Annotated in this window: 655 protein-coding genes, 6 tRNA genes, 1 other RNA gene, 3 pseudogenes and 5 riboswitches; of the genes and pseudogenes, 346 read left to right on the forward strand and 319 right to left on the reverse strand. The window is 74.1% G+C overall.

All coding sequences use genetic code 11. The annotated features are described in order from the left end of the window. Positions 1–368: 368 nt before the first annotated feature. Positions 369–794: a VOC family protein gene (locus LGQ04_RS03870; protein ID WP_229242401.1), complete on the reverse strand. Its 426-nt coding sequence runs from the start codon at positions 792–794 to the stop codon at positions 369–371. Positions 795–1,042: 248 nt separating this feature from the next. On the opposite strand from LGQ04_RS03870, the gene LGQ04_RS03875 reads away from it, so the two are divergent. Further along, a complete protein-coding gene (locus LGQ04_RS03875; protein ID WP_229242402.1) occupies positions 1,043–3,154 on the forward strand; it encodes a glycosyl hydrolase family 28-related protein in 2,112 nt (703 codons plus the stop codon). A 153-nt stretch (positions 3,155–3,307) separates the two neighbouring features. Further along, the gene (locus LGQ04_RS03880) at positions 3,308–3,895 is read left to right on the forward strand and encodes a P-loop NTPase family protein (RefSeq protein ID WP_229242403.1); all 588 of its coding nucleotides are present in this window, start codon (positions 3,308–3,310) and stop codon (positions 3,893–3,895) included. Here the strand turns inward: LGQ04_RS03880 and LGQ04_RS03885 are convergent. From LGQ04_RS03885 to LGQ04_RS03915, 7 genes are all read right to left on the reverse strand, one after another. Next, positions 3,864–4,292 carry a (deoxy)nucleoside triphosphate pyrophosphohydrolase gene (locus tag LGQ04_RS03885; RefSeq protein ID WP_229242404.1) on the reverse strand — a complete coding sequence of 143 codons (429 nt, stop codon included), beginning with the start codon at positions 4,290–4,292 and terminating at the stop codon, positions 3,864–3,866. The two genes, LGQ04_RS03880 and LGQ04_RS03885, sit on opposite strands and share 32 nt — an antisense overlap. A 45-nt stretch (positions 4,293–4,337) precedes the next feature. Then, a complete protein-coding gene (locus tag LGQ04_RS03890; RefSeq protein ID WP_372469990.1) occupies positions 4,338–4,592 on the reverse strand; it encodes a LuxR C-terminal-related transcriptional regulator in 255 nt (84 codons plus the stop codon). A 386-nt stretch (positions 4,593–4,978) separates the two neighbouring features. Then, positions 4,979–9,067: a phosphodiester glycosidase family protein gene (locus tag LGQ04_RS03895; protein WP_229242405.1), complete on the reverse strand. Its 4,089-nt coding sequence runs from the start codon at positions 9,065–9,067 to the stop codon at positions 4,979–4,981. Between the two features lie 217 nt (positions 9,068–9,284). Then, complete coding sequence (gene gcvH / locus LGQ04_RS03900) at positions 9,285–9,662, reverse strand: glycine cleavage system protein GcvH (protein ID WP_229242406.1); 378 nt, start codon at positions 9,660–9,662, stop codon at positions 9,285–9,287. 22 nt (positions 9,663–9,684) lie between these two features. Further along, positions 9,685–10,914: a glycine cleavage system aminomethyltransferase GcvT gene (gene gcvT, locus LGQ04_RS03905; RefSeq protein WP_229242407.1), complete on the reverse strand. Its 1,230-nt coding sequence runs from the start codon at positions 10,912–10,914 to the stop codon at positions 9,685–9,687. A 26-nt stretch (positions 10,915–10,940) separates the two neighbouring features. Then, entirely contained in the window at positions 10,941–13,829 is a 2,889-nt protein-coding gene (gcvP, locus tag LGQ04_RS03910) for an aminomethyl-transferring glycine dehydrogenase (RefSeq protein ID WP_372469991.1), read from the reverse strand. A gap of 272 nt (positions 13,830–14,101) precedes the next feature. Beyond that, a riboswitch (glycine riboswitch) is annotated at positions 14,102–14,209 on the reverse strand. A gap of 29 nt (positions 14,210–14,238) precedes the next feature. Continuing rightward, on the reverse strand, positions 14,239–15,195 hold the full coding sequence (locus LGQ04_RS03915) for an LLM class flavin-dependent oxidoreductase (RefSeq protein ID WP_229242409.1): 957 nt from the start codon (positions 15,193–15,195) through the stop codon (positions 14,239–14,241). Between the two features lie 61 nt (positions 15,196–15,256). Between LGQ04_RS03915 and LGQ04_RS03920 the strand changes: the two genes are divergently transcribed. Continuing rightward, positions 15,257–16,519, forward strand: a complete 1,263-nt coding sequence (locus tag LGQ04_RS03920; RefSeq protein WP_229242410.1) for an oxamate carbamoyltransferase subunit AllG family protein — start codon at positions 15,257–15,259, stop codon at positions 16,517–16,519. A gap of 47 nt (positions 16,520–16,566) precedes the next feature. Here the strand turns inward: LGQ04_RS03920 and LGQ04_RS03925 are convergent, their stop codons facing one another. The 12 genes from LGQ04_RS03925 to LGQ04_RS03980 all read right to left on the reverse strand — a co-directional run bounded on the left by LGQ04_RS03925 (position 16,567) and on the right by LGQ04_RS03980 (position 28,952). Beyond that, entirely contained in the window at positions 16,567–17,991 is a 1,425-nt protein-coding gene (locus LGQ04_RS03925) for a condensation domain-containing protein (protein ID WP_229242411.1), read from the reverse strand. 7 nt (positions 17,992–17,998) lie between these two features. Beyond that, a complete protein-coding gene (locus LGQ04_RS03930) occupies positions 17,999–19,162 on the reverse strand; it encodes a class-II aminoacyl-tRNA synthetase family protein (RefSeq protein WP_229242412.1) in 1,164 nt (387 codons plus the stop codon). Then, the gene (locus tag LGQ04_RS03935) at positions 19,159–20,388 is read right to left on the reverse strand and encodes a cytochrome P450 (RefSeq protein WP_229242413.1); all 1,230 of its coding nucleotides are present in this window, start codon (positions 20,386–20,388) and stop codon (positions 19,159–19,161) included. Before LGQ04_RS03935 ends, LGQ04_RS03930 begins: the two co-directional genes overlap by 4 nt. Further along, positions 20,378–20,986 (reverse strand): RraA family protein, encoded by a 609-nt coding sequence (locus tag LGQ04_RS03940; protein WP_267494406.1) that lies wholly within the window; start codon positions 20,984–20,986, stop codon positions 20,378–20,380. The genes LGQ04_RS03935 and LGQ04_RS03940 overlap by 11 nt, the downstream gene beginning before the upstream one ends. A 68-nt stretch (positions 20,987–21,054) precedes the next feature. Continuing rightward, positions 21,055–21,321 (reverse strand): acyl carrier protein, encoded by a 267-nt coding sequence (locus LGQ04_RS03945; protein WP_229242415.1) that lies wholly within the window; start codon positions 21,319–21,321, stop codon positions 21,055–21,057. Between the two features lie 24 nt (positions 21,322–21,345). Further along, positions 21,346–22,539: an aminotransferase class III-fold pyridoxal phosphate-dependent enzyme gene (locus LGQ04_RS03950; RefSeq protein WP_229242416.1), complete on the reverse strand. Its 1,194-nt coding sequence runs from the start codon at positions 22,537–22,539 to the stop codon at positions 21,346–21,348. After that, entirely contained in the window at positions 22,530–23,582 is a 1,053-nt protein-coding gene (locus LGQ04_RS03955) for a pyridoxal phosphate-dependent aminotransferase (RefSeq protein ID WP_229242417.1), read from the reverse strand. The genes LGQ04_RS03950 and LGQ04_RS03955 overlap by 10 nt, the downstream gene beginning before the upstream one ends. Before the next feature lie 134 nt (positions 23,583–23,716). Then, entirely contained in the window at positions 23,717–24,655 is a 939-nt protein-coding gene (locus LGQ04_RS03960; protein ID WP_229242418.1) for a transketolase C-terminal domain-containing protein, read from the reverse strand. Next, the gene (locus LGQ04_RS03965; protein WP_229242419.1) at positions 24,652–25,665 is read right to left on the reverse strand and encodes a thiamine pyrophosphate-dependent dehydrogenase E1 component subunit alpha; all 1,014 of its coding nucleotides are present in this window, start codon (positions 25,663–25,665) and stop codon (positions 24,652–24,654) included. The genes LGQ04_RS03960 and LGQ04_RS03965 overlap by 4 nt, the downstream gene beginning before the upstream one ends. Beyond that, a complete protein-coding gene (locus LGQ04_RS03970) occupies positions 25,665–26,258 on the reverse strand; it encodes an O-methyltransferase (protein ID WP_229242420.1) in 594 nt (197 codons plus the stop codon). Before LGQ04_RS03970 ends, LGQ04_RS03965 begins: the two co-directional genes overlap by 1 nt. Before the next feature lie 350 nt (positions 26,259–26,608). After that, positions 26,609–28,003 (reverse strand): lactate/malate family dehydrogenase, encoded by a 1,395-nt coding sequence (locus LGQ04_RS03975; RefSeq protein ID WP_229242421.1) that lies wholly within the window; start codon positions 28,001–28,003, stop codon positions 26,609–26,611. Positions 28,004–28,034: 31 nt separating this feature from the next. Next, positions 28,035–28,952 carry a LysR family transcriptional regulator gene (locus LGQ04_RS03980; protein WP_229242422.1) on the reverse strand — a complete coding sequence of 306 codons (918 nt, stop codon included), beginning with the start codon at positions 28,950–28,952 and terminating at the stop codon, positions 28,035–28,037. A gap of 239 nt (positions 28,953–29,191) precedes the next feature. On the opposite strand from LGQ04_RS03980, the gene LGQ04_RS03985 reads away from it, so the two are divergent. Continuing rightward, complete coding sequence (locus LGQ04_RS03985) at positions 29,192–29,572, forward strand: CBU_0592 family membrane protein (RefSeq protein WP_229242423.1); 381 nt, start codon at positions 29,192–29,194, stop codon at positions 29,570–29,572. A 3-nt stretch (positions 29,573–29,575) separates the two neighbouring features. On the opposite strand, the gene LGQ04_RS03990 is transcribed toward LGQ04_RS03985, so the two are convergent. Then, positions 29,576–30,004 (reverse strand): DUF1761 domain-containing protein, encoded by a 429-nt coding sequence (locus LGQ04_RS03990; RefSeq protein WP_229242424.1) that lies wholly within the window; start codon positions 30,002–30,004, stop codon positions 29,576–29,578. 223 nt (positions 30,005–30,227) lie between these two features. Between LGQ04_RS03990 and LGQ04_RS03995 the strand changes: the two genes are divergently transcribed. After that, positions 30,228–30,710 carry a hypothetical protein gene (locus LGQ04_RS03995; RefSeq protein WP_229242425.1) on the forward strand — a complete coding sequence of 161 codons (483 nt, stop codon included), beginning with the start codon at positions 30,228–30,230 and terminating at the stop codon, positions 30,708–30,710. A 36-nt stretch (positions 30,711–30,746) separates the two neighbouring features. On the opposite strand, the gene LGQ04_RS04000 is transcribed toward LGQ04_RS03995, so the two are convergent. The 4 genes from LGQ04_RS04000 to LGQ04_RS04015 form a co-directional block, all read right to left on the reverse strand. Next, positions 30,747–31,412: a DUF308 domain-containing protein gene (locus LGQ04_RS04000; protein ID WP_229242426.1), complete on the reverse strand. Its 666-nt coding sequence runs from the start codon at positions 31,410–31,412 to the stop codon at positions 30,747–30,749. A gap of 66 nt (positions 31,413–31,478) precedes the next feature. Continuing rightward, entirely contained in the window at positions 31,479–39,998 is an 8,520-nt protein-coding gene (locus LGQ04_RS04005; RefSeq protein WP_229242427.1) for a DUF7927 domain-containing protein, read from the reverse strand. Between the two features lie 270 nt (positions 39,999–40,268). Beyond that, the gene (locus LGQ04_RS04010; protein WP_229242428.1) at positions 40,269–41,156 is read right to left on the reverse strand and encodes an endonuclease/exonuclease/phosphatase family protein; all 888 of its coding nucleotides are present in this window, start codon (positions 41,154–41,156) and stop codon (positions 40,269–40,271) included. Continuing rightward, entirely contained in the window at positions 41,153–42,349 is a 1,197-nt protein-coding gene (locus LGQ04_RS04015) for a pyridoxal phosphate-dependent aminotransferase (protein WP_229242996.1), read from the reverse strand. The genes LGQ04_RS04010 and LGQ04_RS04015 overlap by 4 nt, the downstream gene beginning before the upstream one ends. Positions 42,350–42,521: 172 nt before the next feature. On the opposite strand from LGQ04_RS04015, the gene LGQ04_RS04020 reads away from it, so the two are divergent. Further along, positions 42,522–43,100: a DnaJ family domain-containing protein gene (locus tag LGQ04_RS04020; RefSeq protein ID WP_229242429.1), complete on the forward strand. Its 579-nt coding sequence runs from the start codon at positions 42,522–42,524 to the stop codon at positions 43,098–43,100. Between the two features lie 74 nt (positions 43,101–43,174). On the opposite strand, the gene LGQ04_RS04025 is transcribed toward LGQ04_RS04020, so the two are convergent. Next, positions 43,175–44,500, reverse strand: coding sequence for a glycosyl hydrolase family 18 protein (locus tag LGQ04_RS04025; RefSeq protein WP_229242430.1), 1,326 nt, complete (start codon positions 44,498–44,500; stop codon positions 43,175–43,177). A 196-nt stretch (positions 44,501–44,696) separates the two neighbouring features. Here LGQ04_RS04025 and LGQ04_RS04030 point away from each other — a divergent pair, with 196 nt between their 5' ends. Beyond that, entirely contained in the window at positions 44,697–45,857 is a 1,161-nt protein-coding gene (locus LGQ04_RS04030; RefSeq protein ID WP_229242431.1) for an alpha/beta hydrolase, read from the forward strand. A gap of 47 nt (positions 45,858–45,904) precedes the next feature. Here LGQ04_RS04030 and LGQ04_RS04035 read toward each other — a convergent pair whose 3' ends face one another. Beyond that, positions 45,905–46,441: a low molecular weight protein-tyrosine-phosphatase gene (locus LGQ04_RS04035; protein ID WP_229242432.1), complete on the reverse strand. Its 537-nt coding sequence runs from the start codon at positions 46,439–46,441 to the stop codon at positions 45,905–45,907. A 73-nt stretch (positions 46,442–46,514) separates the two neighbouring features. Between LGQ04_RS04035 and LGQ04_RS04040 the strand changes: the two genes are divergently transcribed. Further along, entirely contained in the window at positions 46,515–47,420 is a 906-nt protein-coding gene (locus tag LGQ04_RS04040) for an NmrA family NAD(P)-binding protein (RefSeq protein WP_229242433.1), read from the forward strand. Between the two features lie 316 nt (positions 47,421–47,736). Here the strand turns inward: LGQ04_RS04040 and LGQ04_RS04045 are convergent, their stop codons facing one another. Next, positions 47,737–48,570, reverse strand: coding sequence for a class I SAM-dependent methyltransferase (locus tag LGQ04_RS04045; RefSeq protein ID WP_229242434.1), 834 nt, complete (start codon positions 48,568–48,570; stop codon positions 47,737–47,739). Between the two features lie 168 nt (positions 48,571–48,738). Between LGQ04_RS04045 and LGQ04_RS04050 the strand changes: the two genes are divergently transcribed. Genes LGQ04_RS04050 through LGQ04_RS04060 form a run of 3 tightly spaced genes read left to right on the forward strand, consistent with a single transcriptional unit; the run spans position 48,739 to position 51,289 of the window. Further along, positions 48,739–49,746: a WXG100 family type VII secretion target gene (locus LGQ04_RS04050; RefSeq protein ID WP_229242435.1), complete on the forward strand. Its 1,008-nt coding sequence runs from the start codon at positions 48,739–48,741 to the stop codon at positions 49,744–49,746. After that, the gene (locus LGQ04_RS04055; protein WP_229242436.1) at positions 49,743–50,555 is read left to right on the forward strand and encodes a hypothetical protein; all 813 of its coding nucleotides are present in this window, start codon (positions 49,743–49,745) and stop codon (positions 50,553–50,555) included. The genes LGQ04_RS04050 and LGQ04_RS04055 overlap by 4 nt, the downstream gene beginning before the upstream one ends. Then, a complete protein-coding gene (locus LGQ04_RS04060; RefSeq protein ID WP_229242437.1) occupies positions 50,552–51,289 on the forward strand; it encodes a hypothetical protein in 738 nt (245 codons plus the stop codon). Before LGQ04_RS04055 ends, LGQ04_RS04060 begins: the two co-directional genes overlap by 4 nt. Before the next feature lie 6 nt (positions 51,290–51,295). On the opposite strand, the gene idi is transcribed toward LGQ04_RS04060, so the two are convergent. From idi to LGQ04_RS04080, 4 genes are all read right to left on the reverse strand, one after another. After that, the gene (idi, locus tag LGQ04_RS04065; RefSeq protein ID WP_229242438.1) at positions 51,296–51,892 is read right to left on the reverse strand and encodes an isopentenyl-diphosphate Delta-isomerase; all 597 of its coding nucleotides are present in this window, start codon (positions 51,890–51,892) and stop codon (positions 51,296–51,298) included. Positions 51,893–52,113: 221 nt separating this feature from the next. Continuing rightward, a complete protein-coding gene (locus tag LGQ04_RS04070) occupies positions 52,114–56,625 on the reverse strand; it encodes a TIM barrel protein (protein ID WP_229242439.1) in 4,512 nt (1,503 codons plus the stop codon). 344 nt (positions 56,626–56,969) lie between these two features. Beyond that, complete coding sequence (locus LGQ04_RS04075) at positions 56,970–58,346, reverse strand: permease prefix domain 1-containing protein (RefSeq protein ID WP_229242440.1); 1,377 nt, start codon at positions 58,344–58,346, stop codon at positions 56,970–56,972. Beyond that, the gene (locus tag LGQ04_RS04080; protein WP_229242441.1) at positions 58,343–58,717 is read right to left on the reverse strand and encodes a PadR family transcriptional regulator; all 375 of its coding nucleotides are present in this window, start codon (positions 58,715–58,717) and stop codon (positions 58,343–58,345) included. Before LGQ04_RS04080 ends, LGQ04_RS04075 begins: the two co-directional genes overlap by 4 nt. Positions 58,718–58,928: 211 nt before the next feature. On the opposite strand from LGQ04_RS04080, the gene LGQ04_RS04085 reads away from it, so the two are divergent. Beyond that, the gene (locus LGQ04_RS04085; RefSeq protein ID WP_229242442.1) at positions 58,929–59,516 is read left to right on the forward strand and encodes a hypothetical protein; all 588 of its coding nucleotides are present in this window, start codon (positions 58,929–58,931) and stop codon (positions 59,514–59,516) included. Positions 59,517–59,520: 4 nt separating this feature from the next. On the opposite strand, the gene LGQ04_RS04090 is transcribed toward LGQ04_RS04085, so the two are convergent. The 3 genes from LGQ04_RS04090 to LGQ04_RS04100 all read right to left on the reverse strand — a co-directional run bounded on the left by LGQ04_RS04090 (position 59,521) and on the right by LGQ04_RS04100 (position 61,552). Beyond that, positions 59,521–60,276 carry an SDR family oxidoreductase gene (locus LGQ04_RS04090; RefSeq protein WP_229242443.1) on the reverse strand — a complete coding sequence of 252 codons (756 nt, stop codon included), beginning with the start codon at positions 60,274–60,276 and terminating at the stop codon, positions 59,521–59,523. Between the two features lie 90 nt (positions 60,277–60,366). Further along, positions 60,367–61,314, reverse strand: a complete 948-nt coding sequence (locus LGQ04_RS04095) for an NAD(P)-dependent alcohol dehydrogenase (protein WP_229242444.1) — start codon at positions 61,312–61,314, stop codon at positions 60,367–60,369. Positions 61,315–61,468: 154 nt separating this feature from the next. Further along, positions 61,469–61,552 (reverse strand) — tRNA-Leu (locus LGQ04_RS04100). 319 nt (positions 61,553–61,871) lie between these two features. Here LGQ04_RS04100 and LGQ04_RS04105 point away from each other — a divergent pair. The 7 genes from LGQ04_RS04105 to pknB all read left to right on the forward strand — a co-directional run bounded on the left by LGQ04_RS04105 (position 61,872) and on the right by pknB (position 71,268). Further along, the gene (locus LGQ04_RS04105; RefSeq protein ID WP_229242445.1) at positions 61,872–62,579 is read left to right on the forward strand and encodes an FHA domain-containing protein; all 708 of its coding nucleotides are present in this window, start codon (positions 61,872–61,874) and stop codon (positions 62,577–62,579) included. Positions 62,580–62,589: 10 nt separating this feature from the next. After that, positions 62,590–63,099 carry an FHA domain-containing protein FhaB/FipA gene (locus tag LGQ04_RS04110; RefSeq protein ID WP_229242446.1) on the forward strand — a complete coding sequence of 170 codons (510 nt, stop codon included), beginning with the start codon at positions 62,590–62,592 and terminating at the stop codon, positions 63,097–63,099. 7 nt (positions 63,100–63,106) lie between these two features. Continuing rightward, the gene (locus LGQ04_RS04115; protein WP_229242447.1) at positions 63,107–64,492 is read left to right on the forward strand and encodes a Stp1/IreP family PP2C-type Ser/Thr phosphatase; all 1,386 of its coding nucleotides are present in this window, start codon (positions 63,107–63,109) and stop codon (positions 64,490–64,492) included. Next, positions 64,492–66,039, forward strand: a complete 1,548-nt coding sequence (locus tag LGQ04_RS04120) for an FtsW/RodA/SpoVE family cell cycle protein (protein WP_229242448.1) — start codon at positions 64,492–64,494, stop codon at positions 66,037–66,039. Before LGQ04_RS04115 ends, LGQ04_RS04120 begins: the two co-directional genes overlap by 1 nt. After that, a complete protein-coding gene (locus LGQ04_RS04125; RefSeq protein ID WP_229242449.1) occupies positions 66,036–67,499 on the forward strand; it encodes a peptidoglycan D,D-transpeptidase FtsI family protein in 1,464 nt (487 codons plus the stop codon). Before LGQ04_RS04120 ends, LGQ04_RS04125 begins: the two co-directional genes overlap by 4 nt. Beyond that, the gene (locus LGQ04_RS04130; protein WP_229242450.1) at positions 67,496–69,091 is read left to right on the forward strand and encodes a serine/threonine-protein kinase; all 1,596 of its coding nucleotides are present in this window, start codon (positions 67,496–67,498) and stop codon (positions 69,089–69,091) included. Before LGQ04_RS04125 ends, LGQ04_RS04130 begins: the two co-directional genes overlap by 4 nt. 110 nt (positions 69,092–69,201) lie before the next feature. Then, positions 69,202–71,268: a Stk1 family PASTA domain-containing Ser/Thr kinase gene (pknB, locus tag LGQ04_RS04135; RefSeq protein WP_229242451.1), complete on the forward strand. Its 2,067-nt coding sequence runs from the start codon at positions 69,202–69,204 to the stop codon at positions 71,266–71,268. 88 nt (positions 71,269–71,356) lie between these two features. Here the strand turns inward: pknB and LGQ04_RS04140 are convergent, their stop codons facing one another. From LGQ04_RS04140 to LGQ04_RS04155, 4 genes are read right to left on the reverse strand one after another with little or no spacing between them, the layout of a single operon-like run. After that, positions 71,357–72,007 carry an aminodeoxychorismate/anthranilate synthase component II gene (locus LGQ04_RS04140; protein ID WP_229242452.1) on the reverse strand — a complete coding sequence of 217 codons (651 nt, stop codon included), beginning with the start codon at positions 72,005–72,007 and terminating at the stop codon, positions 71,357–71,359. Positions 72,008–72,020: 13 nt separating this feature from the next. Beyond that, positions 72,021–72,230, reverse strand: a complete 210-nt coding sequence (locus LGQ04_RS04145; RefSeq protein ID WP_229242997.1) for a hypothetical protein — start codon at positions 72,228–72,230, stop codon at positions 72,021–72,023. Beyond that, positions 72,230–73,048 (reverse strand): class E sortase, encoded by an 819-nt coding sequence (locus tag LGQ04_RS04150; protein ID WP_229242453.1) that lies wholly within the window; start codon positions 73,046–73,048, stop codon positions 72,230–72,232. Before LGQ04_RS04150 ends, LGQ04_RS04145 begins: the two co-directional genes overlap by 1 nt. After that, positions 73,048–73,794 carry a DUF881 domain-containing protein gene (locus LGQ04_RS04155; RefSeq protein ID WP_229242454.1) on the reverse strand — a complete coding sequence of 249 codons (747 nt, stop codon included), beginning with the start codon at positions 73,792–73,794 and terminating at the stop codon, positions 73,048–73,050. Before LGQ04_RS04155 ends, LGQ04_RS04150 begins: the two co-directional genes overlap by 1 nt. A 256-nt stretch (positions 73,795–74,050) precedes the next feature. On the opposite strand from LGQ04_RS04155, the gene LGQ04_RS04160 reads away from it, so the two are divergent. After that, positions 74,051–74,302 (forward strand): cell division protein CrgA, encoded by a 252-nt coding sequence (locus tag LGQ04_RS04160; protein WP_229242455.1) that lies wholly within the window; start codon positions 74,051–74,053, stop codon positions 74,300–74,302. Between the two features lie 91 nt (positions 74,303–74,393). Here LGQ04_RS04160 and LGQ04_RS04165 read toward each other — a convergent pair whose 3' ends face one another. Together LGQ04_RS04165 and LGQ04_RS04170 are read right to left on the reverse strand one after the other, a co-directional pair. Continuing rightward, positions 74,394–75,206: a rhomboid family intramembrane serine protease gene (locus tag LGQ04_RS04165; RefSeq protein WP_308016338.1), complete on the reverse strand. Its 813-nt coding sequence runs from the start codon at positions 75,204–75,206 to the stop codon at positions 74,394–74,396. A gap of 96 nt (positions 75,207–75,302) precedes the next feature. Then, positions 75,303–75,842 carry a peptidylprolyl isomerase gene (locus LGQ04_RS04170; protein WP_229242457.1) on the reverse strand — a complete coding sequence of 180 codons (540 nt, stop codon included), beginning with the start codon at positions 75,840–75,842 and terminating at the stop codon, positions 75,303–75,305. Between the two features lie 147 nt (positions 75,843–75,989). Between LGQ04_RS04170 and LGQ04_RS04175 the strand changes: the two genes are divergently transcribed. Next, on the forward strand, positions 75,990–77,156 hold the full coding sequence (locus LGQ04_RS04175) for a hypothetical protein (RefSeq protein ID WP_229242458.1): 1,167 nt from the start codon (positions 75,990–75,992) through the stop codon (positions 77,154–77,156). Between the two features lie 59 nt (positions 77,157–77,215). On the opposite strand, the gene LGQ04_RS04180 is transcribed toward LGQ04_RS04175, so the two are convergent. The 6 genes from LGQ04_RS04180 to gyrB form a co-directional block, all read right to left on the reverse strand. Continuing rightward, positions 77,216–77,288, reverse strand: a tRNA-Ala gene (locus tag LGQ04_RS04180). Positions 77,289–77,328: 40 nt separating this feature from the next. Beyond that, positions 77,329–77,448 carry a DLW-39 family protein gene (locus LGQ04_RS04185; RefSeq protein ID WP_229242459.1) on the reverse strand — a complete coding sequence of 40 codons (120 nt, stop codon included), beginning with the start codon at positions 77,446–77,448 and terminating at the stop codon, positions 77,329–77,331. A gap of 28 nt (positions 77,449–77,476) precedes the next feature. Next, a tRNA-Ile gene (locus tag LGQ04_RS04190) sits at positions 77,477–77,550 on the reverse strand. A 148-nt stretch (positions 77,551–77,698) separates the two neighbouring features. Next, positions 77,699–78,697: a DUF3566 domain-containing protein gene (locus LGQ04_RS04195; protein ID WP_229242460.1), complete on the reverse strand. Its 999-nt coding sequence runs from the start codon at positions 78,695–78,697 to the stop codon at positions 77,699–77,701. Beyond that, positions 78,694–81,306 (reverse strand): DNA gyrase subunit A, encoded by a 2,613-nt coding sequence (gene gyrA, locus LGQ04_RS04200; RefSeq protein ID WP_372469992.1) that lies wholly within the window; start codon positions 81,304–81,306, stop codon positions 78,694–78,696. The genes LGQ04_RS04195 and gyrA overlap by 4 nt, the downstream gene beginning before the upstream one ends. A 612-nt stretch (positions 81,307–81,918) precedes the next feature. Beyond that, a complete protein-coding gene (gyrB, locus tag LGQ04_RS04205) occupies positions 81,919–83,991 on the reverse strand; it encodes a DNA topoisomerase (ATP-hydrolyzing) subunit B (protein WP_229242999.1) in 2,073 nt (690 codons plus the stop codon). Between the two features lie 565 nt (positions 83,992–84,556). On the opposite strand from gyrB, the gene LGQ04_RS04210 reads away from it, so the two are divergent. Continuing rightward, positions 84,557–86,065 carry a hypothetical protein gene (locus LGQ04_RS04210; protein WP_229242461.1) on the forward strand — a complete coding sequence of 503 codons (1,509 nt, stop codon included), beginning with the start codon at positions 84,557–84,559 and terminating at the stop codon, positions 86,063–86,065. Positions 86,066–86,127: 62 nt separating this feature from the next. On the opposite strand, the gene LGQ04_RS04215 is transcribed toward LGQ04_RS04210, so the two are convergent. The 5 genes from LGQ04_RS04215 to dnaA all read right to left on the reverse strand — a co-directional run bounded on the left by LGQ04_RS04215 (position 86,128) and on the right by dnaA (position 92,440). Further along, the gene (locus LGQ04_RS04215; RefSeq protein ID WP_229243000.1) at positions 86,128–86,628 is read right to left on the reverse strand and encodes a DciA family protein; all 501 of its coding nucleotides are present in this window, start codon (positions 86,626–86,628) and stop codon (positions 86,128–86,130) included. A 106-nt stretch (positions 86,629–86,734) separates the two neighbouring features. Then, positions 86,735–87,997 carry a DNA replication/repair protein RecF gene (gene recF, locus LGQ04_RS04220; RefSeq protein ID WP_229242462.1) on the reverse strand — a complete coding sequence of 421 codons (1,263 nt, stop codon included), beginning with the start codon at positions 87,995–87,997 and terminating at the stop codon, positions 86,735–86,737. 81 nt (positions 87,998–88,078) lie between these two features. Further along, positions 88,079–89,014 (reverse strand): phosphogluconate dehydrogenase (NAD(+)-dependent, decarboxylating), encoded by a 936-nt coding sequence (gnd, locus tag LGQ04_RS04225; RefSeq protein WP_229242463.1) that lies wholly within the window; start codon positions 89,012–89,014, stop codon positions 88,079–88,081. A gap of 55 nt (positions 89,015–89,069) precedes the next feature. Next, positions 89,070–90,200: a DNA polymerase III subunit beta gene (gene dnaN, locus LGQ04_RS04230; protein ID WP_229242464.1), complete on the reverse strand. Its 1,131-nt coding sequence runs from the start codon at positions 90,198–90,200 to the stop codon at positions 89,070–89,072. Between the two features lie 815 nt (positions 90,201–91,015). Further along, a complete protein-coding gene (gene dnaA / locus LGQ04_RS04235; RefSeq protein WP_229242465.1) occupies positions 91,016–92,440 on the reverse strand; it encodes a chromosomal replication initiator protein DnaA in 1,425 nt (474 codons plus the stop codon). 577 nt (positions 92,441–93,017) lie between these two features. Here dnaA and rpmH point away from each other — a divergent pair. The 8 genes from rpmH (at position 93,018) to LGQ04_RS04275 (ending at position 99,391) form a co-directional block, all read left to right on the forward strand. After that, entirely contained in the window at positions 93,018–93,155 is a 138-nt protein-coding gene (gene rpmH, locus LGQ04_RS04240) for a 50S ribosomal protein L34 (protein WP_229242466.1), read from the forward strand. 6 nt (positions 93,156–93,161) lie between these two features. Then, the gene (rnpA, locus tag LGQ04_RS04245) at positions 93,162–93,530 is read left to right on the forward strand and encodes a ribonuclease P protein component (RefSeq protein ID WP_229242467.1); all 369 of its coding nucleotides are present in this window, start codon (positions 93,162–93,164) and stop codon (positions 93,528–93,530) included. Beyond that, positions 93,527–93,883, forward strand: coding sequence for a membrane protein insertion efficiency factor YidD (gene yidD / locus LGQ04_RS17630; RefSeq protein ID WP_308016340.1), 357 nt, complete (start codon positions 93,527–93,529; stop codon positions 93,881–93,883). Before rnpA ends, yidD begins: the two co-directional genes overlap by 4 nt. A 51-nt stretch (positions 93,884–93,934) precedes the next feature. Then, positions 93,935–94,999, forward strand: coding sequence for a membrane protein insertase YidC (yidC, locus tag LGQ04_RS04255; protein ID WP_229242468.1), 1,065 nt, complete (start codon positions 93,935–93,937; stop codon positions 94,997–94,999). Between the two features lie 43 nt (positions 95,000–95,042). Beyond that, positions 95,043–95,573 (forward strand): Jag family protein, encoded by a 531-nt coding sequence (locus LGQ04_RS04260; protein WP_229242469.1) that lies wholly within the window; start codon positions 95,043–95,045, stop codon positions 95,571–95,573. A gap of 146 nt (positions 95,574–95,719) precedes the next feature. Next, the gene (gene rsmG, locus LGQ04_RS04265; RefSeq protein WP_308016341.1) at positions 95,720–96,415 is read left to right on the forward strand and encodes a 16S rRNA (guanine(527)-N(7))-methyltransferase RsmG; all 696 of its coding nucleotides are present in this window, start codon (positions 95,720–95,722) and stop codon (positions 96,413–96,415) included. 103 nt (positions 96,416–96,518) lie between these two features. Next, positions 96,519–97,970, forward strand: a complete 1,452-nt coding sequence (locus LGQ04_RS17635) for a ParA family protein (RefSeq protein ID WP_308016342.1) — start codon at positions 96,519–96,521, stop codon at positions 97,968–97,970. Then, the gene (locus tag LGQ04_RS04275; RefSeq protein WP_229242470.1) at positions 97,967–99,391 is read left to right on the forward strand and encodes a ParB/RepB/Spo0J family partition protein; all 1,425 of its coding nucleotides are present in this window, start codon (positions 97,967–97,969) and stop codon (positions 99,389–99,391) included. The genes LGQ04_RS17635 and LGQ04_RS04275 overlap by 4 nt, the downstream gene beginning before the upstream one ends. Positions 99,392–99,831: 440 nt before the next feature. Here the strand turns inward: LGQ04_RS04275 and LGQ04_RS04280 are convergent, their stop codons facing one another. From LGQ04_RS04280 to LGQ04_RS17890, 8 genes are all read right to left on the reverse strand, one after another. Then, positions 99,832–100,803 (reverse strand): D-alanine--D-alanine ligase family protein, encoded by a 972-nt coding sequence (locus LGQ04_RS04280; RefSeq protein WP_229243003.1) that lies wholly within the window; start codon positions 100,801–100,803, stop codon positions 99,832–99,834. A gap of 175 nt (positions 100,804–100,978) precedes the next feature. Further along, complete coding sequence (locus LGQ04_RS04285) at positions 100,979–102,304, reverse strand: aminotransferase-like domain-containing protein (RefSeq protein ID WP_229242471.1); 1,326 nt, start codon at positions 102,302–102,304, stop codon at positions 100,979–100,981. A gap of 132 nt (positions 102,305–102,436) precedes the next feature. Then, positions 102,437–102,769 carry a thioredoxin gene (gene trxA / locus LGQ04_RS04290; RefSeq protein ID WP_229243004.1) on the reverse strand — a complete coding sequence of 111 codons (333 nt, stop codon included), beginning with the start codon at positions 102,767–102,769 and terminating at the stop codon, positions 102,437–102,439. A gap of 42 nt (positions 102,770–102,811) precedes the next feature. Further along, on the reverse strand, positions 102,812–103,840 hold the full coding sequence (gene trxB, locus LGQ04_RS04295) for a thioredoxin-disulfide reductase (RefSeq protein ID WP_229242472.1): 1,029 nt from the start codon (positions 103,838–103,840) through the stop codon (positions 102,812–102,814). A 114-nt stretch (positions 103,841–103,954) separates the two neighbouring features. Further along, complete coding sequence (locus tag LGQ04_RS04300; protein WP_229242473.1) at positions 103,955–105,799, reverse strand: protein kinase family protein; 1,845 nt, start codon at positions 105,797–105,799, stop codon at positions 103,955–103,957. Between the two features lie 130 nt (positions 105,800–105,929). After that, a complete protein-coding gene (murJ, locus tag LGQ04_RS04305; RefSeq protein ID WP_308016343.1) occupies positions 105,930–107,852 on the reverse strand; it encodes a murein biosynthesis integral membrane protein MurJ in 1,923 nt (640 codons plus the stop codon). Next, positions 107,849–109,942, reverse strand: coding sequence for a DUF6049 family protein (locus LGQ04_RS04310; RefSeq protein ID WP_229242474.1), 2,094 nt, complete (start codon positions 109,940–109,942; stop codon positions 107,849–107,851). Before LGQ04_RS04310 ends, murJ begins: the two co-directional genes overlap by 4 nt. Continuing rightward, positions 109,939–110,676 (reverse strand): NUDIX hydrolase, encoded by a 738-nt coding sequence (locus LGQ04_RS17890; protein ID WP_372469941.1) that lies wholly within the window; start codon positions 110,674–110,676, stop codon positions 109,939–109,941. Before LGQ04_RS17890 ends, LGQ04_RS04310 begins: the two co-directional genes overlap by 4 nt. Before the next feature lie 64 nt (positions 110,677–110,740). Here LGQ04_RS17890 and LGQ04_RS04320 point away from each other — a divergent pair, with 64 nt between their 5' ends. Next, the gene (locus tag LGQ04_RS04320) at positions 110,741–112,237 is read left to right on the forward strand and encodes a CCA tRNA nucleotidyltransferase (RefSeq protein WP_308016344.1); all 1,497 of its coding nucleotides are present in this window, start codon (positions 110,741–110,743) and stop codon (positions 112,235–112,237) included. Between the two features lie 354 nt (positions 112,238–112,591). Here the strand turns inward: LGQ04_RS04320 and LGQ04_RS04325 are convergent, their stop codons facing one another. Continuing rightward, positions 112,592–114,175: an MDR family MFS transporter gene (locus tag LGQ04_RS04325; RefSeq protein WP_229242475.1), complete on the reverse strand. Its 1,584-nt coding sequence runs from the start codon at positions 114,173–114,175 to the stop codon at positions 112,592–112,594. Positions 114,176–114,522: 347 nt separating this feature from the next. On the opposite strand from LGQ04_RS04325, the gene LGQ04_RS04330 reads away from it, so the two are divergent. Then, complete coding sequence (locus LGQ04_RS04330; protein ID WP_229242476.1) at positions 114,523–115,047, forward strand: hypothetical protein; 525 nt, start codon at positions 114,523–114,525, stop codon at positions 115,045–115,047. A gap of 42 nt (positions 115,048–115,089) precedes the next feature. Here LGQ04_RS04330 and LGQ04_RS04335 read toward each other — a convergent pair whose 3' ends face one another. Then, on the reverse strand, positions 115,090–116,448 hold the full coding sequence (locus LGQ04_RS04335) for an MFS transporter (protein ID WP_229242477.1): 1,359 nt from the start codon (positions 116,446–116,448) through the stop codon (positions 115,090–115,092). A gap of 144 nt (positions 116,449–116,592) precedes the next feature. On the opposite strand from LGQ04_RS04335, the gene LGQ04_RS04340 reads away from it, so the two are divergent. Then, positions 116,593–118,332, forward strand: a complete 1,740-nt coding sequence (locus tag LGQ04_RS04340; RefSeq protein ID WP_229242478.1) for a glycosyl hydrolase family 18 protein — start codon at positions 116,593–116,595, stop codon at positions 118,330–118,332. A gap of 188 nt (positions 118,333–118,520) precedes the next feature. On the opposite strand, the gene LGQ04_RS04345 is transcribed toward LGQ04_RS04340, so the two are convergent. Together LGQ04_RS04345 and LGQ04_RS04350 are read right to left on the reverse strand one after the other, a co-directional pair. Then, the gene (locus LGQ04_RS04345; protein WP_229242479.1) at positions 118,521–119,612 is read right to left on the reverse strand and encodes an inositol-3-phosphate synthase; all 1,092 of its coding nucleotides are present in this window, start codon (positions 119,610–119,612) and stop codon (positions 118,521–118,523) included. Further along, positions 119,609–120,301 carry a PadR family transcriptional regulator gene (locus tag LGQ04_RS04350; protein WP_229242480.1) on the reverse strand — a complete coding sequence of 231 codons (693 nt, stop codon included), beginning with the start codon at positions 120,299–120,301 and terminating at the stop codon, positions 119,609–119,611. The genes LGQ04_RS04345 and LGQ04_RS04350 overlap by 4 nt, the downstream gene beginning before the upstream one ends. A gap of 387 nt (positions 120,302–120,688) precedes the next feature. Between LGQ04_RS04350 and LGQ04_RS04355 the strand changes: the two genes are divergently transcribed. From LGQ04_RS04355 to rplI, 5 genes are all read left to right on the forward strand, one after another. Next, the gene (locus LGQ04_RS04355; RefSeq protein ID WP_229242481.1) at positions 120,689–123,154 is read left to right on the forward strand and encodes a transglycosylase domain-containing protein; all 2,466 of its coding nucleotides are present in this window, start codon (positions 120,689–120,691) and stop codon (positions 123,152–123,154) included. Positions 123,155–123,346: 192 nt separating this feature from the next. Further along, positions 123,347–123,637: a 30S ribosomal protein S6 gene (rpsF, locus tag LGQ04_RS04360; protein WP_229242482.1), complete on the forward strand. Its 291-nt coding sequence runs from the start codon at positions 123,347–123,349 to the stop codon at positions 123,635–123,637. 151 nt (positions 123,638–123,788) lie between these two features. Further along, on the forward strand, positions 123,789–124,328 hold the full coding sequence (locus LGQ04_RS04365; RefSeq protein WP_229242483.1) for a single-stranded DNA-binding protein: 540 nt from the start codon (positions 123,789–123,791) through the stop codon (positions 124,326–124,328). Between the two features lie 91 nt (positions 124,329–124,419). Next, complete coding sequence (gene rpsR, locus LGQ04_RS04370; protein WP_229242484.1) at positions 124,420–124,656, forward strand: 30S ribosomal protein S18; 237 nt, start codon at positions 124,420–124,422, stop codon at positions 124,654–124,656. Between the two features lie 17 nt (positions 124,657–124,673). Then, positions 124,674–125,123: a 50S ribosomal protein L9 gene (gene rplI, locus LGQ04_RS04375; protein ID WP_229242485.1), complete on the forward strand. Its 450-nt coding sequence runs from the start codon at positions 124,674–124,676 to the stop codon at positions 125,121–125,123. Between the two features lie 90 nt (positions 125,124–125,213). Here rplI and LGQ04_RS04380 read toward each other — a convergent pair whose 3' ends face one another. Continuing rightward, positions 125,214–126,569, reverse strand: a complete 1,356-nt coding sequence (locus tag LGQ04_RS04380) for an MATE family efflux transporter (RefSeq protein WP_229242486.1) — start codon at positions 126,567–126,569, stop codon at positions 125,214–125,216. A 334-nt stretch (positions 126,570–126,903) separates the two neighbouring features. On the opposite strand from LGQ04_RS04380, the gene dnaB reads away from it, so the two are divergent. The 12 genes and pseudogenes from dnaB to LGQ04_RS04440 all read left to right on the forward strand — a co-directional run bounded on the left by dnaB (position 126,904) and on the right by LGQ04_RS04440 (position 138,198). After that, positions 126,904–129,225, forward strand: coding sequence for a replicative DNA helicase (gene dnaB, locus LGQ04_RS04385; RefSeq protein WP_229242487.1), 2,322 nt, complete (start codon positions 126,904–126,906; stop codon positions 129,223–129,225). 270 nt (positions 129,226–129,495) lie between these two features. Beyond that, entirely contained in the window at positions 129,496–129,813 is a 318-nt protein-coding gene (locus LGQ04_RS04390) for a transposase (protein WP_229242488.1), read from the forward strand. A gap of 195 nt (positions 129,814–130,008) precedes the next feature. Further along, positions 130,009–130,548, forward strand: a complete 540-nt coding sequence (locus LGQ04_RS04395; protein ID WP_229242489.1) for a hypothetical protein — start codon at positions 130,009–130,011, stop codon at positions 130,546–130,548. After that, positions 130,485–130,745, forward strand: a complete 261-nt coding sequence (locus tag LGQ04_RS04400; protein WP_229242490.1) for an integrase core domain-containing protein — start codon at positions 130,485–130,487, stop codon at positions 130,743–130,745. The genes LGQ04_RS04395 and LGQ04_RS04400 overlap by 64 nt, the downstream gene beginning before the upstream one ends. A gap of 529 nt (positions 130,746–131,274) precedes the next feature. Continuing rightward, positions 131,275–133,167 carry a KAP family P-loop NTPase fold protein gene (locus LGQ04_RS04410; protein WP_229242491.1) on the forward strand — a complete coding sequence of 631 codons (1,893 nt, stop codon included), beginning with the start codon at positions 131,275–131,277 and terminating at the stop codon, positions 133,165–133,167. Positions 133,168–133,246: 79 nt separating this feature from the next. After that, positions 133,247–133,954 (forward strand): Qat anti-phage system associated protein QatB, encoded by a 708-nt coding sequence (gene qatB / locus LGQ04_RS04415; RefSeq protein WP_229242492.1) that lies wholly within the window; start codon positions 133,247–133,249, stop codon positions 133,952–133,954. Continuing rightward, positions 133,951–135,219: a Qat anti-phage system QueC-like protein QatC gene (gene qatC / locus LGQ04_RS04420; protein WP_229242493.1), complete on the forward strand. Its 1,269-nt coding sequence runs from the start codon at positions 133,951–133,953 to the stop codon at positions 135,217–135,219. The genes qatB and qatC overlap by 4 nt, the downstream gene beginning before the upstream one ends. Continuing rightward, positions 135,216–135,944: a Qat anti-phage system TatD family nuclease QatD gene (gene qatD / locus LGQ04_RS04425; protein ID WP_229242494.1), complete on the forward strand. Its 729-nt coding sequence runs from the start codon at positions 135,216–135,218 to the stop codon at positions 135,942–135,944. The genes qatC and qatD overlap by 4 nt, the downstream gene beginning before the upstream one ends. A 1,046-nt stretch (positions 135,945–136,990) precedes the next feature. Continuing rightward, positions 136,991–137,323: pseudogene (locus tag LGQ04_RS17895) on the forward strand (VOC family protein); the annotation flags it as partial. Positions 137,324–137,427: 104 nt separating this feature from the next. After that, entirely contained in the window at positions 137,428–137,568 is a 141-nt protein-coding gene (locus tag LGQ04_RS04430) for a hypothetical protein (RefSeq protein WP_229242495.1), read from the forward strand. A gap of 223 nt (positions 137,569–137,791) precedes the next feature. Beyond that, entirely contained in the window at positions 137,792–138,019 is a 228-nt protein-coding gene (locus tag LGQ04_RS04435) for a hypothetical protein (protein WP_229242496.1), read from the forward strand. Continuing rightward, positions 138,016–138,198 carry a RidA family protein gene (locus tag LGQ04_RS04440; protein ID WP_229242497.1) on the forward strand — a complete coding sequence of 61 codons (183 nt, stop codon included), beginning with the start codon at positions 138,016–138,018 and terminating at the stop codon, positions 138,196–138,198. The genes LGQ04_RS04435 and LGQ04_RS04440 overlap by 4 nt, the downstream gene beginning before the upstream one ends. Positions 138,199–138,204: 6 nt before the next feature. Here LGQ04_RS04440 and LGQ04_RS04445 read toward each other — a convergent pair whose 3' ends face one another. Both LGQ04_RS04445 and LGQ04_RS04450 read right to left on the reverse strand, forming a co-directional pair. Next, positions 138,205–138,843 (reverse strand): polyadenylate binding domain-containing protein, encoded by a 639-nt coding sequence (locus LGQ04_RS04445; protein WP_229242498.1) that lies wholly within the window; start codon positions 138,841–138,843, stop codon positions 138,205–138,207. A gap of 98 nt (positions 138,844–138,941) precedes the next feature. Next, positions 138,942–139,640 carry a DNA alkylation repair protein gene (locus LGQ04_RS04450; protein WP_308016345.1) on the reverse strand — a complete coding sequence of 233 codons (699 nt, stop codon included), beginning with the start codon at positions 139,638–139,640 and terminating at the stop codon, positions 138,942–138,944. Between the two features lie 100 nt (positions 139,641–139,740). Here LGQ04_RS04450 and LGQ04_RS04455 point away from each other — a divergent pair, with 100 nt between their 5' ends. Beyond that, a complete protein-coding gene (locus tag LGQ04_RS04455; protein ID WP_229242499.1) occupies positions 139,741–141,027 on the forward strand; it encodes a glycosyltransferase in 1,287 nt (428 codons plus the stop codon). A 9-nt stretch (positions 141,028–141,036) separates the two neighbouring features. On the opposite strand, the gene LGQ04_RS04460 is transcribed toward LGQ04_RS04455, so the two are convergent. Beyond that, positions 141,037–141,663, reverse strand: coding sequence for a TetR/AcrR family transcriptional regulator (locus tag LGQ04_RS04460; protein WP_229242500.1), 627 nt, complete (start codon positions 141,661–141,663; stop codon positions 141,037–141,039). A 132-nt stretch (positions 141,664–141,795) separates the two neighbouring features. On the opposite strand from LGQ04_RS04460, the gene LGQ04_RS04465 reads away from it, so the two are divergent. Further along, the gene (locus LGQ04_RS04465) at positions 141,796–142,614 is read left to right on the forward strand and encodes an SDR family NAD(P)-dependent oxidoreductase (RefSeq protein ID WP_229242501.1); all 819 of its coding nucleotides are present in this window, start codon (positions 141,796–141,798) and stop codon (positions 142,612–142,614) included. Between the two features lie 10 nt (positions 142,615–142,624). Here the strand turns inward: LGQ04_RS04465 and LGQ04_RS04470 are convergent, their stop codons facing one another. Next, a complete protein-coding gene (locus tag LGQ04_RS04470) occupies positions 142,625–148,699 on the reverse strand; it encodes a PKD domain-containing protein (protein WP_229242502.1) in 6,075 nt (2,024 codons plus the stop codon). Positions 148,700–148,816: 117 nt separating this feature from the next. Here LGQ04_RS04470 and LGQ04_RS04475 point away from each other — a divergent pair, with 117 nt between their 5' ends. Next, complete coding sequence (locus LGQ04_RS04475; protein ID WP_229242503.1) at positions 148,817–149,836, forward strand: hypothetical protein; 1,020 nt, start codon at positions 148,817–148,819, stop codon at positions 149,834–149,836. 36 nt (positions 149,837–149,872) lie between these two features. On the opposite strand, the gene LGQ04_RS04480 is transcribed toward LGQ04_RS04475, so the two are convergent. After that, a complete protein-coding gene (locus LGQ04_RS04480; protein ID WP_229242504.1) occupies positions 149,873–150,523 on the reverse strand; it encodes a fasciclin domain-containing protein in 651 nt (216 codons plus the stop codon). Positions 150,524–150,756: 233 nt separating this feature from the next. On the opposite strand from LGQ04_RS04480, the gene LGQ04_RS04485 reads away from it, so the two are divergent. Further along, the gene (locus tag LGQ04_RS04485) at positions 150,757–151,218 is read left to right on the forward strand and encodes a hypothetical protein (RefSeq protein ID WP_229242505.1); all 462 of its coding nucleotides are present in this window, start codon (positions 150,757–150,759) and stop codon (positions 151,216–151,218) included. Here the strand turns inward: LGQ04_RS04485 and LGQ04_RS04490 are convergent. Continuing rightward, positions 151,178–151,978: a cation efflux transmembrane domain-containing protein gene (locus LGQ04_RS04490; RefSeq protein WP_229242506.1), complete on the reverse strand. Its 801-nt coding sequence runs from the start codon at positions 151,976–151,978 to the stop codon at positions 151,178–151,180. The genes LGQ04_RS04485 and LGQ04_RS04490 overlap by 41 nt on opposite strands. Continuing rightward, complete coding sequence (locus LGQ04_RS04495) at positions 151,975–152,310, reverse strand: ArsR/SmtB family transcription factor (protein WP_229242507.1); 336 nt, start codon at positions 152,308–152,310, stop codon at positions 151,975–151,977. The genes LGQ04_RS04490 and LGQ04_RS04495 overlap by 4 nt, the downstream gene beginning before the upstream one ends. 155 nt (positions 152,311–152,465) lie before the next feature. On the opposite strand from LGQ04_RS04495, the gene LGQ04_RS04500 reads away from it, so the two are divergent. Beyond that, positions 152,466–152,954, forward strand: coding sequence for an SRPBCC domain-containing protein (locus tag LGQ04_RS04500; RefSeq protein WP_229242508.1), 489 nt, complete (start codon positions 152,466–152,468; stop codon positions 152,952–152,954). Then, entirely contained in the window at positions 152,951–153,277 is a 327-nt protein-coding gene (locus LGQ04_RS04505; protein WP_229242509.1) for an ArsR/SmtB family transcription factor, read from the forward strand. The genes LGQ04_RS04500 and LGQ04_RS04505 overlap by 4 nt, the downstream gene beginning before the upstream one ends. Before the next feature lie 97 nt (positions 153,278–153,374). Here LGQ04_RS04505 and LGQ04_RS04510 read toward each other — a convergent pair whose 3' ends face one another. From LGQ04_RS04510 to LGQ04_RS04530, 5 genes are all read right to left on the reverse strand, one after another. After that, the gene (locus LGQ04_RS04510; RefSeq protein WP_229242510.1) at positions 153,375–154,577 is read right to left on the reverse strand and encodes an epoxide hydrolase family protein; all 1,203 of its coding nucleotides are present in this window, start codon (positions 154,575–154,577) and stop codon (positions 153,375–153,377) included. Between the two features lie 56 nt (positions 154,578–154,633). Beyond that, positions 154,634–155,455: an anti-sigma factor gene (locus LGQ04_RS04515; protein WP_229242511.1), complete on the reverse strand. Its 822-nt coding sequence runs from the start codon at positions 155,453–155,455 to the stop codon at positions 154,634–154,636. After that, on the reverse strand, positions 155,439–156,017 hold the full coding sequence (locus LGQ04_RS04520; protein WP_229243008.1) for an RNA polymerase sigma factor: 579 nt from the start codon (positions 156,015–156,017) through the stop codon (positions 155,439–155,441). The genes LGQ04_RS04515 and LGQ04_RS04520 overlap by 17 nt, the downstream gene beginning before the upstream one ends. Before the next feature lie 67 nt (positions 156,018–156,084). Continuing rightward, positions 156,085–156,771 carry a class F sortase gene (locus LGQ04_RS04525; protein ID WP_229242512.1) on the reverse strand — a complete coding sequence of 229 codons (687 nt, stop codon included), beginning with the start codon at positions 156,769–156,771 and terminating at the stop codon, positions 156,085–156,087. Continuing rightward, positions 156,768–157,658, reverse strand: a complete 891-nt coding sequence (locus LGQ04_RS04530; RefSeq protein ID WP_229242513.1) for a DUF4397 domain-containing protein — start codon at positions 157,656–157,658, stop codon at positions 156,768–156,770. The genes LGQ04_RS04525 and LGQ04_RS04530 overlap by 4 nt, the downstream gene beginning before the upstream one ends. 121 nt (positions 157,659–157,779) lie before the next feature. Between LGQ04_RS04530 and LGQ04_RS04535 the strand changes: the two genes are divergently transcribed. The 11 genes from LGQ04_RS04535 to lhgD all read left to right on the forward strand — a co-directional run bounded on the left by LGQ04_RS04535 (position 157,780) and on the right by lhgD (position 165,135). Next, the gene (locus tag LGQ04_RS04535) at positions 157,780–158,331 is read left to right on the forward strand and encodes a universal stress protein (RefSeq protein WP_229242514.1); all 552 of its coding nucleotides are present in this window, start codon (positions 157,780–157,782) and stop codon (positions 158,329–158,331) included. Further along, complete coding sequence (locus LGQ04_RS04540; RefSeq protein ID WP_229242515.1) at positions 158,319–158,777, forward strand: FluC/FEX family fluoride channel; 459 nt, start codon at positions 158,319–158,321, stop codon at positions 158,775–158,777. Before LGQ04_RS04535 ends, LGQ04_RS04540 begins: the two co-directional genes overlap by 13 nt. After that, positions 158,774–159,151: a fluoride efflux transporter FluC gene (locus tag LGQ04_RS04545; protein ID WP_229242516.1), complete on the forward strand. Its 378-nt coding sequence runs from the start codon at positions 158,774–158,776 to the stop codon at positions 159,149–159,151. Before LGQ04_RS04540 ends, LGQ04_RS04545 begins: the two co-directional genes overlap by 4 nt. A 147-nt stretch (positions 159,152–159,298) precedes the next feature. Further along, on the forward strand, positions 159,299–159,577 hold the full coding sequence (locus LGQ04_RS04550; RefSeq protein WP_372469947.1) for a hypothetical protein: 279 nt from the start codon (positions 159,299–159,301) through the stop codon (positions 159,575–159,577). A 350-nt stretch (positions 159,578–159,927) separates the two neighbouring features. Next, positions 159,928–160,485 (forward strand): SigE family RNA polymerase sigma factor, encoded by a 558-nt coding sequence (locus tag LGQ04_RS04555; protein ID WP_229242517.1) that lies wholly within the window; start codon positions 159,928–159,930, stop codon positions 160,483–160,485. Next, a complete protein-coding gene (locus LGQ04_RS04560; protein ID WP_229242518.1) occupies positions 160,482–161,165 on the forward strand; it encodes a hypothetical protein in 684 nt (227 codons plus the stop codon). The genes LGQ04_RS04555 and LGQ04_RS04560 overlap by 4 nt, the downstream gene beginning before the upstream one ends. Before the next feature lie 21 nt (positions 161,166–161,186). After that, positions 161,187–161,486 (forward strand): hypothetical protein, encoded by a 300-nt coding sequence (locus LGQ04_RS04565; protein ID WP_229242519.1) that lies wholly within the window; start codon positions 161,187–161,189, stop codon positions 161,484–161,486. Positions 161,487–161,619: 133 nt separating this feature from the next. Continuing rightward, positions 161,620–162,765, forward strand: coding sequence for a winged helix DNA-binding domain-containing protein (locus LGQ04_RS04570; RefSeq protein WP_229242520.1), 1,146 nt, complete (start codon positions 161,620–161,622; stop codon positions 162,763–162,765). Between the two features lie 27 nt (positions 162,766–162,792). Further along, entirely contained in the window at positions 162,793–163,224 is a 432-nt protein-coding gene (locus tag LGQ04_RS04575; RefSeq protein WP_229242521.1) for a VOC family protein, read from the forward strand. A 34-nt stretch (positions 163,225–163,258) separates the two neighbouring features. Next, the gene (locus LGQ04_RS04580; RefSeq protein WP_229242522.1) at positions 163,259–163,933 is read left to right on the forward strand and encodes a pentapeptide repeat-containing protein; all 675 of its coding nucleotides are present in this window, start codon (positions 163,259–163,261) and stop codon (positions 163,931–163,933) included. Further along, positions 163,930–165,135 (forward strand): L-2-hydroxyglutarate dehydrogenase, encoded by a 1,206-nt coding sequence (gene lhgD / locus LGQ04_RS04585; protein WP_229242523.1) that lies wholly within the window; start codon positions 163,930–163,932, stop codon positions 165,133–165,135. Before LGQ04_RS04580 ends, lhgD begins: the two co-directional genes overlap by 4 nt. Positions 165,136–165,273: 138 nt before the next feature. On the opposite strand, the gene LGQ04_RS04590 is transcribed toward lhgD, so the two are convergent. Both LGQ04_RS04590 and LGQ04_RS04595 read right to left on the reverse strand, forming a co-directional pair. After that, positions 165,274–165,417: a hypothetical protein gene (locus LGQ04_RS04590; RefSeq protein ID WP_229242524.1), complete on the reverse strand. Its 144-nt coding sequence runs from the start codon at positions 165,415–165,417 to the stop codon at positions 165,274–165,276. A 64-nt stretch (positions 165,418–165,481) separates the two neighbouring features. After that, entirely contained in the window at positions 165,482–165,655 is a 174-nt protein-coding gene (locus tag LGQ04_RS04595) for a hypothetical protein (RefSeq protein WP_229242525.1), read from the reverse strand. A gap of 154 nt (positions 165,656–165,809) precedes the next feature. On the opposite strand from LGQ04_RS04595, the gene LGQ04_RS17960 reads away from it, so the two are divergent. Further along, the gene (locus tag LGQ04_RS17960; RefSeq protein WP_504748049.1) at positions 165,810–166,115 is read left to right on the forward strand and encodes a MafI2 family immunity protein; all 306 of its coding nucleotides are present in this window, start codon (positions 165,810–165,812) and stop codon (positions 166,113–166,115) included. On the opposite strand, the pseudogene LGQ04_RS04600 reads toward LGQ04_RS17960, so the two are convergent. The 4 genes and pseudogenes from LGQ04_RS04600 to LGQ04_RS04615 all read right to left on the reverse strand — a co-directional run. Further along, positions 166,043–166,381, reverse strand: a pseudogene (locus LGQ04_RS04600) (ATP dependent DNA ligase); the annotation flags it as partial. The gene LGQ04_RS17960 and the pseudogene LGQ04_RS04600 overlap by 73 nt on opposite strands. 268 nt (positions 166,382–166,649) lie before the next feature. After that, positions 166,650–168,317, reverse strand: coding sequence for an ATP-dependent DNA ligase (locus LGQ04_RS04605; RefSeq protein WP_229242526.1), 1,668 nt, complete (start codon positions 168,315–168,317; stop codon positions 166,650–166,652). A gap of 51 nt (positions 168,318–168,368) precedes the next feature. Beyond that, positions 168,369–169,013, reverse strand: a complete 645-nt coding sequence (locus tag LGQ04_RS04610) for a PAS and ANTAR domain-containing protein (protein WP_229242527.1) — start codon at positions 169,011–169,013, stop codon at positions 168,369–168,371. Between the two features lie 104 nt (positions 169,014–169,117). Further along, positions 169,118–169,843: a GAF and ANTAR domain-containing protein gene (locus LGQ04_RS04615; protein ID WP_229242528.1), complete on the reverse strand. Its 726-nt coding sequence runs from the start codon at positions 169,841–169,843 to the stop codon at positions 169,118–169,120. A gap of 159 nt (positions 169,844–170,002) precedes the next feature. Between LGQ04_RS04615 and LGQ04_RS04620 the strand changes: the two genes are divergently transcribed. Genes LGQ04_RS04620 through LGQ04_RS04635 form a run of 4 tightly spaced genes read left to right on the forward strand, consistent with a single transcriptional unit; the run spans position 170,003 to position 172,528 of the window. Beyond that, the gene (locus tag LGQ04_RS04620; RefSeq protein ID WP_229242529.1) at positions 170,003–170,509 is read left to right on the forward strand and encodes a hypothetical protein; all 507 of its coding nucleotides are present in this window, start codon (positions 170,003–170,005) and stop codon (positions 170,507–170,509) included. Then, positions 170,506–171,735 carry an NRAMP family divalent metal transporter gene (locus LGQ04_RS04625; protein ID WP_229242530.1) on the forward strand — a complete coding sequence of 410 codons (1,230 nt, stop codon included), beginning with the start codon at positions 170,506–170,508 and terminating at the stop codon, positions 171,733–171,735. Before LGQ04_RS04620 ends, LGQ04_RS04625 begins: the two co-directional genes overlap by 4 nt. Further along, a complete protein-coding gene (locus tag LGQ04_RS04630; RefSeq protein WP_229242531.1) occupies positions 171,732–172,109 on the forward strand; it encodes a hypothetical protein in 378 nt (125 codons plus the stop codon). Before LGQ04_RS04625 ends, LGQ04_RS04630 begins: the two co-directional genes overlap by 4 nt. Continuing rightward, the gene (locus LGQ04_RS04635) at positions 172,106–172,528 is read left to right on the forward strand and encodes a PRC-barrel domain containing protein (protein ID WP_229242532.1); all 423 of its coding nucleotides are present in this window, start codon (positions 172,106–172,108) and stop codon (positions 172,526–172,528) included. Before LGQ04_RS04630 ends, LGQ04_RS04635 begins: the two co-directional genes overlap by 4 nt. Before the next feature lie 19 nt (positions 172,529–172,547). Here the strand turns inward: LGQ04_RS04635 and LGQ04_RS04640 are convergent, their stop codons facing one another. Then, on the reverse strand, positions 172,548–173,063 hold the full coding sequence (locus LGQ04_RS04640) for a DUF421 domain-containing protein (protein ID WP_229242533.1): 516 nt from the start codon (positions 173,061–173,063) through the stop codon (positions 172,548–172,550). Between the two features lie 158 nt (positions 173,064–173,221). Here LGQ04_RS04640 and LGQ04_RS04645 point away from each other — a divergent pair, with 158 nt between their 5' ends. Further along, positions 173,222–173,806: a DUF305 domain-containing protein gene (locus LGQ04_RS04645; RefSeq protein WP_229242534.1), complete on the forward strand. Its 585-nt coding sequence runs from the start codon at positions 173,222–173,224 to the stop codon at positions 173,804–173,806. A 67-nt stretch (positions 173,807–173,873) separates the two neighbouring features. Here the strand turns inward: LGQ04_RS04645 and LGQ04_RS17640 are convergent, their stop codons facing one another. From LGQ04_RS17640 to LGQ04_RS04660, 3 genes are all read right to left on the reverse strand, one after another. After that, on the reverse strand, positions 173,874–175,592 hold the full coding sequence (locus LGQ04_RS17640; protein WP_229242535.1) for a PP2C family protein-serine/threonine phosphatase: 1,719 nt from the start codon (positions 175,590–175,592) through the stop codon (positions 173,874–173,876). Between the two features lie 65 nt (positions 175,593–175,657). Continuing rightward, entirely contained in the window at positions 175,658–176,173 is a 516-nt protein-coding gene (locus LGQ04_RS04655; RefSeq protein ID WP_229242536.1) for a hypothetical protein, read from the reverse strand. Then, on the reverse strand, positions 176,170–177,375 hold the full coding sequence (locus tag LGQ04_RS04660) for a zinc-dependent alcohol dehydrogenase (protein WP_229242537.1): 1,206 nt from the start codon (positions 177,373–177,375) through the stop codon (positions 176,170–176,172). The genes LGQ04_RS04655 and LGQ04_RS04660 overlap by 4 nt, the downstream gene beginning before the upstream one ends. 184 nt (positions 177,376–177,559) lie before the next feature. On the opposite strand from LGQ04_RS04660, the gene LGQ04_RS04665 reads away from it, so the two are divergent. Further along, the gene (locus LGQ04_RS04665) at positions 177,560–178,162 is read left to right on the forward strand and encodes a flavodoxin family protein (RefSeq protein ID WP_229242538.1); all 603 of its coding nucleotides are present in this window, start codon (positions 177,560–177,562) and stop codon (positions 178,160–178,162) included. Between the two features lie 178 nt (positions 178,163–178,340). After that, positions 178,341–179,144 carry a hypothetical protein gene (locus tag LGQ04_RS04670; RefSeq protein WP_229242539.1) on the forward strand — a complete coding sequence of 268 codons (804 nt, stop codon included), beginning with the start codon at positions 178,341–178,343 and terminating at the stop codon, positions 179,142–179,144. Positions 179,145–179,151: 7 nt separating this feature from the next. Here LGQ04_RS04670 and LGQ04_RS04675 read toward each other — a convergent pair whose 3' ends face one another. Next, positions 179,152–179,634 (reverse strand): glutathione peroxidase, encoded by a 483-nt coding sequence (locus LGQ04_RS04675; RefSeq protein ID WP_229242540.1) that lies wholly within the window; start codon positions 179,632–179,634, stop codon positions 179,152–179,154. A gap of 91 nt (positions 179,635–179,725) precedes the next feature. Here LGQ04_RS04675 and LGQ04_RS04680 point away from each other — a divergent pair, with 91 nt between their 5' ends. From LGQ04_RS04680 to LGQ04_RS04715, 8 genes are all read left to right on the forward strand, one after another. Next, positions 179,726–180,523 (forward strand): SDR family NAD(P)-dependent oxidoreductase, encoded by a 798-nt coding sequence (locus tag LGQ04_RS04680; protein ID WP_229242541.1) that lies wholly within the window; start codon positions 179,726–179,728, stop codon positions 180,521–180,523. A gap of 1 nt (position 180,524) precedes the next feature. After that, a complete protein-coding gene (locus tag LGQ04_RS04685; protein WP_229242542.1) occupies positions 180,525–181,253 on the forward strand; it encodes a DNA alkylation repair protein in 729 nt (242 codons plus the stop codon). A 39-nt stretch (positions 181,254–181,292) separates the two neighbouring features. Continuing rightward, positions 181,293–181,916, forward strand: a complete 624-nt coding sequence (locus LGQ04_RS04690; RefSeq protein ID WP_229242543.1) for a nucleoside/nucleotide kinase family protein — start codon at positions 181,293–181,295, stop codon at positions 181,914–181,916. A 55-nt stretch (positions 181,917–181,971) separates the two neighbouring features. Further along, entirely contained in the window at positions 181,972–182,922 is a 951-nt protein-coding gene (locus tag LGQ04_RS04695; protein WP_229242544.1) for a DUF1214 domain-containing protein, read from the forward strand. A 129-nt stretch (positions 182,923–183,051) separates the two neighbouring features. After that, positions 183,052–183,522: an ATP-binding protein gene (locus LGQ04_RS04700; RefSeq protein WP_229242545.1), complete on the forward strand. Its 471-nt coding sequence runs from the start codon at positions 183,052–183,054 to the stop codon at positions 183,520–183,522. Between the two features lie 95 nt (positions 183,523–183,617). Beyond that, on the forward strand, positions 183,618–184,646 hold the full coding sequence (locus tag LGQ04_RS04705; protein WP_229242546.1) for an N-acetylglucosamine kinase: 1,029 nt from the start codon (positions 183,618–183,620) through the stop codon (positions 184,644–184,646). Further along, complete coding sequence (locus tag LGQ04_RS04710) at positions 184,636–185,535, forward strand: MurR/RpiR family transcriptional regulator (protein ID WP_229242547.1); 900 nt, start codon at positions 184,636–184,638, stop codon at positions 185,533–185,535. Before LGQ04_RS04705 ends, LGQ04_RS04710 begins: the two co-directional genes overlap by 11 nt. Then, positions 185,532–188,408: an FAD-binding and (Fe-S)-binding domain-containing protein gene (locus tag LGQ04_RS04715; RefSeq protein WP_229242548.1), complete on the forward strand. Its 2,877-nt coding sequence runs from the start codon at positions 185,532–185,534 to the stop codon at positions 188,406–188,408. Before LGQ04_RS04710 ends, LGQ04_RS04715 begins: the two co-directional genes overlap by 4 nt. A 135-nt stretch (positions 188,409–188,543) precedes the next feature. Here the strand turns inward: LGQ04_RS04715 and LGQ04_RS04720 are convergent, their stop codons facing one another. Continuing rightward, entirely contained in the window at positions 188,544–188,930 is a 387-nt protein-coding gene (locus LGQ04_RS04720) for a hypothetical protein (RefSeq protein WP_229242549.1), read from the reverse strand. Positions 188,931–189,076: 146 nt separating this feature from the next. Here LGQ04_RS04720 and LGQ04_RS04725 point away from each other — a divergent pair, with 146 nt between their 5' ends. After that, complete coding sequence (locus LGQ04_RS04725) at positions 189,077–189,553, forward strand: sugar phosphate isomerase/epimerase family protein (protein ID WP_229242550.1); 477 nt, start codon at positions 189,077–189,079, stop codon at positions 189,551–189,553. Between the two features lie 405 nt (positions 189,554–189,958). Beyond that, a complete protein-coding gene (locus LGQ04_RS04730; protein ID WP_229242551.1) occupies positions 189,959–190,438 on the forward strand; it encodes a hypothetical protein in 480 nt (159 codons plus the stop codon). Here the strand turns inward: LGQ04_RS04730 and LGQ04_RS04735 are convergent. Further along, positions 190,428–191,768 (reverse strand): MFS transporter, encoded by a 1,341-nt coding sequence (locus tag LGQ04_RS04735; protein ID WP_229242552.1) that lies wholly within the window; start codon positions 191,766–191,768, stop codon positions 190,428–190,430. The two genes, LGQ04_RS04730 and LGQ04_RS04735, sit on opposite strands and share 11 nt — an antisense overlap. 108 nt (positions 191,769–191,876) lie before the next feature. On the opposite strand from LGQ04_RS04735, the gene glsA reads away from it, so the two are divergent. Continuing rightward, entirely contained in the window at positions 191,877–192,908 is a 1,032-nt protein-coding gene (gene glsA, locus LGQ04_RS04740; RefSeq protein WP_229242553.1) for a glutaminase A, read from the forward strand. Beyond that, a complete protein-coding gene (locus tag LGQ04_RS04745) occupies positions 192,905–194,548 on the forward strand; it encodes an MFS transporter (protein ID WP_229242554.1) in 1,644 nt (547 codons plus the stop codon). Before glsA ends, LGQ04_RS04745 begins: the two co-directional genes overlap by 4 nt. A 51-nt stretch (positions 194,549–194,599) precedes the next feature. On the opposite strand, the gene LGQ04_RS04750 is transcribed toward LGQ04_RS04745, so the two are convergent. Continuing rightward, the gene (locus LGQ04_RS04750) at positions 194,600–195,514 is read right to left on the reverse strand and encodes a PhzF family phenazine biosynthesis protein (protein WP_229242555.1); all 915 of its coding nucleotides are present in this window, start codon (positions 195,512–195,514) and stop codon (positions 194,600–194,602) included. A gap of 218 nt (positions 195,515–195,732) precedes the next feature. Here LGQ04_RS04750 and LGQ04_RS04755 point away from each other — a divergent pair, with 218 nt between their 5' ends. After that, entirely contained in the window at positions 195,733–199,065 is a 3,333-nt protein-coding gene (locus LGQ04_RS04755) for a 3-keto-alpha-glucoside-1,2-lyase-like domain-containing protein (protein ID WP_229242556.1), read from the forward strand. Between the two features lie 167 nt (positions 199,066–199,232). Beyond that, positions 199,233–201,626 carry an MMPL family transporter gene (locus LGQ04_RS04760; protein WP_229242557.1) on the forward strand — a complete coding sequence of 798 codons (2,394 nt, stop codon included), beginning with the start codon at positions 199,233–199,235 and terminating at the stop codon, positions 201,624–201,626. A 143-nt stretch (positions 201,627–201,769) separates the two neighbouring features. Here the strand turns inward: LGQ04_RS04760 and LGQ04_RS04765 are convergent, their stop codons facing one another. Continuing rightward, the gene (locus tag LGQ04_RS04765; RefSeq protein ID WP_229242558.1) at positions 201,770–202,276 is read right to left on the reverse strand and encodes an FBP domain-containing protein; all 507 of its coding nucleotides are present in this window, start codon (positions 202,274–202,276) and stop codon (positions 201,770–201,772) included. Between the two features lie 397 nt (positions 202,277–202,673). Beyond that, positions 202,674–203,066 (reverse strand): VOC family protein, encoded by a 393-nt coding sequence (locus LGQ04_RS04770; protein WP_229242559.1) that lies wholly within the window; start codon positions 203,064–203,066, stop codon positions 202,674–202,676. 95 nt (positions 203,067–203,161) lie between these two features. Here LGQ04_RS04770 and LGQ04_RS04775 point away from each other — a divergent pair, with 95 nt between their 5' ends. Beyond that, positions 203,162–203,416 carry a hypothetical protein gene (locus LGQ04_RS04775; protein WP_229242560.1) on the forward strand — a complete coding sequence of 85 codons (255 nt, stop codon included), beginning with the start codon at positions 203,162–203,164 and terminating at the stop codon, positions 203,414–203,416. A gap of 98 nt (positions 203,417–203,514) precedes the next feature. Here LGQ04_RS04775 and metE read toward each other — a convergent pair whose 3' ends face one another. From metE to LGQ04_RS04830, 11 genes are all read right to left on the reverse strand, one after another. After that, positions 203,515–205,959, reverse strand: a complete 2,445-nt coding sequence (gene metE / locus LGQ04_RS04780; protein WP_229242561.1) for a 5-methyltetrahydropteroyltriglutamate--homocysteine S-methyltransferase — start codon at positions 205,957–205,959, stop codon at positions 203,515–203,517. Between the two features lie 33 nt (positions 205,960–205,992). Next, a complete protein-coding gene (locus LGQ04_RS04785; RefSeq protein WP_308016346.1) occupies positions 205,993–207,060 on the reverse strand; it encodes a methylenetetrahydrofolate reductase in 1,068 nt (355 codons plus the stop codon). Between the two features lie 68 nt (positions 207,061–207,128). Then, a riboswitch (SAM riboswitch) is annotated at positions 207,129–207,231 on the reverse strand. A 60-nt stretch (positions 207,232–207,291) separates the two neighbouring features. Beyond that, positions 207,292–208,563, reverse strand: coding sequence for an ATP-binding protein (locus LGQ04_RS04790; protein WP_229242562.1), 1,272 nt, complete (start codon positions 208,561–208,563; stop codon positions 207,292–207,294). 209 nt (positions 208,564–208,772) lie between these two features. Next, positions 208,773–210,278, reverse strand: coding sequence for a sodium/solute symporter (locus tag LGQ04_RS04795; protein WP_229242563.1), 1,506 nt, complete (start codon positions 210,276–210,278; stop codon positions 208,773–208,775). Next, positions 210,275–210,805 carry a heavy metal transporter gene (locus tag LGQ04_RS04800; RefSeq protein ID WP_229242564.1) on the reverse strand — a complete coding sequence of 177 codons (531 nt, stop codon included), beginning with the start codon at positions 210,803–210,805 and terminating at the stop codon, positions 210,275–210,277. Before LGQ04_RS04800 ends, LGQ04_RS04795 begins: the two co-directional genes overlap by 4 nt. Beyond that, positions 210,802–211,641, reverse strand: coding sequence for a LytR/AlgR family response regulator transcription factor (locus LGQ04_RS04805; RefSeq protein WP_229242565.1), 840 nt, complete (start codon positions 211,639–211,641; stop codon positions 210,802–210,804). Before LGQ04_RS04805 ends, LGQ04_RS04800 begins: the two co-directional genes overlap by 4 nt. Beyond that, the gene (locus LGQ04_RS04810; RefSeq protein ID WP_229242566.1) at positions 211,638–212,807 is read right to left on the reverse strand and encodes a sensor histidine kinase; all 1,170 of its coding nucleotides are present in this window, start codon (positions 212,805–212,807) and stop codon (positions 211,638–211,640) included. The genes LGQ04_RS04805 and LGQ04_RS04810 overlap by 4 nt, the downstream gene beginning before the upstream one ends. A 37-nt stretch (positions 212,808–212,844) precedes the next feature. Further along, complete coding sequence (locus LGQ04_RS04815) at positions 212,845–213,396, reverse strand: hypothetical protein (protein WP_229242567.1); 552 nt, start codon at positions 213,394–213,396, stop codon at positions 212,845–212,847. Further along, the gene (locus tag LGQ04_RS04820) at positions 213,393–213,851 is read right to left on the reverse strand and encodes a hypothetical protein (protein ID WP_229242568.1); all 459 of its coding nucleotides are present in this window, start codon (positions 213,849–213,851) and stop codon (positions 213,393–213,395) included. The genes LGQ04_RS04815 and LGQ04_RS04820 overlap by 4 nt, the downstream gene beginning before the upstream one ends. A gap of 17 nt (positions 213,852–213,868) precedes the next feature. Then, on the reverse strand, positions 213,869–214,156 hold the full coding sequence (locus LGQ04_RS04825) for a YbdD/YjiX family protein (protein ID WP_308016347.1): 288 nt from the start codon (positions 214,154–214,156) through the stop codon (positions 213,869–213,871). Then, positions 214,153–216,432, reverse strand: a complete 2,280-nt coding sequence (locus LGQ04_RS04830) for a carbon starvation CstA family protein (protein WP_229242569.1) — start codon at positions 216,430–216,432, stop codon at positions 214,153–214,155. The genes LGQ04_RS04825 and LGQ04_RS04830 overlap by 4 nt, the downstream gene beginning before the upstream one ends. Before the next feature lie 214 nt (positions 216,433–216,646). Between LGQ04_RS04830 and LGQ04_RS04835 the strand changes: the two genes are divergently transcribed. From LGQ04_RS04835 to LGQ04_RS04845, 3 genes are read left to right on the forward strand one after another with little or no spacing between them, the layout of a single operon-like run. Then, on the forward strand, positions 216,647–219,406 hold the full coding sequence (locus tag LGQ04_RS04835; RefSeq protein ID WP_229242570.1) for an LAVTG motif-containing sortase-dependent surface protein: 2,760 nt from the start codon (positions 216,647–216,649) through the stop codon (positions 219,404–219,406). Positions 219,407–219,451: 45 nt separating this feature from the next. Beyond that, complete coding sequence (locus LGQ04_RS04840) at positions 219,452–220,090, forward strand: hypothetical protein (RefSeq protein WP_229242571.1); 639 nt, start codon at positions 219,452–219,454, stop codon at positions 220,088–220,090. 33 nt (positions 220,091–220,123) lie between these two features. After that, entirely contained in the window at positions 220,124–221,461 is a 1,338-nt protein-coding gene (locus LGQ04_RS04845) for a hypothetical protein (protein WP_229242572.1), read from the forward strand. A 58-nt stretch (positions 221,462–221,519) separates the two neighbouring features. On the opposite strand, the gene LGQ04_RS04850 is transcribed toward LGQ04_RS04845, so the two are convergent. The 3 genes from LGQ04_RS04850 to LGQ04_RS04860 are packed head-to-tail and all read right to left on the reverse strand — an operon-like array spanning position 221,520 to position 224,046. Continuing rightward, positions 221,520–222,143, reverse strand: coding sequence for a TetR/AcrR family transcriptional regulator (locus tag LGQ04_RS04850; RefSeq protein WP_308016348.1), 624 nt, complete (start codon positions 222,141–222,143; stop codon positions 221,520–221,522). Between the two features lie 2 nt (positions 222,144–222,145). Beyond that, positions 222,146–222,733, reverse strand: a complete 588-nt coding sequence (locus tag LGQ04_RS04855; protein WP_229242573.1) for a sugar O-acetyltransferase — start codon at positions 222,731–222,733, stop codon at positions 222,146–222,148. Next, complete coding sequence (locus LGQ04_RS04860; RefSeq protein WP_229242574.1) at positions 222,730–224,046, reverse strand: MFS transporter; 1,317 nt, start codon at positions 224,044–224,046, stop codon at positions 222,730–222,732. Before LGQ04_RS04860 ends, LGQ04_RS04855 begins: the two co-directional genes overlap by 4 nt. Before the next feature lie 83 nt (positions 224,047–224,129). Here LGQ04_RS04860 and LGQ04_RS17645 point away from each other — a divergent pair, with 83 nt between their 5' ends. Beyond that, a complete protein-coding gene (locus tag LGQ04_RS17645; protein WP_229242575.1) occupies positions 224,130–225,329 on the forward strand; it encodes a molybdopterin-dependent oxidoreductase in 1,200 nt (399 codons plus the stop codon). Further along, entirely contained in the window at positions 225,326–225,772 is a 447-nt protein-coding gene (locus tag LGQ04_RS04870; protein ID WP_229242576.1) for a hypothetical protein, read from the forward strand. The genes LGQ04_RS17645 and LGQ04_RS04870 overlap by 4 nt, the downstream gene beginning before the upstream one ends. A 61-nt stretch (positions 225,773–225,833) precedes the next feature. On the opposite strand, the gene LGQ04_RS04875 is transcribed toward LGQ04_RS04870, so the two are convergent. Genes LGQ04_RS04875 through LGQ04_RS04885 form a run of 3 tightly spaced genes read right to left on the reverse strand, consistent with a single transcriptional unit; the run spans position 225,834 to position 227,817 of the window. Beyond that, entirely contained in the window at positions 225,834–226,484 is a 651-nt protein-coding gene (locus tag LGQ04_RS04875; RefSeq protein WP_229242577.1) for a class I SAM-dependent methyltransferase, read from the reverse strand. Next, entirely contained in the window at positions 226,481–227,137 is a 657-nt protein-coding gene (locus LGQ04_RS04880; protein ID WP_229242578.1) for a TIGR04282 family arsenosugar biosynthesis glycosyltransferase, read from the reverse strand. Before LGQ04_RS04880 ends, LGQ04_RS04875 begins: the two co-directional genes overlap by 4 nt. Next, positions 227,134–227,817 (reverse strand): glycosyltransferase family 2 protein, encoded by a 684-nt coding sequence (locus tag LGQ04_RS04885; RefSeq protein ID WP_229242579.1) that lies wholly within the window; start codon positions 227,815–227,817, stop codon positions 227,134–227,136. The genes LGQ04_RS04880 and LGQ04_RS04885 overlap by 4 nt, the downstream gene beginning before the upstream one ends. Before the next feature lie 134 nt (positions 227,818–227,951). Here LGQ04_RS04885 and LGQ04_RS04890 point away from each other — a divergent pair, with 134 nt between their 5' ends. Then, the gene (locus LGQ04_RS04890; protein WP_229242580.1) at positions 227,952–228,692 is read left to right on the forward strand and encodes a response regulator transcription factor; all 741 of its coding nucleotides are present in this window, start codon (positions 227,952–227,954) and stop codon (positions 228,690–228,692) included. After that, a complete protein-coding gene (locus LGQ04_RS04895; protein WP_229242581.1) occupies positions 228,689–229,858 on the forward strand; it encodes a sensor histidine kinase in 1,170 nt (389 codons plus the stop codon). The genes LGQ04_RS04890 and LGQ04_RS04895 overlap by 4 nt, the downstream gene beginning before the upstream one ends. A gap of 5 nt (positions 229,859–229,863) precedes the next feature. Here LGQ04_RS04895 and LGQ04_RS04900 read toward each other — a convergent pair whose 3' ends face one another. Next, positions 229,864–230,928 (reverse strand): NAD-dependent epimerase/dehydratase family protein, encoded by a 1,065-nt coding sequence (locus LGQ04_RS04900; protein ID WP_229242582.1) that lies wholly within the window; start codon positions 230,926–230,928, stop codon positions 229,864–229,866. 134 nt (positions 230,929–231,062) lie between these two features. On the opposite strand from LGQ04_RS04900, the gene LGQ04_RS04905 reads away from it, so the two are divergent. Further along, the gene (locus LGQ04_RS04905) at positions 231,063–231,875 is read left to right on the forward strand and encodes an S-methyl-5'-thioadenosine phosphorylase (RefSeq protein ID WP_229242583.1); all 813 of its coding nucleotides are present in this window, start codon (positions 231,063–231,065) and stop codon (positions 231,873–231,875) included. A 35-nt stretch (positions 231,876–231,910) separates the two neighbouring features. Here LGQ04_RS04905 and LGQ04_RS04910 read toward each other — a convergent pair whose 3' ends face one another. Then, the gene (locus tag LGQ04_RS04910) at positions 231,911–232,756 is read right to left on the reverse strand and encodes an alpha/beta fold hydrolase (RefSeq protein WP_229242584.1); all 846 of its coding nucleotides are present in this window, start codon (positions 232,754–232,756) and stop codon (positions 231,911–231,913) included. Between the two features lie 161 nt (positions 232,757–232,917). Between LGQ04_RS04910 and LGQ04_RS04915 the strand changes: the two genes are divergently transcribed. Next, entirely contained in the window at positions 232,918–234,021 is a 1,104-nt protein-coding gene (locus LGQ04_RS04915) for an AI-2E family transporter (RefSeq protein WP_229242585.1), read from the forward strand. Positions 234,022–234,030: 9 nt separating this feature from the next. Further along, complete coding sequence (locus LGQ04_RS04920) at positions 234,031–235,308, forward strand: PIN domain-containing protein (protein WP_229242586.1); 1,278 nt, start codon at positions 234,031–234,033, stop codon at positions 235,306–235,308. Here LGQ04_RS04920 and LGQ04_RS04925 read toward each other — a convergent pair. Continuing rightward, positions 235,287–236,198 (reverse strand): AraC family transcriptional regulator, encoded by a 912-nt coding sequence (locus LGQ04_RS04925; RefSeq protein WP_229242587.1) that lies wholly within the window; start codon positions 236,196–236,198, stop codon positions 235,287–235,289. The two genes, LGQ04_RS04920 and LGQ04_RS04925, sit on opposite strands and share 22 nt — an antisense overlap. A gap of 139 nt (positions 236,199–236,337) precedes the next feature. On the opposite strand from LGQ04_RS04925, the gene LGQ04_RS04930 reads away from it, so the two are divergent. Then, complete coding sequence (locus LGQ04_RS04930; protein ID WP_229242588.1) at positions 236,338–236,883, forward strand: carboxymuconolactone decarboxylase family protein; 546 nt, start codon at positions 236,338–236,340, stop codon at positions 236,881–236,883. Positions 236,884–236,904: 21 nt separating this feature from the next. Further along, the gene (locus LGQ04_RS04935) at positions 236,905–237,597 is read left to right on the forward strand and encodes an MOSC domain-containing protein (protein ID WP_229242589.1); all 693 of its coding nucleotides are present in this window, start codon (positions 236,905–236,907) and stop codon (positions 237,595–237,597) included. Here LGQ04_RS04935 and LGQ04_RS04940 read toward each other — a convergent pair. After that, positions 237,594–238,802 carry a cation:proton antiporter gene (locus tag LGQ04_RS04940; RefSeq protein ID WP_229242590.1) on the reverse strand — a complete coding sequence of 403 codons (1,209 nt, stop codon included), beginning with the start codon at positions 238,800–238,802 and terminating at the stop codon, positions 237,594–237,596. The two genes, LGQ04_RS04935 and LGQ04_RS04940, sit on opposite strands and share 4 nt — an antisense overlap. A gap of 251 nt (positions 238,803–239,053) precedes the next feature. Here LGQ04_RS04940 and LGQ04_RS04945 point away from each other — a divergent pair, with 251 nt between their 5' ends. From LGQ04_RS04945 to LGQ04_RS04955, 3 genes are all read left to right on the forward strand, one after another. Beyond that, positions 239,054–240,430 (forward strand): 8-oxoguanine deaminase, encoded by a 1,377-nt coding sequence (locus LGQ04_RS04945; protein ID WP_229242591.1) that lies wholly within the window; start codon positions 239,054–239,056, stop codon positions 240,428–240,430. A 331-nt stretch (positions 240,431–240,761) separates the two neighbouring features. Then, positions 240,762–242,303 (forward strand): nucleobase:cation symporter-2 family protein, encoded by a 1,542-nt coding sequence (locus LGQ04_RS04950; RefSeq protein ID WP_229242592.1) that lies wholly within the window; start codon positions 240,762–240,764, stop codon positions 242,301–242,303. 161 nt (positions 242,304–242,464) lie between these two features. Next, positions 242,465–243,109, forward strand: coding sequence for a lysophospholipid acyltransferase family protein (locus LGQ04_RS04955; RefSeq protein WP_229242593.1), 645 nt, complete (start codon positions 242,465–242,467; stop codon positions 243,107–243,109). A 76-nt stretch (positions 243,110–243,185) separates the two neighbouring features. Here LGQ04_RS04955 and LGQ04_RS04960 read toward each other — a convergent pair whose 3' ends face one another. Further along, positions 243,186–243,932, reverse strand: coding sequence for a ZIP family metal transporter (locus LGQ04_RS04960; protein WP_229242594.1), 747 nt, complete (start codon positions 243,930–243,932; stop codon positions 243,186–243,188). A gap of 95 nt (positions 243,933–244,027) precedes the next feature. Between LGQ04_RS04960 and LGQ04_RS04965 the strand changes: the two genes are divergently transcribed. Then, positions 244,028–244,471, forward strand: a complete 444-nt coding sequence (locus LGQ04_RS04965; RefSeq protein ID WP_229242595.1) for a DoxX family protein — start codon at positions 244,028–244,030, stop codon at positions 244,469–244,471. Positions 244,472–244,488: 17 nt separating this feature from the next. Here LGQ04_RS04965 and LGQ04_RS04970 read toward each other — a convergent pair whose 3' ends face one another. Together LGQ04_RS04970 and LGQ04_RS04975 are read right to left on the reverse strand one after the other, a co-directional pair. Then, positions 244,489–245,130 carry an NAD(P)-dependent oxidoreductase gene (locus LGQ04_RS04970; RefSeq protein WP_229242596.1) on the reverse strand — a complete coding sequence of 214 codons (642 nt, stop codon included), beginning with the start codon at positions 245,128–245,130 and terminating at the stop codon, positions 244,489–244,491. Then, entirely contained in the window at positions 245,127–246,017 is an 891-nt protein-coding gene (locus LGQ04_RS04975; RefSeq protein ID WP_229242597.1) for an NmrA family NAD(P)-binding protein, read from the reverse strand. Before LGQ04_RS04975 ends, LGQ04_RS04970 begins: the two co-directional genes overlap by 4 nt. Positions 246,018–246,034: 17 nt before the next feature. On the opposite strand from LGQ04_RS04975, the gene LGQ04_RS04980 reads away from it, so the two are divergent. Beyond that, positions 246,035–246,472, forward strand: a complete 438-nt coding sequence (locus LGQ04_RS04980; protein WP_229242598.1) for a MarR family winged helix-turn-helix transcriptional regulator — start codon at positions 246,035–246,037, stop codon at positions 246,470–246,472. A gap of 11 nt (positions 246,473–246,483) precedes the next feature. Here the strand turns inward: LGQ04_RS04980 and LGQ04_RS04985 are convergent, their stop codons facing one another. The 3 genes from LGQ04_RS04985 to LGQ04_RS04995 all read right to left on the reverse strand — a co-directional run bounded on the left by LGQ04_RS04985 (position 246,484) and on the right by LGQ04_RS04995 (position 248,669). Continuing rightward, positions 246,484–246,837, reverse strand: a complete 354-nt coding sequence (locus tag LGQ04_RS04985) for a hypothetical protein (protein ID WP_229242599.1) — start codon at positions 246,835–246,837, stop codon at positions 246,484–246,486. Positions 246,838–246,892: 55 nt separating this feature from the next. Continuing rightward, positions 246,893–247,528: a hypothetical protein gene (locus tag LGQ04_RS04990; protein WP_229242600.1), complete on the reverse strand. Its 636-nt coding sequence runs from the start codon at positions 247,526–247,528 to the stop codon at positions 246,893–246,895. Between the two features lie 64 nt (positions 247,529–247,592). Continuing rightward, entirely contained in the window at positions 247,593–248,669 is a 1,077-nt protein-coding gene (locus LGQ04_RS04995; RefSeq protein WP_229242601.1) for an App1 family protein phosphatidate phosphatase, read from the reverse strand. Between the two features lie 123 nt (positions 248,670–248,792). On the opposite strand from LGQ04_RS04995, the gene LGQ04_RS05000 reads away from it, so the two are divergent. Continuing rightward, positions 248,793–249,257, forward strand: coding sequence for a hypothetical protein (locus tag LGQ04_RS05000; protein ID WP_229242602.1), 465 nt, complete (start codon positions 248,793–248,795; stop codon positions 249,255–249,257). Between the two features lie 124 nt (positions 249,258–249,381). Then, positions 249,382–249,939 (forward strand): pyridoxamine 5'-phosphate oxidase family protein, encoded by a 558-nt coding sequence (locus LGQ04_RS05005; RefSeq protein ID WP_229242603.1) that lies wholly within the window; start codon positions 249,382–249,384, stop codon positions 249,937–249,939. A gap of 22 nt (positions 249,940–249,961) precedes the next feature. Here the strand turns inward: LGQ04_RS05005 and LGQ04_RS05010 are convergent, their stop codons facing one another. Beyond that, positions 249,962–250,609: a nucleoside/nucleotide kinase family protein gene (locus LGQ04_RS05010; RefSeq protein ID WP_229242604.1), complete on the reverse strand. Its 648-nt coding sequence runs from the start codon at positions 250,607–250,609 to the stop codon at positions 249,962–249,964. Positions 250,610–250,673: 64 nt separating this feature from the next. On the opposite strand from LGQ04_RS05010, the gene LGQ04_RS05015 reads away from it, so the two are divergent. Continuing rightward, the gene (locus LGQ04_RS05015; RefSeq protein ID WP_229242605.1) at positions 250,674–250,862 is read left to right on the forward strand and encodes a hypothetical protein; all 189 of its coding nucleotides are present in this window, start codon (positions 250,674–250,676) and stop codon (positions 250,860–250,862) included. 15 nt (positions 250,863–250,877) lie between these two features. On the opposite strand, the gene LGQ04_RS05020 is transcribed toward LGQ04_RS05015, so the two are convergent. The 3 genes from LGQ04_RS05020 to LGQ04_RS05030 are packed head-to-tail and all read right to left on the reverse strand — an operon-like array spanning position 250,878 to position 252,977. After that, positions 250,878–251,696: a ferredoxin reductase gene (locus LGQ04_RS05020; RefSeq protein ID WP_229242606.1), complete on the reverse strand. Its 819-nt coding sequence runs from the start codon at positions 251,694–251,696 to the stop codon at positions 250,878–250,880. Beyond that, positions 251,689–252,288: a sulfite oxidase-like oxidoreductase gene (locus LGQ04_RS05025; protein WP_229242607.1), complete on the reverse strand. Its 600-nt coding sequence runs from the start codon at positions 252,286–252,288 to the stop codon at positions 251,689–251,691. The genes LGQ04_RS05020 and LGQ04_RS05025 overlap by 8 nt, the downstream gene beginning before the upstream one ends. Positions 252,289–252,326: 38 nt before the next feature. After that, a complete protein-coding gene (locus LGQ04_RS05030) occupies positions 252,327–252,977 on the reverse strand; it encodes a TetR/AcrR family transcriptional regulator (protein ID WP_229242608.1) in 651 nt (216 codons plus the stop codon). A gap of 140 nt (positions 252,978–253,117) precedes the next feature. Here LGQ04_RS05030 and LGQ04_RS05035 point away from each other — a divergent pair, with 140 nt between their 5' ends. The 6 genes from LGQ04_RS05035 to LGQ04_RS05060 all read left to right on the forward strand — a co-directional run bounded on the left by LGQ04_RS05035 (position 253,118) and on the right by LGQ04_RS05060 (position 259,524). After that, on the forward strand, positions 253,118–254,431 hold the full coding sequence (locus LGQ04_RS05035) for a glycosyltransferase (protein WP_229242609.1): 1,314 nt from the start codon (positions 253,118–253,120) through the stop codon (positions 254,429–254,431). 153 nt (positions 254,432–254,584) lie between these two features. Then, positions 254,585–255,673 carry an alpha/beta hydrolase gene (locus LGQ04_RS05040; protein ID WP_229242610.1) on the forward strand — a complete coding sequence of 363 codons (1,089 nt, stop codon included), beginning with the start codon at positions 254,585–254,587 and terminating at the stop codon, positions 255,671–255,673. A gap of 168 nt (positions 255,674–255,841) precedes the next feature. Next, positions 255,842–257,200: a glycerophosphodiester phosphodiesterase family protein gene (locus tag LGQ04_RS05045; protein WP_308016349.1), complete on the forward strand. Its 1,359-nt coding sequence runs from the start codon at positions 255,842–255,844 to the stop codon at positions 257,198–257,200. Positions 257,201–257,293: 93 nt separating this feature from the next. Next, a complete protein-coding gene (locus tag LGQ04_RS05050; protein WP_229242611.1) occupies positions 257,294–257,953 on the forward strand; it encodes a carboxymuconolactone decarboxylase family protein in 660 nt (219 codons plus the stop codon). Then, positions 257,950–258,822: an RNA polymerase sigma-70 factor gene (locus tag LGQ04_RS05055; RefSeq protein WP_229242612.1), complete on the forward strand. Its 873-nt coding sequence runs from the start codon at positions 257,950–257,952 to the stop codon at positions 258,820–258,822. Before LGQ04_RS05050 ends, LGQ04_RS05055 begins: the two co-directional genes overlap by 4 nt. Positions 258,823–258,948: 126 nt before the next feature. Beyond that, a complete protein-coding gene (locus tag LGQ04_RS05060; RefSeq protein ID WP_229242613.1) occupies positions 258,949–259,524 on the forward strand; it encodes a dihydrofolate reductase family protein in 576 nt (191 codons plus the stop codon). Between the two features lie 189 nt (positions 259,525–259,713). Here the strand turns inward: LGQ04_RS05060 and LGQ04_RS05065 are convergent, their stop codons facing one another. The 4 genes from LGQ04_RS05065 to LGQ04_RS05080 form a co-directional block, all read right to left on the reverse strand. Continuing rightward, positions 259,714–261,156 carry an L-serine ammonia-lyase gene (locus tag LGQ04_RS05065; protein WP_229242614.1) on the reverse strand — a complete coding sequence of 481 codons (1,443 nt, stop codon included), beginning with the start codon at positions 261,154–261,156 and terminating at the stop codon, positions 259,714–259,716. 22 nt (positions 261,157–261,178) lie between these two features. After that, a complete protein-coding gene (locus tag LGQ04_RS05070) occupies positions 261,179–261,808 on the reverse strand; it encodes a DNA-3-methyladenine glycosylase I (RefSeq protein ID WP_229242615.1) in 630 nt (209 codons plus the stop codon). A 98-nt stretch (positions 261,809–261,906) separates the two neighbouring features. Then, on the reverse strand, positions 261,907–262,236 hold the full coding sequence (locus tag LGQ04_RS05075) for a winged helix-turn-helix domain-containing protein (protein WP_229242616.1): 330 nt from the start codon (positions 262,234–262,236) through the stop codon (positions 261,907–261,909). After that, on the reverse strand, positions 262,233–262,697 hold the full coding sequence (locus LGQ04_RS05080) for a hypothetical protein (protein WP_229242617.1): 465 nt from the start codon (positions 262,695–262,697) through the stop codon (positions 262,233–262,235). Before LGQ04_RS05080 ends, LGQ04_RS05075 begins: the two co-directional genes overlap by 4 nt. Before the next feature lie 135 nt (positions 262,698–262,832). Between LGQ04_RS05080 and LGQ04_RS05085 the strand changes: the two genes are divergently transcribed. After that, the gene (locus LGQ04_RS05085; RefSeq protein WP_229242618.1) at positions 262,833–264,170 is read left to right on the forward strand and encodes an ATP-binding protein; all 1,338 of its coding nucleotides are present in this window, start codon (positions 262,833–262,835) and stop codon (positions 264,168–264,170) included. A gap of 10 nt (positions 264,171–264,180) precedes the next feature. Continuing rightward, complete coding sequence (locus LGQ04_RS05090; protein WP_229242619.1) at positions 264,181–265,896, forward strand: CHAT domain-containing protein; 1,716 nt, start codon at positions 264,181–264,183, stop codon at positions 265,894–265,896. 43 nt (positions 265,897–265,939) lie between these two features. Here the strand turns inward: LGQ04_RS05090 and LGQ04_RS05095 are convergent, their stop codons facing one another. Beyond that, positions 265,940–266,827 carry a TetR/AcrR family transcriptional regulator gene (locus LGQ04_RS05095; RefSeq protein ID WP_229242620.1) on the reverse strand — a complete coding sequence of 296 codons (888 nt, stop codon included), beginning with the start codon at positions 266,825–266,827 and terminating at the stop codon, positions 265,940–265,942. A 105-nt stretch (positions 266,828–266,932) separates the two neighbouring features. Here LGQ04_RS05095 and LGQ04_RS17650 point away from each other — a divergent pair, with 105 nt between their 5' ends. From LGQ04_RS17650 to LGQ04_RS05110, 3 genes are read left to right on the forward strand one after another with little or no spacing between them, the layout of a single operon-like run. Continuing rightward, positions 266,933–268,252 (forward strand): ABC transporter ATP-binding protein, encoded by a 1,320-nt coding sequence (locus tag LGQ04_RS17650; RefSeq protein ID WP_308016350.1) that lies wholly within the window; start codon positions 266,933–266,935, stop codon positions 268,250–268,252. Beyond that, positions 268,249–269,097 carry an ABC transporter permease gene (locus LGQ04_RS05105; protein ID WP_229242621.1) on the forward strand — a complete coding sequence of 283 codons (849 nt, stop codon included), beginning with the start codon at positions 268,249–268,251 and terminating at the stop codon, positions 269,095–269,097. Before LGQ04_RS17650 ends, LGQ04_RS05105 begins: the two co-directional genes overlap by 4 nt. Continuing rightward, positions 269,094–269,699, forward strand: coding sequence for a GNAT family N-acetyltransferase (locus LGQ04_RS05110; protein ID WP_229242622.1), 606 nt, complete (start codon positions 269,094–269,096; stop codon positions 269,697–269,699). The genes LGQ04_RS05105 and LGQ04_RS05110 overlap by 4 nt, the downstream gene beginning before the upstream one ends. Positions 269,700–269,824: 125 nt before the next feature. Here LGQ04_RS05110 and LGQ04_RS05115 read toward each other — a convergent pair whose 3' ends face one another. Further along, positions 269,825–271,645 carry a YhgE/Pip domain-containing protein gene (locus LGQ04_RS05115; protein ID WP_229242623.1) on the reverse strand — a complete coding sequence of 607 codons (1,821 nt, stop codon included), beginning with the start codon at positions 271,643–271,645 and terminating at the stop codon, positions 269,825–269,827. Between the two features lie 422 nt (positions 271,646–272,067). On the opposite strand from LGQ04_RS05115, the gene LGQ04_RS05120 reads away from it, so the two are divergent. After that, positions 272,068–275,082, forward strand: a complete 3,015-nt coding sequence (locus LGQ04_RS05120; RefSeq protein WP_229242624.1) for an esterase-like activity of phytase family protein — start codon at positions 272,068–272,070, stop codon at positions 275,080–275,082. 283 nt (positions 275,083–275,365) lie between these two features. Here the strand turns inward: LGQ04_RS05120 and LGQ04_RS05125 are convergent, their stop codons facing one another. Beyond that, on the reverse strand, positions 275,366–275,575 hold the full coding sequence (locus LGQ04_RS05125) for a PspC domain-containing protein (protein WP_229242625.1): 210 nt from the start codon (positions 275,573–275,575) through the stop codon (positions 275,366–275,368). A gap of 80 nt (positions 275,576–275,655) precedes the next feature. Then, a complete protein-coding gene (locus LGQ04_RS05130) occupies positions 275,656–276,168 on the reverse strand; it encodes an O-acetyl-ADP-ribose deacetylase (RefSeq protein ID WP_229242626.1) in 513 nt (170 codons plus the stop codon). Positions 276,169–276,241: 73 nt separating this feature from the next. On the opposite strand from LGQ04_RS05130, the gene LGQ04_RS05135 reads away from it, so the two are divergent. Further along, on the forward strand, positions 276,242–277,594 hold the full coding sequence (locus LGQ04_RS05135) for an APC family permease (RefSeq protein ID WP_229242627.1): 1,353 nt from the start codon (positions 276,242–276,244) through the stop codon (positions 277,592–277,594). A gap of 9 nt (positions 277,595–277,603) precedes the next feature. On the opposite strand, the gene LGQ04_RS05140 is transcribed toward LGQ04_RS05135, so the two are convergent. The 10 genes from LGQ04_RS05140 to LGQ04_RS05185 all read right to left on the reverse strand — a co-directional run bounded on the left by LGQ04_RS05140 (position 277,604) and on the right by LGQ04_RS05185 (position 293,098). Next, complete coding sequence (locus LGQ04_RS05140; protein WP_229242628.1) at positions 277,604–278,812, reverse strand: beta-ketoacyl-[acyl-carrier-protein] synthase family protein; 1,209 nt, start codon at positions 278,810–278,812, stop codon at positions 277,604–277,606. A gap of 147 nt (positions 278,813–278,959) precedes the next feature. Then, the gene (locus tag LGQ04_RS05145) at positions 278,960–280,294 is read right to left on the reverse strand and encodes an anaerobic C4-dicarboxylate transporter family protein (protein WP_229242629.1); all 1,335 of its coding nucleotides are present in this window, start codon (positions 280,292–280,294) and stop codon (positions 278,960–278,962) included. A 31-nt stretch (positions 280,295–280,325) separates the two neighbouring features. Next, positions 280,326–281,717 (reverse strand): M20/M25/M40 family metallo-hydrolase, encoded by a 1,392-nt coding sequence (locus LGQ04_RS05150; protein WP_229242630.1) that lies wholly within the window; start codon positions 281,715–281,717, stop codon positions 280,326–280,328. A 44-nt stretch (positions 281,718–281,761) separates the two neighbouring features. After that, positions 281,762–284,065, reverse strand: coding sequence for an ABC transporter permease family protein (locus LGQ04_RS05155; protein ID WP_229242631.1), 2,304 nt, complete (start codon positions 284,063–284,065; stop codon positions 281,762–281,764). Beyond that, complete coding sequence (locus tag LGQ04_RS05160; RefSeq protein ID WP_229242632.1) at positions 284,062–284,754, reverse strand: ABC transporter ATP-binding protein; 693 nt, start codon at positions 284,752–284,754, stop codon at positions 284,062–284,064. The genes LGQ04_RS05155 and LGQ04_RS05160 overlap by 4 nt, the downstream gene beginning before the upstream one ends. After that, positions 284,751–285,326 (reverse strand): hypothetical protein, encoded by a 576-nt coding sequence (locus LGQ04_RS05165; RefSeq protein WP_229242633.1) that lies wholly within the window; start codon positions 285,324–285,326, stop codon positions 284,751–284,753. Before LGQ04_RS05165 ends, LGQ04_RS05160 begins: the two co-directional genes overlap by 4 nt. A gap of 66 nt (positions 285,327–285,392) precedes the next feature. Further along, positions 285,393–286,688 carry a hypothetical protein gene (locus tag LGQ04_RS05170; protein ID WP_229242634.1) on the reverse strand — a complete coding sequence of 432 codons (1,296 nt, stop codon included), beginning with the start codon at positions 286,686–286,688 and terminating at the stop codon, positions 285,393–285,395. 16 nt (positions 286,689–286,704) lie between these two features. Continuing rightward, positions 286,705–287,445 (reverse strand): ATP-binding cassette domain-containing protein, encoded by a 741-nt coding sequence (locus LGQ04_RS05175; RefSeq protein ID WP_229242635.1) that lies wholly within the window; start codon positions 287,443–287,445, stop codon positions 286,705–286,707. A gap of 267 nt (positions 287,446–287,712) precedes the next feature. Then, positions 287,713–292,359: an ATP-dependent RNA helicase HrpA gene (gene hrpA / locus LGQ04_RS05180; RefSeq protein ID WP_229242636.1), complete on the reverse strand. Its 4,647-nt coding sequence runs from the start codon at positions 292,357–292,359 to the stop codon at positions 287,713–287,715. Positions 292,360–292,615: 256 nt separating this feature from the next. Beyond that, the gene (locus LGQ04_RS05185; RefSeq protein WP_229242637.1) at positions 292,616–293,098 is read right to left on the reverse strand and encodes a hypothetical protein; all 483 of its coding nucleotides are present in this window, start codon (positions 293,096–293,098) and stop codon (positions 292,616–292,618) included. Positions 293,099–293,196: 98 nt separating this feature from the next. Between LGQ04_RS05185 and LGQ04_RS05190 the strand changes: the two genes are divergently transcribed. Next, the gene (locus LGQ04_RS05190) at positions 293,197–293,658 is read left to right on the forward strand and encodes a VOC family protein (RefSeq protein WP_229242638.1); all 462 of its coding nucleotides are present in this window, start codon (positions 293,197–293,199) and stop codon (positions 293,656–293,658) included. A gap of 59 nt (positions 293,659–293,717) precedes the next feature. Here LGQ04_RS05190 and LGQ04_RS05195 read toward each other — a convergent pair whose 3' ends face one another. Beyond that, a complete protein-coding gene (locus LGQ04_RS05195; RefSeq protein ID WP_229242639.1) occupies positions 293,718–298,289 on the reverse strand; it encodes a metallophosphoesterase in 4,572 nt (1,523 codons plus the stop codon). 182 nt (positions 298,290–298,471) lie between these two features. Between LGQ04_RS05195 and LGQ04_RS05200 the strand changes: the two genes are divergently transcribed. Next, positions 298,472–299,410, forward strand: coding sequence for an ion channel (locus LGQ04_RS05200; protein ID WP_229242640.1), 939 nt, complete (start codon positions 298,472–298,474; stop codon positions 299,408–299,410). 38 nt (positions 299,411–299,448) lie between these two features. On the opposite strand, the gene LGQ04_RS05205 is transcribed toward LGQ04_RS05200, so the two are convergent. Further along, positions 299,449–300,012, reverse strand: coding sequence for a GNAT family N-acetyltransferase (locus LGQ04_RS05205; RefSeq protein ID WP_229242641.1), 564 nt, complete (start codon positions 300,010–300,012; stop codon positions 299,449–299,451). Between the two features lie 132 nt (positions 300,013–300,144). Between LGQ04_RS05205 and LGQ04_RS17655 the strand changes: the two genes are divergently transcribed. From LGQ04_RS17655 to LGQ04_RS05240, 7 genes are all read left to right on the forward strand, one after another. After that, positions 300,145–300,999 (forward strand): siderophore-interacting protein, encoded by an 855-nt coding sequence (locus LGQ04_RS17655; protein ID WP_229242642.1) that lies wholly within the window; start codon positions 300,145–300,147, stop codon positions 300,997–300,999. Between the two features lie 76 nt (positions 301,000–301,075). Next, positions 301,076–301,567: a DUF6220 domain-containing protein gene (locus LGQ04_RS05215; RefSeq protein ID WP_229242643.1), complete on the forward strand. Its 492-nt coding sequence runs from the start codon at positions 301,076–301,078 to the stop codon at positions 301,565–301,567. Positions 301,568–301,585: 18 nt separating this feature from the next. Continuing rightward, on the forward strand, positions 301,586–303,631 hold the full coding sequence (locus LGQ04_RS17660; protein ID WP_229242644.1) for a multicopper oxidase family protein: 2,046 nt from the start codon (positions 301,586–301,588) through the stop codon (positions 303,629–303,631). Positions 303,632–303,695: 64 nt separating this feature from the next. After that, positions 303,696–304,775, forward strand: a complete 1,080-nt coding sequence (locus tag LGQ04_RS05225) for a nitroreductase/quinone reductase family protein (RefSeq protein WP_229242645.1) — start codon at positions 303,696–303,698, stop codon at positions 304,773–304,775. Between the two features lie 89 nt (positions 304,776–304,864). After that, the gene (locus tag LGQ04_RS05230; protein WP_229242646.1) at positions 304,865–307,132 is read left to right on the forward strand and encodes a GAF domain-containing sensor histidine kinase; all 2,268 of its coding nucleotides are present in this window, start codon (positions 304,865–304,867) and stop codon (positions 307,130–307,132) included. Next, entirely contained in the window at positions 307,129–307,776 is a 648-nt protein-coding gene (locus tag LGQ04_RS17665; RefSeq protein ID WP_229242647.1) for a response regulator, read from the forward strand. The genes LGQ04_RS05230 and LGQ04_RS17665 overlap by 4 nt, the downstream gene beginning before the upstream one ends. Before the next feature lie 145 nt (positions 307,777–307,921). Next, the gene (locus LGQ04_RS05240; RefSeq protein WP_229242648.1) at positions 307,922–309,184 is read left to right on the forward strand and encodes an NAD-dependent epimerase/dehydratase family protein; all 1,263 of its coding nucleotides are present in this window, start codon (positions 307,922–307,924) and stop codon (positions 309,182–309,184) included. Here LGQ04_RS05240 and LGQ04_RS05245 read toward each other — a convergent pair. From LGQ04_RS05245 to LGQ04_RS05270, 6 genes are all read right to left on the reverse strand, one after another. Then, the gene (locus LGQ04_RS05245) at positions 309,133–310,197 is read right to left on the reverse strand and encodes an LLM class flavin-dependent oxidoreductase (protein WP_229242649.1); all 1,065 of its coding nucleotides are present in this window, start codon (positions 310,195–310,197) and stop codon (positions 309,133–309,135) included. The genes LGQ04_RS05240 and LGQ04_RS05245 overlap by 52 nt on opposite strands. 2 nt (positions 310,198–310,199) lie before the next feature. Further along, entirely contained in the window at positions 310,200–310,700 is a 501-nt protein-coding gene (locus LGQ04_RS05250) for a hypothetical protein (RefSeq protein WP_229242650.1), read from the reverse strand. 104 nt (positions 310,701–310,804) lie between these two features. Beyond that, the gene (locus LGQ04_RS05255) at positions 310,805–311,674 is read right to left on the reverse strand and encodes a metal ABC transporter permease (protein WP_229242651.1); all 870 of its coding nucleotides are present in this window, start codon (positions 311,672–311,674) and stop codon (positions 310,805–310,807) included. Then, entirely contained in the window at positions 311,671–312,435 is a 765-nt protein-coding gene (locus tag LGQ04_RS05260) for a metal ABC transporter ATP-binding protein (protein ID WP_229242652.1), read from the reverse strand. Before LGQ04_RS05260 ends, LGQ04_RS05255 begins: the two co-directional genes overlap by 4 nt. Next, positions 312,432–313,394: a metal ABC transporter substrate-binding protein gene (locus tag LGQ04_RS05265; RefSeq protein WP_229242653.1), complete on the reverse strand. Its 963-nt coding sequence runs from the start codon at positions 313,392–313,394 to the stop codon at positions 312,432–312,434. Before LGQ04_RS05265 ends, LGQ04_RS05260 begins: the two co-directional genes overlap by 4 nt. A gap of 106 nt (positions 313,395–313,500) precedes the next feature. Continuing rightward, entirely contained in the window at positions 313,501–314,406 is a 906-nt protein-coding gene (locus LGQ04_RS05270) for a universal stress protein (protein ID WP_229242654.1), read from the reverse strand. Positions 314,407–314,603: 197 nt separating this feature from the next. Between LGQ04_RS05270 and LGQ04_RS05275 the strand changes: the two genes are divergently transcribed. Together LGQ04_RS05275 and LGQ04_RS05280 are read left to right on the forward strand one after the other, a co-directional pair. Further along, positions 314,604–315,308: a response regulator gene (locus tag LGQ04_RS05275; protein ID WP_229242655.1), complete on the forward strand. Its 705-nt coding sequence runs from the start codon at positions 314,604–314,606 to the stop codon at positions 315,306–315,308. Positions 315,309–315,399: 91 nt separating this feature from the next. Continuing rightward, positions 315,400–315,828, forward strand: a complete 429-nt coding sequence (locus LGQ04_RS05280; RefSeq protein WP_229242656.1) for a pyridoxamine 5'-phosphate oxidase family protein — start codon at positions 315,400–315,402, stop codon at positions 315,826–315,828. Positions 315,829–315,833: 5 nt separating this feature from the next. Here LGQ04_RS05280 and LGQ04_RS05285 read toward each other — a convergent pair whose 3' ends face one another. The 3 genes from LGQ04_RS05285 to LGQ04_RS05295 form a co-directional block, all read right to left on the reverse strand. Beyond that, positions 315,834–316,997, reverse strand: coding sequence for a GAF domain-containing sensor histidine kinase (locus LGQ04_RS05285; RefSeq protein WP_229242657.1), 1,164 nt, complete (start codon positions 316,995–316,997; stop codon positions 315,834–315,836). A 181-nt stretch (positions 316,998–317,178) separates the two neighbouring features. Next, positions 317,179–317,634: a hypothetical protein gene (locus LGQ04_RS05290; RefSeq protein WP_229242658.1), complete on the reverse strand. Its 456-nt coding sequence runs from the start codon at positions 317,632–317,634 to the stop codon at positions 317,179–317,181. A gap of 229 nt (positions 317,635–317,863) precedes the next feature. Beyond that, on the reverse strand, positions 317,864–318,376 hold the full coding sequence (locus LGQ04_RS05295) for a hypothetical protein (protein WP_229242659.1): 513 nt from the start codon (positions 318,374–318,376) through the stop codon (positions 317,864–317,866). A 189-nt stretch (positions 318,377–318,565) separates the two neighbouring features. On the opposite strand from LGQ04_RS05295, the gene LGQ04_RS17670 reads away from it, so the two are divergent. The 6 genes from LGQ04_RS17670 to LGQ04_RS05325 all read left to right on the forward strand — a co-directional run bounded on the left by LGQ04_RS17670 (position 318,566) and on the right by LGQ04_RS05325 (position 322,821). Continuing rightward, positions 318,566–320,521: a M15 family metallopeptidase gene (locus LGQ04_RS17670; protein WP_229242660.1), complete on the forward strand. Its 1,956-nt coding sequence runs from the start codon at positions 318,566–318,568 to the stop codon at positions 320,519–320,521. A 90-nt stretch (positions 320,522–320,611) separates the two neighbouring features. Further along, on the forward strand, positions 320,612–320,929 hold the full coding sequence (locus LGQ04_RS05305) for a DUF2087 domain-containing protein (protein WP_229242661.1): 318 nt from the start codon (positions 320,612–320,614) through the stop codon (positions 320,927–320,929). A 58-nt stretch (positions 320,930–320,987) separates the two neighbouring features. Continuing rightward, on the forward strand, positions 320,988–321,467 hold the full coding sequence (locus tag LGQ04_RS05310; RefSeq protein ID WP_229242662.1) for an aminoacyl-tRNA deacylase: 480 nt from the start codon (positions 320,988–320,990) through the stop codon (positions 321,465–321,467). A gap of 250 nt (positions 321,468–321,717) precedes the next feature. Continuing rightward, on the forward strand, positions 321,718–322,092 hold the full coding sequence (locus LGQ04_RS05315) for an STAS domain-containing protein (RefSeq protein ID WP_229242663.1): 375 nt from the start codon (positions 321,718–321,720) through the stop codon (positions 322,090–322,092). Between the two features lie 25 nt (positions 322,093–322,117). After that, positions 322,118–322,546, forward strand: a complete 429-nt coding sequence (locus LGQ04_RS05320; RefSeq protein ID WP_229242664.1) for a VOC family protein — start codon at positions 322,118–322,120, stop codon at positions 322,544–322,546. Positions 322,547–322,656: 110 nt separating this feature from the next. After that, the gene (locus tag LGQ04_RS05325; protein WP_229242665.1) at positions 322,657–322,821 is read left to right on the forward strand and encodes a hypothetical protein; all 165 of its coding nucleotides are present in this window, start codon (positions 322,657–322,659) and stop codon (positions 322,819–322,821) included. A 68-nt stretch (positions 322,822–322,889) separates the two neighbouring features. Here LGQ04_RS05325 and LGQ04_RS05330 read toward each other — a convergent pair whose 3' ends face one another. Then, complete coding sequence (locus tag LGQ04_RS05330) at positions 322,890–323,687, reverse strand: uracil-DNA glycosylase (protein ID WP_372469993.1); 798 nt, start codon at positions 323,685–323,687, stop codon at positions 322,890–322,892. Between the two features lie 80 nt (positions 323,688–323,767). Further along, positions 323,768–324,553, reverse strand: a complete 786-nt coding sequence (locus LGQ04_RS05335) for an LLM class F420-dependent oxidoreductase (protein WP_229242666.1) — start codon at positions 324,551–324,553, stop codon at positions 323,768–323,770. Positions 324,554–324,598: 45 nt separating this feature from the next. Between LGQ04_RS05335 and LGQ04_RS05340 the strand changes: the two genes are divergently transcribed. The 9 genes from LGQ04_RS05340 (at position 324,599) to LGQ04_RS05380 (ending at position 332,053) form a co-directional block, all read left to right on the forward strand. Further along, entirely contained in the window at positions 324,599–325,288 is a 690-nt protein-coding gene (locus tag LGQ04_RS05340) for an LmeA family phospholipid-binding protein (RefSeq protein WP_229242667.1), read from the forward strand. Continuing rightward, on the forward strand, positions 325,285–325,455 hold the full coding sequence (locus LGQ04_RS05345) for a hypothetical protein (protein ID WP_229242668.1): 171 nt from the start codon (positions 325,285–325,287) through the stop codon (positions 325,453–325,455). The genes LGQ04_RS05340 and LGQ04_RS05345 overlap by 4 nt, the downstream gene beginning before the upstream one ends. Positions 325,456–325,700: 245 nt before the next feature. Then, on the forward strand, positions 325,701–326,279 hold the full coding sequence (locus LGQ04_RS05350) for a hypothetical protein (RefSeq protein WP_229242669.1): 579 nt from the start codon (positions 325,701–325,703) through the stop codon (positions 326,277–326,279). A 13-nt stretch (positions 326,280–326,292) separates the two neighbouring features. Next, positions 326,293–326,925: a hypothetical protein gene (locus tag LGQ04_RS05355; RefSeq protein ID WP_229242670.1), complete on the forward strand. Its 633-nt coding sequence runs from the start codon at positions 326,293–326,295 to the stop codon at positions 326,923–326,925. A 222-nt stretch (positions 326,926–327,147) separates the two neighbouring features. After that, positions 327,148–328,761 (forward strand): sodium-dependent transporter, encoded by a 1,614-nt coding sequence (locus LGQ04_RS05360; RefSeq protein ID WP_229242671.1) that lies wholly within the window; start codon positions 327,148–327,150, stop codon positions 328,759–328,761. Beyond that, positions 328,758–328,925 (forward strand): methionine/alanine import family NSS transporter small subunit, encoded by a 168-nt coding sequence (locus tag LGQ04_RS05365; protein WP_229242672.1) that lies wholly within the window; start codon positions 328,758–328,760, stop codon positions 328,923–328,925. Before LGQ04_RS05360 ends, LGQ04_RS05365 begins: the two co-directional genes overlap by 4 nt. A 191-nt stretch (positions 328,926–329,116) precedes the next feature. After that, a complete protein-coding gene (locus tag LGQ04_RS05370) occupies positions 329,117–330,064 on the forward strand; it encodes an ABC transporter substrate-binding protein (protein ID WP_229242673.1) in 948 nt (315 codons plus the stop codon). Between the two features lie 130 nt (positions 330,065–330,194). Continuing rightward, positions 330,195–331,226, forward strand: coding sequence for an amino acid ABC transporter permease (locus tag LGQ04_RS05375; RefSeq protein WP_229242674.1), 1,032 nt, complete (start codon positions 330,195–330,197; stop codon positions 331,224–331,226). Positions 331,227–331,288: 62 nt separating this feature from the next. Continuing rightward, the gene (locus LGQ04_RS05380) at positions 331,289–332,053 is read left to right on the forward strand and encodes an amino acid ABC transporter ATP-binding protein (RefSeq protein WP_229243014.1); all 765 of its coding nucleotides are present in this window, start codon (positions 331,289–331,291) and stop codon (positions 332,051–332,053) included. Between the two features lie 54 nt (positions 332,054–332,107). Here the strand turns inward: LGQ04_RS05380 and LGQ04_RS05385 are convergent, their stop codons facing one another. Beyond that, the gene (locus LGQ04_RS05385; protein ID WP_229242675.1) at positions 332,108–332,311 is read right to left on the reverse strand and encodes a hypothetical protein; all 204 of its coding nucleotides are present in this window, start codon (positions 332,309–332,311) and stop codon (positions 332,108–332,110) included. An 87-nt stretch (positions 332,312–332,398) separates the two neighbouring features. Continuing rightward, positions 332,399–333,394 (reverse strand): hypothetical protein, encoded by a 996-nt coding sequence (locus LGQ04_RS05390; protein WP_229242676.1) that lies wholly within the window; start codon positions 333,392–333,394, stop codon positions 332,399–332,401. Positions 333,395–333,553: 159 nt separating this feature from the next. Here LGQ04_RS05390 and LGQ04_RS05395 point away from each other — a divergent pair, with 159 nt between their 5' ends. Beyond that, entirely contained in the window at positions 333,554–335,233 is a 1,680-nt protein-coding gene (locus tag LGQ04_RS05395; protein ID WP_229242677.1) for a PP2C family protein-serine/threonine phosphatase, read from the forward strand. 64 nt (positions 335,234–335,297) lie between these two features. Continuing rightward, positions 335,298–338,972: a TM0106 family RecB-like putative nuclease gene (locus LGQ04_RS05400; protein ID WP_308016353.1), complete on the forward strand. Its 3,675-nt coding sequence runs from the start codon at positions 335,298–335,300 to the stop codon at positions 338,970–338,972. 15 nt (positions 338,973–338,987) lie between these two features. Here the strand turns inward: LGQ04_RS05400 and LGQ04_RS05405 are convergent, their stop codons facing one another. Both LGQ04_RS05405 and cspE read right to left on the reverse strand, forming a co-directional pair. Next, on the reverse strand, positions 338,988–339,749 hold the full coding sequence (locus tag LGQ04_RS05405; protein ID WP_229242678.1) for a hypothetical protein: 762 nt from the start codon (positions 339,747–339,749) through the stop codon (positions 338,988–338,990). A 213-nt stretch (positions 339,750–339,962) separates the two neighbouring features. Then, positions 339,963–340,166 (reverse strand): transcription antiterminator/RNA stability regulator CspE, encoded by a 204-nt coding sequence (cspE, locus tag LGQ04_RS05410; protein ID WP_024841308.1) that lies wholly within the window; start codon positions 340,164–340,166, stop codon positions 339,963–339,965. Positions 340,167–340,880: 714 nt separating this feature from the next. On the opposite strand from cspE, the gene LGQ04_RS05415 reads away from it, so the two are divergent. From LGQ04_RS05415 to LGQ04_RS05470, 12 genes are all read left to right on the forward strand, one after another. Then, a complete protein-coding gene (locus LGQ04_RS05415; RefSeq protein ID WP_229242679.1) occupies positions 340,881–342,134 on the forward strand; it encodes a branched-chain amino acid ABC transporter substrate-binding protein in 1,254 nt (417 codons plus the stop codon). A 117-nt stretch (positions 342,135–342,251) separates the two neighbouring features. Then, the gene (locus LGQ04_RS05420; RefSeq protein WP_229242680.1) at positions 342,252–343,310 is read left to right on the forward strand and encodes a branched-chain amino acid ABC transporter permease; all 1,059 of its coding nucleotides are present in this window, start codon (positions 342,252–342,254) and stop codon (positions 343,308–343,310) included. Further along, entirely contained in the window at positions 343,307–344,620 is a 1,314-nt protein-coding gene (locus LGQ04_RS05425; protein WP_229242681.1) for a branched-chain amino acid ABC transporter permease, read from the forward strand. Before LGQ04_RS05420 ends, LGQ04_RS05425 begins: the two co-directional genes overlap by 4 nt. After that, positions 344,617–345,678 (forward strand): ABC transporter ATP-binding protein, encoded by a 1,062-nt coding sequence (locus tag LGQ04_RS05430; protein ID WP_372469965.1) that lies wholly within the window; start codon positions 344,617–344,619, stop codon positions 345,676–345,678. Before LGQ04_RS05425 ends, LGQ04_RS05430 begins: the two co-directional genes overlap by 4 nt. Beyond that, positions 345,665–346,384 (forward strand): ABC transporter ATP-binding protein, encoded by a 720-nt coding sequence (locus LGQ04_RS05435; protein WP_229242682.1) that lies wholly within the window; start codon positions 345,665–345,667, stop codon positions 346,382–346,384. Before LGQ04_RS05430 ends, LGQ04_RS05435 begins: the two co-directional genes overlap by 14 nt. A gap of 18 nt (positions 346,385–346,402) precedes the next feature. After that, on the forward strand, positions 346,403–348,064 hold the full coding sequence (locus tag LGQ04_RS05440) for an outer membrane protein assembly factor BamB family protein (protein WP_229242683.1): 1,662 nt from the start codon (positions 346,403–346,405) through the stop codon (positions 348,062–348,064). 86 nt (positions 348,065–348,150) lie between these two features. Beyond that, complete coding sequence (locus tag LGQ04_RS05445; RefSeq protein ID WP_372469967.1) at positions 348,151–350,508, forward strand: S9 family peptidase; 2,358 nt, start codon at positions 348,151–348,153, stop codon at positions 350,506–350,508. Then, complete coding sequence (locus LGQ04_RS05450) at positions 350,505–351,425, forward strand: hypothetical protein (RefSeq protein ID WP_229242684.1); 921 nt, start codon at positions 350,505–350,507, stop codon at positions 351,423–351,425. The genes LGQ04_RS05445 and LGQ04_RS05450 overlap by 4 nt, the downstream gene beginning before the upstream one ends. Continuing rightward, positions 351,422–352,222, forward strand: coding sequence for a hypothetical protein (locus LGQ04_RS05455; protein ID WP_229242685.1), 801 nt, complete (start codon positions 351,422–351,424; stop codon positions 352,220–352,222). The genes LGQ04_RS05450 and LGQ04_RS05455 overlap by 4 nt, the downstream gene beginning before the upstream one ends. A 73-nt stretch (positions 352,223–352,295) precedes the next feature. Then, complete coding sequence (locus LGQ04_RS05460; protein ID WP_229242686.1) at positions 352,296–353,930, forward strand: hypothetical protein; 1,635 nt, start codon at positions 352,296–352,298, stop codon at positions 353,928–353,930. A 144-nt stretch (positions 353,931–354,074) separates the two neighbouring features. Continuing rightward, on the forward strand, positions 354,075–355,340 hold the full coding sequence (locus LGQ04_RS05465; protein WP_229242687.1) for an inorganic phosphate transporter: 1,266 nt from the start codon (positions 354,075–354,077) through the stop codon (positions 355,338–355,340). Between the two features lie 11 nt (positions 355,341–355,351). Beyond that, entirely contained in the window at positions 355,352–355,636 is a 285-nt protein-coding gene (locus tag LGQ04_RS05470) for a hypothetical protein (protein WP_229242688.1), read from the forward strand. Positions 355,637–355,643: 7 nt separating this feature from the next. Here LGQ04_RS05470 and LGQ04_RS05475 read toward each other — a convergent pair whose 3' ends face one another. Next, complete coding sequence (locus LGQ04_RS05475) at positions 355,644–356,864, reverse strand: glycoside hydrolase family 3 N-terminal domain-containing protein (RefSeq protein ID WP_229242689.1); 1,221 nt, start codon at positions 356,862–356,864, stop codon at positions 355,644–355,646. Between the two features lie 224 nt (positions 356,865–357,088). Here LGQ04_RS05475 and LGQ04_RS05480 point away from each other — a divergent pair, with 224 nt between their 5' ends. Then, positions 357,089–362,350 (forward strand): DUF5979 domain-containing protein, encoded by a 5,262-nt coding sequence (locus LGQ04_RS05480; RefSeq protein WP_229242690.1) that lies wholly within the window; start codon positions 357,089–357,091, stop codon positions 362,348–362,350. Between the two features lie 97 nt (positions 362,351–362,447). Here LGQ04_RS05480 and LGQ04_RS05485 read toward each other — a convergent pair whose 3' ends face one another. Then, the gene (locus tag LGQ04_RS05485) at positions 362,448–362,861 is read right to left on the reverse strand and encodes an SRPBCC family protein (RefSeq protein WP_229242691.1); all 414 of its coding nucleotides are present in this window, start codon (positions 362,859–362,861) and stop codon (positions 362,448–362,450) included. Between the two features lie 108 nt (positions 362,862–362,969). Here LGQ04_RS05485 and LGQ04_RS05490 point away from each other — a divergent pair, with 108 nt between their 5' ends. Continuing rightward, positions 362,970–363,938: a hypothetical protein gene (locus tag LGQ04_RS05490; RefSeq protein ID WP_229242692.1), complete on the forward strand. Its 969-nt coding sequence runs from the start codon at positions 362,970–362,972 to the stop codon at positions 363,936–363,938. 202 nt (positions 363,939–364,140) lie between these two features. Here LGQ04_RS05490 and LGQ04_RS05495 read toward each other — a convergent pair whose 3' ends face one another. Then, a complete protein-coding gene (locus LGQ04_RS05495; protein ID WP_229242693.1) occupies positions 364,141–365,235 on the reverse strand; it encodes a threonine aldolase family protein in 1,095 nt (364 codons plus the stop codon). Between the two features lie 95 nt (positions 365,236–365,330). On the opposite strand from LGQ04_RS05495, the gene LGQ04_RS05500 reads away from it, so the two are divergent. Further along, positions 365,331–365,687 (forward strand): hypothetical protein, encoded by a 357-nt coding sequence (locus tag LGQ04_RS05500; RefSeq protein WP_229242694.1) that lies wholly within the window; start codon positions 365,331–365,333, stop codon positions 365,685–365,687. Positions 365,688–365,696: 9 nt separating this feature from the next. On the opposite strand, the gene LGQ04_RS05505 is transcribed toward LGQ04_RS05500, so the two are convergent. Continuing rightward, positions 365,697–367,400 (reverse strand): alpha-amylase family protein, encoded by a 1,704-nt coding sequence (locus tag LGQ04_RS05505; protein WP_229242695.1) that lies wholly within the window; start codon positions 367,398–367,400, stop codon positions 365,697–365,699. Continuing rightward, positions 367,397–368,389, reverse strand: coding sequence for a TIGR03885 family FMN-dependent LLM class oxidoreductase (locus LGQ04_RS05510; RefSeq protein WP_229242696.1), 993 nt, complete (start codon positions 368,387–368,389; stop codon positions 367,397–367,399). Before LGQ04_RS05510 ends, LGQ04_RS05505 begins: the two co-directional genes overlap by 4 nt. Positions 368,390–368,459: 70 nt before the next feature. On the opposite strand from LGQ04_RS05510, the gene LGQ04_RS05515 reads away from it, so the two are divergent. Continuing rightward, the gene (locus LGQ04_RS05515) at positions 368,460–368,915 is read left to right on the forward strand and encodes a VanZ family protein (protein WP_229242697.1); all 456 of its coding nucleotides are present in this window, start codon (positions 368,460–368,462) and stop codon (positions 368,913–368,915) included. Here LGQ04_RS05515 and LGQ04_RS05520 read toward each other — a convergent pair. The 4 genes from LGQ04_RS05520 to LGQ04_RS05535 form a co-directional block, all read right to left on the reverse strand. After that, entirely contained in the window at positions 368,912–369,277 is a 366-nt protein-coding gene (locus LGQ04_RS05520) for a nuclear transport factor 2 family protein (protein WP_229242698.1), read from the reverse strand. The two genes, LGQ04_RS05515 and LGQ04_RS05520, sit on opposite strands and share 4 nt — an antisense overlap. 34 nt (positions 369,278–369,311) lie before the next feature. Continuing rightward, positions 369,312–370,163, reverse strand: a complete 852-nt coding sequence (locus LGQ04_RS05525) for a formate/nitrite transporter family protein (protein WP_229242699.1) — start codon at positions 370,161–370,163, stop codon at positions 369,312–369,314. Between the two features lie 45 nt (positions 370,164–370,208). Beyond that, the gene (locus tag LGQ04_RS05530) at positions 370,209–370,655 is read right to left on the reverse strand and encodes a YchJ family protein (RefSeq protein ID WP_229242700.1); all 447 of its coding nucleotides are present in this window, start codon (positions 370,653–370,655) and stop codon (positions 370,209–370,211) included. Positions 370,656–370,759: 104 nt separating this feature from the next. Then, a complete protein-coding gene (locus tag LGQ04_RS05535) occupies positions 370,760–372,568 on the reverse strand; it encodes a carbohydrate-binding protein (RefSeq protein WP_229242701.1) in 1,809 nt (602 codons plus the stop codon). A 134-nt stretch (positions 372,569–372,702) separates the two neighbouring features. On the opposite strand from LGQ04_RS05535, the gene LGQ04_RS05540 reads away from it, so the two are divergent. Then, entirely contained in the window at positions 372,703–373,395 is a 693-nt protein-coding gene (locus tag LGQ04_RS05540; protein WP_229242702.1) for a DUF305 domain-containing protein, read from the forward strand. 50 nt (positions 373,396–373,445) lie between these two features. Here the strand turns inward: LGQ04_RS05540 and LGQ04_RS05545 are convergent, their stop codons facing one another. The 3 genes from LGQ04_RS05545 to LGQ04_RS05555 all read right to left on the reverse strand — a co-directional run bounded on the left by LGQ04_RS05545 (position 373,446) and on the right by LGQ04_RS05555 (position 377,778). After that, positions 373,446–375,653, reverse strand: a complete 2,208-nt coding sequence (locus LGQ04_RS05545; RefSeq protein ID WP_229242703.1) for a hypothetical protein — start codon at positions 375,651–375,653, stop codon at positions 373,446–373,448. Positions 375,654–375,656: 3 nt separating this feature from the next. Beyond that, a complete protein-coding gene (locus tag LGQ04_RS05550) occupies positions 375,657–375,989 on the reverse strand; it encodes a hypothetical protein (RefSeq protein ID WP_229242704.1) in 333 nt (110 codons plus the stop codon). 187 nt (positions 375,990–376,176) lie between these two features. Further along, positions 376,177–377,778: an asparaginase gene (locus LGQ04_RS05555; RefSeq protein ID WP_229242705.1), complete on the reverse strand. Its 1,602-nt coding sequence runs from the start codon at positions 377,776–377,778 to the stop codon at positions 376,177–376,179. A gap of 195 nt (positions 377,779–377,973) precedes the next feature. Between LGQ04_RS05555 and LGQ04_RS05560 the strand changes: the two genes are divergently transcribed. Next, positions 377,974–379,401, forward strand: coding sequence for a pyridoxal phosphate-dependent decarboxylase family protein (locus tag LGQ04_RS05560; protein WP_229242706.1), 1,428 nt, complete (start codon positions 377,974–377,976; stop codon positions 379,399–379,401). A 114-nt stretch (positions 379,402–379,515) separates the two neighbouring features. Here LGQ04_RS05560 and LGQ04_RS05565 read toward each other — a convergent pair whose 3' ends face one another. Both LGQ04_RS05565 and LGQ04_RS05570 read right to left on the reverse strand, forming a co-directional pair. After that, positions 379,516–380,649: a ScyD/ScyE family protein gene (locus tag LGQ04_RS05565; RefSeq protein WP_229242707.1), complete on the reverse strand. Its 1,134-nt coding sequence runs from the start codon at positions 380,647–380,649 to the stop codon at positions 379,516–379,518. 274 nt (positions 380,650–380,923) lie between these two features. Further along, positions 380,924–382,303 carry an endonuclease/exonuclease/phosphatase family protein gene (locus LGQ04_RS05570; RefSeq protein WP_372469971.1) on the reverse strand — a complete coding sequence of 460 codons (1,380 nt, stop codon included), beginning with the start codon at positions 382,301–382,303 and terminating at the stop codon, positions 380,924–380,926. A 258-nt stretch (positions 382,304–382,561) separates the two neighbouring features. Here LGQ04_RS05570 and LGQ04_RS05575 point away from each other — a divergent pair, with 258 nt between their 5' ends. Both LGQ04_RS05575 and LGQ04_RS05580 read left to right on the forward strand, forming a co-directional pair. Then, positions 382,562–383,395 (forward strand): VOC family protein, encoded by an 834-nt coding sequence (locus tag LGQ04_RS05575; RefSeq protein WP_229242708.1) that lies wholly within the window; start codon positions 382,562–382,564, stop codon positions 383,393–383,395. A 73-nt stretch (positions 383,396–383,468) separates the two neighbouring features. Beyond that, positions 383,469–384,863 carry a hypothetical protein gene (locus LGQ04_RS05580; protein ID WP_229242709.1) on the forward strand — a complete coding sequence of 465 codons (1,395 nt, stop codon included), beginning with the start codon at positions 383,469–383,471 and terminating at the stop codon, positions 384,861–384,863. A gap of 121 nt (positions 384,864–384,984) precedes the next feature. On the opposite strand, the gene LGQ04_RS05585 is transcribed toward LGQ04_RS05580, so the two are convergent. Together LGQ04_RS05585 and LGQ04_RS05590 are read right to left on the reverse strand one after the other, a co-directional pair. After that, positions 384,985–385,947, reverse strand: a complete 963-nt coding sequence (locus LGQ04_RS05585; protein ID WP_229242710.1) for a glycoside hydrolase family 19 protein — start codon at positions 385,945–385,947, stop codon at positions 384,985–384,987. A 587-nt stretch (positions 385,948–386,534) separates the two neighbouring features. Beyond that, positions 386,535–387,170, reverse strand: coding sequence for a chitinase (locus LGQ04_RS05590; RefSeq protein WP_229242711.1), 636 nt, complete (start codon positions 387,168–387,170; stop codon positions 386,535–386,537). 190 nt (positions 387,171–387,360) lie between these two features. Between LGQ04_RS05590 and LGQ04_RS05595 the strand changes: the two genes are divergently transcribed. After that, a complete protein-coding gene (locus tag LGQ04_RS05595; protein WP_229242712.1) occupies positions 387,361–389,361 on the forward strand; it encodes an MDR family MFS transporter in 2,001 nt (666 codons plus the stop codon). Between the two features lie 29 nt (positions 389,362–389,390). On the opposite strand, the gene LGQ04_RS05600 is transcribed toward LGQ04_RS05595, so the two are convergent. Beyond that, a complete protein-coding gene (locus LGQ04_RS05600; RefSeq protein WP_229242713.1) occupies positions 389,391–390,077 on the reverse strand; it encodes a histidine phosphatase family protein in 687 nt (228 codons plus the stop codon). Positions 390,078–390,127: 50 nt separating this feature from the next. Next, complete coding sequence (locus tag LGQ04_RS05605; RefSeq protein ID WP_229242714.1) at positions 390,128–391,291, reverse strand: hypothetical protein; 1,164 nt, start codon at positions 391,289–391,291, stop codon at positions 390,128–390,130. Between the two features lie 85 nt (positions 391,292–391,376). Further along, positions 391,377–391,493, forward strand: a riboswitch (SAM riboswitch). Positions 391,494–391,571: 78 nt separating this feature from the next. Here LGQ04_RS05605 and LGQ04_RS05610 point away from each other — a divergent pair. Together LGQ04_RS05610 and LGQ04_RS05615 are read left to right on the forward strand one after the other, a co-directional pair. Further along, positions 391,572–392,138 (forward strand): hypothetical protein, encoded by a 567-nt coding sequence (locus LGQ04_RS05610; protein ID WP_229242715.1) that lies wholly within the window; start codon positions 391,572–391,574, stop codon positions 392,136–392,138. Positions 392,139–392,222: 84 nt separating this feature from the next. Next, positions 392,223–393,089 carry an alpha/beta hydrolase gene (locus LGQ04_RS05615; RefSeq protein WP_229242716.1) on the forward strand — a complete coding sequence of 289 codons (867 nt, stop codon included), beginning with the start codon at positions 392,223–392,225 and terminating at the stop codon, positions 393,087–393,089. A gap of 99 nt (positions 393,090–393,188) precedes the next feature. On the opposite strand, the gene LGQ04_RS05620 is transcribed toward LGQ04_RS05615, so the two are convergent. Beyond that, entirely contained in the window at positions 393,189–393,824 is a 636-nt protein-coding gene (locus LGQ04_RS05620; RefSeq protein ID WP_229242717.1) for a hypothetical protein, read from the reverse strand. Between the two features lie 504 nt (positions 393,825–394,328). Here LGQ04_RS05620 and LGQ04_RS05625 point away from each other — a divergent pair. The 5 genes from LGQ04_RS05625 (at position 394,329) to LGQ04_RS05645 (ending at position 402,996) form a co-directional block, all read left to right on the forward strand. After that, positions 394,329–395,384, forward strand: a complete 1,056-nt coding sequence (locus tag LGQ04_RS05625; protein WP_229242718.1) for a multicopper oxidase domain-containing protein — start codon at positions 394,329–394,331, stop codon at positions 395,382–395,384. Between the two features lie 136 nt (positions 395,385–395,520). Further along, positions 395,521–399,441, forward strand: a complete 3,921-nt coding sequence (locus LGQ04_RS05630; RefSeq protein WP_372469972.1) for a ThuA domain-containing protein — start codon at positions 395,521–395,523, stop codon at positions 399,439–399,441. Between the two features lie 144 nt (positions 399,442–399,585). Next, positions 399,586–402,054 (forward strand): OmpL47-type beta-barrel domain-containing protein, encoded by a 2,469-nt coding sequence (locus LGQ04_RS05635; RefSeq protein WP_229242720.1) that lies wholly within the window; start codon positions 399,586–399,588, stop codon positions 402,052–402,054. A 133-nt stretch (positions 402,055–402,187) separates the two neighbouring features. Continuing rightward, entirely contained in the window at positions 402,188–402,727 is a 540-nt protein-coding gene (locus LGQ04_RS17675) for a nucleotidyltransferase family protein (protein WP_229242721.1), read from the forward strand. Beyond that, a complete protein-coding gene (locus tag LGQ04_RS05645) occupies positions 402,724–402,996 on the forward strand; it encodes a helix-hairpin-helix domain-containing protein (protein ID WP_229242722.1) in 273 nt (90 codons plus the stop codon). Before LGQ04_RS17675 ends, LGQ04_RS05645 begins: the two co-directional genes overlap by 4 nt. 98 nt (positions 402,997–403,094) lie before the next feature. On the opposite strand, the gene LGQ04_RS05650 is transcribed toward LGQ04_RS05645, so the two are convergent. After that, positions 403,095–404,276: a saccharopine dehydrogenase family protein gene (locus LGQ04_RS05650; protein ID WP_229242723.1), complete on the reverse strand. Its 1,182-nt coding sequence runs from the start codon at positions 404,274–404,276 to the stop codon at positions 403,095–403,097. Between the two features lie 25 nt (positions 404,277–404,301). Then, entirely contained in the window at positions 404,302–404,841 is a 540-nt protein-coding gene (locus tag LGQ04_RS05655; protein ID WP_229242724.1) for a hypothetical protein, read from the reverse strand. Positions 404,842–405,047: 206 nt separating this feature from the next. Between LGQ04_RS05655 and LGQ04_RS05660 the strand changes: the two genes are divergently transcribed. Both LGQ04_RS05660 and LGQ04_RS05665 read left to right on the forward strand, forming a co-directional pair. After that, entirely contained in the window at positions 405,048–405,437 is a 390-nt protein-coding gene (locus tag LGQ04_RS05660) for a hypothetical protein (RefSeq protein WP_229242725.1), read from the forward strand. Between the two features lie 51 nt (positions 405,438–405,488). After that, on the forward strand, positions 405,489–406,526 hold the full coding sequence (locus LGQ04_RS05665) for a vWA domain-containing protein (protein ID WP_229242726.1): 1,038 nt from the start codon (positions 405,489–405,491) through the stop codon (positions 406,524–406,526). A 70-nt stretch (positions 406,527–406,596) separates the two neighbouring features. Here the strand turns inward: LGQ04_RS05665 and LGQ04_RS05670 are convergent, their stop codons facing one another. Next, positions 406,597–407,526, reverse strand: a complete 930-nt coding sequence (locus LGQ04_RS05670) for an HNH endonuclease (protein WP_229242727.1) — start codon at positions 407,524–407,526, stop codon at positions 406,597–406,599. 129 nt (positions 407,527–407,655) lie between these two features. On the opposite strand from LGQ04_RS05670, the gene LGQ04_RS05675 reads away from it, so the two are divergent. Next, positions 407,656–408,018: a DUF6841 family protein gene (locus LGQ04_RS05675; protein WP_229242728.1), complete on the forward strand. Its 363-nt coding sequence runs from the start codon at positions 407,656–407,658 to the stop codon at positions 408,016–408,018. Positions 408,019–408,027: 9 nt separating this feature from the next. Here the strand turns inward: LGQ04_RS05675 and LGQ04_RS05680 are convergent, their stop codons facing one another. Further along, positions 408,028–409,287 carry an FAD-dependent monooxygenase gene (locus tag LGQ04_RS05680; protein WP_229242729.1) on the reverse strand — a complete coding sequence of 420 codons (1,260 nt, stop codon included), beginning with the start codon at positions 409,285–409,287 and terminating at the stop codon, positions 408,028–408,030. Between the two features lie 340 nt (positions 409,288–409,627). On the opposite strand from LGQ04_RS05680, the gene LGQ04_RS05685 reads away from it, so the two are divergent. The 4 genes from LGQ04_RS05685 to LGQ04_RS05700 all read left to right on the forward strand — a co-directional run bounded on the left by LGQ04_RS05685 (position 409,628) and on the right by LGQ04_RS05700 (position 412,641). Continuing rightward, entirely contained in the window at positions 409,628–410,182 is a 555-nt protein-coding gene (locus LGQ04_RS05685) for a DUF6318 family protein (RefSeq protein WP_229242730.1), read from the forward strand. Positions 410,183–410,241: 59 nt separating this feature from the next. Then, positions 410,242–411,084, forward strand: a complete 843-nt coding sequence (locus tag LGQ04_RS05690) for a hypothetical protein (RefSeq protein ID WP_229242731.1) — start codon at positions 410,242–410,244, stop codon at positions 411,082–411,084. A gap of 240 nt (positions 411,085–411,324) precedes the next feature. After that, positions 411,325–411,924, forward strand: coding sequence for a hypothetical protein (locus LGQ04_RS05695; RefSeq protein WP_229242732.1), 600 nt, complete (start codon positions 411,325–411,327; stop codon positions 411,922–411,924). Between the two features lie 33 nt (positions 411,925–411,957). Further along, positions 411,958–412,641: a histidine phosphatase family protein gene (locus LGQ04_RS05700; RefSeq protein ID WP_229242733.1), complete on the forward strand. Its 684-nt coding sequence runs from the start codon at positions 411,958–411,960 to the stop codon at positions 412,639–412,641. A gap of 144 nt (positions 412,642–412,785) precedes the next feature. On the opposite strand, the gene LGQ04_RS05705 is transcribed toward LGQ04_RS05700, so the two are convergent. Beyond that, a complete protein-coding gene (locus LGQ04_RS05705; protein ID WP_229242734.1) occupies positions 412,786–413,427 on the reverse strand; it encodes a hypothetical protein in 642 nt (213 codons plus the stop codon). Positions 413,428–413,551: 124 nt separating this feature from the next. Here LGQ04_RS05705 and LGQ04_RS05710 point away from each other — a divergent pair, with 124 nt between their 5' ends. Then, positions 413,552–413,977, forward strand: coding sequence for a ChaB family protein (locus LGQ04_RS05710; RefSeq protein WP_229242735.1), 426 nt, complete (start codon positions 413,552–413,554; stop codon positions 413,975–413,977). A gap of 185 nt (positions 413,978–414,162) precedes the next feature. Then, complete coding sequence (locus LGQ04_RS05715) at positions 414,163–416,352, forward strand: purple acid phosphatase family protein (protein ID WP_229242736.1); 2,190 nt, start codon at positions 414,163–414,165, stop codon at positions 416,350–416,352. A 96-nt stretch (positions 416,353–416,448) separates the two neighbouring features. On the opposite strand, the gene LGQ04_RS05720 is transcribed toward LGQ04_RS05715, so the two are convergent. Genes LGQ04_RS05720 through LGQ04_RS05730 form a run of 3 tightly spaced genes read right to left on the reverse strand, consistent with a single transcriptional unit; the run spans position 416,449 to position 418,370 of the window. Beyond that, positions 416,449–416,739 (reverse strand): hypothetical protein, encoded by a 291-nt coding sequence (locus LGQ04_RS05720; RefSeq protein ID WP_229242737.1) that lies wholly within the window; start codon positions 416,737–416,739, stop codon positions 416,449–416,451. Beyond that, the gene (locus LGQ04_RS05725; protein WP_229242738.1) at positions 416,736–417,362 is read right to left on the reverse strand and encodes a hypothetical protein; all 627 of its coding nucleotides are present in this window, start codon (positions 417,360–417,362) and stop codon (positions 416,736–416,738) included. The genes LGQ04_RS05720 and LGQ04_RS05725 overlap by 4 nt, the downstream gene beginning before the upstream one ends. A gap of 42 nt (positions 417,363–417,404) precedes the next feature. Continuing rightward, on the reverse strand, positions 417,405–418,370 hold the full coding sequence (locus tag LGQ04_RS05730; protein ID WP_229242739.1) for a WXG100 family type VII secretion target: 966 nt from the start codon (positions 418,368–418,370) through the stop codon (positions 417,405–417,407). A gap of 146 nt (positions 418,371–418,516) precedes the next feature. Here LGQ04_RS05730 and LGQ04_RS05735 point away from each other — a divergent pair, with 146 nt between their 5' ends. Further along, a complete protein-coding gene (locus tag LGQ04_RS05735; protein ID WP_229242740.1) occupies positions 418,517–419,017 on the forward strand; it encodes a heme-degrading domain-containing protein in 501 nt (166 codons plus the stop codon). A 12-nt stretch (positions 419,018–419,029) separates the two neighbouring features. Here LGQ04_RS05735 and LGQ04_RS05740 read toward each other — a convergent pair whose 3' ends face one another. Further along, the gene (locus LGQ04_RS05740) at positions 419,030–420,001 is read right to left on the reverse strand and encodes a hypothetical protein (RefSeq protein ID WP_229242741.1); all 972 of its coding nucleotides are present in this window, start codon (positions 419,999–420,001) and stop codon (positions 419,030–419,032) included. Positions 420,002–420,045: 44 nt separating this feature from the next. Continuing rightward, complete coding sequence (locus tag LGQ04_RS05745) at positions 420,046–421,326, reverse strand: exonuclease domain-containing protein (protein WP_229242742.1); 1,281 nt, start codon at positions 421,324–421,326, stop codon at positions 420,046–420,048. Positions 421,327–421,554: 228 nt separating this feature from the next. Here LGQ04_RS05745 and LGQ04_RS05750 point away from each other — a divergent pair, with 228 nt between their 5' ends. The 5 genes from LGQ04_RS05750 (at position 421,555) to LGQ04_RS05770 (ending at position 426,380) form a co-directional block, all read left to right on the forward strand. Further along, positions 421,555–422,532, forward strand: coding sequence for a carbohydrate ABC transporter permease (locus LGQ04_RS05750; protein ID WP_372469973.1), 978 nt, complete (start codon positions 421,555–421,557; stop codon positions 422,530–422,532). Continuing rightward, complete coding sequence (locus LGQ04_RS05755; RefSeq protein ID WP_229242743.1) at positions 422,529–423,371, forward strand: carbohydrate ABC transporter permease; 843 nt, start codon at positions 422,529–422,531, stop codon at positions 423,369–423,371. The genes LGQ04_RS05750 and LGQ04_RS05755 overlap by 4 nt, the downstream gene beginning before the upstream one ends. Positions 423,372–423,472: 101 nt before the next feature. Continuing rightward, positions 423,473–424,834: an ABC transporter substrate-binding protein gene (locus LGQ04_RS05760; protein ID WP_229242744.1), complete on the forward strand. Its 1,362-nt coding sequence runs from the start codon at positions 423,473–423,475 to the stop codon at positions 424,832–424,834. Further along, the gene (locus tag LGQ04_RS05765) at positions 424,831–425,589 is read left to right on the forward strand and encodes a glycerophosphodiester phosphodiesterase (protein WP_229242745.1); all 759 of its coding nucleotides are present in this window, start codon (positions 424,831–424,833) and stop codon (positions 425,587–425,589) included. Before LGQ04_RS05760 ends, LGQ04_RS05765 begins: the two co-directional genes overlap by 4 nt. A 128-nt stretch (positions 425,590–425,717) precedes the next feature. Beyond that, the gene (locus LGQ04_RS05770) at positions 425,718–426,380 is read left to right on the forward strand and encodes an NAD(P)H-binding protein (protein ID WP_229242746.1); all 663 of its coding nucleotides are present in this window, start codon (positions 425,718–425,720) and stop codon (positions 426,378–426,380) included. A gap of 77 nt (positions 426,381–426,457) precedes the next feature. On the opposite strand, the gene LGQ04_RS05775 is transcribed toward LGQ04_RS05770, so the two are convergent. The 6 genes from LGQ04_RS05775 to LGQ04_RS05800 form a co-directional block, all read right to left on the reverse strand. Continuing rightward, the gene (locus LGQ04_RS05775; RefSeq protein WP_229242747.1) at positions 426,458–428,227 is read right to left on the reverse strand and encodes a M28 family peptidase; all 1,770 of its coding nucleotides are present in this window, start codon (positions 428,225–428,227) and stop codon (positions 426,458–426,460) included. 133 nt (positions 428,228–428,360) lie between these two features. Continuing rightward, positions 428,361–428,783: a PASTA domain-containing protein gene (locus tag LGQ04_RS05780; protein ID WP_229242748.1), complete on the reverse strand. Its 423-nt coding sequence runs from the start codon at positions 428,781–428,783 to the stop codon at positions 428,361–428,363. 129 nt (positions 428,784–428,912) lie between these two features. Next, positions 428,913–430,229 (reverse strand): NAD(P)/FAD-dependent oxidoreductase, encoded by a 1,317-nt coding sequence (locus tag LGQ04_RS05785; protein ID WP_229242749.1) that lies wholly within the window; start codon positions 430,227–430,229, stop codon positions 428,913–428,915. A 247-nt stretch (positions 430,230–430,476) separates the two neighbouring features. Further along, the gene (locus tag LGQ04_RS05790; protein WP_267494537.1) at positions 430,477–432,285 is read right to left on the reverse strand and encodes an AMP-binding protein; all 1,809 of its coding nucleotides are present in this window, start codon (positions 432,283–432,285) and stop codon (positions 430,477–430,479) included. A gap of 35 nt (positions 432,286–432,320) precedes the next feature. Further along, positions 432,321–432,635 (reverse strand): hypothetical protein, encoded by a 315-nt coding sequence (locus tag LGQ04_RS05795; RefSeq protein ID WP_229242751.1) that lies wholly within the window; start codon positions 432,633–432,635, stop codon positions 432,321–432,323. Between the two features lie 7 nt (positions 432,636–432,642). Further along, complete coding sequence (locus tag LGQ04_RS05800; protein WP_229242752.1) at positions 432,643–433,176, reverse strand: hypothetical protein; 534 nt, start codon at positions 433,174–433,176, stop codon at positions 432,643–432,645. Positions 433,177–433,340: 164 nt separating this feature from the next. Between LGQ04_RS05800 and LGQ04_RS05805 the strand changes: the two genes are divergently transcribed. The 3 genes from LGQ04_RS05805 (at position 433,341) to LGQ04_RS05815 (ending at position 435,488) form a co-directional block, all read left to right on the forward strand. After that, positions 433,341–434,429, forward strand: coding sequence for a C2 family cysteine protease (locus LGQ04_RS05805; RefSeq protein WP_229242753.1), 1,089 nt, complete (start codon positions 433,341–433,343; stop codon positions 434,427–434,429). A 5-nt stretch (positions 434,430–434,434) separates the two neighbouring features. Next, on the forward strand, positions 434,435–434,698 hold the full coding sequence (locus LGQ04_RS05810) for a hypothetical protein (protein ID WP_229242754.1): 264 nt from the start codon (positions 434,435–434,437) through the stop codon (positions 434,696–434,698). Positions 434,699–434,768: 70 nt separating this feature from the next. Beyond that, entirely contained in the window at positions 434,769–435,488 is a 720-nt protein-coding gene (locus LGQ04_RS05815) for an MOSC domain-containing protein (RefSeq protein ID WP_229242755.1), read from the forward strand. A 34-nt stretch (positions 435,489–435,522) separates the two neighbouring features. On the opposite strand, the gene LGQ04_RS05820 is transcribed toward LGQ04_RS05815, so the two are convergent. Both LGQ04_RS05820 and LGQ04_RS05825 read right to left on the reverse strand, forming a co-directional pair. Beyond that, on the reverse strand, positions 435,523–436,080 hold the full coding sequence (locus tag LGQ04_RS05820; RefSeq protein ID WP_229242756.1) for a PH domain-containing protein: 558 nt from the start codon (positions 436,078–436,080) through the stop codon (positions 435,523–435,525). Between the two features lie 18 nt (positions 436,081–436,098). Next, entirely contained in the window at positions 436,099–436,746 is a 648-nt protein-coding gene (locus LGQ04_RS05825; RefSeq protein WP_229242757.1) for a histidine phosphatase family protein, read from the reverse strand. A 275-nt stretch (positions 436,747–437,021) separates the two neighbouring features. Between LGQ04_RS05825 and LGQ04_RS05830 the strand changes: the two genes are divergently transcribed. The 3 genes from LGQ04_RS05830 (at position 437,022) to LGQ04_RS05840 (ending at position 438,693) form a co-directional block, all read left to right on the forward strand. Further along, positions 437,022–437,642, forward strand: coding sequence for a DinB family protein (locus LGQ04_RS05830; RefSeq protein ID WP_229242758.1), 621 nt, complete (start codon positions 437,022–437,024; stop codon positions 437,640–437,642). 39 nt (positions 437,643–437,681) lie between these two features. After that, positions 437,682–438,362 carry a DsbA family oxidoreductase gene (locus LGQ04_RS05835; protein WP_229242759.1) on the forward strand — a complete coding sequence of 227 codons (681 nt, stop codon included), beginning with the start codon at positions 437,682–437,684 and terminating at the stop codon, positions 438,360–438,362. 157 nt (positions 438,363–438,519) lie between these two features. Next, entirely contained in the window at positions 438,520–438,693 is a 174-nt protein-coding gene (locus tag LGQ04_RS05840; RefSeq protein WP_229242760.1) for a hypothetical protein, read from the forward strand. Positions 438,694–438,705: 12 nt separating this feature from the next. On the opposite strand, the gene LGQ04_RS05845 is transcribed toward LGQ04_RS05840, so the two are convergent. Both LGQ04_RS05845 and LGQ04_RS05850 read right to left on the reverse strand, forming a co-directional pair. After that, positions 438,706–439,653 (reverse strand): DNA-3-methyladenine glycosylase family protein, encoded by a 948-nt coding sequence (locus LGQ04_RS05845; RefSeq protein ID WP_229242761.1) that lies wholly within the window; start codon positions 439,651–439,653, stop codon positions 438,706–438,708. Positions 439,654–439,682: 29 nt separating this feature from the next. Continuing rightward, the gene (locus tag LGQ04_RS05850; RefSeq protein ID WP_229242762.1) at positions 439,683–440,258 is read right to left on the reverse strand and encodes a ribonuclease H family protein; all 576 of its coding nucleotides are present in this window, start codon (positions 440,256–440,258) and stop codon (positions 439,683–439,685) included. Between the two features lie 244 nt (positions 440,259–440,502). Here LGQ04_RS05850 and LGQ04_RS05855 point away from each other — a divergent pair, with 244 nt between their 5' ends. Continuing rightward, positions 440,503–441,249: a DedA family protein gene (locus LGQ04_RS05855; RefSeq protein ID WP_229242763.1), complete on the forward strand. Its 747-nt coding sequence runs from the start codon at positions 440,503–440,505 to the stop codon at positions 441,247–441,249. On the opposite strand, the gene LGQ04_RS05860 is transcribed toward LGQ04_RS05855, so the two are convergent. After that, positions 441,192–441,563 (reverse strand): FKBP-type peptidyl-prolyl cis-trans isomerase, encoded by a 372-nt coding sequence (locus tag LGQ04_RS05860; protein ID WP_229242764.1) that lies wholly within the window; start codon positions 441,561–441,563, stop codon positions 441,192–441,194. The two genes, LGQ04_RS05855 and LGQ04_RS05860, sit on opposite strands and share 58 nt — an antisense overlap. 182 nt (positions 441,564–441,745) lie before the next feature. Between LGQ04_RS05860 and LGQ04_RS05865 the strand changes: the two genes are divergently transcribed. The 3 genes from LGQ04_RS05865 (at position 441,746) to LGQ04_RS05875 (ending at position 445,756) form a co-directional block, all read left to right on the forward strand. After that, the gene (locus LGQ04_RS05865) at positions 441,746–442,855 is read left to right on the forward strand and encodes a VIT1/CCC1 transporter family protein (RefSeq protein ID WP_372469975.1); all 1,110 of its coding nucleotides are present in this window, start codon (positions 441,746–441,748) and stop codon (positions 442,853–442,855) included. 102 nt (positions 442,856–442,957) lie between these two features. Further along, positions 442,958–444,187: a hypothetical protein gene (locus LGQ04_RS05870; RefSeq protein ID WP_229242765.1), complete on the forward strand. Its 1,230-nt coding sequence runs from the start codon at positions 442,958–442,960 to the stop codon at positions 444,185–444,187. A gap of 78 nt (positions 444,188–444,265) precedes the next feature. After that, complete coding sequence (locus LGQ04_RS05875) at positions 444,266–445,756, forward strand: hypothetical protein (RefSeq protein WP_229243043.1); 1,491 nt, start codon at positions 444,266–444,268, stop codon at positions 445,754–445,756. Positions 445,757–445,828: 72 nt separating this feature from the next. Here the strand turns inward: LGQ04_RS05875 and LGQ04_RS05880 are convergent, their stop codons facing one another. Continuing rightward, positions 445,829–447,211, reverse strand: coding sequence for a GntP family permease (locus LGQ04_RS05880; protein ID WP_229242766.1), 1,383 nt, complete (start codon positions 447,209–447,211; stop codon positions 445,829–445,831). Between the two features lie 40 nt (positions 447,212–447,251). Further along, positions 447,252–447,749, reverse strand: coding sequence for a gluconokinase (locus tag LGQ04_RS05885; protein ID WP_229243021.1), 498 nt, complete (start codon positions 447,747–447,749; stop codon positions 447,252–447,254). A 241-nt stretch (positions 447,750–447,990) separates the two neighbouring features. Between LGQ04_RS05885 and LGQ04_RS05890 the strand changes: the two genes are divergently transcribed. After that, positions 447,991–448,677, forward strand: coding sequence for a FadR/GntR family transcriptional regulator (locus LGQ04_RS05890; protein WP_229242767.1), 687 nt, complete (start codon positions 447,991–447,993; stop codon positions 448,675–448,677). Between the two features lie 72 nt (positions 448,678–448,749). Here LGQ04_RS05890 and LGQ04_RS17680 read toward each other — a convergent pair whose 3' ends face one another. The 3 genes from LGQ04_RS17680 to LGQ04_RS05910 all read right to left on the reverse strand — a co-directional run bounded on the left by LGQ04_RS17680 (position 448,750) and on the right by LGQ04_RS05910 (position 452,307). Next, entirely contained in the window at positions 448,750–450,936 is a 2,187-nt protein-coding gene (locus tag LGQ04_RS17680; RefSeq protein WP_308016356.1) for an ABC transporter permease, read from the reverse strand. 166 nt (positions 450,937–451,102) lie between these two features. Beyond that, positions 451,103–451,906 carry a molybdate ABC transporter substrate-binding protein gene (gene modA / locus LGQ04_RS05905; protein ID WP_229242768.1) on the reverse strand — a complete coding sequence of 268 codons (804 nt, stop codon included), beginning with the start codon at positions 451,904–451,906 and terminating at the stop codon, positions 451,103–451,105. After that, complete coding sequence (locus LGQ04_RS05910) at positions 451,903–452,307, reverse strand: TOBE domain-containing protein (protein ID WP_229242769.1); 405 nt, start codon at positions 452,305–452,307, stop codon at positions 451,903–451,905. Before LGQ04_RS05910 ends, modA begins: the two co-directional genes overlap by 4 nt. Before the next feature lie 99 nt (positions 452,308–452,406). Between LGQ04_RS05910 and LGQ04_RS05915 the strand changes: the two genes are divergently transcribed. Then, entirely contained in the window at positions 452,407–452,964 is a 558-nt protein-coding gene (locus LGQ04_RS05915; protein WP_229243023.1) for a GNAT family N-acetyltransferase, read from the forward strand. Here LGQ04_RS05915 and LGQ04_RS05920 read toward each other — a convergent pair. The 3 genes from LGQ04_RS05920 to LGQ04_RS05930 form a co-directional block, all read right to left on the reverse strand. After that, positions 452,933–453,370: a VOC family protein gene (locus LGQ04_RS05920; RefSeq protein WP_229242770.1), complete on the reverse strand. Its 438-nt coding sequence runs from the start codon at positions 453,368–453,370 to the stop codon at positions 452,933–452,935. The two genes, LGQ04_RS05915 and LGQ04_RS05920, sit on opposite strands and share 32 nt — an antisense overlap. Positions 453,371–453,485: 115 nt before the next feature. Beyond that, positions 453,486–454,019 (reverse strand): DoxX family protein, encoded by a 534-nt coding sequence (locus LGQ04_RS05925; RefSeq protein ID WP_229242771.1) that lies wholly within the window; start codon positions 454,017–454,019, stop codon positions 453,486–453,488. A 128-nt stretch (positions 454,020–454,147) separates the two neighbouring features. Next, on the reverse strand, positions 454,148–455,281 hold the full coding sequence (locus LGQ04_RS05930) for a 3-keto-disaccharide hydrolase (protein WP_229242772.1): 1,134 nt from the start codon (positions 455,279–455,281) through the stop codon (positions 454,148–454,150). Between the two features lie 94 nt (positions 455,282–455,375). Here LGQ04_RS05930 and LGQ04_RS05935 point away from each other — a divergent pair, with 94 nt between their 5' ends. Next, on the forward strand, positions 455,376–455,885 hold the full coding sequence (locus tag LGQ04_RS05935; protein WP_229242773.1) for a MogA/MoaB family molybdenum cofactor biosynthesis protein: 510 nt from the start codon (positions 455,376–455,378) through the stop codon (positions 455,883–455,885). Between the two features lie 26 nt (positions 455,886–455,911). Here the strand turns inward: LGQ04_RS05935 and LGQ04_RS05940 are convergent, their stop codons facing one another. The 5 genes from LGQ04_RS05940 to LGQ04_RS05960 all read right to left on the reverse strand — a co-directional run bounded on the left by LGQ04_RS05940 (position 455,912) and on the right by LGQ04_RS05960 (position 459,027). Next, complete coding sequence (locus tag LGQ04_RS05940) at positions 455,912–456,148, reverse strand: MoaD/ThiS family protein (protein ID WP_229242774.1); 237 nt, start codon at positions 456,146–456,148, stop codon at positions 455,912–455,914. A gap of 1 nt (position 456,149) precedes the next feature. Further along, positions 456,150–456,434 carry a DUF6457 domain-containing protein gene (locus tag LGQ04_RS05945; RefSeq protein WP_229242775.1) on the reverse strand — a complete coding sequence of 95 codons (285 nt, stop codon included), beginning with the start codon at positions 456,432–456,434 and terminating at the stop codon, positions 456,150–456,152. Next, on the reverse strand, positions 456,431–457,081 hold the full coding sequence (mobA, locus tag LGQ04_RS05950) for a molybdenum cofactor guanylyltransferase (protein ID WP_229242776.1): 651 nt from the start codon (positions 457,079–457,081) through the stop codon (positions 456,431–456,433). The genes LGQ04_RS05945 and mobA overlap by 4 nt, the downstream gene beginning before the upstream one ends. Next, positions 457,078–457,548, reverse strand: coding sequence for a cyclic pyranopterin monophosphate synthase MoaC (gene moaC / locus LGQ04_RS05955; RefSeq protein ID WP_229242777.1), 471 nt, complete (start codon positions 457,546–457,548; stop codon positions 457,078–457,080). The genes mobA and moaC overlap by 4 nt, the downstream gene beginning before the upstream one ends. Before the next feature lie 156 nt (positions 457,549–457,704). Next, on the reverse strand, positions 457,705–459,027 hold the full coding sequence (locus LGQ04_RS05960) for a molybdopterin molybdotransferase MoeA (RefSeq protein ID WP_229242778.1): 1,323 nt from the start codon (positions 459,025–459,027) through the stop codon (positions 457,705–457,707). 113 nt (positions 459,028–459,140) lie between these two features. Here LGQ04_RS05960 and LGQ04_RS05965 point away from each other — a divergent pair, with 113 nt between their 5' ends. The 3 genes from LGQ04_RS05965 (at position 459,141) to LGQ04_RS05975 (ending at position 461,896) form a co-directional block, all read left to right on the forward strand. Then, on the forward strand, positions 459,141–459,890 hold the full coding sequence (locus LGQ04_RS05965; RefSeq protein ID WP_229242779.1) for a PAS domain-containing protein: 750 nt from the start codon (positions 459,141–459,143) through the stop codon (positions 459,888–459,890). 40 nt (positions 459,891–459,930) lie between these two features. Then, positions 459,931–460,791 (forward strand): SDR family oxidoreductase, encoded by an 861-nt coding sequence (locus LGQ04_RS05970; RefSeq protein WP_229242780.1) that lies wholly within the window; start codon positions 459,931–459,933, stop codon positions 460,789–460,791. A gap of 277 nt (positions 460,792–461,068) precedes the next feature. Next, positions 461,069–461,896: a GAF and ANTAR domain-containing protein gene (locus LGQ04_RS05975; RefSeq protein ID WP_229242781.1), complete on the forward strand. Its 828-nt coding sequence runs from the start codon at positions 461,069–461,071 to the stop codon at positions 461,894–461,896. Here LGQ04_RS05975 and LGQ04_RS05980 read toward each other — a convergent pair. After that, the gene (locus LGQ04_RS05980) at positions 461,878–462,621 is read right to left on the reverse strand and encodes a PAS and ANTAR domain-containing protein (protein WP_229242782.1); all 744 of its coding nucleotides are present in this window, start codon (positions 462,619–462,621) and stop codon (positions 461,878–461,880) included. The two genes, LGQ04_RS05975 and LGQ04_RS05980, sit on opposite strands and share 19 nt — an antisense overlap. Before the next feature lie 132 nt (positions 462,622–462,753). On the opposite strand from LGQ04_RS05980, the gene LGQ04_RS05985 reads away from it, so the two are divergent. The 4 genes from LGQ04_RS05985 to LGQ04_RS06000 all read left to right on the forward strand — a co-directional run bounded on the left by LGQ04_RS05985 (position 462,754) and on the right by LGQ04_RS06000 (position 464,803). Further along, positions 462,754–463,269, forward strand: a complete 516-nt coding sequence (locus tag LGQ04_RS05985) for a DUF6328 family protein (protein ID WP_229242783.1) — start codon at positions 462,754–462,756, stop codon at positions 463,267–463,269. Between the two features lie 60 nt (positions 463,270–463,329). Continuing rightward, positions 463,330–464,037: a DUF1361 domain-containing protein gene (locus LGQ04_RS05990; RefSeq protein WP_229242784.1), complete on the forward strand. Its 708-nt coding sequence runs from the start codon at positions 463,330–463,332 to the stop codon at positions 464,035–464,037. Between the two features lie 77 nt (positions 464,038–464,114). Further along, positions 464,115–464,396: a type II toxin-antitoxin system Phd/YefM family antitoxin gene (locus LGQ04_RS05995; RefSeq protein ID WP_229242785.1), complete on the forward strand. Its 282-nt coding sequence runs from the start codon at positions 464,115–464,117 to the stop codon at positions 464,394–464,396. Beyond that, complete coding sequence (locus tag LGQ04_RS06000) at positions 464,393–464,803, forward strand: type II toxin-antitoxin system VapC family toxin (RefSeq protein WP_229242786.1); 411 nt, start codon at positions 464,393–464,395, stop codon at positions 464,801–464,803. Before LGQ04_RS05995 ends, LGQ04_RS06000 begins: the two co-directional genes overlap by 4 nt. Before the next feature lie 31 nt (positions 464,804–464,834). On the opposite strand, the gene LGQ04_RS06005 is transcribed toward LGQ04_RS06000, so the two are convergent. Beyond that, positions 464,835–465,104 (reverse strand): DUF4235 domain-containing protein, encoded by a 270-nt coding sequence (locus tag LGQ04_RS06005; RefSeq protein ID WP_229242787.1) that lies wholly within the window; start codon positions 465,102–465,104, stop codon positions 464,835–464,837. A 92-nt stretch (positions 465,105–465,196) separates the two neighbouring features. Continuing rightward, positions 465,197–465,301: riboswitch (TPP riboswitch) on the forward strand. A 70-nt stretch (positions 465,302–465,371) separates the two neighbouring features. On the opposite strand from LGQ04_RS06005, the gene LGQ04_RS06010 reads away from it, so the two are divergent. The 4 genes from LGQ04_RS06010 to LGQ04_RS06025 all read left to right on the forward strand — a co-directional run bounded on the left by LGQ04_RS06010 (position 465,372) and on the right by LGQ04_RS06025 (position 469,999). Beyond that, a complete protein-coding gene (locus tag LGQ04_RS06010; RefSeq protein ID WP_229242788.1) occupies positions 465,372–466,442 on the forward strand; it encodes a thiamine ABC transporter substrate-binding protein in 1,071 nt (356 codons plus the stop codon). Positions 466,443–466,776: 334 nt separating this feature from the next. After that, entirely contained in the window at positions 466,777–468,513 is a 1,737-nt protein-coding gene (locus tag LGQ04_RS06015; protein ID WP_372469995.1) for an ABC transporter permease, read from the forward strand. Further along, positions 468,513–469,622, forward strand: a complete 1,110-nt coding sequence (locus LGQ04_RS06020) for an ABC transporter ATP-binding protein (RefSeq protein WP_229242790.1) — start codon at positions 468,513–468,515, stop codon at positions 469,620–469,622. Before LGQ04_RS06015 ends, LGQ04_RS06020 begins: the two co-directional genes overlap by 1 nt. 56 nt (positions 469,623–469,678) lie before the next feature. Beyond that, positions 469,679–469,999, forward strand: a complete 321-nt coding sequence (locus LGQ04_RS06025) for a DUF4235 domain-containing protein (protein WP_229242791.1) — start codon at positions 469,679–469,681, stop codon at positions 469,997–469,999. A 9-nt stretch (positions 470,000–470,008) separates the two neighbouring features. Here LGQ04_RS06025 and LGQ04_RS06030 read toward each other — a convergent pair whose 3' ends face one another. Continuing rightward, entirely contained in the window at positions 470,009–470,689 is a 681-nt protein-coding gene (locus LGQ04_RS06030) for a response regulator (RefSeq protein ID WP_229242792.1), read from the reverse strand. Then, positions 470,686–471,939, reverse strand: a complete 1,254-nt coding sequence (locus tag LGQ04_RS06035; protein ID WP_229242793.1) for a sensor histidine kinase — start codon at positions 471,937–471,939, stop codon at positions 470,686–470,688. Before LGQ04_RS06035 ends, LGQ04_RS06030 begins: the two co-directional genes overlap by 4 nt. Positions 471,940–472,140: 201 nt before the next feature. On the opposite strand from LGQ04_RS06035, the gene LGQ04_RS06040 reads away from it, so the two are divergent. Next, positions 472,141–472,611 (forward strand): DUF6069 family protein, encoded by a 471-nt coding sequence (locus LGQ04_RS06040; RefSeq protein WP_229242794.1) that lies wholly within the window; start codon positions 472,141–472,143, stop codon positions 472,609–472,611. Positions 472,612–472,717: 106 nt separating this feature from the next. On the opposite strand, the gene LGQ04_RS06045 is transcribed toward LGQ04_RS06040, so the two are convergent. The 8 genes from LGQ04_RS06045 to LGQ04_RS06080 form a co-directional block, all read right to left on the reverse strand. Further along, positions 472,718–474,304, reverse strand: coding sequence for a fused response regulator/phosphatase (locus LGQ04_RS06045; RefSeq protein WP_229242795.1), 1,587 nt, complete (start codon positions 474,302–474,304; stop codon positions 472,718–472,720). Then, positions 474,301–476,040, reverse strand: a complete 1,740-nt coding sequence (locus LGQ04_RS06050) for an ATP-binding protein (RefSeq protein WP_229242796.1) — start codon at positions 476,038–476,040, stop codon at positions 474,301–474,303. Before LGQ04_RS06050 ends, LGQ04_RS06045 begins: the two co-directional genes overlap by 4 nt. After that, positions 476,040–477,104 (reverse strand): ATP-binding SpoIIE family protein phosphatase, encoded by a 1,065-nt coding sequence (locus LGQ04_RS06055; RefSeq protein ID WP_229242797.1) that lies wholly within the window; start codon positions 477,102–477,104, stop codon positions 476,040–476,042. The genes LGQ04_RS06050 and LGQ04_RS06055 overlap by 1 nt, the downstream gene beginning before the upstream one ends. After that, the gene (locus LGQ04_RS06060; RefSeq protein ID WP_229242798.1) at positions 477,101–477,517 is read right to left on the reverse strand and encodes an anti-sigma regulatory factor; all 417 of its coding nucleotides are present in this window, start codon (positions 477,515–477,517) and stop codon (positions 477,101–477,103) included. The genes LGQ04_RS06055 and LGQ04_RS06060 overlap by 4 nt, the downstream gene beginning before the upstream one ends. Further along, complete coding sequence (locus LGQ04_RS06065; protein ID WP_229242799.1) at positions 477,514–477,918, reverse strand: STAS domain-containing protein; 405 nt, start codon at positions 477,916–477,918, stop codon at positions 477,514–477,516. Before LGQ04_RS06065 ends, LGQ04_RS06060 begins: the two co-directional genes overlap by 4 nt. Beyond that, entirely contained in the window at positions 477,915–478,757 is an 843-nt protein-coding gene (locus tag LGQ04_RS06070; RefSeq protein WP_229242800.1) for an STAS domain-containing protein, read from the reverse strand. Before LGQ04_RS06070 ends, LGQ04_RS06065 begins: the two co-directional genes overlap by 4 nt. 206 nt (positions 478,758–478,963) lie before the next feature. After that, positions 478,964–480,691 (reverse strand): glucose-6-phosphate isomerase, encoded by a 1,728-nt coding sequence (pgi, locus tag LGQ04_RS06075; protein ID WP_229242801.1) that lies wholly within the window; start codon positions 480,689–480,691, stop codon positions 478,964–478,966. A 95-nt stretch (positions 480,692–480,786) separates the two neighbouring features. After that, positions 480,787–481,953, reverse strand: coding sequence for an N-acetyltransferase (locus tag LGQ04_RS06080; protein ID WP_229242802.1), 1,167 nt, complete (start codon positions 481,951–481,953; stop codon positions 480,787–480,789). 140 nt (positions 481,954–482,093) lie between these two features. On the opposite strand from LGQ04_RS06080, the gene LGQ04_RS06085 reads away from it, so the two are divergent. Continuing rightward, the gene (locus tag LGQ04_RS06085) at positions 482,094–482,669 is read left to right on the forward strand and encodes a dienelactone hydrolase family protein (RefSeq protein WP_229242803.1); all 576 of its coding nucleotides are present in this window, start codon (positions 482,094–482,096) and stop codon (positions 482,667–482,669) included. Between the two features lie 22 nt (positions 482,670–482,691). On the opposite strand, the gene LGQ04_RS06090 is transcribed toward LGQ04_RS06085, so the two are convergent. Together LGQ04_RS06090 and LGQ04_RS06095 are read right to left on the reverse strand one after the other, a co-directional pair. After that, entirely contained in the window at positions 482,692–483,876 is a 1,185-nt protein-coding gene (locus LGQ04_RS06090; RefSeq protein WP_229242804.1) for an N-acetyltransferase, read from the reverse strand. A 150-nt stretch (positions 483,877–484,026) separates the two neighbouring features. Next, positions 484,027–484,293: a GlsB/YeaQ/YmgE family stress response membrane protein gene (locus tag LGQ04_RS06095; RefSeq protein ID WP_229242805.1), complete on the reverse strand. Its 267-nt coding sequence runs from the start codon at positions 484,291–484,293 to the stop codon at positions 484,027–484,029. 289 nt (positions 484,294–484,582) lie between these two features. On the opposite strand from LGQ04_RS06095, the gene LGQ04_RS06100 reads away from it, so the two are divergent. Further along, positions 484,583–484,960 (forward strand): RNA-binding S4 domain-containing protein, encoded by a 378-nt coding sequence (locus tag LGQ04_RS06100; RefSeq protein WP_229242806.1) that lies wholly within the window; start codon positions 484,583–484,585, stop codon positions 484,958–484,960. Between the two features lie 72 nt (positions 484,961–485,032). On the opposite strand, the gene LGQ04_RS06105 is transcribed toward LGQ04_RS06100, so the two are convergent. The 4 genes from LGQ04_RS06105 to LGQ04_RS06125 all read right to left on the reverse strand — a co-directional run bounded on the left by LGQ04_RS06105 (position 485,033) and on the right by LGQ04_RS06125 (position 488,764). Continuing rightward, complete coding sequence (locus LGQ04_RS06105) at positions 485,033–485,998, reverse strand: type IV toxin-antitoxin system AbiEi family antitoxin (RefSeq protein WP_229242807.1); 966 nt, start codon at positions 485,996–485,998, stop codon at positions 485,033–485,035. 173 nt (positions 485,999–486,171) lie between these two features. Then, complete coding sequence (locus LGQ04_RS06115) at positions 486,172–486,903, reverse strand: lytic polysaccharide monooxygenase (protein ID WP_308016357.1); 732 nt, start codon at positions 486,901–486,903, stop codon at positions 486,172–486,174. A gap of 267 nt (positions 486,904–487,170) precedes the next feature. After that, positions 487,171–487,917, reverse strand: coding sequence for a lytic polysaccharide monooxygenase (locus tag LGQ04_RS06120; protein ID WP_229242808.1), 747 nt, complete (start codon positions 487,915–487,917; stop codon positions 487,171–487,173). Between the two features lie 268 nt (positions 487,918–488,185). Beyond that, on the reverse strand, positions 488,186–488,764 hold the full coding sequence (locus tag LGQ04_RS06125; RefSeq protein ID WP_229242809.1) for a 1-acyl-sn-glycerol-3-phosphate acyltransferase: 579 nt from the start codon (positions 488,762–488,764) through the stop codon (positions 488,186–488,188). Positions 488,765–488,928: 164 nt separating this feature from the next. On the opposite strand from LGQ04_RS06125, the gene LGQ04_RS06130 reads away from it, so the two are divergent. Genes LGQ04_RS06130 through LGQ04_RS06140 form a run of 3 tightly spaced genes read left to right on the forward strand, consistent with a single transcriptional unit; the run spans position 488,929 to position 492,508 of the window. Continuing rightward, the gene (locus LGQ04_RS06130; RefSeq protein ID WP_229242810.1) at positions 488,929–490,140 is read left to right on the forward strand and encodes an ROK family transcriptional regulator; all 1,212 of its coding nucleotides are present in this window, start codon (positions 488,929–488,931) and stop codon (positions 490,138–490,140) included. Continuing rightward, on the forward strand, positions 490,137–491,084 hold the full coding sequence (locus LGQ04_RS06135; RefSeq protein WP_229242811.1) for a polysaccharide deacetylase family protein: 948 nt from the start codon (positions 490,137–490,139) through the stop codon (positions 491,082–491,084). The genes LGQ04_RS06130 and LGQ04_RS06135 overlap by 4 nt, the downstream gene beginning before the upstream one ends. Then, entirely contained in the window at positions 491,081–492,508 is a 1,428-nt protein-coding gene (locus tag LGQ04_RS06140) for an MFS transporter (RefSeq protein WP_229242812.1), read from the forward strand. The genes LGQ04_RS06135 and LGQ04_RS06140 overlap by 4 nt, the downstream gene beginning before the upstream one ends. Positions 492,509–492,559: 51 nt before the next feature. Here LGQ04_RS06140 and LGQ04_RS06145 read toward each other — a convergent pair whose 3' ends face one another. Next, on the reverse strand, positions 492,560–493,060 hold the full coding sequence (locus tag LGQ04_RS06145; RefSeq protein ID WP_229242813.1) for a MarR family winged helix-turn-helix transcriptional regulator: 501 nt from the start codon (positions 493,058–493,060) through the stop codon (positions 492,560–492,562). Positions 493,061–493,179: 119 nt separating this feature from the next. On the opposite strand from LGQ04_RS06145, the gene LGQ04_RS06150 reads away from it, so the two are divergent. Beyond that, a complete protein-coding gene (locus LGQ04_RS06150; protein WP_229242814.1) occupies positions 493,180–494,100 on the forward strand; it encodes an LLM class flavin-dependent oxidoreductase in 921 nt (306 codons plus the stop codon). Next, positions 494,097–496,463 (forward strand): LLM class flavin-dependent oxidoreductase, encoded by a 2,367-nt coding sequence (locus LGQ04_RS06155; RefSeq protein ID WP_229242815.1) that lies wholly within the window; start codon positions 494,097–494,099, stop codon positions 496,461–496,463. The genes LGQ04_RS06150 and LGQ04_RS06155 overlap by 4 nt, the downstream gene beginning before the upstream one ends. 20 nt (positions 496,464–496,483) lie before the next feature. On the opposite strand, the gene LGQ04_RS06160 is transcribed toward LGQ04_RS06155, so the two are convergent. After that, positions 496,484–497,728 carry a benzoate/H(+) symporter BenE family transporter gene (locus tag LGQ04_RS06160; protein ID WP_229242816.1) on the reverse strand — a complete coding sequence of 415 codons (1,245 nt, stop codon included), beginning with the start codon at positions 497,726–497,728 and terminating at the stop codon, positions 496,484–496,486. A gap of 74 nt (positions 497,729–497,802) precedes the next feature. Here LGQ04_RS06160 and LGQ04_RS06165 point away from each other — a divergent pair, with 74 nt between their 5' ends. Beyond that, a complete protein-coding gene (locus LGQ04_RS06165) occupies positions 497,803–498,348 on the forward strand; it encodes a helix-turn-helix domain-containing protein (protein WP_229242817.1) in 546 nt (181 codons plus the stop codon). Here LGQ04_RS06165 and LGQ04_RS06170 read toward each other — a convergent pair. The 3 genes from LGQ04_RS06170 to LGQ04_RS06180 all read right to left on the reverse strand — a co-directional run bounded on the left by LGQ04_RS06170 (position 498,276) and on the right by LGQ04_RS06180 (position 501,223). Further along, on the reverse strand, positions 498,276–499,547 hold the full coding sequence (locus LGQ04_RS06170; protein WP_229242818.1) for a PrsW family intramembrane metalloprotease: 1,272 nt from the start codon (positions 499,545–499,547) through the stop codon (positions 498,276–498,278). The genes LGQ04_RS06165 and LGQ04_RS06170 overlap by 73 nt on opposite strands. Before the next feature lie 121 nt (positions 499,548–499,668). Further along, entirely contained in the window at positions 499,669–500,124 is a 456-nt protein-coding gene (locus tag LGQ04_RS06175) for an LbetaH domain-containing protein (RefSeq protein ID WP_229242819.1), read from the reverse strand. Positions 500,125–500,221: 97 nt separating this feature from the next. Next, complete coding sequence (locus LGQ04_RS06180) at positions 500,222–501,223, reverse strand: LacI family DNA-binding transcriptional regulator (RefSeq protein WP_229242820.1); 1,002 nt, start codon at positions 501,221–501,223, stop codon at positions 500,222–500,224. A 153-nt stretch (positions 501,224–501,376) separates the two neighbouring features. On the opposite strand from LGQ04_RS06180, the gene LGQ04_RS06185 reads away from it, so the two are divergent. Genes LGQ04_RS06185 through aspA form a run of 6 tightly spaced genes read left to right on the forward strand, consistent with a single transcriptional unit; the run spans position 501,377 to position 510,276 of the window. Next, positions 501,377–502,672 carry an ABC transporter substrate-binding protein gene (locus LGQ04_RS06185; RefSeq protein WP_229242821.1) on the forward strand — a complete coding sequence of 432 codons (1,296 nt, stop codon included), beginning with the start codon at positions 501,377–501,379 and terminating at the stop codon, positions 502,670–502,672. 5 nt (positions 502,673–502,677) lie between these two features. Further along, a complete protein-coding gene (locus tag LGQ04_RS06190; protein ID WP_229243024.1) occupies positions 502,678–503,700 on the forward strand; it encodes a carbohydrate ABC transporter permease in 1,023 nt (340 codons plus the stop codon). Beyond that, complete coding sequence (locus tag LGQ04_RS06195; RefSeq protein ID WP_229242822.1) at positions 503,697–504,596, forward strand: carbohydrate ABC transporter permease; 900 nt, start codon at positions 503,697–503,699, stop codon at positions 504,594–504,596. Before LGQ04_RS06190 ends, LGQ04_RS06195 begins: the two co-directional genes overlap by 4 nt. A 37-nt stretch (positions 504,597–504,633) precedes the next feature. Further along, positions 504,634–507,144, forward strand: coding sequence for a beta-xylosidase/alpha-l-arabinosidase (locus LGQ04_RS06200; protein WP_229242823.1), 2,511 nt, complete (start codon positions 504,634–504,636; stop codon positions 507,142–507,144). Beyond that, complete coding sequence (locus tag LGQ04_RS06205) at positions 507,141–508,718, forward strand: glycoside hydrolase family 43 protein (protein WP_229242824.1); 1,578 nt, start codon at positions 507,141–507,143, stop codon at positions 508,716–508,718. The genes LGQ04_RS06200 and LGQ04_RS06205 overlap by 4 nt, the downstream gene beginning before the upstream one ends. 25 nt (positions 508,719–508,743) lie before the next feature. Continuing rightward, entirely contained in the window at positions 508,744–510,276 is a 1,533-nt protein-coding gene (gene aspA, locus LGQ04_RS06210; RefSeq protein WP_229242825.1) for an aspartate ammonia-lyase, read from the forward strand. Here aspA and LGQ04_RS06215 read toward each other — a convergent pair. From LGQ04_RS06215 to LGQ04_RS06225, 3 genes are all read right to left on the reverse strand, one after another. Next, a complete protein-coding gene (locus LGQ04_RS06215; RefSeq protein WP_308016358.1) occupies positions 510,159–510,605 on the reverse strand; it encodes a winged helix DNA-binding protein in 447 nt (148 codons plus the stop codon). The genes aspA and LGQ04_RS06215 overlap by 118 nt on opposite strands. Next, the gene (locus tag LGQ04_RS06220; protein WP_229242826.1) at positions 510,602–511,681 is read right to left on the reverse strand and encodes a TerC family protein; all 1,080 of its coding nucleotides are present in this window, start codon (positions 511,679–511,681) and stop codon (positions 510,602–510,604) included. The genes LGQ04_RS06215 and LGQ04_RS06220 overlap by 4 nt, the downstream gene beginning before the upstream one ends. A 214-nt stretch (positions 511,682–511,895) precedes the next feature. Next, positions 511,896–512,288 carry a MerR family transcriptional regulator gene (locus LGQ04_RS06225; protein ID WP_229242827.1) on the reverse strand — a complete coding sequence of 131 codons (393 nt, stop codon included), beginning with the start codon at positions 512,286–512,288 and terminating at the stop codon, positions 511,896–511,898. 64 nt (positions 512,289–512,352) lie between these two features. On the opposite strand from LGQ04_RS06225, the gene LGQ04_RS06230 reads away from it, so the two are divergent. Then, positions 512,353–513,912: a SulP family inorganic anion transporter gene (locus LGQ04_RS06230; RefSeq protein WP_372469978.1), complete on the forward strand. Its 1,560-nt coding sequence runs from the start codon at positions 512,353–512,355 to the stop codon at positions 513,910–513,912. A 10-nt stretch (positions 513,913–513,922) separates the two neighbouring features. Here the strand turns inward: LGQ04_RS06230 and LGQ04_RS06235 are convergent, their stop codons facing one another. Together LGQ04_RS06235 and LGQ04_RS06240 are read right to left on the reverse strand one after the other, a co-directional pair. Continuing rightward, a complete protein-coding gene (locus LGQ04_RS06235) occupies positions 513,923–514,765 on the reverse strand; it encodes a formate/nitrite transporter family protein (protein ID WP_229242828.1) in 843 nt (280 codons plus the stop codon). A gap of 222 nt (positions 514,766–514,987) precedes the next feature. After that, entirely contained in the window at positions 514,988–516,226 is a 1,239-nt protein-coding gene (locus LGQ04_RS06240; RefSeq protein ID WP_229242829.1) for a Fic family protein, read from the reverse strand. Between the two features lie 128 nt (positions 516,227–516,354). Between LGQ04_RS06240 and LGQ04_RS17685 the strand changes: the two genes are divergently transcribed. Continuing rightward, complete coding sequence (locus LGQ04_RS17685; RefSeq protein ID WP_308016359.1) at positions 516,355–517,278, forward strand: cold-shock protein; 924 nt, start codon at positions 516,355–516,357, stop codon at positions 517,276–517,278. A gap of 213 nt (positions 517,279–517,491) precedes the next feature. Here the strand turns inward: LGQ04_RS17685 and LGQ04_RS06265 are convergent, their stop codons facing one another. Both LGQ04_RS06265 and LGQ04_RS06270 read right to left on the reverse strand, forming a co-directional pair. Beyond that, on the reverse strand, positions 517,492–518,037 hold the full coding sequence (locus LGQ04_RS06265) for a DUF4685 domain-containing protein (RefSeq protein WP_229242830.1): 546 nt from the start codon (positions 518,035–518,037) through the stop codon (positions 517,492–517,494). Between the two features lies 1 nt (position 518,038). Continuing rightward, positions 518,039–519,304, reverse strand: a complete 1,266-nt coding sequence (locus tag LGQ04_RS06270) for an APC family permease (RefSeq protein WP_229242831.1) — start codon at positions 519,302–519,304, stop codon at positions 518,039–518,041. Positions 519,305–519,427: 123 nt separating this feature from the next. On the opposite strand from LGQ04_RS06270, the gene LGQ04_RS06275 reads away from it, so the two are divergent. Both LGQ04_RS06275 and LGQ04_RS06280 read left to right on the forward strand, forming a co-directional pair. After that, positions 519,428–519,712: a hypothetical protein gene (locus tag LGQ04_RS06275; protein WP_229242832.1), complete on the forward strand. Its 285-nt coding sequence runs from the start codon at positions 519,428–519,430 to the stop codon at positions 519,710–519,712. After that, the gene (locus LGQ04_RS06280) at positions 519,712–520,851 is read left to right on the forward strand and encodes a YihY/virulence factor BrkB family protein (RefSeq protein WP_229242833.1); all 1,140 of its coding nucleotides are present in this window, start codon (positions 519,712–519,714) and stop codon (positions 520,849–520,851) included. Before LGQ04_RS06275 ends, LGQ04_RS06280 begins: the two co-directional genes overlap by 1 nt. 84 nt (positions 520,852–520,935) lie before the next feature. On the opposite strand, the gene LGQ04_RS06285 is transcribed toward LGQ04_RS06280, so the two are convergent. Beyond that, positions 520,936–522,825 (reverse strand): alkyl/aryl-sulfatase, encoded by a 1,890-nt coding sequence (locus LGQ04_RS06285; protein WP_229242834.1) that lies wholly within the window; start codon positions 522,823–522,825, stop codon positions 520,936–520,938. 343 nt (positions 522,826–523,168) lie between these two features. On the opposite strand from LGQ04_RS06285, the gene arsB reads away from it, so the two are divergent. The 3 genes from arsB to LGQ04_RS06300 are packed head-to-tail and all read left to right on the forward strand — an operon-like array spanning position 523,169 to position 525,818. Continuing rightward, positions 523,169–524,302: an ACR3 family arsenite efflux transporter gene (gene arsB / locus LGQ04_RS06290; protein ID WP_229242835.1), complete on the forward strand. Its 1,134-nt coding sequence runs from the start codon at positions 523,169–523,171 to the stop codon at positions 524,300–524,302. Further along, positions 524,299–525,315, forward strand: a complete 1,017-nt coding sequence (locus LGQ04_RS06295) for a metalloregulator ArsR/SmtB family transcription factor (RefSeq protein WP_229242836.1) — start codon at positions 524,299–524,301, stop codon at positions 525,313–525,315. Before arsB ends, LGQ04_RS06295 begins: the two co-directional genes overlap by 4 nt. 59 nt (positions 525,316–525,374) lie before the next feature. Continuing rightward, complete coding sequence (locus LGQ04_RS06300) at positions 525,375–525,818, forward strand: arsenate reductase ArsC (RefSeq protein WP_229242837.1); 444 nt, start codon at positions 525,375–525,377, stop codon at positions 525,816–525,818. Here the strand turns inward: LGQ04_RS06300 and LGQ04_RS06305 are convergent. Further along, positions 525,784–527,151 (reverse strand): FAD-dependent oxidoreductase, encoded by a 1,368-nt coding sequence (locus LGQ04_RS06305; RefSeq protein ID WP_229242838.1) that lies wholly within the window; start codon positions 527,149–527,151, stop codon positions 525,784–525,786. The genes LGQ04_RS06300 and LGQ04_RS06305 overlap by 35 nt on opposite strands. A gap of 85 nt (positions 527,152–527,236) precedes the next feature. On the opposite strand from LGQ04_RS06305, the gene LGQ04_RS06310 reads away from it, so the two are divergent. Then, positions 527,237–527,593: an ArsR/SmtB family transcription factor gene (locus LGQ04_RS06310; RefSeq protein ID WP_229242839.1), complete on the forward strand. Its 357-nt coding sequence runs from the start codon at positions 527,237–527,239 to the stop codon at positions 527,591–527,593. Positions 527,594–527,621: 28 nt separating this feature from the next. Here the strand turns inward: LGQ04_RS06310 and LGQ04_RS06315 are convergent, their stop codons facing one another. The 3 genes from LGQ04_RS06315 to LGQ04_RS06325 form a co-directional block, all read right to left on the reverse strand. Beyond that, positions 527,622–528,509 carry a formylglycine-generating enzyme family protein gene (locus tag LGQ04_RS06315; RefSeq protein WP_229243027.1) on the reverse strand — a complete coding sequence of 296 codons (888 nt, stop codon included), beginning with the start codon at positions 528,507–528,509 and terminating at the stop codon, positions 527,622–527,624. A 177-nt stretch (positions 528,510–528,686) separates the two neighbouring features. Beyond that, entirely contained in the window at positions 528,687–528,956 is a 270-nt protein-coding gene (locus LGQ04_RS06320) for a hypothetical protein (RefSeq protein WP_229242840.1), read from the reverse strand. 435 nt (positions 528,957–529,391) lie between these two features. After that, positions 529,392–530,477 (reverse strand): ABC transporter permease, encoded by a 1,086-nt coding sequence (locus LGQ04_RS06325; RefSeq protein WP_229242841.1) that lies wholly within the window; start codon positions 530,475–530,477, stop codon positions 529,392–529,394. 172 nt (positions 530,478–530,649) lie between these two features. Between LGQ04_RS06325 and LGQ04_RS06330 the strand changes: the two genes are divergently transcribed. The 7 genes from LGQ04_RS06330 (at position 530,650) to LGQ04_RS06360 (ending at position 536,717) form a co-directional block, all read left to right on the forward strand. Beyond that, positions 530,650–531,297 carry an NAD(P)-dependent oxidoreductase gene (locus tag LGQ04_RS06330; RefSeq protein ID WP_229242842.1) on the forward strand — a complete coding sequence of 216 codons (648 nt, stop codon included), beginning with the start codon at positions 530,650–530,652 and terminating at the stop codon, positions 531,295–531,297. 12 nt (positions 531,298–531,309) lie between these two features. Beyond that, positions 531,310–531,912 (forward strand): TetR/AcrR family transcriptional regulator, encoded by a 603-nt coding sequence (locus LGQ04_RS06335; protein WP_229242843.1) that lies wholly within the window; start codon positions 531,310–531,312, stop codon positions 531,910–531,912. 161 nt (positions 531,913–532,073) lie between these two features. Continuing rightward, positions 532,074–533,948, forward strand: a complete 1,875-nt coding sequence (gene dnaK / locus LGQ04_RS06340; RefSeq protein ID WP_229242844.1) for a molecular chaperone DnaK — start codon at positions 532,074–532,076, stop codon at positions 533,946–533,948. Next, the gene (gene grpE, locus LGQ04_RS06345) at positions 533,945–534,607 is read left to right on the forward strand and encodes a nucleotide exchange factor GrpE (RefSeq protein WP_229242845.1); all 663 of its coding nucleotides are present in this window, start codon (positions 533,945–533,947) and stop codon (positions 534,605–534,607) included. The genes dnaK and grpE overlap by 4 nt, the downstream gene beginning before the upstream one ends. Positions 534,608–534,767: 160 nt before the next feature. Then, complete coding sequence (locus LGQ04_RS06350) at positions 534,768–535,754, forward strand: DnaJ C-terminal domain-containing protein (protein ID WP_229242846.1); 987 nt, start codon at positions 534,768–534,770, stop codon at positions 535,752–535,754. Between the two features lie 112 nt (positions 535,755–535,866). Further along, positions 535,867–536,259, forward strand: a complete 393-nt coding sequence (locus LGQ04_RS06355; RefSeq protein ID WP_229243028.1) for a heat shock protein transcriptional repressor HspR — start codon at positions 535,867–535,869, stop codon at positions 536,257–536,259. A gap of 149 nt (positions 536,260–536,408) precedes the next feature. After that, positions 536,409–536,717, forward strand: a complete 309-nt coding sequence (locus LGQ04_RS06360) for a DUF1540 domain-containing protein (protein ID WP_229242847.1) — start codon at positions 536,409–536,411, stop codon at positions 536,715–536,717. A gap of 192 nt (positions 536,718–536,909) precedes the next feature. Here LGQ04_RS06360 and LGQ04_RS06365 read toward each other — a convergent pair whose 3' ends face one another. Beyond that, positions 536,910–537,683, reverse strand: a complete 774-nt coding sequence (locus LGQ04_RS06365) for a hypothetical protein (protein WP_229242848.1) — start codon at positions 537,681–537,683, stop codon at positions 536,910–536,912. Between the two features lie 187 nt (positions 537,684–537,870). Between LGQ04_RS06365 and LGQ04_RS06370 the strand changes: the two genes are divergently transcribed. Then, positions 537,871–543,231 carry a sigma-70 family RNA polymerase sigma factor gene (locus tag LGQ04_RS06370; RefSeq protein WP_229242849.1) on the forward strand — a complete coding sequence of 1,787 codons (5,361 nt, stop codon included), beginning with the start codon at positions 537,871–537,873 and terminating at the stop codon, positions 543,229–543,231. A gap of 6 nt (positions 543,232–543,237) precedes the next feature. Here LGQ04_RS06370 and LGQ04_RS06375 read toward each other — a convergent pair whose 3' ends face one another. From LGQ04_RS06375 to upp, 3 genes are all read right to left on the reverse strand, one after another. Then, a complete protein-coding gene (locus LGQ04_RS06375; protein ID WP_229242850.1) occupies positions 543,238–543,951 on the reverse strand; it encodes an SDR family oxidoreductase in 714 nt (237 codons plus the stop codon). Positions 543,952–544,077: 126 nt separating this feature from the next. After that, on the reverse strand, positions 544,078–544,668 hold the full coding sequence (locus LGQ04_RS06380; protein WP_229242851.1) for a winged helix-turn-helix domain-containing protein: 591 nt from the start codon (positions 544,666–544,668) through the stop codon (positions 544,078–544,080). A 266-nt stretch (positions 544,669–544,934) separates the two neighbouring features. Beyond that, positions 544,935–545,570: a uracil phosphoribosyltransferase gene (upp, locus tag LGQ04_RS06385; protein ID WP_229242852.1), complete on the reverse strand. Its 636-nt coding sequence runs from the start codon at positions 545,568–545,570 to the stop codon at positions 544,935–544,937. 313 nt (positions 545,571–545,883) lie between these two features. Between upp and LGQ04_RS06390 the strand changes: the two genes are divergently transcribed. After that, a complete protein-coding gene (locus LGQ04_RS06390; RefSeq protein ID WP_229243029.1) occupies positions 545,884–546,315 on the forward strand; it encodes a nucleoside deaminase in 432 nt (143 codons plus the stop codon). Between the two features lie 77 nt (positions 546,316–546,392). On the opposite strand, the gene LGQ04_RS06395 is transcribed toward LGQ04_RS06390, so the two are convergent. The 4 genes from LGQ04_RS06395 to LGQ04_RS06410 form a co-directional block, all read right to left on the reverse strand. Beyond that, on the reverse strand, positions 546,393–547,208 hold the full coding sequence (locus LGQ04_RS06395; RefSeq protein ID WP_229243030.1) for an NAD-dependent protein deacetylase: 816 nt from the start codon (positions 547,206–547,208) through the stop codon (positions 546,393–546,395). Positions 547,209–547,715: 507 nt separating this feature from the next. Further along, complete coding sequence (locus LGQ04_RS06400) at positions 547,716–549,752, reverse strand: carbohydrate-binding domain-containing protein (protein ID WP_229242853.1); 2,037 nt, start codon at positions 549,750–549,752, stop codon at positions 547,716–547,718. After that, positions 549,752–550,624 (reverse strand): polyphosphate polymerase domain-containing protein, encoded by an 873-nt coding sequence (locus LGQ04_RS06405; protein ID WP_229242854.1) that lies wholly within the window; start codon positions 550,622–550,624, stop codon positions 549,752–549,754. Before LGQ04_RS06405 ends, LGQ04_RS06400 begins: the two co-directional genes overlap by 1 nt. Then, entirely contained in the window at positions 550,621–551,322 is a 702-nt protein-coding gene (locus tag LGQ04_RS06410; protein ID WP_229242855.1) for a DUF4956 domain-containing protein, read from the reverse strand. Before LGQ04_RS06410 ends, LGQ04_RS06405 begins: the two co-directional genes overlap by 4 nt. A 214-nt stretch (positions 551,323–551,536) precedes the next feature. Between LGQ04_RS06410 and LGQ04_RS06415 the strand changes: the two genes are divergently transcribed. Together LGQ04_RS06415 and LGQ04_RS06420 are read left to right on the forward strand one after the other, a co-directional pair. After that, complete coding sequence (locus LGQ04_RS06415) at positions 551,537–552,373, forward strand: siderophore-interacting protein (RefSeq protein WP_229242856.1); 837 nt, start codon at positions 551,537–551,539, stop codon at positions 552,371–552,373. Positions 552,374–552,448: 75 nt separating this feature from the next. Next, a tRNA-Ser gene (locus tag LGQ04_RS06420) sits at positions 552,449–552,538 on the forward strand. Positions 552,539–552,604: 66 nt separating this feature from the next. Here the strand turns inward: LGQ04_RS06420 and LGQ04_RS06425 are convergent. Genes LGQ04_RS06425 through LGQ04_RS06445 form a run of 5 tightly spaced genes read right to left on the reverse strand, consistent with a single transcriptional unit; the run spans position 552,605 to position 557,553 of the window. Further along, positions 552,605–553,819 (reverse strand): tyrosine-type recombinase/integrase, encoded by a 1,215-nt coding sequence (locus LGQ04_RS06425; protein ID WP_229242857.1) that lies wholly within the window; start codon positions 553,817–553,819, stop codon positions 552,605–552,607. A gap of 3 nt (positions 553,820–553,822) precedes the next feature. Further along, on the reverse strand, positions 553,823–554,056 hold the full coding sequence (locus tag LGQ04_RS06430; protein ID WP_229242858.1) for a helix-turn-helix transcriptional regulator: 234 nt from the start codon (positions 554,054–554,056) through the stop codon (positions 553,823–553,825). Next, the gene (locus LGQ04_RS06435) at positions 554,053–555,621 is read right to left on the reverse strand and encodes a replication initiator (RefSeq protein ID WP_229242859.1); all 1,569 of its coding nucleotides are present in this window, start codon (positions 555,619–555,621) and stop codon (positions 554,053–554,055) included. The genes LGQ04_RS06430 and LGQ04_RS06435 overlap by 4 nt, the downstream gene beginning before the upstream one ends. After that, positions 555,614–557,125 (reverse strand): FtsK/SpoIIIE domain-containing protein, encoded by a 1,512-nt coding sequence (locus LGQ04_RS06440; RefSeq protein ID WP_229242860.1) that lies wholly within the window; start codon positions 557,123–557,125, stop codon positions 555,614–555,616. Before LGQ04_RS06440 ends, LGQ04_RS06435 begins: the two co-directional genes overlap by 8 nt. Further along, the gene (locus LGQ04_RS06445) at positions 557,122–557,553 is read right to left on the reverse strand and encodes a hypothetical protein (protein ID WP_053370649.1); all 432 of its coding nucleotides are present in this window, start codon (positions 557,551–557,553) and stop codon (positions 557,122–557,124) included. Before LGQ04_RS06445 ends, LGQ04_RS06440 begins: the two co-directional genes overlap by 4 nt. 137 nt (positions 557,554–557,690) lie before the next feature. Here LGQ04_RS06445 and LGQ04_RS17690 point away from each other — a divergent pair, with 137 nt between their 5' ends. The 3 genes from LGQ04_RS17690 (at position 557,691) to LGQ04_RS06460 (ending at position 560,730) form a co-directional block, all read left to right on the forward strand. Then, positions 557,691–558,593, forward strand: a complete 903-nt coding sequence (locus LGQ04_RS17690; protein WP_229242861.1) for a DUF5919 domain-containing protein — start codon at positions 557,691–557,693, stop codon at positions 558,591–558,593. Further along, positions 558,577–559,365 (forward strand): inositol monophosphatase family protein, encoded by a 789-nt coding sequence (locus LGQ04_RS06455; RefSeq protein WP_229242862.1) that lies wholly within the window; start codon positions 558,577–558,579, stop codon positions 559,363–559,365. The genes LGQ04_RS17690 and LGQ04_RS06455 overlap by 17 nt, the downstream gene beginning before the upstream one ends. A gap of 66 nt (positions 559,366–559,431) precedes the next feature. Next, positions 559,432–560,730, forward strand: a complete 1,299-nt coding sequence (locus LGQ04_RS06460; RefSeq protein ID WP_229242863.1) for a DNA adenine methylase — start codon at positions 559,432–559,434, stop codon at positions 560,728–560,730. Here the strand turns inward: LGQ04_RS06460 and LGQ04_RS06465 are convergent. From LGQ04_RS06465 to LGQ04_RS17695, 4 genes are all read right to left on the reverse strand, one after another. Then, positions 560,727–561,788, reverse strand: a complete 1,062-nt coding sequence (locus LGQ04_RS06465; protein WP_229242864.1) for a phospholipase D family protein — start codon at positions 561,786–561,788, stop codon at positions 560,727–560,729. The two genes, LGQ04_RS06460 and LGQ04_RS06465, sit on opposite strands and share 4 nt — an antisense overlap. 62 nt (positions 561,789–561,850) lie before the next feature. Further along, entirely contained in the window at positions 561,851–562,855 is a 1,005-nt protein-coding gene (locus LGQ04_RS06470) for a site-specific DNA-methyltransferase (RefSeq protein WP_229242865.1), read from the reverse strand. A 1,399-nt stretch (positions 562,856–564,254) separates the two neighbouring features. After that, positions 564,255–564,983: a phosphatase PAP2 family protein gene (locus LGQ04_RS06475; protein ID WP_229242866.1), complete on the reverse strand. Its 729-nt coding sequence runs from the start codon at positions 564,981–564,983 to the stop codon at positions 564,255–564,257. Next, a complete protein-coding gene (locus LGQ04_RS17695; protein ID WP_229242867.1) occupies positions 564,980–565,603 on the reverse strand; it encodes a phosphatase PAP2 family protein in 624 nt (207 codons plus the stop codon). Before LGQ04_RS17695 ends, LGQ04_RS06475 begins: the two co-directional genes overlap by 4 nt. Positions 565,604–565,853: 250 nt before the next feature. Here LGQ04_RS17695 and LGQ04_RS06485 point away from each other — a divergent pair, with 250 nt between their 5' ends. Both LGQ04_RS06485 and LGQ04_RS06490 read left to right on the forward strand, forming a co-directional pair. Then, positions 565,854–567,536: a glycosyl hydrolase family 18 protein gene (locus LGQ04_RS06485; protein ID WP_229242868.1), complete on the forward strand. Its 1,683-nt coding sequence runs from the start codon at positions 565,854–565,856 to the stop codon at positions 567,534–567,536. 150 nt (positions 567,537–567,686) lie between these two features. Continuing rightward, positions 567,687–568,196, forward strand: a complete 510-nt coding sequence (locus LGQ04_RS06490) for an NUDIX hydrolase (RefSeq protein ID WP_229242869.1) — start codon at positions 567,687–567,689, stop codon at positions 568,194–568,196. Here the strand turns inward: LGQ04_RS06490 and LGQ04_RS06495 are convergent. From LGQ04_RS06495 to LGQ04_RS06515, 5 genes are all read right to left on the reverse strand, one after another. Next, positions 568,181–568,330, reverse strand: coding sequence for a hypothetical protein (locus tag LGQ04_RS06495; RefSeq protein WP_229243044.1), 150 nt, complete (start codon positions 568,328–568,330; stop codon positions 568,181–568,183). The two genes, LGQ04_RS06490 and LGQ04_RS06495, sit on opposite strands and share 16 nt — an antisense overlap. A 263-nt stretch (positions 568,331–568,593) precedes the next feature. After that, the gene (locus LGQ04_RS06500) at positions 568,594–569,829 is read right to left on the reverse strand and encodes an acetyl-CoA C-acyltransferase (RefSeq protein WP_229242870.1); all 1,236 of its coding nucleotides are present in this window, start codon (positions 569,827–569,829) and stop codon (positions 568,594–568,596) included. Positions 569,830–570,009: 180 nt separating this feature from the next. Next, entirely contained in the window at positions 570,010–571,251 is a 1,242-nt protein-coding gene (locus LGQ04_RS06505) for an acyl-CoA dehydrogenase family protein (protein ID WP_229242871.1), read from the reverse strand. A gap of 115 nt (positions 571,252–571,366) precedes the next feature. Then, positions 571,367–572,119 (reverse strand): nicotinamide riboside transporter PnuC, encoded by a 753-nt coding sequence (gene pnuC, locus LGQ04_RS06510; RefSeq protein ID WP_229242872.1) that lies wholly within the window; start codon positions 572,117–572,119, stop codon positions 571,367–571,369. A gap of 174 nt (positions 572,120–572,293) precedes the next feature. Further along, positions 572,294–572,417, reverse strand: a riboswitch (FMN riboswitch). A gap of 150 nt (positions 572,418–572,567) precedes the next feature. Beyond that, positions 572,568–573,353, reverse strand: a complete 786-nt coding sequence (locus tag LGQ04_RS06515; RefSeq protein WP_229242873.1) for a TetR/AcrR family transcriptional regulator — start codon at positions 573,351–573,353, stop codon at positions 572,568–572,570. Positions 573,354–573,463: 110 nt separating this feature from the next. On the opposite strand from LGQ04_RS06515, the gene LGQ04_RS06520 reads away from it, so the two are divergent. Then, positions 573,464–573,973, forward strand: a complete 510-nt coding sequence (locus LGQ04_RS06520) for an MOSC domain-containing protein (RefSeq protein WP_229242874.1) — start codon at positions 573,464–573,466, stop codon at positions 573,971–573,973. Here LGQ04_RS06520 and LGQ04_RS06525 read toward each other — a convergent pair. Then, on the reverse strand, positions 573,955–575,064 hold the full coding sequence (locus LGQ04_RS06525; RefSeq protein ID WP_229242875.1) for a class I SAM-dependent methyltransferase: 1,110 nt from the start codon (positions 575,062–575,064) through the stop codon (positions 573,955–573,957). The two genes, LGQ04_RS06520 and LGQ04_RS06525, sit on opposite strands and share 19 nt — an antisense overlap. Before the next feature lie 155 nt (positions 575,065–575,219). Here LGQ04_RS06525 and LGQ04_RS06530 point away from each other — a divergent pair, with 155 nt between their 5' ends. The 5 genes from LGQ04_RS06530 (at position 575,220) to LGQ04_RS06550 (ending at position 582,893) form a co-directional block, all read left to right on the forward strand. After that, a complete protein-coding gene (locus tag LGQ04_RS06530) occupies positions 575,220–576,749 on the forward strand; it encodes a 3' terminal RNA ribose 2'-O-methyltransferase Hen1 (RefSeq protein WP_229242876.1) in 1,530 nt (509 codons plus the stop codon). Beyond that, on the forward strand, positions 576,746–579,406 hold the full coding sequence (locus LGQ04_RS06535; protein ID WP_229242877.1) for a polynucleotide kinase-phosphatase: 2,661 nt from the start codon (positions 576,746–576,748) through the stop codon (positions 579,404–579,406). The genes LGQ04_RS06530 and LGQ04_RS06535 overlap by 4 nt, the downstream gene beginning before the upstream one ends. Before the next feature lie 80 nt (positions 579,407–579,486). Then, positions 579,487–581,358, forward strand: a complete 1,872-nt coding sequence (locus LGQ04_RS06540; RefSeq protein WP_229242878.1) for an ABC transporter ATP-binding protein — start codon at positions 579,487–579,489, stop codon at positions 581,356–581,358. Further along, a complete protein-coding gene (locus tag LGQ04_RS06545) occupies positions 581,355–582,182 on the forward strand; it encodes an energy-coupling factor transporter transmembrane component T (protein ID WP_229242879.1) in 828 nt (275 codons plus the stop codon). Before LGQ04_RS06540 ends, LGQ04_RS06545 begins: the two co-directional genes overlap by 4 nt. A gap of 48 nt (positions 582,183–582,230) precedes the next feature. After that, entirely contained in the window at positions 582,231–582,893 is a 663-nt protein-coding gene (locus LGQ04_RS06550) for an ECF transporter S component (RefSeq protein WP_229242880.1), read from the forward strand. A gap of 9 nt (positions 582,894–582,902) precedes the next feature. Here LGQ04_RS06550 and LGQ04_RS06555 read toward each other — a convergent pair whose 3' ends face one another. From LGQ04_RS06555 to LGQ04_RS06565, 3 genes are all read right to left on the reverse strand, one after another. Continuing rightward, positions 582,903–583,118, reverse strand: coding sequence for a hypothetical protein (locus LGQ04_RS06555; protein ID WP_229242881.1), 216 nt, complete (start codon positions 583,116–583,118; stop codon positions 582,903–582,905). A gap of 237 nt (positions 583,119–583,355) precedes the next feature. Beyond that, positions 583,356–583,655: a hypothetical protein gene (locus LGQ04_RS06560; protein WP_229242882.1), complete on the reverse strand. Its 300-nt coding sequence runs from the start codon at positions 583,653–583,655 to the stop codon at positions 583,356–583,358. Beyond that, a complete protein-coding gene (locus LGQ04_RS06565; RefSeq protein ID WP_229242883.1) occupies positions 583,652–584,287 on the reverse strand; it encodes a TetR/AcrR family transcriptional regulator in 636 nt (211 codons plus the stop codon). Before LGQ04_RS06565 ends, LGQ04_RS06560 begins: the two co-directional genes overlap by 4 nt. A gap of 149 nt (positions 584,288–584,436) precedes the next feature. Here LGQ04_RS06565 and LGQ04_RS06570 point away from each other — a divergent pair, with 149 nt between their 5' ends. Further along, positions 584,437–586,329 (forward strand): ABC transporter ATP-binding protein, encoded by a 1,893-nt coding sequence (locus LGQ04_RS06570; protein WP_229242884.1) that lies wholly within the window; start codon positions 584,437–584,439, stop codon positions 586,327–586,329. Positions 586,330–586,420: 91 nt separating this feature from the next. Here LGQ04_RS06570 and LGQ04_RS06575 read toward each other — a convergent pair whose 3' ends face one another. Beyond that, positions 586,421–587,314: an LLM class flavin-dependent oxidoreductase gene (locus tag LGQ04_RS06575; protein ID WP_229242885.1), complete on the reverse strand. Its 894-nt coding sequence runs from the start codon at positions 587,312–587,314 to the stop codon at positions 586,421–586,423. Between the two features lie 79 nt (positions 587,315–587,393). Here LGQ04_RS06575 and LGQ04_RS06580 point away from each other — a divergent pair, with 79 nt between their 5' ends. The 6 genes from LGQ04_RS06580 to LGQ04_RS06605 all read left to right on the forward strand — a co-directional run bounded on the left by LGQ04_RS06580 (position 587,394) and on the right by LGQ04_RS06605 (position 595,442). After that, positions 587,394–587,693 (forward strand): Dabb family protein, encoded by a 300-nt coding sequence (locus LGQ04_RS06580; protein ID WP_229242886.1) that lies wholly within the window; start codon positions 587,394–587,396, stop codon positions 587,691–587,693. 75 nt (positions 587,694–587,768) lie between these two features. Then, the gene (locus LGQ04_RS06585) at positions 587,769–588,692 is read left to right on the forward strand and encodes an LLM class F420-dependent oxidoreductase (protein WP_229243031.1); all 924 of its coding nucleotides are present in this window, start codon (positions 587,769–587,771) and stop codon (positions 588,690–588,692) included. A gap of 524 nt (positions 588,693–589,216) precedes the next feature. After that, entirely contained in the window at positions 589,217–591,154 is a 1,938-nt protein-coding gene (locus LGQ04_RS06590) for a glycosyltransferase family 2 protein (protein ID WP_229242887.1), read from the forward strand. Then, positions 591,151–591,882: an efflux RND transporter periplasmic adaptor subunit gene (locus LGQ04_RS06595; RefSeq protein WP_229242888.1), complete on the forward strand. Its 732-nt coding sequence runs from the start codon at positions 591,151–591,153 to the stop codon at positions 591,880–591,882. The genes LGQ04_RS06590 and LGQ04_RS06595 overlap by 4 nt, the downstream gene beginning before the upstream one ends. Before the next feature lie 59 nt (positions 591,883–591,941). Next, positions 591,942–594,014: a glycosyl hydrolase gene (locus LGQ04_RS06600; RefSeq protein WP_229242889.1), complete on the forward strand. Its 2,073-nt coding sequence runs from the start codon at positions 591,942–591,944 to the stop codon at positions 594,012–594,014. A gap of 87 nt (positions 594,015–594,101) precedes the next feature. After that, positions 594,102–595,442: a uracil-xanthine permease family protein gene (locus LGQ04_RS06605; RefSeq protein ID WP_229242890.1), complete on the forward strand. Its 1,341-nt coding sequence runs from the start codon at positions 594,102–594,104 to the stop codon at positions 595,440–595,442. A gap of 120 nt (positions 595,443–595,562) precedes the next feature. On the opposite strand, the gene LGQ04_RS06610 is transcribed toward LGQ04_RS06605, so the two are convergent. The 3 genes from LGQ04_RS06610 to LGQ04_RS06620 are packed head-to-tail and all read right to left on the reverse strand — an operon-like array spanning position 595,563 to position 597,200. Then, a complete protein-coding gene (locus LGQ04_RS06610; protein WP_229242891.1) occupies positions 595,563–596,174 on the reverse strand; it encodes a GNAT family N-acetyltransferase in 612 nt (203 codons plus the stop codon). A 35-nt stretch (positions 596,175–596,209) separates the two neighbouring features. Next, a complete protein-coding gene (locus tag LGQ04_RS06615) occupies positions 596,210–596,878 on the reverse strand; it encodes a LytR C-terminal domain-containing protein (RefSeq protein ID WP_229242892.1) in 669 nt (222 codons plus the stop codon). Positions 596,879–596,903: 25 nt separating this feature from the next. Further along, complete coding sequence (locus LGQ04_RS06620) at positions 596,904–597,200, reverse strand: type II toxin-antitoxin system VapB family antitoxin (protein WP_229242893.1); 297 nt, start codon at positions 597,198–597,200, stop codon at positions 596,904–596,906. A 421-nt stretch (positions 597,201–597,621) separates the two neighbouring features. On the opposite strand from LGQ04_RS06620, the gene LGQ04_RS06625 reads away from it, so the two are divergent. The 6 genes from LGQ04_RS06625 to LGQ04_RS06650 all read left to right on the forward strand — a co-directional run bounded on the left by LGQ04_RS06625 (position 597,622) and on the right by LGQ04_RS06650 (position 605,914). After that, positions 597,622–597,711, forward strand: a complete 90-nt coding sequence (locus tag LGQ04_RS06625; protein ID WP_229242894.1) for a potassium-transporting ATPase subunit F — start codon at positions 597,622–597,624, stop codon at positions 597,709–597,711. A 7-nt stretch (positions 597,712–597,718) separates the two neighbouring features. Continuing rightward, positions 597,719–599,398 (forward strand): potassium-transporting ATPase subunit KdpA, encoded by a 1,680-nt coding sequence (gene kdpA / locus LGQ04_RS06630; protein WP_372469982.1) that lies wholly within the window; start codon positions 597,719–597,721, stop codon positions 599,396–599,398. A 278-nt stretch (positions 599,399–599,676) separates the two neighbouring features. Next, on the forward strand, positions 599,677–601,851 hold the full coding sequence (kdpB, locus tag LGQ04_RS06635; RefSeq protein ID WP_443654131.1) for a potassium-transporting ATPase subunit KdpB: 2,175 nt from the start codon (positions 599,677–599,679) through the stop codon (positions 601,849–601,851). A 23-nt stretch (positions 601,852–601,874) separates the two neighbouring features. Further along, the gene (gene kdpC, locus LGQ04_RS06640) at positions 601,875–602,555 is read left to right on the forward strand and encodes a potassium-transporting ATPase subunit KdpC (protein WP_372469984.1); all 681 of its coding nucleotides are present in this window, start codon (positions 601,875–601,877) and stop codon (positions 602,553–602,555) included. Between the two features lie 12 nt (positions 602,556–602,567). Continuing rightward, a complete protein-coding gene (locus tag LGQ04_RS06645) occupies positions 602,568–605,213 on the forward strand; it encodes a DUF4118 domain-containing protein (protein WP_229242895.1) in 2,646 nt (881 codons plus the stop codon). Then, complete coding sequence (locus LGQ04_RS06650; protein ID WP_229242896.1) at positions 605,210–605,914, forward strand: response regulator; 705 nt, start codon at positions 605,210–605,212, stop codon at positions 605,912–605,914. Before LGQ04_RS06645 ends, LGQ04_RS06650 begins: the two co-directional genes overlap by 4 nt. 12 nt (positions 605,915–605,926) lie before the next feature. On the opposite strand, the gene LGQ04_RS06655 is transcribed toward LGQ04_RS06650, so the two are convergent. From LGQ04_RS06655 to LGQ04_RS06685, 7 genes are all read right to left on the reverse strand, one after another. Then, a complete protein-coding gene (locus tag LGQ04_RS06655) occupies positions 605,927–607,309 on the reverse strand; it encodes a TrkH family potassium uptake protein (protein WP_308016362.1) in 1,383 nt (460 codons plus the stop codon). 83 nt (positions 607,310–607,392) lie between these two features. Continuing rightward, positions 607,393–608,154 (reverse strand): ABC transporter permease, encoded by a 762-nt coding sequence (locus tag LGQ04_RS06660; RefSeq protein WP_229242897.1) that lies wholly within the window; start codon positions 608,152–608,154, stop codon positions 607,393–607,395. 31 nt (positions 608,155–608,185) lie between these two features. Continuing rightward, positions 608,186–608,926 (reverse strand): ABC transporter ATP-binding protein, encoded by a 741-nt coding sequence (locus LGQ04_RS06665; protein ID WP_267494373.1) that lies wholly within the window; start codon positions 608,924–608,926, stop codon positions 608,186–608,188. Beyond that, entirely contained in the window at positions 608,919–609,515 is a 597-nt protein-coding gene (locus LGQ04_RS06670; RefSeq protein WP_229242899.1) for a TetR/AcrR family transcriptional regulator, read from the reverse strand. Before LGQ04_RS06670 ends, LGQ04_RS06665 begins: the two co-directional genes overlap by 8 nt. Before the next feature lie 128 nt (positions 609,516–609,643). Then, positions 609,644–611,317, reverse strand: a complete 1,674-nt coding sequence (locus tag LGQ04_RS06675) for an ABC transporter permease (RefSeq protein WP_229242900.1) — start codon at positions 611,315–611,317, stop codon at positions 609,644–609,646. Beyond that, positions 611,314–612,300, reverse strand: a complete 987-nt coding sequence (locus LGQ04_RS06680; protein ID WP_229242901.1) for an ABC transporter ATP-binding protein — start codon at positions 612,298–612,300, stop codon at positions 611,314–611,316. The genes LGQ04_RS06675 and LGQ04_RS06680 overlap by 4 nt, the downstream gene beginning before the upstream one ends. Positions 612,301–612,350: 50 nt before the next feature. After that, on the reverse strand, positions 612,351–613,019 hold the full coding sequence (locus LGQ04_RS06685) for a TetR/AcrR family transcriptional regulator (protein ID WP_229242902.1): 669 nt from the start codon (positions 613,017–613,019) through the stop codon (positions 612,351–612,353). A gap of 188 nt (positions 613,020–613,207) precedes the next feature. Here LGQ04_RS06685 and LGQ04_RS06690 point away from each other — a divergent pair, with 188 nt between their 5' ends. Then, complete coding sequence (locus LGQ04_RS06690) at positions 613,208–621,166, forward strand: DUF5979 domain-containing protein (protein WP_229242903.1); 7,959 nt, start codon at positions 613,208–613,210, stop codon at positions 621,164–621,166. 229 nt (positions 621,167–621,395) lie between these two features. Here LGQ04_RS06690 and LGQ04_RS06695 read toward each other — a convergent pair. After that, a tRNA-Ser gene (locus LGQ04_RS06695) sits at positions 621,396–621,481 on the reverse strand. A gap of 138 nt (positions 621,482–621,619) precedes the next feature. On the opposite strand from LGQ04_RS06695, the gene ffs reads away from it, so the two are divergent. From ffs to LGQ04_RS06730, 7 genes are all read left to right on the forward strand, one after another. Beyond that, positions 621,620–621,716: signal recognition particle sRNA small type (gene ffs / locus LGQ04_RS06700), an RNA gene on the forward strand. Between the two features lie 407 nt (positions 621,717–622,123). Continuing rightward, positions 622,124–623,020: a MetQ/NlpA family ABC transporter substrate-binding protein gene (locus LGQ04_RS06705; protein ID WP_229242904.1), complete on the forward strand. Its 897-nt coding sequence runs from the start codon at positions 622,124–622,126 to the stop codon at positions 623,018–623,020. Positions 623,021–623,099: 79 nt separating this feature from the next. Then, positions 623,100–624,281, forward strand: coding sequence for a methionine ABC transporter ATP-binding protein (locus tag LGQ04_RS06710; RefSeq protein ID WP_372469985.1), 1,182 nt, complete (start codon positions 623,100–623,102; stop codon positions 624,279–624,281). Further along, on the forward strand, positions 624,281–624,943 hold the full coding sequence (locus tag LGQ04_RS06715) for a methionine ABC transporter permease (RefSeq protein WP_229242905.1): 663 nt from the start codon (positions 624,281–624,283) through the stop codon (positions 624,941–624,943). Before LGQ04_RS06710 ends, LGQ04_RS06715 begins: the two co-directional genes overlap by 1 nt. Before the next feature lie 82 nt (positions 624,944–625,025). After that, positions 625,026–627,965 (forward strand): DNA polymerase III subunit gamma and tau, encoded by a 2,940-nt coding sequence (locus LGQ04_RS06720; protein ID WP_229242906.1) that lies wholly within the window; start codon positions 625,026–625,028, stop codon positions 627,963–627,965. 35 nt (positions 627,966–628,000) lie between these two features. Then, a complete protein-coding gene (gene recR / locus LGQ04_RS06725) occupies positions 628,001–628,600 on the forward strand; it encodes a recombination mediator RecR (protein ID WP_229242907.1) in 600 nt (199 codons plus the stop codon). A gap of 15 nt (positions 628,601–628,615) precedes the next feature. Then, a complete protein-coding gene (locus tag LGQ04_RS06730) occupies positions 628,616–629,185 on the forward strand; it encodes a DUF5063 domain-containing protein (protein ID WP_229242908.1) in 570 nt (189 codons plus the stop codon). Positions 629,186–629,198: 13 nt separating this feature from the next. On the opposite strand, the gene LGQ04_RS06735 is transcribed toward LGQ04_RS06730, so the two are convergent. Continuing rightward, entirely contained in the window at positions 629,199–629,753 is a 555-nt protein-coding gene (locus LGQ04_RS06735; RefSeq protein WP_229242909.1) for an SRPBCC family protein, read from the reverse strand. Next, positions 629,750–630,124: a metalloregulator ArsR/SmtB family transcription factor gene (locus LGQ04_RS06740; RefSeq protein ID WP_229242910.1), complete on the reverse strand. Its 375-nt coding sequence runs from the start codon at positions 630,122–630,124 to the stop codon at positions 629,750–629,752. Before LGQ04_RS06740 ends, LGQ04_RS06735 begins: the two co-directional genes overlap by 4 nt. Positions 630,125–630,239: 115 nt before the next feature. Here LGQ04_RS06740 and LGQ04_RS06745 point away from each other — a divergent pair, with 115 nt between their 5' ends. The 3 genes from LGQ04_RS06745 (at position 630,240) to LGQ04_RS06755 (ending at position 633,721) form a co-directional block, all read left to right on the forward strand. Then, positions 630,240–631,052, forward strand: coding sequence for a TSUP family transporter (locus LGQ04_RS06745; RefSeq protein ID WP_229242911.1), 813 nt, complete (start codon positions 630,240–630,242; stop codon positions 631,050–631,052). A 153-nt stretch (positions 631,053–631,205) separates the two neighbouring features. Beyond that, complete coding sequence (locus tag LGQ04_RS06750) at positions 631,206–632,567, forward strand: aspartate kinase (protein ID WP_229242912.1); 1,362 nt, start codon at positions 631,206–631,208, stop codon at positions 632,565–632,567. A gap of 23 nt (positions 632,568–632,590) precedes the next feature. Beyond that, positions 632,591–633,721: an aspartate-semialdehyde dehydrogenase gene (locus LGQ04_RS06755; protein WP_229242913.1), complete on the forward strand. Its 1,131-nt coding sequence runs from the start codon at positions 632,591–632,593 to the stop codon at positions 633,719–633,721. A gap of 246 nt (positions 633,722–633,967) precedes the next feature. On the opposite strand, the gene LGQ04_RS06760 is transcribed toward LGQ04_RS06755, so the two are convergent. Next, complete coding sequence (locus LGQ04_RS06760; RefSeq protein ID WP_229242914.1) at positions 633,968–634,624, reverse strand: ceramidase domain-containing protein; 657 nt, start codon at positions 634,622–634,624, stop codon at positions 633,968–633,970. A 198-nt stretch (positions 634,625–634,822) separates the two neighbouring features. On the opposite strand from LGQ04_RS06760, the gene LGQ04_RS06765 reads away from it, so the two are divergent. The 6 genes from LGQ04_RS06765 (at position 634,823) to LGQ04_RS06790 (ending at position 639,826) form a co-directional block, all read left to right on the forward strand. Beyond that, positions 634,823–635,215, forward strand: a complete 393-nt coding sequence (locus LGQ04_RS06765; RefSeq protein WP_229242915.1) for a GntR family transcriptional regulator — start codon at positions 634,823–634,825, stop codon at positions 635,213–635,215. Positions 635,216–635,259: 44 nt separating this feature from the next. Continuing rightward, positions 635,260–636,246, forward strand: a complete 987-nt coding sequence (locus LGQ04_RS06770) for an ATP-binding cassette domain-containing protein (RefSeq protein ID WP_229242916.1) — start codon at positions 635,260–635,262, stop codon at positions 636,244–636,246. Further along, the gene (locus LGQ04_RS06775) at positions 636,243–637,025 is read left to right on the forward strand and encodes a hypothetical protein (RefSeq protein WP_229242917.1); all 783 of its coding nucleotides are present in this window, start codon (positions 636,243–636,245) and stop codon (positions 637,023–637,025) included. Before LGQ04_RS06770 ends, LGQ04_RS06775 begins: the two co-directional genes overlap by 4 nt. Positions 637,026–637,108: 83 nt before the next feature. After that, positions 637,109–638,233: an ABC transporter ATP-binding protein gene (locus LGQ04_RS06780; protein ID WP_229242918.1), complete on the forward strand. Its 1,125-nt coding sequence runs from the start codon at positions 637,109–637,111 to the stop codon at positions 638,231–638,233. Further along, complete coding sequence (locus LGQ04_RS06785; RefSeq protein WP_229242919.1) at positions 638,230–639,048, forward strand: ABC transporter permease; 819 nt, start codon at positions 638,230–638,232, stop codon at positions 639,046–639,048. The genes LGQ04_RS06780 and LGQ04_RS06785 overlap by 4 nt, the downstream gene beginning before the upstream one ends. A gap of 43 nt (positions 639,049–639,091) precedes the next feature. Further along, entirely contained in the window at positions 639,092–639,826 is a 735-nt protein-coding gene (locus LGQ04_RS06790; RefSeq protein ID WP_229242920.1) for a glutamine amidotransferase, read from the forward strand. Between the two features lie 92 nt (positions 639,827–639,918). Here the strand turns inward: LGQ04_RS06790 and LGQ04_RS06795 are convergent, their stop codons facing one another. The 3 genes from LGQ04_RS06795 to LGQ04_RS06805 all read right to left on the reverse strand — a co-directional run bounded on the left by LGQ04_RS06795 (position 639,919) and on the right by LGQ04_RS06805 (position 641,969). Further along, the gene (locus LGQ04_RS06795) at positions 639,919–640,866 is read right to left on the reverse strand and encodes a sulfite exporter TauE/SafE family protein (protein WP_229242921.1); all 948 of its coding nucleotides are present in this window, start codon (positions 640,864–640,866) and stop codon (positions 639,919–639,921) included. Between the two features lie 124 nt (positions 640,867–640,990). Then, on the reverse strand, positions 640,991–641,449 hold the full coding sequence (locus tag LGQ04_RS06800) for an RrF2 family transcriptional regulator (protein ID WP_229242922.1): 459 nt from the start codon (positions 641,447–641,449) through the stop codon (positions 640,991–640,993). Positions 641,450–641,471: 22 nt separating this feature from the next. Then, positions 641,472–641,969 (reverse strand): NUDIX hydrolase, encoded by a 498-nt coding sequence (locus LGQ04_RS06805; RefSeq protein ID WP_229242923.1) that lies wholly within the window; start codon positions 641,967–641,969, stop codon positions 641,472–641,474. 306 nt (positions 641,970–642,275) lie between these two features. Here LGQ04_RS06805 and LGQ04_RS06810 point away from each other — a divergent pair, with 306 nt between their 5' ends. The 5 genes from LGQ04_RS06810 (at position 642,276) to LGQ04_RS06830 (ending at position 647,660) form a co-directional block, all read left to right on the forward strand. After that, positions 642,276–643,436: a 3-deoxy-7-phosphoheptulonate synthase gene (locus tag LGQ04_RS06810; protein WP_372469986.1), complete on the forward strand. Its 1,161-nt coding sequence runs from the start codon at positions 642,276–642,278 to the stop codon at positions 643,434–643,436. 100 nt (positions 643,437–643,536) lie between these two features. Next, a complete protein-coding gene (gene sigK / locus LGQ04_RS06815) occupies positions 643,537–644,115 on the forward strand; it encodes an ECF RNA polymerase sigma factor SigK (protein ID WP_229242924.1) in 579 nt (192 codons plus the stop codon). Next, entirely contained in the window at positions 644,108–644,884 is a 777-nt protein-coding gene (locus LGQ04_RS06820) for an anti-sigma factor (protein ID WP_229242925.1), read from the forward strand. The genes sigK and LGQ04_RS06820 overlap by 8 nt, the downstream gene beginning before the upstream one ends. Positions 644,885–645,022: 138 nt before the next feature. Further along, positions 645,023–645,730 carry a fasciclin domain-containing protein gene (locus tag LGQ04_RS06825; RefSeq protein ID WP_229242926.1) on the forward strand — a complete coding sequence of 236 codons (708 nt, stop codon included), beginning with the start codon at positions 645,023–645,025 and terminating at the stop codon, positions 645,728–645,730. Positions 645,731–645,818: 88 nt separating this feature from the next. After that, positions 645,819–647,660, forward strand: coding sequence for a cytochrome c biogenesis protein DipZ (locus LGQ04_RS06830; protein ID WP_229242927.1), 1,842 nt, complete (start codon positions 645,819–645,821; stop codon positions 647,658–647,660). An 83-nt stretch (positions 647,661–647,743) separates the two neighbouring features. On the opposite strand, the gene LGQ04_RS06835 is transcribed toward LGQ04_RS06830, so the two are convergent. Then, positions 647,744–649,192, reverse strand: a complete 1,449-nt coding sequence (locus LGQ04_RS06835) for a DUF4232 domain-containing protein (RefSeq protein WP_229242928.1) — start codon at positions 649,190–649,192, stop codon at positions 647,744–647,746. A 191-nt stretch (positions 649,193–649,383) separates the two neighbouring features. Between LGQ04_RS06835 and LGQ04_RS06840 the strand changes: the two genes are divergently transcribed. The 6 genes from LGQ04_RS06840 to LGQ04_RS06865 all read left to right on the forward strand — a co-directional run bounded on the left by LGQ04_RS06840 (position 649,384) and on the right by LGQ04_RS06865 (position 655,360). Continuing rightward, positions 649,384–650,097, forward strand: a complete 714-nt coding sequence (locus LGQ04_RS06840; protein ID WP_229242929.1) for a DUF2625 family protein — start codon at positions 649,384–649,386, stop codon at positions 650,095–650,097. A gap of 104 nt (positions 650,098–650,201) precedes the next feature. Beyond that, positions 650,202–650,918, forward strand: a complete 717-nt coding sequence (locus LGQ04_RS06845) for a GntR family transcriptional regulator (RefSeq protein ID WP_229242930.1) — start codon at positions 650,202–650,204, stop codon at positions 650,916–650,918. Positions 650,919–650,991: 73 nt separating this feature from the next. After that, positions 650,992–652,524, forward strand: coding sequence for an MmgE/PrpD family protein (locus tag LGQ04_RS06850; protein WP_229242931.1), 1,533 nt, complete (start codon positions 650,992–650,994; stop codon positions 652,522–652,524). Next, positions 652,524–653,441 carry a methylisocitrate lyase gene (gene prpB / locus LGQ04_RS06855; RefSeq protein ID WP_229242932.1) on the forward strand — a complete coding sequence of 306 codons (918 nt, stop codon included), beginning with the start codon at positions 652,524–652,526 and terminating at the stop codon, positions 653,439–653,441. The genes LGQ04_RS06850 and prpB overlap by 1 nt, the downstream gene beginning before the upstream one ends. A gap of 38 nt (positions 653,442–653,479) precedes the next feature. After that, positions 653,480–654,625: a bifunctional 2-methylcitrate synthase/citrate synthase gene (locus tag LGQ04_RS06860; RefSeq protein WP_229242933.1), complete on the forward strand. Its 1,146-nt coding sequence runs from the start codon at positions 653,480–653,482 to the stop codon at positions 654,623–654,625. 120 nt (positions 654,626–654,745) lie between these two features. Beyond that, complete coding sequence (locus LGQ04_RS06865) at positions 654,746–655,360, forward strand: hypothetical protein (protein WP_229242934.1); 615 nt, start codon at positions 654,746–654,748, stop codon at positions 655,358–655,360. Between the two features lie 132 nt (positions 655,361–655,492). Here LGQ04_RS06865 and LGQ04_RS06870 read toward each other — a convergent pair whose 3' ends face one another. The 5 genes from LGQ04_RS06870 to LGQ04_RS06890 form a co-directional block, all read right to left on the reverse strand. Further along, positions 655,493–656,728 (reverse strand): NAD(P)/FAD-dependent oxidoreductase, encoded by a 1,236-nt coding sequence (locus LGQ04_RS06870; RefSeq protein WP_229242935.1) that lies wholly within the window; start codon positions 656,726–656,728, stop codon positions 655,493–655,495. A gap of 109 nt (positions 656,729–656,837) precedes the next feature. Further along, positions 656,838–657,827 (reverse strand): Gfo/Idh/MocA family protein, encoded by a 990-nt coding sequence (locus LGQ04_RS06875; RefSeq protein ID WP_229242936.1) that lies wholly within the window; start codon positions 657,825–657,827, stop codon positions 656,838–656,840. Positions 657,828–657,927: 100 nt separating this feature from the next. After that, a tRNA-Pro gene (locus LGQ04_RS06880) sits at positions 657,928–658,004 on the reverse strand. Between the two features lie 129 nt (positions 658,005–658,133). Beyond that, a complete protein-coding gene (locus LGQ04_RS06885) occupies positions 658,134–659,045 on the reverse strand; it encodes a metallophosphoesterase (protein WP_229242937.1) in 912 nt (303 codons plus the stop codon). Between the two features lie 14 nt (positions 659,046–659,059). Next, complete coding sequence (locus LGQ04_RS06890; RefSeq protein WP_229242938.1) at positions 659,060–661,420, reverse strand: transglycosylase domain-containing protein; 2,361 nt, start codon at positions 661,418–661,420, stop codon at positions 659,060–659,062. A 111-nt stretch (positions 661,421–661,531) separates the two neighbouring features. Between LGQ04_RS06890 and sp36 the strand changes: the two genes are divergently transcribed. Then, a complete protein-coding gene (gene sp36, locus LGQ04_RS06895) occupies positions 661,532–661,696 on the forward strand; it encodes a Sp36 family protein (protein WP_229242939.1) in 165 nt (54 codons plus the stop codon). Next, entirely contained in the window at positions 661,696–662,193 is a 498-nt protein-coding gene (locus LGQ04_RS06900; protein ID WP_229242940.1) for a RidA family protein, read from the forward strand. The genes sp36 and LGQ04_RS06900 overlap by 1 nt, the downstream gene beginning before the upstream one ends. Positions 662,194–662,776: 583 nt before the next feature. Here LGQ04_RS06900 and LGQ04_RS06905 read toward each other — a convergent pair. Then, the gene (locus tag LGQ04_RS06905) at positions 662,777–663,454 is read right to left on the reverse strand and encodes a Crp/Fnr family transcriptional regulator (protein ID WP_308016363.1); all 678 of its coding nucleotides are present in this window, start codon (positions 663,452–663,454) and stop codon (positions 662,777–662,779) included. Positions 663,455–663,634: 180 nt separating this feature from the next. On the opposite strand from LGQ04_RS06905, the gene nth reads away from it, so the two are divergent. After that, positions 663,635–664,303, forward strand: coding sequence for an endonuclease III (gene nth / locus LGQ04_RS06910; protein WP_229243039.1), 669 nt, complete (start codon positions 663,635–663,637; stop codon positions 664,301–664,303). On the opposite strand, the gene LGQ04_RS06915 is transcribed toward nth, so the two are convergent. Beyond that, on the reverse strand, positions 664,290–665,228 hold the full coding sequence (locus tag LGQ04_RS06915) for an alpha/beta fold hydrolase (protein WP_229242941.1): 939 nt from the start codon (positions 665,226–665,228) through the stop codon (positions 664,290–664,292). The two genes, nth and LGQ04_RS06915, sit on opposite strands and share 14 nt — an antisense overlap. Further along, entirely contained in the window at positions 665,225–665,989 is a 765-nt protein-coding gene (locus LGQ04_RS06920) for a winged helix-turn-helix transcriptional regulator (RefSeq protein WP_229242942.1), read from the reverse strand. The genes LGQ04_RS06915 and LGQ04_RS06920 overlap by 4 nt, the downstream gene beginning before the upstream one ends. A 278-nt stretch (positions 665,990–666,267) precedes the next feature. Here LGQ04_RS06920 and LGQ04_RS06925 point away from each other — a divergent pair, with 278 nt between their 5' ends. The 3 genes from LGQ04_RS06925 to LGQ04_RS06935 are packed head-to-tail and all read left to right on the forward strand — an operon-like array spanning position 666,268 to position 667,957. Continuing rightward, positions 666,268–667,002, forward strand: coding sequence for a hypothetical protein (locus LGQ04_RS06925; protein WP_229242943.1), 735 nt, complete (start codon positions 666,268–666,270; stop codon positions 667,000–667,002). Continuing rightward, complete coding sequence (locus tag LGQ04_RS06930; protein WP_229242944.1) at positions 666,999–667,490, forward strand: thioredoxin domain-containing protein; 492 nt, start codon at positions 666,999–667,001, stop codon at positions 667,488–667,490. The genes LGQ04_RS06925 and LGQ04_RS06930 overlap by 4 nt, the downstream gene beginning before the upstream one ends. Further along, positions 667,487–667,957, forward strand: a complete 471-nt coding sequence (locus LGQ04_RS06935) for a DUF4395 domain-containing protein (protein WP_229242945.1) — start codon at positions 667,487–667,489, stop codon at positions 667,955–667,957. The genes LGQ04_RS06930 and LGQ04_RS06935 overlap by 4 nt, the downstream gene beginning before the upstream one ends. On the opposite strand, the gene LGQ04_RS06940 is transcribed toward LGQ04_RS06935, so the two are convergent. Further along, complete coding sequence (locus LGQ04_RS06940; RefSeq protein ID WP_229242946.1) at positions 667,951–668,328, reverse strand: DsrE family protein; 378 nt, start codon at positions 668,326–668,328, stop codon at positions 667,951–667,953. The genes LGQ04_RS06935 and LGQ04_RS06940 overlap by 7 nt on opposite strands. 160 nt (positions 668,329–668,488) lie before the next feature. On the opposite strand from LGQ04_RS06940, the gene LGQ04_RS06945 reads away from it, so the two are divergent. The 14 genes and pseudogenes from LGQ04_RS06945 to LGQ04_RS07010 all read left to right on the forward strand — a co-directional run bounded on the left by LGQ04_RS06945 (position 668,489) and on the right by LGQ04_RS07010 (position 683,151). Next, on the forward strand, positions 668,489–669,085 hold the full coding sequence (locus tag LGQ04_RS06945; RefSeq protein WP_229242947.1) for a heme-binding beta-barrel domain-containing protein: 597 nt from the start codon (positions 668,489–668,491) through the stop codon (positions 669,083–669,085). A gap of 43 nt (positions 669,086–669,128) precedes the next feature. Further along, positions 669,129–670,271, forward strand: coding sequence for a CAF17-like 4Fe-4S cluster assembly/insertion protein YgfZ (ygfZ, locus tag LGQ04_RS06950; RefSeq protein WP_229242948.1), 1,143 nt, complete (start codon positions 669,129–669,131; stop codon positions 670,269–670,271). Further along, positions 670,268–671,401, forward strand: a complete 1,134-nt coding sequence (locus LGQ04_RS06955; RefSeq protein ID WP_229242949.1) for an FUSC family protein — start codon at positions 670,268–670,270, stop codon at positions 671,399–671,401. The genes ygfZ and LGQ04_RS06955 overlap by 4 nt, the downstream gene beginning before the upstream one ends. An 82-nt stretch (positions 671,402–671,483) precedes the next feature. Next, a complete protein-coding gene (locus LGQ04_RS06960; protein ID WP_229242950.1) occupies positions 671,484–671,786 on the forward strand; it encodes a type II toxin-antitoxin system Phd/YefM family antitoxin in 303 nt (100 codons plus the stop codon). Between the two features lie 7 nt (positions 671,787–671,793). Continuing rightward, complete coding sequence (locus LGQ04_RS06965; protein ID WP_229242951.1) at positions 671,794–672,240, forward strand: type II toxin-antitoxin system VapC family toxin; 447 nt, start codon at positions 671,794–671,796, stop codon at positions 672,238–672,240. Between the two features lie 82 nt (positions 672,241–672,322). Beyond that, on the forward strand, positions 672,323–672,664 hold the full coding sequence (locus LGQ04_RS06970) for a DUF2516 family protein (protein ID WP_308016364.1): 342 nt from the start codon (positions 672,323–672,325) through the stop codon (positions 672,662–672,664). Beyond that, the gene (locus LGQ04_RS06975; RefSeq protein ID WP_229242952.1) at positions 672,661–673,689 is read left to right on the forward strand and encodes an asparaginase; all 1,029 of its coding nucleotides are present in this window, start codon (positions 672,661–672,663) and stop codon (positions 673,687–673,689) included. Before LGQ04_RS06970 ends, LGQ04_RS06975 begins: the two co-directional genes overlap by 4 nt. Continuing rightward, complete coding sequence (gene dtd / locus LGQ04_RS06980) at positions 673,686–674,126, forward strand: D-aminoacyl-tRNA deacylase (protein WP_229242953.1); 441 nt, start codon at positions 673,686–673,688, stop codon at positions 674,124–674,126. Before LGQ04_RS06975 ends, dtd begins: the two co-directional genes overlap by 4 nt. Before the next feature lie 243 nt (positions 674,127–674,369). Then, the gene (locus tag LGQ04_RS06985; RefSeq protein ID WP_229242954.1) at positions 674,370–677,399 is read left to right on the forward strand and encodes a helix-turn-helix transcriptional regulator; all 3,030 of its coding nucleotides are present in this window, start codon (positions 674,370–674,372) and stop codon (positions 677,397–677,399) included. A 174-nt stretch (positions 677,400–677,573) separates the two neighbouring features. After that, complete coding sequence (locus LGQ04_RS06990) at positions 677,574–679,487, forward strand: glycosyl hydrolase family 18 protein (protein ID WP_308016365.1); 1,914 nt, start codon at positions 677,574–677,576, stop codon at positions 679,485–679,487. A gap of 197 nt (positions 679,488–679,684) precedes the next feature. Next, positions 679,685–679,900, forward strand: a pseudogene (locus LGQ04_RS06995) (hypothetical protein); the annotation flags it as partial. A gap of 50 nt (positions 679,901–679,950) precedes the next feature. After that, the gene (locus tag LGQ04_RS07000) at positions 679,951–680,121 is read left to right on the forward strand and encodes a hypothetical protein (protein WP_229243045.1); all 171 of its coding nucleotides are present in this window, start codon (positions 679,951–679,953) and stop codon (positions 680,119–680,121) included. 4 nt (positions 680,122–680,125) lie between these two features. Beyond that, positions 680,126–682,294, forward strand: coding sequence for a glycosyl hydrolase family 18 protein (locus LGQ04_RS07005; RefSeq protein ID WP_229243042.1), 2,169 nt, complete (start codon positions 680,126–680,128; stop codon positions 682,292–682,294). A 272-nt stretch (positions 682,295–682,566) separates the two neighbouring features. Next, on the forward strand, positions 682,567–683,151 hold the full coding sequence (locus tag LGQ04_RS07010; protein WP_229242955.1) for a hypothetical protein: 585 nt from the start codon (positions 682,567–682,569) through the stop codon (positions 683,149–683,151). Between the two features lie 122 nt (positions 683,152–683,273). Here the strand turns inward: LGQ04_RS07010 and LGQ04_RS07015 are convergent, their stop codons facing one another. After that, positions 683,274–684,290, reverse strand: coding sequence for a hypothetical protein (locus LGQ04_RS07015; protein ID WP_229242956.1), 1,017 nt, complete (start codon positions 684,288–684,290; stop codon positions 683,274–683,276). Positions 684,291–684,508: 218 nt separating this feature from the next. Next, positions 684,509–686,347 (reverse strand): DUF4012 domain-containing protein, encoded by a 1,839-nt coding sequence (locus tag LGQ04_RS07020; RefSeq protein ID WP_229242957.1) that lies wholly within the window; start codon positions 686,345–686,347, stop codon positions 684,509–684,511. Between the two features lie 157 nt (positions 686,348–686,504). Between LGQ04_RS07020 and LGQ04_RS07025 the strand changes: the two genes are divergently transcribed. From LGQ04_RS07025 to LGQ04_RS07065, 9 genes are all read left to right on the forward strand, one after another. Continuing rightward, positions 686,505–687,062 (forward strand): RNA polymerase sigma factor, encoded by a 558-nt coding sequence (locus tag LGQ04_RS07025; RefSeq protein ID WP_229242958.1) that lies wholly within the window; start codon positions 686,505–686,507, stop codon positions 687,060–687,062. 56 nt (positions 687,063–687,118) lie between these two features. After that, a complete protein-coding gene (locus LGQ04_RS07030) occupies positions 687,119–688,573 on the forward strand; it encodes a hypothetical protein (RefSeq protein WP_229242959.1) in 1,455 nt (484 codons plus the stop codon). Between the two features lie 331 nt (positions 688,574–688,904). Continuing rightward, positions 688,905–690,134 (forward strand): inositol-3-phosphate synthase, encoded by a 1,230-nt coding sequence (locus LGQ04_RS07035; RefSeq protein WP_229242960.1) that lies wholly within the window; start codon positions 688,905–688,907, stop codon positions 690,132–690,134. Beyond that, positions 690,131–691,069 carry an SCO3242 family prenyltransferase gene (locus LGQ04_RS07040; protein WP_229242961.1) on the forward strand — a complete coding sequence of 313 codons (939 nt, stop codon included), beginning with the start codon at positions 690,131–690,133 and terminating at the stop codon, positions 691,067–691,069. The genes LGQ04_RS07035 and LGQ04_RS07040 overlap by 4 nt, the downstream gene beginning before the upstream one ends. After that, positions 691,066–691,983, forward strand: coding sequence for a sugar phosphate isomerase/epimerase family protein (locus LGQ04_RS07045; RefSeq protein ID WP_229242962.1), 918 nt, complete (start codon positions 691,066–691,068; stop codon positions 691,981–691,983). The genes LGQ04_RS07040 and LGQ04_RS07045 overlap by 4 nt, the downstream gene beginning before the upstream one ends. Beyond that, positions 691,980–692,690 carry an EboA domain-containing protein gene (locus LGQ04_RS07050; RefSeq protein WP_229242963.1) on the forward strand — a complete coding sequence of 237 codons (711 nt, stop codon included), beginning with the start codon at positions 691,980–691,982 and terminating at the stop codon, positions 692,688–692,690. The genes LGQ04_RS07045 and LGQ04_RS07050 overlap by 4 nt, the downstream gene beginning before the upstream one ends. Beyond that, entirely contained in the window at positions 692,690–693,568 is an 879-nt protein-coding gene (locus tag LGQ04_RS07055; RefSeq protein WP_229242964.1) for a TatD family hydrolase, read from the forward strand. The genes LGQ04_RS07050 and LGQ04_RS07055 overlap by 1 nt, the downstream gene beginning before the upstream one ends. Position 693,569: 1 nt before the next feature. After that, the gene (gene eboE / locus LGQ04_RS07060) at positions 693,570–694,889 is read left to right on the forward strand and encodes a metabolite traffic protein EboE (RefSeq protein ID WP_229242965.1); all 1,320 of its coding nucleotides are present in this window, start codon (positions 693,570–693,572) and stop codon (positions 694,887–694,889) included. Next, positions 694,886–696,304 (forward strand): alkaline phosphatase family protein, encoded by a 1,419-nt coding sequence (locus tag LGQ04_RS07065; RefSeq protein WP_267494393.1) that lies wholly within the window; start codon positions 694,886–694,888, stop codon positions 696,302–696,304. The genes eboE and LGQ04_RS07065 overlap by 4 nt, the downstream gene beginning before the upstream one ends. Positions 696,305–696,809: 505 nt before the next feature. Here the strand turns inward: LGQ04_RS07065 and LGQ04_RS07070 are convergent. Further along, on the reverse strand, positions 696,810–700,433 hold the full coding sequence (locus LGQ04_RS07070) for a S8 family peptidase (protein WP_229242966.1): 3,624 nt from the start codon (positions 700,431–700,433) through the stop codon (positions 696,810–696,812). Positions 700,434–700,768: 335 nt separating this feature from the next. Here LGQ04_RS07070 and LGQ04_RS07075 point away from each other — a divergent pair, with 335 nt between their 5' ends. Then, positions 700,769–701,464, forward strand: coding sequence for a hypothetical protein (locus tag LGQ04_RS07075; protein WP_229242967.1), 696 nt, complete (start codon positions 700,769–700,771; stop codon positions 701,462–701,464). Positions 701,465–701,474: 10 nt separating this feature from the next. Here the strand turns inward: LGQ04_RS07075 and LGQ04_RS07080 are convergent, their stop codons facing one another. From LGQ04_RS07080 to pnuC (LGQ04_RS07110), 7 genes are all read right to left on the reverse strand, one after another. Then, positions 701,475–702,959, reverse strand: a complete 1,485-nt coding sequence (locus LGQ04_RS07080) for a phenylacetate--CoA ligase family protein (protein ID WP_229242968.1) — start codon at positions 702,957–702,959, stop codon at positions 701,475–701,477. A 26-nt stretch (positions 702,960–702,985) separates the two neighbouring features. Then, complete coding sequence (locus LGQ04_RS07085) at positions 702,986–703,579, reverse strand: hypothetical protein (protein ID WP_229242969.1); 594 nt, start codon at positions 703,577–703,579, stop codon at positions 702,986–702,988. Then, positions 703,569–705,482, reverse strand: coding sequence for a hypothetical protein (locus LGQ04_RS07090; RefSeq protein WP_229242970.1), 1,914 nt, complete (start codon positions 705,480–705,482; stop codon positions 703,569–703,571). The genes LGQ04_RS07085 and LGQ04_RS07090 overlap by 11 nt, the downstream gene beginning before the upstream one ends. Then, positions 705,479–706,591 (reverse strand): hypothetical protein, encoded by a 1,113-nt coding sequence (locus LGQ04_RS07095; RefSeq protein ID WP_229242971.1) that lies wholly within the window; start codon positions 706,589–706,591, stop codon positions 705,479–705,481. The genes LGQ04_RS07090 and LGQ04_RS07095 overlap by 4 nt, the downstream gene beginning before the upstream one ends. After that, on the reverse strand, positions 706,588–708,192 hold the full coding sequence (locus LGQ04_RS07100) for a MoxR family ATPase (RefSeq protein ID WP_229242972.1): 1,605 nt from the start codon (positions 708,190–708,192) through the stop codon (positions 706,588–706,590). The genes LGQ04_RS07095 and LGQ04_RS07100 overlap by 4 nt, the downstream gene beginning before the upstream one ends. 240 nt (positions 708,193–708,432) lie before the next feature. Next, positions 708,433–709,560, reverse strand: a complete 1,128-nt coding sequence (locus LGQ04_RS07105) for an AAA family ATPase (protein ID WP_229242973.1) — start codon at positions 709,558–709,560, stop codon at positions 708,433–708,435. Further along, positions 709,557–710,156 (reverse strand): nicotinamide riboside transporter PnuC, encoded by a 600-nt coding sequence (gene pnuC, locus LGQ04_RS07110; protein ID WP_229242974.1) that lies wholly within the window; start codon positions 710,154–710,156, stop codon positions 709,557–709,559. Before pnuC (LGQ04_RS07110) ends, LGQ04_RS07105 begins: the two co-directional genes overlap by 4 nt. 170 nt (positions 710,157–710,326) lie before the next feature. On the opposite strand from pnuC (LGQ04_RS07110), the gene LGQ04_RS07115 reads away from it, so the two are divergent. Further along, positions 710,327–710,770 (forward strand): OsmC family peroxiredoxin, encoded by a 444-nt coding sequence (locus LGQ04_RS07115; RefSeq protein ID WP_229242975.1) that lies wholly within the window; start codon positions 710,327–710,329, stop codon positions 710,768–710,770. Between the two features lie 154 nt (positions 710,771–710,924). On the opposite strand, the gene LGQ04_RS07120 is transcribed toward LGQ04_RS07115, so the two are convergent. Beyond that, positions 710,925–711,968 (reverse strand): NAD-dependent epimerase/dehydratase family protein, encoded by a 1,044-nt coding sequence (locus tag LGQ04_RS07120; RefSeq protein ID WP_229242976.1) that lies wholly within the window; start codon positions 711,966–711,968, stop codon positions 710,925–710,927. A 76-nt stretch (positions 711,969–712,044) separates the two neighbouring features. Further along, a complete protein-coding gene (locus LGQ04_RS07125) occupies positions 712,045–712,713 on the reverse strand; it encodes a TetR/AcrR family transcriptional regulator (RefSeq protein WP_229242977.1) in 669 nt (222 codons plus the stop codon). Between the two features lie 102 nt (positions 712,714–712,815). Here LGQ04_RS07125 and LGQ04_RS07130 point away from each other — a divergent pair, with 102 nt between their 5' ends. Both LGQ04_RS07130 and LGQ04_RS07135 read left to right on the forward strand, forming a co-directional pair. Further along, positions 712,816–713,508: a P-loop NTPase family protein gene (locus tag LGQ04_RS07130; RefSeq protein WP_229242978.1), complete on the forward strand. Its 693-nt coding sequence runs from the start codon at positions 712,816–712,818 to the stop codon at positions 713,506–713,508. Continuing rightward, on the forward strand, positions 713,505–715,631 hold the full coding sequence (locus tag LGQ04_RS07135; RefSeq protein ID WP_229242979.1) for a YhgE/Pip domain-containing protein: 2,127 nt from the start codon (positions 713,505–713,507) through the stop codon (positions 715,629–715,631). The genes LGQ04_RS07130 and LGQ04_RS07135 overlap by 4 nt, the downstream gene beginning before the upstream one ends. A 44-nt stretch (positions 715,632–715,675) precedes the next feature. On the opposite strand, the gene LGQ04_RS07140 is transcribed toward LGQ04_RS07135, so the two are convergent. Beyond that, positions 715,676–716,071 (reverse strand): RidA family protein, encoded by a 396-nt coding sequence (locus tag LGQ04_RS07140; RefSeq protein ID WP_229242980.1) that lies wholly within the window; start codon positions 716,069–716,071, stop codon positions 715,676–715,678. Between the two features lie 120 nt (positions 716,072–716,191). Between LGQ04_RS07140 and LGQ04_RS07145 the strand changes: the two genes are divergently transcribed. The 3 genes from LGQ04_RS07145 (at position 716,192) to LGQ04_RS07155 (ending at position 720,780) form a co-directional block, all read left to right on the forward strand. Further along, a complete protein-coding gene (locus LGQ04_RS07145) occupies positions 716,192–717,202 on the forward strand; it encodes a helix-turn-helix transcriptional regulator (RefSeq protein ID WP_229242981.1) in 1,011 nt (336 codons plus the stop codon). Positions 717,203–717,247: 45 nt separating this feature from the next. Further along, complete coding sequence (locus tag LGQ04_RS07150) at positions 717,248–720,340, forward strand: FAD-binding and (Fe-S)-binding domain-containing protein (protein ID WP_229242982.1); 3,093 nt, start codon at positions 717,248–717,250, stop codon at positions 720,338–720,340. A gap of 74 nt (positions 720,341–720,414) precedes the next feature. Continuing rightward, entirely contained in the window at positions 720,415–720,780 is a 366-nt protein-coding gene (locus LGQ04_RS07155) for a DUF4288 domain-containing protein (RefSeq protein ID WP_229242983.1), read from the forward strand. Here LGQ04_RS07155 and LGQ04_RS07160 read toward each other — a convergent pair. Further along, positions 720,777–722,441, reverse strand: a complete 1,665-nt coding sequence (locus tag LGQ04_RS07160) for an aminotransferase-like domain-containing protein (protein ID WP_229242984.1) — start codon at positions 722,439–722,441, stop codon at positions 720,777–720,779. The genes LGQ04_RS07155 and LGQ04_RS07160 overlap by 4 nt on opposite strands. A 77-nt stretch (positions 722,442–722,518) precedes the next feature. Between LGQ04_RS07160 and LGQ04_RS07165 the strand changes: the two genes are divergently transcribed. The 3 genes from LGQ04_RS07165 to LGQ04_RS07175 all read left to right on the forward strand — a co-directional run bounded on the left by LGQ04_RS07165 (position 722,519) and on the right by LGQ04_RS07175 (position 724,887). Then, positions 722,519–723,502 (forward strand): aldo/keto reductase, encoded by a 984-nt coding sequence (locus tag LGQ04_RS07165; RefSeq protein ID WP_229242985.1) that lies wholly within the window; start codon positions 722,519–722,521, stop codon positions 723,500–723,502. A gap of 162 nt (positions 723,503–723,664) precedes the next feature. Then, positions 723,665–724,255, forward strand: a complete 591-nt coding sequence (locus tag LGQ04_RS07170; RefSeq protein WP_229242986.1) for a hypothetical protein — start codon at positions 723,665–723,667, stop codon at positions 724,253–724,255. 20 nt (positions 724,256–724,275) lie between these two features. Continuing rightward, positions 724,276–724,887 (forward strand): nitroreductase family protein, encoded by a 612-nt coding sequence (locus LGQ04_RS07175; RefSeq protein WP_229242987.1) that lies wholly within the window; start codon positions 724,276–724,278, stop codon positions 724,885–724,887. On the opposite strand, the gene LGQ04_RS07180 is transcribed toward LGQ04_RS07175, so the two are convergent. Continuing rightward, on the reverse strand, positions 724,884–725,729 hold the full coding sequence (locus LGQ04_RS07180; RefSeq protein WP_229242988.1) for a CofC family guanylyltransferase: 846 nt from the start codon (positions 725,727–725,729) through the stop codon (positions 724,884–724,886). The two genes, LGQ04_RS07175 and LGQ04_RS07180, sit on opposite strands and share 4 nt — an antisense overlap. Further along, the gene (cofD, locus tag LGQ04_RS07185) at positions 725,722–726,702 is read right to left on the reverse strand and encodes a 2-phospho-L-lactate transferase (protein WP_229242989.1); all 981 of its coding nucleotides are present in this window, start codon (positions 726,700–726,702) and stop codon (positions 725,722–725,724) included. The genes LGQ04_RS07180 and cofD overlap by 8 nt, the downstream gene beginning before the upstream one ends. Before the next feature lie 37 nt (positions 726,703–726,739). Between cofD and LGQ04_RS07190 the strand changes: the two genes are divergently transcribed. Continuing rightward, complete coding sequence (locus LGQ04_RS07190; protein WP_229242990.1) at positions 726,740–727,060, forward strand: MTH1187 family thiamine-binding protein; 321 nt, start codon at positions 726,740–726,742, stop codon at positions 727,058–727,060. A gap of 136 nt (positions 727,061–727,196) precedes the next feature. Next, entirely contained in the window at positions 727,197–728,636 is a 1,440-nt protein-coding gene (locus LGQ04_RS07195) for a restriction system modified-DNA reader domain-containing protein (RefSeq protein WP_229242991.1), read from the forward strand. Between the two features lie 24 nt (positions 728,637–728,660). Here LGQ04_RS07195 and LGQ04_RS07200 read toward each other — a convergent pair whose 3' ends face one another. Both LGQ04_RS07200 and LGQ04_RS07205 read right to left on the reverse strand, forming a co-directional pair. Further along, entirely contained in the window at positions 728,661–729,491 is an 831-nt protein-coding gene (locus LGQ04_RS07200; protein WP_229242992.1) for an ABC transporter permease, read from the reverse strand. Beyond that, the gene (locus LGQ04_RS07205) at positions 729,488–730,549 is read right to left on the reverse strand and encodes an ATP-binding cassette domain-containing protein (RefSeq protein WP_229242993.1); all 1,062 of its coding nucleotides are present in this window, start codon (positions 730,547–730,549) and stop codon (positions 729,488–729,490) included. Before LGQ04_RS07205 ends, LGQ04_RS07200 begins: the two co-directional genes overlap by 4 nt. Positions 730,550–730,666: 117 nt before the next feature. On the opposite strand from LGQ04_RS07205, the gene LGQ04_RS07210 reads away from it, so the two are divergent. Continuing rightward, entirely contained in the window at positions 730,667–731,653 is a 987-nt protein-coding gene (locus tag LGQ04_RS07210) for a helix-turn-helix transcriptional regulator (protein ID WP_229242994.1), read from the forward strand. Positions 731,654–732,084: the final 431 nt, after the last annotated feature.

Consider the following 732,084-nt stretch of genomic DNA (forward strand, 5'->3'; position numbering starts at 1 on the left):
GAGGTGGTGCTGGACAACGTGAACCCGACGATCGTGCCGCGGGCTGCGTCCCGGTCGCGGGCCCCGCGCGAGAAGTCCGCCTGACCCCCGGCCCCGCGGGGTGGTACCCCGGTCTGCCGGGGTCGTCCGCCAGTCCGCGAGGGAGAACCGTGGTCGGGTCCGCGGTGGGGTGGCCCCGGGCGCTCGGGGCTGCCGCGCACTCACCCGGGTCGTTCGGGTGCGGTTCCCGCGCGCGGCTCGACGCCCTCTCGCACCCGGGGCCACCCCACCGCTCGCGCACCGCCACACCCGACCGATCGTTCCTCGCCGAACCCCTGCCGCTCGCGCGTCGTCGCACCCGTGCCGCGTCTCACCGGGTCCCGAGGCGGTCAGCCGACGAAGAGGCAGAAGGGGTGGCCGGACGGGTCGGCGTAGACGCGGAGCGGTTCGTCCGGGTCGTCGGAGCGGTCGAGCAGCAGGGTCGCACCGAGCGCGAGGGCCCGGTCGTGGTGGTGGTCGAGCTCGGCGAGGTCGGTCACCGTGCAGTCGAGGTGGACCTGCTGCGGCACGGTCGCCGACGGCCACGTGGACGGGGGCAGGTCCTGGACCTGCTGGAACGCGAGCTGGACGCCGCCGGATGGTGCGGCGCGCAGGACGAGCCAGTCGGCGCCGGCAGGGTCGGGCTCGCCGTGCGGTGGCGGCTCGTCGCCCCGGCGGTAGTCGAGGCCGAACAGCTCGCGGTAGAACTCGGCGAGCGCGCGGGCGTCGGTCGTGTCGAGGACGACCTGGGCGATGGTGGGCGCGGTGGGTGCCATGTCCTCAGCGTGATCCCGCGACCGCGTGGCCGCATCCCGGGCCATGAACCACTTTCCGCACGGCACAACGCAAGAAACTGACAGTAGTCGAGCAAGGAATAGGCAGCGCCCCTTGCGGAAGAGGTCGGGCGGGCCTAGGGTCGCCGTGACGACGGCACGCGGGGGTGCGACCACGGGCCGGCCCGGCGGTCAGCACGCCGACCGGGGAGCACGGAGGCACCGCGCCTCCCGAGAGAGACGGATCGACGATGATTCGCAGGACAGCACCCCGGCCCCACCGTGGCCGACGGCGCCCGGCACGACCCGGTCCGCTCGCCGCGGCCACCGCGACCCTCGCCCTTGCCCTCGTGGCCGGGACCGCGCCGTCGGTCCTCGCCCACGGGCGCCCCCCGGCCGCCGAGCCCACCGCGGTGACGCGCGCCGCCATCGACCCCGCGCTCGTCGAGGGTCGGGGCGCGGACGTCCCGTTCGTCGAGCAGGAGGCGGAGAACGCGGTGACGACGGGAACCGTCATCCGGCCGGGGCGCGACGCCTACACGATCGAGGCGGAGGCGTCCGGGCGGTCCGCCGTCCGACTCACCGCGGGGCAGCACGTCGAGTTCACGCTCCCGGCCGCGGCCAACGCGATCACCGTGCGGTACGCCCTGCCGGACGCGCCCGAGGGCGGCGGCATCCGGGCACCGCTCGACGTGTCCGTCCTGCGCGACGGCAGGAAGGTCGGCGTCGACCGTCGCATGACCCTCACGTCGGAGTACTCCTACCTGTACAACCAGTACCCGTTCACGAACGACCGGACGGCCGGGCTGCTCCAGCCCGGATGGTGGGTCACCGAGTGCTCGTGCGTCCCCGCGGAGACGACGCCGGCCCCCGAGTTCGCCACCCCGTTCCGGCCCATGAAGTTCTACGACGAGCAGCGCCTCCTCCTCGGGACGACGTACCGCGCGGGCGACGTCGTGCGCCTGACGATGCCGGCCCGCAGCACCGCGGACTGGACCGTGATCGACCTGCTCGACTCGGAGAAGGTCGGCCCGCCGACGGTCCGCCTGCGCGCGGCCAACGCGCTGCTCTTCGGGGCCGACCCCACCGGGCGGCGCGACTCCGCCGACGCGCTCGACCGCGCGATCGCGTTCGCCCAGCGCCACGACCTGCCCGTCTACGTCCCGCCGGGCGTCTACCAGGTGAACCGGCACGTGATCGTCGACGACGTGACGATCCAGGGCGCCGGGAGCTGGTACACGATCTTCCGGGGCGAGGAGGTCGCGCTCGACGAGCCCGCGCCCGACGGTTCCGTGCACACGGGCGTCGGGTTCTACGGCAAGGACGCCGCCGACGGCGGCAGCCACAACGTGCACCTGCGCGACTTCGCGATCCTCGGCGACGTGCGCGAACGCATCGACACGGACCAGGTCAACGGCATCGGCGGGGCCCTGAGCGACTCGACGATCTCCGGCCTGCACATCCGGCACACGAAGGTCGGCATGTGGTTCGACGGCCCCATGTCGAACCTCGTCGTCGAGGACACCATGATCGTCGACCAGGTCGCGGACGCCCTGAACTTCCACGGCGGCGTCACCGACTCCGTCGTGCGCGACGTGTTCGTCCGCAACACCGGCGACGACGGCCTCGCGCTGTGGTCCGAGAAGGTGCCGAACGCCCGGAACGTGGTCGAGCACAACACCGTCCAGTCCCCCACCCTCGCCAACGGAATCGCCGTCTACGGCGGCACCGACAACACCGTGCGAGGCAACCTCGTCGCCGACCCGGTGCGCGAGGGCAGCGGGCTGCACGTCGGCGCACGGTTCGGCGCGGAGCCCTTCGCAGGCCGTCTCGACCTCACGGACAACACGACGGTGCGCGCCGGCACGTACGAGCTCAACTGGAACATCGGCCTCGGCGCGATCTGGTTCTACGCCCTCGACCGCGACATCGACGCCGACGTCCGCGTCACGGGCGACCACTACCTCGACAGCACGTACAACGCGATCATGCTCGTCTCCGACTGGGGCGTGAAGGATCAGGTCGCGATCGAGGGCGTCGCGTTCTCCGGCGTGCGTGTCGACGGGACGGGCACGTCCGTCGTCTCGGCCCGCGTGCGCGGCGGCGCGTCGTTCGAGGACGTCGACGTGCGCAACGTCGGCTGGGCGGGCGTGAACAACTGCGGCTCCTTCGGCTTCCCCGACGGCGGCACCGAGTTCACGCTCACCGACCTCGGCGGCAACGACGGCACGTCCCTCAGCCCGTGGGAGCCGGGCACCGTGAACTGGCTCGGCCGCTTCGTGCCCAGCGCGCCGTCGTGCACGGACCGACCGCCCGTCGTCGCACCCCCGGCGCCGTCGCCGTGGGTCCAGCCGGTCGGCTGACCGTGCTCTGCGGTCGATGACAGGACGGGGCAGCCGTGCCGGGTCTACCATCCGCGCCGCTCGTACCTCGCGACGCTCCCGCCAGACCCGCCACGACCCAGCACGGCTGCCCCGTCCTGCCCCCGGCCACAGAGCGGCCGGTAGGGTGCGGCGGTGGAGATCCTCGGGCCGGACGACGACGTCGTCGAGCACCTCGGCGACGTCCCGCGCCGCATCACGGTGGTGGGGGTGTCCGGGGCGGGGAAGTCGACGCTCGCCGCGCGGCTCGCGGTCCGGCTGGGCCTGCCGTACACGGACGTCGACGGCCTGCACCACGGTCCGGGGTGGGTGCCGCGGCCCGAGTTCCTCGACGACGTGCGGGCGCTCCTCGCACAGGAGTCGTTCGTCGTCGAGTGGCAGTTCGCGGCGGCGCGGCCGCTGATCCTGGAGCGGGCCCAGCTCGTGGTGTGGCTCGACCTGCCGTCGCGGGTGACGATGCGGCAGGTCGTGGGGCGGACGTGGCGGCGCTCGGTGCGGCGCGAGGTGCTGTGGAACGGGAACGTCGAGCCGCCGATCTGGCGGTCGATCTTCCGGCCGGCGGAGGAGAACATCGTCCGCTGGGCGTGGGGGACCCGGCACAAGTACCGGGACCTGCCCGCGTCGCTCGCGGAGCAGGCGCCGCACGTGGTGCTGGTGCGCCTGCGGTCGCGGCGCGAGGTGGACCGCTGGGTCAGACGACTTCCTGCGCCACCTGGCGGGTGAGCTCCTCGACGATCGGGACGTCGGCGTCGAGCCACGGCACGGTGAACCACTCGCCGGGGCCGAGCCACGCGAGCTCGTCGTGCTCGACGAGGGGTGCGGGTTCGCCGTCGACGACGCGCGCGAACCACAGGCGCATGACGTGGCGGTCGGTGATGACCCAGGTCCCGTGCTCGGGGCCGGGGACCTCGTCGCCGAGCTCGACGCGGACGCCGAGCTCTTCGCGCAGCTCGCGGTGGAGCGCTTCCTCCGCGGTCTCCCCGGGGTCGACCTTGCCCCCTGGGAACTCCCAGCGCCCTGCGAGGTGCAGGGGGCGGGTGCGTCGTGCGGAGAGCAGGTGTCGTGGTTCGGCGAGGTCGTCGACGATCGCCGCCGCCACGACGAGTCTGCGCAGGGTCATAGGCGGAGTGTCGCACGCCGGTGTGTCGGCGTGGTGTCGCTCGGGTCAGCGCAGCCCGGCGGCGCGTGCCCAGGCGACCGCCTCGGCGCGGGTCGAGACGCCGAGCTTGCGGTAGAGGCTGCGCACCTGCGACTTGACGGTGTTGCGGGTGACGAAGAGCTTGGTGGCGATCTGCTCGAGGGTCACGTCCTCGGACAGGTTCGACAGGACGACGCGCTCGCGGCGGGTCAGGGGTGCTGCCGGCTCCGGCGCCGACGTCAGGGGGCCCATGACGGGCCGAACCAGCTCGATGGTGCTCATGTTCTCCTCCTGGTGCTGTCCGGTCACGTCATCCCCTCGTGGCGGATCCGGTGTGGTGCTACTGGAAGGGACGGACCAACGTCCTGTTCATGACGCGACTTTTCACCCGGAGTTCGGAGAGAGGTCCTCCCCGGATGGCGTGCGGGGCGTAGCGGTGTGATCATGCAGGTCAGAGCGTCGTCGGTGGCTTGCTCTCGTCGTGCTGCGGGGAGCGCGAGCGTGCCGAGAGCGTCCGTATGACGCGCGATTCGACTGTGACCTGCGTCACGTTGAGCCGGGCCGCGGGGCCTCGGCCCCTCGCCCGGACACGGCACGACGCCGCCGCGAACCACCTCTCGGCGGCTCACGACGGCGTCGTGGAGGGTGGGCGGCGGGCGCCGCCGACGTCAGTCCCGCACGGTGACGACGAGTTCCGCGCTGCGCGTCTCGCCCACGGCGTTCGTCAGCACGGCGACGTACCGGTAGCGGCCCGGTTCACGTCCCGCGAGCGCCGTCGACGCGGCCTGCGCCGCACCGCCCTCGCCGGGCTCGAGCTCCTGACGGTCCACCTCGACCCCGTCCTCGTAGAGGACGTACCCGGTCGCCTGCGTGCCCCACCACTTGTTGGCCGTGACGGTGAAGTCACCGTCCCGGTCGTGGTTGTCGTGCGACAGCACCGGCGTGCCGGGGTTCGCGTCGGTCACGCGCACCACGTGCTCGCCGCGGCACGGCGTGACGCCCGCCGCGTTCTCCAGCTCGCACGTGTACGTGTAGGTGCCGTTCGCCCGGCCGGTCACGGGCACCGCGACGCGCTGCGCCTCGTTCCCGCGGTGGTCGAGCGCCCGGGTGCCGACGAGCTCGCCGTCCTCGAAGAGCCGCAGGGTGGTGGCGTTCTCGCCCCACCACAGGTCGACCATGACGGCGTAGTCGCCGTCGCGCAGACCCGTGTCCCAGCCGTTGTCGTCGCTGATCCGCGCCTCGCCGGGCTTCCCGGCGGGCACGAGCACGTCGAGCTCGCCGACGACGTCGTTCACCTCGACCGTGACCGTCGCCCGGCCCGGCGCGACGGCCGTGACGTCGTGCGTCACCGGGTCGAGCGCGAGGACGGTGCCGCGCGGCGCGTCCTGCGCCGCGCCGACGAAGACGCGGTCCCCGCCGCCCCACGCGGCGGACACGGGCCACGCGACCGGGACCACGCGGTCGTCGTCCTGCAGGACGGTGGCGCTCACCGCGCCCGACGCCCCGACGGCCAGCTCGGCGGGCCCGGACACCTCGACCGCGTCGGCCCGGGCGTTGACCTCGACGGCCAGCCACGCGCCGTCGTCCCCGGGGTCCGCGGCGGCGTCCGCCCATCGACCCTCGGCGGGGTCGATGCCGAGCATCGACCAGCCGGTGAAGCCGCCGTCGTCGGGGGTGCTCGCGGGGCCCTTGCCGGAGTTGCCGTTGACGACGTACGGCACGCCGTCCTCCGTCTTCGCGTGGAAGACGCCCACGTGCGAGCCGATGCTCGCGACCGACTTCCCGGAGGTCTCGCGGAAGTCCTCCAGCCAGCCCCGCACCGTGTCGGCCTCGAGGCGGTCGACGAGCTGGCTCGCCTTCGTCGGCAGCGGGTCGTCCACCGGGTGGTGGGCGAGCACGACGACGCCCGTCACCGCGTCGTCCGACGCCGCCGCGTCGAGCTGGTCGCGCAGCATGCGGAGCTGCGCGTGGTCGGCGTTGAGCGTGCCCGCCGCCGTGTTCAGCATGACGAGTCGCGTACCGTCCACGTCGAGGTGGCGTGTCGTCTCGCCGAACTCGTCGACGAAGTTCTCGATCGACCCGCCCATGACCTCGTGGTTGCCCGGCACGTAGTACCAGGGCAGGTCCGTGCCGCCGAGCTCCTCGTCGAGGATGCGTCGCGCGAGGTCGAAGTCGGCCGGGGAGGCCTCGTCGACGAGGTCGCCGTTGATGACGAGCAGGTCGGGCTCCGCGGCGACGACCTCCTGCAGCGTGCGGCGCGCCCCCTCGACCGCGCCCGACTCCGGCGAGCGGGCCACGAACTGGGCGTCCGACATCACGGCGACGCGCAGCGGCGAGGTGTCCGTGGTGTTCTCCGCGACGACGACGTCGTCCTCCACCCGCGCGCTCTCGGGCGCGTCGACCGAGGGCGGCACGTGCGCACGCAGGTCGGAGATCGTCATCTCGCCCGCGTACTGCGCGGACGCGCGCGTCTCCAGCACGCGCACGCGCTGCAGCCGCAGCGGGAACTCGACCCCGGCGGGCACGGTGAACGTCACCTGCTGCCAGCCCTCCCACGACACGGTCGGGCCGTCGAGCTGGGTGGTGACGCCGTTGCCCTGCTGGACCTGCAGGCGCAGCCACGCCCCGCTCTCGTCGCCGTCGACCCACATCGTCAGACGCTGCGGCTGCCCGGGGATCTCGCGCGCGCCCTCCGGGACGACCGCGTACTGGCCGCGCGTCGCCGTGGACTGCGTGAAGTCGTACATCAGGCGCAGGCCGTGCGCGCCGTCGTGCCCGGCAGCCGGCGCCACTCCGCCGCCCGGCGCGCGGTCGTTCGCGGACCGCCACGACGTGGCGTCGGCGAGGTCGGCGACGCTCACCTGCTCCAGCGACACGGCGACGGCCACGCGGGTGCGCAGGTCGCCCACCGCGAGGTCGAGGGTCGCGGAGCCCGACGGCGCGAGCGCGCGCACCGTGAACGTGCCCGCCTCCCCCGGGGCTGCAGGGTCCAGCGCGACGACGCCCTCTCCCCCGGTCACGACGACGTCCTGCGCCTCGATCGGCGCGGCGTACCCGTCCGCGTCGTGGCCGGTGAGGGTCAGCGTCGCCGTGTCATCGGCGTCGCCGAGCGTGACGACGGGCGTGTCGACCGTGATCCGCCGGGGCTCGCCGAGGACCCGCAGGTCGTGCGTGCCCGTCGCGGCGTCGCCCGGCCCTCCGGTCGCGGCCACCGTGACCGTGCCGGGTGCGACGCCGGTGACGACGGCCCCCGCCGGGTCGGCGGCCACGGCGGCGACGGCGGCGTCAGTGCTCGACCACGTGGACGGTGCGTCGGCGACCGGGGCGCCGACCTCGTCGAACCCCTTCGCGGTGAGGGTGCGGTGCAGCCCCGGGAAGACCCGCTCGGCGTCGGGCGCCGCGAGCGCCGTCGTGACCGCGTAGGCGTGCGCGGTACCGGAGCCGTCCGCGACGAACAGTCCGAGTCCGTTCGCGTCCCGGCGCTCCGAGCCGTCCGCGGGCGAGTTGAGGATCGTCGTCGACGCGTCACCGGGCAGGCGCGCGTTCATCTGGCTCGACCCGCCGCCGTCGAGGTTGATCGCGTCGTCGGCGCCGAGCTGGCCCAGGAGCTCGCCGAGCTCCGGCAGGGTCATGCCGATGCTGTGCGACTGCCGGCCGTCGACCACCACGAGGTAGGCCGTCGCGCCGTCCTCGCTGAACCCGATCGCCGTCCGCGGGTGGCGCACGAGCGAGTGGCCGCCCTCCCACGACGTCGGGTCGCCGTCCTCCAGGAGCCAGTCGCCCTGGTCGCCGCCGACCGCGACCGCGACGTCCCCCGCGTCGTCGCGCAGCCCGTACGCGAGCGCGACGGGTGCGCCGGGCTCGACGGCGGCGAGCGCGTCCGCCGCGGCACCCGGGCGCGCGACGACGGCGCGCACGCCCTCGTCGAGCTGCCCCGCACCGACCTCGCCCACGGCGAGGGCGGTGCCGTCGGGCCCGACGAGCACCTCGACGCCCCGCTCCCCCGCCGCGAGGACGCGCGTGCGGGTGTGGGTGCCCCACGCGGCGTCGAACACGGCGACGCCACCCGAGGGAACACCGGTGACGTTCAGCCCGGCGACGGGGATCTCGGTCGTGCCGGTTCCTGTGCCGAGGGTGACGCTGCCCTCGAGGAACAGCTCGGCGAGCCGGCCCAGGCCGTCCGAGCCCACGACGGCGGAACGCTCGCGCCCGGCGGCGGCGGACTTGAGGAGCGTGCCGTCGTCGACCGCCGTCCCCAGCGCGGCACCGGAGTTGTTGATGTCGAAGAAGTCACCGTTGACCGCGGCGACGGCGCCCCGCGACTCCGCCATCTCCGTGACGGTCGCGTTCGCCGCGACCTTCTCGGGACCGACGTACCCGAGGCGCACCGCGTCCGAGCCCAGCTCGGCCACGAGCACCTCGCCGCTCAGCCAGCCGTCCTCCCCGAGGCGCGTGAAGCTCGTCTGCTCCAGGCCGGGCGCGACCGTGCGGGACTCGACGTCCGTGACGATCGCGTCGCCCGCGTCGTCGAGGGCGAGCTCGCGCGGGGCGGGCCACGCGGTGGTCGCGGAGGGTGCGGCGTTCGCGCTCGGGTGGGTGGTGGCCGCGGGGGGTGCGGCGGCAGCGGTCGCGGTGGGTGCGACGACGCCCGCGGCGGCGAGGCCCGCGGTGACGAACGCCGCGGTGGCGCGTGACCTGCGCCGTCGTCGGGTGGTCGAGGGGTCGGGTGCCGCCTCCGGCACCGTGTCGAGCGTCATCGCTGTGTCCTCCGGTCGGGTCGTCCGTCGTCGGCGTGGCAGAGACTTTCACAGATGGGACTGTTTGTGAAGGTTTGAGCCACCCGTCCGCGCGTCGTGTCGCGCGGCGCGGCGCCAGGCTCCGGCACCGACCTTGCGCGCAGGACACGCCCCGGTGAACGACGAAGGCACCGCAGGCGAACGTGCCTGCGGTGCCTCCGGTCCGGCAGCGACGCGGTCAGCCCGCGACGAGCACCGCGTAGTCGTCCGCCGAGAGCAGGTCGCCCGTCGACGTCACGTCGACCTTGAACAGCCACCCCTCGGTGTACGGGTCGGAGTTCACGACGGCGGGGTCGTCCACCGCCGCCTGGTTCACCTCGACGACCGTCCCCGTCACCGGCGAGAAGAGCTCCGACACCGACTTCGTCGACTCCACCTCGCCGATCACGCTCCCGGCCGTCACCTCCGTGCCGACCTCGGGCAGCTCGAGGTACACGATGTCGCCGAGCGCCTCGGCGGCGGTGGCGGTGATGCCGACGACCGCCGGGTCCGACCCGTCGATCCACTCGTGCTCGGCCGTGTACTGCAGGTGCGACGGGAACTGGGCGTCGGTCATGGTGTGCTCCTTCGGAAGACGGTCAGGACTGCTGGGGACGACGGTAGAACGGCAGCGGCACGACCACCACGGGTTCGGCGCGGCCGCGCACGTCGACGGCGAGCTCGGTGCCCTCGGCGGCGAACTCCGGGCTGACGTACGCCATCGCCACCGGGTGTCCGAGCGTCGGCGACGGCGCCCCCGACGTCACGGTGCCGATGCGACGCACCTCTCCCCCGGCCTCCGGCAGCACGACGCCGTAGCCCGCCCGGGCGGGACGGCGCCCGAGGCCGCGGAGCCCGACGAGCACGCGTGCGGGAGGCGACGCCTTGCGCGCGGCGAGCGCGTCACGCCCGACGAACGGGAGCGGCGAGCCGTCCGGTGCGGTCTTGTCGAGCCTGACGACGCGCCCCAGCCCGGCCTCGTACGGCGTGGTCGTGGTGTCGAGCTCGTGGCCGTAGAGCGGCATCCCGGCCTCGAGCCGCAGCGAGTCGCGCGCCGAGAGGCCCGCCGGGACGAGGCCGACCGGGGTGCCCGCCGCGAGCACCGCCCGCCACAGCGCCGGGGCGCGGTCCGCGGGGACGAACAGCTCGAACCCGTCCTCGCCGGTGTACCCGGTCCGGGCGACGAGCGCGTCGACGGGACCGTCCTCGGCGCCGAGGACGACGGGGGCCGCGGCGTAGTACTTCATCGACCGGACGACCTGTACAGGGTCGTCGTCCGCGCCGGTGGCGCCCGGGACGCCGACGACGACGAGGCCCGCGACGATCTCCTTCGCGCGCGGGCCCTGCACGGCGACGAGCGCGGTCCCGCTCCCCTGGTCCGTCACCGTCGCGTCGAAGCCGGCTGCCCGCGCGACCAGCTCGCGCGCGACGAGCCCGGCGTTGCCCGCGTTCGCCACGACGAGGAAGCGCTCGTCGTCGAGCCGGTAGACGACGAGGTCGTCGAGGACCGACCCGTCCTCCGCGCAGATCATCGTGTACCGCGCACGGCCGGGCGCGACAGCGGTGAGGTTCCCGACGAGCGCGTGGTCCAGCGCCGCCGCGGCCTGCGGACCCGCCACCTCGATCTCGCCCATGTGCGACAGGTCGAACAGGCCCGCCGCCTCGCGCACCGCGCGGTGCTCCGCGAGGTCCGACGTGTACCGCAGCGGCATCTGCCAGCCGCCGAAGCTCGTGAGGCTCGCGCCGAGCGCGACGTGCTCGTCGTGCAGCGGGCTGAGCCGCTCCCCCGCGTTCTCCTGCCCGGCCGGGCCGGTCTGGTCCTGCGTCATCGTGGTCCTCCGAGGGTCGTCGGGCGTCAGTGGGCGTAGGCGTCGATCGGCGGGCACGAGCACACGAGGTTGCGGTCGCCGCGCGCCCCGTCGATCCGGCGGACGGGCGGCCAGTACTTCGCCGCGCGCAGGCTCGCGACCGGGTAGGCGGCGAGCTCGCGCGAGTACGGGCGGTCCCACGTGTCCGCCGTGAGCGCGGCCGCCGTGTGCGGCGCGCCGCGCAGCGGCGACTCCTCCACCGACCAACGCCCCGACGCCACCGCGTCGATCTCCCCCCGGATCGCGACGAGAGCGTCGACGAACCGGTCGAGCTCCGCCAGGTCCTCGCTCTCCGTCGGCTCGACCATGAGCGTCCCCGCCACCGGGAACGACAGCGTCGGAGCGTGGAACCCGTAGTCCATGAGGCGCTTCGCGACGTCCTCCGCCGTCACGCCCGTCTCGGCCGTGATCGCCCGGAGGTCAAGGATGCACTCGTGCGCGACCAACCCGTTCGGCCCCGTGTACAGCACGGGGAAGTGGTCGGTGAGCCGCGAGGCCACGTAGTTCGCGGTGAGCACCGCCGTCTTCGTCGCCTCGGTCAGCCCGTCCGGCCCCATGAGCGCGACGTACGCGTACGAGATCGGCAGGATGCCCGCCGACCCGTAGCGGGTCGCCGAGACCGGCGTGCCCGACGGCGCGTCCCCCGCCCCGCGGTCCCCCGCCGGGGCGAGGGGGTCACCGGGGAGGAACGGCACGAGGTGCTCGGCGACTGCGACGGGCCCGACGCCCGGGCCTCCCCCGCCGTGCGGGATGCAGAAGGTCTTGTGCAGGTTGAGGTGCGAGACGTCGCCCCCGAACTCGCCGGGACGAGCGAGGCCGACGAGCGCGTTGAGGTTCGCCCCGTCGATGTACACCTGGCCGCCCGCGTCATGTACGGCGTCGCAGACCTCGCGCACGTGCTCCTCGTACACCCCGTGCGTCGACGGGTACGTGATCATGATCGCCGCGACGCGCGGCCCGTGGTCGGCGAGCTTCGCCCGCAGGTCGTCGAGCAGGATCTCGCCGTTCGGGGCCGTCCCCACGACCTCGACCTTCATGCCCGCCAGGGCCGCCGACGCCGCGTTCGTCCCGTGCGCCGACGCCGGGATCAGGCACACGTCACGCTCCGCGTCGCCGCGCGACACGTGGTACTCCCGGATCGCCAGCAGCCCCGCGAACTCGCCCTGCGAACCCGCGTTCGGCTGCACCGACACCCCCGCGTAGCCCGTGATCTCCGCGAGCGCGCCCTCCAGGCCCGTGATGAGCTCCGCGTACCCCTGCGCCTGGTCCACAGGGACGAACGGGTGCAGGTCCGCGAACCCCGGCCAGGAGATCGCCTCCATCTCCGCCGTCGCGTTGAGCTTCATCGTGCACGAGCCCAGCGGGATCATCGTCCGGTCGAGCGCCAGGTCCTTGTCGGACAGCCGGCGCAGGTACCGCAGCATCGACGTCTCGGAGCGGTGCACGTGGAAGATGGGGTGCTGGAGGTAGGGCGTCGTGCGGGTCGCCCAGGTCGGGAGCGTCGGGTCGCCTTCGGCGGGGGAGGCGCCGTCCCCCACCTTCGCAGTCGTCTCACCGTTGGCCGGCGTCGTGGCGGTGGTCGTGACGCCGAACGCTCCCAGCACGGCGGCGACGGTGGCCGGGGTGGTGGTCTCGTCGCAGGCGATCTGTACATGGTCGTCGTCCGGCATGTACAGGTTGATCCCGGCGTCCGCGGCGGCCCGCACGACGGCGGCCGCGCGGCCGGGGACGACGGCCCGGACGGTGTCGAAGAAGACGTCGTGCTCGACCGGGACGCCACCGGCACGGAGCCCGTCCGCGAGGGCGACCGCGTGCCCGTGGGCGCGCTCGGCGATCGCGCGCAGGCCGTCGGGGCCGTGGTACACGGCGTACATCGACGCGACGATCGCGAGGAGCGCCTGCGCGGTGCAGATGTTGCTCGTCGCCTTCTCGCGGCGGATGTGCTGCTCGCGCGTCTGGAGCGCGAGGCGGAACGCGGTGTCGCCGTCCGCGTCGACCGAGACGCCGACGAGACGGCCGGGGAGGGAACGCTCCAGACCCTTGCGGACGGCCATGAACGCGGCGTGCGGGCCGCCGTAGAAGAGCGGGACGCCGAACCGCTGGGCGGAGCCGACGGACACGTCGGCGCCGAGCTCGGCGGGGGAGACGAGCAGCGTCAGGGCGAGCAGGTCCGCCGCGACCGTGACCAGGGCGCCGGCCTCCTTCGCCTCCGAGACGACCGGCGCCCAGTCCACGACGCGGCCCGACGCCCCGCACTGCTGCACGACGACGCCCACGAGAGCCGCGTCGTCGGCCACCCCGGCGAACGACCCTGTGGCGCGGGCCGCGTCCAGCCCGGCCGCGAGACCGGCCGAGAGGTCCGCGACGACGACGGGCAGGCCGATCGCCCGTGCGCGACCCAGGGTGACGGCGAGCGTCTGGGGGAACAGGTCGGCGTCGACCACGACGTACCCGCTCTTCGCGCGCGACGCGCGCCACATGAGGGCGACGGCCTCCGCGACGGCGGTGGCCTCGTCGAGCAGGGACGCGTTCGCGACGTCGAGGCCCGTGAGGTCCTCGACGACCTGCTGGAAGTTGAGCAGCGCCTCGAGGCGTCCCTGCGAGATCTCCGGCTGGTACGGCGTGTACGCGGTGTACCAGGCGGGCGACTCGAGCACGTTGCGGCGGATCACCGGGGGAGTGGTGGTCCCGTAGTAGCCGAGGCCGATCATCTGCGTCTTCACGACGTTCTTCGCCGCGAGGGCCCGCAGGTGGTCGAGCACCTCGGTCTCGGTGCGCGCGACGGGGAGGTCGAGCGGGCGGTCCGTGCGGATGGAGGCGGGGACGGCGGCGTCGACCAGGGCGTCAAGCGAGGGGTGGCCGAGCTGGTCGAGCATGGCCTGCACCTCGCGGCCGCGCGGGCCCACGTGGCGGGGCGCGAACGCGCCGGTCGCGGCGTTGTGGTGGGCGGCGGGGTCGAACGACTGGGTCACCAGGACCTCCGGGGAGCGGGGACGACGGCGGGTCCCTCCCCGCTCTGTCATCGGACGCACGCGTCGACCTGAGAGTTTTGCCGGTCCGCCATGCCCTCACGGGCCGGGGCGCGCCGGCTTGCACCGTCGGTGGGCCGTGCGACGCCGGGCGTCGTGCGGCCGCTTTCCAGAGTTGCCTCGCCGTGACGGTACGTGGGCCTGAGAGATTCCCGGGGAGGGTTTGCTCCTTCGGCGCCGACGCCCGGCCCGGGGGCCGTGGCGCGGGGCTCTCCCGTCGCGGTTCGAGCGGCTGTACTGCAGTTGTACGCCCATTCTAGCCGTCGCCGTGCTCGCCCTCGCTCGGGCCGAGCGCGGGCCGCGCCCGGACAGCACCTCGACGGAGGTGGTCGCCGACCGGCCTGCCAGGTGCGTGGACGGCGGCGGGTGCGGTGTCGTCGAGCACGCGGCACACGGCCTCGACCAGACGTTCCATCTCTCGCCCCGTCGCAGCACGGTCCAGCTCGAGCACCAGGTGCTCCGCGCCGGACCGTACCGCACGCCCGCACCATGCAGCCGTCACGTCCGGGGCGTCCACCGCCGCATGCACCTGGGCCGAGACGGTGATCTCGGCGGCGGAACGGCCGAGGGCCTCGCAGCGCGCCAGGAGGTCCTCCCGTGTCGCCCGCAGCCGCGGCAGGTGAGCTCCGGCCACGTTCCACACGTCGGCGTGCCGGGCGATGACCCCGAGCATCCGCGGGCCGGCCCCGCCAAGCACGAGCCGCGGGGCGGGAGCCACGTCACCACGTACCTGCGCGCCGTCGAGTCGCACGTGCCGCCCTTCGAAGGTGACCGGGCCTCCCGCGAAGAGAAGTCGGAGGGCTGCGCACGTCTCGTCGAGCATCACGAGTCGGTCGCCGGCGGCCGGGAAGTCGATGCCCCACGCCTCGTGCTCCGGTACGGACCAGCCGACGCCCAGACCGAGGTCGAGCCTGCCACCGGCGATCTCGTTGACCGTCGCCGACATCGCGGCGAGTACGGCCGTGGACCTGTACGTCACGCTGGACACAAGGATCCCGAGGGTCGCACGCCTCGTCGCCGCTGCGAGCGCTGCGAGACTCGCCCATGCGTCGAGGCACGGGACCGCACCGTGCTCGCTCCCGCCCTGGGCGACGAAGTGGTCGTAGAGCCAGAGGTGCTCCACGCGGGGGATCTGCTCGGCCGCGATCCACATGTCGCGGAGCTCTGAGAAGCGCAGGTTCTCCTGTGGCGTCTTGACTCCGATGGTCACCATGCACCATGTATAGCGTCTTACGGTACTTTGTGTGTATTAGTCCCTTTATGGAGGGAGCTCCATGCACGGCGAACCGACCACCTCCGACTGGAGAGGATGGGACCGCCACCAGGTGTGGCTGCGACGCGCCGGCCGCGCGGGCGACCACGACGACCAGGTCGGTCGGCTGAGATACCTTGCTGCCGGACCACCGGTGCGCGCCTCGCAGGCTTCCGAACCGGTCAAGGCCGCGCTCACGGCGGCCCTGCTGCTCGAGGGCGAGGCGTCCTCGAGGCATGCTGCCGAGCAGCTGATCCGGTCCGACACCGTCGAGCTCGTCCCCGGGTACGCGTCGCGGACCGTGGTCCCGCTGAGCTCCGTCGTGTCCCCGTCCATGCCCGTGCTGATCCTCGAGGACACCGACGGGAGAGTCGCGCTCGGCCCGGTCGACCGTCCGGGCGATCGCGTGCTCCGTCACGGGTGCGACGACCCGGCGGTCGTCGCCGGGCTCCGTCACACGGCGGAGGTGATCGTGCCCCTCCTCGACCGCGCGCTGCAGGTGTCGCCGTTCAACGTCACGCGTGCTCTCACGGAGTCCCTCCGGCGAGGCGACGACGGCCACGCACGGACGGTCGCCGGGAGCAGCCTCCTCACGTCGCACGTCCTGGCCGCGCTCCTGGCCGACGGTCGGACCGGACCGGACGCCGTCCGGGTCACGCGCTGGCTGCAGCTGCAGCCGCACCTCTTCGGCGGTGCGACGGGACCGGCCGCGCGGCTCCTCGTCGAGTCGAGCGTCTCCCCGGAGTTCCCGACCATGCTCACCGCGATCGGCGCGAACGGTCGCGAGATCGGCATCCGCACCGTCGGCGGTGGCGACAGGTGGTTCGTCGCGCCGGCACCGGTCGGACGTGTCGTCCTGGGCCCACGGGTCAACCCTGCCGAGGCTCATCCGGTGCTGGGCGACTCGTTCGTGGTCGAAGCAGCGGGACTCGGCGCCCAGGCGCTGCACGCCAGTCCGTGCACGACGGACGCCCTGGGTCTGACCCCCAGCGACGTCGAGACCTTCACCCGCGGTCCCCGTGTCTCCGCGAGACGCACGAGCACGCGCTTCCGCGTGCCGGGCCGAGGCGGTCTCCCGACGGGGATCGACGTCGCGCAGCTCGCGCAGGCCGGCGAGAGGATCGCGATCCTCACCGGAGTGGTGTCGCGCACGAGGGGGATCGGGCTGGTGGGCGCAGGGATCGCCGTCGTCCCGTCGGAGGTCCTGCGTGAGGCCGCGGCAGGCTCCGGCACGCCTCTCGCACCCGGGGTGCGCGCCGTGGACCATGCCGTCGGCAGAGTCTGACGGCGGGCCCGGTCCCCGGTCACGCGGCGCGCAGGTCGGTCCGTCACTCACGGCCGGGAGCCGGGGGAGCGGCACGACCGCGCGACGCGCTCCAGCAGGTCGGAGACGTCGTCGAGCATCCCTGCCGCCGTGTCCGGGTCGATCCGGGCGGTGTCGACCTGGAGCAGGACGCGGAGGTCCTCGGGGTGCGGGCTCACCGTGAAGAACGCCGTGAGGTCGAGCCGCGCCCAGGCGCCCACGACCTGCTGCCGGGCCAGGGCACCGCTGTCGAGCTCGGCGCGCAGCTCGGCGTCCGAACGATCCCGCAGGTGCGGCCAGGAGCCGGCCGCACGCGAATCGTTGAAGTAGTAGCCGAGGCTGTCCAGAACAGGGTCCGCGACGTCGGCCTCGAGCCGGTCGACGTCGTACGACGCGCCGAGCTGGGAACGGAGGACCGCACCTCCCACGCTCCTGACGTAGTCGGTGAACGCCCTCGTGCCCTCCTCGCCGGCGGCGAGGGAGGCCCCCGGGGTCACGACGGCCAGACCGTTCTGGGCCATCGGGACGACCGCACCCTGCACCTGCGGGTCGGCACGGTTGCCGACGATGTTGAGGAGGGGGACCTCGGCGAGGCCGAGACGCCGCGCCAGGGTCCACCCGATCGCGGCGAACAGGACCACCGAAGTGGTGCGGGAGACGGCCCGCGCGACGAGCACCGCCGCCCGACTGGCTCGGGGGGCATCGAGCAGGATCCCGGTGAAGCGCTCGGCGGACGCTCCTGGCGCGACCCGTGCCGCCGACGTCAGGGCGTGACGCGACACGTCGGTCAGGCGCCCGAGCTCGGACCGCCAGCGTTCGATCGAGGCGAGGTGCCGTGCGTCACCCTGGGGCCCGGCTTCGAGGTCGGCGATCTCCAGCGGGGACGGGCCCGCGTCGCCGAGCGACGCACCGGTGCCGCCCTGGGCGATCATCGCCTCGAGGTCGTGGCGCACCACCTCCCACGCCGTCCCGTCGACGACGAGGTGCGACGCGACGAGCACGACCCGCACCACGTCGCCGTCGACCTCGACGACGCCCGCGCGCACGGGAAGGTCCGTCTCGTGGTCGAACCTCGGCCCTCGCAGGAGCTCCGCGAGGCGTTGGGTCCGGTCCACGAACGTACCCGGCTCCGCGCGCACCCGGACGAGAGGTACCCGGCCCGAGCCGACGAGCACCTGCCGCTCGCCCCGGGGCCAGCCGGGAAACAGCGTTCTCAGGCCCTCGTGGCGCGCCACGAGGCGCTCCAGGACGGCGGCGACGTCGTGGCCTCCGAGGCCTGGCGGGACGGGGACCGTCATGCCCATGTTGAAGTAGTGGTCACCCTCGCCCATCCACACGATGGAACGACGGATCGCGCGCTGGCCCCAGGTCAGAGGACCGGAGGCACCCGCGACCCGAGGGAGCTCGACGAACAGCTCTCCGGGCGGACCGTGGTCGAGAGGTGGTGCCGTCACCGCGTCCTCACCCACGGGCACGCGGCGCTCCGACCCCCGGACCCGTTCGGCGCGAGATCGCCGCGGGCCACTGCTCGGGGTCGTCGTCGACGTAGTGCGAGAGCCATCGCGCCCACCGGTCCAGCCCGAACCCGACGCAGGCCGAGTGTGCAGGGCTCCCGTCGGCCAGCGTGATGCCGAAGGCACGACCGAAGTGCTCCTCGTGGAGGTTGACCGAGGCGATCGCGAGAGGCTCGTCGGTCTGCGGCAGGCGCCCGGACAGCTCCAGCTTGAGCGACCTGGCGTCCTGATACCCGGCGAGGTCGGGCCGGTAGCGGGTGAAGAACGGGTCGCTCGCGGACGCCACCCGTGCCGGCAGCCCGAGGTCCGTCGCGAGCTGCACCAGTGCGCCGGCCACGACGTCCCTGAACTCTCGCGCACCGGCACGGTCGCCGACGAAGACGATCTCGCGCATGGCGAAGGACCAGAGTCGCGTCGAGCTGACCGTCGCCTCGTGGCGTGTGCACATCCCGCGCGCGGTCACGACCTGCGGCCCGTCGAGGACGGCGTCCGCCAGGTCCGCGAAGAGCGGCATGCACACGGTGGGTGTGGCGCACACCGGCGCCGGAACCATGTCCCGCTCCACGTCGGCGCGTCCGTCCGCGAACCTGTCGAGCACGTCGACGTCGGGCCGCACCACGTGGCACGACGTCAGGTGCTGCGGGAAGGTCCGGTCGTAGCCCGCGCGACGGATCGTGTCCCAGGGCACCAGGTGGGGGACCAGGGCCTCGTGGGCGCCGAGCTCGTCCGCCAGGTTCAGCGCGACGGTGTCGACGGCGGCGGCGAGGCGGGCGAGGAGGTGACCACCTACCCGGAGGCCGGGGCCGATCTCGGCGTCCTTGACGTCCGCGCCGGACCTGGGCGCCCGGACGTCCCACAGGTCGAGGAGCCCCGAGCTCGGCCCCCCTCGCCGCGACACCGAACGCCCGAAGGCGCGGCCCAGCTTCTCCGGCAGCCCGGCCGTCGCACCCTCGACGTACCCGACGGAGGGGACGTCCACGTCGTCGAGCACCCAGTCGTCCGACTCCTCGAAGCAGTAGGGGAGCAGGGAACGGAAGACCGCCAGCTCGTCGGGTTCCAGACGCCCTGGCGCCGTCCACCACGCATCGACCCGCAAGGGCTCGGCCGTCACGACGCCGCCTCCCCGTAGTCGAGACGGAGTCCCGAGGCGTGCCGGAACGTCCGGCCCTGCACGGCGGGGACGGCCCCGACCACGCTCGGCACCTCGATCCGGTCCAGCACCGCACCGAGGACGATCTCGAGCTCGGCCGCGGCCAGCCCCATCCCCAGGCAGACGTGCCGACCGGCCCCGAACGTCATCGGCATCCGAGAGCTCCTGTGCGGCAGGAACGCGTCCGGGTCCGTGAAGACCTCGGGATCGCGGTTGGCGCTCGCCATGCACACCTGCACGGGCGCGCCCTCCTCGAGCGCGACGCCTCCCAGCTCCGTCGGCTGGGCCGCGAAACGCAGGGTGAGGTGCAGGGGCGGCTCGTGCCTGAGGTGCTCCTCGACGTACGGCGCGAGGGCGTTCCGATCGGCGCGCAGCGACGCCCATGCGTCCGGCTCCAGGACCGCACGACGCAGCAGGGTGGTGATCGCCGCGCTCGTCGTCTCGGTCCCTGCCGCCAGGAGGAGGATCGCGTTGTTCACGACGTCGGCACCCGCCAGGCGGTCGTCCTCCGCGAGGACGGCGAGAAGGTGGCCGTTGCCCCGCCCTGCGGAGATCTGTGCGTCGAAGTACTCCCGGAGCTCCTCGCGCCGCGACACCACCGTCGCGAGCGGCACCGGCTCGTGGTCGACATAGGCGACGAGCGCACGCATGGCGTCCCACAGCCAGTCACCGTCCTCCACCGGGAGACCGAGGAGCCGACAGGTGACGGCCATGGGGACACGCTCGGCCAGCCGGTCGGCGAGCCGTGGGTCGCCCTCGGCAAGGGCGTCGTCGAGCACCGACGTCACCAGCGGCGGGACGATCCGCTGCGCCAGGTCCCGGACCGCGCGCGGCCGGAGGACCTTGCTCACCTCTGATCGCGGGACCGTGTGACGGGTGCCCTCCTGGTCGAGCATCGACGGCCCGAACGCCCGTCTGCTCGCCCGGAAAGGATGGACGACGGTGAACTTCGGCGACGTGAGGACCGTACGCACGTGCTCGTAGCCGAAGGCGACGTGCGAGCTCAGCGGCTCCGACCACGCGACGGGATCGTTCTCCCGGTACCAGGCGTAGGCGGGCCACGGGTCGCGGCGGAACCGCTCGTCGTCGAGGTCGACGACGTACGGCGGGCCGTCCGGGTCCGGTACCGACGTCGCCGTTCCCGGCCCGCGGTCGCGCAGCGTGGTCGCGCCACCGTCAGGGGACATAACCGAGCGCCCCCGTCCCCTCGAGGAACCCGTCGAGAGAGGTGAGCTCGGCGAGGGACTGCCCGCGAGACCTGATCGCGTCCCGGAGCCCGTCCTCGCGCTGCCGCAGCACACCGGCTGCGACGAGCACAGCCCGGACGGTCGACCCGTGGACCACGGCGACCCCGTCCGGGTCGGCGAAGATCCAGTCCTCGCTCGTCACGAGCGTCCCGCCCAGCTCCGTGGCGCACGGGACCTCGTCGGCCTTCCGGTCGGTCGTCCGCGCGGACGCGAACGTCACCTCCGTGGAGAGGACCGGCACGTCGATCGTGCGCAGCTCCTCGACGTCACGCACGGCACCGTCCACCACGACTCCCGCCAGGCCCTGGATCTCGGCCGACGTGAGGAAGATGTCACCCACGAGAGCTTCCGACGGCCGCACGCGGTTGACGATCACGAGCACTGCGCCGGGGGGGCACGCCGCGAGACCCTGGAGACACGGGAGCATGTCGTCGTCGGTCACCACCGGGAAGGCAGGACCGCAGAGACGCTCTCGCCCGTTCCTGGCCACGAGCGGCAGGTCGACCCGTCTCACCAGGTCCGGCGCGGCGTCCGCCATCTGCGCGACGGCGGTCCGTGCGAAGGCGTCCCTCACCTCGACGGCGGTCGCCGGAACGAGCGCCCCGCTCACGGTGCGACCCGCTCCTCGACCGCGATGCGGTAGAGCCCGCGCAACGTGTAGAACACCTCGAGCTCGTGCTCTCCCAGGTCGATCGGGGTTCCCGTGATCTGCTCCACGAAGACGATCATGCGGATCATCGTGAACGAGGTCACCAGCCCGAGGTCGAAGAGGTTGTCGTCCTCGTCGATGCGCTCCGGGACGGCACCGCCTCCCTCGGTCTGCACCTCACGGAGGAAAGCACGCATCTGCTCGTAGAATTCGTTCTTCGTCACGGTTCGCAGCCTCTTTCTCGTTGTTCAGCGGATGGCATGGCGGAGCGTGTCCAGTCCTGCACGGAGCTGGTCGTCCGGGATGGTGAGGGGCGGTGCCACGCGGACGCGTTCGCCGCGCGCCCCACCGGGAAACACCAGCACCCCGAGCTCGAGGGCACGACGAGCGACCTCCTGACCCGTTCGTCCGACGGGCCGGAAGGAGAGCGACGGCCCTGGAACGTGGATCTCGGCCGCCCTGCCCTCGTCCTCGAGGACGCGCGCGACCAGTCGCAGCGACGTCGCGACCCGTCGGCACATCGCCTCGACGTCGTGACTGTCGACGAAGCGGGCCACCTGGAGGGCCGCAGCCGGTCCGAGCGTCCCCGTCTGGAACGTGTGCGCCAGACGTGGTCCGGCGTGTCGTTCCTCGATCGACGCGTCGTAGACGACCGCCGAGAGGGGATACATCCCGTTGGTCAGCGACTTGGCGAAGAGGACCACGTCCGGGTCCAGGCCCCAGGCCGCGGAGAGGCTGAGGTGCCCGTGGCGGAAGTACCCGCTCTGGATCTCGTCCGCGATGAGCACCACGCCCGCGGTCCGGGCGGCGGTGCTCACGGCCCGGAGCCACTCCCGGTCCAGCGGTACGTACCCGCTCGCTCCCTGGACCGGTTCGTACAGGAAGCACGAGACGTCGCTCCAGTCGGTCGGGACGACGCCCGGGTCGAGCCGGACCACCTCGTGGGCGACCAACGACTGGAATCCCGTGTCCTGGAGCGCGTACTCGCGCTGGACGGACGAGAAGGCCCCGGTGTCCACTCCGAGTCCGTGGAAGGCACCCGTGACCACGACGACCTTGCCGGGTCGATGGCGACGGGCGAGAGACACGGCCGTGGCCACGGCGAAGCTCCCTCCGATCTGGAAGAGCACCCGCCGGTCGCGCGACTCGTCGAGCCGCGCGCAGAGCCAGTGCGCGACGTCCTCGGCCGCACTCGTCCGGAAGGGTGCCACGAGGTCCGACGACGTCGTCGAGGCGGTCGCGATCTCGGGGTTGCCGTGGCCGAAGTTCGTGCTGGCGTAGGACGACATCAGGTCGGTGACGACGAGCTCGTCCTGGTCCGGGGTACGCAGCACGACGCTCGCGTTGTCCGCCGATACGAGGGTGAGCCCGTCGCCGAACGACGGGCTCTCGTCGAGAACGCTGAGCCGTGACGGGCGACGTGCGTCGATCGCTAGGGACATCCCATCTCCAGGTAGGTCGTGAATCGTCTGAGGCCTTCGTCGAGCTCCGGGAGGGGTGCTGACGTGGCGATCCTGACGTGGCCGGTCCCGCGCGGTCCGAACGTGGATCCCGGCACGACGGCGACACCCGCCCTGTCGAGCAGGCGGTCGGCGAGCTCGACGTCCCCGAGGCCCGTGCCGGTGATGTCCGGGAAGAGGTAGAGGCCGCCGTCGGGGCGGACCACGCGGGCCCCGGTGACGCCGGCGAGTGCACCTGCCGCACGGTCGAGACGGTCCGACTGGTCGGCCACGTGCGTCCGGACCCATGCCCTGACCTCGGCGGACACCATGGCCCGGGCGACGACCCGTTGCAGCATCGTCGGCATGCAGCAGTGGGTGTTCACGGCGATGCGTGCGACGTCGTCGACCAGCGAGCGCGGCAGGATCCCGATGCCGAGGCGCCAACCGCACAGCGCGTGGCTCTTGGACAGCGTCTCCATGAGGATCGTGCGGTCCTCGGCGACCTCGTCGAGGATGCGTCCGGAGCGGAGGCTCGCCCGCCCCCCGAAGACGCGGTAGGCCTCGTCGCGCAGGACGTAGGCGCCGAGGCGCTCGGAGGCGTCGACGATCGACCTCGCGGTGTCCGGGGCGAGGGCGCCGCCGGTCGGGTTGCCCGGCTGGTTCACGACGATCATGCGCGTCCGGCTGCTCACCTGGTGGAGTGCGCGGCACGGGTCGTAGCCCACGACGACACCCCCGACGAGTCGGACGAGCTCCGCGTAGACGGGGAACCCGGGGTCCGGAACGAGCACCTCGTCGCCCGGGCCGACGAGGGCGAGCAGGGTCAGGTGCAGCACGAGGTTGCTCCCCGGGACGAGGAGCACCTGCGTCGGGTCGGCTGCCCGTCCCGGCGCGGCGGCGAGCGCACCCGCGACCGTCTCGCGGACCGCGAGGTCGCCCGGGGCGTCCGTGTACCCGTGCGGGCCGGCGAGCGCGGCGTCCCGAAGCGCCTCGATCAGGGCGGGGGCGGGCTCCCGTGCGGGCTCGCCTCGTTCAAGGCGCACGACGTCCCGTCCGCGACCGACCAGGGCCGCCGCACGCACGGAGACGCTGAACGCCGAGCCGCCGCTCAGTCGTCCGGCCGCCGTTCCGTGTGCCTGTGCCTGCGCTCCGTGCGGGAGAGTCAGCCCGCCCCCGGTCACGACAGTTCCCGGACGGCGTCGACGACCGCGTCCGACGTCGGCCACACGTGACGTTCGAGCGCGGGCGACGACGGCACGGGCACGTCGGGGCACGAGACGACCCGGATCCGTCCGCACAGCCGCTCCCCGACACTGGGCTGCTCGAGAAGTCTGCCGAGGATCTGCGCCGGGGCGCCAGAGCGGGGGCCGTCGTCGACGACGACGAGACGACCCGTGCGCAGGACCGACTCACGGACGGTCTCGACGTCGAAGGGGACGAGGGTGCGCGGGTCGACGACGTCGCACCGCACGCCCACCGACGCCAGCTCCGCTGCCGCCTCGGCCGCCACGGCCACCGCACCGCCGATGGCGAGGATCGTCGCGTCGTCGCCTTCCGTGACCCGGCGTGCCTGCCCGAACGGGACGGGACGCGCCGCGATCGCGCTGCCCCACCCCGACGAGCGGGCCAGGGAGGGAGCCGCGAAGTAGGCGACCGGCCCGGGCCAGGACAGTGCGCTGCGCAGCAGCCCGCAGGCGTCCTCCTGCGAGCCCGGGGTCACGACCGCGACACCCGGGACCTGCATGAGCAGCCCGTACGGGCACTGCTCGTTCTGGGGGCCGAGCTGCTGCGGGCCGCGGGACGTCATCGTCAGGACCATCGGGACGGAGTACGCGCCGTCGGTCAGGTACGACAACCGTCCAGCGTGATTCACCAGCTGGTCCATCACGAGCATGAGGAACGAGGCACGGTTGAGGTCGACCAGCGGCCGCAGGCCGCTCATGGCCGCACCCACGGCCATGCCGACCATCGCCGGTTCGGAGATGGCGCAGACGCGCACACGGTCACCGAAGCGTGCACGCAGGCGTGCAGGAGCGCTCGTGGCGATGAAGACCATGTCGTCCGACGCCGCCATCTCCTCTTCGACGACGACGTCGAGCAGGGCGAGCTCGTTCACCGGGTACCTCCGAACACGTGCGTCGTGACCTGGTCGGCATCGGGCCAGGGCGCGTCCCGAGCGTGGCGGACCGCGTCCTCGACACGCCGCCCGGCGTCGTCCCAGGCGGTCCGGAGCGGCGCGTCGTCCACTCCGGCGGCACGGAGCCGGGACTCCAGCGTCGCGATCGGGTCGTTCGCGTCCCAGGCGGCCTTCTCCGCGGCGGGACGCTCCTCTCGCGGCGGCGCGTCGAACTGCAGGTGGAACCGCGCCAGGTAGGTCCATGCCTGGACGAAGGACGGGCCACCGCCGTCCCGTGCGCGGTGGACGGCGTGGCGCAGGGCGTCCGTGACGGCCAGCACGTCGCACCCGTCGACCTCGGAGGAGTCGATCCCGTGCGCTCGGGGGATCGCGAGGAGCGACCGGGACGGGAACACCTCCTCCGTGCGGATGCCCCCCTGGTACCCGTTGTGCTCGCAGACGACCACCAGGGGCAGGCGCTGCACCGAGGCGAGGTTGAGCGCCTCGTGGACCTGTCCGGCCCCGAGCGAGCCGTCCCCGATGAAGGCCACCGCGACGGACGAATCACCTCTGACCTGGCTCGCGAGCGCGGCCCCGGCAGCGACCGGGACCCCGGCTCCGATGATCCCGCTGGACAGCAGGAGGTTGTGCGCACGTGAGGAGACGAGCGCCGCGGCCTTGCCGCCGCACAGTCCCGACGCCTTCCCGAAGAGCTCTGCGAGAAGGGGCTCGAGGCCGACTCCTCGTGCGATGGCGTGACCGTGGCCGCGATAGTTGGAGACGATCGAGTCGCGCTCCTCGAGAACGCTGCACGTCCCCACGGCGACGGCTTCCTCGCCGACATAGGGGTGGACCGGGCCCACGATCTCGCCGTCGGAGCGGAGCTCGAGGAGCCGTTCCTCGAAGACCCGGATCAGGGTCATGGTCCGGTGGTGGTCGAGCGCGCGGGAGACGTCCAGCGACGCGGGGACGGCTTCCGGGCCGGCGCCGGGCAGAGGCGGGAGGTACATCAGGCCGCCCCAGGGGAGTCGTACCGGCGCACGGCGACGAGAAGCCCGGTCTCCACGGGGATCGTCGTCTCGACGAACCTGGCGTCGTGTCGGATCTCGTCGACGATCGCGACGACCGTGCGCCGGTGGTCGTCCTCCGTGTAGCGCAGCTCGTCGAGGTCGTCGAGGACGAGGACTCCCCCGGGTCGGACGAGGTCGCGAGTACGACGGAACTGGGTCCACTTGCCGCCTTCCGCGTCCGCGAACACCAGGTCGAACGTCCCGATGGTCTCCCAGCAGTCCTCCACCGCCTCGGGGAGCACGTCGACCACGTCGGCGACGTGCGCGGCGGTCTCCTGGGCGAGGTCCGTGTCGGCCTCTAGGGTGACGACACGGACGTCCGTCCGGCCTGTCAGTCCGGCGGTCAGCCATGCCGTACCGGCGCCGCACCCGGTTCCGATCTCGAGGATCCGACCACCCGGCGGGACTGCGGCGGCGAGGGTGGCGAGGATCGCCCCCAGGACGTCACCGCTCGACGCCTCGAAGCCGCGGGCAGCCGCCCGCTCTCGTGCGGCGCGCACCTCCGCGGGGACCGGTACTGACGACAGTCGCATCTTGACCCTTCCTGGGCGCGTCGACCGCGAGGTCGTTCGGTGTCCTCGCTCGTGGGCGGGCGATCTCGGCCTCGAGATCGCCGCAGTGCACGTGCCTGCGTCAGCGAGGTGCACATGGCACGTCGTGACGAGCTGGAGAACGGTCGACGGGTGTTCGACCACCAGCGGTCCGGTGCGAGCCTCGGGACGCGCGATCGGCGCGGAGCCCCCGTGGACCGGACGACATGACGGGGGGAGCAGCAAGGTTGATTTGACCCCCGTGCTCGCAAACTAGCTCAAGATGAGACGTTTGTCAGCAATGCATCCATTATGCGGTCATCACACCTTTTGCCCCGGGCACGTGAGCGAGGTCAGGCGCGGCGCACGACGACGGAGCGCACCGTCGCGAGCCGGCCGACGGCCCGCTCCAGCGACCGGGTGCGCCGCTCGGTCGCGCTGAAGGCGACGTCGATCCGCCCGACCCGCCCGCCGTCGTCGGCCGGGGTGGTGCGCAGGGCGTCGAAGCTCACGCCGCGCGTGGAGAACACGCTCGTCAGCGCGGTGAGGGTGCCCGGCCGGTCGAGGCCGTGCACGCTCGCCACCCAGGAGAGCTCGCCCTCCCCGTCGCCCGTGGCCGCCGCCGCGCCCCCGGCCGTCGGCGCAGCACCCGCGGGGTCCGGTGGGGTGGCGGTGGTCGCGGTGAGCAGCTGCCCGACGCCGTCCGCCGCCTCCGCGAGGCGGCGCGCCTCGTCGTCGGGCAGGGGGTCGAGGAGGACGCGCGTCCAGCCCTCGGGTCCGAGCACGAGCGGCACGCCGAGGACGCCCCGGTGGGGGGCGGGTCGGCCGTCGGCGTCGGGCAGGGCGACCTCGCCGTCGAGCGCGACCTGTCCGGCGACGACGATCTCGCGGCCGTCGAGGATGGTGTCGACGAGGTCGACGGTCGCGCTCGCCGTGCCCGCCGGTGTCTTGGCGCCGGACTGGTGCGTCATCCACGGGCGCGCGACGGTGCGCAGGTCGGCGGGCCAGGAGTCGATGAGGTCGAAGGCGGCGCCGACGTCCCGTGCCGCCGTCGCGGCGAGCTCGCGCTTCGCGGCCGCGATCTCCGCGGGCAGGGCGTCGAGGGTCCGGCCGCGGCGCAGGGCCTCGACGGCGCGGCGGCGCTCGGCGGCGTCGAGCCCGCTCACGCGGACCGTCGACCACAGGGGGACAGCGTCCTCGCCGTGCTGCCCGGCGACGAAGCCGCCGACGCGGTGCCGTCGCACGCCCAGCTCCACGGCGACCTCGCGGCGGAAGCGCAGCGTGTCGAGCCACGCCCCCATCCCCACGACGCGGTGCCGGCCGAGGCGTTCCGCCATGACGGCCACGCCGAGCTCGACGGGGTTGGTCACGACGATGACGACCTCGTGGCCCGAACCGTGGCGGGCGATCGCGTCGGCGTGCTCGGCGAGCACGGCGTGGTTCGTCGCGGCGAGCGCCCGGCGGTCCGGGTCGGCTCCCGTGCGGGCGGGTGCGGTGAGCCCCGCCGCGACGACGATGACGTCGGCGGCGACGTCGGCGGGGGAGTGCGCCACGTCGAGCAACGGGGCGTGCTCGTCGTAGGCGTCCACGAGGTCGGCGCGCAGCCCGTGCACGGCGCGGGCGGACGCTCCGCCCGCGCGCCCGACGAGCTGGAGCCGCGACGTCGGCGGCAGCACCTGCCGTTCGACGAGCTGGGTGCACACCTGGCGGCCGACGTCCCCCGTCGCGCCGATCACGGCCACGTCCATCGGGGCAGCGTACGTCGCGGTGGCGTCGCCGTCAGGCGAACGCGATCTCGGCGGCGGCGTCGACCATCTCGTCGAGCACCGCGCTGACGGCGGGGCGGGGTTCGTGCCGGGTGGCGCGGTGGCGTGCGACGAGCCGCCGGGAGCCGAGGCCGGGCAGGCCGACGACGGTGACGCCGTCGGGCACCTCGTCGGAGGCGCCGCCCTCGACGGCGAGCGCGGGCAGCATGGCAACGCCGAGCCCGGCGGCGACGAGGGACAGGGCGACGTCGAAGTCGTAGTAGAGGTGGCGGGTGCTCAGCCCGCCGAGGCCCTGGGAGAGACGGCGCAGCGCGCGGGCGGCGGCGGTGTCGGGCTGGGGTCCGAGCCAGACGGCGTCGCGCACGTCGTCGAGACGTGCGGGGGTGGGCATGGAGGCGGGGACGACGAGGCGCCAAGGCTCTTCGAGGAGCACGACCTCGTGGGTCCCGCGGGGCGCGGGGTTCTCGGCGGCCTCGAAGTCGCGCTCGAGGAGGACGACGTCGAGGTCGCCGCCGCGCAGGAGGCGCAGTGCCTCGGCGGGTTCGCGTTCCTGGACGTCGAGGTCGATGCCGGGGGCGGTCTCGGCGAGGCGTTGCGCGACGGGGGCGACGACGGAGCGGATGGCGGACTGGAACGCGCCGACGGCGACGCGGCCGGTGACCTCGTCGCCGAGTGCGGCGAGCTCCTTGCGTGCTTCGACGAGCTCGGTCTCGATGCGTTCGGCGACGTCGGCGAGCACGCGGCCGGCGGGGGTGAGCGTCACGCCGCGGGGGCCGCGGTCGAGGACGGTGACGCCCTCCTCGGCCTCGAGTCGCTGGATCTGCTGGGACACGGCGGACGGGGTCACTCGTAGGAGATCCGCGGCCGCGAGCACACCTCCGCCCCGGTGGACGGCAAGGAGGAAGGCAAGCCTGCGTGGGTCCGTGGCCATGTAGACATACTAAACGCCCACTCAAGGAAGATTCGATTGTGCTGAACGTCAGAGAGCCCCACACTGGTCGTGGCGCCGATCGGTTTCCTCCTCCTACGGGTCGGCGCCAGAGCTTGCACCACCCCGCGCCACCAGCCACGAGCCCGGAGCGCACAGCCTCCGCAGCGCCGCGGAAAACCCCTCCACCCCTTCGTCGCTTCCCGGAGCCCGCTGTGCCTGTCACCCTCGACACCTTCGTCATGATCCTCGGTTGGGTCGGCGCCGCCGCCGGCGTCGTCGCGTACGCGCAGGTCACCCGCGGCCGCTGGTCCGCGTCGTCCGCGCCCTTCCAGCTCACCAACCTCACCGCGGCCGGACTCATGGGTCTCGTCGCCGCGGCGAACGGCGTGTGGCCGTCCGTGTTCGCCAACCTCGTGTGGATCGTCATCGGCGTGCAGGCGGTCGTGCTCATCGTGCGGGCACGTCGCGCGCGCCGTCGTACCGTCGAGCCCGTCGCGGCGCCGGAGCCCCTGCTGATCGCGGGGAACCTCACGGGTGCGGTCGTCGTCGGGTCGGTCGTCGGGTCCGTCGCCGTGACCGACGACGAGCCCGCACCCCAGGAGGTCGGGCTCGCCGCCTGACCGTCACACCCCGGCGGGCGTGATGAGCCCGACGAGCAGCCCCATGACGAGCAGCGTGACGAGCTCGTGCGCGACGTTCAACACGGTCAGGCCCGCCGGGCGGCCCTCGAACGCGTCGTGCGTGACGAACCGCGCGGCCGTGAAGCCCGCCCACAGCACCACGGCGGTGAGCAGGGCGTTGACCAGGTAGCCGCCGCCGTAGAACGACCAGGCGAGGTACGTCGCCCCCGCGAGCACCCACGCCGTCACGAAGCTCACCACGACCGTGACCACGATCGGCCCGACGGCGTCCCGCCCCTCCCCGGACGGGTCCACCTTCGCGACGCGCATCCAGTACGTGCCGAACACCTTCGGCGTGTACCAGACCGACCCGACGAGCATGCTCGACGCCGTGGCGGCGAGCACCGCCCAGTAGTTGATCTCCGGAACCATCGCACCGCCCCTTCGCGCCGACGACCCTCCTCGGAGCGTACCGACGCCGCCCCGCGCCGTCGCCGCGACGCCACGCATGACATCCGTCATGCCTCACCCGTGACGGACCCCCGGAAGCCGGTGACACCGGGCACGGCCTGCGGCGACTCCCGGGCGGAAGGATCGTCCTGTCGGCACGGGCCGGCAGCACGACGACCGCACCGCGAGCGCCCAGGAGGGCCCCATGATCGAGAGCCTGCAGGACTTCACCGAGAGCCTCCCTCCGTTCCTGCAGTGGGTGGGCGTCATGCTGGCCGGCGCGATCCCGTTCGTCGAGTCGTACTTCGGGTCGGTGATCGGCGTGCTCGCGGGTCTCCCCACGCCGGTCGCGATCGGGGCCGCCGTGCTGGGCAACATCCTGTGCATGGTCGTCCTCGTCTACGGGGCGAGCGCGGTCCGCGGTCGCGTCGCCCGGGCGCCGCGCGAGGAGTCGCCGCGCCGCACAAAGCTGCGCCGCGCGTTCGAGCGGTACGGCGTCCCGGGCGTGAGCCTGCTCGGCCAGACGATCCTGCCCAGCCAGATCACGTCGGCGGCGATGGTGTCGTTCGGGGCGCCGCGCAACCGCGTCGTGCTCTGGCAGATCATCTCGATCACGCTGTGGGGCACCGCGTTCGGCGTGCTGGCCACGCTCGGGTTCGACGCGGCGGGCCTGGCGAGCGCCGCCTGACCGCGCACCGCCCGGTCGGTGTCCGGTCGGCGCCCGTCAGGTCGCCGGGACGTCCGGCTCCGGCGGGGCGGTCTCGGTCTCCGCCCGACGGCGGTCGCTCACCGCCGTGCTGGTGGCGAACGCCCCGACGAGGAGCACGACCCCGGCGACCACGAGGTACAGCGCGACGAGGAGCGCCGCGGTCGTCCAGGAGTCGGTGGGCCGGGCGAGCAGGACGACGCCGAGCACGAGCCACAGCACGGCGTTCGCGAGCTGCCAGTCCCACCCGGGGGTGCGCGAGCGGCGTGCGCGCAACGCCCCGAGGACGCCGATCACACCGGCGACGCACGCCCAGATCCCCACGACACGGAACAGCAGCGGCCCGCTCATCGAGGGCCACACGGCGATGAGCACCGCCGCGACGACGCTCACGATCCCCGCGACGAGCCGCCAGCCCACGCCGTCGTCGTCCGCGGACCGGGACCCGGACCCACCCGACCGCCGTCCGCGGCCGGGGCTGCCCTCGAGGGCGAGGATGACGCCCTGCACGAAGATCACGAGCGCGAGCAGCCACCGCAGCCAGCGCAGCCCGTCGTCGGGGCGGACGAACAGCACCACCCCCACGACGAGGTACGCCGCTGCCCGCAGGTAGACCAGGCCCCACAGCCTCCGGGCGGTGCCGACCGCGCGGTCGGACAGCATCGTCGCTCCGTCGTCGCTCATGCGGTGTCCTCCTCGGCCCGGCCGGTCGCCCCGGCAGGGGTCGTCGTCGCCCGCAGCGCGGGCCTGTCAGGTGTCCCGTCGCGCGGACCGCAGGCGCGTGCCGGCCAGCAGCCCGCCGAGCAGGATCAGGACGAGCGCGGTCGCCACGAGGCCGTTCCACTGCCCGCCGGTCTGCGGCAGCGAACCCTGCGGCGTGGTTCCCGGCCCCGGTTCGACGGGCAGAGCCGGTTCGACGGGCGGGGCCGCGGGCGGCACGACGACCGGGACGGTGGTCGAGCAGTCCGGGTTCACGGAGGCCAGCAGGGTCGGCAGCGGGACGGCAGCAGCTGCGGACATCCCCACGGGGCTCATCGACGGGTCGACGGCGCACGTGGACTCCGGCGGTCCGGTCACCACGTTGTCGAGCTGCCCGTCGCCGGTGGCGGGGGCGTTCACCGTGACCGAGTAGGTCAGGGTGACGTCGGCGCCCGGGTCCAGCGGTCCCGACCACGTGAGCTCCGGCTCCGCGAACGCGACCGCACCGACGTCCGGGGCGGCCGCCGCGTCGTCGTTCCACGCTGCGTCGTCGAGGACGGCCGACAGGTCGTCGGTGACCTCCGCCGGGTCGTCGTCCGTGTAGACGAACGTCCCGGTGTTCGTGACGACCACCGTGTAGGCGACCACGTCACCCGGCTGCACCTCGTCGCCCGCGTCGGAGGTCTTGACGATCTCCAGCGCCCGGACCGGCGTGGTGGTGGTGCAGCCCTCGTCGCTGCCGTCGGCGCACGTGGACTCCGGCGGCCCGGTGACGACGTTGACGAGGTCGCCGTCGCCGGAGACCGTGTCCGTGACGGTGACCGTGTAGGTGATCGTCACCGACGCGCCGACGGCGAGCGGACCGGTCCAGGTGAGCGTCGTACCGTCCACGGCGACGGCGCCCTGGTCGGGCGCGACCCCGACCGACGCCGCGTCGAGCGTCGCGTCGTCGAGCACGTCGGACAGGTCGTCGCTCACGACGGCCGGGGCCGATGCCGCGTAGTCCGCCGCGCCCGTGTTCGTCACGGTGACCGTGTAGGTGACGTCCTGTGTCGGGCCCGCCCAGTCCTCGCCGCCCTGCGTCGTCACGGACTTCTCGATCGTGAGCGCGCCCACCGGCGTCCGTGTGCCGGCGCACGGCCTGCCGGTGTCCGGGTCCACGCCGTCGACGCACGGCGGGGTGGGCGGGAGGGTCGGCCCGCAGGTGCCGTCCGCGCAGGTCGGCGGTGCCGGCGGCTCGAACACGACGTTGTCGAGCACGCCGTCCCCGGTGACCGGGTCGTCCACCGTCACCGAGTAGGTGATCTCCACCGACTCGCCGCCTGCGAGCGGCCCCACCCACACCAGCCGCGGCGCGGCCCACACCAGCGTGCCGCCGTCGGGCTCGACGCGGGCGTCACCGCCGTACGCGGCGTCGTCGAGGACGCCCGTGAGGTCGTCGATCACCGCGGCGGGAAACTCCTGCGTGTAGGGCGCCTGCGACAGGTTCGTCACCGTGACGGTGTACGTCACCGTTCCGCCCGGGACCACGGGCCCGTCGGGCTCGGCCGTCTTCGTGACCTCGAGCTGCCGCGAGGGCACCACGACGGTGCAGCCGGGTGCGGACGGGTCGGCGCAGGTGGACTCGGGCGGCCCGGTCACGACGTTGCCCAGCACGCCGTCGCCGCTCAGCGGGTCGTTCACCTGCACCGTGTAGGTGACCGTCACCGACTCGCCCACCGCGAGCGGGCCGGACCAGCGCAGCGTGCTGCCGTCGTCCGTCACCGCCCCCTGGTCGGGGGTGGCGGTCGCGTCGCCGGCGTACGTGGCGTCGTCGAGCACGCCGGAGAGGTCGTCGTCCCAGGTCGCCGGGTCGTCCTCGGTGTAGTCGAAGCCTCCGGTGTTGGTGACCGTCACGGCGTACGTGAGCACCTCGCCGGGCGTGATGTCGTCCTCGTCCGGGGACACCTTCTCCTTGACGAGGTCGAGCTGGCGCACCGGGTCGGTCACGGTGCAGCCCTCCTCCGTGCCGGCGACGCACGAGGACTCCGGCGGGCCGGTCACGGTGTTGGTGAGGACGCCGTCGCCGCCCTCCGGCAGGGGGGCGCCGACGGTCACGGAGTAGGTGACCGTCACGGTGTCGCCGACGGCGAGCGGGCCGGACCAGGAGAGCGCGTCGCCGTCGCGAGCGGCCGTGCCCTGGTCCGGTGCCACGACGACCGAGCCGTCCTCGAACGCGGCGTCGTCGAGCACGTCCGCCAGGTCGTCGGTGAACGACGCCGGGGCGTCGGCCGTGTAGTCGACCTCGCCGGTGTTCTCGACCGTGACGGTGTACGTCACGGTGTCGCCCGGGAGGACGGTGTCGCCGGCGTCCGACGTCTTGGTGAGGCCCAGCCCCGGTTCGAGTACGGGGACCTCGGTCGTGCAGCCCGGGTCGACCGGGTCGGCGTCCTCGGGGCAGGTGGACTCGGGCGGGCCGACGACCGCGTTCGTCAGGGTGCCGTCTCCCGAGAGGGGGTCGGTCACGGTGAGCGTGTAGGTGAGCGTCACGGTCTCGTCGACGGCGAGCGGGCCGGTCCAGGTGAGGTCGGGCGCCGTGAACGACGCCTCGCCCTGGTCCGGCTCGACCGTCACGTCCCCGTCCCACGTCGCGTCGTCGAGCACGGCGGACAGGTCGTCGGTCACCGTGAGGAGCGAGTCCGGGTCGGTGTAGGCGGCCTGTCCCGTGTTCGTGATCTCCACGGTGTAGGTCACCTCGTCGCCGAGCGGCACCCCGTCCGCGGGCTCGACGGACTTGACGACCTCCACCGCGCGCACCGGGAGAGTGACCGTGCAGCCCGGGTCGGCCGGGAGCTGCGCGGGGTCGCACGGGGACTCCGGCGGGCCGACGACCGTGTTGTCGAGCAGGCCGTCGCCGGAGAGCGGCGCGTCGACGGTCACCGTGTACGTGATCGTCACCGTCGCCCCGGCCGCGAGGGCCCCGGACCAGGTGATCGCCTCCGTGTCGGCGTCGAACTCCGCGTCCGGCGGGGACGGGTCGGTCGTGACGGTCCCGAACGTCGCGTCGTCGAGCACGTCGCCCAGGTCGTCGGACACGACGGCGGGGTCGAGGAACGTGTAGTCGGTCCCGCCCGTGTTGGTGACCTCGATCGTGTAGGTGACCTCGTCGCCCGGGAGCACGGCGCCGGTCGCCCTGGAGGTCTTGACGATCCCGAGGGAGCGCACCGGCGTGGTGGTCGAGCAGTCCGGGTCCGCCGGGTCGGCGTCCTCGTCGCAGTTCGACTCCGGGGGACCCGTGACGGCGTTGGTGAGGACGCCGTCGCCGTCGTCGGGCAGCGGGTCGTCGACCGTCACCGCGTACGTGATCGTCACGGTCTCCCCGATCGCGAGCGGACCGGTCCACGTGAGGGTCGGGTCCGTGAACGTCGCCTCTCCCTGGTCCGGCTCCACGACGATCGAGCCCGGGGCGACGGTCGCGTCGTCCAGCACCTCGGTCAGGTCGTCGGACACGGTGAGGAGGCTGCCCGGGTCCGTGTAGTCGACGCCCCCGGTGTTCGTCACGTCCAGCGTGTACGTCACGGTGCTCCCCGGCACCACGTCGCCCAGGGAGCCCGCGGTCTTGACGATCTGTACCGCCCGGACCGGGGTGGTGGTCGAGCACACGGGGTCGGCGGGGTCGTCGCCGTCGGGGCACGTCGACTCCGGCGGGCCGGTGACCGCGTTGGTGAGCACGGCGTCCCCGTCCTCGGGCAGCGGGTCGCCCACCGTCACCGCGTAGGTGAGCGTGACGGTCTCCCCGGCGGCCACGGGGCCGGACCAGGTCAGCGTGGTCGGTGCCCAGGTCGGGAGCGGGGGCGTCCCGCCGGAGTCCGACGACGCGGTGAACGAGTTCTCGTCGAGCGTGCCGTCGTCGACGACGCCCGCGAGGTCGTCGGTGACCGTCACGGGGTCGTCCGCGGGGTACGCGACGGTGCTCGGGTTGGTCACCTCGACGGTGTACGTGATCGTGTCGCCCGGCAGGAGCGCCGCGGGCGCGTCGGACGTCTTCGCGATCTCCAGCCACCGGACCGGTGTCGTCGTCGCGCAGCCCGGGTCCGTCGACCCGGGGGCACAGTTCGACTCGGGCGGCCCGAGGACCGCGTTCGTGAGCACGCCGTCACCGCCCGGCGGGTCGTCCACCGTCACCGAGTAGGTGAGCGTCACCGTCTCCCCGGCCCCGAGGGGGCCGAACCAGCGCAGCTCGGTCCCCGTCACGTCCAGGGTGCCCTGGTCGGGGTCGACGGTCGCGCCACCGTCGTAGCCCGCGTCGTCGAGCACGCCCGCCAGGTCGTCCGTGACCTCCGCGGGCGCGTCGTCGGTGTAGTCCGTCGCGCCGGTGTTCGTCACCTCGACCGTGTACGACACCGTGCCGCCCGGCAGGAGCGGGTCGGACGACGGCTCGGCCGTCTTGACGATCCCGAGGCCCGGCGCGGGGAGCACGACGACGCAGTCCGGGTCGACCGGGTCGTCGCCCGGGGCGCAGGTCGACTCGGGCGGCCCCTCGACGACGTTGCGCAGCACGCTGTCCCCCGTGACCGGGTCGTCGACCGTCACCGAGTACGTGACCGTCACCGACTCGCCTGCCGCGAGGGGACCGGACCAGGTGAGCGTCCCGTCCGCGTACGACACCGTGCCCTGCGCGGGGACGACCGTCGCGTCGCCCCCGTACTGCGCGTCGTCGAGCACGGCCGCGAGGTCGTCGTCCACGACGGCCGGGTCGGCGAGGGTGTAGTCGTACCCGCCCGTGTTCTCCACGGTGAAGGAGTACTGGATGACCTGCCCGGGGACGAGCGTCGTCACCGGCTCGGACGTCTTCTCGATCGCGAGCGACCGCACCGGTGTCGTCACCGTGCACGCGGGGTCTGCGGGCTCGACGTCGGGGTCGCACGTGGACCCCGGCGCCACGACCGTGTTGCTCAGGACGCCGTCCCCGCCGGGCGGGTCGTCGACCGTCACCGTGTACGTGATCGTCACCGACTCGCCCACGGCGAGCGGCCCCTCCCACGTCAGGGTCGTCCCGACGACGTCGACGGCACCACGGTCCGGGTCGACGGTCGCGTCGTCGCCGTACGTCGCGTCGTCGAGCACATCCGCCAGGTCGTCCGTGACCGACGCCGGGTCGCTCGCCGTGTAGTCGACGCCCCCGGTGTTCTCGACGGTGATCGCGTACTCCACCACGTTGCCCGGCTGTGCCGTCGGGCCCGCGTCGGACGTCTTCGCCACGGTGAGCTCGCGCTCCACGACGGTGACGACGTGGTCCTCGACCTCGCCGCCCGTCCACGCGCCCGTCGGCTGCGGGTCGGCGTTCGCGCCGGCGAACAGCCGCACGCGCAGGTAGGAGTCGCCCAGCACGCCGGGTGCGGGCACCGTCACCGGGTACGTCGCCGATCCGCTGGCCGCCGGTACCGTGACCGCGGCGCTCGCCTCGTCCGCGCCGAACGCGCCGTCCAGGTCGGCGTCGAGCCACGCCACGAGAGTCGCGTCGGTGGTCGAGTCGTTCGTCGCGACGACGTCGACCACGAGGTCTTCGCCGATCTCGGCCGTCACGGGCCCGGCGACCGCACCCTCGTCGTCCACCCCGGCCAGGTCGTCCCCGTCCGCGCCCGCGGAGGGCGCGCCGTCGGACTCCGTGTCCACCGTGTTCGCGTCCCCGAGCATGAGCGGTGCCGTGCTCGACGCCGCGTCGTGGTCGACGACGGCGTGCCGCGCGCCGTCCGACGCGAGGAGCGTCCCGTACGAGTCCGGTGCGTCGCCGAGGTCGAGCGGCAGGTCGACGACCTCGACGGCGTGGTCCTCGACCTCGCCGCCGTCCCACGCGCCGACGGGCTGCGGACCCGGGTTCGCCCCGGCGAAGAGCCGCAGCCGGACGAACGTGTCGCCCTCGGCGTCGGGGGCGGGCAGGGTCACGGGGTACACGTCCGTGCCGCTGCCTGCGGGGACGGTCACCGCGGCGCTCGCCTCGTCCGGGTCGAACGTCCCGTCGAGGTCGGCGTCGAACCACGCGACGAGCGTCGCGTCGGTGGCCGTGTCGTTCGTCGCCGTGACGTCACGGACCAGTGGCTCGCCCACCAGCGCGGTGGACGGGCCGGCGAGCCCGTCCTCGTCGTCCACGCCCGCGCCGTCGTCCCCGTCCGCGCCGGGGGAGGGCGCGCCGTCGTCCTCCGCGTCGACCCGCGTCCCCAGCATGAGCGGGGCGGTCTGCGTCGCGCTCACGTACCCCGCGACCCCGTGCCGTGCACCGTCCGCGCCGAAGGTCGTGCCGTACGACGCCGGGGCGTCACCGAGGTCGACCGGCACCGGTCCCGGGCACCGCGACCCGTCGTTCCCCGTCGAGGCCGGGCCGTACGCGAAGAATGTGGGCGGCCGCGCGGGAGCGTCCAGGTCGAAGCGCCAGATCTGCCCAGTGCCGTTGTTCGACGCGTAGAGGTACCCCGCGTCGTCGAGGTACGTCGCCCCCCAGGCCGCGCCCGCGCCGGGCTGGTTCGACGGGTTGACCCCGTTCGGCGCGGCGATCGCGCCGTACCCCGCGAGCGCCTGCATGTTCGCCGTCCCGGTGCTCGGGTCGAGCGAGAAGAGCACGGTGGCGCGCGGGTTCTGGTTCGCGTTGTAGCCGACCGAGTAGAGCCGGCCGTCGTAGTAGGACCAGTCCGCACCGGAGACGAGGTTCGCCGCGGGGGTCGAGTACGACGTGTCTCCGGCGAGGACCTGCATGAACGTCGGCGACACGGGGTCCACGTCCACCGCGATCCACGACGCCGGCCCGCCCTGGCTCGTCGATCCGTACCACACGCCGTCCGGTGAGACGTCGCCGATGTTGAACTCCGTCGAGACGAGGTTCCCCGGCCCGAAGCCGACGCCGGAGAAGCCCGGCTGCCCGAGGTTCGTCTGCGCCTGCAGGTCGGGCGACGTCCGGATCAGCTCGGGCGGGTTCGACGACTGTCCGGCGACGAGCGCGCCGTACGCGAACCCGTCCACCGGGTTGTACCCGACGGCGTTGACCCCGTACTGCGGGACCTTCCCCCGGTCGACGTACCCGCCGGTGACGAGGTCGACGTCGTAGACCGTCGTAGGCGGGGAGCCGACGAACTGCCAAAGCTGCGCCGCGGCTGGGCACTGCGGCGGGTCGAGCGGCTCGAAGGTCACGTCGGTGGTCCCCGGGGGGTCGAGTCCCACCAGCTCGGTGAGGTCGTCCGGACCGTTGGTGTACGTCCCCGGGACGTCGGACGTCACGCCGACCGTCACCGTGCAGCTCGCGAGGTTCGGCGCGACGAGATCGCCGCCGGTGAGCGCGACGGTGCCCGTCCCGGCGTCCGCGGTCACGACCCCGTCCCCGCACGTCGTGGAGGCGTCCCCCGTGAGGACCAGGTCGTCGTCGGCGAACACGTCGGTGAAGGAGAAGTCTTCCTTGGGACCGGACGGCGTGCCCTGGCCCGCGATGAGGTCGTACGTGTTGGTGACCGTGAACGTCAGGGTCGCGACCGACCCGACGACGTGCAGCCCGGAGGAGAACTCCTTGTCGAGCTTCGGGGTCGTGTCGAGGACCAGGAGGTTGTCGAACGCGGTGTCGTTGCCCGTGCCGGACCCCTGCTCGTTGACGATCCGCACGCCGATCGAGTCACCCGTGGACCGCACGGCGATGTCGCCGATCCAGGTTCCGACGCGCGTCTGGCGCGTCTGGTTCGTCGCCGACGCCGCCGGGACCACCAGGCCGTAGGGCGCGTCGCGCGGGACCACGCACGTGTCGACCGGGGCGCTGAACGCGGACGTCGTGGATCCGTCGGCCTGCGTGATGAGGAACTGCGGCTCGGCGCCCACCGCCCCGGCCACGTTGCAGCTCTGCGAGGCCACGTCGATCGAGAACTGGAAGTAGCGCCCCGGGTCCACGGCCAGCGGCTGAGCGAGCTCGAGCATCGAGCCGGGCTCGATCGTCTGCCCCGTCCCCACGTTGGTGTACGACGAGACGAGGTGGTTCGTCGCGGGCGTGTCTGCCGGGACGCTCCCGAGGTACGGGTACCGGGGGGTGGCGTGCCACTCGCCCATCGCGCGCGCCATCGACCGCAGCCGGTTCCACCACGCGTTGTCGGGCTGGGTGCCCGTCGGGATGCATCCGTCCGACGGGTTGAGGAGCGGGTCGGGCCAGAACTGCGGCCGGGGGGAGTCGAAGGTGTTCGCCTGGTAGGAGACGGTGCCGTGCGCGGACACGATGATCCCGTTGCAGTAGTTGCCCGCCGCCCAGTCGGAGTCGGCCGTGTACGTCGTGACGCCGTCGGCGTTGACGTAGCCGGGCTGGTAGTTCGCCTCCGAGCCGTTCGCGCCGACGGGGAACGGGGTGAGCGTCTGGACGTAGTCCCCGGCGTCCCAGTCGTTCCCGTTCGACCCCGGGCCCGCTTCGTCGGGCTCCTGCCACGTGACGTTCTCGAACGTCTCGACGAAGAAGACCCGCGGTGCCTCCATGACGCCCGGGCTGCCCGGAACCGCCGCCGACTCGGGCACCCACGGCGCGGCGACCGGGACGGCCGTCAGCCCCGCCGCGAGCACCAGCGTCCCTGCCACCGCACCGGCGACGGACCGGCTCCGCGGGCGCGCGACCGGCCGCCCGGAACCCCCACGGCCCCGGAGTGCGTGCGTCGACCACTGCGCCATGCGAGCTCCCCCGGAAGCAGGACACCGACCGCTGACCCCCCGCGTCGTCGCGAGAGTGCCACCGTCCTTTTTGTCGCACGCCGCGAGCGCTCCGGCAAGACGGACGCCCGCTTCGGCCCCCGGTTCACCCTCCGCGGTCCCGCTTTGGGCGGGTTTGCCGGGCCGACGCACCGCGGGGCGTCACGTCGCGACGGCCACGTCCACGACGACGGCGCGATGGTCCGAGATCCCGGTGTCGACGGCGATCGCCTGCCCGACCGGACGCACGACCGGCTCGTGGGTCGCAGGAGACCGGTCGGGGTCCCTCGGGGCGTCGACGAGGACGTGGTCGATCTGGCGCACGGGGTCGTCGGACGGGTGGGTGAGCACGTCGGCGAGCGAGGTCCACCCCGTGAGGACCGCGGGCTCGGGGGCCCGCAGGTTGAGGTCGCCGAGCAGCACGAGCGGCCGGGGAAGCTCGTCGCACGCCCGTGCGAGCGCACGGAACTGGTCGGCCGTGAACTCGGGGCGCGGCGTCGTGTGCGTGGACACGACCGTCAGAGGTCCCCACGGCGTGCGCACCGCCGCGGCGAGCGCCGCCCGCGGCTCGTCCGGGACGACCCGCAGCGGGACGACCCGGCCGACGCCCGTGGCGTCGGGGCGCCGTCGGACCCGGGCCCGCCACGGCATCCGGGCGAGCTCGGTCCGCGCCCACCGGTCCACGGGGAACCGGCTCACGAGGCCGATCCCGTACGTCGGCACGCCCCGTCTCCGCGGCGCGCCCCGGCCGGGCCGGGCGGCGCGCCGGTACGCGCCCAGACGGCCGCGCAGCGTCGGCGCGAGGTGCCACTCGTCGGCCCCGAGCGCCTGCGCCGCCAGCGCCACGAGGTCCACGCGCCCCGAGCGCGGGCTGTCGCGCTCCACCTCCTGCAGGGCGAGCACGTCGGCGTCCAGGTGCGCGACGGCGCGGGCGAACCGCTCGGGGTCCACCGTCCCGTCGGGCGCGGCGCCGTGCAGCACGTTGAACGTGGCGAGGCGCAGCGTCCCGGGTGGGCGCGGGGGGAGGGCCTCGCCCGGTGGGGTGCTCATCGGCGCAGCGTGGCACGCCAGGCGACGATGCGCTCGACGGCGTCGGCGACCGTCGTGGGCGCGGCCGCGAAGGACAGCCGGACCCAGTCGCGGCCCGCGACGCCGTCGAAGTCGGTCCCGGGCGTCAGCGCGACGCCGGCCTCCGCGAGCAGCCGCTCGCACCACGTGACCGAGTCCATGCCGTCGCCGGACACGTCGGCGTAGACGTAGAACGCGCCGTCGGCCGGGGCCACCCGGGACCAGCCGAGGTCGTCGAGCCGGGACAGCACGAGCGCGCGCGACGCCGCGTAGCGCGCCACGTTCTCCTCCGCGGCGGCATACCCCTCCGGGGTGAACGCCGCGACGCCCGCGTGCTGGGCGAGGGCCGGCGGGGAGAGCGCGACGTTCCCCGCGAGCGCGTCCACCGGCCCGACGAGCTCGTCGGGCAGCACGAGCCAGCCCAGCCGCCACCCCGTCATCGCCCAGAACTTCGAGAACGAGCTGACGACGACCGCGCCGTCCGCGGTGTACCGGGCCGCGGTCGGGGAGCCCGCACCGGCTGTACGAGAGGAGGTGCCGTCGTCGTACACGATGCCGTGGTAGATCTCGTCGCTGATCAGGCGCACGTCGTGGTCGGCGCACCACCCCGCGACGGCGGCGAGCTCGTCCGGCCGGATCGACGTCCCCGTGGGGTTCGCGGGGCTCGCGAGCACCAGCCCGTCCAGGCCGCCCTCGTAGTAGGCGCCCATCAGCTGCGGCACCGTCGGCTGGTACCGGGTCGACGGACCGCAGTCCAGCTCGACGACCTCGCACCCCAGCGCGCTGAGGATGTTCTTGTACGCCGGGTACCCGGGCCGGGCGAGCGCGACCCGGTCGCCCACGTCGAACGCCGCGAGGAACGCGAGGAGGAACCCGCCGCTCGACCCCGTCGTGACGGCGATCCGCGCCGGGTCCACCTCGACGTCGTACCAGCGGCCGTAGTGCGCCGCGATCTCGCGCCGCAGCGCCGGGACGCCGAGCGCCTCCGTGTACCCGAGGTCGCCGCTCTCGAGCAGCTCGATCGCCCGGCGCCGCACGACGTCCGACGCGCCCGTCGCAGGCTCGCCCGCGCACAGGTTGAGCACCGACGCGCCCGCGTCGCGCAGCCGGTTCGCCTCCGCGAGCACCTCCATGACGGCGAACGGGGGCACGTGGGAACGGCGCGAGACCTTCATCGACCCGGACATGTGCCCATCATGCCGGTGCCGAACCCGGGCTTGTTCGGCATGGTCGACGCCGCGTGCCCCACAACCCGGGGTTCGGCACCGTCGTCCGCCCGGGACGGACGTGGACGCGCGCCTAGGGTGGGAGGAGAGCCGCGACGAGCGACCGCCCGAGGAGGACACCGTGTTCCGACGACGCCGCGACCCCGACGAGCCCACGACCGACGACCCGGTGCGCCGCGCGGCGCAGTACCGCGTCGACCGGGAGGTCGAGCGCGAGGAGGCGGAGGGGGCCGCCCCTGACGACCGTCCCAGCGGCCGTTCGGGGGACCGTCCGGGGGACGACGACGAGACGGTCCGCACGCCGCGGCGGGTCCGCCCGGAGGACCGTGCCCGCTACGTCGACACGGTGATCGACCAGGCGATCCGGCGCGGCGAGTTCGACGACCTGCCGCTCGCGGGCAAGCCGATCCCGGGGCTGACGGGGCGGCACGACCCGGACTGGTGGTTGAAGGGTGTGATCGAGCGCGAGCAGCTTACGGGCCTCGGTCCGCCGGCGATGCTGCTCAAGTCCGAGGACCGCGGTCTCGACGACCGCCTCGACCAGGAGGTGGACGAGGCGGCCGTGCGGGAGATCCTCGCGGACTTCAACGCGCGCGTGGTCGACGCGCGACGTCAGCTCCTCGGCGGACCGCCCGTCGTGACGCCGACGCGCGACGTCGACGCCGAGGTCGCCCGCTGGCGCGAGCGCCGCACCCGCTGAGTGCGGGGGATATGTCGTCCAGAGCCGGTCCGGACGACGAATCTCCCGCACTCAACGGGTCGGGTGGGCTCCGGTCAGCGGCCCTGCAGCGCGCTGACGGTGTCGCCGAACGTCCAGCCGCGCGAGCCGTCCCAGTTGATCGACCACGTCATGAGGCCCTTGAGCCGCGACGCGTACGGCTGGTACGCCTGCGTCACGAGCGACGGTGTCATGTACCCGCCGCCGGCGCCCTGCTGGGCGGGGAGCCCCGGCACCTGCTTGTCGTACGGGACCTTGATGGTGACGCCCTGGATGACGAGGCCGGCGTTCAGGCAGTCGGTCTGCTTCTGGAAGCCCAGCACCGTGCCCGCGACGTAGGAGTCGCCGCTGCACCCGTACATCGAGCCGTTGTAGTACTGCATGTTCAGCCACCACAGGCGCCCGTTGTCGGCGTACTTCTTGATGATCGGCAGGTAGGAGCCCCAGATGGAGCCGTAGACGACGCTCCCGCCCGTGACGTAGGCCGTCTCGGGCGCCATGGTGAGCCCGAAGCCGCTCGGCATCTCCGCGAGGACCCCGTCGATGATGCGGACGAGGTTCGCCTGGGACGTCGAGAGCTGGTTGATGTTCCCGCTGCCCGTCAGACCGGTCTCGATGTCGATGTCGATGCCGTCGAAGTGGTTGTCGCGCAGGATCGGCACGACCGTCTCGACGAACCGGTCCGCGACGGCCTGGCTCGACAGGTCGATCCCGGCGGTGGCGCCGCCGATCGACAGGAGCAGGCGCGTGCCGTCGGCCTTCGCGGCGCACATCTCGGCGGGCGTCGGCACGTCGACGGTGCTGTCCATGCCGTCCTCCCACAGGACGGTGCCGTCGGACAGGATGACGGGGAAGGCGAGGTTGATGACGTTGTACCCGTGCTGCGAGATCCGCGGGTCGTCGATCGGGATGTGCCCGAGACCCGGGTGCACGCCGTTGGACGCGCCGTCCCAGTTCTCCCAGTACCCGTGCAGCACCTTGCCCGCGGGTCGTCCCTGCACCCCGCACCCCGTGGGCGGGTCGGTCGGCGGGTCCGTCGGCGGGTCGGTGGGCGGGTCCGTGGGCGGGTCGGTCGGCGGGTCGGTGGGCGGGGTCGTCGGCTCGCACGCCCCGCCGTCGGTCCACAGCGTCGGTGTGGCGGCCGGGTTCCAGCCCGTGCCCGTCCAGGCCGTGTGCGTGACGCGCGCCGTGTAGAGCCGCGCGGAGTACCGGACCGCCGCGCCCGCGGCGTAGGTCGACCCCTCGGTCCACTGCGTGCTCGGGCACGCGACGGCGGCCGCCGGAGACGCGCCCCCGGGCAGGGCGGCGGAGCCGGCGACGAGCGTCGCGGCCAGGGCGACGGCTGCGGCTCCGGCGAGCAGCGGCTTCGGGCGAGCTCTCACGACGCACCTCGGTTTCCTCGCGCGGCGGCCGGGGCGGGCGCCGTCGGCCGTTCTCCGGCCAGTCTGCAAGCGGGGGACCGGGCCGCACATGAGGGATCCCCACACGCGACCACGCGCGGGGGTACGGGTGCTCCCGGACCGGTGGGGCGCCGTCGCGCACCGGGCGGACGACGGCCCACCGATCTAGGGTCGCCGCATGGCCGAGTGGCAGCCCGACGTCCTGGGGGACGACTACGAGCGGCTCACGCTCCCGCTCCCGCCCGACACCGAGGGCGAGGTGGTGGCGACGCTCGTGCGGCGCCGTCGGGCGGAACCGACGGCGCACGACGCGGAGCCGTACCTCGACGTGCTGTACGTGCACGGCTGGTCGGACTACTTCTTCCAGACGGAGCTCGCGGAGTTCTGGGAGGCGCACGGCGCGCGCTTCCACGCGCTGGACCTGCGCAAGTACGGCCGGAGCCTGCGCCCGCACCAGACCCCGGGGTTCGTCTCCGACCTGGGCACGTACGACGAGGACCTCGACGCGGCGCTCGCCGCGATCGGGCACGGCGCGCACCGCACGACGCGGCGCCGGCTGGTGCTCATGGGTCACTCGACGGGCGGGCTGACGCTGAGCCTGTGGGCGGGCCGGAACCCGGGGCGGGCGTCGGCACTCGTGCTCAACAGCCCGTGGCTGGAGTTCCAGACGCGCGAGGTGGGGCGGATGCTCCTGGAGCCGGTCATCGGCGCGCGGGCGCGCCTCACGCCGAACCGTCCGCTGCCGAACGTGGACCTGGGCTTCTACACGCGGTCGGTGAGCCGGGACTTCGACGGCGAGTGGGACTACGACCTGGCGTGGCGTCCGCAGCACGGGTTCCGCACGACGCCCGCGTGGCTGTCGGCGATCTTCCACGGGCAGCAGACGGTCGCGCGGGGCCTGGGCATCGGCGTCCCGGTGCTCGTGCTGCTGTCGGCGCGGAGCACGCTCGCGCCGCGGTGGGTCCCCGAGATGGCGCACACGGACACGGCGATCGACGTGGACGGGGTGGCGCGGCGCTGCGTCCAGCTGGGTGACCTCGTCACGGTGGCGCGGATCGACGGCGCCCTGCACGACGTCGTGCTGTCGGCCCGGCCGGTCCGCGCCCTCGCGTACGGGCGGCTCGCGCAGTGGCTGGCGGCGTACCTGCCCGCTCCGGCGCGTCCGGAGCCGGACGAGACGCCCGCACGGCCCGTCCGGGACGACGCCGCGGCGTCGGGCGGGCGCGAGCGGCGCCTCGGCCAAGTGCTCGGCGGGTGGGCGCGGCGGGTCGCGCGCGCGGCGGGCTCGGCCGTCGGGCACGTGCGGGGGCGCGTGCGGCGCCGCCGCCCGGTCCGCTGACGCCCGGTCTGCCCCGACGACGGCAGGCCCGACGACGGCAGACCCGCTCAGTCCTGCGACGCCGCCCGGGCGTCGAGCGCGCGACGCACGTGGTCGACGACCGCGTCCGCCGCGGCCTCGACCTCGTCGAGGCACGTCTCGAAGTCGCGCGGACCGCCGTACCAGGGGTCGGCGACGTCGAGCGCGCTCTCCCCGGCGCCGGGGGCCGCGGTGGGGGCGGCGGGGTCGAACGAGCGGTACATCCGCACGCGCCCGGCCGTGGCGTCGTCGGCCGCGAGCCGCCGCAGGGCGCGCGCGTGCTGCGCGGTCATGGCGAGGACGAGGTCGCGGGTCGCGACGTCGTCGCGCGTGACGCGGCGCGCCCGGTGCTGGTCGTCCACCGGGTAGCCGCGCGCGACGAGCGCCGCGCGGGCCCGCGGGTCGACGGGGTGGCCCCGCTCCTCGTCGCTCACCCCCGTCGAGTCCACGACGACGCGCCCGCCGAGGCCCGCGGCCTCGAACCGGTCGCGCAGCACCACCTCGGCCATCGGGGAGCGGCAGATGTTGCCGGTGCACACGGTCATGACGCGGTAGGGCTCGGGCATGCCCCCATTGTGGCCCGCCCACGACGCCGCAGGTCAGCGGGCGGGCCCGCGCGCCCGCGTCTACCGTGAGGTCATGACGATCAGGACGGGCGGGGGCCGTGTCGCGGTCACCGGGGCGAGCGGGCTGCTGGGCTCGCGGCTCGCGTTCCGGCTCGCGGCCGAGGGCGCGCCCCAGCGTCTCGTGGTGCGCGACGCCGCCCGCGCGCCCCGGCTGGAGGACGACCCGCTCCCGGAGTCCGAGGTGGCGGTCGTCGGCGGGTACACGGACACGCGCGCGATGCTCGCGGCGTTCACGGGGTGCGACACGGTGTTCCTCGTGTCCGCCCGTGAGGACGCCGAGCGGGTCGCGGCGCACCGCGCGGCGGTGGACGCCGCCGTCGCCGCGGGCGTCGAGCGGATCGTGTACACGTCGTTCGTCGGCGCGGCGCCCGAGGCCGTGTTCACGTTCGCGCGGGACCACTGGCGCACGGAGGAGTACGTGCGCGCCACGGGGCTGCGGTTCACGTTCCTGCGCGACAACCTCTACCACCACGCGCTCGCGCACATGGCGGGCGAGGACGGGGTGCTGCGCGGCCCGGGCGGCGACGGGCTCGTCGCGTCGGTGTCGCACGACGACGTGGCCGACGTCGCGACGGCCGTCCTCCTCGACGAGGACCCGCGTCGGCACGACGGCGCCACGTACGACGTCACGGGCCCGCAGGCCCTGTCCCTGGAGGACGTCGCTCGCGCCCTGTCCGCGGCGAGCGGCCGGGAGGTGCGCTACGAGGCGGAGACGGTGGAGCAGGCGTACGCGTCGCGCGAGCGCTACGGCGCGCCGCGGTTCGAGGTGGACGGGTGGGTGTCGTCGTACACGGCGATCGCCGCGGGCGACCTGGCGGACGTGAGCGACGTCGTGCCGCGGTTCACCGAGCGTCCGGCGCAGTCGTTCGCGACGTGGCTGGAGGACAACCCGCAGGAGTGGGCGCACCTCGTCCCCTGACGCTCGTCCTCCCTGCGCGAAAACCCCTGGCGCGGTCCGTGCGGGCGGGCGTACCGTCGTCGGACACGCGAAAGGAGGTGATCCGAGCAGTGAAGACTCTTCGGACTCGTGAGGTGGCCGCGCGCTAGTCGTCGCGCGACCGATTCGACTGACGGACCGGATGCGGTGAGCCCGTGAACCGGGCGGGGCCTCCCGAGGGGAGGCTCCCGACGGCGAGCGAGTACCACGCGACCACCGGGGCCCGCGGGCGTCGTGCCCTCGTCCAGCACGACAGGAGGCGTCAGCCTCCGGCCCGCGGGCTTCTCCGTGCCCGGGTTCAGAACGGCCGGCGCGCCACGACGAGGAACCGGGGCGCCTCGTCGACGAACTCGTGGCCCGCGGCGAAGTAGAGGTGCAGCGCCCGCAACGGCGCCTCGAAGCGGGCGACGGCCTCCGGGGCCAGGCTCGCCAGACCGGGCACGAGCGCCGGCGTCGCCCGCACGAACGCGAGCAGCGACCCGAGGTCACGGAACCGGCGTCGCCCGTCGTGCTCGCGCGCCACGTCCACGACGAACCCGGCGTCGCGCAGCACGTCCTCCGCGGCCTCGAGCGTCACCGAGTCCGGGTCCCACGGCAGCTCGACGCCGAGGGCCGCGCACACGCGGATGCCGTCGCGCGAGTCCACCTGCTGCGTGAGGAACACGCCGCCCGGTGAGAGGACGCGGCCCACCTCGTCGGGGTCGAACTCCGCGTGCCGGTCCGTCACCACCGCGAACTGGGCGTCGAAGAACGGCAGGAGGACCTCCTCCGCCGTGACGGTCCGCACGTCGACGCCGAGCGGTTCGAGACGACGGCGCGCGACCGGCAGCTCCTGGGAGTGCGCCACCGTCCCCGCGGACCCGGCGGGCAGGGGCGCGCACGACGCGAGCAGCTCCCCGTCGCCGGTCCCGAGGTCGAGCACCGGGCCGCGGTCCCCGCCCACGAGGTCGCGGGCGAGCGCCGCGTAGTCCCACGGCGGCGGGTCCTCCGCCGCGCCGCCCGTCGCACCCGGCAGCGCGACGTCGCGCGCCCACGCGACGTGCTCCTCGAACGACGCCGCGGGGTCCGGCGGGGAAGGCGGGACGGGTCGGCTGCCGGCAGGGACGGGCTGGGACGGGACTCCGGCGGGCATGCCCCGATTGTGCCCCGCCCACCTGGGAGCGGGCGCCAGGCACAGCGGTGGGCAGCGCTCCCCATCGCTCGGTCGTCACGGCGCGCGGTAGCCTCCCCGGGCGCGCACCGTCGCGACGTCGCCGCCGGGTCCACCGGCACGACGGGGGAGCGGACCGAGGGAGACGACGTGAGCAGCGGTCTGTGGGGAGCGGACGTCACCGAGCTCCGCGCCCTGGCGGAGTCACTGCGGTCCGCGTCCGACCACCTCGTGGCGACGACGGCGCAGGTCACCTCCCTCGTCGAGTCGTCCACCCGGTGGCAGGGCGACGACGCCGGGCACTTCCGCAGCGAGTGGAGCGGCACCTCCGTGCCCCTGCTGCGCGGCGTGAGCCAGACCCTCGCCGACGCGTCGCAGGCGCTCCTGCGCAACGCCGACGAGCAGCACGGCACGAGCACCGAGGGTGGTGCGCTCCCGTCACCGGGCGTCCCTGCCCCGGGCATGCCGGGCACCCCCGCCGGGCCCCTGGGGGGCCCGGGCACGAACGGCAGCATCTGGAACCTGCTGGGTGTCGGCACGGCGGGCGTCGGCCTCCTCCTCGACGGGCTCAAGGGCTGGAAGGTCGGGACGGCACTCACCGGGTTCCTCCAGGCGAGCCGGCTCGCGGACGTGTCCGACGCCGCGGCGAGCGCCTCGGTCTTCGCACGCAACATGGTCTTCGCGGACGCCGAGGGGATCCTCGCCCGCCTGGGGACGTTCGGGCGCGCGGCGGGCGTCGTCGGCGGGGCGTTCAGCATCTACGGCGGCATGCAGCAGATGTTCAACACCCAGTACGACGGGGCCCGCGGCGGGGTGGACCGCGTCATGGGCGGCCTGTCCGTGGTGAGCGGCGCCGGGACGATCGGGCTCATGCTCGGCGCGGCGCCGCTCCTCGGGCCCGTCGGCGTGGGAGTCGTGGTCGGCGCGGGCATCGTGGCGGGCGCGTGGGCGCTCGGGAACGTCGTCGTGGACAACTGGGACGCCATCTCCGGGTTCGCTGCGAACCCCGGCCAGTACCTCGCCGACGGCTGGGACGACGTCACGGAGCTCGCCGGGAACGCCGCGGATACGATCGGGGACGTCGCGTCCGACGTCGGGGACGCGATCGGTGACGGGCTCTCCGCCGCCGGGGACTTCGTCGGAGGGCTCTTCTCGTGAGGGAGCAGACCACCATGCGCTGGTCGGCGGACGACATCGCCGCCGCCGAGGCCACGCTCGCCCGCGTCGTCCCCGGCGAGGCGACCTCGGTGGGTGTCCTCACGGACGAGGAGGTCGTCGTGCTCGACGGCCTCCAGCACGAGCAGCTCGTGCCCACCCCGTGGCTCGACGCCCAGGAGGGCGCCGACCGCACGCTCGTCGGCCGCGTCGCGCTGCGCTCCCTGCTGGCCCGCGGGCTCGTCGTGCCCGGCGGGGGCGACGGCACGGACGCGGGCGGTGGCGAGGACGTGTCGATCGAGGCCGTCCCGGAGATCACCGGGCCCCTGGTGCTGCGCCGCACGGCCGGGGCCATCCTCTCGGCCGAGCGTGTCACCTCCGGGGGTCGCCACTGGGTGTTCGCCTACGTCCACGAGGACGGGTGCGTGCTCGAGGAGGAGGTGTCCCGCAGCGGGCACCACTCGTTCGTCGTGTACCCGCTCGACCACCTCGGGGAACGCCTCGTCCCGTTCCTCGACCCGCAGCGCTCCGCCGTCCTCGACGGCCGGGAGCGCCGCCTCGACGCCGCCGAGCTGCGCGCGGGGGCGCCCACGACGCCGGGCCTGGCGACGGCGGTCGCTGCGACGACCCTGAGCGCGGTACGGGCCGGGTCCGACGAGCTCGTCAACGTCACCGTCTACGCGGGACCGGACGGCGTGTTCGCGCTGCGCGGCGCGGAGCGCGACGCCTCCGGTGCACCCGCGGCCTACACCCTGGCCGAGCTCGGTCCGGCGACGCTCGCCGCGCTGCCCGGCTCCCTGGTGGGCGCATGAGCGCGCGCACGGTCGTCACGGGAGACCGGGCCACGCGCAAGGTCCGGGCGACCGTGGCCCGCTACCCCGAGCTGGGTGCCCTGCGGCACGTGGAGGCGAACACACCGCCCGTGCGCGCGTACGTCGTGACGGTGCTCGTCGTCGTGGCGTTCTGCGCCGGGGTGGTGCTCGGCAACGGGGACGTCGTGGACGCGCTCGTCGTGGCTCCGGCCTGGGTGGCGATCGCCGCCACCATCCTGTGGTTCATCGGCTCGGAGAAGGTTCTCGTGCTGGAGAACGGCCTCGTGGTGGGGTCGTTCGCCCCGTTCCTGCGGCCCTACGTCGTGCCGTTCGGGGAGGTCGACGCGTGGTCCGTGCAGGCGGTGGACCGGTTCGCGCGGCTCGGGCGCATGGCGGCGGGCCAGGGGCTCTCGTCGACGGGTCGTGGCGCGCTGTGGTCGCGGTCGGCCGTGGTCTTCGTCGGGCCGTCCGCGGTGGTCGCGCGACGGCACCGCGCCCGCGTGGCAGGGACGCTGGACGTGCCGGAGCCCTCGGTCCGCGGCGGAACCCTGTGGTGGTTCGCGACGCGCGGCCGCCCCGACCGGCTCGTCCACGCGCTGGCCGCGGCGATGGTCGCGGCAGGCGTTCCCGGTGGGGACGGGGTCGCGGCGCGAGCGCTTCCCCCGACCGTGCTCACCGGCCGCCCGGAGGACGCGGCGGTCCAGCTCCCGGGCCTCGCGCCGCGGGGGCGCTAGCGACCCTCAGGCGGGGGCGGGGCCGAACGCGGCGGCGAGCTGCGCCGTCGGGCCGTCCGCGGGACCGGTCGCGGTCCGCAGGGCGGCGACCTGCAGCACCATCCACGGGCTGAACGCCCACGGCGTCGCGTCGACGGCCCGGGCGACCTGCGCGGCGTCGGCCCACGCGTGCTCCATGACCTCGTCGGGGTGGGGCACGACGTCGCCCACGGCCCGCGCGGTGTACACGGGGCAGATCTCGTTCTCCACGACGCCCGACGCGTCGACCGCCCGGTAGCGGAACCCGGGGACGGCGACCTCCAGGTCGGCGACCCGCATCCCCAGCTCGTGCTCGGCGTGGCGGGTGATCGACTCCTCGGTGGACTCCGTCCAGCGCGGGTGGCCGCAGAAGGAGTTCGTCCACACGCCCGGCCACGTGCGCTTCGCGAGCGCACGACGGGTGACGAGGAGGCGACCCGCGTCGTCGACGACGTAGCAGGAGAACGCGAGGTGCAGCGGGGTCTGCTCGGTGTGGACGGCGGAACGTTCGAACGTGCCGGTGCGCCGTCCGTCGTCGTCGACGGTGACGACGTGGTCGGCCACGACGGGGACGTGGGGGGTCATGTCGTCACTCTCGCACACCAGGAGTCGCCTCGGGAAAGGGCCGTGAAGGGGACCGGGACCGCGAAGTAGTACCGGAGTCCCGCGAGGGAGTACCGCAGCCCGCGAGGGAGTACCGGCGTCCATGACCTCGGTACTCCCTCGCGGGCTTGCGGTACTCCCTCGTGCCCCGAGGGCGGGTGAGGCGGAGTCGGACCCCGTCTCACCCGCCCGTCAGGGATGGATCAGCCGCAGCTGGACGCTGCGTACTCGGACTCGACCGTCGCCGTCCCCCCCTCGGCGTCGGTCGCGGTCACGCTGGCCGAACCGGCCTCGAACGACGTACCGCGGGTGTTGAACGCCTGGTAGGCGTTCGCACCCGGTGCGACGTCCTCGAACGTCCGGCTGCCGTAGGGCGTCTGGATCGTGATGTCGAGCGGGACGTCCTCGTCGTTGAGCGCACGGACCGCGAGGTAGGCCTTGCCGGCGAGGCACCGCGCCTGCGAGGTCACCGTGACGGTGCGCTCGTTCTCGCCGGCCTCCAGGCCGGTGAGGTACTCGAACCCGGTGGTGGCGAAGCTCTCGCCGTCAGCAGCACGGTCGTACTCCATGACGTAGTACGCCACGATGCCCTGCTCCTGCGCCTCGGCGAGGATGTCCTGCAGCGGCACCTCACCGTCACCGAGGTTGGTGAAGGTCGGACGACCCTCACCGCCCACGTTCGTCGCGTCCTTGACGTGCAGGAGCTCGATGCGGTCGCCGTACTCCTGCATCAGCTCGACCACGTCGACTCCGGCGTGAGCAGCCCACGCCACGTCCAGCTGGAACGTCACGTACTCCGGGTTCGTCTCGCGGACCAGGATCTCCCAGGCCGAGAGGGTCTCGCCCTCGTGCTCGTACGTCGTGCGGAACTCGTTGTCGTGGTTGTGGCCGAAGAACTTCCCGACCCCGGCCTCGACCGAGCGCTGACCCAGACGGTTCATCGTCTCGGCCGTCGCCAGCGTGTTCTCGTAGGTGCTGATGCCCGGCGAGGCGAAGCCGCCCGAGCCGACGTACTCCTGGCCCAGCGTCTTCACGAAGTCCAGCGTCGCGTCGAACGTCGCCTCGTTGGTGTTGTAGTGCGACGACTTCACGCTCAGGCCGTACGAGTCGGCCAGCGCCTTGAACTCCTCGGCCGTGTAGCCGGCGAAGTTCCCGCCGAACGGCTCGATCCGGGTGAACCCGATCTCGCTCAGTCGCTCCAGGACGGCCGGGAGGCCGATCTGGTTGACCCACGGGGTCAGCGAGAACATCTGGATGGACACCTGGTCGACCGGGACCGTGATCGGCTCCGTGGGCCCGCCGGCGTCCAGGCCGGTGAGGTACTCGAACCCGGTGACCGCGAAGTCCTCGCCCTGGGGCGCGACGTCGTACTCGAGCACGTAGTACGCGACGATGTCGAGCTCCTTGGCCTTGGCGAGGATGTCCTGCAGCGGCACCTCACCGTCACCGAGGTTGGTGAAGGTCGGACGACCCTCGCCACCGATGTTCGTCCCGTCCTTGATGTGCAGGAGCTCGATGCGGTCGCCGTACTCCTCCAGGAGCTCGACCACGTCGACTCCGGCGTGAGCAGCCCACGCCACGTCCACCTGGAACGTCACGAGCTCGGGGTCGGTCTCGCGGACCAGGATCTCCCAGGCCGAGAGGGTCTCGCCCTCGTGCTCGTACGTCGTGCGGAACTCGTTGTCGTGGTTGTGGCCGAAGAACTTCCCGACCCCGGCGTCCACCGAGCGCTGACCCAGACGGTTCATCGTCTCGGCCGTCGCCAGCGTGTTCTCGTAGGTGCTGATGCCCGGCGAGGCGAAGCCGCCCGAGCCGACGTACTCCTGGCCCAGCGTCTCCACGAACTCCAGCGTCGTGTCGAACGTCGCCTCGTTCGTGTTGTAGTGCGACGACGGGATCGACAGACCGTACGAGTCGGCCAGCGCCTTGAACTCCTCGGCCGTGTAGCCCGAGAAGGTGCCGCCGAACGGCTCGATGTTCACGAACCCGATCTCCGCCAGGCGCTCGAGCACGGCCGGGAGGCCCGCCTCGTTGACCCACGGGATGAGCGAGAACATGCCGATCGACACCTGCTCGACCGGAACCGTCACCGGCTCCACGGGCGCCTCACCGACGGTGAAGAACAGCTGGTCGACGTCGACGCCGCCCGTGCTCGTCACGACGATCGAGCCGGAGCCCTCCGGCACCTCGCTCAGCCACTGCGTGACGTCGGCCCAGCCGGTACCGGTGAACTCGAAGTCGGCGAGAGGCTCGGTGGCCTCCGCGCCCTCGCCGGTCCAGCCGAGGGACACGGTGCCCTCGCCGCTGCCGCGGACGGTGATCTCGTTGATCGCCTCCCCGGTCGGGGCGTGGTGCAGCGCGATCGGCGCGTAGGAGAACGAGTCGCCCTCGTCGAGCGAGGTGACGTACGCGCCGGCGTTCGCCGCCGCGTCGTCCACGACCTCGACGCCCTCGGCCGCGTCGAACCACTCGGCCTGCTGCGTCTCGGGCTTGAGGATGTGCGTCGCCTCGCCCGTGATGGACGGGACCTCGCCCTGCGCCCGGTCGGCGTAGGTCACGACGAGGGTGCCGTAGATCTTCTCGCCCTCACCGTGCTCGACCGCGTCCGCGCTCGTCTGGATGGTGAACCCGCAGCCGCCGTCGACGTCAGCGGCACGGCCGCTCACCTCGGGGTGCGCGTGCGTGTTGTGACCCAGGCCGAACGTGTACTGGATGTTGCGGCACGCCGACGGCGTGCTGCCGTCCTCGGCGTCCTCCACCGACACGACGTACTCGACGGCGTCACCCCAGTTGAAGATCCCGCCGTCCGGCTGGTCCAGCGTGATCTCCGGAGCGGTGTTGCCGACCGTGATCGCCTGGATCGCGAGACCGAAGTTGCCCTCGGGGTCCGTCACGCGCAGCTGCACGTTGTAGCGGCCCAGCTCGGTGAACGTGTTCGTCACCGTCTCGCCCTGCGCGTCGTACTCACCGTCGGCGTCGAAGTCCCAGTCGAAGACGAGCTCCGAGTTGGGCGTCTCCGCGTCGGTCGTCGCCGAGGCGTCGAACGTCACCTCGAGCGGCGCGGTGCTGCCCGAGATCGGGTCGGCCGAGATGAACGCCCGCGGCGTCGTGTTCTCGGACCCGTAGGTGACCTTGTACAGGCCCGCGTCCGGGTTCTGCCGGAAGAAGCCGTCGCCGTACTCGAGGACGTAGAGCGCGCCGTCGGGCCCGAACTCCATGTCCATGACGTTGTCCCAGATCGGCTGGTTCACCGTCTGGAGGTGACCGTTCGGCAGGAAGTCCTCCACCGCCGTGACCTCACCGTCGGACGAGAGCTCGTCCATGGTGAACGCCACCACGTAGTCCTGCGAGAACTCGGCCATGAACGGCTTGCCGTCCCAGTGCTCGGGGAACTTGACGTCCGAGTCGAGGTTCTCGTCGAAGCGGTAAATCGGGCCGCCCATCGGGGCCTGGCCGCCGCCACCGAGCTCGACCAGCGGGTCGAGGACCTCGGGCTGGTCGCCCGGGTTGTCGCCGTAGTAGACCTGCGGCGCCGTGGCCGGCGGGAGGACGTCCAGACCGGTGTTCCACGTCGAGTTGTTCTCGGCCCCGGCCTCGCAGTCGAACCACTCGCCGGGCGTCGCCGTCGCGAAGTCCCACTCGTTGTAGTTCGCGTTGGGGCCGTGGCAGTAGGGCCACCCGGAGTTCATCGGCTCCGTCGTGAGCTGCCACTCGACGTAGCCCATCGGGCCGCGGTCGGGGTTGGACGCGCCCGCGTCGGGACCGTAGTCGCCCCACACCAGCGCGCCCGACTCGAGGTCGTAGTCGATCCGGAACGGGTTGCGCACGCCGGTCACGTAGATCTCTTCGCGCACCAGGTCGGCCTGCTCGGCGTCGTCGAAGAGGTTCCCCGCGGGGATCGTGTACGTGCTGCCGGGGCCGACCTCGGTGTCGGCGGCGAGGTCCTCGATCGGGTTGATCCGCAGGATCTTGCCGCGCAGGTCGTTCGTGTTGCCGGCACCGCGACGGGCGTCGAAGCCGGGGTTCATGCCGGGGGCGTTGTTGTTCGGCGCGTAGCCGTTCGCACCGGGGGTGCTGGCCGGCGTGTTGTCACCGGTGGAGAGGAAGAGGTTGCCCTCCGCGTCCCACGCCATGTCGGCGCCGACGTGGCAGCACTGCCCGCGCTGCGCGTCGACCTTGATGATCTCGCGCTCGGTGGACAGGTCGATGGCGCTGGTCGACGGGTCCCACGTGAAGCGGGAGAGCACGTTGTAGCCGAGCCACCGGTCCCAGTAGCTCGCGTCCTCGCCGGCGGGCAGGGAGTTCGGCGCGCTGCCGGTCGGGGTGGTCTCGGGGTACTCGACCCCGGACGGCGACGTGCCGTCCATGACGCGGGGCGCGTACACCATGTAGAGGTAGTTGTTCTCCTCGAAGTTCGGGTCGAGGGAGATGCCCTGGAGCCCGTCCTCCGAGTTGGAGTAGACGTCCAGGTCGGCGATCTGGGTGGTCCGCCCGGTCGCCGTGTCCGTGAGGCGGACGACGCCGTCGCGGGCGGTGTGCAGGACTCGCGAATCCGGCAGCACGGCGAGGTCGATCGGCTCGCCCGTGTTCTTGCTCAGCAGGACCTTCTCGTAGTCGTTCCAGTCGACGACCTCGTGGAGGCCCGCCTCGTCGGCGACGGCTTCGGCCTCCTCCGCCGGTGCCGCGTTCGACGCGCTGATCGTCAGTGGTACCACCACCGCGGCGGACAACCCCGCGGCGAGTGTTCGGGACAGCCATCGGCGGCCCGTGGTTGGTCGGTGCACAACGTCCTCCTTGACGTGGATCGAGGAGCCCGAGGGGTTGCGTCGTCAACGAGGCGCCGTGATCGTCGTGCCGCCCCGCACGGATCGAAAACCATCGGTCAACCGGGAGTGCTCGACACCGAGACTCCCGTGTGGCGACAGGACGGTTCCCGCGCCACGCGACCGACCCTACCCACGACTTCTGCCGATGCCAATACCAAAGTTGGTAGGTATCTCTCCGGTTGCGTAGCCCGGACGCCTGAAGTAGAAGCCGTCGGGGCTGGTCGACCACCCGGTCAGACGAACCCGAAGACCGGCGGGACGACCACCACGACGACCGCCGCCCACACCGCGTACACGGGCAGGAACGACGTCTGCCACCGGGCGAGCGCGTCGAACGGCCGCCGACGCCGCAGGAACCCGAGCGACAGCAGCGCGGACCCGGCGAGGTGCACGAGGAGGAGGACGTTGAGGACGAGCGCGACGGCCTTGTTGGGGCTGACGCCGAACTCCGCGATCCGGCTCAGCATCGCCGTCAGGGCGACGGCGTCCACCGCGAGCGCGAGCCCCACGAGACCGAGCTGCAGCCCGTCGAAGAACGACGGCGGCGCCAGGGGGTCCCGGGCCGAGACGGAGTAGAGGAGCAGCGCGAGGACCAGCACGAGGATCGCGTCCATGAGGATGAGGAGCTCGCGGTCGACGTCGGCGAGGTCGCCCGCCGTCGCGAGGACGACGAACACGGCCACGAGCATGACGACCGTCAGCGGGGTGAACACCCGGGTGAGCACCGGGGCGATGTTCTCGACGACGTCCTGCTTGGCCTCGACGAGCCACGCAGCGACGACGAGCGCCCCCGGCACACAGAACGGCAGGATCCAGGACTCCAGGGAGGGCTCGAGGTCGACGCCCGCGAGGGAGAAGACGGCGGCCGTGAGCCCGAGCAGTACGCCGCCGCCGAGGGCGAGCAGCGCGAGGTAGATCGCGAGCTCACCGGTGAACCGCGCGAAGTCCATGCGGCGCGGGCCGGACCGCCAGCGCCCACCGACGTAGGCGACGCCGACGAGCGCCCACAGGAGGACGGGGGCGTGGAGGGCGGCGAGGACCTCGGTGGAGCTGGGGGAGGCGAACGGGTAGACGTTGAGCACGACGCCCGTCGCCGCGGCGACGGCGAGCAGGCCGAGGCCCACCGCCCACGTCAGGCGTCGCTTCCACGCGAGGTAGGCGCCGAGGAACGGCAGCACCAGGAGGCTCGCGTTGCGCAGGAGCACGGTCTCGTCGGGCGCGACGACCGTCGCGACCTTGACGGCGACGCCGGCGCCGACGGCGAGCGCGAGCACGACGGCGAGCTCGCGCCACGAACGCGTGCCGTCACCCGGGGTGTCGCGGACGAGGACGAGCTGCTTCCACAGGCGGTCGGAGTGCTCGCGCGCGAACTCGCGGGAGACGGAGTCGAGGTCGCCCATGCGCTTGACCGCGACGAGGAACGCCTCGTCGTCGTCGAGGCCCGTGGCGCGCAGGTCCTCGACCCGCTCGCGGAGGTGGTCCTCCATCTCGTCGACGTCGGCCGTGGAGATCGCCTCGCGGCGCCGCACGTAGCCGCGCCACTGGTCGATCTGGACCTCCAGGGCGGCGTGGGGGCCGGGGTTCGCGCCCCCGGCGCCCGCGGCCGTCACGCCCACCCCTCGGCGAGGCGGGCCGGGGGGACCGGGCCGGGCTGCGCCGTCCGCCACACCTGGGCGAGGGCGTCGGCGACGACGTCCCACTGGTGGCGGCGCTCCGCGAGAGCCTCGCGCCCGGCGGCGGTGAGGGCGTAGTGCTTGCGCCGCCGCCCGACGTCGGACACGCCCCACGACGCCTCGACGTGCCCGAGGCGTTCGAGACGGTGCAGGAGGGGGTAGAGCATGCCGTCGGTCCACTGCATGCGCCCGCCGGAGAGCTCGTCGACGCGCTTGAGGATCGCGTACCCGTAGGACTCGCCCTCCGCGAGGATGCCGAGCACGAGGGGCGTGGCGGACGCCGCGACCAGGTCCTTGTCGATGCGCACGGGGCGCCTCCTTCATACCTAGGACTGCAAGGGGTTAAACCCTAGCACCGCTAGGCATCGGCCGGCGTCGGCCGTCGACACCGTCCGGCGGGCGGACCGACCCGGCTCGCGGACACCCACTCGACCCGACCGAGGCGCTTATAGCGCGAGCCCCGCGATCTCGCACGGGGAAAGGTCCACAAACCTCGCGAAGCGTCGTAAGGTCTGGGCCGTGAACATCTACCTCGTGCTGTCGAAGAGCCGCACGGTGCTGTCGCGGACCATCGCGCTGGCCACGCGTGACGACTTCACGCACGCGTCGATCGCGCTCGACCCGGGCCTCGACCTGATGTTCAGCTTCGGCCGCCGACGTGCGGCCAACCCGTTCGTCGGCTGCTTCCGGCGCGAGCGCTTCGACGAGGGCCTGTACCGCGGCATGGACACCGTGCCGGGCGCGGTGATCGAGATCCCCGTGACCGCGCAGCAGCACGAGGCCGTGTGCGCGCGGATCAGCGAGTTCCTGCTCGACTCCCACGCCTACTCGTACAACGCCACGGGCCTCGTCAGCGTCCTCATCGGCCGTGGCTCCGAGGACGACACCCGGTTCTTCTGCTCCGAGTTCGTGTACCACGTGCTGCACGGGGCGGGCGTGTGTGACCTCGGCGTCGCGCGCTGGCAGGTCCGCCCGCAGATGCTGCTCGACGTGCCCGGCGACGTCGTCTTCCGGGGCGACCTCAAGGAGTACGCCGCCCGGCACCGGGTCGACGCCGTCCGGGCGGCCCTCGCGGTCGACGGCGCCGGGCTGCGCCTCCTCGCCTGAGAGGTCACCCCGTCGGCGCGCTCTCCAGCCAGCGGTCGAACGTGGTCGACGCCAGGGTGGCGCCCGGGTCGCCAGCGGCCGTCAGCGACCCGTCGCGCAGGCCGCGCCCCGCCACACCCGGCAGAGGCACCGGGACGACACGACGGCCGAGGCCACGTGCCCGCGAGAGGCGGCGCGCGGCGTCGTGCATCCGCAGGACCTCCGGACCGGCGAGGTCCGCGACCCGGCCCGACGGCCCCCGTTCCGCGAGCGCCACCAGTGCCTCGGCGACCTCGCGCGCGGCGACGGGCTGCGAGTGCATGAGCGGCACGAGGGAGAACGGGCCGATCGTCATGAAGCCGAGGGCCTGCTGCGCGAACTCGTGGAACTGCGCGGCGCGCAGCACGCTCCAAGGCCGGTCGCTCTCGGCGAGCAGGCGCTCCTGGAGGCGCTTGCCGTCGTAGTAGCCGGAGGGGACGTCGTCGATCCCGATGATCGACAGCGCCACGTGGTGCCCCACCCCGGCGTCCCGCTCCGCGGCGAGCAGCGACCGCGTGACCGCCCCGAAGAACGCCTCCGACTCCGCGCGCTTCTGCGTCGTGACGTTCGCGACGTCGATCACCGCGTCGACGCCGTCGAGCCGCTCGGGGAGACCCGCGCCCGTCGTGAGGTCGACCCCGGTGGACCGCGTCAGCGGCACCACCTCGTGGCCGCGCTCGCGCGCCACGTCCACCACGTGGGTCCCCACCGTCCCCGTCGCCCCTGCCACCGCGATCCGCATGCCACCGTCTCCTTCTGCTCGCGCCCCGGCCGGTGCCGACGCTCGTGCCCTCTCGACCGGGCAGGGGCGCGGGACGTGACACCGGCCGCGTCACGGGACGGTGACGACGACCTTGCCCTGCGTCGCTCCCGCCGCGAGGCGCGCCAGCGCGGCCGGCGCCTCGTCGAGAGGGACGACGGCGTCGACCGCCGTGGGCACGGCGCCTCGCGTGACGAGCTCGAGCACCTCGGCGAGGTCCGTCGCCGACTGCGGCACCACCAGCACGCCCACGTGCCGTCCGGTCGCCCGGCCCAGCAGCGCACCCACCGTCGGGATCCCGAGCAGCAGGTCCGTCCGCCCGCCGACCATCCGGTACGCCCCGCCCGACCGCACCGCACGGTGCACACGCCACGGGGCCCGGCGCGCCACGAGGTCGACGACGAGGTCGTACCGGTCCCGGTGCGTCGCCCAGTCCTCGTCCTCGTACGCGACGACATGCTCCGCGCCCAGCCGCCGCAGGTGCTCGGCCTTTCCCCGGCGGTCGACGGCGGTCACCTCCGCCCCCAGGTGACGGGCCAGCGCCACCACGAACGCCCCGCCCGCACCGTTCACGAGCACCCGGTCGCCGGGCCGCACGCCGCGCGTCGCCCGCAGCGCGATGCAGCCCGCCTGGGGGACCGTCGACGCCTCGACGAACGACAGGCCGGCCGGCTTCGCGACCAGCGTGCCCGGACGCGTCGCGACGAGCCCGGCCAGACCGCCCCGGTAGCCCGGCAGCTCGCCCACCACCTCGTCGCCCACCGCGAACCGCGACACCGCGCCGCCCACCGCCACGACGACACCCGCGACGTCGGACCCCGGGACCGGGACCCGCGGACGCCGCAGCCCACCGAGCCGCGAGTACAGCGGCCGCCCGACCAGGTTCTCGCGGTCCGACCCGTTGAGCGACACCGCCCGGACCTCGACCAGCACCTCGTCCGCAGCGGGCGTCGGGTCGGGCAGGTCCGCGACCCGCAGCACGTCCGGCGGCCCGTAGCCGTCCTGCACGACCGCGCGCATCACGCCCCCTCGCGTCCGCCGCCCGTCCGGTCGACGGGCGTCCAGCACGAGGCTAGCGCTGGCGGCACCTCTGGACGCAGAAAGTCCCGGCCAGGATCACCTGACCGGGACTTTCCGAGAGCCGTCCGGCTGACTCGCCGGACTCTCTCTCACGTGCGCGAGGGGGGAGTTGAACCCCCACGCCCTTTCGGGCACACGGACCTGAACCGTGCGCGTCTGCCTATTCCGCCACTCGCGCGTGCCGCAGAAGACTAGCACGGTCCCGCTCGCCCTCGAGCATGACGTCACTGCCGCTATCCGCCCGAGAACGACAGCAACGTCGTGCTCGGCGGCACCCCGGCGCCCGACGTTCACACCCTCCACCAGGAAGCCCCACATCCGTCCCGGAATCTCGCGACGAATCGGGCCGACGGCGCAGACGCGGTCGATACGATCTAGGTAGTCTGCCTGGACGCGGGTCTCCGGCCTGCGCGGCAGTCGCGCCGCACGCCGTGCGGGCGGGGGCACGAGTCGAGCACGAGCAGCACGCGGCGAGCACCGCAGCGGGAGGAGGTGGCATGGGAGTCTTGGACCGCTTCGAGAAGGGCGTCGAGCGCGTCGTCAACAACGCGTTCGCGAAGGTCGGGCGCAGCGAGGTCAAGCCCGTCGAGCTCGCGAGCGCCCTGCGTCGCGAGGTGGACGACCGCGCCGCCGTCGTGGACCGCACCCGGACCGTGGTGCCGAACGAGTTCACCATCGAGCTGTCGCCGGAGGACTTCGCGCAGGTCGAGGGCTGGGGTGCGGAGACCTTGGCGGACGAGCTGGCGTCGAACGTCACGCAGTACGCCGCGTCGCAGCACTACGCGTTCGTCGGGCCGGTGAGCGTGAGCTTCGAGCAGGGCGACGGTCTCGACACGGGCCGGTTCCAGCTCCGCTCCGCGAGCGTGCGGGGCAACGTGGCGCCCGCGACGTCGGCGTCCCCGAGCGCCCGCCACCCCCTGGTCGACATCGACGGGCAGCGCTACCTCCTTACCGGGCCGGTCACGGTGATCGGCCGCGGGTCGGAGGCGGACATCGTCGTCGACGACCCGGGCGTGTCCCGGCGGCACCTGGAGATCCGGGTGACCCCGGACGGGGTGATCGCGTCGGACCTGGGGTCGACGAACGGGCTGTTCGTGGAGGGCCACCAGGTCCCGGCGGCGACGCTGCTGGACGGGAACTCCCTGACGATCGGCCGCACCCGCATCATGTTCTGGACCGGCGCGTCCGACAACGAGGAGTGGTGATCCCGCCCCGATGACCGATCTCACGTTCACCCTGCTGCGGCTGGGCTACCTCGTGCTGCTCTGGGTGTTCGTGCTCTCCGCCATCGGTGTGCTGCGGCGTGACCTCTACGGCACCAAGGTGACGCCCCGCAAGGGCAAGCGGTCCGACGCCGGGGCGCGCGCGGGTGCGGCGGCGTCCGGTGCGGGGGCTGCCGCGGCCGCGGAGCCGGCCCGCCCGGCGGCACCGTCGGGCCCGACGCGCCTCGTCGTCACGGCGGGGCCGCTGCGCGGCACGACCGTCCCCCTGACGACGTCGTCGATCCTCATCGGCCGGGCGCCGAGCTGCACGCTCGTCCTCGACGACGACTACTCGTCGTCGCGCCACGCGCGGATCTTCCCCCAGCAGGGAGGCTGGTTCGTCGAGGACCTCGGCTCGACGAACGGCACGTACGTGAACGACCAGCGCATCGGCCAGGTCGTGCCCCTCGGGCCGGGCACGCAGGTCCGCATCGGCCAGTCCGTCGTCGAGCTGCAGAGGTAGCCCCCTGGTGAACATCGCCCTGCGCTACGCCGCGCGCTCCGACGTCGGCCTGGTGCGCTCGAACAACCAGGACTCGGGCTACGCCGGCCCTCACCTGCTCGTCGTCGCGGACGGCATGGGCGGGCACGCGGGAGGCGACGTCGCGTCGTCGATCGCGATCGCCGCGCTCGCCCACCTCGACGGGGAGTCCCACGGGTCCGACGACGCCCTGACCGAGCTGGAGCAGTCGATCGACCACGCCCGCCAGGACCTGGTGGAGCGCAGCGTGTCCGACCCGGAGCTCGTCGGGATGGGCACGACCGTCACCGCGATCCTGCGCGCGGGCAACAAGCTCGCCATGGCGCACCTCGGCGACTCGCGCGCGTACCTGCTGCGCGACGGCGAGCTCGCGCAGGTCACGACGGACCACACGTTCGTGCAGCACCTCGTCGACACGGGCCGCATCTCGGCGGACGAGGCGGAGACGCACCCGCAGCGCAACGTCGTCATGCGGGTGCTCGGGGACTTCGACATCGACCTCACGCCCGACATGTCGGTGCGGGAGGCGAAGCCGGGCGACCGCTGGCTGCTGTGCTCGGACGGGCTGTCGGGGTTCGTCAGCGCGGAGACGCTCGCGCAGACGATGACGGACGTGCCCGACGTCGACGAGTGCGCCGACCGGCTGCTGCAGCTCGCGCTGCGGGCCGGGTCGACGGACAACGTCACGGTGGTCGTCGCGGACGTCGTCGACGTGGACGTGCTGCCCGACGGCGCGGCCCCGCCCACGGGCGCGCAGGTGGTGGGCTCGGCGGCGGTCGACCGCGACCTGCCCACGGCCGCCGCGGACGGCCCCGCCGCCCGGGCGGCCTCGCTCGTCGCGAGCGCGTCCTCGCCCCCGGAGACCGACGACGCCGAGGAGCCGGGCCAGGAGTCGGGAGAGCCGGAGACCGACGACGTCCGGCCCGGTCGTGCACCGCGCCGCTGGGTGACGGTGCTCGCGATCCTGCTCGTCGTCGCCGGGCTGGGCGTGGCGGGCTGGGCCGGGTACCGGTGGACCCAGACCCAGTACTACGTCGGCGTGGCGGACGGTCAGGTCGCGGTCTTCCGGGGCGTCCCGGAGAGCGCGGGCCCCCTCACCCTGTCCACACCCGTCGAGCTCACGGGGACCCGCGTGGAGGACCTGCCCGGCTACGTCGTCGACCGTCTGGAGACGACCATCCCCGCGCAGTCCCTCCAGGACGCGCGGGCCCGCGCCGAGCGTCTCGTCGCGGACGCCGCCGAGGAGGACCCGGCCGGCGATGGCGACGACGCGCCGTCGGGCACGACGGACGAGCCGACCACGTCCCCGAGCACCACGCCGAGCGAGCCGGAGAGCACGCCCACCGTCACGACGTCGTCCGACGCGGGGGCCTGATGGCCACGGTGGAGACCACCGAGGTGCGCCCCGGCCGGGGTGCGGAGCTCGGTCTGCTCGTCCTGGCGCTCGCGCTGGGCATCGGCGCGTACGCGATCGTCGGGCTCCAGCTCACGGGCGAGCTGCCCGGCCGGTTCTGGCTGTTCAGCGCCGGGATGACCGTCCTCGCGGGCGCGGCGCACGTGCTCCTGCGGTTCCGGGCGCCCTACGCGGACCCGGTGATCCTGCCCATCGCGATCGCCCTGAACGGCATCGGGCTCGCGATGATCTTCCGGCTCGACCTGGGCTCGCAGGTGACCGGGGGGGACCAGGACCTCGCACCGCGCCAGCTCCAGTGGACCGCGCTCGGCATTTTGCTCGCGTTCGTCGTCATCTGGTTCCTGCGCGACCACCGGACACTGCGCCGGTACACGTACACGGCGATGATCGCGGGCATCGTGCTCGTCGCGCTGCCGCTCGTCCCCGGTCTCGGCACGCGCATCAACGGCGCGCAGATCTGGATCAGCATCGGCAGCTTCTCCCTCCAGCCCGCCGAGTTCGCCAAGATCGCCTTCGCGATCTTCTTCGCCGGCTACCTCGTGACGAACCGTGACACGCTCGCGCTCGCCGGGCCCCGGCTCCTCGGGCTGCAGCTCCCGCGCCTGCGCGACCTCGGCCCGATCATCATCGTGTGGCTCGTCTCGCTCGCGATCCTCGTGTTCGAGCGCGACCTGGGCACGTCCCTGCTGTTCTTCGGCCTGTTCGTCGCGATGCTGTACATCGCGACGGAGCGCGTGAGCTGGGTCGTCATCGGCCTCCTGCTGTTCGCCGCGGGAGCCGTGCTCGCCACGGCGACGTTCGGGCACGTGCAGGCGCGCGTCGACGTCTGGCTCCACCCGCTCGACCCCGAGATCTTCAACCGGGACCCGGGCGGCTCGGGGCAGCTCGTCGGCGGCCTGTTCGGCATGGCGAACGGCGGCCTGTTCGGCACCGGCTGGGGCGAGGGGTACCCGCGCCTGGTCCCGTACGCGTTCTCCGACTTCATCTACGCGTCGCTGGGCGAGGAGCTCGGCCTCACCGGCCTCCTCGGCATCCTCCTGTGCTACGTCGTGCTCGTCGAGCGCGGCCTGCGCACCGCGATCGGCGTGCGCGACGGTTTCGGCAAGCTGCTCGCGGGCGGCCTCGCGTTCGTCATGGCCTGGCAGGTCTTCGTCGTCATCGGCGGGATCACGCGCATCATCCCGCTCACCGGGCTCACCATGCCGTTCGTCGCGCAGGGCGGGTCCTCCCTGCTCGCCAACTGGATCGTCGTCGCCCTGCTGCTGCGCATCTCCGACGACGCGCGCCGCCCCTCGTCGCTGCCCGTGCGCGGCCAGGTCGCACCGGGCGGGGTCCGCGCGCGCGACGACTCCGACCCGGTCCCCGTGGTCGGGGGGACGGGCGCGATCCCCGTCGGCGCCGCGCCCGACGACGCCCCCACGACCGTCGGCGCCGCGTACTCCGACGACCGGCAGACCGAGGTGGTCCGCCGACCCGACGACGACGACCTGCGGGGAGGAGCCCGGTGAACGTCCCCCTGCGTCGCGTGGCGAGCGTGGTGCTCGTCATGTTCCTCGCGCTCATGGTCTCGACGACGTACATCCAGTTCTTCCAGGCGGACGAGCTCAACGGCGACCCGCGCAACGTCCGCACGATCTACAGCGAGTACGGGAACTACCGCGGGCCGATCGTCGTCGCGGGCGAGGCGATCGCGTCGTCGACACCCGTGGACGACCCCTTCGGCTTCCAGCGCGCCTACGCGAACGGGCCCCTCTACGCGCCCGTGTCGGGCTACTTCTCGGTCGTCAACGGCACGTCGGAGATCGAGCGGTCGGAGAACGAGTTCCTCAACGGCGAGGCGAGCTCGTTGTGGCTCGACCGTCTCACCGCGCTGTTCACGGGCGAGCAGCCCCAGGGCGCGTCGGTGGAGCTGACGATCGACCCGGCGGCGCAGCAGGCCGCCTGGGACGCCCTGGGCGACCAGCGCGGCGCGGTGGCGGCGATCGAGCCGTCGACGGGCCGGGTGCTCGCGCTGGTGTCGAAGCCGAGCTACGACCCGAACGCGCTCGCGACGCACGACACGGGGGCGGCGAACGCCGCGTTCCAGGAGCTGGCGAACGCCGACGGCGACCCGATGAGCAACCGCGCGATCCGCGGCAACACGTACCCGCCGGGGTCGACGTTCAAGCTCGTCACCTCCGCGGCGGCGATCGAGAGCGGCGAGTACACCGCGGAGTCGGTGATCCCCGCGCCGGACGTGTACCAGTACCCGCAGTCGACGTCGACGATGAGCAACTTCGGCGGCATCCGCTGCTCGCCGACGGGCGAGATGACGCTCGCCGACGCGCTGCGCATCTCCTGCAACACGGCGTTCGCCGACCTGGGCGTCACGCTCGGGGACGACGAGCTGCGCGACCAGGCGGAGGACTTCGGGTTCGACGACGACGGCCTGACCATCCCCATGGACGTCACGGCGAGCCGCTTCCCGACGGACGAACAGGCGGACCCCGCGGCGACGGCCCGTGCCGCGATCGGTCAGGGAGACGTGCGGGCGACGCCCCTGCAGATGGCGATGGTGGCGTCAGCGATCGCGAACGACGGCGTGCTCATGACGCCGTACACGGTGGAGACGGTGCGCGACCCGGACCTCGAGGTCGTCCAGCAGTCGGAGCCGCGGCGCCTGCGCACCTCCGTCTCGCCGAGCACGGCCGCCCAGCTCACGGAGATGATGATCGGGGTGGTGAACAACGGCTCCGGCACGGCGGCGCAGATCCCGGGCGTGCAGGTCGCCGGGAAGACGGGCACGGCGGAGAACGACCCGGAGAAGGCGCCGCACGCGTGGTTCACGTCGTTCGCCCCGGCCGACGACCCGCAGGTGGCGGTCGCGGTGATCGTCGAGAACGGCGGGTCGAGCGGCAGCGAGGCCACGGGCGGCGCGGTCGCGGCGCCGATCGCGCGCGCGGTCATCGAGGCGGTGCTGGCGGGATGAAGCCTTCCCGGGGTCTGCATCTGGGCGACCGCTACCGGCTGGTGCGCCGCATCGCCGTCGGCGGCATGGGCGAGGTCTGGGTCGCCGCGGACGACGCGCTCGGCCGCGAGGTCGCGGTGAAGGTGCTGCGCAGCGAGTACGCGGGCAACGAGGACTTCCTCAACCGCCTGCGGACGGAGGCGCGGAACAGCGCGGCGCTGTCGCACCCGAACATCGCGCAGATGTACGACTACGGCGAGCAGGACCGGTCGGGCTACCTCGTCATGGAGCTCGTGGTGGGCGAGCCGATGGCCGACCTCCTGGAGCGCGAGCCCGTGCTCCCGCCGTCCCGGCTCCTGCCGATCCTGTCGCAGACGGCGCGGGGGCTGCACGCCGCGCACGTCGCGGGCGTCGTGCACCGTGACGTGAAGCCGGGCAACATCCTCATCGACCGGTCCGGGACGGTGAAGATCACGGACTTCGGGGTGTCGCTCGCGGCGAACCAGGTCCCCATGACGGCGACGGGCATGGTCATGGGCACCGCGCAGTACCTCTCCCCGGAGCAGGCCGTCGGCCAGGCCGCGACGGGCGCGTCGGACGTGTACGCGCTGGGGATCGTGGCGTACGAGTCGGTGGTCGGGAACCGGCCCTTCACGGGCTCGACGCCGGTCGACATCGCCGTGGCGCACGTGAACGAGCCCGTGCCGCCGCTGCCGTCGTCGGTGGACCCGGAGCTCGCGCAGCTCATCATGACGATGCTGGAGAAGGACCCGACGCTGCGCCCGCCGTCGGCGGTGGCGCTGGCGCAGGTCCTCGACCGCATCGCGGAGCGTCTCGCCTCCGACCCGTGGGCGGCGGGGCGGGCCGCCTCCCCGGCGCGGCGGGCGCGCCGAGCCCGCGCCGACTCGGTGCCCGACTCGATGCCCGACGACGCGCCCGAGGGGTCCCGCGCGGGGGCGCACACCGCCCCGCGCGAGGGCCTCGCGCCCGTCATCACGCCCATCGTCATCCCGGCGACCGTGCGCGACACGGAGGAGGCCGACCCCGGTGCGGCGCGGGCCGGCGTCGGGCACGCGGCCCCGACCAACGACGCGGCCACGGCCGCGGATCGCCCTGCGGCCGCGCTGCCCTGGGAGCGCCCGACGCCGCCCACCCCCGCCACGCCGTCGGTCGCACCGTCCGCGTCCGGTGCGGACGGCGCCGGGGCGCCCCGCTCCTACCCGCCGCGCCGGGAGATGCACGGCGCCGCGCGCACCCGGCGCCCGGCCGCCCGCGCCGCGACGCGCCCGGGTCGGTCCACCGACCACGCCGACGCCGCGACCCCGGCCGCGCCGGCGACCCGGGCGGAGATGCGACGCCAGGCCCAGGACGCCTCGGCCCGGACCGCGGCACGACGGACCTCGACCACGACGGGGCAGCGGATCGGGGGCCTGACCCGCGGGATGACGTGGCCGCTCGTGGCCCTGCTGGGCCTGCTGCTCGTGGTCCTCGTCGCCACCGTCGTCACCGGCGGCGACGGCGGTGACGGCGACGCCGCGGGCCTCGGCCCGGCGGTCGTCGCGCTCGCCGCGCCAGCCTCGCCCGTCGCCTCCGGCGCGGGGGTCACATCGTGACGACATCGTTGCCTCGCCTGCCCGCCCGCACCCTCGCGGGTGGGATGATTGCGCCAGATGTGCCGCGTGCGGACGCGCCCGCGGCTCCGACGACACCGAAGGACGAATGAGTGGTGGACAACGCTCCCCGAGTGCTTGCCGGGCGGTACGAGGTCGGTGACCTCATCGGCCGCGGCGGCATGGCCGAGGTGCACATCGGGCACGACACGCGTCTCGGTCGCACCGTCGCGATCAAGATCCTGCGGTCCGACCTCGCCCGCGACCCGTCGTTCCTGGCCCGCTTCCGCCGCGAGGCGCAGGCGGCCGCGGCCCTCAACCACCCGGCCATCGTCGCGGTGTACGACACGGGCGAGGACGTGCACACCGACACGCAGGGCGCGTCGGTCCACGTCCCGTTCATCGTCATGGAGTACGTCGAGGGGCACACGGTCCGCGACATCCTCCGGGACGGCCAGGCCGTCCCCATCGACGAGGCCGTGGAGATCTCCGCGGGCGTGCTCGCGGCGCTCGAGTACTCGCACCACGCGGGGATCGTGCACCGCGACATCAAGCCGGCCAACGTCATGATCACGCCCACGGGCGCGGTCAAGGTGATGGACTTCGGCATCGCGCGGGCGGTCGCGGACTCCGCCGCCACGATGACGCAGACGCAGGCCGTGATCGGCACGGCGCAGTACCTGTCTCCCGAGCAGGCTCGCGGCGAGACGGTCGACGCCCGGAGCGACCTGTACTCCACGGGGTGCCTGCTGTTCGAGCTGCTCACCGGGCGGCCGCCGTTCATCGGGGACTCGCCCGTCGCCGTCGCGTACCAGCACGTCCGCGAGGCGCCGGCGAAGCCGAGCGCGATCGCGCCCGACGTGCCCGAGGTGCTCGACCGCATCACGCTCAAGGCTCTCGCGAAGGACCGCAACGCCCGCTACTCCAGCGCGGCGGAGTTCCGCGCCGACCTGGAGAACGCGGTGCGCGGCGGCACGATCACCGCGCCCGCGCTCGGGGTCGCGGCCGCGGCCGCCGGCCTCGGTGCGGCCGCCGCGGCGGACCTGCAGCCCACCATGGTGGAGTCCGCGACGCAGGTCATGAGCCCGACGGCGCCCCCGTCGCCCTGGGCCACCGCCGCCGCGCCCGCCGTGCCGCCGGGCGAGGAGCCCCCGGGCGAGGACGAGGAGGAGGGCAAGAGCCGCAAGGGCCTCATGTGGGCGCTCATCGCGGTCGGTGTCCTCGCGATCGCGGCGATCGTCACGATGCTGCTGCTCAACCGCGAGCCCCCGGCGCCCGACACCGTCGAGGTCCCGACCGTGCAGGAGGGCATGACGCAGTCGGAGGCCGCGGCGCTGTTCGAGGGCCTCGACCTCGAGTTCACGCCCCTCCTGGAGGAGAACGCCGACATCCCGGAGGACGAGTTCGTCCGCCAGGAGCCCGCGGGCGGGGAGGACGTCGCCCCCGGCACCGAGGTGAGCGTCTGGTTCTCCACCGGCCCGGACAGCGTCCAGGTTCCCGACGTCTCCGGCCTCACGCAGGACGAGGCGCGCGCCGAGCTCGAGGAGGCAGGGCTCACGGTCGGCAACGTGTCCACCGAGGAGTCGGCCTCGGTGCCGGAGGGTGCGGTCACCCGGACGGAGCCCGCGGCGAACGAGACCGCGGCGTCCGGCCAGGCCGTCACGCTGTTCACGTCGAACGGCCTCGTCTCCCTCGGGGAGCTCGTCGGCATGACCCGTGACGAGGCCGAGGCCGCCCTCGACGACCTCGGTCTCGACGCCTCGGTGAACGAGGTCGAGTCCGACGAGGAGGCGGGCCGGGTCATCGCGCAGCGCCCGAACCCCGGCAAGGTGGCGCAGGGCTCCACGGTCGAGATCGACGTCGCGATCGAGCCCGCCGCCGAGATGACGTCCGTGCCGGGCAACCTCGCGGGCATGACCGAGCAGCAGGCGATCGAGACGCTGAACGCGAACGCGCTCAACCCGGGTGAGCGCATCACGCAGGAGTCGCAGCAGTGGGCCGCGGGCATCGTCATCGGGTCCGACCCGGGCGCCGGCACGCAGCTCGAGGAGGGCTCGACCGTCCGTCTCATCGTCTCGACCGGTCCCGGACCGGGCGGTGGCGGGGAGAACGGCGGCGGCGAGAACGGCGGGGGCGAGAACGGCGGCGGCGAGAACGGCGGCGGCGGGGGCGACGGCTGACCGCCACGGGTCACCCCGACCCCGCACGCATGACGACGGCGGCCCCCCCGGGGGGGGGTGGGCCGCCGTCGTCGTCCCGTCGGTGCCGCTACTGCCGCACGAGGGGTGCCATGCCCGCCGAACGCTCCACCGCGCCGTCGAGCCCGCACGCCTCCAGCCAGTTGGCGAGCAGCCGGTGCCCTCCCTCGGTGAGCACCGACTCCGGGTGGAACTGCACGCCGTGCAGCGGCAGGTCGCGGTGCTGCAGACCCATGACCACCCCGCCCGCGGTCTCCGCGGTCACCACGAGCTCGGCGGGCACCGTGTCCCGCACGACGGCGAGCGAGTGGTAGCGCGTCGCGGTGAACGGGTCGGGGAGCCCGCCGAGCACGCCCGCGCCGTCGTGCTCCACGAGGCTCGTCTTGCCGTGCATGAGCTCGGGAGCGTGCGTCACCGTCGCGCCGTACACCTCGGCGAGCGCCTGGTGGCCCAGGCACACACCGAGCATGGGCGTGCTCGACGTCGCGCACGCGCGGATGACGTGCTCGCTCTGCCCGGCCTCCTTCGGCGTACCGGGCCCGGGGGAGACGAGGACGCCGTCGAACGGCGTCCCGTCGGCGTCGCGGAACACACCGTCGGCGTCGGGCTCGGGCACGGCGTCGTTGCGCATGACGACCGTCTGCGCCCCGAGCTGGTCGAGGTAGCCGACGATCGTGTAGACGAAGGAGTCGTAATTGTCGACGACGAGGATGCGGGTCATCAGCAGGCCTCTCTCAGGACGTCGGGGCGCCGGGGGCGCCGACCGGGGGGAGGGCACCCGACGTGCCCGTCTGGACGTTGGGGTCGTTGAACGGCAAGTACTCCGCGACGAGCGGGAACAGCCACTCGAAGCACGCGAGCACGACGGCGCCCGCGAGCACGAGCAGGGTGAGCACCCGGACCCAGGCCGGTCCCGGCAGTGCGCGCCACAGCGCTCCGTACATCACGCGCTCCCGTCGGTCGGGCCGGGCGAGGGCGCGGCGCTCGTGGCCTCGCCCTCCGCCGGCGGCGGGGTCTGCCCGACGAGGTCCGGCGGCGTGCCGTCCTCGACCGGCAGCCAGTAGTCCAGCACCGCGTTGACGATGAAGCGCTCCTGCAGCGAGTTGAGCCCGATGGGGTGGCACGTGGTGAGCGTGAGGTAGCGCTCCGTCGGCTCGACCCCGGGCTCCCACGGCACGGGCGCGACGGCCTCCACCTGGTCCGGCTGCACCACCTGCAGGTGGTCCACGCGGTACACGTACCAGATGTCTCCCGCCTCGACGACGATCGGGTCGCCCTCCTGGAGCTCCTCGACCCGGTGGAACACGGCACCGTACGTCATGCGGTGGCCCGCGAGGGCGAAGTTGCCCACGTCGCCCGGCATGACCGTCTCCGGGTAGTGCCCGGCCATGGCCTTGTCGAGGATGGACCGCTTGTCGGTGCCCTCGGCCATGGGCATCACCGCGTCGTCCCAGCGGGGCACGTGCAGCGTCCCGAACACCTCGCCGGCGGCGGGAGGCTCCATGACGGGCGGTGCGTCGCGTCGCACCTCGACCGCGACGTCGGCGGCGTCGGGCTGGGGGGCGCCCAGGTCCTCGAGGATCTGGGCCTGCTCGCGGTCGGCCTGCACGTCGGTCCACCACAGCTGCCACACCACGTAGAGCCCGAGCAGGACGCCGAGCGTGATGAGCAGCTCGCCGAGGACGCCGACGACGGCCGAGACGGGACCGCCGCGCCGGGCGGGTCGGCCGGACCGGTGGCGCACGGGCGCCGTGGTGGCCATCAGGCCGCCTCGGACGCCGTGCGGGCGTACTCGAGCTCCAGCGCGCCCTCGTACCGGGGCATCTCGATGCGCTGGTGGTCCTCGACCGCCCAGCCGAGGTTCACCGCCTCCACGTACTGCTGGTAGATGTCGATCTTCTCCGAGCGGTCGAGCGCGGCCTGCAGCTCCTCCGGGTCGCCGATCGCCTCGACGACGTACGGCGGGGAGTACACGCGGCCGTGGAGCAGGAGGATGTTCCCCGCGCACCGGAACGCCGACGTCGCGGTCACGCGCTGTCCCTGGAGCGTCATCGCCTCCGCGCCGCCGGCCCACAGGGCGTTGACGACCGCCTGGATGTCCTGCTGGTGCACGACCCGCGTGTCCGGCGGGAACGCCTCGGAGTAGGTCGCGTCCGACGGCGCGTCGTCGAGCATGACCGACACGCCCGGTCCGGTGACCGCGACGGTCCCCGCGGCGACGGCGGACCGCGCGGCGAGGTCCTCGTCGACGCCCGGGCTCGTCGGGTCGGGGGCGGAGAGTCCCGCGATCTCGTCGTCGAGGGCGTCCACCTGGGCGGAGAGCGCGGCGTTGCGCTGCGACTCGCTCTCGACGAGCTGTGCGAGGTTCTCCGGGTGCCGGTCCTCCTCGCCGCGCGCGAGCCGGGCGTTGGCCGTGAAGAGCAGGCCCGCGAGGGCGAGCACGAGCGCCACGGTGATCGTCGACCGCACACGGCCGTGGGCGCGGGGCGCCGGTGCGGCGTCGCTCATGCGGTCCTCCTCGGGCGCGTCGGGCCACTCGGCACGGGCGCGTGGCGTGGTCTATTGTGTGCGCCCACTACGCTAGACGACGAATGCCGTCCACGGACGTGCCGTCACCGTGCCGGGACCACCCCGCCACGGACCCCGGCCCGTTCGTCGACGACGTCCACCCGAGCCATGCACGGTTCCTGCACGACGGCGGCAGCACCCCTCCCAGGGAGGTCGCCGGCGCGCGGCGAGCCCCACAGGACAGGAGCCCACCCTCGTGCCCGAGTCGAAGTCCCGCAAGAAGCCGGCGAAGGTCCGCGAGCCGCGCCCGCCCAAGCCCGACACGGGCAACCCCCGCTGGCTCGTGCCGACCATGCTCGGCCTGATGCTGCTCGGGCTGGCCTGGATCGTGACGTTCTACCTCAGCGGTTCCGCACAGCTCCCCGTGCCGCCGCTCGGGGCGTGGAACCTCGCCGTCGGCTTCGCGTTCATCATCGCCGGCTTCGCGCTCACCACGCGCTGGAAGTAGCGCTCGACGGCGCTCGTCGTGCCCGGGTGCGCGAAGTACACAGGTGTAGTTCCACACCTGTGAGCAAACCTGGGGATAACTCAGCGGGCGGTCAGCCGAAGAAGCCCGACGGGAGCACCGCCGAGCGGTAGGTGAGCCACGCCGTCACGACGAGCGCCACCGCGACGACGGTGGTCGCGCCGACCGAGACGAGGGTGCGCTGCGCGCGCGGCGCATACGCGTACGCCGCCCCGAGCACGGCACCCACGACGAGCCCGCCGAGGTGGGCCTCCCAGGCGATCCCGGGGAAGAACAGCCCGATCGCGAAGTTGATGCCGATGAGCACCACGATCTGCATCGCGTTGCGTCCCGTCCGTCGCAGGACGAGCAGGATCGCCCCGAAGAGGCCGAAGACCGCGCCCGACGCACCCACGACCGGCTGGTACCACGCCTCCTGCAACGGCCCTCCGGCGAGCACGAGGTACCCGACCGACCCGCCGAGCGCCGACAGCACGTAGAGCGCGCCGAACCGCCACCGCCCGAGCATCTGCTCGAGGAACGGCCCCGTGATCCACAGGGCGTACATGTTGAAGAGGATGTGGACAGGGCTCGTCGAGTGCAGGAACGCCGACGTGAGGAACCGGTACGGCTCCTCCTGGCCGATCACCGGGGCGAACCACCAGCGTGCGGTCCAGTCGCCGCCGGTCACGAGCTGCAGCACCCAGCTCACCACGCACAGGCCGATGATCGTCAGGGTGACGACGGGAGGACCGTCGTGCACGCGGCCCCCGAGGACGCTGCGGACCGTCGGGGCCGAGCGGGCGGACTCCCGCACGCAGTCGACGCACTGCACGCCGACGGCGGCCGGTCGCTGGCACTCGGGGCACGCCGGGCGCCCGCAGCGCTGGCAGCGCACGTACGACACGCGGTCCGGGTGACGCGGGCACACCGGCGGGACGGCGGGACCGTCGTGAGGTCCCGCCGTCCCGTACGCCGGCGGCCCGGGCGGCTGCGCGATGGGTCAGTCCTCGATCGTCACCGAGCTGATGACCACGTCCTCCTGGGGACGGTCGCCCGGACGGGTCGGGGTCTCGTTGATCGCGTCGACGACGGCACGGGACTCGGCGTCCGCGACCCGGCCGAAGATCGTGTGCTTGCCGTCGAGCCACGGGGTCGGCACGGTCGAGATGAAGAACTGGGAGCCGTTCGTGCCCTCGGCCTCGCCCGTGACGGGGTTGCGGCGCAGACCCGCGTTCGCCATCGCGAGCAGGTACGGCTGGTCGAAGCGGAGCTCCGGGTGGATCTCGTCGTTGAACGTGTAGCCGGGGCCGCCCGTGCCCGTCCCGAGCGGGCAGCCACCCTGGATCATGAAGTCCTTGATGACACGGTGGAAGATCAGGCCGTCGTAGAACGGCTCCGTGCGCTGCGCACCGGTCCGCGGGTCGGCCCAGGCCTTCGTGCCCTGGGCGAGCCCCGCGAAGTTCGCCACCGTCTTCGGGGCGTGGTTCGGCAGGAGCTCGACGCGGATGTCACCTGCGGTCGTGTGGAAGGTTGCGAACATGCCCACCATCCTCCCACGACACCCGCCCCGGACCGCCGCGGCCACACACCCGGGAGATCTCGCGACGCCGCGACGCTGGTGGCAGAGTGGGCAGGACGTGACCTTCCACCCCCGTCCCGAGCGGACGACGACACCCGAGGAGCACGCATGACACGATCCGGCTCCGGGTCCGGCGCGATCAAGGAGACGATCGACTCGCTGGACACCGAGAAGATCAAGGACCAGGCCGCCCAGGCCGCCGCGACCGCGCAGACGGCCGCGACCCAGCTCGCGGACCAGGCGAAGGACGCCGCGGTGCACGCGAAGGAGTGGAGCGTGCCGAAGGTCGAGGCGTTCCTCGAGTGGCTCCAGCCGCGTGTCGAGAAGGCCTGGCAGGACAGCATCCAGGCCGCGGCGCCGCGCGTGGAGAAGGCCGCCGACAAGGCGGGCCCCGTGATCGACACGGCGCACGACAAGCTGGTCGACGACGTCCTGCCCAAGATCGTCGCGAGCTTCAACGCGGCGGCGCAGTCGGCGTCCGACGCCGCGCAGCGTGCGGCCGACAACGCCGCCGAGGCGACGGCCGCCGCCACCGCGGCAGCGGCGGCGGCCAGCGGCACGAAGAGCCGCAAGCTCGCCAAGCAGGCCAAGAAGGCGGCGCAGGAGACGGCGAAGCAGGCGAAGAAGTCCTCGGGCAAGGCCGGCAAGAAGGCGGCGAAGGCCGCGGACAAGGCCGCCGCGAGGGCGAGCAAGAAGCTCTCCGGCGTCGCGGACACCGCGGCCAAGAAGGCGTCGCAGGCCGACTCCTCGGGCAGCAAGGGCAAGACGCTGTGGTGGATCGCCGGGGGCGTCACCGCCGCCGGTGTGGGGTACGTGCTCTACCGCCGTGCGCAGCCCACCACCGACCCCTGGGCCGAGCCGTGGGAGCAGGACGCGCAGCAGGTCCACTTCGACGACGTCGTCGGCGACGCCCGGCACGCCGTGGGCGACGCCGCCGAGTCGCTCGGCGAGGCCGCGGGGGCCGCGGTCGCCCGGGGCCGCGACGCCACCGACAAGCTGGCGGAGCGGGCCGCCGAGGTCCGCGAGGACGTCGGCGACCGGGTGAGCGGCGCCGTCACCGAGGCGAAGGAGGCCGCGAAGAAGGCCACCACCCGCTCGCGGGGCACCGCGAAGAACGCCGCCGGTACCGCCTCCGCCGTCGCGAAGGACGCCACCGAGTCCACGGCCGACGCCGCGGCCGACGCGTCCGAGGACGTCGAGGACGCCGCGAAGAAGGCCCGTGAGGCCGCGGAGACCAAGGCCGAGGACGCCGCGGAGAAGTCCGGCGACGCCTGAGTCCTGGTAGCACGCGAAAGCCCCGCACCGGAAGGTGCGGGGCTTTCGTCGTTCTCGGGTGGAGCCAGGGGGACTCGAACCCCCAACCCCCTGCTTGCAAAGCAGGTGCGCTACCAATTGCGCCATGGCCCCGGGACGTCCGGCCGGGAACCGGAGGGACGAGCCGTGCGACCTACTCGAAGGTGTCGGTGACCTCGGCCCAGAGGTCGCGCTCGGCCTCGTCCTCCGTGTACTTGCGCCACAGGAGATAGCCGGCGCCGGCGGCCAGGAGCAGGACCAGAACCTTCTTCATCACGTTCCCCCTCGAGTGGGTGCGGCAGTGGGCCTAAGAGGACTTGAACCTCTGACCTCTTCGTTATCAGCGAAGCGCTCTAACCGTCTGAGCTATAGGCCCGTTCGCCGTGCTGCGACGCGCTCACCGGTCCTCGACCGGTGACCACCCCGCACGCAGGCAGCGCTTGAGGTTACCCCACCGCGGGCCGCTCGCCCAAACCGGCGAGCGCCCGCCCGGCCCGTCGGGCCGGTCGTGGGACGCCTCGGTGTCAGTCGTCCGTGAGCGTGAGGTGCACCCCGCCCACGAGAGCAGCGACGATGTTGTACAGGAACGCCATGATCGTCGACAGCGCCGTGATGATCACCACGTTCACCACGCTCAGCAGCGTCGCGAGCGAGATCACACGGCCGAACTCGACGAACTGCGTGATGTCGACGTTGCTCTCCTCGCCGGCGATCTGCTCGACGAAGTCCTGGACCGTCTGGAAGACGAGCATGCTGTCGAGCACGTACCAGAAGACGGCCACGGCGACGACGGTCATGATGCCGATCGCCACCGCGAGGAGGAAGCCGAGCTTCATCGCGGACCACGGGTCGATCCGCGACACGGAGAGCCGCACCCGGCGCGGACCGTCCGCGCGGACCGCCTGGGTCGCGCCGGTCGCCGTCGAGACCGACGGCGTGGCCCCGGTCAGCGGTCGCGCCGTCCCGGTCACGCCGGCGGCCGAGTAGTGCATGCTCGACGCCGCCGTGCCGTTCTGCGTCGCGGTGCCCGTGCTCGCCTCAGCGGTGGGGGCCATCCGCTTCACCGTCCGATCGTCGACCTCGTCGTGGTCCGTCTCCGGCGGTGCCGCCGGGACGGTGGCGGAGACCTTCTTCGCGGCGGACTTCGCCGCCGCGATCGCCGCGGCGGCGGCCTTCACCGCACCCGCGCGCGCCACGGCGACGCGGCTCTCGCCCGACGCCGTCTCCATGCCCTCGGTCGCCGACGTCCCGCCGGTCGCCGACGACGCGGCACCGCCGTCGCCGCCCGTGGACCCGCCCGACGACGGGGGCGGGGGAGGAGGCGGGGGCGGGGTGCTCGTGGCGGAGGCGCCGTGCCGGGCGCTCGGCGCGTGCCCGTTGCTCGCGGTGCTGCCGTTGCCGGAGGCGCGACCGTTGCCCTGCACGCCGTCGCCCTCGGGGCGCCCCGAACCGGGCCCCGTGTCGGGGCGCGGCACCGTCAGTCGCGGCGTGATCGCCGGAGGTGCGTCGTTCTCGCTGCTCATCTGGTTTCCTCGGTGGTTCCGGGCGCCGTGTCGGTCCCACCGGCCTGCTCGGCCGTGGCGCTCTGGTCGGTCTCCGCGGACTCGTGCGGCGTGCTCTCCTCGCCCACGGTATCCCGATCCTCCCCGAGACGACGCTCGACGTTCCGGGCGACGGCGATGATGCGGTCCCCCTTGTCCGGCTTCGCGAACGTCACCCCCTGGGTGGTGCGTCCGGTGAGGTTGACCTCGTCGACGGCGGACCGGACGATCTTGCCCCGTTCCATGATGACGAGGACCTCGTCGTCGGCCTCCGTCACCAGAGCCCCCACAAGATCTCCACGCGCCTCCACCAGGTTGGCCACCTTGATGCCCAGACCGCCGCGTCCCTGGACCCGGTACTCGCCGAGCCGGGTGCGCTTCGCGAAGCCCCCCTCGGTGACGACGAACAGGTCCGCGCCCTCCTCGACGACGTCCGCCGACAGCAGCTCGTCGTCCTCGCGGAACTTCATGCCGGTGACGCCCGACGTCGCCCGGCCCAGCGGGCGCATCGTCTCGTCCGACGCGGGGAACCGGATCGACTGCCCCTTGCGCGACACGAGGATGAGGTCGTCGTCCGCGTCCACGAGGAGCGCCGCGACGAGCTCGTCCGGCGTCCCCGCGTCGTCCTCGCGCAGGTTGATCGCGATGAGACCGCCCGAGCGCGGCGAGTCGTACTCCGTCAGGCGGGTCTTCTTCACCAGGCCGCGGCGCGTCGCGAGCACGAGGTAGTCCGCGGCGTCGTAGTCCCGCAGGTCCAGGACCTGCGCGATCTTCTCGCCCGGCTGGAAGGCAAGCAGGTTCGCGACGTGCTGACCCTTCGCGTCCCGGCCGCCCTCGGGCAGCTCGTACGCCTTCGCCCGGTACACGCGGCCCAGGTTCGTGAAGAACAGCAGCCAGTGGTGCGTCGTCGTGACGAAGAAGTGGTCGACGATGTCGTCCTCGCGCAGCTGCGCCCCGCGCACGCCCTTGCCGCCACGCTTCTGCGCCCGGTAGTTGTCGCTGCGCGTGCGCTTCGCGTACCCGCCGCGCGTGATCGTGACGACCATCTCCTCCTCGGCGATGAGGTCCTCGATCGAGACCTCGCCGTCGAACGGGAGGATCGTCGTGCGACGCTCGTCGCCGTAGCGCGCCACGATCTCCGCGAGCTCGTCGCCCACGATCGTGCGCTGCCGCTCCGGCTTCGCCAGGATGTCCTGGTAGTCGAGGATCTTGCGCTCGAGGTCGTCGTGGTCGTCGATGATCCGCTGCCGCTCCATCGCCGCCAGACGACGCAGCTGCAGGTTGAGGATCGCCGTCGCCTGCACCTCGTCGACGCCGAGCAGCTCCATGAGCCCCGTGCGCGCCTCGTCGACGTCCGGCGACCGCCGGATCAGCGCGATGACCTCGTCCAGGGCGTCGAGCGCCTTGAGGTACCCGCGCAGGATGTGGATGCTGCGCTCCGCCTCCGCCAGCATGTACCGGGTGCGGCGCTGGATCACGTCGAGCTGGTGCGCCGTCCAGTGCCGCACGAACGCGTCGAGGCTCAGCGTGCGCGGCACCCCGTCGACGAGCGCGAGCATGTTCGCGCCGAACGTGTCCTGCAGCTGCGTGTGCTTGTACAGGTTGTTGAGGACGACCTTCGCCACCGCGTCGCGCTTCAGCACGATCACGAGGCGCTGGCCCGTGCGGCCCGAGGTCTCGTCCCGGATGTCCGCGATGCCCTGCACGCGGCCCTCCTTGACGAGGTCCGCGATCTTCGCCGCCAGCCGGTCCGGGTTCACCTGGTACGGCAGCTCCGTGACGACGAGGCAGATCCGACCCTGGATCTCCTCCACGTTCACGACCGCGCGCATCGTGATCGACCCGCGCCCCGTGCGGTACGCCTCCTCGATGCCCTTGTGACCGAGGATCGTCGCACCTGTCGGGAAGTCCGGACCCTTCACGCGCTGCAGCAGCGCCGCGAGGAGCTCCTCCTTCGAAGCCTCCGGGTGGTCCAGGTGCCACTGGACGCCCTCGGCCACCTCGCGCAGGTTGTGCGGCGGGATGTTCGTCGCCATCCCCACCGCGATGCCTGCCGACCCGTTGACCAGCAGGTTCGGGAAGCGCGCCGGCAGCACCGACGGCTCCTGCGTCCGGCCGTCGTAGTTGTCCTGGAAGTCGACCGTGTCCTTGTCGATGTCCCGCACCATCTCCATGGCGAGCGGGGCCATCCGGCACTCCGTGTACCGCGGGGCAGCAGCCGGGTCGTCGCCCGGCGAGCCGAAGTTCCCCTGACCCGCGACCAGCGGGTACCGCATCGACCAGTCCTGCACCAGGCGGACCAGCGCGTCGTAGATCGCCGAGTCGCCGTGCGGGTGGAACTTGCCCATGACGTCGCCGACGACGCGCGAGCACTTCGAGAACGCGCGGTCCGGCCGGTAGCCGCCGTCGTACATCGCGTACAGCACACGTCGGTGCACCGGCTTGAGGCCGTCGCGCACGTCCGGAAGGGCACGGCCCACGATGACGGACATCGCGTAGTCGAGGTACGAGCGCTGCATCTCGAGCTGCAGGTCCACCTGCTCGATCCGCCCGTGGTGCACGGCGACCGCCGTCCCGTCCGCGTGCACGATCTCGTCGGCCCCGTCGCCCGCGGGCGTGGGCTCGATCTCGGGGTTCTGCTCGTCGGTCACGGTCTACCTCGTTCGTTCGTCTTCTCGTGCGTCGTCGTGTGCTCTTGCGGATCCTGGCCGGGTCCGCAGGCGGAGCGCCGTCGGTGCTCGGGCTGCCGCGCCGTCGCCGTGGTCTCTCGGCCGACGGTCAACGCGCGCGGCTCGACGCCCTTCGCACCCGACGTCGCACCGCCCGCTCGTCCGTCAGGTCGCCATCGCGCCGTCATGCCCGACGTCGCGCCGTGACTTCGCCCGGCACGTCGCCGAGGCGAGCCGGCAGCAGAGGGCGAGCCTGCGCCGTCGGCCCCGAGTGCCGCGCGCGAGGCGACGGCCCGGACGCAGCCGAGCCGGGACGGGGCCGGAGGGGCGGCCGTGCCGGGTCCGTGGCGCGTCTGGTTCGAGGGAGCCTCCGGAGTGAGCTTGCGAACGCAGGAGGGTACCGACCATGGAGACAGGAGCGACGCGAGGAACGAGCGGCGCGGATGGTAGACCTGGCACGGCCGCCCCTCCGGCCCCGTCCCGGCGCCACCGTGCCCCCGAGGCTCGTGACCCGGCGCACCCGACGCGCGCGGCTCAGATGTCAAGGAACCGCACGTCCTTGGCGTTGCGCTGGATGAAGTTGCGGCGTGACTCGACGTCCTCGCCCATGAGGACGGAGAAGATCTCGTCCGCGGCGGCGGCGTCGTCGAGCGTGACCTGGTTGAGCGTGCGGTGCTCGGGGTCCATCGTCGTGTCCCAGAGCTCGGAGTAGTCCATCTCGCCGAGGCCCTTGTAGCGCTGGATCCCGTTCTCCTTGGGGATCCGCTTGCCCGCGGCCTGGCCCTGGGCGAGGAAGGCGTCGCGCTCCCGGTCGGAGTACACGTAGTCGTGGGGGGCGTTGGACCACTTGAGCCGGTACAGCGGCGGCTGCGCGAGGTACACGTGCCCGTTCTCGATGAGGGGTCGCATGTACCGGAAGAGGAGGGTGAGGAGCAGGGTGGCGATGTGCTGGCCGTCGACGTCGGCGTCGGCCATGAGCACGATCTTGTGGTAGCGGAGCTTCGCGATGTCGAAGTCCTCGCCGATCCCGGTGCCGAACGCGGTGATGATCGACTGGACCTCCTGGTTGGACAGGGCCCGGTCGAGGCGTGCGCGCTCGACGTTGAGGATCTTCCCGCGGATCGGCAGGATCGCCTGGGTGTGGGGGTTGCGCCCGCGGACGGCGGAGCCGCCTGCGGAGTCGCCCTCGACGATGAAGACCTCGCACTCGTCGGGGCGGTTGGACTGGCAGTCCTTGAGCTTGCCGGGCATCCCGCCGGACTCCAGGAGGCCCTTGCGCCGGGTGGCCTCGCGGGCCTTGCGGGCGGCGATGCGCGCCTGGCTGGCCTGGATGGCCTTGCGGATGACGTCGCGACCCTCGTTGGGGTGGGAGTCGAACCAGTCGGTGAGGCGTTCGTTGACGACGCGCTGGACGAACGTCTTGGCCTCGGTGTTGCCGAGCTTCGTCTTCGTCTGGCCCTCGAACTGGGGTTCGCCGAGCTTGACGGACACGACGGCGGTGAGGCCTTCGCGGATGTCGTCGCCGGTGAGGTTGTCGTCCTTGTCCTTGAGGATGCCCTTGTCGCGCGCGTAGCGGTTGACCAGGGAGGTCATCGCGGCGCGGAAGCCTTCCTCGTGGGTGCCGCCCTCGGTGGTGGAGATGGTGTTGGCGTAGGTGTGGACGGACTCGGAGTAGGCGCTGGTCCACTGGAGGGCGAGCTCGACGGAGATCTTGCGCTCGGTGTCCTCGGACTCGAAGTCGATGACGTCGGGGTGGACGAGCTCGACCTTCTTCGCGGCGTTGAGGTGCTTGACGTAGTCGACGAGCCCGCCGTCGTACTTGTACGTGACGGTGCGGGCCTTCGGTGCAGGACGCTCGGAGGAGCCGGCGTCGTCCGAGACCTCGGCGACCTCCCCGCTGTCCGTGCCGTCGGCGCCGGTGACCTCGTCGCCGGTGTCGAGGTGGGCGGGGCGCTCGTCGGTGAGCGTGATCCGCAGGCCCTTGTTGAGGAAGGCCATCTGCTGGAACCGTGCGCGCAGCGTCTCGAAGTCGAAGTCGGTGGTCTCGAAGATGCCGGGGTCGGCCCAGAACGTCTGGGAGGTGCCGGTCTCGGTGGTCGCCTCGCCCTGCTCGAGGGTGGTCACGGGCTTGCCGCCGTCGGCGAACTCCTGCCGCCACGCGTGCCCGTCGCGTCGGACCTCGGTGACGACGCGGGTGGAGAGCGCGTTGACGACGGAGATGCCGACGCCGTGCAGGCCGCCCGAGACGGCGTACCCGCCGCCGCCGAACTTGCCGCCGGCGTGGAGGATGGTCATGACGACCTCGACGGTGGGCTTGCCCTCGGTGGGGTGGATCGCGACGGGGATGCCGCGGCCGTTGTCGACGACTCGTACACCTCCGTCGGCGAGAAGTGTCACGTCGATGGTGTCGGCGTGACCTGCGAGAGCTTCGTCCACAGAGTTGTCCACAACCTCGTACACAAGGTGGTGGAGCCCGCGCTCGCCGGTGGAGCCGATGTACATGCCGGGTCGCTTGCGGACAGCCTCGAGCCCTTCGAGGACGGTGATGTTGCCTGCGTCGTACCCTCCGCTCCCGGCAGGCGACCCGGCGGGGGTCGGCGCAGGCACGGGCTGGGCGGTGTCGGTGTGATCTGCCACGGGCAGGACTGCTCCTCGTCGTCGCGCACGACGACGGCTGCCGGCACGGGGCACGGCCCGGATCCGGCCAGGATCCGGCCGAATCCCGCGGCACGGGCGGTCGTCGACGGCTCATAGGTTCCGAGTTCCGACGTCCTGTCCCGCCCCGGTCGCGCACCGGTCGGGTCCGAGTCGGCGACGGCCGACGGGGAACCCGGCGAGAACGCGGAGGACAGGCCGTGACACGACCCGGAATGACCCTCCCAGTCTACCCGGATCGAGCCGAATTCCGCGGATCTTCGCGCTCCGGGGCGGGGTTCGGGGGCCCGTCGTGCACGTCGCCCGCGCTGTCTCTCCACAACGTTGTCCACAGGGTTGTCCACCGGGTCGCGCTCCGCGGGCCGACAGCGCCCGTTCCACGGGATTTCGCCTGATGCGTGCGCTGTCGCACGAAATCGGTATTTCGAGCAGAAGGTGGTTGGATACCACACACCATCCTGTGTCGCCCGTCGACCGCGGAGAGGCGGTCGGCCTCATCCGAAGGGACACCCCCCCTGTGAAGAGACTTCTCGCGAGCGCGCTGACCACCGCGCTCGCTCTCGGCGGCGTCGCCGTCGCCACGGCCGCGCCCGCGTCCGCGCACACTCCTGTCGTCGAGGCGGACTGCTCCTCGCTCGACGTGAACCTGTGGGCCTACGCGAAGCGCGGCAACGAGGTCACCGTCGTCGTCGACGGGCAGACCGTCGCGCAGGAGCGGTTCGGCAGCTCCTACGCCCGGTCGTTCGAGCTCGACCCCACGGTCGCGCACACGTGGAGCGTCACCGTGGACGCCTCCGACCGCTCCCGCTACGACTGGTCCGATGACGGCGAGACGACGCCGTGCGTGCAGGACGAGGGCACCGCGGTCCAGGTCGGGATCTACCTGTACCCGAAGCTCGACGCGTCCCGTCCCGCGGCGTGGGAGAACTCGGGGCGGCAGGAGCTCCTCGGCACGACGACCCTGACGCTGCGCGAGGACCAGCTGCGTGACGACACGCACTGGTTCACCGAGCTCCCGGAGACCGACCTCCTCGACGACGTGGACCTGTGCCTCGGGTGGGGCATCCAGCAGGACCTCCTGCGCGGCGGGCCCGACGAGTACACGATGCCGTCCACGATCACGTACCCGGACGGGACGTCGATGGACGGTCGTCTCGTGGACTGGCAGCACCAGGAGCTCGACGACTTCGGCATCGCGCTCCCGTCGGCCGCCGAGTGCGCGACGACGCCGGAGCAGCCGACCGTGGACGAGCCGGAGACGGTCGTGCCCACGGCTCCCGCCGCCGTGGACGTCTGCGGCGCGGACGTCGACGACCTCACGGTCCCGGAGAGCACCGACGAGGTCACGTACCTCGCCACCGTGGACGGGGTCCTCGCGACGCCGACCGCCGGACACACGTTCGGTACCGAGCTCGCGGGGTACACGCTGCGCGAGGACGGGAGCGCGCTGCTCCCGGTCGAGCTCCTCGTCCCGGCCGAGGAGGAGTGCGCCCTGCTTCCCGGCGCGATCTCCGCGACGTGCGAGGGCGACACCCCCTACCTCGGCTACGAGGTCGCGCTGCCCGAGGGCGTCGAGGTCGACGAGGACGCGCCGCTGACGATCACGTTCCTGCACCCGCGGGGCGGGGAGGACCACGTCGTGACCGGCCAGCCGCTCGCCGGTCGCGTGCTGTGGCCCGGGGCGTCGGCGACGGAGCCGAAGCAGTGGCCGGGCTACGTCCGCAACGAGGACGGGTCCTACACCCAGACCGACGGCAACTTCGCGTGGACCCGCGAGGGCGTCCAGGTGCTCTTCGAGGTGAACCCGTCGTACTCGACGGTCGTCGACTACCCGCCGGCCTCGTCGGAGTGCGCGAACCCCCCGGTCGCCCCCGTGGCGGCCGAGGACGTCGAGCTGGTCGCCGACGAGCAGGGCCCGGCCCTGGCGTCGACCGGCGCGACCGTGGCCGGGGCAGCGGCGTTCGCCCTCCTGCTCGTCGCGGGCGGCGGCGTCGTCCTCTGGCTGCGCCGGCGCGTCCAGGCCTGACGCACCCCGGAGCCTGACGCTGCCAGGCCGGGCCGCACGTGCGTGCGGCCCGGCCTCGCGGCTCACCCCCAGGTGTCGCGCGGGCCCGGCCCGCGCACGGACTTCTTCCCCCGACGGAAGCTCGGTCCGGCCGGGCCGAGAACGGTGACGCTCTCGACGACCCCCTCGCCGACCTCCTGTGCCAGGCGCTCCAGGAGGCGCGGCACGAGGAGACGGACCTGCGTGGCCCAGGCCGTGGAGTCGGCCCGCACGACGAGCACCTTGTCCTCGAACGTCTCCGGTTCGCAGTGGTCGGCGACCTGGTCGCCCACCACCTCGCGCCAGCGCCCGATCACCCCGCCGACGGACACGTCGGAGACCCACCCTCGGTCGCGCAGCAGGTGCGACAGCACGTCCGCGACCCGCTGCGGGTCGCGGCCCCCGGGGCGAGCCCCGGACGTGGGCGGGTCCGCGAGGATGCGGCGACGCGGCTCCTGCCCCGGGCGCAGACCCTTGGCGCGGGCCGCGGCACGGGCCCGGTTCAGCGCCTGCCGTGCGACCTCCGCGGGCGGCGTGAGGTCCACGACGTGACCCACCGGGATCCCGGTCGCGCGGGGTGCGGTCTCCTGGTCGGGCGTGGACGACGGCGACGCCTCGCCCGCGTCCCGGTCGTCCGCCTCCCGGCCCTCGTCACCCACGGGTGACCGTCCCGCCCTGCACGGCGAAGCGCGCGCCGTCGAGCACCGCGGGGACGTCCTCCGCCACCGCCGCCGTGATGACCACCTGACCCGCGCCGGCGACGAGCTCCGCCAGCCGGTCGCGGCGCCGGGCATCCAGCTCCGCGAAGACGTCGTCGAGCACGAGGATCGGCTCGCCGTCCGGGCCCCACTGGTCCGCCCACAGCAGGGACTCCATCCCCGGCGGGGCCCCGTCCTTGAGCAGGCGATAGGAGGCGAGCCGCAGCGCGAGCGCGAACGACCACGACTCCCCGTGGCTCGCGTACCCCTTCGCGGGCAGACCGCCCAGCGTCAGCACGAGGTCGTCGCGGTGCGGACCGACGAGGTTCACCCCGCGCTCCACCTCCTTGCCCCGCACCGCGCGCATCGCGTCCAGGATGCGCTGCTCCAGGGCGGGCACGTCCCCGGGGGCCGACGGCGCGTCGTCGGCCCCCTCGGCCAGCGCCTCCTCGACCGACGACCGGTACTCGACCCGCGCCTCGCCCTGCCCTGCGCTGACCTGCTCGTACGCCTCCGCGACGTACGGGGTGAGCGCGGCCACGAGCTGCAGGCGCAGGGCGGTGATCTCGGCCCCCAGGTTCGCGAGCCGCGCGTCCCACACCTCGAGCGTGGCGAGCGCGGCCGACGGACCGTCGGTCGTCTCCTCGCCGTCGTCCACAGGCGGCGGTGGAGAACCTCGACGCCGCCCACGGCCGGACCCGCGCAACGCCGACGCCGACTTGAGCAGCGCGCCCCGTTGGCGCAGCACCCGGTCGTAGTCCGCGAGGAGCGCCGCCACCCGGGGGACCAGCAGCACCGCGAGCTGGTCCAGGAACCGGCGGCGCCCGTCCGGGTCGCCCTTGACCAGCGCGAGGTCCTCCGGGGCGAACAGCACCGTCCGCACGATCCCCAGCACGTCGCGCGGCCGACCCGCCGGGGAACGGTTGATCCGCGCGCGGTTCGCCTTGCCCGGGTTGAGCTCGAGCTCGACCGTGCTCGCCCGGTCACCTCGCACGACGCGCACCCGGACCACCGCACGCGGCGCCCCTGCCCGGACCAGCGGGACGTCGCCCGCCACCCGGTGGCTCGCGAGCGTCGCGACGTACCCGATCGCCTCGACGAGGTTCGTCTTGCCCTGCCCGTTCGGCCCCACCAGCGCGTTGACGCCCGGCTCCAGCTCGACGTCGACGCTCTCGTAGGAGCGGAAGTCGATCAGGGAGAGGTGGGAGACGTACATGACCTTCTCGGGCGGTGCGGAGCGGGCGTCGTGCTGTGCGGCTGCGGGTGGACGCGGGGAAGAGGGGGAGCGCGACGAACGTCAGGCGGGCGGCTCGAGCGGACCGGCGCCGGGCGACGTCGGGCCGGCCGCCTTCACCGCGTGACCGCCGAACTGCTGGCGCAGCGCCGCGACCGCCTTGAGCGCGGGGGACTGCGTCTGGCGCGACGCGAAGCGCGCGAACAGCGCCGAGGAGATCACCGGAAGGGGCACGGCGTTGTCGATCGCCTCGTCGACCGTCCACCGGCCCTCGCCCGAGTCGTCGACCCAGTCGTCGATCGCCGCGAGCTTCGGGTCCTCCTCCAGCGCCTTGACGAACAGGTCGAGGAGCCACGAGCGCACCACGGTGCCGCGCGTCCACGCCTTCATCGTGCCGTGCACGTCCGTGACCAGGTCCTTCGCGGCCAGGAGCTCGTACCCCTCGGCGTACGCCTGCATGAGCCCGTACTCGATGCCGTTGTGGACCATCTTCGCGAAGTGGCCGGCACCCACCCCGCCCGAGTGCACGAAGCCCTCCTCGCGCGGGCCCTCGGGGCGCAGGGCGTCGAACACCGGCATCGCCGTCTCGACGAGGTGCGTCTCACCGCCGACCATGAGGCCGTACCCGTTCTCCAGGCCCCAGACGCCGCCCGACACCCCGACGTCCAGGTAGCCGACACCCTTCTCGGCGAGCTCCGCAGCCCGCGCCTGGTCCTCCTGGTAGTACGAGTTGCCGCCCTCGACCACGATGTCGCCCTCGCCCAGCAGGGTGCCGAGCTCCGTGACGACGGCGCGCGTCGGGTCGCCCGCCGGGACCATGACCCACACGATCCGCGGCTCGTCCGCCGGGAGCGCGGCCACCAGGTCCGCCAGGGACGCGACGTCCGACACCTCGGGGCGCGGGTCGTACCCCGTGACCTCGATGCCCGCCGCACGCACGCGCTCGCGCATGTTGGCGCCCATCTTGCCGAGACCGACCAGTCCGATGCGGGTGACCATGCGAGACCTCCGGGACGCTGTGGGTGCGGGCGGTGTCGGTGGGGCGGCGGTGTCCTCAGCCGGCGAAACGGATGGGGACGAGGAGGTAGCGGTAGGCCGACGAGTCCTCGCCGTCCAGGGACTCCTGGCCCGTGAACTCCACCGGCTTGTTCGGGTGCGTGAAGCTCAGGCGCACGAAGTCCGTACCGAGCGCGCCCAGTCCGTCGAGCAGGAACTGCGGGTTGAACGCGACCGAGATCTCCTCGCCGACGAGCACCGCCTCCAGCGCCTCCGACGCCTGCGCGTCGTCGCCCTGGCCCGCGTCGAGCACCACCTGGCCGTCCGAGAAGGACAGGCGGATCGGCGTGTTGCGCTCGGCGACGAGGGACACGCGCTTCGCCGCGTCGATCAGCGGGGCGGTCGCGACCACCGCGTGGATCGGTGTCTCGTCCGGGAACAGACGGCGCACGGCCGGGTAGTCGCCGTCGACGAGCTGGGACGTCGTGTGGCGGCCGCCCGCCTCGAAGCCGACCAGGTCGACGCCGGCGCCCGTGCTCAGGCCCACGTTGACCAGGCCCGACCCGCCGAGGGACTTCGCGACGTCGTTCAGGGTGCGCGCGCGCACCAGGGCGACCGCCGAGTAGCTCGGGGTGACCGGGGTCCACGTGAGCTCGCGCAGCGCGAGCCGGTACCGGTCCGTGGCCAGGAGCGTGATCCGCTCGCCCTCGATCTCGACACGCACGCCCGTGAGGAGGGGCAGGGTGTCGTCGCGGCTCGCCGCCACCGTGACCTGCGCGACGGCGTGCGTCAGCTCGTCGCCCGAGACAGTCCCGGTGAGCTCCGGCATCGCGGGGAGCGCCGGGTACTCCTCCACGGGCATCGTCAGCAGGGTGAACCGGCTGGCCCCGCACGTGACCGTGACCTTCGTGCCCTCGAGGACGACGTCCACCGGCTTCGCGGGCAGGGCACGAGAGATCTCGGCCAGCAGACGACCGGAGACGAGCACGGTGCCCGGCTCGCTCACCTCGGCGGGGATCTCCGACCGGGCGGAGACCTCGTAGTCGAAGCTCGACAGGCCGATGACCCCGGAGGCGTCCGCCTCCAGCCGTACCCCGGCCAGCACGGGCGCCGGGGGTCGTGTCGGCAGGGTCCGTGCCGTCCAGGTCACCGCGTCGGCCAGGACATCACGCTCAACCCGGAACTTCATCCCCACACCCTTCGTCCCACCGTCCAGGATCGGACTCGATCTTCACATGTCCGCCCTGTCCCCGCTGCCTGGTGCCTCGTCGCACGCGCCGCAGGGCACGTCGGTCGGGTCAGGGGCGCGGAGAACGGCGTCGAGGTGGTCGGACCCGGGCTTCTCCTGCACGTGCTTGTCGTGCATGAACCCTACGCGAGGACGAGGTCAGGAGGAACCGGGAACGCACAGGCCGCGAGGCTGGTGGTGGAGGACGGCGAGCGACGGAGGACGTCGTCCCGGCCGAGTCGTGCAGGTCGCGTCGCAGAGCCTGATGAAGGCGTGTGGACATCTCCCCGTGAAGATCAGGTTCGTCATCGTCATCGGTGTTGTGGATTCCGTGGACAACGGGTCTCGATGCAGGTCAGGGCCGATTTTTGCGTGTGGACGGGCTGGGGGACGAGATGTGGGAAAGTCGCACGTCCTGTGGAACGGGACTTTTCCCCCACACGCTGTCCACCGACGGAGGGGTCTCCGTCCACACGAGAGGGCCGTTCGTCCACAGTTATCCACAGCAGAGTGCACAACTGTGTACCCGGGCGGGGACGAGATCGGGGAGGAGGGCACCCGTGGTCCACAGGTTCCTGGGGGAAAAGCGCAGAACGCCGCGCTGTACACAGCATCGGGATAGGGGTGTGGAAGACCGCCGAGCGCAGGAACGCGCGGATCACGGTTCCCACAGGTCGCTGTGGATGAGTGTGGATAAGTCTGCCCACACGGTGTGGACCACGTCGAGCGGGGAGGCCCGGTCGAGGGGCGAGACCCATGAGAGGCGACGGGGGCGGTCAGCCTCGGTGCTGCTGCTTGATGCGGCTCGTGAGCTCGGTGACCTGGTTGTAGGTCGACCGGCGCTCCGCCATCTGCTCCGTGATCTTGCGGTTCGCGTGCATGACCGTGGTGTGGTCCCGCCCACCGAACTGCTGCCCGATCTTCGGCAGTGACAGGTCGGTCAGCTCACGGCACAGGTACATCGCGATCTGCCGGGCCGTGACGAGGACGCGCGAGCGCGAGCTCCCGCACAGGTCGTCGATCGTCAGTCCGAAGTAGGCGGCCGTCTGGGCGATGATCGCCGCGGGTGTGATCTCCGCCGAGTCCTCGTCCGTGATGAGGTCCTTGAGGACGATCTCCGCGAGGGGCAGGTCGACCTGCTGCCGGTTGAGGTTCGCGAAGGCGGTGACGCGGATCAGGGCGCCCTCGAGCTCCCGGATGTTCGTCGAGATGCGCGAGCCGATGTACGACAGGACGTCGTCGGGGGCGTTGAGCCGTTCGCTGCTCGCCTTCTTGCGGAGGATGGCGATGCGGGTCTCGAGGTCCGGCGGCTGGACGTCGGTGATGAGGCCCCACTCGAAGCGGGAACGCAGGCGGTCCTCGAACCCGTTGAGCTGCTTGGGCGGCAGGTCGGACGTGATGACGACCTGCTTGTTCGCGTTGTGGAGCGCGTTGAAGGTGTGGAAGAACTCCTCCATCGTCTGCTCCTTGCCCTGCAGGAACTGGATGTCGTCGATGAGGAGGACGTCCACGTCCCGGTAGCGCCGCTGGAACGACCCGGCCCTGCCCTCGCCGATCGAGTTGATGAAGTCGTTCGTGAACTCCTCCGAGTTCACGTACCGCACGCGCACGTTCGGGTACAGGTTGTGGGCGTAGTGCCCGATCGCGTGCAGGAGGTGCGTCTTGCCCAGCCCGGAGTCGCCGTAGATGAACAACGGGTTGTACGCCTTCGCCGGCGCCTCCGCGACCGCCACGGCCGCCGCGTGCGCGAAGCGGTTCGACGAGCCGATGACGAACGTCTCGAACACGTACTTGGGGTTGAGCCGGCTCGGTTCCGCCTGAGGACGGGGCGGCGCGGGCGCGGGCAGGTCAGGGAGATCGGGCAGGTCGTCGGGGTCGACGAACGGGCGTTCGACGGCGGGACGGGACGCGGGCGCCAGGACCGGCTCGGAGCTCAGCTCGGGGTCCACGGTGATGCCGAAACGGACGTCACGACCGAGGCACGAGGACATCGCGGTGACGAGCTCGTCGCGGACGCGCGTCTCCAGGTAGTTCCGGGTCTGCTCGTGAGGAACTGCGATGAACACCGTGTCGTCGAGGATCGCGAGCGGCTTGGCGAGACGGATGAAGGCGATCTGCCGCGGGGTGATGTCCGGGCTCGCCTCGAGGATGCTCAGGGTCTGGGCCCAGACGTCGGCGATGTTCTCGTCCGGGTTCGCCACGGGGCTGTCCTCACGGGTCGCGGGTGCGTCGATCCGGACGGCCTGAGGATCGACGCGCTGGGCGTCGGTGCGATCGGCGAGCGGGACGACGAGGAGGTCACGGTGATGCTGGGAAGATGGTGCCACGGGATCCGGTCGTCCACATAGTTGTCCACAGGCTGTGGGTGGACTACCGCCCAGAAGGGCTCCGGTCAAGCGGAGGCCCGAGAACCTCTCCCGACGGGGCCGCGTCGGAGACCATCGTGCCAGGTCGCAGGAGGTCGGGGGGACCGCGACGTCACGGCGATCCACGCACGGCCCACGAGGCCCGAGGCGAGTTTGACCCGACAGGCCCGGACAGCGTAACGTCAGACAGCCGTTCCAGGTGTTCTTGGCGCGCCCGCGTGAGGATGTCGGTATCGACCGCCTCACGCGAGGAACCGCTCGGCAGCACGGATCCCGTGCCCGCCGCGCCCGGACGGTCGCCGGGCGACGCCCGTCCAGCAGTACCTGATCCACCGACAGGGTCCACCGGAGCCTGTCACTGCATCGTCGAGGACATAGACGGTGTACCTCCCCGACGTTCTTGGAGTACCTCGTGAGCAAGCGGACCTTCCAGCCGAACACCCGGCGCCGGGCCAAGACCCACGGCTTCCGGCTGCGCATGCGGACCCGCGCCGGCCGCGCCATCCTGGCTGCCCGCCGCCGCAAGGGCCGCAGCGAGCTCTCTGCCTGATCTCGCGTGCTCCCCGCGGCGCACCGAATGCGCCGTTCCGTGGATTTCGAACGGGCGGTGCGCCGCGGCGTGCGTGCTGGCAGGTCGACCGTGGTGGTCCATCTCTCTGACGACCCTCAGGGGGACGAGCCACCGCAGGTCGGCTTTGTCGTCTCCAAAGCCGTAGGGAACGCCGTGCACCGCAACCTCGTGAAGCGCCGACTGCGCGCCGCGACCGCGACGCGCCTCAGTGCGCTGCCCCCACGGTCGCGCGCCGTCGTGCGTGCGCTGCCTGCTGCGGCCACGGCAACCTACGAGCAGCTTGCGCGCGACGTCTCGCACGGGCTTGCGCGGGCGGGGGAGCGCCTCGCGGCGCGGCCCGAGGCGCGGTCATGACCGCCCAGAGCCTCGAGCGCCGACCGGTGGACCGGGACACCCCTGGTGCATCCCCCGCCGACACCCCCGCTCCTGCTGGAGTCCGACGCCTGCTCGACCTCCTGCGTCGTGTGCCCGCCCTCACCCTCATCGGCATGATCCGTGCGTACCAGTCCGTGATCTCCCCGATGACCGGGCCCACCTGCAAGTACTACCCGTCCTGCTCCCAGTACGCCCTGACCGCCGTGCGGCGGCACGGTGCGCTGCGCGGCACGGGCCTCGCCCTCTGGCGGTTGCTGCGCTGCAACCCCTGGAGCCTCGGCGGGGTCGACGACGTGCCGCCGACGCGACACGCGCACACGCACCAGTCCTGAGCCCGCACGGGCGACCCACAGTCTTGTCAGTACCTTAGGGAGCAGTCACCGATGGACTTCTTCGCGTTCCTCGCCCCGATCGAATGGGTCGTGGCGTGGATCATGTACCTCTGCCACCAGGGGCTTCTGTTCCTCGGCTTCTCCGACGGCCCCGGCCCCGCCTGGGTGCTGTCGATCGTCGGCCTCGTCATCATCATCCGCATCCTGCTGATCCCGCTGTTCTTCAAGCAGATCAAGGCGTCCCGCGGGATGCAGCTGCTCCAGCCCGAGATGCAGGCGATCCAGAAGAAGTACAAGGGCAAGTCGGACCCGGCGTCCCGCGAGGCGATGAGCCGCGAGACCATGGAGCTCTACCGCAAGCACGGGACGAACCCCTTCGCGTCGTGCATGCCGATCCTGCTCCAGTCGCCGATCTTCTTCGCGCTGTTCCGCGTGCTCAACGGCCTGGTCCCGATCTCCACCGGTGACAACGACCCGATCGGCCCCATCGACGCGTCGGTGGCCAGCGACATCGAGCAGTCGTCCGTCTTCGGCGCCAAGCTGTCGGACATCTTCCTCCAGACCGACGACCTGCAGACGCGCATCGTCATCGCGATCCTCATCCTCGCGATGTGCGCCACGACGTTCTTCACCCAGCGTCAGCTCACGATGAAGAACATGCCGAAGGCGGCGCTTGAGGGCCCGATGGCCTCGACGCAGAAGATGATGCTGTACCTGTTCCCGTTCATCTTCGCGGTGTCGGGCGTGAACTTCCCCGTCGGTGTCCTCGTCTACTGGACGACGACCAACCTCTGGTCGATGGGGCAGCAGTTCTACACGATCCGACGCATGCCGGCTCCCGGTTCCGAGGCCGAGCGACTGCTCAAGGAGCGCCAGGCGCGCAAGAAGGCGGCGAAGGGGATCGTCGAGGAGACCGCACCGGTCATCGAGCAGCCGCGCGGTCAGCGCCAGCAGCCGAAGCGCAAGAACCGGCAGAAGCCGGGCACCGCGGGCGTGAACGGTACCTCGACGTCACCCGCCGCGACCGGCTCGACCGAGGACGTTCCGGTCGAGGACGCGGCCCCTGAGGTTCCGCCGGCGTCCGGACCGACCAAGAAGCCCAAGAAGAAGTCGTAGTCCTCGCGCCGCGCGCGACCCTTCCGCCCTGAGGAGCACTGCCATGTCGTCCACCGAGAGTCCCCTGCACGACGAGCCCCAGACCGCGCAGGTCGGGCCCGGCGTGACCACACGCCTCGAGGAGGAGGGCGAGATCGCCGCGGACTACCTCGAGGAGCTGCTCGACATCGCCGACCTCGACGGTGACATCGACATCGACGTCGAGAACGATCGTGCCGCGGTCGAGATCGTCGCGGACGACGAGGGGGCGCTTGAGGCGTTGGTCGGCGAGGAGGGTGTCGTGCTCGAAGCCCTGCAGGAGCTCACGCGGCTCGCCGTGCAGGCGCGCACGGGGGAGCGCAGCCGTCTGATGCTCGACGTCGCTGGCTACCGGACGGCACGTCGGCAGCAGCTGACCGCACTCGCGGACGAGGCGATCGAGAAGGTCCGGTCTTCGGGAGAGTCTGTCTCGCTGGACCCGCTCAACGCGTTCGAGCGCAAGGTCGTCCACGACGCGGTGGCGGCCGCTGGCCTGCGGAGCGACTCCGAGGGCGCTGAGCCACAGCGGTACGTGGTCATCCACCCTGCTGCGTGACTCCGCCGCTGACGCCCTCCGTTTCACGTGAAACGGAGGGCGTTCTGCTGTGCGCATCGGTCGGGCGGCACGACGTCCTCGGTCCGACGCCCGCGGCGGGTCGACGTGATGGGCGCGGTGGGGTCGTCGATGTTCCACGTGGAACGATGGACCAGACCTGGACGAAGGGGAAGGACGACATGAGTGACGAGGCCGAGCGCGAGGACTCGCCGGTGACTGACGAGGCAGCCGTGAGGACCTACCTCGGGGACTCCTACGCAAAGGTCGCCCGGTTTGCGAAGATGTTGAGGGACGAGGGCGAGCTTCGTGGCCTCATCGGACCCCGTGAGGTGCCCCGCATCTGGGAGCGGCACGTGCTGAACTCGGCGGCCGTCGTCCCGTTCCTCCCGACGGACGGCCTCATCGCTGATATCGGATCGGGTGCCGGTCTTCCCGGCATCGTCATCGCGGCGATGCGGCCCGACGCCCAGATCTACCTCGTGGAGCCGATGGAGCGGCGGTGCGCCTGGCTCTCGGAGGTCGCGGACACGATCGGTCTCGCGAACATCGCGGTGAAGCGCGGGAGGGCCGAGGAGTACCACGGCGCCTTCGAGTGCGACGCGGTCACGTCTCGCGCCGTCGCGGCACTGGACAAGCTCGTGCGCATCTCGCTGCCGCTGCTGCGCTCCGGGGGAGAGATGATCGTCCTCAAGGGGCGCAATGTGGCGCAGGAGATCCCGCCCGCGCGGAAGGCGATCCGTAGGCTCAAGGGCTCGGAGCCGGAAGTTCTCGAGGCATCCTCGGTTCCTGGCGTGGAGAGCACCACGGTCGTTCGGATCGTGCGGCAGACTGGGGCACGGTGACACGCACCGTGCGCCGGCGTCCGACGCGACCTCGTCGAGCAGGCGCCCCGGGCACGGTCGCCGTGCGGCACGCGAGACCTGAGGATTCGGAGAGGATGCGCGGGTGACGGAGAGCAAGGACGGCACGAAGGGATCCCCCGAGGGGTCCGCGCCGACGGAGGAGCAGCGGCGAGCCGCCCTGATGGCGAGCCTTCCGGACATCGACGACTCGACCCCGCTCGCAGCACAGCTCGCGATGGACGCGCGTCGGCGCATCGATCTGCACGGGCGCCGCTTTCCCCGCCCGAGGTCGACACGCATCATCACCGTGGCGAACCAGAAGGGTGGGGTCGGGAAGACGACCACGACGGTCAATCTCGCGGCGGGGCTCGCCCAGGCGGGACTGAACGTCCTCGTGATCGACAACGACCCGCAGGGGAACGCGTCGACCGCGATCGGTGTCGAGCACCGTGCGGGCACGCCGTCGGTCTACGAGGTCCTGGTCGACGGGGACCCGCTGGAGTCGGCCGTGCAGCAGTGCCCCGACATCCCGACCCTCTGGTGCGTTCCGGCCACCATCGACCTGTCCGGCGCCGAGATCGAGCTCGTCTCGATGGTTTCACGTGAAACACGTCTGCGGAGGGCGCTGGACGAGTACCTGGAGCGTCGAGCCGCCGCAGGTCTGGAACCCCTCGACTACGTTCTGGTGGACTGTCCTCCGAGCCTGGGGCTCCTCACGATCAACGCGTTCGTCGTCGGTCGCGAGGTCCTCATCCCCATCCAGTGCGAGTACTACGCGCTCGAGGGGTTGAGCCAGCTGCTCAAGACGATCGAGCTGATCAAGGCGCACCTCAACCCGGGCCTCCACGTCTCGACGATTCTGCTCACCATGTACGACGGTCGGACCAACCTTGCCCAGCAGGTCGCCGCCGAGGTGAGGGGGCACTTTCCGGACCAGACGCTCCGCACGACGGTCCCGCGTTCCGTGCGGATCTCCGAGGCGCCCAGCCATGGCCAGACCGTGATGACCTACGACCCGACGTCCAGCGGTGCACTTGCGTATCTCGAGGCGGCCCGCGAGCTGACCATCCGGCACGCCGACTCGGTGCCCGCCACAGACGGCTCCGATGCCCCCGACGGAGCGGTCGCCCACCCGGACGACCAGACGCCTACGTCGGTACCCACCCCGGCGCTCGAGTCCGAGCCCCGCGGTGGTGAAGAGTCGCCTGCAGTCGCCTCGGTAGGTCACGGCATGACGGACACCCATCCTGTGCGCGGCGACGTGGCCAGCAGCGACAACGGCTTCGTGGATCAGGCGGATACGGCGGGTGATCCGGGCTCAGCAGACCCGCCTGCGCGTCGAGCCCGGGTGGCGACCTGGTCCGAGATCGTCGCCGCACCCGCTTCTGAGGCCGTGGTGACGATCGCCACGACCGCCACGCTCGACGGTCCGTCCGACGGTCGGGCCGAGGCTGCGGTCGACATGCACGGTCCGGCGGAACAGCCGATGCGTGCAGGACATGAGTTCTCCCGGTCCATCGGTGGGCCGGCCCTTCATCTCGAGGAGCAGCGATGAGCGAGAAGCGGCGTGGGTTGGGACGTGGGCTTGGAGCGCTGATTCCGACGAGCTCAGAGGGAAAGCGCCCTGTCGACGTCTTCTTCCCCAGCGCCCCGGAGCAGTCACCGTCATCTGGGCCCTCGCAGGACGAGAGCGGATCTGCCGTAGAGTCCGGGGGCACCGTCGTCGCGACGTTGGAGGCCCCGGCAGGGGAGGTCCCGGCGGGGGAGGACACAATCAGCCCGTCCGACGTGTCGGTGGGAGAGTTCCTCTCGACCTCGGCGCTCGAAGACGGCGAGGGCGTCGACGAGGCTCCGGTCGAGGGGCACCGAGACGCTGCGGTGACCGACGATGTGTCCCCGTCCGCCACCGGGGGGCTCGCGCGCACCGACGACGGTGCGGTATCGGGCGCGAGCAATGGCGACACGCCGTCGTCCGTCGTCGACGCAGCGCCTTCCTCCGACGACCCCGTTTCACGTGAAACGTCAGCGACGACCGGAACGGCCTCCGCGGATGCCGGGTCGTCGCCCGACCCGTCCTCGGGTGCGGTCGCACCGGACGACGCCGGAACCGACGGATGGATCGAGCGTGGCGGGGACGACCTCGTCCCTGTTCCGGGGGCACGATTCGCGGAGGTCCCGGTCGAGGCGATCGTCCCGAATCCGCGGCAGCCGCGCACGGTCTTCGACGAAGGGGAGCTCGACGAGCTGGTCGGGTCCATCAAGGAGATCGGTGTCCTCCAGCCGGTCGTGGTTCGGCCGCTCTCGACAGGATCCGAGGGATTCGAGCTCATCATGGGGGAGCGGCGCTGGCGCGCGACCCAGGCTGCCGGACTCGCGACGATCCCCGCGATCATTCGTGAGACGGACGACGGTGACCTGCTCCGCGACGCGCTGCTGGAGAACCTGCACCGCAGCGCGCTCAACCCTCTGGAAGAGGCGGCCGCCTACCGACAGCTCCTCGACGACTTCGGTTGCACGCACGAGGAGCTCGCGGAGCGCATCTCTCGGAGTCGCCCGCAGATCTCGAACACGCTGCGACTGCTCCGTCTGCCGCCTCTGGTCCAGCGCCGTGTCGCTGCGGGCGTTCTCTCCGCGGGCCACGCTCGCGCCCTCCTCGGACTGACCGACGGTGCCGAGATCGAGCGCCTCGCTCAGCGGATCGTCGCCGAGGGCCTTTCCGTGCGCGCGACCGAGGAGATCGTCTCGATGGGGGGCCTCGATCGTCCTGGGCGGGCGCCCCGAACGCCGCGTGCGGGTCAGCGGTCCGCAGCGGTGGACGAGCTCGCGACGCGACTCTCCGACCGGTTCGAGACGCGCGTGAAGGTGGACCTCGGGAAGAGCAAGGGACGCCTCACGGTGGAGTTTGCCTCCGTGGAGGATCTCAACCGCATCCTCGATCTCATGGCTCCCGAGGACCCGGGACTCCTGCGCAACTGACTCGACGGGCGGTCGGTGCACCGGTAGGGCAATCGGCCTGGCGTTCCGGAAATCCGTCGGTCCTGCTCGCACGCGTCGGAAACGCCCGCACGAACGGGAAGGTCACGTCCGAGAGATCGCGTCCGAGAGCGGGCAGGCAACGGACGTCGGCCAGGGGTGTGTCCACCGGTCTCTTCCGCTGCGACCGTCTCGTTCCACGTGAAACCAGGTGGCCCAGCTCGCCGGGAGCGCTCATCTACCGCACGCCGAGGTCGCCCCTCCCCGGCGTAGATGTCTCGTTCCCGTTGGAACGTCCGTGCCCAGTTGCTGAGGCCGGCGCAGTCGCGGTGTTCCACGTGAAACGTCCGTTTGCCGCGTGCCTGCGAACGGCACCGGGCTTCACGTGGAACGACGCGTGCCGCCCTGTTCCACGTGAAACAAGCCGAGATGGGTCTGTTCTGTCAACGCCGGGCGTCGACGAGGCGGCGATAGAGCGTGGGGAGGTCGAGCCCCGCAGCACGGACGGCCTGGGGAAGGAGCGACGTCTCGGTCATCCCGGGCGCAACGTTCACCTCGAGGAACTGGACGACGCCATCGGCGTCCAGGATGACGTCGGTCCGGGAGAGGTCGCGCAGGCCGAGCGCGCGGTGGGCCGTCACGGCGGTCTCCTGGACGGCCGCGAGCGTGGAGCCGTCGAGGCGCGCGGGGGAGAAATACTCGGTCCGTCCGGGGTTGTAGCGGGCGTCGTAGTCGTAGGGGCCGTCGGTGACGACCTCGACGGGCGGGAGAGCGGAGGGACCGTCGCCGAGGTCGACGACGCTCACGGCCAGCTCGACACCACGCATCGCACGCTCCACCAGCGCGACCTCCCCGTAGGCGAAGCAGTCCACCATCGCCCGGGGAAGCTGGTCGGCCCGTTCGACCAGGGTGACGCCGAGCGCCGAACCACCCTGCGTCGGCTTGACCACGAGGGGGAGCCCGAGCCGACCGACGAGCGCGTCCAGGACGGGACGTGCGCCGAGCTCGCGGAAGAGACTCTGGGGGAGGGTGACGGAGTCCGGCGTGGCGAGACCCGCTCCTGCCACCACGCTCTTCGCGACCGGCTTGTTCCAGGCCACACGAGACTGGCGCGGCCCCGTCCCGACGTAGGGGACGCCGACGAGGTCGAGCACGTCGCGCACGGACCCGTCCTCGCCGGTCGCTCCGTGCAGGAGCGGCCACACGACGTCGGGCCGATGACGGTCGAGGAACGGCAGGAGATCGGCGTCGAGGTCGTGCACGGAGACCTCCACCCCGGCGGCGCGCAGGCTCTCCGCGACGCGTCGGCCGGAGCGGAGCGAGACGTCGCGCTCGTGGGAGAGTCCGCCGGCGAGGATCACGACGTGTCCTGCTCGACCGTCGGTCTCCGACGCGTCCGCCGAGTGAACCTGCAGGTCAGGCGCGGAGCTGAGGCCCGGCTGCTCCTCGGTCACGAGGTCCGACGAGGTCGTGGGAACGACGGGCGTGCTGCTCGCGGGGGTGGTGGGCACGGGGGTCTCCTGCTCGGGGCGCGCGGCCCATGGTGCGCCGCGCGCCCGGGTGATGGCGGTTCGGGGACGACGGGTCGGGTCAGGCGAGGTCGGGCGAGGGGTTCTCGACGTCCGTGAGGTCGGGATCGAGCGCTGCGCCGGTGCCGAAGATCTCGACGAGGTCGGTCTCGGCGTTGACGACCCCGGCGAGGCGCCGCACGCCTTCGCGGATGCGCTCGGGGGTGGGGAAGCAGAAGGAGAGGCGCATGTGCTCGGCGCCGGTCCCGTCGGCGTAGAAGGCAGTGCCCGGGACGTAGGCGACCCGCGCGGTCACGGCCCGGGGGAGCATCGAGCGGGCGTCGAGCCCGTCGGGCAGGCGGACCCAGGTGTAGAAGCCGCCGTCGGGGACGGTCCAGCTGGCGGCGGGCATGTGCTCGGCCAGCGCCCCGACCATCGCGTCCCGACGGTCGCGGTAGAGCTCGCGGAACTGCTTGATCTGGCCCTTCCAGTCGCACGTGGCGAGGTAGGCGGAGATCGCCATCTGCGAGGCGTTCGACGGGCAGAGGATGGCCGACTCGCTGGCGAGGACGAGCTTCTCGCGGACCGCGTGGGGTGCGACGACCCACCCGACCCGGTATCCCGGGGCGAAGGTCTTGGAGAAGGACCCGAGGTAGAGCACGCCGTCCTCGTCGAGCGAGCGGAGCGCGGGCAGGGGGTCGCCGTCGAAACCGAGCAGGCCGTACGGGTTGTCCTCGATGACGAGCACCCCGTGGCGTCGCGCGATCTCGAGGACGCGTGGGCGACGCTCCGCGGTGAGGGTGACTCCTGCGGGGTTGTGGAAGTTGGGCACGGTGTAGAGCAGCTTGACGCGGCGCCCCTCCGCCGCGAGCCGCGTGAGCGCCTCGTCGAGTGCCTCGGGGACGAGCCCGTGCTCGTCGAGCGGCACGTGCACGACGTCCGCCTGGTAGGAGCGGAACACGCCGAGTGCCCCGACGTAGCTGGGCGCTTCCGTGACGACGACGTCGCCGGGGTCGACGAAGATACGGGTCACGAGGTCGAGCGCCTGCTGGGAGCCGGTGGTAACGACGACGTCGTCGGGGTGGCAGTCGATGCCTTCGAGCCGGACCACGTCGAGGATCTGCTCGCGCAGCGACTCGTCCCCCTGACCGGACCCGTACTGCAGGACGCTGGCGCCGCGCGTCGCGACGAGGCGCTGCATCGTCTCGGCGATGGTGTCCAGCGGGAGCCCGTCGAGGTAGGGCATGCCGCCGGCGAGGGAGACGACCTCGGGTCGGTTGGCGACGGCGAAGAGCGCCCGGATCTCCGACGCTCGCATCCCGTGCGCTCGCTCCGCGTAGGAGGAGAGCCACGGGTCGAGGCGGGTGCCGCCGGAGGCGGCGTGCGGAGAGGGAGTCGGCGCGGTCACGTCGTCCAGTCTCGCACGCGGGTTCGGGGGATCCCGTGAAGACGTCGAGGGGCGGACCACCGGGTGGTGGCCCGCCCCTCGTCAGTGCGCGAGCAGCGGTCGTCTCGGACCGCTCGTCGTAGACCGCCTGCCTCAGACGGCGGCGGCGAGGACCGTGTCGATCTCCTCGACGAGTGCCCGCTTGGGGCGGGCGCCGATGATCGACTTCTGGAGCTCCCCGCCGACGTACACGTTGAGCGTGGGGATGGAGACGATGCCGTAGGCGGCGGTGGTCTCGGGGTTCGCGTCGGTGTCGAGCTTCGCGATCCGGATCCGGCCCTCGTACTCGGCGGAGAGCTCTTCGAGGATCGGGGCGACCTGGCGGCACGGGCCGCACCAGGTGGCCCAGAAGTCGACGAGCACGGGGACGTCGGACTCGAGGACCTCGGCGCGGAAGGTGGCGTCGGTGACGGGGACGGTGGCTATGGTGACCTCCTGGGTCGTCGGGAGTGGGGAGCGGTCTGGTGGTCAGGACCCGAGCTCGGCGAGGGCCTCGGGCAGTTCCTCGGGGTTCGGTGCCGCGGGGGTCCCGGCGAGGTCGGCGTGGCCGGCGGCGTCGGCGAGCTCGGTGAGGTAGCGCTGCGCGTCGAGGGCGGCGGAGCAGCCGGACCCTGCGGCGGTGATGGCCTGACGGTACGTGTGGTCGACGAGGTCGCCGCACGCGAACACCCCGGCGAGGCGGGTCGCGGTGGTGCGGCCGACCACCTGGACGTACCCCTCGTCGTCGACGTCGACCTGGTCGGCGACGAGCTCGCTGCGGGGCTCGTGCCCGATCGCGACGAAGAGGCCGGTGGCGTCGAGGGTGCGCTCCTCGCCGGTGACGGTGTCGCGCAGGCGGACTCCCTCGACCTTGTTCTCGCCGTCGATGCCGACGACCTCGCTGTTCCAGGCGAACTCGATCTTCTCGTCGGCGAGGGCGCGGTCCGCCATGATCTTCGACGCGCGCAGCTCGTCGCGGCGGTGCACGACGGTGACCTTCGACGCGAACCGGGTGAGGAACGTGGCCTCCTCCATCGCGGAGTCGCCGCCGCCCACCACGAGGACGTGCTGGTCGCGGAAGAAGAACCCGTCGCACGTGGCGCACCAGGACACGCCGCGGCCGGACAGGCGCTTCTCGTCCGGCAGGCCGAGCTCGCGGTAGGCGGACCCTGTCGCGAGGATCACGGCGCGGGCGCGGTAGGTGTCGCCGTTGCCGGTGACCACGGTCTTCACGGGGCCGTCGAGCTCGAGCGAGGTGACGTCGTCCCACTCGATGCGGGCGCCGAACCGCTCCGCCTGCTTGCGCAGGTTCTCCATGAGGTCGGGACCCATCACGCCGTCGGGGAACCCGGGGAAGTTCTCCACGTCGGTGGTGTTCATCAGGGCGCCGCCGGCCGTGACGGACCCTGCCAGCACGACCGGAGACAGGCCCGCGCGCGCCGCGTAGATCGCCGCGGTGTACCCCGCGGGACCTGACCCGACGACGACAAGGTTCTCGACGGTTGGCTGCTCGGTCACGTGATGCTCCTCGGTGTGGTGGCGTGGCAGGCTCCCACGCGTTCGTCTGAACGCGGCGGGGGGCGTCGTTGTTCCACGGTACGGCGCCGGGGGCCGCGACGCGGGGCGGGTGGGTCAGGACAGCAGGATCTCGTTGATCTCCGCGCGGGCCTCACCCTGGGCGTTCGTCGGCAGCTCGGTGATCCACAGGACGAGGGTCTCGGTCTCGACGGGCTCGTCGAACGTGAACTCGACACCCGGGGAGAACGGGCCCGAGGCGAGGACGGTGCCCTGGTCGGGTGCGTCGAGGGACGTGGACCGGATCTCGACGTTGCCGCCCTCCACGCCCGTGTCGATGATGACCGTCGAGACGGGCGCCTCCTGCTCGAGCGTGATGCCGAATCCGATGCCCGTGCGCAGGCCCGCGAAGTTCGAGTCGTTGTAGCGGCGCGTGTACCAGAAGGTCTCGGGCTGGCCGTCGAACGCCAGGGCCACGGCTTCGGGGTGCTCGCCGTCGTTGTTGCCGAGCGCGTCGCCCTGCGGGTCGAGCGCCTCGCCCGACGCGATGAGCGGCCGGACCTCGGGCTCGGGCTCGGGTTCCTCGGCCTCGCCGTCGGTCTCACCGCCCGTGGGGGTCGTGTCGCTCGGTTCGTCGCTCGTCCGTTCCCCCGACGAGACGGCGGGGGTGAAGTCCTCGAAGGCCGTGTTCACGGCCCAGACGACGCCCGCGCCGACGAGCAGGAGCACGAGGACCAGGACGAACGGGGTCGCGTTGAAGCGCCGGGGACCGCGGCGCGGCGCGGGCTCGCTCCAGGAGTCGTCGGGCGGCGGCGTGCTCGGGGGAACGGCCGGACCTGCCGGCGCGGTGTCGTGGGCGGGGGGCGGGACGGGTGCGGTGGACGGGCCGTCGTTCGCCTCGGCCGCGTACGTGGTGCCGGCGTAGGCGCCGCCCGCGGCGGCGGCCAGGTAGGGGGCGGTGTCCGCGGCGCCCGCGGACCCGGGGACCTCGCCGACGCGGTGGATGCGTCCGGTGGCGGGGCGTCGCACGGGGGGAGCGGGCGGCGGCGTCCCGGGGGGTGCGGCCGCGCCGCTGTCGAACGCCGACCGCACGGACTGCCGGTTGACGCCGGCGGCTGCGGGCTGGACGAAGCCGGGGAGCGTGGCGACGACGGACACCTCGCCCCACGGTTCGAGAGCGGCGACGACGTCGGCGGGGCTGGCGGGCGTCCCGGGCGCCGGTGCGGCCCACGCCGCGGGGTCCGGCGTGGGCGTGGCGAACGAGGCGGCGCAGAGCGTGTCCAGCTCGGCGGGGACGTCGCCGCGCACGGCGGACGGGGGCAGCACGCCGTCGCCGGACGGCTGCGCGGGCAGGGGGTGGATCGCCGCGTCGGAGATCCACGGCACGTCGAGGGTCGGACCGGCCCAGCGTGCGGTGAGCGCGTAGTAGAGCAGTGCGACGAGCCCGACGGCGTCGGCGCGCGACGTGCGGTCGGGGTCCTGCTGGTCGAGGCCGGCGACCCCGGCGTCGAGCCCCAGCCCGGTCACGACGACACGGCCGTCGTCGACGCGCAGCGCGTCGGGGCGGACCGTGAGGTGGTGGACGCCGCGGCGTCGGGCGGCCTCGAGCGCGGCGGCGGCCTCGCCGACGACGGCGCGGGCCTGCTGGGGGTCGAGGACGCCACCGGCGACGACCTCGGTGAGCGTCGTCCCGACGTACGGCTCCGTCACGACGTACGCGACGCCCTGCTCGGACCCGACGTCGAGCACCCGGGTCAGCCGCGGGTCGGCGACCAGCGCGGCACGGCGCGCGGAGTCGAGCGCGTCGGCGACGTGGGGGCCGCTGACGAGGGACACGCGGACGGGACGGTCGAGGATCTGGTCGTGCGCGGACCACGCGGTGACGTCCGCGAGGTCGGAGGGCAGCGGTTCGTCCAACCGGTACCGGGCGACGAGCAGTGTTCCTGGGGCGACGCCGTTCACCGGACCTCCTCAGCTGGGCTCGTGAGCGACACCACCACATGGTACGCGGGCCCGGATTGCCCGGGTTCCGCCCGGTACGGCCGGGGCGGACCCGGGCATGTCGTCCTCACGTCGGCCGCTCCCACGCCGCTCACCGTCGCACCAGGCGCCGGACCTTGCCGACCACGGGGCCGAGCAGCTCGTCGAGCTCGCGGACGCGCAGGACCTTGAGCCCGCCGAGGTACACGGCCGTCATGACGGCGCCGACCACGGTGACGAGGACGAGCGCGTGCCACCAGGTCAGGCCGTAGATCTCGCCGAGCACCCGGTCGTGGAGCTGGAGCAGGCCCCACCCGACGCCCGCGCTCACGGCCGCGGCGAGCGTCGTCCGGGCGTGCATCCGGACGATCCGGCGACCGTCGAGCCCGTCGAGCGTGCGGCGCAGCCCGACGGTCCGCAGGGCGACCGCGACGACGTTCGACAGGCTCATCGCCGCGCCGACCCCGACGACCCACCAGTGCGGGTCGAGGACGAGGGTCGCGAGCCACGACACGCCGACGAGCACGATCGTGCCGGGGACCTGGATCCAGAAGACGGTGCGCCCGTCCTCGAAGGCGTAGTAGACCCACTTCATGAGCACCATGCCGCCGAGCGGCACGAGCCCGAACGCCATGGCGACGAGCACCTGCGCCACGGCCGCGCCGGCGGCCGCGCCGACGGACGGGACGAGCAGCTTGGTGATCGGCAGGGCGAGGACCACGAAGACGGCGGTGGCGAACACCGTGAAGACGCCGACGGTGCGCACGCCGCGCGACAGGTCGCGCCGCACCCGCGCGACGTCCCCGGCGTGCGCTGCCGCGCTCATCCCGGTGAACAGGGCCGTCGCGATGGAGACGGTGACGAGGGAGTGGGGGAGCAGGTAGATCATGAGCGCCTGCGTGTAGGCGGCGTTCCCGGCGACGGTGAGCGCGTCGGCGTACGCCTCGGGCGCGCCGACCGTCAGGCTCGTCACGACGCCCTGCGCCCCGGGGTCCCCGGCGTAGCCCTGGCCGAACGCGTCCGCGAGGGCGGCCCGCGGGGCCTGGCTGGCGAACCGGGTCGTGAACAGCACCCCGACCTGCTCGAGCACGACCGCGGCGAACGTCCACAGGGCGACCTGGCCGGCGGAGCGCAGCCCGATCCCGCGGAGCCCGAACCGGGCGTGCCACCGGAAGCCCGCACGCCACAGGGGCACCACGAGGATGAGCGCCTGCGCGGCGACGCCGAGGGTCGCGGTGCCCGCGAGCAGGGCGATCTTGGGGCCGTCCCACTGGGTGAGGTCGTCCACGTTGCCCGTCGCGGCGGGCCCGTACACGGCGATGAACGCCGCGAACCCGACGATCGACACGACGTTGTTCAGCACGGGCGCCCACATGAACGGGCCGAACTGCCCCCGGGCGTTGAGCACCTGCCCGAGCAGCGTGTAGAGGCCGTAGAAGAAGAGCTGCGGGGTGCACCAGAACGCGAAGGCGACGGCGAGCGCCGTCTGCGGCTCGGTCCACCCGGGCCCGGTGTACAGCGCGACGAGGATGCTCGACCCGGCCGTGAGGAGCGCGGAGAGCGAGACGAGCACGACGCCGGACAGCGTGAGCAGCTTGTCGAGCCGCTCCTGGGTGTTGTGTGCCCGGTACGCGCGGACGATCTGCGGCACCAGGACGGCGTTGAGGACGCCGCCCGCGAGGATCGCGAAGAGGACGTTGGGGATCTTGTTCGCGACGTCGAACGCGTCGGCGACGAGTCCCGTGGTGCCGATCGCGGCGACGAGCAGCACGTTGCGCACGAGGCCGAGCGCCCGCGACACGAACGTCCCGGACGCCATGAGCGCGGACGACCTGCCGAGCCCCGTCGTCCTCGTGGGCGCCTGCGTCACCCCGGCCTCCGCGGTCTCGTCCGGTGTGCCCGACGCCGCGGGGTCGCCCGGCAGCGACGCCGTCGCCGTACCCTCGCCCGCCGCGCCCTCGCCCGTCGCGCCACCCGTCGTGCCGGGGCGGTCACCGTGCCCTGCGCCCCGCGGGCGCACGTGCCGCGGGCTCACGGCGCACCGTCCTCGGGCGGGCGAGGCTGGTCGACCGTCGCACCCGGCAGACGGCGCGGCGAGCGTCCGCGGCGCACGGTGCGCCAGATCCCCGCGACCATCGCGACCGCGAGGAGGCCGGCGAGCACCGCCGTCCCCACCGACTCCCAGTCGGCGCGCACCCGCACGACGAACACGTCGGGGCCGGCGACCCGCACGTCGGGCCGGGCTGCGCTCACCACCTCGACGTCCACGGCGACGTTGACGCTGCCCAGCGCCTCGACCGCCACCGGCACGGTGACCTCGGACCCCGCGGGCACCGTCACGGTGGGGCGCTCGGGGGCCTTCATCGTCGGCTCGTCCGGGCGGAGGACCACCTGCACCTCGACGTCCTGCGCGAGGTCGTTGCGGACCCGTACGGGCAGGCTCTGCTGCTCGGCGAGCAGGAGGATCGGGGAGCCGCGCTGGATCGAGATGCCGTCCGTGACGGACGCCGCGGACGCCTCCGCGTCCTGCACGGCGGCCGTCCGGGCGTCGGGGGCGGCCCGGTACGCGACCGACGTGGGGACCACGTACCCGGCCTCCAGCGGCCGGGTGAGCGCCGCGGGGTCCGGGACGACCGTCGCGAACGCGGCGAGCGCGGCGCGCGACCGGTCCAGCGCGTGCAGCTCGCCCGCGGGGATCTCGTCGCCCGACGGCGTGCTCTCCGGGAGCGCCGTGCGCTCGACCCCGGGCACCGCGGCGTCGAGGAGCGTGTCGACGGGCGCGATCTCCACCCATGTCGCGTCGCCGAGGGCGTCAAGGCGGGCGCCGAACGCCGCCACGTCCGGGTCCCAGCCCCGCGGCAGCGCGACGAGGACGTGCCGTGCGTCCGCGGGGCGCTCGCGCGCGACCACCGCGGTCTCCGCGAGCAGGCGCTGCGTGGTCACCGGGTCCGACCCGGTGCCCGCCGTGAGCAGGTCCGTCAGCGTCGCGTCGGGGACCAGCGCGGTGAGGTCGCCCGAGGCCGTCGACACCCGCGCGACACCCGTGGGCGTGTACGTGAGCGAACCGTCGGGCACGAGGGCGTCCGGGCCCACCACGAGCGTCGTCGCGCCCGACGCCGCGGCGAGCGACGCCGTCGTGACGTCCGGGACCGTGTCGGCCGGCCAGGCGAGGTCGGTGCGCCACACCTCCGTCGCCGAGGGCTCCTCCGGCACGGCCGGTTCCGGGTCCGACCCGGGCACCGGGGTGCCCTCCGGCAGGGACAGCCCCGCGTGCGCGAAGGCCGCGACGTCCGGGTCGTACGCGCGCAGCGCAAACGTCGCCCGCCCCTCGGAAGACTCCACCAGCCGTTCCGACCACGCCACCACGTCCGGGTAGCCCGAGGCGCTCGCGGCGGCGACGAGCGCCGGGTCGACGACCCAGCCCACCTCCGGCCGCCCCGCCGTCGCCTCCAGCACGCGCCCCAGCCGGCCGTCCTGCGCCGTGGCGGCGGCCAGCGCGCCGTCGTACGCCTCGGCGTCGGGGTCGACCGCCGGCCCGGTCACGGCGGTGACCACGCTCAGCCGCAGGGTCGGCGCCTCGCCCGTCGGCGCCCACACGACGAAGGAGCGCTGCACGTCGAGCCGCTCCCCGCCGTCGGACAGCCGGACCGCGATCCCGCGGGGCCCCCAGTCGCTCGCCGCGCCGAGACCCAGCTCGCCCGCCTCGGCGGTGAACGACACCTGCGTGCTGGCTCCCGGTGCGAGCGGGTCGAGCTGCTGGGCGTCGACCTGGGCCCCGATGCCCGTCGTCGGGCCGGCCTCCGCCCACAGGTCGAGCGAGGAACGCGTCGCGCTCGTCGACAGCGCGACGCCGAGCTCCGCGAGCGGCTGCGCGAGCGTCTCGTCGGTGCCGTTGGTGACGGTCGCGGTGACCGACAACGTCCCGCCTGCGGCGAGCACCGCGGGTGACTGGGCGTCGATGCGGACGGTCGCCTCGCCGTCGGCCTCCTGCTCGTCGCCGTGCGCGGGGACCGCGAGGGCGGGGACGAGCGCGGGGACGAGGACGAGGAGGAGGGCGAGGAGCGCGAGGACGAGGACCGGCGCCGCGCGGTGTGCGCGCACGCCGCGCGGGATGCTGGGCGTCATGAGTGGTCGGTCGGGCTCCGAGGGGCGGGCGGCACCGGTCGGCCGGGCGCCTCACGGCCCGCCGGTCGGACGATCGTCCGGGTCACCCTACTGGTGATCGTCGTGCGCAGGTGCGTCGCACGACCCTCCAGCACGCCGGTCGCGACGACCGCGATCCGGCGCTCGTTCGGGTACGCGAGCCGGGCGGGCAGGTCGGCGAGCGGGATCCAGGCGACGTCCTCCGCCTCGCCGTCCGGGTCGCCCTCCACGGTGAGGTAGCCCCCCGTCGCCCGCAGCAGGAAGTGGTGCACCACCTTGTGGACCCGGCGGTCGTCCCCGGTGAACCAGTAGTCGATGACGCCCAGCGGCTGCTGGACCGCGCCGCGGATCCCCGTCTCCTCCGCGATCTCCCGCACCGCGGCCTCGGCCGGCGTCTCGTCGCCCTCCAGGTGGCCCTTCGGCAGGCACCACTCCAGGCGACCGCCGCGGTTGCGGCGCGCGATCACCGCGGCCCGCGGCGGGCCGGGCGCCTGCTCGACGACGAGTCCCCCCGCCGACACCTCGTCCACCACGGGCAGCGGGACCGGGGCCGGCGTGTGCCGGGTACGCGGGTCGATGTGCAGCGGGTGCCCGCCCGGCGGCGACGGGACGGCGACAGGACGCTCCCGCACGTGCTCGTCCCCGGCGCCGGACCCGCGCGAACCCCCCGCACCCGGCGCCCGCCGGGGCTCGTCGGCATGCGCGGGGGAGGACATCCCCCAACTTTACCGACTGGGCGCCGTCGGGCCGGGACCTGGGGATCTGGCAGGCTTGGATGTCGTGCCGACCCCACCGCCCTCCCAGCCGACCCCCGCAGCGCTCGAGCTGCAGCGCCGGGCCCTCGCCGTGCTCACCGAGATGGCACCCGCCGCGATCGAGCTGGGCGAGACGTTCCGGGCCGCCGGGCACGAGCTCGCGCTCGTCGGCGGACCCGTCCGCGACGCGTTCCTCGGGCGCGCGAGCAACGACCTCGACCTTGCCACCTCCGCGACCCCCGACGAGACGCAGGCGCTCCTCGCCCGCTGGGGCGACGCACACTGGGACATCGGCAAGGAGTTCGGCACGATCGGCGCGAAGCGGTTCGCGCGCGGCGGCACGGCCGAGATCGTCGTCGAGGTCACGACGTACCGCACCGACGCGTACGACCCCGCGTCCCGCAAGCCCGTCGTCGCGTTCGGCGACACCCTCGACGGCGACCTCTCCCGGCGCGACTTCACCGTCAACGCCATGGCCGTCCGCGTCCCCGACATGACCTTCGTCGACCCGTTCGACGGGCTCGGCGACCTCGCCCGCCGCGTCCTGCGTACGCCGATCGCCCCCGAACGGTCCTTCGACGACGACCCGCTGCGCATGCTCCGCGCCGCCCGGTTCGCCGCCCAGCTCGGGTTCACCGTCGACGGCGGCACCCTCGCCGCCCTCGTCCTCATGACGGACCGCCTCGAGATCGTCTCCGCCGAGCGCGTCCGCGACGAGCTCTCCAAGCTCCTCTGCGCCGCCGAGCCCCGCCGCGGCCTCGAGGTGCTCGTCGACACCGGCCTCGCCGACCACGTCCTGCCCGAGCTGCCCGCCCTGAGGCTCGAGATCGACGAGCACCACCGCCACAAGGACGTCTACGAGCACTCCCTCACCGTGCTCGACCAGGCCATCGCCCAGGAGACCGGCCCCGACGGCCCCGTGCCCGCCCCCGACCTCGTCCTGCGCCTCGCCGCCCTCCTGCACGACGTCGGCAAGCCCCGCACCCGCCGGTTCGAGTCCGGCGGCGGCGTGAGCTTCCACCACCACGAGGTCGTCGGCGCGAAGATGGTCGCCAAGCGCCTCAAGGACCTGCGGTACGACAAGCAGGTCGTCAAGGACGTCGCCCGCCTCGTCGAGCTGCACCTGCGCTTCCACGGCTACGGCGAGGGCGCCTGGACCGACTCCGCCGTCCGCCGCTATGTCACCGACGCCGGCCCCCAGCTCGAACGCCTCCACCGGCTCACCCGCGCCGACTGCACCACGCGCAACCGCCGCAAGGCCCAGCGCCTGCGCGAGTCCTACGACGACCTCGAGCGGCGCATCGCCGAGCTCAAGGCCCAGGAAGAGCTCGACGCCGTCCGCCCCGACCTCGACGGGCAGCAGATCATGGCCGTCCTCGGCATCGCCCCCGGCCCGGTCGTCGGGCGCGCGTACAAGCACCTGCTCGACCGTCGGCTCGACCGCGGCCCCGTCGACGAGGAGACCGCGCGCGCGGAGCTCCTCGCGTGGTGGGAGCAGCAGCCGGAGTCGTCCGCGGGCTGATCCGTCTCGGTGGGTCTCGCCGGCGCTCGTCGGGTTCGCGGGCGCTGGTCGGGTTCGCGGCGGGTGCGACGTCGGAGCTCGGGCTGCCGCGCCGTCGCCTCCTGCGGTCGGCCGACGGTCGGGCCGCGCGGCTCCACGCCCTTCGCCTCCGACGTCGCACCCGCCGCTCGGCCGTCACGTCGCCCGCTCGGCCTTCACGTCGCGAGATCGGCGGAGCTTGTCGACGTCGGCGGATCGGGTGTGCCGATCTCGGCGGGGTGTGCCGATCTCGGAGCGGGCCGCCCGGTGCGCAGATGCACGACGGCGCCGCGACCCGGGTGGGTCGCGGCGCCGTCGGGCCGTGGTGTCCTGAGGTCAGGCGTCGTCGGAGGCGAGGGCCGCCTCGACCGAGACGCGGTCCTTCGGGCTCCCTGCCGCGTCCTCGGGTGCGGCGTCCTCGGTCGCGGGGCCGGGATGGCCGTGGCCCGCCGGGGCGGGGTTGCGGCGCAGCAGGAACGACAGGCCGACGGCGACGAGCATGACGGCCGTGCCCCACACGAACGCGTCGCCGACGCCCTCGGCGAGGGCCACCGGCTCGGACGCACCGTCCGCCGCGTAGGCGAGGGAGCGCGACGTCATGACCGCGACGAACATCGCGGTCCCTGCCGCACCGGCGAGCTGCTGCACGGTCCCGATCGAGGCGGAGCCGTGGGAGTACTGGTGCGGCGCGAGCGAGGACAGCGCGGACGTGAACAGCGGCGTGAACATGAACGCGAGGCCGAGGCTGAGCGTCACGTGCAGGCCGAGGACGAACCACGGCGACGAGTCGGCGTGGATCGTCGTGAACGCCGCGAGGGCGACGGCGACGACGCTCACGCCGGGGATGACGAGCGGGCGGGGGCCCACGCGGTCGTAGAGGCGCCCGACGGTCGGGCCGAGGAGACCCATGAGGAGGCCGCCCGGGAGCACGATCAGACCGGTCGCGAGCGGTGCGAGGCCCATCGCGTCCTGGAGGAACAGCGGCAGGAGGATGAGCGAGCCGAACATCGCCGTCATGCCGACCGCCATGATCCCGAGCGGGACGCTGAACCCGCGCACCGTGAAGACGCGCAGGTCGAGCAGCGCACGGTCCTCGCGCTGGAGCACGAGCTGGCGCCAGACGAACGCGCCGAGCGCGAGCGCGCCGAACGCGATCGGGACCAGGGGCGGGACGACCGGCGTGTGCCGCGCGGCCTCGCCGATGCTGGACAGCCCGTAGACGAGGCCACCGAACGCCAGCGCGGCCAGGAGCAGCGACGACGGGTCGAGGCGGGAACGTGTACGGTCCGCGACGTCCCGGATGTACAGGAAGCCGAGGACGAGCGCGACGACGCCGATCGGGAGCACGATCCCGAACACCCAGCGCCAGCTGAGGCTGTTGAGGATGAGGCCGGAGAGCGACGGGCCGAGGGCCGGGGCCGCGGCCATGACGATCGCGATGTTCCCCATGACCTTGCCGCGGATCGCCGGGGGCACGAGCGTCATGATCGTCGTCATGAGCAGCGGCATCATGATCGCGGTGCCCGACGCCTGCACGACGCGGCCCACGAGCAGCCACGCGAAGCCGGGGGAGAGCGCGGCGAGCAGCGTCCCCGCGCTGAACAGCGACATGGCGAGGAGGAACGCGCCGCGGGTGCCGAGGCGCTGGAGCAGGAAGCCGCTCGCGGGGATGACGACGGCCATCGTCAGCATGAACGCCGTCGTGAGCCACTGGCCCGTGCTCGCGGTGATGCCGAGGTCCTCCATGAGCGGCGCGAGCGCGACGCTCATCGTCGTCTCGTTGAGGATGACGACGAACGCCGAGACGAGGAGCAGCGCGATGACGAGGAAGTCCTCGCGCGGCAGGCGGTCGACCGTCGTGCCGGGCGGTGTCCCGTACGCCTCCGGTCCGGAGCGGGCTCGGGTGTCGGGTGCTGTCACGGGTGGTCTCCGCTCGCGTCGGTGGGCATGCCGGTCACGGTCAGGGCCGGCGGTGGGCGTGGCGGCGTGGTGGCGCCGTGCCGTCCCGCGGGATGCGCGGTCGGGCGTGGGGGAGGTCCCCGGAGGGGAGGGTGCACGGGTCGGCCGCCGCCTCGGCGGAGTGATCCGTACCCTGTACGACCACGAACCATCGTCCGTTATTCCCGCACGCCCTGACGACCGAATTTCGGCGACGTTCTCCTCGGTGCCGGTCGCCTCCGGTCGACCCCGGCCGTCGCCCCCGGGCGTACGCGGTGCCGCCCCGCGACGGACGCGCCGGCAGCCCGCGCGTCCTTAGCGTGGCCGGCATGAACACCACCGGTCCCCGTCCCCCGGCCCCGTCGCGACCTGTCCCGCCGAGCAGTCCGTCGAGCGGTTTCGCCACGACCACCCGCCCGCTCGGCCTGCCGTTCCTCGGGGTCGCGGCGCTCTCCCTGCTCGCGGCCCCGCGCGTCGTGCTGCACGACCTCGGCGTCGTCCAGGAGGGCAGCGCGGTCAACCTCCTCCTGGTGGTCGTCCCGCTCGTCGCGTGGGTGGGCGTCGCGCTGTGGGCGCGGGTGCCGAACCCGTTCCTCACGCTCCTCGTGACCGGCGCCTGCTACGGCGTGGTGCTCGCGCTCGTGCACCAGCTCCTGTGGGACCGCGCGTTCGGGGAGGACCCGCCGTCGCTCGGGGGGAACCTCGCCCTCGTGGACGGGGGCACGCAGGAGGTCGTGCTGCGCGTCGCGTCCGTGGGCTCCAGCCTCGTGACGGGGGTGGTCGTCGGCGCGGTCTGCGGCCTGGTCGCGTGGGGTCTCACCCGTCTGGTCCGACGGCGCCCCGCCCGCCCCTGAGCTCGTCCCCGGGGCGTGGCTCGCCGTCGCCCCGGCCCGCGGTCAGGCGGGTCGGGCACCCTCCGCGGCGGGGCCGGGCGGGAGCGAGGCGTCGTCCGCCGCGGGCTCGACGGCGGCCGCCGCCTTCCCGGACGGGGTCCGGGCGCCGCGCGTCCACAGCACGAGCGCGGCGGCCGCGTACGCCGCGGCGAGGACGGCGAACACCGGCCGCGACCACCCCGTGTCGGGCAGGGTGAACGCGGCGAGGGCCGCGGCGCCGACGAACGCCGCGTTGTACAGCACGTCGTAGAACGCGAACGCCCGTCCGCGGTACCCGTCCTCGGTGTCGCGCTGGACGATGGTGTCCACGGCGATCTTCGTGCCCTGCGCGGCCAGCCCCAGGAGCGCGGCGCCCGTGTAGACCACGGCACGGGTCGGCGTCGTGAGGAGCAGGAGCTGGCTCGCTGCGGCGAGCAGCAGCATGAGGGCGATCCAGACCTGCGGCCCGGTGTAGCGGGAGAGGGTCGGCGTGAGGACGACGGCGCCCGCGCCCCCGACGCCGGTGAGCCCGACGACCGTCGCGAACGTCGCGAGCCCGGCGTCCTGGTTCCCGGGGTCGAGGAGGTTGCGCGCGATGAGGATCGACGCGATGAAGACCACGCCGTAGAGGAACCGGTGCGTCGCCATGGCGAGGAGCGCCTGGCCGGGGGTGCGTCGTGCGACGAGGTAGCGCGCGCCGTCGGCCAGCCCGCGGGCGACGCGCGCGATCTCCGACGTGAGGGCGGCGTCCGCGGGCCGCTCCGGCCCGAGCTGGGTGCGGCCCAGCCGCAGCGCGAGGAGCGACGCGACCCCGAACACGACCGCCGCGCACACGAGCGCCGACGAGTCCCTCACGCGGCCCTCGTCGAGACCCAGGCCGAGCACGACGCCGATTCCGCCGCCCACGAACGCCGCGCCCGCCCCGAGGGTCGGGGTGAGCGAGTTCGCCGTGAGCAGGAGCGGGCCGTCGACGACGCGCGGCAGGCCCGCGGACAGGCCCGCCAGGAGGAAGCGGTTCACGGACAGCGCGGCCAGCCCGAGCGCGTAGATCCCGGCCCCCACGCCACCCGTGAGCATGAGCACCGCCATCGCGACCGTGAGGACCACGCGCACGGCGTTGCCCCACACGAGGACCTGCCGGCGCTGCCACCGGTCGAGCAGCACGCCCGCGAACGGGCCGACGATCGTGAAGGGCGCGAGCATCACCGCGAACGCGCCGGCGATCGCCGCCGCCGTGCCCTGCGACTCCGGGGAGAAGAACAGGAGGGACGCCAGGCCCACCTGGAACATGCCGTCCCCCGCCTGCGAGACGAGACGGACGGCGAACAGCCTGCGGAAGCCGCGCAGGCGCAGCAGCTCCCGCAGCTCGGCGATCACACTCACCTCGCCACCCTACGGGCCGACGCCCGTCCCGGTGACCACGGTGTGAGAAGGCCCTGGTCAGAAATGCTTAGGAAGGTTACCTTTGAGTTTCGGTCATGACCCGTCCACGAAGGCCGGGCCCGGAGAAGCAGTGAGGCATTCTCGATGACACGATCCCCGGGGAAGAGCCCCAGGAACCCCAGGACGACGGCCGCGGCCGTCGCCCTCGCCACCACCACGGCCCTCGTCGCCGGCGCCGCCGGGACGGCGAACGCCGCGACCGCACCGGCCGCCGACGACGGTACGAACGGGTACAAGACCGTCGGCTACTACCCCGCGTGGGAGGCCGGCAACGCGGACGGCTACCAGGTGGCCGACCTCCACACCACCGGCGCCGCCGACGACCTGACGCACCTCAACTACGCGTTCGGCAACGTCACCACCGACCTCGTCTGCGACATCACCGACCGCGTCGACCCTGCCGAGAACGCCCCCGAGGGCGACCCCCTCAACGACTACGTGCAGCTCCTCGACGCCGACAAGACCGTGGACGGCGTCGCCGACCAGCCCTCGCAGGCGCTCGCCGGCAACTTCAACCAGCTGAAGAAGCTCAAGGAGGAGCACCCCGGCCTCAAGGTCCTCGTCTCGCTCGGAGGCTGGACCTGGTCGGACAACTTCTCCGACGCCGTCTCGACCCCCGAGAACCGCGCACGCCTCGTCGAGTCGTGCCTCGACGTGTACTTCCACGGCAACCTGCCCGTGGTCGAGGACGCGGAGAACGGCACCAAGGGCGGCGACGGCGTCGCCGCCGGGATCTTCGACGGCATCGACCTCGACTGGGAGTGGCCCGGCGCCACCGGCGAGCACCCCACGCCGCGCCCCGCCGAGGACGCCGAGAACTTCGTCCAGTTCGCGCAGCTCCTGCGCGCCGAGCTCACCGAGCTCGGGGCCGAGACCGGCGAGGACTACCTCATCACCGGCTTCGCCCCCGCGAGCTGGGCCGCCCGCACCAACGGCGGCTGGCTCGACCCGCGCTTCGTCGACGCCCTCGACTTCATCAACGTCCAGGGCTACGACTACCACGGCGACTGGAACACCACCCGCACGGGCCACCAGGGCAACCTGCACGTCTACACCGACCCGACCACCGGGCAGCCCGCCAACTGGGGCCTCGCCGCCGACGGCGTCCTCGGCGCGTACCACAACGCCGGCTGGCCCAAGGACAAGCTCGTCCTCGGCATGGCCGCCTACGGGTACGGCTGGCGCGGCGTGACCGACCCGACGCCCGGTGCCGCCGCGAACGGCTCCCTGCCGTTCACCTACTACACCGACATCAAGGCCAAGGGCCTCACCGAGTACTACGACGAGGTGGCCGGCCAGGGCTACTTCTACGGCGACGGCGAGTGGTGGACGGCGGACACCCCGCGCTCCGTCACCACCAAGGCCGAGTACCTCGCGACCCAGGGCTACGGCGGCGGGTACTTCTGGGACCTCGCCGGCGACGACGACAACGAGCTCCTCGGCACCCTCGCCGGCACGTTCGAGGCCGCCACCCCCGGCCCCCTCGTGCCCGACGACGCCGCCGCACCCTGGTACGCGACCGGCATCTACTCGACGGGCGACGTCGTCTACCACGACGGCACCGAGTACCGGGCCACCTGGTGGACCCGCGACCAGCAGCCCGGCGACGCCGACGGGCCCTGGAAGGCCATCGGCCCGGCCGGCACCGCACCTGCCGGCGACAGGCCCGCCTGCGCCGCGCCGTGGGACGCCGCACGCGCCTACCGCACCGGCGAAGTCGTCTCCCGTGCGGGCGTGAACCACACCGCCCAGTGGTGGACCCGTGGCACCACCCCCGGTACGGACGCCACCGCCGCCTGGGACGCAGGACTGCCCTGCGCCTGACGGCACAGCACGACGCGAGAGGCCCCCTGCCGACGCGGCAGGGGGCCTCTCCCCGGTTCACCGCTCGCGCTGCGAACGGTGCTCAGCGCTCAGTGCTCAGCGCTCGACCTTCTTGGTCGCGCCGATCCTGCGCCGACCTCCCGGCGAGTGCCTCGTACCTCGGCCCTCACCCTCCGGTCAGCTCCGGATCAGCGCTCCACCGAACCGGCGATGAAGGCCTCGAGCTGCGCACGACCCTTCGTGTCCTCCATCTGGACCGGCGGGGACTTCATGAAGTACGTCGACGCCGAGAGGATCGGGCCGCCGACGCCGCGGTCCTTCGCGATCTTCGCGGCACGGACGGCGTCGATGATGATGCCGGCCGAGTTGGGGGAGTCCCACACCTCGAGCTTGTACTCCAGGTTCAGCGGGACCTCGCCGAACGCGCGGCCCTCGAGGCGCACGTACGCCCACTTGCGGTCGTCGAGCCACGCGACGTAGTCCGACGGGCCGATGTGGACGTTGCGGTCCTCCGTCTTGCCGCCGAGCGGGCCCTCGAGGTTCGAGGTCACGGCCTGCGTCTTGGAGATCTTCTTGGACTCCAGGCGCTCGCGCTCGAGCATGTTCTTGAAGTCCATGTTGCCGCCGACGTTGAGCTGGTACGTGCGGTCCAGCACGACGCCGCGGTCCTCGAACAGCTTCGCGAGGACGCGGTGCGTGATCGTCGCGCCGACCTGCGACTTGATGTCGTCGCCGACGATCGGCACACCGGCCTGCTCGAACTTCGCGGCCCACTCCGGGTCGGACGCGATGAACACGGGCAGCGCGTTGACGAACGCCACGCCGGCGTCGATCGCGGCCTGCGCGTAGAACTTCGCGGCGGCCTCGGAGCCGACGGGCAGGTAGCAGACGAGGACGTCGACCTGCGCCTCCCGCAGCGCGGCGGCGACGTCGACGGGCTCCGCGTCGGACTCCTCGATCGTCTGCGCGTAGTACTTGCCGACGCCGTCGAGCGTCGGGCCGCGCTGGACGGTCACGCCGGTCGGCGGGACGTCCGCGATCTTGATCGTGTTGTTCTCCGAGGCGTTGATGGCCTCGGCGAGGTCGAAGCCGACCTTCTTCGCGTCGACGTCGAACGCCGCGACGAACTCCAGGCTCGACACGTGGTAGTCGCCGAACTGCACGTGCATGAGACCGGGGACGGTCCCGGCGGGGTCGGCGTCACGGTAGTAGTGCACGCCCTGGACCAGAGACGATGCGCAGTTGCCTACGCCGACGATGGCGACGCGGATGGAGGTCATCCTCGCTCCTTGGTGATCGAAGTTCCAGGGTCCTCGGGACGCCGGGCGCCGTCGGGCTCCTGCTCGGGTGGTTCCGCAGGATGCGGGGTGCTGCTGGTTCGTGCGCGACCGCCTCGGGGTGTCCCGAAGGTGCGGTCGCGCTCGGTGGTGATGAGACCGTCGAGCCAGCGCACCTCGCGCTCGACCTGCTCGAGTCCGTGGCGCTGCAGCTCGAGCGTGTACTCGTCGAGCCGCTCGCGGGTGCGGGCCGCGGACTCCCTGACCGCCTCCAGCCTCTCCGTGAGCCGCGTCCTGCGGCCCTCGAGGATGCGGATGCGGGTCTCGGCGTCGGTCTGCGCGAAGAACGCGAACCGGACGTCGAAGCTCTCGTCCTCCCACGCGGCGGGCCCTGAGGAGGCCAGCACGTCCTGGAGGTGTTCCTTGCCCTCGGCCGTCAGCTCGTAGACGATGCGCGCCCGCTTGCCCGACAGGGCGGGGGCGGGCGTCGTCCGGACCGCGGTCTGCTCGGTGCCCGTGATGAGGCCCCGGGCGACGAGCGACTTCAGCGCCGGGTACAGCGAGCCGTACGACAGCGCGCGGAACGAGCCGAGCATGAGGTTGAGCCGCTTGCGCAGCTCGTAGCCGTGCAGCGGGGACTCGTTGAGCAGCCCGAGGATCGCGGTCTCGAGCACGGGTGTCCTGCTCCGCACCGCGCACCTCCTCGCCGTTCTGGGTCCCCGCACCGACTCGATGTATCGAGTCGATACATCGAGAGGTTAGGTCGTGTCGATGCGTCGCGCAACGTGCGGCGCCCGGCGTGGTGCGGCTCACGGCACTTGTGAAGGACCGGGGGAGGCGGCGGGACGTCGCGGCGAATCAATGGCGCAGCATGCCCGGATCCGGCCCGCAGGCCCTTGTGGAGACGGGGCGACGCCCTATTGTTCAGGGTGGTCCGCCGTGCGCAGGCCCGTGCCCGACGACGTCCCTCGCCCGAGGCGGGGCCGTGCGGCGGTCCCGGGGCCGGGTCGCAGGACGGGCCGAGAGCGTGCCCCGCGACGTCGGGCCGCTCGGCCGTACCCCCCGAGGAAAGGGAGATCGTGGCGCGATCCACGAGGACGAAGGGACGGGCGCCCGCGAGCACGCGGGGCCGTCGTCGCTTCTTCGACTACCCGCGCTCGCGCGTCACGGGTTTTCGTCGCTGGCTGCCGTCGTGGCGGGTCGTCGTCGGCACGATGCTGGCCGGCGTCGCGCTCGTGACGGGCGTCCTCGTCGCGGCGTGGTTCACGACCGATGTCCCGGACGAGCTGCCGAGCGTGGACTCGCAGACGTCGACCGTGTACTGGCAGGACGGCGAGACGACGATGGGCACGTACGCCGTCGAGAACCGCGAGATCATCGACTTCGGCACGCTGCCCGACTACGTGGGCAACGCGGTCGTCGCCTCGGAGGACCGCTCCTTCTGGACCAACTCGGGCATCGACGTCAAGGGCATCGCCCGGGCGTTCTACAACAACCTGCGCGGCGGGGACCTCCAGGGCGCCTCGACCATCACGCAGCAGTACGTCGAGCGGTACTACACGAACACGGTCACCGACTACGCGGGCAAGGCCCGCGAGGCGATCCTCGCGCTGAAGATCACGCAGCAGCAGGAGAAGCCGGAGATCCTCGGCAACTACCTCAACACGATCTACTTCGGCCGCGGGGCGTACGGCATCGAGGCCGCCGCCGACAAGTACTACGGCAAGCCCGCCGCGGAGCTCACGCTCTCGGAGTCCGCGATGATCGCCGGCATCATCCCGAACCCCACGAACTGGGACCCCGCGAACAACCCCGAGCAGGCCGAGATCCGCTGGGACCGCACGCTCGACCTCCTGCTCGAGGACGGCCACATCTCCGCGGCCGACCACCAGGCCGCCCTCGACGCCGGGTTCCCCGAGACCGTCGAGTACGTGCGGTCCGACAAGTACGGCGGCCCGACGGGCTACCTGCTGACGATGGTCGAGCAGGAGCTCGAGGAGAACGGCATCACCTTCGACGCCCTGCAGAGCAAGGGCTACCAGGTCACGACGACCGTCGACCCCGCGATGCAGGAGGCCGCCGTCGCAGCGGCGAACAGCATCCCGCGCACCGAGGAGGACGACCCGAACCCGGCGTCGGAGAACCTGCGTGCCGCGATCGTGTCGATGGACCCGGCCGACGGGTCGATCCGCGCGCTGTACGGCGGCACGGACGCCGTCTCGCAGTCGTACAACAACGCCACGATGGGCGCGGCGCAGGGCGGGTCGACGTTCAAGCCGTTCACCCTCGTCGCCGCCCTGGAGGAGGGCCGCACCCTCGAGGAGCGGTTCGACGGCAACTCGCCCAAGACGTTCCCCGAGGCGAACGACGGCCAGGACTGGCCCGTGCAGAACTTCGGCGCCGGCAGCGGCGTGAGCTGGGGCAACATCGACCTCACCACCGCGACGGCGAACTCCGTGAACACGGTGTACGCGGAGCTGAACATCGAGACCGGGCCGGAGAAGACCGCCGAGGTGGCGCACCGTGCCGGGATCGACGAGGACACCGTCGTCGACGACAACGCGGCCAACGTGCTCGGCACCGCGACCGTGACGCCGCTCGAGCTCACGAACGCGTACGCGACGTTCGCGGCCCAGGGCATGCGCTCCACGCCGCACATCGTCGCGTCGGTCACCGACGCGCGCGGCAACCTCGTCTACGAGGGCCCCGGCGCGGGGAAGCGGACCAAGCAGTTCGAGCCGGACGTCATGGCGGCCGCCACGTACGCGATGACGCAGGTCGTCGAGGAGGGCTCGGGCGAGCCGGCCCAGGCGCTGGAGCGTCCCGTCGCAGGCAAGACGGGCACGTCGAACGCGAACCGGTCCGCCTGGTTCGCGGGCTACGCGCCGCAGCTCGCCACCGTGGTCGGCCTGTACCAGTCCGGGCCCGACGGCGAGCAGGAGCAGATCACGCCCTTCGGCCAGTGGGCGGGCAGCAGCATCACGGGCGGTACCTGGCCGGTCGAGGCATGGACCTCGTACATGCAGGCCGCGCTCGCCGACACGCCCGTCGAGGAGTTCCCCGAGTACACGCCACCCAAGCCGGTGGTTCCCACCGAGACGCCGACCGAGGCCCCCACCGAGGAGCCCGCGGAGGAGGAGCCGACCGAGGAGCCCGAGCCGGAGCAGCCGGAGAACGTCACCGTCCCGGCCGACCTCGTGGGCCGCACGGTGGACGACGCGCGCGCCGCCCTGCAGACGCTGGGCCTGCGCGCGCAGGTCACGGAGGAGTGGTCGAACGAGCCGCGTGGCATCGTCATCAGCGCCGGGTCGGGCGGGGCGGCCGTGCCGCCGGGCTCCACGATCTCCCTCGTCGTGTCGAAGGGGCCCGACCCCGCGACGCAACCGACCGAGGAACCCACCGAGGAACCGACCGGCGAGCCCACGGGCGAGCCCACCGAGGACCCGGGCGACGGTGACGACGGCGGGTCCGGCGGGTCTGGTGGCGGCAACGGCGGCGGGAACGGCGGCGGCGGAGGCGGCTCGGGCGGAGGCGGGGGCGGCTGATCCGTCGCACCGAGGATTTCCCGGGGCCCGCGGCGTGCGGGTACCCTGGGGAGCTGCTGTCCACCGTCGCGCGCCCGCCCGGGCGGGTGGCGCCGTCGGGCAGCACGTGCGCGTGAGCGCACACGCAGTGCATGAACCCTCCTGTCACGGAGAGACCGTGACCGCGAAGACCAGAGGAGGTGGGTTACCCGCATGCGCCAGTACGAACTGATGATCATCCTCGACCCCGAGATCGAGGAGCGCACCGTCGCCCCGTCGCTCGACAAGTACCTGTCGGTCATCAAGACCGACGGCGGCACCGTCGACAAGGTGGACATCTGGGGTCGTCGCCGCCTGGCGTACGACATCGAGAAGAAGTCCGAGGGCATCTACGCGGTCGTCGACTTCACGTCGACCTCCGACACCGCCAAGGAGCTGGACCGTCAGCTCGGCCTGAACGAGGCCGTGCTGCGCACCAAGATCCTGCGCACGGACGCTCGCTGACCCTCCCCGCAGCTCCCTCTCGGCCCCTGTCCACGGGCCGTCCGCACGCCGTAGCGCGTGTGGGCGCCACGTGATGGGATGGGCCGACGCGAGAGCGGCGAGGCCGTACGAGCAGACGCGACGATGCTGACGACACACGAAGGAGAAGGCCATGGCTGGTGACACCGTCATCACGGTGATCGGGAACCTCACGGGCGACCCGGAGCTGCGTTTCACCCCTGCGGGTGCGGCGGTGGCCAACTTCACGGTGGCGTCGACGCCGCGGACCTTCGACCGCCAGGCGAACGAGTGGAAGGACGGGGACACCCTGTTCATGCGCTGCTCGATCTGGCGCGAGGCCGCGGAGAACGTCGCGGAGTCGCTGACGAAGGGCATGCGCGTCATCGTGCAGGGCCGCCTCGTCCAGCGCTCGTACGAGACCCGCGAGGGGGAGAAGCGCACCGTCGTCGAGCTGCAGGTGGACGAGATCGGTCCCTCCCTGCGCTACGCCACCGCGAAGGTCACCCGGGCCCAGCGCTCGGGCGGCGGAGGCGGCGGCAACTTCGGCGGCGGTGGCGGCTTCGGTGGCTCCGGTGGAGCCTCCGGCGGCGGCGGATTCGGCGCCTCGGGCGGCGGTCAGCAGAACGACCCGTGGGCCACGGCAGGCCCCGCGTCGTCCGGTGGTTCGTTCTCGGATGAGCCCCCGTTCTGATCGCCCGCCTCACCCAGAACACCCGACATCCCGTGCCCGACGCCGCGTGAGCGGCCAGGGCGGGGATCGCACCTTGTAGAGGAGCAACACCATGGCGAAGCCTGTGGTGCGCAAGCCCAAGAAGAAGTCCAACCCGCTGAAGACGGCCAAGATCGAGTCGGTCGACTACAAGGACACGGCGCTGCTGCGCAAGTTCATCTCCGACCGCGGGAAGATCCGTGCACGTCGCGTGACCGGCGTCTCCGTCCAGGAGCAGCGTCAGATCGCCCGTGCCGTCAAGAACGCGCGTGAGATGGCCCTGCTGCCGTACACGTCGACGGCTCGCTGAGCGGGGAGGGGAAGAACATGGCCAAGCTGATCCTGACCCACGAGGTCACCGGTCTCGGTGAGCCGGGCGACGTCGTCGAGGTGAAGGACGGGTACGCCCGTAACTACCTCGTCCCGCGCAAGCTCGCCACGCCGTGGTCCAAGGGCGCCGAGTCGCAGGTCTCCGCGATCCGCAAGGCGCGCAAGGCCCGCGAGATCGCGTCGCTCGACGACGCGAAGGCGATCCGGGACTCGCTGCAGTCCAAGCCCGTCGTCGTCGAGGCGAAGGCCGGCGCCGCCGGTCGTCTCTTCGGTGCCGTGACGACGGCGGACATCGCGTCCGCGGTCGCCGCCGCCGAGGGCCCCGCGGTCGACAAGCGCAAGATCGAGATCGGTCAGCCGATCAAGTCGACGGGTGACTACACGGTCTCCGTCCGCCTGCACCCCGAGGTCTCCGCGACCGTCGCGGTGAAGGTCGTCGCTGCCTGATCCAGCAGGACCCCTGAGCCCTCGGGCTCGGACGTCGAGGGCCCGGTGCCGTCGCTCCTCGCGAGCGCGGCACCGGGCCTTCGTGCGCCGTCAGGCGGTGCCGGTCACCATCCAGCGGGTGCCCCGTGCGCGGAGACCGGTGGTGACGGCGCGCGCCGCCATGAAGACCCCCGCGAAGGCGAGCCAGAGCCACGCGAGGCCGGCCGCGCCGTCGGGCGCCCAGTGGCGGACGGCGAGGGCGAACGGCGCGTACATGACGAGCGTGAGCATGCCGGCCCAGGCGAGGAAGCGACCGTCGCCCGCACCGATGAGGACGCCGTCGAGGACGAACACCCAGCCGGCCATCGGCATGAGCGCCCCGCACACGGCCATGCCCACGGCGACGGCGGTGCGCACCTCGGGGTCGGTGGTGAACAGGAGCGCGAACCACCACCCGCCCGCGGCCATCACGACGCCGATGACCGCGCCTGCGGCGACCCCCCAGCGCAGGGTGCGGCGCAGCACGGCGCGCACGCGCGGGACGTCGCCGGCGCCGAGGCCGTGACCCACGAGGGCCTGGGCCGCGATGGCGAGAGCGTCGAGGGCGAACGCGGCGAGACCCCAGACCGAGGTGACCACCTGGTACCCGGCGAGCGTGACCTCGCCGAGCCCGGTCGCGACGAACACGGTGAGGAGGATGGCGAGGCGCAGGGAGAGGGTCCGGACGAGCAGCGGGGCGCCGGCGCGGGCGTTCGCCCAGATCCCCCCGGCGGCGGGGCGCAGGGACGCGCCGCGGCGTCGGGCACCCCGGACCACGACGGCGACGAGGACGGCGCCCATCGCGAGCTGGGCGACCGCGGTGCCGATGCCGGACCCCGCGATGCCCAGACCGACCCCGTAGACGAGGACGACGTTGAGCACCGCGTTGAAGGTCGCGCCACCGGCGGCGACCCACAGGGGCGTGCGGGTGTCCTGGAGGCCGCGCAGGACGCCCGTGGAGGCCAGGACGAGGAGCATCCCCGGCAGGCCGAGGGACGACCAGCGCAGGTACACCACGGCGTGCTCGGCGACGTCCCCCGTGCCGCCCATCGCGGCGACGGCCCACGGTGCCGTCGTCCACAGGGCCGCGGCCAGGGCGACGCCGAGACCGAGGGCGAGCCACAGGCCGTCCACCCCCGACTGGAGGGCCTCGCGCTCCTCGCCCGCCCCCAGGCGTCGGGCGACGGCGGCCGTCGTCGCGTAGGCGAGGAACACGCACAGGCCCACGAGGGTGACGAGGAGCGTGGACGCGAGGGACAGGCCCGCGAGCTGCGCCGTGCCGAGGTGCCCCACCACGGCGGAGTCGACGAGGACGAACAACGGCTCCGCGACGAGGGCGCCGAGCGCCGGCACGGCCAGCGCGAGGATCTCCCGGTCGAGGGTCGGGCGGGGACGCCCCGGCGTGTCGTCGAACTTTCTTCCGTCCACACCCTGAGGGTAGAGAACGTGCTGGTCACACGGCGGTCCGGGCGGTGTACACAGGCAGATCCGTGAGTTGTCCACACCGTTGTCCACCGGGTGTGCACAGCATCGGGCGCTGTGTCCACAGGATGCGGGAGTCTGTCCACCGGTGTGTGCACAACGTCGTTTGCAGGGCCCCGGAGGGAGATCTAGTGTCGCTGGGTCGTGACCGCCCGCACCGGCGGACGCGACCACCGGGACCGTCGCGTGGGTGGCCCGCGGTAGAACAGCTGGACGACGCGCGCGGGACCTGACGCGTCGTCCCGGAAGGTCGCGACGAGCGCGGGGGAGCGAGGGGCGCATGTCGATCGACGAGCTCGAAGAGAGCTACGGCGGGTCCGGCCCCGCCGGGTTCGACCGCACCCCGCCGCAGGACGTCGCGGCGGAGATGAGCGTCCTCGGCGGCATGCTCCTGTCGAAGGACGCCATCGCGGACGTCATCGAGCAGATTCGCGGCTCCGACTTCTACCGCCCCGCGCACGAGCTCGTGTACGAGGCCATCATCGACCTCTACGGCCGCGGCGAACCGGCCGACGCCATCACCGTCGTCGCCGAGCTCACCAAGCGTGGTGAGCTCCAGCGCATCGGCGGCGCCCCGTACATCCACGACCTCATGGCCGGCGTCCCCACCGCCGCCAACGCCGGCTACTACGCGCGCATCGTGCGCGAGCGCGCCGTGCTCCGCAAGCTCGTCGAGGCCGGGACGCGCATCGTCCAGCTCGGGTACGCGACCGACGGCGGCGACGTCGACGACATCGTCAACAACGCCCAGGCCGAGGTCTACGCCGTCACCGAGCGGCGCACCACCGAGGACTACATGCCGCTCTCGGACATCCTCGGTCCGACGTTCGACGAGATCGAGGCCGCCCAGGGCCGCGGCGAGGGCATGACCGGCGTGCCCACCGGCTACTCCGACTTCGACCGGCTGACGAACGGCCTGCACCCCGGCCAGATGGTCGTCGTCGCCGCCCGTCCGGCCATCGGGAAGGCGCTCTCGCTCGACACGCCCTTGGCGACGCCGACGGGCTGGACCACGATGGGCGACGTCGCCGTCGGCGACCTCCTCGTCTCCGCCGACGGCACACCCACCCGCGTCGTCGCCGCCACGGAGGTGCTCGTCGACCGGCCCTGCTACGAGGTCGAGCTCGACGACGGCACCGTCGTCGTCGCGGACGCCGCCCACCAGTGGGTCACATCCACCCGCGCACAACGGAGACGAGCACGTCGGGGCGAGACGCCCGAGACGTCCGTCCGCACCACCGAGGAGATCGCGGCCACGCTCCGGTGCGCGACCTCCGACCGGCGCGCCAACCACTCGATCGCCACCGCAGCCCCCCTCGACCTCCCCGACGCCGACCTGCCCGTCCACCCCTACGCCCTCGGCGTCTGGCTCGGCGACGGCAGCTCCCGACGCGCGGAGTTCACCTCCGCGGACCCCGAGATCGCCATGCGGCTGGAAGGACTCGACGAGCAGGCGTCCGGGTCGGACGACGGTCTGCGTGCGCTCGGCCTGAAGGCGGTCGACCACATCCCGACGCAGTACCTCCGGTCGAGCGTGTCGCAGCGGCGCGAGCTGCTCGCCGGGGTGCTGGACGTGTGCGGGTCCGTCACGCCCGAGGGCGCCGTGACCGTGCCGCTCCCGAGCGACCGGATCGCCGCTGACGTCCAAGAGCTGCTGCACTCCCTCGGGTACCGCACGGGCAGGTCCGAGCCGCAGGTGGGCACGGCGTGCACGATCACCTTCACGACCGAGGACGACGTCTTCGCGCTGGAGCGCAAGCGCCTCGTCCACAAGGAACGTCGCCGCCCGGGCACGGCGCGTCTGACGTCCCGCTTCGTGGTCGACGTCCGACGCGTCGCGTCCGTCCCGGTGCGCTGCGTCGAGGTCGACCACCCGTCGCACCTCTACCTCGCCGGTACGGCCATGGTGCCCACCCACAACTCGGTGCTCGGCATCAACGTCGCCACGCACGCCGCCGTGCACCACCAGATGGCCTCCGTCATCTTCTCCCTGGAGATGAGCCGCAACGAGATCACCATGCGACTCCTCGCTGCCGAGGCGAGGGTGCCGCTCACGCGCATGCGCTCCGGGAAGATGGACGACGGGGACTGGCAGAAGCTCGCCGGAACCATGGGCAAGATCGCCGAAGCGCCGCTGTTCATCGACGACTCCCCGAACATGTCGCTCATGGAGATCCGCGCCAAGTGCCGGCGGCTCAAGCAGCGTCACGATCTCAAGCTCGTCGTCATCGACTACCTCCAGCTCATGTCCTCCGGGAAGCGCGTCGAGTCCCGACAGCAGGAGGTCTCCGAGTTCTCGCGCGCGCTCAAGCTGCTCGCGAAGGAGCTCGAAGTCCCGGTCATCGCGATCTCTCAGCTGAACCGTGGTCCGGAACAGCGCGGGGACAAAAAACCCCAGATGAGTGACCTTCGTGAATCGGGCTCTATCGAGCAGGATGCTGACGTTGTCATCCTCCTGCATCGCGAAGATGCCTACGAGAAAGAATCGCCTCGAGCGGGCGAGGCAGATCTCATTGTTGCCAAGCACAGAAATGGTCCGACGGATACCATCACCGTCGCCTTCCAGGGGCACTACCAGCGCTTCGCCGACATGCAGATGTAGCCTAGGGAGGTGTCGATATGCAGCCTACTTTTCTCATTCCTACCGCCATGTAACGTGGCTGTTTCTTTGCCTGTGGTCCATGTTTGGGCGGTCTGTTGTCGAAGTGATGGGCGTCTGGTGGGGTTCAGTCGATGACGAGTTCGTGCGGGGTAACGGTTCTACCGTCGGAGTGCTTGCTTAAGGGTTCGGTGTCTGTGTGTGTCGCGCGAGTCAGACTTAGTGGCAGGACCCGTTGCTTGCGGGTCTGACCTGTGAGGAGTCTGATCGTTCATGGCAAGACCACCTGCCGTTCCGGCTGAGGAGAAGACCAGGATCGTGTTGTCGGTCCTGGTCGGCGAGGTCACCGTCGCCGAGGCCGCTCGCCGGGCGAAGGTGTCCGAGCAGTCGGTGGGGAACTGGAAGCGAGCGTTCCTCGAGCCCGGCAAGACCGGCCTGGCTGCCGAGAAGTCCGGGCCCTCGACGCGTGAGCGGCAGCTGAAGGCCGAGGTCGCCGAGCTGACCCAGGCTCTGGGCGAGGCGCACCTGGAGGCCCGGGTGTGGAAGACGTCCGCGGAGGGCCGGTTGGGCCCTTCGAGGACCTCGAGGTGATCCGCGTCGAGGCGGGCATGCCGACCACGACGTTCTGCTCCTTGGTCGGCATGCCCGAGCGGTCGTGGCGGCGTTGGCCCGCGCAGGAGCGGCGACGAAGGGCCCGTGGCCGCGCCCGGCGCGCGAGAACGTGCGTGTGGCGGCGCGCCGCCACGCGCACGCGCACTCCGCGTGGGGCACCGCAAGGTCTGGGCCATGTGCCGCTACGACGGGCACCAGGTCTCCCAGGCCACCGTGCGGCGGCTGCTGCGCGACGAGAGACTGATCCTCACCTCCGCCTACCAGCGTGAACGCCGCCAGCTCGCCCAGCGACGCAAGGCCGCGTTCGCGACCGAGCCCACGGGTGCGAACCAGGTGTGGCAGCTGGACTTCTCCGAGTTCGAGACCACCACCGGCGGCACCTGGCGCATCGCCGGGTGCCGGGACTGCTGGAGCAAGTACGAGCACCCGTGGCACACCTCGCCGACCGCGAACCAGCACGACGCGATCGCCGCGATCGAGCTCGCGCTGGCGGACTGCGAGGCCATGTTCGGCCGACCCCTGATCGACGCCTGCAAGGTCGATGACGACGGGAACATCGTCCCCGCGGTGACGATAGTGACGGACAATGGTGGCCCGTTCCGCTCGTTCCGGTTCGAAGCGTTCATCACCGCCCACCCGAGCTACGGCACGTGCGCACCCGAGTACGCACACCGGGTCAGAACGGGTCACGCGAACGCGGCTTCCAGTCCTTGAAGTACGAGCGACTGTTCCTCGAAGAGATCGACGACGTCCTGGCCCTGGTCGAGCACGCCGACGACTACCGCACCGAGTACAACACCGTGCGCCCCCACGAGGCCATCGCCTTCAACCGGCCCCTGGAGGTCCACCTCGGCTACGCCGACCCCCTCATCCCTAACTTTCCCGAGACCGAAACTCTGCCAACGGCTTGACGCGGGACACTGGCACCCACGCCGGCTACCAGCAGGCGCTCACGCCGACGACCTCGCCCGCGACAAGATCCTCGTTTCCCTACGCGCCACCGCAGAACGCGGCAACGCGCTGCTGAAGAACACCTGGCGCGCCCTACGCCTGGTCACCCTCGACCCGTCCCGGCTCACCGAAGATCACCGCCGCAGCACTCGACCTACTCCACCTTCAACGCGGAACCACCAGATTAACCTGGTGAGAACACCTCTCGGGCACTGTATTGAGTGGCCAGTGACAGCCCCGCCGTATTGGCGGCCCTCGGGTTGAGTTGGCTGGGCGCGTCTTCCTGGGCGAATTCGACCGTGACGACGCACCCCTCGCCTGCGCATCCTCCCGATGTTGACCTCCCCGGGGGGATAAGTGGGCCACCTGCTTGCGGGGCTTGACCGCGGGCTCGGGGTCGTCGGCTGGTTGCTGTGTGGGAACTTCACCCGGGCGTAGGCATCCACTGTCCGGCCTGTGCCCTCTAGTCTGCAGGCAGTCTGCTGATCCGTGAACGAGGAGGTGCTTCTCTCGGTGTGGTCTGACAATGAGACGGCTCGCGACCTGCTGAACTTCGAGGGTGTGGCGGACACCGTCGCGGAGTTCATCCTACAGGCGGGGGGTCGTCCGATCTCGATCGGTGTGTCGGGGGCCTGGGGCGTTGGCAAGTCGTCGATGATCCAGCTCACGCGTGCCGCTCTGGACGCCAAACACCCTCCCGGCGAGTCGAACGCCTTCGTTTTCGTGGAGTTCAACGCTTGGCTCTACCAGGGTTATGACGACGCGCGCGCGGCCCTGCTGGACGTCGTGGCGACGACACTTGCGGAGGCCGCGGAAAAGCGTCAATCCGGTGTCGAGAAGGCTCGAGAGTTTCTGGGGCGAGTCCGGTGGATGCGTCTGGCGAAGTTCCTCGCGGCGCCGGCGATGGCCTTTGGGCTGGGGATCCCACCTGTTGGGCTGGCTGGTGAGATCACGGACTTGGTCAAGGACGTGCGCGAGGGTGACCTCGACCCGCAGCAGTTGGTCGGCGTTGGTGAGAAGTTCGCCGCGTTCAGTAAGGCTCTCCTCAAGCCTGAGGAAGGGGCGTCGCCGCCAAAGGAGATTGAGGCGCTGCGCAAGAGCTTCGAGCAGACCCTTGAGGCTATCGGAGTCACGCTGGTGGTCCTGATCGATGACCTCGACCGCTGTCTGCCGAGCACGGCGATCTCTACGCTCGAGGCGATCCGCCTGCTGCTGTTCTTGGAGCACACGGCTTTCGTCATCGCTGCCGACGACGAGATGATCAAGCGTTCGGTGCGCCAGCACTTCGGCGGGCTCGACAAGGACGAGCTCGTGACGAACTACTTCGACAAGCTCATCCAGGTGCCGATCAAGGTTCCTGCGCTCGGTATCCAAGAGGTCCGCGCGTACATGATGATGCTGTTCATCGATGACAGTTCGGAACTCGATACGGCGCGCAAGGACCACCTCCGCAGCGCGATCGGCCAACAACTTCGAGAGTCCTGGCGGGGCGCGCGGGTCGACTGCGCATTCGTCAACGACGTGGACCAGAACCTTCCCGAGGCGCTGCAGTCGCGCCTGGAGACCGCGCAACGACTCGCCCCGTTGATGACTGGCGCTCGGCACATCTCCGGAAACCCTCGACTCATCAAGCGGTTCCTCAACGCGCTGTCGATACGGATGGCGATCTCCCGTGCGCAGGGTGTCGACGTCGACGAGGCTGTCCTGGCCAAGATTCTGCTGTTCGAGCGGGTGGTGGAACCAGCCGTCTTCATCGACCTCGCCACGAGGGTCAACGAAGACGCTGATGGCAGACCGACCTTCCTGGGGCCGTGGGAGGCTGCCGTCGCGTCGGGAACAGCCCCTGCCTTGGATGCACTCTGGAACGAGGACTTCGTTCGTGAGTGGCTCGGGCTCGAGCCCGAGCTTGCGAACATCGACTTGCGCGGCGCGCTGTATGTGGGCCGCGAACAAGCGCCGCTTGTCACTGACGCGGACAAGCTGTCCGCGGTCGCGACCCAGGTCTTGACGGCCATGCTTGCGCAACCGCGGGAGGCGCGGGCACTGAAGAAGGAGCTGAGCGAGCTTCCCAATGCTGACCAGTCGATCATCGTCGACCGCCTCCTCAGCGCTGCCCGGCAGATCCAGGTCTGGGGCGTGCCTGAGATCCTCGATGCGTGCATGACGATGGCAGAGATCGACGCAGCTTGGGGGCACAAGCTCGCCCGGTTCCTCGCCGAGAGACCGCACACGCAGATCACTACTGCCATCGTCCCCAAGATCAGGGATCAGGAGTGGGCCAAGCCCGTTCTCGACGCCTGGTCTGGTTCCGAAGAGGTCAGCAAGGCCGTCAAGAATGCCATCCACGCAGGGAGAAACGGTGGGAACGTCGCAAAGCAGTAGCGGCCCGGGCGCCTCGGTGGCGCTGATTCCCCCATGGGTGGAGGACACGCCTGCCTCCGCGCCCTTAGACCAAGGTGTGTTGCCGCTCGAGGACGACGAAGCGCCGACGCTACCGCAGGCACCGACCGGGAGGTTCCAGCCTGCGCGCTTGAATCTGGGGCGATTCGCGAAGTCGGGCGACCGGGAGTACATGCGCCGAGCCGTCGCGTACTACGTGCACAGCGGCTACGGTGGCGGCCGCACGATGACGCGGCGGATGGGTGGGACTTCTCGAACCGCCTCGCGCCTTGGGACTGTGCTGCAGTCCTCGGGTCAGCAACCCGATCTGACCGCGGCGCACGACGCTGCCCTCGCTCACGGCACGAACGCGCAGGAGGTGCTGGACGCGATCGTGGAGGTGGTTCGTCCGACTGACGGCACCCAGGATGCTGAGGCGTCACGCCGGGCGATCCGCGACGCGCTCTCGGACGTCCTCGTCCGGTACCCGGAAGCTGACCTCCTCGACCTGGACAGGTCTCAGAGGGAGTACGTCCAGGAGCGCTACGTCGCACTCGACGTGTTCAACAGGTTCGAGCTCGACGTCGGCGCTCATCTCCAGCAGAACGCGCCTTCGACGAGTGCGGCGCTCGCGCGCCTTGCCGAGATCCGGGCCTATGTCTGGGAGACCGTTGCAGCGTCGTTCAGGAAGGTTCGCGATGCCGGCACCGCTCGAGGTGCTGACTTTGCGGCAATCACGCAACAGGCGCTGGCGGAGACGTTCTACGTATTCGAGGGGTACTTGCCATGATCTTCGCTTGTGGCCCTGCCACCGCACTGCCCGCGCCAGCTCCCGGGCTCACGCCCGTAGCGCTCTTCACCAAGTCGACACCGCGGGGCGGGATATCCGCCGGAGGGGCAGCAGCCGATGCGATCCGGAGGAAGGGGTTCTCGCCCACTGCAGCGGCCTGGGACCTGTTGTCTCTTGCTCTAGCCGCGATCGCGGCCGATCACACTGCACTGCGCCGAAACAGTGCCGACGGATGGACGCGGCAGATCGAGCTCAACGTCGTGGTCAGCGACAAAGCCGTCTGGGCGAGCCTGGCTCCGAGGATCGCTTCCACCTTAGCGTTCCTCACGACCGATATCTGGCGCATCACCTTCACCGACGGCGCGCAGCACCCTCCTGCGCCAAAGCAGACTCGTGTCTCAGCTGCCGAGGCATCGGTGCTGCTCTCTGGGGGCTTGGACAGCCTCATCGGTGTCACGGATCTGCATCAGGCTGGTGTTCCGCTGCTCGCGGTCAGCCACACCGTGCGCGGCGACCGTGCGAACCAGGTGCTCTTCGCCTCGAAGGCTGGTGTTGTCGATCATCTGGAGGTCAACCACAACGTCAGCACTCGGTGGGCGCAGAGCGAGACCTCCCAGCGTGCACGGTCGCTGCTGTTCTTGGCCTTCGCCGTCCTGGGGGCGACCGTCACCGAGGAGTACGCCGCCGGTGGCACGGTACCGGTGTATATCTGCGAGAACGGGTTCATCGCAATCAACCCGCCCTTGACCGCAGGCCGCGTAGGGAGCCTCAGTACGCGCACCGCGCATCCCCACTTCCTCGGAGAGCTACAGGAGATCCTCACGGCTGTGGGTCTGCGGGTACGACTGGCGAACCCGTACGCCGAGATGACGAAGGGGGAGATGCTCACCAAGAGCGCGGACCCGGACCTGCTTGGCACCCTGGCGAGCTCCTCGACGAGCTGTGGCCGCTACCAGAGGCACAAACTGCAACACTGCGGCCGATGTGTCCCATGCAGCGTGCGTCGCGCGTCCTTTCTTTCCGCGGGATGGGCAGACGACACGGCATACCTCTACGACGACCTGAGCCGCTACGACGGGAGTGAACTGGAAGACCTGCGCGCCCTGCGCGCAGCATGTCTGCAGGCCCGTTCGAGTGGATTGGACCGGTGGATCGGCTCAGCGCTGAGCTCGCCCCACATCGACAACAGAGCAGCGCTGCGGTCCATGCTTGAACGAGGACTCGCCGAGCTCGAAGCCCACCTCGACCGGTACGGGGTGTCGTGATCGACTTCCACTGCCATCTCGACCTCTACCCGGATCCGTCGGCGATAGCCGCCGAGGCACAGCAACGCGGTGTCGGAGTCCTGTCCGTGACGACGACACCGGCAGCCTGGATCGGCACGAAGCGGCTGGCGACGGACCGGCCAACGATCCGGACCGCACTGGGCTTCCATCCCCAGCTCGCCGGGACGCGAGAACACGAGCTTGCGCTCTTCGACCGTCACCTGCCCGAGACGAGGTATGTCGGCGAGGTCGGGCTGGACGGATCGCCAGAATATCTGGACAGCCGGCAGGCGCAAGTACGTGTATTTGACCACGTGCTCAGAAGCTGCAGCAATGTCGGCGGGAAGGTTCTGTCGGTTCACAGCCGTCGCGCCGCGGCCCAGGTTCTCGACTGCCTCGAGCAGTACCCCACGGCGGGTTCTGTCATCTTGCACTGGTTCTCAGGAAGTAAGCGCGAACTGTCCCGCGCCGTCGACCAAGGGTGCTGGTTCAGCGTTGGCCCAGCGATGCTGACCGGTGCCAAGGGCCGGGCACTTGTCGCCGCGATCCCTCGCAGCAAGATCCTGGTCGAGACCGATGGGCCGTTCGCTCAGCGTGATCGCAGTCCGTTGCGCCCTTGGGACGCAGCACTGGCCGTCGATGCACTGGCGAGGCTGTGGGAGTCGAGCGCTGCCGATGCTGCTCGAAGGCTCCGCGACAACGAGATGTCACTCTTGCGGGGATAGCATCCACGCGGACTTCGCGACCTCGGGACGCTCGTCGAGTCTTGTCTGGCACCGATTGATGTACGGGGAAGGGCCCGAGAAGGAACTGTGGACGCGCCTCTGCACCGCTGTTGGATCTATCCGTTGGGCTGCGGTGTGGCTAGGCACGGGCTTCGCCTGAGAGCCACACGGTCGGCAGGGGGCGGGGCGAGGGGAATCACCAGGGCAACGTCTTAGCCTTGATCGTGATCCAGTGCCTTGGCGACGGCGGCGATTTCCAGGTGGTCGCCCTCAGGTGATATCCGGCGATACGTAGTTTCGAGGTTGTCAGGAGCGCGAGGGTGTCGCCAGGGGGAAAGTTGAGTCCCGCAGATTGGTGTAGCGCGGTCGCCGGGCTCGTCTTCGACAATGTGTGGTGCGGTCATCGTGATGCTCCGTTCGAGAGGACCGTGAAGGGTTGTTCTCGAAGGATCACGCGGTGGCCACTCCACCTCTCGACGAAGACGTCAACGACGACCCGGGCGACCGCGCTACACCACTATCAGGGACTCAACTCGGGTCGCCGTGCCGAACCGGATGCCCAGCTCGCCCGGGATCTTGTGACCACGGAGGTCCACGACGTGCCGATCGTGATGTCTGCGTGCGATAAACGGGCTGCTCTCGCTCGTGGTGCTCAGCGCCTTCGCTTGCTTGTCAGCCCGGCTGGGACTGCGCTGTGCATCTCGACAGACTTGAGGCGCAGCATCCCTGTCTACGACGATCCGCAGGCAGGGCGACCGGCCGCAGACCTCCCGTGTGGGAGGGTCTGACCCCGCGATGTCCGCATCGTTGCTGTCGCTCTCAGCATCACAAGCGTGTGTCTCATGCTGAGGAGCGAAGGGAGGTACTGGATGATCGAGCGCTCGTCACAGCTTCGGGCTCGTCGCAGACGTCATCACGTCTCAACCGCACCAGGGCGTGTTGCTCAAGGCGGCGATCTGGCTGTTTCGTAGCATGAGCTTATGGACAGGGTGGTGTGGTGGGAAGTTGAGACGGTCGACCCGGAACTCTTTTAGCAGTTCCATGCCGCGTTGTCAGGGTGGTCGTTCGAGCCCGCCTTCGCTGGCACTGAGTTGGGTGCGGACTACTGGATCGTTCAGGCAGGAGGTCGCGGCATCGGTGGGCTTCAGCGGGCCGACCGACTGTCGTCGCCTCCGTCTGCGGGGCCACGACTGTATGTGGCGGTCGAGGATCTTGAGGCAGCACTCGACCGCGTTGTCGCGCTCGGTGGCGTGGTTGAGCGCACCCGTGTTTCCTTGGGTGGCGACGACCGATGGTTCGGCATATTTCGAGACCCAACTGGAGTCTCTTTCGGCATGTGGACCGAGCACGCAAGGAACCGTGAAACAAGGGTCGTGTGATCCTCATCCCGGATGAGGCGCGAGCTGTGATCGGTCCGCATTCCCGGCTGCGAGATTGACGAGCGACCGCCGCTGGATCGGCGCACCGTGGTCGAGGTGACGGCGTGGCGGTTCCGGACCGGCACGCCGTGGCGGGACGTGCCCGAGCGGTCGGGAACTGGGGAACGATCTTCAAGAACATCAACCGGTGGTCCGAGCAGGGCGTGTGGGCGCGGGTGCTGGAGAAGACGCAGGCGCCTGCCTAGCAGTCCGGGGATCTGGACTGGGTTTCGTCGATCGACTCCACGATCGTGCGTGTGCGCCAGCATGGCGCGACCCTTCCCCGCACCACCGGGGGCGCTGTCTACGAGCGGACCCTCGAACTGCTCGCTGCTCCTGGGCCTGTGCTCGCTGCGCTGCGCACGTACCGTGGTCGTGCGGGACAGACGGACGGGACGGCCGACGTCGTCGGACGAAGGAGAGATCCAGATGGTCGTGCACCTCAGCCACCCTGACGGGCTGCTGCAGCAGTCCGACTACCCCCCGGTCGCGGTCGCCACGGGGTCACGTCTTGTGCTGCTCGCGGGGCAGACGGCGGTGACCGCGTCGGGCGAGCTGCCCGCGACGGACCTCGCCGGCCAGGTCCATGCCGCCTTGCGGAACGTCGCGTCGGGGGTCCGCGGTGCCGGGGGGACGTCGGCGACGTCGCCCGGATGACCTTCTACGTCGTCGGGTGGACTCCGGAGATGGGGGACGCCCTGTACGAGGGGACGGCACGCGCCCAGGAGTCGGACGGGTTCGGCGTCCCGTTGCCGCCGATCACGGTGATCGGCGTCCAGGCCCTGTGGTTCCCGGGACTGCTCGTGGAGGTCGAGGCGACGGCCGTCCTGGAGTGAGCCGCCCTACAGGTTGACGATCGCCCCGAGGATGAACCCGAGCGCGGTGCAGCCGATTGCGACGCCGAGGGCGATGCGCGACGTCTTCTCGTTGCGGCGCACCGCGATGGAGGAGAACACGATCGCGAGGACGCCGAAGACGATGGGGAAGAAGAGGATGGCGATGGGGCTGAAGACGTACGCGAGGATGGTGCGCCACGTCATGGCCTGGGCGCCGAGCGGGGTGGTGTAGGCGGCGTAGGGCGGCTGGCCGTACTGCGCGGCGGGGTCGCCGTAACCGCCCGGCGCCTGCTGCCCGTACGCGGTCGGCTGCTGGCCGTAGGCCCCGGGCGCCTGCTGCCCGTACGCCCCCTGGGCGGGGGCGCCGTAGGCACCCTGCGCGGGCTGCTGCCCGTAGGGCGCGGGTGCGCCGTACGGGCCGGGCGCCTGCTGCTGCCCGTACGCGTCGGGCGCCTGCTGGCCGTAGCCACCCTGCGCCGGGGCGCCGTAGCCACCCTGGGCCGGTGCGCCGTAGGCGCTTTGCGGGGGTGCGCCGTACGGGGCGGTGGGCGGCTGCTGCGCGGGGTCGCCGGCGGTGGGGCCGTAGGGCGAGGACCCCTGGGGAGGCTGCGGGACGTGTCCGTCGTGGTGCGGCGGGTAGGTCATGGCGGCGCTCCTTCGGGGCGGTGCGGGCTCTCGGCGTGCGGCGGTCGGGCGTGCGGGGCCGGTGCGGTCGACGATGACCGCGCGGATCCAGGCACACCCTATCGGCGTGCCGGGGCTGCTCCGTCACGGCGTCCGACGATCTCGGTGATCCACGTGGGCGCGTAGGGAGAGGTGCAGTTCGGCGGGGTGGGGTAGTCCTTGAGCACGCCGAGCCGTTCGCCGATGTCGAGGGCGCGCTCGCGGTGCTGGGGGTGCTCGATGCCGATCTGGGCGAGGCAGTGGTTCATGGCCCACTGGAGCCGGTCGGGGGCGTCCTTCATCTCCGCCTCGACCGTGTCGAGCAGCGCGGTGAGGTCGAGGCCGTCGGGGCTCTTCGCGACCCGGTCGACGGTGAGGGCCCACCCGGCGCTCGCGACGACCGGGTCGGGGTCGGCGAGCCAGGCGACACGCAGGTCCTCGACGTGGGGGTTCTTCTTCACGACGTACGCGACGAGCCAGTCGTGCACCTTCGGGGTGCGGGCGTCGCGCAGCATGGCGTCGAGCTCGTCGCGGCCGTAGGCCTTGGGTCGGCAGACGAGGAGCGCGAGCAGCCGGGCGTCGGTGTCCTGCGTGGCCCAGAGCTCGCCGGCGAGCTCGTGCTGGGTGCGGAGCCGCTTCGCGACGCCGCGCAGCGCGGTGAGGTTGACGCCGTGGTCGTCGCCGTGGCGGGCGTTGACCTCGCGCATGCGGGGGTCGTCGAGGGTGGCGAGCTCGGCGAGGACGTCGTCCAGGGGCGGGGCGGGCGTCGTCTGCGGCACGGGTCCTCCTGGCGGGTGGGTGCGGTCGTGCTGCGTCGCAGCCGACGGTCGCAGCCTACGTGGGGGTGACGTCCGGCCGGGGTCGCGGCAGGATCGGCGCATGGCCTCGATCATGCTCACGGCGATGCCGTTCGCGGGGCACGCCCGCCCGGTCCGTGCGGTGGCGGCGGAGCTGGTGCGGCGCGGGCACGACGTCCGCGTGTACACGGGGCGGTCGTACGTGCCGCTGTTCGACGCGGTGGGCGCGCGCGGCGTGCCGTGGGTCCAGGCGCCGGAGTTCGACGAGCGCGACCTCGCGGCGACCTTCCCCCGCCTGCGCGAGCGCAAGGGGTTCCGTCAGGTGCTGGTCAACCTGCAGGACCTGTTCCTCGGCACCGCGCCCGCGCAGTGCGAGGACCTGCTGGCCCTGCACGACGCCGAGCCGTGGGACCTGCTCGCGGGTGACCCGATGGCGCTGGGTACCCGGTTCGCGGCCGAGCGGCTGCACCAGGAGTGGGCGTCCGTGTCGCCGGTCGCGGTGTGGCTGCCCGGCAAGGGCATCCCGCCGACGGGCCTGGGCCTGGCGCCGGCCCGCGGCCCCGCGGGGCGGGTGCGGGACGCGGTGCTCAACGCGACGACGGGGGCGTCGTCGTCGGTCCTCACCCGCCTGTACCAGCGGACGCGGCGGGACGTGGGCCTCCCGCCCGACGGCGAGTCGTTCGCCACGATGTGGTACTCGCCGTGGCTCGTGGTCGGGGCGGGATCGCCCGGGCTGGACTACCCGCGCGACGACCTGGGTGAGCACGTCCGCTTCGTGGGCGACCTCACCGACGACGGCGTCACCGCCCCGCCCCCCGACCTGCCGCCCGACCTGCCACCCTGGTGGGACGACGTCGTGCACGCCGAGGTCCCGGTGGTGCACGTGACGCAGGGGACGGCCAACGTGGACCCGCACGACCTGGTCCTGCCGGCGCTGGAGGCGCTCGCGGGCGAGGACGTGCTGGTCGTGGTGGGGACGGGCCACCGGACGGACCCGCTGCCGGGGCCGCTGCCCGTGAACGCGCGGGTCGCGTCGATGGTGCCGTACCCGGCGCTGCTGCCTCGGACGGCGGTGATGGTGACGAACGGTGGGTTCGGCGGGGTGCTGCAGGCGTTACGGCACGACGTCCCGCTGGTCGTCGCGGGCGGCGACCTGGACAAGCCGGAGATCGCGGCGCGCGTGGCGTGGCACGGCGCCGGGGTGAACCTGCGCACGGGGACGCCGCGCCCGGCCGCGGTGGCGGCGGCGTGCCGGGAGGTCCTCGCGGTGCCGTCGTACCGGGCGAGCGCGGCGCGGCTGGGCGCGGAGCTGCGGTCCCTCGGCGGGACGCGCGCGGCGGCCGACCTGCTGGAGGCGCGGCTGCCGTAGCGGCGTGGGTCAGAGGGGCAGGGCGTGGACGTCGACGGGCCCGCCGGGCAGGGGGTGCGCGGCGGGGGCGCGGAGGCCGTCGAGCACGAGCGCGTGGGCGCGGTCGTAGGCGTTGCGGGCGTCGTCGGTGCCGCGCGGCAGGGACCGGCTGACGGCCGCCATGAGGAGCACGACGTCGCCGGCGGACACGTCCGGGCGCAGCGTCCCCTCGGCCTGGGCGGCGCGCACGAGGCCGTCGACGAGGGCGAGGAGGGAGTCACGCACGCCCTGCGTGCCGGCGTCGTCCTGGAGGGCGTGCACGTCCGCGGGGGGCGCGATGGCGACGAGCCGCAGGGCGACGCGCAGCTCGGGCGACCACGCGAGCGCCCGGGCGAGGGCGTCCCAGGCGGTGGGGGCGTCGTCGGTGGCGGTGCGGATGTCGGCGAGGACGGCGGCGACGGCGTCCTGCACGACGGCGCGCAGCAGGGCTCGGCGGTCGGGGAACCGTCGGTAGAGGGTGCCGATGCCGACGCCGGCGGCCCGTGCGACGGCGTCGAGGGCGACGTCGGCCCCGGCCTCGACGAAGAGGGTGGTGGCCGCGCTGACGATCTTCTCGCGGTTGCGCCGCGCGTCGGCGCGCAGTGCTGTCTCGGTCATCGTCCCCTGCCGTCGCTCGTGCGGTCCGCGGCAGCGTACCGCGGGGATCGAGCGGTAGAGTATGAAGTGGAGGATAACCCTCCGTTTAGTCGTCGGTGGTCGGCGACACGCAACGGGAAGAGGTCGGTAGCCGTGGTTCAGGTCGCAGGATCGGTCGTCGTCGTCACGGGCGGCGGGAACGGGATCGGGCGCGAGGTCGTGCTCCAGCTCCTGGGCAAGGGCGCGCACGTCGTGGCCCTCGACCTCAGCGAGGTCGGGCTCAAGGAGACGCGCGTGCTCGCCGGCACGCACGACGACCGCCTGAGCACGCGCGTCGTCGACGTCACCGACCACGACGCCGTGGACGCGCTCGCCGCCGACGTCGTCGCCTCCCACGGGCACGTCGACGGCGTCGTCAACGTCGCGGGCATCATCCAGCGGTTCGTCCCCGTGGCGCAGCTCGAGCGGCGCGAGATCGAGAAGGTCGTCGCCGTGAACTTCTGGGGCGTCGTCAACGTCACGACCGCGTTCCTCCCGCACCTGCAGGCGCGACCCGCGGCGTCGCTCGTCAACGTCGCGAGCATGGGCGCGCTCGTGCCGTTCCCCGGCCAGTCCGCCTACGGCGCGAGCAAGGCCGCCGTGAAGCTGTTCACCGAGGGCCTGCAGGCGGAGCACGAGGGCACCGACCTCGCCGTGAGCATCGTGTTCCCCGGCGCGATCGGCACCGAGATCACGAAGAACTCCGGCGTCGAGACCCCCGGCGGCAAGCCCGCGGCCGAGGCCGCCGCCGAGTCCGCCCACCGCACGACGTCGCCCGTCGACGCCGCGCGGCAGATCGTCGCCGCCGTCGAGAAGGGCACCCCGCGCGTGCGGATCGGCAAGGACGCGGTGATGCTCGACCGCCTCGCGCGCCTCATGCCGAGCCGGTCCGTGCAGATCATCGCGCGGAAGATGCGCTCCCTCGTGAGCTGAGCCGGTCCCCTCAGGAGCCGCAGAGCGTCGCCACCACCTGACCCGTCCCCGGGTGCCCCGGGTTGCCCTGGTACCCGGGGTCGGTCCGCACGACGACGACCTTCTCGACCGTGCCCGTCGTCACCGACCCCTTCTTCACCGGGTCGGCGGTCACGACGACGGCCATGTACGGCGGCACGGTCGCCGGCGGGTGCCCGCTGTTGCCCGGCCGGGAGGTCCACGTCGCGCCGCAGGTCGGCGTCGCGCCGTCCTCGCCGACGAACCCCTTGAAGGCGTTCGGCCCGCCGCCGTTGCGCGAGGCCCACTGCGACCCCCAGAAGTACACGTCGTCGCCGTCACCCGGGGCGGTGTCCGCGCCGACCGCGTAGAAGCCGCCGACCGGCCACGACCAGTCCTCGCACGCGTCGCCGGTGCCGTCGCCGTCGGTGTCGGTCTGCGCCGGGTCGGGGTACGCGGGGCACACGTCCACCCCGTCGTCCACGCCGTCCCCGTCCGTGTCCGGGTCGAGGTACGTCGCCGTCACGGTGCACCGGGCGTCCTGCCCGACGACGAGCGTGACCGTGCCGTCCGCGGCGCAGTCGCCGCCCACGACGACCGTGTAGCCGTCGGGAGCGGTCGCCGCGACGGCCCGGGTGCCTGCCGTGGTCGCGACGGGCACCCCGTTCGTGACCGGGGCGCCGTCGAGGGTGAGCGCGACCTCCGACACCTCGGCCGTGCCGCCGTCCACCACGACGTCCGTCGTGACGACCGGGGCGACGTCGTCCACCGTGACGACGCACGTCAGGTCGTCGCCGTGCTCGAGCGTCACGGGCGCCGCGCACGCGTCGGACAGCGTGGCCGTGTAGCCCGGCGGCACCGTGCCAGGCGCGACGGAGTACGTCCCCGGCGCGAGCTCGTGGACCACGCCCTGAGCGTTCCCGGTCGCCACGGCGACCACGGCTCCGTCGCGGCTGACCTCGACGGCGACGTCGGCCGGTGCCGCCGTCCCGCCGGCGTCGTTCACGACGCGGGTCACCACCGTCAGGCGGGGCCGCTCGACGACGGTGTCCGTGTCCGTCGCGGTGTTGTTGTCCGGGGTGAGGTCGGCGCCGTTCGCGCCGTCGTCCACGGCGTGCGCCGTCACCGCGAGGGTCTCGCCGTGCCCGGGCAGCACCCGGACGGTGAGGGTGCGCGTGAGGGTGGCGCCGGCCGCCAGGTCGACGGACGGCCAGGTGACGACCTGGCCCGCGGAGGTGCCGTCGTCGGACGCGGCGACGAACGACACCCCGGCCGGCAGCGTGACCGTCAGCGCGGCGCCCGCGGCGTCCGCCTCACCCGTGTTGGCGACGCTCACCGTGTACTCGACCTCGTCGCCCACGCCCACGACGGTCCGCCCGTCGTCGACGGTCGTGACGAGGTCGGGGCGCTGCGTGATCTGCGTGACGCACCCGGAGAGCAGCGCCTCGAGCACCGGGGTGGGGTTCGCCCCGAACGTCCCGATGTCGAACACGGCGCCGCCGCTGCCCAGCGCGAGGTCCTGGTAGCCCTGCGACCCCGTGCCCGGCGTGACGATCGAGTAGAGCACCGCCCCGCGAGCGGCGAGCGCGGCGCGCGCGTCCGCGACGGTCACGCCGAGGGCCTGCTGGACCGGCTCGTCCGCGACGAGGACGAGGCACACCCCGGCACCCGGTCGCAGTCCCGCAGCCGGGCCGAGGGCGTCGACGATCGCGTTCACGCCCGGCTCCGTCCCCCCGCTCGTGGTGAGCGCGGCCGCGGCGGCGGTCACCTCGTCGAGGTTGTCGGTCGGCGGGACGTGCAGGTGGGGGAGGTACCCGGCGCGCCCCGGCAGGTCGTGGTCGGACCCGGCGCCGAAGCCCCACAGCCCGATCTGGTGGTCGATGCTCGCGGCGAGCTGGTTGGAGATCGACACGACGTTGTTGCGCACCGCGGCCTGGTAGGAGCCCATGGACCCCGACTCGTCGACGAGGAACACCACGTCGCCCGGCGGCCGCAGCGCGGTGCTCACGGCGTCCGTGTCGGTCGCGGCCCGGCGCACCCGGTCGCCCGCGTACGTCCCGGTGACCGTCCCGCTCGGCCCCGCGAACGGCAGCGTGCCGCGGACCGCGCCGTCCGTGTCCGTGACGAGGGTGGTGGTCGCGCCGCCGAGGTCGAGCGTCACGTCCGCCCCGGGGAGCGGGGTCCACGTCTCGCGGTCCCACAGCACCGCCCGCACGTCCACGTCGCCGCCGGCGGCCGTCCCGGGGACGGGGTGCACCGACAGGTACGTGCGGCGCGTGCTCACGGTCACCGTCGACGTGTCGGTCCGGGAGCCGCCGTCCTTGTCCGTCACGGTGAGCGTCGCGGTGTACGTGCCGGCCTCGGTGTAGGTGTGGGGCACGCGGACCGTGCTCGTGGAGCACGGCTGCACGTCCGCCGTCGTGCCGTCGCCGAACTCCCAGCGGCACGCGAGCGTCGCGCGGTCACCCGTCCCGGGGTCGCTCGCGCTCGCGGCGGGCGTCCAGGCGGCGTCGACGAAGACCGACGTGTTCGCGCCCGCGTCCGCGGTCGGCGGCGCGTTCGTCACGGTCACGGTCCGGGTCGTGCTGCCCTGCCCCCCGCGCGAGTCGGTGACGTCGAGGCGCACGTCGTACGCGCCGTCGTCCCCGAAGGCCTTGGCCGGGGCGAGCGTGCCCGTGGTGGTGGACCCGTCGCCCCACGTCCACGTGCGGGCCGTGACGGCACGGTCGGGCGTCGGCGTGGTGTCGCGGAACGTCGCGCTCGTGCCCTCGGCGACGGTCGCCGGGCCGCTCGACGCGACGGCGGGCGGCGTGACCACGGTCTGGGGGAGCGTCGTGCTCGCCGTGCGACCCGCGGCGTCCGTCACGGTGAGCGTGACGTCGTACGTGCCGGGCGCCGCGAACGTGTGCGTGGGGCTCGGCTCCGCGGACGTCGTGCCGTCGCCGAAGTCCCACGCCCACGCGACGACGTCGTCGTCCGGGTCGCGCGTGGTGTCGCGGAACGTCACCGTCGCGTCGCCCACCTGCCCCGTGAGCAGGCGCAGCTCGTCGACCGCGACGTAGCCCGTCGTGCCCCAGCGGTCCCGGGCGTCCAGCCGGGCGAAGCGCGCCTCCACCGGGCGGTCGAGGGGGAAGGTCTGGAGGGAGGCGTCGTTCGCCAGCCGCGCGGTGAGCGCGGCGGCGAGGTCGTCCGGCGCGGAGCCCGTCGTGGACACCGACACCTGGAAGTCGCGCAGCCGCGACCCGGACGACGCGGAACGGACCTCGACGGCGTCGACGAGGTACCGCGCGCCGAGGTCGAGCGTCACCCACTGGTCCGTGACCTGCCCGCTCGCGCTGCGCCACGGGCGCGACCCGTCCGGGTAGTCGACGTCCACCATCTCCTGGGCCGCGTACGTGGTGGACGCCTGGCTGGAGTACCCGGTGACGCTCGCCCCGTGGTGCACCAGCGCGACGTCCGTCCGGCCAGCGTCCGGCAGCGGGGAGAACGACGGCACGGGCGGGCCGGACACGTCGACGGCCCGGGTCACCACCTCGGACACCGCGCCGAGGGTGTCCGTCACGCGCAGCGCGACGGTCGCGTCCGCGGCGAAGACGTGCTCGGGCGACTGCTCCGTGCTGTCCACGTCGAAGGTCGTGCCGTCGTGGTCGAGGTCCCACTCCCAGCGGGCGATGCCGTCGGCATCCGTGGACGCGTCCACGAGACGGACCGGCGCGCCGATCTCCGGCTCCGCGGGCTCGACGGTGAACGCGGCCACGGGCCGGTCCGTGACGACGACGTCCTGCGTGACGTCCGACGACTCGCCGTCGTCGTCCGTGACCGTCAGCGTCACGGGGTGGCGGCCGGCGGCCGGCCACACGTGCTCGACCGAGGCGGTGGTCGCGTCGGTCGTGCCGTCGGCGTCGAGGTCCCACGCCCGCGAGCGCACCTCGCCGTCGGGGTCGGTGGAGGTGTCGGTCAGCGTGACGGTCTCCCCGACGACGCCCGGCTGGGGCGCGACGTCGAAGCCCGCCTCGGGCGGACCGGAGTCGCGCGTGCCCGGGTCGCAGTCGTCGTCCACCCCGTTGCCCGGTACCTCGGCCGCGCCGGGGTGGGCCGTCGCGTCGTCGTCCGCGCAGTCCACGTTCGCGCGCCAGCCGTCGCCGTCGGCGTCGGGGTGCACCACGAGGACCGACCAGCGGGCGGTGCGTCGTGCAGTGCCGTCGGACACGACGGCGCGCACGTCGTGCGCCGCGGGGTCCGCGGTGGCCGCCGTGACGGTGAACGTGCCGCCGGTTCCTGCGGGCTCGCCGTCGAGCTCCCACGTGGGGACGAGGGCGCCGCCGTCGCGACCCGTCCCCGTCGCGGACAGGTCGACCGACGACCCGATCTCCACCTCGACGACGCCGGCGTCGGGTGCCGGGCTGAGCCCGCCGATCGTCACGCCCGTCGCGCCCGCCGTCGTCGACACGGTCGCGACGTCCACGCCCAGGCGCCCGTCCGCGTCCGTGACCTGCACCGCGACGAGGTGGTCGCCCGTCGTCGTGGGCGTGACGCTCGCCGTGGCACCGGTCGCGTCGTCGAACGCGCCGTCGCCGTCGAGGTCCCACGCCACGGTCGCGCAGGTGGTGCACGTCGCCGTGACGGTCACCGACCCGCCCAGCTCCACCGTGTAGGGCCCGCCGGCGTCCACGACGGGGCGCTCCGGGACGCCGCGTGCGGCGACGGCCGTCTCGAGCTCGGCGACCACGGGACCCATGTCGTCCGCGATGCCGACGAACGCCGACGACATGGAGGCGTTGGCCGTCGCCTGGGCGTCCACGAGGTCCTCGACGGAGGTGAACGCGTGGTCGAGCTCGACGTCCTCGACGAGCACGCGGTTGAGCTCGTCGATCTCCGTGGGCGTGAACCCGGCGTTGCGCAGGGACCGCTCCTCGGCGTCCGCGAGCCCGTCCGCCGCCACGCGGTCCTGCAGGTCGCGCAGGTCCTGCGTCGCCACGTCGAGGTCGACCCCCTGCGCGTCGAGCGTCGCGAGGAACGCCGCCGCCGCGGTGTCCTGCTGCTCCAGGACGAGCGCGAGGTCCGCGGCCCTCGCCTGGACGTCGCGCCCGTGCATGAGGGCGGCCGCGACGTCGTCCTTCTCCGCGGCGCCCTGGTACTTCTCCATCGACGCGAGGTAGGAGCGCGTGAGGGTCTCCCCCTGCGCGGCCGTGTCCGCCCAGTCCGCCAGGGCCGCACCCACGGGGTCGCCCGACGGCCAGTCGAACCGCGCCACGGTGCCCGGGAGGACCGGGTCGGCGAAGTCCGGGTCCGGCGGGTCCGCCGCGATCCCCTCGTAGTGCCGGGAGTGGTTGACGACGGTCCGCACGACCTCCATCTGCAGCCGCAGCGTGTCCTGGATGCTCACCGTCGGGCACCAGGGGCTCACGGGTGCGCCGCCGGGCGCCGCCGGCACGAGGGGCGTGCTGCACACGTACGTCAGGTAGAACTGCATGAAGCCCGCCATGTCCCGCACCATCGCGGCCGAGACGAGCTCGTACGTGCTGTACACGGTGAACAGCACCGTGTACGCGAGGGCGGCCTCCCGCCAGTGGTCCGCCTCCGCCGCCGCGGCGCTCTTCATGGCGGCGATCGCGCCCGACGGGAGGTCCGGCACGCTGCTCGGGATCGCGACGGAAAACGCCTCGCGCTGGATCGAGTCCGACCCGTCGAAGACGCCGTTCTGGCACGTGTCCTCGACCACGTCGTACGTGCCCGTCCCGAGGGTGCCGCCGGGCGCCGTGATGGCGACCTGCTCGTCGATCACGGCGCTGCCGAGGAGGAAGCTCTGGATCGTGTTCGGCGTGCCGCTGACGTCGGACAACGTGCCCCCCGCGCTCACGGAACCCGTCGGCACGACGTACACGTCCGACGTCGTCTCGATGAAGTCGCAGTCGCGCGTCAGCCCGCCCGTCTCGATGAGGACCACCTCGTTGGGCCCGTAGACGGACTTCCCGAACTGGAACGTGGCGGCGTTCGCCGCGGCCGGGGCGGCGACCACCACCGAGCCGCCGGCGGCGAGCGCCGTGGCGAGCACGGCGGCGGTGAGGGCGCGGGCAGGGGTGCGCATGCGGGTCTCCCGTCGGGTCGGGCCGGCGGAACGCCGTGCGGGGACATCCTCGCGGCGCCCGGTCCGGGTGTCGAGGATGAAGTTCGCCCGTCGGTGCAGGTCAGCGAGGGTGACACGGTGCGTGAGGCACACTGGTCCCGCCCGGACGGCCCGGGGAACACGCGACCGCAGGGGGTGGGGACGATCCCCGGACCGCAGCGCCCTGGACAGCAGCACCCCGGACCGCAATACCCCGGACCGCAGGACCCGGGATCGGAGCACGGCCCCGACCCGACCGGCGTCGACCTCTCGGCCCTGCGCCGTCGGGCCACCGGGGGCGAGGCGCGCACGGTCCGTGCGCTCGCGCTCGCGGGCGAGCTCGGCGAGCCGAGCGCGGAGGCCGCCCGGGGGGCGGCACGTGCGGCGCCGATCGTCGCGGGCGTCGTCGGCGGGCTGCTGCTGCTCGTCCTCGTCGCCTCCTACGTCGTCATGCTGGCGCAGAGCGGCCTCGACGCCGGCGACCTGCTCGTGTTCCTCGTCCTCCTCCTGCTGGCCGCCGTGGTGACCGGCGGGGTCGTCCTGCTGGTGCGGTCCGCGCAGTCGCGGTCGTGGCGTCGCCGGGCCCTGCTCCTCGCGCTCGCCCGCGCTAACGGCGCCCGCTTCGAGGTCGCAGCACCGCCCGACGGGCTGCCCGACCGCCTGTTCCGCCACGGCCCCGGGCGGCAGGTCAAGGACGTCGTCGCCTGGCCCGACGACGCGGGCGGCGTCGTGTGCGGCACGGCGACCGCGGCCAGTGGCCAGTACGCCGTCGTGCACCGGTTCGTCGTCGTCCCGCTGGACCTGTCCCCGTCGGAGGCGGACGGCCGCGTCGTCGTCGCGCTCGGCCACCGGGACGGCATCGTCCAGGGCTTCCCGCCGCTGCTCTCGCGCGACTCGACCCGCACCGTGTACGCGACGGCTGACGACCGCCGGCTCGCCGAGCGTGTCGTCACCGACGACCTCGCCGCGCTCCTCGCCGAGCCCCGCTACGGCCTCGACGCCGAGGTCGCCGACGGGCGGTTCGTCGCCTGGACGCCCCTCGCGCCCGACCCGACGGACGAGCGCGCCTGGCGCCACCTGCTCGTCGTCGCCGCCACGGTGCGCGCGACCACCCGCTGAGCGGACGGCGCGCGCACCCTGGCGGCGCGCCGGGCGTCAGAGGTCGAGCGGGCGCAGCACGGCGGTGATGCCGTGGGCGATCTGCGCGTTGCCCGTGTTGAGGTCGAGCTTGCTCTTCACGAGGAACGGGTTGACGTCGTTGCGGTCCTGGTCGACGAGGCGGACGAGCGTCCACTTCGTGCTGAGCACGTCGACGCGGAAGGTGCCGCCCTGGGCGGTGGTGAGCGCCGCGTCGTCGGACGCGAGCGCGGTGCGGGAGTCGATCGTCGCGCCCGGCACCACGTGGTAGAGCAGCACCTGCTCGACAGCGTCGATGCCCACCGCGCCTGCGATCCGGTTCAGGACGCCGGCCTCGGTCCGCTCCCAGCGGTGGGTGAGGTCGAACGCGAGGAGCTGGAAGGCACGGTCGTTCGGCAGGAACGCCGTCAGCGGGACGGTGCCGTCGGCGAGGACGGCGACGGGGCTGTCCGGCTTCGCCGCGAGGACGGCGGCGACCGCCTGGTCGACGATGTCGTAGTCGTACCAGTTGCGGTCGAACGTGTCGCCGTCGGAGGCGAGGACGGCCGCGAGGCTGTTCGTCCCGGGCGCGGCCGTCGCGCTCGTCGCGGCGGCCACGACCGCCGTCGAGGCGAGGACCGCCGCGGTGGCGGCGGCGGTGGTGCGGCGGAGCGTGCGTCGGAGGTTCATCGTCGAGTCCCTTCGTCGGAGCACGGGCGACCCGCGGGTCGCCGGACGTCGTGTCGACGTCCACCCCTTCTTCCGTCGCGGGGGCCCGGTCGGATGCACCCGTCCTGAGGTGACTCAGGCGACGTGCGCACCGTGCCTGAGGGGTGCCGCCCTGCACGACGGCGCGCCCGACCGATCCGGGACCGCCCACCTCAGGACGAGCGTGGGTCGCAGACCGACGAAGGGACGCGACGATGATCTGGAGAACGACCCGGTGGACCGCCACGCGTGCAGCGGTGCTGGTGACGGCGGCGTGCGGCGTGCTGGTCGGCTGCGTGGGCGGGGTGCCCGAACACGACCTGACGATCGCCCAGGTGACCTACCGGGGCATGCCCGCGGAGGGCGGGGAGATCCTGCCCGCGCTCGACCCGGACGAGCCCGGGATCGGGTTCACGCGAGGCGCCGACCCGCAGACCGTGAACGTCGTGACGGTCGGGTCGAGCTCGTGCCCGCTCACCCCGGTCGACGTCGAGTGGGACCCGCGGGAGCGCACGCTCGCGTTCACGTTCGGCCGGCGCGCGGACCGCGAGCACCGCCCGTGCACGCTCGACGTCACGCCGACGACGAGCGTCGTGCACGTCCCCGACCTGCCTGCCGACGAGCCGGTGAGCGTCGTCACGAACGCGGGGACGATCGTCCTTCCGGCGGCGCGCTGACCCGCAGCGGGACGGCGACACCGTGCCGAGCACGGGACGGGGTGCAGCAGCCGTCCGCGCACGCTGCGGCGTCGTCCTCGGGGGCCGGGGCCCGGGTCGCGGCGTCGTGCGCGACGAGCACGGAGGCGGGGGCGCAGCACGCGTCGCCGCGCCACGCCTCGACGCCCTCGCGGACGGCGAGCGCCGCGATGACGAGCGCCGCGACCGGGTCGGCCCACGACCAGCCGAGGGTGCTGTGGAGGACGAGACCGACGAGCAGCACGGCGGACAGGTAGGTGCAGATCAGGGTCTGCTTCGAGTCCGCGACGGCGGACGCCGACCCGAGCTCGCGGCCGGTGCGACGCTCGAACCAGGACAGGAACGGCATGACGGCGAGGCTCACCGCGGCGAGGACGATACCGACGGTCGAGTGGTCCGGCTCGGCGGCCCCGAGGAGCGAGCGGGCGGCGTCGACCGAGACGAAGACGGCGAGCCCGAAGAACGACACGGCGATGAGTCGCATCGCGAGGCGTTCGCGCCGGTGCGGGTCGGGGGCGGCGAACTGCCACGCGACCGCCGCGGCGGACAGCACCTCGACGACGGAGTCGAGCCCGAAGCCGACGAGCGCGGCCGACGACGCGATCCGGCCGGCGGTGATCGCGACGACCGCCTCGACGACGTTGTAGGCGATGGTCGCGCCGACGACCCAGCGGATACGTCGTTCGAGGACGGCGCGACGGTCGGCGGACAGGGGGCGGTCGGTGGCTGCGCGGAGGGTCATGAGCAGGTGCATCCCTCGGGTCCGCAGCACGTCGGGTCGACGGCGACGACGAGGCGGAGGAGGTCGTCCAGCGCGGGGGCGAGGTGGGCGTCGGCGAGCCGGTACCAGGTGCGACGCCCGTCGGGGATCGACTCGACGAGCCCGCAGCCCCGCAGGCACGCGAGCTGGTTCGACATGACCTGCCGGGACACCCCGAGGGCGTCGGCGAGGTCGGACGGGTAGGCGGGCGCCTCGCGCAGCGCGAGGAGGATGCGCGCGCGCGTCTCGTCCGACAGGGCGTACCCGAGCCGCGCCAGGGCGGCGGTGTGCGTGAGGGTCACGGTCTCGGCCATGGAATGACAGTACACGCGATGCTGAATTCAGAACAGGGTGTATCGCAGCGATCGAGAGCGCACAGAAAGTGCAACCCAGGGGTTGCGCCGGGCTGGCGACCCGTGCAACTCTGGAGTTGCACATCCACACATCGGTACGACCTTGGGAGACGATCATGACCACCACGAATGAGCCCGCCGTCGTCGACGAGGCCACCTTCACCGTGCGCCGCACCGTGCGGATCGAGGCCGGTGTCGAGCGCGTCTGGGCCGCGCTCACGCAGGAGGACCTCATCAGCCAGTGGTTCAGCCAGCGCACGACGCTCCCCGAGCGTCGCGTGGGCGCCGAGGGCGTCCTGAGCTGGGACGACTACCCCGACCAGCCCGTGCGGATCGAGGAGTACGACGAGCCGTCCGTCTTCGCGTTCCGGTGGGCCGGACCGGCGGGGGAGCCGCTGCGCGAGGACAACTCGACCGTCGCGCGGTTCACGCTCGTGCCCGACGGCGACGCGACCGTCCTCACCGTCGTCGAGACCGGCTTCGAGCACCTCGCCGACGCCCGCGCCGCGATGGAGGACCACCGGGGCGGCTGGACGAGCGAGCTCGACGAGCTCGTCGACCTGCTCGAGGGCGCCGCCGTCCCTACCCGGGGACCGGCGGCGTGAGCGGCGCCGCCACCGGTTCGCTCACCCCGGTCTTCGCGGCGCTCGCGGACGACACCCGATGGCGCATCCTCACGGAGGTGGGGCGCGCGGACCTGTCGGCGTCGGCCCTCGCGGAGGTCCTGCCGGTGAGCCGCCAGGCGATCGCGAAGCACCTCGCGGTGCTCGCGGAGGCCGGGCTCGTCGAGCCGGTCCCCGTGGGCCGGGAGGTCCGCTACCGCGCGCTCGGTGCACGCCTCGCCGAGACGGCGCGCGCGCTCGACACGATCGGCGCGGCGTGGGACCGCCGGCTCGCGGCGATCAAGCGGATCGCGGAGTCGCCCTGACCCGGCGTCTCGTCGAACGCGGCACCAGAGGCCGAGCGCTGCACCCGCGGCCGAGAGATGCGCTCCGGAGCGCATCTCTCGGCCACGAGTGCGTCATTCATGCGTGCAGCCGCAGCTCGCGGACGAACGCGCGCAGGTCCGCGACGAGCAGACCCGGCTCCTCGAGAGCCGCGAAGTGCCCGCCACGGTCGGCGTCCGTCCACCGCACGACCGTGTTCTCCTGCTCCACGAACCGGCGGATCGCGATGTCGTGCGCGAGGTTGAGCACCGCGAGCGGCGTCTCGGACCGCTCCTTCGGCGTGCCCCAGCCGCCCGACTGCGCGTAGACCGTCATCGCCGCCGACCCCGCCGTCGCCGTGAACCAGTACAGCGACACGTTCGCGAGCAGGACGTCGCGGTCGAGCACGTCGAAGACGGGCGCGTCGACCGGCCAGGTCCACGCCTGGAACTTGTCCATGATCCACGCCAGCTGCGCGACCGGGCTGTCGGCGAGCATCGAACCGACGAGCCCGGGGCGCGTGGCCTGGATCGAGATGTACCCCATCTGCGACCAGGAGAACGCCTCGATGTCCGCGACGGCGCGGCGCTCGCGGTCGGTGAGCGCGGCCTCGACGTCGGGGGCGAGCGGCAGCTCGGGCATCGGCCCGGTGGTGCCGTTCACGTGCACGCCGATCACCCGGTCGGGGGCGACCCGTGCGATCTCGGGCGAGATCCCCGCGCCGGCGTCGCCGCCCTGCGCGACGAACCGGTCGTAGCCGAGCCGCGTCATGACCTCCGCGAACGCGCGCGCGACCCGCGTGTCGTCCCATCCCGCGTCCGCGAGCGGGCTGGAGAACCCGAAGCCTGGGATGGACGGCACGACGATGTGGAACGCGTCGGCGGGGTCGCCGCCGTGGTCCTGGGGTTCCGTGAGCGGGCCGACGAGGTCGAGGAACTCCACGAACGAGCCGGGCCAGCCGTGGGTGAGGACCAGGGGCGTCGCGTCCTCGTGGCTCGACCGGGCGTGCAGGACGTGGATGCGCTGACCGTCGACCTCGGTGAGGAACTGAGGCACGGCGTTGACGCGGTCCTCGAACGCCCGCCAGTCGAACGCGTCACGCCAGTACGCGACGGTCTCGCGCAGCCAGGCGTCGGGCACGCCGTGGGACCAGTCGGCCGCGCCCTCCGCCTCGGGCGCGCCCCACGGCGCGGCGGGAAGCTGGTCGGCGAACCGGGCGCGCGCGAGCCGGGCGCGCAGGTCGTCGATCGCCGTCTGCGGGACCTCGATACGGAACGGGGTGAGGAGCGGGTTCGTCGTCATGGGACGAGCGTCGCAGGAGAAGCGGTCAGGTTCCGGCCTCTTCTCGGCGGCGCCCGTCAGACGTCGAGCGGTCCCCGCACGACGGAGTCCCCGGAGTGGGCGGGGTCGCCGTCGAAGTGCTCCTCGGACACGTCGACCACGGGGAACGCCGCGAGGTCGAGCCCGTCCGGGACGTCGAACCGGCCCTCCGCGCCCTCCAGGACGCCGAGGCTCACGAGACCGCTCACGTCCTCGGCGAGCAGCCACACCTCGCGGTACGTGCCGTCGGGTGCGGGCGCGTCGACGCTGACGACGACCTGGCGCCGGCCGTCCGCCGTCTCCTCGACCCGTGCCTCGCCGCTCGACCCCTGCCAGTCGGGCAGGGCCGCGAGGTCCGCCGTCGCGACCGTCGTCTCCGGGGGCGCGAGCTCGCGGCGCTCCCACCACGCCCCGCCGGCGACCCCGACGACGAGCGCCAGGCACGCCGCCGCGGCGACGGGGAGCCACGCCCGACGGCGGCGCGGCGCGAGCGGCACGACGTCCGCCCCGGTGCTCGCCGCCTCGCCGGACGCACCGGCAGCGTCGGGCTCCGCCGACCCTGCGGGCAACGCCGACCCACCGGGCAACGCCGACCCACCGGGCACCGCCGACCCACCGGGCACCGCCGACGTGCTCGCGTCGTCGAGGCCGAGCTCGTCGCGCACGGCGACCCACACGTGGTCCGGGGGAGCGACGGGCGCGTCGTCGCGGGCCGACCGCGCGACGTCGACCACGTGGCCGAACGCGGCCGCCGCGTCGGCGCACGACGCGCAGGTGGCGAGGTGCGCGCGCGCGTCGTCGTCGAGCACGTCCTCGCCGAGCGCGAGGAGCGCGAGGGTCTCGTCATCGATGTGCTGCACCGTCCACCTCCAATCGGTCGCGCAGCCTGATCAGGCTCCGTCTCACGTGACTCTTGACCGTACCCAGCGGCAGCCCGAGCTCGTCCGCGATCTGCACGTGCGTGAGGTCGCGGAAGAACGCGAGCTCGAGGATCGTGCGCCCCGGGTCGCCGAGCCGCCGCAGCTCGTCCGCGACGAGCACGCGGTCCGCGACGTGCCGCACGTCGTCCTCCGTCACCGGGGGGTTCGGAGCCGACGTCGCGGCGGCGTGCTCGGTGCGCAGCACCCGGGTGCGGGCCTCGTGCGCGTCGGCGACGCGGTGGCGCGTGATGCCGACGATCCACGCGGGGAGCCGGGCCCGGTCGGGGTCGAACCGGTGGCGTCCCCGCCACGCGGACACGAACACCTGCTGGGTGACGTCCTCGGCGTCGGCCCGGTTCCCGAGGGACCGCAGCGCGATCGTGTGGACGACCGACGACCAGCGCCGGTACGCCTCGGCGAGCGCCTCCTCGTCGCCGTCGGCGAAGCGACGGCCGAGGTGCGCGACGTCGGCGTCGTCGACCGCGGTGTCGGGGGAGCTCAGGTCGTGTCCTCGGGTCTCGGGGCCGGCGCGGGGGCCGGACGGCGGGGCGTGGGCCGATCGTAACCGGTCACGCGCCCGTCGTCCGCTCCGCCGTGACGACGACGTTCTCCGTGTACGAGCGAGTCTGCGGGTCCCACTCCCCGCCGCACGTGAGGAGCACGAGGCGGGGGGCGCCGTCCCGGTCGAAGACGCTGTCGAGCGGCAGGGCGGCCTTCGCGACGTCCTCCACGCGGGTCACTGTGTAGTTGTGCTCGACGCCGGCGGTGTCGACGACGTCGACGCTCGCCCCGGGGGCGAGCTCGCGGAGCCGGGCGAAGGGGCCCGGCCCGTCGAGGTCGTCGACGTGCGCGGCGACCACGGTGGCTCCGGCGGGGCTCGCCGGGGCGGGGCCGAACCGGTACCAGGCGGCCGCGCGGGCGTCGTCGGGCAGGGCCATGCGGCCTTCGCCGTCGACGCCCTCGGGCACCACGACCATGTCGAGGTCGACGGCGGGGACGACGAGCCGGGCGGGCCCGGCGGGGGTCGGGGCGGGGGAGTCCGTGGCGGGACGGACGGGGACCGCGGGCGGCGACGCGCCCGGGGCCGGTCCGTCCGCCCCGCCGGTGCCCCCGCCCCCGGTGGGGGCGGGGGCGGTGTCCACCGCCGGGACGTGACCTCCGACGGCGGACCCGTCGGCGGGTGAAGGGGAGCACCCGCCGACGAGGAGGGCGGCGCCCACGGCGAGGGCTGCGAGCGTCGCGGGACGGGACGTCATGCCGAGCGGTGACCGGTCGTCGTCGGGCCACCGGCGGCACGGGCGTGCTGCTCGCGCATGGCGCGGACGAGCATGACGCCCGCGGCGACGAGGAGCAGGCCCACGGTGGACGCGGCGAACGCGATCGCGACGCTCGTCGCGACACCGCTCACCGACGACTCGGCGGCGAGGCCGGACATCCCGGCGGGCACGCCGGACGGCGACGAGTGCAGGCCCTCGACGGTCTGCGTGGCGAGGGCGAGGTTGTCCGCCTCCAGGCTGCCCCACGCGTACGCGATGGTGTTGACGCCCTCGGCGACGGTCACGTCGGCCGGGCCGAGCACCGGGTCCGTGGTGCCGGCGGCGGCGACCGCGGCGGGCACGGTCCCGGCGGGCAGGTCGAGGACCTCCTCGTCGGGGTTCTCCAGCCCGGTGATCACGGCCTCGTCCCCGGCGAGCACGTCGACGGCGGGCGCCGCGGCCACGTGCCGCACGGTGAGGCGGCCCTCGCCCGCGGCGGTCGGCGACGTGTCGTTGGTGAACAGGGTGGCGGTCGGCTCCCCGGCGGCGTCCAGGTGTGCCACCGCGGTGTAGCTCCCGCCCGCCTCCAGCGGCAGGTCGACCGGACCGATGACCGGCTCGCTCGCGTCCGCCGCGTCGGGCGCCGTGATCGCGACGCTGTACGACCCCGCGGGCAGGTCGAGCGGACCGGCGAGGTCGCCGGGCTGGAAGTCGTCCAGGGTGAGCTCGTCGTTCACCCACACGTCCACGGGCGTGTCCGGGACGCCGTGCAGGACGGAGAGCGAGGCGTTCTCCGCGGTGTCGGCCGACGCGGGGGCGAACGCCCCGAGGGCGACGAGTCCGACGGCGCCCGCGAGCGCGGCGCTGCGTCGTGCGGTGCGGTGCATGGTGTCCTCCAGGTGCTGGGCCCGGCGGGCCGGGCGAGATCTGCTGACACCTGTACTTCCGGCGGGGGGCACGATCCGGATGCACCGAGTTTTCCGCCGGGTGGCGCGCCATGATGGGGGGATGAGCCGCCGACCCGTGCCGCAGCCCGCCCTGGACCGCATGGTGCCGTTCGCGGGGCACGCGCTCGTCGTGGGCGTGGTGCCGGACCAGGACCCCCTCGTGGTGCGGACCGCGGTGTCGCTCGCGCGGGCGTTGGGCGGCGCGCGCCTCGTGTGCGGGTACGCGGACACGTCGCGGTACGTCGTCGCGGAGGCGCCCGACGGGTCGGTGACGCACGCGCCGCTGGACCCGGACGTCGTCGACGACACGGGGGAGGAGGCGGTCGCGGCGCTGCGCGCCCACCTCGACGACCTGCTGCACGACACGGGCCTGCCGTGGGAGCTGCACGACCTCGCGGGCCGCCCGGACCGTGCGCTGACGCACCTCGCGCGCGCGGTCGACGCCGCGGCGATCGTCGTGGGGACGCGCGCCCCGGGAACGGGGGCGCGGCTGCGGGAGGCCGTCGAGGGGTCGGTCGCGGCGCACCTCGCGCACCACCAGCACCGGCCGGTCCTGACGGTCCCGCTGTCGGTCGTGGACTGGAAGGAGCTGCGCACCCCGTGGGAGCGCTGAGACGTCGCACCCCGCTGCTGGCGCTCGCGGGCGTCGTCGCGGCCGGCGGGGCCGTGGGCACCACGGTCCGTGCGGCCCTGGAGTCGGCCTGGCCCGCGGCGGACGGCACCTGGCCCTGGACGACGTTCGCGATCAACGTCGTGGGGTCGTTCGTCCTGGGCGCGCTCCTGGAGACGCTGGTGCGCTCCGGCCCGGACGAGGGCCGACGCCGCGCCGTCCGGCTCGGGTGCGGCACCGGCGTGCTGGGCGGGTTCACCACGTACAGCACGTTCGTCGTGGAGGTGGAACGCCTCGCCGCCGGGGGCGACGTCGCGCTGGGCGTCGCGTACGCGGCGACGAGCGTCGTGCTCGGCGTGGTCGCGGCCGTCGCGGGCATCGTGTCGGCCGGGGCGGTCGCGCGACGCCGGGAGGCCGGGCCTCGTCGCACGGGACGGGGCCGCCCGTGAGCGCGCTCGCCTGGGTCGCGGTCGCCCTCGGCGGGGGCCTCGGCGCGGCGGCCCGCTTCCTCCTCGACACGGGGGTGCAGCGCCGCAACCGCTGGTCGACGCCGCTCGGCACCCTCGTCGTCAACGTCACCGCGTGCTTCGCCCTCGGCCTCCTTACCGGGTGGGGCCTGTCTCACCCCGCCCCGCCGGGCGGCGTCGTCGTCCCCGCCCTCGGCGTCGGCTTCCTCGGCGGGTTCTCCACGTTCAGCACCGCGAGCGTCGAAGCCGCCCGCCTGCTGCTCGCCGGACGACCCCTCGCCGCCGTGCTCCACCCGCTCGGCATGCTGCTCGCCGGACTCACCGCCGCCGTCGTCGGCATCGCGCTCACCGCCTGAGCGCAGATCTCTCCGGTTGGCGGGTAGTCCCCGAGCCGGGGCCGCGCAGCGCGTGCGGCGAACACCGAGGGGCCGCGGCTGTACTGGTCGGTCGGGCGCGACCTCCTCGAACGGCAACGTACGGCGGGTCGGGGCGGCAAGGCCGTCATGTCGCTGGTCGCGGACCTGCAGCGCAAGACTCCCGACCAGCGCGGCTGGGCACGTCGAACCTGCACGGCCCGCGAGGAGCGCGACTGGTACGCCGCGAGTGCCGCCGAGTACGTGTGGTCGCGTGCGGTGCTCGCGGAGGCCGGGATCGTCGAGCCGGTCCCCGTGAGCTACCGCGCGCTCGGTGCACGTCTCGCCGAGACGGCGCGCGCGCTGGACACGAGCGACGCGGCGTGGGACCGCCGGCTCGTGGCGATCAAGCGGATCGCGGAGTCCTGACCCGGCGTTTCGTCGAACGCTGCACAGACGGCCGAGAGATGCACCGCGGAGTGCATCTCTCGGCCGTTTGTGCGTCACTCGCGGGCCGCGCGTCAGGCGGTCATCGAGGACGAGCTCGACCAGCGGATCTGATTCACAGCTGCTCTGACCAGTGCAGACAGGCTCGTCCTCGTCGCCCTGCCCGTGTGTCTCGCGTTCATCCTCGGTCTCGATACCAGCCACGAGATGTGAGAGACGCGTTCGGCGACCTGTGCCGCACGCCCCCTAACCCCACGGCTCGATGCCGGGACGTAGCGTCTCAACCTCTCGGACGGGTCGTGCGTTGTCCTGGATGATCGGGAGGGTCAATGGTGGAGGTGCGGGTGGAGCAGGGGGCCGGGTCGGGCATCGTCGAGGTCGAGGCGTTGCTTCCGCTCGCGGTGACCGACCGGTCTCCGGCGGTCGAGTTCGAGGCGTTCGTGCGCGACTCGGGAAGAGCGCTGGCCACGACGGCGTACCTGCTGGTCGGTGACCGGCATCGGGCCGAGGAACTGACGCAGCAGGCCTCCGAGCGCGTGTGGCGGGCCTGGGAACGGGCACGGCAGGACCCGCTTCCGTACGCGCGGCGGGTGTTGGTGAACCTGCGGGTCGATCACTGGCGCCGACGGCGGCGCGAACGTCTCGTCGACGTCGTGCCCGAGCGCGCGCACGCGGCGGGAGACGACGCCGTGGTCCTGCGCGACGAGCTCGTGCGTGCGCTGATGACCCTGCCTCCGCGCCAACGCCGGATCGTCGTGCTGCGTCACCTGCTGGACCTGTCGGTCGAGCAGGTCAGTGTCGAGCTGGGCGTCACGCCTGGCACCGTCAAGGCTTCCGCGTCCCGCGGCCTTGCCGCGTTGCGCGTCGTGCTAGGAGAGGAGCACACGTGAACGACGACGACCTCGCCGCTGCGCTGCGCGGCCGACTGCACGCGGCGCCTTTCGATCCCGAGCTCGACCCTGCTGAGGTCCTCACCCGCGCCCGGCGTGCCCGCACGCGCCGCCGAGTCGGCCTGGTGACGGGGTCCGCTGTGGCGTTGGCCGCTGTGGCTGCCCTCGTCCTGCCAATAGCGCTCGGGTCGTCGAGAACGGACCCGAGTGACCGCCCGGACCTTGTTGTGCCCGCGAGCCCGCGCGACCTTCCGAGCACCGACCCCAGGTCGGGCGCCTCAGAACAGTCCACCCCCGAGCGCGACACGAACGGCATCCGGGTCTGTGAGAGCTACGGAACGCAGAGAGGGAGCACCGCGACCCGGCACGAGCCCGACGGCACGACCCTAGAGATCGGAGGGCTCGAAGGCTGGTGGAACTCAATCCCCGCTGACGGGGCTGGCGGCTACCTGCCTGTCGAGGAATGGCCCCAGCAGGTCCTCGACCACCCTGCGACGGTCACCGTGGAGACTGTTGGTGGCACCGTCCTCGAGTCCGCTGATCGGCGCACGTGCGGGCCTGTCGAAGGCTACGTGCCACCGCCAACCGAGACACTGCCCGCCGACGCGATCGTCATCCTGGATGCCGAGACGGGAGAGGTTCTCGCCGAGCAGCCGCTCAACACCCCGACCCAGCCGTAGCAGCCACATCGAGAGGACGCCGTGGACCCGATCCGCAGACAACGTCGCCTGACCGCTGGCAGGTGGCTTCTGGCTCTCGGTATCGCGCTACCACTGCTCGGCCTACACGTCAGCACCTGGGAAAGGAACTACCACGGCGGTTCGGTCTGGCACTTCGAGAACCAACGGGACCTCAGCACGGAATCGTGGAGCGAGGGCGCGATCCGCGCGAACGTGGAGTATCTGACCGTCGCCGGATCGCTTGCGCTCGTCGGACTCACACTCCTCGTCCTCGGACTGGTCGTCATAGTTCGCACGCAGCGTGACCGTAGACGTGGCTGAAGCGCCGACCGAGGCATCCGGTACGTCGGCACCCTCTCCTGCCGGACTTCTGCAATGAGCGGCGAGCGCGATGGACGTCGAAGTCCCGCCAGCCGGTGTGCACGACCCGCCCGTCCACGGCAGAGTCGACCGCGTGGGTGCACCGAGCCACCGCGCGCTCAACCGTGCGACGCTCGCCCGCCAGCAGCTGCTCGCGCGGGCCGACTCGCCCGTGCCCGACGTGGTGCGGCGCGTCGTCGCGCTCCAGGCCCAGCACCCCGCTTCCCCGTACGTGGCGCTGTGGAACCGTGTCGCCGGGTTCGACCCGGCGGACCTCGACGCGGCGATCGCTGACCGTGGCGTCGTCAAGGGCTCGCTCCTGCGGGTGGCGCTGCACCTCGTCCACGGCGACGACTACGCGACCGTGCACACCGCGATGCAGCCCACGTTGCGCGGGTCGCGCCTGCACGACCCCCGGTTCGCGGTGAGCGGCATCTCGATCGACGAGGCGCACGCGCTCGTCCCGGACCTGCTGGCGTTCGCCGCCACGCCGCGCAGCGCCGCGGAGCTGGAGGCGTGGGTGGACGAGCGCGTCCCGGACGTGCCGCGCGGGGCGTGGTGGGCCCTGCGCACGTTCGCGCCGCTGCACCACGTGCCCACGGGTGGCCCCTGGGGGTTCGGGACCCGGACGACGTTCGTCGCCGCGGGCACCCCCGCGCTCCCGCGGGACACGACCGCGCCCGACGCCGCCCTCGCCGACCTGGTCCTGCGGTACCTGTCGGCGTTCGGACCGGCGACCGTGCCCGACGTCGCGCAGTTCGCCCTCGTGCCCCGCGCCCGGGTGCGTGCCGCGGTCGCGACGCTCGGCGACGCCGTCGACCGGTTTCCCGGTCCGGACGGCGGGGAACTCCTCGACGTGCCGGGCGCACCCCTGCCCGACGAGGACGTCCCCGCACCGCCGCGACTCCTGGGGATGTGGGACGAGACGCTGCTCGCGTACGCCGACCGGTCGCGCGTCCTGCCCCCGGACCTGCGCCCCCTCGTCACGCGGTCCAACGGCGACGTCCTCGCGACCGCGCTCGTCGACGGGTACGTCGCCGGGGTCTGGCGGACCGTCGACCAGGCCGTGGAGGTCACCACCTACCGGCCCGTGCCCGACGCCGCGTGGCCCGCCCTGGAGGATGAGGCCCGGTCTCTCGTCGCGTTCCTCGCCGACCGGGACCCGCACGTGTTCTCCCGGTACGGGCACTGGTGGGACAAGCTCCCACCCGGCGAGGTCCGCACGATCGGGAGCGGCTGACCGCCTGGAGGTCGCTACGGTGGGGCGATGCCGACCGTGAAGCAGGTCCAGGTCACCTTCGACTGCGCGGAGCCGGTGCGTGTCGCCCGGTTCTGGTGCGACGTGCTGGGGTATGAGGTCCCGGTGCCGGAGGGATTCGGGTCGTGGGACGCGTTCGACGCCGCGCAGCCCGCCGGGGAGCAAGGGTCGTGGTGCGTCGCGCAGGATCCCACGGGCGCCGGGCCTCGGTTCTTCTTCCAGCGCGTCCCGGAGGGCAAGGTCGCGAAGAACCGGGTGCACGTGGACGTGCGCGCGGGCGCGGGCCTCGTCGGTGACGAGCGGCTGGCGACGCTGCGCGCGGAGAGCGCGCGCCTCGTGGCGCCCGGGGCGACGGAGCTGCGGGTGATGGAGGCCGACGGCGAGGAGGAGTCCTGCATCGTCATGCAGGACGTCGAGGGGAACGAGTTCTGCCTCGACTGAGACGTCGGGCCGTGTCGTGCAGCATCATCGGACCATGCCGACGAAGCCCACGACCGAGCCGCCCGTGCTCGACCCGGTCGTCCTCGCGTCCGGTCTCACCGTGGGGGACCGGTACGACCTGGAGGACGACGCCGACCTGGAGGGGTTCGCGTTCGCCGACCTCGACCTCGACGTGCTCGCCCTGCGCGACGCGAGCGTGCTCGGGTCGCGGTTCGACGCGGTCCGTGCCGACGAGGCGGAGCTGCGCGGCGTCACCCTCACCGAGGTGGTCCTGGACCGTCTCGACGTCCCGGTGCTGCGGGGGGTGCGGGGCCGGTGGCGCGACGTCGAGGTGCGCGGTGCGCGGCTGGGCTCGGCGGAGGTCTACGAGTCGACGTGGGACGGCGTGCACCTCGTGGGGTGCAAGCTCGGGTACGTGAACCTGCGCGGCGCGTCGCTCCAGGACGTCGCGTTCACCGACTGCACCATCGACGAGCTCGACCTCGTGCAGGCGCGGGCGACGCGTGTCGCGTTCGCGGGGACGCGGGTGCGGCGCCTCGACGTGCAGGCGTCGACCCTCGCGCACGTGGACCTGCGCGGCGCGGACCTCGACGACCTCGCCGGCGTCGGCTCCCTGCGCGGCGCGACGATCGGCCCGGAGCAGCTCGCCCGCCTCGCCGGTCTGCTCGCGGACGACCTCGGCATCGTCGTCGCGGAGGGCACGGCATGAGCGGCCTCGGGACGGTCGGGGTGGTCGGGGGCGGCATCGTCGGTCTCGCCGTGGCGCGGGAGGTGGTCCGACGGCGCCCGGGGACGCGCGTCGTCGTCGTCGAGAAGGAGGACCGCCTCGGCGCCCATCAGACGGGGCACAACTCCGGGGTCGTGCACGCCGGGATCTACTACCGGCCCGGCAGCCTCAAGGCGACGCTGTGCACGCGCGGCCGTGCCCTGCTGCGCGACTACGCGGCCGAGCACGGCGTCCCGTACGACGAGTGCGGCAAGCTCGTCGTCGCGGTCGACCCGGACGAGACCGACCGCTTCGACGCCCTGGAGCGCACGGCCCGCGAGAACGGCGTGCCCGGCCTGCGGCGGCTCGACGGCGACGCGATCCGAGAGGTGGAGCCGCACGCCGTCGGCATCGCGGCCCTGCACTCGCCGCGCACCGCCATCACCGACTACGTCGCCGTGTGCCGCGCCCTCGGTGCGGAGGTCGAGGCGGCCGGCGGCGAGGTGCTGCTCTCCACCCCCGTCACCGCCGTCGGGCGCGTCGGCGGGAGGGTGGAGGTGCGCAGCGGCGACCGGACCGTCGCCCGGGTGGACGAGCTCGTGCTGTGCGGCGGCCTCCAGTCCGACCGGCTCGGCGCGCTCGTCGGTGGTGCGCCGTCGCCGCGCATCGTGCCGTTCCGCGGCGAGTACATGACCGTGCGCCCCGACAAGCGCGAGCTCGTGCGCGGCATGGTGTACCCCGTCCCGGACCCGCGCTACCCGTTCCTCGGCGTCCACTTCACCCGGCGCGTCGGCGGCGGGCTGGAGGTCGGACCCAACGCCGTGCTCTCCCTCGACCGTGAGGGGTACGGCCGCTTCGCGGTCTCGCCGCGCGACGTCGCCCGCACCGCCGCCTGGCCCGGCGCGTGGCACATGGCCCGCGCCCACTGGCGCACGGGGGCGCGCGAGCTCCTCGGCTCCCTGTCCGTCCGGGCCTACATGCGCGCCGCCCAGCGGTACGTCCCGGAGATCGGGCCCGCCGACGTCCGACGCGCGGGCGTCGGCATCCGCGCGCAGGCCGTCGAGCGCGACGGGACCCTCGTCGACGACTTCCGCATCGACCGCGCGCACGGCGTGACGAGCGTGCGCAACGCGCCCTCGCCCGCCGCGACGTCGAGCCTCGCCATCGCCGAGCACGTCGTGGACCGCATCCTCGACGACCTCTGACGGCGACGTCGCCGCAGGAGCGCGTCAGGCGGTGACGACGGCGATCACGAGCAGCGTCGCGACGATCACGCCCGCGCACACGGTCAGACCCAGGATGAGCTGACGGTTCCTCCCCATGCGCCCAGCCTCTCGCGTGCCTCAGCCCGCCGCGAGCGCACGGACCGTCGCGATCGTGTCGGCCTCTGCGGCGGACTTGTCGTCCCGGTAGCGGACGACGCGGGCGAAGCGCAGCGCCAGCCCGCCGGGGTAGCGGAAGATCGCGACAGACTCGTTGGCTGACATGTCGTCGCAATGGCCGACGACTCTGGCGAACCGTGATGTGCCTTCCTTCCGGTACCGGGGGCGATCACGAGTTTCCAATCAAGCGCGAGCGCAGCGTGACGATGGTGTCGGCCTCGTCGGCGCGCATGTCGCCTCGGTAGCGCACCATGCGAGGTAAGCGGAGCGAGATGCCTCTCGGGAATCTGCTCGACCGCAGCGAGCCGTCGAAGGCGATCTCGACCACCTGCTCGGGCCGCACCTGCACGACGTACGACGACCCGTCCGCGCGGGGGGGGGCGACGCCAGCTCGGTGAACCGCTCGGACTGCCACGCCAGCATGGGGTCGGTCATGCCCTAGACATCTTGCAGGCAACCGATGACATACGACCGCAATCGGTGGATAGGGTCTCGCTGTGACGCACGCCGACGCGCACTTCTCGATCACGAGGTCGCTGTGGGATCGGCTGTTTCCTGACATCCGTGGAGTCGCGTACCTGCTCGGCGAGTCGACGCTGACGACCCGGTTCATGCTCGCGAACGAACCGGATGAGATGAGCCTGGACCTGATCTCCTGTGCCGAAGCCGAGTGCATCGCAGACTTCTGGCAAACGCATCAGGTGTCGTACGTCGTGGAACACCTGCCGTCTCACCTTCCGCGGGTACTTCGTCCAGGCGAGCGGTGGGTGATCATGCGCCGTGAGCCACCACTCTCTGTGTAGGCGGACCCTGGAGCGCTGAACGAGCGGTCCGTCGCGATCGTGTCGGCCTCGGCGGCGGACTTGTCGTCCCGATAGTGGACGACGCGGGCGAAGCGCAGTGCCAGCCCGCCGGGGTAGCGGGTGGAGCGCTGCAGCCCGTCGAACGCGATCTCCACGACCTGCTCGGGGCGCACGTGCACCACGTGCCCCTCGCGGTGCGTCTCGAGCTGCTGGAAGCGCTCCGTCTGCCAGGCGAGCATCTCGTCGGTTATTCCCTTGAACGTCTTCCGGGGAACGAAATCACGAAGGCGGCCTGGTTGCTTCTACGAGTTCGTCCCAGAGTCCAGTGCCGCCGTTGGCTTGACTGTAGGAACCGAAGTCGACGAACGCCGCGGAACCAATGACTGCCCCGTCGGACCACAAAGCCTCGCACTCGTCACACACCTGCACAAGTTCGTTCGTGGAGCGGAGGCGATACGTCGATACGTCGCCCTGACCACACCGAGGGCAGGTGCGGACGAACTCTTCAGCGGACCTGGGCATGGGCGGATCGTTTCACGATCCGGAACCACCGAGATGCGACCTGACCGTATCGATCGTGTCGGCCTCGGCGGCGGGCTTGTCGTCGCGGTAGCGCAGCACCCGGGCGAAGCGCAGCGCCAGCCCGCCGGGGTAGCGGGTGGAGCGCTGCAGCCCGTCGAACGCGATCTCCACGACCTGCTCGGGGCGCACGTGCACCACGTGCCCCTCGCGGTGCGTCTCGAGCTGCTGGAAGCGCTCCGTCTGCCAGGCGAGCATCTCGTCGGTCATGCCCTTGAACGTCTTGCCGAGCATGACGAACCCGCCGTCGGGGTCGCGTGCGCCGAGCCAGATGTTCGACAGCCACCCGCTGCGCCGCCCGGACCCCTGCTCGACGGCGAGGACGACGAGGTCGAGGGTGTGGCGGGGCTTGACCTTGACCCAGCCGGCGCCGCGGCGGCCCGCGGCGTAGGGGGCGTCGAGGGCTTTCACGACGACGCCCTCCTGCCCGTCGGCGACGGCGCGCTCGAAGAACGCCGACGCCTCCGCGGGGTCGGCGGTGGCGAGGCGCCGCACGAGGTGGGGCCCGGCGACGGCGTCGAGCACGGCGAGGCGTTCGCGCAGCGGCTCGTCGAGGAGGTCCCGGCCGTCGGCGTGGAGCACGTCGAAGAAGAACGGGGTGAGGCGCAGCGCGGCGGCGAGCTCGGCCTCCGCCGCCGGGGAGCGCTCCCCGGAGTCGCGGGTGGCTGAACGGGCGGCGGTCTCCTGGAAGGGCCGGGGCACGCCGTCGTCGTCGACGACGAGCGCCTCGCCGTCGAGCACGAGCCGCTGCGCCGGCAGCGCCCGCACGGCCTCGACGATCTCGGGGACGCGACCGGTGATGTCGTCGAGGGAGCGCGTGTAGACCCGCACGTCGTCGCCGTCGCGGTGGACCTGCACGCGGATGCCGTCGAGCTTGGCGTCGACGGTCACGGGCAGCACGTCGTCGTACCCCGGGACGGCGTCGTCCGCGGAATCGTCCACCGGTGCACCCGCGACCCGGAGCTTGGCGAACGCCTCGGCGACGTCGGGCGCGGACTGCGCGAGCATGGGGCGCACAGGGCGCCCGACCTCCAGGCGGAACGCGGCGAGGGCGGACCGGGCGGCGTCGGGCCCGGGTGCCGCCAGGGCGGCGCGCGCGACGGGCCCGGTCGCGCCGCGGAGCATGACCGCCCGGCGCACGGTCTCCGCGTCGACGCCGGCCGCCTCGGCGGTGGCGTCGAGCACGACGGCGTCGAGCGCGCCCTGCCGCAGCTCCCCGGACACCAGCCCGGCCAGCAGCGCCTGCTCCCGGGCCGTGGCGGCACCGAAGAGGGCCGCCGCCTCGGCCTGACGTGCCGTCGCCGACCCCGGCCCGGACAGGCCCGCCATGCGTTCGAACGCGTCGTCGACCGCCGCGAGGGTCAGGGACGGCGTCCCGGCCGGTGCGGGCAGGTCGCGCAGCGACCGCCACCCGAGGCCCGTGCGACGCTGCCGGAGCTCGCCCGCGAGGTAGGAGACGGTGACCTCGATCTCGTCGAGCGCGGGGCCGAGGGCGTGCGTCGGCCCGTGCAGCGCCTCCGTCGCGGCACGGCGCAGCAGGTCGGCGATCGCGGCGCGCTTGGCGAGCCGGGAACGGGTGGCGGCGACGGCGTCGGACGTGGCGGCGACCTCGGCGAGCAGCATGCTCCATCCTCACGCCGACCCCCGGTGCGCCGCGCGCCCAGCGGGCGGACGTCAGCGGCGGCGCGCCCCCAGCAGGGGGTCGAGGGCCGCGCGGGCCCGCGGCCCGCCGCTCCCGGCCGCCTCGACGACACGGTCCGCGAGGTCGCGCAGCCGCAGGTTGCGGTTGTTCGACACGGCGCGCAGCAGCCGGAACGCGTCGTCCGTGCTCATCCCGTACACGGCGGCCAGCACGCCCTTCGCCTGCTCGATGACGCCGCGGCTCGCGGCCGCCGCCGCGATCTGCTCCGACGCGCGCTCGTCGCTGCGCTCCACGACCGCCGCGGTGATGTCGACGAAGTACCCCTCGACGGCGGCGAGCTCGCCCGTCGCCTCGTCCGGGACGCCCTGGCCGATGATCGTCAGCGTGCGCTCGCGCCCGCGCGCGTCCGTGATGCGGTGGACGCTCGTGAACGGCGCACCCGTCCGCAGGCCGGAGTCGAGGATGCGGCGCACGCGCTCACGGTCGTCGGGGTGCTTGTGCGCGAGGACCAGCTCGGTCGTCGGGACGACCTCGCCCGGCGCGAAGCCGTGGATGAGGTAGGCCTCGTCCGACCACCACCACGCGCCCGTGCGCAGGTCGACGCGGTACTGCCCGGTGAGCTGGTGCGTGCCGAGCGCGAGGGCGCGCTCGACTGCGGTGTGGTCGACAGCAGGCATGGGTCGTTGCCTCCGTGCTTCGGGCGGGGGAGTGAGCCGTGGCCTGACTCGACCCGCTCACCGTAACCCCGCCACGCCCGGACGGCGCGCCGAGCGGGCGGACGTCAGTGATGGTCGCGGCGCACGCGGCCCAGCGGCGGGGAGTCGTCGGCGCGGGAGAAGTCGTACCGGCGCTCCACGACCGACGTCGCGAGCTCGGCGAGGGTCGTCGAGTCGGCGAAGGCGTGCGCGCGCAGGAGCGCGAGCGCGTCGTCGGGGGACACGCCGAGCTGGGCGACGACCATCCCCGTCGCCTGGTGCACCGTCGCGCGCGGACGCCACGAGCTCGCCGCCCCGGCGACGGTCACCGTGTCGTGCAGGAGCGCGGCACCCACGGCGTCCGCGAGGATCCGACGCTCGTCGTCGGCCAGGGCGAGGGGGACGTCGTCCGCCTGGTGCACGGTGAGGACGCCCACGGACCCCGGCGAGGGCAGCAGCGGCCACGAGTACAACGTCGTCGGCCCCGCCACGCCCCGGGCCTGGTGGACGAACTCCGCGAGACCGCCGTCCGCGTCGTCGGAGAGGCGGAGCACGACGCCCGCTCCCGTCCGCGCGGCCTCCTGCCCGGGGCCCTCGCCGAGGACGTCCTCCAGGTCCTCCAGCGTCCCGGCGAGCTCGTCCGACGCGCAGACGGTCCAGCGTGCCGACTCGTCCGGCGCGAGCGTGATCGCACCGCCGCGCGCTCCGAGGATCTCCACGCACGCCCGGCACAGCCGCAGCGCGGGAGGCTCCGCGGACTCCGCGCCCGCCATGCTCGCCGCCAGTCGTGACAGGACCCCAGCCCGGTCCATCGTGCGCCACCCCCTCCTTCGCTCCGTGGCTGCCCGATCACCCTCGCAGCGCGACGCGACGCTCGCACCGTGGCGCGCGGGTGAAGTACGTCCCGTGTCCGACGGCGCGGCGCCGGTCGCGACGTGCGGGGACCGCGGGCCCGCGCGATGATCGCGACCGTGGCAGCAGCAGCACGTCACGAGGGCGTCGTCGCCGCGTGGGCGACGCTCCTGCTCGTCGGCGCGTCCCTCACCGGGTGCACGGTGGCGAGCCGTCAGGAGCCCGGGCAGGCGACCGCGGCGGTCCGCGACGCCCTCGCGGAGGCGGGCTCGGCGGCCGCGACCACCACCCTGACGGTCGAGCTCCTCGACGCGGGACGCCTCACCGCACCCGTGGCCGACGCCGCGATCCGCGACCAGGTCGGCGTCCTGGAGGAGGCCTCCACCGCCCTGACCACCCTCGTCCCGCCCGACGACGTGTCCTCCGCCCAACGGGGCGCCGGCCTCGACGCGGTCGCGGGCGTCACGGCCGAGGTCGTCGCGGCCCGCGCCTGGGTCGCGCGCACCGCGGGCGGCGACCTCGGCGACGCGGGCGACGTCGCGGCGTCGGGCGACGAGGTCGTGGCCGACCTCGCGGCGGCCGCGGACGAGCTCGACCGCGTGCTGTCCCTGGCGGGTGGCGCGTGAAGCGGCTCCTCGGCGCGGCGCTCGGCATCCTCACCGCCATCGGCGGGTTCGTCGACATCGGCGACCTCGTGACGAACGCCGTCGTCGGGTCGCGGTTCGGGCTCTCGCTCGTGTGGGTCGTCGTCGTGGGCGTGGTCGGCATCTGCCTCTTCGCGAGCATGTCCGGTCGCGTCGCCGCGGTGAGCGGCCGTGCGACGTTCGAGATCGTCCGCGAGCGCCTCGGGCCCCGCGCGGCCGGGGCGAACCTCGCGGCGTCGTTCGCGATCAACCTCCTGACGCTCACCGCGGAGATCGGGGGCATCGCGCTCGCGCTGCATCTCGCGAGCAGCGTCGAGCCGCGCCTGTGGATGCCGGTCGCGGCGCTCGCGGTGTGGCTCGTGCTGTGGCGCGTGAAGTTCGACGTCATGGAGAACGTCGCCGGTCTCCTCGGGCTGCTGCTGGTCGGGTTCGCCGTGGCCCTGTTCCTGCTGGGGCCGGACTGGGGCGAGCTCGTGCGGCAGGCGGTGCCGCCGTCGCCTCCCGCGACGGAGCACGCGCCGACGTACTGGTACTACGCGGTCGCGCTGTTCGGTGCCGCGATGACGCCCTACGAGGTGTTCTTCTTCTCCTCGGGCGCGGTCGAGGAGGGGTGGACGGCGAAGGACCTGGCGCAGAACCGGGTCAACGTGCTCGTCGGGTTCCCGCTCGGAGGGTTGCTCTCGGTCGCGATCGCGGCGTGCGCGGCCGTCGTGCTGCTGCCGGCGGGCATCGAGGTGTCGTCGCTCTCGCAGATCGTGCTGCCCGTGGCGCAGGCGGGGGGCACGCTGCTGCTGGCGGTGGTGATCGTCGGGATCGTGGCCGCGACGTTCGGCGCAGCCCTGGAGACGGCGCTGTCCAGCGGGTACACGCTCGCGCAGTACCTCGGCTGGTCGTGGGGGAAGTTCCGGCGTCCCGCCCGGGCGGCCCGCTTCCACCTGACGATGATGATCGCCCTGCTCCTCGCCGTCGGGGTGCTCATGACGAGCGTCGACCCGATCCGGGTCACCGAGATGTCCGTCGTGTTCTCCGCGGTCGCGCTGCCCCTGACGTACGTCCCGATCCTCCTCGTCGCCAACGACCCGGAGTACATGGGCGAGCACGTCAACGGGCGCGTGGTCAACGCGCTCGGCACGGTGTACCTCGTGGTGGTGGTCGTCGCGGCGCTCGCGGCGATCCCTCTGATGATCGCGACGGGAGCGGGCTCGTGAGCAGGACCAGGATCGTCGACGCCCGGCTGCACCTGCTCAGCCGGCAGGTGCTCGACGTCGACGGCGAACCGGTCACCACCCTCGACGACCTCGAGCTCGTCGGGGCCGACGGCGGGGCCGTGGTGCCCGGTCAGGAGGCGAGGGTCCGCGCGATCGTGGCGTGGCCCGTCCTCGTGACGAGGGTCCTCGGTGGGCACCCGCCGGCGTCACGCCGTGCCGAGATCGCGTGGTCCGACGTCGGTCACGTCGGCACGGCGGTCGAGCTCACCGTCCGCGCGGACGATCTCGACGTCTCCTGGGCGGAACGCTGGGTCCGCGACCACGTGGTCCGGCGCATCCCGGGCGGCACGCACGACCCGGAGGGGGACGCGTGATCCTCTCCGACCTGCTCGACTCGCCCGTCCGAGGGCCCGACGGCGCCCCGCTGGGCTTCGTCGTGGACGTGCGCCTCGCGCTCGAGCTGCTCGACGAGGAGCCCGACGGGGAAGGCGGCGGCGACGGGGGGAATCGGGACGCCGGGCCCGCGGAGCCGCCGCTGCGCGAGAGCGTCGGCCGGCGCGACGCCGTCGGCGACGCGCACGTCGTCGGGATCCTCGTGAGCCCCCGCACCGGGACGTCGTTCCTCGGGTACGAGCGCACCGGTGTCCGTGCGCCGTGGCCGGTCCCGCAGCTGGTGCGCCGCCTGCACCGGGGCACGTTCCTGGTCCGGTGGGAGGACGTGGCCGCGGTGGGGCCCGACGGCGTGCGCCTGGCGGACGGCTACGCGGAGCACGACCCCGCGCTCCACCGCTGAGGACGCGAGGTCCCGGAGCTCAGTCGTCGCCCTCCACGGCGTCACGCAGCGCGGAGCCGTCGCCGACCTGGTCCCGCGGCACGACCGACAGGGTGCCGTCGCTCTCCAGGACGACGGCCGCCACGAGGTCGAGGCCTCCGACGCCGCTGCTGCGCGCCGCCTGCCGCACCTCGGAGGCGGTCACCCGGTTGCGCCGCAGGGCGTCGTCGAGGAGGCGCCCGTCGCGCAGCAGCACCGAGGGCCGTGCCGTGACGACCGACCGTCCGCGCGCGAACCGCGTCGACGTCCACGACACCGCGACCTGCAGCAGCACGAGCGTGAGGACGGCGGTGGCGCCCTCCGTCCACGACACGTCCGAGGTGAGCAGGATGGTGGCCAGCACCGAGCCGAGCGCCACGGTGACGACGAGGTCGAACGCGTTGAGCTTGGCGAGCGTGCGCTTGCCCGTCAGGCGCAGCACGAGGACGAGCCACACGTAGCCCGCCGTCCCCACCAGGACCACCCTCGCGACCTGCGACCACGCGTCGAACCACACGATGGGCCTCCCTCTCTCTCGGCGTTCTCGGGCCGCGCGGCGGCCGTCGTCCGGACGAGCCCACGGTGCGTCACCGCGGCACCGCACGCCATGCGGGGCGACGGCACCGGTGCCTACGGTCGCGACGACGACGGAGCAGGTCGACGAAGGGGAGGACCATGACGACGCAGCAGGGCACGAGCCACGGCTCCGGTGCGGGCGACCACGGCGGTGAGAGCCCGTGGCGTACCTACGGGCGGTTCGCGGCGATGATCGCGACCTCCACGGTCGTGATGTTCGGCCTCACGTACACGAACGTGTTCGCGCTCGACCACGTCCGCTTCAGCGAGGAGCGCGTCTACATGGCGGTGCTCATGGGAGCGGCGATGACGATCGTCATGCTGGGGTTCATGTGGGGGCGCATGTACCGCGACGTGCGGGTCAACGTCGCGATCGTCCTCGTCGCGCTCCTGGTCGGCGCCGGCGCTCTCGCGTTGTCGCGCTCGCAGGCGCTCGTCGACGACCGCGCCTACATGAAAGGGATGATCCCGCACCACTCCATCGCGATCCTCACGAGCGAGCGCGCCGACATCGACGACGTGCGCGTCCGTCGGCTCGCCGACGAGATCATCGAGGCGCAGCGGCGTGAGATCGCGGAGATGGAGTGGCTGATCTCCGACATCGCGGAGAACGGTGAGGTGACCTCGCCGTCCGAGGCGGCGCAGCGACCGGTTCCGGACGTCGGGCCCGGGGGCGCGCCCTGAGCCTCCGGTGCGCGTCGTCGACCACGGCTGCTGGCCGACGACGCCCTCGACGTCGAAAGGTCACGGTCTACAACCCGCCATGTGGCACGCCCGGTGGCGGGCCGGCTGACACGCGGAGGGCGACGACCGCGACGTCGTCCTCGCGCCCGGCGGGCTGCAGCGTGTCGAGGAGCGCCCTGGCGAAGTGGTCGAGGTCGTCCGGGGGCGCGCCGGTGACGGTGCGGACCAGCTCGTCCAGGCGCTCGCGCAGCCCGACGTCGCGGCGTTCCACGAGGCCGTCGGTGTACAGGAGCACGGTGTCGCCGTAGTGGAGCGTCAGCGCGTGCTCGGTGCGCGGCAGGTCGGGCACCAGTCCCAGCGGGAGGTCGGAGCGTCGCCACACGAGCTCCGCGGTGCCGTCCGCGCGCAGCAGGAGCGGCGGCAGGTGGCCGGCGCTCGACCACCGCAGGGTGCGCGCGCCGCCCGGGTCCTGCGCGGGGTCCACGCGGGCGGCGACGACGGTCGCCGTGGCGGACTCGCCCAGCGCCAGGCCGCGCACCGCGTCGTCGGTCCGTGCGAGGACGTCGGCGGGGGCCCCGCCCGTGTCGTAGCCGATCGCCCGCACGAGGCCGCGCACCTGCATCATCGCGGCCGCCGCGGGGAGGTCGTGCCCGACGACGTCGCCGACCACGAGCATCGTCGCCCCGTCCCGGGTGAGGAACGCGTCGTACCAGTCGCCGCCGATGGCCCGCTCGTCCGAGGCGGGCCGGTAGAGCACCGCGATCTCCAGGCCCTCCGGCTGCGGGGGCGCGGCGAGGGCGGCGTTCTGCAGCGCGAGCGACGTCTCCCGGGCCCGTACCGTCTCCTCCTCGGAGCGTTCGGCGCGCCGCCGCAGGCTGTCGAGCGCGCGCCGCTGCGTGAGGGCGCCCCGCAGGCCGGAGCTGATCGTGGAGCACACGACCGACAGGAACTGGACGTACTCCCGGTCCATGGGCTGGCTCGGGTTCGCCTCCAGCACGAGCACCCCGGCGGCCCCGTCGCCCTCCGCGCCGCGCAGGGGCGCCACCGCCGTGGTCCCGTCGACGACGAACTGCCGGTGCCGCAGGGCGTCGTCGAGCAGGGCGCGTTCCGCGACCGACGACCGCGGGGGTGCGCTCTCGGCGACGAGCTCCACGTTGCCGTGCTCGGCGCCGTAGAAGGCGGCCCGCGAGATGTCGCTGCTGGCCGCGAGCGCGCTCATCACGGAGCCGGCGAAGGCGCCGATGTCGTCGTAGGTCGTGGGGACCGCGACGTGCAGGCCGTCGAGCGCGGCGAGACGACGTCGCGTCCGCACCTGCACCGTCGTCTCCGTCGCGATGTCGAGCACGCCGGCGACGGTGCCGTCGTCGTCGAGGAGCGGGCTGTAGGAGAACGTGAACATCGTCTCCTCGACGAACCCGGACCGGTTCATGTGCAGGACCATGTCCTCGGTCCAGGTGGGCAGCCCGGTCCGCAGCACGCTGTCGAAGAGCGGGCCGACGTCGTCCCAGATCTCCCCCCACACCACGCGGGCGGGCGCTCCCAGGGCGGCGGGGTGCTTGAGGGTGCCGAGCATGTCGCGGTACCCGTCGTTGTAGATCAGGGTGAGGTCGGGGCCCCACACGAGCATCACCGGGAACCGCGTGGAGAAGCAGAGTCGCACGACGTGGCGCAGCGCCGTCGACCAGCCGCTCGGCGGGCCGAGCGGCGTCGACTCCCAGTCGACGTCCCGGGCCTCTCGCCCGACGGCGCTGGGCTCGGTCGCGTCCGTGAACCACGTGCTCTCCACAGAGTCACGGTACGGCGGGTCCTCGCCGCGGGCAGCGGCGTACGCCTGCGGACCTCCGGCCATCCTCAGCGCTCGGGGCGCGTCAGCGCCGCGACGCGCAGCCGTTCGAGGAGCGCGGTCAGGGCCTCGACCTGCTCCTGGGCCTGCCCCTCCAGGGTGGCGACGTGGTCGCGGTCGACGCGCACGTCGTCGGGCAGCTGCAAGAGGGTGCGCCACCCGCTGAGCTTGCCCATGACGGCGCCGCGCAGGATCTCGACCTCGAGCAGAGCGGACAGGGGCGACGCGTGCACGACCCGCCCGTTGGGCTTGAGGCGCCCGACGCGCTCCGCGACCGTGGCGAGGACCACCTTGTACCGGCTCACGTGGAAGCCGAGGTCGCGGGTCGTGTCGAGGAGGAACTCGCGCTCCTCGCGCAGCTGGTCCTCCATCGGCCCGACGACGTCGCCCACGAACGTGCCCCGGTACGCCCGCGCCATGCGCTCGACACGGCTCAGGCCCACCGTGGCACCCGCGACGTGGTCGTCGAGGTACGTCTCCAGCAGGTCGCGGTCGGTGGTCCGGCCCGTCGCGCTGCCGGTCACGGGCGTTCCCTCGCCCACGGGTCGAGCACGACCTTGATGCACCCGTCCTCCTTGCGCTGGAACGTGCGGTAGGCCTCGGGCGCCTGCTCGAGCGGGACGCGGTGGGTGCGCAGGTCGAGCACGCCGAGCGGGTCGGCGTCGTCCTGCACGAGGGGCAGGATGTCGTCCGTCCAGCGGCGCACGTTGGCCTGGCCCATCCGGAGCGTCACCTGCTTGTCGAAGAGCTGCATCATCGGCAGCGGGTCCTTCGCGCCGCCGTACACCCCGCTGATCGACACGGTGCCGCCCCGCCGGACGACGTCGAACGCGGTGTACAGGGCGGCGAGCCGGTCGGTGCCGACCTTCTCGGTGAGGGGTGCGGCGAGGGCGTCGGGCATCGTCCCGACGACCTTCTGCGTCGCCTCGGCCACGGGCGAGCCGTGCGCCTCCATGCCAACGGCGTCGATCACCGCGTCCGGCCCGCGCCCGCCCGTCACGTCGCGCAGCGCGGTGACGAGGTCGTCGACGGCCCCCGGGTCGACGGTGCGCACCCCGTGGCGGTCCGCCATCGCCCGGCGCTCGGGGACGGCGTCGACCCCGACGACCAGTCCTGCGCCGCGGTGGCGCGCGATCCGTGCGGCCATCTGGCCGATCGGCCCGAGCCCGAGGACGACGACGCTGCCGCCCTCGGGCACGGCCGCGTACTCGACGGCCTGCCACGCGGTGGGCAGGACGTCCGAGAGGTAGAGGTACCGCTCGTCGGGCGTGCCGTCGTCGGGCACGACGACGGGCCCGTAGTGGGCCTGCGGCACGCGCAGGTACTGCGCCTGCCCGCCGGGCACCTGCCCGTACAGGCGCGTGTACCCGAAGAGGGCGGCGCCCTTGTCCTGGGGCCGCACCTGCGTCGTCTCGCACTGCGTCTGCAGCCCGCGCACGCACATCCAGCAGCGACCGCAGGAGATGGTGAAGGGGACGACGACGCGGTCCCCGACGCGCAGGTCGCCCGCCGCCGACCCGACCTCCTCGACGACGCCCATCGCCTCGTGGCCCAGCACGTCCCCGGCGTCGAGGAACATGCCGAGCACGCCATACAGGTGCAGGTCCGACCCGCAGATCGCGGTCGACGTCACCCGGACGACCGCGTCCGTGGGCTCCTCGACGCGTGGGTCGGGCACGTCCTCGACGCTCACGTTCTCGCGTCCCTGCCAGGTGAGTGCTCGCATGGCGTTCCCTCCGTCTCGTCCCTGCCGGCCCCGGGTCGCGGGGCGGGACCGGCGTCCGTCAGTCGAGCACCGGGCCGACGCGCTCGCACCCCAGGGCCGGGGCAGCGCGCCGACCGACGACGGGACCCGGCCCCGAGTGGTGAGTGCGCGGGGTCCGCCTAGCGTCGTGGTGAGGAGGTGCGCGATGAGAGCCCTGTTCGTGAGCTGCACGCTGAAGAGGTCGCCCGAGCCGTCCAACACGGAGACGTTGGGGCGGGTCGTCGCCGAGGCGCTGCAGGACCGCGGCGTCACGGTGGAGCACGTCCGCCTGGTCGACCTCGACGTCCCGCCCGGGGTCGTGACGGACTTCGGCGACGGCGACGAGTGGCCGAGCGTCCACGCCCGGCTCCTCGAGTCGGAGATCCTCGTGGTCCTCACCCCGACGTGGGTGGGGCGGCCGTCGTCCGTCGCGCAGCGCATGCTCGAGCGGATGGACGCGATGCTGTCGGAGCAGGACGACGAGGGCCGGCCGGTCGCGTACGGCCGGGTCGCGGGCGTCGTGGTGACGGGCAACGAGGACGGTGCCCACCACGTGATCTCCGAGATCTCCGGGGCGCTCGGCGACATCGGCTACACGGTCCCGGGGCAGGCGTGGACGTACTGGAACCAGGGTCCGGGCCCCGGGCCGGACTACGTCCAGACCGGTCACGGGCACGAGTGGGCGCAGAGCACCGGGCGCCTCATGGCCCACAACCTGCACGCCGTGGCGACGGCGCTCGCCGAGCACCCGATCCCGCCGCAGGACTGAGGTACAGATCACCCGACGCAGAACTGGACGGCCGTCCAGTTCGCGTTCTACCGTGGGACCACGACGACCAGGGCCCCGCAGCCCGGTCGTTCACGGTGCCCTCGTCGATACCCCCTGCCGACGAGGGCACCGGCATGTCCGGGCACGGGCGACGAGGACGCACCGCTACCCTGCGCCTGTGGCAGACGACCCGACGAACCTCCCCGGGCCGGACCGGTGGCTCGACCGGGGACGCGCCGTGCGAGCGAGGGTGGAGACGTCGGCGCGCGACGTCGCGCGGAGACTTCTTGCCCCCGGAGGGCCGCTCGGTCCGCAGGCTCCCCCGAGCGGCGTCCCGGCCCGCGTGTCCGACCGCCCCTCCCTGCGGAAGGACGAGGTGCTGAGCGCGCTCCCCGTCGGCGTCGAGCTCGGCCTCACCCCCGCCCGCGGGGACGTCGACGCGCTCGGGTGGGCCGGAGAGGTGTTCACGGCGGACGGGCCGCACCGACCGCTCCTCCACCGGCTTCCCGAACGGCCCGCGACGAGATCCGAGAAGGCCTGGGGTCTCGTCGACCTCGTGCTGTCGGACGTCCACGGCGGCCACGTCGAGCCGCGTGGCGTCGAGCTGGTCGCCCCGGACGGTCGGATGCTCCTGCGGATCACGGACGAACCGGCCGGGGTTCGCCCGACGGGGCCGCAACGGCGCGTCGAGCTGCCCGACGGCGTACCCGTCGCGACGTTCGGCTTCCGGCGGGTCGCAGGCCGCAGGGTCGTGGAGGTCCTCCCGGTGGGTGCACACCACGACGCCCCGCTGACGTGTCACAAGGTCACCGACCACGCCTCGGGCTGGACCGTCATCCGGCAGGTGCGCCGCGGGGACACGGTCCTCGCCGAGCTCCTCCGCGACGCGACCACCCGCCGTCTCCGGGTCGACCGTGTCGACCGGGACGACCTCCCGCTCGTGTGGGCCGGCCTGCTGTGGTGGTGGGGCGCCGAGATCTGAGGCGTCGTCAGCGCGGCAGGTTCGCCTCGACGAGCGTGACGACCGCCGGGTCGTCCGGCTCGGTACGCGGCCGGAAGCGGTGCACCTCGCCGCCGGGCAGCACGACGAACTTCTCGAAGTTCCACGTCACGCGCCCCGCCTTGCCGTCCGCGTCCGGCGTCTTCTTCAGCTCTGTGTAGAGCGGGTGCTCGTGACGGCCGTTGACGCGCACGCGGTCGACCACGGGGAACGTGACGCCGTACGTCAGGGAGCAGAACTCCTGGATCGCCTCGTTGCTGCCGAGCTCCTGGAGGAACTGGTTGCTCGGGAACCCGATCACCTGGAAGCCACGCTCGCCGTACTCCTTCTGCATCCGCTCGAGCGTCGCGTACTGCGGGGCGAGCCCGCACCGCGACGCCACGTTGACCACCATGACGACGTCGTCGCGGTGCTCGCCGAGGGTGCGGGTGGAGCCGTCCATGGCCTGGAACGGGATGTCGTAGAGGGTCATGCCTCCCATCCTGCCGTGCCCGCACGCCCCCGCACCGCGTACGGTCGGAGCAGCGGGCGACGGTGCCCGGCAGGTCGGCGAAGGGGTCGGGATGCGGATCGACGGCACGGTGGCGCTCGTCACGGGAGGGGCCTCGGGCCTGGGCCGGGCCACGGCCGAGGACCTGGTCGCGGCAGGGGCGCGGGTCGTCGTCGCGGACCTGGGGTCGTCCGACGGCGCGGAGGTCGCCCGGGCGCTCGGCGACGCCGCCCGCTTCGTCCCCACGGACGTCACCGACGAGGACGACGTCGCACGCGCCCTCGACGTCGCGGACGACCTCGGCGGTGCGCGGATCGTCGTCACGTGCGCGGGGGTCGTGCACGCGCAGCGCGTGCTCGGCAGGAACGGCGTGCACGACCTCGCCGCGTTCCGGCGCGTGCTCGACGTCAACGTCGCCGGGACGTTCAACGTGGTCCGCCTCGCCGCCGAGCGCATGCTCGCGCTCGACCTCCTGCCCGACCCGGCCGCGGGCGAGGGCGACGACGTGCCGGGGGAGGAGCGCGGCGTCGTCGTGCAGACCGCGTCCGTCGCGGCGTACGACGGCCAGGTGGGCCAGGCCGCCTACGCCGCGTCCAAGGCCGCCGTCGCGGGCCTCACGCTGCCGCTCGCGCGCGACCTCGCCCACCACCGCGTCCGCGTCATGACGATCGCGCCCGGGACGTTCCGCACGCCCATGATGGCGTCGCTGCCCGACGACGCGCAGGCGTCCCTCGCCGCGCAGGTGCCCCACCCGAGCCGCCTCGGACGGCCGGACGAGTTCGCGCGGCTCGTGCGGGCGGTCGTCGAGAACCCCATGCTCAACGGCGAGGTGATCCGCCTCGACGGCGCCATCCGGATGGCCCCGCGCTGACATGGCCGCCGCGAACGGACCCCAGCCGGCCGACGCCCCGCCGCCCACCGCGGCCGCGTTCCGCACCGACCTGCTCGCGCTCGCGACGCGCGAGCAGAGGACGCGGTACACGCGCTTCTTCCCCGGCGACGACTCGTTCGTCGGTGTGCGCATGGGCGACGTCTTCGCGCTCGCGAAACGGTCCCTCGCGATGCCGGTCGGCGAGATCGAGCTGCTCCTGGAGGACCGCGTGCACGAGGTGCGCGCCGGCGCGTGCTCGATCATGGGCAAGGCCGCGACCGCGCGCCGCGTCGAGACCGCCCGGCACGCCGAGCTCGTCGACCTGCTGCTGCGCCGCCACGACCGCGTCGACGCGTGGGACCTCGTCGACCTCACCGCGCACCAGGTGCTCGGCACGTGGCTGCTCGACCGCCCGCGCGACGTCCTCGACGAGCTCGCGCGCGCCCCGGACTGGCCACGGCGCCGCGCCGCGGTCGTCGCCACCGCGGCGTTCCTGCGCAAGGGACAGGTGGACGACACGCTGCGCCTCGCCGAGGTCCTGCGCGACGACCCGGAGCCGTTCGTCCAGAAGGGCGTCGGCTGGATGCTGCGGGTCGTCGGCGACGTCGAGCCCGAGCGGTTCACGGCGTTCCTCGACGAGCACGCCGCCGCGATGCCGCGCGCGACCCTGCGCGCGGCGGTGGAGAAGCTGCCCGCGGCCGAGCGCAGGGCCTGGGCGGAGCGGACGTGACGACCGTGGTGCGATGCTGGCGGCGTGCAGGTGGAGCCGGTGAGCGACGACGTCCTCGTGGAGCGCGTGGTGGCGCGGACGCTCGCGGTCCCGGCGACCGGGGGAGCGGTCCGCGTCCTCGTCGACGGGCACCCGTCGGCACGGCCCGAGGCGCTCGCAGACGTGCTCGTCGACCCGCTGCGCGCGGCCGGCCGGCCCGTCGCCCGGGTGCGGGTGCGGGACTTCTGGCGGCCCGCGTCGCTGCGCCTGGAACGCGGCCGCGAGGACGCGGACGCGCTGCTCGACGACACGGTCGACGTGGCGGGCCTCAACCGCGAGGTGCTGGACGCCGTCGGGCCGGGCGGGCGCGGCCGGTACGTGACGAGCCTGCGCGACCCCGTGACGGACCGGCCCACGCGAGCGCCGTTCGTCGACGTGGAGCCCGGTCTCGTCGTCGTGCTCGACGGGTCGCTCGCGCTCGGTCGGGGGCTCGCGACGGACCTCACCGTGCACCTCGCGCTGCGACCGGCGACCCTCGCGCGCCGCACCGACCCCGCGGACGCGTGGACGCTCGCCGCCTACGCGCGGTACACCGAGGAAGTACGCCCCGAGGTGTCCGCGGACGTCGTCGTGCGGGTCGACGACGCCCGCCACCCCGCATGGGTCGGCCCGGCGCTCCCGTAGCCCGTCCCGGCGGACGCGGCTAGGTTGGCCACGACACCGACGACGGGGAGCGACGATGACCACGACCGTGACGCCCGAGACGTACATCCGTGCGGAGGTGGACGGGCGGTTCGCCGTCTTCCAGCAGCGCGCCGGAGGACGGATCAACGCGTTCTACCTCATCGAGCGGCCCGTCCCGACGGACGAGCAGCCGGTCGTGCGGATGAACCGTGACACGCTCTACGGCGGCGGCGTGATCGACACCGCCGAGGGGGCGCGCGTGTACGTCCCGGAGGTCGCCGACGGCCGGTACGTCTCGCTCATGGTGATCGACAACGACCACTACACGGTCGACGTGCTCCACGAGCCGGGGTGGCACGAGATCACCTCCCCCACGCGGTACTGCGTCGCCGTGCCCCGCGTCGAGCTGCACGACATGCGCGACGAGGAGGAGATCGCCCACGTCGTCGAGGTGCTGCACCGCTTCCGGATCGAGGCGGGCAGCGCGGAGACGTTCGTCCCGGCGGACTGGGACTACGACTCGATGTTCGCGCTGCGCGCCGAGTACGAGAAGGAGTTCCGCACCTACGGCCAGTACCCGTCCGGGTGGATGGGGCGCCGCGGCGAGGTCGACGAGGCGACCCGCCACCTCGCCGTCGCGGGCGCGTGGGGCCTCTTCCCCGAGCAGGAGGCTGTGTACATCAACTACACGGGCCCCGCCGACGCGTCGAAGGGGTACGTCGCGACGTACTCCGTGCCCCCGTGCGACGCGTTCTGGTCGATCGCCGTGTACGGCGACGACGCGTTCTTCCACTCCGACGTCGCCACCCTCAGCCCCGCTACCACCCAGTACAACGACGACGGCACCTTCACGGTGTACTTCGGGTCCGCGGACGTGGTGGGCGACAAGCCGAACCGCCTGGACATCACCGACGGCTGGAACTTCCTGTTCCGCGTCTACCGTCCCCACGCGAGCGTGCTCGCGCGCGAGTACACCCTGCCGGACGTCGTCGAGGTGACCGGCTGAGCCCGAGGAGCGCCACGGTACGGGTGCGAAGAGGGCGCGCCCGTGCCACGCTCGACGACGGCGCCCGTGGCCGTCCGGGGACGGCGTACGCGGGCGTCGTCCGTTGGTAGCGACCCAGGAGGCATGCCGTTGAGCCCAGCCGAGGAGACGACGATCGCCGTTCCCGCCGAGGACGGCGGTCTGCCGCTGTCCCGCCCGCCGGAGCACTTCGAGCCGGTGCGCGAGTGGACGCTGGACTCGGTGGCGGAGCTGAGCACGCTGCGCGGCGAGCTCGGCGACCTGCTGCGCGACGGGGAGGCGGCGCCGGACGTCGGGCTCGCGTCGACGCCGGAGCGGGTGGTGCTCGTGGCCTCGGAGCTGGCGACGAACGCGCTGGAGCACGGCCGGCCGCCGACGATCGTGCGGCTGCGGCGCTCGGGAGAGTCGTGGCTCCTCGAGGTGGCGGACCACGAGGTGACGACGCCGCCGGTGTATGCGGGGGAGCGGGTGCCGGGGGCCGGAGGGTTGGGTCTGCACCTCGCGCGGACGCTCGCGCTCGACGTCGGGTGGTTCACCGAGGGGACGACGAAGTGCCTGTGGGTGACCTTCCCGGTGGACTGATCGCTCGCTACGCTCGGACCAGGAGTTCCCCCATCGTGTGGTGACAATCTTCAAACTCGCTGGCTTGCGTGAAACTTTGTGCCATACTGGCACGCGTGAGCAGCAGCGCGACCGACGACGGGTGGCTCGTCGCGCTCGACGTCGGCGGGTCGGGGAGCCGGCTCGTCGCGCGCCCTGTCGCGCCGGACGGCTCCGACCCCCTCGTGCTCGCCGGCCGACCTGTCGCGATCCGTCCCGAGGGCAGCGACGCCGTCGACGTCGTGACGAGCCTGCTCGACGACCTCCACCGCACCGCCCCGCACGTGCGACACGTGCGGGCGGCCGCGGTCGGCGCCACCGGGCTCGCGACCCTCGTCCGCGACCCCGCCGAGCTGCACCGCGCCCTGCACGACCGCCTCGGGCCCCACGGCACCGGCCTGCGCACGGCCGTCGCCGCCGACGCGCTCACCGCGCACCTCGGCGCGCTCGGCGGCCGGGGCGGCGCCGTCGTCGCCGTCGGCACCGGCGCGATCGCTCTCGGTACCGACCTGCGCGCCACGTGGCACCGCGTCGACGGGTGGGGCCACCTGCTCGGCGACCTCGGCGCCGGGTCGTGGATCGGCGCGCAGGGCCTCCAGGCCGCCGTCGCCGCGCACGACGGCCGGGCAGCAGGCGGGTCCCGGGCCCTGCTCGACGCCGCCACCGCACGGTTCGGCCCCGTCCCCACGTGGCCCGCCCAGCTCTACACGCGCGCCGACCGCGCCCAGGTCCTCGCGTCCTTCACGCCCGACGTCGCGGCGTGCGCGGGCGACGGCGACCCGGTCGCACGTCAGGTCGTCGCCGCCGCCGGCACCCACCTCGCGACGACCCTCGCCGCCGCGCTCGTCGACGGCGTGCCCCCGCTCGCCGCCGCCACCGGCGGCGTCCTCGGGATCGGACCGCTGCTCACCGACGCGTTCCGGGCCCGCTTCGCCGTGCTGCGCCCCGACGCCGAGCTCGTCCCCGCCGCGGGCAGCCCGCTCGACGGTGCGCTGCACCTCGCGGCACGCCTCGCGCACGAGCCGCGGGACGTCGTCGGGCACCCCACCTGGCTCACGCTCGACCCGACACCCGCCCTCACCGAGGAGGACCCCCATGGCCGCTGACGGTCTCGTCCGGATCCGCCAGGCCCTGCCCACGCTCCGGCCCGCGGAGGTGCGGATCGCCGAGGCGGTCCTCGCCGACCCGGCGTCCGTCGTCGGCAAGACCATCACCGAGCTCGCGGCCCTCGTCGGGACGTCGCAGGCGACCGTCGTGCGGTTCTGCCGCGCCGTCGGCTACGCCGGGTACCCCGAGTTCCGCATCGACCTCGCCCAGGCGACGAGCCGGCGCGAGGTCGAGGCGGAGCGGTCCAACGTCGCGCACGGCGAGATCGACCCCGACGACACCGTGCAGGACGTCGTGGAGAAGATCGCGTTCCACGAGGCCCGCACGATCGAGGAGACGGCGCGCGCCCTCGACCTCGACGCGCTCGACCGGGTTGCCGCCGCCGTCGCCGAGGCACCGCGCATCGACCTGTTCGGCGTGGGGTCGAGCGGGCTCACCGCCCAGGACCTCGCCCAGAAGCTTCAGCGGATCGGGCTCGTGTGCTTCGCGTCGCCCGACCCGCACGTCCAGCTCCAGTCCGCCGCGCTGCTCGGGCCCGGCGCCGTCGCGGTCGGCGTCTCGCACAGCGGCCTCACCGTCGAGACGAACCACGCGCTGCGCATCGCGCACGAGCGCGGCGCCACCACCGTCGCCGTGACGAACTTCCCCGAGTCGCCGCTCGTCGCGCACGCCGACCTCGTCCTCACCACCACGGCGCGCGAGACGCAGTTCCGGTCCGGCGCGCTGTCGAGCCGCATCGCCCAGCTCGCGCTCGTCGACTTCCTCTTCGTCCGCGTCGCGCAGCGCCTGTTCGAGCGCACGACGGAGAACCTGCGGGCCACCTACCAGGCGGTGCAGCCGCACCGGCTCGGGTACGACCGCCGGGCGGAGCGGAAGGAGCGGGCGTGACCGACGCCGCGGACGGCTTCGAGCTGCGGACCGACCTGCTCACGCGGGTGGCGCACGCGCACGACGCGTCGCACTACCTCCTGCGTCCCGACGTGGTGGTGCGCGCCCACGACCGTGACGGCGTCGTCGCGGCGCTGGGCGAGGCGCACCGCCGTGGGCTGCCCGTGACGTTCCGCTCGGGGGGCACGAGCCTGTCCGGGCAGGCGTCGGGCGGCGGCGTGCTCGTGGACACGCGCACCCGGTTCACGCGCGTCGAGGTGCTCGACGGCGGCGAGCGCGTGCGGTGCGAGCCCGGCGCCACCCTGCGGCTCGTCAACGCGCACCTGCTGCGGCACGGTCGCCGCCTCGGGCCCGACCCGGCGAGCGAGATCGCCTGCACCGTCGGCGGCGTCGTCGCGAACAACTCGTCCGGCATGTCGTCCGGCACCACCCGCACCGCGTACCGGACCGTCGAGGCGATGACCGTCGTCCTCGCCGACGGCACGGTCCTCGACACCGGCGCACCCGACGCCGACGACCGCCTGCGCGCCCTGCGCCCCGAGGTCCACGCCGGTCTCGCCGCGCTGCGCGACCGGGTGCGGTCGAGCGCGACCGCGCGCGCGGAGATCGAGCGGCAGTTCGCGATGAAGAACACCATGGGCTACTCGGTCAACGCGCTGCTCGACCACGACACGCCCGCGAAGATCCTCGAGCACCTGCTCGTCGGCTCCGAGGGCACCCTCGGGTGGGTCGCCGACGTCACCTTCCGCACCGTGCCGCTGCTCACGCACGCCGCGACGACGCTCCTCGTGCTCGACTCGATCGAGCGCGCGACCGACGCCCTCGTCCCGCTCGCCGCGTCCGGGGCGGAGGCGATCGAGCTGCTCGACGCCGCGTCCCTGCGGGTGGCCGCGGCGGACCCCGCCGCCGACCCGAGCATGCGCGCGCTCGCCGCGGGCGCGGGCATCACCGACCAGACCGCCCTGCTCGTCGAGTACCGCGCCGCCACCCCGGACGCGCTCGCGCCGCTGCAGGACGCCGCGCGCGACGTCGTCGGCGGGCTGCGCCTCGAGGTCCCCGCCGACCTCACGACCGACCCCGCGACGCGCGAGCGCCTGTGGCGCGTGCGCAAGGGCCTGTACACCGCCGTCGCGGGCGCGCGCCCCGCGGGCAGCACCGCCCTGCTGGAGGACGTCGCCGTCCCCGTCGGCGACCTCACCACGACCGTGCGGGACCTCGCCGGTGTGTTCGCCCGGCACGGCTACGACGACGCCGTGACGTTCGGGCACGCCAAGGACGGCAACCTGCACTTCATGATCACGCCGCGCCTCGGCGAGGCCGCCGAGCTCGACCGCTACGCGGCGTTCAGCGACGACCTCGTCGACCTCGTCCTCGCGCACGGCGGCACCCTCAAGGCCGAGCACGGCACCGGCCGCATCATGGCGCCGTTCGTGCGCCGCCAGTACGGCGACGAGCTCTACGACGTCATGCGCGAGGTCAAGCGCCTGCTCGACCCGCAGGGCCTGCTCAACCCGGGCGTCGTGCTCAGCGACGACCCTGACGAGCACCTGAAGAACCTCAAGGTCGAGGCGTCCGCGGGAGGCGAGGACGCGCCGCTCGTCGACCGCTGCGTGGAGTGCGGCTACTGCGAGCCGGGCTGCCCGTCGCGCACCGTCACCACCACCCCCCGCCAGCGCATCGCGCTGCTCAAGGAGATGGCGTCCGCGAGCCCGGCCGAGCGCGCCGAGCTCGAGCGCGCCTACGACTACGCGGGCGTGCAGACGTGCGCCGTCGACTCCCTGTGCGTCGAGGCGTGCCCCGTCGGCATCGACACCGGCGCCGTCATGAAGGGCCACCGCGCCCGCGGGCACGGGTCCCTCGTGCAGCGCGGGGGCGTGCTCGCCGCCGAGCACTGGGGCGGCGTCCTCACGGGCGTGCGCGGCGCGCTCGCCGTCGCGGACGCCCTGCCGACGCCGCTCGTGCGCGGCGCGTCCCAGGTGGGTCGGGCGGTGCTCGGGACGGACGTCGTGCCCCTCGCGGGCGCCGACCTCCCCGGTCCCGGCCCGCGTCGTGACGCCACGCCCGTCGGCGCCACGCACGGTGACGCGGCGCCCGGGACCGCGCCCCGCGCGGTGCTCCTCGCGTCGTGCACCGGCGAGATGTTCGAGCCCGGCGGCGACGGCGCGGGGGCCGCGTCCGCGCTGCGCACCCTGTGCGAGCGCGCCGGCATCGCGCTCGCCGTGCCCGACGCCGTCGGCAGCCTGTGCTGCGGCACGCCCTGGTCCTCCAAGGGCCTGACCGACGGCGCCGCCGCCATGGCCCGCCGCGTCACCGACGCCCTGTGGACGGCGACGCGCGGTGGCGAGCTCCCCGTCGTGTGCGACGCGTCGAGCTGCACGCACGGGCTCGTCGAGTCCGGGCACCGGCTCGCCGACCCGGTCGAGCGCGAGCGCTTCGCGCGCCTGCGGTTCGTCGACGCGGTGACGTTCGTGCGCACGGACGTGCTGCCGGCGCTCGCGGAGCGGGGCGTCGAGGTGGAGAAGGCGGGGGACGTCGTCGTGCACCCCACGTGCGCGACGGTGCACCTGGGCGCGGTGGACGACCTGCGCGCGGTGGCCGAGGCCGTCGCGGAGCGCGCGGAGGTGCCGGCCGCGTGGGGCTGCTGCGGTTTTGCGGGGGACCGCGGGATGCTGCACCCGGAGCTGACGGCGGCGGCGACCGCGGCGGAGAGCGCGGAGGTCGCGCGACGCGCGGCGGGGCTCCCCGCGGGCCGGTACGACGCCTACGTGTCGAACAACCGGACGTGCGAGTCGGGCATGTCCCGCGCCACGGGGCACGACTACGAGCACGTGCTCGAGCTGCTCGAGCGTCGGACGCGACCCGTCGGGGCCTGAGCAGGCCGGTGAGCCTGTCGACGCCGATCAACCAGCTGCGCACTTTTGATTGACAGTCGTCGAAAGGGTCGTACGATGACGACCGAGTGGTAGGTGTATTTCGCAGGTCAGCCCTCACGCCCTCGCACGCCCCCTTCATCCCTCAAAGGAGAGACGATGAGCACGTCCCAGATGACGCGTCGCAGCCTGATCAAGGCGCTCGCGACCTCGACCGTCGCGGTCGGCCTCGGAACCGCCGCCGCCCAGTCGGCGACGGCAGCGCCCGCCGCCCCCGCCGCCGCGGGTGTCCGCGCAGCCGGCAACGGCCGACTGATCCCGCCGAACAACATCGGCATCCAGCTCTACTCGATCCGCGACAAGGTCTCGAGCCTCGGCTTCCGCGCGGTGTTCGAGGAGCTCGCCGACATCGGGTACTCCGAGATCGAGTTCGCCGGGTACACCCAGCGCGACGTCGGACCCATCACGCCCGAGGAGATCCGCCAGCTCCTCGACGACAACGGCCTGAGCGCCGTCGGCTCCCACGTGAGCCTCAACGCCCTGCGCAACGACCTGCCCCGCCAGCTGGAGATCGCCAACATCCTGGGCATGCCGCACGTCGGGACGGCGAACGCCCCGACCAACGTCAACACCGTGGACGGGTACCTCGCCGCGGCCGAGGAGTTCAACACGTGGGGCGCCCAGGCGCGCGCGCCGCCGGCCTCAAGCTCTACCAGCACAACCACGCCGGGGAGTTCGCGTTCGCCACGGACCAGCCCGACGTGCGCCTCTACGACGTCTTCTTCGACAACACCGACCCCGACACGGTCTTCCTCGAGATGGACGTGTACTGGGCCTTCGTCGGGCAGTACCGCTACCCCGGCTTCGAGCCCATCGACTACGTCCGCGCCAACCCGCACCGCTTCCCGCTCCTGCACCTCAAGGACGGCGCGCGCAACGAGGCCAACCCGAACGGCTTCGACATCATCGAGTTCGACGCGGGTGACCTGCCCTACCGCGAGTTCCTGCGTGCGACCAAGGCGCGCGGTGCCCGCTACGGGATCTGGGAGCAGGACAACGCCCCGACGACCGCCGTCCCGCCGAACCCCGTGGACTCGTTCGGCAACGCTCGGCGCAGCTACACGTCCCTGTTCGGTCTGCGGGGCTGACGACACCCCGCCACCGCGCCCTCCGGCCCACCGAGCCCGCACCGCCGCAACCGTGACGGGCGCGGTGGGCCGTCCCGCGTCCCTGGTCCTCCGCCCGACCCTGCCCGAAGGGGCGGGGCATCGTGCCCGCGAACCGGCCCGAGCGCCCGGGCGCTCTCCGGGGGCGTGTCCGTACGGTCGAGCAGACCGACACCGGGGAGGGACGTGCGACACCGCGACGACCACGAGGTACGGGAGCGGTCGCGATCCGTGCCGACGTCCCGGGACGGGGGCGGGGCGCGGCGCGGAGCGTCCGCGGCACGTCCGGGGTCCGGTGGTGCGCCGCACCTGACCGCGCTCCAGCGGGCCGCCGGCAACCGGGCGGTGCTCGCGGGGGCCGAGCGAGGGGACCTCGCGGTCCAGCGCATGACCGAGGCACAGGTCGAGCCACGGGCGCTCCCCGCCTCGGCGCAGAAGCTGCCCGCCGGGGTCTCCGTCAAGGGCGCCGAGGTGAAGCGGGACGGGGTCGTCACCGAGGTGCTCGTGAAGAAGCAGGTGAGCCTCACGGAGGAGGCCCGCCTGGTCAACCCGCACCTCAAGCACTGGTGGTTCCTCTTCCGGGTGGGCCACGACGAGCCGCCCTACTGGCTGCAGGTGGACCTCATCCTGGCCAGCGGCTACCGGGTCATCTGGAACGCGGGCAAGACCGAGGCGGAAGGGGTCGCCTACGAGGAGAAGGCGGCACCGTCGGGCCTGCACACGGCGGCGATCGAGCAGGCCGTGGAGGCGATCGCCACCGAGAGGACGATGTACTACAACCCGACGCCGCCGAACCCCGAGGTCGCGCGCTACAGCTGCCAGGACTTCGTCGTGCTCCTCGCCGGACGGCTCGGCATCACCCTCTGACGGCCGCCCGGGGCCGCTCGTGCTCCGGTCGCACCGCCCCGGCGACGGCGAGGCTCAGCACCGTCGCGGCGCAGATGACGAGCAGGGCGTGGCGCGCCCCGACGCCGTCGACGAGCAGCCCGAGGAGCGGGGGAGCGGAGAGCATCGCGATCGTCGAGAACGACGTCGCGACGGCGACGCGCGGCGCGGCGTGGGCGGGGTCGTCGGACGCCGCGGCGATCGCGACGGGGTTGGCGAGCGCCGCCCCGCAGCCCCACAGCACGATCCCGACCCACGCGAGAGGAAGCGTCGGCGCGAGGCCGAACGCGAGGAGGCCGAGCAGCGCCGACACCCCGGACGCGCGCAGCACCGCGACCCGCCCGAACCGGTCGATGAGGCCCGTCCCGGCGAACCGGAACACCGTCATCGCCCCGACGAACGTGCCGTACGCGACGGCGCCGAGCGCCTCGCGCACGTCGAAGCCGTCGACCACGGCGATGGACAGCCAGGTGCTCGCCGACCCCTCCGACAGCGACGACGCGAGCAGCACGAGCCCGATGAGCAGCGTGCGCGGCTCGCGCCACGCGGCCAGGGCCGCGCGGACTCCCGCGCCGCGGCGAGGTGCGGGGACGGGGGTGGCGGCGGCGTCGTCGGGCAGGTCGGCCGTGCCCGACGTCGCGGCGGCCGTCCCCGGGACGGTCACCGCGGGCGCGGCGCCCGTGCGCGCCTGAGCGACCCGTTCGGGGGCGAGCGCGGTCGCGGGAGCGACGAGCACGGCCCGGAGCCCCGCGACGACCAGCGTGACGACGACGAGCTGCACGGTGATGCCGACGTGCGCCCAGGAGAAGGCCGCGGCGACGAGGGCGCCGCCCGCCGCGCCGATGGAGAACGCCGCGTGGAAGTGCGGCAGGATCGCCCGCCCGACCGCCTTCTCGACGCCCGCGGCGCAGATGTTGATGGGCACGTTCACCAGCGCGCCGCTCATGCCGTTGAGGAACGCGCCCGCGGCGAAGAACCCCACGCTGCCCGTCCCCGTGCCGAGCGCGACGAGCCCGAGACCCACGACGTTCCCGACCGTCCCGGCGACGAGCGTCGCGCGGTTGCCGAACCGGGCGACCACCGCACCCGTCGCGACGACCGCGACGAGCGACCCGACGCCCCCGACCACGAGCAGCGCGCCGAGCTGGCCCGAGCTCAGCCCCAGCGCGTCGCGCACCGACGGCAGCCGGCTCATCCACGACGTGCCGATCACCCCGAAGAGCACGAACTGCGCCATGAGCGCCCAGCGGGCGCGCTGCACGAGAGACCTCAGGGCATGGTCCGACCCGGCAATCGTTGGGATTGTTGACACTTGCGCCAGTCTACGGACCTGCTCGGGATGCACCGAGTGCTTTCGGGTGGGAGGGTCGCCCTGCGGTCGTGCGCCCGCCCGGCCGCCCCTGCGAGCAGGAGGACGGGCGTGGAGACCGACTCGGCCGGCGTCGAGCAGCAGGTGTCGACCGGGTCCCTGCCCGGCTGGGAGCGCGTCGAGGCCCGCGTCCGGGAGGCGTACGAGCGCTACCGCGGGAACGACGAGGGTGCGGTGGCGGACTACATTCCCGTGCTCGCCGAGGCCGACCCGGCATCGTTCGGAGTGTGCGTCGCGGAGAGCGGCGGTACTGTCCATGCCGTCGGCGACTCGGACGTCGAGTTCTCCGTCCAGTCGATCTCGAAGGCGTTCGTGTACGCGCTGGTGTGCGAGGCGTCCGGGCACGAGGGCGTGCTGGAGCGCGTCGGGGTGAACAACACCGGCCTGCCCTTCAACTCGGTGATCGCCGTCGAGCTGAACGCCGGGCACCCGATGAACCCCATGGTGAACGCGGGCGCGATCGCCACCACGGCACTCATGCCCGGCGCGACACCGGCGGAGCAGTGGGAGAACGTCCGGACGGGGCTCTCCCGGTTCGCAGGGCGCCCGCTCGAGATGGACGGAGTCGTCTACCGCTCCGAGGTCGCGACGAACCAGCGCAACAAGGCGATCGCCCGCCTTCTGGAGAGCTACGGGCGCCTCGCGGCCGACCCGCTGGAGGTCGTGGACGTCTACACCCGGCAGTGCGCCCTGCGGGTCACCGCGCGCGACCTCGCGGTCATGGGCGCGACGCTCGCCGACGGCGGTGTGAACCCCGTGACGGGCGAGCGCGTCGTGTCGGCGCAGGTGTGCCGGGACACGCTCGCCGTGCTCGCGTCCACGGGTATGTACGAACGGTCGGGGGAGTGGCTGTTCGAGGTCGGCCTGCCGGCCAAGTCGGGCGTCGCCGGCGGCCTCGTCGCCGTCGCGCCCGGAAAGGGCGCCGTGGGCGCTTTCTCCCCGCGCCTCGACCCGGCGGGCAACAGCGTGCGCGGCCAGCGCGCCGTCGCGCACCTGTCCCGCAGCCTCGGCCTCAACGTCTTCGCGTCGTCCGTCCAGGTGCCCGAGCGCACCCCGTCCGAGGACCAGGAGCCCGCCGCATGAGCCAGGACGTCACCGAGGTGCCCGACCAGCAGGAGCGCGCCTCGTGGGTCCCCATGGTGGGCCTGTTCCTCGCCCAGGTGCTGATGTCGTTCAACGTCGCCGCGCTGCCCGTGTCCATCGGGGGGATGGTCGAGGAGTTCGGGGTCCCGCCGACCGTCGTGAGCTCGACGATCGTGGTCTACGGGCTCGCCGTGGCCGCTCTCGTCATGACGGGGGCGAAGCTCGGGCAGCGGGTCGGCTGGGTGCTGATGTTCCGCGTCGTGGTCGCGACGTTCGCGGGCTCGGCCGTGCTCATGATCGCGTCGCCCACGGTCGGGTGGGCGATCGCGGGGCAGGCCGTGGCCGGCGCGTCGGCCGCCATCATCGTGCCCGCGCTGGTCGCCCTCGTCGCGGAGAACTACCACGGGCCGCAGCAGGCGACGGCGATCGGCTCGCTCGGGTCCGCGCGCGCGATCTCCGGGGTGAGCGCGTTCTTCATCGGCGGCGCGCTGGGCACCCTCGTCGGGTGGCGGCCGGTGTTCGGGGTCGTCCTCGTCCTCGCCGTGGCCGTGTTCGTCCTCAGCTTCCGCCTCCGGTCGGACGGCGGCGACCCCGGCATCCGGATCGACCTCGTCGCGGCGGCCCTCGTCGGTGCGGCGATCGTCCTGCTCACGCTCGGCTTCAACAACCTCAACGGCTGGGGGATCCTCACGGCGAGGCCCGGCGCGCCCTTCTCGGTCGTCGGGATCTCGCCCGCACCGCTCTTCGTAGTCCTCGGCGTCGTCCTCGGGCAGACCTTCTTCTGGTGGACGCGCCGGCGCACCGCGGCCGGCAAGGTACCGCTCGTCGACCTGAGCGTGCTCGGCCGGCCCAGCGAGCGCGCCGCCGTCTACGCGATGTTCGTCGTGGTCGGGCTGGAGGCCGCGCTGAACTTCACGGTGCCGCTGTACATCCAGATCGTGCAGGGCCGGACACCGTTCGACACGTCGCTCGCGATGATGCCGTTCAACCTCACCGTCTTCGTCACCGCCACGCTGGTCGTGCGCTTCTACCACCGCTATCCGCCGCGCACGATCGGCGTGTTCGGGTTCTGCCTCACCACGGTCGCCCTGGTGTGGCTCGCGTTCGTCGTGACGAACAACTGGGAGACCCTGCCGACGATCCTGGGGCTCGTCGTGTTCGGCGTGGGCCAGGGGGCGCTCGTGACGCTCGTCTTCAACGTCCTCGTCACGGCGGCCCCCAAGCGTCTCGCCGGCGACGTGGGGTCGATCCGCGGCACGACGCAGAACCTCGCGTCGGCCGTCGGCACGGCGCTCGCCGGGGCCCTGCTCGTCACCCTGCTCGGCATCGGCGTCGGCAGGGCCGTCGTCGAGCACCCGGAGCTGCCGCCGAGCCTCGTCGCGCAGGTCGACCTCGACAACGTCAACTTCGTCAGCAACGACGACCTCCGCGTGGTGCTCGGGGAGACCGACGCCACCCCGGCGCAGGTCGACGCCGCGGTGGTGCTCAACGAGGAGGTCCGGCTCGACACGCTGCGTCGAGGGCTCCTCCTGCTCGCCGGGCTCAGCGCCACCGCGATCCTGCCCGCGTCCCGGCTCCCGCGCTACCGCCCCGACGAGATCCCCGACCCGAGCCCGGCGCGCCTGGACCCGGCGGCATAGCGGACCGTCGCAGCAACCGGCTTTCGCGACGCGGACCGACGACGGCGAGACCTACAGGCGGACCGTGCCCGCGACGACGGTGACGGTCGCGCCGCCCACGCGGACGGCGCCGGTGGCGTCGCGCGCGACGTCGACGCGTCCGGCGCGGCCGAGCGCGGCGCCCTGCGCGGCGACGTAGCGGCCGGGGAGGCGCCCGTCGCGCGTGAGCCACTGCCCGATCACGGCGTTGAGCGACCCGGTGACGGGGTCCTCCGCGACGCCGATGTCGTCGGCGAAGGCGCGGACCTCCGCCGCGACGCCGTCCGGGCCGTCGTCGTCGGCGTAGAGGGCGACGACGCCGATCTTCAGGTCGGGGTGCGTGACGCGCGACCGGGAGAAGTCGGGGACGAGCCCGGCGACGCGGGCGGGCGTGTCCAGGAGCAGGACGCGCCAGCCGGGGCCGTTGTCGAGCGAGCGGTGGTCGAGGACGGCGTCCTCGGGGATCCCGAGCGCCGTGACGGCAGCGGCGAGCTCGTCGTCGTCGAGGGGCTCGTCCGTGAGCAGGTCGGGCGCCGTGAAGGCGAGGCGCGGTGCGCCGTCGGGCCCCTCCTCCCGCCGGACGGTCACGAGCCCGACGCCGCACTCCTGCACGACGTCGTCCGCGGCGGGCGTGCCGCCGGACTCGAGCCAGGCGTGGCACGTGCCGAGCGTGGGGTGGCCGGCGAACGGGAGCTCGCCGGCGGGGGTGAAAATTCGCACGCGGTAGTCGGCGCCGCGGGCCGCACCGTCCTCGGTCGGGGGGAGGACGAACGTCGTCTCGGAGAGGTTCGTCCAGCGCGCGAAGCGGGCCATGTCGTCGTCGGTGAGCCCGGACGCGTCGAGGACGACGGCGACGGGATTGCCCAGGCCGGGGCGGTCCGCGAAGACGTCGACCTGCGCGAAGGGGCGCGTGGACTGGGGGGTGCCGTGCCGGGGCGCGTCGCTCATGGCGGGGAGCCTAGGGCGGGGGAACGCCGGGCGCGAGAGGACACCGCCCGCGACGACGACCCGGACACTTCTGGCGATTGGTGTTCAAAAGACGCCTACCCAGCGCCCGAAACGCCTGTTACCCTTGCCAGCGTTGTCAGTCGACGGGGAGGGCAACGGGTCCGTTCCCCTGCGCCCTTCGTCGGCTCGTCCGAACAACCAGCGCATGAGGAGCGACGATGCTCGTACGCACCACCCCACCACCGGCGGACCCGCGCCGCAGAGCCCGACGCGGCACCGCGATCCTGACCGGTGGCGCCCTGCTCGCCGTCGGCCTGGTCGCCCCCGCCGTCGCCGACGACCTCCCCGAGCAGGAGCCCGGCGTGACGCTGCGGACCTTCCAGCTCGCGTCGAGCCCGGACTCGATCTGCACGCTCAAGTCCGGCCAGACCCCGAACGTCGACAAGCTCATGCCGACGATCGACTGGTCCACCGCCGAGCAGTTCGGCGCCGAGGACAACTTCATGTCCCAGGTCACGGCCAACCTCACCGTCGAGACCGAGGGCGAGTACACGTTCCGGATCACGAGCGACGACGGCTCGAAGCTCTACCTCGACGACGAGCTCGTGATCGACCACGACGGCCTGCACGGCGCCGAGCCGATGGACGGCACCACGACGCTCACCGCGGGCACCCATGCGCTGTTCATCGAGTACTTCGAGGCGGGCGGCGGCCAGGAGCTCACCCTCGAGTGGAAGGCACCGGGAAGCACCACGTTCGCGCTGGTTCCCGAGTCCGCGCTGAGCACCGAGGCCGGCGTCGTGCGCGTCACGGCTCCGGGCTACAAGTACTGCGAGGGCGACACGGACACCGCGGGCGACGGCCTGCGCCTCGACACGGTCAACCCGAACTACGACCTCGTCGACCTGCGCCCCGAGGGCTTCGAGCCCAAGGTCTCCGGCCTGGCGTTCACCGAGGACGAGCAGCTCGCCGTCGTCACGACGGGCGAGGTGAGCTCCGGTGGCTGGCGTCCCGACCCGACGTCGGGCGAGGTCTGGTTCCTCGACGGCGTGGTCGACGCGACGGGCCCCGAGGACGTCACGGCGACCAAGGTCGCGGACGAGCTCCTCAACCCCATGGGCATCCAGGTGCTGGAGGACTCCCTCTTCGTCTCGGAGCGGAACCAGCTCACGCAGCTCACCGACCCGGACGGCGACGGCTTCTACGACGTCCACACCACGCTCGCCGAGTGGCCCGACGGCGGCAACTTCCACGAGTTCGCGTTCGGCCTCGTCCACGACGAGAACTCCTTCTACGTGAATCTCTCCGTCGCCATCAACAACGGCGGCGCGACGACGAACCCGCAGCCGGCCGAGAACCGCGGCACGACGATCAAGATCGACCGCGAGACGGGCGAGGTGTCGTACGTCGCGGGCGGTCTGCGCACGCCGAACGGTATCGGCTTCGGCCCCGAGGGCGACCTGTTCGCCATGGACAACCAGGGCGCGTGGCTGCCGAGCTCGAAGCTCGTGCACGTCGAGCAGGACCGCTTCTTCAACCACTTCACGAACCCGGCCGGCCCGTTCGACGACCAGCCCGTGACGCAGCCCGCGGTGTGGATCCCGCAGAACGAGATCGGCAACTCCCCGAGCGCGCCGATCCTCGTCGAGGACGGCGAGTTCGCCGGCCAGATGCTGTTCGGCGACGTCACCTACGGCGGCATCCAGCGCACCTTCCTCGAGAAGGTCGACGACGAGTACCAGGGTGCGGTCTTCCGCCACACCGCGGGCCTCGAGGCGGGCGTCAACCGCGTCATCTACGGCCCGGACGGCTCGCTGTACGTGGGCGGCACCGGTGAGGGCGGCAACTGGGGCGAGTCCGGCAAGCTCCGGTTCGGTCTCCAGAAGCTCGAGGTCGCGAACGAGGACTCCTTCGACATGAAGGAGATGCGTGTCGTCGAGGGCGGCTTCGAGATCGAGTACACCGACCCGGTGTCCGACGAGGTCGTGGAGAACCTGGCCGACGCCTACCAGCTCAAGCAGTGGCGCTACGTGCCGACGCAGCAGTACGGCGGCCCGAAGGTCGACGAGCAGCCGCTGTTCGTCACCGAGGCCGACGTCTCGGAGGACCGCACCACGGTGACGATCCAGGTGGACGGCCTCAAGCCGGGCCACGTGGTCTACCTGCGCTCGCCGCGGCCGTTCGCCTCCGCCGAGGGCGCCGAGCTCCTCAGCACCGAGGCGTGGTACACCCTCAACTCGCTCCCGGGCTACGTCGCACCGGCCGACCGCGGCTGGTACGAGGCGGAGCTGGCGCAGCCTCTCGGCGGGTCGAGCATCGCGGCCGACCACAGCAACTACTCCGGGTCGGGCTTCGCCGCCGGGATGCAGAACGCCGGCGCCGGCCGCACCTTCTCGGTGACGGTCGAGGAGGCGGGCACCTACCCCGTCAACGTCCGCTACGCCAACGGCATCCACCCGTACACCGAGCTGCGCGCGAAGAACGTCTCGCTGCACGTCAACGGCGAGGACCTCGGCCAGTGGAACTTCCCGACGACCGGTGACTGGAAGAACTGGGGCACGCAGACGCGCGAGCTCGAGCTCGAGGCCGGTGTCAACTCCATCACGCTGCGGATGGAGGCCGGCGACGAGGGCAACATCAACCTCGACGTGCTGTCGATCGGTGAGAACCCCGACATCTGCACGCCGGGCGAGGTCGAGGAGGGCTACACGGCCCTGTACGACGGCACGCTCGCGAGCCTCGACGCCGGCTGGCGCATGGCCGGTCCGGGTGGCTTCGGCCGCCAGGAGGACTGCTCGATCCAGGGCGAGGGCGGCATGGGCCTGCTCTGGTACACCGCCGAGGAGCTGCAGAACCCGTACTCGCTGAAGCTCGACTGGAAGCTCTCGAAGGACGACAACGGCGGCGTGTTCATCGGGTTCCCGAACCCGGGCAACGACCCGTGGGTCGCCGTCAACCAGGGCTACGAGATCCAGATCGACGCGACGGACGCCGCGGACCGCACCACCGGTGCGATCTACACGTTCCAGGGCGCCGACGCGGAGGCCGTCGAGGCCGCGCTCAACCCCGTGGGCCAGTGGAACGCGTACGACATCCGCGTCGAGGGCGACCGCATCCGGATCTACCTCAACGACGTGCTCGTCAACGACTTCACGAGCACGGACCCGGCGCGCGACCTGTCGACCGGGTTCATCGGGATCCAGAACCACGGTGGCGGCGAGCGGGTCAACTACCGCAACATCCGGGTCAAGGACCTCACCGACGAGCCGGTCGAGCTGGCCGTCTCGGCGGACGTCCAGACCCGCTGCCTCGCGGGCAAGGTCTACGTCGCCGTCCGTGCCACGAACGACGACACGGTCCCGGCCGACATCACCCTGAGCACGCCGTTCGGCGAGCGCACGGTCACCGGTGTCCAGCCCGGCAAGTCCGCGTACCAGTCGTTCGCGACCCGTGCCACGTCGGTCGAGGCCGGCACCGCGCAGGTCTCGGCGACCGGGGACGGGCGCACCGCTGAGCACGACGTCGCGTACGACGCCGTGAGCTGCGGCTGATCCACACCTCCAGGGGGCCTCGTCCTCGGCAGCGACCGCTGCCGGGGGCGAGGCCCTCGTCACGGCGGGAGCGCGGTCCGACGGCGCTCCCGCCGTGACGTACGCTGTCATCCCGAACGGCGGGCCCGGTGCCGGGCCACTGCACGACCCTCGACGAGGAGGACACCATGCTGGAACGGCTCGGGAGCGCCGTCGCCCGACGTCGCGGTCTCGTCCTCGCCGTCTGGGCCCTCCTCGTCGTCGCGGGCGCCGTCCTCGGCGGCGCCGTCTTCGACCGGACGCAGGACGTCGCGGACGCCCCCGCAGGCAGCGAGGCCGCGCTCGCCGACGCCCGTCTCTCCGAGCTCGACCCGAGCGGCGAGACCGTCACCGCCGTCCTCACCGGCACCGACTTCTACGACCCCGCCCTCGTGCAGCAGGCCACCGACGTCATGTGGCAGGTCCGCCAGATCCCCGGCGTCGTCGAGGTCACCGACGCCTACACCGGCGGCGGGCTCGTCGGCGACGACGGCACGTCGTCCCTTGTCGTCGTCGAGCTCGACCCCGCCCTCGGCACCGACGCCGCCCTCGCCACCGCCGACGACGTCGCCCAGACCCTGCGCACCCTCACCGGCGTCGACGTGCTCGTCGGCGGCGAGCTCCTCGCCGAGCGGGCGTTCGTCGACCGCTCCCTCACCGCCGCGGCGATCGGCGAGTCCGTCGCGATCGTCGTGCTCCTCGCCGTCCTCGTCGTCGTCCTCGGCGGCCTGCGCGCCGGCGCCCTGCCCGTCCTCGCCGCCCTCGGCACCATCGCCGCCGCCCTCCTCGCCCTCACCGGCGTCATCGGGCTCGTGCCCGTCAACGAGTTCGCCGTCAACGTCGTCACCCTCCTCGGGCTCGGGCTCACCGTCGACTACGCCCTGCTCGTGCTCTGGCGCTTCCGCGAGGAACGCGAACGCGCCCCCGGGACCGACGTCGCCCAGCTCGTCGGCCGCGCCGTCGCCACCGCCGGCCGCGCCGTCCTCGTCTCCGGCACCGCCGTCGCCATCGCGCTCGGCGGCCTCCTCCTGCTCGGTGACCCCCTCCTGTCCGGCATGGCGATCGGCGGCGCCGTCGTCGTCCTCGTCGCCACCCTCGCCGGCCTCACCCTCGTCCCCGCGCTCGTCGCCACGTGGCACCGCCACCTGCCCGCCCGCGGCGTCCGCACCTGGTCACGGCCCTGGGGCCAGCGCGTCGCCGACCCGACGCAGGCGCCGGGCACTGCGCCGGGCGTCGTGCCCGGCGGTCGCGTGCCCGACGGCGCAGCACCCCTCGGCCTGCTCGCCCGCCTCGCGCGCGTCGCCCAGCGGCGCGCACCGCTCGTCACCGTCCTCGCCACCGTCGGCATGCTCGTCCTCGCCGCACCCCTCGGCAGCCTCACCCTCGGCAGCTCCGGCGTCGCCTCCCTCCCCGCCGACGCCGAGGGACGCCGCACCCACGACGCCATGACCACCGGGTTCAGCGACCTCGGCGTCGCCCCCGTCACCGTCATCGTCGACGGCCCCTGGGACGACCCCGACGTCGGCGCCTTCCTCGACCAGGCCACCGTCGTGCCCGGCGTCACCGACGCCGACCTCGACGCCGACATCACCGACCCCACCGTCACCGTCGTCGAGCTCACCCCCGACGGCGACGCCACCGGCGCCACCGCGCAACAGGTCGTCCGCGACGTCCGAGCCCTGCGCGACACCAGCGACCTGCCGTTCACCGTCGCCGTCGCCGGACCCGCCGCCGACGTCGTCGACACCCAGGCCCACCTCGCCCAGCGCCTGCCCGTCGCGCTCGGCGTCGTCGTCACCGCGACCTTCCTCCTCCTGCTCGCGCTCACCCGGTCCGTCGTCGTCCCGATCAAGGCGCTCCTCCTCAACGCCCTCACCATCGCCGCGACCCTCGGCGCCCTCACCGCCCTGTTCGGCTGGGGCTGGGGCGAGAACCTCCTCGGGTTCGACTCCTGGGGCGCGCTCGACGTCACCACCCCGCTCCTGCTCTGCCTCCTCGTGTTCGGGCTCTCCATGGACTACGAGGTGTTCCTCCTCGCCCGCATCACCGAGGAATGGCGCCACCGCGACCCCGCCGACGACCCCCGCGTCGCCAACGACCGCGCCGTCCTGCGTGGCATCACCACCACCGGCCCCGTCGTCACCACCGCCGCCGTCGCCATCACCATCGTGTTCCTCGGCTTCGCCGTCGGCGACGTCGTCGCCCTCAAGGAGGTCGGCGTCGGCATGGCCCTCGCCGTCGTCCTCGACGTCACCGTCGTCCGCGGCCTGCTGCTCCCCGCCACCATGACCCTGCTGGGTCGCTGGAACTGGTGGCCGGGTTCGGGTTCTGGGGCCGTGTCGGGCTCGGGGTCTGCGGGTTCGGGTTCGGGCGTGGGGTCTGCGGTGGCGGGTTCGGGTGCGGGGTCTGCGGGGGCGGGGCGGGTCTACCATCCGCCGACGACCGGCGCGCTCCCGGCTGTGCCGTCATCTCCCGCCACGACCCGCCCCACCCCCGCAGACCCCGCACCCTCCGCGTCGGCGTCACCCTCCGGCGCGAAGTAGTACCGCGGTTCGCCGAGGTAGTACTCCAGTTGCCGAGGTAGTACCCAGGTTCGGTGGGGTAGGACGCCGGTTTGCCTAGGTAGTACCCCGGTCCGCCGAGGTAGTACCCAGGTCTGCCGAGGGAGAGCTGTGGTCGGGCAGTGTCAGACGTCGCGCAGCACCTCGGTGACGAAGCGCGCCGAGCGGTCGCGCAGGCCGGTGATGCGGAGCTCGACGAAGAGGTCGCGCATCGACTCGTCGTCGCCCATCTCGGTGCGCGTGGGTGCACGACGCACGTTGGCGGAGCAGAGGAACTCCGTGCAGATCAGGGTGCCGACGGTGTTGCCCCGGCGCCCTGCGGCGCCGGCGCGGCGGGCCACGTAGAGGCTGACGTCCTCCGTCACGACGACGTCCTCGCACCAGGCGCAGACGGCGCGCTTGCGAGGCCCGCCGGTCTTCGCGTCGGACGAGCGGAGCAGGACGCCGGTCGGTTCGCCGTCGAGCGGGACCACGGCGTAGGAGGCGAGGGGTGCCTTGCGGTCGCGCCAGCCGAGGTAGTCGAGGCGGTCCCAGTCGAGGGTGTCGAGGTCGGGGAGGGTGGCCTGCGCGGCCTCGCGCTTCGAGGCGTTGACGAACGACGCGCGGATCTGCTTCTCGGTGAGGGGGTGCATGGGGTCACGGCTTCCGGTGAGGTGAGGTCCCGCCGTCGGGCACGCGTGCGGCGTGGCAGCCGGGGCGGTGAGGGCGGCGTGTGCCGCACCGGCGCGCCCAAGAACCGCTGAGTGCGGGGGATGTGTCGTCGACGAGCGGTGCGGACGACGAATCTCCCGCACTCACGAGAGGGTGGGTCTCAGCGCGGGGCGGTGCGGAGGGGGCGCGGGCCCGAGCAGGCCGTGCGGGCCACCTCGCAGCCTGCGGTGATGCCGCGCATCCGCTGTCTCCTCGTCCGACGTCGACCCTGTCCGTGCGGGCCGTTCCGACCCGCCAGGCCGGCCACAGTGGTTGACCGGCTCAACCATGGTGCCTCACGCGGGGAGCGCCGGTCCACCGAGTTCCCGCCCGCAGGGCTCAGTCCGCGATGCCGCCGAGGCGCACGAGGACGATGCGGTGGCCGTCGGGATCCTCGACGTGCGCGAACCGGTCGCCCGACTCCGGGTCGGTCGCCGCGGGCACGGACGGCTCCACGCCGAGCGCGGCGAGCCGGTCGAGCGTCGCGTCGACGTCGTCCACGTACAGCACGAGCGTGGGCAGGCCCGACCGCACGAGGGGCGACGCGCCGTCGGGCAGGGGGACGAGCCACAGGCCCGGCTCGTCGACACGGCCCGGCCCGACGTGCAGCAGCGGGAAACCGTCCGACTCGCCCCGGAACAGCGTGCCGAAGCCGAAGCCGTCCGCCCAGAACGCGGCGCTCGCGTCGAGGTCGCGGCACAGCAGGACGGTGCGGCCGATCGTCGTCGTCATGGCGGTGAGCCTAGCGAGAGGGTGGGCCTGGGCGCGGGACCCCGGGACGGCCGGGTACCGTAAAGGATCACCGGCCCGGCCAGAAGGAGAACCACATGACCACGAGCAGCGAGCAGGCGGCGAAGAGCCCGCTCCCCACCGGGACCGAGGGGCGCGACATCCCCGGCCACGCGGGGGCGGTCGCCCGCTTCGTCGTGACGTTCGCGATGTTCGTCGGCGGCATCGTGCTCATGGGCGCGGGCATGTCCGTCGAGGCGTCCTACGGCGCGTGGCTGTTCGTGGGCGGGATCGCCGCCTGCACCCTCGCCTTCCTGTTCCCCATGGCGGGCACCGGCACGACCGAGCGCTGACCCGCCGTCCGCAGCGCACCACGTCGCGCGAGGGGGTACCGGGGTCGTGACCCCGGTACCCCCTCGCGGACCCTGGTACTACCTCGCGGACCCTGGTACTACTTCGCGAGGGTCGCGCGGACCGCCTTCGCCGCGGCGACGAGGTGCTCCAGCGACGGCACGGTCTCCTCGTAGCGGCGCGTCTTGAGACCGCAGTCGGGGTTGACCCACACGACCTCCGGGTCGATCGACTTCACGGCGAGCTCCAGCAGCTCGGTGACCTCCTCCGTGGCGGGGACGCGCGGGCTGTGGATGTCGTAGACGCCCGGGCCGATGCCGCGCGAGTACCCGGCGTCGCGCAGCTCGGGCACGATCTCCATGCGCGAGCGTGCCGCCTCGACGGACGTCACGTCGGCGTCCAGGCCGTCGATCGCGCCGATCACCTCGCCGAACTCCGAGTAGCACAGGTGCGTGTGGATCTGCGTCGCCGCCTCCACGCCCGACGTCGCGAGCCGGAACGACCCCACGGACCAGTCGAGGTACGCGGGCTGGTCGGCCTTGCGGAGCGGCAGGAGCTCGCGCAGCGCCGGCTCGTCGACCTGCACGACGCCGATGCCCGCCGCCTCGAGGTCGGCGATCTCGTCGCGCAGCGCGAGCCCGACCTGGTTCGCGGTGTCGCCGAGCGGCTGGTCGTCGCGGACGAACGACCACGCGAGGATCGTCACCGGGCCGGTGAGCATGCCCTTGACCGGCTTCTCGGTGAGCGACGCCGTGTACGACGACCACTCGACGGTGATGGGCGCGGGGCGCGTGACGTCGCCCCACAGGATCGGCGGGCGCACGCAGCGCGACCCGTACGACTGCACCCAGCCGTTCGCGGTGACGGCGAACCCGTCGAGGTGCTCCGCGAAGTACTGGACCATGTCGTTGCGCTCGGGCTCGCCGTGCACGAGGACGTCGAGGCCGAGCTCCTCCTGGAGCGCGACGACGCGCCGGATCTCCGCGCGCATCTCGGCCGTGTAGTCGGCGTCGGACAGCTCGCCCTTCGTCCACAGGGCGCGGGCGCGGCGGATCTCCGGCGTCTGCGGGAACGACCCGATCGTCGTCGTGGGCAGCGGCGGCAGGTTCAGGCGCTCGGCCTGCGCGGCGGCACGCTCGGCGTAGTCGCCGCGCGCGAAGTCGGCGGGGGTCAGGGCGGCGGCGCGCTCGCGCACCGACGGCACGACGACGCCCTCGGCGGTCGCGCGCGACGCCACCGCCGCGCGGGACGCCTCGATCTCGGCCGCGACGGAGTCGCGCCCCTGCGTGAGCGCGTGGGCGAGGACGGCGACCTCGCCGACCTTCTGGTCGGCGAACGCGAGCCAGTCGCGCAGGCGCGGGTCGAGGGTCGTGCCGGTCGCCGTGCCGGGCTCGGCGAAGGTCTCGTCCTCGACGTCGTGCGGCACGTGCAGGAGCGACGTCGACGTCCCGACGGCGAGCGCCCCCGCCCCGAGCCCGCGCACCGCGTCCACGACGTCGAGCGTCGCGGCGAGGTCCGCGCGCCAGACGTTGTGCCCGTCGATGACGCCGGCGACCAGCGTCTTCGACGCGAGGCCCGGGATCTCGCCCTTGGCAGCCGGGACCGCGCCCTTGACGAGGTCGACGGCGATCGCGTCGACGTCGGTGCCCGCGAGCAGCGCGAGGCCGTCGCGCGCGGCGCCGTCGGCCAGCGGCTCGCCCTGGAGCCCGCCGAACGGCGCGGCGACGAGGATCGCCGGGCGTGCCTGCGCGGCGTCGGACGCCCCGACGGACAGCTCGGTCGCGAGCGCGCGGTACGCCGACTGCACCGCCGCGGCGAGCTCGGGGTAGGACGCGTCCACGGAGTCCGTGACGAGGACCGGCTCGTCGAGCTGCACCCACGGCGCCCCCGCGGCGGCGAGCGCGCGCAGCAGGTCGGCGTACGCGGCGACGACGTCGTCGAGGCGGTCGAGCGGTGAGTACCCCGCGGGTGCGGCGTCGGCGGCCTTGGACAGCGCGAGGAACGTCACGGGCCCGACGACGACCGGCCGGGTCACGACCCCGGCCTCCTTCGCCTCGACGAACTGGCGCACGACGGCGTCGTCGGCGAAGCGGATCGGGGTGTCGGGGCCGATCTCCGGCACGAGGTAGTGGTAGTTCGTGTCGAACCACTTGGTCATCTCGAGCGGGGCGTCCTCGCCCGCACCGCGCGCCACGGTGAAGTACCCGGCGAGGTCGAGGCGGCCCTCGACGTCGACGAGCGACGCGAACCGCGACGGCACCGCGCCGAGGAGGGCCGCGGCGTCGAGCACCTGGTCGTAGTAGGAGAACGAGCCGGGGACCGACGCGTCGTCGGTCCCGAGGCCGAGCTCGACGAGGCGGCGGAGGGTCGCGAGGCGCAGCTCGCGGGCCGTGGCCTCCAGCTCGTCGGCGGACGTCCTGCCCGCCCAGAAGGCCTCCACGGCCTTCTTGAGCTCGCGGCGGCGCCCGATGCGCGGGTAGCCGAGGACGGTCCCGGACGGGAACGCGACCGGGTTCAGGGTAGGGGAGGGTACGGAAGCGGTCATGATCGATACCTCTTGCTGGTCCTCGCGGACCGGTCAGACCGTGCCGCGCGCGGCGACGCCGGTCGTGGGCAGGGAGGTGCCGGTGACCCACGGCCCGCTGGCCAGGTCCGGGCCGTGCGAGGCGCCGTCGACGGCGTGCGTGCCGTCGTCGTCCGTCCCGCGCGTCCCGCCGCCGAGGTGGACACCCTCGAGCAGGTCAAGTGCGGCGTGGTGCTTGTTGAAGGTGTACACGTGCAGTCCGGGCGCGCCCGCGTCGAGGACGCGCTGCGCGAGGTCGACCGTGTACGCGATGCCGTAGGCGTGCTGCGCCTGCGGGTCGGGCAGGGCGTCGAGCGCGTCCAGCAGGTGCTGGGGCGCGCGCACGCCCATGAGCTCCTCGACGCGGCGGAGCCGACGCGGCTCCGTCGTGGGCAGCAGCCCGGCGAGGATGGGGATCGTCACGCCGGCCGCGCGGGCCTCGGCGACGAAGTCGGTGTACGACGACGCGTCGTAGAACAGCTGCGTGATGGCGAAGCTGGCGCCCGCCTGCTGCTTCTCCAGGAGGCGGTGGACCTCCTGCGTGCGGGTGGTGCCCGCGTCGCGGTTCCCGTCGGGGAACGTCGCGACGGCGATCGTCAGCGGCCGGGCGGCCCCGCGCAGGGCGAGGGACGGGTTCGCGGCGCAGCGTGCCGCCTCGACCTCGCGCAGCAGGGCGACGAGCTCGATGCTCGACCCGACCCCGTCGGGCGCGGGCCGCCAGTCCGGCTGGTCCTTCGGCGGGTCGCCCCGCAGGGCGAGGAAGCTGCGCACGCCCGCGTCGAGGAAGTCGGAGATGACCTCCTGCACGTCCTCGCGGGACGCGCCGACGCACGTCAGGTGGGCGATGGCGTGCACGGGGGTGCCGTGCAGGAGCCTGCCCATGACATCGAGCGACGTCCCGCGGTCGTTGCCCGCCGCGCCGTACGTCACCGAGAGGAAGTCGGGCTGGGTCGCGACGAGCCGCCGCGCGGTCTCCCAGAACTTCGGCGCGGCGTCGGGCCTCCGCGGCGGCATGAGCTCGAACGACACCGTGGGGCGGGCCGCCCGGGCGTGGGCGCGCCCGACGGCGTCCGCGACGCTCACGGCGCGACCTCGCTCGTGCGGGTCGCACCCGGGCGGTGCGTGCAGGTTGCCTCGTGGACCATAGAGTCACTCCATCGACCCTGGCGTTAGCACCTTTGTCCTCGGGAGGCTTCCGTCGGCGGGTTGCTGCGGTGTCGTCGAGCCAGGACTCTCGACCGCTCTGGATGGTTGACACGATCCTAGGCGCCATCCGCGATGCGGTCGAGGGTGACCGTCAGGTGAGACGTCGTGTCATGGGCCGAGCAGCGCCGCCGGCACGACGGCGATCCCGTCGCGTCGGCGATAGGCGTGCGGTCCCGGTGTGACGACGACCGCGTCGAGGAGGTCGTCGCCGATCCGGTCACGGAGCCACGCCAGGTGCCGGACGTCGTGGTCCGTGACCGTGGTCGCCAGCTTGACCTCGATCGCGAGGACCCGTCCGTCCGGCCGCTCGACGACGATGTCGACCTCGTGCGCGCCGTCGGCGGTCCGGAGATGGCGGACGCGTGCATCGGAGCGTGTGGCGTAGACCCGGACGTCGAGCGTGACGAGGTGCTCGAACAGCGACCCGAGCAGGGTCCCGTCCCTGAGGTTCGGGACAGGTCCCTGCTCGCCCCCGAGGAGGGCAGCCGGGTCGGCGCCGAGCAGGTGCGCTGCCAGTGCGGGGTCCGCGAGCTGGTGCTTGGGTGAGCGCGCGAGCCGGGCGAGATGGTTCCTGCCCGGGAGCCACGCCTCGACGGGGTCGAGCATCCAGAGCTGTTCGAGCACGTCCCGGTACGCGGTCACGGTGCTCCGGGCCGGCTTCTCGGCGAGGCCTGGCGTGGCCGCGTCGAGGATGCGCTGGTAGCTCGACGTGGTGGACGTCGCGGCTGCGTACGCGGTGAGCCAGGCGCGCAGGACGCCCGGCCGGCGCACGACCAGCCCTTGCTCGGGGAACGCTCTCGAGACGATCAGGTCGACGTACCCCTCGAGCCGGTGCCGACGGGCGCGCGGGGTGAGGCCGTGGATGTCGGGGAATCCGGACCGCACGATCTCGTCGACGTAGTCGCGCGTGGTGCGGTCCGACGACCCGGCGATCTCGGCCCGCGGGCCGCGCAGCAGATCGGAGAGGCTCACGGTCGGTTCGGCGAATCCCCGCTCCAGGAGGCTCATCGGTCGCATCCTGAACGTGACGAACCGACCCGCACCCGAATGGACGGGCGCGTCGGTGGGGACCGAGCTGCCGGTGAGCAGGTAGGACCCCACCCCGTCGTCGACCGCGCGACGCACGACGTCCCAGGACTCGGGTACGCGCTGCCACTCGTCGAGCAGCAGCGGGTGCTCCGCGGTGCGGAGCCGGGCGGGGTCGCTCTCGAACACCTCGCGCTCACGGGGGTCGTCGAGGCGGATCGCCGTCCGGGCACGCTCCTGTGCCGTGGCAGTCTTGCCGACGCCCTTCGGACCGTGGAGCTCGATCGCAGGAAGGACGTCGACGAGCTCGTCGAGCACGTCGTCGATGACCCGTCTGCGGTACCCGGCGACCATGTGCGCTGCTCCTTCACGACGTCGCGTGTGATCGGAGGACGGGTCGACGCATCCGACCGCCCGCGTCTACGCTACAGATCTCAGGTTGTCTACGCTACACATTTCAGAACGTCTACGCTACGGATATCAGGAGCTCTACGCTCCAGATCTCCCCGGTGCCGGGCGACGGATGTCAGAGCACCTGCGTGGCGGACCGTGTGCCGCCGGCCCTACCGTCGCCGGACCTCCGGCACGTGCAGCCGGCGCAGGAACCGGTCGGTGCGCGGCGGGGGGCCGCGCCGGTCCAGCAGGGACACGACGACGACGGTCGCCGTCGCGAGCGGAACCGTCCATGCGGCGGGCTGGGCGAGGAGCGCGGCGGCGAGGCCCCCGTCGTCGTCCGGCGTCACCCCGGACCCGGTGGCGAGGAGGGAGGAGGCGAGCAGCGCCGTCGCGCACAGGACGGCCCCGACGACCATGCCCGCCACGGCGCCGCGGGCGGTCAGGCCGCGCCACCACACGGCGAGCAGGATCACCGGGGACAGCGCGGACGCGGCGAACACGAAGACGGTGCCGACGCTCGTCACGAGACCCTGCGGGATCGTCAGGAGCGCGACGGCGAGCGGCACGACCGTGCACGCGACGGCCGACCACCGGAACGAGCGCACCGTCCCGCCGAACAGGTCCTGGCTCACCACCCCGGCGAGCGCCACCACGAGGCCCGAGGACGTGCCGAGGAACGCGGCGAACGCGCCGGCCACGACGAGCGCCGCGAGCAGCTCCCCGCCGAGGCCGGGCACGAGGCGGGTCGGCAGCAGGAGGACGACGGTGTCGGCGCGGCCGGGCTCCGCGAGGTCGGGGGCGAGGACGCGGGCGAGCAGGCCGAGCGTGCTCGACACGACGTAGAACACGCTGATCATGACGATGACGACGACGGTGGTGCGGCGCGCGGACCCGCCGTCGGGCGAGGTGTAGAACCGCACGAGGACGTGCGGCAGGCCGATGGTGCCGAGGAGCAGCGCGACGAGGAGCGACGTCGTGGCGTACGCGTCGGTCCCCGCGGGGCCGCTGGCGGGCGGGAAGACGGCGGCGGGGTCGTGCGCGGCGTCGGCGAGCGGGCCGCCGTCGCCGCCGAGGACGACGAGCAGCACGACGACGGGCACCGTGAGCGCGGTGAGCTTCACCCAGTACTGGAACGCCTGGACGAACGTGATGGACCGCATCCCGCCGGCCGCGACCACGGTCGCGACGACGGCGGCGACGCCGACGGAGCCGACCCACGGCGGCACGGGCGCGACGGCCGCGATGACGAGCGCGGCGCCGTGGAGCTGCGGCACGACGTAGAGCCAGCCGATGACCAGCACGAGGACGCTGGTGACGCGGCGTGCCGTGAGCGAGTCGAGACGCGCCTGGACGAGGTCCGGGATGGTGTACGCGCCGCTGCGGCGCAGGGGGCCGGCGACGAACAGCAGCACGAGGAGGTAGCCCGCGGCGTACCCCACGGGGAACCAGAACGCCTCGGCGCCCGCGAGCAGCGCCAGCCCCGACAGGCCGAGGAACGTGCCCGCCGACAGGTACTCGCCGCTGATCGCCGACGCGTTCCACACCGGGCGCACGGTGCGCGACGCGACGAAGAAGTCGCTGGTCGTGCGGGAGATGCGCAGCCCGTACACGCCGATGAGGACGGTCGCGAGCAGCAGCAGGCCGACGCCGGCGAGAGGCAGGGCGGTGCTCACGCGTCCTCCTCGGCGGGGTCGGGCTCGGTGAGCGCGCGGAAGCGTCGTTCGTTGCGGCTCGCGGCCACGGCGAACACGACCGCGAACGCCACGATGACGGGGTAGTAGGCGTAGGCGTGCAGCAGCCACGGCAGGGGGACGCCGACGAGCACCACGTCGTCGAGCGCGTCCGTCGTCGTGAGGAGCAGGGTGAGCAGCAGCACCACGACGAGGAATGCGCCGGTGCACACGAGCGCGAGGCGCAGCTGGGTGCGGGCGAGGCTCCCCGCGTAGGCGGCGGCGTCGTCACCGCCCGCGGGTGCGGGAGGTCCGGTGGTGCCCGACGCCGCGGCGTCGGCTCGCGGGGTCCGGTCGCCGGGGCGGGCGGGTGGCGCGGGGTCGGTCGAGCGGACACGGACGCGCGGCGGCGGTGCGGTGGACCCGGGTGATGCACCTGCGTCCGAGGGGTGCACGTCGGAGCGCATCTCTCGGCCCGACGTGCGTCGTTCGGGGTCGGTGGGGTCGGTGGGGTCGGTGGGTTCGGTCACGAGGGCCGCCGGTGGGGGCGCAGGATCGCGTCGCGCACGACCGGCAGCATGCGACGGCTCACCGGGATCTCCTGCCCCGCGACGACGAGCACCGGCCGGGACCCGGAGAACCGTGCCGCCGTGACGGCGTCGCGCTGGACGAGGTAGGACCGGTGCACGCGGAGGAACCCGGCCGCGGACCACCGTTCCTCGAGGTCCGTGAGGGGCTCGCGGACCAGGGAGGAGTCGGTGTCGGTGACGAGCCGCGAGTAGTCGCCCTGCGCCTGCACCCAGCGGACCGCGCTGCGCCGCACCACGCGGGTCGTCTGGCCCACGGTGACGACGAGCGTCTCGTCGTCGGGCGGCGCCTCGCGGCGGGGCGGCGCCGGGTCGGTGTGCGGCGGTCCGGTCGTGGCCGCCCGCTCGACGCCGCGTCCGACACCCCGCTCGGCACCCCGCTCGACGACCCGCTCGACGGCGCGGGCGAGGCGGGCGCTGCGCACGGGCTTGAGGACGTAGTCGACGACCTCCAGGTCGAACGCCTCCAGGGCGCGGGCCTCGTCGGCGGTCACGAGGACGACGGCGGGGCGCGGGGAGAACCGGGACAGCGCCCGGGCGAGGTCCAGGCCGCTGAGGCCGGGCATGTGGATGTCGAGGAACGCGGCGTCGAGCGGGTCGGCGGCGAGCACCCGCAGCGCCTCGGACCCGGACGACGCCGTCCGCACCGACCGCACGTGCGGGTCGGCGCGCAGGAGGCGGACGAGGTCGTCGAGGACGGGCTGCTCGTCGTCGGCGACGAGCACGTCGAGGACGGCCCGCGCGTCGTCGGGCGCAGGGCCGGGGTCCGGTGCCGTCACGGTCGGGCCTCCGTCTCGTGCAGCGGCTGCGACAGGGGGACGCGGAGCCGGACCAGGGTGCCCGAGCCGGGCGCCGTCTCCACCTCCAGGGCGTGGTCGTCGCCGTAGAGCTGGCGCACGCGCGTGTCGACGTTGCGCAGCCCGACGTGGCCCGCGCGCTCCCCGCGCAGCACGGCGTGCAGGGTCGCGGGGTCGGTGCCGACGCCGTCGTCCTCGACCGTGATCTCCGCCTGCGTGCCCTCGGCGCGCGCCGTGATGACGATGGTGCCGCCCTCCTCGCGGGGTTCGAGGCCGTGCCGCACCGCGTTCTCGACGAGCGGCTGCACGGACAGGAACGGGATGGTCGTGGCGAGCGCCTCGGGCGCGATGCGCAGGGTCACGGTGAGGCGCTCCCCGAAGCGGGCGCGCTCCAGCTCGACGTACGAGCGGATCGAGTGGAGCTCGTCCGCGAGCGTGGTGAAGTCGCCGCGGTCGCGGAACGAGTAGCGCGTGAAGTCGGCGAAGTCGAGCACGAGGTCGCGGGCGCGGTCGGGGTCCGTGCTGATGAACGCGGCGATCGCGCCGAGCGCGTTGTAGACGAAGTGCGGGCTGATCTGGGCGCGCAGCGCCCGCAGCTCCGCCTCGACGAGCGCCGCGCGCGACGCCTCCAGCTCGGCGAGCTCGAGCTGCGCCGCGCACCACTGCGCGACCTCCTCGGTGGCGCGCACGAGCGGCGGGTGGACACGCTCGGCGAACGCGACGACGACCCCGGGCACGCGCTCACCGGTGACGATGGGTGCCCCGACGGCCTGGAGGCCGGCGTCCCGGGCCGTGCGCCGCGTGCCCTCGGCGAGCACCTGCTGCGCGACACGACGGGCGTCCGGCGCGAGGTGGGCCGGGCCGTCGAGGGCGAGGGCGCCGTCGGGCGTGACGACGGCGAGGGCGTCGCACCCGAGGAGGGTGCGCAGCGAGCGTGCGGCGCGGCGGACGTCGTCGCCGTCGAGACCGTCGCGCAGGTGCGTCGCGGCCCGGGACGCGAGGTGCAGGGTCCGGAACGTGGCCTGCTCGGAGTCGCTGCCGAGCTCGCGCGTGCCGCGGGCGTACCGCAGGGCGAGCACGAGCCCCGCGGTGAGCAGGACGCCCACGACGAGGCCGGCGGCGGCACCGGCGAGCACGGGCCCGGACATGGGCCGATCGTATCGAGGGCCGACCGCCCTCACGGTGTCACGGCCCGCGGAAGAGGCGGCGACGGGCCCGCGGGTCGCCGGGGGAGCCGGGCGGCAGGTCGTGAGCGGCCGTCCAGGTCGGGACGGCGTGGGGGTGCACGGCGCCCTCGCGGACGGCGCGGTCGTGCACGGCCCGGGCGACGTGCGCCAACGACTCACGGCACTCGAGCAGCCCGTGGACGAGGGAGAGCGTGAGCGTCGTGCCCGCCGTCCCGGACGTTCCCGGGGACCCGGCGGCGACGTGGGACACCGCCTGCCCGTGGACGAGCCACGCGGCGGCGCGCGGGGCGACGGCGCGGACCACGACGTCGAACTGGTCGGCGAGGAAGAACGAGCGGACGGGACCGCCGATCTCCCACAGCTCCGCTCCCTCGTGCCGGGCGGCGGCCGTGGTGCGGGTCTTCCAGCGGTGCTCGTCGAACGCGGCCGCGACCCACGCGCTCACGGTCCGGGGGTCGGCGGCGACGGTGAGCACGCACGCGGGGAACGCCCCGCGCGGCGGGTCGAGCGAGATCGGGAGCGGGGCGCGGTCGCGAGGCACGGGGCTCACCGACGACCGTGCGGTCGTCCGACGGCGCCGAGGAGGCTGCGGCTCAGGACGTCGTGCCCGTCCCGCACGCTGCGCGGGAGCCACGAGGCGTACAGGACGCCGAGGACGAGCGGGACGAGGGCGACGAGCAGCGCGACCGGTTCCTCGGCCGTGACCCCGAGGGTCGCGAGGGCAGCCGCGGCGACGAACCAGATCACCACGAGGCCGAGGTCGAGCCCGCTCGGCCCGACCGTCCCGCGCACGCGCACGCCGTCGGGCTCCTCCCCGAGGCGTGCCCGGAGCACGCTGTGCCCGGTCGCGTACGTCCCGTGCACCCACCGGCGCGCGACCAGCAGGTCGTCGCGGACGCGCACCCGGACCCCGTCGGGGAGCGTCCCCGGCGGGGCGTCGGCGAGTGCGCGGACCTGCGACGCCGTGGCGCCGGGAAGCACGAGGTCCAGGTCGGTGCGGAGCACGCGGCGAGTGTACGGCGTCAGCAGCAGCGCGAACCGGGGTTGGCGTCCTGCTCGGCGTGACGGGCGCGCCAGAACTCACGCTCGGTCATGACGGTCCCGCCGGGGTGGGTGGCCTGCCGGTGGGCGACGTACGTGGCGTACGCGTCGTCGCCCATGACCTGGCGCACGTACCAGCGGACGGCGCGGGCGGCGTCGAGCACGCGGGTCCCGACGGCGGCCAGCACCGCCCGGACGGTGCGGTGCCCCGCCCCGACGGCGGGGGGGGCCGTGGGGGCGGGGCCGTGCGTGCCCTGCGGCACCGTCACCGGTGCCCCGTCGTCACGGGACGCTTCTCGGCGGGCAGATCGGCCCACTCCTTCTCGATCCGCTGCTCCGCCGCGGAGGCGACGAGCCCCGCGGGGGCGAAGCGGCGCGACGCGACGGGCGCGTCCTCGTGGTTCTCGCCGCCGCCGGCGCGCAGCGCCTTGACGGTGGTGACGATCGAGGCGGCCATGACGACGATCGCGAGGACGACGAACACGATCGACAGGGTGCCCTGGACGAACGTGTTGCGGACGACCGCCTCCATGGCCTCCACGGAGCCCGCCGTGCCGAACGACGTCTCGCCCGCGGCGAGCGCGTCCTTGAACGCGTCGTGCTGGGCCCAGTACCCGACCGAGGGGACGTCCGAGAAGATCTTCTCGAACGACGCCGTGATGGTGACGACGGCCGTGAAGGCGAGCGGCACGGCGATGATCCACAGCCAGCGGAAGTAGCTGCGGCCGCGCTTGGTGACGATCGCGAGCACGACGGCGAGCGCGATCGCCGCGAGGAGCTGGTTGGCGATGCCGAACAGCGGGAAGAACGTGTTGATGCCGCCGAGCGGGTCGGTCACGCCGAGGTAGAGGATGGACCCCCACCCGGCGACCATGATCGCGGTGCACAACCAGACGCCCGGCCGCCAGGTGACGTCGCGGAACTTCGGCGCGACGTTGCCGAGGGTGTCCTGGAGCATGAACCGGGCGACGCGCGTGCCGGCGTCGACGGCGGTGAGGATGAACAGGGCCTCGAACATGATCGCGAAGTGGTACCAGAAGCCCATCATGGCGGTGCCGCCGACGACCTGCTGCATGATGTGCGCGAGGCCGAGGGCGAGCGTGGGCGCACCACCGGTGCGCGACACGATCGACGGCTCGCCGACCGCCGCGGCGGTGGAGGTGAGCATGTCGGGCGTGAGGTTGACGCCCATGAGGCCGAGGCCGTTGACGAACGCGACGGCGCCCTCGACGGTGCCGCCGGTCGCGGCCGCGGAGGAGTTCATCGCGAAGTAGATGCCGCGGTCGATGGAGATGGCGGCGACGAGCGCCATGATCGCGACGAACGACTCCATGAGCATGCCGCCGTAGCCGATGAAGCGCGTCTGGCGCTCCTTCTCGACGAGCTTCGGCGTGGTGCCGGACGCGATGAGGGCGTGGAACCCGGACAGCGCGCCGCACGCGATGGTGACGAACAGGAACGGGAACAGCGACCCGGACACGACCGGCCCGGTCTCGCCGGACGCGAACTCGCTGATCGCGGGGACGGTGATCTCGGGGCGCACGACCACGACGGCGAGCGCGAGGACGGCGATGACGCCGACCTTCATGAACGTCGACAGGTAGTCGCGCGGTGCGAGGAGGAGCCACACGGGCAGGACGGCGGCGACGAAGCCGTAGACGATGACGCCGATCGCGATGGTGGTGCGATCGAGGTGGAACATCTCGGCGCCCCACGCGGTGTCGGCGACCCAGCCGCCGCCGACGATCGCGGCCATGAGGAGCACGAACCCGATGACGGACACCTCGGTGATCTTCCCGGGGCGCAGGTAGCGCAGGTAGACGCCCATGAACAGCGCGATGGGGATGGTCATCGACACGGAGAACACGCCCCACGGGCTCTCGCCGAGCGCGTTGACGACGACCAGCGCGAGGATCGCGACGATGATGATCATGATGAGCAGCGACGCGACGATCGCGGCGGTCCCGCCGACCCGGCCGAGCTCCTGGCGGGCCATCTGCCCGATGGTCCGCCCGCCGCGGCGCATGGAGAAGAACAGGACGAGGTAGTCCTGCACGGCGCCCGCGAGCACGACGCCGACGATGATCCAGATGGTCCCCGGGAGGTAGCCCATCTGCGCGGCGAGCACGGGGCCGACGAGCGGCCCGGCGCCGGCGATGGCGGCGAAGTGGTGCCCGTAGAGGACGCGACGGTCCGTGGGGACGAAGTCCTTGCCGTCCTCCTTGACCTCGGCGGGGGTGGCGCGGCGGTCGTCGGGCCGGGTGATGTACCGCTCGATGACCTTCGAGTAGAAGCGGTACGCGATGAAGTAGGTGCACACCGCGGCGAACACGAACCAGATCGCGTTGACGGTCTCGCCGCGCACGACGGCGAGCATCACCCACGCGACACCGCCCAGCAGGGCGATCCCGGCCCACAGCGCGATCTTCGCGGGGGTCCAGCGGGGGGTGGTCTCGTCCTCGGGGACGGCGGTCGGGGGGAGCGAGGGGTCGGGGACGACCGGCTCGTCCGCGGGACGTTCCGCGGTGCGGATGGGGGTTGACACAGGAGCCTCCAAGGGCGGTCGCGTCGTTGCGTTCGGCCGGACCAGGCTAGAGACGCAGGTCACACCGTGACCGGGTGCGCAGGACGGGCGGTCGGCCCGTGCGACGAACGGTGGTGGTGACGCGACGAACGGTCGGTGCGCGAGCGCGCTCTTCGGGCATCGGGGAGGCCGGTCAGGATAGGTTCGGGAGACCTGGACGACGGAGGCCCGACCTGTGCTCACGCCCCACCCCGTCGCGCGCCGCGCGGCACGCCGTACCGCCTCCGAGCGCCCGCTCGTCGCGGCAGCGGCCGCGTTGCTCGCGCTCGTCCTGCTGATCGTGGTCGTCGCGCCCGCGGCGCGGACGGCGTCGGCCCAGACGTCCACGGGGACCCTGTCGCTCTTCAAGCGGATCGAGAACCTCGACTCGGGCTCCTCGGAGGGGCGGCGCGAGCTGTGGACGATGCACGCGCGCAACGTCGACACCGGCGAGGTGATCGAGGGGGACGGGCTCAACGGCGTGCAGTCCCGGACGGTCCCCGCGGGGACGTACCGCATCTGGGAGACGGGCGGCGTCGCGGGCTACCGGTTCCAGGACTGGACCTGCGGCGACCAGCACCTCACCGACCCGACGCCCGAGGTCGTGGTGCCGCCGGGCGGGTCGCTCACGTGCACGGTGGACAACGAGGCGATCGAGCCGCGGCTGACGCTCGTCAAGGAGGTCGTGGGCGGCACGGCGCAGCCGGAGGACTGGACGCTGCGCGCCCAGGGTCCGTCGTCGATCGGCGGGCCGTCCGGGTCCGACGACGTGACGGACCGGACCGTGCGGATCGGGCAGTACACGCTCTCGGAGGAGGGCGGCCCACCGGGGTACCAGGAGCAGGGCTGGTCCTGCGACGGCGCGGACCTCGTGGGCGACGTGGTGACGATCGACCTCGCGCAGTCGGTGACGTGCACCGCGACGAACGTGGGTCCCGTCCCGCGCGAGGTCCCGACGCTCACCCTCGTCAAGAAGGTCGCCGGGGGGCCGGCGGCCGCGGGCGACTGGACGCTCACCGCCTCGGGACCGACGCCGGTCTCGGGGACGACCGGGTCACAGCCGGTCACGGGGGTGGAGGTCGACGCGGGGGAGTACACGCTCGCGGAGGACGGCCCGCCCGGGTACGACGCCGCGTGGTCCTGCACCGGGGCGTCGGCCGGTGACGGGGCGGGCGGCTCGGTGGTCGTGGCCGAGGGCGAGGACGTCGTCTGCACGGCGACGAACACGTGGGCCGGGGGCACGCTCACGCTCACGAAGATCGTCGAGGGCGGGCTGTTCGTGGTGCCGTCCCACTGGACGCTCACCGCGACCGGGGCCGAGGCGACGGTGAGCGGACGCTCCGGGTCGGCGGACGTGACGGACGCGTTCGTGCCCGCGGGCGGCTACGTGCTCTCCGAGGACGGCTGGAGCGGGTTCGAGGCGGGACCGTGGTCGTGCACGGGCGGTGCGGTGACGGGCGACGTCGTGGTCGTCGGCACGGGTGCCGACGTCGAGTGCACCGTGACGAACACCGCGCTGCCGTCCCTGCTCACCCTCGTCAAGGTGGTCGACGGCGGCCCCGCCGCCCCCGAGGACTGGACGCTGTCCGCGACGGGTCCGCAGGCGGACGGGACGACCGGCACGATCTCCGGGCCGTCGGGTGGTGTGGAGGTGAGCCACGTCGACGTCGGGGAAGGCGTCCACGTGCTCGCCGAGTCGGACGGCCCGGCGGGCTACGAGCCTCAGGGCTGGGAGTGCGTCGGGGGCCTGCTGCAGGCGGGGTCGAGCGTGCTGGTCGGCGAGGACGAGAACGTCGTGTGCACGGTGACGAACACGTACGTGGAGGCGACGCTGACGCTGCGCAAGGACGTGGCGGGCGGGTCGGCCGACCCGGCGGCATGGGACCTCACGGCGACGGACGCGGGCGGGACGGCGGTGCTGGACGGGACCACCGGCGGCGACGGGGTCACCGCCGTCCCGGTGCCCACGGGCACGTACGACCTGGCGGAGTCGGGCGGGTACGGCGGGTACGCCTCCGAGGGGTGGTCGTGCGACGGCGGCACGCTCGACGGCGCGACGCTCACGCTCGGCCCCGGTGACGACGTGACGTGCACGGTGACCAACCGGGCCGAGCTCCCGCACCTCACGCTCGTCAAGGAGCTCGACGCCCGCGGGTACACGGGCGACGCGGAGCCCACGGACTGGAGCCTCACCGCCGCGGGCGCGGGGCAGACGCTCTCCGGGATCACGGGGAGCCCCGCCGTCTCGCACGTCACCGTCACGCCCGGCCGGTACGTCCTGGGGGAGACGGGCGGCGAGCCGGGCTGGACGGCCTCGCGGTGGGTCTGCGACGGCGGGCGTGTCGTGGAGAACCCCGTCACGTCGGTGTCGACCGTCGTCGTCCTCCCTGGCACCGACGTGACCTGCACGGTGACGAACCACTGGCTCGCGGGGACGTTGACGCTGCACAAGGAGGTCGTGGACGACCTCGCGCCGGTCGACGACTGGGAGCTCACCGCCGCGGGACGGACACCGATCTCCGGCCACGACGGCAGCCCGGGGGTCACCCTCGTCCCGGTGGCCGCGGGTCGGTACGACCTCCTGGAGTCCGGGGGCTCGGGGGAGTGGGAGCAGGAAGGCTGGTCGTGCGACGGCGGCGAGCTCGTCGACGCGGGCACCGTCCAGGTGGACGACGGCGCGGACGTCGTCTGCACGGTCGTCAACACCGTCGACCTCCCGCCGACACCGACGCCGACACCGACACCGACACCGACGGACCCCACCACCGACCCGACCGACCCGACCACGACCCCGACGGACCCGGCGACCGGGGAGTCCCCGGGCGCGGACGGCGGGTCCCCGGACGGTCCACCGCTCGCGTCCACCGGTGCGAGCGTCGCGGCGCTGGTCGCGGCAGCCCTCGCGGCGCTCGTCGTCGGGGGAGTGCTCCTGGCCGTGCGCCGACGTCGCGGCTGACGCTCTCGCCGCGCGCCCCCTGACGCCGGGGGCTACTGTCCTGCCGTGGCCGACGAGGATGCGGGCAAGAGCGACCGGACCCTGCGCGAGACCGTGACGGTGGTGCTGCTCTCCGTCACCGCGGTGCTCACCGCGTGGAGCGGGTTCGAAGCGAGCAAGTGGGGCGGCGAGATGTCGATCGCCTTCTCGCGCGCGTCGACCCAGCGCATCGAGGCGTCCACGCAGGCGACCCACGCCGACGCCGCGCGCGCCGTCGACCTCCAGGTCTTCAGCCTCTGGCTCGAGGCCTACGCCACCGAGGACGCGGTGCTCGAGGAGTTCGCGCGCACGCGGTTCACCGATCACTTCGAGCCCGCCTTCGACGAGTGGCTCACGTCGCGACCGTTGCAGAACCCCGACGCCGCACCCAGCCCGTTCGCGCTCGAGAGCTACGTCCCGCCCGGTACCGTCGAGGCGGCCGAGGCCGACGCGCGCGCCGACGAGCTCTTCGAGCAGGCGCTCGTCAACAACCAGCGCGGCGACAACTACACGCTCATGACCGTGCTCTTCGCCCTCGTCCTGTTCTTCGGGGCGTTCTCCGGACGGTTCCGGTCCGGTCCGGCCTCATGGGGGATGCTCGGTACGGGATCGGTGCTGCTCGTCGTCGGCATCGGCTTCCTCCTGGCGTTCCCCAAGATCATCTGACGACGCCCGACGCCCGATCCACGAGGAGGTGCCGTGCCTCGATCAGCGCGGTCCAGGTCGTGGCAGGTCTGGGCGGTCCCCGTGGGCGCGGTCGCGGCGCTCTGCCTCGGGCTCGTCGGTCTCGTGTCCTGGGCGCAACGGATCCGCGGGACCGACGGCGTGGTCCTGCTGACCGGCGCCGAGCCGTTCGTCGGCCACTGGGACGTGCGGGTCGGTGCCGGCACGGTCGTGGCGGCCGTCGTCGCCGCCGCGGTCGTCGCCGTCGGCCCACGCCTCGCGACGACCCTGCGCTGGCCGGTCCTGCTCGCCGTGGGCGGCACGACGGCGCTCGCCTACACCGTGGCCCTCGGCGCGCTGACGTCCTGGCAGCAGCTCGCCGCACCGATGCGCAGCCGTCACGAGTACCTCCCCGTCGTGCCCGACGCCGCGGCCGACCCCGCCGCGTTCGTCGCCACGTTCACCGAGCGGATCGGCGACTACCCGATCCACGTGCGCGGCCACCCGCCGGGCTTCGTGCTGGTCCTCGCGGCGCTCGACCGGGTCGGGCTCGGCGGGCCGGGGTGGGCGACCGCGCTCGTCGTGGTCACCGGGGCGAGCGCCGTCGTCGCCGTCGCCGTCACGCTCGCCCGGCTCGGGGGCTCCGCGGGCGAGCGCACCGCCCGGCACGCGCTGCCCGCCGTCGTCCTCGCCCCGGCCGCCCTGTGGGTCGCGACCTCCGCCGACGCGTTCTTCGCCGCCGTCCTCGCCTGGGGGGTCGCGGCGCTCGCGGTCGCGTCGACGACGCCGCGCGCCGGGGTGCGCTGGACGGCCGCCGTCGTGGCGGGCCTCCTCCTCGGCGCGTGCCCGTTCCTGTCCTACGGCCTCCTCCACATGGGCGTCGTCGCGCTCGTCGTGCCCTGGGCCACCCGCCGCTGGGGGCCGACGGCGCTCGCGGCCGGGGTCGTCGTCGCCACGGTCGTCGCGTGGGCGGCGGCGGGCTTCTGGCTGCTCGACGGGATCGCGGCGACGCGCGAGCAGTGGGCGGCGGGGTCGGGGACCGGGCGCCCGTACCTCTACTTCCTCCTGGCCGACGTCGTCCTGCTGGGTGTGCTCGTCGGCCCCGCCGGGACGGGCGGGCTGGCGCGCGTCGGCCGGCTCGACCGGGCGGGTCGGGCGCTCGTGCTCGTCGCGGCGGCGTCGGCGCTGCTCGGGGCGCTCAGCGGGTTCGAGCGCGGGGAGGTCGAACGGATCTGGCTGCCGCTCGCGTGCTGGGTCGCGCCGGCCGCCGCCGCGCTCGTCGACCCGCGCCGACCCGCCGCGTGGCGGTGGTGGCTCGTCGCGCAGGCCGCCGCGACCCTGGTCCTCGCGACGGTCCTGCGCTCGCCCTGGTGACCGCTGAGTGCATGACATAGTCGCGCGAACCGGGGTGGAGCGCGACTATTTCATGCACTCAGCGGGTGCCGGTGAGGCGGCGCACGGCGCCGAGGACGTCGACGTCGTCGTGCGGCTCGGTGTCGAGCGCGCGGTGGATCGTCATGCCCTCGATGAACGCGTCGAGGACGCGGCACGTCGCCGCGTCGAAGTGGCGGCCGAGCGCGACGCGGCTGCGCCGCATCCAGTCGTTCGTCAGCGTGCGGTACGCGGGCTCGCGCGCCGCGAGCGTGTAGAGCTCGTGGGACAGCACGAGGTCGCGCTGCGTGGCGAACACGTCGTGCGTGATGAGCTGCGCGACGGCCTGCACGGCCTCCTCCGGGTCGCGGGCCGCGGCCATGCGGCGCTCGAACTGCGCGGCCGCGTCGCGCGCGAACCGGCCGAACGCCTCGCGCAGCAGCTCGTCCATCCCGGAGAAGTGGTAGGTCATCGAGCCGAGGGGCACGTCGGCCGCGGCGGCGACGCGCCGGTGCGAGGTCCCGGCGACGCCGTGCTCCGCGACGACGTCGAGGCAGGCCGCGACGATCCGGTCCCGCCGTGCGGGGTCGTGACGCCGCGCACGCGGCCGGGTGGCCCCCGGCGCCGCGCGCGGCGAGCCTGCGGGGGCGCTCGGGTCGCTGGACGCGGTCGGGTCGGCGGGCACGGTCAGATGTTCTCGCGGATCACCCGGGCGGGGTTGCCGACGGCCACGACGTTCGCCGGGAGGTCGCGGGTCACGACGGAGCCGGCCCCGACCACGGTGTTGTCGCCGATGGTCACGCCGGGGCAGACGATCACGCCGCCGCCGAGCCACACGTTGTCGCCGAGGGTGATGGGCTCGGCCGCCTCCAGCTTGTCGCGCCGGGGCTGCGGGTCGACGGGGTGGGTGGGCGTGAGGAGCTGGACGTTCGGGCCGAGGAGGCAGTCGTCGCCGATCGTGATGGCGGCGACGTCGAGCGCGGTGAGCCCGGAGTTGACGAACGTCCGCGCACCGAGGTGGACGTTGTGGCCGAAGTCCACGAAGAGGGGCGGCTTGACCGACGCCTCCTCGCCGAGCGAGCCGAGGAGGTCGGTGAGGATCGCGCGCGAGGCGTCCTCGTCGCCGTCGAGCACGGCCCGGTGGTAGGCGTCGACGAGGCGCATGCCGCGCTGGACGCCGCGCGTGATCTCCGGGTCGTCGGCGACGTACAGGTCGCCGGCGGCCATGCGCTCGTAGCTGGTCCGGTCGTCCCCGGCGAAGTAGTCGGTGGTCACGGGCGGGTCTCCTCGGGCTCGGGGGTTCGGGTGCGCGCGGGCGCGCCCGCGGCGTCGGTGGGCGGGGCGGTCGGGGCGGGCGGGCGGCGTCGGGCGAGGACCCCGGAGAGCAGCACGACGACGACCCCGGCGGCGGGCAGCACGAGGAGCCCGGCGCGCAGGCTCGACGCGTCGGCGACGAGGCCGACGAGGGGCGGGGACGCGAGGAAGCCGAGCCGCATGAGCCAGGACACGAGCGTGAGGCCGGTGCCGGGGCGCAGCCCGGGGAGCTCGTCGGCCTGCTGCATGGCGGCGGGGACGAGCGTCGCGGTGCCGAACCCGGCGGCGGCGAACCCGGCGATCGTGCCCGGCACGCTGGGGAACGCGAGCGCGAGCCCCGTGCCCACGGCGATGAGCAGGCCCCCGGCGCGCGCGACGGCGCGCTGCCCGAACCGGTCGACCATGCGGTCCCCGACGAGCCGCCCGACGAACTGCGCGCCCACGAGCGCGACGAACCCGAACGCCGCGAGCTCGGCCGCGGCGCCGAGCGCGGGGCCCGCGAGGTAGACCGCGGCCCACGTGCTGCCCGCGTCCTCGACGAGCGCGCCGGAGACGGCGACGAGGACGAGCGCGCCGAGCATCAGGCCGGTCCGGGCCGTGAACCGGGGACGGGCGGAGGGCGCGGGGGCCGCAGGGGCGGGGGACGCGCCGTCGGGCACCGCGCCGTCGGGGAGGTGCTCGGGCGTGTCCGTGTCCGGGCCGGGCAGGCACCAGCGCAGCGCGAGGAGCGCGACGGCGGAGAACAGCACCCCGGTGGTCGCGAGGTGCACGCCGAGGGGGATGCGGAGCGCGATGGCCGCGGCGGCCATGAGCCCGCCCGTGACCGCCCCGACGGACCACACGGCGTGGAAGCCGTTGATGATCGAGCGGCCGTAGCGGCGCTGGACGCGCAGCCCGTGCGCGTTCTGCCCGACGTCGGTGAACGCGTCCATCGCGCCGCCGAGGAACAGGGCTGCGACGAGGAGCCCGAACGCGGGGGCGAGGCCGGCGAGGAGCACGCCGCCCGCGGTGAGGACCGTGCCGGCGACGGCGACGCGCGCGGACCCGAACCGGCGCAGGAGCGGCGCCGCCGCGAGCCCGGCCGCGATCGCGCCCGCGGGGAACGCCGCGACGGCGACGCCGTACCCCGCGTTGCCGAGGTCGAGCGCGGCCTTGATCTCGGGGTAGCGGGGCACCAGGTTCGCGAACAGCGCGCCGTTGGTGAAGAACAGCAGCGCGACGGCGGTGCGGGCGCGGCGGTCGGCGGTCGTCACGGCGCCCGGCGCGGAGATCATGCGTACGATCGTACACATGGTGGGAGCCCTGCCGTCAGCAGGCCGTCAGGTGCACCCCGACCGCCGCTCCCTAGGCTCAGGACGTGGACGCCACCGGTGACGCACGACCACGGGCACCGCGCCGCGAGGACTTCCGCTCGCACGTGCACGACCCGCGCGTCGTCGCGCGCGTCGGCGCCCTCCTCGGCGCGGCCGTCCTCGTCCTGTTCGTCACGGGCGTGCTCTCCCACCTCCACCAGCACCCCGTCCCCTGGCTGCCCTTCGGCCCCGACCCGGCGTGGGGCTACCGGCTCACTCAGGGCGTCCACGTCACCGTCGGCTTCGCGTGCGTCCCCCTCGTCCTCGCCAAGCTCTACGCCGCCTACCCGCGGCTCTTCGAGCGCCCTGCGCTGCGCGGGCCCCTCCACGCCGTCGAGCGCGCGTCCGTCGCGGTGCTCGTCGCCGCCACGACGTTCCAGGTCGTCACCGGCGTGCTCAACGTGTTCCAGGTGTACCCGTGGCGGTTCAGCTTCGTGGCCGTGCACTGGGCGACCGCGTGGGTCGTCGTCGGGTCGGTCGTCGTCCACGTGGGCGTGAAGCTGCCGACGATCGTCACCGCGCTGCGCGAGTCCGTGGCCGACGCGGGACCCGCTCGCGCCCCGGACGCCGCCCCCGACCCGCAGGCCGACGGGACGACGACGCGGCGCGGCTTCCTCGCCGCCGTCGCCGCCACGACCCTCGGCGTCGTCGCGCTCACCGTCGGGCAGACCGTCCGCCCGCTCGCGCCGTTCGCCGTGCTCGCGCCGCGTGACCCGCGCGCCGGGCCGCAGGGCCTGCCCGTGAACAAGACGGCACGCTCGGCCGGCGTCGAGGAGGCGGCGACGGACCCGGCGTGGCGCCTCGTGCTCGACGGCCCCGCCGGGGCGCGCGTGCTCTCCCGCGCGGACCTGCTCGCGGCCGGCCTCGTCACCGCGACCGTGCCGATCGCGTGCGTCGAGGGCTGGAGCGCGACGGCGACGTGGCAGGGCGTGCGCGTGCGCGACCTCGCGCGGCTCGTCGGCGGGACGGGCCGGGACGACGTCGACGTGGAGAGCCTGCAGCAGGGCGGCTCCTACCGGGCGTCCACGCTGCCCGCCGCCTACGTCGCCGCGGACGACACCCTCCTCGCGCTGCGCCTCGACGGGCAGGACCTCGACCTCGACCACGGCTTCCCCGCGCGCGTCGTCGCCCCGAACCGGCCGGGCGTGCTCCAGACGAAGTGGGTCGCACGCCTCGTCGTGCGTCCCGTCGGGGGCGTCGCATGAGCGGCGGCGCCGGCGACCCGCCGGCCACCGGGATGCGGGTCGCGCGGGCCGTCCTCGTCGCGGTGGGTGCCGTGCTCGTCGGGGTCGGCCTGTGGACGGCGTGGACGACGGTCCCGCGCGGCCAGTGGCCGTCCGCGCTCGTGTGGCTCGCGGGCGGTGTCGTCGTGCACGACGCCGTCCTCGCACCGCTCGCGGTCGCGCTCGGTGCGTGGGTGCTCCCGCGGGTGCCGCCGGTGTGGCGCGGGCCCCTGCGGGGCGGGCTGCTCGCCGCCGGGGCGCTCGCGGTGCTCTCCGTGGCGCTGGTGGCGGGCGCGGCGGACCGCCGGCACTGGTCGGTCGTGCCGCAGGACCCGGTCGCCGCGATCGCGACGGCGGTGCTCGCCGTCGTGGTCGGCGTCGTCGTGGGGGCGTTCGTCGCGGGAGCCCGCCCCTCCGACGAGTGAGGCACGTGCGGCCGAGAGGGGCACCTCGACGTGCATCCCTCGGCCGCAGGTGCGTCGCTCGTCAGTCGGTCGGGCGCAGCACGACGACGGTCCGCCCCGCCGCGGTCCACTCCTCCGCGGCGTCGAGCCCCGCCCCGGCGGCGACGCCCCGCAACGGGCGCGCGCCCAGCCGGGCCCAGGGCAGCGGTCTGCTGAGCCGGCCGTCGGCGGCGCGCAGCACGACGGGCGACGTGTCGCGCGCGTCGGGGTCCGGGTCGGTCTCGACGAGCACCGCGCCGTCGGGCCGCACGAGCTCGCGGCACCGGGCGAGGAGCGCCGCCGGGTCGCCGCCGATCCCGATGTTCCCGTCGGCGAGCAGCACCGTCGCCCAGCGACCCTCGCCCGGCAGGGCCGACTCGACGGCGCGGCGCAGCGCGACCGCACCCTGCGCGCGGGCCCGTGCGACGGCGCCCGGCGACACGTCGATGCCGAGGCACGCCACGCCGCGCCGCGCGAGCTCGGCGGCGAGCCGGCCCGGCCCGCAGCCCACGTCGAGCACCGGCCCCTCGCAGCGGGCGAGCAGCACGTCGTCCTCGGGCGTGGCGCGGGCCCCCCAGGTGCGCACGTCGAGGGGTCGTGCGCCCGCGCCGTCGAGCGCGACGACCGGCAGGCCGCCGAGCGCCGCCTCGTAGAGGGCGACCGGGCTGTGGCGGCGCGCGGGCGTCGTCGTCATCGCGCGGGCACCTCGCCGCGCACCGCACGCCACCGCGCGGCGAACCGTGTCCGGGGGGCCGACGCCGCGACGGCCGCCGCGTCGTCGGGCTCGTCGACGTCGCGCAGCACGGGCAGCAGACCCACGTCGAGGCCGTGCTCCCGCAGCCGCGCGAGCTGGGCGGCCCCGGTCGTCGGCGCAGACATCGGCACCCCGAGGAACAGGCCGGGGTCGGGTGCGCGCAGCCCGACGGCCCAGTACCCGCCGTCGTCGGCGAGGCCGAGCACCGCGTCGTGGCCGTGCAGGTCCACGGCGTCGAGCGCCGGCGCGAGCTGGGGCGTGTCCATGCCCACGAGGAGCACGGGCCACGCGCGGTCGGCGACGGCGTCGAACGCCCCGGCGATCCGGCGGTCGAGGCCGCCCGCCGCCTGGGGCAGCACGGTGAGGCCCGGCGGCAGCCACGGGCCGGGGGCGCCGTCGAGCACGAGCACGGCGTCGGCCGGGTGCGCGGCGACGGCGTCGAGCGTGTCGGCGAGCGTCGCGGCGGCGACGTCCGCGGCCTGCTCGGGCGTGAGCAGGGAGGTGAGGCGCGTCTTCACGCGGCCCGGCGCGGGCGCCTTCGCGAGCACGACGACGGTGCGCGGCGGCTCGACGGGCACGGGGCGGGCGCTCACGCGGCGAGCACCCGGCTCATGTCGCGCACGGCGTGCCAGGCGCCGAGCGGGGTGCCGGTCACCTTGGACCGCCCGACGCGGGGTCGGTAGGGCACGTCGACCTCGTGGACGCGCCACCCGGCGTCCGCGGCGGCGACGAGCATCTCGAGGGGGTAGCCGGAGCGTCGGTCGGCGAGGCCGAGCGCGAGGAGCGCGTCCCGGCGGGCGGCGCGCATCGGGCCGAGGTCGTGCACGACGACGCCGGTGCGGCGGCGGGTACGGCGCGCGAGCTCGCGGTTGGCGAGCCGCAGGTGCCACGGCCACGCACCGGGGGCGGGGCGGCGCCGACCGAGCACGAGGTCAGCGGTCCCGGCGGCGACGGGCCCGACGACGCGGGGCAGGTCGGCGGGGTCGAGGCTCGCGTCGGCGTCGCAGAACGCGACGAGGTCGGCGGTCGCGGCGCGCAGCCCGGCGTCGCAGGCGGCGCCGAACCCGCGGACGGGAGCGTCGACGACGAGGGCGCCGTGGGCGCGCGCCACGTCGGCGGAGGCGTCGGTGGAGCCGTTGTCGACGACGATCGCCCGGACGCCTGCGGGGACGCGCGGGAGGAGCCACGCGAGCCCGGCGGCCTCGTCGAGGCAGGGCAGCACGAGGTCGACGGTCGGCGCGGGGCGGGCGGTGCCCGGCGCGGGGTCGCTCATCCTCCGACGGTACGAGCGGGTCGCGGGCCTCGCCCCCGGCGCCGACCTGACGATCGCCTGACACGTCCCTGGCGGGGGGCCGGTCGGCGCTGGTTCGTCGCGGCGTCGGACCGTCGCCGCAGTACTGTGCAGGAATGAGCACGGTCGGCGCGGACGAGGGTGCGGCGCGCACCTCCAGGGTGCTCGTCGTGGACGACGACACGCTCACGGTCGCGAGCGTCGCGGCGCACGTGACGGCGGCGGGTCACGCCGCGCGCACGGCGACGGACGCGGTGGAGGGCGAGCGGGCGTGGCGCACGTGGCGCCCGGACGCGGTGGTCCTGGACGTGCGCCTGCCGGGGCGGTCCGGGCTGGACCTGCTCACGCGTCGTCGTGCGGACGGCGACGGGACGCCGGTGCTGCTCCTGTCGGGGCTGGGGTCGGTGGACGACCGGATCGGCGGCCTGGAGGTGGGGGCCGACGACTACGTGGTGAAGCCGTTCGACGCGCGCGAGCTCGTGCTGCGCGTCGAGGCGCTGCTGCGCCGCGGCCCGGGCCTGGTGGAGAACGCGCCGACGCGCGTGGTCGTGGGCGACCTCGTGGTCGACGCGACCGACCGCACGGCGTCGTACCACGGGCGGGTGGTGGCGCTGACGCCGCGCGAGTTCGCGCTGCTGCACTTCCTCGCGCGCCACCCGGGGCGGTCGTTCAGCCGGGCGGAGCTCCTGCGCCGGGTGTGGGGCTGGAGCTTCGGCGACGACTCGACGGTGATGGTGCACGTACGTCGGCTGCGCGCGAAGCTGGAGGACGACCCGTCCGACCCGTCGCTCGTCGTCAACCTGCGCGGCGCGGGGTACACGATCGGTGCGGCGGTGCCGAGCGAGGTGGGCCCGTGACCGAGATCGGGTTCATGCTGGCCGTGACCGTGGCGTGCTCGGTCGTGGTGGGGCTGCTGGGCGCGTGGGCGGTGCGTGCCGCGCGGCGCGTGTCGCTCGTCCTCGCGCTCGTGCTCGCGGCGCTCGTGCCGTTCCTCGCGGTGGTCCTCGCGCTGTCCGTGAACGTGTCGGCGATGTTCCTCTCGGAGCACGACGCCGGGGTGGTGCGCCTCGTCCTCGGGGCGTCGTCCGTCCTCGCGGTGGTGATCGCTCTCGTGCTGGGCCGCACGGTGGCCGACGACGCGCGGCAGGTCCGTGCCGCGGCCCGCCGGCTCGGGGACGCGGCGGGGGAGGGGGACGACGACGGGACCGGGGGCGCGGAGGGTCTCGGGGCGCGCGAGGAGGCCGCCCCGCCCGCCCCGGCGACGGCCGAGCTCGCGCACGTCGTCGCCGAGCTCGACGAGACGCGGCGGCGCCTCGACGCGTCCCGCGCGGCGGAGCGTGCGGCGCAGGCGGCCCGGCGTGAGGTCGTCGCGTTCGTCAGCCACGACCTGCGCTCCCCGCTCGCCGGGGTGCGGGCGGCGGCCGAGGGCCTGCGCGACGGCGTGTTCCCCGACCCGGCGACGCCTCTCGACGGGATCGTGGCCGCGACGGAGCGCATGTCCCGCATGATCGACGACCTCGCCGAGCTGGCCCGCAATGACCGGCCGCGCGACCCGGTCGCCGTGCAGCGGGTCGACGTCGCGCGCGTGCTCGACCGGGTCGCGGCGCACGCCCACCCCCTCGCCCGCTCCGTCGGGGTCGACCTGCGCGTCGAGGCGCAGCCCGGCGTCCTCGTCGCGGGCGACCCCGACGAGCTCGAGCGCGTCCTCGACAACCTCGTCGCGAACGCGGTCCGCGCGAGCGGTCGCGCGGACGCGCCGGTGCCCGCCGCGGTGACGGTCGAGGCGAGCGTCGTGGGCGGGGGGGCGCGCGTCGTCGTGCACGACACGTGCGGCGGCATCCCCGCCGACGCGCTGCCCCACCTCGTGGAGCCGGGGTTCCAGGCGGGCGACGGTGCGGACGGCTCCGACGGCCTCGGCCTCGCGTTCGTCGACCGGGTGCTGGACCGGCACGGCGGGACGCTCGACGTCGCGTCGTCGGGCGAGGGGTGCCGGGTCGAGGTGCGCCTGCCGTCGGCGGGCTGACGACCTCAGGTGGGCGGCGGGCGGTCGGCGACGACCTGCGCGAGCCCGTCGTCGACCGTGACGCGCGCCTGCCAGCCGAGCACCCGCGCGGCCTTCGCGCTCGACGCGGTGACGTGCCGGACGTCGCCCGCGCGCCACGCCCCCGTCACGACGGGGTCCGGTGCCCCGAGCAGGGCGGCGACCCGGCGGGCCACCTCGCCGACCGTCGTCACGACGCCCGACCCGACGTTGAACGCCTCCACCTGCCCGGGGGCCTGCGGCTGCTCGACGGCGGCCCGGACCGCGGCGGCGACGTCGTCCACGTGGACGAGGTCGCGGCGCTGGCCGCCGTCCTCGAAGACGCGCGGCGCCCGGCCGTGCTCCGCCTCGGACCGGAAGATCGACACGACGCCGGCGTACGGGGTGTCGCGCGGCATCCCGGGACCGTAGACGTTGTGGAAGCGCAGCGCCGTCGCGGTCGCCCCCGTCGCGCGGGCCCACGCGGCGAGCAGGTGCTCGCCGTGGGTCTTCGTCGCCGCGTACACGTTGCGGGGGTCGAACGGCGCGTCCTCGGTGACGAGGCCGGGTACGAGGACACGGCTGCAGGCGGGGCAGCGCGGGTCGAACACCCCGGCGTCCAGGTCGGCCGGGTCGCGCGGGGGAGCGGCCCGGGGCCCGTGCTCCGGGCAGGAGTAGGCGCCCTCGCCGTAGACGACCATCGAGCTCGCGTACACCACGTGCGGGGGCCGGGCGGTGGCCGCCGCACGCAGGAGCACGGCCGTGCCGAGGTCGTTCGACGACACGTAGTCCTCGACGTCGTCGATCCCGACGCCGAGCCCCACCTTCGCCGCCAGGTGCACCACGGCCTCGCACCCGTCGAGCGCCCCGGCGACCGCGTCGCCGTCGCGCACGTCCGCGTGCAGCAGCCGGACCCCGTCGGGTGGCGTCGCGGCGCGCGCGCCGGTGTCCGGGCGGCCGTGGACGTCGGGCCGCAGCGAGTCCAGGACCACGACGTCGTTCCCGGCGGACACCAGGGAGCGGACCGTCGCGGAGCCGATGAACCCCGCCCCGCCCGTCACGAGGATGCGCATCCCCCCAGCATCCCCGGCGGCCGCACGCGACGCAGCAGGTCGCGGCCGGGCGGACCTGACCGCTCCCTGACGACCGCACCTCTCCGTCCGCGCCGGGCGGGCGCGGTCGCCCCGGGCCGGGCTAGCGTGGCGCCGTGACCGACGCGACCGCGCCCGTGGGGATCCTCTGCGGATCCGGCCTGTACTCGCTGCTCGACGACCCGGAGCCGGTCGCGGTGACGACGCCGTTCGGCGACCCGTCCGACCCGCCCAGCCGCGGCACGTTCGCCGGGCGGCCGGTCGTGTTCCTGCCGCGCCACGGCGCGGACCACCGGTTCCCGCCGCACCGCGTCAACTACCGGGCGAACCTGTGGGCGCTGCGCGCGCTCGGGGTGCGCCAGGTCGTCGCGGCGTCCGCCGTGGGCGGCCTGCGGGCCGAGCTGGGCGCGGGGACCGTCGTCGTGCCCGACCAGGTCGTGGACCGCACGTGGGGCCGCGAGCACACGGTGTACGACGCCGCGGGGACCGTCGTGCACGTGCCGTTCGCCGACCCGTACTGCCCGCGGGGTCGCGCGGTCGCGGTGCGTGCCGCGCAGGCCGGGCCGCTGCCCGCGGTGGACGGCGGCACGATGGTCGTCATCCAGGGGCCGCGGTTCTCCAGCCGTGCGGAGTCGCGCCGCAACGCGGCGGAGGGCGGGAGCGTCGTCGGCATGACGGGCATGCCGGAGGCGGCGATCGCCCGCGAGCTCGCGCTCTGCTACACGACCCTCGCGCTCGTGACCGACGCGGACGCGGGGGTCGAGGGCGGCGAGTCCGTCACGCACGCCGCCGTCCTGGAGACGTTCGCGCGCAACGTCACCGCGCTGACGGGCGTGCTGCGCGCAGTCGTCGCCGACCTCCCGGCCGACGACGACTGCGCGTGCCGTCACGTCCTCGACGGGCTCGACCTGCCGTTCACGCTGCCCTGACGAGGGCTCGGTCAGGTCTCGGTCAGGGGGGTCGGTCAGGGGGTCGGTCGGGTCGCGGTCGAGCGGACGAAGGCGACGAGCGTGTCGGCCATCGCGGCGGGGTCCCACGAGTGGAACTCGCCCTCGACCTCGCGGACCTCGGTACGAGGCACGACGGCGGCGATCTTCTCCGCCGCTGCCGGCATCACGGGGAACGTCGACGTCCCGTACACGGCGAGGACGGGCACGTCGACGCTCGCGAGGGAGCCGTCCTCGACCGCGGCCGTCGCCCACACGAGCGACTGCCCGTCCGCGCGCTGGCTGCGCGAGCGACGGGCCTGCTCCGCGAAGTCGGGGGCCCGGCGCATCTCCTCCAGCCACACGGGCGGCATGTCGACCATGTACTGCTCCGTCGCGCCGACGAAGTCCTCCGCGTCGAGGCGGCGCTCGAACTCGTCGATCCACGCCTTCGTCGCGGCGGCGTCGTCGCCCAGCGGCGTCTCCCACAGGACGAGCCCCGTCACGGGCAGGCCCGCGTGCACCGCGGCGAGCGCGATCGAGCACCCGGACGAGTGCCCGCACAGCACCGCCCCGCGGCCCGTCCCACCGTCCGCGACGGCGATCGCCGCGGCGACGGCCGCGAGCTCGCGCTCCAGGTCGAGCACGCCGTCGGCAGGGCTCTCGCCGCGCCCCAGGCGGTCGAACACGACGGCGCGCACGCCGTGCTCGGCGACGCGACGCGCTGTCTCGGTGGTCACCGGGTCGACCGCCCGGAACGGCCCGGCGCCCGCGACGAACACCAGCCCCGGCCGGTCGCCGTGGGGGTGGTCAGCGTGCGGGTGGTCGCCGTGCAGGTCGTAGGCGACGGTGTCGCCGCGGCTCGTCGTCGTGCGTTCGGTCATGGTGCTCCTCCGGTGCCGGGGTCGACGTCGTCGACGGGTCGTGCGGGTGGACCGTGCGACCGCCACGGACTCATCGGCCGCCGCGCGGTCCGCGGTGCGAGGCGCCATGATCGAGGGCGAGACGGCCCGGGGAAGGGCCGCACGGCCGGGAGGAGGACCGGGTGAGCGTGCCCGACGACGACCGGCTCGTCCGCGCGGGACGCCGCGCCTGGGCGGTGGTCGGCCTCGTGCTCGTCGCTGCCCTCGCGTACGCGGCCTTCTCCGCGCTCTCCGGCCTCGTCGTCCCGCTCGTGCTCGCCGCGGTGCTCGGCGTGCTGCTGCACCCTCTCGTCGACCGCCTTCACGGGGTCGGCGTCGCCCGCGGCGTCGGGGCCGGGCTCGTGCTGCTGGGCCTCGCGGCGCTCGTCGTGCTCGCCGTGTGGGTCACGGTCGTCGGGGTGATCGACCAGTGGGACGAGATCGCCGCACGGGTCTCCACCGGGCTGGCCGAGGTGGACGAGCGCGTCGACGTCGACCTGTCCGCGCTGCGACTCTCGCCGGACGACGTCACCTCCGGGTCGTCCACCGCCCTCGGCGGCGTCGCGGGCCTCTTCGGCAGCGTGTTCTCCAGCGTCGCGGCGTTCGTCGTCGGCACCGGCGTCGCGGTGTTCTTCCTCTACTACATGCTCGCGGACTGGGCCCGCATCGAGCGGGCCGTGTCCCGGTACACGCGCGTCGGGCGCACGTCCGGGCGCGTCGTGCTCGGCGAGGCCACCACGACGCTCGGCCGGTACTTCGGCGCCCTCACCGCGTCGAGCGCGCTCACCGCCGTCGTGATCGGCGTCGCCGCGGCCCTGCTCGACGTGCCCCTCGCGTTCTCCATCGCGCTCGTGACGTTCGTGACGTCGTACGTGCCCTACCTCGGGGCGATCTTCTCCGGCGCGTTCGCCGTCCTCGTCGCCCTCGGGGCGCAGGGCCCCGCGGCGGCGCTGTGGCTGCTCGTCGTGATCCTCGCCGTCCAGAGCGTCCTGCAGACCCTCGTCCTCACCAAGCTGTCGAGCGACCGCCTGCGGCTGCACCCCATCGTCAACCTCTCCTCCACCATCGTCGGCGCCGCGCTTGCCGGGGTGCTCGGCGCCATGCTCTCCGCACCCGTCGCCGTCATGGTGCGCGACGTCGCGGGCCACCTCGGCGAGAACCCCTCGCGCGGTGGTGCGCCCGACCTCGTGCCCGGGACCGGGCCCGAGGCGTCGTCCGACCCGGCGCCCGGCGCGGGCGCCCCCTAGGCTCGGGGCATGGACCTCGAGGAACGTCTGGCCGTCTTCATCGACTACGAGAACCTCGCGCTCGGTGCGCGCGAGCACCTGGGCGGGATGGCGTTCGACTTCGGGCCGATCGCGGACGCGCTCGCGGCGCGCGGTCGTGTCGTGGTGCGGCGGGCGTACGCGGACTGGTCGTACTTCGACGAGGACCGGCGCTCGCTCACGCGCCACCAGGTCGAGCTCATCGAGATGCCGCAGCGCATGGGCGCGTCGCGCAAGAACGCGGCCGACATCAAGATGGTGGTCGACGCGATCGAGATGGCGTTCGAGCGCGACTACATCTCCACGTTCGTCATGTGCACGGGGGACTCGGACTTCTCCCCGCTCGTCCACAAGCTGCGCGAGCTGAACAAGCGCGTCATCGGGGTGGGCGTCGAGAAGTCGACGTCCCGCCTCCTGCCGCCCGCGTGCGACGAGTTCCTCTTCTACGACCGCCTCGAAGGGGTCGACGTCCCCGACGAGCCCGAGGGTGGCCGCGCCCCCTCCCGGCGCGGGTCCGGGCGCTCCTCGACCACCGGCACGGGCAACGGCCGGGGCGGGCGCAAGCGCGCGACGTCGGGCACCGGCACGACGACCCCGGCGCCGAGCCGCGAGGAGTCCGCCCGGGCGGCCGCCGCCGCGCTCGTCGGCGGCGGCGTCGAGCTCCCCACGGCCGACGCGCCCGCGACGGCACCCGACGACGCCGAGGCCGCCGTGCCCGTGACGACCTCCGCCGGCGCCGACGTCGCCGACACCCCGGACACCCCGGACACCCCGGACGACGACGCGCCCGCCGGCGAGGACCAGCCGATGGAGGTCCGGGTCGCGCAGACCCTCGCGGACCTCGCCTCCTCGACCGGCGGCGCCGTCACCGCCTCCGTGCTCAAGCGCACCCTGCTGCGCAAGGACCCCACGTTCAGCGAGGCCGACTACGGCTTCCGCACCTTCGGCGAGTTCCTGCGGTTCCTCGCCGACCGCGGGTTCGTCGAGCTCGCCGCCGGCCCCGCGACGGGCGACCCCGAGGTGTCCCTGCCCGAGCAGGGCGACACCGGCTCCGCGTTCGAGCTCGTGCGGTCCGTCGTCCAGGAGGAGGGCGGGTCGACCGTGCTGTCCGGGCTGAAGAACGCCATCCGCAAGAAGCGGCCCGACTTCAGCGAGAAGGCCCTCGGGTACCGCGGGTTCCTCCAGTTCTGCAAGGCCGCGCAGACCGCCGGCGCCGTCGACCTCGCGTGGGACGACGACGCCGACGACTACGTGGTGACCGCTGCCTGAGCGTCCTCGGCCCGCGAGCCCGGCAGCCCTCCGCCGTCCGCGCGCTGTCCGGTCGACCACGCGCGCGGTGACACGCCGAGCCGTCGGCTGAAGGCCCGGGAGAACGCGGCGGGAGTCGCGTAGCCCAGGTCGGCGGCCGTCCGGTTCACCGGGTCCCCGGCGCGCAGGCGGTCCTGCGCGACCGTCAGCCGCCAGTGCGTGACGTAGTCCGCGGGCGACTGCCCGACGACGTCGCGGAACCTCGCGGCGAACGCGCTGCGGGACAGGTGGGCCGCGCGCGCCATCGTCTCCAGCGTCCACGGGTCGCCGGGGCGCTCGTGCACGGCGACCAGGGTCGGGGCGAGCCGTTCGTCGGCGAGGCCGGGGAGGAGCCCGGGCGGCAGGGCGAGATCGTCCGCCCGGTCGAGGATCCAGCGGAAGAGCTGGACGAGGACGACCTCGAACAGCCTGTCGGCGACGATGCGACGCCCGCACCGGACGTCGTCGACCTCGGCGAGGAGCAGGTCGAGGACGGGCCCGAGGCTCGGGACGTCGTCGAGCGGGAGCGCGAGGACGGGCGGCAGCGTGCGCAGGAGGGGGTGGGTCGCCCCGTTCTCGACGTCGACCGTGGCGCACGTGAGGTCGGCACCCTCCGTCGTCACGCTGCGGAACGAGTGCTCGAGAGGTCGTGGGTAGAAGACCAGGCTCGGCCGGTCCACGGTGCGGCGGACCACCCGGCCTCCGGGCGCGACGTGACTCACCTCCAGCTCACCGTGCCGGAGCACGTGCAGGAACCCGCGCCCGGGACGGGCGTCGTACGTGGTGGTCGCGCACAGAGGGCCCGAGTGGACCAGGTGCGTTCGCACGCGGAACCGCTCGAGCAGGTGCGAGAGTCGGTCGATCGTGGCCATCCACCGATCCTTCCAGACGATGGGGCATGTTCGGTGGACGATTCGTTCCCATCCGTACGGATCCGGCCGCCAGGATGGAGGGCGTCGGCCGGGCTCGACCCGGCCGCCCGACCCGCACCAGCCCTTCCAGGAGGCCACCATGTCCCGCGTCCCTCTCGTCAGCCGCGACTCCGCTCCCGGACCCGTCGCCGGACGGCTCGACCAGGTCCACGCCGCGTTCGGCACCGTCCCCGCCATGTTCCGTGCCCTCGCCAACGCCCCTGCCGCGCTCGACCTCCTGACCGGCGCCACCGGCTCCCTCGCGAGAACCACGCTCGGGCCCGAGATCGGGGAGCGGATCGCCGTCGCGGTCGCGAACCGCAACGGGTGCGGCTACTGCCTCGCCGCGCACACCGCGCTCGGGCGCAGGGCGGGCCTCTCGGACGAGGCCCTGATCGCGGCGCAGGACGGCACCGCCGACGACCCGCGCGTCGCGGCACTGCTGGACCTCGCCGTCGCCCTCGTCGACCGGCGTGGCCACGTGGACGCCCAGGACGTCCAGGCGGTCCGCGACGCAGGATGGGAGGACGAGCAGGTCGTCGAGGTCATCGCGCACGTCGCCGTCAACCTCTTCACCAACTACGTGAACATCGCCCTCGACGTGCCGCTCGACTTCCCCGCCGTCGAGCTGCGGACCGCGGCCTGACCCGCCGACCGAGGAGGACGCATGACGACCGACCAGGCCCGCGTCCTGCAGGTCCGGACCGGGCAGGTCGGCGTTGTCGAGCACCGCGGCCGCGCCGTCCCGTCCGGGTTCCGCAAGGAGGTGCGGACCGGACCCGTCACCGTGGACGCCGAGGGGCTCGTCGGTGACGAGCAGGGTGACCGGCGCGTGCACGGCGGCCCCGACAAGGCCCTGTGCGCGTACCCGGTCGAGCACTACGCCGCGTGGCCCGCCGAGCTCGGCACGGTCCTCGCGCCGGGATCCTTCGGCGAGAACCTCGTGACCCGCGGGCTGCACGAGGACGAGCTGCAGCTCGGCGACGTGCTCGTCGTCGGCAGCGTGCGGGTGCAGGTCACCACGCCTCGTCGACCCTGCTACAAGCTCGCGGCCGTCCACGGGCGCCCCGACCTGCCGGACCGGGTCCAGGAGTCGGGGCGCACCGGGTTCTACCTGCGGGTCCTCGAGCCCGGGACGATCGCCGCAGGCGCCGTGGTGCGCCTCGTCGACCGGGCGTGCCGGAGCGCGACCGTGCGGGAGGTCAACAGGGTGATGAACGTCGACCGTGACGACCTCGCCGGCGCGGCAGCGCTCGTCGACCTGCCCACCATGCCGCCGCGCTGGCGGGACAGCCTCCGGCGCCGGCTCGGCGGTGCGTTCGAGGACGACACCGCCCGGCTGCGCGGGACGACCTCCTAGATCGTCTCCTCGACGCCGTCCGCCGGGCCGGCGTCGGGGCGGTCGCGCGGGTCGTCGGGGGAGCGGCGCCCGAGCCGGCTCGCGATCATCGGCAGCGCGATCACCGACAGCACCCCGGCGCCGACCAGCGCCGCGCCGATGTCGGACGGCATCGACCCGTCGTCGACGGCGATCTCCGTGAGCGCCACGAGCAGGGGCAGGGTCGTCGTCGAGTACAGCGCCGCCTGGACCTTCTCGGTGCGAGGCAGCTCGCGCCGGAACCACAGCAGCACCGGCCCGCCCCGCACCACCAGCATCGCCGCGAGGAAGATGAACGGCAGGAAGGGCTCGGCGACGATCGCGTCGACGTCGAGGCCCATGCCCGAGCTCACGAAGAACACGGGGATGAACACGCCCCACGCCACCACGTCGAGCTTCTTCTCCAGCGTGACGACGTCGCCCGGGGCCCACCGGCGCAGCACCATGCCGCCGACGAACGCACCGAGCACCGCGTCGAACCCCATCGAGGACGCCACCGCGAGCAGACCCACCAGCAGCAGCACCGCGAGCCGCAACGTGCTCTGCCCCGTGCCGTGCTCCGACAGGGACATGAGACGCCCCGCGAACGACCCCTCGAACCGTCGCGGCAACGACGCGAGCGCCACCGAGATCACCGCGAACAGCACCAGCAGGAGCGTCGCGGACCACCCCGACGTGCGGGTCCCGAGGAGCACCGCCATCGCGACGATCGGCCCCAGCTCGCCGAACGCGCCCAGGACCAGCACCGACCGGCCCAGGCGCGTCCCCAGCGTCCCGTCCTCCCGCAGGATCGGCAGTACCACGCCCAGCGCCGTCGTCGTCAGCGCGATCGCGCCCGCCGCGAGCAGCTCCGGCGGCTGCCGGTCGGGCAGGAGCAGCAGCACCGCCCCGCCGAGCGCGAACGACGTCACCCACGCGCCGCCCGCACGCCGCCCGACGCGCTGACGCAGCAGGTCCGGCTCCAGCTCGTAGCCCGCCAGCAGGAACAGGAAGCCCATGCCGAGGTCGGCCAGCAGCGTCACCGACGCCGGGTCGCTCACGTCCAGCACCTGCGGCCCGATGAGCACCCCGCCCAGCAGGAGGATCACGACCTGCGGCACGCGCGACCGCACCGGCATGAGGAACGCGAGCACCGGCGCCAGCAGGGCGACGACGAACACGGGGACGAGCGGGGCGTACACGTTCACGGGCAGGGTCTCCGGGGTTCCGCAGGTCGGGGCGCCAGGGAGCGGGCACTGGCGGGGACAAGGATCCCGCACCCGCCCACCCCTGGCGAGCGGGCGGCGTCGTGCAGCGGTTGACGCCGCACCGCACCGCTGCCTACGGTCGGCGCAGCCGCGCTCCCGCGCGGCACCTGGATCGGCAGACAGGACCACTGAGCCGGCGCACCGCGGCGCCGCAGACGCGTCCCGTGTCGCACGAGCCACCAGGAGGCACCATGACCGCCACCCCCGCCGGCACCCGCACGTGGATCCGCGACCCGCTCGGCGTCCACACCGCGGACGACTCCCCGGACGCGCCCGACGCGCGCGGCGGCGTCGTCGTCGAGGACGGGGTGATCGCGGAGGTCGTGCCGGCGGGCGGCGCCCCTGCCGCTCCGGTCGACGAGACGTTCGACGCGTCGCAGCACGTCCTCACACCGGGCCTGATCAACACCCACCACCACTTCTACCAGACCCTCACGCGCGCCTGGGGACCCGTCGCGGACGCCCCGCTGTTCCCCTGGCTGCAGCGCCTCTACCCCGTGTGGGCGCGCCTCACCCCGCGCGACCACGAGCTCGCCACCACCGTCGCGCTCGCCGAGCTGCTGCTCTCCGGCTGCACGACGGCGGCCGACCACCACTACGTCTTCCCCGACGGCCTCGACGACGCGATCGACATCCAGGTCGACGCCGTCACGCGCCTCGGCATGCGCGCCACCCTCACCCGCGGCTCCATGACGCTCGGCGAGGACGACGGCGGCCTGCCGCCCCAGTCGGTCGTCCAGGACCTCGACACGATCCTCGCCGACTCCCGGCGGCTCGTGGAGACCCACCACCAGCGCGGCCCCGGCGCGCACGTCCAGATCGCGCTCGCACCCTGCTCGCCGTTCTCCGTGACGACCGACGCCATGCGCGAGAGCGCCGCCCTCGCCGAGGCGCTCGACGTGCGCCTGCACACCCACCTCGCCGAGACGATCGACGAGGAGGACTTCTGCCGCGAACGCTTCGGCCTGCGCACCGTCGACTACCTCGAGTCCGTCGGGTGGCTCACCGACCGGGCCTGGCTCGGCCACGGCATCCACTTCGACGACGACGAGGTCCGCCGCCTCGGAGCCGCCGGCACCGGCATCGCCCACTGCCCGACGTCGAACATGCGCCTTGCGTCCGGCATCGCCCGGGCCGTCGAGCTCGAGGACGCGGGCGCCCCGGTCGGGCTGGGCGTCGACGGCTCCGCGTCGAACGACGCGTCGACGATGATCCTCGAAGCCCGCCAGGCCCTCTACCTCCAGCGCCTCAAGTACGGCGCCGACATCCCCGTCACGCGCGCGCTCGGCTGGGGCACCCGCGGCTCCGCGCGCGTCCTCGGACGCGACGACGTCGGCGTCCTCGCCGTCGGCAAGCAGGCCGACCTCGCCCTGTGGCGCCTCGACGAGCTGCGCTTCTCCGGCACCCACGACCCCGTCGCCGCCCTGCTCCTGTGCGGCGCCGACCGCGCCGACCGCGTCATGGTGGGAGGGCGGTGGCGCGTCGTCGACGGCGCGATCCCCGACCTCGACCTCGGCGCCCTCGTCGCCGAGCACTCCGCCGCGGCGCGCCGGCTCGTCGCCGGCTGAGGCGTTCGTTGCTCCGGGGGTTCGGGGCAGGATCGGTGGGGCGGCGGCGGGTCTACCATCCGCCGCTCGTCCCTCGCGGCTCCCGCCAGACCCGCCACGACCCGCCGCCGCCCCACCGAGCCTCCCCTTGGCGTGCTCGGCAGGAACCTGTCAGCGACGGGTCGGTCCCGGGGTCGGTGGGGTGCTGACAGGTCCGGGAAGGTGGCGGCATCGAGCCTGGCCACGTGCGAGTTGGTCTCTCAGACTTGACACGGATCACATCTACCGTTCGAATAGTGGAAGTACTTTTCCGCTAAGCGGAACTGACGAGTAGCTGACGAGGAGGTCCGCTATGAACGCGCGAGCCACGAGGGGAGCCGACGGCGCCGAACGCCGCCCGGTACGCCCCGAGGACGAGCGTCTGCCCCTCGGGGCGACGTTCGGGTACGGGTTCCAGCACGTGCTCACGATGTACGGCGGCATCATCGCCCCGCCGCTCATCGTCGGCTCCGCCGCGGGCCTCTCGGCCGCGGAGATCGGCACGCTCGTCGCGGCGTGCCTGTTCATCGGTGGCCTCGCGACAATCCTCCAGACGGTCGGCATCCCGTTCTTCGGGTCGCAGCTCCCGCTCGTCCAGGGCGTGTCGTTCGCGGGCGTCTCGACGATGGTCGCGATCGTGGGTGGCGGGGGAGGGATCCCCGCGGTGCTCGGCGCGGTGCTCGTCGCGTCGGCGATCGGCCTGCTCATCACGCCGTTCTTCGCCCAGATCATCCGGTTCTTCCCCCCGGTCGTCACGGGCGTCGTCATCACGACGATCGGGCTCACGCTCATGCCCGTCGCCGCGAACTGGGCGATGGGCGGCAGCGAGGACGCGCCCGACTACGGCTCGGTGGGCAACATCGGCCTCGCGGCCCTGACCTTCGCGATCGTCATCCTGCTGTCCAAGGTCGGCAGCGGCACGATCTCGCGCCTGTCGATCCTCATCGCGATCGTCGTCGGCACGCTCATCGCGCTCGCGCTCGGCAAGGCCGACTTCTCCGAGGTGGGCGACGGCCCGGTCGCCGCGTTCCCGACGCCGCTCGCGTTCGGTGCGCCGACGTTCGAGATCGCCGCGATCGTCTCGATGCTCATCGTCATCCTCGTGACCCTCACGGAGACGACGGCGGACATCATCGCCGTGGGCGAGATCGTCGGCACGAAGGTCGACCGCAAGCGCATCGCCAACGGCCTGCGCGCCGACATGGCCTCCTCGGTCGTGTCGCCGTTCTTCGGCTCGTTCACGCAGTCCGCGTTCGCGCAGAACGTGGGCCTGGTCGCGATCACGGGGGTCAAGTCCCGCTTCGTCGTGTCGGCGGGCGGCGCGATCCTCGTGGTCCTGGGCCTCCTGCCTGTCCTGGGGCGCGTCGTGGCCGCGGTGCCGACGCCGGTCCTCGGCGGGGCGGGCGTGGTCCTGTTCGGCTCGGTCGCGGCGTCGGGCATCCGCACGCTCGCGAAGGTCGACTACTCGCGGCCGATGAACCTCATCATCGTCGCGGCGTCGATCTCGTTCGGCATGATCCCCATCGCCAAGCCCGACTTCTACGACCAGTTCCCCACGTGGTTCGGCATCATCTTCCACTCGGGCATCAGCTCGGCGGCGGTCATGGCGATCCTGCTCAACCTGCTGTTCAACCACGTGAAGTTCGGCACGCCGCCCGACCCGTCGGTGTTCTCCGAGGGCGCGGAGCGCGGCGCGAGCTCCGTCGACGACGACGACCTCGCCGACCTCGAGGACGACGGCGTGATCAACGGCTCGACGCGCCGGCCCCCGGGCGACGACGCACCCGGGGCGACCGGCGGTACGGCGCCGAGCCCGCGAGCGGCGGCCCCGGCCCCCCGGACCGCCCACCCCTGAGCGGCACAGCGTCGTGCCCGACGGCGCCCCGCACCCGCGCGACCACCTCGCCCGGGTGCGGGGCGTCGTCGTGCCCCGAGCGACCCCGACACCACGCCGTGTCGACGCAGGTCACACGCCCGGTGCACAGGCGTGCGCGGACGACGGTGCAGAATGAACGGATGACCTACCGGGTGCTGAGGCTCATCCTGTCGCTGCTGGCGTTCGCCCTCCTGCGACCCCAGGTGACGGGACGCAACAACATCCCGCGCCAGGGCGCCGTCATCCTGGCGAGCAACCACCTGTCGTTCATCGACTCGCTCCTCATCCCCATCGTCGCGCCCCGGCACGTCACGTTCCTCGCGAAGGCCGAGTACTTCACGGGCCGCGGCATCAAGGGGCGGCTCTCCCGCTGGTTCTTCACGACGATCGGCATGATCCCCGTGCAGCGCGACGACCCGCGCGCCGGGCAGCGGTCCCTGGAGGACGCGCTGGAGGTGCTGCAGCGCGGCGGCGCGTTCGGCATCTACCCCGAGGGGACGCGGTCGCGCGACGGCAAGCTCCACAAGGGGCACACCGGTGTCGCGTGGCTCGCGCTCGCCGGGCACGCGCCCGTCGTCCCCGTCGCCGTGCGCGGCACGGACAAGGTGCAGCCGATCGGCGCGCGCCTCCCGCGGCTGCACCGCGTGCAGGTGCACTTCGGCGCCCCGATCGACCCGCAGCGTCAGCTCGTCGCGGGCACGAAGCCCGCGCAGGCGCGCCGCGAACTCACCGACGAGGTCATGGCGTCCATCCACCGCATGAGCGGCCAGGAGCTCGCCGCCTGACGTCCGCTCCGCCCTGCCGAGCACGAGGTTGATGTCGTCGTCGGGCGGAGAACGACAGCAGGGTCGTGCTCGGCCCTCAGCCGAGGGAGCTGAGGCCGAACGCGGTGGCGAAGCCGAGGACGGTGACGAGGCCGGTGACGGGCCCGCCGAACTCGGTGGCCTCGGGGATCATCGTGTCGACGAGCATCGTCAGCAGCGCGCCCGCGGCGAACGCCTGCGTGACGGCCACGACGACGGGCGACGCGCCGTCGAGCGCGAGGTAGCCGACCCCCGCGGCGAGCGCGGACACGACGGTCGTCGACCCCCACAGCGTCCACAGGCGCGTGGTGGACGCGCCGGACTTGAGCAGGCCCGACGTCGCGGCCATCGCCTCGGGCAGGTTCGACAGGAACACGGCGGCCAGCATCGCGACGCTCACGCCGCCGCCGCCGATGAGGGTCGCGCCGAGGACGACGGACTCGGGGATCCCGTCGAGGACGGTGCCGAGCGCGATCGCCGCACCGCCCGTGCCGCCCGCCGCCTGGACGGCCTGCGCCTGCACGCCGGTGGAGCGTTTGCGCCCCTCCCCGCCGAGCCGGTCGATGACGCGGTCGCCGACGAAGAACGTGAGCGCCCCCGCCGCGAGGCCGGCGAGCAGGACCCAGCCGCTCGTCGTCGCGGCGGCGTCCTCGACGAGGTCGTACGCGACGGCGCTGATGAGGACGCCCGCACCGAACGCCATGACGAGCCCGACGACGCGCCTGCCCGGCGGGCGCCACAGCACGACCGCCGCGCCGAGCAGCAGCGACGAGCTCGCGACGAACCCCCACAGGAATCCCTCCACGCCACCAGTGGACCAGCGGCGGCGGCGGACCGCACGGCGGGGACCGCGCGCACGGAGATCCTGCGAGCGCCGCCGCCCGGTGCGACGATCGCGCGATGGACCTCTCCGTGCTCACCCGCCCCACCCGGACGTCGGTACCGGCGACGATCGCGCGCGTCGCGCTCGGTCTCGCCCTCGTCGGGGCGGGGACGACCCACCTGACGGTCGCGCGCGAGGAGTTCCAGGCGCAGGTGCCGGGCTGGTTCCCGGTGGACGAGGACGTCACCGTGCTCGCGTCCGGCGTGGTGGAGATCGTGCTCGGCGGGTCGCTCGTGGTGCTGTCGCGGTGGAAGGTCGTCGTCGGGCTCGTCGTGGCGGCGTTCTTCGTCGCGATCTTCCCCGGCAACGTCGGGCAGTGGCTGGAGGGCAAGGACGGGTTCGGCCTGGACACCGACGAGAAGCGGTTCGGTCGCCTGTTCTTCCAGCCGGTCCTCGTGGCGTGGGCGCTGTGGTCGACGGGCGCGTTCGCGGCGCTCCGGGAGGCTCGACGCCGCGACTGAGCGACGTCGAGGGCCGCTCAGCCCTTCGCCGTCGCGACGAACGGCGCCGTGCGGGGGTAGAGGTCTTGCTCGACGACGTCGACGAGGAACCGGCCGAGGTCGGCACGGGTGATCGACGTGGACCGGGTCGAGCGGTGCGCGTCCTGCTCGAGGGGGCGCTGCGACGCCGGCCCGTCCACGAGGCGCGGCGGGCGCACGAGGGTCCAGTCGAGGTCGCTCGCCGCCCACACCCGGTACTCGGCCGGCTTGTCCTTGACGACGTCCCCGCCGAGGGTGCGGATGAGCGAGCTGATCGCCTTGTCCTTCGGCGCCTTCTCGTCGCCGGGCACGTCGATCCCCGCGCCGCTCACGCCGACGAACCGGCGCGGACCCTGCGCGTCCATCAGAGCCACGAGCGCCCGCGCGGTGCGGGTGTGGAGGTCGGCCTGCTTGCCCTTCGGCCCCAGCGCGGAGACGACGGCGTCGGCTCCCGCGAGGAGGTCGGCGAGCGCGGTCGGGTCGGTCGCGTCCCCGCCGACGACGCGCACCCGGTCGCGCACGTCCGGGGCGAGGCCCGCGGGGTCGCGGACGAGCACGGCGACGTCGTGGCCGCGCTCGAGCGCGGCCGTGAGGGTGTGGGCGCCGGTCCGTCCGGTGGCGCCGACGAGGGCGAGCTTCATTGGGGGTCGTCCTTCTGCGAGGTGGTGGGGATCCAGGCCGAGCGCTCGCGGTGCGCGAACTCGGCGAGGTCGATCGGGTCGCGCCCGAGCACGCGGCGCACGTCGTCGGTCAGCCCGGCGGCGAGCCCGAGGCGGGCGGTGGTGTAGATGGCGGAGGTGACGGCGACCATGCCCCACGGCATGCCGAGCGCGCGGCGTGCGTGCCGGGCGTAGCGCACGATCCCGGAGCGGCGGTACCGGATCGTGCGGCCCAGCTCGGCCGTGAGGATCTGCGCGACCTCGTCGTACGTCAGCGCGCGGGGGCCGGTCACCGTCCAGGCGCGGTCGGCGTGCGCCGCCGGGTCCAGCAGCGCGGCGGCGGCGACGGCCCCGACGTCCTCGGCGTCGACGAAGGCCGTGGCGCCCTTCCCGGCCGGGACGAGGATCTCGTCGCGGTCGCGCACGTCGGTGACGTGGGTCGTGGTGAGGTTCTGGTGGAAGAACGACGCGCGCACGAACGTCCACGTCATGCCGGACTCCCGGAGCCACGCCTCGACGCTCGCGTGCGGGACGACCTTGTTCTTCTCCGCGCCCTGCAGCGACAGGAAGACGACGTGGCGCACGCCCGCGTCGCGCGCCGCGGCGACGGCGGGGAGCAGGTCGCGCTTCACGTTCCTGATCGCGGGCGGGCGCACGAGGAACATCGACCCGACGCCGTCGAACGCGGCGGGCCACGTCGCGGGGTCGGTGAAGTCGAGCGCGACCTCGTCGGCGGCGCCGGGTCGCGGCGCGTGCGCGCCGCGGCGCACGCGCCCCCCGGCCTCGTCGAGCACGCGCGCCACGACCGAGCCGACGTTCCCGCTCGCGCCCGTGACGAGGACGTGCCGACCCGCCTCTGCTCCGCCCATGTATGTAGAGTACACACATGAGCGCCGAGACCCCCCTGGACGCGGTCGACCGCGCGCTGCTCTCGCTGCGGCGCTTCCTCGACACCCCGCGCGCCGTGGACGACGCCGGCACCCGCGTCGAGCTCTCCACCCTGCTCGTCCTCGACGCCGTGGGGGAGGCCGGCGCGACCGTCCGCGACGTCGCGACCCGCCTCGCCGTCGCGCACTCGACCGCGAGCCGCCTCGTCACGCGCGCCGAGCAGGCCGGGGCGGTGGAGCGCACGACGTCGCCCGCCGACGCGCGCGAGACGCTCGCCGTCGCCACGTCGCACGGGCGAGCGCTGCGCGGACGCGCCGTCGCGTTCCGCCACGAACGCCTCGCGCGCCTCACCACGGGCTGGACGCCCGAGGAGCTCGCGACCTTCGCCGACCTCCTCACCCGCTTCGCCGCGCGCGCGGACGGCCGCGAGGACTGAGGCCCCGGCCGTCAGGCCTGCGGCTCGACCGGGCCGTCCTCGCCCGCGCCGAGGACCACGACGGTGCGGCTCACGGCGAAGGAGGAGCCGTCGTCGGGCGCGGTGCTGGTGGCCGACGACGCGGCGTCGGCAGGCGCGTCGTCCGCGGGGCGGGTGGCGAACCACACCACGACCCCGATCACGAGGACCGCGACGACGGCGAGGACGATCCAGATCCACGTCCGTCCCGACGGTTCGAGCGGTGCGCCCGGGACGGGCTGGGCGGGCGGGACCTCGCCCGCCGGTGAGGGCCCCGGCGCGGGGGTGCCCGCGCGGACCGGCTCGTTCGGGTCGGGGTCCGGGTTCGTGCTGCTCGGCGTCGTCATCCTTCCAGGCAATCATCCGTGCCGGTGCCCGGCACCTCGAGCCGGTGGCCCAGGGTCAGACGGACGCGTCCTCGGCCAGCGCCGCGAGCGCCGCGAGCCGGGCGGCCCAGAACGCCTTGAGGGGCGCGACGTCGTCGGCGGAGCGGAGGCCGCCGTGCTGCACGCTGACGCGGACCGTGCCCGCGGGGGACCCGTCGGCGGCGCGCGGCTGGTAGAGGCCGACGGTGACGCGGCCCGGACGGTCGGCGGGCGCGCCGAGGGCACCGGCGGGCCAGGCGAGCCGGACGGACGACCCGGGTGTCGAGCCGAGGACGTCGAGGTGGTCGCCGGCGCCGACCTCGGCGAGCGCGCCGTCGAGCCAGCGAGCGCGGGCGTCGTCGTCGGCGACGAGGGCGTGCACGTCCGCGAGGGTCCCGGCGACGGACCGGCTCGGCGACACCTCGTAGGTGCCGTCGGAGCGCTGGCCGGGCGCGCGCAGGCCGCGTTCCTGCTCGTACGCGACGGTGAGGGACTGCGCCCACCACCCGTCCACGCCCTGCTCCTCGACGAGCCACGCCGCGATGTCGCGGTGGGTCCAGGCGGTCGCGCCCTGCGCGTCGAGCAGCGCGAACCACGTCGCGCGCGGCTGCCCGGTCGCGGCGGCGACGGCGTCGTCGCCGAGGGCGTCGGTGCTGCGTCGTACACCGGTCATGGGTCCAGCGTCCCACCGCGGGCGCGGGGCCGCACCGAGGACGCGCTCCCGCGCCCTGCCCGGGTCAGCGCCGGGAGCTCGCGAGGGCGGCGGCGAGGGACCGGGCGAGGGCCGCGCCGTCCGGCCCGGCCGCGGCCGGGACGGGGGCCTCGACGGCGGGACGGCGCGCGTCGTCGGCGGGCGCCGGGAGCGGCGACCCGTGCGACAGCACCTGCTGGGCGGGCGTGAGCTGACGGATCGCGATCGCGGCCACGTGGTCCGGGCAGCGGCGCGCGGCCCGCGTGTAGATCTCGGGGTCGTGCTGGCCGTCGTCCCCGATCAGCAGCCAGTCGACGTCGGGCAGCTCGCGGAACAGGCGGTCGAGCGACGCGTCCTTGTGGGCCTGGCCGCTGCGGAACCAGCCCGTGTTCGTCGGGCCCCAGTCGGTGAGCAGCAGCGGGCCCGGAGGGTAGCCGTGCCGCTGCAGGAACCGGCGCAGGTTCGCGGCCGTGTTCCACGCCCCCGTCGACACGTAGACGAACGGGGTGCCCGGGTGCGCCGCGACGATGCCCTGGTACAGCACCGCCATGCCCGGCACGGGCACGCGCGCGCTCGAGTGCCGCACGAACGTGTTCCACGCCGCCAGCAGGGGACGGGGGACCGCGGTGACCATCGCCGTGTCGTCGATGTCCGACACGACGCCGAGGCGTCGCCCCTCCGCCACGACCAGCACCCGACCCGTCGCCACGTCCCCCGACGCCGGCCGGAACGTGACGTCGTGCCACCCGGGCGAGAGCGCGACGTCGACCACGACGTCCACGTACCCGCCCCGGTCGCTCACCACGTCGAGCGTCACGTCGCCCACGCCGACCCGCACCTCCTCGCGCGGCGCCGGGGCGGTGAAGAAGTACCGCCAGCCGCGGCGGTCCGCCGTGGCCGCCGGGTCGTACGCCGGGTTCGCGAGCAGCACGCGCCCCAGCACCCGCACGCGCCGCGTGCTCCCGTAGCCCGTGAAGGGCTCGACGCGCGGCCGCCAGTCCCGCGCCTTCTGGAACCGGGAGACGACGGCGCGGATCCGGTCCTCGATCCGGGCCGCCCGGTGCGGTCGCTGGCTCGGGCTCGCCCCGGTCGTGGCGGTGGGTGCGGTGTCGGGCTGCGGCATGAGGCGTCGAGGTCTCCTGTCGGGGAACGGTGAGGTCAACCCTGTCACAGGCGGGCGGCGCTCGCGGCCGGGTGGGGCGCGCGCCGTCGTGCGCGGCCGTGCGCGGCGTCCTAGCGTGGCAGGGTGGCCGACGACGCGACGCACCCCGGGCAGCCGACCGACCTCCCGGGCCGCCCGACCCCCGACGGCGTCACCGACGCGACCGTCGAGGCACTGGGTGCGCTGAGCGAGGCGCTGGAGACGACGGAGCGTGCCCGCGGCCACCTGTACACGTTCCACCAGCTCACCGGGTCGGCCGACCTGGCGCTCGGGGAGGCGGTCGAGAAGCTGCGCGCCGCCGGGCACGACGACGTCGCGGACCGCATCGAGGCGGAGCTCGTGGGGCGCAACGTCGTGCCGGGCCGGTGGACGTTCCAGCTCGTCGAGGAGTACGACGACGGCTACTGGTCGGTGTTCCGCGAGCACGAGCGCCGCGCGCGCGAGGACCTGGCGGGCGGCGTCCGGCACCTGTTCGAGGCACGCATGAAGGAGGACCGCCGCACCGCGGGTCGGCCAGGGCACGACGCCGGCCCGGTCGACGGGCGGTGAGATCGGCAGACCCGGTCGACGTCGGCGGGCCGGTTCCGCCGAGTTCGGCACGGTCTGCCGATCTCGCGCCCGATGAGTTCTGCCTCGCCCGCCGGTCGGAGGGGGACCGACGAGAGGAACGGCCGTGACTGACGACGCATGCACCACCCCCGCCGCCCCCGGCGACCCGGAAGGGACGCTCGTCCCGCACTACAGCTCGCCCGGAGCGCGGCCCGTGCCGTGGGCCGCGGTGCGCACCGTCCTGGAGCGCGCCGAGATCTCGTGGATCTCCACCGTCCGGCCCGACGGACGCCCCCACGTCACGCCGCTCATGACCGTCGTCGCCGACGGCTGCCTGCACGTGACGACCGGCCCCGAGGAGCGCAAGGCGCGCAACCTCGCCGACAACCCGCGCGTCGTGCTCACCACGGGGACGAACGCGTACGTCGACGCGCTCGACGTCGTGGTCGAGGGCGAGGCCGTCCGCGTCACCGACGACGCGACCCTCCATCGTCTCGCCGAGCGGTGGCGGTGCAAGTACGGCGACGAGTGGGCGTTCACCGTGCACGACGGCGCGTTCTCCCACCCCGACGGCGGCGTCGCCCTGGTCTTCGCGGTCCGGCCCGAGGTGGTCTTCGCCTACGAGCGCACGGCCGAGCACGCGGCGATGCGCTGGCGGTTCGACGACGGCCCGAGCGCCTGAGCGGGGCGGAACGGCTCGGGCGTCAGGGCAGCGCCACCGTCGGGACGACGAGATCGGCGCGGGCCCGGGTCGCCTCGACGAGCAGGGCGTTCGCGCCGTCGACGTCGTGCGCCCACGCCGTCGCGGCCTCGACGGACCGGCCGTGGCGGGTGTGCCGGTCGACGAGGCGGCGCACGCGCTCGTCGTCCGGGACGGCGCAGAACCACACCTCGTCGAGCAGGTCGTGCACGTGGCTCCACGGCGCGTCGGGCAGGAGGAGGTAGTTGCCCTCGACGAGGACCACGCGGTGCTGCGGCTCGACGGCGACCTCCCCGGCCACCGGCTCGTCGACCTCGCGGTGGAACGACGGCGCGTAGACGGCGTGGCCCGTCTCCTCGCGCACGCGTCGCAGGAGGCCGACGAAGCCCCATCCGTCGAACGTGTCGGGCGCGCCCTTGCGGTCGTGGCGTCCGAGCCGGTCGAGCGTCGCGTTCGCGAGGTGGAAGCCGTCCATCGGCAGGTGGACGCCGTCCGGGCCCAGCAGTCCGGCGAGCCGCACGGCGAGCGTGGTCTTGCCCGCGCCCGGGCTGCCCGTGATGCCGACGACGACGCGGCCGCCGTCGGCCCGTTCCTGGATCGCCCTGATCCGGGCGACGAGCGCCCCCAGGTCGTTGCCCGTCACGCTGTGCATGCACCCAGTCTGGTCGACGGTTTCACCGGCGACACGCGCGCGCCGCGTCCGCTATGGTCCGGCCATGGCTGGCTTCGGAGCGCTCCTCGTCCTCGGGTACGTCCTCGTCCTCGTCACCGTCGCGGTGCTCGTCATCTGGGCGCTCGTGCTGACGATCCAGCTGCTGCGCAGCGTCCTCGCGGAGCGTCGCGCCCGTGGCCTGGGCTTCCCGTCGGCCGAGCCGCCGCGTGCCGAGGCGGACCGGACGCTCTGACGCGTCGCGCGGCGCTCAGTCGACCGCGGGGCCGAAGCGCTCGGTCTTGACGACGGCCGGGTCGTGGCCGAGCACGACGAGCGCACGGGAGACGGCCTCGACGAACCCTGTCGGCCCGCACACGAAGCACGCGGGCTCGATCTGCGCGGGCCAGGTCCAGGCGGCGAGCTCGGCGAGCGACACGCGGCCGGGTTCGCGGGACGCGTCGAGCGGTGCGCCGCGTGTGTACGCGACGTGCGCCTCGAGCCCGTCGTCGGCGCGCACGAGGCGGTCGAGCTCGTCGACGTAGAGCCGGTCGTCGGGGGTGCGGACGGAGTAGACGAGGCGGAACGGCGTGCGGTCGCCGGCGTCGCGGCGCGTGCGGAGCATCGCCATGAGCGGGGCGATGCCCGACCCGCCCGCCGTGAGCGCCACGGGCCGACCCGCGTGGCGCTCGGGCGACCAGACGAACCAGCCGCCGACCGGTCCGCGCACCTCGATCGCGTCGCCGACGGTGAACCCGTCGGTGAGGTAGCCGGAGACCTCGCCGCCGGTGACGCGCTGCACGGTGATCTCGACGTGCGCCGTGGCCGCGGCGTCCGACGCGGCGCTCGCGATGGAGTAGCTGCGCTCCGCGGTGTAGCCGTCGGGTGCGGTGAGGCGCAGGTCGAGGTGCTGCCCGGCGAGGTGCCCGGGCCAGTCGGGGACCTCGAGGACGAGGGTGCGCGCCGTCGGGCTCTCGGCCCGCGCGTCGACGAGGCGCGCGACGCGCCATCCGGTCGGCATGGCGTAGCGGGCGCCGAGGCGCGCGCCGGGCGCCGGCGCGGTGGCCCCGGGGACCGCCGCCTCAGTCACCCTGGTACCTCTGCTCGCGCCAGGGGTCGCCGAGGTCGTGGTAGCCGAGGGTCTCCCAGAAGCCGCGCTCGTCCATCGGCATGAGGGTGATCCGGTTGACCCACTTGGCGGACTTCCAGAAATACAGGTGCGGCACGAGCAGGCGCGCCGGCCCGCCGTGGACGGGGTGGAGCGGGGCGCCGTCGACCGTGTGCGCGACCCACGCCTTGCCGCCGAGCAGCTCGGCGACGGGCAGGTTGGTCGTGTACCCGCCGTAGGAGCCGATCATGGCGAAGTCGGCGGTGGACTCGACGTCGGCGAGGAGGGTGTCGAGGGAGACACCGCGCCACGTCGTGCCGAACTTCGACCACCGCGTGACGCAGTGGATGTCGACCGTCGGCTCGTCCTGGGGGAGCGCCATGAGGTCGTCCCACGTCCAGGTGCGCGTGTCGCCGGTCTCGGTGACGACGTCGAGTCGCCAGGTGCTCGTGTCGACGCGCGGCGTCGGTCCGGCGGAGAGGACCGGGAACCCGGTCTCGACGTACTGCCCGGGCGGCAGGGCGACGCCCTGCGGCCGCGGTCGGCCCTGGAAGCCTGGCGTGAGGGTGGCCATGACTCACGGTAGGCCCGTGCCCGACGTCGCGACACCCGTCAGGTGACGGGTCCCACCCCCGGGGGTGCGGCGACGAGGCGGAGGACGGCGTCGCGGAGCCATGCCCGGTAGGTGGCGTCGGACCAGCCGGCGCCGGCGACGAAGTGGGTGTGGCCCTCGGGGGTGAGGAGGTAGGAGAGCGCCTCGGCGGCGTGCTCGCGCGGCCCGTGGACGGTGAACCCGTGCGCGGCGAGCAGGTCGACGCTCGCGCGCAGGTCGGTGCGTCGGCGGTCGAGGAGGGCGTCGAGCTCGGCGGCGACGGCCTCGTCGCCCTGTGCGGCGGCGGTGAACGCGGCCCACAGCGGGGCGACGCGGGCGTTCGCGGCGGCGACGAGGTCGAGCATGCCGTCGAGGAAGGCGTCGGGGTCGGCGGCATCGGCGACCGCCTTCCCCTCGGGTCGCTCGACGAGGGAGCCGCGCCCCTCGGACCCCGCGAACGTCACCTCGAACGCGGCGAGCAACAGCGCCCGCTTGGGGCCGTGCGCCTTGACGGTCTCGACGGAGACGCCGGCGCGTTCGGCGACGCGGGCGAGGGTCGTGCGGTCGTAGCCGTGCGTGGCGAGCTCGTGCGCGGCGGCGCGCACCACCCGGTCGCGGGTGCGCGCGGCCTGCTCGGCGCGCAGGTCGGACGTGTAGGAGCGCGGTGGCACTATTGACTACCCCCAAGGTGTGATGAATACTTTCCGCGGTTGGTCGATCCTCCCACAACGCCCGGACGGCCCGGTCCGCGCCTCTCTCCCACCAGCGCCCGCGTCCCCACCCAGGCGCACCGTCCGTGAAAGGCACGTCCATGGCATCCCTCGTCCTCGCCTCCACCCCCGTCCACGCCCACGTCACCCCGTTGCTCGCCGTCGCCCGCAGCCTCGTCTCGCGCGGGCACGACGTCCGCTTCCTCACCGGTGCGCGGTTCGCCGACTCCGTCGCCGCCACCGGCGCGCAGCACGTCCCCCTCCCGCCCGAGGCCGACTTCGACGACCGCGACCTCGCCGGGCACTTTCCCGGCCGCGCCGGACGCACCGGGCTCGACGCGATCCGCTACGACATGACCGAGATCTTCGTGCGCCCCGGCGTCGCCCAGCACCGCGCCCTGAGCGCCGCGCTCGACGAGCAGCCCGCCGACGCCGTCCTCGTCGAACCGTTGTTCCTCGGCGCGACGGCGCTCGCAGCCGCACCCGCCGACCGCAGGCCCCCGCTCGTCGTGCTCGGCATCTTCCCGCTCGGCCTGACGAGCGACCACGCCGCCCCGTTCGGGCTCGGCGTGCTCCCGCTGCGCGGCCCTGTCGGCGTGCTCCGCAACCGCCTCCTGCAGCACATGGTCCGACGGTCGCTCGCCCCGGCGCAGCAGGCCGCCGACGCGATGGTCCGGGCGACGGGGCAGGAGCCTCTGGACGGGCTGTTCCTCGGGTGGCCCGCGCACGCCGACGCCGTCGTCCAGCTCACCGTCGAGGCGTTCGAGTACTCCCGGCCCGACGCCGCGGTGCCCGTCCGGTTCGTCGGCCCACCCGCGCCCGTCCCCGGCGCGAGCGGCGACCTCCCCGCGTGGTGGAGCGACCTCGACAGCACCCGGCCGGTCGTGCACGTCACCCAGGGCACCGTCGCGAACGAGAACCTGCACCAGCTCATCGGCCCGACGATCCAGGCTCTCGCCGAGGACGACGTCCTCGTCGTCGCGGCCACCGGCGGGCGTCCCGTCGAGGCCCTCGGGCCGCTTCCCGCGAACGCCCGCGTCGCCGAGTACCTGCCGTACGACGCGCTCCTCCCGCGCACCGCGGTCTACGTGACGAACGGCGGGTACGGCGGCGTGCACCACGCGCTGCGGCACGGCGTGCCGATCGTCGTCGCGGGCAGGACCGAGGACAAGGCCGAGGTCGCCGCGCGCGTCGCCTGGTCCGGCGCGGGCGTGCGGCTGCGGACCAACGAGCCCGCGCCGGCGCAGGTGCGCCGCGCCGTCCGTCGCGTCCTCGACGACCCCGCCTACGCCCGCGCGAGCGCCCGTCTCGGCGCCCGCATCGCGGCGTCCCCCGGCACCGACGGCGTGGTCGACGAGGTCGAGCGGCTCATCGGGTCAGGACGCAGGCAGCTCGGACGGGCCGAACTACGATGACGCGAGACGTGCGGTCCATGGCACCGCGGTCGGAGAAGAGAGGTGCTGCGCGTGACAGACGCGGAAAGTCCGCCCACCGTGCGCGGCAACCATCCGGTGCTGCGACGGGCGCTCGTCGTCCTGCTGTGGGCGTGCGCGGGGGTCGCCGTCCTCATGACCGTCGGGACGTTCGTCTGGCAGGCGCCCGTCATAGGCCTGGTCGGCTCGTTGGGTGGATACCTCCCGGGGTGGTTGATCGTCGTCGCCCTGGGCGGGGTGGCCGCCGGGCTGGGCGCATGGTCCCTGCGTCGGCAGGCGCGTCTCGTGGCGGGGGTGGTGGCCTGTACGTTGTGCGCCGTCGGCGGCGGCATCGTGATCCGTGACCAGACCCAGGCCCTCGACGGTGTCGGTGTCGACGTAGTAGCTGCTGACTTCTTCGGCCCCTTCCTTGCAGCAGGCGACGGTCCGGACGACGTCGTGGAGTTCGGGCCGGTCCACGGCGAGACCACCCGCATGGGCGTATACCGCCCGTCGGTCGGCGGCGAGCGTGCCCCTGTCGTCGTTCACGTGCACGGGGGTGGCTTCACGTCAGGGGACATCGACGACGATTCCGCCTTCGCGCGATACCTCAACGACCTGGGGTATCTCGTCTTCACCCCGCACTATCTGCTCGCCACGGAGGAGCGGCCCTCGTGGGACGTTGCACCCGCGCAGATCGTGTGCGCGCTGCAGAAGGTGGGCGAGATCGCGGCCGAGTACGGCGGGGACGGTGCTGAGCTGTTCGTCACGGGAAGCTCCGCAGGAGGCAACATGGCACCCATCGCAGCCAACGCGATCAGCGCGGGCGAAGACCTCGGGGCGGACTGTGGCCCGATGCCCGTGGTGTCTGCCGTCGCCATCAGCATCCCCGCGACCGACGTGGGGTTCGCCGAAGGTACGCCGTACGCGATCAGCGGCGATCTCGCGCGCGACTTCGCGGAGGCCTACACCGGTGGGACGCCTGAGGAGGTGCCGGACCGCTACGCGGCCGTGGACGCCGCCGGCTCGCTGACACCCGAGTCGCCGCCGACGCTCCTGGTGTTCGGAGAGAACGACTGGCTCGTCGCGTCGCAGGCCTCGTTGACCTATGCGCAGCGCGCCCGTGCGCTCGGGGTCGACGTCCAGGCGGTCGGTGTTCCCTGGACGGGTCACCTCATCGGTCTCAGCGGTGCTGGCTCCCGGGCGATCGCCGAGCTGACCGCGAGATGGTTCGTGGAGCACTGAGCCCACCGACCGGAGGCCGTCGTAGTGACGACCTGGTCGGGCTCACGACACCGCACGCGGTGTTCACCTCGCCGTCGGCTCGTGCTCGACCGGCTGCCACCTGCCGTCCCTAGCGTCAGGCGCGCGGCACGCGGTCGCGTGCCCGTCGTCGGAGAAGGGAACGGACCCGTGAACCGTCGTACCCCCGTCCTGGCCGCCGCGCTCGCGGCCCTGCTCGCGTGCGGCACCGGAGCGGCCGCGAGCGCCGCCCCCGCGACGCCGCCGCCCGGTACGGACCTGCCGGTGTTCGACGTGCAGGCGCACCGCGGCGGCGTCGGGCTGAACGTGGAGAGCTCGGTGGCGTCGTTCTCGGAGGCGCTGCGGATGGGCGTCACGACGCTGGAGCTGGACGTGCAGATCACGGAGGACGGGTACGCCGTCGTGACGCACGACCGGCGCACCACCGCCGCGGTGTGCCGCGACACGGCACCGGCGATGCCGGGCGACCCCGACTTCCCGTACGTGGGGAAGTACGTCAAGGACCTCACGCTGGCCCAGGTGCGCACGCTGGACTGCGGGTCGGTGACGAAGCCGCAGTTCCCCGAGCAGGAGCCGTCGCCGGGTGCCCGCATGATGCTGCTCACCGAGGTGTTCGACCTGGTGCGCGACCACGGCGCCGACGACGTCATGCTCAACGTCGAGACGAAGGTCGAGGCGGGCGCCCCGCACGAGACGGCGCCGCGCGAGCAGTTCGTCCAGGTGGTCACGGACCTCGTGCGCTCCGAGGGGATGGCGGACCAGGTGACGATCCAGTCGTTCGACTGGGGTGCGCTCATGCGGGTGCGGGAGGTCATGCCGGAGCTGCCGATCGTCGCGCTGACGAACGGTCAGCAGTTCCTCCAGGTGGGGATGCCGGGCGCGTCGCCGTGGCTCGGCGGGATCGACATCGACGACTTCGACGGCGACCTCGTCGCAGCGGTCGACTCGTTCGGCGCCGACGCGCTCTCCCCGGTGCACGGCGCCCCCCAGAACGGCTCGGTCGACGACCCGGGCTACGTCCCGTTCACCACGCAGGAGCTCGTCGACGACGCGCACGCCGCCGGGATCCGCGTCGTGCCGTGGACGGTCGACGACCGCGCGACGATGGAGCACCTGGTCGACCTCGGCGTCGACGGCCTCATCACGGACCGCCCCGACGTGCTGCGCGACGTCCTCGCCGACCGTGGCTACGACCTGCCCGCCGGGTACACCTGGGCGGGCGAGACCGGGCTCGTGGACCTCGTCGCCCAGGCGCGCTGCCTGGGCGGGCGCGCCTACGTCGCGGTGAAGGCCGTCAACGGCGAGCCCGCGCCCGTCGAGGTCCGCCTCGCCACGCCCTACGGCACGGCCCTGAGGGCCGGCGTGCGGCCCGACGCCGCCGCGTTCGCCCAGGTCAACGCCCGGGCCGCGAGCATCCCCGCCGGGCAGGTGACGGTCACCGCGTCGGTCGGGGGCGCCGTCGGGCACGACGCCGCGCGCCCCCTGGCGTACGACGGCGTCACCTGCTGACCCGCCCTCCCGGGACCGGCCGGGCCGCGCGTGTCACACGCGCGGCCCGGCCGGTGTCTTGATGCCGAACGCACCGAGACACCAGGAGGAACGATGACGAGCACGACCAGCAGGGCCGCCACGACCACCACGACCGGTGGCGCGCGGGTCCCCGCGATCGAGATGACGGGCGTCTACGGGGTCCTCGTGCGGACGACGACCCGCCGGATGTTCGGCCAGGTCCCCGACTCCGTCGGCGTCCTGTGGAACCACCCCAAGGTCTTCAAGGACCTCATGGGCCTCGGGCGCAAGGCGGAGAAGTGGGGCGCGCTCGACCCGACCCTGTCGACGTTCGCGCACATGGCCGCCGCCGCGGCCGTCGGGTGCAGCTTCTGCCTCGACCTGCACTACTTCCTCGCGCACGACCACGGCCTCGACGAGACGCGGGCGCGCGAGGTGCCGCGGTGGCGCGAGTCCGACGTCTTCACGCCCACCGAGCGGCGCGTCATGGAGTACGCCGAGGCGATGTGCCGCACCCCGGTCGAGGTGAGCGACGAGCTCTCCGCCGCCCTGCTCGACGAGCTCGGGCCGGCGGGGCTCGTCGAGCTCGCCGCGAAGGCCGCCATGATGAACGCGACCGGGCGCATGAACATCGCCCTGGGCATCCGGTCGCAGGAGTTCGCGGCGTCGTGCGGGCTGCCGCCGCTCGCGCCGCGCTCGACCGGCACCCCGACGGGCAGCGGGGCAGGCGAGGGTGGCAGGCTGACCGCATGACCGACGACCCGTTCGTCACCCACCGCAACCTGCTCTTCACCGTCGCCTACGAGATGCTCGGCTCGGCCGCCGACGCGGAGGACGTCGTGCAGGACGCGTGGCTGCGGTGGTCCGCCGTCGACCCGCACGAGGTGCGCGACGCGCGCGCGTACCTCGTGCGGGTCGTCACGCGCCAGGCGCTCAACCGCCTGCGCACCGTCGCGCGCCGGCGCGAGGACTACGTCGGCGAGTGGCTCCCCGAACCGCTCCTCACCACCCCGGACGTGGCTGACGACGTCGAGCTCGCCGAGAGCGTCTCCCTCGCCATGCTCACCGTGCTGGAGACGCTGCGGCCCGCCGAGCGGGCCGTGTTCGTGCTGCGCGAGGTGTTCGACGTCCCCTACGACGAGATCGCCGAGGCCCTCGACCGCACGCCCGCCGCCGTGCGGCAGATCGCGCACCGGGCCCGCGACCATGTCGCCGCGCGTCGGCCGCGCGTGCGGGTCGACCACACCGAGCAGCGCGCCGTCGTCGACCGGTTCCTCGCCGCGCTCGCCACCGGCGACGTGCAGGGCCTCCTCGACGTGCTCGCCCCCGACGTCGTGCTCCTGGCCGACGGCGGCGGCGTCGTCACCGCGGCCCGTCGCCCGATCGTCGGCGCCGACCGCATCGCGCGCTACCTCGTGGGCGGGCTCGCCAAGGAGCGCGGCACGGTCGTCGCGCACCCCGCATGGGTCAACGGGGCGCCCGGCCTGCGGCTGGAGGTCGACGGGGCGCTCGCGGGCGCCGTCGGGATCGTCGTGGAGGACGGGCGCATCACGCGTCTCTTCGGTGTCGCGAACCCGGCGAAGCTCGCCGCGTTCGACGCCGAGACGCCCCTCGTGCGGTAGGCACCACGTGCGGTAGACAGGCACCGACGACGAGGACGTCTCGCGGGGATGTCGAAACACGCGCGCCCCGTTCGACCTCGTGGTGAAGAGGCCGCCCGGCCCTTTCGCAGACAGGAGGAGGGAACCATGACGCGTGAACTCGTCTACACCGGCTTCATCACCCTCGACGGCTCCGTGGACTCGCCCGGCGGAACGTCCGAGGGCCACCCCGGCGGCGGCTGGGTCTTCGACACCGAGCTCGACCCGGAGTCGTACTCCCTCAAGGGCGAGGAGCTCGAGGAGACCACCGCGCTGCTGTTCGGCCGGCACAGCTACGAGGCGTTCTCGGGCTTCTGGCCCACGTCGGCCGACCACGCCGAGTACCAGGACCTCCCGAAGGTCGTCGTGTCCACGACGCTGCGGGACGCCGACCTCGTCGACGGGTGGGGCCCCACCACGATCCTGCGGAGCACCGCCGACGTCGCCGACCTCAAGCAGACCGACGGCGGAGCGATCTTCATCCACGGCAGCGCCGAGCTCGCCCGGCGCCTCGGCGAGGCGGGGCTGATCGACCGCTACAACCTGCTGCTGTTCCCCTACCTGCTGCCCGGCGGCAAGACGATCTTCGGCCCGCAGGGCGTCGACCGTCGCAACCTCTCGCTGCGCGAGTCCGCCACGTACGCGAACGGCGTCGTCAAGCTCGTCTACGACGTCCGCCGCTGACCCCGGCCGAGCACCGCCAACCGAATGCGCGACGTCGAGCACGAGGTTGGTGCCGTCAACGACCCGATAACGACACCAAGTTCGTGCTCGGCGAGATCAGCCCCGCGGACGGAACCACGACCGCGCTCCGGCTCAGCACTCGTGCTCATGGTCGTGCTGAAGCCTGCGCTTGCTTCGCTGCGCTTCGGCTCAGCACTCGATGACGTTGACGGCGAGGCCGCCCGTCGACGTCTCCTTGTACTTCGTCGACATGTCGACGCCGGTCTGGCGCATGGTCTCGATGACGGTGTCGAGGGAGACGACGTGCGACCCGTCGCCCTGGAGGGCGAGGCGCGCGGCGGAGACGGCGGTGCAGGCGGCGATGGCGTTGCGTTCGATGCACGGCACCTGGACGAGCCCGCCGACGGGGTCGCAGGTGAGGCCGAGGTTGTGCTCCATGGCGATCTCAGCGGCGTTCTCCACCTGGGCGGGGGTGCCGCCGAGGACGGCGCACAGTGCGCCGGCGGCCATGGAGCAGGCGGACCCGACCTCGCCCTGGCAGCCGGCCTCGGCGCCGGAGATGGAGGCGTTGCGCTTGTAGAGGGCGCCGATGGCGGCGGCGGTGAGGAGGTAGGTCCGCATGGCCCGACGGCGGCGCTCACCGTCGGCGGCGACGTCGGGGTGGGTGCGCAGGAAGTGCCGGCCGACGGCGGGGATGATGCCGGCGGCGCCGTTGGTGGGTGCGGTGACGACGCGTCGCCCGTCGGCGTTCTCCTCGTTGACGGCCATGGCGTACGCCTGCAACCACTCGATGGTGGTGTCGGCGCCGCGTTCGTCGGCGGCCTCGAGGCGTTCGCGCTGCGCCCGGGCGCGTCGTTGGACGCCGAGCCGGCCGGGCAGGACGCCTTGGCGGTCGAGGCCGGCGTCGACGCAGGCGCTCATCGTGTCCCAGATCCGGTCGACGCCCGCGCCGGCGGTGTCGGCTCCGTGCAGCGCGACCTCGTTCGTCCAGGCGACGCGGGCGATCGACGTCTCGTCGCGCTCGCAGTGTGCGAGGAGCTCGGCGGCGTTCGCGAACGGCAGGGGTACGCCGTCCGGCTCGGTCGCCGGGTCGATGGTCTCGCCGGCGAGCTCGGCGCCGACCTGTGCGGCCTCGTTGGCCGACGCCGCCTCCAGCTCGGCGGCGGTGAGGACGAACCCGCCGCCGACGGAGTAGTACACCTCCTCGGCGAGGACCCCGCCCTGTGCGTCGAGCGCGGTGCAGCGCATCCCGTTGGGGTGGCCGGGCATGCGGGTGAGGGGGGCGAGGCGCACGTCGTCCTGGCGGATCGTCACGTCGTGCCGGCCCAGCAGCGACACCCTGGCGCCGTCGCCGAGCTTGTCCCACCCGCCGGGGACACGGTCGGGGTCGCACGTCTCGGCCTCGAGGCCGAGCAGTCCGGCGACGACGGCGTCGGGCGTCCCGTGGCCGATGCCGGTGGCGCCGAGCGACCCGCACAGCACCACCCGGACGCCCGCGACGTCGTCCAGGGTCCCGGTGGCGTCCAGGCCGGACACGAACGCCCGTGCCGCGCGCATCGGTCCCACGGTGTGCGAGCTCGACGGCCCGATGCCGACGGAGAACAGGTCGAGGACGGAGACGTACGAGCTCATGGATCCATGGTCGCACCCCGTCTCACGATGTGGGCCGCCCGCCGGTGCGGCCGAGCACGACCGGGCACGTCGCGAGGTGGTCGTCGACGAGCCCGCAGGCCTGCATCGCCGCGTACGCGGTGGTGGGGCCGACGAACCGGAAGCCGGCCTTCTTCAGCGCCTTGGACAGCGCGAGCGACTCCGGGGTCCACCCGGGGACCGCGTCCCAGGTCGGAGGTCGTTCGGCACGCGGTGGGGGAGCGAACGACCAGACGAGGTCGTCGAGCGTGCGTCCCGCGGCGTGGAGGTCGAGCAGGGCGCGCGCGTTGGTGATCGTCGCCTCGATCTTCTGCCGGTTCCGGATGATGCCGGCGTCGCCGAGCAGGCGCGCGACGTCGGAGTCGTCGAACGACGCCACCGTCTCGGGGTCGAACCCGGCGAACGCGGTCCGGAACGCAGGTCGCTTGCGCAGCACGGTGATCCACGACAGCCCGGCCTGGAACCCCTCGAGCGCGACCCGCTCGAACAGGGCCTGCTCGCCGTGCACCGGGACCGCCCACTCGGTGTCGTGGTACTCCTCGTAGAGCGGGTCGCCGTCGCCGAAGCAGCGGGCGCCGGGTGCGGGGGTGGGCGGGGCGCCGTCGGGCACGGCGGCGGGGGTGTCGGAGGTCATGGCCCCACTGTGCCGTGACCGCCTGACACGTGTCGCCGGCGCCGCCGCTGCTGGGGACCGCGCGCGCCGGAGCGGGGCCTGTGGACGGCCAGGGGCGCTCAGTCCGCGGCGACGGGCGGGGCGAGCGTGAGCGCCGAGATCGCCCGGAGCGCGGCGAGGTGGTCGTCGAGGGCCGTGCGGCCCGCGGTGGTCAGCCGCGCCCAGGTGCGGGGGCGGCGCCCGGAGCGCTCCTTGGAGATCTCGACGTACCCGGCCGCCTCGAGCGCGGCGAGCTGCTTGGACAGCGTGGGGTCGGTGAGCTCGACGGCGTCCCGCAGGCTGCGGAAGTCGGCCCGGTCGACGCCGGCGAGCGCCGCGACGAGGGACAGGCGGACCGGGGACTGGAGGACGTCGTCGAGGTCGTGGCGGGGGTGCCCGGCGCTGCTCATGCCGCGCCGTCCGGGACGGGTGCGCGGGTCGGGGCCGGGGCGGGCCACCAGGCGGCGGCGAGCAGGGGGGCGGCCGTGACGAGCGCCGCGGGAACCCAGTACGCCACCGCGTCGGGGAACGCGAGCAGCCCGACGGCGAGGGCGGCGCCGTACGTGGCGGACCACAGGCCCGCGCCCGTGCCGATGCGCCGCCCGGCGGCGGCGTCGCTGAACCCCTGCCGGCGCACCCAGAGCACGCCGACGGTGACGAGGGCGGCCCAGCCCGACAGGCCGACGAGGAGCCCGACCGGGCCTCCGAGACCGATCGCGAGCACGAGGGCGATGCTTCCCGCCGCCCAGGCCGTGAGGTAGGTGCGGACCCAGCGCCAGGCGGCGGCCCGGGTCGTCGCGGTGAGCCGCGCGGCGTGGTCGAGGCGGTCGCGGGCGCCCTGGGCGTCGAACGGAGCGGTGTGCTGGTCCATGGTTGCTATCTCAGCACGTGCTTTCCGTTATGGCAAGTGCGTGCCGACGCGACAACCCGCCCGTGGTCGTGGGTTCCGACGCGTCCCGCGGCGGGGCACACTGGTCCCCGGTCCGCCCACGCCCCAGGAGCCCGCATGTCCGACGCCGTCCTCGCCGCGCTCGCCGCCGCCGTCCAGGTCTCGCCCGACAGCGCGCCGCTGCGCGTGCACTACGCGTCCCTGCTGCTCGACGCGGGCCGCACGATCGAGGCGATCGACCAGGCGAGCGCCGCGCTGCGCCTCGACCCGGCGAGCGCCGAGGCCGTCGGTCTCCTCCAGCGCGCGGCCGCCGCTGCCGGCACGACGACGGCACCCGCCTCGGTCCCCCCGGTCGCCCCGGCGGGTGGCGACCCGGCGGACCGGGCCGACGACGCGCCGTCGGGCATCGACTGGACGCGGCTCGAGTCCGAGCTCGACGTGGACGTCCCGCCCCCGTTCGTCACGCCGACCACCGAGCAGCCCACCACGCAGCCCACCGAGCCGTCCGTCCTGCCGCCCGGCCCTCCCCGCCCCGTGCCCGTGCGCGACGACGGGCCCGACGACGGCGAGGGCCTGCTCGAGGTGTCCCGCGAGACGGTGACGCTCGCCGACGTCGGCGGCCTGGAACCCGTGAAGCAGCGCATCCGGGAGGCGTTCCTGGAACCGATGCGCCACCAGGCCGTCGCGCGCGCGTTCGGCAAGTCGCTGCGCGGCGGGCTCCTGCTCTACGGGCCGCCCGGCACCGGCAAGACGTACATGGCGCGCGCCGTCGCGGGCGAGCTCGGGGCGCGCTTCCTCACGGTCACGCTCGCGGACATCCTCGACAAGTACATCGGGGAGAGCGAGCAGAACCTGCACGCGCTGTTCCAGAAGGCGCGCCGCCTCGCGCCCGCGGTGCTGTTCCTCGACGAGGTCGACGCGATCGGCGGCAAGCGCGCCCAGTACTCGGGGTCGTCGGGCATGCGGACGGTCGTCAACCAGCTCCTGCAGGAGATGGACGGCATCGGGTCGGACAACGACGGGCTGTTCGTGCTCGGTGCGACGAACCACCCGTGGGACGTCGACACCGCGCTGCTGCGCCCCGGCCGGTTCGACCGCGTCGTCCTCGTGCTTCCGCCCGACGAGCCCGCGCGCGAGGCGATCCTGCGCCACCACCTCTCGGGGCGCCCGGTCGCGGGCATCGACCTGCGGTCGGTCGTCGGCCGCACGGACGGGTTCTCGGGCGCCGACCTCGAGCACCTCGCCGCGACCGCCGCGGAGAAGGCCATGATGGACTCGATCGCGACCGGGCAGGTGCGGCCCATCACCATGGCCGACCTCGATTCCGCCCTCGCGGACGTGCGCCCGTCCACGACCGCCTGGCTGCAGTCCGCGCGCAACGTCGTGACGTTCGCGAACGACGACGGCCGCTACGACGACCTCGCCGCGTACCTGCGCGCGCGACGCATGCTCTGACGCGCCGACCGTGAGCACCACGACCGACCCGCGCGCCGTCGTCTCCCGCGCGGAGATGCTCGTCCAGATGGGGCGGCCCGAGCGGGCCCTCGACGAGGTCGACGCCGCGCTCGCGACCCTGCCCGACGACGCGCAGCTCCTCGCGACCGGCGCGTGGGTCCGCCTGCGCCTCCAGCGTTCCGCCGAGGCGCTGCCGATGCTCGAGCAGGTCGTGGGCCGGCGCCCCGAGGCGCACGGCGCGCTCCACCTGCTGTCCGTCGCGCGCCAGAACACCGGGGACGTCGCGGGTGCGCGCACCGCCGCGGCGTCGGCGCTCGCACTCGATCCCGACGAGCCGCGCTACCACCTCCAGCTCGCCGACGCGCACCTGTCGGGGCGCGTGCGCGGCGCCGACCGCCGCCTGGCCCGCGAGCGCATCGGCTCCGCGCTCGCGTTCGCCGCCGAGGACCCGGACCGCCTCGCGCAGGCCGCCCGCCTGCGCTCGCGGCTCGGGGAGGACGACGCCGCGCGCGCCCTCGTGCGCCAGGGCCTCGCCGTCGCGCCGCAGCACGAGGACCTGCTGTACCTCGACGCGGCGCTCGCGCTCGACGCGGGCCGCAGCGCGAAGGGGTACAGCGGCGTCCTCGCGGCGAACCCCGAGCACGCGGAGGCCGGGTACCTGCTGCACCTCGGCGTGTGGCAGCAGGTGCTGCGCCTCGTCGAGATGCCGGTGCTGCTCGTCGGGGCGGTCGCGCTCGTCGTCGCGTTCTCGATGACCGACGCCCACGTGGGGTCCGTGCCTCTGTGGGGGATCGTCGTGCTGCTGTGGACGGCCGTCACGGCGATCCGGGTGCTGCCCGTGCTGCTCCAGGTGCCGCGCGGGCTGCTGCGCCGCACCCTGCGCCGGACGCCGCTGCGGGGCGGCACGGTCGTCGCGGTCGCTGTCGGCTGGGCGGGCGTGCTCGCGGGGCTCGCGCTGCTGTACGTCGTGCGGGACGCGGTGGCGGTGCGCTGGTCGCTCGTCGGGCTCGCCGCGGTGCTCGTCGTGTCGACCGTGACGTCGGCGCTGCTCCACGCGACGGTGCTCACGCAGGCGCGCGAGCTCGGCCACCTCCCGCCCGGCCCGGTCGGCACGGCGCGGGTCGCGGCCCTGAGGCGGGCGCTGCGCGCCGCCGTGGTGCGACGCACGGTGGTCCTGTCCCTCGTGGCGGTCGTCGTCGCGGCGATCGGCCCGGGCGGGCTCGCGCGCGAGGACGCGCGTCCCATCGCGGCGCTCGCCGCGGTCGCCTACGTCCTCCCGGCGGTGGTCGGGCTGTGGGTCGCCTGGCGGTTCGCGGCGCGGCTGCGCGCGGAGCCCGACGACGGCCCGCCCGTGAGCGCGGCGTCGGCGGCCCGCGCGGGGCTGGGCGCGGCGGTCCTCGTCGCCACGACCGCGCTCCTCGTCCTCGCGGGGGCTGCCGCCCTCCTCGCGGTGCCCGTCACGCCGAACGCGCACGACGTCGACGGGCGCTACGTCCAGACCCCGCCCGCCCCGCGCGACCCCGACTCCGACGTCCAGGAGTGCACCGGGCGCCCGGTCACGCGCCTGTCGTGCCTCCAGGAGAACAACCGCATCCGCCAGGAGGAGATGCGCGAACGGCTCGACGACATCGACATCCCGACGTTCGACGTCCCCGAGCTTGAGCTCCCCGATGTCGACGTGCCGAGCCTCCCGCCCGTCGACGGCGGGGAGAACTTCGCCCCCTAGGCCCGCTGGCCACCCGAGAGCCGGGGCGCTCCCGCCCGCGGGCTCAGGCCTGCCCGCGTGAGGCCAGGCGTCGGGCGACGAACACCTCGACGCCGTCCAGCACGATCGCGAGGCTCGCGCCGAAGTCGCTCTCCCAGTCGTCAGGGGTCGACGGCGCGCCCGCGTCGGCGGGCTGGGCGGCAGGGTGGGAGACGGTGGCGGCGGGTGGATCCGCGGTGAGCGCGGCGACGAGGTCGGGGTACTCCTGCGGCGTCGCGAAGTGCCGGAGCACGGTCTCGAAGTCGTAGTACGGGTTGGCCTGCGTGAGCGCGGTCGGATCGAGGGCGTCCGCGGGCGTGTCGTCGGGCAGCCCTTCCCGGAGCCGGACGACCGCCGCCGCGGCACGCCGGGTCTCGACGACCACCCGCGCCTCGGCGAGGACGTGCTGGGCGAGCAGGCCGACGACCTGCAGCTTCTCGTCGGTCGTGAGGTCGAGGTCGCGCAGGATCGCGAAGGCGCGGTCGATCCACCGCACGCGGTGCGGACCCAGGCGCACCGCGGGCAGGGGCAGGTCGATGTACCAGGGTCGGGAGACGACGCCCTCGACCTGCGCGCGCGTCCACGCCTCGAGGTCGGCGCGCCAGCCGAGCCCCGAGGTCTCCGGGAGCACGAGGTCGGCCGCGGCGGCGTCGGCCATGAGGGACAGGAGCTCGTCCTTGCTCGCGACGTACCGGTACAGCGCCATCGACGAGTAGCCGAGCGTCTCCGCGACGCGCGCCATCGAGACCGCGTCGAGCCCCTCGGCGTCGGCGAGCGCGACGGCGGCCCGTGCGATCCGGTCGACGCTCAGCGCGGGCTTGGGCCCGCGGCGTCGGGGCGCCTCCTGTCCCCAGAGCCGCTGGAGCACGGGCGAGGACTCGGGTTCGGGAGCCGGCCGGGCGGGGTCGTCCATGGGGTCATCCTCTCGCGGGTGTTGACCAGGGCGCGAACTGTGTCTACCGTAAACATAACTGGTACTGCCATAAACAGTTTCGTCCCTACGCACAGAGGAGTGCTCATGGCACCGCCGCTCGTCCAGGCCACCGGCCTCCGCAAGACCTTCGGCACCCGCACACCCGTCCCCGTCCTCGCAGGCGTCGACGTCACCCTCGACGAGGGCGAGGTCCTCGCCCTGCTCGGCCCCAACGGCGCCGGCAAGACCACGACCGTCCGCATCCTCGCCACCCTCCTGCGCCCCGACGCCGGCACCGCCACCGTCGCCGGCCACGACGTGGTGCACGACGCCGCGCGCGTCCGCGAGGTCATCTCCCTCACCGGCCAGTACGCCGCCGTCGACGAGAAGCAGACCGGCCGCGAGAACCTCACGATGATGGGACACCTCGCCCACCTGCCCCGCCGGGCCGTCCGCACCCGCGTCGACGACCTCCTCGACGCGTTCGACCTCGCCGGTGCCGCCGACCGCCGCGTCGCCACCTACTCCGGCGGCATGCGCCGCCGCCTCGACCTCGCCGCCGGGCTGCTCACCCGACCCCGCGTCATGTTCCTCGACGAGCCCACCACCGGCCTCGACCCGCGCAGCCGCCAGACCATGTGGGAGGTGGTGCGGCAGGTCGTCGCCGACGGCACCAGCCTGTTCCTCACCACCCAGTACCTGGAGGAGGCCGACCAGCTCGCCGACCGCGTCGCCCTCCTCGACGACGGCCGAGTCGTCGCCGAGGGCGCCCCCGCCGGCCTCAAGCGCCGCGTCGGCGACGCGAGCATCGAGCTCACCTTCGCGTCGGCCGCGGATGCCCGTGTGGTCGGGTCCGCGGGCCTGGTCGGGTCTGCGGCTGTGGTCGGGTCCGCCGCGGTGGTCGGGTCCGCGGGCGAGGGCACGGAGGTGCTCGGGCTGGCCGCGCCGTCACCCGAGCCTCTCGGCCGGCAGTTCGCGAGCGCGGCTTCGACGCCCTTCGCATCCTCCGTCCCCTCGCCCGCTCCCACGCCTGCTCCGCCGCCGGGGCAGGTCCGCAGCGGTGACACGGCCGCAGAGCGGGTGGGCGGTCGGCCGGAGGGGGCGAAGGGCGTGGTGGGCCTGGCGGGAGCGACGCGAGGAACGAGCGGCGCGGATGGTAGCCCGAGCCCCTCCGGCCGACCGTCGACCCGCGGGGGCGACCACCCAGTCCCACCCGACGCGCCGGTGACGCTGCGGGTGCCGACGGACGGGTCGGTGGCGCACGTGCGCGACGTGCTCGCTGCGGTGGCGGCGACGGGGGTCGAGCCGGAGCGGTGGGAGGTGCGCGAGCCGACGCTCGACGACGTGTTCCTCGCCCTGACCGGGCGCGCCGCGCGCACGCGGGACGACGCGACCGGGCGTCGGGCCGAGGAGGTGGCGGCATGACCGCCCGGACGATGCCCGCGCCGTCGGGCACCGGACTGCCTGCGCCCGCCGCCGTGCCGCGACCGGGGCGGCACGTGCTCGCCGACGCGTCCGCGATGGTCGGGCGGTCGTTGCGGCTCGTGCGGCGCGACCCGGACGAGCTGATCCTCGCGCTCGTGCTGCCGGTGATGATCATGGTGCTGTTCGTGTACGTGTTCGGCGGCGCGATGAGCGTCGGCACGGACTACGTCACGTACGCGACGCCGGGGATCGTCCTGCTGTGCGCGGGGTACGGGGCGTCGAACACGGCGATCGCGGTGGAGCAGGACATGTCGGGCGGGATCATGGACCGCTTCCGGTCGATGCCGGTCGCGAGCGCCACGGTGCTCGTGGGGCACGTCGTCGCGAGCGTGGTGAAGAACCTCGTCACCACGGCGGTGGTGCTGGGCGTCGCGTACCTCATCGGGTTCCGCGCGGACGCGACGCCGCTGGAGTGGCTGGGTGCCGTCGGCATGATCCTCGCCTACGTGGTGGCGATCACGTGCGTCGCGACGTTCGTCGGGGTGCTCGTGCGGTCGCCTGCCGCGGCGGGCGGGTTCGGCTTCTTCATGCTGTTCCTGCCGTACGTGTCGAGCGCGTTCGTGCCGCCGGAGACGATGCCGTCGTGGCTGCGCGGGTTCGCGGAGCACCAGCCGGTCACCCCGGTCATCGAGACGATCCGCGGCCTGCTCGTGGGGCTGGGGTCGGACGCGCAGCCGGTCACGGACCTGGGCCCGACGGCGACGCTCGCCCTCGCGTGGTGCGCCGGCCTGGTCGTGGTGTTCCTCGGGGGCGCGGCGTGGCTGTTCGGCCGGAGGGGGCGATGAGCGGGGCGGGGCGGGTGGAGGTCGTGCGGGCGGACGTGCTCGGCGAGCCGTTCCGCCGGCAGGTCACGGACGTGCTCGTGCGGGGGTTCGCGGACGACTTCGCCTTCTTCTCGCGCGACCCGCGCGTCCTCGGGGACGCGTTCGAGCACATGCTCATCCTCGACCGGTTCCACGTCGCGCTCGTGGACGGTGGGGTCGCGGCGGTGGCGTCGGTGACGGAGGGGGCGCAGGAGTGCTTCGCGCCGCGGCCGGGCCCGTTCCGGGCGGCGCTGGGCCGGTTGCACGGCACGGTGTCGTACCGGATCGTGCGGAGCCAGTTCCTCGGCGCGTACGACGGCGCGCGGGCCGGTCTCGCGGAGATCGGGTTCGTCACGACGGCGCCCGAGCACCAGCGCAGGGGCGTCGCGACGGCGCTCCTGCGGTCGATCCTGGGGCTGGGCTACGACGAGCTCGTGCTGCGTGACATCAAGGACACGAACGACGCCGCGCTCGGCCTGTACCGGCGGCTCGGCTTCGTGGAGTCGTCGCGTCGGCCGGTGAGGTTCGCCCGTCGGGCGGGGTTCTCGGCGTACGTGTCGCTCACCTGGCGCCAAGGCACGTGAAGGGGCGGCGGCCTCCGGTGCCCTGATGCACCGGGGCCGCCGCCCGCGGGACGGCACCGTCGACGTGAAGCCGTCCCCGTGGTGGGCCGGGCGGCGGGGCGGCCGCCCGGCCGGTCGTGGTGCCGTCAGGCGGTGAGCCGACGGCGCAGCCCGAGCCCGATCCCGACGACGCCGGCGAGCGCGGCCCCGCCGAGGAGGGCGGACGCGCCGACGGAGAGGCGGCCGACGGGGCTCTCGTCGACGCCGGTCCGCAGCTCGGTGGTGCCGGCGGCCAGGGTGCCGGTGCCGTCGGCGAGGGTCGCGGCGCCGTCGGCGATACGGGTGCTGCCGTCGTGGAGCTCGGTGGTACCGGCGGCGAGGGTCGTGGTGCCGTCGTGGAGGGTCTGCGACCCGGCGGCGAGGTCGTCCGCGCCGGAGGCGAGCTCGCCCGCACCGTCGTCCAGGGTGGTGAGCCCGTCGCGCAGCGTCAGGGTGCCGTCCTCGAGCCGGGTCGTCCCGACGGCAAGGTCGTCGGCGCCGGTGGCGAGGCGTGCGGTCCCGTCGCGGAGGTCGCTCGCGCCCGCGGCGGCGCGCCCGGTGCCGTCGGCGAGGTCGGCGGCGCCGTCGGCGACCCGGCCGGTGCCGTCCGCGAGGGTGGCAGCGCCGTCCTGCAGGTCCGCGGTGCCCGTGCCGAGCGTCGCGGCGCCCTCCTCGAGCTCGCCGATCTTCCCGTCGAGGGTCTCGGCGCCGTCGGCGAGCGCCTGCACGCCGTCCGCGAGGGTGGTGTCGATGCCGTCCTGGAGCTGCTGCACGCCGGCGGCGAGCCCGGGCTGGTCGGGGGTGCCGGTGCCGAGGCCCGCCTGGAGACGGGCGAGCCCGGCGGAAAGGCCGGGCTGCTCGGGCGTGCCGCTGCGAAGCCCGGCGCTGATCCGGTCGACGCCGCCGACGACCTGGCCGGCCCCGGTCGCGATCCGGCCCGCGCCCCCGGCGATCTGGGCGACGTACCCGGGTGCGTCGGGGGCGCCGTTGCCGAGGGCGCGGACGGTCCCGGCGAGGGTGGCGAGCGTCTCGGGGGTCGTGGGCGCGGCGCCGGAGGCGAGGGCGTCGAGCGTCGCGGCGACCTGGTCGAGGCCGGCGCCGACCTGCTGGGCGGACGTCTGGAGCGTCGTCGCGGACTGACCGAGCGTCACGACCCCGGCCCGCACGGTCGTCGTGCCCTTGTCGAGCGCGGCGACGCCGCCCTGGATGCGGGTCACGCCGTCCTGGGCGGTCGTGACGCCTCCGGCGAGCCGTGCTGCACCGGCCGAGAGGCGGTCCTGGCCGGCGGCGAGGTCCTCGACGCCGGAGCCGAGCTCGGTGCGGACGCCCTCGCGCAGCGCGGTGGCGCCCTCGGCGAGGGCGGCCGCGCCGGTGGCGGCGCGCTCGGCACCGTCCGCGAGGGTGGTCGCGCCGTCCGCGGTGCGTGCGGCGCCGTCGCGCAGGGTGCCCGCGCCGGTGTCGAGGTCGGCGGCGCCCGCGGCGAGGCGTGCGGCCCCGTCGGCGGCGTCGTCGGTGCCGGCCTCGAGGCGTGCGGCCCCGGCGTCGAGCTCGTCCGCCCCGGCGGCGAGCTCGGTGGAGCCGTCGAGCGCGGCGGTGCTGCCGGAGGCGAGGCGGGCTGCGCCGTCCGCGGCCTGCTGCGCACCGGCCGTGAGCTCGGCCGCGCCGTCCTCGAGGTCGCCCGCGCCGGTGGCGAGCCGTTCCGCGCCGGCCTGGGCCTCGGCGGTGCCCCCCGCGAGGGTCGCGGCACCGGCGTCGAGCTCGGCCGCGCCGTCGTCGAGCCGGGTGGCGCCGTCGGCCACCTCCCCGTGGAACAGGAGGAGGAAGGCGACGAGCCCGCCCACCACGAGGGCGAGCACCGTCAGGGCGACGGTGGTGAGCACGGTGTGCGTGCGGGACGGGCGGGCGGCGGCGTGCAGGGTGGTCGGCATGGTCGTCCTTCCTCGCGCCCGGCGTCGTCGCCGGGCGGGCAGGAGCGGGAGGGGAGTGGCCCGGGGAGTGCGGGCGCGGCGTCCGCCCCCGTTGGCGGGACGCCGAGTACCAGGTAGAACCGGGCCGACGGTAACAACGCCCGACGTGCCGTGGACAGGCAGTAGCAGGTAACCGAGGGCCCTTCGGCCGTCACGATTCGGTCACGGGGCCGAAGTATCAGATACCCCGGTCGCCAGCACGTCGCCCGCGGCAACCGGTTGCCGTCCACAGACGCTGTCCGTCCCGGCCGTCCGTCCACCGCCGGTGGACGACGCCGTGGATTGTTCACCCGGCGGTCACCCGCAGGTCCCGGCCCGGTCGCCGCGTCGCCACGCCGTGCCACGACGCTGCGGACGGCCACCCTGACCGTCGAAGGAGAGTCATGCCACCGACCACCGCGCGCCCCGGCACCCGCCGCTCGCGCCTCGCCGCGCTCGTCGCCACCGGTGCCGCGCTCACGCTCGGGCTGGGGACGGTGCCCGCGCTGGCCGCCGCACCGGCCGGGACCGGGGCGACGACGCCCCTCGCCGGCGCCGCGTCCGCCGCCTGGACGTCGCCCGCCGCGGAGCGGACGTTCCACCGGCTCGCGACGTACCCCGTCTACGAGAACCGCCCGAGCGGCACCGCGGTCGAGGACGCCACGGTCGCCGAGATCTCCGCCGTGAGCGAGGACGGGAGGACCGTCGTCCACACGGACGCCGCCGCACGGCGCATCGGGTTCCTCGACATCACCGACCCGGCGGCCCCGAAGGGCCTCGGCACGCTGAGCCTGGCCGAGCTCGGGTCGGAGCACGACGAGCCGACGTCGGTCGCGGTCGTCGGCGGGTACGTGCTCGTCGTCGTGGACACCTCGCAGAGCTTCACCGCGCCGAGCGGGCGTCTCGACGTCGTCGACCTCGCCACGCGCGAGCGGGTCCGCTCGTTCGAGCTCGACGGCCAGCCGGACTCGATCGCGGTGACTCCCGACGGCGCCCACGCCGTCGTGGCGATGGAGAACCAGCGCGACGAGGAGGCGACGCCCGAGGGCGGCGACGAGGGCGACCTGCCGCAGCTCCCCGCGGGCTTCCTGCAGGTCCTCGACCTGCCCGGCGAGGACCCGGCGGCCTGGTCGACGCGCCCGGTGCCGCTCGTCGCGCAGGACGGGTCCGCCCTGCCCGCGCTGGTCGCGGCCGGGCTGGACACGCCGCAGGACCCGGAGCCGGAGTACGTGGCGATCGACCCGTCGGGCACGACGGCCGCGGTGACGCTGCAGGAGAACAACGGCGTCGTCCTGGTGGACGTGGCGAGCGGCACGGTCGTGTCGGCCTTCTCCGCGGGTACCGCGACGGTGCAGGGCGTGGACGTGGTCGAGGACGGCGTGATCGACCTGACCGGCACGATCACGGACGTCCCGCGGGAGCCGGACGCGATCGCCTGGGTCGACGACGCGCACGTCGCGACGGCCGACGAGGGCGACTGGAAGGGGGGCTCGCGCGGCTGGACCGTGTTCGAAGCGTCCTCGGGCGAGGTCGTGTGGGAGGCGGGTGCCGAGATGGAGCACCTCGCGGCGCGCGTCGGCCTGCATAACGAGGACCGCACCGAGAACAAGGGCGCCGAGCCCGAGGGGCTGACGGTCGCGACGCTGGGCGGTGTCCGCTACGCGTTCGTCGGGTCGGAGCGGTCGAACGTCGTGGCCGTGTACGACGTCTCGGACGCCACCGAGCCCCGGTTCGTCCAGGTGCTCGCGACGACGAACGGCCCGGAGGGCCTGCTCACCGTCCCGGGGCGCGACCTGCTCGTGGTGTCGAGCGAGGAGGACGACGCGGAGGTGGGCGTGCGCTCGGCCGTCACCGTGTTCGGTCTCGGCGAGCGGTGGGCCGACGACGCGGGGTCGCCCCGGTTCCCGAGCGTGGTCTCCGCGGACGTGACCTCGGGCCCGGCGGCGGGGACGCCGATCGGGTGGGGCGCGCTGGGTGCGCTGAGCGCCGACCCGGCCGACCCGCAGCGCCTGTGGACGGCGACGGACGCGGCGTACGCGCAGACGCAGCTCCTGTCGGTCGACGTCAGCGCGTCCGGCGACGGGTCACCGGCGGTGATCGACCGGTCGGTGACGCTCACGGCCGACGGCGCGCCGGCGGGCCTCGACGTCGAGGGCCTGGCCGCGCGGCCGGACGGCGGGTTCTGGCTCGCTGTCGAGGGGGCGGCGGGCGACGAGAACGCGCTCGTGCGTGCCGACGCGGACGGGGCGGTCGTCGAGACGGTCGCGCTGCCGGCGGACGTCGTGGCGGGACTCGGCAAGCAGGGCCTCGAGGGCGTCGCCGTCCAGGGGGCGGGGGAGTCGGAGCAGGTGTGGCTCGCGCTGCAGCGCGGTCTCACGACCGACGAGGGGGGCACCGCCGGGAGCGCACGCCTCGGCCGGTACGACGTCGCGTCGGGCACCTGGGACTGGTTCGCCTACCCGTTGGAGCGGACGACGACCGCGGGCGACTGGATGGGGCTCAGCGAGGTGACGGTCGTCGACGACGACACGCTCGCGGTGATCGAGCGGGACAAGCTCAACGGGCCCGCTGCCGCGGTGAAGCGCGTGTACGCGGTGGACGTCCCCGAGACGGCGGTGGGTGCGGCGTCGGGCACCCCGGTCGCGCTGACGAAGGTGCTCGCGCACGACGTCCTGCCGGACCTGCGCGCGACGCGCGGCTGGACGCAGGAGAAGCTGGAGGGCCTGACGGTCGCGGGCGACGGGACCGTGTACGCGGTGACGGACAACGACGGTCTGGAGGACGCCACGGGCGAGACGGTGCTCCTGGGCCTCGGCGACGTGGCGGAGGTCTTCGCGGGCCACGTCGACCCGACGGACCCGACGGACCCGACGGACCCGACGGACCCGACCGACCCGTCCGACCCCACGGACCCGGGGACGACGCCGGGCGCGGGCGAGGAGGCGCCGTCGCCGGCGCTGCACACGGTCGACGCGGACGACCTCACGGACGCGAACGAGGGCGGCGTGTCCCTCTCGCCGAGCACGGTCCGCCCCGGGGAGACGGTGACGGCCACGGCGGACGGGTTCGCCCCGGGCGAGTGGGTCTCGGCGACCCTGTTCTCGACCCCGCTCGACCTCGGCATGACCCGGGCCGACGCGGACGGCGTCCTCACGGCGACCGTGACGATCCCGACCGACGTCGCGGCGGGCACGCACCGGTTCGCCCTCGTCGGCCAGGTCGACGGGCGCGTCCTGTGGACGGAGCTCGAGGTCCTCGCCGCGGACGGCTCCACCGGCGCGGACGACGACGCGTCCCCGGGCGGCCTCGCCTCGACCGGTGTCCACGTGGGCACCGTCGTCGGCCTGGCGATCGTCCTGCTCGCCGGCGGCACCGTCCTCGTCGTCGCCCGCCGCCGCCTGCGCGGCGTCCCCGGCTGACGAGGTCCCCGGACCCCCGAGCGACGTCCGGCGGTGACGGGACGCACGAGCGCTGGAGGGTGGGGCAGCAGGCGACGGACGCCCGGCGGTGACGGGACGCACGAGCGCTGGAGGGTGGGGCAGGAGGCGAAGGGCGTCGAGCCGCGCGCGACCACGGACGGCCGAATCTCGGCGGACCGGGCGGTGTCCGGCGGCGGTCCGCGGTGACGGCGCGGCAGCCCGAGCCTCCTGCCCCACCCTCCAGCGCGGCGGCGCGGGGCGCAGACCGACGGACCCGACGACCTCAGCCGCGGTCCTCCGGCATGAGCAGCCACAGCACGAGGTACGCGAGGACCTGCGGGCCGGGGAGCAGGAGCGACACGACGGTGACGACCCGCACGACGGTCGGGCTCCAGCCGAAGCGGCGTGCGATCCCGGCGCAGACCCCGGCGATGACGCGGCCCTGGCGGGGGCGGGACAGCGAGGACGGGGTGGGGGTTGCTGACGTGGTCATGGTCCGACCGTAGGCAACGGACGGGGCGCGGGCATCCGGGGTTCCCCGGAGTGCGTCCCTGATCTTCGGGGTCGGCGCCGTCAGTTCGCGAGCGCGTCCTCGAACGCGTCGAGCGCCTGCGGTGACACGAGCGCGAACAGGACGGTGTCCACGTGCGTGCCCGACCAGCCGCGCACGGCCTGGACGGCGACGCGCGCGACGTCGTGCAGGTCCCACCCGTAGGCGCCGCCGCTGACGGCGGGGAAGGCGACGCTGGTGGCGCCGAGGGCGTCGGCGACGTCGAGGGACCGGGTGAAGCAGGAGGCGAGGAGGGCGGGGTCGGTCTCGCCGCGGTGCCGGTTCGGGCCGACGGTGTGGACGACCCAGCGGGCGGGCAGGTCGTACGCGTCGGTGGCGACGGCGTCGCCGACGGGCAGGCCGTCGGGCAGGGTGGTGTCGCGCAGCTCACGGCAGGCGTCGTGGAGGCGGGGGCCTGCGGCGGCGTGGATGGCGCCGTCGACCCCGCCGCCGCCGAGGAGCGAGGAGTTGGCGGCGTTGACGACGGCGTCGACGGGCAGGGTGGTGATGTCGGCGAGTCGCGCGTCGAGGTCCACGTGCCCATCGTCGCAAAGGTGGTGTCGTCGCGCTCGGGCCGCGAGCAACGGAGTGCGGTGGCACGGTGTGCGGATGAGCAGCAGGGACGCGACGACGAGCGGTGACGCGACCGGGCAGGACACACGGCTCTCCCGGTCCGTCGGGGGCCGGCTCCTGTATCTCTTCATCCTCGGCGACGTCCTGGGGGCGGGTGTCTACGCGCTCGTGGGGGAGATGGCGGGCGAGGTGGGGGGTGCGGTGTGGCTGCCGTTGCTCGTCGCGCTCGGACTGGCGCTGCTCACGGCCGGCTCGTACGCCGAGCTCGTCACCAAGTACCCGCGAGCGGGGGGCGCGGCCGTGTTCGCCGACCGGGCGTTCCGCAGCCCGCTCGTGTCGTTCCTCGTCGGCTTCTCGATGCTCGCGGCGGGTGTGACGAGCGCGGCCGGGCTGTCCCTGGCGTTCGCCGGCGACTACTTCGCGACGTTCGTCGACGCGCCGGACCGGCTCGTCGCCGTGCTGTTCCTCGCGGCCGTCGCCGCGCTCAACGCGCGCGGGATCCGGGAGTCGCTGCGCGCGAACGTCGCGATGACGGCGATCGAGCTGTCCGGGCTCGTGCTCGTCGTCGTGCTCGCGGCCGTCGTCCTCGGGCGCGGCGGGGGCGAACCGGGGCGCGTCACCGAGTTCGCCGAGGGCACGACGCCGGCCCTCGCCGTCCTGGCGGGCGCCATCCTCGCGTACTACTCGTTCGTGGGTTTCGAGACGTCGGCCAATCTCGCCGAGGAGGTCCGCGACGTCCGGCGCACGTACCCGCGGGCCCTGTTCGGTGCGCTGGTCACCGCGGGCGTGGTGTACGTCGCCGTGGGGCTCGCAGCGGTGGCCGTCGTCGATCCCGAGACCCTCGCCGGGTCGTCGGGGCCGCTGCTCGAGGTCGTCGACGCGGAGGGTTCCGTCCCCGCGTGGCTCTTCTCGCTCGTCGCCCTGGTCGCGGTGGCGAACGGGGCGCTGCTCACGATGATCATGGCGAGCCGGCTCGCCTACGGGATGGCGGAGCAGGGCATCCTGCCGGGAGCCCTCGGGCGGGTGCTGCCCGGGCGACGCACCCCGTGGGTGTCGATCGTCGTGACGACGCTCGTCGCGATGGCTCTCGTGTTCACGGGCGACGTCGCCGCGCTCGCCGAGACGGTCGTCCTCCTCCTGCTGCTGGTCTTCGGCGTGACGAACGTGGCGGTCCTGGTCCTGCGCCGCGACCACGTGGACCAGCCGCACTTCCGTGTCGCGTCGGCGGTCCCGGTGCTCGGTGTGGCGTCGTGCGTCCTGCTGCTGAGTCAGCAGGACGGTGCGACGTGGCTCCGTGCGGGGGCGCTGCTCGCCGTCGGGGCGGTCCTCTACCTCGTGATGCGGCTGACCGGCGGGGTGGAGGGGCGTCGGCGGCGGGCGGGGGCCTGACGCCGGTGGTCAGTCCCGGGAGAGGACGAGGCCCGTGCTGTGGCCGCCGAACCCGAACGCGTCGACGAGGGCGTGCCGCGCGGTGGTGGTCCGGGCGGTGCCGTGGACGACGTCGAGGTCGACGGCGGGGTCCTGGGCGTCGAGGTTGAGCGTGGGGGGGACGGCGCCGTCGCGCAGCGCGAGGAGCGCGACGAGCGCGCCGAAGGCGCCGGACGCCCCGAGGAGGTGGCCGGTGGCGCCCTTGGTGCTGGTCACCGGTGGCGGGGTGCCGAGGGCGAGGCGGAGGGCGTCGGCCTCGTTGACGTCCCCGACGGGGGTCGACGTCGCGTGGGCGTGCACGAGGCCGACGTCGCCGGGGGCGAGGCCGGCGGAGCGCAGGGCGAGACCGATCGTGCGCGCCTGGTTGTGAGGGTCGCCGCCGACGATGTCGTACGCGTCGGAGGTGGTCGCCGCGCCCGCGACGACGCCGTGGACGTGGGCCCCTCGTGCCACCGCGTGCTCCTCGCGCTCCAGCACGAGGAGGACCGCCCCCTCGCCCATGACGAACCCGTCGCGGTCGGTGTCGAACGGGCGCGAGGCGCGGTGCGGCTCGTCGTTGCGGGTGGACAGGGCGCGGGCGCGCGCGAACGCGGCGAGCGAGAACGGCAGCACCCCGGCCTCGACCCCGCCGCACACGACGACGTCCGCGGTACCCGCGAGGATCATCTCGCGGCCCATGCCGACCGCCTCCGCACCGGCGGCGCACGCGCTGATCGGGGCCCGCGCGCCGGCCTTGGCGCCGAGGTCCATGGACAGCCAGGCGGCCGGGCCGTTCGCCATGAGCATCGTCACCGTGTGGGGGGAGACGCTGCGGTGGCCGCCCGCGGCGAACCGGGCCGCCTGGTCGAGCGTCGTCGCGATGCCGCCGTTCGCGGACCCGACGACGACGGCGAGACGTTCCGGCTCGACGTCGGGCGTCCCCGCGTGGGCCCACGCCTCGCGGCCCGCGACGAGGGCGAGCTGCTCGGCGCGGTCGGTGCGGCGGCGCTCGCGGACGGCGAGCGTGCCGGCGAAGGTGTCGTCGACGGTGGCGGCGATGCGCACGGGGAGGTCGGCGACGTCGGGGTCGGTGAGCGCGTGGATGCCGTGCCCTCCGCGCAGGAGCGTGGCCCAGGTGTGCTCCGCCGTCAGCCCGACGGGTGTGACGGCGCCGAACCCGGTGATGACTGTGCGTGTCATGACCCCCCCGCTCCCGGTCGCCGTACCTGGCGTCCGTGCTCTCCGATGCCCCCATTCCAGGACAATCGTGCAGCATTGTCCTGCGCTGCCATGTGATAGCCGTCACACTGGCGCGGGACCTGGTTCGGACGCCGCCGCGCGGACGCGTCAGAACAGCGTCGAGATGAGCAGCGCCGTCGGGACGGACACGACGGCCATGACGAGCGTCGGCAGGATGAAGGAGTGGTTGACGACGTACTTGCCGATGCGGGTCGACCCGGTCTGGTCGATCTCGACGGCCGCGAGCTGGGAGCCGTTCGCCGGGAGGGTCATGACGCCGCCCATCGCGGGCAGGTAGGCGGCGAGCGTCGCGGTCGGCAGCCCGAGGCTCATGCCGAGCGGGATCATCGTGTTCACCGCCGCGGACTGGCTCGTCGTCGCCGCCGCCACGAGGAAGAGACCGATCGCGAGGAACCACGGTGCGGACTCGGCGGCGTCCGTCAGGCCGCCGATCACCGTCTCCTCGTTGCCGGAGATGAACGTGTTCGCGAGCCACGCGATCCCGAGCAGGGCGATGATCGCCGTCAGTCCGGACTTCGTCAGCGGGGCGTCGAGCACCGCGGTCGGCCTGACCTTCCCGACGAGCATGACGACGAGCGCCACCGCGAGCATGACCATCGTCAGGAGGGTCGTGAGCGACAGCGTCACGGTCTCGCCGTCGACCGTCCACGACGGCAGGAGCTCGTCGAACGCCCCGAGCAGGACGACGAGCAGGACACCGAGGAAGAACACGCCCGCGGCGCGCTTCGCCGTCGCCGGGACCTCCGTCGACCCGGCCGCGGACCGCGCGGGCGGCCGCACGAGGCCCTCGGCGAGCCGCCGCTGGTACTCGGGGTCGTCGGCCAGCTCGCGGCCCACGCGCGACTGCACGACGGCGGCCACCACCGTCCCGAGCAGGACAGCGGGGAGCGTGATGAGAAGGATCTCGCCGAGCGACAGGGCGTCGCCCCGGTTGCCCGTCAGCCCCACGAACGCCGCCATCGCCGCCGCCACCGGGCTCGCGGCGAGCGCGAACCCCGACACCGCGACCGACGTCGCGAGCGGTCGCTCGGGCCGGATGCCCCGCTCGTACGACACCTCGTAGATGACCGGGAGGAGCGGGAAGATGATGTTGCCCGTGCCCGACCCGGCGCAGAACACGAACGTCATGAGCGGCGCGAGGAAGTTCACCATGCTCGGCCGGGACCGGATCACCTTCTCGGCGAGCAGCACCAGGTAGTCGATCCCGCCCGCGGACTGCATCGCGGACGCCGCCGTGATGACGGCGAGGATGACGAGGATGGCCTCCCACGGGATGTCGCCCGGCTGCTCGCGGAACACGAACACGAGGACGACGACGCCGACGGCGCCCCACAGGCCGAGCCCGACCCCGCCCATGCGCACACCGAGGTAGATCGCGGCGACGACGACGAGCGCTTCCAGCACGAGGACCAACGTGTCCACGGGCGTCCCTTCCCCTGCGGTCGGCGGTGTCTCAGTCGGTCGCGAGCGCCTGGAGCAGCAGGGCCTGCGCGAGCGCCATGTGCTCGATCTCGGACGGGTCGACCGACTCGTCGGGCCCGTGGATGGCGGCGTGCTGCGCGTCCTGCGGGCCGACGAGCACGAAGTCGGCCTGCGGTGCGACGTCGCGCAGGGTGTCGAGCAGGGGGATGGACCCGCCCGAGCCGACCGTCTCGACGGGGCGCCCGTACGCCGTCGCGAGGGCGTCGCGCATGAGACCGAACGCGCGCCCGTCGGTCGGCTGCGAGAAGGGCGGCGACTTCTTGTCCTCGGTGACGGTGACGCGCGCGTTCCCGGGCACGTGGGCCTTCAGGTGGGCGATCAGCGCGTCCATGGCGTCCTGCGGGTCCTGGCCCGGCGGGATGCGCATCGCGACGACGGCCCTCGCGCGCGGCTGCAGCACGTTCGACGCCTCCGCCGTGCTCGTCACGTCCATGCCGAGGACGCTCACCGTGGGCCGGGCCCACAGCCGCGACGCGACCCGGCCCGTCCCGACGAGGTCCACCCCGTCGAGCACGCCCGCGTTCGCCCGCAGCAACTCCTCCGAGTAGTCCGCGCCCTCCCACTCGCCCGAGGCGACGCCCGCGACCGCGCACGCCCCGTCGTCGTCCACGAGCGTGGCCAGCGCACAGATCAGCGCCATGAGCGCGTCCGGGGCCGCGCCGCCGAACAGGCCCGAGTGCACCGGGGCCGCGAGCGTCTCGACCTCGACGACGGCCTTGACGTGCCCGCGCAGGCCCACGCTCAGCACCGGCTCGCCCACCACGAGGTTGCCCATGTCGGCGACGACCATGACGTCCGCCTGGAAGTCGTCCGGGTGCGCCTCGACGTGCGCCTCCAGGTGCGAGACGGTCTCCTCCTCGCCCTCGACGACGAGCCGCACCCCGACCGGCGGTCTCCCATCGAACGCGGCGAGCGTCGCCAGGTGGATCGCGATGCCTCCCTTGTCGTCCGCCGCGCCGCGCCCGTGGAGGCGCCTGTCCACCCACGTCGGGGTCCACGGGTCCGTCGACCACTGCTGCGACGCGGGGACGGGCTGCACGTCGTAGTGCGCGTACAGCAGCACGGTCGGCGTGCCCGGCGGACCCGGCACGTCCGCCGTCACCGCCGGGTACCCGCCCTCCACGGGCGTGACCCGCGCGTCCACGCCGTACCGGCCGAACGCGTCGACCACACGCTGCGCCGCCGCGTGCACCGGTTCCGACGGGAAGCCCGGGAACGCGCAGGACGGGATCGCGATCAACGCCTCCAGCTCCGCCAGCACCTCCGGCATGAGCCCCGCGACCTTCGGTCGCAGCACGGTGTCGTCCAAGGGCGTGGGCGCGGCCGTGGCGCCCGGGGCGCCGTCGCCGGTCAGGTCGCTCATGGACCTGACGGTAGACCTGACCAGGCCCGACGGCGCGGCGAACCTCACGTGGAGCGCAACGCCTCCGGGTCGATCGACCGAGGGGCTGCCGCACCCGCGGCCAACGCCACCCCGAGGACCGCGGCGGCCGTGAGCCCGCCGAGGGCGAGGACCGCCGGCCAGTCCGGCTCGCGCACGAGGCCCCCGGCGTACTGCCACGCGAGCCCGCCGAGAGTGCCGCAGACGAACGCCAGCAGCGCGCCCGACCCGAGGGTCGTCACCGCCTCCCACCGGTGCGCGGCGCGCAGCAGCCGCACCTCCGCGCCGGCGGCGAGCAGTCCTGTGTCCGCACGTCGCCGTGTCGTGACACGGTCGGCCAGCGCGACGGCGAGCGCCAGCGCGGTCATGAGCGCACCGAGGAGCAGGCCCAGGCGGATGAACCCGTTCGTCATGGCGATCGTGCGGCCGCTGTCCGGGTCGAGGCCCACGGCCGTGGGCTGGCTGTAGGGGGCGACGTCGTAGACGGCCGCCAGCGCCGTGGAGAGGTCGCCCCGGGGGACGGCGGCGACGAGCAGGGCGTTCGTCGAGAAGACGGTCGCACCCGAGGCGTCGACCTGCGGGCCCCGCGGCACCGCGTCGAGGACGAGCGCCGGGTCGAGCGTGACGAGCAGGTCGACGCCGTCCTCGGCGAGCAGCCGTGCGGCGCCCTCCGGCAGCTCGCCCCGCAGGGGGAGGTCACCGGCGACGGGAGCGAGGGCGGGCACGTCGCCCGGCCCCACCGAGCGCGCGTCGTGGTGCAGTCCCGACGTGAGCACAGAGCCGTACTCGCACCCCGACAGCCGAGCGCCCCCGAGCGCGGCGAGCCAGGCGTCGGCCTGGTCGCACGTCGCCACGGCCGCCAGCACGAACCTCGGCGACGAGGGGTCGCTCGCCGCGAGACCGACGACCGGGCCGGCCAGACGCTCGGCGAGAGCCTGCGTGCCGCCCGGAGGGAGCTCCGAGGCGTCCACCGACACGGGCACCACCGCCGTCACCGGCACGCTCACGGCACGCGCGTCCCGCGTCTGCCCGATCGTCACGCCCGCTGCCATGACGAGCAGCGTGAGCGCGACGACGAGACGCGCGCCGTCCCTCGGGTCGAACGCCGCCCGGGAACCACCGAGCCGTGCGGCGACGGACCGACCGCGGGCCGCGAGGAGAAGTCCCGTCCGGCGGACCACCCACGGTGTCGCGACGGCGAGACCGATCGCGGTCACCAGCACCGCGGCCGACATCACGAGGTCGAGCCGGACCGGGGCCGCGCCCGCCGGGCGCTGTGCGCCGACCACGACCTGCGCCGTCAGGGACGTCAGCCCGAGGAGGAGCGGGGCCAGGCGCCACGCGGAGACAGCGCGAGCGGGGTCGGCGGACCGCAGCCCCGCCCGGGTGGTCGTGGTCGCGTCGACGCGACGGCCTGCGAGCACGGCCAGCAGCACCAGGACGCCGCCCGGGACGACCGCTGTCGCGGGCGTCAGCGCGGTGTCCTCGGTGAACCAGGTCGTGCCGAGGAACCCGGACCCCGCGACCAGGGAGTTCACCCACGGGAAGACGGCGAGGCCGCACACCCACCCCACGACGGACAGCGTCACGACCTCGACGGTGTTCACCGCCCGGACCGTCGCGTCGGGCGCCCCGAGGAACTGCAGCACCGCGAGCCGCCGCGCCCGGGTCGAGGCGGAGAGACGTGTCGCCACCCCGAGGAACGCGGCGACGGGCATGCCGACGAGGACGGCGAGGAGGGCGACGAGAGCAGCGACCTGCCCGGACGGCACGTCCGGGGTGTCACGGTCGTGGGCGCCCGCCCCCGGTGCGCCGGGGGCGACGACCGCCTCCCCACCTCGGGGCTGCTCCGACTGCAGGACGCCGCGGTAGGCGACCAGCTCGTCGGGTCCGCGCAGGCCGGCGTCGGCGACCGTGCCGACCGCCGTCCCCGGGACGAGGGCCCGGAACGCGTCGACGTCGGTCAGGGCACGGGCGGCCGGCGAGAGCACGACCTCGCCGGGCCCCGGCCACCGGTCGACCCCCGGCGGGAGCGGCAGGGCACCGTCGAGCGGGTCGACGTCGACCCGCAGGAGCATGCGGTCCTCGTAGGCGATCCGGGACACCGTCACCCGCGCCTGAGCGGACGCCCCGTCGGTGGCGGACGTGAACGAGCGGTCCCACGTGCGCTCGGACTGCGCGTGCACGACCGTCGCCGCGGCGACGCACACGAGCGTCCCCACGACCGCCATCGCGACGCCTGCCACCACCAGCAGCCGCGACCACCAGCGGCGGGGTCCGCCTGCACGGAGCAGGCGGACTCCGAGCAGCAGCACCCCGAGCCGCGTCACGGTGCCAGGTACGGGAACGCGGGCACGCGCCCGACGCCCGCCAGGTCGACCACGCGGTCCGCTCTCGACGCGACCGCGGAGTCGTGGGTGACCAGGACGACGGCGGCCCCCCGTGACCGGGCGGCGTCGAGCAGCAGGCCGAGGACCACGTCGCCGTTCTCCGCGTCGAGCGCACCCGTCGGCTCGTCGGCGAGGACGACCGCCGGGTCGTGGACGAGGGCCCGTGCCACCGCCGCACGCTGAGCCTGACCACCGGACACCTGCGCCGGGTACCTCCCGGCGAGCGAGGCGATGCCCAGCTCGTCGAGAAGGCTCCTCGCCGAGGCCGTCGCCTCCCGACGTGACGACCCGAGCAGCTCGCGCGGGAGCGACACGTTCTCCAGGAGCGTCAGCTCGGCGATCAGCTCCGAGAACTGGAACACCATCCCCACGTGCTCCCGGCGCACCGTGCTGCGCTCGTCGACCGACAGGCCGGAGAGAGACCGGCCCGCGACGGTGATCGTTCCCGTGGACGGGACGAGGATGCCTGCCAGGCAGTGCAGCAGCGTCGTCTTGCCCGTCCCGCTCGGCCCGGTCAGAGCGACGACCTCCCGACCCACGGCAAGGCTCACCCCGTCGAGGACCGGACGCTCGTTCGGGAACGCGAACGAGACACCCTCGGCCTCGATCGTCGGGCGTTCGTCCGTCACCACGAGCCGTTCGCGGATCCGCCGCCCCGCTTCGAGCCGTGACGCACGTAGGCGAGCGACCCGGCGACGAGCACCGCGCCGGCGAGGAACCCGAGGTGAGTCAGGAGCGACGGGTTGTAGATGACGTTCACGTCCCACGGGACGAGGCGGGGCACGGAGAACACCAGCACGATTCCGAGGGGGAGAACCCACGCGGTCCTGCCGCCCAGGACGACCGTCCCCACGAACCCTGCCCCCCACAGGAGCGCGACGAGGGATGTCAGCGATCTGATGTCGAGCAGGGTCGTCAGTCCTACGACGACCGCTCCGGCCGTGCCGACGAACACGCTCGACGTCAGGACACACGAGCGCAACGAAGAGAGTCGCCGACCTGCGGTGGCGATCAGGAACGAGGGCGGCTCGTCCAACGTCGGCAGCCAGATGCTCAGCGGGACGACGAGAGCGACCAGCGCCAGTGACGGCAGTGACGCACCGTCTCGCACAGCGGGCAGCAGGTACGGCAGGAGGACGCCGGACGACACCGCCACCACGACCCACGACAGGCTGACGGCCGCTGCCCAGCCGAGGGTCATCCCCCGAGCGGCACAGTGCAGCCGAACGAGGCGCATCGTCGCTGCTGAGGGTGTCGGCATGTGCGGCTACTCCTCGGCGAACCGGGAGAGGTACGCCGAACGGTCGTCGTCACCAGCGTGGAGAAGCCAACGCTCGAGCTCCGCGGCCTCCTGCGTGTACTCGAGGTTCTCCGGTCCCAGAGCTGGTGCGCCGAGAACGTGCGGCAACTTCCCCGCGAGGCCTGTCGCACTGGTCACGTACCAGCCGACGACGTCGTTGTCGGTGGCCTCCTGAACACCCGACGTCGAGGCAGGGCCCTCGTTGAATGGCCCGAAGAGCTCACGGACCAGTCCCAGCTGGAAGGCGTCGGCATCAAGGACGGTCCGGGCAGACGTGTCGGAGAACTCGGAGAAGAAGAGCACGTCTCCGTCAGATGCGTACGCCTCCAGCTCGGTGTCCACGAGCGGGTCGAGGCCGCGTGCCTCGTCGTCCACGAGAGTGACGCCATCGAGCGTTCCTGGGACAACTGCTGCGAGCCGCTCGACCTCCTCGGCGGCGTCCTCTGCCATGTACGACTTCGCACGGGGCAGACAGATCGTCGTTCCGTTCTCCGACCGCGAGCACACGAGTGCAGTCGCGGCCTCGTCGATCGAGACGGTCGACGAGCCGACGTACAGCAGCGCGGCCGCGGTGAACGAGGCGGCGAGCGAGGCCGTCCACACGGCCGTACGGCGCGCACGGGCGAGGGACAACGTGATCGAGATCGCCGCGAGCGCGAGGAACGTTCCCTGAACCAGAGGTATCCACGGTGCGGGACGCACGAAGACCTCCCACTGGAGGTCGACCGGTGTGAGCAGTGAGAGCGTCGTCGACCCGCGGAAGAGCAGGCCGCCGATCACGCCGTACACCAGGACGGCTGCGACGGGGGCCGCGATCGCGGGCCTGAGCAGCCTGGTCATGCACTGGCCCATGGCTCCTGCGAGCATGCCCAGTGCGACCACGCTCGTCGCGTTCTGCAGTGCGACGTGCCCGTAGGACGCGGACCGGCACGTGATGACCGCAGCGGGTAGTGCAGCCAGGAGCATCGCCAGGCTCTGAACGGCCGTGAACTCGAGCAGGTGGCGTAGCCGGGGAGTGGCAGCGCCCCTGGGGGACGTCAGGATCAAGGCGGTCACCACGTCGTTGCGCAAGGTGCCTGCGGCATAGGCAGCAGCGGCCGTCGACACCGGGAGCGACACGAGGAACGCGTAGTCGAAGGAGGTCGACGTCGCGGCCCACGACCCTGCCCACGCGTCCGCCTGCGGAAGGTATCCCAGCAGGTGGGCCGTCGTGATCGCGACGAGACTGAGTCCTGCCGTGCGTCGGTCGATCGTCAGGAACACACGGGCGGTGGATCGTCTACGACGCACGAGGAACCAAGCCGAGGAACGCGGAACGGATCCTCTCAGCACGATCCGCTGGTGGGGCGAGCTCGAGGAGGGCGTCCATGGTTCCGTCGAAGAGGAGTGTGCCCGCGTCGAGGACGAGGCAACGATCGGCGACCACCGCCGCGTCCTCCAGCAGGTGGGTTGAGACGAGCAACTGTCGCTCCTCGGCGATCGACGCGAGGACGGCGTGAAACTCCGAGCGCTGCTCTGGGTCGAGGCCGACTGACGGTTCGTCGAGAAGGACGAGGCCGGGCTCGTTGATGATTGCCTGAGCGATGCCCAGCCGTCGAACCATGCCGCCCGACAACGTACCGACCCGCTCGTTCTTCTTGTTCTCCAGGTGCACCATTTCGAGCGTCTGGTCGATGCGAGTCTCGATCGTGGCGCTCGGCATGTCCTTGAGCCAGCCGGCGTACTCCAGGAATTGCTGGACGGTCATGCCCTTCGGTGGTTCGAAAGTCTGCGGCAGCCATCCGAAACGTCGGTAGAATGCGCGCGCCGCTCGGGAATGCGTCGGAAAGGGCGTCCCGTCGAGCTCGACATATCCGTCGTCCGGGGCCTCGACGCCGGCAAGCACACGGCACAGCGTGGACTTGCCGGCGCCGTTACGGCCAAGGAGTACGGTGATTCCGTCATCAAGATCAAATGTTGCGGAACGAAGCGCTAGAGTTTTTCCGTACGCCTTCGAAACGTTCTTGGCGCCAATCCTCATGAGTGCCTGCGGTCGGCTCGCCGCGCGATCATGTGCTGACGCGTCAGATCGAGCAGGACGGTGAGGTCCTGCATCGGGCGCGGCTCGTCCACACGTTCATGTGGACGGTGCCGCTCGTGCTGTCCGGCACGAGCGCGACAGAACGACCCGTCGTGTGCATAAGGCTTCCCCCTGATCGAGCGCCGGTCGGCTTCGACCGCGTTCGGATTGAACACTCGGCAAAGGTGCGTGTCAAGAGGTTGGTCCCGGGAGCATCAGGTCTTGGTGCTACCACCCGCCGGGCGCGAGGACCTTCCGGATGCGCTTCTCGCTCACCGGGCCGTCCGTGCCGAGCTGCTGCGCGAACAACGACACGCGCAGCTCCTCGACCAGCCACCGCACGTCCGCGAGCTCCCGGGCCCGCGCCGGGTCGGCGGGACCGCTCGCGTACGCGGCGCGTGCGCGCTCGTACGCCTCCTCGACGTCGTGCATGCGCCACGCGAGCTCGGCGTCGCGGTTCGGGTTCGACTGCGCCTTCTCCAACCGGTACGACGCCGCGCGCAGGTACCGCGTCAGGTGCGGCAGCCGCGCCGGTGGTGTCGCCGCCACGAACCCGTCATAGATCAGGCCCGCGACCTGGTCTCGCACGTCCGTGAGCGTGTTGAGCAGTGCCAGACTGTTCGACGCGCGGATCTCCGCGTCCAGGTTCCGTGCCGCCGTCAGCGCCGCCACCACGTGCCCGACGACGCGGTGCACCTGGTCCTCCAGGTGCGCCCGCACGAACGCGCGCGCCACCCCGTACGCCTCCGCGTCCCGCACCGTCGCGGCGTCGGGCTGCGCGCCGTAGGTCCCGTTCCCGCCGCTCGTCAGCGCGATCACCGCGGCGAGCTGCAGGTCCGCGACCAGCGCCTCCGTGTTCCGGTACGGGCTCGCCGCGAGCGTCAGCGCCTGCGTCCCGCTCCACCGGCTCGTGATCCGTCCCGCCTGGAGCGCCGTCTCGCCCAGCAGCAACCGCCGCACTCCGCGCGCGTGCGACGACGCCTGTGCGTTCGCGTCGGCGAGCACCCGCAGCGCGACGACCGGCCTGCCCTTCGCGTCCTGCTCCTCGACGAGCGCCGGGTACCCCCGCACGACCACCCCGCCGCCGAGGTCCGTCGACACCGTCTCCGGGATCGCCCCGTCGGGCAGGTCCGTCGGCCACGTCGTCAGGTCGGTGCGTTCGTTCACCAGGGTGGTCGTGGTCGGGCCCGCGGCGGGAGCGCCGCCGGTGCTCGGGCTGGCCGCGCCGTCACCTCGGGCGTCCGGCTGCCCGCTCCCGCGCGCGGCTTCTACGCCCTTCGCATCCGACGTCGCTCCCGCCGCTCCGCGGCCCCGTCGCCCAGGTGCGCCGGGCATACCGGCCGAGCGCGCGCCGTCGGGCCCGGTGCTCCCGCTGGACGGTGAGCCGGACGCCGAGGGGGAGGGGCGGCCGTCGGATGCGAAGGACGTGGCGGGCCTGGCGGGAGCGCCGCGAGGGACGAGCGGCGCGGATGGAGTCCGAGCACCGACGGCCGCCCCTTCCCCGGACCCCGCCACCGTCCCGGACCCCGCACTCGCCGAAGCTTCGCGCAGCGCGGCGCCGACCGCGCCCTTGACGGCAGCGCGGACCGCCGCCTGGTTCTGGGCCGCGAGGCGGCGCTGCAGGGCGAGGAGGTCCTTGGACTCGTCGAGGACCACTTCGCCCTGACGGCGAGGGTCGACGACGCGGAACGTCATACGCAGGTGCGCGGGGAGGCGGGCCTCCTGCTCGGGGCCCCACGCGTCGTCGGGGATGATCACGTCGCGCAGGGCGCGGACGGCGCGCGTGAAGGCGACGTGGAACGGCTCGGCCATGTCGCCGGCACGGGCCATGTCCTCCCAGGCCGGGGTGTGCGCGCGGAGCCAGGTGACGACGTCGCGCGCGACGTCGGGCGCGGGGACGAGCTGGACGCGGACCGGTTTGGGCAGGGACCGGATGGTGGCGGTGGCGAGCTCGTCGAGGAGGCCGGGGACCATCCAGTCGAAGCCGTCGGGCGTGACACGGTTGAGGACGGACACGGGGACGTGGACGGTGACGCCGTCGGCCTCGGTGCCAGGCTGGAACTGGTACGTGAGGGGGAGGGTGAGCTCGCCCTGGGGCCACGTCTCGGGGAACTGGGACGTGTCGACCTGGTCGGCGTCGGGCACGAGCTGTTCGAGCGTGAAGGTGAGCAGGTCGGGGTGGTCGCGGCGCGCCGTCTTCCACCAGCGGTCGAAGTGCGCGGCCGAGACGACGTCGTCGGGGACGCGCTCGTCGTAGAAGTCGAACAGGGCGTCGTCGTCGATCACGAGGCCGCGCTGCCGGGAGCGCGCCTCGAGCTCTTCAGCCTCCTGCAGGAGCGCGCGGTTGTCGTGGAAGAACCGGTGGTGGGTGGTCCACTCGCCCTGCACGAGCGCGTGGCGGACGAACAGCTCGCGTGCCGCCTCGGGGTCGACCTTGGCGTACAGGACCTTGCGGTCCGCGACGATCGGGACGCCGTAGAGCAGCACCTTCTCCGTCGCGATCGCCGCACCGCGCTTCGTGGACCAGTGCGGCTCGGAGTACGTGCGGCGCGCGAGGTCGCCCGCGAGGTCCTCCGCCCACTCGGGCTGGATGCGGGCGACGTCCCGCGCCCACAGGCGCGACGTCTCCACGAGCTCGCCCGCCATGATCCACGCCGGCGGCTTCTTGCTCAGCGGCGAGCCCGGGAAGATCGCGAACCGTGCGCCCCGGGCGCCCGTGTACTCGTTGCGCGCCTGCTTCTGCGCCCGGCGCAGCGCCTTCGCCCGCGCCTCGCCCTTCAGGTGTGCCACCGACGACGCCTTGACGTCGCCCGTGTCCTGCATCCCGATCTGCGACAGCAGGCCGGCGAGCAGCGCCCGGTGAATCGTGTCGCCGTCCCAGGCGCGCTTGTACGCCGCGTCCCCGCTGAGTGCGGGGGATCTGTCGTCGGACGACGCCTCGGGCGACGAATTCCCAGCACTCAACGGCTTGCGGGGACGGTAGGACATGTCGATGCCAAGAGGCTTGGACATGTCGCGGAGCTGGGCGACGACGTCCTGCCACTCGCGGATGCGCAGGAAGTTGAGGTACTCGGCCTTGCAGAGGCGGCGGAACGCCGACGACGAGAGGTCGTGCTGCTGCTCGCGGACGTACTCCCACACGTTGAGGTAGGTGAGGAAGTCGGAGTGCGGGTCGGTGAAGCGGGCGTGCGCCTGGTCGGCCTGGGCGCGGACCTCGGCCGGGCGCTCGCGCGGGTCCTGGATCGACATCACCGCGGCGATGATCGCGACCTCGCGGGCGACGCCGAGGCGCGAGCCCTCGAAGATCATGCGGGCGAGTCGCGGGTCCATGGGGAGCTGCGCGAGGACGCGCCCGACCTCGGTGAGGCGGGTGGTCTGCTGCGCGCCGTCGGCCGCTGTCACGGTCTCCAGCGCGCCGAGCTCGGTGAGGAGCTGGACGCCGTCGCGCACCGCGCGCGTGTCCGGGGGCTCGACGAACGGGAAGCGTGCGACGTCGTCCGGGGTGTCGACGACGCCCACGGAGATCATCTGCAGCAGCACCGACGCGAGAGAGGTGCGCAGGATCTCCGGCTCGGTGAACTCCGGGCGGGACAGGAAGTCGTCCTCGGAGTACAGGCGGATCGCGATGCCGTCGGCGACGCGGCCCGAGCGGCCCGAGCGCTGGTTCGCGCTCGCCTGCGAGACGGGCTCGATGGGCAGGCGCTGCACCTTCGTCGCCTTGGAGTAGCGCGAGATGCGCGCCGTGCCGGGGTCGACGACGTAGTGGATGCCCGGGACGGTGAGCGACGTCTCGGCGACGTTCGTCGCGAGGACGATGCGCCGCGCGGAGTGCGCCTGGAACACGCGGTGCTGCTCCGCCGACGACAACCGCGCGTACAACGGCAGGATCTCCACGCGCTGCGGGTGCTTCGGGTCGCGCACGCGGTCCTTGAGGTGGCCCTCCAGGGCGTCCGCGGCGTCATGGATCTCGCGCTCGCCGGACAGGAACACGAGGATGTCGCCGGGTCCCTCGCGCATCAGCTCGTCGCACGCCTCGACGATTCCGGTGACCACGTCCTTCTCGTCCGACCGGGAGTCGCGCGACGTGCTCGACCTCCCCGCTCCCGCTCGTCCCTCGCGGTCGCCTGCCAGACCCGCCACGGTCTTCGCATCGCCGCGCGGCTCCCGGTCGGGCGAGAGCGGGCGGTAGCGGATCTCGACGGGGTAGGTGCGGCCCGACACCTCGACGACGGGCGCGGCGTCGGGCAGGGCCTCGACGACGTAGTCCGGGGCGCCGCCGAGCTCGGCGAGGTGCGCGGGGGAGAAGTGCGCGGCGAACCGGTCGGAGTCGATCGTCGCGGACGTGATGACGAGCTTGAGGTCGGGCCGCTGCGGCAGGAGGCGCGCGAGGTACCCGAGCAGGAAGTCGATGTTGAGCGACCGCTCGTGCGCCTCGTCGATGACGATCGTGTCGTACGCGAGGAGCGTCGGGTCGCGCTGGATCTGGGCGAGCAGGATGCCGTCGGTCATGACCTTGACGAGCGTGTCCTCGCTGGACGTGTCGGTGAACCGCACCTGGTAGCCGACCACGCCTCCCAGCTCGGTCCCCAGCTCCTCGGCGATGCGCTCGGCGACCGTGCGCGCGGCGATGCGGCGGGGCTGCGTGTGCCCGATCTGGCCGGCACGCCCACGGCCGAGGTCGAGCAGGATCTTCGGCAGCTGCGTCGTCTTGCCCGAGCCCGTCTCGCCCGCGACGACCACGACCTGGTGGTCACGGATCGCCGCGGCGATGTCGTCGCGCCGCGCACTGACGGGAAGCTGCTCGGGGTAGGTGATCGGCGGGACCGTCACCGTCGCGCGCGCCTCGGCCGCCCGCTCGAGCTGCGCGCGGCTCACCTGCCGGGTGCCCGACGACGCCCGGTCGCCCCGTCCGCGCCCGCGGCGGTTCCCGCGGCGCCGGCGAGGCCCCCGCGCGCCGTCCGAGGGCGACGAGGCCGCGCCGTCCGGGGTCGCCGGGGCCGCGCCGTCCCGCTGGGGAGGGCGCTCGGTCGACCGGGACGGCTGGGGCTCTGCACTCACGACGACCCATTCTCTCAACGGTGGCAACCGGTTATGCCGGACGGGGCTCCGCCACGAGAGAACACCGGTCGTCCTAGCGTGTCGCGCTCCAGACGTTCGTCGTCACGCACGCGGCGGGGACGTGCAGCCCGTCGGGCGGGTTCCAGTCGTCGGGGGCGTCCTCGACGAGCGCTCCGCCGGCGAGCGCGACGACGTCTCCGTCGGTGTACGACCCGCCCGGGACGCTCAGCGTCTCGCCGTCCCAGCCGACGAGGTCGCTGCTGAACACGGGCAGCCAGCGCGTGCCGAAGTCGTCCGTGACGTAGACGCAGCCGTCCTCGACCGCCAGTCGCGCGTCGAGGAGGGCGTCGTCGCCCGCCCCGACGCTCTCGCCCCACGTCGCGACCTCGTCGACGGTCACGTCCCCCGTCCCGGACCCGAGGGGCGCGCACCCGCTCGCCGCACCGACGCAGAGGGCGAGGGCGACCGCGGTGGTGGTGGCGCGCCGTCGGGCCGCCGGTTCCAGCGCGCTCGAGGGCTGCGCACGTGGGGACGGGGAAGCGACGGTGCACGACATGGGCCGACTGTACTGACGGTGCGTGTCGGGGGTCGGTGGGACGCTCGGGGCACATTGCCGAGCAGGGCGCAGACCGACATGGCGAGCCGGGAGGAACCATGAGCAGCACGGTCCAGGTGACGTTCGACGCGCGGGACCCGCGCGCCCTGTCGACGTTCTGGAAGGAGGTGCTGGGCTACGTGCACCCCGGTCCGCCGGGCGTGGACCTGCCCGCCGGCGCGGACCCGCTCGCCGCGTGGGACGAGTTCCTGGAGCGGTCCGGCGTCCCGGAGGACCAGCGCAACAGCGCGTCGGCGCTGGAGGACCCGGAGGGTACGGGACCGCGGATCTTCTTCCAGCAGGTGCCGGAGGAGAAGGTCGCGAAGAACCGCGTGCACCTCGACGTGCGGACGGCGTCCGACCTGCGCGGGGACGAGCGCATGGCGGCGCTGGAGGCCCGGTGCGACGAGCTGGTCGCGCTGGGTGCTACGCGGCTGCGGCGGTTCGAGCCGGACCCGCCGACGAGCATCGGGTGGATCGTCATGGCCGACCCGGAGGGCAACGAGTTCTGCCTCGACTGAGAGACGGCGTGACCCGCCCGCCCTGGTCGGGCGGACGGGTCACGGCGGTGGTGCGGGGCTCAGCCGCAGGCGACACCCTCGAACGGGACGCCGACGCTCTCCTGCGCGCCGCTGCCGTCCGTGGCGGTGACGGTCACCTCGCCGTCCTCGACCGTGCCGGACCGGGTCGAGAACGACTGGTAGGCCGACTTGCCCGGGACGACGCCGGCGAAGTCCTTCGACCCGAAGCCGGTGTCGAACCGCACGTCGACGGGGCCGTCGGCCGCATTCGTCGCGCGGACGGCGACGTACGCCCGTCCCGCGAGGCAGCGCGGCTGGGCGGTGACGTCCGCGAGCAGGACGGGCCCGGTGGGCTCGCCCACGGTGAACGTGCGCACCGGGGACCTGACGGCCCCGCCGTGCGGGCCGGTGACGACGACGTACCAGCCGTGCTCGCCGGGCTCGACATCCGCCCACGTGCCCGTCGCGGCGGTGCCGCTCGGGACCCCGGTGACCGTGTCGACCGTCGTGCCGGTGAGGACGTCGACGGTCAGCGCGTCGGTCGCGAGGCGCTTCGTGGTCGGCTCGATCCCGAGCGCGGCGTAGGGGATCTCGAAGTCCTGCATCCCCGGCGGGTCGTTGAGCGCCGCGTTGTCCGAGTCGAAGTCGTCGAGCGACGGGGAGTACGTGCGCACGACGATGCGGCCGGTGCCGTCCGCGCCGCCGTCGTTGTCGAAGTGCATCAGGCGCAGGTACCCGAGGCCGCCCTCGGGCAGGCCCTGGTAGTCGAACAGCATCGAGTAGACGGTGCGGTCCGCCACCCCGTCACCGTCGTCGTCGAAGTCGTCGGTGCGGGTGTAGGCGTCGTGGTAGTGGCCGGAGCTCACCAGGACGACGTTCGGGTTCGGCGCCACGACCTCGTCGAGGACGCGCTGCGGGATCGGGCCGAGACCACCGGTGGTGAGCATGTACTCGTGCAGGTTGATCCAGACCTTGCGCTCCGGGTACTTCGCGATGACCTCGTTCATCCACGCGATGTGGTCGTCGCCCGGCGCCCAGCCCATGTACATCAGGAGCAGGTCGACGCCGTTCGCGCTCACGAGGTCGTAGTGGCCGCGGTTGTCCTGGATGTCGCCGCCCCACCACGGGTTGGCGGAGAAGCGGTCCGCCCCGAAGTAGCGCGAGTACTCCGAGTAGTCGGCGAGCGCCCCGCCGACGTCGTGGTTCCCGGCGAGCACGCCGTAGGGGAGACCGGCGTCGTCGAGCTTGGCGTACGACGGGTCGGCGTTGAGCCACTGGTGCTCCTGGTCCCAGTCGTCGACGATGTCGCCGGTGTGGATCAGGTACTGCAGGTTCACCTCGTCGCGGACCTCCAGGAGGAAGTCGTGGATGGCGTCCTGGTGGGCGAACCAGTCGTCGCCCGAGCCGTCGGTCGGCTGGCCCTGGTTGTCGTTGTAGTACTGCGTGTCCGACTCCCAGCCGATGGTGAAGTCGTACTCCGACCGGGCGGTGGCGTCGGGGTGGTACGGCGTCGCGACGTCGGCCCGCTCGGAGCGCGGCGTGCCCGCGAAGCCCTCGGAGTGCTGCACGAGCACGGTGACCTGGCCGTCCTGGACGTGCCCGTCGAGCGGGACGGTGCCGCCGAGCTCGAACTCGGTGGGCGCGCCGTCGGTGGTGACGCGGCGGTCCACCTCGGTCCACGTGCCGTCGGCCGTGTCGAGGACGGACAGCAGCACCTTGGCGTCGGCGTTCGCGGACCCGGACCACGCGACCCGCACCTCGCCGTCGTCGCTGGTGCCCTCGGGCACGTCGACGGTGAAGAGCTGGTAGGGGAGCTCGGTGTCCGAGGAAACCTCGGCCCAGAGCCCGTCGGTGCCGGTGATGCGCTCGACGTCCTCGGCGCTGAGCGCCGCGGCGTCGTCCCGGTCGGTCGTCGCGGCGTCGGTCGTCGTGCCGGTGAAGGCCTCGACCTGCGGGTCGCCCGCGTCGAACGTGTGCCCGACGCGGAACTCCACGTCGAGGTCGTCGCCCGTCGCGGAGTCGGGCGTCGCGGACAGGGTGACGTCACCGGGCTCCAGGGCCGCGCCGTCGGCGGGGTCGCCCAGCTCGACGCCGGGGACCTCGTCCGGGGTGGTGAACGTGACGGTCCGCTCGGCGGTGTTGCCGAGCGCGTCCGTGGCGGTGAACGCGACGGTGTGCTCCCCTGCGGCGAGGTCCAGCGACGACGTCGCGTGGGGCAGCTCGACCGTCTCGCCGTCGAGCGTCGCCGTGACGGTGGCGACGCCGGAGCCGGCGTCCGTCGCCTGCGCGTCGATCGTGAAGGTCCCGCGGTACGTCTCGCCGTCGACGAGGTCCGTCGTGAGCTCGGGTGCCGTGTTGTCGACGACGACGGCGCGCGTCACCGACGCGGCCTGCGCCCCGGTGCCGCGCGTCGCGGAGACGGTGTGCTCGCCGTCGTCCACCGCGGTCGTGTCCCAGGTGTGGGCGAGCGAGTCGAACGCGTCCTGCGGGACGGAGAACGTCGCGGTGAAGTAGACCTGGGACGCGTCGCTGAAGCCGATACGCGTGCCGGGGTCGGGGCACTCGCGGACCGTCTCCTCCTGGCCCTCGCCCGCACCGCCGCACACCTCGGGGCGCAGCACCCGGCCGTCGGGCAGGGCGAGGCGCAGGTTCATGGCGGAGAAGTCGTCGTTGTTCTCGTTGAGGTCGGGCTCGGGCCACGCCTTGGTGCCGGCGTAGATGCCGAGGGTGAGGTCCTCGCCCGCGACGACCCGCTCGACCGGCACCTCGCTGGTGACCGTCTCGACGCGCGAGTAGAAGCCCTCGTCGAAGATCGTCAGGACGTCGTCGCCGAGCTTCACGCCGTTGCGGAAGAACGCGTCGGTGCTCGTCGCCTCGAACGCGAACAGGGCTGGCGCCTCGAGCGACGGGGTGAGGTCCGCGACGTCGGACCCGTCGATCGACAGGCTCAGGTCGGCCGGGTCGCCGGTGGTCGTCGCCGCGACGCGCGTGGGGCCGCCGACGTGCTGCCCGTCGGTGACGTTGAGACGCACGGGGGCGTCCTCGCTCTCGTCGAGGACGACCCGCACCGGGCCGAGCGTGGTCGAGTTCTGCCCGTCGGACGCCCGGACGGTGTACTCGACCCAGGACTTGCCGTAGAGGTCCACGGCGGGCACGGCGTAGGAGTACCGGTCGGTGGCCTCGGGGCGCAGGAGCTGGGTGACGGGCTCGCCGACGTCGGACGTCAGCGTGAGCTCGACGGTGCTGACGAGGCGGTCGTCCGTCGCCTCGACGAGCAGGGCCAGGCCGTCGGTCTCCGGGGCGTCGTCGCTGCCCGTGAGGTCGGTGACGACCGGGGCGTCGTCGTCCTGCGGCGTGACGACCAGGCCCGCCGGGACCTGGTCGGGCGTGACCGTGCCGGGGGTCGGCGCACCGGGGCCGACGAGCGTCTGGTGGACGCCCTCCTCCCAGCGGTACTGGATCGGCTGGTCGGGGACCGTCTGGTCGTTGTTCATGTAGTCGGCGCGCGACACCGCGTGCCCGGTGTTCGTCTCGACCTGGAGGCCGCGCAGGCCACCGTTCGCCATGCCGCCGGAGAAGATCTCCACGAGGTTGACGCCCGCCGTCAGCGTGCTGCCGAAGTGCGCGTTGAAGTCGTCGGCGGTGAGGTCGCCGTTCGCGCCGTTCTTGATCCACAGCACGAGCGTGCCCCCGGGGGCGATCACCGGGTCGGACGGCGTGGCGGGCCACAGCGTGCTGCTCGTGACGCCGTGGTTCGCGTCGAGGTACAGGTAGCTGAACGTGTGCTCCGCGAACGGCACGGGCGCGTCGGAGGCGTTGTAGACCTCGATGAACTCGTACGCGTCCGCGCCCCCCACGTTCGCCGTGTCCGGCGCCACCTCGGTCACCTGCAGCACGGGCGCGTCGAGGTCGGGGTCGGGCGTGGGCTCCGGGTCGACCGGCTCCTCGGGGTCGACCGGCTCGCCCGGGCCCACCTGCGCGTCGTCGACGACGCCCGGCGTGTACGGGCCCGTGGCGTGCTCGAGCATCGCCGGGGAGTCGGCACCGGCCACCGTGAAGTGCGTCGAGACGCCCGGGGCGGTGGAGGGACGGTCGTAGGTCGACCAGCTCAGGGCGGTCCCCGCGGCGTCGTCCACGCGGATCCCGCGCACGCCGCTGTTGGCCATGCCGGGCTGCCCGGTGACGTGGAACAGCGGGACGTCGTCGGCGGCGCCGACCGCGGCGCGGAAGTCGGCGTCGGTCCGCGCGAAGCTGTCGACCGTGGCCGAGGTGTACTGGAGCCACAGCACCGCGCTGCCGTGCGCGGGGACCGTCGCCGTCTCCTCGGTGAGCGTCAGCGGCTTGTCGCTGCCCGACGTCCCCGCGTTTGTGTAGACGTAGGTGAAGCCGTGCTCGGCGAGGTCGACCGGGGCGTCGGTCGTGTTCGTGACCTCGAAGAACTCGAAGTCGTCGTGGCCGGCGTTGTCGGGCGCGATCTCGGTGACCACGAGCGGCCACGACGACGCGGCGGCGGTGGCCGGTGCGGGCGTGGCAGCCGTCGCCGCGGGGACCGCGGCGAACGACCCGCCCGCGACGGCCAGGGCGGTGAGCCCCGCGAGCCGTCGGGTGGATGAGTGTCGTGACGTGGGCATGCGAACGGAACCTTCCTGGGAGGTGTCCGCACCACACTGCCCGGAGCCCCTGAACGCACCTGTCCTCGCGGGTGAACGGCGGGCGACCTCCGCCGGTCGAGCGGGTGGCGCGGCGCGGTGGCGACGCCGCCCGGGCGGGACGGTGGCACCTAAGGTGAAGGCACGCCGACCGGAGGAGCTCCATGGACGTCGCCCTGACCTTGGCCGGAACCGCGCTCGTCGTGCTGGTGCTGCGCGACGTCTTCCACACCCTGTGGCACCCCGCCGGCGAGGGGCGGCTCAACGGTCTCGTCGGACGCGCGGCGTGGGCGGTGGTGCACCGGCTCCCGGCGCGGTCCAGGGCGCGCCGACTGCTCATGGACCTCGCCGGGCCCTGGTGCTCGCCACGGTCGTCGTGCTCTGGGCCGGGGGTGTCGTCGTCGCCTGGGGGGCTCGTGTTCTGGCCCCACATGCCGAGCGGTTTCGACGACACCACCGGACCGCCGCCCGTGACGGTGGGGGAGCGCCTCGTGAGCACCGGGTACGTCTCGATGGTCGGGTTGTCGACATTGGGTATCGGCGACATCGTGCCGACCACGCCGTGGACCCGGACGTGGACGGCGGTCCAGGCGATCGTCGGGTTCGCGCTGCTCAGCGCCTCGATGTCGTGGGTGCTGCAGGTGTCCCCGGCGCTCACCCGCCGTCGCGCCCTCGCGCGGCGGCTCACCGCCCTCGCTCGTTCGACCGTGCCGTCCGACGGCCCTGCGGGGCGGGCGACCGCCGTGCCCGTCTCCACGCTCGAGGATCTCGTCCAGCAGGTCGCCGCCGTGCACGTCGAGCTCCGGCACTACGGCGAGACCTACTACTTCCGCGACTCCGTCGCGGACGAGGCGCTGCCCGCGGCCGTCGGTATCGGGGCCGACCTCGCGGACGGGGCGCTCCGCTCGCCCGACCCGGAGGTCCGTCGGTCGGCGGCGTCGCTGGGATGGGCGCTCGCCCGCTACGCCGCCCTGCTCGACGAGAGGTACCTGCACACCGACGGGTCGACCCGCGAGATCCTCGCCGCGTACGCCGCCGACCAGGACCACGAGCCGACGCCGCACGGCACGGCCCCGACGCCCTCGTGGCCCGAGGGCCCCTGAGCGGCTCGCGGCCGCGCCACGGGGGTCGTGCTGACGGGTCAGCGGATCGCCCGACGCATGACGACGCGTGACGTCCCGCCGCTGCGCCCGGTCGTGGCGGCGGCGCGCGCGAACCCGGCACGCTCGAACAGGGCGACGTTGCCGACGTACCCCGAGATGACGTCGACCCGCTCGGGCCCGGAGTCCACCGGGTAGCCCTCGATCGCGGGCGCACCGTGCGCGGCGGCGTGCTCGACGGCGCCCGCGAGCAGGTGGTGCGCGAGGCCCCGCTTCCGGTACCCGGCCCGCACGACGAAGCACACCGCGCTCCAGACGTCGAGCTCGTCGACGAACGGGATGGTCCGCGAGTGCATGAGGCGCCGGTACGTGCTGCGCGGCGCGACGGAGCACCAGCCCGCGACCTCGCCGTCGACGTACGCGAGCACCCCGGGACCGGGCTCGGCGTCGCACAGCCCGGACATGAACGCCGGCCGGTCCTCGTTCGCCACCCGGCTGTCCCGGTACGCCATGCACCAGCAGCCGGCCACCCCCGGCCTCCGCGGGCCGACGACGGTCGCGAAGTCCTCGAAGCGCCCGACGGCGGAGCGCACCTCGACGTCCATCCCGTCACCGTAGGAGCACCCCCCGACACCGGCGACCCGCGGCGAGCACGAGGATGCTCGCCGTCGAGCACGAGGTTGCGGTCGTACTGAGGCTGATCACGACAGCAACCTCGTGTTCGGCACAATGGGCGGGTGTTCACCCGACCCCGCACCCGGTTCGACCTCGTCCCGCGTCGCGTGCGCGTGCACCGCGTCGAGCAGACGTCCGTCGCGCTGCGCCGCATCACGTTCCGCGACGCCGCGCCCGTGACGCCGGAGCGCGGGCTCGCCTCCCTGCAGGTGCCCGGTCCGGAGGACCACGTCAAGGTCTTCCTGCCCGACCCGGCGACAGGCGAGCTCCACGCCCCGTCGATCGCGCCCGACGGCGGTCTGCAGCGCCCCACCGGTGTCGTGTCCATCTCGCGCGACTACACGGTCCGTGCGTGGCGTGCCCTCGACGACGGCACGGCCGAGATCGACGTCGACTGGGTGCTGCACGGCGACGAGGGCCCCGCGTCGGCGTGGGCGGCCCGCGCCGCCGAGGGCGACGAGCTCGTCCTCGCCGGTCCGCGCGGCAGCGTCGGCGTGCCCGACGGCGTGGGGCGCCTGACCGTCGCCGTCGACGAGACGGGTCTGCCCGCGGCGGCCCGCTGGGTGGCGGCGGTCCGGGCGGCGGACCCCGCGGCGTCGGTCACGGCGGTCGTCGAGATCGGGGACGACGTCGACGAGTCGTTCGTCGAGGCCGAGGTCGACGGCGCGACCACGGAGATCCTGTACCGCACCGACGGTCCCGGCCAGCTCGCAGAGGCGGTGCGCTCGCTCGGCGGGCTCGCCGACGACGAGCTGTTCGTCGGGGCGGGCGAGGCCGGCGACCTCATTCCGGTGCGGCGGTACCTGCGCCGCGAGGCGGGCGCCCGCGCCGACCAGCTCGCGCTGTCCGGCTACTGGCGGCGCGGCGTCGTGAACCTCGACCACCACGAGCCGCTGGACCCGACCGACCCCGACTGAGGTCCGCGCGGATCTCCCGGACCCGTCGGGACAGGTGTCCCGTGACACCCGGGACGCGCCCGGACGAGCGTGGGTGGTGTCACCCGGCACCACCCACCTCCCGGAGGCCGCCATGCGCAAGGTCTACGTCGCGCTCACCGTCCTGCTCCTCGCGGCGGTCGTCACGCAGTTCTACCTCGCCGCGTACGGGGTGTTCACCGTTCCGGACACCGACGACGCGTTCGTGCTGCACCAGTCGAACGGCCGCATGGTGATCCCGCTCCTGACGGTCCTCGCGACCTTCGCCGCGGCCGTCGCACGGGCGGGCGCTCGCACCGTGTGGCTCACGCTGCTCCCCCTCGGGCTGCTCGTGGTGCAGGTGCTGCTGTTCGTCCTCGCGGGCGCCACGGGCTCCTCGCCCGAGCGCACGACCGTCGCGGGCCGCGCGCTCCTCGGACTGCACGCCGTGAACGGGCTCGCGATCCTGTGGACGTGCGTCGTGCTCGTGCGGCGCGCGCTGAGGCTCGCCCGCACGGGCAGCGCGGTCGCGCCGGTCCCGGAGCCCCGCCCGCTGACCCCGGCCGGCTGAGGCGGACGGGGACGGGCCGTGCACCCCACGATCGCTCTCCTCGGCGCCGACCTCGCGCTGACCGTCGCCGGGACCGCCCTGTGGGTCACCGGCGCGGTCCTCCTCGCGGGCGCGCCCGGCTCTCGTGCCCGGGCCCTGTCGGCGGTCGCCACGGTGGTCGGGGCCCTGATCGCCCTCGCGGGCCGGGTCGTGGCGCTGGCGGTCGCGGGAGGTTCCGGCTGGTGGTTCGTCGCCGAGCGGGTCGCGCTGGGGCTGCCGCTCGCCGGGGCCGGCGCCGTCGTCGCCGTCGTGGGTGCCGGGCCCGTCCTCGTCGCCCTCGCGCGGCACCGTCCCGTCCCTGCCCGACGCCGCGACGTCGCCTCCGCCGCCCTCGTCACCGCGGCGGTGACGTCGTGCGGGGCGCTCGCCGCGACGGCCGTGGTCGGCTTCCCCGTGACGCCGCTGGGCGCCGCGTGGCTCGTGGGGCTCACGGCCGGGGCGGTGGCCGTCGTGTGGCTGGTGCTCGTGGTCCGTCCGCCCGCCCGGGTCGTGGCGTCCGCCGGGACCGTCTACGCCCTCGCGCTCGCGCTCGCCGGGGGGTGGGCGTGGGCGGACGACGCCGCGGCGCGGGTCGGCCCGGTCGCCGGGGCGGCGGGAGCGCACGCCGCCGCCGTCCACGGCGCTGCCCCGGTCACCGCGACCGCGGCTCTCGGCACGGCGTCGCCTGCCCCGACGCCCCCCGCCACGACGCCCCCCGCCACGACGACCGCGACCGGCGAGCGCCGGTACACGCTGACCGCGCGCGAGGAGGTCGTGACGCTCGCGTCCGGCACGCAGGTCGACGCCTGGACCTACGGATCCCTGCCCGGTCCCGCGCTCACCGCGACCCAGGGCGACGTCGTCCGGGTGACGCTGCGCAACGCCGACGTCGCCGCGGGCGTGACCCTGCACTGGCACGGGTACGACGTGCCGAACCCGGAGGACGGCGTCGCGGGCGTCACGCAGGACGCCGTCGCCCCCGGGGCGTCGCACGAGTACCGCTTCGTCGCGGAGCAGGCGGGCACGTACTGGTACCACACGCACCAGGCCTCGGCGGAGGGGGTGCGGCGCGGCCTGTACGGCACGCTCGTGGTGCGGCCCCGCGGCGCGCCGCTCGCGGACGTCGACCTCGTGCTGCCCCTCCACACGGTCGACGGCACGACTCTGCTCGGCGGGTCCGACGTCCCCGTGGTCCGTGCCGTCGACCCGGGGGCGACCGTGCGGCTCCGCCTCGTCAACACGGACTCCGAGCCTCGCCGGTTCGCGGTGACGGGCGCGCCGTACCGGGTGCTCGCCGTCGACGGCGACGACCTGCACGACCCGCAGGAGATTCCCGGCGCGGGCACGCCGGGGACGGTGCTGCGCGTCCCCGCGGGCGGGCGCTACGACGTCGGGCTGACGATGCCCGCCGCGTCCGGCGCGACCGTGCGCCTCGCGACCGGGGGAGCGCCCGGGGCCGGCCTGGTGCTTGCCGCGCCCGGCACGCCGGCACCGGGCGCCGTCCCGTTCGTCGACGGCGACGACCTCGACTTGCTCGCCTACGGCGCGCCCGACGCCGCGGACGCGCGCGACGTGACCCGCGGGACCGCGTCCGACGCGCCGGACGTCGCCGTGCGCCTCGTCCTCGACCGCCAGCTCCGCGTGGTCCACGGCGTCCCCGCGTGGGCGTGGACGGTGAACGGGCGGGTGTGGCCCCACGTACCCCCGGTGGTGGTGCACGAGGGCGACCTGGTGCGGATCGTCGTCGTCAACCGGAGCACCGAGACGCACCCCGTGCACCCGCACGGTCACGACGTGCAGGTCGTCGCCCGGGACGGCACGCCGCCCCGGGGCAGCCCGCTGCACCTCGACACGGTCGACGTGCGCCCCGGGGAGACGTGGGAGCTGCTGCTGCGCGCCGACAACCCCGGCCTGTGGATGTCGCACTGCCACGACCTCGACCACGCCGCGCTCGGCATGGTCCTGCACCTCGCGTACGCGGGCGCCACGACGCCCTACGGGCTCGGTGGTCACGGCGACGCCCCCGTCGCGAACGACCCCGAGTGACGAACGACCCCGAGCGACCCTGCCCGCTGACCACGGCCCACGACCTCCCCGAAGAGGCGATCCCATGACCACGACCGGTGCGTCCCCGTCCACGACCCGTCCCGTCCGCCGCACGCCGGGCGTGCCGGCGCTCACGCGGCCCGCGCGGGCGCTCGCGGTGGCCAGCGGTGCGGCGGGCCTCGCGGGCGGTGCCGCGCTCGTCGGCTTCTTCGCCCTCGCGGACCCGTGGCGGACCGGCGGGTACGGGCCGTGGGCGTGGCTCGGCCCGGCGAACGACACGCTCGGCGCGGCCTTCGCCGTCGCGCTCGTCCCCGCGACGGTGGAGCTCGCCGCCCGGTCCCGCGGACTCCTGCGCTGGTGGGGAGCGGCCACGGCTGCCGGGCTCCTCGCGCTCGCCGTGGCCGGCGTCCTCATGGTCCTCGGGCGGGTGGAGCTGTCGGACCAGTTCGTGGTGAGCGGCGTCGCGATGCCCCTGTTCGTCGTCTGGGTCGGCCTCCTCGCCGTCCGCGGCGAGCGGGCAGGCCTCGTCGGCTGGGCGACGGCCCGGCTCGGGACCGTCGCCGTCGTGTCCGCCGTCGCGGGCGTGCTCCTCGCCGTCCCCGCGTTCGCGCTGCTGCCGCTCGGCTCGCCCGGCCAGGTCGTCCTCCTGGTCCCCGGCGTGGCCGCGTGGGTCGCCCTCTCGGCGTGGCCGGCGGTGCTGGGCCTCGCCACGTCGCGCACCCCGCCCGCCGGGGCCCGGCGCCTCGCCGACGCGGTCGCGTGCCGGGCGTACCGGCTGGGGCGCGGGCGCCTCGCCGCCCGACGTCACGGCCTGCCCGTCCTGCTCCTCACCACGACCGGACCCACCGGACGACGACGCACCGTCCCCGTGGCGCACGCGCGCGACGGTGCCGCGTTCGTCGTCCCGGCCTGCGACGTCCCGCCCGCGCTGCCCGCGCTGCCCGACTGGTACGACGAGGCGCTCGCGGTCCGCGACGTGCGCGTCGAGGTCGGTCGCGACGTCCTCGTGGCACGCGCGACCGCGCTCCACGGCGACGACGCCCGACGCGCGCACGCGCTCCTGGCGGCCCGCTCGCCGCGCCTGCTGCACTCGTGGGCGCGATCGGGGACCCTCGTGCCGTTCCTGCGGCTCGACCCGCAGTGACGCACGGACCCGCACGGGCGCGCGGACCCGCACGGGCGCGCGGACCCGTTCCTGGTGACGTCGCGGCCCGTCACGGCCACCATGAGGGTATGGGCGCGGACGGACCCGGGCCCGGGCGGGCGGCCGCCGGCGCGCACGGGCGCGACGGCGCGTCGTCGCGCCCCTGGGCGACCGCCGTCGCCGTCGTGCTGTCGGTCGGGTGCGCGGCCGTCGCCGCCGCGTTCGTCACGTGGCGCGCCACCACGCCCGACGAGTGCGCCCTGCTCACGTCGTCGTCGCGCGACTGGCCACCGGACGCGCTCGTCCCGCACGTCGAGGGCCTGTGCCCCGTGCGCGTCGGGGACCGGGTCGTCGAGCTCGCCGGCACCACCGGCGACGTCATGCGGTACGACGTCCTGCGCGACGGCGCCCCGCTCGTCGTGGAGGTCGCGGGCCGACCCCTCGACGTCGCCGCCCGTCTGCTGCCCGCGTGGTCCACGCTGCTCTTCGTCGCGGCGCTCCTCGCGGTCGCCGTGTACGTCGTGGTGCGCACGCCCCGCGCGCCCAGCGCCGCCGCCCTCCTCCTCGTGGGCGCGGGGCTCGCGTCCAGCACGGTCGTGCACGTGCTCGAGCTGCCCCTCCGTGGCGCGTTCGACCCCGTGGCCCGCGGGCTCTTCCTCGCCGCCGTGGTGGGCTGTTACCTGCTCGCCTGGGGCGGCGTCGTCGCCCTCGTGCTGCTGTTCCCCTGGCCCGTGGCGCCCGGGCGCGGCGCCGCGCTCGCCGCCGCCGCAGCACCGGGCACCGCGGCCGTCGCGACCCTCGGCGCCGGGCTCCTCGGGACCTGGGGCACGGCCGCGCACGTCGCGCTCCTCGCCCAGGAGTACCTCGTCGTCGTCGTGCTGCTCGGCGTCGTCGCGGTCGTCGTGCTGCGGGTGCGCGCCGGCGCGCCGACGCCCGCCGCGGCCCAGCAGCTGCGCTGGGTCGGGGGCACCGCGGTCGCGGCCGCCGCCCTGACGTGCGCCGTGTGGTTCGTGCCGCAGCTCCTCGTCGGGTCCCCCCTCCTGCCCGTCGCGTGGGTGGGGCTGCCCGGCCTGCTGGTCGTCGCGGGCCTCGTCGTCGCGCTCGTCCGGCACGGCCTGTTCGGGCACGACGTCGTGCTCGTGCGCACCGTCGTCGCGTCCCTGCTCACCCTCGGCATCGTGACCGTCTACACGGGGGTCGTGGCGCTGCTGGGCTCGCGCGCGTCCGCGACCGTCCCCACCGGGGTCGCGCTCGCCGCCGCGGCCGCCGTCGCGCTCGCCCTCGACCCGATGCGCTCCGCCTTGACGCGCACCGTGCGGCGCACGCTGTTCGGGGACCGCGACGACCCCTACCGCGTGCTGAGCCGGCTCGGCGACCGCCTCGCCGACGCGACCCGGCGCGACGTCCTCCCGCTCGTCGCGGAGGAGGTCGCCCGCGCGCTCCGCGCCCCCTGGGTCGCGGTCGAGGTCGACGGGCGCGAAACCGTCGTCGCCACCCGGCGCCCGGTCGCCGACGGCACCCCGGCACAGGACCCGGCGGTCGAGGCGCTCGCGGAGCCCGTCCCGCTCGTGCACCACGGCGAGCGCCTGGGGACGCTGCGGGTGGCGCGTCGCGCGCCCGGCGAGCCGTACCAGCCCGCCGAGCGTCGCCTCCTCGTCGACCTCGCCGGTCGGGTCGCGGCCGCGGTGCGCGAGGAACAGCTCGATGCGGACGTGCGGGCGTCGCGCGAACGCCTCGTCCTCGCCCGGGAGGAGGAACGTCGCGCGCTGCGGCGCGCCCTGCACGACGACGTGACGCCGGCGGTCGCCGGGCTCGCCCTGCGCGCGGCGACCGGGCGCGCGCTCGTCGACCGCGAGGACCGACCCCTCGCCGAGGTCGGGGCGCTCCTCGACACGATCCGCGACGACGCCACCCGCACCGCCGCCGAGGTGCGCTCCCTCTCCTACCGGCTGCGCCCACCGGCGCTCGACGAGCGGGGCCTCGTCGTCGCGCTGCGCGAGCACGCCGAGGCCCTGTCCGTCCCGGTCGACGTGACGAGCACGGTCGACGCCCGTCCCCTGCCCGCGGCGACCGAGGTCGCGGCCTACCGGATCGCCGTCGAGGCGCTCGCGAACGTCGTCGAGCACGCCCGGGCGGACCGCTGCGCGCTGCGCCTGGAGTCCCGACCCGGTGCGCTGCGGGTCGTCGTCGAGGACGACGGCGTCGGGATCGACGGCGCCCGGTGGGGCGTGGGTCTCGCCGCGATGCGCGAGCGCGCCGTCGAGCTCGGCGGGTCGCTCGCCGTCACAGGCCGGGGAGCGGCACGCGGCACCCGCGTCGTCGCCGACCTCCCGGCGGACGACGGGGGCGCACCGTGAGCGAGCCCGTCCGCGTCGTCCTCGCCGACGACCACCCCCTGTACCGGGACGGTCTCGCCGGTCTCCTCGGCACGACGGACGACCTCGTCGTCGTCGGGACCGCGGAGGACGGCGCGGGGGCCGTGGCGCTCGCGGAGGAGCTCACCCCCGACGTCGTCGTGCTCGACCTGAAGATGCCCGTGCTGGACGGGGTCGAGGCGGCGCGACGGATCGTCGCCGCCGCCCCGCACACGGCGGTGCTGGTGCTCACGATGTTCGACGACGACGCCCTCGTGTTCCGGGCGATGCGCGCCGGGGCGCGCGGGTACGTCCTCAAGGCCGCGGACCCGGTCGCGGTGCTCGCCGCGGTCCGCGCCGTCGCACGCGGCGAGGCCGTGTTCAGTCCGGACCTGGCGAGCCGCCTGCGGGACTGGTTCGCGGCCGCGCCCGTCGACCTCGGCCCGTTCGCGCGGCTCACGCCCCGCGAGCGGGACGTGCTGGACCTCCTCGCGCGCGGGCTCGGCAACCCGGCGATCGGGGAGCGGCTCGGGATCAGCGCGAAGACGGTGCGCAACGTCGTGTCGAACGTGCTCGTGAAGCTCCAGGTCGCGGACCGGGCCGGAGCCGTCGCCCGCGCCCGCGACGCCGGTCTCGGGTCGTCCTGATGCCGGGTGCGGGCGTCGCGTCCTGCCGAACCCCGGGTTGCACGTCACATGGACTCCCGGGTGCCGATCGACCCGGGGTTCGGCGGTCCGTCTGCCCGCGGCGTAACGACGCGCGAAGCCCCGTCCCGGGCGGCAGGGTGGGAGCATGACGCGGCTCCTGGTCCTCGGTGGCTCCGACTTCGTGGGGCGCGCGGTCGTCGACGACGCCCTCGCGCGCGGCTGGGACGTCACCGTCCTCAACCGTGGCACCACGCCCGTGCCCGACGCCGCGCGGCAGCTCCTCGGCGACCGCACCCGCGCGGACGGCCTGGACGCGCTGCGCGGCGGCGACGTCGCGGACGAGGAGTGGGACGTCGTCGTCGACACGTGGTCCTGGGCCCCGGCCGCGGTGCGGGACGCCGCGCGCCTGCTCGCGGGGCGGCTCGCGGCCGACGGCCGGTACGTGGACGTGTCGTCCCGCTCCGTGTACACCTTCCCGACCCCGCGCGGCGCCGACGAGTCCGCCCCGACGGTCGACGCCGACCCCGACGAGGCCACCGCCGAGGACTACGCGCGGGCGAAGCGCGGGGCGGAGCTCGCGGTCCTCGACGCGCTCGCGGACCGCGCGCTGCTGCTGCGCCCCGGGCTGATCCTGGGCCCGCGCGAGAACGTCGGCCGGCTGCCGTGGTGGCTGCGACGCATCGCCCGCGGCGGGCCGGTGCTCGCGCCGGGCCCCGCCGCGCTGCCCCTGCAGCTCGTCGACGCGCGCGACCTCGCCGCGTTCGCGCTCGACGCCGCGCTCGCGGGCGCGTCCGGGGCGGTCGACGTCGTCTCCACGCCCGGTCACGCGACGATGCGCGACGTGCTCGCGGCGTGCGTCGCCGTGACCGCCGACGACGCGGCCTCCGCGGGGCCCCGCCGGCGGAGCTCGTGTGGGTCGAGCCGGAGGTCGTCGAGGCGGCCGGGATCCAGCCGTGGACGCAGGTCCCGCTGTGGCTGCCGCCCGGGGAGCTGCACGACGCGCTCCACGGGTCGGACGTGTCGCGCGCGTTCTCGCTCGGCCTCCGCACGCGCGATGTCCGCGAGACCGTCCACGACACGTGGGCGTGGCTCCGCTCGCTCGACGCCGCGAGCGCGGCCACCCCGCAGCGGCCGGACCGTCCCGGCGTCGGCATCCCGCCGGACCTCGAGGAGCAGGCGCTGCGCGCGGTGCGCCGCGCCGCGGACACGCCACCGGCGCGACGGCGCCCGGGCTTCACGACCTGAGGCGACCCTCGGCGAGAACGATGCTGCTCGCCGTCGAGCACGACGTTGCTGCCGGAAAGCGTCCGAGAACGACAGCAACCTCGTTCTCGGCGCGGGCCCGATGCGGTCCGCTCAGCCCTCGGCCAGCAGCTCGCGCACCCGCGGGACCACCTGCGTGCCGTAGAGCTCGATGCTGCGCATCATCACGTCGTGCGGCAGCGTGCCCGACGAGTACTTGAGGTCGAACCGGCCCGCGCCCAGCAGGCGCACGGTCGCCGCGATCTTGCGCGCCACCGTCTCCGGGGACCCCACGTAGAGGGACCCGTCCCGGATGTCGTGCGCGAACCGGCCCCGGTGGTAGGCGGGCCACCCGCGCTCGCGCCCGATGCGGTTGTTCATCGCGGCGAAGTGCTCGTACACCTCGGCCTGCGCCTGCTCGTCGGTGTCGGCGACGTGCCCGGGGGAGTGGACGCCGACGGGCAGCGCGGGCGTCCCGAGCTCGGCGACGGCGCGGTGGTAGAGGTCGACGTAGGGGCGGAAGCGCTCGGGCTCCCCGCCGATGATGGCGAGCATGAGGCCGAGGCCGTGGCGCGCGGTCCGCACGACGGACTCCGGCGACCCGCCCACGCCGACCCAGGTGCGCAGCCGCCCGCTCTCCGTCCGGGGGTAGACGTCTTGTTCCACCAGGCCCGCGCGCGTCGTGCCGGACCACGTCACCGGGCCCTCGTCGAGCAGGCGCACGAACAGGTCGAGCTTCTCCTCGAACAGCACCTCGTAGTCCGCGAGGTCGTACCCGAACAGCGGGAACGACTCGATGAACGACCCCCGCCCGAGGATCACCTCGGCCCTCCCGTCGGACAGCGCGTCGAGGGTCGAGAACCGCTCGAACACGCGCACGGGGTCGTCGGAGCTCAGCACGGTCACGGCGGACCCGAGCCGGATGCGCGACGTGCGGGTCGCGATCCCGGCGAGCACGACCTCGGGCGCGCTGATCGCGAAGTCCTCGCGGTGGTGCTCGCCGACGCCGAAGAAGTCGACGCCCACCTCGTCCGCGAGCACGGCCTCCGCGACGACGTCCCGGACGGTGCGTGCGGCGGTGACGGGTGAGCCGTCGGGACCGGCGGTGACGTCGCCGAAGGTGTCGAGACCGAGCTCCACGTGCTCCGGGGAGGGGCGCTCGGCCGGGGCGGTGCTCACGGTCAGGCCGTCGCCCGGCTCGTCTCGCCCCGCAGCTCGTCGATGTGCGCGCGCAGGCGCTCCAGCGCGACGGCGACGCCCTCGCCCGCGTCGTGGGCGAGACCCGTGACGTACCGGAGCTGGGCGGCGGCGGCGTCGAGGGCGACCTGCGCGTCGGCGAGGGCGATCCCGGCACGGCCGTCGGCGGCGGCGTCGGCGTCCCGTGCGCGGGCGAGCGCGGCGCGGGCCTCGTCGGTCGCGGCCTGCACGGACTCGGTCGCGTCGAGCACGTCGTTGCGCAGCGCGGGGGAGAGGACGGGGAGCTGGGAGGTGACGCGCTCGAGGTCGTCGCCGATCGTCTCGGTCTGGACCTGCGCGTCGGCGATGAGGTCCTCGACGTCCGCGGCGGTGGCGGACGGGCCGAGGGGGAGCATCATGCCGAGGGCGAGGAGGCTGGCTGCGGCGAAGCGCGCGCCTCCGCGGCCGCGCGGCGCGGGGGCCGGGGTGCTCGTCCTCGCTGACATGGTCACGATTCTGACGGGCCTTCCTGGGAAGCACCAGGGAATCCACGGGCGAAGTGTGGAGATCTCGCACACACCCGCTGGCCCCAGCACTCCTCCGGGAGGCGTCACGCCCGGGCGAGGCGGCGCCGTCGGGCCCGCGAGAGGGCCGTCGTGACGAGCCCGTGCCGGGGGCCGAACAGGTACGCCAGCGCGAACACGACCCCGAGCGTCACGACGACCGTGCCGCCCGACGCCGTGTCGAGCCAGTAGCTCGCGAGGATCCCGACGACGCCGCTCAGCGTGGCGACGAGCGGCGAGATCCACAGCATGCGGGAGAAGCGGTCGGTGAGCAGGTACGCGGTCGCGCCGGGCGTGATGAGCAGTGCGACGACGAGCACCACGCCCACGGCCTGCAGCGCGACGACGACCGTGAGCGCGAGGAGGCCGAGGAGGAGGGCCCCGAGGCGGCGCGGCGAGAGGCCGACGGCGTGCGCGTGCACGGGGTCGAACGCGTAGAGCGTGAGGTCGCGACGCTTGAGCACGACGACCCCGAGCGTCACGGCGCCGAGCACGAGCACCTGGAGCAGGTCGGCGCGCGACACCCCGAGGAGGTTGCCGAAGAGGATGTGGTTGAGGTCGACCTGGCTCGGCGTGACGGAGATGAGCACGAGGCCGAGCGCGAACAGCGTGGTGAACACGACGCCGATCGCGGCGTCCTCCTTGACCCGGCTCGTGTCGCGCACGGCACCGATGAGCAGCACGGCGAGCAGCCCGAACAGCAGCGCGCCGAGCGCGAACGGCGCGCCCACGACGTACGCGAGCACGACGCCCGGCAGCACGGCGTGCGAGACGGCGTCGCCCATGAGCGACCAGCCGACCAGCACGAGCCAGCACGACAGCACGCCGCACACGACCCCCGCGGTGACGGTCACGGCGAGCGCCGTCCGGACGAACTCGAACGACAGCGGCTCGGCGAGCAGGTCCCACGCGGTCACGGCGCGACCTCCAGGCCGAACGCGAGCGCGAGGTTCTCCGGGCGCAGCACCTCGTCCGGCGTCGAGTGGAGCAGGACGCGCTGCTGGAGCAGGACGGCCTCGTCGGCGAGCGCGGGGAGGGCGTGCAGGTCGTGGGTGGAGACGAGGACGGTCGCGCCGCCCGCCGCGAGCTCGCGCAGAAGCGCGGTGATCGTCGCCTCGGAGCGCTTGTCGACGCCCGCGAACGGCTCGTCGAGCAGGAGGATCGTCGCGCCCTGCGCGAGCCCGCGCGCGACGAACGCGCGCTTGCGCTGCCCGCCCGACAGCGCGCCGATCTGCCGCCCCGCGAGGTCGGTGAGGTCGACGCGCTCGAGCGCGTGGTCGACGGCCTCGCGGTCGGCCGGCCGGGTGCGGCGCGTGAAGCCCTGGAAGCCGTAGCGGCCCGTCATGACGACGTCGCGCACGCTGAGCGGGAACGCCCAGTCGACGTGCTCGCTCTGCGGCACGTACCCCACGGCCTGGGCGCGCCGGGCGCGCGCGGGCAGGGCGCCGTCGACCAGGACGGTGCCGTGGTCGGGGCGGACCATGCCCATGACCACCTTGAACAGGGTCGACTTGCCGGACCCGTTCATCCCGACCAGCCCGCACACCGTCCCCGGCCCGTCCGCGCTCCCCAGCGCGAGGGTCGCGCGGTCGAGCGCGCGCACGTCGCCGTAGTGGACGGTGACGTCCCGCACGTCGATCGCGGGCGTGCCCGACGGCGCCCGGTCGCCCGCGCTCATTCGCCGCCTCCCGCGGGGGTACCCGTGAGCCCCGCGACGATCGTGTCGGCGTCGTGGCGCAGCAGGTCGAGGTAGGTCGGCACGGGCCCGTCGGGCTCGGACAGGGAGTCGACGTACAGGACGCCGCCGAACCGCGCTCCCGTGGCCTCGACGACGCGCTGCATCGGCGCGTCGGAGACGGTGGACTCGCAGAACACGGCGGGGACGTCGTCGGCCTCCACGGCCTCGATGGTCCCGGCGACCTGCTGCGGCGTCGCCTGCTGCTCGGCGTTGACGGGCCACAGGTAGTGCTCGGTGAGGCCGACGTCCCGTGCGAGGTAGGAGAACGCGCCCTCGCACGTGACGAGCGCGCGGTGCTCGGCGGGGAGGGTGTCGAGCGCGGCGGTGAGCTCGTCGTGCACGGCGCCGATCTCGGCGGCGTACTCCTCGGCGGCGGTGCGGTAGTCGTCGGCGTGCTCCGGGTCGAGGTCGGCGAACGCCTCGGCCATGGTGCGCGCGTAGAGCTGGCCGTTGACGGGCGACATCCACGCGTGCGGGTTCGCGGTGCCGCGGTACTCCTCGGCCGTGTCGTCGCCCAACGGGATGGTCTCGACGCCCTCGCTCACGACGACGTGCGGCGCGTCCACGTCGCCGAGGAAGCGGTCGAACCACGCCTCCAGCCCGAGGCCGTTGTCGAGGACCAGGTCGGCGTCCGCGGCGCGCCGCAGGTCGCCCGGCGTGGGCTCGTAGCCGTGGATCTCCGCGCCGACCTTGGTGATCGACTCGACGCGCAGGTGGTCGCCCGCGACGTTCTCGGCCATGTCCGCGAGGACGGTGAAGGTCGTGAGGACGACGGGCCGGTCGTCGCTCCCGGCGGCCGCCGAGCCGCTCTCCGTCCCGGCCGAGCACGCGGCGAGCGCGAGCGTCGTGGCGAGCGCCGCACCACTGGTCAGGGGTGCCCGGAGAGAAAAGTTCGGCATACCGAAGAATCTAGCGCGGGTCACCTTCATGTCCAAGCGGAAGGCCCCGATCCGTTGAGGTAGTACTCCAGTACTCCCTCGGCAGACCGGGGTACTGCCTCGCCGGTCAGGCGGGCGGGGCGTGCACGACGGCGACGGGTCCCGAGGCGTGGTGCAGCACGTCCTGGCTGACCGAGCCGAGCAGCATGCCCCGGACGTCGCCGCGGCCCCGCGACCCGACGACGGTGAGCGTCGCGCCCTTGCCCGCGTCGTGCAGCGCCACCCCCGGCCGGCAGTCGACGAGCAGCGTCTCGACGTCGACCGCGTCGTGCTCCGCCGTGCGGACCCGGGCGAGCGCGGCCTCGACCGTCCGCGCGGCCTCGTCGTGCGCCGCACGCTCCGCCGCCGCGTACGACGGCGGGTCGTCCCACGCCGCGGTCGGCACCCGCCACGCGCTCACCGCGACGACGCGGCCCCCGGTCGTCGCGGCCTCGCCGAGCGCGAAGCGCAGCGCGGCGTCCGCGTGCTCCGACCCGTCGACGCCCACGACGACGTCCGCGCTCCGGGGCTCGCGCGGCGCGTCCGGCGGCACGACCACGACGGGGACGGGGCTGCGGGCGGCGAGCCGCGTCGAGACGGACCCGAAGAACGCGGACGCGACAGAGCCCAGCCCGCGCGTGCCCACGACCACGAGGTCGGCGGCCTTCGCGGCGTCGAGCAGGACCTCCGACGGCGCCCCGGACCGCAGCGCGGTCCGCACCGGGACCGAGCGGTCGAGCCGGGCGGCGCGGTCCACGGCCGCCTCGAGCACGGGCTCGCCGTACGCGGCCACGTCCTCCACGGTCGGGTAGTACGCGCCGCCCATGAACGGCGACGTCACCACCGGCACGTTCACGACGTGCACGATCCACAGCAGCGCCCCGCGCCGGGACGCCTCGTGCACGGCCAGGTCCAGCGCGCGGCCGCTCGTCGTGCTGCCGTCCACGCCGACCATCACCACCGGCCCCTCGCCGGTGCGGTCCTCCCTGCTCATCGTCCTCACCTCGCCCTCGTCGCGGGGCCCTGCCGCGGGCGCGGTGCCCGTGCGGCCCCGTCCCCTCCTGGATACCGCTCGCGGGCAGGTGTCCTCGACGGGCGGCGGGCCACGAGCGGCGGGACCTTGGTCACCGATCCGCGCCGTGCCGCCGTCCCGCGGGGGTCGGGCGCCGCACGACGCGCTAGGTTGGCGGCATGGGCACTCCCCACCCGATCCGCGTGTTCCTGCTCGACGACCACGAGGTGGTCCGGCGCGGCGTCGCCGCGCTCCTGGAGGCCGCCGGCGACATCACCGTCGTCGGCGAGGCCGGCACGGCCGCCTCCGCGCTCGCCCGCATCCGGGCGACCCGACCCGACGTCGCGATCCTCGACGTGCGCCTCCCCGACGGCTCCGGCGTCGAGGTGTGCCGCGAGGTGCGGTCGGAGCTGCCGGAGATCGGCTGCCTCATGCTCACGTCGTTCGCGGACGACGAGGCGCTGTTCCAGGCGGTGCTCGCGGGCGCCTCGGGGTACGTGCTCAAGCAGATCCACGGGTCCGACCTCGTCGGCGCGGTCCGCACCGTCGCCGCCGGAGGGTCCCTCCTCGACCCGTCGAGCACCGCGCGCGTCCTCGAGCGGCTGCGCCACGCCGCCGACGAGACCCCGGACCGGCTCGAAGGGCTCTCCCAGCAGGAGCGCCAGATCGTCGCGCTCATCGGGGAAGGGCTGACGAACCGTGAGATCGGCCAGCGCCTCTACCTCGCCGAGAAGACGGTGAAGAACTACGTCTCGCACGTGCTCGCCACGCTCGGCCTCCAGCGGCGCACCCAGGTCGCGGTCCTCGCGACCGAGATGCGCCAGGAGGAGGCCGGGCGGGACCGCACCACGGGCGGGACCGCCGGTGGGCAGCCGCGTCCCTGACGCCCCCGGCCCCGGGGGCGGGCCCGGCGACCACGCGTCGTCGGGACCTTCGGCACTCCCGGACCCGACGGCGCGGCGCGACGATGGCGACATGGAGACGACGGCGCGGGTGGCCACCCGGGAGGCGGGGCTCGTGGAGCTCGCGCCCGAGGAGAGCTACGCCCTCCTCGCGACCGTGCCCGTGGGCCGCATCGTCTACACCGACCACGCCCTGCCCGCGATCCAGCCGGTGAACTTCGTGCTCGACGGGCCCGACGTCGTGTTCCGCACCGGCGAGGGGTCGAAGCTCGCCGTCGCGGCGAGCCGTGCCGTCGTCGCGTTCGAGGCCGACTCGTTCGACGCGCAGGCACGCAGCGGCTGGTCCGTCGTGCTCGTGGGCCGCACGTACGAGGTCACCGACCCGGCCGAGCGCGCACGCCTGCTCGACCTCCCGCTCGTCACCTTCGTGCCCGGCGAGCGCGACCGCGTCATCAAGGTCGTCCCGCGCATCGTCACCGGACGGCGCATCGAGCGCCCCTGACGCCCCTACCCGAGGGGCGCCCACCACTCGAGGCGGGTGCCGGCGTCGGGCAGCGCGGTGACGGTGCAACCCCCGCCGAGCGACGACGCGCGGGCGGCCATGTTGCGCAGGCCGGAGCGTCGGCCGCCCGCGCGGATGCCGACGCCGTCGTCGGTCACGGTGAGGCGGGCCTCGTGGGCGGTGACGCGCAGGTGGACGTGGACGGCGTGCGCGCCCGCGTGGCGGGCGACGTTGGTGAGGGACTCGCCGAGCACGACGACGAGCTGGTCGGCGATCTCGGCCGGGAGGCTGGGCGCGCCCTCGGTGACGCCGGCGCCCGACCGTTCGCCGACCACCTCGACGTCCACGTCCGGGGCGAAGCCGAGGACCGTCGTGGCAGCGGCGGCCTGGGCGCGCAGGCGGTCCTCGATGGACGGCGCGTCGGGGTCGGCGGCCGTGTGCAGGGCGAAGATGGTGGACCGGATCTGCCGGATGGTCTCGTCGAGGTCGGACACCGTCTCCTCGATGCGGGACCGCACCGCGGGCTCGACGACGAGCGGCTGCACGCTCATGAGGGACATCGCGGACGCGAAGAGGCGCTGGATGACGACGTCGTGCAGGTCGCGGGCGATGCGGTCCCGGTCCTCCAGGACGCCGACCTGCTTCGCCCGCCCGTACAGGCGGGCGTTCTCGATCGCGACGCCCGCCGCCGCGGCGAGCGCGACGACGGCGGCCTCGTCCTCGTCGTCGAAGGGCGCGCCGTCGGCGGTGTCGGTGAGGTAGAGGTTGCCGAACACGGTGTCGCGCACCCGGACGGGCACGCCGAGGAACGTGTGCATGGGCGGGTGGCCCTCGGGGAACCCGGCCGAGCGCACGTCGTCGGCGATCTCGGGGACGCGGATGGGTTCCGGGTGGTCGATGAGCTCGCCGAGCAGGCCCTCGCCGTGCGGCCAGTGGTCGATCGCGGCGACCTCGTCGTCCGTGAGGCCGAGGGGCAGGAACTGCGTGAGCCGTTCCCGCCCGCTGGGGTCCAGCACGCCGAGGGCGCCGTACCGGGCCCCGGTGAGGTCCATCGCGGCCGCCACGATGCGGCGCAGCACCACCTCGAGGTCGAGGTCGCTCGTCACCGCCACCACGGCGTCCAGGACGCGCTGCCCGACGTCGGGGCGCGGGCCGGTCTGTGCGTTCATCACCCGCAGTCTCTCACCGGGCGGCCGTGGGCAGACGTCAGGGCGGGGCGTGCGGGTGGTCTCCCCACCACCCGCACGCCCCGCCACCGGGGGCCGGCTCTCGCGGCGACGGCCTCAGATCGTCCCGCGGTCCTGGCTCGCGCCCCCGGACCCGCCGCTCGACGGGGCGGGCGGTCCGGCGTCAGACGAGCCAGCGGTTGCTGCGCACCACCGGCAGGCGCTTCCACGCCGTCCCGAGGCCGAGCACGTCACCGGCTCCGATCATCGCGAGGGCGACGAGCGTCAGCGCCATGGTCAGGTGGTCGTCGAGGACCGGGTTCGTCTCCAGGGGCAGCGACGCCAGGTACATGAAGAGCAGGAGGAGCGTGCCGCTGACGGCCGCCACCCGCATGCCGATGCCGAGGATCAGCGCGAGGCCGATGCCGAGCAGGCCGACCATGAACAGCCAGTCGGCCCAGGCGGCGCCCGCCATGCCGTTGAAGAAGCCGGCGAAGGGCCCTTCGACGCCCGACAGGTAGCCCGTGGTGGGGCTGCCGCCGTTCACCCAGGCGCGCTCCGCGGGGGTCGCGAAGCCCAGCCCGAACGTCTTGTCGAGGAAGGCCCAGAGGAAGTAGAAGCCGAGCGCGATGCGCAGCACGCCGAGCACCACCTGCGTCGGGCGGCCGGCCCGTGCGGCGAGCCCGAGGCTCTAGGTGCCCTCGCCCTGGACGGTGGGCACCGTGTTCTTCGCGCGCCCCTCGATGGTGGTCATGATCGTCCCCTCTCGTCGACCGGGGCCTTCGCGCCCCGGCGCCTTGTGACTCCAGGGAACCCGTGTGAAGGGGGTGTGTGCGTCGGGCGAAGGTCGTGGGGCGGGGGGACCTAGGTCATCCGGCGGAGCCGAGCTCGCCGCGCAGGTCGTCGACCTGGGTGCGCAGGTCGTCCAGCGCTTCTCGGGCCGCCGCGTCGGCGCCGCTGAGCGACGACGTCACCGACTCGAGGTCCTCCGAGGCCTGGGCGAGGGCCTCCTCGGCGTCGGCGAGACGCTGCTCGGCCTCCGCCCGGGCCTCGCCCGTCGCGTTCGCCGCGTCCTCGGCGGCCGTCCTCGCCTCGTCGGCGGCCTCCTGCGCCGCGGCGGCGGCGTCCTCGGCCGCGGTGCGCGCGTCGCCCGACAACGAGCCGAGCTCGTCGCCCAGCGAGCGCACGTCGTCCCCGATCGACTCGGCCTGCGAGCGCGCGTCGTCGAGGAACTGCTCGAGCCCGTCCCCGGAGAGGGTGAACTCCGGCACGGACGCGGAACCGTCCTCGCCGCACCCTGCGAGGGCGAGAGCACCCGTCGTCGCGACGACGGCGGCGAGCACCCGAGACGTTGACCTGCGGTGACGCTGCGATGAACTCATGGCGCCATTCTGCGCCCCCGAGATGAGAACCCCGTGAGAGCGCGACGGCGGCGGTGTACGGTAGGCGGACGAGGCACCGCGACCGTCCGACACAACCGCGGCGCCGGGCGCGATGACGCGCGTCCCCGGTGACGTCTGTGCTCGGCTGGTCCATGGGCCGGCACGCTCGAGCACGCACCGGGGAGACACGTGAGCACGGACACGCACAGCGAGGACGCGGACGACCGCGCGCCGTCCCGCGCAGCGCGCGTGGTCTCGCACGTCCTGATCTCCTCCGCGCTCGCCATCAGCCTCGCGGCGGCGCTCGTGGGCAGCACCGAGTCCCGCCCGGGCGACTCCTTCTTCGCGACGCCCACGACGCGCGCGACGGCGGCGGAGCCCGTCTCCGCCGAGCTGAGCCCGCTCGACGAGCAGCGTCGGCTCGACGGCGCGATCGAGATCCTCGCGACCGCGAACGCGCTCGAGTCCGGCGCCGTGAGCCCGTCCATCGAGCAGACCCGCTCCGAGCTGGGCGTGCTGGTCGCGACGTATCTCGCGCAGCAGGACGCCGCGCGCCGGGTCCCCGTCCAGCTCGTCCCCGAGGAGGACGTCGAGCTCGACGACACCCTCGACGAGGCCGAGGTCCCGCAGCTCCCCGACGTCCCCGACCCGTTCGCGCCGCCGGACCTCCGGCCCGAGGGGTCGCAGGACGAGCCGCAGCGGGAGGGGCCGCGCGACCCCGTCGAGGACAGCGGTGTCGTGCCGGACGACGTCGAGCAGGTCACGCTCGCCTCCGCCCGTCCCGCAGCCGCGACCCCGGAGCCCTCGTCGACCCCGACCCCCACCCCGACGCCGTCGGGGACGATGCCCAGCGCGCCGCGGGCGGTCACCGGCGACGACGCCGACGAGCCGACCGGCGGGACGACCGCCCCGCCCGCCGTCACGCCGGGGACCTCGGGCGACCGGGTGCTCCCCGAGGACGACGTGCCGGCGCCCGACGGCATCGCGCCGGGCGAGCTCGGCAGCGCACCCGGGGAGCCGCAGACGCCCGACGACGACGGGGCGCGCGACGCTTCCGCGCCGGGCACCGAGGCCGGCGTCGGCGGCGAGGTGACCCTCGACGACGTCGTCGTCGTCGCGACCCGGCTCGCGGACCTCCTCGACATGTCGACGGCGTTCCCGTCCGTCGGCGTGGGCGTCGTCCCCGCCGACGGGGTCGAGCCCGCGCCGGGGACGACCCTCGCCGAGCGTCTCGCCCAGGTGGTCGAGAAGTACGCCGACTCGACCGCGGACTACGAGAACGGCCGGATCCCCGCGGACGTGCTGTGCGACCTCTCCTTCGCCCCGGGGCAGTCGCTGCGGTGCGACGCGGCGGAGCAGCTCGAGGCGCTGGCGGCGGAGTTCGAGAAGGAGTTCGGGCACGCACTGCCCATCACGGACTCCTACCGCAGCTACGAGGACCAGGTGCGGCTCAAGGCCATGAAGCCGTACCTCGCGGCCGTGCCGGGCACCTCGCAGCACGGGTGGGGCCTCGCGATCGACGTGGGTGGCAGCGTCCCGTCGGGGCGGTCCGCGGAGTACGTGTGGATGCGCCTGCACGCGCCCGACTACGGGTGGGACAACCCGGCGTGGGCGCGCCCCGGCGGCGTGAAGCCGGAGCCGTGGCACTTCGAGTTCTTCGGCGCGGGCGAGATGCCGACGCGCTACACCCCCGCGGAGGACCTGACGCCGGGCACCACCACGCCGAACCCGAACCCGACGCCGAAGCCCACGCCCAAGCCCACCCCGACGGACCCGCCGACCAAGCCGACGGACCCGCCGACGAAGCCGACGGACCCGCCGACGAAGCCGACCGATCCGCCGACGAAGCCGACGGACCCGCCGACGAAGCCGACCGATCCGCCGACCAAGCCGACCGATCCGCCGACGAAGCCGACGGACCCGCCGACCGATCCCACGGACCCGACAGACCCGCCGACGGACCCGACGGACCCGACGGACCCGCCGACCGATCCCACGGACCCGCCCACGGACCCGACGGACCCGCCCACGGACGAGCCGACCGAGGAGCCCACGGCGAAGCCGACCTCGACGCCGACCGAGACGGCCGCCGAGAAGACCATGCCCACGGACGACGCGACGTCGGGCACCACGCCCGGGGAGTGACACGACCTGTCAGCGCTCCACCGGTCCCCGGACCCGTGGGGCGCTGACAACCTTGGAGGTCGGGGCGTGGTGCGGCCTAGGGTCGACGCCATGACCGATCCCGAGCAGCCCGACGCGCCCGGCCCGGCCTCGCGCGCGGCCGACCCGGCACGCTTCCTCACCGACGGCCGTCTGGTCACGAGCCCGCGGCGGCTGCGGGACCGGCAGCTCGTCACGCGCTGGCTCGCCGCGCGCGTGCTGCCGCTCGAGGAGCCGGTCACCGAGCTCACCCTCACCCGGCGGATCGGCGAGCTCGCGGCCGACCCGGCGGCGCAGCGGCGCGCGATGGTCGACGACGGGCTGGTGCACCGCACGCGCGACGGGTCCGCGTACTGGCGCACCGTCGTCACGGAGTTCGACGACGTGTGAGCTCTCCGGCGGCCCGAGGGCCGGGCCCGGTCGCCCGAGCGCGGTTAGGGTCGGGGGCATGAGCAGCAGCGAGCGTGCCGTGGCGGCGCTGGAGGCGTCGGGCATCGGCTTCACCCTCACGCGGCACGGCCGGGTCTCGTCCCTGGAGGAGGCCGCGGCCGCACGGGGTGTCGACCCGGCGCAGGTGCTCAAGACGATCGTGGTGCGCCGCGCGGAGGACGACTACCTGTTCGTGCTCGTCCCCGGCGACCGGCAGATCTCCTGGCCGCGCCTGCGCGCCCTCCTCGGGGTGTCGCGCCTGTCCATGCCGGACAAGGAGGTCGCGCGCGACGTCACGGGGTACGAGAGGGGCACGATCACGCCGTTCGGCGCGACGCACGCGTGGCCCGTGGTGGCGGACGAGAGAGTGGTCGCGGGGGCCGGGGCGGGACCGGTGTCGATCGGTGCGGGGGCGCACGGCGTCGCGGCGACGGTCGACGGCGCGGACCTCGTCCGGGTGCTCGACGCCCGGGTCGCGGACGTGACCGACCCGCTGTAGCGGTCCGCGCGGTCGGTCGGCGTGAGAGGTTCGTGGAGGTGACCGTCCGCACACCCGGAGCGGTGGTGCGGTGGTCGTGGGAGGTGCACACTCGTCGTGCTCCGGTCGTGGTCGTCCGGCGCGGTCGCCGGCGGCGTGCGACGCCCCGCCCGGGAACAGGTGCCGTCCCCCGCGCGTTGGACAGGATCGGGGCACCCGGGGCGCAGCAGCACGCAAGGACGACTTTCGAGTGAAGGTGGAGCTGGAGCGCATGGACACGGTCAGTGCGATCGACCGAGGCAGCGGCATCACGGACGAACCTCGTGACGGCGGTGTCGTCGTGACGATGTGGGGGGAGGTCGACGCCGCCCTGCGCGACCGCGCGAGCGAGGCGATGTCCTCCGTGCTCGCCACCGCGGGCCCCGTGGTCATCGACGTCTCCGAGGTGACGTTCATCGACTCGTCGGGGATCGCCTTCATCATCCAGCTGTACCTGCTCGGGCAGGAGGACGGGCGCAGCGTCGTGCTGCGGGACCCGTCGCCGAGCATCGTCGAGCTGCTCGACATGATCGGCATGGGCGGGCGGATCCCGGTCGAGCGCACCGGCGCGTCGACGGGACCGATCGAGATCGTCGGCGCCCGCTGACGGACGGGCGAGAAGGGGGCGGGACGTGCGCATCACGAGCTGGTACCCGGTGCTCATGACCGGCGACGTCGCGGGGACGGCCGCGTTCTACGTGGACCACCTGGACTTCCGGCCGCTCTTCACGAGCGACTGGTACGTCCACCTGCAGTCCGCGCACGACGAGTCGGTGAACCTCGCGGTGCTCGACGGCGACCACGAGACCGTCCCGGAGAGCGGTCGCGGCCGCGCGCAGGGCCTCCTGCTGAACCTCGAGGTGGAGGACGTCGACGCGCTCCACGACCGTGTCGTCGCCGCCGGGGTCCCGGTGCTGCGTTCCCTGCGCGACGAGGCGTTCGGGCAACGGCACTTCATCATGGCGGACCCGAACGGTGTGCTGGTCGACGTCATCACGCCGATCCCACCGACGGAGGAGTTCGCCACGGGGTACGAGGGGTCCGCGCTCCCGACGGGCTGAGTCCGCCTGCCCGACCTCCCGCGCCGCCGCTGTGCCACCGGTGTCACGAACGGCGTCGTCGTCCGTCCCTCTCCTCGGGCACCGAGCATCACTCGGAGAAGGAGAGCAGCATGACGGCAGCATCGTCCCCGCTCGAGCGCGAGCTGCGGCGCATGGAGGTCCTCGCGCGCCGCGAGCAGGTCCGTCTCCTGGGGCGCACGGCACCCCGGGTCGCGGAGCGGCGCCGCTGGGCGGACGCCCCGCGCCGCCAGTCGCCGACGACCGCGACCCGCTGACGCTGCGCGAGCGCTGCACCTCGGTCCGAGCGATGCACTCCGCAGTGCATCGCTCGCGCCGACGTGCATCACCCGGCGAGGCCGACGACCTCCCGGGCGCGCACGAGCACGGCGTCGAGCATGGCGGGCGTCAGGCGCCCGGTGAACGTGTTCTGCTGGCTCACGTGGAAGCACCCGAGGAGCGTGAGCGTGCCCGCCGCGGCCGGGGACGCGCCGTCGGGCACCGGTGCCCGACGGCGCAGCGTCACCTCCGCGCCGTGCGCGAACCGGGGCCGTGGCCGGGGGACGTCCCACCCCTGCTCGGCGAGCGTGGCGAGCAGGGCCTGCCACCCGAATCCGCCGAGGACGACCGCCACGCGCACGCTCGCCCCGACGAGCTCGACCTCGCGCGCGAGGTACGGGCCGCAGCGCCGTCGCTCCTCGGGCGTGGGCCTGTTGTCCGGCGGGGCGCACCGGACGGGCGCGGTGACGCGCACCCCGGTGAGACGCAGCCCGTCGTCGGCGGACACCGACGCCGCCTGGTTCGCGAGCCCCGTGCGGTGCAGCGCCGCGAAGAGGAAGTCCCCGCTGCGGTCGCCCGTGAACATACGACCCGTGCGGTTGGCGCCGTGCGCGGCGGGCGCGAGCCCGACGACGAGGATCCCCGGCCGCCCGTCGCCGAACCCCGGCACGGGACGCGCCCAGTACGTCTCGTCGCGGAACGACGCGCGCCGCACGTCGGCGACGTGCTCGCGCCACGCGACGAGCCGCGGGCATGCCCGGCACTCGACGAGGTGCGCGTCGAGCCGGTCGAGGTTCGGGGCGTCACGGACCGCCCGCGGGTAGTCGGCGTCGTCGGGCGTCACCGTCCCATGCTCGCCGACCACGACGTTGCTCGCGGCCGAGCACGAGGTTCGTGTCGAAATACAGCTCTTGACGACAGCAACCTCGTGCTCGGCGGGAGAGCTCACCCCTGCGCGTCGCGCCAGGCGACCCACTCGCGGGCCAGGTCGAGGTCGTAGTCGGGGCCGCTCGCGCTGACGGTGAACAGCGTCGCGCCGGCGTCGACGAGGCCCGGCGCGACGTCGGCGGGCGCGTCCGACACCGCGACCGACCGCTCGACGAGCGTCGCCGTGTCGCGGCCCACGGCCTCGCCGTGCTCGTCGAGGATGCCGCTCTTGCGGGCGAGCGTCGACGCGTCGCCGAACGAGTGCCACACGTCCGCGTGCTCGGCGACGATCCGCAGGGTCTTCCTCTCCCCGCCGCCGCCGATCAGCAGCGGGATCTCGCGCGTCGGCGCCGGGTTCCCGGCCGCGAGCCGTGCCCGGATGCGCGGCATGTCCTCGGCGAGCTGCGCGATGCGCGACCCCGCCGTGCCGAACGGGTAGCCGAACTGGTCGTAGTCCTTCTCGAACCACCCGGCGCCGATCCCGAGGATCAGCCGACCGCCCGAGATGTGGTCGACCGTGCGCGCCATGTCCGCCAGCAGCTCCGGGTTGCGATAGCTGTTGCACGTGACGAGCGCGCCGATCTCGACGCGCTCGGTCTGCTCCGCCCACGCCCCGAGCATCGTCCAGCACTCGAAGTGCTTGCCGTCCGGGTCGCCGTAGAGCGGGAAGAAGTGGTCCCAGTTGAAGATCACGTCGACCCCGAGGTCCTCGGCGCGCAGGACCGCGTCGCGGATCCGGGCGTACTCGGCGTGCTGGGGCTGGAGCTGGACACCGATGCGGAAGGGGTGCTGCGAAGAGGTCATGGCGCCAACCTACGTGGCGACCGCCCCGGGACCTAGGGTGAGCGCATGAAGCGCCTCGTCGGAGTCCTGGTCGTGCTCGTGCTGCTCGTCGGCGCGGCCGTCGTCGCGGACCGGGTGGCCGTGCGCTCCGCCGAGCGCGGCGCGGTGACGGCGTTCGAGGAGGAGGCGCAGGACGTCTCCGGCGCGACGGTCGACATCACGGGCTTCCCGTTCCTCACCCAGCTCGTCGGCGGCGAGCTCACCCACGTCACCGGGTCCGCCGACTCGGCGACGTTCGGCGGGTACGCCGTCACCGACCTCGACGTGGACGCGCGCGGCGTGAGCACGTCCGCGCCGCACACGATCGCGTCGGGCACCGCGTCGGGCGTCATCGCGGACACGTCCCTGCAGGACGCGCTGCGCGAGCAGTCGGGCCTCGAGGCCACCGTCACGGCCGACGGCGACGTGCTCGCCCTCGGCCTGGACCTGCTCGGGCTCGACCTCACCGTGGACGTGACCCCGCGAGTCGCCGGGCCGGACACGCTCGCCGTCGACGTCGACGCCGTCCGCACCGCGCTGGGCGTCGTGTCCGTCGAGGACCTGCCGGACGTCGTCGCCCGCGGCCTCACCGACCTGCAGGTCCCGCTCGACCTGCCCGACGGCGTCACGCTCGACGCCGTGCAGGTCGCCGACGGCGGTGTCCGGGTCACGGTGTCCGGGACGGACGTCGCGGTCGAGGACCTGGTCGCGTCGTGAGCCCGGCGCGCGGCCCGGCACCGGGGACGCCGCCGGTCGACGGCGACCACGTGCGCGCCGCGCGCCTCGCCACGCACCGCCTCCGCGCACCCGACCTGCCGGGGGTCGCGCGCGCCGTCGGGCACCTCGGGGCCGTCCAGGGACAGGAGCTCCTTCCTGCGCCGTAGTTCCAGGGCCGTCGTTCCGGGGCTTCGGGCGCTCGCGGACCGCGGCCGCGAGCTCGGCGGCACCTCTTCGGATAGGCGCCGGGGCGCTCTGGCCGGCATCGCAGCGCCGCTCGAGCGAGATCGGAAACGCCCCGGGACCTCCGAAGAATTCATGCTTTCGAAGTCTTGACCGGTCGGTGTTCGATGGACTACCTTTTGGCCGAACTCGAGCAACGTTCTGCTCGTACCTAGGAAATGAGTGCAACATGGCTGTTGCAGTACGCAGGGGGCTTTTTCGAGGTAGAGCAAGGGCGGCTGCGGCGTCGATCGTCGCGCTCCTCCTGCTCATGACTGGCGTCGAGAGCGCAGCGGCGGCGACGTACACAAGCAACGGGATGCCGCGTGCTTCCTTCACCGTGTACCGGCCGTCGTACAACTCGACCTGGAACTCACCGCTCGGGCTCGCCGAGAAGGGGTGGGCGGCCGTGCCCGAGGCGAAGATCAAGCGAACAGGGACGAAGCCGGCGCTCGGCCACTACAACTCTGCGGTCGTCGGGAGCTACACGGCCGACTGGTACGGCGTCTACACCCGTCGCTACGACAGCTCGATCGTGTACACGGGCTATCTGTTCACGATCAAGCTGAACTCACGGACGATCAACAAGAGCGCGAGCAATTTCAGCAACTTCGTCCGCAGCGTCTATGTGCACGAGTATGGTCACGCCTTCAGCCTGGCGGACAACCCATCCGGCTCCCAGGCGTCAATCATGAAGGAAAGTCGGAATCGCAACTCGATGGTCTATCCGTCGACGTCGGACAAGGCCAATGTCTCGGCCCGATACTGAGGGGGACCAGATCGTGTACACATTCAGAAGGCTGCGTTTCGTCGCGGTTGCGGCTGCGACTGCGGCCGTCGCCGCGCTCAGCGCGTGCTCGACGGAGCCGACCTACGTCGAGATGGCTGTCGACGCCCCAACTTACGAGGACGTCGACGAGCTGGCTACGGCGTCGACCGCCATCCTCGTGGGTTCGGTGAAGGAGACGCGCGTCGAGAAGGAGTACCCGCAGTACACGTCCGACGACCCCCAGCTCAACCCGTACGCGGGCACGGGGAAGGCCCCGAGCGACGAGGAGCTGGAGGCGGCGGCAGTCGTCGTTACCGTCCATGACGTCGAGGTGAGTGAGGTCATAGGTGGCGACGTCACCGTTGGAGACGTCGTGCAGGTCGTCGAACTCGGTGGTGAGACCGACAGCGCTCACTACGTGCTTCCCGGACACGAACCCCTCGACGACGGCGACGAGGCGCTCCTGTTCCTGAACGGTGGCGACGACGAACGGTTCTACGTGCTCGGGGTGGACCAGGGAAAGTTCCAGGAGCAGCCGGACGGCACGTTCCGTTCTGATGACGACAGCCGGGCGGACCTGGTCGTCGGTGTGTCCGACCTGTCGGAGATCGACGACCTCGTGGGATCCGAGGTGGCAGGCTCGTAACTGCCGGCTGCACGGGGTGCTCCGGAGGACGGACCTGACACTCCCCTGCCCGCCGCCACAGGACGCGGGCGGGGGATTCGTCCTTGCAGCAGGACCCGTGGTCATGCCGCCTGAGGTCGCGCCGTGGGGGCGACGTCAGTACCGTCGAATCCGGACGAAGGCCCCGGTGCCGCGGCGCTCGAACGCCGGACGGCCGGGCAACCGCTAGATCCGGAGGGACGCGTGGCGAAGACGACGGGCACGACGGGCGGGTCCGCCGCCCCGCAGAAGCCGCGCGAGGAGTGGACCGGGCAGGTCGGGTTCATCATCGCGGCGATCGGCTCGGCCGTGGGGCTGGGCAACATCTGGCGGTTCCCCGGCGTGGCGTACGAGAACGGCGGGGGCGCGTTCCTCGTGCCGTACCTCGTCGCGCTGCTCACCGCGGGCATCCCGATCCTGTTCCTGGACTACGCCATCGGGCACCGGTTCCGGGGCTCGGCCCCGGCGGCCTTTCGTCGCCTGCGTACCTGGCTGGAGTCCCTCGGCTGGTTCCAGGTGATGATCTGCTTCGTCATCGCGGTGTACTACGCCGCGGTGATCGCGTGGTCGCTCAGCTTCTTCGTCTTCTCGTTCGACCTGGGGTGGGGCGACGACCCGGCGGCGTTCTTCACCGGCGACTACCTCCAGGTCTCGGAGCCAGGCATCTCGCTCGACTTCGTCCCCGGCGTGCTGGTCCCGCTCGCGATCGTCTGGATCCTGACGGTCGTCGTGCTCGCGGGTGGCGTCGCGCGAGGTGTGCAGCGCGCGAACATGGTCTTCTTGCCGCTGCTCGTCGTGGCGTTCCTCGTGCTCGTCGTCCGTTCGCTGTTCCTGCAGGGCGCGGCCGACGGGCTGGACGCGCTGTTCACGCCGAACTGGGAGGCGCTCGGTGACGCGAACGTGTGGATCGCCGCCTACAGCCAGATCTTCTTCTCCCTGTCGATCGCCTTCGGGATCATGATCACGTACGCGTCGTACCGGAAGCGGCGAGCGAACCTCACGTCGCCCGGCCTCGTCGTCGCCTTCGCCAACTCCTCGTTCGAGATCCTCGCGGGCATCGGCGTGTTCTCCACCCTGGGGTTCCTCGCCTCGCAGGAAGGCGTGGCGATCGACGAGCTCGAGAACATCGCCGGGCCCACGCTCACGTTCATCACCTTCCCCGCGATCATCTCCGAGATGCCGGGTGGTCAGCTGTTCGGCGTCCTGTTCTTCGGCTCGCTCGCGATGGCCGGCTTCACGTCCCTGCTGTCCATCACGCAGGTGATCTCTGCCGGTTTCCAGGAGAAGTTCGGGTGGACGCCGCGACAGTCCGCGCTGCGCGTCGGGCTGGTGACCGCGGTCGTGTCGGTGCTGCTGTTCTCCACCGCGGACGGGCTCAACGCGCTCGACACGGCCGACCAGTGGGTCAACAACGTCGGCGTCGTCGCGTCCGCGGTCCTCACGTGCGTTCTCGTGCTCTGGGTGCTGCGCCGCGGGCGCGAGCTTCAGTACCACCTCAACACCGTCTCGACGTTCCGTGTCGGCACCTGGTGGCAGGTGTTCCTCGCCGTCCTGGCCCCGGTCGTCCTCGGCTACATGCTGATCTCGCGGATCGTCACCTTGATCGCCGAGGGTTACCCGAACGGGCCCGGTACTCAGCCGTACCCGGGCTGGTACACCGACCTCGTCGGCTGGGGCACCGTCGTCGTGCTGATCGGCGGTGCGATCGTCCTCACGGTGCTGCGCTGGCGGCGCAGCCCCGACGCGTTCACGCCGTGGCCGCCCTACCCGCCGGGCGAGGCGGTCGCCCGTACAGAGAAGCCGGAGGTGGCCCGATGAGCACGCCCGCGATCCTCCTGATGCTCCTCGCCATGGTCGTCGTGTGGGGCGGCCTGATCGCGAGCGTCCTCGCGCTGCGCGCGCGGCCCGAGCGCACCGACTTCCCGCCCGGCGGGGAGGACGACCACCGTGAGGACACGGCCCCGCTGGAGCACGACACGTAGACCCCACGGGTGCTCCGTGCTGCCGGTTTGGCACCAGGGCAGGGTCTCCCGCACACTCGTGCCCTGGTGCCGCGCACCGCCGGGTCCTCCGTTCCCCGTACGTCCCCCTCCCGGGTGCCGACGTAACACGACGGTGACGATCGGTGCATACGCTGCCCCCTGCCTGGCCCACATCCCGATCGGAGAACCCGATGCGTCCCTCGCGCAAGCTTCCCCTCACCGGGCTCGTCGCCCTCACCGCGACGACCGCCCTCCTCCTCCTCACGGCGTGCACCGACGCGTCGCAGACCGGCACCGACTCCAGCGACGCCGACGGTGGCGAGACGTCCGCCCCGGCGACGTTCGACCCGTCGAGCGTCGAGGTGAACGACGACGCCGTGGCGCTCCTGCCCGAGGACGTCGCGTCCGCCGGCACGCTCGTCGTCGGCTCCAACACCGAGTACGCCCCCGCGGAGTTCATCGGCGAGGACGGCCGCACGCCCGTCGGCTTCGACATCGACACGATCAAGGCCGTCGGCGCGGCTCTCGGCCTCGAGGTCGAGATCCAGTCCGCCGACTTCCCGGCGATCATCCCGGCGCTCGGTACGAAGTACGACGCCGGCATCTCCTCGTTCACCATCACGGAGGAGCGGATGGAGCAGTCGAACATGATCTCGTTCCTCAACGCCGGCTCCGCGTACGCGGTGGCGTCGGGCAACCCGGACGACGTCGACCCCGAGAGCCTGTGCGGGCTGACGGTCGCCGTGCAGACGGGCACGATCCAGGACGAGGACATCGCCGTGCAGAGCGACGAGTGCGAGGCCGCCGGCGAGGAGGCCATCGACATCCTCCAGTACGACTCCCAGGCGGACGCCACGACCAACCTCGTGGGCGGCAAGGCCCAGGTCATGTACGCCGACTCGCCCGTCGTCGGGTACGCGATCGAGCAGACCGGCGGTCAGATCGAGCAGCTCGGCGACGTGTTCGACTCCGCGCCGCAGGGCATCGTCGTCGCCAAGGAGGACACGGAGCTGGCCGAGGCGATCCAGGCCGCCGTGCAGGGCCTCATGGACGACGGCACGCTCGCCGAGGCGCTCGGCGCGTGGGGCTCGCAGGACGCGATGCTCGACACGGCCGAGATCAACCCGTCGGTCGGCTGACCCTGTCCTGACCGCCCGGTCGCGGGCGCCCGCCGTGGGCGCCCGCGACCGGCACACTGGTCGTCGACGGGCGCGAGGACGCGCGCGTCGTGGCCGCTCGGTGCGCCGAGCCCTGAACCGAGGTGGACCCATGGCCCCGTCCGACCGCAGTCCCGCCGACCGGCACCACGCGTCGGCCGACCCCGTGCCCGACAGGATCCACGCCCGTCCTGTGCCGCGTCCCGGCCGGTGGATCTCCGCGGTCGTGCTGCTCGTCCTCGCCGCGATGGCGGTCAACGGTCTCGTCACGAACGAGAAGTTCCGCTGGGACGTCGTGTGGCTGTACCTGCGCGACGTCAACGTGGTGCGCGGCGTCGGCTGGACGCTCCTCCTGACGTTCGGGTCGATGCTGATCGCGGTGGTCCTCGCGGTGGGGCTCGCGGTGATGCGCCGCTCCGACAACCCGGTGATGAAGTCCGTGAGCTGGGCGTACATCTGGTTCTTCCGCGGCACCCCGGTCTACACCCAGCTCGTGTTCTGGGGCCTGCTCGCCGTGCTGTACCCGCGCCTGAGCGTCGGCATCCCGTTCGGCCCGGAGTTCTTCGAGTTCCGCACCCAGGACGTCATCACGGCGTTCTGGGCGGCGCTGCTCGGCCTCGCCCTCAACGAGGCCGCCTACCTCGCGGAGATCGTGCGCGCGGGCCTCGGGTCCGTGGACCCGGGCCAGACGGAGGCCGCGAAGGCCCTCGGCATGAAGGACTCGAAGATCCTCACGCGCGTCGTCCTCCCGCAGGCCATGCGCGTCATCGTGCCGCCCACGGGCAACGAGACGATCTCCATGCTCAAGACGACGTCGCTCGTCCTCGCGGTGCCGTTCACCCTCGACCTCACGTACGCGACGAACGCGATCGGCAACCGCACCTTCCTGCCGATCCCGCTGCTCATGGTCGCGGCCCTGTGGTACCTGCTCATCACGAGCATCCTCATGGTCGGCCAGTACTACATCGAGCGGTACTACGGCCGCGGGTTCGGCGACCAGCCCTCCGGGGGCCGACGGCGCGGGCGCGGCCCGGGCGGCAAGGACGGCGGTCGCGGGGGGCGGGGCAGGAAGCCCAGCAAGCAGGACCTCATCGCCGCGTCCGGCACGACGAAGGACGACCCCTTCCTGGAGGTGACCCCGTGAGCGGGACGCACGACGCGCCGTCGGACACGACGGCGGACCGACCCGAGACCACCGGGACGCCGATGGTGCAGGTCCAGGGCCTGCACAAGATGTTCGGCGACCTGCACGTCCTCAAGGGGGTCGACCTGGAGGTGCCGCGCGGGTCGGTGTGCGTGGTGCTCGGGCCGTCCGGCTCCGGCAAGTCCACGCTGCTGCGGTGCGTGAACGAGCTGGAGGAGATCACCGGCGGGCGCATCCACGTCGACGGCGAGCTCATGGGGTACCGCGAGGTGACGAAGAAGGGGCGCACGGTGCTGCACCGTCTGCACCCCAAGGTCGTCGCACGCCAGCGCGCACGCATCGGCATGGTGTTCCAGCGGTTCAACCTGTTCCCGCACATGACGGCGCTGGAGAACGTCATGGAGGCGCCCGTGCAGGTGCTCGGCACGCCGAGGGCGCAGGCGCGCACGCGGGCGGCGGAGCTCCTGGAGCGCGTCGGGCTCTCCGACCGGGCCGACCACTACCCGGCGCAGCTCTCGGGCGGCCAGCAGCAGCGCGTCGCGATCGCCCGCGCGCTCGCCATGGATCCCGAGCTCATGCTGTTCGACGAGCCCACCTCGGCGCTCGACCCCGAGCTCGTCGGCGAGGTCCTCGCCGTCATGCGCGACCTCGCACGCTCCGGCATGACGATGATGGTCGTGACGCACGAGATCGGGTTCGCCCGCGAGGTCGCCGACTCCGTCGTGTTCATGGACGAGGGCGTCATCGTCGAGCAGGGGTCGCCGGAGGACGTGCTCGGCAACCCGCAGCACGAGCGCACGAAGGGCTTCCTCGCGCACGTGCTGTAGCGGTCGGGGGGCGGCCGCGGTCAGGAGGCGAGGGCGTTCAGGAGGCGGTCGCGGTCAGGAGGCGCGCCGCCGGGGGAGCACCGGGACGTCCCGCGACGGCACGATCCGGGGCTCGATCCCCACCGGCCGTGCCACCGTGACGAGCTCCCCGCTCAGCGCCCGCCCCAGGTGGACCAGGGGGAGCTGCTGCTCGTACTCGACGACCAGCGCGTCGAAGATGGGCGTCTCGCTGTCGGGGGTGAGGGGGGTCCGGCGCACGCGACCACTCTCGGCGACGCCCGTGAAGCGCGCGACCGGAAGCGGTGTCGTGTCCGTGTGGTGCGTGTGGACGAACCGTGGTGCCCGTCAGGGGTTCCAGCCCCAGTCCTCCCAGCTCCACGAGCCGTCGTTCCCGTTCCCGTTGCCGTTGTTGCCGTTCCCGTTGTTGCCGTTCCCGTTGTTCCCGTCGCCCTGGCCGCCGGGCTCTCCCTGGTCGTCCTGGTCCTGCTGCCACCGGTCCTGCTCGGCCTGCTGCTCGTCGAGCTGCTCCGCGCGTTCCGCGGCGTCCTCCTCCGCCCGGGCGACGGACTCCTCGCGCTCCGCGAGCTGCGTGGTCGCCGCGTCGAGGTCGGCCCGTTGCGCGTCGAGGTCGGCGCGCTCCGACTCCAGCTGCTCCCGCTGCTCCGCCACCTCGGCGAGCGCGCGCTCCGCCTCCTCCTTCGCCTCCTGCGCCGCGCCCTGCGCGGACAGCGTCAGGCCGATGCCCACGAGCAGGCCGACGGCGAGCCCCGCCAACCCGACGGCGGCGGGCACCACCCAGCGGCGGCCCCGCTCGGGCGTGCCCTCGTCGTCGTCCGCGCCCGGCAGCGCGAGCGGACCCACGCCGGACGCGCGGGATCCCGGGACGGGACGCACCGGCGTCGGCCCGGAGACGGGTCGCACCGAGACAGGAGGCGCGGCGGCAGGAGTCGCGACAGGAGGCGCGACGGGAGGTGCGGGCGCTGGCGCCGTCGCGACGGGGGGTGCGGGCGCCGCGCCTCCGGCCACCGCGCCTGCGCCGGCGAGGGCCGGCAGGATCATCGTCGACGTCGCGACCGGGTGGTCGTCGAGCGCGACCGCCGGCGTCGCGCCGGACTGCCGCTCGCGCATCGACCGACGTGTGGGCGTGGGCGCGGGGACGGGCGGGACCGGCACCGTCGCCCGGACCACGGGGTGGTCGACGGCCGGGGCGGCGTCGTCGTCCACCCAGAACACCCAGCCCGCGGGAGCCGGTGGCCACGACGGGTCCGGGTGCCAGTCCGTCGTCGGGGTGAACCCCGGCGGGACGGACCATCCGGGCGGCGGGACGAACCGCACGGCCATACGACCTCCTTCGACGGGCGCCGGACGGCGCGAGCGACGGGAACACTATGGTGCAGGCGCGGCGGCGCGGACGAATCGCCCGCGTCCCGGGACGGACGGACGCCCGCGCACGGGACGCCCGCGCGGGTCGGCGCGCGGGTGACGACCTACGCTGTGTCGATGAGACCCGACTGGTTCGCGCGCGCCACGGCGACGACGAGCACCGGCGCGCTCGCCGCCGAGGTCGACTGGGCCGCGACACCTCTCGGTCGCCCCTCCACGTGGCCGCAGGGACTGCGGGCCGCGTTCGTCCTGTGCTTCAGCACCAGGTTCCCGGTCATGTTCACCTGGGGACCCGACCTCACCATGGTCTACAACGACGGGTATCGGGCGATGCTCGGCACCGACAAGCACCCCGTGGCGATGGGTGCGCCCGCACGGGTCGTCTGGGACGAGATCTGGGACGACATCGGGCCCTTGTTCGCCGAGGTCCTGCGGTCGGGCCGGCCCACGTGGACCGAGGACGCACGCCTGCTCATGGAGCGGTCCGGCTACCTCGAGGAGACGTTCTTCACCTTCTCCTACAGCCCGCTGGAGGACGACGACGGGGTCGTGCGCGGCGTCCTCGACATCGCGACGGAGACGACGGGACAGGTCGTCGGGCAGCGACGCCTCGGCACCCTCAAGCTCCTCTCGCACGCGCTGCTGGAGCACACGCAGTCGCCCGCCGGTCTGGCCCGTGAGTTCGTCGAGGCCGTGCGGGGGAGCGCGGACCTCGCCCTCGCGGAGGTGTGGTTCGCCGGCCCCGACGGCCTCGCGCCCGTGGCGTCGGCGGGACGCGGGACGACGACGTCCGACGACGTCCGCTCCGACCACGTCCGCCGGGTCACGCGGAGCGGCACGGCCGTCGCGGACGGCCCGCTCCTCGTCGCGCCGCTCCCCGCCACGCAGGGCACCGGCCTCCTCGGTGCCGTCCTGCTCGAGGCGGCTCCCACCCGGCCGTACGACGAGGACACTCGCGCGTTCCTCCGCCTCGTCGCCTCGTCGCTCGTCGTCGCGACCCGCGAGCGCGTGGCGCGCGAGGTCGAGGTGCACGACCTCCGGGAGACGAGCGAGGCGCTGCAGCTCGCCATGCTCCCGGACCAGCTCACGTCGCACCGGTGGACCACCCGTTACCGTCCCGCGGACGACCGGTACGCCGTCGGCGGCGACTGGTACGACGTCGTGCCGCTCGGCTCGGGACGGTGGGGCCTGCTCGTCGGCGACTGCGTCGGTCACGGCCTCCACGCGGCGTCGCTCATGGGTCAGCTGCGCAGCGCGGGACGCGCCCTGCTGATCGACGACCAGGGACCTGCGGCGACGCTCACGGCCCTCGACCGGTTCGCCTCCGCCCTGCCGGGGGCCGAGTTCGCCACCGTGCTCTGCGGTGTCCTGGACGAGTCGGCCGGGACGCTGGTGTGGTCCGGTGCCGGGCACCCTCCGGCCCTGCTCGTGCGCGAGGACGACGGCGAGTGGCTCGACGAGGCGCAGGGCGCGCCGTTGACGCTCGCCGGCGCGGCGCGGCCGGAGCAGACCGTGGTGCTCGGCGCGTCCGACGTCCTGCTCGTCTACACCGACGGCCTGGTGGAACGCCGTGGCGAGAACCTGCGACACGGCCTCGACCGGCTCGCCGCCGCGGCGGCGCGCGTGGTCCGCGACACGGCGCCGGACGAGGTCGCGGACGCCCTCCTGACCGAGCTGGTCGGTGACGCGGCGCGCGACGACGTGGCGCTCGTCGTCTACGTCGGTCCCGAGAGGGCGAGGGGCGCCCGGGCCGCGGACGCCGCCGGTGCGCGCGCCGCCTCCGTGGGCGGCGGCTGATAGACAGGCGGTGGGTCGTGAGGCCCGGTGCCCGGTGGACCGCCGTCGGGACAGCGACCCGGAGGTGAGCGTGTTCCTCGTCGACGACACCGCGAGCGGCACGACGCCGCCCGCCCCGACCGGCGTCGTCCTCGCCGCCGGCGACCTCCTCGTCGCCGCGCGGTGCGAGTACCGGTACCTGCGCCACCTCGACGCCCGGCTCGGGCGTACGGCGCCCGCCGACGTCGCCGCGGACCCGGTGCTCGACCGTGCCGCCGCCCTCGGGGCCCGGCACGAGCAGGCCGTGCTCGCCGCCTACGAGGAGCGGTTCGGGCCGTACGACCCGGTGACCGGCCGCGGGGTGCTGCGCGTCGACCCGCCGCGCGACGGGTCGTGGGACGAGCTCGTCGCCGCCCACGCGCGCACCCTCGCCGCGCTGGAGGGCGGAGCCGACGTCGTGCACCAGGGCGTCCTCCTCGACGGGACGGTGCAGGGGCGTCCCGACTTCCTCGTGCGCGCGGGCGACGACGCCGCGCACCGCTGGACCGTGGTCGACGCGAAGCTCGCGCGCCGTGCGAAGGTCACCGCGCTGCTCCAGCTCGCCGTCTCCGCGGACCTGCTGCAGCGCGCCGGGTTCGCCGTGGAGCCCGAGGTCGAGCTCGTCCTCGGCACCGGCGCGAGGAGCACCCACCGGCTCGCCGACCTGCTGCCCGTCTCCCGGCAGCGCCGCGCGCGCCTGGAACGCCTGTCCGCCGACCACCTCGCGCGCGACGGCGGCGCACCCTGGGACCACCCGGACGTCCACGCGTGCGGGCGGTGCGAGGAGTGCACCGCGCAGGTCGAGGCCACGCGCGACGTCCTGCTCGTCGCCGGCGTGTACGAGCGCCAGCGCGAACGCCTCCGCGCCGCCGGCATCCGCACCGCCGAGGATCTCGCCGCCGCCACCGAGGCCCCCGACGGCATGCCCGCCTCGACCTTCGCCCGGCTGCGCGACCAGGCCGCGCTCCAGCTCGGCACGGGCCCCGCCGACGGGACGGTCCGATGGGCCGACGGCGCGGGCGACCACACGCTGTCGTGGCGCATCGACGACCCGGCACCCGTCCGCGCCCTGCCCGCGCCGAGCCCCGGCGACCTCTTCTTCGACTTCGAGGGCGACCCGCTCTGGGTCGACGGGGACGGGGTGAGCCGCGGCCTCGACTACCTCTTCGGCTGGGTCGAACGGCCCGCCGCCCCCGACGACGAACCCCCGTTCCACGCCCTGTGGGCCCACGACCTCGCGTCCGAGCGCGACGCGCTCGTCGCGTTCGTCGACCACGTCACCGCCCGTCGTCGCGAGCACCCCGACCTCCACGTCTACCACTACGCCGACTACGAGAAGGCGCACCTGCTGTCCATCGCGGCCCGGCACGGCGTCTACGAGGAGGAGGTCGACGACCTCCTGCGCGACGGCGTCCTCGTCGACCTCTACGCCGTCGTGCGCCCGTCGTTGCGCACCTCCGACCGGTCACGGTCCATCAAGAAGCTCGAACCGCTCTACATGGGCGCCGACCTGCGCACCGGCGACGTCAAGGACGCCGCCGCGTCGGTCGTCGCCTACGCCCGGTACACCGACCTGCGCGACGCCGGGCGGCACGCCGAGGCCGACGAGCTCCTGCGGGGCATCGCCGACTACAACCGGTACGACTGCGTGTCCACGCTGCGGCTGCTCGAGTGGTTGCGGTGGGCGGTGGCGCGGAGCGAGGCCGGGTCGGGTGCGGTGGCACCGGGCACGACGAGGTCGCCGACCGAGCCCTCCGAGCCCGCCGGTCGCGTCGCGGCCACGCCGTCCGAACCCGGGCCGCGGGAGGCCGCGCTCGCGCTGGAGGCGGAGATCCGGTCGGTCGTGGGGGAGGACCGGTCCGCGCGGGACGCGACGACGCAGGGGCTCGCGCTGTACGGGGCGGCCGTGGGGTACCACCGGCGCGAGGCGAAGCCGTTCTGGCACGAGCACTACGCGCGCCTCGCCCTGCCGGTGGACGAGTGGCCCGGCCGACGCAACGCGTTCCTCGTCGAGCACGCCGACGTCGTCAGCGCGTGGGAGGTCGAGCCCGGCCGGCAGACCCTCTCGCGACGCCTCGAGCTCGTCGGGCGGCTCCCCGAGGGCACCGACGTGCGGCCCGGCGTCGCGCCCTACCTGCTCTACGACGCGCCCCTGCCGCCCGGGGCGCAGACGTCGGCCGACGGCGTGCGGGGCTGGGCGTCGGGCGCGTCCGTCACCGGGGCGGGCCGCCGGTCCACCGCGACGGGGGAGCGGGACGTGCTCCACGTGCGCGAGCAGCTCCGGCGCGGCGCCGAACCGTTCGACGCCCTGCCCATGGCCCTCACGCCCGCGCCCGGGCCGCCCACCACGTCGCTGGAGGCGGCCGCCGCCGCGGCCGCCCGGCACGCCCTCGACACGTGGCGCCGCACCGGCGCGCTGCCGCCGGACGCCGCGTCCGACCTCCTCGTGCGCCGACCCCCGCGCCTCCGCGGCGGACAGAACCTGCCGCGCCCCGCGGGAGACGACCTCGTCGGGGCCGTCACCGCCGCCGTCGACGGGCTCGACCGGTCGTACGTCGCCGTGCAGGGCCCGCCCGGGACGGGCAAGACGTACGTCGGCTCGCACGTCGTGGCGCGGCTCGTCGCCCAGGGGTGGCGGGTGGGCGTCGTCGCGCAGTCGCACGCCGTAGTCGAGAACATGCTGCGCGCCGTCGTCGCCGCAGGCGTGCCCGCGGCGGTCGTCGCGAAGAAGCGGGCGGGCGACGGCCCGTCGCCGACCGCGGTGTGCACCGAGCTCGACGGCGCCGCGCTCGCCGAGTTCGCGACCGGCCCCGGCCCCCGCGTCGTCGGCGGGACGGCCTGGGACTTCGCCGCGGACCGGCTCCCCGCGAGGACCCTCGACCTCCTCGTCGTCGACGAGGCCGGGCAGTTCTCGCTCGCGAGCACCGTCGCCGTGGCGCGCGCCGCAGACCGGCTCCTCCTCCTCGGCGACCCGCAGCAGCTGCCGCAGGTGAGCCAGGGGACGCACCCGGAACCCGTGGACCGCTCGGTGCTGGGGTGGCTCACCGACGGGCACCGCGTCCTTCCCCACGAGCTCGGGTACTTCCTCGACCGGACGTGGCGCATGCACCCCGACCTCGCGGCCGCCGTGTCCAGGCTGTCGTACGAGGACCGCCTGCACGCCCACCCCGTCGCGGCCCGGCGGCTGCTCGACGGCGTCGCCCCCGGCGTCGAGGAGGTCCTCGTGCCGCACACCGGCAACACGGTCCGTTCGCGCGAGGAGGCCGACGAGGTCGTGCGCCAGGTCGCCCGGTTCCTCGGCCGGTCGTGGTCGGCGCCGGACGAGGTCCCGGCGGACGTCGACCGCGCGGAGGAGGGCCGGCCCCTCGCGCAGCACGACGTCCTCGTCGTCGCGGCCTACAACGCCCAGGTGTGGGCCGTACGTGCCGCGCTCGACGCCGCCGGGTACCCCGACGTGCAGGTCGGCACCGTGGACCGTTTCCAGGGGCGGCAGGCCGTGGTCGTCGTCGTCACGCTCGCCGCGTCGTCGGCACGCGACGCGTCGCGCGGCCTCGGGTTCCTGCTGTCACGCCACCGCACCAACGTGGCGGTGTCTCGCGCGCAGTGGACGGCCGTCGTCGTGCGCTCGCCCACCCTGACCGACGACCTGCCGCACAGCGCGCGCGGGCTGGAGGAGCTCGGTGCGTTCCTCGCACTGGGGGACCGACGCCCGGCCGGGTAGGGAGGGACCGCGGGGTCAGAACTCGCCGAAGCCGCCGAAGTCCTCGAACCCGCCGAAGTCGCCGAACCCTCCGTCGCCGCCCTCGGCGCCCGACGCCTCGACGGCACCCGCCTCCGCGCCGCCGGGGTCGCCGGCTCCGGGGTCCCCGGCACCGGGGTCGCCGCCCTCGCCCGCACCCGGGTCACCGGCCGCTGCGGCGTCCTCCGCGACGGGCTGCGTCGGGTCCGCGAACGCCGGGCCGAACATCGCGTTCGCCACGGCCGAGCCGATGACGACGCCCGCGACCGTCCCGAGCAGGCTCGACCCGACCATCGCGCCGAAGCCCGGCCCGCCGCCTCCGGGCCGCCCGCCGAACGACCGTTCGAGCGTGCCGGGGTTGCGCATCTCCGCGCGCGTCGCCATGCGGGCGAGGTCCTGCGGGGTGTCGGTGGGTGCTCGTTCGGCCGGCGGCACGGTGCTGCCCAGCTCCGCGAGCACCTGACGGCGCTGGTCCGGCGTGAGCCGGGCGAACGCCTCCGCGTGCGCCTGCTCGACGGCGTCCGGCGGCGCGGTGCGCAGGAGGTACCGGTAGCGGTCGATCGCCACCTGGTCCGGGGTGCGCGGCGTCCGGGCCTGCGGGGCCGGGGCGTCCGCGGTGCCGTACGCGGGCGCGTCGGCCTGCGGTGCGGTCTGCGCCGGGTACCCGCTCGGGTACTGCGCCGGGCCGGACGTCGGGGAGGGCACGCCCTGCTGTGCGTCGCGCGGTTCGCGGCCGAGGAGCCGGTCGAGGAATCCCATGGTTCGCCTCCGGGGTCGTCGTGTGCGCCGAGCGGTGTGCCGGCGTCGTCCACCCTGTCCCTGGGAGAACGGGCACGCCCGTCGATCGGTTCCGCGACCCCACCGCTGTTCGGCACGTCCCGTGGCCGACCCCGGACGCACGGGTGCCCCCCGACCCGGAGGTCGGGGGGCACTCGTCAGATCAGCGTGCGCGGCCGGTGGCCGCGGGCGAGATCAGAGGGCGCGGATGTTCTCCGCCTGCGGGCCCTTCGGGCCCTGCGTCACGTCGAACTCGACGCGCTGGTTCTCCTCCAGCGTGCGGAAGCCCTGCGACTGGATCGCGCTGTAGTGCGCGAACACGTCGGCCGAGCCGTCCTCGGGGGCGATGAAGCCGTAGCCCTTCTCGCTGTTGAACCACTTCACGGTTCCGGTAGCCATGGTTACTCCTTCAAGAGTGTCAACCTTCACCCCCCACGGTCGCGGGGGCGTACATCACGGTGTTCGTCGTCAACTCTTGGGGTAACAAGGTCCGCCGGGGTGCACCCGAGGGTGTCACCTCAGCGCGAGGACAAGCGAGGCACTGCAATCTCGCGCACAACCGTACAGGGTGGGCCCCGTCCTGGCTATGGAAAGTGGTCAGCCGCGCGGTCAGGTGTCGCCGCGAGGGGCGAGGGCGAGCTCGACGACCGGGCGGCGTGCTCGTCGAGGAGGCGGGCGGCGCCGTCGGGCGGCAGCGGCCGTGCCAGGGCGCGGGCGGGCGGTCGTGCACCGGTGCGGACGAGGACACGGGGCTCGGCCACGACGTTGCGGTACCACTGGGCCGTGGGCCGGTCCTGGTACGTCCGTCCCGGGACGCGGTCGAAGCGAGACCCGCGCGTTACGAGTCGGTAACAACTCACGGCGGCTCGCGAAACGGGCGCCGCCTACGGTCGCGTCACCCAGGAACGCAGAAGGGCCCGCTCGCGCGGATCTGCTCGTCCGGGAGCCCTGCCGCGACGCGGCGGGCCCGGGGCGGCGGGTCCGGGAAGTGGCTTTCGCGGCCGGGTGACCTGTGTCACTATTCAGCACGCAATTCAGTGCTGAATTCATCGATCGGCCGCGGAGCGGTGCGGTTTCGCCGCCTCCTCGGGGATCTGGATCACGGAGGTTGGCATGCATCGCACAGCACGACGGGCGAGCGGAGGCGCGGCCCTGCTCCTCGCCGCCACGCTGGTCCTCACCGCCTGCGGACCCCAGGAGCAGGGGGGCGGCGACGACGAGACCGGCAGCACGGCCACGGAGAGCGAGGACGGCGGGTCGGGCGAGCTGAGCATCGTCCCGTCGGTCCAGATCGACGTCGACGGCGCGGAGGTCCCGGCGGAGACGTCGGGCGACGCGGCGGACCCGGCGGGCGACGGCAGCGCCGAGTGCGCCGAGGGCACCTCGATCGCCATGGCGGGCGCGCTCACGGGCCCCAACGCGGCGCTCGGCCTGAACATCCTGTACGGCGCCCAGGTCGCCGTCGACGCCTTCAACGAGGCGAACGCGGGCTGCCAGGTCGAGATCAAGCAGTTCGACACCGAGGGCGACCCGCAGAAGGCCACCCAGGTCGCACCGCAGATCGTCGGCGACGACAGCGTCATCGCGCTCCTCGGCCCGGCGTTCTCGGGCGAGACCGCGGCGACGGGCGACGTGTTCAACCAGGCGGGCCTGCTGTCCCTGTCCGCCTCGGCGACGAACCCCGACCTCACGGCGAACGGCTGGTCCACCTTCTACCGCGGCCTCGCCAACGACGCCGTGCAGGGCCCGGCCGTCGCGAAGTACATGACGGACACGCTCGGCTACGGCAGCGTCTGCGTCGTCACCGACAACTCGGACTACGGCATCGGCCTCGCCGAGCAGATCACGTCGGGTCTCGGCGACGCCGCGAACGCGGACTGCGGCGCCGAGGTGAAGACGGGCGACAAGGACTTCTCCGCGGCGGTGCAGATCATCTCCGGTGCCGAGGCGGACGCCGTCTTCTACGCGGGCTACTACGCGGAGGCGGCACCGTTCGTGCAGCAGCTGCGCGACGGCGGCGTCGAGATCCCGTTCGTCTCGGCGGACGGCACGAACGACCCGCAGTTCGTCTCGCAGGCGGGCGGCTCGTCCGAGGGTGCGATCCTGTCCTGCCCGTGCGGTCCCGCGCCGGACGAGTTCGCGGCGACGTACGAGGAGGTCAACGGCCAGGCGCCGGGCGTGTACTCCGTCGAGGGCTACGACCTCGCGACGATCATGCTCACCGGCATCGCCTCGGGCGTGACCGACCGTGCGGGGATGCTCGACTACGTGGCGAACTACTCCGGCGAGGGCCTGGCCCGCGCCTACGAGTGGGACGACACGGGCGAGCTCTCCGCGGCGCTCATCTGGATCTACGAGGTCCAGTAGTCCGACGACGACGGGCGCCTCGCCCGGCCGCCCCGCCTCCCGGTGGGGCGGGCCGGGCGGGGCGCCCGTCGCGGACCACGACCTCGTACGATCCCGCACGCCACCCCAAGGAGCGTCATGCCCGCCCTTGCTGACGCGCTGATGCACAGCGCGACCGCCGGTCCACTCGTCCACCAGTCGCTCATCGACTTCAACCTCGCCGGGCTCGGCCGCAACTTCTGGGGCCTGACCATCGAGGGCCTCACGTACGGCGCGATCTACGCGCTCGTCGCCGTCGGCTACACGCTCGTCTACGGCGTGCTGCGGCTCATCAACTTCGCCCACTCCGAGGTCTTCATGCTCGGCATGTTCGGGCAGTACGCGACGCTCCTGCTCCTCGGGTTCTACCCGATGGGCGACGCCTGGGACATGGGGGTCGGGCTGACCGTCTTCTACCTGGGCATCGCGATGCTCGGCGGCATGGCGGTGGCGGGGGGCGCGGCCGTCGGGCTGGAACGCGTGGCCTACCGGCCGCTGCGCCGCCGCGGCGCCCCGGCGCTCGTCTTCCTCATCACCGCGATCGGCATGTCGTTCGTCCTCCAGGAGTTCGTGCACTTCGTGCTGCCGAAGCTCACGGGGGGCGAGCTGGGCGGCGTGAACGCGGAGCAGCCGATCCGGCTCGTGCAGCCGGAGGTGCAGTTCACGATCGGCGGTGCCAGCGTCACCAACGTCACGATCGTCATCATCCTCTCGGCGCTGGTCCTCGCCCTCGCGACGGACCTGTTCATCAACCGGACGAAGTTCGGGCGCGGCATCCGCGCCGTCGCGCAGGACCCCGTGACCGCGACGCTCATGGGCGTGTCCCGCGAGCGCGTCATCATGCTGACGTTCCTCATCGGCGGCATCCTCGCGGGCGCGGCGGCCCTGCTGTACACGCTGCGCGTGCCCAACGGGATCATCTACTCGGGCGGGTTCATCCTCGGCATCAAGGCGTTCTCCGCCGCGGTGCTCGGCGGTATCGGGAACCTGCGCGGCGCGCTCCTCGGCGGTCTGCTGCTCGGCGTCATGGAGAACTACGGCCAGGTCGTGTTCGGCACGGAGTGGCGCGACGTCGTCGCGTTCGTCCTGCTGATCGTCGTCCTGATGTTCCGCCCGACGGGCATCCTCGGGGAGTCGCTGGGGAGGGCCCGCGCATGAGCACGTCGACACCGTCCCCGCAGCCCGCCGGCGAGCCCGGCGAGTCCGGCACGGCCGCACGGCCCACGACCATGCCCCCGGCGGGCCGCGTCCCGACGAAGGACCGCCCGCACGGCGGCGTCGGCGACCGCCTCCGCCTCTGGTGGGACGCCCTCGCGCGGCCCACGCAGTGGCTGGTCGGCGTGCCGTTCTTCCTCTTCCTCGCGCTCGTGCCGATCCTCAACATCCCCGTCCTGACGACCGTCGGCACGAACTTCGGCGGCGTCATGGCGCAGTTCGGCATGATCGCGCTCATCGCGATCGGCCTCAACGTCGTGGTGGGCCAGGCGGGCCTGCTCGACCTCGGGTACGTGGGCTTCTACGCCATCGGCGCGTACACGGTCGCGATCCTCACGAGCCCGGACAGCCCGTGGAACCAGACGGACGAGTGGCTGAAGACCGAGTGGGCGTGGTTGTCGGTGCTGCCGATCGCCGTCGCGATCACGGCGGTCTCGGGCCTCATCCTCGGGTCGCCGACACTGCGCCTGCGCGGCGACTACCTCGCGATCGTCACGCTCGGCTTCGGCGAGATCGTCCGGCTCCTCGCCGACAACCTCGACGAGCTCACGGGCGGCGGCCAGGGCCTGCGCGGCGTGGCCTACCCGCGCCTGGGTGTCACGGAGGACCTGCCGAACGGCGTGTTCTCCGCCGGCAACGCGAGCGGGACGCTGAACTCGGGCGTCTGGTGGTACTGGGTGAGCCTCGTGTTCATCGTCATCTCGCTCCTGTTCGTCGGGAACCTGGAGCGCTCGCGCGTCGGCCGCGCCTGGGTCGCGATCCGCGAGGACGAGGACGCGGCCGAGATCATGGGCGTCCCCACGTTCCGCTTCAAGCTGTGGGCGTTCGTCATCGGGGCGTCGATCGGCGGCGTCGCGGGCGCCCTGTACGCGGGGCAGGTGCAGTTCGTCATCCCGACGAACTTCAACGTCATCAACTCGGTGCTGTTCCTGTGCGCGGTGGTGCTCGGCGGCCAGGGCAACAAGCTGGGCGTCATCCTCGGGGCGTTCATCATCGTGTACGTGCCGAACTTCTTCCTGGGCCGTACCGAGCTGTTCGGCATCCCGATCAACGGCAACGAGATCGCGAGCTACCGGTACCTGTTCTTCGGGCTGGCGCTCGTCGTGCTCATGATCTTCCGCCCGCAGGGGCTGATCCCGGTCCGGCAGAAGCTCCTCACCTACGGGCGCGAGCTGTACGTCGCCGCCCGGAGAGCGGCGCAGGGACTGACACGGGCGGGGACAGGCACGACGAGCGGGGAGGAGACCCGATGAGCACGCACGACCCGGGCGGCATCGGGGCCGGCGGCGAGCACGGCGACGAGCACCTCGCGGCGTCGGGCCGCGCGGACTCCTCGCGCGCCGACGCCTACATGCCGGGGGCGGTGGTCTCCGAGCCGGTGATCGTCGACGTCGAGGCGGTGCGGCCGGAGCTGGCCGACGCCGAGCTGGTCGACGCGATGGTCGCGCCCGACCGCGCGGTGCACGCCAAGATGGGTGAGCCGCTGCTGCAGATGGAGAACGTCACCATGCGGTTCGGCGGCCTCACGGCGCTGGACGACGTGACGTTCGAGATCCGGCGCGGGGAGATCCTCGGGCTCATCGGCCCCAACGGCGCGGGCAAGACGACGGCGTTCAACGCGATGACCGGCGTGTACCGCCCCACGTCGGGGCAGGTGGTGTTCGACGGCGACCCGGTCGGCAAGCTCAAGCGGTACCAGATCACGCAGCGCGGCATCGCCCGCACGTTCCAGAACATCCGCCTGTTCAACGAGATGACGGCGCTGGAGAACGTCGTGGTCGGGACGGACGCACGGCACCGCACGTCGGTGCCGGGCGCGCTGTTCCGGCTGCCGCGCCACCGGCGCGAGGAGCGGGACGCGATCGACCGCGGCATGGCGCTGCTGGAGTTCGTCGGGGTCGGGGGCCGCGCCACGGAGAAGGCGCGCAACCTGTCCTACGGCGACCAGCGGCGTCTGGAGATCGCCCGTGCGCTCGCGACGGAGCCCAAGCTCCTGTGCCTCGACGAGCCGGCGGCCGGCTTCAACCCGGCGGAGAAGGAGGCCCTCATGGACCTCATCCGCCACATCCGCGACGACGGGTACACGGTGCTCCTCATCGAGCACGACATGCGGCTCGTGCGCGGCGTGACGGACCGCATCGTGGTGCTGGAGTTCGGGCGGGTCATCGCGGACGGCACGCCGGACGAGGTGACCAACGACCCCAAGGTGATCGCTGCGTACCTCGGCGTCCCCGACGAGGAGATCGCCGACGACGGCTCGGACGACTCGACCACCCGCACGGAAGGGGGCAGCGGCGATGCCTCTGCTTGAGCTGCACGACGTGACGGTCGCCTACGGGCGCATCGAGGCGGTGCGGGGGGTGACGGTCTCGGTCGAGGAGGGCGAGCTCGTCACGCTCATCGGCGCGAACGGCGCCGGGAAGACGACGACGATGCGCGCGATCTCCGGCATCCGGCCCCTGGCTCGGGGGCGGATCGTGTTCGACGGCAAGGACGTCACCCGGATGAAGCCGCACCTGCGCGTGCTGGAGGGGATCGTGCAGGCGCCGGAGGGCCGCGGGATCTTCCCCGGCATGACGGTGATCGAGAACCTGGAGATGGGCGCGTACGCGCGCACGTTCGCGTCGAAGGCGGAGCACGACGAGACCCTGGACCGGGTGTTCGAGCTGTTCCCGCGTCTCGCGGAGCGCAAGGAGCAGGTGGGCGGCACCATGTCCGGCGGCGAGCAGCAGATGCTCGCCATCGGGCGCGCGCTCATGGCCCGCCCGCGGCTGCTCCTGCTCGACGAGCCGTCGATGGGCCTCGCCCCGATGGTCATCCAGCAGATCTTCCGGATCGTCTCGGAGATCAACGCGCAGGGCACGACGGTGCTGCTCGTCGAGCAGAACGCGCAGCAGGCGCTGTCGCGCTCGCACCGTGCGTACGTGCTGGAGACGGGCGAGGTGGTGCGCACCGGTGCGGGGCGCGAGCTCCTCGCCGACCCCAGCATCAAGGAGGCGTACCTCGGGGTGGCGTGACGCCCCTACGATCGTCCCGTGCCCCTGCGACGCCGCTCGGCCTCCTCCGACGTCCACACGTTCGACCTCGTCGACGACACGTTCGACGACGACCTCGACGCGCCCGACGACGAGGTGGCTCCCGGTCCGGACCCGGCCGCGCGGCGTCGTCGGCGCCGGGTGGTTCTCGCGTCGGTGACGGCGGGTGCGCTGGTGCTGGGCGGCATGGTGACGGTCGACGCGGTCGCGCAGCGCGCCGCGGACGCGCGCCTGCGCGCGGCCCCGGGCGGGGTCACGTCGATCGGCGGCCCGCCGCAGGTCGTGTGGGAGCGGGAGCTCGACTTCTCGGCGACGGCGTTCGCCGTGCTCCCCGACGCGCTGGTCGTCACCGAGGGCGACGACGTCGTCGGGTACGACCTCGCGGACGGCGAGGAGGCGTGGCGCGTGCCGATGGAGGCGTCGGCGGTGTGCTCGCCGATGGGGGAGTGGTTCAGCCAGGCGATCGCGGCCCCGGACCGCCTGGTGTGCGTCGAAGGGATCGGCGAGCCGCTCGAGGGCATGTTTCTGCGCTCGGCGGACGTCGCCGTCGGGGCGGCGGTCGTCGCGGCCGACGGGTCGGTCGAGGCCCGCGCCGACGTCGTGCCGCCGGCGGACCTGGGCGCGGACCTGCCCGACGCGGGCACGGTCCGCTGGTTGCCGCCCGTGTCGGGGCCCGACGGCGCGGTGCTGTGGGCGGGCCGCGCCGGTCCCGTGCCCGCCGGCCAGGGCGACGTGCTCGCGCTCGACGAGGGTACGGGCATGCCCCCGGTGCAGGGCGAACCGGCCGCGGCGGTCGTCGCGGTGCAGGACGTCGCCTCGGGGGGCCTGCGGTGGGCCGCGGCCGTGGAGGCGACGGAGCCGGGGGGCGAGGGGTACGAGTGCGTGCAGTGGACGACGTCCGACGACGGTGACGAGATGACCGTCGACCTCGACCAGCTGTGGGCCGCGACGACCGACGGCGTGGTGCACCTCAACGGCTGCGGGGTCCGGGCGTCGTTCACCGAGGACGGCGTGCGGGCGGACGACCCGGCGTCGTCGCTGGACCTCGCCTTTCCCCTGGGCGACGGGTACCTGCGCGACGCCTCGGGCGGCAGTACCCTGTACGGCGGGAGCAACGGATTCTTCGACTCGTCGGGCGCGCCGGTCCTGTCGGCGGTGCTCGACGCCGCCGGGGAGGTGGTATGGGAGGCGGACGGCCTGATCCTCCCGCCGCGGGCGACCGACGGGCGGTCGGACCTGTGGTTCGTCTCGAGCGGCACGGACCTCGCGGCGCACTCCGCCGACGGCGCGCTGCTGTGGGAGGACGGGACCACCGGCTCGCCCGACACCGTCCTCGTCGCGACCGCAGAGACGGTGGTGGTCCGCGCCCCGATGCGGATCATCGGTCTGGACGCGGAGACGGGGGTCGAGCGGTGGTCGCTGGACCGCAGCGACGACCCGGAGCTCGCGTCGTTCGAGGTCGGTCAGGCGTTCACGGACGGGCAGACCGCGCTCTTCGCACTGTCGGGGGCGATGGACGGCGGGTCGTCCCTCATGGCCGTCGACCTCATGGACGGCACGGTGCGGTGGACGACCGAGTCGTCCACGGAGACCTGGGGATACCTGAGCGTCGCGGGCAGGCTCGTCGGGTTCGGCGAGCAGGGCGTGGTGGGCCTCGGTTGAGCTCGGTCGCGTCGGGCTCGGCCCTGTCGGGCGCGGTCCCTTCGCGCGCGGCGGGCGGGACGCCCGGACCCCACTACCCTGGCCGGATGCCGATGGATGCCGACCGCACCCCGTCCGCCCCGCGCGCCGACCGCCGCCCGACCTCGCGGACCCATCACGGGGAGACCGTGACCGACGACTACGAGTGGCTTCGCGAGAAGGAGTCGCCCGAGGTGGTGGCGCACCTGGAGGCCGAGAACGCGTACACCGAGGGCGAGCTGGCGCACCTCGCCGGCCTGCGCGACCGCATCTTCACCGAGATCAAGGACCGCACGCTCGAGACCGACCTGTCGGTGCCCGTGCGCCAGGGGGCGTTCTGGTACTACTCGCGGACCGTCGAGGGCAGCCAGTACCCGATCCGGGCGCGCGCGCCGATCGACGCGTCGTCGGGCAGCGACGCGCCGTCGGCGTGGGTCCCGCCCGTGCTGGAGCCGGGCGTCCCGGTCCCCGGCGAGCAGGTGCTGCTGGACGACAACGTCGAGGCGGAGGGGCACGACTTCTTCTCGCTCGGCTCGTTCGACGTCTCGACGGACGGCCGGTACCTCGCCTACGCGACGGACGTCGTCGGCGACGAGCGGTACACGCTGCGCGTGCGTGACCTCACCTCCGGCGAGGACCTCGCCGACGTGGTCCCGGGGACGTTCCCCGGCGCCGTCTTCTCGCCGGACGGGCGGTACCTGTTCTACCCGACGGTCGACGACGCGTGGCGGCCGTGGCGCGTGTGGCGCCACGAGGTGGGGACGCCCGCGACGCAGGACGTCGTCGTGCTGGAGGAGCCGGACGAGCGGTACTGGGTGGGCGTCGGGGTGTCGCGCTCGCAGCGGTTCGTGCAGATCGAGCTGGGGTCGAAGATCACGTCGGAGACGTGGCTGGTCGACGCCGACGACCCGACGGGTGCGCCGCGCGTCGTGTGGCCGCGGCGCGAGGGCGTCGAGTACACGGTCGAGCACGCGGTCGTGCCGAGCACGTGGTTGCCCGCCGTCGAGCACGAGGAAGGTGGCGGAAAGACGGCGAGAACGACAGCAACGTCGGGTTCGGCGGGGGAGCGGCGCGACGTGCTGCTCGTGCTGCACAACGACGGCGCCGTGAACTTCGAGCTCGCCGTGACCGACGTCCCCGGGCGCACCGACGGCGGCGCGACGCCCCTCGACCCGGCCGACGCGACCGTCGTCGTCCCGCACGACCCGGCCACGCGGCTCGAGGGCGTCGACGCGTTCGCGTCCCACCTCGTGCTGTCCTACCGCCGGGAGGCCCTCGCGCGAGTCGGCGTCGTCGACCTGCGTGTGACGACGGCGCCCCGCCCGGTCGGTCTGCCCACGCCGGTCCGCACCGGGGACACCGCCGCCCCGGGCGAGCCGTGGCACGTGCACGAGGTCGCGTTCGACGAGCCGCTGTTCACCGCGGGCCTCGGTCCCAACCCGGAGTGGGACCAGCCGACCGTCCGGCTCTCGCACTCGAGCTTCGTCACGCCCGCGACCGTCTACGACCTGCGCGTCGAGACCGACGAGCTCACGCTCCTCAAGCGCCAGCCCGTGCTCGGCGGGTTCGACCCCGCCGACTACGTCCAGCGCCGCGAGTGGGCCACCGCCGACGACGGGACGCAGGTGCCCGTGTCGCTCGTGTGGCGTCGTGACGCGCTCGGCCTCGACGCCACCGGCACGGGTGCCGAGCCCGCGCCGCTCCTGCTGTACGGGTACGGGTCGTACGAGATCAGCATCGACCCGGCGTTCTCCGTCGCGCGCCTGTCGCTCCTCGACCGCGGCGTCGTGTTCGCCGTCGCGCACGTGCGCGGCGGCGGCGAGATGGGGCGCCCCTGGTACGACGACGGCAAGACGCTCGCCAAGCAGAACTCGTTCACCGACTTCGTCGCGGTCGCCCGCCACCTCGTGGGGACCGGGTGGACCAGCCCCGAGCGCATGGTCGCCCAGGGCGGTTCCGCGGGCGGGCTGCTCATGGGCGCGGTGACGAACCTCGCCCCCGAGCTGTTCGCGGGCGTCCTCGCCCAGGTGCCGTTCGTCGACGCGCTCACCTCGATCCTCGACCCCTCCCTCCCGCTCACCGTCGTCGAGTGGGACGAGTGGGGCGACCCGCTGCACGACCCCGACGTCTACCGGTACATGCGGTCGTACACCCCGTACGAGAACGTGCCCGACGACGCGTCCCACTACCCGAGGATCCTCGCCGTCACGTCGCTCAACGACACGCGCGTGCTCTACGTGGAGCCGGCGAAGTGGGTCGCCCGGCTGCGCGCCGCGGGGGCGCCCGCGCTGCTGAGGATCGAGATGCACGCGGGCCACGGGGGCGTCTCCGGCCGGTACGAGAGCTGGCGCGAGGTCGCGTACGAGGACGCGTGGGTGCTCGACGTGCTCGGCCTCGCCGACGCCGCGGGCGACGACCAGGCATGAGCCCGGCACGCCTGGTCCTGCGGCCGTTCGGGTACCTGCTCGTCGGGCTGGTGTGGACGGCGGCGGCGCTCGCCCTGCTGGCGCTCTACCTCCTCCCGCCGGTCGCGGCGGTCGTCGCGCAGGACCGACCGCTGGGGGACCAGGTCCTCGCCGACCCCGACCCGGCGGTCGGGTGGGTCGTGCTCTCCCCGGTCGCGATGGTGCTCGCCGGCCCCGTGTTCTGGTACCTGTCGTGCGCGACGTGGCCGCTCGCGGCGCTGTCGTTCGTCCACCTCGGCCGGTCGCTGCGGCCCCGGTACCGCGACGAGCCGCTGTCGTTCACGAGCGCCGCGGCGCACGGCACCACCGTCGGGCCGCCGCCGAACGGCGTCCCCGTGCCGCTCCAGCCGGAGCACGCGACCCCGCGCACGACGACCCTCGTGCGGTTCGCCGCGTGCGGCTGGCAGCCTCTCCTTCGCGAGCTCGCTCCCGCGCTCCCGGCGGGCCTCGGCTGGGTGCTCGTGTGCGTCGCGGCGCTGCCGCTGCTCCCCGTGCCCGCCCTGCGGGTCGCGGTCGCCGTCGCCGGGCTGACCGCGTACGCGTGGTCCGCCGTGCTGCTGCGGCGGCGGTGGGTGTGGCGCTTCCGCCACGAGCGCGCACGCCCGGCCCGGCGGGAGCGCCGGGTCGCGCAGTACGACGCCGACGGGCGAGCCGTCCTGGTCGACGGCCCGCGCGTCGTGCGCACGCGTCCGCAGTCCCGGGAGCACCGCGCGGAGGTCGAGGCGGAGCGGGCCGAGGCCCGGGCGAGCGTCGAACCGCTCACCGCGCTGACGTCCGACGCGATCGGGGAGCGCCGCGAGCGCGCGCTCCGGGCGCGCGAGGAGCGGTTGCGGGGCGAGGCCGCGGGTCCGGACGACGACGCGGGCGCGGCGCGGTGAGCACCATCGACGACGCGCTCGCCGTGCGCCGCCGCGACGTGCGGCGGGTGCGCATCGCCGAGGTGGTGCTCGTGGCTGTCCAGCTCGTCGTGGTCGCGGTCCTCATGGCGCGTCTTCCCGCGCGTCCCGACGCGGACGAGGTCACCGCCGCGATCTACGGCGTCATGATCGCCCTCGGCGTCCAGGTGATGCTCGGGATCCGGGTCCTGTGGATCCTCGTCATGGGCCCGGGGTCGCGGAAGGTGAAGCGCGAGGTCCCCGCGCGGGCGGGCTGGCTCGTCGCCGCGTCGCCCGTCCTCACGTGGCTCGTGCTCGTGCCGTGGATCGCCGCGGGGACCTTCGACGCCGACGGGGAGGGCGCCCCCGCGTGGCTGCTCTTCCTGCTCCTCGTGCTCGCCGCGGGCTTCGGCGTGCTGGCCACCCCGGCCCTGCTCGCCCCGGTCGAGATGGCGGTGCGCGGCGTCGTCACGCTCGTCCGGCACGATGACGACCGGACCCGACGCGCGGACGGCACGGGCCTGCTCCGAGGGGCCGCGGGGCTCGGTGTCCTCACCGTCATCGTGCTCGGGGGCGGGATCGCGCTCGACCAGCCGGGAACGGGCCGCGGGTCGTGGCTGGTCGCGGCAGCGGGGCTCCTCGGGTTCCCCGGCGACTACACGGTCCGCTACCCGCTCCTGCTGTGGGTCGTCCGCGTCCTCGTCTGGGCGATCCTCGCCTCGCTCGCGGTGTCGTGGGTCCGCCGGGTCCGGGCACGCCGCCAGGGCGACGACCAGGCACCGGACGACGCCGCGACCTGACGGCGGCGCCGGACCTCCGCGCGGGGGAGTTCTCCCCCTCGACGGCGGGGTGTCGCCGAGTACGCTCGCGCGCATGTCGACGTACAGCGCCTGGCGCAGCGACCAGGGCAACATGCAGGCCCTCTCGGAGGAACTGGAGGCGCAGGCGGCGATGGCGCGCTCGCGCGAGGCGGCGCTGAACCGTCGGCTGCGTTCGCTCGAGGGTGACCTGTCGAGCCGGGTCGACGTGCTGCAGGGACTGGTGAACGCGCTCATCGAGCTGGGCGAGGTGCGCGAGGAGCTGGCGCTCTTCACGCCCGCGCGCCGTGCGCGGGACGCGGCGCGGGCGCTCACGCGTGCCGTCGTCGCGGGGGAGGGCGACGTGTCCCACCTGCGCCGCTCCCCGGACCTCGTCGACGTCCCCGGGTACTGGCTCGTGCCCGCCGTGCTGGCGGTCGCGGACGCGCGGGACGGGGTGCTCGACGCGGAGGCGGCGGAGGAGGCTCTGCTGCGCGACCGCCGTCGGGCCGCGGCGTACCTCGTCGCCGTGTGCACCCTCGTGGGTTTCCCGGGTCTCGCCTCGGCCTGGTTGCCCGTGGTGCTCGACGCGCACGCCCTGCCCGACGCGCGGTGGGGCACCGCGGACGGGGCGGGCGGCGACGCGCGGGACGCGGCCGAGCCGGAGGTGACCGTGGTGGAGCGCGCGCTGTGGGTCGCGGCCGCGTCGGGCGCGCTGGGCGGTGACGGCGACGCGGTCGTGCGGGATGCGCTGCGACGGCGCGTGGACCTCCTCGACGCGGCGGGCCACGATCGGCTGCGCGGGCGGCTGCTCGCCGCGCCGCCCGCACTCGGCGGCGGCGGGGACGCGTGGGGGACCGCGGGAGGGGAGGCCGAGTCGGCCGCCGTGCGCGCCTGGGCCGCCTGGGCCGACGCGCTCGCCGACGTCACCGAGACCGCCGGGCCGTCCGCGAGCACCGAGGCGAGCACCGGGACGAGCGCGGGGGACGAGGCCGGCGCGGAGCCTGACCTGCTGGACGTCGTGGCGTCCCTCGTCGACGAGGGCGCCCCCGTGGAGCGGGACCTGCTCGACCGCGCCGACGCGCTGAGCGTGCAGGTCGGCCGCGCGCCCGCGGAGGCGGAGCGTGCGTGGTCCGCCGCCGCGGGCCCGCTCGTCGACCTGCTGGCCCACGACGCGTCCGGGACCGACGTCGCGCGGGCGCGGCTCGTCGCACCGCTCGTCGCCGAGGACCTGCGCGCCGCGGCCGTCGAGGTGTCCGACCGCCTCGCGGCCGAGCCCGCGCCGACGCGCACGCTGCGGCTCGCCGGACGCACGATCGAGGTCACGCCGGCGGAGGACGGGTCGAGCGCCGCTGCCGCGGCCCTCGCCGAGCTCGACGCGCGCCCGGTGCAGGGTGTCTCGTGGGCGGTCGTCGGTGGTGCGGCGGTCGCCGCCGTGGCCGGGGTGGTGCTGGCCGTGGCGGTCGCCCCGGCCTGGTGGCTCGCCGCGATCGGGGGTGCGGTGGTCGCCGTCTGGCAGTGGTTCGCCGGGACCGCCAGGGCGGCCGGGCAGCGGGACCACGTGCGCCGTGAGCGCGAACGGCTCGACGCCGAGATCGTCGAGGCGCGGGCCGCGGTGCGTGCCGCGGCGGAACGCGACGACGCCCGCCGCGAGCAGGTGGCACGCGCGGTGGAACGGCTCGACGCGACGCTGCGCAGCACGGCGGCCTGACCTGCGGAGGAGGCGTCCGTCCCGGGGGCCGCGGACGTTCGTCCGTGCTGTTCGAACAGGGCTTCGAACGGTGGATGAACGGTCGGTGAACAGTGGCCGAAGAATCCACAGGATGGTCGTCGGCGGTCGTCGGGCGACCCCACCATGGAGTACGTGACCGAGACGATCCTGCTGGTGCTCGTCGTCGTGACGGCCCTCGCCTTCGACTTCACCAACGGCTTCCACGACACGGGCAACGCGATGGCAACCTCCATCGCCACACGAGCCCTCAAGCCCAAGACCGCCGTCGCCCTGTCGGCAGTCCTCAACATGGTCGGCGCCTTCCTGTCGCTGGCCGTCGCCGCGACCATCGCCAAGGGCCTGGTCGAGGCCGAGGTCATCACCCTCGAGGTGGTGCTCGCCGGTCTCGTGGGCGGCATCACCTGGAACCTGCTGACGTGGTTGCTCGGCCTGCCGTCGAGCTCGTCGCACGCCCTCATCGGCGGCGTCGTCGGCTCCGTGCTCGCCGCCGTCGGGACGTCCGGCGTCATCTGGACGGGTGTCGCCTCCAAGGTCCTCATCCCCGCCCTCCTCGCACCGCTCGTCGCGATCGGCGTCGCGGGCGTCGGCACCTGGCTCGTCGCCCGCCTCACGCGCGACGTCCCCGAGGACACGAGCAACCGCGCGTTCCGCTGGGGCCAGGTCGGCTCCGCGTCGCTCGTCTCGCTCGCGCACGGCACCAACGACGCGCAGAAGTCGATGGGCATCATCCTGCTCGCGCTCATCGCGGGCGGCGCCGTCCCCGCCGACTCGGGCGTCCCCTTCTGGGTGATCTTCTCCTGCGCCTTCTTCATGGCGCTCGGGACCTACCTCGGCGGTTGGCGCATCATCCGCACGCTCGGCAAGGGCCTCGTCGAGATCGACTCGCGCCAGGGCATGGCCGCCGAGACGTCGTCCGCGGCCGTCATCCTCATGTCGGGCTTCTTCGGCTTCTCCCTGTCGACGACGCACGTCGCCACCGGCTCGATCCTCGGCTCGGGCGTCGGGATGCCCGGCGCGAAGGTCCGCTGGGGCGTCGCGGGCCGCATGCTCGCCGCGTGGGGGCTCACCCTCCCGGCCGCGGGCATCGTCGGTGCGCTGTGCTTCTGGATCCAGTCGGGCATCGGCGGGGCGCTCGGCACCGCGGTCGTGTTCGGCATCCTCATCGCGTCCTCGCTCGCGATCTGGGTCGCGTCGCGCCGCAAGCCGATCGACCACAAGAACGTCAACGACGACTGGGAGGAGGGCGCCGAGGCGCCCGCCACCGAGCGTGAGCCGGCCCTCGCGGACGCGGCCGTCGCGCCCGCCGTCGCCGCCACCGGCGCCCCGGAGCCCGGCACCGCGCCGTCGACCACCGAGCCGCAGGGTGCGCGTCAGCGCGCCGGCGTCTGAGAGGAAGCACCGTGTCCGAGTTCATCGAGATCGACTCCCTGCTCAAGGTCGTCGTCGCCGGGCTGGTCCTCGGCGCCGGCCTGCCTGCGCTGTTCGCCCTCGGCGTCCGCCTCGCCGCCGGCCGGACGACGCGCGTCGCGGTCGACACCGAGGGGGCCCAGCTCACGCCCACGGGCGACGTCGTCGCCGTGGAGCGTGCGTCCAACGGGCGCATCGTCGCGGCGGGGATCTGCTTCCTCGTGGTCGTGCTCGCGATCGCCGGCGGGATCGTGTTCCTCGCCAACGGCGGGCACTGACGGGCCCTTAGCCCAACCGTTCCTTCGCCGCGAGCACCCGCAGGACGGCGGCGTCGACCTTCGCCGCGAAGGCCGGGTCGCCGGACGCCCGCTCGACGAGCGCGTCGGCCATCTCCGCGACGACCGTCGGGTCGGCCGACGCGAGGACCATGTCCCCGCCCGCCTCGACCGTGAGCACCGCCCGCTCGGCGGGCGTCCACGGCTGGACCTGGGCGGCGGCGGAGACGTCGTCCGTGAGGACGACCCCCTCGAACCCGAGGTCGTCGCGCAGCATCCCCTCGACGACGACGGGGGAGAACGCGGCCGGGAGGTCCGGGTCGATGCGGGTGTACACGGCGGTCGAGGTCATGACGAACGCGGCGCCCGCGTCGATCCCCGCGGCGAAGACCTCGACCGAGGGGTCGTCACGCGTGGTCACGTCGTCCGTCACGCCGGCGTCCGTGTCCGTGTTGCGCGTGACGCGCCCGAGGCCGGGGAAGTGCTTGATGGTCACGTCGACACCCGACGCCTCCATCCCGGCGCTGAACGCGGTCGCGTGCGACGTCACCGTCTCCGGCGTGTACCCGTAGGCGCGCTCGACGTAGCCGATCGGAGGGTTCTGCGCGGCGGACTGCTCGGGCACGAGGTCCATGACGGGCGCGAGGTTGAGGGTGATGCCCGCCTCGGCGAGCTCGGCGCCCCACCCCGTCGCGTCCTCCCGCAGCGCCGCGGGGTCGCGCCCCGACTGGGCGAGCGCCGTCGGGATCTGCGAGAACCCCGGGCCGCGGAGCACCTGGACGTAGCCGCCCTCCTGGTCGGTGGCGACGACGAGGGGCGTGTCCTGCGTCGTCTCCGGGGAGACGAGCCGGGTGAAGCCGTCGACCAGGTCGCGCGTCGCCGCCACCCCCGCCTCGGACCTCCCGGCGAGGAACACGTTGCCCACGTGGTGCCCGGTGACGGCGTCGTAGCTGACCTGCTGGGGAGCGCCCACGTCGACGCCCACCATGAGCAGCTGGCCCACCTTCTGCTCCAGCGTCCAGCCGGCGAGGGGGTCGGGCGGGGGCGAGGACGGGGTCGGCGGGGTGGGGGAGGACGGCGCGGTGGACGACGGCGCGGGGTCGCCGGGCGTCGTGGCGGGGGGCGTCGGCGCGGTGTCGGGCCGCAGGGCGAACCAGGCCACGGCGGCGAGCGCGGCCGCCGTCGCGACGAGCGCGACGACGATCCACGTGGAACGTGCGCGAGCCGTCACGGCACCACCTCCGGGGATCCCACGAGCCACCGTAGCCGAGCCGGACCGACGTCCTCCGGGCGCCGTCCGAAGGTCCCGGCGCCGCACCATCTGCACCGTTGCGCGCCAGATGTGACGAGCGTTCCACCAGAACTCGCGTCATGATGTCCTCAGGGGAGCGTCACTAGTACCACAGCGCGTCGGCGTCCTCACGGCGGCGCACCGCCGAACGAGGAGACCTCTGCATGACCCTCCGCCCGACCGCACCGGTCCTGGACCGTGCGCGCCGAGTCGTCGCCGCACTGGTCGCGGCCGCCCTTGCCCTCGCGGGGGCTCTCGTCCTCGTCACCGGTCCGCAGGCACGACCGGCGGCCGCCGCGATCGGGTTCTGCCCCGAGGACGGGGACTTCCCGGACATCATCAATCCGCCGCCCTTCTTCACGGACAACAACGTCGCCGTGTACGCGGGCGGGGACTACACGGCGTCGGGGAGCTCGGCCGAGACCGAGGGCGTTCTCGTCGTGGCAGGAGACGCGACCTTCGACACCCCCGGGTCGTTCAACGTGGGATCCGTCGGCGCCGGGTCGGGCATCGTGCCGGAGCCCGGTGCGACGATGCTCCACGTCGGCGGCTCGATGAGCGTCGCCGCCGGGACCAACGTGATCGTCGGCGCCGGCCTGGACGGGGGCGGAGCAGTCCACGTCGGCGGGAGCCTGACGAACAACGGTGGGCTCGACACGAACGGGGGGCCGGTCGAGACGGACATGGGCGCCGACGCGGCGCTCGCACCCTGGCAGGACTTCGGGAGCGTCATCGCGGAGTCCAGCGCGGCGCTCGGGACCGTCCCCGACACGGGAGTCGTCGCGGCGGCCGGCAGCAGCCTGTCGTTCGTCGGGGACGGGACGACCACGAGCATGCAGGTGTTCACCGTCTCGGCGGACGTCCTCGACGGCACGAGCGAGTTCGTCTTCACGAACATCCCGGAGGGCACGCCCATCCTGGTCAACGTCGTCGGTGACGCCCCCGTCTCTGTCTCGGCGAACTTCGTCTCGATCAACGGCGAGCGCGTCGACGACCCGGCGAACATCGGGAACGCCGCAGCCCAGACCATGTGGAACTTCACTGGCGGCGGGGACGTCACGGTCAGCGGGAGCGGCCAGTGGGTCGGCTCGGTGCTCGCGCCGAACGCGGACCAGGTGGTGCTCACGTCGAGCACCAACGGCCGCATCTACGCGGGCAACGACCTCACCACCGCGGGCAACGGGAACGAGCAGCACAACTACCCGTGGATCGGCCCCGCCCCGTTCGACTGCATCCCGTCGTCGAGCTTCGCCGTCCAGAAGGCCGTGTCGGGCGAGGGCGCCGCGGCGGTGCCGGCGGACACGACGTTCACCGTCGAGTACACGTACGAGACCCCCGAGGGCGACACGGGCGGCGACACGCTGACGGTCCCGATCGGGGGCGAGCTCGTGTACGGGCCCGACCTGCCTGTCGGCACGGTCGTGACGATCGAGGAGGTCGACCTGCCGGTGGTCGACGGGGTCGAGTGGGGCGACGTCGTCATCCGGATCAACGGCGAGCCGCAGGGCAACCCGGCGACGTTCACGGTCGAGGAGGGCATGACCCTCACGGTGACCGTGGACAACACGGCGAACCTCGACGGGCCCGAGGTCGGCGGGTTCTCCGTCGCGAAGGCCGTGACGGGCGACGCGTCCGGGCTGGTCCCGGACGACACGGAGTTCACCGTCGAGTGGACCGCGACGATCCCGGACGGCGCCACGTACGACGGCGAGACGACCGGCACCCTGACGATCCTCGCGGACGGCACCGTGGTCGACGGGCCGCAGGACCTGCCGGTGGGCACCACCGTGACGTTCTCGGAGCCCGGCGTCCCGGAGATCGAGGGAGTCGACTGGGGCGTGCCGGACATCGCCCCGAACCCGGTGACGGTCGGTGCGGGCGAGAACACGCTCGTGACGGTCACGAACACCGCGGACGCCGTGGTGGGCGGCTTCTCGCTGGCGAAGACGGTCACGGGTGACGCGGCGGGCCTCGTGCCGGACGACACCGCGTTCGACATGCTGTGGGTGGCGACCCTCCCGGACGGGGTCGAGTACGCGGGGGACACGTCGGGCACGCTGACGGTCCTCGCGGACGGCACCGTGGTGGACGGTCCGCAGGATCTCCCGATCGGGACGACGGTGCGGTTCGTCGAGGTCCCGCCCCTGCCGGACATCGACGGCGTGGTGTGGGGGCCGCCGTCCTTCTCGCCGGAGTCGCCGATCACGATCGAGGCGGACACGACGATCGCGATCACCCTGACCAACACCGCCAGCACCGAGGTGGGCGGCTTCGCCGTCCGCAAGGTCGTCGCGGGCGACTCGTCGGGCGTCGTGCCGGGTGACACGGAGTTCCTCGTCGACTGGACCGCGACGATCCCCGACGGCGTCGAGTACGAGGGTCCGACCTCCGGGACGCTGACGATCCTCGCCGACGGCACGGTCGTCGACGGACCCACCGACCTGCCGGTCGGGACGGTCGTGACGTTCACGGAGCAGACCCCGCTGCCCGAGGTCCCGGGCGTGGACTGGGGCACGCCCTCGATCTCCCCGACCGAGGTGACCATCGGCGCGGGCGACGAGCTCGCCGGCGTCACCGTGACGAACACGGCGGACTCGGTCGTGGGCGGGTTCTCGGTCGCGAAGGACGTGACCGGTGACGCCGAGGGTGTCGTGCCGGACGACACCGAGTTCACGGTCGAGTGGACCGCCACGATCCCGGACGGCGTGGTGTACGACGGCGAGACGTCGGGCACGCTGACGGTCCTCGCCGACGGGACCGTGGTGGACGGGCCGCAGGACCTCCCGGTGGGGACCACGGTGTCGTTCAGCGAGCCGGACTTCCCGGAGATCCCGGGTGTGGACTGGGGGACGCCGTCGTTCGACCCGGAGTCGCCGATCACGATCGGCGACGGGACGGTCACCGCGGTGACCGTGACCAACACGGCCGACGCGGTGGTGGGTGGCTTCTCCCTGTCGAAGTCCGTCAGCGGTGACGCCGCCGGGCTGGTGCCGGGCGACACGGAGTTCCTCGTCGACTGGACGGCCACGATCCCGGACGGTGTCGAGTACGACGGCGAGACGTCGGGCACGCTGACCCTCCTCGCCGACGGCACCGTGGTGGACGGGCCGCAGGACCTGCCGATGGGTACGACGGTCGAGCTCACGGAGCAGACGCCGCTGCCCGAGATCCCCGGGGTGGACTGGGGGACGCCGTCGTTCGACCCGGGGTCGCCGATCACGATCGTCGGCCAGCAGAACGCGGTCGTCACCCTGACGAACACGGCCGACGCGGTGGTGGGCGGTTTCTCGCTCGCGAAGGCGGTGGCGGGGAACGCCGCGGGACTCGTCCCGGACGACACGGAGTTCCTCGTCGACTGGACGGCGACCGTCCCGGACGGCGTGGTCTACGACGGCGAGACGTCGGGCACGCTCACGATCCTCGCCGACGGGACCGTGGTCGACGGGCCGCAGGACCTCCCGCTCGGGACCACGGTGAGCTTCACGGAGCAGACGCCGCTCCCCGAGATCGCGGGCATGGAGTGGGGCACGACGTCGATCGCCCCCGACCCGGTGACGGTCGGGGAGGGCGAGAACACGCTCGTCACCGTGACCAACACCGCGACCGCGCTCGTCGGCGGCTTCTCCGTCGCGAAGAGCGTGACGGGCGACTCCGCGGGTGTCGTCCCGGACGACACCGAGTTCACGGTGACCTGGACAGCCACCCTCCCGGACGGCGTGACGTACTCGCCCACGACCGGGACGCTGACGGTCCTCGCCGACGGGACGGTCGTGGACGGTCCGCAGGACCTCCCGGTGGGGACCACCGTGACGTTCTCCGAGCCGTCGTTCCCGACGGTGCCGGGCGTCGACTGGGGGCTCCCGGCGGAGATCTCCCCGAACCCCGTGACGATCGAGGAGGACGCGAACACGCTCGTCACCGTGACGAACACGGCGAACTCGATCGTCGGCGGGTTCTCGCTCGCGAAGGCCGTGACGGGTGACGCGTCCGGGCTCGTCCCGGGCGACACGGAGTTCCTCGTCGACTGGACCGCGACCGTCCCGGACGGTGTGGTGTACGACGGCGAGACGTCCGGGACGCTGACGCTCCTCGCCGACGGGACGGTCGTCGACGGGCCGCAGGACCTCCCCGAGGGCACGACGGTGAGCTTCACCGAGCAGACGCCGCTGCCCGAGATCCCCGGGGTCGAGTGGGGCACGCCGTCGTTCGATCCGGAGTCCCCGATCACCATCGAGGGCCAGGTCGTCACCGAGGTGACGCTGACGAACACCGCCGGCGCGCAGGTGGGCGGCTTCTCGCTCGCGAAGGCCGTGACGGGTGACGCGGCCGGGGTGGTGCCGGACGACACGGAGTTCCTCGTGGACTGGACCGCGACGATCCCGGACGGTGCGACGTACGACGGCGACACGTCCGGCACGCTGACGGTCCTCGCGGACGGGACCGTGGTGGACGGGCCGCAGGACCTCCCGCTGGGCACGACGGTCGAGCTCACCGAGCAGACCCCGCTGCCCGAGATCCCCGGCGTGATCTGGGGCCTCCCGTCGTTCGACCCCGCGGCGTCGATCACCGTCGAGGAGAGCGGCGAGACCGTCGCCGTCACCCTCACCAACACGGCCAGCAGCGAGGTCGGCGCCTTCGCCGTGGCGAAGACCGTCGACGGCGCGGGCACCGGCCTCGTGCCCGTCGACACCGCCTTCCAGGTCGCCTGGACGGCGGCGATCCCCGACGGCGTCGAGTACGACGGCGCGACGTCCGGCACGCTCACCGTCCTCGCCGACGGGACGGTCGCCGACGGCCCGGACGACCTGCCCACCGGCACCGTCGTGACCTTCGAGGAGGTCGACCTGCCCGACGTCCCCGGCGTCACGTGGGGCACCCCGGCGCTCTCCCCGTCCCAGATCACCATCGGGGCGGGCGACGACGTCGCCGGGGTGACGGTGACGAACACGGCGAACCAGGTCGTCGGTGGATTCTCCGTCGCCAAGGCCCTCACCGGTGACGGCGCGAGCGCCGTGCCCGACGACACCGCGTTCACCGTCACCTGGGCCGCGACCCTGCCCGACGGCTCGACCTACGACGGCGACACCTCCGGCACCCTCACCGTCCTCGCCGACGGGACCGTCGTCGACGGGCCGCAGGACCTGCCCGTCGGCACCACCGTCGAGCTCGGCGAGGTCGACCTGCCCGACGTCGAGGACGTCGAGTGGGGCACGCCCGTGTTCACCGTCGACGGTGAGGAGACCACCACCGTCACGGTGGCGGACGGCGACCCCGCCCTCGTCACCCTGACGAACACCGCGACGCGGGACCGTCATCTCGCGACCACCGGGTCCGACGTCGTCGGCGCCCTCGGGGTCGCGGCGGCCCTCCTGCTCAGCGGCGTCGGCATCCTGATCGCCAGGTCACGACGACGCGGCGACGCCTGACGCACGCGAACGGGCCGGTGACCCCTGCAGGGTCACCGGCCCGTCGTCGTCTCCCGGCGCGGCGGCGTCGAGCGTCGGGTCCGTGCTCGGCCCGCTGTCAGTCGTGTCCGGCGAGCGTGGTGAGAGCCTTCGCCCACAGGGCGTGGGCGCGCTCCGCACGGTCGGCCGACTCGATGTTCTCCTCGACGACACGCACCTGGGTGCCCGCGTCGTCCGCCTCGAGCGTGATCGTGATGTCGTGGTAGTTCTCCGGCACGTCGGGCAGGTCCATCGACGGGGAGAAGTGCGTGAACCGCATTCGGTGGGGGCGGTCCACCTCGAGGACCGTCCCCCAGTCCGCGAACTCGCGGCCCATGTAGTGGCCCTCGAACGTCACCGGGCTGCCCGGCCGGTAGTCCGTCTCGACGTTCATGCCGAGCATCCATCGCGCGCTCGGGTGCACCATCTCGGACCACACGACCGACGGCGGTCGGGCGACGTGGACCTCGGCGGTCGTGGAATGGGGGGACATGCGAACCTCCTGGGGGGACGGGGCCTGGAGCGACCGTAGACCGTCACGCCGCGCCCGGCAGCCCGGGAAGCCGTGCGACGCACCGCCCGCCCGCGTAGGTTCGGGCGCGTGACCCGACTCGTCCTCGTCCACGGACGCGACAACCAGGGCCTCGACGCCGAGGAGCTGGAACGCACGTGGCGCACCGTCCTCGGCGCCGGGCTCGCCGCCGCGGGCACCCCGCGCACGATCACCGACGACGACGCGACGTTCGTCTACTACGGCGACACCCTCGCCGCCCTGGCGCGCGGCGACGGCACCCCGCCCCCGGTGACCGTGCACACCGTCCCCGGGACGCGCGGGGACACGCTCCACGTCGACTCCCGCAGGATCGCCGCCCTGCCCGACGAGGAACGGGAGTTCGTCGAGTCCGTGACCAGCGAGGTGCTGCGCGCCGCCGGGGTCGACGCCGCCCGGCTGGGCGCGGAGGCCGACGAGCTCGCCGCGCTCGGCGCGGGTGCGCTCGCGGAGCCCGGTGGGTGGGTCAACGTCCTGCTGTCCGCGCTCGACCGGTACGTGCCCGGCCTGAGCAGCGGCGTGCTCCTGCTCCTCGTGCGCGACGTCTGGACGTACCTCCACGACCCGGACGTGCGCGCGACGCTCGACGACGCCCTCGCGGAGGCGATGCCGACGGACGAGCCCGCGGTCGTCGTCGCGCACTCCCTGGGCTCGGTCCTCGCGTACTCCGTGCTGCGCGAGCACCGCCGGGCGTGCGACTGGGACGTCCCCCTGTTCCTCACCCTCGGCTCGCCCCTCGCGATCACCGCGATCCGCGACGCGCTCGCCGCTCGTTCCCCGCTGCGCGTGCCGGTCGAGGTGGACCGGTGGGTCGCCGTCCGGGACCGCCGTGACGCCCTCGCGCTCCACGGCCTCGGCCCGACGGCGTTCCCCCTCGCGCCGGGCTCGCCCCCGATCGAGGAGCTCGACGTCGACAACCCCGCGCCCGGCCGCCACGCCGCCGCCGTCCTCGTCGGCGACGGGCGCGTCCCCGCGGGCTACCTCGCCGTCCCGGAGGTCGCCGCCCTCCTGCCGAGGTAGAACCGTGGTCATCCTGCGAGAGGGGGTGGGCGGCTGTGCCGGGTCTACCATCCGCGTCCTCGTTCCTCGGCCGCTCCCGCCAGACCCGCCACGACCCGGCGCAGCCGCCCACCCCCTCTCGCTCCAGTGATCCTCGCCATCCGGCTCGCGAACCTTCGTTCTACCTCGGGTGACCACGGTTCTACCTCGGCAGACCTCGGTACTACCTCGGGGCGAGGGCCGTGCGGATGTCGGCGGCGAAGGTGTCGACGTCGGCGGGGGTGGTGTCCCAGGCGCACATCCAGCGGACCTCGACACGCTCCGGGGTCTCGCCCGGGCCCCAGTCGTAGAAGCGGTGCGTCGCGCGCAGGCGGTGCACGACGTCGCGGGGCAGGGTCGCGAAGACCGCGTTGACCTGGGTGGGTTGCGTGAAGGCGAGGCCCGGGACGTCGGCCAGTCCCGCGCGCAGGCGGGTGGCCATCGCGTTGGCGTGGCGGGCGTTGCGGAGCCACAGCTCGTCGGCGTCGGTCATCTCGTCGACCTCGGCCACGACGTCGCCGACCGGCTCGAAGAGCGCGAGGAGCTGGGCGGAGACGTAGCGCATCTTCGACGCGAGCTGCATGGTCGCCTTGCGGACGAACTCGACGCCGTCGACGGCGGACGGGTCGAGCACGACGACGGCCTCACCGAGCGCGAGCCCGTTCTTCGTGCCGCCGAACGACAGCACGTCGACGCCGGCGTCCGTGGTGAGCGCCCGCAGGGGGACGTCGAGCGCGGCGGCCGCGTTCGCGAGGCGCGACCCGTCCAGGTGCACGCGCATGCCGTGGGAGTGCGCGGCGTCGGCCAGCGCCCGGACCTCGGCAGGGTCGTAGAGGGTGCCGAGCTCGGTCGACTGCGTGAGGGACACGACGAGCGGCTGGGCGCGGTGCGGGTCGCCGAGGTCGGCGGCGAACCGCTCCACGGCCTCGGGCGTGAGCTTCGCGTCGGGCGCGGGGACGGCGAGCACCTTGACGCCGCCGACCCGCTCGGGGGCGCCGTTCTCGTCGGTGTTCAGGTGCGCGTGCTCCGTCGCGACGACGGCGCCCCACCGCGGCAGCATCGCCATGAGCGACACGACGTTCGCGCCCGTCCCGGTGAGCACCGGGTAGGCCGTCGCGTCGGGACCGAACCGGGCACGCACGGCGTCCTGGAGGCGCACCGTCCAGGGGTCCTCGCCGTAGGCGACCTCGTGGCCGGCGCTCGCGGCGGCGAGCGCGGCGAGGACGTCGGGGTGTGCCGGGGCGTAGTTGTCGGAGGCGAACGACGCGGTCTGGTTCACGCACCCAGGGTAGGCGTGGCGCGCGAGCGGAACGGTGCGGGCCTAGCGTCGAGTCGACGCCGACATCGGCGTCGGCCACCCCAGGAGGTGCTGTGATGACCACGATCCCCGACCCGGGTGCCGTGCCCGACGAGCCGAACTTCTCCGGGCTGCCGCCTGACGAGCGGGACACGTTCGGCAACGAGGCCGAGCCGACCGACCCTGCGGGGCCGACCGAGCCGGCGAACCCGGCCGGCCCCGGGCCGACCGATCCCGACCGTCCTGCGGAGCCGACCGTCGAGCCGCCGAAGTCCCCCGGGCCGCCGCCGGACCCGTCCACGCCCCCGCACGAGCCGGGGCCGGCCGAGCCGGTGCCGGGGGAGCCGCGGCCGAGCGACCCCGTCCCGGACGAGCCGGGCTGGCCGAGGACGCCCGGTCCGCCGCCCGGGCCCGACGGCCCGACGCGCGGCTGAGCCCGCGGGTCACAGGAGTCGACGCGATCCCGGGTGGGTGACGCGGAGCCAGCGGTACCCGTACCCGTCCAGCCGGACCTCGGCCGTGCCGTCCTCGGCGGGCTCGACGTCGTCGCGGTCGAGCAGGTCGACGAGGCGTGCGTCGTCGGGCAGGTCGCCGAGCGCGAGCGGCACGACGGCCGGGTCGGGCGACAGGTTGTGCAGCGTCACCATGGACGCGTCCTGCCACGTCGTGCGCAGCGCGACGACGGACGCGTGCGGCTGGTCGAGCACCTCCGGGTCGCCCCACCCGAGCTCGGGGCACTCGCGGTAGCGGTGCGCGAGCAACCGGACGAAGGACAGCAGCGAGTCGGGGTCGCGCCGCTGGTCGGCGACGTTGACGTGCTCGGGTGCGTACCCGTCGTCGGGCAGCGGGGCCGCGAGCCGCCGCCCGGCCGCCCGCGAGAAGCCTCCGTGGGCGCCCGACGTCCACTGCATGGGCGTGCGGACGGCGAGGCGGCCGGGGACGTCGAGGTTCTCACCCATGCCGATCTCCTCGCCGTAGAACAGGACGGGGGTGCCGGGCAGGGCGAACAGCAGCGAGTAGACCATCCGGATGCGGCGCGGGTCGCCGCCCAGCATCGGGGGCAGCCGACGGCGCAGCCCGCGCCCGTAGAGCTGCATCTCCTCCTCGGGCCCGAACGCCGCGAACACCTCGGCACGCTCGTCCTCGGAGAGCTTGTCGAGCGTGAGCTCGTCGTGGTTGCGCACGAACGTGGCCCACTGCGTGTCGTGCGGGATCGGCGGGCGGGCGCGCAGGGACGCGGCGAGCGGGCCGGCGTCGTGCCGTGCGAGCGACAGGTACATCGCCTGCATGGCGTTGAAGTCGAACTGCAGGGTCAGCTCGGTGCTCGTGGGGCCGCCCGCGTCGCCGTCGCCGGGGGCCTCGTCGCCGAAGTACCGTGCCTGCTCCTCGTAGGGCAGGTTGACCTCGCCCATGAGGATCGCGTCGCCCGAGCGTCGGCCGACGAACGCGCGCAGGAGGCGCAGCAGGTCGTGCGGGTCGTCGATCTCGTCCCCCGGGGCGGCTGCGGCGTCGGTGAGCGCGTACGGGACGGCGTCGACGCGGAAGCCGGAGATGCCGAGCTCGAGCCAGAACCCGATGGTCTTGGCGATGGCGTCGCGCACGTGCGGGTTCGCCGTGTTGAGGTCGGGCTGGTGACGGTAGAACCGGTGGCGGTACCACTCGCCGGTCTTCTCGTCGAGCGTCCAGATGCCGTCCTCCTGGTCGGGGAAGACCACCTGGTCCTTCGTGGGCGGCGGCTCGTCCGCGCGCCAGACGTAGTAGTCGCGGAACGGGTCGTCCGCGGACCGTCGCGCGGACCGGAACCACGGGTGCTGGTCCGACGTGTGGTTGATGACGAGGTCGACGATGACGCGGATGCCGCGGTCCCGCGCGGTGCGGACCAGCTCGACGACGTCGCCCAGGTCGCCCAGCCGCGGGTCGACGCCGAGGAAGTCGGTGATGTCGTAGCCGTCGTCGCGCTCCGCCGTCGGGTAGAACGGCATGAGCCACAGGCAGGTGACGCCGAGGTCGGCGAGGTGGTCGATGCGCTGGACGAGGCCGGGGAAGTCGCCGACGCCGTCGTCGTCCCAGTCCATGAACGTCTCGACGTCGAGGCAGTAGACGACGGCGTTCTTCCACCACAGGTCGCCGGTGTCGCGGATCCTCACGCCGCACCCCCCTCGGCCGACGTGCCGAAGGCATCCCGGAGCGCGGGGAGCAGCGTGGTGCCCGCCGCGTCGAGGAACGGGTCCTGGTCCTTGCCCACGTGGTGCACGTACACCGCGTCGAACCCGCACGCGACCATCTCGGCGACGCGGTCGGCGAGCCGCTGCGCGTCGTGCTCGACGAGCACCGTGCCCCGCACCTCGTCCGGTCGCACGAGGTCGGCGACGGCGTCGAACTGCTCGGGCGTCTCCAGGTGCCAGCTCACGCTCGGGGGGAGGAGGTTCGACCGCCACTGGTCGTGCGCGACGGCGAACGCGGCCTCGTCGTCGTCGGCCCACGCCACGTGGATCTGCAGCGCGAGGTCCCCGCGCCCGCCCGCGTCGCGGTACTCGCCGACGACGCGACGCAGCGACTCGACCGGCTGGTTGACGGTGACCAGGCCGTCCGCCCAGTCGGCGTGTCGGCGTGCCGTCGCCGCGGTGACCGCGGGCCCGACGAGCCGGGGCGTCTCGTCCGGCAGCGACCACACGCGCGCCCGGTCGACGGTGACGAGCCCGTGGTGCGTCACCTCCTCGCCCGCGAGCAGGGCGCGGATGACGTGGACGCACTCGCGCAGCCGGTCGTCGCGCTCGGCCTTGGTGGGCCAGCGGTCGCCCGTGACGTGCTCGTTCATCGCCTCGCCCGAGCCCAGCGCGGCCCAGAAGCGGCCCGGGAACATGGAGCCGAGCGTCGCGATGGCCTGCGCGACGACCACCGGGTGGTACCGCTGGCCGGGCGCGTTGACGACGCCGAACGACAGGTCCGTCGACGCGAGCGCCGCGCCGAGCCACGACCACGCGAAGCCCGACTCGCCCTGGCGGGCGCTCCACGGCGCGAGGTGGTCGGAGCACATCGCGGCGTCGAAGCCGACCTCCTGCGCCCGGCGTGCCGCGGCGAGGAGCGGTCCGGGCGGGACCTGCTCGTGAGAGGCGTGGAATCCGATCATGACCATGGCCGACAGTGAACCGGGGGTCGGGCGTCCTCGCGCGTCGAGGGGCAGCACGGGCACCTACGCTGGGCGGGTGCGCCTGCTGACCTGGACGTTCGTCGTCTACCTCGTCGCCGTCGGCGTCGTGACGCTGTGGCCGTCGCCGCAGTCCACCGACGCCCCCGGCTGGGCGACGGCGACGCTCGCGTTCCTGCGCGGGCTCGGCATCCCCATGACCCTGCCCGTGCTGGAGGCGTCCGCGAACGTCGTGATGTTCGGTCCGTTCGGCGTGCTCGGCGTGCCCCTGCTGCGCGGTACCGCGGCCCGACGGCGCGGCGTCGCCCCGGGCGTGTGGCGCGCCGTCGGGCTCGTCACCCTCGCCGGGTGCGTCCTCTCGACCGCGATCGAGCTCACGCAGAACCTCCTGCCCGGCCGCGTCCCCACCGTCCAGGACGTCGTGCTCAACACCCTCGGCGCGCTCCTCGGGGCGCTCGCGGTCGGAGCGGCGACCGTGCTCCTGGCGCGGCGCCGTCGGGCCGCGCGGGACTAAGCTGGGTCGGCGGCCGGTGCGAGCGTGGCGGCGAGGACCTGCCACCCCTCGTCGGCGCGGACCCACAGGCGTGTGTAGACCAGCCGTGCGGAGACCGGGGTGCCGCCCTGGACCGCGTCCACGGCGGCCACCAGCCGGGTCACTCCGCTCGCGTCGTCCTCGCGGACGTCGAGCGACTCCACCTCCAGGCGGGTGATCCGCAGCGCACCGGAGCGGTGGCTCTCGAGGTCGTCCTCCCGGGAGAAGACGGAGCCGTCCGGGCCGACGCCGACGCACCGCGGATGCAGCAGCGCTTCCAGCGCGTCGACGTCGCCCGTGCGCTGGGCGTCCTGGAGCGCGTGCTCGGCAGCGAGAAGGCTCATCGGCCGAGTCTACGGACGGGCAGGTCGGGTGCGCCTACGCGGGCGGGGTGCCGGTGCGGCGCAGGTAGCGGCGGTCGTCGTTGGCGAAGGCGTAGTAGTAGCCGACGAGCAGGCCGCCGCCGATGAAGTTGCCGGCGAGCACGACGACGAGGTTGCCGAGCGCGGGCCACACGTCGATGCCGTGGCTGAGGCCGACGATGGTGAAGAGCGCGGTGTTGGCGACGGAGTGCTCGAACCCGTCGAACGCGAAGACGAACACGCTGACGACCATGACGAGCACCTTGGTGACGTCCTGCGTGATGAGGCCGTTGTACACGAGGAGCATCGCGACGTTGATCATGAAGTTGCACAGGACGGCGCGGACGAAGAGGTCGGACCAGCCGGCGAGCCCTTCGCCGAGATAGGCGAGCTTGTGGTCGACGGCGTGCTGCATCTGGTCGCCGACGGCGCCGTCGCCCAGGGTCGAGGCGAGCACCCCGAGGGCGATCGCGAGCCCGCCGAGGGCGTTGCCGAGGTAGCACAGGCCGAGGACGCGCAGGCCGCGCAGGCGGGTGATGCGCCGGTGGTAGCGCCCCACGGACACGATCATCATGTTCGACGTCAGCAGCTCGGACTTGCTGTAGTAGATGAAGACGAGCGCGAAGCCGAACACGAACGCGCCGACCATGGTGCCGATGCCGGTGAGGCTGCCGTCGCCGATCCCGGCGAACATCGCGACGACCGAGTAGTTCGTGATGTACATGACGCCGATGAGGGCGCCGGCCATGGCGGAGCGCATGAGGAAGACGTGGGCGAGCCCGCCGCTCATCGTCGACTTCGTCTCCAGGGCGTCCAGCACCGTGGAGATGAACTGCTTGCCCGGGAAGAGGTGACCCTGGTCGGCCATGGGCCTACGCTCCCACGTGCGGGGGCCCGTGTCCCGGGACGTCGGTCACTCGCCGACCTGACCGTCGACGTACAGCCACCGCCCGTCCTCCCGGACGAACCGGCTGACCTCGTGGAGCCGGCCCCGGTCGGTGCGGTCCGTGCGGGAGCGGTGGTGCGCGACGAACTCGACCACGCCCGCGTCGTCGAACGGCCCGCCCGCCTCGGTGCGGACGACGTCGAGCCGTCGCCACTCGACGTCGTCGTCGAGGTCGAGCGTCCCCGGCCGGGTCGACGCGTGCCACGTCGCGAGCAGGTAGTCGGCGTCGCCGACGGCGAACGCGCTGTACCGGGACCGCATGAGCGCCTCCGCGGTGGGCGCACCCGCGCCACCCGCACCGTCGCCGCGCAGGGCGGCGTGGTGCCGTCCGCAGCACGCGCCGTAGGTGTCGCCGGTCCCGCAGGGGCAGCGTGCGTCGTCGGGCAGGTGCGGGGTCCCCGTGGCGCCGTCCATGGCGCGAGCGTAGGCGCCGCGGCCCGCGACCCCGCGGCGGCCACGCGGACGTGGCCCGCCCGGCGTACCGGACGGGCCACGACCACGCGCTCAGGAGAGCGACGTCAGGAGGTGGGCTCCCACGGGCCCCAGCGGTCGCCGGGCTCCTGGTTCCGGGTCCACCACTTCGCGGTGTACTCGGTGCCCTCGTGGGTCACGGTGTCGCCGCGCACGTACACGCGGGTCGGCACCCACTTCCCCACGCCGTCCGAGTCGACCCCGGCGATCTCCTCCCACGAGCCCCACGGGGTGGACCCGGGCGTCTCGCCCCGCGTCCACCACTGCGCCCGCCAGACGGCGCCGCCGTACGTCACCGTCGACCCGGCCTGGTAGGTGGCCTTCTTCGACCACGCGGGCGGCTCGTCGTACGTGGGCTGCGCCTGCGGGTTGAACTCGTCGACCAGGACGGACTTCGCCGCGTTGGTGATCGGGTCGTCGAGCAGGAGGACGTCGAGGCCCTTCTGGATGTCGTTCGAGATGATCGCGCCGTTGTACCAGTACGCCGACCACGAGCCGCCGAGGATGAGGCGCTCCGTCGACAGCGGCCCACGGTCGAACCACGCGATCTCGACCGGGTTCGCCGAGTCCGTGAAGTCCCACACGGAGATGCCGCCCTGGTACCAGGCCTGGACCATGATGTCCCGGCCGGGCACGGGGATGAGCGAGCCGTTGTGCGCGACGCAGTTCTCCGTCGGCGCCTGCTCGCGGCTGATCTTGTAGTAGCTCTTGAACACGAGCTCGCCGTCGACGATGTCGTAGATCGCGTCGGCGCCCTTCTCGGGACCGACCGTCGCGTTGCAGGTCGGGCCGCCGCCGCCGCCGAGCTCGTCGGTGAAGACGACCTTGGTGCCCGCGTTGTTGAACGTCGCCGAGTGCCAGAACGCGAAGTTCTCCGTGTCCCGCACCACCTCGGTGACGACCGGGTTCGCGCGGTCCGTGATGTCCATGAGGATGCCGTCACCCATGCACGCGCCCGCCGCGATGTCCTTCGACGGGTACGTCGTGATGTCGTGGCAGCCCGACGTCTCGCGCGAGTAGTTGCCCGAGGGGTTGCCGCCGTCGGGGAACAGCACGGGCGTCGACACGACGGCCGCCGCGGCGGGGTCGTCGACGGGCACCTGCACCACGCTGATGAGGTCGAGCGGGGGCTGGCAGTCGGGGAACGACGCGCTCGGGCTGTACGACGACACGTACACGAACAGGTCCTCGCCGTCCTTGCTCGGCGCGAGGGAGTGCGTGTGGGAGCCGCACTGCGTCTCGACCGCCGCGACGTACGACGGCGACGTCGGGTCGGAGATGTCGAAGACCTTGATGCCCTCCCACGACTCCTTGATCGTGGCGCTCTGCGCGACGTTGTCGCAGGTGTCGTTGCTGCGGGAGGAGTCGGTGCTGAGCACGAGGAGGTCGCCGTGCACGGAGATGTCGTTCTGCGACCCCGGGCACACGACCTGGGCGACCTGCACCGGCGCGGTCGGGTCCGCGACGTCGTACACGGTGAACCCGCCGTAGTTGCCGGCGAACGCGTAGCGGCCCTGGAACGCGAGGTCGGAGCTGTACTGGCCCTCGGGCGTGAACGCGCCGTTCTTCGGGATGTTCGCGACGAGGGTGAGGTTGGGGCTGCCGGCGATCTCCCCGGGCGCGAGGACGTCGGTGTCCACGGCGAGGGGTGCGAGGCGCTGGGCGGGGAGGTCGGCGACGGCCTCCGTGCCCTCCTCGACGAGGTCGGCGACCTCCGCGGGAGAGCCGTCGGACGGTTCCGCGGCCGCCGTGGTGGCCAGGGCGAGGGAGGAGGCCGCGAGGGTGGCGGCGAGGGACGAGGCGAGCAGGACCCGGCGTCTGCGGCGGGTCGTGGGCCTGTGCGTCGTTCGATGCACGGGGAAACACCTCCTTGGTAGGGTTCTCCGCATTCTGTCGGGAAGATGTGATATGGACCACAGGTGACGGCAGATTGGCGACAACCTTTTACACGGAGGGAACAGTGCGGGTGCAGAGTTTTCCCGTCGGTAACGTGGCCCGGCCCGCGCGCGCACGCGCCCTGACCTGCGTCGTCGTCCTCGCCGTGCTGGGCACCGCCGCCTGCACCGGCGACCCCGAGCCCGTCGTCAACCCGTCGAGCGTCGTCCTCCAACCCGGCCGCCCCGGCGACGACACGAGCACGACGGCGCCGGAGGACTTCGCCGGCCCCCTCGCCACGGGGGAGTGGAACCAGGCCGACGTCACCTTCGTCACGAGCATGATCACCCACCACCTCCAGGCCCTCGACATGGCCGCCCTCGCGCCCGACCGCGTCGCCTCGCCCGAGGTCGCCACCCTCGCCGAACGCATCACCGCCGCCCAGGGACCCGAGATCCACGGCCTCGCCGCCTGGCTCGCCGAGCGCGACCTGCCCGTGCCCGCCGAGGCCGAACAGCTCGACGGCACCGGCCCGCGCGTCCCCGCCACCGGCCACACCCACGACCACGACGGCATGGCTGGCATGCTCAGCGACGCGCAGATGCAGGCGCTCGAGGACGCCACCGGCGCCGACTTCGACCGGCTGTTCCTCGAAGGGATGATCCAGCACCACCAGGGCGCGCTCGACATGGCCGACGTCGTCCTCGTCGACGGCCAGGACACCTACGCCCTCGAGATCGCCGCCGACACCGCCGCCGGGCAGAGCGCCGAGATCGGACGCATGCAGGGCCTGCTCGACGCGCTCTGAGCCCGCCCCCGTCCTCAGCCCCGAGCGTGCCCGTCGCCCGCGGCGCCCGCTCACCCGGTCGCCTCGCTCGTGGGGCGCGAGAGCCCCGAGGCCTCCTTGAACGACGCCGTGAACGCCGCGCGCGACGCGCCGTCGTCCAGGGACGTGCTCGCCGCCGCGAGCCGCTCCGCCTCGGCCGGGTCCACGCCGTCCTCGACGAGCGCCGCGAGCAGCAGGTCGTGCCCGCGCGCCGCGAGGACGAGCTGTTCCGCGTGGCCCTCGGCCGCCGCGGCGTCGACCGCGACCCGCACGGTCCCGTCCAGGCTCACGAGATAGCTGCCCGCCACCGAGAGCAGCGGGGTCGTGACCACCGCCTGCCCCGTCGTCCGGGCCAGCAGCCCGGCCGCGCCCATGAGCGCCGTGACCCGCGTCGCGTACCGGGCGTGCTCCTTCTCCGCGCTCTCCAGCGCCGCCCGTTCCACCGCCCCCGCCACGAACCCCGCGTCCGACATCGCGGCAGCGTGCGCGCGCGCGAACGCGTCCGCCACCGACGCGGCGTCGCCGCGCGACCGCACCGCACCGCCCGGCGCGAGCACCGCACCCAGCGCCGCGTCGTGGTGCGCCACCAGCGCGTGCTCCCACCGCGCCACGCCCGTGTCGTCGCTCGTCGTCACCGCCAGCACACGGGCGACGTCCTGCGGGTCGAGCAGCGGCAGCGTCCGCCCCCCGACGCCCGGGAACACGGCGTCCGGCGCCTCCGCCGCCACGGTGTACGTGCCCACCGCGGTGAAGTCGTCCATCCGGTTCACGTTGACGTCGAACGCGTCGACGTACGGCACGAACGCGTCCGTCAGGTGCTCCCGGGCCTGGCCCGAGAGCGTCCCCGCGAGCAGACCGTCCGGCAGGTCCGACGCCGCCCGGGACAGCACCAGCGCCGCACCGGCCTGCGCCGTCGCGTCCTGCTCGCCGTGCAGGACCGCGGAGCGCAGCACGTCCGTCACCGCCGCGCCGTCGTCCGCCCAGCCGAACGCCTGCGCCGTGCCGAACCACGTCGCCGACCGCGCGGCACCCAGCGCGTCGTCGCCCTCGCCCGACAGGTAGCGCCACGACAGCTCCGGCGACGCCGCGAGGCCGTCCAGCGCCACCACCGTGAGGTCGCGCGTGTCCCGCTCGTACGGCAGCGTCGCCAGCACGTCGGGCGAGCGTCCGACGTCGCGCCGCACCTCCTCCAGCCGCGTCACCGCGCCCAGGTGGACGCCGGGCGCGACCCGCGGTGCCGCCAGCAGGAGTGCCGCCGTCGCCGCCCACCCCGTCGGGATCGTGTCCACGCCCAGGTCGTCGACGACGCGGCGCCCCCACTCCTCCTGCTCGTCGGCGGTCAGCGACGCCGTCCACGGCCCCAGCGCGTCGCGGACCGCCACCGCGACACGACCCTCCGGCGTCGTCGCGTCGAGCACCTGCCCGTCCGTCGCGAGCGTGCCGCCCTCGCCCAGCAGCACGTACAGGTCCGCCGGGGCGGTCCGGTCCATCAGCACGTCCCAGAACGCCGGGTCGTCGCCCGCGGCCTCGACCAGCGCGGCGAGCTCGGCCGTCGCGGCGTCCCGCGCCGGGCCGCGCACGCTCCGGTCGGCCACCGCATCGACGAGACGCGCCGCGGCCAGGGCCGTCGCGCCCGACGACTGGAACGAGGCCAGCAGACCGCCCGCCGCGACCCACGCGCCGACGGCCGCCACGTCGAGCAGCGGCTCCACACGTGCCGCGGCAGCCACCGCCGCCGCGCGCTTCGCGTCGCACGCCCGCCACCAGTCGTCCTCGGCGCGACGCACGTCCTCCCGCGCCGCCTCGGCGTTCGCCCGCGCCCGCTGCACCCGTGCCGCCGCGTCCGGGTCGACCGCCCCGAACGGGTCCCCCGACGCGTCCAGACGTGCCACGCCCTCCGCCGTGACCCACCGGTCCATCTCCGCGAGCGCCGCGCACCGGCGCGCGACGGCCGCGTCCGCGTCGCCCTGGCGGAGCGCGAGGTCGTCCGCGAACCCCGCGAGGGCCAGCCCCGCGGCGTCGAGCAGCGCCCCGTGCGCGCGGGCGCGCGCAACGGCGTCGTCGACCCGGCCGACCGCCAGCGTCACCGCGGTCCCGCGCTGGCTCGCGAGCGCGTCCCGCACCGGCGCGAGCTCGTCGCACGCCACCGCGAGCGCCTCCCGCACCCGGGCGTAAGCGGCGACCGACGCCCGGACCTCGTCCGGGTTCCCCGTGAGCGCCTCGAACGGCACGTCGGCCACCGCTCACACCGCCCGGGCGTGCCGGGGACCGACGTCGGCCGTCCTCGGCACGAGCACCGCGGCGAGCGCGTGCACCGTGCGGGACTCCGCGCCGTCGAACAGCCCGGACGCCTCCCGCAGCGCCGCGGCCAGCGCGTCCAGGTCCGCCAGGAGGGCACGGTGCGCCGGGGCCCACGTGCGTCCGAGCTCGCCGACCGCGGCCCCGAGCGTCACGTCGCCCGTCGCCGCCGACGGGTCGCCCGCCGGACCCGCGACCGCGAGGAGCGCGCCCGCCGCAGCCGCGGTCCGCGCGGCCGCCAGCGCCAGAGCGTCCGGGTCGACCTCGACCACCGCCATCGTGTCCCCCTGCCCCTGCTCCTGTCCTCGCAGCGGGCGTCGAGCCCGCGTCGCGGCGACCGTAGCAGCGGGACGCGCGGTGCAGGCCGTCGTCCACAGGGGGCTGGCGCGCGAGAACGGGGTTGCTGTCGTTCTCCGGTGGAGAACGACAGCAACCCCGTGGTCGGCGGCTACCGGGACGGCTGCGTCAGCAGGTCGTCGCCGGGTAGGCGGCGGTCTTCACCGTCTGGATGCCGGTGCCGTCGACGTTCTTGTACGCGGTGAGCGTGGCCTCGCCCGCCGCGAGGTCGGCCGTCGCCGGGATGGTGTGCTTCACCGTCTTCCCCGCGGGGATCTTCGAGAACTTGTAGCCGCCCGCCGGGCTCGTGACGCGCACGTCGATCGAGACGGTGTCGGTGTTCGTGATCTCGACCGTGAGCTCGGCCTTCGTGGCCTTGCACGCGGGCGTCGCCGTCCCGGAGAACAGCACCGCGGTCGCACCGGGCCCCGCCCCGATCGTCCCCGCCGCCTCCGACTGGTCGAACGACGGCGACCCGTACGTCGCGAACCATCCGCGCGCCGTCTCCAGGTCGTCGGTGAAGCCGCGCGACAGCAGCAGGAGGAGGCGGGCCTTGATGGCGGTGAGGTCGCCGCCCGCGATGATCCCGTTCCCCGAGCCGTACGACGAGCCCGAGCCGGTGCGCGTCGTCGAGACGAACCACACGCCCTCGCCGATCGCGGCCGAGCGGGCCTGGCTCATCGCGCGGGAGATGCCGCCCGCACCCGTGCCCGCGGTGACGATGCCCTGGACACCCGCGTCCGCGAACGCGGTCACGGCCTCGCCCCCGGCCTCCTGGTAGGACATGAGGATCTCGGTGCGCGGCAGCTCGGCGGGAGCGACGTCGGACAGGTCGAACGGCGTGAACCAGTCCTCGGTGTCGCACGTCGTGACGCGCGCGGGCGCACGGCCCAGCGTGACGTTGTCGCCGTCGATCCACCCCAGCACGCCGTACTCGCGCGACTGGAACGTGTCCGTGCGGTACGAGTTCGACTTGGTGACGTCGCGCGCCGCCTGGATCTCGTCGTTGAGCATGAGGACGGTGCCGAAGCAGAACGTCTGCTGCGACGCCGCGACCTTGATCGCGTTGTACAGGTTCGCGGGCGCGTCGGTGCCGAACACCAGGTCCTCCGCCGGGCTGTCGGCGGCGCCCCACGGACGCATCGAGCCCGTCGTCACGACCGGCTTGCGCGACTGGACGGTGAGGTCGAGCCAGTAGGCGAACTCCTCCTGCGTGTCCGTGCCCGTGGTCACGACGACGGCGTCCGCCGTCTCGAGCTGCTTCTCCACCTCGAGGGTCAGCGCGTGGAACTGCGCGATCGAGTAGCCGGACGACCCGGCGTTGCCGAACTGCACGGACGTGACGTCGGCGACGGCGTCGAGCTCGGGCCGCAGCGCGTCGAGCATGTCCTCCATGAGGTACGAGCCGGACCGGTAGGACGTGAACGTCTCACGGCCCGTGGCCTTGCCGGAGATGGTGCCGCCGGTGCCGACGACGACCACCTTCGGCTTGTCGGTCGTGGCGTTCGCCGTCGCCGTGGCGTACCGGGCGGACGTGATGCCGAGCGGGTTGGTCGCGACCCCGGCCGCGAGCACGGGTGCCTGGGCGCCCTCCGCCCGGGCGGCGGCCGTGGTGGCGCGCGAGTCGGCGACGGCGTAGGCGACGGTCGCGACGAGCGCGGCGAACGCCAGCGCGACGGCGAGCACGAGCGCGACGACGCGCCCGGACAGCGTCAAGGTGAAGGTTCTCAAGGGGGTGGCCTTCCGTGGGGGATGTGGCACGGCCGACGCTAAGGAGCGCGTGTTGCCTGGTGATTGCCTGGACGTAAGAAGTACGCACGTGCAGGAACCTCGGGGAAACCACCCGGACGAACGGTTGACCCGACGCCGCGCCGGCACGAGCCTGGGAGGGGCGCCGGCACCCGCCCGGCGCGGCAAGGAGCGGTCATGGACGACCGGACCGAGGCGCTGCGCCGCGCCGACGAGCACGCCCTCGCCTGGCTCGACTCCCTCGCCACTCGACCCGTGCCCCCGCGGGCGAGCGTCGAGGACGTCGTCGCCGCGCTCGGCACCGACCTGCCCGACGCCCCGACGCCCGCCCCCGACGTCGTCGACCTCCTCGCGACCGCGTGCGAACCGGGGCTCACCGCCATGCCGTCCGGCCGCTTCTACGGCATGGTCATCGGCGGCAGCCACCCCGCCGCGCTCGCCGCCGACCGGCTCACCAGCGCCTGGGACCAGAACTGCGCCCTGCGCACCGTCACCCCCGCGCACACCGCCGTCGAGGACGTCACGAGCGCGTGGCTGCTCGACCTGCTCGGCCTGCCGCCCACCGGCGCCGTCGGGTTCGTCACCGGCGCCACCACCGCCAACTTCACGGCGCTCGCCGCCGCGCGGACCGAGGTGCTGCGGCGCGCCGGCTGGGACGTGCGGGCCGACGGCCTCACCGGGGCGCCGCGCGTGCGCGTGCTCGTCGGTGCCGAGCGGCACGAGTCGGTCGACCTCGCCCTGTCCTACCTCGGCCTCGGCACCCCCGAGGTCGTGCCCGCCGACGACCAGGGCCGGATCTCGGCCTCCGCGCTCGCGGACGCGCTCGACCGCTCGCCCGACCCGGGCGCCGGCCGCCTCGCGGGTCGCCACGCCGACCCGGGACGTGCCGCCGACGACCCGGTGCCGACGATCGTCGTCCTCCAGGCGGGCAACGTGCACTCGGGCGCGTTCGACCCCTTCGGCGCGGTGGTCGACGTCGCGCACCGCCACGGCGCGTGGGTGCACGTCGACGGCGCGTTCGGGCTGTTCGCCGCCGCGTCACCGGCGTACCGGCACCTCGTCGCGGGGTACGAGGCCGCGGACTCCTGGGCCACCGACGCGCACAAGACCCTCAACGTGCCCTACGACTGCGGTCTCGCGATCGTCGCGGACCCCGCCCCGCTGCGCGCCGCGATGGGGATGCACGGCGACTACCTCATCCAGAGCGACGCGGGCGACCCGCTCGACAAGGTGCCCGAGCTCTCGCGCCGGGGCCGCGCGTTCGCGGTCTGGGCGGTGCTGCGCGCGCTCGGCCGCCACGGCGTCGCCGACCTCGTCGACGGCTTCTGCCGGCACGCCGCCGCGTTCGCCGACGGCGTCCGGGGGATCGACGGCGCCGAGGTGCTTCACGACGTCGTGTTCACCCAGGTGTGTGCGACGTTCGGCGACGACGACCGCACGCGCGACGTCGTGCGCCGCGTCCTCGACGACGGCACCGCGTGGATGTCCGGCTCGCGCTGGCACGACCGAGCCGTCCTGCGCGTCTCCGTGAGCAGCTGGGCCACGACCGACGACGACGTGCGCGTCAGCCTCGACGCGCTGCGCCGCGCCGCGTCGGCCACCTGACGCACGGCCCGCGCGTCGGCCACCCGCCCGCTCCGGCCGAGAACGAGGTTGCTGCCGTCATCGGGCGGATGACGGCAGCAACCTCGTGGTCGACGCGGATCGTCCTCGTGCTCGTCAGCGACCGCGCGGGAAGCCGACCCGGACGAGGTGACCGTCGGGCGGCCCCTCCTCGCCCGGCAGCACGTTCGTCGTCGCCAGCAGACCCGTGCTCGTCCACTCGAGCGCACCCGGCAGCGCCGTCTCGACGACCGTGCGCGGCCCGGACGACGTCGCCTGCGAGATCCTGCCCCCGAACATCTCGGCGACGTAGACCGTGCCCGTCGGGGACACGGCGACGCCGGTCGCGGAGACGAACCCGGACGCGACCTTGCGCACCTTCCCGGACCACGGGTCGACCGTGTACACGGCGCCGCGGGCACCGAGGCTCGCGTCCTCCGGCCCGCCCGGCAGGGTCGACACGTAGAGCTGGCCCCACGGCCCGACCTCGACGTCCGTCGGGACAGCCTCGAACCAGTACGTCTCGCCGACCACGCAGTCCGGCCAGCCGATGCCCGCCGCGGCCTCGGCCGTGACGACCGCGGGCTGCGCCGGCAGCACCGCGAGCGTGCGGGCCTTGCCGAACGGGCTCACGGACAGCAGCGTGTTCGTGCCCGCGTCGGCGACGAACGTCGTGCCCAGCAGGCTCGCCGTCGCGTAGGGGTGGGAGTCGACGATGCCCGTGTACAGCGGCGAGATCGGGCCCCCCGCGGGCACCTGTGCGACGCAGGCCGGGTCGGTGTCGCGCAGCCCGTAGGTCGTCTTCCCGTCGGGGTTGTGCTTCTGCTCGTAGGCGTACGTGTCGAGGACGAGGCGTGGTGCGCCGCTCGGCGCGCCCTTCTTGTCGAGCCGCAGCGTGTGGACGGACGAGCCCGTGATGCCCGTCTCGTCGCTCTCCGTCTCGGTGAACGTGAGGGTGCGCAGCCCGTCGAACGACACGCCGCCCACCTCCGCCCCGTTCGCCGAGCCGTACAGGACGGACTGCTCGCCGTCACGGTCCACCGCGGTGAGGAGACCGGCGAAGTTCTGCGTGACGTACGTGGTCCCGTGCCAGCCCGCGGCGAGGCTCAGGGGGCCGACGAGGCCGCCCGTGAGGTCCGTGACGGCGGGCGGTCGGGGGTCGGGCTTGCCCCCGCCGTGCGCGACGGCGGGGGTGGCGGCCAGCAGCAGCGACGTCGCCGCTGCGGCCAGGACGGTGGGAACGCGTCTCATGGGGTGTGCTCCAAGGTCCGGCGTGGCCCGACACCCGCGGGGGACCGCCCGTCGTGCGGGCGCGCGAGGTCCGGGCGAGAGGTGAGGGTGTCGTCGGGCCGGACGACGGAGGCGCGCGGCGACGGTGCGGCGCGTGCCGTGTGCCGGCTGGGTGCCGGCGGCGGAGAGCGTGGGAGGAACCTGTGGCCCGCCGGTGAGCGCGCGAGCCCTCCTGAGTGTGCACCCGGCGGCCGGGCCCGCGCCAGATCCCGGGCCCGGCCGCAGCGGGTGATTCTCAGCGCACCGCGACGTCGACCCACACGAGACGGTGGTCGCTGCTCGGGAACGGGAACACGCCGGTCAGGCGCGAGAGCGGGTCGGCCTGCACGGGCCAGAACACCCCGGCGTCGCGCACGCGCAGGTCGCGCGAGGGCAGCACGTAGTCGGCGCGCAAGTTCCCCGGGGCGGTGTCCGCGAAGTCGGCGGTGTCGTACCGCGGGTCGCCGACGTGCGTCGCGTTCGCCCCGCCCTGCAGCGCGGCCGCCTCGACCCCGCCGCGCGACGACGGCCGCGGGTCGGTGATCGCGCGGTGGTCCAGGAGCTGGTCGATCGCGGCGTCGACGGAGTCCCCGTCGAGCGGGTCCGCGTTCTGGTCACCCACCACGACGAACGACGCACCGGGTCGCAGACCGCCGCGGTGCCCCTCGTCGTCGTACACGTACCGGGACGTCTTCCCGGGCGTGACGTAGTCCGCCCAGAAGCGGATCTCGTCGTGGTTCCGCAGCCCGTTGCGGTCCTCCGGACCGTCGAACGTCGGCGGGGTGGGGTGCGACGCGAGCACGTGCACGGTCTCGCGGCCCACGCGCACGGGGACGTCCCAGTGCGACTTGCTCGACAGCCGCACCACCTCCAGCTCCTCGGGCGTGAACCAGTCCGCGGGCTCGGGCGTCGTCGGGTCGTCGGGGAGCAGCGCGCCGGGCATGTCCTTCCACAGGAACTCCTGGAAGGTGCGGACGTCACGCGTGTCGATCGGGTACCGCGACAGCACGGCCATGCCGTACTGGCCCTCGAACAGCCCGAACCCGAACGCGTCGTCCCCGCCGCCCACCGTCCCGTCGTCGTTGAGGTCGAACCCGCTCGGGATGCCGGTGTTCGACGGCGCGACGTACGCGTACCGGTACTCGATCGGCGTCGCCCCGCCCTGGGGGACCTCGAGGTAGTTCTCGCGGAACAGGTCGACGGCACGCCCGTCCGGGACGTAGTCGAACTCGTTGAGCAGCACCACGTCCGGGCGCGTGCGCTGCAGCACCTCCGCGATCGTCGCGGCCTGCGCGTCGTCGCCCGTCGACAGGTCGGCCTCCAGCTCGCCCGACGCCGCGCGGTTGAGGCTCGCGTTGTACGTCGCCACGCGCAGCGTCTCGCCCCGTCCGTTCCCGTGGCCACCTCCATGCCCGTGGCCACCTCCGTGCCCACGGCCGCGGTCGCCGTCGTGCCCTGTCCCGTGCCCCTTCCCGTTCCCGCGGTCGTCGTGCGCGACGGCGACCCCCGCCGTCGCGCCGACCGCGCCCAGGGCGAGGGTCGCCGCCAGTGCCGCCGCCAGGGCGGACCCGACGGCCGTGCGGGCCGGGCGGGGGAGGGTCGAGGTCGTGCGCTCGGTGCGTCGTCGTGCGGTCACGGTGTGCTCCTCGTCGTCGGGGACGTCCGCTCCCAACCTAGGAGCGCCCTGTGCGGGAGGGAAGGGCCGGGAGGCGAACCTCCGGCGAACGGTGCGGTGACCGTCGAGCGCTGCACCTCGGGCCGAGCGATGCACTCCCCGGTGCAGCACTCGGCCCGGAGTGCAGCTCTCGACGCCTGCGGCGGTGCCCTTGCGCGGCGTCCGCGACCAGACCGAGAGTGAAGGACGGGACCGCAGGCGCACCACCAGGAGGCGACCATGACCGACGGCACCGCACGCACCTACCCGCACGGTGTCCCGAGCTGGGTCGACACCGAGCGCACCGACGTCGACGGCGCCGTCGCGTTCTACCGTGCCCTGTTCGGCTGGGAGACCGACGAGCGGGCGACCGGCGAGCCCGGGCGCCGGTACGTCGTCGGGACGCTCGGCGGGCAGGACGTCGCCGCGATCTGCTCGCCCGGCGTCCGGCCCGGCGACGGCACGCCGGCCTGGACCACCTACGTCTCCGTCGACGACGTCGACTCCACGACCCGCGGCGTCGAGGACGTCGGCGGCACCGTCCTGGCGCACCCCACGACGCTCGGCACCCAGGGCCGTGTCGCGGTGGTGCGCGACCCCCACGGCGCCACCTGCGGACTCGTGCAGGCCGACGACGCGCGCGGCGCCCAGCGCGTCAACGAGCCCGGCACGTGGAACGTCAGCGTCCTCCACACCCCCGACCCGGAGCGCGCCCTGCACTTCTACGGACCGCTCCTCGGCTGGGAGGTCAGCCCGGACCTCGGCGCGGGCATGGTGCGCGTCCCCGGCTACGGCGACCACCTCGCCCGCACCGTCGACCCAGGGATCCACGAGCGCCAGGCGTTCGCACCGCCCGGCTTCGCGGACGTCGTCGCGGGGATCGTGCCCGACGCCGGCCCCGCCCGCTTCACCGTGACGTTCGCCGTCGCGGACCGGGACGAGAGCGTCGCGCGCGCCCTCGCCGCCGGTGCCGTCGTCGTGTCGACCACGGAGGACGAGTGGACGCGCGACGCCGTCGTCCGCGACCCGCAGGGCGTCGAGCTCACCCTCTCCCAGTTTGCCCCGCAGGCCTGACCCGCCCCGGCCGGGCGGTCGGCCGCGCGGACGCGTTCGCGCGACGCCGCCGCCGTGCGCCAGGATGAGCGCCGTGTTCGTCGTGACCCGCACCCCCCACGAGGTCCTCGTCTCGCGCCTGCGCGCCGCAGGAGTCGAGATCGGCATGATCGGCCCCGCCGACGACCGCGGCTGGCTCGTCGCCGACGTCGAGCCGCCCGAGCCCGCGGAGGGCGGCACGCGCCGCACCCCCGCCGACGTCGCCGCGGCGCTCGCCGCCGTCGACCGCGTCGCCGACGCCCCCTGGGTCGTCGCGCTCGACACCTGGACCGACGACCTGCCCGACGTCGTCGAAGGCCTCCTCGCCGCACGCACCGCACCCGGGGTCGAGCCCGTCGTCGCACGGTGGAGCCACCCCGTCTTCCAGGACACCACCGGCACCGCCCCGACCGCGCAGGACCGCCGCGACGTCCCCGACGCCGCCGACCTCGTCGACGACCCCGCCGACCTGCTCGCCGCCCTCGACGCGCTGCTCGGCCTGCGCGACGACCCGGCCACCGCCACCGAGACGCTCCTCGCCCTCGACACCGTGGACAGGTTCCCCCAGGTGCTCGACGAGATCACCGTCCTCCCGGTCAACGACCCGCCCGCCCCCACCGCGGGCGTGCACGTCGCCCGCACCGACCCCGCCCTCGTCCGCGCGGCCCTGCGCCACGGCACCCGCTCCTGGGTGCGCGTCCCCGCCGAGCGCACGAGCGTCGTCGTGCACGAACGCCTCCCCGTGCCGCCCGACGCCGAACCCGGCGACGAGGCGGTCGCAGCCGTCGTCGCCGAGCACCGCGTACGGACGCGCCTCGCGGGCGCGCTGCGGGACGGCGAGGCCGTGCTCGGGCTCATGCGCTCCGGCGACGCCACCACCTGGACGCTCGCCGTCCCCGGGAACGACCAGCGGTTCGGCAACTGGGACACCGGCTGGACGTTCCTCGACGAGCAGGCCGGCCGGGACGGCGCCTACGACGCGCTCGTCCACGCGTTCGGCGAGCCCCTGCAGCCCGTGCGACTGCGCGCCCTGCTCGACGCCACGACCTGGGACGGTGACCCCGCCGCCGAGCTCGTCCACCAGCTCCGCCTCCCCGACGAGGCCCTCGAGGCCCTCGACGACCCCGACCGGTTCCGCCACGGCGCGCAGGAGGTCGTCGGGCTCGCCGACGGCGAGGGCCTCGCCCCCGCCGACCGCGCGGCGCTCGAGGCACGTGCCCCGCGTCGCACGGCAGGTCAGGTCGTGCGCGACGTCGCGCTCCTCCTCGCCGGGACCGCGCTCGCCCTGCTCGGGCTCGGCACGTTCCTCACCCAGGGCGGCCTCGTCGGCGTGGAGGGCGAACCCTGGTGGACGTTCCCCGTCGGGTTCGCAGGCGCCGTCCTCGCGTTCATCGGCGGGGGAGCGCTCCTCGCCGCGCGCGGCCGGCGCCGTCGGTTCGTCGACGGCTGAACCACCTCCCGAGGGCCGCCGAGCCGGCCCCCGCCGGGCACGGTCCCGGACACGGGCGAGGGCCCGGCGCGACACGTCGCACCAGGCCCTCGCGACACCCGCGACCAGCGCGGGAGCCGACTCAGCAGGACAGGTTCGCACCCGTCGTCGTGCCGAGGATCTGCGTGAACCGCTGGAACGCGTTGATGCGCGACTGCACCTGCGCCGGGTTGCCCCCGTTGCACTCCAGCGTCCCGTTGATCGACCGGATGGTCTCGCCGAACCCGGCACCGTTCACGATCGCCTGGTGACCCGTCATCGTCCCCGGACCGGACTGCGTGTTCCAGTACCAGAGCGCCGTCTTCCACGCGACGGCCGGGTCCGTCTCCACCAGGTACGGGTTGTTCAGCAGGTCGATGCCCAGAGCGTCACCCGCCGCCTTGTAGTTGTAGTTCCAGCTCAGCTGGATCGGGCCCTTGCCGTAGTACGCGCTCTGGCCCGCCGGGCAGCCGTACGGCTGGTTCCGGTCGCAGTAGTGCGGGTAGTTCGCCGTGTTGATCTCCTTCACGTACACCAGGCCACCCGTCTCGTGGTTGATGTTCGCCAGGAACGCCGCCGCCTCACGCTTCGCGACCTCCGGGCCGCCCGCGCTCGCGAACTCCGGGTACGCCGACAGCGCCGCGACCAGACCGTCGTACGTGTAGAACGGGTTCCGGTTCGGGAACATCTGCTCGAACTGCGCACGGCTCACCACGAAGCTGCCGCTCACCGGCGGGTCGGTCGGCGGGTCCGTCGGCGTCGTCCCGCCACCGCACGCACCCTCGGAGCGCCACACGCCCCACTGACCGGTCGACCCGGGCGTCTCGCCCTGCGTCCACCAGCCGGCCTTCCAGTTCTGGCCACCGTGGGACACGACGGCGCCGCCCACGTACACGCTGCTCGCGCTCCACGCGGCCGCGCACGCCGCAGCCGCACGAGCCGGGGCAGCAGTCGTCACGGCGAGCGCCGCTGCCAGCGCCAGCACGATCGCCAGCAGTGTGGCGACAGGACGGGAGACACGGGCCGGCAGGTGCGCGGCACGCGTCGTCTCAACGGGGGAGTGCATCGGTGCACCTTTCGTCAGGATTCGGGTCACCCCGAGCCTGAGCCGCCCGCCCGCGATGGACAACCCCCGTACGGGGAACCCCTCACCCCGTACGGCCGGGGTAGAACCGTGGTCTGCCGAGGTAGAGCCGTGGTTGCGCGAGGTAGAACTGTGGTTGCGCGAAGTGGAACCGTGGTCGGGTCGGGTCGGGTCGGGTCGGGTCGGGTCGGGTCGGGTCGGGGCTGGTCGGGCGGCGGCCGTGCCGGGTCGACCATCCGCGCCGCTCGTCCCTCGCGTCGCTCCCGCCAGACCCGCCACGACCCGGCACGGCCGCCGCCCGACCAACCCCGGTGTCGCTGCCGCCAGACCCGCCACGACCCGGCACGGACGCCGCCCGACCAACCCCGGTGTCGCTGCCGCCAGACCCGCCACGACCCGGTGTCGCTGCCGCCCATCCCGCGCGGGCGACGTCGAGCACGACCCTGCTCGCTGTCGATGACGACGTTGCTGTCGTTCTCGCCGCGATAACGACAGCAAGGTCGTGTTCGGCGCTGGCTCGGGCCGACGGCGCGGGGCGGGCGGTTGGGTGTCCGACGCCGGTCGGCGGGTCAGCAGGTGAGGTGGTCGCCGGTGGTGGTGCCGAGGATCTCGACGTAGCGGCGGAACAGGCGGACGCGGTTGTTCATCTGGCGGGGGTTGCCGCCCTCGCACTCCAGGGGGCCGTTGATCGCGCGGATCGTCTCGGCGAAGCCGTGCTCGCCGACGATCGCGTCGTGGCACGTCATGGCGGCGGTGCCGGGCTGGGTGTTCCAGTACCAGAGCGCGGTCTGCCAGGCGACGGTCGGGTCGGTCTCGACGAGCTCGGGGTGCGTGAGCAGGTCGATGCCGAGGGCCTCGCCGGCGGCGCGGTAGTTGAAGTTCCAGCTGAGCTGGATGGGGCCCCGACCGTAGTAGGCGTCTTGGCCGGCGGGGCACCCGTAGGGCTGCGACGGGTCGCAGTAGTGCGAGTAGTTGTCCGTGTTCACCTCGACGACGTGGACGAGCCCGTGCGTCTCGTGGCTGACGTTCGCGAGGAACGCCGCGGCCTCACGACGTGCGACCCGGTCGCCGCCGGTCGTCGCGAACGCCGGGTACGCGGCCGTCGCGGCGACGAGGCCGGCGTACGTGTAGAAGTCGTCCCGCTCGGGGAACATGGCCTCGAACTGCTGCTCGCTCACCACGAAGGCCGGGGTCGTCTCGCTCATGGGTCGTCCACCTCTCCTCGACACGCCGCTGCGGTGCGGCGTCACCACCCTAGGCGGTTCGTCAGGAGGCCTGCGTAATGCGCCCGGATGCCACGGATCGCGCGTCGTGCGACTCTGCGAGCAACAAGGCCCACGAACGACGAGGCCGGCGAGCACCGTGAGCCGCGAGCAACCGGGAGGGCGCGTGGGCGTGGCACCACCCGACACCCAGGAGCTGCCGAAGCGCCGGGTGTACGTCATCTTCGGCGCGCTCATGCTCGCCATGCTGCTCGCCGCGCTCGACCAGACGATCGTCGCGACGGCGCTGCCGACGATCGTGTCCGACCTCGGCGGGGCGGAGCACCTGTCGTGGGTCGTCACGGCGTACATGCTCGCCTCGACCGCGACGACGGTCCTGTGGGGCAAGCTCGGCGACCTCGTCGGCCGCAAGCCGCTGTTCGTGGTGTGCATCCTCGTGTTCCTCGCGGGGTCGATGCTCGCGGGCACGTCGCAGACGATGGGGCAGCTCATCGCGTGGCGGGCCGTGCAGGGCGTCGGCGGCGGCGGGCTGATGGTGCTGGCGCAGGCGATCGTGGGCGACGTCGTCTCCCCGCGCGAGCGCGGCCGGTACCAGGGGTTCTTCGGTGCCGTGTTCGGCGTGTCCTCCGTCGCGGGGCCGCTGCTGGGCGGGTTCTTCGTCGACAACCTCGACTGGCGGTGGGTCTTCTACATCAACGTGCCGATCGGTGCCGTCGCGCTGGTGACGGTCCTCGCGGTGCTGCCGCGCATCGCCGCGACGAAGCACCCGCGCATCGACTACGCGGGGATCGTGCTGCTCGGCGTGATCGCGACGTGCATCGTCCTCGTGACGAGCCTGGGCGGCACGACGTGGGGGTGGGGTTCCGTCCAGGTGTGGGGCCTGTCGGCGCTCGCGGTCCTCGCGCTCGTCGCGTTCGTGCTCGTGGAGCAGCGGGCGCCGGAGCCGGTGCTGCCGTTGCGCCTGTTCCGCAACCGCGTGTTCTCGACCGCGGCGGTCATCGGGTTCGCGGTGGGGTTCGCGATGTTCGGCGCGATCACCTACCTGCCGCTGTACCTGCAGCAGGTCAAGGGGTCGAGCCCGACGGCGTCCGGCCTGGAGATGACGCCGATGATGCTGGGGCTGCTGCTGACGTCGATCGGTTCGGGGCAGATCATCTCCCGCACCGGCCGGTACAAGGTCTTCCCGATCCTCGGGACGGCGACCACGTCGGTGGGTCTCTACCTGCTCTCGCTCATGGGTCGCGACACGTCGACCCTCCAGGCGGGCCTGAGCATGTTCGTGCTGGGTCTCGGCCTGGGCATGGTCACGCAGGTGCTGGTCCTCGCGGTGCAGAACGCGGTGGAGTACCGCGACCTCGGGACGGGGACGTCGGGCGCCACGTTCTTCCGCACGATCGGCTCGTCCGTCGGCGTCGCGGTGTTCGGCACGATCTTCGCGAACCGTCTCGCGGCGAACCTGTTCGACGGCGTCCCGGCCGACGCGCAGGGCCCGTGCGGTCCCGAGGCGCTCGCCGCGTCGTCGAACACGCTGGCGCAGTGCCCGCCGGACGTGCAGGACTGGTTCCTCGACGCGTTCGCGGCCTCGCTCCAGACGGTGTTCGCGTGGGCGGTGCCGGTCGCCCTGCTCGCGTTCGTCCTCGCGTGGTTCCTGCCGGAGACCACGCTGCGCACGACGTCGCGCGACGCGCCGCAGCCCGACGCGGCCGAGGCCGCGGGCCACGCCGCGGGCGAGGCGTTCGCGCTGCCGTCGAGCCGCACGTCCCTGGAGGAGCTGCGCCTGGTCCTGTGGCGGCGTGTGGGTGCGCGCGACCCGCTGGCCGTCTACCGGCGGGTCGCGGGCGACGTCGGGCTCGACCCGGGCCAGGCGTGGATGCTCACGCGCGTGTCGCTCAAGCGGGCGCGGTCCGTCGGCACCATGGCCGAACGGTCCGGCCGGCCGCGCGAGCGCGTGCTCGACGTCGCGCGCTCGCTCGCGGAGCGCGGGCTCGTCTCCCTGGACGACGACACGGTGACGCCCACCGCCGCGGGGGACGACGTCGCCGAGGCGCTCCGGGCCGCCGAACGTTCCCGCCTCGCGCGGTACGTCGAGGGGTGGGAGCACGAGCCGGACGTCGACGAGGTCGTGCGGCGGCTCACCGACGACCTGCTGACGGACCCCGTGCACGACGCCTGACGGCGACCTGTCAGGCGGACGCGGTCCCGTCAGGCGGACGCCGTGGCCTCCCGTGCGGCGGGGACGGTCGCGGGTCGTGCCGCGACGGACCCGTGCCCGGCGACGTCGAGGCCGGCCTCGACGACCCGTGCGCGGCCGTCGGTCACCTCGACGGTCGACACGGACGCGTTCGGCAGCGCGACGAGGCGCGAGGGGTCGATCGTGGCGAGGTACGCGCCGAGGGTGAGGCCGTGCCCGACGACGAGCACCTCCCGGTCCTGCCCCGCACCGGGGGAGGTGGCGTCGTCGTGCGCCGCGACGATCCTCGCGAAGGCGGCACGTACGCGGGTCATGAACGCGGCGCCGGACTCGCCGCCGCCGACGCCGGGGTGGGTGCCCGCCAGCACGGCCGGGATCACCTCCGCCCAGGGCTCCACGGCTTCGAGCTCGTGCTCGGGGCGGCGCTCGTACGTCCCGAAGGACAGCTCGCGCAGGTCGTGGTCGACGCTCAGGGCGAGGTCGGGGTGGTGCCGCAGCAGCTCCATCGCCGTGAGGACCGCGCGGCCCTGCGGCGAGCAGTACACGGCGCCGAAGTCGCGCCGCGCGAGGTGCTGCGCGGTGACGCGGACGCCGGCGCGGCCGGTGCGGGTGAGGGGGGAGTCGCACGCGCCCTGGAGGTGGCGGCGCGCGTTGAGGACGGTCTGCCCGTGTCGCACGAGCGTGAGCGTGAGGGTCATCGTCGGTGTGCCCTTCCGGTGGTCCCGGGTCTCGCAGGTCGGTCGTGACGCTAGCGGGGCGAGGTGGCCGTGTGGCGTCCGGCAGGCGTCGGCGAGCCGTCGGGCAGGGGACGGGCAGGGGTCGGGTCGGTGGACTGCTCGCGCGGGGGCGGCCAGGGCTCCTGCCCGGGCGCGGCGTCGGGCACGACGGTCCCGGCGCGCCCGTGCACGAGCAGCGTGGCGAGGGCGACGAGCCAGCCGGTGGTGATGCCCCACGCGAGGCTCTCCTGCACGGGCGGCAGCACCTGGGCGAGGTCGGGACCGGCCAGGCTCCCGACGGTGTCCAGCCGGTCGGCCACGGTCCGTGCCGCGGTCGCGGTCGCCGCCCCGGCGACGCACGTGAACCACACGGCGAGACCGAGGGCGGCGCGCCCCGTCGCGGGCGGCAGCCGCCGGGCGGCGAGCGCCACGAGCACGCCCACGACGAGCGCGAGGACGCCCGCCCATGCGAGCTCGAGCGGCGTGCCGAGCACGTCCGCCGGACGCGCGCCCCACCGCATCGCCGGGGCGACCCCGACGCTGCGGGGCAGGTCGAGCACGCCCCGCGCCGCGGCGTCGTGCACGAGCGTGCCCACGAGGCCGACGACCGCCCACAGCACGACGGCGCCCGCCACCGCGGTGAGCGTCGCCGGCAGGACGCGCACGCGCGGCAGGGCGCGGGCGTGGCGCGACCCCGCGGGGTCGTCGCGCCGGTCGGTGAGGGCGAGGGTGACGACGACGGCGAGCCCGACGACCCACCCGTTCACCAGGCCCCAGTACCCGTCGACGAGCGAGTGGAGGAGCGTCGACGTGCGCTCGGCCGTCCACGGCAGCGCAGCCCCCGCGAACCAGCGGGCGGCGCCCGCGAGCGCCGAGGCCGCGACGACGCAGAACCACACGCCGAGGAACGCGGCCCACCGGCCCGTCCACAGGGGCAGGCGCCGCACGGCGAGGGAGGTGCCGGCCGCGACGACCGCGCCCGCGAGGAGCGCCGTGAGCACCGCGGCGCCGGTGAGCGGCTCGCCGCCGAGGACGAGGCCCGTCGGGTGCGGCAGCACGACACGGACGACGGCGCTGTGCACGAGGTACGTCGCGTGGGCGTGGACCCAGTCGGCGGCCTGCCCGGTCGCGAGCCACAGCACCGTGGTGAGCAGACCGGCGACGACGACGGCGGGGACGGTCCTCGATGACGGCATCCTGCGAGGGTAGTGGTCGCGACGTCCGCGGTGGCACGGGGTCCGGGTTGCGTTCCGTGGACGGGGTCGGGTAGACATCTTCCCAGGTCACGAGCGACCGGCGAGACGCCCTCCGCGTGCCGGTCCGGCAACCGCGCCCCTCGCGCACGGTGCCCCAGGAGGAAGACCGGCCCCGGCCCACCGGCCGTGGGACGTGCGAGGTCGACGTCCGGCTCACAGGCGTTGCTCGCGCACCGGGACGCCGAGGCCGAGGGGCTGGCGCGGCCCTACCCTGGCGGCCATGTCGAGACACGCGCCGACCGCCACCGCCGCCGACCTCGCCGCCGCTGTGGGGCAGCGCCTCGAGCAGACGCCGTACCGCCTCGTCGACCCGCAGCCCGACGGGTTCACGATGGTGATCGACCTCGCCGACGCCCGGTGGTGGGGCGCGCTCTCCCGCAGCGGGCTGCGGGAGACCTACGCGTTCGTCGTGCGGCTCGAGCCCGACGGGCCGGGCTACACGATCCTCGAGCAGCGCCGGGCGGTCGAGTGGACGGTCGGCGCGCACGGGCCCCAGCCGCGGCTCGGCGGAGTGCTGTCCGCGCACCGGTTCGACGGCACGACCTGGACGTGGACGGCGAAGATCCGCGTCGGGCTCGACGACGAGGGGCGGGCGCGCGCCGTCGTCGCCTACGCGTTCACCCCGCTCCACGGCCGGAAGATCATCCGTGAGGCGGCGAAGAGCCTCGGCCTGCGCCTGCGGCTCAACACCCAGTCGAAGATCGGGCTCGTCGCGGCGATCTTCGGCGGGGTCGTGGCGGTCGGCGGGGTCGTGGTCGCGGTCGTCGCGGCGACGTCGGGCGCCTGACCGGCGGGGACCGCTCAGTTCGCGCCGCGACGAACGTCTACCGTGCGGAGCCCGGGGGTCGGGCCCGACCACGAGGAGGCAGCGATGAGCGAGCGCACCACCCACACCCTGGACGTGCCCGGCGCCGTCCTCACCTACGACGTCCTGACGCCCTCGGCGGCGGGTGACGCGCCGCCGCTCGTCGTCATGGGGTCGCCCATGGCGGCGTCGGGGTTCGCGCAGCTCGCGGAGCTGTTCGACGACCGCACCCTCGTCCTCTACGACCCGCGCGGCACCGAGCGCAGCACCCTCGAACCGGGCGGCGAGGTGACGATGCCGGGGCACGCGGACGACCTGCACCGGGTCGTCGACGCCGTCGGGCTCGGCCCGGTCGACGTGTTCGGGTCGAGCGGCGGCGGGATCGTCGGGCTGTCGTGGATCGAGCAGCACCCGCAGGACGTGCGGACGTTCGTCTCGCACGAGCCGCCCCTGACGGCGCTGCTCGAGGACCGCGAGGTGGCCGACGCCGTCGAGCTCGACATCGTCGCCACCTACCACCGCGAGGGGTCCGGTCCGGCGATGGCGAAGTTCATCGCACTGGTGAGCCATGTGGGCCCGCTCCCCGCGGACTACCTGGAGCGCCCAGCGCCCGACCCGGCCATGTTCGGGCTCCCCGCCGAGGACGACGGCTCGCGCGACGACCTGCTCCTCGGGCACAACCTCGCCGCCCAGCCGCTCTACGCGCCCGACCTCGACGCGCTGCGGGCCTCCGGTGTGCGGATCGTGCCCGCCGTCAGCGCGACGGGCGAGGGCACGCTCGCCTGGCGGGGCGGCGTCGCGCTCGCGCAGGCCCTCGGCGTCGAGCCGGAGGTCTTCCCCGGCGACCACGGCGGCTTCATGGTCAGCGACTGGTCGCCCGACAACGACCCGGCGGCGTTCGCGAAGACGCTGCGCGAGGTGCTCGCGGGCTGACCGCGAGATCGGCGGACACGGTCGAGGTCGGCGGAGCGGTTCCGCCGATCTCAGTCGTGTCCGCCGATCTCAGTCGTGCCCGCCGACCTCGGGCGCCGCTCAGGGTTCCGTGGTGCCGTACTCCGGGCGGGAGAACGCGAGCACGACGCCGAGCCCGCCCCGACCGGCCAGGCGCGCCCGGTCCTCGGGGTGGTCGAGCAGGTGCTGCAGCACGAGCGCGACGGCGCCCGGGTCGGCCACGACGACGGCGTCCGGCTCCGGGGGCGCGGCCGGCAGCCGGGTCTGCAGGAGGTCGTCGTCGCCGTCCGCGTGACGGGGGCGGGCGCCGTCGTGCAGCGCGACGCGCAGGACGGGACGGCGCTCGCCCGGCGCGACCTCGACGTGCGCGACGTCCTCCCAGCGCACGACGACGCGGCGCACCTCGGGGCCGTCGACCGGCAGCTCGATCTCGTGCGGCCGGAGCACGACGGCGCGGCGGAGCGGTGCGCGGACGTAGACGACCGCCCCGGAGCCGAACGCGAGCGCCGTGACGCCGGCGAGGAGCGCGACGACGCCCTCGTCGGCGCGCAGCCCCCACACGCCCGCCCACACCGCCCCGCCCGTGCAGGCGAGCAGGATCAGCAGGACGGAGAGGAAGTCGAGGACGGGGGTCAGGCGCTCGCGGCCGCGGACGCCGCCGTGGACGCGCGCCCAGACCATGGAGGGGCGGTGGGCGGGTCGCGGACCGGGGGGCACGGGTCCAGTGTCCCGGACCCGTGGTCCGTGTCGGCCCGGCGGGCGGACGACGGGGTGGCGACCGGCCAGGGCGCGCAGGCGTGGCAGTCGAGATCTGAGTATTGACAGCAGTCTTTTGCCTGATCACGACAGAACTTTCGCCTCACAGTTGACACCTAGGTTGTCCTGCGGTGTCATAGACCCCAGTTGCCCCTGGAACCCACCAGGGGACCCGGACGGTGGCGCGGGGGAGCTCACCGGACGGGCCGACTGCCGGGCGCGCACAGCAGCGTGGACCGGCGGGCCACCGTGGCCCCGACCTCGCCCCGCGGCACGACGTCGTGCCGTCGCGACGAGCCCCGAAGTACCCGAAGCCTGCGGGAGACCCTCCCGCGTGCTGCGCCGCGCCCTTTCGGCCCGGGGTCCGATACCCCGGTGTCCGCTCGACCCGTGACGTGGCACCGATCGCCACGGCGCGCCCGCGCGCCGGGGCTGTTCGGCGCGCGTCCGTCCGGAAGGAGTCCCATGAGCGAGCCGACGACCAGCCCGGTCTCGTCACCGCTGTCCCGCCGTTCCCTGCTGATCGGAGCCGGCGTCGTCGCCGCCGCACCTGCCGCAGCGCTCGTCCTCGGCGCCGGGGGCAGCGTCGCCGCGCCCGCGAACGCCGCCGTCCCGGCCGCCGCCGGCGACGTCCGTCGCATCACGATGTACGCCGAGCGCATCGACGCGAGGACCGTCGGCTACGGGCTGGAGCCCGGCAAGGCGACCGTCCCCGGCCCCGTCCTCGAGATGTGGGAGGGCGAGACGCTCGAGATCACGCTCGTCAACACCACGGACCAGCGCCTGTCCATCCACCCGCACGGCGTCAACTACGACGTCAACAGCGACGGCAGCCCCTTCAACGACTCGTTCAACGAGCCCGGGGAGACGCGCACCTACATCTGGTCGACCACGAAGATGAAGCGCGACCGCGGCATCTGGATGCCCGGCAGCGCCGGGTACTGGCACTACCACGACCACGCGTGGGGCGAGCACGGCACGCCCGGCATCGCGGCGGGCCTGTACGGCGCGCTCGTCGTGCGCCGCGTCGGCGACGTGCTGCCGCAGAAGCAGTTCACCGTCGTGTTCAACGACATGCTCATCAACAACAAGGCCGCGCCCGACACCCCGATGTTCGAGGCGAAGCTGGGCGAGCGGGTCGAGTTCATCTGCATCGGCCACGGCAACACGTTCCACACGTTCCACCTCCACGCCCACCGGTGGGCGAACAACCGCACGGGCCTGCTCGACGGCGAGTTCGACGTGAGCCAGGTGGTGGACAACCGCGACCTCAACCCGGGCGACTCGTTCGGGTTCCAGGTCGTCGCGGGCCTCGGCGTCGGGCCGGGTGCGTGGATGTACCACTGCCACGTCCAGTTCCACGCCGACGGCGGGATGGCGGGCATCTTCCTCGTCCGCAACGCCGACGGCAGCATGCCGCCCGGCGCGCAGGCGTCGATCGACCGGTTCAAGGGCCACGCGCACACGACGTCCACCGAGCAGCCCGCGGCGTCCGACACCGCGGGACACGCCGGGCACTGAGGCCCCACGACCACCTCGTTCCGCGCCCGGGCACCGTCCGGGCGTGCCGCACCGATGACGAAGGAGTTGGAGAGTGCTGTCCAGACGAGCTCTGACCACGAGAAGAGGGCGCTCCCGACCGGGAGCGCTGACGACGATGGCCGTGGGGCTGACGGGCGCCGCGCTCGTCGTCGGCACGGCCGTCGTCCCGGCCACCGCCCAGCCCGCGCCCGCCGCGTCGACACCGCTCACGACGGCGCCGCTCGCCGCCGCGACCGGGGCGAAGGACGCGCGCGTGCTGGTGTTCCACGGCGCGCCCGACGAGCAGACCGACCCGGTCGTCGACGCCACCGCCGCCCTGCGTGAGCTCGGCGCGGCCAACGGGTTCGACGTCGAGGCGTCGTCCGACCCCGCGGTGTTCAGCGAGGCGTCGCTGGGCGACTACCGGGGTGTCGTCATGCTGTCCGCCGAGGGCATCGAGCTCGGCGCCGCGCAGGAGGCGGCGCTGAAGGACTACGTCAACGACGGCGGTGGGTTCCTGGGCGTGCGCGACGCCGCGCGTGCCCAGGAGACGTCGCAGTGGTTCGGGGGCCTGGTGGGCGCCCGGATCGCGGGGGCGACGCGGGTCGCGGAGCCGGTGGCGGAGGCGACCGGCACCGGGCGTAGCCCGTCGGCCGAGACCCCGCCCATGGCCGTCGACGGCGACCCGGGCACGAAGTGGCTGACGTTCGCCCGCACGGGGACGCTCACGCTGCGCATGGAGGAGCCGGTCGCGCTCGTCGAGTACAGCCTGACGTCGGCGAACGACTCCCCGGGGCGCGACCCGAGGAACTGGACGATCCAGGGCTCGAACGACGGCGAGACGTGGACCGACGTCGACGCGCGCACCGACCAGACGTTCTCGCAGCGCTTCCAGCCGCGCACGTTCGAGGTCGGCAGCACGACGGAGTACGGCTGGTACCGCCTCGTCGTCTCCGCGAACTCGGGCGACGCCGAGGTCCAGCTCGCCGAGCTCTCCCTGTTCGGCCCGGACTCCGTCGAGCAGCCCGACCCGGAGATCCCGCTCGAGGAGCGGACGGTCGACGTGGTCGACCGCCAGCACCCGGCGTCGGCGGACCTGCCGCTCACGTGGGACCGCGAGGACCGGTGGCTCGACTGGGCCGACGACCCCGCGGGCGACGTGCACACGGTCGCGACGCTCGAGCCCGGCCCGGACGCCGGCCCGACGACATCGCCGTTCCAGCCGGTGTCGTGGTGCCGTGACTACGACGGCGGCCGCTCGTTCTACACCGGCATGGGCGGCACCGAGGAGAGCTGGGCGGACCCGACGTTCCGCGAGCACCTCCTCGGGGCGCTGCAGTGGACGACCGGCGTGGTGCGCGGCGACTGCCAGGCCACCATCGCGTCGAACTACACCGCGGAGCGCCTGTCGGCGGTCAACACGCAGGGACAGCTCGACCAGAACGGCGAGCCGCACGGCCTGACGATCGCGCCCGACGGCACGGTCTTCTACATCGGTCGCGGCGCGTGCGCCACGGGCCCGATCCCGTCGTGGGACGACCCCGACGTGGGCCTGGGCTGCGGCACGATCCACCAGTGGGACCCGGAGACGGGTGACGTCACGCTCCTCACGACGCTCGACGTCATGGGCAACCGCGGCAGCGGCTCGGAGCTCGTGAAGAACGAGGAGGGCCTGCTCGGCATCGTGCCCGACCCGAACTTCGCGGAGAACCACTGGCTGTACGCCTACTGGATGCCGCACGAGTCGATCGACACCGAGCGTCGCGTGGGCTACCGCACGGTCTCCCGGTTCACCTACGACCCGGAGGGCCCGAGCATCGACCAGAGCACGCGCGTCGACCTGCTCGAGTGGGAGACGCAGATCCACAGCTGCTGCCACGCGGGCGGCGGCATGGCGTTCGACGACGAGGGCAACCTCTACATCGGCTCCGGCGACAGCAACTCGTCCGGCGGCTCGAACGGGTACTCCGGCAACAACTGGACGCAGGAGTACGCGGGCATCTCGTTCCAGGACGCGCGCCGCACGTCGGGCAACACGAACGACCTCAACGGGAAGATCATCCGGATCCACCCGGAGGACGACGGGACGTACACGATCCCCGAGGGCAACCTGTTCCCCGAGGGTGAGTACGAGGCCGGCAAGACGCGGCCCGAGATCTACGTGATGGGCGTGCGCAACATCTCGCGCCTGCAGATCGACGCGGACACGGACTGGCTCACCGCAGGGTGGGTCGGGCCCGACGCCGGGTCGCCGAGCCCCGAGCTCGGCCCGGCGAAGTACGAGACCGCGACGATCATCACGTCCGCGGGCAACCAGGGGTGGCCCTACTGCATGGGCAACCGTCAGCCGTACCGCGACCGCAGCAACGAGGACGCGAGCGTCCTCACCGACTGGTACGACTGCGACGACCTGAAGAACACGTCGCCCCGCAACACGGGCCTCGTGGACATCCCGCCGGCGCGCGACAACATGATCTGGTACTCGCCGTCGGGCGGCGGGCCGGTGTTCCCGGACCGCGGCGACGGCATCCCGACGTACGAGGACGACGAGGCGACCTACACCATCCCGTGGCTGCGGGGCGGTGGCCAGGCCGTCATGTCCGGCCCCACCTACCGTCAGTCGCAGGTGGACCCGGAGTCCGAGGTCGCATGGCCGTCCTACTGGGAGGGCAAGTGGTTCATCGGTGACCAGTCGAACGCGAACAACCGTGTCGCGGTGACGGTCGACCCCGAGACCGTGGACGAGGCCGGTGCGCCGGTGTTCATGGAGGACCTGCGTCACATCATCCCGGGCGGTCGCGGCGACGGGCTGCTGCAGAGCTGGATGGACGCGAAGTTCGGTCCCGACGGCGCGCTGTACCTGCTCGACTACGCGGGCGGCTTCTTCAGCCTCGACCCGAACCAGAAGCTCATGCGGATCACGTACCAGGGCGGCGCCCCGACGCCCGCCCCGGCCGCGACCGCGACGAGCATCCAGGGCGACCCGCTCGCCGTGCAGTTCACGGGCGAGCGCTCCGGCGGCGTCTCCTACCTGTGGGAGTTCGGCGACGGCGCGACGTCCCGGCAGGCCAACCCGGTCCACCGGTACCCGCGCGTCAAGTCGTACGAGGCGACGCTGACCGTCACGTACGCGGACGGCTCGAAGGCGACGGTCACGGTCGACGGCTCGCCGACCTGCACGCTGCCCGACGAGCGCGACACCGTGTTCTTCGGCGACGTGGACTCGCGGGTCGAGAACCTCGACCTCGGGGCCTGCACGATGAACGACCTGTTCCAGGACGAGAAGGAGTGGCGCACGCACGCGCGGTTCCTGTCCCACGTGACCTCGGTCGCGACGGGTCTGTACAACGACAGCCGGATCGACGAGCGCGAGCGTGAGCGGCTGATCGACGCCGCGGCGCGGTCGCAGATCGGCGTGGACCCGGGCGGGTACCGCACGATCTTCGACGGCACCGAGGACTCGCTGTACGACTGGTTCCAGGCACCCGGGGGCGAGTTCACCCTCGAGCCTGGCGGGTCGCTGCGGTCGAAGGGCGGGCTCGGGATGCTCTGGTACGCGGGCGAGGAGCTCGGGGACTTCTCCGTGAAGCTGCTCTACCGCGACGTGTCGCCGGGCACCCACCACGCCAACAGCGGCGTGTTCACCCGGTTCCCCGACCCGGAGGACCCGGGCGACCACGAGTGCGCCGAGGGCCAGTCCCCGGCGTGGGTCGCGATCTCGTGCGGGCACGAGATCCAGATCTACGACGGCCCCACGGGCGAGCCGCAGAAGACGGGCTCCGTCTACAACTTCGACCCGCTCGGCCTGAACACGGGTGGCGAGAAGCCCAAGGGGGAGTGGAACGAGTACGAGATCCGCGTCGTGGGTCAGCAGTACACGATCATCCGCAACGGCGTCGTGATCAACGAGTGGGAGAACGCGCCCGGCCAGGAGTCGTCGCGCGCGGGCGACCCGCCGACCGACCTGCGCCAGTTCGACAGCGGGTTCATCGGGCTGCAGAACCACGGGAACTCGGACCTCATCGAGTTCCGCGACATCCGGGTGGCCGACCTCTAGCCACCGCACCGGCCCGGCGGGGGCGACGCACGTCGCCCCCGCCGGACCGGCCCCGCCGCGTCGCGCGGCACCCCCGGCGGGCACCGCCCGCACCCCTAGACCGTCACCGCACGATCCCTGCACATCGACGAGGAGTGCACACCCATGGAACGACGAACCGGCCCGGGCGACGCCCGACGCCACCGCGCCCGGCGCCTCACGGCCGCCGTGGTCGCGGGACTCACCGCCGCGACGGTCGTCTCCGTCGCCCCCGCGACGGCGACGACGCCGACCGCCCCCGCGGCCGCCGTCGGGCAGCCCGCGGCCCCCGCCGCCCAGGTCGCCGCGGAACAGGTGCTCACCTGGACCGCCGACAACAGCGTCAGCGACTACCTGGAGTTCCCCGCGACGGCGACCGCCGGCCCGGCGACGATCGTGTTCGAAACGTCGCTCGCGACGGGGAACACGTTCGGCATGAGCCACACGCTGACGTTCGACACGTCCACGCCGGGCTACAACCACGACGTCGACCTCAACATCCTCGCCAGCCCGTTCGACGCGAACGGCGGGCTGCACGAGGCCGAGGTCGTCCTCACGCCCGGCACGTACCGCTACTTCTGCGCCATCCCCGGCCACGGGGAGATGTGGGGCGAGCTCGTCGTCACCGACGACGGCGGCGGCGAGGACACCACCGCGCCGTCGGTCACCGCGCAGGTGACGGGCGAGCAGGACGACGACGGCGCGTACGTGGGCGGCGCGACCGTCACCCTCGCCGCGACGGACGACGGCTCCGGCGTCGCGGGCGTCGAGTACGACCTCGACGGCGCGGGCTGGACGGCGTACGACGAGCCGTTCGTCGTCGACGCCGTGGGCGAGCACTCGCTGCAGTTCCGCGCGACCGACCAGGCGGGCAACACGTCCGAGCCGCAGACCGCGACGTTCACCGTGGTCGAGGGCGACGTCGTCGAGGACACCACCGCCCCCGTCGTCGAGCCGATGGTCATGGGCGAGCAGGACGAGGACGGCGCCTACGTCGGCACCGCCGCGTTCATGCTGCACGCGCACGACGAGGAGGGCGGCTCCGGGGTCGCGTCCGTCGAGTACCAGGTGGGCGACCAGTGGCTCCCGTACACGACGACCGTGCCGTTCACCGAGCCGGGTGAGCACACCGTCTCCTACCGCGCGACGGACAACGCGGGCAACGTGTCCGAGGTCGGCTCCGTGACGTTCACCGTCGTGGAGGACGGCGAGGACGACACCACCGCGCCGACCGTGACCGCCGAGGTCAGCGGCACCCAGGACGAGAACGGCGCGTTCGTGGGCTCCGCCACCGCGACCCTCACCGCGACCGACGACGCGTCCGGCGTCGAGTCCGTCGAGTACGACCTCGACGGCGCCGGCTGGACCGGGTACACCGGGCCCGTCGTGGTCGACGAGCCCGGCGAGCACACGCTCGTCTACCGGGCCACCGACGCCGCGGGCAACGTCTCCGAGGAGACCGTCACCACGTTCACCGTGGTCGAGGAGGACACCGGCGACACCACCGCACCGACGGTCGGCACCGAGATCAGCGGCACCCAGGACGAGGACGGCGCCTACGTCGGCTCCGCGTCCGTCATGGTCACCGCGACCGACGACGGATCCGGCGTCGCGTCCGTCGAGTACGACCTCGACGGGGCCGGCTGGACCGAGTACACCGAGGCCGTCGTCGTCGACGAGCCCGGCCGGCACACCCTCGCGTACCGCGCGACCGACGAGGCGGGCAACGTCTCCGAGGCCGCGACCGTCACGTTCGACGTCGTCGAGGCCGACGGGAGCGACGTCGTCGCCCCCGACGTCCAGCACCGCGTCTACGGGCAGCGCAACGACGCGGGCGAGTACCTCGGCCCGGCGTTCCTGCGGCTGCGCGCGACCGACGCCGACTCCGGTGTCGCGTCGGTCGAGTACCAGGTCGACGGCGGCGAGTGGACCGCGTACGCGGGGCAGATCACGCTGCGCAGCCCCGGTGCGCACACCGTGACCTACCGGGCGACCGACGTCGCCGGGAACGTGTCCGCACCGGTGAGCGTCGTCGTCGTGCTCGAGGGCGGCGAGACCGGCGACACCGAGGGCCCCGAGGTCACCGCGGGGGTCGGCGGCAGCCGGACGCGCGACGGCGAGTACGTCACCCGCGCGACCGTCACCCTGACGGCCGTCGACGAGGAGTCCGGCGTCGACCGCACGGAGTTCCAGGTCGACGACGGCACGTGGCAGCGCTACGCCGCCCCGTTCGTCATCGCGGCCGACGGCGAGCACGTGGTGCGCTACCGCGCCGTCGACGGCGCGGGCAACGTGTCGCAGACCGGCGAGGTGACCTTCACGGTCCTCGAGCTGCGCCGCGACCGCTGCCCGGGCTCCGACGTGCGACCCACCGTGGTCATCGACGGCCACGACAGCACCGTCGAGAACTTCGACGACGGCGAGGGCTGCACCGTCAACGACCACATCGCCGAGGACGACGAGTACTTCACGCACCGCGAGTTCGTGGACCACGTGAGCCTCGTCACCGAGGACCTCGTGTGGGACGGCGTGCTCGTCGAGTCCGAGCGCGAGCTCATCATCACCGCGGCGGAGCTGTCGGACATCGGTCGCTGACACCCGCCTCCCGCCGAGCACGAGGTTGATGTCGTCCTGAGCTCGATGACGACATCAACCTCGTGCTCGTCTGCGACCAGGCTCGTGGTCGGCCGACGGGTCGAGACGCCCTGATAGCATCACCTATCAGGAGGTGGTCGCGGTGGTGGAGTCGGGCGTCGAGGCGGCGTTCCGTCAGTACCTGGGGGCCCTCGGGGACCGGGCGGAACACCTGCGCCACGAGGCGCGCACCACCCTCGAACGGGGAGCCCGCCAGGCAGCCGACCTCGGGTGGAGCCAGCGGCGCATCGCCGACGCGATCGGCAGGAGCCAGCCGGAGGTCAAACGCCTGCTCGACCGGGCGACCGCGTCCGACGAAGCCCCTCCGGGTCGCACCCGCGACCACCTGTCGGTGCTCGACGAGGTCCTCGGGCTCCGCCGCGACGCGATCGTCGACACCGCGGCGCGGCACGGGGTACGGAACGTCCGCGTCTTCGGGTCCGTGGCGTCGGGCACCGAGACCGCCGACTCGGACGTCGACCTGCTCGTCGACCTCGACGACGGGGTCGGGCTCATGCGCCTCGGGGCGTTGGAGGTCGAGCTCGAAGCCCTTCTCGGCCGCCCCGTCGACATCGTGCCGGAGGTCGCGCTCCGGCCCGAGGTCCGCGCGACCGTCACGGCGATCCCGCTGTGAGCCGCGACGACCGTGACCACGCGCGGGAGGCGCTTAGCCATCAGGGCGACGCGGAAGGGCCGCGCCGGGTCGTCGAGAGCACCGCGGGCGTCGCACCGGTCGTCGGCCTGCCCAGCGGCATCGGCAGGCCGGCGACCCGTGCCCTCGTCGCCGCGGGTCTCACGTCGTTGTCCGACGTCGCCCGGCTCACGGACGCGGACCTGCTCGCCCTGCACGGTGTCGGGCCGAAGGCGGTGCGCATCCTGCGCGAGGCGCTCGCCGCTCGTTGACCGACCTCGCGCCCGGCCCCTGCCCGCGAGGTAGTACCGGGGTTCGCGAGGGAGTACCGCAGTTCATGGCCCCCGATACTCCCTCGGTGACCCAGGTTCTACGTCGGCGAACGAGCCGTCACCGTCATCCCGGCATCGCGTGTCGCCGTGAGGAGGGCGTCGAGGCCGAACGCCTGCACCGGGCCGAGGGCGCCGGTGGCGCGGACGCCGCCCGCCGCGGCGCGCATCGCGCCCCACGCGAGGTAGCGGGCCGTGAGGTCGTAGGCGTCCGGTCCGTCGAGCCGCACACGGCGCAGCAGCTCGCCCGACGCCGAGCGTGCGTCGGCGACGACGTGCGTGCGCGACGTCGCACGCCGGGCGGCGTCCGGGCCACCGCCCGACCCCGAGGCCCGCGCCTGCACGGCCCGGCGCACCGCGGGACCGACCCCCGGGAGCCGCAGGGCCGCCGTCGTGCACCCGGTGACGAGGGGGAGGAGCGGCAGCACCCGGCTCGACACCCCGATCGCGACCTCGACGTCCCGCAGGCCCGGTGCCAGCGCGGGCAGGAAGAACGGCTCCGTCCCGCCGGCCGTGACGCCGCGCACCCGCCGCCCCGGCGCGACGTCGAACGACACCACCCGCGCCGCCACGCGCTCGGTGCGCAGCCGGCCGGCGCGCCACGCGTACGACGGCTCCAGCACGGTCGTCAACGCACTGGAACGCGTCCCGCCGCTCGTCCCGCCGCCCGTCGGGAAGTAGCCGATCTCCAGGCGCGTCGCGTCGGCGCCCCCGTCCTGGAGCGCGAGCGCACCCGCCACGTTGCCCGGCACCCAGTCGTGACCGAACGCCGTGAGCAGGGCCGTCCCCGCCCGCCGCGCCCGAGAACCGTGCTCCTCAACCACCCGTCGGATGAACGCCGGCTCGCCCGTCGAGTCCAGGTACGTCGCGCGCGCGTCCACCGCCGCCTCCACCGCGGCCGTGCCGTGCCGCAGGAACGGCCCGACCGTCGACACCAGCACGTCGCCCGGCCCCACCAGCGCCCGCACCGTCCGCGGGTCGTCGACGTCCGCCACCGCCGTGTCGAGGAGCTCCGGTTCGCCGGGGTCCCCGCTGCTGTCGTTCGGGCCTGTCCTGGCGAGGTCCGCGGAGAGCGAGACCAGGCCTCGTCGTGACCGCCCGGCCAGCACCGGTCGCGCACCCCGTGCCACGAGCTCCCGGGCGACCAGCTCGCCCGTGTAGCCCGTCGCACCGAGCAGGACGACGCGGCCCGTGGGGGTAGGGCTGGTCGGGGTGGCGGTCATGCGGGGGCCCTTCTGCAGGGGAGACCTACTCGCCCAGGGATACCAGCACGACGGTCGCGTCGTCGACGTCGAGGTAGGCCGTCGAGACGAAGCCCGACTCGGCGAACCGCGCGTCGAGCGCCGGGCCGGTGAGCAGGGGACCGTCCGGCAGCGCGCCCGCGATCCCCTCGACGACGTCGGGCTGCTCAGAGGTCTCTTGCGGCGCGGTCTCGTCCGCAAGGGTCTGCGCGACCGCCGGGTCGAGCTCGACGACCGCGTCGATCCAGTACGTCGTCGGGCCGGGGACGTCCTCGTCGCCGACCGTGCCCGACGACCACGTCGCCGACACCGGGGTCCCCAGCGCGGAGAACCGGTCCGTCAGCGGGGCGAGGTCCGAGCGCACCTCGCCCGTGCCGTTCTTCGCAGGGGTCCCGTCCATCGTCGTCTCCCTCGTGCCGTCGGTGGTGCGGTCTCCCGGGTCGGAACCCGGGGTGCAGGCGGTGAGCGCGAGCACGACGGCGAGGGCCGCCGTCGGGCCGGCGAGGTGCCGGGACCGTCCGGCCACGGTCGGTCGTGCGTTGGTCATCGGTCCTCCGTGACGGGCTCGACGACGGCGGACCCCGACTCGCCGACCGTCCAGGAGACGGTGAGCTGGACACTACCGGTGCTGTCGAACGGCTCGGCTGGGTCCGCTGCCCTCCGTGCTCGAGTGATCCGCTTTCCCCCCGGATGCGGGTGAAACCCTCTGCGCACCCGTTGCGCACGTGCAGTTACTGCACATACTCTGGTGGCGTGACCACCGACCCGCAGCGACAGCCCCGACCTCGGCTCGACGCCGCCCGTGCGGCGTTCGACGAAGCGTCGTCGGCCGCGCCGGGAGAGGCGGTGGAGCCCTTGGCACGGGCGCGCGGCCTGCTCGACGCGGCGCTCGACGAGGCGATGGCCGAGGCGCTGCTCGCCGGGTCGTCGATGCGGTCGGTCGCCGAGGAGGCAGGCGTCGCGCCGAACACCGTGCCGCCGCGGCTCGGGCGCACGCAGTCGCTCGGCGGGTACTCCGGCCCCGACGGCCGCGTCTCGGCCGAGGGCGTCACCCGGGCCCGCTACGACCGGGAGCGAGGAACCCCGCCGCCCGCCGCGCCGTCGTCCACGGAACCGCTGCGGTTCCGCCGACGCCGCAGCTGAACCACCCTCTTCTCCAGCCACCCGCCCAGCAGCACGACGAAGGGAACCGCCATGCCCGACAACACCCTCACCCACCTCGCGATGCTGCTCGACCGGTCCGGCTCGATGCAGGCGATCAAGGCCGCGACGGAGCAGGGCTTCGACCTGTTCCTGTCCGAGCAGCGCGAAGCCCCCGGCCGCTGCACCGTCACGCTCGCGCAGTTCGACAACGAGTACGAGGAGGTCTACACCGACCTCGACCTGCGCGACGTCCCGCCGCTCGAGCTGCGCCCGCGCGGCATGACCGCCCTGCTCGACTCCATCGGGCGCCTCGTCCAGACGACCGCCCTGCGCATCGCCCAGCTCCCCGACGAGCAGCGCCCCGCGACCGTCATCGTCGGCATCATGACCGACGGCCACGAGAACGCCTCGAAGGAGTACACGCACGCCGCGATCAAGGCGCTCGTCACCGAGCGCGAGGAGACGTTCGGCTGGACCTTCCTCTACATGGGCGCCAACCAGGACGCCATCGAGGTCGGCGCGTCCCTCGGCGTCAAGCGCGAACGGTCCCTCACGTACGAGGCGGGCAACGTCGGCCAGGCGTACGCCGCGACGTCCCGCGCGCTCAACGACCTGCGCGGCGCCGTCCACGCCGGCGCCGCGCCCGCCGCCGCCCGCGACCAGCACGCCGTCTACTCCCAGGCCGAACGCGACCAGGCCGCCGCACCGCGCGGGTCCGGGCGCGGCCACGGCACCACGGCGTCGCCGTTCAGCGAGGCCGAGCTCGTCGCCTACCTGCGGTCCGTCGCCTGGTCCGGGCGGCCGACGCTCGGTGACGTCGCCACCCACGGCGGAGGCGCCGTCGTCCACGCCACCGTCCACGGCGTCCCCGTGTTCCTCAACGCCGACACCTCGAGCACCGCCCTCCAGGAACTCGTCGACGCCGCAGCCCGCGGACCGCTGCCCTGGTCCGTCATCGCGAACCGCGCCGGCCAGCTCAACAAGGTCACCTTCCGGTCCGACCGCGCCCGCGTCCCCGGGTTCTACTGCTACACCCACGACGTCCAGCCCACGGCCGGACGGCTCGGCGTCGTCACCGCCGCCCGCTGAGTGCCCGACGGCGCGTGGCCGGCTGCGACGTGGACCCTTCTCGGGGTTCGAGCACGACGGGCTCAGCGGATCAGATCCTCGGCGTGGGTTCGACAGAGCGCTGGTCCGCAGCAGATACCTGCCCGAACCTCTCGTAGCGCCAGGCGAGAAGTTCTCGGTCGGGTCGGTCGGTGCGCCGACGCGGAAGCGTGATGCTATGGCCGTGCATCTCTTGGAGCCCGTGCTTGAGCATCGGCCCGTCGATCTCTTCGAGCAGGTCGAGGGCGATGCGGACCTCGCCGTCGGGGGTGACGCCGAGCATGTTCTGGTCATAAGCCGCGTGGTGGATCTTGCACAGAGCAAGGCCGTTGTTCACCGTGGGGAGTCCGCGCTCGTCGCTGTCCGGCACGATGTGGGCCGCGTCGAGAAGGGCGCCGTGCTTGAGCTCGCAGATGGCGCACCGGGTCTCATAGGCGACGAGGACACGCGTGCGGAATGCGGGCTGGTGAAGTCGCTGTCTGGCAAGGCGGAGTGCGTACTCACGCTGGGGCGTCGTGAGGTGGCGTGCGTCGGGGATGAACCGAAACGCCTCGTCGAGGGCAATGAGGAACTGCCGGCTCTCCGGCTCGTCATCGACAACGTAGACGGGCGCGACGGGGGTGTAGATGTTCTTGACTTCCTTGCGGAACAGGATGAGCGGCATGCCGCTCTGCATCGCGTGGCGAAGCTTGCGGTTGTCGCCGCTCCATGGGTCGCCCTTGCGGTACGCGTAGTGGAGCAATCCGTCCTCGGACTCGGTGTCGTCGTACGGTCCGTCGGCAACGCTGACGATGGAGAGGGTAGAGCCGAACGCCTGGGGGTTGCGGATGCCGCGCGAGTAATCGATCACGGGGAGCTTGCGGCCGTCGATGTGGAAGTCGAGCAGTTCGTCGCGGCGCAGGAATCCACCGTTCGCCTCGGCGCGCTCGTGGACCCACTGGATGATCCGAACGCGGAGCGCGGCTTCGACGGCAGATTCCATGGACGCAGCTCACCAGGCAATATGTCGGGATTCAAGGTCGAGCCGGGTGAAGTCTGAGGGGAGCGACACCGGGACTCGCCGCACCGGGCGCGCTCGCGGAGGGACTTGGCGTCTGGCTAGCGTCATCGGATGGACACCACGACGAGGACGCGGGAGTTCTTCGACGGCTACCGGCGGGCGCTGCTCGCCCGGGACGAGCAGGCGCTCGCGGACCTGTACGCGGTGCCGGCGCTGATCCTGTTCCCGGGACGGTCGTTGCCGGTGACGGACCGGGAGCAGACGGCGGAGTTCTTCGCGTCGGCGTTCGGCCAGTACGAGGAGGTGGCGGGCATGACGGCGGAGGTCGTGGTCGTCGCCCAGGCGCCGCACAGCGTGTGGGCGGACGTGACGTGGCGCCACGACACGTTGGAGTCGGAGCGGTTCGTGTACCAGTTGCTCGACGAGAGCGGGATCTGGCGGATCGCGGTCCTCACGCCGTTGCCGGTCGGCTGAGCGGGCGTCTCACCGGTCGGTGGTCGGGGGCGGTCGCCAGCCCATCACGCCGTCGAGCGCGCGGGTGCCGAGGGACGCGGCCCACGTGCCGGCGAGGCGGGCGCCGACGTCGCGGGCGCCGGTGGCCAGCGGTGAGGTCCAGCGGGTCGGGGCGGCGACCTGCACGGACAGCCGCATGACGGAGGCGACGCGGGGTCGACGTTCGGCGGACCAGCGTTGGAGGGCCGTGGCGACCTCGACGGCGTGGGTGCTGCGCGACGTCGGGCCCCCACCGCCTTGCCCGGCGGACGGGACGGGCAGGTGCGCGCCGAGGACGACGGCGTCCTCGATCGCCTGGCAGCCGCCCTGCCCGACGTTGGGGAGCATGGCGTGGGCGGCGTCCCCGACGAGCGCGACGCGACCGGTCGCGAGGGTCGCCGGCGGTGCGGGCAGGTGCCGCAGGTCGTGCCGCAGCACCTGCCCGGGGTCGACGGACGCGAGCAGCTCGGGGATCGGGTCGTGCCAGTGGGCGAGGCGCTCGCGCAGCGCGTCGAAGGTGACGGGCACGCCTGCGCGGTCGGCGACGGACACGTACGCGTAGACGCGCCCGTCGGCGAGCGGCACGAGGCCGACGACGATCCCGCGACCCCACGTCTCGCTGCCCACGACGCCGCCGCGCGGGGCGGGCGCGACGAGCCGCCACGCCGTCGACCCGCCGTGGACCGGCCTCGGGGCGTACGGCCACCAGCGGGCCCGGGTGGGGGAGTCGATGCCGTCCGCGGCGACGACGAGGTCGGCCTCCACCTCGCTCACGGGCACGCCGTCGTCGGGCTCGACCGTGCCGGGCGGGGCTGCGTCGGACACCTGCACCCGGGCCGGCGCGCCCCCGTCCCCCGGGTGCACGACGGCGCCGCTCACCCCGAGCCGCAGCGCGCCGTCGGGCAGGGCGCGGGCGAGCAGGTCGACGAGCTGTGCGCGGTGCAGCACGAGGGTCCGGTCGCCGAACCGGGCGCCCGCGTCGGAGGCGTCCGCACGCACCAGCCAGCGTCCGTCAGGGCGACGCATGCCGACCTCGCCCTGCAACGTCGCGAGGTCGCGCAGCGGCTCGTCGAGACCGAGCGCGCCGAGCGCACGCACCGCGTTCGGCGCGACCGCGATGCCCGCCCCGACCGGGTCGAGCGACCGCGCCCGCTCGAGGACGATGACGTCCCACCCCGCCCGTGCGAGGGACACCCCCGACGCGAGGCCGCCGATCCCTCCGCCGACCACCAGGGCACGCGCCGCGCTCACTGCTCGTCTCCGTCCGTCACGGCACGACGGTACCGACACCGACCCCGGGCGCGAACCCCTCGCGACGCCGGTCCGTCCGCTCGCCGTTCCTCGGGCGGGTGTGGCCGACTGTTGTCCACAGTGCGGGCGGACGGGTTCCGTCGCGGGGTCGGTTTCGCTAGGTTCTGGGGCAGTTCGTGCAGCGTCGTCCGGGTCGGGTGGCGTGCAGGGGGTCTGCCGCAGGGGGAAAGTCATGCCTTTCGTGGGTCGTTCGTCGCGTCGTGCCCGACGTCGTCCGGTCGCCGCGGGGTGTCGGGGCGCCCGGTACGCGGGGTTCCGGGTTGCCGGGGCGGTGCTGGTGGTGAGTCTGGTCGTGTCCGGGTGCACGGGTGATCCGGTCGAGCCCGAGACGTCGACGAGCTCGAGCAGCACTGTCGATCCGACGCCGACCGAGACGCCCGAGCCGACGCCGACCGAGACCGGCCCGACCAAACCCGCGCGTCCCGCCGCGATGGACCAGCACGACGCCGAGGGCGCCGCCGCCGCCGCGGAGTACTTCCTCGAGCTCTACCCGTACGTCATGACCACCGGCGACACCGCCGAGTGGGAAGCCATGTCACACGAAGCGTGCGAGTCGTGTCAAGGCATGCTCGATAGCGCGAGTTTGCGAGCCCAGGACGGCGACATCTTCGAGGGCGGCGAGACCCGTGTCGTGGTTGGCGAGACCTACGTGCAGGACGAATTGACGGGCCTCTTCCCTCTTGATCTTGAGGTCACTCAGGATCCTGTCCAGATCGCGAGCCGCGGGGGCGAGATTCTCTACGCCGAGGACCAGCGGACCTTCGCCGCCCGGGCAGAGATGGGTGTACGCGATGGCGACTGGGTTGTCTTTGGCTTCGCGGAGATTCCCGCGTGAGGCGCGGCGTTGCCGCATCCATCGCCGGTACAGCGTCCTTCGTCCTCATACTCCACCCAGTGCATGCAGGTGCGGTCGAGGGCAAGTACGGAGATGGCCTCGCCGGAGATGTTCAGCGCGACAATGTCACCGTCGAGGCAGCGGAGCGGGCGACGTGGGGTGGGGGTGTGTTCGAGGCGGGTGCGGATGGCGGGCCGGCGACGGAGCGGTTCTGGCGTGCGGACGCGAGCCGGTGTCTGACGGTGGATCTGGCGGGCTCGGCGGAGGTGTTGCGGCAGTCGTGCGCGGAGGGGACCGAGGTCGCGACGGCGGGGGTGGAGTGCGGGGAGGACGAGCACACGCTGGACCCGTTGTACCGCCAGACGCGCACGGTGGGCGCCGACGGTGCGGTCGGGGCGTGGACGTTGGAGGAGGTCCTCAACGAGGGCGACTGCGTGTCCCCGGCGGACCTGCTCGCCGAGGCCGAGCGGCAGTTCGCGTCCCTGCCGATCGTCCCGTCGCAGGTGGTGGTGCAGCCGCCGGACGGGTGGACCCTGGTCAACGTCCCCACGATCACCTACACCCAGGACGAGCCGCAGGTCCTGGCGGCGACGCTGCTGGGTATCGGGGTGGAGATCCGCGCGACCCCTGAGTCGTTCGCGTGGGACTACGCCGACGGCACGGACCCCGTGGTCACGACCGACCCGGGGGCGCCGTACCCGGACCACACGGTCCACCACACGTACGTCGAGCCGGTGGAGTCGGTGGCGATCGGGCTGACCACGACGTGGTCGGGCCAGTTCCGCATCACCGGGTCGCCGACGTGGACCGACGTGCCCGGCACCGCCACGACCACCAGCACGGCCGAACCGTTGCGCGTGTACGAAGCCCGCTCCCGCCTGGTGACCGACACGCTCGACTGAACCACCCGCCGTCGGGCACCCGCGCCGCCTGACGTACGCCGAGAACGACCCTGCTCGCCGCCGACCACGAGGTTGCTGCCGTTCTGCCGCTCAGAACGACATCAACCTCGTGCTCGGCGGGCGTCCGGCCCGCGCGAGCGAGTCACGCCACCGGCCGACCGAGACCAGCGCACGACGCACGACGCACGACACACGACACACGACACACGACACCCAGCACACGACACGAGGGGGAAGCACATGAGGACGACACGAGCACGGGGCGCAGGACGACCGGCGAGCGCGGGAGGTCGACGTGCCGGGAGGTCGCTCGGCGCGGTGCTCGTCGGTCTGTCGGCGGCGGCGGCGCTGTCCGCGTGCGCGACCGGAACCGACACGGCCGGCGCGGCGGACGGGGCGTCGTCGGCCGTCGCCGAGGACCCGACGACGGCGGAGGCGACCGACCCGGTGCCGCTGACGTACGAGGAGATCCTCGACAAGGCGGAGGTGCGGCTGCGTGACGTGTTCCTGGCGGAGGTCGTCGAGGAGTGTCTGGCTCGTGCGGGGGACACCGGACCGGTCGAGGTGAGCGGTGCGGAGGTGCCGTGCCCCACGACGGGTTCGGTCCCGGCCGTCGGTGCCCCGGTGGAGACGACGTGGGGCGAGCACCGCTGGGACGTCGAGCTGGACGACGAGATGTCCACGTTCACGGTGACGTTCACCCCGACGGAGGGCTCGCCGCTGCTGGTGATCGAGATCAACGGTGACGTCGAGTCGGTGACCGGGGCGACCCTCACCGGCTCGCTCGACCCGATGGTGCGGTTCAACCCGTTCACGGTCGAGACGCTCGTCTGGTCGTAGGGTGGCGGGGGTACCCCCGCGAACCGGAGAACCATGCGCCTGCTGCTCGTCCGTCACGGACAGACCCCGTCCAACGTCGTCGGCCTGCTCGACACGGCACTGCCGGGGCCGGGCCTGACCGCTCTCGGTTCGCGTCAGGCCGCCGCGGTGCCGGAGGCGCTCGCGGACCGCGTGGTGCACGGGGTCGCGGTGTCGACGCTGGTCCGCACCCACCAGACCGCCGCGCCGCTCGTCGAGCACCTCGGGCTGGACCCGGTGGAGCTCGACGGGCTGCGCGAGATCGACGCGGGCGACCTCGAGATGTCGGGCCGGCACGAGGACCACGTGACCTATCTCGAGACCGTGTTCGCGTGGGGTGCGCGCGACCTGGGTCGGCGCATGCCCGGTGGGCCCGACGGCGCGACCTTCCTCGACCGGTTCGACGACGCCGTGGCGCAGGTCGCCGGAGCGGGGTGGGAGACCGCCGTCGTGGTGTCGCACGGTGCGGCGATCCGCTCGTGGGCGTCGGCGCGTGCGGAAGGCGTCGACCTGCACCGGATGGCGTACACGCCGCTCGCCAACACCGGGCTCGTCGAGGTGGAGGGCGACCCGGTGGCCGGGTGGCGCTTCGTCGGCGTGAGCGACGGCCCGCTCGGCGGGCACCTGCTCGAGGACGAGCTCGCCGACGACCCGACGGGCGAGTCCGTCGGCGAGGAACGGGTCGACGCCGAACGCTGACGCACGCACCCGGGCGCCCCGTCCTCCCGCGGAAACCTTGGTACTACTTCGGGAACCTCGGTTCTACCTCGGGGACCTCGGTACTACCTCGGGAACCTCGGTACTACCTCGGGGCCGGGGTTCTTGCGGCGACGGTGCCGTCGGTCAGGGCGCGGGGAGGACGATCGTCGTGACGACGTCCGTCACGGCGGGGCGGCGCGGGGTCGAGCCGAAGCCGAACCGCACCGGCGGGTCCACGGGCGCCAGGCCGCCCAGGGGTTCGCCGCCCCAGGTCGTCACGGCGCCGTCGATCTCGTGCACGTCGGTCGCGCCGTAGTGCTCGGTCCGCCCGGACCCGGCGCTGCCGCGCGTGCGCACGCCGTGCAGCAGCGCTCGCGCCACCGGGTCGGTGACGGCGGTGACGTGCCGAGACGCCGCCACACGGTCGGGCACCACGCGCAGGACACGCCCGAGCGTCGTCCGGCGCCCGACGGCGACACGCGCCTCCAGCGGTCCCGCCGCCACGTGCCACGCGGAGCCGCTGCGACCCGCCGGTCCGTCGTCGACCTCGCCGCCCTCGACGGTCACCGGGACCACCTCCACGCGGTCGAAGGTGTACGTCGAGCCGACGAGGTCGGCGACCTCGGCCGTCGGTGCGAGCAGGACACGCTCGCCGTCCGGCCGTTCGACCATGACGTCGGCGAAGCCGCCGAGGGGCGTGACGTCCCAGCGGCCGACGACGAAGCGCGTCCCGGACGCGGTGCCCCACCCGGCGATCCGGCCTCGGAACACGAGCGCGCGCGACATCCCGGCAGCCTAGGCCCGCACCGCGCCCGCCGCCCGCTCCCGCCGCCGCTCCCACGTGGCGAGCGGCCGCGGGGGGCGGGACGCTCGACGAAGGCGGCGCGCGCCGTCGGGCAGGAGGAGCACGGTGCCTAAGACGACGCGGGACGGGGACGCGAGGGAGTCGGAGATCCCGAGCACGCTGCAGCGCTCCGACGAGAAGGCGCAGCGGACGTTCGCCAAGGCGTACGACGCGGCGATGGAGCAGTACGGCTCGGCGGAGCGGGCGAGCCGGGTGGCGTTCGCGGCGCTCAAGCACACGCACGAGAAGATCGGCGACCACTGGGAGCCGAAGCAGGAGCCGGGGCCGTCGGACGAGCGGGCCGAGGAGGGCGGGCTCGACTCGACGGCGGAGACGGCGGGTGGGGTCGACGCGAACGCGACGAAGGAGCACCTCCTGGACGTCGCGCGTCGTCTGGACGTGGACGGGCGGTCGTCGATGACGAAGGACGAGCTCGTCGACGCGATCCAGCGGGCGAACGACCGTGCGACGCGGCACGCGCGCGGCGACTGACCCCGCCGCACCGGCCGGCGTATGCGCCACCTGATCGTCTCGCGGCGTTCATCCGTGCGACGGGTACGGGTCATTCCGCCTCCGTACGGTGACAGCGCTTCCCATCTGCTTCCTCCCCTGGGTCCGCGCGGCCACGGTGGTCCGATGCCCGTCGCCGTGCAGGCCCCTGACCTGCGAAGGAACCCATGAACCTCCCTGCCTCCCGGCGGTCCGGCGTGCCCGCGCGCGCGACCGCCTCGACGCTGACCGCCGCGCTCGTCGGCAGCCTGCTCGTCGCGGCGTCGACCGCGACCGCGACCACCGCCACCGCGACCACCGCGACCGCGGCCGACCGGGCCGACGAGTCCCTGCTCAGCACGAGCGGCACCACCTGGCGCTACCTCGAGGACAACACCGACCCCGCCGGTGACGACCCGGACCCGCGCGTGTGGACGACCACCGCCTACGACGACTCCGCCTGGAAGACGGGCACGGGCGCGTTCGGCGCCAAGCGGGGCCAGCCCACCGGCATCGGCGCGGCGTTCCCCGTCACGACGCTGCTCACGCAGTACCTCCCCGGCACGACGACGGACGTGCCGACGTTCTTCTTCCGCACCGACGTGGACCTCACGGCGGCGCAGCTCGACGACGTCCCGGCGTTCGAGGGCGAGATCGTCTACGACGACGCCGCGATCGTCTACGTCAACGGCGAGGAGGTCGTGCGCCTCGGCGATGACGACCGCGAGATCACGCAGAACCTCCAGTACCACGGCAACAGCCGGACCGACCCGGTGACGGGCACCTTCGTGGTGCCCGCGGACGCGTTCCGCGCGGGGGAGAACACGATCTCGGTCGCGCTCTACCAGGACGCGCCGACGAGCTCGGACATCTACCTCGACGTCCGCTCGCTCGTCCCGACGCACGGCGAGGTCCGTGACGTCGCGCTCAACGTCGGCGCGGACGAGACGCAGGCGAACGTCGCCTGGTTCTCGACCCTGCCCGGCGCCGGCGAGGTGCAGTGGGTCGGTCCCGACGCACGCACCGCCGAGGGCGAGATCGACTGGTCGGCCGCGGAGTCGGCGTCGGCCACGAGCGGGACGGCGGCCGACGGCGCGACCTACCACCACGCCACCCTCACGGACCTGGAGGAGCACACCGCGTACACGTACCGCGTGGGCGGGGCGGCGACGGGCTGGTCGGAGCCGGCGACGTTCGACACGGGCACGTTCGCGGACGAGTTCTCGTTCCTGTTCATCGGCGACGCGCAGATCGGCGCGAGCGGCAACGCGACGAACGACGCCGCGCGCTGGGCGGAGAACCTCGGCACGATGACGGCGCGCCACCCGGACGCGTCGCTCCTCCTCTCGGCGGGCGACCAGGTGGAGCACGCCGGCAGCGCCGAGCAGTACACGGGCTTCCTCGCGCCGCGGCAGATGCGCGAGCTGCGGTTCGCGACGCAGGACGGCAACCACGACACGGCGAGCGCGCTGTACGACCAGCACTTCGCCATGCCCAACCTGTCGGCCGAGCAGCGGCGCGACTACTGGTACGGCTACAACGACATGCTCGTCGTCGGGATCGACTCGAACGACTGGAGCGAGGCCGACGTCGCCGGGCACGAGGCGTTCCTGCGCGACGTGATCGGCACGCACGGCGACGACTACTCGTGGGTGCTCGTGACGTTCCACCACTCGCTGTACAGCCAGGCGTTCCACTCGCGCGACCGCGACGTCGTCGCGCTGCGCGAGGCGCTGTCGCCCGTGTTCAGCGAGCTCGGCGTCGACCTGGTCCTCGCGGGCCACGACCACATCTACACGCGCAGCCACCTCATGGAGGGCACGACGCCGGTCGACCCGGCGGCCACGCCCGCCGTGGGCGACGTGCTCGTCCCCGAGGGCGACCAGGTGCTGTACGTGACGGGCAACTCCGCGAGCGGCTCGAAGTACTACGGGTTCGACGGCGAGAAGCCGTGGACGGCGTGGTGGGAGCAGGAGCGCACGCCCAGCTACTCCGACGTCGACGTCACGCCCGAGGCGTTGACGATCACGACGTACGAGACGGCGACCGAGCGCGTCATGGACCGGGTGACGCTCAGCCGCGCGCCGCAGGGCCCGGAGCTCACGCAGGTCACGGCGGAGAGCCGCTGCCTCGCGGGCAGGGCCTACGTCGCGGTGCGTGCGACGAACGGTGAGGACGTGCCCGTCGACGTGACCCTCGCGACGCCGTTCGGCACGCGGACGGTCGCGGACCTCGCCCCCGGCAAGGCGGCGTACCAGTCGTTCGCGACCCGTGCCACGTCGGTCGAGGCCGGCACGGTGACCGTCACGGGCGCGCTGCCCGACGGCGGCGCCTCCCGCACGGTCGACGTCCCCGTCGCGGCGCTCACCTGCGGCTGACGGAGGACGACACAGGAGCGGGGCGTCCCGACCTGTCAGCGCCGGGTCGACCTCCGGGTCGACGGGGTGCTGACAGGTCCGGGGCGCCCCGACGTGTCAGCGCGGGGGGTACTCGCCGGAGCGGATCTTGCGCATGGCGAGGACGCGGACCCAGATCGCGAAGACGCCGAGCGCGGTGCCGGTCACGACGCCGAACCAGCGGGCGGCGTTCTTGCCCTCACCCTCCCACGCACCCGTGAGGAGCCCGCCGAGGAGCAGGGCGGCGATGCCGAGGGACAGCGTGGCGATGACGGGCAGCCAGTACTTGACGAGGCGGATCGCGCCCTCGGGCGTGCGTCCCCCACGGCGCGGCGGGGGAGGCGGGGCCTGGCCGGGGTAGTGGCTCATCGCAGCGCGGTGCGCAGCGCGTCGAGCGCGGCGGCGGTGTCGGCGAGGGTCTCGTCCTGGATGGTCAGCGCGCCGTCGGGCCCGGTGGGCTCGGTCGCGACCTTCCACGTCCCGGCGTCGTCGCGGTGCACGGCGGCCGCGACGGACCCGGTGCGGGTCGTGACCTTGACGCTCACGCTGACGGCCGCGTCGCCGGCGTCCTCGACGCCCTGGCGGGCGAGGTCGACGCCGCCGTCCACGAGGTCGGACCCCGGCCGGACGGGCAGGACGTCCCACGTGTCGAGGCCGCGCGGGCTCACGAGGAGGCCGTTGCCGCCGACCCCCACGAGGATCGCGGCGTCGGTGCGGTCGCGGCGGACGATGCCGACCTCGACCCACCGGTCGGCGCCCGTGAGGACGCCGCTCACCCCGCCCGCGTTGCCGACGGGCGCGACCTGCCCGTCCGTGGCGACCGCGAGGCCGCGGACGAGCAGCGAGGAGAGCCCGGCGCGCCGCGCCTCGGGCGACGCCTGGATCTCGGTGAGTCGCAGGCTCGTCGCGGACTGCGTCGCGGCGTCACCCTTCTGGAAGGTGAGGAGGGCGGCGAGCTCGAACGACGTGAACGGCATCGCGGGGTTCGTCACAGGGGTCTCCGGCGGGTAGCGGGTGCTCGGTCAGGGCAGGGCTCAGCCGAACCCGAACAGTGTACGGACGGGCGAGGTGACGTCGTCGACGAAGTCGCCCGCGGCGTCGGCCACGGTCGACGCGCCCTCCGCGATGTTCGACCCGACGTCGCCGACGAACGACGTCGTGGCGTTCCACGCGTCGCTCGCCATGCCGCCGATCCACTCGGTCGTCTCCATGCCCTCGGGCGTGAGGAGGTTGAGTCCGCCCCACACGAGACCGGCGACGCCGATCCCGGCGGCGACGCCCCACCCGACCGGGTTGGACGCGAGCGCCGCGATCGCGACGGCCGTTCCGGCGCCGCCGATCGCGGTGCTGATGGCGCCGTCGGCGATGGACCAGCCGTCGCCGTCGATGATGCCGTTGATGCCCTCGGCGAGGCCGTCGGCGAGCGTGATCGCGGAGAACAGGCCGCCCGCGGCGCTGAACGCCGTGCCGAGCTTGCCCGCGTTCGCGACGAAGCCGAACTCGTCGAGCGTGGAGAGGATGAAGTCGCCGGTGCCGGCGACGATGCCGCCCCACGTCGCGGCGTCGGACACCCAGCCGGGGAGCCCGAGCCACCACTCGTCCGCCTCGCCGCCCGCACCCGGACCGCCGGGCCCTCCGGGTCCACCGGGCCCTCCGGGACCCCCGGGTCCGCCGGGACCGTACGGCCCGCCCGGTCCGAACGGGCCACCGGGGCCGAACGGTCCGCCGGAGTCGGTGCTCGACTGCTCCTGCTGGTCCGCGTCGGCCTGGAGCGTCTGCGCGTGGCCCGCGAGCATGTCCGCCACCGAGGTGAGCTGCGGGGCGAGGACCGAGTCCCACGACCCGACGAACTCCGAGCGGTCCGGCCCGGACCACGGGCTCTGCGCCACGCGCGGGCCGACGGACGTCGCGACCGCGCGCAGCGTGTCGCTCGCGGTGTCCATCTGCTGCGCGAGGGCGCGCAGGGCCGCGACGTCGGCGCCCCACATGCCTGAGCTCACGCGTCCTCCTCGTCGGCGTCGGGCGCGGGAGGCCCGCGCGGGTCGTCGGTGCCCCGTGGCCCGGGCGCCACGAGGGACACTAGCCGACGACGCCCTCCCGGCCGATGGGGAGCACTCCCCACGGACAGGCGTGCCACGATGGCGGCATGACGACGACGCCCGACGACCTCGCGTCCACCATCGCCACCGTGGAGGCGCAGGAGCGCGACCTCGTGCTCCCCGCGTTCACCCACGACGACGCGTGGCGGCTCGGCTGCCTCCTCGTCGAGCTCGCCGTCGAGCGCGAGCTGCCGGTGACGATCGACGTCCGCAAGGGCCCGCAGCAGGTGTTCCACGCGGCACGCGAGGGGACGACGCCCGACAACGACTCGTGGGTGGAGCGCAAGGTGCGGGTCGTGCAGCGGTTCGGGGCGTCGTCGTACCTCGTGGGGCTGCGCTCGAAGGCCCGGGGGACCACGTTCACGGAGCAGCACCAGCTCCCGTTGCAGGAGTACGCGGCCCACGGGGGCGCGTTCCCCGTGCGGGTCGAGGGCGTGGGCGTCGTCGGCGTGGTCACCGTGTCGGGCCTGGCGCAGGCCGACGACCACGCGCTCGTCGTCGAGGCGCTGCGCGCGTTCCTCGGGACGCCGGAGACGCTGCTCGCCTGAGGCAGGGCGCCGTCAGCCCGTGCGCCGGACCGCCCGCCGCGCCTTGCGGGCTGCGGCCGCGCGTTCCTCCGCGACGCCCAGCGCGTCGTCGGCCGCGTCCAGGACCGCCCGGGCGTCGGCGTGCGCCTCCCTGGCCTCCTCCAGCCGCGCGCGCGCCGCGTCGCGCTCGTCCGCGAGGCGCGCGAGCTCGTCCTCGATCCGTCCGAGGTCCTCCTCCGCACGCCCGACGGCGTCGCCCGCCTCGCGCGCACGGCCGTCCGCCTCATCGCGGGCCGCCTCCCGGCGGTCCACCTCCGCCGCGCTCTCCTCGACCTCGCGCTCGGCCGCCGCGAGCGGGTCGTCCGGGTCGGTCGCCGCCCCTGCGGCGGGCGCCTCCACCGCGGACCTCGGCACGTCTGCGGCGTCGTCCGCCCCGGGGCCGGCCTTCTTCGCCCGCCGCACCGTCGCGGCGCTGCGCAGCTCGACGACGTCTGCGGGCTCGCCGTCCTCGTCGAGGATCCCGAACCCGACGTGCTGCAGCGCCCGCGCGAGACGCCCGGACCGCACGAGCGCGCCGGCGTCCGCGTCCATGACGGCCGCGGTGAGCGTCTCCGCGAGACGGTCGACGGCGCTCGCGGACACCGCGCGTCCCGCGACCTCGCCCGCGTCGCGCACCTCGCGGACGAGGGCCTCGGTGCGCTCGCGGCGCAGCCGGTCGAGCGCCGTGATGCGGCCGCGGTCGCGGTCGTCCGTCGCGTCACGCAGCTCGTCGCCGATCGTCACGAGCGCGGCCACCTCGTCGGGGTGCTCGCGCGCGACCTGGTTCACCACCCACGCGGCGACGGTCGGCTTCGGCAGGCGCGCGACACGCTCCGCACCGACCGTGTCGCCCGACGCCTTGACCCGCTTCGACGCGGCGTTGCGCGCAACGACGAACTGCTCCAGCGGCAGCGCGTACAGCTCGTCGAGGACGGTGTCGACGTCGACGGGTGCGTCCGGGCTCATGGGCCCAGCCTCCCCGTTCCCGGCCCGAGGCGCAGGGGCGGGCCTCACGCCGAGCGTGACACGCCCGTGAGCAGGCGCTCGAACGCGTCCTCGGTGACCACCGGGATGCCGTACCGCCGGGCCGTGCGCGCCTTCGTCGAGAGCGTGTCGGGGTCCGCCGCGACCACGAGGCGCGTCCGCCGGGTGACGTGCGGCCACGGCGCGAGACCGGCGCCGCGCACCGCGTCCTCCCACGCCGCCCGGGTGCGGCGCATCGACCCGGTGAGGACCACCTCGTCGCCCCCCGCGAGCGTGAACCGGGACCGCTGCCCGACGGCGGGGCTCGCCTCGTCCACGAGCCGCGCCCCGAGCGCGGCGTGCGCCGCCGCGGCGACGTCGTCCGCGTCCAGGCCGAGCTGGCCGGCGGCCTCGTGCAGCACCGGGTGCGCGGCGAGCGCCTCGACGACGGCGGGTTCGTCGGGGCCGTCGTCGAGCAGGTCGCGGGCGAGCGCGGCGAGGTGGTCGCGGTGCAGCCGCTCGACGGCGTCCCGGTCGAGCCCCGAGCGTCGGGCGACGTCGAGGAGCGCCGCGCGCTCGGCGTGCGACACGTAGCCGTCGAGCAGCGCGAGGTCGAGCACGCGCAGGTACTCCGTGCCCGGTGCGGACGCGTCCGCGGTCGGGGTGGTGGGGCGGATGCCGGGCGGCGGGGTGTCGAGCGCGGCGAGCCAGTGCCCGTGCCGGCGGCTGGCGCCCCGCAGCACCGGCTCGACCGCGAGCGACGCCGGGAGGGTCCACCGCACGCCGTCGGCGGCCAGGCGGGCCGACGCCCAGCAGTCGTCGTCGCGCGCGACGTCGAGGAAGTGCCCGAGCAGCCCCGCCGTGGCGCGCGCGTCCCCGAGGGCCGAGTGGACGCCGTCGTGCACCACGCCGACGGCCGCGCAGCACGCGGCGAGGCCCCGCGACCCCGTGAGGTAGCGGCCCGCGAGCTGCTGCGTGCATAGGCACGCGACCGGGTCGATCGCGGCGACCACGCCGGCGCGGCCGAGCTCGGCGCGCAGGAAGCGGGTGTCGAACGCCGCGTTGTGCGCCACGAGCACGCGGCCCTCCAGGAGCCGGAGCAGGTCCGGGGCGACGTCGCGGAACGGCGGGGCCAGGGCCACGTCGGCGGCGGCGATGCCGTGCACGTGCTGGGGCCCGAGGTCCCGGCCGGGGTTGACGAGGGTGCACCACTCGTCCTCGACCGCACCCCGCTCGTCGACCAGGACGACCGCCGCCTCCGCGATGCGGTCGCCGAGGCGAGGGGACAACCCGGTGGTCTCGAGGTCGAGGACGGCGAATCCGGGCACGCGCCCAGTCTGCCCGATCTGCCCCGGTCCACGAGGGAACGCCCACCGGACATGGCGTCCCGGTGAAGTCCGCGACCGGCGCGATGACCGGGCGGGTGCGATCCGGTGAACGCTTCCGGAACCCTGGATCAGGCCGTGGACAAACAGGGACAAAGCGGTCGGCGCCGCTCCCTACGATGACCGAGGCCGCGAGGCCGACGACCCATCCCCGTTCGAGCGGACAACGCTGTGACCTCAGCCGACACCCTCCTGGCGCCCGGCGCGCCCACCACTCCGGCGCCCGCGCCGGTGCCACCCCCCGCGACCGGGCGACGCAGGACCCTCGGCGCCCGCCGACGTCGCACCGCGCTCCTGTGGGCGCTGCTCCTCGCCGGGCCCAACCTCGCGCTGCTGCTCGTCTTCGTGTACCGGCCGCTGCTGCAGAGCTTCTACCTGTCGACCCTCCAGTGGAACCTCGGCTCGCCCGTCGCGCGGCCCATCGGGCTCGGCAACTACGTCGAGTGGGTCACCGCGCCGTCGACCCCGACCGTGGTGACCACGACGCTCGTGTTCACCGTCGCGACCGTCGGCGGGGCGATGGTCCTCGGGCTCGGGCTCGCGATCCTCCTCGACCGCCGCCTCGTGGGCCGCGGGTTCGCGCGCACGGTCGCGTTCGCGCCCTACGTGCTCTCCGGGTTCGCCGTCGGCATCCTCTGGCTGTTCATCTTCGACCCGCGCTACGGCCTGCTCCAGGAGCTCCTCGGGCTCGTCGGCCTGCCGTCCCCGCAGTGGTACACCGAACGTCCCTGGTCCCTCGTCATGACGATCGTGGTCTACCTGTGGAAGAACCTCGGCTACGTCGCCCTCATCTACCTCGCCGGCCTCCAGTCGGTCCCGAAGGACCTCAAGGACGCCGCCGCGCTCGACGGCGCGTCGTCGGCCCGCACGCTCCGCTCGATCGTGCTGCCGCTCCTCACGCCGACCACGTTCTTCCTCCTCGTGACGATGCTGCTCAGCTCGCTGCAGTCGTTCGACATCATCAAGGCGATGACGCAGGGCGGCCCGCTCGGCTCCACGACGACGCTCATGTACTCGATCTACGAGGAGAGCTTCGTCAACGGCCGCGCGGGCTACGCGTCCGCCGTCGCGACCGTGCTGTTCCTCGTGCTGCTCGTGGTGACGGCGGTGCAGATGCGGTTCGTCCAGCGGAAGGTGCACTACTCATGAGCGTCGCCACGTCCCGTCGTCCGCTCCGGCTGCCCGTCGGCAGCTACCTCGTCATGGCCCTCGCGACCGTGGCCCTCGGGCTCCCGCTCGTGTGGATGGCCCTCGCCAGCCTCAAGACGCCGGACGAGCTGTACCAGCTCCCGCTGCAGTGGCTCCCCGGGCAGGTGAACCTCGACAATTACGCGCAGGCGGCCGAGTCGATCCCGCTCGGCCGGCTGCTCATGAACAGCGTCGGGCTGACGGTCGTCGGCGCCGGGCTCAAGGTCGTACTCGGCCTGTGCTGCGCGTACGCGCTCGTGTTCCTCGACTTCCCGTTCAAGAAGGTCGTGTTCGGGCTGGTCATCGCGACGCTCATGATCCCGCCGCAGATCACGATCATCCCCAACTACACCCTCGTCGCGAGCCTCGGCTGGCTCAACACGTACCAGGGCATCCTCGTCCCCGGCCTCGCGAGCGCGTTCGGCACGTTCCTCTTCCGCCAGCACTTCCTCACGCTGCCGCGCTCGATCCTCGAGGCCGCCGAGCTCGACGGCGCCGGCCACTGGCGCACGCTCTGGCGGTTCGTCGTGCCGATGAGCACCCCGACCGTCGCAGCCGTGGCGCTCGTGTCCGTCGTCACCGAGTGGAACGACTACCTGTGGCCGTTCCTCGTCGTCGACGACCCGGACAAGATGACGCTGCCCGTCGGCCTCACCCTGCTGCAGAACATCGACGGGATGACGAACTGGGGCGTGCTGCTCGCCGCGACCGTCGTCGTGACCCTGCCGATCCTCCTCGTCTTCCTCGTGCTGCAGCGCCGGCTCGTCGCCGGCCTCACCGCGGGAGCCGTCACCGGCTGACCCCGCCCCGGACCCGCGCCCGGCGTCGTCGGGCGCTCCCGCTCGGACCCCGAGCACCCGAACCGCGCACCGACCCCGGTGCACGACCCGAAGGAGCACCTGTGTCCCACCGTCCCGCCCGGCGCGCGTCGCGCCGGTACGCTGCCGCCGCGCTCACGGCCGTCGCCGCCCTCACCGTCACCGCGTGCGCGGGCCCGAGCGTCGGCTCGACCGGCGGCTCCGACGAGGCGAGCGACGAGGCGACCGACTGGTCGTCCGTCGAGCCGGCGTCCGAGATCACCTGGTGGAGCAACCACCCGGGCCAGTCGCAGGAGATCGAGCAGCAGATCATCGACGCCTTCGAGGCCGAGACCGGCATCGGCGTGGAGCTCGTCACCGCCGGCGCGAACTACGACGAGGTAGCCCAGCGCTTCCAGGCCGCGTCGCAGACCGACGAGATGCCCGACGTCGTCATCGCCTCCGACGTCTGGTGGTTCCGCTACCACCTCAACGACCAGATCCTGCCGCTCGACGACGTCCTGGAGCACCTCGACGCCGACGCGGAGGACTTCCAGCCCGCGCTCTACGCCGACTACGAGTACGAGGACCAGCACTGGGCCGTGCCGTACGCGCGCTCGACGCCGCTGTTCTACTACAACAAGGACCTGTGGACCGCCGCCGGCCTGCCCGACCGCGGCCCCGAGACGTGGGCCGAGCTCGAGGAGTGGGACGCGTCGCTGAGCACCCAGGTGCCCGAGGGCGGCTCGACGTTCGGCCTCTCCACCGGCCCGTCCTGGGGCGCGTGGTGGTTCGAGAACATGATCTGGGGCCAGGGCGGGGCGTACTCCGACGGCTTCGACCTCACCCTCGACACCGAGGAGTCGGTCGCGGGCGGCCAGTTCCTCCACGACCTGTTCCACGACTCGGGTGTCGCGACGCTCTCCGCCGACGACGCGATGGCGGACTTCGCCTCCGGGCTCATCGCCTCGACGATCGGGTCGACCGGCTCGCTCAAGGGCGCGCTCGACGCGGCCCCGTTCGAGGTCGGCACGGCCTACCTGCCCGACGGCCCGCAGGGCGGCGGCACGCCGACCGGCGGCACCGGCGTCGCGATCTCCTCGTCGAGCACGCCCGAGGAGCAGCTCGCGGCCGCGATGTTCCTCGAGTTCCTCACGAGCACCGAGAACACGGCGACCTTCTCCCAGGGCACCGGGTACATGCCCGTGCGGACCTCCGCGGTCGAGAGCGACACCATGACGGCGATCTACGAGCAGACGCCGCAGTTCCGCACCGCCGTCGACCAGCTCGCCGACAAGGCGCGCATCCAGGACGACGTGCGCGTGTTCGTCCCCGGAGCCGACGCCCTCCTCAACGACGCGATCGAGCAGATCGTCATCGAGGGCACCGACCCGGCCGCAGCCTTCGAGTCGATCGCGCCGCAGATCGAGCGCGCGTACGAGGAGAACGTGGAGCCGTACCTGTGAGCCGGCCCCGCGTCGTCGCGCATCGCGGCAACAGCGCGGTCGCCCCGCAGAACACCCTCGCCGCCTTCGAGGCGGCGTGGCGGGCGGGCGCGGACAGCATCGAGATCGACGTGCAGCTCACCGGCGACGGCGAGGTCGTCGTCATCCACGACGACACCGTGGACGCCACGACGGACGGCACGGGCGCGCTCGCGGGGCTCGGTCTCGCGGACGTGCGCGCGCTCGACGCGGGCTCGTGGTTCTCGCCCGCGTTCGCGGGGCAGCGCGTCCCGACGTTCGCCGAGGTGGTCGACCTCCTGCTCTCCCGGCCCGGCGTCGACCTGCTGCTCGAGGTGAAGGGGTCGTGGACCACGGAGCAGGTGCGCAAGGTCACCGAGCCGCTGCGGGCGGCCGGGCTGACCGACCGGGTGATCGGGCAGAGCTTCTGGCCCGAGACCGTCGCCGCGCTCGCCGAGGCCGACCCGGAGCTGCGTCGCGGACTGCTGGTGGTGGAGGTCGGCGACGACCTGCTCGACCGCTGCGCCGAGCTCGGCGTCGTGACGTGCAACCCGGTCGGCACCCTGCTCGTCGAGCAGCCCGACCTGGTCGACCGTCTGCACGCCGCCGGCCTCCAGGTCACGGTGTGGACCCTGAACGAGCCGGAGCACTGGGACGCCGCCGTGCGCCTCGGCGTCGACGGCGTGATCACCGACCGGCCGGACCGGCTCGCGGGCTGGATCGCCGCCCGGGCCGGGGCGCTCGTCCCCACCGCCTGACGACCGACGACGACGGCGTCGCCCCACGAGGGGCGGCGCCGTCACCGTCGGGCACGGCGTCCGGCTGGCGTCGTGCCCGACGTCGGGCCACGGTGGACCCGGACGGACCGCCGACGGAAGGACAGCTCATGAAGGTCGTCGTCATCGGAGCGCACGGCAAGGTGGGCCGCGTGCTCCTGCCGATCCTCGCCGAGCACGGGGACGAGGTCGCCGGGGTCGTCCGGCGGGAGGAGCAGCTGCCGCTCGTGCGCGACCTCGGCGGCGAACCGGTGCTCCTCGACGTCGAGCACGCGTCGACCGAGCAGATCGCCGACGCCGTGCGCGGGTACGACGCCGTCGTGTGGACCGCGGGCGCGGGCGGCGGGGACCGCGACCGCACCTACGCCGTCGACCGGGACGCCGCCGTCCGGGCGGTCGACGCCGCGACGTCCGCCGGGGTCGGCCGGTTCGTCCTCGTCTCCTGGATCGGGTCGGTGCCCGACCACGGGGTCCCGGAGGACTCGTCGTTCTTCGCCTACGCCGACGCGAAGCTCGCGGCCGACGACCACCTGCGCGCCACCGACCTGGAGTGGACCGTCCTCGGACCGGGCACGCTCACCGACGACGCCCCCACCGGCGCCGTCGACGTGCTCGCGGAGGACGCCGAGACCCCGCAGGGCGCGGCGTCGCAGGTGTCGCGCGCGGACGTCGCGATGGTCGTCGCGCAGACGCTCCGCACGCCCGCGACCGTGGGCCGCTTCGTCCGGTTCACCGCCGGGGACGCGCCGATCCTCGAGGCGCTCGACCGGTAGGACCACGCGCCGAACCCCGGGTCGTTCGGCAGGAACGGTGCGTCCTGCCGAACGACCCGGGGTTCGGCGGCCTCAGGTCAGCCGCAGGTGATCGCGTCGAACGGCACCTCGTACACCTGGTGGCGGGGGTCGCCGTCGTTCCACACGTACGCGCTGACCGTCGCCGTGCCGGCCTCCACCGACGCGGCACGCGTGTTGAACGCCTGGTAGGCGTTGGAGCCCGACGCCTCCTTCGTGAACTTCTTCTCCCCGAACGCCGTCCTGATCCGGACGTCCGCCCAGCCCGTCTCGTCGTTCGTCGCCCGCACCGCCACGTACGCCGTGCCGTTCAGGCACCGCGCCTGCGCCGTGAGGTTCGTCAGCTCCGGGTTCCCGGCGCCGTTCACCGCGAACGTGTCGTCCGCGAGCGCCGCGACCGCGTGCCCGATCGCGCGCGACATGATGTCGAGCGCGGTGGGGTCGACGTTGTCGATCGTGTCCTGCGGCGAGTGGTAGTTCGGGTCGTAGAAGATGCCCTCCGTGCCGCCGAACAGCGCGACCTCCTCGGCGGTCTTCGAGCCGTCCGCACCGGTGAACAGGCCCGACGCGGGGACGCCGTTGGCGATGAACGCCTGGTAGTCCGAGCGGCCCGAGAACTGGGTGTCGACCCACGGCTGGTCGATCGAGTCGAAGTAGTCGGTGAAGACGTCCTCCGTCTGGGCCGACCCCTCGGGGATCGGCACGCCCGCGGGCGGCGGGTACGTCGACTGGTCGGCGTCGTACACGCCGATGATGTAGTTCGGCGACCCCACCATGTCGAAGTTCAGGTAGGTCGCGATGTCGTCGAGCGCGGCGGGGTCGTTCGCGGCGAGGTCGTCGACGTAGTGCGTCGACCCGATCAGCCCGACCTCCTCCGCGCCCCACCACGCGAAGCGCACCGCGTTGTCCGGCCAGCCGTCGGCCTCCGCGGCCGCCGCGAGCTGGACCGCGACCTCGAGGATCGCCATCGACCCCGACCCGTTGTCGTTGATGCCCGCGCCGTCCTCGACGCTGTCGAGGTGCGCACCCGCCATGACGACGTTGTTCGCCCGCCCGCCCGGCGTCTGCGCGAGGACGTTGAACGTCTCGAACTCCTCGACGTGCGACTGGTAGTCGTACGTGGCCTCGGGCGTCGCGCCACCCGCGAGGGCCGCGAGGACCTCCTGCCCGGCGGCCTGCGTGATGCCGACCGTCGGGGCCCACGCGGGGCTCTCCGCGCCGAGCGTCGGGTTCAGGGCGCCGTTCGTGTTGTTGTAGAGGACGACGGCGGCCGCACCCGCGCCCGCGGCGACCTGCACCTTCTGGGCGAACGGGCACGAGCCACGGCTCACGAGCGCGACCGCGCCGTCGGCGTCCACCCCGTCCCAGTCCGCGGCGACGCACCCGTGCCGCAGGGCGTCGACGGGCTGCACGACCGGGCCGGTCACGCCGTCGTCCGGGGTGTCGGGGGCGAACTCCGCCGGGTACACGTCCTCCGTCACCTCGACGCCCGCGACGGTGAGCGAGAGGTCGTCCACCACGAGGTCCTCGAAGGTGAAGTACTGCCGCTCGGGCGTGTACCCCGCCGCGGTCAGGGCGTCCTCGACGTACTGCGCGCTCGCCTCGTACCCCGGCGTCTCCAGGGCACGGTTGCCGCCGTTCGCGTCGGCGATGCCCTGCAGGTCCACCAGACGGTCCATGACCGCGTCACCGGTGACGAGGTCCTCGAGGGGGAGCGGGTCGGCGGCGCTGCGGACGGCTCCGGGTGCTGCACCCACGGGTGCGGCGGTCATGACGGCGAGCACGAGGCTCGCGGCGGCTGCGGACGGGACGAACGAACGTGGTCTCACGCATCCTCCTCGGCAGTGGCCCCCGCCGGCCCTCCCGGTGGTGGCGGGAGCAGCCGAGTCGCACACGAGACGCGACGCTGCGAAGACCCGTGTGGAGGTGAGCCTAGGCGCCCGGGGGCAGACCGTCGAGAGGTCAGGGGCAGAGGCGGGCTTCCGGGGCGGCGGCAAGGACGACCTCGGCGGACGCGAGCACGAACGTGCCCGCCGCGGGGTTCGTCGAGCACACGGTCCACCGGGGCGCCGTCGTGCGCAGCGTCGTCCCGTGGCGCGCGTCGACGAGGCGGACGTGCGTCGCGCCTGCGCGGTCGAGCGTGCGGCGCGCCTCGGCGACGGGGCGTTCGGCGAGCCGGGGCATCGACAGTCCCGGCTCGATGGTGACGCCGACGTCGATCCCCGCGGACCCGCCGTGCCCGGGCGGGTCGGCCGGACCGGTGGACGGCTCGGCGGTGGGCGACGTGGTGCTCGTCGGGCCGGGCGTCGGTCCGGCGGTCGGCGACCCCGGGTCGCCGGGGACCTTGCAGGCCCCGAGCAGGCTGAGGGTGACGACGGTCGTCACGACCGCTCCGCCACGACGCACGACGTACCGCACGTGCTGCCCCCCGATCGTCGGGCGCGACCCCCTGTCGCGCCGTCCTCGCCGAGCCTACGACACGGACCGCGCACGCGGGCGTCCACGTCGGTGGGTTCAGGGGGACTCGTCCGCGATGTCGGAATGATTCGCCCCGGCAATCTTCTTGGGGGGCCGGATGGTCGGCACGTCACCCACGATCGGGATGGGTCGGCGGTGGAACGGGAACCCGTACCGCGTCACCAGTCCCGCGAGCGTCGTGAGCCGGTTGCGGGGCCCGATCAGCCCCATGATGTGGACGAACAGCCACGCGAGCCACGCCACCCCGCGCGTCAGGCGCACCCGCCCCACGACCTCCGCGACGGCCGCACGACGACCGATGACGGCCATGGTGCCCTTGTCGAAATAGCGCAGGGCCGTCGTCGGGCGGCCCGCGACGAGAGCGCGCACGTTGCGCCCGACCTGCGCACCGGACTGGATCGCCGGCTGCGCGAGCTGCGGCAGGCCCGCGGGGGAGACGGCGATGTCGCCCGCCGCGAACACCCCGGGCAGGCCCTCGACCTGCAGGTCGTCGCCGACGACGACGCGCCCGCCCTCCCCGCGCGGCAACCCCCAGTCGTCGACCTCCTCGTGCGGGTGCACCCCCGCCGACCAGATCGTCAGGTCCGAGCGGATACGCGTGCCGTCCGTCAGCACCACGGCGTCCGGCAGGACCTCCGAGACACCGGCACCCAGATGCAGCCCGACGTGCCGCCGGCGCAGCTCGTCCGCGGCGTACCGGCGCAGCGCCGGGTGGAACGTCTTGAGCACCTCCGGCCCGCGCTGGACGATCTTCACCTCGAACGCGTCACCGTGGATCTCGGGGTACGACGGCCGCAGCCCCGCCGTCCGCAGCTCGGCGAGCGCACCCGCGACCTCGACGCCCGTCGCGCCGCCCCCCACGACGACGACACGCAGCCCGTCGTCCGTGCCCGGCGTGGAGGCCGCCTTCTCCAGACGGATGAACAACGTGTCACGGATGCGCATCGCCTGGGACCGCGAGTACATCGGGAACGAGTTCTCCTTGGCGCCCGGCGTGCCGAAGAAGTTCGCCGAGACACCGTTGGCGAGCACGAGGTAGTCGTAGTCCACCCACTCGTCGTTGAGCAGACGGATCCGGCGGTTCTCGTGGTCGACGCCGACGAGGTGCTCGTGCACGACCCGCACGTTCTTCTGCCTCAGGCGCAGCCCCCGCAGGAAGTAGGTGACGTCACCGGGATTCAGGCCACCCGTCGCGACCTGGTACAGCAGCGGCTGGAACGTGTTGTAGACGCGCCGGTCCACGAGCGTGATCCGCACGGGGTCCTTCGCGAGCTCCTTCACGACGGCGAGACCGGCGAACCCCGCACCGACCACCACGACGTGGGGCAGGGCGGGCGGCGTGGGGTCGGGCACGCCGCCAGGTTACCGGCGGGCCGTGCGGCTGGCGCGGTGGTGGGTGAGGGAGGACCGTGGTTGCGCGAGGGAGAACCGGGGTTGGCCGAGGGAGAACCGTGGTCGTGACGAGCGCAGGTCGGGCGGCCGCGCCGGGTCTACCATCCGCGCCGCTCGTTCCTCGCGTCGCTCCCGCCAGACCCGCCACGACCCGGCACAGCCGCCCGACCTGAGCTCGAGCGTGGGCGCACCTCGACGGACGCCGGTTCTACCTCGCGGTCGCCCGGTCGGGGCGGTCAGGGCGGTGGTGCTCGACGTCGTCGCGTCCGAGGAGGTCGTCGCGGACCGTGCGGCGCAGCACCTTGCCGATCTGCGAGCGGGGAAGGTCGGGCACGACGGCGAGCGCGCGCGGCAGGGCGTACCGGGCGAGACGACGCTCGCCCCACTCGCGGACCGCGGCGAGGTCGACGCGCGGGGGCGCGGGGGCGCCGTCGGGCCCGTCGTCGTCGAGGACGACGACCGCCGCGACGCGCTCGTCGGAGCCCGCACCGGGCAGGCCGACGACGGCGACGTCGCGCACCCCCGGCATGTCCCGCAGGTGGTCCTCCACCTGCGAGGGGTACACCTTGAAACCGCCGGTGACGATCATCTCCTTGATGCGGTCCACGAGCGTGACCGTGCCGGCGTCGGGCCCCTCCAGGGGCACCTCGACGACGTCGCCCGTGCGCAGCCAGCCGCCGTCGAGGAGCTGCTGGGCGGTCTCGTCGGGCCGGTTCCAGTAGCCGGCGAACACCTGGGGGCCGCGCACGAGGAGCTCGCCCCGCACGGTGGGGACGCCGTCGTCGCCCGGGGTGGGCTCGGCGTCGTGCAGGTCGCCCGTGTCGAGCGCGTCGGGGTCGACGACGCGCACGTCGGTGCTCGGGAACGGCAGCCCGAGGGTGCCGGGCCGGCGGTCGTCGGAGCACGGGTTGCCGAGGGAGATCGGCGACGTCTCCGTCATCCCGTACCCCTCGATGAGCAGGCCGCCGGTCGTGTCCTCCCACCGGGAGGCCGTCTCGGCGGTGATGGGCATGGCACCCGCGAACGCGAGGCGGATCGAGGTCAGGTCGGTCCGGGCGTCGGAGGCGGCGGTGACGATGCGGTCGAACATCGGTGCGACGCCCGGCAGGAACGTCGCCGGGCGGCGTGCCTGCGCGGCGACGAACGCGTGGGCGTCGAACGTCGGGAACGCGACGAGCGTCGCGCCGATCCGTGCCGGGAGCGTGAGGCAGAACGTCAGGCCGAACGCGTGGAAGAACGGCAGCACGCCGTAGACCGTCTCCTCGCCCTCGGTGAACGACGCCCACGCCTGGCCCTGCACGACGTTCGCCACGAGGTTGCGGTGCGTGAGGACCGCGCCCTTCGGCGTGCCCGTGGTGCCACCGGTGTACTGGACGAGCGCGACGTCGTCGGCGTCCGGGAGCGGCAGCGTCGGGGGCAGGCGGCGCGCCCGGGCCACGAGGCGGTGCCAGTCCGCGACGCCCGCGGGGACGGGTCCGCGCAGCGCGTCGCGCTGGGCGCGGGCGCGGGCGACGGGCAGCCGCAGCGCGAGGCGCGACGAGCGGGGCAGGTCCCGTGCGAGGTCGACGGCGACGACGGTGCGCAGGGCGGGCGCGTCCGCGCGGGCGTCGAGCACGGCGGGGACGGCCTTCGTCCACGCGAGCGCGACGACGGCGCCCGAGTCCGCGAGCTGGTGCCCCAGCTCCGTGGCCGTGTACGTGGGGTTGTGCTCGACGACGACGGCGCCGAGCCGCAGCGTCGCGTAGAACGCCACGACGTGCGCGGTGCCGTTCGGCAGCACGAGCGCGACCCGGTCCCCGCGACGCACGCCGAGGTCGTGCAGGGCGCTCGCGGCACGCTCCACCTCGGCGGCCAGGTGCGCGTACGTGGTGGTGGCGCCGAAGAAGTCGACGGCGACGCGCTCGGGCCAGCGCGCGGCCGCGCGCCGCAGCGCGGCCGGGACGGGCTCGTCGGGGATCTTCACGTCGGCCGGGACGCCCGGCGCGTACCGGGCGGTCCAGGGCCGGGTCGCGAGCAGGTTCACCCCGCCACCGTAACCTACGGTTGCGTAGGTTATGTGTCGCCCGGGTGACCAGGCGGTCGGACCGGGCGCCACCGCGCGCCCATCCTGCGCGCCACCGACGTGCCCGACGTCGCGGCCAGCCCCCGCACCGCCGTCACCACTACCCCTGCTACCTCGCGCGCCGCGTCGTCGCCGTCCGCGAGGAAGCGCACCGTGACGCGGGCCTCCCCGCGCACCACCCCGACGTCGTACGCCTCGACCGTCGTGCGCACGCGCGCCGCCTCCACCGCGGCGGGCAGCACCGCCACCGGGTCCGCACCCGGGCGCAGCAGCCCCACGGCGAGGGACACGCGGTACGACGTCACGCGACCCTCACGTCCCGGCGAGCGCCGGGCCGTCGCAGGGCGAGGCGTCCACGGGCCCGCGCAGGCCGACGCGTGCGGTCGCGCCGTCGACCGTGACGGTGAGGAGCCACCCGGCCGCGTCCTGCGCCTCGACGACGACGTCGCCGCCGTGCTCGGTGTCGTGCGGCCCGGTGGCCGGGTCGAAGCCGTGGGCGTCGAGCACGTCCGCGAGCGCGTCCGGCACGTCGTCGAGCGCGGCGACGGCCGTGGCGGGGTCGACGTCGGCGCGGGCCTCCGGCAGCACCACCGAGCACGTGCCGTCGGGCTGCGCGCTGAGCTCGGGGCCGTCCGGCCCGACGGTCGAGGCGTCGGCCCACGCCGCGTCGGGGAGGACGGGGCCCAGGGCGTCGAGGGCGTCGGCCCGCAGGTCCGTGTAGGCGGGGAGCGCGTCGGCGGGCGCCGGGGGCGGGGCGGTGGGCACGTCGTCGGCGGTGCAGCCCCCGAGGGCGACCGTGCCGACGAGGGCGCCGGCGAGCGTGACGAGGACCGCGGACCTGCGCATGGATCTCCCCCTCCGGCGGCGCGGCGCCGCCCGGCGTGGACGGTACCACCGGGCGGCGGCCGGTGGATGGGGAGCGCGCCCCTGGCCGCGGGGTCGTCGACCCGCTAACGTCACGCCCGGTCGGCACGTGGACGAGCCGGTCGGCGGGTGGACGAGGGGGACGGATGGGCGGCATGTACGGGGCGGATGTCGCGGCGCTGCGCGAGCTCGGGGGCCGGGTGGCGACGGCGGGCGGTGCGCTGGCGCAGGCGCGGGGCGAGATCGACGCGCGCCTCGCGTCGTGCGGGTGGCACGGCGCGGACGGCGACGCGTTCCGGCAGGACTGGGCCTCGACGCTCGGCCCGCGGCTCGCCGCGGCAGCGCTCCTCCTGGAGGAGGCGGCGACGGCGCTGCGCCGCGACGCCGACCAGCAGGAGGGCGCGAGCACCGACGGCGGTGGGCCCGGTGGCGCCCCGGGTGCCGGGGACCGCGGGGCGCCGGGCGGGGACCGCAGCACGCCGGACGGCGACCGGCCCGGCGACCCCGGCCTCACCGACGGCCTGGGCGAGTACGACGAGGAGAACCCGGTGGGCGACCTCCCGCTGGACGACGCCGCCGTGGACCCGGACCAGATCAAGCAGGGGCAGCTCGGCGACTGCTGGCTGCTCGCCGGTCTCGGCGCGATCGCGCACGACGACCCGGGCTTCTTCCGCGAGCACATGGTGCGCAACGAGGACGGCACGTGGACCGTGACGATGTACGACGACGGCGAGCCCGTGGAGATCACGGTCGAGCCGACGATCCCGGAGAACGGCGTGCGCGACCCCGACGGGGACCCGAACTGGGCGTCGATCTACGAGAAGGCGGCGGCCGAGTACTTCGGCGGCGACTACGCCGACCTCGACGGTGGCTTCACGAGCGACGCGTTCGAGGCGATCACGGGGGCGCAGGCCGACCGCAGCGGCGAGCTGGACCTCGCGGAGATCCAGGACCGTCTCGCCGACGGGCCCGTCGCCGTCGGCACGGAGGACGACGACGCGTTCTGGTTCTGGGAGGACGAGGTCGACGACTCGCGGATCGTGCCCAACCACGCGTACGTCGTGGACGAGGTGCGGGAGGTCGACGGCGAGCTGAAGATCCACGTCGTCAACCCGTGGGGGCCTGACGGCGGGTCGCTCGACGGGGAGAACAAGGTCGGCGACCTGTGGCTCACCGAGGCGGAGTACCAGGCGAACTTCGACTCCGTGTACTCCGTCCCGTCGACGAAGGGCTGACCGCGATGACTCAGGAGACGACCACCGCCGCGCAGGGCGAGCAGCCGACGTTCGCGGGCGTGCGCGTCGGGGTGATGCGCGTGGGGGTGCGCGGCGACCGGGCGCGGGTCCAGCTCGCGGTGCGCAGCCCGCACCGTCAGGACGTCGTGGTGGTGGACCGCGGCGGCAGCGTGGACCTGCACGGCGCGGGGACGCTGCACGTGGACGCGGTCGACGGGGTCGAGGGGAGCTCGCGCGGCACGGTGACGTTCACGTTCGAGCCGGCGTGACCGACAGGACCGCCACGAGGGCCAGGAGAATCACCGTGTCCGCGACCCGACGTGCTGCGACAATCCGAGGATGACCACCGCCGCCCCCGCCACCGAGCTCGCGTCCTCCGCCCTCACGGGCACCCTCCTCGCCGTCTGCCGCGTCCACGGTCTCCTGCCCGACGCGGGGACGGTCGGCGTGACGGCCATCGACAAGCGGCCCGTCGACGGGCCGGTCAAGGCGCGACGTCTCGGCCTGTACGCCGACGTCCAGGCGGACCGCGCCAACCACGGCGGTGCCGACCAGGCCGTGTACGCGTACGGGCAGGACGACGCCGACTGGTGGGCCGGCGAGCTCGGGCGCGACGTCCCTCCGGGCCTGTTCGGGGAGAACCTGCGCGTGCAGGGGATCCCGGTGAGCGGCGCCCTCGTCGGCGAGCGGTGGTCGGTCGGGACGGCGCTGCTCGAGGTGACCCAGCCCCGCACCCCGTGCGCGACGTTCGCCCGTCGCCTCGACGAGGCCGGATGGGTCAAGCGGTTCACGGTGGCGAACCGGACCGGGGCCTACCTGCGGGTCGTGCGGCCGGGCGAGGTGCGCGCCGGTGACACGGTCACCGTCTGCTACCGGCCGGAGCACGGGGTCGGTCTCGCGGACTGGTTCGGCGCGTGGACGACGCGCGGTGCCGACCCGGCGCGGGCGGCCGGGCTCGCGCAGGCGCTGCTCGCGGCGCACCTCGGCGGCGACGTGACCCTCACCGACGAGATGCTCGCCCGCGCCGAGACCGCCGCGGGCCGCCGCATCGAGGACTGACGCGCTCGGCGTCTGCGGACGACGCCGGTCGCGGTCAGCGTCCGGCGCGCGGCACCCGGGGGGCGCGCGGACCGCGCGGCGGCTCGTTCGGCGGCCACTCGCCGTCGTCCGAGCCGTCGTCCGCGCTGAAGAGCAGGTCGTGCAGGCGCACCTGTACGTCCTCGACGTCCGGGACGTCGTGCAGCTCCAGGCCGGGCTTGTCCGTCGCGTCCGAGATGACGAGGGTGCCGCACCCGAAGAGCCGGTCGATCGGGCCCTTCTCGTAGTTGACGTCGTTGATGCGGTAGAGCGGGATGTCACGGCCCGTGCGCGTGACGATCCCCGAGCGCATCGCGATGCGCTTGTTCGTCACCGTGTACTCCGTGGTGCGCCAGCGCAGCCACGGCACCCCGACCCAGATCACCGCCGCGACGACCGCGACACCGACGGCGGCCCAGCGCGCCACGTCGTCCGGCACGAGCAGCAGCGCGACGACCGCCCCCGCGACGAGGAGCACCAGCAGGACGAGCGGCCAGAACAGCGCCTTCGCGTGCTCCTTGAGCTCCATGACGACGTGCTCGCCCTCGGTGAGGTGCTTCTCGCTCAGACCCATGGGCGACATCGTGCCACCTCAGCCCGTCGGCGGGAGGTTCCACCCCTCGATCGTGCGCAGCCCGTGACCGAACCCCAGCAGGCAGACCGTCGCGGTGCCCAGCTCCAGGCGCGCACCCAGCGCGGGCTCGATCCCGAGCCACACCGTCGCGAGGACGCGCAGCACGTGGCCGTGGGCGAACAGCACGACGTCCCCGCCGTCGCGCAGCGCGGGCTCCACCCGCCCGACGACGCGCGCGCACCGTGCGGCGACGTCGTCCAGGCCCTCGCCCCGGTGCCCGTCCGGGGACGTCAGGACGTTCACCCCGTCGCGGAAGAGGAGCCAGTCCCGCCCGAGGGCCGCGGACACCTCCGGCGTCGTGCGCCCCTCGACGGGGCCGTAGTCCCACTCGACCAGGTCGTCGTCCGTCGTCGCCCCCGGGTAGCCGGCGAGGTCGGCCGTGCGCCGCGCACGCTGCCGCGGGCTGGCGAGCACGACGGCGGGGCGTCGCCCCCGCGCGTCGGCCCACCGCTGCAGCCACACGCCCGCCGTGACGGCCTGCTGCTCGCCCGCGACGGTGAGGGGCACGTCGGTGCGGCCGGTGTGCCGACCCGTCGCGCTCCACTCCGTCTCCCCGTGGCGCACGAGCACGAGCTGCGGGTCGGGTGCGGTGTCCGGGACGCTCATGCCGGGGCCTTCCTGCGGGGGAGCGGTACCCCAGCAGGATCACCCGGGCCCCCGCGCGGCGCGCGGCGAGCGGTCCGGGGAGGCTCGGGGGGACGAGCTCAGTCGGCGACGCCGTCCACGCCGTTGATCGCGAGGAACACGACGAGGGCGCCGAGCAGCACGACGGCGAAGGCCGTCGCGACGAGGAGGACGGTTCGGGGGCGCACGCGCACGGGGAGCTCCGGGGGTCGGTGTGGGTCGGTCCCCCTAGTGTCACCCGGAGGAGGTGGTCCACGATGCCGGAGAGCGGAACCACGCAGCGGTACGGCAGCCCGGAGTTCGACTGGTCGATCCTCGCCGAGCCGACGGCGCTCGCGGTGGTGCGCGGTCAGCTCGGCTTCTCCTGGCTCGTCCTCGCGGAACGGCTCGCGACGCTGACGCAGGGCGAGATGGACCACGAGCCCGGACCGGGCGCCCTGCGCGTGGTCCGGCGCGGCGAGGAGCGCTCGCCCCGCACGCTCGGTCCCGGCGAGTGGGTCATGGAGTGGCCGGCGGAGCCCGACTCGCCACAGCCCCGCACGATCGGGTGGCTCGTCGCGCACCTCACCGAGGCGTTCGCCGAGCGGTGGGAGTGGACGTTCGGCGAGCACGCCACCCGGCGTGACGGCGTGCCGCTCTCGGGCGACGTCGACGAGGCCGTGGCCGGGCTACGGGACGTCGTGGAACGGTGGCGCGCCGCCGTCGACGCCCTGCCCGAGGACCAGACCTTCACCGTCGGGCTGAGCCAGGCGACGGAGATCGACGCGCAGTCGCCGTTCGCCCACCTCGTGGCGCACATGAACCGCGAGCTCATCCACCACGGCGCGGAGATCATGGTGCTGCAGGACCTCCACCGCGCGTCCGACGTCACACGCTGACGCGGAATCCGCGACGCGCGGCGGCGGTTGTCACCTCACATGACCCAGACCCCCGCTGCGGAGACCGTGAAGATCGACGTCTGGTCCGACGTCGCGTGCCCCTGGTGCTACGTCGGCAAGCGCCGCCTCGAGACCGCGCTCACCCGGCTCGCGGACGCCGGCTTCGCCCACCCCGTCGAGATCGAGTACCACTCGTTCGAGCTCGCCCCGGACACCCCGGTCGACTTCGACGGCACGGAGGTCGACTTCCTCGTGGGGCACAAGGGCATGCCGCGCGAGCAGGTCGAGCGGATGCTGGACCAGATGACGCAGCTCGCCGCGGCCGAGGGCCTCGCGTACGACTTCGACGCGCTGCGCCACACGAAGACCCTCACCGCCCACGAGCTGCTGCACCACGCGAAGGCTCACGGGCGCCAGGTCGAGATGAAGGAGCGCCTGCTCAAGGCGTACTTCGAGGAGGGCGCGCACGTCGGCCGCCTCGACGTGCTCGCCGACCTCGCCGCCGAGGTGGGCCTCGACCGCGACGAGACGGTGGCCGTGCTGGAGGACGGCCGGTACGCCGACGCCGTGCGGGCCGACGTCGACCAGGCGCGCGCCTACGGCATCACCGGCGTCCCGTTCTTCGTCGTCGACGGGCGGTACGGGGTCTCAGGCGCGCAGGACCCGGCGGTGTTCGTCCAGGTGCTCGAGCAGGCCGTCGCCGAACGCGACGTCGCCTGAGGCGAGCCGGCAGGTGCGCGACCTATCTCACACTCGGCCCGGTAGCCGTGCGACTGCGTATCACGGAGACTGGGGGAATCGTCGACACCGCGGCGAGGCCCGCGACGCAGCCGGCCCACGCGCACCGGCGCACGTGCCACCCACGAGGAGGACTCCCATGACGGACACCACCCTGTTCCACTCGATCGCCAACCCCCGCCGCACGACGCTCATGAGCGTCTCCGCCGCGGACGCCGCCGCCCCGCACCGCGAGACCGCGCCCGCGCTGACGATGGTCGGCAGCGACGACGCGGGCACCTGCGCCGACGGGACCTGCGCCCTCCCCGACTGACCGGGCAGCGGGTCAGTTCCCGCGGTGGTCCTGGATCGACAGCTTCGGTCCCCGGCGCGGGGGCCTGGCCCGCCCCGAGATCTCCAGCAGCCGCACGACGCGGTAGCGGTGCGGGCTGAACGGGGCGAGGAGCTCGAGCATCCGCTCGTCGTCGACGCGCTCGCCGACGAGCGCCCAGCCCACCGCCTTCGACAGGTGGTAGTCCCCGACGGACACGGCGTCGGCGTCGCCGAGCGCGCGCTGCGCCACCTCGGCCGCCGTCCACACCCCCACCCCGGGCACGACGCGCAGCCGCGCGTGCGCCGCGGCGGCGCCCTGGGCGTCGAGCACGTCCGCGCACTCCTCCAGCCGGCGCGCGACGCGCGCCGCCGCGACGACCGTGCGGGCCCGGCCCGGGTCCACCCCGGCCCGGTGCCAGTCCCAAGACGGCACGCCCGCCCACGTCGCGGCGTCGGGCACGACGAGCATCCCCGCCTCCCCGGCGGGTCCGGGCGCGGGCTCGCCGTAGCGGCGCAGCAGCCAGGCCCACGACCGCCACGCCGCGACCGACTGCACGCGCTGCTCGAGGACCGCGGGTACGAGAGCCTCGAGGACGCGGCCCGTGCGCGGGATCCGCAGCCCGGGCGAGCGCCGGTGGGTGTCGCGCACCTGCGGGGGAGGGGCGAACCCCTCGTCGTCGTCCTGCTCACCGAGCAGGTGCGGGAGCCCGTCGAGGGTCTCCTGCGCGCCCGGGCCCCACGCGTGGCACACGACCTCCGAGGGCCCGGCCTGGACGAGGCGGCACGTCACGGGCCCGGAGTCCGCGCGGCTCGTGCGCCACACCTCGCCGGACGGGGTGCGACGGAACGTCGGGTCGTAGGGTCCGCGCGCGAGGCGCGCGAGGGTCAGCCCGAGGTCGAGCGGTCGAGCCGACGTCAGCCGCCGCGCCGTCGGCGGGGCGGTGCTCGGCAGGACGGTCACCCGACCATCGTCGCACCCGCCGCCGACGGTCAGTCGAACAGGGTGTCCATGTCCCACGAGCGGTCCGCGGCGGCGGTGCGCGACGTCGCGGGGACGGCGGCCTGCGACCCGCGGCCCGACGCGGCGCCCGGGCCGCCCAGCTCCGGGACGAGCGTGCCGTCGACGTCGCCGCGTCCCGCGGCCCAGTCCTGCGCGGCGAGCCCGGCGAGCTGGTCGGCCCGCTCGTTGAACGGGTCGCCCACGTGCCCCCGCACCCACCGGAACCGGACCGGGCCCGCGCGCTCGGTGATGGCACGGTCGATCGCCCGGACCAGCTCGAGGTTCTTCACCGGCTGCCCGCCGGCCGTCCGCCAGCCCTTGCGCTTCCACGCGACGACCCACTCGGACGCGCACTTGATCGCGTACTGCGAGTCCGACTCGATGAGCAGGGGCTCGGCGCCGGGATGGGCCCGCACGGCCTGCAGGAGGGCCGTGAGCTCCGCGACCTGGTTGGTGCCGCTCGCGGCTCCACCGGAGTCGAACGCGCCGTCGTGGTTGATCCACGCCCACCCGATGGCGCCACCGGGGTTGCTCAGGCACGACCCGTCGGTGCTGACAGTGATCACTGCGCTCCTCGATCCACTGTGCGTCTCGATGACGCACCCTCGCGCCGGCGGCGGCGCGGGGGCGACTACGTCGACCCATTCTCCCCTGTCCGGGGACGTGCCCGGTGCACCGTCCGCGCGTCGGGCCCGAGGCGTCCCCGGGCGGGCAGGCGGGTGGAGGCGCGGTGCGGTCGGGGTCGCCTCAGGGGCGGACCGGGGGGTTACCCCATGGTGCGCCGCCGCCCGGGCACCGACGCTGGGAGGCATGGTCGCGGGGGTCGTCGAGATGTGGCGCGGGGTCGAGTCGTGGTTGCTCGCGCTCGTCGACTCCGCGTGGGCCCTGCCGGCGCTGTTCGGCGCGACCGCCGTCGACGGGGTGTTCCCGCCCGTGCCCGGCGAGACGGTGGTGGTGCTGCTCGCCGTGGCCGCGCAGTCCGGCGGCGGCGTCGCCTGGTGGCTCGTCGTGCTCGTCGCGGCGCTCGGGGCGTGGTGCGGCGACCAGCTCGCCTACGCCCTCGGCCGCGCCGTGGGGACGCGCGGGCTGCCCGCGCTGCGGGGCTCTCGCGGCACCCGTGCCGTGGCCTGGGCGGCACGCTCCCTCGACCGGCGTGGCGCGGCCGTCGTGCTGGGCGCGCGGTTCGTGCCCGTGGGCCGGACGGCCGTCAACGTCACCGCCGGTGCGGTCCGGTTCTCCCGGCGCCGGTTCATGGCGCTCTCGGCGGTCGCGTCGGCGGGCTGGGCCGCGTACACGTTCGCGGTCGGCACGTTGGCCGCACGCTGGTTCGACGGCAACCCGCTGCTCGCCGTGGCCGTCGGTGTCGCGGTCGGGACGGTCGTCGGGGTCGTCGTCGACCGCGTCGTCGCGGCGTGCTCGGGGTGCAGGGGACAGGACGCGGCGCGAGGGGCGGCACGGCCCCCCCCCCGAGCCGCGCGCCCGCGAGGTGAGGACCGCGGTCAGGAGACGCCGAGCAGGTCGATGACGAAGATCAGCGTCTTGCCCGACAGGCGGTGACCGCCGCCCGCGGGACCGTAGGCGAGCTCCGGCGGGACGACGAGCTTGCGGCGCCCGCCGACCTTCATGCCGGGGATGCCCTGCTGCCAGCCCGCGATGAGGCTGCGCAGCGGGAAGTTGATGGACTGGCCGCGGTTCCAGGAGGCGTCGAACTCCTCGCCGGTCTCGTACTCCACGCCGAGGTAGTGCACGTCGACGGTCGACCCGGCGGCGGCCTCCGGGCCGTCGCCGACGACGAGGTCCTCGACGACCAGCTCGGTGGGTGCGGGGCCCTCGGGCGCGTCGATCTCGGGACGTTCAGGCTGTGTGCTCATGGCGTCGATCCAACCACGACGACCGCCGGTCCACCGAGCGCTCGAGCCGCGCCGGGCCCTCGGGCCCCGGGCTCCGTGACCCCGGGTCGCCGGGCTCCCGGACGGTCGGGCGACGGCACCCCGCCGCGCGGACGTTCGGTGGTGCGAAACACGCGGGGCGTGGAAATCGCCATGATGGGGACGTGTCCACGTCTCCGCCCACTCCCACGCACACGCCTGGGGCCGACCCGCCGCCCGCCCCGCGCGACCTCCGCCGCTGGCGGCGTTACCTGGCCGACGAGCGTGCGGAGGCGGCGTCGTACCGCGACCTGGCGAGCCGGCGCACCGGCGAGGAGCGCGAGATCCTCCTCGCGCTCGCCGACGCGGAGAAGCGGCACGAGCAGCACTGGCTCGACCTCCTCGGCGACGACGTCGGCAAGCCGCTGCGCGGGGACTGGCGCACGCGGACCCTCGGGTGGCTCGCGCGCCGGTTCGGGGGCGTGTTCGTCCTCGCGCTCGCGCAGCGGGCCGAGGCGCGCTCCGCGTACGACACCGACGCCGACGCGACCGCGACGATGGCGGCCGACGAGCGCATCCACGAGGAGGTCGTGCGCGGTCTCGCGACGCGCGGCCGCAACCGCATGTCGGGCACCTTCCGCGCGGCGGTGTTCGGGGCGAACGACGGGCTCGTGTCGAACCTCGCGCTCATCCTCGGCATCGGCGCGTCGGGGGTGTCGAACCAGACCGTGCTGCTCTCGGGGCTCGCGGGGCTGCTCGCGGGCGCGCTGTCCATGGGCGCGGGGGAGTACGTCTCCGTGCGGTCCCAGCGGGAGCTGCTCGACGCGTCGACGCCCAGCCCGCAGGCGTCGGCCGCGCTCCCCGACCTCGACGTCGACGCCAACGAGCTCGCCCTCGTCTACCGGGCGCGCGGCATGGCCGCCGAGGAGGCGGAGGCGCACGCCGCCGAGGTGCTCGCGACGCACGACGCCCGCACCGTCATCGCCCCGGCCGCGGGTGACGACGACCACGAGACGCACGGGACGGCCGTCGGTGCCGCGGTCTCGTCGTTCGGCTTCTTCGCGTCGGGCGCGCTCGTCCCCGTCCTGCCGTACCTCCTCGGGATGACCGGCCTCGCTGCGGTGGCCGTCGCGTCGGGCCTCGTGACCCTCGCGCTCCTCGCGACCGGCGCGACGGTGGGCCTGCTGTCCGGGACCTCGCCCGTGACGCGCGCGCTGCGGCAGGTCGCGATCGGGCTGGGAGCGGCCGCGGCGACCTACGCCCTCGGGCTGCTGTTCGGGGCAACCGTCGGGTGAAATCGGGCATCCGGGTGGTGAGGGCCGCCCGACTGTGCGTACGGTGACGACCGACCGGCGAAGCGGCCGGTCGTGCAGCTCGCACCGACATGGGGGACGGTCATGGACCGCACGCAGGAGCAGGGCAGGCGCGCAGGCGCGCGCCGCTGGCTCGTGCGCGCCGCCCTCGCGGTCGGTGGCGCGGGGGTCGGGACGGTGCTGGCCGTCGCCGCGGCCCACGGCGCCGCCGCGGCGGAGCGCGACCCTCTGGGCGACCTGCTCGCACCCGTGACGTCGACGGTGCAGGGCGTCGTCGAACCGGTGGTGGAGCCGGTGGTCGACGACGTGGTGAAGCCGGTCGTCTCGCGTGTGGTGGAGCCGGTCGTGGAGCGCGTCGTCGAGCCGGTCGTGGAGCCCGTGGCCCCGGTGGTGGAGGCGGTCGCCGAGCCGGTAGCCCCGGTGGTCGAGCCGGTCGTGGAGCCCGTGGCCCCGGTGGTGGAGGCCGTCGCCGAGCCGGTGGCCCCCGTGGTGGAGGCCGTCGCCGAGCCGGTGGCGCCCGTGGTCGAGGAGGTCGCGACGCCTGCGACCCCCGTGGTCGAGTCGGTGGTGGAGGTCGTCGAGCCCGTCACCACCCCGGTCGCGGACGCCGTGACGCCGGCCGTGACGCCCGTCCTCGAGGCGCTCGCCCCCGTTCTCGACCACGTCGTCCGCGCGACCGCGCCGCTCGCCCCGGTGACGCACCCCGTGCTGGACGCCCTCGCGCCCGTCACGGAACCGCTGGCGCCGGTCCTCGACCCTGTTCTCGGCCCGGTGACCGGGCCGTTGGCCCCCGTCGAGCCCCTCGCCCCGATCCTGCCCGCGCACCCTGACGGCGACGAGCCCGACGGCGCGGTCCGACCCGGCGAGGACGGCGCACCCCCGGGCATGGTCGCCCCTACCGGCGCCCCACCGGGCGGTCCGGTCCGTGCGGCCGACGGCGCGTCGCCGCCCCCGACGGCCGCCTCGCCGTCGAGCCCGGGCGGGCCCGGCGCGCCGACGTCCTCGCAGAGCTCGCAGGGCCGTGTGACGGCGTTCGCGACGACCGCCGTGCAGGGCGACGGCCCGGTGGGCACCGAGGTCGCCACCCCGTCCGTCCAGCCGTTCGGCACGACTCCCGGCGCGCCCGCCGACGGCACGCTCGGCGCGGCCCCCGCGCCCTCCGGCGCGTCGTCCCGCTCCGGCGGTTCCGCGGCGGACGCGGCGCTCGTCGGCGACGCCGGGCTGCGCGCTCCCGACTCGTGGGCCGTCGTCGTCGACGACGCACGGTCCGCGCACCCGTCGACCTTCTTCGACGTCCCCGTCTCGCCTGCCTGAGGCGGTCGCCCCGCGCCCCGAGCGCGGCACGCGACCTGGCGCTCTCGCGCCACCACCTCAGACAGGAAAGAGCTCATCATGCACACCTTCGTCCGGCGTGCGCTGCGCACAGCGCTCGTCACAGGCGGCCTGCTGGCCGCAGGGGCCGGAGCGGCCCACGCAGCCGAGGGAGACCTCCTCGGCGACCTCGGGATCGACGTCGCGGTCGACGCTCGGCTGAGCGACGTCGCGGACGGTCTCCCCGACATCGACGTCGACGTCCCCGTGGACGTCCCCGTCACCGTGTCCGACGTCGCGGTCGCCGTCGTCGGGGACGCGCAGGTGGCCCCGGCACAGGCGGCCGCCCCGGCGCCCGCCCAGGACGCGGCCCCGGCCGCCGACACCGGGCCGGCACCGACCGAGGCGCCGGCCGAGGCGCCGGCCGAGGCGCCCGCCGACATCGACGTGGACGTGCCCGTCACGGTCCCCGTGGACGTCTCGGGCGTCGCCGTGGGCGTCCTCGGCGACGCGTCGGTGGAACGGCCCAGCGAGCCGGCCGCGGCCCCGCAGGACCAGCCGACGGCACCCGCCGAGCCTGCGGACGGGACGTCCGCCGGCACTCCGGCGGACGTCGACGTGGACGTCCCCGTGACCGTCCCCGTGGACGTGTCCGACGTCGCGGTGGCGGTCCTCGGGGACGCCGCCGTGTCGTCCTCGGGTGACGCCGAGACGCCGTCCGCCCCGGCGTCACCGAGCCCTTCGGTGCCGGTGGACGGGATCGACGTCGACGTGCCGGTCACCGTCCCGGTGGACGTGTCCGACGTCGCGGTCGGCGTGATCGGTGACGCGACCGTGGGCTCGGGCTCGGGCTCGGGCTCGGGCTCGGGTGACGGGACCGGCAGCGGCACCGGCGGTCTGCTGGACGACCTGCTCGGCGACGACGGGCTGGTCGACGACCTGCTCGGCGACGACGGGCTGCTCGGGAACGACGGGCTGCTCGGCGGCGACGGGACCGCCACGGACGGCCTGCTGGACGGCGTCCTCGGTGACGAGGGCCTGCTCGGTGCGCTGCCGGACGTCGACGTCGACCTCCCGGTGACGGTGCCGGTCGACGTCTCCTGCCTCGGTGTGGGCCTGCTGGGCGACGCGACCGCGGACTGCGCGGCCGCCGTCGTGCCGACCGACCCGACGGACCCGACCGACCCGACGGATCCCACGGACCCGACGGACCCGACGGACCCGACGGACCCGACCGACCCGTCGGACCCGACGGAGCCGACCGAGCCGACCGAGCCGACCGAGCCGACCGAGCCGACGGACCCGGCGGGGCCGGGAGTGACGGTCGTGCAGGTCTCGAACCCCACGACCGCCTCGGCGGGGGCTCCGGGCGCGTCGGCGCACGGGGCGGGCGTTTCGGCGTCCGCGCCGTCGTCGCTCGCGGTGACGGGTGCGGGCGGTGACGTCGGCCTGCTCGTCATGGCGGCGCTGCTGACGCTCGTCGGGCTCACGCTGCGGCGGCTGCGTCCGCGCAAGCGGCTCGCGGACCGCGACGCCTACACGCCGGTCTTCACGGGCGGCGACAGGGCCTGACCGGGGTGCCGGGCGGCGTCGCGCACGAACTGGTGCGCGACGCCGCTCCGGCGCGCCCGCGGGGTGGTCCCCCTAGGCGACGGCGAACACGAGCGCGGCGATGGCGAAGCCCATGACGCCGATGGCGGTCTCCATGACGGTCCAGGTGCGCAGCGTCGTCTTGACGTCCATGTCGAAGAACCGGCCGACGAGCCAGAACCCGGAGTCGTTGACGTGGCTGAGCACGACCGACCCGGCGGCGACGGCGACGACGATCGCCGCGAGCTCGACCGGGTTGAACGACCCGGCCTCGACCGCGGGGGCGATGAGCCCGGCCGCGGTGGTGAGCGCGACGGTGGCGGAGCCCTGCGCGACGCGCAGGATCGCGGCGATGAGGAAGCCCGCGACGATGACGGGCAGCCCGACGTCGCCGAGCACGTCCGCGAGCGCGTCGCCGATGCCGGTGGCGCGCAGCACGCCGCCGAACATGCCGCCGGCGCCCGTGATGAGGATGACGGAGCACACGGGGCCGAGCGCCGAGTCGAGGGTCTTCTCGAGGGCGGTGCCGCTCACGCCGCGGCGTCGGCCGAGGACCCACGACGCGACGAGCACGGTGATGAGCAGGGCGACGGGCGTGGCGCCGACGGCGCGCAGCGCCTGGACCACGGGGTTCTCCCGGTCGACCACGCCGGCGGCGCCGAGGGCGTCGAGGCCGGTGTTCGCGAAGATCAGCACGAGCGGCAGGAGCAGGATCGCGACGACCGTGCCGAACGACGGCGGGTTCTCGAGCTGGTCCTCGTCGGCCTTGCCGAGGATGGACGGGATCGGGAGGTCGATGCGCTTGCCGACGAACCGGGCGAACAGGTAGCTCGTCACGTACCACGTGGGGATCGCGACGACGAGGCCGAGGAGGATGACGACGCCGACGTTCGCGCCGAGGAACTCCGTCGCCGCGACCGGTCCGGGGTGGGGCGGCACGTAGATGTGCATGACGGAGAACGCACCGGCGACGGGCAGGCCGTAGAGCAGGAGCGAGCCGCCGAGCCGGCGACCGACGGAGAACACGATCGGCAGCATGACGACGAGGCCGGCGTCGAAGAAGATCGGGAAGCCGAAGATGAGGGAGGCGAGCCCGAGCGCGAAGGGCGCGCGCTTCTCGCCGAACTTCCCGATGAGGAAGTCCGCCATCACCTGGGCGCCGCCGCTCGTCTCGACGAGCCGGCCGAGCATCGCCCCGAGGCCCACGAGGAGGGCGACGGTGGCGAGCGTCGTGCCGAACCCGGCGGTGAGCACCTCGACCACCGAGCCGGTGGGGATGCCCGCGACGAGCGCGGTGAGGAGGCTCACGAGGATGAGCGCGACGAACGCGTGCAGCTTGAGCTTGATGATGAGGAAGAGCAGGAGCGCGATGGCGCCCGCGGCGATCGCGAGCAGCGGGCCCGCGGTCAGGGTCTGGGTCCAGTCCTCGGGGGGCATGATGTCTCCGTCGACGGTCGGGGATGGGGGGCGGCAGGCGTCAGCGGGCCTGGGGCCCGCGCAGGTGCGTGCGGGCGAGGATCTCGTCCACGAGCTCCTCGGGCGGGCGGGCGACGTCGAGCGTGAGGCCGCGCTCGTCGTCGGCCAGGGGTTCGAGCGTGGCGAGCTGCGACGGCAGGAGCGACGTCGGCATGAAGTGGCCGCTGCGGTGCTCCATGCGGTCGGCGAGGAGCTCGGCCGACCCGTCGAGGTGGACGAAGCAGACCTGGCCGCGCGCGGTGCGCAGCAGGTCGCGGTAGGAGCGCTTGAGGGCGGAGCACGTGACGACGCCGGACCGCCCGGCGTCGGACTCGGCGCTGAGCCAGTCGCGGATCGCCTCCAGCCACGGCCAGCGGTCCTCGTCGGTCAGGGGGGTGCCTGCGCTCATCTTCTCGATGTTGGCGGCGGGGTGGAACTGGTCCGCCTCCGCGTAGGTGAGGCCGAGGCGGTCGCCGAGCAGCGTGGCCACGGTCGTCTTGCCGGATCCGGCGACACCCATGACGACGAGGTGCTCCGGCGGGTGCTCGGACCGGGGGCCGGTGTCGGCGTGCGGGGGCGTGGTGGTGTCGGGTGCGTCGTCGCGTTCCGTGCTGTCCATGCGGGGTCCTGTCGGTCGGGCCGACGTCGTCCGGGTGACGTCGGTGTCGGGCGCGGCCGTCGCGCCGTCTTCGAGGATGCCTGATTGATAACACCATTGGCAAGCGATTGATAGCACCTTTGAGCCGCACTAGGCTCGCGGCATGACGACGACGGTCCTGCACACCACCGTGCTCGACACCCTCGGTCGTCGCATCACCAGCGGCGACGCGCCCGCCGGGACGTCGCTCACGCTCGACGCGATCGGCGCCGAGTTCGGCGTCTCCCGGACCGTCGCGCGCGAGGCCATGCGCCTCCTCGAAGGGCTCGGGCTCGTCCGGTCCGGGCGACGCGTCGGGATCGTCGTGCGCGGCATCGACGACTGGAACGTCCTCGACCCGCGCGTCATCCGCTGGCGCCTCGACGGCCCCGGGCGCGACGCCCAGCTGCGCACCCTCACCGAGCTCCGGCACGCCGTCGAACCGCTCGCTGCCGCGGGCGCCGCGCAGCACGCGACCCAGGACGTGCGCGACGAGCTCGTCGCGATCGCCGCCCGCATGCGCCTCCTCGGCGAGGCCGGGGACCTGGAGGAGTTCCTCGACCTCGACGTGCGCTTCCACGAGCTCCTGCTGCGCTCCAGCGGCAACGAGATGTTCGGCGCGATCGCCGGCGCCGTCGCCGCCGTCCTGTCCGGCCGCACCCACCTCGGCCTCATGCCCGCGTCCCCCGTGCCCGAGGCCCTCGACCAGCACGAGGCCGTCGCACGCGCCGTCGCCGCCGCCGACCCCGACGCCGCCGAGGCGGCCATGACCGCCATCGTCGGCGAGGTCCGCCGGTCGCTGCCCCGGTAGCGCGAGGGAGGACGGTGGTTCACCGGGACGTCGACCGCGCGTGCTCCGCCGCGACCTGGGACCTCCCCGCGTTCAGCGCGGGTGGACGCGGACCTCGGCGGCCTTGACGACGAACCAGACCCGCTCGTCGGGGGCGAGCCGGAGCTCCGCGACGGCGCGCGGTGTGAGGTCGGCGGCCAGGTGCGGGGCGTCGTGCCCGACGGCGGTCGTCGCCCGCGCGGACCGGTCGCCCGTGCCCTCGCCGACCACGCGCCCCCACACGCGCAGCAGCGGGCCGTGCGGCTCGACGCTCCTCACGACGACGGGGTAGGCGTTGCGCGGGCTGCCCTCGGGCGTCGCCCGGTGGACGGCGACCGTGCGCGGCTCGAACACCGCCACCGCACCGTCCCCGACGGCCAGGTGCTCGCCCGCCGTCCCTCGCACGTGGACCCCCGTGCCGTCGACGGCGAGCGTCGTCTCGGCCTCGGCCTCGGCGGCGCCCGGCTCGGTCGGTGCGACGTGCGCGACGTGCCCGCTCAGAAGGTTCACGCCCGCGAGGCGCGCGGCGAACCGCGAGCGCGGGCGGGAGAGCACGTGGTCCACGGGGCCGTCCTCGACGACCCGCCCGTCCTCCAGCACGACGACGCGGTCCGCCAGGAGCAGGACGTCGAGCAGGTCGTGGGTCACGAGGACGGTCGTGCACGGGCGGTCCCGCTGCGCCCGGTGCAGCGCCGACCGCACGTGCTGCGCCACCGCGACGTCGAGCGACGCGAGCGGCTCGTCGAGCAGGAGCACGCGCGGGTCCGTCGCGAGCGCGCGGGCGATCGAGACGCGCTGCGCCTGCCCTCCCGAGAGGTCGGTGGCCCGCCGGGACGCGAGCCCGGCAGCGCCGACCCGCCCGAGCGCGTCCCTCGCCTCGTGCCGCGCCCGGTCCCTCGGCACGCCCCGCGCCCGCAGCCCGAAGGCCACGTTCTCCTCGACCGTCAGGTGCTCGAACAGCAGCGGGCGCTGGCTCAGCCACGCGACACGGCGGCGGTGCACGGGGACGTGCGTGACGTCGTCGTCCCCGATCACCACCCGCGCACCGCGCGCGTCGCCCGCGGCGAGCAGGCCCGCGACGACCTGCACGGCGGTCGACTTGCCCGCACCGTTCGCCCCGAGGAGCGCGATCACCTCGCCGGGCGCGACGTCGAGGTCCACGTCGAGCCCACGGCCCGGCACCTTCGCGCGCAGGGTCAGGGCCGGGGGTGGTGTGCGCGGCGTCCGTCTGGGCTCCGCGGCGGCTGCGCCCGAGGGGCTCGGGCTACCCTCCGGAGCCCTCGTTCCTCGGGCTCCTCCCGCCAGGCCCACCACGCCCTTCGCCTCCTCGGGCGCAGCCGCCGCTCGGCGGTTCCGTCCAGCGGGTGAGTCGGCCTGCTCGGGCGACGCTGCGGCGTCGGGCACGGCCCGTGGTCTGCGCGCGCCGGGACGCGGTCCACCGGGACCGCCGAGGACGCGCGGGCCGTGGACGGCCGCGGTGACGACGACCGCGACGACGACGAGCACGAACGACAGCGCGACGGCGGCGTCGGGGTCGGCGCTGCGCTGGAGGTAGATCTCGAGCGGGAGGGTCTGGGTCACGCCCTGGAGCGCGCCGGCGAACGTGATCGTCGCGCCGAACTCGCCGAGGGCGCGCGCGAACGCGAGCACCGAACCCGACAGCAGCGCGGGCAGCACGCGGGGGAGCGTGACGCGCCGCAGGACCGTCGTGGGACGGGCGCCGAGCGTCGCGGCGACGTCCTCGAACCGGGTGTCCTGCGTGCGCAGCGCACCCTCCAGGCCGAGGACGAGGAACGGGAGCGCGACGAACGTCTGCGCGAGCACGACGGCGGCCGTGGTGAACGCGATCTCGACCCCGAGCACGTCGAGGTGCTGCCCGATCAGCCCGCGCCGCCCGAACGTGTACAGCAACGCGATGCCGCCGACCACCGGCGGGAGCACGAGCGGCAGCAGCACGAGGGCGCGCACGACCCGCTGCCCCGGGAACGTGGTGCGGGCGAGCACGAGCGCCATGGGCACGCCGACGAGCACGCAGCACGCGGTCGCGGCGAGCGCCGTGCGCAGCGACAGGCTGAGCGCGTCGAGGGCCGTCGGGGAGGTGAGCAGCGACCAGAGCCCGCCGGCGCCGTCGGGGCCGGGGGCGACGTCGACCCGCAGGACCATCGCGACGAGCGGCGCCACGACGAACAGCGCCCCGAGCGCCGCCGGCGCGAGCACCCATCGCGGCAGGGTGCGTGTCATGCGCCGCTGCGCGGCCCGCGCGCGCCTACGCGTGAACCACGCGCGGACCGTCGGCAGTGCGCGTATGTCCCAACGGTCCGCGCGTCACGGACGGCACCGCGACCAGATGTCCCGACGGTCCGCGCGTGGTTCACGCGTAGGCGCGACGCCCGCCGCAGGCGCACCGTCACGGCGTGCCGAACCCTGCCGCGTCGAGGGCCGTGCGGCCGGTCTCGCCGGTCACGAGCTCGACCCACGCCCGCGCGAGGTCGACCTGCTCCGGTCCGCGGTCGGCGGCCGCGGCGACGACGGCGACCGGGTACGTGTTGAGCGCCGCGTCGGTCTCGGGGACGTCGACGACCTCGACGGCGTCTTCCGCGAGGGTCGCGTCGGTGACGTAGGCGAGGCCGGCGTCGGCCTCGCCGGCGGTGACCTTGCCGAGCACGTCGGTGACGCTGGCCTCCTCGCTCACGCGGTGGACCGGCACGCCCGCGGCCCGCTCGACGGTGTCGGTCGCGGCGCCGCACGGCACCTGCGGCGCGCACACGACGACGGCGACGTCCTCGCGCGCGAGGTCGGCGAACGTCGCGACGCCCGCCGGGTTGTCGGGCGGGGTGACGATCGTCAGCGTGTTCGTCGCGAACGGGACCGGGTCGGTCGCGTCGCCCGCGTCGACCACGCGGTCCATGGTGCGTTCGTCCGCGGACGCGAAGACGTCGGCGGGCGCGCCCGCGAGGATCTGGTCGCCCAGGTCGGACGACCCGGCGAACGACAGGGTGACGGTCACGCCGTCGTGCTCCGCCTCGAACTCGGCGGCGAGGTCGGTGAACACGTCGCGCAGCGATGCCGCGGCGAGCACGGTGAGGGTGCGCTCGCCGGTGCCCGACGCCGCGCCGTCGCCCCCGGTGCCCGTCGCGCCGCACGCGGTGAGCGCCAGGGCGAGCGTCCCGCCGAGCACGGCGACCGGCGCCACCCGGGGGAGGTGCCTCACGCGGTGCCCCCCGGGGTCTCGACGATGACGTTCGTGGCCTTGACGACGGCGACGGCGAGGCTGCCGGGCTCGAGCCGCAGCTCGCGGACGGCCTCGGTGCTCATGAGGGACACGACGCGCTGGCCGCCGGACAGCATCTCGACCTGGGACATGACGCGGTCGCTCACCACGTCGGTGACGAGCCCGACGAACCGGTTCCGGGCGGAGCGGGTCACGCCGGACGGGTCGGGGGTGGGGCGTGCGTGGGTCGCCGCGAGGCGCGCGAGGTCGGCGCCGTCGACGACCTTGCGCCCGGCGTCGTCGGCGTGCGCGTCGAGGTCGCCGGCGTCGACCCAGCGGCGCACGGTGTCGTCGCTGACGCCGAGCAGGTCGGCGGCTTCCTTGATCCGAAACTGCGGCATGAGAGACACCTTAGTGCCGCATCTGCGGAACCGTGGATCAGGTCGTGGCGGGCGTCGTGGCAGGCTCTGACCGTGACCGGCACCAGCATCCCGACGTCCGTGCGCGTGGCGTTCGAGGACCCGACCGCCCCCGACGTGCTCGCGCTCCTCCAGGAGCACCTCGACGAGATGCGTGCGACGTCGCCGCCCGAGAGCGTGCACGCGCTCGATGTCGACCGCCTGCGGGTCCCCGGGATCGCGTTCGTCACCGCGCGGGACGCCGACGGCACGCTGCTCGGGTGCGGTGCCCTCAAGCAGCACGCGGACGGTCTGGGCGAGCTCAAGTCGATGCGGACGGCCGCGTCGGCCCGGGGTCGTGGCGTGGCGGCGACGGTCCTCGGCTTCCTGCTCGACGACGCGCGGCGGCGCGGGACGACGCGGGTGAGCCTGGAGACCGGGGTGGAGGACCTCTTCGCACCCGCGCGTCGGCTCTACGAGCGGCACGGGTTCGTCGCGTGCGCGCCGTTCGCGGACTACACGGACGACCCGAACAGCGTGTTCCTCACGCTCACGCTCACGAGCGGATCGGGCGGTCCGGGCGGACCGGGCGGTCCGGAAGGCCCGGAAGGTCCGGGAGGGACGGACGTCAGGACGGCCGCAGCGCCTGGGCGAGCATGACGATGATGCCGCTCGGGCCGCGCACGTACGTGAGCCGGTAGGTGTCCTCGTAGGTGCCGACGCCGCGGAGCGGGTGGCAGCCGTGGCGCGCGGCGATCTCCAGCGCGGCGTCGAGGTCGTCGACGGAGAACGCGACGCGGTGCATCCCGATCTCGTGCGGGCGCGTGGGCTCCGTCTCGATCGCGTCGGGGTGCAGGTACTCGAAGAGCTCGATCGTGCCCTGCCCGTCGGGGGTCTGGAGCATGGCGATCTTCGCGTGGTTGCCGTCGAGCCCGACGGCGGTGTCGGCCCACTCGCCGCTGATGGTGTCCCGACCGACGACCCTGAGGCCGAGGTCGGTGAAGAAGGCGATCGCGGCGTCGATGTCCCGCACGGCGATGCCGACGTTCTCCAGCCGGACGGTCATGCGACCCATGCTAGCGAGCGGCTCCGGACGGCGAAGGACCCCGTGACCGGTGTCGGTCACGGGGTCCTCGGGTCGTCGCTCCCCCTGCACGGGCGGGCCTGGGTCCGCCGGGGGGTCATGCGTCGCGCGTCATCCGGGCGCCGAGGGCGACGGCGGCCACGACGGCCGCGCCGGTGACGAGCACCGCGTCCTTGAGGACGTACTGGCCCATGAGGGTGACGCCGTCGCCGAAGAGCTCGCCCGCGAACAGCACGAGCGGGGAGAGGATCCCGACGAGCGCGACGCCGAGGGCGACGAGCCCGGTCTTGAGGAGCCGTCCCGTGACGAGCGTGAGGCCGATGAACACCTCCAGCACGGCGGTGAAGATCACGGCGGCGGTGCCCCCGACGATCCCGAACGTCAGCGTCTCGACCGTGCGGGCCGCGATCGACTCCGCGGGGCTCGCGCCGGGGAAGAACTTCAGGACCCCGAACCCGAGGAACACGAGTCCGAGAGCGACCCGCAGCGCTGGGACGGACCAGCGGGTGAGGAACGTCGCGAGGGTGGCGATCGCGGTGTCGGCGACGCGGGCTGCGGTCTGCAGCGGGCGGACCGACGGTCCGCGGAACGCGCGGGGCGGCGTGACCGGCGCGGGGTGGGCAGTGGACATCGTGCTGTCTCCTTCGTGGGTGGTGCGGCCGGAGGTGGCCGCTCCAGGAAGGAGCGTCGGTCGCGCGCCACGATGCACGGTGGCGCAGATCTCACCCGCTCGGTGTCGGCGGCGGTGGACCGTCCGCGTCAGCCGCAGTCCGCGGCCTCGTACGGGGTCGGCACCGACTCGGGCTCGCCCGCGCCGTCGTCCACGAGGAGCGTCACCGACCCGGCCGGCACGGACGCGGACCGGGTGCTGAACGACTGGTAGGCGCTGCGCCCGGGGGCGAGGCCGTCGACGGTGCGCTGCCCGGCGTCGGTCCGGAGCGTCACGTCGACCGGGTCGTCGCCGACGTTCTCCGCCCGCACGGCGAGGTGCGCGGTCCCGGCGAGGCAGCGGACGTCGACCTGCGTCGTCACGGGCGGCAGTTCGCGCACCCGCACGTCGCGGTACGACACGACGTCGGGCGCCGACCCGTGCGCCTGCACGCCGACGTAGCCGACGAGGCCGCGGCTGCTCGAGTCGGGGTCGTTCGGGCGGCCGGGGAAGGGCACGCCGGGCAGGTTCTCGTACTCGTTGATGACGACGCCGTCACGGATCACCGTGTAGTGCTGCCCGACGACGCGCACCTCCAGCTCCGTCCACGTCCCCTTGGGCACGGGGTTGGCCCGGTCGAGGCCGATGTCGGCGAAGCCGTACACGGAGCCGGTCTTGCGCGGGTCGTTTGAGCCGGACTCGGGGGAGTCGTTCACCTGGATCTCGTGGCCGCAGTTCACCGCGATCCACGACAGGTTGTTCGTCTCGTTCCCGTTGAACGTCGTCGGGCAGCCCTCGACGGGGCCGGACAGGTCGGGGAAGCGGACCTGGACGCCGCTGTTGCCCCGCAGGTCGCCGGGCGCGTCGTCGCGGAGCTGGACCTTGAGGGAGAAGTCGCCGTACTGCCGCACGGGGTACCAGAGGGTGCCGAAGCCGCCGCCCTCGCCCGCCCGGCTGCGCATGGTGCCGTCGTCCAGGAGGTCGAAGCCGCCCTGTCCGGCGTACTCCCACGCGTCGAACGACTCCTGCGTGCCGTCGAAGATCACCTCGTACCCGGCGTCGTCGACCTCCCCGGTCGCCTCCGCCGGACCCGGCGCCAGGTCCGAGGTCGAGCCCGGGACGAGGGCGGACGCGGGTGCCGCGAGCCCGACGACGAGCGCCGCGGCGCAGGCCCCGGCGAGACGTCGCGCACGACGGTGGTGGTGGGTGGTGGACGGAGAGGTGTCGGGCAGGGCGGGGCGCATCGGAACTCCTTCGTTCGACGGTCGGACAGCCGCACGTCCACCCTAGGCACGGTTGCCCGCGGCTCTCAACGGCTGGCGCGGGTAGCGTGCGGCCATGACCACCCCGCCGCCCGTGCCCGACGTGACCGTCGCCGTCGTCACCGTCTCCGACCGCTGCTCGCGCGGCGAGGCGCAGGACCGGTCCGGCCCGCTCCTCGTGGGCCTGCTGCGCGAGGCGGGGTACGACCGCGTCGAGGCACGCGTGGTGCCCGACGGCGCGGAGTCGGTGCGCGACGTGATCCTCGCCGTCCTGGCCGACGGCGCGCGCGTCGTCCTCACGACGGGCGGCACCGGGGTGGGGCCGCGCGACCTCACGCCGGAGGGGACGCGGCTCGTCGTCGACCAGGAGGTGCCGGGCGTCGCCGAGGAGCTGCGTCGACGGGGAGCCGCGCACGTGGCGGCGGCGGTGCTCTCGCGCGGCACGGCCGGGACGGCGCTTGGCCCGGCCGGGCGGGCGTTCGTCGTCAACCTCCCCGGGTCCACGGGGGGCGTGCGCGACGGGTGGGCCGTGCTCGCCCCGCTCCTGCCGCACGTCGTGGCGCAGCTCGACGGCGGCGACCACTGACGGTCGACCGGTGACGGGGCCGTGCGTCAGCCGCCCGCGAAGGGCGGCAGCACGTCGACGAGCGTGTCGGGGCCGACCGGTGCCGCGTCGTCGGCGGCACGCACCCCGCCGACGAGCAGCGAACAGCGCGGCAGGACGTCGTGCAGCGCCGGGTGGTGGGCGACGAGCGCGGCGTGCAGCTCGCCCACCGTCGCCGCCGCCACCGACTCCGACTCCACGCCCGCGGCCTCGCGGGCCCCGGCGAAGTACCGCACCGTCGCCACGTCAGCCCTCCCCGGGGGCCGTGCCGGGCAGCTCGGGCTCCGGCGTCCACGCGAGCGCGAGCTCCGTCGCCCGCTCCACGACGTCCTCCACCGCGTGGTCCGTGCCCTCGCCCCGCGCGACCCCGGCCACGTATCCGGCGACGAACGTCGTCAGCGGCGCGGCGGGCCGTTCGACGTTGTGGGCGGCGTCGCGCGCGAGGGCGAGGATCGCGCCCATGTCGACGGCGTCCCGGTCGAGGCCGAACTCGTCGACGAGAGCGTCCACCCAGCGTTCGAGGTTGGTCATCGCGGCCTCCTGTGCTCTGCGGCGCGGGTCTGCTCGTCGGCATCCTGCCACGTGTCGACGTCGTCCGTGACCCCCTCGCGGTCCTCGACGTGCACGGCCGCGAGCGCCCCGAGGAGGCGGTGCGCGGGTGCGCCGTCGAGCCCGCCGTCGGTGCGCAGCCGCTCGACGGCCGCGGCGAGCGCCCGGCGCCGGTACAGCCCGACGAGCCACTGGTCGCGTCCGTCGCGCACCGCGCGCACGGCCTCGACGCGACCGTCGACCGGCTGGTCCGCACGGGCCGCCGCGGCGAGGAGTAGGGGCACGGCGTCGCCCGCGCGCGGGACGTCGCAGGCGAGCACGAGCACCCAGGCGGGGGGTGCGCCGTCGGGCACGGGGGCCGCGTCGAGCGCGGCGAGCCCGGCGGCGATCCCCGCGGCGGGACCGCCGAACGGCGGGTCCTCGCGAGCCAGCAGGTAGCGCGCCGGGTCGGCGAGCGTGTCCGGACCGACGACGACCCGCGCCCGGGCGCCGGCCGTCGCCGCGAGCGCGTGCTCCAGCAGGGGGCGCCCCGCGACGACCAGGCCCGGCTTCGGCACGCCGAGGCGTCGCGCGCGCCCGCCGGCGAGGACGACCGCGTCGTGCGCGGGGGCGCCGCCGGGACCGGTCACGGCGTCCGGTGCCAGTCGCCCGACTTCCCGCCCGTCTTCGCGACGAGGCGCACGTCGGTGAGCTCGACCGCCTTGTCGAGGCCCTTCACCATGTCGACCACCGCGAGCCCCGCGACGGCCACGGCCGTCAGCGCCTCCATCTCGACGCCCGTGCGGTCGGCCGTGCGGACCGTCGAGGTGACGTCGACGCCGTGATCGCCCACCGCGAGGTCGACGGTCGCGCCGTGCACCCCGATGACGTGCGCGAGCGGCAGCAGCTCGGCGGTGCGCTTGGCCGCGGCGATCCCCGCGACGCGCGCGACGGCCAGCACGTCGCCCTTGGGGACGGCGCCGTCGCGCAGCGCTGCGACGACGGCCGGCGGGCAGCGCACCACGCCGGTCGCGGTCGCGGACCGGACCGTCGGCCGCTTCTCGGTGACGTCCACCATGCGCGCGTGACCGCGCTCGTCGAGGTGCGTGAAGCTCATGGGCCCACTCTTCCACGTGGGGCTCTCTCCCCCCGCCGTGCCGAGGACGAGGTTGCTCGCCGTCGAGCACGGTCCTGATGCCGGAATCGGGCGCAGAACGACAGCAAGCCCGTGGTCGGCGGACGCGGTGTCGGTCAGTCGAACATCAGGAGCAGGTCAGCGCAGCAGGAGGACGCGCACCGCGTCGCCCGGCCCGACGGCGCTGACGTCGGCCGGGACGACGGCGACCGCGTCGGCGTGCGCGAGCGCCGAGACGCGGTGCGACCCCGAGCCGCGGCCCCCGGTGGCGCGCGACGCGAGGAGGACGCGCGCGTCGTCGGGCCCGGCGTGCCGCACGAGCACGAGCTGCTCGCGGCCGGCGGGCGACGGCCACCCCTCGCCCGCGACACGCGTCACCAGCGCCGGCCGGGGGTCGGGCACGCCGCGCAGCCGGTCGACCACGGGGCCCACGAAGAGCTCGGACGACACGAACGCGCTCACCGGGTTGCCCGGCAGCGCCAGCCACGGCACGCCGCGCCAACGTGCGAGACCCTGCGGCCTGCCGGGCTGCATCCCGACGGCGACGAGGCGGTCGTCGTCCACGGCTCCCGCCCAGGGCGTGCCCGCGCGCGCCGCCGGGTCGAGCAGCGCGCGCACCACGTCGAACGCCCCCGCGCTGACCCCGCCCGTCGTGACGACGAGGTCCGCGGGCGCGCGGACGCCGTCGGGCCACGTCGAGGAGAGCGCGACGTCGTCGAGCGCGGCGGCCAGCGCCTGCGGGGTGTCGCCGACCGCGCCGCGCCGCACGACGTGCGCACCGCGGGACCGGACCACGGCGGCGAGGAGGACCGAGTTCGAGTCGGGCAAGGACCCGGGGCCGGGGTCGACGCCCGCGGGCACGAGCTCGCTGCCCGTCGACAGCACGGCGACGCGCGGCGGCCGGTGCACGGGCAGCACGCCGTGCCCCGCCGACGCCGCGACAGACACGTGCCGGGCCGCGAGGACCGTGCCCGCCGTCAGCACCACGTCGCCCCGCCGCAGGTCCTCGCCGCACGGCCGCACGTGGTCCCGGCGCACCTCGGCCGTCGGCAGCGTGACGTGCGCCGGGGCGCCCGCGCCGGGGGCGAACCGCACCGCCGACGTCGCCTCCACCGGCACGACGGCGTCGCACCCCGGGGGGAGCGGCGCGCCCGTCATGATCCGCGCCGCCTCACCGGGCCCGACGCGCGGGACGTCGCCCGACCCCGCCGGCACGTCGGCGACCACGCGCAAGGTCACGGGCGCCGGCGGCGACGCGTGCGCCACGTCGACCGCCCGCACCGCGAACCCGTCCATCGCGGCGACGTCCGCCGCGGGGGCGTCGAGCCGGGAGGCCACGTCGCGGGCGAGCACGTGCCCCGGTGCGACGTCCAGCGGCACCTCCACGACGCCCGACGGCACGACCAGGGCCAGCACGTCCGCCAGGTGCTCGTCGACACGACGGCGCTCGCGGGAGGTCATGGCCGAACGCTACCGAAGCGGCCACGGTCCGGATGCCGTTCCTCCGGCGCTCGGCTAGGTTGGTCGCGGAGTCAAGAAGCGGCCCGAAACCCCCTGGATCCAGGAGGACTGACATGGCCTCGAGCTCCGTGACCACCGACAGCGCCGCGCCGACGACGCCCGTCCGCCCCGCCTCCCTCGCCGAGGTGCTGGCCGTGGGGACGCACCTGCTCGTGGGGCAGTACCGGGTCGAGCTCGCGTCCGGCACCTGGTGGTGGTCCGACGAGGTGTACACCATGCACGGCTGGGAGCCGGGCGACGTCGAGCCGGGCCTCGACGCCCTGCGCTCCCGCAAGCACCCGGACGACCGCTCGCGCGTCGTGCGCGCCGCGACCGAGTCCCTGCGCTCCGGCCGCCCCTTCTCCTGCTCGCACCGCATCGTCGACGGCCACGGGCGCGCCCGCTCCGTCGTCGTCACGGGGCAGGGGCGCCGCGACGAGCGCGGCCGTGTCGTCGAGATCGCCGGGTACGTCGTCGACGTCTCCCCGGTGCACCGCGAGGTGCTGGACCGGGAGGCGAACCGGGCCGTGTCCCGCGCGTTCGTCAGCGCGGCGGCCGTCGAGCAGGCCAAGGGCGTGCTCATGGCCGTCCACGGCGTGGACGACGTGGCTGCCGCGCACCTGCTCGCCGAGGCCGCGGGCGCAGCCGGCGTCCCCGTGCAGGAGACCGCCGCGCAGGTCATGAAGGCGCTCACGAAGGCCGGGGGAATCGGCCCCACCGCCGACGCGACGGTCGCCGGGGCGATCGCCGCCGTCAAGCCCGTCGCCCGGCCGCACGCCCACGAGGCGCAGCTCGCGCGGCGTCGCGAGCCCGCGCGCCGTTGACCCGCCGACAGGTACCGCAGAAGCAGAGGAGGAGAACCTGATGACCGACGACACCGCCTTCCCCGCCCAGCAGCAGGAGCCTCCCGGTCTCACCGCGCCGATGGAGCCCGTGCCCGACCACGGCGAGACCTCGTACCGTGGTTCCGGTCGCCTCGACGGGCGCCGGGCGCTCGTCACGGGCGGCGACTCCGGCATCGGCCGGGCCGTCGCCATCGCGTTCGCGCGCGAGGGCGCCGACGTCGCGCTGTCCTACCTGCCCGAGGAGCAGGAGGACGCCGAGGAGACCGCCCGCTGGGTGCGCGAGGCAGGCCGCACCGCCGCCCTGCTGCCCGGCGACATCACCGACGAGGGCACCGCTCGCGCCCTGCCCGGTCGCGCCGCCGCCGAGCTCGGCGGCCTCGACGTCCTCGTCAACAACGCCGGGTTCCAGATGGCCCGGCGCGACTCCTTCGAGGACGTCACGACGGACGAGATCGACCGCGTGCTCAAGACGAACCTGTACGCGCTGCTGTGGATCACGCAGTCCGCGCTGGAGCACCTCGGCGAGGGGTCGTGCATCGTCAACAACTCGTCGATCCAGGCGTACCAGCCGTCCACCTCGCTGCTCGACTACGCGTCCACCAAGGCCGCGATCAACAACCTCACGGTCAACCTCGCGGCCGAGCTCGGGCCGCGCGGCATCCGGGTCAACGCGGTCGCCCCGGGACCGATCTGGACCCCGCTCCAGCCGGCGACCCAGCCCGCGGAGAAGATCGAGGCGTTCGGCCAGGACACGCCCCTCGGTCGTGCGGGCCAGCCCGCGGAGGTCGCACCTGCGTTCGTGTTCCTCGCCTCGCCCACCGACGCGAGCTACGTCTCCGGGACGGTGCTCGGCGTGACGGGGGGCAAGCCCGTGTTCTGACGTCCACGACCCCCTGGGCGGCGCGCACGGCCGGATCGGCCGTCCGGCCGCGCGCCGCACGGGGAGGCACGGAGGACGGGTGCGTCGCACCCGTCGGGGAGCGGTCCCGTCGCGAGAGCGACGGGGCCCGTGCTCGGGACCAGCCGCCACGCCTTGTGCGGGCGAGACGGCCACCGCTCCCCGTCCCGTCCGGGCACGGCGCCCGGCCGGGACCTCCGCCGCCGGTGGCGCGGCCGACGTACCCTGGAGACCCGGTCGAGCACGGAGACGAGAGACCATGACCAGCACCCAGCCGCCTATCCCCCGCACGGGCCTTCCCGGTGTCACGGACCGCCCGGCGCCCGGCCGCTCCACGCCCGGCCCGGACACGGTCCTCGACGTGCTCGACGCGTCCGACGAGCTCGGGATCTCACGGCGCGTGGCGGACGCGGCACGGGCACTCGCGGACGAGCCCACGCTCCAGCAGACCCTCGACCGGGTCGTCGAGCTCGCCGTGTCGATGGTGGACGGCTGCGAGTCCGCGGGGATCTCGCTCGTGACGCGCCGCCGCATCGAGAGCCCGGCCGTGACGGACCCGGACGTCGCACGAGGCGACGAGCTGCAGTACGCGCTCGACGAGGGCCCCTGCCTGGACGCGATCCGGGAGACGTCCGTCGTGGAGTCGGGCGACGTCGAGACCGACGCGCGATGGCCGCGCTGGGCACCGCGGGTCGCGGACGAGCTGGGCGTGCGGTCGATGCTCTGCGTGCAGCTCTACACGTCCTCCGAGGCGCACGGCGCGCTCAACATGTACTCGACCCGGCGGGACGCGTTCGAGCTCGACGACCAGCACCTCGCGGCGACGTTCGCGGCCGTCGCCGCCGCCGCGATCTCCGCAGCCCGCACGGAGGAGCAGCTCCAGTCCGCGGTGCAGACGCGCACGCTCATCGGGCAGGCGCAGGGCATCCTCATGGAGCGGTTCTCCCTCACGCCCGGGCGGGCGTTCGCCGTCCTGAGCCGGGTGTCGCAGGACGCCAACATCAAGCTCGTCGAGATCGCCCGCGAGATCGTCGACACGCGCCGCGTCCCCGGCCTGGACGCCTCCCCTCAGCCCGAGCGCTCCTGACCCGTCTCGTCGACGCCGCAGAGGTCGGTGGCGTCGGCTGCGTCATTCAGGAGGGCGTCCACGCGGTGGCGCGCCGCGTCGACCACGTCGTCCCCGCCGCCGAGGCTGCCCACGAGGTGCCGGGCGATCTCCCGCACCGGCACGTTCGAGTCGTTCGACCGGCGCCGCAGCAGGGCGAACGCCTCGTCCGGACCCACCCCGAACGCCACCATGAGCACGCCCTTGGCCTGCTCGATCACCGAGCGCGACGCCTCCGCCGCGCGGATCGACGCCGTCGCCTCCTGCCGCGCAGCCTCGTGGTAGGAGTCGGTGACGTCGACGACGTACCCGGACACCTCGACCACCTGACCCGTGGACCGCGACCGGCGACCCTGCGCCGCGACCGCCAGCGTGCGAGCACGGCCGGCCGCATCCACGATGCGGTGGACCGACCCGAAGGGCTGACCGGTCCGCGCGGTCCGCACGAGGGAGTCGGAGACGCGGACGCGGTCGTCGGTCGAGCGGTGCGCGAGGAGGAGGAGGGACGTGGGCACGACGTCGCCGGGCCGGAACCCGTACAGGGCGTACACCTCGTCCGACCACCACCAGCGGTCGGTCGCCGGGTCGACGCGGAACCGGCCGACGCGAGGCGCGTCGCCGGCGCAGAGGGCGGCGAGCACGGTCGTGAGCGCGTCGGACGCGTCCCCGAGACGGTCCGGGGGGTCGGCGGGCAGGACGGCGTCCATCGATGGGGTCCCCAGGGGTCGGTGCAGGACGGAGCCGATTCCTGACCCCAACGGTGGAACACTAGCCCAGCGCGGCACGGACGGCAGAGCCGCGCCGGACGACGACGCACGGGCACGGACGGAGGCGGGACGATGACCGGGGAGACCGGGGTGGCGCACGGCAAGGACCGGGGCGACGGCGCGACGCAGGACCACGGCCGTGAGGAGACGCCGGAGGAACGGTCCGACCGGAACTGGGTCGAGCTGCTCCAGGAGCTGCGCGTCATGCAGACGGGCGTGCAGATCCTCACGGGCTTCCTGCTCACCCTGCCGTTCCAGGCGCGCTTCTCCGACCTCGACGCGTTCCAGGTCGCCGTCTACCTCGTGCTCGTCGGACTGTCGGTCCTCGCCACCGGGCTGTTCATCACCCCGGTGAGCATGCACCGCTCCCTGTTCCGCAAGCACGTCAAGCCCGACCTCGTGACCCTCTCGGACCGCGTGACCCGCGCCGGGATCGGCGTCCTCGCGCTGATCTTCACCGCCACCGTGCTGCTCGTCGTCGACGTCGTCGTCAGCCGCACCGCGGCGCTGTGCGCGAGCGGGGCCGTGCTCGTCGTCCTCCTCGGTCTCTGGTTCGCGCTGCCGCGGGTGGCCGTGCGCGACGCGTAGCGCCGCCCGCCCGGTCTCGCCGCAGCGCACGACGGCGCCCGCCCGCCTACGGTGGGGGCCGTGCTGCTCGACCTCCTCCTCCTGGGCGTCATCGGCCTCAACGTGTTCGCCCTCGCCCTGGTGCTGCTGCGCGCGCCCCTGTACCGCGTGCGCGTCTACCGGCCCATGCTGCTCAACCTCGCCCTGTCCGTTCTGCCGGTGCTCGTCCTCACCGCCGTCGTCGTGGTCGACGGGATCCTGCTCGCGGGCGGGGCTCCGCCGTGGGTCGTCGGCGTCGTGTCCGGGGCCGGGCTGCTCGCGTGGGTCGTGCTGCTCCCGAACGCGGGCTACCTCGTCACCGAGCTCAACCTCAACCACCGCCGCGAGGGCGAGGACGTGCCTCTCTGGTACGACATCGTGGCCGTCCTCACGCTCGCCATGTCGGGCGTGCTCAACACGGTCGTGAACGTCTTCCTCGCGCAGGCCCTGTACGCCGTGGCGCGCTACCCGCACGACGACGCCCCGTTCCGCCGGACCGGGTCGTGGCTCGTGGTCGCGGGCCTGCTCCTGCTCGTCGCGTTCGGGATCTACCTCGGCCGGTACGTCCGCTTCAACAGCTGGGACCTGCTGCACCCGCTCCGGTTCGCCCGGAGGCTCGCGACCCACTTCGGGGGGCGCGGCGTCGCCCGCGACGCGCTGCTGTTCTGCGTGCTGCACGCCACGTTCTTGGCGCTCATGTACGTGATCGTCGTCGGTCCGATCACGACGCTGCTCGTCGCGGGGGAGTGACGCCGGGCCCGCCCGTGCGGGCACGTGTGCGGGGTGAGCTGTAGAACGATGTTCTACGCCGGCCTACACTGGTGGGCATGCGCATCCCCGAGGAGCTGCCGACGGTCGGCGTGCGCGACCTCAACCAGCGGACGAGCGCCGTGCTGAGGATGGTCCGGGAGGGCACGCCGGTCGTAGTGACCGACCACGGTCACCCCGTGGCACGCATCGTGCCGATCACGTCGAGCCCGTACGAGCGGCTCGTCGCCGAGGGGGAGTACGTCCCCGCCACGGCCTCCGCGCTCGTCGCCCCACCCGCCGAGGCGCAGGGCCGGCCGACCGCGGACGTCCTCGCCGAGCTGCGCGGGGACCGCACGTGAAGGCGCTGTACGTCGACACGTCGGCCGCGCTCAAGCAGGTGCGCAGGGAGAGCGAGACCGACGCGTACCTGGACTACCTCGGCGAGCAGGTCGAGGGCGGGACCGTCCTGACGTCCTCGCTCCTGCTCGACGTCGAGCTCGCGCGGTTCGCCGTCCGCGAGGGACTGGACCACGCGGAGCGGGTCGCACCGGTCCTGGCGGCGTTCGCCCGGCGGCAGATCAGCCCGGCGGTCGTCCGCGGCGCCGCGGCGATCGAGGTCCACGTGCGCGGCCTCGACGCCATCCACCTGGCGACGGCCGCCCAGCTCGGGACGGACCTGGTCGCCGTCGTGACCTACGACCGGCAGATGCGCGCCGCCGCGCGCGCCCTCGGTCTCCCGGTCGTCGCCCCGGGCTCCGTCGGGTAGGAGCCGCACCCGCGCCCGACGGGTCGCCCGCTCAGTGCGACGTGAGGCGCCCGACGAAGCGCTTGGCCCCCCTGCCGGCGAACCGCCGGGCGAGGACCCCGACACCCGCGGCGACCGCCGCGAACGTCACGGCCGAGACGATGCCGACCTCCTCGTCGTCGAGGTCCTTCGGGGCGTCGTGGCCCGTCACCTTCGCCCAGACGACCGTGACGAGCTTCTGCGCCGCCCAGCCCGCGGCGAACGTCAGGGCGACCGTGCCGACCTTCAGGGCCAGGGTGGTCTTCTCCTCGGTGTCTGCCACGGGGTCTCCTTCGCTGCGTCGGTGTGCTCCGCACCACCGTAGTGCGGGTCCGGGCCCCACGCCGAGGCGGCGCACCGCCGGTGTAGGCTCGCCGTGAACGACAGGGGAGCTCCTGGAGGAGCTGAGAGTGCGGACCGCCGCAGACCCTCGAACCTGACCCGGTTAGCACCGGTGGAGGAAGTCGGGAATCTCGACCACCCGCACGCGCAGGCCCACGGGCCACGACCGCGCACGGGCGGACCCCTCCTGAACGTCCAGGGAGGACACGTGCAGCACAGCATCACCCGCCCCGCCGCCCTCGCGGCCGGGACCACCCTCGCGCTCCTCGCCGTCAGCGCCTGCTCGGGCGGCGACGACACCGGGGGCGACCCCGCGGCGTCGGACAGCACCGTCACCCTCGTCACGCACGACTCCTTCGCCGTGAGCGACGACGTGCTCGCCGCGTTCGAGGCCGAGAGCGGTCTCGAGGTCGAGCAGGTCGCGCCCGGCGACGGAGGCGCCCTCGTCAACCAGCTCGTCCTCACGAAGGGCTCGCCGCTCGGCGACGTCGTCTTCGGCATCGACAACACGTTCGCGTCGCGCGCGATCGCCGAAGGCGTCCTCGACCCGTACACGCCCGCCGGACTGTCCGAGTCCGCCGCGCAGTACGCCGTGGGCGACGGCGGCGAGCTCACCGCGATCGACGTCGGCGACGTGTGCGTCAACGTCGACCACGCCTGGTTCGAGGACGCGGGCGTGCCCGAGCCCGCCACCCTGGACGACCTCGCAGACCCGCAGTACCGGGACCTGCTCGTCGTGACCAACCCCGCGACGTCGTCCCCCGGCCTCGCGTTCCTCCTCGCCACCGTCGACGCGTTCGGCGAGGACGGCTGGGAGCAGTACTGGGCCGACCTGCGCGACAACGGCGTCAAGGTCGTCGACGGCTGGTCCGACGCCTACTCCGTCGACTTCTCCGGCGGCGAGGGCGCCGGCGACCGCCCCCTCGTCCTGTCGTACGCCACGTCGCCCGCCTTCACCGTGAGCGAGGACGGCACGTCGACCAGCACCGGCGCGCTCCTCGACACCTGCTTCCGCCAGGTCGAGTACGCGGGCGTCCTCGCCGGCGCCGACAACCCCGAGGGCGCGCGGCAGCTCGTCGACTTCCTCGTCTCGGAGGCGTTCCAGGCCGACGTGCCCGGCCAGATGTACATGTACCCCGCCGACGACACCGTCGAGCTGCCCGCCGAGTGGCAGCAGTTCGCCCCGCTCGCCGACGAGCCGTTCGACGTCGCGCCCGAGGACGTCGACGCGCACCGCGACGAGTGGATCCAGGCGTGGACGGCGACCGTCGTCGGCTGAGCCTGTTCGTGCGTGGTCGGGTTTCGCTGGCCGGGTCGGGTCAGGCGATGGGGGCGGCGTGCGGGTCGGGTCCGGCGGCGGGGGCGGCGTCGGGGCTCGGGCTGCCATCCGCGCCGCTCGTTCCTCGCGGCGCTCCCGCCAGACCCACCACGCCCTTCGCCTCCGACGCCGCCCCCACCACCTCCGCCGTCGGCTCACCGGGGTACGACCTCGGCCTACCTGGGTACTACTTCGGCGCCGAGGTAGTACCGCAGGCGCGCGAGGTAGTACCGGGGTTGCGCGAGGTAGTACCGCAGGCTCGCGAGGTGGTACCGGGGGCTTTCGAGGGAGGACCCTGGTGAGGGCGGTGGCCGGGCGGTGGGGCGGCATCGGGCGCGGGGTGGCGTGGGGGGTCGCGGCGGCGGTGCCGCTCGCGTTCCTCGGGGTGTTCTTCGCGTGGCCGGTCGTCGCGCTCGTCGCGCGGGGGTTCGTGGCCGACGGCGCGCTCGACCTCTCGGGGTTCGCGGAGGTCTTCTCGACGCCCCGCACGTGGCGGATCGTCGGGCTCACGCTGTGGCAGGCCACGCTCGGCACCGCGCTGTCGGTGCTGCTGGGCCTGCCCGGCGCGTACGTGCTCTACCGGTGCCGGTTCCCCGGGCGGCGCGTCGTGCGCGCGCTCGTCACCGTGCCGTTCGTGCTGCCCACCGTGGTCGTGGGCGTCGCGTTCCGCACGCTCCTGGTCGACGGCGGCCCGCTCGGCTTCCTGCGCCTCGACGGCACGTTCGCGGCGATCGTCGTCGCGCTCGTGTTCTTCAACTACTCCGTCGTCGTGCGCACCGTCGGCGGGCTGTGGGAGCACCTCGACCCGCGCGCCGAGCAGGCCGCGCGCGCCCTCGGCGCGACGCCGTGGCGCGCGTTCCGCACCGTGACCCTGCCGGCCCTGGCGCCCGCGATCGCGAGCGCCGCGTCGATCGTGTTCCTCTTCTGCGCGACGGCGTTCGGCGTCGTCCTCGTCCTCGGCGGCATCCGCTACGGGACGATCGAGACGGAGATCTGGATCCAGACGACCCAGTTCCTCGACCTGCGCACCGCCGCGGTCCTGTCGGTCGTGCAGCTCGTCGTCGTCGTCGCGGCGCTCACGGTCGCGAACCGCACCCGCGCCCGGCGTGAGCGCGCGCTGTCGCTCACGGCGGCGTCGAGCGCCGCGCACCCCGTGCGCCTGTGGCGGCGCGCACCCGTCGGCAGCGGTCGCCGGGGCAGGCCCGGCGCCGACCTCCTGCCCGTGGCGGTCACGGCGCTCGTGGTCGTCGTGCTCGTCGGGCTGCCGCTCGCGACGCTCGTCGTGCGGTCCCTGCGCGTGCCGGGCGGCGGCTGGGGGTTCGACAACTACGCGAACCTCGGCACGACGGGCGGCGCCAACGCCCTGTCGGTGACCGTGTGGGAGGCGGCAGGGAACTCGCTGCGCACCGCCGCGCTCGCCACCCTGATCGCGGTGGTCGTCGGCGGGCTCGTCGCGCTCGTCGTGTCACGCCGCCCCCGGGCCCGTGCCGGGCGCCGCGCGATCACGGCGCTCGACTCGCTCTTCATGCTCCCGCTCGGCGTCTCCGCGGTGACGGTGGGGTTCGGGTTCCTCGTCACGCTCGACCGCCCGCTCGGGCTCGACGTCGACCTGCGCACCTCGGGGCTGCTCGTGCCGATCGCGCAGGCGGTCGTCGCCGTGCCGCTCGTCGTGCGCACGGTGCTGCCGACGCTGCGCGCGATCGACCCGCGCCTGCGCGAGGCCGCCGCGACCCTCGGGGCCGGTCCCGGGCGGGTGTTCCGCAGCGTCGACGGGCCGATCGCGGCGCGCTCGCTCGGGCTCGCGGTCGGGTTCGCGTTCGCGGTGTCGCTCGGCGAGTTCGGTGCGACGTCGTTCCTCGCCCGCCCCGACACCGCGACCCTGCCCGTCGTGATCTTCCGCCTCGTGGGCCGCCCGGGCGCGGAGAACCAGGGCATGGCGCTCGCCGCGAGCGTCGTGCTGGCCCTGCTCACCGCAGCCGTCATGCTGCTCGCCGAGCGGTTGCGCGGCGACCGTCCCGGAGGAGAGTTCTGATGGTGCAGACCGGCGCCGGGCTCGAGGTGCGGGACGTCGTCGTGCGCTACGGGGGCGGCGGCCGCACCCGGCACGCGGACCCCGGCACGACGGCGGTCGCGGGCGTCTCGCTCGACGTCGCGCCCGCGGAGGTGCTGGCCCTGCTGGGGCCGAGCGGGTGCGGCAAGTCGAGCCTGCTGCGCGCCGTCGCGGGCCTCGAGCCCGTCGCGGCGGGGAGCGTGCGCTTCGCGGACGACGACCTCGCGGGCGTCCCGGTGCACCGGCGCGGCTTCGGGCTGATGTTCCAGGAGGGGCAGCTCTTCCCGCACCGCGACGTCGCGGGGAACGTCGCGTACGGCATCGCGGACCTGCCCCGTGCGGAGCGGGACGACCGCGTGCGCGAGCTGCTCGACGTCGTCGGGCTCGCCGGGTACGAGAAGCGCCCGGTGACGACCCTCAGCGGCGGGGAGCGCCAGCGTGTCGCGCTCGCGCGGTCCCTCGCGCCGCGACCGCGCCTGCTCCTCCTCGACGAGCCGTTGTCCGCGCTCGACCGGGGCCTGCGCGAACGCCTCGCCCTCGACCTGCGGGCCGCCCTGCGCTCGACCGGCACGACGGCCGTGTTCGTCACCCACGACCACGACGAGGCGTTCACCGTCGCCGACCGCGTCGCCGTCATGGACGCCGGCCGGCTCCTGCAGGTCGCGCCGCCCGAGGACCTGTGGCGCGCGCCCGCGTCGCGCCGGGTCGCGGAGTTCCTCGGCTACCAGGCGTTCGTCCCGCTCGACGTCGCGGGGCTCGCCCGTCACGGCCTGTCAGCACCCCACCGGTCCCGGGACCGACCCGACGCTGACAGGTCGGGGGGACTGCTCGCCGTCGGGCCGCGGGGCCTGCGCGTGACCCGCCGGGACGACGACCCGGGGCGGGCGTGGCGGGCGACCGTCGTCGGCTCGACGTTCCGTCGCGGCACGACCGAGGTGACGGTCGACGTCGCGCTCCCGGGCCGGGAGGGCACCGCCCGGCTCGTCGCGCTCGCCGACGACCCGCAGGCCGGGACCCCGCACGACCTCGACGTGGGGTCGGCGGTCACCGTCGTCGTCGACCCCGCGGGCTGCGCCGCCGTCCCGGCGTGATGCACGGGCGACCCTCTCGGCGCGCGACGAGCGGCGGTGCGGCCTAGCGTCGAGGGATGGGAGACGCATCGATCGGGGACGAGCTTCCCGAGAAGGACGGCGGCAAGGCCGCGAAGATCCTGTACCGCCCCGTGGGGATCGCGAGCTCGATCGTCGGCGGGCTCGTGGCCGGTCAGGTGTTCAAGCAGGTGTACAAGCGGGTCGGGCCCGGCGACCGCAAGGACGCGCCGACCCCGCTGCAGTCGGAGTACCCGCTCAAGGAGATCCTGCTCGCGGCGATGATCCAGGGGGCGATCTACGCCGTGGTGAAGGCCCTCATCGACCGGGGCGGGGCGCGGGCGTTCGAGAAGTGGACGGGGGAGTGGCCCGGCGACTGACGCGCGCCGTCAGCGCTGGTCGCCCGCGTCGTGCACGACGAGCGCGACCTGCGTCCGGTTCTCCACACCGAGCTTGAGCAGCACGTTCGACACGTGCGCCTTGACGGTGGGCACGCTGAGGTAGAGCCGCGCGCCGATCTCCGCGTTGCTCGCGCCGCGCCCGATCTCGTGCGCGACGTCGCGCTCCCGGTCGGTCAGCCGGGCCAGCGCGTCCCGGGCGCGCTCGCGGGCGCCGCCCGACCCGGCCGCGGAGGCCATGAGCCGCCGCACGATCTGCGGCGACAGGACGGGCTCGCCCGCGGCCGCGGCGCGCACGGCGGCGACGATGCGCTCGGGCGGCATGTCCTTGAGCAGGTAGCCGGCCGCGCCGGCGTGCAGGGCGCCGGTCACCTCGGAGTCCGTGTCGAACGTCGTGAGGACGACGACGGCGGGCCGGTCCGCGCGGGCCTGCACCCGGCGCGTCGCCTCGATGCCGTCGACCCCGGGCATCCGCAGGTCCATGAGCACGACGTCCGCCGGGTGCGCGTCGAGGACGGCGGCGACGTCGCCGCCGTCGGCCGCCTCCCCGACGACCTCGACGCCGTGCGCGCCGTCGAGCAGCAGGCGCAGGCCGGACCGGACGAGGGCGTCGTCGTCGACGACGACGAGCCGGACGGGCCGTTCGGCCGGCTCGCGCGCGGGCTGGCTCATGCGTCCCACGGTAGCCGGACGTCGAGGAGGAACCCGGGGCCGTCGTCGCGCGGCCCGGCGTCGAGGCGCCCCCCGAGGAGCGCGACACGCTCGCGCAGCCCGACGAGCCCGGTCCCCGTCCCGGCGCCCGTCCCAGTGCTTGTCCTGAGGCCCGGACCGGCCGGCCCGGCGGGGACGAGGCGCGGCCCGCCGTCGGCCACGACCACCCGGACCTCGCCCGCCCGCGCGGCGACCCGCACGGTCACCGGCGAGCCGGGCGCGTGCCGCCGCGCGTTCGTCAGCCCTTCCTGCACCGCCCGGTAGGCGGCGACCGCGACCGTGGGCGGGGGGACGGCGTCCCCCTCCCGCTCGTAGGTCACCTCGCCCGCGGCGCGCGCCTCGACCACGAGCCGCGGGACGTCGCCGAGACCCGGCCGGGTCGGGGGCACGTCCGGGTGCTGCGGGTCGTCGGGCAGGTCGCGCAGCACGCGCACGACGTCGCGCAGGTCGTCGAGCGCCGCGCTCACCCCCGCGCGCACCAGGGCCGCGGCGGACGCGAGCCGTTCTGGCGGCGCGTCGGGGCGGTACTCCAGGGCGCCCGCCGTGGACGCGAGGAGCGACAGGCGGTGGGCGAGCGTGTCGTGCATCTCGCGCGCGATGCGGGCGCGCTCGGCGAGCCGCGCCTCGGCGACGCGGCGCTCCTGCTCGACCTCCGCGCGTCGGGCCCGCTCGCGCAGCGACCGCAGCAGCTCGGCGCGCGCCTGCCCGTACGCACCCCACCCGAGGAGGGCGGCGTGGACCGCGAGGTCGCACAGCAGCCACCAGCCGAGCGGCATGGACACGGGGCGCCACAGCGCCTGGACGGCGTGGCCCGCGAAGCCCGCCGCGGCGACGGGCAGCGCGGTCCGCACCGGGAACCAGCGTGCGACGTGGAGCGTCGCGACCGTCGACGCGGGCGTCGCCGCGCCGGACACCGCGGCGAGCGCGGCGAGCGCGAGCGCCACCGCGACGGGTCGGCGGGACCACAGGAACGGCAGGAGCGCGAGCACCGCGACGGCGACCGCGACGTCGAGCGCGGGGCCGAGCGCCGTGACGTCCGCCCCGGCGAGGACGGGCACCAGCGACAGGAGCGTGAGGACGGCGACCGCGGCCCACGCGGCCGCGAACCACGACCACGGCAGGATCCGGGCCGTCGGGTCGCGCCGGTGGGCGGCCGTCGCGAGGACGGGCGGCCCGGCGAGGGGCGGGCAGTCGTGGACGGAGGTGCTCATGACGTCGACGGTAGGCAGCGTCGCGCCCGCCCGACACCGACCGAGGTCGGGGGTCGACGTCCGACGGTCGGGGCGGGGACCGCCCTCGGCAGGGGCGGCGACCGACATCGGACGGGCGCGGCTGGTGACCGAGCGTCGGCAGCGTGAGGGGGTCGGCACGAGGCCGGCCACGGCCCCGGCCGTGCGACGCAGGAGGTTCCCATGTCCTCGCAGCACCCCACCACCCGTCCCGCCCCCGCGGCGTCGGACCGGACCGGACCGGCTCAGGACCCGTCCGGCCGGGTCACCGCCGCCCGACGCCGCGTGCCCCCCTGGGCCGTCCCGCTCGCCGCCGCGCTCGTCGGCGCCGCCGTGTGGCTCGTCGGCACGGCCGCCGGGGTGGACGTCGCCGCCCGGTCCGGGTCGGCCGTGCAGGACGTCGGGCTCGTGTCCGTCGTCGTGGCCGCCCTCGTCGTCGGGTTCGCCGGCTGGGGCGTTCGCGCCCTCCTCGGGCGGGTCCGCCGGGCCGCCCCCGGCCGGGGCGAGCGCGCCTGGCTCGTCACGTGCGCCGTCGTGCTCGTCGTGTCCCTGCTCGGCCCGCTGGGCGGTGTCGGCGCGGGCGCGGTCGTCGTGCTCCTCGCCGAGCACGTCGCCGTCGGCGCCGTCGTCATGCTCGGCCTGCGGCGCGCGTGACGCCGCCCGGTCGGTCGGTCGGGCTCAGGTCACCTGGTCTCGCCGAACCCCGGGTTGTTCGGCACGGAAGCCGCTCCGTGCCGAACAACCCGGGGTTCGGCGGCGGTCAGACCGGGCGGCGGCGGGCCACGACGACGGCGACGTCGTCCTCGCGGCCGGGGTCGTCGAACGCCGCGACGAGCAGGTCGCACGTCGCGGCCGGGTCGCCGCCCGCACCCGTGGCGGCAACCTGCGCCAACCGGTCGACCGCGTGGCGCAGCGAACCGTCCCGGCGCTCGACGAGACCGTCGGTCACCATGACGAGGAGGTCGCCGGGGGCGAGGACGTCGCGGTGGGCCGGCCGGTCGTCGGGGCTCGGCACGCCCAGGAGGCGCGAGCCCACCTTCGCCGGGACGACCGTCCCGTCGGTGCGCACGATCAGCGCGGGCAGGTGCCCGGCGTCCGTCACCTCCAGCGCACCGGTCGCCGGGTCGACCACGCACACGCACACCGTGGCGAACTCGGTGTGGTCCGCGCGCAGGGTGTCGTTGAGCAGGTCGAGCGCGCGGGCCGCCCCGTGCCCCTCGCGCAGGTAGGCGCGCAGGGTCAGGCGCACCTCCGCCATGACGGTCGCGGCGCGCAGCGAGTGCCCCTGCACGTCGCCGATCACGACGGCGACACGACCGTCGGGCAGGTCGAACGCGTCGTAGAAGTCGCCCCCGACGTCGAGGCGCGCGTCCGACGCCTCGTACCGGGCCGTGACGTCGAGCGCGCCCTGCACGGCCAGGCTCGACGGGAGGAACGTGCGCTGCAGCGCGAGCGTGGTGCGGTGCTCCTCGGCGAAGGTCCGCAGGTTCGACATCGCGGTCGTCGCGGCGTCGGCGAACTTCCCCGCGACGTCGCGCTCCTCGTCGGTCGGCCCCGCCTGCACGTCGTCCAGCCGGATCCCGAGCCCGCCCACGAGGGCACCGCCCCCGTCGACCAGCCAGATCGTCCACCACGCGCCCGAGGGCACCCCGGCCTGGGCGAGCAGGGGCCGCCACGGTGCGGGGACGGCGTCGGACCCGAACACGGACGTCGTGAGGCCGGCCGGGGGGAGCACGGGGACCGTGCCGCGCCCGCGCGCGAGCGGCGCGTCGGGGGTCCGGCACACGGAGCGCAGCACCACTCCCGCGTCCGCCACGATCATCGCGACGACGGGACGCCCGAGGACGGTGCACGCGCCGCGCGCCGCATGGTCCACGACGTCCTCGGCCGAGCGGGCCTCGTGCATGGGGACGAGGGCCTCCGCGAGCGCCTCCAGGCGTGCGGCGACCCGGCCCGCGTCCCGCTGGGCGGCGCGGCCCCGGCACAGCGCGCCGACGGTCGCCACGAACTCGTCGCGGTCGAGCGGTTCGGCGAGGTAGGCGTCGGCGCCACCCTCCAGGCCGGCCGTCCGGGCGGCGGCGTCGACGTCCGTCGCGGACACGTGCAGCACGGGCACGTGGGTGGTCCGCGGGTCGTCCTTCAGCCGACGGCACACCTCCCGCCCGGACACGTCGGGAAGGTTGACGTCGAGCACGACGGCGTCCGTGCCGGGCGTCGCGAGCCGCAGGGCGTCGGCCCCCGTGGCCGCCTCGACCACGGCGAACCCGGCGCGCCGCAGCCAGCTCGCCATGACGTACCGGTGCGCCTGCGTGTCGTCGACGACGAGGACGGTGCGCTCGGTGCTCATGTGGCCCCCGCCGCACGGCGCAGCGTCGCCACCAGCGACGCACGGTCCACCGCGGCCTTCCCGAGGAACGGGACAGGTCCGAGGGAGGCGGGGACGTCCGGGGCGGGGACGCTCGACATGAGGACCGCCGGGATGCCCGGGTGCCGGTCCCGGATGCGGCCGAGCAGGGTCACCCCGTCCATGGCGGGCATCCGCACGTCCAGCAGCACGACGTCCGCGGGCCCGTCCTTGAGCAGCGCGAGGGCGTGGTCGGCGTCGTGCGCGACGCTGACGCGCGCGGCGTCGTCCCGGAGCATCGCGACGAGCACGGTCGCGTAGGCGCGGTCGTCGTCCACGACGAGCACGTGACCCACCGACCGCTCGCGCGCAGCGGGGTCGTCCGCCGGGACCGCGCCGGGAGCCGCAGCGGCCGAGGGGGTCGGAAGGTCCGGCAGCCGGAGCGTGAAGACGCTGCCCTCGCCCGGGTCCGACGTCGCGACGAGCGTGCCGCCCAGCGCCTGCGACGTGCTGCGCGCGTACGGCAGACCGAGGCCCGTGCCGCGCACGGTCGGCTGCAGCCGGTTCGGGACCTGCACGAACTCCTCGAAGACGGCGTCCAGCTGGTCCGCGGGGATGCCGAGGCCGGTGTCGGTCACCGTGAACCGGACGCAGCCCGCGTCGGGGGCGACCTCGAGCCGCACGGTGCCGGCGTCCGTGAACTTCACCGCGTTGGTGAGGAGGTTGCGCAGGATGCGGGCCAGGAGGCGGCGGTCCGTGACGAGCGCGAGGCCAGGCACCGCGTCGACCTCCAGCGCGACGCCGTCGCGCAGCAGCGGCGTGGTCGTGCCGCGCAGCTCGTCGAGGAGCGGGTCGAGCTCGACGCGTGCGGCCTCCACGTCCTCGTGCCCGGCCTCGGCGCGCGCCAGGTCGAGCAGCTCGTCGACGAGCGTGAGCAGGGTCGCCGCGCTCTCGCGCACGAACGTCACCTGCTGCGCCTGGTCGTCGTCGAGGGGCGAGTCGCCCAGGAGGGACGTGAGCCCGAGGATCGAGTTCACGGGCGAGCGGAGCTCGTGGCTCACGTTGCGCAGGAACCGGGACTTCGACTCGTTCGCCGCGGCGAGCGCGCGACCGCGCTCGTCGAGCTCGGCGTAGAGCGCCACGACCCCGGTGTTCGTCTCCTCGAGCTCCGCCGAGAGCTGGTCGTACATCGCGAGCACGCCGCGGTTCGTCTCCTCCAGCTCGTCGTTGAACCGGCGCAGCTCCTCGCGCTGGTGCGTGAGCTCGTCGAGGGTGCGCAGCAGGTCCGCGTTCTGCACGCGGAGCTCCTCCAGCGCGTCCGCGGCGTGCACGGCACCGACCGACCGCCGCACCGTCTCCAAGGTCTCTGCGTCGATCCGCGCGGTCGCGGCGAGCCGCTTCGTCAGCACGACGCGCGACCCGGCCGGGTCGATCTCCAGGTCGTCGACGAGACGCCGGGCGGCGGGCACGCCGCCGTCGCTCGGGTCGCCCTCGGTCGGCAGCGGGGCGCTCGCGACCATCTCGGCGTGCAGCTCCGCGTGCGCGACGACCGGCACGACGGTGATGACGACGTCGACCGGTCCCGTCGCGACGGCGGCGCGCCCCACCTCGGAGAGCGCGGTCGCGACCCGCACCTGGTCCTGCGTGTCGAGGCCGAGGTGGCGGCCGATCTCCCGCCCGGCCCGGCGCAGCGCGAGCACGTCGGTGTCGGTGCGGAGCTGTGTCGCGAGCAGCGGCATCACCCCACCTCCTCGGCGCGCGGTGCCCGCAGGACGGCCACGCACGAGTCGTCCCGCCGCACGCCCTGGTCGCGCAGCAGCACGCCGGACACGACCAGCGGGGAGCGCCGGGCGAGGCCCGGGTAGTCGGCGAGCGACCACCGGTCCGTGAGCCCGTCGCTGTGCATGACGACGACGTCGCCCGGCTCGACCGCGTACGTCGTCCCCCGCAGGGACCGCCCGTGCGACCCCGCGATCCCGGGATGGCTCACGAGGCCACGCGCCCGCGTCCCGGTCACCGAGCCGGAGATGTTCCCCAGACCCGCGTACTCCAGCACGTCCCCGACGACCCGGGCCACGGCGACGGCAGCGCCGCGCGTGCCGCCGAGCGCCGCGTGCACCCGCTGGAGCACCGCGACGGGCGGGCCGGCCGGCGCGTCGAGGAACGCCCGGACGGCAGCGTCCGACGCGACCGCGGCCAGCGGGCCGTGCCCCAGCCCGTCCGCGACGAGCAGGCTCGGGCCGTGCTCGTCGTGCCGGACGGCGAACGCGTCCCCGCACACGCCCTGGCCCGTCATCGGGCGCGTCACGCCCGTCGCGTCGTCGAGGTGCACGGGCGTGCGCGGCGGCGCGAACGCCGCGGCGACGACGGTCCCGCGGCCCGGCGCGGTCCACGCGTCCCACCCCGACGACAGCCGGGAGACCGTCCCCAGGCCGATCCCGAGCGTCCCGCGGCTCGACACGCCGTCGCGCATCGCCGCCTCGATGTCGCGCATCCCCGGGCCGGAGTCCACCGCGAGCACGTCGAGCACCGCGTCCGCGCCGGTGCGCCGCACGCGCACCAGCACGCTGCCGGATCCGGCGTGCCGCAGCTGGTTCGTCGCCAGCTCGGACACGACGAGCCCGACCTCCGCCGCCCGGTCGGTGCCGAACCCGAGCCGTGCGGCGACGGCGCTCGCCCCCCGACGGGCCCCGCCGACCGCGGACTCGTGGTCGATCGTGTGCCACGTGCCGTCCTCGACGACCGAGCGCCGTCCCGGCGCGGCGTCGCCGCGGTCCACCGGGGCGCTCGCGGGCACGATCATCGGGACCAGGTGGCGATCTCCACGCGGGTGCCCTGACCCGGCGCGGTGTCGATCGTGAAGTGCTGGACGAGGCGGCGCGACCCGGACAGCCCGAGCCCGAGGCCCCCGCCGCTCGTCCACCCGTCCGTGAGGGCGAGGTCGAGGTCCGCGATCCCGGGGCCCTCGTCGACGAAGACCGCGCGGACGCCCGTGCGGGTCGCGTCGGCGACCACCTCGACGTGCGCCTCGCCCCCGCCCCCGTAGACGAGCGTGTTGCGGGCGAGCTCGCTCGCGGCAGTCACGAGCTTCGTCTGGTCGACGAGCGACAGGCGCGCCTGCTGCGCGAGCGACCGGACGAGCTGACGGACCTTGACGACGTCCGAGTCCGTGCGCACGGGCAGCCGCTGCTGCTCGGTGGTGGTGGTGGTCGTCATCTCTCCTCGCGCTCGGCGGCGGAGAGCAGGATCTCCTCGGCGGACCGCTCGTCGGGCACGAGGAGCGCGAGGCCGCGCTCGACATCCAGCGCGGTGCGGACGTCCCCGAGGGACAGGCCCAGCTCGACCATGGTGATGGCGACCGCGGGCCGCATGCCCACGACGACCGTCGTCGCGTCGAGCACGGCGGAGATCGCCGCGACCGACGCGAGCATGCGGCCGATGAAGCTGTCGACGATCTCCAGGCCGGAGATGTCGATGATGACGCCGCGCGCTCCGGTGGACGTGATGCGCTCCGCGAGGTCCTCCTGCAGCCGCAGGGCCGTGTCGTCCTGCAGGTCGACCTGGATGGTCACGAGCAGCGTGGAGCCGATCTTGAGGATCGGGACGCCGTCGTTCATGCGGGCAGCCCGGGAGCTGCGGCGCCGCGGCTGCGCAGCGCGGCGACGAGGGCGTCGGCGAGGCTCGCCTTGGTGCGGATGTCCCCGAACTCGATCCCGAGCGCGACGATGGTCTGCGCGATCTGCGGGCGGATGCCGCTGATCGTGCACTCGGCGCCCATGAGCCGCGCCGCGACGACCGTCTTGAGGAGGTGCTGCGCGACCTGCGTGTCGACGGCGGGCACGCCGGTGATGTCGATGATTGCGTGCTCGCTGCCCGTGTCCACGAGCGTGTTGAGCAGCTTCTCCATGACGACCTGCGTGCGTGCCGAGTCGAGCGTCCCGACGAGCGGCACCGCGACGACCCCGTCCCAGAGCTTGACGACCGGCGTCGACAGCTCGAGGAGCTGCTCCGCCTGCTCGACGATGATCGCCTCGCGCGCGGCGGCGAACGACTCGAAGGTGAAGAGGCCGAGGTGGTCGACCAGGCGCAGCAGGGTCGTCGTGTCCACCTCGACGCCGTCGTCCGACGTCAGCCGGTACAGGCCCTCCTTGAGCGCGAAGACGCCGGTCGCGGTCTCGCGCGGGGAGAAGCCGAGGCGCGCACGCGCGGCGGAGACGTCGGCGAGGATGCCGCGGAGCTGGTCGAACGCCGGGTCCGCGAGGACCGTGCCGCCTGCCCGGAGGCCGTCGACGAGCGCGTCGAGGATGTCCGTCTGCTCGCGCTCGAGCTCGCCGCGCGACGTGCGGCCGTGCAGCTCGGCGGAGGCCGCCTCGAGCCACGCGGCGCGGACCTTGTCGGCGTGGTCGACCAGCGTGCGGGCGAGCGTGTCGGGGCTGGCGGAGGCGACAGGGGGCATCGCGAGGGTCCTTCCACATGGGGGTGGCGCGCCACGGGCGGCCGCGTCGGCGCAAGTGTACGCACGGTGGCCGGGTTCGCAGCCCGGGGCGAAGGACTCCTGACGAAAGGGCGATCGGGCCGACCGGGCGGGCCCGGCGACGCTGCTGGTCACCGCGCCGTCGGGCCCGGGCCGGGGTCCGGGGGCCCGCGCCCGGGAGACCCGGGTCACCCTCGCAGGTCGAGGTACCTCTCGATGAGCGCGGCGGTCGACGGGTCCTGGGCGTCGAGCGCGGCGGCGTCGCCGGTCAGCGCCGGTGCGATCTCGAGCGCGAGCTTCTTGCCGAGCTCGACGCCCCACTGGTCGAAGCTGTCGATGCCCCACACGACGCCCTGCACGAAGGTGATGTGCTCGTAGAGCGCGACGAGCTGCCCGAGGACCGACGGCGTGAGCGCGGGGGCGAGGATCGATGTCGTCGGGCGGTTGCCGGGGAACGTGCGTGCGCTGACGAGCGACTCGTCCGTGCCCTCGGCGCGCACCTCGTCCGCGGTCTTCCCGAACGCGAGCGCCTTCGTCTGGGCGAAGAAGTTGGCGAGGAACAGGGCGTGCACGTCCGCGCCCGGCTCGACGGCGCCGCCGTCGCCCACGCGGTCCGTGAGCGGGTGCGCGGGGTTCGCGACGGCGATGAAGTCGGCGGGGATGAGGCGCGTGCCCTGGTGGATGAGCTGGTAGAACGCGTGCTGGCCGTTCGTGCCCGGCTCGCCCCAGAAGACCTCGCCCGTCTGCGTGGTGACGGGCGAGCCGTCCCAGCGCACGCGCTTGCCGTTGGACTCCATGGTGAGCTGCTGCAGGTACGCCGGGAACCGGTGGAGGTACTGCGCGTAGGGGAGCACGGCGTGCGTGTGCGCGTCGAGGAAGTTGACGTACCAGACGTTGAGCAGGCCCATGAGGACGGGCACGTTGCGTTCGAACGGCGCGGTGCGCACGTGCTCGTCCATCGCGTGGAAACCGGCGAGGAGCTCGGCGAAGCGGTCCGGGCCGAACGCGATCGCGAGCGACGTGCCGATCGCGGAGTCCACCGAGTACCGGCCGCCGACCCAGTCCCAGAACCCGAACGCGTTCTCCGGGTCGATGCCGAACGCCGCGACCTTGTCGAGCGCCGTGGACACGGCGACGAAGTGCTGCGCGACGGCGGACTGCCGCGCCTCGTCCGTGTCCTCCAGCGCGCCGAGGGCGGACAGCCCGGTCCACAGCCAGTCGCGCGCGAGCCGCGCGTTCGTCAGCGTCTCCAGCGTGCCGAACGTCTTCGACGCGACGATGAACAGGGTCGTGCGGGGGTCGAGGCCCGCCGTGGTCTCCGCCAGGTCCGTGGGGTCGATGTTCGAGACGAACCGGACCTCGATGTCCTCGTGCTTGTACGGCAGCAGCGCCTCGTACGCCATGACCGGGCCGAGGTCGGACCCGCCGATGCCGATGTTCACGACGGTGCGCACGCGCTCGCCCGTGACACCCGTCCACTCGCCCGAGCGCACCCGGTCCGCGAACGCGTAGACGCGGTGCAGGACGTCGTGCACGTCGGCGTCGACGTCCTGCCCGTCGACGACGAGGTGGGCGTCGTCGCCGAGCGGGGCCGGGCGGCGCAGCGCGGTATGCAGGACCGCGCGGTCCTCCGTGACGTTGATGTGCTCGCCGCGGAACATGGCGTCCAGGCGCCCGGCGAGCCCGACCTCGTCGGCGAGCCGCACGAGCAGGGCCAGCGTCTCGTCGGTGACGAGGTTCTTCGACAGGTCGACCGTGAGGTCCGCCGCCGCGTGCGTCAGCCGGTCGGCACGCTCGGGGTCGGCGGCGAACCACGCCCGCAGGTCCGGGTCCAGCGCGTCGCGGTGGGCGCTCAGCGCGTCCCAGGACGCGGTGGTGGTGGCGTCGACGGGCGGGGGCACGGGCGTGGAGGTCATGGCCTCCAACCTACTGACCGACGTCGCGGCCCGCCCGGTGCGACCGTCACCCGGGCGATGGTCCGGTGGCCTGACGAACGTCGCCTCCCGACCCTTCAGCCCGCGGTGGTGAGCCGCTTCTGCCAGACCGCGGCCACGCCGTCGGCCCGGAAGCCGAGCGCCACGTTGATCGCGAGCATGTGCGCGTTCTCCTCGGCGTTCCACGTGTGGATGCGCACCACCCCCGGACGCCACGCGGCGAGTGCCCGGAGGTTCGCGACCTTGACCAGGGTGCCCAGACGGTGACCGCGGTGCTCGCGCACCACGAGCGTGTCCTCCTGGAAGCCGAACGGGACCTCGGCGCGGGGCACCTGGAGCACGGAGAACGCGACGAGCGCTCCCGTCCCGACATCCTCGGCGACCGTGATCAGCACGTGCTGGGAGCGGTCCGCGAGGTCGGAGAGGTGGTCGCGCACGCGACCCGCGTCCCAGTGCTCCTCCTGCTGGTCGAGGCCGGCGGACGGCGCGTCCGTGCTCATGCGCCCCCAGAGCTCCGCCATGCCGTCGAGGTGGCCCTCGGGGACCTCGTCGAACCACGTCGACGTGCGGTACGCCCCTGCCGACCTGCGCGCCTCGGCCTCGAGCGCGTCGAGCACGACGGCCGGTACCGGCAGGTGCAGGGTCGAGTGCCGGGTGACCTGTTCAAGGGCGTATCCGCGCGCGAGCGCGGCCCGGACGGGCGGCGCGTCTCCCGGGACCCGGCCGACACCGGTCGGCGGCTCGATCGTCGTCGGCCCGGCGTCGGGTTCCGGGCTGTGCGGAGTGGTGAACGCGACCGTGTCGCGGCCGAGCCCCGCGACGAACCGTTCGGCGGCGTCGAGCACGAGGTCGCGGACCTCGTCGGCGTGCTCGCCCTCCCGCACGCGCGGGCTCACCCAGGCGATGCCCTCGGCCGTGTCGCGCGGCACCACCGCGAGGACGACGCCCGCGACGTCACCGGGATCGAATCCCCGCTCCGGGACTGCGGGCTCGCCCGCCGGACCTGCCGCGGGCTCGTCGGCGCGCACCGCTGCGAAGAGGACCTTGCGGTGGTGCACCTGATGGCGCAGCGCGCCGAGCAGCACCCACGGCGGAGCCCACTGGTCGGTCCACCCCCAGACGGCCAGCTCGCGGTCGTGCTCGATCTCGCTGTAGGCGAGCACGGCCCAGGCGTCGGGGTCGTCGAGGTCGGCGGGCGGTTCGGGTGCGCGCAGCACGCGCCATGAGGGTGCCGTCGTCGTCATCCCGCCGAGTCTGTCCGACGTCCTCGGTCAGGGCGAGGCAATTCGTCGCACGGGCCCGGGCGGCGGGAGCGGGCGGACGGCCGCAGGATGGGTGACGGCGTCGCGCCGCGCGCCGCGACGGCTCGTCACGAGGAGGAGAGATGGCCGAGGTCCTGCTGTTCCACCACGTCCAGGGGCTCACGGAGGGCGTCCTGACGTTCGCCGAGACGCTGCGCGGTGCGGGGAACGTCGTGCACACGCCCGACCTGCTGGAGGGTCGGACGTTCGCGACGCTCGACGAGGGCATGGCGCACGTCGAGGAGGTCGGGTTCGCGACGGTGCTGGAGCGCGGCCGGCGCGCGGCCGACGCGTACGACGCCACCGTGTACGCGGGGATCTCCCTCGGCGTCCTGCCCGCCCAGATGCTCGCGCAGACCCGCGCAGGGGCGAAGGGCGCGGTGCTGCTGGAGGCGTGCGTCCCCGTGGCCGAATTCGGCGACGCGTGGCCCGAGGCCGTGCCCGTCCAGGTGCACGGCATGGACGCCGACCCGTCGTTCGCGGGCGAGGGCGACCTCGAGGCGGCGCAGGAGCTGGTCGACTCCTCGCCCGACGCCGAGCTGTTCCTCTACCCGGGCGACCGCCACCTCTTCACCGACCCGTCCCTGCCGTCGTACGAGCCAGAGGCCGCGGCGCTCGTCGTGGAGCGGGTGGTGCGGTTCCTCGACGGAATCCGCTGAGGCGTGCTGCGACCCGCCGAGGTCACCGCGCCGCAGGTGCGGTGAGACGCTGCCACGACGCCCACCCGCCCGCAGGACGGAACCCGAGCGCGACGTTGATCGCGAGCATGTGCGCGTTCTCCTCCGCGTTGCCCGTGTGGATGCGGCGCGTCGCCGGACGGACCGTCGACAGGGCCTCGAGGTTCGCGACCTTGACGAGCATCCCGAGGCGGTGCCCGCGGTGCTCCTGCAGCACGAGCGTGTCCTCCTGGTGGGCGAACTCGTCACGGCCCAGCGGGTACTCGAAGAGCGTGAACGCCGCCAGCTCGCCGCTCGGCACGTGCTCGGCCGCCGTCATGAGGAACCCGTACTCCGTGTCGCCCAGCGACTCGATCCACGTCCGCACACGCTGCGCGTCCCACGGGTCCTCCTCGTAGTCCACGCCGCCCACGGGTGCGTCCGTGCTCATGCGGGTGAACAGCCTCCCGACGTGGTCCAGGTGGTCGTCCGGGACCTCGTCGCGCCAGGTCACGAGCCGGTAGTCGTCGCCTGCGACGGCGCGGGCCTCGCCGCCGAGCCGGTCGAGCAGGCCGCCCGGGAGCGGCAGGTCGAGCACCGAGTGCCGCTCGACCTGCTCCAGCGCATACCCGTGCGCGAGCGCGAACCGTGTCTCCGGCGTCTCCGCGTCGACCCGCCCGGCGCCCGTCGACGCCGTCACCGTGCCCGGCCCCGGCCCCGGCTCCGAACCCTGCGACGTGGCCGAGAGCAACGTCGTGCGTCCTGCGTCCGCGGCGAGGCGCTCCGCGACCGTCAGCAGCGCCGTGCCGATGCCCCGGCCGCGCGCCGCCGCCCGCACGAACGGGTACACCTCCGCCAGCCGCGGGTTGCTCGCCGTGGGGAAAATGACGAACAGGTGGGCGACGACGTCGTCCACACCCGGCGCGGGGAGGCCCGGACCCAGCGCCTCGGCACGGACCACCACGAACCGCCGCTTCGTCGCGTACTCCTGGTGCCGCATCCCGGCGAGCGCGTCGCGCGCCTCGAGCGCCATGTCGTCGTACCCGTGGACGGCGAGCTCGATCTCGCGCTCCACGTCCGCGATCGCGCGGTACGCCCACGACTCCGGCGCGTCGACGTCGACGCTCTCCCCGTCACCGGCGAGGACCTCGACGAGGACCAGACCGGGCGGCAGGGCGACGTCCGGGACAGCAGGGGCGGCGATGCTCATACCACCCAGCGTCACGCCGCCCGCCGGGCGATGTCCACGGTTTTTCCCCGGGGACGCGGATCTTCTGGTGAGACGCCGGAGCGGCCCACCCCTGTCCGGGGAGGGCCGCTCCGGGTGACACGACCGGCCGGGTGGCCGGCCGTCGTCGGCTCACGTGCGCTTGCGGCTCGTGATCCACGACCAGACGAAGACGACGATGAGCGAGCCGAGGAGCGCGAAGCCCCACGTGCCCAGGTCGAAGAACTCCTCGTTGGCGTCCGTGCCGAACACGCCTCGGGCGATGAACCCGCCCAGGAGCGCGCCGAGCACGCCGAGGATCAGCGTGACGATCCATCCGCCCTTCTGCTGGCCCGGGACGATCGCGCGAGCGATCGCGCCCATGATGAGGCCGATGAGGATCCAGCCGATGATGCCCATGTCAGTCAGTCTCCTTAAGCTCCCGTGGGAACGGACAATCCGGATGATTCGCTCCGGACGACCTGGGAAGAACGTCCCACGGGTCGCGGGTGCACGCACGTCGAGGGCGGTGGGGCGGTGCGGCTCCGGTGGGTGCTGGGGTGGTGCGGGGCGGTGACCGACGCCGGGTCTCCCACCCGGCGCCTCGTCCCTCGGCGCCTCCTGCCAGACCCGCCACGACCCGGCGTCGGCCCCCGCCCCGCACCACCACGCCACCCCGCCCTCCACGGCCGCCTCGTAGGCTCGGAGGGTGAGGAGCGAGACGACGAGCGTGCGGGTCGACAGCTGGCTGTGGGCCGTCCGGGTGTTCAAGAGCCGGTCGCAGGCGACCGCCGCCGTGAAGGCCGGGCACGTGCGCGTCAACGGTGAGCGCGCGAAGCCGGCGACGAGCGTCAAGGTCGGGGACCGCGTCGTCGTGCGGGGCGGGGTCGTGGAGAAGGTGCTCGTGGTCGAGAAGCTGCTCGTCAAGCGGGTCTCCGCCGCGATGGCCGCCGAGGCCGTGACCGACCAGAGCCCGCCCCCGCCGCCCCGCGAGCTGCGGGTGCCGCTCGCCGTGCGCGACCGTGGCGCCGGACGGCCCACGAAGCGTGAGCGGCGCGAGATCGACAGGCTGCGCGGTCGTGGCTGAGCACCGCGTGCCGAATGATGCGCCCGGGGCCGAGTGATGCACCTGCACGTGCATCACCGGGCCCCGAGTGCCTCACTCGACGGTGTTCAGGCCGGGACGCCGGACGCGTGCGCCGACCCGGTCCGCACCGATGCACCGCACGACCCGGGCGACGAGCCCCGCGGCGTCGCGCAGGTCGGGGGCGGTGACCCGCAGCACCCGCCACCCCTCCTCCTCGACGGCCTCCTGGCGCCGCTTCTCCGCGAACAGCACGCGCCCCGGGTCGCCGCCGGCCAGCTCGCGGTACTTCACGAGCCCGTCGAACTCGACGAGCACGCGCCAGGCCTCCCAGCCGAGGTCCGCGCGGAAGCGACCCAGGCGCGTGACGAGCGGCATCTGCGTCCGAGGACGGGGCAGGCCCGCCCGCAGGAGCTCGAACCGCACCACCGACTCACCGGGGGACTCGGCGCCACGGTCCGCGACGTCGAGGACCGCCCGTGCGCGCACCACACCCCGGCCGCGGGTGTGCGCCACCCGGTCGACCAGCGCGTCCCGCGACACCCCTGACCGCAGCGCGGCGTCGGCGACGACCAGCCCGTCCCGCGGATGGAGCGTGCGCAGGCAGTCGAGCACCGTGCGTTCGCGCGTGGTGACGGGGATCCCGTCGACGACGGTCACGTCGGTCGGGCCGAGCGGGAGGCGGTGCCGGACGACGTCGCGCGCACGGCGAGCGCCGGGGACGTGCCGCTGCACGACGTGGACCGTCGAGGGCGGCGTCCACAGCGGCAGCCCCCACACGAGGGCTGCGCTCTCGTGGGAGACGACGTGCGGGGAGTCGAGCTGGCGCGAGACGGCCTCGACGCGAGCGCGTTCGACGCGCCGTCGACCGGCGGGGTCGGACCGGCCGGCGGGGTCGGACCGGCCGGAGGCGGGGTCGACCCAGTACGCGCCGCGGCGCAGGCGTGTCCCGGAGGCGGAGCGTGCGAGCGCGCGGACCGCGTCGCGCGGCAGGTCGGCGGCGAGGACCAGGCGCGGGGCCGGTGGGTCGGGGGTGTGCATCGCTGCACCGTGCCACGTCGACCCGGCCCCGCGGGCCACGGGTGCGGCGGGCTGTGGACGGGCGTCGCCGACGAGGGCCTGTGGATCAGGAGGCGGCTCGTCGAGAGACGCACGACGGGCCGGGTGATGCACGTCCCCGTGCATCACCCGGCCCGCAGTGCATCAGCGGAGGGTCAACAGGCGCCGAGGTCCTTCCAGACGCCCCACTGACCGCTCTGGGCGGGGTTCTCGCCCGTCGTCCACCACTTGGCCTCGTACGTCTTGCCCGAGTGGGAGACGCGCGCGCCGCCGAGGTAGACGCCGCCCGAGGTCCAGGCCGGGGCGGTGCAGTCGCCCGGCGGGTCCGTCGGCGGGTCCGTGGGCGGGTCGGTCGGCGGGTTCGTGCCGCCGCTCCCGACCGTCACGTCGACGCAGTTGTAGAACGCCATCGGGGTGTCCGCGATGTTCCAGCGCGCGAAGATCGTGTGGTTGCCCGAGGGCAGCCCGGTCAGGGTGTGGGTGACCGTCGCGCCCGGCTGCTTGCCTCCGTCGTTGAAGGTCTTGAACAGCTGGCCGTCGACGAAGTACTCCCACGTCGACGTCGCGTGGCGTGCCGTGATCTTCCACGTGAACGTGGTCGACGAGCTGACCTGGGTGCGGGGCCAGGGCTTGCTGGCGTCGTCCAGGTGGTTGAAGCCGCTGCCGCCGGAGCACTGCATGGAGCCCTTGGGGGCCTCGACGCTCTGCGGCTCGTACTTGATGGGGCCGCAGTCCCAGGACAGGTTGCCCTTGGCGCAGTGGTCCTGGCGGCTCGGCGGCGACGTGATCCAGCCGTGGGCGGAGGCGCTGGGTGCCACGGCGATCGGGGCGACGATGGCGGCCGCCCCGACCAGTGCCGCGACGAGCGCCGCTCTGAGTCTCTTCATGGTGTCTCGTTCTCCATCCGGTGGTGCTTGCGGTTCCTCGCAGGCCCGCGACGTCGCGGGCCGCACGCGGATCGGTCCCTTCGACGCTAGGGAGCCGGGACGGAGCGGACAATCGGGTGGATCACGTACGGGCATCCGCGTACGGCGTCCGGTACGGGGTAGGGGAGAGGCTCCCGCGCGCCCCCTGCACGCGCGGCGGGCACAGCACTGCCCGACGGCGTCCGGCCGGGTGACCGGTCGCCGTCGGGCAGCGGAGGGTTCAGCGGGTCAGCAGGCGCCGACCAGCTTCCACGGGCCCCACTCCTCGGCGCCGGGGGTGTTGTTCTGCGTCCACCACTTGGCCTCGAAGATGTTGCCGTTGTGCGAGACCTTCGCCCCGCCGGTGTAGACGGACGACGCCGACCACGCCGGGTCCGTGCACTCGCCCGGCTGGCCGCCGGTGTCGCCACCGCCGGTGTCGCCACCGCCGTTGTCACCGCCACCGGGGTTGGTGCCGTTCGCGGTGATGTTCAGGTCCACGCAGTTGTAGAACGCGTTCACCGTGTCCGCGACGCTCCAGCGCGCGAGGATGGTGTGGTTGCCCTCGGGCAGGCCGGTGAGGGTGTGCGAGATGTCCTTCGGGGGCTGGACGCCGCCGCCGTCGAACGACGCGAAGAGCTTGCCGTCGACGAAGTACTCCCACACGCTCGTGGCGTGGTTGGCGGTGAGCTTCCACTGGAAGGTCACCTCGGAACCGGTGGTCGTGCGGGGCCAGGGCTTCGACTCGTCGTCGAGGATGTCGTAGCCGCTGCCGCCGGAGCACTGCATCGAGCCCTTGACGGCCTCGACCGACTGCGGCTCGTACTGCAGGCCGCCGCAGCTGAACGACGTGGTGCCGGTGGCGCAGTGGTCCTGCCGGCTCGGGGGAGAGGTGATCCAGCCGTGCGCCGAGGCGCTGGGTGCGATCGCGATCGGGGCGACGATCGCCGCCGCACCCATCACCACGGCGACGAGCGCCGCGCGGAGTCGCTTCATCGGGGACTCGCTTCCTGTCTCGGGAGGGTCGGAGGCGGCGTCGTGCCGCGCTGCCGACCGGGGGACGCGACGACGGTAAGCACGGTCGGTGCCCCGCTCAACGGCCTGTCCGGGACGCTGCGAGGGTACGGGTATCCCCGTACGGGGCTGTCGGATTCGCCGGGATCGTGCGCGTGGGAGCGGTGCCGGGTCACCGCTGCCGGTGACCTCCGCGACCGCTTGCCCGGAGAAATCGTGTGGTGATCCCGTACCCCGCGCGGGCCGGGGATCAGGCGGTCGCGTCCTCCTCGCGCAGCCGGGGCTCGGTGCGCAGCTCCGGGTGCACGCCGGCCTTGTCGGCGTAGAAGGCGCGCACGACGTCCATGTCGGCGTGCACGTCGCCCGTGAGGTCGATCGTCGGGCCGAGCCCGGTGGTCATGGTGGTGCGGTCGACGTACCCGAGGGTGACGGGCAGCCCGGCCTCGCGCGCGATGCGGTAGAACCCGGACTTCCAGTACGTGCCGGCGCCGCGGGTGCCCTCGGGCGTGACGACGAGCGAGAACACCTCGCCCGCGCGCATGCGCCCGACGACGTCCGCGACGACGCGGCTCGGGTCGCGCCGGTCCACGGGGATGCCGCCGAGGGCGCGCATGAGCGGCCCGGCGGGCCCGGCGAACAGGGTGTGCTTGCCGAGCCAGCGCACGTGGATGCCGGTGCTCCACGCGATGGCGAGCATGAGGACGAAGTCCCAGTTCGACGTGTGGGGTGCGCCGACGAGGAGGGTCGGGCGGGTGGTGTCGTAGGGCTGGGACCGCAGGGTCCAGCGGCTCGTCGCCCAGTAGGCGCGGGCGAGGGCTCGGCGGATCACCCGGCAACGGTAACCCCGCGGGCGCTCGTGCCGGGTCCTCACTGGCCGTCGTCCACAGGGTCCGAGCCGGGCGTCGACAACGCAGCGGGGCAGGGTTAGCCTGCGTCGAGCGGTAGGACACTTCCCGCCCTACTTTCACCCGGCCCCTGCTCGACGGAGACCAGATGGACGCCCTGCTCGCCGGTTCACCCACCCTGCTGCGCACGCTCAACGCGCGTGCCGTGCTCGACGTGCTGCGCACGGGCCCGCAGGCGCGGCCGGACGTCGCGGCCGCGACAGGGCTGTCGAAGACGACCGTGGCGCAGACGCTGCGCGCGCTCGTCGCGACGGGCGTCGTCGTCGAGGCGGGCCTGGACCGTGACCGCCGCGGCCCGGCCGCGACGCTGTACCGGGTGGACCCGGACCACGCGTTCGGCCTGGGGGTCGACGTCGCGCGCGACCGCGTGCGGGTGGCGCTCGTCGACGTCACGGGTGCGGTGCGGGCCCGTGCCGAGCGGCGCGACGTCGCCACGTCCCCGACGGCGCGGGCGCGGGCGGCGGCGGAGCTCGCGCGCGGGTGCGTGGCCGACGTCGCGGCGCGGACGTCGCCCACCCGGCCGGTCGACGTGACGTGGGCGGTCGCAGCGGTCCCCGCGATCGTGGAGGGCGACGGGGCGACGGTCCGCCGCGTCCCGGCGTTCGAGAAGGGCGGCCCGGCGCTGCACGACGCGCTGGCGGACGCGCTCGGCTGCCCGGTGCGGGTCGAGAACGACCTGAACCTGGCCGCGGTCGCGGAGCTGGGCGGCAGCGTCGCGGGCGACGCGCGCACGTTCGCGGTCGTGGGGCTCGGCTCGGGCTTCGGCGCTGGCCTGGTCGTCGACGGGCGGCTGCACCGCGGGGCGCACGGCGGTGCGGGCGAGGTGTCCTTCCTGCCGCACCCCGGCCGCCCCCTGGGGTCGGAGCTCCTCGGCGCCTCCGCGCTGCGCACCCTCGCCGCGGAGCACGGGTTCGCGGAGGACATCGGGGTGCGCGAGCTCGTCGACCGGGCGGAGCAGGGCGACGCCGCCGCGGGTGACGTGCTCGACGTCGTGGCCGAGCGCATCGCGACGGTGGTCGGCTCGGTCGCGCTCGTGCTGGAGCCGGAGCTGTTCGTCCTCACCGACCAGGCCGCCCGGGCGCCGATCGCGGACCGTGTCACCCGGTACCTCGCCGAGCGGATCGCCGTCCTCGGCGTCCGGGTGCTGCCGTCGACGCTCGGCCCGGACGCCGTCGTGCTGGGCGCGGCCCGCGCCGCGAGCGACGCCCTGCGCGACGAGGTGTTCCGCGCCGCGACCGCCGTCGAGCCGACGGGCGAGGGGTCGGGCGAGGGGTCGGAGTCCGAGGAGGCGGTGTCGTGACCGCGCCGTCGGACCTCGTCGAGCGGCTCGGGCACGCGCCCGGCACGCGCGCGATCATCCTCAACGCCGACGACTACGGCATGTGCCGCGCCGCGAACCGGGCCGTCGGCGGCCTGCTCCTCGACGGGCTCCTCGACTCGGCCACGCTCATGGTGCCGTGCGCGTGGGCGCCGGACGCGCTGGCGTTCGCCGTCGCGCACCCCCACCTCGACGTCGGGGTGCACCTCGTCCTCACGAGCGAGTGGTCGCGCTACCGGTGGCGCCCGCTCACCGGGGTCGGCACGTCCCTGGTCGACGCCGCGGGCTACTTCCCCGCCGACGTCGCCACCGTGGAGCGCCAGGCGGCGGAGGACGACGTCGCCGCCGAGCTCGCCGCGCAGGTCGACGCGGCGCTCGCGGCCGGCCTGGACGTCACGCACCTCGACAACCACATGGGCTCGGTCTACGGGCTCGAGACGGGGCGGTCGTTCCTGCCGCAGGTGCTCGCGCTGGCCGCCCGCCACGGCCTGCCCTTCCGGCTGCCGCGCACCGTGGAGGGGATGGGCCTGCCCGCGACGCTGCAGCCCGTGCTCGACGAGGCCGCTGCGGCCGCCGACGCGCTCGGGGTCGTGCTGCCCGACCGCCTGTGGACGCACCCGTTCGAGCTCGCCGGCGAGGGCACCGTGGGGGAGGAGGACTACGACGAGGTGAAGGCCGGGTTCCTCGACCTGCTGCGCGCCGTGCGGCCGGGGGTCACGGAGATCTACCTGCACCCGATGCTCGACGACGACGAGCTCGTCGAGGTCGCCGACCACTCCACCGCGAAGCGCGGGTTCGAGCACCGCCTCCTCGCCGACCCCGACGTCGCGGCCGTCCTCGCCGCGGAGGGGATCGTCCGGGTGGGCTGGCGCGACCTGCGCGCCGTCCAGCGCGGCGGGAGCGTCGCCGTGGCGGCGGCGGGATGAGCGCGAGCCCCGACGGCCGCGCGGGCGGGCACGCGCCGTCGGGCACCCTGCTCGCCCGGTTGCGCGACCGCCGCCTCGACGGTGCCGCGCCCCGCGGCCTGACGGTCGCGTACGGGGCGTCCGCGTTCCCCGCGAACCTCCTGCTGCAGACGTTCTCCGCGTTCGTCGTCTACTTCTACGTGGACCACCTGGGCGTCCCCGCGGGCTGGGTCGCCGGGGCGATGGTGGCGCACGGGATCCTCAACGCCGTCCTCAACCCGCTCGTCGGCGCGGCGTCGGACCGCCGCCGCACCCGGTGGGGGCGGCGCGTGCCGTGGATCGGCCTCGGCGTCGTCCCGCTCGTCGTCGCGTTCGCGCTCGTGTGGATGCCGCCGCCGTTCGGGCCCGCGGGCCTCGTCGTGTGGTTCCTCGTCGTCGTCGCCGTGTACGACGTCGCGTACGTCGTCGTCGTGCTCAACGTCTCCGCGCTGTTCCCCGAGATCTTCCGCACGACGGCGGAGCGCGCCCGGGGCAACGTGCCCCGCCAGGTCTTCGGCCTCGTCGGCATGATCCTCGGGACGGCGGGCGCGCCGCTGCTGTACGGGACGATCGGCTGGACGTGGATGGCCGTCGTGCTGGCGGTCGTGAGCCTGGGCGTGTTCGCGTGGTCGTTCGCCGGCATGGTGGAGCGTCGCGTCGACGACCCGGCCGTGCGCGAGCGGGAGGCCGGCGTCGGTCTCGTCGACCAGCTCCGGTACACGTTCGCCAACCGTGCGTTCGTCACGTACGTGCTCGGGTCGCTGCTCCTGCAGAGCACCACGGCCGTCGTGCTCGCCGCCGTGCCGTTCTACGTGCGGTACGTCGTCGGCGGTGCGGAGGCGGACGCCACCTTCCTGCTCGCACCGATCTTCGTCGCGGCGATCCCGTCGATCGCGGGCTGGTCGTGGGTCGTGCGCCGCGTGGGCCCGCGGTCGGCGATGCTCGCGGTCGTCGCCGTGTACGGCCTCGCGACGACCCTCTACCTCGTGCCGTCGACGGTGCTCGGCGCGGCGCTCGCGGGCCTCGCGGTGGGTGTCGGGGTCGCCGGGCTCATGCAGGTGCTGGAGGTGGCGCTCGCGCAGGTGATCGACGACGACGAGCGCCGCACCGGCCTGCGCCGCGAGGGCATGTACTTCGGGGCGAACGGGTTCGTGGTGCGCGGCTCGGTGATCGTGCAGGCGGTGCTCGTCGCGGGGGTGCTGTCCGCGAGCGGGTACGTCGAGGGCGCGGCGACGCAGGCGCCCGAGGTGGCGAGGGGCGTCCGGCTCCTGCTCGGCGCCGCGCCCGTGGTGCTCGCCGCGCTCGCGTTCGTCTGCTTCTGGCTCTATCCGCTGCGGGGCGCCGACGCCGCGGCGCTCGACGAGGCGCAGGCGTCCCCGACGGCGGCAGACCCCCTGCCGAGGTAGTACCCCGTCCCGCGAGGGAGTTGCCCGGTCCCGTGAGGGAGGACCGGGGTGCTACCGCGCGGTCCCGTCGAGCGCCTCCTGCGCGACGACGCATGGGTCGGTCCCGGCGTCGACGTCCCGCAGGTCACAGGCGACGTGGCGCACGAGCGTGCGGAAGGTGTCGCGCTCCCGGGGCGAGAGCGCCTGGAGGAGCGAGTCCTCGGCGTCGTGCACCTGGGTGGCGAGGTCCGCGAGCCGACGCCGCCCGGTGGCCGTGGCGACGACGCGGCGGGCGCGGCGGTCGGCGGGGTTCTGCTGGCGTTCGACGAGGCCGGCGGCGACGAGGTCGTCGACGAGGTAGGTCATGACGGTGCGGTCGATGCCGTGGTGCTCGGCGAGGGCGAGCTGGGTGGGCTGGTCGCCCTGCACGACGGACCCGAGCACCTGGTAGCCGCGCGTGCCGTGGGGGACGTCGACGAGGACGGCCTCGACGGTGGCGCGGTAGGCGCGCAGGAGCACGCCGAGGTGCCACCCGAGGTCGTCGTGGTGGGCGGGCGTGGGCGTCGTGGGCACGGCGCCAGCGTAGTCCGGGGAATGCGGTGCGGCCACCTTTCTGTTAGGGATATGTTCTGTACCACCACGCATCGTCGTCGGCGTCGGCGCCCGCCGACGCCCCACCGGATCGAGGACCCATGGACTACGGCCACGAGCTCCGCTTCGGCTCGTTCATCACCCCCGCCGCGGCGTCGCCGCGCGAGGTCGTCGACCTCGCCGTCCTGTCGGAGCAGGTGGGGCTCGACCTCGTGACGTTCCAGGACCACCCCTACCAGCCCGGCTTCCTCGACACGTGGACCCTCCTGAGCTGGGTCGCGGCGCGCACCGAGCGCGTCCGGCTCGCGGGGAACGTGCTCAACCTGCCGCTGCGCCCGCCGAGCGTCCTCGCACGCTCCGTCGCGAGCCTCGACCGCCTCTCCGGCGGGCGGGTCGAGCTCGGGCTCGGCGCGGGCGGCTTCTGGGACCCGATCGTCGCGATGGGCGGCGACCGGCTCACCCCGGGTCAGAGCGTCGACGCGCTCGGCGAGGCGATCGACGTGATCCGCGGGCTGTGGGACACGACGACGCGCGACCGGCTCGTCGCGGGCGGCGAGCACCACCGGGTCGACGGCGCGAAGCGCGGACCGGCGCCCGCCCACGACGTCGAGATCTGGGTCGGTGCGCTCAAGCCGCGCATGCTCCGCCTCGTCGGCGCCACGGCGGACGGCTGGCTGCCCTCGCTCGCGTACCTGCAGAGCGTCGAGGCGCTCGCCCGCGGCAACGCGACGATCGACGACGCCGCGCGCGACGCCGGACGTGACCCGGCCGCGGTCCGTCGCCTGCTCAACGTGGGCGGCCGGTTCACCGCCGCCGGCGGGAGCGGGTTCCTCCAGGGGCCGCCGCAGCAGTGGGCGGAACAGCTCGCGGCGATGACGCTCGAGCACGGCGTCTCGACGTACGTCGTCACGGGCGACGACGCGACGACCCTCGCCGTCGTGGGCCAGGAGGTCGCGCCCGCGGCCCGCGAACTCGTCGCCGCCGAGCGCGGGACCGCGCCGACCGGGGGAGACCGCGCATGACCGACTACGGCCACCCGCTGCGGTTCGGCACGTTCGTCACCCCGCTCGCCGACGACCCCGACGCGACGGTCGCGCGCGCCGTCCTCGCCGAGGACCTCGGCCTCGACCTCGTGACGTTCCAGGACCACTCGTACCAGCCGCGTTTCCTCGACACGTGGACGCTGCTGAGCTATGTCGCGTCCGCGACGGAGCGGATCCACGTCGCGCCGAACGTCGCCACCGTGCCGATGCGACCGCCCGCCGTCCTCGCACGGGCCGCGGCGAGCCTCGACCTGCTCTCCGACGGGCGAGTCGACCTCGCCCTCGGGGCGGGCGCGTTCTGGGACGCGATGGAGGCGACGGGCGTCCCGCGTCTGTCCGCGGGGCAGAGCGTCGACGCGCTCGCCGAGGCGATCGGCGTGATCCGGGCGATCTGGGGCGAGGACGTCCCCGGCGCCCGACCCGCCGGGGCGCGGGGCGGCGTCGTGCTCCCGGGCGAGCACCACCGCCTCGCGGGTGCCGAACCGGGACCCGGGACCACGCGCCGCATCCCGCTGTGGCTCGGCGCGCTCGGTCCGCGCATGCTGCGCCTGACGGGCGAGTCCGCCGACGGGTGGCTGCCGTCGTTCGGCCGCGTGGGCGTCGACGGGCTGCGCGCGGGCAACGCGGCGATCGACGCCGCCGCGACCGCCGCGGGACGCGACCCGCGCGAGATCACCCGCGTCCTCAACGTCGCGGGTGTCTTCGACGACGACGGCGCCGTCCCGCGAGGCACGGGCGAGCCGGACGTCTCCGGTCCGCCCGAGGCGTGGGTCGAGCGCCTGCTGCCGCTCGTCGTCGACGAGGGCGTCTCGACGCTCGTCCTCGCCTCCGACGACGAGCGCACGACCCAACGCTTCGCCGAGGAGGTCGTCCCCGCGCTGCGCGCCGAGGCCGAGCGCGTGCGCGCCGCGGCCGGGACCGACACGAGCCGGGTCGTCCCCGCGCAGGTGCGCGCGCGGCGTCGGGCAGGCATCGACTACGACGCCGTGCCTCCCTCGCTCGCCGAGCGTGTCGTCGAACCGGGCGACGCCGCCCACGCGGCCGTCCGCTCCACCTACCTGCGTGGCGGGTCCCCGGGCCTCGTGCTGCGACCGCGCGACACCGCCGAGGTCGTCGAGGCGCTCGCGTACGCGCGCGCCCAGGAGGTCACGCGCCGCGTGCCGCTGTCGGTGCGCTCCGGCGGGCACGGCATCAGCGGGCGCTCCACGAACGACGGCGGGATCGTCCTCGACCTCGGCGCGCTCGCCGGCATCGAGGTGCTCGACGACGCGGCCCGGCTCGTGCGCCTCGGCCCCGCCGCGCGCTGGGGGGACGTCGCCACCGCGCTCGCCCCGCGCGGCTGGGCGATCACGTCGGGCGACTCGGGCGGCGTCGGCGTCGGCGGTCTCGCGACCGCGGGCGGCATCGGGTTCCTCGGCCGCGCCCACGGGCTCACGATCGACCACGTCCGCGCCGTCGAGACGGTCCTCGCCGACGGCCGCGTCGTGCGCGCGAGCGCCGACGAGAACACGGACCTGTTCTGGGGCGTGCGCGGCGCGGGGGCCAACCTCGGGGTCGTGACGTCGTTCGAGCTCGTCGCCGACGAGGTCGGCGACGTGGGGTTCGCCCAGATGGTGCACGACGCCTCGGACACCGCCGCGTTCCTCCAGCGGTGGGGCGCGACGGTCGAGGCGTCGCCGCGGGACACGACGAGCTTCCTGCTCATGGGCCGGCCGCGCCCCGGGCAGCCCGTCGTCGCGCAGACCATGACGATGGTCGACTCGGACGACCCCGACACCGTGCTCGACCGCCTCCGCCCGTACGCGGCGATCGCCCCGCTCCTGCAGCAGGCGACGGCGCAGATCGTGCCGTACGCCGCCGTCGTCCAGGCCCCGCCGCCCGGCCCGCACCACGGCGAGGGCGAGCCCGTGGCGCGCTCGGGCCTGCTGGAGCACGTGACGCCCGAGGCGGCGGCACGCCTCGCGGGGCTCGTCGCGAGCGGCGACACGTTCTTCTTCCAGATCCGCTCCACGGGCGGCACGACGTCGGACGTGCCCGCCGACGCCACCGCGTACGCGCACCGGACGGCGAACTTCGCGGTGAGCGCGATGGGCGCGAGCCGTGCACGGCTCGACGCCCGCTGGGACGCGATCGCCGACGTCTTCACCGGCTCGTACCTCAGCTTCGAGACGGACCCGCGCCCCGAGCGTGTCGAGGACGCCTTCCCGCCCGCGACGCTCGACCGCCTGCGCGCGCTCAAGCGGCGGGTCGACCCGGGCAACCTGTTCCGGGACAACTTCTCCGTGCTCGGCCCGGCCGCCGTCGACCCGCACCCCGCGGACGAGGCCGGCCCGCTGCGGTAGTACCCCAGTCCGCTGAGGTACTACCTCGCGCTACCGGGGTACTCCCTCGGCAGGGTGGGGGTGTCGGGCGGTGCCTGCTGTGGTGCCGGCTGCGGTGCTGCTGCCCGACGGCGCGGGGTCACCACGGCGTGGACGGCGAGCCCGGCGAGGATCGCCCAGAACGCGGCGCCGATGCCGGCGACGCCCACCCCGGAGGCGGCGACGAGCAGGGTGACGGCGGCCGCCTCCCGGCCGTGGGGGTCGGCGAACGCCGCGCCGAGCGCGGAGCCGAGGGTGCCGACGAGCGCGAGCCCGGCCGCGGCCTCGACGAGCCCGGCGGGGGCGGCGGCGACGAGGGACGCGAGCGCGGCGGAGGCTGCGGCGAGGACGAGGTAGGCCCAGCCGGCGGCGTGGGCGGCGACCCAGCGGCGTCGGGCGTCGGGGTGCGCCTGGGGTCCGGCGGCGAGCGCGGCGCTGATGGCGGCGAGGTTGATCGTGTGTCCGCCCGCGGGGGCGCCGACGAGGGTCCCGAGGCCGGTGACGGTCATGGTCTCGCGCCACGGGACCCGGTACCCGTACGACGCCATGACGGCGACGCCGGGGACGTTCTGCGACGCCGTGGTCACGACGAACAGAGGGACGGCGAGGCCGACGACGGCCTGCCACGTCAGCGTCGGGGCGGTGAGGTCGAGGCGGGGGACGGCGTCGGTCCACGCGAGCGTGCCGGTGCGTGCGGCGGTGACGGCGACGGTCGTGAGGGCGACGGCGAGCGCGGCGGGGGAGGCCCAGCGCGGGGCGAGGCGCAGGAGCACGAGCCAGGTCGCGACGACGGGCGCGACGAGCAGCGGGAGGTCGACCAGCGCGCGCACGGGGGCGAGGCACAGGGTGAGGAGGACGCCCGCGAGCATGGCCTGCGCGACGGCTGCGGGCACGCGGCCGACGAGCGTGCCGAGCCGGGGCCACGCGGCGGTGAGGAGCAGGAGGGCTCCGACGAGGCAGAACGCGCCGACGGCGGCGGGCCACCCGCCCGCGACGGCGCCGGTGCTCACGAGGAGCGCGGCGCCGGGGGTGGACCAGGCGAGGGTGAGCGGGGTGCGGTGGCGCGACGTGAGCCAGAGGATCCCGGCGCCCTGGGTGACGCAGAGCGCGAGCAGTCCGGAGGCGGCCTGCTCGGGGGTGGCGCCGACGGCGCGCAGCCCGGCGAGGACGACGGCGAACGAGCTGGTGAAGCCGACGAGCGCGGTGACGAGGCCGGCGAGGACGGGCTGGGTGCGGTCTGCGGCCATGGTGCTCCCGTGGGTGTTCTGAGAACAGAACGGTAGCACCGAGCGTTCCGTGGACGGAACGGTACTCTGGCGACGTGAGCGACCACGACGAGGCGGCCCGCGCCGTCGCGGAGCAGATCCGCGCCGCCCGGGACGAGCGCGGGCTGTCCCTGTCCGCGCTCGCGGCCGCCGCCGGCATCGGCAAGGGCTCGCTCTCCGAGATCGAGCGCGGCAGCCGCAACCCCACGCTCGCCACCCTCTACGCGCTCGCCGGGGCGCTCCGCGTCCCCCTCGCCCGCCTCCTCGCCGAGCGGGCGGGCGCCGAGGTCTCGTCCGAAGGGGTGCGCGCGCGCCTGCTCGACGTCCACCAGGTCGCCGAGGGCACCGTCGTCGAGGTCTACCACCTGCACGTCGCCGCCGGGGCGCACCGCACCTCGCCCGCGCACGGGCCGGGCGTCGTCGAGCACCTGCTCGTCACCGACGGACGTCTCCGCGCAGGGCGCCTCGGGGCGGAGGCCGAGGTCGGCGTAGGCGACGAGCTGCGCTGGGTGTCCGACGTCGAGCACTCCTACCAGGCGCTCGGCGACCGCCCCGTCGACGCCGTGCTCGTCATCAGGACGCCCCCCGGCGTGACCGCCTGAGGCGCACGCGCGAGGAACGCCGCGCGCGTCGCCCCCATGAGCGAGAGCAGCGCACGCCGCAGCCCCTCGACACGCCCCGGTTCGACGATGCCGCGCGCGACCCGGTCGTGCAGCAGCGCGAGCTCCGTCGCGGCCTGCTGGTAGTCGCGCATCGCCCGCGCCGCCCCGGGTCCGCCGGTGCGGCGCGCCCACCCGCGTGCCCGACGGCGCGTGCCCAGCGTCGAGAGCATGGCGAGGTCGGCCGGGGTCACCAGGCCCGTGGCCTGGTACGGCGCGAGGTGGCGGTCGACCGTCGCGACCGTCCGCCGCCGGTCGGCGCGCAGGACGAGCACGACCGTGACGAGCACACCCAGGCCGGCGAGGTAGGCGAACGCCAGCCCGACGACCCCGAAGCCCGTCGCGCCGTTCCACAGGGCGTGCAGCGCCATCGCGGCGGCCAGGCCGCCGAGCGGCGCCAGGACCCGGCGCGGCCCGCGGGGCGTCATCGCGGCGCTCGCGATCCCCAGCCCCGTGAGGGCGGTGCACAGGGGGTGCAGGAGCGGGGAGACGACGGCGCGCAGCACGAACGTCGACCCGAGGGCGTCCGTCTGTGCCGCCATGATGAAGTACTGCACGTTCTCCACCGCCGCGAAGCCCAGGCCCACGACGGCCGCGTAGATGACGCCGTCCGTCCAGCCGTCGAGCTCGTGGCGACGGAACCACAGCATCCCGAAGAGCACCGCGCCCTTGAGGATCTCCTCCGTGACGGGGGCGACGACCGTCGCGACGGCGTACCAGCCCGTCTCCTGGCCGAGCAGCGGCGCGGCCACGAGCTCCATGCCGAGGGAGTTGAGGAGGCCGGCGAGCAGGGTCGCGACACCGGCCCCCCACAGGAACGTGACGACGAGCGCGCTGGGCGGCTCCGGCTCCAGGCGGTCGAGCGCGAGGACCACGGGGAGCCACACGCCCAGGGGCAGCAGCGCGAGGATGAGGCCGAGACCGAACGAGCCGCCGCCCGCGAGCGCGAGGGACCACAGCCCGAGCAGCAGGCACACGCTCGACACGGCGATCGCGACGATCACGCCGACGGGCGCGCGTCCCGGCACCCGTCCGTGGAGCACGGCCCTCGGGTCGAGGGCCGGTTGCGGGGGAGCGGGGGTCGGCGGGCGGAACCCGGGGGGCGGGGGACCGGGGACGTGGCCGTGCTGCGGGTAGGTCACGGGCGGTGATGCTACGCAACCGCGCGGCGGGTGGACAGAGGCGGTTCACGCCGAACCCCGGGTCGTTCGGCAGTCCGACGTCGGCGTGCCGTGCAACCCGGGGTTCGGCGCAGCGGGACGGTCAGGCCGCCGCGGCCCACCCGGAGGTGCCGGGGCGGCGTCGGGCCACGACGGTCTCGTCGTCGACGACCGCGTCGGGCAGCACGACGGCGCCCGGCTCCACGCGGACCTCCGCGCCGACCCGGGCCCCGCTGCCCACGCGGGCCCGGTCGCCGACGCGCGTGCCCGGGCCGAGGCGGACGTTGTCGCCCACCACGACGTCGTGCCCGAGGGTGACGTCCTCGTCCAGCCAGCTCCCGACACCGATGCGGCACCCCGGCCCGACCAGGACGCCGGCCTCGACGTACGTGCCGTCGCCGACGGGCACGTCCTCGGGGACGTGGGCGCGCGGCGAGACGAGCCCGCCGCCGGTGTGCCGGGTGTAGTGGACGATCTGGCCGTGGTCGTTCTCGACCTGGACGCGGCGTGCGACGCGCCGCGAGGGCGTGCGGTACGTGCCGCGGGCAGCCTGGACCATGGGACCTCCTCGGGTCGCCTCGACAGGTTCTGGTGACATAACGACACGGCGGGCCGAAGGATTCCTGAGGCGACCGGTCGTGCAGCGGCGCGCGCGGTCAGAGCGGGCGCGTGCTCCCTCGCACGACGAGGCTCGTCGCCAGGCGCAGGTGCGGCTCGCGGGCGCGGCCCTCCACGAGGTCGACGACCATGCGCAGCGCCTCGGCGCCCATGCGGTGGATGGGCTGGCTGACGGTGGTCAGCGGCGGGCTGGTGAGGGCGGACTCGGGGACGTCGTCGAACCCGACGACCGACACGTCGTCGGGCACGCGCAGGCCGAGCTCGGCCGCGACCTCCATCGTGCGGATGGCCGACAGGTCGTTGGCGGCGAAGACCGCGGTGGGGCGGTCGGGGAGCTGGAGCAGCTCGTGCGCGGGGGAGTCGGCGAGGTCGGGCCGGTAGCCGCCGACCCGCAGGAGGTCCGGGTCGACGGCGATCCCGGCGTCCTGGAGCGCCTCGCGGTAGCCCTGCTCTCGCAGGCGCGCCGACTCGAGGTCGGGGCGACCGCCGAGGAAGCCGATGCGCCGGTGCCCGAGGGCGACGAGGTGCTCGGTCGCGAGGCGCGCCCCGGCGAGGTTGTCGGAGTCGATCGTCGGGGCGCCCGACGGGCCGCGGTGCGGGTCGACGGCGACCACGGGGATCGAGCCGTCGGGCGCCACCACGGTCGGGGTGACGACGATCGCCCCGTCGATGAGCGTCCCCGCGAGCCGCGAGAGGTAGCGCTGCTCCCAGCCGACGCGGTCGTCGCGGCGCAGGCCGCCCGAGTAGGCGAGCAGCTCGTAGCCCGTGCCCTCGACCGCCTCGGAGATGCCCTTGAGGAGCTCGGTCGAGAACGGCTCGAACTCGGCGACGAGGATCCCGATGACGTTGGTCCGGCGGCTGCGGAGGCTGCGCGCGACGATCGACGACTCGTAGCCGAGCTCGGCGATGACCTCGTGGACCCGGGCGGACGTCTGCGGGGCGACCCCGTAGCGCTCGTTGATGACCTTCGAGACGGTCGCGACGGAGACCCCGGCGGTGCGCGCGACGTCGCCGATGGTGACTCTCCCCGTCGGTCGCATGGTCCAGACCTTAACGCGTGGCACGACGTGCGCGGGTGTGCACCCCTTGTCCCGGCACGACGTGTCGAAAACGTTATCGACAACGATTGACACCAGTACGTGGTGCGAGCCACACTCACGGTGATCCGTCAACGACGACCGAGGAGATCCCCGATGACGAGGAACAGGCGCGCGGCCTCCGTGCTGGCGCTCGGTGCGACAGTCGCCCTGCTGGCCGGGGCGTGCGGCAGCGGTTCCGGAGGCGACGAGGCGGAGGGCGACGGCGACGTCACCCTCACCTGGTGGCACAACTCCAACAACGAGCCCGGTCGCGGGTTCTACGAGCAGGTCGCGGCGGACTTCGAGGCCGCGAACCCGGGCGTCACGATCGACGTCCAGGCCATGCAGCACGAGGACATGCTCACCAAGCTCGACGCGGCGTTCCAGACCGGCGACACCCCCGACGTCTACATGGAGCGCGGCGGCGGCGAGCTCGCCGACCACGTCGAGGCCGGCCTCACCATGGACCTCTCCGAGGAGGCCGCCGACACGATCGAGACGCTGGGCGGCTCCGTGGCCGGCTGGCAGGTCGAGGGCAAGACGTACGCGCTGCCGTTCAGCGTCGGGGTCGTCGGGTTCTGGTACAACACGGCGCTGTTCGAGCAGGCCGGGATCACCGAGCCGCCCACGACGCAGGCCGAGCTCGACGAGGCGGTCCAGGCGCTCAAGGACGCGGGCATCGAGCCGGTCTCCGTGGGCGCCGGCGACAAGTGGCCCGCCGCGCACTACTGGTACTACTACGGCCTGCGCGAGTGCTCGCAGGACGTCCTGGCCGACGCGGTGACCTCGCTCGACTTCTCGGACGAGTGCTTCCTCCGGGCGGGCGAGGACCTCGAGTCCTTCATCGCGACCGAGCCCTTCAACGCAGGCTTCCTCGCCACGCCGGCGCAGTCCGGCCCGACGAGCGCCTCCGGCCTCCTCGCGACCGGCCAGGTTGCCATGGAGCTGGCGGGCCACTGGGAGCCCGGCGTCATGCAGGGGCTGACCGAGGACGGCACGGGGCTCGGCGAGGACACGGGCTGGTTCGCGTTCCCCACCGTGGACGGGGGCGACGGCGACCCCGCCGCGGCCCTGGGTGGCGGCGACGCGTGGGCCTGCGCGGCGGACGCCCCGCCGGAGTGCGTGGACTTCATCGAGTACCTGCTCTCCGACGAGGTCCAGACCGGTTTCGCCGAGAACTCCATGGGCCTGCCGACCAACCCGGCCGCGAGCGGCTCGGTCGCCGACCCTGCGCTCGCCGACCTGCTCACGGTCCGCGACGAGGCGCCGTACGTCCAGCTCTACTTCGACACGGCGTTCGGCGAGAACGTCGGCGGCGCGATGAACGACGAGATCGCGCTCATGTTCGCCGGCGAGGCGTCGCCGCAGGACATCGTCGACGCGATCCAGTCCGCGGCCGGCACCGCGTGATGAGCGTGGCAGACGACGCGCGCGCCCTCCGGGGTGCCGACGCCGCCGCTGCCACGCCCGGCACCGCCGTCCGTCCCGCCGCCGACCGCGCACCCGTGCGGCCGGCGGCGGGGACGGCCCCGAGCGGGCGCCGCGGCGTGAGCCCGGCGTGGCGCAAGCGGCTCGAGATCCTGTTCTTCGTCACGCCGGCGCTCGCGCTCTTCGCGGTGTTCGTCGTCGTGCCGATCGTGCAGGCGGGGCGGTACTCGCTGTACGACTGGAACGGCCTCGGCCCGATGGACGACTTCGTCGGGTTCCAGAACTACGTGCGGGCCCTCGGGGACGACGTCTTCACGAGCGCCGTGCAGCACAACCTCACGATCGTCGTGCTGTCGATCGTGGTCCAGCTCCCGCTCGGCCTCGGCATCGCGCTCCTGCTGAACCGGGAGATGTGGGGGCGCACGTTCCTGCGCGTCGTTATCTTCGTGCCGTACGTGCTGGCGGAGGTCGTCGCGGGTGTCGTGTGGTTCATGCTCCTGCAGCCGCGCGGTCCGGTCGACGCGCTCCTCGACGCGGTGGGACTGGGCAGCCTCACGCAGCTGTGGCTCGGCGACCCCGACGTCGCGCTGTACACCGTGCTCGTCGTCCTCACGTGGAAGTACCTCGGGCTCGCCGTGATCCTCTTCCTCGCCGGGCTGCAGGGCGTGCCCGAGGAGCTCTACGAGGCGGCGCAGCTCGACGGCGCGTCGTGGTGGCAGGTGCAGCGCAGGATCACGATCCCGCTGCTCGGCCCGACCATCCGCACCTGGGGGTTCCTGTCGATGATCGGCTCGCTCCAGCTGTTCGACATGGTCTGGATCCTCACGAAGGGTGGCCCCGCGAACTCGACCGTCACGATGGCGACGTACCTCATCAACCAGGGCACGGACCGCAGCCTCTACGGCTACGCGTCCGCCGTCGCGGTGCTGCTGTTCGCCATCTCGTTCGTCCTCGCCGCGCTCTACCAGGTCTTCGTCCTGCGCCGCGACACCCAGGAGGTCTCGTCATGACCGCCCCTGTCCTCGCGCCCGCCGGCGCCCGGTCCGTTCCCGGCGGCGAGCGGCCCCGGCGCCGCAGACGCTCGAGCGCGTTCTCCGGCGGCAACCCGCTCGTGTACGCGATCGCGCTGCTCGTCGTCGCGGCGACGCTCGGTCCCGTGGTCTACGCGGTCCTCGGCGGGTTCCGCTCCAACGCGCAGCTGGCCGCCGAGCCCGTGAGCCTCCCCGACCCGTGGGTGCTGAGCAACTACACGAACGTCCTCGCCTCGGAGAGCTTCTGGCGGTACGCGCTGAACTCGACGGTCGTGGCGCTCGTGACGACGGTCGTGGTCACGGTCTTCGGCGTGATGGCCGCGTACCCGCTGGCCCGCTACCGGTTCCGCGGGCGCGACGCGCTCTTCCTCGTGTTCACGCTCGGGCTGCTCTTCCCGCTCACGGTCGCGATCATCCCGCTGTTCCTCATGGTGCGGGACCTGCAGCTCAACAACACGTTCTGGGGCGTGGCGCTGCCGCAGGCGGCGTTCGCGCTGCCGATGACCATCGTCATCCTGCGTCCGTTCCTCATGGCGCTGCCCAAGGAGCTCGAGGAGGCGGCGCTGCTCGACGGCACGTCGCGGATCGGCTTCTTCTGGCGGATCCTGCTCCCGCTCTCGGGGCCGGGCATGGTGACGGTGGGCGTGCTCGCGTTCGTCGCCTCCTGGAACGCCTACCTCTTGCCGTTGCTCGTCCTCAACGACCCGTCCGCCAAGACGCTGCCGCTCGGCGTCGCCGACTTCTCGACCGAGCACGCCTCCGATACCGCGGGCGTCCTCGCGTTCACGTCGCTCGCGATGATCCCGGCGCTCGTGTTCTTCCTCGCCCTCGAGAAGCGCATCGTCAGCGGCCTGCAGGGCGCCGTGAAGGGCTGACGCAGCCCACCCGCACCACCGAAGGAGAACCGGTCCCGTGACCGACGTCGTCCCTGCCGCCCCGGCGGCACCCGCACCACCCGAGGCCGCCCCGGCTCCTGCCGTCCCGTCGGCCCCCGACCTCGCCGTCTCCGAACGCGTCCGCGCGCTGCACGCACGCATGACGCTCGACGAGAAGGTGGCCCAGCTCGTCGGCTACTGGATCGACCAGAACGGCACGGTCGCTCCCCTGCAGTCGGAGATGACCGCCGGCCAGAGGGACTCCGGCCGTCTCGCGGAGATCACGCAGCACGGCATCGGCCACTTCACGCGCGTCTACGGCACGCGACCGGTGGACCCGGTCGAGCGGGCCGCGTGGTTGTGGGCGGAGCAGCGGCGCCTCGTGCGCGAGACGCGGCTCGGCCTCCCCGCGATCGTCCACGAGGAGGCGCTCACCGGGCTCGCCGCCTGGCAGGCCGCGACGTACCCGACGCCGCTCGCGTGGGGGGCGTCGTTCGACCCGGGACTGGTCGAGGAGATGGCCGCGCAGGTGGGTGCGTCGATGCGTGCGCTCGGCGTGCACCAGGCGCTCGCGCCCGTGCTCGACGTGGTGCGCGACCCGCGCTGGGGCCGGGTGGACGAGTGCATCGGGGAGGACCCGTACCTGGTGGGCACGGTCGGCACGGCGTACGTGCGCGGCCTGCAGGGCGCGGGCGTGCACGCCACGCTCAAGCACTTCGCGGGCTACTCGGCGTCGCGCGCGGGCCGCAACCACGCCCCGGTGGGCGTGGGCCCGCGCGAGCTCGCCGACGTGTTCCTGCCCCCGTTCGAGATGGCGGTGCGCGACGGCGGGGCGCGGTCCGTCATGAACTCCTACACGGAGGTGGACGGGGTCCCCGTCGCGGCGAACCCCGAGCTCCTCACGGAGGTGCTGCGCGGACGGTGGGGCTTCGACGGCGTCGTGGTCGCCGACTACTTCGCCGTCGCGTTCCTCGAGGTCATGCACCGCGTCGCGGCGGACCGCGGCGAGGCGGCGGCCCTCGCCCTGGAGGCGGGGATCGACGTCGAGCTCCCGACCGGAGACGCGTACCTCGAACCGCTGGCCGAGCGGGTGCGCTCGGGGCTGGTCGACGAGGTGCTCGTCGACCGCGCGGTGCTGCGCGTGCTCGCGCAGAAGGAGGACCTGGGTCTGCTCGACCCCGGGGCGTACGCGGACGACCCGCCCACGGGCGTCGACCTCGACCCGCCCGCGCACCGCGCGACCGCGCGCCGGCTCGCCCAGGAGTCGCTCGTGCTGCTGACGAACGACGGCGTGCTGCCGTTCGGGTCCCGCACGGGCGGACCGCCTGCGCGTGTCGCCGTGGTGGGGCCGAACGCCGACCGCGCCGAGGCGCTCATGGGGTGCTACTCGTTCGTCAACCACGTGCTCGCGCACCACCCGGGCACGCCGCCCGGCATCGCGCTGCCGACGGTGGTCGACTCCCTGCGGGACGCGCTTCCCGGCACCGAGATCGTGCACGCGCCCGGCTGCACGGTCGACGGTGACGACAGGTCGGGCTTCGCGGCGGCGGTGGAGGCGGTGCGTGGCGCGGACGTCGCGGTGGTCGTCCTGGGCGACGACGCGGGACTGTTCGGCCGGGGAACGGTCGGCGAGGGCAACGACGTCGACTCGCTGGAGCTGCCCGGGGTGCAGCGCGCCCTGGTGACCGAGCTCGTCGCGACGGGCACGCCCGTCGTGGCCGTGCTGCTCACGGGCCGCCCGTACGCGATCGGCTGGGCGCTGGACGGCACGGACGTCGCCACGGACCGCGGCACGGACGGCGGCGAGGACACCTGGCCGGGCCGGCCGGCCGCCGTCGTGCAGGGCTTCTTCCCGGGCGAGGAGGGCGGGCGCGCCGTCGCGGACGTGCTCACCGGTGCCGTGAACCCGTCGGGCCGACTGCCCGTGTCGCTGCCGCGCGCCGCGGGCGCGCAGCCCTACACGTACCTGCACCCGGTGCTCGGCGGGCCGTCCGACGTCACGTCGACGGACCCGTCCCCGGTGCGGCCGTTCGGCTTCGGCCTGTCCTACACGACGTTCGCCTACGCGGACCTGGAGGTGGACGCGAGCGCCCCGACCGACGGCGCGTTCGACGCGGCGGTGACGGTGACGAACACGGGCGAGGTCGCGGGCGCGGAGGTCGTCCAGCTCTACGCCCGCGACGTGCTGGGCTCGGTGCCGCGACCGGTGGTGCAGCTCCTCGGGTTCGCGCGCGTCGAGCTCGCGCCGGGCGAGTCGCGCCGCGTGCGGTTCCGTGTCCCGACGACGCGGCTCGCGTTCTCCGACCGCCGCCTCGTGCGCGTGGTCGAGCCGGGCGACGTCGAGGTGTGGGTCGCAGCCCACTCCGGGGTGGCGCCCGCGGCAGCGCTCGGGGACCTGACGGGCGGTGCGATCACGGCGCACGCGGCGACCGAGCGACGCACGGTCCCCGGCGAGGCGACGGCCCGCGCGGTCGTGACGCTCACCGGGGGCGTCCACGAGGTGACGGCCGCGGACCCCCGGGTCGTCGACGTCGTCGGTGTGGCGTGACGGTCGCGCGCAACCCGGTCCTGCCGGGCTGCTACCCGGACCCGAGCATCTGCCGCGCCGGTGACGACTTCTACCTGGTGACGTCGACGTTCGAGTACCTGCCGGGGCTGCCCGTCCTCCACAGCCGCGACCTCGTGCGGTGGGAGCAGGTGGGGCACGTGGTCGAGCGGCCGGGTCAGCTCGACTACGCGGGTGTGCGCGCCTCGGGCGGGCTGTACGCCCCGACGCTGCGCCACCACGACGGCGTGTTCTGGCTCGTGTGCACCCTGGTCGGCACGCCCGACGGCGCCCCGGAGGGCAACTTCGTCATGACGGCGACCGACCCGGCCGGCCCGTGGTCGGACCCGGTGTGGCTGCGCGACGAGGACGGGACGCCCGTCGCAGGCATCGACCCGTCGCTGTTCTTCGACGACGACGGGCGCGTGTGGCTGCACGGCACACGCCTCGCGGCCGAGCCGGAGTGGGAGCAGCAGACCGAGGTCTGGGTCCGCGAGCTCGACCCGGTGCGGAGGTGCGTCGTCGGCGAGGAGCACGTCGTGTGGACCGGTGCGGTGCGGGGCGCGGTGTGGGCGGAGGGCCCGCACCTGTACCGGGTCGACGGCACGTACTACCTGCTCGCGGCCGAGGGCGGCACCGACTTCCACCACGCGGTGTCGGTCGCGCGGGCGCCGTCGGTCACCGGCCCGTATGAGGGCAGCAAGGCCAACCCGGTGCTCACGCACCGGCACCTGGGGCGGGGCGCGGACGTCGTCGGTGTCGGGCACGCCGACCTGGTCGAGGCGGTCGACGGCTCGTGGTGGGCCGTGCTGCTCGGCATGCGGACGGAGGGCGGGTACCACTACCCGCTCGGTCGCGAGACGTTCCTCGCCCCCGTCGCGTGGGAGGACGGCTGGCCCGTGCTCGCGCCCGGTGCCGGCCGCGTCCCCGCCGAGGTCGACGTGCCGTTCGCGGCCGACGACGCCGCGCCCGGCCCGGTGCAGGGCGCCGCGTCGGGCGTCGTGCCGCCGGGCGACCCGCGCTGGACGGCCGTGCGCGCCCTGCCGTCCGAGGTCGCGACGCCGCGCGGCGACGGCTGGGACCTGCCCGTCCGGCCGGCGTCGGTCGCGGACCGTGCCGCGCCCGCGTTCCTCGGGATCCGGCTCCAGCACCGCGAGGCCGACGTCCGCGCTGCGGTCCTGGCCGACCTCCCGGCGGGCGAGACCGTCGGGCTCGTCGTGCGGCAGTCCGACGACGACCACGTCCGCCTCGACGTCACGGGCGGGGACGACCCGCGAGCGGTTGCGGTGCACCGGCAGGCGGGGCAGGAGACGGTGCTCGGCGAGGCGGTGCTGCCGGGTGCGCGGGGCGACGTCGTGACGCTCGGCCTGGACGCCCGCGGGGCGGAGCTGGTCCTCGTCGCCGGCGTGGGCGACGGCCCCCTCGCCCCGGTCGCCGTGGCCGACGCCCGCACGCTCGACAGCGTCGCGACGGGCGGGTTCCTCGGCCTGTGGGTCGGTGTCCACGCGACGAGCCACGGGCGCCCGACGACGAGCGTCGCCCGGGTGGAGCGTGTCACCTCCGTGCCGCGCGACTGAGGAGGTGCGGCGCTAGGTTCGGGGCATGACGGGTGCGGGGACGCGGGTCGAGGTGGACCTGCTCGGGGCGCGCGAGGTGCCGGCGGACGCCTACTACGGCATCCACACGCTGCGCGCCGTCGAGAACTTCCGCCTCTCCGGCACGACGATCAGCGACGTGCCCGAGATGGTGCGGGGGATGGTGCAGGTGAAGAAGGCCGCGGCGCTCGCGAACCGGGAGCTGCGGGCGATCCAGGCGGACGTCGCGGACGCGATCGTCGCCGCGTGCGACGCGATGCTCGTCGAGGGCCGGTGCCTTGACCAGTTCCCCGTCGACGTGTTCCAGGGCGGCGCGGGGACGAGCGTCAACATGAACACGAACGAGGTGGTGGCGAACCTCGCCCTCGAGCTCGTCGGGTTCCCCAAGGGCCGGTACGACGTCATCAACCCGAACGACCACGTCAACCGGTCGCAGTCCACGAACGACGCGTACCCGACCGGGTTCCGCCTCGCGACCTTCGCGCTCGTCGACGCGCTCGTGGCGGAGGTCGCGCTCCTCGCGGGCGCGTTCGACGCGAAGGCGGACGAGTTCGCCGACGTGCTGAAGATGGGCCGCACGCAGCTCCAGGACGCCGTGCCGATGAGCCTCGGGCAGGAGTTCGCCGGGTTCTCGGTCAACGTCCACGAGGAGGTCCGCCGCCTGCACGTCGCCGCGGAGCTGCTGCTCGAGGTCAACCTCGGGGCGACGGCGATCGGCACGGGCCTCAACACCCCGCCGGGCTACCCCGAGGTCGCGACCCGGCACCTCGCCGTCGTCACGGGCCTGCCGACGGTCCCCGCCGCGAACCTCGTCGAGGCGACGTTCGACAACGGCGCGTACCTCGCCGTCCACTCCGCGGTGAAGCGGCTCGCGGCGAAGCTGTCGAAGATCTGCAACGACCTGCGCCTGCTGTCCTCCGGCCCGCGGGCGGGACTGCACGAGATCAACCTCCCGCGGCTCCAGGCCGGGTCGTCGATCATGCCCGCCAAGGTCAATCCGGTGATCCCCGAGGTCGTCAACCAGGTGTGCTTCAAGGTCATGGGCAACGACGTGACGATCACGCACGCCGCCGAGGCCGGTCAGCTCCAGCTCAACGTCATGGAGCCCGTCCTCGCGCAGTCCCTGTTCGAGTCGTTGCGGCTCATGACGCGCGCGTGCGAGTCCCTGCGCACGCGCTGCGTCGACGGGATCACCGCGAACGTGGAGGTCATGCGCGAGCACGTGCTGCGGTCCGTGGGAGTCGTGACGTTCCTCAACGAGATCATCGGCCACCACGAGGGCGACGTCGTCGGGGCCGAGGCCGCCGCGACCGGCCGGTCCGTGCGCGACGTCGTCGTCGCCCGCGGCCTCATGACGCCCGAGCAGGTCGACGACGTCCTCACGGCCGAGAACTTCCTGCGACCCCGCTACACCGGGCGCCTCTACGCGCCCGACGAGCGGGGCATCCCCGCGCCGGGCGAGCCGGGCGGGGTGTCCCGCGTCGTGGAGTCCGACGACGCGACGGGCGCCCCGAGCGACCCGGAGCCGGAGGACGGGTAACCGGGGCCGGCGAAGATGGCGAGCAGGTCGTCGACGTCGCGCTCGCGGGTCTGCGGGTGGCGGAACGGCCGGTGCGGGTGGACGGTGTAGTGCGTGCGGCGTCCGACCCGCTCCCGGTGGAGGTAGCCGGCGTCCTCCAGGTCGCGCAGCACGGCGAGGGCCGTGCGCTGCGTGACGCCGACGGCGGCCGCGACGTCGGCCACGCGGGCGTCGGGGTCGGCGGCGACGGCCAGGAGGACGTGCGCGTGGTGGGTGAGGAACGTCCACGAGGGTGCGGTCCCCGTGTCTTCGCCCGTCACGCCCTCCGGCCGTCCGCCGCCTGCGCTCATCGCCTGTCGTTCACCTCTCGTCCCTCGTGCGCCTCCGCAAAGCCGTCGGCGGCGTTCCCCGTACGGAGCGTACGACGGCGCAGCAGCGGCTCCACCTGCGCCAGCTCCTCCTCGGTCGCGTGACGGAACGGCGGGTCCGTCGGCGCGGGGGCCGGTCGACGCTCCTGGCCGCGCGTCGCGACGAGGCTCGCGATCACGGACGTCCCGATGATCGTGGCGACCACGGCGAGCGAGATCGTCGTGGGGATGTAGAAGAGGTCGATCTTGAGGAGCATCTTCACGCCGACCCAGATGAGCACGAGGGCGAGGCCGATCTTCAGGTAGACGAACCGGTGGACGAGGTCGGCGAGCAGGAAGTACATCGCGCGCAGGCCGAGCAGCGCGAACGCGTTGGCGGTGAAGACGAGGAAGGGCTCGTCGGTCACGGCGAAGATCGCGGGGATGGAATCGACGGCGAACACGATGTCGGTCACCTCGACGAGCACGAGGACCGCGAGAAGCGGCGTCGCGAGGACCACGCCGGCGCGGCGGACGAGCAGGCGCTGGCCGTGGAACGCGTCGGTCATGGGGACGTGCTTGCGGAACAGCCGCAGCGCACGGGATCTCTCCGGGTCGAGGTGCTCGTCGCGCTGGCGCAGCATGCGGTAGCCGGTCACGAGCAGGAATGCCGCGAAGAGGTAGAGGATCCAGCTGAAGTTTTCGATGAGGACGGCGCCCGCGGCGATGAAGATCCCGCGGAACACGAGCGCGCCCAGGACGCCCAGGAACAGCACGCGGTGCTGGAACTCCCGGGGGACCGCGAAGTAGCTGAAGATGATCGCCCACACGAAGACGTTGTCGACGGCGAGCGACTTCTCGATGAGGTATCCGGCGAAGTACTCCTGGCCCGCGGTGGCGCCGTAGGTCTGCCAGACGAGGGCGCCGAAGCCCACGCCCACGGCGACCCAGGCCACCGTCCAGGTTGCGGCCTCGCGGACGCGGATGACGTGCGCGCGCCGGTGCGCGACGAGGTCGACGAGCAGCATCGCGACGATCGCACCGATCGATGCGAACCACACCCACAGGGGGACGTTCATGAGCAGACCTCCGGTCGGAAGAGCCGATCGGAAGGTCTTCCCCGGCCCGTGGCCCGACGCGCCGGGCCGTGGTGGCACGGCCGGACTGACGACGCGTCGTGGTGGGGTACTCCCCTTCGCTAGCCAAAGCATGAAGCACGCTTCACCTGTCGTCAACCGGGGGGCGTCGACCCGAGAGGAGCGGGGGTGCGACGGCGCGGTGCGAGCGGTCGCCTCAGCGCGAGCGCAGGAGGTCGATGAGCTCGTCCGCCCAGTCGAGCTTGCGGGCCAGGTCGGCGCGCCGCTCCTCGGCCGCGCGCACGTACGCGGCCAGCCGGTCGCGGAGGTCCTCGTCGGCCCCGTCCCGCGCCGCCAGCCGGTCCGCGACGTCGAGCAGGTCGGTCATCTCGTCCAGCGTGAAGCCGAGAGGCTTCATGCGCCGCACGAGCAGGAGGCGCTCGACGTCGGGCTCGGTGTAGAGGCGGAAGCCGCCGTCGGTGCGGCCGGAGGGGCGCACGAGCCCGACCTCGTCGTAGTGGCGCAGGGTGCGCAGGGACAGCCCGGTCCGCTCGGCGACGGCGCCGATGTGCATCGTGGGTCGTGGTCCGGCAGCGGGCTCGTCGGTCATGGACGCAGTCTCCCGGATCGGGGGACGGCAACTCTACCCTCACGTCAGGGTAGAGTTCTCGCTCGTGCCCGACGCTCCCCGCCCCACCGTGCCCGACGCCGCGTCCCCCGGCCCGCGACCCACCGGCACCCTCGCCGGTCCTCCCGAGGCCGACGTGTCGCACTCCGTCCTCGCCGCGCTGCGCTCCCCGCGCCGGCTGCGGACCGAGGTCCTCGCCGGCCTCGTCGTCGCGCTCGCCCTCATCCCCGAGGCGATCGCGTTCTCGATCATCGCGGGCGTCGACCCGCGCCTCGGGCTGTTCGCGTCGTTCACCATGGCGGTGTCTATCGCGTTCCTCGGCGGACGGCCCGCCATGATCTCGGCCGCGACGGGCGCCGTCGCGCTCGTCGTCGCACCGGTGGTGCGCGAGCACGGCGTCGAGTACCTCGTCGCGACCGTCATCCTCGCCGGGGTGATCCAGGTGGTCCTGGGCCTGCTCGGCGTCGCCCGGCTCATGCGCTTCATCCCCCGCTCCGTCATGGTCGGGTTCGTCAACGCGCTCGCGATCCTCATCTTCACGTCCCAGCTCACGCACCTCGTCGGCGTGCCCTGGCAGGTGTACCCGCTGGTCGCCGTCGGCATCGCGATCATGGTGCTGCTGCCGCGCTGGACGACCGTCGTCCCCGCACCGCTCGTCGCGATCGTGCTGCTCACCGCGGCCACCGTCCTCGCGGCGATCCACGTGCCGACCGTGGGCGACGAGGGCGAGCTCCCCGAGTCCCTGCCGTCCCTGCTGCTCCCCGACGTGCCGCTGAACCTCGACACGCTGCAGGTCATCGCGCCCTACGCGCTCGCCATGGCGCTCGTCGGGCTCCTGGAGTCCCTCCTCACGGCCAAGCTCGTCGACGACGTCACGGACACCCACTCGAACAAGACGCGCGAGGCGTGGGGCCAGGGCGCCGCCAACGTCATCACCGGCCTCTTCGGGGGCATGGGCGGGTGCGCCATGATCGGCCAGACGATGATCAACGTGAAGGCGTCGGGCGCCCGCACGCGCATCTCGACGTTCCTCGCCGGCGTGTTCCTGCTGATCCTGGTGGTGGGGCTCGGCGACGTGGTCGCGATCATCCCCATGGCCGCGCTCGTCGCGGTGATGATCATGGTGTCCGTCGGCACGTTCGACTGGCACTCCGTCCGCCCGTCGACGCTGCGCCGCATGCCGCGCTCCGAGACCGCGGTCATGCTCTCGACCGTCGTCGTCACCGTCTGGACGCACAACCTCGCCTACGGCGTGGGCGTCGGCGTGCTCGTCGCGACGCTGCTGTTCGCCCGGCGCGTCGCGCACCTCACGACCGTCACCCGCGTCGGGACCGACGGCGCGACGTGCACCTACGTCGTCGAGGGCGAGCTGTTCTTCGCCTCCTCCAACGACCTCGTCTACCGGTTCGACTACGCCGGGGACCCGCCGCACGTCGTGGTCGACCTCACGAAGGCGCACGTGTGGGACGCGTCGACCGTGGCGACGCTCGACGCGATCCGCACGAAGTACGCGGCCAAGGGCACGACCCTCACCGTCGTCGGGGCGAACGCCGACACCGCCGCACGGCTCGACCGCCTCGGCGGGACGCTCGGCGCCGGGCACTGACGCCTTCGCCTCAGGTGTCGGCGTGCCGCCACTGCATGAGGCGCTCGCGACTGCGCACGACCCGCAGCAGCGTCGTGAGCAGCAGCCCCCCCACCAGGTTGCCGAGGACGACCCACCCGAACCAGGGCAGCCACGTACCGAGCGAGGCGCCGGGCTCACCGGCATGCACCGCCACGAAGACGATCAGCGTGTCGAGCACCGAGTGCAGCAGGCCGGTGCCCACGATCACGAAGGCGATCGCGACCGCCGCGACGATCCGGGCGACGTCGTCGTCGGTGCCGTTCTGCATGCGCGTCAGCAGGGTGATCGCGGCACCGGCCAGGACGGCGAGGGCGAAGGTGCGCAGGTCGAGGGGGTGGCCGAGGAACTCGCGGCTCAGCTCGCCCGCCGTGGAGTGCAGGTCGGGTAGCGCCACGGCGACGAGCCAGGCGAGCACCCAGCCGCCGACGAGGTTGCCGAGGAGCGTGCCGCCCCACAGCCGCAGCATGTGGGTCCACCGCGCCTCGCCGGCCACGACCACCATGACGGGCACGTGGAAGCTCTCCGTGAAGAGCTCGCTGTGACCGAGCCGGAGCGCGATGAACCCGACCGAGAACGCGAGCGCACCCAGCAGCATGCTCCCGGTCTCGTGCACGACGACGAGCAGGGCGAGCACGCCCACGCCCACCTCGATGCCGGCGACCGTGCCCGTCGCGAGCAGGTCGGGCGTGGTGCGGTGCAGCCGCGGTCGCCCCTCGAGGACGACGCGGTCGAGCGTCTCGTCCTTCTCCTCGGTCGTCTCCGGCTCGTCCTCGCGCTCGTGCGGAGGGACGTGGTCGGCGTGCTGCTCCCGCGCGTCGTCGTGCTTCTCCACGTCGTCCTCCGCTCCGGCGCGACCGGTCGCCGCGCCGCCCCCATGCTGCCGCAGCGCTCCGGTCGACGCCCGTCCGCGCAGGGACCGGACGCACGTCGTCGCTGGGGCGAAAGCCGACACCGCCGTACGGCTCGACCGCCTCGGCGGGAGGCTCGGCACCAGGCACTGACACGTCCGGGTGCCGGGCGGTGCGGGCGTGGGGTGTGGTGGTCGACGGCGCCCCTACCGCTGCGGCCGGACGGTCGGCAGAGCGGTCGGCTGGATCCCCGGGACCAGCTCGTCCATCATCCGGAGGAGCGCCGAGGCCTGGTAGACCTCGGCGCGCCGGAACCGCCCGCCCGAGGGCGCGAGGATGCCGGCGTCGACCAGGCTGTCGACGACGGCACGGGCGGTCACCCCGGAGACGCCCAGCGCGGACCGGAGGTAGCGGGCCGTGACCACGGGTTGCTCGGCGAGGGTGCGCACCGCGGCGTGGACCGACGAGTCCGACCGGAACCGCGCGAGCCGCTGAGCCCAGTCGTCCTGGACCGCCTCCGCCTGCTCCAGGACGCGGACGGTCTCGTCCGCGGCGGCGGCGAGGACGTCGGCGAACCAGGTGACGAACTGGCTCACGGCCTCGTGCCGGTCGCCCGGCGCACCGTGGCGGAACGCGGTCAGCCGGCGGACGTACTCGTCCGTGTCTCGTCGCAGCACTACGGACAGCGGGAGCACACCGTGGTCCAGCACCGCCGCACGGGCCAGGTAGCCGTGCACGAGCACGCGCCCGGTGCGTCCGTTGCCGTCCTCGTACGGGTGGACGGTCTCGAACTGCGCGTGGAGGAGTGCGGCCTTCACCAGGGCGTTGTCGCCGCTCCGGTTCGCATAGTCGAGAAGGTTCGCCATGAGCCCGGAGACCGTGCGGGGCGGAGGGGCGACGTAGGACGCGGTGAGCTTCGAGGACCCGCCGATCTGCACGTCGGTGGTCCGGTACCCGCCGCTGTGGACGTGCGGTGCGATCGTCCGGTGGACGTCGTGGATCGCCACGTCGGTCCAGGGGGCGCGCAGCGACTCGACGCCGCGGCGGACGGAGTCCAGGTTGCCCAGGATCGCGTGCGCGGTGTCCAGGCGGTCGAACTGGTGCCCGCTCAGCCCGGGATCCCGCTCCTGGAGCTGCGCGACCATGACGTTGCGCGGCGTCTCCCGCAAGCCTTCCACCCAGGAGGACGAGATCGACTCGCTCCGCACGAGCGTCGCGTAGAGGATCGGGAACGGGCGCTCCCTGAGCCGCTGGGCGACACGGGCCACCACACCGGCGACGTCGGAGACCGCTTCCATGGCCTCGGTGCTGATCCACCGGGCCATGCGCTCGTCCAGGGGGGCGGGGAAGTAGCGCAGGAACGTGCCGCCCCGGCGGTCGGCAGCCCGCATCGCCGACATGTCCGGCGCCTGAACCTCACGGACCCACAGGCTCTCGTCCGGCACGGCCACCCCTTCCGCTCGGTATCTCAGGGTTAAGGGTAGGCGAACAACCTTAACTCTGCGGCGTCGTCCGCGCCGTGCTCGCCGGGGGACACTGGAAGCAGCACATCTGCCGAGACGAGGAGTCCGAAGTGCCCCAGGGAACAGTCCGATGGTTCGACGCCGACCGAGGGTTCGGCTTCATCGACCTCGGGAACGAGGCGGAGGACCTGTTCGTCCACGCGTCAGAGATCGTCGGTGACGACGGGCCGAAGGTGCTCCGCGAGGGGCAGGCCGTGGAGTTCGAGGTGGGCGCGGGCGACCGTGGCCCGCAGGCGCGTCGCGTCCGTGTCACGGGGGACCACGCCGCCGACGCGACCCTGGGCGTGCTCGGCACCGTCGCCTGGTACGAGCCGACCAAGGGGTACGGCTTCGTCACGCCCGACGGTGGTCGCGACGAGGTCTTCGTCCACAGCTCGGCCATCGTCGGGGGCGGTGTCGTCACCGAGGGGCAGCGGGTGGCGTTCCTCGTCGTCGCGGGGGAGCGGGGCCCGCAGGCGGACCACCTGCTGCCGCTCGGCGCGCAGGCCGCACCCGCGGCGTCGGACGGGGCGGACGGCACGGTGTCCTGGTACGACGACACGAAGGGCTTCGGCTTCGTCGTGCCCGACGCCGGGGGCGGGGACGTCTTCGTCCATGTCAGCGAGCTCGGCGGGGGGCTCACCGAGCTCTCCGAGGGGGCGCGCGTGACGTTCGAGGTCGTCGCCGGCGACAAGGGGCCGAACGCCCGCAACGTGCGGCTCGTTCGCGGCGCCGGTCGTGGTGCCCCGGACCGCGGCCGCGCGGGTCGTCCCGGGTCGTCCGGCAGGCCGGTGCGCGGGGGCGAGGGCACCGTCGCGCGCTACGACGCCGACCGCGGGTTCGGCTTCATCACGCCGGACGCCGGTGGCGACGACCTGTTCGTCCACGTGTCGGTCGTGCGGGGCGACGAGCTGCTGGAAGAGGGCGACCGGGTCCGCTTCACGGTGCGCCAGAGCGACCGGGGGCCGCAGGCCGACCGGGTCGAGCTGCTGTAGCCCGGACCGCGTCCCGGGGGAAGGGCGTCTCGCGGCTCTCCAGCCGGAACCGGCGCTGGAAGTCCCCGACGACCGCGGCGAGCGGGGCGTCGCGCAGGAGGATCCTCGTGACCGCCGGGGGAAGGCCCTGGGGCGCCTTCCCCCGGGCGCACGAGCGCACGACGTCGCGGCGCTCGTCGGGCCCGAGTCCCAGGAGGGCGACGAGCAGCCAGTTCACGAGGTAGGTGGCGACGAACCCGCGGTCGTAGTCGCGGTGCGCGGCGGCGAAGCCCGCCTCGTCGGGCGCGAGGTCGAACCCGTCGGCGACGGCGAGCCCGTAGTCGGCGACGCGGAGCCGCCCGCCGTCGACCGCTCCAGCGCCGCGCCGCCGTCCGGGAGCACCCGCCGGTGGTACGTCAGCGGGAAGCCGTCGTGGTCGCCCGCGAGCACCCAGCCCGTCGTCGCCGCGTGCACGGCGACCTCCCGCCACGCGCCGAACCCCGGACCGCCCAGCGTGCCGACCCCGTAGTGGCAGGACATCGGCAGACCGAACAGGTTGGCCGTCGAGCCCACGTTCTCCGGTCGCCGCTCCAGGTCCGTGAGGCGCACGTGCTTGACGAACACGGGAACCCCGTCGACGACCGTCCGCAGCGTCCGCCCACCGATGCCCCACCCGGCCGGCTCGGCGGCGTCGAGCAGGTCCCGCACCTCGTCGTCGCCGTACCGCGCCAGCGTCGCGGACACCGTGCGGTACGCCGCGATCCGGGCCGCGCGGGCCACGTCAGGCACGGTGACCGCCGGCTCGGCGGACCCGCCACCACCGCAGCCCGACGCCCACGGCGAGGACGACGGCGCCCGCCGCGACGGCGGACGGGGGCAGCGTCGCGACGAGCACGACGCACCCGACGGCGCCGAGCACCTGGCCCCCGCGGGGGTAGAGCCGGTGCGGGGCGTGCTGGCGCAGCGCGGAGAGGTTGGCGACGAGGTAGTAGACGAGGACGCCGAAGGAGGAGAAGCCGATCGCGCCGCGCAGGTCCGTGACGAGGACGAGGAGCACGACGACGCCGCCGACGACGAGCTCCGCGTGGTGCGGCACGGCGAAGCGGGGGTGGACGGCGTCGAGCCACCGGGGCAGGTCGCCGGTGCGGGCCATGGCGAGGGTCGTGCGGCTCACGCCCGCGAGCAGCGCGAGGAGCGCGCCGGTGCTCGCGGCGACCGCCCCGACCGCGACGACGGGGCCCGCCCACGCCTGCCCGCCGGCCGTCGCGGCGTCCGCGACCGGTGCCGTGGACGCGGCCAGGCCGTCCGGCCCGAGGACGGCGAGCAGCGTCACCGCGACGACGGCGTAGACCGCGACCGCGACCCCGAGGGCCAGGAGGATCGCGCGGGGGATCGTGCGGCGCGGGTCCCGCACCTCCTCGCCGAGCGTCGCGAGCCGCGCGTACCCGGCGAACGCGAAGAACAGCAGCCCCGCGGACTGCAGGACGCCGTACCAGCCGCCGTGCGCGCCTTCGGGCCCGAGCACTGACCAGCGCGCCGCGCCGCTCGTGGCGCCCGCCGCGACGGCCGTCGCGAGCGCGAGGAGCGTCACGACGACGAGCACCCGTGCGGCCTGCGCCGTGCGCGTGACGCCGCGGTACCCGATCGTGGTGAGCACCACGACGACCGCCGCCGCGACGGACCGCTCCCACCCGTCCGGCGCGACGTACGCCCCGACGACGAGCGCCATCGCGGCACAGCTCGCGGTCTTCCCGACGACGAAACCCCAGCCCGCGACGTAGCCCCACCACGGGCCGAGGTGCTCGCGCCCGTACACGTACGTGCCGCCGGACGTCGGGTGCTGGGCGGCGAGCTGGGCCGACGACGTGGCGTTGGCGAGCGCGACGAGCGCGGCGAGGGCGAGCCCGACGAGCAGACCGGTCCCGGCGGCCGCGGCGGCCGGTGCGAACACCGCGTAGACACCCGCTCCGATCATCGCGGAGACACCGACGACGACGGCGTCGCCGGTGCCGAGCCGTCGTGCCAGGGCGCCGTGCGCAGGGGTCATGCCCGCAGCCTGCCACGGTCAGGTGGCCGCGAGGAGAACGCCCCGAGTTGTGCGTCCCGCGGACCGGCCTACGTTCGAGGGAGACCACGGCCCACCAGGGCCCCGACCGACGAGGGAGCGATCATGGCCGACACCGAGCCGACGGGCGGACGCGGGACGGGCGAGGAGCAGGACTGGCACGAGCAGAGCGGACCTCGCGGGGCCTCGGCACGCCCCGAGGACGCGGGCGACGAGCGGACGGACGCCGTCGAGACGGAAGACCGGGACCCTGAGGGGGCGCCCGACATCGGCACGGCGGGGGCGTTCCCCGCGCTCGCCAACGACGCGCTCGCGAAGGACCCGGACGTCCCCACCGACGTCGACGGCGACCCGGCGCCGGGCGGCGAGCCCGACCTGCGAGACGCGTGATGGCGACCGCCGACGAGACGTCCGAGCGGGCCGACGCCCCGCCGCCGGACGACCCGCGCAAGCCCGACGCCCCGACCGACCTCGAGAAGCGGTCGTGGCTGTACACCCTGAAGACGACGGTGCGCGAGTTCTCCGCCGACCAGTGCCTCGACCTCGCCGCCGCCCTGACCTACTACGCCGTCCTCGCGGCGGCACCCGCGCTGCTGGCGCTCGTGTCGTTGCTCGGCCTGGTCGGCGACGCCGAGCAGATGGTCAACCGGGTCATGACGACCCTGTCCGACCTGGTACCCGAGGAGACCCTCGAGATCGTGCGCCCGCTCGTCGAGAGCATCGCCGACGGCGGCGGGCGGGCTGGCCTCGCGCTCGTCGTCGGTGTCGTGCTCGCGCTGTGGTCGGCGTCGGGGTACGTCGGCGCGTTCGGGCGTGCGATGAACCGCGTGTACGGGGTGGAGGAGGGGCGGCCGATCTGGAAGCTGCGGCCCGTGATGCTGCTCGTCACCGTCGTGACCGTCCTCTTCGCGGCGGTGATCATCGCCGCCCTGGTGCTCTCCGGGCCGGTCGCCCGCTCGATCGGTGACCTGATCGGTCTCGGCTCGACGGCCGTGACCGTCTGGAACATCGTGAAGTGGCCGGTCATCGTGCTGCTCGTGGTGATCCTCCTGGCGATCCTGTACCACGTCACGCCCAACGTGAAGCAGCCGAAGTTCCGCTGGGTGAGCGTCGGCGCGGTCGTGGCGATCGTCGTGTGGGCGATCGCCTCCGCCGGGTTCGGGTTCTACGTCGCGAACTTCGGCAACTACGGGGCGACGTACGGCACGCTCGCCGGCATCATCGTCTTCCTGCTGTGGCTGTGGATCACCAACCTCGCGCTGCTGTTCGGTGCCGAGCTCGACGCCGAGCTCGAGCGCAGCCGTGAGCTCCAGGGCGGGATCGCGGCGGAGGAGACGCTCCAGCTCCCGCCGAAGGACACGCGCGCGAGCGACAAGCGCGCGAGCAAGCGCGCGGACGACGTGGCGAAGGGGCGCGAGATGCGCGACGCGGCGCGGGCCGCGGGCGCCGACGAGGCCTACCGGGAGGACCGGGACCGGCGGGAGGGTCGGGGCCGTCACGCCGGGAGCGACCTCCCGGACGACTCCTGACATGCCGAACCCCGGGTTGCACGTCAGGAGGTCGGACGACTAACGAGCAACCCGGGGTTCGGCACGGACCTTGGCCGCAAGACCTCAGGGCGTGACGATGGGGAAGTCCGGGTCGCCCGGGTCGAGGACGGCGGTCAGCCGCCCCAGGACGCCGACATCGCCGCTCACCTCGACCCCGGCGGACGCACGGCCCTCCTCGCCGAGCCCGCCCGCGACCAGAGCGGGCAGGGACGCGCGGGGGAGGGTGAGCGTCACGTCGGCGTCGCTGGCCTGCGGGGCGGCGGTGTGGGTGAGCACGCCGTTCGCGAGCCGCAGCCGGTAGCGCTCGCCGAGGTCGGTGAGGACGACGTCGATCGTCAGGTTCTCGTCCCACGCGCGCGGCCCGTCGACCTGGATGGCGAGCGCGTCGAACAGCATCGTGGGGGCGAGGTTGGCGACGATGTCGGGGGACGACGTCTGTGCGGGCGTGCCGAAGCTGCCCTCGCGCAGCTCGGTCGCGCCCGAGAGGTAGAAGTTGCGCCACGTGCCGTTCTCGGCGCCGTAGCCGAGCTGTTCGTACGTGTCCGCGAGGAGGTCGCGCGCCGCGGCGTGGTCGGGCTCGGCGAACACGACGTGGTTGGCGATCTCGGCGGCCCACCGCAGGTCGCCCGCGTCGAACGCGGTGCGGGCGGCGTCCACGACCGCGTCCGCGCCGCCACCGAGGGCGACGTACCGCCGCGCCCTCTCGACCGGCGGGTGCTCCCACAGGTGCGCCGGGACGCCGTCGAACCAGCCGAGGTAGCGCTGGTAGACGGCCTTAACGTTGTGGCTCACCGAGCCGTAGTAGCCGCGGGCGTGCCACGCGTCCTCCAGGGCGGGCGGCAGGGTGATCGCCTCGGCGATCTCCGGTCCGGTGAGACCCTTGTTGAGCATCCGCAGGGTCTGGTCGTGCAGGTAGGCGTACAGGTCGCGCTGGAGCGAGAGGTAGCCGACGGCGCGCTCGTTGCCCCACGTGGGCCAGTGGTGCGAGGCGAACACGACCTCGACGTCGGCCCCCCACAGGTCGACCGTCTCCGTGAGGTAGCCCGCCCAGGCGTGGGGGTCGCGCACGACGGCACCGCGGAGCGTCAGCAGGTTGTGCAGCGTGTGGGTGGCGTCCTCGGCGGCGCACAGGGCCTTGTGGTCGGGGAACCAGAACAGCATCTCCGAGGGAGCCTCGGTGCCGGGCGCCATCTGGAAGACGATGCGGACGCCGTCGACGACCTCCTCCTGCCCGGTCGTGGAGATCTCGACGGTGGGCGCGATCATCGTGATCGTGCCGGTCGACGTGGTCTGGCCGAGCCCCGCGCCGACCGCGCCCTGCGGCCCGCACGCCAGGGCCGCGCCGTACATGTACCCGGCACGTCGCGACATCGCGGTGCCCGCGTACACGTTCTCGGAGACGGCGTGCTCGACGAAGCCCGACGGGGCGAGCACGGGCACACGCCCGGCGTCGACGTCCTCCTGCGTGGTGACGCCCTTGACGCCGCCGAAGTGGTCGACGTGCGAGTGCGTGTAGATGACACCCGTCACGGGGCGGTCGCCGCGGTGCTCGCGGTAGAGCGCGAGCGCGGCGGCGGCGGTCTCGGTGGAGATCAGGGGGTCGATGACGATCACGCCGCGGGTGCCCTCGACGAACGTGACGTTCGACAGGTCGAGCCCCCGCACCTGGTAGATGCCCTCGACGACCTCGTAGAGGCCCTGCTGCGCGACGAGCGTCGACTGGCGCCACAGGCTCGGGTTCACGGTGTCCGGCGCGTCGCCGGTGAGGAAGTCGTACGTGTCGCCGTCCCAGACGACGCGGCCGTCGTCGGCGGTGACGGCACCGGGGGTGCGTCGGCCGAGGAAGCCGCGCGCGGCGTCCTCGACGTCCTGGGTGTCGGAGAAGGGGAGGGAGTCCAGGAGCGCGCGCTGCTGGCGGACGATCCTCTCGGACGCGGGCTTCGGAGTCGTCATGGTCGGAGCATCGCAGCGGGGGAGAGGTCGCGCACCCGGAGCGGAGCGGACGCACAGCGACCGCGCAGAGGTGCCCCGCCGCGGACCTGCCCCGCCGGGCAGGAGGGCGTCGCGCCGCGCCGTCGGCGGCTGTGGTCGACGACGGTCGTGGCCGTGGTCGCGGCGGTGTCCCTCGTGCTCGGGGGAGTGGTAGGCGCGGGCGCCGGTCAGATGCCGGGCGGTCAGAAGGGCGCGAGCGCGTCCGGCGTCGGCTGAGCCGCCGAGCACACCCGGTCGTCGCCTGACCCCGCCGCCTCCCGCGGCGGGGTTGCGGTGCTGTATCGACAACTGTCAACATAGACCCATGTCGATACTGCAGCCTGGCGCCCGCCTGTCCACGCTCGACCGCTGGCTGCCGCTGTGGATCGGTCTGGCGATGGTCGCCGGGCTGGTCCTGGGGCGGACCGTCCCTGCTCTGTCCGAGGTCCTCGCGGCGCTGGAGATCGGCGGCATCTCCGTCCCGATCGCGCTCGGCCTGCTGGTCATGATGTACCCGGTGCTGGCCAAGGTCCGCTACGACCGCGTCGCGTCGGTCACGGGCGACACGCGGCTCCTCGTCTCGTCGCTCGTGCTCAACTGGCTCGTCGGCCCGGCGCTGATGTTCGCCCTCGCGTGGGTCTTCCTGCCGGACCTGCCCGAGTACCGCACCGGCCTGATCATCGTCGGCCTGGCCCGGTGCATCGCCATGGTCGTGATCTGGAACGACCTCGCGTGCGGGGACCGCGAGGCGGCCGCGGTGCTGGTCGCGATCAACTCCGTGTTCCAGGTCGTCGCGTTCTCCCTGCTCGGCTGGTTCTACCTCACCGTCCTGCCCGGGTGGCTCGGGCTCGACACGCAGGGCCTGGACGTGTCGGTGGGTCAGGTCGCGCTCAACGTGCTCGTGTTCCTCGGCGTGCCGCTGGCCGCCGGGTTCGCCTCGCGCCTGGTCGGCGAGCGCGCCAAGGGCCGCGCCTGGTACGAGGACCGGTTCCTGCCCGCCGTCGGGCCGTGGGCCCTGTACGGCCTGCTGTTCACGATCGTGCTGCTCTTCGCCCTGCAGGGTGAGGCCGTCACCTCCCACCCGCTCGACGTCGCCCGCATCGCCCTGCCGCTGCTCGTGTACTTCGCGGCCATGTGGGGCGTCGGCATCGTGACCGGCAAGGCCCTGGGCCTGGGGTACTCGCGCACGACCACGCTCGCGTTCACCGCGGCGGGCAACAACTTCGAGCTCGCGATCGCCGTCGCCATCGGCACCTTCGGCGCCACCTCCGGCCAGGCCCTGGCCGGCGTCGTCGGACCGCTCATCGAGGTCCCCGTCCTCGTGGGCCTCGTCTACGTCACGCTCTGGGTCGGCCGGCGCTGGTTCGCCGACGGCCCCGACGCCACCGACCCCGAGGCCACCACCGACCCCGAGGCCATCAGGGCCCGAACATCCGAGCCCGAAGAGGTGAGGTCATGACCACCACCCCCCTGCCGTCGACCGTCGCGGACGCCGACTGCGCGCCGCAGGTCGAGTCGCACGCGATCGGGACCGAGGTCGCGGGCGCCGTCGCGACGACGCTCAAGGCGCTCGCCGAGCCGTTGCGGCTGCGCATGCTCTCGTTCGTCGCCACGTCCCCCGCGGGGGAAGCGTGCGTGTGCGACCTCGCCACGCTCACCGACGTCTCCCAGCCGACTGTCTCGCACCACCTCAAGGTGCTGCGCGACGTCGGCGTGCTCACCTCGGAGCGACGCGGCACCTGGGTCTGGTACCGCATCACGCCCGGGTACAAGTCCGCGGTCTCGACGCTTCTGGAGTCCTTCGCGCCCGCCGCGGTCGAGGCCCTCGTCCTGCCGCGCGAGCTCACCGGGCTGGAGGACGCCGACGCCGCGCTCGACCGGCTCGCCGCCGACCTCGGGACGCGGTACCCCGGCCTGGAGGCGGGCGTCGTGCTGCGCACGGTGCGCGAGTCGTACACCGCCCTCGCCCGCTCGGCGACCGTCTCGGCGCACCTGCTGTCGCTCACGGAGCGCTTCGCCCGGCAACGGCTCGCCGACCTCACGCGCGAGGCCGGGGCCCGGCCGCAGGTGCTGTTCGTCTGCGTCGCCAACGCGGGCCGCTCGCAGCTCGCCGCGGCCCTCGTGCGCCGCTACGCGGGCGACCGGGTCGTGGTCCGCTCCGCCGGGTCGACCCCGGCGGCGGACGTGCACCCGGCCGTGCGCCCCGAACTCGCCGCGCTCGGCACGGCCGACGGCGAGGCGTTCCCCAAGCCCCTCACCGACGACGCGGTCCGCGCCGCGGACGTCGTCGTGACGATGGGCTGCGGCGACGTGTGCCCGGTCCTGCCGGGTACACGCTACGAGGACTGGCTCGTCGGCGACCCGGCGCTCGCCTCGCCTGCGGGGGTGGCCGCGATCCGCGACGAGCTCGACGCGCGCGTGCGGGCCCTGCTCGCCGACCTGCTGCCCGACCTCGACCTGCCCGCCCGCTGACCGGCCCCGACAGGCCCCACCCCGACACGCCGACCCTCGACCGACCCACCGGAGGAACCATGACCGACACCACTGCCACGACGCCGTCCGCCCTGTTCGTCTGCGTGCACAACGCGGGCCGCTCGCAGATGGCCGCGGGGTACCTTCGCGCGCTGTCGGGCGGCGCCGTCGAGGTGCGCTCGGCCGGGTCGGCCCCGGCCGAGCAGATCAACCCCGTCGCCGTCGAGGCGATGCTCGAGGAGGGCGTGGACCTGCGCGCCGAGCAGCCCAAGGTGCTCACGACGGAGGCGGTGCAGGCCTCCGACGTCGTCATCACCATGGGCTGCGGCGACGCGTGCCCGATCTTCCCCGGCAAGCGCTACGAGGACTGGCAGCTCGACGACCCCGCCGGCCAGGGCATCGAGTCCGTGCGGCCGATCCGCGACGAGATCCGCTCCCGCGTGCTCGGCCTGCTCGACTCGCTGGGCGTCACGCCGGTGCCGCTGCCCGCGCCCCGAGCGTGACGGGCTGCGGGCCGGCCGGAGCCGTCCCGCAGCACCCCGCGCCGTCGGCCGCGCTCTCGTCGGCCTCGGCCGCCAGGTCCGTGGAGCACACCCCGGTCGCGGGGAGGTCGAGCTCGACGGCGTCCGCGGCGGCGCGGTCGCCGGCGAGGGCCGCGGCGATCGACCGGACCTGCTCGTACCCCGTGGCGAGGAGGAACGTCGGGGCGCGGCCGTACGACTTCGACCCCGCGAGGTAGAACCCCGCGTCGGGGTGGGCGAGCACGCGCTCGCCGTGCGGGGGCACGGTGCCGCACGAGTGCTCGTTCGGGTCGATGAGCGGGGCCAGCGCGGCGGGCGCCTCGACCACCGGGTCGAGGTCGAGGCGGACCTCGCGCAGCATGCCGAGGTCGGGCCGGAACCCGGTGGCGCCGACGACCGCGTCGACGACCAGGTCGAGCGGCTGGTCGCGGGTCGTCCCCAGGACGTGCACCGCGGGCCCGTCCGGGACGAGCCGCTCGACCCGCACGCGCGTGAGCAGGGTGAGGCGACCGTCGTCGACGGCGGCGCGCAGCCGGGTGCCGAGCGCGCCCCGGGCGGGCAGGGCGTCGTCGGCGCCTCCGCCGAACAGGCGCCGCGCGGAGCCGCCCCGGATCGCCCACGTGATCGCGGTGTCCGGTGCGGCCTCGGCGAGCTCGACGAGGCTCAGCAGCGTGTTGGCCGCGGAGTGGCCCATGCCGACCACGAGCGTCCGGCGCCCGGCGAAGCGGTCGCGGTCGGCGCCGAGGACGTCGGGGAGCGGCCCGGTGACGAAGGCGCCGGCCTCGTCCTCGCCGACCGCGGGCAGGCCGGAGATGCCGAGCGGGTTGCGCGTCCCGAAGGTCCCGGAGGCGTCGATCACGGCGCGGGCGAGCACGTCCTCCACCCGGCCGTCGGGTGTCGTGGTCCGGACGCGGTAGGGCTGGCGCTCGCGGCCGAGGGACCGGGTCCGGTCGGCGGTCTCGCGCGCGACGGCGACGACCCGGGTCCGTGTCCGCAGGCGGGCAGCGATCGCGGGCGTGGCGGCGAGCGGTGCGAGGTAGTCGGTGACGAGCTCGGCACCCGTCGGCAGGGTCCGCGGGTCGGGCTCGGTCCACCCCGTCGGGGCGAGCAGGCGCCGGGCGGCAGGGTCGACGTCGTACCGCCAGGGGGAGAAGAGCCGCACGTGGCCCCAGGAGGCGACGGCGGCACCGGGGCCGTCCCCGGCCTCCAGGACGAGCGGTTCGAGACCGCGTTCCAGGAGGTGGGCCGCGGCGGCCAGCCCGACCGGTCCCGCCCCGACCACCACGACCGGCAGCCCTGCTCGTCCTACGTCCATCGTTCTGTCCCCTCGCTCGTCAGGCATCGACGTTCTTCGATGCGACAACGTATCCATGAACGTCGATGGATGGCAAGATGGGGGGATGACCACGACGGACACCGCCTCGGCCTGCTGCGGCTCGCTCCGACGCCCGCCCGCCTCCGCGGAGGCCGCGCGCGACCTCGCGGCGACGTTCAAGGCGCTCGCCGACCCGACCCGGGTGCGGCTCCTGTCCATCGTGGCCGCGCACGACGGCGCCGAGGCGTGCGTGTGCGACCTCACCGAACCCGTCGGGCTCTCCCAGCCGACCGTGAGCCACCACCTGCGGATCCTCGTCGGCGCCGGCCTGCTGTCCCGCGAGCAGCGCGGCCGCTGGGCGTACTACGCGCTCGTCCCCGGCGCCCTGGAGCAGGTCGCCCGGACCCTCGACGACGCGGTCGGCACGCCCTGCGCCCCCTGACCGGCCGTGCGCGCCCTCACGGCGTCCGTCAGAGGTCCGCGGCGCACCGGAAGCCGAGGTGCGACGTCGCGCTGTCGTCGCTCTGCGGCGACCGCGCCGCCGGCCGGTAGCGCCGGCAGTACTCCGGCGCGCACAGGTGCGACCCGCCCTTCGTCACGCGCGACACCTGCGGCGACGTCGTCGGGGCGAGGAGGTCCGCCCGGCCGCCCGGGTCGACGTGCGACCCGCCCCCCGGGTGGTGGCGCGGGAGGTACGCGTCGCTGGTCCGCTCCCAGACGTTGCCGATCATGTCGAGCAGGCCGTACCCGTTCGCCGGGTACGACCCCACGGGCGACGTGCCGCGCCAGCCCTCGGAACGGTACGGGAAGGCGCCCACCCACGTGTTGGCGAGGCGCCGCCGGTCGGGCACGAGCTCGTCGCCCCACGCGAACTCTGCGCCGTCGAGACCGCCCCGCGCGGCACGCTCCCACTCGGCCTCGGTGGGCAGACGGCGCCCCGCCCAGGCGGCGTACGCCGCGGCGTCGGCGTACGCGACGTGCACCACCGGGTGGTCCGGGCGGTCCTCCACACCCGAGCCGGGACCCTCCGGCCGGCGCCAGCACGCACCCGGCTGCCACCGCCACCACCGTGACCAGTCGGACAGGTCCACCGGCCCGGTCGTCGGGGTGAACACGACCGAGCCCGGGACGAGGTCGGCGGGGTCGGCGCCGGGGAAGTCCGCGGGGTCCGGGGCGCGCTCCGCGACCGTGACGTACCCGGTCGCGTCCACGAACTCCGCGAACCCCGCGTTCGTCACCGGGTGCCGCTCGATCGCGAACCGCGCGACCTCGCGCCGGTGCGCCGGGCGCTCCTCCGGGTAGTGGTCGTCCGACCCCATGCGGAACGTCCCGCCGGGGATCTCCACAAGCTCGGTCAGCGCCACCGCGTCATCGTAGGTCGAGGGCAGCCCAGCCGCCCGACGCCGGGCCGCGCACCGTCACCTGGACGTCGCTCGCGCGTACCTCGGCCCGAGAACGGCCGAGCCCGCAGGTCGTCGACCTGCGGGCTCGCGCTGGAGCATGACGTCCCGGGCCGCCCCGCGGTGACGGAGTCTTCAGCGGCGGCTTCGCCTGGTGTGGCGGACGGTCATCGCGGTGCCGACGACGACAGCCGTGACGGGCGCTCCGACGAGGAACGCCAGGGGCGCCCACGAGTACGTCGCCGAGAGGTGTGCCACGGCTGCGACGACGGCCCCCCAGAAGAAGCACGCCCAGAAGCTGTTGCCCAGGATCCCGCGCGTCGGCCGAGAAGCCTCGGGGACGTCCCGGTGGGCGTCTGCATCGACGGGGCGCATGGCTCCGGGCTGTACGGCTTTGGTGCTCATCATGCTCACCTCCACCGCATCGCCGTGAGGCGGGCGATCACCCCTCGTGACTTCGGCCTGTACCTCACCTGGATACTCCTTCGCATCCTTGAGGCCGCCCCCTGCGGCCACTCGCGGAGAGCGTGGCACAGCCCGTGTCTCGGAGCAATCGACGCGCCAAGGTACGACAGCGGTCACGTTCACGGTGTGGCAGCCGTGCTTCCCCGGGCTGCAGTCCTCGGGGACGTGACGAGTAGCCAGGGTCGAGGCCTCGTGCCCTCGATGGGATCCGGTGGCTGCTACGACTGTGCCGTCGTCGAGAGCTTCTGATCCCGATCACAGATCGGGCTCCTGGGTCGCCGCACGACCTTGGCTGCGACGTCGGCCAAGCCCGGCCGGTGCGGACGACCGGCCGGGCTTCTGCTTCTCGCGGTGTCTCGCGGGCACGACCTGCGGTCAGGCGGGGATGGGCGCGCGACCCCGAGCGGGCTGCAGGTCGACGGCCTGCTCGCGACGGGCGGTGCGCGCGTCGCGGGAGTGGCCGACGAGCGCGAGGAGGAGGCCACCGGCGAACCAGGTCGCCAGGACGAGCCAGGGGAACGTCGTGTCGGCGCCCGGGAAGTAGGACAGCTCGCGGACGAGCGTGGCCGAGGCGCCGGGCGGGAACCACTGGCCGACGGCGCCCCACGCACCGGGCAGGAACTGCGGGGGCAGCGCGGCACCCGAGATGGGGTTGGCGAAGAGCATCATCACGACCGGGCCGACCGCGATGCCGGCGCGACCGACGAGCGCGACGACGCCGACGACGGGCGCGGCGATCGCGCCGATGGCGAGGGTGAACGCGGCGAGGTTGGTCCAGAAGTCGCCCTGGATCGAGCCGAACCAGCCCTGGAGGATGCTCGTGAGGACGAGGCCGCCGACGGCGGAGTAGGCGACGACGGCGACGATGCGTCGCAGCGACCCGGAGATCGCGACGGAGATCGCGATGCCGCCGATCATCCCGCCGAACAGGATGGGGAAGAACGCGGAGGACAGGAGCGCCCCGTTGGGGTCCTCGGCGGTGTAGGGCACGACGTCGGTGACGGTGAGGGTCGCGGCGGGCGGAGTCTCGCCGGGCTCACCGGCCTGGGCCTGGGAGGTCAGTGCGGCCTGGAGCGGGTCGGCGAGCTGGGCGATCACCTGGTTGACGGTGCCGTTCGCCGAGGCGGTCAGCAGCTCGGGCTCCGGGCCCAGGACCAGGGCGCCGGCGACGTCGCGGCTCTCGACCGCGGCGACCGCGGCCTCTCGGTCGTCGACCACGGTGAGGTCGTAGACGTCCCCGGCCTGCTCGGTGAGCAGCGGCTCGACCTGCGCGACGGCGGCCTCGGGGCCGGCGACGGCGAGGCCGACGCCCTGGGGCTCGGCGGTGAGCGCCGGCCAGGAGAAGGCGACGACGATCAGGGCGATGAGCGTGGTGAGCCCGACGGCGGTCGCGATCGTGCGGAGCCACGGGGTGGGGGCGTCAGGCGCCTCGGTGGTGCTGTCGGCTGCGGTCTCAGCCATGGTCGTTCCTCTCGTCGGACGGAGTGGTGCACTCTGCGGTTGATAGTGCAAGCATTGCACTGTAGCGTCAGTAGTGCAACAACGACCGAGCCGTCAGGCATCTGCACTGCGGCGCACAGAGTGCAAGACTGAGGTGGCACCCGTCGCGGGCGGGTGCCCGAGAGGAGAGATCATGCGCATCGCCGTGCTGGGCGCGACGGGCAGGACCGGGAGCGAGCTCACCGAGCAGGCGCTCGCCGCGGGGCACGAGGTGGTCGCCTACGTGCGGCGGCCGGGCGCGCTCGCCCTCCGCCCCGGCCTGACCGTCGTCGGAGGAGCGCTCGACGACGCGGACGCGCTGGCCGGGGCGACGGCCGGGTGCGACGCCGTCGTGCTCACGCTGGGGCCGAAGATCAGCGACTCCCACAAGCCGCTCATGCAGGTCGCCGTGCCGGCCGCGATCGCCGCGGCCCACCGGGCCGGGGTGAAGCGGGTCGTCGTCCTGTCCGCGCTCGGGGCGGGGGCCACGCTCGCCAACACGCGCTACCCCTACCGGTTCGGGTGCCGCACGTTCCTCGCGGCGAACTTCCGCGACCACGTGGCCGGCGAGTCGCAGCTCGTCGACAGCGGTCTGCACTGGACGACCGTCCACCCGGGCCCGCTGTCCGACCGCCCGCGCACGCCGCACCCGACCGTCGTCGACGCGTCGACCGGGTACAGGATGCCGGGCGCGCCCCGCACCACCCGGGCGGACGTCGCGGCGACGATCCTCGGCCTGCTCGACGACCCCCGCACCTACGGCGCGCAGGTGCTCGTCACCTCGGCCGTCCAGTCCGCCTGAGAGGGGTGCGGGATGACCGAGAGCGCGGTGACGAGGAACCGGCGACGGACCGCGGCGCAGATCACCCGGAGCGCTCAACGTCTGGCGGAGGAGCGCGGGCTCGACGGGTTCACGATGGACGACCTCGCGGAGGTCGCAGGCGTGTCGCGGCGCACGCTGTTCAACTACGTCGAGGGCAAGTTCGACGCCGTCCTGGGGGCGCCCGCCGCCCCGGATCCCGCCCGGCTCGTCGAGTTCAGCCACGGAGGACCGACCGGCCGGCTGCACGACGACCTCAAGGCGGTCTTCACCGCGCTCCTGGACACCCGGGACGCCCCGGCCGACGAGCTCGACCGCACCCGCAGGCTCATCGCGTCCGACGCGCGGCTCCACAAGGCGATGCACGACAAGTTCGCGCGCTCCGCCGACCTCCTCGCGTCCGCTCTCGTCGAGCGCGACCCGGGGCGCTTCGACGCGTACCGCGCCAAGGCGGCCGCCACCGTGACGCTCTCGCTCTTCGACGTCGCGCTGGAGGGGTTCGTCGCCGACCCGGGAACCGGGCTCGCCGACCACTTCGTGGCCGCGTTCGACGGGGCCGCCGCGTTGTTCGGGTCCACGTCCTCACCAGGGGAATAGGCGAGCGACCCCCCGGGTTGAGTCAGACAGGCTCAACTCTGGCGGGTCGAACTTGCGTGAGCACGGACTGCCTGCCTACGTTGAGCGCAGCAGACTCAACCCGGACCGCCCGGCGTGACCACGCGCCGTCGGGCATCCACAGCGACACGGAGGCAGGACACATGGCACGTGCAGTCGGGATCGACCTCGGCACCACCAACTCGGTGGTCGCCGTCCTGGAGGGCGGCGAGCCCACCGTCATCGCGAACGCCGAGGGGTCGCGCACGACCCCGTCGGTGGTCGCGTTCTCGAAGACCGGCGAGGTGCTCGTCGGCGAGGTCGCCAAGCGCCAGGCGGTCACGAACGTGGACCGCACGATCAGCTCGGTGAAGCGCCACATGGGCACCGACTGGGACGTCGCGATCGACGACAAGAAGTACACCGCGCAGGAGATCTCCGCGCGCGTCCTCGGCAAGCTCAAGCGCGACGCCGAGGAGTACCTGGGCGAGCCCGTCACCGACGCGGTCATCACCGTCCCGGCGTACTTCAACGACGCCGAGCGTCAGGCCACGAAGGACGCCGGCCAGATCGCGGGCCTCAACGTCACGCGCATCGTCAACGAGCCCACCGCGGCGGCGCTCGCGTACGGCCTGGAGAAGGGCAAGGAGGACGAGCTCATCCTCGTCTTCGACCTGGGCGGCGGCACGTTCGACGTCTCGCTCCTCGAGGTCGGCAAGGACGAGGACGACTTCTCCACCATCCAGGTGCGCGCCACCTCGGGCGACAACCGCCTCGGCGGCGACGACTGGGACAACCGCATCGTCGAGCACCTCATCAAGCAGGTGAAGAACAGCTCGGGCGTCGACCTGTCGAAGGACAAGATCGCGCTGCAGCGTCTGCGCGAGGCCGCGGAGCAGGCGAAGAAGGAGCTGTCGTCCGCGACGAGCACCAACGTCTCGATGCAGTACCTGTCGATGAGCGAGAACGGCCCCATCCACCTGGACGAGAAGCTCACGCGCGCCCAGTTCCAGCAGATGACGCAGGACTTGCTCGACCGCACGAAGGCCCCGTTCCACAAGGTCATCTCCGACGCGGGCGTGTCCGTCTCCGAGATCGACCACGTCGTGCTCGTGGGTGGTTCCACCCGCATGCCGGCCGTGACGGACGTCGTCAAGGAGCTCACGGGCGGCAAGGAGCCCAACAAGGGCGTCAACCCGGACGAGGTCGTCGCCGTCGGCGCGGCCCTCCAGGCCGGCGTCATCTCGGGCGACCGCAAGGACGTCCTGCTCATCGACGTCACCCCGCTGTCCCTCGGCATCGAGACCAAGGGCGGCGTGATGACCAAGCTCATCGAGCGCAACACGGCCATCCCGACGAAGCGCAGCGAGATCTTCTCGACGGCAGAGGACAACCAGCCGTCGGTGCTCATCCAGGTGTTCCAGGGCGAGCGCGAGTTCGCGCGCGACAACAAGCCGCTCGGCACGTTCGAGCTCACCGGCATCGCGCCCGCGCCGCGCGGCGTGCCGCAGATCGAGGTCACGTTCGACATCGACGCGAACGGCATCGTCCACGTCGGCGCGAAGGACCGCGGCACCGGCAAGGAGCAGAAGATGACCATCACGGGCGGCTCCGCGCTGCCCAAGGAGGACATCGACCGCATGGTCAAGGAGGCGGAGGAGCACGCCGCCGACGACAAGAAGCGTCGCGAGGAGGCGGAGACCCGCAACCAGGCCGAGGCGTTCGTCTACTCGACCGAGAAGCTGGTCAACGAGAACACGGAGAAGCTCCCGGCCGACGTCGTCACCGAGGTCGAGGCCGACATCGCGTCGGTGAAGTCCGCGCTCGAGGGCGAGGACGCCGACGCCGTGAGGACCGCGCACGAGAAGCTCGTCGCGTCCTCGCAGAAGATCGGCCAGGCGCTGTACGCCTCGGCCGAGCAGGACCAGGCGGCCCCCGGCTTCGGCACTCCGCAGGACGGGCCCGCGGCCGACTCGTCCACCACGGACGAGGACGTCGTCGACGCCGAGATCGTGGACGACGAGGACGACAAGAAGTGACGGCCGAGGACCCGCAGGGCCCCCAGGACCAGCGTCCCGAGGACAAGCCCTTCCAGTTCACCGACAAGCGCAAGGTCGACCCGGACACCGCGCAGCCCCGCCCCGCGGGCGAGGCTGCCGGTGCCGGGGAGGCCGCCGGGCAGGTCCCGGCCGACGGGGACGACGCCGCGGCGTCCGACCCGCTCGCCGGGCTCGACTTCGAGCCGACCGGCGAGGCGGAGGCCGACGCCGCCGTCCTCGCCGCGCAGGCCGAGGCCGCCCAGCACCTCGAGTCGCTCCAGCGCGAGCGCGCGAGCTTCACGAACTACCGCAACCGGGCGCTGCGCGACCAGGAGGCCGCGCGCACCAAGGGCGTGGAGGACGTGCTCTCCGCGCTCCTGCCCGTGCTCGACGACGTGGACCGCGCCCGCCAGCACGGCGAGCTCACCGGCCCCTTCGCCGCGATCGCGGACAAGATCGACGCGAGCCTCGCGCGGTTCGGCATCGAGCGGTACGGCACCGTCGGGGAGGAGTTCGACCCGACCGTGCACGAGGCCCTCATGCACCAGACCGACCCCGAGGCCACGGCCTCGACGGTCAACCTGGTCATCGAGCCCGGCTACCGCATCGGCGAGCGCGTCGTGCGCGCCGCGCGCGTCTCGGTCGTCGGCCCCGAGTAGCACCACCACCGTGCCCGACGGCGCGGGCGCACCTTCCGCGCGAAGGTGCGCCCCGCCGTCGGGCACGGGACGATCACCAGCGGAAACCCAGGCCGCACGACGGACCCGGACGAAGGACAGGACCCACGAGCACACGACCCACGGCCCGGAGGGAGGCACCGTGACCGGACAGGACTGGATCGAGAAGGACTTCTACGCCGCGCTCGGTGTCCCCAAGGACGCCGACGACGCCGCCATCAAGAAGGCCTACCGCAAGCTCGCCCGGCAGTACCACCCGGACCAGAACCCGGGGGACGCCGCCGCGGAGGCGAAGTTCAAGGAGATCGGCGAGGCCTACGCCGTGCTCTCCGACGCGAAGGAGCGCGAGCAGTACGACGCGATCCGCGCGATGGCCGGCGGCGGCGCCCGCTTCTCCGCGGGCCCCGGGGGCGGCGGCGCGAGCGGGTTCGAGGACCTGTTCGGCGGGATGTTCGGCGGGGGCGCGCCCGGTGGCTCCCGCGTGCGGTTCTCCACCGGCGGGCAGGGCGGGTTCGAGGACGTCCTCGGCCAGATGTTCGCGGGCGGCGCCCCGCAGGGGTTCGGCGGGGGACCGCGGCCCCGGGCCGGGTCGGACGTCGCCGCCACGACCACCCTGCCGTTCCGGCAGGCCGTCGAGGGCTCCACCGTGAGCTTCACCGTCGACGGCCGCCAGGTCACCACGCGCATCCCCCCGGGGGTGCGGGACGGGCAGAAGATCCGTCTGCGCGGCAAGGGGCGCCCGGGCCTCGGCGGCGGGCCGGCCGGCGACCTCGTCGTCACCGTCCACGTCACGCCGCACCCGGTCTTCACGATCGACGGCACCCACCTGCGCCTCACCGCCCCGGTGACGTTCGCGGAGGCCGCGCTCGGCGCGACGATCTCCGTCCCGACGCTCGACGGCGCGACGGTCAAGGTCAAGGTGCCCGCCGGGACGCCGTCGGGCCGCACGCTGCGCGTCAAGGGACGCGGCGTGCAGACGGCGAAGGGCACCGGCGACCTGCTCGTCACCGTCCAGGTCGTGGTCCCGCAGAAGCTGTCCAAGGCCGCGCGCGACGCCGTCGAGGCGTTCGCCGCGGAGACCGACGGCCAGGACGTGCGCGCCGACCTGGCCCGCCAGGCCGCGGAGTGAGGGAGGTGGCGTCGTGACCCCGGACCCGACGGCGCCCCGCCCGGCCGACGGCCAGGAGATCCCCGAGGACGCGCCCGTCCTCGTCATCTCCCAGGCCGCCGCACTCGCCGGCATGCACCCGCAGACCCTGCGGCAGTACGACCGACTCGGCCTCGTGGTCCCGCGCCGCGCGGCGGGGCGGGGTCGGCGCTACTCGCTGCGCGACGTCGCGAAGCTGCTGGAGGTGCAGCGGCTCAGCCACGACGAGGGCATCAACCTCGCCGGGATCCAGCGCATCCTCGCCCTGGAGTCGCAGGTCGAGCGCCTCGAACGGCGCCTGGAGGCGCTGTCGGCCCGGGTCGAGCCCGGGGGGCGCGTGTTCGCTGCGGCGGCGAGCGGCGACGTCGTCGTCGTGCCGCGGGGCCGCAGCGTGCGCCGCGGCGTGGACGACGCGCTGCGGGAGAGCGTCGTGGAGCACGCGCAGGCGCGCGCCCTCGTCATCTGGCGGCCCGCCCCGCGGGACTGACCGCACGCATTCCGCAAGGCCGACATGCGCTAAATAAATGTGCGGTATTCATTGTTAGTACGGCCTTCCTTGCTATTCAAGAATGTCATTCCGCATTACGGTGGAACCGGAAGCCCGGCCCCCGGGTCCTCGTCAGAGCGGAGAGATCGATGAGCAGCCTCATGGAGATGCCCCAGGTCGTCGAGTGTTCGATCGACGGGTGCGGCTACAACCACGACCACGGGTGCCACGCCGGCGCCGTGACCATCGCCGGGCACGCCGGTGACGCCGAGTGCGCCACCTTCATCCCGCTCGGCACCAAGGGCGGCCTGGAGAAGGTCCTCGCCAAGGTCGGCGCCTGCCAGCGGACCGAGTGCGTCCACAACGAGTCCCTCGAGTGCGGCGCCCCGTCGATCCGCGTCGGTGCCGGCGCCTCCGGCGACGACCGCGCCGACTGCCTCACCTTCACCCCGCGCTGATCCGCTGGCGCTGGTCCACCCCGCGCCGCCGCGCGGACCCCGACCTCCCCGAGGGCGGCCCACCCCGGGCCGCAGGGACGCCCCACCCCCCCCCGGACGCCCCGGGTCGCACGCTCGCCCGTGCGACCCGGGGCGTCCTGCGTCTCGGCCGCTTCTCGGCCGCTTCTCGGCGGCGTCGCGGAGGCGGCGGGGTCAGCGCTGCAACGAGTGCAGGAGCTCGACGGCGTGCGGGTGCGTCGGGGGCAGCGGCTCCGTCCACAGGCGCGGCGGGCGCCGCAGGATCGCGGACACGCCCAGCGCGAGCCCCGTGCGCTCGATCCGGTGCCGCAGCTCGGCACGGATCCCGTCGTCGTCGCCGTCGCGCTCGCTCAGGACCACGAACACGCCGTTGCCGAGCGACGCCATCGGGTGCCCCTCGCCGAACGTCTGCGTGAGCGCCCGGCCCATCGCCGCCGACCGGGCGAAGCGTTGCCAGCCCGTGAGGTCGTCCACGGCCACGTCGACGACGAGCAGCCGATGGGTCCGCGCGACGTCCGTACCGGAGCGCCGCGCCGCGCCGTACGTCTCCCGCAGGCGCTGCGCGAGGTACTGCGGCGTGGCAAGGCCGGACTCCGGGTCGAGGACCTCCGGCGAGACCGGGGTCGCGTCGTAGCCCTCCGCCCAGCCGACCGCCACGGCGCGCAGCAGCTCGAGGTCCGGGGCGCGGTCGTGCGCGCGGTACAGGCACGCGACGTCGTCGATCGCCTCGCCGATGCCGACCCCTGCCTCGCTGCGCACGCGTCCCAGCCGCTCGGCGGCGGGCGTGACGTCGAGCCCGTCGCACAGCGCCTCGCTCAGCGCGTCGCACGCGGGGTGGTACCAGTCGCCAGGGCGGAGCCACACGGTCGCGAGGCTCTCCGAGCGCCAGCGGTCGCGCAACGACTCGGGTCCTGCCGTGGGCGCGGTGTACCCATGGAGTTGGTCCATGCCGATGAGACGGGCGAGGTCGCCGGTCATGACGCGGGTTCGACGACGAAGTTGCGGACGGGTGTCGTGACCAGGGACGACAGCGAAGTCATCGGTCAGAACGGGGCAAAGAGGACGCAATGTCTCGAGTCTGTTTCGTTCTGCGAGACCCCTGCCGCAGAGTTGGACGGGCGTCTACTATGGCGGCTTGTACGACCTGCTGGAGCAGGGGCGGTCCCGGGGCGGCGGTGGCATGACGGAGTTGCACAGCCAGATCGAGGGCGAGGCGTTGAGCGACGCCGAGCTCATCGCAGCGGTACGCGAAGGTGACAGCGCGAGCTTCGGCGCCCTCTACGAGCGCCACGCCGCCGCTGCGCGGACCGTCGCGTGGCAGTACGTGCGCTCCGGCGCAGACGCCGACGACGTGGTCTCCGACGCCTTCGCCCGGACCCTCACGGTGCTGCAGAACGGCGGCGGTCCCGACGTCACGTTCCGCGCCTACCTGTTCACGGTCGTGCGACGTCTCTCCTACGACCTGGTCAACGGTGCCCGCCGCACCCAGCCCACGGACGACGAGCGCACCTTCGAGTCCGCGTTCGGCCCGATGGCCTCCACGGAGGACCCGACCCTGGAAGGGTTCGAGCGCTCGGTGGTCGCCCGCGCCTACCAGGACCTGCCCGAGCGGTGGCAGGCCGTGCTCTGGTACACCGAGGTCGAGGAGCGCACGCCCGCCGAGATCGCGCCCATCCTCGGACTGACGGCGAACGGCGTCTCCGCGCTCGCCTACCGTGCGCGCGAGGGGCTGCGCCAGGCCTACCTCCAGCAGCACCTGACGACCGCGCCCGCCGCCGAGTGCCAGGGCGTGAACCCGCTCCTCGGCTCGTTCGTGCGCGGCGGACTGGCCAAGCGCGAGACCGCGCGCGTCGAGGCCCACCTCGACGGGTGCGGCGAGTGCCGCGGGCTCGTCCTCGAGCTCGGCGACGTCTCCCACGGCATGCGCGGCGTCGTCGCTCCCCTCGTCCTCGGTGTCGGCGCGCTCGGCCTCGTCGGGACGGCGTTGCCCGTCACCGGCGGCGCGACGGTCGCGGGCGGCGCGGCAGCGGCAGCCGCTGCGGCCGCGGCTGCGGGATCCGGCTCGGGGAGCGGCTCGGCCGCCGGGTCGGGTTCTGCCGGGTCGGGCTCCGCGGGGTCGGGTGCGGCCGGGTCGTCCGGCGCCGGGGGCTCGGCCGGCACGGGAGCCGCCGGGACCGGGGCCGCCGGCACAGGAGCCGCGGGTGGGACGGGCGCCGCGGCAGGCTCGACGAGCGCGACGTCCGCCTCCCTCGCCGCGTCCTCCGGCGGTGGTGCCGCGGCCGGCACGGGGGTCGTCGGCGGCGCGGCCGCGGGCGCGACCGCGGCGGGGACCGCGGCGACCGCAGCAGCGGGCGTGGGCGGTGCCGGAGCAGCCGCCGTCGCGGGTGCGGGCGGGCTCGTCGCCCTCGTCACGTCGGCCCCCCTGGCCGCCGCGGCCGTGGCGGTGGGCGTGCTCGCCGCCGCAGGGCTGGGGGTCGCCGGGGCGCTCGGTGCGTTCACCCCGGACGACCCGACCGAGCCCGCCCCCACCGCCGCCACGTCCACCCCGGAGCCCGGTGCGAGCGAGGCCCCGGCCGACGGCTCGACGGCCGATCCCGCGCCCGCTCCGACCGAGCCCGCGGACGACGCGGCCGACCCCACGTCGCCGGCGAACGTGCCGCCGTCCGACCCCGTCGTGGCGGACCCGGGCCCGACGGGGTCGGACGGTGGCTCCGCTGCGGGCGGCACGACCGGCTCGCCGTCGACGGGTGGATCCGGCCCGGCGCCCGCGGACCCGGGATCGGGCGAACCGCCGTCGACCACGCCGCCGCCCCCTCCGCCCCCGCCCGCCCCGGCCGCTCTGGACCTCTCGCTCGGGTCCGTGACCCTCGCGGCCCGCCAGCCCGCCGACCTCACGGTGACGGCGACGAACTCGGGCGGCCGCGCGGCCGAGGAGGTCGTCGTCGAGCTGACGCTGCCCGCGGGGGTGACGACGGCGAGCTCGTCCGTCGTCGCCCGGGGCACGTCCGTGGCCCCGGCGCTGCGTCTCGCGGCGCTGCCCTGCGGGGACGCCGTGCCGCAGGGCGACGGCGGCCCGAGCCTCGTCACGTGCTCGCTGGGCGCCCTCGACCCGGGCGCGGCGCACGACCTCGTGGTGCGCGTCCAGGCCGACGCGGGAGGCGAGTACGTGTTCGCCGGGTCCGTCCGGGCGAAGGGCGTCGAGCCGGTCCGCAAGGCGTTCCGCCCGACGTCGGTCGGGTACTTCGGCCCCGAGGTGCGGGTCGCGCCCGAGTACGGCTCGGGCCGGTCGTTCGCCGTGTCGAACCCCGGCACGGTCGCGATGTCGCTGCGCGTCCGCAACGCCGGGGACCGTCTCGCTGAGGACCCGCACGTCGACTTCGACCTGCCCGCCGGCGTCCGGCTCGTGACCGGCTCGTCGGGCGAGCAGCGGGCGGGCGACTGGACCTGTCGTGCGGGCGAGGGGGCCGGGGTCGTCTGCCGTACCGACACCGACCTGTCGCCGCGCGCCTCGACGACGCTCACCGTGGACCTGCTCGCCGCGGCGCCCGGCGCGGACGCGTCGCGGCACACCCTGGCGGTGCACGGCGACGCGGGTGACGCGCACGACGGCAGCACGACGGTCGACCTCGCCGTCGGCGCGTTCTGGGACGACGCGGCGGACGGGCTCACGGTCCCGGCGGCGACGCAGTGCCAGGCGCCGGGCGAGCCCGACCGCGCGTCGGTCCTCGCGACGTACCGCAACACGACCGTCTACGACGACCTCGACGTCCGGCTGGAGGCCGCGGGCTCCACGGCCACGGTCACGGGCGTGGCCGTCGGCGACGCCGCCGCGGTCCGCGTCGACGACGGGGTCCGCTTCCCGGCCGGGTCGGCCGCGTTCGTCCTGTCCACCACGGTCGCCGGGCAGACGTTCGAGCACCGCGTCGACGCCGGGACGTTCGACGCCCTCGACTGCTGGACGCAGCCGCGGTGGCTCACGGCCGCCGACGTCGGCGTCGTCGCCGAGAACGTCGACGGCACCGTCCGGTACACCGCCACGGTGACGAACGGGACGGGGAGGGCGCTCGACGCGCGCCTCCTCGCCCCCGACACCGGCACGTGGTCGGGCGTGCGGGACTCGGACGCGGTCGCACCGCTGCGCGACCGGACGTCGGGCGCGTTGGTGCTCGACACCGGCCTGACGCAGACGACGCGGGCGAACGCGGTCCTGCGGCAGTACCGCTGGCACGCCGACGAGGACGGCGACGGCAAGGGCTACCAGAGCCTCCTGCCGGTGCTGCTGGACGCGCAGTCGATCGCCCCGGCGGCGCCGGCCCCGACGGTGGGGCAGTGCGTGTTCGACCCGGCGACGGACACGTCGTCCGCGCCCGTCACGCTGCGCTACGACAACACGGCGTCGACCCTGCCCGTGACGTTCTCAATCGCGGGACGCGACGCCCTGGGCCGGACGGTCGGCGCGGGCGAGGCGGCCTCCGTCGAGGTTCCGGGCGGCGTCGGCGCGGACGACGCGACGTTCGCCGTGCGGGCCGACGGCCGGCAGCTCGCGTCGTCCTCCGTCGAGGGCGTGGACTGCTTCCGCTGGGCCGTGACCGGCGAGGCGGGCTCCGCCTGGGAGCCGGACGCCGCGCAGGGCGGTTCCGTGGTGCTCACCGGCACGTTCCGCAACGAGCACGCACGCACCGCGACGAGCGTCGTCATGGACGCGGGCGAGCTCGGCGTCACGGACCCGGTCGAGGTCGCACCGGGCACGCAGGAGACGTTCACGCTCGTGGTCGGGTCGCGCGACGTCGCGGCCGGCGAGGTGACGTTCCGCGCCACGCGGCTCGACGGGTCGCAGGGCACGACCGCCGTGACGGCCGCGTACGACGCCGTCCGCCACGCCCCCGCGGCCGACGCCGCCCCGACCGTCGGCGAGTGCGTCTTCGACCCGGCGACCGACACGTCGGGCGCGCCCGTCACGCTCCACCTCGACAACAGCGGTTCCACGGTGCCGGTGGACTTCACCGTCGAGGGGCTCGACCTGGCCCGCACGGTCGCCGCCGGTGCCACGGTGGACGTGGCCGCCCCCGGCGGGGTCGGCGCGGACGGCGCCACCTACGTGGTCCTGGCCGACGGCGCGCGCCTCGCCGCGCACGACGTGCCGGGTGTCGACTGCTTCCGCTGGGCCGTCGACGGCTCGGTGACCTCCGGCTGGGAGGTCGAGGACGGTGCGGGCTCGGCGGTCCTCACGGGCACGTTCCGCAACGACCACCGCGCCGCGACGCTCCGCGTGGCCCTGGACGCGGGTGCGCTCGGGACGACCGACCCCGTCGAGGTCGCACCCGGCGCCGCCGCGACGCTGACTCTGGACACACGCCGGCGTGACGTCCCCGCCGGCGAGGTGACGTTCCGGGTGGAGCGGCTCGACGGCTCGCAGGGGGCACGCGACGTCGTGCGCCCGTACGACGCCGTCACCTACCAGCCGACCTGGGCGACGGACGCGAAGGTCTCGGCGCGGTGGCAGGACGGGGCGGTCCGCCTCGTCGGCACGCTGACGAACACCACGGCGGAGACGCTCGACGCACGGATGCTCGGCGGTCGGTACGGCGACTCCGCTCCCGTGCAGAAGATCGCGCCCGGGCAGAAGGCGACCTTCGTGATCGACACCCGGTCCCTCGAGGTGAAGCCCGGTGCGGTGTCGTTCCGCCAGTACCGCTCGGTCCACGGCAAGGGCTTCGTCGACACAGGACTCACGGCAGCGTACGACGGCGCGGCGTACGTCCCGGAGTGGGACGCCAGGGCAGGCGCGTCGGCGCGGTGCGTCGACGCGAGGGTCGTGCTGACCGCGGACCTGCGCAACGACTCCAGCGAGACGATGCACGTCGTGACGCGGACGGCGTGGGGCACGCACGACCTCGGAGACCTCGCGCCGGGCGGCGCCACGAGCGCCGACGTCCTGACGAAGACCTTGTCCGTCGACGCGGGCGAGGTTGCGTTCGACCTCACGCGCACGGTCCTCGGCCGCACGTTCAGCCACACGGTCGTCGCGAGCCATGCGGCGGTCGACTGCACCGTCCTCGAACCGGCGGCGAGGCTCGAGCTCGGCGAGGCGACGTACGACGACGAGCGCGACCACTCCTACCGGGCCGTGACGCTCGTGCTCGACAACTCGGCGTCGAACGTCCCGGCGACGTTCACGCTGGGTGGCGACGCCCGGGGCACGTGGAAGGTCGCGGCCGGCGAGCGCACCACGGTCCCGCTCGACGAGGCGCCGTGGTCCGGTGCGGCGTACGTCGTGCAGGTGGGGGACTGGTCGCAGCAGCTGACGGTCGAACCGTTCACCGCGGCGCCGGCCTGCCCGCAGGCGTGGCGCGCGGGGTCCTGGTACGACCACAGTGCCTCGGTGTCCTACCGCGGGTGGGTCTGGGACGCCCGGAACGACAGCATCGCGGTGCGACCTGACGGCGTGCTGGGCTGGTTGTTCTGGGACCGCGGCACGCGCTGCGGCGAGGGCTGACCGGGGTCAGGGGAGGACGTCCGCCAGGGCGTCGTCGACGGGCCGGTCGCCGCCCACGAGGTCGAGGACGAGCCCGGCCGAGCGCGGCTCGTGCACGAGCGCCGCGACGACCTGCGCGACGTCGTCCCGCGACACCTCCTCGCGGGCGCGGCCGGCCTTGCGACGCTTGCCGCGCGGGCGGTCGTCCTCCCCGGCGGGTGCGAGCGCGACGAGACCCACCCCGGGGTCGTCGGTGAGCCGGCCCGGCCGGAGCACGGTCCAGCGCAGCGCCTCGCGCGCCCTGACGTCGTCCTCCGCGGCGGCCTTCGCGCGCAGGTAGGCCCAGAAGACGTCGTCCATGTCGTCAGGCCGCTCGTCGGCGCGGGCCGCGTCCACCCCCTGGGAGGACACGAGCACGTACCGTTCCACGCCGGCGCGCTCGGCGGCGTCGGCGAGGAGGACCGCCCCGGCGCGGTCGACCGTGTCCTTGCGGGCGGCACCGCTGCCTGGGCCTGCCCCGGCGGCGAACACCACGGCGTCGGCACCTTCGAGCTCGAAGGCGACCGCGACGTCGTCGTCCTCCTCCAGGTCGATGAGCGCGACCTGCGCGCCCACCTCGGTGAGGTCGGTGATCTGGGCAGCGGAGCGGACGAGGGCGACGACCTCGTCCCCCCGGTCCACGAGGGTGCGGGCGAGCCTGCGACCGATCTGGCCGTGACCTCCGGCGATGACAGTGCGCATGGCCCGAACGTATCGCCGCGACGGCGACCCTGCCCGGCGAGCCGGTGCCGCCCGGACCGTGCGGGGGAGTGGCCGGGCCGCGGGGTCCCCCGCGCACCACCGCGTCCCGCGGCCCGGCCGGGGTCCTCAGGCGGCGTCCCCCGAGCCGCCGAGGACGACGGGGGTCTGCGGGTCGAAGCGGTAACCGAGGCCACGCACGGTCGTGATGGCGTGCTCCAGGCCGAGCTTCTCGCGCAGACGGCGGACGTGGACGTCGATGGTGCGGCTGCCCTCCGCGACGGCGTGGTCGCCCCACACGGTGTCGAGGAGCTCGGGGCGGCTCACCACCCGGTCCGACGCGCGCACGAGGTGCGTGAGGAGGTCGAGCTCGCGCTGCGTCAGGCGGGTGCGGCGACCCTCGACGCTCACGGTGCGGTCCACGGTGTCGACGACGACGCGCGGCACGGGCGAGAGGGCCGCGAGGCGCTCACGGAAGGCGGCGATGTCCTGCACGGGGCTCGGACCGTCTCCGCGCGGCGGCGCGGTGGGCTCGGCGAGCGCGAGCGCGGTGTACGTCTCCGCGCGGGGCAGCCAGTCGCGGGCGAGCTCGCCGAGGGCGTCGGCCAGCTCGACGAGCTCGGTGGCGGGGGAGGCCTCGCCCGGGACGGGGTCGACCCCCACGTAGAGGACGAAGCCGGGCGTGCTGCGGGTGGGGCGGGGTGCGGCGAGCGTGGTCATGGTGGCTCCGGGTGCGTCGGGCCGACGGCGTCGCCGGGTTCCGGCGGGTCGGCTGGGTCAGGGCTGAACGGGAGGTGAGGCGTTCAGGCCTGACAACAGACGCACATGACCGCGACCGGGAGCACGCCGGAGGGCGCGTCCGCGGGTCGGGTCGTGGTGCTCACGAGAGGGAGCATGGCAGCCCGGTGCGGGGCTCGCCAAGACGCGCACGGGAAGTTCTCACGATGCGGAACGCTTCGCGACCGCATCCCGGACCGGCGGTGGGGTCAGACGACGCCGTACAGGCGGTCTCCCGCGTCACCGAGACCCGGCACGATGTACGCCTTCTCGTCGAGACGCTCGTCCACCGCCGCGACCACGACGTGCACGTCCACGCGCTCGCCGATCGCGTCCTGCAGCACCTTCAGCCCCTCCGGCGCGGCCAGCAGGCACACCGCCGTCACGTCCCGCGCGCCGCGCGCGAACACGTAGTCGATCGCCGCGACGAGCGTCCCGCCCGTCGCGAGCATCGGGTCGAGGAGGAACACGTGCCGGCCCGTCAGGTCGTCGGGCAGGCGGTTCGCGTACGTCACCGCCTCGAGGGTCTCCTCGTCGCGCTGCATCCCGAGGAACCCGACCTCCGCCGTCGGCAGCAGCCGTGTCATCCCCTCCAGCATCCCGAGCCCCGCACGCAGGATCGGCACCACCAGCGGCCGCGGCTCCGCGAGCCGCACACCCGTCGTCGTCGTCACGGGCGTCTCGATGTCGTGCGGCTCCACCCGCACGTCGCGCGTCGCCTCGTACGCGAGCAGCGTGACCAGCTCGTCGACGAGCAGCCGGAACGTCGGCGACGCCGTGTCCTTGTTCCGCAGGACGGTGAGCTTGTGGGCCACGAGCGGGTGGTCGGCGACGTGCAGGCGCATGGGCCCACGGTATCGGACCCGTGCCGCGCGCGTACCGCCCGGTAACCCCGACAGGCCGCAAGTTGTCAGCGTCACGTCGGTCTATAGCCTGGTGAGCGGCTGACAGGTCCGGACCGCCGGGAGCGGTCAGCCGCCCACCGGCCCATCGGCCCGTGGAGCGCTGACAACTCCGGAGGACCCCGTGCCCGACGACGCCCCGCACCACCGCGACCCGGCGGACCAGGGCGGACCCCGCGGGCTCGACCTGCCCTGGGCCGACGGCGCGTTCCCGCCCCCGACCCTCGCCGCCCGCCGCCCCGTGTGGGACGCACTCATGGGACTCGCGCTGCACGAGGCGACCCACGCCCTCGCGAGCGACGACGTCCCCGTCGGGGCGCTCGTCGTCGGACCCGACGGGCGGCTCCTCGGCCTCGGGCGCAACCGCCGCGAGGAGACCGGCGACCCCACCGCGCACGCCGAGGTCCTCGCGCTGCGCCAGGCCGCCGCCACCCTCGGGACGTGGCGGCTCGACGGCTGCACCCTCGTCGTCACCCTCGAACCCTGCGCCATGTGCGCCGGTGCGCTCCTGCTCGCGCGCGTCCGACGGCTCGTGCTCGGCGCCTGGGACCCCAAGGCCGGCGCCACCGGCTCCGTCTGGGACCTCGTGCGCGACCAGCGCGCCAACCACGCCGTCGAGGTCGTCCCCGACGTGCGGGCGGAGGAGTGCGGACGGCTCCTGCGCGACTTCTTCGGGACGCATCGCTGAGAGCCGACCCGGGCCGTGCCGAACACGAGGTTGCTGTCGTCATCGGCTTCAGAACGACAGCAACCTCGTGCTCGGCGTCAGCGGGTGAGTGCCTCGGCGAGGGCGGTGAGGGTCTCGGTGGTGCCGGCCTCGACCTTGAGGGTCGCGAGCGGGTCGCCGCGGGTCGCGCCGCGGTTGACGACGACGACCGGCTTGCCCGCCTTCGCGGCGTGCCGCACGAACCGCAGACCGCTCATCACCGTGAGCGACGAGCCCGCGACGAGGAGCGCGTCGGCGTCGTCGACCATCGCGTACGCCCGCTGCACCCGCTCGCGCGGCACGTTCTCGCCGAAGTACACGATCTCCGGCTTGAGGACACCGCCGCAGAACTCGCACGGCGCGGGGCGGAAGTGCGACGTCTGCTCGATCACCGCGTCGGCGTCCGGCGCGATCTCGACGTCGCCCACCTCCGTGACCGACTCGACGAACCCCGGGTTCAGCGCCGTCAGCCGCTCCGCCAGGTGCTCGCGCGAGACGACCCGCCCGCACGTCAGGCAGATCACGCGGTCGTAGCGGCCGTGCAGGTCGATGACGTTCCGGCTCCCGGCGTCCTCGTGCAGCAGGTCCACGTTCTGCGTGATCAGCCCGACGAGCACCCCCGCGTCCTCCAGGCGCGCGAGCGCCCGGTGCCCCGCGTTCGGGTGCGTGCGGTGCACGTGCTGCCACCCCACGTGGTTGCGCGCCCAGTAGTGACGACGGAACGCCTCGTCCTGCACGAACTGCTGGTACGTCATCGGGTTGCGCGGCGGCGAGTCCGGGCCGCGGTAGTCCGGGATCCCCGAGTCGGTGGAGACACCCGCCCCCGTGAGCGCCGTGACCCGACGCCCGCGCAGCAGGTCCACGGCGTCGTGCACCGTGCCCGTCCAGGGCGCCGGACCCGAGCCCGACGGCGGCGGCTCGCTCGGGCGCCACGTGAGCCGTGACGAGACCGTCGGCACGGCCGACGGCGGCAGGTTCGCCGACGACGTCGCGACGTGCGCGGCGGACCTGTCGGACGGTCCGGAAGCGTGGGCCGCGGGCGGTCCGGAAGGAGGACTGGCGGGCGTCACCGGGTCGGAGGGCACGCCTCCCACGGTACGACGACGACCCCGCACCTCGGGGGGAGAGGTGCGGGGTCGCCGTCGGGCAGGTCGGTGCAGAGCCGACCTCTGCCGAGGTAGAACCGAGGTCGTGCGAGGTAGAACCCCGGTTGCACCGACGTCCGCGGGGGCGGGGCGGGTCTACCATCCGCCCGCTCGTTCCTCGCGGGCTCCCGCCAGACCCGCCACGACCCGCCCCGCCCCCGCGGACGTCGGCCGACCAGCTCCCGCCTCGTGGACCTCGGTACTACCTCGCGCGACCGGGGTTCTCCCGAGCGAAGGTCAGGACGTCAGGGTCGTGCTCTGCGGGGTTGTCCCGTCCTGCGTCGTGCCGTCCTTTGTCGTGCCGTCCTGGGCGGGCGGGGCCCCGCCTCCCATCGGGCCGCCCATGCCGCCACCGGACCACTCGCCGGCGGTCACGTCCGTCGAACCGTTCGACGTCGTGACCGTGTACGACGCGCCGCTCGTCACGTCGGGCGACGACCACACGACGTGGCCCGTGTCCTTCCTGACGGTGTACGACGTGAGCTCCGTACCGTCGGCGTCGGTGATCGTCACGGTGTCGCCGGCGCTCGCGGTGACGGCCGCTGCGATCCAGCCCTGCGCGGAGTCGGTCGACGGCGCGACGGCCATCCCGGAGCTCCCGGCCGCGAGGAGGGTGCCGCCTGTGACCTCGAACGTCCCGGCGACGTCGAGCGCGCCGTTGCCGTCGTTCGTGGGGCCCTGGACGACGGTGTCGCCGCCCGTGACGGTCAGGGTGCCGTTGGAGTCGAGGCCGTCGCCCCCGGCGTCCACGGTGAGGGTGCCGCCGGAGATCGTCAGCGAGGAGCCGTCGTCGGCCTCGAAGCCGCCCCCGCCGCCCCCTCCGCCGCGGGGGCCGCCCTGGGGCATCTCGCCGTCGGCGGGCGGCTCGGGCATCTGCCCGTCGGCGGGCGGCTGGGGGCGTTCGCCGTCGGCGGGCATCTGCGGCATCTCGCCGTCTGCCGGGGCCCGGGGAACCTCACCGGTCGTGCCCTCGGCGGTGCCCTCGGTCGTTCCCGGCGTGCCTGTCGTGGTCGTCGAGCCGACGGTCGCGTTGAGGCCGTCGTCGCTCGCGGTGACGTCGACGGTGCCGTCGGCGACCGTGATGGCGGCGCCCTCGATGCCCTCGACGGACTCGGTGACGGTGAGCTCGCCGCCGGCGAGGGTGACGTCGCCCTCGGCGTGCACGCCGTCGTCGCCCGACGCGACGGTCGTGGACCCGCCGGACACGGACACCGCGCCGTCGGAGTGCAGGCCGTCGTCGGCCGCGTCGACCGTGACCGCCGCGTCGTCCCCGACGACGACCCCGACGCCGCCGTTGAGCCCCTTCGCGGAGGCGTCCTCGGCGACGGTCGTGCCGGTGCCGCCGCCCGCGGTGACGTCGAGCGTGCCGCCGGAGACGATCACGTCGGTCACGGCCTGCACGCCGTCGTCGCCCGCGGTGACGGTGACCGACCCGCCGCGCACGTCGACGACGCCGAGCGTCTCGTCGTCCTCCTCGGTGGACTTCAGGCCGTCGCCCGCCGCGGTGACGTCGAGCGTGCCGCCGGTGACGACGAGGTAGTCCTTCCCGCGGATCCCGTCGTCGCCCGCGTCGACGGTCAGGTCGCCGCCCGTGACGACGAGGCCGTCCTTCGACACGATCGCGTCGTTCGCGTGCGACGTCACGGTGAGGGCGCCGGAGCCGCCGATCACGAGGTCGGCCGTCGAGAACAGCGCGCCGTCGGGCTCGTCGTCCTCGTCCTGGTCGGTGGACGACTCGGCGTCGGTGAGGCTGTTCGTCGACCCGTCGGCGAGGACGACGGCGACCCGGTCGGCCTCCTCGACGTCCAGCGCGGCGTTCTGCGTGCCGGTGACGTCCGCGCCGTCGAGCACGACCTGCACGAGGCCGTCCGCGGCGCTGTCCACGACGACCTGCCCGTCGAGCTCCCCGCTGAGGACGTACGTGCCGGGAGCGGTGAGGGTCACGGTCGAGCCGTCGACGGTCACGCCGTCGCCGTCCGCGGTGGCCGTGTCGCCGTCGAGGGAGACGGCGACGGCGTCGGCCGCGTCGGCCGCGTCGGCCGCGTCGTACGCGACGTCGGCCTCGTCCACGGTCACGTCGACGTTGTCGGCGCGCGCCTCGTCCGGCGTGAGCCCGGCGACGGCGGTCGAGGCGACGGTCGTCGTCGTGGTCGTCGACGTGCCCGCCGCGGTGGTGCCGTCGGAGTCCGACGAACCGCCCAGCACGGTGCAGCCCGCGAGGACGGCGGCCGCGGCGGCGGCGGTGACGTAGGTCAGGGGTCGGCGGATGCGCATCAGGTGCTCCTGTCGTCGGGGTGCCCGGCGGTGCGGGCGGGAAGTCTGCGGGTGGGGACGCCCGCGGGGGCGTCGGTGAGGTGGCGGCGGATGACGCGGCGCCACGGGCCGTCGGGCAGGTCCGGGCGCAGCAGCGCCAGACCCGTGCCGTACTTGGAGATCCGTTCGGGGCGGTGCCCGTGCCGCCACAGGAGCCGGTCGAGGTCCGACGGCGTGGACCCGCCCTTCGTCTCGACGACCACCAGGTGCGGCACGGCCCGGCGCACGGGCTGCCCGGCGGGGTCGGTGTCGAGCTCCCACGCCAGACCGGTGTCGACGGTCGCGCGCGCACCCCCGGCGTCGGACGGCAGGTGCAGGGTGAGGCGGCGGTACTGCGATACGAGCCCCGGCTCGAGGGCATGCGGCCGCACCGGCCGCACCCCCTCGGCGGCGAGCGTCGCGGCGACGAACGCGCACCCGCCGCCGAGCGTCGCGGGGTCGTCCAGGTGCGGTTCGCGCTGCTTGAGGGTCGTCCCGCGTGCGGCCCGCGTCTTCACCTCGAGGAAGCTCAGCCCCGAGTCCAGGTAGGTGCGCGTACGCACCTTGAACCGGCGGCGGCGGCGCGTCGCCGTGAGGCGGAACGACGCGAGGTCCGGGGTGTCGAAGTACACCGACTCGTACCCGAACTGGCGGCTCCCGTCGATCTCCAGGACGCGTGCCACGCCCGTGCGGGCGAGGTCGTCCAGGACGGTGAGCGCGTCGTCCGCGCGGAGCACGTACTTGCGGTCCACCCGCGTCAGGAGAGCCGCCGACGCGACGAGCTCGTCCAGACCGATCCCGCCCAGCGGGTCCAGCACCGCGCGCACCTGTCCGTGCGCACCGGCCGCGCTCATGCGCGGGCCCCCGCACGGGCGACGTCGGGCACCCCGGCCGTGGGGGCGGCGTCGGGCACCGTGCCCGACGCGCGGGCGGCCGGCCCGGGCAGGGACGCGGCGGACGCGGGACCCTCGGCTGCGGTGACGGCCTGCGCCGTCGAGCGCGGCCCGGTCCCGGGCGCCGCGTACCGGACCTCGACCCACGTGGTGTCGTTCACGAGGTCGACCCGCTGCACGTTCGCACCGTGCACGCGCGCACCGAGCAGGGACTCCAGGTGCGCCACCAGGGCGACCTCGTCGACGAACGCCCGGTCGAGCACCATCGTCTGGGTGCGCGACCGCCGCAGCACCCGCGGGTGGTCCACCACGCCCATCACGACGAGCACGAGGACCGTGCCCGCGAGCGACAACCACCCCGTCGACGCGCCCAGGCCACCCAGCAGACCGAGTGCGAGCGACGCGAAGTAGTACGCCACCTCCGTCTGCGACAGCTCGCTCGACCGGAGCCGGATGATCGACAGCACCCCGAAGAGACCGAGCCCCAGGCCCGCCCCGACCGCGCTCGACGCGAGCGTCGCCGCGACGGCGAGCACCCCCACGTTCACGCCCAGGTAGGCGACGACCAGGTCGCGCCGCCGGTGCCGCGGGTAGTACAGGCCGAACGCGAGGACGACGGCCGCGACGAGGTCGACGGCGTACAGGAGAGGCTGGGACACGGGGCGGCTCCGAGGTCGGGCGCTGGGCGCTGCGGAAGGTGACATGTCCAGGGAAGGCCGCGACCCTGTGGACTCGCTGTGCGAGGCACAGGGTCGCCGTATGAGTGCCCGACACCCCCACGCCACCTCGCGTTCACCCGACGGGACGCGCCCCCGGCCGCCACCCCGCACGGTGTTAGCGTCGCCTCAGAACCACCGGCGACGAGAGGCAGGCATGACGACGACCACCCAGGCGCCCCGGCGCGCCCGACCGCAGACCGTCCTCGAGGTCCTCGAGACGACCCGGCTCGGCCCGCACATGGTCCGCGTCGTCGCCGGCGGGCCCGGCTTCGCGACGTTCACCGACAACGGGCACACCGACAAGTACGTCAAGATCGTCTTCGCACGCCCCGAGCTCGGCCTCGAACCGCCCTACGACATCGCCGCGCTCCGCGAGACCCTCGCACCCGAGAACGTGCCCGTCACCCGCACCTACACCGTGCGCTGGGTCGACCCGGCCACCCAGCGCCTCGCCGTCGACTTCGTCGTCCACGGCGACCACGGAGTCGCCGGACCCTGGGCCGCGACCGCCCGCCCCGGCGACCCCCTCGTCGTCGTCGGCCCCGGCGGCGGGTACAGCCCCGACCCCACCGCCGACTGGCACCTCCTCGTCGGCGACGACGCCGCCCTCCCCGCCATCGCCGCAGCGCTCGACGCCCTGCCGCGCGACGCCGTCGGCCACGCCATCCTCGAGGTCGCCACCGACGCCGACACCCAGCCCCTCCACGCGCCCGACGGCGTCCACGTCACCTGGCTGCACCGCGGCGACGCCCCCGCCGGCACCACCACCCTCATCCCCGAAGCCGTCCACGCCCTCACCTGGCGCGACGGACGCGTCCACGTCTTCGCCCACGGCGAGCGCGAAGCCATGAAGGCACTCCGCCGCGTCTTCGCCGCCCGCGGCGTCCCCCGCGAGGACCTGTCCCTCTCCGGGTACTGGGCCTACGGCCGCGCCGAGGACCGTTTCCAGGCCGAGAAGCGCGAGCCCATCGGCCAGATCTTCGAGGACTGAGACCCCCGCCCACCCGCCGATTCGGTATCCGGGGGTCGGAGCGGGTATCCTGCTTCGGCCGGGTTCACCGGCGAAGGTAGCGTGTCCGAGCGGCCTAAGGAGCACGCCTCGAAAGCGTGTGTGGGTGAAAGTCCACCGTGGGTTCAAATCCCACCGCTACCGCCACCCGAAGGGCCCCACCCGCAAGATTCCGCGGCTGTGGGGCCCTTCGTCGTACCTGGCCCTCCGTTTTCACTCCGTTTTGCCCTGGGGCGCGTCGACCGAGGCGTGCTGGACGAGCTGGTCGATGACGACCCGCAGGTCCGGGGCGACGTGGGTGCGCTTCACGTAGTGCCGGACGGTCGTGCCCTCGTCCGCGTGGCCGAGCAGCGCGGTCGCGTTGCCGATCGTCGTGGAGTTCGCGACCTGCGTCGCCACGGTCCGGCGGAAGTCGTGCGGGGTGACCGTGGTGCCGATGGAGGCCTGCGCCTCGCGGAGCTGGTCGCGCACGCGGCTGGGGGAGCGCGGCGTGGCCCGCGTGGACGGGAACACCAGGGCGTCCGGGCCGCCGTCCAGGCCGAGGTCCAGCGCCTCGCGGATCGCGGTGACGACGAACGCGGGGAGCGTGATCGTGCGCCGCGACGAGTCGGACTTCGGCTTGGCCTGCCGCACGAGCCGTCCCTCGGCCCGGACGACGGTCCCGGTCACCGTGAGCGTCGGGACCTCGGCGTCGAGGTCGACGTCCGCCTCCCGCAACGCCAGGCACTCACCGATTCGCAGGCCGGTGCCGAGCATCGTGTCGACGATCTGCGGAAGGAGCGTGACGTTGCGACGACCGCGCGCGAGGGCGGGGCGGTCCTCCCACTCGCGCACGGCCTTGCGCAGCAGCGCGATGTCCTCGAGCCCGAGGGTGCGGACCTCGGCCCGGCGCGGCTTGCGGACGGTCACCGCGTCGCGGACGGGGTTGAACGGCGCGGCTCCGTAGCGGACGCACAGCATCATGACTTGGGACATGACGTTGCGGGCCTGCCGCGCGGTGTCGAACTTCTGCGCCGTGCTCAGCGCGATGAGCACCCGGTTCACCGCGACGGGCGTGACCTCTCGGACCCGCAGCAGACCGAACGCGGGCCGCAGGTCGCGTTCGAGGACGCCGCGGTACGTCTCCAGCGACTGCGTCGTGATCTGGCCCTCGACGCGTTTCTCTGCGATCCAGTGGTCGAACACGACGTCCATGCGGGTCGCCGGGGTGATCGCCGCCGCCCCGGGGACCGTGGCCTCGCTGCTCGCGCGGTGCAGCTTGTCCTCCAGAGCCCGCTGCGCCGCCGCTCCCGAGGGTCCGCGCGACTCGTACTTGTGCAGCACGCCCGCGAAGTCGCGGTACTGCGCCTGCGCCCGCCACACGCCGGGGGAGATCTCCTTGCGGCTGATCCGGCCCCAGCGGCCGGGCTCGATGGGCTTGCGCGCCATGCCTCAGCCCGCCGTGCCGGAGTCGGTGACGCGGTCGAGCCACTGCTCGACGTCGGCCGGCCTGTACCGGAGTCGCGCTCCGACCCGCACGACCTTGGGGCCGCCGCCGCGGCTGGACCACGCGTACACGCAGTGCAGGCTCACGCCGAGGTACTCGGCCAGCTCCTCAGGTGTCATGAGCCGCGGCCTGCCGCTCGGCCTGTCGATCGTCGGGGTGTTCGTGGTGGTGCTCGTCATCGTGCTGCCTCCCTGCTTCCGTTCCGAACCGATGCCGTCGTGTGCGCCTTCCACTGCGCGTACTCGCGGGCTCGTGCTGCCGCCGCGTCGGCCAGCGCCTTATCTCCCGGGTTGGTCCACCCGGAGCCCTCGTAGGTCCAGGAGCCGACGACGAGGGTCGTCTCGTCGTCCTCGGCGAGCAGGCGTGCTTCAAGGTCGGCGACGTCCATCGGCGTCCCGTCGCGCTCGGCGTCGGCCTTGAGCCGCTGGAACCGGACCCGAGCCCGGCGCAGCCGCCCGAGGGGGATCGAGTAGCGCCGCGACTTGCTCGAGAAGTGCCCACGGAAGCCGAGCATGTGCGCCCACTTCGCGAGCAGCCGATACGGGCTGTCCGCGCACTGTCCGCAGACGCAGCCCTCGTCGTCCTCCGGGTCCGGCCCGGCGAGACCACGGCACGCGGTGCGGGCGCGCTCGGCGAGCCACCGGCAGGTGCGGACCATCCGCTGGTGGTGCGGGCGCGGCGTCGCGAGATCCGTGCCCGTGCCCTTGGTCGAGTACTTCGCGAGGTAGCCAGCCACCTGCTCGGGCCGTAGATCGTCGGAGCCGTCGTCGTTCTCCGGTACGCCAGTGCGCACGCACCGCACGTCGAGCTGCGTACCGAAGCGCAGCACGCGCGGGACGTCCGCACCGTCCACCGGAGGAGCCGTGACGGCCACTGCCCGAGTAGCAGCCCGCGCGGCGTGCGCGAGGGTCGACCCGTCGACGGGAGCGGGGCTGCCCGGGCCGTCGGGGCCGTCAAGCCGGATGAGGGCGTGGAAGTGCACGAGGCCGCGCACCTGATACTCGGCGACCTTCGCGAACTGCACCGAGGCCACCATCCCGAGCGTCGACTCGCGCACGCCCAGAGCCTCGACAACCTGGCGACGCAGCGCGATCGTGAAGCGGCGCCACAGCTCCGGGGCGTGCCACTGCCACACGACGGCCGAGTGCCAGTCGTAGCAGGCCTCGCACAGCGGCGACCCGACGACAGGGTCGGTGTCGGAGTGCTGCATAGTGCACCCACGCGGGCGGCCGTGCGGGCACGTCCCGGTGCCGTGCGGTCGGCAGCGCGCGGACCTACCGTGCTTGGCTCGGGTGCCGTGCACGTGCCCGAAGGACGGTGCAGTGAGGGTCGCGAAGACGAGCGGGTTGTCCGCGACGGTCGTCGGGACGGTCTTGCCGCCCAGGAGGCCCGCCCGGATCATCTCGAACGTGTCGCGCGCGTAGACGCGGGAGCAGGCCGGGCAGACGGACTCGCGCCGGTTGCCGCACGCCCGGTACAGGACGCCGAGCGGCGCGTCGTCGGAGCTGAACTGCGACAGGACCTCACCCGTTGCCGCGTCGACGGTGGTCGAGGAGCCGCGCAGCCGGATCGGGTGCGAGCAGAAGCCGGTGCGGGCGGCGGCGTCGGAGAACGCAGCAGCGGTGCGGTCGCGCAACCGTGCAGTGATCCCGGCGACCGCCGCCGGGGTGAGGTCCCCGAGGTCGAGCGGGGCGTCCAGCCCGAACCCCGGGAACCCACCCTGCGCGGGAGCGACGTCAGGCATCCGACGCCTCAGCGGCGGACGCCGTGCGGGTCGCCGACTCGCGCGGCTTGCGAGGAGACCGCGGCTTGCGCGGCGCACGCGGGGCCCGCTGCTCTTCGGCCGGAACCCGCGTGGGTGTGGTCGCCTTGTCGTCGGCGTCGGGAGTCGGAGGGCCGACGAAGATCGGTGGCGGAACGTACCGGTCGGGCGCCGGGTAGGTCTCGGCGACCATCCGGATGAACGTGTCCTCCCAGAAGTCCGCCCGCACCCGCTCCACGTTCCCGTCGTCCGCGACCACGTAGCCCGTGCCGGGATGTGCCGGGCTGATCTGGTGTGCGGGCGCGACGTCGGCCATGCCCTCGCCCAGCACCATCGCCGTCTCGGACGCCGACCGCAGCCGCAGCGCGACGGTCTGCGTGAACAGGCCACGCATCGCCACGGTCTCCTTACGCGGGTCCTGCACGAACGCGACGACGAGAACGCCGAGCGCCCGGCCCTGCGTCAGGACGCGACGCAGCAGGTCCGACGCCTCACCCTGCACCTGCTTGGACGCGTACGCGGTAAGGACGGCGAGCTCGTCGATGAGGAGCACGTGCACCGGGTCCCCGGGTGTCGGCACGAAGTCACGCGTCCGCCCGTACATGGCCCGCTGCCGCTGGTCGACGACGACAAGCAGGTCACGCAGCGCGTCCACGGCCTGGTGCTCGTCCGTGCTGACCCTGTAGAAGAGGCGGTCACCCATGCCGATCTCGATACCGCCCTTGAGGTCGATGCCCCACAGTCGCACGAGGCCCGCCTGCACGGCCGGGGCGAGGTTCCCCGCGATGCCCCAGAAGATGGACCCCTTGCCGGAGCCGGAGCAGCCGACGACGAGCGTCTGTAGCCCGCGCAGCGGGAGGCGCCACCGGTTGCCGTCCTGGATGCGGCCGAGCTGCACCCCGGTCGGGTCGACGTCGTTCGGGATCGTCGCGTAGAGCGGCTGGTCGAGGAGATCGGCCATCGTGAGCACGATGTCCAGCACCCCGGGCCGCACGCGACGGCTCGTCGACGCCTCGGCGCCCATGATCGTGCCGACCGCCTCGACGGCGGCGCGCAGGTCGTCGAGCGTCTGACCCGAGCGGGCGCGGACCCGGATCGTCAGCGTGTTGTCGCGTGCCCCGACGCGGAGCAGCCGCGGGACGGTCCGGTTCTCCCGGACGACCCGGTCGGCGAGCCCGCAGGACTCCGCCATCGACGGCCACTGCCGACGCACGTACCGTCGCCACCGATGACGACGCAGCGGGCCGCCGAGCACCGGCTCGTACGTCATGGGGCTGAACACCGCCCAGAACGCGCGAGCAAGGTTCCACGCCGGGACGGCCCAGTAGAGCGCAGCCGACAGCGTGTCGTAACCGAGAAGGCCGACCACGCCGCCCACGAACAGCGTCGCCGCGATCCACCGCCACGCCCGCACGGTCCACCGCAGCGCGAGCCACAGCGCTGCGAGGACCCGGCGAACCCCCTGCCAGAGCCGCGCGATGATCACGCCGCGGCCTTCGGGCTAGCCTTCGCCGCGTCTCGGGCCTGACCGGGCGCGACGAGGTCGGACGCACGGAACGACCAGGCGATGCGGGGACGCATCCCGTTGTCGTCGACGTAGGGAAGGGCCGTGAGGCCCACGAACTCGACGGGCGTCCACGGGAACCCGGACTTGTTCTCCGGCGGGACCGGCTGGTACTTCGCCGCGAACTTCACCGTCACGCCGATCTCCTTACGGCCGGCGTCCTCGTCGCCGTCGATGACGACGCACTGCCACAGCGGCAGGCCCGTCTCCTTGTCGTGCTGCTGCGGGCGCGTCCCGTCCGGTCGCTGCGCCGCGTTGAAGTCCGCCACGGGCTCGACCTCCCCGCGCAGGAACGCACCCTTCGGGAACGCCACCGAGTGCTCGATCTCGAACCGCTGCTTCATTGCCATGTGGATCACTCCGATTCGCACGTGGAGCGCGCTAGTCGCTACTCCTGCGACTGACTACACACGCAAGCGAGTCGCGTGTCAAGCGATCGAGCTTGTCGGATTCGCGTGTCACGCGATTCAATGCGAGGATTGCGGGCGTGAGCGGGACATGGGATGCAGTGGTGCGCGAGGTGCTCGACCAAGCCCGCAAGGCGGCTGGAGGCGGCGCGCCCCTCGCGCTCGCGCTGCGCTCAGCCAACGTCGGCCCGGACTCCGGTACCTACTCGGAGTCGGCCGTGAGCAACTGGATCAAGGGCCGCGCTCGCCCCCCGGCGGACGTCGTCCTCGCGGCCGCGTCGCTCTACGGAATCTCGCTCGATTCCCGGCTGGGTTCCGAGTCGAAGTCCGATTCCAAGGAAGCAACCGACCTCGAGCAGCTCCGCAGCGCCCTGAGTCGGCTCGAGACCCTTGTGCACGAACGACTGAGCCCACCAGGCACCGTGAGTCCGTTCACCACACGGGACGTTCGTGGCGTCTTCGCCACGCGATCAGAGGCCCAGGCAGCCATGCCAGTGCTCAAGACGCTTGCCAACGCGGAGCGAGTCGACGCAATGGGCCTCAGCCTCAACGCTCTGTGTCAAGGCGTGTCGGACGTGACCCTCGCCGAGTTCGTCGAGAACGGGCTCACGCTTCGATGCCTGTTCTTGGACCCAGGCGGCGATGCAACGGCCGCGCGGGAGCTCGAGGAAGAACTACCCGTCGGACACATCGCGGAGCTCACACGGACAAACATGCTCGCCGTCGCTCGTCTCCGGACGCGGCTCTCGCCCGAGGCGAGTCAGCGGGTGCACGTGCGGACCTACGACGAGCCAGTCCGCTTCAACATCACCACGGTCGACTCGACCCGCACCCTCGTGCAGCTCTATCTGCCGAACCTCCGTGGCCTGGACGCGCCTACGCTCCTGATCGAGCCCGACGACGCGGAGCCGCACGGGCTGTTTCCGGTGTTCGAACGAATCTTCGCTGAGACTTGGGAGCGCGGCCGTGTCGTCGGAGACTGAGCTAGCTGCAGAGAGCGCGGTCGACCTCGCACTCTCGATCCTCCACGCTGGTGCAAAGGGCGATCGCGTGTACAAGACGGATCGAGACTTTGCGACGGCCACAGACTTCGCGATCGAAGACGCCGTCCGAGCGCACCTTGCGCGGGAGACGCCAGGGTTGGGCTTCCTCGGCGAGGAGCGTGGCCATACCGGCAACCGCGACCGGTACTGGTGCCTCGATCCCATCGACGGGACCACGAACTTCGCGCGTGGGTTGCCCAACTATGGGGTCTCGCTCGCCCTCGTGGTGGATGGTGTACCCACATTCGGCACGATTGCGCTGCCTGCTTACGCCGAACGATACGTCACACGCGACGGTGTGGCGTGGGTCAATGGTGAGCGCACAACGGTGTCGACGACATCAGGACTACCCGAGGCCGTCGTCTCGGTGGGCGACTTTGCGACCGGATCAGACAGTGCCGAGAAGAACCAGCGGCGGCTCGGCATGGTCGAGCGGCTGGCCCAGGCTGTCGGCCGCGTCCGCATGCTCGGTTCAGCCGCGACCGACCTCGCCTGGCTGGCAGGTGGACGCCTCGACGCCGTCGTCATTGACGCAAACCGCACCTGGGACGTAGCCGCGGGGGTCGCCGTTGCGAGCGCGGCGGGCGCCGTCGTAACCCACCTCGACGGAACGCGCTATAGCCTTGCCGGGCGTGACGTCCTCGCTGCGACCCCCCTCATCCACGCGGAACTTGTGTCGTCGCTGGGTTACGGCCGCTCACTAGCCGAGTAGAAATTGACTTACGACCACCCAAGCGAACGAGAGCACAGACCCTTTTCCTAGTTATAGAGGAACTCAATGAACGAAACCACTCAGAATATTCGACCAATCCACTATATGGGCAACAAGTCGCGCTACCTCAACGCCATTGAGAATGCCGTAGATGGTGTTGCGCGACCAGGCGCCGCGTGCGATCTATTTGCTGGCACGGGCGTCGTGTCACGACGATTAGCTAGTCACCGACCAGTCGTTTCGTCGGACGTTCAGAAGTACTCACAGATACTGGTGAATGCCCTCACGAACCCGCAGCGATACTCTCCAGCAGAAGTCGAAGACCTGGAGATCCGGGCGAACGCGTGGCTGCTGGAGCGGGAGCCCGCTCTCAGGGCACTAGTATCGTTTGAGGAATCCGCCCTCGCGGTCGCCAGCCGCGATCCAGCCGCACTCGCCGAGGTAATCGAATCCGGCTCTCTCGCGGCCGGCAAGGCCTCCTCCGACCGTTTCAACGCGGCCAAGAGTGATGCGTTGCAAGTCGCGGGTCCAGAAACCTCAACGTTAACCTGGTACTACGGAGGGGTGTATTTCTCATACCGCCAAGCGCTGGAACTCGACGCCCTACTCTTTGCAATCCGCAGCTCTAGCAGGTCTGGCGGTAATGCGACCGCGATCGCTTCGCTGATGGGAACGGCGAGCGATATAGTGTCCACAGTCGGAAACCACTTCGCACAACCGGTCCAACCCCGGAACGGTGACGGCACGCTAAAGCGCTCGTGGGTTGCATCCGTCGTTCGGAGCAGGCACGAATCTGTTTCGGACACATTCAGAGGCTGGTTGGGGCGCTACGCGACGCTAAGACCTTCAGCACATCCCTGCACTGCGCTCCAGAACGACTATCGCGAAGTTCTCGACGCCCCGCCCCAGGAGATCGGTGTAATCTATGCCGATCCACCATATACGCGGGACCATTACAGTCGCTTCTACCACGTTCTTGAGACGATTGCAATGGGAGATGATCCCGGATTGGCTCTCGTTCCGGGCTCGAACAACCCAAGTCGAGGTCTCTATCGACGAAGCCGTCACCAGTCGCCGTTTAGCATAAGAACGAGCGTTCGCCATGCATTCGAAGAACTATTTGCAAACGCAAAGCGGCTCGATGTGCCCATCGTGCTCTCGTACTCTCCCATGAGCGAGGGGACGAAGGCACGCCCAGAGACTCGCCTCGTATCCATCGACGAAATAGCGAGCATTGCCGGAGGGTACTTCTCGAAAATATCGATTGTCGACGTCGAATCTTCGTATCACAGTCGATTCAATCGCTTGGAAGTAAATGCAAAAAGCAGCGGAGTCGCCGAGGTTCTCTTCGTTGCGGAGAACTAGAGAGAGGGAAGTGTGATGTCCCAAAGCGGTGAGTCCGGCCATGCAGACCTCAACTCATCCGCGGAACAGCGGACGCGACGCTTTAGCCGCGCACTGCCAGACCATTTTGAGGCAATCAACTGGCCGACTTCGCTATACCCTGCCTCGCCAGGAAGTAGCAGCGAGTACAGAAACTCCCCCGTAGAGAGGCGTAAGAACACGCCGATCGGTGATCCCCCTTGCGGGTATGGTAGGCCCCGGGCCGCGGCAAGCTCAAAGCGATAATTCTGACTGGCAACCTCGACGCTTGGGCGGCTTTCGACCTCTCCGACGTTTCCGTCGGCGTCTACGTTGTGCAGCGATATGCGTCGCTGGGAGCCGACTTTGGCACCGAAGAATCCCTCGTAGTTCGCGAGGTCGAAGTTGGCTTGCGCCCATCGGTCTCCGGCCTTCGGGATCTCGGCGAGGAGAATCTGCTCGACCGACGATGTGACAGAGGGCTGACGGACGGGAGACGGGCTGGGTGGCCGGAGGAGGCGCTCGTTTCCCTGATTTCGTCTCGCCCGGTCAATGACTCGCGGGTCGGAGATCGGGAGAAGGTGGTCTGTGACGGCCGTTAGGAACGACTCAATGGCGGTAAGGGCGGCCTTGCGCTCGTCGTTCTCGAGACGAAGAACCGCAAATGCTTCCCAATTCGACCTCAGGCCGCCCATTGTGAGGTTCCCGGAACCTACAAGTAGGCTTAGGTGTGTTTCATGTTCAAACCAGGCCATTTTGGGATGGAATAGCGACGAGGTCGGACTCATGAATGCCCGGACGTCGAGTCTGGGTCGCTTTGCGGAGAGGCTGCTTAGGCGTTCGATCGCCGGGGGGTCTGTGATGGAATCTGTTCCGACGAAGAGTCGGTAGTTCCCTTCAAGAAGAAACTCGTCGAATACTGCGTCCTCTAGGAGGCTCTTTACTCCATTAGAGTTTGCCCACGCAAAGATGCCGCCACCACGCACGGCGCCGATCGATTCGATAAGCAAGTGCTCGAGCAGGTAGCCGCTATCCGAGCCCGCCATTTGGAAGTTGAGCACGCTTCACCTCGTTCGTCACCGGTGTCTGGCGCTCGGCAGCATAGCGGCACGGCGGGCGTCGGTCACACTTGGGCACGGGCGATGCCCCCGGCCGGCTGCATTTGCCATGCACGTCGCAGCCTGGGAAGAGCAAACTCCTCGATCGTGCGTGCGTTCTGCTCGATGCCGATCCAGCGTCTCCCGCCAAGGTGAGCAGCTACGGCGGTCGTCCCGGAGCCTAGGTAGTAGTCGAGGACCAGGTCTCCTGGGTCGGTTGCAATATTGACGATGCGCTCAAGTAGGCCGACAGGCTTTGGTGTGTCGAAGGGCTCGCGTCCGGGGAACTCGGCTAGGAGTGCTTTCTTTGCGCTTCCGGTGTCGCCGACCTCAGCGGCAGTCCAGATCGTAAATGGGGCGAGCCCGCTGACCTCGGACTCGTAGCGCTTGAGTCGAGGCTTCCCGGCACCGTTTCGCGGCCAGTAGACGCGGCCGTCAGCATCCAGTTCTTCGAGACGTTGCTTGGTGTAGGTCCAACAGCGTCCCGGCGGAGGGTCATGGCGTGCACCGGAGGGAGTGACCACCGTGTAGAACTGGCTCGCGGTGGCGTGGCCGGATTGAACGTTCATGGGGACCGATCGCCAGGGCCCACGGGGGTCGTCGTCCGGATTGCTAAAGGCGCCTTCGTCAGGCAAGCCGTTCCTAATGGCTTTCCACCTCTTGGCCCCAGCGGGCGCGTAGACGTGGATGTAGTCATGCATAGAACTGAAGGCTTTACGACTTTCGCGTGTCGTGCGCTTTTGCCAAATAATCGTCGCGACGAAGGCCTCTTCGCCGAAGACCTCGTCTAGTACGCACCGCGCCCGATGTTGCTCCGAGTCATCCAGATGCAGCCAGAGGCTACCGTCGGGCGATAGGAGTTGACGAGCAGCGATCAGGTGTCGACGAAGATTGGAAAGCCACTCTGGCCTGCTAGCGCGATCATCGTAGTGAGTGAATTTTTCTCCGGTGTTGTATGGAGGATCAATATAGCAAAGCTTGACTTTGCCTTTAACTGCGCGTTCCCCTGTCAGTGCCAGCAACTGGGCCATTGCCTCGCCTGCCTCGCCTCGGATCAACAAGCCATCCGCGCGATCTCCGCATTCGAGGACACCGCGTAGATCCCAATTCGCGCGCGCTGGTGTGGCAGTGCCTAGCGACGCTGACCCTGACGCATCTTTCCCAGGCCAGTTCAAGACAGCCGAAGTCGCTGGTGCCGAGGTCGCTTCAGTGGCCAGTGGGCTACGTCGCAAGGCGGGACTCCATTTCGGTGTGCGGCGTTGGGTGTACGTGTTCTACACGCCACCACCGACACGAGCACTGTGCGGGGAGGTGTGAACTGTGCGAGCTGCGCAACTGCATCCCGGGGTTCGGTTCGATGCACAGCCTAGCTCCCAATGGCTCCTGACCGGTTGCTGTACCCAACGTGTCCACACCATGGCGTTTGACTGATGACGCGTGTTGCTGGTTCGGCCCGCGGTCACCGACTGCTGTGTTCGTCTGCCGACGCCGTTCACCTGTGAGTACTTTCCCTACTGATTCAAGGAGTGCGCGCCCCGAGCTGGGCGCCCGCTTGGTGCCGACCACGGACGCGAGGACGACGCGCGGCGGCTTGCCGCGCGTCGTCCATGGGTAATTGGTGGCGCCCTACCTCATCGCGCCGAAGGCGACGACGCTGCGGCGTCCGGTTGCACGGTCGCTCGGTGGGACCCCGCGCTCCGCTCGCTGCGCTCGCTACGCGCACCCCACCGCTCGACCGCGCTGCCCAGCCGTCGCAGCGTCGTCGCATGGGATCGGTGCCGGGGTTGCGCTCCGTAATCTGCGGACGGTCACGGCGGGCGGCGCCCGTAGCCCCTTGTGTACCGCTGCCGCCTACCAACCGTCCGCGCGTCGGCGCCTCTCGCTCCGGAGGCCATGGGTATTTGGTGGCGCTCTCGTGTGTCCGGGAGCGCCCGGGGGAGCGTCTCCGCAGGTCAGACCCATGGGTATTTGGTGGCGCCGGCCCGGCTGCGTAGGGCGTCGCCGCGAGAGTCTGGCCACCTGCCGCAGCGGACGCGCACCGCTCATCCGGCCCATGTGCATCTGGTGGCGCGTGGTGAGAGCTACATCGTCCGATTTCGTGCGTAAGCGCAGGTCAGCCCATGGGTATTTGGTGGCGCCCCTGGGCTTCTCCCCGAAGGCGACGTCGGCTGTATCGCCGAGGAGGGCTGACTCTGCATCCCTCCGCCTGTAGACGGATGACCCACCTCTTTCCCTCCGTTTTGGCGACAGTTCACGTGTTCCAAGACGCAGGCCGGTCCAAGCGGCTCCTGAGTATCACCGCAGGTCAAGATTGGTTTCCTCCAGTTGTGACCTACGACGTCGAAGGCGACCATCCAAGCCCACCGCTACCGCCCACGAAGAAGGGCCCGTCGTTTCTCGACGGGCCCTTCTCGCGTCACGGCGGGGAGGCTATGCCCGGGACTCGACCGGCGCGGACGTGTCCCGAGCGGTGGCGCGCACGTCGCGGCGCAGGTAGCCCCACGCGAGGACGGCGCAGGCGAGGCCGTTCAGGAGTCCGACGACGACGTCCGAGAGGCTGTGCATGCCGCGGTACAGGCGGGAGAAGCCGACGGCGAAGGGCACGAGCACCGCGAGGACGGTGAGCGCGACGCGCAGCACGGGGTTCCGGACGCGCTGCGCGAGTAGCGCGAGCGTGAGGTAGAACGCCGCAGACGCGCCGGTGTGCCCGCTGGGGAAGCCGGAGGTCGGGGGTGCTTCGTCGAGCTGTTCGACGTCGGGTCGCGAGCGTCCGACGACGAGGGACGACGTGAGGAAGATGAGGGTCTGGACGGCCGCGGCGAGGCCGGGCACGATCGCGAACCACCACTGCCGGGTGCGCCACCACACGAGGGCGATCGTGAGCACGCACCCGCCGATGATGAACTCGGTCGTCCCGATCCACCCGATCAGGTCGGTCACCGTGTTGAGGAAGGGCGTGCGGGCGTCGGCGAGCGCGCGGTTGACGCCGTCCTCCTGGGGCAGGTCGCCCAGCGGGCCGGTGATGAGGAACCCGATCCCGACGACCACGGCCCACAGGACCGCGGCGGGCAGGAGCGCGCGCAGCGCGATGTCGCGCGCGACATCGCGCCCGGACGGTCGCGAGGTGTCGAGCTCGTAGCGGTGGACGAACGTGTTCACAGGTCCTCCGGGGTCGGTGCGGTGGGGGAGCAGCGGTGGTTCAAGCCCGGCAGTGCTCGGGTGCCCAGGGCGTGCACGACGGCGCCCAGGGCGGCCCCGACGGCGACGTCGCTGGGGCGGTGCGCACCGACGGCGACGCGGTCGAGCGCCGTGAGCACGACGACGGCCGCGAGCGCCCCGGCGAGCACGCGCCGTCGGGCACGGGGCAGGCCTGGGTGGCGGGCGACGTCGTGCACGGCGAGCGCCGCGGTGGCGAGGTTCGCGACGTGGCCCGACGGCGTGCTGGTGCCCGGGACGGGGACGAGCGGTAGGTGCGGGGCGACCGTCGGGCGGGGGCGCCGCACGACCGCCTTGGCGGTGGCCTGGGCGGCCCAGCCGGCGAGCACGCTCCCGCCCGCGCGGACGACCTGCGCCGAGGCAGGGGCGGACCGCCGTGCCGCCGCGACGAGGACGAACGCCGCGAGGAGGAGCACGTCGACGCTCCGGGCGGCGAACACGCGGTCCCAGGCGATCGCCGCGCCGCGGACGTGTGGGTGTCGCCGCACCCACGCCACGGCGACGCCGGGTGCGCGCTCGTCCCACGCCGCGGCGTGGGCGACGAGACGGCGGACGTGAGGCACGCGTGGAACATACGGGCTGGTCACGTCCCTCGCACGTCACGCCGCCGCGGCCCGGCCGTGATCGGATCGTTTCGTTCGGACCCTGGCCCAACCGCCTGCGGCACGCTAGTGTGCAGGAGACCGAACAAACCCGGCTCCCCAGTCCGGGCTGAAGCGCAACGAGGCCTTCAGAAGAGCGAAGAGGCCTTCATCAGCAGTACCGATCAGCACCAGAGCAGTTCCCGCATCCCCGAGTCAGAGGCGTGATCCTGTGAACCCTGCACCCAGCCGGTCCCGATCCCGAACCGCCGGGGTGGCGCTCGCCGCCGCCGCCGCGCTCGCGGTCGGTGCCCTTGCCGCTCCCGCGTCCGCGGCGCCGAAGCCCGCCGCCGTCGACGGCCCCGCCGACATCAACGGCTACCGCAGCGTCGGCTACGTCATGGCCGACTCCCGCGTCACCCGCGACTTCCACGTCGCCGACCTCGTCCGCACCGGCGCGATCGAGGACCTCACCCACATCAACTACGCGTTCGGCAACGTCACGACCGACCTCGTCTGCGACATCGCGGACGTGCCGGGCGAGGGCGACCCCGAGAACGACTTCGTCGCGAAGGTCCGCGCCGCCGACTCGGTCGACGGCAAGGCCGACAAGGCGAACCAGAAGCTCGCGGGCAACTTCAACCAGCTGAAGAAGCTCAAGGTCGTCAGCCCCGAGACGAAGATCCTCATCTCGCTCGGCGGCTGGACCTGGTCCGACAACTTCTCCGAGGCCGCGTCGACGGCCGAGGGCCGCTCGGCGCTCGTCGACTCGTGCATCGACCTGTACATCAAGGGCAACCTGCCCGAGATCGACGGGCGTGGCGGCGACGGCGCCGCGGCCGGCATCTTCGACGGCATCGACATCGACTGGGAGTGGCCGGTCACCGGTGGCGAGACGGCCAACGCCCGTCCCGAGGACAAGGAGAACTTCCTGCTCCTCATGGAGGAGTTCCGTGCCGACCTCGACGCCCTCGGCGCCGAGACGGGCGAGGACTACCTCCTCACCGGGTTCGCTCCCGCGGGCGGCTGGAACGCTGGCCAGGGCGGCTGGCTCGACCCGCGCCTGTTCGCGGTGATCGACTTCCTCAACGTCCAGGGCTACGACTTCCACGGCGGCTGGGTGCCGAACACGACCGGCCACCAGGGCAACCTGCACCCGGACGGCACGCAGAACTGGGGCCTCGGCCTCGACGGCGCGCTCGCGATGTACGTGAACGCGGGCGCCGACAAGGACCAGATCAACGCGGGCCTCGCCGCCTACGGCCACGGCTGGTACGGCGTCGAGGACGGGTCGCAGGCCTGGCAGCCCGCCGAGGGCTACGTCGGCACGAAGACCTACGCGCAGCTCCGGTCGTTCGACGGCGAGTCGTACTTCGACGAGGAGATCGGCGCGTCGTGGCTGTACGACGGGGACGAGTGGTGGAGCTATGACGACCCGACGTCGGTCACCGCGAAGGCGGAGTTCGTCGCCACGCAGGGCTACGGCGGTGCGATGTGGTGGGACCTCTCGGGCGACTACCGCAACGAGCTCGGTGACGCGCTCGGCTCGACGCTGCGCGCCGCGACCCCCGGCCCGGGCGTGGCCGACGAGTGCGCCGTCCCGTGGTACGGCACCGGCGTGTACACGGGTGGCGAGGTCGTCTCGCACGAGGGCACCGAGTACAAGGCCCAGTGGTGGACCCGCAACCAGGAGCCGGGCGCCAGCTCGGCGTGGAAGAAGATCGGGCCGTGCGGCACCGCTCCCGAGGTCGTAGTCGCGGACTGTGCTCCGGAGTGGTCGCGCGAGTCGGTCTACTCGGGCGGCCAGCAGGTCTCCCGTGCGGGCGTGAACTACGCCGCGCAGTGGTGGACGAAGGGCGAGCTGCCCGGGTCCGTCGCCTGGGGCTCGTGGGACCCGGTGGGTCTGTGCGCGTGAGGTGACACCGTCGTCGTGACCCCCGCGGTCACGTGACACCCCGCGACGGCGGGTCCGGTCGGCCGACCGGCCCCGCCGGCGGCGTTCCCGCGGTCTCCGCGGGTGCCGTCCCGGCGGGCCGGGTCCGCCGGGGGTGTGTAGGAAGGAGGGATGAGGCTGTCAGCGGGGCTCGTGCTCTACCGCGTGCGCGGCGACGTGGTCGAGGTGCTGCTCGGGCACATGGGCGGTCCGCTGTGGGCCCGCAAGGACGCGGGCGCGTGGACCATCCCCAAGGGCGAGCCCGACCCGGGCGAGGACCTGCACGCCGCGGCGCTGCGCGAGTTCGAGGAGGAGATGGGCACCCCCGCGCCGGACGCCGGGCGCCCCGACCTCGACCTGGGGGAGGTCCGGCAACGTGCGGGCAAGGTGGTCACGGCGTGGGCGCGGGAGGGCGACGTCGACGCCGCGACGGCGCGGAGCACCACGTTCGCGCTGGAGTGGCCGCCGCGGTCGGGCCGTCTGCAGGAGTTCCCGGAGCTCGACCGGGCCCGCTGGGTCCCCCTGGCCGAGGCGCGCGGGCTCGTGGTCGGGGGCCAGGTGGCCCTGCTCGACCGCCTGGAGGAGTCGCTGGGACGCGACGACGGCGGCCGGGACCGGGCCGGGGCTCAGCCGAGCAGGTAGGGCGCGGCGGCGAAGCCCGCGAGAAGACCCACGGCCGCGACGGCGACGGCGGACAGGTGCGAGCGGCGGGCGCGGTCGGCGGTGCGGCGCACGGCACCGGTGGTGGCGGTCAGCGTCTCGGTCACGGTCGTCATGGCGGGCCCTTTCGTCGTGGTCCATCTCCAGGGGGAGGGACCACGCTCGGCGCGATCCATGACGCGGTTCCGGTCACCTGCTGACGCGATCTGCGTCACACGGAGCGACGAAACCGCGCCGAACCTGGTTCATCATGGTGCACCAGGTCCGGCGCGGTCGCGCGTGAAACGGTCGGTCCTGCCCGAGGCCTCCGGACCCGTACCGCGACGCGTCCCGCTGACCTGCGGGATCGCGCCGCGACGGCGTCAGGACGTGGTCAGCGTCACGACGCCCGGAGGATCAGCGCGTCGCCCTGACCGCCGCCGCCGCACAGGGCCGCCGCGCCGACGCCCCCGCCACGACGCCGCAGCGCGAGCGCGAGGTGCAGGGCGAGGCGCGCGCCCGACGCGCCGACGGGGTGACCGAGCGCGATCGCCCCGCCGTCCGCGTTGACCACGTCGGCGTCGATCCCGAGGTCCGCGACCGACTGCAGCGCGACGGCCGCGAACGCCTCGTTGATCTCCACGAGGTCGAGGTCCGACGCCGCGAGCCCCGCGCGCTTCAGCGCCGCCTCGATCGCGCGGGCGGGCTGCGAGTGGAGGGAGTTGTCCGGCCCGGCCACCTGGCCGGCGGCACCGATCTCCGCGAGCCACGGCAGCCCGTTGCGCTTCGCGAAGGCGCGGCTCGCGACCACGACGGCCGCCGCGCCGTCGGACAGCGGCGAGCTCGACCCGGCCGTGATGGTGCCGTCCGCGACGAACGCGGGACGCAGGCGCTCCAGCGCCTCCAGGGTGGTGTCGGCGCGCACGCCCTCGTCGTGCTCGACGACGACCGGCTCGCCCCGGCGCTGCGGCACGCTCACCGGCGCGATCTCCTCCGCGAGGCGCCCCGCGTCGCGCGCGGCCGCGGCGCGCTGGTGCGAGCGCAGCGCGAACGCGTCCTGCTCCGGGCGGCCGATGCCGCGCGTGGCGCACCCGCGGTCGGTGAGCTCGCCCATCACCTCGCCGCTGAACGGGTCGTTCAGGCCGTCGTGCGTGAGGGAGTCCGCCATCGTCACGTCGCCGAACGCGAAGCCTCCGCGCGAGCCGACGACGAGGTGCGGCGCGTTCGTCATCGACTCCTGGCCGCCCGCGACGACGACGTCCGCCTCGCCCGTGCGCACGAGGCGCGCCGCGTCGATGATCGCCGTGAGCCCGGACAGGCACAGCTTGTTGATCGTCACCGTCGGGACGTCCCACCCGATGCCCGCGGTGATCGCGGCCTGCCGGGCCGGGCCCTGCTTCGCGCCCGCCTGGACCACCTGGCCCACGACGACCGTGTCGACCTGGTCGGGGCGCACGCCCGCCGCCGCGAGCGCGCCGCGGATCGCGTGCGCGCCCAGCTCCGCCGCGGACAGCGACGCGAGGGCGCCGCGGAAGCGCGCGAAGGGGGTCCGCGCCCCGTGCAGCAGGACCGGGGTGACCTCGTCCTCGGGGGTGACGGGCGCGGCGTCGGGCACGGAGGTGGTGGGCTGGCTCATGAGGTTCCGTCCAAGGGGGTGGGGAGGAGGCCCCGGCGCCGCGAGGAGGGGCGGAGCGGCGCCGGGGAGCTAGGGGGTGCGTGCGCTCGGGTGGGCGCGGTCGCGCCTACGCGTGGGACAGACGCGGACGGTCGACGGTCCGCGTGTGGTTCACGCGTAGGCGCGAACCGCGCACCACCGTCAGGCGAACGCCGAGACGCCCGTGATGTCGCGGCCGACGATGAGCGCCTGCACGGACTCGGTGCCCTCGTACGTGTGCAGGGCCTCGATGTCGGCGAAGTGCCGGGCGACGCGGTGGGCGAGGAGGATGCCGTTGCCGCCCAGCAGGTCGCGGGCGGTCGAGGCGATCTGGCGGGCGCCGCGCGTGCACGTGTACTTCGCGAGCGACGCCTGCGGCCCGGTGAGCTCGCCCGCCTCGTCGAGGCGCGTCATCTGCGCGACGAGGAGCTGCATCTGCGTGAGCGTGGAGAGCATCGCGGTGAGGCGCTCCTGGATCATCTGGTTCGCCGCGAGCGGGCGCCCGAACTGCACGCGCTGCTTCGCGTACGCGACCGCGGTCTCGTAGCAGGCGGTCGCGTGCCCGACGGCGGCCCACGCCACCCCGAGGCGCGTCGCGAACAGCACGCGCGACGTGTCCTTGAAGGACCGGGCGCCGGGGAGCGCGGCGTCGGCGGGGACGAAGACGTCGTCGAGCACGACGTGCGCCTGCCAGATGGCGCGCAGCGACACCTTGCCCGTGATGGTGGTGCCGGTGTACCCGGGGGCGTCCTGGGGGACGACGAAGCCGTGGACCTGGTCGTCACCCTCTTCTCCGACGAGGCGAGCCCACACGACGGTGATGTGCCCGGACGACCCGTTCCCGATCCACTTCTTCTCGCCGTTCAGCACGTAGCCGTCGACGCCGTCGCGGGTCTCGCGGCGGGCGGTCGTCTCGAGCGAGACGGAGTCGGAGCCGTGGGTGGGCTCGGTGAGGGCGAACGCGCCGAGGATCTCGCCGCGGGCCATGGGCTCGGCGTACCGGGCGCGCTGCTCGTCGGACCCGAGCATCTGGATGCTGCGGAGCGCGAGGCCGCCCTGGACGCCGCAGATGGTCGCGACGGAGCCGTCGCCGCGGGAGAGCTCCATCGCGGCGAGGCCGGCGGCGAGGAGGGACACGTGCTCGCGGCCGTCGACGTCGACGCCGTCGCGCAGCAGGTCGATCTCGCCCATGCGCTTGACGAGGTCGAGCGGCACCTCGGCGCGCTCCCAGTACTCGTCGATGACGGGCAGCACCTCGTCGCGGGCGAAGGCGCGCACGCGGAGCTGGTGGGCGCGGTCGGCCTCGGTCGCGTGGGAGAACGCCCCGGCGACGTCGACGTCCTGGAGGTCGGCGAGGTCGTAGGCGGGTTCGGTGACACCGGGCTGGACGGGGGTGGCGGGCATCGGTGCTCCTGGCTCGGGCGGGCGGGCGGCGTCGACCGTCCGGAGGGTGCCCCGGTGCGGCCGCTCGCTCCCATCGTGCTCCGATACCCCGTCTCAGGTCAAGCGATACCGCGTATCAGGCTGGGCGTGCGGCCTCGACGTCGCCCGTGCCCGTCCCGGTCCCTGCTCCCGGACCCGCCGCTCCTGCCGCAGCGGTCGCCCGCCGGTTGACGCGCCACCACACGAAGAACCCCACGAGCGTGAACGCGCCGTAGAACACGTACATGAACGCCGACGCGTAGTACCCCGCCGACACGAGCAGCGGCACGCCGACGACGTCGACCGCGACCCAGACCAGCCAGAACTCGACCCAGCCCTTCGCCATCCCGTACGTCGCGAGCAGCGACCCCATGAAGATCCACGCGTCCGCCCACACGGGCTCGAACGACCCGAGCGCGCGGAACAGGGGAGTGAGCAGCGCGGTCCCCAGCACCAGGGCGAGGACCAGCCCGATCCGCTGGCGCGCCGTCGCCCACTGCGGCACGACGCTCACGCCGTGGCTGTCGGCATCGGCAGCAGCACCGACGGCACTGAGCCGTTGCTGCGTGCGCCGCCACTGCACCCACCCGTACACCGACACGATGACGAACATGACCTGCCGTCCCGCCTGGCCGAGCAGGTTCACCGGGTTGGGCGTCGCGAACACCGCGCCGAGGAACACCGTGAGCAGCAGCAGGTTGCCGACGATGCCCACCGGCCACGCCCACACCTTGCGCCGCATGCCGCCCAGCGCCGACGCCAGGCCGAACCCGTTCCCGACGATCTCGCGCCACAGCAGGTGCTGGTCGCCGATCGTGAGCTGCGCGTCGAACAGCGCCATCACGTCCATCGTGTTCCCTCGTCCTCCGGGCACGTCGGCTCCGGGGTGAGGGTGGGCGGGCGGTGCCGGTCGCGGCCCGTGAGGGCTGCCCGACGCCGTCGCTCACCACGGCGAGGCCGGTCACCTCCGGTGCGGGCTCGCCGATCGTCTCGGCGGGCGCACGCCGTGGGGACGGCCGCGCCGCACGTGCTTCCTCCCATCCGGACTGTCACCGTCGGTCCTGGAGTTCCACCAGGTCAACCGCGCGTGGGCGCGGGTCGCGGACTGTCACCGCCGGCTCGGAATTGCACCGACCCCGGAGCACGTTCGTGCGTACTGCGTTCTGCAACCGACGATGCTACCCGCGCATTCCGCGCCGAGGTCTCCCGGTCGTCCTGCATCGAGATCGGCGGAGCTGGTCGAGCTCGGCGGACCAGGAGTACCGATCTCGACCAGGTCTGCCGATCTCGCGCCGGGATCAGGTGAGCGCGTCGCGGACCGCGCGCGCGACGTCGTCCGCGACGTCCGCGGGGCTCGCGTCGGCGTCCACCACGGTGACGACGACGCGCCTCCCGTCGGTCCGCCCGGCTGCCCGGCCCGCACCGCGGTCGGTGCCGCTGCCGGCGGGCGACCCGGTCGGGTCGGTGTCGGCGAACCGGCCGACGGCGGCGCGGCGCAGGTCGGCGAACGCCTCCTCGAGCTGCGGGCGCAGGTCCTGCTCGGGCCGGCGCAGCCAGCGGCGCAGCAGCGCGTTGTGCACCGCGACGACGGACGCGGCGAACGCGATGGACGCGGTGGAGCGTCGCGCGTCGGGCGGCAGGGCGTCGCGCAGGTAGGCGGTGAAGGCGCGCTCGTACCGGTGGGTCGTGACGAGCTCGCGGTCGCGCAGGGCGGGGACCTGCTGGAGCAGGTGCCAGCGCGCGACCGACGTCTCGCGCTGCCCGACGTGGTGGTCGAACACGAGGCGCGCGGCGCGGCACACCTCGAGGTACGGGTCGAGGGACGGGTCGGGGGCGAGGTTCCCCGCGGCGTCGGGCACGGGGCGGGTCGCGGCGAGCATGACGACGACCTCCTCCAGCAGCAGCTCGTGGTCGGCGAAGACCACGTCCTCCTTGGAGCGGAAGCGCCGGAAGAAGGTGGCGCGGCTGACCTGGGCGGCGTCGGCGATCTCCTCGACGGTGGTCTGCTCGTAGCCCTGGCGGGTGAAGAGCTCGATCGCTGCGTCGACGGCCTGGGCGTGGGTGCGGCTGCGGACGTCGCTCATGGACGCCGACGGTACACCCGTACCGGGTCGCTCGAACGGCCCCGGTCCGAGCCCGGGCGCGCGGTCGCGGGCGGTGGCACGGCCCGACGTCGCGGTGCCACCCTGGTCGCGTGACCGACGACCCGCCCCGCGTCCGTTCGATCCACGTCGCCACGGCGCGGCGCCTGCCGACGCGCACCGTGCCCGAGGTCGAGGCGGAGGAGGGTCGCGGGCTGGTCGGCGACCGGTACCACGGCACGAAGCACCGGCACGTGACGATCCAGTCCTCCGACGATCTGGCGGCGGCGTCCGCGCAGCTCGGGCAGGAGATCGACCCCGGTCTCACACGACGCAACGTCACGCTCACGCACGGCGACCTGCCGACGAGGCCGGGCGCCCTCCTGCGGATCGGCGACGTGGAGCTGCAGGTCGTGCGCCCGGCGGCGCCGTGCCGCCTGCTCGACGACTGGATCGCGCCCGGGGCGATGCGGTCGCTGCACGGGCGCGGGGGCGTGGTGTGCCGACTGCTGTCGTCGGGCACCATCCGCGTGGGCGACGCCGTGACGTGGCCCGCGCCGGAGGGCGCCGCGGCGGACGGGCCGCCGGACCGGTCGAGCGGCGGTCAGGGCACGAGCCGGTAGAACCGGAAGAACGCGAAGTCCTCGACGGGCAGCACCTCGACGCCGGAGAACCCGGCCTCGCGGGCGTACCGGCGCAGGGTCGCGGGCCGCATCACCGTGCCGGTCCCGGCCGACGGCTGCGTCGACATCCCGTCGGGCAGGCACACGAACAGGCTGTAGCCGTACATGATGCGGTCGACGTCGTCCGCGGGGGCCGTGAACTCGTCCCCGACGGCCTCGTCCATGACCACGACCACGCCGTCCGGGCGCACCGCGCGACGCACGGCGTCGAGCACGGCGACCGGGCGCGGCAGGTCGTGCACGCACTCGAACGCGAAGGCGGCGTCGAACGGCTCGGCGAGGGCGAGCTCCGCGGCGTCGCCCAGGTGGAACGTCACCCGCCCGCCGAGCCCGGCGTCCTCGGCGGCCGCGCGCGCCGCCGCGACGGACGGCCGGTCCACGTCGATCCCGTGCACGACGGCGTCCGGGTACGCCTCCGCGATCGCGAGCGTCGACCACCCGAACCCGCAGCCGACGTCCACCACCCGCGCCCCCGGCCGGGACAGGACGGCGTCCACCGCGGGCAGGGACCGCAGGACCGGGCCGAGCCGACGCTCGAACCACGGCCGGTTGACGTCCGCCTGCGCCTGCCGCGCGTCGTCGCCGAGCTGGTCCCACGACACCCCGCCGCCCGTGCGGTACGCGTCGATCAGGTGCGGGAGCTGCGGGCCGATCGCGCCGACGAACCGCGCGAGCGGTGCCGCGTACGCGAGGGACGACGTGCCGGTGAGGACCTCCGCGTGCGCGGCGGGCAGGGCGTAGCGGCGCTCGCGGGCGACGTCGGCCGGGTCGGCGCCGAGCGCGGGGGCGGCGCCCGGGTCCTCGGCGACCAGCACGCCCGACGCCGCCTGCTGCTCCAGCCACTCGCGCGCGTACCGCTCGTGCGTGCCGGTGGCCTCGGCGAGCGCGGTGGAGGTGAGCGGACCGGCGTCGGCGAGCGCGCGGTACCAGCCGAGCCGGTCGCCGACGTGCACGGCGAGGACGTCGACAGCGCCGAGCGTCGCGGCGAACAGCCGCTCCGCGAAGGCGTCGACCTCCCCGTCGGTCGTCATGGCGACCCCGTCCCACGGTGGCCGGGCGAGCCTGAGCGGCGTCGCCCGTCCCTCGACGGTAGACCCGCGAGCCCTGCCGCGTCGACGGGTCGGGCGGGTGGATCGCGGTCGAAACCTGGTGCTCGGCGCGGTGGGTGGCTGGCACGATGTCGGCCATGCTCGTGACCCTGACCGCGACCGCGGCGCCCGACGTCGGCCTCGACGACGCCTCCGACCTGGGGTTCCTCCTTCACAAGCACCCCGGCCGCGCGCAGACGTTCGACCTGCCGGTGGGGCGGGCGCACGTGTTCTACCCCGAGGCGACGCCGGAGCGCTGCACGGCGGCGCTGCTGCTGGAGGTGGACCCGGTGGGCCTCGTGCGGGACAAGCGGTTCGGCGGGTCGGGCGGGTTCGCGCTCGCGCGGTACGTCAACGACCGCCCGTACGCGGCGTCGTCGATGGTCGCGGTCGCGCTGGGGAAGGTGTTCTCCACGGCGGCGTCGGGGCGGTGCGACTCCCGCCCGGACCTCGTGGGGCGGGCGATCCCGCTCGACGTGCACGTGCCGTCGCTGCCCTGCCGGGGCGGTGCGGCGTTCGCGCGGCGGCTGTTCGAGCCGCTCGGGTGGACGGTGGAGGCGTCGGCGGAGCCGCTGGACCCGACGGTCCCGGGCTGGGGCGACTCGCGGTACGTCGACCTGCGCCTGCACGGCCGCGCCCGGCTCGCCGACGCGCTGACGCAGCTCTACGTGCTCCTGCCCGTGCTCGACGACGCGAAGCACTACTGGGTCGCGACGGACGAGGTGGACAAGCTCGTGCGCGCGGGCGGCACGTGGCTCGCCGACCACCCCGAGCGCGACGAGGTCCTGCGCCGCTACCTCGCCCACCAGCGCCGCTACGTCGACGACGCCGTGGCCCGCCTCGCCGCACGGGACGACGCCGCCCCCGCGGACCAGGAGACCGCCGAACCCCGGGTTGCGGGGCAGGAGACGGCCGGATCGCCGAACGACCCAGGGTTCGGCGACGAGCCCACCGCCGACGACGCCCCGCCGCTCGCCCGGCTGCGCGCCGACGCGGTCCTCGCGGCCCTGCACGACGCGGGCGCGCGCACTGTCGTCGACCTCGGCTGCGGCGAGGGCCTGCTGCTGCGGCGGCTCGCGGCCGACCGGACATTCACGCGCGTGCTCGGCACGGACGTGTCGGCGCGCGAGCTCGACCGCGCCGCGCGGCGGCTGCGCCTGCACGACGCGAGCGACGCCGAGCGCGAGCGCGTGCGGCTCGTGCAGTCGTCGCTCACGTACACCGACGACCGGCTCGCCGGGTTCGACGCCGCGGTGCTCATGGAGGTCGTGGAGCACGTCGACCCGTCGCGCCTCGACGCGCTCGAGCGCGCCGTCCTCGGGCACGCGCGGCCGCGCACCGTGGTCGTGACCACGCCGAACGTCGAGCACAACGTGCACTACCCGGGCCTGGAGCCGGGCGGGACGCGGCACCCGGACCACCGGTTCGAGTGGACGCGTGCAGAGTTCCGCGCGTGGGCCGAGGGCGCCGCGGAGCGCCACGGGTACGCGGTGGCGTACCGCGACGTCGGCCCGGTGCACGACGCCGCGGGCCCGCCCACGCAGATGGCCGTCCTCACGCTCCTGTCAGCGCCCCACCGGCCTCCCGGGCGTCCCGGTGCTGACAGCCCGGTGGGGGGTGCGGCATGACCGACCTCAAGGTCCCCGCGTCGAGCCTCGTCGTGCTCGTCGGCGTGTCGGGCTCGGGAAAGTCGACGTTCGCGCGCGAGCGGTTCGAGCCGTACGAGACGGTGTCGTCGGACGTGTGCCGCGGTCTGGTGTCGAACGACGAGAACGACCAGTCGGCGACCGCGGCGGCGTTCGAGGTGCTGGAGACGATCGTCGCGAAGCGTCTGGCGGCGAACCTGCTCACGGTGGTCGACGCGACGAACGTCCAGCGCGAGGCGCGCAAGGGCCTCGTCGCGCTCGCGCGCGCCCACGACGTGCTGCCCGTCGCGATCGTGCTCGACGTCCCGGAGGGTGTCGCGGTCGAGCGCAACGCGGCGCGCGCGGACCGGGGGTTCGGCGCGCACGTCGTGAAGCGGCAGCGTGCCGCGCTGCGGTCCTCGCTGAAGAGCCTGTCGCGCGAGGGGTTCCGGACGGTCCACGTGCTGCGCGGCACGGACGAGATCGACGCCGCGCGGGTCGTGCGCACGCCGCTGCTCACCGACCGCCGCGACGAGACCGGGCCGTTCGACGCGATCGGGGACGTGCACGGCTGCCTCGACGAGCTCCTCGCCCTCCTCGACCGCCTCGGGTACGAGGTGACCCGGGACGACGCGGGCCGCCCGGTCGACGCCGCGCACCCCGAGGGCCGCCGCGCGATCTTCCTCGGCGACCTCGTCGACCGGGGGCCGGACTCGCCCGGCGTGCTGCGCCTCGCGATGGGCATGGTCCGGGCCGGGCACGCCCTGGCCGTGCCCGGCAACCACGAGCACAAGCTCGTGCGCGCGCTCGGGGGACGTGACGTCCAGGTGTCGCACGGGCTGGAGACGACGCTCGCGCAGCTCGCGGACGAGACGCCGGAGTTCCGGCGCGACGTCGCCGAGTTCTGCCGCGACCTCGTCTCCCACCTCGTGCTCGACGGCGGCGCGCTCGTCGTCGCGCACGCGGGTCTCAAGGAGTCGTACCAGGGGCGCGCGTCGGGCCGGGTGCGCAGCTTCGCGCTGTACGGGGACACGACGGGCGAGACGGACGAGTTCGGCCTGCCCGTGCGCTACCCGTGGGCGCAGGACTACCGCGGCCGCGCCATGGTGCTCTACGGGCACACCCCGACGCCCGAGGCGGAGTGGGTGAACAACACGATGTGCCTCGACACGGGCTGCGTGTTCGGCGGGGCGCTCTCCGCGCTGCGCTACCCGGAGAAGGAGGTCGTGCAGGTCCCCGCGTCGCGCGTCCACTACGAGCCCGCCCGGCCCTTCCTGCCCGACGCCGCACCCGGCGCCGCACCCGACGCCGCCGGGTCGCCCGGCGCGGCGCGCGAGCCCGACCTGCTCGACGTCGCCGACGTCCTGCGGCGCGGGGTGGTGGAGACGGGCCTGCACGGGCGGGTGTCGATCGGCGCGGAGCTCGCGGCGGGCGCGCTCGAGGTCATGAGCCGGTTCGCCGTCGACCCGCGGCTCCTGCTGTACCTGCCGCCGACCATGAGCCCGGTCGCGACCTCCACGCTGCCGGGCCTGCTGGAGCACCCCGACGGCGCGTTCGCCGCCTACGCGCGGGACGGCGTCGACCGGGTCGTGTGCGAGGAGAAGCACATGGGCTCGCGGGGTGTCCTGCTCGTCGCGCGCGACTCCGGTCCCGGCGGCTCGCAGGTCGTCGCGGAGCGGTTCGGCATCGAGGCACCGGGCGCCGTGCACACGCGCACGGGCCGGTCGTTCCTCGACGAGCCGACGACGGCCCTCCTCCTCGGGCGCGTCGCCGCGGCTCTCGAGGCGGCGGGCACGTGGGACGCGCTCGGCGCGGACTGGGTGCTGCTCGACGCCGAGGTCCTCCCGTGGTCGCTCAAGGCCGACCCGCTCCTGCGCGACCAGTACGCGAGCGTCGGGGCGGCCGCGCGCGCCGTCATGCCCGCGGCGCTCGACGCGCTCGCCGCGGCGGAGGCACGCGGGGTCGACGTGGGGGAGCTGCACCGCCGGACCGCGGCGCGCGCCGCGGACGCCGCGCTCTTCGTCGAGGCGTACCGGCGCTACCGCTGGGACACCGGCGCGGGAGCCGCACCGGCCGGGGACCCGCTCCACGGCGTGCAGGTCGCGCCCTTCCAGGTGCTCGCGAGCGGGACGGCGGGGCGCCCCGGGGTGCCCGGGACCGACGGCACGACGCACACCGACCGCGACCACCTGTGGCACCTCGACGTCGCCGACCGTCTCGTCGCCGCCGACCCGGCGCTGTTCCGCCCGACCCGCCGGGTCGTCGTCGACCTCGCGGACGACGCGTCGCGCGCCGAGGGCACCGCGTGGTGGGAGGAGCTCACGGCGGACGGCGGCGAGGGGATGGTCGTCAAGCCGCTCGCGGGGCTCGTGCGCCGTCGCGGCGGGAAGGGTGGCGGCGGCCTCGTCCAGCCGGGGCTCAAGGTCCGGGGACGCGAGTACCTGCGCATCGTCTACGGGCCCGAGTACACGCAGGACCGCAACCTCGAACGGCTGCGCGACCGCTCGCTCGGCCGCAAGCGGTCCCTCGCGCTGCGCGAGTACGCGCTCGGCCTGGAGGCGCTCGACCGGGTCGTGCGGGGAGAGCCGCTGTGGCGGGTCCACGAGGCGGTGTTCGCGGTGCTCGCGCTGGAGTCGGAGCCGGTCGACCCGCGGCTGTGACCGGGCGGTGAGAGGCGGGGCCCGTCCGGGACGCCGGACGGGTCTCGTCCTGGCGCTTAGGGTCGCCTATCCTGTCCTGCGTGACCCAGGTCCCGACGCCGTCCGGCGCCACCGCGGACGCGCCCGCCCTCGCCGTGCGTGGCGTGGGCGTCCGCTACGCCGTGCACGACGACGCGGGGAACCCGGGCGCGGGGGCACCCGTCGAGCCCCGGCCGTGCGGCGTGACGTTCGACGTCCGCCCCGGTGAGGCGGTCCTGCTGCTCGGCCCGTCGGGCTGCGGCAAGTCGACCCTCGCGCTCACGACCAACGGGCTCGTCCCGCACGTCGTCGGTGCCGACCTCGACGGGTCGGTCGTCGTGCGCGGCCGGTCGACGGCCGAGCACACGCCGCCGGAGCTGTCCGCCGACGTCGCGATGGTGTTCCAGGACCCCGACGCGCAGGTCGTCACCGGCAGCGTGCTCGACGAGGTGTGCTTCGGCCCCGAGAACCTGCTCCTGCCCACCCCCGAGGTCCTGGCCCGTGCGGAGGACGCGCTACGTCGCGTCGGGCTGTGGGAGCGCCGCGCCGACGACCCGGCCGTGCTCTCCGGCGGCGGCCGTCAGCGGCTCGCCGTCGCGTGCGCGCTCGCGCTCGGCTCGCCCCTGCTCGTGCTCGACGAGCCCACCGCGAACCTCGACCCCGCCGGGACGGAAGAGCTCTACGCCGTCCTGCGGGACGTCGTCGGGCGCGGCGACCGCGCCGTGCTGCTCGTCGAGCACGACCTCGACGCCGCCGTGGGGCTCGTCGACCGGGTCGTCGTGCTCGACGCCGCGGGCCGCCTCGTCGCCGACGGTCCGGTGCGCGACGTGCTCGCCGGGCAGGCGGACCGCCTCGCGGACCTCGGCGTCTGGCTCCCGACGGCGACCCTCGCGGCGCTGCGCCTGCGCGACGCGGGCGTCCTCGCGGCGGACGTCGCGCTCCCGCTGGCGCCGGACGACCTCACGAGGCTGCTCGCCGACGTCGCGCCCATCACGCATTCCTCGACGCTGCCGCCCTCCGACCAGCACGGCGCTGCCCGACCCGCCGCGCACGTCGCGGGAGAGCCCGACGCCGAGCCCGTCCTCGTCGTCGAGCACGTGACGCTGCGGCGCGGACGAGGCGGACGACGGGGCCGGGGCACCGCACCGGTCCTGCGCGACGTCTCCCTCGCCGTACGACCCGGCGAGCTCGTCGCCGTCGTCGGGGCGAACGGTGCGGGGAAGACGACGCTCGCGCAGCTCGCCGCGGGCGTGCTCCGGCCGCGCCGCGGCGCGCTCGCCGGGCGGATCACCGTCTCCGGCCGCGACCCCGCCCGCACCGACCCGCGCGAGCTCGCCCGGCACGTCGGGTTCGTGTTCCAGAACCCCGAGCACCAGCTCGTCGCGTCGCGCGTCGACGACGAGCTCGCCCTCGGGCTGCGCCTGCGGGGCGTCCCCGAGGACGAGGTGACGCGCCGCGTCGAGGACGTGCTGCACCGCTTCGGGCTCGCCGACCTGCGCGACCGCCACCCGTTCCTGCTCTCCGGCGGGCAGAAGCGCCGCCTGTCGGTCGGGACCGCGATCGTCTGCCGGCCGGGCGTCCTCGTGCTCGACGAGCCCACGTACGGGCAGGACCGCGAGCGCGCCGCCGAGCTGCTCGACCTGCTCACGGCCCTGCACCACGACGGGACGGCCGTCGTGGTGGTGAGCCACGACATGCAGCTCGTCGCGGAGCACGCGACGCGGGTCGTCGCGCTGACGGACGGCGCGGTCGTCGCGGACGGGCGCCCCGAGGACGTGCTCGCCGACGAGGCCCTGCTGCGCGCCGCCGGGCTGCGCACGCCCCCGCTCGCGCGCGCGACACGGGACCTGCCGGCCTGGTGCGGCGTGACCCGGCTCGCCGACCTGCCCGGGCGCGCCACGGCGTCGGCCGCCCGGGACCTGGTGGTCGCATGAGCGCGGCCCCGCACCCCTCGACCGCCGCAGCACCCGGCGCGCCGTTCGACCGGCCGTGGTGGGACCTGCGCTCCTACGACCCGCTCGTCACGACCTTCGGACCGCTGCCCGTCGTCGTGTACGTGTTCACGACGCGCGACCTGCTGACGCCCGCGCTCGTCGGGCTCGCGGCGCTGCTCGTCCTCCTGACGATGGTCCGCCCGCCGGCGCGCGTCGTGGCCACGCTCCTGCTCGGGCTCCCCGTGCTCGCCGCGCTCATGACGGTGTCGTTCGGCGTGCTCACCGACCCGCGCGGCGTCGACGACACGACGCTGCTCCTGACGGTCGGACCGTTCGAGCTGTGGTCCGGCGCGCTCGAGACGGGCCTCGCGACGAGCCTGCGCACGTGCACGCTGCTGCTCCTCGTGCTGATCGGCGGGCTGTCGACGACCGGGCAGGACGTGGTCCGCGCGCTCGTCCAGCAGGTCCGCCTGCCGTACCGCGTCGGGTACGCGGCGCTCGCCGCGCTGCGGTTCGTGCCGCGGTTCGGGCACGAGCTCGACGTGATCCGTGCGGCGCACCGGGTGCGCGGCGTCGACCACGGCACGGGCCCGCTCGCCGCCGGGCGCCGACAGCTCGGCTACGCCGTGCCGCTGCTCGCGGGCGGGATCCGCCACGGCGAGCGCGTCTCGCTCGCGATGGAGGCCCGGGCGTTCGGCGCGCACGCGACCCGCACCGAGCGCGTCGTGATCCCGTTCCGGGTGCGCGACGTCGTCCTCCTCGCCGCGACCTGGGCCGTGCCCGCCGTGATCGCCCTCGTCCTCGTCCCCGCCCTCGGCGGCTGAACGACCCCCGACCCGTCCCTGCCGACGTCACCGAACCGGAGCCCGACCATGTCCTCCCAGCCGTCCAGCCAGCCGCCCGCCCAGCCGCCCAGCCAGCCGTCCGCCCAGCGGTCGACCGCGCGCGGCCGCTCGCTCACCACGCGCTACCTCATGACGTGCGCCGCGATCGGCGCCGCGACGGGCGTCCTGCTCGTGCCGGCGAACTTCGTCGCCGCCACGCTCGCCGTGACCGTCCCCGTGCTGTACTCCGCGATGCTCGGCCTGTGGATCGTCGGGCCGGTGCTCGCGCTCGCCCTCGTCCGGCGTCCCGGCGCCGCGGTCCTCACGATGCTCGTCGCCGGGGTGATCAGCTCGGCGTCGCCGCTCGGGGCGTCGTCGATCCTCACGTGCCTCATGGTCGGGGCGGCGCTCGAGGTCGCGTTCCTCGTCACGTTGTACCGCGTGTGGTCGCCGTGGCTGTTCTACGGGGCGACGTTCGTGTTCTCCGCGCTGTACACCTGGTCCGCGTACGTCGCGTTCGACGCCGCGTCGATGTCGACGCTCGTCCAGGTCCTCATCGTCGTGCTCATGATGGCGAGCGCGCTCGTCGGGACGTGGGCCGGTCTGCTCCTCGCCCGGCGGCTGGAGAAGGCGGGCGTCGCGCGCGGGCTCGCCCCCGCGCGTCGGGCACCCGCGGCCGCACCGGGCGCGGTGGGCGCGCCGGGCGCCTGAGCCGCAGCCTCAGCCGCCGAGGAACGCGTTCATCGCGAGGACGCTGAACAGCACCGCGCCGCCGACGACCGCCAGCGCGACGAGCCACCCGTTCGCGCGCTCGACCGGCGGGACCGCCGGCGCGGTGGGCGTAGCCCGGCGTCGCCGTCGCCCGGCGAAACGCACGCCGCGCGCGGCGGCGCGGGTCGGTGAGGTCGTCTCGGGGGAGCGGGACTGGCTCGTCACTGGGGCCTCCGGTCGTCCGGCGCCGCTGCCCGACGCCGTAGCCCCAGTCTTCGCGCCGCGGCCCCTCGGGCGCGTCGCCCGTCCGACGGATCCTGCGCGCCCGGGGTGTGCGACCTGCGGATGACCCGTGGTCGTCCGCCGCGCGGACCGTCGGGACGAACGCGGACCGCCGACGGTCCGCGTGTGGTGCACGCGTAGGCGCGAACCCGCAGGTCGGGCGCGGGAGGGGGCGGAGGGTCAGCGCGGGGCGTTCTCGTGGTAGCGAGGGCGGTGGTCGTCGCCGCGGCCGTTGCGCGCGACGCGCTGGAGCCAGCGGATCTCGCGGAGCGCGATCGCCGCCGCGACGACGAGGGGCACCCAGGCCCAGACGCGGCCGCGCAGCACGAGCGTCAGGCAGACGAGCGCGACGACGAGCCCGCCGAGCACGGTCGCGACGCTCGACCAGCGCGTGCCGGTGCGGACGCCGTCGACGCGCAGCCACCACCGGCGCACGCGATCGCCGAGGCCGGGGGGCGGGGTGGGGTCGGGCGCGCTCACGGCTGCTCACCGCCCGGCCGCGCGAGGACGACGTTCTCGATGCTGCGCAGCGCCATGCGCAGACCCTCCGCGCGCGACACCTCGCCCTCGTCCGCCATGGACCACGCGTTGAAGAGCATCCACCACAGGGTGCGCAGCAGCCACGTCACGGTGACCTGGTCGTCGAGCACGCCGTCGGCCTGGCCGCGGCGCAGCAGGTCGCGGACGGGTTCCTCGGCCTGCTCGGCCTCGGCCCAGAACTCGGGCTCGCCGTCGGACAGCTCGTTGAACAGCACCATGTACCAGGGCCCGAGCTCGTAGTACTCGAACGCGAGGCGTCGCACCGCGGCGGCCGGGTCGCCCTCGTCGAGGCGGGCGGCGGTGATGGCCGCGCGGGTGCGCACCACGGCCTCGCTCGCGATGGCCTCGACGAGGTCGGCGCGCTCGGGGAAGTAGCGGTGCAGCGTGGTGCGGCCGACGTGCGCGGCCTGGGCGACGTCGGCGAGCGATGCGGCCCGGTCGGTGCTCAGGAGGGTGGTGGCGGCCTCGAGGATCGCTCGGCGCGTGCGCGCGCGTGCCGCCGACTCCCGGGGCGGGGGAGCCGCGGCGTCGGTGTCGCGGGGCGGTGCGGCTCCGCTCGTTCGTGCCGTCACGACCCCCACCCTAGCGAGGTTGCCCGCGGTACACGCGTTGCCAACTATGGAACATTCGTGTTCCACTTGGGATCACACCTCATCCGCACCGAATGGCATGGCGTCAACCGCGGTTGACGCCAGATCGGATGTCAATCATGGTTGACAGCATGGACACCGTCGACACGAGCCCTCGCCACGACGTCCGCCCCGAGGGCGACGAAGCCCCGGCCACGGCACCGGCGGAGCCGTTCCTGCCGCGGCTCAAGGTCCTGTGGGAGTTCGTCCGACCGCACCGCCGCACCCTCGGCCTCGGCCTGGTGCTCGGTCTCGGCACCACCGCCGCGACCCTCGCGACCCCCATGGTCACCAAGTGGGTGCTCGACACCCTCGGCACCGGGCAGTCGCTCGCCCCCGCGGTGGGGACGCTCGTCGTCCTCCTGCTCGTCGGGCTCGTGCTCGGCCTGTGGCAGTGGGTGCTGCTCGGCACGCTCGCGGAGCGCGTCGTGCTCGACGCGCGCTCGTCCATGGTCCGTCGGTTCTTCCGCGCCCGGATCGCCGCCCTGACCGGCCGCCCGACGGGCGAGCTCGTCACGCGCGTCACGTCCGACACCGTGCTGCTGCGCGAGGCCGCGTCGTCGAGCCTCGTCAACCTCGTGAACCTCGCGGTGTCGCTCGTCGGGACGATCGTGCTCATGGGCGTGCTCGACCTCGTCCTCCTCGGCACGACGCTCGCCGCGATCGTCGTCATCGGCGTGCTCGTCGGGGTCCTCATGCCGCGCATCGCGAAGGCGCAGGAGCAGGCCCAGGAGTCGCTCGGCCGGCTCGGCGGCACGCTCGAGGGCGGGCTGCGCGCGATCCGCACGATCAAGGCGAGCCGCGCCGAGGGCCGCCAGATCGACCGCGTCCTCGACGACGCGCAGGAGTCCGCGCGCCACAGCGTCCGGGCCGTGCGCACCGAGGCCGTCGCGTGGTCCGTCGCGGGCGGCGGCATCCAGCTCGCGATCATCGTCGTCCTCGCACTCGGCGCGTGGCGCGTCGACCAGGGCCTGCTCGCGGTGTCGAGCCTCGTCGCGTTCCTCCTCTACGCGTTCCAGATCGTCGAGCCCGTCACCGGCCTCACGATGAACGTCACCCAGCTCCAGGCCGGGATCGCCGCCGCGGGCCGCATCCGCGACGTCCAGGCGATCGACCCCGAGGAGGACGACGCCGCGGCACGGCCCGCCGGTGTCCTCGACCCGGCCCGCGCGGAGGTGGGGCGGCCGGGGACGGCGGGGGCGCCGTCGGGCACCGACGGGCGTACGGCGCGGCTCTCCCTGCGCGGCGTCACCGCGCGCTACCTGCCCGGCGGCGAGCCGGTCGTGCGCGACCTCGACCTCGACGTGCCGCACCGCGGCCAGGTCGCGATCGTCGGGCCGTCGGGCGCGGGCAAGACGACGACGTTCTCGCTGCTCCTGCGGTTCCTCCAGCCCGAGTCGGGGCGGATCCTGCTCGACGGCGTCCCGTACGACGCGCTGTCGTTCGACGACGTGCGCCGCCGGTTCGCGTACGTCGAGCAGGAGACCCCGGTCGTGCCGGGGACGATCCGCGAGAACCTCCAGCTCTCCGCACCGGGCGCGAGCGACGACGCGATGTGGGCCGCGCTGGAGAAGGTGCGTCTCGCCGCGAAGGTGCGCTCGCTCGACGACGGCCTCGACACGTCCCTCGTCGGGACGACCGTCTCGGGCGGCGAGCGTCAGCGCGTGGCCCTCGCGCGCGCCGTCCTGCACGCGCCCGACGTGCTGCTGCTCGACGAGGCCACGGCGCAGGTCGACGGGCTCACCGAGGCCGCCGTCCACGCCGTCATCGAGGACCTCGCCCGCGAGCGCGCCGTCGTGACCATCGCCCACCGGTTGTCCACCGTCATCGACGCCGACCTCATCCTCGTCATGGAGGACGGCCGCGTCCGGGCGAGAGGCACGCACGCCGAGCTCCTCGCGACCGACGAGCTGTACCGCGAGCTCGTCGCCGCGCTGCGCATCGCCACCGAGGAGGCGACCGCGCACCCCGACCCCGCGAGGTAGTACCCCGGTCCCGCCAGGTAGTACCGAGGTCGCGCGAAGGAGGTGACGCACGTCGTCTCCCGCGTGCTCGGCCCGCTCGGCTCAGGGCGGCTCAGAGCGCGGCGACCTGCGCGATCCCCTCCGTGGCGACACGCTCGTACACGGCCTGGTCGCCGTCGAACTGGGTGCCGGGGATCGGGCGGTGCAGCACGATCTCCGTGATGCCGGCGGCGGCGTACGCGGCCGCGGTCTCCACGAACGCGTCGACCGAGTCGAGGGGCCGGTCCGGCGTGAACCCGGTGAGGAGCACCCGGTCCATCCCGGCGGGGTCGCGTCCCGCGGCGGTGCACGCGGCCGCCAGCGCGTCCACCTGGGCGCGGACCGCAGCCCGCGAGTCGGCGGGCGTCGCGTCGTCGGGCAGCCTCCCGTCGCCCGTCGTCACCCACGCCTGCGCGTACCGGGCGGTGAGCCGCAGGCCGCGCGGCCCGGTCGCGGCGATCGCGAACGGCACCCGGGGTGCCTGCGCCGGGCCGGGGATGGTGCGGGCCTCGTGCGCACGGTAGTGGCCGTCGTCGTGCGTGACGACCGGCTCGGTGAGCAGACGGTCCAGCAGGACCGTGAAGTCCCGTAGCCGGTCCGCCCGCTCCCGCGGCGACCACGGCTCCCCGCCGAGCACCCGCGCGTCGAACCCGCTCGTCCCTGCCCCGAGACCCACGGTCACCCGGCCGCCCGACACGTCGTCGAGCGTCATGACGTCCTTGGCGAACGTCACCGGCTCCCGGAAGTTCGGCGACGTCACGAGCGTGCCGAGCCGCACCCGCTCCGTCACCGCGGCGGCCGCGGCCAGCGTCGGGACCGTGCCGAACCACGGGCCGTCCCGGAACGTGCGCCACGACAGGTGGTCGTACGTGGACGCGGTGTGGAAGCCGAGGTCGTCGGCCTCCCGCCAGACCTCGCGTGCCTCGCGCCACGGGTACACGGGCAGGATCACGGTGCTCACGCGCATGGCACGACCCTACGGTGCGGCGGGCCGGGGCCCGCGCGTCGGCCCGGTGGGAGCGGCGGTACCTGCCTAGGGTGGCGAGGTGATCCAGCACACCGTCGCCTTCCGCCTCGTCCACGCCGCCGGCAGCCCCGAGGAGACCGAGTTCCTCGACACCGCGCGGCGCACCCTCACCGCGATCCCCGGGGTCCAGGACTTCTCGGTCTCGCGCCAGGTGAGCGCCAAGAGCCCGTTCGCGTTCCAGTTCTCCATGGTGTTCGCCGACGACGCCGCGTTCGCCGCGTACGACGCCCACCCCGCGCACACCGGCTTCGTCGCCCAGCGCTGGGTGCCGGAGGTCGCCGAGTTCGCCGAGCTCGACCTCGTCCCGCTCGACGGCTGAGCGCAGCGCGCGACCGGGGTTCTCCCTCGCGACCCGGGGTACCCGCGCGTGGGGGAGGATGGCGGCATGACCCAGATCGACCTGCGCATCTTCACCGAGCCGCAGCAGGGGGCGTCGTACGACGACCTGCTCGCCGTCGCGAAGGCCACCGAGGACCTCGGTTTCGACGCCTTCTTCCGCTCCGACCACTACCACGTCATGGGTGACGGCGACGGCCTGCCCGGACCCACCGACGCCTGGACGACCCTCGCCGGGCTCGCCCGGGAGACGAGCCGCATCCGGCTGGGCACGCTCGTGTCGTCGGCGACGTTCCGGCACCCGGGCGTGCTCGCGATCCAGGTGGCGCAGGTCGACCAGATGTCGGGCGGGCGGGTCGAGCTCGGGCTCGGCGCGGGGTGGTTCGCGCGCGAGCACGAGGCGTACGGCATCCCGTTCCCGGACAGGCGGTTCGGGATCCTCGAGGAGCAGCTCGCGGTGATCACGGGGCTGTGGGAGACGCCCGTCGGCGAGACGTTCTCCTACGCGGGCGAGCACTACACGCTCACCGACGCCCCGGCGCTGCCCAAGCCGGCGCAGGAGCGTGTGCCGGTGATCGTCGGCGGGCACGGGCCGCGCCGCACCCCCGCCCTCGCGGCGCGGTACGCGAGCGAGTACAACGCGGCGTTCCCCGACCCGGGCGTGCTGCCCGAGCGGTTCGAGAACGTGCGCGCCGCGTGCCTCGACGCGGACCGCGACCCCGACTCGCTCGTCTACTCGGCCGCGTTCGTCCTCGCGGTCGGTGCGGACGAGGCCGAGTTCCGCCGTCGGGCCGCCGCGATCGGCCGCGAGCCCGACGAGCTGCGCCGCAACGGCCTCGCCGGGACGGTCGACGACGTCGTGGACACGATCTCCGCGGCCGCCGAGCAGGGCGCGACGCGCTTCTACCTCCAGGTGCTCGACCTGCACGACCTCGACCACCTCGACCTCGTCGCGCGCGAGGTCGTCCCGCAGCTGCCCTGACGCGGCGTCGCACGACCCGCCGACCGTCCACCCCTCGGACGGTCGGCGCGTCGTCGCCGTGAATTCTCCGTTTCCGCCCGTGAACGGCGCGTTTCGCGTCCGTGCAGGTCGCCCGCGCACGGCGCCCGGCCCACCCGGCCCGCCCGGCTGACGGAACGGCGTCGTCCCAACGATCCCGACCCGCCGACCCCCGCCGCCGGCCCCCGCGCGACCTCACCCGGGTGCCGCGTCCCCCGCACGCCCCGCGACACGGACCCGCGGATCACCCGTGACAGCCGCCCCCCGCGCCGCTACGTTCGGCGCAGACGACGAGGTGGCCCGCTCCCGAGCGGGCCACCTCGACCCGTCTCGGCCCGCGCCACCGCGCACCGCCGGCTCCACCGCACCTCGTCACGACGCCGACGACGTCGCCGCACCCGGGCACGGGACCACGGCAGGCGACCGCTCGCCGTCGGCCACCCGCGCCCGACCCGCGCCGCACGCCCCGGGGTCCCCGCGCCCCGACGGAAGCCGGAGGACCCGCGATGGCCGTCTCCGAGTTCGACCGCCTGGTCGTCACGCCCCGCCGCACCCAGTACGTGCGACCCGCACCGTTCGGCCCCCGCGCCACGCCCGAACGTGCCACCGCACCCCCGCGCGACGAGAACTCGGCCGCCCGGTCGCCGTCGCTCGTCATGATCATGCTGCTCGCCACCCTCGGCGTCGTCGCGTACGCCGTCTTCCTCCTCAACCCCGCCAACCGCGGGGACGCCCTGCCCTACGTCATGGTCATCACCGCCGAGACCGTGCTCGTCGCCCAGGCGCTCCTCGCCATGTGGACCGTCCTGTCCAGCGGCCACGACCCGCGCGGCTTCTCCTTCCACCACGCGAAGGACCGCCTGTTCGACGTCCCCGAGATCATCCGCGACCACGCCGAGGACGACCCCACCCGCTGGAACCTCTACCTGCACGACCGGCCCGTCACCGTCGACGTCCTCATCACCACCTACGGCGAAGACCTCGACACCATCGCCCGCACCGTCCGCGCCGCCGTCGCGATGCGCGGCACCCACCGCACCTGGGTGCTCGACGACGGCCGCTCCGACGACGTGCGCGACCTCGCCGCCCAGCTCGGCGCCCGCTACGTGCGACGCCTGTCCAGCAACGGCGCCAAGGCCGGCAACGTCAACCACGCCCTCGCCATCGCGAAGGGCGACCTGTTCGTCATCCTCGACGCCGACTTCGTCGCACGCCCCGAGTTCCTCGTCGAGACCGTCCCGTTCTTCGTCAAGGACGACGTCGCGTTCGTCCAGACCCCGCAGACCTACGGCAACCTCGACAACCTCATCTCCCGCGGCGCCGGATACATGCAGGCCGTGTTCTACCGGTTCGTCCAGCCCGGCCGGAACCGCTTCAACGCCGCGTTCTGCGTCGGCACCAACGTCATCTTCCGACGCGCCGCCATCGACGACATCGGCGGCATGCACACCGACTCCAAGTCCGAGGACGTGTGGACGTCGCTCATGCTCCACGAACGCGGCTGGCGCACCGTCTACATCCCCACGACCCTCGCCGTCGGCGACACCCCCGAGACCGTCGAGGCGTACACCAAGCAGCAGCTGCGCTGGGCCACCGGCGGGTTCGAGATCCTCCTCCAGCACAACCCCCTCAGCCCCCGCAGGAACCTCACCTTCGACCAGCGGCTCCAGTACACCGTCACCGCCACCCACTACCTCGCCGGCATCGCACCCCTCGTGCTCCTGCTCGTGCCGCCCCTGCAGATCTACCTCGACCTCACCCCCATGAACCTCACCATCTCGTGGGGCACCTGGCTGCTCTACTACGCCGGGTTCTACGTGCTGCAGATCGCCATCGCGTTCTTCACCCTCGGCTCGTTCCGCTGGGAGGTGCTCATGCTCGCCTCCGTGTCCTTCCCCATCTACACGAAAGCCCTCTGGAACGCGCTCACCGGCAAGGACCAGGCCTGGCACGTCACCGGCAGCAAGGGCACGGTCACGTCACCGTTCACCTACATGATCCCGCAGGTGCTGTTCTTCGCCTTCCTCCTCCTGACGTCGCTCGTGGGGGCGTGGAAGGAGTGGGGCGACCCGATGCCGAGCCTCGCGCTCGCGTGGAACGTCACCAACACGGTCATCCTCGGGGCGTTCGTCGTGACGGCGTTCCGCGAGTCGTCCGCGGCGAGGCGGGCCGGGCGGGCTGGCCGGGCGCGGGGTGAAGGTCGAGGTCGCCTCCGGCGGCGGGGTGGGGCGGCCGCGCCGGGTCTGCCATCCGCGGGCTCGTCCCTCGCCCGCTCCCGCCAGACCCGCCACGACCCGGCGCAGCCGCCCCACCCCACCGCCTCGTCCGGTGTCGGCTCGTCCCCCGTCGCCTCTTCTGTCGTCGGACCGCACCCGCGGACCGCAGCATCATCGACCGACCCAGCACAACCGCCGACCGCTCAGACCGCCGGAGGTGTCGCATGACCTGGTCCCACCGCATCCGACTCGTCGCGGGGCTGCTCGCCGTGCTGCTCGTGTGCGCGGCGCTGACGCTCGTGATGAACCGCAGGCTCGGGCAGGCCACGAGCCAGACCGCGACGATCCGGGCGGAGGTGCTCGACGTCGGGTCGGACTACGCCGGGACCGTCACGACCGCCGACGTCGCGGAGGGCGACGAGGTCGCGGCGGGCGACCCGCTGTTCACGGTGAGCAGCCTGACGCTGCAGCACGACCTGTCCCTCGGGCTCGTCAGCGCCGACACGAAGGCGTACTCCGTGAGCGAGGACGGGTCGATCACGCTCGTCGCGCCGTACGACGCGGTCGTCACCGACGTGACGGTGCGCGAGGGCGGGTTCGTGCAGGCGGGCGAGGTCATGGCGTCCCTCGAGCGCGAGGGGTCGTTGTTCGTCGACGCGCAGCTCACGCTCGACCCGGAGGACTTCGCGCGCGTACGGCAGGACGCGGTCGTGACGGTGGTGCTCCCGAACCAGGTGGAGGTCGCGGGGCGGGTCGCGTCCATCTCGGTCGAGAACACGGGCAACCGGGCGGCGGCGACCGTCGAGGTCACGAGCGACGCGCTCGTGCGGGGCGCGCACGACGGCCTCGTCGCGTCGGGCACGCCGGTCACCGCCAGCATCGACCTGCACGACGACGGGGTGCTCGCCGGGGTGAACGACACCTTCGGGGAGTTCCTGCGGAAGGTCGGGCTGTGACGCGGCGCCGCGGAGGGTCGGCCCCGCGCCGGGGCGGTGCGCGCGTCGCGGCGGTCGCCGTGTCCGTCGCTCTGCTGGCGACCGGGTGCTCGATGTTCGCGTCCGACGCGAGCCCTGGCGCCGGGGGGAGCGACGCGCCGGGCGCCGTGCCCGTGGCCGCGGACCTCACCGGGACGGCGCCGGACGTCGACCCGGGGATCCTGCCGCAGGAGTCCGTCGCCCCGCCGCCGGCCATGCGTCTCGCGGACGGTCTCGTCCCGCCGACGAACCGGTGGTTCTCCGGCCTGGTCTTCGGCGACGAGCCGCTGCCCGTCTTCCCCGTGCCGCTCGCGGTCGGGGTGACGGACGGCGGGTTCGGCGTGGGCCTGCCCGACGTCACGGTCACCGAGACGTCGGTCGTCGGGCCGTTCGTCGCGCAGGTGGGGGTCGACGTCGGGGCCGCGTCGTCGCAGGTCACGGCCTACGACACCGCCTCGGTGACGCTCACGCTGCACGACGCCGCGGGGTCGGCGCTCGGTGACGTGACCCTCGTGGAGGGCTCGCCCGTGCTGCGCTACACCGCCGCCACGGACCAGACCGCCGCCCTCACGCAGGCGTTCGCCGCGTCGTCGGACGGGCTCGTGACGGCCGACGTCGAGGGGCGCACGTGGGTGCTCGTCGGCCCGGGCGGACCGGACGACGCGTCGGCGCTCGCGGACGATGGCCGCACGGTCGACCTCGCGGCGGGGGAGAGCGTCGCGTTCCTCCCCGCCCCGGACCTGCCCGACGACGCCCCGGACGACGCGCTCGTGACGCTCGCCGAGGCAGCCGCGCACCCCGTCACGGGGACGACGCTCGCGTACGGCGTGGGCGACGACACCGTGACGACGGCGATCACGTACGAGACCGGGGGCGGTGAGCCCGGGGCGAGGACCGTCGTCGTGCGCATGCCGCACCAGGCCGAGAGCGACGGTGCGACGTGCGGGCTCGGCACGTACGCGACCGTCCACGGGACGGTGGAGGTGTGCACGGCGAGCACGCTCGCGTGGGCGAGCCCCGCCGTCGAACCCGCGGGGACGCTGGACCTGTCCGGGCTCGGCGAGGACGAGGAGGCCGAGCTCGCGGACCAGGTCCGCGCGGACGCCGCAGCGCGCGAACCGCTGCCGTCCGACACGTACTTCGGCGGCAAGTCGCTCGCCCGCGACGCCAACCTCCTCGTGCTCGCCGAGCAGCTCGGGCTCGACGACGTCGCGGCGCCGCTGCGCGAGGACCTCGCCGCCGCGCTGCGCGAGTGGGCGGAACCCGGCGCGTGCGCGGCGCGCGACGCGCGCTGCTTCGTCTACGACCCGGCGGTGCGGGGCGTCGTCGGGCGCACGCCCTCGTTCGGGTCCGAGGAGCTCAACGACCACCACTTCCACTACGGCTACTTCCTCTACGCCGCGGGCGTCGTCGCGGCCGACGACCCCGACCTCGTGGCCGACCTCGAGCCCGTGCTCGACCTGCTCGCGGCGGACGTCGCGGCGGGCGCCGGCAGCGACGACTTCCCGGCGCTGCGCGTGTTCGACGCGTACGCCGGCCACTCGTGGGCGTCCGGGTACTCGCCGTTCGGGGACGGGAACAACCAGGAGTCGGCCTCGGAGGCGGTGTCCGCGTGGAACGGGCTCGCGCTGTGGGCCGCGGCGTCGGGCGACGCGGACCTGGAGGCGCAGGCCCGCTGGCTGCTCGCCGCCGAGGCGGCGTCGGCGCGCGCCTACTGGACGGACTTCGACCGCGACGACCCGGCCGTCGCCGGGTTCGGGCACGGGGTGACGTCGCTCGTGTGGGGCGGCAAGCGCGACTGGGCGACCTGGTTCAGCCCGGAGCCCAGCGCGATGCTCGGCATCGTCGTGCTGCCCTCCCAGCCCGTCGCGGGGTACCTCGCGGGCGACCCCGAACGTATCCGGGCGAACCTCGACGAGGCGCTCGCGGGCCCTCGGGACGACCCGGCCTCCTGGGACGTCATGTTCGGCGACCAGCTCCTCATGTACGCCGGGCTCGCCGGGCCCGACGACGCGGCGTCGGCCCTGGAGGTGGCGCGCGGCCTCCCCGACGAGCGGGTCGACGACGGCAACACCCGCTCCTTCCTGCTGGCGTTCCTCCTGTCCCGGACCTGACCGAGGGCGGTCCGTGCCAGGCTCCGACGGGGCGGTGGCACAATCCTCCTCCGGGGGCTCCACACGAACTTCACCGACAGGAGAGTCATGAGCGCCATCGGGTGGCGGGTCCACGGCAACGGGAGGACGGTCGCACCGGGCGACGTCGTCGACCCCGACGAGCGGCTCACCTGGCCGCGCACCATCGGCATCGGCATGCAGCACGTCGTCGCCATGTTCGGTGCCACGTTCCTCGTGCCGCTCCTCACCGGGTTCTCGCCCGCCACGACGCTGTTCTTCTCCGCAATCGGCACCGTCGGGTTCCTGCTCCTCACCGGCAACCGCCTGCCGAGCTACCTCGGGTCGAGCTTCGCGTTCATCGCGCCCATCGGCGCGGCGACGGCGTCGCAGGGACAGTCCGTCGCCGTGGGTGGCATCCTCGTCACCGGCCTCGTCCTCGCAGTCGTCGGCCTCGTGGTGCACCTCGCCGGCGCCCGCTGGATCGACGTCGTCATGCCGCCGATCGTCACCGGCACGATCGTCGCGCTCATCGGCCTCAACCTCGCGCCCGCCGCGTGGGGGAACTTCCAGCGGGCGCCCGTCACGGCCGTCGTCACGCTGGCGTCGATCATCCTCGTGAGCGTCCTGTTCACGGGCATCCTCGGGCGTCTGTCCATCCTCGTCGGCGTGCTCGTCGGGTACGTCGTCGCGGTGGTCCGGGGCGAGGTGGACTTCGAGCCCGTGCGCGACGCCGCGTGGTTCGGCCTGCCGGAGTTCGTCACCCCCACGTTCGACGTCGCCGTGCTCGGCCTGTTCGTGCCCGTCGTGCTCGTGCTCATCGCGGAGAACGTCGGCCACGTGAAGTCCGTCGCGGCGATGACGGGCAAGAACCTCGACGACCTCACGGGCCGCGCGCTCCTCGCCGACGGGCTCGCGACGACGTTCGCCGGGGTCGGCGGCGGGTCCGGCACCACGACGTACGCCGAGAACATCGGCGTCATGGCCGCGACGCGCGTGTACTCCACCGCGGCGTACTGGGTCGCGGCCGCGACCGCGCTCCTGCTGTCCCTCTCGCCGAAGTTCGGGCAGCTCATCGCGACGATCCCCGACGGCGTCCTCGGCGGTGCCGCCACGATGCTCTACGGCATGATCGGCGTCCTCGGCGCCCGCATCTGGGTGCAGAACAAGGTCGACTTCTCCGACCCGGTCAACCTCACCACCGCCGCCGTGCCGCTCGTCATCGGCATCGCCAACTTCACGTGGACGACCGGCGACCTGACGTTCGAGGGCATCGCGCTCGGTACCGCCGCCGCCCTCGTGATCTTCCACGTCATGCGGACCGTCGCGCGGTGGCGCGGCACGAGCCAGGAACCGGCCAGCCCGGCGTCGGTCCCCGGCGGTGACGAGACCGCCGTCCACGACGTGCAGGACGCCCGCGACGCGACCTGACGCCGCCGAGCTCTGTGCCGAGCCCCGGGTTGTGCGGCAGGGACGACTGATCCTGCCGACCAACCCGGGGTTCGGCAGGGCCCGGTTCCCGGGGGACCGACCCAGCCGGAGGCGCGGACGTCAGAGACGCAGGCCGAGGGTGTGGCCGCCCTCGGTGCTCGCGAGCTCCACGAAGCCCAGGTGCCGGTAGAAGCCCACGGCACCGACGTTCGCCCGACCGACGCCGAGGTGGACGCCGGGGACACCGTCGGCCCGCAGCGCGTCGAACAGGGTCTCCAGCAGACGTCGGCCGTTCCCGCCGCCCTGCGCCTCGGGCAGCAGGTCGACGTGCAGGTGCGCCGGGTAGGCGTCGACCACCGCCGCCGGGGCGCGGTGCGGGGCGTGGATCTGCTCGACGAGCGCCGCGTCGCGCGACCCCGCCGGGAAGGCCCCGCGCGGGTACCTCTCGCGCAGCGGCGGCCACCACTCGCGCTCGCACGCGTCCTCGAACGCCGCCGTGTCCCGCGCGCCGAGCACGTACCCCGCGGGCAGGCCGTCGGCGTCGAGCACGAACGCCAGCCCGGGCTCCAGGGCGAGGTACGCGCCGAGGTACACCTCGCCGAGCAGCCGCGGGTCGGCGTACAGGTCGGTCGCGTCGGCGCCGGAGGCCCCGGTGCGCAGGCAGATGTCGTACAGGCGCGCGACCTCGCGCGCGTCGGAGGTCCGGGCGGGCCGGATGGGCAGCGGGTTCATGGTTCCGTTCGACGATCAGGGCGGGCGGGGCCCGGTCAGCCCTCCGTGGCCGCCTCGTCCTCCGCCGGAGGGACGGGCACGGGGCGGGGGGTGACCTGGTCCAGGGGGACGCACCCCGTGACGCTCTCCATGGGGACGTCGGCCTCGAGCCCCACGAGCTCGGGGTCCACCGGCCCGTCGAAGTCCGCCCCGACGTACAGGGTGACGCTCCCGCCCTCGCGGTCGTCGAGCACGAGACCGGGGTCGGGGTAGTGCGCGGCGAGCGTGTAGGCCTGCGCGATCCCCTCGGCACCGAAGTGGATCTGCGTGGTCGCGACGCTGTCGGGCTTGTCGTCGCCGTCGAGGTCGGGCGCGTTGCCCGACGCGTCGACGCTGAAGCCGCGTTCGAGGAGCACGTCCTCGTTGAGGCCCGCGAGCGGCTCGTCGCGCCCCGAGGCGTTGAGGACGGTGACGTGCACGCGGCGTGCCGCGACCGGAGCCGTGCCCTCGGGCAGGCACGGGGCGTCGACGTCCGCGAGGTCGTCCACCGTCTCCGGGGTGGACAGCGCGCGCTCGAACGGCGCGTCGATCGCGCCCGTGTAGACCGCGAGCGCGCCGAGCCCGACGACGGCCAGCGCGGCGATGAGCAGCCCGAACACGACCGCCTGCCGCTCGTGCATGCGCCGGCGGCGCACGGAGCGGGCGTGGTCTGGCTCGGTCGTCACGCCAGAAACCTACCCGACGGCGGCGTCAACGGACGGTCAGCACGCGGGCGTGGAGGATGGCCCGCTGCTGCAGCGCGGCGCGGACGGCGCGGTGGAGGCCGTCCTCCAGGTACAGGACACCCTCGTACTCGACGACGTGCGCGAACAGGTCGCCGAAGAACGTGGAGTCCTCGGCGAGCAGGGCCGTGAGGTCGAGCGTGCGCTTCGTCGTCACGAGCTCGTCGAGCCGCACCTGGCGCGGCGGGACCTCGGCCCAGTCCTTGGCGGTCACCCTGCCGTGGTCCGGGTAGGGGCGTCCGTCCCCGACGGCCTTGAAGATCATGCGGCACATCCTAGGTGCCCGACGCCGTACCGCAGGCCGTGCGTCCACGCCCGGTCACGTCGTCGTCACGTTTCCACCACGAACCCCCCGTCCCGTGGGGGACGGACCTCCTGACGTCGGCACACCCTCGCGACGCGGGCCGCGTACCGCGGGTCGCGGGACGCCGGTCAGAGAGCCGTCAGGGACCCCGCCCCGACCGTCAGGGATCCGTCAGGACACCACCCGGACCGGACCCCGCGGTCGTAGAACGGGCTGTGGGCACGACGTCCGTGCCCCGGCCCCGCGGACCCCGCGGCGGCCGCCGTCCGCTGCAGAAGGCGACCCCCATGGCCGACCTGGCCCTTCTCCTGCTCACCGCGGCGTTCTTCGCCGCCGTCGCGCTCGTCGCACGCCGCCACGGATCGTCGGGAGGCACCCGATGATGGTCCTCGACTGGATCGCGCTCGTCGCCGTCGTCGGCGTGCTCGGCTACCTCTTCGTCGCGCTCCTGCGCAGCGACCGGGCCCGGTGAGCGCCCGGTGACCGGAACCGACCCCGCGGTCGTGTGGGCCGCCGTCGGGCAGGTCGGGCTGCTCGTCGCCGCCCTCGCCGCCGTCCACGCCCCCCTCGGGGCCTACATGGCCCGCGTCTACACCTCGCCCCGGCACCTGCGCGTCGAGCGCGCCGGGTACCGGCTCGCGCGCGTCGACCCCGACGCCGAGCAGACGTGGAGCACCTACCTCCTCTCCCTGCTCGGCTTCTCGTTCGTGTCCGTCCTTTCGCTCTACGGCCTCGGCCGCCTCCAGGCGCACCTGCCGCTCGACCTCGGGTTCACCGGCCTCGACCCCGCCGGCGCGTGGAACACCGCCGTCTCCTTCGTCACCAACACCAACTGGCAGTGGTACTCCGGCGAGGCCGCCGCCGGGCACCTGCTCCAGATGGCCGGCTTCGCCGTGCAGAACTTCGTCTCCGCCGCCGTCGGCATGTCCGTCGCGATCGCGCTCGTGCGCGGGTTCGCCCGCTCCGGGACCGACGCGCGGATCGGCAACTTCTGGTCCGACCTCACCCGGTCCGTCGTCCGCATCCTGCTGCCCCTCGCGTGCGTCGCCGCGGTCGTGCTCGTCGCGAACGGCGTCATCCAGAACCTCTCCCCGCACACCGCCGTCCAGACCCTCGCCGGCGGCACCCAGCACGTGCTCGGCGGCCCCGTCGCGTCCCAGGAGGCCATCAAGGAGCTCGGCACCAACGGCGGCGGGTTCTTCAACGCCAACTCCGCCCACCCGCTCGAGAACCCGAACCCCGTCACCAACCTGGTCGAGATCTTCCTGCTCCTGCTCATCCCGTTCACCCTGCCCCGCACGTTCGGGCTCATGGTCGGCGACCGGCGCCAGGGACTCGCGATCCTCGGCGCCATGGCCGGGCTGTTCGCCGTCGCCCTCACCCTCGCGACCTGGTCCGAGCTCGCCGGACCCGGCGCCGCACCCCAGGCCGCCGGAGCCGCCATGGAAGGCAAGGAGACACGCTTCGGCCTCGCCGCGAGCGCCCTCTTCGCCACCGCGACCACCGGCACGTCGACCGGCGCCGTCAACGCCATGCACGACTCCCTCACCGCGCCCGCCGGGGGAGTGGTCCTACTGAACATGCTCCTCGGCGAGATCGCCCCGGGCGGAGTCGGAGCCGGTCTCTCCGGCATGCTCGTCCTCGCCGTCGTCGCCGTGTTCGTCGCCGGGCTCATGGTCGGCCGCACCCCCGAGTACCTCGGCAAGAAGATCGGCCGCGAGGAGATCACCCTCGTCGCGCTGTACGTCCTCGTCACGCCCGCCGTCGTGCTCGTCGGGACGGCCCTGTCCGTCGTCCTGCCCGCCGGCCTCGCCGGACAGCAGGAGACCGGCCCCCACGGCCTGTCCGAGATCCTCTACGCCTTCGCGTCCGCCGGGAACAACAACGGCTCCGCGTTCGCCGGGCTCAGCGTCGGCACGCCCTACTACAACACCCTCCTCGGCCTCGCGATGCTCGTCGGCCGGTTCGTGCCCATCGCCCTCGTCCTCGCGCTCGCCGGGCGCCTCGCGTCCCAGCGCACCGTCCCCGCGTCGGTCGGCACGCTCCCGACCCACCAGCCGCTGTTCGTCGGCCTGCTCGGCACCGTCGCGCTCGTCGTCGTCGGCCTCACCTTCGTCCCCGTCCTGTCCCTCGGTCCCGTCGTGGAGTCCTTGTCATGAACCAGTCGTCGTCTCGTCCGGTGCGTCCGGTGCGTCCGGTGCCCGAGGGCACCCGGGGTTCTGCGGACGGGGGCGCGGGTCTCCCATCCGCGCCACTCGTTCCTCGCGGCGCTCCCGCCAGGCCCGCCACGACCCGCGCCCCCGTCCGCTCCACCCCGGGCGCCCTCTCTTCCGTCGCCGTTGCGGACGCCACCGTGCCCGACGCCGCGGGTGCTCACTCCGATGGTGCGCAGCAGGGCGGTGCGCTGCCCGACGGCGCGGGGCGGCCGGGTGCTGGGGTGCCCGACGGCGGTCGGCCGGGTCGGGCGCTCACCGCCGCGCAGCTGCGGGCGGCGTTCGTGCCGGCGCTGCGCAAGCTGGACCCGCGGGTGCTGTACCGGTCGCCGGTGCTGTTCGTCGTCGAGCTGGGCGCCGTCGCGACGACGGTGCTCGCGGCGGTGGAGCCGTCGGCGTTCGCGTGGTGGATCACCGCGTGGCTGTGGGCCACCGTGCTGTTCGCGACGCTCGCCGAGTCGGTCGCGGAGGCGCGCGGCAAGGCGCAGGCGTCGAGCCTGCGCGCGACGCAGCAGAGCACGACCGCGCGTCGTGTCCTGACGGCGGGGGCGGCGACCGAGGCGACGCTCGTCTCGGCGTCGCGGCTGCACGACCTGCCCGCGACCGAGGTGGCGTCGTCGTCGCTCGCGGTCGGCGACGTCGTCGTGGTCGAGGCGGGCGAGACGATCCCCGGGGACGGCGACGTCGTCGAGGGGGTCGCGTCCGTCGACGAGTCGGCGATCACGGGCGAGTCCGCGCCGGTCGTGCGCGAGTCGGGCGGCGACCGCTCGGCCGTCACGGGCGGCACGCGCGTGCTGTCGGACCGGATCATCGTGCGGATCACCGCGCCCGCCGGGCAGACGTTCGTCGACCGGATGATCGCGCTCGTCGAGGGGAGCGAGCGGCGTCGGACCCCGAACGAGATCGCGCTGAACGTGCTGCTCACGTCGCTGACGATCGTGTTCGTCCTCGCCGTGGCGACGCTGCAGCCGTTCGCCGCGTACTCGGGCGCGAAGCAGTCGATGGTCGTGCTCGTCGCGCTCCTCGTGTGCCTCATCCCGACGACGATCGGCGCGCTGCTGTCCGCCATCGGCATCGCGGGGATGGACCGGCTCGTGCGGCGCAACGTGCTCGCGATGTCGGGCCGCGCGGTCGAGGCGGCCGGCGACGTCGACGTGCTGCTGCTCGACAAGACGGGCACGATCACGCACGGCAACCGGTTCGCGACGCAGCTCCTGCCCGTCGGCGACGTGACGACGGCCGAGCTCGCGACGGCGGCACGGCTCGCGTCGCTCGCCGACGAGACGCCGGAGGGGCGGAGCATCGTCGACCTCGTCGACGCCCGCCGAACCCCGGGTTCCGCGGCAGAGAACGGTCCGGACGACGAGCAAGCCGGGGTTCGGCAGGTCCCGGACGGGGCGACGTTCGTGCCGTTCACGGCGCAGACCCGCATGTCCGGGGTGGACCTGCCCCTGCCCGACGGCGCGGTGCGGCGCCTGCGCAAGGGCGCCGGGTCCGCGGTGGAGCAGTGGGTGCGCTCCACGGGCGGTGCGACGGGCGGCACGGCGGCCGGTGCGGGGGAGGGCGGTGCGGCCGACGAGCTCGCCGCGCACGTCGGGACGGTGAGCGCGCAGGGCGGCACGCCGCTCGTCGTCGCCGAGCAGGTGGGTGACGCGCCCGCGCGGGTGCTGGGCGTCGTCCGGCTCAAGGACGTCGTCAAGGACGGGCTGCGCGAGCGGTTCGACCAGCTCCGCGCGATGGGGATCCGCAGCGTCATGGTGACGGGCGACAACGCGACCACGGCCCGCGCCATCGCGGCCGAGGCGGGCGTCGACGACGTCCTCGCCGAGGCGACGCCCGAGGACAAGCTCGCGCTCATCCGGCGCGAGCAGGAGGGCGGGCGGCTCGTCGCGATGGCCGGGGACGGCACGAACGACGCGCCCGCGCTCGCGCAGGCGGACGTCGGCGTCGCGATGAGCACGGGGACGACCGCCGCGAAGGAGGCGGGAAACATGGTCGACCTCGACTCGAACCCGACCAAGCTCCTCGAGATCGTCGAGATCGGCAAGCAGCTCCTCATCACGCGCGGCGCCCTGACGACGTTCTCCGTGGCGAACGACGTCGCGAAGTACTTCGCGATCCTGCCCGCGATGTTCGCGGGGGTGCTGCCCGCGCTCGGGGCGCTCGACGTCATGCGCCTGTCGAGCCCCGAGTCCGCGATCCTCTCCGCGGTGATCTTCAACGCCCTCGTCATCGTCGCGCTCGTGCCGCTCGCGCTGCGCGGCGTGCGGTACCGGCCCGCGTCGGCGTCCGCGCTGCTGCGCCGCAACCTGCTCGTCTACGGGGTCGGCGGTCTCGTCACGCCCTTCCTCGGCATCAAGCTCGTCGACCTCGTCGTCTCCCAGCTCCCCGGCCTGTGACCCGGGCCCGGAAAGGACCTCCCGTGCACGACACCTCGCCCACCCCGCAGCGCCCGTCCACCGCGGGCGGAGCGGTCTCGCTCGTCCGCCAGTCCTGGGCGGGACTGCGCGTCCTGCTCCTCATGACCCTGCTCCTCGGCGCGCTCTACCCGCTCGCGGTCACGGGCGTCGGCCAGCTCGCGTTCGGCTGGCAGGCGAACGGCTCGCTCGTGCGCTCCGACGGCTCGCACGCCACGTCGCCCGACGACGCCGGGCCGGGCGGGGAGCCCGTCGTCGGGTCCGCGCTCGTGGGGCAGTCGTTCGGCGAGCCGGGGGAGGGCGCGCGGTGGTTCCACGGCCGCCCCTCGGCGGGCGGGTACGACACGCTCGCCTCGGGCGGGTCGAACCTCGGCCCGACCGACCCCGGCCTCGTCGCGACGATTCACGAGCGGCGCGCCGCCGTCGCCGACGAGGACGGTGTCGACCCCGCCGACGTCCCGCCGGACGCGCTCACCGCGTCCGCGTCGGGCCTCGACCCGCATGTGTCGCCCGCCTACGCCGACCAGCAGGTCGAGCGCGTCGCCGAGGCCCGCGGCCTCGACCCGCAGGTGGTGCGCGCGCTCGTCGAGCAGGAGTCCGCCGGGCGCGTGCTCGGCGTGCTCGGGGACGAGCGGGTGAACGTCCTCGCGCTCAACCTCGCGCTCGAACGGCTCGACGCCGCGTGATGGACTGCGCACATGACCGCTGAGGCGCCGGGCACGGCGACCGGGGCGCCCGCGCGGCGCCGGGGGAGGCTCACCGTCTACCTCGGCGCCGCGCCGGGCGTCGGCAAGACCTTCGCCATGCTCGACGAGGCCGCCCGACGCCGCGACCGCGGCACCGACGTCGTCGTGGGGCTCGTCGAGACCCACGGTCGCGCGGCCACCGCCGCGAAGGTCGGCGACCTCGAGGTCGTGCCGCGCCGCGCCGTCGCGCACCGCGGGGTCGAGCTCACCGAGCTCGACACCGACGCCGTGCTCGCGCGCGCCCCGGACGTCGTCCTCGTCGACGAGCTCGCGCACACCAACGCACCCGGCTCCCGCCACGCCAAGCGCTGGCAGGACGTGCACGACCTCCTCGCCGCCGGGATCGACGTCGTCACGACCGTCAACGTGCAGCACCTCGAGTCGCTCACCGAGGACGTCGAGGCCATCACCGGCGTGCGGCAGCGCGAGACCGTGCCGGACCGGGTCGTGCGCGACGCCGACCAGATCCAGCTCGTCGACCTCTCGCCCCACGCGCTGCGCCGGCGCCTCGCGCACGGCAACGTCTACCGGGCCGAGCAGATCGACGCGTCCCTGTCGTCGTACTTCCGCGAGGGCAACCTCACCGCCCTGCGCGAGCTCGCCCTGCTGTGGCTCGCCGACCGGGTCGACGACGCCCTCGTGCGCTACCGCGCCGACCACGCCATCTCCGGCACGTGGCCCGCGCGCGAACGCGTCGTCGTCGCGCTCACCGGCGGCCCCGAGAGCGCGACGCTCCTGCGGCGCGGCGCCCGCATCGCCGAGCGCGCCGCCGGGTCCGAGCTGCTCGCCGTCCACGTCCTCGCCACCGACGGGCTGCCCAGCGCGTCCCCGACGGCGCTCGCGGCCGACCGCGAGCTCGTCGAGTCCCTCGGCGGCACGTTCCACACCGTCGTCGGGGAGGACGTGCCCTCGGCGGTCGTCGACTTCGCGCGCGGCGCCAACGCGACGATGGTCGTCGTCGGCGTGTCGCGGCACTCCCGCTGGCGCGAGGCGCTGCTCGGGTCCACGAGCGCCGAGATCGCGCGCCTGTCCGGCTCGCTCGACGTCCACCTCGTCACCCACGAGCGCGCCCGCGCCGGGCGCGTGTCCCGACGTGCGCTGAGCCCCCTGTCCGCGCGACGCCGCGTCGCCGGCTGGGCGCTCGCCGTCGGCGCGCCGCTCCTCGCCACCGCGCTGTTCGACCGCACCGCCGAGCTCGTGGGACTGCCCACGCAGATGCTCGTGTTCCTCGCGCTCACCGTCGGCGTCGCGCTCGTCGGCGGCATGTGGCCGGCGCTCGCGTGCGCCGTCGTGTCCTTCCTGTGCATCAACTGGTTCTTCACCCCGCCGACCGGGTTCCTCACCGTCGCCGACCCGGAGAACCTGCTCGCGCTCCTGCTCTTCGTGCTCGTCGCGGTCGCGGTCGCGTCCGTCGTCGACCTGTCCGCGCGCCGCGCCGTCCAGGCGTCGCGCGCCCGCGCGGAGGCGCAGGCGCTCGCCGCGCTCTCCCGGTCCGTGCTGTCCGGGGAGGACACCGCCGAGGCCGTCGTCGCGCGGCTCGCCGAGACGTTCGCGCTGCACCGCGTCGCGCTCGAGGAACGGTCCGGCGACGGACCCGGGGACCGGTGGGTGCTGCTCGCCGAGAGCGTGCGCGCACCGGGCGGCGTCGGCGGCCCGGGTCCCGACGGGGGGCGCGGCGACGGCGCGGACGGCACGACGACGCTCGTGCGGGTCGACGACGACCGTCGCCTCGTGCTCGACGGCCGCGCCCTGCCCGCGGGGGACCGGCAGGTGCTGGAGGCGTTCGCCGCGCAGGCCGGGATCGTGCTGGAGTACCGGCGCCTGCGCGAGCAGGCCGCGCACGCCGCCGTCCTCGCGGAGGCCGACGCGACCCGCACCGCGCTCCTCGCGGCCGTGTCGCACGACCTGCGCACGCCGCTCGCCGCCATCCGCACCGCCGTGGACGGGCTGCGCGCCCCCGACGTCGCGCTCGCTCCCGAGGACGAGTCGGCGCTCGTCGAGACCGTCGCGAGCTCCACGGGTCGTCTCGAACGGCTCATCGACAACCTGCTCGACCTGTCGCGGCTGCAGACCGGTGCCGTCGTTCCCGCGCTGCGCGCCGTCTCGCTCGACGAGGTCGTCCCGCCCGCGGTCGACTCCGCCGCGAGCACCACCCCGGGCGCCGTCGAGCTCGCCGTCCCCGACGACCTGCCGCTCGTGCGCACCGACCCGGGGCTGCTCGAACGCGTCGTCGCGAACGTCGTCGCCAACGCGGTGCGCCTCTCGCCGGCCGGCGTGCTCGTCACGGCGTCCACGGCGGGGACGGGCGTGCAGGTGCGCGTCGTCGACCGCGGGCCGGGGCTGCCCGACGACGCCAAGACGCGCATGTTCGAGCCGTTCCAGCGGCTCGGGGACGCGAGCGGCGGCGGCGTCGGGCTCGGGCTCGCCGTGGCGCAGGGGTTCGCGCGCGCCGTCGGTGCGAGCCTCGTGCCCGAGGACACGCCGGGCGGCGGCCTGACGATGGTCGTGACGGTCCCCGTCGCGGTGGCCGACGGACCGATGCAGCCGGACGGGACGCAGCCGGACGGGACGACGGTGGACGAGAGGACGGACGCATGAGCGAGCGGTCGGGCGGGGGCAACCGGGTGCTCGTCGTCGACGACGACCCGGGCCTCCTGCGGGCCATGGCGATCACCCTGCGCGTGCACGGCTGGGACGTCACGACGGCGGCGACCGGCCGCGCCGGGATCGACGCCGCGGCGGCCGCGCACCCCGACGTCGTGCTGCTCGACCTGGGCCTGCCCGACGTGAGCGGGCTGGACGTCATCACGGCCGTGCGGGGCTGGAGCCGCGTGCCGATCATCGTGCTGTCGGCGCGCCAGCTCGGCGACGACAAGGTCGACGCGCTCGACGCGGGCGCGGACGACTACGTGACGAAGCCGTTCGCGATGCCCGAGCTCATGGCGCGCCTGCGCGCGGCCGTGCGCCGCTCGACCCAGGACACGGGCGCGGACGACGAGCCCGTCGTCGAGGCGGGCGACCTGCGCGTCGACCTCGCGCGTCGCGAGGTGACGCGAGCGGGCCAGGCCGTGCGGCTCACGCCGACGGAGTGGGCGCTGCTGGAGCTGCTCGTCCGGCACCGGGGGCGCGTCGTCGGGCGCGAGCAGCTCCTGCGCGACGTGTGGGGCCCGACCGCCGTCCGCGACACCCACTACCTGCGCGTCTACGTGGCGCAGCTGCGTCGCAAGCTCGAGCCGGACCCGGCGAGCCCGCGTCACCTGCTCACGACCCCGGGGATGGGCTACCGCTTCGAGACCTGACCGGGGGCGCGCTCAGCCGATGACCGCGGCGCTCTCCGGCTGCCGGAAGAGCCGCGGCCGGGACCGCAGCGCGAGGGCGGAGCCGAGCGTGATCGGCCCGAGGCGCCCGAGGAACATGAGCGCGACGAGGACGAGCTGGTGGCCCGGGGCGAGGTCGGCGGTGATCCCGGTGGACAGGCCCGTCGTCGAGAACGCCGACGTCACCTCGAACAGCACCCGGTCCAGCCCGAAGGGCGACGTCGCGGTGATGACGAGCGTCGGCACGAGCACGGCCGCCACGCCGAGCAGCGCGACGCTCACGGCCTGGCGCTGGGTCGCCGGGGCGACGCGCCGGTCGAACGCGGTGACGTCCGGGTCGCCCCGCAGCTCCGACCAGATGACGAACGCCAGCACCGCGAACGTCACGACCTTGATGCCGCCCGCCGTCCCCGCGCTCCCGCCCCCGACGAACATGAGGACGTCCGTGCCGAGCCACGTCGACTCGCGCATCGCGGACGTGTCGAGGGAGTTGAAGCCCGCCGTGCGCGCCATGACGGACTGCGTGAGCGCCGCGAGGACACGGTCGCCGACACCGAGCGCTCCGAGCGTGCGCGGGTTCGACCACTCCGCGAGGAGGAAGAACACCGTCCCGCCCGCGAGGAGCACGGCCGTCGTGAGGAGCGTGAGCTTCGTGTGCAGCGACCAGCGGGCCGGGCGAGCGCGCCGCCGCGACCGCCAGACCTCGAACAGCACCGGGAACCCGACGCCGCCCAGCACCACGGCCGCGCACAGCGGGAGGCAGACCCACGGGTCGCCGACGAACCGGACGAGCGAGTCGGGGTGCAGCCCGAACCCGGCGTTGTTGAACGCCGACACCGCGTGGAACACGCCGTGCCACGCGGCCTCGCCCGGCGCGTACCCGTACCCGACGACCAGCCGGGCGGCGACGACCACCGCGACCAGCCCCTCGACGAGCACCGTCACGCGCACGACCCCCACGAGGACCGACCGCACGTCGCCCAGCCCGACGCTGCGCGTGGACGCGGCGGCGACGAGCCGCGTGCGCAGGTCGAGCCGCCGCGACACGAGGAGCCCCAGCAGCGACGCCGCGGTCATGACGCCGAAGCCGCCCACCTGGATCAGCGCGAGCACCACGACCTGGCCGAACGGCGACCAGAACGTCCCCGTGTCCACCACCGCGAGCCCCGTCACGCACACCGCCGACGTCGCCGTGAACAGCGCCTCCAGGGGCGTGGCCGCCCGCCCGGTCGCCGCCACGGGGAGCAGGAGGAGGACGGTGCCGACCGCCACCGCCCCGGCGAACCCGCCGACGACGAGCCGCCCCGGTCTGCTCGCCGTCGACACGGTCGCAGGACGGCGGGGCGCTCGCGGGCGCAGGGCGGGCAGGAGGGGCACCGTGCCGGTCTACCGGACGACGACGTCCCGCACGGCGGTCTTGACGGAACCCTGACGTCAGCGCCCGCAGGGACGCGACCGCGTCAACGGGCGGTGAGCTCGGCGCGGTCCCACCACCAGGTGGTGGCGAGCCACGCGGCGGCCCCGACGAGCGCCGTCGTGCCGAGCTGCGGGACGGTCACCGTCACGGCCGGGCCGCCCATGCCGAGCCACAGGCCGGGGACGGCCCAGGGGAACCACGCCCCGGCACCGGCGACGGTGACGACCTGCGTGACGACCACGACGCCCAGGACCCCGCCGACGCCCGCGAGCGCGTCGCGGCCCCACGTCGCCACGAGCCCGAAGGGGAGGGCGGTGAGCGCGGCGAGGACCCCGCCGGTCGCGGCCCGCGCCGCGCCGGGCCACGGGGTCCCGCCGTGGGTCCCGGCGGCGAGCCCGGCGAGCAGCGCGACGCCGACCGCGGCGACGCACGCCGCGACGGCCCACGCGAGCACGACGGCGAGCTTCGCGGACGCGAGGCGTGCCCGGGAGGTGCGGGAGGTGAGCAGCGGCTCGACGGTGCCGTCGGCGAGCTCGCGCCCGAACGTCCAGCTCACGACGAAGCCGGTGGCGAGCAGCGCGGCGACGGCGAGGACCTGCCCGGTGAGGCCGGTCACCGCCTCCCAGCCCGTGCCCGCGACCATCGGGCGGACCTTGCGCGCGAGCGTGCTGTCGCCGTCGCCCGCCGCCGCGGCGGCGAACCCGACGGCGAGCAGCGGGACGGCGACCACGAGCACCGCCGTGGCGACGCGCACGACGACCGCCCGGGCGAGCTTGGTGGTCTCGGCCTCCAGCGCGGCGCTCACCCGGTGCTCACCCCGGTGCTCACCTCGGTGCTCATCGTGCGCCTCCCGCCGCCGCGGCGTGCACGGTGCGGAAGAACTGCCGTTCGAGGTCGACGCCGTCGGGCGGCAGGGTGCCGACGACGCGCCCGTCGTGGACGACGGTGACGGTCCGGGCCATCCGCGCCATCTCGTCGAGGTGGTGGCTGGACACGAGCACCGCGGCGCCCGTCGCGGCACGCCGCAGGACGGTCTCGCGGACCTCGACGACGCCTGCCGGGTCGAGCGCGCTCGTCGGCTCGTCGAGCACGAGCAGGTCGGGGTCGTGCACGAGCGCGGACGCGAGGGCGAGCCGTTGCCGGTTGCCGTCGGACAGCGTGCGGGCGCGGCGGTCGGCCCAGCGCTCGAGCGCGAGCGACGCGAGCAGGTCGTCGGTGCGGCGTGCGGCGTCGGCGCGTCCGCACCCGTGCAGGCGCGCGGCGGTGCGCAGGTTCTCGCGCACCGTGAGCTCGCCGTACGCGCGGCCCGCGCCGACGTGCCCGACGCGGGCCCGGACGCCGGCGGGCGCACGCCACGCGGGTGCGCCCCACAGGTCGGCGCGGCCGGCGCCCGGGCGCAGGAGTCCGACGAGCAGGCGCATGAGCGTGGACTTCCCGGCGCCGTTGAGCCCGACGAGCGCGTGCACCTCGCCCGCGCGGACCTCCAGGTCGACGCCGCGCACGGCGTCCACGTCGCCGAACCGGCGGCCGAGCCCTGCGGCGCGCACGACCACGTCGCCACCGCGCACCTCACCCATCGTGGCCGCCCGGGAGGGTCGCTCGGGGGTCCAGGACGTCGAGGGCCCGGTGCACGACGGCGCCCAGGTCGTCGTCGTCGGTCGTGGCCCAGTGGAGCAGGGCGGCGGTGAGTGCGGCGAGCGTCGCGCCGACGGCGGCGCGCGCGGCGAGGGGGTCGCACCCGTCGGCGACGAGCCGTTCGACGACGGCGTCCTCCGTGCGGGCGTTGTTCTGCCCGACGGCGCCGCGCAGCGCGGGCGTGCGCGCGACGACCCGGGTGCGGCGCCGGACGATCTCGACGGCGTCCTCGGGGATGTCCCGCCAGGCGGCGCGCAGCCCGGCGACCGTGCGGGCGAGGGGCGGGTCCGACGTCGGCTGCGCGGCGACGGCCTCGACGAGGACGGGGTCGTAGGGGTCGTCGAGCACGACGCGCTCCTTGGCGCCGAAGTGCCGGAAGAACGTCATCTCGGTGACCCCGGCGGCTGCGGCGACCTGCGCCGCGGAGGTCGCGTCGTAGCCCTGCCGCTCGAACAGGTCGAGCGCGGCCGCGACGAGGCGGTCGGCGGTGCGCTGTCGTCGCGCGGCCCGGGGGTCGTCGTCGGAGGTCATGACTCGATGTTAGTCACTCACATCACGACGGTTCAACGCCGAACCCCGGGTTATGCGGCAGTCCAGGACGGAACTGCCGCGCAACCCGGGGGTCGGCAGGGTCCGACGCCGTGCCCGACGGCGCGGCGTCAGACCGCGGGCACGTCCCGCCGTCGGAAGCCCACGACGGCGGCCACGAGCAGGCCGACCACGACCACCGACAGCCCGGCCAGCGCCACCGGGTCGAGGTCCTCGGTGAACGCCGACGGCACCCAGTGGAACGGCGAGAGCCAGAAGAAGACCTCCGGGAGGTCATCGATCAGCCCGCCGAACATCCCGAGCACGAACGTGTAGGCGAGCAGCGCCCAGCCCGCCGCGGTCGCGCGCGGCACCCACGCGTAGAGCGCCGCGGTGAGCGCGAGGAACACGAGCACGGCGGGCAGGTAGCCGACGAGGACCTCGGTGTACGCCGCGCCGTCGGGCCCGCCGCCGTCCACCGCGAGCGCCCCGAGCCGCACGGCGTAGACGCTCACCGCGAGCAGGACCACGGTCCCGAGGCCCGCGACGAGGAGCTGCGCGCCGAGCCAGCGCGTGCGGGCGACGGGCAGCGCGAGCGCCACCTCGGCGCGCCCGGCCGACTCCTCGGCCTTGGGGCGCAGCGCCATGACGATCGCGTAGGCGGCGCAGCACAGCACCGCGTACAGGAGCATGACGTCGAGGAACGCGAGCGCGAACTGGTCGGTGTCCCCGCCGAACACGGCGGCGATGGCCGGGTTCTCCGCGACGAGGTCGCCCACCATCTCGTCGATGTCGGGGAGCATCGTCCCCGTCGCGAACCACAGCAGGCCCAGGCCGAGCGCCGACCAGAGCAGCGCCGAGCGCTGCTGGATCCACGCGAGCGAGACGGGCCCCCGCAGGGACGCGCGCGCCTCCGCCCGGCCGCCGCGGCTCGCCACGAGGCCGCCGCCGAAGTCGCGGTGCGACGCGAGCACCGACGCGAGCCACAGGAGCAGGACGATGCTCACGACGCTGAGGAGCGCGGGCCACCAGCGCAGGTCGACGAACGCGCGCATCTGCTGCGCCCACGCGATCGGGGAGAACCAGGAGAGCGTGCTGCCGCCGAGCTCGCGCAGGTCGCCCGCGGCTCGCACGGCGAACGCCACGCCGAACACCGCGAGGCTCCCGCCCGTCGCGGCCCGCCCGTGCGCGGTCACCTGGCACAGGACGAGCGCGACGGCGCCGAACACCATCGCGGACAGCGCCGACCCGACGGTCATGCCGAGCGAGTCGACGAGGCCGAGCCCGCCGACCGCCGTCATCGTCAGCGCGGAGGCGACGGCGATCACGGCGTTGACGACCGTGAGGGTCACGACGGCCGCGACCGCGGGCGCGTGCCGGCCCACCGTCGCCGCCCGGACGAGCTCGGAGCGGCCCGACTCCTCCTCGGCGCGCGTGTGCCGCACGACGTGGAGGATGCTCAGCACCGCGAGCGCGAGCACGACCCACACGATGCCCTCGTTCGCCATGGACGGACCGGTGGAGTAGTCGTCGATCCCGTAGCCGGGTCCGCCCATGACGATGCCGGCGGGCGTCTCCATGACGGCGGCGCGGGCCTGCTGCGCGGCCGGGTCGGCGAACAGCGTGTCGAGCGCGAACGTGAAGTAGCCGTAGAACGCGACCATCGACGCCGTCCACACCGCCAGGCGCACGCGGTCGCGCCGCAGGACGAACCGCACGAGGTCCCACGTGCCGGTGAGGGTGGACCCGCCCGTGGTCCGCGGGGCGGGCGTCGCCGGGGCGGTCCGCTCGGCCGTCGCGGTCATCGCGCACCCGCCGTCTGCGGGGCGTCGGCGCCCGCCGCGCCGTCCGGGCCCGCGTCGGCGGCGAGGTCGTCGCCGTAGTGCCGCATGAACAGCTCCTCGAGCGAGGGCGGCGTCGCGGTGAGGCTGCGGACTCCGAGGGCGCCGAGGGCCGCCAGCACCTCGCCGATGTGCGTGTCGTCGACGTCGAGGGCCACGCGCGTGCCGTCCGGGGTGGGGTGCGCCTGCACGTCGTGCACGCCCGCGAGCCCGGCGAGCCCGGCGGCGTCGCCCGCGACGACGGCGCTCACGGCGGTGCGCGTGAGGTGGCGCAGCCCGTCGAGCGTCCCGGACTCCACGGCGCGCCCGGCACGGATGATCGTCACGGTGTCGCACACCTTCTCGACCTCGGACAGGATGTGGCTCGACAGCAGCACCGACGTGCCCGCGGCCTTCGCCTCGCGCACGCACTCGGTGAAGACGGCCTCCATGAGCGGGTCGAGGCCCGACGTCGGCTCGTCGAGGACGAGCAGGTCGACGGGCGACGTGAACGCCGCGACGAGCGCGACCTTCTGACGGTTGCCCTTGGAGTACGTGCGGGCCTTCTTCGTCGGGTCGAGCTCGAAGCGCTCCAGCAGGTCCGCGCGGCGTCGTCGCGCGGCGCCGTCCCGGCGACCTCCGCGCAGCCGCGTGAGGTAGTCGATCGACTCGCCGCCGGTGAGGTTCGGCCACAGCGTGACGTCGCCGGGGACGTAGGCCAGGCGCCGGTGGAGGGCGACGGCATCGTCCCACGGGTCGCCGCCGAGCAGGCGGACGGTGCCGGAGTCGGCGCGCAGCAGGCCGAGCAGCACGCGGATGGTCGTGGACTTCCCGGACCCGTTGGGCCCGAGGAACCCGGCGACCTCGCCCTCGCGGACGGTGAGGTCGAGCCCGTCGAGCGCGGCGACGGTGCCGAAGGACTTGCGCAGGTCGTGGATCTCGACGGCGGTGGTCGGTGGTGTGGTCATGGTCGGTCCTCTCGTGCTGGGGTGTCCGGGCGGGTGCGGGACGGGTCGGCTCAGGCCGACGCGGCGTCCTGCTCCTGCGGCGGGTCGCCGACGTAGAGGAGGTACTCGTCGAGCAGCCGGCGCGTGGCGAGCAGGCCCTCGGTGTAGAGCTCGAGCGAGGGCAGGGCGACCGAGTCGACGTACCGGCGGGTCGCGCCCGCGAGGTCGTCGGGGGAGTCGGGCGGGTCGAGGGTGAGGGACAGCAGCAGCGCGCCCATGGAGGACCGCACGAGGTAGCGCGCCCGGGCCTTCTCGTCGCGGCTGGGGCGCAGCACGCCCGCGGCGACGGCCTCGCGCACGTACTCCTCGGCGTCGGCCGTGAGGTGCTCGACGAACGCGCGCGCGAGCGGCCCGCCGGCCTGCAGGCTGCGCAGCGCGTAGCCGACGGCGGGGGCGTACTCCTCGACGTGGGCGAACCACGGGGCCATCGGCATCGCGCCCGCCGTGTCGGTCATGACGTCGCGCTTCGTGGTCCGCACGGTCGCGAGCACGTGCTCGTCGCACGCCTGGCGCAGGCCGTCCTTGGACCCGAAGTGGTGCACGACGAGCGCGGCGCTCACCCCGGCGTCGGCCGCGACGGCACGCAGGGGTGCGCCGAACCCGTCGCGCGCGAACCGCAGGATCGCGGCGTCGCGGATCCGGGCGCGGGTGGTGAGGTCGTCGACGGACGTTGAACGCATGTTCAGCAGGCTAAACGTTCGTTCAACCCGCTGTCCATCGCGTCGTGCGCCGGACAGAGGGGAAGCGGTTGCTCGCGAGGTCGCGCGTTCACCGCGACGCCGTGAAGGTCGTGTGGCAGTGTCGTGACGACGGTCGGCGCACGACGACGTGCGTCGAGGTGGGCGCGCGATCTTCGGAGGGCATCGCGATGGCGGAACGCCGGACGGCGGACGGTACGACCCGAGCGGGACGGACGGCGCGGCAGCGTCGGGCGAGACGGCTGCGCCAGACCTGGGCCGCGGTCGGCACCGCACTGCTCGCGCTGCCGCTCGCCCTCGTCCCGGCCGCCCCCGCAGCGGCGGCGTCCTGGGGCATCCAGAAGCAGGCCCTGAGTCAGGGCCCGTACACGCCCGGTGACGAGGTGCAGTGGGTCGTCACGGTGTCGTGCTCCGACCCCAACGCGGACCCGTGCGTGCCGACGACGATCACCGACCCCCTCCCCGACGGGATCGAGCTCGTCAGCGCCTCGGTGCAGAACCAGAGCGGCGCCACGAACGGCTCCCTCGACCCCGACACCGAGACCGACACCGTCACCTACACCGCCGACAGCGTGAACAACGGTGGTCAGGTGCAGATCCTGATCAACGCCGTCGTCGACCCGGACATCCCCTACGCGGCCGACGGCGTGCCGATCACGAACACCGCGACGGTCGTCTCGGACAACGCCCCCGCGAACCAGGCATCGAACTCCATCACGCCGACCGTCCCCCTGAACCTCGACTCCGCGACGACGAAGGAGATCACGCCCGAGGGGGCGATCGCGAGCCCCGGCACGCCCGCGCTCGTGACCCTCGGCGCGACCAACACGTCCAACGACCCGGTGGACAGCCTCGTCCTCTCCGAGCCCGTGGACCCCGCAGCGGATCCCAACCCCTTCACCTACCTCGAGTTCACCGGCTTCGGACCGGACGGCGACGGCACGGGGATCGCCTGGCCGGAGGGCGCGACCGGGGCGACGGTGACGTTCACGTGCGCGGACGGCTCCACGCCGAGCGACAGCACGACCACGCCCGACACGCTGCCCAACCCGCCGGACGGGTGCGTCGTCGAGGGCTTCACCGTCGAGTTCACCGGTGACATCGCGATCGGTGCCACCGCGAGCATCCCGTTCGCGACCGCACAGTCGGCGGCGGTCACGCAGATCACCGACGAGACCATCGTCACCAACGACACGGCGTCGTCCGTGATCCGTGACGGGACCGTGTCCACACCGGTCGAGGCGGAGGACACCTACGTCCTCACGCCGCCGAACAACACCGTCACCGCGACGAAGTCGTTCGACCCGGCCACCGTGAGCGCGGGCGCGTCCAGCACCGTGACCATCGGGGCGACGAACGCCGGCGACCCGACGACGGGCCTGTCGATCACCGAGCCCTCGCCCGGGACCGACAGCCCCTTCGAGGGCGACGACCCGCTCACGTTCACGGGCTGGGGGACCGCGGACGACCCCGGCGTCGTCCAGTGGCCCACGGGTGCCGACGGCGCGAGCGTGACGTACACGTGCGCGGACGGCTCCACGCCCACCGTCGACGCGACCGAGCCGAACACCCTGCCCGACCCGCCCGGCGGCTGCACGGTCGTCGGGTTCACCGTGTCCTTCACCGGCGACATCGTCACCGGGGCCGAGGCGTCCCTGCCGTTCCAGGTGGACACCGACCCGGACCAGGTCACCGACGACGTCACCCACCCGAACGAGATCACCGCGACCATCCCCAACGACTCGAGCACCGCCGACGCGTCGCTCGTCACGCTCACCGACCGGCTCGCGACGAGCACGACCAAGTCGATCTCGCCGTCGACGATCCCCGCGCTGCCCGGCCAGACCGTCGTCGTCGGCCTCCCGACGCAGCTCCTGCCGTTCGGTCCCGACGGCTCCACGACCGGCGCGGAGCAGATCGTCGTGCAGGACCCGACGGACCCCGGCGCCCCGGGGGAGTTCTGGGACTCCTTCACCGCATCCTCCGTGCGGTCCACGGGGGTGCCGGCGGGTACCGCGCTGACCGTCAACTACTGGGACGGGACCGCGTGGGTCGAGGCACCCGGGTGCGGAAGCCCCGTGCAGGGATCCGCGACCGTCAACTGCGACCTGCCTGACGGCGCACAGGGGGTCCAGTTCGTCTACGAGGACACCACCGGCGACGGCATCCCGCCCGGGACGAGCGTCTCCCCGAACTTCGTCGCCGCCTACGACGGGCCGCAGGACCAGGACGACCCCGTCGAGAACTGCGGCGCGTCGAGCGCCTCGGCGGACACGGTGGCCCCGACCGCACCCGCCGAGGGCTGCGACACGGTCGACCCGTTCCCCGTGCCGACCGAGCCGGGCGACCTCGACTTCATCGCCAAGGCGTTCCTCGCACCCGACGGCCAGACGGGTACCCCTTACACCGTGCGCGCCCGCACGCAGGACGAGATCACGGCCCGGGTCACCTGGTCGACGAACGGGTTCGAGAACGTGGACCCGATGGTGATCAGCGACCTCGCCGACCCGGTCGCCGCGGACGACCCGGGGATCTCCGACTCGTTCTACGACGCGTTCGACCTCGTCTCGGTCGCGCTCGACGACCCGCTCCTGCAGTACGACCAGGTCGAGAGCGTGGAGCTGTACATCGACGGAGCGTGGGTCGAGGCGACCGACGACCCCTGCCCGGAGGCGTGCGACGGGACGTTCCCCGGGTACACGCTGACGGCGGACGAGCAGGAGGACGCGACGTCCGTGCGGCTGACCTACACCGAGTCGCCCGGCCGCGAGCAGTTCCCCGCGGACCCGACCGAACCGGCCGCCGGCGAGGGCGTCGCACGGTCGACGCAGGCCGACGGCCGCCACCTCGACCTCACCTTCCGGCTGCGCGACGACCGTCGCAGCGGAGGTCCGGCGCTCGGCCGTGACCAGGACGAGATCTACAACAACGCCGAGGACCCCGGACTCGTCACCGACACGGCGCGCGGCACGGCGACCTTCAACCCGCCGGGGGGCGGGGACGCCGTCGTCCGCACGGACACCGACGACGACGACGTGCTGATCATCGACGAGCCCATCAACGTGGGGATCTCGAAGACGTGGGCCGGCGGTCCGCTGTCCGTGCCGCCCGAGGGCACGCCCTACGAGGACTTCCCGACGACGGTGGTCACCGTCACCGCCTCCAACAACTCGGTGGCGCGGGTGGACGAGCTGCGGATCGCCGAACCGTCCTCCGCCAACGCCGGCCTCGTCGTCGAGCCGGAGGTGGATCCGGGGACCAACCCGTTCGACGCCTTCACCCTGACGGACATCATCGCCGTCTCGCCGCCGGACGGCACCGAGACGACGACGGTCACGCTCACCACCGTCGGCGGCACGGCCACGGACTACACACCGGCGCAGGCGCAGGCGCTCACGGTGGACGAGCTCGCGGACGTCGTCGGCGTGGAGGTCACGTTCGACGGCAGGATCGCCTCCACGGAGACCGGGAACAACGAGGGCGTGCTGGAGATGCGTCTCAAGCTGCGCGAGCTCGACCGGTACACCGGCGAGCGCGTCACCGTGGACCACGACCCGAACCCCGTGCCGAACAGCGCCGGCGCCGAGGTGTCGGACCCCGGCGGGACGACCGACCAGACGCCGCAGGCGTGGGCCACCGCGGACATGGAGCTGCAGGACGCGGCGATCAGCATGGAGCAGACGAAGTCGTTCGACCCGCCGACCGTCGTCGAGCCCGGGTCGGACGCGGAGGAGAACCCGACCTCGGTGCTGGAGATCACGGGGCAGCCCCAGGGGCCGTCTCGCGCGGTCGAGATGGTCCTCACCGACGTGGACGGGAGCTTCTGGAACCAGTACGACCTCGTCGACTTCGCGGACACCACGTTCCGGGCGCCGATCGACCAGGTGCAGGTCGACGCCTGCACGGGCGGGACGTACGACGAGGCGAGCGACACGTTCGCGGACTGCGTGTGGACCGACGGGGAACCCTCCGGGACGTTCGCGCTGCCCGGCGACGTCCAGCCGGCCGACGTCGTGGGGCTCCGCCTCACCTTCACCAAGGCGGACGGAACGATCTGGGAGAACCCGTCGGACCCGACGCAGGTGGTACACCTCACCGTGCAGGTGCGCGACACGCTCCGGTCGGACCCGGGCACGCCCGTGCCGAGCGACCTCGCCCAGAACGACCCCGCCCCCGGCGAGACCGCGCCGGGCCTCGCGACGAACGACGTGACCGCGACGGTGACGGGCGCCGACCTCGTCTTCAACCCGGAGGACCCCGAGAACCCGATCCCGGTGAGCTCGACGGCCGACGCGACCTCGACGATCACCTACGCGCACACGGAGAACGCCGTCGAGATCGTCAAGGACTTCGCCGGCGAGGTGTCCAGCACCCGTCCGCCGGACGGCGTGTTCCCCATGAACATCACGATCCGGAACACGGGCAACCGGCCGATCTACGACCCGGTGGTCACCGACCCCATGCCGACGGACCCGGACGGCCCCCAGCTGCGCCTCGCAGAGGTCGCCGAGCCGTACGCGTTCGCGCTCGACGGTGCAGCCCCGGACCCGGCGAACGGTCCCGCGATGCCGACGGACACGGATCAGGTCACGATCGACCGCTCGGGGAACATCGGGTCCCTGACCTTCACGTTCCCCGAGGGCACCGTCCTCGAGGTGGGGCAGACCTACACGATCACCGTGCAGGTGGAGTTCCGCGTGACGCTCCCGGCGCAGACGGTGGTCCGCAACACGGCGGGGGTGACCGGCGACCGCCCGTGGGACGAGTGCGTGAGCCGACTGAACGACGAGACCGGCGCGTGCGAGGCCGACGCGGACGTCACGACGGTCCCGGCGGCCGTGCTCGCCGAGTCGAAGTCCGTGCGGTCGACGGACGACGAGTACCCGCTCGGGATCATCGTCGACCCGGACCAGCCGGGCGACGTCCAGCCGGAGGACTGCACACCCGACGCCGGCGGCTTCTACTCCTACCCCTGCACGCCGGTCATCCCTCCGGGCGAGAACGAGACGTGGCACATCCGTGTGGACAACGTCGGCAACCTGCCCATCGACACGGTGGTCGTGTACGACCGGCTGCCCACCCCGGGTGACGGCCCGTCGTACCAGGGGAGCCCGCGCGGGTCGCAGTTCACGCCGATCCTCACGAACGACGCGCCGCCGGCCCTCGTCAACGCCCCCGCGGGCGCGGTCGCGACCTTCTACTACACGACGGTCGACGACTACTGCCTCGACGATATCGAGGACCCCCTCTCGGGCCAGACGTGCTCCGACGACCCGGACGCCGGTGGGTGGGCGCCGCTGCCCTCCGGGGGCAGCGACGCGCTGTACGCGTCGGTGACGGCGCTGAAGACCGTCATCACGTTCCCCGCGGACCAGCCGCTGCGCCCCGGAAGCTTCGTCGCGCTCGAGGGCACGTCGACGACGCCCCCGCGGGTGCCCGAGGCCGGGGACCGAGCCATCGCGTTCAACTCCGCCGCGGCGAACGGCGTCGGTGTCGGGCCTGCGGGCGGCCGGTTCAACATGCTGACCACCGAGGGTGTCAAGGTCGGCGTCGCGACGGCCGTCGGCTCGCTGCAGGTGGACAAGGTCGTGGCCGGCGAGGCCGCGGACCTCGCGCCCGAGACGTTCACGATGACGGTCGAGTGCACGTCGTCGCCGGGGACGTGGGTGGAGACGGTGCTCGACCCGGTCGAGATCACCGTCACCCCGGGGGCCCCGACGGTCGTCGAGGACATCCCGTGGGGCTCGGAGTGCACGGTGACGGAGGATGGCAGCGACGGGCAGACCCGCCTCGTCCTCCTGCCCGAGTCGGTGATCATCGACAGCGAGACGGCCGACGACCCGGTCCTCATCGGGGCCGTCAACTGGTACGACCTGTCGAGCATCGTCATCGACAAGGAGGTCGTCAGCGACGCCGTCGACCAGGACGGGGAACCGGTGGTGTTCGGCCCGTTCGACGGGACGGTGGACTGCACGTTCCTCGGCGAGCCGGTCTACGCGGACGGCTTCGGTCCCGACACGCCGATGACGTTCGAGCTGGAGGACGGCGAGTCCGTCGAGTTCGACGGGCTCCCGGTGAACGCGGAGTGCACGGTCACCGAGACCGGTGCCGGGAACGCGTCGTCGACGACCATCACCGTGCGGCACGGTCCGCTCGGCGAGCCCGACGTCACCGACGGCACGACGGCCGATCTCACGCTCGCCGGGGACCTCGTGGGTCAGCCGCGCAACGCGGTCACCCTGACCAACACGTACGACGTCGGCGTGATCGACCTGCAGAAGGTCGTGGACGGCGAGGGCGCGGAGCAGTACGGCGCGGGGCCGTTCACCATCCAGGTCGTGTGCACGTTCGACGACGACGACGGCACCGGCCCGCAGACGGTCTACGACGGCACGGTCGTGCTCGGCGGTGCGGGTCCGCTCGACGCGGAGATCGCGAACCTGCCCGCCGGGGCGGAGTGCACCGTCACGGAGCTCGACGACGCGGGCGCCACGGGCGCGGTCGTCGTCCCGTCGACGGTGGTCGTGGACGCCGACGAGCCCGCGCAGGTCGTCGTGACGAACACGTTCGACGTGGGGTCGGTCCAGGTGGACAAGGAGCTCGCCGGGCTCGGCGCGCTGTACGGCCCCGGTCCGTTCGAGGTCGAGCTCGCGTGCACCTACGAGGACGTCGACCTGACGATCCCGGGCGGTGCGACGCGCGAGCTCGTGCCGGGCGAGCCGGTCGTGTACGAGGGTCTGCCCGTCGGGTCGCAGTGCACCGTCGTGGAGACGGAGACGTTCGGGGCGTCGTCGACGACGGTCGCCGTGGACGACGGCGACCCTGTGGAGTTCCCGTCCGGCGAGGTCCCGACGGTCGACGTCGAGGTGCCGCCCGCCGACGACGGCGAGCCGACGACGGTGACGGTCGCGATGACCAACACGTTCCTCACGGCACCGCTCGTGGTGCGCAAGGTCGTGGACGGCGACGGGGCCGCGTTCGCTCCGCCGATGCCGGACCTGCCGCCGTTGCCGACGACGCTCGAGGAGCTGGCTGACTTCGACTTCAGCACGATCCCGTTCGACGAGTTCCCCTACGCCGTCTCGCTGGAGTGCACCACGGTCACCGGGGCGCCCGTCGAGACGATCCCCGGCGGACCGGACCGCCGGTTCGGGCCTGGCTTCCCCGCGCTCTACTTCGGGCTCCAGGACGGCGACTCGTGCTCCGTCACGGAGACGGAGATCGGTGGCGCGACCTCGGTGGCGGTCGATCCGGACCCGGTGACGATCGTCGGCGCGGAACTTCCCGCGGACCCGGTCGAGGTCGTCGTGACGAACACCTACGACACGGGCAGCGTGGAGGTCGCCAAGGTCGTGACCGGGGACGGCGCCGAGGCGTTCGGCGCCGGTCCGTTCGAGGTCTCGCTCGCGTGCACGTTCGAGGGCGCGGACGTCGCGGTCCCCGGTGGTGCGGAGCGCACGGTCACGGGGGGTGAGGTGGCCGTGTACGACGGGCTGCCGATCGACGCGGACTGCGTGGTGACCGAGACGGCGACGGGCGGTGCGCACGACGTCGAGGTGTCGTCGGTCGACGGCGGCGAGCCGGGTGCCGCGACCGTCGGTGCGGAGCCGGTCGCGATCACCGTGACCAACACGTTCGACGTCGCGGAGGTCGTCGTGACCAAGGAGCTCGTCGGCCCCGGGGCGGCCGAGCACGAGGGTGACGCGTTCACCGTCCTCACGGAGTGCACCTGGGAGGTGGACGGCGGGACCGTCCCCGTCGACGTCCCGGGCGGGGGTGAGCGGACGCTGTCCGCGGCCGACGACTGGACCGCGACGTACGTCGTCCCGCAGGGCGCGTCGTGCACGGTCGCGGAGACGGACGCGGGTGACGCTGTCCGCGTGACGCTCACCGCGGCCGGCGAGGAGACGACGGTCGACCCGGCCGACGGCGTGCCGACGACGGGTGCGTTCGACGTCGGCACCGGCGTGGAGCCGAGCGTGAGCGTGACGGTCGCCAACGCGTTCCCCGCCACCCCGGCGGACCTGCCGCCCACGGGTGCTCGCGTCGTCGCGGCCGTGCTCGCGGTGGTGGTGCTGGTCGGTCTCGGGGTCGTGGTGGTGGCCGCCGCACGCCGTCGGGAGGTGTGAACGACGGCACACCCGGCCAACAGAAACGGCTCACCCCCTGCCGTCGGGGCCCGTTGGGCCGTAGGCTGACCCTTAGCCGTCGGCGGCACCGCCGGCGCTCTCGTCCCGGCGCGTCGGACCGTCGGGACGTCGGGAGGCCCGTCGCACGTCGTGCGACGGGCTTCGCCGTGTCCGGGACCGCACGACGAAGCCCCTGACCTGCGAGGCAGGTCAGGGGCTTCGTCCTGGGCGGAGGATGGGGGATTCGAACCCCCGAGGGCTGTTAACCCAACACGCTTTCCAAGCGTGCGCCATAGGCCACTAGGCGAATCCTCCTGGTGCACCGCGGTCGAGAGCACGGCCGTGCTCGTGGACCGGGTAGCGCAACGAGGATACCGGACGGGCGTGCTCAGGCCGAATCGTCCCGTCGGGCGACCGGTTTCGGTCGCGGCCCGGACCTGGGCTAGGCTGGTCGTAGACCCCTCGTGCGGCATCATCTCGCCGAACTCCCCCAGGGCCGGAAGGCAGCAAGGGTAGGTGAGCTCTGGTGGGTGCGCGAGGGGTCCTTTGCGTCCGCGACCAGGTGCGATCCGCCATGTGACCAAAGCCGCGTCCATATCGTGGACGAATCGCGGCGGGAACTGGCGCCGACGCCGCCCGCGTGCCCATCATGAACGCCATGACCCCGTTCCTCGTCGTCGCCGCCCCGGCCCCGCGCGCAGCCTCCTGCGCCGCGATGCCGTGCTGTCGCGACGGCCGGGGCACCGGGCGAATGTGCGGCTGCTGACACCCGCGCCGTCGTCCCCCGCAGGGAACGCTCCCTGCCCCTGAACCGGTCCGCGCGTCCCGAGCGTCGCGCGACCCCCCGCTCGCCACGAGGCTGATGGCCCGTCGGAAGCACCCCCGCACCCCGCCCCGCAGGACACACCCCTGCACCCGTCGTGCCGACCTCGCGCGACCCCGTCGAAGGGAACACCCATGGCTGCCTCCACCCGCACGCGACTCACCTGGACCGCGATCGCGGCCACCGCCGCCCTCACCCTCACCGCGTGCTCGTCCGGCGACGACGCCGGCACCGCCTCGGGCGACGCCGAGGACCCGGTCCGCATCGGCGTGGTCGGCGCGGCCGACGACAAGTGGGCCGTCTACAAGGACCTCGCGACCGCCGAGGGCATCGAGATCGAGCTCGTCGACCTCCAGGACTACACGCAGGCGAACCCGGCCCTGTCTCAGGGCGAGCTCGACCTCAACCAGTTCCAGCACCTGCAGTTCCTCGCGGGCTACAACGTCGACGCGGACGACGACCTCCAGCCCATCGGCGCGACCGCCGTCTACCCGCTCGGCCTCTACTCGACCAAGCACGCCTCGCTCGAGGAGATCCCCGACGGCGGCCAGGTCGCCGTGCCGAACGACCCGACGAACCTCGCCCGCGCGCTCCTCGTGCTCCAGGAGGCCGGCCTGGTCGAGCTCGAGGGCGGCGGCAGCTCCATCTCGACCGAGGCCGACGTGCTCCCGAGCTCGAAGGTGACCGTGACGCCCGTCGACGCGGCCCAGACGCCGATCCAGCTCCAGTCGGTCGACGCCTCGATCATCAACAACGACTTCGTCGAGGACGCCGGGCTGAAGCCGGAGGAGGCGCTCTTCCAGGACGACCCCGACTCCGACGCCGCCAAGCCGTACATCAACGTGTGGGTCGCGCGCGCCGAGGACGCCGACGACGAGACGCTGCTCGCGCTCGCGGAGCTCTCCCACGCGCCGGAGGTCGTCGAGGCGGAGAAGACGGCGTCGGGCGGCACCGCCGTCATCAAGGAGAACCCGGCCGACGAGCTCCAGGAGATCCTCGCCGGCATCGAGGACGACATCCGGAACTCCTGACCGACCGGGCGACGGCGCGGCACCACGGTGCCGCGCCGTCGTCACGTCCAGATCGGACCAGAGGGAGGACCATAGGACCGTGAGCACCCAGGACACCGCGCCCGCCGCGATCGAGCTGCGCCACGTGAGCAAGACCTTCGGGACGGGCGAGGACGCCGTGCACGCCGTCGACGACGTCTCCCTGACCATCGCCACGGGGGAGATCTTCGGCGTCATCGGGTACTCGGGCGCAGGCAAGTCGACGCTCGTGCGGCTCGTCAACGCGCTGGAGGCCGTGACGGCCGGCGAGGTCGTCGTCGACGGCCAGGTCATCACCGGCCTGCCCGAGCGACGCGTGCGCGAGGTGCGCTCCCGCATCGGCATGGTCTTCCAGCAGTTCAACCTGCTGTCGTCGCGCACCGTCGCCGGGAACGTCGCCTACCCGCTCAAGGTCGCCGGGTGGTCGCGCGAGAAGCGCGCCGCGCGCGTCGCCGAGCTGCTCGAGTTCGTCGGGCTCGCCGACAAGGCGAAGGCGTACCCGCGCCAGCTCTCCGGCGGGCAGAAGCAACGCGTCGGCATCGCCCGCGCGCTCGCCGCCCAGCCCACCATCCTCCTCGCGGACGAGGCGACGTCCGCCCTCGACCCCGAGACGACGCGCGAGGTGCTCGCCCTCCTGCGGCGGGTCAACGCCGAGCTCGGCATCACCATCGTCGTCATCACGCACGAGATGGAGGTCGTGCGCTCGACGTGCCACCGCGTCGCCGTCATGGAGCACGGCAAGGTCGTCGAGGTCGGCGACGTCTACGACGTCTTCTCCGCGCCGCGCGCCGACGCGTCGCAGCGGTTCGTCGGCACCGCGCTGCACGACCGGCCGTCGCCCGACGCGCTCGCCCGCCTGCGCGAGCGGCACCCCGGGCGCCTCGTGACCGTCGGCGTCCGCGAGGACGCCGCCACGGGCACCGACCTGTTCCGGCTGCTGCGCGAGCACGGCGTCGACGGGTCGGTCGTCTACGGGGGCATCTCCGAGGTGGGGGAGCGGCCGTTCGGCTCGCTCACCGTCGAGCTCGACGCCCCGGAGGACCGTGTCGCACCGTTCCTCGTCGCGCTCGCCGAGCGGGCCGACGTCGTCGACCTCGGCACGGCCGAGCACCCGCTGGACGACCCCCGGGTGGTGCGGCTCGCCGTCGGGAACGCGCCCGACGGTCCGGGCGAGCACCCGGGCGACCAGCTCGGGTCCGCAGGCAGCGTCTCGTTCCGCCACGGCATCCCCGGAGGTCTGTGATGAACCGCGACTGGTCCACGTTGTGGCCGATCCTGTGGGAGTCGTTCGGCCAGACCCTCCAGATGGTCACGGTCGCGATGCTCACGGGCGGGCTCGCCGGGCTCGCGCTCGGCATCGCGCTCTACGTGACCCGGCGCGGCAACCTCCTGGAGAACCGCTGGGTGTTCGGGACGCTCAACGTCGTCGTCAACATCGTGCGGCCCATCCCGTTCATCATCTTCGTCACGCTGCTCGGGCCGGTGACGCTCCAGGTCGTCGGCACGACGCTCGGCACCGAGGCGTTCATCTTCCCGCTGTCGGTCATGACGGCGTTCGGCACGAGCCGCATCGTCGAGCAGAACCTCGTGGGCATCGACCCCGGCGTGGTCGAGGCGGCGCGCGCGATGGGCGCGTCGTCGTGGCGCATCATCACGACGGTGCTCGTGCCGGAGGCGCTCGCGCCCCTCATCCTCGGGTACACGTTCCTCTTCATCGCGGTGCTCGACATGTCCGCGATCGCCGGAATCATCGGCGGCGGCGGGCTCGGCAACTTCGCGATCGTCTACGGCTACCAGCGGTACAACTGGGGGGTCGTGGTCGTGACGGTCCTCGTCATCATCGGGATCGTCCAGCTGGCCCAGCTGCTCGGCAACTGGCTCGCGCGCAAGGCCCTGCACCGGTGACGCCCGGCCCGGCCCGCGGCGTCGTCCACGGGCCGGGTGGGCGGTCTCGTGCGCGTGGGTCCCGACGTCTAGAGTAGCCGGGGTGAGCACCGCCCTGTACCGCCGCTACCGGCCCGAGACCTTCGCCGAGGTGATCGGTCAGGACCACGTGACCGCGCCGCTCATGCAGGCGCTGCGCAGCGGACGGGTCAACCACGCGTACCTGTTCTCCGGGCCGCGCGGCTGCGGCAAGACGACGAGCGCGCGCATCCTCGCGCGCACCCTCAACTGCGCGCGGAACACGGACGCGAACCCGCTCGACACCCCGTGCGGAGAGTGCCCCTCCTGCGTGGACCTGGCGCGCGGGGGCCCGGGCAGCCTCGACGTCGTCGAGATCGACGCGGCCTCGCACGGCGGCGTGGACGACGCGCGGGACCTGCGCGAGCGCGCGACGTTCGCCCCCACGCGCGACCGCTTCAAGATCTTCATCATCGACGAGGCGCATATGGTCTCGCCGGCCGGCTTCAACGCGCTGCTCAAGATCGTCGAGGAACCGCCGGAGCACGTGAAGTTCGTCTTCGCGACGACGGAGCCCGACAAGGTCATCGGCACGATCCGCTCGCGCACGCACCACTACCCGTTCCGCCTCGTCCCGCCGGACGTGCTCGGCCCCTACCTGGAGGAGCTGTGCACGGCCGAGGGCGTCGCCGTAGGACAGGGCGTCTTCCCGCTCGTCACCCGCGCGGGCGGCGGCAGCGTCCGTGACTCGCTCTCCGTCATGGACCAGCTCATCGCGGGGGCGGAGAACGGCCAGGTCGACTACGAGCGCGCCGTCGCGCTCCTCGGGTTCACGCACGGCACGCTGCTCGACGACGTCGTGGACGCCCTCGCGGCGCGCGACGGCGCGAGCATCTTCCGCGTCGTCGACCACGTCGTCGCGACGGGCCACGAGCCGCGGCGCTTCGTCGAGGACGTGCTGGAGCGGCTGCGCGACCTCATCGTCATCGCGGTCTCGGGCGACGAGGCGCAGGCGGTCCTCCGGGACCAGCCCGCCGACCAGCTCGCGCGCATGCGCACGCAGGCGCAGAACCTCGGCGTCGCCGAGCTGTCGCGCGCGGCCGACCTCGTGAACGCCGCCCTCACCGAGATGACGGGCGCGACGTCGCCCCGGCTGCACCTCGAGCTGCTCGTGGCGCGCCTCCTGCTGCCCGGTGCGGACGACGGCGCGGCGGGCTTCGCCGCACGCCTCGACCGCCTCGAGCGCGGAGGGCTCGGCGGCGCGCCCGCCGGGGCCCCTGCCGCTCCCGCCCCGGCGGCGTCCGCGGCCGTGCCCGTGGGGGCGTCCGCGCGCCCCGTGCCCGACGCCGCCCCGGCCGCCCCGGCGGTCACGGCACCCTCGTCCGCGCTCAGCGGCCCCGCGGCGGTGCGTGCCGCTCTCGGCCGTCGGGCCCCGACCGAGACGGTCGTGCCCGACGCGGTCGCCACGCCTGCGGTGGCTGTCGTGCCCGACGCGGCCGCCGTTCAGGCTGGGACCGACGAGCCTGCTGCGACCGACGGGCCTGCCGTGGCCGACGTGCCCACCGTCGCCGACGTGCCCGCCGCGTCCGACGAGCCCGCGACGGCCGACACGGGTGACGCGGCCGACACGGCCGAGACGGTCGACGAGCCCCGCCAGGTCGAGCCGGCTGCGGCCCTCGCCGCGGCCGGGAGCGACGCGCCGGAGGACCCGGCCTCCGAGGCGTCCTCGCACGAGGCGGACGGCGAGGTAGCGCAGCCCGTGTCCGTGGAGCACGAGCCTCAGCCGGAACCTCAGCGGGAACCTCAGCCGGAGCCGGGGCCCGCGGTCGAGCAGGGCGCCGGCTCGTCGGCCGCCGCTGCACCGGCGATGACGACGGAGGACCTGCGTCGCCGGTGGCCCGAGGTGCTCGAGACGCTCAGCGCGAACCGCGTCACGTGGTCCCTGGTGAGCACGAACGCGCAGGTCTCGGAGCTGCGCTCCGACGTCCTGTTCCTCGCGTTCCCGTCGGCGGGGCTCGCGCGGGCGTTCTCGTCGGCGCGGCACACCGGTGCCGTGCAGGACGCCGTCTACCAGACCCTCGGGCTGCAGGTGCGCGTCGAGCCGCGTCTCGACGAGGGCGGGCCCGGCGGCGGGTCGGTGCAGAGCACGGGGAACGACCCCGCCACGCCGGACCCCGCCGGACCGGCGGCGCCGAGTCCCGTGCCGTCCGGCGGGTCCGGGACCACCGGGCCCGGAACCCCCGGGGCGAGGCCCCCGGGGTCCGGGACCGCCGTGCCCCAGGCGGCGGGGTCTTCGGTCGTCGGGTCCGTCCCGTCCGCCGGGACGAGCGCGCCCGGCCCGCGCGCGGCCGTGGCGCTGCAGGAACGACCCGCTCCGGCGCCCGACAGCACCGCGCCCAGCACCGCGCCGCGTGGCGCGGTCGTCGACGCGGCCGACGAGGCCTGGCTCGCGGGGGCGCCCGCCGTCGTCGCGCCGGTCCGTGCCGCGCGCGTCGAGAGCATGCCGGCGCCGACGGCCGGTGGTGCGGAAACGGCCGACGAGGCGTGGCTCGCCGGGGCGCTGCCGCCCGAGCCGACCGCCGACCTCGACCCGCCCGACATCGTCCCGCCTGACATCGACCCGCCCGACATCGACCCGCCCGACCCAGCGCCGTCCTGGTCCGCGGGCGTGTCCCCCGGGTCGTCGCCCGGCCCTGTGGGCGAGCCGCGTGCGGGGGGCGACCCCGCGCAGTCGGGCAACCCGGCTGGCACGACCCGGACGGTCCCGCCGCTGAGCGGTGCGTCGGCGGCCCGCGCCGCGGCGTCGGCCGCGATCGCGTCGGCGCGCGACGTCGCACGGTCGGGCAGCGCACGGCGCGCCCCCGACGCCGGGACCCGCGTGCCGGGTAGCGCCCCCGACCCGATGGAGGACCTGCCGTCGGCCGACGACCCCGACATCGTCGCGACCGGCCTGGTCGGCACGGCCCTGGTGGTCAACCTCCTCGGCGGCACGATCATCGAGGAGATCCAGGGCCAGGGCGCCTGAGCCGCGCTGCGGGTGGCGACCCGTAGGCTGAGGGCGTGTACGAAGGCGCTGTCCAGGACCTGATCGACGAGCTCGGCCGACTCCCCGGCGTCGGGCCGAAGAGCGCGCAGCGCATCGCGTTCCACCTGCTCGCGACCGACGCCGCGGACGTCCGCCGCCTCGTCGACGCGCTGACCGAGGTGAAGGCGCGCGTGCGGTTCTGTGAGACGTGCGGCAACGTCGCCGAGTCCGAGACGTGCCGCATCTGCGCCGACCCGCGGCGCTCGCCCGAGGTGATCTGCGTCGTCGAGGAGCCCAAGGACGTCGTCGCCATCGAGCGCACCCGCGAGTTCCGCGGCCGGTACCACGTGCTCGGCGGGGCCATCAACCCCATCGAGAACGTCGGGCCGGGGGACCTGCGGATCTCCGAGCTCATGACGCGGCTCGCCGACGGGCAGGTCACGGAGGTGATTCTCGCGACCGACCCCAACGTCGAGGGGGAGGCCACGGCGACGTACCTCGCGCGGATGCTCGGGCCGATGGGACTGCGCGTGACACGTCTCGCGTCCGGGCTGCCGGTCGGTGGAGACTTGGAGTACGCCGACGAGGTCACCCTCGGCCGGGCGTTCGAGGGCCGCCGCCTGGTCGGCGGCTGACGGAAGGGGCACGACGTGGGGGAGATCGAGCACGACCCGGAGCTGCGCGAGATCGCGGAGGAGACGGCCGCCGAGGCGCGCGCGTACCTGACGACCACCGCGCAGGTCGCGGCCGGCGCGACCCCCGGCGCGGTGCTGCCGCTCCTGCTCCTCGCCCTGTCCGACGTCCTGGCCGTCGGCGCCCGGCTGGGTGCGATGGGCGACGTCGTGCCGGTCGAGCGGTTCGAGCCCGACGCCGGCCCGGACACCGACCTCGACCCGCTGCGCACCGCCCTCTCCCGCCTCTTCGACGGGTTCGACGACTACGTCGAGATCACCGACCCGCTCGTCGGCGCGGAGATCAGTGCGGCGTCCCTGTCGGGCGACCTCGCGTGCGTCGCCGAGTGCCTCGCGAAGGGGTTGCAGCACTTCGAGGCGGGTCGCGAGCTCGAAGGCCTGTGGTGGTGGCAGTTCTCGTACGTGTCCCTGTGGGGCGAGCGCGCCGCCAGCGGGCTGCGGGTCCTGCAGAGCGCCCTCGCGCACCTGCGGCTCGACGTCGACGACGACGTCGCCGCCGAGGCGGAGTACGACGCGCTCCAGTCCTGACCCGGCACGCGCGTCAGCGCGGTTCCGGCCGCCGCCCGTAGTGGTCGGCGAGCGCCCGCTCGTAGGCGCGCCAGTCGAGGTCGTCGGGCGAGCGACCGTCGCGGGCCGCGACGAGCCGGTCGAGGTAGTACTCCCAGCCCGGCCCGACGGAGCGCGCGTCGTCCCGCGGACCGAGCACCTGCCGGAACGTGAGGGTCGTGATGCCGTCCGCCTCGTCGAGGTCGAAGCCGACGTGCCACTGGTCGTCGCCGACCTGCGTGTCGGCGCGGAACGCGTGGGGCGGGTCGCACCGCGTGATGGTGTACTCCTCGGGCTCCACGTCCTCGCCCTCGGCGGTCATGAGGAACGTCACGCGGCCCGTCGCCGGATCGCCCTCCCAGCGGCCGATCCACCGCTCCAGCCGGTCCGGCTCGGTGAGGCTGGCCCACACGTCGGCGACGGGCGCCCGGAACGTCCGCGTCACCACGAGCTCCGGGCCGTCCGGTCCGTGCACGACGCCGCCCCGGGGCTCCGGCACGGTGCCGGTGGTCGGGCCGGTGGTCGGGTCGGCGTGCGTGGGGTCGTTCATGCGCTCTCCTCTTGTCGCGACGCACCGTTCCCGGCGCGCCGGTCTCGTGTCGTGCGGCGGACCTCGAGGTCGAGGCCGTCGAGCGCCCGGGCGGGGACGGGCGGGACCGGCACCCCGGGCGCGCCGAGCGTGTCGAGCAGGTCGCGCACCGGGCGGAGGCCGTCGGCCCGCAGCGTGTACACGCGGTTGCGGCCCGTGGTCTCGTCGTCGACGAGCCCCGCCTCGCGCAGGACGCGGAGGTGCCGACTGACGGCCGGCCGCGAGACGTCGTCACGCACGGCGGCGAGGGCGCCGGCGGTCAGGTCGCCGTGGCGCAGCGCGTGCAGCAGGTCGCGCCGCACCGGGTCGGCGAGAGCCTCGAACACGTCCATCCATGAAGCGTAACCGCGTGGTTACGCATCTGTCGACGCGGGTGTCACGTCCCGTGCGCTCCACCGGGGCGGGGCGGGGCGGGGGCGGGGCGTCCGGCCGTGGTACCACTGGGGGGTGCTGCCCGCCTTTGCCCTGCCCTCCACGGGTGGTCTCGAGATCGACGGCCTGACCGTCGTCCTCCTCGTCCTCGCCGCGCTCACCGCCGGGTGGATCGACGCCGTCGTCGGCGGGGGAGGCCTCGTCCAGCTCCCGGCGCTGCTGCTCGTGCCCGGCATCAGCCCCGTCCAGGCGCTCGCGACCAACAAGCTGTCGAGCATCATGGGGACGTCGGTGAGCGCCGTGACGTTCTACCGGCGCGTGGGCCCCGACCTGCGGACCGCCGGACCCATGGCCCTCGCCGCGCTCGTCGGCGCGATCGGCGGTGCCGCGCTCGCGTCCCGCATCCCCGCGGACCTGTTCACGCCGATCATCCTCGTCGTGCTCGTCGCGGTGGCCGCCTACACGATCGCGAAGCCGCGGCTCGGCCACGCGACGAACCTGCGCTGGGAGGGCAACGGGCACCGGTGGGCCGCCGCCGGCATCGGCCTCGTCATCGGCGCCTACGACGGCCTGCTCGGCCCCGGCACCGGGACCTTCTTCGTCATCTCGCTCGTGAGCATCCTCGGCTACGCGTTCCTGCCCGCGTCGGCGCTCGCCAAGATCGCCAACTTCGCCACCAACGCCGGCGCGCTGATCTTCTTCGTCCCCTACGGGGCCGTCCTGTGGGGGCTGGGTCTGCTCATGGGCGTCGCCAACCTGCTCGGCGCCTACATCGGCGCGCGCATGGCCGTGGCGAAGGGCAGCGGGTTCGTGCGCGTCGTGTTCGTCGTCGTCGTCGGGGCGCTGATCCTCAAGCTCGGCTACGACGTCGTGACCGACCTCCTCTGATCGCTCCCGCCCCACCGCGCGACGGCGCCAGGACGGCCCGCATCGCGGAACCGACTTGGCCGGGGCCGGGGCGCCGTGCCTATCATCGAGCGACCCACAAGCACCCGGCGGACCGTTGAGAGAGACGGCGGCCGGCGACAGATGGAGCAGCACGTGGCACTGATCGTGCAGAAGTACGGCGGTTCGTCGGTATCGGACGCCGAGAGCATCAAGAGGGTGGCCAAGCGCATCGCGGAGGCGAAGCGGGCCGGGAACGACGTGGTCGTCGTGGTCTCGGCGATGGGCGACACGACGGACGAGCTCATCGACCTCGCGCAGCAGGTCACCCCCCTCCCGCCGCAGCGGGAGATGGACATCCTCCTCACCGCGGGCGAGCGCATCTCGATGTCGCTGCTCGCGATGGCGATCACCAACCTCGGGGTCCGGGCGAAGTCGTTCACCGGGCAGCAGGCGGGCGTCATCACGGACGCCGTGCACGGCAAGGCGCGGATCGTCGACGTCGTGCCGCACCGCATCCGCGAGACGATCGAGCGGGGGCAGGTCGCGATCGTCGCGGGCTTCCAGGGCGTCACGCAGTCGACGAACGACGTGACGACGCTGGGCCGCGGCGGGTCGGACACGACCGCCGTCGCGCTGGCGGCCGGTCTCGGCGCGGACGTGTGCGAGATCTACACGGACGTCGACGGCGTGTTCACGGCCGACCCACGCATCGTCCCCGCGGCCCGCAAGATCGACCGCGTCACGTACGAGGAGATGCTGGAGATGGCGGCGGGCGGCGCGAAGGTCCTCGCGCTGCGCTGCGTGGAGTACGGGCGCCGGTACGGCGTGCCGATCCACGTGCGCTCGTCGTTCTCCGGCAAGCAGGGCACCCTCGTCACCGCGGACGCCCACGTCACCACCGTGCACGGCGACGTGCGCGTCCCCGTCGCCGTGTGGGACCGCGTCCCCGGCACGCTCGTCGTCCCCGAGAACCACCCGGCCGAGGAGGCTGCACCCATGGAAGCCCCGATCATCTCCGGCGTCGCGCACGACCGCAGCGAGGCCAAGATCACCGTCGTCGGCGTCCCCGACGTCCCCGGCACGGCGGCGCGCATCTTCGAGGTCGTCGCGACCTCGGGCGTGAACATCGACATGATCGTGCAGAACGTGTCGGCCGCCCGCACGGGCCTGACCGACATCTCGTTCACGCTCCCCGAGGGCGACACGAAGGCGGCGTCGGCCGCGCTCGCTGCGGTCCAGGGCGAGCTGCGCTACGAGTCCCTGCAGATCGACGACCAGATCGGCAAGCTGTCGCTGGTCGGCGCGGGCATGAAGTCGCACCCCGGCGTCTCGGCGAAGCTCTTCGGGGCGCTGCGCGACGCCGACATCAACATCGAGATGATCTCGACGTCGGAGATCCGCATCTCCGTGGTGACGCGCGAGGACAAGCTCGACGACGCCGTCCGTGCCGTGCACACCGCGTTCGAGCTCGACGGCGAGGGCGAGGCCGTCGTCTACGCCGGTACCGGCCGCTGACCGAGGACGAGAGGGTTTCCGAGATGAGCAACCAGAACTCTGCCGAGGGCCTGCACCTCGCCGTCGTCGGTGCGACCGGCCAGGTCGGCGCCGTCATGCGCCGCCTGCTCGACGAGCGCGACGTCCCCGTCGCGAGCATCCGTTACTTCGCGTCCGCGCGGTCCGCGGGCTCGACGCTGCCCTGGAAGGGGCAGGACGTCGTCGTCGAGGACGTCGCCGCCGTGTCCGAGGACGACCTGCGCGGGATCGACGTCGCCCTGTTCTCCGCGGGCGGCGCGACGTCGACGGCGCACGCCGAGCGCTTCGCCGCGGCGGGCGCCGTCGTCATCGACAACTCGTCCGCGTGGCGCATGGACCCCGACGTCCCGCTGGTCGTGTCCGAGGTGAACCCGGGCGCGCTGCGCGAGGCCCGCAAGGGCATCGTCGCGAACCCGAACTGCACGACGATGGCCGCGATGCCCGTGCTCAAGCCGCTCGCGGACGAGGCCGGGCTGGAGCGCCTGATCGTCGCGACGTATCAGGCGGTGTCCGGTGCGGGTCTGGCCGGCGCGGAGGAGCTGCGGTCCCAGGCCGTGGCGGGCGCCGCCGCGGACGGCGAGGGCGCCGGGCTCACGGGCCTCGTGCACGACGGCGCAGCGGTCGCCTTCCCCGAGCCGGACAAGTTCCCGCGGACCATCGCCTACAACGTCGTCCCGCTCGCCGGGTCGATCGTCGACGACGGCGAGGAGGAGACCGACGAGGAGAAGAAGCTGCGCAACGAGTCGCGCAAGATCCTCGGTCTCCCGGAGCTCGCCGTCGCGGGGACGTGCGTGCGCGTGCCCGTGTTCACGGGCCACTCGCTCGCCATCCACGCCGAGTTCGGTGCGCCGATCTCGCCGGACCGTGCGCGCGAGGTCCTCGCCGCCTCGCCGGGCGTCGCGCTGGCCGACGTGCCGAACCCGCTCGACGCGGCCGGCAAGGACCCGTCGTTCGTCGGCCGGGTCCGCACGGACCAGTCCGTCCCGGGCGGCCGCGGCCTCGTGCTGTTCGTGTCGAACGACAACCTGCGCAAGGGTGCGGCGCTCAACGCCGTGCAGCTCGCCGAGCTCGTCGCGGCCGACCTCGACGGCGTCCGCGCCGCCTACGAGCGCACCCCCGCTCCGGCGAACGCCTGACTCGCCGAACACGACCTGAGGGACGTTATCCGCGCGATAACGTCCCTCACGTCGTGCTCGAGGGCTCGTAGGGGCGTGCTCGGCACCACGACCTCACGGTGTGGTGGGGTTCCGTCGCACTCGACGGCCGACGGGATCGAGCTTTCCGTCCCGGGGGGTAGCGCGGGCGGTCCGTTCTCGGTGGTGTCCCTGTGGATGGCGAGATCGCCACGACGTTCCCGTGGCAAGGATCGGCGTGTCGACCGCTCAGTGTGCGTGGCCCCGTGAGCGGGTCCCGAGCGTCGGGGCGAGCACCCACAGCGCGACCGCGGCGAGGACGTGCCAGACCGCGTGGCCCTGGAGCGTGACCCCGAGCGGGCCGTCGGCGTCGCACAGCGGCCAGCCCGCGCGCGTGAGCGTCCCGATGCCACCGCCCACGGCGAGCAGGACGAGCGCGGTGACGGTGCGGCGTCGGACAGCGGGCCGGCGCCCCGCGCGCAGGAGGCTCGCCCCCACCGCGACGACGGCCGCGACCACCTGCGCGGCGGTCGAGGCCACGACCGACGTCGCGGCGAGCACCACGCTCAGCAGGGTCGGGGCGAGCCACCACGAGGTGCGCAGCCGACGACCCGTGAGGTCCGCGACCGCGTCGGCGGCGACCAGGGCCAGCGCCCCGAGCAGCGGCGGGTCGTGCACCACGGGGTTCCACGCGGGCGACGGCCCGTGCTGCACCACCGAGCCCACGCCGATCAGGGCGACCAGGCACCCCAACGCGACGCGCACGCCGACGGGGGACGCGTCGTCGGGCACCCGCAGCGCCCGGACCACGATCGCGAGGCCGGCCACGACGAAGGCGAGGCTCGTCCACGTGCTCAGCGGCTCGGCCCACGGCGTCCCGCCCGCGAGCTCGCAGGCTCCCTCCATCTGACCTCCCGAGGTAGGACCGTGGTCGCTACCACGGTTCTACCTCGCGCGACATGCGTTCTCCCTCGCGGGACCGGGGTTCTCCCCTCGCGAGGCCGGGGCTCCGGCGGTGAGAGGGGTTGCGGCGCTCATGGATCTGTGGTTCATTACTCAAGTAATGAACCACAGAACACGACGAGCCGCGAGAGGATGGGCGCCATGTTCGACGGTCCGGAACCCATCTACCTGCAGATCGCCCAGATGATCCGGGCGCAGGTCCTCGCAGGAGAGACGGCGGAGGAGGAGCAGGTCATGTCGACGACCGAGTTCGCGACGACGTTCCGCATCAACCCGGCGACGGCCGCCAAGGCGTTCGCGCTCCTCGTCGACGAGGGCGTGCTGTACAAGCGGCGCGGCCTCGGGATGTTCGTCGCTCCCGGCGCGCGCGAGAAGCTGCTCGCCGACCACCGGGCGGCGTTCTTCGACGAGGTCCTCGCGCCCGCGCTCGCGCAGGCCGACGTCCTCGACATCCCGACGGCGGAGATCGTCGACTACGTCCTCGGTCGCCCGCGCCCCGCCGCAGGCCCGACCACCGACCCCGACCCGAGGTGAGCACCGTGACCGCCCGGCCCACGAGCCAGCCAGGAGACCAGCCCGTGACCTCGCCCACCGACAAGCCCGCCGACGAGCACTCCGGCACGCACTCCGACCGGCCCGGCCCCACGCCGCCCGAGCCGTTCGCCGCGGAGCTGCGCGACGTCGTCGTGCAGTACTCCCGCCGCGGCGAGCGCGCCCTCGACGGCGCGACGCTGCGGGTCCGCCCCGGTGTCATCACCGGGCTGCTCGGACGCAACGGCGCGGGCAAGACGACGCTCGCGGCGCTGCTCGCGGCGTTCCGCCGCCCCACCGCTGGCCGGGTGCTCGTCGGCGAGCCGGGCGAGCTGGAGGACCCGTTCGAGAACGCGTGGACGACGATGCACACCCAGCTCGTGCGGGAGAGCGGCGACGTCTGGGACACGGACAAGGCGAAGGACGCACTCGCGTACTACGCGGACATGCGGCCGCTGTGGGACGACGCGCTCGCGGGACGGCTCCTCGACGAGCTCGAGGTCGACGTGCGCAAGAAGCCGTCGGAGATGTCGCGCGGGAAGCGGTCGGCGCTGGGCGCGGTGATCGGTCTCGCGTCGCGCGCACCGCTGACGATCTTCGACGAGGTGTACCTCGGCATGGACGCGCCGAGCCGGTACGCGTTCTACGACGCGCTCGTCGCGGACTACACGGAGCACCCGCGCACGATCCTGCTCTCCAGCCACCTCATCTCCGAGGTCGAGCGCATCTTCGAGGACGTCGTGATCATCGCCCGGGGGCGGGTGCTGCTCGCGGAGGACGCGGACGACGTGCGCGCCCGCGGGGTGAGCGTCACGGGCCCGTTCGAGGCCGTGGAGCGGTTCGCCGCCGGCCGGGAGGTGCTCGCGCGCCAGCGGCTCGGGGGCACCGCGCAGGTGACGTTGTTCGGCGAGGTCACGGCGGCCGAGCGGGCCGCGGCGACGGACGCCGGCCTGGAGGTCGGTGCCGTGCCCGTGCAGGACCTGTTCGTCCACCTCACCCGGACCGGCACGGACGAGAAGGAGGGGTCGCGATGACCGCCCGGGCAGCAGAGCGTCGCGCGGCGGAGTCCGCCGCGCACCGGCGCGGCGTGCGCGCCGTCATCACGTACTACGTCGCGGGGACCTGGTGGGTCGGCGTGTGGTTCTGGGTGATCGCCCTGGCCGTCGGCGCACTCATCCTGTGGATCATGCGACGCAACGGCGAGGCCAGCATCGACGCCGTGGGCGGCGTCGCGGGGTCGGCCAAGTACTTCCTGTTCGTCATGGGGATCCTCATGCCGCTCATGACGATCGCGACGCACGTCGCGTCGGGCGGGACGCGTCGGTCGTTCGCGCACGGCCTGTGGATCGGCACCGCGCTGTCGGGCGCGACGTTCGGCCTGGCCGCAGCCCTCGTGAAGTGGGGGGAGTGGGCCGTGTTCCGCCAGAACGGGTGGGTGGCCGACCCGGAGGTGACGCAGCTCTACGGCGACGCGTCGCAGTTCGGGACGGTGTTCCTCGTCGAGTCGCTGTTCTGCACCGTCTACTACCTGGCGGGGGCCGTGATCGGCCTGGGCTACTACACGTTCGGGTTCTGGCGCGGGACGCTCCTCGTGCTCGCCGCGCTCGTGCCGGTGAGCGTCGCGGAGACGTTCCTCCGCTCGGGCTTCTACGGCGACGCGCTGGCACGCGTCGTCGGTCTCGACGACACCCCCCTGTGGCTGGCCGCTCTCGGCGGCCTCGTCGGGGTCGTGCTCGCCGCACTGCTCGTCCGCGCCGTCGTCCGGTCGACCGCGATCCGCCCCGTCGACTTCGCCGCGAGCGCGAAGGCCTGACCCGGCCGCCACCACACCACACCGCACACCGGGCGGCGCGACGCGCCGTCCGTGGGTACCGCACACCCTGGAGGGGGACCACCATGACCGCACCACGACCACCGGCAGGGGCCGAGCCCGGCACCCTGCCCACCACCACCACGGCCACGGCCACGGCCCCGGCCGGCACGCTGCCCGACGGCGCGTCACCGGTCGTCGAGGTCCGGAACCTGCACAAGACGTACCCGGGCCCGACCGGCTCGGACGCGCGCAAGGTCGCCGTCGAGGACGTCAGCCTCACGGTCGCGGCCGGCGAGATCTTCGGCATCCTCGGCCCGAACGGCGCGGGGAAGACGACGACCGTCGAGTGCGTCGCGGGGCTGCGCGAGGCCGACGGCGGCACGGTGCGCGTCCTCGGGGTCGACCCGCAGGCGCACCCCGAGCGGGTGCGCGACCACGTGGGCGTCCAGCTCCAGGAGTCGGCGCTCAACGAGAAGATCACCGTGGAGGAGGCGATGCGCCTCTTCGCGTCCTTCTACGCCGAGCCCGGCGACGTGGAGGAGCTGCTCGCGCTCCTCGACCTGGCGGAGCACCGGCGGGTCGCGTTCGCGAAGCTCTCGGGCGGTCAGAAGCAGCGGTTGTCGATCGCGCTCGCGCTCGTCGGCAACCCGCGCGTCGCGATCCTCGACGAGCTGACGACCGGGCTCGACCCGCAGGCGCGTCGCGCCACGTGGGACCTCGTGGAGCGCGTGCGCGACCGCGGCGTCACCGTCCTGCTCGTCACGCACTTCATGGACGAGGCGGAGCGCCTGTGCGACCGGCTCGTCATCATCGACGCGGGCCGGGTCGTCGCGCAGGGCAGCCCGGCGGAGCTGATCGACGCGCTCGACGACACCCGGACGGTGCGGCTGCGCGTCCCGGCGGCCGACCACGACCTCGCCCTGCACACCCTCGCCGGGCTCGCGGACGTCCGGAGCATCGACGTGCACGGGTCGGGACGGCGGGGGCCCGAGATCGAGGTGCGCGGGTCGCGGCGGGTGCTGCCCGCCGTCGTGCTCGCGCTCGCGGAGCAGGACGTCGTGCCCGACGACGTCCGCACCGTCACGCGGTCCCTCGAGGACGTGTTCGTGGCCGTCACGGGCCGCACCTACGACCCGGCGGCGACCTCCGGGACCACCGGCGCGGCGTCGGGCACCGACCGCGCCACGGACGAAGGAGAGCCCCGATGACCGCCACGACCCTGTCCCCGAGCCCGACCCGCACGACCCGTGCCCGGCGGCGCGGGACCGGCTGGCGGGGCTTCGGCACCCTGCTGTCGACCGAGGCGCGCCTGTGGGTGCGCGACGGCGGGACGGTGTTCTTCTCGCTCGCGTTCCCGACCGTGCTGCTGCTCGGCGTCGGGTTCGCCATCCCGGGGATGCGCGACCCCCTGGAGGACGCGGGCCCCTGGACGGGGCTGAGCGCGATCTCCCTGTACCTGCCCGTGGTGCTCGCGGCCGCCGTCGCGACGCCCGCCCTCACCACGATGCCGGTGTACTTCGCGACGTTCCGGGAGAAGGGCCTGCTGCGGCGGCTGTCGACCACGCCGATGCGGCCGCAGGGGATCGTCGTCGCGCACCTGGTCATCAACCTCGTCGCGATCGTCGCGGCGACGGGCATCGCGCTGGGGATCGGGTCGCTCGTGTTCGACGTCCCGGTGCCGCGGCACGTCGCGACCGTCGTGCTGGCGTTCCTCCTCGCGGTCCTGTCGATGCTGTCGCTCGGCGTCGTCGTCGCGGCACGCGTGCCCAAGGCGAGCACGGCGTCGGCGATCGGGTCGCTCATCTACTTCCCGCTGCTGTTCCTGTCGGGCATGTGGACGCCCGGCCCGATCATGCCGGACGCGGTCCGCGAGATCGGCCAGTACACCCCGCTCGGCGCGGCCGCGCAGGCGATGACGGCAGGCTGGTTCGAGGACGGGTTCCCGACGCTGCAGGTCGTCGTCATGGCCGTGTGGACCGTCGTGCTCCTGCCCCTCGGGGTGCGCCTCTTCCGCTGGAGCTAGCGGAGCGCGGGCGAACGGCCCGGCCCCGCCTAGCCTGGCCGCCATGAAGCCGTTCCTTCTGCTCGCGTCCCGGGCGGAGGACCGGGCGGCCGACGGCGAGCACGACGCCGTGCTGCGGTTCTCGGGCCTCGCGCCCGACCAGCTCTACCGCGTGCGCATGGAGGCGGGGCCGCTGCCGTCGATCGACCTCGACGACTACTCGGGCGTGATCGTCGGCGGCAGCCCGTACGACTCGTCGAAGGCGGAGCACGAGAAGTCCGACGACCAGCGGCGGGTCGAGCGCGAGCTCGGCCCGCTGCTCGACGAGATCGTCGCGCGCGACGTCCCGTTCCTCGGGGCGTGCTACGGCGTCGGGACTCTCGGGCTGCACGAGGGCGCGATCCTCGACGACACGTTCGCCGAACCCATCTCGGCGGTGACGGTCCGCCTCACCGCCGAGGGGCGGCGCGACCCGTTGCTCGCGGACCTCCCGGACGCGTTCGAGGCGTACGTCGGGCACAAGGAGGCGGTGCGCGAGCTGCCGGCGCACGCGGTGCTGCTCGCGTCGTCGGACACGTGCCCGGTGCAGATGTTCCGCGTCAAGGAGAACCTGTACGCGACGCAGTTCCACCCGGAGCTGGACCTCGCGGGCATCCTCACCCGGATCGAGGTGTACGGGGAGTACGGGTACTTCCCGCCCGAGACCGCGGGGGAGGTCGAGGCGCGGGTGCGGCGCGGCGACGTCCGACACCCGGGGAAGGTCCTGGCGGCGTTCGTGCGCCGCTACGCGCGCGACTGACGGAGCCGGACGCGCCGAACCCCGGGTTGCTCGGCACCTGACGGTCGTGGTGCCGCGCAACCCGGGGTTCGGCAGGGTGCGGTGACGGGCGGTCAGCGGGCGGCGGGCTCCGGCTCGGGGGCCTGGTCGTTGCCCGACGCCGCGGCCTCCTGGTCGGGCGACGTCGCCTCGAGCGCGGCGGCCCGACGGTGCTCGCGCACCGACCAGGCGACGGCGGCGGCCCACAGGACGGCGATCGCGCCGAGGACGACACCCTGGACGCCGCTGCTCGCGTCGACCCAGTCCGACCGCAGGAGCGTGCGGACGTTGGTGAGGACGATGACGCCGCCGACGGCGGAGCCGAGGATGCGCGGCGGCAGGTGGCGCACGAGCCATGCCGCGATCGGGGCCGCGACCAGGCCGCCGAGCAGGAGCGCGAGGACCCAGGTGAGGTCGATGCCCTGCGAGCCGAGCGAGAAGAGGAACCCGAGCGACGCGGCGAGGGCGACGAGGAACTCCGACGTGTCGATCGACCCGATGACCTTGCGCGGCTCGATGCGGCCCGACGCGAGGAGCGCGGGGGTGCCGACCGGGCCCCAGCCGCCGCCGCCCGTCGCGTCGACGAACCCGGCGACGAGCCCGAGCGGGCCGAGGAAGCGCTTGCGCAGCGGGAGCCCGAGGCGGCCGGTCGGGAGCCCGGCGAAGGTGAAGCGGGAGAGCACGTAGATGCCGAGCGCGAGGAGCAGGAGCGACATCACCGGGGCGGCGACGTCGGTGGAGAGGTTCGACAGGAACGTCGCGCCGGCGAACGCGCCGATCGCCCCCGGGACACCGATCCGCAGCACGACCTTCCAGTCGACGTTGCCGAACTTCCAGTGCGCGGCGCCCGAGGCGAGCGTCGTGCCGATCTCGGCGAGGTGCACCGTCGCCGACGCGGCGGCGGGGTTGGTCCCGATCGCGAGGAGCAGGGTGGTCGACGTGACGCCGTACGCCATGCCCAGGCTGCCGTCGACCAGCTGTGCGCCGAGCCCCACGAGGGCCAGCAGGAGAAGTGTCCGCACCGTCGCTCCTTGTCCGTGCGCCGGGACCGTCCCCGGCGTCACGACAAGATTGACCGATGTTGTCGAGTATTTCTACGGGGTGATCACATCATGGTCGTGTGTTAACGACGCCCCGCCCGACGCGTCAGGGGTTCTCCCACGCGTCCGCGCGCGCCGCGAGGGCATGCACGTCGTCCGGGAGGTCGCGGCGCACCACGTCCGCGAGCGTCACGCGGTCGAGGACGTCGCGCACGCTCGCGCGCAGCGCCACCCAGACCTCGAGCAGCCCTGCCGCCGACCCCTCGTACGCGAGGCTCGGCGGGCGCTCGTCGCGCACCGTGACGAGGGGCCCGTCCACGGCGCGGAACACGTCGGCGAGGGTCACCTCGTCGGCCGGCCGGGCGAGCCGGTGGCCGCCGGACCGGCCGCGGACGCTCGCGACGATCCCGGCGCGCCGCAGGTCGCCGAGGATCCGCTCCAGGAAGCTCACGGGCAGGCCCTGGCCCGCCGCGAGGTCCTCCGCCCGCACCGGGTCGCCGTGGGGGGACGCCGCGAGCTCGGCGCACGCCCGCACCGCATAGTCCGCCTTCGCCGAGACACGCACGGTCCCATTCTCCCCCGTCGCGTCAGCGGACGAAGAACGGCCCGGCCGACGGGTCGGCGAGCCAGCCGAGGGCGTGCCCGACGCGCTCCGCCGTGGAGGGCGTCACGTCGGCGGGCAGGTCGTCGGGGGCGAACCACCCGACGTCGAGCGACTCGTCGTCCGCGACGTGCGCCGCCGCCGCGGCCGCCGGGGAGACCGGCCGGCACAGGAACGCGAGGTCGAGGTACTGCGACAGGTCGCCGTTCGGGTAGCGGACGGGCTCGGTCACGGTGACCGCGACGAGCGCGTCGACCACGACGTCCACCCCGGTCTCCTCCCGCACCTCGCGCGCCAGCCCGACCGCCGGGTCCTCGCCCGGCTCGAGGATGCCGCTGACCACGGCCCACAGCCCGGTGTCGGCGCGCCGCCCGAGGAGGAGGCGACCGTCGTCGTCCACCACGACGCCGGACACCCCCGGCATCCACAGCAGGTCCGTCCCGATGCGGGAGCGCAGGGCGGCGACGAAGTCCGGGATCGGCATGGTCCGAGCGTAGGCGCGACCGGCCCGCGAGACGCGCCGACCACCCCGCGCGGAGCACGTGCTACTGTCGCGCCGTGACTTCTCAGTGGTATTGGCGCTTTACGCAGGCTCCCGGTGGGGCCGTGCGGGCGCTCGCCTGACCACAGAACACACCACCCGGAGCCAGCACAGGGCCTTGGACGCGGACCGCGTCCGGGCCCTTCGTCGTGAGACGGGCCGCTCCGGGACCACGGGCGGCAGCAGGCCGGTGAGGGCTCTCGTCTGACGACGGCCCTCGACCCCGCCGCACGAACCAGGAGAACCCCCGTGACCAGCACGACCACGCAGCCCGCCGCGAACGCCCAGCCCGCGAACGACGGCCGGGAAGCCGATACCGTCGACCCCGTGGACAGCCCCGAGCTCCAGGCGCGCACCAGCGACCTGCGGGTGCGCGCGCTCGACGCGCTCCCCGCGCCCCGCACGATGCTCGCCGACCTGCCGCTCGGTGCGACCCGCAGCGACCTCGTCACGACGTCGCGCCGCGAGGTCCGCGACGTCCTCGCCGGCGAGGACGACCGCCTCCTCGTCATCGTCGGGCCCTGCTCGGTCCACGACCCGCAGGCCGCGCTCGAGTACGCCGGGCGCCTGGCCGCCGTCGCGCACGAGCTCGCCGACGACCTCCTCGTCGTCATGCGCGTGTACTTCGAGAAGCCGCGCACGACCGTCGGGTGGAAGGGCCTCATCAACGACCCGCACCTCGACGGGTCGCACGACGTCCACCACGGCCTGCGCCTCGCCCGCGAGGTGCTGCTCGGCGTGCTCGACGCCGGCGTGCCCGCCGCGTGCGAGTTCCTCGAGCCGACGAGCCCGCAGTACATCGCCGACGCGGTCTCCTGGGGCGCGATCGGGGCCCGCAACGCGGAGTCGCAGGTGCACCGCCAGCTCGCGTCCGGCCTGTCCATGCCGGTCGGGTTCAAGAACGCGACCGACGGCGACGTGCAGATCGCCGTCGACGGCTGCATCACCGCCGCGAGCGAGCACACGTTCTTCGGCATGGACTCCCTCGGGCGCGCCGCCGCCGTCGAGACCGCCGGCAACCCCGACTGCCACGTCATCCTGCGCGGCGGACGCTCCGGCCCCAACTACGGGACCGACGACGTCGCGGCGGCGCTCGCGGTCGCGCGCACCTCGGGCCTCGGCGGGGTCACGGAGCACGGGCTCGTCGTCGACGCGTCGCACGGCAACTCGGGCAAGAGCCACGTGCGCCAGGCGGAGGTCGTGCGCGAGCTGTCGACGCGCCTGGCCGAGGGGGAGCAGGGGATCACCGGTCTCATGATGGAGAGCTTCCTCGTCGCGGGCGCGCAGAAGCCCGCGCCGTCGGGCCTGGTGTACGGGCAGTCCGTCACGGACGCGTGCCTCGACTGGGACACGACGGCCGACCTCCTGCGCGATCTCGCCGGGGCGGTCCGGGCGAGGCGCGCGCTCTGAGGCACCCATCCGCGCGGGGCACGGCACCGAACCCGTGGTGTCCCGGACGGTCCGGGGCGGTGCGCGCGTGAAGGAGCCGGTGCTGGGGGACACTGTCGGGGTGCCATCCCCCGTGAGGGCGACCCTGCCGGGCGCCGTCGACGCCGCGCTCGCCGCGTGCGCCGGTGGCGACCCCGACGCGTTCGCGCCGGTCTACGACGCGCTCGCGCCCGTCGCGTACGGCACGTGCCTCGGGATCCTGCGGGACCCGGACCACGCGGCGGAGGTGATGCAGGAGGTGATGGTCGAGGTGTGGCGGACGGCTCCGCGGTTCGACGCCGCGCGCGGATCGGCCCGGACCTGGGTCGCGACGCTCGCGCGCCGTCGGGCGGTGGACCGCGTGCGGGCCGAGCAGGCGCGCCGCGACCGCGACCAGCGCGACCTCGACACGACCCTCGCGACCGCCCCGCGCGACGTCGTCGCGGAGGACGTGGAGCGTCTGCTCGACGGCGCGGCGGTGCGCCGCTGCCTCGGTTCGCTCACCGACACGCAGCGCGAGGCCGTCGTGGAGGCCTACTTCGGCGGCTACACGTACCGGGAGGTCGCGGAGCGTCTCGACGCCGCGCTGCCCACCGTGAAGTCGCGCATCCGGGACGGGCTGGCCCGGCTGCGCGACTGCCTGGGGGTGCGTCGTGACTGAGCCGAGGACGGACCGCGACGAGCGGGGCGGCGCGTGGGACCTGCTGCCCGCGTACGCCCTCGACGCGGTCGACGACCTGGAGCGCCGCGCCGTCGAGCGGCTGCTCGACGCCGACCCGGACGCCCGGCGGGCGGTCGACGAGTACCGGGACGTCGTCGCGGCCTTCGCCGTCGAGCAGGCTCCGCCCGCGGCGGCGCGCGAAGTGGTGCTCGCGCGGGTCGCGGTGACGCCGCAGGGGGCACGTGCCGCGGGTGCCGAGGAGACCGCCGGGTCCGAGGGGCCGGTCGGGCCCGGGCGACCCGAGGGTCCGGCCGACGCGCGGGCCCGGCGCCGCTGGGGGCTCGTCGCCGCGGCCGCCGCCGCGGTCGTCGCGGTCGCCGTCCCGACGACCGTCGCCGTGCGCGCCACCCAGGAGCAGACGCGCCTCCAGGAGCAGGCGGACGTCGTGGCGCAGATGCTCGCCGACCCGTCGGCGACGATCGTGCGCGGCGACGTCGCGGGCGGCGGCGAGGCGTCGGTGCTCGTCGCGGGCGACGACTACCTGTTCCGCGCGTCGGGGCTTCCCGGCGTGGCCGACGACCAGGACTACCAGCTGTGGGTCGTGTCCGACGACGGCGCGGTCTCCTCCGCGGGCGTGGTGGAGGACCAGGACGGCACGGTCGAACAGCTCGTGCGGGACGTCCCGGGCGTGGGCGTCGCGGTGACGGTCGAGCCGGAGGGCGGCTCCGAGCAGCCGACGTCGGACCCGGTCGTCGCGCTCGTCACCTGACCTCGGCGGGGTCGTCCGGAACCCGCGCGGAACGTGTCCGGAACTCGTTCGCTTCGTGACCCATCCGGTGCGCACGACGCTCCGAACCCTCCTCGACACGCCCCGCACCGGCGGGGCGACGACTTCGAGGAGAGACCGATGAACGCTCGAACCCGTACCTCGTACGCCGTCGCCGGCATCGCCACGCTCGCCGTGCTCGGCCTGTCGGCGTGCAGCTCCGACACCGACTCGGGTGACGCCTCGACCGACACCACGTCCGAGGAGTCGATGGACGACACGACCGACGACATGGGCGACGACATGACGGAGGACTCGACCGACGACACGTCCGACGACATGGCGATGGACCCCGCCGCGAACCTCGTCGGGCCGGGCTGCGAGGCGTACGCCGAGCAGGTCCCCGACGGCGCCGGCTCCATCACGGGCATGTCGACCGACCCGGTCGCGGTCGCGGCGTCGAACAACCCGCTGCTCACGACCCTCGTCTCCGCCGTCTCCGGGGAGCTCAACCCGGAGGTGGACCTCGTCGACACGCTCAACGGCGACGAGTTCACCGTGTTCGCCCCGGTCGACGACGCGTTCGCGCAGATCGACGACGCGACGATCGAGACGCTGAAGACCGACGCGGACATGCTCACGTCGATCCTCACCTACCACGTGGTGCCCGGTCAGCTCACGCCCGACCAGGTCGTCGGCGAGCAGACCACCGTCCAGGGCGGCACCGTCGAGGTCACCGGCGAGGGCGACGAGCTCATGGTGAACGACGCGAACGTCGTCTGCGGCGGCGTCATGACGCAGAACGCGACCGTCTACCTCGTCGACGCGGTGCTCATGCCGACGATGTGACCCCAGGACGTGCGACGGCCCCGGCTGCGGCCGGGGCCGTCGTCGTGTCGCGACCCGTCCGGACGCGCGCCCGCTCCGAACCCCTGCCATGGAGACGCTGATCCTCGTCGGACTGCTCGGGGGCCTCATCACGGGCATCTCGCCGTGCATCCTGCCCATGCTGCCCGTGATCTTCTTCGCGGGCGGGGTCCAGGGCGCGCGGCGCACCGCTCCCGGGTCGTCGGGCGGGTCCGACGCCGGCCCCGACCCCGCGCTGTTCGCGGGGCTCCCGAGCGCGGTCGCCGTGGGCGGTGGTGCTCGTGCGGTCGCCGGTGCGCGGGGCCGACGGTCGTGGCGGCCGTACCTCGTGATCGCCGGTCTCGTGCTGAGCTTCAGCGTCTTCACGCTGCTCGGGTCGCTGCTGCTCACCGCGCTCGGTCTCCCGCAGGACCTGCTGCGCTGGGCGGGGATCGTGCTGCTCGTCCTCATCGGGGTCGGCATGATCGTCCCCCGGTTCGAGGAGATCCTCGAACGGCCGTTCCAGCGGGTCGCGGCGCTGGGTGCGCGACGCGGGGCGGCCCGGCAGGACCGTGGGGCGTTCGTCCTCGGACTGGGGCTCGGCGTCCTGTACGTGCCGTGCGCGGGCCCGGTGCTCGCCGCGATCACGGTCGCCGGGGCGACGGGGGAGATCGGGCCGGGCACCGTCGCGCTCACGGTCTCGTTCGCGGTGGGCGCGGCGATCCCGCTGCTCGTCTTCGCGCTCGCAGGCCGCCGGGTCGCGGAGCGGGTGCGTGCGTTCCAGCGGCACACGCGCGGCATCCGGGTCACGGGCGGCGTCGTGATGATCGCGCTCGCCGGGGCGCTCGCGCTCAACCTGCCGGCCGCGCTGCAACGTGCCCTGCCCGACTACACGGGCGCCCTCCAGCAGCGCGTCGACGAGAACGAGACGGTCCGGGAGGCGCTCGACCTCGGCGGACTCGTCACGGACGAGAACCGCGAGCTGTCGAACTGCTCGAACGGCGCCCCGGTCCTGGAGGACTGCGGCACCGCGCCCGAGATCCGGGGGATCGACACGTGGCTCAACACCCCGGACGGCCAGGCCGTGACGCTCGACGACTCGCGCGGGAAGGTCGTCCTCGTCGACTTCTGGACCTACAGCTGCATCAACTGCCAGCGCGCCATCCCGCACGTGAACGCCTGGTACGAGCGGTACCGCGACGTCGGCGAGGGGTTCGAGGTCATCGGCGTGCACACGCCCGAGTTCGCGTTCGAGCGCGAGACGCGCAACGTCGTCGCGGGCGCGGAGGACCTCGGTGTCACCTACCCGGTCGCGCAGGACAACTCCTACTCGACGTGGACCGCGTACCGGAACCGGTACTGGCCGGCGCAGTACCTCGTCGACGCCGACGGCACGGTGCGGCACATCCGGTTCGGCGAGGGCGGCTACGAGGACACCGAACGTCTCCTGCGCGAGCTGCTCGCCGACGCGAACCCGGGCGTCGAGCTTCCCGCGCCCACGACCGTCGGCGACGCGACCCCGCAGGGCGAGACCACGCCCGAGACGTACTTCTCCATCAAGCGCGTCGTCAACTACGCGGGCGAGCCCCGCTACGCCGCGGGGGAGCAGGACTTCTCGCTCACCGCGGACCAGCCGCAGGACACGTTCTCGCTCGGCGGCACGTGGGACGTCGACTTCGAGGGCGCCACCGCGGTGTCCGACGACGCGCGCGTGCGCCTCGCCTACCGCTCCACCGACGTGTTCGTCGTCCTGGGCGGCGAGGGCACGGTGACGGCCCGCGTCACCGCGGACGGCCGCACCACGGAGCGCGACGTCGACGTGTCCGGCAACCCGACGCTCTACCCGCTCCTCGACGGCGACGCGCCCACCACCGGGACCGTCGAGCTCGACGTCCCCGCGGGCGTGCAGGTGTTCACGGCGACCTTCGGCTGAGGCGGGGCACCCGCTGAGTGCTGGCGATCTGTCGTCCACCGGCCCGTCCGGCGACGAATACCCCGCACTCACGGGGCGCGTCGTCAGGGAGGGCCGGGCTCGACCCACGGGCTCCAGGGCGTGACGGTCGCGGTGCCACCGTCGAGCAGGTCGAGGCCGCGGTCCGCGCCGGGCACGTCGGCGAACGCCACGACGCTCTCCGGCGTCCCCGGCACGGGCGCGACGAGGAGGCTCGTCACGAGAGCGGGGTCGTGCGCGGTCGGGCCGCCGCGCCACGACAGCGTCGACTGCGCCCGGTCGCCGGGCGCGAGCGTCACCGGGGCGCCCACGGCGATCGCGTCGGCCTCCACGAGGACGTCCTGCTCGGTGCCGTCCGAGGCGACGAACCGCAGCGCCGGGCTGCCGCCGAGGACGCACGGCGCGTCGTCGTCGTTGCGCGCGGTGACCGTGAGGAACCGGCGACCGAGCGCGGCGTCGAACCACGCGGCGTCGAGCGTGAGGAGATCCGCGTCGCACGTCGTGCCGTCCGTCGGGACGCCCGGTGCGACACCGCCGACGTATCCCGAGCGCACCGCGGCGCCGTCGGGGCCGTGCACCTGGAAGCCGAGCGGTGCACCCGCGTCGGCGGTGCCCTCGAGCCAGCGCGCGACCGGGAGCGGGTCGCCGTCGGCGTACACCGTGAGGAGCGGCGTGCCGGGAAGGACCGGTCGGCGGGCCTCGTAGGACACCGACGCGACCCCGGGACGGGACGACGCGGCGGTCACCAGGTCGAGCAGCGCGGCGTCGGCGGGCACCGGCGGGTCGCCGAGCGAGAGCGTCACGTCGTACCCGATGGTCGACAGCGCGCTCAGGGGTCGTTCGGCGTCGCGGAACGTCGTGGCGACCGGGGTGAGGGCGGCGGCGTCGGCGACCTCGACGGACGCGTACGACGCGTCGAGCCCGACGGACCGCACGGTCCCGTCCGCCAGCAGCGCGACGGCGAAGGCCACGGGGGCGTCCCCGAGGAGGTCGGGCAGCGGGTCGCCGGTCGTGGGGTCGGTGCCGCGGGTGCCCCGCGCGGTCGTGCCGTCGACGACCTGGAGGGTCGCGCCCGACGCGGCGCTGCCGAGGACGCGCAGCTCCCAGGTCTCACCACCGCGCGACGACTGCAGGATCGCGCGGGCGTCGTCCGCGGTGCGCTGCGCGGTCTCGGGCGAGGGGAGCGGCGTGGCGAGCGTGACCCGCGCGGAGGCGCCGGCCCACCCGTTCATCTCGACGTCGGCGACGCCGGGCAGGGCCTCGAGCAGCGCGGTCGTGTCCTCGACCCACCGCTCCGGGTCCGCGCCGAGGGTCGGTTCGCCGTCGGGCGCCTCGTCCGTGGGGGACGCGGCAGCGTTCTCGGGGCCGCCCGCAACCTGGGAGGCGCGGGCTTCTGCCGCGGCTCCCTCGCGCAGCACGGCCGGCGCGAGCGCGGCGGCCGTGACGGCCAGGGCGATCCCGGCGACCGCGGTCCCGATCGCGGCCCTCGACCTGCGCGTGCGCTCGTCGTCCACGGGCGCGACGCTAGCGGGCGTCGGGGGGCGCAGGGGCGTGGTCCGCGGGTCTGCGCAGGACGTGCGCGACGTCTTCACCGCAGGCGGGTGCGCGGGGAGTTTCCGGGCATCGGCGGACCTGTCGGACATCTGTCAGCGGCGCTGCCTTATCAGGATTCCCGGACCCCGGCAACGTCTGGCATGATCCGGCCATGACTGTGAGGACGGCCGCGGAGCTCGCCGCGGTCGACGAGCCGGCGTGGCCGACGCTCTCTCGCATGCTCGGGCGCGGCGGCGTCGAGGTCGTCCCGCCTCCCGCGTGGTCGCTGGAGGTGCTCTACCGCCTCCAGGTCACGGTTCGCTCGACCCTGGGAGCGCTTGCGCTGCACACCGGCGGGGTCCTGGTCGACGGCGGGTGGCTGCGGATCCTCGGCGGCGGCGGGTCGGGCCTGCCGGACCTCGCGAGCGTCAACGGGCTCGGCGAGCCGGGGGAGGACAGCGCTGCGCCGTCGGTGCTCGTCGTCGCCTACGACGTGCTGGGCGGGACGTTCGCGATCAACGGCGGCGGGCTGTCGGGCCCGCTCGGGGACGTGCACTGGTTCGCGCCGGACGTCCTGGACTGGGTCGACCTGGGGTTCGGCCAGGCGGCGTTCCTCGAGTGGGCGGTGAGCGGCGGCGCGGGCGCGCTGTACGACCACCTGCGCTGGCCCGGCTGGTACGACGAGATCGGCGACGTCCGCCTGGACGAGGGGCTGAGCGTGTACCCGCCGCTGTGGTCGCAGGAGGGGCGCGACGTCGCGTCCGCCTCCCGCACGCCGGTCGCCCTGGGTGAGCTCGTCGACTGGCACTTCGAGATGGCCGCGCGCATGACGCCGGTCGAGGAGGACGACGCGGCGCAGTCGCGGGGCTGGGCCGACGGCCCGTAGGCCGGACCGGCCCGTCGAGGGCGTCCGCACCGAGGGCGGCGACCGCGCACGCGCCTGCACCCCGTCCTGTATACAAGTGCGCACCTGCGTGCGAGGATGGCCGGGTGACGACGACGCCCGACCTGCACCCCGTCGTCGGGCAGGCCGCCCCGACGCCCGGCGAACCCGGGCTCGCGCGCCGCAGCTCCGGCGCCCGCGCCGTCTACGACCTGCTCCGCGGCCGCATCATCGACGGCACCCTCGCCCCCGACGCCCGCCTCACGGAGCCCGTCCTCTCCGCCGAGCTCGGCGTCTCCCGCACCCCCGTGCGCGAGGCGCTGCGGCTGCTCCAGGCCGAGGCGCTCGTCGTGGAGCTGCCCACCGGAGGGGTCCGCGTCGCCCCGCTCGACGTCGCGGACGCGCGCCGCGTCTACGACGTCCGCGCCCGCCTCGAAGGCCTCCTCGCCCGCGACGCGTGCGAGCGCGCGCGTCCCGACGACGTCGCACGCCTCGTCCGGCTCGTCGCCGTCATGGACGCCGTGCGCGACCACGAGGACGAGGTGCTGCGCATCGGTGCGCAGTTCCACGGCGAGATCGAGGCGCTCGCGGACCACCGCTGGGCGTCCGCCCTCCTGCGGCAGATCCGCGGTCACGTGGACCGCTACCGCGCCCTCGCGGCGCGCCGCCGCGTCGGCACCACGGACCACGTCGACGAGCACCGCGCCGTCGCCGACGCGATCGCGCGCCGCGACCCGGACGCCGCGGAGGCCGCGATGCGCGCCCACGTCGAGCGCAGCGCGGCCCTCGCCGAGCAGTCGCTCCGCGACCACCCACCGACCTGACCGGCCCCGACCCGGTCCACCCCCCTCGCACCCTCGCACCCACCCCCTCACACCCCGAGCGGAGCCCGCACCGATGCCCTACACCCACCACCTGCGCGTCTACCCCAGCGCGGAGGCCCTCGACCGCACGGACCAGCTCGCCTGGAAGCTCGCCGAGCTCGCGACCGACCCGGTCGAGCCGACCCCCGAGGTCACCGACATGGTGATCAACCGCGTCATCGACAACGCGGCCGTCGCGGCGGCGAGCCTCACCCGGGGCCCGGCGGTCGCGGCCCGTGGCCAGGCCCTCGCCCACCCGTACACGCCGGGCGCGACGGTGTTCGGGTGCGACCTCGCGACGCGCACGAGCCCCGAGTGGGCGGCCTGGGCCAACGGCGTCGCCGTGCGCGAGCTCGACTTCCACGACACGTTCCTCGCCGCCGAGTACTCCCACCCGGGCGACAACATCCCGCCCGTGCTCGCCGTCGCGCAGCACGCCGGGGCCGACGGGGCGGCGCTCGTGCGCGGGATCGTCACCGGCTACGAGGTCCAGGTCGACCTCGTCCGTGCGATCAGCCTGCACCAGCACAAGATCGACCACGTCGCCCACCTCGGCCCGTCCGCCGCCGCGGGCATCGGCACGCTCCTCGGCCTCGACACGACGACCGTGTTCCAGGCGATCGGGCAGGCCCTGCACACGACGACGGCCACGCGGCAGTCCCGCAAGGGCCAGATCTCCACGTGGAAGGCCCACGCCCCGGCGTTCGCCGGGAAGGTCGCCGTCGAGGCCGTGGACCGGGCGATGCGCGGCCAGACGTCGCCCGAGCCGATCTACGAGGGCGAGGACGGCGTGCTCGCGTGGCTCCTCGACGGGCCGGACGCCGCGTACGACGTCGTGCTCCCCGGCCCGGGAGAGCCCCGCACCGCGATCCTCGACACGTACACGAAGGAGCACTCGGCGGAGTACCAGTCGCAGGCCCTCATCGACCTCGCGCGTGCGCTGCACGACGAGCACCCGTGGCTCGCCGACCCGGAGAACGTGGCGTCCGTCGTCATCCACACGAGCCACCACACGCACTTCGTCATCGGATCGGGAGCGAACGACCCGCAGAAGTACGATCCGACGGCGTCGCGCGAGACGCTCGACCACTCCATCCCGTACATCTTCACCGTCGCGCTCCAGGACGGCGGGTGGCACCACGTCGGGTCGTACGCGCCCGAGCGGGCTGCGCGCCCGGACACCGTGGCGCTGTGGGGCACGGTCACGACGGCCGAGGACCCGGAGTGGACGCGCCGGTACCACTCGACCGACCCGGCCGAGAAGGCGTTCGGCGGACGCGTCGAGATCGAGCTCACCGACGGTGGGCGGATCGTCCGCGAGATCGCCGTCGCCGACGCGCACCCGCTCGGCGCGCGCCCGTTCGGCCGCGACCAGTACGTGCGCAAGTTCCGCACGCTCGCCGAGGGCGTCCTGGAGGACGCGGAGGTCGACCGGTTCCTCGCGCTCGCCGAGCGCCTGCCCTCGCTCACCCCCGCCGAGGTGCGCGAGCTGACGATCGTCGGTCGCCCGGGCCTGCTCGACGCGGTGCCCGTCCCGACCGGCCTGTTCGAGCGGGGAGGCGAGTGATGCTGTACAGCCAGGTGACGGCGTCGGACAAGCGGCGCGGCTTCCGCGAGGCGCTCGCGACCGCGCGCAGCACGGGCGAGCCGCTGCGGCTGCCGGGCGCGTTCAACCCGCTGTCCGCGCGGCTGATCGAGGACAAGGGCTTCGAGGGCGTCTACGTGTCCGGGGCGGTGCTGTCCGCCGACCTCGGGCTGCCCGACATCGGCCTGACCACGCTCACCGAGGTCGCGGGCCGCGCCCAGCAGATCGCGCGCGTCACCGACCTGCCGGCGCTCGTCGACGCCGACACGGGCTTCGGCGAGCCGATGAACGTCGCGCGGACCGTCCAGGCGCTGGAGGACGCCGGGGTCGCGGGCGCGCACGTCGAGGACCAGGTCAACCCCAAGCGGTGCGGCCACCTCGACGGCAAGGAGGTCGTGGGCCTCGACGAGGCGGCGAAGCGCGTGCGCGCCGCCGCGGACGCACGGCGCGACCCGGGCTTCCTCGTCATGGCCCGCACCGACGTCCGCGGGACGATCCCCGGCGACGCCGGCCTGCGTGCCGCGATCGACCGCGCGAAGGCGCTCGTCGACGCGGGGGCGGACGCGATCTTCCCCGAGGCGATGGCCGACCTGACGGAGTTCGAGGCCGTCGCGAACGCCGTCGACGTGCCCGTGCTCGCCAACATGACGGAGTTCGGCAAGTCCGAGCTGTTCACGCGGCGCGCGCTCGGGGACGCGGGCGTCGCGCTCGTCATCTACCCCGTGACGCTCCTGCGCGCCGCGATGGGCGCCGCCGAGCGTGTCCTCGACGAGATCGCCGGGACCGGGACCCAGGCCGGGCAGGTGCCGCACATGCAGACCCGTGCACGGCTCTACGAGCTGCTCGACTACGCCGCCTACAACCAGTTCGACGAGGGCATCTTCACCTACCGCCCCTGACCGCCCGACCCGCCGCCGCCTCACGAAGGAGTGACCGCATGAGCACCACCGGCAGCACCCCGGCCGCCCTCGCCGACGCGCCCGAGATCCGCAAGGGCCTCGCCGGCGTCGTCGTCGACGTCACCGCCGTGTCCAAGGTCAACCCCGAGACGAACTCGTTGCTGTACCGCGGCTACCCGGTGCAGGACCTCGCCGCACGCCGGTCGTTCGAGGAGGTCGCGCACCTCCTGTGGCACGGCGAGCTCCCGACGCCCGAGCAGCTCGCGGAACAGACGGCCGTCGAGCGGGCGCACCGCGCCCTGCCGGGCAACGTGCGCAACGCGGTCCTCGAGCTCCCGACGACGTGCCACCCCATGGACGTCGTGCGCACGGCCGTCTCCCAGCTCGGCGCGCACGACCTCGACGCGGAGGACTCGTCGCCCGAGGCCGAGCAGGCGAAGGCGCTGCGCCTGTGGGCGGTGCTGCCCGCCGTCGTCGCGCTCGACCAGCGGCGGCGCCGCGGGCTGCAGCTCGTCGAGCCGCGCGACGACCTCACCTACGCCGAGAACTTCCTGTGGACGACGTTCGGCGAGGTCCCCGACCCGGCCGTGGTGCACGCGTTCGAGGTGTCGATGGTGCTGTACGCCGAGCACTCGTTCAACGCCTCGACGTTCACCGCACGCGTCATCACCTCGACGCTCGCCGACCTGCACTCCGCGGTGACGGGCGCGATCGGCGCGCTCAAGGGCCCGCTCCACGGCGGCGCGAACGAGGCCGTCATGGCGACGTTCGCCGAGATCGGGACCGCCGACCGGGCCGCGGCCTGGCTCGACGACGCGCTCGCCGCGAAGCGCAAGATCATGGGCTTCGGCCACCGCGTCTACAAGCACGGCGACTCGCGCGTCCCCACGATGCGCGCCACGCTCGACGCGCTCGTCGAGCACTACGACCGCCCCGACCTGCTCGAGCTCTACACCGCGCTCGAGACGGCGATGACCGAGCGCAAGAACATCCTGCCCAACCTCGACTACCCCGCGGGCCCGGCCTACCACCTCATGGGCTTCGACACCCCGATGTTCACGCCGCTGTTCGTCGCGTCGCGCGTCGTCGGCTGGACCGCGCACGTCATGGAGCAGCGCGCCGCCAACGCCCTCATCCGACCGCTGAGCCAGTACGTCGGCGAGGCGCAGCGCGAGGTCCCCTGACCGCTGACCCCGGGGGATGCGCCGAGCACGAGGTTGGTGTCGTTCTGACGGCGAGAACGACATCGACCTCGTGGTCGACGGCGAGCAGCCTCGTGGTCGGCCGGGCGGTACGGTGAGCCCGTGCTGAGCATGGACGAGGTCGTCGAGCGTCGCCGTTCCGCTGCCCGACGGCGCCGGGTCGCCCTCGTCGCGGGCATCGCCGCAGGGGTGCTCGCCGTGGCGACGGTCGTGGCGTGGCAGGTCGTGGCCCGCACCGCAGCGGTCCAGCCCGGTGCGGTCAGCGTCTACGCGGGACCCGCGCTCACCGAGTGCGCGCTCCCCGACCGCGACGGCATGCCGTCGGCCTACGTCGTGGGCGCCAAGGACGCCGAACCCACGGTCGTCTACTCCGTCCGCAACCCCGGCGTCGTCCCGGTGGTCCTCCACGGCGAGGCGGGGGTGCGCTTCCAGCGCGAGCTCTTCGACGAGCTCGCCGACTTCGCCGGGATGCCGACGGACGATCTCGTGGACAGCATCGTCGTCCCGCCGGGCGCAGAAGCGTTCGCCCAGGTCGAGCCGGACGGGGAGGTGCAGGACGCCGTCGTGCGCGAGTCGCTCGACCTCCCGGCCACGGTCCTCGGCGTCGACCGTGCGCTCTCCGTCGACCTCGACCCTGTCCTCGTCCTGCTGCCCGGCACGACCGACGACCCGGTCGCGACCGAGGCGGCCGCGCGCTCGGCCTGCGGGCTCGACTGACGCTGCGGTCGGCCGGGACCGGCGCCGTGCGAGTGTCCCGCCGGTTCGCCGAGCACGAGGTTGGTGTCGTTCTGACGGCGAGAACGACATCAACTTCGTGGTCGACGGCGAGCAGCCTCGTGGTCGACAGGGTCACCGCACGAACGCCTCCAGCTCGGCGCGGTCGACCGGGCCGTCACGGTGGATCAGGGCCGTGACGTCGTCCATGCGGTCCCACACGTTGACGGCCATACCGGCCTCGACACGACCGTCCTTCGTCCAGAAGGCGACGAGCTCGCGGTCGGCGAGCGAACCGCTGACGACCACCTCGTCGTACGCGTCCGGTCCGGCGACGAAGCCGAGGTACTCCATGCCGACGTCGTACTGGTCGGAGAAGAAGTACGGGAGCTCGGGGTAGGGGTCGGTCGACCCGAGCATCGCGCGCGCGGCGTGCGGGCCCTGGTTGAGCGCCGTCGCCCAGTGCTCGACCCGGATCGACCGCCCGTACCGGGGGGAGGGCACGCTCGCGACGTCGCCCGCGACGAACACGTCCGGGTCGGTCGTCTGCAGCGTCGCCGAGGCGACGACCCCGCCGGTGGCGGAGTCGAGCGCGAGCCCGGCCGCCTCCGCGAGCCCGACGTTCGGTGCCGCGCCGACCGCGACGAGGACCACGTCCGCCTCGACGTGCGTGCCGTCCCCGAGCGCGACACCCGTGACCCGGTCCTCGCGTCCCGTGATCTCGGTCGCCTCCGCGCGCCGGTGCAGGTGCACGCCGTGCTCCGCGTGCACCTGCCCGTACAGCTCGCCCATCTCCGGTCCGAGGACCCGCTCCAGCGGGTGCGCCCCGCGCCCGACGACGCTCACGTCCAGCCCCTTCGAGCGGGCCGACGCCGCGACCTCCAGACCGATCCACCCGTCACCGACGATCGCGAGCCGTCCCGCACCCTCGCGCGCGGACGCCTCAAACGTCGCGGCCAGGCGCTCGCTGTCCTCCAGGGTACGCAGGTAGTGCACGCCTTCCAGGTCGGCACCCGGGACGGGCAGGGCCCGCGGGTCCGAACCCGTCGCGATCAGCAGCCGTGCGTAGTCGAGGGTGCGCCCGTCGGCCAGCGTCACGACGTGCCCGCCCGGGTCGACGCCGGTCGCGGTCGCGCCGCGCAGGAGCTCGACGTCGTGCCGCGCGTACCAGTCCTCCGCGAGCGGGAAGACGGCGTCGCGCTCCGCCTCGCCGCGCAGGTAGTCCTTCGACAGCGGGGGCCGTTCGTACGGGCGGTGCGGCTCGCGCGCGACGACGACGACGACGCCGTCGTGCCCCTCGTCGCGCAGCGTCTCGACGGCCTTGGCGGCGGCGAGACCGCCCCCGACGACGACGATCGGTGCTCCGGCCATGGTCCCGTCCTCCCGTGTGGTGGCTCGCCACCCCAGTCTCGCGCGAGCACGGGGCGGGCGCGCGCCCCGCACCACGACGCGCCGCCACGCGTGCGCAGGTGCAGGGTGCTCAGGCGGACGCGCTCAGCCCGTCCCGCCAGCGGTCGAGGAGCCGAGCGACGGCGCGCGAGCGGGACCAGGGCATCTCGGGCACCTCGGTCCGGCCGTCGGCGAGCGCTCGCGAGACGGCGTCGGCCTCCGCGGCGAACGGGTCGACGGGGACGACACCGACGCGTCGCTCCGTGCCGTCCTGCCGCACGACGAACGACGCCGCGGACGCGGCCCGGCTGCCGTAGGCGTCGTCGAGGTGGACGACGCCGCCGGGTCCGGACACGACGGCGGAACGCGGCAGGTCCGCGACGATCGAGCAGGCGACCTCGGCCGTGAGACCGTCCGCGACGATCGTCGCGGTGGCGTGCTCGTCGACACCCGTGTCGCCGACGGCTCCCGTCGTGGCCGCGACGTCGAGGTCCGCGACGTCGACACCGGCCGCCGCGGCGAGGGCCACGGCCAGCGCGACGGGGTACCCGCCCACGTCGAGGATCGCCCCTCCTGCCAGCCCGGGGTCGAACAGGCGGCCGGAACGGTCCGGTGCGGCGAAGCCGAACGACGACGCCACGCGGAGCGGCGACCCGAGATCCCCGCGCGCCACGTGCTCGTCCAGCGCGCGCGCCAGCGGGCCGAACCGGTGCTTGTACGCCTCGACGAACGGCACGCCGTGCTCCGCAGCCGCCGCGAGGACGCGATCCGTCTCGGCCTGCGTCGGGGCGACCGGCTTCTCGCACAGGACCGCCTTGTCCGCGCCCAGCGCCGCGACGGCCAGGTCCGCGTGCGTCGTGTGCACCGTCGCGACGTAGACCGCGTCGACGTCGTCGCGCGCGAGGATCTCGTCGTAGGTGCCGGTCACCGGGGCGTCGTGCTCCCGGGCGAACGCCTCGGCCCTCCCGGGGTCGCGGCTCGCCACCGCGTGCAGCGTCCCGTGCTCCGAGCGGGGCAGTGCCCGCGCGAACCAGCCACCGATCTCGCCCGGCCCCAGGACCGCCCACCTCGTCGTCCGCACGCCGCGAACCTAGCAGTCCGCGGCGGACCGCCGTCGGTCCCCCGCACGACGAGGAGAGGCCCTCCGTCCAGCGTTTCCGCTGTTCAGAGGGCCTCTCGGCTGGTCGGGGTGACAGGATTTGAACCTGCGACCTCTTCGTCCCGAACGAAGCGCGCTACCAAGCTGCGCCACACCCCGCTTGCCGCCACGCGTCGTCGGGCACAAGCCCTGCTGCGCGGGAAGCCTGCCCAGAATAGCCGACGATGTGCCCTGCGACGAAACCGGCTCCGGGGTGACGTGCACGACGCCGCGACCGCGGCCGTGAGGTCAGCGTGCGGTGAGCGTCACGAGGGTCGCCTCGGGGCGGCACGCGAACCGGAACGGCGCGTACGGCGACGTCCCCGCGCCGGCGGAGACGTGCAGCCACGTCGACCCGTCGCCACCCGGCCGGTCGGGGCGCGCCCCCGGCCAGCCGTGGAGCCCGCTGGCCCGGCGTCGGTCGAGGTCGCAGTTCGTGACGAGCGCGCCGAACCCGGGGACGCGGAGCTGGCCGCCGTGGGTGTGCCCCGCGATGACGAGGTCCGCGCCGTCGGCGTGCATCGTGTCCAGGACGCGCCGGTAGGGCGCGTGCGCCACGCCCACGCGCAGGTGCGCTCCCGCGGGGCGGGGCACAGGGTCGGGGTAGACGTCGAGGTCGAGGTGCGGGTCGTCGACCCCCACGAGGTCGAGGTGCACCCCGTCGACGCGGAGCGTGTCACGCCGGTTCGTGAGGTCGACCCAGCCGGCCGACCGCAGCGCCTCCGCGAGACGGTCGGCGGGCAGCGTCGGAGCCGACCGCGCGAAGGGGACCCGGGCGTCGGGAAGGAGGTACCGCGCGGGGTTCTTCGGCACGGGCGCGTAGTAGTCGTTCGACCCGAGGACGAACATGCCGGGGACGTGGTCGAGCAGCGGCCGCAGCGCGTGGAGGACGGGGCCGAGGGAGTCGCGGTGGGCGAGGTTGTCCCCGGTGTCCACCACGAGGTCGGGCTCCAGCTCCGCCAGGGACCGGACCCACGCGATCTTGCGGCGCTGCGACGGCACGAGGTGCAGGTCCGAGACGTGCAGCACCCGCAGGTCCCGCGTCCCCGGAGGGAGCACCGGGATCGTCACGAACCGCGTCGTGAAGAGCTTCGTCTCGACGTGCGCGTAGGCGAGCGCACCGGCACCCACCGCGGCCAGGGCCGCGAGGCCGCGCCCCACGCGCCGACGGCCGGTCAGCCGTTCCCTCCGCCGCCGAGGTCACCCAGGTCGCCGAGGAAGTCCTCGAGCGTGCCACGCCCGCCGGCGTTGCCGCGGTCGCCACGGTCCCCGCGGTCCTCACCGTCGCCGCCGGAGTCACCGCCGCCGTCGCCGCCGGAGTCACCGTCGTCGCCGCCGCCGGAGTCACCGCCGCCACCGTCACCCGAGTCGCCGCCGTCGTCCGACGGGGGAGGAGGCGGCGGGGCGGGCGCGTTGACCTTGCCCCAGTCCGGCGCGCCGAAGTCCGCCGCCGGCTGACCCTCCAGGGCCCGGTCCATGTACGCCTTCCACGTCGGCGCCGCGAGCGTCGAACCGAACCACCAGCGCTCGAACTGCCCGTTGATGACCATGTCGCGCATCTCGACGTCGTTCTCGGCGTTCCCGATCCACACCGCGGTCGCGACCTGGGGGGTGTAGCCGATGAACCACGTGTGACGGTTGAGCTGGGAGGTGCCCGTCTTGCCGGCGCTCGTGCGGCCGTCGAGCTGGGCCGCGCGCCCGGAGCCCTGCGTCATGACCGACTGCAGGGCGTAGGTCACGGTGTTCGCGACCTCCGGGTCCAGCGCGTTCTTGTTGCAGCTCGCCTCCGGGACGGGCAGCTCCTCGCCGTCCGTGCTGACGATCTTGGTGATCGCGATCGGCTCGCAGTACGTGCCGCCGCTCGCGAACGTCGCGTACGCCGCCGCCATCTGCAGCGGCGAGGAGTTCTGGGTGCCGATGACCATCGACGGGACCATCTGCGCGCCCGTGTCCTGGTCCTTGAGCATCGACGGGCGGTACCCGATCGACTCCGCGGTCGACTTGATGTCGCACAGGCGCAGCTGGCTCTCCATGGACACGTACGCGGTGTTGATCGAGTTGTACGTGGCCTGCAGGACGCTGATCTGACCCTTGTCGTCGTTGCCGTCCGAGTTGCCCGGACGCCACGCCTCGGCCTCGTTGCGGACGTTCGCGCCGCAGAAGTCGAAGTCGGTGTTGTTCCACGAGCGGCTGTTCGCGTTGACGCTCTGGTACAGGCTCTTGCCGCTCTTGAGCCACTCCGCGAGGACGAACACCTTCCACGTCGACCCCGGCGAGAACCCGTTCGACGACCCGTGCGACTGGTCCACGCTGTAGTTGACGGCGGTCGTCCCCTTCGCGGGCTCCTCCGTGGCGTCGTAGGCGCGGTTCTGCGCCATCGCGAGGATCTTGCCCGTGCCGGGCTCGACCGACACGATCGCGTCCTCCAGCCCGGAGGGGTCGTCCGCCGGGACGGCAGCACGCGCCTCCTGCACCGCCGCCTTCTGCATCGCCGGGTCGAGCGTCGTGTAGATGTCGAGGCCACCACGGTAGAGCTGGGCCTTGCGGTCGTCCTCGGTCTCGCCGAACACCGGGTCGGAGATGAGCACCTTCGTCACGTAGTCGCAGAAGAACGCGGAGCCCTTCGCGGCCTGGCAGCCGACCTCGACCGGCTTGACCTTGAGCGTGTCGCCGATGGCCGTCGCGCGGCCCTGGTCGTACTCGTCCTTCGTGATGTAGCCCTGCTGGTACATCGTGTTGAGGACGATGTTGCGGCGCTTCTGCGACTCCTCCGGGTTGCGCGTCGGGTCGTACTTCGACGGTGCCTTCGTGATGCCGGCGATCGTCGCGGCCTCGACGGCGTTGAGGTCCTTCGCGCTCTTGCTGAAGTAGTGCTGCGCCGCGGTCTCCACGCCGTACAGCGACGACGCCCCGAACTGCGCGATGTTGAGGTACCCCTGGAGGATCTCCTCCTTGCTCATCCGCTTCTCGATGGAGATCGCGAGCTTCGCCTCGCGGGCCTTGCGGCCCAGGGTGTCCTCGCGGGCCTCCCAGATCCCCATCGTGTCGTCCTCGCGGACCGCCTGCTCGATCAGCACGTTCTTCACGTACTGCTGCGTCAGCGTCGACGCGCCCTGCGTGGGCAGGTCCATCATGTTGTTCACCACGGCGCGCGGGATGCCCTCGATGTCGACGCCACCGTGCTGCCAGAAGCGCTTGTCCTCGATCGCGATCACCGCGTTCTGCATGTACGGCGAGACCTCCTCGAGCGGGACGACGATGCGGTTCTCCGTGTAGAACGTCGCGAGCAGCGTCTTGCCGTCGTTCGCGTACACGCGCGACTGCTCGGCCAGCGGCCCCGGCTCGAGGTCGGCAGGCAGCTCGTCGAACACCTCGACCGCGCTCTCCGCGGCGGTGTTCGCGCCGGCGGCGAGGGGGACGAGCAGGCCCGCGGCGAGCACGCCGCCCACACCGGACACCAGCACGAACGCCAGGAGGAGGGCGATGAGCTGGTACGCGTTGATCTGACGACCGCGTGGACGGACAGGGGAAGCCATGGTGCCAACCCTACGGGAGCCCCCCCGGCGGGGCCCCGGGATGCCCGCCTGGGGCGGTGTGCGGGTTGTGTGAGCATCCCGAGGAAGCGCCCCGGCGGCTACGCTCACCCCATGGCTACCACCTGGGAGTACGCGACCATCCCCCTGATCATCCACAACACCAAGGCGGTCCTCGACCAGTGGGGCGCCGACGGCTGGGAGCTCGTCCAGGTCGTGACCGGCCCCGACGGCAACGGCCTCGTCGCCTACCTCAAGCGGCCCACCGGGGACAAGTAGTGGCCGACGGCGTCACGAACCCGCCCGGGGCCGTCGCCGCCCGCCTCGCGGGGCTCGGCCTGTCCCTCCCCGACGTCGCGGCCCCCGTCGCCGCCTACGTCCCCGCGGTGCGGACCGGCCGGTACGTCCATACCTCCGGGCAGCTCCCGTTCGTCGACGGCGCCCTGCCCGCGACCGGCAAGGTCGGCGAGGGCGACGGCCTCGTCCCGCCCGACGACGCCGCGGACCTCGCACGCGTCTGCGCCCTCAACGCCCTCGCCGCCGTGCACGCCCTCGTCGGGAACCTCGACCAGGTCGTCCGCGTCGTCAAGGTCGTGGGGTTCGTCGCCAGCGACCCCTCGTTCACGGGCCAGCCGGGCGTCGTCAACGGCGCCAGCACGCTCCTCGGGGACGTCTTCGGCGACGCCGGCGTGCACGCCCGCAGCGCCGTCGGCGTGGCGGTCCTGCCCCTCGACGCGCCGGTCGAGGTCGAGCTGGTCGTCGAGCTCGCGGAGTAGCGCCGCGGGTCGTGGTCCCGCGGTCGGTTCCCCGGTGGCGGGCCGCAAAGCGTGCGTCCGCGGGGTTCCCCGGTGGCGGCGGCGGGTCTTCCCTCCGGACCCTCGTCCCTCGGGTCCTCCCGCCAGACCCGCCACGACCCGCCGCCGCCACCGGTCCACCCCGCTCGCTCGTCGGGTCGCCTCCGGCAGGGGCCGAGCATGCGGTTGACGCCCGTTCGGGGGCTGATTCGGTCGCCAGCCGCATGGTCGGCGGGAGCTGATCGCATGGTCGGCGCGGAGGCCCGACGACGGGGCTCGCCGGGGCCGCCTTGCTCGCCCACCACTCGTGGTGGGCCGACGACCGGTGTCGGCCCGCGCCGTCGGGCACGACGGCATCACAGCACGGGGCATCACGGCACGACGGCACGACGGCACGACGATCTGACGACCTGCGCATGGTGAGACGGAGCCGGAGGGTGCGGGTGGGGGCGCCGCGTCGTGGCGGGTCTGGCGGGAGCGACGCGAGGCACGAGCGGCGCGGATGGAAGACGCGGCGCCCCCACCCGCACCCTCACCCACGGCCCAGGACCCTCCCCCGGGTGACTCAGCGCGCGCGGCGCTCCAGGCGGTCGAGGTCGAGGAGCACGACGGCGCGGCCCTCGCGGCGGACCCAGCCGCGGGTGGCGAAGTCGGCGAGCGCCTTGTTCACGGTCTCGCGCGACGCGCCGACGAGCTGGGCGAGCTCTTCCTGGGTGAGGTCGTGCGCCACGCGCACGCCCTCGTCCGTGTGCTCGCCGAAGCGCGTCGACAGGTCGAGCAGCGCCTTGGCGACGCGGCCGGGGACGTCGGAGAAGACGAGGTCGGCGAGCGTCTCGTTGGTGCGGCGCAGGCGGCGCGCGAGGGCGTTGAGCAGGTGCTTGGCGACGCTGGGGTGCTTCTCGATCCACTCGACGAGCTGGTCGTGGCCGAGCTCGTAGATGACGGAGTCGGCGACGGAGCTGGCGGTCGCGGTGCGCGGGCCCGGGTCGAACAGGGAGAGCTCGCCGAACATCTCGCCGGGGCCGAGGATCGACAGGAGGTTCTCGCGCCCGTCGTTGGAGCGGCGCCCGAGCTTGATCTTGCCGGTCGCGATCACGTAGAGGCGGTCGCCGGGCTCGCCCTCGCGGAACAGGACGTCACCGCGGGAGAGCTCGATCTGCTGCATCGACTCGAACAGGGTGCGCGTCTCGTCCGCGTCCATCGTCGCGAACAGGGGTGCGGAGAGCACAACGTCGTCGTCCACGCGGGGTCCTTCGTCTCGTCCTTCGCTGATCTTCCAGGGACGATTCTGCCCTACGGCCGCAACTCGGGTGTGGGTGGGCGGGGTTAGCGTGGGCTCGTGAACGCCGCGCAGACGTCGTCCGAGCAGGACCGTCCCTCGTCCGGGAGCCGTGGGGCGCGCGCCCCGGAGTCGCGTCTCGCCCTGGTGCGCCGGGCGCGTCGGACCAACCGGGAGCTCGCGCGCACGTACCCGGACGCGCACTGCGAGCTGGACTTCACGTCGCCGCTGGAGCTCCTGGTCGCGACGGTGCTCTCGGCCCAGACGACGGACAAGCGGGTCAACCTCACGACGCCCGCGCTCTTCGCGCGCTACCCCGACGCGGCGGCGTACGCGGGCGCGGACCGGGCCGAGCTGGAGGAGATCCTGCGGCCCACGGGCTTCTTCCGGGCGAAGGCGCAGTCCGTCATCGGGATCGGGCAGGCGCTCGTCGAGCGGTTCGACGGCGAGGTGCCCGGCCGCCTGGAGGACCTCGTGTCCCTGCCGGGCGTGGGTCGCAAGACGGCGAACGTGGTGCTCGGCAACGCGTTCGGGGTGCCGGGCCTCACGGTCGACACGCACTTCGGGCGTCTGGTACGGCGGCTGGGGTGGACCGCGGAGGAGGACCCGGTCAAGGTGGAGCAGGTCGTCGGCGGGCTGGTGGAGCGGTCGGAGTGGACGATGCTGTCCCACCGCCTGATCTTCCACGGGCGGCGCGTCTGCCACGCGCGCCGGCCCGCCTGCGGGGCGTGCACGGTGGCGCGCTGGTGCCCGTCGGCGGGGATCGGGGAGGTCGACCCGGTGAAGGCGGAGAAGCTCGTCAGGACGAGCTGATCCGGCCCAGCCAGTCGAGCAGGAGGTCCGTGACCTCGTCGGGCGCCTCCTCGGGCAGGAAGTGCCCGGCGTCGGGCAGCACCTCGAAGCGGTAGTCGCTCGCCAGGGCCGCGCCGTCGGCGTCGGCGAGCGCACGTCGCAGCAGCCCGTCCCGACCCCCGTGCACCTGGAGGGCGGGCACGGTGACGGGCCGCCGGAGCGCGGAGAGGAACCGGCGCCCGTCGGGCCGCGGCGTGGAGCGCACGGCCCACCGCAGCGACTCCATGGCCGTGTGCGCGGCGAACGGGATCCGCATCACGGTCCGGTAGGTGGCGGCGACGTCGTCGTCGAAGGGGGTGGCCGCGCCGTCGGTCAGCACCTGGTCGACGAGCCGCCCGGACAGCAGCGCGCGCTCCGGGAAGGTGGGCACCTGGAAGAAGGCGAGGTGGCGCCGTGCGACGGGGGTGAGGAGCTGCCGGGCGGACACGTGCATGCGCGCCGGGTGGGGTGCGGCGAGAGCGGCGACGCCCGCGGTCACGGCGGGCTGGAGCGCGGCCATCGCCCACGCGAGACTGCCGCCCGTCCCGTGCCCGACGACGACCGCGCGCCCGGCGCCGAGCGAGCGGATCACGCCGGCGATGTCGCGCGTGCGAGTGGGGGCGTCGTACCCGAGGGGCGGCTTGTCGGACGCGCCGACGCCGCGCACGTCGAGCGCGGCGACGCGGTATCCGGCCGCGGCGAGGGGCTCGACCTGGTGCCGCCACGCCCACCAGAACTGGGGGAACGAGTGGAGCAGGACCACGAGCGGGGGGCCGGGGTCGCGGACGCCGCGGTCGTGCGGGCCCGCGACCGCGACGTGGAAGCGTGCGCCGTTCGCCGGGACGAGCTCGTGGCGCCAGGGGCCGTCCGGCAGCGCGGACGTGAAGTCGGAGGGGTCGGCCGTCACCCGGTCGAACCTACCGGGGCGTCGGCGGTCCCGTCCCCACCGGCGCGGTCCGTGCGCTCCGCGGCGGCGTCGGGCGCGGGCCGGCGGTCCTTGGGCGGGTCGAACCGGTACCCGACGTTGCGCACCGTCCCGATGAGCTGCTCGTGCTCGGGGCCGAGCTTGGCACGCAGGCGACGCACGTGGACGTCGACCGTGCGCGTGCCGCCGTAGTAGTCGTACCCCCACACCTCCTGGAGGAGCTGGGCGCGGGTGAACACGCGACCGGGGTGCTGCACGAGGTACTTGAGGAGCTCGAACTCCTTGTAGGTGAGGTCGATGGGCCGACCGCGCAGGCGCGCGGTGTAGCCGCTCGCGTCGATCGCGAGCTCGCCCGCGGAGATCTCCTGGGGGGCGTCGTCGGAGGGGCCCTTCGCGGACCGCTCGACGACGAGGCGCAGGCGGGCCTCGACCTCCGCCGGGGTCGCGTTCTCGAGGAGTAGCTCGTCGGCGCCCCACTCGGCCGTCACCACGGTGAGCCCGCCCTCGGTGAGGACGAGCACGAGCGGCACGGACAGCCCGGTCGCGTGGAGGAGGCGGCAGGTCGTGCGGGCGGCGACGAGGTCGCGTCGCGCGTCGAGCAGCACGACGTCGGAGTCGGGCGCGTCGACCAGCGCGGACGGTTCCATGGGCAGGACCCGGATGCGGTGGGACAGCAGCCCGAGCGCCGGAAGGACCTCGACGGAACCCCCGGTCGCGGGGGTGAGGATCAGCAGGTCGGCCACTCGGGCACCTCCTTCCGCGGCACGGGCGCGCGGTGCGCCCGGCGGTGTCGTCTGTCCCGGTCGTGCGACTCCCGTGCCGCGCGGACGCGGCCCGTCCGGCGGCGGTTCGTCCTCGGCCCGTGGAGGGCCACCGTATCGCGCGACGGCGTGTCCTACGGTGTCGTCTCACCGTCGTGGCGCCCTCGGCTGCGGTCGCACGGCCGCCGTCTGCCACACTCTGAGGCGTGCTGGACGACTCGCCGACCCCGTCGACCCCCCGAGCGGGGTGCTGACCGCCCGTGGACCTCTCGACCCGTTCCGTCGTCACGGCGTGCCTCGCGGCAGGTGTCGCCGTCGCCGCGTTCTTCGGTCCGCTGCCGCTCGCGGCGGCGTCCGCGGCGCTGGCGCTGATCGTCGCGATCGGCTGGCCGCGCCTGCTCGACATCCCCGTCCACGGCGGGACGCGCATCGTCATCGGCCTCGCGGGCGTGGGCGCGGTGGCGGCGACCGCGGCGACCCGAGGCGAGCCGGCGCTGCGGCACCTGCCGGTCGTCCTCGCCCTGGCCGTGGTGCTCGCGTTCGTCGCCGAGCTGCTGCGCCGCGACGGGCGGCCCCGGCTCACGGAGTCGCTCATCGGGACGGTGAGCGGGATCGTCGTCGCGACGTCCTGCGCGGGCTGGATCGCGACGGGACGCACCGACGCGGGGGCGTCGCTCGTCGTGACGTGCGCGGTCGCGCTGGCTGTGGCGTCCGCCGTGTCGGCGCTGCCGTTCGCCGGATGGGTGAACGCGGGCCTCACGCTGGGCCTGGCCGTGGCGGCCGGTGGCGCCGTCGGGTACGTCATGCCGGACCTGGACGTGGTGAGCGGGGTGTGGTCGGGCGTCGTCGCGGGCCTGCTCGTCGCGTCGCTCCACGGCCTGTTCGACCGCCTCCCCGAGCTGCGCGGCCGTCTCGGCGCGTTCTCGGCGACCGCGCTGCCCGTCGCCGTGGGCGGCACCCTGATCTTCGTCGTGGGCCGGGTGATCGTCGGGTGAGCGGCGGTGCCGCGCCGGTCCTCGTGCTCGCCGCCGTCCTCGCACTCGCCGTCGCCCTGGGGGCCTGGTGGCGCCGGCGGCAGGGCGTCGTGCGTCCGGCTGCCCGACGGCGCCCGGCCGCCTCCCCGGCGCACGGAGCCCCCGGGGGAGCGGGCGTGGACTGGGCCGCGCACGGCGTGCGCCTCGGGCCGCACCGGACGTTCGTCCAGCTCTCCGCCGCGGTCTGCGCGCCCTGCCGGTCCACCGCCCGGGTGCTGGGGGACGTCGCGGCGCGGACGGACGGGGTCGTGCACCACGAGCTGGACGTCGACGACCACCTCGACCTCGTCCTCGACCTGGGAGTCCTGCGCACGCCGACCGTGCTCGTCCTCGACGGCGCGGGGCGCGAGACGGCCCGCGCGAGCGGGGCGATGACCCGCGCCCAGGCGCTCGACGCGCTCGCGGTGGGCGCCGTCGCCGCCGCCCGACCGATCGAGGAGCCGTCATGACCGTCCCCCGCCCCGCACACCCGGTCGCGCCCGTGCCGTCGCCGGGCATCGACCCGCGCGGTCCGCGGTTCGGCGCTGCTCTCACCGCGGTCCTGCTCGCGGTGACGATCCTGCTCTGGACGTCGACGGCGGGCCTCGTCCTCCTCGCGGTCGTGGCGGTGGGTTTCGCGCTCGGCACCGTGGGCGGTGCGGAGCGGACGTGGCAGGCCGCGGTGTACCGCGCCGTCGTGCTGCCGCGGATCGGGCCGACGGACGAGCGCGAGGACCCCGCGCCGCCCCGCTTCGCCCAGCTCGTGGGTCTCGTGATCACGGGGACCGGCGTGGTGCTGGGGCTCGTGGGGGCGACGGTGGCCGTGCCGGTGACCGCGGCCGTCGCGCTCGTCGCGGCCGTCCTCAACGCCGCGTTCGGCCTGTGCCTGGGCTGCGAGGCGTACCTCCTGCTGCGCCGGGTGCGCGCCGCTCAGTAGACGAGGGCCTGCGCACCCTCGCGCAGCGCCTCCTCGACGAACACGGCCGCCCCGGCGACCCGGGTGCCCGGCAGGACGTCGTCGGCGGTGATCCCCCGACGCGCCGCGCACTGGGTGCAGACGGTGAGCGTGCCCGCGGCGAGGACCGCCTCGAGCAGGTCGGGCAGGGGCGCGGCGTGCTCCAGCTCTAGCTCGGCGGCGCGGCCGGGCAGAGCGAACCACGCGGCCTCCCCGGTGAGCCACACGCTCACCTCGACGCCCGCGGCGAGCGCCGCGGCGGCGACGGTGAACGCCTGGTTGGCGGCCTCGGGGCGGTCGAGCCCCGACGTCGCCTTGACGACGAGCGAGCGGGTGGCGGCGGGAGTGGTCACGGCGCCGAGCGTAGCCCCACGGGTCGGCCGGTAGGATCGGCCCCATGAGCCCGCACACCCTCGAGCTGATCTTCCTCGGCCTCCTCATCGCGGCGACGATCACCATCACGTGGTTCGCCGGGTACGTCGTCTACAAGCTGTACAAGGGTCAGCGCTGACCATGGCGTTCGAGTTCCCCGAGGGCCTGGCGCCCGAGGTGTACCCGCTGGCCTGGCTCGTCGGATCCTGGCGCGGCGAGGGCGTCGTCAAGTACCCGGGCGTCGACGAGACGCCGTTCGTGCAGGACGTCGTGTTCGACCACGACGGCGGCCCGTACCTGCGGTACGAGTCCACCCTGCGCGTGCTGGAGGCGGAGGTCCCCGCCACGGTCCCCGACGAGGGGGAGTGGCCCGAGCGGGCGCCCGACGCGCTCGACGCGGCCGCCCAGGACGGGACGGTCTGGTCCACCGAGACCGGCTACTGGCGCGTCTCGACCGACCGTCCCGAGGGCCTGGGCGACGACAAGCACCCGCTGGAGGTGCTGCTCGCCGACCCGTCCGGGCGCGTCTCGGTGTACCTCGGAGCGGTCGGCAACGGCCGGGTCGACCTCGCGAGCGACCTCATCGCCCGCACGGGGACGGCCGCGGAGATCAGCGCGTCCAAGCGTCTCTTCGGCCTCGTCGAGGGCAAGCTGCTGTGGGTGTGGGAATTGGCGGCCTTCGGCGAGCCGTTGCAGTCGTACGCGTCCGCGAAGCTGAGCCGCCGCCCGGCGGGCTGACCGCGGCCGCGCCCGGACGGGCGACGACGGAGGAGGACCCCCAGTGACGACCGGATACACCAGCCCCCTGCTGCAGCGGCACGGCGCCGTCGCCGCCACCGGCCCCGACGAGGGCGTGGCGTGGCACTACGGCGACCCCACGGGGGAGCAGCGCGCGCTGCAGACCGGGGGTGCCGTCGTCGACCAGTCGCACCTGGGCGTGGTGCGCGTGAGCGGTCCGGACCGCCTGGGCTGGTTGCACTCGATCACGTCCCAGGACGTGCAGGGCCTCGCGCCGCGCACGTCCACGGAGCTGCTCGTGCTGTCCCCGCAGGGCCACGTCGAGCACGCGGCGGCCGTCGTGGACGACGGCGAGGCGACGTGGCTCGTCACCGAGCGGTCCCACACCGCGGACCTCGCGGCGTGGCTCGACCGCATGAAGTTCATGCTGCGCGTGGACATCGCCGACGTCACGGACGAGTACGCGGCGCTCGGGGAGCCCGTCGACGCGGAGGGCGCCGAGGGCGAGCCGGTGACGTGGCGCGACCCGTGGCCGCGCGTGACCGGCGGCGGCACGCGGTACGGCCCCCCGGAGGAGGACCACCCCGGCCGTGAGCGGCCGTGGCGCCTCGTGCTCGTGCCCCGGGCCGACCTGGCCGACGCCGTCGCCGCGCGCGAGGCCGCCGGCTGGCGCCTCGTGGGAACGTGGGCGAGCGAGGCTCTGCGCGTCGAGGCGTGGCGCCCCCGCCTCGCCACCGAGGCCGACCACCGCGCGATCCCGCACGAGACCGACTGGCTGCGCACCGCCGTGCACCTGCACAAGGGCTGCTACCGCGGGCAGGAGACGATCGCGCGCGTCCACAACCTCGGTCGCCCGCCGCGGCGGGTCGTCATGCTGCACCTCGACGGCTCCGGGCACCTGCTCCCCGTCGCCGGGGCGGAGGTGACGCTCGACGGGCGCGCCGTCGGCACCGTGACGACCGTCGCCCGCCACCACGAGCTCGGGCCGGTCGCGCTCGCCGTCGTCAAGCGCAGCGTCCCCGAGGACGCCGTGCTGATGGTCGACTGCGACGGCGGGGCCGTCACCGCCGGGCAGGAGGTCGTCGTGCCGGGCGAGGGCGTCTCGGTGGACCGGCCTGCCGCCCGCGGACCCGTCGCGCGGGGGATCACGCCGCGGGGTGAGGCCGCGCCGTCGAGCATGCTGTGACCGACGCCGGCGACCGGCCGGGTGCCGCGGACCTCGCGCGCACCGCCTGGCGGCGCCGGGTCCTGCGGGCGCGCCTGCGCCAGGGGGCCTCCCGCGTGCGCGTCGCGTTCTGGCCGATCCTCCAGGCGTCGGCCGCCGCCGGGCTGGCGTACGGCGTCGCACGGTACGGGCTCGGCCACCCCACCCCGTTCTTCGCCCCGGTCGCCGCGTGGATCTGCCTGGGGTTCAGCCAGGACCGCCAGCTGCGGCGCGTCGTCGAGGTGGCGGTGGGCGTCGCGATCGGCGTCGGCCTGGGCGACCTCGTGGTGCACGTCATCGGCTCGGGCTGGTGGCAGGTCGCGGTGGTCCTCGCGGCGTCGGCGCTCGCGGCGCGGTTCATCGACCGGGGCGCGATGCTCACCACGCAGGCGGGGGTCCAGGCCATCGTCATCGTCGGGCTCCCGGCGGCGCAGGCGGGCGGGCCGCTCGGCCGGTGGACCGACGCGCTGGTGGGCGGTGCCGTCGCGCTCTTGGCCGCGGCGCTCACGCCCGGCGACCCGCGCCGCCGGCCCCGGCACCTCGGGGCCGAGGCGACGACCGAGCTGGCCCGGACGCTGGAGATCCTGTCCCGCGGCCTGCGGGCCCGCGACCGCGGGGACCTCGACGCGGCGCTCGTCACGGGGCGGGCGTCGGAGGGCGCGATCGAGGAGTGGAAGGCCGCGGCGTCGTCCGCGCGCGAGCTCGCCCGGGTGTCCGCGACGGGTCGGCGCCACCGGGACGAGCTCGGTGCGATGGAACGCCAGGCGGTGCTGCTGGACCGGGCGATGCGCAGCGTGCGGGTGCTGGCCCGGCGCGCCGGGCCCGTCGCGGGCGGTCACGAGGAACGGGACCTGGACCCCGTCGCGGACCTCGTCGGCCACTTCGGGGCGGGGACGCGCGTGCTCGCCGAGGCGATCGCGGCGGGCCGCGACCCGGCCGTCGCGCGCGAGCTGCTCGTCGAGGTGGCCCGGGGCGCCGACCCGCACGTCGTGGGGTCGGGCGACTGGCAGGTGCAGTCCCTCGTCATGCTGCTGCGGTCGCCCCTCGTCGACGCGCTGGAGGCGGCCGGCGCGACCCCCGAGGAGGCGCGGGACGCCCTGCCCGGCCTGTGAGCCCGGACCGGGCCTGCGCGCTCCGGTTCACGGCCCCGGTTCAGCCTGCGCGGTGCCGCCCCCGGCCGGGTACGGTCGGGGGATGGAGGTCCCCGTCAGCGCGTTCCGCGCCGAGCTGAAGTCGTGGATCGAGCGGGCGCGGGCGGGGGAGGACGTCGTCGTGACGGAGCGCGGCGTCCCCGTCGCCCGGCTCACCGGCGTCGCGACCGCGGACCTCGTCACCGAGCTGACGCGCGACGGCCTCCTCACGCCCCCGACGGCGGAGCGCCCCGCCCACGCGCTGCCCGTGCCCGACGCCGCCCCCGCGGCCCGCGCACCCGGCCCGCCCGTGCGGGGCACCCGCCCGTCCGGGGTCGCCGCCCTCGTGCGGCGCATCCGCCGCTGAGGCGACCGTGGCCCTCGTCTACTTCGACGCGAGCGCCCTCGTGAAGCTCTGCGTCCCCGAGGCCGGGACCGACCTCGCCGGCCGGCTGTGGGACGGGGCCGACGTCGTCGTCACGAGCCGGCTCACCGACACCGAGCTGCGGGCGGCCCTCGCTGCGGGCGAGCGCGCCGGCGTGCTCGGACCCGCCGCGCACGACGCCGCGCTGCGCCGGTGGCAGGTGCTGTGGCCCGCGCTGCACGTGGTCGAGGTGACCGGGGCGGTCGCCGCGCGAGCCTCTGCCCTGCTCGGCGGTTCGGCGTCGCCCGGGACGGGCGACGGACTCGTCCTGCGCAGCAACGACGCCCTGCACGTGGCGAGCGCGCTCGCCGTCGCGCACGACGACACGCTCGTCGCGGCGTGGGACCCGTTCGTCGCCGCGGCCTCCCGGGGTCAGGGGCTGCGGGTCGTGCCGTAGGGCGTGACCTGCCGCGGACGGAGCGGCCGGGCGGGGGGGTGGCGTGGTGTCGCGCGGCCGGTGCAGAACGTAGGCTCGGGACGTGTTCGGAATCGTCGGGTCCCTCCAGTGGATCATCTTCCTGCTGCTCACCCTCGTGGTGTTCGGCGTCCAGCTCTTTGCCCTCGTGGACGCGCTGCGCCGTCCGGCGAGCGCGTTCACCGCGGAGGGCAAGCTGACCAAGCCGATCTGGCTCGCGATCCTCGGTGCGGCGGCCGTGCTCGGCTTCCTGTCCCTCCCGCTCGGCGGTCCGAACCTCGGGTTCCTCGGGCTCATCGCGGTGGTCGCGGCGATCGTCTACCTCGTGGACGTGCGCCCGCGCCTCCAGCCGTACGGCAACGGCCGCCGCGGCGGTTCGGGCGGCGGTCGCCCGTCCGGCTGGTGACGCTCCGGGACGTGGCGGGCGGCGCCGTGCCGCTCGCCGAGGTGGTGCGGGGCGACCTCGTGGAGTCCGTGCACCTGGGCCACCTGGTGCTGCTCGACGGCGTGCGGGGTGCCGACGACCCCCTGCTCGTGCTCGGCGACGCGGACGCGGTGGTCTGGCCCCGGTCGAGCGTCAAGCCGTTCCAGGCCGTGGCCATGCTCCGCAACGGTCTCGACCTGCCCGCGCGTCTGCTCGCTCTCGCGGCCGCCAGCCACGACGGGCGCCCGGAGCACGTCGCCGGGACGCAGGAGATCCTCGCGCGCGCGGGCCTGGACGCGTCGGCGCTGCGCAACACCCCCGACATGCCGCTGCACGGCGCCACGGCCCTCGCGTGGCAGGCGGAGCACGGCGGTCCCTCGTCGCTCACCCAGAACTGCTCGGGCAAGCACGCGGCGATGCTCGCGACGTGCGTCGCCGCGGGCTGGGACACCCGGACGTACCTCGACCCCGCCCACCCCCTCCAGGTCGCCGTGCGGGAGGCCGTGGCGGAGCTCACGGGCGTGCCCGTGGAGCACGCGACCGTCGACGGGTGCGGCGCACCCCTGTTCTCGACGACGCCCCGCGGCCTGGCGCGCGGCGTCGCCCGGCTCGCCGCCGCGCCGTCGCGCACGCCCGGCTCGCCCGAGGCGGCGGTGGCAGGGGCGATGTCCTCCTTCCCCTGGATGGTCGCCGGTCCCGAGCGCGACGCGACGCGCGCGATGCGCGCCGTGCCGGGGCTGGTCGCCAAGGACGGCGCGGACGGCGTCTACGTGGCGGGCCTGCCCGACGGCGGGGCGCTCGCCCTCAAGGTGCTCGACGGCGCGTCCCGTCCCCGGCCCGCGCTGCTGGCGGCGGCGCTGCGACGTCTCGGCGCGGCGGCCGTCCCCGGGGCGGACGTCGACGCCCTCGACGCGCTCGGCGCCGTGCCCGTGCTCGGCGGCGGGCACCCGGTGGGTGCCGTGCGCGTCGTCGAGGCGCTCGCCGGACCGCGGAGGGAACCCTCGTGAGGGCGGTGCTGCAGCGTGTGGTGCGCGCGAGCGTCACCGTCGTGCGGGACGACGGCACCCGGGACGTCGTCGGCTCGATCGACCGGCCCGGCATCGTCGCGCTCGTCGGTGCGACCCACGACGACGGCCCCGCGCAGGTGGAGACCGTCGCGCGCAAGATCGCCGAGCTGCGCATCCTCGACGGCGAGCGCTCCGTGAGCGACACCGGTGCGCCGGTGCTCGTCGTCAGCCAGTTCACGCTCTACGCCGACGTCCGCAAGGGCCGCCGCCCGTCCTGGAACGGGGCGGCACCGGGCGACGTCGCGAGGCCCCTCGTCGACGCCGTCGTCCAGACGCTGCGGGCCCGCGGCGTCGAGGTCGCGACGGGGGAGTTCGGCGCGCACATGGAGGTCGCGCTCGTCGGTGACGGTCCCGTGACGATCCTCGTCGAGGTCTGAGAGGAACCGCCCGCGGCGGCGCGAGGAGGGCGGAACGTCCGTAGTGTCTGGCCATGCGACGACCGACCCGAGGACGGGGCGGCAGGCCGCCCGGGCCGACCGCTCCCGCGACGCCGCCGACCGGCGGCGTCGGTCGGCGCGCGTCACCAGGGGGAAACGAGGGTGTACCACCGCGTTTACGGAGGGTTGTTAACATTTAACCTAGACGTCGGGCAACGATGCCCTCGGACGGGAGGGACCGCCATGTCGGACACCACGCTGGACCTTGCGGTCCCCGAGCGTGTGCGCAGCGCCTCCGCTCGCGCCGCGCGCCGGTTCGAACGGATGTCGTCGCGCGCGCAGGAGATCGACCTCGCGCTCGCGGCCGCCGCCGAGGGGCGGGGCGCGTACGTCTGGACCGCCGAGCTGGGCATGGGAGCGAGCTCGATGCTCGAGGCGGCCCGGCAGGCCGTCTCCGCCGCGCCCGCGCCCCCCGCCGTGCTGCGCTGCGGTCCCCAGTCGAGCGGCACCGTCCCCGGCGGGACCGTCGCCGCGCTCGTGTCGCAGGCGGCGCACCTCTCCGGCCGTGCGGTGCCCGACGCGCTCGAGCGTGCGCTCGACATCGCCGCCCCCACCTACGCCTACCTGCCCGAGGTCGCCGCCGTCGCGTTCGCGGAGTTCCTCGCCGACGTGTTCGGCGGGACGACGGTCGTCGTCGTCACCGACGACCTCCACCTCGTGGACGAGCGCAGCCGGATGGTCCTCGCCGGGCTCGTCGGGCAGAGGCGGGTCCCCGTGGTGCTCCTGGCGAGCGCCGCGGACGGCAGCCTGGACTCCGCCGGGTACCCGTTCGAGCTGCGCCGCGTCCCTCCGCTCTCCGCCGCGGACGCGCTGCACCTGCTCGTCGTCGAACGACGCCTCGCCGTCACCCCGCACGTCGCCGCCCACCTCGCGCGACGGCTCGGCGGCAACACCGCGGCGATCGTCCAGACCGCCGACCTCCTCACCCCGGAGCAGCTCGCGGGAACCTCGATCCTGCCCGACCCGCTGCCCGTCGTCCCCGCCGTCCGTGCGCTGCTCGGCGACCGCCTCGGGGTCCTCACGGACGAGGAGCGGCACGCGCTGCTCGTCGCCGCGGTCGCCGTGGTCGACCGCACCGAGCTCCTGCTCGCGGCGACCGGCTACGAGATCACGCAGCTGCTCGACGGGCCGCTCGCCGAGCATCTCGCGCTCGTCGGCGGACGCTTCGCGTTCGTCGACGAGCGGATGCGCGCCCTCGTCCACGGCGGAGCCCGGCTCGTGGAGCGCACGGCGGCGCACGTCGCGCTCGCCGACGCGCACCGGCAGGCAGGCGAGGCCGACGTCGCGGTGTGGCACGAGGCCCTCGCGACCCTCGCGGGCGACCCCGCGCTCGTCCCCGACCTGCTGCGGGTGGCGCGCCGCCACCTCGACCGGGGCGACGTCGTGTGGGCGCACGAGGTCGCCCGGGAGGCGGCGAGCCAGGCCGCCGGACCGGACCGGGCCGAGGCGTTCGCCGTCGCCGGGACCGCCGCGCTGCGCTCGGGCCACGTCCAGGACGCCGCGGACTGGTTGCGCAAGGCGGCGCGCAGCGGCGACGAGGCGCTGCGCGCGCGGACCCTGGGCCCGCTGGTCGCCGCGCTGACCTTCGCCGAGGGCCAGGTGCCCGACGACGTGCTCACGCCGTACCTCGGGGCCCTCGACGGAGCGAGCGCCCGCGACGACGACGTGGCGGGGATCGCCCGCGGCGTCCTCGCCGCCGCACGGCTCCACGCGGAGCGCGGCGACGGGGTGAGCGCGGCACAGCTCCTCGACACGGCGGCCGGGCTGTGCCAGGACGGGGAGGACGGGCCGGACCTGCGTGCCGAGCTGGCTCTCGGCCGGTCCTGGGCCGCGGTCTTCGGCGTGGGGGAGCGGCCGGCCGCCGTGCCGGAGGCACAGCTCGGTCCGGACCACGAGTCCTCGGTGCTCGTGTGCCGTGCCCTGCTGCTCGCCGCGGACGACAACGCGGACGCCGCCGCGCAGACCCTGTCGAGCGCCGTCGCGTCCCTCGCGCCCGTGCGCGACGACGGAGCCCGCTGGTTCGACGGTCCGTCCACGGCCCTGACCCCGCTCGCGGAGGCGCACGTGCGCCTCGCGCAGGTGCTCGTGCACATCTGGCGCGGGAACCTCGCGCGCGCGGCGGACGAGGTCGCCGACGCGGCGTTCCGGCTCCCGCTCGGGCTGCCGTTCGCGGGGCTCGGCGTGGCCGCCGCGCGCCGCGTCGACATGATGACGGTCGGGGCCGTGGGCGAGATCTCCACCGCGCTCGAGGAGACGTGCGCGAGCCCGACGTCGCGTCCGGTGCGGCTCGGTCTGCTCGTGGACCGGGCGATCGGCGCGTCGTTCGCCCACCACGTCACGCAGGCCGCGACGCTGCTGGAGCTCGCCGCGGAGCGCGAACGGCCCGACAGCGCGCGGATGCTCCCGCTGCCCGGCCTCGACGACATCGAGTCGTGGGTCGTGGCGGGACGGGTCGACGCAGCCCAGCGTGCCCTCTCGCGCCGTCGGGTCGACGCCAAGGAGCTGCCGTCGTCGCTGCGCTCGGCCGCCCTCGTCCGTGCCGACATCGCGCTCGCCTCTCCTGACGAGCTCTCCGGACCGCTCGACCGCGCGACGCGCGTCAACCGGACGACCTCGTCGCCCTACGAGCACGCGCGGACGGACCTGTGCGCGGGGCGGGCCCTCGTGCGCGCCGGCGAGCTCCAGCGGGCGCACGGTCAGTTCCTCTCCGCGATCGAGCTGTTCGCGGAGGCCGGGGCGGACGCCTGGGCCAACGTCGCGCGGGACGAGCTGGTCGAGGTGGTGCGTCGGCTCGGCGGGTCGGTGGTCGAGGACGGCGGCCCCGATGCGGTGGGTCCGGACGGCGTCGCGCCCGGGCTGCTCGACGCGGGCCCGGCCGGCGGGCCCGGGGTGCACGGCGTCGCCGCTGCCGCGTCGGTGCCGCCGGTGCAGCGTGCCGTGGTGCCCCCGGACTCGTGCCGGCTCGCCGCGCGGGAGAGCGACGTCTCGGACCAGGCGCTCGCCGAGCTGCGCGAGCGCTGGGTCGACGAGCTGACGGAGCGTGAGCTGGACGTCGCGCTGCTCGTCGTCCAGGGGGCGTCGAACCGGGAGGTGGCGGACCAGCTCTACCTCTCGGTGCGCACCGTCGAGGTGCACCTCGGACGCGTGTTCCGCAAGCTCGGTGTGCGCTCGCGCGTGGAGCTCACGGTGCTCGCGCACCGTGTTGGACGGTAGTCCAACACGGCCTCGTATCACTAAGGGTTTCCCCTTACGGTGCCGGTAAGTTCGCAGCGTGAACAATGTGGAAAGCGCGGATTACGATTCGCCGACGTCCTGCCTACGTTCGTGGTGACCCGGCGACGAGGCCCTGCGGGCCCCGTCGCCCCGACACCCAGTGAGGCAGAACCCATGGACGTGTTCCCCCGAGCGAGACGGACCGGACGCCGACGCGCCGGTGCCGCGACGGCGCTCGCCACCACGGCGGCGCTCGTCGCCGGGCTCGTCGCCGGCGCGACGAGCGCCCAGGCGGCGCCGCCGGCAGCGGCCGCGACGACCACGGTCGCCGACCCCGGCGACAGCGACATCAACGGCTACCGCAACGTCGGCTACTTCACGCAGTGGGGCGTGTACGGCCGCGACTTCAAGCTGAAGAAGCTCCAGGACTCCGGTGCCGCCGCCGACCTGACGCACATCAACTACTCCTTCGGCAACATCCACCACCAGAACCTCACGTGCTTCATCGCCAACAAGGCGCAGGGCACCGGGCCCAACGGCTCCGACGGCGCGGGCGACGCGTGGGCCGACTTCGGCATGGGTTACACCGCCGCGAACTCCGTCGCGGGCGTGACCGACACGTGGGACCAGCCGCTCGCCGGCTCGTTCAACCAGCTCAAGCAGCTCAAGGCGAAGAACCCGCACCTGCGGCCGATGATCTCGCTCGGCGGCTGGACCTGGTCGAAGAACTTCTCGAAGGCCGCGGCCACGGACGCGTCCCGCAAGAAGCTCGTCTCCTCCTGCATCGACATCTACATCAAGGGCAACCTGCCCGTCATCGACGGCCGCGGCGGCGCCGGCGCGGCCGCGGGCGTGTTCGACGGCATCGACATCGACTGGGAGTGGCCCGGCTCGAACAACGGCCTCGAGGGCAACCACGTCGACGTCGTCAACGACAAGCGCAACTTCAAGCTGCTGCTCAAGGAGTTCCGCACCCAGCTCGACGCCTACGGCGCGCAGACCGGCAAGACGTACCTGCTCTCCGCGTTCCTCCCGGCCAACCCGGACGACATCGCCGCGGGCGGCTGGAACGACCCCGAGATCTTCCAGTACCTCGACTTCGGCAACGTCCAGGGCTACGACCTGCACGGTGCGTGGGACCCGGCTCTCACCGGGCACCAGGGCAACCTCTACGACGACCCCGCCGACCCGCGTCCGGCCAACCGGCAGTTCAGCGTCGAGAAGGCTGTGAACGAGTACCTGCGCACCGGGATCGACCCGTCGCAGCTCGGCCTCGGCCTCGCGATGTACGGGCGTGGCTGGACGGGCGTGAAGTCGTCCCAGCCGTGGCAGTCGGCGACCGGTGCCGCCCCCGGCACCTGGGAGGCAGGCAACGAGGACTACGACAAGCTCCGCAACCGGGGTCAGGACTACTACGACCCGCAGACGGTCTCGGCCTGGCGCTACGACGGCACCCAGTGGTGGAGCTACGACAACCCCCGCTCGGTCTCCGCGAAGGCCGACTACGTGGTCGCGAAGGGCCTCGGCGGCGGCATGTGGTGGGACCTGTCGGGCAACCACGACGGCACGCTGTCCGGCGGGTTCATCGACAAGCTCCGTGCGGCGACGCCCGGCCCGGTCGACGGCACGGACGGTCCGTCGAACCCGACGGACCCGACCGACCCGACGGACCCGACCGACCCGACGGACCCGACCGACCCGACGGACCCGACTGACCCGACCGACCCGGGCGCCGGCTGCGAGGCGGCGTGGACCGCGGGCGGCGTCTACAGCGCCGGGGCGAAGGTCTCCTTCGAGGGGAAGAACTACCGCGCCAAGTGGTGGACCCAGGGCGAGAAGCCGAGCGCGGGCGGCCCGTGGGAGGCCACCGGGACGTGCGGCGGCACCACGCCGACCGACCCGACGGACCCGACCGACCCGACCGACCCGGGCACGTGCACCGCGCCGGCGTGGTCCGCGTCGACGGTCTACACCGGCGGCCAGACCGTCTCCTACCAGGGCCAGAGCTACCGCGCGAAGTGGTGGACGCAGAACAACGTCCCCGGCGCGGAGCAGTACGGCCCGTGGGCGGCGCTCGGCGCCTGCTGACCCTGCCGGGCGACGTCGGCCGGCAGATCCGGCCGGCCGGCGGCGCCCGGCGTCCCGTCCGTGGCGTCGCCCCACGTCACGGACTCCCCAGGGGCAGACCCGCCCGTCCGCGTCCCCGCCCCGGGACACGGGCGGGCCGGTCCGCCCCGCCAGACGACCGCCGCACGGCGGTCCTGCACGAACGAGGAACCACACGCATGCACCTGCCATCGTCCCCCCGCGCCTCCGGGCGCCACCGCGGCGCCCGTGGGCGCCTCGTCGCGGCGCTCACCGCCGCGACCTTCCAGGCGGCGGGTCTGTCCGCCGCGCTGGGCCCGAGCGCGGCGACCGCCGCCGAACCCTGTGCACCGGCGTGGTCCGCCGGGACCGTCTACACCGGCGGCACCTCCGCCTCGCTGGACGGGGTCAACTACCGAGCCAAGTGGTGGACGCAGAACGAGAGGCCGGGCACCGCCGGAGGACCGTGGCAGTCGCTCGGCGCCTGTGGCGGGACGACGCCGACGCCCACGCCGACGCCGACCCCGACGCCGACTCCGACGCCCACGCCGACGCCCACGCCGACCCCGACGCCGACCCCGACGCCGACCCCGACGCCGAACCCGTCCGCGAACCCGGACGAGAAGTGCCGCCCTGACGGCATGGTCCAGACGCCGGGCGTCAACACGCCGTACTGCGACGTCTACGACGAGAACGGCCGGGAGAAGCTCCCGAACGGCCTGGACCGCCGCGTGATCGGGTACTTCACCTCGTGGCGCACGGGCGTCAACGAGCAGCCCCGCTACCTCGCGAGCGACATCCCCTGGAACAAGATCTCGCACATCAACTACGCGTTCGCGCACGTCGACGGCCAGAACAAGGTCTCCGTGAACGCGTCGGCGCCGGGCAACTCGGCGACCGACATGACGTGGCCGGGCGTCGCGGGCGCCGAGATGGACCCGACGCTCGACTACACGGGCCACTTCAACCTGCTCGCGAAGTACAAGAAGGAGAACCCGGGCGTCAAGGTGCTCCCCGCCGTCGGCGGCTGGGCCGAGACGGGCGGCTACTTCGACGCGAGCGGCAAGCGCGTCGCCTCGGGCGGCTTCTACACGATGACGGAGTCCCAGGCGAAGATCGACACGTTCGCCGACTCGGTGGTGGCGTTCATCCGTGAGTACGGGTTCGACGGCATCGACATCGACTACGAGTACCCGACCTCGAACAACCAGGCCGGGAACCCCGACGACTTCCACATCTCCGACAAGCGTCGCGGCCAGCTCTTCAAGGGCTACATCGACCTCATGAAGACGCTGCGCGAGAAGCTCGACGTCGCGGGCGCGCAGGACGGCGAGTACTACATGCTCACCACCGCGACCCCTTCCTCGGGGTGGCTCCTGCGGGGCATGGAGGTCTACCAGGTCACGCAGTACACCGACTACGTCAACATGATGACGTACGACCTGCACGGGGCGTGGAACGAGTACGTGGGCGGCAACGGCGCCCTGTTCGACGACGGCAAGGACCCGGAGCTCGCGGCCGGTGGCGTCTACACGGCCTACAAGGGCATCGGCTACCTCAACGGCGACTGGTCGTCGCACTACTTCCGCGGCGCGATGCAGGGCGGCCGCATCAACCTGGGCGTGCCGTTCTACACGCGCGGCTTCCAGAACGTGCAGGGCGGCACGAACGGCATGGGCGGTCGCGCACCGGCACCGGCCGGCTTCGCGTGCCCGGCCGGTACGAACAACAAGTGCGGCTACGGCGCCGAGGGTGTGGACAACCTCTGGTACGACACCGACCCGCAGGGCAACGCGGTGCCGGCGGGCGTCAACCCGATCTGGCACGTGCTCAACCTGCAGAAGGGGATCACGGGCGACTACGCGACGTCGTACAAGGTGCCGACGAGCTTCACGGGCACGTACACGCACCACTTCGACCCGGTGACGAAGAACGAGTGGTGGTGGAACGCGCAGCGCAAGGTGTTCCTGTCCGGTGACTCCGACCAGGCGGTCGCGGCCAAGGCGGACTACGTCAACGACACCGGCCTCGGTGGCCTGATGATCTGGGAGCTCGCGGGCGACTACGACTACAACCAGGCCAAGGGTCAGTACGAGATCGGCAGCTCCCTGGTCGACCTCATGCACACGAAGTTCTCCTCGTCCACGCCGTACGGCGCGACGAAGGCGAACGCGGACCGCCCGATGCCGACGAAGGCGCTCGACGTCGACATCCGGTACACCGAGTTCGCGCTCGGCGACAACAACTACCCGATCTCGCCCAAGGTCGTCTTCACCAACAACGGTGCGACGGACATCCCGGCGGGTGCGCTGATCTCGTTCCAGTACGGCACGACCGACACGGGCGAGATGAGCGACTGGAGCGGCTTCAAGACGACCGTGACGGCGAAGGGCCACACGGGCGACAACGTGGGCGGCCTCGACGGCGACTTCCACACCGTGCAGTTCACGGTGCCGACCGGTGGCATCCCGGCGGGCGGGTCGATCACGAACCAGCTCAAGTGGGCGCTCCCCGCGGCGCAGTTCTCGAACGTCATCGTGACGGTCGACGGCGTGGCGTACTCGACCACGTACGACCACCTGCGCGGTGCGACCGTCGTCGACCTCCCGGGCTCCGGCACGGGCAACGGCAACGGCAACGGGAACGGGAACGGGCAGTGCACGGCCCCCGCGTGGGCGGCCGGCACGGTCTACACGGGCGGCACGGTCGTGAGCCACGCCGGCAAGGTGTGGACCGCTCGCTACTGGACCCAGAACGACACCCCGGGTGCCTCTGCCTGGGGGCCGTGGGCCGACGGCGGGGTCTGCTGACCTCCGCCCACCGACCGGCCCTGCGGGTACGGGAAAACCCGTACCCGCAGGGCCTCTCCATGTGGAACTCCCCCATCTCGTCGGCCGAGCGCGCTGGTTAGCGTGGACAGCCGACGAGGTGCTCCGTCGCCCTCCCCAGTGGGCGACGGGGATCCTCCGATCGTGAAAGGCAAGTCACTGTGCATCTGCGCCGCGGCACCACTCGTCCTCCGTCCTCCGGGCGGTCCGCTCGTACCACCGCCTCCACCGTCGCCGCACTCGCGCTGGTCGGCGTGCTCGCCGCCTGCACGGGCGGAGCGGAGCCGCAGACGGGCGACGCCGCGGCGTCCGAGGACGCCGGGGGGTCCGGCCCTGCGGGAGTCGGTGGCGACCACGAGGCCCACGGCGACCACGCCCAGCACGGGTCGCAGGTCCGGGTGGGACCGCTCGATCTCCCTGCGGCCGACTACTGGTCGGTCATCCAGCCCGCGGACGGCGTGACCCAGGTGCGCGCCGGCGGGTGCCCCGAGGACGCCGCGTGCCCCAGCTTCGAGATCCTCCTCGGCGGCGCGCTCGACGGGGTGGACCCGGCGGCCGCGTACGTGCCCGACGGCGCGACGTGCCCGGGTCCGGAGGGTCTCGTCGCGCGTGCGGGGGAGTCGACGGAGGAGTCCGAGGTCGAGGTCGGCGGTTCCCCGGCGACGCTCACCCGGTGGACCGTCTCGTGCGTCGACGACGCGGGCACGGAGGTCCGCACGGTCGAGCAGCTCCAGTGGTTCGTCGCCGACGGGCCGTCGGGCGACGTCCTCGTCGTGGACCGCTGGGCTTTCGAGGGCCTGGAGTCGCGCCTCGCCGCCGGGGCGTGGGCACCGGCCTGACGATCCCGGCACCCCCTCCCTCCCGGTGCGCCGGGACGACGACGGGCCCCGCACCTCGTGGCAGGTGCGGGGCCCGTCGTCCGTCGGGCGGGTCCGGGCCGGGGGACGGCCGGACCGCGCCGTCAGCCCTTGCGGGTGCGTCGCGCGAGCATCAGGACCGCCGCGCCGACGACCGCGAGCCCCGCGGCGACCGCGGCGTACAGGCCGACCGTCGCGCCCGTCTCGGCCAGGCTCGGCTCGTCCGTCGGGGCCTTCGGGTTGTCGACCGGGACGGTACCGGGGAAGCAGGTGCTGGTGTCCTGCGGGTACGTCACCGGGACGGTGACCTCGGGGTTCACCGCGAAGGTCACGTCGACCGTGCCGACGGCCCAGCCGTGCGTCGCCGTGTTCATCCACATGTTGTTGACGAGCTCCCACCCCTCGTCGGCGGGCAGCTCGACGAAGCGCTCGGGGTAGGCGCCGGGCCACAGCACCCGGCCCTGCAGCGGGAGGTCGGCCTGCACCTCGTCGGGGCCGTCCGGGTTGTCCCACGTGAGCGTGACGGTGTCGTTCGGCGTCCCCGTCACGGTGACGCCGTAGTCGAGGTAGGAGACGCCGTCGACGCAGACCGGCGTGAGGACGTCGACGTCGATGGTCGGCTCGCCTCCCGGCGGGTTCGTGAGGCAGTCGGGTGACGACGGCGGGTAGGCGACGACCTCCTCGGCGCTCGGGTTCACCTCGAAGCGCACGGTCACACCCTCGCGCACCCAGTCGTACTCGTCGCCGACGACCCACTCGCCGTCGACGAGGCTCCACCCCGGCCAGTCGACGGGGTTGCCGTCCTCGTCGACCTCCGCGCCCGCCCACAGGACGCGCCCCTCGAGGGGGAGGCCGCTCTGGACGACGTCCTCGCCGTCCGGGTTGACCCACGTGATCGTCAGCGGGTCGTCCTCGCCCGGGTCGTAGCCCTCGGGCAGCGTGAAGACGTAGTCCAGGTACGGCACGTCTCCGTCGCACACGGGCTGCGCCAGGTCGATCGTGGGGACGTAGTCCTCACCGTCCGCGGCGGCCGCGGTCGTCGGGGCAGCGAGGACCGCGGCTGCGGCGGCGACGAGGCCGATGAGTGTGGCGCGCCCGCGGCGCCCGTACGTCCTGCGCATGGATGGTCACCCGTCTGGATCGATGCTGGTCGAGAGGAGAGAGCACGGCGAGGTGCTGCTGATGCGTGCCGCAGGGGCGGATCGCGAGAGGTGGGTCGCGCCCCGGCGGAATGACGTCGAGATGTCGTTCACGGTAGCGAGATCGCGGCCCCGTGTTGGACGTGCGTCCGGGTGAATTCCTGGCACGACGCGCATCGTTACGAGGTCGTGATCGAAGTTCACCCGGCGCAGGGCGCGACCGGCACCGTCGTGAGCCCGGGACGGGTGGCCGTCGGCGTGGTCCACAGGTCGACCGTCTCGACGGAGAGGCCGTCGTGCGCGTCGTCCGCGCCGTGCCAGGTCGTGATCGTGAAGGTCACCGTGGAGGACTGCCCCGGGGCCAGCTCGACGGGGAGGGAGGCGACGCGGCGCCCTGCGACGTCCGCCGAGAGCGCGCCCGTCCCGACGCCGTCGAGGCGCACCGTGCCCACCGCGGCGCCCCGGGGAGGGTAGAGCGCGACGAGGGTCCGGACCCGCCCCGGCTCGACGCCCGAGATGCCGCCCCCCGTCACGTACCACGGGAGAGCGGTCGCCGCGTCGGCCGGCGCGGTCGAGGCGAGGTCGACCGTGTACGTGTCGACCCGACCGGCGTCGGAGCAGGCGCTCCCCGTGAGACGCACGTCGGTGTCGAGGTAGTAGCTCATCTTGCCGCCCGTGGCGTCGTTGAAGAACACGCCGACCGACCGGGCGGCCTGGGGCGCCGTGTCGAGGTCGCCCGCGACGACGGTCCCGGCGAGCCGCGCCTGCTCCTCAGGGTGCGCCGACCAGAGACCGATCCGGTGCTCTGCGGCCGCACGGGCCAGGGCGTCGGCCGCCGTGGCCGGGTCGGCGCCGCCGTCGAGGAACGCCGCGAGGACGCTCGACGCCACGCCTGCGAAGAACGCGTCGGTCTCCGCGCCCGGGTCGAGGTCGGCGTAGACCTGGGAGAGCAGGACGTCGACCACGCCCTGGGCGTCCACCGTGACACCCCCGACGTCGACCGGGCCCGTGGCCTCGAGCAGGTACGACAGTGCCACGGGGTCGGCGGTGACGACGCCGTCGACCACCTCGCCCTGGGTCTGCTCCCACATCGCGGCGGTGAGTGCGGCGGACGTCGGCAGGTCGGGCGTGAGGGTGGTGTCCTGGACGAAGCGGCCCAGGCGGTCCGAGTACAGGGCCTCGTCGCCGGGATCGAGGGGCAGCACCGGTGCGGCGAAGGGCGGGACGTCGGCCGTCGAGGCCTGGCGCTCGAGCGTGACCTGGCCGTCCTCGACACGGAGGACGGCGAGGGCGCCGGGGATGCCGCCCGCCGCCCGCAGCTCCGCGTTGTTGAGGGCGAGCACGAGGTAGGTCCGGGCGCCGTCGGCTCCCAGCATCGGCGGAGCGAGCGCGGTGAGCGTGTCGGCCGTGCGCACGAGGGGCCGCAGCTCGTCCGTGGCCGTGACGAGGCGGTCGTACGGCTCGGCGACCTCGGCGTGGAGGGCGCTGCGGTCGACGGCGGCGTGGCGGGCGTCGATCTCCTCGAACGCGGCGGCAGCGCGTGCGGTGAGCGGCGCGGCCTCGGCGAGCGGTGCGAGGTCGACGCCGCCGTCGGCCATGCGCACCTGGCCGCCCTCGACGAGACCGAGCACCTGGGCGAGGGAGGGCAGGACGTCGGCGGCGAGGTCGTCGACCGTCGCGGCCGACGCCGCGAAGGCCCGCACGTCCTGGCCGACGAGGGGGAGGTGCTGCGCGGCGGCCCACAGCACGCCGTCGGTGCTCTCCCGCGCGGTCGCGGTGAGCGGCTGCACCCGCGCGAGGATCTCCTCGGCGGCGGCCACGTCGCCGGCGCGCATCGCCTCCTCGGCGGCGGGGACCTCGGCCGTCGCGCGGGTGAGCGCGTCGCGGGCGGCGAGGGCGTCGCGCACGAGGAGCCCGGCGGCGACGAGCAGGAGCACGACGAGCGCGAGCAGGGTCCAGCCCACCCACCGCCACCGGCGTCGGTGCGGCGGGGGCGCGTCGGGCCTCGCCGCGGGCACGGCCTCCTGCGTCGCGCTCATGGGCCCAGCGTAGGCGTCGGCCGGTGGCAGGATCGTGCCCGGGCCGGGTGAGGAACGGGTGATCCTCGCGCACGTGCAAGGACGGGCGCCGTCGACACATGGAGACGGTGACGACCGCCCTGCCGGGCCTGACGAGCGACGACGCCGAGGAGCCGCCGTGACGACCGACGACCCGCCCCGCGACGAGGCGTGGTTCTCCGCGCTCTTCGCCGCGCACGCCGGTGCCCTCTACCGCTACTTCCGACGCCGACTGCCGAGCGGGCGGGGTGGGACGGCCGCGGATGCCGAGGACCTCGCCGCCGAGGTGCTGGCCACGGCGTGGCGCCGTCGGGCGGACGTGCCGGACGGCGCCGAGCTGCCCTGGCTGTACCGCACGGCGGGGTTCGTCCTCGCGAACGACCGCCGCCGGCTGCGGGCCGTGCCCGTCGCGGACGTGCCGGACGCGCGGGACGCGGGGGTCGACGTCGAGCACGCCGTGCTGGCCGACGACGAGGTGCGGCGGGCGTTCGCGACGCTGTCCGTGCGGGACCGTCGTGTCCTGCTGCTGCACGCGTGGGAGGGGCTGGGCGGGGACGAGCTCGCGACGGTCCTCGGCGTGAGCCGGGGCGGTGCGGACGCCGCGCTGTCCCGGGCGCGGTCGCGCCTGCGCGCGGCGTGGTCCGAGGAGGTCCCCGCGGCCTCGGGGACGGCCGGGGCGCAAGACGGCGGAGCCTGAGCACACAGACGAGGGTGGACGACGCCGGGTCGTCCCGAGCCCCACCAGGAGCCACCATGACCACGCACACGCCCGACGAGCGACCGGACCAGGACGCGGCCCTCGACCGCCTGCGCGCGGCGGACCCCGCGCGCGACGCGGCGGCGGACCTCGGGGCGATCGAGGCGCGCGTGCGCGCCCGGGTGCCGGGCGCGCTGGGGGCGCCCCGCACCGGTGACCCCGTCGGGGACCCGGGACGGCCTGCGGCCGACGGGGCGGACGCCGCGCCGGGAACGGTCGACGAGCTCGCCGCGCGGCGTCGGCGGCGAGCGCCCCTGCTCGTCGCGGCGGGCGTCGCGGGGGTCCTCGCCGTCGGTGCCGGCGGCTACGCGCTGGGCGCGACCGGCGGGAGCGGCGTCGCGTCGGACACCTCGGTCGCGCTGGCCCCGATCGAGCTGAGCGGTACGGCGGCGCAGGAGGAGACCGCGGCGGACGCGACCGCCGGGGTCGCCGAGCAGCGCCTGGCGGCAGGGTCGTCCCTGCCGGGGTGGTGGGGCGGGCGCACCGTGTTCCACCAGGACGGGCTGAGCACCGCGGGGGCGAGCGCGCCGGCCTGGGCGTACGACGCCGCGGGCGTGTTCTCCGCGGAGACGGCACGACGCGTCGCGGCCGAGCTGGGCGTCGAGGGCGAGGTCCGCGAGGAGTACGGGGCGTTCGTGGTCGGGTCGTCGGACTGGACGGGCCCGGTCGTCTCCCTGCAGCCGGACGGGCTCGCGAGCGTGTCGTTCTCCGACCCGACGAAGGACCCGTGGGGGTGCGCGGTGGTGGAGCCCGCGGAGCCCACCGAGGACGGGTCGGCCGAGGACGGGGGCGGGTCGTCGGGGTCGACGGGGTCCACGGGGGAATGCGTCCCGGGGGACCAGGGCACGCCCCCCGGTGGCGAGGAGGCGGCGGAGCGCCTGCGGGCACTGATGCGTGCGCTCGGTGTCGACCCCGACGGGTTCGAGGTGGAGGCCCAGGAGCCCGAGGTCGAGGGTGCCGCGCCGGCCACGACCGTGACGGCGTCCGAGGTGGTCGACGGGCGGCGCACCGGCACGTCGTGGAGCGCGACGTTCTCGGGTGCGGGTCTGGCGTCCGTGTACGGAGCCCTCGCGCCGCGGGTGGAGATCGGCACGTACGACGTGGTGAGCCCGGCGGAGGCGGTGGAGCGGCTCGGCGACCCGCGCTTCGGCGCCGGCGGCCCGGTCACGCTGGCGCGCGAGGGGGTCGACGTCGCGGTCCCGGAGATCGGGGTGGCGCCGGACGAGGCGCAGGCGCCGACGGTCCCGCCGACGGTCGCTGCGGGGGAGCGGTTCGCGTGGCCCGTGACGGACGTGACGATCACGGGCGCCGTCCTCGGGTCGGCGGTGCAGCACCAGCCGGACGGCGCGGCGGTGCTCGTCCCGGCGTACGAGCTGACCGACGCCGAGGGGAGCGCGTGGTCGGTCGTCGGGGTGGTGGACGACCAGCTGGACTTCTCGCCGCTGTCCTGACGCATGCTGTCGACGACCACGAGGTTGCTCGCCGTCGAGCACGAGGTCGTTGCTGCGAGCGACCGTATTCCGGCAGTAACCTCGTGCTCGGCGCGCGGCCGGGGACGGCGCCGCCACCCTCGGGCGCGGCTTTTGTCGACTGCTCGGGACAGGCCGGTCAGAAGCGATCTGCTTTTGATTGACCCCCGACAGAAGTGTGGCTAGGGTCGCAGCAGGCTGGCGCTCGGGCACTCCCCCTGTGCTCGGGCGTCGGCCGGCGATGGCAGCGAGGCCATCGTCGCGACACATCGGTCGTCCGCCCCGGCGGGCGACCGGCACGAACGGAGCAACGATGCACCACAACGCCTCAGGACGGACCGGGCTCTGGCTCGTCGGGGCCCGCGGATCCGTCGCGACGACCGCGACCCTCGGCCTCGCCGCGATCGTCGACGGCCGGGCCGCTCCCACCGGGTGCGTCAGCGCCTCCGAGACCTTCGCCTCCGCGCCGCTGCCCGCGTTCGCCGACCTCGTCGTCGGCGGCCACGACATCACCGACGTCTCCATGGCGAAGCACGCCGAGCTCCTCGTCGAGGCCGGGATGATCCCGCCGCGCCTGCTCTCCGCGACGCACGCCGCGCTCGAGCGGGCCGACGCCGAGGTGCGCCGCGGGTACGACGCCCGGCCGGGCGCCGTCGGGCACGAGCCCCGCGAGTCCCAGCAGGCCGCCGCCGAGCGTCTCGCCGCGGACATCACCGACTTCCGCGAGCGCCACGGCCTCGCGCGCGTCGTCGTCGTCGACCTCGCCTCCACGGAGCCGCTGCCCGAGCCGGCGCCGGAGTTCTCCGACCGCGCCCTGCTGGAGGCCGCGCTCGCCGACCCGGACCGCGCGGTCCTGCCCCCGAGCTCCGTCGTCGCGTACGCCGCGCTCCTCGCGGGCGCTCCCTACGCGGGCTTCACGCCGTCCGCGAGCATGGACCTGCCCGTCCTCGTCGAGCTCGCCCGCGAGCGCGGCGTGCCCGTCGCGGGGCAGGACGGCAAGACGGGCCAGACGTGGCTGCGCACGATCCTCGCGCCCGCGTTCGCGGCGCGCGGCCTGCGCGTGCTGTCGTGGGCGGGCGCCAACCTGCTCGGCGGGGGCGACGGCGCGACGCTCGCCGACCCCGAGGCCGTGCGGAGCAAGCTGGCGTCCAAGACGCGGGGCCTGCAGGACCTCACGGGCAGCGAGGTGACGCCGCTGCACATCGACAACGTGCCCGACCTCGGCGACATCAAGGTCGCGTGGGACCACGTGCACGTCGAGGGCTTCCTCGGCTCGCGCCTCACGCTCCAGACCACGTGGTCGGCGTACGACTCGATGCTCGCCGCGCCCCTCGTGCTCGACCTCGCGCGCTTCCTCGCGCTCGCCGACGCGGCCGGGTACGGCGGCCCGGTGCCCGCGCTGGGCTTCTTCTTCAAGGACCCGTGGGGCAGCGACGTGCACGACTTCGCGGCGCAGACCGTCGCGCTCGCGGACTGGTCGCGCGAGGCGACGGCGCGCGTCGAGGGTCGCGGGGCGGGCGGCACGACGCCGGCGCACCCGTGAGCGCGCCCTCGACCTCCACGCTGCGGGACCACCTCGACCTCGTCCGCGCCCCGGCGGCGCTGTCCGTGCTGGGCGACACCCTGGCGGGGGCCGCCGCGGCGGGGCACCGGGTCACGTCCCGGCGTGCGCTGCTGCCGCTCGCGTCCGCGTGCCTGTATGCGGGCGGGATGGCGCTCAACGACTACGCGGACCGGCACCTCGACGCGGTGGAGCGGCCGGAGCGGCCGATCCCGTCGGGGCGCGTCTCCGAGCAGCGGGCGCTGCAGGTGGCGACGGGTCTGACGGCCGCCGGGCTGGGGCTGGCCGCGGCCGGGGGCGGTCGGCGCGCGCTCGTCGTCGCGGTGCCGCTGGCGGCGTGCGTGTGGACGTACGACACGGTGGCGAAGGACTCGGTGGCCGGGCCCGTGGTGATGGCCGCGTGCCGCGGGCTCGACGTCCTCCTGGGCGCGGGCGTGGGGCACCTGAGGGCGGCCCTGCCCGCCGCGACAGCGCTGGCGGTGCACACGGGCGGCGTCACGGCGCTGTCGCGCGGCGAGGTCCACGGCACGACGACGCCCGTCGCGGCAGCCGTCGCGGGCGGCACCGTCGCGGTGGCCGCGTCGGCCGCCGGTCCCGTCGTCGCGGCGGCGCTGCGCGGCGCGGGGTCCGCGCGCCGGGGGAGCCGGGCGGGCGCCGTCGCGGGGGTCGTCGCCGCCGTCGCCTACGCGGCCACGTGCCTGCCCCGGCAGGTCGACGCCGCGATCACGCCCTCCGCCGACAACGCGCGCACCGCGACCCGTTCCGGCATCCACGCCATGGTGCCGCTGCAGGCCGCGCTGGCCGCGCGCCACGGGCACGTCGCGTCCGCCGTCGCGCTCGCGGGCGTGGCCGTCGCGGGGCGGCTCCTGCGCCGGGCGGGCCGTCGCCCCGGCCGCGCCGAGATGAGCGAGACGTGACCGCCTCCGAGGGGACCGCCGTCGGGCAGCAGCCGATGCCGTTCGCGCTCGGCTACGGGACGAACGGCTTCACCGACCACCCCCTCGACGACGTGCTCTCCGTCCTCGACCACGAGGGGTACGACGCCGTCGCCCTCACCCTCGGGTTCCCGCACCTCGACCCGTTCGCGCCCGGGTGGGGCGAGCGCGTCGACGCGCTGCGCACCCGCCTCGCCGCGGCGCGCGGCGGCGCGGGGATGCGCGTCGTCGTCGAGACCGGCACGCGCTTCCTCCTCGACCCGTACCGCAAGCACCGGCCGACGCTCGTCGACACCGAGGCCGACACCCGCATGCGGTTCCTCGAACGGGCCGTCGAGATCGCCGACGGCCTCGACGCGCAGTGCGTGTCCTTCTTCTCCGGCGTCCTGCCCGACGGCGCGACCCCGGCCCAGGGGTGGGCCCTCCTGCGCGAGCGCGTGCCGCGCCTCGTCGAGCACGCCCACGCGCACGGCGTGCGGCTCTCGCTCGAGCCCGAGCCCGGCATGCTCGTCGAGACCGTCGCCGACGCGCTGCGCCTGCGGGACGAGATCGGCGCGCCCGACGCGCTCGGCATCACCGTCGACGTGGGGCACTGCCTCGTCGTCGAGCCCGACGGCGTCGTCGGGGCGCTGCGCGCCGCCGCGCCGTACCTCGCCAACGTCCAGCTCGACGACATGCCGTCCACGCACCACGAGCACCGGCCGTTCGGCGAGGGCGAGATCGACCTGCCGCTCGTCCTCGCGACCCTGGCCGACGTCGGCTACACCGGCGTCGCCGCGGTCGAGCTGCCCCGCCACTCCTACGACGCCCCCGGGCTCGCGCACCGCAGCCTCGCCGCGCTGCGCGGCGCGTGGGACGCCGCGGACCGCGCCCGACACACCACGGAGGTGCCATGACCACCGACCCGACCGCGACCCGGCCGGCCGACCACCCCGGCGACGACTGGCTCGCGCAGGCGCGCGCCGACGTCGCGCACGACCCCGGTGCCGTGACGCGCGCGTTCGCGCTCGCCGGGCGCAAGGTCGGACGGTCGTCCCTGCACCCCACGACCGACCCCGCGGGCGTCTTGCACGGCACGGTGGACGACGCCGCGCGCGCGTCCCTCGTCGTCGCGCTCGCCGACGCGTCGCGCGACACGGCCGCGCTCGCCGCACGGCTCGCCGACCTCTACCAGCACGGCGACACCGCCGAGCGGCGCGGCGTCCTGCGCGGCCTCGACGCCCTCGTCGCACGCGGCGACGTCGCACCCGAGGTCGTCGCCGTCGGCACCGAGCTCGCCGTCGACGCCCTGCGCACCAACGACCAGAGCCTCGTCGCCGCCGCCGTCGGACCGTTCGCCGCGACCCACCTCGACCAGCACGCGTGGCGGCACGCCGTCCTCAAGCTCGTGTTCATGGGCGTGAGCCTCGACGCCGTCGCCGGCCTCGCCGACCGCACCGACGACGAGCTCGCCCGCATGGCCCGCGACTTCGCCGCCGAGCGGCGCGCCGCCGGCCGGGTCGTGCCCGACGACGTCGCCCGCCTCGCCCCCGACGTCACCACCGGCCCCACCGCGCCGACGGACGCCCCCGACACCTCCTCCACCACCGGAAGGAGCGCCTGATGCGCATCTTCGACCCCCACATCCACATGACGAGCCGCACGACGGACGACTACGAGGCCCTGTACGCCGCCGGCGTGCGCGCCCTCGTCGAACCCGCGTTCTGGCTGGGGCAGCCGCGCACCCACGTCGGGTCGTTCCTCGACTACTTCGACTCCCTCCTCGGCTGGGAAAGGTTCCGCGCCGCGCAGTTCGGCATCCGCCACCACGCGACCATCGCCCTCAACCCCAAGGAGGCGAACGACGCGCGCTGCCGCGAGGTCCTCGACGAGATCCCGCGCTACCTCCTCAAGGACGGCGTGGTCGCCGTCGGCGAGGTCGGGTACGACTCGATGACGCCCGAGGAGGACGAGGTGTTCTCCCGTCAGCTCGAGATGGCGCGCGCCGCCGAGCTGCCCGTGCTCGTCCACACCCCGCACCGCGACAAGCTCTCCGGCACGCGCCGCACCCTCGACGTCGTCCGCGAGTCGGGCGTCCCGTCGCAGCACGTGCTCGTCGACCACCTCAACGAGACCAACGTCGCCCTCGTGCTCGACGCCGGGGCGTGGGCCGGGTTCTCCATCTACCCCGACACGAAGATGGACGAGGACCGCATGGTCGCGATCCTGCAGGAGCACGGCACCGACCGGATGATCGTCAACTCCGCCGCCGACTGGGGGCGGTCCGACCCGCTGAAGACCCTCAAGACCGGGCGGGCGATGCTCGCCGCCGGGTTCACCGACGACGACGTCGACAAGGTCCTGTGGCGCAACCCCGTCGAGTTCTACGGGCAGTCCGGCAACCTCGTGCTCGACCCCGTGCCCGGGTTCGTCGAGGGCGACCTGCCCACCCCCGGCGTCGAGTTCGAGGGCTCGTCCGTTCTGCGCGGCGTGCGGGCCTGACATGCACCTGTCGTACTGCACGAACGTCCACCCCGCCGAGGACATGGACGGCGTGCTCGACCAGCTCGCCCGCTACGCCGCGCCCGTCCGCGAGGCCGCGGGGCTCGACGTGCTCGGCGTCGGCCTGTGGATGCCCGCCGTGCTCGCGCACCGGCTCGCCGGGTCGCCCGCCGACCGCGACCGCCTCCGCACCGCGCTCGCGGAGCACGGCCTCGAGGTCCGCACCCTCAACGCGTTCCCCTACGGCGGGTTCCACGCCGACGTCGTCAAGCTCGACGTCTACACCCCCACGTGGGCCGACCCGGAACGCCTCGCCTACACCCTCGAGTGCGCCGAGGTGCTCGCCGACCTCCTGCCCGACGGCGCCGACGGGTCGATCTCCACCCTCCCCCTGGCGTGGCGCGAGCCGTGGACCGACGCCGACGACGCCGCCGCGACCCGCGCGTTCGCCGAGCTCTCCGCCGGCCTGCGCGACCTGCGCGACCGCACCGGCAAGACCGTGCGCGTCGCCGTCGAGCCCGAGCCCGGGTGCGTGCTCGACACCGTCGAGGACGTCGTCGCGTGGCTCGCCGCGCGCACGGGGCCCGCCGGTGCCGACCGGACCGCCGGGGGCACCATCGACCCGGACCACGTCGGGGTGTGCCTCGACACGTGCCACCTCGCGGTGTCGTTCGCCGACCCCGCGGGGGCCGTAGCCCGCATCACCGACGCCGGGCTGCGCGTCGTCAAGGTGCAGGCGTCGGCGGCGCTGCACGTCGCGGACCCGTCCGACCCGGCGGCGCGCGACGCCGTCGCGGGGTTCGTCGAGCAGCGCTACATCCACCAGGTGCGCGAGCTCGCGCCCGACGGCGCGGTGCTCCCCGCCGACGACCTGCCCGACGCGCTCGGCGACGGCCCCGCGCCCGGGGCGGGGGACGGCGTCGGGCACGACGCCGCGGGCGGGCTGCCCGGCGCCGGGCCGTGGCGCGTGCACTTCCACGTGCCGCTGCACCACGAGCCCCGCCCGCCGCTCGCCGCGACGTCCGACGTGCTGCGCACCGCCGTCGAGGCCGTCCGCGCGACCCCGCACGGCGACGCCGCGCACCTCGACGTCGAGACCTACACGTGGTCCGTGCTGCCCGAGGGCGCCGCGACCGACTCGCTCGTCGCCGGCATCGCCGCAGAGCTCCGCTGGGCGTCCGACCACCTGCTCCCCGCCGAGCACGAGGTTGATGCTGCTATCCCGCCGAATACGACAGAAGGCCCGTCCTCGACGGCGAGCAACCCCGTGCTCGGCGCCGACGCACCCGACGCCCCCGACGCGACCAGGAGGTCCGCATGAAGCCCGTCCTGCTGCTCGACGTCGTCGGGCTCACGTCGACCGCCCTCGCGCACATGCCGCGCCTGCGCCAGCTCGCCGCAGGCGGCTGGCAGTCCGAGCTGCGCACCGTCCTGCCCGCCGTGACCTGCTCCGTGCAGTCCACCATGCTCACCGGCCTCAGCCCCGCCGAGCACGGCATCGTCGGCAACGGCTGGTACTTCCGCGAGCTCGGCGACGTCTACCTGTGGCGCCAGCACAACCGGCTCGTCGAGGGCGAGAAGCTCTGGGAGGCGGCGCGCGGCGCGCGGCAGGGGTACCGCGCAGCGAACGTCTGCTGGTGGTACGCCATGGGCATGACGACCGACGTCACCGTCACGCCTCGCCCGATCTACCACGCCGACGGCCGCAAGTCCCCCGACGCGTACGTGCGCCCGCCCGCGCTCCACGACGACCTCGTCGAACGGTTCGGCGAGTTCCCCCTGTTCACCTACTGGGGCCCGACGGCGGCCATCGCCTCCTCGCGCTGGATCGTCGACGCGACCCGGCACGTCCTGCGCACCCACGCGCCCGACCTAACGATGGCGTACGTCCCGCACCTCGACTACGACCTCCAGCGGTACGGCCCGAACGACCCACGCTCCGACGCCGCCGCCGCCGAGCTCGACGCCGCCCTCGCACCCCTGCTCGACGACTGCGCCAACCAGGGCGTCACCGTCCTCGTCGTGTCCGAGTACGGCATCGCCGACGTCGACCGGCCCGTCCACCTCAACCGCATCCTGCGCCGCGAGGGCCTGCTCGAGGTGTACGTCCAGGACGGCAAGGAACAGCTCGACCCCTGGGCGTCGCGCGCCTTCGCCGTCGCCGACCACCAGGTCGCCCACGTCTACCTCGGCGACGCCCACGACACCGCGCTCCAGCGCCGCGTCGCCGACCTCCTGCGGTCCGTGCCCGGCGTCGACCAGGTGCTCGACCGCGAGGCCCAGGCCCGCTACGGACTCGACCACGAACGCTCCGGCGAGCTCGTCGTCGTCGCCGAGCCCGGCGCCTGGTTCACCTACTACTTCTGGCTGGACGACGCCCGCGCACCCGAGTACGCCCGCGGCGTCGACATCCACCGCAAGCCCGGCTACGACCCCGCCGAGCTGTTCTTCGACCCCGCCGACCCGCTCGCCAAGGCCAAGGCCGGCCTCAACCTCGTCAAGAAGAAGGTCGGCCTGCGGTACGCGATGAGCACCGTCCCGCTCGACGCGTCGTACGTGAAGGGCTCCCACGGGCGCCTGCCCGACTCGTCCGCCGACACCCCCCTCGTGCTGTGCTCCGACGCCGAGGTCCCCGCGTCCCTCGCCGGGATCGTCGGGACCGACGGCGCCCAGGTGCCCGCCGCCGCGATCAAGGGCCTCGTCCTCGAGCTCCAGGGCCTCGGCGCGCGCGTCTGACGGGCGGCGGTGGGATACCCCGTCGCGCGAGGTAGAGCCGTGGCTGCGCGGGGTGGAACCGTGGTTGCGCGGGGTAGAGCCGTGGTCCCGCGGGGTAGAACCGTGGTCACCTGCGCGAGGGGTGTGGCGGCCGCGCCGGGTCTGCCATCCGCGCCGCTCGTTCCTCGCGTCGCTCCCGCCAGACCCGCCACGACCCGGCGCGGCCGCCACACCCCTCGCGCCGCGGTGCGGTGCTGGTTGTCCTCCGGCCGGTCGGTCCGTGGTCGCACGCGTGCCACCGGGTTCTCGTTCAGCAGACCACGGTTCTCCCTCGCGTGACCGGGGTACTCCCTCGGGGGACTGGGGTACTACTTCGCGCGACTGCGGTTCTACCTCGCGTGACCTCGGTCCTCCGTCGGCGTGCCTGCGACCTGACCTCGTGGCTCGCCGGACGCGGCGAGGGCCGCCACCCGGTGGGTGGCGGCCCTCGCCGTGCTGTGCGTCGCCGGTGGCGAGCGGTCGAGCCCTACGAGCAGGTCGCTGCCTCGTAGTCGGCGTCGTACGACGTCGTGACCTCGACGCCGTCGATCTCGGCCGTGGCCTCGACGGTCGCGGCGCCGGCCTCGACGGTCGTGGAGCGGGTGGCGAACGACTGGTAGGCGTTCTTCCCGTCCGCGACGTCGGCGAACGTCCTGGCGCCGAACGGTGTCGTCACCGTGATGTCCGCGGTCGTGCCGGACTCGTTGAGCACCCGGACGGCGACGTACGCCTTGCCCGCGAGGCAGCGGGCCTGGGCGGTGACGGTGACGTCGACGGCCGCGTCGGACGTGGTGACGTCCACGGTCTGCCACCGCTTGCCCGGCGTCGCGTTGTGCAGGTGCAGCACGAGCAGCTTCCCGCTCCCGGCCTCTGCGGCGGCGGCGGACCGGTGCACCGGCAGCGACGTGTCGTCGTCACCGATGTAGAGGACCTGGTCGCCGCCCTCGAACCAGTACGCCGGGTCGTACGGGTCGCCCGTGAAGGGCTCCGTCGCGTCGACGAGCTGGTCGGGGGAGGACGAGTACGGCGAGTAGGTGCGCACCTGGAACGTCGGGACGTCGCCCTCCTCGATGCCGAGGGAGCCGATGCCCACCGGGATGACGACGACGTTGTTGTCGAAGACCGACGTGTCGACGTTGCCCCACAGCGTGTTCACGGCCTGGAGGTCGATGTTGTCGCCGGCCTCGTACGCCGTGCCGTCCGGGGCGGTCCAGTCCTTCAGGGTGAAGGTGGCCGCGAGGGTGAGGTCCGTCTCGCCGTTGTACTTCAGCACGGAGACCTCGAAGTCGGACGACCCGTCGGAGTCGACGTCGACCTCCACGGACGGGCTCGTGACGGCACCGAGGCTCGCCCACGGCCCGTCGACGGCGACGCCGATGCCGATGACGCCGTCGGCCGGGTCACCGCCCGCGGCGGCGACCTGGGGCGCCGTGGAGGCGAAGCCGACCGCGCGCACGTCGGACGACGCGATCGCGGTGGCCGAGGTGCCCTCGGTGGCGTCCGCCTCGAGCCGCGGGCTCGTGGCCTTGAGCTCGAACGGTGCGACGAGCGAGAACCAGCCGCCGGAGGCGACGCCGCGGCCGTCGAGCTCGAGCGCGGCGGTGTCGGCCTGCGCCCCGAACGTCACCGGCTTGGCGGTGAGGTCGCTGACGAGACGCGGGGAGGCCTGCACGGGCACGCGCAGCTCGGTGCCGCCGTCCGTCGGGGTGAGTACGACCCGCCCGCTGACCGACGACACGAAGTCGCGCGGGACGCCGACGCCGGAGTCGGGCGACGACGTCGGGTCGAGCTCCTTGGCGAGCGTCGCGGGGTCCGCGGTGAGCGTGACGGTGACGACGGTCTGCTGCCCGGCGGGCACGGTGACGGTCGCGGGCGTCACGGTGACGCTCGCGCCGCCCGCGGTGCTCGACGACGTGTACCCGGTCGCGTAGGTGACCGGTGCGTCGCCGGTGTTGCGCACGGTGACGGCCTGGCGCTTCGTCACGACGGACGCGCCGACGTCGACGACGCCGAACGACGCGGACACGAGCTCGGAGTCCTGGGAGGCGTACGCGAGCGTCGTGTTGTTCACCGCGTCGAGCGCGTCGACACGGCCCGAGCCGACGCGTTCCGGACCGTAGGCGGTGCCGCTGCCCGACGTCCCGGTGAACACGTCGTGCGTGGCGGTGTTCATGATGGCCGCCTTGATCTCCTGCGGGCTCCAGCCGGGCTGGGCCTGCTTGACGAGCGCGGCGATGCCGGCGACGTGCGGGGAGGACATGGAGGTGCCGGACTTGATGCTCGCCCCGTCGAGGCGACCCGAGGCCGCGGACGCGATGCCGGTGCCGGGCGCCGCGACGTCGGGCTTGACGATGCCGAGCGAGCCGTGGACGCCGCGCGACGAGCCGCTGTTGAGCGTGTCGCCGATCTCGGGGATGGAGACGAACTCGCTGAGCGCGTACGACGGGCCGATCGACATCGTGACGGTGCCGGCCTCGATGGCCGGGTAGAGGGTGTCGTGGCTCGGGCCGGTGAGCTGCGCGCCGGGGATGCCGGCGTTGCCCGCGATGCCCGCGACGAACGACGACAGCTCGGACGACAGGAGCACGCCGACCGCGCCGGCGGCCTCGGCGTTGTTGAACCGGGCGGCGCTGCCGCAGACGCGGGTCGCGTCGTCGTCGTCCCAGAACAGGTACGCGATCTTGCCGTCGACCGCGGCGGCCTGCTCGGGCGTGAACGCCTGGCAGCCGTCGAAGTCGTCGGCGACGAACGCGACGGGGGCGGTGACGTCCTCGCTGCCCGCGTAGTTCACGGAGTTCTGCGCGGCGTAGGTGCCGGCGAGCTCGGCGGGCTCGGTGACCTCGACGGCGTCGAACGTCTGCGTGTCGCCGACGGAGTTCGCGACGGTCAGCGCGGTGCGCGAGTTGCCGGGCGAGCCGCCGACGTCGGTCACGTCGCCCGAGTTGCCGGCGGAGTTCACCGACAGCGTGCCCAGGCGGGAGAGCTGGTCGATGAAGATGTTCTCCGGGTCGTCGGCGGGGGCGCCGCTGGAGCCGAGCGACAGGTTGACGACGTCGAGGCGGTCGGACAGGTCGCCGTCGCCGTCCGGGTCGGCGGCCCACTCGAGCGCGTCGACGACGACGCCGGTGGAGCCGCCCTGGTCGCCGAACACCTTGAGGGCGTAGACGCCGGCCTCGGGAGCCGAGCCGGGCCCGACCTTCCAGTCGGAGATGTCGGTGAGGGTCGAGTAGTCGCCGCGGAACGTCTCGCCGTCGGCGGTGACGCCGTAGCCGGCCGCGGTGCCGGCGACGTGCGACCCGTGGCCGGACCCGATCGCGTCGAGCGAGTCGATGGGGTTCTCGTCGGGCGACGGGACGAGGGTGGTGCCCTCGACGGTGCCGGACGCGTCGTAGTCGTAGCCCGCGAAGTCGTAGCCGCCGAGGTACTTCATCGCGTCGTAGGTGCCCTCGGGGACGGGGCCGTCGCCGCGCTCGCCGTACGCCTCGTCGAACGCCTCCTGCGTGCCGGGTCCGCCGAACGCGGCGTGCGTGTAGTCGATCCCGGTGTCGATGATGCCGATGCGCACGCCCTCGCCGGTGAGGCCCGTGCTCTGCCACGTCTCGGCGGCGCGCGTGAAGATGTCGGTGCCCTTGTTGGTGGGCTCCTTCGGGATGATCCGGTAGACCTGGACGACCGCGTCGTCGCGTGCCAGGTCGCGGACACGGGCCGCGTCGCCGGTGACGACGACCCCGGCGACGAGGGTGCTCGTCACCGACACCTGCTGCGGGGTGCGGGCGCCCGCGCTGCGCGCCGTCGCCTGCTGCGGGACGACGTCGTCCGCGAGCGTGGCGACCTCGTCGGCGTTCTGCTCGACCTGCCGCGGGCTCGCGCCCTGCGCGGCGAGGTCGACGGCCGACGGCGCGTCGAGCTGGACGAAGGCGGTGACGGTCCCGGCGGCGGACGCGAGCGACGGCGCGACCTTGTCGGTCGGCGCGAGGTCGCCGCTCTGCACGGCGAGGCCGCCGGGTTCGTCGGGGGAGGGGGCTGCGACGGCCGGGACGGCTGCCGCGGCGACGACCGCGAGCCCGGCGGCGGCCGCCGTCAGGGACGCGGGCAAGGAACGGTGCTTCATCGACACTCATTTCCCCGGCTGGACCGGTGGGTGAAGGGGGTCTGAGGGGTACCACCCGAGGTCGATGACCTCGTAGGACACCGACCTCCACAGCACCGTAACCAACAACCTGCCGCCCTGCCCAGGGGCGGGGACGAGGTCGGCGCGGTCGGCTGCCCGTTCGGGCGGGCTCCGCGGCGTCGTCCACAGGCCCGGCCCGACCCGGTGCCCGGCCCTCGGCACGCCGCTAGGCTCGCGGCGGGGTCACGGGACGGGGCAGTCCCGTGGGAGTCCCCTTCCCGCGTCAGGTCCACGGGGTGCGGACCCGGGGGCGTGGCCCACGCAGAAGGAGAACCATGCAGCGACCGTCCCGACTCCTGTCCGTCGCGCTCGCGTCCCTCGTGGGCGCCGTCGCCGCGCTCGCGCTCGGCGCCCCGGTGTCGGCCGCCGAGCCCGACCTGTCCGTCGTCTCGTGGGACCGGGAACGTCCCGCCGTCGCGCCGGGTGCCGACGAGGCGGTGTGCGCCGTGGAGGGCGAGCGCCTCGACGCGGCCGGTCCGGCCCGTGGCTCGACGGCGCCCGTCGAGTGCTTCGCGACGGCCGCGGAGGCGTTCGCGCACGTGCACGGGACGGCCGTGCCCGGGACGGCCGGCCTGGCCGCGACGGACCGCGCGGGCCTGCGCGACGCCGTCGCCTCGGTGAACGCGACGACGACGGGACCGGTCGCCACGGCCACGGCGTCGTCCGACTCCCGCATCGTCGGGATCGTGTACCGCGGCTCCGGGTACTCCGGCGCGACGACGCTCCTGTGGGGCAAGGGCGCCAACGGCTGCCGGTACGGGTCCACCTACGGGTTCCCGAACCTCGCGAGCTTCGTGCAGAACAACGTCATCAGCTCGGCGGAGAGCTTCATGGGGTGCTGGAGCACGTTCTACAACGAGTACGGCTACTGGGGCGACCGGCGGAACTGCACGCCGCACTGCTCCACGATGGGCTCGATGAACGACCGGGCGTCGTCGATCGTCTACCGCCCCGCGGGCACGCTCGGCTGACGACCGACGACTACGCCTCGCCACCGGGCAGGTCGCTCGTCCAGCGTCGTGCCCGGCCGGCCCCGAGCCGGTCGGGGGTCACCTCGCGCACGGTGACGGGCCTGCCCACGAGGTGCCCGACGACGGCCCCCGCCTCCCGGGCCGCCCCCGCCCCGGCCGCGGGGTCGGGGACGACGTCGAGCGCGAGCGTCCCGTCGGCGTGCTGGTGGAGCTGCCACGCGGCCATGCCGAGCGCCTGCAGGTGCTGGGCGGCGTCGACCGACCCGACCCACGCGCCGTCGGGCCGCTGGTAGCGCACGGGGGAGCGGCCCTCCAGGTCGTGCAGCTCGACCCGGTTACCGTGGCGCACGAGCCGTGCGTGGTCGCCGGTGCGGTAGCGCAGCAGCGGGAGGTAGGGGTTCTCGTCGACGGTGACGACGACCTCGCCGCGCACGCCGTCGAGGACGGCCGAGCCGTCGTCGGCGAGGACCTCGACCCATACTCGGCGCCCCGCCACGACGACGAAGGGGCCGTCGTCGGCGCGCGAGGCGACGGCGCCCGTCTCCCGCAGGCCGTAGAGGTCGACGACGGGCGCGTCCCACGTGGCGTGCAGCCGGGACCGGGCGACGTCGGACAGGTGCGCGGCGCCGCTGACCACCGCGACGGGGTGCAGGTCGAGGCCGGCGTCCGCGAGCCGGGCGAGCGCGAGCAGGGGCAGCGGGGAGCTGGAGACGACCTGCGGGTCCTGGGCCGCGAGGAACGCCTCGCGGTCGCCGGGGCGGCGCCACGCACCGGCGTCGAGGTTGACGCGGGCCATGCCGGGCGGTGCGACGCCGGGCGCGCGGCGGAACCCGGTCATGGCGGACGCGTACGTGAACGCCTGCCGCTGGTCCACGAGGTTGACGAGCCCGAGCCGGTCGGGGTCGGGCTCCCACGTCGCGCCTGCCGCCGCGACGAGGTGCTGCAGCAGGACGAGGTCGGCCGCGACCGCGACCGGGTGCAGGGGCACCCGCACGGCCGCGCCGGTGCTGCCCGAGCTCGTGCCCTCCAGGACCCGGCCCAGGGGCACGTCGACGGGGACGAACGACGCGACGTCGCGCCGCAGGTCGTCGCGCGTCACGGGCCGGACGTCCGTGAGCGACGACCCCGCGTGGCTCTCGCCGCGGTCCCGGGCGCGTCGGTACCGCGGCACGACGGCGTGCGCCCGCGCCACGAGGTCGCGCACCCACGTCGGCGGGTCGTCCGGGGCGGGGGCGTCACCGAGACGTGCCGCGACGGCGTCGAGCGCGGGGAGGTCGTCGGCGCGCAGCCGGTCGCCGGTGACGTGGACCCACGCGGGTGCGGCGGGGTGCTCGCGCACGGCGTCGAGGGCGGCGAGGCCCGCGGCGTCGAGCGTCGGCCAGCGCTCGGCGTCGGTGAGGACCACGGCCCCGCCGGGGGCGTACTCGTCGAGCGCAAGGGTCGACGGTGGCGGAGTGGTGGTGTCCGCCGGGTCGTCCCGGGGTGTGGTGGCCATGTGTCCTCCTCTCGCGCGGTGGCGGGTCAGTAGTTCGCGTACTGCGCGGCGGCTTCCTTCGCGCGCTTCTCGGCGAGCTCGCGGGCGAGCTGCTCGGCGCGGCGCGCCTCGTGCGCCATCTCCTGGGCGATGCGCCGCTGCTCGGCCGTGCTCACGGCCGTCCAGCGGTCCTGCGCGACCTCGGGGCTCTCGTCGCCGGGCCGCAGCCCGAGCGCGCGCAGGGCGGCGCGCGCGAGCTCCTCACGACCGGCCGGGTCGTGCACCCACGCCGACGCGGTGCGCAGCGTCGCGAGCTCGGGCACCAGGTGCGTCACGAGGCGCACGAGGGCGGCGGGCGTCGCGGTCTCGCGGTGCGCGGCGAACAGCGCTCCGTCGCGCAGCACCCAGCAGACCGTCCCCGCGAGGGCGGCGTGCGGGGCGAGCGCGCACACCTGCTCCACCTCGTCGCGCGCGACGCGTCCCAGCACGCCGACGGCCCCGCGGCCGTCGAGCAGGTCGGCGGTGTCGGCGACGAGCGCCGCGGCGGACACCGCGGGGTCGAGGACGTCGGGCGGGGTGTCCGCGAGGCGCCGCAGGACGTCGGCGAGCACGGGTCCGGGCACGGTGGTGTCAACGGCCATGACGGGCTCCTTCCGGTCCGGACGGCTCGGCGCCCCAGAGCTCGCGCGCGAACGCGCGGGCGAAGGCCACGAGGTCGTCCTGGGTGCGCACGGCGTGCACGCGGTAGCCGAGCGCGAACCCGCGCACGCGCTCGGCGTGCGCGTCGGTGGCGTCGAGCACGAGCGTCCCGCCCCCGCCCGCCGCGACGACGGCGCGCGCGGCGACGCTCTCGTGCAGCGGCACGGGCTCGGCGTCGGTGCGCCGCCCCCAGCGCAGGCGCACGGCGTCGTCGAACATCGTCTCGACCCCGTCGTCGGAGACGACCGCGACGTGGCACGCCCGGGTGCGCGTCGGCCCGGCCCCGGTGCGCGGGTCGCCGAGGTGCGTGCGCTCGAGCAGCGGGAGCGGGAACGACGTCGACCCCCCGAAGTGCGCGACGACGGCGTCGAGCACCGCGTCCTCGTCGCGCGTGAACCCGTCGGTGCCCGCGATCTGGTCCGGCCCGCTCCAGGTCGTGGCCTGGACGCGCGCGCCCGCGCGCAGCGCCGAGAGCGCGAGCACGGCCCCGGCGAGCGCGACGGGCGCGACGCGCCGCGTCGGGTCGGGCATCGACCCGGACGAGTCGAGGTACAGGTCGAGGTCGACGGGGATCTCGTCGGGCTCGTCGCCCGTGTCGTCCTCGACGGACCGCCGCACGGTCGTGTGGCCGGGGACCACGACGGGCGAGCGCAGGAGCGTGCCCGTCCAGTCGACGTCGCCGAGGTCGTCGCCGACGTCCCACGGTTCGTGGGCGCCGAGCAGCGGCTCGACGGCGCGCCGCTCGGTGCGCACGGGGAACGGCACGAGCAGGGGGGCGGCGTGCTCGCGGTACCAGCGGCGGGCCGACGCCGCGGCGTCGGACGTGAGCCCGAGGAGGCGCAGGGTGGCGTCGTAGTCGGCCGGGGCGAGCGTCTGACCGGTCGCGTCGCTCGCCCCCGCGCCGGTGGCCGCCGCGTCGACGGTCCGGACGTCCGCGTCGTCGGTCCCGTCGGCGCCGAGGTCCCCGACGACGCGGGGGTCGAGCGCCGGGTGGCGCACGGGCTCGACGGCGCGCGGGTCCGTCGCGAGGCCGCCCGGGACGGAGCCCGGGAGCTCGTCCTGGCCGCACACGACCTGGGGCAGCGAGGAGCGTCGCCGCTGCAGGTGCCGCCGACGTGCCCCGCGATCCCCACGGGCCGGTCGGGCACGGCGCCGCGCGTCCGCCGACGTCGCGTCGGCCCCGACGTCCGACGCGAGGAGCGTGCGCAGGAGCGCGGCGAACCCGGCCGCGCCGCCGACCGGGTCGTCCGCGTAGGCGCGCACGAGACGCGCGACGAGCGTCGCCTCGCGCTCCGCGACGGCGATGTCGCCCGAGGTGAGATCGCCCCGCGGCAGTCCCCACAGGATCTCGTCGGCGCGCAGCACGGTCTGCATGACGACGCTCGTGCCCGGCCCGAGCGCCCGCCACAGCCCCGCCATGTCGATCCCGGCGCGGCGCTGGAGCCGGTCGTTGATGAGCAGGTCGCTCCACAGGTTCGCGGTGAGCGGCGCGATGTGGTCCTGGTCCACGAGCCCGGCGCGTGCGCGCGCGACGAGGAGCGCGCTCGTCGTGAGGTCGCCCGGGGAGAGCACGTGGTGCCCCACCTCGTGCGCGAGGACGGCGACCGCGTGGTCCTCGATCCCGAGGTCCACGACCTCCGCGAGGTCCACGTGGACGCTCACGCGCGTCGTCGAGAACCAGGCGAACGAGCCGACGTCGCGTGGTGCCGTCCCCGGGCCGTGCAGCGTCGGCGCTCCCAGCCGGGTGAAGCGCCCCCACGCGGCGAGCGCGTCGGGCCACGCCGCGTGCCACCGTTCGCGGACCGCCGCGTACGGCCCGGGCACGGTGCTCGGTGCGGCGCTCACCGGTCCCACCGGACGAGCACGACGTCGTAGGAGCCGGAGCGGCTGAGCAGCAGCAGCCGGCCGGACGGGGTGTCGAGCGACGCGGTCCCGGTGACGTCGGCGAGGTCGGTCTCGCGTCGTGGGGCGGGCACCCCGGCACCCGGCCCGAGGAGCTGCGCGTCGTCGCGGTGCGCGACCCCCGGCTCGACGCCCCCGGCGGTGCGGGCGACGAGCGAGCCGTGCACGTCGGCGACGAGCGTCCACCCGGTCGTCGTGCCCGCGTCGTCGGCGAGCAGGTGCCACCGCAGCCCCGGGTGCCGCGCGTCGGTCCCGACGACGACCGCGGGGGAGAGCCACGGACCGCCGAAGCCGCGGAACCCGCCGAACCGTCCCAGGACGCGCGCCGCGCCGTGGACGCCCGGCAGCGTGACGGCCGTGCGGGCCCGCGACTCCTCGCCGGGCCACCACCACGGGTCCGTCGCGTGCCGGTCGAGGACCCCCGCGACGTCGGGCGCCGTGCCCGGGCCGAGCGACAGCGCCGCACGGGCGACCGTCTCCGGGAGCGAGCGCGCGGCGTCCAGCGCCGCGCGCCGGTACCGCACGAGGCCGCTGCGCCACGCCGCGACGAGCACCGCCCCGCGCACCGTCTCCGCGGTCACGGCGGTGCCCGCGTGTGCCGCGGCGACGACCCGGGCCGACCACCCCGCCAGGTCGCCGCGCGACCCGGCGCCCCCGTCGAGAGCGCGTGCGGCGTCGACCGCGGCCGCGACCGTCACCCCGGGCGCCACGACGAGCCACGGGACGAGCGACGGCACGACGTCGACCAGGACGTGCTGCTCGGGCGTCGACCGCGCACGCTCCTGCCGCCACCGCCGGGTCGCCGCGAGCCGTGCCACGGCGTCGAGCACCGCGTCGCACGTCGCCGCGAACGCGGGGCCGTCCAGCCGGTCCGCGAGCGGGTCGACGGCGCGCGCGACGTCACGCACCGCGTCCGCGACCACGTCCCGTTCCGCGCCGTGCGCGACGGCGCGCGCGAGCACCGCGTTGTACCGGTCGCGCCGCGCGACGGCACGACGCGCGAACGGACCCGCCAAGACCGCGGGCGACCGGGCGACGTCGGGCACGCTCACGCGCCGCTCCAGCGCAGCCACGTGAGGTAGTTCGTGTACCGCTGGTGCGCGTACTTCAGCGCGAGCGCGTCCTCGTACACGTGCCCGTGGAGCTTCGCGTGCTGCTGCCACGACGCGAGCACCTGCTCGATGCGCGCGAGACGGCGCAGCACGTCCGCCTCCGGCAGCCCCTCCAACCCGGCCGCCACCTCCGTGAGGATCGCGCCGACGTCGTCCCGGTCGTCCAGCCCCGTCGCGTCGAACTGGCGGCACGCCGTGTCGAACAGGTCGCGGATCCACGACACCCGGTCCGCGCGCAGCGGCTCCCGCTCACGGTCGTCGAACGGCGCCGAGCGCAGGTCCGGCACCAGCTTGTCGTGCAGGACGAACGGCAGGACCGCGCGCAGGTCCGCCAGGTCCACCTCCGCGTTCCCGCGGAAGAACGCCATCGCCTTCGCGTACGCGACGAGCGACTGCAGCGCACGCACCGACAGGCCGTTGAGCGTCTGCGCGCCGACGTCCCCGAGACGGTCGCGGCCCGTGTCCGCCGTCGCGACGAGGTGCGGGTCCACGCCCGCGACCCGCGCCGTGTCCTTCGTCCGGTACTCGAACTGCCAGCCCGCGCGCTCCAGCACCTCGAACTGGCTCGCGAAGAACTCCAGCCGCCGCCGCACCGGCTCCGGGAACGGGACCGCGAGGATCGCGGCGTGCAACGCGTCGTGCTCCGCCGCGTCGAACACGATCTCCGGCGGCACGTTCTCCTCCGGCCGCACCCGCCGCTCCGCCCGTGCGACCAGGTCGCCCAGGAAGCGGTTGTTGAACGGCATCGCGTGCACGACGACGTCGATCCGGTCCCGCAGCGCGTCGACGACCTGGTACGTGCCGCCGCCCGCGTCGTCGTTCGCCGTGAGGTACCAGGCCGCGTCGCCCGTCTCGTACACCTGGTCGTACACCTCGACGTACCCGTCCGCGAGCACCGTGAGCAGCGCCGACTGGGTGCGCGTGGGGATGCGGTTGTACTCGTCGACGATCTTCACGCGCATGCCCAGCCACGACCGCCACGCCACGTCCACGTCCGCGAGGCTGTCCGCCTGCACGAGGTCCTTCGGCAGCGGCGTCCCGAACAGGTCCGACACCGTGAGCTGCGGGTGCCCGTGCTGCATCGCCCGCCGGACGTCGCGCACCGGGTAGCCCGCCAGCACCCCCATGAGCACGGCGCTCGCCGTCTTCCCCCGGCCCGGCCCGCCGATCATCAGGCACCGCCCCCGCACCGCGAACGACAGCAGCGGCAGCAGCACGAAGCTCGAGTACGACTGGTCGCTCGGCAGGGTCAGCAGCGCCTTCGAGTCACCCAGCCGGAAGCTCGTCTCCGCCGCGCCCGGAGCGGAGAACTCCACGTCATAGTGCGGGCTGATGATCGCGTGGTTGACCACCCAGAAGTACGCCTGCCGCAGCTTCTCGTCGAGCGGCAGCCCGCGCCCCGCGTCCGGCTCGCCCTCCCCGGCCCCGGCGACGGGCGTGCGGAACAGGTCCGCGACGTCCAGGTCGAACGGGTCGTGCGTCGCCGCCGCCGCGGGCGTCGGGCGCGTCGGCGCCGAGGACACGTGCTCGAGATCCGTCACGTGCCGATCCTGCCACTGCTCGGTCGGGGTCCGGGTCCGGGGTCCGTTCGGCGGAGTTCCCGGGTTGCGGCGGCGGGTCTACCATCCGGACCCTCGTTCCTCGGGTCCTCCCGCCAGACCCACCACGACCCGCCGCCGCCACCCGTCCACCCCGCTCGGCGTCGTCTCGCCGCGCCGAACCCCGGGTTGGTCGCAGTGTGGCGTGGAGATGCCGCACAAGCCGGGGTTCGACGCCGGTCCTCACCAGGCGTCCGTGCCCGCCTGGGGGAGCGGGTCGGCGACGTGGCGGGGGGTCGCGAGCAGCGGGCCGACGGCGGCCATCGCCTGCGCGACCCGGGTCGCCCGGTCGCCGCGCACCTCGAACCACGGGACGCCCGGGAGGGTGCCGTCGGGGCCGGGGAGCTCGGCGGCACCGAGGTGGTGCACGACGTCGGCGGGGTCGTCCAGGTGCGGGCCGGTCGCGGCGAGGACCACGCGGAAGCGGTCCTGCATGGCGTGGCGCACGTGCTCGCCGTCGCGCAGCCCGTCCTGGACGAACGGGATCTCGTCCCCGGTGAGGACGTACAGGTCGGGGCGCCGGGCGGCGGCGAGCGCCTCGACGCTCGGGGAGCGGCGCCCGACGTACCGCTCGTGCCAGAGGGTGGTCGCGAGCACGTCGGTGTCGCTCACGAGGAGCGGGACGGGGGAGGTGGTGGCGGCGTGGTCCTCGCGCCGGGCCTGCTCGCGCGCGACGAGGTCGAACTCGGCGGTGTGCCACGGCGCGGCCAGGCCGCCGGGCCGGTCCCGCGACCACTCGCGCCCGAACTCGGGTACCGCGTCGAGGCCGAGGCGTGCGGCGAGGTCGGTCGCGAGCGTCGTCGTGCCGGTGGACTCGGCACCGAGCACGACGACGCGGCGCCCGTACCAGGACCGGACGGGGGCGGGCAGGGCCCACCAGTGGCCGGCCGGGTCGGCGCGGACGGCGGTGCCGGAGACGGGCAGGTGGCGGCGGTCGGGGTCGACCTGGACCCAGGTCGCGTCGAAGCGGCGCGCGAGCTCGGCGCCGTACCGGTCGGAGGTGAGGACGGCGTCGACGGGAGGGTGCGCGGGGTCGAGCAGGGCGCGCATGACCGTCACGTGCGCGTCCCACGCGTGCGGGTCGGCGTAGTTGACGGGCGCGTCGTCGAGCCCGTGCACGACGTGCGCGCCCGGCGTCTCGGCGCGCAGCCAGGCGGCGCGCGTCGCGGCGGGGATCGACTCGCGCGACGACGCGAGCACCTGGACGGTGACGCGCTCGCAGCGGGAGAGCGCGGTGCGCACGAGGTGCACGTGCCCGGCGTGCGGGGGGTAGAACTTGCCGATGACGAGCCCGTGGGCGAAGCCCGTCACCGGGTCGGCACCGCGTCGTCGGGCACGGGCGCCGGTCCGGACGCGGCTCGCGCGGCGGACCACTCGCGCAGGCCCTGCACGCACAGCGCGACGAAGCCGGCGTAGAGCGCGGCGGTGAGCCACAGGCCCTGGCTCGCGTAGAGGCCGACGAGCACGACGTCGGTCGCGATCCACACCCACCAGCTGCCGATCCACTTGCGTCCGAGCATGGTCTGCGCGAGCAGGCTCGACGAGGTCGTGAGGGCGTCCCAGAACGGGACCGTCGAGTCCGTCCACGTGGTGAGGACGGCGACGAGCAGGGCGGTGCACGCGGCGGCGGCGATCCCCCCGACGAGCCACGCCGCGCGGGGCGTGGCGTGCACGACGAGCCGGCCGTGGTCCGGGCCGCCGCGCAGCCACCAGTACCAACCGAGCGCCCCGAGCACGAGGTACACGACCTGCAGGCCCGCGTTCGCGTACAGCCCGGTCCCGGTGAACAGGACGAGGAACACGACGTTGTTGGCGAGGCCGACGGGGAACGTCCACACGTTCTGCCGGACCGCGAGCCACACGCACGCCGCGCCCGTGACGAACCCCAGGATCTCCTCGACGCTCACGGGCGCTCACTCTACGAGGCGGACGGCGCGCCGCCCGGGGCGGTCCGCCGCGCGTCGTCGGCCGCTGTGACGTGCGTCCCGGTCCGGGGCGGGCGGGGCGCGGGCGGGTTACGGTCGGGACGAGCCCCGGCGCCACCCGCCGGGGAACCCGACGTCGAAGGAGATCTCGCATGCCCACTCGTATCGCACGCACCGCCTGGAACGGCGGCCTGCAGGACGGCCAGGGCCAGGTCGAGCTGTCGAGCTCGAAGGTCGGTACCTACGACGTGTCGTTCCCGCGCCGTGCCGCCGACGACGCGGGCGGCGTGACGAGCCCCGAGGAGCTCATCGCGGCGGCGCACTCGTCGTGCTTCGCGATGCAGCTCTCCGCGGTGCTCGCCGAGGCGGGTGCGACGCCCGTCGCGCTCGAGGTGACCGTCGAGGTCGCGCTCGGCCCGGACCCGGCGGGCGGCTTCCAGATCCCGTCGATCGCGATCACCGTGCGCGGCGAGGCCGAGGGGATCGACGCCGCCGGGTTCCAGCAGGCCGCGGAGACCGCGAAGGCCACGTGCCCGGTGTCGAAGGCGCTCGCGGGCGTCGAGAGCGTCACGCTGGACGCGACGCTCGAGGGCTGACCTCCTCCGCGCGGCTCAGCAGCACCGCCGAACCCCGGGTTGCGCGGCACGTCCGGTCGGACGTGCCGAACGCCCCGGGGTTCGGCGCGTCGGGGGACGGGGCGCGCGGCGCGACCGCGGGTGCTGGGGGCGGCTCGGTGTGCGGCGGGCGGGCTCAGCGGGGGACGAGCGGCGGGGACGACGTCCCCGCGCCGTCGCGGATGCCCTCGACGAGCTCGGCGAGCGTGTCCTTCGCGTCGTGCTGCGGCGACCAGCGCAGCAGCTCGGTCGCGAACGTCGTGTCGAGGACGGGCGCGCGCATCGCCATGTCGAGCCAGCCTTCGCCGACCGGCACGAGCCGGGCGCGCCATCCCGCGGCCACGGCGGTGCGTGCCGTGCCGAACGGCACCTCCCGCCAGGAGCCGTCCGCGACGACGTCGGCGACGTCCTGCGCGGTGAGCACGCTCGGGTGCGCCACGTTGAACGGCCCGGGGTGGCGGCCCACGACGATGCGCGCGTACGCGTCGGCGAGGTCGTCCGCGTGCACGGCCTGCAGGCGCAGGCCGGACGGCAGCGGGACGGTGGGCAGCGGCGTGCGACGCATGACCCGGGTCCCGAGCGGGCCGAGGAAGTAGCGGGTGATCTCGGACGCGGCGTCGCGCTGGAACACGAGCGCGGACCGCACGCGCGACACGACGAGCCCCGACTTGCGGTCGACGTCGTCGAGCATCGCCTCGACCGCGGCCTTGTCCTCGGAGTACGACGACCCGGGCACGCCGTCGACGGGGTACCCCTCGGAGACGGGGGCGTCTCGGGCCTCCCCGGCGTAGGGGGCGGGCGAGTAGGCGCCGACGGACGACGCGACGACGAGGTGCCGGGCGCCGGCGCGCTGCGCGGCCTCGACCACGCGCCGCGTGCCCTCGACGTTGACGCGACGCAGGTACCCCCGGTCGTGGCTGGGCTGGATGGCCCACGCGAGGTGCACGACGACGTCCGCACCGGCGAGCGCGGCGTCGAGCCTCGCGTCGGCGTCGGGGGCGGCGACGTCGGCGTAGCGCCATGTCGCGACGTCGTGGGGGAAGCGCACGGTGCTGGACCCGTCGGCGCGGGGTACGCGCCGGGCGACGCCGACGACGGAGGTCACGACGGGTTCCGTCGCGAGGCGGCGCAGCACCGCGGTCCCGACGTTCCCGCTCGCCCCGACGACCACCACGCGCATGTGCTGCCTCCGCTCTCGTGCCGACGCGCCGTGCGCCCGGGGACGTCCCGGACGGCGCGCCGGTCCTGTCCCGACGCTAGCCCGCGGCGTCGGTGTTCGCGCGGGCGATGGCGAGGACGGCGCTGCGTGCGGGCTCGGTGAGCTCGGGCACGAGCACGACGGCGCTCGCGAGCACGAGCCGTTCGATCTCGGTGCGGGTGAGGTCGCCGCCGCCGAGCCAGGCGGCGGTGACGTTCTCGACGAGGGCGACCCAGCCGCCCGCGAGGAGGTGCCAGCGCGGCGTGGGCGGCGGCCCGACGGTGGCGGCGGTCGACGTCATGCGCAGGACGAGCCCTGCCCGGACGGCGGCGAGCGCTTCCTGGGTGTCGGTGTCGTCGGCGAGGGTGCCGCGCCACAGGTCCTGCCAGACGCGGCGGCGCGCCTCGACGGCGTCGAGGAACGCGGTGACGGCGAGGGCGGGGCGCTGGGCGAGGGGGAGGCCGTCGGGGGTGACGGTGGCGCGCTCGAGCTCGGCGATCGCGACCGCCGCGACGGCGCGGCGCAGCCCGGCGGTGGAGCCGAAGTAGTGGAACACGAGCGCCTTGGACGCGCCGGCGCGTGCGGCGACGGTGGCGGGCACGAGCGCGTCGAGGCCGTGCTCGTCGGCCTCGCGCGCGGCGGCGTCGAGGAGCTCGGCGCGGCGGTCCGCGGGTTCGCGGCGGGCCCGGGGGTGCGGGGGCGGCGGGGTGCGGGCGGGCGTGGTCACGCCACCGTTCTACCGCCCGTGTTGACCGCGAGTCAACAAGAGGCGTAGAACTGTTGACCAGTAGTCAACAAGCGGCCGCCGCGTGGCCGGGGAGGGGCGAGCGTGCAGATCACGCTGAACGACGTCCGCGTGGACGGCCGGCACGGGCCGATGCTCGACCCCGTCGACCTCACCTGGTCGACCGGGGAGTGCGTCCTCGTCGCCGCCGAGCCCGGCCACGGCCACACCGCGCTCGCGCTCGTCGCCACGGGCCGGTACGTCCCGAGCGCCGGGACCGTGCGCCTCGACGGCGTCCCCGCCCGGGCCGCCGAGCTGCGCGCCGTCACCGCCGTCGTGGACGTCCCGGGCGTCAGCGAGCCCGACGACGCGCTCACCGTCGCCGCCGTCGTGGCCGAGGGCCTGGCCCTCGCCGGCCGGCGCTCGCTCCCGGGCGACGTCACGCGCTGGCTCGGGGACCACTCGCTGCTCGCCGACCGTGCGCGCCGCCTCGACCAGGTGCCGGGCGTGGTCCGGACCGCGCTGCTCGCGGCGCTCGCCGCCGAGCGCGACGGCGTGCGGTTCCTCGTGCTCGCCCTGCCCGACCGGCACGGCGGCGAGCCGTCCGGCTGGTGGGAGGTCGCGCGCACGCTCGCGTCGTCGGGCCTGGGCGTGCTCGTGCAGAGCGCGCGCTCGTCCGCGCGCGACCTCGGCGCCGCGCTGCCGCCCGCGCACGGCGCCTACGCCGCCCCGCCCGTCGTCGCGCTGCGCTCGCGGCCGACGGCGCCCCGCACCCCCGGCGAGGAGGAGACCCGGTGACCGCCGTCCGCCTCGGCCTGTCCGAGCTGCGCCGCCTCGTGGCCGGGACCATGCCGCGCCTCGCGATCCTCGCGATGGCGCTGATCCCCACGCTCTACGCGGGGCTCTACCTCTTCGCGAACCACGACCCCTACGGGCGGCTCGACCAGGTGCCCGCCGCGCTCGTCGTCCTCGACGAGGGAACGACCACCACCGACGCCACGACCGGCGAGACCGCGCACCGCGACCTGGGCCGCGACGTCGCCGACGAGCTGCTCGACGACGGCGGGTTCGGCTGGGTCGAGACGTCGCAGGCCGACGCCGAGTACGGCGTCCGGTCGGGGCGCTACGACGCGGCCCTCGTCATCGGCCCCACGTTCTCCGCGGACCTGGCCTCCGCGAGCGAGCTCGCCCCGCGGCAGGCGAGCCTCACGCTCGTCACCAACGACGCGAACAACTACCTCGCCCGGACCATCGCGGACCAGGTCGTCGGCCAGGTGCGCGACTCGATCGCCCGGCAGGTGGGGACCGAGGCGGCCGACACGTTCCTGCGCGGCTTCGCGTCGATCCACACGAACCTCGCCGACGCGGTGGAGGGCGCGGACCGGCTCCTCGACGGGTCGACGCGGCTGCGGGACGGGGTCGTCACCGCGGACGACGGCGCGCACACCCTCGCCGACGGCGCCCGGCAGGCCGCAGACGGGGCGGCGACGCTCGACGCGAGCGTCGGCCCGCTCGCCGACGCCGCGGGACAGCTCGACGCCGGTGCGCACGACCTCGCGGACGGGCTCGGCACGCTGAGCGACGGCGCCGACGCGCTGCCCGACCGGGCGCAGGAGCTCGCCGACGGCGCCGCCTCCGTCGCGGACGGGAACGCGCAGGTCGCGGGCTACGGGCAGCAGGCCGCGGACGCCGCCGCGCAGGTGCTCCCCGCGCTCGACACGGTCCGCGACGACGTCGGCACGGCGCTCGACGACCGGCTCGGCCTCCTCGTCGACCAGGGCGTGCTCACGCAGGACCAGGCCGACGCCGTCCGTGCCGACGTGCAGGCGCAGGTCGCCCCCGTCCTCGACGCGCAGCGGTCCCGGGTCCAGGGCGCGGTCGACGACGTGCAGGGCGCGTCGGCGCAGCTCGACCGGCTCGCCGACGGGTCTCGCCAGGTCGCCGACGGCGCGAGCGCGCTCGCCGCCGCGACCCCGCAGCTCACCGCCGGCATCGCCACGGCGGCGGACGGCGCGGACCGGCTCGCGGACGGGACAGGTCGGCTCGCGGCCGCGACCCCGGCCCTCGTCGACGGGACGGACCGGCTCGCGGACGGCACCGCCCAGGTGGCCGACGGCGCGGGCTCGCTCGCGGACGGCCTCGACGACCTGGGCGACGGGTCGGGCGATCTCGTCGACGGGGTCACGCAGCTGCGCGACGGCCTCTCCGACGGCCTCGGCCGGGTGCCCGACCTCGACGAGCAGACGCGCCAGGACACCGCCGAGACGATCGGCGACCCCGTCTCGGTGCGCAACGACGCCCTCGCCTCGGCCGGGACCTACGGCGGCGGGCTCGCCCCGTTCTTCCTGTCCCTCGCCACGTGGATCGGCGCCTACGTGCTGTTCCTGCTCGTCCGACCCCTCTCGACGCGCGCCCTCGCGGCCGGGCGCTCAGGCCTGGCCACCGCCCTGGGCGGGTGGCTCACCCCGGCCGCGATCGGCGTCGTGCAGGTGGCCGCGATGTTCACCGTGACGAAGGTCGCGCTCGACATCGAGCCCGCGCACGGCGTCGGCACGGCGCTGTTCCTCGTGCTCGTCTCGGCGACGTTCGTCGCGATCCTCCAGGCGCTCAACGTGTGGCTCGGCGCCGCCGGGCAGTTCCTCGGGCTCGTCCTCATGCTCGTCCAGCTCGTCACCGCGGGCGGCACGTTCCCCTGGCAGACGATCCCGCAGCCGCTCCAGGCCATGCACCGGTTCCTGCCCATGACGTACGCCGTCGAGGGCCTGCGCCAGCTCCTGTACGGAGGGAACCTGGCCACGGTGGCGCGCGACGCCGTCGTCCTCGCCGTCGTCCTCGCCGGTGCCCTCGCGCTCACCGCCGTCGCGGCCCGCCGCCGGCGGGTGTGGACCCTCACCACCCTCCAGCCCGAGCTCGTCCTGTGACGCTCGCGTGCTGCTCACGCGGGCGCGTGAGCAGCACGCGGACGTCATGCGACCGCGGTCGCCTCGAGCTCGACGACCTGCCCCGGGATCGCGAGCCGGACCACGCCGAGCATCGTCGTCGCCGGTGCGACCCCGGCCGCTCCCAGGCGACCGGCCAGGACCCCGTAGTGGGGCAGGAGAGCGTCGACGTCCGTGGTGAAGACGGTGAGGCGGACGATGTGGGAGAGGGACATCCCGGCCTCGGCGAGCACGCCCTCGAGGTTGTCCAGCGCGAGCGTGAGCTGTGCGGCGACGTCCCCCTCGTGCTGCGGACGGCCGTCCGGACCCGTCGCCGTCTGGCCCGAGACGTAGAGCGTCCGGTGCTCCCCCGACACGACCTCCCCCTGGTTGAAGCCCAGGTCCAGCGACCAGCTCACCGGGTTGACTGCTGTGCGTTCCATCGACACTCCTGTCCGACGTCCGAAGGGCCCGGCGGCCTGGCGCCACCGTCCTGACCCCTCGCGACCAGCCTGGACGCTCATCACGACACCTCCTGTCACGTTTTCTGTGACGATGTGCTCGTGCGTGCGGACCGCTTGGTGTCGATCGTGCTGCTGCTGCGTCGGCACGGCCGTCTGACCGCGCGGCAGCTCGCCGACGAGCTCGAGGTGTCCACCCGCACCGTCCTGCGGGACGTCGAGGCGCTCTCCGGTGCGGGCGTCCCCGTCTACGCGGAGCGTGGCCGCCACGGGGGATTCGCCCTCCTTCCCGGCTTCCGCGCCGAGCTCGGCGACCTGCACCACGACGAGGCCCTCGCCCTGCTCACGGCGACGTCTCGGCACGGCGGGCGTGTCTTCGGGCTCGGACCGGCCCTCGCCTCCGCGATGCGCAAGGTGGTCGACGCCCTCCCCGACGGGCACCGCGCCCGCCTGGACGACGCGTCCCGCAGGTTTCTCGTCGAGCCCGAGACGGACCTGCTCTCGCGCAGGGCCGCCGTCGAGAGCCCCCCGTCCGCGGTGATGGGCGAGGTCCGCGAGGCCGTGCTCGCCGGCCGCAAGTTCCGCTTCCGCTACGCCGCTCCCGACCAGGAGCCGCGCCTGCACGAGGTGGATCCCGTCGGTCTCGTCACCGTCCGCGACCGGACCTACCTCCTGGCGACCAAGGCGGGCGAGGACCGCACGTATCGGGTGTCGCGGATGCTCGACGCCGAGATGCTTCCCGAGCCCGCGGACCGGCCCGCCGACGTCGACCTCGACGAGACCTGGGCCCGCCGCGCCGCGCGCTTCCTCGCGGACGGTCACGTGACCGTCGTCGTGGACGTCGACCCCTCGGTGCGCGAGGACCTGGTGCGGACGGCACGCGCCGTCCGCGAGGAGACGCCACAGCCCGGGGGTCGTCTCCGGCTCGAGCTGGTCTTCCAGGACCTCCGGCACGCCGTCTGGGCGGTGTGGCAGGCGGGGACCGCGGCCGAGGCGATCTCCCCCGAGGGCCTGCGCGCGGGACTGCTCGCGCGCGCCACCGCGCTCGCCGACCGCTACCGGCCCCCGCCCGCCGGGGCGCGCGGGAACGCCGCGCGCGAGTCCGACACCTGACGGACCGGGCCGACGGCGCGTGCCCGGCAGTGCGAGAATCGCGACGTGTCCGCTGAGATGTCCGCCGAGATCGACGCCACCACGGCCCCCGCCGCGCAGCACGACCCGAACGGTGCGCGGCGGTCCGCCTCCGGCGCCACCACCCCGGCGGACGCCGGGCACGCGGCGGCGCTGCGGGAGGCGGAGCGGGCGGCCGACGCCGCGCGGTCGGCGCTCGCGGACGCGCTGCGGACGGTGACGCGGGGCCGGGTCGACGCCTCGACGCGGCGCCGCGCGGAGTACTCCACGGACGCGTCGAACTACCGGGTGGTCCCCGAGGTCGTCGTGTTCCCGAAGGACGTCGACGACGCGGTCGCGGCGCTCGACGTCGCGCGCGAGCTGGAGGTCCCGATCACGGCGCGCGGCGCGGGGACGTCGGTCGCGGGGAACTCGGTGGGGCCGGGCGTCGTCCTCGACTTCTCGCAGCACCTGCACCGGGTCCTGGACGTGGACCCCGAGGCCCGCACGGCGCGCATCGAGCCGGGTGTGGTCATGTCGTCGCTCCAGCAGGCTGCGGCGCCGCACGGGCTGCGGTTCGGCCCCGACCCGTCGACGCAGAACCGCGCGACGCTCGGCGGGATGATCGGCAACAACGCGTGCGGCCCGCACGCCGTGGCGTACGGGCGCACGGCCGACAACGTGATCGAGCTCGACGTGGTCGACGGCAGCGGCCGGCGCTTCACCGCGGGGAAGGGCGACCCGACGTTCGCCGCGGTCCCCGGGCTGGCCGACCTGGTCCGGGACAACCTCGCGCTCATCCGCACGGAGTTCGGCCGGTTCGGGCGTCAGGTCTCGGGGTACTCGCTCGAGCACCTGCTGCCGGAGAACGGCTCGGACCTCGCGAAGGCGCTCGTGGGCACCGAGGGCACGCTCGTGACCGTCCTCGGCGCGACGGTCCGGCTCGTGCCGGTCCCGTCCAAGCCGACGCTCGTCGTGCTGGGCTACCCGGACATGCCGTCGGCGGCCGACGACGTCCCGACCTTCCTGAACCTCAGCCCTCTCGCGGTCGAGGGCCTGGACGCGCGCCTCGTCGACGTCGTGCGCCGCGCCAAGGGCGACGCGTCGGTCCCGCCGCTGCCGCCGGGCGCCGGGTGGCTCATGGTCGAGGTCGGTGGCGCGACCCCCGAGGAGGCGAGGGCGAACGCGGAGGCGATCGTCGCGGCGTCGGGCAGCGAGGCGACGATGATCCTGCCCGCCGGGCCCGAGGCCACGAAGATGTGGCAGATCCGGGCCGACGGCGCGGGCCTGGCCGGGCGGACGCCGTCGGGCGAGCAGGCGTGGCCGGGCTGGGAGGACTCCGCGGTCCCGCCGGAGAGGCTGGGCGACTACCTGCGCGACCTCGACGCGCTCATGGCGCGCTACGGCGTCGACGGCCTGCCGTACGGGCACTTCGGCGACGGGTGCGTGCACCTGCGCATCGACATCCCGCTGGAGGCGTCGGGCTCGGTGCTGCGCACGTTCATGCTCGAGGCGGCCGACCTCGTCGCGAAGCACGGCGGGTCGCTCTCCGGCGAGCACGGCGACGGCCGCGCGCGCTCCGAGCTCCTGCCGGTGATGTACAGCCCCGAGGCGATCGCGCTGCTGGAGCAGTTCAAGGCCCTGTTCGACCCCGCGGACGTCATGAACCCGGGCGTCGTCGTGCGCCCGCGCGCCATCGACGACGACCTGCGCCGCCCCCACGCCCACCCCGTGCTGTCCGCCCTGGGTGCCGCAGGCGGTCCGGGCACGACGGCGCCCGCGAAGGTCACGAAGATCTCGCGCCGCGCCGGGTACCAGGGCTTCTCGTTCATGCACGACCACGGCGACATGACGCAGGCCGTGCACCGCTGCGTCGGTGTCGGCAAGTGCCGCGCCGACACCAGCGCCGCGGGCGGTTTCATGTGCCCGTCGTACCAGGCGACGAAGGACGAGAAGGACGTCACGCGCGGTCGTGCGCGCGTCCTCCAGGAGGCGGTCAACGGCACGCTCGTGGGCGGGCTGGCCGCGCCGGAGGTGCGCGAGTCGCTCGACCTGTGCCTGTCCTGCAAGGCGTGCTCCTCGGACTGCCCGGCCGGCGTCGACATGGCGCAGTACAAGTCCGAGGTGCTCTACCGGACGTACCGCGGGAAGATCCGGCCGGTCGACCACTACGCGCTCGGGTGGCTGCCGGTGTGGGCGCGCCTCGCCACGGGCATGCCGCGGCTCGTCAACAAGCTCCTCGGCGTCCGCCCGATCGCCAAGACCGTCCTGTGGGCGGGCGGCATGGACACGCGCCGGTCCATGACGACGTTCGCCGAGGTCCCGTTCCGCACCTGGTGGAAGCGCGGCGGCGCCACGCAGGGCGTCCCCGGGCTCGCGATCGGCGCGCGCCCCGGCCACCCGGTGCGCGACGAGCGACCCAAGGTCGTCCTGTGGACGGACTCGTTCAGCGACAACATGTCGCCGAGCGTGCCCCAGGCGGCGGTGAAGGTGCTCACGGCCGCCGGGTACGACGTCGTCGTCCCCGACCAGGAGGCGTGCTGCGGCCTCACGTGGATCAGCACCGGCCAGCTCGACGGCGCGCGCAAGCGCCTCGAGAACCTGCTGTCCGTCCTCGGCCCGTACGCCGTCAACGGCATCCCGATCATGGGCCTCGAACCGTCGTGCACCGCCGTGCTGCGCTCCGACCTCGTCGACCTCTTCCCCGACGACCCGCGTGCGGTCGCCGTCTCCCGGGCGACGCGCACCCTCGCCGAGCTGCTCACGTCCGTCGACACCGCGCCCGGCAAGGACTCCGGGTGGCGCATGCCAGACCTCTCCGACGTGACCGCCGTCGTGCAGCCCCACTGCCACCAGCACTCCGTGATGGGGTTCGCCGCCGACGAGCGCCTCCTGCGCTCCGCGGGCGCGACGATCCAGGTCCTCGCAGGCTGCTGCGGCCTCGCCGGGAACTTCGGCATGCAGAAGGGCCACTACGAGACGTCGGTAGCGGTCGCCGAGAACGCCCTGCTGCCCGCGCTGCGCGACGCCCCGGACGGGTCGGTCTACCTCGCCGACGGCTTCTCCTGCCGCACCCAGGCCGACGACCTCGCCGGCGTCCAGGGCAAGGCCCTCGCCGAGCTCCTCGCCGAACGGCTCTGACCCGCGCGCCGCCCGTCGACGGCTGCTCACCTCGACGACACCTCCGGTTCGCCCGCCACGGCTACGGTGTGCGCGTGAGCACCCGCCCCGAGCGCTGGTACGGCGTGCGGTGCGTCTTCCGCCACCGCGGACTCGAGGACGGCACCGACCGTGTGTACGAGGAGCGCGTCACCGTCTGGACCGCGGAACGCTTCGACGACGCCATCGCGCGCGCCGAGACAGAAGCGCGCGAGTACGCCGCCGACGTCGGCGCCAAGTACCTCGGGCTCGCCCAGGCCTACCAGTCCGACGACGTCCCCGGTGACGGCGCCGAGGTCTTCTCCCTCATGCGGACCAGCCGACTCAAGTCCGGGCGGTACCTCGACACGTTCTTCGACACCGGCGCCGAGCGCCAAGGGTCGCTGCGCGCCCACGAGGGGTTCGCCGAAGGGGCACGCTAGACAACCCCCGCGCGCCGCACGGCCGCCGCGAGCCGGGCGACCGCCTCGTCCACCCGGGCGTCCGCCAGGTTCCCGTACCCGAGGACGAGCGTCGCCGACCGGGCGGGCGCCGCCACCTGGTAGCGCCGCAGGTCCGTCACCGCGACGTCGCGCGCCGCCGCCTCCCGCACGACGAGCGCCGCGTCCGGTGCACCGGCGCCGAGGTCGAGCAGGACGTGCATCCCGGCCGCGATGCCGCTGACCTCCGCACCCGGCAGCTCCCGACCGAGCGCCGCGAGCACCGCGTCCCGGCGCGCACGGTACCGACGCCGCGCCGCACGCAGGTGCCGGTCGTACGACCCTGCCGTGACGAACCGTGCGAACGTCAGCTGGTCGAGCGTCGACGGCCCCGTCCCCGGCCACGCCGCCCGCGCCACCACCTCCCGCCACCGCGGCGGCACCACCATCCAGCCGACACCGAGCGCCGGCGACACCGTCTTGCTGATCGACCCCAGCAGCAGCACCCGGTCCGGCGCCAGCCCCTGGAGAGCCGCGACCGGACGACGGTCGTACCGGAACTCGGCGTCGTAGTCGTCCTCCACGACCAGCCCGTCCACCTCTCGCGCCCACGCGACCACACGCTCCCGACGCTCCGCCGACAACGCCGTGCCCGTCGGGAACTGGTGCGCCGGCGTCAGCAGAGCCGCCCGCGCACCCGTGCGCCGCGACGCCGCCACCAGCGCGTCGACGACGACACCGTCCGCGTCCACCGGCACGGGGACCGGTGTCAGCCCGGCCCGCGCCGCGACGTCGCGCAGCACCGCCCAGCTCGGATCCTCCACCAGCACGTGCGTGTGCCCCGCCTCCACCAGCGCCGCCGCGGCACGCGCCATCCCGTCCGTCGCGCCGTGCGTGAGCACGACCGCGTCGTCCGGCGCCGCGACGACCCGCGCCCGGCGCAGATGGTCCGCGACGACGGCCCGCGCCGAGGGATGACCACCCGGCACCGGTGCGCCGAGGTCGTCGTTCGACGCGGTACCGGTCGCGCCGCCGAGCACGTCGCGCGCCGCGCGCAGCCACGCGTCACGCGGCACGTGCCGCAGGTCGGGGACGCCCGGCGCGAGGTCGAAGCGGGCGCGGGTGGCCCGGGTTGCGGCGGTGTGTGGCCGCCCGACGGGAACGACGGCGCGCGCGGGTCTTCCCTCCGCCGCTCGTCCCTCGCGGCTCCCGCCAGACCCGCCACGACCCGCGCGCGCCGTCGTACCCGCCGGGCTCGTCCTCCCGGGCACCGTGCCCGCCGGGTTCGTCGCTCCGGTCGTCGTGCCCGCCGGGTTCGTCGGCCCGGTCGTCGGGATGCCTGTCCCGGGAGGGAGGGTGGCGGCGGACGCGGAGACGCGGGTGGCGGAGCCGGTGCGGGCGTCGAGGAAGCCTTCGGCGACGAGCTGGCCGTAGGCCTCGGTGACGACCCACCGGGAGACGCCGAGCGTCTGGGCGAGGTGGCGGCTCGGGGGGAGGGCCGCGCCGGCGCCGACGCGGCCGGACCGGACGGCGTCGCGCAGGGCGCGCTCCAGCCGCTCGACGCGGGTCCCCGGCCCCGCACCCAGGTCGAGGAGCGCCTCCCAGGCGAGGGCCGCCGTCGGGCCGGACGCGCGACCCGGCGAAGTGGTCTGGTCGATGCTCATGGAATCGGACCGTACACCCGGGCCGATCGGCTCCTAGCGTGGAGCACGTCATCAGAGCGCGATCCAGGGAGACCACCATGCGGTACCGCACCATCGGCGACGGGCGCACGTCCTTCGACGTCTCGACGCTGTGCCTCGGCACGATGAACATGGGCACGCTCGTCGACGAGGAGACGTCGTTCGCCATCCTCGACCGCTACCTCGAGGCGGGCGGCACGTTCTTCGACACGGCGAACAACTACAGCTTCTGGGCGGGCGGCTACGGCCGGGACAGCGAGGACCTGCTGGGCCGCTGGCTCGCGAGCCGCGGCGTGCGCGACGAGGTCCGCCTCGCCACGAAGCTCGGCGCCGCGAAGAAGGACCCGGCGCTTCCCCTGCAGAACGTCGAGCCGACGAACTTCCAGGGGCTCGGCGCCGACGTCGTCGCGGGGGAGGCGCACGAGAGCCTGCGTCACCTCGGCGTCGACCACCTCGACGTGCTGTACGGGCACGTCGACGACCACGCGACCCCGCTCGCCGAGACCGTCGGCGCGTTCGGCAAGCTCCAGGCGGAGGGCGTCGTCGGGATCACGGGCATCTCCAACGTCGCCCTGTGGCGCGTCGTCGAGGCGCGCGAGGAGGCGCTGCGCCAGGGCGTCGCCCCCTACGGGCTCGTGCAGCAGAACTACACGTACGCCTACCCGACGCCCGAGCCGGGCCGGCACAACTGGGCGTCGTACGAGCTGCTCGACTACGCGGCGTCGACCGGGACGCCGGAGCGCCCGCCGCTCGCCGTCGTCGCGTACTCGCCGATCCTCCAGGGCGCGTACGTGCGGCGCGACAAGCCGCTGTGGGACGGGTTCGACCACGCCTCGACGCGCGACCGGATCCGCACCCTGCACGAGGTCGCGGGGGAGACCGGCGCCACCCCGAACCAGGTGGTCCTGGCCTGGCTCCTCGGCGGCGAGCACCCGGTGGTCCCGATCGTCGGGCCGAGCACCCTCGCCCAGCTCGACGAGCTCCTCGGCGCCGCCGACCTCGACCTCGACGACGAGCACCGCGCCCGTCTCGACGCCGTCTGACACGCAGGCAGTCCCGACGAGTGATGCGCTTGCGTTCGAGTGACGCACGTCGACGTGCATCCCTCGGACAGAAGCGCATCACTCGTCCCGCGCGCACCGGCCATCGCCGAGACAGAGCGGATCTCGCTCGACGGGAGGACCCGGTGCCGTCATGCTCGCCGCGTGGGATACGCGTACACGAGCGTGGTGCCGGGCGACGATCCGTCCGACGGCGTCGACGACACGGACGAGGCGCCGCCTCTCGCGACCCTCGACGTCGCCGGGGCACGGGCGCTCGCGGAGCGCTACCTGGCGCACCACCTGCTGTCGTCCGGTGCGCGTGCCGAGCGTCTCGAGAGCGAGGCGTCGACCGACGCGCGGGACGAGGTCACCGAGCGGGTGCTCCGTGAGCCGGACCCGTTTCCCGTGCTGGACGCGCTGGTGGCGCTCGGGTTCGAGCGCGTCCCGGTCGACGACCATGCCTTCCTCGCGCTCGTCGCTGCAGGACCTGTGGAGGACGCCCTGGTCGAGAGGTCCGATCTCCGCGACGCCGTGGCGGAGCGGTGCCGTCGCGACGCGGCCTGGCACCTGACCGTCCAGGGGGTGTGGGCCGACGCCGCGCTCGTCCCGACCTTCCCGCCCCCGCTCGACTCCCTCGTCACCACGCTCGGCGGGAGCGATCGGACCGGGAGCGACCGTCCGAAGGGGCGGGTGCCCGCCGCTCGGCGTCCGTCTCGTCGTCAGCAGCCTCGGGGGCGCGGACGCGGGCGCTGAGGCCGTGCCACGATCGGGGCATGGAGTTCCAGGACGTCGTGCGCAGGCGCCGGATGGTGCGGCGGTTCACCGACGAGCCGGTCGATCCCGACCAGGTGGAGCGTGTGCTGCGCAACGCGGTGCGGGCGCCGAGCGCGGGGTTCGCGCAGGGGTGGGCGTTCGTCGTGCTCACGGAGCCCGCGGACGTCGCGCGGTTCTGGGCGGCCACGACCCCGGCCGACACCGAGCGGAACATGAGCACGTGGCTCGCGGGGATGCGCACGGCGCCCGTGCTGGTCGTGGTGCTGACGTCCAAGGACGCCTACCTGGACCGGTACGCGGAGCCGGACAAGGGGTGGGCGGACCGTGACGAGCACCGGTGGGCGGTGCCGTACTGGCACGTCGACGCGGGGATGGCGTCGTTGCTCATGCTCCAGACGGCGGTCGACGAGGGGCTCGGCGCGTGCTTCTTCGGCGTCCAGCCCGGCGAGGTGGGGCGCCTGCGGGAGGCGTTCGGGATCCCGGGGGAGTTCGCCCCGACGGGCGTGGTCGCGCTGGGCCACCCGGGCGACGCGGGCCCGAGCGGCTCGCCGCGGCGTCGGGCCCGCAAGCCGGTCGACGACGTCGTGCACCGGGGCCGCTGGCATCCCTAGGCAGGTGGCAGGCCGGGCACCTGCTGCCCGACGGCGGCCCGCACCGGTGCGGGCAGCTCGCCCCAGTCGTCGAGCGTGTCGAGGTCCGTCGCCGTCCCGGGGCGGTGCACGACGGCGGCCCTCGCCCCGAGCCGCTCGGCCTCCGCGAGGTGCGCGGCGCGGCTGTCGGGGCCGAACCGGAACGCGAACGCTTCCTGCCGAGCACGAGGTTGCTGTCGTTCTGCGCTCGATACCGGCACCAACGTCGTGCTCGGCGACGTGACGAGGTCCGCGTCGACGACGAGCAGGTTCGTGCCGGAGCGGTGCCGGTCCGTCGCGACGACGACCGGGGCGTCCTCGGCGAGCAGGGCGGCGACGTCGTCGGTCGACAGCGCGGGCAGGTCGGCGTGCGTGACGAGCAGCCGCACGGGGCCGTCCTGCGCGGCGACCTCGCGCCCCACGTCCACCGCGGCGTTCAGGCCCGGACGGTCCGCGGGCTGCAGGACGATCCGCACCCGGTCGGCGTCCGCCGTGAGCAGCGGCGGCCCGTCGGGGTCGTCGGCGGTCGCGGGGTCGACGACGACGTCGCGCAGCGCACGCCACGTGAAGCGCGGGTCGGACGTCACGACCACGACCCGCTCCACCCCGTCCGACGCGAGGAGCGTCGCCACCACGTGCCGCGCGAGCACCGCGACGAGGCGGCTGCGCGTCGTCGGGTCGAGCACGTGCGCGAGACGCGACTTGCCCGACGTCCCGTCGCGCAGCGGCACGACGGCGACCACCCGGCCCGGGCGGCCCGGCGCACCCGGGTGCGTGCCGCCGTCGGGCACGGGTGGGCCGCCGGGCACCGTGCGGTCAGCCACGCGCCGCCGCCACGATCTCGCGTGCGAGGCGCTCGCGGCCGGGTGCGCCGCCCATGACGGTGTCGGTGACGAGCACGCGCATCCCGAGCCCTTCGACGTCCGCGCGCAGTCCGGCGTCCTGGTCGTCGATCACCATGACGTCGACGAGCCCGGCGTACAGGCGCGCGACGCCCAGCGCCGACACCTCGTGGCCGAGCGTCGCGAGCATCTGCGCGGCCGGTCCCTTGATCGCGCGGCCGCCGACGATCGGGCTCACGGCGACGCGGCGCGCGGGCGACGCCGCCAGGGCCTCGCGCACGCCCGCCACCCCGAGCACGGGCTCGACCGACAGGAACGGGTTCGACGGCGCGACCACCACGACGTCGGCGTCGCGCAGCGCGTCGAGCACCCCGGGCGCGGGCCGTGCGGCGTCGAGACCGTCGTAGACCAGGCCGAGGACGTCGTCCGCGTGCCGCCGTCCGACGAAGTACTCCTGGAACCCGAGCCGCCCGGCCGGGGTGTCGACGAGCGTCGCGACACGGTCGTCGCTCACCGGGAGCACGCGCGCCCGCACCCCGAGCGCCGTGGTGATCCGGGCCGTCACGGCGGACAGCGGGTCCCCGGCCCGCAGCCGGGCGGTCCGCACGACATGCGTCGCGAGGTCGCGGTCGCCGAGGGTGAACCACGTGTCCTCGCCGAGCTGACCCAGCGCGTCGAGCGTCGCGTACGACTCGCCGACGACGCCCCAGCCGCGCTCCTCGTCCGCCAGGCCGGCGAGGGTGTACGTCACCGTGTCGAGGTCGGGGGAGATCGCGAGGCCGTGGAGCTCGACGTCGTCCGCGACGTTGACCACGACCGTGAGGTCGGTCCCGGCGAGGTCCAGGCCGTGGGCGAGCCGCGCACCCCCGACCCCGCCGGCCAGGACCGTCACGGCGGGAGGCACGGCGTCGGTCGGGGCGTCTGGCGGGGAGTCGGGCGTCGGGTCCTGCGTCACGGGGCGAGCCTACGGCGGGCCGTGCCACGATGGGCCCATGGCCGTCTTCGCCTTCTCCGTCGCCCCGCTCGGTGCCGGCGAGTCCGTCGCGGACTCCGTCGCCGAGGCCGTCCGCATCGTCCGCGAGTCGGGCCTGCCGAACCGCACGACCGCGATGTTCACGGAGATCGAGGGGGACTGGGACGACGTGATGCCCGTGATCCGGCGCGCGACGGAGGCCGTCGGGGCGGGCGGGCACCGCGTCTCGCTCGTCGTCAAGGCCGACATCCGGCCCGGTCGCACGGGGGAGCTCACCGGCAAGGTCGACCGGGTCGAGGAGCGTCTCGCCACCGACGAGCAGGAGACCGGGCACGCCTGACCTGCGGCGGGACCCCCGCCGACGCGGGCGTCCGAAGCACGAGCTTCGACCCGTTCGCGGGACTTGACCCGCGACGTAGGCTAAGCGGCAAACGCCCCCGTCCCGGTCGCGTTCCGCTGCAGCAGGAGACCTACCGATGCCCCTCTTCGAGGTGGACGCCGAGCGTCCGCTGCTCGTCCAGCCGCCCCAGCCGGCGGGCGCCTTCGGGACCGACGCGCAGCGCGTCGTCGACGGGAACCTCGACAGCCTCCTCGGCGAGCAGATCTTCCCCGTCGCCGAAGGGTCGGGGCCCGACGAGCCGCACCTCCTCGCGCTCGACGCCGCCGGTCTGCCCGTCGTCATCGAGGTGACGGCCGAGCTCACGGAGCACGCGCTCACGCAGGCGCTCAACCACGCCGGTCGCGCGGGCCGGCTCACCCGGGCCGAGCTCGCCGCGCGCTACTCCGGCGGTGCCTCCCGGTTCCAGCAGGACGTGGCGGCCTTCTACGACAACGTGCCCCTCACGCGCTCGCAGGCCACGGCCCGCACCACGGGCGCGCGCCTCATCGTCATCTGCTCGAGCGCGGCCCCCGGGATCGAGGACGCGCTCGACTTCCTCCGCCAGCCGGGCTCGCCCGTCGCGGTCCTGCGGCTCGGTGTCGTGCACGGGGCGGACGGGCGTCGCTTCGTCGACGTCTCCCCGCTCGTCGTGGGGCGTCAGGAGGTGGCGCCCCGGCCGGAGCGCACCCCCGTCCGGGCGCGCGAGGCGGCCCCGGCGTCCGACTTCGCCGACGGCGTGGCCGTGGGGCGGGCCCTGACCGGCAAGTTTCCCGTGGTGACGCAGCACGCCCGCCGTTCGCGGGCCGAGCGGCGCCGCGCCGCCGAGCTCGAGCCCCGTCCGGCCGCCGCGTCCTCGCTCGACGCCACCGGGCCCCTCGCGGCGGTGCCGATCGACGTGCGCCTGGAGTCCTCGGCGCACGATGCCGGCCTGCCCGGCCCCGCGCCGTCGGACGAGCTGCCCGCCGCGCCCGCGCCCGCGTGGTCCGAGGAGCCCGCCCCGTGGGCCGAGCGGCGGCCCGCCGACCACGGCGACGACGCGCGGGTCTCTCGCGCGTCCGTCCTCACGCGCGAGTCGGTGCGGACGCGGGAGTCGGTGCGGACGCGGGAGTCGATCCTCACGCACGAGTACGCCCAGCAGCACACCCCGGCGTCCGAGCGCTCGTACGACCCGCTGTCCTACCAGCCGCCGACCGACCTCGGCCTCGACACCCGCCCGGGCCGCGACGTCGTGCCCGCCCCGGCGCCGCGTCCCGACGCCCCGCTCGGCCCGGACGACGACCCGGACCTCGTCGCGCTCGCCCGCTCGTTCGGCGCCCCGCGCCACCTCGTGTGGTCGCGGCCGCGCCGCGGGCAGCGGTTCGAGGCGGTCCTGCAGCCCGACGGGTTCATCGAGCTGTCCGACGGCGCCCGGTTCCGCCATCCCGACCTGGCCGCGGTCGCGGCCTCGGGGACCGCGACCGCGGACGGCTGGAGCGTGTGGCGGCTCGGCGACGACGGCCCGTCACTCACGGACGCGTTCCGCGACCGGAACGCCTGAGCCGGGTCGTCCCGGGCCCGGACCTCAGTCCGCGGACCGCACCATCGCGCGGATGCCGACGAGCAGGCCGACGACCGCGGTCGCCCCCGCGGCCACCCAGCCCCACGCCACGACGGATGCCGTAAGGTCCCCGGCGAACAGCGCCCTCTCGGCGTCGACGACGTAGCGCAGCGGGTTCGCCGACGCGGCGACCTGCATCCAGCGCGGGCCCGTCTCGAGCGGCAGCAGGATCCCGGACAGGAGCATCAGCGGGAAGAGCACCGTCTGCTGCACCATCCAGAACATCCAGTCCTGCTTGCGGACGGCGAGCGCGAGCGCGTAGGACAGCGCGCCGATCCCGACGCCGAGCAGCGCGAGCAGGGCGAGACCGAGCACGGCCCCCGCGACGTGCAGCTCGAACCCGAACGGCAGCATGACGAGGACGACGACCGCCGACTGCGCGACGACCGGCACCATCTCCTTGAGGGCCCGCCCGACGAGCAGGGACGAGCGGCTCAACGGGGCGACGAGCATCCGCTCGTGCGCACCCGTCTGGAGCTCGAACAGCAGGTTGGCGCCGGTCGCCGACGTCCCGAAGAGCGTCGTCATGACGAGGATCGACGGGACGAACCACTGCCACACGTTCCCGCCGATCGCGTCGCTGCCGCCGAGCGACCCGACGAGCAGCGGTCCGAACAGGGCAAGGAACACGATCGGCTGCACGAGCCCGAACACGACGGAGAACGGGTCGCGCACCACCGGACGCAGCTCGCGAGCGAGCACGATGCCCGTGTCCCGCACGAGACGACGGCGCGTGGCCGGGGGCGCGGACGGTCCCGCGTCGGTCGGGGCGGGACGGGTGTCGACGGTGCTCATGCTGCGGTCCTCTCGGTCGGCCGGGACGCGTCCTCGACGGGCGCCCCGGTGCTCGGGGTGGTCGGGTCGGTGCTCGTGGCCGTCTCGCGCAGGCTGCGGCCGGTGAGCGTGAGGAAGACGTCGTCCAGCGTCGGCAGCTGGACGTGCGCCCGGGCCACGCGGAGCCCGTCGGCGTCGGCGGCACGCAGGAGGCGGGGGAGGTACGCGTCGCCGTGCCGGGCACGCACGGTGAGCCCGTCCGTGCCGCGGTGGAGCACCTCCCGGAACCCCTCGACCCGGGCGGCGACCTCCGCGAGCCGCGCGGCGCCGTCGGGCGTTCCCTCGACCTCGACGACGACCTGGTCGCCCGCGAGGTCCGCCTTGAGGTTTGCGGCGGTGTCGTCCGCGATGACCTCGCCGTGGTCGACGACGACGACGCGCTCGGCCGTCGAGTCCGCCTCGTCGAGGTAGTGGGTGGTGAGGACGACCGTCATCGGTGTGCCGGACGCGGCGACCGCGTCCCGCATCCGCCCCACGTGCTCCCACAGGTTCGCGCGGTTGTGCGGGTCGAGGCCCGTCGTCGGCTCGTCGAGGAACAGCAGCGCCGGCGAGTGCACGAGTCCCATCGCGACGTCGAGCCTGCGGCGCTGGCCGCCGGACAGGTCGGACACCTTGCGCGTGCGCTGGGCGGACAGCTCGAGGACGTCGAGCAGCTCGTCGGACCGACGGCGCGCGGCGCGGCGGTCGAGCCCGTGGATGCGTGCCTGGCTCACGAGCTCGTCGACGGCACGCTGGCCGTGGCCGGCGGCGTTGCCCTGCCCGACGTACCCGATGCTGCGCCGCACGGCGTCCGCCTGCGTCACGACGTCGAGACCGGCGACCGTCGCCGACCCGGACGTGGGGCGCACCAGGGTCGTGAGCATGCGCAGGGTCGTCGTCTTGCCGGCCCCGTTGGGGCCGAGGACGGCGACGAGCTCGCCGGGCGCGACGTCCAGGTCGATCCCGCGCACGGCGTGCACGGTGGCGTCGGGGTCGCGGCCGACACGGAAGTCCTTCGTCAGCGCTCGGGTTCGGATCACGGTGTCCTCCGGGTGGGTCGTGAGGTGCTCGTCGACGGCGGGTGCCGGACGGAACACCACCACTGTGGCGCCGGTAGAGGACAGGTACTGGCCTCTACCGCGTGCGACCCTGGAGCCATGCTCGAGACGTCCGGCCGGCTGCTCCGGCTGCTGTCCCTCCTCCAGGCCCGCCGCGACTGGCCAGGGGCGACGCTCGCGGAGCGCCTCGCCGTCAGCCCCCGCACGGTGCGGCGCGACGTCGACCGGCTGCGGGAGCTCGGGTACCCCGTCCGCGCGACGAAGGGGCCCGACGGCGGGTACCGCCTCGACGCCGGGGCCGAGCTGCCGCCGCTGCTGTTCGACGACGAGCAGGCCGTCGCCGTCGCGCTCGCGCTGCGGACGGCGTCGCTCCCCGGTCTCGACGACGCCGCGGCGCGCGCGCTGACCACGATCCGGCAGGTGATGCCCGCGCGGCTCCGGGCCCGGATCGACGCGCTGGAGGTGACGTCGGTACCCCGCGGGCGGCAGCCTCAGCGCCCCCCGGTCCGGGCCGACGTCCTCCTCGCCGTGGGCACGGCGGTGCGCGAGCGGCGCACGATGCGCTTCGACTACGACGGCGGGAGCGGGGACCCCCTCCGGCCCGCGGGCGCACCGGCGTCCGAGGCGTTCCGACCACCGCGTCGGGTGGAGCCGCACCACCTCGTCACCTGGGGAGGACGCTGGTACCTCGTCGCGTGGGACGTGGAGCGCGACGACTGGCGAACCTTCCGCGTCGACCGCATGACGCCCCGGGAAGGAACAGGAGCGGGCTTCGTGCCGCGCACGCTCCCTGCACCGGACGTCGCCACCTACGTGCAGGAGCAGTTCGCCCCGCCGCCGTGGCCGGTGCGCGGCAGCGCGATCCTCGGCATGCGGGCCGACCACGTCGCGCCGTGGGTCGGAGGCGCGGGGGTCGTCGAGGAGCTGGACGGCGATCGCTGCCGCGTGACGGCCGGGTCCTGGTCGTGGGCAGGTCTGGCTGCGTGGTTCGGGATGTTCGACGCCGACGTGGCGATCGAGGGTCCGTCCGAGCTCCGCGAGGCCGCGCGCACCGTCGGTCGACGCCTGGCGGAGGGGGCCAGGTGATCGGGGTCACGGGGAGGCGAGTTGACCGTTCGGCCGCGGGCCCCGTAATGTTCTCGAGGTCGCCCGGCAGGGAGGAACAGACACCACGGCGCAGCTCTTCGGAGCAGACGCGAAGTGGCTGGTCCCGCAGGCGAAACCCCACCATTGTCTCGAAGGTTGCAGCGTGCTGCGCCTGAGGTACAGTTCGGGGGCCCGATTCAGACCATTCTGAACCGCAAATCCGGTTTCACCGGGTTCGGGACGAAGGTCAGGGTCTGGTAGGCTGGATGAAGAAACCCCGCGCAAAAGCCGCTGAAGCGGCCGGAGGCGGTGTGTGTCGGTTGTTTGAGAACTCAACAGTGTGCTTGTTAGTCAATGCCAAATTTTTGTCCTCGTGGGCATGGCTGGCTGTTCTTCGCTCGTCTGGGTGGGGTGGTTGGTTGTGTCTGGGG

The organism is Cellulosimicrobium marinum (assembly GCF_020551945.1).
Lineage (GTDB): Bacteria > Actinomycetota > Actinomycetes > Actinomycetales > Cellulomonadaceae > Cellulosimicrobium > Cellulosimicrobium marinum.

What these genes read in the sequence shown, in the direction of transcription:
- LGQ04_RS05430 (WP_372469965.1), top strand. Translation starts at nt 344,617, where the DNA reads ATGAGCACGCACGACCCGGGCGGCATCGGGGCCGGCGGCGAGCACGGC.
- LGQ04_RS06530 (WP_229242876.1), top strand. Translation starts at nt 575,220, where the DNA reads ATGCTCGTGACCCTGACCGCGACCGCGGCGCCCGACGTCGGCCTCGAC.
- LGQ04_RS05350 (WP_229242669.1), top strand. Translation starts at nt 325,701, where the DNA reads ATGGCTGTTGCAGTACGCAGGGGGCTTTTTCGAGGTAGAGCAAGGGCG.
- LGQ04_RS06330 (WP_229242842.1), top strand. Translation starts at nt 530,650, where the DNA reads ATGCGCATCGCCGTGCTGGGCGCGACGGGCAGGACCGGGAGCGAGCTC.
- LGQ04_RS07035 (WP_229242960.1), top strand. Translation starts at nt 688,905, where the DNA reads ATGCACCACAACGCCTCAGGACGGACCGGGCTCTGGCTCGTCGGGGCC.
- LGQ04_RS06610 (WP_229242891.1), bottom strand. Translation starts at nt 596,174, where the DNA reads ATGAACCCGCTGCCCATCCGGCCCGCCCGGACCTCCGACGCGCGCGAG.
- LGQ04_RS04955 (WP_229242593.1), top strand. Translation starts at nt 242,465, where the DNA reads ATGACCTACCGGGTGCTGAGGCTCATCCTGTCGCTGCTGGCGTTCGCC.
- LGQ04_RS04260 (WP_229242469.1), top strand. Translation starts at nt 95,043, where the DNA reads ATGTCGTCCACCGAGAGTCCCCTGCACGACGAGCCCCAGACCGCGCAG.
- LGQ04_RS04685 (WP_229242542.1), top strand. Translation starts at nt 180,525, where the DNA reads ATGGCCGCCGCGAACGGACCCCAGCCGGCCGACGCCCCGCCGCCCACC.
- LGQ04_RS06090 (WP_229242804.1), bottom strand. Translation starts at nt 483,876, where the DNA reads ATGAGCATCGCCGCCCCTGCTGTCCCGGACGTCGCCCTGCCGCCCGGT.
- LGQ04_RS06825 (WP_229242926.1), top strand. Translation starts at nt 645,023, where the DNA reads ATGAACGCTCGAACCCGTACCTCGTACGCCGTCGCCGGCATCGCCACG.
- LGQ04_RS05040 (WP_229242610.1), top strand. Translation starts at nt 254,585, where the DNA reads ATGACCGTCGGGACGTTCGTCTGGCAGGCGCCCGTCATAGGCCTGGTC.
- LGQ04_RS06355 (WP_229243028.1), top strand. Translation starts at nt 535,867, where the DNA reads ATGCACCCGCAGACCCTGCGGCAGTACGACCGACTCGGCCTCGTGGTC.
- LGQ04_RS07115 (WP_229242975.1), top strand. Translation starts at nt 710,327, where the DNA reads ATGCCCACTCGTATCGCACGCACCGCCTGGAACGGCGGCCTGCAGGAC.
- LGQ04_RS04875 (WP_229242577.1), bottom strand. Translation starts at nt 226,484, where the DNA reads ATGACGACGACGCCCGCGCGCCGCCACAGCCCGGTCGCCCTCTACGAG.
- LGQ04_RS06105 (WP_229242807.1), bottom strand. Translation starts at nt 485,998, where the DNA reads ATGCACACCCCCGACCCACCGGCCCCGCGCCTGGTCCTCGCCGCCGAC.
- LGQ04_RS04150 (WP_229242453.1), bottom strand. Translation starts at nt 73,048, where the DNA reads ATGGCCACCACGGCGCCCGTGCGCCACCGGTCCGGCCGACCCGCCCGG.
- LGQ04_RS17890 (WP_372469941.1), bottom strand. Translation starts at nt 110,676, where the DNA reads ATGTCCTCCCCCGCGCATGCCGACGAGCCCCGGCGGGCGCCGGGTGCG.
- LGQ04_RS05415 (WP_229242679.1), top strand. Translation starts at nt 340,881, where the DNA reads ATGCATCGCACAGCACGACGGGCGAGCGGAGGCGCGGCCCTGCTCCTC.
- LGQ04_RS06645 (WP_229242895.1), top strand. Translation starts at nt 602,568, where the DNA reads ATGACCGCTGAGGCGCCGGGCACGGCGACCGGGGCGCCCGCGCGGCGC.
- LGQ04_RS05860 (WP_229242764.1), bottom strand. Translation starts at nt 441,563, where the DNA reads ATGAGCACACAGCCTGAACGTCCCGAGATCGACGCGCCCGAGGGCCCC.
- LGQ04_RS06790 (WP_229242920.1), top strand. Translation starts at nt 639,092, where the DNA reads ATGAAGCCGTTCCTTCTGCTCGCGTCCCGGGCGGAGGACCGGGCGGCC.
- LGQ04_RS04015 (WP_229242996.1), bottom strand. Translation starts at nt 42,349, where the DNA reads ATGAAGGTCTCGCGCCGTTCCCACGTGCCCCCGTTCGCCGTCATGGAG.
- gcvT (WP_229242407.1), bottom strand. Translation starts at nt 10,914, where the DNA reads ATGACGCAGGACCAGACCGGCCCGGCCGGGCAGGAGAACGCGGGGGAG.
- LGQ04_RS06830 (WP_229242927.1), top strand. Translation starts at nt 645,819, where the DNA reads ATGGAGACGCTGATCCTCGTCGGACTGCTCGGGGGCCTCATCACGGGC.
- LGQ04_RS04525 (WP_229242512.1), bottom strand. Translation starts at nt 156,771, where the DNA reads ATGACGTCCCGTCCCGCGACGCTCGCAGCCCTCGCCGTGGGCGCCGCC.
- LGQ04_RS06030 (WP_229242792.1), bottom strand. Translation starts at nt 470,689, where the DNA reads ATGAGCCAGCCCGCGCGCGAGCCGGCCGAACGGCCCGTCCGGCTCGTC.
- LGQ04_RS05585 (WP_229242710.1), bottom strand. Translation starts at nt 385,947, where the DNA reads ATGCACTCCCCCGTTGAGACGACGCGTGCCGCGCACCTGCCGGCCCGT.
- LGQ04_RS06960 (WP_229242950.1), top strand. Translation starts at nt 671,484, where the DNA reads ATGGAGGTCCCCGTCAGCGCGTTCCGCGCCGAGCTGAAGTCGTGGATC.
- gcvH (WP_229242406.1), bottom strand. Translation starts at nt 9,662, where the DNA reads ATGACCGACGCCCAGTTCCCGTCGCACCTGCAGTACACGGCCGAGCAC.
- LGQ04_RS05650 (WP_229242723.1), bottom strand. Translation starts at nt 404,276, where the DNA reads ATGACCGCCACCCCGACCAGCCCTACCCCCACGGGCCGCGTCGTCCTG.
- LGQ04_RS05935 (WP_229242773.1), top strand. Translation starts at nt 455,376, where the DNA reads ATGACCACCCCGCCGCCCGTGCCCGACGTGACCGTCGCCGTCGTCACC.
- LGQ04_RS06040 (WP_229242794.1), top strand. Translation starts at nt 472,141, where the DNA reads ATGTCCTCGCAGCACCCCACCACCCGTCCCGCCCCCGCGGCGTCGGAC.
- LGQ04_RS05825 (WP_229242757.1), bottom strand. Translation starts at nt 436,746, where the DNA reads ATGAGCGTCCCGGACACCGCACCCGACCCGCAGCTCGTGCTCGTGCGC.
- LGQ04_RS06620 (WP_229242893.1), bottom strand. Translation starts at nt 597,200, where the DNA reads ATGATCTTCAAGGCCGTCGGGGACGGACGCCCCTACCCGGACCACGGC.
- LGQ04_RS05095 (WP_229242620.1), bottom strand. Translation starts at nt 266,827, where the DNA reads ATGGACGACCCCGCCCGGCCGGCTCCCGAACCCGAGTCCTCGCCCGTG.
- LGQ04_RS05050 (WP_229242611.1), top strand. Translation starts at nt 257,294, where the DNA reads ATGACGAGCACGACCAGCAGGGCCGCCACGACCACCACGACCGGTGGC.
- LGQ04_RS06430 (WP_229242858.1), bottom strand. Translation starts at nt 554,056, where the DNA reads ATGACGAGCACCACCACGAACACCCCGACGATCGACAGGCCGAGCGGC.
- LGQ04_RS05965 (WP_229242779.1), top strand. Translation starts at nt 459,141, where the DNA reads ATGGCCTCGAGCTCCGTGACCACCGACAGCGCCGCGCCGACGACGCCC.
- LGQ04_RS07015 (WP_229242956.1), bottom strand. Translation starts at nt 684,290, where the DNA reads ATGCGCAGGACGTACGGGCGCCGCGGGCGCGCCACACTCATCGGCCTC.
- LGQ04_RS03950 (WP_229242416.1), bottom strand. Translation starts at nt 22,539, where the DNA reads ATGTCCCTAGCGATCGACGCACGTCGCCCGTCACGGCTCAGCGTTCTC.
- LGQ04_RS06705 (WP_229242904.1), top strand. Translation starts at nt 622,124, where the DNA reads ATGGCTGCCTCCACCCGCACGCGACTCACCTGGACCGCGATCGCGGCC.
- LGQ04_RS06890 (WP_229242938.1), bottom strand. Translation starts at nt 661,420, where the DNA reads ATGGCTTCCCCTGTCCGTCCACGCGGTCGTCAGATCAACGCGTACCAG.
- LGQ04_RS07070 (WP_229242966.1), bottom strand. Translation starts at nt 700,433, where the DNA reads ATGAAGCACCGTTCCTTGCCCGCGTCCCTGACGGCGGCCGCCGCCGGG.
- LGQ04_RS06320 (WP_229242840.1), bottom strand. Translation starts at nt 528,956, where the DNA reads ATGAGCACCAAAGCCGTACAGCCCGGAGCCATGCGCCCCGTCGATGCA.
- LGQ04_RS05200 (WP_229242640.1), top strand. Translation starts at nt 298,472, where the DNA reads ATGGACGTCGCCCTGACCTTGGCCGGAACCGCGCTCGTCGTGCTGGTG.
- idi (WP_229242438.1), bottom strand. Translation starts at nt 51,892, where the DNA reads ATGACCCCCCACGTCCCCGTCGTGGCCGACCACGTCGTCACCGTCGAC.
- LGQ04_RS04900 (WP_229242582.1), bottom strand. Translation starts at nt 230,928, where the DNA reads ATGCGCATCCTCGTGACGGGCGGGGCGGGGTTCATCGGCTCCGCGACG.
- LGQ04_RS06550 (WP_229242880.1), top strand. Translation starts at nt 582,231, where the DNA reads ATGTCCTCCCAGCCGTCCAGCCAGCCGCCCGCCCAGCCGCCCAGCCAG.
- LGQ04_RS06220 (WP_229242826.1), bottom strand. Translation starts at nt 511,681, where the DNA reads ATGAACGTCCCCCTGTGGGTGTGGTTCGCATCGATCGGTGCGATCGTC.
- LGQ04_RS04440 (WP_229242497.1), top strand. Translation starts at nt 138,016, where the DNA reads ATGACCTTCTACGTCGTCGGGTGGACTCCGGAGATGGGGGACGCCCTG.
- LGQ04_RS05485 (WP_229242691.1), bottom strand. Translation starts at nt 362,861, where the DNA reads ATGTCCCCCCATTCCACGACCGCCGAGGTCCACGTCGCCCGACCGCCG.
- LGQ04_RS03940 (WP_267494406.1), bottom strand. Translation starts at nt 20,986, where the DNA reads ATGGCGGACGCCGCGCCGGACCTGGTGAGACGGGTCGACCTGCCGCTC.
- LGQ04_RS05395 (WP_229242677.1), top strand. Translation starts at nt 333,554, where the DNA reads ATGAGACCCGACTGGTTCGCGCGCGCCACGGCGACGACGAGCACCGGC.
- LGQ04_RS05125 (WP_229242625.1), bottom strand. Translation starts at nt 275,575, where the DNA reads ATGACCACGTCAGCAACCCCCACCCCGTCCTCGCTGTCCCGCCCCCGC.
- LGQ04_RS04870 (WP_229242576.1), top strand. Translation starts at nt 225,326, where the DNA reads ATGAGCGGCGGCGCCGGCGACCCGCCGGCCACCGGGATGCGGGTCGCG.
- LGQ04_RS05930 (WP_229242772.1), bottom strand. Translation starts at nt 455,281, where the DNA reads ATGCGCCCCGCCCTGCCCGACACCTCTCCGTCCACCACCCACCACCAC.
- LGQ04_RS04310 (WP_229242474.1), bottom strand. Translation starts at nt 109,942, where the DNA reads ATGACGCCCAGCATCCCGCGCGGCGTGCGCGCACACCGCGCGGCGCCG.
- LGQ04_RS06280 (WP_229242833.1), top strand. Translation starts at nt 519,712, where the DNA reads ATGGCGACCGCCGACGAGACGTCCGAGCGGGCCGACGCCCCGCCGCCG.
- LGQ04_RS06575 (WP_229242885.1), bottom strand. Translation starts at nt 587,314, where the DNA reads ATGCGCGTGAGCACCGTGATCCTGCCCGTGTACCCGTGGCGCGAGGCA.
- LGQ04_RS04980 (WP_229242598.1), top strand. Translation starts at nt 246,035, where the DNA reads ATGAGCGCCGAGACCCCCCTGGACGCGGTCGACCGCGCGCTGCTCTCG.
- LGQ04_RS04985 (WP_229242599.1), bottom strand. Translation starts at nt 246,837, where the DNA reads ATGACGACGCCGAGCAGCACGAACCCGGACCCCGACCCGAACGAGCCG.
- LGQ04_RS06095 (WP_229242805.1), bottom strand. Translation starts at nt 484,293, where the DNA reads ATGGGCATCATCGGCTGGATCCTCATCGGCCTCATCATGGGCGCGATC.
- LGQ04_RS03875 (WP_229242402.1), top strand. Translation starts at nt 1,043, where the DNA reads ATGATTCGCAGGACAGCACCCCGGCCCCACCGTGGCCGACGGCGCCCG.
- LGQ04_RS05890 (WP_229242767.1), top strand. Translation starts at nt 447,991, where the DNA reads ATGACGACGACGGTCCTGCACACCACCGTGCTCGACACCCTCGGTCGT.
- LGQ04_RS06990 (WP_308016365.1), top strand. Translation starts at nt 677,574, where the DNA reads ATGGACGTGTTCCCCCGAGCGAGACGGACCGGACGCCGACGCGCCGGT.
- gcvP (WP_372469991.1), bottom strand. Translation starts at nt 13,829, where the DNA reads ATGCTCGACCAGCTCGGCCACCCCTCGCTTGACGCCCTGGTCGACGCC.
- LGQ04_RS05695 (WP_229242732.1), top strand. Translation starts at nt 411,325, where the DNA reads ATGAGGACGACACGAGCACGGGGCGCAGGACGACCGGCGAGCGCGGGA.
- LGQ04_RS06470 (WP_229242865.1), bottom strand. Translation starts at nt 562,855, where the DNA reads ATGGCCCAGTTGCTGGCACTGACAGGGGAACGCGCAGTTAAAGGCAAA.
- LGQ04_RS05800 (WP_229242752.1), bottom strand. Translation starts at nt 433,176, where the DNA reads ATGCGCAGGTCCGCGGTCCTCGTCACGCTCGCCGGCGCCCTCGTCGGC.
- LGQ04_RS05015 (WP_229242605.1), top strand. Translation starts at nt 250,674, where the DNA reads ATGGCTGGCTTCGGAGCGCTCCTCGTCCTCGGGTACGTCCTCGTCCTC.
- LGQ04_RS06285 (WP_229242834.1), bottom strand. Translation starts at nt 522,825, where the DNA reads ATGACGACTCCGAAGCCCGCGTCCGAGAGGATCGTCCGCCAGCAGCGC.
- LGQ04_RS05135 (WP_229242627.1), top strand. Translation starts at nt 276,242, where the DNA reads ATGAGCAGCAGGGACGCGACGACGAGCGGTGACGCGACCGGGCAGGAC.
- LGQ04_RS06850 (WP_229242931.1), top strand. Translation starts at nt 650,992, where the DNA reads ATGCCCTACACCCACCACCTGCGCGTCTACCCCAGCGCGGAGGCCCTC.
- LGQ04_RS03980 (WP_229242422.1), bottom strand. Translation starts at nt 28,952, where the DNA reads ATGGCCACGGACCCACGCAGGCTTGCCTTCCTCCTTGCCGTCCACCGG.
- LGQ04_RS05600 (WP_229242713.1), bottom strand. Translation starts at nt 390,077, where the DNA reads ATGACCCTCACGCTCACGCTCGTGCGACACGGGCAGACCGTCCTCAAC.
- LGQ04_RS05295 (WP_229242659.1), bottom strand. Translation starts at nt 318,376, where the DNA reads ATGAGTTCATCGCAGCGTCACCGCAGGTCAACGTCTCGGGTGCTCGCC.
- LGQ04_RS05110 (WP_229242622.1), top strand. Translation starts at nt 269,094, where the DNA reads ATGAGCGGGGCGGGGCGGGTGGAGGTCGTGCGGGCGGACGTGCTCGGC.
- LGQ04_RS06715 (WP_229242905.1), top strand. Translation starts at nt 624,281, where the DNA reads ATGAACCGCGACTGGTCCACGTTGTGGCCGATCCTGTGGGAGTCGTTC.
- LGQ04_RS06415 (WP_229242856.1), top strand. Translation starts at nt 551,537, where the DNA reads ATGACGACGACCACCCAGGCGCCCCGGCGCGCCCGACCGCAGACCGTC.
- LGQ04_RS05035 (WP_229242609.1), top strand. Translation starts at nt 253,118, where the DNA reads ATGGCATCCCTCGTCCTCGCCTCCACCCCCGTCCACGCCCACGTCACC.
- LGQ04_RS04775 (WP_229242560.1), top strand. Translation starts at nt 203,162, where the DNA reads ATGACCACGAGCAGCGAGCAGGCGGCGAAGAGCCCGCTCCCCACCGGG.
- LGQ04_RS05720 (WP_229242737.1), bottom strand. Translation starts at nt 416,739, where the DNA reads ATGAGCCACTACCCCGGCCAGGCCCCGCCTCCCCCGCCGCGCCGTGGG.
- LGQ04_RS05070 (WP_229242615.1), bottom strand. Translation starts at nt 261,808, where the DNA reads ATGACCTCCGACACCCCCGCCGCCGTGCCCGACGGCGCCCCGCCCACC.
- LGQ04_RS05390 (WP_229242676.1), bottom strand. Translation starts at nt 333,394, where the DNA reads ATGGCCGTGCGGTTCGTCCCGCCGCCCGGATGGTCCGTCCCGCCGGGG.
- LGQ04_RS05530 (WP_229242700.1), bottom strand. Translation starts at nt 370,655, where the DNA reads ATGGACGGCGCCACGGGGACCCCGCACCTGCCCGACGACGCACGCTGC.
- LGQ04_RS06080 (WP_229242802.1), bottom strand. Translation starts at nt 481,953, where the DNA reads ATGACGACGACGGCACCCTCATGGCGCGTGCTGCGCGCACCCGAACCG.
- LGQ04_RS04575 (WP_229242521.1), top strand. Translation starts at nt 162,793, where the DNA reads ATGCCGACCGTGAAGCAGGTCCAGGTCACCTTCGACTGCGCGGAGCCG.
- LGQ04_RS05370 (WP_229242673.1), top strand. Translation starts at nt 329,117, where the DNA reads ATGCGTCCCTCGCGCAAGCTTCCCCTCACCGGGCTCGTCGCCCTCACC.
- LGQ04_RS06650 (WP_229242896.1), top strand. Translation starts at nt 605,210, where the DNA reads ATGAGCGAGCGGTCGGGCGGGGGCAACCGGGTGCTCGTCGTCGACGAC.
- LGQ04_RS03895 (WP_229242405.1), bottom strand. Translation starts at nt 9,067, where the DNA reads ATGACGCTCGACACGGTGCCGGAGGCGGCACCCGACCCCTCGACCACC.
- dnaB (WP_229242487.1), top strand. Translation starts at nt 126,904, where the DNA reads ATGTCGATCGACGAGCTCGAAGAGAGCTACGGCGGGTCCGGCCCCGCC.
- eboE (WP_229242965.1), top strand. Translation starts at nt 693,570, where the DNA reads ATGCACCTGTCGTACTGCACGAACGTCCACCCCGCCGAGGACATGGAC.
- LGQ04_RS04435 (WP_229242496.1), top strand. Translation starts at nt 137,792, where the DNA reads ATGGTCGTGCACCTCAGCCACCCTGACGGGCTGCTGCAGCAGTCCGAC.
- LGQ04_RS05265 (WP_229242653.1), bottom strand. Translation starts at nt 313,394, where the DNA reads ATGCCGAACTTTTCTCTCCGGGCACCCCTGACCAGTGGTGCGGCGCTC.
- LGQ04_RS04030 (WP_229242431.1), top strand. Translation starts at nt 44,697, where the DNA reads ATGGCCGAGTGGCAGCCCGACGTCCTGGGGGACGACTACGAGCGGCTC.
- LGQ04_RS04790 (WP_229242562.1), bottom strand. Translation starts at nt 208,563, where the DNA reads ATGGTCGCCGGGTACCGCAGACGGGTCATCGACGACGTGCTCGACGAG.
- LGQ04_RS05805 (WP_229242753.1), top strand. Translation starts at nt 433,341, where the DNA reads ATGGGCGGCATGTACGGGGCGGATGTCGCGGCGCTGCGCGAGCTCGGG.
- rpsF (WP_229242482.1), top strand. Translation starts at nt 123,347, where the DNA reads ATGCGCCAGTACGAACTGATGATCATCCTCGACCCCGAGATCGAGGAG.
- pnuC (WP_229242872.1), bottom strand. Translation starts at nt 572,119, where the DNA reads ATGGACGTGATGGCGCTGTTCGACGCGCAGCTCACGATCGGCGACCAG.
- gnd (WP_229242463.1), bottom strand. Translation starts at nt 89,014, where the DNA reads ATGGTCACCCGCATCGGACTGGTCGGTCTCGGCAAGATGGGCGCCAAC.
- LGQ04_RS04970 (WP_229242596.1), bottom strand. Translation starts at nt 245,130, where the DNA reads ATGAAGCTCGCCCTCGTCGGCGCCACCGGACGGACCGGCGCCCACACC.
- LGQ04_RS04810 (WP_229242566.1), bottom strand. Translation starts at nt 212,807, where the DNA reads ATGTCCGGGCCCGTGCTCGCCGGTGCCGCCGCCGGCCTCGTCGTGGGC.
- LGQ04_RS06275 (WP_229242832.1), top strand. Translation starts at nt 519,428, where the DNA reads ATGGCCGACACCGAGCCGACGGGCGGACGCGGGACGGGCGAGGAGCAG.
- LGQ04_RS05065 (WP_229242614.1), bottom strand. Translation starts at nt 261,156, where the DNA reads ATGAGCTCGTACGTCTCCGTCCTCGACCTGTTCTCCGTCGGCATCGGG.
- LGQ04_RS05615 (WP_229242716.1), top strand. Translation starts at nt 392,223, where the DNA reads ATGAGCGAGCGCACCACCCACACCCTGGACGTGCCCGGCGCCGTCCTC.
- lhgD (WP_229242523.1), top strand. Translation starts at nt 163,930, where the DNA reads ATGAGCGGCCTCGGGACGGTCGGGGTGGTCGGGGGCGGCATCGTCGGT.
- LGQ04_RS05605 (WP_229242714.1), bottom strand. Translation starts at nt 391,291, where the DNA reads ATGCCGTCATCGAGGACCGTCCCCGCCGTCGTCGTCGCCGGTCTGCTC.
- LGQ04_RS05975 (WP_229242781.1), top strand. Translation starts at nt 461,069, where the DNA reads ATGACCAGCACCCAGCCGCCTATCCCCCGCACGGGCCTTCCCGGTGTC.
- LGQ04_RS06500 (WP_229242870.1), bottom strand. Translation starts at nt 569,829, where the DNA reads ATGAGCCAGCCCACCACCTCCGTGCCCGACGCCGCGCCCGTCACCCCC.
- LGQ04_RS05960 (WP_229242778.1), bottom strand. Translation starts at nt 459,027, where the DNA reads ATGACCTCCCGCGAGCGCCGTCGTGTCGACGAGCACCTGGCGGACGTG.
- LGQ04_RS06270 (WP_229242831.1), bottom strand. Translation starts at nt 519,304, where the DNA reads ATGACCCCTGCGCACGGCGCCCTGGCACGACGGCTCGGCACCGGCGAC.
- LGQ04_RS04495 (WP_229242507.1), bottom strand. Translation starts at nt 152,310, where the DNA reads ATGGCCGAGACCGTGACCCTCACGCACACCGCCGCCCTGGCGCGGCTC.
- LGQ04_RS04395 (WP_229242489.1), top strand. Translation starts at nt 130,009, where the DNA reads ATGTGCCGCTACGACGGGCACCAGGTCTCCCAGGCCACCGTGCGGCGG.
- LGQ04_RS04770 (WP_229242559.1), bottom strand. Translation starts at nt 203,066, where the DNA reads ATGACGACGACGATCGGCCGCACCGTCCTGCTGTGCCGCGACCTCGAC.
- LGQ04_RS05270 (WP_229242654.1), bottom strand. Translation starts at nt 314,406, where the DNA reads ATGAGCAGGGAGGACCGCACCGGCGAGGGGCCGGTGGTGATGGTCGGC.
- LGQ04_RS06025 (WP_229242791.1), top strand. Translation starts at nt 469,679, where the DNA reads ATGGGAGACGCATCGATCGGGGACGAGCTTCCCGAGAAGGACGGCGGC.
- LGQ04_RS04340 (WP_229242478.1), top strand. Translation starts at nt 116,593, where the DNA reads ATGACACGATCCCCGGGGAAGAGCCCCAGGAACCCCAGGACGACGGCC.
- LGQ04_RS04755 (WP_229242556.1), top strand. Translation starts at nt 195,733, where the DNA reads ATGCTCGTACGCACCACCCCACCACCGGCGGACCCGCGCCGCAGAGCC.
- LGQ04_RS06690 (WP_229242903.1), top strand. Translation starts at nt 613,208, where the DNA reads ATGGCGGAACGCCGGACGGCGGACGGTACGACCCGAGCGGGACGGACG.
- LGQ04_RS05705 (WP_229242734.1), bottom strand. Translation starts at nt 413,427, where the DNA reads ATGTCGCGCGCGCTCGTGTTCCGAGGCCGGATCGCCGGGTGGGGCACC.
- aspA (WP_229242825.1), top strand. Translation starts at nt 508,744, where the DNA reads ATGACGGGTGCGGGGACGCGGGTCGAGGTGGACCTGCTCGGGGCGCGC.
- cspE (WP_024841308.1), bottom strand. Translation starts at nt 340,166, where the DNA reads ATGGCTACCGGAACCGTGAAGTGGTTCAACAGCGAGAAGGGCTACGGC.
- LGQ04_RS07080 (WP_229242968.1), bottom strand. Translation starts at nt 702,959, where the DNA reads ATGGCCACCACACCCCGGGACGACCCGGCGGACACCACCACTCCGCCA.
- LGQ04_RS04155 (WP_229242454.1), bottom strand. Translation starts at nt 73,794, where the DNA reads ATGAGCGACGCCGCACCGGCGCCCCGCGCCCACGGCCGTGTGCGGTCG.
- LGQ04_RS07140 (WP_229242980.1), bottom strand. Translation starts at nt 716,071, where the DNA reads ATGGAACGCACAGCAGTCAACCCGGTGAGCTGGTCGCTGGACCTGGGC.
- LGQ04_RS05550 (WP_229242704.1), bottom strand. Translation starts at nt 375,989, where the DNA reads ATGGCGGTGGTCGAGGTCGACCCGGACGCTCTGGCGCTGGCGGCCGCG.
- LGQ04_RS05675 (WP_229242728.1), top strand. Translation starts at nt 407,656, where the DNA reads ATGGACACCACGACGAGGACGCGGGAGTTCTTCGACGGCTACCGGCGG.
- LGQ04_RS06495 (WP_229243044.1), bottom strand. Translation starts at nt 568,330, where the DNA reads ATGACGACCGTGACCGAGACGCTGACCGCCACCACCGGTGCCGTGCGC.
- LGQ04_RS05740 (WP_229242741.1), bottom strand. Translation starts at nt 420,001, where the DNA reads ATGAGCCCGGACGCACCCGTCGACGTCGACACCGTCCTCGACGAGCTG.
- LGQ04_RS04550 (WP_372469947.1), top strand. Translation starts at nt 159,299, where the DNA reads ATGTCGCTGGTCGCGGACCTGCAGCGCAAGACTCCCGACCAGCGCGGC.
- LGQ04_RS05970 (WP_229242780.1), top strand. Translation starts at nt 459,931, where the DNA reads ATGACCGACGACACCGCCTTCCCCGCCCAGCAGCAGGAGCCTCCCGGT.
- LGQ04_RS06050 (WP_229242796.1), bottom strand. Translation starts at nt 476,040, where the DNA reads ATGCCGCTGCTCGCGACACAGCTCCGCACCGACACCGACGTGCTCGCG.
- LGQ04_RS05735 (WP_229242740.1), top strand. Translation starts at nt 418,517, where the DNA reads ATGACGACGACGCCCGACGACCTCGCGTCCACCATCGCCACCGTGGAG.
- LGQ04_RS06360 (WP_229242847.1), top strand. Translation starts at nt 536,409, where the DNA reads ATGAGCAGCCTCATGGAGATGCCCCAGGTCGTCGAGTGTTCGATCGAC.
- LGQ04_RS03985 (WP_229242423.1), top strand. Translation starts at nt 29,192, where the DNA reads ATGATCCTCGGTTGGGTCGGCGCCGCCGCCGGCGTCGTCGCGTACGCG.
- LGQ04_RS06805 (WP_229242923.1), bottom strand. Translation starts at nt 641,969, where the DNA reads ATGCCGATCCCGGACTTCGTCGCCGCCCTGCGCTCCCGCATCGGGACG.
- LGQ04_RS05670 (WP_229242727.1), bottom strand. Translation starts at nt 407,526, where the DNA reads ATGGAATCTGCCGTCGAAGCCGCGCTCCGCGTTCGGATCATCCAGTGG.
- LGQ04_RS06665 (WP_267494373.1), bottom strand. Translation starts at nt 608,926, where the DNA reads ATGGGTGAGGTGCGCGGTGGCGACGTGGTCGTGCGCGCCGCAGGGCTC.
- LGQ04_RS04660 (WP_229242537.1), bottom strand. Translation starts at nt 177,375, where the DNA reads ATGCGAGCACTCACCTGGCAGGGACGCGAGAACGTGAGCGTCGAGGAC.
- LGQ04_RS05885 (WP_229243021.1), bottom strand. Translation starts at nt 447,749, where the DNA reads ATGGGTGTCGCCGGATCCGGCAAGACGACCGTGGCCACGCTGCTCGGC.
- LGQ04_RS04925 (WP_229242587.1), bottom strand. Translation starts at nt 236,198, where the DNA reads ATGGCCACGATCGACCGACTCTCGCACCTGCTCGAGCGGTTCCGCGTG.
- LGQ04_RS03970 (WP_229242420.1), bottom strand. Translation starts at nt 26,258, where the DNA reads ATGCGACTGTCGTCAGTACCGGTCCCCGCGGAGGTGCGCGCCGCACGA.
- LGQ04_RS05560 (WP_229242706.1), top strand. Translation starts at nt 377,974, where the DNA reads ATGGACGACCGGACCGAGGCGCTGCGCCGCGCCGACGAGCACGCCCTC.
- LGQ04_RS05810 (WP_229242754.1), top strand. Translation starts at nt 434,435, where the DNA reads ATGACTCAGGAGACGACCACCGCCGCGCAGGGCGAGCAGCCGACGTTC.
- dnaN (WP_229242464.1), bottom strand. Translation starts at nt 90,200, where the DNA reads ATGAAGTTCCGGGTTGAGCGTGATGTCCTGGCCGACGCGGTGACCTGG.
- rplI (WP_229242485.1), top strand. Translation starts at nt 124,674, where the DNA reads ATGGCCAAGCTGATCCTGACCCACGAGGTCACCGGTCTCGGTGAGCCG.
- LGQ04_RS04000 (WP_229242426.1), bottom strand. Translation starts at nt 31,412, where the DNA reads ATGAGCGACGACGGAGCGACGATGCTGTCCGACCGCGCGGTCGGCACC.
- LGQ04_RS05985 (WP_229242783.1), top strand. Translation starts at nt 462,754, where the DNA reads ATGACCGGGGAGACCGGGGTGGCGCACGGCAAGGACCGGGGCGACGGC.
- LGQ04_RS04040 (WP_229242433.1), top strand. Translation starts at nt 46,515, where the DNA reads ATGACGATCAGGACGGGCGGGGGCCGTGTCGCGGTCACCGGGGCGAGC.
- LGQ04_RS05590 (WP_229242711.1), bottom strand. Translation starts at nt 387,170, where the DNA reads ATGAGCGAGACGACCCCGGCCTTCGTGGTGAGCGAGCAGCAGTTCGAG.
- LGQ04_RS04645 (WP_229242534.1), top strand. Translation starts at nt 173,222, where the DNA reads ATGACGACGCAGCAGGGCACGAGCCACGGCTCCGGTGCGGGCGACCAC.
- LGQ04_RS07020 (WP_229242957.1), bottom strand. Translation starts at nt 686,347, where the DNA reads ATGAGCGCGACGCAGGAGGCCGTGCCCGCGGCGAGGCCCGACGCGCCC.
- LGQ04_RS05925 (WP_229242771.1), bottom strand. Translation starts at nt 454,019, where the DNA reads ATGTCCACTGCCCACCCCGCGCCGGTCACGCCGCCCCGCGCGTTCCGC.
- LGQ04_RS06085 (WP_229242803.1), top strand. Translation starts at nt 482,094, where the DNA reads ATGGCCGAGGTCCTGCTGTTCCACCACGTCCAGGGGCTCACGGAGGGC.
- LGQ04_RS04890 (WP_229242580.1), top strand. Translation starts at nt 227,952, where the DNA reads ATGAGCACGGTCGGCGCGGACGAGGGTGCGGCGCGCACCTCCAGGGTG.
- LGQ04_RS04510 (WP_229242510.1), bottom strand. Translation starts at nt 154,577, where the DNA reads ATGACGACGAACCCGCTCCTCACCCCGTTCCGTATCGAGGTCCCGCAG.
- LGQ04_RS05120 (WP_229242624.1), top strand. Translation starts at nt 272,068, where the DNA reads ATGCCACCGACCACCGCGCGCCCCGGCACCCGCCGCTCGCGCCTCGCC.
- LGQ04_RS06020 (WP_229242790.1), top strand. Translation starts at nt 468,513, where the DNA reads ATGGTGCAGACCGGCGCCGGGCTCGAGGTGCGGGACGTCGTCGTGCGC.
- LGQ04_RS04580 (WP_229242522.1), top strand. Translation starts at nt 163,259, where the DNA reads ATGCCGACGAAGCCCACGACCGAGCCGCCCGTGCTCGACCCGGTCGTC.
- LGQ04_RS05870 (WP_229242765.1), top strand. Translation starts at nt 442,958, where the DNA reads ATGGACCGCACGCAGGAGCAGGGCAGGCGCGCAGGCGCGCGCCGCTGG.
- LGQ04_RS06595 (WP_229242888.1), top strand. Translation starts at nt 591,151, where the DNA reads ATGACCTGGTCCCACCGCATCCGACTCGTCGCGGGGCTGCTCGCCGTG.
- LGQ04_RS04885 (WP_229242579.1), bottom strand. Translation starts at nt 227,817, where the DNA reads ATGAGCGACCCCGCGCCGGGCACCGCCCGCCCCGCGCCGACCGTCGAC.
- LGQ04_RS06310 (WP_229242839.1), top strand. Translation starts at nt 527,237, where the DNA reads ATGACCACGACGGACACCGCCTCGGCCTGCTGCGGCTCGCTCCGACGC.
- LGQ04_RS06625 (WP_229242894.1), top strand. Translation starts at nt 597,622, where the DNA reads ATGGTCCTCGACTGGATCGCGCTCGTCGCCGTCGTCGGCGTGCTCGGC.
- LGQ04_RS04490 (WP_229242506.1), bottom strand. Translation starts at nt 151,978, where the DNA reads ATGACCCTCCGCGCAGCCACCGACCGCCCCCTGTCCGCCGACCGTCGC.
- LGQ04_RS03990 (WP_229242424.1), bottom strand. Translation starts at nt 30,004, where the DNA reads ATGGTTCCGGAGATCAACTACTGGGCGGTGCTCGCCGCCACGGCGTCG.
- LGQ04_RS06870 (WP_229242935.1), bottom strand. Translation starts at nt 656,728, where the DNA reads ATGGCCGGAGCACCGATCGTCGTCGTCGGGGGCGGTCTCGCCGCCGCC.
- LGQ04_RS06780 (WP_229242918.1), top strand. Translation starts at nt 637,109, where the DNA reads ATGACCGCACCACGACCACCGGCAGGGGCCGAGCCCGGCACCCTGCCC.
- LGQ04_RS06365 (WP_229242848.1), bottom strand. Translation starts at nt 537,683, where the DNA reads ATGGACCAACTCCATGGGTACACCGCGCCCACGGCAGGACCCGAGTCG.
- LGQ04_RS05840 (WP_229242760.1), top strand. Translation starts at nt 438,520, where the DNA reads ATGACGGACACCACCCTGTTCCACTCGATCGCCAACCCCCGCCGCACG.
- LGQ04_RS04750 (WP_229242555.1), bottom strand. Translation starts at nt 195,514, where the DNA reads ATGAGCGACGCGCCCCGGCACGGCACCCCCCAGTCCACGCGCCCCTTC.
- LGQ04_RS05230 (WP_229242646.1), top strand. Translation starts at nt 304,865, where the DNA reads ATGGGCGCGGACGGACCCGGGCCCGGGCGGGCGGCCGCCGGCGCGCAC.
- LGQ04_RS07200 (WP_229242992.1), bottom strand. Translation starts at nt 729,491, where the DNA reads ATGAGCACCGTCGACACCCGTCCCGCCCCGACCGACGCGGGACCGTCC.
- LGQ04_RS05525 (WP_229242699.1), bottom strand. Translation starts at nt 370,163, where the DNA reads ATGGCCGACCAGGGTCACCTCTTCCCGGGCAAGCAGTTCATCTCCACG.
- LGQ04_RS05425 (WP_229242681.1), top strand. Translation starts at nt 343,307, where the DNA reads ATGAGCACGTCGACACCGTCCCCGCAGCCCGCCGGCGAGCCCGGCGAG.
- LGQ04_RS05340 (WP_229242667.1), top strand. Translation starts at nt 324,599, where the DNA reads ATGAAGCGCCTCGTCGGAGTCCTGGTCGTGCTCGTGCTGCTCGTCGGC.
- LGQ04_RS04485 (WP_229242505.1), top strand. Translation starts at nt 150,757, where the DNA reads ATGATCTGGAGAACGACCCGGTGGACCGCCACGCGTGCAGCGGTGCTG.
- LGQ04_RS04950 (WP_229242592.1), top strand. Translation starts at nt 240,762, where the DNA reads ATGAACGCGCGAGCCACGAGGGGAGCCGACGGCGCCGAACGCCGCCCG.
- LGQ04_RS04120 (WP_229242448.1), top strand. Translation starts at nt 64,492, where the DNA reads ATGGCCACGGTGGAGACCACCGAGGTGCGCCCCGGCCGGGGTGCGGAG.
- LGQ04_RS05995 (WP_229242785.1), top strand. Translation starts at nt 464,115, where the DNA reads ATGCGCATCCCCGAGGAGCTGCCGACGGTCGGCGTGCGCGACCTCAAC.
- LGQ04_RS06985 (WP_229242954.1), top strand. Translation starts at nt 674,370, where the DNA reads ATGTCGGACACCACGCTGGACCTTGCGGTCCCCGAGCGTGTGCGCAGC.
- LGQ04_RS05945 (WP_229242775.1), bottom strand. Translation starts at nt 456,434, where the DNA reads ATGACCAACCTCGAACGCTGGGTGGACGCTCTCGTCGACGAGTTCGGC.
- LGQ04_RS06670 (WP_229242899.1), bottom strand. Translation starts at nt 609,515, where the DNA reads ATGACCTCCGACGACGACCCCCGGGCCGCGCGACGACAGCGCACCGCC.
- LGQ04_RS05280 (WP_229242656.1), top strand. Translation starts at nt 315,400, where the DNA reads ATGGAGACGACGGCGCGGGTGGCCACCCGGGAGGCGGGGCTCGTGGAG.
- LGQ04_RS04035 (WP_229242432.1), bottom strand. Translation starts at nt 46,441, where the DNA reads ATGCCCGAGCCCTACCGCGTCATGACCGTGTGCACCGGCAACATCTGC.
- sp36 (WP_229242939.1), top strand. Translation starts at nt 661,532, where the DNA reads ATGGCTACCACCTGGGAGTACGCGACCATCCCCCTGATCATCCACAAC.
- LGQ04_RS05635 (WP_229242720.1), top strand. Translation starts at nt 399,586, where the DNA reads ATGGAACGACGAACCGGCCCGGGCGACGCCCGACGCCACCGCGCCCGG.
- LGQ04_RS07190 (WP_229242990.1), top strand. Translation starts at nt 726,740, where the DNA reads ATGGCCGTCTTCGCCTTCTCCGTCGCCCCGCTCGGTGCCGGCGAGTCC.
- LGQ04_RS04990 (WP_229242600.1), bottom strand. Translation starts at nt 247,528, where the DNA reads ATGACCGGTGTACGACGCAGCACCGACGCCCTCGGCGACGACGCCGTC.
- LGQ04_RS05910 (WP_229242769.1), bottom strand. Translation starts at nt 452,307, where the DNA reads ATGCCGCAGTTTCGGATCAAGGAAGCCGCCGACCTGCTCGGCGTCAGC.
- LGQ04_RS04130 (WP_229242450.1), top strand. Translation starts at nt 67,496, where the DNA reads ATGAAGCCTTCCCGGGGTCTGCATCTGGGCGACCGCTACCGGCTGGTG.
- LGQ04_RS04910 (WP_229242584.1), bottom strand. Translation starts at nt 232,756, where the DNA reads ATGACCGAACGCACGACGACGAGCCGCGGCGACACCGTCGCCTACGAC.
- LGQ04_RS05715 (WP_229242736.1), top strand. Translation starts at nt 414,163, where the DNA reads ATGAACCTCCCTGCCTCCCGGCGGTCCGGCGTGCCCGCGCGCGCGACC.
- LGQ04_RS05190 (WP_229242638.1), top strand. Translation starts at nt 293,197, where the DNA reads ATGAGCAGCACGGTCCAGGTGACGTTCGACGCGCGGGACCCGCGCGCC.
- LGQ04_RS17650 (WP_308016350.1), top strand. Translation starts at nt 266,933, where the DNA reads ATGGCACCGCCGCTCGTCCAGGCCACCGGCCTCCGCAAGACCTTCGGC.
- LGQ04_RS05770 (WP_229242746.1), top strand. Translation starts at nt 425,718, where the DNA reads ATGAAGGTCGTCGTCATCGGAGCGCACGGCAAGGTGGGCCGCGTGCTC.
- LGQ04_RS05700 (WP_229242733.1), top strand. Translation starts at nt 411,958, where the DNA reads ATGCGCCTGCTGCTCGTCCGTCACGGACAGACCCCGTCCAACGTCGTC.
- LGQ04_RS04935 (WP_229242589.1), top strand. Translation starts at nt 236,905, where the DNA reads ATGACGACCGACCAGGCCCGCGTCCTGCAGGTCCGGACCGGGCAGGTC.
- LGQ04_RS06425 (WP_229242857.1), bottom strand. Translation starts at nt 553,819, where the DNA reads ATGGCGCGCAAGCCCATCGAGCCCGGCCGCTGGGGCCGGATCAGCCGC.
- LGQ04_RS07030 (WP_229242959.1), top strand. Translation starts at nt 687,119, where the DNA reads ATGACCACGCACACGCCCGACGAGCGACCGGACCAGGACGCGGCCCTC.
- recF (WP_229242462.1), bottom strand. Translation starts at nt 87,997, where the DNA reads ATGTACGTCTCCCACCTCTCCCTGATCGACTTCCGCTCCTACGAGAGC.
- LGQ04_RS04710 (WP_229242547.1), top strand. Translation starts at nt 184,636, where the DNA reads ATGGCCGCTGACGGTCTCGTCCGGATCCGCCAGGCCCTGCCCACGCTC.
- LGQ04_RS04530 (WP_229242513.1), bottom strand. Translation starts at nt 157,658, where the DNA reads ATGCACCGCACCGCACGACGCAGCGCCGCGCTCGCGGGCGCCGTCGGA.
- yidC (WP_229242468.1), top strand. Translation starts at nt 93,935, where the DNA reads ATGGACTTCTTCGCGTTCCTCGCCCCGATCGAATGGGTCGTGGCGTGG.
- LGQ04_RS06860 (WP_229242933.1), top strand. Translation starts at nt 653,480, where the DNA reads ATGAGCACCACCGGCAGCACCCCGGCCGCCCTCGCCGACGCGCCCGAG.
- LGQ04_RS06545 (WP_229242879.1), top strand. Translation starts at nt 581,355, where the DNA reads ATGAGCGCGGCCCCGCACCCCTCGACCGCCGCAGCACCCGGCGCGCCG.
- LGQ04_RS04965 (WP_229242595.1), top strand. Translation starts at nt 244,028, where the DNA reads ATGGACCTCTCCGTGCTCACCCGCCCCACCCGGACGTCGGTACCGGCG.
- LGQ04_RS04330 (WP_229242476.1), top strand. Translation starts at nt 114,523, where the DNA reads ATGAACACCACCGGTCCCCGTCCCCCGGCCCCGTCGCGACCTGTCCCG.
- LGQ04_RS05500 (WP_229242694.1), top strand. Translation starts at nt 365,331, where the DNA reads ATGACCACGATCCCCGACCCGGGTGCCGTGCCCGACGAGCCGAACTTC.
- LGQ04_RS06675 (WP_229242900.1), bottom strand. Translation starts at nt 611,317, where the DNA reads ATGACCGCGACGGCCGAGCGGACCGCCCCGGCGACGCCCGCCCCGCGG.
- LGQ04_RS07055 (WP_229242964.1), top strand. Translation starts at nt 692,690, where the DNA reads ATGCGCATCTTCGACCCCCACATCCACATGACGAGCCGCACGACGGAC.
- LGQ04_RS06065 (WP_229242799.1), bottom strand. Translation starts at nt 477,918, where the DNA reads ATGAACGACGGCGTCCCGATCCTCAAGATCGGCTCCACGCTGCTCGTG.
- pgi (WP_229242801.1), bottom strand. Translation starts at nt 480,691, where the DNA reads ATGACCTCCACGCCCGTGCCCCCGCCCGTCGACGCCACCACCACCGCG.
- LGQ04_RS05025 (WP_229242607.1), bottom strand. Translation starts at nt 252,288, where the DNA reads ATGGCCACCCTCACGCCAGGCTTCCAGGGCCGACCGCGGCCGCAGGGC.
- LGQ04_RS05175 (WP_229242635.1), bottom strand. Translation starts at nt 287,445, where the DNA reads ATGAGGATTGGCGCCAAGAACGTTTCGAAGGCGTACGGAAAAACTCTA.
- rpsR (WP_229242484.1), top strand. Translation starts at nt 124,420, where the DNA reads ATGGCGAAGCCTGTGGTGCGCAAGCCCAAGAAGAAGTCCAACCCGCTG.
- LGQ04_RS06535 (WP_229242877.1), top strand. Translation starts at nt 576,746, where the DNA reads ATGACCGACCTCAAGGTCCCCGCGTCGAGCCTCGTCGTGCTCGTCGGC.
- LGQ04_RS05225 (WP_229242645.1), top strand. Translation starts at nt 303,696, where the DNA reads ATGACCACGACCGGTGCGTCCCCGTCCACGACCCGTCCCGTCCGCCGC.
- LGQ04_RS04730 (WP_229242551.1), top strand. Translation starts at nt 189,959, where the DNA reads ATGACCGAGGCACAGGTCGAGCCACGGGCGCTCCCCGCCTCGGCGCAG.
- LGQ04_RS05075 (WP_229242616.1), bottom strand. Translation starts at nt 262,236, where the DNA reads ATGAGCAGCGCCGGGCACCCCCGCCACGACCTCGACGACGTCCTCCAG.
- LGQ04_RS04140 (WP_229242452.1), bottom strand. Translation starts at nt 72,007, where the DNA reads ATGACCCGCATCCTCGTCGTCGACAATTACGACTCCTTCGTCTACACG.
- LGQ04_RS05855 (WP_229242763.1), top strand. Translation starts at nt 440,503, where the DNA reads ATGGTCGCGGGGGTCGTCGAGATGTGGCGCGGGGTCGAGTCGTGGTTG.
- LGQ04_RS06115 (WP_308016357.1), bottom strand. Translation starts at nt 486,903, where the DNA reads ATGAAGAGACTCAGAGCGGCGCTCGTCGCGGCACTGGTCGGGGCGGCC.
- LGQ04_RS06570 (WP_229242884.1), top strand. Translation starts at nt 584,437, where the DNA reads ATGGACACCGTCGACACGAGCCCTCGCCACGACGTCCGCCCCGAGGGC.
- LGQ04_RS07005 (WP_229243042.1), top strand. Translation starts at nt 680,126, where the DNA reads ATGGTCCAGACGCCGGGCGTCAACACGCCGTACTGCGACGTCTACGAC.
- LGQ04_RS06195 (WP_229242822.1), top strand. Translation starts at nt 503,697, where the DNA reads ATGACCGCCCCTGTCCTCGCGCCCGCCGGCGCCCGGTCCGTTCCCGGC.
- LGQ04_RS06035 (WP_229242793.1), bottom strand. Translation starts at nt 471,939, where the DNA reads ATGAGCACCTCCGTCCACGACTGCCCGCCCCTCGCCGGGCCGCCCGTC.
- LGQ04_RS07050 (WP_229242963.1), top strand. Translation starts at nt 691,980, where the DNA reads ATGACCACCGACCCGACCGCGACCCGGCCGGCCGACCACCCCGGCGAC.
- LGQ04_RS04480 (WP_229242504.1), bottom strand. Translation starts at nt 150,523, where the DNA reads ATGAACCTCCGACGCACGCTCCGCCGCACCACCGCCGCCGCCACCGCG.
- LGQ04_RS04945 (WP_229242591.1), top strand. Translation starts at nt 239,054, where the DNA reads ATGACCGCCACCCCCGCCGGCACCCGCACGTGGATCCGCGACCCGCTC.
- LGQ04_RS05305 (WP_229242661.1), top strand. Translation starts at nt 320,612, where the DNA reads ATGACCGATCCCGAGCAGCCCGACGCGCCCGGCCCGGCCTCGCGCGCG.
- LGQ04_RS04045 (WP_229242434.1), bottom strand. Translation starts at nt 48,570, where the DNA reads ATGCCCGCCGGAGTCCCGTCCCAGCCCGTCCCTGCCGGCAGCCGACCC.
- LGQ04_RS06935 (WP_229242945.1), top strand. Translation starts at nt 667,487, where the DNA reads ATGACCGTCCCCCGCCCCGCACACCCGGTCGCGCCCGTGCCGTCGCCG.
- LGQ04_RS07065 (WP_267494393.1), top strand. Translation starts at nt 694,886, where the DNA reads ATGAAGCCCGTCCTGCTGCTCGACGTCGTCGGGCTCACGTCGACCGCC.
- LGQ04_RS07175 (WP_229242987.1), top strand. Translation starts at nt 724,276, where the DNA reads ATGGAGTTCCAGGACGTCGTGCGCAGGCGCCGGATGGTGCGGCGGTTC.
- LGQ04_RS05480 (WP_229242690.1), top strand. Translation starts at nt 357,089, where the DNA reads ATGACCCTCCGCCCGACCGCACCGGTCCTGGACCGTGCGCGCCGAGTC.
- LGQ04_RS05375 (WP_229242674.1), top strand. Translation starts at nt 330,195, where the DNA reads ATGGCCCCGTCCGACCGCAGTCCCGCCGACCGGCACCACGCGTCGGCC.
- LGQ04_RS05205 (WP_229242641.1), bottom strand. Translation starts at nt 300,012, where the DNA reads ATGGACGTCGAGGTGCGCTCCGCCGTCGGGCGCTTCGAGGACTTCGCG.
- LGQ04_RS05250 (WP_229242650.1), bottom strand. Translation starts at nt 310,700, where the DNA reads ATGTCAGCGAGGACGAGCACCCCGGCCCCCGCGCCGCGCGGCCGCGGA.
- LGQ04_RS04605 (WP_229242526.1), bottom strand. Translation starts at nt 168,317, where the DNA reads ATGCTGCTCGCCGAGGTCGCCGCCACGTCCGACGCCGTCGCCGCCACC.
- LGQ04_RS06755 (WP_229242913.1), top strand. Translation starts at nt 632,591, where the DNA reads ATGAGCAACCAGAACTCTGCCGAGGGCCTGCACCTCGCCGTCGTCGGT.
- LGQ04_RS07160 (WP_229242984.1), bottom strand. Translation starts at nt 722,441, where the DNA reads ATGAGCATCGACCAGACCACTTCGCCGGGTCGCGCGTCCGGCCCGACG.
- LGQ04_RS04680 (WP_229242541.1), top strand. Translation starts at nt 179,726, where the DNA reads ATGCGGATCGACGGCACGGTGGCGCTCGTCACGGGAGGGGCCTCGGGC.
- LGQ04_RS04745 (WP_229242554.1), top strand. Translation starts at nt 192,905, where the DNA reads ATGAGCCAGGACGTCACCGAGGTGCCCGACCAGCAGGAGCGCGCCTCG.
- LGQ04_RS06405 (WP_229242854.1), bottom strand. Translation starts at nt 550,624, where the DNA reads ATGAGCGCGGCCGGTGCGCACGGACAGGTGCGCGCGGTGCTGGACCCG.
- LGQ04_RS05520 (WP_229242698.1), bottom strand. Translation starts at nt 369,277, where the DNA reads ATGAGCCTTCTCGCTGCCGAGCACGCGCTCCAGGACGCCCAGCGCACG.
- LGQ04_RS04095 (WP_229242444.1), bottom strand. Translation starts at nt 61,314, where the DNA reads ATGCGCGCGGTCGTGCAGGACGGCTACGGGCCGCCGGACGTGCTGCGG.
- LGQ04_RS06435 (WP_229242859.1), bottom strand. Translation starts at nt 555,621, where the DNA reads ATGCCTGACGTCGCTCCCGCGCAGGGTGGGTTCCCGGGGTTCGGGCTG.
- LGQ04_RS05755 (WP_229242743.1), top strand. Translation starts at nt 422,529, where the DNA reads ATGAGCGTCGCCACGTCCCGTCGTCCGCTCCGGCTGCCCGTCGGCAGC.
- LGQ04_RS06215 (WP_308016358.1), bottom strand. Translation starts at nt 510,605, where the DNA reads ATGAGCGCAGGCGGCGGACGGCCGGAGGGCGTGACGGGCGAAGACACG.
- LGQ04_RS05820 (WP_229242756.1), bottom strand. Translation starts at nt 436,080, where the DNA reads ATGGGTCTGAGCGAGAAGCACCTCACCGAGGGCGAGCACGTCGTCATG.
- LGQ04_RS03920 (WP_229242410.1), top strand. Translation starts at nt 15,257, where the DNA reads ATGCACGGCGAACCGACCACCTCCGACTGGAGAGGATGGGACCGCCAC.
- LGQ04_RS05365 (WP_229242672.1), top strand. Translation starts at nt 328,758, where the DNA reads ATGAGCACGCCCGCGATCCTCCTGATGCTCCTCGCCATGGTCGTCGTG.
- LGQ04_RS04010 (WP_229242428.1), bottom strand. Translation starts at nt 41,156, where the DNA reads ATGAGCACCCCACCGGGCGAGGCCCTCCCCCCGCGCCCACCCGGGACG.
- LGQ04_RS06490 (WP_229242869.1), top strand. Translation starts at nt 567,687, where the DNA reads ATGAGGCTGTCAGCGGGGCTCGTGCTCTACCGCGTGCGCGGCGACGTG.
- LGQ04_RS05655 (WP_229242724.1), bottom strand. Translation starts at nt 404,841, where the DNA reads ATGACCAACGCACGACCGACCGTGGCCGGACGGTCCCGGCACCTCGCC.
- LGQ04_RS05815 (WP_229242755.1), top strand. Translation starts at nt 434,769, where the DNA reads ATGACCACCGCCGCCCCCGCCACCGAGCTCGCGTCCTCCGCCCTCACG.
- LGQ04_RS04860 (WP_229242574.1), bottom strand. Translation starts at nt 224,046, where the DNA reads ATGATCTCCGCGCCGGGCGCCGTGACGACCGCCGACCGCCGCGCCCGC.
- LGQ04_RS05115 (WP_229242623.1), bottom strand. Translation starts at nt 271,645, where the DNA reads ATGCCGACCACCCTGCACGCCGCCGCCCGCCCGTCCCGCACGCACACC.
- LGQ04_RS05465 (WP_229242687.1), top strand. Translation starts at nt 354,075, where the DNA reads ATGGAGTACGTGACCGAGACGATCCTGCTGGTGCTCGTCGTCGTGACG.
- LGQ04_RS03890 (WP_372469990.1), bottom strand. Translation starts at nt 4,592, where the DNA reads ATGAGCACCATCGAGCTGGTTCGGCCCGTCATGGGCCCCCTGACGTCG.
- LGQ04_RS05625 (WP_229242718.1), top strand. Translation starts at nt 394,329, where the DNA reads ATGAGCGAGCCGACGACCAGCCCGGTCTCGTCACCGCTGTCCCGCCGT.
- LGQ04_RS03965 (WP_229242419.1), bottom strand. Translation starts at nt 25,665, where the DNA reads ATGTACCTCCCGCCTCTGCCCGGCGCCGGCCCGGAAGCCGTCCCCGCG.
- LGQ04_RS03935 (WP_229242413.1), bottom strand. Translation starts at nt 20,388, where the DNA reads ATGTCCCCTGACGGTGGCGCGACCACGCTGCGCGACCGCGGGCCGGGA.
- LGQ04_RS06525 (WP_229242875.1), bottom strand. Translation starts at nt 575,064, where the DNA reads ATGACGACCGACGGGGAGGTCGACGCCTTCGCGGAGCGGCTGTTCGCC.
- LGQ04_RS06505 (WP_229242871.1), bottom strand. Translation starts at nt 571,251, where the DNA reads ATGCCCGCCACCCCCGTCCAGCCCGGTGTCACCGAACCCGCCTACGAC.
- LGQ04_RS05460 (WP_229242686.1), top strand. Translation starts at nt 352,296, where the DNA reads ATGTCGACGTACAGCGCCTGGCGCAGCGACCAGGGCAACATGCAGGCC.
- LGQ04_RS06140 (WP_229242812.1), top strand. Translation starts at nt 491,081, where the DNA reads ATGAGCGCGAGCCCCGACGGCCGCGCGGGCGGGCACGCGCCGTCGGGC.
- dnaK (WP_229242844.1), top strand. Translation starts at nt 532,074, where the DNA reads ATGGCACGTGCAGTCGGGATCGACCTCGGCACCACCAACTCGGTGGTC.
- LGQ04_RS06380 (WP_229242851.1), bottom strand. Translation starts at nt 544,668, where the DNA reads ATGACCACGCTCGCCGCACCCCGCCCCACCCGCAGCACGCCCGGCTTC.
- LGQ04_RS06130 (WP_229242810.1), top strand. Translation starts at nt 488,929, where the DNA reads ATGGACGCCCTGCTCGCCGGTTCACCCACCCTGCTGCGCACGCTCAAC.
- LGQ04_RS05380 (WP_229243014.1), top strand. Translation starts at nt 331,289, where the DNA reads ATGGTGCAGGTCCAGGGCCTGCACAAGATGTTCGGCGACCTGCACGTC.
- LGQ04_RS06305 (WP_229242838.1), bottom strand. Translation starts at nt 527,151, where the DNA reads ATGGACGTAGGACGAGCAGGGCTGCCGGTCGTGGTGGTCGGGGCGGGA.
- LGQ04_RS05285 (WP_229242657.1), bottom strand. Translation starts at nt 316,997, where the DNA reads ATGAACGCACAGACCGGCCCGCGCCCCGACGTCGGGCAGCGCGTCCTG.
- LGQ04_RS07120 (WP_229242976.1), bottom strand. Translation starts at nt 711,968, where the DNA reads ATGCGCGTGGTGGTCGTCGGGGCGAGCGGGAACGTCGGGACCGCGGTG.
- LGQ04_RS06760 (WP_229242914.1), bottom strand. Translation starts at nt 634,624, where the DNA reads ATGGAGGGAGCCTGCGAGCTCGCGGGCGGGACGCCGTGGGCCGAGCCG.
- LGQ04_RS06735 (WP_229242909.1), bottom strand. Translation starts at nt 629,753, where the DNA reads ATGAACGACCCCACGCACGCCGACCCGACCACCGGCCCGACCACCGGC.
- LGQ04_RS04765 (WP_229242558.1), bottom strand. Translation starts at nt 202,276, where the DNA reads ATGCACCCCCTCACCGAGAAGCAGATCCGCGCGTCGTTCGTCAACGCC.
- LGQ04_RS06155 (WP_229242815.1), top strand. Translation starts at nt 494,097, where the DNA reads ATGACCGACTACGGCCACCCGCTGCGGTTCGGCACGTTCGTCACCCCG.
- LGQ04_RS05060 (WP_229242613.1), top strand. Translation starts at nt 258,949, where the DNA reads ATGACGCGTGAACTCGTCTACACCGGCTTCATCACCCTCGACGGCTCC.
- LGQ04_RS05630 (WP_372469972.1), top strand. Translation starts at nt 395,521, where the DNA reads ATGGCCGTGGGGCTGACGGGCGCCGCGCTCGTCGTCGGCACGGCCGTC.
- LGQ04_RS05185 (WP_229242637.1), bottom strand. Translation starts at nt 293,098, where the DNA reads ATGTCGTGCACCGTCGCTTCCCCGTCCCCACGTGCGCAGCCCTCGAGC.
- LGQ04_RS04145 (WP_229242997.1), bottom strand. Translation starts at nt 72,230, where the DNA reads ATGTACGGAGCGCTGTGGCGCGCACTGCCGGGACCGGCCTGGGTCCGG.
- LGQ04_RS05195 (WP_229242639.1), bottom strand. Translation starts at nt 298,289, where the DNA reads ATGCCCACGTCACGACACTCATCCACCCGACGGCTCGCGGGGCTCACC.
- prpB (WP_229242932.1), top strand. Translation starts at nt 652,524, where the DNA reads ATGCTGTACAGCCAGGTGACGGCGTCGGACAAGCGGCGCGGCTTCCGC.
- LGQ04_RS06070 (WP_229242800.1), bottom strand. Translation starts at nt 478,757, where the DNA reads ATGCCCCCTGTCGCCTCCGCCAGCCCCGACACGCTCGCCCGCACGCTG.
- LGQ04_RS07195 (WP_229242991.1), top strand. Translation starts at nt 727,197, where the DNA reads ATGCCCCTCTTCGAGGTGGACGCCGAGCGTCCGCTGCTCGTCCAGCCG.
- LGQ04_RS05150 (WP_229242630.1), bottom strand. Translation starts at nt 281,717, where the DNA reads ATGAGCGACCTGACCGGCGACGGCGCCCCGGGCGCCACGGCCGCGCCC.
- LGQ04_RS05875 (WP_229243043.1), top strand. Translation starts at nt 444,266, where the DNA reads ATGCACACCTTCGTCCGGCGTGCGCTGCGCACAGCGCTCGTCACAGGC.
- LGQ04_RS06180 (WP_229242820.1), bottom strand. Translation starts at nt 501,223, where the DNA reads ATGCGACCGACGGGGAGAGTCACCATCGGCGACGTCGCGCGCACCGCC.
- LGQ04_RS05830 (WP_229242758.1), top strand. Translation starts at nt 437,022, where the DNA reads ATGCCGGAGAGCGGAACCACGCAGCGGTACGGCAGCCCGGAGTTCGAC.
- LGQ04_RS04090 (WP_229242443.1), bottom strand. Translation starts at nt 60,276, where the DNA reads ATGCGGATCGCGGTGGCAGGGGCGACGGGGACGGTGGGGACCCACGTG.
- LGQ04_RS04175 (WP_229242458.1), top strand. Translation starts at nt 75,990, where the DNA reads ATGACACGATCCGGCTCCGGGTCCGGCGCGATCAAGGAGACGATCGAC.
- LGQ04_RS05920 (WP_229242770.1), bottom strand. Translation starts at nt 453,370, where the DNA reads ATGACCGTCCGGCTGGAGAACGTCGGCATCGCCGTGCGGGACATCGAC.
- LGQ04_RS05240 (WP_229242648.1), top strand. Translation starts at nt 307,922, where the DNA reads ATGACGCGGCTCCTGGTCCTCGGTGGCTCCGACTTCGTGGGGCGCGCG.
- LGQ04_RS05055 (WP_229242612.1), top strand. Translation starts at nt 257,950, where the DNA reads ATGACCGACGACCCGTTCGTCACCCACCGCAACCTGCTCTTCACCGTC.
- upp (WP_229242852.1), bottom strand. Translation starts at nt 545,570, where the DNA reads ATGCGCCTGCACGTCGCCGACCACCCGCTCGTGGCCCACAAGCTCACC.
- LGQ04_RS04445 (WP_229242498.1), bottom strand. Translation starts at nt 138,843, where the DNA reads ATGACCTACCCGCCGCACCACGACGGACACGTCCCGCAGCCTCCCCAG.
- LGQ04_RS04105 (WP_229242445.1), top strand. Translation starts at nt 61,872, where the DNA reads ATGGGAGTCTTGGACCGCTTCGAGAAGGGCGTCGAGCGCGTCGTCAAC.
- LGQ04_RS05275 (WP_229242655.1), top strand. Translation starts at nt 314,604, where the DNA reads ATGGGCACTCCCCACCCGATCCGCGTGTTCCTGCTCGACGACCACGAG.
- LGQ04_RS05980 (WP_229242782.1), bottom strand. Translation starts at nt 462,621, where the DNA reads ATGGACGCCGTCCTGCCCGCCGACCCCCCGGACCGTCTCGGGGACGCG.
- LGQ04_RS07085 (WP_229242969.1), bottom strand. Translation starts at nt 703,579, where the DNA reads ATGGCCGTTGACACCACCGTGCCCGGACCCGTGCTCGCCGACGTCCTG.
- LGQ04_RS06390 (WP_229243029.1), top strand. Translation starts at nt 545,884, where the DNA reads ATGGGACTCGCGCTGCACGAGGCGACCCACGCCCTCGCGAGCGACGAC.
- LGQ04_RS06685 (WP_229242902.1), bottom strand. Translation starts at nt 613,019, where the DNA reads ATGCGTTCAACGTCCGTCGACGACCTCACCACCCGCGCCCGGATCCGC.
- LGQ04_RS04470 (WP_229242502.1), bottom strand. Translation starts at nt 148,699, where the DNA reads ATGCGCACCCCTGCCCGCGCCCTCACCGCCGCCGTGCTCGCCACGGCG.
- LGQ04_RS04615 (WP_229242528.1), bottom strand. Translation starts at nt 169,843, where the DNA reads ATGGACCGGGCTGGGGTCCTGTCACGACTGGCGGCGAGCATGGCGGGC.
- LGQ04_RS06295 (WP_229242836.1), top strand. Translation starts at nt 524,299, where the DNA reads ATGACCACCACCCCCCTGCCGTCGACCGTCGCGGACGCCGACTGCGCG.
- LGQ04_RS06400 (WP_229242853.1), bottom strand. Translation starts at nt 549,752, where the DNA reads ATGCGCATCCGCCGACCCCTGACCTACGTCACCGCCGCCGCCGCGGCC.
- LGQ04_RS05420 (WP_229242680.1), top strand. Translation starts at nt 342,252, where the DNA reads ATGCCCGCCCTTGCTGACGCGCTGATGCACAGCGCGACCGCCGGTCCA.
- LGQ04_RS04170 (WP_229242457.1), bottom strand. Translation starts at nt 75,842, where the DNA reads ATGTTCGCAACCTTCCACACGACCGCAGGTGACATCCGCGTCGAGCTC.
- LGQ04_RS06150 (WP_229242814.1), top strand. Translation starts at nt 493,180, where the DNA reads ATGGACTACGGCCACGAGCTCCGCTTCGGCTCGTTCATCACCCCCGCC.
- LGQ04_RS06375 (WP_229242850.1), bottom strand. Translation starts at nt 543,951, where the DNA reads ATGCGCACTGTCATCGCCGGAGGTCACGGCCAGATCGGTCGCAGGCTC.
- LGQ04_RS06445 (WP_053370649.1), bottom strand. Translation starts at nt 557,553, where the DNA reads ATGGCAATGAAGCAGCGGTTCGAGATCGAGCACTCGGTGGCGTTCCCG.
- LGQ04_RS05610 (WP_229242715.1), top strand. Translation starts at nt 391,572, where the DNA reads ATGTCGAGACACGCGCCGACCGCCACCGCCGCCGACCTCGCCGCCGCT.
- LGQ04_RS04920 (WP_229242586.1), top strand. Translation starts at nt 234,031, where the DNA reads ATGGACCTCGAGGAACGTCTGGCCGTCTTCATCGACTACGAGAACCTC.
- LGQ04_RS06300 (WP_229242837.1), top strand. Translation starts at nt 525,375, where the DNA reads ATGACCGACACCACTGCCACGACGCCGTCCGCCCTGTTCGTCTGCGTG.
- LGQ04_RS06175 (WP_229242819.1), bottom strand. Translation starts at nt 500,124, where the DNA reads ATGGTCCAGGCTGCCCGCGGCACGTACCGCACGCCCTCGCGGCGCGTC.
- LGQ04_RS06225 (WP_229242827.1), bottom strand. Translation starts at nt 512,288, where the DNA reads ATGACCGACGAGCCCGCTGCCGGACCACGACCCACGATGCACATCGGC.
- LGQ04_RS06185 (WP_229242821.1), top strand. Translation starts at nt 501,377, where the DNA reads ATGACGAGGAACAGGCGCGCGGCCTCCGTGCTGGCGCTCGGTGCGACA.
- LGQ04_RS06335 (WP_229242843.1), top strand. Translation starts at nt 531,310, where the DNA reads ATGACCGAGAGCGCGGTGACGAGGAACCGGCGACGGACCGCGGCGCAG.
- moaC (WP_229242777.1), bottom strand. Translation starts at nt 457,548, where the DNA reads ATGAGCTTCACGCACCTCGACGAGCGCGGTCACGCGCGCATGGTGGAC.
- LGQ04_RS05105 (WP_229242621.1), top strand. Translation starts at nt 268,249, where the DNA reads ATGACCGCCCGGACGATGCCCGCGCCGTCGGGCACCGGACTGCCTGCG.
- LGQ04_RS03885 (WP_229242404.1), bottom strand. Translation starts at nt 4,292, where the DNA reads ATGACCCTGCGCAGACTCGTCGTGGCGGCGGCGATCGTCGACGACCTC.
- LGQ04_RS06045 (WP_229242795.1), bottom strand. Translation starts at nt 474,304, where the DNA reads ATGAGCACCGAGCGCACCGTCCTCGTCGTCGACGACACGCAGGCGCAC.
- LGQ04_RS04665 (WP_229242538.1), top strand. Translation starts at nt 177,560, where the DNA reads ATGAGAGCCCTGTTCGTGAGCTGCACGCTGAAGAGGTCGCCCGAGCCG.
- LGQ04_RS04195 (WP_229242460.1), bottom strand. Translation starts at nt 78,697, where the DNA reads ATGAGCAGCGAGAACGACGCACCTCCGGCGATCACGCCGCGACTGACG.
- LGQ04_RS04535 (WP_229242514.1), top strand. Translation starts at nt 157,780, where the DNA reads ATGAGCCGCCGACCCGTGCCGCAGCCCGCCCTGGACCGCATGGTGCCG.
- LGQ04_RS04995 (WP_229242601.1), bottom strand. Translation starts at nt 248,669, where the DNA reads ATGCCGCAGCCCGACACCGCACCCACCGCCACGACCGGGGCGAGCCCG.
- LGQ04_RS05565 (WP_229242707.1), bottom strand. Translation starts at nt 380,649, where the DNA reads ATGAGACGCGTTCCCACCGTCCTGGCCGCAGCGGCGACGTCGCTGCTG.
- LGQ04_RS06325 (WP_229242841.1), bottom strand. Translation starts at nt 530,477, where the DNA reads ATGGCTGAGACCGCAGCCGACAGCACCACCGAGGCGCCTGACGCCCCC.
- LGQ04_RS04110 (WP_229242446.1), top strand. Translation starts at nt 62,590, where the DNA reads ATGACCGATCTCACGTTCACCCTGCTGCGGCTGGGCTACCTCGTGCTG.
- LGQ04_RS05080 (WP_229242617.1), bottom strand. Translation starts at nt 262,697, where the DNA reads ATGGACCAGCACACCGCTCCGTTCGACGCCCAGGGCGCCCGCGACCGC.
- LGQ04_RS07075 (WP_229242967.1), top strand. Translation starts at nt 700,769, where the DNA reads ATGCAGCGACCGTCCCGACTCCTGTCCGTCGCGCTCGCGTCCCTCGTG.
- LGQ04_RS05010 (WP_229242604.1), bottom strand. Translation starts at nt 250,609, where the DNA reads ATGCACAGCGTGACGGGCAACGACCTGGGGGCGCTCGTCGCCCGGATC.
- LGQ04_RS04760 (WP_229242557.1), top strand. Translation starts at nt 199,233, where the DNA reads ATGCTGGAACGGCTCGGGAGCGCCGTCGCCCGACGTCGCGGTCTCGTC.
- LGQ04_RS06160 (WP_229242816.1), bottom strand. Translation starts at nt 497,728, where the DNA reads ATGGCCGCAGACCGCACCCAGCCCGTCCTCGCCGGCCTCGTCACCGCG.
- LGQ04_RS06515 (WP_229242873.1), bottom strand. Translation starts at nt 573,353, where the DNA reads ATGAGCGACGTCCGCAGCCGCACCCACGCCCAGGCCGTCGACGCAGCG.
- LGQ04_RS04455 (WP_229242499.1), top strand. Translation starts at nt 139,741, where the DNA reads ATGGCCTCGATCATGCTCACGGCGATGCCGTTCGCGGGGCACGCCCGC.
- LGQ04_RS05085 (WP_229242618.1), top strand. Translation starts at nt 262,833, where the DNA reads ATGTCCGACGCCGTCCTCGCCGCGCTCGCCGCCGCCGTCCAGGTCTCG.
- LGQ04_RS05450 (WP_229242684.1), top strand. Translation starts at nt 350,505, where the DNA reads ATGAGCCCGGCACGCCTGGTCCTGCGGCCGTTCGGGTACCTGCTCGTC.
- LGQ04_RS06740 (WP_229242910.1), bottom strand. Translation starts at nt 630,124, where the DNA reads ATGGACGTGTTCGAGGCTCTCGCCGACCCGGTGCGGCGCGACCTGCTG.
- LGQ04_RS05835 (WP_229242759.1), top strand. Translation starts at nt 437,682, where the DNA reads ATGACCCAGACCCCCGCTGCGGAGACCGTGAAGATCGACGTCTGGTCC.
- LGQ04_RS06680 (WP_229242901.1), bottom strand. Translation starts at nt 612,300, where the DNA reads ATGACCACACCACCGACCACCGCCGTCGAGATCCACGACCTGCGCAAG.
- LGQ04_RS04365 (WP_229242483.1), top strand. Translation starts at nt 123,789, where the DNA reads ATGGCTGGTGACACCGTCATCACGGTGATCGGGAACCTCACGGGCGAC.
- LGQ04_RS04185 (WP_229242459.1), bottom strand. Translation starts at nt 77,448, where the DNA reads ATGAAGAAGGTTCTGGTCCTGCTCCTGGCCGCCGGCGCCGGCTATCTC.
- LGQ04_RS04390 (WP_229242488.1), top strand. Translation starts at nt 129,496, where the DNA reads ATGGCAAGACCACCTGCCGTTCCGGCTGAGGAGAAGACCAGGATCGTG.
- LGQ04_RS04675 (WP_229242540.1), bottom strand. Translation starts at nt 179,634, where the DNA reads ATGACCCTCTACGACATCCCGTTCCAGGCCATGGACGGCTCCACCCGC.
- metE (WP_229242561.1), bottom strand. Translation starts at nt 205,959, where the DNA reads ATGACCGCTTCCGTACCCTCCCCTACCCTGAACCCGGTCGCGTTCCCG.
- LGQ04_RS05315 (WP_229242663.1), top strand. Translation starts at nt 321,718, where the DNA reads ATGGACACGGTCAGTGCGATCGACCGAGGCAGCGGCATCACGGACGAA.
- LGQ04_RS06120 (WP_229242808.1), bottom strand. Translation starts at nt 487,917, where the DNA reads ATGAAGCGACTCCGCGCGGCGCTCGTCGCCGTGGTGATGGGTGCGGCG.
- LGQ04_RS04610 (WP_229242527.1), bottom strand. Translation starts at nt 169,013, where the DNA reads ATGCCTGCTGTCGACCACACCGCAGTCGAGCGCGCCCTCGCGCTCGGC.
- LGQ04_RS03995 (WP_229242425.1), top strand. Translation starts at nt 30,228, where the DNA reads ATGATCGAGAGCCTGCAGGACTTCACCGAGAGCCTCCCTCCGTTCCTG.
- LGQ04_RS06055 (WP_229242797.1), bottom strand. Translation starts at nt 477,104, where the DNA reads ATGATCGTGCCCGCGAGCGCCCCGGTGGACCGCGGCGACGCCGCGCCG.
- LGQ04_RS05165 (WP_229242633.1), bottom strand. Translation starts at nt 285,326, where the DNA reads ATGACCCTCGGCTGGGCAGCGGCCGTCAGCCTGTCGTGGGTCGTGGTG.
- LGQ04_RS07165 (WP_229242985.1), top strand. Translation starts at nt 722,519, where the DNA reads ATGCGGTACCGCACCATCGGCGACGGGCGCACGTCCTTCGACGTCTCG.
- LGQ04_RS04345 (WP_229242479.1), bottom strand. Translation starts at nt 119,612, where the DNA reads ATGACCTCCATCCGCGTCGCCATCGTCGGCGTAGGCAACTGCGCATCG.
- LGQ04_RS05405 (WP_229242678.1), bottom strand. Translation starts at nt 339,749, where the DNA reads ATGGGATTCCTCGACCGGCTCCTCGGCCGCGAACCGCGCGACGCACAG.
- LGQ04_RS03915 (WP_229242409.1), bottom strand. Translation starts at nt 15,195, where the DNA reads ATGGTGACCATCGGAGTCAAGACGCCACAGGAGAACCTGCGCTTCTCA.
- LGQ04_RS06460 (WP_229242863.1), top strand. Translation starts at nt 559,432, where the DNA reads ATGAACGAAACCACTCAGAATATTCGACCAATCCACTATATGGGCAAC.
- LGQ04_RS05260 (WP_229242652.1), bottom strand. Translation starts at nt 312,435, where the DNA reads ATGAGCGCGGGCGACCGGGCGCCGTCGGGCACGCCCGCGATCGACGTG.
- LGQ04_RS04060 (WP_229242437.1), top strand. Translation starts at nt 50,552, where the DNA reads ATGAGCGCGCGCACGGTCGTCACGGGAGACCGGGCCACGCGCAAGGTC.
- LGQ04_RS04275 (WP_229242470.1), top strand. Translation starts at nt 97,967, where the DNA reads ATGAGCGAGAAGCGGCGTGGGTTGGGACGTGGGCTTGGAGCGCTGATT.
- yidD (WP_308016340.1), top strand. Translation starts at nt 93,527, where the DNA reads ATGACCGCCCAGAGCCTCGAGCGCCGACCGGTGGACCGGGACACCCCT.
- LGQ04_RS05310 (WP_229242662.1), top strand. Translation starts at nt 320,988, where the DNA reads ATGAGCAGCAGCGAGCGTGCCGTGGCGGCGCTGGAGGCGTCGGGCATC.
- LGQ04_RS05140 (WP_229242628.1), bottom strand. Translation starts at nt 278,812, where the DNA reads ATGACACGCACAGTCATCACCGGGTTCGGCGCCGTCACACCCGTCGGG.
- LGQ04_RS07210 (WP_229242994.1), top strand. Translation starts at nt 730,667, where the DNA reads ATGCTCGAGACGTCCGGCCGGCTGCTCCGGCTGCTGTCCCTCCTCCAG.
- LGQ04_RS17680 (WP_308016356.1), bottom strand. Translation starts at nt 450,936, where the DNA reads ATGACACGCACCCTGCCGCGATGGGTGCTCGCGCCGGCGGCGCTCGGG.
- LGQ04_RS06945 (WP_229242947.1), top strand. Translation starts at nt 668,489, where the DNA reads ATGGCGTTCGAGTTCCCCGAGGGCCTGGCGCCCGAGGTGTACCCGCTG.
- LGQ04_RS06840 (WP_229242929.1), top strand. Translation starts at nt 649,384, where the DNA reads ATGACTGTGAGGACGGCCGCGGAGCTCGCCGCGGTCGACGAGCCGGCG.
- LGQ04_RS03870 (WP_229242401.1), bottom strand. Translation starts at nt 794, where the DNA reads ATGGCACCCACCGCGCCCACCATCGCCCAGGTCGTCCTCGACACGACC.
- LGQ04_RS04500 (WP_229242508.1), top strand. Translation starts at nt 152,466, where the DNA reads ATGACCACCACGAATGAGCCCGCCGTCGTCGACGAGGCCACCTTCACC.
- LGQ04_RS05325 (WP_229242665.1), top strand. Translation starts at nt 322,657, where the DNA reads ATGACGGCAGCATCGTCCCCGCTCGAGCGCGAGCTGCGGCGCATGGAG.
- qatC (WP_229242493.1), top strand. Translation starts at nt 133,951, where the DNA reads ATGATCTTCGCTTGTGGCCCTGCCACCGCACTGCCCGCGCCAGCTCCC.
- LGQ04_RS05445 (WP_372469967.1), top strand. Translation starts at nt 348,151, where the DNA reads ATGCCGATGGATGCCGACCGCACCCCGTCCGCCCCGCGCGCCGACCGC.
- LGQ04_RS06590 (WP_229242887.1), top strand. Translation starts at nt 589,217, where the DNA reads ATGGCCGTCTCCGAGTTCGACCGCCTGGTCGTCACGCCCCGCCGCACC.
- LGQ04_RS05510 (WP_229242696.1), bottom strand. Translation starts at nt 368,389, where the DNA reads ATGGTCATGATCGGATTCCACGCCTCTCACGAGCAGGTCCCGCCCGGA.
- LGQ04_RS04975 (WP_229242597.1), bottom strand. Translation starts at nt 246,017, where the DNA reads ATGGGCGGAGCAGAGGCGGGTCGGCACGTCCTCGTCACGGGCGCGAGC.
- LGQ04_RS06605 (WP_229242890.1), top strand. Translation starts at nt 594,102, where the DNA reads ATGAGCGCCATCGGGTGGCGGGTCCACGGCAACGGGAGGACGGTCGCA.
- LGQ04_RS06775 (WP_229242917.1), top strand. Translation starts at nt 636,243, where the DNA reads ATGACCGCCCGGGCAGCAGAGCGTCGCGCGGCGGAGTCCGCCGCGCAC.
- LGQ04_RS05575 (WP_229242708.1), top strand. Translation starts at nt 382,562, where the DNA reads ATGACCGACGGCACCGCACGCACCTACCCGCACGGTGTCCCGAGCTGG.
- LGQ04_RS04930 (WP_229242588.1), top strand. Translation starts at nt 236,338, where the DNA reads ATGTCCCGCGTCCCTCTCGTCAGCCGCGACTCCGCTCCCGGACCCGTC.
- rsmG (WP_308016341.1), top strand. Translation starts at nt 95,720, where the DNA reads ATGGACCAGACCTGGACGAAGGGGAAGGACGACATGAGTGACGAGGCC.
- LGQ04_RS06765 (WP_229242915.1), top strand. Translation starts at nt 634,823, where the DNA reads ATGTTCGACGGTCCGGAACCCATCTACCTGCAGATCGCCCAGATGATC.
- LGQ04_RS05335 (WP_229242666.1), bottom strand. Translation starts at nt 324,553, where the DNA reads ATGACCTCTTCGCAGCACCCCTTCCGCATCGGTGTCCAGCTCCAGCCC.
- LGQ04_RS05665 (WP_229242726.1), top strand. Translation starts at nt 405,489, where the DNA reads ATGCCCGACAACACCCTCACCCACCTCGCGATGCTGCTCGACCGGTCC.
- LGQ04_RS04590 (WP_229242524.1), bottom strand. Translation starts at nt 165,417, where the DNA reads ATGTCAGCCAACGAGTCTGTCGCGATCTTCCGCTACCCCGGCGGGCTG.
- LGQ04_RS05435 (WP_229242682.1), top strand. Translation starts at nt 345,665, where the DNA reads ATGCCTCTGCTTGAGCTGCACGACGTGACGGTCGCCTACGGGCGCATC.
- LGQ04_RS03975 (WP_229242421.1), bottom strand. Translation starts at nt 28,003, where the DNA reads ATGGACGTGGCCGTGATCGGCGCGACGGGGGACGTCGGCCGCCAGGTG.
- LGQ04_RS04460 (WP_229242500.1), bottom strand. Translation starts at nt 141,663, where the DNA reads ATGACCGAGACAGCACTGCGCGCCGACGCGCGGCGCAACCGCGAGAAG.
- LGQ04_RS05880 (WP_229242766.1), bottom strand. Translation starts at nt 447,211, where the DNA reads ATGCCCCCCGAGGACTGGACCCAGACCCTGACCGCGGGCCCGCTGCTC.
- LGQ04_RS06060 (WP_229242798.1), bottom strand. Translation starts at nt 477,517, where the DNA reads ATGACGACCACCACCACCACCGAGCAGCAGCGGCTGCCCGTGCGCACG.
- LGQ04_RS06785 (WP_229242919.1), top strand. Translation starts at nt 638,230, where the DNA reads ATGACCGCCACGACCCTGTCCCCGAGCCCGACCCGCACGACCCGTGCC.
- LGQ04_RS04695 (WP_229242544.1), top strand. Translation starts at nt 181,972, where the DNA reads ATGACCACGACCGTGACGCCCGAGACGTACATCCGTGCGGAGGTGGAC.
- arsB (WP_229242835.1), top strand. Translation starts at nt 523,169, where the DNA reads ATGTCGATACTGCAGCCTGGCGCCCGCCTGTCCACGCTCGACCGCTGG.